The organism is Pseudomonas tohonis, from assembly GCF_012767755.2.
In the GTDB taxonomy this organism is placed as follows: Bacteria; Pseudomonadota; Gammaproteobacteria; order Pseudomonadales; family Pseudomonadaceae; genus Metapseudomonas; species Metapseudomonas tohonis.
The window spans coordinates 3,940,535-4,845,818 of sequence record NZ_AP023189.1; the positions used below are offsets into that span (position 1 = coordinate 3,940,535).

The 905,284-nt window shown below is 67.1% G+C and carries 811 protein-coding genes, 10 tRNA genes, 1 other RNA gene, 17 pseudogenes and 3 riboswitches (2 of these 842 cut by a window edge); of the genes and pseudogenes, 366 read left to right on the top strand and 473 right to left on the bottom strand.

All coding sequences use genetic code 11. From position 1 onward, the window contains the following. On the top strand, positions 1 to 589 hold the 3' portion of the coding sequence (locus HSX14_RS17805; protein ID WP_228723458.1) for an SDR family oxidoreductase. 383 nt of this gene lie to the left of the window's left edge; the window shows 589 of its 972 coding nt (coding positions 384-972); its start codon lies off the left edge, out of view; its stop codon occupies positions 587 to 589. A 15-nt stretch (positions 590 to 604) separates the two neighbouring features. On the opposite strand, the gene HSX14_RS17810 is transcribed toward HSX14_RS17805, so the two are convergent. Beyond that, positions 605 to 1,381: an exodeoxyribonuclease III gene (locus HSX14_RS17810; protein ID WP_173177292.1), complete on the bottom strand. Its 777-nt coding sequence runs from the start codon at positions 1,379 to 1,381 to the stop codon at positions 605 to 607. A 282-nt stretch (positions 1,382 to 1,663) separates the two neighbouring features. Here HSX14_RS17810 and HSX14_RS17815 point away from each other — a divergent pair, with 282 nt between their 5' ends. The 3 genes from HSX14_RS17815 to HSX14_RS17825 all read left to right on the top strand — a co-directional run bounded on the left by HSX14_RS17815 (position 1,664) and on the right by HSX14_RS17825 (position 2,614). Next, positions 1,664 to 1,960, top strand: a complete 297-nt coding sequence (locus tag HSX14_RS17815; RefSeq protein ID WP_173177294.1) for a con-10 family general stress protein — start codon at positions 1,664 to 1,666, stop codon at positions 1,958 to 1,960. Positions 1,961 to 2,036: 76 nt separating this feature from the next. Continuing rightward, a complete protein-coding gene (locus tag HSX14_RS17820) occupies positions 2,037 to 2,348 on the top strand; it encodes a hypothetical protein (protein WP_173177296.1) in 312 nt (103 codons plus the stop codon). Positions 2,349 to 2,392: 44 nt separating this feature from the next. After that, positions 2,393 to 2,614, top strand: a complete 222-nt coding sequence (locus HSX14_RS17825; RefSeq protein ID WP_173177298.1) for a hypothetical protein — start codon at positions 2,393 to 2,395, stop codon at positions 2,612 to 2,614. A 1,049-nt stretch (positions 2,615 to 3,663) separates the two neighbouring features. Here HSX14_RS17825 and HSX14_RS17830 read toward each other — a convergent pair. From HSX14_RS17830 to HSX14_RS17840, 3 genes are all read right to left on the bottom strand, one after another. Next, complete coding sequence (locus HSX14_RS17830) at positions 3,664 to 4,548, bottom strand: MBL fold metallo-hydrolase (RefSeq protein ID WP_173177300.1); 885 nt, start codon at positions 4,546 to 4,548, stop codon at positions 3,664 to 3,666. Between the two features lie 138 nt (positions 4,549 to 4,686). Continuing rightward, positions 4,687 to 4,959, bottom strand: a complete 273-nt coding sequence (locus HSX14_RS17835; RefSeq protein WP_373874738.1) for a DUF2061 domain-containing protein — start codon at positions 4,957 to 4,959, stop codon at positions 4,687 to 4,689. Between the two features lie 8 nt (positions 4,960 to 4,967). After that, positions 4,968 to 5,477, bottom strand: coding sequence for a ferritin-like domain-containing protein (locus HSX14_RS17840; RefSeq protein WP_173177304.1), 510 nt, complete (start codon positions 5,475 to 5,477; stop codon positions 4,968 to 4,970). A 247-nt stretch (positions 5,478 to 5,724) separates the two neighbouring features. Here HSX14_RS17840 and HSX14_RS17845 point away from each other — a divergent pair, with 247 nt between their 5' ends. The 7 genes from HSX14_RS17845 to HSX14_RS17875 all read left to right on the top strand — a co-directional run bounded on the left by HSX14_RS17845 (position 5,725) and on the right by HSX14_RS17875 (position 9,851). After that, positions 5,725 to 6,603, top strand: coding sequence for a manganese catalase family protein (locus HSX14_RS17845; protein WP_173177306.1), 879 nt, complete (start codon positions 5,725 to 5,727; stop codon positions 6,601 to 6,603). 319 nt (positions 6,604 to 6,922) lie between these two features. Then, positions 6,923 to 7,183: a DUF1652 domain-containing protein gene (locus HSX14_RS17850; RefSeq protein ID WP_173177308.1), complete on the top strand. Its 261-nt coding sequence runs from the start codon at positions 6,923 to 6,925 to the stop codon at positions 7,181 to 7,183. Continuing rightward, complete coding sequence (locus HSX14_RS17855; RefSeq protein ID WP_173177310.1) at positions 7,180 to 7,425, top strand: hypothetical protein; 246 nt, start codon at positions 7,180 to 7,182, stop codon at positions 7,423 to 7,425. Before HSX14_RS17850 ends, HSX14_RS17855 begins: the two co-directional genes overlap by 4 nt. Positions 7,426 to 7,520: 95 nt before the next feature. Continuing rightward, positions 7,521 to 8,594 carry a M28 family peptidase gene (locus HSX14_RS17860; RefSeq protein ID WP_173177312.1) on the top strand — a complete coding sequence of 358 codons (1,074 nt, stop codon included), beginning with the start codon at positions 7,521 to 7,523 and terminating at the stop codon, positions 8,592 to 8,594. A gap of 65 nt (positions 8,595 to 8,659) precedes the next feature. Continuing rightward, complete coding sequence (locus HSX14_RS17865; protein ID WP_173177314.1) at positions 8,660 to 8,893, top strand: hypothetical protein; 234 nt, start codon at positions 8,660 to 8,662, stop codon at positions 8,891 to 8,893. 114 nt (positions 8,894 to 9,007) lie between these two features. After that, positions 9,008 to 9,322, top strand: a complete 315-nt coding sequence (locus tag HSX14_RS17870) for a hypothetical protein (RefSeq protein ID WP_173177316.1) — start codon at positions 9,008 to 9,010, stop codon at positions 9,320 to 9,322. A 16-nt stretch (positions 9,323 to 9,338) separates the two neighbouring features. Further along, positions 9,339 to 9,851, top strand: a complete 513-nt coding sequence (locus HSX14_RS17875; RefSeq protein WP_373874734.1) for an HhH-GDP family DNA glycosylase — start codon at positions 9,339 to 9,341, stop codon at positions 9,849 to 9,851. Between the two features lies 1 nt (position 9,852). Here the strand turns inward: HSX14_RS17875 and HSX14_RS17880 are convergent, their stop codons facing one another. Further along, entirely contained in the window at positions 9,853 to 10,200 is a 348-nt protein-coding gene (locus HSX14_RS17880) for a YgaP family membrane protein (protein WP_173177318.1), read from the bottom strand. 29 nt (positions 10,201 to 10,229) lie between these two features. Further along, a complete protein-coding gene (locus tag HSX14_RS17885; RefSeq protein WP_173177320.1) occupies positions 10,230 to 10,538 on the bottom strand; it encodes a DUF2061 domain-containing protein in 309 nt (102 codons plus the stop codon). Positions 10,539 to 10,706: 168 nt separating this feature from the next. Between HSX14_RS17885 and HSX14_RS17890 the strand changes: the two genes are divergently transcribed. Next, positions 10,707 to 11,213: a DUF4142 domain-containing protein gene (locus HSX14_RS17890; RefSeq protein WP_173177322.1), complete on the top strand. Its 507-nt coding sequence runs from the start codon at positions 10,707 to 10,709 to the stop codon at positions 11,211 to 11,213. A 273-nt stretch (positions 11,214 to 11,486) separates the two neighbouring features. Here the strand turns inward: HSX14_RS17890 and HSX14_RS17895 are convergent, their stop codons facing one another. From HSX14_RS17895 to HSX14_RS17910, 4 genes are all read right to left on the bottom strand, one after another. Continuing rightward, a complete protein-coding gene (locus HSX14_RS17895) occupies positions 11,487 to 12,653 on the bottom strand; it encodes a zinc-dependent alcohol dehydrogenase (protein ID WP_173177324.1) in 1,167 nt (388 codons plus the stop codon). A 160-nt stretch (positions 12,654 to 12,813) separates the two neighbouring features. Beyond that, positions 12,814 to 13,284 carry a PA2171 family ribosome-binding persister protein gene (locus HSX14_RS17900; RefSeq protein ID WP_111262545.1) on the bottom strand — a complete coding sequence of 157 codons (471 nt, stop codon included), beginning with the start codon at positions 13,282 to 13,284 and terminating at the stop codon, positions 12,814 to 12,816. 192 nt (positions 13,285 to 13,476) lie between these two features. After that, positions 13,477 to 14,028, bottom strand: coding sequence for an ATP-dependent Clp protease proteolytic subunit (locus tag HSX14_RS17905; RefSeq protein WP_173177326.1), 552 nt, complete (start codon positions 14,026 to 14,028; stop codon positions 13,477 to 13,479). Between the two features lie 50 nt (positions 14,029 to 14,078). Continuing rightward, the gene (locus HSX14_RS17910) at positions 14,079 to 14,267 is read right to left on the bottom strand and encodes a hypothetical protein (RefSeq protein WP_173177329.1); all 189 of its coding nucleotides are present in this window, start codon (positions 14,265 to 14,267) and stop codon (positions 14,079 to 14,081) included. A gap of 193 nt (positions 14,268 to 14,460) precedes the next feature. Here HSX14_RS17910 and HSX14_RS17915 point away from each other — a divergent pair, with 193 nt between their 5' ends. The 3 genes from HSX14_RS17915 (at position 14,461) to HSX14_RS17925 (ending at position 15,720) form a co-directional block, all read left to right on the top strand. Beyond that, positions 14,461 to 14,712, top strand: a complete 252-nt coding sequence (locus HSX14_RS17915; protein WP_173177331.1) for a hypothetical protein — start codon at positions 14,461 to 14,463, stop codon at positions 14,710 to 14,712. Positions 14,713 to 14,722: 10 nt separating this feature from the next. Then, positions 14,723 to 14,935: a hypothetical protein gene (locus HSX14_RS17920; protein ID WP_173177333.1), complete on the top strand. Its 213-nt coding sequence runs from the start codon at positions 14,723 to 14,725 to the stop codon at positions 14,933 to 14,935. A 149-nt stretch (positions 14,936 to 15,084) separates the two neighbouring features. Next, a complete protein-coding gene (locus HSX14_RS17925; protein WP_173177335.1) occupies positions 15,085 to 15,720 on the top strand; it encodes a hypothetical protein in 636 nt (211 codons plus the stop codon). A 7-nt stretch (positions 15,721 to 15,727) separates the two neighbouring features. Here the strand turns inward: HSX14_RS17925 and HSX14_RS17930 are convergent, their stop codons facing one another. Further along, complete coding sequence (locus HSX14_RS17930; protein WP_173177337.1) at positions 15,728 to 16,618, bottom strand: LysR family transcriptional regulator; 891 nt, start codon at positions 16,616 to 16,618, stop codon at positions 15,728 to 15,730. A gap of 128 nt (positions 16,619 to 16,746) precedes the next feature. Here HSX14_RS17930 and HSX14_RS17935 point away from each other — a divergent pair, with 128 nt between their 5' ends. Beyond that, a complete protein-coding gene (locus tag HSX14_RS17935; protein WP_173177339.1) occupies positions 16,747 to 18,153 on the top strand; it encodes an MFS transporter in 1,407 nt (468 codons plus the stop codon). A gap of 12 nt (positions 18,154 to 18,165) precedes the next feature. Here HSX14_RS17935 and HSX14_RS17940 read toward each other — a convergent pair whose 3' ends face one another. Then, on the bottom strand, positions 18,166 to 18,783 hold the full coding sequence (locus tag HSX14_RS17940; RefSeq protein ID WP_173177342.1) for a TetR/AcrR family transcriptional regulator: 618 nt from the start codon (positions 18,781 to 18,783) through the stop codon (positions 18,166 to 18,168). A gap of 95 nt (positions 18,784 to 18,878) precedes the next feature. On the opposite strand from HSX14_RS17940, the gene HSX14_RS17945 reads away from it, so the two are divergent. Next, entirely contained in the window at positions 18,879 to 19,496 is a 618-nt protein-coding gene (locus tag HSX14_RS17945) for an NAD(P)H-dependent oxidoreductase (protein ID WP_173177344.1), read from the top strand. A 411-nt stretch (positions 19,497 to 19,907) separates the two neighbouring features. Then, positions 19,908 to 21,353 (top strand): SulP family inorganic anion transporter, encoded by a 1,446-nt coding sequence (locus HSX14_RS17950; RefSeq protein ID WP_173177346.1) that lies wholly within the window; start codon positions 19,908 to 19,910, stop codon positions 21,351 to 21,353. A gap of 197 nt (positions 21,354 to 21,550) precedes the next feature. Here the strand turns inward: HSX14_RS17950 and HSX14_RS17955 are convergent, their stop codons facing one another. Both HSX14_RS17955 and HSX14_RS31420 read right to left on the bottom strand, forming a co-directional pair. Continuing rightward, complete coding sequence (locus HSX14_RS17955) at positions 21,551 to 22,603, bottom strand: NAD(P)-dependent alcohol dehydrogenase (protein WP_173177348.1); 1,053 nt, start codon at positions 22,601 to 22,603, stop codon at positions 21,551 to 21,553. A gap of 24 nt (positions 22,604 to 22,627) precedes the next feature. Continuing rightward, the gene (locus HSX14_RS31420; protein WP_271103180.1) at positions 22,628 to 22,750 is read right to left on the bottom strand and encodes a hypothetical protein; all 123 of its coding nucleotides are present in this window, start codon (positions 22,748 to 22,750) and stop codon (positions 22,628 to 22,630) included. Between the two features lie 907 nt (positions 22,751 to 23,657). Between HSX14_RS31420 and HSX14_RS17960 the strand changes: the two genes are divergently transcribed. Continuing rightward, positions 23,658 to 24,914 (top strand): OprD family porin, encoded by a 1,257-nt coding sequence (locus HSX14_RS17960; RefSeq protein ID WP_173177349.1) that lies wholly within the window; start codon positions 23,658 to 23,660, stop codon positions 24,912 to 24,914. 801 nt (positions 24,915 to 25,715) lie between these two features. On the opposite strand, the gene HSX14_RS17965 is transcribed toward HSX14_RS17960, so the two are convergent. Together HSX14_RS17965 and HSX14_RS17970 are read right to left on the bottom strand one after the other, a co-directional pair. Continuing rightward, a complete protein-coding gene (locus tag HSX14_RS17965) occupies positions 25,716 to 26,909 on the bottom strand; it encodes a GGDEF domain-containing protein (RefSeq protein ID WP_173177351.1) in 1,194 nt (397 codons plus the stop codon). 120 nt (positions 26,910 to 27,029) lie between these two features. Beyond that, positions 27,030 to 28,133, bottom strand: coding sequence for a DUF2855 family protein (locus tag HSX14_RS17970; protein ID WP_173177353.1), 1,104 nt, complete (start codon positions 28,131 to 28,133; stop codon positions 27,030 to 27,032). A gap of 195 nt (positions 28,134 to 28,328) precedes the next feature. Between HSX14_RS17970 and HSX14_RS17975 the strand changes: the two genes are divergently transcribed. Together HSX14_RS17975 and HSX14_RS17980 are read left to right on the top strand one after the other, a co-directional pair. Then, a complete protein-coding gene (locus HSX14_RS17975; RefSeq protein WP_173177355.1) occupies positions 28,329 to 29,060 on the top strand; it encodes a carbon-nitrogen hydrolase family protein in 732 nt (243 codons plus the stop codon). 51 nt (positions 29,061 to 29,111) lie between these two features. Beyond that, positions 29,112 to 29,762, top strand: coding sequence for a tetratricopeptide repeat protein (locus HSX14_RS17980; protein ID WP_173177357.1), 651 nt, complete (start codon positions 29,112 to 29,114; stop codon positions 29,760 to 29,762). Here the strand turns inward: HSX14_RS17980 and HSX14_RS17985 are convergent. Continuing rightward, positions 29,725 to 30,246, bottom strand: a complete 522-nt coding sequence (locus tag HSX14_RS17985; RefSeq protein WP_173177359.1) for a hypothetical protein — start codon at positions 30,244 to 30,246, stop codon at positions 29,725 to 29,727. The genes HSX14_RS17980 and HSX14_RS17985 overlap by 38 nt on opposite strands. A 64-nt stretch (positions 30,247 to 30,310) precedes the next feature. Continuing rightward, complete coding sequence (locus HSX14_RS17990) at positions 30,311 to 31,525, bottom strand: sugar transporter (protein ID WP_173177361.1); 1,215 nt, start codon at positions 31,523 to 31,525, stop codon at positions 30,311 to 30,313. Between the two features lie 699 nt (positions 31,526 to 32,224). Between HSX14_RS17990 and ppnN the strand changes: the two genes are divergently transcribed. The 5 genes from ppnN (at position 32,225) to HSX14_RS18015 (ending at position 38,252) form a co-directional block, all read left to right on the top strand. After that, positions 32,225 to 33,607 carry a nucleotide 5'-monophosphate nucleosidase PpnN gene (gene ppnN / locus HSX14_RS17995; RefSeq protein WP_173177363.1) on the top strand — a complete coding sequence of 461 codons (1,383 nt, stop codon included), beginning with the start codon at positions 32,225 to 32,227 and terminating at the stop codon, positions 33,605 to 33,607. Between the two features lie 163 nt (positions 33,608 to 33,770). Then, positions 33,771 to 34,046, top strand: a complete 276-nt coding sequence (locus HSX14_RS18000; RefSeq protein WP_173177365.1) for a hypothetical protein — start codon at positions 33,771 to 33,773, stop codon at positions 34,044 to 34,046. A 151-nt stretch (positions 34,047 to 34,197) separates the two neighbouring features. Beyond that, complete coding sequence (locus HSX14_RS18005; RefSeq protein ID WP_173177367.1) at positions 34,198 to 34,689, top strand: sigma-70 family RNA polymerase sigma factor; 492 nt, start codon at positions 34,198 to 34,200, stop codon at positions 34,687 to 34,689. After that, positions 34,686 to 35,723 carry a FecR family protein gene (locus tag HSX14_RS18010; protein ID WP_173177369.1) on the top strand — a complete coding sequence of 346 codons (1,038 nt, stop codon included), beginning with the start codon at positions 34,686 to 34,688 and terminating at the stop codon, positions 35,721 to 35,723. The genes HSX14_RS18005 and HSX14_RS18010 overlap by 4 nt, the downstream gene beginning before the upstream one ends. 174 nt (positions 35,724 to 35,897) lie before the next feature. After that, positions 35,898 to 38,252 carry a TonB-dependent siderophore receptor gene (locus HSX14_RS18015; protein WP_228723631.1) on the top strand — a complete coding sequence of 785 codons (2,355 nt, stop codon included), beginning with the start codon at positions 35,898 to 35,900 and terminating at the stop codon, positions 38,250 to 38,252. A 12-nt stretch (positions 38,253 to 38,264) separates the two neighbouring features. Here HSX14_RS18015 and HSX14_RS18020 read toward each other — a convergent pair whose 3' ends face one another. Next, positions 38,265 to 39,203 (bottom strand): class I SAM-dependent methyltransferase, encoded by a 939-nt coding sequence (locus HSX14_RS18020; protein ID WP_173177371.1) that lies wholly within the window; start codon positions 39,201 to 39,203, stop codon positions 38,265 to 38,267. Positions 39,204 to 39,343: 140 nt separating this feature from the next. On the opposite strand from HSX14_RS18020, the gene HSX14_RS18025 reads away from it, so the two are divergent. From HSX14_RS18025 to HSX14_RS18040, 5 genes and pseudogenes are all read left to right on the top strand, one after another. Next, entirely contained in the window at positions 39,344 to 40,882 is a 1,539-nt protein-coding gene (locus HSX14_RS18025) for a sensor domain-containing diguanylate cyclase (protein ID WP_173177373.1), read from the top strand. 203 nt (positions 40,883 to 41,085) lie between these two features. Next, positions 41,086 to 41,790, top strand: a pseudogene (locus tag HSX14_RS31670) (MCP four helix bundle domain-containing protein); the annotation flags it as partial. Positions 41,791 to 42,099: 309 nt separating this feature from the next. Continuing rightward, positions 42,100 to 42,696: pseudogene (locus HSX14_RS31675) on the top strand (methyl-accepting chemotaxis protein); the annotation flags it as partial. A gap of 132 nt (positions 42,697 to 42,828) precedes the next feature. Next, the gene (locus HSX14_RS18035; protein WP_173177377.1) at positions 42,829 to 43,740 is read left to right on the top strand and encodes a LysR family transcriptional regulator; all 912 of its coding nucleotides are present in this window, start codon (positions 42,829 to 42,831) and stop codon (positions 43,738 to 43,740) included. Between the two features lie 108 nt (positions 43,741 to 43,848). Next, the gene (locus HSX14_RS18040) at positions 43,849 to 44,244 is read left to right on the top strand and encodes a helix-turn-helix domain-containing protein (RefSeq protein WP_173177379.1); all 396 of its coding nucleotides are present in this window, start codon (positions 43,849 to 43,851) and stop codon (positions 44,242 to 44,244) included. A 651-nt stretch (positions 44,245 to 44,895) separates the two neighbouring features. On the opposite strand, the gene HSX14_RS18045 is transcribed toward HSX14_RS18040, so the two are convergent. Both HSX14_RS18045 and HSX14_RS18050 read right to left on the bottom strand, forming a co-directional pair. Next, positions 44,896 to 46,386 carry an ATP-binding protein gene (locus HSX14_RS18045; RefSeq protein WP_173177381.1) on the bottom strand — a complete coding sequence of 497 codons (1,491 nt, stop codon included), beginning with the start codon at positions 46,384 to 46,386 and terminating at the stop codon, positions 44,896 to 44,898. A 194-nt stretch (positions 46,387 to 46,580) separates the two neighbouring features. Then, on the bottom strand, positions 46,581 to 47,531 hold the full coding sequence (locus HSX14_RS18050; RefSeq protein ID WP_173177383.1) for a GlxA family transcriptional regulator: 951 nt from the start codon (positions 47,529 to 47,531) through the stop codon (positions 46,581 to 46,583). A gap of 242 nt (positions 47,532 to 47,773) precedes the next feature. Here HSX14_RS18050 and HSX14_RS18055 point away from each other — a divergent pair, with 242 nt between their 5' ends. Then, a complete protein-coding gene (locus HSX14_RS18055; RefSeq protein ID WP_173177464.1) occupies positions 47,774 to 48,526 on the top strand; it encodes a TerC family protein in 753 nt (250 codons plus the stop codon). An 810-nt stretch (positions 48,527 to 49,336) separates the two neighbouring features. After that, the gene (locus HSX14_RS18060) at positions 49,337 to 49,624 is read left to right on the top strand and encodes a hypothetical protein (RefSeq protein WP_173177385.1); all 288 of its coding nucleotides are present in this window, start codon (positions 49,337 to 49,339) and stop codon (positions 49,622 to 49,624) included. Positions 49,625 to 49,664: 40 nt separating this feature from the next. On the opposite strand, the gene HSX14_RS18065 is transcribed toward HSX14_RS18060, so the two are convergent. Further along, positions 49,665 to 51,431 carry a putative bifunctional diguanylate cyclase/phosphodiesterase gene (locus HSX14_RS18065; RefSeq protein ID WP_173177387.1) on the bottom strand — a complete coding sequence of 589 codons (1,767 nt, stop codon included), beginning with the start codon at positions 51,429 to 51,431 and terminating at the stop codon, positions 49,665 to 49,667. A 292-nt stretch (positions 51,432 to 51,723) separates the two neighbouring features. On the opposite strand from HSX14_RS18065, the gene gbpA reads away from it, so the two are divergent. From gbpA to gspM, 12 genes are all read left to right on the top strand, one after another. Continuing rightward, a complete protein-coding gene (gene gbpA / locus HSX14_RS18070) occupies positions 51,724 to 53,265 on the top strand; it encodes an N-acetylglucosamine-binding protein GbpA (protein WP_173177389.1) in 1,542 nt (513 codons plus the stop codon). 105 nt (positions 53,266 to 53,370) lie between these two features. Further along, positions 53,371 to 53,892, top strand: a complete 522-nt coding sequence (locus HSX14_RS18075) for a type II secretion system protein N (protein ID WP_173177391.1) — start codon at positions 53,371 to 53,373, stop codon at positions 53,890 to 53,892. Beyond that, a complete protein-coding gene (gspD, locus tag HSX14_RS18080) occupies positions 53,889 to 55,787 on the top strand; it encodes a type II secretion system secretin GspD (RefSeq protein ID WP_173177393.1) in 1,899 nt (632 codons plus the stop codon). The genes HSX14_RS18075 and gspD overlap by 4 nt, the downstream gene beginning before the upstream one ends. Further along, positions 55,784 to 57,253, top strand: a complete 1,470-nt coding sequence (gspE, locus tag HSX14_RS18085; RefSeq protein ID WP_173177395.1) for a type II secretion system ATPase GspE — start codon at positions 55,784 to 55,786, stop codon at positions 57,251 to 57,253. The genes gspD and gspE overlap by 4 nt, the downstream gene beginning before the upstream one ends. A 2-nt stretch (positions 57,254 to 57,255) precedes the next feature. Continuing rightward, the gene (gene gspF / locus HSX14_RS18090; protein ID WP_173177397.1) at positions 57,256 to 58,464 is read left to right on the top strand and encodes a type II secretion system inner membrane protein GspF; all 1,209 of its coding nucleotides are present in this window, start codon (positions 57,256 to 57,258) and stop codon (positions 58,462 to 58,464) included. A gap of 15 nt (positions 58,465 to 58,479) precedes the next feature. Beyond that, positions 58,480 to 58,911: a type II secretion system major pseudopilin GspG gene (gspG, locus tag HSX14_RS18095; RefSeq protein ID WP_111261278.1), complete on the top strand. Its 432-nt coding sequence runs from the start codon at positions 58,480 to 58,482 to the stop codon at positions 58,909 to 58,911. Between the two features lie 150 nt (positions 58,912 to 59,061). Then, complete coding sequence (gene gspH / locus HSX14_RS18100; protein WP_173177399.1) at positions 59,062 to 59,532, top strand: type II secretion system minor pseudopilin GspH; 471 nt, start codon at positions 59,062 to 59,064, stop codon at positions 59,530 to 59,532. Beyond that, the gene (gspI, locus tag HSX14_RS18105) at positions 59,519 to 59,887 is read left to right on the top strand and encodes a type II secretion system minor pseudopilin GspI (RefSeq protein WP_173177401.1); all 369 of its coding nucleotides are present in this window, start codon (positions 59,519 to 59,521) and stop codon (positions 59,885 to 59,887) included. Before gspH ends, gspI begins: the two co-directional genes overlap by 14 nt. After that, entirely contained in the window at positions 59,884 to 60,468 is a 585-nt protein-coding gene (gene gspJ, locus HSX14_RS18110) for a type II secretion system minor pseudopilin GspJ (RefSeq protein WP_173177403.1), read from the top strand. The genes gspI and gspJ overlap by 4 nt, the downstream gene beginning before the upstream one ends. Next, positions 60,461 to 61,324 (top strand): type II secretion system minor pseudopilin GspK, encoded by an 864-nt coding sequence (gspK, locus tag HSX14_RS18115; RefSeq protein ID WP_173177405.1) that lies wholly within the window; start codon positions 60,461 to 60,463, stop codon positions 61,322 to 61,324. Before gspJ ends, gspK begins: the two co-directional genes overlap by 8 nt. Positions 61,325 to 61,336: 12 nt before the next feature. Next, a complete protein-coding gene (gene gspL, locus HSX14_RS18120) occupies positions 61,337 to 62,410 on the top strand; it encodes a type II secretion system protein GspL (protein WP_173177407.1) in 1,074 nt (357 codons plus the stop codon). A gap of 29 nt (positions 62,411 to 62,439) precedes the next feature. After that, positions 62,440 to 62,904, top strand: a complete 465-nt coding sequence (gspM, locus tag HSX14_RS18125; protein ID WP_173177416.1) for a type II secretion system protein M — start codon at positions 62,440 to 62,442, stop codon at positions 62,902 to 62,904. Positions 62,905 to 62,913: 9 nt separating this feature from the next. Here the strand turns inward: gspM and HSX14_RS18130 are convergent, their stop codons facing one another. Continuing rightward, on the bottom strand, positions 62,914 to 64,353 hold the full coding sequence (locus HSX14_RS18130; protein WP_173177418.1) for an amidase: 1,440 nt from the start codon (positions 64,351 to 64,353) through the stop codon (positions 62,914 to 62,916). 118 nt (positions 64,354 to 64,471) lie between these two features. Here HSX14_RS18130 and HSX14_RS18135 point away from each other — a divergent pair, with 118 nt between their 5' ends. After that, the gene (locus HSX14_RS18135; protein ID WP_173177420.1) at positions 64,472 to 65,044 is read left to right on the top strand and encodes a TetR/AcrR family transcriptional regulator; all 573 of its coding nucleotides are present in this window, start codon (positions 64,472 to 64,474) and stop codon (positions 65,042 to 65,044) included. 39 nt (positions 65,045 to 65,083) lie between these two features. Next, complete coding sequence (locus HSX14_RS18140) at positions 65,084 to 65,527, top strand: SRPBCC family protein (RefSeq protein ID WP_173177422.1); 444 nt, start codon at positions 65,084 to 65,086, stop codon at positions 65,525 to 65,527. 12 nt (positions 65,528 to 65,539) lie between these two features. Here HSX14_RS18140 and HSX14_RS18145 read toward each other — a convergent pair whose 3' ends face one another. After that, positions 65,540 to 66,679, bottom strand: coding sequence for an AAA family ATPase (locus HSX14_RS18145; RefSeq protein WP_173177424.1), 1,140 nt, complete (start codon positions 66,677 to 66,679; stop codon positions 65,540 to 65,542). Beyond that, positions 66,676 to 67,548 carry an RNA ligase family protein gene (locus HSX14_RS18150; protein WP_173177425.1) on the bottom strand — a complete coding sequence of 291 codons (873 nt, stop codon included), beginning with the start codon at positions 67,546 to 67,548 and terminating at the stop codon, positions 66,676 to 66,678. Before HSX14_RS18150 ends, HSX14_RS18145 begins: the two co-directional genes overlap by 4 nt. Before the next feature lie 298 nt (positions 67,549 to 67,846). On the opposite strand from HSX14_RS18150, the gene HSX14_RS18155 reads away from it, so the two are divergent. Both HSX14_RS18155 and HSX14_RS18160 read left to right on the top strand, forming a co-directional pair. Then, entirely contained in the window at positions 67,847 to 68,647 is an 801-nt protein-coding gene (locus tag HSX14_RS18155; RefSeq protein ID WP_173177427.1) for a PH domain-containing protein, read from the top strand. A 112-nt stretch (positions 68,648 to 68,759) separates the two neighbouring features. After that, a complete protein-coding gene (locus HSX14_RS18160; RefSeq protein WP_173177429.1) occupies positions 68,760 to 70,265 on the top strand; it encodes an MFS transporter in 1,506 nt (501 codons plus the stop codon). Here the strand turns inward: HSX14_RS18160 and HSX14_RS18165 are convergent, their stop codons facing one another. The 8 genes from HSX14_RS18165 to HSX14_RS18200 all read right to left on the bottom strand — a co-directional run bounded on the left by HSX14_RS18165 (position 70,266) and on the right by HSX14_RS18200 (position 78,057). Further along, positions 70,266 to 70,754, bottom strand: coding sequence for a GFA family protein (locus HSX14_RS18165; protein ID WP_173177431.1), 489 nt, complete (start codon positions 70,752 to 70,754; stop codon positions 70,266 to 70,268). A gap of 614 nt (positions 70,755 to 71,368) precedes the next feature. Then, positions 71,369 to 71,605, bottom strand: a complete 237-nt coding sequence (locus HSX14_RS18170) for a hypothetical protein (protein WP_173177433.1) — start codon at positions 71,603 to 71,605, stop codon at positions 71,369 to 71,371. 3 nt (positions 71,606 to 71,608) lie between these two features. Then, positions 71,609 to 71,956: a hypothetical protein gene (locus HSX14_RS18175; RefSeq protein ID WP_173177435.1), complete on the bottom strand. Its 348-nt coding sequence runs from the start codon at positions 71,954 to 71,956 to the stop codon at positions 71,609 to 71,611. A 2-nt stretch (positions 71,957 to 71,958) separates the two neighbouring features. Next, a complete protein-coding gene (locus HSX14_RS18180) occupies positions 71,959 to 72,528 on the bottom strand; it encodes a hypothetical protein (RefSeq protein WP_173177436.1) in 570 nt (189 codons plus the stop codon). 66 nt (positions 72,529 to 72,594) lie between these two features. Further along, positions 72,595 to 73,032 (bottom strand): nucleoside deaminase, encoded by a 438-nt coding sequence (locus tag HSX14_RS18185; RefSeq protein WP_173177438.1) that lies wholly within the window; start codon positions 73,030 to 73,032, stop codon positions 72,595 to 72,597. Positions 73,033 to 73,162: 130 nt separating this feature from the next. Continuing rightward, positions 73,163 to 74,524, bottom strand: coding sequence for an HlyD family type I secretion periplasmic adaptor subunit (locus tag HSX14_RS18190; protein WP_173177440.1), 1,362 nt, complete (start codon positions 74,522 to 74,524; stop codon positions 73,163 to 73,165). After that, positions 74,514 to 76,670, bottom strand: a complete 2,157-nt coding sequence (locus HSX14_RS18195; protein WP_173177442.1) for a type I secretion system permease/ATPase — start codon at positions 76,668 to 76,670, stop codon at positions 74,514 to 74,516. Before HSX14_RS18195 ends, HSX14_RS18190 begins: the two co-directional genes overlap by 11 nt. Positions 76,671 to 76,707: 37 nt before the next feature. Then, on the bottom strand, positions 76,708 to 78,057 hold the full coding sequence (locus HSX14_RS18200; RefSeq protein WP_173177444.1) for a TolC family outer membrane protein: 1,350 nt from the start codon (positions 78,055 to 78,057) through the stop codon (positions 76,708 to 76,710). Positions 78,058 to 78,407: 350 nt separating this feature from the next. Between HSX14_RS18200 and HSX14_RS18205 the strand changes: the two genes are divergently transcribed. Together HSX14_RS18205 and HSX14_RS18210 are read left to right on the top strand one after the other, a co-directional pair. Beyond that, on the top strand, positions 78,408 to 94,466 hold the full coding sequence (locus HSX14_RS18205) for a retention module-containing protein (RefSeq protein WP_175384274.1): 16,059 nt from the start codon (positions 78,408 to 78,410) through the stop codon (positions 94,464 to 94,466). Between the two features lie 132 nt (positions 94,467 to 94,598). Then, a complete protein-coding gene (locus HSX14_RS18210) occupies positions 94,599 to 94,937 on the top strand; it encodes a tryptophan synthase subunit beta (RefSeq protein WP_173179073.1) in 339 nt (112 codons plus the stop codon). A 32-nt stretch (positions 94,938 to 94,969) separates the two neighbouring features. Here HSX14_RS18210 and HSX14_RS18215 read toward each other — a convergent pair whose 3' ends face one another. The 6 genes from HSX14_RS18215 to HSX14_RS18240 all read right to left on the bottom strand — a co-directional run bounded on the left by HSX14_RS18215 (position 94,970) and on the right by HSX14_RS18240 (position 102,634). Beyond that, on the bottom strand, positions 94,970 to 95,941 hold the full coding sequence (locus HSX14_RS18215; protein ID WP_173179075.1) for an aldo/keto reductase: 972 nt from the start codon (positions 95,939 to 95,941) through the stop codon (positions 94,970 to 94,972). A 107-nt stretch (positions 95,942 to 96,048) separates the two neighbouring features. Next, positions 96,049 to 97,998 carry a cyclic di-GMP receptor LapD gene (lapD, locus tag HSX14_RS18220; RefSeq protein WP_173179077.1) on the bottom strand — a complete coding sequence of 650 codons (1,950 nt, stop codon included), beginning with the start codon at positions 97,996 to 97,998 and terminating at the stop codon, positions 96,049 to 96,051. A 10-nt stretch (positions 97,999 to 98,008) separates the two neighbouring features. Next, a complete protein-coding gene (gene lapG / locus HSX14_RS18225; protein ID WP_173179150.1) occupies positions 98,009 to 98,641 on the bottom strand; it encodes a cysteine protease LapG in 633 nt (210 codons plus the stop codon). Positions 98,642 to 99,082: 441 nt separating this feature from the next. Continuing rightward, positions 99,083 to 99,328 (bottom strand): DUF1145 domain-containing protein, encoded by a 246-nt coding sequence (locus HSX14_RS18230; RefSeq protein WP_111261253.1) that lies wholly within the window; start codon positions 99,326 to 99,328, stop codon positions 99,083 to 99,085. A gap of 96 nt (positions 99,329 to 99,424) precedes the next feature. Next, complete coding sequence (locus HSX14_RS18235; protein ID WP_173179079.1) at positions 99,425 to 100,798, bottom strand: DUF1254 domain-containing protein; 1,374 nt, start codon at positions 100,796 to 100,798, stop codon at positions 99,425 to 99,427. 48 nt (positions 100,799 to 100,846) lie between these two features. Then, on the bottom strand, positions 100,847 to 102,634 hold the full coding sequence (locus HSX14_RS18240; protein ID WP_173179081.1) for an alkyl/aryl-sulfatase: 1,788 nt from the start codon (positions 102,632 to 102,634) through the stop codon (positions 100,847 to 100,849). Between the two features lie 96 nt (positions 102,635 to 102,730). Between HSX14_RS18240 and HSX14_RS18245 the strand changes: the two genes are divergently transcribed. After that, the gene (locus HSX14_RS18245) at positions 102,731 to 103,636 is read left to right on the top strand and encodes a LysR family transcriptional regulator (RefSeq protein WP_173179083.1); all 906 of its coding nucleotides are present in this window, start codon (positions 102,731 to 102,733) and stop codon (positions 103,634 to 103,636) included. A gap of 41 nt (positions 103,637 to 103,677) precedes the next feature. Here HSX14_RS18245 and HSX14_RS18250 read toward each other — a convergent pair whose 3' ends face one another. Continuing rightward, complete coding sequence (locus HSX14_RS18250) at positions 103,678 to 104,202, bottom strand: hypothetical protein (RefSeq protein ID WP_173179085.1); 525 nt, start codon at positions 104,200 to 104,202, stop codon at positions 103,678 to 103,680. 319 nt (positions 104,203 to 104,521) lie between these two features. After that, positions 104,522 to 104,621, top strand: a riboswitch (guanidine-I (ykkC/yxkD leader). Between the two features lie 66 nt (positions 104,622 to 104,687). Between HSX14_RS18250 and HSX14_RS18255 the strand changes: the two genes are divergently transcribed. From HSX14_RS18255 to HSX14_RS18295, 9 genes are all read left to right on the top strand, one after another. Beyond that, the gene (locus HSX14_RS18255; protein WP_173179087.1) at positions 104,688 to 105,755 is read left to right on the top strand and encodes a putative urea ABC transporter substrate-binding protein; all 1,068 of its coding nucleotides are present in this window, start codon (positions 104,688 to 104,690) and stop codon (positions 105,753 to 105,755) included. 104 nt (positions 105,756 to 105,859) lie between these two features. Next, entirely contained in the window at positions 105,860 to 106,675 is an 816-nt protein-coding gene (locus HSX14_RS18260) for an ABC transporter permease (protein ID WP_173179089.1), read from the top strand. After that, on the top strand, positions 106,672 to 107,472 hold the full coding sequence (locus HSX14_RS18265) for an ABC transporter ATP-binding protein (RefSeq protein WP_173179091.1): 801 nt from the start codon (positions 106,672 to 106,674) through the stop codon (positions 107,470 to 107,472). Before HSX14_RS18260 ends, HSX14_RS18265 begins: the two co-directional genes overlap by 4 nt. A gap of 13 nt (positions 107,473 to 107,485) precedes the next feature. Beyond that, positions 107,486 to 108,214, top strand: a complete 729-nt coding sequence (locus tag HSX14_RS18270; protein ID WP_173179093.1) for an urea amidolyase associated protein UAAP1 — start codon at positions 107,486 to 107,488, stop codon at positions 108,212 to 108,214. Positions 108,215 to 108,224: 10 nt separating this feature from the next. After that, positions 108,225 to 108,860, top strand: a complete 636-nt coding sequence (locus tag HSX14_RS18275; protein ID WP_044405798.1) for an urea amidolyase associated protein UAAP2 — start codon at positions 108,225 to 108,227, stop codon at positions 108,858 to 108,860. A gap of 246 nt (positions 108,861 to 109,106) precedes the next feature. After that, a complete protein-coding gene (gene uca / locus HSX14_RS18280) occupies positions 109,107 to 112,748 on the top strand; it encodes an urea carboxylase (protein ID WP_173179095.1) in 3,642 nt (1,213 codons plus the stop codon). A gap of 322 nt (positions 112,749 to 113,070) precedes the next feature. Then, the gene (locus HSX14_RS18285) at positions 113,071 to 114,144 is read left to right on the top strand and encodes a DUF2157 domain-containing protein (protein ID WP_173179097.1); all 1,074 of its coding nucleotides are present in this window, start codon (positions 113,071 to 113,073) and stop codon (positions 114,142 to 114,144) included. Further along, positions 114,141 to 114,968, top strand: a complete 828-nt coding sequence (locus HSX14_RS18290) for a DUF4824 family protein (protein WP_173179099.1) — start codon at positions 114,141 to 114,143, stop codon at positions 114,966 to 114,968. The genes HSX14_RS18285 and HSX14_RS18290 overlap by 4 nt, the downstream gene beginning before the upstream one ends. Before the next feature lie 79 nt (positions 114,969 to 115,047). Further along, positions 115,048 to 116,532 (top strand): sensor domain-containing diguanylate cyclase, encoded by a 1,485-nt coding sequence (locus HSX14_RS18295; RefSeq protein WP_173179101.1) that lies wholly within the window; start codon positions 115,048 to 115,050, stop codon positions 116,530 to 116,532. A gap of 40 nt (positions 116,533 to 116,572) precedes the next feature. Here the strand turns inward: HSX14_RS18295 and HSX14_RS18300 are convergent, their stop codons facing one another. The 4 genes from HSX14_RS18300 to HSX14_RS18315 form a co-directional block, all read right to left on the bottom strand. Then, positions 116,573 to 116,761 carry a YjfB family protein gene (locus HSX14_RS18300; RefSeq protein ID WP_111261238.1) on the bottom strand — a complete coding sequence of 63 codons (189 nt, stop codon included), beginning with the start codon at positions 116,759 to 116,761 and terminating at the stop codon, positions 116,573 to 116,575. Positions 116,762 to 117,086: 325 nt separating this feature from the next. Next, positions 117,087 to 120,734 (bottom strand): translocation/assembly module TamB domain-containing protein, encoded by a 3,648-nt coding sequence (locus HSX14_RS18305; RefSeq protein WP_173179103.1) that lies wholly within the window; start codon positions 120,732 to 120,734, stop codon positions 117,087 to 117,089. Further along, positions 120,731 to 122,461, bottom strand: coding sequence for an autotransporter assembly complex protein TamA (locus tag HSX14_RS18310; protein ID WP_173179105.1), 1,731 nt, complete (start codon positions 122,459 to 122,461; stop codon positions 120,731 to 120,733). Before HSX14_RS18310 ends, HSX14_RS18305 begins: the two co-directional genes overlap by 4 nt. Before the next feature lie 35 nt (positions 122,462 to 122,496). Then, positions 122,497 to 123,150, bottom strand: coding sequence for a GNAT family N-acetyltransferase (locus HSX14_RS18315; protein ID WP_111261235.1), 654 nt, complete (start codon positions 123,148 to 123,150; stop codon positions 122,497 to 122,499). Positions 123,151 to 123,284: 134 nt separating this feature from the next. Between HSX14_RS18315 and xthA the strand changes: the two genes are divergently transcribed. Both xthA and HSX14_RS18325 read left to right on the top strand, forming a co-directional pair. Continuing rightward, positions 123,285 to 124,097, top strand: a complete 813-nt coding sequence (gene xthA / locus HSX14_RS18320) for an exodeoxyribonuclease III (RefSeq protein ID WP_173179107.1) — start codon at positions 123,285 to 123,287, stop codon at positions 124,095 to 124,097. Between the two features lie 294 nt (positions 124,098 to 124,391). Beyond that, entirely contained in the window at positions 124,392 to 124,631 is a 240-nt protein-coding gene (locus HSX14_RS18325) for a hypothetical protein (protein WP_173179109.1), read from the top strand. A 73-nt stretch (positions 124,632 to 124,704) separates the two neighbouring features. Here HSX14_RS18325 and HSX14_RS18330 read toward each other — a convergent pair whose 3' ends face one another. Continuing rightward, entirely contained in the window at positions 124,705 to 125,031 is a 327-nt protein-coding gene (locus HSX14_RS18330) for a YegP family protein (RefSeq protein ID WP_173179111.1), read from the bottom strand. Positions 125,032 to 125,325: 294 nt separating this feature from the next. Here HSX14_RS18330 and HSX14_RS18335 point away from each other — a divergent pair, with 294 nt between their 5' ends. The 4 genes from HSX14_RS18335 (at position 125,326) to HSX14_RS18350 (ending at position 129,417) form a co-directional block, all read left to right on the top strand. Further along, positions 125,326 to 126,696, top strand: coding sequence for a substrate-binding domain-containing protein (locus HSX14_RS18335; protein ID WP_173179113.1), 1,371 nt, complete (start codon positions 125,326 to 125,328; stop codon positions 126,694 to 126,696). Positions 126,697 to 127,105: 409 nt separating this feature from the next. Next, the gene (locus tag HSX14_RS18340; protein WP_173179115.1) at positions 127,106 to 128,101 is read left to right on the top strand and encodes a TerC family protein; all 996 of its coding nucleotides are present in this window, start codon (positions 127,106 to 127,108) and stop codon (positions 128,099 to 128,101) included. Positions 128,102 to 128,107: 6 nt separating this feature from the next. Then, on the top strand, positions 128,108 to 128,314 hold the full coding sequence (locus HSX14_RS18345; RefSeq protein WP_173179117.1) for a hypothetical protein: 207 nt from the start codon (positions 128,108 to 128,110) through the stop codon (positions 128,312 to 128,314). A 74-nt stretch (positions 128,315 to 128,388) separates the two neighbouring features. Beyond that, entirely contained in the window at positions 128,389 to 129,417 is a 1,029-nt protein-coding gene (locus HSX14_RS18350; RefSeq protein ID WP_173179119.1) for a MerR family transcriptional regulator, read from the top strand. Between the two features lie 72 nt (positions 129,418 to 129,489). On the opposite strand, the gene HSX14_RS18355 is transcribed toward HSX14_RS18350, so the two are convergent. Beyond that, complete coding sequence (locus HSX14_RS18355; protein WP_173179121.1) at positions 129,490 to 130,719, bottom strand: acyl-CoA dehydrogenase; 1,230 nt, start codon at positions 130,717 to 130,719, stop codon at positions 129,490 to 129,492. 161 nt (positions 130,720 to 130,880) lie between these two features. Between HSX14_RS18355 and HSX14_RS18360 the strand changes: the two genes are divergently transcribed. After that, the gene (locus tag HSX14_RS18360; protein ID WP_111261227.1) at positions 130,881 to 131,816 is read left to right on the top strand and encodes a LysR family transcriptional regulator; all 936 of its coding nucleotides are present in this window, start codon (positions 130,881 to 130,883) and stop codon (positions 131,814 to 131,816) included. Between the two features lie 22 nt (positions 131,817 to 131,838). After that, positions 131,839 to 133,920: a TonB-dependent receptor family protein gene (locus tag HSX14_RS18365; RefSeq protein ID WP_173179123.1), complete on the top strand. Its 2,082-nt coding sequence runs from the start codon at positions 131,839 to 131,841 to the stop codon at positions 133,918 to 133,920. A gap of 456 nt (positions 133,921 to 134,376) precedes the next feature. On the opposite strand, the gene HSX14_RS18370 is transcribed toward HSX14_RS18365, so the two are convergent. From HSX14_RS18370 to HSX14_RS18395, 6 genes are all read right to left on the bottom strand, one after another. Further along, positions 134,377 to 137,439, bottom strand: a complete 3,063-nt coding sequence (locus HSX14_RS18370) for an efflux RND transporter permease subunit (protein ID WP_173179125.1) — start codon at positions 137,437 to 137,439, stop codon at positions 134,377 to 134,379. Next, the gene (locus tag HSX14_RS18375) at positions 137,436 to 138,455 is read right to left on the bottom strand and encodes an efflux RND transporter periplasmic adaptor subunit (RefSeq protein ID WP_173179127.1); all 1,020 of its coding nucleotides are present in this window, start codon (positions 138,453 to 138,455) and stop codon (positions 137,436 to 137,438) included. Before HSX14_RS18375 ends, HSX14_RS18370 begins: the two co-directional genes overlap by 4 nt. A 307-nt stretch (positions 138,456 to 138,762) precedes the next feature. Beyond that, positions 138,763 to 139,542 (bottom strand): ABC transporter permease, encoded by a 780-nt coding sequence (locus HSX14_RS18380; protein WP_021217959.1) that lies wholly within the window; start codon positions 139,540 to 139,542, stop codon positions 138,763 to 138,765. Continuing rightward, positions 139,539 to 140,471, bottom strand: coding sequence for an ABC transporter ATP-binding protein (locus HSX14_RS18385; RefSeq protein WP_173179129.1), 933 nt, complete (start codon positions 140,469 to 140,471; stop codon positions 139,539 to 139,541). Before HSX14_RS18385 ends, HSX14_RS18380 begins: the two co-directional genes overlap by 4 nt. A gap of 84 nt (positions 140,472 to 140,555) precedes the next feature. Continuing rightward, positions 140,556 to 141,176 (bottom strand): glutathione S-transferase family protein, encoded by a 621-nt coding sequence (locus HSX14_RS18390; RefSeq protein ID WP_173179131.1) that lies wholly within the window; start codon positions 141,174 to 141,176, stop codon positions 140,556 to 140,558. A 192-nt stretch (positions 141,177 to 141,368) separates the two neighbouring features. Then, positions 141,369 to 142,037: a transglutaminase-like domain-containing protein gene (locus HSX14_RS18395; protein ID WP_173179133.1), complete on the bottom strand. Its 669-nt coding sequence runs from the start codon at positions 142,035 to 142,037 to the stop codon at positions 141,369 to 141,371. Positions 142,038 to 142,197: 160 nt separating this feature from the next. On the opposite strand from HSX14_RS18395, the gene HSX14_RS18400 reads away from it, so the two are divergent. From HSX14_RS18400 to HSX14_RS18415, 4 genes are all read left to right on the top strand, one after another. Beyond that, on the top strand, positions 142,198 to 144,645 hold the full coding sequence (locus tag HSX14_RS18400) for an acyl-CoA dehydrogenase (protein WP_173179135.1): 2,448 nt from the start codon (positions 142,198 to 142,200) through the stop codon (positions 144,643 to 144,645). 88 nt (positions 144,646 to 144,733) lie between these two features. Further along, on the top strand, positions 144,734 to 145,144 hold the full coding sequence (locus HSX14_RS18405) for a PA2817 family protein (protein ID WP_173179137.1): 411 nt from the start codon (positions 144,734 to 144,736) through the stop codon (positions 145,142 to 145,144). 277 nt (positions 145,145 to 145,421) lie between these two features. Further along, a complete protein-coding gene (locus HSX14_RS18410) occupies positions 145,422 to 148,793 on the top strand; it encodes a PAS domain-containing protein (protein ID WP_178132788.1) in 3,372 nt (1,123 codons plus the stop codon). Positions 148,794 to 148,908: 115 nt separating this feature from the next. Next, on the top strand, positions 148,909 to 149,403 hold the full coding sequence (locus tag HSX14_RS18415) for a DUF1543 domain-containing protein (RefSeq protein WP_173179140.1): 495 nt from the start codon (positions 148,909 to 148,911) through the stop codon (positions 149,401 to 149,403). Here HSX14_RS18415 and HSX14_RS18420 read toward each other — a convergent pair. Both HSX14_RS18420 and atzF read right to left on the bottom strand, forming a co-directional pair. Further along, positions 149,390 to 150,121, bottom strand: a complete 732-nt coding sequence (locus tag HSX14_RS18420; RefSeq protein ID WP_373874723.1) for a GntR family transcriptional regulator — start codon at positions 150,119 to 150,121, stop codon at positions 149,390 to 149,392. The genes HSX14_RS18415 and HSX14_RS18420 overlap by 14 nt on opposite strands. Beyond that, positions 150,118 to 151,932: an allophanate hydrolase gene (gene atzF, locus HSX14_RS18425; protein WP_173179144.1), complete on the bottom strand. Its 1,815-nt coding sequence runs from the start codon at positions 151,930 to 151,932 to the stop codon at positions 150,118 to 150,120. Before atzF ends, HSX14_RS18420 begins: the two co-directional genes overlap by 4 nt. A 239-nt stretch (positions 151,933 to 152,171) precedes the next feature. Between atzF and HSX14_RS18430 the strand changes: the two genes are divergently transcribed. Together HSX14_RS18430 and HSX14_RS18435 are read left to right on the top strand one after the other, a co-directional pair. After that, positions 152,172 to 153,428 carry a cyclic di-GMP phosphodiesterase gene (locus HSX14_RS18430; protein ID WP_173179146.1) on the top strand — a complete coding sequence of 419 codons (1,257 nt, stop codon included), beginning with the start codon at positions 152,172 to 152,174 and terminating at the stop codon, positions 153,426 to 153,428. Between the two features lie 387 nt (positions 153,429 to 153,815). Next, on the top strand, positions 153,816 to 155,408 hold the full coding sequence (locus tag HSX14_RS18435) for a malate:quinone oxidoreductase (RefSeq protein ID WP_173179148.1): 1,593 nt from the start codon (positions 153,816 to 153,818) through the stop codon (positions 155,406 to 155,408). Positions 155,409 to 156,003: 595 nt separating this feature from the next. Here the strand turns inward: HSX14_RS18435 and HSX14_RS18440 are convergent. The 3 genes from HSX14_RS18440 to HSX14_RS18450 all read right to left on the bottom strand — a co-directional run bounded on the left by HSX14_RS18440 (position 156,004) and on the right by HSX14_RS18450 (position 157,893). Continuing rightward, positions 156,004 to 156,606: a flavin reductase family protein gene (locus HSX14_RS18440; protein WP_173180245.1), complete on the bottom strand. Its 603-nt coding sequence runs from the start codon at positions 156,604 to 156,606 to the stop codon at positions 156,004 to 156,006. Between the two features lie 82 nt (positions 156,607 to 156,688). Then, the gene (locus HSX14_RS18445) at positions 156,689 to 157,330 is read right to left on the bottom strand and encodes a DUF1109 domain-containing protein (RefSeq protein WP_173180246.1); all 642 of its coding nucleotides are present in this window, start codon (positions 157,328 to 157,330) and stop codon (positions 156,689 to 156,691) included. Further along, positions 157,327 to 157,893, bottom strand: a complete 567-nt coding sequence (locus tag HSX14_RS18450) for a sigma-70 family RNA polymerase sigma factor (RefSeq protein ID WP_173180247.1) — start codon at positions 157,891 to 157,893, stop codon at positions 157,327 to 157,329. Before HSX14_RS18450 ends, HSX14_RS18445 begins: the two co-directional genes overlap by 4 nt. Before the next feature lie 202 nt (positions 157,894 to 158,095). Between HSX14_RS18450 and HSX14_RS18455 the strand changes: the two genes are divergently transcribed. From HSX14_RS18455 to HSX14_RS18470, 4 genes are read left to right on the top strand one after another with little or no spacing between them, the layout of a single operon-like run. Then, on the top strand, positions 158,096 to 158,368 hold the full coding sequence (locus HSX14_RS18455; protein WP_021217973.1) for a BufA1 family periplasmic bufferin-type metallophore: 273 nt from the start codon (positions 158,096 to 158,098) through the stop codon (positions 158,366 to 158,368). Positions 158,369 to 158,384: 16 nt separating this feature from the next. Beyond that, positions 158,385 to 159,224 (top strand): MNIO family bufferin maturase, encoded by an 840-nt coding sequence (gene bufB, locus HSX14_RS18460; RefSeq protein WP_173180248.1) that lies wholly within the window; start codon positions 158,385 to 158,387, stop codon positions 159,222 to 159,224. Next, positions 159,221 to 160,006, top strand: a complete 786-nt coding sequence (locus HSX14_RS18465) for an HvfC/BufC N-terminal domain-containing protein (RefSeq protein WP_173180249.1) — start codon at positions 159,221 to 159,223, stop codon at positions 160,004 to 160,006. The genes bufB and HSX14_RS18465 overlap by 4 nt, the downstream gene beginning before the upstream one ends. A gap of 12 nt (positions 160,007 to 160,018) precedes the next feature. Further along, positions 160,019 to 160,483, top strand: coding sequence for a DoxX family protein (locus HSX14_RS18470; protein WP_173180250.1), 465 nt, complete (start codon positions 160,019 to 160,021; stop codon positions 160,481 to 160,483). A 7-nt stretch (positions 160,484 to 160,490) separates the two neighbouring features. On the opposite strand, the gene HSX14_RS18475 is transcribed toward HSX14_RS18470, so the two are convergent. Next, positions 160,491 to 161,087: a chalcone isomerase family protein gene (locus tag HSX14_RS18475; RefSeq protein WP_228723459.1), complete on the bottom strand. Its 597-nt coding sequence runs from the start codon at positions 161,085 to 161,087 to the stop codon at positions 160,491 to 160,493. Between the two features lie 73 nt (positions 161,088 to 161,160). Further along, positions 161,161 to 162,057, bottom strand: coding sequence for an alpha/beta fold hydrolase (locus HSX14_RS18480; protein WP_173180252.1), 897 nt, complete (start codon positions 162,055 to 162,057; stop codon positions 161,161 to 161,163). A 124-nt stretch (positions 162,058 to 162,181) separates the two neighbouring features. Between HSX14_RS18480 and HSX14_RS18485 the strand changes: the two genes are divergently transcribed. Continuing rightward, positions 162,182 to 162,949: a DUF2092 domain-containing protein gene (locus tag HSX14_RS18485; protein WP_173180253.1), complete on the top strand. Its 768-nt coding sequence runs from the start codon at positions 162,182 to 162,184 to the stop codon at positions 162,947 to 162,949. A gap of 8 nt (positions 162,950 to 162,957) precedes the next feature. Here HSX14_RS18485 and HSX14_RS18490 read toward each other — a convergent pair whose 3' ends face one another. Both HSX14_RS18490 and HSX14_RS18495 read right to left on the bottom strand, forming a co-directional pair. Beyond that, positions 162,958 to 163,329, bottom strand: a complete 372-nt coding sequence (locus HSX14_RS18490) for a PIN domain-containing protein (RefSeq protein WP_197970198.1) — start codon at positions 163,327 to 163,329, stop codon at positions 162,958 to 162,960. A 25-nt stretch (positions 163,330 to 163,354) separates the two neighbouring features. Continuing rightward, entirely contained in the window at positions 163,355 to 163,591 is a 237-nt protein-coding gene (locus HSX14_RS18495; RefSeq protein ID WP_173180255.1) for an AbrB/MazE/SpoVT family DNA-binding domain-containing protein, read from the bottom strand. 121 nt (positions 163,592 to 163,712) lie between these two features. Between HSX14_RS18495 and HSX14_RS18500 the strand changes: the two genes are divergently transcribed. Beyond that, positions 163,713 to 164,363: a hypothetical protein gene (locus tag HSX14_RS18500; RefSeq protein ID WP_173180256.1), complete on the top strand. Its 651-nt coding sequence runs from the start codon at positions 163,713 to 163,715 to the stop codon at positions 164,361 to 164,363. A 180-nt stretch (positions 164,364 to 164,543) separates the two neighbouring features. Here HSX14_RS18500 and HSX14_RS18505 read toward each other — a convergent pair whose 3' ends face one another. Then, the gene (locus HSX14_RS18505) at positions 164,544 to 165,458 is read right to left on the bottom strand and encodes a LysR family transcriptional regulator (protein ID WP_173180257.1); all 915 of its coding nucleotides are present in this window, start codon (positions 165,456 to 165,458) and stop codon (positions 164,544 to 164,546) included. 159 nt (positions 165,459 to 165,617) lie between these two features. Here HSX14_RS18505 and HSX14_RS18510 point away from each other — a divergent pair, with 159 nt between their 5' ends. From HSX14_RS18510 to hppD, 6 genes are all read left to right on the top strand, one after another. Next, complete coding sequence (locus tag HSX14_RS18510; RefSeq protein ID WP_173180258.1) at positions 165,618 to 166,955, top strand: nucleobase:cation symporter-2 family protein; 1,338 nt, start codon at positions 165,618 to 165,620, stop codon at positions 166,953 to 166,955. A gap of 39 nt (positions 166,956 to 166,994) precedes the next feature. After that, entirely contained in the window at positions 166,995 to 167,501 is a 507-nt protein-coding gene (locus HSX14_RS18515) for a nucleoside deaminase (protein ID WP_173180259.1), read from the top strand. Next, positions 167,498 to 167,854 (top strand): hydroxyisourate hydrolase, encoded by a 357-nt coding sequence (locus HSX14_RS18520; RefSeq protein WP_173180260.1) that lies wholly within the window; start codon positions 167,498 to 167,500, stop codon positions 167,852 to 167,854. Before HSX14_RS18515 ends, HSX14_RS18520 begins: the two co-directional genes overlap by 4 nt. A 231-nt stretch (positions 167,855 to 168,085) precedes the next feature. Next, the gene (locus tag HSX14_RS18525; protein ID WP_173180261.1) at positions 168,086 to 169,402 is read left to right on the top strand and encodes an MFS transporter; all 1,317 of its coding nucleotides are present in this window, start codon (positions 168,086 to 168,088) and stop codon (positions 169,400 to 169,402) included. A gap of 258 nt (positions 169,403 to 169,660) precedes the next feature. Next, entirely contained in the window at positions 169,661 to 170,296 is a 636-nt protein-coding gene (maiA, locus tag HSX14_RS18530) for a maleylacetoacetate isomerase (RefSeq protein WP_173180262.1), read from the top strand. Between the two features lie 164 nt (positions 170,297 to 170,460). After that, entirely contained in the window at positions 170,461 to 171,537 is a 1,077-nt protein-coding gene (gene hppD / locus HSX14_RS18535; protein ID WP_173180263.1) for a 4-hydroxyphenylpyruvate dioxygenase, read from the top strand. Positions 171,538 to 171,680: 143 nt separating this feature from the next. Here hppD and HSX14_RS18540 read toward each other — a convergent pair whose 3' ends face one another. Next, the gene (locus tag HSX14_RS18540; protein WP_173180264.1) at positions 171,681 to 172,469 is read right to left on the bottom strand and encodes an IclR family transcriptional regulator; all 789 of its coding nucleotides are present in this window, start codon (positions 172,467 to 172,469) and stop codon (positions 171,681 to 171,683) included. 102 nt (positions 172,470 to 172,571) lie between these two features. On the opposite strand from HSX14_RS18540, the gene hmgA reads away from it, so the two are divergent. Together hmgA and fahA are read left to right on the top strand one after the other, a co-directional pair. Continuing rightward, positions 172,572 to 173,864, top strand: coding sequence for a homogentisate 1,2-dioxygenase (gene hmgA / locus HSX14_RS18545; RefSeq protein ID WP_173180265.1), 1,293 nt, complete (start codon positions 172,572 to 172,574; stop codon positions 173,862 to 173,864). A gap of 3 nt (positions 173,865 to 173,867) precedes the next feature. Next, positions 173,868 to 175,163, top strand: coding sequence for a fumarylacetoacetase (fahA, locus tag HSX14_RS18550; RefSeq protein ID WP_173180266.1), 1,296 nt, complete (start codon positions 173,868 to 173,870; stop codon positions 175,161 to 175,163). 37 nt (positions 175,164 to 175,200) lie between these two features. Here fahA and HSX14_RS18555 read toward each other — a convergent pair whose 3' ends face one another. The 3 genes from HSX14_RS18555 to HSX14_RS18565 all read right to left on the bottom strand — a co-directional run bounded on the left by HSX14_RS18555 (position 175,201) and on the right by HSX14_RS18565 (position 177,477). Then, the gene (locus tag HSX14_RS18555; protein WP_173180267.1) at positions 175,201 to 175,815 is read right to left on the bottom strand and encodes a LysE family transporter; all 615 of its coding nucleotides are present in this window, start codon (positions 175,813 to 175,815) and stop codon (positions 175,201 to 175,203) included. A gap of 78 nt (positions 175,816 to 175,893) precedes the next feature. After that, on the bottom strand, positions 175,894 to 176,685 hold the full coding sequence (locus HSX14_RS18560) for an AraC family transcriptional regulator (RefSeq protein WP_173180268.1): 792 nt from the start codon (positions 176,683 to 176,685) through the stop codon (positions 175,894 to 175,896). A gap of 48 nt (positions 176,686 to 176,733) precedes the next feature. Beyond that, positions 176,734 to 177,477: a sulfite exporter TauE/SafE family protein gene (locus tag HSX14_RS18565; protein WP_197970234.1), complete on the bottom strand. Its 744-nt coding sequence runs from the start codon at positions 177,475 to 177,477 to the stop codon at positions 176,734 to 176,736. 109 nt (positions 177,478 to 177,586) lie between these two features. Here HSX14_RS18565 and HSX14_RS18570 point away from each other — a divergent pair, with 109 nt between their 5' ends. Both HSX14_RS18570 and HSX14_RS18575 read left to right on the top strand, forming a co-directional pair. Continuing rightward, positions 177,587 to 178,474, top strand: a complete 888-nt coding sequence (locus HSX14_RS18570; RefSeq protein WP_173180270.1) for a LysR substrate-binding domain-containing protein — start codon at positions 177,587 to 177,589, stop codon at positions 178,472 to 178,474. A gap of 209 nt (positions 178,475 to 178,683) precedes the next feature. Further along, positions 178,684 to 179,694 carry an ABC transporter substrate-binding protein gene (locus HSX14_RS18575; protein ID WP_173180271.1) on the top strand — a complete coding sequence of 337 codons (1,011 nt, stop codon included), beginning with the start codon at positions 178,684 to 178,686 and terminating at the stop codon, positions 179,692 to 179,694. A gap of 56 nt (positions 179,695 to 179,750) precedes the next feature. On the opposite strand, the gene HSX14_RS18580 is transcribed toward HSX14_RS18575, so the two are convergent. The 6 genes from HSX14_RS18580 to HSX14_RS18605 all read right to left on the bottom strand — a co-directional run bounded on the left by HSX14_RS18580 (position 179,751) and on the right by HSX14_RS18605 (position 180,309). Continuing rightward, positions 179,751 to 179,826: transfer RNA gene (locus HSX14_RS18580), tRNA-Gly, on the bottom strand. A gap of 7 nt (positions 179,827 to 179,833) precedes the next feature. Beyond that, positions 179,834 to 179,909 (bottom strand) — tRNA-Glu (locus tag HSX14_RS18585). Positions 179,910 to 179,941: 32 nt separating this feature from the next. Then, positions 179,942 to 180,017: transfer RNA gene (locus HSX14_RS18590), tRNA-Gly, on the bottom strand. Between the two features lie 7 nt (positions 180,018 to 180,024). Then, positions 180,025 to 180,100, bottom strand: a tRNA-Glu gene (locus HSX14_RS18595). Positions 180,101 to 180,132: 32 nt separating this feature from the next. Beyond that, positions 180,133 to 180,208 (bottom strand) — tRNA-Gly (locus tag HSX14_RS18600). Positions 180,209 to 180,233: 25 nt separating this feature from the next. Then, positions 180,234 to 180,309, bottom strand: a tRNA-Glu gene (locus HSX14_RS18605). Between the two features lie 232 nt (positions 180,310 to 180,541). Here HSX14_RS18605 and HSX14_RS18610 point away from each other — a divergent pair. Further along, a complete protein-coding gene (locus HSX14_RS18610; protein ID WP_173178222.1) occupies positions 180,542 to 181,309 on the top strand; it encodes a hypothetical protein in 768 nt (255 codons plus the stop codon). Between the two features lie 29 nt (positions 181,310 to 181,338). Further along, positions 181,339 to 182,001, top strand: coding sequence for a glutathione S-transferase family protein (locus tag HSX14_RS18615; protein ID WP_173178223.1), 663 nt, complete (start codon positions 181,339 to 181,341; stop codon positions 181,999 to 182,001). A gap of 63 nt (positions 182,002 to 182,064) precedes the next feature. Here HSX14_RS18615 and HSX14_RS18620 read toward each other — a convergent pair whose 3' ends face one another. Further along, the gene (locus tag HSX14_RS18620) at positions 182,065 to 182,547 is read right to left on the bottom strand and encodes a GAF domain-containing protein (RefSeq protein WP_173178224.1); all 483 of its coding nucleotides are present in this window, start codon (positions 182,545 to 182,547) and stop codon (positions 182,065 to 182,067) included. After that, positions 182,544 to 183,431, bottom strand: coding sequence for an ATP-binding protein (locus tag HSX14_RS18625; RefSeq protein WP_173178225.1), 888 nt, complete (start codon positions 183,429 to 183,431; stop codon positions 182,544 to 182,546). Before HSX14_RS18625 ends, HSX14_RS18620 begins: the two co-directional genes overlap by 4 nt. 97 nt (positions 183,432 to 183,528) lie before the next feature. Here HSX14_RS18625 and HSX14_RS18630 point away from each other — a divergent pair, with 97 nt between their 5' ends. Further along, positions 183,529 to 185,853, top strand: coding sequence for an ATP-binding protein (locus HSX14_RS18630; RefSeq protein ID WP_173178226.1), 2,325 nt, complete (start codon positions 183,529 to 183,531; stop codon positions 185,851 to 185,853). On the opposite strand, the gene HSX14_RS18635 is transcribed toward HSX14_RS18630, so the two are convergent. From HSX14_RS18635 to msrB, 3 genes are all read right to left on the bottom strand, one after another. Next, positions 185,834 to 186,304 (bottom strand): MarR family winged helix-turn-helix transcriptional regulator, encoded by a 471-nt coding sequence (locus HSX14_RS18635; protein WP_173178227.1) that lies wholly within the window; start codon positions 186,302 to 186,304, stop codon positions 185,834 to 185,836. The two genes, HSX14_RS18630 and HSX14_RS18635, sit on opposite strands and share 20 nt — an antisense overlap. Further along, the gene (locus HSX14_RS18640) at positions 186,301 to 186,786 is read right to left on the bottom strand and encodes a glutathione peroxidase (RefSeq protein ID WP_173178228.1); all 486 of its coding nucleotides are present in this window, start codon (positions 186,784 to 186,786) and stop codon (positions 186,301 to 186,303) included. The genes HSX14_RS18635 and HSX14_RS18640 overlap by 4 nt, the downstream gene beginning before the upstream one ends. A gap of 112 nt (positions 186,787 to 186,898) precedes the next feature. After that, positions 186,899 to 187,297: a peptide-methionine (R)-S-oxide reductase MsrB gene (gene msrB / locus HSX14_RS18645; protein WP_173178229.1), complete on the bottom strand. Its 399-nt coding sequence runs from the start codon at positions 187,295 to 187,297 to the stop codon at positions 186,899 to 186,901. A gap of 147 nt (positions 187,298 to 187,444) precedes the next feature. Here msrB and HSX14_RS18650 point away from each other — a divergent pair, with 147 nt between their 5' ends. From HSX14_RS18650 to htpX, 4 genes are all read left to right on the top strand, one after another. Beyond that, the gene (locus tag HSX14_RS18650) at positions 187,445 to 188,656 is read left to right on the top strand and encodes a pyridoxal phosphate-dependent aminotransferase (RefSeq protein WP_173178230.1); all 1,212 of its coding nucleotides are present in this window, start codon (positions 187,445 to 187,447) and stop codon (positions 188,654 to 188,656) included. 11 nt (positions 188,657 to 188,667) lie between these two features. Then, positions 188,668 to 189,414: an SDR family NAD(P)-dependent oxidoreductase gene (locus tag HSX14_RS18655; RefSeq protein WP_173178231.1), complete on the top strand. Its 747-nt coding sequence runs from the start codon at positions 188,668 to 188,670 to the stop codon at positions 189,412 to 189,414. Between the two features lie 2 nt (positions 189,415 to 189,416). Next, positions 189,417 to 189,869, top strand: coding sequence for a hypothetical protein (locus tag HSX14_RS18660; protein WP_173178232.1), 453 nt, complete (start codon positions 189,417 to 189,419; stop codon positions 189,867 to 189,869). 85 nt (positions 189,870 to 189,954) lie between these two features. Continuing rightward, positions 189,955 to 190,827, top strand: a complete 873-nt coding sequence (gene htpX / locus HSX14_RS18665; protein WP_021217366.1) for a protease HtpX — start codon at positions 189,955 to 189,957, stop codon at positions 190,825 to 190,827. A 62-nt stretch (positions 190,828 to 190,889) separates the two neighbouring features. Here htpX and HSX14_RS18670 read toward each other — a convergent pair whose 3' ends face one another. Continuing rightward, positions 190,890 to 191,546 carry a thiopurine S-methyltransferase gene (locus HSX14_RS18670; RefSeq protein WP_173178233.1) on the bottom strand — a complete coding sequence of 219 codons (657 nt, stop codon included), beginning with the start codon at positions 191,544 to 191,546 and terminating at the stop codon, positions 190,890 to 190,892. Between the two features lie 100 nt (positions 191,547 to 191,646). Between HSX14_RS18670 and HSX14_RS18675 the strand changes: the two genes are divergently transcribed. Continuing rightward, positions 191,647 to 192,414: a DODA-type extradiol aromatic ring-opening family dioxygenase gene (locus HSX14_RS18675; protein ID WP_173178234.1), complete on the top strand. Its 768-nt coding sequence runs from the start codon at positions 191,647 to 191,649 to the stop codon at positions 192,412 to 192,414. A gap of 119 nt (positions 192,415 to 192,533) precedes the next feature. On the opposite strand, the gene HSX14_RS18680 is transcribed toward HSX14_RS18675, so the two are convergent. Then, positions 192,534 to 194,213 carry a DEAD/DEAH box helicase gene (locus HSX14_RS18680; protein WP_173178235.1) on the bottom strand — a complete coding sequence of 560 codons (1,680 nt, stop codon included), beginning with the start codon at positions 194,211 to 194,213 and terminating at the stop codon, positions 192,534 to 192,536. Between the two features lie 361 nt (positions 194,214 to 194,574). Between HSX14_RS18680 and HSX14_RS18685 the strand changes: the two genes are divergently transcribed. Both HSX14_RS18685 and HSX14_RS18690 read left to right on the top strand, forming a co-directional pair. After that, positions 194,575 to 195,366: a crotonase/enoyl-CoA hydratase family protein gene (locus HSX14_RS18685; protein WP_173178236.1), complete on the top strand. Its 792-nt coding sequence runs from the start codon at positions 194,575 to 194,577 to the stop codon at positions 195,364 to 195,366. 20 nt (positions 195,367 to 195,386) lie between these two features. Then, positions 195,387 to 196,121: an alpha/beta fold hydrolase gene (locus HSX14_RS18690; RefSeq protein WP_338019578.1), complete on the top strand. Its 735-nt coding sequence runs from the start codon at positions 195,387 to 195,389 to the stop codon at positions 196,119 to 196,121. Here HSX14_RS18690 and HSX14_RS18695 read toward each other — a convergent pair. Continuing rightward, entirely contained in the window at positions 196,076 to 196,822 is a 747-nt protein-coding gene (locus tag HSX14_RS18695; protein ID WP_173178238.1) for a spermidine synthase, read from the bottom strand. The genes HSX14_RS18690 and HSX14_RS18695 overlap by 46 nt on opposite strands. A gap of 177 nt (positions 196,823 to 196,999) precedes the next feature. Here HSX14_RS18695 and HSX14_RS18700 point away from each other — a divergent pair, with 177 nt between their 5' ends. The 3 genes from HSX14_RS18700 to HSX14_RS18710 all read left to right on the top strand — a co-directional run bounded on the left by HSX14_RS18700 (position 197,000) and on the right by HSX14_RS18710 (position 200,494). Next, positions 197,000 to 198,328: a flavin-containing monooxygenase gene (locus tag HSX14_RS18700; protein ID WP_173178239.1), complete on the top strand. Its 1,329-nt coding sequence runs from the start codon at positions 197,000 to 197,002 to the stop codon at positions 198,326 to 198,328. Position 198,329: 1 nt separating this feature from the next. Beyond that, the gene (locus HSX14_RS18705) at positions 198,330 to 199,064 is read left to right on the top strand and encodes a sulfite exporter TauE/SafE family protein (protein WP_173178240.1); all 735 of its coding nucleotides are present in this window, start codon (positions 198,330 to 198,332) and stop codon (positions 199,062 to 199,064) included. A 68-nt stretch (positions 199,065 to 199,132) separates the two neighbouring features. Further along, positions 199,133 to 200,494 carry a class II 3-deoxy-7-phosphoheptulonate synthase gene (locus HSX14_RS18710; RefSeq protein ID WP_111260378.1) on the top strand — a complete coding sequence of 454 codons (1,362 nt, stop codon included), beginning with the start codon at positions 199,133 to 199,135 and terminating at the stop codon, positions 200,492 to 200,494. Between the two features lie 60 nt (positions 200,495 to 200,554). Here the strand turns inward: HSX14_RS18710 and HSX14_RS18715 are convergent, their stop codons facing one another. The 3 genes from HSX14_RS18715 to HSX14_RS18725 all read right to left on the bottom strand — a co-directional run bounded on the left by HSX14_RS18715 (position 200,555) and on the right by HSX14_RS18725 (position 202,962). Beyond that, complete coding sequence (locus tag HSX14_RS18715) at positions 200,555 to 201,163, bottom strand: FMN-dependent NADH-azoreductase (protein WP_173178241.1); 609 nt, start codon at positions 201,161 to 201,163, stop codon at positions 200,555 to 200,557. 126 nt (positions 201,164 to 201,289) lie between these two features. After that, positions 201,290 to 202,297, bottom strand: a complete 1,008-nt coding sequence (locus tag HSX14_RS18720; RefSeq protein WP_173178313.1) for an alpha/beta hydrolase family protein — start codon at positions 202,295 to 202,297, stop codon at positions 201,290 to 201,292. A 158-nt stretch (positions 202,298 to 202,455) separates the two neighbouring features. Then, a complete protein-coding gene (locus tag HSX14_RS18725) occupies positions 202,456 to 202,962 on the bottom strand; it encodes a DUF1993 domain-containing protein (RefSeq protein ID WP_173178242.1) in 507 nt (168 codons plus the stop codon). Positions 202,963 to 203,135: 173 nt separating this feature from the next. On the opposite strand from HSX14_RS18725, the gene HSX14_RS18730 reads away from it, so the two are divergent. The 6 genes from HSX14_RS18730 (at position 203,136) to HSX14_RS18755 (ending at position 208,382) form a co-directional block, all read left to right on the top strand. Then, positions 203,136 to 204,044, top strand: coding sequence for a LysR substrate-binding domain-containing protein (locus HSX14_RS18730; protein WP_173178243.1), 909 nt, complete (start codon positions 203,136 to 203,138; stop codon positions 204,042 to 204,044). 87 nt (positions 204,045 to 204,131) lie between these two features. Continuing rightward, positions 204,132 to 205,331, top strand: a complete 1,200-nt coding sequence (locus HSX14_RS18735) for an MFS transporter (RefSeq protein WP_173178244.1) — start codon at positions 204,132 to 204,134, stop codon at positions 205,329 to 205,331. A 10-nt stretch (positions 205,332 to 205,341) separates the two neighbouring features. Continuing rightward, positions 205,342 to 205,689 carry an MmcQ/YjbR family DNA-binding protein gene (locus tag HSX14_RS18740; protein ID WP_173178245.1) on the top strand — a complete coding sequence of 116 codons (348 nt, stop codon included), beginning with the start codon at positions 205,342 to 205,344 and terminating at the stop codon, positions 205,687 to 205,689. Positions 205,690 to 205,773: 84 nt separating this feature from the next. Further along, positions 205,774 to 206,082, top strand: a complete 309-nt coding sequence (locus HSX14_RS18745) for a DUF2834 domain-containing protein (RefSeq protein WP_111260384.1) — start codon at positions 205,774 to 205,776, stop codon at positions 206,080 to 206,082. A gap of 3 nt (positions 206,083 to 206,085) precedes the next feature. After that, entirely contained in the window at positions 206,086 to 206,664 is a 579-nt protein-coding gene (locus HSX14_RS18750; RefSeq protein ID WP_173178246.1) for a putative glycolipid-binding domain-containing protein, read from the top strand. Positions 206,665 to 206,816: 152 nt separating this feature from the next. After that, complete coding sequence (locus HSX14_RS18755; RefSeq protein ID WP_173178247.1) at positions 206,817 to 208,382, top strand: methyl-accepting chemotaxis protein; 1,566 nt, start codon at positions 206,817 to 206,819, stop codon at positions 208,380 to 208,382. A 54-nt stretch (positions 208,383 to 208,436) separates the two neighbouring features. Here HSX14_RS18755 and HSX14_RS18760 read toward each other — a convergent pair whose 3' ends face one another. From HSX14_RS18760 to kynB, 7 genes are all read right to left on the bottom strand, one after another. Further along, complete coding sequence (locus HSX14_RS18760; RefSeq protein WP_173178248.1) at positions 208,437 to 209,432, bottom strand: virulence RhuM family protein/type II toxin-antitoxin system death-on-curing family toxin; 996 nt, start codon at positions 209,430 to 209,432, stop codon at positions 208,437 to 208,439. Between the two features lie 391 nt (positions 209,433 to 209,823). Continuing rightward, the gene (gene alr / locus HSX14_RS18765) at positions 209,824 to 211,077 is read right to left on the bottom strand and encodes an alanine racemase (protein WP_228723461.1); all 1,254 of its coding nucleotides are present in this window, start codon (positions 211,075 to 211,077) and stop codon (positions 209,824 to 209,826) included. A gap of 40 nt (positions 211,078 to 211,117) precedes the next feature. After that, on the bottom strand, positions 211,118 to 211,960 hold the full coding sequence (locus tag HSX14_RS18770; RefSeq protein WP_197970199.1) for an SDR family NAD(P)-dependent oxidoreductase: 843 nt from the start codon (positions 211,958 to 211,960) through the stop codon (positions 211,118 to 211,120). Further along, on the bottom strand, positions 211,957 to 213,363 hold the full coding sequence (locus tag HSX14_RS18775; RefSeq protein WP_173178249.1) for an amino acid permease: 1,407 nt from the start codon (positions 213,361 to 213,363) through the stop codon (positions 211,957 to 211,959). Before HSX14_RS18775 ends, HSX14_RS18770 begins: the two co-directional genes overlap by 4 nt. Positions 213,364 to 213,397: 34 nt before the next feature. Next, on the bottom strand, positions 213,398 to 214,705 hold the full coding sequence (locus HSX14_RS18780) for an OprD family porin (protein ID WP_373874720.1): 1,308 nt from the start codon (positions 214,703 to 214,705) through the stop codon (positions 213,398 to 213,400). Positions 214,706 to 214,773: 68 nt separating this feature from the next. Continuing rightward, complete coding sequence (kynU, locus tag HSX14_RS18785; protein ID WP_173178251.1) at positions 214,774 to 216,024, bottom strand: kynureninase; 1,251 nt, start codon at positions 216,022 to 216,024, stop codon at positions 214,774 to 214,776. An 8-nt stretch (positions 216,025 to 216,032) separates the two neighbouring features. Beyond that, complete coding sequence (gene kynB, locus HSX14_RS18790) at positions 216,033 to 216,674, bottom strand: arylformamidase (RefSeq protein WP_173178252.1); 642 nt, start codon at positions 216,672 to 216,674, stop codon at positions 216,033 to 216,035. 130 nt (positions 216,675 to 216,804) lie between these two features. On the opposite strand from kynB, the gene HSX14_RS18795 reads away from it, so the two are divergent. Next, entirely contained in the window at positions 216,805 to 217,281 is a 477-nt protein-coding gene (locus tag HSX14_RS18795) for an Lrp/AsnC family transcriptional regulator (protein ID WP_173178253.1), read from the top strand. Between the two features lie 7 nt (positions 217,282 to 217,288). Here the strand turns inward: HSX14_RS18795 and HSX14_RS18800 are convergent, their stop codons facing one another. After that, positions 217,289 to 217,906, bottom strand: coding sequence for an alpha/beta family hydrolase (locus HSX14_RS18800; protein WP_173178254.1), 618 nt, complete (start codon positions 217,904 to 217,906; stop codon positions 217,289 to 217,291). A gap of 111 nt (positions 217,907 to 218,017) precedes the next feature. Between HSX14_RS18800 and ccoN (HSX14_RS18805) the strand changes: the two genes are divergently transcribed. From ccoN (HSX14_RS18805) to hemN, 14 genes are all read left to right on the top strand, one after another. Continuing rightward, the gene (gene ccoN / locus HSX14_RS18805; RefSeq protein ID WP_111260392.1) at positions 218,018 to 219,442 is read left to right on the top strand and encodes a cytochrome-c oxidase, cbb3-type subunit I; all 1,425 of its coding nucleotides are present in this window, start codon (positions 218,018 to 218,020) and stop codon (positions 219,440 to 219,442) included. A gap of 11 nt (positions 219,443 to 219,453) precedes the next feature. Then, a complete protein-coding gene (ccoO, locus tag HSX14_RS18810; protein ID WP_173178255.1) occupies positions 219,454 to 220,065 on the top strand; it encodes a cytochrome-c oxidase, cbb3-type subunit II in 612 nt (203 codons plus the stop codon). A 6-nt stretch (positions 220,066 to 220,071) separates the two neighbouring features. Next, entirely contained in the window at positions 220,072 to 220,257 is a 186-nt protein-coding gene (locus HSX14_RS18815; RefSeq protein ID WP_111260393.1) for a cbb3-type cytochrome oxidase subunit 3, read from the top strand. After that, on the top strand, positions 220,254 to 221,192 hold the full coding sequence (gene ccoP, locus HSX14_RS18820) for a cytochrome-c oxidase, cbb3-type subunit III (RefSeq protein WP_173178256.1): 939 nt from the start codon (positions 220,254 to 220,256) through the stop codon (positions 221,190 to 221,192). The genes HSX14_RS18815 and ccoP (HSX14_RS18820) overlap by 4 nt, the downstream gene beginning before the upstream one ends. Positions 221,193 to 221,633: 441 nt before the next feature. After that, entirely contained in the window at positions 221,634 to 223,073 is a 1,440-nt protein-coding gene (gene ccoN, locus HSX14_RS18825; RefSeq protein ID WP_173178257.1) for a cytochrome-c oxidase, cbb3-type subunit I, read from the top strand. A gap of 2 nt (positions 223,074 to 223,075) precedes the next feature. Continuing rightward, the gene (gene ccoO, locus HSX14_RS18830) at positions 223,076 to 223,687 is read left to right on the top strand and encodes a cytochrome-c oxidase, cbb3-type subunit II (RefSeq protein WP_111260396.1); all 612 of its coding nucleotides are present in this window, start codon (positions 223,076 to 223,078) and stop codon (positions 223,685 to 223,687) included. Between the two features lie 5 nt (positions 223,688 to 223,692). Then, positions 223,693 to 223,881 (top strand): cbb3-type cytochrome oxidase subunit 3, encoded by a 189-nt coding sequence (locus tag HSX14_RS18835; protein WP_111260397.1) that lies wholly within the window; start codon positions 223,693 to 223,695, stop codon positions 223,879 to 223,881. Beyond that, positions 223,878 to 224,852: a cytochrome-c oxidase, cbb3-type subunit III gene (gene ccoP, locus HSX14_RS18840; protein WP_173178258.1), complete on the top strand. Its 975-nt coding sequence runs from the start codon at positions 223,878 to 223,880 to the stop codon at positions 224,850 to 224,852. The genes HSX14_RS18835 and ccoP (HSX14_RS18840) overlap by 4 nt, the downstream gene beginning before the upstream one ends. Positions 224,853 to 224,985: 133 nt before the next feature. Next, positions 224,986 to 226,401 (top strand): cytochrome c oxidase accessory protein CcoG, encoded by a 1,416-nt coding sequence (ccoG, locus tag HSX14_RS18845; protein WP_173178259.1) that lies wholly within the window; start codon positions 224,986 to 224,988, stop codon positions 226,399 to 226,401. Positions 226,402 to 226,415: 14 nt separating this feature from the next. Further along, on the top strand, positions 226,416 to 226,916 hold the full coding sequence (locus HSX14_RS18850) for a FixH family protein (RefSeq protein WP_173178260.1): 501 nt from the start codon (positions 226,416 to 226,418) through the stop codon (positions 226,914 to 226,916). Positions 226,917 to 226,925: 9 nt separating this feature from the next. Next, on the top strand, positions 226,926 to 229,325 hold the full coding sequence (locus HSX14_RS18855) for a heavy metal translocating P-type ATPase (RefSeq protein WP_173178261.1): 2,400 nt from the start codon (positions 226,926 to 226,928) through the stop codon (positions 229,323 to 229,325). Between the two features lie 60 nt (positions 229,326 to 229,385). Next, positions 229,386 to 229,616, top strand: a complete 231-nt coding sequence (gene ccoS / locus HSX14_RS18860; protein ID WP_173178262.1) for a cbb3-type cytochrome oxidase assembly protein CcoS — start codon at positions 229,386 to 229,388, stop codon at positions 229,614 to 229,616. After that, positions 229,609 to 230,292 carry a sulfite exporter TauE/SafE family protein gene (locus HSX14_RS18865; protein ID WP_173178263.1) on the top strand — a complete coding sequence of 228 codons (684 nt, stop codon included), beginning with the start codon at positions 229,609 to 229,611 and terminating at the stop codon, positions 230,290 to 230,292. The genes ccoS and HSX14_RS18865 overlap by 8 nt, the downstream gene beginning before the upstream one ends. A 156-nt stretch (positions 230,293 to 230,448) precedes the next feature. Next, on the top strand, positions 230,449 to 231,831 hold the full coding sequence (gene hemN / locus HSX14_RS18870; RefSeq protein ID WP_173178264.1) for an oxygen-independent coproporphyrinogen III oxidase: 1,383 nt from the start codon (positions 230,449 to 230,451) through the stop codon (positions 231,829 to 231,831). A gap of 6 nt (positions 231,832 to 231,837) precedes the next feature. Here hemN and HSX14_RS18875 read toward each other — a convergent pair whose 3' ends face one another. Next, positions 231,838 to 232,323 (bottom strand): hypothetical protein, encoded by a 486-nt coding sequence (locus HSX14_RS18875; protein ID WP_228723462.1) that lies wholly within the window; start codon positions 232,321 to 232,323, stop codon positions 231,838 to 231,840. A 149-nt stretch (positions 232,324 to 232,472) separates the two neighbouring features. Here HSX14_RS18875 and fnr point away from each other — a divergent pair, with 149 nt between their 5' ends. The 4 genes from fnr (at position 232,473) to HSX14_RS18895 (ending at position 235,912) form a co-directional block, all read left to right on the top strand. Further along, positions 232,473 to 233,207, top strand: a complete 735-nt coding sequence (gene fnr, locus HSX14_RS18880) for a fumarate/nitrate reduction transcriptional regulator Fnr (RefSeq protein ID WP_111260405.1) — start codon at positions 232,473 to 232,475, stop codon at positions 233,205 to 233,207. A gap of 51 nt (positions 233,208 to 233,258) precedes the next feature. Continuing rightward, on the top strand, positions 233,259 to 233,807 hold the full coding sequence (locus HSX14_RS18885) for an adenine phosphoribosyltransferase (RefSeq protein WP_173178266.1): 549 nt from the start codon (positions 233,259 to 233,261) through the stop codon (positions 233,805 to 233,807). Between the two features lie 158 nt (positions 233,808 to 233,965). Continuing rightward, positions 233,966 to 234,937, top strand: a complete 972-nt coding sequence (locus HSX14_RS18890) for a fatty acid desaturase family protein (RefSeq protein WP_173178267.1) — start codon at positions 233,966 to 233,968, stop codon at positions 234,935 to 234,937. A 138-nt stretch (positions 234,938 to 235,075) separates the two neighbouring features. After that, positions 235,076 to 235,912, top strand: coding sequence for a metal-dependent hydrolase (locus HSX14_RS18895; protein WP_173178268.1), 837 nt, complete (start codon positions 235,076 to 235,078; stop codon positions 235,910 to 235,912). Positions 235,913 to 236,046: 134 nt separating this feature from the next. Here HSX14_RS18895 and HSX14_RS18900 read toward each other — a convergent pair whose 3' ends face one another. Continuing rightward, complete coding sequence (locus HSX14_RS18900; protein ID WP_173178269.1) at positions 236,047 to 236,778, bottom strand: TetR family transcriptional regulator; 732 nt, start codon at positions 236,776 to 236,778, stop codon at positions 236,047 to 236,049. A 114-nt stretch (positions 236,779 to 236,892) separates the two neighbouring features. Between HSX14_RS18900 and HSX14_RS18905 the strand changes: the two genes are divergently transcribed. From HSX14_RS18905 to aauR, 8 genes are all read left to right on the top strand, one after another. Further along, entirely contained in the window at positions 236,893 to 238,458 is a 1,566-nt protein-coding gene (locus HSX14_RS18905; protein WP_173178270.1) for a flavin-containing monooxygenase, read from the top strand. After that, complete coding sequence (locus HSX14_RS18910) at positions 238,455 to 239,342, top strand: SDR family NAD(P)-dependent oxidoreductase (protein ID WP_173178271.1); 888 nt, start codon at positions 238,455 to 238,457, stop codon at positions 239,340 to 239,342. The genes HSX14_RS18905 and HSX14_RS18910 overlap by 4 nt, the downstream gene beginning before the upstream one ends. A 424-nt stretch (positions 239,343 to 239,766) precedes the next feature. Further along, positions 239,767 to 240,675: a glutamate/aspartate ABC transporter substrate-binding protein gene (locus tag HSX14_RS18915; protein ID WP_111260412.1), complete on the top strand. Its 909-nt coding sequence runs from the start codon at positions 239,767 to 239,769 to the stop codon at positions 240,673 to 240,675. A gap of 192 nt (positions 240,676 to 240,867) precedes the next feature. Continuing rightward, positions 240,868 to 241,614, top strand: a complete 747-nt coding sequence (locus HSX14_RS18920) for an amino acid ABC transporter permease (protein ID WP_173178272.1) — start codon at positions 240,868 to 240,870, stop codon at positions 241,612 to 241,614. Further along, positions 241,611 to 242,279 (top strand): amino acid ABC transporter permease, encoded by a 669-nt coding sequence (locus HSX14_RS18925; RefSeq protein ID WP_173178273.1) that lies wholly within the window; start codon positions 241,611 to 241,613, stop codon positions 242,277 to 242,279. The genes HSX14_RS18920 and HSX14_RS18925 overlap by 4 nt, the downstream gene beginning before the upstream one ends. Then, entirely contained in the window at positions 242,276 to 243,010 is a 735-nt protein-coding gene (locus HSX14_RS18930) for an amino acid ABC transporter ATP-binding protein (RefSeq protein WP_173178274.1), read from the top strand. Before HSX14_RS18925 ends, HSX14_RS18930 begins: the two co-directional genes overlap by 4 nt. Before the next feature lie 94 nt (positions 243,011 to 243,104). Further along, on the top strand, positions 243,105 to 245,012 hold the full coding sequence (locus HSX14_RS18935; RefSeq protein ID WP_173178275.1) for a sensor histidine kinase: 1,908 nt from the start codon (positions 243,105 to 243,107) through the stop codon (positions 245,010 to 245,012). Positions 245,013 to 245,056: 44 nt separating this feature from the next. Further along, the gene (gene aauR, locus HSX14_RS18940) at positions 245,057 to 246,331 is read left to right on the top strand and encodes a two-component response regulator AauR (RefSeq protein WP_230428058.1); all 1,275 of its coding nucleotides are present in this window, start codon (positions 245,057 to 245,059) and stop codon (positions 246,329 to 246,331) included. A 136-nt stretch (positions 246,332 to 246,467) separates the two neighbouring features. Here aauR and HSX14_RS18945 read toward each other — a convergent pair whose 3' ends face one another. Beyond that, complete coding sequence (locus tag HSX14_RS18945; protein WP_173178277.1) at positions 246,468 to 247,217, bottom strand: 3-oxoacyl-ACP reductase family protein; 750 nt, start codon at positions 247,215 to 247,217, stop codon at positions 246,468 to 246,470. Positions 247,218 to 247,361: 144 nt separating this feature from the next. Here HSX14_RS18945 and HSX14_RS18950 point away from each other — a divergent pair, with 144 nt between their 5' ends. The 3 genes from HSX14_RS18950 (at position 247,362) to HSX14_RS18960 (ending at position 249,204) form a co-directional block, all read left to right on the top strand. Further along, a complete protein-coding gene (locus tag HSX14_RS18950; RefSeq protein ID WP_173178278.1) occupies positions 247,362 to 248,309 on the top strand; it encodes a LysR family transcriptional regulator in 948 nt (315 codons plus the stop codon). A gap of 116 nt (positions 248,310 to 248,425) precedes the next feature. Then, on the top strand, positions 248,426 to 248,668 hold the full coding sequence (locus HSX14_RS18955) for a hypothetical protein (protein WP_173178279.1): 243 nt from the start codon (positions 248,426 to 248,428) through the stop codon (positions 248,666 to 248,668). Positions 248,669 to 248,736: 68 nt separating this feature from the next. Next, complete coding sequence (locus HSX14_RS18960) at positions 248,737 to 249,204, top strand: SRPBCC family protein (RefSeq protein WP_173178280.1); 468 nt, start codon at positions 248,737 to 248,739, stop codon at positions 249,202 to 249,204. A 67-nt stretch (positions 249,205 to 249,271) separates the two neighbouring features. Here HSX14_RS18960 and HSX14_RS18965 read toward each other — a convergent pair whose 3' ends face one another. Continuing rightward, a complete protein-coding gene (locus HSX14_RS18965) occupies positions 249,272 to 250,006 on the bottom strand; it encodes a siderophore-interacting protein (protein WP_173178281.1) in 735 nt (244 codons plus the stop codon). A gap of 72 nt (positions 250,007 to 250,078) precedes the next feature. Between HSX14_RS18965 and HSX14_RS18970 the strand changes: the two genes are divergently transcribed. After that, the gene (locus HSX14_RS18970) at positions 250,079 to 250,519 is read left to right on the top strand and encodes a MarR family winged helix-turn-helix transcriptional regulator (protein ID WP_173178282.1); all 441 of its coding nucleotides are present in this window, start codon (positions 250,079 to 250,081) and stop codon (positions 250,517 to 250,519) included. Positions 250,520 to 250,557: 38 nt separating this feature from the next. Here the strand turns inward: HSX14_RS18970 and dmeF are convergent, their stop codons facing one another. The 3 genes from dmeF to HSX14_RS18985 all read right to left on the bottom strand — a co-directional run bounded on the left by dmeF (position 250,558) and on the right by HSX14_RS18985 (position 253,121). Further along, on the bottom strand, positions 250,558 to 251,472 hold the full coding sequence (gene dmeF / locus HSX14_RS18975) for a CDF family Co(II)/Ni(II) efflux transporter DmeF (protein ID WP_173178283.1): 915 nt from the start codon (positions 251,470 to 251,472) through the stop codon (positions 250,558 to 250,560). A gap of 11 nt (positions 251,473 to 251,483) precedes the next feature. Continuing rightward, entirely contained in the window at positions 251,484 to 251,759 is a 276-nt protein-coding gene (locus tag HSX14_RS18980; RefSeq protein ID WP_173178284.1) for a metal/formaldehyde-sensitive transcriptional repressor, read from the bottom strand. A 90-nt stretch (positions 251,760 to 251,849) separates the two neighbouring features. After that, complete coding sequence (locus HSX14_RS18985; RefSeq protein ID WP_173178285.1) at positions 251,850 to 253,121, bottom strand: esterase/lipase family protein; 1,272 nt, start codon at positions 253,119 to 253,121, stop codon at positions 251,850 to 251,852. Positions 253,122 to 253,222: 101 nt separating this feature from the next. Here HSX14_RS18985 and HSX14_RS18990 point away from each other — a divergent pair, with 101 nt between their 5' ends. The 3 genes from HSX14_RS18990 (at position 253,223) to HSX14_RS19000 (ending at position 255,309) form a co-directional block, all read left to right on the top strand. Continuing rightward, positions 253,223 to 253,930, top strand: coding sequence for a DUF1963 domain-containing protein (locus HSX14_RS18990; RefSeq protein WP_173178286.1), 708 nt, complete (start codon positions 253,223 to 253,225; stop codon positions 253,928 to 253,930). A gap of 44 nt (positions 253,931 to 253,974) precedes the next feature. Next, positions 253,975 to 254,541, top strand: coding sequence for a DUF4291 domain-containing protein (locus HSX14_RS18995; protein ID WP_173178287.1), 567 nt, complete (start codon positions 253,975 to 253,977; stop codon positions 254,539 to 254,541). A 114-nt stretch (positions 254,542 to 254,655) separates the two neighbouring features. Then, positions 254,656 to 255,309, top strand: a complete 654-nt coding sequence (locus HSX14_RS19000; protein WP_173178288.1) for a peroxiredoxin — start codon at positions 254,656 to 254,658, stop codon at positions 255,307 to 255,309. A gap of 52 nt (positions 255,310 to 255,361) precedes the next feature. Here HSX14_RS19000 and HSX14_RS19005 read toward each other — a convergent pair whose 3' ends face one another. Continuing rightward, positions 255,362 to 256,006, bottom strand: a complete 645-nt coding sequence (locus tag HSX14_RS19005; RefSeq protein ID WP_173178289.1) for a class I SAM-dependent methyltransferase — start codon at positions 256,004 to 256,006, stop codon at positions 255,362 to 255,364. A 147-nt stretch (positions 256,007 to 256,153) separates the two neighbouring features. Between HSX14_RS19005 and HSX14_RS19010 the strand changes: the two genes are divergently transcribed. From HSX14_RS19010 to HSX14_RS31235, 3 genes and pseudogenes are all read left to right on the top strand, one after another. Then, the gene (locus tag HSX14_RS19010) at positions 256,154 to 257,275 is read left to right on the top strand and encodes an efflux RND transporter periplasmic adaptor subunit (RefSeq protein WP_173178290.1); all 1,122 of its coding nucleotides are present in this window, start codon (positions 256,154 to 256,156) and stop codon (positions 257,273 to 257,275) included. A gap of 1 nt (position 257,276) precedes the next feature. Further along, a pseudogene (locus HSX14_RS19015) lies at positions 257,277 to 260,318 on the top strand (efflux RND transporter permease subunit); the annotation flags it as partial. A 27-nt stretch (positions 260,319 to 260,345) separates the two neighbouring features. Beyond that, the gene (locus tag HSX14_RS31235; RefSeq protein WP_173178316.1) at positions 260,346 to 261,557 is read left to right on the top strand and encodes a Bcr/CflA family efflux MFS transporter; all 1,212 of its coding nucleotides are present in this window, start codon (positions 260,346 to 260,348) and stop codon (positions 261,555 to 261,557) included. 98 nt (positions 261,558 to 261,655) lie between these two features. Here HSX14_RS31235 and HSX14_RS19025 read toward each other — a convergent pair whose 3' ends face one another. Beyond that, positions 261,656 to 262,261, bottom strand: a complete 606-nt coding sequence (locus HSX14_RS19025) for a glutathione S-transferase (protein ID WP_173178291.1) — start codon at positions 262,259 to 262,261, stop codon at positions 261,656 to 261,658. Here HSX14_RS19025 and HSX14_RS19030 point away from each other — a divergent pair. Then, the gene (locus tag HSX14_RS19030) at positions 262,260 to 262,844 is read left to right on the top strand and encodes a MarR family winged helix-turn-helix transcriptional regulator (RefSeq protein WP_228723463.1); all 585 of its coding nucleotides are present in this window, start codon (positions 262,260 to 262,262) and stop codon (positions 262,842 to 262,844) included. The genes HSX14_RS19025 and HSX14_RS19030 overlap by 2 nt on opposite strands. Here the strand turns inward: HSX14_RS19030 and HSX14_RS19035 are convergent, their stop codons facing one another. Both HSX14_RS19035 and HSX14_RS19040 read right to left on the bottom strand, forming a co-directional pair. Further along, positions 262,845 to 263,873: a zinc-dependent alcohol dehydrogenase gene (locus tag HSX14_RS19035; protein WP_173178292.1), complete on the bottom strand. Its 1,029-nt coding sequence runs from the start codon at positions 263,871 to 263,873 to the stop codon at positions 262,845 to 262,847. It lies immediately after the preceding gene. A gap of 3 nt (positions 263,874 to 263,876) precedes the next feature. Beyond that, positions 263,877 to 264,320, bottom strand: a complete 444-nt coding sequence (locus HSX14_RS19040; RefSeq protein ID WP_173178293.1) for a PaaI family thioesterase — start codon at positions 264,318 to 264,320, stop codon at positions 263,877 to 263,879. 246 nt (positions 264,321 to 264,566) lie between these two features. Continuing rightward, a riboswitch (cobalamin riboswitch) is annotated at positions 264,567 to 264,770 on the top strand. 108 nt (positions 264,771 to 264,878) lie between these two features. On the opposite strand from HSX14_RS19040, the gene HSX14_RS19045 reads away from it, so the two are divergent. The 8 genes from HSX14_RS19045 to HSX14_RS19075 all read left to right on the top strand — a co-directional run bounded on the left by HSX14_RS19045 (position 264,879) and on the right by HSX14_RS19075 (position 276,433). Then, positions 264,879 to 267,017, top strand: a complete 2,139-nt coding sequence (locus HSX14_RS19045) for a TonB-dependent receptor (protein ID WP_173178294.1) — start codon at positions 264,879 to 264,881, stop codon at positions 267,015 to 267,017. Positions 267,018 to 267,039: 22 nt separating this feature from the next. Continuing rightward, on the top strand, positions 267,040 to 267,813 hold the full coding sequence (locus HSX14_RS19050; RefSeq protein WP_173178295.1) for an ABC transporter ATP-binding protein: 774 nt from the start codon (positions 267,040 to 267,042) through the stop codon (positions 267,811 to 267,813). After that, positions 267,810 to 268,775 carry an ABC transporter substrate-binding protein gene (locus HSX14_RS19055; protein WP_173178296.1) on the top strand — a complete coding sequence of 322 codons (966 nt, stop codon included), beginning with the start codon at positions 267,810 to 267,812 and terminating at the stop codon, positions 268,773 to 268,775. Before HSX14_RS19050 ends, HSX14_RS19055 begins: the two co-directional genes overlap by 4 nt. Beyond that, on the top strand, positions 268,772 to 269,794 hold the full coding sequence (locus tag HSX14_RS19060) for a FecCD family ABC transporter permease (protein WP_173178297.1): 1,023 nt from the start codon (positions 268,772 to 268,774) through the stop codon (positions 269,792 to 269,794). Before HSX14_RS19055 ends, HSX14_RS19060 begins: the two co-directional genes overlap by 4 nt. A 368-nt stretch (positions 269,795 to 270,162) precedes the next feature. Beyond that, positions 270,163 to 271,818 (top strand): VRR-NUC domain-containing protein, encoded by a 1,656-nt coding sequence (locus HSX14_RS31240; protein ID WP_228723464.1) that lies wholly within the window; start codon positions 270,163 to 270,165, stop codon positions 271,816 to 271,818. Next, positions 271,788 to 274,076 carry an ATP-dependent DNA helicase gene (locus HSX14_RS19065; protein WP_228723465.1) on the top strand — a complete coding sequence of 763 codons (2,289 nt, stop codon included), beginning with the start codon at positions 271,788 to 271,790 and terminating at the stop codon, positions 274,074 to 274,076. The genes HSX14_RS31240 and HSX14_RS19065 overlap by 31 nt, the downstream gene beginning before the upstream one ends. A 188-nt stretch (positions 274,077 to 274,264) precedes the next feature. After that, positions 274,265 to 275,686, top strand: a complete 1,422-nt coding sequence (locus tag HSX14_RS19070; protein WP_173178299.1) for a putative bifunctional diguanylate cyclase/phosphodiesterase — start codon at positions 274,265 to 274,267, stop codon at positions 275,684 to 275,686. Between the two features lie 108 nt (positions 275,687 to 275,794). Beyond that, positions 275,795 to 276,433: a cell wall hydrolase gene (locus tag HSX14_RS19075; RefSeq protein WP_173178300.1), complete on the top strand. Its 639-nt coding sequence runs from the start codon at positions 275,795 to 275,797 to the stop codon at positions 276,431 to 276,433. A gap of 7 nt (positions 276,434 to 276,440) precedes the next feature. Here the strand turns inward: HSX14_RS19075 and HSX14_RS19080 are convergent, their stop codons facing one another. Further along, entirely contained in the window at positions 276,441 to 276,935 is a 495-nt protein-coding gene (locus HSX14_RS19080; protein WP_173178301.1) for a DinB family protein, read from the bottom strand. Between the two features lie 43 nt (positions 276,936 to 276,978). After that, positions 276,979 to 277,533 carry a TetR/AcrR family transcriptional regulator gene (locus HSX14_RS19085; protein ID WP_173178302.1) on the bottom strand — a complete coding sequence of 185 codons (555 nt, stop codon included), beginning with the start codon at positions 277,531 to 277,533 and terminating at the stop codon, positions 276,979 to 276,981. 235 nt (positions 277,534 to 277,768) lie between these two features. Between HSX14_RS19085 and HSX14_RS19090 the strand changes: the two genes are divergently transcribed. The 3 genes from HSX14_RS19090 (at position 277,769) to HSX14_RS19100 (ending at position 281,193) form a co-directional block, all read left to right on the top strand. Next, on the top strand, positions 277,769 to 278,806 hold the full coding sequence (locus HSX14_RS19090) for an MASE2 domain-containing protein (protein WP_173178303.1): 1,038 nt from the start codon (positions 277,769 to 277,771) through the stop codon (positions 278,804 to 278,806). A 134-nt stretch (positions 278,807 to 278,940) separates the two neighbouring features. Continuing rightward, the gene (locus HSX14_RS19095) at positions 278,941 to 280,566 is read left to right on the top strand and encodes a methyl-accepting chemotaxis protein (protein WP_173178318.1); all 1,626 of its coding nucleotides are present in this window, start codon (positions 278,941 to 278,943) and stop codon (positions 280,564 to 280,566) included. A gap of 126 nt (positions 280,567 to 280,692) precedes the next feature. Beyond that, a complete protein-coding gene (locus HSX14_RS19100; RefSeq protein WP_173178304.1) occupies positions 280,693 to 281,193 on the top strand; it encodes a DUF3916 domain-containing protein in 501 nt (166 codons plus the stop codon). Between the two features lie 19 nt (positions 281,194 to 281,212). On the opposite strand, the gene HSX14_RS19105 is transcribed toward HSX14_RS19100, so the two are convergent. Then, complete coding sequence (locus HSX14_RS19105) at positions 281,213 to 282,253, bottom strand: AraC family transcriptional regulator (RefSeq protein ID WP_173178305.1); 1,041 nt, start codon at positions 282,251 to 282,253, stop codon at positions 281,213 to 281,215. Between the two features lie 248 nt (positions 282,254 to 282,501). On the opposite strand from HSX14_RS19105, the gene HSX14_RS19110 reads away from it, so the two are divergent. Beyond that, positions 282,502 to 283,452, top strand: a complete 951-nt coding sequence (locus HSX14_RS19110; RefSeq protein ID WP_173178306.1) for a SphA family protein — start codon at positions 282,502 to 282,504, stop codon at positions 283,450 to 283,452. A gap of 178 nt (positions 283,453 to 283,630) precedes the next feature. On the opposite strand, the gene HSX14_RS19115 is transcribed toward HSX14_RS19110, so the two are convergent. The 5 genes from HSX14_RS19115 to HSX14_RS19135 all read right to left on the bottom strand — a co-directional run bounded on the left by HSX14_RS19115 (position 283,631) and on the right by HSX14_RS19135 (position 288,476). Then, a complete protein-coding gene (locus HSX14_RS19115) occupies positions 283,631 to 284,839 on the bottom strand; it encodes a DSD1 family PLP-dependent enzyme (RefSeq protein WP_173178319.1) in 1,209 nt (402 codons plus the stop codon). Positions 284,840 to 284,920: 81 nt separating this feature from the next. Beyond that, positions 284,921 to 286,252, bottom strand: coding sequence for a D-arabinono-1,4-lactone oxidase (locus tag HSX14_RS19120; protein WP_173178320.1), 1,332 nt, complete (start codon positions 286,250 to 286,252; stop codon positions 284,921 to 284,923). Between the two features lie 76 nt (positions 286,253 to 286,328). Beyond that, positions 286,329 to 286,697, bottom strand: a complete 369-nt coding sequence (locus tag HSX14_RS19125) for a c-type cytochrome (protein WP_173178307.1) — start codon at positions 286,695 to 286,697, stop codon at positions 286,329 to 286,331. Between the two features lie 155 nt (positions 286,698 to 286,852). Beyond that, positions 286,853 to 287,344 (bottom strand): GNAT family N-acetyltransferase, encoded by a 492-nt coding sequence (locus HSX14_RS19130; RefSeq protein WP_173178308.1) that lies wholly within the window; start codon positions 287,342 to 287,344, stop codon positions 286,853 to 286,855. 445 nt (positions 287,345 to 287,789) lie between these two features. Continuing rightward, positions 287,790 to 288,476 (bottom strand): endonuclease, encoded by a 687-nt coding sequence (locus tag HSX14_RS19135; RefSeq protein ID WP_173178309.1) that lies wholly within the window; start codon positions 288,474 to 288,476, stop codon positions 287,790 to 287,792. 316 nt (positions 288,477 to 288,792) lie between these two features. On the opposite strand from HSX14_RS19135, the gene HSX14_RS19140 reads away from it, so the two are divergent. Continuing rightward, on the top strand, positions 288,793 to 289,149 hold the full coding sequence (locus HSX14_RS19140; protein WP_111263116.1) for a transcriptional regulator: 357 nt from the start codon (positions 288,793 to 288,795) through the stop codon (positions 289,147 to 289,149). Here HSX14_RS19140 and HSX14_RS19145 read toward each other — a convergent pair. After that, complete coding sequence (locus HSX14_RS19145) at positions 289,124 to 290,002, bottom strand: DMT family transporter (RefSeq protein ID WP_173178310.1); 879 nt, start codon at positions 290,000 to 290,002, stop codon at positions 289,124 to 289,126. The genes HSX14_RS19140 and HSX14_RS19145 overlap by 26 nt on opposite strands. 148 nt (positions 290,003 to 290,150) lie before the next feature. Here HSX14_RS19145 and HSX14_RS19150 point away from each other — a divergent pair, with 148 nt between their 5' ends. Both HSX14_RS19150 and putA read left to right on the top strand, forming a co-directional pair. Next, positions 290,151 to 290,387: a DUF3820 family protein gene (locus tag HSX14_RS19150; protein ID WP_173178311.1), complete on the top strand. Its 237-nt coding sequence runs from the start codon at positions 290,151 to 290,153 to the stop codon at positions 290,385 to 290,387. 253 nt (positions 290,388 to 290,640) lie between these two features. Then, positions 290,641 to 294,615: a trifunctional transcriptional regulator/proline dehydrogenase/L-glutamate gamma-semialdehyde dehydrogenase gene (gene putA, locus HSX14_RS19155; RefSeq protein WP_173178312.1), complete on the top strand. Its 3,975-nt coding sequence runs from the start codon at positions 290,641 to 290,643 to the stop codon at positions 294,613 to 294,615. A 313-nt stretch (positions 294,616 to 294,928) separates the two neighbouring features. On the opposite strand, the gene HSX14_RS19160 is transcribed toward putA, so the two are convergent. From HSX14_RS19160 to HSX14_RS19175, 4 genes are all read right to left on the bottom strand, one after another. After that, complete coding sequence (locus tag HSX14_RS19160; protein WP_116858044.1) at positions 294,929 to 295,900, bottom strand: IS110 family RNA-guided transposase; 972 nt, start codon at positions 295,898 to 295,900, stop codon at positions 294,929 to 294,931. 552 nt (positions 295,901 to 296,452) lie between these two features. After that, positions 296,453 to 296,971 carry an ankyrin repeat domain-containing protein gene (locus HSX14_RS19165; RefSeq protein ID WP_173179387.1) on the bottom strand — a complete coding sequence of 173 codons (519 nt, stop codon included), beginning with the start codon at positions 296,969 to 296,971 and terminating at the stop codon, positions 296,453 to 296,455. 156 nt (positions 296,972 to 297,127) lie between these two features. Beyond that, entirely contained in the window at positions 297,128 to 297,424 is a 297-nt protein-coding gene (locus HSX14_RS19170; protein ID WP_173179385.1) for an antibiotic biosynthesis monooxygenase family protein, read from the bottom strand. 267 nt (positions 297,425 to 297,691) lie between these two features. Further along, entirely contained in the window at positions 297,692 to 298,579 is an 888-nt protein-coding gene (locus tag HSX14_RS19175) for a LysR family transcriptional regulator (RefSeq protein WP_173179383.1), read from the bottom strand. Between the two features lie 179 nt (positions 298,580 to 298,758). On the opposite strand from HSX14_RS19175, the gene HSX14_RS19180 reads away from it, so the two are divergent. Then, positions 298,759 to 300,009 (top strand): MFS transporter, encoded by a 1,251-nt coding sequence (locus HSX14_RS19180; protein ID WP_173179381.1) that lies wholly within the window; start codon positions 298,759 to 298,761, stop codon positions 300,007 to 300,009. A 48-nt stretch (positions 300,010 to 300,057) separates the two neighbouring features. Here the strand turns inward: HSX14_RS19180 and HSX14_RS19185 are convergent, their stop codons facing one another. Beyond that, positions 300,058 to 300,690, bottom strand: coding sequence for a hypothetical protein (locus tag HSX14_RS19185; RefSeq protein ID WP_173179379.1), 633 nt, complete (start codon positions 300,688 to 300,690; stop codon positions 300,058 to 300,060). Between the two features lie 352 nt (positions 300,691 to 301,042). Here HSX14_RS19185 and HSX14_RS19190 point away from each other — a divergent pair, with 352 nt between their 5' ends. Continuing rightward, entirely contained in the window at positions 301,043 to 303,724 is a 2,682-nt protein-coding gene (locus HSX14_RS19190; protein WP_173179377.1) for a patatin-like phospholipase family protein, read from the top strand. A 9-nt stretch (positions 303,725 to 303,733) separates the two neighbouring features. On the opposite strand, the gene HSX14_RS19195 is transcribed toward HSX14_RS19190, so the two are convergent. The 3 genes from HSX14_RS19195 to HSX14_RS19205 form a co-directional block, all read right to left on the bottom strand. After that, a complete protein-coding gene (locus HSX14_RS19195; protein WP_173179376.1) occupies positions 303,734 to 304,351 on the bottom strand; it encodes a hypothetical protein in 618 nt (205 codons plus the stop codon). Between the two features lie 51 nt (positions 304,352 to 304,402). Continuing rightward, a complete protein-coding gene (locus HSX14_RS19200) occupies positions 304,403 to 307,870 on the bottom strand; it encodes a response regulator (RefSeq protein ID WP_173179374.1) in 3,468 nt (1,155 codons plus the stop codon). A gap of 150 nt (positions 307,871 to 308,020) precedes the next feature. Then, complete coding sequence (locus tag HSX14_RS19205) at positions 308,021 to 308,575, bottom strand: TetR/AcrR family transcriptional regulator (RefSeq protein ID WP_173179372.1); 555 nt, start codon at positions 308,573 to 308,575, stop codon at positions 308,021 to 308,023. Between the two features lie 90 nt (positions 308,576 to 308,665). Between HSX14_RS19205 and HSX14_RS19210 the strand changes: the two genes are divergently transcribed. From HSX14_RS19210 to HSX14_RS19220, 3 genes are all read left to right on the top strand, one after another. Then, entirely contained in the window at positions 308,666 to 309,856 is a 1,191-nt protein-coding gene (locus HSX14_RS19210; RefSeq protein ID WP_173179370.1) for an MFS transporter, read from the top strand. Between the two features lie 153 nt (positions 309,857 to 310,009). Then, entirely contained in the window at positions 310,010 to 311,143 is a 1,134-nt protein-coding gene (locus HSX14_RS19215; protein WP_173179368.1) for a thiolase family protein, read from the top strand. 131 nt (positions 311,144 to 311,274) lie between these two features. Further along, on the top strand, positions 311,275 to 311,844 hold the full coding sequence (locus HSX14_RS19220) for a TetR/AcrR family transcriptional regulator (RefSeq protein ID WP_173179366.1): 570 nt from the start codon (positions 311,275 to 311,277) through the stop codon (positions 311,842 to 311,844). Positions 311,845 to 311,889: 45 nt separating this feature from the next. Here the strand turns inward: HSX14_RS19220 and fabF are convergent, their stop codons facing one another. The 4 genes from fabF to ftrA all read right to left on the bottom strand — a co-directional run bounded on the left by fabF (position 311,890) and on the right by ftrA (position 316,003). Further along, positions 311,890 to 313,164 (bottom strand): beta-ketoacyl-ACP synthase II, encoded by a 1,275-nt coding sequence (gene fabF / locus HSX14_RS19225; protein WP_173179364.1) that lies wholly within the window; start codon positions 313,162 to 313,164, stop codon positions 311,890 to 311,892. After that, positions 313,164 to 313,697, bottom strand: coding sequence for a PaaI family thioesterase (locus HSX14_RS19230; RefSeq protein ID WP_173179362.1), 534 nt, complete (start codon positions 313,695 to 313,697; stop codon positions 313,164 to 313,166). Before HSX14_RS19230 ends, fabF begins: the two co-directional genes overlap by 1 nt. Before the next feature lie 112 nt (positions 313,698 to 313,809). After that, positions 313,810 to 314,958, bottom strand: a complete 1,149-nt coding sequence (locus tag HSX14_RS19235) for an acyl-CoA dehydrogenase family protein (protein ID WP_173179360.1) — start codon at positions 314,956 to 314,958, stop codon at positions 313,810 to 313,812. 76 nt (positions 314,959 to 315,034) lie between these two features. Beyond that, positions 315,035 to 316,003 (bottom strand): transcriptional regulator FtrA, encoded by a 969-nt coding sequence (gene ftrA / locus HSX14_RS19240; protein ID WP_173179358.1) that lies wholly within the window; start codon positions 316,001 to 316,003, stop codon positions 315,035 to 315,037. A gap of 98 nt (positions 316,004 to 316,101) precedes the next feature. Here ftrA and HSX14_RS19245 point away from each other — a divergent pair, with 98 nt between their 5' ends. Further along, positions 316,102 to 316,539, top strand: coding sequence for a rhodanese-like domain-containing protein (locus HSX14_RS19245; protein ID WP_173179356.1), 438 nt, complete (start codon positions 316,102 to 316,104; stop codon positions 316,537 to 316,539). Next, positions 316,533 to 317,045, top strand: a complete 513-nt coding sequence (locus HSX14_RS19250; RefSeq protein ID WP_173179389.1) for a GNAT family N-acetyltransferase — start codon at positions 316,533 to 316,535, stop codon at positions 317,043 to 317,045. Before HSX14_RS19245 ends, HSX14_RS19250 begins: the two co-directional genes overlap by 7 nt. Positions 317,046 to 317,069: 24 nt before the next feature. On the opposite strand, the gene recR is transcribed toward HSX14_RS19250, so the two are convergent. The 3 genes from recR to dnaX form a co-directional block, all read right to left on the bottom strand. Then, positions 317,070 to 317,669 carry a recombination mediator RecR gene (gene recR / locus HSX14_RS19255; protein ID WP_111263429.1) on the bottom strand — a complete coding sequence of 200 codons (600 nt, stop codon included), beginning with the start codon at positions 317,667 to 317,669 and terminating at the stop codon, positions 317,070 to 317,072. A 114-nt stretch (positions 317,670 to 317,783) separates the two neighbouring features. Further along, the gene (locus tag HSX14_RS19260) at positions 317,784 to 318,110 is read right to left on the bottom strand and encodes a YbaB/EbfC family nucleoid-associated protein (RefSeq protein WP_111263428.1); all 327 of its coding nucleotides are present in this window, start codon (positions 318,108 to 318,110) and stop codon (positions 317,784 to 317,786) included. 11 nt (positions 318,111 to 318,121) lie between these two features. After that, positions 318,122 to 320,308 carry a DNA polymerase III subunit gamma/tau gene (gene dnaX / locus HSX14_RS19265; protein WP_173179354.1) on the bottom strand — a complete coding sequence of 729 codons (2,187 nt, stop codon included), beginning with the start codon at positions 320,306 to 320,308 and terminating at the stop codon, positions 318,122 to 318,124. Between the two features lie 145 nt (positions 320,309 to 320,453). On the opposite strand from dnaX, the gene HSX14_RS19270 reads away from it, so the two are divergent. Next, positions 320,454 to 321,185, top strand: coding sequence for a substrate-binding periplasmic protein (locus tag HSX14_RS19270; RefSeq protein WP_173179352.1), 732 nt, complete (start codon positions 320,454 to 320,456; stop codon positions 321,183 to 321,185). A gap of 26 nt (positions 321,186 to 321,211) precedes the next feature. On the opposite strand, the gene ffs is transcribed toward HSX14_RS19270, so the two are convergent. The 3 genes and pseudogenes from ffs to HSX14_RS31685 form a co-directional block, all read right to left on the bottom strand. Then, an RNA gene (ffs, locus tag HSX14_RS19275) (signal recognition particle sRNA small type) lies at positions 321,212 to 321,308 on the bottom strand. A gap of 104 nt (positions 321,309 to 321,412) precedes the next feature. Beyond that, a complete protein-coding gene (locus tag HSX14_RS31680; RefSeq protein ID WP_420803759.1) occupies positions 321,413 to 322,117 on the bottom strand; it encodes a methyl-accepting chemotaxis protein in 705 nt (234 codons plus the stop codon). Between the two features lie 201 nt (positions 322,118 to 322,318). Continuing rightward, positions 322,319 to 323,068 (bottom strand): annotated as a pseudogene (locus tag HSX14_RS31685) (MCP four helix bundle domain-containing protein); the annotation flags it as partial. A gap of 237 nt (positions 323,069 to 323,305) precedes the next feature. On the opposite strand from HSX14_RS31685, the gene HSX14_RS19285 reads away from it, so the two are divergent. Continuing rightward, positions 323,306 to 323,587 carry an HU family DNA-binding protein gene (locus tag HSX14_RS19285; protein WP_173179348.1) on the top strand — a complete coding sequence of 94 codons (282 nt, stop codon included), beginning with the start codon at positions 323,306 to 323,308 and terminating at the stop codon, positions 323,585 to 323,587. An 87-nt stretch (positions 323,588 to 323,674) separates the two neighbouring features. Here HSX14_RS19285 and ligA read toward each other — a convergent pair whose 3' ends face one another. The 4 genes from ligA to HSX14_RS19305 all read right to left on the bottom strand — a co-directional run bounded on the left by ligA (position 323,675) and on the right by HSX14_RS19305 (position 331,328). Then, the gene (gene ligA, locus HSX14_RS19290) at positions 323,675 to 326,047 is read right to left on the bottom strand and encodes an NAD-dependent DNA ligase LigA (protein ID WP_173179346.1); all 2,373 of its coding nucleotides are present in this window, start codon (positions 326,045 to 326,047) and stop codon (positions 323,675 to 323,677) included. 67 nt (positions 326,048 to 326,114) lie between these two features. Then, entirely contained in the window at positions 326,115 to 326,942 is an 828-nt protein-coding gene (zipA, locus tag HSX14_RS19295) for a cell division protein ZipA (RefSeq protein WP_111263422.1), read from the bottom strand. A 211-nt stretch (positions 326,943 to 327,153) separates the two neighbouring features. Then, a complete protein-coding gene (gene smc, locus HSX14_RS19300; protein ID WP_173179344.1) occupies positions 327,154 to 330,642 on the bottom strand; it encodes a chromosome segregation protein SMC in 3,489 nt (1,162 codons plus the stop codon). A gap of 26 nt (positions 330,643 to 330,668) precedes the next feature. Next, positions 330,669 to 331,328 carry a GntR family transcriptional regulator gene (locus tag HSX14_RS19305; RefSeq protein ID WP_173179342.1) on the bottom strand — a complete coding sequence of 220 codons (660 nt, stop codon included), beginning with the start codon at positions 331,326 to 331,328 and terminating at the stop codon, positions 330,669 to 330,671. A gap of 274 nt (positions 331,329 to 331,602) precedes the next feature. Here HSX14_RS19305 and HSX14_RS19310 point away from each other — a divergent pair, with 274 nt between their 5' ends. From HSX14_RS19310 to guaD, 6 genes are all read left to right on the top strand, one after another. Then, positions 331,603 to 332,739: an alkane 1-monooxygenase gene (locus HSX14_RS19310; protein ID WP_173179340.1), complete on the top strand. Its 1,137-nt coding sequence runs from the start codon at positions 331,603 to 331,605 to the stop codon at positions 332,737 to 332,739. Positions 332,740 to 332,986: 247 nt separating this feature from the next. Further along, positions 332,987 to 334,426 (top strand): xanthine dehydrogenase small subunit, encoded by a 1,440-nt coding sequence (gene xdhA / locus HSX14_RS19315; RefSeq protein WP_173179338.1) that lies wholly within the window; start codon positions 332,987 to 332,989, stop codon positions 334,424 to 334,426. Between the two features lie 131 nt (positions 334,427 to 334,557). Beyond that, positions 334,558 to 336,954 carry a xanthine dehydrogenase molybdopterin binding subunit gene (gene xdhB, locus HSX14_RS19320; protein ID WP_173179336.1) on the top strand — a complete coding sequence of 799 codons (2,397 nt, stop codon included), beginning with the start codon at positions 334,558 to 334,560 and terminating at the stop codon, positions 336,952 to 336,954. Between the two features lie 19 nt (positions 336,955 to 336,973). Next, on the top strand, positions 336,974 to 337,123 hold the full coding sequence (locus HSX14_RS19325) for a hypothetical protein (RefSeq protein WP_173179334.1): 150 nt from the start codon (positions 336,974 to 336,976) through the stop codon (positions 337,121 to 337,123). Next, a complete protein-coding gene (gene xdhC, locus HSX14_RS19330; RefSeq protein ID WP_173179332.1) occupies positions 337,120 to 337,968 on the top strand; it encodes a xanthine dehydrogenase accessory protein XdhC in 849 nt (282 codons plus the stop codon). Before HSX14_RS19325 ends, xdhC begins: the two co-directional genes overlap by 4 nt. 103 nt (positions 337,969 to 338,071) lie before the next feature. After that, positions 338,072 to 339,376 carry a guanine deaminase gene (guaD, locus tag HSX14_RS19335; protein ID WP_173179330.1) on the top strand — a complete coding sequence of 435 codons (1,305 nt, stop codon included), beginning with the start codon at positions 338,072 to 338,074 and terminating at the stop codon, positions 339,374 to 339,376. Between the two features lie 224 nt (positions 339,377 to 339,600). On the opposite strand, the gene HSX14_RS19340 is transcribed toward guaD, so the two are convergent. The 3 genes from HSX14_RS19340 to HSX14_RS19350 form a co-directional block, all read right to left on the bottom strand. After that, on the bottom strand, positions 339,601 to 340,371 hold the full coding sequence (locus HSX14_RS19340) for a GntR family transcriptional regulator (protein WP_111263414.1): 771 nt from the start codon (positions 340,369 to 340,371) through the stop codon (positions 339,601 to 339,603). Between the two features lie 159 nt (positions 340,372 to 340,530). Then, positions 340,531 to 341,229, bottom strand: coding sequence for a FadR/GntR family transcriptional regulator (locus HSX14_RS19345; RefSeq protein ID WP_111263413.1), 699 nt, complete (start codon positions 341,227 to 341,229; stop codon positions 340,531 to 340,533). A 72-nt stretch (positions 341,230 to 341,301) separates the two neighbouring features. Beyond that, the gene (locus tag HSX14_RS19350; RefSeq protein WP_173179328.1) at positions 341,302 to 342,606 is read right to left on the bottom strand and encodes a C4-dicarboxylate transporter DctA; all 1,305 of its coding nucleotides are present in this window, start codon (positions 342,604 to 342,606) and stop codon (positions 341,302 to 341,304) included. A 320-nt stretch (positions 342,607 to 342,926) separates the two neighbouring features. Here HSX14_RS19350 and HSX14_RS19355 point away from each other — a divergent pair, with 320 nt between their 5' ends. Together HSX14_RS19355 and HSX14_RS19360 are read left to right on the top strand one after the other, a co-directional pair. Continuing rightward, positions 342,927 to 344,276, top strand: coding sequence for an NCS2 family permease (locus HSX14_RS19355; protein WP_043243483.1), 1,350 nt, complete (start codon positions 342,927 to 342,929; stop codon positions 344,274 to 344,276). Positions 344,277 to 344,348: 72 nt separating this feature from the next. Then, positions 344,349 to 344,975, top strand: coding sequence for a LysE family translocator (locus HSX14_RS19360; RefSeq protein WP_173179326.1), 627 nt, complete (start codon positions 344,349 to 344,351; stop codon positions 344,973 to 344,975). Positions 344,976 to 345,536: 561 nt separating this feature from the next. Here the strand turns inward: HSX14_RS19360 and HSX14_RS19365 are convergent. The 4 genes from HSX14_RS19365 to uraH all read right to left on the bottom strand — a co-directional run bounded on the left by HSX14_RS19365 (position 345,537) and on the right by uraH (position 355,779). Then, entirely contained in the window at positions 345,537 to 345,830 is a 294-nt protein-coding gene (locus HSX14_RS19365; protein ID WP_173179324.1) for a hypothetical protein, read from the bottom strand. A 4-nt stretch (positions 345,831 to 345,834) separates the two neighbouring features. Then, positions 345,835 to 353,415, bottom strand: coding sequence for a two-partner secretion domain-containing protein (locus HSX14_RS19370; protein WP_175384275.1), 7,581 nt, complete (start codon positions 353,413 to 353,415; stop codon positions 345,835 to 345,837). A gap of 27 nt (positions 353,416 to 353,442) precedes the next feature. Then, a complete protein-coding gene (locus HSX14_RS19375; RefSeq protein ID WP_175384262.1) occupies positions 353,443 to 355,146 on the bottom strand; it encodes a ShlB/FhaC/HecB family hemolysin secretion/activation protein in 1,704 nt (567 codons plus the stop codon). 279 nt (positions 355,147 to 355,425) lie between these two features. Next, complete coding sequence (uraH, locus tag HSX14_RS19380) at positions 355,426 to 355,779, bottom strand: hydroxyisourate hydrolase (protein WP_173177897.1); 354 nt, start codon at positions 355,777 to 355,779, stop codon at positions 355,426 to 355,428. A 405-nt stretch (positions 355,780 to 356,184) separates the two neighbouring features. Between uraH and puuE the strand changes: the two genes are divergently transcribed. The 8 genes from puuE (at position 356,185) to HSX14_RS19420 (ending at position 363,818) form a co-directional block, all read left to right on the top strand. Continuing rightward, positions 356,185 to 357,114, top strand: a complete 930-nt coding sequence (gene puuE, locus HSX14_RS19385; RefSeq protein ID WP_173177888.1) for an allantoinase PuuE — start codon at positions 356,185 to 356,187, stop codon at positions 357,112 to 357,114. Beyond that, the gene (gene uraD, locus HSX14_RS19390; RefSeq protein ID WP_111260833.1) at positions 357,111 to 357,626 is read left to right on the top strand and encodes a 2-oxo-4-hydroxy-4-carboxy-5-ureidoimidazoline decarboxylase; all 516 of its coding nucleotides are present in this window, start codon (positions 357,111 to 357,113) and stop codon (positions 357,624 to 357,626) included. The genes puuE and uraD overlap by 4 nt, the downstream gene beginning before the upstream one ends. Before the next feature lie 55 nt (positions 357,627 to 357,681). After that, positions 357,682 to 358,677 (top strand): allantoicase, encoded by a 996-nt coding sequence (gene alc, locus HSX14_RS19395; RefSeq protein WP_173177886.1) that lies wholly within the window; start codon positions 357,682 to 357,684, stop codon positions 358,675 to 358,677. 64 nt (positions 358,678 to 358,741) lie between these two features. Continuing rightward, positions 358,742 to 359,245, top strand: a complete 504-nt coding sequence (locus HSX14_RS19400; RefSeq protein ID WP_173177884.1) for an ureidoglycolate lyase — start codon at positions 358,742 to 358,744, stop codon at positions 359,243 to 359,245. A gap of 53 nt (positions 359,246 to 359,298) precedes the next feature. Further along, complete coding sequence (locus HSX14_RS19405; protein ID WP_173177882.1) at positions 359,299 to 360,609, top strand: urate hydroxylase PuuD; 1,311 nt, start codon at positions 359,299 to 359,301, stop codon at positions 360,607 to 360,609. A gap of 255 nt (positions 360,610 to 360,864) precedes the next feature. Next, complete coding sequence (locus HSX14_RS19410; protein WP_173177880.1) at positions 360,865 to 362,211, top strand: nucleobase:cation symporter-2 family protein; 1,347 nt, start codon at positions 360,865 to 360,867, stop codon at positions 362,209 to 362,211. A gap of 445 nt (positions 362,212 to 362,656) precedes the next feature. Beyond that, positions 362,657 to 362,875 (top strand): hypothetical protein, encoded by a 219-nt coding sequence (locus tag HSX14_RS19415; protein ID WP_173177878.1) that lies wholly within the window; start codon positions 362,657 to 362,659, stop codon positions 362,873 to 362,875. 121 nt (positions 362,876 to 362,996) lie between these two features. After that, positions 362,997 to 363,818 carry an outer membrane protein OmpK gene (locus tag HSX14_RS19420; RefSeq protein ID WP_173177876.1) on the top strand — a complete coding sequence of 274 codons (822 nt, stop codon included), beginning with the start codon at positions 362,997 to 362,999 and terminating at the stop codon, positions 363,816 to 363,818. An 80-nt stretch (positions 363,819 to 363,898) separates the two neighbouring features. On the opposite strand, the gene HSX14_RS19425 is transcribed toward HSX14_RS19420, so the two are convergent. From HSX14_RS19425 to moaA, 4 genes are all read right to left on the bottom strand, one after another. Next, positions 363,899 to 364,348: a PA2169 family four-helix-bundle protein gene (locus HSX14_RS19425; protein WP_173177874.1), complete on the bottom strand. Its 450-nt coding sequence runs from the start codon at positions 364,346 to 364,348 to the stop codon at positions 363,899 to 363,901. A gap of 186 nt (positions 364,349 to 364,534) precedes the next feature. Next, positions 364,535 to 365,362 (bottom strand): substrate-binding periplasmic protein, encoded by an 828-nt coding sequence (locus tag HSX14_RS19430; protein WP_373874754.1) that lies wholly within the window; start codon positions 365,360 to 365,362, stop codon positions 364,535 to 364,537. 60 nt (positions 365,363 to 365,422) lie between these two features. After that, the gene (locus tag HSX14_RS19435) at positions 365,423 to 366,781 is read right to left on the bottom strand and encodes an 8-oxoguanine deaminase (RefSeq protein WP_173177872.1); all 1,359 of its coding nucleotides are present in this window, start codon (positions 366,779 to 366,781) and stop codon (positions 365,423 to 365,425) included. A gap of 162 nt (positions 366,782 to 366,943) precedes the next feature. Beyond that, the gene (gene moaA, locus HSX14_RS19440; protein WP_173177870.1) at positions 366,944 to 367,939 is read right to left on the bottom strand and encodes a GTP 3',8-cyclase MoaA; all 996 of its coding nucleotides are present in this window, start codon (positions 367,937 to 367,939) and stop codon (positions 366,944 to 366,946) included. A 222-nt stretch (positions 367,940 to 368,161) separates the two neighbouring features. Between moaA and HSX14_RS19445 the strand changes: the two genes are divergently transcribed. Then, positions 368,162 to 368,791: a TetR/AcrR family transcriptional regulator gene (locus tag HSX14_RS19445; protein WP_111260842.1), complete on the top strand. Its 630-nt coding sequence runs from the start codon at positions 368,162 to 368,164 to the stop codon at positions 368,789 to 368,791. 10 nt (positions 368,792 to 368,801) lie between these two features. Here the strand turns inward: HSX14_RS19445 and HSX14_RS19450 are convergent, their stop codons facing one another. Continuing rightward, positions 368,802 to 370,238, bottom strand: coding sequence for an RtcB family protein (locus HSX14_RS19450; RefSeq protein ID WP_173177868.1), 1,437 nt, complete (start codon positions 370,236 to 370,238; stop codon positions 368,802 to 368,804). A 160-nt stretch (positions 370,239 to 370,398) separates the two neighbouring features. Then, positions 370,399 to 370,842 carry a GlcG/HbpS family heme-binding protein gene (locus HSX14_RS19455; protein WP_021220542.1) on the bottom strand — a complete coding sequence of 148 codons (444 nt, stop codon included), beginning with the start codon at positions 370,840 to 370,842 and terminating at the stop codon, positions 370,399 to 370,401. A gap of 335 nt (positions 370,843 to 371,177) precedes the next feature. On the opposite strand from HSX14_RS19455, the gene gcl reads away from it, so the two are divergent. The 9 genes from gcl (at position 371,178) to HSX14_RS19500 (ending at position 381,183) form a co-directional block, all read left to right on the top strand. Further along, positions 371,178 to 372,953, top strand: coding sequence for a glyoxylate carboligase (gene gcl, locus HSX14_RS19460; protein ID WP_173177866.1), 1,776 nt, complete (start codon positions 371,178 to 371,180; stop codon positions 372,951 to 372,953). A 60-nt stretch (positions 372,954 to 373,013) separates the two neighbouring features. Then, positions 373,014 to 373,796 (top strand): hydroxypyruvate isomerase, encoded by a 783-nt coding sequence (hyi, locus tag HSX14_RS19465; RefSeq protein WP_173177864.1) that lies wholly within the window; start codon positions 373,014 to 373,016, stop codon positions 373,794 to 373,796. Between the two features lie 16 nt (positions 373,797 to 373,812). After that, on the top strand, positions 373,813 to 374,703 hold the full coding sequence (locus HSX14_RS19470; RefSeq protein ID WP_111260846.1) for a 2-hydroxy-3-oxopropionate reductase: 891 nt from the start codon (positions 373,813 to 373,815) through the stop codon (positions 374,701 to 374,703). Between the two features lie 178 nt (positions 374,704 to 374,881). Next, a complete protein-coding gene (locus HSX14_RS19475; RefSeq protein ID WP_173177861.1) occupies positions 374,882 to 376,156 on the top strand; it encodes a glycerate kinase type-2 family protein in 1,275 nt (424 codons plus the stop codon). Next, entirely contained in the window at positions 376,153 to 377,568 is a 1,416-nt protein-coding gene (gene pyk, locus HSX14_RS19480) for a pyruvate kinase (RefSeq protein WP_173177859.1), read from the top strand. Before HSX14_RS19475 ends, pyk begins: the two co-directional genes overlap by 4 nt. 120 nt (positions 377,569 to 377,688) lie before the next feature. Next, the gene (locus HSX14_RS19485) at positions 377,689 to 378,609 is read left to right on the top strand and encodes an urea transporter (protein ID WP_173177857.1); all 921 of its coding nucleotides are present in this window, start codon (positions 377,689 to 377,691) and stop codon (positions 378,607 to 378,609) included. A gap of 41 nt (positions 378,610 to 378,650) precedes the next feature. Then, complete coding sequence (locus HSX14_RS19490) at positions 378,651 to 379,493, top strand: ion transporter (RefSeq protein ID WP_173177855.1); 843 nt, start codon at positions 378,651 to 378,653, stop codon at positions 379,491 to 379,493. Further along, positions 379,480 to 380,097: an HD domain-containing protein gene (locus HSX14_RS19495; protein ID WP_173177853.1), complete on the top strand. Its 618-nt coding sequence runs from the start codon at positions 379,480 to 379,482 to the stop codon at positions 380,095 to 380,097. Before HSX14_RS19490 ends, HSX14_RS19495 begins: the two co-directional genes overlap by 14 nt. An 87-nt stretch (positions 380,098 to 380,184) precedes the next feature. Next, complete coding sequence (locus HSX14_RS19500; protein ID WP_173177851.1) at positions 380,185 to 381,183, top strand: sulfate ABC transporter substrate-binding protein; 999 nt, start codon at positions 380,185 to 380,187, stop codon at positions 381,181 to 381,183. Between the two features lie 75 nt (positions 381,184 to 381,258). On the opposite strand, the gene HSX14_RS19505 is transcribed toward HSX14_RS19500, so the two are convergent. The 11 genes from HSX14_RS19505 to ccmA all read right to left on the bottom strand — a co-directional run bounded on the left by HSX14_RS19505 (position 381,259) and on the right by ccmA (position 389,362). Continuing rightward, positions 381,259 to 381,822: a DUF4124 domain-containing protein gene (locus tag HSX14_RS19505; RefSeq protein WP_173177849.1), complete on the bottom strand. Its 564-nt coding sequence runs from the start codon at positions 381,820 to 381,822 to the stop codon at positions 381,259 to 381,261. Positions 381,823 to 381,939: 117 nt separating this feature from the next. Continuing rightward, complete coding sequence (locus HSX14_RS19510; RefSeq protein WP_173177847.1) at positions 381,940 to 382,344, bottom strand: hypothetical protein; 405 nt, start codon at positions 382,342 to 382,344, stop codon at positions 381,940 to 381,942. Between the two features lie 24 nt (positions 382,345 to 382,368). Continuing rightward, on the bottom strand, positions 382,369 to 383,577 hold the full coding sequence (ccmI, locus tag HSX14_RS19515; protein WP_173177845.1) for a c-type cytochrome biogenesis protein CcmI: 1,209 nt from the start codon (positions 383,575 to 383,577) through the stop codon (positions 382,369 to 382,371). Continuing rightward, positions 383,577 to 384,062, bottom strand: coding sequence for a cytochrome c-type biogenesis protein (locus HSX14_RS19520; protein WP_111260856.1), 486 nt, complete (start codon positions 384,060 to 384,062; stop codon positions 383,577 to 383,579). The genes ccmI and HSX14_RS19520 overlap by 1 nt, the downstream gene beginning before the upstream one ends. Continuing rightward, positions 384,059 to 384,595: a DsbE family thiol:disulfide interchange protein gene (locus HSX14_RS19525; RefSeq protein WP_173177834.1), complete on the bottom strand. Its 537-nt coding sequence runs from the start codon at positions 384,593 to 384,595 to the stop codon at positions 384,059 to 384,061. Before HSX14_RS19525 ends, HSX14_RS19520 begins: the two co-directional genes overlap by 4 nt. Continuing rightward, a complete protein-coding gene (locus HSX14_RS19530) occupies positions 384,592 to 386,565 on the bottom strand; it encodes a heme lyase CcmF/NrfE family subunit (protein WP_173177832.1) in 1,974 nt (657 codons plus the stop codon). The genes HSX14_RS19525 and HSX14_RS19530 overlap by 4 nt, the downstream gene beginning before the upstream one ends. 4 nt (positions 386,566 to 386,569) lie before the next feature. Further along, entirely contained in the window at positions 386,570 to 387,022 is a 453-nt protein-coding gene (gene ccmE / locus HSX14_RS19535; RefSeq protein WP_173177830.1) for a cytochrome c maturation protein CcmE, read from the bottom strand. Next, the gene (gene ccmD, locus HSX14_RS19540; RefSeq protein WP_111260860.1) at positions 387,019 to 387,195 is read right to left on the bottom strand and encodes a heme exporter protein CcmD; all 177 of its coding nucleotides are present in this window, start codon (positions 387,193 to 387,195) and stop codon (positions 387,019 to 387,021) included. The genes ccmE and ccmD overlap by 4 nt, the downstream gene beginning before the upstream one ends. Next, the gene (locus HSX14_RS19545) at positions 387,192 to 387,947 is read right to left on the bottom strand and encodes a heme ABC transporter permease (RefSeq protein ID WP_173177828.1); all 756 of its coding nucleotides are present in this window, start codon (positions 387,945 to 387,947) and stop codon (positions 387,192 to 387,194) included. The genes ccmD and HSX14_RS19545 overlap by 4 nt, the downstream gene beginning before the upstream one ends. Positions 387,948 to 388,112: 165 nt before the next feature. Then, positions 388,113 to 388,784 (bottom strand): heme exporter protein CcmB, encoded by a 672-nt coding sequence (gene ccmB / locus HSX14_RS19550; RefSeq protein WP_173177826.1) that lies wholly within the window; start codon positions 388,782 to 388,784, stop codon positions 388,113 to 388,115. Continuing rightward, positions 388,781 to 389,362 carry a cytochrome c biogenesis heme-transporting ATPase CcmA gene (gene ccmA, locus HSX14_RS19555; protein WP_230428060.1) on the bottom strand — a complete coding sequence of 194 codons (582 nt, stop codon included), beginning with the start codon at positions 389,360 to 389,362 and terminating at the stop codon, positions 388,781 to 388,783. The genes ccmB and ccmA overlap by 4 nt, the downstream gene beginning before the upstream one ends. Positions 389,363 to 389,567: 205 nt before the next feature. On the opposite strand from ccmA, the gene fliK reads away from it, so the two are divergent. After that, entirely contained in the window at positions 389,568 to 391,106 is a 1,539-nt protein-coding gene (fliK, locus tag HSX14_RS19560) for a flagellar hook-length control protein FliK (RefSeq protein ID WP_173177822.1), read from the top strand. 37 nt (positions 391,107 to 391,143) lie between these two features. Further along, positions 391,144 to 391,479: an EscU/YscU/HrcU family type III secretion system export apparatus switch protein gene (locus HSX14_RS19565; protein ID WP_111260865.1), complete on the top strand. Its 336-nt coding sequence runs from the start codon at positions 391,144 to 391,146 to the stop codon at positions 391,477 to 391,479. On the opposite strand, the gene HSX14_RS19570 is transcribed toward HSX14_RS19565, so the two are convergent. The 65 genes from HSX14_RS19570 to flgB all read right to left on the bottom strand — a co-directional run bounded on the left by HSX14_RS19570 (position 391,469) and on the right by flgB (position 457,084). Next, complete coding sequence (locus HSX14_RS19570) at positions 391,469 to 391,897, bottom strand: rhodanese-like domain-containing protein (protein WP_173177820.1); 429 nt, start codon at positions 391,895 to 391,897, stop codon at positions 391,469 to 391,471. The genes HSX14_RS19565 and HSX14_RS19570 overlap by 11 nt on opposite strands. Before the next feature lie 117 nt (positions 391,898 to 392,014). Then, entirely contained in the window at positions 392,015 to 392,425 is a 411-nt protein-coding gene (locus HSX14_RS19575) for a DUF2802 domain-containing protein (protein WP_373874752.1), read from the bottom strand. Position 392,426: 1 nt separating this feature from the next. Then, positions 392,427 to 392,906 (bottom strand): chemotaxis protein CheW, encoded by a 480-nt coding sequence (locus HSX14_RS19580; RefSeq protein ID WP_021220567.1) that lies wholly within the window; start codon positions 392,904 to 392,906, stop codon positions 392,427 to 392,429. 98 nt (positions 392,907 to 393,004) lie between these two features. Beyond that, the gene (locus HSX14_RS19585; RefSeq protein ID WP_173177818.1) at positions 393,005 to 393,931 is read right to left on the bottom strand and encodes a CheW domain-containing protein; all 927 of its coding nucleotides are present in this window, start codon (positions 393,929 to 393,931) and stop codon (positions 393,005 to 393,007) included. Between the two features lie 87 nt (positions 393,932 to 394,018). Continuing rightward, positions 394,019 to 394,807, bottom strand: a complete 789-nt coding sequence (locus HSX14_RS19590) for a ParA family protein (protein ID WP_111260938.1) — start codon at positions 394,805 to 394,807, stop codon at positions 394,019 to 394,021. A gap of 40 nt (positions 394,808 to 394,847) precedes the next feature. Continuing rightward, on the bottom strand, positions 394,848 to 395,735 hold the full coding sequence (motD, locus tag HSX14_RS19595) for a flagellar motor protein MotD (protein ID WP_173177816.1): 888 nt from the start codon (positions 395,733 to 395,735) through the stop codon (positions 394,848 to 394,850). Between the two features lie 10 nt (positions 395,736 to 395,745). Continuing rightward, complete coding sequence (locus HSX14_RS19600; protein WP_111260869.1) at positions 395,746 to 396,486, bottom strand: flagellar motor protein; 741 nt, start codon at positions 396,484 to 396,486, stop codon at positions 395,746 to 395,748. Positions 396,487 to 396,502: 16 nt separating this feature from the next. Beyond that, the gene (locus tag HSX14_RS19605; RefSeq protein ID WP_173177814.1) at positions 396,503 to 397,618 is read right to left on the bottom strand and encodes a protein-glutamate methylesterase/protein-glutamine glutaminase; all 1,116 of its coding nucleotides are present in this window, start codon (positions 397,616 to 397,618) and stop codon (positions 396,503 to 396,505) included. 40 nt (positions 397,619 to 397,658) lie between these two features. Further along, the gene (locus tag HSX14_RS19610; protein ID WP_173177812.1) at positions 397,659 to 399,935 is read right to left on the bottom strand and encodes a chemotaxis protein CheA; all 2,277 of its coding nucleotides are present in this window, start codon (positions 399,933 to 399,935) and stop codon (positions 397,659 to 397,661) included. An 11-nt stretch (positions 399,936 to 399,946) separates the two neighbouring features. Then, entirely contained in the window at positions 399,947 to 400,735 is a 789-nt protein-coding gene (locus HSX14_RS19615; protein ID WP_111260872.1) for a protein phosphatase CheZ, read from the bottom strand. A 19-nt stretch (positions 400,736 to 400,754) separates the two neighbouring features. Further along, positions 400,755 to 401,129, bottom strand: coding sequence for a chemotaxis response regulator CheY (locus HSX14_RS19620; protein ID WP_003083073.1), 375 nt, complete (start codon positions 401,127 to 401,129; stop codon positions 400,755 to 400,757). An 84-nt stretch (positions 401,130 to 401,213) separates the two neighbouring features. Then, positions 401,214 to 401,960: an RNA polymerase sigma factor FliA gene (fliA, locus tag HSX14_RS19625; RefSeq protein WP_031288164.1), complete on the bottom strand. Its 747-nt coding sequence runs from the start codon at positions 401,958 to 401,960 to the stop codon at positions 401,214 to 401,216. Then, the gene (gene fleN / locus HSX14_RS19630; protein WP_173177810.1) at positions 401,957 to 402,790 is read right to left on the bottom strand and encodes a flagellar synthesis regulator FleN; all 834 of its coding nucleotides are present in this window, start codon (positions 402,788 to 402,790) and stop codon (positions 401,957 to 401,959) included. Before fleN ends, fliA begins: the two co-directional genes overlap by 4 nt. A gap of 73 nt (positions 402,791 to 402,863) precedes the next feature. Next, on the bottom strand, positions 402,864 to 404,225 hold the full coding sequence (gene flhF, locus HSX14_RS19635; RefSeq protein WP_173177808.1) for a flagellar biosynthesis GTPase FlhF: 1,362 nt from the start codon (positions 404,223 to 404,225) through the stop codon (positions 402,864 to 402,866). 15 nt (positions 404,226 to 404,240) lie between these two features. Beyond that, complete coding sequence (gene flhA / locus HSX14_RS19640; protein WP_173177806.1) at positions 404,241 to 406,364, bottom strand: flagellar biosynthesis protein FlhA; 2,124 nt, start codon at positions 406,362 to 406,364, stop codon at positions 404,241 to 404,243. A 155-nt stretch (positions 406,365 to 406,519) separates the two neighbouring features. Next, positions 406,520 to 407,656 (bottom strand): flagellar biosynthesis protein FlhB, encoded by a 1,137-nt coding sequence (flhB, locus tag HSX14_RS19645; RefSeq protein ID WP_173177804.1) that lies wholly within the window; start codon positions 407,654 to 407,656, stop codon positions 406,520 to 406,522. Positions 407,657 to 407,731: 75 nt separating this feature from the next. Beyond that, entirely contained in the window at positions 407,732 to 408,508 is a 777-nt protein-coding gene (gene fliR / locus HSX14_RS19650) for a flagellar biosynthetic protein FliR (protein WP_173177802.1), read from the bottom strand. A gap of 1 nt (position 408,509) precedes the next feature. Then, positions 408,510 to 408,779 carry a flagellar biosynthesis protein FliQ gene (gene fliQ / locus HSX14_RS19655; protein ID WP_021220581.1) on the bottom strand — a complete coding sequence of 90 codons (270 nt, stop codon included), beginning with the start codon at positions 408,777 to 408,779 and terminating at the stop codon, positions 408,510 to 408,512. Between the two features lie 2 nt (positions 408,780 to 408,781). Beyond that, positions 408,782 to 409,537 carry a flagellar type III secretion system pore protein FliP gene (gene fliP / locus HSX14_RS19660; RefSeq protein ID WP_173177800.1) on the bottom strand — a complete coding sequence of 252 codons (756 nt, stop codon included), beginning with the start codon at positions 409,535 to 409,537 and terminating at the stop codon, positions 408,782 to 408,784. Continuing rightward, entirely contained in the window at positions 409,537 to 410,010 is a 474-nt protein-coding gene (gene fliO, locus HSX14_RS19665; RefSeq protein WP_173177798.1) for a flagellar biosynthetic protein FliO, read from the bottom strand. Before fliO ends, fliP begins: the two co-directional genes overlap by 1 nt. 4 nt (positions 410,011 to 410,014) lie before the next feature. Next, positions 410,015 to 410,485 carry a flagellar motor switch protein FliN gene (fliN, locus tag HSX14_RS19670; RefSeq protein ID WP_173177796.1) on the bottom strand — a complete coding sequence of 157 codons (471 nt, stop codon included), beginning with the start codon at positions 410,483 to 410,485 and terminating at the stop codon, positions 410,015 to 410,017. Between the two features lie 41 nt (positions 410,486 to 410,526). Continuing rightward, positions 410,527 to 411,498, bottom strand: a complete 972-nt coding sequence (gene fliM / locus HSX14_RS19675) for a flagellar motor switch protein FliM (protein WP_111260880.1) — start codon at positions 411,496 to 411,498, stop codon at positions 410,527 to 410,529. Positions 411,499 to 411,510: 12 nt separating this feature from the next. Further along, positions 411,511 to 412,044, bottom strand: coding sequence for a flagellar basal body-associated protein FliL (gene fliL, locus HSX14_RS19680; protein ID WP_173177794.1), 534 nt, complete (start codon positions 412,042 to 412,044; stop codon positions 411,511 to 411,513). Positions 412,045 to 412,244: 200 nt separating this feature from the next. Further along, positions 412,245 to 413,588: a flagellar hook-length control protein FliK gene (locus HSX14_RS19685; RefSeq protein WP_173177792.1), complete on the bottom strand. Its 1,344-nt coding sequence runs from the start codon at positions 413,586 to 413,588 to the stop codon at positions 412,245 to 412,247. 84 nt (positions 413,589 to 413,672) lie between these two features. After that, positions 413,673 to 414,026: an Hpt domain-containing protein gene (locus tag HSX14_RS19690; RefSeq protein ID WP_111260883.1), complete on the bottom strand. Its 354-nt coding sequence runs from the start codon at positions 414,024 to 414,026 to the stop codon at positions 413,673 to 413,675. 31 nt (positions 414,027 to 414,057) lie between these two features. After that, the gene (locus tag HSX14_RS19695) at positions 414,058 to 415,755 is read right to left on the bottom strand and encodes a fused response regulator/phosphatase (RefSeq protein WP_173177790.1); all 1,698 of its coding nucleotides are present in this window, start codon (positions 415,753 to 415,755) and stop codon (positions 414,058 to 414,060) included. Positions 415,756 to 415,762: 7 nt separating this feature from the next. Then, positions 415,763 to 416,068 carry an STAS domain-containing protein gene (locus HSX14_RS19700; RefSeq protein WP_111260885.1) on the bottom strand — a complete coding sequence of 102 codons (306 nt, stop codon included), beginning with the start codon at positions 416,066 to 416,068 and terminating at the stop codon, positions 415,763 to 415,765. A 72-nt stretch (positions 416,069 to 416,140) separates the two neighbouring features. Next, positions 416,141 to 416,590 carry a flagellar export protein FliJ gene (gene fliJ / locus HSX14_RS19705; RefSeq protein WP_173177788.1) on the bottom strand — a complete coding sequence of 150 codons (450 nt, stop codon included), beginning with the start codon at positions 416,588 to 416,590 and terminating at the stop codon, positions 416,141 to 416,143. 6 nt (positions 416,591 to 416,596) lie between these two features. Beyond that, positions 416,597 to 417,955: a flagellar protein export ATPase FliI gene (gene fliI / locus HSX14_RS19710; protein ID WP_173177786.1), complete on the bottom strand. Its 1,359-nt coding sequence runs from the start codon at positions 417,953 to 417,955 to the stop codon at positions 416,597 to 416,599. Beyond that, positions 417,945 to 418,778: a flagellar assembly protein FliH gene (gene fliH / locus HSX14_RS19715; RefSeq protein ID WP_173177784.1), complete on the bottom strand. Its 834-nt coding sequence runs from the start codon at positions 418,776 to 418,778 to the stop codon at positions 417,945 to 417,947. Before fliH ends, fliI begins: the two co-directional genes overlap by 11 nt. A gap of 10 nt (positions 418,779 to 418,788) precedes the next feature. Continuing rightward, positions 418,789 to 419,805: a flagellar motor switch protein FliG gene (gene fliG, locus HSX14_RS19720; RefSeq protein WP_111260889.1), complete on the bottom strand. Its 1,017-nt coding sequence runs from the start codon at positions 419,803 to 419,805 to the stop codon at positions 418,789 to 418,791. Then, a complete protein-coding gene (gene fliF, locus HSX14_RS19725; protein WP_173177782.1) occupies positions 419,798 to 421,591 on the bottom strand; it encodes a flagellar basal-body MS-ring/collar protein FliF in 1,794 nt (597 codons plus the stop codon). Before fliF ends, fliG begins: the two co-directional genes overlap by 8 nt. A 15-nt stretch (positions 421,592 to 421,606) precedes the next feature. Next, complete coding sequence (gene fliE / locus HSX14_RS19730; RefSeq protein ID WP_173177780.1) at positions 421,607 to 421,939, bottom strand: flagellar hook-basal body complex protein FliE; 333 nt, start codon at positions 421,937 to 421,939, stop codon at positions 421,607 to 421,609. Between the two features lie 207 nt (positions 421,940 to 422,146). Continuing rightward, the gene (fleR, locus tag HSX14_RS19735; protein ID WP_173177778.1) at positions 422,147 to 423,571 is read right to left on the bottom strand and encodes a sigma-54-dependent response regulator transcription factor FleR; all 1,425 of its coding nucleotides are present in this window, start codon (positions 423,569 to 423,571) and stop codon (positions 422,147 to 422,149) included. A 4-nt stretch (positions 423,572 to 423,575) separates the two neighbouring features. Next, the gene (locus tag HSX14_RS19740) at positions 423,576 to 424,790 is read right to left on the bottom strand and encodes a sensor histidine kinase (protein WP_173177776.1); all 1,215 of its coding nucleotides are present in this window, start codon (positions 424,788 to 424,790) and stop codon (positions 423,576 to 423,578) included. Between the two features lie 109 nt (positions 424,791 to 424,899). Continuing rightward, positions 424,900 to 426,372, bottom strand: coding sequence for a sigma-54 dependent transcriptional regulator (locus HSX14_RS19745; RefSeq protein ID WP_111260895.1), 1,473 nt, complete (start codon positions 426,370 to 426,372; stop codon positions 424,900 to 424,902). A 223-nt stretch (positions 426,373 to 426,595) separates the two neighbouring features. Continuing rightward, on the bottom strand, positions 426,596 to 426,895 hold the full coding sequence (gene fliT / locus HSX14_RS19750) for a flagellar protein FliT (RefSeq protein WP_173177774.1): 300 nt from the start codon (positions 426,893 to 426,895) through the stop codon (positions 426,596 to 426,598). A gap of 14 nt (positions 426,896 to 426,909) precedes the next feature. Beyond that, a complete protein-coding gene (gene fliS / locus HSX14_RS19755) occupies positions 426,910 to 427,290 on the bottom strand; it encodes a flagellar export chaperone FliS (protein WP_173177772.1) in 381 nt (126 codons plus the stop codon). Between the two features lie 127 nt (positions 427,291 to 427,417). Next, positions 427,418 to 428,869 carry a flagellar filament capping protein FliD gene (gene fliD, locus HSX14_RS19760; RefSeq protein WP_173177770.1) on the bottom strand — a complete coding sequence of 484 codons (1,452 nt, stop codon included), beginning with the start codon at positions 428,867 to 428,869 and terminating at the stop codon, positions 427,418 to 427,420. A gap of 79 nt (positions 428,870 to 428,948) precedes the next feature. Continuing rightward, positions 428,949 to 429,326, bottom strand: coding sequence for a flagellar protein FlaG (locus HSX14_RS19765; RefSeq protein WP_173177768.1), 378 nt, complete (start codon positions 429,324 to 429,326; stop codon positions 428,949 to 428,951). A 77-nt stretch (positions 429,327 to 429,403) separates the two neighbouring features. Next, on the bottom strand, positions 429,404 to 430,870 hold the full coding sequence (locus HSX14_RS19770) for a flagellin (RefSeq protein ID WP_173177766.1): 1,467 nt from the start codon (positions 430,868 to 430,870) through the stop codon (positions 429,404 to 429,406). A gap of 245 nt (positions 430,871 to 431,115) precedes the next feature. Continuing rightward, complete coding sequence (locus tag HSX14_RS19775) at positions 431,116 to 435,057, bottom strand: glycosyltransferase (RefSeq protein ID WP_173177764.1); 3,942 nt, start codon at positions 435,055 to 435,057, stop codon at positions 431,116 to 431,118. Continuing rightward, on the bottom strand, positions 435,054 to 436,121 hold the full coding sequence (locus tag HSX14_RS19780) for a hypothetical protein (RefSeq protein WP_173177762.1): 1,068 nt from the start codon (positions 436,119 to 436,121) through the stop codon (positions 435,054 to 435,056). Before HSX14_RS19780 ends, HSX14_RS19775 begins: the two co-directional genes overlap by 4 nt. A gap of 25 nt (positions 436,122 to 436,146) precedes the next feature. Further along, positions 436,147 to 436,830, bottom strand: a complete 684-nt coding sequence (locus HSX14_RS19785; RefSeq protein WP_173177760.1) for a PIG-L deacetylase family protein — start codon at positions 436,828 to 436,830, stop codon at positions 436,147 to 436,149. Then, positions 436,827 to 438,185 (bottom strand): FAD-dependent oxidoreductase, encoded by a 1,359-nt coding sequence (locus HSX14_RS19790; RefSeq protein WP_173177758.1) that lies wholly within the window; start codon positions 438,183 to 438,185, stop codon positions 436,827 to 436,829. Before HSX14_RS19790 ends, HSX14_RS19785 begins: the two co-directional genes overlap by 4 nt. Next, the gene (locus tag HSX14_RS19795) at positions 438,182 to 438,859 is read right to left on the bottom strand and encodes a class I SAM-dependent methyltransferase (protein WP_173177756.1); all 678 of its coding nucleotides are present in this window, start codon (positions 438,857 to 438,859) and stop codon (positions 438,182 to 438,184) included. Before HSX14_RS19795 ends, HSX14_RS19790 begins: the two co-directional genes overlap by 4 nt. Continuing rightward, complete coding sequence (locus HSX14_RS19800; protein WP_173177754.1) at positions 438,856 to 439,551, bottom strand: WbqC family protein; 696 nt, start codon at positions 439,549 to 439,551, stop codon at positions 438,856 to 438,858. Before HSX14_RS19800 ends, HSX14_RS19795 begins: the two co-directional genes overlap by 4 nt. Further along, a complete protein-coding gene (gene pseH, locus HSX14_RS19805) occupies positions 439,544 to 440,101 on the bottom strand; it encodes a UDP-4-amino-4,6-dideoxy-N-acetyl-beta-L-altrosamine N-acetyltransferase (RefSeq protein ID WP_173177752.1) in 558 nt (185 codons plus the stop codon). The genes HSX14_RS19800 and pseH overlap by 8 nt, the downstream gene beginning before the upstream one ends. Next, positions 440,098 to 441,171, bottom strand: a complete 1,074-nt coding sequence (locus tag HSX14_RS19810) for an N-acetylneuraminate synthase family protein (protein ID WP_173177750.1) — start codon at positions 441,169 to 441,171, stop codon at positions 440,098 to 440,100. The genes pseH and HSX14_RS19810 overlap by 4 nt, the downstream gene beginning before the upstream one ends. A 24-nt stretch (positions 441,172 to 441,195) precedes the next feature. Further along, entirely contained in the window at positions 441,196 to 442,263 is a 1,068-nt protein-coding gene (gene pseG / locus HSX14_RS19815; RefSeq protein WP_173177748.1) for a UDP-2,4-diacetamido-2,4,6-trideoxy-beta-L-altropyranose hydrolase, read from the bottom strand. 1 nt (position 442,264) lies between these two features. Next, positions 442,265 to 442,969: a pseudaminic acid cytidylyltransferase gene (pseF, locus tag HSX14_RS19820; RefSeq protein ID WP_173177746.1), complete on the bottom strand. Its 705-nt coding sequence runs from the start codon at positions 442,967 to 442,969 to the stop codon at positions 442,265 to 442,267. Further along, positions 442,966 to 443,586 (bottom strand): pseudaminic acid biosynthesis-associated methylase, encoded by a 621-nt coding sequence (locus HSX14_RS19825; protein ID WP_173177744.1) that lies wholly within the window; start codon positions 443,584 to 443,586, stop codon positions 442,966 to 442,968. The genes pseF and HSX14_RS19825 overlap by 4 nt, the downstream gene beginning before the upstream one ends. A 12-nt stretch (positions 443,587 to 443,598) precedes the next feature. Beyond that, a complete protein-coding gene (pseC, locus tag HSX14_RS19830) occupies positions 443,599 to 444,756 on the bottom strand; it encodes a UDP-4-amino-4,6-dideoxy-N-acetyl-beta-L-altrosamine transaminase (RefSeq protein ID WP_173177742.1) in 1,158 nt (385 codons plus the stop codon). A gap of 2 nt (positions 444,757 to 444,758) precedes the next feature. Continuing rightward, positions 444,759 to 445,754 (bottom strand): UDP-N-acetylglucosamine 4,6-dehydratase (inverting), encoded by a 996-nt coding sequence (gene pseB, locus HSX14_RS19835; RefSeq protein ID WP_173177734.1) that lies wholly within the window; start codon positions 445,752 to 445,754, stop codon positions 444,759 to 444,761. Positions 445,755 to 445,946: 192 nt separating this feature from the next. Next, positions 445,947 to 447,251, bottom strand: a complete 1,305-nt coding sequence (gene flgL / locus HSX14_RS19840) for a flagellar hook-associated protein FlgL (protein ID WP_173177724.1) — start codon at positions 447,249 to 447,251, stop codon at positions 445,947 to 445,949. A gap of 12 nt (positions 447,252 to 447,263) precedes the next feature. Beyond that, positions 447,264 to 449,288: a flagellar hook-associated protein FlgK gene (gene flgK, locus HSX14_RS19845; protein ID WP_173177722.1), complete on the bottom strand. Its 2,025-nt coding sequence runs from the start codon at positions 449,286 to 449,288 to the stop codon at positions 447,264 to 447,266. 9 nt (positions 449,289 to 449,297) lie between these two features. After that, positions 449,298 to 450,506: a flagellar assembly peptidoglycan hydrolase FlgJ gene (gene flgJ, locus HSX14_RS19850; RefSeq protein WP_173177720.1), complete on the bottom strand. Its 1,209-nt coding sequence runs from the start codon at positions 450,504 to 450,506 to the stop codon at positions 449,298 to 449,300. A 10-nt stretch (positions 450,507 to 450,516) separates the two neighbouring features. Next, positions 450,517 to 451,626 carry a flagellar basal body P-ring protein FlgI gene (locus HSX14_RS19855; protein WP_371921686.1) on the bottom strand — a complete coding sequence of 370 codons (1,110 nt, stop codon included), beginning with the start codon at positions 451,624 to 451,626 and terminating at the stop codon, positions 450,517 to 450,519. Between the two features lie 7 nt (positions 451,627 to 451,633). Then, the gene (gene flgH, locus HSX14_RS19860; protein WP_021220622.1) at positions 451,634 to 452,347 is read right to left on the bottom strand and encodes a flagellar basal body L-ring protein FlgH; all 714 of its coding nucleotides are present in this window, start codon (positions 452,345 to 452,347) and stop codon (positions 451,634 to 451,636) included. Between the two features lie 20 nt (positions 452,348 to 452,367). After that, positions 452,368 to 453,153: a flagellar basal-body rod protein FlgG gene (flgG, locus tag HSX14_RS19865; protein WP_111260919.1), complete on the bottom strand. Its 786-nt coding sequence runs from the start codon at positions 453,151 to 453,153 to the stop codon at positions 452,368 to 452,370. 46 nt (positions 453,154 to 453,199) lie between these two features. Further along, positions 453,200 to 453,940 (bottom strand): flagellar basal body rod protein FlgF, encoded by a 741-nt coding sequence (locus HSX14_RS19870; RefSeq protein ID WP_173177718.1) that lies wholly within the window; start codon positions 453,938 to 453,940, stop codon positions 453,200 to 453,202. Positions 453,941 to 454,158: 218 nt separating this feature from the next. After that, positions 454,159 to 455,472 carry a flagellar hook protein FlgE gene (gene flgE / locus HSX14_RS19875; protein WP_173177716.1) on the bottom strand — a complete coding sequence of 438 codons (1,314 nt, stop codon included), beginning with the start codon at positions 455,470 to 455,472 and terminating at the stop codon, positions 454,159 to 454,161. 33 nt (positions 455,473 to 455,505) lie between these two features. Continuing rightward, positions 455,506 to 456,192: a flagellar hook assembly protein FlgD gene (gene flgD / locus HSX14_RS19880; RefSeq protein ID WP_111260922.1), complete on the bottom strand. Its 687-nt coding sequence runs from the start codon at positions 456,190 to 456,192 to the stop codon at positions 455,506 to 455,508. 20 nt (positions 456,193 to 456,212) lie between these two features. Then, the gene (gene flgC / locus HSX14_RS19885; RefSeq protein WP_173177714.1) at positions 456,213 to 456,665 is read right to left on the bottom strand and encodes a flagellar basal body rod protein FlgC; all 453 of its coding nucleotides are present in this window, start codon (positions 456,663 to 456,665) and stop codon (positions 456,213 to 456,215) included. 14 nt (positions 456,666 to 456,679) lie between these two features. Continuing rightward, the gene (flgB, locus tag HSX14_RS19890) at positions 456,680 to 457,084 is read right to left on the bottom strand and encodes a flagellar basal body rod protein FlgB (protein ID WP_173177712.1); all 405 of its coding nucleotides are present in this window, start codon (positions 457,082 to 457,084) and stop codon (positions 456,680 to 456,682) included. Positions 457,085 to 457,411: 327 nt separating this feature from the next. Here flgB and HSX14_RS19895 point away from each other — a divergent pair, with 327 nt between their 5' ends. Next, complete coding sequence (locus HSX14_RS19895; protein WP_173177710.1) at positions 457,412 to 457,837, top strand: organic hydroperoxide resistance protein; 426 nt, start codon at positions 457,412 to 457,414, stop codon at positions 457,835 to 457,837. A gap of 71 nt (positions 457,838 to 457,908) precedes the next feature. Here the strand turns inward: HSX14_RS19895 and cheR are convergent, their stop codons facing one another. Both cheR and HSX14_RS19905 read right to left on the bottom strand, forming a co-directional pair. Next, positions 457,909 to 458,736, bottom strand: a complete 828-nt coding sequence (cheR, locus tag HSX14_RS19900; protein ID WP_173177708.1) for a protein-glutamate O-methyltransferase CheR — start codon at positions 458,734 to 458,736, stop codon at positions 457,909 to 457,911. A gap of 43 nt (positions 458,737 to 458,779) precedes the next feature. After that, positions 458,780 to 459,712, bottom strand: a complete 933-nt coding sequence (locus HSX14_RS19905) for a chemotaxis protein CheV (protein ID WP_111260926.1) — start codon at positions 459,710 to 459,712, stop codon at positions 458,780 to 458,782. 80 nt (positions 459,713 to 459,792) lie between these two features. Here HSX14_RS19905 and flgA point away from each other — a divergent pair, with 80 nt between their 5' ends. From flgA to HSX14_RS19925, 4 genes are all read left to right on the top strand, one after another. Beyond that, on the top strand, positions 459,793 to 460,554 hold the full coding sequence (gene flgA, locus HSX14_RS19910) for a flagellar basal body P-ring formation chaperone FlgA (protein ID WP_111260927.1): 762 nt from the start codon (positions 459,793 to 459,795) through the stop codon (positions 460,552 to 460,554). Between the two features lie 154 nt (positions 460,555 to 460,708). Next, positions 460,709 to 461,050, top strand: coding sequence for a flagellar biosynthesis anti-sigma factor FlgM (flgM, locus tag HSX14_RS19915; protein WP_173177706.1), 342 nt, complete (start codon positions 460,709 to 460,711; stop codon positions 461,048 to 461,050). Positions 461,051 to 461,099: 49 nt separating this feature from the next. Next, positions 461,100 to 461,567 carry a flagella synthesis protein FlgN gene (locus tag HSX14_RS19920; protein ID WP_173177695.1) on the top strand — a complete coding sequence of 156 codons (468 nt, stop codon included), beginning with the start codon at positions 461,100 to 461,102 and terminating at the stop codon, positions 461,565 to 461,567. An 84-nt stretch (positions 461,568 to 461,651) separates the two neighbouring features. Next, positions 461,652 to 462,401: a flagellar brake protein gene (locus tag HSX14_RS19925; protein WP_173177693.1), complete on the top strand. Its 750-nt coding sequence runs from the start codon at positions 461,652 to 461,654 to the stop codon at positions 462,399 to 462,401. 38 nt (positions 462,402 to 462,439) lie between these two features. Here HSX14_RS19925 and HSX14_RS19930 read toward each other — a convergent pair whose 3' ends face one another. The 4 genes from HSX14_RS19930 to HSX14_RS19945 all read right to left on the bottom strand — a co-directional run bounded on the left by HSX14_RS19930 (position 462,440) and on the right by HSX14_RS19945 (position 467,224). Further along, a complete protein-coding gene (locus HSX14_RS19930) occupies positions 462,440 to 463,060 on the bottom strand; it encodes a TIGR04282 family arsenosugar biosynthesis glycosyltransferase (RefSeq protein ID WP_173177684.1) in 621 nt (206 codons plus the stop codon). 112 nt (positions 463,061 to 463,172) lie between these two features. Beyond that, on the bottom strand, positions 463,173 to 464,477 hold the full coding sequence (locus HSX14_RS19935) for an MFS transporter (protein WP_173177682.1): 1,305 nt from the start codon (positions 464,475 to 464,477) through the stop codon (positions 463,173 to 463,175). Between the two features lie 62 nt (positions 464,478 to 464,539). Continuing rightward, on the bottom strand, positions 464,540 to 465,781 hold the full coding sequence (locus tag HSX14_RS19940) for a glutamine synthetase family protein (RefSeq protein ID WP_173177901.1): 1,242 nt from the start codon (positions 465,779 to 465,781) through the stop codon (positions 464,540 to 464,542). A gap of 363 nt (positions 465,782 to 466,144) precedes the next feature. After that, entirely contained in the window at positions 466,145 to 467,224 is a 1,080-nt protein-coding gene (locus tag HSX14_RS19945) for a sigma-54 interaction domain-containing protein (RefSeq protein ID WP_173177680.1), read from the bottom strand. A 306-nt stretch (positions 467,225 to 467,530) separates the two neighbouring features. On the opposite strand from HSX14_RS19945, the gene HSX14_RS19950 reads away from it, so the two are divergent. From HSX14_RS19950 to HSX14_RS19970, 5 genes are all read left to right on the top strand, one after another. Then, the gene (locus tag HSX14_RS19950; protein WP_173177678.1) at positions 467,531 to 468,601 is read left to right on the top strand and encodes an ABC transporter substrate-binding protein; all 1,071 of its coding nucleotides are present in this window, start codon (positions 467,531 to 467,533) and stop codon (positions 468,599 to 468,601) included. A 307-nt stretch (positions 468,602 to 468,908) separates the two neighbouring features. Continuing rightward, positions 468,909 to 470,120 (top strand): LLM class flavin-dependent oxidoreductase, encoded by a 1,212-nt coding sequence (locus tag HSX14_RS19955; protein WP_173177676.1) that lies wholly within the window; start codon positions 468,909 to 468,911, stop codon positions 470,118 to 470,120. Between the two features lie 116 nt (positions 470,121 to 470,236). Then, a complete protein-coding gene (locus tag HSX14_RS19960; RefSeq protein WP_173177674.1) occupies positions 470,237 to 471,808 on the top strand; it encodes an ABC transporter substrate-binding protein in 1,572 nt (523 codons plus the stop codon). Between the two features lie 406 nt (positions 471,809 to 472,214). Further along, entirely contained in the window at positions 472,215 to 474,866 is a 2,652-nt protein-coding gene (locus tag HSX14_RS19965) for a TonB-dependent receptor (protein WP_228723467.1), read from the top strand. Between the two features lie 57 nt (positions 474,867 to 474,923). Beyond that, entirely contained in the window at positions 474,924 to 476,021 is a 1,098-nt protein-coding gene (locus tag HSX14_RS19970; protein WP_173177672.1) for an LLM class flavin-dependent oxidoreductase, read from the top strand. Between the two features lie 380 nt (positions 476,022 to 476,401). Here the strand turns inward: HSX14_RS19970 and HSX14_RS19975 are convergent, their stop codons facing one another. From HSX14_RS19975 to HSX14_RS20010, 8 genes are all read right to left on the bottom strand, one after another. Continuing rightward, positions 476,402 to 476,743, bottom strand: a complete 342-nt coding sequence (locus HSX14_RS19975; protein WP_173177670.1) for a BRO-N domain-containing protein — start codon at positions 476,741 to 476,743, stop codon at positions 476,402 to 476,404. Between the two features lie 468 nt (positions 476,744 to 477,211). Further along, complete coding sequence (locus tag HSX14_RS19980; protein ID WP_173180017.1) at positions 477,212 to 479,029, bottom strand: dipeptide ABC transporter ATP-binding protein; 1,818 nt, start codon at positions 479,027 to 479,029, stop codon at positions 477,212 to 477,214. Then, on the bottom strand, positions 479,026 to 479,868 hold the full coding sequence (locus HSX14_RS19985; RefSeq protein ID WP_173180015.1) for an ABC transporter permease: 843 nt from the start codon (positions 479,866 to 479,868) through the stop codon (positions 479,026 to 479,028). The genes HSX14_RS19980 and HSX14_RS19985 overlap by 4 nt, the downstream gene beginning before the upstream one ends. Before the next feature lie 10 nt (positions 479,869 to 479,878). Beyond that, positions 479,879 to 480,958 carry an ABC transporter permease gene (locus tag HSX14_RS19990; protein ID WP_173180013.1) on the bottom strand — a complete coding sequence of 360 codons (1,080 nt, stop codon included), beginning with the start codon at positions 480,956 to 480,958 and terminating at the stop codon, positions 479,879 to 479,881. Beyond that, a complete protein-coding gene (locus HSX14_RS19995; RefSeq protein WP_173180011.1) occupies positions 480,951 to 482,537 on the bottom strand; it encodes an ABC transporter substrate-binding protein in 1,587 nt (528 codons plus the stop codon). The genes HSX14_RS19990 and HSX14_RS19995 overlap by 8 nt, the downstream gene beginning before the upstream one ends. Before the next feature lie 80 nt (positions 482,538 to 482,617). Next, positions 482,618 to 483,805, bottom strand: a complete 1,188-nt coding sequence (locus HSX14_RS20000; RefSeq protein WP_173180009.1) for an LLM class flavin-dependent oxidoreductase — start codon at positions 483,803 to 483,805, stop codon at positions 482,618 to 482,620. An 82-nt stretch (positions 483,806 to 483,887) separates the two neighbouring features. After that, the gene (locus tag HSX14_RS20005) at positions 483,888 to 484,616 is read right to left on the bottom strand and encodes a class II aldolase/adducin family protein (protein ID WP_173180007.1); all 729 of its coding nucleotides are present in this window, start codon (positions 484,614 to 484,616) and stop codon (positions 483,888 to 483,890) included. A 15-nt stretch (positions 484,617 to 484,631) separates the two neighbouring features. Further along, positions 484,632 to 485,687, bottom strand: a complete 1,056-nt coding sequence (locus HSX14_RS20010; RefSeq protein WP_173180005.1) for an ABC transporter substrate-binding protein — start codon at positions 485,685 to 485,687, stop codon at positions 484,632 to 484,634. Between the two features lie 371 nt (positions 485,688 to 486,058). Between HSX14_RS20010 and HSX14_RS20015 the strand changes: the two genes are divergently transcribed. From HSX14_RS20015 to HSX14_RS20045, 7 genes are all read left to right on the top strand, one after another. Next, a complete protein-coding gene (locus HSX14_RS20015) occupies positions 486,059 to 487,315 on the top strand; it encodes an acyl-CoA dehydrogenase family protein (protein ID WP_173180003.1) in 1,257 nt (418 codons plus the stop codon). A 76-nt stretch (positions 487,316 to 487,391) separates the two neighbouring features. Then, complete coding sequence (locus HSX14_RS20020; RefSeq protein ID WP_173180001.1) at positions 487,392 to 488,714, top strand: metal-dependent hydrolase family protein; 1,323 nt, start codon at positions 487,392 to 487,394, stop codon at positions 488,712 to 488,714. An 84-nt stretch (positions 488,715 to 488,798) separates the two neighbouring features. Beyond that, positions 488,799 to 490,565 carry an ABC transporter ATP-binding protein gene (locus HSX14_RS20025; RefSeq protein ID WP_173179999.1) on the top strand — a complete coding sequence of 589 codons (1,767 nt, stop codon included), beginning with the start codon at positions 488,799 to 488,801 and terminating at the stop codon, positions 490,563 to 490,565. After that, positions 490,558 to 492,432, top strand: coding sequence for an ABC transporter ATP-binding protein (locus tag HSX14_RS20030; RefSeq protein WP_173179997.1), 1,875 nt, complete (start codon positions 490,558 to 490,560; stop codon positions 492,430 to 492,432). The genes HSX14_RS20025 and HSX14_RS20030 overlap by 8 nt, the downstream gene beginning before the upstream one ends. Before the next feature lie 493 nt (positions 492,433 to 492,925). Continuing rightward, on the top strand, positions 492,926 to 493,252 hold the full coding sequence (locus HSX14_RS20035) for a type II toxin-antitoxin system RelE/ParE family toxin (RefSeq protein ID WP_173179995.1): 327 nt from the start codon (positions 492,926 to 492,928) through the stop codon (positions 493,250 to 493,252). Further along, the gene (locus HSX14_RS20040) at positions 493,249 to 493,530 is read left to right on the top strand and encodes a helix-turn-helix domain-containing protein (RefSeq protein ID WP_173179993.1); all 282 of its coding nucleotides are present in this window, start codon (positions 493,249 to 493,251) and stop codon (positions 493,528 to 493,530) included. The genes HSX14_RS20035 and HSX14_RS20040 overlap by 4 nt, the downstream gene beginning before the upstream one ends. A gap of 488 nt (positions 493,531 to 494,018) precedes the next feature. Then, positions 494,019 to 494,399, top strand: a complete 381-nt coding sequence (locus tag HSX14_RS20045; RefSeq protein WP_173179991.1) for an FxLYD domain-containing protein — start codon at positions 494,019 to 494,021, stop codon at positions 494,397 to 494,399. Positions 494,400 to 494,410: 11 nt separating this feature from the next. Here the strand turns inward: HSX14_RS20045 and HSX14_RS20050 are convergent, their stop codons facing one another. After that, positions 494,411 to 495,154: a class II aldolase/adducin family protein gene (locus tag HSX14_RS20050; RefSeq protein ID WP_111264345.1), complete on the bottom strand. Its 744-nt coding sequence runs from the start codon at positions 495,152 to 495,154 to the stop codon at positions 494,411 to 494,413. A 367-nt stretch (positions 495,155 to 495,521) separates the two neighbouring features. Here HSX14_RS20050 and HSX14_RS20055 point away from each other — a divergent pair, with 367 nt between their 5' ends. The 9 genes from HSX14_RS20055 (at position 495,522) to HSX14_RS20095 (ending at position 509,098) form a co-directional block, all read left to right on the top strand. Next, positions 495,522 to 496,682, top strand: coding sequence for an LLM class flavin-dependent oxidoreductase (locus HSX14_RS20055; RefSeq protein ID WP_173179989.1), 1,161 nt, complete (start codon positions 495,522 to 495,524; stop codon positions 496,680 to 496,682). Positions 496,683 to 496,693: 11 nt separating this feature from the next. Continuing rightward, a complete protein-coding gene (locus HSX14_RS20060; RefSeq protein ID WP_173179987.1) occupies positions 496,694 to 497,740 on the top strand; it encodes an ABC transporter substrate-binding protein in 1,047 nt (348 codons plus the stop codon). Between the two features lie 35 nt (positions 497,741 to 497,775). After that, positions 497,776 to 498,834, top strand: coding sequence for an aliphatic sulfonate ABC transporter substrate-binding protein (locus tag HSX14_RS20065; protein WP_173179985.1), 1,059 nt, complete (start codon positions 497,776 to 497,778; stop codon positions 498,832 to 498,834). Positions 498,835 to 499,161: 327 nt separating this feature from the next. Next, positions 499,162 to 501,420 carry a TonB-dependent receptor gene (locus HSX14_RS20070; RefSeq protein WP_173179983.1) on the top strand — a complete coding sequence of 753 codons (2,259 nt, stop codon included), beginning with the start codon at positions 499,162 to 499,164 and terminating at the stop codon, positions 501,418 to 501,420. Between the two features lie 426 nt (positions 501,421 to 501,846). Then, complete coding sequence (locus HSX14_RS20075) at positions 501,847 to 504,315, top strand: TonB-dependent receptor plug domain-containing protein (RefSeq protein ID WP_173179981.1); 2,469 nt, start codon at positions 501,847 to 501,849, stop codon at positions 504,313 to 504,315. Between the two features lie 689 nt (positions 504,316 to 505,004). Next, positions 505,005 to 505,568, top strand: coding sequence for an FMN reductase (msuE, locus tag HSX14_RS20080; RefSeq protein ID WP_173179979.1), 564 nt, complete (start codon positions 505,005 to 505,007; stop codon positions 505,566 to 505,568). Between the two features lie 11 nt (positions 505,569 to 505,579). Further along, positions 505,580 to 506,728, top strand: coding sequence for an FMNH2-dependent alkanesulfonate monooxygenase (gene ssuD / locus HSX14_RS20085; protein ID WP_173179977.1), 1,149 nt, complete (start codon positions 505,580 to 505,582; stop codon positions 506,726 to 506,728). 64 nt (positions 506,729 to 506,792) lie between these two features. Beyond that, on the top strand, positions 506,793 to 507,977 hold the full coding sequence (locus HSX14_RS20090; RefSeq protein WP_173179975.1) for an acyl-CoA dehydrogenase family protein: 1,185 nt from the start codon (positions 506,793 to 506,795) through the stop codon (positions 507,975 to 507,977). Further along, complete coding sequence (locus HSX14_RS20095) at positions 507,974 to 509,098, top strand: sigma-54 interaction domain-containing protein (RefSeq protein ID WP_173179973.1); 1,125 nt, start codon at positions 507,974 to 507,976, stop codon at positions 509,096 to 509,098. Before HSX14_RS20090 ends, HSX14_RS20095 begins: the two co-directional genes overlap by 4 nt. Positions 509,099 to 509,444: 346 nt before the next feature. Here HSX14_RS20095 and HSX14_RS20100 read toward each other — a convergent pair whose 3' ends face one another. The 3 genes from HSX14_RS20100 to HSX14_RS20110 form a co-directional block, all read right to left on the bottom strand. After that, the gene (locus HSX14_RS20100) at positions 509,445 to 510,158 is read right to left on the bottom strand and encodes an ABC transporter ATP-binding protein (protein WP_173179971.1); all 714 of its coding nucleotides are present in this window, start codon (positions 510,156 to 510,158) and stop codon (positions 509,445 to 509,447) included. A gap of 2 nt (positions 510,159 to 510,160) precedes the next feature. Next, positions 510,161 to 511,000 carry an ABC transporter permease gene (locus HSX14_RS20105; protein ID WP_173179969.1) on the bottom strand — a complete coding sequence of 280 codons (840 nt, stop codon included), beginning with the start codon at positions 510,998 to 511,000 and terminating at the stop codon, positions 510,161 to 510,163. Between the two features lie 79 nt (positions 511,001 to 511,079). Next, positions 511,080 to 512,090 carry an aliphatic sulfonate ABC transporter substrate-binding protein gene (locus HSX14_RS20110; protein ID WP_173179967.1) on the bottom strand — a complete coding sequence of 337 codons (1,011 nt, stop codon included), beginning with the start codon at positions 512,088 to 512,090 and terminating at the stop codon, positions 511,080 to 511,082. A gap of 436 nt (positions 512,091 to 512,526) precedes the next feature. Here HSX14_RS20110 and HSX14_RS20115 point away from each other — a divergent pair, with 436 nt between their 5' ends. Then, positions 512,527 to 513,180, top strand: a complete 654-nt coding sequence (locus HSX14_RS20115; RefSeq protein WP_173179965.1) for a gamma-glutamylcyclotransferase — start codon at positions 512,527 to 512,529, stop codon at positions 513,178 to 513,180. 24 nt (positions 513,181 to 513,204) lie between these two features. Here HSX14_RS20115 and HSX14_RS20120 read toward each other — a convergent pair whose 3' ends face one another. From HSX14_RS20120 to HSX14_RS20130, 3 genes are all read right to left on the bottom strand, one after another. Continuing rightward, positions 513,205 to 514,176, bottom strand: coding sequence for an IS110 family RNA-guided transposase (locus HSX14_RS20120; RefSeq protein WP_116858044.1), 972 nt, complete (start codon positions 514,174 to 514,176; stop codon positions 513,205 to 513,207). Positions 514,177 to 514,568: 392 nt separating this feature from the next. Next, complete coding sequence (locus tag HSX14_RS20125) at positions 514,569 to 514,913, bottom strand: cupin domain-containing protein (RefSeq protein WP_021222797.1); 345 nt, start codon at positions 514,911 to 514,913, stop codon at positions 514,569 to 514,571. Positions 514,914 to 515,519: 606 nt separating this feature from the next. After that, entirely contained in the window at positions 515,520 to 516,278 is a 759-nt protein-coding gene (locus HSX14_RS20130; RefSeq protein WP_173178950.1) for an SDR family NAD(P)-dependent oxidoreductase, read from the bottom strand. A 117-nt stretch (positions 516,279 to 516,395) separates the two neighbouring features. Between HSX14_RS20130 and HSX14_RS20135 the strand changes: the two genes are divergently transcribed. Together HSX14_RS20135 and HSX14_RS31475 are read left to right on the top strand one after the other, a co-directional pair. Then, the gene (locus HSX14_RS20135; RefSeq protein ID WP_173178949.1) at positions 516,396 to 517,295 is read left to right on the top strand and encodes a LysR family transcriptional regulator; all 900 of its coding nucleotides are present in this window, start codon (positions 516,396 to 516,398) and stop codon (positions 517,293 to 517,295) included. Between the two features lie 160 nt (positions 517,296 to 517,455). Then, the gene (locus HSX14_RS31475; protein ID WP_308117431.1) at positions 517,456 to 517,611 is read left to right on the top strand and encodes a PSPA7_2676 family Cys-rich small protein; all 156 of its coding nucleotides are present in this window, start codon (positions 517,456 to 517,458) and stop codon (positions 517,609 to 517,611) included. Here HSX14_RS31475 and HSX14_RS20140 read toward each other — a convergent pair. From HSX14_RS20140 to HSX14_RS20185, 10 genes are all read right to left on the bottom strand, one after another. Beyond that, positions 517,608 to 518,258: a methionine ABC transporter permease gene (locus tag HSX14_RS20140; protein WP_111264390.1), complete on the bottom strand. Its 651-nt coding sequence runs from the start codon at positions 518,256 to 518,258 to the stop codon at positions 517,608 to 517,610. The two genes, HSX14_RS31475 and HSX14_RS20140, sit on opposite strands and share 4 nt — an antisense overlap. Next, entirely contained in the window at positions 518,242 to 519,318 is a 1,077-nt protein-coding gene (locus tag HSX14_RS20145) for a methionine ABC transporter ATP-binding protein (protein ID WP_173178947.1), read from the bottom strand. The genes HSX14_RS20140 and HSX14_RS20145 overlap by 17 nt, the downstream gene beginning before the upstream one ends. A gap of 287 nt (positions 519,319 to 519,605) precedes the next feature. Further along, complete coding sequence (locus tag HSX14_RS20150) at positions 519,606 to 520,400, bottom strand: MetQ/NlpA family ABC transporter substrate-binding protein (protein WP_173178945.1); 795 nt, start codon at positions 520,398 to 520,400, stop codon at positions 519,606 to 519,608. Between the two features lie 26 nt (positions 520,401 to 520,426). Next, a complete protein-coding gene (locus HSX14_RS20155; protein WP_173178943.1) occupies positions 520,427 to 521,875 on the bottom strand; it encodes an LLM class flavin-dependent oxidoreductase in 1,449 nt (482 codons plus the stop codon). Continuing rightward, positions 521,875 to 523,083 (bottom strand): SfnB family sulfur acquisition oxidoreductase, encoded by a 1,209-nt coding sequence (locus tag HSX14_RS20160; protein ID WP_173178941.1) that lies wholly within the window; start codon positions 523,081 to 523,083, stop codon positions 521,875 to 521,877. The genes HSX14_RS20155 and HSX14_RS20160 overlap by 1 nt, the downstream gene beginning before the upstream one ends. A gap of 10 nt (positions 523,084 to 523,093) precedes the next feature. Then, the gene (locus HSX14_RS20165; protein WP_173178940.1) at positions 523,094 to 524,329 is read right to left on the bottom strand and encodes an SfnB family sulfur acquisition oxidoreductase; all 1,236 of its coding nucleotides are present in this window, start codon (positions 524,327 to 524,329) and stop codon (positions 523,094 to 523,096) included. 72 nt (positions 524,330 to 524,401) lie between these two features. Next, on the bottom strand, positions 524,402 to 525,172 hold the full coding sequence (locus HSX14_RS20170) for a MetQ/NlpA family ABC transporter substrate-binding protein (protein ID WP_173178938.1): 771 nt from the start codon (positions 525,170 to 525,172) through the stop codon (positions 524,402 to 524,404). A 96-nt stretch (positions 525,173 to 525,268) separates the two neighbouring features. Next, entirely contained in the window at positions 525,269 to 525,934 is a 666-nt protein-coding gene (locus tag HSX14_RS20175; protein WP_173178937.1) for a methionine ABC transporter permease, read from the bottom strand. Continuing rightward, the gene (locus HSX14_RS20180) at positions 525,931 to 527,304 is read right to left on the bottom strand and encodes an LLM class flavin-dependent oxidoreductase (RefSeq protein WP_173178936.1); all 1,374 of its coding nucleotides are present in this window, start codon (positions 527,302 to 527,304) and stop codon (positions 525,931 to 525,933) included. Before HSX14_RS20180 ends, HSX14_RS20175 begins: the two co-directional genes overlap by 4 nt. Before the next feature lie 8 nt (positions 527,305 to 527,312). After that, positions 527,313 to 528,536, bottom strand: a complete 1,224-nt coding sequence (locus tag HSX14_RS20185) for an SfnB family sulfur acquisition oxidoreductase (RefSeq protein WP_173178935.1) — start codon at positions 528,534 to 528,536, stop codon at positions 527,313 to 527,315. A gap of 604 nt (positions 528,537 to 529,140) precedes the next feature. Here HSX14_RS20185 and HSX14_RS20190 point away from each other — a divergent pair. The 6 genes from HSX14_RS20190 to HSX14_RS20215 all read left to right on the top strand — a co-directional run bounded on the left by HSX14_RS20190 (position 529,141) and on the right by HSX14_RS20215 (position 534,301). Beyond that, positions 529,141 to 530,484 (top strand): MFS transporter, encoded by a 1,344-nt coding sequence (locus HSX14_RS20190; protein ID WP_228723468.1) that lies wholly within the window; start codon positions 529,141 to 529,143, stop codon positions 530,482 to 530,484. Position 530,485: 1 nt separating this feature from the next. After that, positions 530,486 to 531,253: an ABC transporter permease gene (locus HSX14_RS20195; RefSeq protein ID WP_173178934.1), complete on the top strand. Its 768-nt coding sequence runs from the start codon at positions 530,486 to 530,488 to the stop codon at positions 531,251 to 531,253. A gap of 9 nt (positions 531,254 to 531,262) precedes the next feature. Continuing rightward, positions 531,263 to 532,033 (top strand): ABC transporter permease, encoded by a 771-nt coding sequence (locus tag HSX14_RS20200; protein WP_173178933.1) that lies wholly within the window; start codon positions 531,263 to 531,265, stop codon positions 532,031 to 532,033. A gap of 16 nt (positions 532,034 to 532,049) precedes the next feature. Then, positions 532,050 to 532,871, top strand: coding sequence for an ABC transporter ATP-binding protein (locus HSX14_RS20205; RefSeq protein ID WP_173178932.1), 822 nt, complete (start codon positions 532,050 to 532,052; stop codon positions 532,869 to 532,871). A gap of 10 nt (positions 532,872 to 532,881) precedes the next feature. Further along, on the top strand, positions 532,882 to 533,469 hold the full coding sequence (gene ssuE, locus HSX14_RS20210) for an NADPH-dependent FMN reductase (RefSeq protein WP_173178931.1): 588 nt from the start codon (positions 532,882 to 532,884) through the stop codon (positions 533,467 to 533,469). 310 nt (positions 533,470 to 533,779) lie between these two features. Further along, positions 533,780 to 534,301, top strand: coding sequence for a hypothetical protein (locus HSX14_RS20215; protein ID WP_173178930.1), 522 nt, complete (start codon positions 533,780 to 533,782; stop codon positions 534,299 to 534,301). Between the two features lie 257 nt (positions 534,302 to 534,558). Here the strand turns inward: HSX14_RS20215 and HSX14_RS20220 are convergent, their stop codons facing one another. The 3 genes from HSX14_RS20220 to HSX14_RS20230 all read right to left on the bottom strand — a co-directional run bounded on the left by HSX14_RS20220 (position 534,559) and on the right by HSX14_RS20230 (position 536,374). Beyond that, entirely contained in the window at positions 534,559 to 535,203 is a 645-nt protein-coding gene (locus tag HSX14_RS20220) for a helix-turn-helix domain-containing protein (protein WP_173178929.1), read from the bottom strand. 3 nt (positions 535,204 to 535,206) lie between these two features. After that, complete coding sequence (locus HSX14_RS20225) at positions 535,207 to 535,368, bottom strand: hypothetical protein (protein ID WP_173178928.1); 162 nt, start codon at positions 535,366 to 535,368, stop codon at positions 535,207 to 535,209. Between the two features lie 124 nt (positions 535,369 to 535,492). Beyond that, positions 535,493 to 536,374: a LysR family transcriptional regulator gene (locus HSX14_RS20230; protein ID WP_228723469.1), complete on the bottom strand. Its 882-nt coding sequence runs from the start codon at positions 536,372 to 536,374 to the stop codon at positions 535,493 to 535,495. 87 nt (positions 536,375 to 536,461) lie between these two features. Here HSX14_RS20230 and HSX14_RS20235 point away from each other — a divergent pair, with 87 nt between their 5' ends. Further along, the gene (locus tag HSX14_RS20235) at positions 536,462 to 537,166 is read left to right on the top strand and encodes a CTP synthase C-terminal region-related (seleno)protein (protein ID WP_173178926.1); all 705 of its coding nucleotides are present in this window, start codon (positions 536,462 to 536,464) and stop codon (positions 537,164 to 537,166) included. Next, a complete protein-coding gene (locus HSX14_RS20240) occupies positions 537,163 to 537,519 on the top strand; it encodes an antibiotic biosynthesis monooxygenase family protein (protein ID WP_173178925.1) in 357 nt (118 codons plus the stop codon). Before HSX14_RS20235 ends, HSX14_RS20240 begins: the two co-directional genes overlap by 4 nt. Here HSX14_RS20240 and HSX14_RS20245 read toward each other — a convergent pair. The 4 genes and pseudogenes from HSX14_RS20245 to HSX14_RS20255 form a co-directional block, all read right to left on the bottom strand. Beyond that, positions 537,486 to 538,115: a tRNA-uridine aminocarboxypropyltransferase gene (locus HSX14_RS20245; RefSeq protein ID WP_173178924.1), complete on the bottom strand. Its 630-nt coding sequence runs from the start codon at positions 538,113 to 538,115 to the stop codon at positions 537,486 to 537,488. The genes HSX14_RS20240 and HSX14_RS20245 overlap by 34 nt on opposite strands. A gap of 305 nt (positions 538,116 to 538,420) precedes the next feature. Next, positions 538,421 to 539,395: pseudogene (locus HSX14_RS31690) on the bottom strand (methyl-accepting chemotaxis protein); the annotation flags it as partial. Positions 539,396 to 539,701: 306 nt separating this feature from the next. Beyond that, positions 539,702 to 539,986 (bottom strand): annotated as a pseudogene (locus HSX14_RS31695) (PAS domain-containing protein); the annotation flags it as partial. Between the two features lie 155 nt (positions 539,987 to 540,141). Further along, positions 540,142 to 541,035: a LysR family transcriptional regulator gene (locus tag HSX14_RS20255; protein WP_173178922.1), complete on the bottom strand. Its 894-nt coding sequence runs from the start codon at positions 541,033 to 541,035 to the stop codon at positions 540,142 to 540,144. Positions 541,036 to 541,323: 288 nt separating this feature from the next. Here HSX14_RS20255 and speB point away from each other — a divergent pair, with 288 nt between their 5' ends. From speB to HSX14_RS20285, 6 genes are all read left to right on the top strand, one after another. Then, complete coding sequence (gene speB, locus HSX14_RS20260; protein WP_173178921.1) at positions 541,324 to 542,283, top strand: agmatinase; 960 nt, start codon at positions 541,324 to 541,326, stop codon at positions 542,281 to 542,283. 2 nt (positions 542,284 to 542,285) lie between these two features. Beyond that, positions 542,286 to 542,693, top strand: coding sequence for a YybH family protein (locus tag HSX14_RS20265; RefSeq protein ID WP_173178920.1), 408 nt, complete (start codon positions 542,286 to 542,288; stop codon positions 542,691 to 542,693). Positions 542,694 to 542,717: 24 nt separating this feature from the next. Beyond that, positions 542,718 to 544,235, top strand: coding sequence for a purine-cytosine permease family protein (locus tag HSX14_RS20270; RefSeq protein ID WP_173178919.1), 1,518 nt, complete (start codon positions 542,718 to 542,720; stop codon positions 544,233 to 544,235). A gap of 158 nt (positions 544,236 to 544,393) precedes the next feature. Further along, on the top strand, positions 544,394 to 545,782 hold the full coding sequence (locus tag HSX14_RS20275) for a sodium:solute symporter family protein (RefSeq protein ID WP_173178918.1): 1,389 nt from the start codon (positions 544,394 to 544,396) through the stop codon (positions 545,780 to 545,782). A 132-nt stretch (positions 545,783 to 545,914) separates the two neighbouring features. Further along, the gene (locus HSX14_RS20280; protein ID WP_173178917.1) at positions 545,915 to 547,516 is read left to right on the top strand and encodes a 5-guanidino-2-oxopentanoate decarboxylase; all 1,602 of its coding nucleotides are present in this window, start codon (positions 545,915 to 545,917) and stop codon (positions 547,514 to 547,516) included. A 224-nt stretch (positions 547,517 to 547,740) separates the two neighbouring features. Further along, positions 547,741 to 548,466 (top strand): MBL fold metallo-hydrolase, encoded by a 726-nt coding sequence (locus tag HSX14_RS20285; RefSeq protein WP_173178916.1) that lies wholly within the window; start codon positions 547,741 to 547,743, stop codon positions 548,464 to 548,466. A 27-nt stretch (positions 548,467 to 548,493) separates the two neighbouring features. On the opposite strand, the gene HSX14_RS31425 is transcribed toward HSX14_RS20285, so the two are convergent. The 3 genes from HSX14_RS31425 to HSX14_RS20295 form a co-directional block, all read right to left on the bottom strand. Continuing rightward, on the bottom strand, positions 548,494 to 548,628 hold the full coding sequence (locus HSX14_RS31425; protein WP_256604856.1) for a PA1414 family protein: 135 nt from the start codon (positions 548,626 to 548,628) through the stop codon (positions 548,494 to 548,496). A gap of 139 nt (positions 548,629 to 548,767) precedes the next feature. Further along, entirely contained in the window at positions 548,768 to 550,063 is a 1,296-nt protein-coding gene (locus HSX14_RS20290) for a PQQ-dependent sugar dehydrogenase (protein WP_173178915.1), read from the bottom strand. Between the two features lie 123 nt (positions 550,064 to 550,186). Next, complete coding sequence (locus HSX14_RS20295; protein ID WP_173178914.1) at positions 550,187 to 550,813, bottom strand: cysteine hydrolase family protein; 627 nt, start codon at positions 550,811 to 550,813, stop codon at positions 550,187 to 550,189. A gap of 119 nt (positions 550,814 to 550,932) precedes the next feature. On the opposite strand from HSX14_RS20295, the gene HSX14_RS20300 reads away from it, so the two are divergent. Continuing rightward, a complete protein-coding gene (locus HSX14_RS20300) occupies positions 550,933 to 551,889 on the top strand; it encodes a helix-turn-helix domain-containing protein (protein ID WP_173178913.1) in 957 nt (318 codons plus the stop codon). Positions 551,890 to 552,560: 671 nt separating this feature from the next. Here the strand turns inward: HSX14_RS20300 and ptrR are convergent. Further along, positions 552,561 to 553,433: a putrescine utilization regulator PtrR gene (ptrR, locus tag HSX14_RS20305; RefSeq protein WP_173178912.1), complete on the bottom strand. Its 873-nt coding sequence runs from the start codon at positions 553,431 to 553,433 to the stop codon at positions 552,561 to 552,563. A 102-nt stretch (positions 553,434 to 553,535) separates the two neighbouring features. Here ptrR and HSX14_RS20310 point away from each other — a divergent pair, with 102 nt between their 5' ends. Then, complete coding sequence (locus tag HSX14_RS20310; RefSeq protein ID WP_173178911.1) at positions 553,536 to 554,705, top strand: YbfB/YjiJ family MFS transporter; 1,170 nt, start codon at positions 553,536 to 553,538, stop codon at positions 554,703 to 554,705. A gap of 171 nt (positions 554,706 to 554,876) precedes the next feature. On the opposite strand, the gene map is transcribed toward HSX14_RS20310, so the two are convergent. The 4 genes from map to HSX14_RS20330 all read right to left on the bottom strand — a co-directional run bounded on the left by map (position 554,877) and on the right by HSX14_RS20330 (position 558,168). Then, entirely contained in the window at positions 554,877 to 555,620 is a 744-nt protein-coding gene (map, locus tag HSX14_RS20315) for a type I methionyl aminopeptidase (protein ID WP_230428061.1), read from the bottom strand. A 38-nt stretch (positions 555,621 to 555,658) separates the two neighbouring features. Next, positions 555,659 to 555,880: a ParD-like family protein gene (locus tag HSX14_RS20320; protein ID WP_173178909.1), complete on the bottom strand. Its 222-nt coding sequence runs from the start codon at positions 555,878 to 555,880 to the stop codon at positions 555,659 to 555,661. A gap of 165 nt (positions 555,881 to 556,045) precedes the next feature. Continuing rightward, positions 556,046 to 557,131 carry an extracellular solute-binding protein gene (locus HSX14_RS20325; protein ID WP_173178908.1) on the bottom strand — a complete coding sequence of 362 codons (1,086 nt, stop codon included), beginning with the start codon at positions 557,129 to 557,131 and terminating at the stop codon, positions 556,046 to 556,048. Next, complete coding sequence (locus HSX14_RS20330) at positions 557,128 to 558,168, bottom strand: histone deacetylase family protein (RefSeq protein WP_173178907.1); 1,041 nt, start codon at positions 558,166 to 558,168, stop codon at positions 557,128 to 557,130. The genes HSX14_RS20325 and HSX14_RS20330 overlap by 4 nt, the downstream gene beginning before the upstream one ends. Before the next feature lie 447 nt (positions 558,169 to 558,615). On the opposite strand from HSX14_RS20330, the gene HSX14_RS20335 reads away from it, so the two are divergent. Further along, positions 558,616 to 558,957, top strand: coding sequence for a BRO-N domain-containing protein (locus HSX14_RS20335; protein WP_173178906.1), 342 nt, complete (start codon positions 558,616 to 558,618; stop codon positions 558,955 to 558,957). A gap of 331 nt (positions 558,958 to 559,288) precedes the next feature. Here the strand turns inward: HSX14_RS20335 and HSX14_RS20340 are convergent, their stop codons facing one another. The 3 genes from HSX14_RS20340 to HSX14_RS20350 all read right to left on the bottom strand — a co-directional run bounded on the left by HSX14_RS20340 (position 559,289) and on the right by HSX14_RS20350 (position 563,082). Continuing rightward, positions 559,289 to 560,308: an AraC family transcriptional regulator gene (locus HSX14_RS20340; protein WP_173178905.1), complete on the bottom strand. Its 1,020-nt coding sequence runs from the start codon at positions 560,306 to 560,308 to the stop codon at positions 559,289 to 559,291. 13 nt (positions 560,309 to 560,321) lie between these two features. Next, complete coding sequence (gene aceK / locus HSX14_RS20345) at positions 560,322 to 562,052, bottom strand: bifunctional isocitrate dehydrogenase kinase/phosphatase (protein WP_173178904.1); 1,731 nt, start codon at positions 562,050 to 562,052, stop codon at positions 560,322 to 560,324. 115 nt (positions 562,053 to 562,167) lie between these two features. Continuing rightward, complete coding sequence (locus tag HSX14_RS20350; protein WP_173178903.1) at positions 562,168 to 563,082, bottom strand: LysR family transcriptional regulator; 915 nt, start codon at positions 563,080 to 563,082, stop codon at positions 562,168 to 562,170. A gap of 105 nt (positions 563,083 to 563,187) precedes the next feature. Between HSX14_RS20350 and HSX14_RS20355 the strand changes: the two genes are divergently transcribed. Both HSX14_RS20355 and HSX14_RS20360 read left to right on the top strand, forming a co-directional pair. After that, on the top strand, positions 563,188 to 564,930 hold the full coding sequence (locus HSX14_RS20355) for an amidohydrolase (protein WP_173178902.1): 1,743 nt from the start codon (positions 563,188 to 563,190) through the stop codon (positions 564,928 to 564,930). A gap of 100 nt (positions 564,931 to 565,030) precedes the next feature. Then, a complete protein-coding gene (locus HSX14_RS20360) occupies positions 565,031 to 565,774 on the top strand; it encodes a TorF family putative porin (protein ID WP_173178901.1) in 744 nt (247 codons plus the stop codon). 552 nt (positions 565,775 to 566,326) lie between these two features. Here HSX14_RS20360 and HSX14_RS20365 read toward each other — a convergent pair. Beyond that, positions 566,327 to 567,241, bottom strand: a complete 915-nt coding sequence (locus HSX14_RS20365) for a LysR family transcriptional regulator (RefSeq protein WP_173178900.1) — start codon at positions 567,239 to 567,241, stop codon at positions 566,327 to 566,329. Between the two features lie 107 nt (positions 567,242 to 567,348). Here HSX14_RS20365 and HSX14_RS20370 point away from each other — a divergent pair, with 107 nt between their 5' ends. Continuing rightward, a complete protein-coding gene (locus HSX14_RS20370) occupies positions 567,349 to 569,091 on the top strand; it encodes an amidohydrolase (RefSeq protein ID WP_173178899.1) in 1,743 nt (580 codons plus the stop codon). Between the two features lie 369 nt (positions 569,092 to 569,460). After that, entirely contained in the window at positions 569,461 to 570,369 is a 909-nt protein-coding gene (locus tag HSX14_RS20375) for a DMT family transporter (RefSeq protein WP_173178898.1), read from the top strand. Positions 570,370 to 570,551: 182 nt separating this feature from the next. On the opposite strand, the gene HSX14_RS20380 is transcribed toward HSX14_RS20375, so the two are convergent. After that, complete coding sequence (locus HSX14_RS20380; RefSeq protein WP_173178897.1) at positions 570,552 to 571,637, bottom strand: polyamine ABC transporter substrate-binding protein; 1,086 nt, start codon at positions 571,635 to 571,637, stop codon at positions 570,552 to 570,554. 247 nt (positions 571,638 to 571,884) lie between these two features. Here HSX14_RS20380 and HSX14_RS20385 point away from each other — a divergent pair, with 247 nt between their 5' ends. Then, the gene (locus tag HSX14_RS20385) at positions 571,885 to 573,549 is read left to right on the top strand and encodes an MFS transporter (protein WP_173178896.1); all 1,665 of its coding nucleotides are present in this window, start codon (positions 571,885 to 571,887) and stop codon (positions 573,547 to 573,549) included. Positions 573,550 to 574,050: 501 nt separating this feature from the next. Here HSX14_RS20385 and cysK read toward each other — a convergent pair. Then, positions 574,051 to 575,025: a cysteine synthase A gene (cysK, locus tag HSX14_RS20390; protein ID WP_173178895.1), complete on the bottom strand. Its 975-nt coding sequence runs from the start codon at positions 575,023 to 575,025 to the stop codon at positions 574,051 to 574,053. A 130-nt stretch (positions 575,026 to 575,155) separates the two neighbouring features. Here cysK and HSX14_RS20395 point away from each other — a divergent pair, with 130 nt between their 5' ends. The 7 genes from HSX14_RS20395 to HSX14_RS20425 all read left to right on the top strand — a co-directional run bounded on the left by HSX14_RS20395 (position 575,156) and on the right by HSX14_RS20425 (position 582,655). Then, on the top strand, positions 575,156 to 576,235 hold the full coding sequence (locus HSX14_RS20395) for a DUF748 domain-containing protein (RefSeq protein ID WP_173178894.1): 1,080 nt from the start codon (positions 575,156 to 575,158) through the stop codon (positions 576,233 to 576,235). Between the two features lie 285 nt (positions 576,236 to 576,520). Continuing rightward, positions 576,521 to 577,366, top strand: a complete 846-nt coding sequence (locus HSX14_RS20400; RefSeq protein WP_173178893.1) for an AAA family ATPase — start codon at positions 576,521 to 576,523, stop codon at positions 577,364 to 577,366. A gap of 56 nt (positions 577,367 to 577,422) precedes the next feature. Continuing rightward, positions 577,423 to 577,818, top strand: a complete 396-nt coding sequence (locus HSX14_RS20405; protein ID WP_173178892.1) for a GFA family protein — start codon at positions 577,423 to 577,425, stop codon at positions 577,816 to 577,818. Between the two features lie 25 nt (positions 577,819 to 577,843). Beyond that, on the top strand, positions 577,844 to 579,022 hold the full coding sequence (locus HSX14_RS20410; RefSeq protein ID WP_173178891.1) for a vWA domain-containing protein: 1,179 nt from the start codon (positions 577,844 to 577,846) through the stop codon (positions 579,020 to 579,022). 101 nt (positions 579,023 to 579,123) lie between these two features. After that, on the top strand, positions 579,124 to 580,989 hold the full coding sequence (locus HSX14_RS20415) for an AAA family ATPase (RefSeq protein WP_173178890.1): 1,866 nt from the start codon (positions 579,124 to 579,126) through the stop codon (positions 580,987 to 580,989). Between the two features lie 327 nt (positions 580,990 to 581,316). Next, positions 581,317 to 581,826 carry a BRO-N domain-containing protein gene (locus HSX14_RS20420; protein ID WP_173178889.1) on the top strand — a complete coding sequence of 170 codons (510 nt, stop codon included), beginning with the start codon at positions 581,317 to 581,319 and terminating at the stop codon, positions 581,824 to 581,826. 226 nt (positions 581,827 to 582,052) lie between these two features. Then, positions 582,053 to 582,655: a hypothetical protein gene (locus tag HSX14_RS20425; RefSeq protein WP_173178888.1), complete on the top strand. Its 603-nt coding sequence runs from the start codon at positions 582,053 to 582,055 to the stop codon at positions 582,653 to 582,655. A gap of 80 nt (positions 582,656 to 582,735) precedes the next feature. Here HSX14_RS20425 and HSX14_RS20430 read toward each other — a convergent pair whose 3' ends face one another. Then, positions 582,736 to 583,641, bottom strand: a complete 906-nt coding sequence (locus HSX14_RS20430; protein WP_173178887.1) for a LysR substrate-binding domain-containing protein — start codon at positions 583,639 to 583,641, stop codon at positions 582,736 to 582,738. Positions 583,642 to 583,797: 156 nt separating this feature from the next. On the opposite strand from HSX14_RS20430, the gene ycaC reads away from it, so the two are divergent. From ycaC to HSX14_RS20450, 4 genes are all read left to right on the top strand, one after another. Then, entirely contained in the window at positions 583,798 to 584,427 is a 630-nt protein-coding gene (gene ycaC, locus HSX14_RS20435) for an isochorismate family cysteine hydrolase YcaC (RefSeq protein WP_175384276.1), read from the top strand. A 185-nt stretch (positions 584,428 to 584,612) separates the two neighbouring features. After that, positions 584,613 to 585,350: a substrate-binding periplasmic protein gene (locus HSX14_RS20440; protein WP_173178038.1), complete on the top strand. Its 738-nt coding sequence runs from the start codon at positions 584,613 to 584,615 to the stop codon at positions 585,348 to 585,350. 59 nt (positions 585,351 to 585,409) lie between these two features. Further along, positions 585,410 to 585,913: a GNAT family N-acetyltransferase gene (locus tag HSX14_RS20445; protein WP_173178037.1), complete on the top strand. Its 504-nt coding sequence runs from the start codon at positions 585,410 to 585,412 to the stop codon at positions 585,911 to 585,913. Positions 585,914 to 586,520: 607 nt separating this feature from the next. Next, positions 586,521 to 587,189 (top strand): TIGR04211 family SH3 domain-containing protein, encoded by a 669-nt coding sequence (locus HSX14_RS20450; protein ID WP_173178036.1) that lies wholly within the window; start codon positions 586,521 to 586,523, stop codon positions 587,187 to 587,189. Between the two features lie 211 nt (positions 587,190 to 587,400). Here the strand turns inward: HSX14_RS20450 and HSX14_RS20455 are convergent, their stop codons facing one another. The 5 genes and pseudogenes from HSX14_RS20455 to HSX14_RS20475 all read right to left on the bottom strand — a co-directional run bounded on the left by HSX14_RS20455 (position 587,401) and on the right by HSX14_RS20475 (position 592,901). Next, positions 587,401 to 588,129 carry an alanyl-tRNA editing protein gene (locus HSX14_RS20455; protein ID WP_173178035.1) on the bottom strand — a complete coding sequence of 243 codons (729 nt, stop codon included), beginning with the start codon at positions 588,127 to 588,129 and terminating at the stop codon, positions 587,401 to 587,403. A 1-nt stretch (position 588,130) separates the two neighbouring features. Next, the gene (locus tag HSX14_RS20460) at positions 588,131 to 589,117 is read right to left on the bottom strand and encodes a serine O-acetyltransferase (protein WP_111262099.1); all 987 of its coding nucleotides are present in this window, start codon (positions 589,115 to 589,117) and stop codon (positions 588,131 to 588,133) included. Positions 589,118 to 589,139: 22 nt separating this feature from the next. Beyond that, positions 589,140 to 590,054, bottom strand: a complete 915-nt coding sequence (locus tag HSX14_RS20465) for a PLP-dependent cysteine synthase family protein (RefSeq protein ID WP_173178034.1) — start codon at positions 590,052 to 590,054, stop codon at positions 589,140 to 589,142. Between the two features lie 11 nt (positions 590,055 to 590,065). Next, positions 590,066 to 591,949: pseudogene (gene moeB / locus HSX14_RS20470) on the bottom strand (molybdopterin-synthase adenylyltransferase MoeB). Positions 591,950 to 591,962: 13 nt separating this feature from the next. Beyond that, complete coding sequence (locus HSX14_RS20475) at positions 591,963 to 592,901, bottom strand: DMT family transporter (RefSeq protein WP_373874761.1); 939 nt, start codon at positions 592,899 to 592,901, stop codon at positions 591,963 to 591,965. A gap of 98 nt (positions 592,902 to 592,999) precedes the next feature. Here HSX14_RS20475 and HSX14_RS20480 point away from each other — a divergent pair, with 98 nt between their 5' ends. Further along, positions 593,000 to 594,424 carry an aminotransferase-like domain-containing protein gene (locus HSX14_RS20480; protein ID WP_173178032.1) on the top strand — a complete coding sequence of 475 codons (1,425 nt, stop codon included), beginning with the start codon at positions 593,000 to 593,002 and terminating at the stop codon, positions 594,422 to 594,424. A 326-nt stretch (positions 594,425 to 594,750) separates the two neighbouring features. Here HSX14_RS20480 and HSX14_RS20485 read toward each other — a convergent pair whose 3' ends face one another. From HSX14_RS20485 to HSX14_RS20500, 4 genes are read right to left on the bottom strand one after another with little or no spacing between them, the layout of a single operon-like run. Further along, positions 594,751 to 595,272: a DUF2937 family protein gene (locus HSX14_RS20485; protein WP_173178031.1), complete on the bottom strand. Its 522-nt coding sequence runs from the start codon at positions 595,270 to 595,272 to the stop codon at positions 594,751 to 594,753. A gap of 17 nt (positions 595,273 to 595,289) precedes the next feature. Continuing rightward, the gene (locus HSX14_RS20490; RefSeq protein ID WP_173178030.1) at positions 595,290 to 596,063 is read right to left on the bottom strand and encodes a class II glutamine amidotransferase; all 774 of its coding nucleotides are present in this window, start codon (positions 596,061 to 596,063) and stop codon (positions 595,290 to 595,292) included. 3 nt (positions 596,064 to 596,066) lie between these two features. Then, positions 596,067 to 596,513, bottom strand: a complete 447-nt coding sequence (locus tag HSX14_RS20495) for an HIT family protein (protein WP_173178029.1) — start codon at positions 596,511 to 596,513, stop codon at positions 596,067 to 596,069. A gap of 36 nt (positions 596,514 to 596,549) precedes the next feature. Beyond that, positions 596,550 to 597,041, bottom strand: coding sequence for an MFS transporter (locus HSX14_RS20500; protein ID WP_173178028.1), 492 nt, complete (start codon positions 597,039 to 597,041; stop codon positions 596,550 to 596,552). Between the two features lie 107 nt (positions 597,042 to 597,148). Here HSX14_RS20500 and HSX14_RS20505 point away from each other — a divergent pair, with 107 nt between their 5' ends. Then, on the top strand, positions 597,149 to 599,182 hold the full coding sequence (locus HSX14_RS20505; protein ID WP_173178027.1) for a S9 family peptidase: 2,034 nt from the start codon (positions 597,149 to 597,151) through the stop codon (positions 599,180 to 599,182). Between the two features lie 2 nt (positions 599,183 to 599,184). Next, positions 599,185 to 599,508, top strand: a complete 324-nt coding sequence (locus HSX14_RS20510) for a low molecular weight protein tyrosine phosphatase family protein (RefSeq protein WP_173178042.1) — start codon at positions 599,185 to 599,187, stop codon at positions 599,506 to 599,508. On the opposite strand, the gene HSX14_RS20515 is transcribed toward HSX14_RS20510, so the two are convergent. After that, the gene (locus HSX14_RS20515; RefSeq protein ID WP_173178026.1) at positions 599,505 to 599,825 is read right to left on the bottom strand and encodes a hypothetical protein; all 321 of its coding nucleotides are present in this window, start codon (positions 599,823 to 599,825) and stop codon (positions 599,505 to 599,507) included. The two genes, HSX14_RS20510 and HSX14_RS20515, sit on opposite strands and share 4 nt — an antisense overlap. 82 nt (positions 599,826 to 599,907) lie before the next feature. On the opposite strand from HSX14_RS20515, the gene HSX14_RS20520 reads away from it, so the two are divergent. Both HSX14_RS20520 and HSX14_RS20525 read left to right on the top strand, forming a co-directional pair. Beyond that, entirely contained in the window at positions 599,908 to 600,378 is a 471-nt protein-coding gene (locus tag HSX14_RS20520) for a YehS family protein (RefSeq protein ID WP_173178025.1), read from the top strand. A 98-nt stretch (positions 600,379 to 600,476) separates the two neighbouring features. After that, positions 600,477 to 601,157 carry a type 1 glutamine amidotransferase domain-containing protein gene (locus tag HSX14_RS20525; protein WP_173178024.1) on the top strand — a complete coding sequence of 227 codons (681 nt, stop codon included), beginning with the start codon at positions 600,477 to 600,479 and terminating at the stop codon, positions 601,155 to 601,157. Positions 601,158 to 601,260: 103 nt separating this feature from the next. On the opposite strand, the gene HSX14_RS20530 is transcribed toward HSX14_RS20525, so the two are convergent. From HSX14_RS20530 to HSX14_RS20590, 13 genes are all read right to left on the bottom strand, one after another. Further along, positions 601,261 to 603,795, bottom strand: a complete 2,535-nt coding sequence (locus HSX14_RS20530) for a TonB-dependent receptor (RefSeq protein WP_173178023.1) — start codon at positions 603,793 to 603,795, stop codon at positions 601,261 to 601,263. A gap of 151 nt (positions 603,796 to 603,946) precedes the next feature. Then, entirely contained in the window at positions 603,947 to 604,903 is a 957-nt protein-coding gene (locus tag HSX14_RS20535; RefSeq protein ID WP_173178022.1) for a FecR family protein, read from the bottom strand. Between the two features lie 14 nt (positions 604,904 to 604,917). Then, on the bottom strand, positions 604,918 to 605,451 hold the full coding sequence (locus HSX14_RS20540; RefSeq protein ID WP_228723470.1) for a sigma-70 family RNA polymerase sigma factor: 534 nt from the start codon (positions 605,449 to 605,451) through the stop codon (positions 604,918 to 604,920). A gap of 187 nt (positions 605,452 to 605,638) precedes the next feature. Next, positions 605,639 to 606,733: an extracellular solute-binding protein gene (locus HSX14_RS20545; protein WP_173178020.1), complete on the bottom strand. Its 1,095-nt coding sequence runs from the start codon at positions 606,731 to 606,733 to the stop codon at positions 605,639 to 605,641. Between the two features lie 9 nt (positions 606,734 to 606,742). Next, positions 606,743 to 607,855 (bottom strand): agmatine deiminase, encoded by a 1,113-nt coding sequence (gene aguA / locus HSX14_RS20550; protein WP_173178019.1) that lies wholly within the window; start codon positions 607,853 to 607,855, stop codon positions 606,743 to 606,745. 95 nt (positions 607,856 to 607,950) lie between these two features. Beyond that, entirely contained in the window at positions 607,951 to 608,838 is an 888-nt protein-coding gene (locus HSX14_RS20555) for a LysR substrate-binding domain-containing protein (protein WP_173178018.1), read from the bottom strand. Between the two features lie 97 nt (positions 608,839 to 608,935). Next, a complete protein-coding gene (locus tag HSX14_RS20560) occupies positions 608,936 to 610,174 on the bottom strand; it encodes a M61 metallopeptidase family protein (protein WP_228723471.1) in 1,239 nt (412 codons plus the stop codon). A gap of 56 nt (positions 610,175 to 610,230) precedes the next feature. Then, positions 610,231 to 610,680: a YcgN family cysteine cluster protein gene (locus HSX14_RS20565; RefSeq protein WP_111262080.1), complete on the bottom strand. Its 450-nt coding sequence runs from the start codon at positions 610,678 to 610,680 to the stop codon at positions 610,231 to 610,233. A 395-nt stretch (positions 610,681 to 611,075) separates the two neighbouring features. Next, positions 611,076 to 612,008, bottom strand: coding sequence for a D-2-hydroxyacid dehydrogenase (locus HSX14_RS20570; protein ID WP_173178017.1), 933 nt, complete (start codon positions 612,006 to 612,008; stop codon positions 611,076 to 611,078). Continuing rightward, positions 612,008 to 612,301 (bottom strand): YcgL domain-containing protein, encoded by a 294-nt coding sequence (locus HSX14_RS20575; RefSeq protein ID WP_173178016.1) that lies wholly within the window; start codon positions 612,299 to 612,301, stop codon positions 612,008 to 612,010. Before HSX14_RS20575 ends, HSX14_RS20570 begins: the two co-directional genes overlap by 1 nt. Beyond that, a complete protein-coding gene (gene rnd / locus HSX14_RS20580) occupies positions 612,298 to 613,428 on the bottom strand; it encodes a ribonuclease D (protein WP_173178015.1) in 1,131 nt (376 codons plus the stop codon). The genes HSX14_RS20575 and rnd overlap by 4 nt, the downstream gene beginning before the upstream one ends. A gap of 87 nt (positions 613,429 to 613,515) precedes the next feature. Then, entirely contained in the window at positions 613,516 to 614,370 is an 855-nt protein-coding gene (gene dapA, locus HSX14_RS20585) for a 4-hydroxy-tetrahydrodipicolinate synthase (protein ID WP_173178014.1), read from the bottom strand. A gap of 129 nt (positions 614,371 to 614,499) precedes the next feature. Continuing rightward, the gene (locus tag HSX14_RS20590) at positions 614,500 to 614,787 is read right to left on the bottom strand and encodes a hypothetical protein (RefSeq protein WP_173178013.1); all 288 of its coding nucleotides are present in this window, start codon (positions 614,785 to 614,787) and stop codon (positions 614,500 to 614,502) included. On the opposite strand from HSX14_RS20590, the gene HSX14_RS20595 reads away from it, so the two are divergent. After that, the gene (locus HSX14_RS20595) at positions 614,786 to 615,847 is read left to right on the top strand and encodes an SMP-30/gluconolactonase/LRE family protein (RefSeq protein WP_173178012.1); all 1,062 of its coding nucleotides are present in this window, start codon (positions 614,786 to 614,788) and stop codon (positions 615,845 to 615,847) included. The genes HSX14_RS20590 and HSX14_RS20595 overlap by 2 nt on opposite strands. An 85-nt stretch (positions 615,848 to 615,932) precedes the next feature. On the opposite strand, the gene HSX14_RS20600 is transcribed toward HSX14_RS20595, so the two are convergent. Beyond that, positions 615,933 to 616,724 carry a lysophospholipid acyltransferase family protein gene (locus HSX14_RS20600; protein WP_173178011.1) on the bottom strand — a complete coding sequence of 264 codons (792 nt, stop codon included), beginning with the start codon at positions 616,722 to 616,724 and terminating at the stop codon, positions 615,933 to 615,935. 93 nt (positions 616,725 to 616,817) lie between these two features. Here HSX14_RS20600 and HSX14_RS20605 point away from each other — a divergent pair, with 93 nt between their 5' ends. The 3 genes from HSX14_RS20605 (at position 616,818) to HSX14_RS20615 (ending at position 619,867) form a co-directional block, all read left to right on the top strand. Then, the gene (locus tag HSX14_RS20605; protein WP_173178010.1) at positions 616,818 to 617,672 is read left to right on the top strand and encodes a sulfurtransferase; all 855 of its coding nucleotides are present in this window, start codon (positions 616,818 to 616,820) and stop codon (positions 617,670 to 617,672) included. 249 nt (positions 617,673 to 617,921) lie between these two features. Next, positions 617,922 to 618,401, top strand: a complete 480-nt coding sequence (locus tag HSX14_RS20610) for a hypothetical protein (RefSeq protein WP_173178009.1) — start codon at positions 617,922 to 617,924, stop codon at positions 618,399 to 618,401. Positions 618,402 to 618,592: 191 nt separating this feature from the next. Beyond that, on the top strand, positions 618,593 to 619,867 hold the full coding sequence (locus HSX14_RS20615; protein WP_173178008.1) for an OmpP1/FadL family transporter: 1,275 nt from the start codon (positions 618,593 to 618,595) through the stop codon (positions 619,865 to 619,867). Between the two features lie 180 nt (positions 619,868 to 620,047). Here HSX14_RS20615 and HSX14_RS20620 read toward each other — a convergent pair whose 3' ends face one another. The 4 genes from HSX14_RS20620 to HSX14_RS20635 form a co-directional block, all read right to left on the bottom strand. Continuing rightward, complete coding sequence (locus HSX14_RS20620; protein ID WP_173178007.1) at positions 620,048 to 621,106, bottom strand: DUF2167 domain-containing protein; 1,059 nt, start codon at positions 621,104 to 621,106, stop codon at positions 620,048 to 620,050. 161 nt (positions 621,107 to 621,267) lie between these two features. Further along, positions 621,268 to 621,819, bottom strand: a complete 552-nt coding sequence (locus tag HSX14_RS20625) for a glutathione peroxidase (protein WP_173178006.1) — start codon at positions 621,817 to 621,819, stop codon at positions 621,268 to 621,270. A gap of 177 nt (positions 621,820 to 621,996) precedes the next feature. Then, positions 621,997 to 623,196: an MFS transporter gene (locus HSX14_RS20630; protein ID WP_173178005.1), complete on the bottom strand. Its 1,200-nt coding sequence runs from the start codon at positions 623,194 to 623,196 to the stop codon at positions 621,997 to 621,999. A gap of 43 nt (positions 623,197 to 623,239) precedes the next feature. After that, positions 623,240 to 623,653: a MarR family winged helix-turn-helix transcriptional regulator gene (locus HSX14_RS20635; protein WP_173178004.1), complete on the bottom strand. Its 414-nt coding sequence runs from the start codon at positions 623,651 to 623,653 to the stop codon at positions 623,240 to 623,242. Between the two features lie 160 nt (positions 623,654 to 623,813). Between HSX14_RS20635 and HSX14_RS20640 the strand changes: the two genes are divergently transcribed. Both HSX14_RS20640 and sph read left to right on the top strand, forming a co-directional pair. Further along, on the top strand, positions 623,814 to 625,634 hold the full coding sequence (locus tag HSX14_RS20640) for an acyl-CoA dehydrogenase C-terminal domain-containing protein (protein WP_173178003.1): 1,821 nt from the start codon (positions 623,814 to 623,816) through the stop codon (positions 625,632 to 625,634). 162 nt (positions 625,635 to 625,796) lie between these two features. After that, positions 625,797 to 627,356, top strand: coding sequence for a sphingomyelin phosphodiesterase (gene sph / locus HSX14_RS20645; protein ID WP_173178002.1), 1,560 nt, complete (start codon positions 625,797 to 625,799; stop codon positions 627,354 to 627,356). Positions 627,357 to 627,389: 33 nt separating this feature from the next. Here sph and HSX14_RS20650 read toward each other — a convergent pair whose 3' ends face one another. Genes HSX14_RS20650 through btuB form a run of 11 tightly spaced genes read right to left on the bottom strand, consistent with a single transcriptional unit; the run spans position 627,390 to position 638,018 of the window. Next, positions 627,390 to 628,121: an adenosylcobinamide-GDP ribazoletransferase gene (locus tag HSX14_RS20650; RefSeq protein WP_173178001.1), complete on the bottom strand. Its 732-nt coding sequence runs from the start codon at positions 628,119 to 628,121 to the stop codon at positions 627,390 to 627,392. After that, positions 628,118 to 628,666: an alpha-ribazole phosphatase family protein gene (cobC, locus tag HSX14_RS20655; protein WP_173178000.1), complete on the bottom strand. Its 549-nt coding sequence runs from the start codon at positions 628,664 to 628,666 to the stop codon at positions 628,118 to 628,120. Before cobC ends, HSX14_RS20650 begins: the two co-directional genes overlap by 4 nt. Continuing rightward, positions 628,663 to 629,721 (bottom strand): nicotinate-nucleotide--dimethylbenzimidazole phosphoribosyltransferase, encoded by a 1,059-nt coding sequence (cobT, locus tag HSX14_RS20660; protein WP_173177999.1) that lies wholly within the window; start codon positions 629,719 to 629,721, stop codon positions 628,663 to 628,665. Before cobT ends, cobC begins: the two co-directional genes overlap by 4 nt. Further along, complete coding sequence (gene cobU / locus HSX14_RS20665; RefSeq protein ID WP_173177998.1) at positions 629,718 to 630,239, bottom strand: bifunctional adenosylcobinamide kinase/adenosylcobinamide-phosphate guanylyltransferase; 522 nt, start codon at positions 630,237 to 630,239, stop codon at positions 629,718 to 629,720. Before cobU ends, cobT begins: the two co-directional genes overlap by 4 nt. After that, complete coding sequence (locus HSX14_RS20670; RefSeq protein ID WP_173177997.1) at positions 630,232 to 631,698, bottom strand: cobyric acid synthase; 1,467 nt, start codon at positions 631,696 to 631,698, stop codon at positions 630,232 to 630,234. The genes cobU and HSX14_RS20670 overlap by 8 nt, the downstream gene beginning before the upstream one ends. Continuing rightward, the gene (gene cobD / locus HSX14_RS20675; RefSeq protein ID WP_173177996.1) at positions 631,695 to 632,687 is read right to left on the bottom strand and encodes a threonine-phosphate decarboxylase CobD; all 993 of its coding nucleotides are present in this window, start codon (positions 632,685 to 632,687) and stop codon (positions 631,695 to 631,697) included. The genes HSX14_RS20670 and cobD overlap by 4 nt, the downstream gene beginning before the upstream one ends. Continuing rightward, positions 632,680 to 633,588 carry an adenosylcobinamide-phosphate synthase CbiB gene (gene cbiB / locus HSX14_RS20680; RefSeq protein ID WP_173177995.1) on the bottom strand — a complete coding sequence of 303 codons (909 nt, stop codon included), beginning with the start codon at positions 633,586 to 633,588 and terminating at the stop codon, positions 632,680 to 632,682. Before cbiB ends, cobD begins: the two co-directional genes overlap by 8 nt. Next, positions 633,585 to 634,235, bottom strand: coding sequence for a 5,6-dimethylbenzimidazole synthase (gene bluB, locus HSX14_RS20685; RefSeq protein WP_173177994.1), 651 nt, complete (start codon positions 634,233 to 634,235; stop codon positions 633,585 to 633,587). Before bluB ends, cbiB begins: the two co-directional genes overlap by 4 nt. Continuing rightward, positions 634,232 to 635,530, bottom strand: coding sequence for a cobyrinic acid a,c-diamide synthase CobB (locus HSX14_RS20690; RefSeq protein WP_173178040.1), 1,299 nt, complete (start codon positions 635,528 to 635,530; stop codon positions 634,232 to 634,234). The genes bluB and HSX14_RS20690 overlap by 4 nt, the downstream gene beginning before the upstream one ends. Then, a complete protein-coding gene (gene cobO / locus HSX14_RS20695) occupies positions 635,527 to 636,138 on the bottom strand; it encodes a cob(I)yrinic acid a,c-diamide adenosyltransferase (protein WP_173177993.1) in 612 nt (203 codons plus the stop codon). Before cobO ends, HSX14_RS20690 begins: the two co-directional genes overlap by 4 nt. Before the next feature lie 11 nt (positions 636,139 to 636,149). Further along, on the bottom strand, positions 636,150 to 638,018 hold the full coding sequence (gene btuB, locus HSX14_RS20700) for a TonB-dependent vitamin B12 receptor (protein ID WP_373874759.1): 1,869 nt from the start codon (positions 638,016 to 638,018) through the stop codon (positions 636,150 to 636,152). Between the two features lie 57 nt (positions 638,019 to 638,075). Then, a riboswitch (cobalamin riboswitch) is annotated at positions 638,076 to 638,288 on the bottom strand. A 115-nt stretch (positions 638,289 to 638,403) separates the two neighbouring features. Between btuB and HSX14_RS20705 the strand changes: the two genes are divergently transcribed. Continuing rightward, positions 638,404 to 638,739: a four-helix bundle copper-binding protein gene (locus tag HSX14_RS20705; protein ID WP_173177991.1), complete on the top strand. Its 336-nt coding sequence runs from the start codon at positions 638,404 to 638,406 to the stop codon at positions 638,737 to 638,739. A gap of 6 nt (positions 638,740 to 638,745) precedes the next feature. Here HSX14_RS20705 and HSX14_RS20710 read toward each other — a convergent pair whose 3' ends face one another. The 11 genes and pseudogenes from HSX14_RS20710 to HSX14_RS20760 all read right to left on the bottom strand — a co-directional run bounded on the left by HSX14_RS20710 (position 638,746) and on the right by HSX14_RS20760 (position 648,192). Continuing rightward, on the bottom strand, positions 638,746 to 639,066 hold the full coding sequence (locus HSX14_RS20710) for a hypothetical protein (protein WP_173177990.1): 321 nt from the start codon (positions 639,064 to 639,066) through the stop codon (positions 638,746 to 638,748). 4 nt (positions 639,067 to 639,070) lie between these two features. Then, the gene (locus HSX14_RS20715) at positions 639,071 to 639,733 is read right to left on the bottom strand and encodes an O-methyltransferase (RefSeq protein ID WP_173177989.1); all 663 of its coding nucleotides are present in this window, start codon (positions 639,731 to 639,733) and stop codon (positions 639,071 to 639,073) included. 8 nt (positions 639,734 to 639,741) lie between these two features. Continuing rightward, positions 639,742 to 640,269: a C40 family peptidase gene (locus HSX14_RS20720; protein WP_173177988.1), complete on the bottom strand. Its 528-nt coding sequence runs from the start codon at positions 640,267 to 640,269 to the stop codon at positions 639,742 to 639,744. A 174-nt stretch (positions 640,270 to 640,443) separates the two neighbouring features. Then, positions 640,444 to 641,055, bottom strand: a complete 612-nt coding sequence (locus tag HSX14_RS20725) for a C40 family peptidase (protein ID WP_111262050.1) — start codon at positions 641,053 to 641,055, stop codon at positions 640,444 to 640,446. Between the two features lie 66 nt (positions 641,056 to 641,121). Continuing rightward, on the bottom strand, positions 641,122 to 641,895 hold the full coding sequence (locus HSX14_RS20730) for an NAD-dependent deacylase (protein ID WP_173177987.1): 774 nt from the start codon (positions 641,893 to 641,895) through the stop codon (positions 641,122 to 641,124). Positions 641,896 to 641,922: 27 nt separating this feature from the next. Further along, entirely contained in the window at positions 641,923 to 642,594 is a 672-nt protein-coding gene (locus tag HSX14_RS20735; RefSeq protein WP_173177986.1) for a DNA-3-methyladenine glycosylase I, read from the bottom strand. Between the two features lie 42 nt (positions 642,595 to 642,636). Continuing rightward, positions 642,637 to 643,338 (bottom strand): annotated as a pseudogene (ttcA, locus tag HSX14_RS20740) (tRNA 2-thiocytidine(32) synthetase TtcA); the annotation flags it as partial. 167 nt (positions 643,339 to 643,505) lie between these two features. Next, complete coding sequence (ttcA, locus tag HSX14_RS20745) at positions 643,506 to 644,393, bottom strand: tRNA 2-thiocytidine(32) synthetase TtcA (RefSeq protein WP_420803760.1); 888 nt, start codon at positions 644,391 to 644,393, stop codon at positions 643,506 to 643,508. A gap of 430 nt (positions 644,394 to 644,823) precedes the next feature. Then, positions 644,824 to 645,312, bottom strand: a pseudogene (locus tag HSX14_RS20750) (VOC family protein). A gap of 145 nt (positions 645,313 to 645,457) precedes the next feature. Beyond that, entirely contained in the window at positions 645,458 to 647,323 is a 1,866-nt protein-coding gene (locus HSX14_RS20755; RefSeq protein ID WP_173177984.1) for a polysaccharide deacetylase family protein, read from the bottom strand. Positions 647,324 to 647,448: 125 nt separating this feature from the next. Then, positions 647,449 to 648,192, bottom strand: coding sequence for a hypothetical protein (locus HSX14_RS20760; RefSeq protein ID WP_173177983.1), 744 nt, complete (start codon positions 648,190 to 648,192; stop codon positions 647,449 to 647,451). Positions 648,193 to 648,351: 159 nt separating this feature from the next. Here HSX14_RS20760 and HSX14_RS20765 point away from each other — a divergent pair. Next, positions 648,352 to 648,672: pseudogene (locus HSX14_RS20765) on the top strand (conjugal transfer nickase/helicase domain-containing protein); the annotation flags it as partial. Positions 648,673 to 648,752: 80 nt separating this feature from the next. On the opposite strand, the gene HSX14_RS20770 reads toward HSX14_RS20765, so the two are convergent. The 5 genes and pseudogenes from HSX14_RS20770 to HSX14_RS20785 form a co-directional block, all read right to left on the bottom strand. Beyond that, a complete protein-coding gene (locus HSX14_RS20770) occupies positions 648,753 to 651,404 on the bottom strand; it encodes an excinuclease ABC subunit UvrA (protein ID WP_173177982.1) in 2,652 nt (883 codons plus the stop codon). Between the two features lie 8 nt (positions 651,405 to 651,412). Further along, a pseudogene (locus HSX14_RS20775) lies at positions 651,413 to 651,989 on the bottom strand (ATP-dependent DNA helicase); the annotation flags it as partial. Continuing rightward, on the bottom strand, positions 651,986 to 653,287 hold the full coding sequence (locus HSX14_RS20780) for a VRR-NUC domain-containing protein (protein WP_003291482.1): 1,302 nt from the start codon (positions 653,285 to 653,287) through the stop codon (positions 651,986 to 651,988). The gene HSX14_RS20780 and the pseudogene HSX14_RS20775, both read right to left, overlap by 4 nt. Before the next feature lie 129 nt (positions 653,288 to 653,416). After that, positions 653,417 to 653,622: pseudogene (locus HSX14_RS31700) on the bottom strand (VRR-NUC domain-containing protein); the annotation flags it as partial. 668 nt (positions 653,623 to 654,290) lie between these two features. Further along, entirely contained in the window at positions 654,291 to 655,430 is a 1,140-nt protein-coding gene (locus HSX14_RS20785) for a glutathione-independent formaldehyde dehydrogenase (protein ID WP_015275821.1), read from the bottom strand. 267 nt (positions 655,431 to 655,697) lie between these two features. On the opposite strand from HSX14_RS20785, the pseudogene HSX14_RS20790 reads away from it, so the two are divergent. Next, positions 655,698 to 656,031, top strand: a pseudogene (locus HSX14_RS20790) (tyrosine-type recombinase/integrase); the annotation flags it as partial. A gap of 355 nt (positions 656,032 to 656,386) precedes the next feature. Here HSX14_RS20790 and HSX14_RS20795 read toward each other — a convergent pair. Next, positions 656,387 to 656,770, bottom strand: a pseudogene (locus HSX14_RS20795) (zinc-binding dehydrogenase); the annotation flags it as partial. 50 nt (positions 656,771 to 656,820) lie between these two features. On the opposite strand from HSX14_RS20795, the gene HSX14_RS20805 reads away from it, so the two are divergent. Continuing rightward, positions 656,821 to 657,771: an ImmA/IrrE family metallo-endopeptidase gene (locus HSX14_RS20805; RefSeq protein WP_476655291.1), complete on the top strand. Its 951-nt coding sequence runs from the start codon at positions 656,821 to 656,823 to the stop codon at positions 657,769 to 657,771. Here HSX14_RS20805 and HSX14_RS20810 read toward each other — a convergent pair. Beyond that, positions 657,683 to 658,045, bottom strand: a pseudogene (locus tag HSX14_RS20810) (DEAD/DEAH box helicase); the annotation flags it as partial. The gene HSX14_RS20805 and the pseudogene HSX14_RS20810 overlap by 89 nt on opposite strands. After that, on the bottom strand, positions 658,042 to 658,629 hold the full coding sequence (locus tag HSX14_RS20815; RefSeq protein WP_173177979.1) for a hypothetical protein: 588 nt from the start codon (positions 658,627 to 658,629) through the stop codon (positions 658,042 to 658,044). The gene HSX14_RS20815 and the pseudogene HSX14_RS20810, both read right to left, overlap by 4 nt. A gap of 104 nt (positions 658,630 to 658,733) precedes the next feature. On the opposite strand from HSX14_RS20815, the gene HSX14_RS20820 reads away from it, so the two are divergent. The 4 genes from HSX14_RS20820 (at position 658,734) to HSX14_RS20835 (ending at position 665,534) form a co-directional block, all read left to right on the top strand. Next, positions 658,734 to 658,955, top strand: a complete 222-nt coding sequence (locus tag HSX14_RS20820; protein WP_173177978.1) for a helix-turn-helix domain-containing protein — start codon at positions 658,734 to 658,736, stop codon at positions 658,953 to 658,955. A gap of 371 nt (positions 658,956 to 659,326) precedes the next feature. Further along, positions 659,327 to 662,104 (top strand): class I SAM-dependent DNA methyltransferase, encoded by a 2,778-nt coding sequence (locus tag HSX14_RS20825; RefSeq protein WP_173177977.1) that lies wholly within the window; start codon positions 659,327 to 659,329, stop codon positions 662,102 to 662,104. Between the two features lie 117 nt (positions 662,105 to 662,221). Continuing rightward, the gene (locus HSX14_RS20830; protein ID WP_173177976.1) at positions 662,222 to 664,333 is read left to right on the top strand and encodes a DEAD/DEAH box helicase; all 2,112 of its coding nucleotides are present in this window, start codon (positions 662,222 to 662,224) and stop codon (positions 664,331 to 664,333) included. Then, positions 664,326 to 665,534: a GIY-YIG nuclease family protein gene (locus HSX14_RS20835; protein WP_125851146.1), complete on the top strand. Its 1,209-nt coding sequence runs from the start codon at positions 664,326 to 664,328 to the stop codon at positions 665,532 to 665,534. Before HSX14_RS20830 ends, HSX14_RS20835 begins: the two co-directional genes overlap by 8 nt. Positions 665,535 to 665,637: 103 nt before the next feature. Here the strand turns inward: HSX14_RS20835 and HSX14_RS20840 are convergent, their stop codons facing one another. The 5 genes and pseudogenes from HSX14_RS20840 to HSX14_RS20860 all read right to left on the bottom strand — a co-directional run. Continuing rightward, the gene (locus tag HSX14_RS20840; protein ID WP_125851148.1) at positions 665,638 to 666,048 is read right to left on the bottom strand and encodes a hypothetical protein; all 411 of its coding nucleotides are present in this window, start codon (positions 666,046 to 666,048) and stop codon (positions 665,638 to 665,640) included. Between the two features lies 1 nt (position 666,049). Then, positions 666,050 to 668,377 (bottom strand): hypothetical protein, encoded by a 2,328-nt coding sequence (locus HSX14_RS20845; RefSeq protein ID WP_058179767.1) that lies wholly within the window; start codon positions 668,375 to 668,377, stop codon positions 666,050 to 666,052. Beyond that, positions 668,340 to 669,992, bottom strand: coding sequence for a hypothetical protein (locus HSX14_RS20850; protein WP_058179766.1), 1,653 nt, complete (start codon positions 669,990 to 669,992; stop codon positions 668,340 to 668,342). Before HSX14_RS20850 ends, HSX14_RS20845 begins: the two co-directional genes overlap by 38 nt. Next, positions 669,989 to 671,077, bottom strand: coding sequence for a tyrosine-type recombinase/integrase (locus tag HSX14_RS20855; protein WP_228723473.1), 1,089 nt, complete (start codon positions 671,075 to 671,077; stop codon positions 669,989 to 669,991). Before HSX14_RS20855 ends, HSX14_RS20850 begins: the two co-directional genes overlap by 4 nt. A gap of 313 nt (positions 671,078 to 671,390) precedes the next feature. Then, positions 671,391 to 671,519, bottom strand: a pseudogene (locus HSX14_RS20860) (tRNA 2-thiocytidine(32) synthetase TtcA); the annotation flags it as partial. Between the two features lie 100 nt (positions 671,520 to 671,619). On the opposite strand from HSX14_RS20860, the gene HSX14_RS20865 reads away from it, so the two are divergent. The 4 genes from HSX14_RS20865 to HSX14_RS20880 all read left to right on the top strand — a co-directional run bounded on the left by HSX14_RS20865 (position 671,620) and on the right by HSX14_RS20880 (position 674,302). Continuing rightward, on the top strand, positions 671,620 to 672,216 hold the full coding sequence (locus HSX14_RS20865) for a DNA-J related domain-containing protein (RefSeq protein ID WP_173177975.1): 597 nt from the start codon (positions 671,620 to 671,622) through the stop codon (positions 672,214 to 672,216). A gap of 165 nt (positions 672,217 to 672,381) precedes the next feature. Further along, positions 672,382 to 672,981: a Yip1 family protein gene (locus HSX14_RS20870; protein ID WP_111262045.1), complete on the top strand. Its 600-nt coding sequence runs from the start codon at positions 672,382 to 672,384 to the stop codon at positions 672,979 to 672,981. A gap of 144 nt (positions 672,982 to 673,125) precedes the next feature. Further along, positions 673,126 to 673,722 (top strand): Yip1 family protein, encoded by a 597-nt coding sequence (locus tag HSX14_RS20875; RefSeq protein ID WP_173177974.1) that lies wholly within the window; start codon positions 673,126 to 673,128, stop codon positions 673,720 to 673,722. A gap of 85 nt (positions 673,723 to 673,807) precedes the next feature. After that, positions 673,808 to 674,302: a SprT family zinc-dependent metalloprotease gene (locus tag HSX14_RS20880; protein ID WP_111262043.1), complete on the top strand. Its 495-nt coding sequence runs from the start codon at positions 673,808 to 673,810 to the stop codon at positions 674,300 to 674,302. A 196-nt stretch (positions 674,303 to 674,498) separates the two neighbouring features. Here HSX14_RS20880 and HSX14_RS20885 read toward each other — a convergent pair whose 3' ends face one another. The 4 genes from HSX14_RS20885 to HSX14_RS20900 all read right to left on the bottom strand — a co-directional run bounded on the left by HSX14_RS20885 (position 674,499) and on the right by HSX14_RS20900 (position 679,490). Further along, positions 674,499 to 675,680 carry a CaiB/BaiF CoA transferase family protein gene (locus HSX14_RS20885; RefSeq protein ID WP_173177972.1) on the bottom strand — a complete coding sequence of 394 codons (1,182 nt, stop codon included), beginning with the start codon at positions 675,678 to 675,680 and terminating at the stop codon, positions 674,499 to 674,501. A gap of 22 nt (positions 675,681 to 675,702) precedes the next feature. Beyond that, positions 675,703 to 677,340 (bottom strand): AMP-binding protein, encoded by a 1,638-nt coding sequence (locus tag HSX14_RS20890; RefSeq protein ID WP_173177970.1) that lies wholly within the window; start codon positions 677,338 to 677,340, stop codon positions 675,703 to 675,705. Positions 677,341 to 677,452: 112 nt separating this feature from the next. Continuing rightward, positions 677,453 to 678,283 carry an amidohydrolase family protein gene (locus HSX14_RS20895; RefSeq protein WP_173177968.1) on the bottom strand — a complete coding sequence of 277 codons (831 nt, stop codon included), beginning with the start codon at positions 678,281 to 678,283 and terminating at the stop codon, positions 677,453 to 677,455. A 67-nt stretch (positions 678,284 to 678,350) separates the two neighbouring features. Next, positions 678,351 to 679,490, bottom strand: coding sequence for an acyl-CoA dehydrogenase family protein (locus HSX14_RS20900; RefSeq protein ID WP_173177966.1), 1,140 nt, complete (start codon positions 679,488 to 679,490; stop codon positions 678,351 to 678,353). A gap of 199 nt (positions 679,491 to 679,689) precedes the next feature. Between HSX14_RS20900 and HSX14_RS20905 the strand changes: the two genes are divergently transcribed. After that, positions 679,690 to 679,998 (top strand): type II toxin-antitoxin system RelE/ParE family toxin, encoded by a 309-nt coding sequence (locus HSX14_RS20905; protein ID WP_173177964.1) that lies wholly within the window; start codon positions 679,690 to 679,692, stop codon positions 679,996 to 679,998. Next, on the top strand, positions 679,991 to 680,287 hold the full coding sequence (locus HSX14_RS20910) for an addiction module antidote protein (protein WP_173177962.1): 297 nt from the start codon (positions 679,991 to 679,993) through the stop codon (positions 680,285 to 680,287). The genes HSX14_RS20905 and HSX14_RS20910 overlap by 8 nt, the downstream gene beginning before the upstream one ends. A 90-nt stretch (positions 680,288 to 680,377) precedes the next feature. Here HSX14_RS20910 and HSX14_RS20915 read toward each other — a convergent pair whose 3' ends face one another. Then, entirely contained in the window at positions 680,378 to 681,664 is a 1,287-nt protein-coding gene (locus tag HSX14_RS20915; protein WP_111262038.1) for a dicarboxylate/amino acid:cation symporter, read from the bottom strand. 323 nt (positions 681,665 to 681,987) lie between these two features. Between HSX14_RS20915 and HSX14_RS20920 the strand changes: the two genes are divergently transcribed. After that, positions 681,988 to 682,986, top strand: a complete 999-nt coding sequence (locus HSX14_RS20920) for an AraC family transcriptional regulator (protein WP_173177960.1) — start codon at positions 681,988 to 681,990, stop codon at positions 682,984 to 682,986. A 33-nt stretch (positions 682,987 to 683,019) separates the two neighbouring features. Here the strand turns inward: HSX14_RS20920 and HSX14_RS20925 are convergent, their stop codons facing one another. Then, a complete protein-coding gene (locus HSX14_RS20925) occupies positions 683,020 to 683,337 on the bottom strand; it encodes a putative quinol monooxygenase (RefSeq protein WP_173177958.1) in 318 nt (105 codons plus the stop codon). Positions 683,338 to 683,501: 164 nt separating this feature from the next. Here HSX14_RS20925 and mdaB point away from each other — a divergent pair, with 164 nt between their 5' ends. Beyond that, on the top strand, positions 683,502 to 684,086 hold the full coding sequence (mdaB, locus tag HSX14_RS20930) for an NADPH:quinone oxidoreductase MdaB (protein WP_173177956.1): 585 nt from the start codon (positions 683,502 to 683,504) through the stop codon (positions 684,084 to 684,086). Between the two features lie 217 nt (positions 684,087 to 684,303). On the opposite strand, the gene modC is transcribed toward mdaB, so the two are convergent. Genes modC through modA form a run of 3 tightly spaced genes read right to left on the bottom strand, consistent with a single transcriptional unit; the run spans position 684,304 to position 686,863 of the window. After that, complete coding sequence (gene modC / locus HSX14_RS20935; RefSeq protein ID WP_173177954.1) at positions 684,304 to 685,392, bottom strand: molybdenum ABC transporter ATP-binding protein; 1,089 nt, start codon at positions 685,390 to 685,392, stop codon at positions 684,304 to 684,306. Positions 685,393 to 685,409: 17 nt separating this feature from the next. Then, a complete protein-coding gene (gene modB / locus HSX14_RS20940; RefSeq protein ID WP_173177935.1) occupies positions 685,410 to 686,090 on the bottom strand; it encodes a molybdate ABC transporter permease subunit in 681 nt (226 codons plus the stop codon). 20 nt (positions 686,091 to 686,110) lie between these two features. After that, on the bottom strand, positions 686,111 to 686,863 hold the full coding sequence (modA, locus tag HSX14_RS20945) for a molybdate ABC transporter substrate-binding protein (protein ID WP_173177926.1): 753 nt from the start codon (positions 686,861 to 686,863) through the stop codon (positions 686,111 to 686,113). A gap of 460 nt (positions 686,864 to 687,323) precedes the next feature. Between modA and HSX14_RS20950 the strand changes: the two genes are divergently transcribed. Continuing rightward, entirely contained in the window at positions 687,324 to 688,118 is a 795-nt protein-coding gene (locus HSX14_RS20950) for a substrate-binding periplasmic protein (protein WP_173177924.1), read from the top strand. 21 nt (positions 688,119 to 688,139) lie between these two features. Here the strand turns inward: HSX14_RS20950 and HSX14_RS20955 are convergent, their stop codons facing one another. From HSX14_RS20955 to pqqA, 8 genes are all read right to left on the bottom strand, one after another. Then, positions 688,140 to 689,819 (bottom strand): hybrid sensor histidine kinase/response regulator, encoded by a 1,680-nt coding sequence (locus HSX14_RS20955; protein WP_173177922.1) that lies wholly within the window; start codon positions 689,817 to 689,819, stop codon positions 688,140 to 688,142. Beyond that, a complete protein-coding gene (ercA, locus tag HSX14_RS20960) occupies positions 689,803 to 690,966 on the bottom strand; it encodes an alcohol dehydrogenase-like regulatory protein ErcA (protein ID WP_173177920.1) in 1,164 nt (387 codons plus the stop codon). The genes HSX14_RS20955 and ercA overlap by 17 nt, the downstream gene beginning before the upstream one ends. 140 nt (positions 690,967 to 691,106) lie before the next feature. Beyond that, entirely contained in the window at positions 691,107 to 692,969 is a 1,863-nt protein-coding gene (locus tag HSX14_RS20965; protein WP_173177918.1) for a S9 family peptidase, read from the bottom strand. Positions 692,970 to 693,078: 109 nt separating this feature from the next. Then, positions 693,079 to 694,242 (bottom strand): pyrroloquinoline quinone biosynthesis protein PqqE, encoded by a 1,164-nt coding sequence (pqqE, locus tag HSX14_RS20970; RefSeq protein ID WP_173177916.1) that lies wholly within the window; start codon positions 694,240 to 694,242, stop codon positions 693,079 to 693,081. Continuing rightward, positions 694,214 to 694,492 carry a pyrroloquinoline quinone biosynthesis peptide chaperone PqqD gene (gene pqqD, locus HSX14_RS20975; RefSeq protein WP_043241947.1) on the bottom strand — a complete coding sequence of 93 codons (279 nt, stop codon included), beginning with the start codon at positions 694,490 to 694,492 and terminating at the stop codon, positions 694,214 to 694,216. Before pqqD ends, pqqE begins: the two co-directional genes overlap by 29 nt. After that, positions 694,489 to 695,241, bottom strand: a complete 753-nt coding sequence (pqqC, locus tag HSX14_RS20980; RefSeq protein WP_021222616.1) for a pyrroloquinoline-quinone synthase PqqC — start codon at positions 695,239 to 695,241, stop codon at positions 694,489 to 694,491. The genes pqqD and pqqC overlap by 4 nt, the downstream gene beginning before the upstream one ends. Positions 695,242 to 695,270: 29 nt before the next feature. After that, complete coding sequence (pqqB, locus tag HSX14_RS20985; RefSeq protein WP_173177914.1) at positions 695,271 to 696,185, bottom strand: pyrroloquinoline quinone biosynthesis protein PqqB; 915 nt, start codon at positions 696,183 to 696,185, stop codon at positions 695,271 to 695,273. A 44-nt stretch (positions 696,186 to 696,229) separates the two neighbouring features. Continuing rightward, complete coding sequence (pqqA, locus tag HSX14_RS20990) at positions 696,230 to 696,301, bottom strand: pyrroloquinoline quinone precursor peptide PqqA (protein ID WP_003243383.1); 72 nt, start codon at positions 696,299 to 696,301, stop codon at positions 696,230 to 696,232. 408 nt (positions 696,302 to 696,709) lie between these two features. On the opposite strand from pqqA, the gene HSX14_RS20995 reads away from it, so the two are divergent. Beyond that, on the top strand, positions 696,710 to 698,659 hold the full coding sequence (locus tag HSX14_RS20995) for a sigma-54-dependent Fis family transcriptional regulator (protein ID WP_173177912.1): 1,950 nt from the start codon (positions 696,710 to 696,712) through the stop codon (positions 698,657 to 698,659). Positions 698,660 to 698,755: 96 nt separating this feature from the next. Here HSX14_RS20995 and aldA read toward each other — a convergent pair whose 3' ends face one another. From aldA to pedF, 11 genes are all read right to left on the bottom strand, one after another. Beyond that, positions 698,756 to 700,192, bottom strand: a complete 1,437-nt coding sequence (gene aldA, locus HSX14_RS21000; RefSeq protein WP_173177910.1) for an aldehyde dehydrogenase — start codon at positions 700,190 to 700,192, stop codon at positions 698,756 to 698,758. 59 nt (positions 700,193 to 700,251) lie between these two features. Further along, complete coding sequence (locus tag HSX14_RS21005) at positions 700,252 to 702,420, bottom strand: PQQ-dependent dehydrogenase, methanol/ethanol family (protein ID WP_173177907.1); 2,169 nt, start codon at positions 702,418 to 702,420, stop codon at positions 700,252 to 700,254. A 647-nt stretch (positions 702,421 to 703,067) separates the two neighbouring features. Continuing rightward, entirely contained in the window at positions 703,068 to 704,588 is a 1,521-nt protein-coding gene (gene exaC, locus HSX14_RS21010) for an acetaldehyde dehydrogenase ExaC (RefSeq protein WP_175384277.1), read from the bottom strand. A 279-nt stretch (positions 704,589 to 704,867) separates the two neighbouring features. Continuing rightward, positions 704,868 to 706,523, bottom strand: coding sequence for a methyl-accepting chemotaxis protein (locus HSX14_RS21015; protein WP_420803749.1), 1,656 nt, complete (start codon positions 706,521 to 706,523; stop codon positions 704,868 to 704,870). Between the two features lie 123 nt (positions 706,524 to 706,646). Continuing rightward, positions 706,647 to 707,375 (bottom strand): response regulator transcription factor, encoded by a 729-nt coding sequence (locus HSX14_RS21020; RefSeq protein WP_173172427.1) that lies wholly within the window; start codon positions 707,373 to 707,375, stop codon positions 706,647 to 706,649. Between the two features lie 64 nt (positions 707,376 to 707,439). Then, on the bottom strand, positions 707,440 to 710,148 hold the full coding sequence (locus HSX14_RS31430) for an ATP-binding protein (RefSeq protein WP_173172425.1): 2,709 nt from the start codon (positions 710,146 to 710,148) through the stop codon (positions 707,440 to 707,442). 141 nt (positions 710,149 to 710,289) lie between these two features. Then, a complete protein-coding gene (locus tag HSX14_RS21030) occupies positions 710,290 to 712,068 on the bottom strand; it encodes a PQQ-dependent methanol/ethanol family dehydrogenase (RefSeq protein WP_173172423.1) in 1,779 nt (592 codons plus the stop codon). Positions 712,069 to 712,475: 407 nt separating this feature from the next. Beyond that, on the bottom strand, positions 712,476 to 713,402 hold the full coding sequence (locus HSX14_RS21035; protein ID WP_173172421.1) for a quinoprotein relay system zinc metallohydrolase 1: 927 nt from the start codon (positions 713,400 to 713,402) through the stop codon (positions 712,476 to 712,478). Positions 713,403 to 713,404: 2 nt separating this feature from the next. After that, a complete protein-coding gene (locus tag HSX14_RS21040) occupies positions 713,405 to 714,160 on the bottom strand; it encodes a quinoprotein dehydrogenase-associated SoxYZ-like carrier (protein WP_173172419.1) in 756 nt (251 codons plus the stop codon). Between the two features lie 31 nt (positions 714,161 to 714,191). Then, positions 714,192 to 715,070: a substrate-binding periplasmic protein gene (locus HSX14_RS21045; protein WP_173172417.1), complete on the bottom strand. Its 879-nt coding sequence runs from the start codon at positions 715,068 to 715,070 to the stop codon at positions 714,192 to 714,194. A gap of 5 nt (positions 715,071 to 715,075) precedes the next feature. Continuing rightward, positions 715,076 to 715,513, bottom strand: a complete 438-nt coding sequence (gene pedF, locus HSX14_RS21050) for a cytochrome c-550 PedF (RefSeq protein WP_173172415.1) — start codon at positions 715,511 to 715,513, stop codon at positions 715,076 to 715,078. A 309-nt stretch (positions 715,514 to 715,822) separates the two neighbouring features. Here pedF and exaA point away from each other — a divergent pair, with 309 nt between their 5' ends. The 3 genes from exaA to HSX14_RS31435 all read left to right on the top strand — a co-directional run bounded on the left by exaA (position 715,823) and on the right by HSX14_RS31435 (position 719,877). After that, positions 715,823 to 717,694, top strand: coding sequence for a quinoprotein ethanol dehydrogenase (exaA, locus tag HSX14_RS21055; protein WP_173172413.1), 1,872 nt, complete (start codon positions 715,823 to 715,825; stop codon positions 717,692 to 717,694). Positions 717,695 to 717,750: 56 nt separating this feature from the next. Next, a complete protein-coding gene (locus HSX14_RS21060) occupies positions 717,751 to 718,428 on the top strand; it encodes a pentapeptide repeat-containing protein (protein WP_173172411.1) in 678 nt (225 codons plus the stop codon). 132 nt (positions 718,429 to 718,560) lie between these two features. Beyond that, positions 718,561 to 719,877: a methyl-accepting chemotaxis protein gene (locus HSX14_RS31435; protein ID WP_173172409.1), complete on the top strand. Its 1,317-nt coding sequence runs from the start codon at positions 718,561 to 718,563 to the stop codon at positions 719,875 to 719,877. A gap of 664 nt (positions 719,878 to 720,541) precedes the next feature. Here HSX14_RS31435 and HSX14_RS21070 read toward each other — a convergent pair. Continuing rightward, entirely contained in the window at positions 720,542 to 721,177 is a 636-nt protein-coding gene (locus tag HSX14_RS21070; RefSeq protein ID WP_173172407.1) for a response regulator, read from the bottom strand. A 19-nt stretch (positions 721,178 to 721,196) separates the two neighbouring features. After that, positions 721,197 to 722,447 (bottom strand): HAMP domain-containing sensor histidine kinase, encoded by a 1,251-nt coding sequence (locus HSX14_RS21075; protein ID WP_173172405.1) that lies wholly within the window; start codon positions 722,445 to 722,447, stop codon positions 721,197 to 721,199. 272 nt (positions 722,448 to 722,719) lie between these two features. Here HSX14_RS21075 and HSX14_RS21080 point away from each other — a divergent pair, with 272 nt between their 5' ends. From HSX14_RS21080 to HSX14_RS21110, 7 genes are all read left to right on the top strand, one after another. After that, positions 722,720 to 723,934, top strand: coding sequence for an ABC transporter substrate-binding protein (locus HSX14_RS21080; RefSeq protein ID WP_173172403.1), 1,215 nt, complete (start codon positions 722,720 to 722,722; stop codon positions 723,932 to 723,934). A gap of 23 nt (positions 723,935 to 723,957) precedes the next feature. Next, a complete protein-coding gene (locus tag HSX14_RS21085; protein ID WP_173172401.1) occupies positions 723,958 to 724,926 on the top strand; it encodes a YVTN family beta-propeller repeat protein in 969 nt (322 codons plus the stop codon). Further along, positions 724,923 to 725,654, top strand: coding sequence for an ABC transporter ATP-binding protein (locus HSX14_RS21090; RefSeq protein ID WP_173172399.1), 732 nt, complete (start codon positions 724,923 to 724,925; stop codon positions 725,652 to 725,654). The genes HSX14_RS21085 and HSX14_RS21090 overlap by 4 nt, the downstream gene beginning before the upstream one ends. Continuing rightward, a complete protein-coding gene (locus HSX14_RS21095) occupies positions 725,651 to 726,448 on the top strand; it encodes an ABC transporter permease (RefSeq protein WP_173172397.1) in 798 nt (265 codons plus the stop codon). Before HSX14_RS21090 ends, HSX14_RS21095 begins: the two co-directional genes overlap by 4 nt. Before the next feature lie 107 nt (positions 726,449 to 726,555). Beyond that, positions 726,556 to 727,101 (top strand): PQQ-dependent catabolism-associated CXXCW motif protein, encoded by a 546-nt coding sequence (locus tag HSX14_RS21100; RefSeq protein WP_228723474.1) that lies wholly within the window; start codon positions 726,556 to 726,558, stop codon positions 727,099 to 727,101. Positions 727,102 to 727,150: 49 nt separating this feature from the next. Then, a complete protein-coding gene (gene agmR, locus HSX14_RS21105; RefSeq protein WP_173172393.1) occupies positions 727,151 to 727,816 on the top strand; it encodes a response regulator AgmR in 666 nt (221 codons plus the stop codon). Positions 727,817 to 727,927: 111 nt separating this feature from the next. Then, entirely contained in the window at positions 727,928 to 728,455 is a 528-nt protein-coding gene (locus HSX14_RS21110; RefSeq protein WP_173172391.1) for an REP-associated tyrosine transposase, read from the top strand. Between the two features lie 590 nt (positions 728,456 to 729,045). Here the strand turns inward: HSX14_RS21110 and nahK are convergent. The 4 genes from nahK to pqqF all read right to left on the bottom strand — a co-directional run bounded on the left by nahK (position 729,046) and on the right by pqqF (position 737,175). Continuing rightward, positions 729,046 to 731,682, bottom strand: coding sequence for a hybrid sensor histidine kinase/response regulator NahK/ErcS' (gene nahK / locus HSX14_RS21115; RefSeq protein ID WP_173172389.1), 2,637 nt, complete (start codon positions 731,680 to 731,682; stop codon positions 729,046 to 729,048). Next, positions 731,612 to 732,775, bottom strand: a complete 1,164-nt coding sequence (nosP, locus tag HSX14_RS21120; RefSeq protein ID WP_173172387.1) for a nitric oxide-sensing protein NosP — start codon at positions 732,773 to 732,775, stop codon at positions 731,612 to 731,614. The genes nahK and nosP overlap by 71 nt, the downstream gene beginning before the upstream one ends. Positions 732,776 to 733,244: 469 nt before the next feature. Then, positions 733,245 to 734,426 (bottom strand): porin, encoded by a 1,182-nt coding sequence (locus HSX14_RS21125; RefSeq protein WP_173172385.1) that lies wholly within the window; start codon positions 734,424 to 734,426, stop codon positions 733,245 to 733,247. 280 nt (positions 734,427 to 734,706) lie between these two features. After that, positions 734,707 to 737,175: a pyrroloquinoline quinone biosynthesis protein PqqF gene (gene pqqF, locus HSX14_RS21130; RefSeq protein WP_173172383.1), complete on the bottom strand. Its 2,469-nt coding sequence runs from the start codon at positions 737,173 to 737,175 to the stop codon at positions 734,707 to 734,709. Positions 737,176 to 737,546: 371 nt separating this feature from the next. On the opposite strand from pqqF, the gene HSX14_RS21135 reads away from it, so the two are divergent. Further along, on the top strand, positions 737,547 to 738,044 hold the full coding sequence (locus tag HSX14_RS21135) for a DUF2165 family protein (RefSeq protein WP_173172460.1): 498 nt from the start codon (positions 737,547 to 737,549) through the stop codon (positions 738,042 to 738,044). A gap of 57 nt (positions 738,045 to 738,101) precedes the next feature. Here the strand turns inward: HSX14_RS21135 and HSX14_RS21140 are convergent. Then, positions 738,102 to 738,178: transfer RNA gene (locus HSX14_RS21140), tRNA-Arg, on the bottom strand. Positions 738,179 to 738,297: 119 nt separating this feature from the next. On the opposite strand from HSX14_RS21140, the gene HSX14_RS21145 reads away from it, so the two are divergent. After that, the gene (locus HSX14_RS21145) at positions 738,298 to 738,774 is read left to right on the top strand and encodes a GNAT family N-acetyltransferase (protein ID WP_228723475.1); all 477 of its coding nucleotides are present in this window, start codon (positions 738,298 to 738,300) and stop codon (positions 738,772 to 738,774) included. A gap of 72 nt (positions 738,775 to 738,846) precedes the next feature. On the opposite strand, the gene HSX14_RS21150 is transcribed toward HSX14_RS21145, so the two are convergent. Both HSX14_RS21150 and HSX14_RS21155 read right to left on the bottom strand, forming a co-directional pair. Continuing rightward, positions 738,847 to 739,902 (bottom strand): Glu/Leu/Phe/Val family dehydrogenase, encoded by a 1,056-nt coding sequence (locus HSX14_RS21150; protein ID WP_173172379.1) that lies wholly within the window; start codon positions 739,900 to 739,902, stop codon positions 738,847 to 738,849. A gap of 73 nt (positions 739,903 to 739,975) precedes the next feature. After that, positions 739,976 to 743,443, bottom strand: a complete 3,468-nt coding sequence (locus HSX14_RS21155) for an indolepyruvate ferredoxin oxidoreductase family protein (RefSeq protein ID WP_173172377.1) — start codon at positions 743,441 to 743,443, stop codon at positions 739,976 to 739,978. Between the two features lie 198 nt (positions 743,444 to 743,641). Between HSX14_RS21155 and HSX14_RS21160 the strand changes: the two genes are divergently transcribed. From HSX14_RS21160 to HSX14_RS21175, 4 genes are all read left to right on the top strand, one after another. Then, on the top strand, positions 743,642 to 744,109 hold the full coding sequence (locus tag HSX14_RS21160; RefSeq protein ID WP_173172375.1) for an Lrp/AsnC family transcriptional regulator: 468 nt from the start codon (positions 743,642 to 743,644) through the stop codon (positions 744,107 to 744,109). A gap of 238 nt (positions 744,110 to 744,347) precedes the next feature. Beyond that, positions 744,348 to 744,584, top strand: a complete 237-nt coding sequence (locus tag HSX14_RS21165; protein WP_173172373.1) for a hypothetical protein — start codon at positions 744,348 to 744,350, stop codon at positions 744,582 to 744,584. A gap of 9 nt (positions 744,585 to 744,593) precedes the next feature. Beyond that, positions 744,594 to 744,770 (top strand): hypothetical protein, encoded by a 177-nt coding sequence (locus tag HSX14_RS21170; protein WP_158545606.1) that lies wholly within the window; start codon positions 744,594 to 744,596, stop codon positions 744,768 to 744,770. A gap of 28 nt (positions 744,771 to 744,798) precedes the next feature. Next, positions 744,799 to 744,984, top strand: coding sequence for a PA3371 family protein (locus HSX14_RS21175; RefSeq protein WP_173172371.1), 186 nt, complete (start codon positions 744,799 to 744,801; stop codon positions 744,982 to 744,984). 1 nt (position 744,985) lies between these two features. On the opposite strand, the gene phnN is transcribed toward HSX14_RS21175, so the two are convergent. After that, entirely contained in the window at positions 744,986 to 745,549 is a 564-nt protein-coding gene (phnN, locus tag HSX14_RS21180) for a phosphonate metabolism protein/1,5-bisphosphokinase (PRPP-forming) PhnN (protein WP_173172369.1), read from the bottom strand. 522 nt (positions 745,550 to 746,071) lie between these two features. On the opposite strand from phnN, the gene HSX14_RS21185 reads away from it, so the two are divergent. Then, a complete protein-coding gene (locus tag HSX14_RS21185; protein WP_031287390.1) occupies positions 746,072 to 746,398 on the top strand; it encodes an Arc family DNA-binding protein in 327 nt (108 codons plus the stop codon). A gap of 123 nt (positions 746,399 to 746,521) precedes the next feature. Here the strand turns inward: HSX14_RS21185 and mgtE are convergent, their stop codons facing one another. Beyond that, on the bottom strand, positions 746,522 to 747,964 hold the full coding sequence (gene mgtE / locus HSX14_RS21190) for a magnesium transporter (protein WP_173172367.1): 1,443 nt from the start codon (positions 747,962 to 747,964) through the stop codon (positions 746,522 to 746,524). Positions 747,965 to 748,280: 316 nt separating this feature from the next. Here mgtE and HSX14_RS21195 point away from each other — a divergent pair, with 316 nt between their 5' ends. Continuing rightward, positions 748,281 to 748,790, top strand: coding sequence for a DUF4124 domain-containing protein (locus HSX14_RS21195; RefSeq protein ID WP_173172365.1), 510 nt, complete (start codon positions 748,281 to 748,283; stop codon positions 748,788 to 748,790). 40 nt (positions 748,791 to 748,830) lie between these two features. On the opposite strand, the gene HSX14_RS21200 is transcribed toward HSX14_RS21195, so the two are convergent. The 24 genes from HSX14_RS21200 to HSX14_RS21315 form a co-directional block, all read right to left on the bottom strand. Next, the gene (locus HSX14_RS21200) at positions 748,831 to 749,091 is read right to left on the bottom strand and encodes a hypothetical protein (RefSeq protein WP_173172363.1); all 261 of its coding nucleotides are present in this window, start codon (positions 749,089 to 749,091) and stop codon (positions 748,831 to 748,833) included. After that, positions 749,088 to 749,471, bottom strand: coding sequence for a hypothetical protein (locus tag HSX14_RS21205; RefSeq protein ID WP_173172361.1), 384 nt, complete (start codon positions 749,469 to 749,471; stop codon positions 749,088 to 749,090). The genes HSX14_RS21200 and HSX14_RS21205 overlap by 4 nt, the downstream gene beginning before the upstream one ends. Continuing rightward, positions 749,468 to 750,097 carry a glycoside hydrolase family 19 protein gene (locus HSX14_RS21210; protein ID WP_173172359.1) on the bottom strand — a complete coding sequence of 210 codons (630 nt, stop codon included), beginning with the start codon at positions 750,095 to 750,097 and terminating at the stop codon, positions 749,468 to 749,470. The genes HSX14_RS21205 and HSX14_RS21210 overlap by 4 nt, the downstream gene beginning before the upstream one ends. Positions 750,098 to 750,204: 107 nt before the next feature. Beyond that, positions 750,205 to 751,512 carry a gp53-like domain-containing protein gene (locus HSX14_RS21215; RefSeq protein WP_173172357.1) on the bottom strand — a complete coding sequence of 436 codons (1,308 nt, stop codon included), beginning with the start codon at positions 751,510 to 751,512 and terminating at the stop codon, positions 750,205 to 750,207. 258 nt (positions 751,513 to 751,770) lie between these two features. Continuing rightward, positions 751,771 to 752,268, bottom strand: coding sequence for a DUF4376 domain-containing protein (locus HSX14_RS21220; protein WP_173172355.1), 498 nt, complete (start codon positions 752,266 to 752,268; stop codon positions 751,771 to 751,773). Next, positions 752,268 to 754,235 (bottom strand): tail fiber protein, encoded by a 1,968-nt coding sequence (locus tag HSX14_RS21225; RefSeq protein WP_173172353.1) that lies wholly within the window; start codon positions 754,233 to 754,235, stop codon positions 752,268 to 752,270. Before HSX14_RS21225 ends, HSX14_RS21220 begins: the two co-directional genes overlap by 1 nt. Before the next feature lie 240 nt (positions 754,236 to 754,475). Then, positions 754,476 to 754,973: a DUF4376 domain-containing protein gene (locus tag HSX14_RS21230; RefSeq protein WP_173172351.1), complete on the bottom strand. Its 498-nt coding sequence runs from the start codon at positions 754,971 to 754,973 to the stop codon at positions 754,476 to 754,478. Then, on the bottom strand, positions 754,973 to 756,613 hold the full coding sequence (locus HSX14_RS21235; RefSeq protein ID WP_173172349.1) for a phage tail protein: 1,641 nt from the start codon (positions 756,611 to 756,613) through the stop codon (positions 754,973 to 754,975). Before HSX14_RS21235 ends, HSX14_RS21230 begins: the two co-directional genes overlap by 1 nt. Next, positions 756,610 to 757,248 carry a baseplate wedge 1 family protein gene (locus HSX14_RS21240; protein ID WP_173172347.1) on the bottom strand — a complete coding sequence of 213 codons (639 nt, stop codon included), beginning with the start codon at positions 757,246 to 757,248 and terminating at the stop codon, positions 756,610 to 756,612. The genes HSX14_RS21235 and HSX14_RS21240 overlap by 4 nt, the downstream gene beginning before the upstream one ends. Next, on the bottom strand, positions 757,245 to 758,390 hold the full coding sequence (locus HSX14_RS21245; RefSeq protein WP_173172345.1) for a baseplate J/gp47 family protein: 1,146 nt from the start codon (positions 758,388 to 758,390) through the stop codon (positions 757,245 to 757,247). The genes HSX14_RS21240 and HSX14_RS21245 overlap by 4 nt, the downstream gene beginning before the upstream one ends. Positions 758,391 to 758,455: 65 nt before the next feature. Then, positions 758,456 to 758,809, bottom strand: coding sequence for a contractile injection system sheath initiator (locus HSX14_RS21250; RefSeq protein WP_173172343.1), 354 nt, complete (start codon positions 758,807 to 758,809; stop codon positions 758,456 to 758,458). A 10-nt stretch (positions 758,810 to 758,819) separates the two neighbouring features. Then, on the bottom strand, positions 758,820 to 759,461 hold the full coding sequence (locus HSX14_RS21255) for a Gp138 family membrane-puncturing spike protein (RefSeq protein WP_173172340.1): 642 nt from the start codon (positions 759,459 to 759,461) through the stop codon (positions 758,820 to 758,822). Beyond that, positions 759,454 to 760,314 carry a phage protein gene (locus tag HSX14_RS21260; protein WP_173172338.1) on the bottom strand — a complete coding sequence of 287 codons (861 nt, stop codon included), beginning with the start codon at positions 760,312 to 760,314 and terminating at the stop codon, positions 759,454 to 759,456. The genes HSX14_RS21255 and HSX14_RS21260 overlap by 8 nt, the downstream gene beginning before the upstream one ends. Continuing rightward, the gene (locus HSX14_RS21265; RefSeq protein WP_173172336.1) at positions 760,311 to 760,628 is read right to left on the bottom strand and encodes a phage baseplate plug family protein; all 318 of its coding nucleotides are present in this window, start codon (positions 760,626 to 760,628) and stop codon (positions 760,311 to 760,313) included. The genes HSX14_RS21260 and HSX14_RS21265 overlap by 4 nt, the downstream gene beginning before the upstream one ends. Further along, on the bottom strand, positions 760,625 to 761,377 hold the full coding sequence (locus HSX14_RS21270) for a phage baseplate protein (protein ID WP_173172333.1): 753 nt from the start codon (positions 761,375 to 761,377) through the stop codon (positions 760,625 to 760,627). The genes HSX14_RS21265 and HSX14_RS21270 overlap by 4 nt, the downstream gene beginning before the upstream one ends. A 15-nt stretch (positions 761,378 to 761,392) precedes the next feature. Next, a complete protein-coding gene (locus HSX14_RS21275) occupies positions 761,393 to 762,811 on the bottom strand; it encodes a hypothetical protein (protein ID WP_173172331.1) in 1,419 nt (472 codons plus the stop codon). 16 nt (positions 762,812 to 762,827) lie between these two features. Continuing rightward, positions 762,828 to 762,992: a hypothetical protein gene (locus tag HSX14_RS21280; RefSeq protein WP_173171722.1), complete on the bottom strand. Its 165-nt coding sequence runs from the start codon at positions 762,990 to 762,992 to the stop codon at positions 762,828 to 762,830. Beyond that, positions 762,989 to 763,396 (bottom strand): phage tail assembly chaperone, encoded by a 408-nt coding sequence (locus HSX14_RS21285; protein WP_173172329.1) that lies wholly within the window; start codon positions 763,394 to 763,396, stop codon positions 762,989 to 762,991. Before HSX14_RS21285 ends, HSX14_RS21280 begins: the two co-directional genes overlap by 4 nt. Positions 763,397 to 763,398: 2 nt before the next feature. Then, positions 763,399 to 763,830: a phage structural protein gene (locus HSX14_RS21290; protein WP_173172327.1), complete on the bottom strand. Its 432-nt coding sequence runs from the start codon at positions 763,828 to 763,830 to the stop codon at positions 763,399 to 763,401. A gap of 62 nt (positions 763,831 to 763,892) precedes the next feature. Continuing rightward, positions 763,893 to 765,392: a DUF3383 domain-containing protein gene (locus HSX14_RS21295; protein ID WP_173172325.1), complete on the bottom strand. Its 1,500-nt coding sequence runs from the start codon at positions 765,390 to 765,392 to the stop codon at positions 763,893 to 763,895. A gap of 1 nt (position 765,393) precedes the next feature. Continuing rightward, positions 765,394 to 765,927 (bottom strand): phage neck terminator protein, encoded by a 534-nt coding sequence (locus HSX14_RS21300; RefSeq protein WP_175384278.1) that lies wholly within the window; start codon positions 765,925 to 765,927, stop codon positions 765,394 to 765,396. Between the two features lie 100 nt (positions 765,928 to 766,027). Continuing rightward, a complete protein-coding gene (locus HSX14_RS21305; RefSeq protein WP_173172323.1) occupies positions 766,028 to 766,303 on the bottom strand; it encodes a phage holin family protein in 276 nt (91 codons plus the stop codon). Then, positions 766,296 to 766,670, bottom strand: a complete 375-nt coding sequence (locus tag HSX14_RS21310) for a putative holin (RefSeq protein WP_111261889.1) — start codon at positions 766,668 to 766,670, stop codon at positions 766,296 to 766,298. Before HSX14_RS21310 ends, HSX14_RS21305 begins: the two co-directional genes overlap by 8 nt. A 169-nt stretch (positions 766,671 to 766,839) precedes the next feature. Further along, complete coding sequence (locus HSX14_RS21315) at positions 766,840 to 767,370, bottom strand: hypothetical protein (protein ID WP_173172321.1); 531 nt, start codon at positions 767,368 to 767,370, stop codon at positions 766,840 to 766,842. 191 nt (positions 767,371 to 767,561) lie between these two features. Here HSX14_RS21315 and HSX14_RS21320 point away from each other — a divergent pair, with 191 nt between their 5' ends. Then, the gene (locus tag HSX14_RS21320; RefSeq protein ID WP_173172318.1) at positions 767,562 to 768,272 is read left to right on the top strand and encodes an XRE family transcriptional regulator; all 711 of its coding nucleotides are present in this window, start codon (positions 767,562 to 767,564) and stop codon (positions 768,270 to 768,272) included. A 324-nt stretch (positions 768,273 to 768,596) separates the two neighbouring features. Here HSX14_RS21320 and HSX14_RS21325 read toward each other — a convergent pair. From HSX14_RS21325 to HSX14_RS21395, 15 genes are all read right to left on the bottom strand, one after another. Next, positions 768,597 to 768,673: transfer RNA gene (locus HSX14_RS21325), tRNA-Arg, on the bottom strand. A gap of 73 nt (positions 768,674 to 768,746) precedes the next feature. After that, positions 768,747 to 768,823 (bottom strand) — tRNA-Arg (locus HSX14_RS21330). A 107-nt stretch (positions 768,824 to 768,930) separates the two neighbouring features. After that, positions 768,931 to 769,021 (bottom strand) — tRNA-Ser (locus HSX14_RS21335). Between the two features lie 61 nt (positions 769,022 to 769,082). Beyond that, positions 769,083 to 769,268, bottom strand: a complete 186-nt coding sequence (csrA, locus tag HSX14_RS21340; RefSeq protein ID WP_003283978.1) for a carbon storage regulator CsrA — start codon at positions 769,266 to 769,268, stop codon at positions 769,083 to 769,085. Between the two features lie 187 nt (positions 769,269 to 769,455). Continuing rightward, a complete protein-coding gene (locus tag HSX14_RS21345; RefSeq protein ID WP_111261886.1) occupies positions 769,456 to 770,691 on the bottom strand; it encodes an aspartate kinase in 1,236 nt (411 codons plus the stop codon). A 101-nt stretch (positions 770,692 to 770,792) separates the two neighbouring features. After that, positions 770,793 to 773,414, bottom strand: a complete 2,622-nt coding sequence (gene alaS / locus HSX14_RS21350) for an alanine--tRNA ligase (protein WP_173172316.1) — start codon at positions 773,412 to 773,414, stop codon at positions 770,793 to 770,795. Between the two features lie 121 nt (positions 773,415 to 773,535). Next, positions 773,536 to 774,540 carry a low-specificity L-threonine aldolase gene (ltaE, locus tag HSX14_RS21355; RefSeq protein ID WP_173172314.1) on the bottom strand — a complete coding sequence of 335 codons (1,005 nt, stop codon included), beginning with the start codon at positions 774,538 to 774,540 and terminating at the stop codon, positions 773,536 to 773,538. Between the two features lie 136 nt (positions 774,541 to 774,676). Beyond that, on the bottom strand, positions 774,677 to 775,678 hold the full coding sequence (gene astE / locus HSX14_RS21360; protein ID WP_173172312.1) for a succinylglutamate desuccinylase: 1,002 nt from the start codon (positions 775,676 to 775,678) through the stop codon (positions 774,677 to 774,679). A gap of 10 nt (positions 775,679 to 775,688) precedes the next feature. Beyond that, on the bottom strand, positions 775,689 to 775,985 hold the full coding sequence (locus HSX14_RS21365) for a hypothetical protein (protein ID WP_021218473.1): 297 nt from the start codon (positions 775,983 to 775,985) through the stop codon (positions 775,689 to 775,691). Positions 775,986 to 776,069: 84 nt separating this feature from the next. Next, the gene (gene astB, locus HSX14_RS21370; RefSeq protein ID WP_173172310.1) at positions 776,070 to 777,416 is read right to left on the bottom strand and encodes an N-succinylarginine dihydrolase; all 1,347 of its coding nucleotides are present in this window, start codon (positions 777,414 to 777,416) and stop codon (positions 776,070 to 776,072) included. Continuing rightward, on the bottom strand, positions 777,413 to 778,876 hold the full coding sequence (gene astD, locus HSX14_RS21375) for a succinylglutamate-semialdehyde dehydrogenase (RefSeq protein WP_173172308.1): 1,464 nt from the start codon (positions 778,874 to 778,876) through the stop codon (positions 777,413 to 777,415). Before astD ends, astB begins: the two co-directional genes overlap by 4 nt. Continuing rightward, positions 778,873 to 779,898, bottom strand: a complete 1,026-nt coding sequence (astA, locus tag HSX14_RS21380) for an arginine N-succinyltransferase (protein WP_111261880.1) — start codon at positions 779,896 to 779,898, stop codon at positions 778,873 to 778,875. Before astA ends, astD begins: the two co-directional genes overlap by 4 nt. 77 nt (positions 779,899 to 779,975) lie before the next feature. Beyond that, a complete protein-coding gene (gene aruF, locus HSX14_RS21385) occupies positions 779,976 to 780,992 on the bottom strand; it encodes an arginine/ornithine succinyltransferase subunit alpha (RefSeq protein WP_111261879.1) in 1,017 nt (338 codons plus the stop codon). A gap of 148 nt (positions 780,993 to 781,140) precedes the next feature. Next, positions 781,141 to 782,361, bottom strand: a complete 1,221-nt coding sequence (locus HSX14_RS21390) for an aspartate aminotransferase family protein (protein WP_173172306.1) — start codon at positions 782,359 to 782,361, stop codon at positions 781,141 to 781,143. A 346-nt stretch (positions 782,362 to 782,707) separates the two neighbouring features. Further along, the gene (locus HSX14_RS21395) at positions 782,708 to 783,166 is read right to left on the bottom strand and encodes a GNAT family N-acetyltransferase (protein ID WP_173172304.1); all 459 of its coding nucleotides are present in this window, start codon (positions 783,164 to 783,166) and stop codon (positions 782,708 to 782,710) included. 165 nt (positions 783,167 to 783,331) lie between these two features. On the opposite strand from HSX14_RS21395, the gene pdxR reads away from it, so the two are divergent. Then, a complete protein-coding gene (gene pdxR / locus HSX14_RS21400; protein WP_173172302.1) occupies positions 783,332 to 784,819 on the top strand; it encodes a MocR-like pyridoxine biosynthesis transcription factor PdxR in 1,488 nt (495 codons plus the stop codon). 118 nt (positions 784,820 to 784,937) lie between these two features. Here the strand turns inward: pdxR and argR are convergent, their stop codons facing one another. The 7 genes from argR to acs all read right to left on the bottom strand — a co-directional run bounded on the left by argR (position 784,938) and on the right by acs (position 792,869). Then, positions 784,938 to 785,918, bottom strand: coding sequence for a transcriptional regulator ArgR (gene argR, locus HSX14_RS21405; protein ID WP_173172300.1), 981 nt, complete (start codon positions 785,916 to 785,918; stop codon positions 784,938 to 784,940). Positions 785,919 to 785,948: 30 nt separating this feature from the next. Beyond that, positions 785,949 to 786,713, bottom strand: a complete 765-nt coding sequence (locus HSX14_RS21410) for an ABC transporter ATP-binding protein (RefSeq protein ID WP_021218464.1) — start codon at positions 786,711 to 786,713, stop codon at positions 785,949 to 785,951. 24 nt (positions 786,714 to 786,737) lie between these two features. After that, a complete protein-coding gene (locus HSX14_RS21415) occupies positions 786,738 to 787,850 on the bottom strand; it encodes a succinylglutamate desuccinylase/aspartoacylase family protein (RefSeq protein ID WP_173172298.1) in 1,113 nt (370 codons plus the stop codon). Positions 787,851 to 787,853: 3 nt separating this feature from the next. Continuing rightward, a complete protein-coding gene (locus tag HSX14_RS21420) occupies positions 787,854 to 788,552 on the bottom strand; it encodes an ABC transporter permease (protein ID WP_111261873.1) in 699 nt (232 codons plus the stop codon). Between the two features lie 16 nt (positions 788,553 to 788,568). After that, positions 788,569 to 789,258, bottom strand: a complete 690-nt coding sequence (locus tag HSX14_RS21425) for an ABC transporter permease (RefSeq protein WP_173172296.1) — start codon at positions 789,256 to 789,258, stop codon at positions 788,569 to 788,571. A 222-nt stretch (positions 789,259 to 789,480) separates the two neighbouring features. Beyond that, on the bottom strand, positions 789,481 to 790,263 hold the full coding sequence (locus tag HSX14_RS21430; protein ID WP_021218460.1) for an ABC transporter substrate-binding protein: 783 nt from the start codon (positions 790,261 to 790,263) through the stop codon (positions 789,481 to 789,483). Between the two features lie 650 nt (positions 790,264 to 790,913). Then, positions 790,914 to 792,869 (bottom strand): acetate--CoA ligase, encoded by a 1,956-nt coding sequence (acs, locus tag HSX14_RS21435; protein WP_173172294.1) that lies wholly within the window; start codon positions 792,867 to 792,869, stop codon positions 790,914 to 790,916. Positions 792,870 to 793,418: 549 nt separating this feature from the next. Here acs and HSX14_RS21440 point away from each other — a divergent pair. Next, positions 793,419 to 793,775: an SMR family transporter gene (locus HSX14_RS21440; protein ID WP_173172292.1), complete on the top strand. Its 357-nt coding sequence runs from the start codon at positions 793,419 to 793,421 to the stop codon at positions 793,773 to 793,775. After that, complete coding sequence (mdtI, locus tag HSX14_RS21445; RefSeq protein ID WP_173172290.1) at positions 793,772 to 794,101, top strand: multidrug/spermidine efflux SMR transporter subunit MdtI; 330 nt, start codon at positions 793,772 to 793,774, stop codon at positions 794,099 to 794,101. Before HSX14_RS21440 ends, mdtI begins: the two co-directional genes overlap by 4 nt. 291 nt (positions 794,102 to 794,392) lie before the next feature. Here mdtI and HSX14_RS21450 read toward each other — a convergent pair whose 3' ends face one another. Further along, positions 794,393 to 795,952: a sigma-54-dependent transcriptional regulator gene (locus HSX14_RS21450; RefSeq protein ID WP_173172288.1), complete on the bottom strand. Its 1,560-nt coding sequence runs from the start codon at positions 795,950 to 795,952 to the stop codon at positions 794,393 to 794,395. Positions 795,953 to 796,209: 257 nt separating this feature from the next. Here HSX14_RS21450 and phhA point away from each other — a divergent pair, with 257 nt between their 5' ends. From phhA to HSX14_RS21465, 3 genes are all read left to right on the top strand, one after another. Beyond that, positions 796,210 to 797,001: a phenylalanine 4-monooxygenase gene (phhA, locus tag HSX14_RS21455; RefSeq protein ID WP_111261866.1), complete on the top strand. Its 792-nt coding sequence runs from the start codon at positions 796,210 to 796,212 to the stop codon at positions 796,999 to 797,001. A gap of 66 nt (positions 797,002 to 797,067) precedes the next feature. Further along, positions 797,068 to 797,424: a 4a-hydroxytetrahydrobiopterin dehydratase gene (locus tag HSX14_RS21460; RefSeq protein WP_173172286.1), complete on the top strand. Its 357-nt coding sequence runs from the start codon at positions 797,068 to 797,070 to the stop codon at positions 797,422 to 797,424. After that, positions 797,421 to 798,614 (top strand): amino acid aminotransferase, encoded by a 1,194-nt coding sequence (locus HSX14_RS21465; protein ID WP_173172284.1) that lies wholly within the window; start codon positions 797,421 to 797,423, stop codon positions 798,612 to 798,614. The genes HSX14_RS21460 and HSX14_RS21465 overlap by 4 nt, the downstream gene beginning before the upstream one ends. A 64-nt stretch (positions 798,615 to 798,678) precedes the next feature. Here the strand turns inward: HSX14_RS21465 and HSX14_RS21470 are convergent, their stop codons facing one another. After that, on the bottom strand, positions 798,679 to 799,611 hold the full coding sequence (locus HSX14_RS21470) for an AEC family transporter (protein WP_173172282.1): 933 nt from the start codon (positions 799,609 to 799,611) through the stop codon (positions 798,679 to 798,681). 155 nt (positions 799,612 to 799,766) lie between these two features. Then, the gene (gene arfB, locus HSX14_RS21475) at positions 799,767 to 800,180 is read right to left on the bottom strand and encodes an alternative ribosome rescue aminoacyl-tRNA hydrolase ArfB (RefSeq protein ID WP_173172280.1); all 414 of its coding nucleotides are present in this window, start codon (positions 800,178 to 800,180) and stop codon (positions 799,767 to 799,769) included. A gap of 171 nt (positions 800,181 to 800,351) precedes the next feature. Here arfB and HSX14_RS21480 point away from each other — a divergent pair, with 171 nt between their 5' ends. The 3 genes and pseudogenes from HSX14_RS21480 to HSX14_RS31710 all read left to right on the top strand — a co-directional run bounded on the left by HSX14_RS21480 (position 800,352) and on the right by HSX14_RS31710 (position 803,063). Beyond that, positions 800,352 to 801,395, top strand: coding sequence for a metal-dependent hydrolase (locus tag HSX14_RS21480; protein ID WP_173172278.1), 1,044 nt, complete (start codon positions 800,352 to 800,354; stop codon positions 801,393 to 801,395). A gap of 672 nt (positions 801,396 to 802,067) precedes the next feature. Beyond that, positions 802,068 to 802,208: pseudogene (locus HSX14_RS31705) on the top strand (HAMP domain-containing protein); the annotation flags it as partial. A gap of 141 nt (positions 802,209 to 802,349) precedes the next feature. Further along, positions 802,350 to 803,063: a methyl-accepting chemotaxis protein gene (locus HSX14_RS31710; protein WP_420803761.1), complete on the top strand. Its 714-nt coding sequence runs from the start codon at positions 802,350 to 802,352 to the stop codon at positions 803,061 to 803,063. 466 nt (positions 803,064 to 803,529) lie between these two features. Here the strand turns inward: HSX14_RS31710 and HSX14_RS21490 are convergent, their stop codons facing one another. From HSX14_RS21490 to HSX14_RS21525, 8 genes are all read right to left on the bottom strand, one after another. Then, the gene (locus tag HSX14_RS21490; protein ID WP_173172274.1) at positions 803,530 to 804,636 is read right to left on the bottom strand and encodes a hypothetical protein; all 1,107 of its coding nucleotides are present in this window, start codon (positions 804,634 to 804,636) and stop codon (positions 803,530 to 803,532) included. A gap of 142 nt (positions 804,637 to 804,778) precedes the next feature. Beyond that, positions 804,779 to 805,822, bottom strand: coding sequence for a hypothetical protein (locus HSX14_RS21495; protein WP_173172272.1), 1,044 nt, complete (start codon positions 805,820 to 805,822; stop codon positions 804,779 to 804,781). Positions 805,823 to 805,916: 94 nt separating this feature from the next. Further along, positions 805,917 to 807,326, bottom strand: a complete 1,410-nt coding sequence (locus tag HSX14_RS21500) for an amino acid permease (RefSeq protein ID WP_173172270.1) — start codon at positions 807,324 to 807,326, stop codon at positions 805,917 to 805,919. Positions 807,327 to 807,812: 486 nt separating this feature from the next. Next, entirely contained in the window at positions 807,813 to 809,594 is a 1,782-nt protein-coding gene (locus HSX14_RS21505; RefSeq protein ID WP_173172268.1) for an ABC transporter ATP-binding protein, read from the bottom strand. Beyond that, positions 809,587 to 810,189 carry a DsbA family protein gene (locus HSX14_RS21510; RefSeq protein WP_173172458.1) on the bottom strand — a complete coding sequence of 201 codons (603 nt, stop codon included), beginning with the start codon at positions 810,187 to 810,189 and terminating at the stop codon, positions 809,587 to 809,589. Before HSX14_RS21510 ends, HSX14_RS21505 begins: the two co-directional genes overlap by 8 nt. A gap of 44 nt (positions 810,190 to 810,233) precedes the next feature. Continuing rightward, positions 810,234 to 811,169 (bottom strand): oxygen-dependent tRNA uridine(34) hydroxylase TrhO, encoded by a 936-nt coding sequence (trhO, locus tag HSX14_RS21515; RefSeq protein WP_173172266.1) that lies wholly within the window; start codon positions 811,167 to 811,169, stop codon positions 810,234 to 810,236. 248 nt (positions 811,170 to 811,417) lie between these two features. Continuing rightward, positions 811,418 to 811,723, bottom strand: coding sequence for a BolA family protein (locus HSX14_RS21520; protein ID WP_173172264.1), 306 nt, complete (start codon positions 811,721 to 811,723; stop codon positions 811,418 to 811,420). A gap of 12 nt (positions 811,724 to 811,735) precedes the next feature. Beyond that, on the bottom strand, positions 811,736 to 812,242 hold the full coding sequence (locus HSX14_RS21525; RefSeq protein ID WP_173172262.1) for a DUF2059 domain-containing protein: 507 nt from the start codon (positions 812,240 to 812,242) through the stop codon (positions 811,736 to 811,738). Positions 812,243 to 812,546: 304 nt separating this feature from the next. Between HSX14_RS21525 and HSX14_RS21530 the strand changes: the two genes are divergently transcribed. The 3 genes from HSX14_RS21530 to HSX14_RS21540 all read left to right on the top strand — a co-directional run bounded on the left by HSX14_RS21530 (position 812,547) and on the right by HSX14_RS21540 (position 815,637). Then, complete coding sequence (locus tag HSX14_RS21530) at positions 812,547 to 813,560, top strand: DUF2804 domain-containing protein (protein ID WP_173172260.1); 1,014 nt, start codon at positions 812,547 to 812,549, stop codon at positions 813,558 to 813,560. Between the two features lie 72 nt (positions 813,561 to 813,632). Then, a complete protein-coding gene (locus HSX14_RS21535; RefSeq protein ID WP_043247029.1) occupies positions 813,633 to 815,027 on the top strand; it encodes a class II fumarate hydratase in 1,395 nt (464 codons plus the stop codon). After that, the gene (locus HSX14_RS21540; protein WP_173172258.1) at positions 815,020 to 815,637 is read left to right on the top strand and encodes an NAD(P)H-dependent oxidoreductase; all 618 of its coding nucleotides are present in this window, start codon (positions 815,020 to 815,022) and stop codon (positions 815,635 to 815,637) included. The genes HSX14_RS21535 and HSX14_RS21540 overlap by 8 nt, the downstream gene beginning before the upstream one ends. A 156-nt stretch (positions 815,638 to 815,793) precedes the next feature. Here the strand turns inward: HSX14_RS21540 and HSX14_RS21545 are convergent, their stop codons facing one another. Continuing rightward, positions 815,794 to 816,747 carry a DMT family transporter gene (locus tag HSX14_RS21545; RefSeq protein ID WP_173172256.1) on the bottom strand — a complete coding sequence of 318 codons (954 nt, stop codon included), beginning with the start codon at positions 816,745 to 816,747 and terminating at the stop codon, positions 815,794 to 815,796. A gap of 282 nt (positions 816,748 to 817,029) precedes the next feature. Between HSX14_RS21545 and HSX14_RS21550 the strand changes: the two genes are divergently transcribed. Continuing rightward, positions 817,030 to 817,236, top strand: coding sequence for a DUF6316 family protein (locus tag HSX14_RS21550; protein WP_173172254.1), 207 nt, complete (start codon positions 817,030 to 817,032; stop codon positions 817,234 to 817,236). 629 nt (positions 817,237 to 817,865) lie between these two features. Here the strand turns inward: HSX14_RS21550 and HSX14_RS21555 are convergent. Together HSX14_RS21555 and pap are read right to left on the bottom strand one after the other, a co-directional pair. Further along, positions 817,866 to 819,050 (bottom strand): thiolase family protein, encoded by a 1,185-nt coding sequence (locus HSX14_RS21555; protein ID WP_043247020.1) that lies wholly within the window; start codon positions 819,048 to 819,050, stop codon positions 817,866 to 817,868. A gap of 125 nt (positions 819,051 to 819,175) precedes the next feature. Next, positions 819,176 to 820,663 carry a polyphosphate:AMP phosphotransferase gene (gene pap / locus HSX14_RS21560; protein WP_173172252.1) on the bottom strand — a complete coding sequence of 496 codons (1,488 nt, stop codon included), beginning with the start codon at positions 820,661 to 820,663 and terminating at the stop codon, positions 819,176 to 819,178. 233 nt (positions 820,664 to 820,896) lie between these two features. Between pap and mnmC the strand changes: the two genes are divergently transcribed. The 10 genes from mnmC to HSX14_RS21610 all read left to right on the top strand — a co-directional run bounded on the left by mnmC (position 820,897) and on the right by HSX14_RS21610 (position 833,324). Further along, entirely contained in the window at positions 820,897 to 822,858 is a 1,962-nt protein-coding gene (mnmC, locus tag HSX14_RS21565) for a bifunctional tRNA (5-methylaminomethyl-2-thiouridine)(34)-methyltransferase MnmC2/FAD-dependent 5-carboxymethylaminomethyl-2-thiouridine(34) oxidoreductase MnmC1 (RefSeq protein WP_173172250.1), read from the top strand. A gap of 142 nt (positions 822,859 to 823,000) precedes the next feature. Next, positions 823,001 to 823,267 (top strand): metal-sensing transcriptional repressor, encoded by a 267-nt coding sequence (locus tag HSX14_RS21570; protein WP_173172248.1) that lies wholly within the window; start codon positions 823,001 to 823,003, stop codon positions 823,265 to 823,267. 25 nt (positions 823,268 to 823,292) lie between these two features. Further along, positions 823,293 to 823,832 carry a rhodanese-like domain-containing protein gene (locus tag HSX14_RS21575; protein ID WP_173172246.1) on the top strand — a complete coding sequence of 180 codons (540 nt, stop codon included), beginning with the start codon at positions 823,293 to 823,295 and terminating at the stop codon, positions 823,830 to 823,832. Next, positions 823,832 to 824,569, top strand: a complete 738-nt coding sequence (locus HSX14_RS21580; protein ID WP_173172244.1) for a sulfite exporter TauE/SafE family protein — start codon at positions 823,832 to 823,834, stop codon at positions 824,567 to 824,569. Before HSX14_RS21575 ends, HSX14_RS21580 begins: the two co-directional genes overlap by 1 nt. 12 nt (positions 824,570 to 824,581) lie before the next feature. After that, positions 824,582 to 825,280, top strand: a complete 699-nt coding sequence (locus HSX14_RS21585; RefSeq protein ID WP_173172242.1) for an MBL fold metallo-hydrolase — start codon at positions 824,582 to 824,584, stop codon at positions 825,278 to 825,280. 135 nt (positions 825,281 to 825,415) lie between these two features. Next, positions 825,416 to 827,185, top strand: a complete 1,770-nt coding sequence (locus HSX14_RS21590) for an N-acetylglutaminylglutamine amidotransferase (RefSeq protein WP_173172240.1) — start codon at positions 825,416 to 825,418, stop codon at positions 827,183 to 827,185. A gap of 13 nt (positions 827,186 to 827,198) precedes the next feature. Continuing rightward, complete coding sequence (gene ngg / locus HSX14_RS21595) at positions 827,199 to 828,956, top strand: N-acetylglutaminylglutamine synthetase (RefSeq protein WP_173172238.1); 1,758 nt, start codon at positions 827,199 to 827,201, stop codon at positions 828,954 to 828,956. 41 nt (positions 828,957 to 828,997) lie between these two features. Continuing rightward, positions 828,998 to 830,194, top strand: a complete 1,197-nt coding sequence (locus HSX14_RS21600) for an osmoprotectant NAGGN system M42 family peptidase (RefSeq protein WP_173172237.1) — start codon at positions 828,998 to 829,000, stop codon at positions 830,192 to 830,194. Between the two features lie 62 nt (positions 830,195 to 830,256). Further along, on the top strand, positions 830,257 to 833,013 hold the full coding sequence (locus HSX14_RS21605) for a hybrid sensor histidine kinase/response regulator (protein ID WP_173172235.1): 2,757 nt from the start codon (positions 830,257 to 830,259) through the stop codon (positions 833,011 to 833,013). Between the two features lie 68 nt (positions 833,014 to 833,081). Beyond that, on the top strand, positions 833,082 to 833,324 hold the full coding sequence (locus HSX14_RS21610) for a YheU family protein (RefSeq protein ID WP_173172233.1): 243 nt from the start codon (positions 833,082 to 833,084) through the stop codon (positions 833,322 to 833,324). A 45-nt stretch (positions 833,325 to 833,369) separates the two neighbouring features. Here the strand turns inward: HSX14_RS21610 and HSX14_RS21615 are convergent, their stop codons facing one another. The 5 genes from HSX14_RS21615 to HSX14_RS21635 all read right to left on the bottom strand — a co-directional run bounded on the left by HSX14_RS21615 (position 833,370) and on the right by HSX14_RS21635 (position 837,230). Beyond that, positions 833,370 to 833,780: a VOC family protein gene (locus HSX14_RS21615; RefSeq protein WP_173172231.1), complete on the bottom strand. Its 411-nt coding sequence runs from the start codon at positions 833,778 to 833,780 to the stop codon at positions 833,370 to 833,372. A gap of 10 nt (positions 833,781 to 833,790) precedes the next feature. Continuing rightward, positions 833,791 to 834,222 carry a YciI family protein gene (locus tag HSX14_RS21620; protein ID WP_173172229.1) on the bottom strand — a complete coding sequence of 144 codons (432 nt, stop codon included), beginning with the start codon at positions 834,220 to 834,222 and terminating at the stop codon, positions 833,791 to 833,793. Positions 834,223 to 834,522: 300 nt separating this feature from the next. Then, positions 834,523 to 835,839, bottom strand: a complete 1,317-nt coding sequence (locus HSX14_RS21625; RefSeq protein WP_173172456.1) for an ATP-binding protein — start codon at positions 835,837 to 835,839, stop codon at positions 834,523 to 834,525. A gap of 53 nt (positions 835,840 to 835,892) precedes the next feature. Then, positions 835,893 to 836,570, bottom strand: coding sequence for a response regulator (locus HSX14_RS21630; protein ID WP_173172227.1), 678 nt, complete (start codon positions 836,568 to 836,570; stop codon positions 835,893 to 835,895). A gap of 54 nt (positions 836,571 to 836,624) precedes the next feature. Further along, a complete protein-coding gene (locus HSX14_RS21635) occupies positions 836,625 to 837,230 on the bottom strand; it encodes an outer membrane protein (RefSeq protein ID WP_173172225.1) in 606 nt (201 codons plus the stop codon). 429 nt (positions 837,231 to 837,659) lie between these two features. On the opposite strand from HSX14_RS21635, the gene HSX14_RS21640 reads away from it, so the two are divergent. Then, a complete protein-coding gene (locus HSX14_RS21640) occupies positions 837,660 to 838,379 on the top strand; it encodes a 4'-phosphopantetheinyl transferase family protein (RefSeq protein WP_173172223.1) in 720 nt (239 codons plus the stop codon). Positions 838,380 to 838,492: 113 nt separating this feature from the next. Here the strand turns inward: HSX14_RS21640 and HSX14_RS21645 are convergent, their stop codons facing one another. The 3 genes from HSX14_RS21645 to HSX14_RS21655 form a co-directional block, all read right to left on the bottom strand. Then, positions 838,493 to 840,112: an ATP-binding protein gene (locus HSX14_RS21645; RefSeq protein WP_173172221.1), complete on the bottom strand. Its 1,620-nt coding sequence runs from the start codon at positions 840,110 to 840,112 to the stop codon at positions 838,493 to 838,495. After that, complete coding sequence (locus tag HSX14_RS21650) at positions 840,109 to 840,651, bottom strand: GNAT family N-acetyltransferase (RefSeq protein WP_173172219.1); 543 nt, start codon at positions 840,649 to 840,651, stop codon at positions 840,109 to 840,111. Before HSX14_RS21650 ends, HSX14_RS21645 begins: the two co-directional genes overlap by 4 nt. 67 nt (positions 840,652 to 840,718) lie before the next feature. Beyond that, complete coding sequence (locus HSX14_RS21655) at positions 840,719 to 841,444, bottom strand: response regulator (RefSeq protein WP_173172217.1); 726 nt, start codon at positions 841,442 to 841,444, stop codon at positions 840,719 to 840,721. A gap of 715 nt (positions 841,445 to 842,159) precedes the next feature. Between HSX14_RS21655 and HSX14_RS21660 the strand changes: the two genes are divergently transcribed. The 6 genes from HSX14_RS21660 to HSX14_RS21685 all read left to right on the top strand — a co-directional run bounded on the left by HSX14_RS21660 (position 842,160) and on the right by HSX14_RS21685 (position 849,478). Continuing rightward, on the top strand, positions 842,160 to 845,048 hold the full coding sequence (locus tag HSX14_RS21660) for a ribonucleoside-diphosphate reductase subunit alpha (RefSeq protein ID WP_173172215.1): 2,889 nt from the start codon (positions 842,160 to 842,162) through the stop codon (positions 845,046 to 845,048). Between the two features lie 425 nt (positions 845,049 to 845,473). Next, positions 845,474 to 846,730 (top strand): ribonucleotide-diphosphate reductase subunit beta, encoded by a 1,257-nt coding sequence (locus tag HSX14_RS21665; protein ID WP_111263367.1) that lies wholly within the window; start codon positions 845,474 to 845,476, stop codon positions 846,728 to 846,730. A 113-nt stretch (positions 846,731 to 846,843) separates the two neighbouring features. Beyond that, the gene (locus HSX14_RS21670) at positions 846,844 to 847,350 is read left to right on the top strand and encodes a Pycsar system effector family protein (protein WP_173172213.1); all 507 of its coding nucleotides are present in this window, start codon (positions 846,844 to 846,846) and stop codon (positions 847,348 to 847,350) included. Between the two features lies 1 nt (position 847,351). Next, a complete protein-coding gene (locus HSX14_RS21675) occupies positions 847,352 to 848,086 on the top strand; it encodes an adenylate/guanylate cyclase domain-containing protein (RefSeq protein ID WP_197970201.1) in 735 nt (244 codons plus the stop codon). 139 nt (positions 848,087 to 848,225) lie between these two features. Next, positions 848,226 to 848,759, top strand: coding sequence for an REP-associated tyrosine transposase (locus HSX14_RS21680; protein WP_173172211.1), 534 nt, complete (start codon positions 848,226 to 848,228; stop codon positions 848,757 to 848,759). Positions 848,760 to 848,971: 212 nt separating this feature from the next. Further along, positions 848,972 to 849,478, top strand: coding sequence for a BRO-N domain-containing protein (locus tag HSX14_RS21685; protein WP_173172209.1), 507 nt, complete (start codon positions 848,972 to 848,974; stop codon positions 849,476 to 849,478). 42 nt (positions 849,479 to 849,520) lie between these two features. On the opposite strand, the gene HSX14_RS21690 is transcribed toward HSX14_RS21685, so the two are convergent. Next, positions 849,521 to 850,024 carry a hypothetical protein gene (locus HSX14_RS21690; protein WP_228723476.1) on the bottom strand — a complete coding sequence of 168 codons (504 nt, stop codon included), beginning with the start codon at positions 850,022 to 850,024 and terminating at the stop codon, positions 849,521 to 849,523. A gap of 169 nt (positions 850,025 to 850,193) precedes the next feature. On the opposite strand from HSX14_RS21690, the gene HSX14_RS21695 reads away from it, so the two are divergent. The 9 genes from HSX14_RS21695 (at position 850,194) to HSX14_RS31265 (ending at position 858,781) form a co-directional block, all read left to right on the top strand. Next, positions 850,194 to 850,511, top strand: coding sequence for a hypothetical protein (locus HSX14_RS21695; protein WP_228723477.1), 318 nt, complete (start codon positions 850,194 to 850,196; stop codon positions 850,509 to 850,511). An 830-nt stretch (positions 850,512 to 851,341) separates the two neighbouring features. Beyond that, on the top strand, positions 851,342 to 852,259 hold the full coding sequence (locus HSX14_RS21700; protein ID WP_173172205.1) for a LysR family transcriptional regulator: 918 nt from the start codon (positions 851,342 to 851,344) through the stop codon (positions 852,257 to 852,259). A gap of 25 nt (positions 852,260 to 852,284) precedes the next feature. Then, on the top strand, positions 852,285 to 853,640 hold the full coding sequence (locus tag HSX14_RS21705; protein ID WP_173172203.1) for a methyl-accepting chemotaxis protein: 1,356 nt from the start codon (positions 852,285 to 852,287) through the stop codon (positions 853,638 to 853,640). 346 nt (positions 853,641 to 853,986) lie between these two features. After that, complete coding sequence (locus HSX14_RS21710; protein WP_173172201.1) at positions 853,987 to 855,687, top strand: sulfate adenylyltransferase; 1,701 nt, start codon at positions 853,987 to 853,989, stop codon at positions 855,685 to 855,687. 169 nt (positions 855,688 to 855,856) lie between these two features. After that, positions 855,857 to 856,387: a DUF3455 domain-containing protein gene (locus HSX14_RS21715; protein ID WP_173172199.1), complete on the top strand. Its 531-nt coding sequence runs from the start codon at positions 855,857 to 855,859 to the stop codon at positions 856,385 to 856,387. An 89-nt stretch (positions 856,388 to 856,476) separates the two neighbouring features. Next, positions 856,477 to 857,025, top strand: coding sequence for a sigma-70 family RNA polymerase sigma factor (locus HSX14_RS21720; protein WP_173172197.1), 549 nt, complete (start codon positions 856,477 to 856,479; stop codon positions 857,023 to 857,025). Continuing rightward, a complete protein-coding gene (locus HSX14_RS21725; RefSeq protein WP_173172195.1) occupies positions 857,022 to 857,744 on the top strand; it encodes an anti-sigma factor in 723 nt (240 codons plus the stop codon). Before HSX14_RS21720 ends, HSX14_RS21725 begins: the two co-directional genes overlap by 4 nt. 251 nt (positions 857,745 to 857,995) lie before the next feature. Beyond that, complete coding sequence (locus tag HSX14_RS31260) at positions 857,996 to 858,304, top strand: hypothetical protein (protein WP_228723478.1); 309 nt, start codon at positions 857,996 to 857,998, stop codon at positions 858,302 to 858,304. Between the two features lie 27 nt (positions 858,305 to 858,331). Beyond that, on the top strand, positions 858,332 to 858,781 hold the full coding sequence (locus tag HSX14_RS31265) for an ATP-grasp domain-containing protein (RefSeq protein WP_228723479.1): 450 nt from the start codon (positions 858,332 to 858,334) through the stop codon (positions 858,779 to 858,781). A 13-nt stretch (positions 858,782 to 858,794) separates the two neighbouring features. On the opposite strand, the gene HSX14_RS21735 is transcribed toward HSX14_RS31265, so the two are convergent. Together HSX14_RS21735 and HSX14_RS21740 are read right to left on the bottom strand one after the other, a co-directional pair. After that, complete coding sequence (locus HSX14_RS21735) at positions 858,795 to 859,250, bottom strand: hypothetical protein (RefSeq protein ID WP_373874645.1); 456 nt, start codon at positions 859,248 to 859,250, stop codon at positions 858,795 to 858,797. A 127-nt stretch (positions 859,251 to 859,377) separates the two neighbouring features. Beyond that, the gene (locus tag HSX14_RS21740; protein WP_173172193.1) at positions 859,378 to 859,860 is read right to left on the bottom strand and encodes a hypothetical protein; all 483 of its coding nucleotides are present in this window, start codon (positions 859,858 to 859,860) and stop codon (positions 859,378 to 859,380) included. Positions 859,861 to 860,224: 364 nt separating this feature from the next. Here HSX14_RS21740 and HSX14_RS21745 point away from each other — a divergent pair, with 364 nt between their 5' ends. After that, a complete protein-coding gene (locus HSX14_RS21745; RefSeq protein WP_173172191.1) occupies positions 860,225 to 860,902 on the top strand; it encodes a hypothetical protein in 678 nt (225 codons plus the stop codon). Here the strand turns inward: HSX14_RS21745 and HSX14_RS21750 are convergent. From HSX14_RS21750 to HSX14_RS21760, 3 genes are all read right to left on the bottom strand, one after another. Beyond that, complete coding sequence (locus HSX14_RS21750; RefSeq protein WP_173172189.1) at positions 860,883 to 861,260, bottom strand: VOC family protein; 378 nt, start codon at positions 861,258 to 861,260, stop codon at positions 860,883 to 860,885. The genes HSX14_RS21745 and HSX14_RS21750 overlap by 20 nt on opposite strands. 3 nt (positions 861,261 to 861,263) lie before the next feature. Then, the gene (locus HSX14_RS21755) at positions 861,264 to 861,857 is read right to left on the bottom strand and encodes an RDD family protein (protein WP_173172187.1); all 594 of its coding nucleotides are present in this window, start codon (positions 861,855 to 861,857) and stop codon (positions 861,264 to 861,266) included. Between the two features lie 214 nt (positions 861,858 to 862,071). Further along, on the bottom strand, positions 862,072 to 862,824 hold the full coding sequence (locus HSX14_RS21760) for a hypothetical protein (protein WP_173172185.1): 753 nt from the start codon (positions 862,822 to 862,824) through the stop codon (positions 862,072 to 862,074). Between the two features lie 134 nt (positions 862,825 to 862,958). Here HSX14_RS21760 and HSX14_RS21765 point away from each other — a divergent pair, with 134 nt between their 5' ends. Together HSX14_RS21765 and HSX14_RS21770 are read left to right on the top strand one after the other, a co-directional pair. Then, a complete protein-coding gene (locus HSX14_RS21765) occupies positions 862,959 to 863,843 on the top strand; it encodes a LysR substrate-binding domain-containing protein (protein WP_173172183.1) in 885 nt (294 codons plus the stop codon). Positions 863,844 to 864,030: 187 nt separating this feature from the next. Continuing rightward, complete coding sequence (locus HSX14_RS21770; protein WP_173172181.1) at positions 864,031 to 864,867, top strand: bifunctional allantoicase/(S)-ureidoglycine aminohydrolase; 837 nt, start codon at positions 864,031 to 864,033, stop codon at positions 864,865 to 864,867. A gap of 127 nt (positions 864,868 to 864,994) precedes the next feature. Here HSX14_RS21770 and HSX14_RS21775 read toward each other — a convergent pair whose 3' ends face one another. Further along, the gene (locus HSX14_RS21775) at positions 864,995 to 865,774 is read right to left on the bottom strand and encodes an NAD(P)H-dependent oxidoreductase (protein WP_173172179.1); all 780 of its coding nucleotides are present in this window, start codon (positions 865,772 to 865,774) and stop codon (positions 864,995 to 864,997) included. An 84-nt stretch (positions 865,775 to 865,858) separates the two neighbouring features. Here HSX14_RS21775 and HSX14_RS21780 point away from each other — a divergent pair, with 84 nt between their 5' ends. Then, on the top strand, positions 865,859 to 866,752 hold the full coding sequence (locus HSX14_RS21780) for a LysR family transcriptional regulator (protein ID WP_173172177.1): 894 nt from the start codon (positions 865,859 to 865,861) through the stop codon (positions 866,750 to 866,752). A 498-nt stretch (positions 866,753 to 867,250) separates the two neighbouring features. Next, positions 867,251 to 869,161, top strand: a complete 1,911-nt coding sequence (locus HSX14_RS21785) for an alkaline phosphatase D family protein (protein ID WP_228723480.1) — start codon at positions 867,251 to 867,253, stop codon at positions 869,159 to 869,161. Between the two features lie 82 nt (positions 869,162 to 869,243). Here HSX14_RS21785 and HSX14_RS21790 read toward each other — a convergent pair whose 3' ends face one another. Continuing rightward, a complete protein-coding gene (locus HSX14_RS21790) occupies positions 869,244 to 870,095 on the bottom strand; it encodes a CAP domain-containing protein (protein WP_173172174.1) in 852 nt (283 codons plus the stop codon). Between the two features lie 232 nt (positions 870,096 to 870,327). Here HSX14_RS21790 and HSX14_RS21795 point away from each other — a divergent pair, with 232 nt between their 5' ends. After that, positions 870,328 to 870,729 carry a hypothetical protein gene (locus HSX14_RS21795; protein ID WP_173172172.1) on the top strand — a complete coding sequence of 134 codons (402 nt, stop codon included), beginning with the start codon at positions 870,328 to 870,330 and terminating at the stop codon, positions 870,727 to 870,729. Positions 870,730 to 870,732: 3 nt separating this feature from the next. On the opposite strand, the gene HSX14_RS21800 is transcribed toward HSX14_RS21795, so the two are convergent. Further along, a complete protein-coding gene (locus HSX14_RS21800) occupies positions 870,733 to 871,077 on the bottom strand; it encodes a hypothetical protein (protein ID WP_173172170.1) in 345 nt (114 codons plus the stop codon). A gap of 69 nt (positions 871,078 to 871,146) precedes the next feature. Further along, positions 871,147 to 871,563, bottom strand: coding sequence for a group II truncated hemoglobin (locus HSX14_RS21805; protein WP_228723481.1), 417 nt, complete (start codon positions 871,561 to 871,563; stop codon positions 871,147 to 871,149). Between the two features lie 155 nt (positions 871,564 to 871,718). Here HSX14_RS21805 and HSX14_RS21810 point away from each other — a divergent pair, with 155 nt between their 5' ends. The 5 genes from HSX14_RS21810 (at position 871,719) to HSX14_RS21830 (ending at position 874,751) form a co-directional block, all read left to right on the top strand. After that, entirely contained in the window at positions 871,719 to 872,135 is a 417-nt protein-coding gene (locus tag HSX14_RS21810; RefSeq protein WP_173172166.1) for a MerR family transcriptional regulator, read from the top strand. A gap of 58 nt (positions 872,136 to 872,193) precedes the next feature. Next, positions 872,194 to 872,775, top strand: coding sequence for an NAD(P)H-dependent oxidoreductase (locus HSX14_RS21815; protein WP_173172164.1), 582 nt, complete (start codon positions 872,194 to 872,196; stop codon positions 872,773 to 872,775). A 115-nt stretch (positions 872,776 to 872,890) separates the two neighbouring features. Then, complete coding sequence (locus HSX14_RS21820) at positions 872,891 to 873,679, top strand: SDR family NAD(P)-dependent oxidoreductase (protein ID WP_173172162.1); 789 nt, start codon at positions 872,891 to 872,893, stop codon at positions 873,677 to 873,679. 141 nt (positions 873,680 to 873,820) lie between these two features. Next, on the top strand, positions 873,821 to 874,522 hold the full coding sequence (locus tag HSX14_RS21825) for a YebC/PmpR family DNA-binding transcriptional regulator (protein WP_173172160.1): 702 nt from the start codon (positions 873,821 to 873,823) through the stop codon (positions 874,520 to 874,522). A 4-nt stretch (positions 874,523 to 874,526) separates the two neighbouring features. Next, positions 874,527 to 874,751, top strand: a complete 225-nt coding sequence (locus tag HSX14_RS21830; protein ID WP_173172158.1) for a hypothetical protein — start codon at positions 874,527 to 874,529, stop codon at positions 874,749 to 874,751. A 173-nt stretch (positions 874,752 to 874,924) separates the two neighbouring features. Here HSX14_RS21830 and HSX14_RS21835 read toward each other — a convergent pair whose 3' ends face one another. The 13 genes from HSX14_RS21835 to HSX14_RS21895 form a co-directional block, all read right to left on the bottom strand. Next, positions 874,925 to 876,427 carry a TolC family protein gene (locus HSX14_RS21835; protein WP_173172156.1) on the bottom strand — a complete coding sequence of 501 codons (1,503 nt, stop codon included), beginning with the start codon at positions 876,425 to 876,427 and terminating at the stop codon, positions 874,925 to 874,927. A 50-nt stretch (positions 876,428 to 876,477) separates the two neighbouring features. Further along, complete coding sequence (locus tag HSX14_RS31800) at positions 876,478 to 883,830, bottom strand: Ig-like domain-containing protein (protein ID WP_274384257.1); 7,353 nt, start codon at positions 883,828 to 883,830, stop codon at positions 876,478 to 876,480. A 41-nt stretch (positions 883,831 to 883,871) separates the two neighbouring features. Further along, entirely contained in the window at positions 883,872 to 884,735 is an 864-nt protein-coding gene (locus HSX14_RS21845; RefSeq protein WP_173172154.1) for a sulfotransferase family protein, read from the bottom strand. Positions 884,736 to 884,819: 84 nt separating this feature from the next. After that, on the bottom strand, positions 884,820 to 885,368 hold the full coding sequence (locus HSX14_RS21850) for a phage tail protein (protein ID WP_173172445.1): 549 nt from the start codon (positions 885,366 to 885,368) through the stop codon (positions 884,820 to 884,822). 101 nt (positions 885,369 to 885,469) lie between these two features. Next, the gene (locus HSX14_RS21855; protein ID WP_173172152.1) at positions 885,470 to 885,778 is read right to left on the bottom strand and encodes a DUF6916 family protein; all 309 of its coding nucleotides are present in this window, start codon (positions 885,776 to 885,778) and stop codon (positions 885,470 to 885,472) included. A gap of 10 nt (positions 885,779 to 885,788) precedes the next feature. Further along, entirely contained in the window at positions 885,789 to 886,313 is a 525-nt protein-coding gene (locus HSX14_RS21860; RefSeq protein WP_173172150.1) for a GNAT family N-acetyltransferase, read from the bottom strand. Between the two features lie 143 nt (positions 886,314 to 886,456). After that, on the bottom strand, positions 886,457 to 887,425 hold the full coding sequence (locus HSX14_RS21865) for a sulfotransferase family protein (protein WP_173172148.1): 969 nt from the start codon (positions 887,423 to 887,425) through the stop codon (positions 886,457 to 886,459). Beyond that, entirely contained in the window at positions 887,422 to 888,222 is an 801-nt protein-coding gene (locus HSX14_RS21870) for an aspartyl/asparaginyl beta-hydroxylase domain-containing protein (protein WP_173172146.1), read from the bottom strand. Before HSX14_RS21870 ends, HSX14_RS21865 begins: the two co-directional genes overlap by 4 nt. 22 nt (positions 888,223 to 888,244) lie before the next feature. Further along, on the bottom strand, positions 888,245 to 890,341 hold the full coding sequence (locus HSX14_RS21875) for an efflux RND transporter periplasmic adaptor subunit (RefSeq protein ID WP_173172443.1): 2,097 nt from the start codon (positions 890,339 to 890,341) through the stop codon (positions 888,245 to 888,247). Further along, the gene (locus HSX14_RS21880; protein ID WP_173172144.1) at positions 890,338 to 891,657 is read right to left on the bottom strand and encodes an efflux RND transporter periplasmic adaptor subunit; all 1,320 of its coding nucleotides are present in this window, start codon (positions 891,655 to 891,657) and stop codon (positions 890,338 to 890,340) included. Before HSX14_RS21880 ends, HSX14_RS21875 begins: the two co-directional genes overlap by 4 nt. Then, complete coding sequence (locus HSX14_RS21885) at positions 891,654 to 892,433, bottom strand: efflux RND transporter periplasmic adaptor subunit (RefSeq protein ID WP_173172142.1); 780 nt, start codon at positions 892,431 to 892,433, stop codon at positions 891,654 to 891,656. The genes HSX14_RS21880 and HSX14_RS21885 overlap by 4 nt, the downstream gene beginning before the upstream one ends. Positions 892,434 to 892,651: 218 nt before the next feature. Further along, positions 892,652 to 893,473, bottom strand: a complete 822-nt coding sequence (locus HSX14_RS21890; RefSeq protein WP_173172140.1) for an aldo/keto reductase — start codon at positions 893,471 to 893,473, stop codon at positions 892,652 to 892,654. Positions 893,474 to 893,484: 11 nt separating this feature from the next. Next, on the bottom strand, positions 893,485 to 894,021 hold the full coding sequence (locus HSX14_RS21895; RefSeq protein WP_173172138.1) for a cysteine hydrolase family protein: 537 nt from the start codon (positions 894,019 to 894,021) through the stop codon (positions 893,485 to 893,487). Positions 894,022 to 894,210: 189 nt separating this feature from the next. On the opposite strand from HSX14_RS21895, the gene HSX14_RS21900 reads away from it, so the two are divergent. Then, the gene (locus HSX14_RS21900) at positions 894,211 to 895,389 is read left to right on the top strand and encodes an OpgC family protein (RefSeq protein ID WP_173172136.1); all 1,179 of its coding nucleotides are present in this window, start codon (positions 894,211 to 894,213) and stop codon (positions 895,387 to 895,389) included. Here HSX14_RS21900 and HSX14_RS21905 read toward each other — a convergent pair. Beyond that, entirely contained in the window at positions 895,380 to 896,054 is a 675-nt protein-coding gene (locus tag HSX14_RS21905; RefSeq protein ID WP_173172134.1) for a class I SAM-dependent methyltransferase, read from the bottom strand. The genes HSX14_RS21900 and HSX14_RS21905 overlap by 10 nt on opposite strands. Positions 896,055 to 896,152: 98 nt before the next feature. Between HSX14_RS21905 and HSX14_RS21910 the strand changes: the two genes are divergently transcribed. After that, positions 896,153 to 899,260, top strand: coding sequence for a transglycosylase domain-containing protein (locus HSX14_RS21910; protein WP_173172132.1), 3,108 nt, complete (start codon positions 896,153 to 896,155; stop codon positions 899,258 to 899,260). 4 nt (positions 899,261 to 899,264) lie between these two features. On the opposite strand, the gene HSX14_RS21915 is transcribed toward HSX14_RS21910, so the two are convergent. From HSX14_RS21915 to HSX14_RS21925, 3 genes are all read right to left on the bottom strand, one after another. Beyond that, positions 899,265 to 899,456, bottom strand: coding sequence for a VF530 family protein (locus HSX14_RS21915; RefSeq protein ID WP_031288793.1), 192 nt, complete (start codon positions 899,454 to 899,456; stop codon positions 899,265 to 899,267). 327 nt (positions 899,457 to 899,783) lie between these two features. Next, the gene (locus HSX14_RS21920; protein ID WP_111260538.1) at positions 899,784 to 900,089 is read right to left on the bottom strand and encodes a DMT family transporter; all 306 of its coding nucleotides are present in this window, start codon (positions 900,087 to 900,089) and stop codon (positions 899,784 to 899,786) included. A 10-nt stretch (positions 900,090 to 900,099) separates the two neighbouring features. After that, positions 900,100 to 900,738 (bottom strand): FMN-dependent NADH-azoreductase, encoded by a 639-nt coding sequence (locus tag HSX14_RS21925; RefSeq protein ID WP_173172130.1) that lies wholly within the window; start codon positions 900,736 to 900,738, stop codon positions 900,100 to 900,102. A 137-nt stretch (positions 900,739 to 900,875) separates the two neighbouring features. Between HSX14_RS21925 and HSX14_RS21930 the strand changes: the two genes are divergently transcribed. The 4 genes from HSX14_RS21930 (at position 900,876) to dctM (ending at position 905,068) form a co-directional block, all read left to right on the top strand. Beyond that, complete coding sequence (locus HSX14_RS21930) at positions 900,876 to 901,772, top strand: LysR substrate-binding domain-containing protein (protein ID WP_173172128.1); 897 nt, start codon at positions 900,876 to 900,878, stop codon at positions 901,770 to 901,772. 326 nt (positions 901,773 to 902,098) lie between these two features. Further along, on the top strand, positions 902,099 to 903,094 hold the full coding sequence (gene dctP / locus HSX14_RS21935; RefSeq protein WP_173172126.1) for a C4-dicarboxylate TRAP substrate-binding protein DctP: 996 nt from the start codon (positions 902,099 to 902,101) through the stop codon (positions 903,092 to 903,094). Positions 903,095 to 903,155: 61 nt separating this feature from the next. After that, positions 903,156 to 903,788: a TRAP transporter small permease gene (locus HSX14_RS21940; RefSeq protein WP_173172124.1), complete on the top strand. Its 633-nt coding sequence runs from the start codon at positions 903,156 to 903,158 to the stop codon at positions 903,786 to 903,788. Then, on the top strand, positions 903,785 to 905,068 hold the full coding sequence (dctM, locus tag HSX14_RS21945) for a C4-dicarboxylate TRAP transporter large permease protein DctM (RefSeq protein ID WP_173172122.1): 1,284 nt from the start codon (positions 903,785 to 903,787) through the stop codon (positions 905,066 to 905,068). The genes HSX14_RS21940 and dctM overlap by 4 nt, the downstream gene beginning before the upstream one ends. Before the next feature lie 189 nt (positions 905,069 to 905,257). Here the strand turns inward: dctM and putP are convergent, their stop codons facing one another. Continuing rightward, positions 905,258 to 905,284: the 3' portion of a sodium/proline symporter PutP gene (gene putP / locus HSX14_RS21950; RefSeq protein WP_173172120.1), read on the bottom strand. The gene runs 1,467 nt beyond the window's last position; 27 of the gene's 1,494 nt are visible here — the last part of the coding sequence; its start codon lies off the right edge, out of view; it ends in the stop codon at positions 905,258 to 905,260.

Here is a 905,284-nt window from a genome sequence, read left to right on the forward strand (position 1 = left end):
ACTGCCCCAGTTCAAGCGGCAGGGCAGCGGCGTCCTGATCAACACCCTGTCGGTGGGCAGTTGGGTCGCCCAGCCCTACGCGGCGTCCTACTCGGCGGCCAAGTTCGGCCTGGTGGGGTTCACCGAGGCCCTGCGCGGGGAACTGGCGGACTGGCCGGACATCCATGTCTGCAACCTGTATCCGGCGGTAATCGACACCCCCGGCTTCCGGGACGGCGCCAACTACACCGGGCACCGTCTCTCGCCCCCCTCCCCGATCTACGACCCCGAGCAGGTCGCCGAGGCGATGCTCGAGCTGGCCTGTGCCCCGCGTCCGATCCGCACCGTGGGCGCTGCGGCCCACTGGTTGCGCCTCGCCCATTTCCTCACGCCCGGTTTCACCCGCCTGCTGGGCCGGGGCACCGCCAGGGCGATCGACCGCGCACCGCTTGCCGGCCTGTCGTCGGGCAACCTGTTCGGCCCTCCATCGGGTCGCCGTCAGGTCCATGGCGGATGGGCTTCGGGCGGCTCCCAGGCCGGGCTGGCTGCCGCGGCGGCGGTCGCAGCCCTCGGCGCCTACCTTCTCTACCGCGCCCGCCAGAAGCCCTGAGCGCGCATCGCCCAGCTACTCGGCCAGGCTGATCCACGCCGGCGCATGGTCGCTGGCGTGCTCCTCGCCGCGCACCCAGCGGTCCACGCCGCCGCCCTCCAGGCGCTCGACCAGGGCGGGGCTGAGCAGCAGGTGGTCGATGCGCAACCCCGAGTCCCGCTGCCAGTGCTGGCGGAAGTAGTCCCAGAAGGTGAAGGGGCTGGCTTCCGGGTAGAGGCGTTTCAGGGCGTCCGTCCAGCCCTGGTCGAGCAGGCGCTGGAAACAGGCGCGGCTCTCCGGCTGCAGCAGGGCGTCCTTGCGCCACGAGCGTGGGTTGTAGATGTCGGCGTCGGTGGGGACCACATTGAAATCGCCCGCGAGCACGACCGGGTGCTCGCTGTCGAGCAGGCCCCGGGCGTGGCGGATCAGGCGTTCGAACCAGGCCAGCTTGTAGTCGAACTTCGGCCCCGGCTGCGGGTTGCCGTTGGGCAGGTAGAGACAGGCGACCACCCCCCCCCGGACCGCCGCCTCCAGGTAACGGCTCTGGCTGTCGGCCGGGTCCCCGGGGAGTTCACGGCGGATCTCCAGGGGCGTCATGCCCCTGGCCAGGATGGCGACGCCGTTCCAGGAGGGCTGGCCTTTCCAGATCGCGCCGTAGCCGGCCTCGGCGAGCGCCTCGACGGGGAAGTTGCGGTCGACGGCCTTGAGCTCCTGCAGGCAGACGATGTCGGGCGCCTCCCGTTGCAACCAGGCCAGCAGCGCGGGCAGGCGGGAGCGGATGCCGTTGATGTTGAAAGTGGCGATGCGCAGCATGATCGGGCCTCCGGGATGAAGGCGGGGGTGCCGCCGTCATTCATATAGAGGCGCAAGCGCCCCGTGTCGTTCAGGTCCGATGCACGGCGCGAAGCCGAGCCCGAGGCCGAAATCGCTTCTTGTGCAACGAGCGTCCAGGGTCTTGATATCGGCGTCATGCCAAAAAATACCGTTTATCTTTCAACCGCTTAGCGAAGCGCCAATCAGGTCGAACGAATCCCGGACGCCCGCCTTCTCAATTCAGCGGGGCCATTCCGGCCCCGAACAGGAAGGAGAACGACCATGAGCAACGACAACCCCGGCAACTTCGCCAACGATCGCGAGAAAGCTTCCGAAGCCGGCCGCAAGGGTGGCCAGAACAGTGGGGGCAATTTCGCCAACGACCCGGAACGCGCAGCCGAAGCCGGGCACAAGGGTGGGCAGAACAGCGGCGGCAACTTCGCCAATGACCGCGAGAAAGCCTCCGAAGCCGGCCGCAAGGGCGGCCAGAACAGCGGCGGCAATTTTGCCAACGACCCCGAGAAGGCCTCCGAGGCCGGACGCAAGGGTGGGCAGAACAGCCACGGCGGTCGTAGCTGACCCAGGCCGCAACGGGGGCCCGCCAACCGGCGGGCCCCGCTCCGATGCGAACCCGCCCTGCCCTGGAGACACACCCATGCGCACATCCCCCGGACTCACCCTCATCGCCTCGCTGCTGCTCGCCGGCAGCGTTCACGCCCAGGCGCCCGCGGGCTCCCCCGACGCGGACGAAGGCTCGGCATCGAGCCCCTCCTCCGCACCGGGCTCGCAGCGCCCGCTGGAAACCCATCGCGACCAGGACGGCAAGGTCAGGACCGAAGACGGGCGGCCCGTGAACAACCGCGACGGCGACGCCACCCACGACGGCAGGCATGACGACTCTCCCGAGCACGACTCACCCGGCGGCCCGCAGGACCCTTCGACCGATCCGGGCACCCTCGAACACTGAGCGTCCTGTACCCCGCGACGGGGTGCCACGACAGGAGACACGCCATGAGCGACCCCCTTTTCCTCATCAGCTACCTGCTCCGGAACGAGCCGATGCACCACGAGGTGCGCTCCAGCGATACGCGCATGAGCGTGGAATTCGCCCGCGAGTACCTGCTGGCGCGGCACGAGGATTGCGACCCCGCCGATATCAGCGACGTGCAGGTCAGCAAGATCACCCGTGAGCACGAAGCGGGCACCACGCCCGGCCATTACCAGCAGCCGTGAACGCCCGCGTGTGTTGAGCGTGTGTTGAGTGGCCCCCCGCGTTCGCGGGGGTGACGGTGCTGGATGGGATTTCCGCGCACCGTCACCGTAGGTTGGCGCCGAGCGCAGCGAGGCCCAACACAGCGCTGCACGGCCCTCTCCCCGTGCCCCGTGGGAGCGGCTTCAGCCGCGAAAGACCCGCCGCAAGCACAAGGCCACGAGTGGCCTAATACCCCATCGCGAATGAATTCGCTCCCACGGGTACCCCATAGCCGCTGCGTTCACTGGGCCCCGCCGTCACCGTAGGTTGGCGCCGAGCGCAGCGAGGCCCAACACAGCGCTGCACGCCCTCTCCCCGCGCCCCGTGGGAGCGGCTTCAGCCGCGAAAGACCCGCCACCGGCACAAGGCTACGAGTGGCCGGACGCCTCATCGCGAATGAATTCGCTCCCACGGGTACCCCATAGCCGCTGCGTTCACTGGGCCCCCGCTGTCACCGTAGGTGGCGCCGAGCGCAGCGAGGCCCAACACAGCGCTGCACGCCCTCTCCCCGTGCCCCGTGGGAGCGGCTTCAGCCGCGAAAGACCCGCCGCAAGCACAAGGCCACGAGTGGCCTGATACCCCATCGCGAATGAATTCGCTCCCACGGGTACCCAATAGCCGCTGCGTTCAGTGGGCCCCCGCGTTCGCGGGGGTGACGGGTCGGGGTGGAGGTTGTGCATACACCGTTACCGTAGGTTGGCGCCGAGCGCAGCGAGGCCCAACACAGCGCTGCACGCCCTCTCCCCGTGCCCCGTGGGAGCGGCTTCAGCCGCGAAAGACCCGCCGCAAGCACAAGGCCACGGGTGGCCTGATACCCCATCGCGAATGAATTCGCTCCCACGGGTACCCAATAGCCGCTGCGTTCACTGGGCCCGCCGTCACCGTAGGTTGGCGCCGAGCAGCGAGGCCCAACACAACGCTGCACGCCCTCTCCCAGTGCCTCCCCGTGGGAGCGGCTTCAGCCGCGAAAGACCCGCCGCAAGCACAAGGCCACGAGTGGCCGGGCGCCCCATCGCGAATGAATTCGCTCCTACGGATTCCCTGTAGCCGCTGTGTTCCCGATGACGGTGCCGTCGGCCAGCACGGAGCGCCCGCTGAGGCGGGCGAATTCCTGGGCGTCATGGCTGCAGAAGATGCGCAGGTCGGGCTGTGTCAGCGCCGCCTGGCGCAGGCGCTGCTGGTTGGCGGCGCGCGCCTGGGCGTCCGCCTCCATCATCCACTGGTAGAAGCGCAGCCCGGGGGTGCAATGGCGCTGCGAGTAACCGATCTCGCCACGGTAGAAATAGGCGTCACCGGCGTGCAGCAACCAGCCACCGGGGACGGCGACCGCGACCCCGGCGTGGCCCAGCGTATGGCCGCGCAGCGGCACCAGGTAGATGTCCTCCGCTTCGCAACCGATCAGTGCCTTGACCGCCGCGAAGCCCTTCCAGCTTTCGCCCTGCGCCGCGTAGGGTTGCCAGTGGCGGACGCCCTGCCAGTGGCGGTCGATGTAGCGGCGGCGATTGATGAAGCCGCCACCGGGTGCCTCGGCATGGGCCTTTTCCTCGGCCAGCAGGTGCACCGTGGCGTCGGGGAAATCACCCAGGCCGCCGGCATGGTCGAAATCGAGGTGGGTGAGCACGATGTGGCGCACATCCTCGGCGCGGTAGCCGAGCTGCTCGATCTGCGTCAGGGCGCTGAGGCGTTCGTCGAACCGGATGTTGTTCAGCGTGCGGAAGAACGGGCTGATGGAGCTGGCGGAGCGCGACAGGTCGCGCCGGCCGAAGCCGGTGTCCACCAGCACGAGGCCCTCCCTGGCGGTCTCGATCAGCAGGCAGTGGCAGACCAGGCACGCCGTGGCGCCTTTGCTGAAGCCGTCGAACAGGGCGCCACCGACGGGGCACATGCAGCCGCAGCTGAGGTGATGGACGAGCATGGTGGGCTCCTTCGAGTGGGGTGGTTGGCCACCAGGATCAGGGCGCCCCTCAGCCCGACTCGATAGCGGTCGGGCAGATGGGCACCCGGGACCGCCCGGCGATCCTCCAGGCCTGGCAAAAGACCATCCGGCCCGTGGTCATTCCCGCCGCCTGGGGCTTTCGACGGCCCGCATCAGGCTGCCGTGGCCGTAGCCCCGGGCCGGCTGGGCGCCGCGTCGGCTCCACAGGCGCTCGTGGAAGTAGAAGGCCACGGTGTTGCAGGCCGGCTCGATGAGGGCGATGAGCCCGCCGGTCAGCAGGCTCCCGGTCAGCAGGTAAGCCACGGTGAAGGCGATGGAGAAGTGCAGCACCGCGAAGGTCAGTGTCTTCACCAGGGGCTGGTTGGCGGGTACTCCACAGCACCCGCCCAGCGCCGGCCTCACCGCTTGGCCTCGACACCCGGGGTTTCGGAGCGGTCGAGGAAGGCCTGGGTCAGTTCGGGCAGGTGCTCCTTCAGCCACTCGGCCATCGCCACTTCCTGCGGCAGGATCTTCTCGCAGGTCTTCTGCGTCTCGGTATCGCCGACCGCCTTGGCCGCCGCGATGAGCACGGTGTAGGTGGCGATCTCCAGGTTCTCGAACACGTAGCCGGCCATGGCGCCCTTGATCACCTCGTCGCTCACGGCCATGCCGCCCACCGCCTGCCCGAATGCCATCAGCTTGCCGCCGATGTCCTTGAGCGTGGAGGGTTCGGAGCCCAGGCGCTGCAGCGCCTCTTCCAGCAGGGCCTTCTGGCCCTGGGTTTCCTCGATGTGTTTCTCGATCCGGGTCCGCAGCTTGGGGTAGTTCTCCAGGCGGCCTTTCTGTGCGGTCAGCATCTGCTCCGCCTGTTGCTCCATCGCATGGGCGTCACGCAGCCAGCTCAGCAGGTTCTCGGTCTTCTCGGTCATGTCGTCTCTCCGGGTGGATCGATGGACGGGATATGCATTGGGAAGCCCGGCAAACGGCCACGGTTCAAGGTTTTTTACGAGAAAAACAAGCGAAGCGGTTATTCCATGCGAAGCGGTAAGCGCTTCGCTTGATAACCATTTGGAATTTTCAATGAACCCTCGATGCACCCGGCGGATCACCTCTGAAGGGGCGAGGAACGCCTTCCAGAACGCCGAGGGAACCGGCTCAACCGTGGAGGAATACGTGATGTTCGTGCACAACAAACGACTGCAATACACCGTGCGTGTGGGGGCGCCGAACCCGGGGCTCGCCAACCTGCTGCTCGAGCAGTTCGGCGGCCCGCAAGGCGAGCTCGCCGCGGCGATGCGCTACTTCACCCAGGGCCTCAATGAGGACGACCCAGGCCGCAAGGACCTGTTGCTGGACATCGCGACGGAGGAGCTGAGCCACCTGGAGATCATCGGCTCGATCGTCGCGATGCTGAACAAGGGCGCCAAGGGTGACCTCGCCGAGGCCATCGAGGAGGAAGCCGCGCTCTACCGCTCGCTGACAGAGGGCGGCAACGACTCCCACATCACCTCGCTGCTCTACGGTGGCGGGCCGGCGCTGACCAACTCCGCCGGCGTGCCCTGGACGGCCGCCTACGTCGACTCCATCGGCGAGCCGACCGCTGATTTCCGCTCCAACATCGCGGCGGAGGCACGGGCGAAGATCATCTACGAGCGGTTGATCAACGTCACCGACGATCCGGGCATCAAGGAGGCGCTGGGCTTCCTCATGACCCGCGAGCTGGCGCACCAGAAGTCGTTCGAGAAGGCCCTGCATGCCATCCAGCCGAACTTCCCGCAGGGCAAGCTGCCGGGGATGCCGGAGTTCACCAGCGTCTACTTCAACCTCTCCCAGGGCGAAGGCGACATGCGTGGCTCGTGGAACCAGGGCGACCAGTGGGCGTTCGTCGACGACCCGCAACCGGCGGTCGACGGGGGCAGCGGCCTGGCCGAGGTCGACCTGCCGGAGGCCAAGCTGGAGGTGGTCGAACAGATGAAGCTGCGCACCGCGTCCGACCCGGCCGCCGACCCGCTCACCGGGGCCGACCTCGGCTCGGGCGCCTACCAGAAACCCTGAGCCCGGCAGCCTGTGCGTCCAGCGATGGGCGCGCAGGCCGCCTGCCAGGGACCACTCGTCGATAAAACACCACGCGCCATTGGCGGCGCGCCTATCCGGACTCCTGTCGATATCAGCCTTATATCAACCGACATTCGATACAGGGGCTGTACAGGGCTGCCCCTTGTCCGGTTTTCCTTGTTCGCCGAGCCGACTTCTTGTACAGGCTCGCGGCAACGCTGCTTACGTACAGGCACGACGGGGCCGTTAGCCACCATTTACCTGTGTTTCACGGGGGCTACAGTGGCCGCATGGAAGCCTGAAACAAGGAATCGCCTGAATGGCGTTGAACCACTCCGAGATCGAACGATTGTTCGCCAAGCACATGCCGATCTGCAGCTGCCAGGCGAAATCGCACGACGACGGCACCACCACCCTGCGCTTCACCCACCGCGATACGCACGACACCCTGACCCTGGATGCCATGCCCGACGGCCAGCTTCAGACAGAACGCTCCATCCAGCGGCTGTGCCTGACCCTGGAGGGCGAGTTCACCAGCCTGCTGGCGCGCCGCGACGCACCGGCGAGCCGACACGGATGACCACCTGGGACCAACCTGCGAGACGCTGGCTCGTCACCTACCGCATGGAAGGCGAAGTACGGCAGATGCTGATGCGCGCGCGCAACGTGCCCAACCTCAAGGCCGTGGCCTTCTCCATCTACCACCTCGAGTTCCCCGGCCAGCCCTGCCCCTCCACCTCGCGGGACAACGTGGAGTCCTGGCTCGGTGCCCGTGGCATCACCCTGGAAGACGTGCAGCTGTACCAGCCGCCACGCCGTTGAGCCGTTGCGGCTCGTTTTTGCTGAACCCGCCACGGGGCGCCGGGCTCTGTTGAATGACGGGCCGCTCACGGCCCCGCGGAACAGGGAAAACGATCATGCACGACGGCATCACAGGCAGCGGTAACCGGCTGCTCGACGACCTCCTCATGGCGAGGGGGCCGGGTGGCCAGGAGGCCGAGGTACGCGCGGTGTGCCATGCCGAACTGACCAAGCACTGCGACCGGGTCTGGACCGACCCGGCCGGCAACCTGGTGGGGATCATCCAGGGCACGACGCCCGGCCAGGGCGCCACCAACGACGGGGTACTGGTCATGGCGCACCTCGACGAGATCGCCATGGTGGTCAAGCGCGTGGAGCCGGATGGCACGCTGCGCGTCGTGGCGCTGGGCGGGGCCAACCCGGTGAACTTCGGCGTCTGCCCGGTGGACATCCTCACGGGGGGCAACGTGCTGCGCGGCGTGCTGTCGTTCGGCTCGATGCATGCCACCCGCGAATCGCCCCAGGGCCAGGACGTGCAGTCGGGTGCGGTGCACTGGAAGGACGTGCACGTCATCACCCGCATGAGCGTCGATGCGCTGCGTGAGGCCGGGGTCAGGCCCGGTACGCGCGTGGTGCTCTCGCAGCACTGGCGCACGCCATGGCGGGTCGGCGATGCGGTCGCCGCGCACTTCCTCGATGACCGGGCTCCACTGCTGGCCTGCCTGGAAGCGGCAGCGCTGGTGGCCAGCAGGAAGCAGGAGCTGCATCGCGACGTCTACTTCGTCTTCACCACCCAGGAGGAGGAGTCCAACGCCGGCGCGATGTATGCCGCGCGAGCACTGCCCGGCGACACCACCATCGCCGTCGAAGTGGGGCCGGTGATGGCGGAGTACGGTACGCGTCTCTGCGCCGACCCGATCATCAGCACAGGTGACATGAAGGCCTATTACACGCGGGCCGTCGCCGAACAGCTGCAGCGCGCGGGCGAGCGCTGCGGCTACGACCCGCAGTACGCGCTGCTGCTGGATTTCGCCTCGGACGCGAGCGCCGTGCTCGCCAGCGGCCTCTGTGCCCAGGCCGGCTGCATCGCGATCCCCACGGAGAACACCCACGGCTTCGAGATGGTGTTGCTGGAGGGCATCAGCGCCTGTGCCAGGACGCTGTCCCATTACCTGGTGGAAACGCACTGACCGGCTGCCCGACCGCGGGCCCAGTGGCGTCTATGCTTGGATTTCCCCAGCCAGCGGAGAGCGACATGACCAAGGACGAGATGAAGGCCCGCCTCAACGACGCGATCCAGGCCACCCTCGAATCCCAGCGCGGCGGCCCCTTCCCCGCTCGCCAGATCTCCTACTCCGTGGCCATCGGCATGGCGGCGGCCATGCAGCTGTGCGAGCTGGTGGAGGGCGAGGAGTACGGCCACATCATCCAGCGCATCACCGCCAGCATCGAGCACGATTTCGCCAAGGCGGCCGAGCCCAGATCCTGATCATCGGGACAGCCGAATTTTTTCTGCAACATTCTCCTGATCGTCCGCTCTATAGCGCAGTCCGCCCCCTTCCATGGGTTTCTGCACGTTGGATATCTGCAATCAGGAGGAGATATGGATTGGCTCATCAGCTATCTCGATGCTGAAGGTCAGGAGAAGTCCGTCACCGTTCGTTCGAACCACCTGCCCAACCACAAGACGGCCGCACGCTGCGTGGTGGAGCATGCCTATGGCGACGCACCGCCGAGGCCGCTCGGCAACCTGTCCGCCGTGGCCTGGCTCGCTGCCTGCGGCCTGGAGATCCGCGACATCAGCCTGATCCGGGATGACCGCCCGGGCCCGCAACCCCTCACCTTCTCGCGCCCCAAACCCTACTTCCGCCAGAAGCCCCGCACCGAGCAGGAACAGCCGGAAGAACCCGCGTCATAGCGCCCCCGTGCCGGAGGTGCCGCCGCGCCTCCGGCCTGCCCGTCGATCGGCTCCAGCGAGGTGTCCCCTGGCCGCAAAATCCGTCACCGCCCGCCAGCTCGGCCTGGACCAGGGGCTCGCCCGGGGCGAGGAAGGCGCGCTGTTCAAATGGCTGATCGCCGCCTTCCTGTTCGGCAAGCCCATCCAGCAGTCCGTCGCCGAGCGCGCCTACCGGGTGATAGTCGAGGCGAACGGGCGCGATACGCCGCGCACGCTCGGGGGCAGCAGCCACGCCGACCTGGTGCGCATGCTCGGCCAGGCGCGCTACGTGCGTTACGACCGCTCCACGGCCGAGCGCCTGCGCGCGCTGTGCGGCAGGCTCGACGACGAATACGGCGGCCGGGTCCGCGCCCTGCTGGAGCGCAGTGCCGACCAGGGCGAGTTCGAGCAGCGGTTGCTGGCGTTCGAGGGAATCGGCCCGAAGACCGTCGAGATATTCATGCGCGAAGCCGGCCCTGCGCTGTTCGGCGGGGCCGGCGACGCGGGCTGACTCAGGGCGAGATCGGGTCGCTCGCGGGGAAGGTCTCTTCCACGGCGTTGTCCACCTTGGCCTCCAGCTCGCGCTGGCTGCGCAGCGGGTGATCCTCGATGCGCGGCAACGCCGCACGCAGGGCCGCCACGCGCTGGCGCAGGTATTCGAGCTCGGTCTCGGGGTCGATCACCAGGCCCTTGACGCTGCAATGGCCGCTGACGCCGCGCAACAGCAAGGCGGCGCCGCCGAGCGCCTTGATCACGCCCGGGGCGCCGCCCCGGTAGACGCCCGAGGCGATGGAAAGGACGCCGGCGGCGACCGAGAGGGCGCGTTCGACGCCGTGGACGTTATGGGTCTGAAGGTGCATGGGGTGGGTCTCCTGATGGTTGCGCGGCGTCAGCGCGAGGCGCGCCGCAGGTCTCTGGAAAGGTTGCCGTGGCCGTGGCCCTTCTGCGGCGTCGCGCGAACGCCGAAGCGTTGCCAGACCCGCTCGTGGAAATAGAAGGCCACGGTGTTGCAGGCCGGCTCGATGAGGGCGATGAGCCCGCCGGTCAGCACGCTCCCGGTCAGCAGGTAGGCCACGGTGAAGGCGATGGCGAAGTGCAGCACGGCGAAGCTCAGGGTCTTGGCCAGCGGCTGGTTGCCAGGGGGCGGCAGCGGCCGGCTGCGGGCCGAGTGCGTCGTGCGTTGGTTGCGTATCGCCATGGGGGTCTCCTGCTTGCGGGTGTCTCCATGGTTTGGAAGGGCGAAGGCCCGGGAGAGGTTCAGGAAATCGGTCGGGTGGCAGGCCGCGTGGCGCTCATCCAAAAAGTGCAACTTTCCGCCGGGTCGCCGCTTCTACAACCCTGTAACCCTCAACCCCTGGAGATCACCATGAGACTCAACCGCCTCGCTCTTCCCGCCCTGCTCTGCGCCACCCTCAGCACCCCGCTCCTCGCCGCCGACAAGGTCGATGCCGATGACTTCGTCGACGAAGCCAGCGCGGGCGGCATCGCCGAGATCGAAAGCGGCAAGCTGGCCCTGGAGAAGTCCACCACGCCCGGCGTCAAGACCTTCGCCCAGCAGATGATCGACGACCACAGCGCGGCGAACCGCGAACTGGCGGTGATCGCCCGCGAGAAGAAGCTGGAAGTGGCGACCGAGGCCGAGCTGATGAACAAGGCCAAGGCCCTGATCCTGAAGCTGCGTGACGGCGAGGACTTCGACGAGGCCTACGCCAACAACCAGGTGGTGGCCCACGAGAAGACCGTCGAGCTGTTCAAGGAAGCCGCCGCCTCCGATGACAAGGAGATCGCCGCCTTCGCCAGCAAGACCCTGCCCAAGCTGGAGCATCACCTGCAGATGGCGCGCGACCTCGCCGCCACGCACAAGAAGCCCTGAGGCGACGGCCTGCTCCACTCGCCTTTAGTGGGTCCCCGCGTTCGTCTTCAGTAGGTCCCCGCGTTCGCGGGGATGACGAGGCATGCGCACATACGCCTCGAAGCCGCCACCCTGCGTACGCCATCCACGCTCTCCTTTAGTGGGTCCCCACGAACGCGGGGGCCCACTGAACGCAGGCGGTGGAGGCACGCGCGCAACGGGACCGGGCACAGGGTGGACAACGCTTCACCTGTCCACCCTCGGAGCCCGATCCGGCACCTGATGCGCTCGGGTCTACGGGCGCAGGATCACCTTGCGGCAGTCGTCCTCGGCCTTGTCGAACAGGCGGTAGCCCTCGGCTGCATCCGACAGGTTGAGACGGTGGCTGATGATGATCTCGGGATTCAGGTCGCCCTTCTGGATGTGTTCGAGCAGGTCGGGGAGCAGCGGGTGGACGTGGGTCTGCCCCATCTTGAAGGTCAGCCCCTTGTCGAAGGCGTCGCCGAAGAGGAAGCCATGGATGAAGCCGGCATACACGCCCGGCACGCTGACGGTGCCACCGCGCCGCACGGCGGCGATGCACTGGCGCAGGGCGACGCCGCTGCTGGCTTCGAGCTTGAGGGCGGTGAGTATGGTTTCGGTGGTGCTGCCCTTGGCTTCGAAGCCCACGGCATCGATGGCGGCGTCCACGCCGCGGTGGCCGGGCGTCTGTTCGATGATGGCCTCGGCCGGGTCGTCGATCTCGTCGAAGTTGATCGGGATCACCCCGTAGGTGCGCTGCGCGTAGGCCAGCCGATAGGCGTGCTGGTCGACCATGAAGATCTGCTCGGCGCCGAGCATGCGCGCGCAGGCGGCGGCCATCAGCCCCACCGGCCCGGCGCCGTAGATGGCCACGCGGCTACCCCGGCCCACGCTCGCATTGATCACCGCCTGGTAGCCGGTGGGCAGGATGTCGGTGAGGAACAGCACCTGTTCGTCATTCAGGGCATCGGGGATGCGGAAGGGGCCGGTGTTGGCCTTGGGCACCCGCACCAGTTCCGCCTGGCCGCCCGGGAGGCCACCGTAGAGGTGGCTGTAGCCGAACAGCGCAGCCCCGGAAGGAATCTGCTTCTTGTTGAGGATGGCGCCGCGCCCCGGGTTGGTGGTCTCGCAGGCGGCGTGCAGGTTCATCTCGCAGAAGAAGCAGCTGCCGCAGGCGATGACGAAGGGCACGATCACCCGGTCGCCCCGGCTCACGGCCGTGACCGCCGGGCCCACCTCCTCCACCACGCCCATGAATTCGTGGCCGAACACATCGCCGTGTTTCACCTGCGGGATCTTGCCGCGATAGAGGTGCAGGTCCGAGCCGCAGATGGCGGTGGCGGTGACCCGCAGGATGATGTCGTCCGGCTCCTGGATGATGGGGTCGGGGACGTTGTCGACGCGAACGTCATGGCTGCCGTGATAGGTGAGAGCGCGCATGGTGGACCTCCGAAGCGTGTGGGCATTCATAGGTCCGAAAGGGGAATGGGCGAGGTGTTCAGGGTTTCGGGACGAACGGTCCGGGGGCGGGAAGGCGGGGCCGCTGCGCTGGCACGGCGCGCGCAGCCGGGCCCGGAGCAGGTCCGGGCCCGGCCCCGGGTCAGGCGGCCTTGCCTTGCAGGTCCTGCTTCATGGACTTCTTCAGGGCCTCCATCTCCGCGCCCAGCTCGGCGAGCTTCTGCTTGCCCAGCAGCTTGGCGGCCTGGGGAAACATCTCCTTCTCCTCTTCCTCGATGTGGTGTTCCAGCAGCTCCTTGAGCACCTTGGCGCGGCCGGCGAATTCCACGGAGGACGGCGAGGTCTGCTTGAGGTCCGGCAGCACCAGGGAGTCCACGGTGCGGTGCTCCTCCTTGGCCTCGGCCGACATCACGGCCTCGTCCTTGCCCCCGGCGGCCTTGTAGGCGGGGTAGAAGATCTGCTCTTCGATGGTGGTGTGGACCAGCAACTCGATCTCGATCTTCTGCAGCAGTTCGGTGCGGGTCTTGACCCCGCGCTCGGTGGTGCTGCCGAGGCGTTCGAGAAGGGCTTTAACGGTGACGTGGTCCTGCTTGAGCAGTTCGATTGCATTCATGGTCGTGTCCTCATCGGTTGCGGAGGCCGGTCCGTGCCGGCGCCTCTCCTAATGACTGACGCGCGTGCGGCGAAGCGGTTCAAGCTCTTTTCGGGGGCTGGGCGGGCTGCCTGGCGGCTGAAGCCGCCCTGCAGGTGCGGTGCAGCCGGCCGTGGGTCGGGTGCGACCCGACGGGCCCGGGCACGACGCGATTCAGGAATGGATCGACGAGCTCACCGCGTCCGCCGCCATGCCCAGGCAGTCGATCTCGTGGATCATCCCGGTGGCCAGCGCGGCTTCGGCATCGAGGATGCGCGGCGCGGCCTTGAGGTAGTCGAGGATGTCCAGCGGCTCGGCCGCCATGGGCGTGCGCTCGGCGACGATGCGCGCATAGAGGTGCAGGTCGTAGTCCAGGCTCATGGCGTATTCCGACATCCGCGCGTGGTCCACCGAGCCGTTGAGGTTCCAGTGGAAGGGGTGGAAGAGGAACTTGCTGTGCTGGCACGCGCTGCGTCGCTCGCCGGCGAGGAAGATGATGTTGCCCATGGACTCCACCGTGCCCAGGTTGTGGGTGCGCACGGGGATGGGCAGCGAGATGAGGAAGTTGTACAGGGAGAATCCGTAGCTGCACTCGCCGCCCATGGTGGCGATCTTGATCACCAGCTCGTCGGCGCCCTGCTGCACGGCCTGGGTGCAGCGCTCGATGAGCTGGCCGCTGGTGGTGGAGTTGATCGGCGCGGTGAAATGCACGATGTGGCTGGCCATGGCTGCCCTCCTTTCTTGGCGGTGGTCACGGGTCACTCACGCGTGAGCGCTCAGCGTGGCGGGCTGTCCGGGGCATCGGTGGTGGCCGGCCGGTCCTCGGTGGAGGGGGTGCGCGGTGCCTGCCAGTCCGGGTGCAGCTCGGCGGGTATGCCTTCGCGCTCCCGGGTGGGCGGTTCACGGTCGGCGGTCGGGCTCGATTCGACGCAGCGGTTGTCGGTGTTGCGGGGTAGGTCGCTCATGGTCGGCTCCTGTGGACGGGGGGCTTCGGTGGATGACGTCGGTGGATCGTCGTCTTCGGTGGAGCCGCGACCGCCGCTGGTTGTTCCACCAATCCGTTGACCGGCGACGGCGGGCCGGACCGATCATCCCGTCACCTGAACTCCCCCGGATCGGCCGCAGTCATTCCAGCATCCCCCCTCGGAGGACCCCACCATGCACACGCACTATGAAGGCCTGGCCACCCTCGTCTACGTCCCCGGCAACACGGGCTCGTCGAGCATGCCGACCGCCAGCAGCGCCGCCGTGGTGCTCGACGAAACCATCCCCGGCATCTTCAGCGTCACCTGCGACCTCGACCTGGGCGATGCCGACGAGCTGCGCATCACCCTGCCCAACGGACGCAGCGTCGAGGGCGTGATCACCTACAAGGATGGGCGCACGCTCAACATCGTGACCCGCAGCTGAGGATCGGCACATGAATCCAGCGCGCACAGCCGCCTTGCAGGAAGCCTTGTGGATCGCCCTGGAGGCCACCCTGGCGGCCGCCGAGGAAGCGGGGATGGAGCGCGAGCAGCTGCTCGCCGCCGCCCGGGGCATCGCCGCCTCGGCAGTGAAGGGCGGCTCCGGCCAGGCCGAGGCGCTGATCGCCCAGGCCGCCTTGCGCCGGCACATCGGCCAGCGGGCCTGAGCGGCAGCCCCCGGGGCGCCCTCAACAATTGACGCGGTGCCAATAAATTCCTTGAGCAGGGGGCGCGGATCGTGGTGTCTTGCGCCTGGAGCGGAGCGGTGGATGGCGCCCGGCTCGGGGATGGATGTGCACGGGCGGAGAACCGAAACGTGGTAGCTGGATATCTTGGGCAATTCCTGGCGATCGCCAACGACCCCTCGCGCAGCTGGGCGAACCGGCTGGCGGCGATGCGCATGGCGCTCAGGAAGGCCACGCAGCAGCACGAGCAGCAGCAACGCGAACTCTGGAGCCGGCGCCGCAGGATGCGCCAGCACCTGCCCTTCACCCGCACCCTCCTCAAGGAACTCGAAGCCGCGCAACACGAACAGCTGGCCACCTACCAGGCGCTGCTGCGCTCGGCCGGCAGCCTGCTGGTCGCCAGCGAGGCGCAGGTGCTGGACGCCCTGGGCAGGCAGCGCCTGCTGGACCTGCTCGGGGTCAACCCGGTGCACCGGCGGCGCATCCCCGGCAACGTCGAGCGCCTGCTCTGCGCCGTGGTGCTGCAGGGCCTGGAGGACAGCGCCCGGCAGTTCAGCGGGCGACGCTTCCCTGGGCCCCGGAGCGGCCCCCTGGCCCGCGCCTTCAACGAAGTGATGGCCTGCGCCACCCTGCAGAAGCTGCGCAACAGCCGCGGCCAGGCCTGCCGCGCGGCGAACGCCCCGTCGCAGCGGCACGCCGAATACGCCACGCCGGTGCTGACGGTGCACAACGCCGACGGCAGCCGCCAGGTCTACCCGCTGCGCTGAGACCCGTTCACGCCGCGCATACCTCCCTCACACAGGCCCGCAACCAGCGATGCGCCGGGTCGGCGTCCATCCTCGGGTGCCAGAGCATGGAGACCTGGATCGGCGCGACGTCCAGCGGCAACGGGAAGCTGAACAACCCGGCCCGCAGGCTGCCGCTGTGGCGCTCCGGCACGGTGGCGATCAGATCGGAGGCGCGGGCCAGCGCCAGGGCCGCCGAGAAGCCGCCCACCAGGGTGACGATGTCCCGCGCGAGGCCCGCAGCCTTCAGCGCCTCGTCCACCGGGCCACGGTCCTTGCCGCGTCGCGACACCAGCACATGGCGCCCGCCGGCATAGCGCTCGGCGGTGATGGCGCCACGGGTCAGCGGGTGGCCCTCGCGCACCACGCCGACGAAGCGGTCCTGGAACAGCGCTCGCGTGCGGATCTCGGGGCCGGCATCGGCGCCCACCACGCCGGTGTCGAGGTCGACGCTGCCGTCGCGCAGGGGCGCGCTGTCCTTGTCGGTCTTGGTCACGAAGCGCAGGCGCACGCCCGGTGCCTCCTCGCCGATGCGCCCAACCAGCGCCGGGCCGAAATTCTCCACGAAGCCGTCGCCGACCCGCAGGGTGAAGGTGCGCGCCAGGCGCTGCAGGTCGAGGTGCTCCACGGGGCGCAGCACGCTCTCGACGCCGAGCACCAGCTGGCTGACCTGCTCGCGCAGCTCCAGCGCCCGGGGCGTGGGCACCAGGCCACGGCCGGCGCGGACCAGCAGCGGGTCACCCAGGGTCTCCCGCAGCCGCGCCAGGGCCCGGCTCATGGCCGAGGGGCTGAGGTGCAGGCGCTTGGCGGCACGCGCGACGCTGCCCTCGGCGAGCAGCACGTCCAGGGTGATCAGCAGGTTGAAATCGGGATGGGTCATGGGTGGAAAAACTAGCATGCCGCCGCCGGGACATGGCGCCCGATGCATGAATAAAGTGCAAATGCTGCGCCTTCCGCCATACCAGCGAGGCGAACACACTGCGGGCGACCCACCACTGGAAGAGCGCCATGCACTCCACCACCGCAACATCCGCCCCCTCCGAACGAACCACCGGCTCGAAATGGGCACTGGCCAGCCTCGCCCTGGCCACCCTGCTCGCCTCGCTCGGCACCAGCATCGCCAATGTCGGCTTGCCGACCCTGGCCGATGCGTTCGGAGCCCCCTTCCAGGACGTGCAGTGGGTGGTGCTCGCCTACCTGCTGGCCATCACCACGCTGAGCGTGGGCGCGGGCCGCCTGGGCGACCTGCTGGGCCGCCGGCGCCTGCTGCTGGCGGGCCTGCTGCTGTTCACCGGCGCGTCCCTGCTGTGTGGCCTGGCACCTTCGCTCGGCTGGCTGATCGTCGCCCGCATCCTGCAGGGGCTGGGGGCGGCGACGATGATGACCCTGGCGATGGCGCTGATCGGCGAGACCGTGCCGCCCGGGAAGAGCGGCAGCGCCATGGGCCTGCTCGGCACCCTCTCGGCCATCGGCACCGCGCTGGGACCCTCGCTCGGTGGGTTGCTGCTCGCCGGGCCCGGTTGGCGGGCGCTGTTCCTGGTCGGCCTGCCGCTGGGCCTGCTGGCCCTGGTCCTCGCCTGGCGCCATCTGCCCGCTGAGCGCGCCGGCACCGCAGGCGTCGCCCGCTTCGACCTCCCCGGCACCCTGCTGCTGGCCCTGACGCTGGCCGCCTATGCGCTGGCCATGACCCTGGGGCGCGGCCGCTTCGGCACGCTCAATGGCGCCTTGCTGCTGGCGGCGTGCCTGGGCCTGGCGCTGTTCGTCCGCGTCGAGATGCGCAGCGCCTCGCCGCTGCTGCGCCTGGCGATGATCCGCGATCCCGTGCTGTGTGCCGGGTTGGCCATGGGGGCGCTGGTGAGCGCGGTGCTTATGGCGACGCTGGTGGTCGGGCCGTTCTACCTTGCCGGTGCCCTGCGCCTGGCGCCGGCCCAGGTGGGGCTGGCGATGGCCTGCGGGCCGCTGGTGGCCGCGCTGATGGGCGTGCCCGCCGGCCGCCTGGTGGACCGTCTTGGCGCCGGGCCCATGGTCCGCCTCGGCCTGCTGGGCATGGCGCTGGCCACCCTGGCCCTGCCGCTGCTGCCGACGGGCCTGGGCGCGCCGGGCTACATCCTGCCGCTGGCCGGGCTGACCGCGTGCTATGCGCTGTTCCAGGCGGCCAACAACACCCGGGTGATGGCCGAGGTGCCGGCGGAGCGGCGCGGCGTGGCCTCCGGCCTGCTCAACCTGTCGCGCAACCTGGGGCTGGTCACCGGTGCAGCGGCCCTGGGCGCGGTGTTCGCCTTCGCCACGGCGAGCGACGACATCAGCCACGCCACGCCGGAGGCCATCGCCGCCGGCATGCGCGGCACCTTCCTCGTCGCCCTGGGGTTGATCCTCCTCGCCCTGGCGATCGCCCTGGCCGGGCGCCGGCGCTGACCCCGGCCCCGGTCAGCGCGTGCTGCGCTGCACCAGGCCGATGAGGGTGGCGAAGAGTTCGTCCTCCGCCTGTGCCGGGGTGATCTCCTCGGCCGCGGCGGCATGGGACAGCGCCTCGGCCGCCCCGAGCATCGCGCGCAACCCCGCGGCGCCGATGGTGCCCTGGCCAATGAAGGGCGTGAGCACGGCGCGGCACTTGTCGAGGAAGATCACCTCGTACTCGCGCTTGATCCGCTCCAGCTCCGGCGAGCCGGCCAGGGCGGCGGCGACGCCGGGGATCTCGCGCCCCTGCTGCAGCACGCAGGCGACGTAGGACGAGGCGATGACCCGGGCGATGCCCTCGAGCGTCGGCTCGGCGACGTCCAGCGCGGCATCCATGACCGCGGTCTGGCGCGCGTCGTAATCCTGGTAGAGCACCGCCAGCAGCCCCTGCCGGGTGCCGAAGTGGTCATAGACCACGGGCTTGGTGACGCCCGCCAGTTCGGCCAGGCGGCCGAGGGTCAGCGCATCGCTGCCCTCCTCCCGCACCAGGCGCCAGGCCACGTCCAGCAGCTGTTTCTGACGCTCCTCGCGGGACAGCCGGCGGCGCGGCTGTGCGGTGGAATCCCGTTCCTGCTCATCGCTTGACATGAATAACCTACCAAAAGTAACTTACCAGCCGTAACTTACTGAAAGTATATAAGCGCTTTCAGCCACCCCGCAATCGAGCCCCGGGAGGTTCCGTCATGCAAGCCCTCATCGTCGTCGCCCACCACGATCCCGAATCCCTGACCCACGCCATCGCCGCCGAGGTCGCACGGGGCGTGGCCGAATCCGCGCCCGGTAACGGCAGCCAGATCGCCGACCTGTTCCGCGAGGGTTTCGACCCCCGCTTCAACCCCGCCGACCACGCCGTGCACCGCCACCAGGCGACGCCGCCGGCGGATGTGCTCGCCGAGCAGGCACGCATCGACGGCGCCGATGCCCTGGTGCTGGTCTACCCCGTCTACTGGTGGTCGATGCCCGGTTTGCTCAAGGGCTGGATCGACCGCGTGTTCAGCAACGGCTGGGCCTTCGACTTCGTCCTCGACCAGCGCTTCGATAAGAAGCTGCAGCACCTGAAGGTGCATCTGCTGGGCATCGGCGGTGCGGATGCCGGCACCTTCGAGCGCCACGGCTACCGGGCGGCGATGAAGGCACAGATCGACCACGGCATCTTCGATTATTGCGGCGCGCAGGTGGTCAGCTCCGAGCTGCTGCTGGAATCGGAAAGCCGCGACCCGACCGAGTACCTGCAGGCAGCACGCCGCCTCGGCCAGTCGTTGTTCGCCCAGGCGCCGGCGGCGCGCGCCGAGGAGGCCTGAGGCTCAAAGGCGGCCCCCACCTGCCGGGGCGATTTGTAGGGGCGACTTCAGTCGCCCAGCAGGCCGCAGGACTGCCCCAGCTCCGAGTATCCATGCGACCCCGCTGGTGGATGAGAAGAGCGCCATCCACCCTACCCACCGGTGGGCAGCGTGGCCGCGTTGGGCGGGGTGCCATAGGTTGGCGCCAAGCGCAGCGAGGCCCGACAGGCACCCCCTGTGGGAGCGGCTTCAGCCGCGAAGGACTCGCCGCCGGCACCTGGCTGCGAATCGTCGGATGTTCCATCGCGAATGGATTCGCCCCCCACGGCATGGGCGGCGGTTTGGAGACCCGGGCCGAGGCAACTGGCCCGGGCGCGGGAGTTTCCGTAGAATCCGCCGCCCTCCTCCTGTCCCGCACTGCCCCGGTAGCCCATGAAACCAGCCCGCATCCGCGCCGACGTCCTGGCCGGCCTGACGACGTCCTTCGCCCTGGTGCCCGAGTGCATCGCCTTCGCCCTGGTGGCGCACCTCAACCCGCTGATGGGCCTGTATGGCGCGATCATCATCTGCACGCTGACGGCGCTGTTCGGCGGCCGGCCGGGCATGGTGTCCGGGGCCGCCGGCTCCATGGCCGTGGTGATCGTCGCGCTGGTGGTGCAGCACGGCGTGCAGTACCTGCTGGCCACGGTGCTGCTGGGCGGGGTGATCATGATGGCCTTCGGGCTGCTGCGCCTGGGCAAGCTGGTGCGCATGGTGCCGCACCCGGTGATGCTCGGCTTCGTCAATGGCCTGGCGATCGTCATCGCGCTGGCCCAGCTGGAGCATTTCAAGACGGGCGAGGCCTGGCTGTCGGGCAAGCCGCTGGCGACCATGCTCGGCCTGGTGGCGCTGACCATGGCCATCGTCTACCTGCTGCCGCGCCTGACCCGCGCCATACCGCCGGCCCTGGCGGCGATCCTCGGCATCGGCCTGCTGGCCCACTTCACGGGCCTGTCGACGCGCACCCTCGGCGACATGGCGCACATCGCCGGCGGCCTGCCGACGTTCGCCCTGCCCGAGGTGCCGTGGAACCTGGAGACGCTGCGCATCGTCGCCCCCTATGCATTGCTGATGGCGATGGTCGGCCTGCTGGAGACGCTGCTGACCCTCAACCTCACCGACGAGATCACCGAGAGCCGCGGCTACCCGGACCGCGAGTGCGTTGCACTGGGCGCGGCCAACATGGCCTCGGGCCTGTTCGGCGGCATGGGTGGCTGCGCGATGATCGGCCAGACGGCGATCAACCTCGGCTCCGGCGGCCGTGGCCGGCTCTCCGGCGTGGTGGCCGGCGGCATGATCCTGCTCTTCGTCCTGTTCCTCTCGCCGCTGATCGAGCGCATCCCGCTGGCCGCGCTGGTGGGCGTGATGTTCGTGGTGTCGCAGCAGACCTTCGCCTGGGCCTCGCTGCGGGTGCTGCACAAGGTGCCGGTCAACGACATGCTGGTGATCATCGCGGTGACGGTGATCACCGTGCTCACCGACCTGGCCGCCGCCGTGATGCTTGGCATCGTCATCGCCGCCATCAACTTCGCCTGGCAGCACGCCCGCGAGCTGTACGCCGACAGCCACCTGGAGGCGGACGGCAGCAAGCGCTACCAGGTTCACGGCACGCTGTTCTTCGCCTCCACCACGCCCTTCCTCAATCAGTTCGACCCGGCGGGCGACCCGGCCCAGGTGACCCTGGACTGCCGCCACCTGAGCTTCGTCGATTACTCGGCCATCGCCGCGCTGATGACCCTGCGCGAGCGCTATGGCAAAGCCGGCAAGCACCTGCGCGTGGTGCACCTGTCCGAGCGCTGCAAGCAGCTGCTCAAGCGGGCGGGTGTGCAGCACGGGTGAACCCTTCGCGAGCAGAGCTCGCTCCTTCGGTGGAAAGGCGTCTGCCGGGAAGTCGGCGTACACCCTTGGCACGGATGTAGGAGCGAGCTCTGCTCGCGAAAGTGACCCAAAGCGACATGAAAATGCCCGGCCACCGCTGATGCGATGGCCGGGCATTTTTCTGTGCCTGGGCCTTGCGGCTCAGGCTGGTGCGTCGATCAACCCGCCTCGGACAGCGAGGCCATGTCGATCACGAAGCGGTAGCGCACATCGGATTTCTCCATGCGCTCGAAGGCTTCGTTGATCTGGTCCATGCGGATCATTTCGCAGTCCGGGAGGATGTTCTTGCGGGCGCAGAAGTCGAGCATCTCCTGGGTCTCGGCGATGCCGCCGATGGGCGAGCCGGCGAGGCGGCGGCGACCGAGGACGAAGGGGATGGTCAGCTGTTCGTCGATGGGGCCGATCTGCCCGACTATCACCAGGGTGCCGTCGATGTCCAGCAGCGCCATGTAGGGCGAGACGTCATGGCGCGAGGGCACGGTGTCGATGATCAGGTCGAAGCTGGACTGGGCGGCGCTCATGGCCTTCCTGTCGGTGGACACCAGCAGGCGGTCGGCGCCCAGGGCCCTGGCATCGTCGGCCTTGTCGGCGCTGCGGCTGAGCACGGTGACTTCGGCACCGAGGCCGACGGCGAGCTTGACCGCCATGTGGCCGAGGCCGCCGAGGCCGATCACGCCCACGCGGCTGCCGGGGCCGACGTTCCAGGTGCGCAGCGGCGAGTAGCTGGTGATGCCGGCGCACAGCAGCGGCGCCGCCTTGGCCAGGTCGAGGCCTTCCGGCACGCGCAGGACGAACTCCTCGCGCACCACCAGGTGCTTGGAATAGCCGCCGAAGGTGACTTCCTTGGTGATGCGGTCACGGCTGTTGTAGGTCTGGGTGTTGCGCTCGCGGCACAGCTGCTCCTCGCCCTTGCGGCACTGGTCGCACTGCATGCAGGAATCCACCATGCAGCCCACCGCCACGTTGTCGCCGACCTTGTAGCGCGTCACCGCCGGGCCGACCTCGATCACCCGGCCGATGATCTCGTGGCCGGGGACGATGGGGTACAGGCTGAAGCCCCAGTCGTTGCGTGCCTGGTGCAGGTCGGAGTGGCAGACGCCGCAGTAGAGGATTTCCATCGCCACGTCGTTGGGGCGCAGTTCGCGGCGCTCGAACTTGAAGGGTGCGAGCGGTGCAGCGGCGGTCTGCGCGGCATAACCGATTGTGAACATGAGCAGTACTCCAGGGGTTGAGGATCAGCCGACGCGTCGGCCTTCGATGGGATAGGCGGGATCGGAATAGCCGGGGGTCGAGGCGTGCCCGGTGGCCACCAGGCTTGAGACGTTGAGGGCGCTGCGCCCCAGGTTGCGGTAATCCATGGGAGTCTCCATCCGGACCAGGCTGGAAAGGGTAGATCAGCGGAGGGTGCGATCAATGCGATGGGGCCCTGAATCAGGCCAGGAGCGAAGATTAAGCGTCGTCGGGGCCTGTCCGGTAGTCGACTACTCCGGCGTGATTGCCCATTCCTGCTATTCGTCGAAAGCCCTGTAAGGTGCATTCCAGAGCGCTCCCCGCCTTGCCTGATACTGCAAGGGACACCCTGGGCATTCGCCGTGTCGATGATGGGGCATCAGCCCCGGCCGGGTATCCGCTGCAATCTGGCGCGGCGCTGCCCCAGGCACCTAGGGTGGAGCCGATCCGCCCTGCCCCGCCAGGCAGCGAAAAACCTGGTCATGCGGTTAGCTTGTGCGGCGCCCTGCCGCATGCCGGAACGCCGATCCACAATCGGAAATCCGCCGTTTATATGGGCCGTATACCGGACACTTATTGCACGCCAAGAGGCACTTGTGCAATTGCCCGATACTGCACTCTTTGAACTTCCAGACGCAGGCAATCACAATTTGGACTGTATAAATCGCGAACAAAAAAAAGCCGCTTCAAGAGAAGCGGCAAATAAACCAAAGGATGATGAACTGGAGCAAGGCGCCACTCCGACAACCTGCTGGAGCTGCGCCCTGGGGAATTCATCGGCGCCAGAATACTCGCCGCGTACAATCGCAAATTATTAATTTCATTGATAATAATCATCAGCTCCAACAGTTACGAATTGCTTGCGCGCGCGTGTTAACTGTCGCCCGGCTACCTGTTCCGCGAACATTCAAATTCATAATGAGTTCGCACGGTCGTCAGCGGGAAACTACAGTTCCCGCACGGACGTCAATGGACCAAGTGGTTTCTTCCTGCCGACTCCAAGCACTCCAAAAAAACCAATATCTGGGAGCATCCATGCATAACCGAAACTATATAGCCGCCGCCTGCACGCTGCTGTCCCTGGGTATCGCCCAGGCCCATGCCAGCGAGCAATCCGACGCCAAGGGCTTCGTCGAGGACGCCAGCCTGAAGGTCCTGCTGCGCAACGCCTATTTCAACCGTGACTACAAGGACAAGACCAACGACGCCAAGGTCTGGGGCCAGGGCTTCATCGGTACCTTCGAGTCCGGCTTCACCCAGGGCACCGTCGGCTTCGGCGTGGACGCCTACGGCCTGCTGGGCATCAAGCTCGACAGCGGCCGTGGTCGCAACTACAGCGCCTTCTTCGACACCGACAGCGACGGCCACCCGGTGGATGACCTCTCCGAGGCCGGTGGCGTGATCAAGCTGCGCGTCTCCAACACCGTGATCAAATACGGCAACCAGTTCCCATCCCTGCCCGTGCTCGCCTATGACGACAGCCGCCTGCTGCCGCAGGCCTTCACCGGCACCCTGGTGACCAGCAAGGAAATCGAAGGCCTGGAACTGAACGTCGGCCGCTTCACCGCCGACAGCCCCATGGGCGACCCGGCGCGCGACCCCAATCGCCTGAAGAGCATCGACGTGATCGGCGGCAGCTACGTGGTCAACGACGCGCTGTCGGTGGCCCTGTACCACTCCGATGTCGAAGACACCTTCAAGAAGTACTACGGCAACGTGAACTACACGATTCCGTTCAACGCGGAACAGGCCCTGAACGTCGACTTCAACATCTATCGCACCGACTACGACGACAACTCCGATGCCGCGCTGGACTTCGGCGGTGACGGCGACAACGACAAGAACACCCTGTGGAGCCTGGCCGCCAAGTACAGCGTCGGCGCCCACGCGTTCATCATCGCCCACCAGCGCAACACCGGTGATGCCGGCTACGCGTACGACTACGGCGACGGCGGCAGCACCATCTACGTGGCCAACTCCTACTACTCCGACTTCAACCTGAAGAACGAGCGCTCCTGGCAGGCGAGCTACGAGCTGGACTTCGCCACCTACGGCGTGCCCGGCCTGAGCTACAAGGTTGCCTACGTGCGCGGCAGCAACATCGAGGCCGGCGGCGAGAGCGACGGCACCGAGCGCGAGCTGTTCAACCAGTTCAAGTACGTGGTGCAGGACGGTCCGGCCAAGGACCTGTCGTTCAAGCTGCGCAACTCCATCTACCGTGCCGACAACAACGTGGGCCCGGACCTGAACGAAGTCCGCGCCTTCGTCGAGTACCCGATCAGCATCCTCTGATCGCCAGCACGCGCGCCGGGCAACCCGGCGCGCGCCCCCTCGCCCAGGCATTCCCTGCAGGAGCGGCTTCAGCCGCGAAAGACCTGCCGCCGGCACAAGGCTGCGAGTGGCCTGGTACCCCATCGCGAATGAATTCGCTCCCACAGATTCCAGCAAGCGCTTCGCGAGCAGAGTTCGCCCCTACGGGGCGTGCCTTGGCGCCGTGCCGCAGGTGGGCGCCGAGCGCAGCGAGGCCCAACGCAGCGATGTCCGGCCGTGGCAGGTGCTCCTTGTGGGAGCGGCTTCAGTCGCGAAAGACCCGTCGCCAGCATAAGGCTGCGAGTGGCCGGACATTCCCTCGCGAATGAATTCGCTCCCACAGATTCCAGCAAGCGCTTCGCGAGCAGAGCTCGCTCCTACGGGGCGTGCCTTGGCGCCGTGCCGCAGGTTGGCGCCGAGCGCAGCGAGGCCCAACGCAGCGATGTCCGGCCATGGCAGGTGCTCCTTGTGGGAGCGGCTTCAGCCGCGAAAGAACTGCAGCCGGCACAGGGCCTCCAGTGGCCGGATATTCCATCGCGAATGAATTCGCTCCCACGAGATGGGCAGGGACCTGTAGGGGCGACTGTAGGGGCGACTTCAGTCGCCAAGCAGGCCGCAGGACTGCCCCAGCTCCGAGTATCCATGCGACTCCGCTGGTGGATGAAAAGAGCGCCATCCACCCTACACACCGGTTGGTACCGTGGGTTCGAATTGGGCACGGCGCCGTAGGTTGGCGCCGAGCGCAGCGAGGCTTAACGCAGCGATGTAGCGACCGCCTGAGCCTCAGCAGAGCGTCATGGCCGCCAGGCAGGCACGGTTGCGGCCTTCCTGCTTGGCCCGGTAGAGCAGCTGGTCGCAACGCGCGAGCAGGTCCTGCGCCTTGCCCAGGCCCGCGCCGCTGGAGAGCGAGGCGCCCAAGCTGATGGTGTGGTGGCGCACGCCATCCGGGCGGTTGAGGTGCTCCATGTCCAGCCCCGCCACCTGCACCCGCAGGCGCTCGGTGATGGTTTCCAGCTCGGCCTGGCTGCTGACCTGCAGCAGGACGACGAACTCCTCCCCGCCGTAGCGGAAGACCTTCGCCTGGCCGTCGCGCAGGGTGTGCACCAGGCTGTCGACGACCTCGCGCAGGCAGCGGTCGCCGGCCAGGTGGCCGTAGTGGTCGTTGTACGGCTTGAAGTAGTCGATGTCCGCCAGCAGCAGCGCGAAGGGCCGGCCGTGCAGGCTCATCTGCTGCCAGTACTCCTCCAGCACCTGGTCGAAGGCGCGGCGGTTGCCGACCCCGGTGAGCGCATCGGTGCTCGCCAGCTCGTGCAGGCGGCCATTGAGCGTGGCCAGTTCGGCGCGTTGGCGGCGCGCTTCCTCGTCGGCGAGAAACGCCTGGCGCACGCCACGGATGGTGGTCCAGCTGATGAACAGGCTGAAGATCGCCACCGGCAGGTAGACCAGGGTGAAGATCAGCAGCGCCTTGGCATCGCCCGGGTGGATCAGCGCGACGTTGTAGAGGATCACCCCGGAGATCACCAGCGAGCAGGCCAGGATGCCCTTGAACGAATAGCGCACCCCCAGGTTGCCCAGCACGATGAACACCACCGAGGCATAGAGGAAGGTCGCGACGTCGGGCGAATCACTGCGCTTGAGCAGCTCGAACCAGGCGACGGTGGAAACGATGTCGTGCAGTGGCATGAGCATGTCCATCAGCAGCACGCTGCGGCTGTAGCGGAACACCAGGAAGATGTTCAGCAGCCCGAGCAGGCTGAGCAGGCCGCGGGTGACCAGCGACTCCATGGCCATGTCCGGGATCAGCAGCGCGTCGGCCAGCACGTAGGAGTCGTAGGCGATCATCGCGATGAAGTTGATCGCCAGCAGAAAGCCCCGGTAGTGCGTGAGCACAAAAGCCTTGTAGGCCGGCTCGAGCACGGCGGGGATGCGCCCGCGCAGGGGCCGGATCGGGACTGTCGGGGTCGCGGGAAGTGTCATGGGGCACTGAGCCTGGGCTGACGCCGGGACGGCGGTCATGGCAGTTGGCCAGTCTAGGGAGGCGCAGGACCGCCGTCTACTGGGGCGAGAATCGTTCCGCCCATGCCCGCACCCCGCCCCTTATTCCAGCAAGGACAGCACCACCCCCACCTGCGGCTCCAGCTGGCCCCGCAAGGCCGCCAGGTAACGCTCGCGCACCACCGGGGCGCCGTGGCCGTACTCGAAGATCAGCCACGAGCGGGCGAAGCCGTTGAAGGCCTGCCAGCGCTCGGCGAGCGTGCGGGCGAATGCCGCCGCCCCCCACAGCTGGTGCAGGCGCTTGCCCTCGTTGGGGGCGAAGAAGAACACCGGCTTCGGCCCCGGCAGCCCACCCGGCAGCGCCTGGCGCTGGTCCCAGTGGGAGGCACCGACCTGGCAGCTGTAGCGCAGCCCCGCCTGCAGGTGAGTGTGCAGGCGAGCGAGCAACGGGCTGTTGCCCGCCAGGTCGATCACCATCGACGGCACCTCGCCGGGCAGCGACTCCACCTCGCCGTACTCCAGCACCCGGTCATAGCAGCCCAGCCCGGCGGCGAAGGCGCGGTTGGCCGTCGAGGACAGGCCGATCACCTCGTAGTCCTGGCCCCGCTCGGCACGGTGCCGGCTGAGCAGGTAGGCCAGGCTGATGGCGGTCTTCGACGAGGCGCTGGTGATGATCACCTGCTTCGCCCCGAAGGCCTGGTTGCCGGCGACGAACTCGTCGAGCAGGAAGGCCGTGGTGAACAGTGGCCGCAGGAGCATCTGCGGGGCCTCGCTGTCGTCGCTGTAGAGCGGGTCGGTGGCGCAGTTCAGGTAGTGGTTGTAGATGGCCGGCAGGCCCTGGCGATGGGCGATGACATCGGTGAAACCCTGGGCATCGACCCGCCCCGGCTCCATCACCACATGGCTGGCCATGGGGTAGTAGCCGTAGAAGCGCTCGCCTTGGGCGACGCCTTCGCAGCGCGATCGCAGCACCACCGCGAAACCCCAGACCGGGATCAGCCCCTGGCCTTCCACCGTCGGGAAGAAGCGCCAGTAACCCATGGCATCGCCCAGCGCCGCATAGCTGACGTTGTTGGCGGTGAAGGCGAAGCGCTCGACGCCCAGCAGCACCTGCCCCGCGTCCAGCTCGACGGCCAGTTCGCGGCGGTGGGACTGGCAATCATCCAGCTGCGTGCGGTTGATCCGCAGTTCCTGATAGGTGCTCATGGGCGGTTCCTCGTGGGGGTGGGCGGCCAGCGGATGGCCAGTCTAGAAAGGCCCCCGGAGCGCGTCCAGCCGCTGCCGCTGATCAATCAGCCGCTGAATGACGAGCACGCGAGGCGGCCGCATGTCCATGGAAAAACCCTGGTGGCGGCCACGGCCAGCCTCTAGCATGGCGCCTTCATCCGCAGGAGCACTCCCATGAAGCTTTGCGCCGTTCAACTCTCGTCGATCACGGGCGACATCGAAGGGAACATCGGCAGGCATGCCGCCTTCATCCGCCAGGCGGTGGCACAGGGCGCGGCGTTGATCGTGTTTCCCGAACTCTCGCTGACCGGCTACGCCCCGTCCCTGGCGCGGGAGCTGGCGACCACGCCCGATGACCCGCGCCTGGCTGCTCTGCAACGGCTCAGCGACGAGCACGACCTGGTCATCTGCGCGGGGCTGCCGGTCACCGGGGCGCCACTGCCGCGCATCGGCATGGTGATTTTCCGGCCCCGGCAGTCGCGCAGCCTCTACTGCAAGCAGCGCCTGCACGCCGACGAGTTGCCCTGGTTCGGCCCCGGCGACGGCCAGGCGCTGATCCACCTGGGCGAGCACCGCCTGGCGCCGGCCATCTGCTACGAATCCATGCTCCCCGAGCACGCCGACGAGGCCGTCGCGGTGGGCGCCGACTGCTACCTGGTCAGCGTCGCCAAGTCCGCTGCCGGCATCGCCGCCGGGCAGCGGCACTACCCCGAAGTGGCTCGCCGCCACGCCATGCCGGTGCTGATGAGCAACTGCATCGGCCCGGTGGAGGACTTCCTCACCGCCGGCCAATCCGCCGCCTGGAACCGCCAGGGCGAGTGCCTGGGCACCCTCGTCGATGGGCAGGAAGGCCTGGTGCTGCTGGAGCTGGAAAGCGAACGCGTCGAGCTCGTTACCGGCCCCTGATGCTCCCGCTGCGGAGCGTGCAACAACCCTCTTTCAAACAAGGGAATTCCCATGTTCATCAGGAAGCTGATGCTGCTCGTCGCCGTTTCACTGTCGCTGCCGCAAACCGCCGTGGCCGGGGAGGACACGCCCATCATCGAGCGCATCGACGCCGAGGTCCGCGCCAATGCGCAATGGACCCAGGAGGCCGAGCAATGCCCGGCCGACCTGATGCCCGGGCACCGGGCACTGGAAATCGACGCCGATGGCTGCGATACCGCCGACCAGCTGGATGGCTGCCTCGCCCGCTGCACCGCCGGGGACGCCTACGCCTGCCTGCGCACGGCCGTAACCCTGCAGCGACTCGGCGGCGACCCCGCCGGCTTCGAACCCCTGTACCAGCGCGCCTGCAAGCTGGGCGCCGCCTCCGGCTGCACCAACCACGCCGCCGGGCTGTATCGCGCCGACATGCAGAACGAGCGCGTGCAAGCCTGTGCCGCCCGCAGCTTCACCAAAGCCTGCGACCAGGACGACCCCTGGGCCTGCACCATGCTCGGCATGTACCTGGCTCGCGGCATCGCCGTGAAGAAGGACCTGCCAAAGGCCCTGGAGGTGCTGAAGAAATCCTGCAAGCACGGCGAGGAAGACCCCGCCTGCAGCAACGCCCTGCAGCTCGGCGCGAGCATCAGGAAGACGCTGGATGAGGCCAGGCCGGCCGATTGACGACGCGTCCCGCCATGCCTGGGCCCACCGTTCTGCCCCCACAGCATGGGTTTCGCTTCGCTTTACGCCATCCTACGAGAGCTGCAGAGCGCGCAGCGATGTGAGGCGTGGAGCGACGCGGATAGACAGCTCGCCTACTCGCTGGGGAGGTGCCGGCCGTGCTTGGCGCCGAGCCTGTCGACGTACGCCACATCGCTGTCGCACAGCTGGTAGCCCGCCATGAAGCCGTCATGTCGATATCCGCGCCTTCGGCAGCGGCGTAGCGGGCCTCGTCATAGGCGGGCAGTTGGTAGTGGGCGAGGAACTCGGTGATCAGCGCCTCGCGCCGGGCATCGCCGACGTCATGACCACCGTCGTAGAACAGCCGGTCGATGCAGGACACCGCGCCCTGGTAGCGCGACTGGGCCGCATCGAGGGTGGCCGCCGACACGGCGGCGGGCAGCAGCAGGAAGCCGATCGACAGCAGCGGGGAACGAAGCGCCATGGGGGAGTCCTTTCGGTGAGGGTGATGAAGGCGCCACCCTAGCAGGCGCCGCAAGAACTCACCGTTAAACCGGTCCCCTTCCCTTCAGCGCCTCGGCGAACCTCCAGCAGGCGAACGCCGCCAGCAGCAGGCCGACCATGGCGAGCACTGCACCGGCATTGCCCACCTGGCGCAAGGCGATGTGCTGGCTGACCAGGCTGCCCAGCAGCGCGCCGCCGCCGATGCCGACGTTGTACAGGCCGGAGAACAGCGCCATGGCCACGTCCGTGGCATCCGAGGCCAGGCGCAGCACGCTGGATTGCTGGGCCAGGCCGAAGCACATGATCGCCATGCCCCAGAGCAGGCTCATGCCCAGCAGCCAGCCATGGTGCTGGGCCAGCGGCAGGAGCAGCAGGAGGCTCGCCGCCAGGATGCCCACCGCCACCAGCAGCAGGCCCCGGGGGAAGCGGTCGCTGTAGCGGCTGAAGAGGATCGAGCCGAAGACACCCGCCCCGCCGGAGAGCAACAGCAGCACGGTGGTCATCTGCCCGCTCATGCCCGCCACGTCGCGGGAGAAGGGCTCGATGTAGCTGTAGGCGGTGAACTGCGCGGTGATCACCAGCACGGTGAGCACGTAGAGCGCCACCAGCGGCGGGCGCTTGAGCAGGATGGGCAGGCTGCGCAGGGAGCCGGAGTTCTGGCTCGGCAGCAGCGGCAGGGTGCGCGCCAGGCACAACGCCGTCAGCACCGCCAGGCCGGCGATGGCCAGGAAGGTGGTGCGCCAGCCCAGGGCCTCGCCCACCACGCGGCCGAGGGGGATGCCCAGGACCATCGCCATGATGGTGCCGGTGGCCAGCAGCCCCAGCGCCTTGGCCTGCTTGCCCGGTGGCGCCACGCGCACCGCCAGCGAGGCGGTGATCGACCAGAACACCGCATGGGCGAAGGCGATGCCGATGCGGCTGAGCATCAGCACGCCGAAGCTCCAGGCCACGCTGGACAGCAGGTGGCTGGCGATGAACAGCACGAAGACGAACACCAGCAGCTTGCGCCGCTCGATGTTGCGGGTCAGCAGCATCAGCGGCAACGAGGCCAGGGTCACCACCCAGGCGTAGAGCGTCAGCATCAGGCCGACCTGGGCGGTGGGCATCTCGAAGCTGCGGCCGATGTCGCTGAGCAGCCCCACCGGGACGAATTCGGTGGTGTTGAAGATGAAGGCGGCCAGGGCCAGGGCGATCACGCTCAGCCAGCTGCCGGCACGGGGTTCGGGGGACGGTTCGAGGACGGGACGTTCAGGGCTCAAGGGCTGTTCCGGGGCTGTGGCTGGAGTCGGGACAGGGTCGATGCGCCTCCACCGCGCATGCCAGTGACCACCCGGGAAGCAAGGCACGGGGCGGACGGCTGCGGCAGGGTTTGTTGTTGGAATGGGAGGGGGTACGGCCTGGAAGCGGCGATTCTACGCCTCCAGCGGCCCTGGCACCACGGCGGATGACCGGCGGGTCGCAGGAGTGGACCGGCGAGTGGTGGGAGCGGTTTCAACCGCGATGCCTGGCACCGGCATCTTTCGCGAATGAATTCGCTCCCACGGTGAAGTCGCCTGCGGCGCCGAGTGGCGGCAGACCGCGCCATGCCACCGCACGGGCATGACCGTTGTGTAGGGTGGAGGTCGCTTTTTACCTCCACCAGGGGGAGTCGAACCCGGCACGCCGGCGTGCATGGGAGTGCGCTTCGATGGGTTTCGCTTCGCACGCGGAACACCGCCGATCGGCCCTGCGAAAGCCGACGACCACGGAGCAGATCGCACAAAACGCTTGTCAGAGCTCCTGGGTTCCCGCTATTACGCGAATCCACCTTTTTGCGGAGCGCCGGGTGGCCGTGCCGACGGCACACCCCCGACACGCCACACGACCGCCGGAGCCACGACGCATTCAGCGCCCGGCGCTCATCACCCCGATGCGGGGGCCGAGCGGCCCGCCCGACATCGCTTTTCATGGAACAGAGAATGCCCCCGAGACACGTAGTCAACGCCGAAGTCAGCCCCAAGGGCAGCCTGGAAACCCTCTCCCAGCGCGAAGTGCAGCAACTGAGCGAAGCCGGTTCCGGCAGCATCTACACGCTGTTCCGCCAGTGCGCCCTGGCCATCCTCAACACCGGCGCGCACATCGACAACGCCAAGACCATCCTCGATGCCTACAAGGACTTCGAGGTGCGCATCCACCAGCAGGACCGCGGCGTGCGCCTGGAACTGCTCAACGCCCCGGCCGACGCCTTCGTCGACGGCGAGATGATCGCCAGCACCCGCGAGATGCTCTTCAGCGCCCTGCGCGACATCGTCTACGCGGCCAGCGAGCTGGACAGCCTGCGCATCGACCTGGAGAGCTCCCAGGGCATCACCGACTACGTCTTCCACCTGCTGCGCAACGCGCGCACGCTGCGCCCGGGCGTGGAGCCGAAGATCGTCGTGTGCTGGGGCGGCCACTCCATCAGCACCGAGGAATACAAGTACACCAAGCGCGTCGGCCACGAGCTGGGCCTGCGCAGCCTCGACATCTGCACCGGCTGCGGCCCGGGCGTGATGAAGGGCCCGATGAAGGGCGCCACCATCAGCCACGCCAAGCAGCGCATCGTCGGCGGCCGCTACCTGGGCCTGACCGAGCCGGGGATCATCGCCGCCGAGGCGCCCAACCCCATCGTCAACGAACTTGTGATCCTGCCGGACATCGAGAAGCGCCTGGAGGCCTTCGTCCGCGTCGGCCACGGCATCATCATCTTCCCCGGCGGCGTGGGCACGGCGGAGGAGTTCCTCTACCTGCTGGGCATCCTCATGCACCCGGACAACCGCGAGCTGCCCTTCCCCGTCATCCTCACCGGCCCGCGCAGCGCCGAGCCCTACCTGCAGCAGCTGCACGCCTTCGTCGGCGCCACCCTGGGCGAGGATGCGCAGAAGCGCTACCAGATCATCATCAACGACCCGGCCGAAGTGGCGCGGCAGATGGCCCAGGGGCTGAAGGAAGTGAAGCGTTTCCGCCGCGAGCGCAACGACGCCTTCCACTTCAACTGGCTGCTGAAGATCGACGAAGGCTTCCAGCGCCCCTTCGACCCGACCCACGAGAACATGGCCGCCCTGCAGCTCAGCCGCTCGCTGCCGCCCCACGAACTGGCCGCCAACCTGCGCCGCGCGTTTTCCGGCATCGTCGCCGGCAACGTCAAGGACAAGGGCATCCGCCTGATCGAGGAACACGGCCCCTACGAGATCCACGGCGATGCGCAAGTGATGCAGCCGCTGGACCGCCTGCTCCAGGCCTTCGTCGAACAGCACCGCATGAAGCTTCCCGGCGGCGCGGCCTACGTGCCCTGCTACCGGGTGGTGGAAAGCAGCCGCTGAGGCACCGGCGCCAGACCATGTCGATATGACTGCGAAACGCTGTCGACCTGACGCAGTCATATCGATCTCGTAACGGCAACCTATTGATTAAAAAAGGCCTTTCGTCTGGTACGAGAACTGGAACTCCACCTTCGACCCACCCCAGCAGACGAAGGTCAACATGATGAGTTCCACGCTTCTTGCCTGTGCCTCGCACTTTCCTCCAGCGCCCTTGTTCGCCGCCCAGGTCCTGGCCGAAGAACCCGACGGCGCCGCTGGCAAGGCCGCGGGCGGCATCAGCGGCCTGATGGTCGGCGCCATGGGCTGCCCCATCCTGGCCATCGCCTGCGCCGCGCTGGGCTACTACTGCGGTAACGCCGTGCAGCACTCCAGCGGCCTCAGCGAAGCCGCCTGGAATGAGGCTCGAGCGACTTCGAGGTCGAAGCCCAACCGGCCCTGACCGAGGAACGCGAGCGACCGATGTTGCAGTTGGTGAGCGTCCCGCCCGGCCTGGGGCGGAACGACGAAGCGCGGAAGGAGATGATTGTCGAAGTTTTTGCAAAACATTATCATTCGCGACCTTTCCTCATCCCCGATTGCCGCCCCCGCAGATGTCGACGCGCAGACCTGGCTTCTTCGACCACTATGAAGAGCTCATCGGCACCTGGACCCGCCGGCTGAGGAACCGCCATCGCGCCGAGGATTTGGCCCACGATGCCTTCGTCCGGGTGCTGGAGGCCGACCAGGCCGCCATCGAGCAACCTCGCGCCTACCTGCACCAGACCACACGCAACATCGCCACCGACCAGTTCCGCCGCGACGAACGCCGTGCCCTGCTGGAGCAGGAACTGGGCAGCCAGGCCGAGGCGAGCGCAGACGACCCCGAATCTTTCATGCACGCGGTGCAGCTGGCCGACTCTATCGAGAAGGCACTGGCCGAGCTGCCGCCCAACTGCCGCCAGGTGTTCGTCTGGCAGAAGCTCGAAGGCCTGAGCCAGGCGGAAATCGCCGAGCGCATGGGGTTATCCAAGAACATGGTCGAGCGGTATATGATCCGAACCCTTCGCCATCTGCGTGACCGCCTGGACGCGAGCCTTTCATGAGCAACGAGCACCCCACCGGGCATCCGCCCCCCACGCCGGAGCCGCTGGCCGCCCCGCCGGGCGCTGGCGCGGCACCCGGCTGCGCGGCGCACGAGGAGGCACTGCGCGAGGCGGCCGCCTTCTGGTTCACCCGCCACCGCGACGGTGAGCTCGACACGGACGAAGCCGAGCGCTTCGCCGCCTGGCTCGCCGCGAGCCCGGAGCATGAACGCGAATACGCCCTGCTCGACTACCTGTGGAAGGCCGCCGACCTGATGCCCGAGCCGCGCCTGCGCGCCCTTGCTGAGGCCCACGCACCCCGCGCCGGTCGCCGCCGCAACGCCACCCGTGCCCTGGCCATCGCCGCCAGCCTGGTAGTGGCCGCCGGTGCCGCCTGGCTATGGGTGCCGCTGCCTTTTGGTGCCGAGCAGTACGCCACCGTCGCCGGCGAGCGGCGCCAGGTGATCCTGGCCGACGGCACGCTTGTGGAACTCAACAGCCGCACCCGTCTGGAAGTGCGCTACCGCGACCAGCAGCGCCAGGTCAGCCTGGAAAGCGGCGAAGCCATGTTCAGCGTCACCCACGATCCCGCCCGCCCCTTCGTGGTGGATGCCGGCAAGGGTCGGGTGACGGTTACCGGCACGCGCTTCGACGTGCGCCGCGACCCGGCCGAGGTAAGGGTCGCGGTGGAATCCGGCAGCGTCCGGGTCGAGGGCCAGCGCAACGCCGCCACCCGCCCCCTGCTGGCCGGCGATGCCGTGCGCATCGCCAGTGACGGCAGCGTTGGCGCCATCGCCCCCATCGATATCTCCGCCATCACCGCCTGGCGCCAGGGCAAGCTGGTATTCAACGACGCCCCGCTGGCCGACGTGGTCGCCGAGGTCTCGCGCTACCGCGCGGCACCGGTGCGCGTGGCGCCCGCCGTAGCCGGCCTGCGGCTATCCAGCGTGTTTCGCGCCGATGACACCGACGCCCTGCTCGGCGTGCTGCCGCGCATGCTGCCGGTGCAGGTGCGTGCCCTCCCCGATGGTAGTCGCGAAATAATTCCTCTTTAGATTCAGGTTTTCTTTTCGTCGTTCGTCTTCTCGTCCAACTCTCATGGCCGACGCGCCATGAAGGCTTCCAGAAACGATCAGGACCGGATCAACGTGAACGACGCACATGCCTTCGCTACACCCGCCCGCCCCCGCTTCCCCCGCACACTGCGCTGGCTGCCGCTGGGCATCGCCATGGCCGTCGCCGGCATGCACGCCCAGGCCGCCGAGGCCATCCACATACCGGCCCAGCCCCTGGCCAGCGCCCTGGCGCAACTGGGCCGGGAAACCTCGTTGCAGCTGTTCTTCAGTCCCGACCTGGTAGCCGGCAAGCAGGCCCCGGCGGTGGACGGCAACCTCACCCCCGAGGAGGCCCTGGGCGTGCTGCTGCATGGCAGCGGCCTGGTCTTCGAACTGGTGGACGGCTCCGCGGTATTGCTCCAGCGCTCGCAAGACGAAGCCTCGGCGCTTGAGCTGCCCGCCTCGAACATCTCCGTGGTCGGCAACTGGCTGGGCACCGCCGAGGAGGCCGTAGTGCAAAACCATCCCGGCGCGCGCACCGTGATCCGCCGCGGGACCATGCAGGAGAAAGGCGCGATGAACGTGCGCGACGCCCTGCGTGCCGTGCCCGGCGTGCAGGTGCAGGAATCCAACGGCACCGGTGGCAGCGACATATCCCTGAACTTCGGTGTGCGCGGTCTCACCTCGCGCCTGTCGCCGCGCTCCACCGTGCTGATCGACGGCGTGCCGGCGGCCTTCGCCCCCTACGGCCAGCCGCAGCTATCCATGGCGCCCATCTCCCTGGGCAACCTCGACAGCATCGACGTGGTACGCGGCGCGGGCTCCGTGCGCTATGGCCCGCAGAACGTCGGAGGAGTGATCAACTTCGTCACCCGCGCTATCCCCGAGACCTTCTCCGGTGAGGTCGGCACCACCCTGGAGAACACCCGCCATGGCGGCTGGAAGCACCTGGATAGCGCCTTCCTAGGTGGCACGGCAGATAACGGCATCGGCGTCGCTCTGCTCTATTCCGGCGTCAACGGCCACGGCTACCGCGACAGCAATAACGGCAACGACATCGACGACGTGCTGCTCAAGACCCACTGGGCACCCACCGAGCAGGACGACCTGTCGCTGAACTTCCACTACTACGACGCCAGCGCCGACATGCCCGGTGGCCTGACCCAGGCCCAGTACGACGCCGACGCCTTCCAGTCAGACCGCGACTGGGACTACTTCAGCGGGCGGCGAAAGGACGTTTCCCTGAAGTACCTGCGGCAGATCGACGACGCCACCCAGTTAGAGGTGCTGACCTATTACAGCGACAGCTTCCGCGGCAGCGCCATCGCCACCCGTGACCAGCGCTTCCTCGGCTCTTTCCCGCGCAGCTACTACACCTATGGCATCGAGCCGCGCGTCTCGCGCATCTTCTTCGCCGGCCTCACCACCCACGAGGTGGGCGTCGGCTACCGCTACCTGAAGGAAGCCATGCACGAGGAAGCCAGCCGCCTGGCGCTGGTGGGCAATGTGCCGGTGGCCACTCCCGGCGTCTCGGCGGACGGCCACGCCTACCAGGACCGCACCGGCGGCACCGAGGCCAACGCTTTCTACATCGACGACAAGGTGGACGTGGGCAACTGGACCGTCACCCCCGGCATCCGCTTCGAGCGCATCAGCACCGACTGGCACGACCGCCCGGTGGTGGGCACCAATGGCGTGCGGGTGCAGGAGAAGCACCGCAGCAAGGACTACAACGAGCCGCTGCCGGCGATCAGCGTGATGTACCACCTCTCCGACGCCTGGAAGCTGTTCGCCAATTACGAGACCTCCTTCGGCAGCCTGCAGTACTTCCAACTCGGCCAGGGTGGCAGCGGCGACTCGGCGGCGGCCGGCCTGGAGCCGGAGAAGGCCAAGACCTACGAGGTGGGTACCCGCTACGACACCGAGGGCTGGGGCGGCGAAGTCACGCTGTTCTACATCGACTTCGACCACGAGCTGCAATACATCAGCAACGACATCGGCTGGACCAACCTCGGTGCCACCAAGCACCAAGGCATCGAGTTCTCCGGCCACTACGATCTCGACGCGCTGCTGGCCGGCCTCAGCCTCACCGGTAGCCTGACCTACACCCGCGCCACCTACGAGGGCGACATCCCCGGCTTCCGCACCCGCGACCTGCCCTTCTACTCGCGCCAGGTGGCCAATATCGGCCTGCGCTACCAGGCCGGGCGCTGGACCTACAACTTGGACGGCTACGCCCAGTCCATGCAGCGCGCGCCGGGCACCGGCATCGACGCCAACGGCAACTTCACTGGTGACTACATCACCGAACCGACCGCCGACGGCCAGTACGGCGACATCCCCGGCTACGCCACCTGGAACGTACGCGGCGGCTACAACTTCGGCGAGCAGCTGTCCAACCTCAAGCTCGGCGTGGGCGTGAAAAACCTCTTCGACCAGCGTTACTTCACCCGTTCCAGCGACAACAACGCCGGCATCTATGTCGGCCAGCCGCGCACCCTGTTCGTCCAGGCCAGCGTCGGCTTCTAAGGCGTCGTCGGCTCAGCCCTGGACGAACACCAGGGCCTTGAGCCCGCCTTCCGGGTCCACGTCCGCGAATTCCGGCGGATTGGCCAGGCGCTCGCGGAAGCGCAGAGCAGGCGCCTCCTCGGCCATGGTGCGGACGATGAAGTCGGCCCCGGTAGCCGGGTCGTTGACGCAGGCAAGCACCTGGCCGCCCTCGGCCAGCAGCTCCGGCAGGCGGCGGAGGATCTTGCGGTAGTCACGGTCCAGTTCGAAGCTGCCCTTCTGGAAGGACGGCGGGTCGATGATCACCAGGTCGTACGGCCCGCACTTCTTCACCTTGCCCCAGGACTTGAAGAGCTCGTGGCCGAGGAACATGACCCGGGTCGTGTCGTGGCCGTTCAGGCGGTGGTTGTCGCGGCCACGGCTCAGGGCGGCGCGGGCCATGTCCAGGTTGACCACCGCCTCGGCACCGCCGGCGAGGGCCGCCACGGAGAAGCCACAGGTGTAGGCGAAGAGGTTCAGCACGCGCTTGCCGGCGGCCTGCTCGCGGACCCAGCGGCGCCCGTAGCGCATGTCGAGGAACAGGCCGATGTTCTGGTTGCGCATCAGGTCCAGGCGGTAGGCCAGCCCATCCTCGTGCATGGTCCACTGCTCCACCGCCTCGCCCCAGAGCAGCTCGGTGTCGCTGCCCGGCAGGTAGCGCAACTGCAACAGTAGGCTGCGCACCGGTGCGGCGCGCCAGGCTTCGCTGGCCACCAGTCCGGCGAGCATCGCCTTGAGGCTGTCCAGCGCCCCGGCCTCCGGCTCGCGGAACAGCGCCACCTGGACCACGCCCTCCAGCCAGTCCACCACCAGGTGCTCCAGCCCCGGCCAGCGGCGGCCTCGCCCATGGAACAGGCGGCGCGTCTCGGCGGGCAGATCGCCCAGGGCGGCGGTCAGCTGGAGGCGAAGGGTTTCGATGGCGTCGGGGGTCATGGCGGTGCGGGTCCTGGTTCCGGGGCGCGGCATTCTAACCGCAGCGCTGCTAGGCTGCCTGTGTCCCGACTCTGCGGAGGTTTTCTCGCGCCCATGGTCACAACCATGACGTTCCCGTGTCATCGTCGAGCCCGACAAGCATGAACAGGCCGCCTCCCGTGGACAGCAACCAGGGCCATATCCAGGCGCGGCGCCTGGCGTTCGGCTTCACCGCGCTGGTGATACTGGCTATCCTCGCCATGGAGACCTGGCAGGTCTGGAAGGCCCACGAACAGGAATACCGTCGCGCCGAAGTCAACGCCACCAACGTCACCAGCGCCGCCGCCCAGCATGCCCGCGATGCGGTGCGCCAGGCCGACGCGTTGCTGGTCGGGCTGATCGAACGGGTCGAGTGGGATGGCATCGACAAGCTGCAGGTGGATCGCATGCGCAGCCTGATGAAGCGCCAGCAGCGCTTCCTGCCCCAGTTGCACGGCCTGTTCATCTACGACAAGGACGGCAACTGGCTGGTGACCGACAAGGACAGCATCCCCGCCGGCGCCAACAACGCCGACCGCGAATACTTCATCCACCACCGCGAGCGAGCCGACAAAGACCTGTACATCGGCAAGGCCATCTACAGCCGCTCGACCGGCGACCTGGTGATCCCCGTCTCGCGACGCATCGACAACCCCGACGGCAGCTTCGGCGGTGTCGCCCTGGCGACCCTGCGGGTGAGCTACTTCGTGCGGTTCTACGAGAGCTTCGATGTGGGCGACGCCGGCATCATCATCCTCGCCCTGCAGGACGGCACGCTGCTGGTACGACGCCCGTTCCTGCCCGAAGCCATCGGCGCCAGCCTGGCCAAGGGCCTGGTGTTCAGCGAGCTGCTGCGCCAGGCACCGGCCGGAACGGCGATCTTCCATGGCCAGGTGGACGGCATGGAGCGCCTGTTCAGCTACCGCCAACTGGCCGACTACCCGCTGGTGGTGGAAACCGGCATCTCCACCCGCTCCATCACCGCGCCCTGGCTCGACCAGGTCGCGCGCTCGGCCATGGTGGTGGTGGCGATGATCGTCGGCCTGGTGCTGTTCGCCCAGGCCCTGATCCGTCGCATCGAATCCGGCGCCCTGGCCGAAGAGGAGCTGCGCCTGGCCCACGATGCCCTGGAGCAGCTGGCGATGGTCGATGGCCTCACCGGGCTGGCCAACCGCCGCCGCCTCGATGCCGTGCTGCCCATCGAGGCGAGCCGTGCCCGCCGCCAGGGCACGCCGCTGGGCATCGTCATGTTCGATATCGATCACTTCAAGCGCTACAACGACCGCTACGGCCACCCCGCCGGCGACCAGTGCATCAAGGCCGTGGCCCAGGTGGTGGCCGCCTTCGCCCGCCGCCCCGGCGACCTGGCGGCCCGCTACGGCGGCGAGGAAATGACCTTGTTGCTGCCCAACAGCAACGAGGCCAACACCCGCGCCATCGCCGAACAGGTGTGCCTCGCCGTGCGCGAACTCGGCATCCGCCACGAAGGCAGCGAGCTGGGCCTGGTGACCCTCAGTGCCGGCATCCATGCCTACGACCCTAGCCCCAACGACGGCACCCCGGACGGCCACCTGCTGCGCGCCGCCGACGAAGCCCTCTACAGTGCCAAGGCCGCCGGGCGCGACCGCGTGCACCCACCGGAAACCCGGCCCGCGGCCTGACCCCGACCGAGACCGTCGGCCCCGTACCATCGTCCAGGGAAGCCGGATGCGAACTCTCCAAGGCGCTCCCCTTCAGTTCCCCCCACTCCCCGCCGATAATCATTCAGCCGCTACGCTTGATCCCATGAAGGGCGCGGTTGCCCACCTGGCACCCCAGAACGAACCATAACGAACCGGGAGTCGTCCCCATGCTTCTACGCCGCATGAAGATCGCGCCGCGCGCCATCCTCAGCTTTTCCCTCGTCACCCTGCTGGTGATCCTGCTCGGGCTCTTCGCCCTGCATCAGATGAAAGGCATCCGCGCCTCCACCGTGATGCTCAGCGAAGACAGCATGCCCAGCTACGCGGCACTGGGCACGATCAACGAGAAGATGCTGCGCCTGCGCATCGTTTCCTTCCGCATCCTGGTGGACCGCGAGCCCGAGCTGCTGCGCGCCACCAGCCAGCGCGAGGCAGAACTCACCAGCCAGCTGCACCAGGCCCAGGAGGTGTACGAGAAGCTGGTGGACGATGGCGAGGAAGCGGCCCAGTACGCCCGATTCAAACAGGTGCTGGCGGACTACTACCGGGTCAACGCCAAGCTGATGCAGCTCTCCGATGCCGGCCAGCTCGAGGAGCTGCGCGCGCTGCTGGGTGGCGAGTACAAGAAGCTCTCCGACGAGCTGGGCGTGCAGCTGGAAACCCTGATGAAGATCAACCAGCGCAACGCCGCCGAGACGGAGCAGCACGCCATCGACCAGTACGACAACGCGGTGCTGGTGGTCAGCGCGGTGATGATCCTCGCCGCACTGCTCACCGGCATCCTCGCCCTGGTGCTCACCCGCAGCATCGTCACGCCGCTGGACGAGGCCATGAAGGCCGCCGAGACCGTCGCCACCGGCAACCTCACCGAGCGCATCGAGGTCCACGGCAGCGACGAGCCGGCACTGTTGCTCGGCTCCCTGCGCACCATGCAGCAGAGCCTGAAGAGCACCATCGTGCACATCGCCCGCTCGTCCGACCAACTGGCCTCCGCCGCCGAGGAACTCAACGCGGTGACCGAGGACTCCAGCCGCGGCCTGCACCAGCAGAACCAGGAGATCGAGCAGGCCGCCACCGCCGTCAACGAGATGACCACCGCCGTGGACGAGGTCGCCCGCAACGCCGTCGCCACCTCCGAGGCCTCGCGCGACTCCGATCGCACCGCGCGCGGCGGCCAGGACCAGGTCAACCGCACCGTCGACTCCATCAGCGACCTGGCCCGCGATGTCGGCGAGACCTCCGGCCAGGTCGAGGAACTGGCCGGCAAGGTGCAGGGCATCAGCAAGGTGCTCGACGTGATCCGCGCCATCGCCGAACAGACCAACCTGCTGGCGCTCAACGCCGCCATCGAGGCCGCCCGTGCCGGCGATGCCGGGCGCGGTTTCGCCGTGGTGGCCGACGAGGTGCGCGCCCTCGCCCACCGCACCCAGCAGTCGACCCAGGAAATCGAGCAGATGATCGGCGGCATCCAGCAGGGCACCAACCAGGCGGTCGACGCCATGCAGCACAGCAGCCAGCGCGCCCGCGCCACCCTGGAGATGGCCCGCGCCGCCGGCAAGGCGCTGGACACCATCACCGAAGCCATCAGCCACATCAGCGAGCGCAACCTGGTGATCGCCAGCGCGTCCGAGGAACAGGCGCAGGTGGCCCGGGAGGTGGACCGCAACCTGGTCAACATCCGCGACCTGGCCCAGCAGACCGCCGCCGGCGCCCACCAGACCAGCGCCGCGAGCCAGGAACTCTCGCGCCTGGCCGTGGACCTCAACGGCCTGGTCATGCGCTTTCGCGTGTGACCCCCGGCGCCTGCGCGAACCCATCGCGCAGGCGTTCAATTACCGCGCATGCGTACAAGCCGCCCGCCCGGCGATCTGCAAGGCTGGCGAACCATCCCGCCTGCCCCCACGCTTCGATGAAGGAACCCGAGCATGAACCGCAGCGAAATGCGCCGCGTGGACCTGAACATGCTGATCGTCTTCGAGACGCTGATGCACGAGCGCAACCTGACCCGCACCGCCGAGAAGCTGTTCCTCGGCCAGCCGGCGATCAGCGCCGCGCTGTCGCGCCTGCGCGACTACTTCAACGACCCCCTGTTCGTGCGCAGTGGCCGCGCCATGGAACCCACCACCCGCGCGGTGGAAATCCTCCAGCAACTGCGCCCGGCGCTGGACGCCATGTCCAACGCCCTGAGCCATGCCCATGAATTCGATCCGGCCACCAGCAACATGGTGTTCCGCATCGGCCTTTCCGACGACGTCGAGTGCGGCCTGCTGCCCCCGCTGCTCAACCACCTGCGCGAGGTGGCACCGAACATCGTGCTGGTGGTACGCCGCGCCAACTTCCTGCTGATGCCGAGCCTCCTCGCCTCGGGCGAGATCTCCGTCGGCGTCAGCTACACCACCGAACTGCCGGCCAACGCCAAGTGCCGCACCCTGCGGCGCATCCAGACCATGGTGCTGCGCGCCGACAAGCGCCCCGAGCCGCTGACCCTGGACGACTACTGCAGCCGCCCCCACGCACTGATCTCCTTCTCGGGCGACCTGTGCGGCAACATCGACCAGGACCTGGCGCGCATCGGCCGCTCCCGTCGCGTGGTGCTCGCCGTGCCGCAGTTCAACGGCCTGCGCGCGCTGCTGGCCAACTCCGACGTGATCGCCACCGTGCCCGACTACGCCGCCAGCGAACTGGTGGCCGGCGGCGGCCTGCGTGCCGAGCCGCCGCCCTTCGAGATCGTTCCCGCCAAGCTGACCATGGCCTGGCGCGGCGCCCAGGACAACGACTCCGCCGAACGCTGGCTGCGCACCCAGATCGTGCGTTTCATGAGCGAAGACGGGCTCTGAAGCGAATTAACAACGTTTAACTCGCCCACCGCCCTGGCCTCCCGAACAATCTGCTGACCTCCTGTGCCCATCCGGCCACGGGATCGAACGCGGATCGGGATGATCGCCATGGCCAGTACTCACCACGACAGCACCTGCGCATACCACCCGCCCGAGGCCGGCTCCGGCGCCTCGGGCGGCCTCGCCCCGTGGCGCGAGCGCCTGGCCAAGCAGATGATCCTCACCCACCTCGCCGAGGGCATCCCGGTCGCCCGCCTGGCCGAAGCCTGCGCCCTCTCCCGCAGCCACTTCGCCCGCGCCTTCAAATGCACCACCGGCATGACGCCCCAGGATTGGCTGCGCCGGCAACGCCTGGCCCGCGCCAAGGAACTGATCCGCAACTCCGACCTCAGCCTCACCCGTATCAGCCTCGAATGTGGCTTCTACGACCAGGCCCACTTCTCCCGCCTGTTCACCCGCCTCGAAGGCGTCAACCCGATGAGCTGGCGGCTGATCGGCGAGTGACGGGCCCGTGGGAGCGGCTTCAGCCGCGAAAGCCCCGCAGCAGGGAACCCGCTGCGAGTGGCCGGATGATCTGTCGAGAATGAATTGGCTCTGTCTGAGTTAAGTGTTGCTAGAAGAGTTGAGCCCAGCTGATTGCCGAGCTTTGCTGAAGTTTCTGGTTTCGCCCCCCCGGGCGAGTCCCTTTTTTCAGTCGCCAAAAAAGGAACCAAAAACGCTTGCCCCTCCATACGGGTCTGGCTTCGCCAGACTCCCCTCGCTCCATCATCGTTTCAGGGGCCCGGCGTAACGGGCCATCCATGGCCCGGTACGCCTTTCGCGACATCCATGTCGCTCAACCCCTGAAACGACGATTGCGCTCGGCCTCCTGAAAGGGGCGTTTGGTCGCTGCTCCAACATCGATGCTCGATACTTCACATTGATGTGCGCATCACCACCGGGTGGACGCCGTGGCTGGCGGCTTTCGTAGGATGGCGTAGAGCGAAGCGAAACCCATGCGGTGGGTCTGCCAGGAATCCAGAGTCGTCCTGTTGAATCCACACAGCTAACGCAGACAGAGCCAATGAATTCGCCCCCACGAGACCATGCAACGGTGCGAGGTTCAGCCCCGCTGCGTTGGGCTTCGTACCTCAGCCCAACCTGCGGGTCATGGGTTCAATGGGGCATGCCTTGCACCGGCGCGCCGCGCCAGAGGCTCGGGAGGGGCATCGCCAGGCGCCACTCCAGGGCACGCTGGGGGTGCTCGCCGCCACTGCGCAACTTGTCCAGCGCGTAGGCCCGGGTGGTTTCCAGCAAGCGGTAGCGCACCTGCCCGTACTCCGGCTCCGCCAGCAACAGGGACTTGGCCACCAGGTGGCTGATGGCCTCGTACAGCCGCGTTTCGCTGATGCGCTCGCAGCCGATGACCCGCACGGCGCCGTCGAAGGTGAAGGCCTGCTTGAACAGGGCCAGGCGTTGCAGCACGACGCGCTCCAGCGCAGTCAGCAGGTCATAGCTCCAATCCAGGCTGGCCCTCAGGCTCTGGTGCCGGGGTACCGCCGTGCGCCGCGCGTGGGCGAGCAGTTGGAACGGGCCATCGAGCAGCCGTTGCAGGCCGTCGAGGCCGAGGCTGTCCACCTGGGCCGCGGCCAGTTCGATGGCCAGCGGCAGGCCGTCGAGGCGGCGGCAGATCTCGCTCACCCGCGGCACGTCATCCGGGCGCAGGCGGAAGCCATCCTGGCGGGCGCGGGCCCGGCTGACGAACAGGCGGATGGCGGCGCAGCCCAGGGCTTCCTCCACGGAGCAGTCGGCCAGCGCGGGCGGCACCGGCAGGCCCGCCAGGCGCTGGACGAACTCGCCTTCGGCCAGCAACGGCTCGCGGCTGGTGGCCAGGATCGACAGGCGCGGCGCGCGGCGCAGCAGCCCCTCGGCCAGCAGCGCCGCGGCGTCCGGCAGGTGCTCGCAGTTGTCCAGCACCAGCAGCGCATGACGGCCGCGCAGTTGCCGGCCGATGTCGGCGATCGGGTCCGTCCCCGGGTCCTGGAGGCCGAGCACCGCAGCCACACGGCGGGCCACGCCGTCGGCCCCGCACTCGGCCAGGTCGATGAGGTGCGCCCCGTCCGCGTAGTGCTCCAGCAACAGTTCGGCGACGCGCAGCGCCACGGTGGTCTTGCCCACGCCGCCGGGGCCGGCCAGGGTGAAGAAGCGCCGCTGCGGCAACTCGCGCACCAGGGTCCCCACCAGCGCATCGCGCCCCTCGATGCGGGTCAGCCGCACCGGCAGGTTATGCGCCGGCCACGCACCCGGGGTTGCAGCCGGCGCCCCGCCTTCGCAGCTCACTTCGGCGACGAAGCTGTAGCCGCGCTGCGGCACGTTGGCGATGAAGCGGCGCCCGTCACGCCCGTCGCCCAGGGCGCGACGCAAGGCGGCGATATGCACCCGCAGGTTGGTTTCCTCCACCACGGTGGTGGGCCAGACGCGGGCGATGATGCAGTCCTTGCCAACCAGGTGGCCGGCGTTCTCCAGCAGCAGCTGGAGGATGTCCAGGGCGCGGCTGCCCAGGTGCAGCGGGCGCTCGCCCTCGAGCAGGAGGCGGCGCTGGACGTGGAACCGGAATGTGCCGAAGCACAGCACGGGGTCATCCTGGAAGATGGTGGGGTTGTTCATGTCGCTGTCGTGCCGACGCCGAATGGCCTCGCCCTGCGGACTGCCTGCAGGGCCCCGATCCGGGCCCGTGCACCCTCCTTACGAGAATGCTTCCCATCATCCCAGCCTGGTGTGACGGAACAATCACGGCGAGGGGAACGAGACGGCCAAGGCGGTGCCCAGGACGGACACGCGCCGGAACCCTCGACGGCCTGCTAGCTGAACTGCTGGCGGTACTGCGCGGGGCTGAGCCCGAGCTTCTCGGCGAACAGCACGCGCATGTGCCGCACGCTGCCGAAACCGCTGCGGTAGGCCACGGTCTTCAGGGGCAGGTCGCAGGTTTCCAGCAGGCTGCGGGCGCGGTCCAGGCGCGCGCCCTGGAGAAACTCCATGGGCGTCATCTTCACCTCGCGGGCGAACACGCGGGAGAAGTGCCGGGGACTCATCGCCGCCAGGGTGGCCATGCGCTCGACGCTGAAGGGCTCCTCCAGATGTTCCAGCACGTGGTTCTGCACCCGCGCGATCGGCGAGTCGTCGCCCACCACGCCGGCCGCCAGCGGGCTGAACTGCGCCTGCCCGCCCTGGCGCTGCATCACCACCAGCAGCACCTTGGCCACATCCAGCGCCAGCTTGCGGCCATGGTCCTCGGCGACCACGCCCAGGGCCAGGTCGATGCCGGCGGTGACGCCGCCGGAGGTGAGCAGCTTGCCGTCGCGGATATAGATGCGGTCCGTCTCGATCGCAACCCCCGGACAGCGTCGCGCCAGGCGCTCGATGTAGTGCCAGTGGGTGGTGACCCGACGGCCATCGAGCAAGCCGGCCTCGGCGAGGATGAAGGCGCCGGTGCAGATCGAGCCGTAGCGCCGCGAGGCCTGCGCCGCGCGATTGAGCCAGGGCACCAGTGCGCCGTGGCTGTCGTTGTAGGCGCCGGGGCCGCCGGGCACCAGCAGCAGGTCGAAGTCCGGCTCGACCTCTTCGATCAGATGCTCGGCCTGCATGACCAGGCCATTGGAGGCCCGCACGCTGCGTTCCCCGCTGGCGAGGGTGAGGATGCGATAGGCCTGCTCGGGCGGCAGGTAGCGGTTGGCGATGGAAAAGACGTCCATGGGGCCTGCGACATCGAGCGTCAGCAGGTCGGGGAACAGGAGGATGGCAACGGTCTTCATGCAGCGGCGGGAGGCGTCCGGCAGTTGGAAACGCGCAGTATGAACAGGCGCCGGGAGGCTGTCTGCGAACAATTGCCGGTGGCGCGAACGCGCGGGCCGAAGCCCCCGCGTACCGCCCGTCGGAAGCCGCCTCGGGGGCACGCGGTCGCAGCCAGGCTGAAAAGACTTGTTGCTATTCCCACATCGCCGCCGTTCGGTCGAATCTCCAGAATGGCGCCTCCCTGAATCTTCGGATGACCGACGTGGATTACCTCCTGCAACTCGTGTCGAGCCCCACCGCCTGGATCGCCCTGGCCACCCTGGTGGTGATGGAAGTGGTGCTCGGCATCGACAACCTGATCTTCATCTCGATCCTCACCAACAAGCTGCCCGAGCACCAGCGCGCCAGGGCCCGTCGCCTGGGCATCGGCATGGCGCTGATCTTGCGCCTGGGCCTGCTCGGCACCGTGGCCTGGATCGTCCAGCTGGTGCACCCGGTGTTCGAGGTGTTCGACCATGCGTTCTCATGGAAGGACATGATCCTCATCGCCGGCGGCCTGTTCCTGCTGTGGAAGGCCACCACGGAAATCCGCCATTCGGTGGACCCGGCCCCCGAAGGCGACATGTTCGTCGGCAAGCAGGTCGCCGCCATCGGCTTCAGCTCGGCGATCGTGCAGATCCTGCTGCTGGACCTGGTGTTCTCCATCGACAGCATCATCACCGCCGTGGGCATGACCGAGCACGTGCCGATCATGGTCATCGCCGTGATCGCCGCCGTCACCGTGATGCTGCTGGCCGCCGACCCGCTGGCGCGCTTCATCAACGACAACCCCACCGTGGTGATGCTGGCCCTGGGTTTCCTGATCATGATCGGCATGACGCTGATCGCCGAAGGCTTCGGCGCCCATGTGCCCAAGGGCTACATCTACGCCGCCATGGCCTTCTCCGCCGCCATCGAAGCGCTCAACATGCTGTCCCGCCGCGCCGCCCGCCGCAAGGCGCAGCGGCAGGCGTGACGCACCGCCCCTCTCTCGCGGGAGAGGGGCGCTGCCAGTTGCCTGCATCCCCCTTCGCGAGGTCGGTATTCATCCTGTAGGCAAGGATTCATTGGATCTGTCTGCGTTGGCTGTCGTGAACCTGATGCGAAGCCTCAAGCACGGTGCTTTGCGGGGCATTTAGGGCGTCCTGTCACGCCCCCCGCGTGGGTTTCGCTTCGCTCTACGCCACCCTACGGAAGCCGTTGCGCCCCGAACGAGATGCGCACACCAATGAACACGCTGGCGAAGACGTTGGAGCAGCGGCCAAACGCCCCTTCAGGAGGCCGAGCGTAATCGTCGTTTCAGGGGTTGAGCGACATGGATGTCGCGAGAGCCGCGATGGGCCAGGGATGGCCCTTCGCGGCGTGCCCCTGAAATGATGATGGAGCGAGGGGAGTCTGGCGAAGCCAGACCCGTATGCAGGGGCAAGCCTTTTTGGTTTCTTTTGGGTGGTGCGGCACCCCGACGACTGCCAAAAGAAACTCGCCCGGGGGGGCGAAACCAGAAACACCAGCAAAGCTCGGCAACCGGCTTGGCCAAAAACCTTCTCGCAACACTTGATGCCGGCACAGCCCATTCATCCGCGATTGCCCCTTTTCGCGGTTGAAACCGCTCCTACGGAACCAGCCCGGTTCAAGGCACCCCGGGAATTGGCCCAGGCCCGGACGAGGGCCGATGAAAAATCCGCGAACCTGACCTGAACCCTTCATATGAATATGAGATCAACATCGTATCGATGCGCCAGGTGGCGATCGAAGCGCCATATCGTTACGAAGGAGTCGAACTTCGATGAACATTTCCCCCGAACTGGCCCTCAGCCAAGCCCGTGAACGGCTGCAACACATGCGCAACGCCGCGGACGGGCGCACCCTCGCCTACCGTTTCGGCGTAGCCCAGGGCTACATCAACGCCCTGCGCGACTTCGCCGGGCTGGATGCGGAAACCTGGCGTCACCTGCTGGACGAAGCCGAGGCCGTGCGCCACGAGACCGATGCCGCGCTGCACCCGCTGGTTCCCCAGGCCTTCATCCTCGCCCAGGCCGGCCCGGCCAGCGAAGGCCAGCCCGCCCTGTCCTGAACGCCCCGCCCCAGCCTGCCCGGGCCCGTGCCGGCCCGGGTCAGCTGCGCGAGCGGTGCCACGCCTCCAACTGCTCCGGTGGCATAGGTCGGGCCACGTAGTAGCCCTGCACCTCGTCGCAGCCCCACCACTGCATCAGGCGGTACAGCTCCTCGGTCTCCACGCCCTCGGCCACCACCCGGTAGCCCAGCTGCCGCGCGAGCTGGATCACCGCGCCCACCACCCGCTGGTCGCGCAGCTCGGTCTGCACGTTGCGCATGAAGGACTGGTCCAGCTTCACCGCGCTGGCCGGCAGGTCGCGCAGGTAGGACCAGTTGCTGTAGCCGGTGCCGAAGTCGTCGATGGCAAGCTCGATGCCCTCCGCGCGCAGGCGCTGCAGGTTGCGCTGCACCTCCTCGGGGTTCTTCATCAGCACGCTCTCGGTGAACTCCAGCTCCAGGCCCGCCGGGTCGATCCGGTGGCTGCGCACCAGGGCGATGATGCGGTCGACGAAATCGGCATCGTCCATGTCGTTGGCCGAGACGTTGATCGACACCTTCCAGTCCCAGCCCTGCCGCTGCCATTGGGAAGCCTGCACGATGGCCCGCTCGGCCACCCACAGGCTCAGCGGGCGGATCAGCGCGGTGCGCTCGGCCAGGGGGATGAATTCCGCCGGGCTGATGCCGCCCAGTTGCGGGTGGCGCCAGCGCAGCAGCCCCTCGACCCCGACCATGCGCCCGCTGAGCAGGTCGACGCGGGGCTGGTACTCCAGGCGCAGCTGGTCCTCGGCGTGCACCGCCTTGGACAGCGACGACAGCAGCAGGAAGGCGCGCTGCTGGGCATGGTCCAGGGCCGCTTCGTAGTAGCGCCAGCGCACCCCGGTCTCGCGGGCGTTGTCGGCCGAGCTCACCAGCAGGCGCAGCCAGTCGCGGTTGTCCATCGCCGGATCGAGGTCGAGGATGCCGGCGCCGAAGCGGATCTGCAGGGGGATGCCCTCGCACTCGATGGGCGCCGAGAAGACATCGGCGAGGGCGTGGGAGAGCCTTTCCACGGCATCGCGCCGGGCGCCGTGGATGATGAAGCCGAAGCGCGTGGGGCTGATCTTGTAGAGCAGGTGCCCCTCCGGCAGGGCCTGCTGCAGCCGGGTCTTGATCAGCAGCATCAAGGCCGCCGAGAAGGGGTAGCCGAGCACCTTGACGATGTCGTTGAGGAAGGCCGGCGCGATCATGTCCGCCGCCACCACGGTGATGCGCTGGCCGGCGCGCAGCGCACCCTCCACGTCCTCTTCCAGGCGCAGGCGGTTGTACAGGCCGGTGGGCTGGTCGATGAAGGTGGCCTCACGGATGTTGCGCAGGCGCAGCATCGCCAGTTGCGCGAGGGACTCCAGCATGGCTGCGTCGCGCGCCGAAAGCGGCGGGCGCGGTTCGCTGTCGATGATGCAGAAGCTGCCCAGGGCCAGGCGCTCCTCGGTGAGCAGCGGCACGGCGGCATAGAAGCGGATGCCGGGCTCGCCGGTGACCAGCGGGTTGTCGCAAAAGCGCTCGTCCAGGCGCGCGTCGCCGACCTGGAACAGCTGCTCCGACATCACCGCGTGGGCGCAGAAGGCATCGCGCCGGGGCGTTTCGCTCACGGCGAGGCCCACCTTGGCGCAGAACCACTGGCGGTTGTCATCGATGATCGAGACCAGCGCGATGGGCACCTCGAAATAGGCGGTGGCCATCTGCACCAGCTTCTCGAAGACCTCGTCCTGCCGATCTTCCAGCGGCCGCAACGCACGGACCTTGCTCTGGCGTTCGGATTCATTGGTGGGGAGAGGGGTTACGTCCATATGTCCTCCCGGCAGCTGGACCTTCTGCTCTGACAGCCCTCGACGAGCTTTGATTCAAGCAGCCCGATCGCCTTCGTGCCGCCCCGGACGTCGAATTCGACGCCGCCTGGTCGCGCCCCTCCCCCGCGCATTCACAAAGCCATTCTCGGACTCGTCCGATGGGACAGGAACCTCCCCGGAGGCATCCTGAATCCGCTCCAGATATCGCTGCCAACCTGTCGCGGCGGGCCTGCCTGCAACAGGCAGCGATATCGGAGCGCCCATTTCGACTCCCTCTCAGAAAGGTACTTCGATGAGCATTTCCAAGCGCACCCTGCGCAAGCTGCCCCTCGCCCTCGCGGTCGGCCTCGCCACCCTGGCATCCCAGCAAGCCTTCTCCCATGGCTACATCGAGAGCCCGAAATCCCGAGCGCAGATGTGCAGCCCGGGCGGTGGCAACCTCAACGCCAACTGCGGCTCCATCCAGTGGGAACCGCAAAGCGTGGAATACCGCCCCGAGGCGCAGAACCACTTCGGCGGCAAATGGTGCGGCGGCACCTTCCGCGAATGCGGCCCGGCCGACGGCACCATCGCCGCCGGCGGCCACAACGCCTACAGCCCGCTGAACGAGCAGACCGCCACCCGCTGGCACAAGACCACCATCAAGCCCGGCATGCAGGACTTCCGCTGGCACTACACCGCCGGCCACGCCACCGCCTACTGGCAGTTCTACATCACCAAGAAGGACTGGAACCCCAACCAGCCGCTGACCCGCGCCTCCTTCGAAGCCGCCCCGCTGCTGCACGAGGACTTCGCCACCAGCGGTCATGCCAAACCCGAACATGGCAAGAAATCAACCCACCGTCTGAACATCCCCGCTGACCGCAGTGGCTACCACGTAGTCCTCGCCACCTGGCGCATCGCCGACACCGACGCCACCTTCTACCAGGTCGTCGACGTCAACATCGACAACGAGGGCGCCGGCAACGGCGGCACCACCCCGCCGGCACCGGAATGGAACCTGATCGGCGCCGTACAGCCCGAGCCGCTCAGCGTCGGCGACACCGTGACCCTGCGCGCCTTCGCCAAGACCGGCCAGCTCAACAGCATTTCGCTGAAGATCGAGAACGCCAACCAGGCCCAGGCCGACAACTGGCCCTTCCTGCTGGCGCAGAAGGTCAATGCCGCCGACCTCGGCTACAAGCTGGGCGAGCTGAACACCACCGGCGACATCGTGCCCAACTACGGCCGCAACGGCATCCATGTGAAGGCCGACAGCAAGGTGGTACGCGTCGAGGTGCAGAAGGACAAGCCGAGCGTGCCGGGTTCCCTGGGCCTGACCGGCCTGCAGGGCAGCTACCAGATCAAGGACGGCAAGGCCGACCTGCACTTCAACGCCATCGCCCAGGGTGGCGAGTACCAGGTCAAGGCCACGGTGCTCAACGCCAAGGGCGAGACCATCGCCCACCAGGAAGCCGCGCCGGGCAACACCCCGCACTTCCACATCCCGCTGCTGAAGGCCGAAGCGGGCAAGCACGACCTGGTGGTCGTGGCCACGCCGAAGAAGGGCGAGTTGCTGCAGCAGACCCACAGCTTCAGCCTGATCGCCGAACCGGGTAACGGTGGCGAGAACCCGGGCGGCGGCGAAAACCCGGGCAATGCCAAGTACGACTTCGTCTTCCCGGACGGCCTGGCCGGCTACAAGGCCGGCACCACCGTGCTGGCCAAGGACGGCAACGTCTACCAGTGCAAGCCCTTCCCCGCCAGCGGCTACTGCAAGCAGTGGACCCCGAGCTCGAACCAGTTCGAACCGGGCAAGGGTTCCCACTGGACCATGGCCTGGGACCGCAAGTAACCCGACCGGGGGCCGGGCCACGGCCCGAGCCCCCACCCCGATGAACCGGAACGCCCGACGGCCAGGAGCCGCCGGGCCGTTCCCGTCCCCGACGGAACCGCCGCCATGACGCTCATCCCCACCCTGCCGCGCGCGCTGCCGCCCCGGGCCCTGCACGCCCTGGCCGCGCTGCTGCTGTGCGCCTGGCTGGCCTGGCTGGGCCTGGGCAGCGGCGACTACCGCCAGGCCCTGCGTGCCCAGGCCGATGCCCGGCCGACCCGGCCGCCACTGCCGGAGGCCATGCAGGTGCCGACCCTGGACGCCACCGCCATCGCCCTGATGTTCGGCGCGATGCCGCCGCAGCCGGACGCCCACGAGCAAGACCCCGGCATGCTCCTGACCCTGCTCGCCAGCCTGCGTGCCGATCACCCCGACGACTCCCGCGCGCTGATCGCCTCCCCCGGCGGCAGCGCCTTCCACCGCCCCGGCGAATGCCTGCCCGGCGGCGCCCTGCTGCGCAGCGTGGAGGCCGACCACGTGCTCATCCTACGCAATGGCCGCGAACAGCGCCTGGGCTTCGCCCGCCCCGCCGAAACCCTGCTGGTGCCCCTGGCCGCGCCAGCGCCCTCGCCCGAGACGACGCCATGAACCTTACCCGCACCACCCGCGCCCTGCTGATGCTCGGCACCCTGCTCTGCCCCCTCGCCGTACTCGCCGCCAAGGACGAGCAGCGCCAGTGGACCCTCAACATGAAGGACGCCGACCTGCGCGACCTGGTCAGCGAAGTCGGCGCGATCACCGGCAAGACCATGGTCCTGGACCCGCGCATGAGCGGGAAGGTCACCGTGCAATCGGCCGCCGCCCTGGACCAGGCCGGCATCTACGCCCTGTTCCTCAGCGTCCTGCGCAGCCAGGGCTTCGCCGCCCTGGAGCAGGGCAACCGCGTGCTCATCGTCCCGGTCGCCGACGCCAAGACCCGCGCCAGCGAACACGACGGCAGCGCCGGCGAGGCGGTGGTGACCCAGGTGCTGCCGCTGCGCAACGCCAGCGCCGCCGAAGTGGCTGCCGTGGTCCGCCCGCTGGTGGCCGCCGACGCCTATGTCGCGCCCTCCACCACCGCCAACGCCCTGGTGCTGACCGACAGCGCCAGCAACGTCGAGCGCATCCGCCAGGTGGTCGCCGAGCTGGACGCCTCCGGCCAGCGCGCCTTCAGCACCCTCTCCCTGCGCCACGCCTGGGCCGCCGACCTGGCCGCCACCCTCAGCGAAAGCGTCGCCCAGGCCGGCTCCGGCGCGCCCTCGGCCAAGGCCGTGGCGGATGCCCGCAGCAACCGCCTGATCCTCATCGGCCCCGAGCCCGCCCGCGCGCAGATGGCGCGCCTGGCGCGGACCCTGGACGTACCGGGCGACGCCAGCGACGGCACCCGCGTGCTGCGCCTGCACCACAGCGACGCCAAGCTCATGGCCGAGCTGCTCAGCGGCATCGGCAAGCGCCTCGAAGTCGGGCGCGGCGGCAAGGAAGGCCAGGCCGGCTCCATCCTCATCAGCGCCGACGAAAGCCAGAACGCCCTGGTACTGATGGCCGAGCCCGCCCAGCTGGCCATGCTCGACGGCATCATCGCCCAGCTCGACCGCCCACGCGCCCAGGTGCTGGTGGAAGCGGCGATCGTCGAAGTCAGCGGCGACATCAACCAGGCCCTGGGCGTGCAATGGGCCGGGCGCGGCGGTGATATCGCCGGCGCCGTGCAGTTCGGCGGCAGCGGGCTGGCCATCGGCTCGGTGATCGCCGGGGCCGAGGGCGGCAAGCGCCCGGCCCTGCCCGACGGCACCCTGATCGGCATCGGCAGCCGCGACTTCGGCGCACTGATCAACGCGCTCTCCAGCGACTCCAACAACAACCTGCTCTCCACCCCCAGCCTGCTGACCCTGGACAACGAGGCGGCGGAGATCCTCGTCGGCCAGAACGTGCCCTTCCAGACCGGCTCCTACACCACCGACAGCGCCGGCGCCTCCAACCCCTTCACCACGGTGGAGCGCCGCGACATCGGCATCACCCTCAAGGTCACCCCGCACATCAACGAGGGCGACACCCTGCGCCTGAAGGTGGAACAGGAGAGCTCCGAGCTGGCCGCCGCGCCGGCGGGCATCGCCACCAGCGACGTGATCACCAACAAGCGCTCGGTGAAGAGCACCAGCCTCGCCGACGACGGGCAGATCATCGTCATCGGCGGCCTGATCAAGGACAACGCCAGGGTCCAGGTCAGCAAGGTGCCGCTGCTGGGCGACATCCCGCTGCTGGGCGCGCTGTTCCGCTCCTCCAAGGAAGTGGTGGAGAAGACCAACCTGATGGTCTTCCTGCGCCCCACCCTGCTGCGCAACAGCACCTCCGCCGAAGACCTGGGCCAGCGCCGCTACGACGGCCTGCGCCGGCTGCGCGCCAGCGACCCGGCCGCCAACCGGCTGCTGCTGCCCAGCGATCCGCGCCAGCTGTTCGAGATCGACGCCGAGCCGGCGCTCGACCTGCGCCGGGGCAGCGACCGATGAGCAGCGCGCGCCTGCCCTTCGCCTACGCCCGTCGCCACGGCGTGCTGCTGGACGCGGGGCAGCTGCTGTGCCGCGCCGATACGGCGCTGGCGATCGTCACCGAGGTGCGGCGCCGGCACGGCGAGCCCAGCCATTGCCAGGTGCTGGACGCCGAGGCCTTCGCCGAGCGCCTGGCGCTCTGCTACCAGGACGGCCAGGGCGATGCCCAGCAGGTGGCCGAGGGCCTGGACGAGCAGATGGCCGGGCACGACGACCTGGCCAGCCTCGCCGACCAGCTGCCGCAGACCACCGACCTGATGGAGCAGGAGGACGACGCGCCGATCATCCGCCTGATCAACGCCATCCTCGGCGAGGCGGTGAAGGCCCGCGCCTCGGACGTCCACCTGGAAACCTTCGAGCGGCACCTCTCCGTGCGCATGCGGGTGGACGGCCTCCTGCGCGAGATCCTCCGGCCGCGCCGCGAACTGGCGGGCCTGCTGGTGTCGCGGATCAAGGTCATGGCGCGCCTGGACATCGCCGAGAAGCGCATCCCCCAGGACGGCCGCATCGCCCTGCGCATCGCCGGCCACGAGGTCGACGTGCGCGTCTCCACCCTGCCCTCCGCCCACGGCGAGCGCGTGGTGATGCGCCTGCTGGACAAGCAGGCCGGGCGCCTCGACCTCGCCCGCCTGGGCATGGACGACGGCACCCGCACGCGCCTGGAAGGCGCCCTGGCCCGGCCCCACGGCATCCTCCTGGTCACCGGCCCCACCGGCTCGGGCAAGACCACCACGCTCTACGCCGGGCTCTCCAGCCTCGACAGCGCCAGCCGCAACGTCCTGACCATCGAGGACCCGGTGGAATACCACCTGCCCGGCATCGGCCAGACCCAGGTCAACACCAAGGTCGACATGACCTTTGCCCGGGGCCTGCGCGCCATCCTGCGCCAGGACCCGGACGTGGTGATGGTCGGCGAGATCCGCGACCGCGAGACCGCCGAGATCGCCGTGCAGGCCTCCCTCACCGGCCACCTGGTGCTCTCCACCCTGCACACCAACAGCGCGGTGGGCGCGGTCACGCGCCTGGTGGACATGGGCGTCGAGCCCTTCCTGCTCTGCACCTCGCTGGTCGGCGTGCTGGCCCAGCGCCTGGTGCGCGTGCTCTGCCCGCACTGCAAGGCGCAGCACCCGGCCGATGCCGCCGCCTGCACCCACCTGGGGCTGGACGCGGCCGCGCCGCCCCCGCTGTGGCACGCGGTGGGGTGCCCCGCCTGCCAGCACAGCGGCTATCGCGGCCGCCAGGGGCTCTACGAACTGGTGCTGCTGGACGAGGCGCTGCGCCAGCTGATCCACCAGGGCGCCGGCGAAGCCGAGCTGACCCGCCACGCCCGCCGCCACGGCCCGAGCCTGTTCATGGACGGCCGCGACAAGGTGCTGGCCGGCGTGACCAGCCTCGACGAGCTGCTGCGCGTGACCCGGGAGGACTGAGCATGGCCGCCTTCGAATACCTCGCCATGGACGCCAGCGGCGCCCGCCAGCGCGGCGTGCAGGAAGCCGACAGCGAACGCCAGGCCCGCCAGCTGCTGCGCGACCGCCAGCTGGTGCCCCTGCGCCTGCGCGCCGCCAAGGGCGGGCACGAGCCCGGGACGCGGACCTCGGGCCGGGGGCTCAACGCCGCCGCCCTGGCCCTGCTCACCCGCCAGCTGGCGACCCTGGTGCAGGCCGCGCTGCCCCTGGAGGAGGTGCTGGCCGCCGTCGCCGCGCAATCGGAGAAACGCAGCCAGCAGGCCATGGTCCTGGCCATCCGCGCGCGGGTGCTGGAGGGCCACGGGCTGGCCCGCGCCATGGCCGACTTCCCCCGCGCCTTCCCGGCGCTGTACCGCGCCACCGTCGCCGCCGGCGAGCGTGCCGGGCACCTGGGCCAGGTGCTGCTGCAACTGGCCGACTACACCGAGTCGCGCCAGGCCGCGCGCCAGCAGGTGCAACTGGCGCTGCTCTACCCGGGCATCCTGCTGCTGGCGGCCTTCGGCATCGTCGGTTTCCTGCTCGGTTTCGTGGTGCCGGACGTGGTCAAGGTGTTCATCGACAGCGGCCAGGAACTGCCCGTCCTCACCCGAGGCCTGATCGCCACCAGCGAGGCGCTGCAGCGCCATGGCCTGGCGGGCCTGATCGTCATCGCCGCCCTCGCCTTCGGCTTGCGCCTGGCCCTGCGCCTGCCGGGCGCGCGGCTCACCTGGCACCGCCTGCAACTGCGCCTGCCGCTGTTGGGCCGCCTGCTGCGGGCCAGCGACTGCACGCGCTTCACCAGCACCCTGGCGATCCTCGGGCGCAGCGGGGTGCCGCTGGTGGACGCGCTGGAGATCGCCGCGGAAGTCGTGGCCAACGGGCAGATTCGGACCGGTCTGAAAGACGTCGCCCGCGCCGTGCGCGAAGGTGGCGCCCTGACCCGGGCCCTGGAACGCAGCGCGCTGTTCCCGCCGATGATGCTCTACATGATCGCCAGCGGTGAACGCTCCGGCGAGCTGGACGCCATGCTCGACCGCGCCGCGCGCCAGCAGGAAACCCAGCTCGCCAACCGCATCGCCATGCTGGTCGGCCTGTTCGAGCCGGCGATGCTGGTGTTCATGGGCGCCAGCGTCCTGGTGATCGTGCTGGCGATCCTCATGCCCATCCTCAGCCTCAACCAACTCATCGCCTGAACGGCAGGAACCCCCATGCACAACCGACGCAGAGAACAGGGCTTCACCCTCATCGAGATCATGGTCGTGGTCGTCATCCTCGGCGTGCTCGCCGCCCTCGTGGTGCCGCAGATCATGAGCCGCCCGGACCAGGCCAAGGTCACCGCCGCCCGCGCCGACATCAACGCCATCGCCATGGCGCTGGACATCTACAAGCTCGACAACCACGGCTACCCCAGCACCCAGCAAGGGCTCGACGCCCTGGTCACCCGGCCCGCCGGCAGCCCGCCCGCGCGCAACTGGAACCCCGATGGCTACCTCAAGCGCCTGCCCGTCGACCCCTGGGGCAACCCCTATCAGTTCATCGTCCCCGGCAGCCGCGGCGCCTATGACCTGTTCTCCTTCGGTGCCGACGGCCGCGCCGGCGGCGAGGGCCTCAACGCCGACATCGGCAACTGGGATCGCTGAGATGCCCCCGCGCAAGCACGCATTCCGCGGGATGGGTGGAGCCCTGCGAAACCCATCACCTGGGCCGCATGGGTTTCGCTCCGCTCCACCCCTCCTACGAAGCACGCCGCCCCTCTGTGGGAGCGAACTCATCGGCGCTGGAGCCCATCCATGAACCGCGCGCGGGGCTTCACCCTGCTGGAGATCCTCGTGGTCATCCTCCTGGTGGGGCTGGTGGCGGGGCTCGCCGGGCTGGCCCAGGGTGACAACGGTGGCCAGGAGGCGCGGCGCGAAGCCGAGCGACTGGGTGCGCTGATCGCGCTGCTGCGCGAGGACGCGGTGCTCGGCCACAGCCAGTTCGGCCTGCGCATCGAGGCCGACGGCTACAGCGTGCAACGCCTGGAGGCCGACGGCCGCTGGCGGCCCGCGCCCGGCTACCGCCCGCAGCAACTGGCGCCGTCGCTGCGCCTGCAGTTGCAGCGTGACGAGCATGCCCCGGCGGCCACGGCCGGCGGCCCGCAGTTGCTGGTGCTCTCCAGCGACGAGATCTCCCCCTTCACCCTGCACCTGGAGCTGCGCGGCAAGCCGCAGCTGACCCTCGCCAGCGACGGCCTGGAGGAGGTGCGCATTGAGGCGCCCTGACGGCTTCACCCTGCTGGAGGTGATGGTGGCCCTGGCCATCTTCGCCACCCTGTCCGTCGCCCTGTACAGCGCCGCCGGGCATATCGCCGGCAACAGCGCCGGGCTCACCGAGCGCAGCCTCGCCCAGTGGCTGGCGGACAACCGCCTCAACGAGCTGCGCGCCGGCATGCGCGCGCCCGAGCCCGGCCTGCGCCAGGAGCGCATCGCCTTCGCCGGGCGCCAGTGGCTGCTGTTCAGCGAGGTCGGCCAGGCCACCAGCGCCGGGTTGCGCCGGGTCACCCTGGAAGTGGCCGAGCCGGGCACGCCGCCCCGGGTCCGCGCCCGCCTCAGCGGCCTGATCGAGGCGGCGCCATGACGCAGCGCGGCTTCACCCTGCTCGAAGTGCTCATCGCCATGGCCCTGTTCAGCCTGCTCGGCCTGGCCAGCTACCAGTTGCTGGAGCGCGTGCTGCACAGCGAGCGGCGCATCCAGCAGCACGAGCGCGAACTGCGCCAGCTGCAACGGGCGCTGGACGTGCTGCAGCGCGACCTGTGGCAGGCCATGCCCCACCCGCTCGCCGACGACCCCAGCCGGCGCCAGGCGCTGATCGGCCACGGCCATGAGCTGCGCCTGGTGCGCGGCGGCTGGGCCAACCCGCTGCAGGAGCGCCGCAGCGAGGTGCTGCAGGCCGCCCACCGCTGGGACCAGGGTCGCTGGCTGCGCGACTACCAGGACCTGGACGGCGGCACCCTGCGCAGCCAGCGCCTGCTGGACGGCGTCACCCTGACCCGCCTGCGCTACATCGACGCCAGCGGCCAGGCGCGGGACGCCTGGCCCGCCGCCGATGGGGCGCTGGCCCTGCCGCGTGCGCTGGAGATCGAGCTGGACGCCCCCGGTTTCCCGGACATCCGCAGGGTCATCCCGCTGCCCGGCAGCCCGGGGCAACGGCATGAGTGAGCACGCCCGGCAACGGGGCGTTGCGCTGATCAGCGTGCTGCTGATCACCGCCCTGGTGACCCTGATCATCAGCGACATGCTCGCCCGCCAACGCCTGAGCCTGGCCAGCAGCGCCAACCAGCTGCACCAGCAGCAGCTCTGGCAACTGGCCCTGAGCGGCGAGGCCCTGGCACGCCAGCGCCTGCACGAGGAGCTCGGCAAGCGCGAGGAGCCGCTGCGCGTGCACCTGGGCCAGGGCTGGGCACGCGACCAGGCGCTCGAACTCGACGGCGGGCTCGTGCGCATCCGCGTGGAAGACCTCGCCGGGCGCTTCGACCTCGACACCCTGCGCAGCAGCAACGGCCCGGCCCGCGCCCGCTACCAGCGCCTGCTGAAGCTGCTCGACCTGCCCCCCCACGACCCGGCGCGGCTGCCCTCGCGCCCGGGCCACGACGGCAAGCCCCAGCCCCTGGCCGACAGCAGCCAACTGCTGCGCCTGGAGCCCCTGGGCGGCGCCGACCTGCAACGCTTGCGCGCCTTCGTCGCCACCCTGGGCGGCAGCGCCCTCAACCTCAACACCGCCAGCGCCGAGCAACTGGCCGCCCTCGAAGGCCTCGACCCGGGCATCGCCCGCACCCTGGTGCAGGGCCGCCCCGCCCAGGGCTACGCGAGCGTGCAGGCCTTCGTCGAGCTGCCGCTGCTGCAGGGCCGCGAATTGAACAGCCGTGGCCTGGCCGTGGACAGCCGCCATTTCCGCGTGCACCTCGCCGCCGAACTGGGCGAACGACGCCTGTACCTGGCCAGCGACCTGCGCCTGGAAGTGGACGGCACCCTCGCCGTGCTGCGCCGGCAGCTGCTGGCCCCCACCCAACCCTGAAGGATCGAACCCGTGCACGCCTGGCTCCACCTCGCTTCCCCCACTGACCCCGACACGGCCACCTGGTGGCTGGAGAACGGCGAGCCCGAACAGGGCGACCTGCACCAGGCCGCCACACGCCTCGCCGGCCTGCGCCTGACCCTGCTGCTGCCGGCCGAGGCGGCCAGCCTGCATCGGGTGCAGGTGCCCTCGCGCAGTGGCCGCTGGCTGCGCCAGGCGCTGGACTCCGCGCTGGAAGAGGTCCTGCTGGAGGATCTCGACGCCCTGCACCTGGCACGCGGCGCCCTGGTCGACCGCCAGTGCCGGGTGATCGCCGTCGACCGGCAATGGCTGCGCGAGCTGCTGGCCCGCCTGGCCGGGGCCGGGCTGGTGCCGGCGCGCATCCATGTCGACGCCGACTGCCTGCCGCCGGAAGAGCCCTGCGCCCTGCCCTGCGCCGGCCGCTGGCTGCTCGGCGGCGACCCCGCCCTGTTCGGCGCGCTGCAGGAGGCCCGGCTGGGCGAACTCGCCGCGCTGCTGCCCGACGGCCTGCGGCGCCTGGAGCAGGCGCCCTGGCCGCTGCTGGCGGACGGTTCGCGCCGGGCCATCGACCTGCGCCAGGGCGAGTTCGCCAAGCGGGGCGGCCAGCGTCCCGGCTGGGCGCTGGCGGCGGGGCTGCTGGTGATCGCCTGCGCCGCGCAAGGGGTCCAGGACCGCCTGCACCGCCACTGGCTGGAACGCGACACCGAACAGCTCCAGCAGGCCAACCAGGCCGAATGGCAGCAACGCTTTCCCGGCGAGCCGCTGGTCGATCTCGGCCGCCAATTGCAGGCCCGCCAGGCCGGCTCGGGCCGCCCCACGACCGGCGTGGGGCAGGAACTGCACGAACTGGCCGCCACCTGGAGCGCCAGCGGCGGCAGCCTGGCCCAGGTGCGCCAGCTCGACTACCGGGCCGACGAGGGCTGGACGCTGCGGGTGGAGGCCGGCTCCTTCGCCGACATCGAACGCCTGCGCGAAGGGCTGCTCGCCCAGGGGCTGAACGTCCAGGCCGACTCCAGCACGCGCAGCGGCGAAGGCGTCAGCACCCGCCTGCGGATCACCCGATGAAACCGGCCAGCCACGACAGGAGCGCCGCCATGAACCCCTTCCCCGTCCTGCAATCACGCTGGCGCCAGCTGCCCGCACGCGAGCGCCGCGCACTGCTCCTGCTCGCCCTGTTCCTCGGCCCGGTGCTGCTCTGGAGCGCACTGCTGCAACCCCAGCGCGAAGCGCTGCGCCTGGCCGAGGAGGACTACCAGCGGGCGCTGAGCCAGCAGGTGGGGCTGGCCGCGCTGCCACAGGCCACGCCCCGGCCGACGCTGGCCAGCGACGCCCTGCCCGGCCTGCTGGCACGCACCAGCGCCGAGTCGCGGCTGGCCATCGAGCGCATGGATCACGAGGGCGGCGGACGCATCGACCTGGGCCTGGAAGGCGCCCTCGACGACCTGCTCGCCTGGCTGCAGGCGCTGGAGCGGGCGGGTGCCGAGGTGAACAGCCTGGGGCTGGAAGTCAGCCCCGAGGGCCGCGCACGCGTGCGCCTGCTGGTGGGGCCTTCCGCCTGAAGCCGGCGCTCAGTCCAGCGTGCCGGTCCAGAGTTCCGGCGTGCGGGCGCTCCAGGGCAGGGCCCGCTCCAGTTGCCCGGCCAGGCGCAGCAGCATCCCCTCCTGCCCCCAATCGGCGCTGAGCTGGATGCCGATGGGCAGGCCGCTGGCGGCGTCATGCGCCAGGGGCATGGACATCGACGGGCCGCCGCTGACATTGGCCAGGGCGGTGAAGGGCGACTGCTGGAAGACCCGGTGCATCCAGCCACGGCCGTCGAGGTTCTCCTGCCCACGGTTGTACTCGCCGATGAGCGGTGGCTGATCGGCCAGGGTCGGGCTCAGCAGCAGGTCGTAGCGGGTGAAGAAGGCCCCCATGTGGCGCGCCACCGTGTTGCGCCAGTGCATGGCGCCCAGCAGGTCGATGGCACTGAGGCCGCGCCCCAGCTCGTACAGGGCGAGGCTCGCCGGCTCCAGGGTGCTGCCGTCGATGGGCCGGCCGGTCTGGGCCGCCAGGGCGTCGATCCAGTCAGCGGTGTTGGCGGCCCAGAAACGCGCGTTGAGCTCGACGAAGGTGTCCCAGTCCAGGCCGATATCCGGCTGCACCGCTTCCACCGCATGGCCCATCTCCTGTAGCTGGCGGGCGACGCCTTCCACCGCCGAGACCATGGACGCCGCGCTGCGCGCGCCGTTCAGCGGGTGCACCAGCAGGCCGATGCGCAGTCGTCCCGGTTCGCGCGCGAGCTCCGCGAGGAAGCTGCGCTCGGGCGCGGCGATGCGGTACGGGTCGCCCGGTGCGTGGCCCTGGATGGCGTCCAGCAGCGCCGCGCTGTCACGCACGGTACGGCTGAGCACGCCCTGCATGGCCAGCCCGCTCCACACCTCGTCGAGGCCCGGCCCCATGGAGACCCGGCCACGGCTGGGCTTGAGGCCGAACAGGCCGGTCACCGCCGCCGGCACCCGGATCGAGCCGCCGCCATCGGTGGCGTGGGCCACCGGCACCAGGCCGGCGGCCACCGCTGCGGCCGCTCCGCCGCTGGAGCCGCCGGCGCCGTATCGCGGGTTCCAGGGGTTGCGCGTGGGGCCGGTGGCGAGGGATTCGGTGGCGGTGCTGGCGGCCAGCTCCGGCACGGTGGTACGGCCCAGGGTCAGCAGCCCGGCCTCACGGAAGCGCCGCATCAGCTCCGAATCGAACGGGGCGACCAGGCCCTGGGCCAGGCGGCTGCCCAGCTCGTTGCGGCGCCCCGCCATGGCCACGCCCACGTCCTTGATCAGGAAGGGCACGCCACGCAGCGGCCCGGAAGGTGGCAGCGGCTCGTCGTCCCAGTGCTCGACCAGGGCGTTGAGCGAGGGGTTCAACGCCTCGAAGGCCTTCAGCGCGACGGCGCGCACCTCCTCCGGCGTCACGTCGCGCGAGGCGATCAGGGCGGCCAGGTCGAGGGCATCCAGGGCGGCGTATTCAGCGGCTTTCATGCAGTTCTCCAGGTTCACCTGCCCGATAAAGCAGGTATGATCGATACCATTCAGTATCGAACGATACTGATGGGTATACCATGATACTCATCGGTATCGTCGTCAAGCGGAGAACGCCATGCGACCCGAACGCGTCATGCGCCTGCCCCCTCGCGAACGCATCATCGATGCCGCGCAGGAGCTGTTTTTCAACGAAGGGATCACCCGCGTCACGGTGGACGCCATCGCGGCCAAGGCCGAGTCCACCAAGATGACCGTCTACCGGCATTTCGAGTCCAAGGACGCCCTGGTGCTGGAGTGGATCCGCCTGCACATCGAGCAGTACCAGGACATCTTCGAGCGCCTGGCGCAGGCGCACCCTGACGACGCCCGGGCGCAGCTGCTAGGCTTCGCCCGGTTCATCGCCGACGACCTGTCGACCTCCTCCTACCGGGGCTGCTCGTTCACCAACGTGATCGCCGAGATCCCCGACGACCAGCACCCTGCGCGTGTGCTGATCGAGGCCCACAAGCAGGCGCAGTTCCGCCGTCTCGCCACGCTCTGCGAAGAGGCCGGCCTGGCCGATGCGCAGGAGGTCGCCGAGGAGCTGACCTACCTGATGGAGGGCGCGCAGATCGTCTCGCAGAACAAGGGCATCGAGCGCGTCGGCGAGAAGCTCCTGCGCATGGTGAGGAAGAAGATCGGCGCGTGACGCGGTCCAACAGACAACCCAAGGCCCAGGAGCCACCCGATGACCGAAGCGGCCCCCACCACCATCAGCGTCACGCGGCGCTTCCGCCAGAGCGCCGAGCAGGTGTTCGACGCCTGGCTCGACCCGGCGATCGCCTCGCGCTTCCTGTTCGCCACGGCCGATGGCGAGATGCGCGTGGTGGACATCGACGCCCGGGTGGCGGGCAGCTACTGCATCATCGAACGGCGTGGCGGGGAGGACGCCGAGCACCTGGGCGAGTACCTGGAGATCGAGCGGCCGACACGCCTGGTGTTCACCTTCGGCATCGACCGCAACGACCCTTCCCGCGACCGCATCAGCCTTGCCTTCACCCCGCTGGCCGAAGGCTGCGAACTGCTGCTGGAGCACGCGATGCGGCCCGCCTGGGCGCACTACGCCTCCGCCACCCGCGACGGCTGGAACATGATCCTCGGCCACCTGGCCCGCGCCCTCGACACCCCCTGACGCAGCGCCACCTCAGCCGGGGTAGATCACCTCCTCGGCCTCGGTGGGCAGCGGCACCTCCCACTTGAACAGCATCCGCGCGATGTCCTGGTTGCGCAGGCTGCTGTCGCGCCGGGTGTTGCGCCGGCGTATCTCCGCTTCGCTGGCCTCCAGGTACACCAGCTGCACGCGGGCGTCGTAGGCGTAGAGCAGGTCGAGGGTCTTCTTGCGCATCTGCGCCGACAGGTGCGTGGCGTTCCACACGAACGGCCGGCGCTCGCGCAGCAGGGCCTTGGCCTGGTCGATGGCGAAGTGCGCGGCGGCGCCCTCGTTCTGCCCATGACGCAGGCCCAGGGCCTCGCGCGCGTCGTCGTAGGAGATCACCGGCAGGTCCGGCTTGTGTTTCGCCTGCCAGGAGTTCTTGCCGCTGGCCGGCAGCCCGGACAGGACGATCACCTCGGAGCCCTCGACCTCGCGGTGCAGGGGATAGTCCGGCAGCACCCGCGCCCCCCGGAAATAGCGCACCCGCGTGTGCGCGTCGACGAAGGCCCTGGGCCCGCGCAGGCAGCCCTCTTCCTCGGCCAGTTGCTCGACCAGTTCGATATCGTCCAGCAGCGCCTGCTTGCCGACATAGTCGCGGCCCTGCATGTCGGCCCGCGCCACGGCGCAGAGCATCCACACCGGCAGCTCCCAGGACAGCTTGTGCAGGATGAACTCCGCCGAGCGCCCGCTCTTGTCCCCTGCCAGGGCGAAGAACGGCAGCTGGTGCACGGCGATGATCCGGCAGATGCGCTCGCGCAGGGCGAAGGGCACGCCGGCGCGCCACAGCAGGATGCGCGCGTCGATGGCCCCGCGCCGCGAATGGCCGGGCTGGCCGATCTTGCCGGTGGCCTCGTCGATCACCGTGGTCGCCGGCTTGGCGATGTCGTGCAGCAAGGCGGCGAAGAACAGCACGAAGCGTTCGTCGTCGTCCGCCGTGGCGTAGGCGCCCTGCTCCAGCAGCGCCTCGACCACCATCCGGGTGTGGGTCCAGACATCGCCTTCGGCGTGGTAGACCGGGTCCTGCGGGGTGCTGGCCAACTCGCCCAGCGCCGGGATCAGCGCCAGGCAGGCGTCGAAGTCCGCCGCGCTGCCGGGGGCGGGCACCAGGGCCCGCAGTCGTTCCATCTTCATTCGTGTCGTCCTTGTGCGGCAGCCAGGTCGGCCCAGGTCACCACCGGCTCGGGGGCGTAGAGATCGACGCCCGGAGCCAGCAGGTTGGGGATGAACGGCTGCTGGGAATGGTGGATGCCGGAATCGAGGATGGCCTGGACGAAGTCCGGGCGCACCCACTTGACCCGGCCAAGGGTGTGTTCGGGGCTCTCGATCTTCAGGTACAGCCCTTCCATCAGCTCGGAGCGGTCGCTGTTGGCCTGGGCGCGGGCCAGGTCCAGCCCCTCGCGCCGCACGGTGTCGACGAACGCGTCGCGCCAGCCGGCGGAGCGCGCCAGGGACGGCCGCACCAGCTTCAGCAGGTCCGCCAGGCGAGGCGGCGGCGGGCCCTCGTGGAGCACCGGCACCGACAGCACCGGGCTGCCGGCCAGCAACGCGCGCCGCGCCCGGGTGGAGAGGAAGGCCCGCTGCTGGCGGTCCCAGATGTCGAACTCGAGGAACAGGTGCGGCAGCCGGTCGTAGAACACCGAATGCAGCTTGCTGCACACCTCGCCGAACAGTACGTAGCGGTCCTCCAGCCGCTCCAGCAGAAGGTGCTCGTGGGCACGGGCCCACTGCTTGAACTGGCTGAACTGGCGCTCGCGGCCGCCACCGACCAGGTAGTGGCCGCGGGACTGCAGCAGCAGCTCGCCGCCGGCCGAGAAGCTGATGGCGGCGTTGGCGCCGTCGAGCTTCTCCTCCACCACCAGGTGGCAGCCGGCGAGCTCGCGGTAGGCCAGCTGGTCGGCATCGCTGTCACCGATCTGCAGGCGCGAGGATTCGAGGTGCGGGGTCCTCGGGTATTTGAACAGCTCGAGATTGTGCGCATGGGCGCAGGAATGATCCGTCATGGTCTTCTCCTGTGAAAAAGGGAAAACCGACGACGTGCATCGCGGGGAATCAGTGGAAGCCACCCAGGGGCGGCCAGCAACAGGGCTCGATGAACCGTCGTCGGTGTCAGGCGTGTTGGCTGGCGCGGGGCATTGGCTTCACCACTTGGATGGAGGGGTGGATCGGAAAGGCGCGCATTGAAAACCCGCAGCACGCGCGCTGTCAACACGGCCGTGTGAGGTGCGTCGCAGGGCGCTTGCCCGGCGCTTCGGCAGCTGGCACTCTGCCGCCACCCCACTGCCCCAGGAATGCATGCCCATGGACCGGATCGAGGCCGCCCTCACCACCCTCAAATCCCTGCTGCTCGGCGACGAGACAATCATCCAGGGCTCGCACCAGCTGCGCCTGAAGGCGCTGAAGCACCGCCGGGAGATCGTGGTCGCCACCAACATGCGCCTGGTGATCTTCATCCGCCGCACGTTCGGCGGCTACCGCATGCACGACATCCGCTGGCAGGACCTGCAGGACGCCGCCATCGACGAGAACCTGCTGCCGGGCCTGTTCGGCGCCGTGCTGAGCCTGCGCCTGTACAACGGCACCCTGGTGCGCATCGACGGCCTGGAGCCGGTGAGCGCCCGCGCCCTGTACGTCTACTGCCAGCAGCAGGAACAGGAATGGCGGGAGAAGAACCGCGTCCGCGGCATGGAGGAGCGTTCGGGGCTCGGCTTCATCGGCCTGCCGGGTAGCACGGGCGGCCCGGCTGCGCCGGGGGCTGCGGCCATCCCGGGCGCCGCGATGCCGGGAACCCCGGCCTTCGACGCGCTCTTTTCCGCGGCCTTCTCCGGCGCGACGCCTGGCACGGTCAGCCGCACGACCGTCGGCTCACCGCGCACCACCGTCGAGACCACGGTGGATGAAGGCGACTCCTTCTCCTTCCAGGGCAAGGGGGATCTCGGCGCACTGGCCGGCATGGCCAAGCTGATGAACCCGGCGACCGCCTCCGCCAGCGCCGACAAGCTGGCCAAGGGCATGGCCGAGGCGAAGAAGCAGTTCGACGCGGGCAAGCTTTCCGCCGCCGAGTACGAAAGCGCGAAAGCCAAGGTCCTCAGCAGCCTGTAACCATCCGCCCAGCGCCGGCCGGCAAACAACCTGAACTCCCCGCCAACACCGGCGCTCTCTTGATCAATGGCCAGGCCCACGGCCTGCAACAACAAGATCAAGGGAGCCTGCGATGAACTCGACCACCCTGCCCGCCGATGCCGCCCGGGAACGCGCGGCCACAGGCGACGACCCGCGCTGCTACGAGACCGACCTGCCGGCGCGCCTGGACCGCCTGCCCTGGGGCCGCTTCCACACGCTGCTGGTGATGGCGCTGGGCATCACCTGGCTGCTCGACGGCCTGGAGGTGACCCTCGCCGGCTCCGTGGCCGGCGCGCTCAAGGACAGCCCGGCGCTGCACCTGACCAATGCCGAGGTGGGCCTGGCCGGCGGCATGTACATCGCCGGCGCGGTGCTCGGCGCACTGTTCTTCGGCTGGCTCACCGACCGCATCGGCCGGCGCAAGATGTTCTTCCTCACCCTGGCCGTGTACATCAGCGCCACCGCCGCCACCGCCTTCGCCTGGAACATGTGGAGCTTCATGCTGTTCCGCTTCCTCACCGGGGCCGGCATCGGCGGCGAGTACTCGGCCATCAATTCGACCATCCAGGAGTTCACCCCGGCGCGCTTCCGCGGCTGGGTGGACCTGGGCATCAACGGCACCTTCTGGGTCGGCGCGGCCCTGGGCGCGGTGGGCTCGGTGATCCTGCTGGACCCGGACATCCTCGGCGGCGACATGGGCTGGCGGCTGTGCTTCGGCATCGGCGCGGCGCTGGGCCTGGTGATCCTGCTGATGCGCCTGTGGCTGCCGGAAAGCCCGCGCTGGCTGATGATCCACAACCGGCCGCAGGAGGCCCTGGCGATCATCGACGATATCGAGGCGCGCTTCCGCCGCGAGGGCCACGCGCTTTCCAGCGTCGATCACCTGCCGAAGATGCGCCTGCGCGGCCGCGACCACACGCCCCTGAGCGAGGTGTTCCATACGCTGTTCAACGTGCACCGGCGCCGCGCCATCGTGGGCCTGAGCCTGCTCACCAGCCAGGCGTTCTTCTACAACGCCATCTTCTTCACCTACGCCCTGGTGCTGACCGATTTCTACGACGTGCCCAGCGAGAACGTGGGCTGGTACATCCTGCCCTTCGCCCTCGGCAACTTCTGCGGGCCGCTGCTGCTCGGCCGGCTGTTCGACCACGTGGGGCGGCGGGTGATGATCAGCGGCACCTACGTCATCTCCGGGGTGCTGCTGACGCTCAGCGGCTACCTGTTCCAGCAGGAGATGCTCGACGCCACCCAGCAGACCATCGCCTGGATGGTGATCTTCTTCTTCGCCTCGGCGGCGGCAAGCTCGGCCTACCTGACGGTGGCGGAGACCTTCCCGCTGGAGATCCGTGCCCTGGCCATCGCCGTGTTCTATGCCTTCGGCACCGGCCTGGGCGGCATCATCGGCCCGCTGCTGTTCGGCCAACTGATCGAGAGCGCGGAACGCAGCAACGTGTTCATCGGCTACCTGATCGGCGCCGCCCTGATGATCGGCGCCGGCCTGGTTCAGGCCTTCTGGGGCGTGGCGGCGGAACGCCAGCCGCTGGAAAGCGTGGCGGCGCCCCTGTCGCAGGTGGACGCCGAGCCGCGCACGGCCTGATCAGCGCTCCAGGCCCAGGCGCTGGTGCCACTGGGCGATGGATTCCTGCGGGTAGAGATCGAAGCGCTGGTCCCCGGCGCCGGCCTCAACCTCCACCCAGTCGGCCTTCGAGCCGAGCATCAGGTGGGTGTGCTCCGGCGGCACCGGCAGGGGCGTGTCGATGGCCGAGGCGAAGGGATGGATCAACTCCGGCCACTCTGGGCTGAACAGCCACAGCCCGGAGCCGCACAACGTGCAGAAATGCCGCTCGGCGGTGCTGGCGTGAGCCCGTGCGTCGCCCTCCTCCCTGAGCCGCGCGTGATAGACGCCGATGTGCTTGCGCCCGGTGACCTTGAGGCTCTTCGCGTCAGCGGACAGGTTGATGGCATAGCCGCCCCCGCCCTGGGTCTTGCGGCAGATGGAGCAATAGCAGCGCTGGTAGGGATAGGGATGGGCGCTGTCGAGGCTGAAGACCACGGCTTGGCAGTGGCAGGAACCTTCCAGGTGCATGACGACCTCCCGGGTCGAATGGGTTCAGGGCATCTGGACAGGCGTATCGCGGTTTTGCACGGGGCAATTCGTCGGGTTGCACCCAACCGTAGGAGCGAATTCATTCGCGAATGGGTGGAGCGCAGCGAGACCCACGATCGCAAGCCCGGAGGAAGCCCCAATGGTGGATGAAAAGAGCGCCATCCACTCTACGCCCCGGTCGACCCCGTGGGGCGGGTGAAACCCGCGTGTATGCATGCACGAACCGTCGGGCTCCACCCGGCCCGCAGCGGCTCCGTACCCTGTAGGGGCGACTTCAGTCGCCAAGGAGCGCGCAGCGCTCCCGGCCAGGCACAGCGCCGATCGTAGGAGCGAATTCATTCGCGAAATGGGTGGAGCGCAGCGAGGCCTGCCATTGCGGCTCGAACACCCTCAATTGGTGGGTGAAAAGAGCGCCATCCACCCTACGCACCGGTTGGCGCGGTGGCTCGGGACTGGGCTCATGTGTAGGGTGGACCACGCTTCACCGGTCCACCTTGCGTGCTTCCCGGCAGCACCGCCTGGTGGATGAAAAGAGCGTCATCCACCCTACGCCCGGCATGACTCCGTGCTGGGGTTGTCGGGTTGCAGCCGACCTACAACAGCCAGATTGCCAGTAGCAGGACGAGTACGCAGACCACCAGCCCGACGGCAGAGACCCAGGCGGATTCGGACATGTCATCCAGGAAGCGCCCCCGTGGGTAGCGGCCGAGCGTGAAGGCTTTCACGAAAGGCCAACCAATCCAGAACAGCACCCCCTCCACCAGCACTTCGAGGACTGCACGGAGAAGCCAGCCGATAACCCGTATCACCCCACCCAAAATCTCATCCATGCCTTACTCGCACGCCCCGCGCTGGAAGAAGAAGTAGCCCATGTAGCGCAGCACCATTTCCCGTTCGCCGATGGAGACGATGCTGTAGTGGCCCATGCCCTCGGTGCTGATGGTGTCGCCCTCTACGCGATAGGCACCGCTCTGGGTGAAGCCGCCCATGCTGTAGTCGAGGGTGCCCTCGCGGGTGAAGTCGTAGGTGGAGTTGTCGGGTTCGCGTTCGCCATCCTGGGTCGGGGCCAGGCCCTTGAGGCACCAGGGGCCGTAGAGGTCGTCGAGACGGTAATCGGCGGCGCCGGCGTTGGCGGCAAGCAGCAGCGTGGCGAGCAGCAGGGCGAGCGATGCGGGCTTCATGGTCAATCCCCGGATGGCAGGAGTGTGGAGATCTCGATGGCCTGCATGATCACGGGATGCAGCGTCGGCCAGGCGAGCTTGAGCAGTTGCGGGAGCAGCACGATGAAGAAAGCCAGGCCGGCGAGCAGGCGCAGGCCCTGGCAATCGGCGTTGCGGTAGAGGGCCCTGGCCACGCGCGCCAGGTAATGCAGGGCGACCAGTATCGGGCCGTAGAACATCGCCAGCAGGCCCAGCATCCGCAGGTCGAACGTCGGTTCCGGGTCGCCCTGGCGCAGGCTTTCCTGGCCCGGGTCGAGCAGCAGCCCGAACAGCAGGGTGCGTATGCCGATCAGCAGCAGCGCGCAGGTGATCAGGTTGCCCGGCAGCGAGGCCCTGGCCGGCTCGATCACCAGCGCACGCACCAGGCCGGCGGTGCCCGCCCAGGCGCCCAGCAGCAGAAACGCCGAGAGCAGATGCCCCTGCCAGGGCAACAGCAGGGAGAGCAGCGCCAGCGGCAGGGCCGTGAGCACCCCGAACATCAGGTAGCAGAACGTGCGCAACGCAACGAGGACGGAGCATCGGGAAGCACTCATGGCCGGCACCGACGGCTGGCCGGGAGGGGCGTGGGTGGCATGCGTACGTCCTTGTACCGGGCGGGGCTATTCGCCGATGTCTTCGTTCCAGAGCTCCGGGCGGGCCTGGATGAAGTCCTCCATCAGGGCGATGCAGGTTTCGTCCTGCAGCACCTCGACCTCGACGCCACGGGAGCGCAGCAGTTCTTCCTCGCCGAGGAAGGTGCGGTTCTCGCCGACGATGATGCGCGGGATGCCGTAGAGGAGGATCGCGCCGCTGCACATGGAGCACGGCGACAGCGTGGTGTAGAGCACCGACTCGCGGTAGACGCTGGCGGGCTGGCGGCCGGCGTTCTCGAAGGCGTCCATCTCGCCATGGCGGATGGCGCTGCCTTCCTGGACCCGGCGGTTGTGGCCACGACCGATGATGCGGCCCTTGTGGACGATGACCGAGCCGATGGGGATGCCGCCCTCGGCAAGCCCCTGGCGGGCTTCGTCGATGGCGGCCTGCATGAATGCGTCCATGGTGATGCTCCTTGCGCGATTGCGGCGATGGAGCGAACGCTACGAGATGGCCGGCGGGCTGTCCACTGGCGCGTGACGGGATGTGGCGAGGCCGGGTGCGCCGTGCCGGCATCGGCACGGCGTGCGGGCATCAGCGCTCGCGCAGGGCCTCGGCGCGGGCGCGGATGATGGGCTTGAGCAGGTAGCTGAGGATGCTCTTCTTGCCGGTCATGATGTCCACCGAGGCGACCATGCCGGGGATGATCAGCAACGGTTTATCGTCGCTGCCCAGGTGGCTTTTGCGGGTGCGCAGCTTGATCAGGTAGAAGCTGTTGCCGTCCTCGTCGGTGATGGTGTCCGCGCCGATCTGCTCCAGGTCGGCCTGCAGGCCGCCGTAGATGGTGTAGTCGTAGGCGGTGAACTTGACCATGGCCTTCTGCCCTGGGTGGAGGAAGGCGATGTCCTGGGGCCGGATGCGCGCCTCCACCAGCAGGGTGTCGTCCAGCGGCACGATCTCCACCAGGTCGCTGCCCGGCTGGATCACCCCGCCGATGGTGTTGACCAGCAGTTGCTTGACGATGCCGCGCACCGGGGAGGTGACCAGGGTGCGGTTGACCCGGTCCTCCAGTGCCTTGCCGGTGGCCTCGGCCTTGCTCAGGTCGGTGCGTGCCTCGTTGAGCTGGGTGAGCGCCTCGCTGCGGAAGCGCGAGCGGGTCTCGGCGATCTTCTGCTCCACTTCCTTGATCGCCGACTCGGCGCGGGGAATGGCCAGGTTGGTGGCTTCGAGCTGGCCACGGTTCTCCACCTCGGCGCGACGCAGGCGCAGCACCTCGACCTTGGAGATCGCGCCGTCGGCCACCAGGGGTTCGGAGATGGCGATCTCCTGGCGCAGCAGCTCCAGGCTGTTGCGGTACTGGCCCTGCTTGGAGGCGAACTCGCGCAGTTCCTGCTGCTTCTGTACCAGTTGTTCCTCAAGGCCGGCGACCTCGTCGCGCAGCTGTTGCTGGCGGCTGCGGAACAGCGCTTCCTCGCTCTGCGCCTGGCCGGGGGCCTTGGCGCGCAGGGTGTCGTCGATGGCCAGCTCGCGGCCCTCCACTTCGGCGCTCAGGCGCTCGACGCGCAGGGCCATGGCGACGCGGTCGGCATCGGTCTCGCCGACGTTGGACTGGAAGCGCGTGGCGTCCAGGCGCAACAGCGGGTCACCCACTTCGACCACCTGCCCTTCGTGCACGAACATCTCGGAGACGATGCCGCCTTCGAGGTTGGAGATCTTCTGCAGCTTGGACGAGGGAATGGCCTTGCCTTCGCCCCGGGTGACTTCGTCGATCTCGGCGAAGTGGGCCCAGAAGCCGAGGAACAGGGTGAAGCCGATCAGCGTCCAGATGGTCAGGCGCACCACGCGGGGCGCGTCTTCGACCAGCGCCTTGCTGACTTCCGGCAGGGGCTGGCCGGACAGGTCTTCGCGCCCCTTGAAATAGTCCAGCAGCGAGTGGAGCGGAGACTTACGCGACACTGATCTGCCCCTTCTTCAGCGCTTCCATCACGGCATCCTTCGGGCCGTCGGCGATGATCTGTCCCTTGTCGACGATCAGCAGGCGGTCCACCAGCGAAAGCATGGAGGCACGGTGGGTGACCAGCAGCACGGTCTTGTTGGCGATCACCGCGTTGAGGCGCTGCTTGAGGCGTTCCTCGCCGGTGTTGTCCATGGAGCTGGTGGGCTCGTCCAGCAACAGGATGGGCGGGTCGAGCAGCAGTGCGCGGGCCAGGGCGACGTTCTGCCGCTGGCCGCCGGACAGGTTCTGCCCGCGCTCGCCGACCTGCAGCTCGTAGCCCTGCGGGTGCAGGCGCACGAATTCGTGGACGCCGGACAGCTCGGCCGCCTGCAGCACCAGTTCGTCCTCGACGTAGCGGGCGCCGGAAACCAGGTTGTCGCGCAGGGTGCCGGCCAGCAGCTGGATGTCCTGGGGCACGTAGCCGATGTTGTGGCGCAGGTCGCTGACATCGAGCTGGCGCACGTCGACGCCGTCGATCAGCAGGCTGCCGGAATCGGGCTGGTAGAGGCCGACGATGAGCTTGGCCAGGGAGCTCTTGCCCGAGCCGCTGCGGCCGACGATGCCGATCTTCTCGCCGGGGCGGACGATCAGGTTGATGTTGCTGAGCGCCGGGGCCTGCTGGTTCGGGTAGGTGAACTCGAGCTGGCGCATCTCGATGGCGCCCTGCAGGGTCTGGCGCGTCAGCGGACGCTCGTCCTCGTGGCGCTCCTGCGGCAGTTCCATCATGTGGTTGACCGAGTGCATGGTCAGGCGCGCCTGCTGGTAGCGCGTGATCAGCCCGGAAAGCTGGGTCATCGGGCCGAGGGCGCGGCCGTTGAGCATGTAGCAGGCGATCAGGCCGCCCATGCTGAGGTCGCCGGCGATGATCAGGTAGACGCCGGCGACGATCATCACCACGCCGGCCAGCTGCTGGATCAGCAGGGTGATGTTGAGCGACAGGCTGGACAGCATCTTCACCCGCAGCTCGAGGCGGCCGAGGGTGCCGATGGTCTGCTCCCAGAGGTACTGGCGCTCGCTCTCGGCGTTGTTGACCTTGACCGCATCGAGGCCGGCCAGGGTCTCGATCAGGCTGGACTGGCGCTCGGCGGAGAGCGCCATGGTGCGGTCCATGGTCTCCACCAGGGGCTTCTGCAGCAGCCAGCCGATGGTCAGCGCGAGGGCGAAGGCGACCACGGGGATCCACACCAGGTGGCCGCCGAGGATGCCGATCACCAGGAGGATCAGCAGGGTGAACGGCAGGTCGATCACGCTGGTCATGGTCAGCGAGGCGAGGAAGTCCCGCAGCGACTGGAACTCGTGGATGTTCTGGGCAAAGCTGCCGACCCGCGCGGGGCGGTGCTTCATGGCCATGCCGACGATGCGCTCGAACAGGGTGGCCGAGATGATCATGTCGGTCTTCTTGCCGGCGAGATCGAGGCACAGCCCGCGCATGGTCTTGAGCAGCAGGTCGAACAGGTAGGCGCCGGAGATGCCGATGGCCAGCACCCAGAGGGTGGCGGCGGCCTGGTTGGGCACCACGCGGTCGTAGACGTTCATGACGAACAACGGCGCACCGAGGCCGATCAGGTTGATCAGCAGGCTGGCGGCCACGGCATCTATATAGAGCCAGCGCGAACGCTTGAGGGTGTCGCGGAACCAGTGGCGCGCCCGGGGTATCAGGCTGCCGTGGTTGATGTCGAACTTGTGCTGCGGCTGGGCGAAGAAGGACTGGCCGGCATAGTCCTGGGCCAGCAGCTCGCGCTTGACCCGCACTTCGCCGCCATCGCTTTCGCTGAGCAGCAGGCGCGCGTCGCCGTTCTCCTCCCAGGCCAGCAACAGGGCGCAGCGCCCTTCCTTGAGCAGCAGCAGCGCCGGCAGCGCGATCGCCGGGATCTGTTCCAGCTTGCGTTGCAGCAGGCGCCCCTGCAGGCCCGCCCGGGCCGCCGCACGGGGCAGCAGCTCGGGGGTCAGGCGTTGGCCGGGCAGCGGCAGGCCGGCGGTGAGCATGGCCCGGCTGGCCGGCCGCTGGTGTTGCAGGCAGAGGGAAAGCAGGCTGTCCAGGAGTGGATCATCTAGCTGACCGCGTGGATCGTTGTTGAAGGGGGCTCGGCTGACTTCTGGATCCACGCTTGGACACTCTTTCTCTTCAGGGACGGGTGAAGTCTCAGTTCAGGCCCGGCAGGGTCGCCTCGGGCTTGAGTTCGGACTGGACGACGGAGGCCATCGGCGCGACGACGCCCTGGCTCTTCAGCAGCTCGCCAATGGTCGCCTTGATCCGGTACTGAGTAAACAGTTCGAGGTGGCGAATTTCCACCAGACGGCGGGAGGCGGTGAACAGTTCGTTCTCGCTGTCCAGCAGGTCCAGCAGGGTGCGTTCGCCGATGCTGAACTGCTTCTGGTAGGACTCGCGCACACGGGTACTGTAGTCGACGTATTGCTGGGCGATCGGGATTTGTTCACGGGCGTTGGCCAGGGCGTTCATGGACAGCCCCAGGTCTTCGTTGAGCACGCGCAGGGCGTTGTTGCGGATGTCCAGGGCCTGGTTGATCTGGTAGGCCTTGGATTCCAGGTCGGCCTTGTTGCTGCCGCCGGCGAACAGGTTGTAGCGCATGCGCAGCATGGCCTGCCATTCGTTGACGTGGCCGTCCTGGCCGTCCAGGTCGTTGTCGGCGCCACGGGACAGCTCGGCGTCGAAGCGCGGGTAGAAGAAGGACTTGGCCGCGTCGTACTGCTTCTCGGCAGCCGCCACGTCGGATTCGGCGGAACGCAGGATCGGGCTGTTGGCCAGGAGGGTCTGGCGGGCTTCGGCGATGTCGGCGGGCAGTTGGCCGGCGAGGCCGGCCGGTTCGCTCAGGTCGACCGGATCGATGCCGACTACGCTGTAGAAGTTGGTGCGGGCGTCGGCCAGGTTGGTCTGCTCGGTGATCAGGTTGTTGCGGGCCTGGGCCAGGCGCGCTTCGGCCTGGTCCTGGTCGGCCAGACGACCGACGCCGCGGCTGCTGCGCAGGCTGATCTGGTCATAGATGCGCTGGTGGCTCTTCAGGTTGGCTTCGGCGAGACGAACCATCTCCTCGCGCTGCAGCACATCGATGTAGACCTGCGCGACGTCCAGCGCGGTTCTTTCCGACGTACCGAGCAGCGAGTAGGCACGGGAATTGACTGTGGCTTGCTGGCGGGCGACCTCGTTGGAGGTGGCGAAGCCGTCGAAGACCATCTGTTGCAGGCGCAGCGACGATTCGCCACGGGTCATGGTCTTCCAGTGGTCGCCCTGGCCGCGGGTGGTGGTGTTGTCGGAGCCTTCACGGCCGTAGCCGCCGAGCAGGTCGACCCTGGGCAGGTAACCGCCCTTGGCGGCCTTCAGCTGGTAGTCGGCGGACATGCGGCTGTTGATGCCGGCCTGGACTTCGGGGTGGACATCCAATGCGCGCTGCATGGCTTCGGAAAGCGTCTGGGCATGAAGAGGGAGACTTGCAGCAAGGGCGAGGGGCACGACACAAGCAAAACGCAGACGCATGGATTGGCATCCTTATCAGAGTGTTGAAGACAGTATTTGGAAGGCCGAAATCACCGTCATGAAATTGGCATCAACCTCGCTCGGACGGAGCAGAAAACCGTGACCCAAGTCTCATTGAAAAAATCCGGACGGCCATCGAATATCAAAGTGACATTACGAAAACGATTGTTTAGGATGGATGCCAATTGGTCAATACATTGGCATAAACTTAATAGCAAAACGCGATAAGCCAAATAATTGACGACAAAAAAATACCACCTTTAACAAGGGAATGCCTGCATCGAAACGGCTCTTCGTAGAGCACCGAAGCAGCACGCCGAAGCTAGAGCCAAACCAGGAGAGTCACCCCCATGAGCAGTGTCGTTGCAATCGTCAAGAGCGTTGTCGGCCAAGTTGTTGCAGTCTCCCCGGAGGGTGTGCAACGCCAGCTCATAGAGGGTGATCGTATCTTCCAGGGCGAGCAGCTGGTCACCGGCGCGGCCGGCATGGTCACCCTCGAACTGCCTGACGGCAAGCTGGTCGACCTGGGTCGCGACACCCAGTGGAGCGGCGCCGACATCGCGCCCCAGAGCACCGACGAGAAGCCGGCCAGCCAGGCGCCCAGCGCCGAGGAACTGCAGAAGGCCATCGCCGCCGGCGTCGACCCGACCCAAGCCTTCGAAGCCACCGCGGCAGGTGCCCCCGCCGCTGGCGGCGCGGCAGGTGGCGGTGCCGCGGGCGGCAGCCACAGCTTCGTCCTGCTCGATGCCACCGGCGAGCGCGTCGACCCCAACGTCGGCTTCGAGACCCAGGGCCTGGCCTTCCAGGGCGCCGCCGACGGCGACACCCAGGACCCGCTGCAGAACGTCGCCCCCGAGTTCACCGACGGCTCCGGCGCGCCGATCACCACCTTCAACCTGGTCACCGACGAAGACATCCCGCTCAGCGGCACCTTCACCAGCCGTGACGCCAATGGTGACCTTGTGACCTTCTCCGTCACCCGTGGCCCGGCCAATGGCACCCTGGCGCTGAACCCGGACGGCACCTGGACCTACACCCCGAGCCAGGACTACAACGGCAGCGACAGCTTCGAGGTGACCGTGAGCGACAGCCGCGGCGCCTCCACCCCGCTGACCGTCAACGTCGGCATCAACCCGGTCAACGACGCCCCCGTCGCCAGCGGTACCTATGAAGCCAGCGTCGACGACACCGCCGCCGCCGACACCTTCGCCGACATCAAGGGCCAACTGGCCGCCACCGACGTCGACGACACCAACCTGACCTGGAGCGGCAGCGCCAAGGGCGCCTACGGCGAACTGACCGTCAACGCCGACGGCAGCTACACCTATGTGGTCGACGCCGCCAAGGTGAATGGCCTGGCCCTGGGCGAGACCGCCAGCGAGAACTTCACCGTGACCGTGAAGGACCCCTCCGGCGCCAGCGACACCCGCGTCATCACCATCAACTTCACCGGCACCAACGACACCCCGATCGCCACCGCCACCACCGCGGCGGTCACCGAAGACCAGAGCATCACCGGCAACCTGGTGGCCACCGACGCCGACAAGGGCGCGACCCTGTCCTATGCGGTCGACGGCAAGGCCCCGGCCGGCTTCACCCTGAACACCGACGGCAGCTGGACCTTCGACGCTGGCGACGCCGCCTACCAGTCCCTGGCCGAAGGCCAGACCACCACCGTCACCATCGCCTACATCGTCACCGACGAGCACGGCGCCCAGGCCACCAACACCCTGACCGTCACCGTCACCGGCGTGAACGACCCCGCCATCCTCGGCAGCGCCGACGTGCAGCTGACCGAGACCAACGACGCCCTGAGCACCGGCGGCACCCTGTCCATCAGCGATGTCGACAGCCCGGCCACCTTCGTCGCCCAGGCCAACGTCGCCGGCACCTACGGCACCTTCAACATCGACGCCGCCGGCAACTGGACCTATGTCGCCAACTCGGCCTTCAACGAGCTGAACGTCGGCCAGTCCTACAGCGAATCCTTCAAGGTCGTCTCCGCCGACGGCACCCAGACCAGCGTCACCGTGACCATCAACGGCACCAACGACGCTGCCGTCCTCAGCAGCGCCGACGTGCAGCTGACCGAGACCAACGCCCCGGCCACCGCCAATGGCACCCTGACCATCAGCGATGTCGACAACCCCGCCACCTTCGTTGCCCAGAGCAACGTCGCCGGCACCTATGGCAGCTTCAGCATCGGCACCGATGGCAAGTGGACCTACACCGCCAGCTCCGCCTACAACGAGCTGAACGTCGGCGACAAGCTGACCGAGACCTTCGAGGTTTCCGCCGCCGACGGCACCAAGACCAGCGTCACCGTCACCATCAACGGCACCAACGATGCGCCGGTGGGCGTGGCCGACAAGATCACCCTGGACGAAGACAGCGTCGCCACCGGCAACGTGCTGGCCAATGACACGGACGTCGACAACAGCAGCCTGACCGTCACCAAGTTCAGCCTGACCAACCTGCCCTTCGTCAGCTTCAAGGCCGGCGAGACCGCCGACCTGGTCATCGGCAAGCTGACCATCAAGGCCAACGGCGACTTCACCTTCACCCCGGCCAAGGACTACAACGGCCCGGTGCCATCCATCACCTACACCCTGAGCGACGGCAGCCTCACCAGCACCGCCACCCTCACCTTCGACATCACCCCGGTCAACGACGCCCCGGTCAACACCGTCCCCGGCGCCCAGACCCTGAACGAAGACAGCAGCAAGACCTTCAGCCTGCTGAGCGGCAACAGCATCGCGGTGCGGGACGTGGACGGCGACCAGCTGACCACCACCCTCTCCGTCGAACACGGCGCGCTGACCCTCGGCCCGCTGAGCGGCGGCGTGTCCTTCAGCGGCAACGGCACCGGCAGCATCACCCTGGTGGGCAGCCAGGCGGCCATCAACGCCGCCCTGCAGGGCCTGAAGTACGTCCCGGCCAAGGACTACAACGGCCAGGACACCCTGACCATCAACACCACCGACGGCAAGCTGAGCGACAGCGACAGCGTCACCCTCACCATCAAGCCGGTGAACGACGCGCCGGTGGCCACTCCGACCAGCGAGGCCACCACCGAAGACGCGCCCGTGATCGGCGGCAAGCTGGCCGCCACCGACGTCGACGGCGACACCCTGACCTACAGCCCCAAGGGCGCCCTCCCCGGCGGCTTCACCCTCAATGCCGATGGCACCTGGACCCTGGACCCGAGCCACGCCGACTACCAGCACCTGGCCGAAGGCGCGTCCACCACCCTGACCATCAACTTCACCGCCACCGACGGCAAGCTCTCCAGCAGCAGCACGCTGACCATCACCGTCACCGGCGTGAACGACAAGCCGACCATCACCGCTGCCACCGCCGCCGCCAATGAAGGCGACGGCCAGATCAACGGCCAGATCGCCGCCGCCGACGTCGATGACGGCGCCGTCCTCGCCTTCAGCACCACCGCCAACGTCGCCGGCCTGACCCTGGGCAGCGACGGCAAGTGGACCTTCGACGCCAGCAACGCCGCCTACGACTACCTCAAAGGTGGCGAGCAACTGGTCATCACGGTACCGGTCACCGTCACCGACGAGCACGGCGCCACCGCCGACAGCACCCTGACCATCACCCTCACCGGCACCAACGACGCGCCGGTGGCCAATGCCGTCAGCGCCTCGGGCAACGAAGACCAGGCCGCGCGCATCCAGGTGAACCTGTCCGGCAGCGATGTCGATGGCACCGTCACCGGCTACACCATCGGCTCCGTACCCGCCAACGGCACCCTGTACGCCGGCGCCAACGGCGGTACCGCCCTGAAGGCCGGCGACAGCGTCACCGGCCCGGTGTACTTCGTCCCGGCCAAGGACTGGAACGGCACCACCACCTTCGAGTACAGCGCCGTCGACAACAACGGCGCCGTGTCCGCCAGCAAGGCCACCGCCACCATCACCGTCGCCCCGGTCAACGATGCCCCGGTCGGCGTCAACGACAGCGTCACCCTGAACGAAGACCAGACCGCCACCGGCAACGTCCTGGCCAACGACAAGGACGTGGACGGCGACGCCCTGGTCGTGACCAAGTTCAGCATCACCGGCCTCCCCTTCGTCAGTGCCAATGCGGGCGGGACCCTCGACCTGCTGGGCACCGGCAAGCTGACCATCAAGGCCAACGGTGACTTCACCTTCGAACCGGCCAAGGACTACAACGGCCCGGTCCCGAGCGTCACCTACACCCTGAGCGACGGCAGCCTCGCCAGCACCGCCACCCTCAAGTTCGACATCACCCCGGTCAACGACGCCCCGGTCAACGCCACCCCAGGCGCGCAGACCCTGGCCGAGGACGGCAGCAAGGTCTTCAGCATCCTCGGCAACAACAGCGTCAGCGTGAGCGACGTGGACGGCGACAAGCTGACCACCACCCTCAGCGTCGAGCACGGCGTGCTGACCCTCGGCCCGATCCTCGCCAACGGCCTGACCTACAGCGGCAACGGCACCGGCAGCATCACCCTGTCCGGCTCCCAGGCGGCCATCAACGCCGCCCTGCAGGGCCTGAAGTACGTCCCGGCCGCCAACTACAACGGCCAGGACACCCTGACCATCAGCACCAGCGACGGCAAGCTGAGCGACACCGACAGCATCACCCTCAACATCACCCCGGTGAACGACGCCCCGGTGGCCACCCCCACCAGCGACAGCACCTTCGAGGACGCCCCGGCCATCGGCGGCAAGCTCGCCGCCACCGATGTCGACGGCGACACCCTCACCTTCACCCTGAACAACCCCGCCCCGGCCGGCTTCAGCCTGAACGCCGACGGCACCTGGACCTTCGACCCGAGCAACGCCGCCTACCAGGCCCTGGGCCAGGGCGAGCAGCTGGTCATCCAGGTCCCCTTCACCGCCACCGACGGCAAGCTCTCCAGCGGCAGCACCCTGACCATCACCGTCACCGGCGTCAACGACGCCCCGGTGGTGAGCGGCGCCATCACCCACGGCACCAACGAGGATGCCGCCGGCCAGGTGATCGACCTCCTGGCCAAGGCCAGCGATGCCGACGCCAAGGACGTGCTCAGCGCCGTCAACGTCAGGGAAACCAGCGGCAACGACGCCAGCGGCGTGACCCTCCAGGGCAACACCCTGGTGGTCGACCCGTCCCGGTACAACTACCTGGCCAAGGGCGAAAGCGTCGTGCTCACCTACGAGTACCAGGTCAGCGACGGCAAGGGCGGCCTGGTGACCACCAGCGCCACCGTCACCATCGACGGCGTCAACGATGCACCGGTGGTCAGCAGTGCCATCGCCGTGGACAGCAACGAGGACGCCGCCTCCTTCAGCGTCGACCTGCTGGACAAGGCCAGCGACGTCGACCTCAGCGACGTGCTGGGCATCAGCAACTTCAAGCAGGTCGGCACCCAGGACGCCTCGGGCGTGACCCTCAGCGGCAACGGCCTGCAGGTGAACCCGAACGCCTACAACTACCTCGCCGCCGGCGAGAAATTGGTGCTCACCTACAGCTACGACGTGGTCGACAACAACGGTGGCGTCACCCCCACCACCGCCACCATCACCATCGAAGGCCGCAACGACGCGCCCGTGCTGGAAAGCACCGTGCAGAGCGGCGCCGTCACCGAGCGCGCCGATGGCGTGCCCGGCGAGAACGCCGGCAGCCTGACCGCCAGCGGCGACTTCGGCTTCAGCGACGCCGACCTGAGCAACACCCACAGCATCGGCACCGAGCTGGTCAGCGCGAAGGACGGCAACGGCCAGGCCGTCAACGTGCTGGGCAACCTCAGCGCCAGCATCAGCGATACCGCCCAGGGCGACGGCCAGGGCTCCGTGCACTGGAACTACAGCGTCGCCGCCGGCGCGCTGGACTACCTGGGCGCCGGCGAGACCGTCACCCTGGTCTACCGCGTCACCGTCACCGACAGCAGCGGCGCCCCGGTCTCCCGTGACGTCACCATCACCCTCACCGGCAGCAACGACGCCCCGGTGGTGAGCGGTGTCGCCACCACCCTGACCCACGAAGACGCGTCCGCCTACAGCCTCGACCTGCTGCAGCACGCCTCCGACGAAGACGCCAACGACGTCCTCAGCGTCGGCAACGTCCAGCAGGTCGGCACCGGCGATGCGTCCGGCGTCACCTTCGATGCCGCCACCAACAGCCTGAAGATCGACCCGTCCAAGTACGACTACCTGGCCGTGGGTGAGAAGGTCGTCCTCACCTACAGCTACGAGGTCAGCGACGGCCACGGCGGCGTCACCAGCGCCAACGCTTCGGTCACCATCGAGGGCCGCAACGACGCCCCGGTGGTCACCGACACCAGCGTCACCGTCGACGAGGAAAGCGTCGGCACCGCGCTGAACATCGCCGCCCCGACCGACGTCGACACCAGCAACGTCCTGACCATCACAGTCAGCGGCCTGCCCACCGTCGGCACCGTGACCCTGGCCAACGGCACCCCGGTGACCAACGGCCAGACCCTGACCAGCGCCGAGCTGCAGGGCCTGAAATACAACGCCCCGGCCGACTACAAGGCCGGCGACCCCGTCGGCGAGTTCAAGTACAGCGTCAACGACGGCACCACCACCGTCGAAGGCAAGGTCACCCTGGGCGTCAACCCGATCAACGATGCACCGGTGGCCAACGACGACTTCGGCGTCATCGCCGGCCTCAAGGGCAACTACTACGCCTACCGCGAAGGCACCGACGGCGGCAACCTGGAGAACCTCGCCGGCGTCACCGCCTTCATCGCCGGCCGCACCCCCAGCGCCACCTTCACCGCCACCGAGCTCAACTACGGCAACGGCGTGTCCAGCAACCTGGGCGGCGACCAGCAGTTGCAGAAGTTCCTCGGTGCCGACGCCGGCTCCCTGAACACCGACCCGGCGAACAGCTCGGACGCCATCATCCAGCTCACCGGCCAGATCAGCCTCGCCGCCGGCACCTACCAGTTCAAGGTGACCGCCGACGACGGCTTCAGCATCGTCATCGACGGCAAGGTGGTCGCCGAATACAACGGCAACCAGGGCCCGACCGCGCGCGAATCGGCCACCTTCACCATTGCCGAAAGCGGTGCCCACAACATCCAGATCGTCTATTGGGACCAGGGCGGCCAGGCCCAGCTCAAGGTCGAACTGCGTCCGGAAGGCGGCACCTACACCGTGGTCGGCGGCAGCCAGCTGACCCAGGCCGGCAACGACGTACTGACCACCAACGAAGACCAGCCGCTGACCATCGAGCCCTCCACCCTGCTGGGCAACGACACCGATGTCGACGGCGACTCGCTGACCATCCTCAGCGTCCAGGGCGCCAAGAACGGCACCGTGGAACTGGTCAACGGCAAGGTGGTGTTCACCCCCGCACCGAACTTCAACGGCACCGGCTCCTTCACCTACACCGTGAGCGACGGCCACGGCGGCACCGATACCGCCACCGTCACCGTGGGCGTCAAGCCGGTGAACGATGCACCGGTGGTCGACAGCACCTCCCTCACCGTCGCCGAGGAAAGCGTCGGCACCAACCTGGGCCTGAAGGCCCCGACCGATGTCGATGGCAACCCGCTGACCATCAAGGTCACCGGCCTGCCGACGCTCGGCACCGTGACCCTGGCCGACGGCACCGCCGTGACCAATGGCCAGAGCCTGACCAGCGCCCAGCTGCAAGGCCTGAAGTACAACGCGCCGGCCGACTACACCGCCGGCCAGGCCGTGGGTTCCTTCACCTACAGCGTCAACGACGGCACCGCCACCGTGAACGGCCAGGTCACCCTGGGCGTCACCCCGGTGAACGACCTGCCGGTCGTCGACAGCACCAGCCTGACCGTCAACGAAGAGAGCGTCGGCACCGACCTGGGCCTCAAGGCCCCGACCGATGTCGACGGCGACAGCCTCACCATCACCGTGACCGGCCTGCCCACCGTGGGGGCCGTGACCCTGGCCGACGGCACCGCCGTGACCAATGGCCAGAGCCTGACCAGCGCCCAGCTGCAAGGCCTGAAGTACAACGCACCGGCCGACTACACCGCCGGCCAGGCCGTGGGCAGCTTCACCTACAGCGTCAACGACGGCACCGCCACCGTGAGCGGCCAGGTCGCCCTGGGCGTCAATCCGGTGAACGACCTCCCGGTTGTGGACAGCGCCAGCCTCACCGTCAACGAAGAGAGCGTCGGCACCGACCTGGGCCTCAAGGCCCCGACCGATGCCGATGGCGACAGCCTCACCATCACCGTGACCGGCCTGCCCACCCTGGGCAGCGTGACCCTGGCCGATGGCACCGCCCTCACCAACGGGCAGACTCTCACCAGTGCGCAGCTGCAAGGCCTGAAGTACAACGCGCCGGCCGACTACACCGCCGGCCAGGCCGTGGGCAGCTTCACCTACAGCGTCAACGACGGCACCGCCACCGTCAGCGGCCAGGTCGCCCTCGCGGTGAACCCGGTCAATGACCTGCCGGTGGTGAACGGCACCACGGTGAGCCTGGACGAGGACACCACCCTCGACAGCCGACTCAACGCCACCGATGCCGATGGCGACACCCTCACCTACACCCTGAAGTCCGGTACCAGCAACGGTACGCTGGTGCTCGACACGGCCACCGGTGAGTACAGCTACAAGCCCAACGCCAACTACAACGGCCCGGACTCCTTCACCGTCACCGTCAACGATGGCAAGGGCGGCGTGGTCGACGCCGTGGTGCGGATCACCGTCAACCCGGTGAACGACGTCCCCACCACCAGCCCGGTGGACCTGATCACGGTCGAAGACAACGCCGTCACCGCCAAGGTCTACGCCAACGATGTGGACGGTGACGCCCTCACCTACAGCATCGCCAACGGCAACGGCCCGCAGCACGGCACCGTCACGCTCAACGCCGACGGCACGTTCACCTACACACCCGCCAAGGACTACAACGGCCCCGACGCCTTCACCGTCACCGTCAGCGACGGCAAGGGCGGCGTCACCACCAGCCTGGTCAGCATCACCGTGCAGCCGTTCAACGACGCGCCGGAAACCGCCAACCAGGCCAAGGAAACCGACGAAGACAAGAGCGTCAGCGGCCAGATCGTCGCCACCGACGTGGACGGCGACAAGCTGAGCTACGTGATCCAGTCCGGTGTCGCCCACGGCTCGATCCTGCTCAACACCGTGACCGGCGAATACACCTACACGCCGAACAAGGACTACAACGGCACCGATTCCTTCACCATCCGGGTCTACGATCCGAAGGGCGGCTATGCCGACTCCGTGGTGACGGTCAAGGTCAACCCGGTCAACGATGCGCCGACCGCCAGCCCGCTGTTCCTGAACACCGTCGAGGACAACGCCGTCATCGCCAAGATCGATGCCCGCGACGTGGACGGTGACACCCTCACCTACACCATCGCCAACGGCAACGGCCCGCAGCACGGCACCGTCACGCTCAACGCCGACGGCACCTTCACATACACACCCGCCAAGGACTACAACGGCACCGACGCCTTCACCGTCACCGTCAGCGACGGCCACGGCGGCGTGACCATCAGCCTGGTCAGCATCAACGTCCAGCCGTACAACGACGCCCCGGAGACCGCCAACCAGGCCAAGGAAACCAACGAAGACGAGAGCGTCAGCGGCCAGATCGTCGCCACCGACGTGGACGGCGACAAGCTGAGCTACGTGATCCAGTCCGGCGTCGCCCACGGCTCGATCCTGCTCAACACCGTCACCGGCGCGTACACCTACACGCCGAACAAGGACTTCAACGGCACCGACTCCTTCACCATCCGGGTCTACGATCCGAAGGGCGGCTATGCCGACTCCGTGGTGACGGTCAAGGTGAACCCGGTCAACGACGCACCGACCTCCGGCCCGCAGTTCCTGACCACCGACGAGGACACCCCGATCGACGGCCGCGTGACCGCCCGTGACGTGGACGGCGACACCCTCACCTACAGCGTCGCCAACGGCAACGGCCCGCAGCACGGCACCGTGGTGATGAACGCCGACGGCACCTACACCTACCAGCCGGCCAAGGACTTCAACGGCACCGACTCGTTCACCGTCACCATCAGCGACGGCCACGGCGGCACCACCACCAGCCTGGTCAGCGTCCTCATCAACCCGGTCAACGACGCCCCGGTAGCGCCCAACAGCACCGCCAGCGTCGACGAGGACGGCACCCTCACCAGCCGCATCACCGCCACCGACGCGGAAGGCGACAGCCTCACCTACACCCTGAAGACCGGCACCGCCAACGGCACCCTGGTCCTCAATCCCAACACCGGCGAGTACACCTACAAGCCCAACGGCGACTACAACGGGCCGGACAGCTTCGTGGTAACCGTCAGCGACGGCAAGGGCGGTGTCACCGACACCGTGGTCAACATCACCGTCAACCCGGTCAACGATGCCCCGACCGCCGTCAACGACACCGCCGCCACCCTGGAAGACACCGCCGTCACCATCGACGTGCTGGCCAACGACCGCGACATCGACGGCGACAGCCTGACCCTGACCGGCGCCAACGCGCAGCACGGCAGCGTCAGCATCGTCGACGGCAAGCTGGTCTACACCCCCACCGGCAACTACAGCGGTGCGGACACCATCACCTACACCGTCACCGACGGTAAGGGCGGCAACAGCACCGCCACCGTCCAGGTCGGCATCCAGGCCGTGGCCGATGCCCCGAACCTCGGCGCCCAGGCCCCGAGCGGCAACCCCGCGGCCACCGGCCTGCTGCAACAGAGCTGGAACAACCTGGCCCTGGGCAGCGGCGGCAACGGTGCCAACCCGGCGACCCTCAAGAGCACCATCGACGCCGCCGGCACCCCCGCCAGCAGCGGCAACCTGGCCGATGCCCACATCGACAGCGTCAACGCCGGCGTGGCCAACAAGCTCTCCGGCCTGATCTACCTCGAAGCCGGCCAGACCTACACCTTCAGCGGCTCGGGCGACGACAGCGTGCTCGTCTCCGTGGGTGGCACCACCGTGGCCAACGCCACCTGGGGCGGCTCCAGTGGCCAGTTCAGCGGCAGCTACACCGCCCAGCAGAGCGGCTACTACACCCTGGACATCTACCAGCACAACCAGAGCGGCCCGGGCACCCTGGACGTCAACGTCAAGGTCGGCAACGGCCCGGTGCAGGACCTGTCCAGCGCCAACGTGCAGCTCTACACCAAGCCCAGCGACCTGGCCGGCAACGGCCTGCACCTGTCGGAGCTGCATGGCAGCGGCGGCAAGGGCTACTACCAGCTCTACAACGTCAACGAAGGTGACGAGGACAGCAGCATCCCGCTGTCGCGCCTGACCGCCTCGCTGAACGACACCGACGGCTCGGAAAGCCTCTCCGTGGGCATCTCGCAGATCCCCGAGGGCGCCTCCCTGACCGACGGCGTGAACAGCTTCACCGCCACCAGCGGCAATACCAGCGCGAACATCACCAGCTGGAACCTGGGCAACCTCAGCATCACCCCGCCGGCCAACTACAACGGCACCTTCGACCTGAAGGTCACCGCGACCGCAACCGAAGGCGCCAACGGCGACAAGGCCAGCACCAACCTGACCCTGCCGGTGACCGTGCATGCGGTGAATGACGCGCCCACCAGCGCCGACAACACCGTCAACACCAACGAAGACACCCCGCGCAGCTTCACCAGCGGCGACTTCACCTTCAACGATGTCGATACCGGCGACAGCCTCAAGGGCATCCGCATCAACAGCCTGCCGGCCAGCGGCAGCCTGACCCTGGGCAACGACGCCGTCACCGTCGGCATGATCATCACCGCGGCGCAGATCGCCTCCCTGGTCTACACCCCGGCGGCCAATGCCAGCGGCAACAGCAGCTTCAGCTTCTCGGTGCAGGACCAGAGCGGCGCCTTCTCCACGCCCAACACCATGACCATCCAGGTCGCGGCGGTGGACAGTGCCCCGGGCCTGGCCAACAGCACCGTGAGCTTCGCCGAGAACATCGCCTCCGGCAGCACCATCGCCGACCTCAGCGACCGCTTCACCGGCACCGACCAGGACCGTGACGGCGAGCCGCTGTTCTACAGCATCACCGGTGGCAACAACGACGGCCTGTTCACCATCAACTCCAGCACGGGCGTCATCACCCTGGCCAGCGGCAAGACCCTGGACTACGAGACCGCCACCCAGCACCAGCTGCAGGTCACCGCCACCGACGGCAAGACCCCGGCGACCGCGACCGTCACCGTCAACGTCACCAACGTCAACGACAACGGCGTGGTGATCAGCGACAGCAACCCGGCCGCCAACAGCGTCGTCGAGAACGCCGCCAATGGCTCCACCGTCGGCCTCACCGTGAAGGGCGTGGACGGCGATGCCGGCGCGTCCATCACCAAGTACGAGCTGACCGACAACGCCGGCGGCCGCTTCGCCATCGACCAGGCCACCGGCGTCGTCACCGTCGCCGACGGCAGCAAGCTCGACTACGAGGCCGCCACCAGCCACAACATCACCGTCAAGGTCACCAGCTCCGATGGCAGCACCAACACCCAGGTGTTCACCATCAACCTCGCCAACGTCAACGACAACGGCGTGGTGATCAGCGACAGCAACCCGGCAGCCAACAGCGTCGTCGAGAACGCCGCCAACGGCTCCACCGTCGGCCTGACCGTGAAGGGCGTGGACGGCGATGCCGGCGCGACCATCACCAAGTACGAGCTGACCGACAACGCCGGCGGCCGCTTCGCCATCGACCAGGCCACCGGCGTCGTCACCGTCGCCGACGGCAGCAAGCTCGACTACGAGGCCGCCACCAGCCACAACATCACCGTCAAGGTCACCAGCTCCGATGGCAGCACCAACACCCAGGTGTTCACCGTCAACCTCGCCAACGTCAACGACAACGGCGTGGTGATCAGCGACAGCAACCCGGCCGCCAACAGCGTCGTCGAGAACGCCGCCAATGGCTCCACCGTCGGCCTCACCGTGCTGGGCACCGATGGCGACGCAGGCGCCACCATCACCAAGTACGAGCTGACCGACAATGCCGGTGGCCGCTTCGCGATCAACGCCACCACCGGTGTGGTCACCGTGGCCGATGGCAGCAAGCTCGACTACGAGGCCGCCACCAGCCACGACATCACCGTCAAGGTCACCAGCTCCGATGGCAGCACCAATACCCAGGTGTTCACCATCAACCTCGCCAACGTCAACGACAACGGCGTGGTGATCAGCGACAGCAACCCGGCGGCCAACAGCGTCGTCGAGAACGCCGCCAACGGCTCCACCGTCGGCCTCACCGTGCTGGGCACCGATGGCGACGCAGGCGCCACCATCACCAAGTACGAGCTGACCGACAATGCCGGTGGCCGCTTCGCGATCAACGCCACCACCGGTGTGGTCACCGTGGCCGACGGCAGCAAGCTCGACTACGAGGCCGCCACCAGCCACAACATCACCGTCAAGGTCACCAGCTCCGATGGCAGCACCAACACCCAGGTGTTCACCATCAACCTCGCCAACGTCAACGACAACGGCGTGGTGGTCAGCGACAGCAACCCGGCCACCAACACCGTGGCCGAAAACGCAGCGAACGGCTCCACTGTGGGTCTGACCGTACTGGGCGTGGACGGCGATGCCGGCACCACCGTGACCTACTCGCTGACCGACAACGCCGGTGGCCGCTTCGCGATCAACGCCACCACCGGTGTGGTCACCGTGGCCGATGGCAGCAAGCTCGACTACGAGACCGCCACCAGCCACACCATCACCGTGCTGGCCACCAGCTCCGACGGCAGCACCCAGTCGGCGACCTACTCCATCGCCGTGACCAACGTCAACGAAGCACCCGTGGTGGTCGCAGGCGCTGCCGTCACCGGCGCCGAGGACACCAACTACGTCTTCAGCTGGAGCGACTTCAAGGTCAGCGATGTCGATGCCAACAGCAGCCTGTCGATCAAAGTCGAGAGCCTGCCGGGCGAAGGCAAGCTGCAGGTCAAGGTGGGCAACACCTGGACCGATGTCAGCGCCAACACCACCGTCACCAAGTCGGTGATCGATGGCGGCGGCCTGCGCTTCGTGCCGGATTCCAACGAGTCCGGCCACGACAGCTTCGGCAGCACCGGTGTCGGCCTGAACAAGCAGACCTACGCCGAGTTCAAGTACAGCGGCAGCGACGGCAGCCTCAACAGCGCCAGCAGCACCATGAGCATCGACATCGCGCCGGTGGCCGACGTCCCGACGCTCACCGTGAAGTCGGCGGCAGCGGCCAACCTGTTCACCACCACCTGGGAAAGCGCGCCGAACAGCGACAGCACCTCGCAGGACGTCACCAGTGCCACCTTCGAGAACTGGAGCCTGGTCACCACCGGCGACAAGCTCTCCGGCGGCAAGAACGTGTTCGAAGTCTGGGCCAACGGCGACAGCATGCAGAACCAGGCCGGCAACATGGTCACCGTCAAGCTGCAGGGCACCGGCAACAACGACGCCCTGGAGCTCAACGACGCCGGTGGCACCATGTCGCAGACCCTGGGCGTGACCCGCAACGTCGCCACCGAGGTCGGCAAGGTCTACGAGCTGAACCTGGACTACGCCGGTCGCCTGGGCTTCGACACCAGCTTCACCAAGATCGCCGTCTACCTCGGCAGCACCCTGGTGGGCGAATACGCCTCCACCAGCAGCCAGACCAGCCTGAACTGGGAGAACATCCACTTCAGCTTCGTCGGCACCGGCAACACCGAGGCCCTGACCATCAAGCTGGCCGGCACCTCCACCGACTCCAGCGGTCGTGGCGCGCTGATCGACAACATCACCCTCACCTCGTCCCAGGGCGTGGTGGCCGGCGATGGCGGCGTCAGCGGCAAGACCAGCATCGCCCTGGCCAACTACATCGGCGGCGCACTGACCGACACCGACGGTTCCGAGAGCCTGAGCTACCAGTTGAGCAACCTGTCCAACGGTTCGACCATCGTCGTCGGCGGCACCACCCTCAGCGCGGTCAACGGCGTGTACACCCTCACCGCTGCCCAGCTGGCCACCGCCAAGCTGCAGGTTTCCGGTGACGTGCGCGGCGACATCGGCCTGGACGTCAAGGCGGTCAGCACCGAACCCAACGGCAGCACCGCCAGCACGGCGTCCCAGCACCTGACGCTGAACATCGTCGATGGCGGCGTGGAGCACACCAGCTACACCACCAACACCATCACCATGGCCGACGCCACCGGCACCACCAGCCTGGGTGGCGGCTTGACCGGCGAGTACTGGGGCTACAGCGAGAACGGCACCAGCCGGCCGAACCTCACCACCCTGAGCCAGGTCGAGAACTACATCGAGGGCCGCTCCGGCAACAACAGCAGCCTGGTGGGTTCCAACACCAACGCGGCGAATGGCTCGGTCAACGCCACCTTCATCGCCAATGTCATCGACTACGGCCTGAAGAACGGCAGCCCGGTGTTCAGCGACGACCTGGGTGACAACCGCACCGTCACCAGCGGCACCACCATCGGCTCGTCCAACAACAGCCAGAACAACCTGTACGACTTCCTCACGGCGGCCAGTACCGGCAACGTCTCCAGCCTCAAGGCCGGCGGGGCGAACCTGGGTGACACCAGTGACGCCATCATCCGCGCCCACGGCTTCATCGACGTCGGCAACGGCGGAACCTACGACATCCGCATCACGGCGGACGACGGTTACCGCCTGCTGATCGATGGCCAGGACGTCGCCAACGCCGACAAGATCCAGTCCACCACCACCGACACCTACAAGAACGTCAGCCTCACCGGCGGCTTGCAGGCGCTGGAACTGCTGTACTGGGACCAGGGCGGCTCCGCCACCCTGAAGATCGAGCTCAAGCCCAGCGGCAGCGATGACTCGGCGTACAAGACCCTCGGTACCGGCGACTACCAGCTGTTCCAGGCCACCACCCTGTCCAGCGGCCAGGAATTCGTGGAAACCAGCACCGGCTGGGCGGTTCACACCATCCAGACCACCACCGGCACCGAAGCCAGCGACCTGATCAACGGCAGCAAGTACTCCGACATCATCAACGGCGGCAACGGCCACGACGTGCTCTACGGCAACGGCGGCAACGACCTGCTCAACGGTGGCGACGGCAACGACCTGCTGATCGGCGGCATCGGTAACGACATCCTCACCGGTGGCGCGGGCGCCGACGTCTTCATGTGGAAAGCGGGCGATGTCGGCAATGACGTGATCAAGGACTTCAACGCCGCCCAGGGCGACCGCATCGACCTCAGCGACCTGCTGCCCGATGCCGCGCACTCCGGCAACCTCCTCGATTACCTCAAGGTCGACACCGCCACCAGCACCCTGCAGGTGAGCACCACCGGCAACGTCAACAACGGCGCCGACGTGACCATCAAGCTCGAAGGCGTGGACCTGACCCAGTACGGGTCCTCCTCCTCGCAGATCGTCAGCTCGCTGGTCGCAGGCTCCGATCCGCTGGTCAAGACCGAGCACCACTGATCCGCAACGCCCCTCCCCGTCGCCGCGAACCGGCGGCGGGGAAGCGGTCGGATCGCCACTGCCATTTTCCCCGCCTGCCTGCGCGTGTAGATTGCGCAGGTCTGCTCATGTCCTGAAGAAAGGGGGGTTCCCATGCTCTACGTGCAACAAGACGACCAGGGTCAACTGGTGCGTGTGGAAGCGGCCGAGTTCGAAGGCTCCACCGGCATGCTCCCCGCCGACGACCAGCGCGTGCTGGCCTGGTACTCCAACCAGACGGTCGAAGCCAGCCTGCTGCAGCTCAAGCAGAGCGACCAGGAAATGATCCGGGTACTGGAAGACCTCATCGGCCTGCTGATGACCAAGGGCGTGATCCGCATCACCGACCTGCCCCAGGCCGCGCAATCCAAGCTGCTCAGCCGCAACCAGGCACGCGAGGCCCTGGGCGGCCTCAACCGCCTGATCAACGACGAGGAATCCGGGGTCATCTGACCCGGTCCTCCGAGCGCGCGCCGCGCCGGCCCCTACGCCGGCAACGGCACCTCCGCGCCCACCAGATGCTCCTCCCGCAGCGCCCGCCAGAACGCCGCCGGCACCTCGGCGTGCACCTGCTCCATGTACTGGGCCGGGCGAGCCGGTGTCGCGGTTCCCGGGATCACTGACAGCACCGCCGGGTGGGCCAGGCAGAACTGCAGCGCCGCCGCCCGCGAGTCGATGCCCCAGCGCGCGCACAACGCCATCAGCCGCTGCGCACGGTCCCACACCTCATCGGGAATGCGGTCGTACTCGTAGTGATCGCCCCCGGCCAGCACGCCGGAGTTGAACGGCCCGCCGACGACGATGCCGACGCCGCGCTCGAGGCAGGCCGGGAACAGCGTTTCCAGCGCCTCGCGATGATCCAGCAGGCTGTAGCGGCCGGCCAGCAGGAACAGGTCCGGGTCGGCCTGCTGCAGTGCCAGCCGGCAGGGTTCCACCCGGTTGACGCCCAGCCCCCAGCCCCGGATCAGCCCCTCCTCGCGCATCGCCGTCAGCTCCTTCGCGGCCCCCGCCATCGCCTCGGCGAAGTACTCGCGCCAGCGCGGGCCGTGCTGGTCCTCGGATACGTCATGGATGAACACCAGGTCGATGCGCTCCACCCCCATGCGCACCAGGCTGTCCTCCAGGGAGCGCCGGGTGCCGGCGGCGGAGTAATCGAGGATGCGTCGGTTGGGCAGCTCGTCGACGAAGGGCTTGGCGTTCTCCGGCGCGGCGGCGGGCTCCAGCACCCGGCCCACCTTGGTGCTGAGCAGGTACTCATCGCGCGGGCGGGTACGCAGCAGCCGGCCGAAGCGTTCCTCGGCGAGGCCGGCGCCGTAGTGGGGAGACGTGTCGTAGTAGCGGAAACCGGCCTGCCAGGCCGCCGCCAGCGTGGCGTCGGCCTGGTCTTCGGCGACCGGGTGGAACATGTTGCCGAGCGGCGCGCCGCCCAGCCCGATACGCGGCAACTTGATACGCATGGGGCCTCCTGAAGTCCGTGATCCGGTGTACTTCAGGGGACCGGGTGGCCCGGCGGATGGTTCAAGGCAACGGCCGGAAGGCGGGTCCGTGGCTCACCCCGCCAGGATCATCGCCAGGGCGCCGGCACGCCGAACAACTGGCCCTGTACGCCCTGGATGCCCATTTCCTGCAGCACCCGCAGCTCGCCTTCGGTCTCGACGCGCTCGGCGATCAGCGGCAGGTCGATGCTGTGGGCGGCGCGCTGCATCGCCTCGATGAACAGGCGCTTGTCGTTCTCCGCATCGATGGCGCGGATGTGGCTGCCGTCCACCTTCAGGTACGCCAGGCCCAGGCGCGCCAGGTTGCCGATCATGCTGAAACGGCCACCGAAGTGCTGCAGGCTGAGGGCGAAGCCCAGCTCGCGCAGGCGCCGGGTCAGGTCCTCCAGCACCGCCTGCTCGGGCAGCTGGTCTTCCTCCAGCTCCAGGGTCAGGCGCGGGCCCAGCTGCGGGTTCTGGCGCAGCAGGTCGAAGGCGCGGTCGAGGGCCTTCTGGTCACGCAAAAGCGCCCCGGACAGGTTCAGCGCCAGGGGCTGGTCATGGCCGGCCATCTGCGCCAGCACCCGCTCCAGCATCACCAGGTCGAGCCGCGCGGACCAGCCGAAACGCTCCAGCCAGGGCAGGAAGCGCCCGGCGGGAATGCTCGCGCCCTGCTCGTCCGGCAGGCGCGACAGCACCTTGTAGTGCAGCACCCGCGACGGCTCGCGGCTGGCCACCACCGGCTGGAAGAACAGCTGGAAGCGGCCCTGGGCCAGGGCCTTGTCCAGCAGCGCGTGCCAGGCATGGCGATCGTCGCCGACGTTGCCGGCGTGGGTCTGCTCGATGCACGCCCAGGCGCGATCGGCCTGGCGCTCGGCCTGGGCCAGGGCCTCGTCGGCGAGCATCATCAGGTCCTGCTGCGCTTCGCCCGGGGCGAAGGGCACGAGGCCCATATGCGCCACCGGCTGGGAGTCGGTGGCGCCGGTGCTGGCCAGGCTGGCCAGCGCGCCATCGAGGCGGCTGGCCAGTTGCTCGGCCTCCTCGCGCACCAGGCCCGGCGCCAGCAGGATGAACTCGCCACCCCGGCTGCGTGCCAGCAACTGGCCCGCGCCCTGCCCCGCGCTGTTGCGCACCAGTTGCTCGGCCACGGCCTTGAGCAGCTGGTCGGTGCGCTGGCCGCCCAGGCGCTGGTTGAGGCCGGCCAGGTCGTTGACCCGCAGCAGCAGCAGGTAGCCGCTGCTGGCCTGGTCCTCGGCGCTGAGGCGCGCGTGCAGCTGCATCTCGAAATAACGGCGGTTGCCAAGGCCCGTGAGGCTGTCCTGGTAGGCCTCGTCGCGCAGGCGTTCGCTGCGCTCGGCCTGCTCCTGGAACAGCGCCTTGAGCTTCTCCACCATCTGGTTCATCGCCTGCACCACACGGCGCAGCTCCGGCGTGCGCGGCAGCTGCGGCAGGCTGAGGAACTCACGGCGGGCGATGGCGTGGGATTGCTCCACCATGTAGTCCAGCGGGCGCAGCTGGCGGCGCAGCAGCACGGCGCCGAGGCCGGCGCTGACCAGGCCGCAGAGCAGCAGCCAGCCGAGGCTGCCCAGGGCGCTCTGCCACAGCTTGGCGATGGCGAACATCGGGTGGCTCTGCACCTCGACCCGTGCCGCCTGGGTCCAGCCCCGGCTGACGATGGCATCGCCGCCGGCCGACTCCAGGCCGATCAGCGAGACGAACCACTGCGGCACCTGGGCCGCCACCGCGTCGGGCACGCCGGTGCGCTCGACCATCACCTTGCCGGTGGCCATGTCGATCACGCGGATGCGCTCGAAATAGCCGCTGTCGAAGATCGAGCTGACCATCAGCTCGACCATCGCGGCATCGTCGATGTGCGGCGTCAGCGACAGGCCCAGCGCCGTCGCCGCGTCCTGCGCATGGGAACGCAGCTGGTTGACGTACTGCTCCCGCGAGCTTTCCAGGCTGACCATGAAGCTGCCGCTGAAGGCGACGACCAGGAACAGGCAGATAGCGATCAACAACTGTTTGAACAGGGACATCTCGACTCCGCTATTCGCTCGTGGGAAAGCCTTCGGCTTTCATCTTTTTCAACAGGTCCTGCCAGCGGGACAGACGCTTGGCGTCGCCCACCTTCTTGCCGCCACCCTGGTTGCTCAGCCACAGGCCCTCGCCGTTGAAGGCGTAGACCGGCAACAGGTCACTGCGCTGGGAGGCCGGCAGGATGCTGCCGATCAGGTTGTCCAGCACCAGGGGCACCGCATCGGGCTTCTCGTAATAGGTCAGCACCATGTGCGCCTGGTTCAGGCGCAGCGCCTTGACGTAGGTGATGCGCAGCTTTTCCGCCGGCACCCCGAGGTGACGCAGGCTGATGTACTTGGCGATGGCGTAGTCCTCGCAATCGCCCGCGCCCCGGCGCAAGGCCTCCACCGGCGTGGCCCAGTAGTCCACCTGGTTCCACAGGGCGAGGTCGTCGGTGAAGCGCAGCTTGGCGTTGAAGAAGCGGTTGATCTCCTTCAACTGTTCCGCCTCGCTGGCCCCCACCTGGCTGGCCAGCAGGCGCTGCCAGTCATCGATGCGCTGCTTGCCATCGCCCAGGGGGCCGTAGAGGGATTCGGCGCGGCGGCTGATCAGGGTGAAGTCCCAATCCGCCTGCAGGGCCCCGGCCAGCAGGGCGAGCAGCAACAGCGAAACCGGGACCAGAACGCCCGGCGTACCGCCAATCCGCCATTTGCCGAAACTGCTGAGCAAAATCCGATTTCCTGCCGATGGCGCCGCCACGCGGCCGCCGATAACGAGGCGCGAATGGTGCGGGCTGGAAGCGGAAAAAACAATGGCACAGTGCCCCTATCGGATCTGTGCCGTGCTCACCGCCATAGGGGTTTCAATGTGGCCGGAAACTATCCAGGCCCGTCGGTTGGGCTGAGGTACGAAGCCCAACGCAGCAGGCTCGGGCAGGGCGATCGCCGGGAGAAAATGCCGGGCCGGGTACGCCGATTGGTGGAGGTAAAAAGCGACCTCCACCCTACGCCGCGCCCAGCACCGTGCCGGCGTCGATTGGGCAGGTGCCGCCGGGAGCACCCAGGCGTAGCCCGGGCTTCAGCCCGGGACCACGGGGGCGACGGATCAGCGCAACCCGCGCAGGTGCAGGAAGCCGAACAGCAGCACCTGGGTGCGGTCCAGCCAGGGGAAGGGACGGGCCTTGAGCTTGCGGTTGAACAGCGCGGCTTCGGCGACGTGGGCCACCAGCATCACACCGGCCACCAGCAGCAGCGGGCGATGCAGCGGCTCGCCGAAGGGGTAGATGACATTGAGGATCGCCACCAGCCAGAACATGGCCAGGGCGCCCTTGGCGAACGACAGGACGTGCATAAGGGGTCTCCATTGCAGGGTTGAGCCCAAGAGTGTGCCGACTCCGGCCGCGCTCGCCTTCCGCACTTTCGTTGGGAAGGCGGCGCTGCCGGGCGATCAGCCGCCCTGCGCCTGGATCGGCGGCATGTGCCAGCGCCCTTCGAGGATGTCGGCCTTCGGCCAGTACAGCCGGCCGGTGACGCTGAACGCGCCCTGCTTCGGAATAGGCAGCCAGTTGCCCTGCAACGCGCCGTCGGGCGCATCGCTTTGCAGCAGGATGTCGAGGGAGCCGTCGGGGTTGAAGGCCAGCGCATCACGGTCGCCCAGGGCGAAGCGGTTCAGCGGGTTGGCCACCAGGAAGCCGTCGGCGTCGTAGACGGTCAGCGACCAGAAGGCCCGCACCGGCGGCAGCGCGTCGGCGGCGAAGTGCAGGCGGTAGCGCTTGCCGCCCTGCAACGCGTCGCCCCGGCCATCCTTCACCGCGTTGGGGTAGATGGCGTCCTCCGCCAGGTTGGCGCCGAAGCCGCCCATGGCCACCGCCGCGCGCAGGCCATGGTCCTCGCCGTAGCGACCGACCTGCATCGGCGGCACGCGCCAACCGTCCTGCAACCGGGTCGGGTTGGCCAGGGCGTCGCGCACGCGGCGCTCGGCCAGCCAGATGCCCAGGTTCACCGCCTGGCGCCGCCACCAGGGCCACTCCGCCACCGGCTTGCCCGGCTCGACACCCAGTGCCTGCAACTGCCGGAGCATGGGTGCATCGGCAGCGGCCGGCGGGTTGTCGGCCATCAGCGCCGCCAGGCGCTGGAAGAAGGCACGGCCATCCAGCGCGCGCATCTGGAACAGCGGCGGCGTCGACTTGCGCCCACCGGCGGTCGGCGCCAGCGAGGCCTGCACCTGTCCGGGGCGCCATTGCGCCAGCGGTGTGAGGCTGATGCCGGCCTGGATGGCGTGGACAGCCGGATAGTCCGCCGCGCCGTTGGTCTGCACCCGGCCCAGCAGCCAGGCCATGCGCGTGGGCGCACGCAGCAGGCTGAAGCCCTCCGGCACCTGGCCCTGCCAGCGCGGCCCCACCAGCAGGTAGCGGCCGGCGGCATTGCCGGTGGTGCGCGGCCCGAGGGAAGCGAAGACGTTGGTCCAGGCATCGAGGAACTGCATGACGTTGTAGCGCCCGGTGGCCGGCAGCTCGAACACCAGCGGCCCCTGGTCCAGGTCCAGCCAGGCCACCGAGTAGAGGGTGTCGACGTTGGGCCGGACGATCTCGCGGAACCCCGCATCGGGAAAGCGCGGCACGTGCATCAGGCGGTTGATCGGCGCCATGTCGGCGGTGAAGTTGTCGCGGGTGATCTCGGTGAGCACCAGCGGATAGCCGTACAGGTAGCCCTGGGCGGCGTTGCGGATCAGCTCGCGCTGACTGAACAGCAGCAGCGCGGGCAGGCCGATGAGCAGGGTCAGCGCCAACAGCGCGCGACGAAGCAGCGGGGAGGTCTTCATGGCGATCTCGTGGGCGGCGCCTGGCACAGCACCGCCGGGTCGGGTGGGTCAGCGCACCGTCAGGGCGATGGGGGCATCCTCGAAGTCGAAGCAGCCGAGGAAGGTCTTGATGTCCAGCAGGTTGCCGTCGACCTTCACATCGCCCAGCAAAGCGCCCTTGAGCAGGCCGTTCTCGCCGCTGATCACGGTGTCGAGGTAGGTCTTGTCGAAGGTCAGCTTCAGCGTGGTGCCCTCGGGGATGCCACGGTGCAGCTGGGCCACGCCGCGGCGCACTTCCAGCGCCCACTCCTCGCCGATATCGGGGAAGACGAAGCCCAGGGTGAGGTTCACGTCGCCGCTCTTCTCCGGGTCGATGCGGGTCACCCAGTTCTGCAGGAAGATGCGCGCCGGCAGGTTCTTCAGCATGTCCGGCGAGAGGAAGGCGTTGCGCAGCCCCTGGGACATCTGCAGCGCGGCGTCGCCGTCGAGCTTGCCCTCCAGCTCCATGGCGCTCATCAGGTACCAGTTGCGCCAGTTGATGTTCATGCTGGCGTAGCCCAGGCGGCGGAAGCTGCGGGCCTTGATGTCGCGGGCGAGTTTGTCGTCATGGTCGACGCGGATGGCGTAGCCGGCCAGCTCCGCCGCCCATTGCCAGTCCCCCTTCAGGTAGGCGTCGCCGGCGGCCAGCAGCAGCTTGTCGCGCCCGCCCATCAGGGCGATCAGGCGCTTGGCCTTCTCCGCCGGCGGGATCGGGTCGAGGTCCACCGGGTCGCCCTGGAACCAGCCCAGGTAGCCCTGGTAGATCTGCCGCACGCTGTGCTTCACGGTGCCGTAGTACTCGCGCAGGTAGGGCGTGTAGCCGGCCAGGTGCGGCGGCAGCTTGACCTTCTCCACCAGCTCGTCGGGGGTCAGGCCCTTGTTCATCCAGCGCACGGTCTGGTCATGGATGTAGGCGATGGCGTCGCGGGTCATGCGCAGCACCTCCTCCACCTTGTCGCGCCCGGACACCGGCTGGCCGTGCAGCGGCACCATGTAGTCGGCCTGGAAGGCACGCAGCTTGTCGAGGCTCTGCACCCACACCACCGGGTCGCGGAACTTGGTGCCGCGCAGGGTGTGGACGTTGGGCAGGGTCGGGCCCTGGGTCACCTCGGCGCTGATCAGCACGCGTTTGTCCGGCAGGTAGAGGACGATCTCGTCCGGCGCCTCGCTGGGGACGTGGAGGAACTGCACCTTAAGCCCGGCGATGGTGGTGTCGAGGGACTCCTTGAAGGTGATGGTCGGCGCGATGAAGGTGGAGGCGCCGCCGTGGGCCAGCGGGCCGAGGCCGGCGTTCATGTCCTTCTGGTCGCTGGGCGGCAGGGCCACGCCGAAGCTGTAGCCCGAGCGCATGCTGAGGATGGGGCCGACCAGCGCGCCCTGGGTCACCACGTTGTCCAGCAGGGTCTCCTGGGCGTAGATCTGCACCTCGCCGCTCCTGACCTGCTCCTCGCTGACGAAGCCCTTCACGCCGTTGATGTGGTCCGGGTGGAAGTGGGTGTAGACGATGGCCTTGATCGGCTTGGCGCTGATCTTGCGGAACTCCGCCAGCACCTTGCGCGACTGCTCGGCGGACTCGCCCGTGTCGACGATGATCAACCCTTCCGGCGCCTCGATCATCACGCTGTTGGCGAGGTTCCAGCCCACCGCCGACCAGACGTTGTCGGCGATCTTGTAGACCTTCTCGTCGAAATGCCGGGTGTGCTCGGCGAGCTCGGCGTTGATGCTCGGCTCCAGGGTCTCGTCGGGCAGCGCGGCGTCGGCGGCCCATGGCAGGGTGGCGGCCAGCAGCAGGCCGCCGAAGCGGGTGGTGATGCGCATGGTGTCGGCTCGTTGTTGTTATGGGAGGCGACAGGCTGGCAGGCACCGGTCAATAATTCCAATGCATTCCCCTACCGGATTCGATGCGCAATACGCATGAACGACCTACGCCAGCTCCGCCACTTCGTCGCCCTCGCCGAACACGGCCACTTCGCCCGCGCGGCGGAGGCCGTCAACCTCAGCCAGCCGGCCCTGAGCCGCAGCATCCAGGCCCTGGAGAGCAGCCTCGGCTGCAGCCTGCTGGATCGCGGGCCGCGGCAGATCACCCTCACCGCCCACGGCCGCCTGGTGCTGGAGCACGCCCGGCGCCTGCTGGACGGCCGCCGCGCCCTGCACAGCGCCGTGGCGCAACTGGAGAACCTCGACAGCGGCGAGCTGCGCCTGGGTGCCGGCCCCTACCCCGCCGCACGCCTGGTGCCGCGCGTGCTCGGCCGCTTCGCCGGGGCCCATCCGGGTGTGCAGGTGCAGTTGCGCATCGAGGACTGGCACGGCCTGCGCAACCAGTTGCTGGGGGACGCCATCGAGCTGTTCGTGGCGGATGTGCGCGAGTTCGAGGGCGACCCGCTGCTGGACATCACGCCCCTGCGGCGCCATGCCGGCACCCTCTTCTGCCGGCCGGGCCACCCGCTGCTGCGGCGGCCACGGCTGCGGGTCGAGGACCTGGCGGCCTACCCGCTGGCCGGCACGCAGCTGCCCGCAGAGGTGGCGCGGACCCTGGGCGCGCTGAACGACAAGGCGCAACCGCTGGGCATCGAGTGCAACAACTTCATGGTGCTCAAGGCGCTGGTGGCCGACAGCGAGGTGATCAGCATGGCGCCCTGGGACGTGCTCGCCGAGGACGTCGCCGCCGGCCGCCTGGCGGTGCTGCTGCCGGTGGACAACCAGGCCGCACGCTCGGCCTACGGTATCGTCAGCCACGCCGGGCGCAGCCTGTCACCGGCTGCGCGGGCGATGGTGGAGTACCTGCTGGAAGAAGACGACCAGCCCATTACCGGCTATTGAAACGGGCCGCGTTGCCAGCGCCTACGTTTCAGATATGTGCCCTAACGGCGGTTCTGCTGCGACCAGTCGCTGCGGTGCGGGCGGATGGGGTTTTCGTGGGGGCGCACCTGGTAGGCCGGCGGCACGGCGTAGTTCGGACGGCCGCCCCCCTGGTTCCAGCCCTGCTGGGGCGGGCGGTTGCCGCCCCAGTTCTGCAGGCGCGGGGTGTAGTCGTGGCGGCGCTCGTTCCAGTCCTGCCCGGGTTGGTTGCGGTTGTCCCAGCGACGCGAATCGTGGCGGTCGTCATGGCGGTCGTAGCGATGGTCGTTGCGGCCGTCGTAGCGGCCATCGTGGCGCGGCGGCTGGTAGGGCTGCGGGCGCACCGGGTAGTAGCGCTGGGGCTGGTAGATGCGTTCGGTCCGGTAGTAATAGGACGGGTAGCCCTGGTAGTACCCCGGTTGCTGCACCACGTAGCCGCCACCGCCATAGCTGCGCGGATAGCCACGGTAATCGTCGTCGTAGTCGTAGACGGCACAACCACCCAGGGACAGGCCCAGTACAGCGATCAACATCGTTCGATAGGACATGGCGGCCTCCTTCGACCGCTGGGACGGCGCCCACGAATGTCGGCACCCGGGATTTCTCCCACAATCTTCGACACCAGTTCCTACGACCGGTGTGCATCCCTCCGTCGGCAAAATCCATTTCCAGTTGTTACCACGCACCAGCATGAAGCGCCTTGCCCCAGAGGCGGGCACGCCGGGCGCGCGCACGTCACGCCGCCTCCCCCTCGGCACCCGCGCAGGCCACGTCGCGCCTGGGCCAGGCGGTTTTGGCACGGCCTTCGCTAAGTGACTGGCGTGCAGGAGCAACCCGGCGTGCCGGGGTCCGCGGCACCACAATTGGACAATGGCTGGCTAGGGTTCCGGCTCGCGAAAGCGAGTGGCTGGTCCGAGAGCCGGCGACCTCCTCCGAGGTTACACGGCGGGACAAAAGCCCGGGAGAACGCGCCCCTGCATGCAGGGAAGTGCCGCGCCGCTCCCGCTGTCCCTAACCGAACTGGAGGTCATCCATGCGCAAGCCCCGTCTGTTCGCCGTACTCGCTGCCGGCCTAGCCGCCGCCATCAGCTTCAACTCCCACGCAGCGCAGAAGGACAGTTTCAACGTCTGCTGGACGATCTACGCCGGCTGGATGCCATGGGAATACGGTGCCACCCAGGGCATCGTCGACAAATGGGCGAAGAAATACGGGATCGACATCAAGGTCACCCAGCTCAACGACTACGTCGAATCGATCAACCAGTACACCGCCGGCCAGTTCGACGGCTGCACCATGACCAACATGGACGCCCTGACCATCCCCGCCGCCGGTGGCGTGGACTCCACCGCACTGATCGTCGGTGACTTCTCCAACGGCAACGACGGCCTGGTGATCAAGGGCGAGGGCAAGACCCTGGCCGACCTCAAGGGCATGTCGATCAACCTGGTGGAACTCTCGGTCTCCCACTACTTCCTGGCCCGCGCCCTGGAGCGCGCCGACCTCAGCGAGAAGGACGTGAAGGTGGTCAACACCTCCGACGCCGACATCGCCGCCGCCTTCGACACCGACGACGTCCAGGCCGTCGCCACCTGGAACCCGATGCTCGCCGACATCAAGTCCAAGCCGGGCAGCACCGAGGTCTTCGACTCCAGCAAGATCCCCGGCGAGATCATGGACATGATGGTGGTCAACAGCGAGACGCTGAAGGACAACCCCGCCCTGGGCAAGGCCCTGACCGGCGCCTGGTTCGAGATCATGGCGCTGATGTCCAGCGACAGCGCCGAGGGCCGCGCCGCCCTGGAGCACATGGCCAAGGCCTCCGGCACCGATCTCGCCGGCTACCGCTCGCAGCTCGCCACCACCCGCCTCTTCTACACCCCCAAGGAAGCCCTGGAGTTCGCCACCAGCCCGAAACTGCCGGCGACCATGGACAAGGTGGCGAACTTCTCCTTCGCCCACGGCCTGCTGGGCGAAGGCGCCAAGGACGCCGAAGCGGTCGGCATGAGCTTCGCCAAGGGCGTGGTCACCGGCGACAAGGCCAACGTCAAGCTGCGCTTCGACCCGACCTACGTGCAGATGGCCGCCGAAGGGAAGCTCTGACCGTCGGCACGGTCCCGTAGGTTGGTGCCAAGCGCAGCGCGGCCCAACGTTGGGCCTCGTTCCTCGGCACCAACCTACCCGCCCCCTATCACCGAGACCTCGCCATGCGCCTGATCAACCGCCACCCCGACCGTGCAGGAAGGCTGCTGCTGGTCCTGCTGCCCTTCGCCCTGCTGTTGTTCGCCTACTTCACCGGCTCGGCATCGCGTCTGGCGGAGAACCCCAACGACAAGCTGCTGCCCAGCGCCACGCAGATGGTCGAGGCGGTGCAGCGCCTGGCCTTCACCGAGGACAAGCGCTCCGGCGACTACCTGTTCTGGCAGGACAGCACCTCCAGCCTCAAGCGCCTGGCCACGGGCCTGGCCATCGCCGCGCTGCTGGGCCTGTGCCTGGGCATCGCCGCCGGCACCCTGCCGCTGTTCGGCGCGCCGCTGTCGCCGCTGCTCACGGTGCTGTCGATGGTGCCGCCGCTGGCGATCCTGCCGATCCTGTTCATCGTCTTCGGCCTCGGCGAGCTGTCCAAGGTGATGCTGATCGTCATCGGCATCGCCCCCTGCATCGCCCGCGACCTGGAGCAGCGTGCCCGGGAAATCCCCCGCGAGCTGCTGATCAAGGCGCAGACCCTGGGCGCCAACACCTGGACCCTGATCCTGCGGGTGGTGCTGCCGCAGCTGCTGCCGCGCCTGCTCATCTCCCTGCGCCTGGTGCTGGGCTCGGCCTGGCTGTTCCTCATCGCCGCCGAGGCCATCGCCTCCACCGACGGCCTCGGCTACCGCATCTTCCTGGTCCGCCGCTACCTGGCCATGGACGTAATCCTGCCGTACGTGGTGTGGATCACCCTGCTCGCCTGGCTGATGGACCTGGGCCTGCGCCAGTTCACCCGCCTGGCCTTCCCCTGGTACGAAGGAGCCAAGGCATGAGCGCCTTCATCGAAGTGAAGAACCTGTGGCAGGCCTACGGCGACCAGGTGGTGCTGGAGAACCTCAACCTCAAGGTGAACGAAGGCGAGTTCTGCACCCTGGTCGGCGCCTCCGGCTGCGGCAAGTCCACCTTCCTGCGCATGCTGCTGGGCCAGGAGACACCCAGCCGGGGCCAACTGCTGCTGGACGGCCAGCCCCTGGTGGCCGAGCCCGACGCCAGCCGCGGCGTGGTATTCCAGCGCTACTCGGTGTTCCCCCACCTGACGGTGCTGGACAACGTCGCACTCGGCCTGGAGCTGCCCCGCTCGCCCCTGCTCGGCCGCCTCTTCGGCAGCGCCCGGCGCGAGGCCCGCGAGCAGGCCGCCGCCATGCTGGCCAAGGTCGGCCTCGGCCACGCGCTGGGCAAGTACCCCGCGCAGCTCTCCGGCGGCATGCAGCAGCGCCTGGCCATCGCCCAGGCCCTGGTGATGAAGCCCCGCGTGCTGCTGCTCGACGAACCCTTCGGCGCCCTCGACCCGGGCATCCGCAAGGACATGCACGAACTGCTGCTGGGCCTGTGGCAGGAAACCCGGCTGACCGTGTTCATGGTCACCCACGACCTCTCCGAAGGCTTCAGCCTCGGCACCCGGCTGATGGTCTTCGACAAGGTCCGCCACGACCCGCACGCGCCCAACGCCTACGGCGCGCGCATCACCTACGACATCCCCCTGAACAGCGACCGCCGCGCCGCGCGCGCCGCCGTCGAAGCCCTGCCGGAGCGGGTCACCCGCGCCCTGCAGACCGCCCCGGCCCATTGAAAGGAGCCTGCCCATGACCGCATCCCTGGCCCTGCGCCCCACCCTCTATGAGGAAACCGTCCCCGGCGGCGGCCACACCTCCTTCGTCCTCAAGCGCGGCCAGTTGCTGCGCATCAGCGACATCGAGGGCGGCGCCAACGTCAGCCTGCTGCTGTTCAACGCCACCGAGAAGAGCGAGCGCCTGAACCTGCCGGACAGCCTCAAGTGCCAGCACACCGCCAAGCTCACCGCCGGCCACTGCCTGTACTCGGACATGGGCCGCGTGCTCGCCGCCATCACCGCCGACAGCTGCGGCTGGCACGACAGCTTCGGCGGCGTGCTCAACGCCGAGGAAGTGCGCGAGAAGTACGGCCAGGGCCGCTACCAGGAATTGCGCAACGGCTTCTTCCGCAACGGCGTCGACAACCTGCTGGTGGAAATGGGCAAGTGGGACCTGAACCTGCAGGACCTGCTGATGTGCCTGAACCTGTTCAGCAAGGTCACGGTGGACGCCGACGGCTGCTTCCACTTCGCGCCCGGCAACAGCCAGGCCGGCGACTACATCGAGCTGTACGCGCCGATGGACACCCTGGTGGTGCTCACCGCCCTGCAGCACCCCATGGACCCCGACCCCGTCTACGCGCCCAAGCCCGTGCAGCTGGCCTGGCACAAGGTCGAGAGCGACGGCATCACCCTGCTCTGCCGCACCTCGCGCGCGGAAAACGGCCGTGGCTTCCACAACACCGAACGCCTGTACATCTGAGGGCCGCCCGATGAACCCGACTCCCAGCGACAAACACCCCGAAGCCGCCGTCTACACCGCCGTGATCGCCGCCGGCGAACCCTTCATGACCGAAGTGAAGGCCGGCCAGACCCTGCGCCTGCTCGACCTGGAGGGCAACCAGGCGGTGGACACCCTCTTCTACAGCGCGCGCAACCCGCGCGAGCGCTATGACGTGCAACGCACCCTGCGCAAGCAGAACCGCGTCTACCTCGGCCCCGGCAGCGTGCTCTGGTCCAACCTCGGCAACCCGATGCTGAGCATCGTCGCCGACACCTGCGGCCGCCACGACACCCTCGGCGGCGCCTGCGCCCAGGAAAGCAACACCGTGCGCTACGCCCTCGGCACCCGCTACATGCACAGCTGCCGCGACAACTTCCTGCGCGCCAGCCTGCACGACGGCCGCCTGGCCAAGCGCGACATCAGCGCCAACATCAACTTCTTCATGAACGTGCCGGTCACCCCGGAAGGCGGCCTCACCTTCGAGGACGGCATCTCCGCCCCCGGCAAGTACGTCGAGCTGCTGGCCCACATGGACGTCATCGTCCTCATCTCCAACTGCCCGCAGCTGAACAACCCCTGCAACGGCTGGAACCCGACTCCGGCGCAGGTGTTGGTATGGGAGTGAAGAAGCAGCGGCAAGGGGTGAGCGGCAAGCTGCAAGGGGTGCGGCGTTGGCTGTTCCTCCTGTGCCAGAGCCGCTCAGGGCAATGCCTCGGCAAGAACCCCGGACCTCGACCGTAGGAGCGAGCTCTGCTCGCGAACGCTTCGCCAGCAGAGCGGGCTCCTGCAGGTCACAGCACGCCAGCCACGGACGACCGTGGTGCAGACGAACACGGCGGGACGGCCCGTCATCCCTTTCGAGGGCTCCGCAATGTTTGAAAAACTCCTGATCGCCAACCGCGGCGCCATCGCCTGCCGCATCCTCCGCACCCTGCGCCAGCTCGATGTGCGCGGCGTCGCCGTGTACGCCGAGGCGGATGCCGCCAGCCTGCACATCCAGCAGGCCGACGAGGCCCACAGCCTGGGTGACGGGCCGGCCGCCAGCACCTACCTGGTGGTGGACAAGATCCTCGCCGTGGCCCGCCAGAGCGGCGCCCAGGCGATCCACCCGGGCTACGGCTTCCTCTCCGAGAACGCCGCCTTCGCCGAAGCCTGCGAGGCGGCCGGCATCGCCTTCGTCGGGCCGACGCCCGCGCAGCTGCGCGTCTTCGGCCTCAAGCACACCGCCCGTGCCCTGGCCAAGGCCGAGGGGGTGCCGATGCTCGAAGGCACCGAACTGCTGGAAAGCCTCGACGCGGCGCTGGTGGTCGGCGAGCAGGTGGGCTACCCGGTGATGCTCAAGAGCACCGCCGGCGGTGGCGGCATCGGCATGCGCGTATGCCGCTCGGCCAGCGAGTTGAGCGAAGCCTTCGAGGCGGTGAAGCGCCTGGGGCAGAACAACTTCAGCGACGCCGGGGTGTTCATCGAGAAGTACATCCAGCGGGCCCGCCACCTGGAAGTGCAGGTGTTCGGCGATGGCCAGGGCGAGGTGATCGCCCTCGGCGTGCGCGACTGCTCGGTGCAGCGGCGCAACCAGAAGGTGCTGGAGGAAACCCCCGCGCCCAACCTGCCCGCCGGCATGGCCGAGGCGCTCTGCGCCGCCGCCATCCAGCTGGCCAGGGCGGTCAGCTACCGCAGCGCCGGCACCGTGGAGTTCGTCTACGACAGCGAGGCCGAGCGCTTCTACTTCCTGGAGGTGAACACACGTCTGCAGGTGGAGCACGGCGTCACCGAACAGGTCTGGGGCGTCGACCTGGTGCGCTGGATGATCGAGCTGGCCGCCGGCACCCTGCCCCCGCTCGCCGAGCTGGCGAAGGGCCTGCGCCCCAGCGGCCACGCCATCCAGGCGCGGCTCTACGCCGAGGACCCGGGCCGCGACTTCCAGCCCAGCCCCGGGCTGCTCACCGCCGTGCGCTTCCCCGAGGCGGACGGCCGCGCCCTGCGCATCGACACCTGGGTGGAAGCGGGCTGCGAGATCCCGCCCTACTTCGACCCGATGATCGCCAAGCTGATCACCTGGGCAGCGACCCGCGATGAGGCCAGCGTCGCCCTCGACCGCGCCCTGGCCGACACGCAGCTCTACGGCGTGGAAAGCAACCGCGACTACCTGCGGCAGATCCTGGTCGACGCGCCTTTCGCCAGCGGCCAGCCCTGGACCCGCTGCCTGGAACACCTCGCCTACCGCGCCCACACCGTCGAGGTGCTCGGCGCCGGCACCCAGACCACCGTGCAGGACTACCCCGGCCGCCTCGGCTACTGGGCCGTGGGCGTGCCGCCATCCGGCCCCATGGACAGCCGCGCCCTGCGCCTGGGCAACCGCTTGCTGGGCAATGAAGCAGGCGCCGCCGCGCTGGAAATCACCATGAGCGGCCCCGCCCTGCGCTTCAACACCGACGCGGTGGTGGCCGTCACCGGCGCCCCCATCCCGCTCAGCCTCGACGGCCAGCCGCAGCCACTGGGCACTGCGATCCTGGTGCCCGCCGGCGCCACCCTCGCCCTCGGCACCATCGCCGGGGCCGGCGCGCGCAGCTACCTGTGCCTGCGCGGCGGCCTGCAGGTGCCGGACTACCTGGGCAGCAAGAGCACCTTCACCCTCGGCCAGTTCGGCGGCCACGGCGGCCGCGCCCTGCGGGCCGGCGACGTGCTGCACCTGGCGCCCTTGGCCGACCGCGCAGCCGGCGCCCGCCTGCCCAAAGCCCTGTACCCACCGCTGCCCGAGGTGCGCCGCCTCCGCGTGATCTACGGCCCCCACGGCGCACCGGAGTATTTCACCCCGGCCTCTATCGAGACCTTCTTCGCCACCGCCTGGGAAGTGCACTTCAACTCCAGCCGTACCGGCGTGCGCCTGATCGGCCCGAAGCCGGAATGGGTGCGCGAAAGCGGCGGCGAAGCCGGCCTGCACCCCTCCAACATCCACGACAACCCCTACGCCATAGGCGCGGTGGACTTCACCGGCGACATGCCGGTGATCCTCGGCCCGGACGGCCCCAGCCTGGGCGGCTTCGTCTGCCCGGTGACGGTGATCGAGGCCGACCTCTGGCAGCTCGGCCAGCTCAAGGCCGGCGACAAGGTCCGCTTCGAGCCGGTGGATATCGCCACGGCGCGGGCCTTGGCCAAGGCAGGTGACCGCGAATGCACCACCCTCCGTGGGAGCGAATTCATTCGCGATGCGGGTAGCAGCCAAATCGCGGATGAATCCGCGCCTCGAGGTGCGGCCGAGCTGTCGAGCCCCATCGTCCTCGACCTCGGGCAGGACGCCACTCGCCTGGTCGCGCGCCTCTCCGGCGACACCCACCTGCTGCTGGAGATCGGCGCGGCGGAGCTGGACCTGGTGCTGCGCTTCCGGGGTCACGCGCTGATGCAGGCGCTGGAGGCCGAGGCGCTGGAAGGCGTCATCGACCTCACCCCCGGCATCCGCTCGCTGCAGGTGCACTACCAGCCGGAAACCCTGCCCCTGGAGCGCCTGCTGCAGGTGGTCGCGGGGCTCTGGGACGGCGTCTGCGCCGCCGGCGACCTCGCCGTGCCGTCGCGCATCGTCCACCTGCCGCTGTCCTGGGACGACCCGGCCTGCCAGCTGGCCATCGAGAAGTACATGACCACGGTGCGCAAGGACGCGCCCTGGTGCCCGAGCAACCTGGAGTTCATCCGCCGCATCAACGACCTGCCCAACCTCGACGAGGTGCAGCGCACCGTGTTCGACGCCCGCTACCTGGTGATGGGCCTGGGCGACGTCTACCTCGGCGCACCGGTAGCCACGCCGCTGGACCCGCGCCACCGCCTGGTGACCACCAAGTACAACCCGGCACGCACCTGGACGGCGGAGAACTCCGTGGGCATCGGCGGCGCCTACATGTGCGTCTACGGCATGGAAGGCCCCGGCGGCTATCAGTTCGTCGGCCGCACCCTGCAGATGTGGAACCGCTACCGCAAGGTGGCCGCCTTCGACGGCAAGCCCTGGCTGCTGCGCTTCTTCGACCAGATCCGCTTCTACCCGGTGAGTGCCGACGAACTGCTGCGCATCCGCCGCGACTTCCCCCTGGGCCGCTTCCCGCTGCGCATCGAGCACAGCGAGCTGCGACTGGCGGACTACCAGGCCTTCCTCGCCGCCGAGGCCGAGGGCATCGCCGCCTTCCGCGCCCAGCAGCAGGCAGCGTTCAACGCCGAGCGCGAACGCTGGATCGCCTCCGGCCAGGCGCATTTCGACAGCGAGGACCCGGCGCCGGAGCTGGGCGAAGACGCCCCGCTGGACGCCGGCCAGCACGCCATCGAAAGCCATATCGCCGGCAACCTCTGGCAGGTGCAGGTGGAGGCCGGCGCCAGCGTGAAGGCCGGTGACGTGCTGGTGATCCTGGAGTCGATGAAGATGGAGATCCCCCTCACCGCCCCGCGCGATGGCGTGGTCCGCGAAGTCCGCGTGCAACCCGGCTCCCCGGTGCGCGCCGGGCAGCGGGTGGTGGTGCTGGAGGAGGCGTAGGGGCCCCGAACGGCGCCTCATCCTGTAGGGGCGAATTCATTCGCCAAGCGGTGCGCAGCAGCGCCTCTTCGCGAGCAGAGCTCGCTCCTACAAAGCAGCGCCCAACAGGCCTCGCCTTGTAGGAGCGAATTCATTCGCGATGGATCATCCGGCCGCTCGCAGCAAGGTGCCGGCGGCGGGTCTTTCGCGGCTGAAGCCGCTCCCACGAGGCCGTGCCCGGTGCCATAAAGCGACCCCTGTCGCGCGCCCGCATACTGCGCATTGCCCATCCACCTCGACGGCTCTAGAGTGCACGGCGGCAACGCACGCAAAAGGACCCGCCATGCAGCCGCAGAACCGCGACCAGGCACAACAACGCGCAGACGATATCCAGGCCTTCCAGCGTGAAGCCGCACGCCTGCGCCAGGAGCAGGCGCTGCCCCTGGACGACGCGCAGATGGCGCGCCTGGGCGAACACCACCGCCGGGTGCTGGCCGACTTCCACGGCCGCTTCGATATCGACCCCGACAAGCAGGCCCGCCGCCTGTCCCTGAGCATGCGTATCGCCTCGTTGCTGGGGGCACTGGCCCTGGGCGCCAGCCTGCTGTTCTTCTTCTACCAGTTCTGGGGCCTGCTGCCGGAGAACGCACAGGTTGCGATCCTGGTCGCCGCCCCGCTGCTGGGCCTGGCGCTGACCTGGCAGGTGCGCCGCCGCGACCCGTCCGGCTACTTCAGCAAGCTGGCGGCGATGCTCACCTTCGTCGCCTTCGTGCTCGACCTGGTGATGCTCGGGCAGGTGTTCAACATCACGCCCTCCGACCGCGCCTTCCTCGCCTGGGGCGCCTTCGCCCTCCTGCTCGCCTATGGCTGCGACGCGCGCCTGCTGCTGGTGGCCGGGCTGGTCTGCCTGATGGGCTTCATCTCCGCCCGGGTCGGCAGCTGGGGCGGCTGCTACTGGCTGCAGGTCGGCGAGCGGCCGGAGAACTTCCTGCCCGCCGCCGTGGCGGTGTTCCTGGTGCCGCAGTTCATCAGCCAGGCCGGGTACGCCGGTTTCGCCGCCACCTACCGCCTGGTGGGGCTGATCACCCTGTTCCTCACCCTGCTGGTCCTCGCCAACTGGGGCAGCGCCAGCTACCTGCCCGGCAACCACGACCTGATCGAGGGCGGCTACCAGTTGGCGGGCTTCATGCTCTCCGCGCTGGGCATCTGGCTCGGTGTGCGCCGCGACTGGCCGGAAGTGGTCAACGGCGCCCTGACCTTCTTCATCATCTTCCTCTACACCAAGCTCTTCGACTGGTGGTGGGAGCTGATGCCCAAGTACCTGTTCTTCCTGCTGCTCGGCCTGATCGCCGTGCTGATCCTGCTGGTCCTGGGCCGCCTGCGCCGCAGCTGGCTGAAAGAGGAGGAACGCCCATGAGCGCCTTCGACCGCACGTACGCCCTGCCCGCCGCCCTGGCCCTGGTGCTGGCCACCAATGCCGTGGTGCTCGGCGGCGCCTGGTACAACCGCTCGGGCGAGCCCGAAAGCAGCCTGCGCCTGACCCAGCGGGAAGTGCACCGCGACTTCGACAGCTTCGGCTGGGGCCGGGACGAGAACAGCGGCCTGGCGCTGGACCTCGACTGGCGCGTGCTGCCACTCGACGATGAGACCGGGCGCTACCGCGGCGACTGGCTGGAGGCCGACCGGCTCATCGAGCTCGGCTTCCCGCCCTACGAGGCGGGGGGTGGCGAAATCGACCTGAACACCCGCGAAGCCTTCCTGGTCCTGGAGCTCGACGGCCCCGCCCACCAGCAGGCCCTGCGCCGCGCCGAGGAGCAGCTGCGCGAGGCGGGCGAGGCCCTGGCCCGCGACCCAGGCGATGAGGAACGCCAGGAACGCGAAGCGGATGCCCGCAAGGCCCTGGAGGAAGAGCGCGAGACCGCCAGCCGGCTGTTCGTAGTGGACGTCGGCCTCGATGCCGAGGCGCTGCGCGCGCGCCACCCCGATCGCCAGCGCTATGCCGTGGTGCGGGGCGAGATCTACGCCTGGCTGCGCACCGACGGCACCAGGACGCGCATGGTGGGCCAGGTCTCGCGGCTCGCGGTGCCGGCCGTGCAGGTGCCCCTGCGCTGGCGCGAGGCGCTGGACCGCCAGGTGCGCGACAGCGCCTACCTGCCGTCCAAGGGGCCGCTGGAGCTGCAGCTGAACTTCGGCAAGCGCCTGGAGCCGTGGATCAGCGAGGTGGTCGTACCCGCAGGATGAAAGACGGGGCACGCCACCCGTGACGCGGCCCCGACGAGTGGATAGCATAGTGCCATTCGACCAGGGACCCCCTCGCCCGATGCCTTCCAGCCCCCGTTCCAGAAAGAGCCAGCACCTGCTGGTGGTGCTGCTCGTGCTGCTGCTCGCCAGCGGCTTCCTCGTCACCTCGCTGGTGAGTTACTACGCCTCCCTGGAGTCGATCCGCGACAGCATCGTCAACACCGAGCTGCCGCTGACCTCGGACAATGTCTACTCGGAGATCCAGAAGGACCTGGTACGGCCCATCCTCATCTCCTCGATGATGAGCCGCGACACCTTCCTGCGCGACTGGGCCATGCAGGGCGAGCAGGACCCGGGGCAGATGACCCGCTACCTGCGCGAGGTGCAGGAACACTACGGGGCCTTCACCAGCTTCTACATCTCCGAACGCACCCAGACCTACTACCAGGCCAAGGGCGTGCTGAAGAAAGTGCGCGAGGACGAGCCACGCGACGTCTGGTACTACCGCGTGCGCGACATGAAGGAGCCCTACGAGATCAATGTCGACGTCGACATGGCCAACCAGGACCGCCTGACCATCTTCATCAACTACAAGGTGCTGGACTACGACGGCCGCTTCATCGGCGCCACCGGCGTGGGCCTGACGGTGGATGCGGTGGTCAAGCTGATCGACGCCTACCAGGAACGCTACGAGCGCTCCATCTACTTCGTCGACACCAGCGGCAAGCTGGTGCTGACCAGTGCCCAGGGCGGGCCGATGGGGGCGCAGGTCGGGCAGAACCTGGCGGATATCGATGGCATGCGCGACCTGGTGGCCAAGTTGCCGCGCCCCCAGGGCGGCGACTTCACCTGGAGCGAACAGGGCGACAGCCACTACCTGAACGTGCGCTTCATTCCCGAACTGGACTGGTACCTGTTCGTCGACAAGGCCGAGGAAGGAGCGCTGTCGCACATCCGCAACACGCTCTACCTCAACCTGCTCATCTGCCTGGCGGTCACCAGCGTGGTGCTGATCCTGCTCAACCTGCTGATGCGCCGCTACCAGCTACGCATCGCCGCGCTGGCCACCACCGACGTGCTCACCGGCCTGCCCAACCGCCGGGGCTTCGACATCCTCGCCGGCCAGGCACTGCAGGAGGCCCGCCACGAACAGCGCCCACTCACCGCCCTGCTGCTGGACCTCGACCATTTCAAGCAGCTCAACGACAGCCACGGCCACCTGGCCGGCGACCAGGTGCTGCAGGGTTTCGCGCAGAACCTGAAAAGCGGCCTGCGCCAGTCGGACATCATCTGCCGCTGGGGTGGCGAGGAGTTCATCCTGCTTCTCAAGGACACCGGCACCGCCACGGCCTTCGAACTGGCGGAGAAGATCCGCGAGCAGGTGCAGGCGCAGCGCTACCGCTTCGAGGGCAAGGAACTGCAGGTGACGGTGAGCATCGGCCTGGCCGAGATGCACCAGGACGACAGCCTGCACAGCCTGATCGGCCACGCCGACCGCGCGCTCTATCGGGCCAAGCAGGCAGGACGCAACCGCGTGTGCAGCGAGCCGGGCGGCGGGGAGTGACGGGAGGCGGAACGCTTGGTTACGGTGAGCGCGGTGCGGCTCAGGCCATCACATCGATGGTGTTGCCGAGGTTCGGCGGGTTGCTCGACACCGGCGACGGCACCGCCTCCAGCAGCGCCAGGGCGCTTTGCGACTGAATGTCCATCGACTGCTTGAGCACGGCGATCTGCACCTTCATGGCGAGCTGGGCGGCGCTGGCGTCGGAGATGGAAGCGGCGGATACGTCCACGCTTTTCGAGTCCCGGGGGCGGTGTGTTCGGGGTGGATTCTGAGGCCCATCGGGGCCCCTGAAAAGCACCGTCAGTCGCCTGAAACCCGCGCCGTTGCGCTTGCGGCAGCATTCTGGGCCGCTCTTGTAGGGGCGACTTCAGTTGCCAAGCAGCCCGCAGGGCTGCCCTGTCGGCCACCGGGGCCACTGCGTTGCCCATGGGCGAATGAATTCGCCCCTACACCAACCGTCCGGTCAAACCGTGCCGATCCGCATGGGGTTCGCTTCGCTCTACCCATCCTGCGTGCTTGCATTGAGTTCACCTCGACGTCGGTTGCCTGCCCACTCAGAAATCCCGCTTGTAGAACAGGTCCAGGGAGCTGGCGAGGCCGCTGGCGGCTTCGATGTACAGGCGCTTGGTGAGTTCGTAGCGCAACGCGACGACGCTGGTGGGTTCGAGCACGCCGAGGCCGTAGCGGATGCTGAGGCGGTCGGTGAGCACGCCGGTGGCGCCGTCGTCGCCGATCTGGAAGTCCTTGAGGCCGAGTTTCTGCGCCAGCTCCGAGGTCAGCGGCGCGCTGCCGGACAAGCCCAGCGCCAGTGCCGCCTGGCCCAGCGCGTTGCCGTCGCTGCCGCGCTCCAGCGGACGGCCCAGCACCAAGTAGGACAGCGCCTGCTCCTGGCTCATGGCCGGGGTGGAGAAGACCTGCGTGGTGGGCTCGTCGGCGCGGCCGTTGAGGCGGATGCCGGCGGTGACGTCACCGATCTTGCGCACCGCCTCGACGTCCAGGTAGGGCTGGTCCAGCGGCCCGGCGAACAGCAGCCGGGCCCGGCGCAGGTCGAGGCGCTGGCCATAGGCGCGGTAGCGGCCGTTCTTCAGGTTGAGCTCGCCGCGCCCGGCGAGATTGTCGCCCACCTTGAGGTGGCCGACGAGATCGGCGGTGAGGCCGAAGCCGCTGAAGGACAGGCGCTCCTGGCCCACCTCGACGTCGACGTCCATGGCCAGTTGCAGCGGCGCCTGCTCGTCCTCCTGCTCACCCACCAGGTGCGCGTCCGGCGAGACCTTGACCGCCTGGGGCGGCAGCTCGCGGATCTTGATCTGCCCCCGGGGCACCCGCACCTTGCCGGTCAGTGCCAGGCGCTGGTCGGCCATGCGCACGCGCAGGTCGGGGTCCACGTCCAGGTTGGCGTAGGGCTCGACCACCACCGGCAGCGCATTGCCGCGCACCGCCAGGTCCATATCCAGGCCCTGGCTCCAGGCCAGGGTGCCGGAAAGGGTGCCGCGGCCCTTCTCGCCGCTGTGCCAGGCGCCGCTCAACTCCAGGCTTTCCCCGGCGATGCGGGCATCCAGGGTCAGGTCCTCGATGCGGGTCGGCAGGTCGCCGCCGGCCAGCTTGCCGCCGTGCAGGCGCACCTGGCCCAGCACGTTGGGCGCCAGCAGGGTGCCGCCCAGGGTGCCGGCGCCGTCCAGCTGGCCTTCCAGTTCCTCGACGCCGGTGACGAAGGGGCGCAACACGGCGAGGTCCAGGCCCTCCAGGCGGAAGTCGCCGGACAGCGGCTTGCGCAGCGGGCGCGGGTCGATGCGCGCGTCGACCTGCAGGCGGCCGAGGCGCTCGCCCTGGAACAGCAGGCGGCTGTCGATGCCCTGGGGCCGCAGGGTGCTTTCCAGGCGCATGGCCTGGTAGGGGAAGTCGACCCATTTGCCGTCCCTGCCCTCCTCGCACAGGCGCAGCACGCCGTTGCTGGCATCCAGTTGCACGCGCCCGCTGGGGCCACGGGCCAGGAGTTCGAGCTGCAGGTCGCCGTCGAGGGTGCCGTGCCAGGCGAAGTCGTCCGGCAGCCATTCGGCCAGGCTGTCGAGGGGGAAATCGCGCAGGCGGTAGTCGAGCTTGGGCTCAGGGAGCAGGCGCTGGTCGCCGCCACAAAGACTGGCGGGGCCGGAGCGCCAGCAATGGGCGCCCAGCTCCAGGCGCCCATCGGCCAGGCGCTGCAGCTTCGCAGGCTGCTCCAGGCGCCAGTCCTGGCCGCCGCTTTGCAGCTCGCCCCGGCTCAGCCGGCCGCGCCAATCGCCTTGGTCCAGCACGCCGTCGAGGGCCAGTTGCAGGTCGAGCAAGGGGCCTTGCAGGCGGGTTTCCAGTTGCTGCCGTTGCCGGTCGCCCGAGGCCTTGAGGCTGAGGTCGCCCAGGGCCTTGTCGCCGGCCTGGAGCTGGCTGGCATCCAGTTGCAGGGTGCCGTTCTGCCGCGCATCCAGCCGCGCCTGCAGGGTCAGCTGGCGCAGGCGCTGGTCACGCATGCCGAGACGCTCGCCCTTGAGATCCAGTTGCCCCTGGGGCGCGTCGGCGCTGCCGGCCACCACCAGCTTGCCGGTGAGGCCGCCGAACAGGCCGGGCCAGAGCTGGCCGAGCCGACCCAGGGCGATGTCCAGCTGGCCATCCAGGCGCTGGTCGAGGCGGCCCTTGCCGTCGATGCGGTTGTCGCCCAGGCGGGCCTGCACCTGGCCCAGCTCCCAGCGCTGGCCCGCACCCTCGGCCACGGCCTTGAGCAGCGCCGGCTGGCCGCGCAACTGGCCCTTGAGGTCGAGGTCGGCCTTGAGTTCGAGCTGCTGGCGATAGCGCCCCTGGCTCGCCAGGGTGCCGGCCAGGCGCCCCGGCAGCTCGGCCAGCCAGTAGGCCGGGTCGAGGTCGTCGAGGGCAAGAGCGGTTTCCCAGTCGAGGCCATCGGCGAAACCGAGTTGCAGGCGGCCCCGGGCCTTGCCCTGCCCGGCCTTCAGTTGCAGGTCGGGCAGCTCCACGCGGGCCAGGTCGCCCTGCAACGGGCTGGCCAGGCTGAAGTCGCCGGCCGGCCCCTTGAGCGCGGCGTCGATCTGGCCCTGGTAGCGGCCTTCGCTGAAGTGCACCTCGCCGTCCAGGCGCTGCAGGGCCACGGGCGGCTCCTGCTCCTGGGGGTAGAGGCGCGGCCAGGGGAAGTCGCGCCAGGCCAGTTGCGCGTCGATGGCCAGGGCCTGCTGCCAGTCGATGCGCCCCTGCACTTGCACGCTCTGTTCGGCGGTGGCGCTGAGCAGCAGGCGCTGGACTTCGGCCCCGGCGGCGGTGACCTTGCCGGCGAGATCGAGGGCGACATCACCGCCCTGCCCCGGCAGGTTGGCGTGGCCCTGCACGGCGTAGCCCTGTTGCAGGTCACCCTTGGCGTCCAGCTCGATGCGCTGCAGGACCAGGGTGTCCGGCAGCTCGGCCTGGGCCTTGAAGGCGGCGGCCCTGATGCGCGCGCTGGCAGGCAGGTGCGGCGCCAGGGGCTGCAACTGGCCGTCGAGGGTGGCGGCCAGGTAGCCGCTGCTGGTCGCATGGGCCACGAGGGTGCCCTGCAGGTCGCCTTTCGCCTCCAGGGCCAGGGACCAGGGCTGGCCGTCGACGGCGGGCAATTGCAGGCTGCCGCTGGCCTCGAGCGGCCAGCCGTCGCGAGGTTGCAGGGTGCCCTCGAGCGCCAGGGCGAGATCACCGAGGCGCAGGCCGGCTTCCTCTATATGCAGGCCGTCGGCCAGCCACTGGGCACGCAGGTGCAGGCCGCTGAGCTGCTCGCTGCCGTCCAGCTCGAAGCGCTGCACGCGCACCTCGCCCAGGCGGATCGCCAGGGGCAGGTCCAGGGCCGGCAGTTGCAGTGGCTCGTCGGAAGGCTCGCCGCCCGGGGCCAGGCTCAGGGCCACGTCGTCGGCCGCAAGCGTGTCGATGCACAGGGTCAGCTGGAGCAGGCACCCAGGCGACCACTCCAGTACCGGGGCCGTGATCGACAGGCTGTCACCGTCCTGCTGCCAGGCCAGGTGCTCGGCGCTCCAGCGCCCACCGAGCGTACCGCTGAAGCCCTCCACGGTGAGGCCCGGCACCCGCGCCAGCAGCCAGCGGCCGCCGGCTTCGCTTAACAGCAGCGCAGCGACGCCCGCCAGCGACAGGGCGAGAGCGCCGGCCACCGCGAGCAGGCCGAGCCTGAAGCCGCGCCTCACAGTTCGGGCCCCATGGAGAAGTGGATGCGGAAGCCGCCGGGGTCGTCCAGCGCCTTGGCCAGGTCGAGGCGGATCGGCCCCACCGGCGATACCCAGCGCACGCCGATGCCGGCACCGGTCTTCATCGCCGCGTTGAGCGAGTCCATGGCGTTGCCCCGGTCGACGAAGGCGGCGATGCGCCAGCGCTCGGCCACCGGGTACTGGTACTCGGCGCTGCCCACCATCAGGTAGCGGCCGCCGACCTTGTTGCCCTGGCGGTCTTCGGGGGAGAGGGTCTGGTAGTCGTAGCCGCGTACGCTCTGGTCGCCGCCGGCGAAGAAGCGCAGCGAGGGCGGGATGGCGCCGAAGTCGGTGGTGGCGATGCCGCCGAGCTGCACCCGCGCCAGCACCCGGTGCCCGCCGGGCAGGGTGTAGAGCCCCTTGGCCAGGGCGCTGGCGTAGGTCATGTCGGCATCGGAAAGGATGCCTTCCTTGGCCGCGCGCAGGTCCGCCTGGAGGTGGTAGCCCTGGCTGGGGTCGAGGCGGTTGTCGCTGCGGGTGACGCTGTAGCCGATGCCGGGAATGAGGAAGCTGCTGCGCCCATCCGGGCTGCCGTCGCCGAAGTCGTAGCTCTCCTGCTCCCAGCGCAGGGAGACGACGCGCTGCCAGTCGTCCGGCAGTTTCGATTGCCACTGGGTGCCGAGGGTGAAGCGGCGGCTCTCGACGTCGACCAGCTCCTCGCGCTGGAAGCCACTGGTGAAACGCAGGCTGTCGGTCAGCGGCGGGTCGAGGGGGATTTCATACCAGGCGCCGACGTTCTGCCGCGCCGCGGACACTTCGGTCTCGGCACCCAGGCGATGGCCCTGGGGGTTGACCCAGTGGCGCGTCCAGTTGGCCCGCGCGCGTGGCCCGACGTCGGTGGAGAAACCGACGCCGAGCCCCATGGTGCGCGGCTTGACCGCACCGAGCTGGACCTTGACCGGTATCCGCCGGCCCTCCTCCGGGTCGGGCAGCGCGTCCACCCGCACCTCGTCGAAATAGCCGCTGGCCTGCAGGTTCTGGCTGAGCTTGGCCACCAGGTCGGCGTCATAGGGGGTGTCGGGGGGGAAGGGCACGAGTCGCGCCAACAGCTCTTCGTCGAAAGGCGTGTCGCCCTGGAAGCTGACCCGGCCCAGGTCGTAGCGCGGGCCACTGGCGTACACCAGCTCGATGTCGGCGACGCCGGCACGGGGATCGATATCGAGGCGCTGGGACGTGAACGCGCCATCGAAGAAGCCATAGCGCAGGGCCTGGTTCTGGATGAGCTTCTTGGCGTCCTCGTAGGCGCCGTGGTTGAGCGGCTGACCAGGCTTCAGCGCCTTGCTCGCGGGCACGCGGAAGGCCTTGAGGGCACTGGCTTCCCCGTCGACGCGCACGTTCACGTTGCGCAGGCGCACCGGCTCGCCGGGCACGACGTCCAGCTGCAGCCTGGGGTCGTCGCCCGGTAGTACGCGGCTGTCGATTTCCGCCTGGTAGTAACCCAGAGCCTGCACGGCCTGCCGTGCCTGCTCCTCGGCGGCACGGCGGTAGCGGCGCAGGGCGATTTCGTCACGGTCGCCGAGGCTGCCGATGAAGGCCTCGATATTGGCCTTCACCGCAGCATTGGCGGGGGTCACCTTGACGTCCAGCGAGGCCTTGGCCAGCGCGGTCGAACAGAGGCACGACAATCCGAGCGCGAGCAGCCCACGCAATCCTTGGCACACATTCATGCGCGGGATGCTAGCACGGCTTGCCGGGAGTCTTCCTAGGCGTTCGCCTGCAGCGCCGGCGTCGGGTTGGGATGGAAGAACACGTGCTCCCGCACCGGTCCGAGAGCCACTTCGCCGATCTCCTCGTAGCCCTGGCGCTTGTAGAAGTCCAGGTAGCGCGCGTTGCCGGTATCGAGCACCACGCCCTGTGAGCCGGCGTCCTCGGCACACCAGTCGTGCAGCGCCTGCAGCAGCTTCTCGCCCAGGTGCTTGCCCTGGAACTGCGGGTGGATACCCAGCAGCGGCAGCACGTGGTAGGGCCCGGGCGGCAGGCAGGCGAGCACGGCGTCGTGGTACTCCAGGTAGCGCTTGGTGCAGCGGAAGCCGGTGGTCATCAGCATGCGCAGCCGCCAGCCCCAGCTTTCGGTGATGTCCAGCCGGCGCTGTGGCGGCGCGATCAGGGCGATGCCCACCAGGCGGTCCTCGATCAGCAGGCCGATGGCCGGCAGGTCCTCGAGGAAATGCTGCTGCACCAGCTCGCGCACCGTGGCACGCACGCGCTGGTCATAGCCGGCGCGCTCGGCCTCGAAGAGGTAGGCGAAGGTGGGTTCGTGGCGGTAGGCGTGGTAGAGCAGCGAGCGGGCCTCGCGGGCGTAGCCGCCGTCGAGCATGCGGACTTCGACCGGCGCGGTGGGAACGTATCCAGGCATTCACGGTGACCTCGTTTGTTATGTGGTTATCAGGCCCACAGGCAAGGTAGCACCGCCCCCAGAGCCTCGCCACACGGGTGGCAGGGCGTGCCGACGATGGGCTAGGATCGGCGTTTTTCCAGGGTGGCTCAGTCATGAAGATCGTTTCTTTCAATATCAACGGCCTGCGTGCGCGTCCTCACCAGCTCGAAGCGCTGATCGCCAAGCACCAGCCGGACGTGATCGGCCTGCAGGAAACCAAGGTCGCCGACGACCAGTTCCCCGAGGCGGACATCCGCAAGCTCGGCTACCACGTGCACTACCACGGCCAGAAGGGCCACTACGGCGTCGCCCTGCTCTCGCGCCAGGAGCCGCTGGCCTTGCACAAGGGCTTCCCCAACGACGGCGAGGATTCCCAGCGCCGCTTCATCTACGGCACCTTCGCCGATGCCCAGGGCAACCCGGTGACGGTGATGAACGGCTACTTCCCCCAGGGCGAGAGCCGCGACCATCCGATCAAGTTCCCCGCCAAGCAGCGCTTCTACGCCGACCTGCAGGACCTGCTGCTGGGCCGTTTCCAGCCGGACCAGCCGCTGGTGGTGATGGGCGACATCAACATCTCGCCGGAAGACTGCGACATCGGCATCGGTGAGGAGAACCGCAAGCGCTGGCTGAAGACCGGCAAGTGCAGCTTCCTCCCCGAGGAGCGCGAATGGCTGGCGACCCTCAAGAACTGGGGCCTGGTGGACAGCTTCCGCCACCTCCACCCCGAGGTGAACGACCGCTTCAGCTGGTTCGACTACCGCAGCCGCGGCTTCGAGGACGACCCCAAGCGCGGCCTGCGCATCGACGTTATCCTGGCCACCAGCCCGCTGCAGGCACGCATCAGGGACGCCGGCATCGACTACGAGCTGCGCGGCATGGAGAAACCCTCCGACCACGCGCCGATCTGGCTGGAGCTGAGCTGATGGCGCTCCGCTCGCCATCGATCCTTCCCTCCCTTTTCCGCAATTGACGCCCCCGCCCGAGCCCCTAACGGTGCCCCGCTGCCCGCCCTGGGCAGCCGGGATTGGCGTCCCGATCAGACTTGATAGGGCACTGAGCATGGCTCGGCGCCTGGCATGGCCGCACCCGTTATATGGGTGGACCGTGCAGGGCATCTTCCGATGCGCCGGTTCTCTTGTCCCGGAACGCCAACCTGTACGGTCCACCCACCCTGATTGGCGTCAGGGCGTGGAATTCTGAAGAGACGGGAGTCAACCATGACCATCACCACCTCGATTCCGCCCCACCTGAAAGGCGATCTGAGCTACCTGTCCCACCACGAAGCGGCCTACGGTCGTCTGCGGGCACTGCTCGACATGCTCAGTTTCCTCGCGGCCATTCCTGATCACGGCACGCCTTCGACTAAGGTGTTGGCGGGCGCCTTCACCTGCCTGGAATACCTCGCCGAAGACGTCATCCGGCTCTACGATGCCGACCTGTACCAGCGCCGCCCCTAGGCATGGGCGATAGCCCGGAAACGGAGGCAAAAAAAAGCCCATCTCGCGATGGGCTTTTTCAGTTGCGCCGCACTCAGACCAGTTCGATCTTCGGCGTGGTGCCGAGGGTCATGATGTTCTCGATGGCCGCGTCCAGGGTCGGCTCGGAATCATAGAGGTGGCTTTCGAGGATCACCTCGCGCCCGGCCTTGAGGCGGAAATAGTTCTTGCCACCGGTGGCCATGCGGCGCTCGTAGCGATCCTCGTTGGCGCAATGGTTGCGGAACAGCGCGATGGCGTTCTCGGCGCTGTCCCGGCAGGGGTAGCGGCCGCTCTGCAGCACGACCTGCGCCTCCCGGGTCTTCAGGCGGAAGCGATATTCACCATTGCCATACTTCTTCAGCTCGAACCAACTAGCCATTTCCAACTCCTTAGCTACGCGTGGATGCACCCCAAAAACGAGGCCTGGTGCCTGGCACGGGCGAGCGAGGGACGCTTGAGCTTCCTTGCCTGCCGCCCGGCCAGACAAAGTTGCGAACCATACCGAGGTCCCCGCGAGCGGTATGCCGGCCGAGCGGGGCATCCGGCGTAGGCCTTGGTCCATGCAGGGGCCGGAAAGGGCCCAGGGCAGAGCGCCCTGTCATATCTTCGTCACCTCGCTGACTTAATCTCGCGGCATTTCCCAGCCACCCCTAGCGATAAGGCCCGCCGCACGATGCGCGACCTCTGTGAACGTGATATCTGGAGCCGGACCCTCAGCCTGCTGCTGCTCGGTTTCGTCTGCTACGCCCTGCCCTGGTCGGTGTTCGCCGCCCTGCCCCTGCCCGCCGACAAGAACCCGGTGCTGCGCATCCAGGGCTCCAACACCATCGGTGCCAAGCTCGGCCCGGCCCTGGTACGCGGCCTCATGGAGGAGGAAGGCCTGGGCGGCATCCGCCAGGAGCCCGGCACCCAGGAAAACGAAGTGCAACTGGTGGGCAGCGCGCCCAACGGCCGGGAAGTGCGGATCACCGTGGCCGCCCACGGCTCGGGCACCGGTTTCGTCGCCATCAAGGACGGCAGTGCCGATCTCGCCGCGTCCTCGCGCCCGATCAAGGACGCCGAGGCCGGCGACCTCTCGGTGTTCGGCGACCTGAAGAGCCGCTACGGCGAGCATGTGATCGCCATCGACGGGCTGGCCATCGTCGTCAACCCGGGCAACACCCTGACCAGCCTGAGCACCGAGGAGCTGGCACGCGTCTTCGCCGGCGAGGTGAAGACCTGGGAAGAGATCGGTGGCAAGGGCGGCGCCATCCACCTGTACGCCCGCGATGACAAGTCCGGCACCTTCGACACCTTCAAGGAGCTGGTGCTGGCCGCCCACGGCAAGAGCCTCGCGGCCTCGGCCAAGCGCTTCGAATCCAACGACAAGCTCTCCGAAGCCGTCAGCGCCGATGCCGCCGGCATCGGCTTCGTCGGCCTGGCCTCCGTGGGCAAGTCCCGCGCCGCGGCCATCGCCGATGGCGAGTCCCAGGCCATGGCGCCGTCGGTGACGCAGATCGCCACGGAGGACTACCCGCTCTCGCGCCGCCTGTTCTTCTATATGAAGCCCGGCGAGAAGAACCCCTGGGCCCAGGCCCTGGTGCGCTTCGCCCAGGGCCCGCGCGGCCAGGCGATCGTCGCCCAGACCGGCTTCGTCGCGCAGACGGTGCAGGCGGTCAAGGTCGCCGCCCAGCCCGACATGCCCAGGGACTACCAGCAGCTGGCCCGCGATGCCCAGCGCCTGTCGGTGAACTTCCGCTTCCAGGAGGGCAGCGCCAACCTCGACAACAAGGCCCTGCGCGATGTCGAGCGCGTGCTGGACTACCTGAAGGAGAACGACAAGCTGAGCAACCAGGTGACCCTGGTGGGCTTCGGCGACCCCAAGGCCGACCCGGGCCGCGCCGCCCTTCTCTCCAAGCTGCGCGCCATGGCCGTGCGCCGCGAGCTGGCCAAGGCCGGCGTGTCCTTCCGCGAGATCACCGGCCTGGGCGATGAACTGCCGGTGGCCGCCAACAGCGAAGAAGGCCGCATCAAGAATCGCCGCGTGGAAGTCTGGGTCTACTGAGCGGATCGACCTCACGCGTCATCCTCGCCCCCGTCCGGATCGGTTCCGGATGGGGGCGATTTATATGGGCCAGAGGTTTGGGAGCGGTTTCAACCGCGATGCCCGGGACAGGCCGCTTTTCGCGAATGAATTCGCTCCCACGGGGATGGCGGCACGGCGCGCCGCTTGGCGACTGAAGTCGCCCCTACGAGTCGCCCCGTCGAAGCCGGCAGCGAATTCCCTTCGCACTCCCCGCCCCTTCCGCAGTCGATAACCTTGACCGCGCGCAATGAAATGAAACGTTGCCGGTTTTCCGGGTTCCATCGCTGCGCTAGCCTTCCCTCATGTGACGCCGGGCCCCTCTGACGGTTTGCACCCGCCATGTCGGAGTCACTGTTGAGCATTCAACACGACAAGCAAGGAGGGGCTCATGTCAGCTCTGCACACGTTCCTGTTCGCCGATTTCCTCGGCACCGCCACCTGGCTGTGGCTGGTGTTCATGGCCATCGTCATCGGCCTGCTGGTGTTCGACCTCGGCGTCCTGCACCGCGACCAGCATGAAATCGAGATGCGCGAGAGCCTGCTGCTCTACAGCGGCTACTTCGCCGTGGGCGTCGCCTTCGGTGGCTGGGTCTGGTTCGAGCTGGGCGCGCAGGCGGCGCTGGAGTTCTACACCGGCTTCCTGGTGGAGCAATCGCTGTCGATGGACAACGTGTTCGTCATGGCGATGATCTTCGGCTTCTTCGCCATCCCCCGCCGCTACCAGCACCGGGTGCTGTTCTGGGGCATCCTCGGGGTGATCGTGCTGCGTGCGCTGATGATCGGCCTGGGCACCGCGCTGGTGAAGGAGTTCGACTGGATTCTCTACATCTTCGGCGCCTTCCTGCTGTTCACCGGGGTGAAGATGCTGTTCAGCCGCGAAGAGGCCGAGCGCGACCTGTCGCAGAACCGCGTGCTGCAGTTCGTGCGCCGGCACATGCGGGTCACCGACGAGATACATGGCGCGCACTTCTTCGTGCGCCTGAAGGACGCCTCCGGCCACACCCTGCTCTGGGCCACCCCGCTGTTCCTCGCCCTGGTGCTGATCGAACTGGCCGACCTGGTGTTCGCCGTCGACAGCGTGCCGGCGATCTTCTCCATCACCCAGGACCCCTTCATCGTCTACACCTCGAACATCTTCGCCATCCTCGGCCTGCGCTCGCTGTACTTCGCCCTGGCCGCACTGATGCACCGCTTCGTCTACCTCAAGTACGCCCTCGCCCTGGTGCTGATCTTCATCGGCGGCAAGATCTTCCTGCATGGATTCATCGGCAAGATTCCCGCGCTGCTCTCTCTTGGCGTAACCTTTGGCCTGCTTGCCGGTGGCGTGCTGCTGTCGCTGTTCAAGACCCGCAACCGCCCGCAGGCCTCATCAGCCGGAGACTGAGAATCGATGCGAGACGTGCAGATCGTAGTGCTCGAACAACGGGGTCGAGTGATCTGGCAGGTAAAGATGGGCCAGCGCGGGGTGAGCTTCCACGAAGAGCTCGCCGCGCGCACCTTCGCCGCCCAGCTGCACATGCGCCTGGAGTGGCTGCGCCAGCAGCGCGACGCCGCCAACGCCGTTTCCCAGGAACCCTCCCACCCCCACCAAGATTGACTCCAGGCCGCGCTTGACCCTCACGCGACGTCAGGCCCGAGGATGCCGCCAGGCACGCGAGGAGAGACAAGGACATGCCTTTGAAAGTCGGTGAACTGGCCAAGCGCTGCGGGCTGACCGTGCGCACGCTGCACCATTACGACCAGATCGGCCTGCTCCGCTCTTCCGCGCGCTCGGGTTCCGGTTACCGCCTCTACGGCCGCACGGATATCGCCCGCCTCCACCAGATCCAGGTCCTGCGCAAGCTGGGCCTGTCCCTGGGCGAGATCGGCACATGGCTGGACGAGGCGCCGGCGTCGCTTTCCCCGCTCATCGAGCAGCAGATCCGCCAGCTCGACCGGGAGATCGCCCACCGCCAACTCCTGCGCGAACGCCTGGCCACCCTCGGTGGCCAGTTGCAGAGCGGCCAGGAACCGGAGCTCTCCGAATGGCTCGGCACTCTGGAGTTGATGAACATGTACGACAGCTATTTTTCCCCCGGGGAACTCAAGGAACTGCGCCTGTACGCGGACGAGGCGCGGCGCCGCGAATGGGCCGCGCTCGTGGCCCGGGTCCAGGCGCTGATCGCCAGGGGCGTGCCACCCCAGGCGGACGAGGCGCAGGCGCTCTCACGCACCTGGATGACCATGCTGGAGGCGGATACCGGCGCCAACCCGGTGCTGTTCGCCAAGCTCAACGCCATGCACGAGGCGGAGCCGGCGCTGCGGGAGGAGACCGGCATCACCCCACAGACCATGGCCTACGTGGTCCAGGCCTTCAGCGAGACCAAGCTGGCGATCTACCAGCGCTACCTGACGCCCGAGGAATTCGCGTTCCTCAAGGCCAACTACGGCACGCGCATGCACGAGTGGCCGCCGCTGATCGCCGAGGTGCACCAGCAGATGGAGTCCCGCGCCCCGGCGTCCGACCCGGCCACGCTGGCCCTCGCCCGGCGCTGGCTGGAGCTGTTCCGCTCCTATGCCGGTGACGACCCGGCCACCCAGCAGAAGATCCGCGAGGCGCTGGTGAGCGAGCCGGAACTGCGCCACGGCTCCTGGGCCAGCGACGCGATGCTGGACTACTTGCGCCAGGCCATGGGGCACCTGATGGCCGCCCGCCGCTGATGGGTTCCGCCACCTGAAACGAAGAGGCCCGCACGGTTTCCCGTGCGGGCCTCTTCGTTACTGCGCGGGCGATCAATGGCCGCTGCGCAGCATTTCCTTCGGTACGTACTTGCCGATCTCGAACTTGCCGATGGCCGCGCGGTGCACTTCGTCCGGGCCGTCGGCCAGGCGCAGGGTGCGCTGCATGGCGTACATGTAGGCCAGCGGGAAGTCGTTGGAGACACCGGCACCGCCGTGGATCTGGATGGCGCGGTCGATCACCCGCAGGGCGACGTTGGGCGCCACGACCTTGATCTGGGCTATCTCGCTCTTGGCCACCTTGTTGCCCACGGTGTCCATCATGTAGGCCGCCTTCAGGGTCAGCAGGCGGGCCATGTCGATCTCCATCCGCGAATCGGCGATCTTGTCGATGTTGCCACCCAGGCGGGCCAGCGGCTTGCCGAAGGCGGTGCGGCTGACGGCGCGCTTGCACATCAGTTCCAGCGCGCGCTCGGCCATGCCGATGGAGCGCATGCAGTGGTGGATACGGCCCGGGCCGAGGCGACCCTGGGCGATCTCGAAGCCACGGCCCTCGCCCAGCAGGACGTTCTCGTAGGGCACGCGCACGTCTTCGAACAGCACTTCGGCGTGGCCGTGGGGGGCGTCGTCGTAGCCGAACACCGGCAGCGGACGGAGGATCTTCACCCCGGGGGTGTCCACCGGCACGAGGATCATCGAGTGCTGCTGGTGGCGCGGCGCGTCCGGGTTGGACAGGCCCATGAACACGAGGATCTTGCAGCGCGGGTCGCAGGCGCCGGAGGTCCACCACTTGCGGCCGTTGATCACCCACTCGTCACCCTGGCGCACGGCGCGGGCTTCCATGTTGGTGGCATCGGAGGAGGCCACGCCCGGCTCGGTCATGGCGAAGGCGGAGCGGATCTCGCCGCGCAGCAGCGGCTCCAGCCATTGCTTCTTCTGTGCTTCGTTGGCGTAGCGCACCAGCACTTCCATGTTGCCGGTGTCCGGCGCGGAGCAGTTGAACGGCTCCGGGCCGAGCAGCGAGCGGCCCATGATCTCGGCCAGCGGCGCGTACTCCATGTTGGTCAGGCCGGCGCCGAGTTCGGACTCGGGCAGGAACAGGTTCCACAGGCCCTCGGCGCGGGCCTTGGCCTTGAGCTCTTCCATGATCGCGGTGGGCTGCCAGCGATCACCCTCTGCAACCTGTTGCTCGAATACCGGCTCGGCCGGATAGACGTAGGTGTCCATGAACGCGGTGACGCGTTCACGCAGTTCCTGAACCTTGGGGGAGTAGGCGAAATCCATGCGGAGCTACCTTCTGACGGATGTTTTCTGGGTACGGGTGAGGTGTGGAAATGATGCTAGAACAGCGATTAAGATTTATCTAACCTATTTTCGCCGTGTATAAACATTCATCACCGATATATGATCCGCCGATAAAAACAGCCTACGGAGTGCGCTCGAAAATGAATCTGAACAAGGTCGATCTCAACCTCTTCATCGTCTTCGACGCCATCTACACCGAGGCCAACCTGACCCGCGCCGGGCAGATCGTGGGCATCACCCAGCCCGCCGTTTCCAACGCCCTCGCCCGCCTGCGCGAGACCTTCAACGACCCGCTCTTCGTGCGCACCGCCCAGGGCATGGTGCCCACGCCCATGGCGCAGAACATCATCGGCCCGGTGCGCAACGCCCTGCAGCAACTGCGCATCTCGGTCCAGGAAAGCCGTACCTTCAACCCCGGCCAGGCCAACAAGACCTACCGCATCAGCATGACCGACCTCACCGAGACGGTGATCCTGCCGCCGCTGTTCCAGCGCCTGCGCCGGCTCGCCCCCAACGTGCAGATCGAGAGCTTCCTGGCCAAGCGCCGCGAGACCACCAAGGAGCTGGCCGCCGGGCGCCTGGACTTCGCCGTCGACGCCCCGCTGAACACCGACCCGCAGGTGCGCCACGTCAAGCTGATGGAAGACCGCTACGTCTGCGCCATGCGCCGTGGCCACCCGCTGGCGAAGGAAAAGATCAGCCTCGACGAATACCTGTCGCTGACCCACATCCACATCTCCAGCCGCCGCAGCGGCCTCGGCTACATCGACCTGTCCCTCGGCAAGATGGGCATCCAGCGCAAGATCGCCCTGCGCTCCCAGCACTACCTGATGGCCTCCACCGTGATGCAGAACACCGACATGGCGATGACCGTGCCCGAGCGCTTCGCCCGCCGCCACGAGCTGCACTACGTCGAGCTGCCGGTGAACGACGTGCCCTCCCTGGAAACCCACCTCTATTGGCACGAGAGCACCGACCAGGACCCGGCCAACCGCTGGATGCGCGAGCAGATGATCGAGATCTGCCAGCAGGTCACCGCCCAGGAACAGCGCGCCGAAAAAGCCGAGAAGGCCTGACCCGCCACCCAGGGACGCCCCCATGCCGACTCATCGATCCGCCTGGGCGCTGTCCCTGGCGCTCGCCTCGCTGGCCCAGGCCGAAACGCTGCAGGTCGAGCCGCTGGTGATCACCGGCAGCCGCTACCCGGCCAGCGGCTTCGACCTGCCCTTCTCCGTCGACCGCATCGAGCGCGAGCAGGCCAGCCTCGGGCAGCCCGGGGTCAACCTCTCCGAGGCGCTCAACGCGGTGCCCGGCCTGGTGGTGCAGAACCGCCAGAACCAGGCCCAGGACCTGCAGGTCTCCTCGCGCGGTTTCGGCGCCCGCTCGGCCTTCGGCATCCGCGGCATCAAGCTGATCGCCGACGGCATCCCCGCCTCCAACCCGGACGGCCAGGGCCAGGCGGCCACCTTCGACCTCGACACCCTCGACCACATCGAAGTGCTGCGCGGCCCCTTCGCCAGCATCTACGGCAGCAACGCCGGCGGCGTGATCCAGGTCTTTTCCCGCGACGGCCAGGGCGCGCCCAAGGTCTCCAGCGAAACCTCCCAGGCCGCCTGGGGCACCCGTCGCACCCGCCTCACCGCCGAGGGCGGCAACGACCAGGGCGGCTTCCTGGTCAACCAGTCCCACTACGAAAGCGACGGCTACCGCAAACACAGCGCCGCCACCCTGGACAAGACCTTCGCCAAGCTCACCCTCTACCCCGACGACGCCAGCAAGCTGGCCCTGACCTTCAGCCAGCTGAACCAGAACGACACCCAGGACCCGCTCGGCCTGACCTGGGCCGGCTACCAGGCCGACCCGCGTGGCGTCGCCGATGCGGCGCTGAACTACGACACGCGCAAGACCATCGACCACCGCCAGGCCGGCCTCAACTACGAACACGCCTTCGACGCCGGCACCTGGCAAGCCACCCTCTATGGCGGCACGCGACGGGTGATCCAGTACCAGGCCATCCCCTCCTCCGCCCAGGCCAGCCCGCGCAGCGCAGGCGGCGTGATCGACTTCGAGCGCAGCTTCCACGGCGCCAGCACCCGCTGGCTGCAGGACTTCGACCCCGGCCTCGGCAACCTCACCCTCACCACCGGGGTGGACTACGACCACTCCAGCGACGACCGCCAGGGCTACGAGAACTTCGTCGGCACCCAGCTGGGCGTGCGCGGCAACCTGCGCCGGGACGAGCGCGACGAGGTCAGCAGCATCGCCCCCTACCTGCAGCTGGGCTGGCGCCTGGGCGACATCAACCTGCAGGGCGGCCTGCGCTACAACGAAGTGGCCTTCGATGTGGATGACCGCTACATCCGCCCCGGCAACGGCGACGACAGCGGCTCGGTCACCTACCGCGACCTGACCCCGACCCTGGGCGCCAGCTACGCGCTGACGCCCGATCTGAACCTCTACGCCAGCTGGGGCAAGGGCTTCGAGACGCCGACACTCAACGAGCTGTCCTACTCCGGCCCCGGCGACAGCTTCGGCTTCGACCTCGATGCCGCCAGCAGCCGGCAGTACGAAGTCGGCATCAAGAGCCTGCTGGGCGAAGCCACCCGCCTCAACCTCGCGCTGTTCCGCATCGACACCGAGGACGAACTGGTGGTCGACGCCGCCAGCGGTGGCCGCACCCGCTACCAGAACGCCGCCCGCACCCGGCGCCAGGGCCTGGAGCTGTCCCTGGACAGCGCGCTCGGCGAAACCCTGCACACACGCATCGCCTACACCCGCCTCAGCGCCACCTACGACCAGGGCTTTCGCAGCGGCGGCCGCGACATCCCCGCCGGCCGCCACCTGCCGGGCGTCCCCGCCACCAGCCTCTGGGGCGAACTGGAATGGCGCCCGCGCGAAGGCATCGCCACTGCGCTGGAAGGCCTCTACCGCAGCAAGCTCTATGTCGAGGACAGCAACAGCGCCCGCCCGGCACCCGGCTACGCCCTGCTCAACTGGCGCGCCCGCTTCGAACAGAAACTCGAGCGCCTGACCTTCAGCCAGACCCTGCGCCTGGACAACCTGCTGGACCGCCGCTACATCGGCTCGGTCATCGTCGGCGACGGCAACCAGCGCTACTACGAACCCGGCCCGGGCCGTGCCTGGTATGTCGCGGCGGGACTCGAATACGCGTTCGATTGAGGCGCCGTCCAGTGGGTCCCCGCCTTCGCGGGGATGATGGCGCTCGCAGGGATGATCACAGTCACGGTGGCCGACATCGGCGCCTCGGCCAACCGGCCCAACCGCTCCGGCCAAGCTCCGGGACGTGAGCGCGTGCAGACCCCGACTCCGCTTGGTGGAGGTAAAAAGCGACCTCCACCCTACGCCCGCTGATAGTCGGTGCCACGGCGAGGGCGGGCAAATGAATCCGCTCCTGCACCCTCCCCCGTAGGAGCGAGCTCTGCTCGCGAACTCCGTGCGCCGTAGCCTGGGTTTCAGCCGGGGTGCTCCCCCTCGGCTACGGCTCAGGGCATGAGCGCGTGCTGATCCCGGCTCCGCCTGGTGGAGGTAAAAAGCGACCTCCACCCTATGCCCGTTGATCGTCGGTGCCACGGCAAGGGCAGGCGAGTGCGTGCGCCCCTGCAAGCCTGCCAGGCATCACGCCAGCGCCGGCTCCTCCAGGCGCATCGGCCGCCAGTGGCGCAGCTTGCGGTAGAGCGTCGGCACCACGAACAGGGTAAAGAAGGTGCCCACCAGCAGGCCGCCGACGATCACCATGCCGATCTGCTGGCGGCTCTCGGCGCCGGCGCCGGTGGCGATCGCCAGGGGCAGCGAGCCGAGGACCATGGCGCCGGTGGTCATGAGGATCGGCCGCAGGCGCTGCACCGAGGCTTCCATCACCGCCTCATCCAGGCTGCGACCCTCGCGCAGCAGCTGGTTGGCGAACTCGACGATGAGGATGCCGTGCTTGGTGATCAGCCCGATGAGCGTGACCATCCCCACCTGGGAATAGATGTTCAGGGTGCCGCCGAACAGCTCCAGGGCGAGCAAGGCGCCGGCGATGGAGAGCGGCACGCTGAAGAGGATGATCAGCGGGTCGACGAAGCTCTCGAACTGCGCCGCCAGCACCAGGTAGATGAACACCAGGGCCAGGGCGAAGGTCAGCGCCACCCCGGCGCTGGATTCCTTGAAGTCGCGGGAGGTGCCGGTGTAGTCGAACTGGGTCTCCGGCGGCATCACCTCGCGGGCCACGCGCTCCAGGTGGGTCAGCGCCTCGCCGAGGGTGTAGCCGCTGCCGACGTTGGCGCTGAGGGTCACCGCGCGCAGCTGGTTGAAGTGGTTGAGCTCGCGCGGCGATACCGTCTCCTTCACCTCGATCAGGTTGGAGAGCTGCACCATGCTGTCGTCGCGGCCGCGCACGTACACGCGGTTGAGGTCGTCGGGGTTGCTGCGGTCGACGTTGGCCAGTTGCACCAGCACGTCGTACTGCTCGCCGTTCTGCTTGAAGCGGGTCACCTGGCGGCTGCCGAACAGGCTTTCCAGGCTGCGGCCGATGGTGGCGACGTCGGTGCCCACGGCGGTGGCCTGCTCGCGGTTGACCGTGACCTTGAGCTGCGGGGTGTTGAGCTTGAGGTCGGTGTCGATGCTCTCCAGCCCCGGGTAGTCGCGGATGCGCGCCAGCAGGGTGTCCACGTACTGCTGCAGCTCGGCGTATTCCAGGGACGAGCGGATGACGAAGTTCACCGGCTGGTTGCGCGCGCTCTGCCCCAGCGGCGGGCGGTTGACCGGAAAGGCACGCACGCCGGGGATGTCCTGCAGCTTGGGCAGGAGCTCGTCGCGGATCTCGAACTGGCTGCGGCTGCGCTTGTCCCAGTCCTCCAGCTTCATGAACGACAGGCCCTGGGCCACGGTGGGGAAGCCCACCACCACCATGTAGCGGTTGGTCTCGGGGATCGACTTGTAGGCGTCCTCGAGCATCTTCGCGTAGCGGCTGGTGTACTGCAGGGTGGCGCCGTCCGGGCCGTTGAGGGTGCCGACTATGGTGCCGGTGTCCTCGGTGGGCGCCAGCTCGCTGCGCAGCCCGGTGAACATCCAGGCGCACAGCAGCAGCACGCCGACCAGGAACACGGCGATCAGCACCCAGGCGCGCAGCACCCGCTCCATCAGGTGGCGGTAGCTGTAGGTGAGGCCGTTGAGGAAGCCTTCGACCAGGTTGTACAGGCGGCCATGGCGCTCCCCGGGCCGGTGCGCCTTGAGCAGTTGGCCGCACATCATCGGCGACAGCGTCAGGGCGACGAAGCCGGAGACCAGCACCGCGCCGGCCAGGGTCCATGAGAATTCGGTGAAGAGCTTGCCCGAGGTGCCCTGCATGAAGCCGATGGGCGCATAGACGGCCGCAAGCGTCAGGGTCATGGCGATCACCGCGAAGGCGATCTCGCGGCTGCCCTTGAACGCTGCCTGCACCGGCGACAGGCCCGCCTCGATGTGCCGGTGGATGTTCTCCAGCACCACGATGGCGTCGTCCACCACCAGGCCGATGGCGAGGACCATCGCCAGCAGCGTGAGGGTGTTGATGGTGAAGCCCATCAGCGCCATCAGCGCGCAGGCGCCGATCAGCGACACCGGGATGGTCACCAGCGGGATCAGCGTCGCCCGCAGCGAGCGCAGGAACAGGAAGATGATCAGCACCACCAGCACCACCGCCTCCCAGATGGTGGCGTAGACGTTGGAGATGGATTCGCGGATGAACAGCGAGTTGTCGTTGGCGATGGCCATCTGCATGCCCTCGGGCAGCAGCTCACGCACCTCGGGCAGCGCGGCATTGAGGCCGTCGGAGATTTCCAGCGGGTTGGCCGTGGCCTGGCGCACCAGGCCCAGGGACACCGCCGGGCGGCCGTTGAAGCGCACCAGCGAGCGCTCGTCGGCGGCGCCGATCTCGGCGTGGCCCACATCCGACAGGCGCAGCAGGTAGCCACGGCGGTCGTCGATGATCAGGTCGTTGAATTCCTCGGGGGTCTTCAGGTCGGTTTCCGACAGCACGCTGAACTCGCGCTGCACCGACTCGATGCGCCCGGCGGGGATCTCCACGTTCTGCCGGCGCAGGGCGTCCTCCACGTCCTGCACGGTGAGGTCGTGGGCGGCGAGCTTCTCCGGGTCCAGCCAGATGCGCATGGCGTAGGTGCGCGCACCGCGTATCTGCACCTCGGAAACGCCGGGGATGGTCTGCAGGCGGTCCTGGACCACGCGCTCCAGCACGTCGGTGATCTCCATCGCCGAGTGCCGCTCGCTGTAGAAGGCGATCCACACCACCGGCTGGGCGTCGGCCTCGACCTTCTGCACCACCGGCTCGTCGATCTCGGTGGGCAGCAGGCCGCGCACCCGGCCCAGGCGGTCACGCACGTCGTTGGCCGCCTCGTCGGCGTCTGTGCCGAGGCGGAACTGCGCGGTGATCTGGGTGTTCTCCGAGCGGCTGATGGAGGACACGAAGTCCAGCCCCTCGATGCCGGAGAGCACGTCCTCGATGGGCTGCGCCACCTGGGACTCCATGATCTCCGGGCTGGCGCCGGGGTAGATGACGTTGACGGTGACGATGGGCACGTCGATGTTCGGGTACTCGCGCACCGTCAGGCGCTGGTAGGCCATCAGCCCGAGCAGCACCACCACCAGGGAGAGGACGGTGGCGAATACCGGGCGGCGGATGCACAGGTCGGACAGGGTCATAGCTCACCCCGCGCGACGGTGCGCACCTCCTGCCCGGGCCCGGCCTTCTGCCAGCCCGCAGTGATCACCTGCTCGTTGCCCTGCAGGCCCTCGCGCACCTCGGCCTTGCCGCGCTGGCGCTGGCCGATGCGGATCTGCCGGCGCTCCACCTTGCCGTCGACGACGATGGCGACGAACAGCTGCTGGCCGACCGGGATCACCGCCTCCTCGGGAATCAGCAGCGCGTCGGGGCGCTCTTCGAGGATCACCGAGACCTTGACGAACTGGCCGGGCTTGAGGCGGTGGTCGGCGTTGCCGATCTGCGCGCGGATGGCCTGGCTGCGGCCGACCTCATCCAGGCGCGGGTTGAGGGCGATGATGCGGCCACGGAAGCGCTCGCCCAGGTAGGCGTCGACGCTGATCTCCACGGTCTGGCCGAGGTGCACCTGGGACACGGCCTTCTGCGGCACGCGGAAATCCACCTTGAGCGGGTCGAGCACCTCCAGGTTGACGATGTCCTGGCCGGGGCTGAGGTAGTCGCCGGTGCTCACCTGGCGCAGGCCGAGGAAGCCGTCGTAGGGCGCGCGGATCTGGGTCTTGTCGAGGCGCGCCTGGGCCAGGGCCAGGCTGGCGCGGGCGGCCTGCTGCTGGGACTGCGCCTCGTCCTGGGCCTGGGCGTTGCTGGCGCCGCGCTTGAACAGCATCTGCGCGCGCTGGTAGCTCTTCTCCGCCAGCTCCAGGTTGGCGCGGGCCTGGTCCAGCTCGGCGCGGGCGATGGCGTCATCGAGGCTGACCAGCAGATCGCCGCCCTTCACCTGCTGCCCTTCCTTGAAATGCAGGCTGGCCAGGCGCCCTTCGATCTCCGGGCGGATGGTCACCGACTCGTCGGAGCGCAGCGAGCCGAAGGTCACCAGCTCGTCCCGCACCAGCGTGCGCTGGGGCTCGGCCACCTCCACCAGCGGCGGGTTGGCGGCGATGGCCGGACAGGTGAGCAATCCACACAGCAGCAACGGCCAGGCGCGGCGACGAGCGATCATCAACAGCCTCTTTTCGAGTCGTTCTTGTCGGAAATGAAAAAGTCTACCGGGAGTATCGGCGGACTTTTGTCAGGGGCACGTAAAGATAGAGGCAGTCTGTGACGCTTTGTATCGGGACGGATGCATTTCGCAGGCGGGCCAGGCGGCGTGGGAGCGGTTTCAACCGCGATGCCCCGCAAGGGGCCTTTTTCGCGAATGAATTCGCTCCCACGAAGATGACGCCCGGTACCGCGTTGCGCCCAGCTCCGCTCGCGTGCCGGTGATCAGCCTTCGCGCGCGGAGCTCGCTCCTGCGAGGTGCGCCGTGCTCACTGGCGCATGCCGCGCCCGCTCACCAGCAGGCGGATGCAGGCGATGTAGAGGATCACCGTGGTCAGGGTCATCAGGCCGATGGCGATGCCGATGTTGATGTCGGAGACGCCGAGGATGCCGTAACGGAAGGCGTTGACCATGTGCAGGATGGGGTTGGCCAGGGACACGGTCTGCCAGAACGGCGGCAGCAGGCTGATGGAGTAGAACACCCCGCCCAGGTAGGTCAGCGGCGTCAGCACGAAGGTCGGGACGATGGAGATGTCGTCGAAGTTGCGTGCGTACACCGCGTTGATGAAGCCGCCCAGGGAGAAGGTGGTGGCGGTCAGCAGCACCACCAGCACGGTCACACCCAGGTGGTGCACCTGCAGCTTGGTGAAGAACAGCGACAGCAGGGTCACGATCACCCCCACCGCCAGGCCGCGCAGCACGCCGCCTATGGTGTAGCCGAGGAGGATGGTGTGCGGCGAGACCGGCGACACCAGCAGCTCTTCCACCGAACGCTGGAACTTGCTGCCGAAGAAGCTGGAGACCACGTTGCTGTACGAGTTGGTGATCACCGACATCATGATCAGCCCCGGCACGATGTACTCCATGTAGCTGAAGCCGCCCATGTCGCCGATCTGCCGGCCGATCAGGTTGCCGAAGATGACGAAGTACAGCGCCATGGTGATGCCCGGGGGCAGCAGGGTCTGCGGCCAGATGCGGGTGAAGCGGCGGACTTCGCGGTAGACGATGGTGTTGAGGGCGACCAGGTTGGCGCGCAGTTCGGAACTCATACGGCCACCTTCGACAGGTTCTTCTCGACCAGGGACACGAACAGTTCCTCCAGGCGGTTGGTCTTGTTGCGCAGGCTGAGTACGTCGATGTGCAGCGCCGACAGCTGGCGGAACAGCTCGGTGATGCCCTGGCTCTTGTCCACCTGCACCTCCAGGGTGTGGTGGTCCACCAGGCGCGCCGGGTAGCCGTTGAGCTGCGGCACGCTGGCCAGCGAATCCTTGAGGTCGAGCAGGAAGGTCTCCACGTGCAGCTTCTTCAGCAGCGCCTTCATGCTGGTGTTCTCGACGATGGTGCCGTGGTCGATGATGCCGATGTTGCGGCACAGCTGCTCGGCTTCCTCGAGGTAGTGGGTGGTGAGGATGATGGTGATGCCCTTGGCGTTGAGCTCGGTGAGGAAGCTCCACATCGAGCGGCGCAGCTCGATGTCGACGCCGGCGGTGGGCTCGTCGAGGATCAGCAGGCGCGGCTCGTGGATCAGCGCACGGGCGATCATCAGGCGGCGCTTCATGCCGCCGGACAGCTCGCGGGAGGCGGAATCGCGCTTCTCCCAAAGGCCCAGCTGGGTGAGGTACTGCTCGGCGCGCTCCTTGGCGATCTTCGCCGGGATGCCGTAGTAGCCGGCCTGGGTCACGACGATGTCGAAGACCTTCTCGAACTGGTTGAAGTTGAACTCCTGGGGCACCACGCCGAGGCAGCGCTTGAGCGCGTAGGGCGAGGTGTCCAGGTCGTTGCCGAACACGCTCACCGTGCCGCTGGTCTTGTTCACCAAGGTGGAGAGGATACCGATGGTGGTGGACTTGCCGGCGCCGTTGGGGCCCAGCAGGGCGAAGAAGTCGCCTTCGGCCACTTCCAGGTCGATGCCCTTGAGGGCCTGGAAGCCGTTGCCGTAGGTCTTGGTCAGCTGCCGGATGGACAGAGCAGATGTCATGACGTGCCTTTGCAGAAGAGATTGAAATTGGCCTTGATGGCTGCGAACGCAACCATCAAGCAGCTTGATGGGTTCAGCCTAGCATCAGGTCAGCGCGGTCATCACCGCCTTGCGGTAGGCCGGGCGTTCCCTGAGCCGCGCGTACCAGGCCTCCAGGGCCGGCAGCTCGGGGCGCTCGATGGGCATCTCGAACCAGGCGTAGATGAAGCTGCCCAGGGGGATGTCGCCCATGGCGAAACGCTCGCCGGAGAGGAACGGCTGTGCAGCCAGCGCCCGTTCGGGCATCGCCAGCAGCTCGCTGCAACGGGCCAGGGCGGCGGCGATCCTGGCCGGGTCGCGCTCCGCCGGCGGCGTACGCAGGGTGCCCCAGAACAGGTCGCGGAAGACCGGGGCGAAGGCCGATGTGGTCCAGTCCATCCACTTGTCGCCCTGGGCGCGCAGCGCCGGGTCCTCGGGATAGAGATCGCCCGCAGCGTAGCGCGCGGCCAGGTAGCGAACGATGGCGTTGGACTCCCAGAGCACCAGTTCGCCATCCTCCACCAGCGGCACCAGGCCATTGGGGTTCTTCGCGCGGTACTCGGGATCGTTGACCAGCCCGAAGGCGCCCCCGGCATCGATCGCCTCGAAGGCGACACCGGCCTCCTCGGCGGTCCAGAGCGCCTTTCTCACGTTGGACGAATTCTTGCGGCCCCAGATCTTCAGCATCTGTGATTGTCCTGTCGTTTCACGAGGCGTCGATTCTAGAGGCAATCCCCCCCTCCTTGGCCAAGGATTTGCGTTGATAACGCATATCGACCCGAGCGGGGTGGCGGATGCGCGAAGGCGTGCTTCGGGTGGAAATCCCACGCGGCAGGGTCGGACCACGATGCGTTGGGCCTCGCTGCGCTCGGCGCCAACCTACGGTGTCTTTACGGCAGCCGCCTCGCTGTGCAGGTCACCGCTCATGAACGCCGCACCGGGCTCGAACAGGTGCGGGTAGACCTTCGCCAGGTGGCCGAAGAACAGCGCCTCCGGCAGGTCCTCGAACTGGCCGTGGTCGGCGAGGTATTCCATGTAGCGCTCGCCCTGGCGGTTGAAGGGGTGGAAGACGCTGTCGCTGGCGCCGTCGAACTCCAGCGGCGCGACGTCGAACAACCGGCACAGCTCCAGGTTGAAGGCCGGCGTCGCCTTGACCCAGCGCCCGTCCAGGTAAAGCTCGGTGTAGCCGTGCATGGCGAACACCTCGCTCCGGAGCAGCTGCAGCAGGCGCGGGGTGGCCAGGTGGTTGCGCACGTCCGCCAAGCCGATGCGCGCGGGGATCCCGCAATGCCGCGCGCAGGCCGCGAGGAGGATGGCCTTGGGCACGCAATAGGACTCACCCGCCGCCAGCGCGGTGCTCGCCTTGAGCGAGCCGGGGTCGCGGCTGAAGGCGTAGGGGTTGTAGCGGATGGCATCGCGCACGGCGTAGTACAGGCTGACCGCCTGGTCACGCGGCTGCGCGCTCGCGCCGCGGTTTTGCGAGGCGAACTCAACCACCAGGGGGTGGTCACTATCAACGAAGCGACCGGATCGCAGGTAGGGCTGCATGGCATCTCTCCAGGGTGAACCGCCCCAGTCTAGGGGCTGCCCCAGTGCCCGCCCAACGACGATCCGGCCAAGCTGACTGCCCATGTCGCCAGCTTTCATGGCGACGTCTACGCTCGTGACGGTCGCGCCTGTGCCGCACCGTCATCAAGGAGGATCACGCATGGTGTTCGTCTGGTTGCTCGTCCTGGTACTGGGGGTCGCCTGGCTGGCGCACCGCCGCACCGCTCCCCTGCCCGCCCTCGGCGCGGTGGCCCTGTATCTCCTGGCCATGGGGGTGTTCAGCCACTCGCCCGGCTGGCTGCTGGCGATCCTCTGGGTGCTGTGGCTGGCGGTCGCCCTGCCCCTGGCCTTCCCCGAAATGCGCCGCAAGCTGATCACCGCCCCGCTGTTCTCCTGGTTCCAGCGCGTGCTGCCGCCCATGTCGGAAACCGAGCGCGACGCCATCGAGGCCGGCACCGTGTGGTGGGACGGCGAGCTGTTCAGCGGCCGCCCCGACTGGAACAAGCTGCTCGACTACCCGCGCCCGGCGCTCACCGCCGAGGAGCAGGCCTTCATCGACGGCCCCACCGAAGAGCTCTGCGCCATGGTCAGCGACTGGGACATCGGCCAGCGCATGGACCTGCCCCCCGAGGCCTGGGAACACATCAAGGCCAACGGCTTCTTCGCCCTGATCATTCCCAAGGAATACGGCGGCAAGGGCTTCTCCGCCTACGCCCACTCCCAGGTGGCCATGAAGCTGGCCACCCGCAGCGGCGACCTCGCCTCCACCGTGATGGTGCCCAACTCCCTCGGCCCGGCCGAGCTGCTGCTGCACTACGGCACCGACGAGCAGCGCCAGCACTACCTGCCGCGCCTGGCCCGTGGCGAGGACATCCCCTGCTTCGCCCTCACCGGCCCGCTGGCCGGCTCCGACGCCGGCGCCATGCCCGATGTCGGCATCGTCTGCAAGGGCCAGTGGCAGGGCGAGGAAGTCATCGGCCTGCGCCTGACCTGGGAGAAGCGCTACATCACCCTCGGCCCGGTGGCCACCCTGCTCGGCCTGGCCTTCAAGGCCTACGACCCCGAGCACCTGCTGGGTGACGAGGAAGACCTGGGCATCAGCCTGGCGCTGGTGCCCACCGACACCCCCGGCGTCGAGATCGGCCGCCGCCACCTGCCCCTGGGCGCCGCCTTCATGAACGGCCCCAACTCCGGCAAGGACGTGTTCGTGCCGCTGGACTACCTGATCGGCGGCCAGCCCATGCTCGGCAAGGGCTGGATGATGCTGATGAACTGCCTTTCCGTCGGCCGCTCCATCTCCCTGCCGGCGGTGGGCACCGGCGCCGCCAAGTACACCAGCCTGGTCACCGGCCAGTACACCCGGGTGCGCGAGCAGTTCAACGTGCCGCTGTCGGCCTTCGAAGGCATCCAGGAAGCCATGGCGCGCATCGGCGGCAACGCCTGGATGATGGATGCCGCGCGCATGCTCACCGCCAACGCGGTGGACCTGGGCGAGAAGCCCTCGGTGCTCTCGGCCATCCTCAAGTACCACCTGACCGAGCGCGGCCGCGAATGCATCGGCCACGCCATGGACGTGCACGGCGGCAAGGGCATCATCATGGGCCCGAACAACTACCTGGGCCGCTCCTGGCAGGGCGCGCCGATCTTCATCACCGTGGAAGGCGCCAACATCCTCTCGCGCAACCTGATGATCTTCGGCCAGGGCGCCATTCGCTGCCATCCGTTCGTGCTCAAGGAGATGGCCCTGGCCGGCCGCGAGGACCACGACCGTGCCCTGGAGGAGTTCGACGACCTGCTGATGCAGCACATCGGCTTCGCCGTCAGCAACGCCGCCAGCACCCTGCTGCTGGGCCTGACCTTCGGCCACCTGGGCAGCGCCCCGGGCGATCGCCTGGCCCAGGGCTACTTCCGCAGCCTCAACCGCCTCTCGGCGGCCTTCGCCCTGCTCGCCGACTTCAGCATGATGCTGCTGGGCGGCGAGCTGAAACGCCGCGAGCGCCTCTCCGCGCGCCTGGGCGACGTGCTCAGCCACCTCTACCTGGCCTCCGCCGCGCTCAAGCGCTACCACGACCTGGACAGCCCCGAGCACCTGCGCCCGCTGCTGCGCTGGGCCCTGGAGGAAAGCCTGGGCAAGGCCGAGGATGCCCTCGCCGGCCTGCTGGCCAACTTCCCCAGCCGTGTCTTCGGTTGCCTGCTCGGCGTGCTGGTGTTCCCCTTCGGCCGTCGCCACAAGGGGCCCTCGGATGAACTGGACGCGGAGATCGCCGCCATCATCGGCCGCGACCGGGGTGACCCGGCGCTGGAGAACCTGCTCGCCGGCTGCTTCCGCCCGCAGGCCGAGGACGACCCGGTCGGCGCGCTGCAGCACGCCGTCGACGCCCTGGCCGCCGTGCAGCCGCTGCAGAAGAAGCTGCACAAGGCGGTCAAGGACGGCCAGGTGAAACCCGCTGCCGGTGAAAGCCTGATCGACGCCGCCCTGGCCGCCGGGGTCGTCGACGCCAGCGAGGCCCAGCGCCTGCGCGCCGCCGAGGCCGCACGACGCAAGGTGATCGACGTCGACGACTACGCCAAGGACGAGCTGCTGCCGACCGAGGGCCGGGTCCGCTAGGGCCACCACCCGGCCAGGCGGGCGGGACAGCGGGCGCGGAGGGACTTATACTCCGCGCCCGTTTTCATTCCGCCCCAGGACCCACGCCATGGCCAATCTCTACCTCGACCACCACCTCGCCCTGCTCGCCCACCTGCGCGGCATCCTGGTCGCCCTGGGCGAAGCCGAGCAGGTTCCCGAAGAGAACCACGCCCTGTTCGTCGAGCGCTTCGACGAACTGATGAGCGAACTGCCGCGCGACCCGGAATCCAGCCTCTACCTGGGCCAGGACCTGATCGCCCAGGTCTTCCACCGCTATCCGCAGATCGCCCACCTGGTCCCCCGCGACCTGCTGTGGTTCTTCGGCGGCGATTGCCTGCACTTCATGCCCGATGAAGAGATCGCCCTGTTCCAGCGCCTCGACGAGCGCCGCTTCGAAGCCGAGGAGAACGACGAGCCCTTCGACTGGAACCAGGAAAAGCAATTCCTCGCCCTGCCCGACGAAAGCGGCAAGCACTGATCCCTCGCGCCCAGACCCGTGCCCGGCACGGGACTGGAGCCGCCGGCCGTCCCGGACCTCAGTCCGGGCCGCGCCCCACCGCAATGCCCGCCGCCATGCAGGCACCGTCATCGCCCGAACGGCGTCCCACCGGGCCCGGCCTGCACCGCGCCCCTCCTGCGTGCGGCGGGTGAATCCGTGGCTCGGGGCGCAACTTTCCCGCCGCCATGCTGCCGAAACGCTAGGCCCCATGGGCCCGCTCCCCAGCCGCCACCCCGTGCTCCGGACCCGCCAGCCGATGACCGATGATGCGACCCGCCGTCCCGACGGCGCCCCGACCCCCTACTTCCTGCCCGGCAGCGGTGAGCTGGGCCGCCTGATCAATGCCCACGACTGGGCCGCCACGCCCCTGGGGCCCATCGAAGGCTGGCCGCAGAGCCTGAAGACGGTCACCGGCATGCTGCTGCTCTCGCCGGTGCCCATCGTCCTGCTCTGGGGCGAGGCCGGCACCATGATCTACAACGACGCCTACTCGGTGTTCGCCGGTGGCCGCCACCCGCAACTGCTGGGCTCGGAGGTGCGCAAGGGCTGGCCGGAGGTCGCCGACTTCAACGACAACGTCATGAAGGTCGGCCTGGCCGGCGGCACCCTCGCCTACAAGGACCAGGAGCTCACCCTGCACCGCAACGGCCTCCCCGAATCGGTGTGGATGAACCTCGACTACTCACCCGTGCTGGACGAGAGCGGCCACCCCGCCGGGGTCATCGCCATCGTCGTCGAGACCACCGAGCGGGTCCGCGCCGAGCAGCACGTGCGCGCCGAACGCAGCCGCCTGCAGAGCCTGTTCGAGCAGGCCCCGGGACTGATGGCGCTGCTCGCCGGGCCGGACTACGTGTTCGAGCTGGCCAACCCCGTCTACCGCCGCCTGGTGGGCGACCGCGACCTGATCGGCCGCCCCCTGCGCGAGGCCCTGCCGGAGGTGGAGCGACAAGGCTTCATCGAGCTGCTCGACCAGGTCCGCACCAGCGGCAAGGCCTATGTGGGCACCGGCGTGCACGTCATGCTGCAACGCGAACCCGGCGGCGCCGAGGAAGAGCGCGTGCTCGACTTCGTCTACCAGCCGGTGGTGGATGGCCAGGGCCGGGTCACCGCCATCTTCGTCGAGGGCCAGGACATCACCGAACGCGCCGCCGCCGAGGCCCGCGTGCGCAAGAGCGAGGAGCGCTTCCGCGCGCTGGTCAACGCCTCCTCCGACATGCTCTTTCGCATGGACCCGCACTGGACCGAGATGCGCCGCCTCGACGGCAAGGGCCTGATCGCCGACCTCCGCCGCCCCACCGCCAACTGGCTGCAGGACTACATCCCCGCCGAGGACCAGCCCCGGGTGCGCGCGGCGATCGACCAGGCCGTGCGCACCAAAGGCATCTTCCAGCTGGAGCACCGCGTGTACCTGCTCGATGGCAGCCTGGGCTGGACCTTCTCCCGTGCCGTGCCCTTGCTGGACGCCGACGGCGAGATCAGCGAATGGTTCGGTGCCGCCAGCGACATGACCGGGCGCCACCTGGCCGAGGACGCGCTGCGCGAGAACGAGGCGCGGCTGCTGTTCCTCGACGCCCTCGGCAAGGAAACCTCCCGCAGCGTCGATGCCGACCAGATCCTCGCCATCACCACCCGCATGCTCGGCGAGCACCTGGGCGTGGCCGTCTGCGCCTACGCCGACATGGCCCCCGACGGCGACGGCTTCACCATCCGCGGCGACTGGGCCGCCCCGGGCAGCCAGAGCATCGTCGGCCACTATCACCTTTCCGATTTCGGCCAGCTAGCGGTGCAACGCCTCGGCGCCGGGCTGCCGCTGGTCCTGGACGACAACCGCGGCCAGTTGCCCCCCGAGGAGGCCGCCACCTTCCTGGCCATCGGCCTGGCGGCGACCATCTGCCTGCCCCTGGTCAAGGGCGGCCGCCTCACCGCGCTGATGGCCATCCATGACAGCGTGCCGCGCAACTGGACCCACAAGGAACTGGCCCTGCTCACCGAGGTGACCGAGCGCTCCTGGGCGCACATCGAGCGGGTGCGCTCGGAGATGGAGGCCCGTGACGGCGAGCGCCGCTTCCGCGCGGAACTGGAAGCCAAGGTGGAGGAGCGCACCGCCGCCCTGGCCCAGAGCGAGGCCAGCATCCGCACCATCTTCGAGACCTCGCACCTCTACCAGGGGCTGATCGCCGCCAGTGGCGAGGTGCTGCACTTCAACGCCACCGCCCTGGCCGGCATCGACGCCAGCCTGGAGGAAGTGGCCGGCCGGCCGTTCTGGGAAACCCCCTGGTTCACCGGCCCCCCCGGCATGCCCGAAACCATCCGCGCGGCGGTGCAGCGGGTCGCCACCGGCGCCACCGCCAACCTCGGCATGGCCCTGGAGCTGCCCGGCGGCACCCGGCTGTTCGACTTTTCCCTGCGCCCGGTGCTCAGCGACACCGGCGAGGTGGTCGCCATGGTCCCCGAGGCGGTGGAGAAGACCGCGCGGGTCAAGGCCGAGCAGGCCCTGCAGCAGGTGCAGAAGATGGAGGCCATCGGCAACCTCACCGGCGGCATCGCCCATGATTTCAACAACCTGCTGATGGCGGTGCTCGGCAGCCTGGAACTGCTGCGCCGGCGCATGCCCCACGAGGCTCCGCTGCTGCGCCTGCTGGACAACGCCCGCGCCGCCGCCGAGCGCGGCGCCTCGCTGACCACGCGCATGCTCGCCTTCGCCCGGCGCCAGGAGCTGCGCCGCGAGCGCATCGACCTGCGCCAGCTGGTGGAGGACATGACCGACCTGCTGCAGAGCGCGCTGGGCTCCACCATCGCCGTGGAAACCCTGTTCCCGCTGCAACTGCCACCGGTGGAGACCGACCCCAACCAGCTGGAATCCGCCCTGCTCAACCTCGCCGTCAACGCGCGCGATGCCATGGGCGGCCAGGGCCGCATCTCCATCGCCGCCCGCGAGGAAGCCGCGCCGCCGGGCGACGGCCTCACGCCCGGGCGCTACCTGTGCCTGGCCGTGACCGACAACGGCGAGGGCATGGACGAGGCCACCCTCAAGCGCGCCACCGAGCCCTTCTTCACCACCAAGGGCATCGGCAAGGGCACCGGCCTCGGCCTGTCCATGGTCCACGGCTTCGCCGAGCAGTCCGGCGGCCTACTGCGCCTGCGCAGCACGCCCGGGCACGGCACCACGGCGGAAATCTGGCTGCCGGCGCAGGAGTGGCCGCACGAGCAGGCGTCGCGGCCGTCGCCCGAGGTCAGCGAAGCGCTCGATGACGCGCCTACCGCCGGCCTGTCGATCCTCGCCGTGGACGATGACGACCTGGTGCTGACCAATACCGCCGAGATGCTCGAGGACCTCGGCCACCGCGTGCTCACCGCCCACTCCGCTCAGGAGGCCCTGGAACTGCTGGAGCGCGAGGCCTTCGACCTGCTGGTGACCGACCACGCCATGCCCTACATGACCGGCGCACAGCTGGCGCTGGAGGTGCGCTCGCGACGCCCCGGCCTGCCGGTGCTGATGGTCTCGGGCTACGCCGAACTGCCGGCCGGCGTGCGCCTGGACCTGCCGCGCCTGTCCAAGCCCTTCACCCAGCAGCAGCTCGCCGACGCCGTCGCCGGGCTGGCCACCCGCAACGCCCCCTGCGCCTGAGCCGACCCTTCGTCCAGGCGCCGGACGGCGCTACCACCCGGACGCGGCGGCGCCTTAACATGGCGACCCCGCCCGGCGCAGGATGCCGGGCCCGACCGACCTGCCAGGACCGATAATGCTGTTCGTCGTGATGCTCGGGGGCAAACACCCCCGGGCCAAGATCGAAGTCCATGACGTGGTGTTCGCCTTCGCCGACACCATCGAAGAAACACACCCGCAATTGCGCCAGGAATGGTTCGGCAGCCCCGCCGGCCTGCACATCGACTCCTGGATGGCCATCGAAGGCGTCGACGGCTACCGCGTCAGCCTGGGGGCCTGCGCTCCCGCCGCCGGCGCGCCGCGACTGTTCTTCATCAACCTCGGCGGCTACGAGCCCGGCGCCTTCGGCGAAGCCCACCGCTACCTCCTGGTGGTGGCGCGGGACAAGGCCGAAGCCAAGGAGAAGGGCAAGCGACGCATGCTGGCGAACTGGGACAAGCCCCACACCGACGCCCTGCTGGACGTCGACGACTGCATCCCCATCGACCAGGTGGACGGCCGCTACGTGCAGCTGGTCGAAGGCGAGCACCGGGGCATCACCCAGCGCAGCGACTACGTCATCCTGTCCTGACCGGCGCCCCCGCCGCCTCGCGCTGGCGGGCCGCCCACAGGCGCTGCTGGGTGATGCCGCGAACCTGTGCCTTGCTCCGCTCCACGTGCTCGCGCAGCAGCTGCTGCGCCTCCGCACAACGCCCGTCGAGCATGGCGGCGAGGATGTGCCCGTGCTCCTCGTAGGTCGCCGCCACCCGCTGCGCCTGGGTGAAATCCAGGCGCCGGACGATGCGGATGCGCTCACTCAGCTCGCGGTGCACGCGGGCCATCTCGGCATTGCCGGCGGCGGCCACCAACTGGCAGTGGAAGGCCTCGTCGAGCTCCGCCACCGCACGGCCATCGACCAGGCGCTCGCCCTCCTCCACCTGCCAGGTGCGGCAGAGCACGGCCAACGGGCCCGGCCGCTCGCCGGCACGCCGGCACAGGCGCTCCACCGCGGCCAGCTCGAGGACGATGCGCAGATCGTAGAGCGCCTCGAAGCGCTCGAAGTCGAAGGGCCTGACCTGCCAGCCGCTGCGGAAATGCACCTCCAGGTAGCCCTCGCGCTCGAGCCGGTACAGGGCCTGGCGCACCGGAGTACGGCTGGCCGCCATGCGCCCGGCCACCTCGCCTTCGCTGAAGCGGTCGCCGGGCAGCAGGCGGAATTCGGAGATGTCCTCCTTGAGCCGCTGGTAGATGCCGTCCACCAGGCTTTGCGGGCGACCGGCACGCCCTGGCGCAGCCTCCACGCGCCTCAGGCCGACGCACGGCTGGCGATGTAGGCGCGCCAGCCACCGAAGGCGGTGATGTCCTCGGCATCGGCCAGTGCCCAGGGCTCGCAGATGAAACCCTTGACCCAGCGCCCGTCCTCCAGCTGCAGGTTGCCGATGCCCAGCGGCGGCGGGATCTCGGCGACGAACTCGCCGAAGCGCGCCAGGGGGATGTCCCACAGCTCGACGATGATCGACGCGCCTTCGGCGGCGCGGGCCAGCCCCGGCTTGGGCGGCACCGAGCCGGGCAGCGCGTGGAGGCGGTAGGTCGGTGCGGTCAGGGTCTGCTCCACCAGCACCGCATCGCGGGTGGTGAGCTGGGCATTCAGCGGCATGCCGGTGAGGTGCGCGCCCACCACCGCCACGCGCACGCTGCCGGGCGCCTGGGTGGGCGCGGCGGCGGGTGCCAGGGGGCGGCCGGTGGCACCCAGGGGCAGGCCGAGGCTCGCCTGCCAGCGCTTGCCCAGGGACGCCAGGGCCCGGTCGTGCCAGGCCGGGGCGATCAGGGTGATGCCGGCCGGCAGGCCGTCGTCGCGGAACCCCGCCGGCAGCGCCAGCGCGCTGAGGTCGGCGAGGTTGGTGAAGTTGGTGTAGGTGCCGAACTGGCTGTTGTAGAGCACCGGTTCCGCCTCCATCTGCGCCAGGGTGCGCAGGGTCGGCGAGGTGGGCACCACCAGCGCATCGAAGCCCTCCAGGGCCTGCTCGATGCGCCGCGCCAGTTCGGCGCGGCGGTATTCCGCGCGGTAGGCGTCGCAGGCGCTGTAGCCCAGGCCGTTGGCGACGATACCGCGCACCACCGGGTTGATCGCTTGCGGGGCGCGCTCCAGCATCCCCGCCAGCGCGACGGTGCGTTCGGCCACCCAGGCCCCCTGGTAGAGCTGCTCGGCCAGCTCGCGGAAGGGCGTGAAGTCGATGGGCACCAGCTCCGCCCCGAGCCCGGCCAGGTGCTCCAGGGCACGCTCGAACACCGCCTGGTTGGCGGTATCGCCGAAGAACTCCAGCGACTGCGGCACCGCCAGGCGCGGCCTGGCGCCGATGGCCACCGGGGCGCGCCCGGGGTTGCGCCGCGAATAGGCGTCCGCCGCATCGAAGCCGCCGGCGACCTCGGCGACGCATTCGGCGTCCGCCACCGTCAGGGCGAACACCGAGATGCAGTCCAGGGTGCGGCACGCCGGCACCAGCCCGTGGGTGGAGAGCCAGCCCTTGGTCGGCTTGAGGCCGACGATATTGTTGAAACCGGCCGGCACCCGGCCGGAACCGGCGGTGTCGGTACCGAGGGAGAACGCCACCAGGCCGCGCGCCACCACCGAGGCGGACCCGGAGCTGGACCCGCCGCTGACGTAATCGGCATCGAAGGCGTTGGGCACCGCGCCGAAGGGCGAGCGGGTGCCCACCAGGCCGGTGGCGAACTGGTCGAGGTTGGTCTTGCCCACCAGCACCGCGCCGGCCGCCTGCAGGCGCGCGACCACGGTGGCGTCCTCTTCGGCCAGGTAGGCGAACTCGGGGCAGGCCGCGCTGGTGCGCCAGCCGGCGGCATCGATGTTGTCCTTGATGGCGAAGGGCACCCCGTACAGCGGCAGACGGCTGCGGACGCCGCCCACGGCCGCCAGCTGCGCCTCCAGGGTCGCCAGGCGCTCACCCAACTGTGCATCGCTGGCCAGCACGATCCAGGCGGGATCGTCAGCGCGCAGGCCCTGCAGCCATTCGAAGAGGATCTGCGGGGTGATCCGCTCGCTGGCGTAGGCATCGCGCCAGTCATCGAGGGTCCAGCCTTGGGGTTGCCGGTCGGGGGTCTGCATCGGGCTCTCCATCTTGTATCCAAGTTGTGGCGGCAGCCCTGCAACTCGCGGACCAACTATGCTGAACCCCATGAAACCGGGCCGTTCGAACGAGACAGGGAAGGATCGAGCCATGCCCGCGCCATAATTCGGTGCAATCCTGCATGTTTTTGGTGCCCGTCACCGAACGTGCGACGGGGCTGCCCCGGCGGAGGCAAACCGCTAGACTGCCATCACTTAGCCAGTACCCGAGCAACGGAATGACCGCAGCCCCCTCCTACATCACGCCGGACCAGCTTTGCGTCGGCCTCTACATCCAGCTCGAACTGGGCTGGTGGGAGCACGATTTCACCTTCAGCAACTTCAAGATCAAGGATGAAGCGCAGATCAAGGCGCTTCGCGAGCTGGGCCTCAAGCGCCTGCGCTACGACCCGGCACGCAGCGATTGCGAGCCCCTGGACCTGGAACCCGAGGCCCCGCCCGCCCCTCAGGAACCCGAAGTGCCCGCGCCCAGCCCCGAGGACATCGCCCGCCAGGAGCGGGTGGTCAAGCTCAGCAAGCTGCGCAAGCGCCTGGCGGAGGTGGACCGCAAGTTCATCCACGCCAGCCAGCAGGTGAAGCAGCTCAACCAGACCCTGCGCAGCCAGCCCGAAGAGGCCTTGAAGCAGGCCGGCCAGGTGGTCGGCGACCTGGTGGCCTCGGTACTCGGCGAAGATGGCGCGGCCCTGCACAGCATCAACGGCAAGCCCGCCGAGGACGCCTACTTCCATTCGCTGAACGTCACCGTGCTGTCGGTGATGCTCGGCCGCCAGCTCGGCTACGACAGCGAGGCCTGCCACAGCCTCGGCCTCGGCGCCCTGCTCCATGACATCGGCAAGATGGACGTGCCCAGCAAGGTGCTGCTCAAGCCCGAGCCGCTGACCCGCCCCGAGCAGCAACTGCTGCAGATGCACACCGACTTCGGCCTGCGCCGCAGCCAGCAACTGATGCTCGACGACGAGGTGCAGCGGATCATCCACGAGCACCACGAGCACTGCGACGGCAGCGGCTACCCCAGGCAGCTGCACGAAGCCGGCATCGGCCGCCTGAGCCGGGTGGTGTGCATCACCAACCACTTCGACAACCTGTGCAACCCGCTCAACCCGCGCGACGGCCTCAGCCCCCACGAGGCCCTGTCGCGCATGTACGGGCAGTACCGCCAGCGCTTCGACGAGGTGATGCTCAAGGCCTTCATCCGCTGCATGGGCGTCTACCCGCCGGGCAGCCTGGTGCAGCTGCAGGACGATCGCTACGGCCTGGTGCTGGGCATGCACCCGACGCTGCCGCTGAAGCCGACGCTGATCCTCTTCGACCCCAAGGTGCCGAAGGAGGAAGCGCTGATCGTCAACCTCGAGCACGAAGAATCGATCGCCATCGCCCGCAGCGTCCGCCCCGCCCAGGTGCCGCCGGAGGCCCTGGAGTACCTCGACCCGCGCCAGCAGGTGACCTACTACGTGGACCCGCGCACCCGGGGCTGAACGACGCCTGCGATCGCAGACCGTTCGTACGGCCCCCGGGCACCCGGCCACGACCGGCCGGGCGAAATTCCGCCCGGATTCCCCCAGGCCAGCCCCTGTAATGGCGGACTCCCGCCACTACATGCCGCCGCCAGGCCGCCGGACCCGCGTGGCGCCTGGCCTGCAGCCACCGGGCACGCTCCTTGCTCTATCGGCCGCCCACGGTGGCGAACAGCTACCGGATGCAGGGCGCCGAGGCGCCTGACCGGGGCGCCGCACACGCCCCGGCCACGAAGAATGCAGGGCCGCCAGCCCAGGAAGACGTCACTCCCGCCACCCTGGCCGAGAACCGTCGATCCGCGTGCCCCCGGGGCGGCAGGCCATGCTCGAAATCTGGACGGTTGGTATATGAAGAAACTACTGCTGGCGCTCCTGTGCCTGAGCGTCATGGGCTGCTCCCAGCCCGACTCCTCCGAGAAACCCCTGGACGTGCTGCTGATCGGCGGCGGCATCATGAGCGCCAGCCTCGGCACCTACCTGCACGAGCTGGAGCCCGACTGGAAGATCGAGACCTTCGAGCGCCTGGACCAGGTCGCCGAGGAAAGCTCCAACGCCCTGAACAACGCCGGCACCGGCCACTCCGCCTTCTGCGAGCTGAACTACACCCCCGAGACCGCCGACGGCGGCATCGACATCAGCAAGGCCGTGGCGATCAACGAATCCTTCGAGATCTCCAAGCAGTTCTGGGCCTACCAGATCGACCAGGGCGTGCTGAAGAACCCCCGCGCCTTCATCAACACCGTGCCGCACATGAGCTTCGTCTGGGGCGACGAGAACGTCGCCTACCTGAAGAAGCGCCACGCGGCCCTGCAGCACAGCCCGCTGTTCCGCGGCATGCAGTACAGCGAGGACCACGCGCAGATCGCCCAGTGGGTGCCGCTGGTGATGGAGAACCGCGCCCAGGACCAGAAGATTGCCGCCACCCGCATGCCCATCGGCACCGACGTCAACTTCGGCGAGATCACCCGCCAGCTGTTCGGCTCGCTGTCCGAGTCGCCCAACTTCAAGCTCAACCTCGGCCATGAAGTGCGCGACATCGTGCGCAACGAAGACGGCACCTGGAAAGTGGTGGTCGCCGACCTGGCCAAGGGTGGCGAGGAGCGCGCGGTCAATGCCCGCTTCGTGTTCATCGGCGCCGGCGGCGGTGCCCTCAAGCTGCTGCAGAAATCCGGCATCCCCGAGGCCGACGGCTACGCCGGCTTCCCGGTGGGCGGCTCCTTCCTGATGACCCGCAACCAGGACATCGTCGCGCGCCACCACGCCAAGCTCTACGGCAAGGCCTCGGTCGGCTCGCCGCCCATGTCCGTGCCGCACCTGGACACCCGCGTGGTCGATGGCCAGGAGGTGCTGCTGTTCGGCCCCTTCGCCACCTTCTCCACCAAGTTCCTCAAGAACGGCTCGCACATGGACATGTTCAGCGCCATCACCACCGGCAACATCGGCCCGATGACCAACGCCGGCATCGACAACATGGACCTCAGCCAGTACCTGATCGGCCAGCTCATGCTCGACCAGGACGACCGCATGAACGCCCTGCGCGAATACTTCCCCGATGCACAGGACGCCGACTGGGAGCTGATCCAGGCCGGCCAGCGCGTGCAGGTGATCAAGAAGGACGCCGAGAAAGGCGGCGTGCTGCAGTTCGGCACCGAAGTGGTGAGTGCCGCCGACGGCTCCATCGCCGCGCTGCTGGGCGCATCCCCGGGTGCTTCCACCGCCGCGCCGATCATGCTCAGCGTGCTGGAGAAGACCTTCCCCGAGAAGATGAAGAGCGACGCCTGGCAGGCCCGCCTGAAGGCGATCATCCCCTCCTACGGCCGCAAGCTGAACGATGACCTCGAGCTGACCAACGCCACCCGCGCCTGGAGCCATGAGCGCCTGCAGCTGGACTTCATCCCCGTCCAGCCCGAAGAAAGCGCCCCGGCCACCACCGCCGAGTGATGCAACCGCCCCACCCTCCCGGGTGGGGCGTCTCGCCTGTGGGTGCCCATTCATTGGCTCTGTCTGCGTTAGCTGCTGTGAACTTGATGCGAAGCGTCAAGCCTGGTGCTTTCCGGGCATGTATGACTCCCTGTCACACCCACCGCGTGGGTTTCGCTTCGCTCTACGCCACCCTACGGAAACCACTGCACCCCGAGCGTAATGCGCACATAGATGAAGATTTTGGCGAAGAGGTTGGAGCGGCGGCCAAACGCCCCTTCAGGAGGCCGAGCGAAATCGTCGTTTCAGGGGTTGAGCGACATGGATGTCGCGAGAGCCGCGATGGGCCAGGGATGGCCCTTCGCGGCGTGCCCCTGAAACGATGATGGAGCGAGGGGAGTCTGGCGAAGCCAGACCCGTATGTAGGGGCAAGTTTTTTGGTTCCTTTTCAACGATTGGAAAAGGGACTCGCCCGGCAAGGCGAAACAGAAACCATCAGCAAAACTCGGCAATCGGCTTGGCCAAAAACCTCCTAGCAACACTTGACGCAGACAGAGCGACTTCATTCGCGATGCTTTTCGCGGTTGAAACCGCTCCCACATCCAACGGGAAGCCCTCACCCCTTGAGCGGCAACTCCTTCCCGCCGACGCCTTCGCCGATCACCAGGTAATGCCCGCCCGCCACATGGTGCAGGGTGCGCAGGTCGTCATGCCCCTCGAAATGCCAGCGGCCGTCGCTGAACACCCGCGCATCGGCCCAGGCGGCCACCACTTCGCCGAGGAACAGGTCATAGCGTTCCTGGATGTGCGGCTCTGGCAGCAGGCGGCATTCCAGCCAGGCCACGCAACCCTCCACCAGCGGCGCCGGCACCTGTGCACCGGGGAAGGTGGCGATGCCATAGGCGTCGAACTTGTCGCGCCCCGCCTCGTCGAGGGTCTGCCCAGAGCTGGAACCAACCGTCTGCACCAGGTCGACCTGGCCGCGCGCCGGCACGTTGAGCACGAAGCTGCCGGAGGCTTCCAGCAGGCGGCGGGTCCAGGTGGACTTGTCGAGCACCACTGAGACCTTGGGCGGCTCGAAGTCCAGGGCCATCGCCCAGGCGGCCGCCATGACGTTGCGCTTGCCCTCGTGGGCGGCACTGACCAGCACGGTGGGGCCGTGGTTGATCAGGCGATAGGCCTTGGCCAGCGGAACGGGACGGCGGTGATCGACGGACATGGCAGGGCTCCGGAGGGCTGCGAAAGGGGACGGCGCAGCCTGCACCAGGGCGAAGCCGGAGAGCAAGCCCGGCGGTGCCGGCTCACCAGCGCAGCAGGCGCGGCCCCAGCAGCCAGCCGGCGAGGGTCGGCAGCGCCATGCCCAGCACGTACCAGACACCCCAGAACGGCACCGCCATCTCCGGGCAGTGCAGGCAGTAGACCAGGGTCGCCAGTGCCCCGGCGAGCAGGCCGCCGGCGACCCCGGCGAGGCGCAGCCGGGTGGGTGCGAGGCCGCGCAGGGCCCAGTTCACCGCGATGAAGGCCGGCACCGAGAGCAGGGCGATGTTCAGCGGGCAGGTCCGCCACGTGCTGCCGAGCACGACCGCCAGCCTGTCCCCGGCGGGCAGTGCCGCCAGCAGCACCAGGCTCGCCCCCCAGACCAGCACCAGGGGCAACGCGATGGCGGCCCAGCGCGCGCCCACCGGCACGCCCGGCCGCGCCAGCCGGCCACTGGCCCAGAGCGCACCCAGCGCCAGCACCATGGGCAGCGCCACCTTGGCCCAGAACAGGGGCGTGGCGGCCACCTCGGCCAGGTCCTTGCGCACGCCGAAGAAACAGGCCATCAGCACCAGCGCCCCCACCAGGCCGCAGCCGAGCGCCAGGGCGAAACGCCGGGCCGAGCGGGCCAGGGGCACCTCCGGGTTGCCGCTGGCGAGCATCGCAATCAGGTCATCGGTCTTCATCGCTTACCTCGAATCATGTCCGCGAGCACCTTGAGCCCGCGGTGTATGCCGACCTTGACGGCAGAACTGGAAAGCCCGGTGAGCCGGGCGGTTTCCTCCACCGAGAGGCCTTCCAGCTTCACATGGATGATCGGCAGGCGCTGCTTGTCGGGCAGTTGCTCCAGCAAGCGCCCCAGGTCACGACTGGCCTCGCCCGGCTCCGCGTCGGCCTCGTCGAACAGGCCTTCCTCGTCCAGCGGGTCGTGCAAGGCCTCGCGCCGACCACGGGCGCGAAAATGGTCGGCCAGCTTGTAGCGCGCGATGGCCTGTACCCAGGCCGTCACCGGCTGGTCGGCACGGTAGGTGTGGCGGGCGTTGTGCACGGCCAGCAGCACCTCCTGCACCAGGTCCTCGCAATCGCTCGGCTGCCGCAGGCGACGCATCAGGAAGGCCCGCAGGTGGGCGCCGAGCTGGCCGAGGAAATCCCGGTACGCAGCCGCCTCGCCCGCAAGCCCCCTGAGCAGCAGCGCCTGCAGTCCGGCCTCCCGTGCTTCCAGTGCCTCTTGATCACTAGTTCGCTTCATCGACCGCCCTGGTTACACCCCGGATGAAATTCTCCCGCCGTCGGCATCCGCCGCGCTGCGGGCGACACACGTTAGGGCGCGGCGAAAAAAATCTCAAAAAAATTTCGGCGGGCTGTAACCGGAGGCGAGGTGCCGGCGAATTACCCCTCGAGCCACCGGTGAAAGGCCGGTCGCCACCCTCAACGGAATCTGGAGATACGACATGAACAACATCGCTCTCACCGCTGCCGCCCTGGCCCTCGCCACCCTCGCCGGCGGTGCCGTCGCCGCCGACGCCAAGCCCGGCGCCATGGAGAAGTGCTACGGCGTGGCCATGGCCGGGCAGAACGATTGCAAGGCCGGCGCCGGCACCAGCTGCGCGGGCACCTCGAAGAAGGACTACCAGGGCGACGCCTGGAAGAACGTCCCGGCCGGCACCTGCACCTCGATCAAGACGCCCAACGGCATGGGCTCGCTGACCCCGATCAAGTCCTGACCGCCGGCCGTCGACCATGCAACGCCATGCGCCGCTGGGCGCCGGACTGGGCCTCAAGCCCGAGCACTACGAACAGGCCCACGCCTGCACGGCAACGGGCTTGTGGTTCGAAGTGCATCCGGAGAACTACTGGGTCGACGGCGGCCCCCGCCTGGACTGGCTGCAGGCCATAGGCGCACGCCACCCGCTCTCGCTGCACGGGGTTTCGTTGTCCCTGGCGGCGGATTGCCCGCCCGACCCGGCCCACCTGCGGCGCCTGCGCGCCCTGGCGGACCGGGTACGGCCGGCCCTGATATCCGAGCACCTCGCCTGGTCCACCTGGCGCGGTGCCTACAACCCGGACCTGCTGCCCTTTCCCCGTACCGAGGCGGCGCTGGTCCGCATCAGCGACAACATCGCCCGTACCCAGGACGCCCTGGGGCGGCGCATCGCCATCGAGAACCCCAGCCACTACCTGCGCATGGACGGTCACCGGTACCCGGAGATCGACTTCCTCGCCGAACTCAGCCGGCGCAGCGGCTGCGGGCTGCTGCTGGACCTGAACAACGTGCAGGTGAGCGCGCACAACCTGGACTTCGACCCGGCCGGCTACGTGGACGCCTTCCCCGCCGAGGCCATCCTCGAGCTGCACCTGGCCGGGCACAGCCACGACGGGGGCGGTAGCGGGCTGCTGGTGGATTCCCACGACGCGCCCATCGACGAGGCCGTGTGGGCCCTTTACCGGCGCCTGATCGAACGCATCGGCCCGCGCCCGACCCTGATCGAGCGCGACGACCACATCCCCCCGTTCGCCGAGCTGCTGGCCGAGCGCGACATCGCCCAGGCCGTGCTGGACGGCCACGGGGAACGGCCATGACGCGGTCCCTCGAGGCCTTCCAGGACGCCTTCATCGCGGCGGCCCGTGGCACGCCCCTGGCCAGCGACAGCGCGGAAAGCCGACTGGTGGCCGACCTCGCCCGCCAGGCCGGCTTCGACCTCTACCGCAACACCCTGGCGAAGGGCTGCGTGGACGCCCTGCGGGCCAACTTCCCGGCTGTGGAACGCCTGGTGGGCGTCGACTGGTTCGGTGCCGCGGCGGCGCTGTACGCACGCCAATCGCCGCCGACCTCGGTGCAGTTGCTGGAATACGGCCAGGGTTTCGCCGACTTCCTCGACGCCTTCGAGCCGGCCCGCGAGTTGCCCTACCTGGGCGCGGTGGCGCGGCTGGACCGCCTCTGGGTGGAGGTCTTCGCCGCAGCGGAGCGGCCATCGCTCGCGCTCGGCGACATCGCCGGCCTCGCCCCCGAGGCGCTGGGTGAGCTGTGCCTGCACCCGAGACCGGCACTGCGCTGGTTCTGGTGCGCCGACATGCCGGCCTACAGCATCTGGCGCCACCAGCGCGAGGAGCGGCCCCTGCCCGACACCCTGAAGTGGCGCGGCGAAGGCGCCCTGCTCGGGCGCAGCAGCGGCCAGGTGACCTGGCAGGCACTGGGCCCGGGAGGCTACGCCTTCCTAGACGCCTGCGCCCGGGGCCAGTCGCTGGATGAGGCCAGTGGCCTGGCCCTGGCCGCCGAACCGGCTCTCGACTTCATCGACCTGCTCGGCCGCCTGCTGACGGCCGGCGCCTTCACGCCCCTGCTCGCCACGTGCGACACCTGACCGGAGCCCCCCATGGATACCCCGCACGCCCAGCCGATCACCACCGGCCCCATCGCCCCGCGCAGCCTTTGGGCGCGGCTGCACGCCCTGCTCCCCGACGCGTTGCTGTTGCTGGTGGCGCGCCTGGGCATCGCCGGGGTGTTCTTCCTCTCCGGACGCACCAAGGTGGAGGGGGTGCTGAGCATCACCGACAGCACCTACGAGCTGTTCCGCAGCGAATACGCCCTGCCCCTGCTGCCGCCGGAGCTGGCCGCACACCTGGCCACCTATGCCGAACACCTGTTCCCGTCGCTGCTGGTGCTGGGCCTGTGCACCCGCCTCTCGGCCCTGGCGCTACTGGGCATGACGCTGGTGATCCAGGTGTTCGTCTACCCCGACGCCTGGTCCACCCACCTCAGCTGGGCCGGCCTCCTGCTGCTGCTCGTCGGGCGCGGCGCGGGCGCCTGGTCGCTGGACAGCCGCCTGGGCCTGCGTTGACCGGCCGCTAGGGCTGCAGCCTGCAGCAGTCGGAGGCCACCGCCGTACCCGGCTCGAAGGGTGGACGCAGGCCGCCGAGCAATTGCTCGCGCAGCTCCGGGTCCTGGGTGCGGGCATCCAGCCAGATGCCGAAGAAGGTCCGCGCGAACAGCGGGTCGCGAACCTCGTGGGGCGGACGCCCGTCGACGTAGAGGCGCCCACCGACACCGGGCAGGTAGACGCCGGTGATGCGCTGGCCGGGCTCGACATCGACGAAGGCGCGTTCCATCTCCGACTGCCAGGCGCTCAGCCTGGCCGCATCCACCGCCTCGCCACCGAGCCGTTGCAGGTCATCGAGGCTGGCCTCCACCAGGGTCTCGCGGCTGATGGAGCGCCGGTAGGTCAGCTCCAGGGCGAAGGGACGGTCCTCGCCAAGCCCCGCCTCGGTGGCCCACAGCCTGGCGTCGTAGATGTGGAAGCCGTAGGCACTGAAGGCGCCGCTGCCCACCAGCCGCGCGTCGGGCACGGCCTCGTGCCAGGTATCGGCCAGGGCCTGCGACAGGCCCAGCAGGCCGATGAGCGCGGCGACCAGAAGGCGGCATGGCGAGAAGAAGTAAGTGGTCACGGTTGGCTGCTCCGGGGACGTTGATTCGAGCAGTCTCCTGAAGCCAGGTTGCAATATTCCGTTCGCGGCCAACCTAGCGTCGCAGCAGCTCCAGCACCCCAGCGACCACATCCTCCGGTGCCTCCTGGGGGATGTTGTGGCCGACGCCGGGCAGCAGCCGGCGCTGGTAGGGGCCGGTGAAATGCACGGCGTCCCCGTCCTGCTCCGGTGGCGGGCCGACGCCGTCGTCCAGGCCGCAGAGGGAGAGGCTCGGTACGCCGATGGCCGGCTGCGCCGCCAGCTGCCGCTCGATGGACTCCAGCGCCGGGTCGCCCGGGGCGTAGCCATAGCGATGGCGGTAGGAATGGATCACCACCTCGACGAAGTCCGGGTTGTCGAAGGCTTCCGCCGTCGCGGCGTAGGTCGTCTCGTCGAAGCGCCAGGTGGGTGACCACAGCTGCCAGAGCAGGCGGCACAGTGCACGGCGGTTCGCCTCCAGCCCCAGGTGCCCGCGCGGCGTGTGGAAGTAGAACTGGTACCAGTAGCGGAACTCCTGCTCGGGGGCCGCCGGCGTGCCGGAGGCGGCGATGTCCTGGATGTTGTAGCCGTCCCCCGTCACCAGCGCCCTCACCCGCTGCGGCCAGAGCGCGGCGACGATGCACGCCGCGCGCCCGCCCCAGTCGTAGCCCACCAGCGTCGCGCGCGGGATCGCCAGCGCGTCCATGAAATCCAGCAGGTCACGTCCCAGGGCCGCCTGCTGGCCGGAGCGCGGGGTGTCGCCGGAGAGAAACCGGCTGGGGCCGTAGCCGCGCAGGTAGGGCACCAGCACCCTCATCCCTTGCGCCGCCAGGGCCGGCGCCACGGCGTCATAGGCCCGTACCGAGTAGGGGAAGCCGTGGAGCAGGATCACCACCTCGTCCCCGGCGCCATGCTCTTCATAGGCCAGCGCGAGGCTGGGCGTGTCGACCCTGTGGATCGTCCTCGTCGCCATGAAACCGCTCCTTGCATCGATGATGGGGACAGCTTAGCCAGCCAACGCCCGATCGCCGCTGGAACCAACCTGGCGGCTGCCACACCTAAGGACTATCGACCAGCTCGCGACGAGGTCACCCGCCATGCCCGGCACCGTCCAACGCAGGCTCGCAGTCCTGGCCTTCACCCTGATCGCCTGCAACGCCCGGGCGGCGGATGGGGATGCGCCCGACCCCGGCGCCCTCGCCGCCCTGGTGAAGATGGGCGAACACCTGCGCGGCCTGCAGCAGTACGCCCTCGACGCCGAAAGCGACAGCGACCAGTTGCTGGAAAACGGCCAGGCGCTGGTGGTGCATGCCAGCACCCGGTTGCTGGTGAGCGCACCGGACAAGCTGCAGGTGCAGGTGACGGGCGCCGAGTACCAGCGCAGCCTGTTCTACGACGGCCAGCACTTCACCCTCTACGACAGCCGCCAGGGCTACTTCGGCCGTGACGTGGCGCCCACCAGCCAGGAGGAACTGCTGGCCCTGCTCGGCGAGCGCTACGGCATCCAGCTGCCGCTGGCCGACCTCATCCAGTGGCACCCGGATACCGCGCAGCGCGTCGGCCTCGACAGCGCCCTGCATATCGGCAGCGAACAGGTCGGCGACCAGACCTGCGAGCACTACGCCTACCGCCAGCCCGGCCTCGATTGGCAGCTATGGCTGCGCCAGGGCGACGAGCCCCTGCCCTGCAAGATGGTGCTGACCCGGCTCGACCAACCCGAACGCCCGCGCCACAGCGTGACCTACCGGTGGGACACCCTGCCGATGGTCGGCCCCGGCGACTTCGTCTTCACCCCGCCGGAGGGCGCGAAGCCGGTGCCGTTGCTGGAGTTGCAGGCGGATGAAAGCGGGGGGCGGAAGCCTTGACCCCTCTTTCAGCCGAACGGATTCAGCACCCGCAAACGCCCATCGAGGAGCAACCCCGAGTGCATGTCTTCGCTGTGGAGGGTCGAGCAGCCCGCGACAAGCGCAGCGGCGGCGATACAGGCATCGTAGAAAGACAGCCTGTAGCGATCAGCCAGCTCACGCGCCTGCCGGTGGACCTCCAGCGTCACCGGTACGACGCGACAGAAGCCTTGCACCAGCTCCAGGAAACGGCCGATCTCATCCCAGCTCATCCTCAACTTGCGGGAGCAGACGCTGGCCACCTCATTGAGAACCTGCACACTGATCGTCGGTCTCTTCGCCAGCAGTGCCTCGGCGGCATCCGCCTTGGCCGGGTCGGCGGACAGCAGATAGAGCAGCACGTTGGTATCGAGAAAGATCGATGCCCTAGTCCTCACGGCCAGCGGCCTCATCGCGGTTGAAACGGAAATCCGCCGGCAGCTTGCCGCGAAACGCCCGTAGCCGCGCAAGCCGCCCCTCATCGTCAGGCCTCTTGCTGATGGCGAAGGTGCGATCACCCTCGATCAGTATCTCGATATCGTCGCCCTCCTTCAGTTCCAGCGCCTCGACCACGCTCGCCGGTATACGCACCGCCAGGCTGTTTCCCCACTTCGCGACTTGCATGGCTACCTCCTCCCTTGGATATACAAAGCAATCGTATATCAACGACGCCTACCGCATGCCATGGACAGCCTGCCGGCGAGACGCTAGCTTTTGCCGCCTGGGCGCCCCAACAGGCGGTGCCATGACAAGGAACGTCCCATTGAAATACCTGATCGCCCTGCTGCTGGCCCTCGGCCTGTCGGGCTGCCAGACCGGCCAGAGCAGCCAGTTCCAGCACCAGGACATCCCGGCCGCCGGCCCCTACCGGCACGACGGCACCGGCATCATCTTCCCGACCACCTCCGGCATCTTCCTCCGTGCCCAGATCCTGCGCTTCGACGAGCAGGCCCGGCACATCATGGTCGCCTACAACTCCGAGCTGATCGCCCAGCCCGTCATCCTCAGCGCCTATGTCTACCCGGCGCCACAGGTCACCTCGTTCGGCTCGCCGGCGGACGTGATCGCCACCGCCAGGCGCCAACTGGCACTCGATCACCAGAGGCAACAGAAGGCGGAAATCCTCGCCTTCCATGAGAACGGCAAGCTGGTGAGCGAACAGCCCGCGACCCTGGCCTACAGGGGCCGGACGATCACCGGCCTGCGTGCGGACTTCGCGTTCGTCGAACCCTTCGCCGGCGAGGTACAGCCCATCCGCTCCTCGCTCTACCTCTTCGAACTGGGCGAGAGCATGCTCAAGCTCCGCGTATCCGCGCCCGCCTCGGTGGACAGCGAGGCGGCGGTCAAGGCGGTGATCGAAGAGATTGGGGGCAGCTCGGCTGGGGAGCCGCTTTAAGGTTCGACACTCCACAGGAGGTGTGGCCTGGCCCCACATCGCTGCGCTGGGCTTCGTACCTCAGCCCAACCTACCGCATCGCCTAGCCTCGCCCCGTAGCCCGGGCTTCAGCCCGGGACGCGCACCGCACCGACGCGCGGCCCGATCAGCAGGCGGCGCTGAACCGGGCTGCCGCGCACGTCACAGCGTCGTCGCCCGCCCCTGGCTGTCCAGCTCGAACACCTTGTTGCGCATCAGCCGCTCGCGCAGCCAGCGTTGCGCCTGGCCGCGCCCGTGGCGGCGCTGCCAGAGCAGGTCGACGCCCACCAGCCAGTCGGTGAAGGGGTAGGCGGCGAGCTGCAGCTCCACCAGTTCGCCAGCGGCCAACTCGCGTTGCACCAGTTGGCGCGGCAGGGTCGCCCAGCCGAGGCCGGCGCGGACCATTTCCACCAGGGCCATGTAGCTCTCCGCCTGCCACAGGCGCGTGGCGCGCAGGTACTCGCTGCTGGGCAGCTTGCTGGCGTGGGCGCTGAAGGCCAGGCGGCGGTGGGCATGCAGGTCGGCGAAGCTGACCCCGTCGCGTTGGGCCAGTGGATGTCCGGGATGGGTGACGTGGACCATCACCAGCTTGCCCATCTGCTGGAACTCCAGCTCACGCGGGTATTCCGGCTGGGAGAAGGCGATGCCCAGCTCCACCTCGCCGCGCTGGAGCATGCCGGCGACATCGCCGCTGTGCGGATGGCGAACGATCAGGTCGACATGGGGAAAGGCCTGCTCGAACTCGCACAGCACCGGCATCACCGTGCTGTAGGGCACCTCGATGGCGAGGGTGAGGTGGGGTTCGGTTTCCCCCGCCAGGCTGTCGGCATGGCCCTGCAACGCCAGGCAGCGCTCCAGCACGGCCTCGGCCTCCAGTTGCAGTTTCTGGCCAGCGGCGGTGAGGCCGGGAATGCGCGTGGAGCGGTCGAACAGCTCGACGCCCAGGTCGGCCTCCAGGTTGGCGATGGCGGCGCTGACGGTGGACTGGGTGCGCCCCAGGCGCCGCGCCGCCGCCGAGAAGGACCCGGCCTGCACCACGGCGACGAACACCTGCAGCTGATCGAGAGAAAACCGCATCGCACCACCCCTTCAACCATCGATGAAGGCGATGGTTATTCATTTGAACCATCGCCATCAAGCCCCTGAAGATGCGGGCGAGCCAGCACTGCCTCCTCGAAACGCTGGGCAACCCGAATCCCATAACAAGAAACGTTGCACCTTCAGGAGAACACCCCCATGACCCGCCCCACGCCCCATCCCGTCGACCAGCTTCTGCCTGTGCGACAGCTCCTCACCTATGGCCTGCAACACGTGCTGGTGCTCTATGCCGGCGCCGTGGCGGTGCCGCTGATCCTCGGCAGCGCCCTGGGCCTGAGCCATGCGCAGATCGTCCTGCTGATCAATGCCAACCTGCTCACCTCCGGCATCGCCACGCTGGTCCAGACCCTGGGCTTCTGGAAGTTCGGCGCGCGCCTGCCGCTGGTGCAGGCCTGCTCGTTCATCGCCCTGGCGCCGATGATCATGATCGGCAAGGAGTACGGCCTGGCCCAGGTGTTCGGCGCGGTGATCGCCGCCGGTGCCATCACCATCGCCCTGGCGCCGGTGTTCAGCCGCCTGCTGCGCTTCTTCCCACCGGTGGTGATCGGCAGCCTGATCACCATCATCGGCATCTCGCTGATGCCTGCCGCCGCCATCTGGCTCGGCGGCGGCAACCCCGGCGCGGCGGACTTCGGCGCCCCGGCCAACCTGCTGCTGGGCCTGGCCACGGTGGCCATCACCCTGGTGGTGTACGCGCGCTTTTCCGGCTTCATCGGCAACCTCGCGGTGCTCATCGGCCTGCTGCTGGGCAGCCTGCTGGCGGCGGCATGCGGCATGACCGACTTCAGCCGTGTCGGCGAGGCGGCCTGGTTCGAGCTCTCCGCCCCCATGGCCTTCGGCGTGCCGCAGTTCTCGCTGACGCCGATCCTGATCATGACCCTGGCGATGCTGGTGATCATGGCCGAGACCACCGGCAACTGCCTCGCCATCGGCCAGCTCACCGGCAGGACGATCGATGCACGCACCCTGGGCAACGCCTTCCGTGCGGACGGCCTGTCGACGGTCATCGGCGGGCTGTTCAACAGTTTTCCCTACAACGCCTTCACCCAGAACACCGGGCTGATCGCCCTGTCACAGGTCAAGAGCCGCTTCGTGGTGGCCGCGGCCGGCGGGATCATGGTGGCGATGGGGCTGTTCCCCAAGCTCGGTGCGCTGATCGCCGCAGTGCCGACGCCGGTGCTCGGCGGCGGCGCCATCGTGATGTTCGGCATGACCACCGTGGCGGGCATCCAGGAGCTGTCGCGGGTGCGCTTCGAAGGCACGCGCAACGCCATCGTGGTCGCCGTCTCGGTGAGCGTCGGCGTGCTGCCGATGTCCTTCCCCGCCCTCTTCGCCCATGCCCACGGCGCCCTGAAGCTGGTGCTGGAGAGCGGCATCTTCCTCGGCGCCATCACCGCCATCGTTCTCAACCTGCTGCTCAACGGTCGCGAGCGCAGCGAGCCGCACGCCCAAGGCGCGGCCGACCTCGCCGACTGATTTCCCGCGCCCTGCGCACCCACTGCCAAGGAGTCACCCATGACCTTCACCCAACTGGTCCCTGCCGGGGTCACCGAGCTCGATCTGGAGCTGCTGCGCGAGTCCATCCGCCTTTCCCGGGAATCGCGCCAGCGCGGCCGCCACCCCTTCGCCGCCCTGGTGGCCGACCGCGACGGCAAGGTGATCGCCCGTGCCGGCAACAACTCGATGCCCCCGGAAGGCGACCCGACCCAGCACGCCGAACTGCTGGCGGTGGCCGAAGCCGCGCGCCTGCTGGGCCCGGAGGCCCTGGCCGGATGCACCCTCTACACCAGTGCCGAGCCCTGCTGCATGTGCGCCGGCGCGGTGTACTGGACCGGCGTCGGCCGGGTGGTCTACGCCCTCTCGGAACATGCGCTGCTGGGGCTGACCGGGGCCCACCCGGAGAACCCGACCTTCTCCCTGCCCTGCCGCGAGGTGTTCGCCCGTGGCCAGCGCCAGGTCACGGTGCTGGGGCCGATGCTGGAACGTGAAGCGGCGGTCCCCCACGAGGGCTTCTGGACGTGAAGGGCCTCTCCATCCATGTCGTCGACGTCGCCCGTGGCTGCGTCGCCGACGGGCTGGAGCTGCGGGTGGAGCGCCTGGAAGGCGAGCGTCGCGAGCTGATCCACGCCGGGCGCATCGGCGCGGACGGCCTGCTCGCCGGGCTGGCCGACGAAGCCGGGCGCTGCAGCGCGGGCGTCTACGAAGTCAGCCTGAGGGTGGCGGACTTCTACCGCGCCCAGGGCATGGTCCTACCCGAGCCGGCCTTCCTCGACCTGCTCGTCTACCGCTTCGGCATCGCCGATACGGGGCAGCACTACCACCTGCCCTTCAAGCTCACCGCCTGGGGCGTCTCCTGCTTCCGGGGCGGTGCCTGAGCCTTTCCGCCACATGCACCGACACCCGCCATGGATATGCCGGCGCACCCCTGCACGAGGGTGCGCTGCGCTACCTGCGGGAGTTTGACGAGTCGTGTCGGCGTCGCTGCCGGCTGGTTGAGGGTCGCATCCGGGGGCTAATGCCACGGGCAGGCCCGGTAGGTTGCCGTCAGGGGGACGCAAAGGCCCAGGCCCGATGCGTCCGTGACCATCGGAAGGCTCGGAGCGACCATGACCATCCAGGATATTTCCCACGCCACCTCGCCCGTCGATCCGGCGACCTTGCGCAAGGTCATCGCCGCCTCGGCCATCGGCAACTTCGTCGAATGGTTCGACTTTGCCGTGTACGGCTTCCTCGCGGTGACCATCGCCAGCCTGTTCTTCCCACCGGGCAATGCCTCCCTCGCGCTGCTGCAGACCTTCGCCGTGTTTGCCGTGTCATTCGCCCTGCGCCCGCTGGGCGGGATCGTCTTCGGCATCCTCGGGGACAAGGTCGGGCGCAAGCGCATCCTGGCCATCACGGTGTTGCTGATGGCCGCGGCCACCACCCTGATCGGCCTCTTGCCGACCTATGCGTCCATCGGCCTGCTCGCCCCGCTGCTGCTGGCCCTGGCCCGCTGCATCCAGGGCTTTTCCGCCGGCGGGGAGTACGCCGGCGCCTGCGCGTTCGTCATGGAGCACGCGCCTCCCGAGCAGAAGGCCCGCTATGGCAGCTTCGTCCCGGTGTCGACGTTCATGGCCTTTGCCGCCGCCGCCGGCATCGTGTTCGGCATGGGGCTGCTCCTGTCCGAGGCCCAGATGCAGGGCTGGGGCTGGCGCGTGCCCTTCCTGGTCGCGGCGCCCCTGGGGCTGATCGGCCTGTACATGCGCCTGCACCTGGACGAGTCGCCGGCGTTCCGTGCCCTGGCGGCAGCCCCGCAGGCCGCCCACTCGCCGCTGAAGGAAACCCTGCAGGGGCACGGCCGCACGATTCTCTGCCTGTCGGCCTTCATCTCCGCCACCGCGCTGTCGTTCTATACGTTCACCACCTACCTCACCACCTACATGCAGGTGGTCGGCGGTGCCTCGCGGCCGACCGCCCTGCTCGCCAGCCTGATGGCCTTGCTGTTCGCCGCCTTGCTGTGCCCGCTGGTAGGGCGCTATTCGGACTGGGTCGGGCGTCGGCGCACCATCGTCACGGGGTGCGCCTGCCTGATCATCGCGGTCTACCCCGCCTTCGTGCTGGCAGCGTCGGGCAGCCTCCTGGCCGCGGCGCTGGGGGCGATGCTGCTGGCGGTGGGTGCGGTGGTCTGTGGCGTGGTGACGGCCGTGCTGCTGTCCGAACAGTTCCCGACGCAGGTGCGCTACACCGCCTCGGCATTTACCTACAACCTGGCGTACACGGTCTTCGGGGGCACCGCACCGCTGGTGGCGACCTGGCTGATCGAGCAGACCGGCGACCGCCTGTCACCGGCCCTCTACCTGATCGCCATTGCGCTGCTGGCGCTGGCAGGTGGCCTGGCACTGCCGGAGTCGTCCCGACGCTCCCTGGACTACCAGCCGGAATGACAGCCGCCGCGCCCCGGCACAGGCCGACGGCGCTCGGCCCCGCAGGCCCGCGCACGGGGCAGGCGCCCTGTCGCTGACCGGCGGCGGAACATCCCGCCCGCCCGGGGACTCGAACGTGCGGATGCCCCGGGCGGGCGGATTATTCGAACGTCGGGCTTGCCGCAGCGTCAAAAATTACGCAGAGTGTAAATAGATTATGAAAACAACAGCGTCAGCGGTGAGCCTGCCGACCGACGCGCTGCCCTGCGAGTGCCTGCCATGGACCTGTACACCTACTACCGCTCCACGTCGTCCTACCGCGTGCGCATCGCGCTCGCGCTGAAGGGGCTGGAGGTCCGGCACGTACCGGTCAACCTGATCCGCGACGGCGGCGAGCACCATCAGCCGGCCTACCGCGCGATCAACCCCCAGGGCCGCGTCCCCGCCCTGCGCACCGACTCCGGCGAGGTGCTGATCCAGTCACCCGCCATCATCGAATACCTCGAAGAAACCCACCCGCAGCCGCCCCTGCTGCCGGGCGATGCGCTGCAGCGCGCACGCCAGCGCCAGGTCGCCGCGCTGATCGGCTGCGACATCCACCCGCTGCACAACGTCGCGGTGCTCAACCGCCTGCGCAAGATGGGCACCGACGAGGACGGCGTGAACGCCTGGATCGGCCACTGGATCAGCGAAGGCCTGGCCGCCGTCGAAGCACTGATCGGCGACGACGGCTTCTGCTTCGGCGCCCAGCCGGGCCTGGCGGACGTCTACCTGCTGCCCCAGCTCTACGCCGCCCGACGCTTTGCCGTGGACCTGGCGAGCTACCCGCGTATTCTCAGGGTCGAGCGCCTGGCCCTTGAACACCCGGCCTTCCGCACCGCCCACCCGGACGCCCAGGCCGACAAGCCGGCCTGAGGAGCGCACATGCAGACCCTCGGTTTCAAAGTCACCATCGGCGATTTTCTCGCCCGCAGCGTGCGCGGAGTCTCCTGCGCGCCGCCATCGCGCGCCTGAATCGCCGCCATACCGACTTTCATCCGATTCAGGCGCCGCCGCGCGCCACTGCAAGGAGCCAGAACATGGCCGACATCTTTGAAAACCCCATGGGCCTGATGGGCTTCGAATTCATCGAGCTGGCATCGCCCGTGCCGAACCTGCTGGAACCGATCTTCGCCAGCATGGGCTTCACCAAGGTGGCCACCCACCGCTCCAAGGACGTGCACCTGTATCGCCAGGGCGAGATCAACCTGATCCTCAACAACGAGCCCAAGAGCCTCGCGTCCTATTTCGCCGCCGAACACGGCCCGTCCGTATGCGGCATGGCCTTCCGCGTGAAGAACGCGCACCAGGCCTACGCCCGTGCCCTGGAGCTGGGCGCCCAGCCGATCGAGATCCCCACCGGCCCGATGGAATTGCGCCTGACGGCGATCAAGGGCATCGGCGGCGCGCCGCTGTACCTGATCGACCGCTTCGGCGAGGGCTCGTCCATCTACGACATCGACTTCGAGTTCATCGAAGGCGTGGACCGCAACCCCAAGGGCGCGGGGCTGAAGATCATCGACCACCTGACCCACAACGTGTACCGCGGCCGCATGGCGTACTGGGCGGACTTCTACGAGAAGCTGTTCAACTTCCGCGAGATCCGCTACTTCGACATCAAGGGCGAGTACACCGGCCTGACCTCCAAGGCCATGACCGCGCCGGACGGCATGATCCGCATCCCGCTCAACGAGGAGTCTTCCAAGGGCGCCGGGCAGATCGAGGAGTTCCTCATGCAGTTCAACGGCGAGGGCATCCAGCACGTGGCCTTCCTCACCGATGACCTGGTCAAGACCTGGGACGCGCTCAAGGCCCTGGGCATGCGCTTCATGACCGCGCCGCCGACCACCTACTACGAGATGCTCGAAGGGCGCATCCCCAACCATGGCGAGCCGGTGGAGCAGCTGCAGAGCCGCGGCATCCTGCTCGACGGCTCCGCCGATGCGAACGACCGCCGCCTGCTGCTGCAGATCTTCTCGGAGACCCTGATGGGCCCGGTGTTCTTCGAGTTCATCCAGCGCAAGGGCGACGATGGCTTCGGCGAAGGCAACTTCAAGGCGCTGTTCGAATCCATCGAACGCGACCAGATCCGCCGGGGCGTGCTCGCCACCGAGTGAGTCATCGCCGCAACGAAAAAGCCCGCATCAGCGGGCTTTTTCATGGGCTGCCATCCAGCACCTGGAGACGGCTTCAGAAGCGAAGAGCATCGCGAATGAATTCGCTCCCACCCTGTACGACGAACACGCTGATCAGGCCACGGTCAGGCCGGACGAACACCCGCCATGCGGGCGGTGATGGATTCGGCCGCCTGCTTCAGCAGCTGCGCCGCACGGCCGCTGGTTTCGGCCTGGAAGCCACTGGCGGCACCGACCACGGTGATCACCCCGGCGATCTGCTCGCCCACCGCGAAAACCGGCGCGGAGAGCGCGTTCACCCCCGGCATCAGCAGCCCATGCACGTGGTGCAGGCCGCCGGCGCGGATCTCGGCGATCTGCTTGCGCAGCGCCTTGGCGTCGGGCACGCCGGGCAGGCCGGCCTCCTCCTCGCGCAGCGGCGCCGTCTCGGCGTCAGGCAGGTAGCTGGCGAACACCAGGCCGGTGGAGGAGCCCAGCAACGGCAGCACCGAACCCACGCGGGTGACCAGGGTCACCGCGCGCAGCGGTTGCTCGACATGCACCACGGTCGGCCCCTTGTTGCCCCAGACGGCGAGGAAGCAGGTTTCGTTGAGCGCATCGCGCAGCTCCGACAGCTGCGGCGTGGCGGCCCGCACCACATCGAGCCGGCCGATGGCGGCGAGGCCGACGAACAGCGCCTCACGCCCCAGGCCGTAGTGGTTGGTGGCGGCGTCCTGTTCGGCGAAGCCGCTGGCGATCAGCGCCTGCAGGTAGCGGTGGACCTTGGCCGCCGGCATGCCGACATGCTCCGCCAGGCGTGACAGGGAAGTGGCCGGCGCCAGTTCGGCGAGCCCCTTGAGAATGTCGGTGCCGACTTCAGCCGCCTGCACCTTCTGCCGCTTGGGCGCCTCGGCATCGTCCCGTTGGATGGCCATCTACTACCTCGGTTGGCAATGGAGGCGCTGTTATAGCTTGACCCCCTCAGGCTTTCAAATTACGTTATCCGTAATTCAATTACAAAAAACACAGAGGTTCTCATGAGCTCCTCACTGCCCCTCGCCTACCAGTCCGGCTTCGACAACCAGTTCACCAGCGAAGCGCTGCCGGGCGCCCTGCCCGCCGGGCAGAACTCACCCCAGCGCGCGCCCTACGGGCTCTATGCCGAGCAGTTTTCCGGCACCGCCTTCACCGTGCCCCGCGCCGAGGCCCGCCGCACCTGGCTGTACCGCATCCGCCCATCCGCCGCGCACCCACGCTTCCAGCGCCTGGAGCGGCAGATCCCCGGCCGCCAGCTGGGCCCGATCGACCCCAACCGCCTGCGCTGGGATGCCCACGACATCCCCACCGAGCGCACCGATTTCATCGACGGCCTGCTGACCATCGCCGCCACCGCCGACCCCGAACAGGCGTCCGGCGTCAGCGTGCACATCTACCGCGCCAACACTTCGATGCAACGCGTGTTCTTCAACGCCGATGGTGAATGGCTGATCGTCCCCGAACAGGGCCGCCTGCGCCTGGCCACCGAGCTGGGCCTGCTGGACGTGGAGCCCCTGGAGATCGCGGTGATCCCGCGTGGCATGAAGTTTCGCGTCGAGCTCCTGGACGAGAGTGCCAGGGGCTACATCTGCGAGAACCATGGCGTCGCGCTGCGCATCCCCGACCTCGGCCCCATCGGCAGCAACGGCCTGGCCAACCCGCGTGACTTCCTCGCCCCGGTGGCGCATTTCGAGGATATCGACACCCCCGTGACCCTGGTGCAGAAGTTCCTCGGCGAGCTCTGGGCCACCGAACTGGACCACTCGCCCCTGGACGTGGTCGCCTGGCATGGCAACAACGTGCCCTACAAGTACGACCTGCGCCTGTTCAATACCATCGGCACGGTCAGCTACGACCACCCGGACCCGTCGATCTTCACCGTGCTGACCTCGCCCAGCGACACCCCCGGCATGGCCAACGTCGACTTCGTGATCTTCCCGCCGCGCTGGATGGTGGCCGAGAAGACCTTCCGCCCGCCGTGGTTCCACCGCAACCTGATGAACGAGTTCATGGGCCTGATCCAGGGCGCCTACGACGCCAAGGCCGGCGGCTTCACCCCTGGCGGCGCCTCGCTGCACAACTGCATGAGCGCCCACGGCCCGGACAACGCCAGCACCACCGCCGCCATCAACGCGGAACTCAAGCCGCACAAGCTCGATCACACCATGGCGTTCATGTTCGAAACCGGCCGCGTGCTGCGACCGAGCCGCTACGCCCTGGAATGCCCGCAGCTGCAGAACGACTACGATGCCTGCTGGAACGGCATGGCCAAGACCTTCAATGGCAGGAACTGACCGATGACCCAGATAGACCAACGCCGCAGCTGGATAGCCTCCGCCAACGGCCACCCCGACTTCCCCCTGCAGAACCTGCCCCTTGGCATCTTCAGCCCGGTGGGCGGCACCCCGCGCGGTGGCGTGGCCATCGGCGAGCAGATCCTCGACCTCAAGGTCGCCACCACCACCGGCCTGTTCGAAGGTGAAGCGGCGGACGCCGCGCGCGTCGCCGCCGGGGAAGACCTCAACGCCTTCTTCGCCCTCGGCGCCAACGCCCGCCGCGCCCTGCGCCGCCAGCTGCAGGAGCTGCTCGCCGAAGGCAGCCCCGCCCAGGCGCGCCTCGAAGCCCTCGGTGCCGAACTGCTGCCGGCCGCCGTCGACTGCCAGCTGCACCTGCCGGCACGCATCGGCGACTACACCGACTTCTACGTGGGCATCCACCACGCCAACAACGTCGGGCGCCTGTTCCGCCCGGACAACCCGCTGCTGCCCAACTACAAGTACGTGCCCATCGGCTATCACGGCCGCGCGTCCACCGTGTGCATCTCCGGCACCCCGGTGCACCGCCCCAATGGCCAGACCCTGCCGCCGGGCGCCGAAGTACCGAACTTCGGCCCGAGCAAGCGCCTGGACTACGAACTGGAGCTGGGCATCTGGATCGGCCGGGGCAACGCCATGGGCGAGGCCATCGCCATCGGCGAGGCGGAGCAGCACATCGCCGGCTACTGCCTGCTCAACGACTGGTCCGCACGCGACCTGCAGGCCTGGGAATACCAGCCGCTGGGCCCCTTCCTGGCGAAGAACTTCGCGACCTCGGTCTCGCCCTGGGTGGTGACGGCCGAGGCCCTGGAGCCCTTCCGCACCGCCCAGCCCGCGCGCCCGGAAGGCGACCCGCAACCGCTGCCCTACCTGCTGGACGCCAACGACCAGGCCCGTGGCGCCTTCGACATCAAGCTGGAAGTGCTGCTGCAGACCGCCGCCATGCGCGAACGCGGCCAGCAGCCGCAGCGCCTGGCCCTGAGCAACACCCAGCACATGTACTGGACCGTGGCCCAACTGGTGGCGCACCACGCGGTGGGCGGCTGCAAGCTGCAGCCGGGCGACCTGTTCGGCTCCGGCACCCTGTCCGGCCCCGAGGCCGACGCCTTCGGCAGCCTGCTGGAGAGCACCTTCGGCGGCAAGCAGCCGTTGTCGCTGGCCAGCGGCGAGCAGCGCACCTTCCTGGAAAGCGGTGACGAGGTGATCCTGCGCGCCTGGTGCGAAGGCGAAGGCCGTGTGCGCATCGGCTTCGGCGAGTGCCGCGGCCGGGTGCTCTGACCCCTCCCGACGCGGGCCCATCCGGGCCCGCGCCTCTTCAGGCCAGCCCGCGCAGGGCCAGCGCCGCCATCACCAGCAGCAACACCCCGCACAACCCGTGGCTGACCCGGTGCCAGGTCGGCGAGCTGTTGCGCCGCAGCCAGTCCACCAGCGCCGCGCAGAGGAAGCAGCAGGCCAGCGAGGCCGTCATGAAGCCGGCGAAGAACACGCCGGTCTGGGCCATGTCCGGCGCACCGCCGATCATTCCCGCCATCGCCGTGCCCAGGGCACCCCAGTAGACGATGTTCTTCGGGTTGGTCAGCGAGATCGCCGCGCCGGTGAGCAGCGCTCCGCGCCCCTCGTGCTCGGTGGCGTCCCCCTCCTCCGGCAGCTGCCAGGCATCGCGCAGGCTGCGCAGCCCGAGCCAGGCCAGGTAGGCCGCGCAGGCCAGGGTCAACGGCACGCGCACCTGCTCCTGGCCGAGCAACAGGGTCAGGCCCGCGAGGCCCAGCACCGCCCAGACCGCATCCCCCACCAGGGAACCGAACTGCACCAGCAGCGCCGGGCGGAAGCCGTGCAGCAGGCCGCGACGCAGGGTTTCGGCGAGCACGGCGCCGGGAGACAGGCAGAAGACCACGCCGAAGGCGAAGGCCGAACAGAACAGCAGGAGCATGGGAACCTCGAGCGGTGAACGAGATGGATGGGCGCATTCTGCCCCCGGCCCCGCCGGCGGACTTGAACAGGATTGCACTCAGGCGTTGAACAGGCGCTTCAGCTCGCCGGGGGTGATGCCATAGGCGGCACGGAAGTGGCGATTGAGGTGGCTCTGGTCGGCGAAGCCCAGGGCATGGGCCGTATCGGTGGCCGACCAGCCGGCACGCAGCAACCCGCGGGCGCGACGGGTGCGCAACTGCATGGCCCATTGCCGGGGGCTGAGGCCGGTGTGCTTCTGGAAGGCGCGCAACAGGTGGAACTTGCACAAGCCCAGCTCGGCGGCCAGCTCATCGAGACTCGGGCTGTCCTGCAGCCGCTCGGCCAGCAACTCCTGCACCCGCGTCATCGACCCCACGCCTACCGCCGCCGTATCCGGCAGGGGCCCGGCGCTGCGCTGCACCAGTTGCCCGAGCCACAGCAGGAGGCGTTCCTCCGCGCGCTCGCGCACCAGGGCGTCGCCGCCCAGCGCCCGCTCCACCGCATCGGCCAGGCTGGCGGCCAGATCGGGCTGGTGGATGCAGGCGCGGTGGAATTCCACCCGTGCCAGGCCCAGGTCATCGGCCAGCTGCTCGGCGGTCACGTAGAGGCCGACATAGCGCCAGGGCTCGCCCTCCTTCACCCCGCCGCCCTGGATCTGCCCGGGGTTGTAGAGGGTGATGTCGCCCGCACCGGCACGGAAGCTGCGCCGATCCAGCCACACCTGCTCCTCGCCCACCCGATTCACGCCGATGACGCACTCGTCATGGCTGTGCTTGGCGAAGGCGTGGCCGGTGCCGCTGTTGCTGGCGACTTCCAGGCGGCCGAGACAGGCCTGTCGGCTATGGAGCATGGAGGGAACTCGGGGGACGGGAGGTGCCGAGCATAACGCCCCGGCGATTCACCCGGCCAGAAGCAACACCCCGTGCAACAGCGAGTGCGCCCCCAGGGCCAGCAGGCCGAGGAAGAACAGCCGGCGGAACACGGCCTCGCTCAGGCGCCTGCGGATGCGCCGGCCGATTTCCAGGCCCAGCAGGGCCGGCAGCAGCATCAGCCAGGTGAGGCCGAGGTCCAGGCTCTGGCTGCCACCGTGGATGAACAGGCCCAGGCCCAACGCCAGGGTGGCGACGGTGAAGGACAGGCCGAGCGCCTGGATCAGCATCTCGCGAGGCAGGCCCAACGCCTGCAGGTAAGGCACGGCGGGGACCACGAAGACGCCGGTAAGGCCCGTCACCAGCCCGGTGAGCAGCCCCACCAGCGCCGACCAGGCGCCCTCCCGCCGCTGCGGTGCCCGCGCACGAAAGGACAACAGCCCGAGCCCGCCATAGACCAGCAGGCAGGCGCCGAGCGCGACGGGAATCCAGGGGCTGGCCGATTCGACCAGCCAGCGCGTGGTCACCAGGGTGCCCAGGGCCAGCGCCAGCAGCAGCGGCCACAGGCGACGCAGCAGCGGCAGCAGCCCCGGCCCGCCGAACAGTTGCCAGAGGTTGGTCATAAGCGAAGGCACGAGCAGCAACGCCGAAGCCTCGCCGGGCGTCATCGCCACCGCCAGCAGGCCCATCGCCACGGTGGGCAGGCCCATGCCGAGCACGCCCTTGACCAGGCCGGCGAGCAGGAAAACCAGGGAGGAGAAGAGCAGCAGCATGGTGGATACCGACAAGGAGGATGGCGCCACCTTGCGCGATCCCGCGCCAGGGCGGAATCTGTGATTCCCGAGCCCAGGCTACGCCCTGGACGAAGCCTGGAAGAGCACGATGCGCTACGACCTGATCGACCTGAAGCTGTTCCTCGACATCCTCGACGCCGGCAGCATCACCCGCGGCGCCGAACGCAGCCACCTGGCCCTGGCATCGGCCAGTGCGCGCCTCAAGGGGCTGGAGGAAAGCCTCGGCACACCGCTGTTCGAACGCCAGCGCCATGGGGTCAGTCCCACGCCGGCCGGGCACGCCCTCGCCCATCACGCCCGCGCGGTGACGCACCAGCTGGAACTGATGGCCGATGAGCTGGGCGATTTCGCCAGCGGCCTGCGCGCACGGGTCCGGCTGCTGGGTAATACCGCCGCCCTGGCCGAGCACCTGCCCGGCGTGCTGGGTGACTTCCTGTTGGCGCACCCGCAGATCGACCTGGATATCGAGGAAAGGCCCAGCCACGCCATCGTCGAAGCGCTCAGCCGGGGCCAGGCGGACCTCGGGGTCCTGGCGGACAACACCGACCTGGCCGCCCTGGAAGCGCGCCCCTTGCGCATCGACCGCCTGCTGCTGGTGACGCGCCTGGACGACGCGAGCCTCGATGACGGCCAGCCGCTGCACTTCGAGCAGTTGCTGGACCGCGCCTTCATTGGCCTGGGCCGGGACAACCCGCTGCAGCAGCACATCGCCGGCAAGGCCCTGGAAGCCGGTCGCCACCTGGAGCTGCGCCTGCGGGTCAGCGATTTCGACGCAGTGCTGAACCTGGTGGCCCGTGGCGTGGGCATCGCCCTGGTGCCCGAGGCCACCCTGTACCGCGCCCGAGATCGCCATGCGCTGCGCGCCCTGCCCCTGGCCGATGCCTGGGCCACCCGCCAGTTGCACCTCTGCGCACGGCGCTTCGATGCCCTGACACCGCCCGCTGCCCGCCTGGCCGAAGCCTTGCTCGGCAGCTGACAGGCAAAGAAAAGGCCGCCCGAAGGCGGCCGCAAGTGAATCAGGAGCACGATGTGTAGGCGCAAGACTAGGGCCCCATGACGACCGATTCATGTCGAGGAGGTGACCGTTACATGACGAAAGCCGCGCAGGCGCCCATGGCCCGGGCCGTCTAACCTTCGTTCCCGTAGCGGCGGGCGATGCGCCCCCGCAAGCGATTGGAGAAACCCATGCGATCGATCAAGCACCTGCTGGGCGGCGCCCTGCTCGCCGGCGCGTTGCTGGCCCAGGGCGCAACGGCGGACCCGCGCGAGCCGATTCACTTCGGCGACCTGACGTGGGAAAGCGGCAGCCTGATCACCGAGATCCTCCGGCTGGTGGTCGAGAAGGGCTACGGCCATCCGACGGACACCCTGCCCGGCAGCACCGTCAGCCTGGAAGCCGCGCTGGCCCAGGACGACATCCAGGTCATCGCCGAGGAATGGCCGGGGCGCAGCCCGGTGTGGATCAAGGCGGAGCAGGAAGGCAAGGTGTTCGCCCTGGGCGATATCGTCAAGAACGCCGACGAAGGCTGGTGGGTACCGGCCTATGTGATCGAAGGTGACGCCGAGCGCGGAATCAAGGCGGTGGCGCCGGAGCTGCGCTCGGTGCAGGACCTGGCGCGCTACAAGGCGGTGTTCCGCGACCCGGAAGCGCCGGACAAGGGGCGCTTCCTCAACAGCCCCACCGGCTGGACCTCCGAAGGCGTCAACAGCCAGAAGCTCAAGGCCTATGGGCTCGAAGGCAGCTACGTGAACTTCCGCACCGGCTCCGGAGCGGCCCTGGACGCGGAAATCGTCTCCGCCATCCGCCGTGGCCAGCCGGTGCTGTTCTACTACTGGTCGCCGACGCCCCTGCTGGGCCGCTACAAGCTGATCAAGCTGGAGGAGCCACCCTTCGACGCCGAAGCCTGGAAGACCCTGGCCGACGCCAGCCACCCCAACCCACGCGGCACCCGCTCGCTGCCGGCGCGCCTGGCGATCGGCGTATCCGCCCCCTTCCGCCAGCGCTACCCGCACCTGGTGGAGATGTTCGCCAAGGTGGACCTGCCCATCGACGGCCTGAACCAGGCACTGGCAACCATGAGCGAGAAACGCCAGCCACCCCGCGACGCTGCGCGTGACTACCTGCGCGCCCATCCCGATGTCTGGAAGAACTGGCTGCCCGAAGAAGCCCGCGCCAAGGTGGCTGCCGGGCTCTGAGGGCAAAAGACGCACAAACGAAAACGCCGCTCGAATGAGCGGCGTTTTCGTTTAACTGGAGCGGGAAACGAGACTCGAACTCGCGACCCCGACCTTGGCAAGGTCGTGCTCTACCAACTGAGCTATTCCCGCGTGAAACTGGCGTCCCCTAGGGGACTCGAACCCCTGTTACCGCCGTGAAAGGGCGGTGTCCTAGGCCACTAGACGAAGGGGACAGGTAAAACCTGGCAAGCATCGCTTGTGAAACTGGAGCGGGAAACGAGACTCGAACTCGCGACCCCGACCTTGGCAAGGTCGTGCTCTACCAACTGAGCTATTCCCGCGTGAAACTGGCGTCCCCTAGGGGACTCGAACCCCTGTTACCGCCGTGAAAGGGCGGTGTCCTAGGCCACTAGACGAAGGGGACAAACAACACTGGACAAGCATTGCTTGAAAATCTGGAGCGGGAAACGAGACTCGAACTCGCGACCCCGACCTTGGCAAGGTCGTGCTCTACCAACTGAGCTATTCCCGCAATACAACTACATACAGCCAGAAAATGGCGTCCCCTAGGGGACTCGAACCCCTGTTACCGCCGTGAAAGGGCGGTGTCCTAGGCCACTAGACGAAGGGGACGCGGCCCGGAGCTTACAACAGCTTTAACGCTTTCTTCCGGCCTTCGTCGCTTTTGCCCTCAGGCTTCGCGTCGAAGTGGCGCGCATTCTAGGGAGCGTTTTAGCACCCGTCAACCCTTCGGCAAAAAACTTTTAAAATCAAAGGGTTCAGGTCAAAAACTGAGACGGAGCTATCAGCAGGGTGGCCAACCCTCTACACTCCCGCAGAAAACGCACACGGGAGCTGTATAAAGATGTCGCCACTCGTGATCACCCTGATGGTGATAGCCGGCCTGGTCGTACTGCTGATCATCGGCTACGCCAACCACATGGTCGAGAACAGCAAGTTGGAGAAAGCGCGCCTGCGCGCCGACCTCAACGACAGGCTGCGCCGTACCAGCGCCCTCTCCGACAGCCTGCCCGGCCAGTTCATGACGCCTGAACTGAAACTGCAGCTCACCCGCCTGCAACTGCTGTTCTGCGAACGCCTGCTGCCGCTGGACAAGAGCAATGCGCAGCTCAAGGTCAAGGCCGAGGAATTGCGCGGCCTGGTTGCCCAGGGCGAGGCGATGCCGATCCGCAACGCGCCCCTGAAGATCGCCAACGAAGCCCAGGCCAAGGAAATCCGCTTCCAGCTGGAAACCCTGCACGGCCAGCTGACCCGCTCCGCCAAGGACGGGTTCATGCCGGTGAACGATGCCAAGCGCTGGGTCAACGAGATCCGCGGGATGCTGGTGCAGCTGCATATCGAGTTCTTCACCAATCTCGGCCTCCAGGCCCTGCAGGAAGGCCAGCCACGCCAGGCACGCCTGGCCTTCGAGCGCGGCGTGCAGTACCTGCAGAAGCAGCCGGAACCCGCCCGCTACCAGACCCAGCTGCAGCAGTTGCAGAACCAGTTGGCCCGCGCCAATGCCCTGGCCCTGGACAAGCAGCCGGCCGCCGACGAACCCAGCGAGCTCGGCGAAGCGCTGAAATCCCTGGACGATGAAGACACCTGGAAGAAGAAGAACATCTACGACTGACAGGCTCCGCTCAGACAAGGACCCCCACGATGAGCATCACCCTCTACGGCGCCCCGCTCTCCCCCTTCGTGCGCAAGGTGCGCCTCTTCCTCCTGGAAAAGGGCATCGACTACCAGCTCGAGATCATCACGCCCTTCGGCCAGCCCGCCTGGTACCGCGAGCTGAACCCGCTGGGACGCATCCCGGCGATGCGCGACGGTGACTTCACCCTCGCCGACTCCAGCGTCATCTGCCAGTACCTGGAGGACAAGCACGCCGACCTGCCGCCGCTCTATGGCCGCGACGCCGAGCAGCGCGCCCGGGTGCGCTGGCTGGAGAAGTACGCCGATTACGAGCTGGCACCGCTGACCACCTTCTGCGTGTTCCGCAACCGCGCGCTCAAGCCGACCATGGGCCAGCCCTGTGACGAGGCGGCCGTGCAGGCGGCGCTGCAGGACAAGCTGCCGCAGCATTTCGATTACCTGGAAAGGACGCTGGGCGACGCCGAGTTCTTCGTTGGCGCCGAGCTGACCCTGGCGGACCTGGCCCTGTGCTGCCAGCTGATCAACATGGAGCACGGCACCGAGCTGCTGGATAGCGGCCGCTGGCCGGCCCTGGCGGCGCACTACCAGCGCATCCGCGCGCGGGAGTCGGTGCAGACGGTTCTGCCCGGCGAGCAGCGCACCCTGGCCAAGCTCAGCGGCGCGGCCTGACTGCCCTGCCCCGCAGAAACGAAAAAGCCCGGCACTTGCCGGGCTTTTTCATGGCGCAACCGATCAGCAGTCGGTCAGGCGCAGGAAGATCGCCGCCAGGTTCTCGATGCCGGCCTGGTCCGCCTCGCTGAAGCGACCGACGCTCGGGCTGTCGAGGTCGAGCACGCCGATCAGCCTGCCGTCCTTCACCAGGGGCACCACCAGCTCGCTGTTGGACGCGCTGTCGCAGGCAATGTGGCCGGGGAAGGCATGCACGTCCTCGACACGCTGGGTCTCGCGGGTGCGTGCCGCGGCGCCGCAGACGCCCCGGGTGAAGGGGATGCGCACGCAGGCGACCTTGCCCTGGAAGGGGCCGAGTACCAGCTCTTCCTGCTTGTTGAGGTAGAAGCCGGCCCAGTTCAGTTCGGGCAGCTCGTTATAGAGGAAGGCGGAAAACTGCGAGGCATTGGCGATGAAGTCGCGCTCGTCGGCGAGCAGCGACTCCAGTTGGGCCGCCAGCAGGGCGTAGCCCTCCAGGCCGGCACCGGCTTGTTGCAGGTCGATCATGGGGAAGTCTCCAGCAGCGCCCGGCCAACCCATTGGCGGGCGAATTGATAGGCGCAACGACCATTGCGGTTGCCGCGTCCGAGGGCCCAGCGGATGGCCGCCTTCTCCAGCTCCTCGTTCCACTCCCAGGCCAGCCCGGCGGGGGCCAGGGACTCGATCCAGTGGCGCACCACGGCGAGGAAGTGCTCCTGGGTGAAGGGATAGAAGGACAGCCAGAGGCCGAAGCGGTCGGACAGGGCGATCTTGTCTTCCACCGCCTCGTTGGGGTGCAGCTCGCCGTCGACCATCTGCCAGTGCTCGTTGTCGCTCTCCTTCTCCGGCACCAGGTGGCGGCGGTTGGAGGTGGCGTAGAGCAGCACGTTGTCCGGTGCGCGCTCGAGGGAGCCGTCGAGCACGCTCTTGAGTACGCGGTAATCACCCTCACCGGACTCGAAGGAGAGGTCGTCGCAGAACATCACGAAGCGCTGCGGCAGCTTGGCCACCAGCTCCACTATGCGCGGCAGGTCGGCGAGATGATCGCGCTCGATCTCGATCAGGCGCAGGCCGACGCCCGCGTGGGCGGCCAGCAGCGCGCGCACCAGGGATGACTTGCCGGTGCCCCGGGCGCCCCACAGCAGCGCATGGTTGGCGGGCAGGCCATCGACGAACTGGCGGGTATTGCGCGCCAGCTGCTCACGCTGTGCATCGACGCCGATCAGGTCGGTGAGGTTGAGGTCGAGGCTGACTTCCAGCGGCTGCAGGTAGCCGCCGCGCCCCTCGCGGTGCCAGCGCGCAGCGAGGCAGTCGCTCCAGTCGATCTCGGGGCGCAGGGCGGGCAGCAGGGGCTCCAGGCGCGCGAGCACGGCATCGGCGCGTTCGAGGAAGGCATTCAAACGGGAATCCACAATAAACTCCTTGATTCAGCTCGGAGAGCCGGGCTGTCGGCAGGTGGGATAGGCTATGCTTGGCAAGCCCACGGAACAAGGCCAAATCTTCTCGCCCATGGATATCCCGCTGACCCAACGCCTGTCTTTCAAGCAGGCCAGCATCACCGTGCTGGTGGCGTTCGTACTCGGGACACTCCTCAGCATCATCCAGGTCGGCATCGACTACGCCAGCGAGAACGCCTCGCTGGAGCGCGAGATCAATGCCCTGCTGGAAATCAGCCACAACCCCGCTGCCCGCATCGCCTACAACATCGACGCCGAACTGGCCCAGGAACTGGTGCTCGGCCTGCTGCGCTCCCCGGCGGTGATCCGCGCCGAGATCATCGACAACAGCGGCACCGTGCTCGCCAGCGTCAACCGCCCGCGCACCGAGAGCGACTACCGCATCTTCAGCGACTTCCTGTTCGGCGAGCGTCGCGACTTCCAGGACCCGCTGTACATCGCCCACGCCCCCTCGGAGACCCTCGGCCTGCTGCGCCTGGAGGTGGACACCTTCGCCTTCGGCAACCATTTCCTGCGCCGCTCCATGCTCACCCTGCTGTCGGGCTTCGTTCGCAGCCTGTTGCTGTCGCTGATCCTCCTGGTGCTTTTCTACAGCATGCTCACCAAGCCCCTGGTGGGCCTGATCCGCGCCCTCAGCGAAGGCGACTCGCGCAACCCGGTGGATAACCGCCTGCCCTGCCCCCCCGGCCATGAACAGGACGAGATCGGCGTGCTGGTGGATGTGATCAACCGCCAGTTGGCCAACCTCTTCGCCGAGATGGAACAGCGCCGCGATGCCGAGGATCGGCTGACCCAGTACCTCGCCGAGCTGGAGAACATCGTCTCGGCGCGTACCGCCGAGCTGAAAGCCACCAACAGCCGCCTCAGCCAGTCCAACCAGGAACTGGACATGGCCCGCACCCACGCCATTGAAACCGCCCAGGCCCGAGCCGCCTTCCTGGCCAACATGAGCCACGAGATCCGCACTCCGCTCAACGGCCTGCTCGGCATGCTCTCGCTGACCCTGGACAGCCCCCTGAACCCCGAGCAGCGCCAGCAGCTGACCATCGCCCACGACTCGGGCAACGTGCTGGTCGAGCTGCTCAACGACATTCTCGACCTGTCCAAGTTCGAGGCCGGCCAACTGGAGCTGGAGGCCATCCCCTTCGACCTCGGCGTGCTGGTGGAAGACACCGCCAGCCTGCTCTCGCAGAACGCCGCGCCCGGTGTGGAACTGAGCTGCCTGATCGACCCGCGCATGCCTTCGCTGGTGGTCGGCGACCCGACGCGGGTCCGGCAGATCGTCAGCAACCTGCTGTCCAACGCCCTCAAGTTCACCCGCTTCGGCCGCGTCGACCTGCGCGTCACGCCCACGGCCGAGGGCGTGACCGTCAGCGTGCGCGACACCGGCATCGGCATCTCCAGCGAGGCCATGCCCAAGCTGTTCCAGCCCTTCGCCCAGGCTGGCGCCGGCATCACCCGCCAGTTCGGCGGCACCGGGCTCGGCCTCGCCCTCACCCGGCGCCTCTGCGAAGCCATGAACGGCAAGCTGCACGTGCGCTCGGAAGAAGGCATCGGCAGCCTGTTCAGTGCCGAGTTGCCGCTGGCCAGCCATGCCGATGCCACGCCGGCACCGGCGCTGCAGGGGCGCGTCATCGCCCTGTGCGCCGCAGGCAGCGGCCTGGCCGAACTGCTGAAGACCTGGCTGCCGGCCTGGGGCATCAACTACCAGCGACGCGACGTCGACACCAGCCTGGCGGGCCAGGTGTTCGACCAGGTGATCACCGACTCGCCGGAACACCTGCAGCGCCTGCGCGGCGAAAGCACGGCGCCGATCCTGCTGATCACCGGCTACGGCAACTTCATCCAGGGCGAACAGGCCGCCCCGCTCGCACCCCTGCAGCAGTTGGCCCGACCGCTGGCCCGCTCGGCGCTCTACCAGGCGCTGCGCCGCAGCCTGCAGGCCCAGCCGGACGAACCCGCCCCCACGCCGACACCCAAGCAGCGCCTGGCGCGCTCGGCCCGCGTGCTGCTGGTGGAAGACAATGCGGTGAACCAGCTGGTGGCCAAGGGCATGCTCGGCAAGCTGGGTTGCGAGGTGTTGATCGCCGCCCACGGGGGCGAGGCCCTGCAGATGCTCGCCGAAGAACCCGTGGACCTGGTGCTGATGGACTGCAACATGCCGATCATGGACGGCTACGAGGCCACCCGGCGCATCCGCCAGAGCGGCAACTGGCCAGGCCTGCCCATCGTCGCGCTGACCGCCAACGCCCTGCCGGACGAACGCGAACGTTGCCGCGCCGCCGGCATGGACGACTACCTGGCCAAGCCCTTCCGCCGGGAAGAGCTGGTCGCCCTGCTGGACAACTGGCTGCCGGCTACCCAGCCAACCCAGTGAAGCGCCCGAGCAGTTCGGACAACCGGCTGCGCAGCTCCACCATCTCGTTGAGGTCCAGGCCGCTGCTGCAGATCAGCTCCGCGCGCAGCGCCGGCAGCTGCTCGCGCAGGGCGACGCCGGACTCGCTCAACCCCAGGTGCACCTCGCGCTCGTCATGGGCCGCACGACGGCGCAGCACGTGGCCGAGCTGCTCGAGGCGCTTGAGCAGCGGTGTCAGGGTGCCGGAGTCCAGCATCAGACGCTCGCCCAGGGCCTTCACCGTGGGCTGCTCGGGCGGCGTGGCGTGCCACTCCCAGAGCACCAGCATGACCAGGTACTGCGGGTAGGTCAGGCCCAGCTGTTCGAGCAGGGGCCGGTAGCCGCGGATCACGGCGCGCGAGGCGGCGTAGAGCTTGAAGCACAGCTGGTTATCCAGCAGCAGGTCGGCTTCGGGCGATTCGGGCAGGGTCATTTCAGCAGCGCTTCGATCTCGGCGGTGAGCTCTTCCGGCTTGGTGGTCGGCGCGAAGCGCTTCACCTGGCGGCCTTCGCCGTCGATCAGGAACTTGGTGAAGTTCCACTTGATGCCCTTGCTGCCCAGGAGGCCGGGCGCGCGGTTCTTCAGCTCGACATAGAGCGGGTGGGCGTCGGCGCCGTTGACGTCGATCTTCTTGAACAGCGGGAAGCTGACGCCGAAGTTCAGCTCGCAGAATTCGGAGATGGCGCCTTCGTCACCCGGCTCCTGCTTGCCGAACTGGTTGCAGGGGAAGCCGAGCACCACCAGGCCCTTGTCCCTGTACTGCTGCCAGATGCTCTCCAGGCCCTTGTACTGCGGGGTGAAGCCGCACTTGCTCGCGGTATTGACCACCAGCACGGCCTTGCCGCCGAAATCGGCCAGCGTCTTCTGCTCGCCCTTGATGGTGGTGACGGGGATATCGAAAAGCTTCGCGCTCATATGGTGTACCTGCAGTTGGAGGGGGATGACGGCGATAAAAATAGCTCGCAATTGAATTGTGCGCAATTTAAATACGGCAAAAAAGGCCCGCGCATCGGGCGGGCCCCTTCGATCAGCCTTCGCGAGGAACCAGCTTCAGCGACACCGAATTGATGCAGTAGCGCAGGCCGGTCGGGCGCGGGCCATCCGGGAACACATGGCCCAGGTGCGCTTCGCAACGGGCGCAGCGCACCTCGATGCGATGCATGCCGTGGCTGAAGTCCTCCTTCTCCTCGATCGCACTGCCGTCCACCGGCTGGAAATAACTCGGCCAGCCGCTGCCGGAATCATACTTGGCATCGGAGTCGAACAGCGCCGCGCCGCAGCAGGAGCAATGGTAGATGCCCGGCGTCTTGGTGCCGTTGTACTCACCGGTGAAGGGACGTTCGGTGCCCCCCAGGCGACAGACGTGGAACTGGGCTTCGCTCAGCTCTTCACGCCAGGATTCAAGGGGTTTGTCCAGCTTTTCCATGGGTCACCTCGGCTACGGAAAAAAGCCCGACCAGTACCTTTTCCGGTCATCGGGCCGCACGTATCATGCGTGGCTTTAGACGCCAGTCTGGCAGCGGCGTTACAGGCTGCCAAGGCGCAGTTTCCTCAGATCGGGACACGAACCACCATGCAGGTCAGCAAATCGAACAAGCTCGCCAACGTCTGCTACGACATCCGCGGGCCCGTGCTCAAGCACGCCAAACGCCTGGAAGAGGAAGGCCACCGCATCCTCAAGCTGAACATCGGCAACCCGGCGCCGTTCGGTTTCGAAGCCCCCGAGGAAATCCTCCAGGACGTGATCCGCAACCTGCCGACCGCCCAGGGCTACAGCGACTCCAAGGGGCTGTTCAGCGCGCGCAAGGCGGTGATGCAGTACTACCAGCAGAAGCAGGTGGAAGGCATCGGCATCGAGGACATCTACCTCGGCAACGGCGTGTCCGAGCTGATCGTCATGTGCATGCAGGCGCTGCTCAACAACGGTGACGAGGTGCTGATCCCGGCCCCCGACTACCCGCTGTGGACCGCCGCCGTGAGCCTGGCCGGCGGCAAGCCGGTGCACTACCTGTGCGACGAGCAGGCCGACTGGTTCCCCGACCTTGAAGACATCAAGGCCAAGATCACCCCCAACACCAAGGCCATGGTGATCATCAACCCGAACAACCCCACCGGCGCCGTGTACTCCAGGGAACTGCTGGAGGGGATGGTCGAGCTGGCCCGCCAGCACAACCTGGTGCTGTTCTCCGACGAGATCTACGACAAGATCCTCTACGACGAAGCCGTGCACATCTCCACTGCCTCACTGGCGCCGGACGTGCTCTGCCTGACCTTCAACGGCCTGTCCAAGTCCTACCGCGTGGCCGGCTTCCGCTCCGGCTGGGTCGCCATCTCCGGGCCCAAGCAGCGTGCACAGAGCTACATCGAAGGCATCGACATCCTCGCCAACATGCGCCTGTGCGCCAACGTGCCGAGCCAGCATGCGATCCAGACCGCCCTGGGCGGCTACCAGAGCATCAACGACCTCGTGCTGCCCAACGGCCGCCTGCTGGAACAGCGCAACCGTACCTGGGAACTGCTCAACGACATCCCGGGCGTCAGTTGCGTCAAGCCCATGGGCGCGCTCTACGCCTTCCCGCGCATCGACCCGAAGGTCTGCCCCATCGTCAATGACGAGAAGTTCGTCCTCGACCTGCTGCTCTCCGAGAAGCTGCTGATCGTCCAGGGCACCGCCTTCAACTGGCCGTGGCCGGACCACTTCCGCGTGGTCACCCTGCCCCGCGTCGACGACCTGGAGCAGGCCATCGGCCGCATCGGCAACTTCCTCAAGTCCTATCGCCAGTAAGGAACGCCAGCATGGGCCAGGCCAGACGCTACCTGCTCACCGGTGCCAGCTCCGGCATCGGCATGGCCCTGGCCCGGCGCCTCGCCAGCCAGGGGCACGACCTCGCCCTCGCCGCACGCCGCGAGGAAACCCTGCAGCAACTGGCCGATGAACTGCGCAGCCAGTACGGCCGCACCATCGCCGTGCTGCCGCTGGACGTCACCGACTACGCCGCCTGCCAGGACGCCGTGGGCCTCGCCCGCAACGCCCTGGGAGGGCTCGACGGGCTGATCGCCAACGCCGGCATGGGCCTGGCGGGCAAGGCTGGCAGCGGCCGCTTCGAGCGCTACAGGCAGACCCTGGAAACCAACCTGCTCGGCGCCATCGCCTGCCTCGATGCCGCCACCGAACTGTTCCGCGAACAGGGCCACGGCCACCTCGTCGCCATCGCCTCGGTCGCCGGCAAGCGCGGCCTGCCCGCCACCGCCGGCTACTCGGCGAGCAAGGCCGGGCTGATCAGCTACATGGAATCCCTGGAACTCGAACTGCACCGCAGCCCCATCGCCACCACCCTGATCCTGCCCGGCTACATCGACACGCCGATCAACCAGGACGCCGGCCCCCGCCCCTTCCTCATCGGCGTCGAGCGCGGCGCCGAACTGATCGCCCGACACATCGAGAAACGCTCCCGCAGCGCCTATGTGCCCGGCTGGCCCTGGGCCCTGATCGGACGCCTGCTGCCCCTGCTGCCCACCTCGCTGATCGCCAGGGCTCTGTGACCATGGACCTGCAGATCGACGACTTCTACAAGGACTGCGCGGCCGGCATGCTGATGCTCTACCAGGCCTTTCCGCGCAAGGTCGCCCTCTATATCGAGGACCTCATCGGCCACGAGGAACCCGACGAATTCGGCCTCCCCAGCAAACGCCACCAGGGCTGCCTGGGCGCACTGATCTGGCTGGCCGAAGAGGGCTACATCCGCTACGAAAGCACCATCCGCTACGAGGCGCTGGACCAGGCCGTACTCAGCGAGAAGGGCTTCCTGCGCCTGTCCCGCACCCTGCCCCACGCCGTGCGCAGCGACGACGAACTGCCACCCAGCGTGCGCCGCGTCCACGCCACCCTCGCCCACCAGCTGCGCGAGGCCCTGGCCAGCCGCAACAGCGAACGCACCGCCCGCCTCACCCGGTTGCTCTTCGTCGGGACCGGCGGCACGACAGGCGACACAGTTTGAAATAGAGCCCAGGTTGAATAGGCATCTGGCGCACCTTATATAACCCCGCATTACACCGTCTTTCCCTGAGGAGACCGCTTTAACCATGATGCGCATCCTGTTGTTCGTGGCCACCAACCTCGCAGTCCTGGTGATCGCCAGCATCACCCTGAAGCTGCTGGGCGTAGACCGCTTCACTGGCCAGAATTACGGCAGCCTGCTGGTGTTCTGTGCCGTGTTCGGCTTCGCCGGCTCCCTGGTCTCGCTGTTCATCTCCAAATGGATGGCGAAGATGAGCACCGGCACCGAAATCATCACCCAGCCCCGCACCCGCCACGAGCAGTGGCTGCTGCAGACCGTGGAGCAACTCTCCCGTGAAGCCGGCATCAAGATGCCGGAAGTCGGCATCTTCCCCGCCTACGAGGCCAACGCCTTCGCCACCGGCTGGAACCGCAACGACGCCCTGGTCGCCGTGAGCCAGGGCCTGCTGGAGCGCTTCTCGCCCGACGAGGTGAAAGCCGTGCTGGCCCACGAGATCGGCCACGTGGCCAACGGCGACATGGTCACCCTGGCGCTGGTACAGGGCGTGGTGAACACCTTCGTGATGTTCTTCGCGCGCATCTTCGGCAACTTCGTCGACAAGGTGATTCTGAAGAACGAGGAAGGCCACGGTATCGGTTACTTCGTGGCGACCATCTTCGCCGAACTGGTCCTGGGCATCCTCGCCAGCATCATCGTCATGTGGTTCTCGCGCAAACGCGAATACCGTGCCGACGAAGCCGGCGCCCAGCTGGCCGGCACCAACGCCATGATCGGCGCCCTGCAGCGCCTGCGCGCGGAACAGGGCGTGCCGGTGCAGATGCCCGACAGCCTCACCGCCTTCGGCATCAACGGCGGCCTGAAGAACGGCCTCGCCGGCCTGCTGATGAGCCACCCGCCGCTGGAAGACCGCATCGAGGCCCTGCGCCGCCGCGGCTGATCCAAGCGCCACGAAAGAGGCGGCCAACCGGCCGCCTTTTTCATGTCCGCGCGATGTACCCCCTAGCGGCGCTGCAGGCGGAACACCGGCTCGAACAGCTCATCCAGCCCACGGGAGGCGAACTTCCAGTTCTTCTCCAGCACGTCCTGGCGCTCCAGCAGCTCCACGCTCCAATCCGTTCCGAAGCGCTGCCGCACCTCCGCCTCCGGCACCGAGAACGGCGGGCCGTCGAGGCGTTCCTGGTCATATTCCAGGGTCACCATCAGCCCTTCGCAGCGAGCCGGAAGAATCGAACCCAGATGCGCCGCGTAGCGCTCGCGCATCTCCGGCGGCAGGGCGATGAGCGCCGCGCGGTCATAGAGCCCGGTACATTCCGCGACCTCCCGCGCATCCAGGGCGAAGAAATCACCCAGGAGAATCTCGACGCCACCCGCGCTGTAGCGGACCAGGGCGCCCTCATCGCGGATCTCGGGCTGCGACCCCTGCTCGGCGAAGAACCCGGTCACCGCCTTCTCCGCCAGCTCCACGCCCAGCACCCGATACCCCTGCGCGGCCAGCCAGGCCAGGTCCAGGGTCTTGCCGCACAAGGGCACCAGCACCCGCGAGCCAGGCGCCAGGCCAAGCGCGGGCCAGTAGTGCCGCAAATAGGTGTTGACCTCATCCAGATGAAAACCGATCTGGTCGTTGGCCCATCTGTCCTGCCAGAAACGCTCGTGCACCATCCACCTGCCGATTCGATAGGAACGCTCAAGAATTTATGCTGGATGTCGATACGTCCAGCCCCGAAGATGGCGCTCATCCTAACGGAGGAAGCGCCCGATGCTACCCAGTCTTTTCATTTCCCATGGCTCCCCGATGCTCGCCCTGGAACCTGGCGCCAGCGGCCCCGCGCTTGCGCGGCTGGCCCGCGAGCTGCCACGCCCGGAAGCGATCCTGGTGGTCTCCGCCCACTGGGAAAGCGAGCGCCTGGCCATCAGCGGCGGCACGCAGCTGGAGACCTGGCACGACTTCTACGGCTTCCCGCCCGAACTCTACGCGGTGCAGTACCCGGCGCACGGCGCCCCGGCGCTGGCCGCCGATGTGCAGCGACTGCTGCGCGAGCACGACCTGGACGCTGCCATCGACCCGCAGCGCCCGATGGACCATGGCGTCTGGGTGCCGCTGTCGCTGATGTACCCGGAGGCGGATGTCCCGGTGCTGCAACTGTCCCTGCCCAGCCGTCTCGGCCCTGCCTTCCAGACCCGCGTCGGCCGCGCCCTGGCCGCCCTGCGCGAGCGCGGCGTGCTGCTGATCGGCTCCGGCAGCATCACCCACAACCTGGGCGAGCTGAACTGGCGTGCCGGGCCGGAAGTGATCACTCCCTGGGCCCTGGAATTCCGCGACTGGATGGTCGAGCGCCTGGAGGCTGGCGACGAGGAAGCCCTGCACGACTACCGCGCGCTGGCACCCCACGCCCGCCGCAGCCATCCCAGCGATGAACACCTGCTCCCGCTCTATTTCGCCCGAGGCGCAGGCGGTGACTTCAGCGTGGCGCACAAGGGCTTCACCCTCGGCGCGCTGGGGATGGATATCTATCGGTTCGGCTAGACCTCAGGGGCAGCCCTGCAGCCTTGGGCGAATGAATTCGCCCCTACAGGAGTGCCGCCACCCAAACCATCGCCCATAAAAAAGCCCCGCGAGTGCGGGGCTTTTTCGTCAGGCGTGGATCAGTCTTCGCGATAGCGGCGCAGCTTCAGGGACTTGCCCGCGACGCGGGTGTCCTTGAGCTTGCCCAGCAGGCGATCCAGGCCGTCTTCCGGCAACTCGATCAGGCTGAAGGTCTCGCGGATCTGGATGCGACCGATGGCGTCACGTGCCAGGCCACCCTCGTTGAGGATGGCGCCGAGCAGGTTCTTCGCGGCGATGCCGTCACGAGTCCCCAGCGCGGTGCGGCAACGCACGCGGCCTTCGGTCAGCGGCAGCGGGGCACGACGCTCGCGGTACTCGCTGCGCTCAGTGCTGCGCTCGCCATCACGCTCACGACGCTCGCGCGGCTGAGAGGCGCTCGGCACCAGCGGCTGCTCGCGCTCGACGTCGGCGAGGTTCAGCGCCTGGCCGTTGGTGGCCTTGCGCAGCAGCGCTGCGGCCAGGGCACGCGGGCTGCAGCCGATGTCGGCGATCAGGCGATCCAGCAGCTCGCCATGGCTGGCCTCGGCATCGGCCACCAGGGGCGCGAGGCTGGCGGTCAGCTTCTTGATGCGCGCGTCCAGCACCTGCTGGGCGTTGGGCAGGCGCACTTCGGCGACCTTCTGGTTGGTCACGCGCTCGATCACCTGCAGCATGCGGCGCTCGCGCGGGGTGACCAGCAGCAGTGCACGACCATCACGACCGGCACGGCCGGTACGGCCGATACGGTGCACGTAGGACTCGGGGTCGTACGGCATGTCCACGTTCACCACGTGGGTGATGCGCGGTACGTCGATACCACGGGCAGCGACGTCGGTGGCGACGACGATGTCCAGGCGGCCGTCCTTGAGGGACTCGATCACGCGCTCACGCTGGTTCTGGGCGATGTCGCCGTTCAGCGCAGCGGCCTTGTAGCCCTTGGCTTCCAGGGCGGAAGCCAGGTCCAGGGTGGCCTGCTTGGTACGCACGAAGGCGATCAGGGCGTCGAATTCCTCGACTTCCAGCAGGCGCAGCACGGCACCGACCTTCTGGTCGGCATGGACCATCAGATGAGCCTGCTCGATGCGGGCAACGGTCTGGGTCTTGGCGGCGATCTTGACGTGCTGCGGCTCTTTCAGGTGACGCTCGGCGATCGAACGGATCGACGGCGGCAGGGTGGCGGAGAACAGCACGCTCTGACGACTTTCCGGCAGGGCCTGGAAGATCACCTCCAGGTCGTCCATGAAGCCGAGCTTGAGCATTTCGTCCGCTTCGTCCAGGACCAGTTGCTGCACGGTGGCGAGCATCTGCTCGTCACGGCGCAGGTGGTCGCACAGGCGGCCGGGGGTGGCCACGATCACCTGGGCGCCCTGGCGCAGGGCCTTGAGCTGCGGGCCCATGGGCGCGCCGCCATAGACGGCGACCACGTTCAGGCCTGGCATCTGCTTGGCGTAGGTTTCGAAAGCGGTGGCGACTTGCAGTGCGAGCTCGCGGGTCGGTGCCAGGATCAGCGCCTGCGGCTCGCGTTTGGCCGGATCGATACGGGAGAGGATGGGCAGCGCGAAGGCTGCTGTCTTGCCGGTACCGGTCTGGGCCTGGCCAATCATGTCGTGGCCGGCGAGGATCACCGGAATCGACTGGGCCTGGATGGGAGATGGCTCTTCATAGCCGACAGCCGAGATGGCTGCGAGAACGTTGGGATGAAGTCCGAGCGCGGCGAATCCGCCGATATCCTGGGTCATGGGTCTGCCTCATGTGCATCCGCAAAGACCCAAATCCCAGAGCTGCATATGCCGAAAGACCTTGTGGGTCACCCTGGCAGCCTGGGAGAGAATTTGCGAGTTGCTTATTGATATGGATGTAACGTCAAGGGTAGTCCGCGAAGCGGACGGTGCAGCCGAAGGCGAATGCCTCGAAAAATGCAGTTCCTGAACGGGGCCGGTTAAGGCCGGCGCGAATCATACCGGAAAAAGCTGACCGTCGCGCGTGTTTTTCACATGTTCGTCATCAACGCCGCCGGACGGTCATTCCCCCGTGGACAACGACCGACGCCCCGGCTATATCCTCCATGCCCCCGCCCCTTCCACGCCAAAGGACCCACCCATGACCCAAGCCACCCCTGGCCGCGTTAGCCGTGAGAAACGCGGCCACGTCCTGCTGCTCGGACTGGACCGTACCGCCAAGCGCAATGCCTTCGACCAGGCGATGCTCGATGACCTGGTCACGGCATTGGGCGAATACGAGCGTGATGACGACGCGCGCTGTGCGCTGGTCTTCGCCCATGGCGAGCACTTCACCGCGGGGCTGGACCTGGCCAATGTCGCCGAGACCTTCAGGAACGGCTGGCAGTTGCCGGAGGGCGCGGTCGACCCCTGGGGCACCTTCGGGGGCGAGCGCCTTTCCAAACCGCTGATCCTGGCCGTACAGGGCTACTGCTTCACCATCGGCATCGAGCTGATGCTGGCCGCCGACATCAACCTCTGCGCCAGCAACACCCGTTTCGCGCAGATGGAGGTTCAGCGCGGCATCTTCCCGTTCGCCGGCGCCACCCTGCGCCTGCACCAGGCCGCCGGCTGGGGCAACGCCATGCGCTGGCTGCTCACCGGCGATGAGTTCGATGCCCACGAGGCCTACCGCCTCGGCCTGGTCCAGGAAGTGCTGGCCAGCGAGGAGCTGATGCCCCGCGCATTGTGGCTGGCAGAACGGGTCGCCGCGCAGGCACCGCTGGGCATCAAGGCCACACTCGCCTCGGCGCGCCAGACCGTGAGCGAAGGCGAGCAGGTCGCCGCCCGCAACCTGCCGGCGGTGGCCAGGCGCCTGCTGGGCTCCGAAGACGCCCAGGAAGGCGTACGCGCGATGCTCGAACGCCGTCCGGGCGAATTCAAGGGGCGCTGATCCTGGCGACAATCACCCTGGTGCTGCTGCCGGGCATGGACGGCAGCGGCGAGCTCTTCGCTCCATTGATCCAGGCGCTGGGTGGCGACCTGCACGCGCAGGTCGTGCGCTATCCGGCGGAGCGACCGCTCGGCTATGCGCCATTGATGGATCAGGTCAGGCAGCAACTGCCCGTTGGCCAGCCGTTCATCCTGCTCGGCGAATCCTTCTCCGGCCCCATCGCCGTCAGTCTTGCGGCCGATCGCCCCGCTGGGCTGCTGGGACTGGTGCTCTGCTGCACCTTCGTCCGCAACCCTCGCCCCGGCCTCGCGTGGCTGAGCGGCCTGCTGCCGCTTCTGTCTCCGCGGCTGGCTCCCCGCGCCCTGCTGAGCCAGTTGCTGCTCGGCAGGTTCGCCACACCGGCGCTGAACCAGGCCCTGGTCGACGCACTGGCGCCGCTGTCATCGGCGACCCTGCAGGCCCGGCTGCGCGCGGTGCTGGATGTGGATGCCACCGGGCACCTGCAGCGGATCCAGGTGCCGCTGCTGTACCTGCAGGCGGCGGAGGATCGGCTGGTGCCAGCTGACGCTGCCCGGCTCATCGAACGCTATTCAGGGGACTTTCGATGCCTGCGACTGGAGGCCCCGCACTGCCTGCTGCAAGCCAGGCCGCACGAAGCCGCCCAGGCACTGGAAGGCTTCGCGAAGACGGTCGGGATCGACCAGGGCGATCAGGTCGCCGGGCGCAGCACGTCCAGCAGGGGTTGCAGCGAGTAGCCCAGGCGCGGCGCCAAGGCCTCGCAGCGGGCGGCCAGGGCCTCGACGTCCAGCTGCTGCTCGAGATCGGCGGGGACGATGAGGATGACGTTGCCCTCCTTCACCGGGCACTCCCAGTAGTGGCGGTGGTAGAGACCGCGCAGCAGGGCGGCGCCCAGCGGACGACCGTCGTTGCCGGCCCACTGGTTGATCACCAGCCAGCCACCGGGGTTGAGGCGCTTCTGGCAGTTTTCCAGGAAGCGCCAGGCGAGGTGGCCGACGCCGGGACCGGTGTCGGTGTAGAGATCGACGAAGATCAGGTCGGCGGTCTCGGCGCTGTCCAGCAAATCCAGGGCATCACCGATGCGCACCGTGAGGCGCGGGTCGTCGTCGAGGCCGAGGTATTGCATGGCCAGGCGCGGCACCTCGGGACGCAGCTCGACCACTTCCACATCGTCCAGCGGCAGGAACTTCATGCACGCCTGGGTCAGGGTGCCGGCTCCCAGGCCGAGGAACAGTGCGCTCTCCGGGTACTCGTGGCACAGCGCGCCCAGTAGCATCGCGCGGGTGTAGTCGTACTCCAGCCAGCAGGGATCGGCAGTGAAGACGCAGCTCTGCTCCACCGCCTCGCCGAATTCGAGAAACCGGTACTCACCCACTTCCAGCACGCGGATGACGCCGAACTCGTCATGCACCTCCGCCAGCAAACGCTCCTCGCGCATCGCCACTCCCCAGTCCGCTCCCCGTGACATTTCGCACCAGGAGCGCGCCACAAAGGCGCCGTTTGCCATTGAAGCGAGGTGCCCTCACCTCGCCATAATCCGGGCATGCCGCAGGCCCAGCCAGGCGCTGCCCGAAAAAACCCGAGAAGAATAACAGCCAAGAGGTGCATCCCACTCATGTACGCCATCATCGGCGCCGGCCCCATGGGCCTTTGCGCGGCCCGCCAGTTGCAGAAGCATGGAATCCCCTTCGTCGGCTTCGAATTGCATGAAGATGTGGGCGGTCTCTGGGACATCGACAACCCCCACAGCACCATGTACGAGTCCGCGCACCTGATCTCCTCCAAGCGCACCACCGAGTTCAGCGAATTCCCGATGGCCGACGACGTGGCGCCCTACCCGCACCACAGCGAGATGCGCCGCTACTTCCGCGACTACGCCGAGCATTTCGGCCTGCGCGAGCACTACCAGTTCGGCACCCGCGTCCAATCGCTGGAGCGCCAGGACAAGGGCTGGAGGCTCACCAGCGAGCGCAACGGCGAACGCCGCGAATGGCAGGTGGATGGCGTGCTCATCGCCAGCGGCACCCTGCATGCGCCCAACCAGCCGGAACTGCCCGGCTGCTTCGACGGCGAGCTGCTGCATTCGGCCGACTACCGCTCCCCGGCGCTGTTCGAGGGCAAGCGCGTGCTGGTGATCGGCTGCGGCAACTCGGCCTGCGACATCGCCGTCGACGCCGTGCACCGCGCCCGCTCGGTCGATATCTCGGTACGCCGTGGCTACTACTTCCTGCCCAAGTTCCTCCTCGGCCGCCCCATCGACACCTTCGGCGGCGCGGTGAAGCTGCCACGCCCGCTCAAGCAACGCATCGACGGCGCCCTGATCCGCGCCCTCATCGGCAAGCCTTCCGACTACGGCCTGCCCGACCCGGACTACCGCCTCTACGAATCCCACCCGGTGGTGAACTCCCTGGTGCTGCACCACCTCGGCCACGGCGACATCAAGGCGCGGCCCGACCTGGCCAGCGTCGAAGGCCGCCAGGTGGCGTTCCGCGACGGCAGCCGGGCGGACTACGACCTCATCCTCCAGGCCACGGGCTACAAGCTGGACTACCCCTTCATCGCCCGCGAGGAACTGAACTGGCCCGAGCGCGCCGGGGCCCCGCAGCTGTACCTGAACATCTTCCATCCGCAGTACGACGACCTGTTCATGATGGGCATGGTGGAAGCGTCGGGCCTCGGCTGGCAGGGCCGCGCCGAGCAGGCCGAGCTGGTGGCGCTGTTCATCCGCCAGTGCCGGGCCGGCAGCGCCTCGGCCGAAGGCTTCCGTCGCCTCAAGGCCGAGCGCGCCGGGCAGCGCCTGGATGGCGGCTACGCCTACCTGGAACTGGAGCGCATGGCCTACTACGTGCACAAGGACAGCTACCGCAGCAGCGTGAAACGGCATATCGACGAGCTGCGCCGCGACCTGCGCGAACAGCCCGCCGACGCCCCTGCGCTGGCCTGAGGTGGGCGACGATGCCTGGCTGTGGCTGGGCCTGTTCATCCTCTTCGCCTATGGCCTGGAAGCCGTCACCGGCTTCGGCAGCACGGTGGTCGCCCTGTCCCTCGGCGCCCTGCTGCTGCCGATCGACCGGTTGCTGCCGGTGCTGGTGCCGCTGAACCTGCTGATGAGCGGCTACCTGGCCTGGCGCTACCGGCACCTGGCGGACTGGCCGCTGCTGCTGGGCGGCATCCTGCCGGCCATGCTCGTCGGCACCCTGCTCGGCTACGCCCTGCTGCCCTGGCTCGATGGCGACGCGCTGAAGCGGGGCTTCGGCGTGCTGATCCTCTGGTTCGCCCTGCGCGAACTGTGGCGGCAGAGGCGCGAACGCCCCCGGGGCCGCACGCCCCTCTGGATGACCCGCCTGCAGATCGGCGCCGGCGGCCTCTGCCACGGCCTGTTCGCCTCGGGTGGCCCGTTGCTGGTCTACGCGCTGGCCGCGACGCCCCTGGGCAAGGCGCGCCTGCGGGCCACGCTCGCCTGTGTCTGGCTCGCCCTCAACGGCCTGCTCAGCCTGGCCTTCCTGGTGGACGGCCGACTGGTTCCCGCCCTGCCCCACCTGGCGCTCTACCTGCCGCTGCTGGCCATCGGCGTGGTGGCGGGCGAGTGGCTGCACCACCGCGTGGCCGAACGGTACTTCCGCACCGCCATCCACCTGCTGCTGTGCCTCTGCGGCGCACTGCTCGCCTGGCGTGCCTGAAGCGCTGGCAGCGCGGGGCCTTTCGGTTACCATGCGCCATCCGCCACACAGCCCTGATCGAGACCCTGATGAGCAACTTGTCGTCCAGCGCAGACTGGAGCCCGGAAAGCTGGAGAACCAAGCCGATCCTGCAACAGCCGACCTACCCGGACGCCGCGCGCCTGGCCCAGGTCGAGCAGACCCTGGCCAGCTACCCGCCCCTGGTGTTCGCCGGCGAGGCACGCGAGCTGCGCCGCCAGTTCAGCGAAGTCACCGAAGGCCGCGCCTTCCTCCTCCAGGGAGGCGATTGTGCGGAGAGCTTCGCCGAGTTCTCCGCCGCCAAGATCCGCGACACCTTCAAGGTGCTGCTGCAGATGGCCATCGTCATGACCTTCGCCGCCGGTTGCCCGGTGGTGAAGGTGGGGCGCATGGCCGGCCAGTTCGCCAAGCCGCGCTCGGCCGATGACGAGACCATCGGCGGCGTCACCCTGCCCGCCTACCGGGGCGACATCGTCAACGGCATCGGCTTCGACGCCGCCAGCCGCGCGCCGGACCCGGAGCGCCTGCTGCAGGCCTACCACCAGTCCACCGCCAGCCTCAACCTGCTGCGCGCCTTCGCCCAGGGCGGCTTCGCCGATGTGCACCAGGTGCACCAGTGGAACCTCGACTTCATCGCCAACTCGGCGCTGACGGAGAAGTACAGCCAGCTCGCCGACCGCATCGACGAGACCCTCGCCTTCATGCGCGCTTGCGGCCTGGACAGCGCCCCGCAGCTGCGCGAGGCGAGCTTCTTCACCGCCCACGAAGCGCTGCTGCTGAACTACGAGCAGGCCTTCGTGCGCCGCGACAGCCTCACCGGCGGCTGGTACGACTGCTCCGCCCACATGCTCTGGATCGGCGACCGCACCCGCCAGCTGGACGGTGCCCATGTCGAGTTCCTGCGCGGCGTCGGCAACCCCATCGGCGTCAAGGTGGGGCCGAGCATGCCGAGCGAAGACCTGATCCGCCTGATCGACATCCTCAACCCGGACAACGACCCGGGCCGCCTCAACCTCATCGTGCGCATGGGCGCCGAGAAGGTCGGCGAGCACCTGCCGCGGCTGATCCGCACCGTGCAGGCCGAGGGTCGCAAGGTGCTGTGGAGCTCGGACCCGATGCACGGCAACACCATCAAGGCCTCCAGCGGCTACAAGACCCGCGACTTCGCCATCATCCTTTCCGAGGTGAAGCAGTTCTTCCAGGTGCACCAGGCCGAGGGCAGCCATGCCGGTGGCATCCATATCGAGATGACCGGGCAGAACGTCACCGAGTGCATCGGCGGCGCCCGCCCGATCACCGAGGACGGCCTCTCCGACCGCTACCACACCCACTGCGACCCGCGCCTGAACGCGGACCAGTCGCTGGAGCTGGCCTTCCTCATCGCCGAGACGCTGAAACAGGTCCGCCGCTGACGACGCCACCCCGGAAACGACGAAGCCCCGCAATCGCGGGGCTTCGTGCTTTCAGCGGGCTCAGGCGGCGGCGAAGAGTTCGCCGATGCGCTGCTGGGCACCCTTGATCGCATTGCTGCGCGGGTCTTCGCCGTAGGCCAGGCCTTCGGCACGGACGATCTCGATGTCGGTGATGCCGAGGAAGTTCAGCACCTGCACCAGGTAGGCCTCATGAGCCTGGCCGCTGGGCTGGCCGGCGTGGATGCCACCGGCGGTGGAGACGATCACCACCTTCTTGCCACCGGCGAGGCCCTTGGGGCCGTTCTCGTCGTAGGCGAAGGTCTTGCCGGCGACGGCGATGCGGTCGATCCAGGCCTTGAGCTGGGTCGGCACGGTGAAGTTGTACATCGGGGCACCGATGACGATGGCGTCGGCGGCGAGGAACTCCTCGAGGGTTTCCTCGGCCAGCTTCACTTCGGCCTTCTGCGCGGCGTCGCGCAGTTCCGCCGGGGTGCCGCCAGCCACCAGGCTGGCAGCGGAAAGGTGGGCGTAGGCATCGGTGGCGAGGTCACGGTAGCTGAGCTGGACGCCGGCATTGGCGGCCTGCCAGGCCTGCACCACGGCGCGGCTCAGTTGGCGGGAGGCGGAGGCGTCGCCGAGGATGCTGGAATCGAGGTGCAGAAGTTTCATGGGTATCCCCTGATCTGGCGATCACCGGATGTGATCGAAGTGGGGAGAATCCTATCCACGAAGCGAAAGCCTTATTAGTCGGCAAAAATGCGATGCACCGTCCCATCCATGAGACGAAACGGCAGATCAGCGCGATGAGGTCTGCAGGTCGCTCAGGGTCTGGGTGAAGAAGCGCACCGCCTCGGCGTTCAGCTCGCGGTGGATGGCGACCCGGTCGACACCCTCGGCGTCCTGGCACAGCTGCGGCAGCATGGCGTCCATCTCGGCCGAGCACGGCGCCATGAACACGAAGTGCCCGGCTCCCGGCAGCAGGCGGAAATCCGGGGGATTGGGCAACCTGCGCTGCAGGGCCCCGGCGTTCTGCTCCAGCTGCAGGGTGCGATCGTCGTCGCCGGAATAGAGCAGCACCGGCACCTGTACCGGCTCCAGTTCCTTGCGGCCGAACATCAGGCCCAGCGGCGCCATCAGCATCAGCGCGCTGACACGTGAATCGGCGATGGCTTCCAGGTCATCGCGGTCGGAGATCAGTTCGCCGGCATGCCCGCAGGCGTCGCCGTCTTCGGGCCACTGCCGGCAGTAGGCGCGCAGGCGCTCGGGCTCGGGCTGCGCGCCGGCGAGGATCAGCGCCGTCTCGCCACCGGCCGAGTAGCCGATCACCCCGACCCGCTCGGTATCCAGGCTGCCGGCCAGCATCGCGTCCTGCTCGGCGGCGTCGATGGCGGCGGTCAGCTGCAGCGGGCGGCCGTAGAGGTTGCTCAGGGTGCCGCTGCGGCTCTGGTCCTTGTAGTTGTCACCGGTGTGCAGCACCGCCAGCACCACGAACCCGCGTCGCGCCAGTGCGGTGGCCAGGTCATGGTGGGCCAGGGGCGAGCCGCCGTTGCCGTGCGACAGCAGCACCAGCGGGAAATGGCCGCCTGCGATGGGGGCGTCCAGGCCGGCGTCGACCTGGTAGAGGCCGAGCTCGGTACGCGTGGGCTCGCCCGCCGCCGGATAGAAGGCGACCGCGCTCATCTCGCGCTGCTCGTCCACCGGGTCGGTGAGGACCAGGCGATGCACGCCGACCGCCTGTGCGCCGAATGCGGGGAGCGCCACCAGCAGCGACGCCAGGGCCAGTACTGCAGAAAGACGAACCAACATGGTGCTCACCTTCCGTTCCAGGTTCAGGAATCGGGCGTGCCTGCCATCAATTGCGCCTTGCTTCGTTCCTTGAGCCGGCAACGCCGACGGACCACTCCGCCGGCGCTACTCGCGCTGCATGGATCGCGCCACAGGAGCGTGACGCGGGGCAGCCGTCAGATGCCGCCGAGGAAATCCATCTTGCCGATCTTCACGCCGTTGTGACGCAGGATGTTGTAGGCGGTGGTGAGGTGGAAATAGAAATTCGGCAGGGAGAAATTGAGCAGGAAGTCCTGGCCGGTAAAGCTGACCTCGTTGCCACGCATCTTCAACACCACGGTGCGCGCCGCACTGCCCTCCACTTGCTCCGGGCGGATCTCTCGGATAAAGCCCAGGGTGCGCGCGATGCGCTCCTGCAATTCCGGGAAGCTCGCCTCGGTATCGGCGAAGGACGGCACTTCCAGTTCCGCCAGGCGGGCCGCGCAGCCTTTCACGGAGTCGGTGGCGATCTGCACCTGGCGCGCCAGTGGGAACATGTCCGGCGCCAGGCGCGCGGAGATGAATACCCCCGGGTCGATGCCCTGCGCCTCGGCATGGGCCGCAGCCTTGTCGAGGATGACGGAGAGATTGCCGAGCATGCGGGTGAAGACCGGGATGGAAGCCTCGTACATGGACAAGGACATGAGTGCTGACTCCGTTTGGCAGGGGGATCGGCCGGGCGAAGTGCCGGCGACGCTCCACGATACACCCGCAGCGGGCGGTGTGTGCAGCAGCACGCGATTGTCCCGCCGCTGAAATCCGTGGCGCGGAATTCCCCGCCGATGCCATAGTTCGTCCCTTCCACAGGACGACCTTCATGCAAGACCTCAACGACCTCTTCTACTTCGCCAAAGTCGTCGAGCACGGCGGCTTCGCCGCGGCCGGACGCCTGCTGGGCATCCCCAAGTCGCGCCTGTCCAGGCGCATCGCCGAGCTGGAAACCCGCCTCGGCGCCCGCCTGCTGCAGCGCACCACGCGCAAGCTGGCGCTGACCGACGTCGGCGAGCGCTACCTGCGCCATTGCCAGGCGATGCTGCTGGAGGCCGAACAGGCCGACGAAGCCGTGGCGTCGCTGACCAGCGAACCGCGCGGGCGCATCCGCGTGTCCTGCCCCACCGAGGTGGCACGCATGCGCCTGCGCCATGTGTTCCCCAGCTTCCTCCAGCGCTACCCGCAGGTGCAGCTGGAAGTGGTGCTGAGCAACCGCCGCATCGACCTGGTCAACGAAGGCGTCGACGTGGCGCTGCGTGTGCGTGAACAGGACGACGAGGACCCTTCGCTGATCTGCCGGCAGCTGAGCCCCGCCCGCGCCATGCTGGTGTGTGCGCCGAGCCTGCTCGAGGGCGTGACCCTGAACGGCCCGGATGACCTGCACCGGTTGCCGGCGCTCGGCGCCCTGGAAACCGACCGCCGCCTGCACTACCTGCTGCGCGACAGCCGGGGCAATCGCCGTGACATCGTCCTGGAAGCACGCCTGAGCATCGAGGACTTCGAGATCCGCAAGCTCGCCGCGCTGCAAGGCCTGGGCATGACCATGCTGCCGCAGATGAACTGCGAGCAGGAGCTGGAGGCCGGCACCCTGGTGCGCCTGCTACCGGGCTGGGAGCTGCCGGGCGGCAACCTGCAGGCGGTCTACACCCACCGGCGCGGCATGCTGCCGGCGGTGCGTGCCTGGATCGAGCACCTGGCCGAGGCGTGCCAGGCGGAGGGGCTGCAACCCATCTGAGCCGTGCGAAGAATAGTTAGCTAGCTTTCATCCGCGCCATGACTGGGTGATGATGGCGCTCTTCCCCAGCCCCTCCGGACACGCCCCATGAGTGCCGCCGAGCAGTCTGCGACCGCCACCACCTTGCAGATCGTCTCCATCGTCTTCTTCACCTTCATCAGCTTTCTCTGCATCGGCCTGCCGCTGGCCGTGCTCCCGGGCTACGTGCACAACGACCTCGGCTACGGCTCGCTGTTGGCGGGCATCGTCATCAGCACCCAGTACGCCTCCACCCTGCTCTCACGCCCCGTGTCCGGCGGCGTGGCCGATCGCCAGGGGCCCAAGCGCGCCGTGCTCTACGGACTCGCCGGCTGCGCGCTGAGCGGCGTGCTGACCCTGGCCTCCACCTCGCTGCAGCAGTTTCCCACCCTGAGCATGGCGCTGCTGCTGGCCGGGCGCGTCGCCCTCGGCGTGGCCCAGGGCCTGGTGGGCACCGGCTCTATCAGTTGGGGCATCGGCCGGGTCGGCGCCGAGAACACGGCCCGGGTGATTTCCTGGAACGGCATCGCCTCCTACGGCGCGGTGGCCCTGGGCGCGCCGCTGGGTGTGCTGATGGTCTCGCGTCTCGGGCTGTGGAGCATGGGCGCGCTGATCACCCTGCTCGGGCTCGGCGCCCTGGCGCTGGCCTGGAACAAGGCCGCCACCCCCATCGTCCAGGGCGTGCGCCTGCCATTTCGCAATGTCTTCATGCGCATCGCCCCCAACGGCACGGCGCTGGCACTGGGCTCCATCGGCTTCGGCACCCTGGCCACCTTCGTCACCCTCTATTACGCCAGCCGTGGCTGGGACGGCGCCGCCTGGTGCCTGACCGCCTTCGGCTGCGCCTTCATCGGTGCGCGGCTGCTGTTCGCCGGCGCCATCAACAGCCGTGGCGGCTACCGGGTGGCCATCGCCTGCCTGGGCATCGAAAGCCTCGGCCTGCTCCTGCTGTGGCTCGCCCCGCAACCCTGGCTGACCCTCTGCGGCGCGGCGCTGACCGGCTTCGGCCTGTCGCTGGTGTACCCGGCACTCGGCGTCGAGGCCATCTCGCGCATTCCCGCCTCCAGCCGCAGCTCGGCCCTGGGTGCCTATGCCGTGTTCTTCGACCTCGCGCTGGGCATCGCCGGGCCGCTGATGGGCGCCATCGCCAGCGGTTTCGGCTTCGGCGCCATCTTCATGGTTGCCGCCGGCATGGCCCTGGCGGGTATGCTGCTCGGCCTCTACCTGCTGCGCGTCGACGAACGTGGCGCGCCGGATCGCCACCCCTGAAGGAACGCCCATGACTGCCGACGAAATAGCCGCTTTCTGCCTGCAACTGCCGGGCGCCCGGGAAGACCTCAAGTGGGGCAGCAACCGGGTGTTCTCGGTGGCCGGCAACAAGATGTTCGCGATCCTCGACTTCCTCGGCGACGGCCTGGCCTTCAAGGTCGATGCCGACCTCTTCCTCGGCCAGGTCGATCGCCCCGGCATCCGCCCGGCGCCCTATCTCGCCCGCGCCCACTGGATCACCCTGGTGATGCCGCCACCGATGGGCGACGAAGAGCTGCGCGCGGCGCTGACCCGCTCTCACCAATTGGTGGTCGCGAAACTGCCGAAGTACAAGCGCGCCGGCCTGCTGCTGGACTGATCCCCCGGCTGCGACAATCGGCCCGCTGCGCAGGCGACGCGGCCGTTCTATCGTCCGCGTTCAACTCATAACAAGGACGTCACCATGCTTGCGCGCCTGTCCGCTCTCCTCGCCCTGGTCGCCTTCGGCGGCTATACCCTCCATGTCATGTCCATCAGCGAACAACCGCTGCTGGAGTTCGGCGCCCAGTTGATGAGCCGCCCGGATACGGCACAGGTGGTGATCGATCTCTACCTCGCCTGCGGCCTGATCGGGATCTGGATGTACCAGGACAACCGCCGCCAGGGACGCGGGCTCCTCTACCTGCTGCCCTTCTACCTGGTGACGGCCGTGTTCGCGTCCATCGGCCCGCTGCTCTACCTGGTGCTGCGCCGACCCACCGCCAAGGAGTGAAGGATGAAGGCCACCGCACTGTGGCAGCACATCTGGAACGACCAGGCCCCGGCCAGGGGGCTCGAACAGCTACGCCTGGACGGAAGACAGGCGGACGCCTCGATGCTGGCCTTCGATGAAGGGGGCGAGCCCTATCGCCTGGTATATCGGATGGATTTCGACGAGCGCTGGCGACCCAGGCGCTGCCACATCCGCGTCGAAGGCGGGTTCGGCGTGCGCGAGCTGCACCTGCGCCGCAATCCCCGCAACGAATGGCGCGACGGGCCAGGCAATCGCCTGCGAACGCTGGACGGCTGCCAGGACCTCGACCTCTGGCCGACGCCGTTCACCAACAGCCCGGCCGCCTGGCGTCTCGGCCTGGCGCACGATCAGCGCGAGGAGATCGCCGTCGTCTTCATCGAGGCGCCCACGCTCGAAGTGCGCGTGATGCATCAGGCCTACACCCGCCTGGACGCACGCCACCTGCTGTACCAGAACCTCGACGGCAGCGGTTTCCATGCAGTGCTCAGGCTGTCCGCCGACGGCCTGGTGGAGGACTACCCCGGGCTGTTCCAACGCCTGCACCGAGCGCCTCCCTGCTGAGGCCGTTGCCACCGCGAAGGCTCTAGGGCGCCATTCGCGGGAAAAATTCCCGATCATGAACTGTAAAGACTTAGATACACTTCACAGAAATTTTCGGCTCAACTTTGGTGCGTGCAGGCCGATACCCGCTCTAAGCCTTGCGGAAGAACAACATGAGAAACAATCAGCCAGTCACTCAACGCGAACGTACTTTCCCCGCCCAGCAACGCCTGATCTCGACCACGGACAGCAAGGGTGTGATCACCTATTGCAACGAAGCCTTCACCGATATCAGCGGCTACAGCCGTGACGAGCTGATCCGCTCGCCGCACAACCTGGTGCGCCACCCGGACGTCCCGCCCGCCGTCTTCGCCCACATGTGGACCACCCTGAAGAAGGGCCGCCCGTGGATGGGCATCGTCAAGAACCGCTGCAAGAACGGTGATCACTACTGGGTCAATGCCTACGTGACGCCGATCTTCGAAGGCAGCCAGGTCGTCGGCTACGAGTCGGTGCGGGTCAAGCCCACCGCCGAGCAGATCCGCCGCGCCGAGGCGCTGTACCAGCGCATCAACACCGGCAAGTCGGCCATTCCCGGGCGCGACCGCTGGTTGCCCGTGGTGCAGGACTGGTTGCCCTTCATCCTCATCAGCCAGATCGGCTTCATGATCGGCGCCTGGCTCAACTCGCACTGGGGCTTCCTTCTCGCCGCGCTGCTTTCCGTGCCCCTGGGCCTCACCGGGCTGGCCTGGCAGAACCGCGGCATCAAGCGCCTGCTGCACCTGGCCGAACAGACCACGTCCGACCCGCTGATCGCGCAGATGTACACCGACAGCCGCGGCGCCCAGGCACGCCTGGAGATGTCCATCCTCAGCCAGGAGGCGCGCCTGAAAACCTGCCTGACCCGCCTGCAGGACACCGCCGAGCACCTCACCGAGCAAGCCAGGGAAGCCGACGCGCTGGCCCACAACAGCTCCGAGGGGCTGGAACGCCAACGCGTTGAGACCGAGCAGGTCGCCACCGCGGTGAACCAGATGGCCTCGACCACCCAGGAAGTGGCCAGCAACGTGCAACGCACCGCCGATGCGACCCAGGAAGCCAACCGCCTCACCGGCCAGGGCCGCAGCATCACCGCCGAGACCCGCGAGGCCATCCAGCGCCTGTCGCGAGCGGTGGGCGAGACCGGCGAGACCGTCACCCGCCTGGCCCAGGACAGCAACGAGATCGGCGGGGTGGTCGACGTGATCAAGGGCATCGCCGACCAGACCAACCTGCTGGCACTGAACGCCGCCATCGAAGCGGCGCGTGCCGGTGAGATGGGCCGCGGCTTCGCCGTGGTCGCCGACGAGGTGCGCCAGCTGGCGCAGCGCACGGCCGAATCCACCGGGCAGATCCACCAGCTCATCGCGCAGTTGCAGAAGACCGCCGAGGAGGCCGTGCGCACCATGGAGGCCGGTCGCCGCCAGGCCGACGAAGGCGTGGAGCGCGTTCTGCAAGCCGACCAGGCCCTGGTGGGCATCAGCGAGGCGGTGGCCAACATCACCCAGATGACCGACCAGATCGCCGCCGCCACGGAGGAGCAGAGCGCCGTGGCCGAGCAGATCAACCAGAGCATCAGCAGCATCGCCCAGCTCGCCGACCAGACCTCCGGGGAGGCCCAGCGCACCGTGCTGCTCAGCGAAGAGCTGACCACCACTGCGCAAGGCCAGTACTCGCTGGTCGACCGCTTCAACCGCTGAGTCAGCGGGCATGAAAAAGGGCGCCAGGGGCGCCCTTTTCCTTTGCCTGCCGGTTCACCCCATGATCAGGTTCATCACCAGGTGGACCATCAGCTCCTTCTGTCGCGGATCGCTCTGGGCCACCAACAGGGCGATGGCCGCGAGGGCGTTGTCGTTGATCTTCAGTTCGCCATCCGTCTTCAGGTGATGTCGGTTTCGCCTCAGGAACCAGATGAACAGAAAGGCTCCGATGCGCTTGTTGCCATCGGTGAAGGGGTGGTTCTTGATCACCATGTACAGCAGGTTGGCCGCCTGTTCCTCGATGCTCGGGTAAAGGAACTGCCCGCCTAAGGACTGCACGATATTGCCCAGCAGCCCCTCGAAGCTGTCGTCCTTCGGTTGGCCGAACAGCTCGCTGGCCTCCCCCCTGTGCATCAGGTCGGCCTTCAGCGCGGCGATGCACTCGGCGGCCTCGCCCGGCTCGATCACATAGCGGATGTCCTCGGTGAAACCATCGCGGGCAAGGCGTTCGCCGTCGAACTGGTTGAGCAGCACGAAGGTACGCGCATAGCCGGCGATGACGCTCACCAAACCACGCGCCTCGGTCAGGCTGGCCCGATCAACCAGGCCGTCACGGAACAGCGTCAGGGTCTTCTGCAACTGCCCGATACGCGCCTGCTGCGCCTCCAGCCTTCGCCGGTTGAGGCTGTAGCCCTGGAGCAGGTGCTCCTTGAGCACGCCGTTGGCCCAGATGCGGAAACGCGTGCCCTGGGCCGACTTGACGCGATAGCCGACCGAGATGATGACGTCGAGGCTGTAGTGCGACGTGTCATAGAACTTGCCGTCCGCGGCAGTTATCCGGAAATCCCGGATAGCTGCCGACTCGCTCAGCTCCCCCTCACGGAAGATATTGCGGATGTGCTCGCTTATGGTTCGTACGTTCTTGTCGAACAGCTCCGCCATCTGCCGCTGGGTCAGCCAGACGGTCTCCCCCTCCATGCGTACCTCGGTAACGCTTTCCCCTTCCCGCTGGTAGATCAGAATCGGCAGGGATTCCTGCAAGGCATTCATGTCGTCGCCCTTCCTTGTGGTGATGGACTCCGCAGTCTGCTTGCACCCTGCCGGGTGAGTGGCTCGCCGGCCTGTCAGGAACGTCCCTGTTCTGGCGTCCTGGCTCCGACGCCACTCAGCTGGGCACGAAGGCCGTGATGACATGAATGGCCAGCATCAGACCCAGGCCCAGCAACGTGCCATAGAGGAAGCCCTCATGCGGGTGGCCAACGGTGCGTCGCCCAGGCGCTAGCGCAGGAACATCAACTACCGAGAAATTGTCGCCGTTATCCTGGCGTGACTTAGCGTAAAGGAACGCCCAACCGGCAGTTACAGACTTCGGCAGCCGTAATTGCAACCGGGGCGCCAATGGCGCCCCGGTTGGCTATTCGACACGCTTAACAGGTCAGGATCAGTCGGAATCCTGCTCGACCGACGCAACGGGTATTTTCGGGTTGGTCTGACTCCAGGGCGTGTACATGTCGACCATGATTTCCTTAATAACCTCCTCCAACTCCGCCTGGGTCACTTCGGCCCTCCCCTGCCGCCCATAGAGCACGACTTCGTCATTGGCACTCACATCTGGGATGTCCGTGACGTCCACCATAAAGGTATTCATGGATACCCCGCCGACTATAGGAGCACGCTGGCCCCGGATCAGCACATGACCACGGTTGCCGAAGGCTCGCCGGTAGCCGTCGGAGTAACCTACCGGGACGTTCGCCAGTCGCGAGGCTCGCTTCAGAATGTGGCTGTGGCCATATCCCACGCCACTTCCCGCAGGATATTCATTCACTGCCGCAAGTCGACTCTTAAAGCTCATGAGCTTGCCGAATTGCCCATAGGACGAGTCGCCGTAGAGAATCCGACCGGGCCGCACCATGTCCAGATGAGCCTCGGGTAATTCCATGGTCAGCAATGAGTTGGCCGCATGCAGCAGAATCTCCGATCGATCCATTCCAGCACGGCGGATCAGCGCTTGCGCGTCGGCCTGGAACGCCGCCAGGCCCTTGCGGATTGCCGTCAGGTCTTCTAGGGCGAAGTGGGTCATGATCCCCACCGGTTTGAGCCCTTGCCCATGCAGCGCAAGGATATCCAGGGCGCGCAGCTTGCCCTCCTCATCGGAAACCTCAAGCCCGTTGCGGTTCATTTCGCCCGAATTGAGCGCCAGATGGAATGGCACTTCGCGGCCCGCCTGGCGGGCCGCTTCCGCCAGTTGCGCGGCGGTTTCCGGATTACCCAGGAGCTCTTCGACATGCAGTTCCATGGCTGCTCGCATTTCGCCAAGGGGAGCCGCCCGGAGACGCATGATACGTCCACGGAAGCCACCCTCACGGGCGATTCGTGCTTCTTCATTGCTGCCGACGCCGATACAGGGAATGGCCTGCTTGATCACCGCCGGAAGTAGCAACGAGATCCCATGGCCATACGCGTCCGCCTTCATGGTCACGCACATCTGGGTATCTTTGCTCAGGCGTGCCTGGAGAGTCAGGAGGTTCTTCTCGAACTGCACCACGTCGATCTCTAGCCACGCGTTGGACCACTGGCTCGCATCGACAGCTCGAGACTGGTCCAGCTCGGAATGCAGGACCGGCGCACCTTGGGCGGCAAGGCTGACAGCCATGGCCAACAGGCTCGAAAGGAACAGACTTCTTGTCATTGTCATGGTCGACTCCTTGTGTTTCTCGAATCGTCAAACGACGGATTCAGATAGATGGCTCCTGAAGCCCGGGGCGAACACCCAATCCCATGGAGGCGTCGATTACTGCGCCATGCAGTGGCCGCGAGTGGTCCGACGCCAGGAAGAGGATGAGGTGGGCGATCTCAACCGGCTCGATGAGCCGTCCTTTGGGCAGCCCTGCGATATAACGCCGCCGGGCGTCCTCACTCATGGCGGACAAGGTGCTGGCAAAGAACATCGGCGTTGCCGTCGCCCCTGGGCACAAGGCAAACACGTCCACCTTTCCCCGGACCTGTTCAGCGGCCAGTTGGCGCGTCAGGAACGCCACAGCCGCCTTGCTCATGCCATCGGCCAGGCGAAATCCCGGAAACACCTGGATACCCCCGCCCACCGAGCTGATGTTGATCAACTTGAAAGCGCCGTGTTCATTGTCACCCACCGCCTGGGCCAGGAATCCCTGACACACTTTCAAGGCACCATCCGCATTGATCTGCAAAAGGCTGCTGTCCTGGGCCGCTGAGTCCTCGGCGTAGGCGCGTACCGTGGCCGCCCCCACAGCGGCGTTGTTCACAAGAATGTCCAGCATCCCCCAACGTTGACGGGCATCCTCCAGACTGCCGGCGATAGACGAGGCGCAACGCAGATCCAGCGAGTGGGCGGACAACCGGTCCGGAGCTATCCGCACCAGTTCCTCGGCCTGTGCGGGGGACTCGACACCCGCCGCATAGGTGAAAGCGACCTTGGCCCCGTGAGCCAAGAAGGCATCCACCGTCGCTCGCCCTATCCCTCCCAACCCTCCGGTGAGAAACACCCGCCGCCCGCCCAGGCTGGCAGCCAGGTCCATGCGCATGCTGGTGAAAGCGCTCATGCCTCCTGTCCCTCCCGGATCGCTTCAGGGCCTCGACGGAAATACAGCTGATAGGCCAACGCCAGCAGCACAAGGAATGGCACGCCGAATACCAGGGTCATGCGGAACGCCGGCACGAAGGCGGTGGTGACCAGAATGGCCAGCATCAGGACCAGGCCCAGCAGCGTGCCATAGGGGAAGCCCCACATGCGGAAGGCCAACGGTGCGCTGCCCGGGCGCTGGTGATAGCGACGGAAGCGGTAGTGGGTGAGGAAGATCATCATCCAGGCGAAGAGCGCACCAAAGATGGAGATGGCCATCATCAGCATGAAGGACTGCTCCGGGAACACCAGGTTGACCAGGGTCGCCAGGGCGATGCCGGTGCAGGAGAGCGCCAGGGCATTGAGCGGCACTCCGGCCTCGCTCAGCCGCCCCATCGCCTTGGGCGCGTGGCCGGCGCGGGACAGGCTGAACATCATCCGCGTGGTGGTGTAGAGCTGGCTGTTCATCGCCGAGAGTGCCGCCACCAGGATCACGAAGTTGATCAAGCCCGTGGCCCCCGGAATCCCCACCTGCGCCATGACGCTGACGAAGGGGCTCCGGGCACCCTGCCCCGACTGGTCCCAGGGCACCATGGCGAGGATCAGCGCGAGGGTGAGCAGGTAGAACACCACCAGCCGCACCATGGTGACCTTGAAGGCCTTCTTCACCGCCAGTTCGGGCTGTTCCGCCTCGCCGGCAGCCACGGCGATCATCTCGATGCTGAGGTAGCTGAAGATGGCGATGATCACCGCGATCCATACCCCCGAAAGACCGTTGGGCATGAAGCCACCGTGCTCGACGTAGTGATGGAAGCCGTACTCCGGGTTCTGTCCTCCGAATACCAGCCAGGCACCCAGCAGGATGAAGGCGAGGATGGCGCTGATCTTGATGGCGGAGAACCAGTACTCGAAATGCCCGAACGCCTTGACGCTGATGGCATTGGTGAAGATCAGCACCGAGGAGAACAGCAGGATCCACACCCACCCGGCCACGTCGGGGAACCAGTGCTTCATGTACAGGGCGATGGCGGTGACCTCGGTCCCCACCGCCAGGACGATGGCCGCCCAGTAGGCGTAGCGCACCAGGAACCCGGCCAGCGGGCTGATGTAGAACTCGGCGTAGGCGCCGAAGGAGCCGGAGGTGGGATGGGCCACGGTCATCTCCGCCAGGCAGCCCATGAGCAGCAGGGCGATCAAGGCGCCGAGGGCATAGCTGACGAGCACCCCGGGGCCGGCGAAACCGATGGCGAAGCTGCTCCCCATGAACAGCCCGGTGCCGATGGCGCCCCCGATGGCGATCATGCTCATCTGCGCCGAAGTGAGCTGGCGCTTGAGCCCCTGCTCGCGAGCCGCGATGGCGGCGAATCCAGTCTTGGTGGTCATTTCGTGCCTCGTCCTTATTGTCGTTGTGCAGGCGTCAGAGAAGTTGCAGCGGGTATTCGATGATCACCCGCAGTTCGTTGTTGTCCGCGGTATCGGCACGGGCCACCTGCTCGGTTGAGCGGATGCTGGCCTGGCGCAGGCGCACGGACAGGTCCTTGGCCGAGCCGGACTGCACGACGTAGCGCAGCTCGATGTCCCGCTCCCAGCGTTTGCCGGCCTCGCCGTAGCGCTGGTAGGAGCCCGGCCCCCTGTGATGGCTGTCGTCGATGTGGTCACCGCGGATGTAGCGGGTCATGAAGCCAAGGCCGGGTACGCCGAAGGGGGCCAGGTCGAGGTCGTAGCGCAACTGCCAGGAGCGCTCGTTCGGGGCGTTGAAGTCGAGCACCTGCACCGAGTTGGCGAGGTAGATCGATGTGCCGGGCTGGCGATCGAAGCCCAGGTAGTCGAATGGCTCATCGCCTCGTACCCGCTGATGCGCCAGGGTCAGGGCGTGGGCGCCCTGGCTGTAGCGTGCGGAAGCGGACCAGGCGGTGGTGTCGATCTCACCCGCCAGTCGCCGACCCTGGTCACGGGTGCGATAGAGGTTGAAACCGAACGTCAGGGCACGCGCTTCATCCAGCCCGATACGGTGGTTGGCTCCCAGGTAGTGCTGGCGCCATACGTCCTCGAACCGCGAGGTGTAGGCGGACAGCCCGGTACCTTCCGCCGGTGTCCAGTCGAAGCCGGCGTAGTCGACCCGACGCGTCTCCACCTGGGCGAACAGGGCCTTAAGTGCGCCGTCGCCATTGGTGGAGTTGCCATCGTTGCCTGCGGTGAAATGACCGGCTTCCAGCAACAGGTCGTCGCGTTCGCGACTGGCCAGCGAAAAGCCGATGGCCATCGGCGTGAACAGCCGGGCGTTGCCGGTGCCGAACACGGGGTTCATCGGCGCCTGGCTGCCGTACTTCAGCTCGCTGCGCGAGATACGCAGCTTCAACGCCGCGCCGGCCTCCGTGTAGTCGTCTTCGGGCCGCCCGGCCGAGTCGACGGGCAGCAGGTCGGTGCCGGTACGGGCGCGATTGCTGTCGAGCTTGAGCCCGAGGCTGGCGTACGCATCGACACCGACGCCCACCGTTCCCCGGGTATAGCCGGAGCTGTAGTCCAGCAGCATGCCGTGGGCCCACTCCTCCCGGTAGTTCTGCCCACCGGGGTTGTTGAGCATGTTGCGGTGGAAGTAGAAGTTGCGCTGGGTCAGCACCAGCCGGCTACCCTCGAGGAAGCCTTCGGCCGGCTCCCCGGCCATCGCCTGGGGGCTGAGGGAAGCGCAGAGCAAGGCACACGCCATCGGAAAACGGGACTTCATCATCATCGACCTCTTCTTGTGGTTATGGGCTTGAGGCTGGGCGCCCTTCCCGGAGCGCCCGGGCCGGGTCAGGTCACCTGCTTGCGGGCCATGAAGCGCTCCGCGCGCCAGGCATCGCTGTCGAGCACCTCACCGAGCGCCTCGGCGGCATCCCAGACATCGGTGAAACCGGTGTAGAGCGGGGTGAAGCCGAAGCGCATGATCCGCGGCTCGCGGTAGTCGCCGATGACGCCACGGTCGATGAGCGCCTGGATCACGGCGTAGCCCTCGGGATGCTCGAAGCTCACGTGGCTGCCGCGGCGGGCGTGCTCCAGCGGCGTCACCAGGGTCAGCGGGTGCTCGCCACAACGGGCACGGACGCGCTCGATGAAGAGGTCGGTCAGTGCCAGGGACTTCTCCCGCAGGGCCTGCATGTCGGTCTTCTCGAAGGCCTCCAGGCCGCACTCCACCATGGCAAGGGAGGTGATCGGCTGGGTGCCGCAGAGGTAGCGGCCGATCCCCGGGGCGGGCTCGTAGCGGGCCTCCATGCCGAACTGGCGGGCATGGCCCCACCAGCCCGTGAGCGGCTGCCAGACCAGCTCCCGCAGGTGCGGGGCGACCCAGACGAAGGCCGGCGAGCCCGGGCCGCCGTTGAGGTACTTGTAGGTGCAACCGATGGCGTAGTCGGCGCCGGAACCCTTGAGGTCGACCGGCACCGCGCCGGCCGAATGACAGAGGTCCCAGATGGTCAGCGCACCGCACTCGTGTGCCAGCGCCGTGAGCGCGGCCATGTCGTGGAGGTGGCCGGTCTTGTAGTTCACCTGGGTGATCAGCGCGACAGCGGTGTCGGTGCCGATGGCTGCGGGCAACTCCTCCGGCGCATCCACCAGGCGCAGGCTGTAGCCCTGCTGGAGCATGTCGGCCAGGCCCTCGGCCATGTAGATGTCGGTGGGGAAGTTACTGCGCTCGGTGACGATCACCTTGCGCGACGGGTCGCGCTCGGCCTGCACACGAAGGGCCGCCACCAGCACCTTGAAGAGGTTGATGGATGTGGTGTCGGTGATCACCACTTCGTCCTCGCCCGCGCCGATCAGGCGAGCCAGCCGGTTGCCCAGGCGCTCCGGCAACCCGCGCCAGCCGGCGCTGTTCCAGCTGCCGATCAGGCCTTCGCCCCACTCCTTCTCCACCACGTCACGGGCCCTCTGCAGCGCGGACCTCGGCCGGGCGCCGAGGGAGTTGCCGTCGAGGTAGATCACCCCTTCGGGCAGGACGAATTCCTCACGCAAGGGGCCGAGGGGGTCGCGGGCATCGAGGGCCAGGCAGTCTTCTCTTGTAGTCATGTCGATTCCTAGGCAGGCAGGCGACGCAGCACGGCGCGAACCGGGCTGGCATCGAGATGGGTGAACTTGAGCGGGAGGGCGATCAGCTCGTAGTCGCCCGCATCGACGTCATCGAGCAGCAGGCCTTCGAGGATCGCCATGCGCCAACGGCGAACGGCCTGGTGCGCTTCGAGCGTCTTGCTGTCCTGGGGGTCCAGCGACGGCGTGTCGATGCCCACCAGGCGCACGCCGTGGCGGGCCAGCAATTCGACGGCCAGCGGATCGATGGCCGCGAAGGCCTCGGGCCAGCTGTCGAGGGGCGCTTGCCGCCAGGTGCGGATCAGGACCCGGGGCGGCAACCGGTGAAGGTGCGGTTCCAGTTGCGCAGGCCTTACCAGGCCGCCGGCATCCAGGCAGTGGATGACCCGGCAAGGGCCGAGGTAGGGCGCCAGGTCGACTTTCCCGATCGCCGCACCGGACGCGTCGTAGTGCAACGGTGCATCGGCATGGGCGCCCGTATGGGGCGACAGGGTGATGCGCCCGACATTGACCGGGCAGTGCTCGTCGATGTGCCAGCGGCGCTCTTCCTGGAAGGGCGTATCGCCCGGCCAGGTTGGCGTGCTGGCGTCCAGCGGTGGACTGATGTCCCAGAGGGACTGGCCGTCTTGCATGATCGGGCTCCCGTGAAAGGAGGATGATCATGAGTCAGGGGCCGAAGAATGTTCGTGCTATCTTCGTCTCGAAAGCGGCATTTATTCGAAGATAATTTCGCCAGATGACAATTCACTGAAAGAATATTCAATGACCCTGGATACCACCGATTTGCGCCTCCTCCTCTGCCTGCAGCAGAACGGACGCATCAGCAACCAGGAACTGGCGGAGAAGGTCGCGCTCTCGCCCTCCGCCTGCCTGCGTCGGCTACGCAACCTCGAAGACGGAGGGGTGATCCGCGGCTATCGACCGCTGCTGGATGCCGAGCGCCTGGGAATCGAACTGGACGCCCTGGTGCACATCTCCATGCGCCAGGACGAGGATGGCTGGCACGAGCGCTTCGTGGAGCAGGTGCAGAGCTGGCCCGAGGTGGTGAGCGCCTTCATCGTCACCGGCCACAGCAACTATGTGCTGCGGGTGCAGGCGCGCAACCTGAAACAGTTCTCCGACTTCATCGTCAATCGCCTGAATCGCGCCCGGGGCGTCACCGACATCCGCTCCGAGATCATCCTGCAGCAGATCAAGGATGGCGGCGGCGTGCTCGACCTGCTCGCCGCGCGAAAGTAGCGCGCACTCAACTGGCCAGGAAGGCCGCCACGGCATCCGCCGCGCCGTCCATATGCTGCTCGTGGGTCAGGCCCGATGCCTTGAGCGGCTTGAGGTCATGATCGCCTGCGGCCAGCCAGTGCAGATGGATCGACGGGGATAACGCGTAGCCGGTGACGGCAGGGCGGTCGCCAAGGGCATCGCGCTCGCCCTGGACGACCAGGGTCGGGGTCTTCAGGTCGGCCAGGTGGGCGACCCGGGGCTTCTCCGGTTTACCGGCCGCATAGAAGGGATACCCCAGGCAGACCAGCGCATCCGCACCCAGCTCATCGGCCACCAGGCTGGCCATGCGACCGCCCATGGACTTGCCACCGATGGCCAATCGCCCCGTGACTTGCTGTCGCACCTCGGCATGCACGGCCCGCCAGTGATCGAGCAATTGCCCCTGCGGATTGGGCGGACGCCTGCGCCCGTCGTCGCGCCGTGCCGCCATGTAGGGGAACTCGAAGCGCACCACCGCCACGCCCCGCGTGGCGAGCTTCTGCGCCATTGCCTCCATGAACGCGCTGTCCATCGGCGCCCCGGCACCGTGGGCCAGTATCAGGGTGTTCTTCACAAGGCCTGAAGGCCTGGTCCACAGCAGCATCGGGAAATCTCCGGTGGGCGGCGTCTGTTGATCCAAATCAATAGCGCCAGTAAGGGCTTTCACCATGCTTCGCACGCAATTCCAAGAAACCGTGTACGGAAGCCCACAAACATGAACACAGCAGTCAGTACCGCCTACAACTACAAGGTGGTCCGCCAGTTCGCCATTATGACGGTGGTCTGGGGAATCGTCGGGATGGGGCTCGGCGTTCTCATAGCTGCCCAGCTAGCCTGGCCGGAGCTCAACTTCAACCTGCCCTGGACCAGCTTTGGCCGCTTGCGACCCTTGCACACCAACGCGGTGATCTTCGCGTTCGGTGGTTGCGCATTGTTCGCCACCTCCTACTACGCCGTCCAACGCACCTGCCAGACCCGCCTGGTCTCGGACAAGCTCGCCGCCTTCACCTTCTGGGGTTGGCAGCTGGTGATCGTCCTGGCCGCCGTGAGCCTGCCGCTGGGCTTCACCAGCTCCAAGGAATACGCCGAGCTGGAATGGCCGATCGACATTCTCATCACCATCGTCTGGGTCTGCTACGCCGCCGTGTTCTTCGGCACGGTGATGAAGCGCAAGACCAAGCACATCTACGTGGGCAACTGGTTCTTCGGTGGCTTCATCCTCACCGTGGCCATCCTCCATGTGATCAACAACCTGGAGATCCCGGTCACCCTGACCAAGTCCTACTCGCTCTACTCGGGCGCGACCGACGCGATGGTCCAGTGGTGGTACGGCCACAACGCCGTGGGCTTCTTCCTGACCGCCGGCTTCCTCGGGATGATGTACTACTTCGTGCCGAAGCAGGCCGGTCGCCCGGTCTACTCGTACCGCCTCTCCATCGTCCACTTCTGGGCGCTGATCGCGGTCTACATCTGGGCCGGCCCGCACCACCTGCACTACACCGCGCTGCCGGACTGGGCCCAGTCCCTGGGCATGGTGATGTCCCTGATCCTGCTGGCTCCGAGCTGGGGCGGCATGATCAACGGCATGATGACCCTGTCGGGTGCCTGGCATAAGCTGCGCGACGATCCGATCCTGCGCTTCCTGGTGGTCTCCCTCGCCTTCTACGGCATGTCCACCTTCGAAGGCCCGATGATGGCGATCAAGACCGTCAACGCCCTCTCCCACTACACCGACTGGACCATCGGCCACGTACACGCCGGGGCCCTCGGCTGGGTCGCCATGGTCTCCATCGGCTCGCTGTACCACCTGATCCCGAAAGTGTTCGGTCGCGAGCAGATGCACAGCGTCGGCCTGATCAACGCCCACTTCTGGCTGGCCACCATCGGCACCGTGCTCTACATCGCCTCGATGTGGGTCAACGGCATCGCCCAGGGCCTGATGTGGCGTGCGGTGAACGAGGACGGCACCCTGACCTACTCCTTCGTCGAGGCACTGGAAGCCAGCCACCCCGGCTTCGTGGTGCGCATGATCGGCGGCGCGATCTTCCTCAGCGGCATGCTCCTCATGGCCTACAACACCTGGCGCACCGTGAAGGCTGCCAAGCCGGCCGAATACGACGCCATCGCCCAGATCGCCTGAGGAATCGATAGATGAAAAAGCATGAAGTCATCGAGAAGAACGTCGGCCTGATGGCGTTGTTCATGATCCTGGCAGTCAGCATCGGCGGTCTGGTACAGATCGTCCCGCTGTTCTTCCAGGACGTCACCAACACCCCGGTCGAAGGCATGAAGCCCTACACCGCGCTGCAACTGGAAGGTCGCGACATCTACATCCGCGAAGGCTGCGTCGGCTGCCACTCGCAGATGATCCGTCCGTTCCGCGCCGAGACCGAGCGCTACGGCCACTACTCCGTCGCCGGGGAAAGCGTCTGGGACCACCCCTTCCTGTGGGGCTCCAAGCGCACCGGCCCGGACCTGGCCCGGGTTGGCGCCCGCTACTCGGACGACTGGCACCGCGCGCACCTCTACAACCCGCGCAACGTGGTACCGGAGTCGAAGATGCCGGCCTACCCGTGGCTGGTGGAGAACAAGCTCGACGGCAAGGACACCGCCGCCAAGCTCAGCGCCATGAAGACCCTGGGCGTGCCCTACACCGACGAGGACATCGCCGGTGCCTCCGAGGCGGTCAAGGACAAGACCGAGATGGATGCCCTGGTTGCCTACCTGCAGGTGCTCGGCACCAGCCTGAAGAGCAAGAGGTAAGGCGCCATGGACGTTGGAATACTGCGCGGCCTCGGCACCTTGCTGGTGCTGGTCGCGATGATCGGGGTGTTCTGCTGGGCCTACAGCGGCCGGCGCAAGGCTGACTTCGAGCAAGCCTCGCTGCTGCCCTTCGGCGACGACGCCAAGCCCAGCCTGCAAGACCGGAACGTTTCTAGGAGCACACACGAATGACCACTTTCTGGAGCTGGTACATAACCCTGCTCACCCTCTTCACCCTGGTGGCGCTGCTCTGGCTGGTGTTCGCCACCCGCAAGGGCGAGGCCAAGGGCACGGTCGACAAGACCATGGGCCATGCCTTCGACGGTATCGAGGAGTACGACAACCCGCTGCCCAAATGGTGGTTCATGCTGTTCGTGGGCACCATCGTATTCGCCATCGGCTACATGGTGCTCTACCCCGGCCTGGGCAACTGGACCGGCCTGTTCCCCGGCTATGAAGGCGGCTGGACCCAGGAGAAACAGTGGCAGCGCGAGGTCGACAAGGCCAACGCCCAATACGGCCCGATCTTCGCCAAGTACTCCGCCATGCCGCTGGAGGCCGTGGCCCAGGATCCGCAAGCCCTGAAGATGGGCGGCCGCCTGTTCGCCACCTACTGCTCCATCTGCCACGGTTCGGACGCCAAGGGCGCGGTCGGCTTCCCCAACCTGGCCGACAGCAGCTGGCGCTGGGGCGGCGACGCCGAAACCATCAAGGCCACCATCCTTCACGGTCGCATGGCTGCCATGCCGGCCTGGGGTGAAGTGCTGGGTGACGAAGGCGTGAAGAACGTCGCCGCCTACGTCCGCCAGGACCTGGCCGGCCTCAAGCTGCCGGAAGAGGCGAAGGTCGATGTGGAAGCGGGCAAAGCCCTGTTCGCCACCACCTGCACCGCCTGCCACGGCCAGGAAGGCCACGGCACCGCGGCCATGGGCGCCCCGGACCTGACCCAGCCGGCCGCCTGGATCTACGGTTCCAGCCTGGCCCAGCTGCAGCAGACCATCCGCTACGGCCGCAACGGTCAGATGCCTGCCCAGGAGCAATACCTTGGCCAGGACAAGGTGCATATCCTCGCCGCCTACGTGTACAGCCTGTCCCGCAAGGACGGCGAGAAAGTAGCCAGCGAGTGATCCGAACCGGCGACGCAAGGAGGCGTCGCCACACCGGCCGACCCGCAAGGACCGGCCGGAGCCGCGCAAAGGCAGCCCAACGCAAGAAGGGCAACACGGGCACAAGGATGTGTCCACCCCCTCAAGCCCCCTCCCCACTCCCTCCTTATATATAGTGCGACCCAATGTCGCACCCGTCCCGACCAGTAGCCTTCCCCCCGAAAGCCCATCGACTAAGCTGCTCGATAATCCTCACCCGTCATGAGGGCAAGGCGATTCCCCCTCCCGCCGCCGGCTCGAAGCACTGTCTCGGCCACCGGACGAACCGGCTGGAATCCTTGTCCAGAGGGCCCTGAAAGGGTGTTTGTGTCGGCATGTGTCGTTGCAATGACTACCCTCTTTCTCCATACTTGCGCCGCTTTTTTGTCCCCGAAAAACTCCATTAACCGTGGAACCCCTAGCATGAGCACAGCAATCAGTCAGACTGCTTATAACTATAAGGTGGTCCGCCAGTTCGCCGTTATGACGGTGATCTGGGGGGTCATTGGGATGGGTCTAGGCGTGTTCATTGCCGCACAACTCGTGTGGCCGGAACTCAACCTGAACCTTCCGTGGACCAGCTTCGGCCGTCTGCGCCCCCTGCATACCAACGCGGTGATCTTCGCCTTCGGTGGTTGCGCCCTGTTCGCCACGTCCTACTACGTGGTGCAACGTACCTGCCAGGCTCGCCTGATTTCCGATGGGCTGGCAGCCTTCACGTTCTGGGGCTGGCAAGCCGTGATCGTGCTGGCAGTGATCACACTGCCTCTGGGTTACACCTCCTCCAAGGAATACGCCGAACTCGAGTGGCCGATCGACATCCTCCTGGCGATCGTCTGGATCACTTACGCGGTCGTGTTCTTCGGCACCATCGTCAAGCGCAAGACCAAGCACATCTATGTGGGCAACTGGTTCTTCGGCGCCTTCATCCTGGTGACCGCTCTGCTGCACATCGTCAACAGCATGGAAATCCCGGTCTACGCCTTCAAGTCGTACTCCGTGTATTCCGGCGCGACCGACGCGATGATCCAGTGGTGGTACGGCCACAACGCCGTGGGCTTCTTCCTGACCACCGGCTTCCTCGGGATGATGTACTACTTCGTGCCGAAGCAGGCCGAACGCCCCATCTACTCCTATCGCCTGTCTATCGTGCACTTCTGGGCGCTGATCACCCTGTACATCTGGGCCGGCCCGCACCACCTGCACTACACCGCGCTGCCGGACTGGGCCCAGTCCCTGGGCATGGCGATGTCCCTGATCCTGCTGGCTCCGAGCTGGGGCGGCATGATCAACGGCATGATGAGCCTGTCGGGCGCCTGGCATAAGCTGCGCAGCGACCCGATCCTGCGCTTCCTGGTGGTCTCCCTCGCCTTCTACGGCATGTCCACCTTCGAAGGTCCGATGATGGCCATCAAGACCGTCAACGCCCTCTCCCACTACACCGACTGGACCATCGGCCACGTACACGCCGGCGCCCTCGGCTGGGTAGCGATGATCTCCATCGGCTCGCTGTACCACCTGATCCCGAAAGTGTTCGGTCGCGAGCAGATGCACAGCGTCGGCCTGATCAACGCCCACTTCTGGCTGGCCACCGTCGGCACCGTGCTCTACATCGCCTCGATGTGGGTCAACGGCATCACCCAGGGCCTGATGTGGCGCGCTGTGAACGAAGACGGCACCCTGACCTACTCCTTCGTCGAAGCACTGGAAGCCAGCCACCCCGGCTACATGGTCCGTGCACTCGGCGGCGCCTTCTTCGTCACCGGCATGCTGCTGATGGCCTATAACACCTGGCGCACCGTGCGTGCCGCCAAGCCGTCCGAATACGAAGCCGCCGCGCAGATCCCGCAAGGAGCTCACTAATAATGAAGTCGCATGAATTAGTTGAGAAGAACGTAGGTCTGCTGGCGCTGTTCATGGTCATCGCCGTGAGCATCGGTGGCCTGGTGCAGATCGTTCCGCTGTTCTTCCAGGACGTGACCAACACGCCGGTCGAAGGCATGAAGCCGCGCTCCGCGCTCGAGCTGGAAGGCCGTGACATCTACATCCGCGAAGGCTGCGTCGGCTGCCACTCGCAGATGGTCCGCCCCTTCCGTGCCGAGACCGAGCGTTACGGCCACTACTCCGTCGCCGGCGAAAGCGTCTGGGACCACCCCTTCCTGTGGGGCTCCAAGCGTACCGGCCCGGACCTGGCCCGCGTAGGCGGCCGCTACTCCGATGACTGGCACCGCGCGCACCTCTACAACCCGCGCAACGTGGTACCGGAATCGAAGATGCCGGCCTACCCGTGGCTGGTGGAGAACAAGCTCGATGGCAAGCACACCGCGGCCAAGATGGAAGCTCTCCGTACCGTAGGCGTGCCCTACACCGACGATGACATCGCCGGCGCCAAAGACGCAGTCAAGGGCAAGACCGAGATGGACGCACTGGTGGCGTTCCTTCAAGGCCTGGGCACCTCGATCAAGAACAAACGGTAAGCACGATGGATATCCAGACTGTCCGCGGACTGGGAACCATCCTGGTGTTCGTCGCCTTCATCGGCGTCGTGCTCTGGGCGTACAGCAGCAAGCGCAAGGGCAGCTTCGACGAAGCTGCCAACCTGCCCTTCGCCGACGACAAGCCAGCGAACACCAAGAGCGATGAAGAAGCTTCGAGGAGTAAGAGCGAATGACCACGTTCTGGAGTTGGTACGTAACCCTACTCACCAGCGCCACACTGGTGGCGCTGACCGTGCTGATCTTTGCCACCCGCAAAGGCCAGCGCCAGGAAAGCACCGAAGAAACCGTCGGCCACGCCTTCGACGGTATCGAGGAATATGACAACCCGCTGCCCAAGTGGTGGTTCATGCTGTTCGTCGGCACCCTGATCTTCGCCGTCGGCTACCTGGTCCTGTACCCGGGCATGGGCAACTGGAAAGGCATCTTCCCCGGCTACGGCGAAGTCACCGAAGGCAAGGCCTTCGCTGACGGCCAGCCCGGCTGGACCGGTGTCCACCAGTGGGAAAAGGAAATGGACAAGGCCGACAAGCAATACGGCCCGCTGTTCCAGAAGTACGCCGCCATGCCGATCGAGGAAGTGGCCAAGGACGAGAAAGCCCTGAAAATGGGTGGTCGCCTGTTCGCCTCCAACTGCTCGGTCTGCCACGGCTCCGACGCCAAGGGCTCCTACGGTTTCCCCAACCTGACCGACGCCGACTGGCGCTGGGGTGGCGAGCCCGAGACCATCAAGACCACCATCCTCGGCGGCCGCCACGGCATCATGCCCGCCTGGGGCGAAGTCATCGGCGAGCAAGGCGTACGTGACGTCGCCGCGTTTGTCCGCGTGACCCTGGATGGTCGTGACCTGCCGAAGGACTCCAACGCGAATCCGGAAGCCGGCAAGGCGATCTTCGCTGCCAACTGCGTGGCGTGCCACGGTCCGGAAGGCAAGGGCACCCCGGCGATGGGCGCTCCGAACCTGACCCACCCGGGCGCGTTCATCTACGGCAGCACCTTCGCCCAGCTGCAGCAGACCATCCGTTACGGCCGCCAGGGCACCATGCCGGCTCAGGAAGAACACCTGGGCAACGACAAGGTCCACCTGCTCGCCGCTTACGTCTACAGTCTGTCGCACAAGAACGCCGCAGAAACCGAAAGCAAGTGACGCAAAGCCTGCCATGCGCGACGCACTGTCGCACATGGCAGGCCGCCATCGGGCGTACCATATGCGGCAGGCAACATGATCCCGTTCGGCAAGCATCGATCGGGGCAAGCCCCAACCGCCGTGGTATGAGTAGATGAGCGAACAGATCCCCGTCCAGAACATTACCCCTCCCCCGGCCAAGAGCGGTGCAAGCGCCGACCTCTACGCCAGCCGTGAAAAGATCTACACCCGCGCCTTCACCGGCATCTTCCGCAACCTGCGCATGGCAGGCGGCGCACTGCTCTTCCTGCTTTATTTCGGCACCGTCTGGCTGAGCTGGAACGATCGCCAGGCCGTCTGGTGGAACCTTCCCGAGCGCAAGTTCTACATCTTCGGCGCCACCTTCTGGCCCCAGGACTTCGTCCTCCTTTCCTGGCTGCTGATCATCTGCGCCTTCGGCCTGTTCCTCATCACCGTCTTCGCCGGTCGCGTCTGGTGCGGCTACACCTGCCCACAGAGCGTCTGGACCTGGATCTTCATGTGGTGCGAGAAGGTCACCGAGGGCGACCGCAACCAACGCATGAAGCTGGACAAGGCCCCCATGAGCGGCTCCAAGCTCATGCGCAAGTCGGCCAAGCACAGCCTCTGGCTGCTGATCGGCTTCGTCACCGGCGTCACCTTCGTCGGCTACTTCACCCCCATCCGTGAACTGGTATTCGACCTCTTCACCGGCAATGCCGACGGCTGGGCCTATTTCTGGGTCGGTTTCTTCACCCTCGCCACCTACGGCAACGCCGGCTGGCTGCGCGAGCAGGTGTGCATCTACATGTGCCCATACGCTCGCTTCCAGAGCGTGATGTTCGACAAGGACACCCTGATCGTCTCCTACGATCCGCGTCGCGGCGAGTCCCGTGGCCCGCGCAAGAAGAACGTCGACTACAAGGCCCAGGGCCTCGGCGACTGCATCGACTGCACCATGTGCGTCCAGGTCTGCCCGACCGGCATCGACATCCGCGACGGCCTGCAGATCGAGTGCATCGGCTGCGCCGCCTGTATCGACGCCTGCGACAGCATCATGGAGAAGATGAACTATCCCAAGGGCCTGATCAGCTACACGACTGAACACAACCTGAACGGGCAGCAGACCACCCTCCTGCGCCCGCGGCTGATCGGGTACGCTGCCGCCCTCGTCGCGATGATCGGCCTGTTCGGCTACGCAGTGGCCGCCCGCTCGCTGGTGGAACTGGACGTGATCAAGGATCGCGTGCTGTATCGCGAGAACGAGCAGGGCCGCATCGAGAACGTCTACACCCTGAAGGTCATGAACAAGTCGCAGAAGGACCAGGTCTTCGTGATCGAAGCCGATGGCCTCGACGGCCTCGTCTACGAGGGCAAGAGCCAGGTCATGACGGAAGCTGGTGAGGTGCTGTCGGTACCGGTGGAGCTGTCCATCGACCCCGAGAAGCTGCCCTCCAGCACCAATACCATCGTCTTCCGGGTCCGCTCGGCCGACGATCCCGGCATCACTACCGACGCTGACAGCCGCTTCATCGGCCCCAGCGTCCGCTGAAAAACGAGATCCCCATGCAGTCCGAATCTCCCGCAAGCCCCTGGTACAAGCAACCCTGGCCCTGGTTCATCCTCGGCCTCCTCGGCACCTCCGTTGTGCTGGGCACCTCGATGCTGGTGATCGCCATCAAGAACCCGCCGAGCCTGGTGGTCGACAACTACTACGACGTCGGCAAGGGCATCAACACCTCGCTCGAGCGCGAGGAACTGGCCAAGCGCCTGGGCATGAAGGCCCAGGTGCGCCTGGACGACCAGAGCGGCGTGGTCCAGGTCACCCTGACCGGCAACAGCCACCCGCAGCAACTGGTGCTCAGCCTGCTCTCCCCCACCCAGCAGGAAAAGGACCGCCGCGTCGTCCTCCAGCCACAATCCGGCGACCTCTACAGCGGCCACCTGGAAGACTCGGTCAGCGGCCGACGCTTCGTCGAACTCATCGGCCAGGAAGATGGCCAGGACTGGCGCCTGTTCGAGGAGGAAACCCTCGAGAACGGCAGCGTGACCCTGCTGGGCGAATAAGCACGCCCCATGTCCGCCCCCCTCTCCTGCTACCACTGCGGCCTGCCGGTGCCTGCCGGCAGCCCTTACGACGCCCGCGTTCTCGGTGAGACGCGGGCCATGTGCTGTCCGGGTTGCCAGGCGGTGGCCGAAGCCATCGTCGCCGGCGGGCTGGAAAGCTACTACCGCCACCGCAGCGAGACCGCCGCCAACCCCGATGCCCTGCCCAGCGTGCTTCCCGATGAACTGGCCCTGTTCGATCGTGAAGACGTGCAGCGCCCCTTCGTCCAGCACCAGGGCGAACTCAGCGAAACCAGCCTGCTGATCGAAGGCATCAGCTGCGCCGCCTGCGGCTGGCTGATCGAGAAGCACCTGCGCACCCTGCCCGGGGTGGACGAAGCGCGCCTCAACCTGTCCAACCATCGCCTGCAGGTTCGCTGGTCCGATAGCCAGCTGCCCCTCAGCGAGCTGCTCAAGGAGCTGCGCCGCATCGGCTACGCCGGCCACCCCTACAAGGCCGATGACGCCGCCGAGCGCCTCGCTGCCGAGAACAAGCGAGCCATGCGCCAGCTCGGCGTCGCCGGCCTGCTGTGGATGCAGGTGATGATGGCCGCCATGGCCACCTGGCCCGAATTCAACATCGACCTGAGCCCGGAACTGGACAAGATCCTGCGCTGGGTCAGCCTGTTCCTCACCACCCCCATCGTCTTCTACTGCTGCGGCCAGTTCTTCCGAGGGGCCCTGCGTGACCTGCGCACCCGCCACCTGAGCATGGACGTCTCGGTGTCCCTGGCCATCGGCGGTGCCTACGTCGCGGGCATCTGGTCCACCGTCACCGGCATCGGCGAACTGTATTTCGACGCCGTCGGCATGTTCGCGTTGTTCCTCCTCGCCGGCCGATACCTGGAGCGGCGCGCCCGCGAACGCACCGCAGCGGCCACCGCGCAACTGGTCAACCTGCTTCCCGCGTCCTGCCTGCGCCTGGACGACAGCGGCCAGAGCCTGCGCATCCTCCTCGGTGAGCTGGCCGTGGGCGACCGCGTCCTGGTGCCGCCGGGCGCCTTGATGCCCGCCGACGGCCTGATCCTCGAAGGCCAGTCCAGCGTCGACGAATCCCTGCTCACCGGCGAGTACCTGCCCCTGCCTCGCGGCCGTGGCGACACCGTCACCGCCGGCACGCTCAACGTCGAAGGCCCCCTGACACTGGAGGTCCAGGCGCTCGGCGACCAGACCCGTCTCTCCGCCATCGTGCGATTGCTCGAACGCGCCCAGGCGGACAAGCCCCGCCTCGCCGAACTGGCCGACAAGGTCGCGCAATGGTTCCTGATCATCGTCCTGCTGGCGGCCGCCATCGTCGGCATCGCCTGGTGGCAGATCGACCCGTCGCGGGCTTTCTGGATCGTCCTCTCGCTGCTGGTCGCCACCTGCCCCTGCGCGCTCGCGCTGGCGACGCCCACCGCACTGACCACCGCCACCGGCAGCCTGCACAAGCTGGGGCTGCTGCTGACCCGCGGCCATGTGCTGGAAGGGTTGAACCAGATCGACACGGTGATTTTCGACAAGACCGGCACCCTCACCGAAGGGCGCCTCACCCTCAGCGCGATCCACCCCCTGGGCGCGCTCGACAACGACACCTGCCTGGCCCTGGCCGCGGCCCTGGAGAACCGCTCGGAGCACCCCATCGCCCGCGCCTTCGGTCGTGCCCCTCGTCCTGCCGAGCAGGTGGAGAACGTCCCCGGCAAAGGTCTCGAAGGTCGGGTGGACGGGCGTCGCCTGCGCATCGGCCAGGCCGACTTCGTCGCCGAGCTGGGTGGCTGGCCGGCGCCGCAGATTCCCGGCACCAACGGCCAATGGCTGCTGCTCGGCGACGAGCACGGCCCGCTGGCCTGGCTGGTACTGGACGACCGCCTGCGCGAAGACGCACCGCTGCTGCTCGACGCCTGCCGCGCCCGTGGCTGGCAGGTGATGCTGCTGTCCGGCGACAGCTCGCCGATGGTCGGCGAGATCGCCCGCCGCCTCGGCATAGACGACGCCCGTGGCGGCCTCAGCCCCGACGCCAAGCTCGACGTGTTGCGCGAGCTACACCAACAGGGCCGCCGCGTGCTGATGCTGGGCGACGGCGTCAACGACGTTCCCGTGCTCGCGGGTGCCGACATCAGCGTCGCCATGGGCAGCGCCACCGACCTGGCCAAGACAAGCGCCGACGCGGTGCTCCTCTCCAACCGCCTGGAGAGCCTGGTCCAAGCCCTCACGGTGGCCAGCCGCACGCGCCGCATCATCATCCAGAACCTGGCCTGGGCGACCCTGTACAATGGCCTGGTCCTGCCCTTCGCGGCGCTGGGCTGGGTCACCCCGGTCTGGGCCGCATTCGGCATGTCGGTCAGCTCGCTGCTGGTGGTGGTCAACGCCCTGCGACTGGCCAGAAGCTAGAGACCGGCGGGGGAGCTCCCCCACCGGCCTTCCGCCAGGTTCCCAAACGAGATTCCCCCGATGCCCGCGCTATACATCCTGATCCCCGTCGCCATCGGCCTGGTCGGCTTCGCCATCTGGCTATTCTTCTGGGCCGTGGACAGCGGCCAGTACGACGACCTCGACGGCCCGGCCCACAGCATCCTCTTCGACGACGAGGACCCGGGCCACACGGGCGGGATCGCCGAAGCCGACAAGGTCGATGGGGATGGCGAGCGAGCAGACGAACCCGAGGACAAGCGCGGTGCTTGAACTGGCGCCCCTGCTGGTCTCGGCGATGATCCTCGGCCTGCTCGGCGGTGGTCACTGCATCGGCATGTGCGGCGGCCTGATGGGCGCCCTGACCCTGGCCATCCCGCCCGAGCAGCGCGCCCGGCGCTTCCGCCTGCTGCTGGCCTACAACCTCGGCCGCATCCTCAGCTACACCGCTGCCGGCCTGCTCATCGGCCTGGCCGGCTGGGCCGTGGCCAGCGGTCCGGCCGCCATGGTCCTGCGGGTGATAGCCGCGCTGCTTTTGATCACCATGGGCCTCTACCTGGCCGGCTGGTGGAGCGGCCTGACCCGCATCGAAGCCTTGGGGCGCGGCCTCTGGCGCCATATCCAGCCGGTGGCGGGCAAGCTGCTGCCGGTCTCCAGCCTGCCCCGTGCGTTGCTCCTCGGCGCCCTCTGGGGCTGGCTTCCCTGCGGCCTGGTCTACAGCACCCTGCTGTGGGCCGCCAGCCAGGGCTCGGCCAGCGAAAGCGCCTTGCTGATGCTGGCGTTCGGTCTCGGCACCTGGCCGGTGCTGCTGGCCACCGGGCTCGCCGCCGAACGCCTCACCGCCCTGCTGCGCAAGCGCGGCATCCGCATCACCGGCGGCGTGCTGGTGATCCTCTTCGGCATCTGGACGCTGCCCGGCCCGCACCAGCACTGGCTGATGGGGCACTGACAGCGCAGCTAGCTGGAAAGCCTCTGGCGACGCATGGCGGGACTCAGGCATCGAACGCCGGGGCCGGGCGCTGCGACAGCATGACCCAGGTCAAGAAGCACGGATCAGGCGCCACCTAGACTGCCGGGCACTGACTGCTGAACCTGGAATACCCCCATGCTCGACGATATTCGCTGGGACGCTGGCCTGATCCGCCGTTACGACGCGGCAGGCCCTCGCTACACCTCCTACCCGACCGCCGTGCAGTTCAACGAACGCATCGGCTCGTTCGACCTGCTCCACGCGCTGCGGGAAAGCCGCAAGGCCCTGAGACCCCTGTCGCTCTACGTGCACGTGCCGTTCTGCGCGAACATCTGCTACTACTGCGCCTGCAACAAGGTCATCACCAAGGACCGTGGCCGCGCCCTGCCCTACCTGGAGAAACTCGAGCGCGAGATCGAGCTCATCGCCTGCCATCTCGACCCGCAGCAGCGCGTCGAGCAACTGCACTTCGGCGGCGGCACCCCGACCTTTCTCAGCCACGACGAACTGCGCCACCTGATGGCCCATCTGCGCCAGCACTTCAGCCTGCTGGACGACGATTCCGGGGACTACGGCATCGAGATCGACCCGCGTGAAGCGGACTGGTCGACCATGGGGCTGCTGCGCGAACTGGGCTTCAACCGCGTCAGCCTGGGCGTGCAGGACCTCGACCCGGCGGTGCAGCGCGCGGTCAATCGCCTGCAGAGCCTGGAGGAGACCCGCGCCATCGTCGAGGCGGCACGTACCCTGCAGTTCCGCTCGGTGAACATCGACCTGATCTACGGCCTGCCCCGCCAGACCCCCGAAAGCTTCGCGCGCACCGTGGCCGAAGTGATCGCCCTGCAGCCGGACCGGCTCTCGGTATTCAACTACGCCCACCTGCCGGAGCGCTTCATGCCCCAGCGTCGCATCAAGGCCGAAGAGCTGCCGAGCCCCGGGCACAAGCTGGAGATGCTCCAGCGCAGCATCGAGCAACTGACCCAGGCCGGCTACCGCTACATCGGCATGGACCACTTCGCCCTGCCGGACGACGAACTGGCCATCGCCCAGGAAGACGGCCGCCTGCAGCGCAACTTCCAGGGCTACACCACCCATGGGCATTGCGACCTGATCGGCCTCGGCGTCTCGGCCATCAGCCAGATCGGCGACCTCTACTGCCAGAACGACGCCAACATAACCACCTACCAGGAGAAGCTGCAGAACGGCCTGCTCGCCACCCGTCGCGGCCTCGCCTGCGCCGAGGACGACCGCATCCGTCGCGCGGTGATCCAGCAATTGATCTGCGAATTCGAACTGGACTTCCAGTCCATCGAAGCGCTGTTCAATATCGAGTTCAGGGGGTATTTCGCGGATATCTGGCCACAGCTGGAGCAGATGGCAGCCGATGGGCTGATCGCCCTCAGCGATCGCGGCATCGACATCCTGCCCACCGGGCGACTGCTGGTGCGCTCGGTCTGCATGCTCTTCGACCACTACCTCACGCCAGAGACCACCCAGCGTTTCTCCCGGGTGATCTGAAGCGCGTCACTTCATCAGCAACTGGGCGGCCTCGAGCATCTGGTCGCCGCTCAGGCCCGCATCGCGCATGGCCTTCATGAGGCTGGCCGTGGCCTGACTGATGGCACCGTTGAGACTGGCCACCTCGCTCTGCAGGCCTTCCATGCGCTGCATGCGGGTCTCGTCATCCAGCCCCTGGTCGGTGGCGACCGACTGGAGCTCGGCCATCTTCTCGCGCAGGTCCTCCTTCAGCTTGCGGATCATCTTGAGGATCTGCTTGATGCTGTCCGGAAGGCTGCTTTCGTCGATGTCCTGGTTCTTCTTCGCCTCGTCGCTCGCCTGGGCCTTGCCGGCCTCGGACAGGCTCACGCGGATGCCGACATGACCGATGCGGTCATCCAGCCCGCCGTCTTCCGCGCGCTCGTCACCCTGCCCCGCGTCCCTGGCCTCGCTGCTGCGCGCTGCGGCATAACGCTGGCCGATCTGCGGCCAGCCGGAGATATCCACCCTCATGATCACTCGCTCCATTGGGATCAATACCGGCATATCGGCAGCACACTGTTGAACTTGAACGTCATTGAAAAGGCCTTTTCCTAGCCCTCAGCGCGCCCCTGCGTTACCCTTACGCCCATTGTGTGTTTGCTTTTGCAAGGGATCCGTGGATGTCCGAGATCATCAAGGTACGCAACCTGCCTCAGGCACATTGCAAGGACTGCAGCCTCGCCGCCCTCTGCCTGCCCCTGTCGCTGAACATGGAAGACATGGACTCGCTGGACGAGATCGTCAAGCGTGGCCGCCCGCTGAAGAAGGGGGACTACCTGTTCCGCCAGGGTGACACCTTCGAGTCCGTATTCGCCGTCCGCTCCGGCGCGCTGAAGACGTTCGGCGTCACCGACTCCGGCGAGGAACAGATCACCGGCTTCCACCTGCCCAGCGAGCTGGTCGGGCTCTCCGGCATGGACACCGAGCTCTACCCCGTATCCGCGCAGGCGCTGGAAACCACCTCGGTGTGCGAAATCCCCTTCGAGCGCCTCGATGAGCTCTCCGTGCAGCTGCCGCAGCTGCGCCGCCAGCTGATGCGCGTCATGAGCCGCGAGATCCGCGATGACCAGCAGATGATGCTGCTGCTCTCCAAGAAGACCGCCGACGAGCGCATCGCCACCTTCCTGGTCAACCTCTCCGCACGCTTCCGCGCCCGCGGCTTCTCGGCCAACCAGTTCCGCCTGGCCATGTCGCGCAACGAGATCGGCAACTACCTGGGCCTGGCGGTGGAGACCGTCTCCCGCGTGTTCACCCGCTTCCAGCAGGGCAACCTGATCGCCGCCGAAGGCAAGGAAGTGCACATCCTCGATCCCATCGAGCTCTGCGCCCTCGCCGGCGGCAGCATCGAAGACTGACCCCGCGCCGGCCGCTCGGCCGGCGTTCCTCCCCTCTCCAGGTTCCGCACCATGATTTTCGACGAATTCGATATCAAGACCCTGATCCGCCCGGTGGTGGACTTCCCCAAGCCCGGCGTGGTCTTCCGCGATATCACCCCGCTGTTCCAATCGCCCCGCGCCCTGCGCCTGGTGGTGGACAGCTTCATCCAGCGCTACGTCGAAGCCGAGTTCAGCCACATCGCCGCCATGGACGCCCGAGGCTTCCTGATCGGCTCCATCGTCGCCTACGAACTGAACAAGCCGCTGGTGCTGTTCCGCAAGCAGGGCAAGCTGCCCGCCGACGTCCTCGCCCAGGGCTACCAGACCGAATACGGCGAAGCCTTCCTCGAAGTGCACAGCGACAGCCTGTGCGACGGCGACAAGGTGCTGATCTTCGATGACCTGATCGCCACCGGCGGCACCCTGCTGGCCGCCACCGCACTGGTGCGCCGCATGGGCGCCAGCGTGTACGAGGCCGCCGCCATCATCGACCTGCCGGAACTGGGCGGGTCCCAGCGCCTGCAGGACATCGGCATCCCCACCTTCTCGCTCACCGCCTTCGCCCTCGACGAGAAGTGATCCCCCGGGCCCGCACGCCGGGCCCCATCCCTCCAAAGTCTGAACCCATGGCATTTGCGCCAGGCTTGCGGCCACCCGCGCGAAAGCGCCGGGCGCCCCTGGCCGGGCCAGCGAGTGCGGGCAATGATGGCGACTCCTGCGCATGACAAGAGGTCGCCATGAACCCTCGCAGCAAGCTCTCCGACTGCTTCAGCCGTGAAGAAATCCAGCGCCTGAGCCAGCGCTCCGACGCCGCCGGCTGGTGGGCCATCGGCTCCACCTGGGCGATCATCGCCGCCGCCTTCGCCATGCTTGCCATCTGGCCGAACCCGGTGACCTTCTTACTCGCCCTGGTCATCCTCGGCGGGCGCCAACTGGCCCTGGCCATCCTCATGCACGAGGCCGCCCATGGCACCCTGTTCCGCACCCGCTGGCTCAATGACCGCCTCACCGACTGGCTCTGTGCCCGGATCATCTGGGTCGACGTCGCCCGCTACCGCAAGCACCACATCCGCCACCACGCCCACACCGGCACCGACCAGGACCCAGACTGGAGCCTCTCGCGCCCCTTCCCTACCCACCGCGCCTCGCTGTTGCGCAAGTTCGCCCGCGACCTCTCCGGCCTCAGCGGCCTGCGCCGCCTGTTCGGCCAACTGCTGATGGACCTGGGCGTGCTGGAGTACACCGTCGCCGCCGACGTCAAGCGGCGCCCGCGCGATGGCCGCACCTGGCGTGACTACGCCCGCGAAGGCCTGCGCAACATGACCCCGATGCTGCTGGCCAACGCCCTGCTGGCCAGCATGCTCGCCGCCTGCGGCGAATTCTGGCTGTTCGGCGTCTGGTGGCTGGCCAACCTCACCACCTACAGCCTGTTCATGCGCATCCGCTCGCTGGCCGAACACGCCTGCACCGAGCGTGGCCGCGACATGCTGCGCAACACCCGAACCACCCGTGCCGGCTGGCTGGCCCGTTCGACCGTGGCGCCGCTGCGGGTGAACTACCACATCGAGCATCACCTCATGGCCGCGCTGCCCTGGTTCCGCCTCCCGGAAGCGCACCGGCTGCTGCGCCAGCGCGGCCTGGTGGCGGCGCCTCCCGGCTACCTGGATGTGCTGCGCCGGGTCAGCGAGCCGGCCACGGAATCGTCATAACCCGCCGAAAGTTGGTCCGCGCGGCCAGGCGAAACCTGCGTTAATCCTCAACAGTTACATCGTTCGATGACACGGTTATCCGTGCCAGCAAGAGCCAGACAACAAAAAGGGACGGCTCCCAACCACGAGGATTGCCCAATGACCGCCAGCGCCGCCGCCAACCTGCCCAAGGCCCACTTCCCCGTCCGCCGCATGGACTTCAGCTTCGATGCCACCCAGAAATACTGGTGGAGCGGCGATCCCTTCATGAGCCACTTCATGAACAACCTGTCGTCGCTCTTCCCTTATGGCGAGAAGTTCTTCGTCGACAGCGTGCGTGGCGTGCGTGACCAGATCGACGACCCGCAGTTGCAGAAGGACATCAGCGCCTTCATCGGCCAGGAAGCCATGCACTCCAAGGAACACGCCACCTACAACGACTATGCCGCCCAGCACGGCATCGACCTGGAGCGCCTGGAGCTGCGCATCAAGGTGCTGCTCGAATGGGTCACCCGCTTCACCACCAAGAAGCAGCGCCTGGCTGCCACCTGCGCCCTCGAGCACTTCACCGCGACCATGGCCGAGCAACTGCTGCGCCGCGAAGACCTCAGCACGCAGATGGACGACCAGAAGATGTACCAGCTGTGGATGTGGCACGCGATCGAGGAAAACGAGCACAAGGCGGTCTGCTACGACGCCTACATGGCGGTCGGCGGCGGCTACTTCGAGCGCACCATCACCATGGCGCTGACCACCGTGATGTTCATCGGCGTGATCGGCGCCTTCCAGCTGCACCTGCTGCGCAAGGATGGCCAGCTGTTCAACCTGCGCAGCTGGGGCCGCGGCCTGAAGACCCTGTTCAGCCTGCGCACCGGCTACTTCCCGCGCATGATCAAGCCCTACCTGGACTACTACCGCCCGGGCTTCCACCCTTTCGACCATGACACCAAGGCGCTGGAAAAGCGCTGGAAGGAACGCCTCGGCTTCAACGGCTGAGCACTATCGCGCCCAACGAAAAAGCCCGGCAATCGCCGGGCTTTCTGCTTGAGCGTTCGCAGGATGGCGTAGAGCGCAGCGAAACCCATGTTGTTGCGTACCTCCAGACCAATGGGTTCTACGCTGTGCCGGTCCTATCGCGCGCCGCCACCGACCGCCCCCATCGCTTCCAGGCCCTGCAACACGCTGGCGCCTGTGAAAAGGAACAGCACCTGCTCCTCGGCCTCCAGGCGGATCTCGGCGCGACGCGCAGGCTCGCCGATGAAATCCAGGGACATCTGGAACAGGTTGCGGCTGATCAGGCTGGAAACGCGCCGCACCACGGCCTCCGGCACCAGCGCCGGCAGCAGCTTGAACTCGACGATGTCCTCGGCCATGTCGTCGGCGAACTCGTCCATCACCTCGCGCAGCGCCTCGCGCATGGCAGGTGATGCGCCATGCAGCTCGCGCACGCCGATGATGAAGGCCTCGGCGTTATCGGCGACGAAGTCGAAGAACAGGTTCACCGTCTCATGGCACACGCGCTTGCCGCGCCCCATGTCGATGCCCATCAGCTTGGGCATCGACGCGTGATCGCCCTGTACCGCACGCGCCGCCGCCTCGCGACGCAGGTCACGCAACGGCTGGCGCAGCTGGGTGGAGATGTTGCGGATCATCGCCAGGCCCAGGTCGTCCACGTCCTTGAAATGGCGATAGAAGGTGTTCGGGTTGAGCCCCGCCTCCCGCGCCAGTTCACGCAGGCCCAGGCTGCTCAGGCTGCGGCTCTGGGAGGACAGGCGCAGGGCCGCCTCCATCAACAGGCGCTTGCCCGGCGCCTCGACCGCTCGCTCCTTCGACTGCTGCCCGTCGTCCGGCACTGAACTCATGGCTGACCCTACCTTAGGTTGGTTGTACCGCAATGGCTTGCTGGCGAGTATACATCTGTCTACATTGGTATACAGCTGTATACGCCACAAAATAAGCATAACAGGAGCTTGGCCATGAACGCGCCCGTATCACCCCCCACCCCTGCCCGCCACTGCAAGGTCGCCATCATAGGCTCCGGCTTCTCCGGCCTGGGCATGGCGATCCGCCTGAAGCAGAAAGGCGAGAACGATTTCCTCCTGTTCGAAAAGGAAGCCGGCGTCGGCGGCACCTGGCGCGTCAACAACTACCCGGGCTGCGGCTGCGACGTGCAATCGCACCTCTACTCCTTCTCCTTCGAGCCCAACCCCAACTGGACGCGGATGTTCGCCAAGCAGGGCGAGATCAAGAGCTACCTCGAAGGCTGCTGGGAGAAATACCGCCTGCAGGACAAGACCCTGCTCGGCACCGAGATCACCCGCGTGGCCTGGAGCGACAGCGAAGAGCTGTGGCACATCGACGACGCGGCGGGCAACCACTACACCGCGCAGTTCGTGGTGTCCGGCATGGGCGCCCTCTCCACCCCCTCCATCCCCTACCTCGACGGCCTGGAGAACTTCGCCGGCAAGCGCTTCCACTCCCAGCAGTGGGACCACGACTATGACCTGGCGGGCAAGCGCATCGCCGTGATCGGCACCGGCGCCTCGGCCATCCAGTTCGTCCCGCAGATCCAGAAAGTGGTCGGCCAGCTCGACCTCTACCAGCGCACCGCGCCCTGGGTCATGCCCAAGCCCGACCGCGCCATCAGCGAGAACGAGCGCTCGCGCTTCAAGCGTTTCCCCATCCTGCAGAAGCTCTGGCGCGGCGGCATCTACGCCGTCCTCGAAAGCCGCGTGATCGGCTTCGCCCTGACGCCAAAGGTGATGAAGCTCGCCCAGCTGGTCGCCAAGGGCTACATCAAGCGCAAGATCAAGGACCCGGTGCTGCGTGCCAAGGTCACGCCCGACTACACCATGGGCTGCAAGCGCGTGCTGATCTCCAACGACTACTACCCCTCGCTGACCCAGCCCAACGTCGACGTGATCACCGACGGCATCAAGGAAATCCGCGCCAACAGCATCGTCACCCGTGACGGCCAGGAACGCCCGGTGGACGCCATCATCTTCGGCACCGGCTTCACCCCCAGCGACCCGCTGCCGCGCGGCGTGGTCTTCGGCCGCAACGGCGTCGACCTGCTCGACACCTGGCCGGAAGGCCCCGAGGCCTACAAGGGCACCATGACCGCCGGCTTCCCCAACCTGTTCTTCCTCATGGGCCCGAATACCGGCCTCGGCCACAACTCGATGGTCTACATGATCGAATCGCAGATCCACTACGTGCTCGGCGCCCTCGACCTGCTCGACCAGCGCAAGCTGCAGAGCCTGGAGGTCAAGCGCGAGGTGCAGGACAGGTTCAACGGCAAGATCCAGGGCAGCCTGGGCAACACCGTGTGGAACGCCGGCGGCTGCAAGAGCTGGTACATCCACCCGGTCAGCGGCCGCAACTGCACCGTATGGCCCGGCTTCACCTGGCGCTTCCGCCTGCTGACCCGCAACTTCGACCCGGCCGCCTACCACTTCAGTCGCATCCAGCCCGTGCATGCCGCCCAGGGTCCGCTGACCTTCGCCGCCCCCGCCGAAACCGCAGAAGGAGTACCGGCATGAAGTCCTTCGAGAACAAGGTCGCCGCGATCACCGGCGCCGGCTCCGGCATCGGCCGCGCCCTCGCCTACGGCCTGGCCCGCCAGGGCTGCCACCTGGCGCTCTCCGACGTCAACGCCGAGGGCCTGGCGGAAACCGCCGCCCAGGCCCGCAAGCTCGGCGTGCAGGTCACCGACACCCTGGTCAACGTCGCCGACCGCGACGCCGTGCATGCCTGGGCCGACCAGGTCGTGCTCGACCACGGCCGCGTCAACCTGATCTTCAACAACGCCGGCGTCGCCCATGCCGGCACCGTCGAAGGCAGCGACTACGCCGAATACGAGTGGATCATGAACATCAACTTCTGGGGCGTGATGCACGGCACCAAGGCCTTCCTGCCGCACATCAAGGCCACCGGCGACGGCCATGTGGTCAACGTCTCCAGCGTGTTCGGGCTGTTCTCCCAGCCAGGCATGAGCGCCTACAACGCCACCAAGTTCGCCGTGCGCGGCTTCACCGAGGCCCTGCGCCAGGAACTGGACATCGAAGGCAACGGCGTCTCTGCCAGCTGCGTGCACCCCGGCGGCATCAAGACCAACATCGCCAAGACCGCGCGGATGAACGACAGCCTCGCCCGGGTCGTCGGCCAGGAAGCCGACCAGGCACGCAAGCAGTTCAATGACCAGTTGCTGCGCACCACCCCGGACAAGGCCGCCTCGGTGATCCTGCGCGGCGTGCTCAAGGACAACCGGCGCATCCTCATCGGCGCCGACGCCTGGGCCCTGGACGGCATGCAGCGCCTGATGCCGACCTTCTACCAGCGCCTGGTCACCACCTCCATGCGCCTGGCCGCACGCTTCGCCCCCAAGCCCCGACGGGAGCGGGAAGCGCAGAACCTGGCGGACTGACCCAACCCGCGTAGCCCGTGCCCAGCCCCGGGGCTCACCTCCCCGGGCTGAAGCCCGGGCTACGCGGTGGTCGTATAGCCCTTATCGTCGGGTTGCACCCGACCTACCTGCACACCCCTCGTAGGAGCGAGCTCTGCTCGCGAAGCCTGCTCTTCCCTGTCACCCCTTCCCTCCTTCACTCCCGTCACGCCCCCATTCCCGCAAAATCCGTTCGGATATCCGAACGATAACACCCACCAAAGCCGGAACCCCGAACACCCCGCCTCCAATGCCCTCCAGCCATTAAAAATAAACCCTTATAAATCAATAAATTACATACAAATCAGCACAACCATACAGATGGCACGCATCCTGCCATTACAGATCCCGACGGCGCCTTACCGCTGGCGTCGATAAGAACAAACAAAGTCGAGGACTGAAACACATGCGTATCCTTCCGAAGGTTCTGGCCGCCGCCATCGCAGCGACCCTGATTTCCGCTCCCGCAATCGCCGAAGAACTGACCGGCACCCTGAAGAAGATCAAGGACAGCGGCACCATCGTCCTCGGTCACCGCGACGCCTCCATCCCCTTCTCCTACCTCGGCACCGAGCCGGGCAAACCGGTCGGCTACTCCCACGACATCCAGCTCAAGGTCGTCGAGGCGATCAAGAAGGAACTGGCCCTGCCGGACCTGAAGGTGCGCTACAACCTGGTGACCTCGCAGACCCGCATCCCGCTGGTGCAGAACGGCACCGTCGACATCGAGTGCGGCTCCACCACCAACAACCTCGAGCGCCAGAAGCAGGTCGGCTTCTCCGTCGGCATCTTCGAGGTCGGTACCCGCCTGCTGTCGAAGAAGACCGCCGGCATCAACGACTTCGCCGACCTCAAGGGCAAGAACGTGGTGACCACCGCCGGCACCACCTCCGAGCGCCTGCTCAAGTCCATGAACGCCGACAAGCAGATGGGCATGAACATCATCTCGGCCAAGGACCACGGCGAGTCCTTCCTGATGCTGGAATCCGGCCGCGCGGTCGCCTTCATGATGGACGACGCCCTGCTCTACGGTGAGATGGCCAAGGCCAAGAAGCCGGACGACTGGGTCGTGACCGGCGAGCCGCAGTCCTACGAGATCTACGGCTGCATGGTTCGCAAGGGCGACGAAGCCTTCAAGAAAGTGGTCGACAAGGCCATCGCCGATACCTTCGCCTCGGGCGAGATCAACGGCATCTACGACAAGTGGTTCACCCAGCCCATCCCGCCGAAGAACCTGAACCTCAACTTCCCCATGAGCGATGAGCTGAAGAAGCTGGTCGCCAACCCCACCGACAAGTCGGCCGAAGAAATCTGACGCCACCGCTCCTCCCCTCTCCCATCGGAGAGGGGCCGGGAGTGACGGGAGCCGGTGCAGGTCGGAAATCCGGACAGCGCAGCTCCCCACCCCTCTTCCGCCAGGGAGAGGGGGTCGCCGGGCATCCGGCAGCCACTCCCCATCCACTGCCTTCAACCGCAGACAGACAAGAACCCTGAGGGGAAAACCCTGATGAACTACAACTGGGACTGGGGCGTGTTCTTCAAGTCCACCGGCATCGGCAGCGAGATCTACCTGGACTGGTTCGTCACCGGCCTGGGCTGGACCATCGCCATCGCCCTAGCCGGCTGGATCGTCGCGCTCCTGCTGGGCTCGCTGCTCGGCGTGATGCGTACCGTGCCCAACCGCTGGGTGTCCGGCATCGCCACCACCTACGTGGAAATCTTCCGCAACGTACCGCTGCTGGTGCAGCTGTTCCTCTGGTACTTCCTGGTGCCGGACCTGTTGCCCGAGCCGCTGGAAATCTGGTTCAAGCAGGACCTCAACCCGGCCACCTCCGCCTACCTCAGCGTGGTCGTGTGCCTCGGCCTGTTCACCGCCGCACGCGTCTGCGAACAGGTCCGCACCGGCATCCAGGCCCTGCCCAAGGGCCAGCTCGGCGCCGCCCGCGCCATGGGCTTCCGCCTGCCCGCGATCTACCGCTACGTGCTGCTGCCGCAGGCCTTCCGCATCATCATCCCGCCGCTGACCAGCGAGTTCCTCAACATCTTCAAGAACTCCTCGGTGGCCTCGCTCATTGGCCTGATGGAGCTGCTCGCGCAGACCAAGCAGACGGCCGAGTTCTCCGCCAACCTGTTCGAGGCCTTCACCCTGGCCACGCTGATCTACTTCACCCTGAACATGAGCCTGATGCTGCTCATGCGCATGGTTGAACGCAAGGTCGCGGTCCCGGGCCTGATCGCCGTAGGAGGCAAATGATGGACTTCAGCGCAATCATCCCCGCCCTGCCCGGGCTGGTCGACGGCATGCTGATGACCCTGCAGCTGATGGTGCTGGGCATCATCGGCGGCGTGGTCCTGGGCACCCTGCTGGCGCTCATGCGCCTGTCGCACAACCCGCTGCTGTCGAAACTCGGCGGCCTGTACGTCAACTACTTCCGCTCCATCCCGCTGCTGCTGGTGATCACCTGGTTCTACTTCGCGGTGCCCTTCGTGCTGCGCTGGATCACCGGCGAGGACACCCCCGTCGGCGCGTTCACCTCGTGCCTGATCGCCTTCATGATGTTCGAGGCGGCGTACTTCTGCGAAATCGTCCGCGCCGGCATCCAGGCCATCCCCCGCGGGCAGATGGGCGCGGCACAGGCCCTGGGCATGACCTACGGCCAGACCATGCGCCTGATCATCCTGCCCCAGGCGTTCCGCAAGATGACCCCGCTGCTCCTGCAGCAGAGCATCATCCTGTTCCAGGACACCTCGCTCGTTTACACCGTGGGCCTGATGGACTTCCTCAACGCCGCCCGCTCCCGTGGCGACATCATCGGCCAGCCGCACGAGTTCCTCATCTTCGCCGGCCTGGTGTACTTCACCGTCAGCTTCGCCGCCTCGCAGCTGGTCAAGCTCCTGCAAAAAAGGTTAGCCGTATGATTTCGATCAAGAACGTCAACAAGTGGTACGGGGAATTCCAGGTGCTGACCGACTGCAGCACCGACGTCCAGAAAGGTGAAGTGGTGGTCGTCTGCGGGCCGTCCGGCTCCGGCAAATCCACCCTGATCAAGTGCGTCAACGCGCTGGAACCCTTCCAGAAGGGCGACATCGTCGTCGACGGCACCTCCATCGCCGACAAGAAGACCGACCTGCCCAAGCTGCGCTCGCGCGTCGGCATGGTGTTCCAGCACTTCGAGCTGTTCCCCCACCTGACCATCACCGAGAACCTCACCATCGCGCAGATCAAGGTGCTCGGCCGCAGCAAGGAGGAAGCCACCGCCAAGGGCCTCAAGCTGCTGGAGCGCGTCGGCCTCTCCGCCCACGCCCACAAGCACCCCGGCCAGCTTTCCGGCGGCCAGCAGCAGCGCGTCGCCATCGCCCGTGCCCTGGCCATGGACCCGGTGGTGATGCTGTTCGACGAACCCACCTCGGCGCTGGACCCGGAAATGGTCAACGAAGTGCTCGATGTGATGGTGCAGCTGGCCAACGAAGGCATGACCATGATGTGCGTGACCCACGAGATGGGCTTCGCCCGCAAGGTCGCCGACCGCGTGATCTTCATGGACGCCGGCCAGATCGTCGAAGACTGCCCCAAGGAAGAATTCTTCGGCGATGTCGGCCAGCGCTCCGAGCGCGCCCAGCAGTTCCTCGCCAAGATCCTGCAACACTGATGCGCCGCGCCCCTCTCCCTTCGCGGAGAGGGGCCGCCGCTGCCACCCGCCGCTCGGCGCCGCGCGCCGACTGGCAAGGCCCGGACCACTTATGATGCAATGCCCACCCGCCAGCCTCCGCGCCGTGCCGCCCGCATTGATCGTGAAACCGCGCCTGCTCCGCCACCTCTCGCTGACCCTGCTGCTGGTCCTGGCCATGCTCGGCGCCGGCTGGATCGCCTACCACCTCAGCGAACTCTCCGGCATCCGCGCCCTGCGCGAGAACGGCGAGCGCCAGCTGGAACTCCACGCCCGCGCGGTGGAAAGCGAGATCAACCGCTACACCTACCTGCCCAGCCTGCTGGAGCTGGAGTCCAGCGTCAGCCACCTGCTGCTCAACCCCACGCCCTACCGGCGCAACCTGGTCAACGACTACCTCGAAGGGCTCAACCGCCGCAGCGGCAACCGCGCCATCTTCCTCCTCGACACCAACGGCCGCGTGCTGGCCACCAGCAACTGGCGCGACGCCGACAGCTTCCTCGGCGAGGACCTGGCCTTCCGCGCCTATTTCCAGCAGGCGGTGAAGGGCGAACCCGGGCGTTTCTACGGCATCGGCAGCACCACCGGCGAGGCCGGCTACTACCTCGCCCATGGCCTGCGCTACCAAGGCCGGATCATTGGCGTCGCCGTGGTCAAGGTGAAGCTCGAAGCCCTGCAGGAGCGCTGGGAAAAGGCCCGCCTGCAGGCCTTCGTCAGCGACGAGAACGGCATCATCATCCTCTCCAGCGACCCCATGCTGCGCATGAAGGCCGTGCGCCCCCTCTCCGCCGAAGACAAGGAGCGCCTGGCCCGCAGCCTGCAATACCACTGGTGGGCGCTCAACGAATGGCAGCCGCGCCACCGCGAGGAGCTCGGCGATGGCCTTGAGGCCATCAGCTTCGCCTCGCCCCTGCCGGGCGGTGGCGAGCAGGAAACCGTCTACCTGGCGCAGCGCCGCCCGCTCAGCGATACACCCTGGCACTTCACCCTGCTCTCGCCCCTGGCCGACCTGCGCCGCGAAGCCATCATCCATGGCCTGCTCGCGGCCGCCGGGCTGGCCCTGCTGGCCATCCTCGGCATCGCCTGGAACGAGCGGCGCAAGGTCCTCGCCACCCGTCTCGCCGCCCGCGAGGCGCTGCTGCAGGCCAACAACGAACTGGAGCGCAAGATCGCCGAACGCACCCAGGACCTGCGCGCCAGCAACCAGCGCCTGATGGGCGAGATCCGCGAGCGGCGGCAGACCGAGGAAAACCTGCGCAAGGCCCAGGACGGCCTGGTCCAGGCCGGCAAGCTGGCGGTGATCGGCCAGATGTCCACCAGCATCGCCCACGAACTCAACCAGCCCCTGGCCGCCCTGCGCACCCTCTCGGGCAACACCGTGCGCTTCCTCCAGCGCGGTGCCCTCGACGTGGCCAGCACCAACCTCACCGCCATCAACGAACTGGTCGATCGCATGGGCCGCATCACCGCCAGCCTGCGCGCCTTCGCCCGGCGTGCCGACGACCATGGCCAGGCCAGCCTGGGCAAGGCCGTGGATGCCGCGCTGTTCATCCTCCACACACGGCTGGAACACACCCCGCTGACCCTGCACCGCACCTTCGCCGATGCCCGGCTGGCCATCGACCAGACCCGCCTGGAGCAGATCCTCGTCAACCTCATCGCCAACGCCCTGGACGCCATGAGCGGCCAGGCCGATTGCCAGCTCTGGCTCGACGGCCACGACGAGGGCGCCACCTACGTCCTGCGCGTGCGTGACAACGGCCCCGGCATCTCCCCGGCCGTGCGCGAGCACCTGTTCGAACCCTTCTTCACCACCAAGCCCGGCGAACACGGCCTGGGCCTTGGCCTCACCCTCTCCGCCAGCCTCGCCACCGCGGCGGGCGGCAGCCTCGGCGTGCAGCACCCGGAAGACGGCGGCACGGCGTTCGAGCTGCGCCTGCCCCAGGTCGCCCGCACCACTCCCGAAGCGAGCCCCAGCCCATGACCGAGCCGCTCAGCGTCCTCATCGTCGAAGACGACCCCCACGTCCTGCTTGGCTGCCAGCAGGCCCTGGCCCTGGAAGACATCACCAGCATCGGTGTCGGCAGTGCCGAGGAAGCCCTCGAACGGGTGAACGCCGACTTCGCCGGCATCGTCATCAGTGACATCCGCCTGCCCGGCATCGACGGCCTGGAGCTGCTCGCCCGCCTCAAGGCCCGCGATCGCAGCCTGCCGGTGGTGCTGATCACCGGCCACGGCGACATCAGCATGGCGGTGGGCGCCATGCGCGATGGCGCCTACGACTTCATGGAAAAGCCCTTCTCCCCCGAGCGCCTGGTGGACGTCGCCCGCCGCGCCCTGGAGCAACGCGGCCTCGCCCGCGAAGTATCCGCCCTGCGCCGCCAGCTGGCCGGCCGGCAATCCCTGGAGCAACGCATCATCGGCCGCTCGCCGGCCATGCAGGCACTGCGCGAGCTGATCGCCAACGTCGCCGACACCGCCGCCAACGTACTGATCGAAGGCGAGACCGGCACCGGCAAGGAACTGGTCGCCCGCTGCCTGCACGACTACAGCCGGCGCCAGTCCAACCAGTTCGTCGCGCTCAACTGCGGCGGCCTGCCGGAGAACCTGTTCGACAGCGAAATCTTCGGCCACGAGGCCCACGCCTTCACCGGCGCCGGCAAGCGCCGCATCGGCAAGATCGAGCACGCCCACAACGGCACGCTGTTCCTCGACGAGATCGAGAGCATGCCCATGAACCTGCAGATCAAGTTCCTCCGCGTGCTGCAGGAGCAGACCCTGGAGCGCCTCGGCTCCAACCAGCCGATCCCCGTGGACTGCCGCGTGGTCGCCGCCACCAAGGCCGACCTCGACGAGCAGGGCAAGGCCGGCCAGTTCCGCAGCGACCTCTACTACCGCCTCAACGTGGTGACCCTGGAACTGCCGCCGCTGCGCGACCGCCGCGAGGACATCCTGCTGCTGTTCGACCACTTCCTGCAGCTGGCCTCGCTGCGCTTCGACCGCGCCGTACCGGAACTGGATCGCGCCACCGTCTCCAGCCTCATGGCCCACGACTGGCCCGGCAACGTGCGCGAACTGCGCAACGTCGCCGAACGCTTCGCCCTCGGCCTGCCCGTGTTCAAGAAGACCGGCCTGGCCCTGGACGGCAACGAACCCAGCTTCGCCGAAGCCGTGGAAGCCTTCGAACGCAGCCTCCTGGGCGATGCCCTCGAACGCCACGGCGGCAACCTCAGCCAGGCCGCCATCGCCCTCGGCATGGCCAAGACCACGCTGTTCGACAAGGTCAAGAAATACGGCCTGTGACCGGCGCCTGTGGGAGCGAATTCATTCGCGATGCTCTTCGCGAGCAGCGCTCGCTCCTACCTTCCAAGATCAGCTGGTCTACCCCACAAACGAAAACGCCGGCCCAATGGCCGGCGTTTCACTTGCACCCTAGGCGTCAGGCCGAGAACCCCCCATCGATGGTCAGGTTGGCACCGGTGATGTAGCCCGCTTCCGGGCCGGCGAGATAGGCCACGAAGCTGGCGATCTCCTCGGCCTGGCCGTAGCGCGGCAGGGCCATCAGTTGCTTGAGGGAGTCGGCGAAGTCGCCCTCGGCCGGGTTCATGTCGGTGTCCACCGGGCCGGGTTGCACGTTGTTCACGGTGATGCCGCGCGGCCCCAGGTCGCGGGCCAGGCCCTTGGTGAAGCCGGCCACCGCCGCCTTGCTCAGGGCATAGACCGAGCCGCCGGCGAAGGGCATGCGCTCGGCGTTGGTGCTGCCGATGGTGATGATGCGACCGCCCTCGCCCATCAGCCGGGCAGCTTCCTGGCTGGCGATCACCACGCTGCGCACGTTCACCGACAGGGTGCGGTCGAGGTCTTCGATGGCGAACTCCTCGATGGGCGCCACCGCCAGCACGCCGGCGTTGTTCACCAGGATGTCGAGGCGCCCGAAGGTATCGACGGTATAGCGGATGGCGCCGCGCAGGGCCTGCTCGTCGCTGCTGTCGGCCTTGACCGCCAGGGCGCGGCCACCCGCCGCTTCGATGGCTTTCACCACCTCTTCGGCGGCCTGGCCGGAGGCGGCGTAGGTCAGTGCGACGGCGGCGCCTTCGCGGGCCAGGCGCTTGGCGATGGCGGCGCCGATGCCGCGGGAGCCGCCCTGGATGAATGCAACCTTGCCGCTGAGATTTTGAGTCGAGGTCATGATGGTTCTCCAATCGTCTGTAGTGGGATTCGGCTTGGCCGGTTGGCGGCTGCTCGATGACGTGGCCAGTATCAGCGCAGGATTGCCAACCGATAAGCCGGCAATCCGTCTATTCTTTCGATCCAAACGGTTTACGGTGACACCATGGAAACCCTCAACAGCATCGAATGCTTCGTCCGCAGCGCGGAGGCCGGCAGCTTTGCCGAGGCCGCACGGCGCCTGGGCCTGACGCCAGCGGCGGTCGGCAAGAACGTGGCGAAACTGGAAACCGGGCTGGGGGTACGACTGTTCCAGCGTAGTACGCGCAGCCTGAAACTGACCGAAGCCGGCGAGCGCTTCCTCGCCGAGGTCAGCGGCGGCCTCGCCACCATCCAGGGCGCGGTGGCCAACCTCGCCAGTGCCGGCGGCCAGCCGGCAGGCAACCTCAAGGTGAGCATGGGGCTGATGTTCGGTCGCGAGTACATCGTGCCGCTGCTGGCCGACTTCCTCGCCCGCTACCCCGCCATCGTCCCCGACTGGCATTTCGACAACCGCCAGGTGGACCTCATCGGCGAAGGCTTCGACATTGGCATCGGCGGCGGTTTCGAGCTGCCCCAGGGGGTGATCGCCCGGCAGATCGGCCCCGGGCATCGCGTACTGCTGGCCGCCCCCGGTTATTTCGACGACCGGCCACGTCCGCAGGTGCCGGCGGACCTCGCCCAGCACGACGGCATCCTCCTGCGCTCGCCGCAGACCGGTCGCGTGCGCAACTGGGTATTGCTCAACGAGGCCGGCGACCAGGCGCCCATCGACCTGCGCCCCCGCGCACTGATGAGCGACCCGGAGGCCGCCTGCCACGCCGCGCGCATGGGCCTGGGCATCACCCTGGTGAGTACCGTCCACGCCGTGCACTTCATCGAGCGCGGCGAACTGCAGCGCGTACTGCCCGACTGGCACGTGCAGACCGACCCGCTGTGCATCTACTTCAGCGCGCAGAAGCTGCTGCCGGCCAAGACCCGTGTATTCATCGACCATGTGGTGCAAGCCTTCCGCGAGCAGGGCCTGGCCGAACGCTTCTCCGCCCAGGGTCCGGCCTGCGGCGGCCGGGGCTGATCGGCACCGTTGCCACTCAGGCAATAGTCATTATCGAAGTGGGTGATTTTTCCGCCCCCGGGGCCGCGGATAACCTTTGCTCCATCAAAGGACAACGCCACCCCAAGGGGCCCGAAATGAATCGCCTGCTCGCCATCGCACTCGCCGCAACCACCCTCATCCTCGCCGGCTGCGCCAGCCAACCGGAGCCGCGCCCGTACACCGATGCCGAGGTCAGGCAGTTCTCCCTGGAGATGCTCAACCGCGCCGGCCTGCCCTACGAGGACTACGAGAAGGTCCGCTCGGCACTGATGAACCCCAAGGTCTCCAGCGCCAGCCGCGACTACGAGGCCGCCTTCATCCGCCGCAACGAGGGCTGATCGCGGGGCTATGCTTGCCGCTCCCCGCCCGGCTTCCGGGCGGCCCCAGCCGAGCGAAGGCCCGCCCCATGAGCAGCAGCGCATCCCCGACCGCCCACCGCGAATGCACCACCTCGCGGCTGATCGACGCACCGCCGGCCCGCGTATTCCGTGCCATCGCCGGCCCCGAGCACCTCGCCCGCTGGTGGGGGCCCAACGGTTTCAGCAGCACCTTCGAGCTCTTCGAATTCCGCCCCGACGGCCACTGGCGCTTCACCCTGCACGGCCCGGACGGCACCGACTACCCCAATCACAACGTCTTCCGCGAGATCACGCCCGGGCGTGTGCTGATCGAACACCTCTCCGACGACAACCACCACTTCGTCCTGACCATCACCCTCGCCTCCGAGGGCAAGGGCACGCGCGTGGGCTGGCAGCAGGTGTTCGACACCGCGGAACACCGCGAACAGATCGCCGCCTTCGTGCTGCCGGCCAACGAACAGAACCTCGACCGGCTCACCGCCGAAGTGCAGCGCGTCGACTGGCCCGAAGCCTGACCCGTCATCTGCTATCTGCTCTTCGTAGGATGGCGTAGAGCACAGCGAAACCCATCGACAGCGCCGCCTAGCCCTCCAGGCCCTCATGGTGGTCCGAGAACCCCTGCCGCCAATAGGCCGCAACGCGCATGGCGTCCTTCGGCTGCCCCTTCTCCACCAGCAGGGCACGCACCCGGGTCATCATCCCGTGCTCGCCGGCACCCCAGGCGTAGCCTTCGCCAGCGGGCAGCTGCAGGGCCTGCACGGCCGCGACCAGTTCCTCCGGCGTGTTCACCCACTGCAGATCGAGATCGGCAGCGCTGCGGAAGTCGCGGCGGTCGGCCTCGGCCAGTTGCACGATGGCGCTGACGCGAGTGCCGGCCGGCAGCTCCTCCAGGCGCCGGTGGATCGCCGGCAGCGCGCTGGAATCGCCCACCAGCAGGTGCCAGTCGTAGTCCAGGGGGATGATCATCGAGCCACGCGGGCCACCGATCAGCGCGGAGTCGCCCGGCTGCGCGCGCTCGGCCCATTCGCAGGCACCGCCCTCGCCGTGCAGGGCGAACTCGAGGATCAGCTCGCGGCGCTCCGGGTCGAAGCGGCGCGGGGTGTAGTCACGGCGGACGAAATCGCCCTGCTCGTCCACGAACATGAACTTGATGTGGTCGTCGAAGGAGGCGGAAACGAAGTCCACCAGGCCGTCACCGCCAAAGGTGACGCTCATGAAATGGGGGCTGATGCGCTCCACGCGGAGCACATCCAGCTCGCGGCGGCGCAGTTCGTGGCGCACGCGCTGCACGCGGCGGGTCTGTACGGGTTGGTCCATGGGCTGTTGCTCGCAGGATATGGTTGATAACATCAACGATCATAAAAACCACTAGTTGATATTGTCAACCATATGAGCACCGATACCGCCGAGGACGTCTTCGAGTCCATCCACTCCGTCATGCACCTCTACCGCGCCCGCCAGTACCGCACGCTGCGCGACGGTGACCACGACCTCACCCACATGGAATTCAAGGCGCTGAACTTCTTCGCCCGCCACCCGGGAGCGACCCAGAGCGAGCTGGTGAACCATTCCGGGCGCGACAAGGCGCAGATCGCCCGGCTGATCCAGGCGCTGCGCGGCAAGGCGTTGCTGGAAGGCAAGGCCGACGAGGCCGACAAGCGCAGCATCCGCCTCTATCCCACCGCAGCGGGCACGGCCCTCCACCAGGAGGTGCGACAGCAGGGCCGGCGCCTGAACAAGGTCGCGGTGGAGGGCTTCAGCGCGGAGGAATGCCAGCAGCTGCTCGACCTGTTGGCCCGGGTGCAGGCCAACCTCGACGCCGAGCCCTGACCCGTAGCCCGGGCTTCAGCCCGGGACGCCGGGCGCCGCTAGGCGGGCAGGCATTCCACGGTCAGGTGCGACACCTCGTGGACCGGGCGCAACTGCTCGCGCACCTCGTCGGCGGTAACCCCCTCGCCGACGACGCTGACGATGGCCGCCCGCGCCTGCGGCCCGACCTGCCAGACGTGCAGGTCGACGATGCGGATGCGCGCATCGGCGCCCAGCAGCTCGCGGATCTCCTCGGCCACCGGGTTGTCGGTGACGTCGAGCAGCACCCTGGCGCTGTCGCGGATCAGGCCGAAGGCCCACTTGCCGATCACCACCGCCCCCACCAGCCCCATGACCGGGTCGAGCCAGACCCAGCCCAGGTAGCGCCCGGCCAGCAGCGCGGCGATGGCCAGGACTGATGTCAGCGCGTCGGCGAGCACGTGCAGGTAGGCGGAGCGGAAATTGTTGTCCGCGCCGTGATGAGGGTGATGGCCGTGCTCATGCCCATGGTCGTGGTGGTGATGCCCGTGACCACCCGATAGCACCAGGGCGCTGAGGATGTTCACCCCCAGGCCGACCGCCGCGATCAGCACCGCCTCGGTGAAGGCCACCGTGGTCGGCTGGAACAGGCGCATGAACGACTCCAGGGCGATCCCCAGGGAGACGATGACCAGAATCAGCGCCGAGGCGAACCCGGCCAGGTCGCCGACCTTGCCGGTGCCGAAGCTGTAGCGACTGTTCCGCGCATTGCGCCGCGCGAAGGCGTAGGCGCCGGCGGCGATGCCGAGGGCGCCGGCATGGGTGGCCATGTGGAAGCCGTCGGCCAGCAGCGCCATGGAGCCGGTCAAATAGCCCGCCACGATCTCCACCACCATCATGGCGAAGGTCAGGTACACCACCCAGAGGGTGCGCCTGGCGTTCTCGTCGTGGGCGCTGCCGAGGAAGACGTGGTCATGGGCCGGGTGGCTGTTCATCGAGGCGGCTCCTACTTCGAATAGCGACGGATGGCTTCGAGCAATTCCTCCAGGCCCCGGGCCCGGTCCTCGTCGCTCAGGTGCGGATGGGCCACATGCTCACGCGCATGGGCCTCGATGATCTGGTCCAGCAGGCCGTTGATCGCACCGCGCGTGGCGGCGACCAGGTGCAGGGTCTTGCCGCAGTCCATTTCCTCCTCCAGCCCACGCTCGATGGCCTGGACCTGCCCGGCGATGCGCCGGACACGCTTGAGCAGTTCGTCCTTGTCGGATTTCAGGTGCCCCATAGCATACCCCCCTACCCTATGCAGACCGCCTTTATAGCGCTGCCTCGGGCCTGTCCGCAAGGGCGAGTCGATGGCGTGCAACCGCTGCGATCAGTCCGCGCAGCCCTGCTCCGGCAGCTCCCGCAATGCACGCTCCAGCAGCGCCGTGGCGCGGCGGCTGTGGAGGATGCCGGTGTGGCTCTCGTCGACCAGGTACAAGCGCCCGGCCTCATCCTGGGCGGCGCTGCGCAGCTCGCTGGCCAACGGCACCACGCCATCGTTCGGCTCCGGCAGCAGGCGTCGGTTGCCACCGTAGCTGACCAGCATCCACTGGCGGATGTGCGCCGGCAGCGGCCTGGCGAACAGCGCCCGCAGGTAGGGGCTGCCCGGTGCCATGTCGCGCCACACCGGCACCTCGAACGGCACCCGCTGCACGCCGGTGGCCGCCGAGGGATGCCCGTCCCAGGGCGTCGAAAGGGTGGCGAACAGGCACAGGCGCCGCGCCTCGTTCTCGTCGAGGAATTGCAGCGCCCGCCGCGCCACTAGCCCCCCCATGCTGTGGGCGAACAGGTGCATCCGCCGGGGTGCCAGGCGCAGGAGCATGTCGCGCATGGCGATGCTGAGCATGTAGGCGCTGTTGCGCAGGGGCAGCCCGCTGGGATAGTGGAACAGCACCAGCTGGAAGCGCGTAAGGTCGAGGCTCGCGGCCAGCGCCTGCCAGTCACGGGGCGAGGCGTTGATGCCGTGCACCAGGATGATCGGCTCCTTGGCCGGGTCCCAGGGCGCCAGCAGGTACAGGCCGTAGCCCACCTCGCGCATGAAGCTGAGCGGTTGCCAGGCGCCCAGCTGGATGTGCCGGTCGTCGAAGCGCGGGTCTGTGAACTTCACCACCTGCAGGTAGTTGCGCTGCAGGCGCGGCTGCTCGCGGTAGAGCACCTCCAGGCGCAGGTCGAGCCTGGGCGGGGCGGCGTCGCCGACCACCTGGAGATCCAGCGTGTTGAGCTGCGCCAGGCGCTCGCGCTCTGCCAGGTCCGGCTGCACGGTGAGCGGCGCGTGGCGGGCCTGGGGCAACCAGTGGCGGGGCTCGTCTCGATCCAGGGCGAAATTGCCGTTGCGGTCGTCGAAGGCCAGCAACTGATAGTCACCCGGCGCCTGGGTGAAGTAGAAGGCCTCGCCCGGCGCGACGATGCGGTAGGCGACGAAGCCGCCCTTGCCATCCAGCAACGCCACCAGCGCGCTGCGCCCGGAATCCGTGGCCAGCAGCCGCCCCGCCACCACCACCAGCTCCTGGCGGGCCTGCTGCATTTCCCTGTCCACCTCCAGCAGGCTGCAACCGCCGCAGGCGACCGCCACCAGCGCCAGAACCATCCGCAGAACGGCCATCCGCTTCGCCTCATCCTCGTCCTGCAAGCAAGCCTAGTCGGATCGGCCCGGGCCACCGCAGAATAGGCGCCGCGAAATTCCCCAGCGGTCAGGGACGACAGATGCACGACAACGACGAAATCCAGGCGATCCGCCACCAGTTGGCCCGCCCCGCCACGCGCTTTGGCGCCGGCGGCTTCCGCCCCACCCAGGCCGACGACGAAAGCTGGCTGGGCCGCGTCTTCCTGTTCCGCCCCGACGAAGGCATCCCGCTCGACGCGGCAGGGGAAGCGATGCTGCCGCTCGCCCAGTTCCACCTGCCCAGCCTGCCCACCAGCAGCCCGCTGCTGGCGGACGTACGGGTGCTGACCCTGTTCATCTCCGCCGAGTTCGGCGAGCCGCTGGAGCCCATGGGCGCCCACTGGCTCATCCGCGAATACGGTCACCAGGAAACGCTGCAGCGCAAGGAACTGGCCAATCCCGCCTCCTTCATCAAGCCCTTCCCGCTCAAGGCCGAACGCCTGGACGAGGACTACCCGCTGTGGGACGGCGGCGGCGTGCCCGGGGACCTGGAAGAGCGCATCCTCGAACTGGAGCGCACCGGCGTGATCGGCAGCTACTACGACATCGTCAGCCACTGCTACGACCACAAGATCGGCGGCTACCCCTCCTTCTGCCAATCGGGCATCGACCCGGGGGACGGCTTCGAATTCATCTTCCAGATCTCCTCCGACGCGAAGATCAACCTCAACGTCGTGGACAGCGGCAGCCTGATGTTCTGGAAGCACCGCAGCAGCGGCGAGTGGGCGCTCTACTACGACTTCTACTGAGCCACCGCCCCCATCACCCCGGCTTACCCCCCATGCAGGACCCCATGCAGGCCATCCCACAAAAGCAGATCAGGGCCCATTACGACGTCCACACCATCCGCGTCTACCAGGCCTATCCGGACGTTATCGCCGACAGCGCGCTGGCCCACGGCACCTTCGTCTCGCCGCCGTTCAAGCTGGAGCGCATGACCTGGATAAAGCCCTCCTTCCTCTGGATGATGTACCGCTCCGGCTGGGGCCTGAAGGACGCCGGGCAGAACCGCATCCTCGCCATCGACATCAGCCATGAAGGTTTCGCCTGGGCCCTGGCCAACAGTTGCCCCAGCCATCCGGAGCCGGGCCAGGGCAAGGAAGAGTGGGAGCGCATCAAGAACGCCTCCCCCGTGCGCATCCAGTGGGCCCCGGAACGCGACCTGCACCTCGAGCCCCTGCCCCACCGCGCCATCCAGGTCGGCCTGGGCCCGGAGGCTTCACGGCGTTACGTCGGGCAATGGATCCGGCGCATCACCGAGGTCACCGGCCTGGCCCATGACATCCACGCCCTGGTGCAGGCCGGGGAGCTGCAAGAAGCGCAGCGCAGGCTGCCTGCGGAGCGCGAGTACATCCCTTGAAACACCTGCGCCTCCAACCCGGCCGGCAGCCTGCGGCAAAGGCATAGCGCCTTGGTGAAACCCGTCTACGCTCACCCTCGACCTGCCCGCCATCCACTTCAGGAGGACACCCCCATGGCATTGCGCATCAACGATCTGGTCCCCGATTTCAGGGCCGAAACCGACCAGGGCGCCATCAGCTTCCACGACTGGATAGGCTCCGACTGGGCCATCCTCTTCTCCCACCCCAAGGACTTCACCCCGGTGTGCACCACCGAGTTCGGCGCAGTGGCCCAACTGGCCGCCGAGTGGGCCAAGCGCGGCACCAAGGTGATCGGCGTATCGGTGGACGGGGTCCAGGCGCACCAGAAATGGAAAGGCGACATCGAGGCCTTCTGTGGCGCCGACGCCAGTTTCCCGATCATCGCCGACGAGTCCCTTGCCGTGTCCAAGGCCTTCGACATGCTGCCCGCCGAGGCCTACCTGCCCGATGGCCGCACCGCCGCCGACACCGCCACGGTGCGCTCGGTGTTCATCATCGGCCCCGACAAGAAGCTCAAGCTGTCCATGACCTACCCGATGTCGGTGGGCCGCAACTTCGCCGAGGTGCTGCGCGCCCTCGACGCCCTGCAGCTGACCTACAACGTGCCGCTGGCCACACCGGCCAACTGGACCACGGGCCAGGACGTGATCGTCGCCCTCGCGCTGAACGACGACCAGGCCCGCGAGAAGTACGGCGCCATCGACATCAAGCTGCCCTACCTGCGCACCACCGCCGCACCGAAGTAACCCCGCCACGAACGGTGGGTCGCACCTCGCCGGCCCACCTGTAGCCCGGACTTCAGTCCGGGGCCACCGCCGCGCTCCTGCGCCACACGCTCGCCACCCAGGGCTGCTGCTCCCGCGGCAGGCCCGCCGGGCGGTAGTAGTGCTCCAGCTCCACGAAACCCGCCGCCTCCACCAGGGCCTTCCAGGCCGGGAAGTCGTGCCAGGCGCCATAGCGGTTGCCGCTCCAGCCTTCCTGGTTGTCCCCGCGCGGGTTGGAGCTGAACAGCACCCCGCCCGGCTTCAGCGTCGCGCGCAGCTGGCGCAGCACCCGCGGCAGCTCCTGCCCCGGCACGTGGAACAGCGTGGCATTGGCGAACACGCCATCGAAGCGCCCCGCCGGCAATTGCAGGTCGAGGAACGACTGCTGCCACACCTCGCACCCGGAATCCGCCCGCGCCATCGCGACGAAGCGCTCTGCACCGTCCAGCCCCACCGGCTCGTGGCCCAGGGCGCGGAACGTGCGCAGGTCGCGCCCCGGCCCGCAGCCGAGATCAAGGATGGCCAATGGCGCGGCCCCCTGGATATGGCGCAGGAACGCCTCGATGTTCTGGCTCACATCGTGGTCGCGGGTGTTCTCGCGAAAGCCTTCGGCGTTCTGGTTGTAATCGTCCAGCGTGGTAGCGCTGAGACTGGCGAGTTCGTCGGGCTGCAGGGGCATCGGGGCGTCTCGTGGAAAGGACCGGGGATTCTACCCGTCCCGGCCCGGAGCCTCACGGCCCTTTTAAATGACGAACGACATCTATGCGGACAATAATATTACGCATATCATCTAAACCATCGAAGGCATCCCCGAGAGTGCAGGACCATGAACCGACACGCGCCGAACCTCCGCCCCCTGGCCCTGCTGGCAGCGCTGCTGGCCATCGCCGGCTGCAACAGCCAGGCCGACACCCGGGCCGCCGCCAGCGGCCCGCAGCCTCGTCCGGTCCTGGCCGCGCAGGTGGAAAGCACCAGCCGCCACGAGGCCGCCTACACCGGCGTGGTGGCGGCGCGCACCGAAAGCGACCTGGGCTTTCGCGTCGGCGGCAAGGTGATCGAACGCCGCGTCGACCCCGGCGCCCGCGTGGCCAAGGGCGACACCCTGCTGGTGCTGGATATCGAGGACTTCGACCTGGCCCTGCGCGCCGCCAACAACCGCGTCAGCGCCGCCCGTGCGCAACTGCGCCAGGCCCGTGACGACGAAAGCCGCTACCGCCGCCTGTCCACCACCGGCGCCGTGTCGCGCCAGGTGTTCGACCAGGCCGCCACCAACCTGCGCGTGGCCGAGGCCGAACTGGCCGCCGCCAGCTCCGAAGCCAGCCAGGTGCAGAATCGCCGCAGCTACTCGACCCTCAAGGCCGACGGCGACGGCATCATCACCGACGTGCGCGCCGAGCGCGGCCAGGTCGTCGCCGAGGGGCAGATCGTCGCCCGCCTGGCCCACGACGGTGCCCGCGAAGCGGTGATCGACCTGCCGGAAACCCAGCGCGCCCTGGCCGGCAACAGCGCCCTCGCCTACCCCTTCGACGCCCGCGAGCAGGCGGTCAAGGCCACCCTGCGCGAGCTCTCCGCCTCCGCCGACCCGGTCACCCGCACCTACCGCGCCCGCTACATCCTCGACGGCACGGCCGAGCGCTTCAGCATCGGCTCGACCATCACCGTGCGCCTGCAGAGCGAGCAGGCCGAGTTGCTGCGCGTGCCCATCGGCGCCCTGCACAACCTGGGTGCCGGCAGCGGCGTCTGGGTCATAGGCGAGGACGACAGCGTGCACTTCGCCCCGGTGAAGGTCGCCCGCCTCGGCCAGGAATACGCCCTGCTGGAAGGCGGCGTGAGCAGCGGCCAGCGCGTCGTCGCCCTCGGCGCGCACCTGCTGCACGAAGGCGACAAGGTGCGCCTGCTGCCCGGCCAGGCCCTGGCGCTGGCCCGCCAGAACGACGAGGTGCGCTGAGATGCGCGGCCTCAACCTCTCCGAGATCGCCGTACGCAACCCGGCGGTGACCCTGTTCCTGATCATCGCGGTGATCCTTTCCGGGGTCTTCGCCTTCGGCAAGCTCGGCCGCGCCGAAGACCCCTCCTTCACCGTCAAGACCATGACCGTCACCGCCGCCTGGCCCGGCGCCACCGCGCGGGAGATGCAGGAACAGGTCGCCGACCGCCTGGAGAAGCGCCTGCAGGAGCTGGATTTCTACGACCGCGTGGAAACCATCGCCCAGCCCGGCTTCGTCTCGATGAAGGTGCAGTTCCTCGAATCCACCCGCCCCGGCGACATCCAGGAGCTGTTCTACCAGACCCGCAAGAAGCTCAGCGACGAGGCCGCCCGCCTGCCGCGCGGCGTGCAGGGCCCGTTCTTCAACGACGAGTATTCCGACGTCTACTTCGCCCTCTACGCCCTGGAAGCCAAGGACCTGCCCCACCGCGAGCTGGTGAAGATGGCCGAGGACCTGCGCCAGGGCTTCCTGCGCCTGCCGGGGGTGAAGAAGGTCAACATCCTCGGCGAGCAGGCCCAGCGCGTGTTCGTCGAATTCTCCTACCAGCGCCTGGCCACCCTCGGCATCAAGCCGGAACAGATCTTCGCCGCCCTGGCCGCGCAGAACGGCGTCTCCCCCGCCGGCTTCGTCGAAACCGCCGGGCCGCGTGCCTACATCCGCATCGACGGCGCCTTCGACACCCTCGCGCTGATCGAGAACGTGCCCATCGCCGCCGGCGGCAAGGTGCTGCGCATCGCCGACGTGGCCACCGTCAGCCGCGGCTACGAAGACCCGGCCAGCTACCGTATCCGCCACCAGGGCGACCCGGCGCTGATGCTCGGCGTGATCATGGAGCCGCACTTCAACGGCCTCGACCTGGACCGCACGCTGCAGGCCGAGGAAGACCGCATCCACGCCGACCTGCCGCTGGGCGTGAGCTTCGACAAGGTCTCCGACCAGGCGAAGAACATCCGCCTGGCGGTGGACGAGTTCATGCTCAAGTTCTTCGTCGCCCTGGCCGTGGTGATGCTCATCAGCCTGCTCGCCCTGGGCTTTCGCGTCGGCCTGGTGGTGGCCGCGGCGGTGCCGCTGACGCTGTCCATCGTCTTCGTGATCATGCTCATGACCGGCCGCGAATTCGACCGCATCACCCTCGGCGCGCTGATCCTCTCCCTCGGCCTGCTGGTGGACGACGCCATCATCGCCATCGAGATGATGGTGGTGAAGCTGGAGGAAGGCTTCGACCGCATGAAGGCCGCGACCTTCGCCTGGAGCTCCACCGCCGCGCCCATGCTCACCGGCACCCTGGTGACCATCATCGGCTTCCTGCCGGTGGGCTTCGCCCGCTCCGGCGCCGGGGAATACGCCGGCAACATCTTCTGGATCGTCGGCTTCGCGCTGATCGCCTCCTGGCTGGTGGCCGTGGTCTTCACGCCCTACCTGGGGGTGAAGATGCTGCCGCGCATCGCCCCGGTTCCCGGCGGCCACGACGCCCTCTACGCCGGCCCCTGGTACGCGCGCCTGCGCCGCCTGGTCAGCGCCTGCGTCGAACACCGCTGGCGGGTCACCGCCCTGGTGCTCGGCGCCTTCGTCCTCTGCGTGCTGGGCATGGGCGCGGTGAAGAAGCAGTTCTTCCCCAACTCCGACCGCTCCGAGCTGATCCTCGAGGTGTACATGCCGCCGGGCAGCGCCTTCAAGGCCACCGAGGCGGTGGTCGCCCAGGTTGAAAAGGCCCTGCTGGAGGAGCCGCAGACGAAGATGGTCGACGCCTATGTCGGCGGCGGCGCACCGCGCTTCTTCCTCTCGCTGAACCCGGAGCTGCCGGACCCGGCCTTCGCCAAGCTGATCGTGCAGACCGCCAGCGCCCAGGACCGCGACGCCCTCAAGGCGCGCATGCGCGAGCGCATCGCCGCCGGCGAATTCCCCTCGGCGCGGGTGCGCGTCACCCAACTGCTGTTCGGCCCGCCGGTGCCCTTCCCCGTGGTGTTCCGCGTGGCCGGGCCGGATGCCGACGTGCTGCGCGGCATCGCCGAAGACGTGCGCCAGGTGGTGGCCGCCAACGCCCTGACCCGCGACAGCTTCCTCGACTGGGGCGAGCGCACCAGCGCCTACCGCCTGGTGCTGGACCAGGACCGCCTGCGCCTGCTCGGCTTCACCCCTGACCAGGTGCGCAGCCAGGTCAACGCCCTGCTCACCGGCAACAACGTCACCGAGGTGCGCGAAGGCACCCGCAACGTGCTGGTCATCGCCCGGGCGCTGGACGACCAGCGCGAGAACCTCGGCAACCTCGCCGACCTGACCCTGACCAACGCCGCCGGCCAGTCCGTGGCGCTGGAGCAGGTCGGGCGCTTCCAGGCGGTGATGGAGGACCCGGTGCTCAAGCGCCGCGACCGCGACATCACCTTCGAAGTGCGTGCCGACATCGTCGACGGCACCCAGCCGCCGGACGTGGAAATGGCCGTGTGGCGCGACCTGCAGCCGCTGCTGGCGCAACTGCCCGCAGGCTACCGGGTGGAGATCGCAGGCCCGGTGGAGGAAAGCGCCAAGGCCAACAAGGCCCTGGCCGCGCTGTTCCCGATCATGATCCTGCTGACCCTGGTGGTGATCATGTTCCAGGTGCGCTCCTTCGGCGTGATGTTCATGGTCTTCGCCACCGCACCGCTGGGCCTGATCGGCGCCGTGCCGACCCTGCTGCTGTTCGACCAGCCCTTCGGCTTCAACGCCATCCTCGGGCTGATCGGCATCGGCGGCATCCTCATGCGCAACACGCTGATCTTCACCGACCAGATCCGCCAGAACCGCGAGGCCGGCCAGGAGGTGCGCGAGGCCATCATCGAAGCCACGGTGCGCCGCGCCCGCCCGGTGGTGCTCACCGCCCTGGCGGCGGCGCTGGCCTTCATCCCGCTGACACTCTCGGTGTTCTGGTCGTCCCTGGCCTTCGTGCTGATCGGCGGCGTGCTGGTCGGCACCCTGCTAACCCTGCTGTTCCTGCCCGCGCTGTGCACCCTGGTGCTCTCGCGCAAGCCCCGTCGCTCCCAGGAGGACGCCCCCATGGACGCCACCCGACGCTCCGGCCTGTTGCTGACCCTGCTCATCGTCCTCTGCGGCCTGGGCGAGATTTCCACCCAGATGCTGCTGCCCAGCCTCGCCGCCATCGAGCACACCCTGGCGGCCGGCCCCGGTTCGTCCCTGGTGGCGCTTTCGGTATTCGTCGGTGCCTTCGGCGTCGGCCAGCTGTTCTTCGGCCCGCTGTCGGACCGCATCGGCCGCAAGCCGGTGCTGCTCGCGGGGGTTGCCACCTACGTGCTGGCCTCGCTGTGGATGGCCTTCGCCCATTCCATGCCGGAGTTCATCGCCGGGCGCGCCCTGCAGGGCCTCGGCGCCTGTGCGGCGCTGGTGGTGGCACGGGCCATCGTGCGCGACGTGTGGCGCGAGAAGGCCGGCCCGATCATGGCCCTCACCGTGATCGGCATGCTCTGCACCATCATGCTCTCGCCGGTCATCGGCGGGCTGATCGCCACCCGGTTCGGCTCATGGCGCGCCGTCGTGGTGGCCACGGTGATCATCGGCATCCTCGCCCTGCTCGCCTGCGCCCTGCTCTACCGGGAGAGCAACCAGGCCCGCGACCCGCTCGCCGGCCGCATCGCCACCCTCGCCGGCAACTACCGCGCCCTGCTCAGGGGCGCCGAAGTGCGCGCCTTCTCCTTCGCCATCGCCGGCACCTATGGCGCCATGTTCTGCGTGATCGCCGGTTCCTCGCGGGTGTTCGTCGGCCAGCTCGGCCTGAGCCCCACCCAGTACGGGCTGGTCTTCGGCGGCATCGTCTCCGGGTTGATCGCCGGGGCCATCCTCAGCAACCGCCTCATCCTGAAATGGGGCCCGGCGCGCCTGGTGGGCATGGGCACCGCGCTGGTGGCCACCGGCGCCGTGCTCACCCTCGCCATCCTGCTCGCCGCCGGCCCCTCGGTGCCGGGCCTGCTGCTGCCGCAGGTGCTGCTCACCCTCGGCGCCGGCATGGTGCTGCCCGGCTCGGTGGCCGGTGCGGTGATCCCCAACCCGACCCGCGCGGGGCTCGCCGCCGGCTTCATCGGCTTCGCCCAGATGGCCGGCGCCACGCTCTCGGGCCTGCTGCTCAGCGCGCTGCAGAACGACAGCGCGCTGCCGATGATCGGCCTCAACGTCACCTTCGCCCTCGCCGCCTTCGGCCTGTTCCGCCTGGCCCGTGCGCACCAGGCACGGGCCGTGGCCCTGGCGACGGACTGAAGGCGATTCGCGAGCAGAGCTCGCTCCTGCGGGAAGCATCACGACCGTGGGAGCGAATTCATTCGCGATCGAGCGCAGCGAGGCCCAACGCGGCGGTGTCAGGCCGGCACCGTCGCCTTCATCGACTCGCGCTCGGAGAAGGCGGCGAAGAAGCGTTCCAACCCCGGGTGGCCCTGGCGCCAGCCGAGGTGGGAGAGGCGGAAGTCGAGGTAGCCGAGCGCGCAAGCCACGGCGATCTGGGCAATGTCCACCGGCCCCTGGAGTTCGCTGGCGATGGCTTCCAGGGCATCCAGCGCGCGGTGGATCTTGCCCAGCTGGCCGTCCTTCCAGTCCTGCCACTGCAGCGCCTCGGGGCGGATGGCGCCCTCGTAGCGCACCAGCAGCGCGGCATCCATCAGGCCGTCGGCCAGGGCCGCGCGGGTCAGGCAGGTCCAGCGCTCGGCGCCGTGGGGGAAGAAGGCGTCGCCGCTCTGCAGGGCATCGAGGTATTCGCAGATGACGCGGCTGTCGAACAGCGCCTCGCCCTCGGCGGTGATCAGCACCGGGATCTTGCCCAGCGGGTTGGCGCGGTTGACCTCGGCGTTCTCCTTGATCGGCAGCACGGCGGTGTCGAGCATCTCGATGCCTGCCGCCAGGCCGGCTTCCAGCGCCAGCACCCGGACCTTGCGAGCGAAGGGGGACGCCCCTGCGTAGATCAGTTTCATGTCTTCAATGCTCCTGTTCGCGGGCCGGCCCAATGCCGGCGCCCGCTGTCGTTGCAACTGGACCCCCACCGGCGGCGCCGGTAGCATCCCCGCCCATCGCGCCCGGGAGCTGCCCATGGTCATCGACAGGAAAATCAAACTGGACTCCGCCGACATCAGACGCCTGGACGACCTGGATGTCGCGCTGGAGTTGCTGCACTTCGGCTTCCGCGGCCTCACCGTGGACGCCGACGCCTACCTGGAAACCCTCGGCCTGTCGCGCGTCCACCACCGCATCCTCTACGCCATCCGGCGCGTCGAAGGCATCAACGTCGGCGAACTGGCCGCCCTCCTCGGCATCAGCAAGCAGGCGCTGCACCGCCCGCTGACCCACCTCCTGGAACGCGCCCTGGTGACCCAGCAGCGCGACCCGGAACAGCACCGCTACAAGCGCCTCCTGCTCAGCACGGCAGGCCATGACGTGGAACACCGCGCCACCGACCTGGAGCGCCGGGTCATCCGCGCCGCGTTGGACACCACCGACGCCGACGGCCGGGTCGCCTGGCACTCGGTCATGCAGTCCCTGGCCGCCCGCCTCGACTGATCAACCCGCCGTGGTGATGCGTTCGCGCACCACGATGCACTTGGCCAGCGGCCGGATCAATGCCTCGGTGGCCTCTTCCCAGGGCACCACGCTGGGGCTCACCAGCATCGGGTCGCAATGCCCCTGCTCCACCAGCTCCAGCACCCTGGGGATGTGCGGGCGCACGCTGCAGGCGCCGACCGACAGGGTGACGTCGCGCATGTACATGCCGAACAGCGGGATGGCCGGGTCCTCGAAGATGATGCCGATGCACGAGCAATGCCCGCCCGGCGCCAGCGCCAGCAGGCCGGTACGCAGCGCCTGCGGGTCGCGGGTGGCGGACACCACCAGGTCGTAGCGCTCGTTCAGCGCGCCATCGGCGCCGTTGCGCAGGGTCGCGCCGCTGCGCACGGCCAACTCGTCGCGGTAGCCGTCGCCATCCAGGTAATCCACCTCGGCCGCCCCGGCGGCGCGGGCCATCTGCACCGCGAGGATGCCCAGGCTCTCGGTGCCGCCCACCACCAGCACTTTCGCCTCCTCCCGTGTGGCCAGCGGGCGGCTGGCAGCCACCCAGGCATCGGTGAGGTTGTCGCTGGCGCTGGCCACGGCCACCGGGTCCAGCCCCGGGGGCAGCGGCACCAGCATGGCGTCGGCGAAAGGCACCCGCACCACCTCGGAGAACAGCCCGCCCCAGTGCCCGCCCGCCGGCACGCCATAGGCCGCATGCCGGGCGACGCCGGTGCAGGCCGTGCTGCGCCCCGCCAGGCACTGGCGACAGGTGCCGCAGGCGATCTTCCAGGGCACCGAGACCAGGTCGCCACGCTTGACCGTGCCCACCTGCGCGCCCACTTCGAGCACCTCCGCCACGCACTCGTGGCCCAGGGCGAAGGGCGGCTTGAACGGCGTGAGGCCGGCGATCAGGCGCCGGTCGAGGTCGCAGGAGGCCGAGGCGATGGGCCGCACCAGCGCCGCCAGCGGCGAATCCAGCAGGGGCGACGGCGCGTCCTCCCAGGCGAGGCGTCCCGCCCCTTTGACGATGAGTTCGCGCATGGCTCAGTCCCTCACGCTGAAGGTGGTGGTGGCACGGGCGCAGAGCTTGCCGCTGGCGTCGACCACCTGCGCATCGCAGATCGCCAGGCTGCGGGTGCGCTCCACCACCCAACCCTCGACGCGGTAGAGCTCGCCAGCCTTGAGCGGGCGCAGGTACTTCACCCCGAGGTCCACCGTCGCGTACTGCGCATCGCCCGGCAGGGTGGAGAACAGCGCGAGGCCGGCGGCACCGTCCAGGCAGGTGGCGGTGAAGCCGCCGTGCACTGTCCTGGCCGGGTTGAGGTGGCGCACATCGGGCCGAGCCTCGATGAAGATGCGCCCGGGCTCCACGTCCACCGCCATCATCCCCATGGTCTCGCCGATGGCAGGTGCGGGCAGCTTGCCGGCGATCACCGCCTGGAGGATCTGCAGGCCGGAGGGAGGGGTTCTGTTCGGGGTATCGGTCATCTCGGGGCTCCTGGCTCTGCCGGGGTCGGCGAGCGGTTTCGGGGGGATGGTCAGCCCCCACCGGGCCAGCGCGAGGGAATCGCCCTGCAGCCCGTGGACGGACGATACGTGAGCGCAGAATCTCAAATCAACATTGTTGATATGACAAAGAAGAAGGCATTCCGGCAACGCCGTTAAGGCTCTGGAATGGGGGTTTGCGCCATCCCGCGCACCACTTCGGCGTTGACGCCCGGGCGCGCGGATGGTCATATGCCCGCCGTTCCAGGTGTCCCACGCCGTCGTGCGTGGGGTGAAACGGGAAGCCGGTGCGTCCATCAGGACCAGTCCGGCGCTGCCCCCGCAACGGTAAGCGAGCGCTGCATTCGATACGCCACTGTGCCCACGGCATGGGAAGGCGAATGCGGCGTGATCCTCGCAAGCCCGGAGACCGGCCTGGAACATCGATAGGCAAACCCGCGGTGGGCGGGCACGGGCCGGTTTCTCGCACGGGTGCACGCGCCCGCGCGCGCCTTTGCATTCCCTCCGGGCTCCATTCATTCCTGACGTGATAGGAACGACATGACCCGTACCCTCAGCTCCAACGCTCCGGCGAGCGCCGCCCTCGGCCTGCTCGCGCTGTCCATCTCCTTCTCCCTGCACGCCGACGACGGCACCCTGGCGCTACCGGCCACCGCCGTCACCGGCCAGGCGGACGACACCGCCATCCGCCTCGACACGCCCGTGCCCGCCGGCTCGCGCCTGGGCCTGTCCGCCCTGGAAACCCCGGCCAGCACCAGCGCCATCAGCGGTGACGAGGTGCGCGCACGCAACAACGCCACCGTGCAGGACGCCGTGACCCGCAGCCCCGGCATCACCCACATCGGCACCCCCGGCAACGGCGGCACCGCCCTCTCGGCCCGGGGCTTCACCGGCCACGCCTCGGTGATGCAGCTGTACGACGGCACGCGCTTCTACACCGGCATGGGCACCACCACCTTCCCCACCGACCCGTGGATGGTGGAACGCATCGACGTGATCCGTGGCCCGGCCTCGGTGCTCTACGGCGAAGGCGCCACGGGCGCGGTGATCAACGTGGTGCCGAAGAAGCCCTTCGACGGCGAGATCCGCAACCGCCTGCGCCTGGGCTATGGCTCCGACGACCGCCAGCAGATGGCCCTGGACAGCGGCGGCTCGCTCACCGACACCCTGAGCTACCGCCTCAACCTCAACCGCGAGGCCAGCCACGGCTGGATCGACCGGGGCGACTCGAAGAACCTCGGCCTCAGCGCCGCCCTGCGCTGGCAGGCCAGCGACGAGCTGGCCTTCACCCTGGCCCACGACCAGGGCGACCTGCAGCCGATGAACTACTTCGGCACGCCGCTGATCAACGGCCACCTGTGGGGCAGCCTGAAAGACAGGAACTACAACCTGCACAACGCCGAGCTGCACTACAACGACCAGTGGACCCGGCTCACCGCCGACTGGACGCCCAGCGAAGGCTTCAGCGCCAGCAACCAGCTCTACCACATCAAGAGCCGCCGCTACTGGCGCAACGCCGAGGCCTACACCTGGGACGCCGGCCGGGGCCAGCTGGAGCGTGCCGAGCAGCTGCGCATCAAGCACGAGCAGGAGCAGATCGGCGACCGCCAGACCTTCACCTTCGACCATGCGTTGTTCGGCCTCGACAGCCGCACCCTGGTGGGCGGCGAGTTCAACCGCATCCGCTTCGACCTGCTGAACAACGCGCCCTACACCGACATCGGCGGCGACTATGTCGACCCGTGGAACCCGGCCCCCGGCTACTACCAGAGCGCCTCGGCCTACCGCCCGCACTCGCGCAGCGAAACCCGCACCGCCGCCCTGTTCGCCGAGAACCGCACCCAACTGGGCGAGCGCTGGTCCGTGGTCACCGGCCTGCGCCGCGACCAGAACCACATCGACCGCAGCGACCTGCGCGCCAACAGCCGCAGCGACCGCAGCATCCAGGGCGGCAACTGGCGCGCCGGCCTGGTCTTCGCCGCCACCCCGCAGCTGTCCTTCTACGGCCAGTACTCCACCAGCGAGGACGGCGTCAGCAACCTCATCACCCTCAGCCCCACCCAGCAGCAGATGGACCTGACCGAGTCGAAGCAGACCGAGTTCGGCCTCAAGCAGCAGTTCTGGGACGGGCGCGGCGAGTGGACCCTGGCCGCCTACCACATCGTCAAGAAGAAGCTGCTCTCCCGCGAATCGGTGACCCGCCCCACCCAGCAGATCGGCCAGCAATCCTCCGACGGCCTGGAGGCGACCCTGGAACTGGCCCTGGCGCAGGGCTGGCACGTCTCGGCCAACGCCTCGCTGCTGCGCGCCGAATACGACGACTTCAACGAATCCGTCGGCGGCCAGCTCGTCTCCCGGTCCGGCAACCGCCCCACCGACGTGCCACGGCGCACCGCCAACCTCTGGGTGAGCAAGGCGCTCGGCCATGACCTGGACGCCGGCCTCGGCGCGCGCTACGTCGACGCCCGTTACGCCAACGCCGCTAACACCGTCAACGTGCCCGGCTACACCGTGCTCGACGCCAACCTCGGCTGGCAGGTACTGCCCGACACACGCCTGGGGCTGGAGCTGAACAACCTGCTGGACCGCCGCTACGCCGTCACCCAGCAGAACGGCGGCCAGCAGTGGTTGCTGGGCCAGCCGCGCTCGTTCTTCGTCACCGCCGACTACAGCTTCTGAACCTTCGAAAGGAGTGCCCGGCATGCCCTCACTGAACATCAGCGACCTCGCCTGGGCACCCGATGTCCGCTCGCACTGGCGCCTGCAGGGCATCGACCTGCAGGTGCGCGAGGGCGAGTTCGTCGGCCTCATCGGCCCCAACGGCAGCGGCAAGACCAGCCTGCTGCGCTGCGCCTACCGTGCCGAGCGCCCGGTCACCGGCTGGGTGGCGCTGGACGGCGAGGACCTCTGGCAGCGCAGCCCGCGCTGGAGCGCACAACGCATCGCCGTGGTGCTGCAGGAATTCCCCCAGGACTTCGGCCTCGCCGTGGCCGAGGTGGTCGCCATGGGCCGTTCGCCGCACAAGGGCCTGTTCGATGGCGATGACGCCGAGGATGCCGCGATGGTCGCCCAGGCGCTGGCCAGCGTGGGCATGGCCGACTTTCACGCGCACCCCTTCGCCCGCCTCTCCGGCGGCGAGAAGCAGCGCGTGCTGCTGGCCCGCGCCCTGGTCCAGCGACCCGGCCTGCTGCTGCTCGACGAACCCACCAACCACCTCGACCCGCGCTACCAGCTGGAGCTGCTGCACCAGCTGCGGCGCCTGCGCCTGAGCACCCTGGCCAGCTTCCACGACCTCAACCTGGCGGCGGCCTTCTGCGACCGCCTCTACGTCCTCGACCAAGGCTGCGTGGTGGCCAGCGGCACCCCCACCGACGTGCTCACCACCGACCTGCTGCAGCAGGTGTTCGGCGTGCATGCGCTGGTGGACCGCCACCCCCTCGCCGACCACCCGCGCATCACCTGGATCAGCCCATGAAGCCTTCATCGATCGCCCTGCTTACTCTCCTCCTGGCGCCCCTCGCCCAGGCCACCGACTACCCGCTGCGCGTCACCAGCTGCGACCGCCAGGTGGTGTTCGAGCGCGCGCCGCAGCGGGCGGTGAGCCAGGACATCAACCTTACCGGCATGATGGTCGCCCTCGGCCTGCAATCGCGCATGGTCGGCTACAGCGGCATCAGCGGCTGGAAGACCCCGGATGCCCGGCTGATGGCCGCCCTGGGCGACCTGCCGGAGCTGGCGCGCAAATACCCCTCCATCGAAACGCTGCTCGACGTCGACGCCGACTTCTTCTTCGCTGGCTGGAACTACGGCATGCGCGTGGGTGGCGAGGTCACCCCGGCCACCCTCGCGCCCCTGGGCATCCCGGTGTACGAGCTGAGCGAGTCCTGCGCCCACGTGATGCCCCGCGAGGCGGCGAGCCTGGAAGACCTTTACCGCGACCTCGGCAACCTCGGCCGCATCTTCGACGTCGAAGCCCGCGCCAGCGCCCTGGTCACCGGCCTGCGCACGCGCCAGGCCGAGGTGGCCAAGCGCCTGGCGGGCGGCGGCGCGGCACCCCGGGTGTTCCTCTACGACAGCGGCGAGGACCGCCCCTTCACCTCGGGCCGCCTGGGCATGCCGCAAGCGATCATCGACGCCGCCGGCGGGCGCAACCTGATGGACGACCTGGCCGCCAGCTGGACCCAGGTCAACTGGGAAACCGTGGTCGAGCGCGACCCACAGGTGATCCTCATCGTCGACTACGGCGAGCGCAGCTGGCAGCAGAAGCGCGACTTCCTCCTCGCCCACCCGGCCCTGCAATCGGTCGAGGCGATCCGCGAGCAGCGCTTCGTGGTCCTGCCCTACCTCGCCGTCACCCCTTCGGTGGAGAACATCAAGGCCATCGAGACCCTGGCCGCCGGCCTGCACCCCGAACGCTTCACCGGGACGGCGCCATGAGCCCGCTGCGCACGCCCGGCGCCTACCGCCTGCTGCTGCTCGGCCTGGGCGCGGCGCTGCTGGTCTCCTGCATCGCCGCCCTGGGCTTCGGTCCGGCCGCAGTGCCCCAGGCGCACGTCTGGGGCATCCTCGCCGAGCGCCTGGGCCTGGGCGGCGTGGGCGAGTGGAGCCGTGGCCAGGAACACATCGTCTGGCTGATCCGCGCGCCCCGGGTGCTGCTCGGTGCGCTGGTGGGTGCCGGCCTGGCCTTGGTGGGTGGCGCCCTGCAGGCGGCCACGCGCAACCCGCTGGCCGACCCGCACCTGCTCGGGGTCAGCTCCGGCGCGGCACTGGGCGCGGTGCTGGTGCTGCTCTACCTGGGCGAATTCATCGGTGTGCTCAGCCTGCCCCTGGCCGCCTTCGTCGGCGCCCTGGGCAGCATGCTGCTGGTGCTGGCCATCGCCAGCCGCCACGGCCGCCTGGAAAGCGATCGCCTGCTGCTGGCGGGGGTCGCCGTGTCCTTCGTGTGCATGGCGCTGGTCAACCTGCTGCTGTTCCTCGGCGACCACCACGCCGCCAGCTCGGTGGTGTTCTGGATGCTCGGCGGGCTCGGTGCCGCACGCTGGGAGCTGCTCTGGCCGCCGGCGCTGTGCCTGGTGCTGGGCCTGGTCGCCCTGCTCGCCCAGGCCCGGGGGCTGAACGCGCTGATGGCCGGCGAGCAGACCGCCATCAGCCTGGGCTTCAGCGCCCGGCGGGTACGCCTGCAGGTGTTCCTCTGCGCCTCGCTGCTCACCGGCGTGCTGGTGGCCCTGAGCGGCGCCATCGGCTTCGTCGGCCTGATGCTGCCGCACCTGGCGCGCCGCCTGGTGGGCGCCGAACACCGCCGCCTGCTGCCGGTGGCCGCCCTGCTCGGCGCGCTGTTCCTGGTCTGGGTCGACGTCGCCGCCCGCACCCTGGTCGCCCCCGAGGACCTGCCCATCGGCATCGCCACCGCTGCCATCGGCGGGCTGTTCTTCGTCGGCCTGCTGCGGCGGCGTTGAAGAGGATTCACCGGAAAGGCCCCACGATGGGTTTCGCTCCGCTCTACGCCATCCTGCGAGGTGCGAAAAGCTGAGGCGCACCTCGTCCCTGTAAGGCCCGTGGGAGCGAATTCATTCGCGATGCTCCACGGCCTGGAGCCCCCCGCCCCCTGGAGGGGCGACTTCAGTCGCCCAGCAGCGCGTAGCGTCGCCCGGCATGGAGTTCGCGAGCAGAGCTCGCTCCTGCGGCCCCCGTGCCGGGTCATCGCGGTTGAAACCGCTCCCACGAAAAAGCGGCCTGTCCGACCCGCTCCGCTGATCGAAATCCCCTTGGGCCGCCCCATCGATAGCTGTATAAATAGCCAGCCATTCGCCCAAGCCGTTCCGCCATGCCCAGCGCCCTCGACGATCCCTTCTACTACCTGAACAACTTCCAGGCCGTGCTCGACTGGATCGGCGCGCGCTATGACGACCTGCTGGACGACGAGGAGCGGGGCTTCATCGCGGCCTTCGCCGGCCTGCCCAAGGCCTCCCGCGCGCTGCTGGTGCGCATGGTGATGCGCAAGGGCACGCTGTTTCGCGAAAGCAAGCTGGCTTACGTCGAGATCGGCCCCACCCGCGAGGCCCTGCAGCCGCTGGTGGCGCTGGGCTGGGTGGACCCGGCACCGCAGCTGACGCTTGCGCAACTCTTCGCCCTGCTGCGCAAGCCGGAGATCGCCGACTGCTTCGGCGCCCAGCTCGGCCGGGCCGGTGCGCGCAAGGCCGACCAGCTCGCCCTGTTGCAACCCCTGCACCCCGATGCGCAGCCCCTGGACGCCTGGTGCCCGGGGCTGGAGGAGCGCGTCCATGCCCTGCAGCTCATGGCCCTGTGCGACCGCCTGCGGCTGATGTTCTTCGGCAACCTGGCCCAGGACTGGTCCGAGTTCGTGCTCGCCGACCTGGGCATCTACCAGTACGAGAAGGTCGAGCTGGATGCCGCCTCGCGGGGCTTCCGCCACCGCGCCGACATCGAGCTGTACCTGCACCTCTACCAGTGCCGCGAGCGCTTCGAAGCCGGCGAGGAGCCCGCAGAGGTGCTGGCGAGCATTCCGCCGGCCAACGACAACCCCTGGCTGCAAAGCCGCCGCGCGCGCCTGCTGTTCCAGCTCGGCCAGCATTGCGAGCGCCAGGGCGAGATGGACCTGGCGCTGGAGATCTATGCCGGCTGCAGCGACCCCGGCGCGCGTATCCGCCGCATCCGCGTGCTGGAGAAGATCGCCGCCTTCGACGACGCCCATCGCCTCGCCCTGGAACTGGCGGCCGGCGTGCACAGTGACGAGGAGCAGCAGCACCTCACGCGCATCCTGCCGCGCCTGCGACGCAGGCTGGGCCTGCCCAAGCAAACGCCGCGCGCACCCACGCCGGTGACGCGTCTGGACCTGCGGCTACCCAGGGGCGAAGACTTCGTCTCGGTGGAGCACAGCGTCGCCCAGCACCTGGCGGATGAACCGGGCCCGGTGCACTACGTCGAGAACACCCTGGTCAACTCGCTGTTCGGCCTGCTCTGCTGGGAGGCGATCTTCCTGCCGGTGCCGGGCGCCTTCTTCCACCCCTTCCACGCCGCCCCGGCGGACCTGCTCGCCGCCGACTTCCAGGCGCGCCGCAGCGAGGCCTTCGCCGCCTGCCTGGCGCAGCTGGACAGCGATGCCTGGCAGGCCACCATCCGCCGCAACCACGCCGCCAAGTACGGCCTGCAGTCGCCCTTCGTCTACTGGGGCGTGCTCGACGAGGCGCTGCTGGAACAGGCGCTGGCATGCCTGCCCGCCGCGCACCTGAAGCTGTGGTTCCAGCGCCTGCTGGCCGACATCAAGACCAACCGTGCCGGGCTGCCGGACCTGATCCGCTTCTGGCCCCGGGAACGGCGCTACCAGATGATCGAGGTGAAGGGCCCCGGCGACCGCCTGCAGGACAACCAGCTGCGCTGGCTGGACTTCTGCGCCGCGCACGGCATGCCGGTGACCGTCTGCTACGTGCAATGGGCCGAAACCGAGGCCGCCCTCGCGTGAGCTACCAGGTGGCCGTGCGCGCGCTCTGCGAATTCACCGCCAAGTGCGGCGACCTGGACCTGCGCTTCACCCCCGCCCCCACCGCCCTGGAAGGCATGGCCGGCCACGCCCTGGTGGCGGCGCGCCGGGGCGAGGGCTACCAGAGCGAGGTGGCGCTGGCGGGCGAGTTCCGCAACCTCAGGGTGCGCGGCCGCGCCGACGGCTACGACCCCGCGCGCAACCGCCTGGAAGAGGTGAAGACCCATCGCGGCGACCTGGCCCGCCAGCCGGCCAACCACCGCCAGCTGCACTGGGCCCAGGTGCGCGTCTACGGCTGGCTGCTGTGCCAGGAGCGGGGCCTGGACGAGGTGGAACTGGCCCTGGTGTATTTCGATGTCGGCAGCCAGAAGGAAACCCTGTTCACCGAGCGCGCCAGCGCCGCCGAGCTGCAGGTGTTCTTCGAGGCGCAGTGCCTGGCCTTCATCGCCTGGGCCGAGGCGGAGCTGGCCCACCAGGGCGTGCGCAACACGGCGCTGCAGGCGTTGCGCTTCCCCCACGCCACCTTCCGCAGCGGCCAGCGTGAACTGGCCGAGGCGGTGTACAAGGCCGCCAGCACCGGCTGCTGCCTGCTGGCCCAGGCCCCCACCGGTATCGGCAAGACCCTGGCCACCCTGTTCCCCCAGCTCAAGGCCCTGGGCGGCGAGCGCCTGGAGCGCATCTTCTTCCTCGCCGCCAAGACTCCGGGGCGCCAACTGGCCCTGCACAGCCTGGCGACCCTGCGCGACAGCGTCGACGTGCTGCCCCTGCGGGTGCTCGAGCTCACCGCCCGCGACAAGGCCTGCGAGCACCCCGGCAGCGCCTGCCATGGCGAAGCCTGCCCCTTGGCGCGGGGCTTCTACGATCGCCTGCCGGCCGCGCGCAAGGCCGCCGCCGAACGCCGCTGGCTGGACCGCGCCGCCCTGCGCGAAGTGGCCCTGGCGCACGGGGTCTGCCCCTACTACCTGGGCCAGGAGATGGCGCGCTGGAGCGACCTGGTGGTGGGCGACTACAACTACTACTTCGACCTCGGCGCCCTGCTCTTCGGCCTCACCCAGGCCAACCAGTGGCGCGTCGGCGTATTGGTGGACGAGGCCCACAACCTGGTGGAGCGGGCGCGCGCCATGTACTCCGCCGAACTGCGCCAGGGCGCGCTGAAGGCCCTGTGCAAGAGCGTGCCGCCGGCGTTGAAGAAGCCGCTGGAGCGTGTGCAGCGCAGCTGGAGCGAACTGAACAAGGCCCAGCGGGTGGATTACCAGGCCTACGACGAGCCGCCGCAGAAGCTGCTCGGAGCGCTGCAGAACGCGGTCACCGCCATCACCGACCACCTCGCCGAGCAGCCCGGCGCCCCGCTGGACCCGGAGCTGATGGCGTTCTATTTCGACGCCATGCATTTCGCCCGCATGGCCGAGCTGTTCGACCGCCATTCGCTGTTCGACCTGAACAAGTACCTGGCCGGCAAGAGCAGCCGCTCCACCCTGTGCCTGCGCAACCTGGTGCCGGCGCCCTTCCTCGGCCCGCGCCTGGCCGGCAGCCGCTCCACGGTGCTGTTCTCCGCCACCCTCAACCCGCGCCGCTACTACGCCGACCTGCTGGGGGTGCCGGCCAACACGCCCTGGCTGGAGGTGCAGTCGCCCTTCGCCGCCGAGCAGTTGCAGGTGCGCGTGGCACGGCGTCTGTCCACCCGCTACCAGCACCGCACGCAATCCCTGGAACCCATCGTCGAGCGCATGGCCGACCAGTTCCATCAGCGCCCGGGCAACTACCTGGCCTTCTTCAGCAGCTACCAGTACCTGGAGCAGGTGGCGGCGCTGTTCGCCGAACGCCACCCCTTCATCCCCGCCTGGAGCCAGTCGCGGAGCATGGACGAAGGCGCGCGCACGGCCTTTCTCGAACGCTTCGCCGAGGGCGGCCGCGGCATCGGCTTCGCGGTGCTCGGCGGGGCCTTCGGCGAAGGCATCGACCTGCCGGGCGAGCGCCTGATCGGTGCGTTCATCGCCACCCTCGGCCTGCCCCAGGTGAACCCGGTGAACGAGCAGTTGAAGCAGCGCATGGCCGCGATCTTCCAGGCCGGCTACGACTACACCTACCTCTATCCCGGGCTGCAGAAGGTGGTGCAGGCCGCCGGGCGGGTGATCCGCACCCAGGGCGACCGCGGCGTGGTGCACCTGATGGACGACCGCTTCGCCCAACCCGAGATCCGCCGCCTGCTGCCTGCCTGGTGGCAGGTGGAAATGGACTGAACAGGGTTGCCCCCTGCCCCGGGCCGCCCCCGCGATGCGCCGGGCAGGGGCAAAAACGACCTGCACCCCATGCGCCCCCGTCCTGCCGCTGCGCCTGGGAAAACCGCCTTCTATAATCCTTCCCAGCCTGCAGGGATCGCCGCGTGGAACGGACGGCCCGGCTGAACACGGGCGCACGGGAACCCCGAATGAACGCGACAACTCGCTTGTGGAAGCGCGTAAGGCAGCTGTGGCATGCCGCCGACCTGGTGTCGGTGGCCCAGCGCCGCGAGCGGCGCATGCGCCTGCTGGCGAGCAGCGTGATGCTGGTACTGGGCCTGATCTGGGCGGTGGTCTTCAGCCTGCGCGGCCTCTGGGCCATCGTCGCGATGGATGCGGTGCTGATCACCTCGGGCCTGGCGGTCTTCCACCTCACGGTGTGCAACAAGGCGCGCAGCGCCAACCTCCTGCTCTTCAGCGTGCTGATCGTCACCATCGCCGGCACCGCCATCGTGCTCGACGCGCCCAACGCGGCGGCGCCCCGCGCCACCCACCTCTACCTGCTGCCACTCACCCTGGCCGCGCTGATGGCCTTCCGCGACGAAGGCCTGTGGCTGCGCTATGGCGTCGCGCTGCTGTGCCTGGTGACCTTCACCGGCCTGGCCTCCACCAACTGGACACCGCTCCCCGGCCACAACCTGCCGGACGAGGTGCGCACGCCCGGCTCCTGGGCCCAGGCCGGCGCGGCGATGGCGATGTTCTTCGCCCTGCTCCACGTCCTGCAGACCGACGCCGCCGAGCGCTCGGTGCTGGAGCGCGAGCTGCAGGCGGCCCTGCGCGAGCGGCAGTTCGAGCTGCACTATCAGCCGCAGCTCGATGTCACCGGGCGGGTGATCGGTGCCGAGGTGCTGATCCGCTGGCGCCACCCGCAGCGCGGCCTGCTGCCGCCAGGTGAGTTCATCGACCACGCCGAGCGCAGCGGGCTGATCATCCCCATCGGCAAATGGGTGCTGGAGCAGGCCTGCGCACAACTGCGCAGCTGGGCGGACGACCCCCTCCGCAAGGACCTGTGCCTGGCGGTCAACATCAGCCAGAAGCAGTTCCGCCAGGCCAGCTTCGTGCCCGAGGTGCTGGAGATGCTCAGGCGCCACGGCATGGACGCCAGCCGCCTGGAGCTGGAGCTGACCGAGACCATGCTGGTCCAGGACCTGGAGGACCTGACGCGCAAGATGTCGCAGCTGGTGGAGCATGGCGTGTCCTTCTCGCTCGACGACTTCGGCACCGGCTTCTCGTCCCTCAGCCACCTCAAGCGCCTGCCGCTGGGCAAGCTGAAGATCGACCGCTCCTTCATCTGCGACCTGCTCACCGACGCCAACAGCGAGGCCATCGTCTGCAGCGTCATCGCCCTGGGCCAGAGCATGGGCCTGACGGTGATCGCCGAGGGCGTCGAGACCGAGGCGCAGATGCAGTGCCTGCTGGAACGGGGCTGCCAGCAGTTCCAGGGCTACCTGCTGAGCAAGCCGCTGCCGCTCGCCGCGTTCATGGCCTTCACCCAGCAGAGCGTCGAACGCCAGGAGCGGGTGATCGGCAACGCCTTCGACGGGGCGGGAGTCGCCGCCACCAGGGAATGATCCAGCGCAGCCGCAGTCTATGCCTCGTGCGGGGCGAGCCAGGCGCGCCCCGCTGGCAGCCGCCCGGCCCGGGGCGGTCCCGGAAGCTCGGCGTTGGCGAGGTCGATCATGCGCTGGATATCAGGAATGCTTTGCGTGGCCGCGCTGCTCGTCGGCGGGCCCTCCCACGCCGGGGAAACCCGGGAGAAGGCCCAGGCCGCGGAAGACAAGGCCGAAGTGCTGGAAGAGAAGGCCGCCAGCCAGGCGCCGATTCCAGCCGACACCCCGCCGATCACCCGTAGCGAAGCCCGTGCCGTGGACCCCGACGGCGAGGCGCCGCTGGACGACCCCATCACCTGCCTCGCCCGCTCCATCTACTGGGAAGCCAAGGGCGCCCCGGCGCAGGACATGGAGTCGGTGGCCAACGTGGTGATGAACCGCCTGGGCGACGGGGCCTTCCCCAAGACCGTCTGCGCGGTGGTCAAGCAAGGCTCGGAAAGCCGCAGCTGCCAGTTCTCCTGGTGGTGCGATGGTCGCCCCGACGAAGCCGTGGAGGACGACCGCTTCACCCTCGCCCGGGAGATCGCCCGCAAGGCGCTGAACGGCCAGCTGCGGGACCGCACCGACGGCGCGCTGTACTTCCACGACCGCAACGTCTCGCCGTCCTGGGCGAAGAAATTCACCCGTACGGCGCAGACCCAACGCCTGCTGTTCTACAAGCCGCGACTGGAAGAACCGTTGGCCGGCGCCCAGGACAGCGCGCCCTAGCGCGGCGTCAGGCCGTCTCCCGGCGCGCGGGCTCGGTGGCGTGCACGAACACCGTGTAGGTGTCCGCCGGGTGCGCCACACCGGCCAGGTCCAGGGCGTGGGCGATGTTGCCGCGGTGGTAGGTGCCGTGGTTCAGCACATGGAAGAACATCTCCTCGCGGCTCAGCCGGCCCGTGCGCCCATCGGTGAAGCGGAAGCCGATCTCCTGCGCTGCATCGGCAGCGTCCAGCCGGGCGACCGCCTCGGCGTACCACTGGCCGGACGCGAGCAGGCGGCGCTTGAGCGTCGGGTAGTCGGGCACCACATCGCTGTTGGTGGCCGCGTGGGGCTCCGCCGCCCCGGTCAGGCGCGCGCGGAACAGGTCCTCGACAATCACCATGTGGTTGAGCTGCTGCAGGATGAAGGCCAGCGACTCGGGAAACCGCGTGGCATCGATCAGCCCGATGGCCTCCAGGACACGTCGGTCCGCCCAGCACTTGTATTGAAAGGCCTTGGTCAGCATGGAGGTCCTCGTTTTCGTCAATGGGGTGCAGGCGAGGCCGCCGCTAGCGTTCGGGCTCCTCGCCCGGCAGCAACTGGGCGATGTCCTCGTGAAAGGTCCGCCACTCGCCTTCGGAGATGTCCATGATGCTGAACGAGCGCAGGAAGAACGCACCCGTCGCAGCCAGGAAGGCCAGGCGCACGCGCTTGCCGCGCTCGGTCTCGAAGGCGTCGCCCAGCAGCAGGGAGCGGTACCAGTCGTTGGCCTGCGTCTTCAGGCTTTCGTGGCTGAACATCGCCGTGAGGATCGCGGCGGCGCGCCGGCTCAACTCCTCGTCGGGTATGGCGATGATGCCGATCTGCGCGATCAGGTGGTCGAGCATCCCGGCATCGGGCGCCAGGCGCGAGCGCACCGAAAGCTCGTAGTCGGTCTTCCAGCGATTGACCATCGCCTCGATCAGCCCGTCCTTGGTGCCGAAGCACGACTGCACGCCGCCCTTGCTGATCCCGGCGGCCTTGGCCACCTCGCCGATGCTCAACGCAGAAATGCCCTGTTCCATGACAACCGAGATGGCGGCGTCCAACACCAGGTTCCTGTCGATCACGGGACGTTTACTCATCACGGTTCTCTGAATTAGAATACGATCGTATTTTTATTTGCACCCCCTCACCGGGGCTCGCACCGAGGTTCACCCAGCGCATCCAGGGTGCTGTCCAGGCAGGCGCGGCAACGCTGCCCGACACGGACGCACCCCTGCCTACCAACCGAAATCGCTGCGCGGTCTCCTGGGACCGCGCAGGCCAATTCCTTCGGGGCATACATCACAATTTTACTGCCAATCCGCGGGGCGGCTTATGGCTATCGATCGTAATTCGGCGGCAGGGATCAGTTTTGCCAACCGCATTTACAAACCGCGAGCCATCGGTTGCGCACTGAGCTTCATCTATGTCGCGACCACCACCTACCCGGGCACCTGGCCGCTCTGGGGGCTGATGGGGCTGAACGGTTTCATCTGGCCCTACCTCGCCTACCGCATCGCCCTCGCCTCGCCCGCGCCCTACCGGGCCGAACTGCGCAACCTCCAGCTCGATTGCGCCTTCGCCGGGGGGTGGGTCGTGGCCATGCACTTCAGCGCGCTGCCATCGCTGCTGTTGCTGTCGATGGTCGCGATGAACTGCGTCACGGCCAAGGGCATCCACCTCCTCTCCAAGGGGCTCGCGGCCGCGGCTGCGGGCATTTTCCTGGCCGGGGCCTGCCTGGGTTTCGAGGTCACCTGGGAAACGCCGGCACGGGTCATCTGGGCATGCCTACCCATGCTGGTCATCTATCCCTTCGTGGTCGGTTGGGCGAGCTACAGCCTGGCCAAGCAACTGCTGAGGCAGCAGAAGGCGTTGTCCATCGTCGCCGGCTTCGACGAGCGCATGCTCACGCCCCATGACCGCTGGCTCTACCAGTTGGCGCAGGTCTTCCTGCGCTGCCGGTGCGGCTCCGGCCAGGCCACCGTCGCGCACATCCGCATCGACGACTTCGAGGCGCTCGGGGAGCGGCACGGCGCGCTGGTGACCAACGCCCTGAGCGTCCGCCTGGGGCACCTGATCGTCGCCGGGCTGCGCAGCACCGACCTCGTCTGCATGCGGCGCCCCGGCGAATTCCTGGTGCTCCTGCAGCAGGCGAGGACCCTCGGCGCGCAGGCATTGACCAGCCGCATCGAAGAGGCCTTCGAGCACTGCTTCGCCGGCGGCAAGGGATTGCCCGAGGCACGCATCCGCGTCGGGCTCGCCGAATTCACCCACGACCTGCGCAGCGAGAACGAATGGTTGCGCCAGGCCCGGCAGCACTCGACCCCGCTGAAGACCGATCAGCCACACCCTGCCAGCCATTCCGGCGCCTAGCAGGCCGGCCCGTTGCCGGCGCCAGCCCATGGCCGCCGGCAAGGCGTGGCGGCAACGAACATCCCACCGTGCGCGGCCGACGTCCGCACGGGGACCCTGGCTTTTCACACCCACCAACTGTCATTTGAAGGAGTATTCAGTTGAGGAACCTCAAGATCGGAAAACGGGCCGGACTCATCTTCGCGCTGCTGGCCCTGATGGTGCTGGCGATGGGCGGCATCAACCTCTACGAGACCGGCAGGATGGACGCCGCCTCGACCGAGGTTCGCGGCACCTGGCTGCCGGGCGTCGTCGCCCTGAGCGAGCTGGGGGCGGCGATCGGCGACACCCGCGCCCTGACCCTGCGCAGCATCATCGTCGACGAGCCGACCGTACGGCAGCACACGATGGCCAGGATCAAGGCGAACCTGCAGGCATTGCCCAAGCAGTTCGATGCCTACGAAAGCGCCATCACCGAGGCGGAGAACCGCAAGCTCTACGATCACTTCGTCAGCACCTACGAAACCTACCGCGGCCTGCAGCAACAGATACTCGACGCGGTGGACGCCGGCCGGATCGACGACGCCGACAGGCTCGCCAACGGCCCGCTGGCCGAATACGCCGGCGCCATGACCAAGGCGCTGGACGAACTGATCCGCTTCAACGCCGAGAACGCCTTCGCCGCGGCGCAGCTCAGCGACGAGGCGGCGGATGAAGCCCGGGTCGTGGCCGTCGTCGCCTTGAGCGCCATCCTCCTGATCACCGTTGGCGCCGCCACCTTGCTGACCCGCAGCATCATCCTGCCCCTGGGCGACGCCGTGGCCATCGCCGAGCGGGTCGCCAGCGGCGACCTCAGCCGGGACATCAGCGTGGTCGGCAAGGACGAGCCGGCGTTGCTGCTGGCCGCCCTCAAGGGCATGCAGGCCAACCTGAGGGCGACCATCCAGCAGATCGGCAGCTCCTCCGACCAGTTGGCCTCGGCTTCCGAGGAGCTGCATGCCGTGACGGAGGATTCCAATCGTGGGCTGCACCAGCAGAACGCCGAGATCGAGCAGGCCGCCACCGCCGTGAACGAAATGACCGCCGCCGTTGAAGAGGTCGCGCGCAACGCCGCGAGCACCGCAGCCGCATCGAAGGAAAGCGACGACGAGGGGCGCCGCGGCTTCGCCCAGGTCAACGAGGCCATCGCCTCCATCCGCACCCTGGCCGGCCAGGTGACCCAGGCCTCGGTCCAGGCTTCCGAACTGGCGAACCAGACCCGCGACATCAGCACGGTACTCGACGTGATCCGGGGCATCGCCGCCCAGACCAACCTGCTGGCGCTCAATGCCGCCATCGAAGCGGCACGCGCCGGCGAGGCCGGGCGCGGTTTCGCCGTCGTCGCCGACGAGGTGCGCTCGCTGGCGCAACGCACCCAGAGCTCCACGGAGGAGATCGAGGTGATGATCGACAACATCCAGACCGGCACCCAGGGCACCGTCGGCGCCCTGCTGGCCGGCGCGGAGCAGGCCGAGCAGACGCTCAGGTCGGCCGCCAGCGCCGGTGCCGCACTTGAGCGGATCACCGCGTCGATCTCGCAGATCAACGAACGCAACCTGATCATCGCCAGTGCATCCGAAGAACAGGCCCAGGTCGCCCGCGAGGTGGATCGCAACCTGATGAACATCCGCGACCTGTCCATGCAGACCGCCGCCGGTGCCAACCAGACCAGCGCCTCCAGCCAGGAGCTGTCGCGCCTGGCCATCGAGCTGAGCACGATGGTGACCCGCTTCCGCGTGTGACAGCCGCGCCGGGGCCCGCCGCCTTGGCGGGCCCTTTTCCCACCCGGGCGCCTCGCCTATCATCCGCCGGCCCCCGTCCCCGCAGGACGCCCATTCCCGCCACGCCACCCGCCGCCGAGGCCCTCGTTGCGACACTTCACCCTGAGCGACAAGAAACTCCGTGGCGTCCACCGCCGCCTTCGAGCCCTGGAGCGGTGGGCGGCGGGCTTCCAGGGCCAGTTCCATCCGCGCGGCCAGGACATGGCGCGCTACCTGAACTGGAAGATCCCGGTGCCGAACACCCTGGTCCAGGGGCCGCAGGCACGCATCGAACACCAGGCCTTCTGCGCCCAGCAGATGCTGGAGGCCGCCGCCCATCTATCCCGCGCAGCGGATCGCAGCCAGGGCTATTACCGGGTCGCCTGCATCCTGGTCTGGCCCTGGTTGCACCAGAGCGAAGTGACGGTGTTCCACGATCGCGACTACTACCTCGGCTTTCTCGGGCAGGGGAACGGGCTCGCACCCAAGCGCCTGAGCGACAGGCTCGCGCTGAGGGTGCCCGCCCATTTCATCGAGCACGGGCATGACGCGACCCAGGCCGATGACGACCTGGCCGTCCAGTGGTGGTGCATCGGGGAGCCCGCGTAGACGCCGCTGGCCCGGCGCATCACTGCGCGGCCATCACCTCGTCGCGGCAGGCGGAGGGGCTCTGCCCGGTCCAGCGCTTGAAGGCCCGGCGAAAGCCGCGCACATCGCTGTAGCCGAGCTCTTCGGCGATGCGCTCGATGGGCAGGTCCGGGTTGCCCAGCAGGCTCATGGCGCGCGCCCGGCGCACCTGCTCCTGCAAGGCGTCGAAGGTGATGCCGTGCTCGGTGAGGCGACGGCGCAGGGTGCGGCTGCTCATGTTGAGATCGCGGGCGACCTTGTCGATCTGGCTGCCATGGGCGAGGTCGCGGCTGATGGCGCGCTCCACCGTCTGCAGCAGGTCCATCTTCTGCTGCACCTGCGCGCATTCGAGCTCCAGCAGGTTGAGCGCCTGGCGCAAGGCGACGGGCTGGTGGCTGGGCAACTGCATGTCCAGCCAGTGGCTGGCGATGACCATGCGGTTGTGCAGGCAGCCGAAATGCAGGTTGGGGCCCAGCAGGCGCCGGTATTCGGCGACGTAGCCGGGCGCGGCATGGGTGAATTCGAAGCGCAGGGGCTGGAACTCGGCATCGACCAATGCGCGGTTGTAGACCATCAGGCTGGCGAAGAACTCCTCCACCGCGAACACCTGGACGTCGGCATGGGGCAGCCGGCATTCCACCTCGACGACGCTTTCCTTCGCCCCCTCGTGCAGGGTGTAGACGGCCATGCCGCCGGTGGTGTGCTGGAAGCGTCGCCCGACATCGAAGGCATCGCGCAGGGTCTTGCACAGCGACAGCACGTGGCCCAGCAGGCCGAGGGTGCCGAGCACGTTGCGGTGCCCGACCCACAGCCCCAGGCCACCGTCCGGGAAAGCCGCGAGGGCGCGCTGGATCAGGGTCACCGCCTGGCGATAGGAGATGCGCTGGGAGGGGTCCTGCAACTCGTCCGGGGTGAAGCCGAGACCGCGGCACAGGCGCTCGCTGCTGACGCCCTTGTCGTTCGCCACCTCCGTGAGGGTCTGCAGGAGGAAGGGCGAAACCAGGGCGAGGTCGAGCTGGGGATCGAGGGTGGCGATAGGCATGGCAGGCAGTTCCCGAACCGAGGCGCCTGAGGTTCTTGTTCTGCGGCCAGGACGCGCGGCGGCGCCATCATAACGCGTTGGCGGGTACACCAAGAGCGGGTGTAACAGAATATTGCTAGCTGTCCCCGAAAAGCCCCCTGCCTGTCCGGCAATGCCCTGCATCGCGCGGCCTTGAGCGCTTATTTCTATGGGCCGGCGCGGAACCCGGTTCCGCGGCCGTCCGCCAACAATAAGAAACGAGCTCAATCATGAACCCGATCCGCGTTCCCCAGCTGCCCTCGCTGGCAGCCTCACTCGTCGTCGCGACGTCCCTCGCCCTGCCCGCCCAGGCCACCGAGAACGGTGTCGACAACATCGGCCCCGGCACCGATGGCTTCTTCGTCCTGCCGCTGGACGTGAACAGCCTTCCGGACCACATGTTCGCCTTCAACCTCTACTACAACCACTACGAGTCGAAGCAGCTGGACATCAGCTCACTGGGCGGCAAGGTGCCGGAGGTGAAGATCACCTCCGACGCGATCATCCCGCGCCTGGACTACCTCAGCCCGCTGCGGCTGCTGGGCGGCCGGGTCGGTGGCTACGTGGCGCAGCCCTACATGCGCCAGCAGGTGGCGCTGTTCGGCCAAGAGAGCCGCCGCGAAGCCCAGGGCGACACCACCATCGCGCCGCTGATCCTCTGGGACATGGGCCAGGACCTGACCCTGGGCGCCGCCCTGGAGATCACCCTGCCCACCGGCAGCTACGACGCCGCGCGACCGGCCAACACCGGCAACAACTTCGTCACCTACAAGCCGCTGCTCTCGGCCACCTGGCAGCCCAGCGAGCGCACCGAGCTGTCGGTCAAGACCACCTACAGCTTCAACAAGGAGAACCCGGACACCGACTACCAGTCCGGCCAGCTGTTCCACTTCGACTACTCCACCAGCTACCGGGTGACCGACAACCTGCGCCTGGGCCTGAACGGCTACTACGTGAAGCAGACCACCGACGACAGGCAGTTCGGCCGCACGGTGACCTTCATGGGCGAGGACGTGGACGACGGTGTGCGCGGGCAGGTCTTCGCCATCGGCCCGGCGGTGCACCTGACCTTCCTCAAGTACGCCAGCGTGGAGATGCGCTGGGCCAAGGAGTTCGCCGTGGAGAACCGCCCGGAGGGCGAGATGTTCTGGGCCAAGCTGAACCTGCCGTTCAGCCTCTGACCCTTCCGGGAATGCGAAACCCCAGGTCGATGGCCTGGGGTTTTCGTTTTTCACGGCCCGCTAGTGCAACGCGTTCGTAGGTTGGGCTGAGGTACGAAGCCCAACGCAGCGCAGCCGAGCCCTCGCGCCGTTGGGCCTCGCTACGCTCGGCGCCAACCTACGACGGTGCATCCTCCAGTCAGCTGTACACCGGCCACTGCTCGACGATGCGCCCATCGCGCACCGCCAGCAGGTCGCCGAACTGCAGGAGGATGGATTCGGACTGGGTCGGCCGCAGGAACACCTGGTCATCCACGCCCAGGCCGACGGCGTGGGAGCCGTTGATCATTTCCTGGTTGGAGCTGCGCCCGTAGAGGCCGTTGAACTGCAGGCCCTTGGGCGATTCCGGCTCGGCCATCCAGTTGCCGCCGTAGATGAAGAAGGTCTCGCGCTGGTTCGGGTCCCACCAGGAGAACAGCGCCGACTTGCCGTCCAGCGCCGGGATGCGCACCGCGCCGGTGCTCTTGAGCACCGGGGTGGCGATGTAGGCCGCCGGCTGGTGCTCCTCCAGGGACGGCAGGTCGTAGTGGGTGGGCTTGAGCAGTGCCGAGCCCACCGAGACCTCGCTGCTGGTGCGCTCGCGCTCGTGCATGCGGTAGCTGGGGCTGCCGGCGGTGTTCAGGGTCAGGCCGGGGCGCCACAGCGTGGGGTGCTGGGTGCGGGCGTAGTCGACGAAGCCGTCGTACAGCGTCATCACCTTGGCGAAGAGCGCTTCGGGCGAGCCGAGGATGCCGGGCACGCCCATGCCGACGAAGGGGTCGTAGCCCATGAAGCCAGCGAACTCCAGGTGCTGCGGGTTGGCGCCGATCAGCTCGAGCATCCGCCCGAGGCCGGCCGTGTCCTGCACGCCGCCCCGGTGCAGCCCCACGTCCAGCTCGATGTTGATGCGCATGCGGATGTTCAGGGCCTTGGCCAGCGCCAGGTACTGCGCCAGTCGCTCGGGGGTGTCGAGCAGCCACTGCAGCTGCCGGGCCGGGTCGAACGGGCCGCGATGGGCCTCGTAGAACAGCTGTGCGGAACGCACCGGCAGGGGCTTGCCGAGCAGGATGTCCGATTCGGGGAAGCGCTCGGCGTCGTGGTTGAGGAAGGGCTGGTGGAACGACATCAGCCGCTGGGTGCCGGCGCGCTTGGCGATGTAGTCCAGCAGCTGTGGCGAGGGCAGGGACTTCTCCACCAATCGGAGCGACTTGCCGGCACGGCGCACCGACTGCATCACCACGTCGATGTTGTGGTCCAGCCGGTCGAGGTCGATCAGCATCACCGGGCGCATCGGCCCCTGGGTCTTGAGCTCGCGGTTCAGGCGGGCGAAGTAGTCGCTGTACGGGGCGCCCTTGTCGGCCGGCCGCAGCCAGGCGCCGACACCGGCGAGCAGCACGCCGGCACCGGCCGTGCCGACGAGGAATTTGCGACGGTTCATGGCTTCTCCTTGTTATCCGGCCACGCCGAGGATCGAGGACAGGTGCGCATTGAGGAACTTGCCGCTCGGGTCCAGCGCCTGGCGCACCTCGGTGAATTCCTTCCAGCGCGGGTAGAGCGCCTGCAGGGTGCGCGCATTGAGCGTGTGCAGCTTGCCCCAGTGCGGCCGGCCGGCGTACTTCCAGAAGATCGGTTCGATGGCGGCGAAGAAGTTGTGGTGATCCATGCTGTAGTGCTGGTGCACGGAGATGGAGCAGCTGTCGCGGCCCTCGAACATGCTCAGGGGGATGTCGTCGGCCTTCACGTAGCGGTACTCGATGGGGAACCAGGTGCGCAGGTCCTTGTCGCGGATCAGCGCGAGGATCTCCCGCAGGCAGGCCGGGCCATGCTCGGCGGGCACCGAGTACTCCATCTCGTTGAAGCGTACGTTGCGCACGTTGGCGTAGATCTCGTGGGAGTCGCCGACCCGGTCGTCGAAGCTGGCGATGTGGCGCAGGCTGTTGAGCAGCGCGCGGCGTGCGGCGGGGAAGTCGCTGCCGTACTTGTCGAGGTTCTCGATGATCTTCACGAAGCCGTTGCCGCCCTCCTCCTCCGGGTCCAGCGGCGGCGTGGCCGGGTCGGTGGTCTCGTTGAGGGCGACGGACAGCGCGTAGTCGGAATGGGTGATCACCAGCATCTCCCAGTGCTGGTTGTCGCGGGTGAGGTTGCCTACGTCCTCCAGCAGTTCCTCGGTGCTGGCGATCCACTGCCTCTCGCGCAGGCGATAGGCCTCGCGGTTCTGCAGGCGCACCCGCGTCGCCACGCCCAGGGCGCCCAGGGACACCCGCGCGGCGTTGAACACCTCGGGGTGGCGCTGGGCGTCGCAATCCAGCACCTCGCCGCTGGCGGTCACCAGTTGCAGGCCGGTGACCTGTGAGGAATAGGAGCCGAAGCCGACGCCGGTGCCGTGGGTCGAGGTGGCGATCGCCCCGGCCAGGGTCTGGTAGTCGATGTCGGCCATGTTCGGCAGCGCCTGCCCGACCGCCTGCAGCGCCGGCCCCATGAGGGACATCGGCGTGCCGGCGGCGAACTCCGCCTGCAGGGTGGCCGGATCGTTGGCGAGCAGGCCGTTGAAGTAGGCCAGCGACACCAGGGTGCCGTCGGTGGGCACCAGGGCGCTGAAGGAGTGGGCCGAGCCCACCGGGCGGACCTTGCCTTCGGCCTGGCGGATGACCTGGACCAGCTCGTCCAGGCTCTGCGGGGCGAGGCGCGCCTGGGGCAGGCAGCTCTGCCCGCCGGACCAGTTGCGCCAGGGGATCAGCCGGGGCGCGCGGGCCAGTTCCGCCAGCGCCGGGGTGCAGGCCAGCGCAGTGAAGACGCCGGCCACGCCGGCCCGTTGCAGCAGCTGGCGTCGGGTGAGGTTCATAGCCATGGGGGACGCCTTATTCGAGGTGCTGACCGGACATGAAGGAAATCAGCGCGAGGAACTGGTCTTCCGAGCACTGCATGCACATGCCCATCGGCGGCATGCCCTTGAAGCCGTTGATGCTGTGGTCCAGCAGGCTGTCGGTGCCCTGGGCGACACGCGGCGCCCAGGCGGCGGCGTCACCGCTCTGCGGCGCCCCGGAGGCGGGGTTGGCGTGGCACAGCTTGCAGCTGGTGTCGTAGACCTTGGCCAGGGCCGGGTCGGCCGGTGCCAGGGTGGCGGCGTTCTGCGGCGCGGCCGGCTTGGCCTCCTCGCCACAGCCGCCGAGCAGCCCGGCCAGGGCCAGCAGGACGGCGGGAATCAGCAGGTTCGCGGGTTTCGGCATCGCACTCCCCTCTTCTACCGTGCCAGGCGGCACGGCTGCTTGTCGTGGTGTGTAGAGGGCAACGTTAAGCCAGGCGCCCCTGCGCGCCCGAGGGCAATGGCGGACAGCCAGGGGGTTTTAACGGGACATCACGCGAGGTGAAAAAACACCACAACTCAGCCGATAGCCTTGGCCATCTCGCTGGTGGCGGCCCAGCCCAGCGCCTCGTACACCGGCCTGCCGACCTGGGTCGCATGCAGCACGGCGAAGCCCAGGCCACGACGGATGAACTCGGCCTCCGCCAGCTTCATCAGCGCCGACGCCAGGCCCCGGCGCCGGTAGTCAGGCTCGACGAACACGTTCAGCACATAGCCGCGCTGGCCCACCTCCGGATGGGACGGATGCGGCGGCCATTCGATGCTCATCAGGCCGATGGCCGCCGCGATGCGCGCCTCGTCCATCAGCGCGAAACCGTAGTAGCGCCCATCGGCCAGGCGCTCGCGCAGCCAGGGGCGGAAGTGCCCGGTCATCGTCCGCAGCCGCGCCGGGTCGCCCCCCGCCTCGAGGAACATCGCCTCGCGGTGCATGCAGACCGTCTCCAGGTCGTCGGGCGCCAACCGCCGCACCTGCAGGCCTGAAAACTCGATACCGCCGGGAATGTCGTCCATCGCACCGCCCTCATCACCGATGGCCGATGCTAGGGCGCAACGCGCGGCGGCCGATAGGCACAGATCGATGGGAAAAACGGCATACAGCGCGGGGCAAGCTCATGAGGCTCAGGGAGAGGGTGGGAGCGAATTCATTCGCGATGCGCTGTTCCAGGAGCCTTCGCGGTTGATGCGCCCAAACATGGGGGGGCAGACCGCGCGGGGTTGGCGAACCAGCTAACAGGACCCGGCAGACCCGAGGGTCTCCCCGCACGGCCGCTGGCGATGCTACCTCATCAGGCAAGCACAACCTGTAGGGGCGACTTCAGTCGCCAAGCAGCCCGTAGGGCTGCCCTCCGCAGGACCGGGGCAACGCCGTTGCCCTGGGCGACTGAAGTCGCCCCTACACCGCCCCTACGCGCCCCGACCAGGATCGGCATCTTCCTTCGCAGCAACGCCGCTTCCCTCACTTGCACAGCTTCAGGTTCACCGCCCCCACGAAGTGGTTGCCGTGGCCCATGGCGCAGGCGACGCGCTGGTTGCGGTTCCGCTCCCAGGCTTCCACCGGGTACTGCTTGTTCCAGGCGGTGTAGAGCTGGCGATCCTGCCTGGACAGGCGCAGGCCGTAGCGTTCGCTCATGTAGAAGTAGGTGCGCGCGATCATCCCGCGCACCTGCTGGCGCGGCATGGCCTTGCGCGCCTTGAAGTCCACCACCATCTGGCAGGCACCGTACTGGCGGGGCTTCTGCGGCAGCCAGCCGAAGCCGTAGTTGCTGCGATCGCCGTTCACCTCGCCGATGCTCGGCACCAGGTTGTGCAGGTCGGCCTCGGCGCGACGGAAGGCGGCGTCGTTCCTCGCGCAGTTCTCGCGCCCGCCCTTCTGCCAGCACTGGCGCTGGTGGCCGATGACCCAGGCCGGGACGATGTGCTCCCACTCGATGCGCTTGGCGCGCTGGGCGTTGGTGCGGGGTACGTAGCCGCAGCTCTTCAGGTCGACCTTGTTGCCGCTGTAGCGGCAGCCGCAATAGAACTCGACGGGGTGGGAGGCGTAGAGCTTCCAGGCGACTTTCTTGGCTTCCTGGAAGGTGCGGGGGGCGGAGGCATGGGCGGTGCCGGCCAATAGAAGGCTCAGCAGCAGGACGAGACGGATCATTACTTCTGGGGTTCCCGGTACGGCTGTTTTCAAGGCTCTCACTGACAACGTTTGTTCATCGGAGTTTTGTTGCAAACGAAGCGGCGAAGCTGATAGATGTATAAATATACAGTATTTCAGGGAAGCGTCCTATGAACCTTTCAGCTCCGTTGGCCTTGCCAAAACCACTGTCACAAATCCCTGGGATCATCGTTTCCCAGGTCACCGGTCTCGGCTTTCCACCCCGCTCGCCGAAGCGGCCGGACACCCGCCCCCTGCGCCAGCCGGCTGGAAGCCGCATCAAGGCGCATGGCCCGCATTGAGGAGGAGAACAGGGATGGTCGACGTACTGCAGCTGAAATACACGGTCAACCGGATGGCCGTGGACACGGTGAGCGAAGCGGTCGCGGAACTGCGCCTGGAAGGGCTGGTGACCGACGGCAAGACGCCGTTCACACGGGTGCACTTCAACACCTGCCTGGCGGAGATCGAGGCGCTGTTCCAGCGTGCCGGCTACCACAAGCAGCTCGATGTGGTGGGTTACCAGGGGCTGGCCTATGCCCTCTTCGACCCGGCCCGCTGGGAGCCGGTGGAGGTGCTGCGCTGGCTCAAGGAGTACGTCGACAACGCCCAGGCCAGCCACACGCTGGCACGCAGCGTCGACGACTTCAGCGCCGCTGCGCGTAGGCCGTGAACAGGCCGCTGCCGACGATCACCAGGATGCCGACCAGGCCGATGGCATCCGGCGCGTGGCCGAACAGCACGAAGCCGAGCAGCCCGGCGAAGACGATCTGCCCATAGCTGAATGGCGCCAGCAGGGCCGGTGACGCATACCGGAAGGCCTGGGTGAGCAGCACGTGCCCGCCCATTCCGCAGGCTCCCAGCGCCAGCAGCAGCAGGCCGTGGGCCAGCGTGGTCGGTGCTTCCCAGAAGAACGGCACCAGGGTGCTCATGATCAGGGTGTTGGTGATGCCGGTGATGAAGTTGCTGGTGCCGGGGCTGTCGGTCTGGCTCAGGCGCCGGGTGAGCAGCTGGTAGAAGCCGAAACACAGCGCCGAGGCCAGCGGCAGGAGGATCGCCGGGGTGAACAGCGAGCTGCCCGGCCGCACGATCAGCATCACCCCGCCCAGGCCCAGCAGCACCGCCAGCCACTGCCCGCGGGTGACGCGCTCGCCGAGCAAGGGCACCGACAGCGCCGTCACCAGGAGCGGCGCCAGGAAGTTCACCGCCGTGGCTTCCGCCAGGGGGATGTAGCGCAAGCCGGTGGTGAAGAACAGGCTCGTGCCGATCAGGCACAGCGCCCGGCCCAGCTGCAGCAGCGGACGCTGGGTGCGCAATACGCGCAGGCCCTCTCGAGGAAGCAGGAAGCCCGCCATCAGCAGCGTGTGCACCAGGTAGCGCACCCACACCACCATGACGATCGGGTAGAACGCCGACAGGTACTTGGAGATCGCGTCGTGGCTGGAGAACAGGAAAATCGCCACGCAGACGAGCAGGATGCCCTTTAGGGGCTCCTCTCGGCGCAGCGAAGGTATCTGGGTGCTCATGGGGATTCCGGGGCGCCCGCCCCCTTTTGGGTAGCAGACTAATGATTAGGCGGCTCAAAAATATCGGCTTCGTGACGCGCACTCAAGTGACAGCCGGCAGATAGCGGGTATTCTTGCCGACCTCTTCTTCCCGGCCGGTACGAGACCGATGAACCCCGAAGACCTGCTGCTCCTGGTGACCCGTGAAATGCCCTACGGCAAGTACAAGGGCCGCCTGCTGGCCGACCTGCCCGGCCATTACCTCAACTGGTTCGCCCGTGAAGGCTTCCCGAAAGGTGAGATCGGCAGACTGCTCGCCCTGATGCAGGAGATCGACCACAACGGCCTCAAGCCCCTCCTCGACCCACTCCGTCGTTCCGCCGGGCCCCGCGGAAATCCCGATTGACCCACAGGTGCAACCAGAAACGGTCTAGGCTAACGACTGGGCGACGCGACCGCCCTCGAAACACCGGGTTGCACCTTTGCAGGGAAAGCCGCCAGCCCACTGGCACCAAGGCGGTGCGGGTGATGGCCTGGTCGGAAACAGGTGATCGGAAATACCGGAAAACTTAGGTTGCACCTGGTTGCACCTCGCTTCACGCGCGGATACTCTTGGCGCCGCTAAGCCGTCGCGACCACGGCAGGAATGAGGATAAGAAATGGCAACCACCACCACCCTTGGCGTGAAACTCGATGAAGCGACCCGTGAGCGCCTCAAGGAAGCCGCACGCCAGATCGACCGCACGCCGCACTGGCTGATCAAGCAGGCCATCTACAGCTACCTGGAGACCCTGGAAAGCGGCAAGACCCTTCCCGAGCTCCAGGGCATCGCCGCGCGCCTGGCCGAGGGTGACCTGGAAGCGGTGGAAGCCCTGATCGACCCGATCCACCAGCCGTTCCTGGATTTCGCCGAAAGCATCCTGCCGCAGTCCGTGCTGCGTGCCGCCATCACCGGCGCCTACCGTCGCCCCGAGGAAGAAGTGGTGCCCATGCTGCTGGAGCAGGCCCGCCTGCCCGCCGACATGGCCGACGCCACCTACAAGCTCGCCTACGGCATCGCCGAGAAGCTGCGCAACCAGAAGAGCGCCAGCGGCCGCGCCGGCATCGTCCAGGGCCTGCTGCAGGAGTTCTCCCTCTCTTCCCAGGAAGGCGTGGCGCTGATGTGCCTGGCCGAAGCCCTGCTGCGCATCCCCGACAAGGGCACCCGCGATGCCCTGATCCGCGACAAGATCAGCAACGGCAACTGGCAGCAGCACCTGGGCCAAAGCCCCTCGATGTTCGTCAACGCCGCCTCCTGGGGCCTGCTCATCACCGGCAAGCTGGTGTCGACCCACAACGAGGCCGGCCTCTCCAGCTCGCTGAACCGCATCATCGGCAAGTCCGGCGAGCCGCTGATCCGCAAGGGCGTGGACATGGCCATGCGCCTGATGGGCGAGCAGTTCGTCACCGGCGAGACCATCGCCGAGGCCCTGGCCAACGCCAGCGCCTTCGAGACCAAGGGCTTCCGCTACTCCTACGACATGCTCGGTGAAGCCGCGCTGACCGAGGAAGACGCCCAGCGCTACCTGGCGTCCTACGAGCAGGCCATCCACTCCATCGGCAAGGCCTCCCACGGCCGCGGCATCTACGAGGGCCCGGGCATCTCCATCAAGCTTTCCGCCCTGCACCCGCGCTACAGCCGCGCCCAGTACGAGCGGATGATGGACGAGCTGTACCCGCGCCTGCTATCGCTGACCCTGCTGGCCAAGCAGTACGACATCGGCCTGAACATCGATGCCGAGGAAGCGGACCGCCTGGAAATCTCCCTCGACATGCTCGAGCGCCTCTGCTTCGAGCCGCAGCTCAAGGGCTGGAACGGCGTCGGCTTCGTCATCCAGGCCTACCAGAAGCGCTGCCCGTACGTGATCGACTACGTCATCGACCTGGCCCGTCGCAGCCGTCACCGCCTGATGATCCGCCTGGTGAAAGGCGCCTACTGGGACAGCGAGATCAAGCGCGCCCAGGTCGACGGCCTGGAAGGCTTCCCGGTCTACACCCGCAAGGTCTACACCGACGTTTCCTACATCGCCTGCGCGCGCAAGCTGCTGGCGGTGCCGGATGCCATCTACCCGCAGTTCGCCACCCACAACGCCCACACCCTCTCGGCCATCTACCACATCGCCGGGCAGAACTATTACCCGGGCCAGTACGAGTTCCAGTGCCTGCACGGCATGGGCGAGCCGCTGTACGAGCAGGTGGTGGGCAAGATCGCCGACGGCAAGCTGAACCGCCCGTGCCGCATCTACGCACCGGTGGGCACCCACGAGACGCTGCTGGCCTACCTGGTCCGCCGCCTCCTGGAAAACGGCGCCAACACCAGCTTCGTCAACCGCATCGCCGACCAGACCATCTCCATCAAGCAACTGGTGGAAGACCCGGTCGTCAGCATCGAAGCCATCGCCGCCGCCGAAGGCGCCCTGGGCAAGCCGCACCCGCGCATCCCCCAGCCGCGTGACCTGTATGGCGCCGCCCGCGCCAACTCCAGCGGCATCGACATGTCCAACGAGCACCGCCTGGGCTCCCTGTCCAGTGCCCTGCTCAGCAGCGGCCACGCCGACTGGCGCGCCCGCCCGATGCTGGGCTGCCCGGTAGCCGAAGGCGAGAGCCTGCCGGTAATCAACCCGGCCGACCGCCGCGACATCGTCGGCCACGTGCAGAACGCCAGCCTGGAAGACGTCGGCAACGCCGTGCTCGCCTCGCTGGCCGCCGCGCCGATCTGGCAGGCCACCCCGCCGGTCGAACGCGCCGCCGCCCTGGACCGCGCCGCCGACCTGATGGAAGCCGAGATCCAGCCGCTGATGGGTCTGCTCTGCCGCGAGGCCGGCAAGACCTTCGCCAACGCCATCGCCGAAGTGCGCGAGGCCGTCGACTTCCTGCGCTACTACGCCGCCCAGGCGCGCCACGACTTCGCCAACGACAGCCACCGCCCCCTGGGCCCGGTGGTGTGCATCAGCCCGTGGAACTTCCCCCTGGCGATCTTCAGCGGCCAGGTGGCCGCCGCCCTGGCCGCCGGCAACACCGTGCTGGCCAAGCCCGCCGAGCAGACCCCACTGATCGCCGCCCAGGCCGTGCGCATCCTGCTCCAGGCCGGCATCCCCGAAGGCGCCGTACAGTTGCTGCCGGGTGAAGGCCATACCGTCGGTGCCGCGCTGGTCAGCGATGAGCGCGTCAAGGGCGTGATGTTCACCGGCTCCACCGAAGTCGCCGGCATCCTCGCCCGCAACGTCGCCGGCCGCCTGGACTCCCAGGGCCGCCCGATCCCGCTGATCGCCGAGACCGGCGGGCAGAACGCGATGATCGTCGACTCCTCCGCGCTGGTTGAGCAGGTGGTGACCGACGTCGTCGCCTCCGCCTTCGACAGTGCCGGCCAGCGTTGCTCGGCCCTGCGCGTGCTGTGCATCCAGGAAGACGTGGCCGACCGCGCCCTGGAGATGCTCAAGGGCGCCATGTCCGAATGCCGCCTGGGCAACCCGGACAACTTCGCCATCGACATCGGCCCGGTGATCGACGCCGAAGCCAAGGCCGGCATCGACAAGCACATCGAGACGATGCGCAAGAAGGGCCGCCACGTGTTCCAGGTCGCCCGCACCGAAGGCGACGTGATGAGCCGCGGCACCTACGTGATGCCGACCCTGATCGAGCTGGAAAGCCTGGACGAGCTGGAGCGCGAAGTGTTCGGCCCGGTGCTGCACGTGCTGCGCTACAAGCGCCAGGACCTGGACCAGCTGCTGGACCAGATCAACGCCACCGGCTATGGCCTGACCCTCGGCGTGCATACCCGCATCGACGAGACCATCGCCAAGGTGGTGGACAAGGCCCATGCCGGCAACCTCTACGTCAACCGCAACATGGTCGGCGCCGTGGTCGGCGTGCAGCCCTTCGGTGGCGAAGGCCTCTCCGGCACCGGCCCGAAAGCCGGCGGCCCACTGTACATGTACCGCCTGCTGGCCACCCGCCCGGTGGACGCCGTGAGCCGCACCTTCAAGCGCATGGACGAACAGGCGGCCGACGCCCACCTGCGCAACAGCCTGGAGCAACGCCTGGGCAAGCCGCTGGATGCGCTGAAGGAATGGGCGGGCAAGGAAGGCAAGGCCGAGCTGGCCAGCCTTTGCGACAGCTTCGCCGAACTCTCCCAGAGCGGCCTGACCCGCACCCTCCCCGGCCCGACCGGCGAGCGCAACACCTACATGCTGCTGCCCCGCGCCAACGTGCTGGGCCTGGCCGACGACGAAGGCGACCTGCTGACCCAGCTGGCCGCCGCCCTCGCGGTCGGCAGCGCGGTGGTCTGGCAGGACGGTGACCTCACCAAGGCCCTGCGCGGCAAGCTGCCCAAGGCAGTGCAGGCGCGCATCCGGCTGGTCGCCGACTGGAAAGCCGAAGGCGTGGAATTCGACGCCGTGCTGCACCACGGTGACTCGGACCAGCTGCGCGGCATCTGCCAACAGGTGGCAGCGCGCAAAGGCCCGATCATCGGCGTCCAGGGCCTGTCCCAGGGCGAGACCGCGGTGCCGCTGGAGCGCCTGCTGATCGAGCGCGCGCTGAGCGTCAACACCGCAGCGGCCGGCGGCAACGCCAGCCTGATGACCATCGGCTGATGGCCGGCGGGCCAGGCGAACGCCTGGCCCGTCACCCGTTCCAACCAGGGGCTCCGGCCCCTGGCGCCCACCGCCTCAAGAGGGATGTGGGCACCCAAGGTTCCCGGTGATCCGCCTGGCGCCTTTTCCAACAGGCGGCTCGTCCCGCCACCCTAGGCCTTCGGGCAAAGGAGCAGCGCCACAAGCGCCGCTCCTTTTTCATTTCTGGTGTTTGGAAATCTGAGAGGAAGGCTTTCGCGGGTTGCATCCGCCCTACAGCCGCCTCCTTTCCACGCCCTGTCGCCGACAGCTTTTGTAGATACCGTCTTGATTTCTAGTGAGCAAGGGCCAGTTTTGCGTCAAATGGCCGGCCTGATTTCAAGACGCCGTAGGCGATGCTCAGCAGCTTGCGCATGGCGGCGCAGACGATCTGCTTGCCGGTCTTGCCCTTCGCCCTCAATCGTTCGCTCAGGGCCCTGACAGCCTCGTTGTACGTCAGGGCACTGATCGCGGGCATGAACAAGCCGGCCCGCAGGCGCGATGAGCCCGTCTTGGAGATACGTGTCTGTCCCCGGTGGTTCCCGGACTCCTGCAGCCGCGGATTGAGCCCGGCAAAGGCAGTGACGGCGCGGCTGTTGGCAAAGCGCAGTGGGTCGCCCAGCTCCGCCAGGAGCAGGGCGGCGGTCTTGTCGGCGATCCCGTCAATGCTGGTCAGCAGGTCGCGCTTGCCGCGCAGATCCGGGTCGTTGTCGATGTGGTCGTCGATCGCCTTGAGGGTCTCTTCGATCTCCTGACCGATATGTTCCAGCACCGACTGGATCGAGGCCTGGACGCTGGCATCGGCCACTTCCAGGCGGTTGCGCTCCATCTGCTCGATTTCGCGCAGGTCCTCCAGGCGCCGTACCAGGGCTTTCAAACGCCGCACGGCACGGGGCTCGGGTTGCCAGGGACGCAGACTGTCCTGATGGCGCTCGCCGTATTCGGCGATCAGCTTGGCGTCGACCTTGTCGGTCTTCACCCGCTGCAACTGACTACGGGCGTAGTGGGCGATTTGTGCCGGGTTGAGGACACAGACCCGATAGCCTTGCTCCAACAGCCATTCGGCCAGGGCTTCATGGTGGATGCCGGTGGCCTCCATCACGACCCAGGCTCCGGGTTCGCTGTGTTTGTTCAGCCAGTCGCGCAAGACGGCGAAGCCCGCTTTGTCGTTGGCCAGCTTGGCCTTGGTGCGGTACTTGCCGTTGGGTTGCAGGGTGGCGAGGTCAAAGGTGTGTTTGGCGATGTCGATGCCGATGACGCTGGGCATGGATTCTCCTCTCGATCCGTTCAGACGCGATCATCACTGCACCCGGCCCAACCTTGTGAATGCGAGCTCGAGGCTCTGGATACCGTTCGGGCTGTTCGAGTGAGTGTGGAGGGGCGGAGCACTATCTACGTTGCAGGCTCGTGGCCTAAGGATGGATACGACTTCCAGCCCCTCCCCCGATGATCAGTCGGGGACTATTACCCCTGTGGAGGTATTAGTCGAGATACAAGGGTGGATGACGCTCTTTTCATCCACCAGGCGGTGCTACCTGCAGCACCGAGCCATAGCAGCCCTGCGGTCTGCTTGGCGACTGAAGTCGCCCCTACATGGGTGGTGCCCAATGCGTCTGAGCCGAGCGGGAATTCGCGGTGTTGGGCCTCGCTACGCTCGGCACCAACCTACGGCACCGTGCCGTTGCAGGTCGGGGCAACCCGACAAGGCGGGGCCCACGACAACGCGGGTTTCACCCGCCCTACGGGGTGAGGGGGATGCGGCAGGCGCGGAGGCAATCCAATCGCGGATGAATCCGCTCCCACGGGGCCCCATCCGGGATCAATGCCGGGCGGACAGGCGCTCCACCGCTTGCGCCGCGCCCATCTGCCGGGCGGCGGACAGGGCGGTGGCACCGCCTGCATAGGTGGCGTCGATGCGGGCACCGTGCTCCAGCAGGCTGTCGATGATTTCGCCGCGGTTGAACATGGCCGCCATCATCAGCACCGTCTTGCCATCGGGTGTCGGGCCTTCCACATCGGCGCCGTGGGCCAGCAGCAGTTCGACCATGGCCAGGTCGCCCTTGAAGGCGGCACCGGCGAGTGGCGTCTGCCCGTTGTTGTTGCGCAGGTCCGGGTCGGCGCCGTGCTCCAGCAACACCCGCACAGCCTCCCGGTGGCCGTGGTAGCTGGCCAGCATCAGCAGGCTGTCGCCCTTGTGGTTGCGCAGATCCGCCGGCAGGCCCTGGGCAAGCAGCGTGGCGAGGCCTTGCGCCTCGCCACTACGGGCCAGGTCGAACACCTTGTCGGCGAATTCCAGGGTGGCATCGTCCAGGGCGACCGCCGCGTTTTGCTCGCTCATTCAGGCTCTCCTCGAAGTGGCAGCTCGGCTGCGAAAATCAGTGGGGCCGATGATAGGGAAGCAGCCGGGGCGCGGCTCTTAGGGATTCTCTATGGGTGTGAAAGCCGCTGCGGATCGAGCGGGTACGCCTGCGCCATTGCAGCGCCGTCGCTGTCGCTAGGCGTGGTCGGTGAAATAGCGGGCCTCGAGCACCAGCGTCCCCTGCAGCACATCGGCCAGGCACTGCCCGCAAGTGCCATCGCAGTAGTGCTCCAGCGCCGCCTGGTTGGCCCAGCAGCCCTGCAGCAGCCACAGGTCGGGGTCGTCGGGGGCGCGCAGCACCTCGTGGCTGATGCAGCCCTCGATGCGACGCGCCGGCTCGACCAGCGCCAGCAGGCGCTCGCCCAGCTCCTCCGAGCGACCGTTGCGGGCGCGGATGGATGCGAGGCTGGTAAAGGTTGGGGACAGGGTCATGGTCTGCTCTCCTCTTGCACGTGGCCCAGGACACAGGCCTCGATCAGCGGCGTGGCGAGGAACAGGGACGTCAGCACCAGCAGCCACAAGGCTGTCGGCAGTGCTGCACGATCGGCCTTGCGCGGGTTGCTTGCATGCGGCTCTCGCATCGCCTTCGACCTCGGCATGCGGCGCCCGTAATGGGCGCCGATACAGGGAGAGACTACGGACGGAAAGGCTTTTCCGGTTAGACGATTCCTGCGCGATGCTTGCCTGATCCTGCGAATCTCACGCAGTCAGCATCCGGATGAAGGAGCGCGACAGCGGCGAGCGCTCGTCACTGCGGCGCACCAACCACACCGCCGTGGTCGCCGACGGGTCGAGCAGCGTGCGATAGACCACGCCATCGAACTGCATGCGAGTGAAGGAGGCCGGCAGCACCGAAACGCCGAGCCCCGCCGCCACCAGGCCGATGATGGTCAGCGCGCTGTGGGACTCCTGGGTGATGCGCGGGCTGAAGCCCATCTCGTGGGTCAGGGCGATCAACTGGTCGTAGAGCCCGGTGCCGGCGGTACGCGGGAAGTACACGAAGGGTTCGTCTGCCAGCGCCTGCAGATGCAGGCCGGCGTCGAAGGCCGGGTCCGTCGCCAACGGGTGGTCGGCGTGCAGCACCGCCACCAGCGGTTCGCGGAACAGCTCCACCGCCACCAGGGACTCCGGCAACGGCAGCGGGCGGATCAGCCCCACCTGCAGGCGCCCGTTGAGCAGCGCCTCGACCACGTCGCGGCTGACCATCTCGTGCACCTCCAGTTGCACATCGGGGTAGGTGCGACGAAAGCGGAAGATGGCCTGGGGAATGATCGAGGTGAAGGGTGCCGACGAGGTGAAACCGACCTTCAGCTCGCCCAGTTCGCCGCGCTGGGCCCTGCGCGCCACATCGGTCGCCTGCCCCACCTGGGCCAGCACCTGGCGCGCCTCGACGAGGAACAGCCGCCCCGCCTCGGTCAGCGCCACGCGGCGGTTGGTGCGCTCGAACAGGCGCGCGCCCAGCTCCTCCTCCAGCGCCTGGATCTGCTGGCTCAGGGGTGGCTGGGAGATGCCCAGCAGCTCGGCGGCGCGGCCGAAATGCAGCTCTTCGGCGACGGCGATGAAGTAGCGGAGATGACGGAGTTCCATGGCTGGAATGATATGTCCTGCCTATCAAAGATGCCGAACAATATATTGGAAAGTATCAGTCCCGGCCGATAGGCTTTTCCCATATCCCGAACGAACCAGCCACTCCCCCCCTCCAGCGGGTGCGACGGCACACGCCTGCGCGACAGGCGCCGGGGCCCTGATATCGCCTGCCGAGGTGCATGATGAAAGCGTCCGCCCAGGACACCGCGCTGCCCAGCCATATCGCCAAAGGCACCCCCGCCTTCCTGCGCACCAGCCTCGCGCTGTTCTGCGGCGGCTTCGCCACCTTCGCCCTGCTCTACTGCGTGCAACCGATGATGCCGGTGCTGGCCCGGGCCTTCGCCATCAGCGCCACGCAGAGCAGCATGGTCCTGTCGGTTTCCACCCTCGCCCTGGCCTGCGGCCTGCTGCTGACCGGCTCGCTCTCCGACGCACTCGGGCGCAAGCGGGTGATGGTGGTCTCGCTGCTCTGCGCCGGGCTCTTCACCCTCGCCAGCGCGGCCATGCAGAGCTGGGAAATGGTGCTGGCCATGCGCGTGCTGGTGGGGCTGTCGCTGAGCGGGCTGACCGCCGTGGCCATGACCTACCTGAGCGAGGAGATCGACCCGCGCCATACCGGCCTCGCGGTCGGGCTGTACATCGGTGGCAACGCCATCGGCGGCATGAGCGGGCGACTGGTGGCCGGGGTGATGGTCGACTACATCTCCTGGCACTGGACGCTCGCCACCATCGGCGCGCTGGCGCTGATCGCCGCCCTGGTGTTCTGGCGTGTGCTGCCCGAATCACGACACTTCCAGGCGCGCCCCATCACCGCGAAGAACCTCTTCGGCGGCTTCGCCCTGCATTTTCGCGATGCGCGCCTGCCGCTGCTGTTCCTCGAAGCCTTCCTGCTGATGGGCAGCCTGGTGACCTTCTTCAACTACATCGGCTTCCACCTGCTGGATGCGCCCTACCACCTCAGCCAGGCGGCGGTGGGCATGCTTTCCATCGTCTACCTGTCGGGCACCTACAGCTCGGCGATGGTCGGCTCGCTGGCGGATCGCGTCGGCCGGCAGAAGGTGCTCTGGGTTGTGATCCTGCTGATGCTGGCCGGCTTCGGCCTCACCCTGCTCGAGCCGCTGGCGCTGATCCTGCTGGGCATGCTGCTGTTCACCTTCGGCTTCTTCGGCGCCCATTCGGTGGCCAGCAGCTGGGTCGGGCGCCGCGCCGTGCAGGCCAAGGGCCAGGCGGCCTCGCTGTACCAGACCTTCTACTACGCGGGCTCGGGGATAGCCGGCACCCTCGGCGGGTTGTTCTGGCACCGCGCCGGCTGGAGCGGTATCGGCCTGTTCATCGGAGGCTTGCTGGGCCTGGCGCTGCTGATCGCCCTGCACCTGGCCCGGCAACCCCAGGGCGCGGCCCTGGGTGGGTCCCCGCGTTCACGGGGATGACGGACACCGTCCTCCTCGCGTACGGGCAGCCCTGCCCAACGAGCCGTTTCAACCCGACTGCATGCCCAGCGACCGCAGCCGCGCCTCGGGATCGCTGTCGGGGTCGCGGCTCACCGCCAGACCGGCGCCTTCGGTCATGGCGCGCAGGGCGGCGGCCGGGGCCTCGGCCATGCCGGTGGGGGCCTTGTAGTCATCCGGCAGCGCCGCATTGAACGCGGCCATCCGCCGTCCGATCTCCTCGTCGTTGGCGCCGGCGGCCACAGCCTCCCGGATCAGGTTGACGCGCTGCCGGGTGACCTCGTCGATACGCGCCTCGGCCTCGGCCATGCTGGTGGCGGTCAGGGGCTGGCCGGGAGAGAGGACGCGCCAGGGCGGGCCCGATGAGTCGACGGCCCCGCCATCGCCGGTGGCGGCCGGCGCTTCCGGCTCGCTGGCGGGGCTGTAGACCGCCTCGGGTGCCACCTGGCTCGACGGATCGTCGGCGAGGCCGGGGTCACCTTCACCGGCCTGATCGAGAAGGCTCCTGGCCTCCTCCGAAATGGTCACCCTGTCCTGGTAGCGGGAAGCGTTCTCCTCCTGGACCTGGACGGACCTGTCGAGGGCTGAGATCGAGGGGTCTTTCATCGCGTTGGACTGCCTGATGTAGGAATACCAGTCGTTCACTCCTGCGTTGATCTTCATGGGGTTTCCTTTTGGCCGTGCCCGGCGAACCGCCGCCGGGGTTGGAGGGCTGGGGCTTGCAACTGCACCAAGCCGGCGTGTGCTGCCATACGGAATTTCAAGCACAGGGCCTGGGGAGCAATGGCCGTGCCAGCCACTGGCCCGCCCGGGGCACCCGGCGACAAAAACCTTTGCCTTCAACGGCTTGCAAACCCACGCCAGGGCGGCCCACAGTCCTTGCCGAGAACTGCAGGGGCCAGTGCTTGCCGGATGCGGCAGGTCCCTGCCACCTCGCTTGCCATGATGGCAATCGGCCCGACTCCTGCTTTACTTGGCGGACTTCGACGAGCGATGACGACCAGGGAGCGGCGCGATGGAAGACCAGTACAAGGCGGAACGGGATCGGATCACCTGGCGCCGCAAGGCCCTGGGCCTCGATGGCGGCAACGAGACGCCAAGACGCCCCTGGGCCCTGGCCCTCTCCGGTGGCGGCATCCGCAGCGCCACCTTCTGCTTCGGCGTGCTCCAGGCCCTGGCCCGCGCGCCCATCGACCCCGGCGCCAATCGCCCAGCGAAAGGCGATGAAGACGACCCGAACGCACGCGTGCTGCCGCGTTTCGACTACCTCTCCACCGTCAGTGGCGGCGGCTACATGGGCTCGTTCTTCTCCAGCCTGTTCCAGCCCGAGCGGCTGCGACCGGTCAATGGCGACGAACAGGAAAAGGCCCGCCAGGCCGCACTCGACGCCTACCGGGTGATGCGCTACCAGCCGCCGGGGCGCATCCACTCCTCCGACAACTACCGGGCAGCACCGGTGGGCGCCGGCCCCACCGCCTGGCTGCGGGAGAACGGTCGCTACCTGACGCCCACCGGTGCCGGCGACCTGACCTACGCCCTGGCGATGACCTGGCGCAACTGGCTCTCGGTGCAGTACGTGATCGGCATGCCGATGCTGCTGGCGCTGGCCCTGATCGCCCTCGCCCAGGGAGTCGTCTGCCACCTCTGGCCGACCGGCCCGCTCTGCGCCAGCCTGCTGCTGGTGCCCGGCGGCGTGGCGCTGCTCAGCGTGGCACCGCTGATGCTCGCCTACTGGCTGATCTACTCGCGCAAGAGCCAGGACGAGCCCCCGGCCCTGGCCAACTGGGCGACCCTGTGCGCCGTGGTGATCGTCGCCGCCATGGCCATCCCCGCCATCTACCTGCAACTGCACACGCCCGACACCACCAACCCGGTGGAAATCCTGCTGTGGCTGACCATCATCGTCACCGTGCTCGGGCTGCTCTGGTGCGCGGCGCTGGTCTTCACCCAGGACCACGGCTCGACCCCCGATGACGCCGGCCTCGACGCCAACAACGTGCGCAACTACCGGTTGCGGGTCACCCGTGCGCTGAGCCAGGCGATCACCGTCACCGGCGCACTGCTGGCCCTGGCGCTGCTCCACCAACTGGCCCAGGAGCTCTACGTGGTGCTCGCCCGGGGCTACTGGCAGGCTTCCGCCCCCGCCGCGTTGCTGCCGGCGCTGGCCTGGATCGCCCGCCACCTGGCCCGAGCCAGCGACGACAAGCCGCTCCCCAGCTGGCTCAGCAGGCTGCCGCTGGACGTCATCGCCCTGGTCGCCGGCATCGTCATGCTGGTCTGCATCGCCCTGCTCTGGGGCCTGCTGGTGCAATGGGTGGCCTGGAACGGCCAGGTGCCCGGCCCGGACGCCATGCCGCCCTTCGCCCTTCAGCGCCTGACCGGGCTCGCCGTCGTGGCGGCGCTGCTGGCCTGGGTCTCCGGGCAGTTCATCGGCTTCATCAACCTTTCCACCCTGCAGGCCTTCTACGCCGCACGCCTGACCCGCGCCTACCTCGGCGCCTCCAACGGCCAGCGCTTCGACGTGCCCAGCCGGCAGAGCCGCAAGCGCATGAGCGTGGCACAGACCCTGTCCCACGACGACATCGCCCTGGACAGCTACTACCGCACCCGCACCGCCGGCCCGCTGCACCTGATCAACGTCACCATGAACCTCACGGTCGACCCCTCCGAGCAACTGGTGCAGCGCGACCGCAAGGGCAAGCCGCTGTGCGTGGCGCCCTACTGGTACGCCCCGGGCAACCCCGGCGCCGAGGCGGTGAGCTTCATCCTCGACGGCGAGCGCAAGGTGCGCATCGCGCCCAGCGGCAAGGGCGAGATCAACCAGCCGCTGTCCCTCGGCCAGTGGGTGGCCACTTCCGGCGCCGCCTTCAGCACCGGCCTGGGCCGCGCCACCAGCCTGGGCACCTCCCTGGCCCTGGGCCTGGCCAACGTGCGCCTGGGCACCTGGTGGCAGAGCAACTTCCCGCCGCGCCAGGCCGGCCCGTCGAAGAACTCCGAGCGCCTGTCGCGCTGGCTGCCGGCGCAGACCTACCTGTTCTACGAACTCACCGCCCACTTCCACGGCCACCGCCGCGACAAGCTCTACCTCACCGACGGCGGCCACTTCGAGAACACCGCCACCTACGAACTGGTGCGCCCGGAGCGCGACATCGAGCTGATCGTCATGTGCGACTGCGGCTGCGACCCGGAGTACCGCTTCGACGACCTGGCCAACCTCATCCGCCTGTCGCGCATCGACCACGCCCTGGAGATCGAGGAAGACACCGACGTGCTCGACCACCCGCTGCTGTCCCGGGTGTTCGCCAGCCTCGAGGGCTTCCGCCAGCCGCCCAAGCCCACCGATCGCCACTGCGCCATGCTGCTCAACGTGTTCAGCAGCGGCGAACGCGACGATGCCGACGCCCCGCGCGTGCTCACCAGCCGCATCCTCCTGCTCAAGCCACGGCTGATCGAGTCGCTGCCGGTGGACGTGCTCAACTACGCCCGCGCCAACCCGGTGTTCCCCAACCAGAGCACCGCCGACCAGTTCTTCGACGAAGCCCAGTTCGAGAGCTACCGCCAGCTCGGCCTGTGCATCGGCCAGCAACTGTTCGGTGACGGCCTCAACCACAACGCCATCGCCAATGCCCTGTGGAGCTACCTGGCCAAACCGCCGCGCGGCGTGCGCCTGAATCGCAAGGCTGATGATCGAGGGTAAGCGGAGCCGTCAGGCTGGCGGGAAGGCGATGACCGTCAGCTTCACCGAGCCATCGAAAGAGCCCGGTTGCTGGGCGCTGTGCATCTGCCAGTGGTTGGCATCGTTCTGCGACTGGGTGATCACGCCGACGAAGGGGGCGGTCGAGGTCGAGGGATTGCGGCTACCGACGAAGTCCCCCCCCAACCGGCTCGGCCGCATGGTCTGGAAGTCGAAATAGCGGAGCGTTCCCCCGGCCAGTATCGCGTTCAGCCAATGGCACTTGTTCTCACTGTCATGAGGAACGAAACCCGACGCCAGCACCGCGAAAACGGTCTTCTCCGGCTGGCCTCGCATCCACGCCTCGGCCTCGGTGCGATCGAGGGAATCACCCGAGTGAAGGGCCTTTCGGCCGGTGTTGACGGCGACATAGTCGGCGATCGCAATGGCCTGGGCCTTGGTATCGGGCCCCATGGTCGTCTGGCAATCCCCGGTGTTCCGGGCCTGGGCGACATGGGAGGAAGAAATGCTTGAGTGCCCAACCGTCAGGTTGACGGCCCCGGCCGCGGTACAGGCTGCGCAATTGCGGACCGACTCGCCCCGGTAGGGCTGCCAGCGCAACCCGGATACCGCATTCACATGATCGACCATGATGACCTCCCTGCTCTATCGTCAGCGCCCGATCGAGGTCGCTGAAAACACTCAGAAGCGCTCCAGCTGCGGCAGCCACACGCGGATCAGCGAGAACAGGCGCTCCAGGTCGATGGGCTTGGCCAGGTAGTCGCTGGCGCCGGCCTTCATGCACTGCTCCTGGTCATCCTTCATCGCCTTGGCGGTGACCGCGATGATCGGCAGCCTGGCCCAGCGCGGCTCCTGGCGGATGCGCCGGGTGGCCTCGTAGCCGTCCATCACCGGCATCATCACGTCCATCAGCACCAGGTCGATGTCGGGGTTCTCCTCGAGCTTGTCGATGGCCTCCTGGCCATTGCGCGCGGTGACCACCTGGGTGCCCTTCTCGTCCAGCGCGCTGATGAGGGCGAAGATGTTGCGCACGTCGTCGTCCACCACCAGCACCTTACGCTTCTCGAACACCTTGTCGCGGTTGCGCGCGGTCTGCAGCATCCGTTGGCGTTCGCTGGAAAGCGATGATTCGACCTTGTGCAGGAACAGCGTGACCTCGTCCAGCAGGCGCTCGGGCGAGCGCGCGCCCTTGATGATGATCGAGCGCGAATGCTTGAGCAGGTCCTCCTCCTCGTCGCGGGTGAGGTTGCGCGAGCTGTAGACGATCACCGGCGGGAAGGTGCCGAGGTCTTCGGCGGCCATGCGCTTGAGCAGCTCGTTGCCATGCATGTCGGGCAGCTTGAGGTCGATGATCATGCAGTCGAACTGGGTTTCGCGCAGCCGCGCCAGGGCCTCCTCGCCCCGTTCGGCGGCGACCACCTGGATGTCCTCGTCGCCCACCAGGCGGGTGATGCCGTCGCGCTGCGAGGCGTCGCCCTCGACCACCAGCACGCGCTTGACCTTCTGCGTGAGCTTGGCCTCCAGGCGCGAGAAGACGTCCACCAGCAGCTCACGCGTGGTGGGCTTCTGCGCATAGCCGATGGCGCCCAGGTGCAGCGCGGGCTCGGTGCGGTCGTCGGTGGAGACGACGTGCACGGGGATGTGGCGGGTGTGCGGATCGTCCTTGAGCCGTTGCAGCACCGAGAGGCCGGAGTCGTCCGGCAGGCGCATGTCGAGGAGGATGGCATCCGGCCCGTGCGCGCCGGCCAGGCGCAGGCCCTCCCCGGCACTCTGCGCCACCAGGCAGCGGTAGCCGAGTTCGTGGGCCAGGTCGTAGAGGATCTGCGCGAACTTGGGTTCGTCCTCGATCACCAGCACGCAGCGCCCGCCCTGGTCGGCCAGGCCGCGGTCGTCGGGGAAGGCCGGCACCTCCGGCTGCTCCTCGTCCGGGGCCGGCGTCGGCTCGGGCAAGGGGGCGGGTTCGACGGGCTCCGGTGCCGCCTCCTCGGCCTGGTAGCTCTCCGGCAACCACAGGGTGAACAGGCTGCCCTGCCCCGGCTCGCTGCGCAGCACGATGCTGCCACCGAGCATCTGCGCCAGGTTGCGCGAGATCGACAGGCCCAGGCCGGTGCCGCCGAAGCGCCGGTTGGTGGTGCCGTCGGCCTGGCGGAAGGCCTCGAAGATGAAGTTCTGCTGTTCCTGGCTGATGCCGATGCCGGTGTCGGCGACTTCGAAGGCGATGCCGCCCTCCGCCGGGCGCACGCGCAGGCGCACGCTGCCCTCGTGGGTGAACTTGAAGGCGTTGGAGAGCAGGTTCTTGAGGATCTGCTCCACCCGCTGGCTGTCGCTGAAGAACTGCCGGGGCGCGGCGGCATCCACCTGCACCTGGAACTCCAGCTGCTTCTCCGTCGCCTGCGGCCGGAAGAGGTTCTCCAGGTTCTCCACCATGCGCGCCAGCTCGGTCTGTTCCGGGCGTATCTCCAGGCGCCCGGCCTCGACCTTGGCGATGTCGAGGATGTCGTTGATCAGCTTCAGCAGGTCGGTGCCGGAGGAGTAGATCAGCTCGGCATATTTCACCTGCTGCCCGTCGAGGTTGCCCTTGCGGTTCTCCGCCAGCAGCTTGGAGAGGATCAGCGAACTGTTCAGCGGCGTGCGCAGCTCATGGGACATGTTGGCGAGGAACTCGGACTTGTAGCGGCTGGCCCGCTCCAGTTCCTCGGCGCGCTGTTCCAGCTCCTTGCGAGCGCGGTCGAGGGCATGGTTGCGCTCGTCCAGCGTGTCGCGCTGCTCCACCAGGCGCAGGGTCTTCTCGTTGAGCTGCTCGTTGGTCTGCTCCAGCTCGGCCTGCTGCGTCTCCAGGCTGGCCTGGGATTCGCGGATCAGCCGCGACTGGTCCTCCAGCTCCTCGTTGGCGGTGCGCAGCTCCTCCTGCTGCACCTGCAGCTCCTCGTTGAGCTGCTGGGTCTCGGTGAGCACATCGTGCAGGCGCTGGCGATAACGCGCCGCCTCGATGGAAGCCCCGAGGCTGCCGCCGATGGCATCGAGGAAGGCCTGGTCACGCTCATCCAGCGGCCGCAGGAAGCCCAGCTCGACGATGCCGTTGACGCTGCCTTCGGTGGCCGTGGGCGCGAGCATCACCGCGAGCGGGTCGTCGCTGCCCAGCCCGGAGTTGACCTTGAGGTAGCCTGGCGCCAGGCCCTCCAGCACCCGGGAACGGCGCTCCACCGCCACCTGCCCGACCATCCCCGCGCCATCGGCGAAGGCCTGCTCGCGGGCCTGCTCCTCGGGAGAGAAGCCGTAGTCCGCCACGCGGCGCAGCTCGCCGTTCTCCTGGCGTACGTAGAGCGCCCCTACCACCATGCCCAGGTACTGGGCGAGGAAATCCAGCACCGCCCGCCCGATGCTGGAGGACGACTGCTGGCCGATGATGGCTTCGGCCAGGCGCGACTGCCCTTCGCGCAGCCAGGCCTGCTGCTGCAGTTTCTGGTTGTCGGCGAGCTGGCGTTCCAGCGTGGCGCCATAGGTACGGGAAAGGCCCAGCAGCTCGCGCCGTCCGATGAACGCCAGCAAGCCGCTGAAGCCCAAGCTGAACAGCAGGTAGGCGACGACGGTGAAGATGGCGGTGTTGCTCGCCCGCTCGTTGCGCTCGTGGCGCAGTTGCTGCTCGGTGGCAATGAAATCGGCGAAGGTCCGGCGGATGCCGTCCACCAACTGCTTGCCACGCTTCTCGCGGATGGCGGTGGTGACGTCCTGGTTGGCACGGCGGCGCTCGATCATCTCCTGGGCGAAGGCGCCCCAGCGCTCCTGCATGGCTTCGATGCGGCGCACCTTCTCCAGCTGGACGGGGTTGTCCCCGACCAGCTCGGCCAGCTCCTCCATCCGCGACTCCAGGCGCGGCGTGGCCTCTTCGAAGGGGTCGAGGAACTCGTCATCCCCGGCGATCAGGTAACCGCGCAGGCTCGACTCACGCTCCAGCGTGTAGCGAAAGCCCTCGTTGGCCTTGCCCATGACCATATCGGTGTGCTCGACCCAGCTCAGCACGTACAGCAGGTAGCCGATCAGGGCGATGAACAGCGCGGCGCCGAGCACGCCGATGCCGATCGGCAGGGCCACATTGCGGGAGAGGATGCGGCGGAAACTTCTTTCGTCGATGCTGGCGGTGGCGTTCATCGGCTGTCCCTGGAATGGATGCGCAAGACCCGAAGACGGGCGCCCAACGCATCGCCGATTCCCTGGTGACCGCTGGGCTGTGGTGCGCAGCGCCGAGCGCTGCCTGAGGAAAATGTAGCTAGTTGCAGTGGGAATGCTCGTTTGTGCCGCTCAGGAACCTGGCAGGCAGCCATCCACCCATCCCCTCACCTGCTCGGCGCTGGGCGCTTCGGGGGCGAAGAGGATGCGGTAGATCATCGGGGCCACCACGGCGTCGATCAGTTGTTCGGCGCTGGGGGCGGGGTCGTGGCGCTGGGCGGCGCGGTCGAGGATGAGTTGCAGCTGGCAGCGGACGAGATCGGCGCATTGGCCGGGGTAGTCGCCGGCGAGGTCGGAGACGACATCTCGGATCAGGGTGCGGCCAAGTTCGGAGCTCATCTCGTCGAGGTATTGCTCGGCCCAGGCGTGCAGGTCGCCGGCGAGGGTGCCGGTGTCCTGGGGCTCGCCGGGGAGCATGCGCTCCAGGGCGACGTCGGCCAGCAGGGCGGAGAGATCGCCCCAGCGGCGGTAGATGGTGGAGGGCGTGACGCCCGCGCGGGCGGCGATCTGCGGGACGGTGAGGTCGGCGCGGTCGCGCTCCTCGAGCAGTGCACGCACTGCCGCGTGGATGGACTCCTGCACCCGGGCGCTGCGCCCGCCAGTGCGGCGGTTTTCTTTGATGGCCATGGCGGCGGACCTTATCACAAAGAATTTGCGTTAAGGAATTGCCGGGCGCAGACTGCGCAAACGCAATTACTTAGCTTTAGCGAGACGACCATGGCCCAGTCCGCCGACACCTGCCTCGACCAACGCCACGCCCGCAGCGGCATCGCCTTGCTGGCCGCCACCCTGCTGAGCTTCCTGGCCGCCTCCAGTGCGCCCACGCCGCTGTATCCGGTCTATCAGGCACAGTGGAGCTTCAGCCCGGCGATGCTGACACTGGTGTTCGCCATCTATGCCTTCAGCCTGCTGGCCGCGCTGCTCACCCTGGGCAAGCTGTCGGACTACCTGGGCCGGCGGCCGGTGATCCTCGCCGCCCTGTTGCTGGAGATGCTGGCGATGGCGCTGTTCATCGAGGCCGATGGCGTCGCCTGGCTGCTGGCGGCGCGGGTGATGCAGGGGTTCGCCACGGGGATGGCGACCAGCGTGCTGGGGGCGGCGCTGCTGGATCGCAACCCCGAGCGCGGACCGCTGTTCAACAGCGTGGCGCCGCAGCTAGGCATGGCGTGCGGCGCGCTGGGTTGCGGAATGCTGGTGGAGTGGGCGCCCTGGCCGTTGCACCTGGTCTACCTGGTCCTGCTGCTGGTGTTCGCCGCCCAGGCATCGCTGGCGTGGTGGCTGCCGGAATCCATCTCGCGCCGCCCGGGTGCCATCGCCTCGCTGCGTCCGACCCTGAAGGTACCGCCCCAGGCCCGTGGGGCGCTGTGGCGCACGCTGCCGGTGAATGTCGCGGTCTGGTCCCTGGGCGGCTTCTACCTGTCGCTTGCGCCCTCGCTGATCCGCGCGGCCACCGGCTCCAACTCGGCGCTGGTGGGCGGGCTGGCGGTGACGGCTCTGACATTGAGCGGCGCGCTGTCGATCCTGTGGTTGCGCCAGCACACGGCGCAGCAGGTGCTGCGCATCGCCACCGCCCTGCTTCTGGCAGGTGTGGGCGCCATGCTGGTGGCGGTGCAGGCCGGCTGGCTGTGGCTGTTCCTGGTGGCTTCGCTGGTGGCCGGTGGCGGCTTCGGTTCGGGCTTCCTCGGGGCACTGCGCAGCGTGATGCCGTTGGCTCATGCCCATGAGCGCGCCGGGCTGATGGCCACCTACTACGTGATCAGTTACCTGGCGTTCTGCGTACCGGCACTGCTGGCCGGGGTATCGGCGCGCCACTTCGGATTGGTGGCGACCGCCACGGGGTTCGCGCTGGTTCTGATCGGCCTGATCCTCGTCGCACTGCGGGGCGTGTGGCGGGCCGAGCGCACCTGAAGCAAGGGCCCCGTCCAGCCGACGATTGGATTACACCCGTAATATACAAGCGTTTGAATTACGCATATCATCCTAAGCATGCGCCCCGTCGGATCGCTCGAACCCCGGCGCTCCCGCCGGCTCCGCCCGGCCCAACCTGCAAGGACCCGAGATATGCAATCCATCGTCATCGCCGGTTTCGCCCGTTCGCCCTTCCACTTCGCCAAGAAGGGCGGGCTGATCAACATCCGCCCGGACGACCTCGCCGGCCAGGTCGTCAAGGGCCTGGTGGACCGCCTGGACATCGACCCCAGCGAGATCGAGGACCTGATCCTCGGTTGCGCCTATCCCGAGGCCGAACAGGGCATGAACCTGGCGCGCATCGTCGGCTTCCTCTCCGGCCTGCCGCAGAGCGTGGCCGGGGCGACGGTGAACCGCTTCTGCGGCTCGTCGATGACCGCCATCCACTTCGCCGCCGGGCAGATCCAGCTCGGTGCCGGAGAGGCCTTCATCTGCGGCGGCGTGGAGTCCATGACCCGTGTGCCGATGGGCGGCTTCAACATCTCGCCCAACCCGCGCCTGGCCAGCGGCGAGATCCAGGCCTATATCCCCATGGGCCACACTGCCGAGATCGTCGCCGAGCGCTACGCCATCAGCCGCGCGGACCAGGAGGCGATGGCCGTGCAATCCCACGGGAAGGCGGCCGACGCGCGCCTGCGCGGCCTGCTGCAGGACGAGATCATCACCATCGAGACACCGGACGGCCCGGTCACCGAGGACGGCTGCATCCGCCCCGGCACCAGCGCCGAGGCACTGGCCCAGTTGAAGCCGGCCTTCGGCGGCAGCGTGACCGCCGGCACCGCCTCGCCGCTGACCGACGGCGCGGCGGCGGTGTTCGTCTGCACCGAGGCATTCGCCCGGCGCTGGAAGCTGGACATCCTCGCCCGCATCAAGGCGGTCGCGGTGGTCGGCTGCGCGCCGGAAGTGATGGGCATGGGCCCCCTGCACGCCACCCGCAAGCTGCTGCAACGCAGCGGCCTGTCGGTGAACGACATCGACCTGTTCGAGATCAACGAAGCCTTCGCCAGCCAGGCGCTGGCCTGCATCCGCGAACTGGACATCGACATCGCCAAGGTCAACCTGGACGGCGGCGGCATGGCCATCGGGCACCCGCTGGGCGCCACCGGCGCGCGCATCACCGGCAAGGCGGCCTCGCTGCTCAAGCGCACGGGGGGCCGCTATGCCGTCGCCACCCAGTGCATCGGTGGCGGCCAGGGCGTGGCCACCCTGCTGGAAAGCGTCGAGTGAGGCGCCGAGGGAGGTGCGAGTGCGCCTCCCCTTTCGTCGGCCATCGGCATCGCTGCGACGGCAACTGCATACAGGCGGTGAATATGGAATTACAATCGCCATACTAACGCCCGGAATTTGAGGCCACTGCCATGCGCTACTCGGAAGACCACAAGGCCGAAACCCACAAACGCATCATCGCCGAAGCGTCCCGCCGCTTCCGTGCGGACGGCATCGACGCCACCGGCCTGCAGCCGCTGATGAAGGCATTGGGCCTGACCCACGGCGGCTTCTACGCCCACTTCAAGTCCAAGGATGCGCTGGTACAGGAGGCCCTGCGCGCCGCGGCCAATGACGCCAGCGGCCAGTGGGCCAAGGTGCTCGCCAAGCCGGAGCCGCTCAAGACCCTGTTCAAGCGCTACCTCTCGCCGGAACACCGCGACAACCCGGACGCCGGCTGCCCGTTGCCGACCATGTCCTCGGAGCTGGGCCAGCGCGGCCAGGCCAGCCCCATCAGCGACGAGGTGGTGGGCAACCTGCTGAGGATGATCGAGAAGGAAACGGGCGACCCGCAGGAAGCGATGGCGATGGTCGCCACCATGGTCGGCGCGCTGAGCCTGTCCCGCAGCGTGGCGGACGAGGCCCTGTCCAAGCGCATTCTCGAGGATGCCTGCAGCAACCTGACCGCACGCCTGGAAGAGAAGAAAGGCGGCAAGGCCTGAGCCCGCCGCCACGATCCCCATGAGCGGCCGCAAGGGCCGCTCCGTTCAGCCCATCCAGCGCCGGAACAGCGCGCAGGCATTCACCCCGCCGAAACCGAAGCCGTTCGACAGCGCGTAGTTGATGGTCATCGGCCGCGCCGCGCCATGGACGATGTCCACGCCGGCGGCGTCTTCGTCCGGTTGTTCGAGGTTCAGGGTGGGCGGCGCCACCTGGTCGCGGATGGCCAGTACGGTGAAGATCGCCTCCAGCCCGCCGGCGGCGCCAAGCAGGTGCCCGGTGGCGGACTTGGTGGCGGAAACCGCGATCCCACCCTCCTCGCCGAACACCGCCTTGATCGCCGCCAGCTCGCCTTTGTCGCCCACCGGGGTGGAGGTGGCATGGGCATTGAGGTGCTGGATCTGCCGCGGCTCGATGCCGGCCTGGGCGATGGCGGTGCGCATGGCACGCTGGGCGCCGCTGCCGTCCTCCGGCCCCGCCGTGAGGTGGTAGGCGTCGGCACTGGTGCCATAGCCCACCAGCTCGGCGATGGGCGTGGCGCCGCGTGCCAGGGCATGGTCGAGTGATTCGATCACCAGCATGCCGGCGCCCTCCCCCATGACGAAGCCATCGCGACGGCTGTCGAAGGGCCGGGATGCCTGTTCCGGGTGTTCGTTGAAATCGGTGGACAGCGCCCGGGCCGCCGCGAAGCCGGCCAGCGCCACGCGGTCGATCGAAGCCTCGGCGCCGCCGCACAGGGCGATGTCCACCTCGCCGGAGCGGATCATCCGCGCCGCATCGCCGATGGCCTGCACGCTCGCGGCGCAGGCGGTCACCGGGGCGCCGATGGGGCCCTGGAAACCATGGCGGATGCTGACGTGCCCGGCGGCCAGGTTGACCAGGAAGGAGGGAATGGTGAAAGGCGACAGGCGTCGCGGGCCCCGGCTATCGGTGGTGCGCACGGCGTCGGCGATGGCACCGAAGCCGCCGATGCCGGAGCCGATCACCGTGGCGGTACGGGCCTTCTTCTCGTCGCTGTCGGCGACCCAGCCGGCTTGCTGCAGGGCTTCATCGGCGGCGGCCAGGGCGAAGAGGATGAAGCGGTCCATCTTCTTCTGCTCCTTCGGTGCCGCCGCACTGTCGGGATCGAAGCCACCCTCGGGGTCTTCTTCCCGCGTCGGTACGCTGCCGCCGACCTTGGTCGCAAGATCCCGCACGGTGTCTTCGGGCAGGGCACGCAGGCCCGAGCGACCCGCCAGCAGGCGCTGCCAGGCGGTTTCCACGCCGCAGCCCAGGGGCGAGACCAGCCCCATGCCGGTGACGACGATTCGTTGCGAGTTCATCATTTCCCTCCAAGTATCAAGCAGGTCGTGGAGCCGGTGGCGTAGAGCTTCCCGTCCACGTCATAGATGCGGCCCTCGGCCAGTGCGGTCGAGCGGCCCACGTGGATGATGCGCCCTTCCGCCCTCACCGGCCCGGTGTCCACGGTCATGGCCCGCACGTAGCTGATGCGCAGGTCGGTGGTGGTGTAGCCCTGCCCCGGCTTGACGTGCATATGGATGGCGCAGCCCATGCAGGAGTCCAGCAGGGTCGCCGCATAGCCGCCATGCACGGTGCCCAGCGGATTGTAGTGACGGGCATCCGGAACGCCCTGGAACACGAAGCGCTCCTCCGACCATTCGATGGGCACGAAGCCCATCAGTTCACCTATCGGTGGCGAGGGCAGGTCGCCCCGACCGATGCCGTCGAAAAATTCGCGCGGGCTCAGTTGCACCACCTCGGACATGCTCAGGGTGCCGGGCTTCAGCCGCGCCCACATGGCGCGCTCGGCCTCCAGCCAGGCCTGCAGCTTCTCTTCTCGGCTCGATTCGCTCATGGCGCTTTTCCTTCTCGCTCGGCCCGCGGGCCCGATTTGAATTTCGACCATCATATAACGAGGCGCAGGGCCTTGCGCAAGGCCACCCGATGGGCGCCTCGCGCGGGCGGGGTCAGAGCCCCATCTGCTTGCCGATGATCTCGTTCATGATCTCCCGCGAGCCACCGCCAATGGAGAGAATGCGGTTGTCACGGTACAGGCGCTCCACCAGGCTCTCGCGCATGTAGCCCATGCCGCCGAGCATCTGCACGGCGTCGTAGGTGAGGCGATCGGCGATGTCGGTGGCGAAGTTCTTGGCCATGGAGATTTCCTTGATCACGCTCTTGCCGGCGGCCATCTTCGCCGCCTGGCGGTAGGTGAACTCGCGGGACACCTCCACTTGCGTGGCCATCTCGGCCAGGCGGTGCTTGAGCACCTGGAACTTGCCGATGGGCTTGCCGAAGGCCTCGCGCTCCCGCGCCCAGGCCAGGGACTCCTCCAGTGCCAGTTGCGCCGTCATGTTGGCCATGATGGCCAGGGCGAGGCGCTCGGACTGGAAGTTGGCCATGATGCAGGCGAAGCCCATGTTCTCGACACCGATCAGGTTGGCCGCCGGCACCCGGCAGTCCTCGAAGAACAGTTCGGCAGTGTCGGAGGCCCACCAGCCCATCTTCTTCAGCTTGCGGCCCACGCTGAAGCCGGGGGTGCCCTTCTCGATCAGCAGCAGGCTGACGCCGCCGAAGCCGTCGCCGCCGGTGCGTACCGCCACGGTGTAGTAGTCGGCGCGCACGCCGCTGGTGATGAAGGTCTTGCTGCCGTTAACCCGGTAGAAATCCCCCTCGCGCACGGCACGGGTCTTCAGGTTGGCCACATCCGAACCGCCGGACGGCTCGGTGATGGCCAGGGCCATGATCTTCTCGCCGGCCAGCACCTGGGGCGCGATGCGCTCGCGCAGTTCCGGGCGGCCCCACTTGATCAGCGGGGGCAGGCCTATATCCAGGGAGCCCAGCCCGGCCACCAGGCCGCCGGAACCGCTGCGCATCAGCTCTTCGCTGGCCGCCACCTTGGCGAACAGGTCGCCCTCGTGGCTGCCGCCGTACTGCTCGGGGTAGCCGATGCCGAGGATGCCGGCAGCGCCGGCCTTGAGGTAGAGCTCGCGGGGGAATTCCTCGGCCTCCTCCCAGTCGCCGATATGCGGGAGGATCTCCCGCTCGACGAAGCGGCGCACCGAGTCGCGCACCAGTTGATGGGATGGATCGAAGTATTCCTGGCAAGCGGACATGGCGTGGCTCCCTGTTTGAGTCAGAGAAACTTACCGAGCGCTTGCTTGGTTTTCAAGGCGTGACATGCGCCATCGATCAGGACGTATGCGCCGCTCCGAAGCGCTCCCGATAGGCCGAAGGCGGGAGCCCGACGGCGTTGCGAAAGGCCACGCGAAAGCTTTCCACCGAACGGAAGCCGCACAGCTCGGCAATGCGCTCGCTGCCGTCGACGCCGCCCTCCAGCAGCTCGCGGGCACGGGCCAGGCGTTCGTGCTGCAACCAGGCCTTGGGCGTCATGCCGGTGGCCTCGCTGAAGCGACGCAGGAAGGTGCGCTCGCTCATGGCCACGCGGCGAGCCAGCTGGCTCACTTCCAAGGGCTCGTGCAGGTGCTGCCGGGCCCACTGCATCAGCGCCGAAAGATCGTTACGCGGAGCACGGGCCACCGGGGCGGGAATGAATTGCGCCTGGCCGCCGGCACGCTGGGGCGACATCACCAGGCGTCGCGCCACGGTGTTGGCCACCTGGGTGCCGAAATCCCGCGCCACCAGGTGCAGGCAGGCGTCGATGCCAGCGGCGCTGCCCGCCGAGCTGATCAGTTGGCCGGCATCGACATAGAGCACCTCGGGGTCCACCTCGATGGCGGGAAAGCGCCGCGCCAGCTCCTCGGCATAGCGCCAGTGGGTGGTGGCGCGCTGGCCGTCCAGCAGGCCGCTGGCGGCGAGGACGAAGACGCCGGAGCAGATGGACACCAGCCGCGCCCCACGGGCGTGGGCGGCACGCAAGGCTGCCAGCAGCCGCTCCGGGGGCGCCTCGGCGCGGTCACGCCAGCCGGGAATGACGATGGTCCGAGCCTCGGCCAGGCGCTCCAAGCCAGCATCGGCCAGCACCTGGATGCCGCCCATGGCGCGCATGGGGCCGTCGTCCAGGCCGACGATGCAGTGGCGGTACCAGGGAAAATCGAACTCGGGCCGGGGCAGGCCGAAGACCTCCACGGCGATGCCGAATTCGAAGGTGCAGAGGCCGTCGTAGGCGAGGATGGCCACCAGGCCGGGGTCGTCGTTCATTTGGCGGAAACTTACCAGTCGCTGTCCTGCCCGCCACTGTAGAGCAGCAAGCGCGCTGGATACAGTGGCGCCATCAAACCAACCGATGGAGAGCCACCATGCCCAGCCTCATCAGCCAGTTCCCCGCCGCCGCTCCCGATGCGGCCCTGGCCCACTTCACCCAGCGCCTGGCCTTCGAGACCGACTGCTCGGACGTGAATGCCAGCCAGCAGGCGGGCGAGATCGACTACGTGCTGGTCGATGTGCGTGGCGAAGCAGCCTACGCCGCCGGCCATGTGCCGGGCGCGATCAACATCCCCCATCGGCTGATGAGCGCCGAGTTCATGGCCGCCTACCCGCGCGACACGTTGTTCGTCGTCTACTGCGCGGGCCCCCACTGCAATGGTGTCCACCGCGCCGCCGTGCGCCTGGCCGGGCTGGGCTTCGCGGTGAAGGAAATGCTCGGCGGCGTCACCGGCTGGCTGGACGAGGGGCTGAGCCTGACCGGTGCGCAAAGCCCGCAGGAAGCCCGCCCGGCGATCCCGTGCGCATGCTGAGCCCTGTGGTACGGGAGGCGCGGGCCGAGGACGTGCCCGCCCTCCTCCCGCTGATGCGCGAGCTGGCCCGTTTCGAGGATTACCTGGAGGACTTCGCTGTGGACGAGGCGCAGTTGCTGGCCCGAGCGTTCGGCCGGGAGCCCCAGTGCCGGGTGTTCGTGGCCGAGGCCGCTGGCACGTTGCTCGGTTACGCGGTGGCGCTGGAGATCGCCTTCACCTATGACCTGCGTCCCAGCGTGCTGCTCAAGGAGCTGTCCGTGGCAGCGCCGGCACGATCGCTCGGCATCGGCGAACGCCTGCTCGGGGCCGTCGCGCGGTTTGCGTTGGCGCGCGGTGCGGGGCGGATGAAGTGGGATGTACTGGCGGGCAACGGTGATGCCGAGCGTTTCTACCAGCGCCTAGGCGGGCGGCCGGACGGCAAATGGATCGCCTATGGGATGGATGCGGAGGCGCTGGCGGCCTTGGCGGATCAATCCGTGCCCGAGTCGGCAGCGGCCCCGGGCTGAAGCCCGGGCTACGTGCCGCGCTGATCAGAGGCCGATGGGGCGGCGACCGGCCAGGGCGTGGGTCAGGGTGCCGCCGTCCACCAGCTCCAGCTCGCCACCCAGCGGTACACCGTGGGCGATGCGCGAGGCGATCAGGCCCTTGGGCGCCAGCAACTGGGCGATGTAATGGGCAGTGGCCTCGCCTTCGACCGTGGGGTTGGTGGCGAGGATCACTTCGCTGAAGGCGCCGGCGTCGACCCGCGCCATCAGCTCGGGAATGCCGATGGCTTCCGGGCCCAGGCCATCGAGGGGCGAGAGGTGCCCCTTGAGCACGAAGAAACGCCCCCGGTAGCCGGTCTGTTCGACGGCGAACACGTCCAGCGGCCCTTCCACCACGCACAGCAGCGAATCGTCGCGACGCGGGTCGGCGCATTGCGGACAAAGGTCGTCCTCGCTGAGGGTGCGGCACTGCTTGCAATGCCCCACGCCTTCCATCGCCGAAGTCAGCGCCTGGGCCAGGCGCAGGCCACCGCTGCGATCACGCTCGAGCATCTGCAGCGCCATGCGCTGGGCAGTCTTCTGCCCTACACCAGGCAGGATGCGCAGGGCGTCGATCAGTTGGCGGATCAGCGGGCTGAAGCTCATCGGAAAGTCTCAAAGAAGAAAGCTGGAAGCTGGAAGCTGCAAAGAATCGGGGAAATCGTGCCAGGCCACCCGCTTCTGCTTGAAGCTTGCGGCTTGGCACTTGGAGCTATTTGATCAGAAAGGCATCTTGAAGCCGGGCGGCAATTGCATGCCGGCCGTCATGCCGGACATCTTTTCCTGGCTGTTCTGCTCGATCTTGCGCACGGCGTCGTTGACGGCAGCGGCGATCAGGTCTTCGAGGATTTCCTTGTCTTCCTGCATCAGGCTGTCGTCGAGGGTGACGCGCTTGACGTCATGGCGACCGGTCATCACCACGCTCACCAGGCCGGCACCGGACTGCCCGGTGACCTCGGCATTGGCCAGCTCTTCCTGCATCTTCTGCATCTTTTCCTGCATCTGTTGGGCCTGTTTCATCAGGCCTGCCATGCCACCCTTCATCATGATGGTTGTCCTCAGCGGTCAAGGGGTTCAATGGTGTCCGGGCGAACGCTCGCGCCGAACTGTTCGATCATCTTCTGTACCAGCGGGTCGAGCGCGATGGATTCCTCGGCGTCGCGCTGGCGCGCGGCGCGCTTGCGGGCGGCGGCCTGGGCGGGGGTCTCCTGCTCCGGCCTGCGCACCTCCACCTCCAGCACCAGGGTACGCCCGTGGTACTGATTCAGCGCATCGTTGATACGACGCTGCTGGTTGGCGTTGAACAGGGCACTCTGCGCCGGGTCGAGGTGCAGGCGCCAGACATCGCCCTCCACGGAGACCAGGGTGCAGTTGGCCGCGATGTTGCCGGTGAGGCCGCTGATGCCCAGGCGCGGGAACAGGTCCAGCCATTCGGCGGCGAGGCCGGTGGCGGGTTGCGCGGCGGGTACGACCTCCGGCACGGTGACAGGCTCGGGTTCGGCGACCGGCAGCTCGTCCATGTAGGCGATGGAGTCGACATCGGCCTCGTAGTAATCGTCATAGTCGCCGGGCGGCGGCTCGTCGTCGTCCGCATCGTCGATGGCGACGGGCTCGGGAAGCGCCTGGGCGGCAACGGGCTGCGCCACGGCAAGCGGTTCGGCGGCGGGCTGCGCGGGGGGAGCGGCAATCTCCACTGCCGGAGCGGACGGCTCGATGGGCTGCTCGACCGGTGCAGGCTCGACGATCGCAGTCGCGGCCTGCGCAGGTTCGGCAGGACGCTCTTCCCACGGCAGGTCGATCACTTCGGCCGGGGTGACAGCGGGCTGAGCGGCCTGGACCGGCTCGGCCACTGGCTGCGGCTGCGGCGCAGGTGCAGGTGCAGGCTCTGCAACGGGAGCCGCCTCGACCACGGCGGGTGCGACCGGTGTTTCGACGACGGGAGTGGCAGCCACCGGCTCCGGCGCGACCGGGGTCTGCACGACGGCAGGAGACGCGACCACGGGCCCGGCAACCGGCTGGGGGGCCGCTACCGTCGCGACGGGGGATACGGGAGCAACCGGCGCCGCGATGCTGGCGCCGGCCACTGGTGTGTTCGAGGAATCAGCCGTGGCCTTGCTGATTCCCGGGTCCTTTAGCGTGACCCTCGGCGCACCGTCCACATCCGCTGGACGGAACGCCAGCATGCGCAGCAGCACCATCTCGAAGCCACCGCGCGGGTCCGGCGCCAGGGGCAGGTCACGACGGCCGATCAGGCCCATCTGGTAATAGAACTGCACGTCTTCGGCAGGCAATGCCTCGGCCAGGGCCAGTACGCGATCACGGTCGCCCTGGCCGTTGTCCACCGCGTCCGGCAAGGCCTGGGCGATGGCGACACGGTGCAGCACGTTGAGGATCTCGGCGAGCACGCCACTCCAGTCCGGGCCCTGCTCGGCCAGGTGGCGGATGGCCTCCAGCACGCCACGGGCATCGCCCTGCAGCAGCGCATGGAGCACGCCATAGACCTGGCCATGGTCGAGCGTGCCGAGCATGGCGCGCACGTCGGCAGCCAGGACCTTGCCCTCGCCGAAGGCGATGGCCTGGTCGGTGAGGCTCATGGCGTCGCGCATCGAGCCGTCGGCGGCACGCCCCAGGAGCCATAGGGCATCGGGCTCGAACGGCACGTTCTCGGCACCCAGGACGTGGGTCAGGTGCTCGACCACACGCTCCGGCGGCATGTTCTTCAGGGAGAACTGCAAGCAGCGCGAAAGGATGGTGACGGGCAGCTTCTGCGGGTCGGTGGTGGCCAGCAGGAACTTCACATGGGGCGGCGGCTCTTCGAGGGTCTTGAGCAGCGCGTTGAACGAGTGCGTGGAGAGCATGTGCACTTCGTCGATGAGGTAGACCTTGTAGCGACCACGGCTCGGCGCGTACTGCACGTTGTCCAGCAGTTCGCGGGTGTCCTCGACCTTGGTGCGGCTCGCGGCGTCCACCTCGATCAGGTCGACGAAACGGCCTTCGTCGATCTCGCGGCACACCGAGCACTGGCCACAGGGCGTGGAGCTGATGCCGGTCTCGCAGTTCAGGCACTTGGCCAGGATGCGCGCGATGGTGGTCTTGCCCACGCCACGGGTACCGGTGAACAGGTAGGCATGGTGCAGGCGCTGGTTGTCCAGGGCGTTGATCAGGGCCTTCAGCACATGGGTCTGGCCGACCATTTCGCGGAACGAGCGCGGACGCCATTTACGTGCAAGAACCTGATAACTCATTGAAAACCGTCGCAGCTGGGAAATCGGAAGGGGCTAATGCTAGCGGAGCAAACCGCAAATTGCATCCGATGCGAAGTGCTCTATTTCCATCGGATGAGACAAGGGGCATTGTGAACGCTCCTCCACGCCCCTGCGAGGGAGCCCGATGCGTCCATTGCTCCTCTTCCCGCTGCTGGTCGCCAGCGCGCTGGCCTTCGCCGAGCCGGCGCCCTTGCGCTTTTCCGCGGTGGACAGCTGGGCCATGCCCGTGGCTCAGATCGAGGGCAACGAGCTGACCGGCGGCATCCTCTTCGACATCATCCAGGGGCTGAGTCGGCGCCTCGACCGCCCCCTGGAAGTCGACGTGCTGCCGCGCACCCGCGTCCAGCTGGCGCTGGAGCACGGCGACATCGACGTGCGCTGCTACGTGAGCCCCAACTGGATGGGGGACCTGGGCGTGAATTACCTGTGGAGCGAGCCGATCCTGGTGCAGCGCGACCTGCTGGTGAGCGCTCCCGACAACGCGCTTCCCGTCGACCCGCAGCGTTTGCCGGCACAGAACATCGGCACCGTGCTGGGCTACGCCTACCCGAGCCTGCAGCAGCGCTTCGACAACGGCACCCTTCAACGGGACGATGCACGCAACCAGGGCCTGGTGCTGCAGAAGCTCGGCGCGGGCCGCTACCACTATGCGGTGAGCAGCGAGCTGGCGCTGAAATGGTTCAACCGCGGCATGCCGGCAAGCGAGCGCCTGGCTGCGGTGGCGGTACTGGAAGAGGAACCCGTGGCCTGCCTGGTACGCAATGCGCCCGAGATACCGGCGAACGAGATCGTGCGTGCACTGGCGCGCATGCGGACATCGGGGGAGATAGAGAGAATCGTGTCGCGCTACCGGTGAATCGCAGCGCTGGGAGATGGGGGTGACCCTACCAGCCACACCCCGGCACACAATGTTCCCGCTGTGGCTGCTTCCTTCCGGATCTGACCAGGTTCACGGGTAATCGTTGCGGGGGGACCGGCAGGGCCACCATAACGCAGCTCGCCAGATCGGCGAGCCGCGCCATTGTACCGGCTCTTCGCCAACTTACAACTGCTAAAAACATTTCCGTTACAAGCACTTGCGGCTCATACCCGGAAGCGCCCGACCAGCTTCGCGAGGCCACTGGAAAGCTCGGACAGGTGCCGGCTCGCCTGGGTGCTCTGCTCGGAGGTCTGCGCGGCTTCGTTGGACAGGTCGCGGATGTCGCTGATGTTGCGGGCGATCTCTTCGGTCACGCTGCTCTGCTCCTCGCAGGCGGTGGCGATCTGCGCGGCCATATCGTTGATCCGCTGCACCGAGTCGCCGGTGTCCGAGAGCGCCTGGTCGACACCCGCGGCACGCTCGACGCTGTCACGGGCCTGGACGCTGCCCGAGTGCATGGCCTTCACCGCGTTCTGTACGCCGATCTGCAGGCGCTCGATCATCTGCTGGATGTCCTTGGTGGAGTCCTGGGTCCTTGCGGCCAGGGCGCGGACCTCATCGGCCACGACGGCGAAGCCCCTGCCCTGCTCGCCCGCACGCGCCGCCTCGATGGCCGCGTTGAGCGCCAACAGGTTGGTCTGGTCGGCGATGCCCTTGATCACGGCCAGCACGGCGCCGATGTTGGCGGTTTCCTGCTCCAGCGTGCCGATGGTGGTGGAGGCGCTTTCCACTTCCTGAGCGAGCTGGCGGATCGCCTTGATCGTCGCCCCCACGACCTGGGCTCCCTCGCGGGACTGGTTCTCGGCGAAGCGCGCGGCATCGGCGGCGTTCTGCGCGTTGCGCGCGACCTCATGGACGGCTGCGCTCATCTCGGTGGCGGCGGTGCTGACCTGGTCGACCGCCGCGTGCTCGCTGCTGATCAGCCGATCGTTGGCGGCCGCGAGCCCGGCCAGGCTCTGCGCCGAGTCGGCCACCTCGCCGGTCACCCGGCCGACCTCCCTAATCAGCGGCTGCAGCTTGTCGAGGAAGCGGTTGAAGGCATGACTGAGCTTGCCCAGTTCGTCACGCGAAGTGACGTCGAGCCGCACCCGCAGGTCGCCGTCGCCATCGGCGATCTGTTCGATGCGCTCGAGCAGGCGGAGCAGCGGCCGGGTCACCAGGGTGGGGAAGCCGATCACCAGCACCATGCAGATGCCCAGGCCGATGACGATGATCACGCCCTGCTGCCAGCTGCGCGCCTCACCGATGGCGATCGCCCGCAGCCCTTCGGCATTGGCCGCCTTGTCTTCGAGCTCGCCCAGCTTGTCGATGGCATCGCGCATGTTCTGGAACTGGCTTTCACTGTCGCCGAAGCTCAGGGCGCTGGCGGCATCCGGGTCGGACGCGGCGAGCTGGACCACCTTGAGAGAGGTGATCTTCCACTTCTCGAAGCCGCTGTCGAACTGGGCGATCAGCTGGCGCGAGTCGGCACCGGTGCTCATTTCGGCGTACTTGTGCACGCGGTCATAGGCTTGCTGCAGGTTTTCCGCATGGTCGGCCTTGAGCTGGTCGATGTGCGCCCCGGCGCTTTCATCCAGCAGGCTGCGCTCGGCGGTGAAGGCCTGATAGAGGTCACGGTCGGCATTGAGCAACAGGCTGATGGCCGGCAGGTAGCGGTTGGTCAGCTGCTTGCTGGAGTCCGCGACCTGGGACACCCCCTGCATGCCCAGGCCGCCCATCAGCACCAGGAGGACCACCAGGAGCAGGATCGGCAGGGCGATCTTCCAGCGAAACCCCAGATCGGCAAAGGCACGTAGCATGGTGGATCTCCGCGATGTCATGGCGAGGTAACAGCAAGCGTAGACGGCCAGGAACGGCCTGTCGGCCCCGTCGCGCCGCACCCTGGCGATGAGCGGAATCACTTCGTCGCCGGCCTGACACGGCTTTTGTGCTAGCGTGCCGCCGGCTTCGCCACCGGGCCCGCTACCATTGCACTTTCAGCGCCGGCGCGGGTCTCAATCCGCGCCGGCGATCCCGGCGCGGCAGCGAGCCGAACCCACCCCCACTGGAGCTACACCATGGCAATCACCAAAGACCAACTGATCGCAGACATCGCGGAAGCAACCGACACCACCAAGGCCTCCGTGCGCGCCGTGCTGGAACAGCTGAGCGAGATCGTCAGCGATACGCTGGAGAACAGTGATGAAATCACCCTGCCGGGCATCGGCAAGCTGAAGATCACCGAGCGCCCGGCACGCACCGGCCGCAACCCGCAGACCGGCAAGAGCATCGAGATCGCGGCCAAGAAGGTCGTCAAGTTCGTGCCGGCCAAGGGCCTCAGCGACGCCGTGAACAAGTAAGGGATCGGCAACGAAAAGGCCGGGCAGATGCCCGGCCTTTTCATTTGCGCCTTCGGTGCGCCCTGCGCTCGCGGGAGCGCCGATGGGTCAGAGCGAGACGCCCATCCCCTTCAGCTCGGCCAGGAATGCCTCCTCGTCCAGCACGCGCACGCCCAGCTCGGTGGCCTTGGCCAGCTTCGAACCGGCGCCGGGGCCGGCCACCACGCAATGGGTACGGGCCGAGACCGAGCCGGCCACCTTGGCACCCAGGGCCTCCAGCTTCTCCTTGGCCACATCGCGGCTCATCACCTCCAGGGTGCCGGTCAGCACCCAGGTCTGCCCGGCCAGCGGCAGGCCTTCCACGACCTTCTTCTCACTCTGCCAGTGCATGCCGAATTCACGCAGCTGCGCCTCGATCAGCGCGGCGCGCTCGGCATTGGCAGGCTGGTCGAAGAAGTCGCGCAGGGATTTGGCCGCCTTCTCATTGAGGCGCTCCACCTGGCGCAGGTCCAGCCAGTCGGCCTTGATCACGCCTTCCAGGCTGCCGAACCTGGCCGCCAGTTTCTCTGCGCCGGTGGCGGCGATGAAGGGGATGTTGAGCTTGTCGATGAAACCCGGGAGGGAAGCGCAGGCGGCGAACTCGGGGCTGAGGTCGCCTTCCTCCTGCAGCACGACACCACGGGCCAGCAGGTCGTCGATGACCTTGAGGTTGTGGGCGTCGCTGAAGAAGTTGCGGATCTCGAAGGCGACCTCCAGGCCCACGTCGGGCAGGTAGGTGAGCACCTCCGGCAGCGCCTGGCGGATGCGCGCCAGGGAGCCGAGGGCGCGGGCCAGCAGCTTGGCGGTCTCCTCGCCCACATCGGGAATGCCCAGGGCGTAGATGAAGCGCGCCAGGGTCGGCCTGGCGCTGTCCCGGATCGCCGCCAGCAGGTTGCGGGTCGACAGGTCGGCGAAGCCTTCCAGCGCCACCACCTGGTCGTAGGTCAGGGTGAACAGGTCCGCCGGCGATGCGACCAGCCCGGTATCCACCAGTTGCTCGACGATCTTGTCGCCCAGGCCTTCGATATCCAGCGCACGGCGGGAAGCGAAGTGGATGATCGCCTGCTTCAGCTGGGCGCCACAGGCCAGGCGGCCAACGCAGCGGTAGACCGAGCCCTCGCTGGTGGTTTCCTTGCCCTTGGCACGCTTGACCAGTTGCGTGCGCTCCACGGCGGAACCACACACCGGGCACTGCTCGGGCACATGCACCTCGCGGGCGTTCTCGGGGCGGCGCTCAAGCACGACCTGCATCACCTGGGGAATCACGTCACCCGCGCGGCGGATGATCACGGTGTCGCCGATCTTCAGGCCCAGGCGCGCGACCTCGTCCATGTTGTGCAGGGTGGCATTAGCCACGGTGACGCCGGCCACCTTGACCGGCTTCAACCGTGCCACCGGGGTGACGGCACCGGTACGGCCGACCTGGAACTCCACGTCCAGCAGCTCGGTGAGCTCCTCCTGGGCGGGGAATTTGTGGGCCAGCGCCCAGTGCGGGGTGCGGGCGCGGAAGCCCAGCTGCTGCTGGTCCTCGATGTTGTTGACCTTGAACACCACGCCGTCGATGTCGTAGGCCAGGGCCATGCGGCGTTCGCCGATGTCGTGGTAGTAGGCCAGGCAGGCTTCAACCCCCTTGGCCAGCTTCAGCTCGCGGCTGATGGGTACGCCCCAGGCCTTGAGCTGCTCGAGCATGCCGACCTGGGTAGCCGACAGCTCGCCGCTGACCTGGCCGATGCCGTAGCAGCAGAACTCCAGCGGGCGACTGGCGGTGATGCGCGGGTCCAGCTGGCGCAGGCTGCCGGCCGCGGCATTGCGCGGGTTGGCGAAGGTCTTGCCGCCGCTTTCCGCCTGGCGCGCGTTGAGCTCCTCGAATCCGGCCTTGGGCATGTACACCTCGCCGCGCACTTCGAGCACGGCGGGCCAGCCCTCGCCCTTGAGCCTGAGCGGTACGTTGCGGATGGTGCGCACGTTGGCGCTGATGTCCTCACCGGTGCTGCCATCGCCCCGGGTGGCGCCGCGCACCAGCTGGCCGTCGCGATACAGCAGGCTGACCGCCAGGCCGTCGAGCTTGGGCTCGCAGCTGTATTCCACCTCAGCGCCACCGCCGAACAGGTCGCCGGAGGAAAGCCCCAGGCCGCTCTGCACGCTGCGGTCGAAGGCGCGCAGGTCTTCTTCCTCGAAGGCGTTGCCCAGGCTGAGCATGGGCACCTCGTGGCGCACCTCGCCGAAGGCGCTGAGGGCTTCGCCGCCCACGCGCTGGGTGGGCGACTCCGGCGTCACCAGCTCGGGATGCTCGGCCTCCAGGGCCTGCAGCTCGCGGAACAGGCGGTCGTATTCGGCATCGGGCACGCTGGGTTCGTCCAGCACGTAGTAGCGGTAGTTGTGCTCATCCAGTTCGGCACGCAATTGGTGGATGCGCTGGGCGGCAGTCTGGGCGTCGTTCATGGTTCGTGCTCTTTTCTATGCAAACGAAAAGAGCAGCCTGAGCTGCTCTTTCGATGGATCCTGTGGTTCAGCGCTTGTGAGTCAGGCTGCGGCGCTCGAATTCGACGATGCGCTGGCGGTAATGCTCGATCGTCTGCGCGGTCATCACGCTGCGCTGGTCGTCCTTCAACTCGCCGTTCAGTTCCTGGGACAGCTTGCGGGCCGCGGCGACCATCACGTCGAAGGCCTGTTTCGGGTGGCGCGGGCCGGGCAGGCCGAGGAAGAAGCTGACCGCACGGGTGCTGAAGTGGTCGATGTCGTCCAGGTCGAAGGTGCCGGGCTTGACGCCGTTGGCCATGGAGAACAGCACCTCGCCATTGCCGGCCATGCTCTCGTGGCGATGGAAGATGTCCATCTCGCCGAAGCGCAGGCCGCTTTCGAGAATGTTCTGCAGCAGGGCCGGGCCCTTGAAGCCGTCACCGTCGCGGGCCACCACGTTGATCACCAGCACCTCCTCCACCGGGGGCAGGTCCTGGGCGGGGGCGTGGGCCTTGCCGTTCTTGGCGCCCTTGGCCGGGGCGACGTCGTCGACCGGGGTCAGCAGGGTCGGCACCGGCTCGTCGAGGTTGAGGTCACCCTGGTGCGGCTCGCTGCCACGGCGCTTGTTCAGCTCCTTGGCGCTCATGGGCGGCAGGTCCTCCTCGTCCAGCGAGGGCTCCTGGTGACGCTCCTTGACGCGTACAGGACCGACCAGGGCGGGGTCCTCCTCGTCGTCAGGGAGGTTGGAGAAACTACGATCGAGCTTGAACTTGAGTTTTCCCTTGCCGCCGCTCATGCGACGCCAGCCATCGAACAAAATGCCGGCGATTACGATGATGCCGATGACGATCAGCCACTCGCGCAGACCGATATCCATTAATCCTGTGTCCCCTGGTCAAAAAATATTCTGATGATGGTGAAGAAAGGACATCCGGTCCTCTGAAAACGTGGCGCCCAACTCCATGTTCTGAATGGCGTTTTCCACGTGCGACAAAATTGGGCATTAAGCTAGCACGGCCAGCCCAGCAGAGAAACCTCTGATAGAGGCTTCACGGCCCTCCGGGCGAAAAGGTTGCACCCCCGCCCGATCAGGCCTCTACGAGGGAAAGAGCCTCCTCGACGTCCACCGCGACCAGGCGCGAGCATCCCGGCTCGTGCATGGTCACGCCCATCAGCTGATCGGCCATTTCCATGGCGATCTTGTTGTGGGTGATATAGATGAACTGGACCTTCTCCGACATCTCCTTCACCAGCCTCGCGTAACGTCCGACGTTGGCATCGTCGAGTGGCGCGTCCACTTCGTCGAGCATGCAGAACGGCGCGGGGTTGAGCTGGAAGATGGCGAATACCAGGGCCAGCGCGGTGAGCGCCTTCTCGCCACCGGAAAGCAGGTGGATGGTGCTGTTCTTCTTGCCCGGGGGCCGCGCCATGATGGCGACGCCGGTATCCAGCAGGTCTTCCCCGGTCAGCTCCAGGTAGGCGTGGCCGCCCCCGAAGACCTTGGGGAACAGCGCCTGCAGGCCGGAGTTGATCTGGTCGAAGGTCTCCTTGAAGCGGTTGCGCGTCTCCTTGTCGATCTTGCGGATGACGTTCTCCAGGGTCTCCAGCGCCTCCACCAGGTCGTCGTTCTGGGCGTCCAGGTAGCGCTTGCGCTCGGACTGCTGCTGGTACTCGTCGATGGCCGCGAGGTTGATCGGCCCGAGGCGCTGGATGCGCGCCGCGAGGCGTTCGAGTTCTTCTTCCCAGGCCGCTTCGCTGGCCTCCCCCGGGAGCGTCGCGAGCACGCCGTGGAGGTCGTAGCCGTCCTCGTGGAGCTGGTCCTGCAGCGTCTTGCGACGCACGCTCAGGGCCTGCCACTCCATGCGCTGCTGCTCCAGCTGGCCACGCAGCAGCTGCGACTGCTGCTCGGCCTGGGTGCGACGCTTCTCGGCATCGCGCAATTCACGGTCGGCGTCCTCCAGGGCCAGGCGCGCGAGCTTGAGCTCTTCCTCCACGCCCATGCGCCGGTCGAGCAGCTCCTCGAGTTTCATGCGCAGCTCTTCCAGCGGAGCGGTGCCCTCCTCCAGGTTCAGGCTGAGCTGTTCGCGACGCTCCTCGAGGCGCTCGAACTGCAGGCTCAGGCGCTCCAGCGCCTGGCGCGTGGAGTCGTGCTGGGCGCGCAACGAGCCGACACGCACAGCCAGTTGGTGAGCGTGGTCCTTGTGCTGACGGGCCTCCTGGCGGATACGGTCGAGGCGCTCGCGCAGGTTGTCGCGCTCGGCGAGCAGCTTCTCGCGCTGCTCGGTGTCGGTTTCCATCGCATCCAGTGCGTCCTGCAGGGTCAGGCGCGATTCGCCGAGCTGCTCGTGCTCGATGGCGCGCTGCTCGTCCAGTTCGGCCAGCTCGGCCTCCAGGCGGCGGCGACGCAGGGTGAGCTGCTCGACCTTGGCCTGCTGGGCGGACAATTGCGCCTTGAGCTCACCGAGACGACGGGATTCGTCCTGCGCACGGCGACGCTGCTGCTCGCGGCTTTCCTCCTGCTGGCGCTGATGGTCGCGCAGCTGTTGCAGGCGCTCCTCCAGGGCCTCCAGGGCAGCCTGCTGCTCGTCGCGCTCGGCGTGCAGGCGCTCCAGCTCCTGACCCCGGGCCAGCACGCCGCTCTCGGCTTCGCTGGCACGGCGCACCCGCAGGAAATTGCGCCCGACCCAGTAGCCGTCACGGCTGATGAGGCTCTCGTCGGCAGCCAGCGTCGCGCGGGCGGCCAGGGCCTGGTCGAGGCTGTCCACGGGTCGCACCCGCGCCAGCCAGGGCGTCAGGTCGACGGCGGATTCGACCTTGTCCAGCAGGCTTCCGGATACTCGGGCACCGCCGTTGCCGGCGCTCGCCAGGCGCAGGTCGCCCTGGGTGAAGCCGCTCAGGTCGAGGGTATTGAAATCGTCCAGCAGCACGGCTTGCAGGTCGGCGCCGAGCACGGTCTCCACCGCCAGCTCCCAGCCCGCCTCCACGCGCAAGCCCTCGGCCAGGCGCGGGCGCTGGTCGAGCCGCTGGCCGCGCAACCATTCGGCGGTGCCGGTGCCGGGGTCGAGCGCGGCCTGCTGCAGGGCCTCGAGTGAGGCGATACGGCCGTTCAAGCGCTGCAACTCGCCCTGGGCGCGCTGCTGGGCCTGGGTCGCCTGCTGCAACTCCTCACGCAGTTGCTCCAGGCGCTCGACCTGGGCCTCTTCGGCGGCCTGCAGCTCTTCCAGTTGCAGCTCGCCGGCGGCGAGCTGTTCGCTCAGTTCGAGAATGGCGGCGTCTTCCGGATCGGCCGCGAGCTGGGCGCGCTCGTCGTTGAGGCGACGCTCGCGCTCCAATAGGCGCTCTAGGCTCTGCTCCAGCTGCTGGATGCGTGCCTGCTGCACTTCAGCCTGGCGGCGCGGCTCGGCGCTGCGCTGGTTGAAACCGTCCCATTGCTCCTGCCAGGCGTGCATGCCGGTCTCGGCTTCCTCCAGCTGGGCGGCGGCCTCTTCGGCGGCGGCAGCGCTGACTTCCTGCTCGGGCGCGAGCATTTCCAGCTCCTCGCCGAGGGTCGCCAGCAGGGTGCGATCGTGGCCGAGGTGGGATTCGGTTTCCTGGCGGGCACGTTCGGCGTCACGCAGGTCGTCCTGCAACTGGCGCAGGCGCTGCTGGCCGTGCTGGATGCTCTGCTCGACCCGGGCGATATCGCCCCCCACCGAGTAGAAGCGACCCTGGACCAGGTTGAAGCGCTCGGACAGCTCGTGGTGGCCGTCGCGCAGGCGCTCGATACTGGCGTCGGCGCTGCGCTGCTCGGCCACCAGCGCTTCGAAGCTGACTTCCTGGCTGCCGATCACCGCCTCGCGCTGGCCCACCTGCTCGTTCAGCGCCTGCCACTTGAGGGCGGCGAGCTGGGCGCGCAGCTGGCGCTCCTCGGCCTTGTACTCCTGGTACTTCTCGGCGGCCTGGGCCTGGCGGTGCAGGCGCTCGAGCTGGCGCTCCAGCTCTTCGCGCAGGTCGGTGAGGCGCGCGAGGTTCTCGTGGGTACGACGGATGCGGCTCTCGGTCTCGCGGCGGCGCTCCTTGTACTTGGAGATGCCGGCGGCTTCCTCGATGAAGTTGCGCAGGTCCTCGGGCTTGGCCTCGATCAGCTTGGAGATCATCCCCTGCTCGATGATCGAGTAGCTGCGCGGGCCGAGGCCGGTGCCGAGGAAGATGTCGGTGATGTCGCGGCGCCGGCACTTGGTGCCGTTGAGGAAGTAGGTGTTCTGCCCGTCGCGGCTGACCCGGCGGCGGATGGAGATCTCGGCGAAGGCCGCGTATTCGCCCACCAGGGTGTTGTCGGAGTTGTCGAAGATCAGCTCGATGCTGGCCTGGGCCACCGGCTTGCGGGTGTTGGAGCCGTTGAAGATGACGTCGGTCATCGACTCGCCGCGCAGGTTCTTAGCCGAGCTTTCGCCCATCACCCAGCGCACGGCGTCGATGATGTTGGATTTGCCACAGCCGTTGGGGCCGACGACCGCGGCCATGTTGCTGGGGAAGCTGACCGTGGTCGGGTCGACGAAGGATTTGAACCCCGCCAGTTTGATGCACTTGAGCCGCATCCCTGCCTCCCTCGGTCAGTGAACCGTCAGCGCCCGGCCAGCGCGGCGAGCACCAGCTGGCAGTTGTGCTGGCCGTAGGCGAGCAGTACGTCGCGGATACGCGCCGGCTCGCGGGCGATCACCGCCTGCAGCAGGTCGGCGAAGGCAAGCATGAACTGGGCCATCTCGCCTTTGCGCTGCTCCAGCGCCAGGTGATAGGTGCGGCTGATGGCCGGCAGCAGGTTCTCCACCGTCTCTTCCAGGTAGGGGTTGTCGGCGAAGGGGTAGGCGGCACGCATGATGTCGAAGCTGGCGTCGACGAAGTTGCCGATGTCGTGCTCCTTCAGGCACTCCTCCAGGCGCAGCTGGATGGCGCGGAACGGCGCGAGGTCGTCATCGGTCCGCCAGCGCTGGGCCACGGCATTGGCCAGCAGGATGTACATCTCCATCATCAACGCATAGAGGCTCTGCACGTGATGAGGGGTGAGCTCGGACACCTGCGCCCCGCGGCGTGGGAGGATATTGATCAGGTGGCGACGCTCGAGGATCAGCAATGCCTCGCGCACCGAGCCGCGGCTGACGTTGAGGGACTGGGTGACCTTCTGTTCCTGAATCCGTTCGCGGGCCTTCATCTCGCCGCGGATGATGCGCTCGGCGAGGTGGTGGGCGATCTGTTCGGCGAGGCTGTCCGGTGCCTTGAACGTCATGGTTTTCCTTCGGTCATGGAGGCTGGGGATGTCCGTAAGGCGCCCTCGGCGATAGCTCCGGCGTTGGCGAAAGCCCGGGAACGCAGCAGCTACAAGGGTTTGCGGCCCGCAGCGGAACGCTGCAGGGGGCGAAGTGTAACACAGGGTGTTACCCCGCAAAGGTGACATCAAGCGGGCATTCAGACCTAAAGGTCGGTCGCCGGGCGGGGCTGGGAGGCGCACGATTGTCTGACAATCTTACAAGAACCCATCCACCTCGACGCGGAGACCACCCATGTTCGAACGCCTGCCTTCCAACTGGATGCTCGCCCTGAAAAAGGTCGGCTACTGGATCTGGCTGATCCCGGTTGCCGGGATTCCCATGAGCTTCTATTGGTCGCTGGACAGCAGCCATCCCAATGCGTGGCCCTGGCTGGTGATCACCGTGGTCTTCGGGGTGATACCGATCCTCGATGCCATCGTCGGCCGCGATCCGGCCAACCCCGACGAGGCCGAGCAGGTGCCGGAGATGGAGCGTCAGGACTACTACCAGGTGCTCAGCCTGGCCACCGTGCCCTTGCTGCTGGGCATGCTGGTCTGGAGCGGCTGGGTCTTCATCCACCACGAGGACTGGAACTGGGTCGGCCGCCTCGGCTGGCTGCTCTCGGTGGGCACCGTGATGGGCGCCATCGGCATCACCGTCTCCCACGAACTGATCCACAAGGACCCGAAGATCGAGCAGAACGCCGGCGGCCTGCTGCTGGCGGCGGTGTGCTACGCGGGGTTCAAGGTCGAGCATGTGCGTGGCCACCACGTTCACGTGTCGACGCCCGAGGACGCCTCCTCCTCCCGCTATGGCCAGAGCCTCTACGCCTTCCTGCCCCACGCCTACAAGCACAACTTCCTCAATGCCTGGCAGCTGGAGGCCGAGCGCCTCAAGCGCAAGGGCCTGCCTGCACTGCATTGGCGCAACGAGCTGATCTGGTGGTACGCCATCAGTGCAGCCTTCACCGCAGGGTTCGGCCTGGCGTTCGGCTGGCTCGGCGTGCTGTTCTTCCTCGGCCAGTCGGCCATGGCCTTCACCCTGCTGGAGATCGTCAACTACGTGGAGCACTACGGCCTGCACCGGCGCAAGCTGGAGAACGGCCGCTATGAGCGGACCAGCCCGGAGCACTCCTGGAACAGCAACTTCCTGCTCACCAACCTGTTCCTCTTCCACCTGCAGCGCCACTCGGACCACCACGCCTACGCCAAGCGCCGCTACCAGGTGCTGCGCCACTTCGAGGACAGCCCGCAGCTGCCCAACGGCTACGCGGGGATGATCGTCCTGGCGCTGATCCCGCCGCTCTGGCGCGCGGTGATGGACCCCCGCGTCCGTGCCTACTATGCAGGCGAGGAACACCAGCTGACGGAGTCGCAACAGGCCGCCTGACCCCTTCCCCGCCCGACCTTTTGACCGACGCCCCCGCATGGGGGCGTCGGCGTTTCTACACTTGCAGATGACTGGCACGGATTAAGCAACTTTGCCGTGCCAGAGCGGGCGCGCCGGCTTCATGGCCCATTGGCGTGAAGATTTTCTGACTTTTGGGTCAAATATTTATTGACCAGAAAGTCAGGGGATTCTAAATTCGCCGCCATACGAGCCCTCGTAAAAACAATAAAGTGCCTGGAGGTCGTCCTTGATCCAGTTTTTAGTCAATCGGGAGCTGCGCACCGAGCGCGATCTCGATCCCAACGTCACCGTGCTCAACTACTTGCGTGAACACTTGGCCAAACCCGGAACCAAAGAGGGCTGTGCCTCGGGCGACTGCGGCGCCTGCACGGTCGTCGTCGGCGAGCTGCAGGGGGATCGCATCCGCTATCGCACCCTCAACTCCTGCCTGACATTCGTTTCGTCCCTGCACGGCAAGCAGCTGATCACCGTGGAAGACCTCAAGCACAAGGGCCAGTTGCATTCCGTGCAACAGGCCATGGTCGACTGCCATGGCTCCCAGTGCGGCTTCTGCACCCCCGGCTTCGTCATGTCGCTGTTCGCCCTGCAGAAGAACAGCGATGGCTACGACAAGGCCCAGACCCTGGAAGCCCTGGCCGGCAACCTGTGCCGTTGCACCGGCTACCGCCCCATCATCGACGCCGCCGAGCAGGCCTGCTGCCAGAAGCAGCCTGACCAGTTCGACGCCTTCGAGGCCCAGACCGTCGCCCAGCTCCAGGCCATCGCCCCGCGCGAGACCGCCGAGCTCAACAGCGGTGACAAGCGCTGCCTGGTGCCGCTGACCGTCGCCGACCTGGCCGACTTCTACACCGCCAACCCGCAGGCCCGCCTGCTGGCCGGCGGCACCGACCTGGCCCTGGAGGTCACCCAGTTCCACCGCGAGCTGCCGGTGATGATCTACGTCGGCCACATCGACGCCATGAAGCGCGTGGAGATCGGTCCCGACCTCATCGAGATCGGCGCCGCCACCGCGCTCTCCGACTGCTACGACGCCCTGGCCCGCGAATACCCGGACTTCGGCGAACTGCTGCACCGCTTCGCCTCGTTGCAGATCCGCAACCAGGGCACCCTGGGCGGCAACATCGGCAACGCCTCGCCCATCGGCGACGCCCCGCCGCTGCTGATCGCCCTCGGCGCGAAGATCGTCCTGCGCAAGGGCAACCAGACCCGCACCCTGCCCCTGGACGAGTACTTCCTCGACTACAAGGTCACCGTGCGCCAGGAAGCCGAGTTCATCGAGAAGATCCTCGTGCCGCGCGCCCGCGCCAACCAGGCGTTCCGCGCCTACAAGGTGTCCAAGCGCCTGGACGACGACATCTCCGCCGTGTGCGCCGCCTTCAACCTGGTGATCGAAGACGGCGTGGTGCGTGAAGCCCGCATCGCCTTCGGCGGCATGGCCGGCATTCCCAAGCGCGCCGCCGCCTGCGAAGCCGCCCTGCTGGGCGCCGCCTGGTACCCCGGCGTGATCGAACGCGCCTGCGAGGCCCTGGCCCAGGACTTCACCCCTCTGACCGACTTCCGCGCCAGCAAGGAATACCGCCTGCTGACCGCACAGAACCTGTTGCGCAAATTCTTCCTCGAACTGCAGGCCCCCGAAGTCGAAACCCGGGTGACCGCCTATGTGTGATCTCAAGCATGTCGCGCACCAAGCGCCGCGCCCGGCAGTTGCTGGCCAGGAAGCGCAGCACCGCAGGCTTAATCTGCACGTCGCGCCCGTCACCCTTCACGCGGGCGCAGCAGTCGTTGGAGGCACAGAGCATGTCTAACCACCACAAGATCAAATCCCAAGAAGAACTGGCCGCGCTGTTCCGCACCGACATCACCACCGGCGTCGGCAAGAGCGTCAAGCACGAGAGCGCGCCCAAGCACGTCACAGGCGAAGCCGTGTACGTCGACGACCGCCTGGAGTTCCCCAACCAGCTGCACGTCTACGCCCGCATGAGCGACCGCGCCCATGCCCGCATCCTGCGCATCGATACCACCCCCTGCTACGCCTTCCCGGGCGTGGCCATCGCCATAACCGCCGAGGACGTGCCCGGCCAGCTGGACATCGGCCCGGTCGTGGCCGGCGACCCGCTGCTGGCGGACGGCAAGGTCGAATACGTCGGCCAGGTCGTCCTCGCGGTCGGCGCCGACAGCCTGGAGACCGCCCGCAAGGCCGCCATGGCGGCGATCATCGAGTACGAGGACCTGGAGCCGGTGCTCGACGTGGTCGATGCGCTGCGCAAGAAACACTTCGTCCTCGACAGCCACCAGCACAAGCGCGGGGACTCGGCCAGCGCCCTGGCGCGCTCGAAGAACCGCCTGCAGGGCAACCTGCACATCGGCGGCCAGGAGCACTTCTACCTGGAAACCCAGATCTCCTCGGTGATGCCCACCGAGGATGGCGGCATGATCGTCTACACCTCCACGCAGAACGCCACCGAGGTGCAGAAGCTGGTCGCCGAGGTGCTGGGCGTGCACATGCACAAGATCGTCATCGACATGCGCCGCATGGGTGGCGGCTTCGGTGGCAAGGAAACCCAGGCCGCAGGCCCCGCCTGCCTCTGCGCGGTGATCGCGCACCTCACCGGCCGGCCGACCAAGATGCGCCTGCCGCGCATGGAAGACATGACCATCACCGGCAAGCGCCACCCGTTCTACGCCGAGTACGACATCGGCTTCGACGACAACGGCCTGCTCACCGGCATCGAACTGGAGCTGGCGGGCAACTGCGGCTATTCGCCGGACCTCTCCGGCTCCATCGTCGACCGCGCGATGTTCCACTCGGACAACGCCTACTTCCTCGAACACGCCACCATCAACGGCCACCGCTGCAAGACCAACACCGCCTCGAACACCGCCTACCGCGGCTTCGGCGGACCGCAGGGCATGGTGGTGATCGAGGAGATCATGGACGTCATCGCGCGCCACCTGGGCAAGGACCCGCTGGAGGTGCGCAAGACCAACTACTACGGCAAGGACGAGCGCAACGTCACCCACTACTACCAGCCCGTCGAGCACAACATCCTCGACGAGATGACCGCCGAGCTGGAGGCCAGCAGCGAATACGCCAGGCGCCGTGAAGAAATCCGCGCCTTCAACGCCAGGAGCCCGGTGCTGAAGAAGGGCCTGGCGCTGACCCCGGTCAAGTTCGGCATCAGCTTCACCGCCACCTTCCTCAACCAGGCCGGCGCGCTGGTGCACATTTATACCGACGGTTCGATCCACCTGAACCACGGCGGCACCGAGATGGGCCAGGGCCTGAACACCAAGGTCGCCCAGGTGGTGGCCGAGGTCTTCCAGGTGGACATCGGCCGTATCCAGATCACCGCGACCAACACCGACAAGGTGCCCAACACCTCGCCGACCGCTGCCTCCAGCGGCACCGACCTGAACGGCAAGGCCGCCCAGAACGCCGCCGAGACCATCAAGAAGCGCCTGGTGGACTTCCTCGCCAACCACTTCAAGGTGACCGACGAGGACATCGAGTTCCGCAACGAGCAGGTGCGCGTGCGCGATCACTTCCTCTCCTTCGAGGAGATGATCCAGCTCGCCTACTTCAACCAGATCTCGCTCTCCAGCACCGGTTTCTACCGCACGCCGAAGATCTTCTACGACCGCGAGAAGGCCGCCGGCCGCCCCTTCTACTACTTCGCCTACGGCGCCGCCTGTGCGGAAGTGCTGGTGGACACCCTGACCGGCGAATACAAGATGCTGCGCACCGACATCCTGCATGACGTCGGCGCCTCGCTGAACCCGGCCATCGACATCGGCCAGGTGGAGGGTGCGTTCGTCCAGGGCATGGGCTGGCTGACCATGGAGGAGCTGGTGTGGAACGCCAAGGGCAAGCTGATGACCAGCGGCCCGGCGAGCTACAAGATCCCCGCCATCGCCGACATGCCGCTGGACCTGCGGGTCAAGCTGGTGGAGAACCGCAAGAACCCCGAGCAGACCGTGTTCCACTCCAAGGCCGTGGGCGAACCGCCGTTCATGCTCGGCATCGCCGTGTGGTGTGCGCTCAAGGACGCCGTGGCCAGCCTGGCGGACTACAAGGCGCAACCGAACATCGATGCACCGGCCACTCCGGAGCGCGTGCTCTGGGGCGTGGAACAGATGAAGAAGCTGCAGCAGGCGGCCAACAAGCCCGCTGCCAGCCAGGTGGAGCCCGCCTGACGGCGGGCCGGGAGCCGAGATGAACAGCCAACCCGCCTTCAGTCGCGAAAACCCGGAACAGCAGGCCGCACCGGCCCAGCCGACCGACGCCTTGCGCCGTCCGGAGCAGGATGTCTGGCGCCTCTCGCGCTCCGCCAAGCCCCTGCGTACCTGGAGGTTGAGCAAATGAGTTGGATCAGCGCCCTGGCCGAACTCCAGCAACGCGGGGACGCCTGCGTGCTGGTGACCATCATCGAAGAGCGCGGGTCCACCCCGCGCAATTCCGGCTCGAAGATGGTGGTCAGCGATGACCGCATCTACGAGACCATCGGTGGCGGCCACCTGGAATTCAAGGCGATGGAGATCGCCCGCGAAATGCTGCGGACCCGCTCCCAGGACACCCGCCTGGAGCGCTTCAGCCTGGGCGCCAGCCTCGGCCAGTGCTGCGGCGGTGCCACGGTGCTGCTGTTCGAGCCCATGGGCCAGCCCCAGGCGCATATCGCCCTGTTCGGCGCGGGCCACGTGGGCCGTGCCCTGGCTCCGCTGCTCGCCAGCCTGCCGTGCAAGGTGCGCTGGATCGATTCACGGGAGAACGAGTTCCCGGCGTCCATTCCCGCCGGCGTCGAGAAGGTGATCAACGACGAGGTGGTCGATGAGGTCGAGCGCATGCCCGCCGGCAGCTACTTCATCGTCATGACCCACAACCACCAGCTCGACCTGGAACTCACCGCCGCCATCCTCAAGCGCAACGACTTCGCCTACTACGGCCTGATCGGCTCGAAGACCAAGCGGGTGAAGTTCGAACACCGCCTGCGCGACCGCGGCTTCGCCCCGGAAACCGTGCAACGCATGCGCTGCCCCATGGGCATCGCCGAGGTGAAGGGCAAGCTGCCCGCGGAGATCGCCATCTCCATCGCCGGCGAGATCATCGCCACCTACAACGCCACCTTCGGTCAGAAGGAGGAAGGCCAGGACGTGAAGAAAAGGGAAACAGTCGCCAAACTGGTGCCCTCTTCCCGCCGCGAACAGGCCTGACCCCTAGATTCATGCAGGAGGACACCGGGCCGCCTCGGCTCGGCGCTCGCCTGCGCGGAGCCCCGCCATGGGGCATCAAGATCACGAAAGAACGAGATTCAACATGACCAGCCCTGTAAAAGCCTATCGCGCCGCCATCCTGCACAGCATCGCCGACCCCGCCGAGGTGGGCGTCGAGCAGTCCTACGAGTACTTCGAGGACGGCGTGCTGGTGATCGAGGACGGCAAGGTCGCCCGCGTCGGCCCTGCCGCCGACCTGCTGCCCGGCCTCAAGGGCGTGGAGGTGCGCGAATACCGCGACGCCCTGATCACCCCCGGCTTCATCGACACCCATATCCACTATCCGCAGACCGGCATGATCGCCTCCTACGGCGAACAGCTGCTGGACTGGCTGAACACCTACACCTTCCCCACCGAGAAGGCCTTCGCCGACAAGGCACACGCAGCCGACGTGGCGGCCATCTTCCTCAAGGAACTGCTGCGCAGCGGCACCACCACCGCGCTGGTGTTCGGCACCGTGCACAAGCAGTCGGTCGACGCCTTCTTCGAGGCCGCCGAAGCCCTGGACCTGCGCATGATCGCCGGCAAGGTGCTGATGGATCGCAACGCCCCCGACTACCTGACCGACACCCCGGAAAGCGGCTACGCCGACAGCCGGGAGCTGATCGAGCGCTGGCACGGCAAGGGCCGCCTGCACTACGCGGTGACCCCGCGCTTCGCGCCGACCAGCACCCCGGAGCAACTGACCCTGGCCGGCCAGCTGTTCGGCGAGTTCCCGGGCCTGTACATGCACACCCACCTGTCCGAGAACAAGGCGGAGATCGAATGGGTGAAGGCGCTGTTCCCGGAGCGCAAGGGCTATCTGGACGTGTACGACCACTACAAGCTGATCGGCCCGCGCGCGGTCTTCGCCCACGGCGTCCACGTCTGCGACGACGAGTGCAAGCGCCTGGCGGAAACCGGCTCGGCCGTGGCCTTCTGCCCCACCTCCAACCTCTTCCTGGGCAGCGGCCTGTTCGACCTGCAGAAACTGGAAGAGCACGGCGTGCGCGTGGGCCTGGGCACCGACGTCGGCGCCGGCACCAGCTTCTCCCAGCTGCAGTCGCTGAACGAGGCCTACAAGGTCATGCAGCTGCAGGGCAAGAAGCTCGACCCGTTCAAGTCCCTGTACCTGGCCACCCTGGGCGGCGCCCGCGCGCTGTACCTGGACGACAAGATCGGCAACTTCGCCAGCGGCAAGGACGCGGACTTCGTGGTCCTCGACTACCAGGCCACCCCGCTGATCGCCTACCGCATGCAGCAGGCCAGGACCATCGAGGAAAAGCTCTTCGCACTGACCATCCTCGGCGACGATCGCACCGTGAAGGAAACCTTCGCCGCCGGCCGCTCCGTGCACCGCCGCGACTGATCCGACGCCGCACCCGAAAGCCCCGCCCATGCGGGGCTTTTTCATTTCCCCACGTGCGCGCCCTGTAGGGGCGAATTCATTCACCCAAAAGCGCCCCGGTGCTCCGTGGGTGCGAACCCATTCGCGATCCCGCCCCCGGGGTTACACCCGACGACCCGCCTCACCCAAAACCACACACCCACAAAAAAGCCCCGCATTCGCGGGGCTTCTTCATCACACCCTGCTCAGGCGCTGCGCGAGGAAGCGCGGGTGCTTTTCTTCTTGCTCTGCAGCAGGTGCGAGAACACCGCGTGCAGGTCGTCGGAGGCGGTTTCGCCTTCGAGGTTGAGCTTGGCGTCGACGCTGTCCATGTGGCGCATCATCAGGTCGACGGCGACCTCGACGTTATGCGACTCGATGGCGTCGATGACCTTGTCGTGTTCCTCGTCCGAGCAATGGGTGCGGCTGTTGCTCTCGTACAGGGCGATGATCAGCGAGGTCTGCGAAATCAGGCTGCGCAGGAAGCCCAGCAGGGTGAAGTTACCAGCGGCCTCGGCCAGCTTCAGGTGGAACTCGCCGGACAGGCGGATGCCCATGCCGCGGTCACCACGAGCGAAGCACTCGCGCTCCTCGATGACCATCTGGCGCAGGCCGGCGATCTGTTCGGGAGTGGCGTTGACGCAAGCCAGTTCGGTGATGGCGCGCTCGATCATGCGACGTGCGTAGAAGATCTGCCGCGCTTCCTCGGCCCCCGGGCTGGCCACGACGGCACCACGGTTGGGACGCAGCAGCACCACGCCCTCGTGGGCAAGGCGCGACAGAGCGCGGCGGATGATGGTGCGGCTGACACCGAAGATCTCGCCCAGGGCCTCTTCGCTCAACTTGGTGGCCGGGGCCAGGCGCTGTTCGAGGATGGCTTCGAAGATATGTGCGTAGACGACTTCATCCTGGGTGCCATTGCGCGTGCCTTTGGCTGCACGCGGCGGCTTCTTCAAACTGTGTTCAACGTCGTTCATGGGGGCCCACGTAGAAGGATTCGAAAGCGGGAATAGGGCTGACACTACGCTGAGTCGGCATCGTATTGCCAGCGTCCAGCGGGTAAAGCCTCGGAAAAATGTGCGCATTGTACACAATCCGACCGGACAAAGGCACTGCCACCCCGCCCAGACTCCCGCCTACAGGGCCCTCGAGCCCTCCGGCAGCTCCAGGCGCAACCCCATCCGGCGACCTTCTGCGACCAGGTGGTCACGCATCAGCGAGGAGGCCAGCAGGCTGTCGCGCCGACGGATGGCCTGCACCAGGGCCTCGTGCTCGCGCACCCGTTCCTGCAACTCGTCACCGCGCTGGCGCAGCAGTGCGTCGCTGCGGGCCAACGCAGCCCCCGCCTGCGTGACCAGGGACTGGAAGATGGGATTGGTAGTCAGCGAGCCCAGCAACTGATGGAAGCCTATATAGGCCTCGACGAAGGCATCCATGTCGTCGTCCTCCGCGGCATCGCGCAGGTCCATCAGGCGCAGGCGCAGGCGGTCGAGGTCGCTTGATGCGATGGATTGCGCCACCAGGCCGACGATGAAGGGCTCCAGGGCATAACGCAGCTGGATCACATCCTCGATGCTGTGGTCGCGGGGCGCCGTGATGGCGAGTTCCGCTGCCTCGCGCCCCATCACCTGGACGCCCTTGCCGGGCAGCGAGCGGACCATGCCGAGGGTTTCCAGCACCGTCACCGCCTCGCGCAGGCAGGGCCGGCTGATGCCCAGTTGCTCGGCCAGTTCGCGCTGGCCCGGGAGCATCTCGCCGACGGCCCAGCGCCCCTGCTCGATGGACTCGCGCAGCGACTGGACGATGGACCCCACCAGGGTCGATGAGCTGTTCACTGTTCCTTCCTCCTTGTGAAGCCGGACCAGGCAGGCCGGGCCGCAGCATGATGCAGCCCGGCGACGCCCTTCTCAATCCGCCGTCGGCTTGGCGCCGAGGCGGTCCTTGAACGCAAAGCCCTGCTCGCCCGCCAGCACGCTGCGGGCGCGGCCCAGGTCGATGTCCTTTTCCCAACGGGCGATGGCCACGGTGGCGATGCAGTTGCCGATCAGGTTGGTCAGCGCGCGGCCGATGCCCATGAACCAGTCCACCGACAGCACCAGCACCAGGCCCACGACGGGGATCGCTGGCACGGCCGCGAGCGTGGCGGCGAGGATCACCAGGGCCGAGCCGGGAATGCCGTGGGCGCCCTTGGAGGTGACCAGCGACACCAGCAGGATGGTGACCAGGTCGTTCATCGCCAGCGGCGTGCCGGTGGCATGGGCGATGAAGACGATGGCCAGGGTCAGGTAGATGGAGAAGCCGTCCAGGTTGAACGAGTAGCCGGTGGGGATGACCAGGCCGACCGTGGAACTGCGGATGCCCAGGTGCTCCAGCTTACGCATGATCTGCGGCAGCACGGCGTCCGAGGAGGCCGTGCCGAGGACGATCAGCAGCTCCTCGCGCAGGTAGCCGAGGAACGGCCACAGGCGCAGCCCGGAAACCCGCAGCACGGTCCCCAGCACCAGCAGCACGAACACCGCGCAGGTGGCGTAGAACACCACCACCAGGCCGCCCAGGTGGCGCAGCGAATCGACCCCGTACTTGCTGGTGGTGAACGCGATGGCGCCGAACACGCCGATGGGCGCCAGGCGCACGATCATGCCCATGATGCGGAAGATCACATGGCTCATCTCGTTGATCAGCCGGGCCACGCCCGACGCCGCCTCGCCCACCTGGTTCAGCGCGCAGCCGAACAGCACCGAGAACAGCAGCACCTGGAGGATGTCGTTGCTGGCGAAAGCGCCGATCACGGACGCCGGGATCAGCCCCATGACGAAGTCCACCGGCCCGTGCAGGTCACCGGTGCGCGAGGTGTAAAGCGAGGCATCGCCGGCCGGCAACTGGCCGAGGTCGATGTTGGCGCCCACCCCCAGACCGCCGCCATAGGCCACCAGCAGGCCGATCAGCAGCGCCACCGTGGTCAGCACCTCGAAATACACCACCGCCTTGAAGCCGATGCGACCGACCTTCTTCAGGTCCCCCGCGCCGGAAATGCCACTCACCACCACGCAGAACACGATCAGCGCGATGAGCATCTTGATCAGCTTGATGAAGCCGTCGCCCAGGGGCTTGAGCTGCGCCGAGAACTCGGGGAAGCCGATACCGCAGAGGATACCGATGACCAGGCCGATGACGACCTGCAGGAATATCGAGCGCGAGCACCACTTGAGCATGGGGGGAATCTCCGTTGCGGTGCCCCCGGAGCGCTGGCGCGGCTACGCCCTTGTGCGAGATCCGGAGGCTTTGTTGTTGTGGTCTTACCGGTCAGTCCAGCACGCGCAGTCTATGCCCCCGAAAAGCTGCACACAAGCCGACAAACATTAATTGACTTTTTTGTACACAAACACATAATCCGACTGCGTACTTTTGACCCAAAAGTCAGAAAATTCGTACCGCCCCGTGAGGCACCAAACCTCAGGCTTTTCGCTGCGCAAGGGACCCAGGTAACCAGCCGGCCGAACAGCTAAAAACAACTAAATGAGAGGTACCTGCTGTGGAAAGCACCAAACAACAAGAACAAGGAACGTACGCTGCCAGCCCCCCCGCCAAAGGCCTGCTTGAACGCCTCTTCAAGCTGACCGAACACCGCACCACCGTGAGAACCGAACTGGCCGCCGGCCTCACCACTTTCATCACCATGGCCTACATCATCTTCGTCAACCCCAACATCATGGCGGACGCCGGCATCGATCACGGTGCGGCCTTCGTGGCCACCTGCCTGGCCGCGGCCTTCGGCTGCTTCCTGATGGGCCTGTACGCCAACTGGCCGGTGGGCCTGGCACCCGGCATGGGCCTCAACGCCTTCTTCACCTACACCGTGGTCAACACCATGGGCTACAGCTGGCAGATCGCCCTCGGCGCGGTGTTCCTGTCCGGCGTGCTGTTCATGATCCTGACCTTCTCGCGCATCCGGGAATGGCTGCTCAACAGCATCCCCAGCAGCCTTCGATTCGCCATGGGCGCGGGGGTCGGATTGTTCCTCGGGCTCATCGGCCTGAAGACCGCCGGCATCGTGGTACCGAACTCCAGCACCCTGGTGCACATCGGTGACCTCACCTCCCCCGCACCGCTGCTGGCCGCGATCTGCTTCCTGATGATCGCCGTGCTGGAATACCGTCGCGTGTTCGGCGGCATCCTGATCAGCATCCTCACCGTCACCCTGATCGGCGTCGGCCTGGGCATCGTCAAGTTCGGCGGCGTCTTCTCCATGCCGCCGAGCCTGGCCCCGACCTTCATGGCCATGGACATCACCGGCGCGTTCGACGTGACCATGATCAGCGTGATCCTGGCCTTCCTCTTCGTGCACATGTTCGACACCGCCGGCACCCTGATGGGCGTGGCCCAGCGCGCGAACCTGGTGAAGGAGGACGGCCGCATCGAGAACCTGTCGAAGGCCATGAAGGCCGATAGCGCCTCCAGCGTGTTCGGCGGCGTGCTCGGCGTACCGCCGGTCACCAGCTACGTGGAAAGCGCCGCGGGCGTCGCCGCCGGTGGCCGCACTGGTCTGACCGCCGTCACCGTCGGCATCCTCTTCGTCGCCGCGATGTTCTTCGCCCCGCTGGCCGGCATGATCCCCGCCTACGCCACCTCGGGCGCACTGATTTACGTCGCCATGCTGATGATGGGCGGCATGGCCCATATCGACTGGGACGAGCACACCGAAACCATCCCCGCGATCGTCACCGTCATCATGATGCCGCTGACCTTCTCGGTCGCCGACGGCATCGCCCTGGGCTTCGTGACCTACGTGGTGATGAAGGCCTGCACCGGCAAATACCGCGAGGTATCGCCCAGCCTGTATGCACTTTGCGCCATCTTCGTCGCCAAGTTCATTTTCCTGTAAGCTCGCTCCGCAACACCCAAGGGCCCTGGCGCTGAAACGCCGGGGCCCTTTTCATTGTCCGGAGACGAGCGAATGAGCCTGGAAACCTGGCTGCTGTTCAGCAGCGCCGCGCTGGTGGTGATCCTCATCCCCGGCCCCCTGTCCCTGCTGATGGTCAGCAACAGCCTCAACTACGGCATCCGCCGCTCGCTGCCCGCCTTCCTCGGCGGCGTCAGCGCCGCCACCGGCCTGCTCGCCGCCTCCGCACTTGGCCTCGGCGCCTTGCTACTGGCCTCCGAGCAGCTGTTCAGCCTGCTCAAGCTCGTCGGCGCGCTCTACCTCTTCTACCTCGCCTGGCAAAGCTGGAAGCAATCGCGCAACGCTGCCAAACCGGTGGCGGCCGAGGAACAACCGGTCAACCCCGGCTTCCACGCCCTCTACTGGAAAGCCTTCGGCCTCGCCGCCAGCAACCCCAAGGACATCCTCTTCTTCGCCGCCTTCCTGCCCCAATTCATCAGCGCCGACCGCCCGCTGCTGGGCCAACTCTCGGTGATGATCGCCACCTGGGCCGTGCTGGACCTCGCCTGCAAGCTCTTCTACGGCCTCAGCGCCCACGCCGCCGCCCGCTACCTGCGCTCCGGCGAAGGCCAGACCTGGTTCAACCGCGTCAGCGCCGGGCTGTTCGGTGCGGCGGGCACGGCGGCGTTGATATCCCGCTGAAACGGCCCTCCTGAAATGACGAAGCCCGGCGGATGCCGGACTTTTTTATGGGTGCGTGAAGGCTTAGCTGCAGTCGTTAACGAATAATTGCTAATTCCATGCAAAGTCAGGCTGAATTAAGTATCGACTCCCAGCAAAATCAAGAGCCCTTTTAGTTCGTAAACATCAACTACTTGACCGAAAAAAAATAGAACGCCTCTTTAAGAGCGACTCTAGACTCCAGGAAATCTAGCCTAACACCTCAGCAACCGTACTTATATGAGCCCACCTTACAACCTCACCAAAGCAGATCATAACTCTTACTCATCGCTCCTGCCCCTGGAATCTGCATAGCAAATAATGACCAGCCACAATCAATACACCTTAAGCCTTGCGCACCATCCTCACTAAAAGCCCACGCACCACGAATCATCTCACACGTAGCGGAGGAATTATTTCTCACCCCCTAGAGCAGCCGCTGATATCCAGCCATAAATAGAATCAACCCCGCAAGCAACACTAAAACGCCCAAAAATCCAAAATAAGCGCGACATCTAGAGCTCCTGCAGCATTCTCTTGCACCTAGGGGGCTGGTGTATTTGGAAACACCCTATCCCAAAGAATCTCCACCATGTAGTTCTTAGCATCATCTTCATCGTCTGCGGGATAAACAACATAGCTATCGTTATCAAGCAACTCCATCCAAACAACAGATTGATCACTGAAAAGCCTGTGCAACTCGCTCTCTATTTTTGCTCGTTGGCGCTCATCATTTAACACGCGCCCCAAGGCAGCACGCGCACCATTTTCATCCAAGCCAACATCCACCGAAAATATAGACTCAAGTAGATTTCTTATTAACGAATAATTCTGCATAGCACTATCTCGATGGAAATATAGTTATTGTTTCCCATTTTTTTGTAACGGGATTCAGTTCATAGGTCGCCTGCACACTTCTCAAGTCACCCACCATTCTCGGAGCACCTTGCAAATCTGAATTCAACCTACTTCCAGCAATTCGCTCAAAGCCACGCCCGAGACTAATACCTAAATCACCGACATCAGTCGGCTTCACCGTAACGATAGTCTGCCCCGGATTTCGCGCTATTACTGCCTGCAAAGCCCCATCATTCCGGACAGCTTGATCTGCTTTTATAAGCAGTTGATCGGAATAGAATGCAGAAGACATTGGTGGAAGAACGGTTCTTCCATTAGCCACCTTCACGTGACCATCAGGCGCCACACCGGTTAGCGCCCGATGCATTAACTGATCATCAGTCACACTTCCACCATGTCGAGCAATAGAGTGCGCATTCGGATGAACTGTTACAAGCTCGAGGTGTTTAGGGTCAATTTTATTCGAGGCGCCCACCGAAACTGCACTCGCACCTGACGAGCCAATTGCTTTTGGGTCTGGCCCAACACTAAATTCATCGATACCACCTACTACCTTTCCGTTAACAGTAATTTTCCCTGAAGCATACTCCCCGGAAAGCGCTCCGCTATACGCCCCCTCAGATGCGGCCCACTCAGGCGTACCTTTAACCCCTCCAGCAGGCTTGGCTGGGAATCCAAGAGCAGCGACACCCAACGCACCAAAGACGATATTTCCCGCAGCGTTCCAAGCATCGCCATCAAGTGCCTGCTCTACGCCGTAGTCCAGCTGATAAACACCATTTACAACACTTGCAGCTCTGATTGCTGCTCCTAGCGGCCCTGTCAGTACGTACAACGCGGGCTGACCAATATTGGCTTCCCCCTGCCGTTCGGCTTGCTCCCTTAATAAGCCATTGGCTTTGGCATAGATCTCTTCGTTTTTACTGGTATCGCGCTGCCAGAAGGTCTTCTCGTACCAGTTCTTGCCATCCTCGCGACTTAGCTCTGCTTCCTTGCTCTTGTCGGACGAAAGTCCTGCATAGAGCCGATCGTAATCGACCATCCGATTGCCTTCCGTCAACAAGGCATTTACCAACCGGCTCGCAGTCTCCTTACCGTACTTTTGCATCTGCTCATAGGCATAGACCTTCAGATAAGCAGCCAGCGTATTTCTCTCAGAAGCACTCAAAGAGTTCTGATCAAGCACATACTTATTCAGCAACGCATCGCTTTGCTGATCGGCCTTTTCCAAGGCGATCAGCATCCGAGCAGCGTCAAGACTAGAGTTCTGTTCAACCTCTTTCCGGAGCTTATCTCTCAGCTCCCGAGACTGATGCCCGAGGAAGTTGTACTGGGTAGAGTTCGCAGCCACGGCAGAACCAATCTGCATGGCTTTTTCATCCCCGCCCTGCGCTGCCGCTGTGAGAACACCCAGCACCTGCGAGTTCATTACCAGCAGGCGGCCTCGCTCCTCCAAGGTCATCTGCGAGTACTGCTCAGCCAGCAAGCCGACCAAGGCTTCGTTTGCACCAGCAGCCAGAGCTCCGGTCTTGAAGTCGCCTCCTGCAGCTTCTGCAGCCAACCCACCCATCACCGCATGTAGGCCGATCTTTGCAAGGCCGCCTTCAGATAGGTGATTGGCATCACTGAAATCACCCACCCATTTGAATCCCGCAGCCATGAAAGTGCTGGACAGGGTGCTCTGCAACACATTGTTCAGGCTGACGTCCTGCCCAAGTGCCTTGTTCACTAGCGCAGAAGTCCCATTCTGCAGTGCTTGGTTGGCGGCAAACTTACCTACCCCGGACCACGTATTCAGTGCGACCCCAGAGACTTGCCCGCTATTCAGCGTCAGCCCAGTATTTCCGGGAACACCATTGGTGGTAGTGGGTGCAGTATTCGTACTAGTCCACTTGTCATAGACCCCAGCGGTCAAACCTGCCGTCACCCCAGTGACGACATACCCTTTCATCGCATCTTTCGACGTGATGTCTTTGACGACCGCGCCAAGATTCCCTCTGTTATTAATTGTGCTGACAGCGGCCGAGCCCGCAGCAGAGGTCACCACAGAAGTAAGTGCGACATTTGCCCAGCCAGCACCTGCGGAGCCAACCGCTGTACCCGCAGCCGCCATCGCACTGCCAGAACCAGCCGTCGCGCCCGCAGCGCTACCAATGAGCCCACTAGCAGCACCTGCAGTGAAGTAGGCAACGATGATCGCGATGATGATCGCCGCACCACCGCCTAGCCCCGAATGGCTATATTTGAATGAGTCGTGAATCTCTTTCACACGACGCCAGTCAACATCGCCCCGCTGTTCAACGTCCTTTAACCAGGCCAGTTGCGGGTCGGCAGCCACCATCGCATCGACGGTCTGGCTGACGCTCTGCTGGTTGATCTCCTTGATATCGATCTTCAGTCCATCGACAGCCTTGATGGCGATCTCGCCCTGAGCGATCAGCTGGCTCTGCAATACCGTTTCATCGGTCTTGCCTTTGCCCTCCATGGAGTTCCACACGAAGCTGCTCTTGCTCTTCTCATGGCTCTCCTGGTGCATGTCCTTCACCGCTTCGAAGGTGATGGCACCACCGCTTTCGAGGGTGAGGTTGCCGCCGCTTTCCAGGTGGGCGCGCTGGTAGAGCTGGTCACCTTCACTGGCGAGGGTGAGGTCACCGCCGGTGATGATGCTGGTGCCGACATTACGGATATCAGTCACTTCGTCGCGCTGGGTCTTCTTGGCGCCGAAGGCCCCCTTCTTCTTCATGTCGTAGAGGTGGTAGTCGCTGTCCTGCCCTGCGGTCAGGGCCAGCTGTTCGCCGGCGTACAGGTAGGCCTCGTCGCCGGCCTTGAGCTTGCTGGCACTGACCAGCAGGTTGCCGCCCGCCTCGATATCGAGATCGCCGCCCGCTTCGATCACCGCCGCCTGCTGGCGGATGGTGCTGTCTTCCTTGTTGATCTTCTTGCCGCTGCGCTTGTAGCGGTATTCGCTGCTGGTCTCGTCGGCTGCCGCAGCGATGGTGACGTCGCGCTCGGCCTCCAGGCTGACATCGCCCCCCGCCTTGACGGTGCTGGCGATCACGGCGAGATCCTGCCCGGCACTGGCCTGCAGGTTGCCGCCGATCTGCACATCACTGCCATGCTGAGTCGTACTGCTGTTGCTCCAGAAGTGGCGCTTGTCCTGGCGCATGCTGCCGTTCTCTTCGGCAGCGGAGGCGATGACCAGGTCATTGCCGGCCTTCAGGGTGGCGTTGCCGCCGGCCTTGAGGCTGCCGCCGATGTTCTGGATGTCCTTCCCGGCGGAGAGGTTCAGGCTGTTGCTGGCCTCGATCCCGGCGGCCTTGTCCACCACGCTGGTGAGCTGGCTGAAGTTCCTGCCGCTGCGGGCGTCCTGGCTGATGGTGCGCTCGTTGGTGATGTCGCCGGTGAGGGCGATGGCGCTGACGTCCTTGCCGTTGATGAGGCCACCACGTGCATTGCGGATGCTGTCGGTGGCGAGCAGGGACAGGCGCTCGCCGGCCTGCATCAGGCCGCTGTTGCTGACGTTGAGGGCCGAGGCCTGGAGGTTGTTGCTGGCCCGCAGGGTGCCGCTGTTGGTGAGGGTGGTGCCGCTGATCAGCGCCACGTCGCGGCCCTGGATCAGCGCGCCGCTCGGGGCCAGGCGGTCCTTGGCCTGGGCCAGGTAGAGCACCGGCACCAGGACCTTCTCGCCATTCACCTCCTGCTCCTGCATCCACACGATGTCGTGGGTCAGCGCGGCGACCTGCTCGGCGCTCAGGCCCACGCCCGGGGCGAGGTTGAGGGCTTCCTTGCTGGCGATGGCGTTGTCCATCAGGTACTTGAACTGGGCCTCGTCCGAGGCGAGCCCATCGATGAAGCGCTTGCCGGTACGGGCGACGATCGCTTCGCGGATCAGGCGCTGCTCGTACAGGCCATCACCCAGGCGCTTCTGTGCCTGGTCGGCGTCGAAGCCGAGGCGGCTCAGCATGTAGTCGGAGCTGAGGAAGCTCTTGAGGTTGGCGAACTCGGCGCGGGTCTCGACCAGGTAGCGATGGCCGGGGCCTTCATTGACGTGGAACAGGCCGTTCTGCCCCTGGGGCAGGCCGAAGCCGGGCAGTGTCAGCGGGTTGACCGCCTGCTGGTTGGGGTCCGGCGCCAGCTGTGCGTTGAGCTGCACCACCAGCGGTTGGCTGGTCAGGCCCACCTGGCTGTCCAGGCTCTGGGCGTTGCCGCCCTGGGGCGCCTGGTTGGCCAGGACCGAGTCGTTGGTGATGGGCTGGGTGGCCGGGATGCTGACGTTGCCGCCGGCCTGGATGATGGCCGGCGAGCCGACACCGGTGGGCGTGCGGGTCTCGATGTCGCTGGTCAGCGCCCAGCTGTAGAGCGCGCTGGGTACCTCCTTGGGCATCGGCTGGGCGTTGTAGGGGTTGATGTAGTTGTCGCGGAAACGCTCGTCGGTGCCGTCGGTGACGCGGCCGGTATTGAAGCGGCGTACACGCTCGATGATGCCGCTGGCGGCACCGGTGTTTTCCAGGCTGGTGCCCTGGATGCCGATGTTGCCGGTGGCGCTCAGGCTGCTGTAGCGGTTGGCGATGACGCCGCCCTGGATATCGAGGCTGCCGCCGCTGTGGATGCGCGAGGCGGCGGAGTCTTCCAGCACCGAGTTTTCGAAGCGCTCGGTGGCGACGTAGTCGACGTTGTGGTGGTCACCGCTGCAGTCGTAGCAGACCACGCTGATGGAGCCGGCAACCAGCGTCTTGCCGGGAGTGAACAGCTCCTTGCGGTTGGTCAGGGTGGCGGCGCGCAGGGTCATGTCGCCGCTGGATTCGATGCCGCCGGAGCGGTTCTCCAGCAACGCCATCTGCCCATTCGCATCATCCCTGGCGGCGCTCAGGGCGCCCAGGCTGTAGAGGTCGCCCTTGAGGTTGGTGAGGCTGTTGGCGCGCAGGGCCATGTCGGCGCCGCTGAACACCAGGCCCTGGTTGAGCAGGGTCGGGGCTTCGATGCGCAGCTTCTGCGCGGCGCCGAGGGTGCCGCGGTTGTCGAGGCTGGCGACGATCAGCAGGGCGTCGCCCACGGTGCTGATGGTGCCGGCGTTGACCAGGCTGCTGCCGAGGCGGAACTCGCCCTTGCCGCCGCTGCGCAGCTGGGCGCCCTGGCCGAGTTCGGCGCTGGCGGCGCTGAGGGTCAGGTCGCCCAGGCTCTTCAGGCTGCCGTTGCCCTGGTAGCGGCCGCTGAGGGCCAGTTGCAGCCTGCCTTCGGTTTCGATGGCGCCGTCGTTGGTCCAGTCGCCGCCGCTGGCGGTGATGTCGTCGATGGACACCAGCTTGCCGCTGGCGGTCTGGGTGAAGGTGCCGACCTTGAGGTCCAGGCGCTGGGCCTGGAGCAGGCTGCTGTTGGTCCAGTCGGCGACGTCGAGGCTGAGCACGCCGTTGGTGATGAAGCTGCCGCCGGCCTGCCCGGCATCGGCCAGGCTGAGGGCGAAGCCCTGGGTGCCGACGTGGCGCAGGGTGCCTTGCTGGTTGCTGAGGCTGGCGCTGGTGAGGGTGAAGCCGGCGTTGCCGATTTCCACCAGGCCGCCGTCGTTGTCGAAGCGACCACCGATGGCGAAGGTGCTGCTGCCGGTGCTGCCGAGGGCGCGCAACTTGCCGCCGGCGTTGCTGGCGGAGCCGAGGTCGAGGTTCAGGGTCTTGCCGGCTTCGATCAGGCCGCCGTCGTTGGCCAGTTTGCCGGCCAGCTTGAGGCTGGCGCTGTCGCCGCCGAGGGTGCCGCCCTGGTTGCGCAGGCTGTCGGCGTCGACCTTGACCGCCTGCTTGGCGAGCAGCTGGCCGCCGTCGTTGATGACTTCGCCGCGCTTAATCTCCAGGTCGCCCTGGGTGGCGACGATCTGGCCCTGGCCGTTGTCCAGGCGGGTGCTGCTGGTGAGCTCGACGCTGTCGCCCTGGATGCGGCCCTGGCCGTTGCCGAGGCTGTCGACGGTGGCCTTGAGGGCGCCGCCCTGGGCATGGAGGCGGCCCTGCTGGTTGTGCAGTTCACCGGCTGCGAGGGTCAGCGTGCCGTCGCCGGTGAGGACCTTGCCGCTGCGGTTGTCCAGGCGGGTGCTGGCGGTGGCCTTGAGCTCGCCGCTGTCGGCCTGGAGGGTGCCGCCCTGGTTGTCCAGCACGGCGGTGCTGAGGGTCAGGCCGCCGGCCTTGGAGAGGATCAGGCCGTCGCCGAGATTCTTCACCTCATCGGTGACGGTGACGGTCAGCGCCTGGTTGGCGGCCAGGGTGCCGCCGCTGTTGTCCAGCTGCCTGCCGTCGACCGTCAGGTCCTGCCGGCCGATGAGCTGGCCGCCCTGGTTGTGCAGGGTCTGGGCCTTCACCTGGGCGGAGCCGGCGGCGACCAGCTGCGCCCCCTGGTTGTCGAGCGTCGTGAGGTCGGTGGTCAGGCTGCCCTGGGCCAGCACCTGGCCACGGTTGGCCAGGGTGCCGCCCTGGATGTCGAGGACGCTGGCGGTGTTGGCACTGCCGTCGGCGCGCACGCCGGCTTCCAGGTGGCCCTGGTTGTCGATGCGCGCGGCATTCAGGTTCAGGTCGCCGGCGGCGGCCAGGCTTTCCTTCACCTCGACGGTGCCGGCGCTGGTGACGCGGGCCTTGCCGCCGGCGTAGGCGCCGCGGGTCAGGTCGATGTCGGTGGCCTTGAGGGCGATATCGCCGCTGGCGGCGGTGCGCGCGAGGGTCAGCTTGCCGTTGGCGTCGATCTGGATGTCGCCGCCGCTGGCGGCCATGTCGCCGGCCAGCTTCACGCCCACGCCCTGCTCGGTGCCCACCAGGCGGATCGCGCCGGCGTACATGCCGCCGAGGGCGGAGCTGTCGATGGCCAGTTGCGGCTGTGCGCTGCCATCGGCGGCCTTGGCGGTGGCGGCCAGGGTGGCGGCGTCCACCTCGTTGCGGCCGGTGACCAGGGCCAGTTGCCTGGCGTGCAACTCGGCGTTGATCTGCGCGCTGCGGGTGATCAGCTCGAACTGGTCGACGTTGCCGGCGTTGAGGCCGGCGCCCTCGATGGCGATGGCGCCGCCGTCCACGTCGTAGCGGTCGAGGCGGCCGTTCTCCACCACCGGCTTGCCGGTGCTCAGGGTGACCTTGGGCGTGTTGATGAAGCCGCAGCCGTCACAGGTGATGCCGTGGGGGTTGGCGACGATGACGTGGGCGCCCTGCCCGGCCACCTCGGTGTAGCCCTTGAGCTGGCTGGGGCTGCCACCGCTGACCTCGTTGAGGATGAGGCCGGCGGCGCGGCCGTTGAGGTTGGCGTTGCCGATGATGTAGCCGCCGAGCTGGGTGTTCTGCAGCTTGTCGGTGGCGTTGTTGAGGATCAGCCCCTGCTGGCCGACGTTGTAGTCGGTGAAGCGGTTGTGGGACAGGCCGTTGGCGTTGGGCGTGGCGATGTTGACCACCGGCACGCCGTTGCCGGCGCTGCCGATGCTGGTGTTGCCACCGGCGGCCGCGTCCACCGCGAGATCAGCGGCGGTGGAGACGATGGGGTTGAGGAACATCACGCCGACGAGGACGGTGGCGATGTTCTGGAAGAAGGGGCTGCGAACGTCCATGTACTGGAACTCCGGGCGAAGCTGAAATCAGAAGAAGAGGTCGAAGCGGAAATACACCGGGTGCTCCTGGCGCGTGATGGCGTCAGGGCGTTCCAGGGACCGCGCGAAGGTGACCGAGGCGGCCAGGTGCTGGCCCCGGGCACTGAATTCGAAGGCGTTGCCGCTGAGGCGGCCGCTCTGGCCGGGGTTGTAGCGATCCCCGTGGATCACCCCCAGGTCGTAGGCGAAGGCGGCGCCGTATTCCTGCACGAACGGCTGCAGCGCCGCCCAGGTCACCGGCCGCCGCCAGCGCAGCTGGTTGCGCCAGTAGGCACCGGTGTCGCCGGAGAGGGATTGTTCCTTGAAGCCACGCACCGAGCTGAGGCCGCCGACGCTGATGCGCTGCGGGCTGTAGAGCACGTCTTCGCTGTGCTGGCCGTTGACCAGGCTGTCGACGCTGAAGGATTCGCCCAGCAGCTGGAAGGACTGCAGGTAGCTGGCGGTGAGGCTGTACTTGTTGTAGCGGGCCTCGGGCGAGTGGTGGAACGGTGTGCGGTCGTGCTGGGCGTCGAAGGCGCCGATGCCGCGCTGCCAGCCGACATCGACGTTGACGAAGGCGTTGCCGATGCGCCGGCCGTGGTTGAAGCCCAGCTGGGATTCGGTCAGGCGCGGGCTGGAGTTGCCGAGCAGGCTGTTTTCCACGTAGTTGCGCGTTTCCAGGTGGGCGATGCCGAGGCTGGCAGCGGTCTTGCTGACGCTGTCGCGATGCAGCACGCGCTCGGCACGCAGCTGGTGGTTCTTGCTCTCGCCGTCGGTGCCGAAGGCGAAGCCGTCGCCCTGGTTACGGGTGCGGTAGTAGCTCTGGCTGTAGGCGTAGCTGAAGTTCCACCAGCCGTAGGGCAGGTTGTAGAGGACGCTCTGGTTGGCCGAGTGCTTCCAGTGGTCGCTGGCCAGGTCGCCGCCGCCGCGCAGGCTGAGCTGGTCGGCCAGGCCGAAGGGGCTGTCCCAGTCGAGGCTGGCGCCCCACTGCTGCTCGCCGGTGCTGCGCTGGCCGTCGTTGTGGCGGTTCAGGCCCACGCGCCAGGGCTTGGCAGGCTCGCCCTTGAGTTGCACGCGGCTGCCGCCCACGTCCGCGCCGGGCACCAGTTCCAGTTGCGCGGGGCGCGACGGCAGGCGGTTGATCTGGTCCACCAGCTGTTCCATTTCGCGCAAATCGAGCACCTCGCCGTCGCGCGCGGGCGAGGCCATGGCCAGTTCGCGGTCGCTGGCGATGGCGGAGCTGTCGAGGCCTTCGAGCTTGCCCTCGACCACGATCACGTCCAGCTCGCCGTCGGCCAGGTCCTGCTGCGGCAGGTAGGCGCGCGAGGTGACGTAGCCCTTGTCGATGTAGTGCTGGGTGATGGCCTTGAGCAGCTCGTTGAGACGGCCGCTGTCCAGGCACTGGTTTTCGAACGGCTTGAGCAGCTCGCGCTGGCGTGGCGCGGCAATCAGGTTGGCACCCTGCAGGCGGATGCTGCGGATGTCGAAGCACGGCCCCTGGGTGGCGGGGGCGCTGGGCTGGACGGGGGCCTCACGGCCGGGCAGTTGCTGCAGGTCCTGCAGGCGCTTGCGCTGCTCCTCGAGGATGCGGTCCTGGCGCTCGCGGATCAGGTCGCGATCGCCAGCAAAGGGCGCACCGGGGCTATCAGCCGCGAAAACGGAAAAAGCAGGAAAAAGCAGGCAGAAACCCGCAGCGAAAGACTGCAGACGCATTGCGACCGTCCTTGGAGTAATGGCATATCGACATCGGGGCGGCATTTTTATGGCGCCGGGAACTTCGCTCAAGCCCTTTCCCGACCAAATGCGAACCACTCGTCAGATGACTTGCAAAATGCCATCACTCTGGCACGGCAGTGCCAGAGCCTGCGGTCCAGACGGGACTTTCCTGTCCAGCTTCCTGCCGGCAGGGCCCGAATCGCGGACAAAAAAAAGCCCGCAGTGTGAACGGGCCGGGAAAAAGGACTCGCTGATGAGTAAGGGGTAAGACGGTTACTAGCTGCCGCGATAGGTGGAGTAGCTGTAGGGGGAGATCAGCAGCGGCACGTGGTAATGGTCCTGCTCGGCGCTGATGCCGAAACGCAGCACGACCACATCGAGGAAGGCCTGCTCGGGCAGCTTCACGCCGCGCTTGCGGTAGTAGTCGCCGGCGTGGAAATGCAGCTGGTAGACACCGGTGGCGTAGGTGTCGCCCTGCAGCAGGGGCGCGTCGCAGCGACCGTCGTCATTGGTGGTGGTGCGGGTGATCAGCTCCAGGCCGCCATTCTCGACGCGGTAGAGCTCGATGCTGATGTCGCTGCCAGGGCAACCGTGGGCGGCATCCAGTACGTGGGTGGTCAATCGTCCCATTGCTTTCCGGGCTCCCGCTGCGGTCATCGACCGGCGACAGCCACACCTCCTCTTCTCGTTGAAATCGGTGCATCAGGAGTGCCCAAGCCCTGAAAAGGGGCGGCCCGGGAACTGCGATGGACCAAATATAAGACATTATCCAGCTGAATTGTACACAATTATTCGAGAATTTTTATCGCCTCGACGGCGGCCCGATTCGCCAGCACCATTTTGATGCAGACCGGCCCAGAGCAAGGGTTGTATTGCAAAGAGCTGACCAATCAGGCAAGTTTTTTGCAAACCTGCAGAACGTCGATCGGGACAAATATTTCATTTACAAAACTCGATGACGTTTGTATACAATCACTCATCGCGTTCGCGCAGCCCGGCTCCGCGAACCCTCCACAGACAAGAAGGAATCCAGTAGTGAGCCTCGACTACCCCCGCGACCTGATCGGCTACGGCAGCAATCCCCCGCATCCGCACTGGCCGGGCGAGGCACGCATCGCCCTCTCCTTCGTCCTCAACTACGAGGAAGGCGGCGAGCGCAACATCCTCCACGGCGACAAGGAATCCGAAGCCTTCCTCTCGGAGATGGTCGCGGCGCAGCCCCTGCAGGGCGCCCGCAACATGAGCATGGAATCCCTCTACGAGTACGGTAGCCGAGCCGGCGTCTGGCGCCTGCTCAACCTGTTCAAGAAGCACGACATCCCGCTGACCATCTTCGCCGTCGCCATGGCCGCACAGCGCCACCCGGACGCCATCCGCGCCATGGTCGAGGCCGGCCACGAGATCTGCAGCCACGGCTACCGCTGGATCGACTACCAGTACATGAGCGAGGAGCAGGAGCGCGAGCACATGCTCGAGGCCATCCGCATCCTCACCGAGCTGACCGGCGAACGCCCGCTAGGCTGGTACACCGGCCGCACCGGCCCGAACACCCGTCGCCTGGTGATGGAGGAAGGCGGCTTCCTCTACGACTCCGACACCTACGACGACGACCTGCCCTACTGGGACCCGGCCAGCACCGTGGAAAAACCGCACCTGGTGATCCCCTACACCCTCGACACCAACGACATGCGCTTCACCCAGGTGCAGGGCTTCAACAAGGGCGACGACTTCTACGAATACCTGAAGGACGCCTTCGACGTGCTCTACGCCGAAGGCGCCGCCGGCGCGCCGAAGATGCTCTCCATCGGCATGCACTGCCGCCTGCTGGGCCGCCCCGCGCGCCTCGCCGCCCTGGCCCGCTTCATCGAATACGTGAAGAGCCACGACAAGGTCTGGTTCGCCCGCCGCGTGGACATCGCCCACCACTGGCACACCACCCACCCTTTCCAAGGCAACGCCCAATGAGCAGCTTCCAGAAGATCACCCCGTCCAGCCTGTCCCGCGAGGCCTTCGTCAGCGCCTTCGCCGACATCTACGAGCATTCGCCCTGGGTTGCCGAGAAGGCCTACGACCTCGGCCTGGATGCCAGCGTCGACCAGATCGACGGCCTGCACCAGCGCATGTCCGACATCCTGCTCAGCGCCAGCCACGACGCCCAGCTGGCCCTGATCAACGCTCACCCGGACCTGGCAGGCAAGGCGGCCGTCCGAGGCGAGTTGACCGAAGCCAGCACCAGCGAACAGGCCGGTGCCGGCATCCACGAATGCACGGCTGAAGAGTTCGCACGCTTCACCGAACTGAACGACGCCTACAAGGCCAAGTTCGGGTTCCCTTTCATCATGGCGGTGAAGGGCAGCAACCGGCACCAGATCCTGGCGGCCTTCGAGGAGCGCATCCACAACACTCCCGAAGCCGAGTTCAGCCGGGCCCTGGCCGAGATCAACCGGATCGCGCTGTTCCGCCTGCAGCAGATGTGACCCCGGCTGCACGCACGCCGGACACGCCGATGCTCCCGTTCCAAGGCAGACCGCAATGAAGAGCTACGCAGTACCCTTCGAGAAGTACATCAACCTCGCCGACGCCCGTCTCGGGACCCGAGCCCTCTCGGTCACCGACGACTGGTTCGCCGACGTCAACCGCCTGTTCCAGCCGTCCGCGGCCGTGTGGAAGGAAGGCGTGTTCGACGACAACGGCAAGTGGATGGACGGCTGGGAATCCCGCCGCAAGCGCTTCGAAGGCCATGACCACGCCGTGATCCGCCTGGGTGTAGCGGGCTCGATCAAGGGCGTGGACATCGACACCAGTTTCTTCACCGGCAACTACCCGCCGTCCGCCTCCCTGGAAGGCTGCTTCGTGGCCAACGGCGACCCGGACGAGACCAGCACCTGGAGCGAAGTGCTCGGCGCCGTCGAGCTCAAGGGCGATAGCCACCATTACCATGCGATCGACAACGACCAGGCCTTCACCCACCTTCGCTTCAACATCTATCCCGACGGTGGCGTGGCACGCCTGCGCGCACACGGCATCCCCCATCGCGACTGGAGCGCGGTGAGCGACAACGAACAGGTCGACCTCGCCGCCGCGCTGAACAGCGGCCGCGCACTGGCCTGCTCCGACGAGCATTTCGGCCGCATGGGCAACATCCTCAACCCGGGCCGTGGCATCAACATGGGCGACGGCTGGGAAACCGCCCGCCGCCGCACCCCGGGCAACGACTGGGTGATAGTCGCCCTCGGCCACCCCGGCGAGATCGAGCGCATCGTGGTCGATACCCTGCACTTCAAGGGCAACTACCCCGACAGCTGCTCGATCCAGGCGGCCTTCGTCAAGGGCGGCACCGACAGCCAGATCGAGACCCAGAGCCTGTTCTGGCGCGAGCTGCTGCCGAGCCAGAAGCTCTCGATGCACGCCGAGCACGAATACACCGAACAGATCCGGGCCCTCGGCCCCGTCACCCACGTACGCCTGAACATATTCCCGGACGGAGGCGTCAGTCGCCTGCGCCTGTTCGGCAAGGTGGCCAGATAACGCCGGGCCAACCCCGGCAACCCCGTCACCGTGGCGGGGCGACAGCAAGGACAAGAAGAACAGCATGCGCACTCTCAAGATCGAGCCCCTGACCAAAGAAGCATTCGCCCCGTTCGGTGACGTCATCGAAACCGAAGGCAGCGAGTTCTTCATGATCAACAACGGCTCAACCCGCCGTTACCACAAGCTGGCCACCGTCGAGACGGCCCAGCCGGACGACAAGGCGATCATCAGCATCTTCAGCGCCGAGTCCCTGGAGATGCCCCTTCCCATCCGCATGCTTGAACGACATCCGCAGGGCAGCCAGGCCTTCATACCGCTGCTCGGCAACCCCTTTCTGGTCGTGGTCGCGCCGGTTGGCGATGCACCTGTACCGGGTCTGGTCCGTGCCTTCCTCACCAATGGCAGGCAGGGCGTTAATTACCATCGCGGCGTCTGGCACCACCCGGTGCTGACGATCGAAAAGCGGGATGACTTCCTGGTGGTTGATCGCAGCGGTTCCGGCAACAACTGCGACGAGCATTACTTCACCGAGGACGAGCAACTGCTCCTCGACCCCCACCACTAATAAGAGAAGCCCAGCGATCGCCGTGCCGATCGTCCGGGAAAGAGGTACGTACTGTGGAAGCACATCTGACCGAATGGCTGAACCTGAGCATCCGCTGGGTTCACATGATCACCGGCATCGCCTGGATCGGCGCATCCTTCTATTTCGTCTGGCTGGAGAACAACCTCAACCGCAAGGCCCCGCGCGAGGGGTTGGCCGGTGACCTGTGGGCGATCCACGGTGGCGGCATCTACCACCTGGAGAAATACAAGCTCGCCCCGCCGAAAATGCCGGACAACCTGCACTGGTTCAAATGGGAGGCCTATTTCACCTGGCTGTCGGGCGTCGCCCTGCTGACCGTGGTGTTCTACCTGAACCCGACCCTGTACCTGATCGCCCCCGGCCTGGACCTCGCCCCGGCTGCGGCCATCGCCATCGGCGTCGGTTCCCTGATCGCCGGCTGGTTCATCTACGACCTGCTGTGCGACTCGCCCCTGGGCAAGCAGCCCGCCCTGCTCGGCCTGATCCTCTTCGTGCTGGTGATCGGCGCGGCCTGGGGCTTCACCCAGGTGTTCAGCGGCCGTGGCGCCTACATCCATGTCGGCGCGCTGATCGGCACCATCATGGTCGGCAACGTGTTCCGCATCATCATGCCGGCACAGCGTGCACTGGTTAAGGCCATCGAAGAGAACCGCACCCCGGACCCGGCGCTGCCGGCCAAGGGCCTGCTGCGCTCGCGCCACAACAACTACTTCACCCTGCCGGTGCTGTTCATCATGATCAGCAACCATTTCCCGAGCACCTACGGCAGCCAGTACAACTGGCTGATCCTGGCCGGGATCGCGGTGATCGCCGTTCTGGTACGCCACTACTTCAACACCCGCCACGACAGCAACAAGTTCGCCTGGACCCTCCCGGCCGGCGCACTGGGCATGATCTGTCTGGCCTTCGTCACCTCGCCGAACTACAAGGCCGCCACCGCGCCCATCGCCAGCGTCGCCCCGGTCACCGCACCGGCCAAGACCGAGGCCGCAGCGCCGGCAGCCGCCAGTGAAAGCAGCAAGCCCGCCGAGCAGGCCCAGGCTCCGGCCCAGCCCGCCAACGCCCAGGCCAACGCCGGCGGCGCGGACTTCGACAAGGTCCACAGCGTGATCCAGGAACGTTGCTCCGTCTGCCATTCCGCCAAGCCCACCAGCCCGATGTTCACCGCGGCCCCGGGTGGCGTGATGTTCGACACCCCGCAGCAGATCCAGGCCATGGCGCCGAAGATCCAGGCACAGGCCGTCGCCACCCAGATCATGCCGCTGGGCAACATCACCCAGATGACCCAGGCCGAACGCGACCTGATCGGTTCCTGGATCGCCGAAGGCGCCAAGACCAACTGATCTCGACCACGACGGGCCGCATCCCCAAGCTGCGGCCCGTGTTTCAAGCCTGCCCCAGGCAGGCTTTTTTTATCCTCTTCCGGCACGGCGTTCCGGTGCATGTCCCGCACCAGGCCCTGCCCTTTGTTCCGCGTGCCCCATCCACCGCCCACAGCTGGGCCTGGATGGCAGAAACATGAATACCAGGATCGCCGCCGGTCTTTGCCGGCTGCGGCCTAGACGGCTCAACAAAAACAAAAGCGCCAGAGGTGTTGCATGACCAAGCTGACCGAGCCCGAGCTCGCCATTCCGCCCGCCGATCAACGCCTGCCTTTGTTGCAACTCCTGCTCGTGGGCATCCAGCACGTGCTGCTGATGTACGGCGGCGCCGTGGCCGTGCCGCTGATCGTCGGCCAGGCGGCCGGCCTGTCCCGCGAGGAAATCGCCTTCCTGATCAACGCGGACCTGCTGGTGGCCGGTATCGCCACCCTGGTGCAATCGATCGGCATCGGCCCGGTGGGTATCCGCATGCCGGTGATGATGGGCGCGAGCTTCGCCGCCGTCGGCAGCATGGTGGTGATGGCCGGCATGCCTGGCGTGGGCCTGCAAGGCATCTTCGGCGCCACCATCGCCGCCGGCTTCTTCGGCCTGCTGCTGGCCCCCTTCATGGCGCGCATCGTGCGGTTCTTCCCGCCGCTGGTCACCGGCACGGTGATCACTTCCATCGGCCTCACCCTGTTCCCCGTGGCGGTCAACTGGGCCGGCGGTGGCAGCAAGGCCGCTCAGTTCGGCGCCCTGGAATACCTCGCCGTGGCCGCCCTGGTGCTGGGCATCATCCTGCTGGTGAACCGTTTCATGCGCGGCTTCTGGGTCAATGTCTCGGTGCTGATCGGCATGGCGGTCGGCTATGTCGTCGCAGGCGGCATGGGCATGGTCGACCTCACCGGCCTGGAGCAGGCGCCTTGGTTCCAGGTGGTCACCCCGCTGCATTTCGGCATGCCCAGGTTCGAGCTGGCGCCGGTGCTGTCGATGTGCCTGGTAGTGGTGATCATCTTCGTCGAGTCCACCGGCATGTTCCTAGCCCTGGGCAAGATCACCGGTCGCGAGGTCTGCCCCAAGGCCCTGCGCCGTGGCCTGCTGTGCGACGCCGGCGCCTCCTTCTTCGCCGGCTTCTTCAACACCTTCACCCACTCCTCCTTCGCCCAGAACATCGGCCTGGTGCAGATGACCGGCGTGCGCAGCCGCTACGTCACCGCCGTGGCCGGCCTGTTCCTGATCACCCTCAGCCTGCTGCCCAAGGCCGCCTTCCTGGTCGCCTCCATCCCGCCCGCCGTACTCGGTGGCGCAGGGCTGGCGATGTTCGGCATGGTCGCCGCCACGGGCATCAAGATCCTCCACGAAGCCGACATCACCGACCGCCGCAACCAGTTGCTGGTCGCCGTGAGCATGGGGATGGGCATGGCGCCGGTGGTGCGCCCCGAGTTCTTCGCCCACCTGCCCCACTGGATGGAGCCCATCACCCACAGCGGCATCGCCATGGCCACCGTCAGCGCGCTGGTGCTCAACATCCTGTTCAACATCCTGGGCGAGAAGGAGCGCAGCCGACACTGCGCCGCCCACTGAGCCTTGCTCCCACCTGGATGCACCGACCCGGTGAGGACAGGACTTCCCGCCCGCCTACAAGGCGGGCTTTTTTATGGGCATCCGCTTCCAAACGAGATGGCAAGGCACGTAACCGTAGGGTGGGCCGAGGCACGAAGCCCGACGTAGCCGGGCTCGATTCCGCTCCGTTGGGCCTCGCTGCGCTCGGCGCCAACCTACGGCTTCGTCCAGGGATTGCGGGCTTTACAGGGCATCCGGGGGAAGCGCGTGGCGAGTCGATGGGTCGCAGCCAAAACGCACGATTTTCTGTACACAATTCTGATTTATTTTGTTACTCATCCTGTAAACAGAATGCTATAGTCGCAAAACCTGACCCGCAGTTCAGTTTCCGAACGCGAGGCGGCCAGCGGGACGGCAGTCACCCGCAAGCCCACGACCTACAAAAACAACAGGCAGGCTTTGAACGATGAACGCATCCGCCCTGATCGGCCTCTCCGGTGCCGTCCGCCGCCCGGACCACGGCACGCACGCAGCCTTGCACTCCCCGTTCACGACATTCCCCACCGAGGCCTGCACCCACGCGGCCCGGCGCACATCGCACGACGCAGCCGAACAGCCCAGCGCTGAAGATCGCCCGTCGCCGCCCCGGAATCCGAAGACCGACCGCGTCGTCATGACGAGCTGACGCCAGGACGGCCAACCCGGAATCCCTCCATGCATCCAGCAAGACCGCCCCGCTCCGCCGGGCGGCTCCCTGCCGGCTGCGTAGAGGCCAACCTGAAGCCCTGAAAAATAAGGAAAACCGCATGAACCTGAAGCATCTGCCTCACTGCATCGCCCTTAGCGCCGGCCTCCTGGCGGGAGGGCAGGCCCTGGCCGACGGCCCGCTGCTGTGGCAGAACAACAGCATCACCTACCTCTACGGCCAGGATTTCAAGGTCAACCCGGAAATCCAGCAGACCTTCACCTTCGAGCACGCCAGCGGCTGGACCTGGGGCGACCTGTTCATCTTCGCCGACCAGATCAACTACAACGGCAAGGCCGACGCCAATGCGGGCAACAACACCTACTACGGCGAGATCCAGCCGCGCCTGTCCTTCGGCAAGCTGTTCGACCAGAAGATCGCCTTCGGTCCGGTGACCGACGTGCTGCTGGCCGCCACCTACGAGCGTGGCGAGAACCGCAACCAGAACTACCTGCTCGGCCCGGGCTTCGACCTGGCCATCCCCGGCTTCGATTTCTTCCAGCTGAACTTCTACTACCGCAAGCCCGACGGCATCACCAACAACCCGGCTGGCCAGTGGCAGGTCACCCCGGTGTGGTCGTACACCATCCCGGTGGGCAACTCCGACATCCTCATCGACGGCTTCATGGACTGGGTGTGGAACAACAAGGACGGCACCAGCAGCCGTCCGAACGACCTGCACGCCAACCTGCACTTCAACCCGCAGATCAAGTACGACCTGGGCAAGGCCCTTAACCTGGGCGCCAAGCAGCTCTACGTCGGTGTCGAGTACGACTACTGGAGCAACAAGTACGGTATCGACGACGACAGCTTCCTCGGCGACGAGATCCTCGGCGGTACCGACCAGAACACCGCCAGCCTGCTGGTCAAGGTGCACTTCTGATCGCACCTGCTGCATGAAAAAAGGGATGGCGCGAAACGCCATCCCTTTTTCGTTGGCGGCAATGCCGCCGATACCCGCCGTCAGCTGGCGCGGGCCAGGTTGCGCAGGGCCTTGATCTGATCATGGTTGCGCTGCACGCCGAGCAGTTGTTTCTCGACGATGGAGCGAGCCGGCGGCGGCAGCTCCTTGCCCAGCGCATCCTTGTAGGCCTTCAGCGCGACATCTTCACCGCGCTCGCATTCGTTGAGAATGGCGGCATCGTCCTTGCCGGTCACCAGGGCCTTGAGGTCGACCCAGCGACGGTGCAGGGCGCCGGCCACGCTGGAGGAGGTCTCCGGGTCACCGCCCATCGAACGCACCACCTGCTGCAGCTCGGCAGCGGCGCGGGCGCACTCCTGGGAGCGCTGGGTGAAGGTGGCTTTCAGCTGGGGGTTCTTCACATCCTCGGCGCATTCGAGAAACCCCTTTTCGCCGTCCTTGCTGGTCTCGATCAGGTCGTTGAGAACGGAGATAGCCTTGTCGTTATCCATCGTGCTTTCCTCTTTTTCCGGTAGGGATTCCAGCCGAGTTTCTTGCTCAGCCACTCAGGAAAATGGACCGGATGGGTTTTCCGATGGTTCAAGGTTTCGGCAACGAGGCATGACGCAACGGCTCGCGCTGGGCGCAACGAGCCGGCGGAACAAGGGGCCCTCCGAATGGCGCGGCCCGCTCGTCGGTCAGGGTTTGGCAGGCTCGTCCTTGCGCTTCTGCCGCTCCAGGTAGTCCACCTTCCACTGTTCCAGCCCCATGTACTCGGTATCGAGGTTGGCCTCGACGCGATAGCGCGCCTTGAGCGCGTCCACTTCGGCCTTGTGCGACACCAGGAAGCGGTCGAAGCGCTGCATCAGCTCCGGGTGCCGGGAGCTGGAGAGGTGGAAGGTGCCACGGGTGTGCGGCAGCGACGGGTCGAACACCAGTGCACCGGGGCGGGCGCGGATGTTGTCCAGGTAATAGGTGGCGACCACCACGTTGAAGTAGGCGCCGTCAGCCTGCTTCTTCAGCGCCTGGCGGATCATCTGCCGGAGGTCGCTGCCCTGCACCGGCTGTACCTTGCCCTCGTCGATCCGCGACTGGTAGCCACGGGGCGTCCAGCCCTGCACCAGGGCCAGGCGCCGCAGGCCGTCGATGCCCTGCCCGACCCGCTTGGGGTCCACCAGCACGCCATCCACGTAGCCCACCACCGGCGCGCTGTAGGCCATGGGCTTGCCGGCCTTCACGTCATCCGCCCATTCGGGGCTGTCCGGGTATTTCAGGTCCACCTCGCCCTTGACCAGGCGCCCGGCCAGCTCGGTGACCGGCAGCGCGCGGTAGCTCAGTTCGATGTGCTCGGCCTGCGCGAACAGGTCCAGCACCTCGCGCGCGAAGCCGCGGTATTCACCCTGTTCGTCGACCCAGTAATGCGGCTGGAAGGACAGGCGCTCGACGCCCACGACATAGCTTTCCCCATGGGCCGCGCCCAGGGGCAGCAGGCCGGCCAGCAGCCAGCCCAGATAGCTCGCTCTCAAAGGACTCTCCTCGTCTTCGGGTAGGTGCCGGCCGCGACACGAGCCACGGCCGGCGCGCCATCACTCGCCCAGCACCAACTGATGAGCGAGGCGGTTGTGGCGCTCGATCACGCGCGGCAGGTCGACGGTCATCAACTGGCCATCCTTCACCACCAGGCGACCGTTGATCACGCTGTGGGAGACCTGGGCCGGGGCGCAGAACACCAGGGCCGCCAGCGGATCGTGGAGGGCGCCGGCGAAGGCGATCTGGTTCAGGTCGAAGGCGACGAAGTCCGCCGCCATGCCAGGGGCCAGGGCACCGATGTCGTCACGGTTGAGCACCTTGGCGCCGCCCAGGGTGGCGATCTCCATTGCCTCGCGCGCGGTCATGGCATCGGGGCCGAAACCGACGCGCTGCAGCAGCAGGGCCTGGCGCACCTCGCCGATCATGGTGGCGCCATCGTTGGAGGCCGAGCCGTCGACACCCAGGCCGACCGGGACGCCGGCATCGCGCATGCGGCGGATCGGCGCGATGCCCGAGGCCAGGCGCATGTTCGAGCAGGGGCAGTGGGCGACGCCGGTGCCGGTGCGGGCGAACAGGTCGATGCCGTGCTGGTCGAGCTGGACGCAGTGGGCATGCCACACGTCATGGCCGACCCAGCCCAGGTCTTCGGCGTATTCGGCGGGGGTCATGCCGAACTTCTCGCGGCTGTAGGCGATGTCGTTGACGTTCTCCGCCAGGTGGGTGTGCAGCGACACGCCATACTGGCGCGCGAGCACCGCCGCCTCACGCATCAGGTCCTGGCTCACCGAGAAGGGCGAGCACGGCGCCACCACCACCCGCAGCATCGAGCCATGGGACGCGTCGTGGTAGTCCTCGATCAGGCGCTGGGATTCCTTGAGGATGTCCGCCTCCTTCTCCACCACCGAGTCCGGCGGCAGGCCGCCCTGGCTGCGGCCGACGCTCATGCTGCCGCGCGCGGCGTGGAAGCGCATGCCGATCTCACCGGCGGCGTGGATGCTGTCGTCCAGCTTGCAGCCGTTGGGGTAGATGTAGAGGTGGTCGCTGGAGGTGGTGCAGCCGGAAAGGATCAGCTCGGCCATCGCCGTCTGGGTGGAGACCTGGATCATCTCGGGGGTCAGGCGCGCCCAGATCGGGTAGAGGTTGGTCAGCCAGTTGAACAGCTCGCCGTCCTGGGCGGCCGGCACCACGCGGGTGAGGCTCTGGTACATGTGGTGGTGGGTGTTGACCAGGCCGGGGATGACGATGTGGCCCTTGAGGTCCAGCACCTCGTCCGCGCTCTGCGGCAGCTCGGCGCTCGGCCCCACCTGGCGGATGACGTTGTCCTCGATGAACAGGCCGCCCTGCCTGATCTCGCGGCGCTCGCCATCCATCGTGACCAGCAGGTCAGCGTTCTTCACCAGCAATGTCTTGCCCATGCTCAAACTCCTCAGCCCTTCAGGGCGCTTTTGTTCTTGAAAAGGAATGCAGCAACGGATCGGTGTGCTGGGGGACGCCATGGCAAGGCGCTTCATCGACGATCAGTACGGTACGTACGGCGAGATGAAGCAACGCAGCCAGGGCTAAGCCCAGCGCGCCGATCAGCCGCCGGTGGTGCTCATGAAGCGGACTACCTGTACCTGGGAATCCGCATCGAAATGGTGCCGCTCCGGCTTCAGCCTCAGGGCATCCACCAGGGCCGCGCGCAGCCGCTCGCCGTCACCGGGGTGACGACGGATCAGTGCCTTGAGGTCCAGTGCACCTTCATGGCCGAGGCACAGCACCAGCTTGCCTTCGGCGGTGACGCGCACACGGTTGCAGTCGCCGCAGAAGTTGCGGCTGTGGGGGGAAATGAAGCCGACCTGGGTGTCGCTGCCGATCACCTGCCAGTAGCGCGACGGACCACCGGTGCGATGGCTGCTGGGCAGGAGCTGGAAGCGTCGCTCGACCCGCTCGCGCACCTCTTCGGAGGTGCAGAGGGTGACCTTGCGTTCGTGGCTGGAGATGCTGCCCAGGGGCATCTCCTCGATGAAGCTGATGTCCAGGCCATGCTCGACGGCGAACGCCACCAGGTCCTCGACCTCATCGTCGTTACGGCCTTTCTGCACCACGGTGTTGAGCTTGATGCGCTGGAACCCGGCGTCGCGCGCGGCGTCGATGCCGGCCAGCACCTGGTCGAGGCAATCACGACGGGTGAAGGCGGCGAAGCGCTCGCGCTGCAGGGAATCGAGGCTGATGTTGAGACGGGTGACGCCGGCGGCGCGCAGGTCGTGCGCCATGTGGGCGAGCTGCGAACCGTTGCTGGTGATGGCCAGGTCTTCCAGCTCGCGGCGGGCACCGAGCCGCGCCAGCAGGCCGGTGAGGCCCTTGCGCACCAGCGGCTCGCCACCGGTCACGCGGATGCGCCTGACCCCGAGCCCGATGAAGGCATCGGCCACGGCGTAGAGCTCTTCGAGGCTGAGTATCTGCGCCCGCGGGGCGAAGACCATGTCTTCGCTCATGCAGTAGGTGCAACGGAAGTCGCAACGGTCCGTGACCGAGAGACGCAGGTAGGTGATCCGGCGACCGAAGGGGTCGCGCAATGTGCTGTCTTGCATGGTGCAGCCTGCCGCAACACGCGCCGGTCGGGACCCCGGCGGCATGGACGGATGCGGAATAAAAACAGAAATCCAAAATCTTGTATACAGAAACCTGTCGGACCGCCCCCTCGCCACCCCTCCCCCGCTTGCTTGAGAGGCCCGGGAGGCCGGTGCTACCATGCCCGACCGCTCGCCAGCCGACCCGTGACGGCCACATGGCGAGTGAACAGAGGAGCAGATGTGAGCAGCATTCGCGAGCGCAATAAAGAGCTGATCCTGCGGGCAGCCAGTGAAGAGTTCGCCGACAAGGGTTTCGCCGCCACCAAGACCAGCGACATCGCAGCCAAGGCCGGCCTGCCAAAGCCCAACGTCTACTACTACTTCAAGTCCAAGGAGAACCTCTACCGCGAGGTGCTCGAAAGCATCGTCGAGCCGCTGCTGGCCGCCTCCCACCCCTTCAATGCGGGCGGACACCCGGGGGATGTGCTCAAGGCCTACATCCGCTCGAAGATCCGCATCTCCCGCGAGCTGCCCCACGCCTCGAAGGTGTTCGCCAGCGAGATCATGCACGGTGCGCCGCACCTGTCCGCCGAGCAGACCGCCCACCTCAACGAGCAGGCCCGCCACAACATCGCCTGCATCCAGGGCTGGATCGACCAGGGGCTGATGGCCAGGATCGACCCCAGCCACCTGCTGTTCAGCATCTGGGCCGCGACCCAGACCTACGCCGACTTCGACTGGCAGATTTCCGTCGTCACCGGCAAGGCCTCGCTCAGCGACGCCGACTACGAAGCCGCCGCCGACACCATCATCCGCCTCGTACTCAAAGGCTGCGAGGTGCAGGAAGCCCCCCAGGCGCAGAGCGCCTGAGGGAACCCCTTCAGGCCTTGAAGGTGAGCACCGGGCTGAACCGGGCGATCACCGCCACCGTCTCCTCCTCCACCTGCGAGCGCACCACCTCGCCGATCTCCTTGTAGGCACCGGGCGCCTCCTCGATCATCCGCTCCTCGCGGGTGGTGATGCACTGCACCCGCTCCAGGCCGAGGATGCCCGGGTCCTTGCGCCCCTGGAAGAGGATCTCGCTGCGCGACATGGAGCGCCCCGCCCCGTGGCTGGCCGAGCTCAGCCAGCGCGGGTTGCCGAGCCCGGTGAGCAGGTAGGAGTCGTGCCCCATGCTCCCGGGGATCAGCAGGTCCTGCCCCGCATAGGCCGGCGTCGCCCCCTTGCGGTGGACGTTGCCCTGCGGCTCCTGCAGCACGATGTTGTGCGGCACATCCACCAGCAGCGGCGCCTCGGTGTCGGGGCCGAACAGTTCGCGGGTCCGCTGGCGCACCATCTCGGCGATCAGCGCCCGGTTGGCGTCGGCGTAGTGAGCCGCGCTGTGCATGGCCAGCAGGTAGTGCCCGGCCATCTCGCCCACCAGGGCGAAGACCTTCGACTCGGGATGCTTCATGCCCTTGGGCCAGAGCTCCCGGGCCTTGTCCATCCAGCGCCGGCCGACATGGAAGCCAACGTCCCGGGAGCCGGTGTGGATCATCACCACCACCTGCCCCACGGTCAGCCCGCGCTCGAAACAGGCGCGCCGATCGACCAGCTCGGTCACGACCTGCACCTCGACGAAGTGGTTGCCGCCACCGATGGTGCCCAGCCCCGGATCCCGCAGCACGGCACGACCCGTGTTCTGCAACGCCTCCGGGGCGTAGGCCGCCGAGCCACGGACGAAGGACGAGGGGTGCAGCCCCGCCAGCTCGCGTGTGACCTGCTCCAGGTCGAGCCGCGCCAGGAGACCGTCGCGAGCGGAGCGACGCCCCACGGCGCCCCAGAAATCACCGAGCCCGCCTTCGAACAGCGCCGTCATCTCGCCTGGCGCCGTGGGGATGTTGCGGGTGCCGCCCAGCAGGTCGCCCCGCACGCGCTCCACCCACTCGGCCTTGCGTGCGAGGAAAGCATCGTAGTGGACGCCCAGCCGATGCAGGCGCATGCCGCAGTTGATATCGGTGCCGATGCTCTGGGGAATCACCATGTCGGGGCTGGTGACGATGACCGCGCCCACCGGGATGCCGGAGCCGGCGTGGAAGTCCGGCGTCGCGCAGGCGCAACGCACCTCGCCGCCGTCGGGGTGGGAGACACCGGCGAAATCCAGCAACTGCAACACCGCCTTCTCCTCGATGGGAAAGGATTCGGGCAGCAGGATGCTGGCGCCCAGGCCGGCGCGGTTGAGCGAGGAAACGGACAGGGTGTTGCCGTTGACGCGGCTGATGGACACGCCGGCTCGGGCCAGCTTCTGCTGGACCCGCTTGAAGGGAGTCTTCTTCATGGAATGCTGCTTTTTCGACAGACGAAAAAAGACATCGCCGCAATGGCGATGTGGTTGTCCGTCAGCAGCAGAAAGGGACGGCGCGGATGTTAGCGGCATCGCCAGGGCGATTCAACACCTGCGCCAGGGTGCCTCCCGGGGGGCGGGAGGCACGGGAGGGTCAGGCCGCCGCGATGCCGGCGTCGGCCTTGAGGCCCACCGATTCCACGCCGCTGATGGCGCACTGCTCGTCGATATCGGAGGTGTCGCCGCTGATGCCGATGGCGCCGATCACCTCCCCCGCCTGATTGCGGATCAGCACGCCACCCGGCGCAGGCACCAGGTTGCCGTCGGCCAGGTTGTTCACCGCGCCGATGAAGGCCGGGCGCTGCTGCGCGTCGGCGGCGATCAGGCGCGAGCCCTTGCCGAGGGCGACGGCGCCCCAGGCCTTGCCGATGGCGATCTGCGGGCGAAGCATGCTGGCGCCGTCTTCACGCTGCAGGGTGATCAGGTGGCCGCCGGCATCCAGCACGGCAATGGTCAGGGGCGCTGTTCGCAGTTCGCGGCCGATGGCCAGGGCGCGGTTGGAGATGCTGACAGCGGTTTCCAGGGACAGGGTGCTCATCGTGAGGCTTCCTCGGGTAGTGGTTGAAGCGGACGCACGTCGCCGGGTTGCTGTGGCCATCACGGAGCCGGTTGCAAGAATGGCGGCGCTTTTCTCAACTATCTCACCGAACACAAAAAAATCAATCTTGATATACAATTAATTTCTTCTTTGTATACATTTACTCCCAATCCGCTCCAGATAGGCACTGAAAGCCGCGTCAAACGGGCGTTTTAAAGAAACCCTGACCTGCGACATTTCGCCCGACAAATCTCCTTGACCCTTCAGTCGGCACCTGAATAGAATCCGCCACAAGCACCTTGTATACAATTTTCACAAGAAAAGAGGCACAAAACATGGCCAAAATGAGAGCAATCGAGGCCGCCGTCCTGGTGATGCGCCGCGAAGGCATCGACACCGCGTTCGGCATCCCCGGCGCCGCCATCAACCCGCTGTACGCCGCACTGAACAAGATCGGCGGCATTGACCATGTCCTGGCCCGTCACGTCGAGGGCGCCTCGCACATGGCAGAGGGCTACACCCGCACCAACCCGGGCAACATCGGCCTGTGCATCGGTACGTCCGGCCCTGCCGGCACCGACATGGTCACCGGCCTGTACTCGGCCTCCGCCGACTCCATCCCGATCCTCTGCATCACCGGCCAGGCCCCTCGTGCCCGCCTGCACAAGGAAGACTTCCAGGCCGTCGACATCACCAGCATCGTCAAGCCGGTGACCAAGTGGGCGACCACCGTCCTCGAGCCGGGCCAGGTGCCCTACGCCTTCCAGAAGGCCTTCTTCGAAATGCGCAGCGGCCGTCCCGGCCCGGTGCTGATCGACCTGCCCTTCGACGTGCAGATGGCCGAGATCGAATTCGACATCGACGCCTACGAGCCGCTGTCGGTGAACAAGCCGTCCGCCACCCGCATCCAGGCCGAGAAGGCCCTGGCCATGCTCAATGAGGCCGAGCGCCCGCTGATCGTTTCCGGCGGCGGCGTGATCAACGCCAACGCCTCCGACAAGCTGGTCGAATTCGCCGAGCTGACCGGCGTACCGGTGATCCCGACCCTGATGGGCTGGGGCACCATCCCCGACGACCATGCCCTGATGGCCGGCATGTGCGGCCTGCAGACCTCGCACCGCTACGGCAACGCCACGCTGCTGGAATCGGACCTGGTGTTCGGCATCGGCAACCGCTGGGCCAACCGCCACACCGGCTCCGTCGACGTCTACACCCAGGGCCGCCGCTTCATCCACGTGGACATCGAGCCCACCCAGATCGGCCGCGTGTTCACCCCGGACCTGGGCATCGTCTCCGACGCCGGCTCCGCGCTGGACGCCTTCCTCGAAGTCGCCCGCGAGTGGAAAGCCGCCGGCAAGCTGAAGGACCGCAGCGCCTGGGTCGAATCCTGCCGCGAGCGCAAGCGCACCCTGCAGCGCAAGACCCACTTCGACAACGTGCCGGTCAAGCCGCAGCGCGTGTACGAGGAAATGAACGAGTTCTTCGGCAAGGACACCTGCTACGTCAGCACCATCGGCCTGTCGCAGATCGCCGGCGCCCAGTTCCTGCACGTGTACAAGCCCCGCCACTGGATCAACTGCGGCCAGGCCGGCCCGCTGGGCTGGACCGTTCCCGCCGCCCTCGGCGTGGTCAAGGCCGATCCGAGCCGGCCGGTGGTGGCGCTCTCGGGTGACTACGACTTCCAGTTCATGATCGAGGAGCTGGCCGTGGGCGCGCAGTTCAACCTGCCCTACATCCACGTGCTGGTGAACAACTCCTACCTGGGCCTGATCCGCCAGGCGCAGCGCGGCTTCGAGATCGACTACTGCGTGCAGCTGTCCTTCGACAACGTCAACGCACCGGAGCTCAACGGCTACGGCGTGGACCACGTCGCGGTGGTCGAGGGCCTGGGCTGCAAGGCCATCCGCGTGTTCGACGCCAACGAACTGCAGAGCGCCTTCGCCAAGGCCCGCAAGCTGATGGAAGAGTTCCGCGTACCGGTCGTGGTCGAGGTCATCCTGGAGCGTGTCACCAACATCTCCATGGGCACCGAGATCAACGCGATCAACGAGTTCGAAGAACTGGCCCAACGCGGCGCCGACGCCCCGACCGCCATCTCGCTGCTGGACTGACGAGCAACGCCCCCTCTCCCGTTCGTGGCGGGAGAGGGAGGTCTACCGAGGAGAATCTTCATGCCCCGTTTTGCCGCCAACCTGTCCATGCTGTTCACCGAAGTGGACTTCCTGGACCGTTTCGCCGCCGCTGCCGACGCCGGTTTCACCGGTGTCGAGTACCTCTTCCCCTACGACTTCCCGGCCGAGGAGATCAAGGCCCGCCTGGACGCCAACAAGCTGGAACAGGTGCTGTTCAACCTGCCCGCCGGCGACTGGGGCAAGGGTGAGCGCGGCATCGCCTGCCACCCGGACCGCGTCGAGGAATTCCGCGCCGGCGTCGACAAGGCCATCGCCTACGCCAAGGTGCTCGGCAACCAGCAGGTCAACTGCCTGGCCGGCATCCGCCCCCAGGGCCCGGACTGCGCCACCGTCGAGAAGACCTTCGTCGACAACCTGAAGTACGCCGCCGAGAAGCTGCAAGCCGCAGGCATCCGCCTGGTCATGGAAATGATCAACACCCGCGACATCCCGGGCTTCTACCTGAACACCACCCGGCAGGCCCTGGCGATCCGCGAGAAGGTCGGCAGCGCCAACCTGTTCCTGCAGTACGACATCTATCACATGCAGATCATGGAAGGTGACCTGGCGCGCACCGTGGAAGGCAACCTCGCCGTGATCAACCACGTGCAGCTGGCCGACAACCCGGGCCGCAACGAGCCGGGCACCGGCGAGATCAACTACCGCTTCCTCTTCGAGCACCTGGACCGCATCGGCTACCAGGGCTGGGTCGGCTGCGAGTACAAGCCCGCCACCACCACCGCCGCCGGCCTTGGCTGGCTGAAAACCCATAACGCCATCTAAGAAAGAGGTAATCCACATGGCCAAGATCGGATTCATCGGAACCGGCATCATGGGCAAGCCCATGGCTCAGAACCTGCAGAAAGCCGGCCACACCCTGTTCTTCTCCGAGCACTTCGACAAGGCACCCGCCGACCTGCTCGGCGACAACGGCATCGCCCTGGCCAACCCGCGCGAAGTGGCCCAGGAAGCCGAGTTCATCATCATCATGGTTCCGGACACCCCCCAGGTCGACGACGTACTGTTCCGCAAGGACGGCGTGGTCGAGGGCGTCGGCGCCGGCAAGGTGGTGATCGACATGAGCTCCATCTCCCCCTCCGCCACCAAGGTCTTCGCCGAGAAGGTCAAGGCCACCGGCGCCTCCTACCTGGACGCCCCGGTATCCGGCGGTGAAGTCGGCGCCAAGGCCGCGACCCTGAGCATCATGGTCGGTGGCTGCCCGAACGCCTTCGAGCGCGCCCTGCCGCTGTTCCAGGCCATGGGCAAGAACATCACCCGCGTGGGTGGCAACGGTGACGGCCAGACCGCCAAGGTCGCCAACCAGATCATCGTCGCCCTGAACATCCAGGCCGTCGCCGAAGCCCTGCTGTTCGCCGCCAAGAACGGCGCCGACCCGGCCAAGGTGCGCGAAGCGCTGATGGGCGGCTTCGCCGGCTCGAAGATCCTCGAAGTGCACGGCGAGCGCATGATCAAGGGCACCTTCGACCCGGGCTTCCGCATCAGCCTGCACCAGAAGGACCTCAACCTGGCCCTGTCCGGCGCCCGCGAACTGGGCCTGAACCTGCCCAACACCGCCAACGCCCAGCAGGTCTTCAGCACCTGCGCCGCCATCGGTGGCAGCAACTGGGACCACTCCGCGCTGGTGAAGGGCCTGGAGCACATGGCCAACTTCTCCATCCGCAAAGAGTAAGCCGCTTTCGCCGGGCCCCCGCCCGGCACCCCTTTCGACCTTCCTGGCCGGCGGAGTCACGGCCCAATGGCCAGGTGGGTCGATTCCAGTCCCGAGCCGCTGCGAGCGGCGGCTCGGGACTGCAATCGGCCTCCAAGCCCCACCACAACAAGAATCCAGCGCCCCTCCGGAGTCTGTCATGTCATTCGATCCGCAAAGCCTGCTGCGCGACCTCTTCGCTACCGCCATCGCCGCCGCCCACCCCCGCCAGGTGCTGGCCGACCACCTGCCCGCCGACCGCAGCGGCCGCCTCATCGTCATCGGTGCCGGCAAGGCCGCAGCCGCCATGGCCGAGGTGATCGAGCAGGAATGGCAGGGCGAGATCGCCGGCCTGGTGGTGACCCGCTACGGGCACGGCGCCAATTGCCGCCGCATCGAGGTGGTGGAAGCGGCGCACCCGGTACCGGATGCCGCCGGCCTGGAGACCGCCCAGCGCGTGCTGCAGCTGGTGAGCGGCCTGAGCGAAAGCGACCGGGTGATCTTCCTTCTCTCCGGCGGCGGCTCCTCGCTGCTGGCCCTCCCCGCCGAGGGCATCAGCCTCAAGGACAAGCAGGCGATCAACAAGGCGCTACTGAAATCCGGTGCCGCCATCTCCGAGATGAACTGCGTGCGCAAGCACCTCTCCGCGATCAAGGGCGGTCGCCTGGCCAAGGCCTGCTGGCCGGCCAGCGTCTTCACCTACGCCATCTCCGACGTGCCCGGCGACGAAGCCACGGTCATCGCCTCCGGCCCCACCGTCGCCGACCCGACCACCTCGGCGGAGGCCCTGGCGATCCTCGCGCGCTACCAGATCGAGGTGCCGGCCAACGTCCGCGCCTGGCTGCAGGACCCGCGCTCGGAGACCGTGAAGCCCGGTGACCCGGTGCTCTCGCGCAGCCACTTCCAATTGATCGCCACGCCCCAGCAATCCCTCGATGCCGCTGCCGAGAAGGCCCGCGCCGCCGGCTTCACCCCGCTGATCCTCGGCGACCTGGAAGGCGAGTCCCGCGAGGTGGCCAAGGTCCACGCCGGCATCGCCCGGCAGATCGTCCTCCATGGCCAGCCGATCAAGCCGCCCTGCGTGATCCTCTCCGGCGGCGAGACCACCGTCACCGTGCGCGGCAACGGCCGTGGCGGGCGCAACGCCGAGTTCCTGCTGAGCCTCACCCACACCCTCAAGGGCCTGCCCGGCGTCTACGCCCTGGCCGGCGACACCGACGGCATCGACGGCTCCGAAGACAACGCCGGCGCCATCATGACCCCGACCAGCCACGCCCGCGCCGCGGAGCTCGGGTTGTCCGCCAGCGACGAGCTCGACAACAACAATGGCTACGGCTACTTCGCCGCCCTCGACAGCCTGATCGTCACCGAGCCGACCCGTACCAACGTCAACGACTTCCGCGCCATCCTGATTCTCGAGAGCCCCGCACAATGACCTCCGACAAGAAAGTCAAAATCCTCGCCACCCTCGGCCCGGCCATCAAGGGCGTCGACGACATCCGCCAGCTGGTGGAGGCCGGGGTCAACCTGTTCCGCCTGAACTTCAGCCACGGCGAACATGCCGACCACGCCCAGCGCTACCAATGGGTGCGCGAGGTCGAGCGCCAGCTGGCCCGCCCGATCGGCATCCTCATGGACCTCCAGGGGCCCAAGCTGCGGGTCGGCCGTTTCGCCGAAGGCAAGGTCCACCTGGAGCGCGGCCAGGCCCTGCGCCTGGACCTGGACGCGACCCCGGGCGACGGCAGCCGGGTCAACCTGCCCCACCCCGAGATCATCGAAGCCCTGCAGCCGGGCATGAACCTGCTGCTGGACGACGGCCGCCTGCGCCTGCAGGTGACCGCCAAGCACGCCGATGCCATCGACACCCGGGTGATCGCCGGTGGCGAGCTGTCCGACCGCAAGGGCGTCAATGTCCCCGAGGCCGTGCTACAGCTGTCCCCGCTGACCGCCAAGGACCGCCGCGACCTCGATTTCGGCCTCGAACTGGGCGTCGACTGGGTCGCCCTCTCCTTCGTCCAGCGCCCCGAGGACATAGTCGAGGCCCGGGGCCTGATCCAGGGCCGCGCCGCGCTGATGGCCAAGATCGAGAAGCCCTCCGCCGTGCAACACCTGGAAGAAATCGCCCGCCTCTGCGACGCCATCATGGTCGCCCGTGGCGACCTGGGCGTCGAAGTGCCGGCCGAGAACGTGCCGCGCATCCAGAAGGACATCATCCGCACCTGCCGCCAGCTCGGCCGCCCGGTGGTGGTCGCCACCCAGATGCTGGAATCCATGCGCTTCTCCCCGGCGCCGACCCGCGCCGAGGTGACCGATGTCGCCAATGCCGTGGCCGAAGGCACCGACGCCGTGATGCTCTCGGCCGAGACCGCCTCCGGTGACTACCCGCTGGAAACCGTGCAGATGATGAGCAAGATCATCCGCCAGGTGGAACAGGGCCCGGACTTCCAGTCCCAGCTCGACGTCAGCCGCCCGCAGGCCGAAGCCACCGCCTCGGACGCCATCAGCTGCGCCATCCGCCGCATCAGCAGCATCCTCCCGGTGGCGACCCTGGTGAACTACACCGAGTCCGGCAGCTCCAGCCTGCGCGCCTCCCGCGAGCGCCCCAAGGCACCGATCCTCAGCCTCACCCCGAGCCTGGAGACCGCCCGCCGCCTGACCGTGGCCTGGGGCGTCTACTCGGTGGTCAACCAGCGCCTGGACAAGGTCGAGGACGTCACCGGCACCGCGCTGGAGATCGCCCGCGCCCAGGGCATGGCCCGCACCGGCGACACCCTGGTGATCACCGCCGGCGTGCCCCTGGGCCAGCCCGGCTCTACCAACATGCTGCGCATCGCCCACCTGGACTGATCCAGCCGCGGCCACGGCGCGCGCAGACGCACCGGGCCGCCCTGCTCCGGCAGGTCGAATGCCATCCGCAGGCGCCACGTCCCAGGGACGGGCGCCTTTTCCCTTTCAACCGGCCACACCATGCGACACCTTCCTCTGCCTTGCGATGCCCGTTCCTGGGCCAGTGCCCAGCTCAACGGTTTCAGCCAGATCTTCCTGCAGCGCCACCCCGGCTGCGGCGCCCTGCTGCTCTGCGCCATCCTCGTCGGCGCGCCGCAGTTGCTCGGCGGTGCCCTGCTCGGCGGTTTCGCCAGCTGGCTCACCGCCCTGCGCCGGGGCTACCCGCGCGAGGACGTGGAAGCCGGCCTCTACGGCTACAACGGCGTGCTGCTGGGCATGTTGCTGGGTGCGCGCTTCGAGTGGACGCTGCACCTGCCGCTGCTGATCGTCTGTTGCGCCGGCCTTTCCACCCTGCTGCTGCACCGCCTGTTGCGCAACGCGCGGGAGCGCGAGTGGCTGCCCGCCTTCACCAGCCCCTTCGTCGGCTTCGGCTGGGTGCTGCTGTGGCTGGCCCATGGGCTGCAGCTGACCGCTCCAGCGGCGGCGCCGGCGGTCGTTCTCGACGCCGATAGCATCGGCCTGCTCCTCGCCCTGCTGCGCGGCTTCGGCCAGGTGATCTTCCTCGCCGACCCGCTGGCCGGGGCCTGCGTGCTCCTCGCCCTGCTCCTGGCCTCCTGGCGGGTGGCGCTCTGGGCGTCGTTCGGCAGCGCCCTGGCGCTGGCACTGGGCCTCTGCCTGAAACTGCCCACCGACACGCTGCTGGCCGGCCTGTTCAGCCTCAACGGCGTGCTCATCGGCATCGCCCTGGGCAAGCGCCTGGCCAGCCTGCCGGTGGTCGTCATCGGCGTCGCCCTCGGCGTGCTGCTGCAACCCGGCTTCGCCACCTTCGGCCTGCCCGCCATGACCGCGCCCTTCATCCTCGCCTGCTGGCTGGTGATCGCCGGCGGCCGCCTGCTGCGCCAGAACGGCACGCGGCCGCGCCCCACCCACCTGCGCCACTGAAAGGGCGGCTCTGCTAAGGTTCGTCTCCTGAGGAGGACTCCATGGCCGAGGCACACAGCAGGCGCGAGCGTCTGTACAGCATCATCTTCCAGGCCGACACCCCGGCCGGGCGGCGCTTCGACACCAGGCTCATCTGGCTGATCCTGGCCAGCCTGGCCATCGTGCTGCTGGACAGCGTCGAGCACATCCACCGTCGCCACGCCGGCCTGCTGTCCGGGCTCGAGTGGGCGATCACCGCGCTGTTCATCGCGGAATACCTGCTGCGCCTGTACAGCGCGCCGAAGCCGCTGCGCTACGTCTTCAGCTTCTTCGGCCTGGTGGACCTGATGGCGATCATCCCCGGGGTGGTCGCGCTCTTCTACCCGGATGCCCAGTACCTGTTGATCGTCCGCGCCCTGCGCCTGGTGCGGGTGTTCCGCATCTTCAAGCTGCGCCATTACCTGGTGCAGGCGAACTTCCTGCTCAGCGCGCTGCGCGGCAGCCGGCAGAAGATCGCGGTGTTCCTGCTCAGCGTCTCGACATTGGTGGTGGTGTTCGGCGCGTTGATGTACGTGATCGAAGGCCCGGAGAACGGTTTCACCAGCATTCCCACCAGCATCTATTGGGCGGTGGTGACCCTGACCACCGTCGGCTTCGGCGACATCACCCCGAAAACGCCACTGGGCCAGGCAGTGGCCAGCCTGGTGATGATCACCGGCTACTCGATCATCGCCGTGCCCACCGGTATCTTCAGCGCCGAACTGGCCAACGCCATGCGCCAGGACGGACAGCTGGACCGGGAGTGCGCCACCTGCCGCAAGCGCAGCCACGAATCCGCCGCGAGCTTCTGCAGCCGCTGCGGCAACCCGCTTTTCCCGCGAGGAGGCGAACATGGAACACCTTGACCAGGCACGTTGGGACGCCCTCTGGCTGCGCCTGGGCGCGCCCGCGCCCGAAGGCAGCTTCGATCAGCTGCGCGAGGCCTACGGTGCGCCCCAGCGCCAGTACCACAGCACCGCCCACATCAGCGCCTGCCTGGGCCACTTCGACGAATGGAGCCACCTGGCGGACCACCCCGACCGGGTCGAGCTGGCGCTCTGGACCCACGACCTGGTGTACGACCCGAAGCGCCAGGACAACGAGGCCGCCAGTGCCGAGCAGACGGTCGCCTGGCTGCTCCAGGCCGGGCTTGGCGAGCACGGCGAGGCGCTCCGCGGGCTGATCCTCGCCACCCGCCACATGGAACCGCCGCGTGCCGGTGACGCCGAGCTGGTGGTGGACCTGGACCTGTCGATCCTGGCAGCCCCGAAGGAGGTCTACGACGCCTACGAAAAGGCCGTGCGCGCCGAGTACGAATGGGTGCCGGAACCGCTGTTCCGAGCCGGGCGCAGCAAGCTGCTGAAGCAGTTGCTGGACATGCCCCGCCTCTACCACAAGACCCCGCTCGCGCAACGCTGGGAGCAGCCGGCGCGCGAGAATCTGCTTGGCGCCCTGCAGGCCTTGGCCTGAGAATAAGCAAATTCGTTTTCAGTATTTAAAAGAATATATGGCACACCGCTATATTCCCTTGCCCTCACCCCCTAGAAGGAACGATCCGTGAAACGTCTGTTCTCCGCTTCGCTGCTGGCAGCGGGCCTGGCCCTGGCCACCGCGGCCCAGGCCGCCCCCACCCTGCTCAACGTCTCCTATGACGTGATGCGCGACTTCTACAAGGACTACAACGCCGCCTTCCAGAAGCACTGGCAGCAGGAGAAAGGCGAGAACATCACCCTGCAGATGTCCCACGGTGGCTCCAGCAAGCAGGCCCGTGCCGTGATCGACGGCCTGCCCGCCGACGTCATCACCATGAACCAGGCCACCGACATCAACGCCCTGGCCGACAACGGCGGCCTGGTGCCGCAGAACTGGGCCGAGCGCCTGCCGAACAACAGCGCCCCCTTCACCTCCGCCACCGTGTTCATCGTGCGCAAGGGCAACCCCAAGGGTCTGAAGGACTGGCCGGACCTGCTCAAGGACGGCGTCCAGGTGGTGGTGCCCAACCCCAAGACCTCCGGCAACGGCCGTTACACCTACCTCTCCGCCTGGGGCTACGTGCTGAAGAACGGTGGTGACGAGAACAAGGCCAAGGAGTTCGTCGGCAAGCTGTTCAAGCAGGCGCCGGTGCTCGATACCGGTGGCCGCGCCGCCACCACCACCTTCATCCAGAACCAGATCGGCGACGTACTGGTGACCTTCGAGAACGAAGCCGAGATGATCGCCCGCGAATTCGGCCGTGGCGGCTTCGAGGTGGTCTACCCGAGCGTCTCCGCCGAAGCCGAGCCGCCGGTGGCCGTGGTCGACAAGGTGGTCGACAAGAAAGGCACTCGCGAGGCCGCCGAGGCGTACCTGAAGTACCTGTGGAGCGACGAGGGCCAGACCATCGCCGCCAACAACTACCTGCGCCCGCGCAACCCGGAGATCCTCGCCAAGTTCGCCGACCGCTTCCCCAAGGTCGAATTCCTCTCCGTGGAGAAGACCTTCGGCGACTGGCGTGACGTGCAGAAGACCCACTTCAACGACGGTGGCGTCTTCGACCAGGTCTACACCGGCCAGTAAGCCGGGCGGCAGACACGAAAACGGCGACCCTCGGGTCGCCGTTCTGCTTTGTGGATCAGGCCGGAACCGCCGGCCTCACTGCCCGAAGGTGCTGGCCCACTCGCCGAACTTCATGCACAGGCCGAAGCTCATCACGTCATCGGTATCGGCCAGGCAGTTGACCGCCAGGCGCGCCGTGCCGCCCTTGGCGTAGTCGCTCGCGCAGGCCTTCTCGTTGCGTTTCATCTCCTTGTAGGCCGTGTCCATCTTGTACATGGCGTCGTCCAACTGGGCCTGGGTGGCGCGCTTCTGGCGCACGGCCTCGCGACCGATCTTCTGCGTTTCGGTGATCAGCGACGGCATGCGGCGGATGGCGGCGGCACATTGCACCATGCCTTTCTGGTGCAGTTGCCCGGGGTTCAGCTCTTCCTCGTCGTCCTCGAACAGGGAGCTGCGCGAGGAGGTGCGCTGGAGCTCGGAGTCGTCCAGGCCCTGGATGGTGTTCACCTGCAGCTTCTGCTCGGTGACATTGCGGCTTTCCGGTGGCGGGGTATCGGTGAAATGCACCTTCCCCTGTTCGTCGCGCCACTGGTAGACCTGGGCGAGAACCGGCTGGGCGATGAGCATGGCCAGAAAGGCCAGGGCGATGCGAGCGAACATCCTTGTGCTCCAAATGGCAGAACGCCAGCACAGTACACAAGGGCTGCCAGGCTGTCCACGCGCCGTGGTGACGGTGGTCGGAACGGCATGACCGCGCGTCAGGACGCGCGAGCGGGCTCAGGGATGGCGACGCCCGAGGCCGGCGGGCACGCCGCTGGAATCGGTGGGTTGCCAGGGGCCGTTGGGGCTGTTGGACCAATGCCAGCCCTGGTCCCAGTGGTAGTAGGTGCGCTCGCGGTAATAGAGGTCCTGCTCGCCCTCGAGCACGTACACGCCGAGCGCCGTGTCCCAGTAGCAGGCAGCGCCGGGCGGCGGCGCGTAGCGCGGGTGGCTCTTCATGCGCGTGACCTTGGGCGGCAGCGGCTGGGACGGCGTCACTGGCGCACGGTTCTGCTGGCCGGGCGGCGGCAGCTGTTGCGGCGCGGCAGGCCCGCCGCCGTGCTCGGGCGCTGGCGGCTGCAAGGAGCAGCCGGCGAGACCGAGGAGCAGGCAGGCAAGGGAAAGTCGAAGGGTCGAATTCATGGCTGCGTGCTCTCGGTCGATGGATCAGGGCTGGTCCGGGCTGTCGATGGTCAGGCGCTGCTGCTCCTGCACAGCACTAGACAACGCCGGGCTGCGTCCGATCCATTCGCCTGCCTTGGCATTGCCCTCGCGGGAGATGCGCGCCACCAGCTGCACCTGGGCGAAGTTGGAGATCTTCAGCTGCGGCATCATCGCATCGGCGTCGCTGAGCACCACCTCGGCCGGCAGGTCCTTCACCGTCAGGCGCTTGACGGCCAGCGGCATGGGCGGGCCTTCGGCGGCGCGGGCGAAGATGAACACCGCATCCCCCGGCTGCACCTTGTCCTTGAGCGCGGCGGCCAGGTCGACACGGACCTTCAGCTGCGGCATGGACTTGGTGACGGTATCGCGTTCCGGCAGCGTTTCACCGCTCTCGGCGAGCTTCTCGCGGGCACGCTCGATGCCGCCCTGCAGGGCGCCGCGGGACGGATCATCCTGCGGCAACACCGCGATCAGGCGCTCCCAGTAGCCGATGGCGTCCTTGAAGCGGCCCTCCTCGAAGCCGGCGATGCCCAGCAGGCCAAGGCTGGTGACTTCGTTGGCATCGGCCTTCAAGGCCTCTTCGGTCAGCGCCTGCACCTCGGGGGTGAAGCGCTTCTGGCTGGCGAAATACAACGCCTGGGCCCACTGCCCCAGCAGCTCGGGCTGGCGGCCGGCGACCTGCACGGCGCGCTCGTAGGCCCTGGCGGCATCGCCGGCACGCTCCTGGGCCATGTAGGTACGGCCGAGGAAATACCAGCCTTCGGCGGAATCCGGCTGCGCCTGCACGACCTTCTCCAGGCGCGCGGTCATCTCTTCGATGGTGCGCGGCTGCTCGCGCATCTCACGGGCCAGCTCGACCTTGTCGCTGGCGCCCCAATGCAGGTACAGGCCGATGCCCAACAGCGGCACGGCCAGCGCGGCAGCGAGCGGCAAGGCCTTGCCCAGGCGCGAGCTGCGGCCGGTGTCGGCGCCCTCGGTGTCGGCCAGCAGCTCACGCGCGGCTTCGGCACGGCCGGCCTCGAGCTGCTCCTCGGTGAGGGTGCCGGCGGAGCGCTGGCCCTGGAGTTCGGCCAGGCGCTCCTGGTACAGGGCGACGTTGAGTGCGGTGCGATCCTCTTCGGCCTGGGCCTTGCGGCCACGCAACACGGGGATCAGCAGGAATGCGAGGGCGACCAGCAGGAGCAGGCCGGCGGCGAGCCAGAAATCGATCATCAGTGGTTCTTGTCCTGAGTCTCTTGGTTGAGCAGCGCATCCAGGCGGGCGCGCTCATCGCTGGAAAGCAGTGCGTCGCCGGGGGCGTTCTCGACGCGGCGGCGGCGCAGCACGATCACCCCGAGCACCAGCAGGCCGCCCACCAGCAGGCCCGCCGGGCCGTACCAGAGCAGCAGGGTGCGGCCGTTGACCGGCGGCTTGTAGCGCACGAAGTCGCCGTAGCGGGCGACCAGGTAGTCGACGATCTCGTCGTCGCCCTTGCCCTCTTCCAGCATGCGGAAGATCTCGCGGCGCAGGTCGGTGGCGATGGGGGCGTTGGAGTCGGCGATGTTCTGGTTCTGGCACTTGGGGCAGCGCAGCTCCTCGGTGAGCACGCGGAAACGCTCGCGCTCGGCCTCGTCCTTGAACTCGTAGGTGTCGATGGCCGCGCGGGCCACGCCGGTGAGGGCGAGGCCGAGAGCCAGGGTGGCGAGCAGGCGCTTCATTGGCCGGCCTCGTCGACCAGGGCCTGGTACAACGGCGCCAGTTGCTCGCGCCAGACGACTTCGTCGATCACGCCGACGAACTTGTGGCGGATGATGCCGTCCTTGTCGATCAGGAAGGTCTCGGGGGCACCGTAGACGCCCAGGTCCAGCCCGAGGCCACCCTGCTCGTCACGGATGTCCAGCTGGTAGGGGTTGTGGAACTCCTTCAGCCATTTCAGCGCGGCGGCGTTGTCGTCCTTGTAGTTGACGCCGTGGATGACCACGCCCATCTGCGACAGCTTGTTCAGCACCGGGTGCTCGACCCGGCAGGAGATGCACCAGGTGCCCCAGACGTTGACCAGCGCCGGCTTGCCCTTGAGGTCGGCCTCGCTGAGGGTGCGCGAGCCGTCCACGGACGGCAGGGAGAAGGCCGGGAAGGGCTTGCCGATCAGCGCCGAAGGCAGCTCGGCCGGGTCGAGGAACAGGCCGCGATAGAGGAATACCGCCACACCCAGGAAGATCACCAGGGGCAGCAACAGGATCAGGCGCTTCATGCTTGCGCTCCAGCCATGCCCAGTGCGTCACGCACGCGGGTCTTCACCTTGACCCGGTAGCGCGGGTCGAACGCTGCCAGCACGCCACCCAGGCCCATCAGCAGGCCGCCGAGCCAGATCCAGCGGACGAAGGGCTTGACGTGCACGCGCACGGCCCAGGCACCGTCGCCCAGGGGTTCGCCCAGGGCCACGTAGAGGTCGCGGGTCAGGCCGGCATCGATGCCCGCCTCGGTCATCATCGATTGCTGCACGGTGTACAGGCGCTTCTCCGGGTGCAGCACGGAAATCTCGCGGTCGCCGTCAAGCACGCGCACGGTGCCCTTGTCGGAAGTGAAGTTGGGGCCCTCGTGGTGGGCGGCGCCCTCGAACACGAAGCGATAACCACCCAGTTCCACGGACTCGCCCGGAGCGAGGCGCAGGTCGCGCTCGGCGCTGTACTGGCTGGAAAGCACCACGCCCAGGGCGCACACGGCGATGCCGGCGTGGGCCAGTTGCATGCCCCAGTAGCTGCGGGTCAGGCTGCGGGCGCCCTTGATCAGGCCCTTGTGGCGGGTCTTGTCGAGCAGGTCGCGCACGCCGGCCAACACCACCCAGGCGGCCAGGGCGAACACCGCCAGCACCGCCCAGTGGAAGTCGCCATAGATGAACGCGCCAAGCATGCCGAGCACCAGGCTGCCGATCAGCACCGGCCCGAGCATGCCCAGCAGCCACTTAATCGGGGTGTCCTTCCAGCGCACCAGCACGCCGACCGCCATGACCACCATCAGCAGCGCCATCAGCGGCACGAACAGGGCGTTGAAGTACGGCGGGCCCACCGACAGCTTGGCGCCGGAGATGGCGTCCAGCACCAGGGGGTAGAGAGTGCCGAGGAGAATCATCGAGGCGGCCACCACCAGCACCAGGTTGTTCACCAGCAGCAGGGTTTCGCGGGACCACAGGGCGAAGCCCACCTGGCTCTTGACCACCGGCGCGCGGACGGCGAACAGGGCCAGCGAGCCGCCCACCACCATCAGCAGGAAGATCAGGATGAACACGCCGCGCTCCGGGTCCGAGGCGAAGGCATGCACGGAGGTCAGCACGCCGGAACGGACCAGGAAGGTACCCAGCAGGCTGAGGGAGAAGGCGGCGATGGCCAGCAGCACCGTCCAGCTCTTGAACACGCCGCGCTTCTCGGTCACCGCCAGGGAGTGGATCAGCGCGGTGCCCACCAGCCAGGGCATGAAGGAGGCATTTTCCACCGGGTCCCAGAACCACCAGCCGCCCCAGCCGAGCTCGTAGTAGGCCCACCAGGAGCCGAGCACGATACCGACGCTGAGGAAGGCCCAGGCGATGATGGTCCACGGGCGCGACCAGCGCGCCCAGGCGGCGTCGAGGCGGCCGCCGAGCAGTGCGGCGATGGCGAAGGCGAAGGCGACCGAGAAGCCCACGTAGCCCATGTAGAGCATCGGCGGGTGGACGATCAGGCCGAAGTCCTGCAGCAGCGGGTTGAGGTCGTTGCCGTCGGCCGGCATGTTCGGCAGCAGGCGGTTGAAGGGGTTGGAGGTGATGATCAGGAACGACAGGAAGCCGATGCTGATCATGCCCATCACCGCGAGCACGCGGGCCAGCATCACCTCCGGCAGCTGCCGGGAGAACACCGACACGGCGAAGGTCCAGCCGCCGAGGATCAGCGCCCAGAGCAGCAGCGAGCCCTCATGGGCGCCCCACACGGCGCTGAACTTGTAGTACCAGGGCAGCGCGCTGTTGGAGTTGCTGGCGACGTAGGAGACGGAGAAGTCGTCGACCATGAAGGCGTAGGTGAGGCAGCCGAAGGCGAACGCCAGGAAGGCGAACTGCCCCCAGGCGGCGGGCTGGGCCAGGCTCATCCACTGGCGATCACCGCGCCAGGCGCCGATCAGCGGCAGGGTCGCCTGCACGGCGGCCATGCACAGGGCGAGGATCAGGGCCAGGTGGCCGAGTTCGGGAATCATGGAATCAGCCCTCTTTCTTCGCAGGGGCCATCTGGCCGCTTTCTTTCAACGCCTTGGTCACTTCCGGCGGCATGTATTTCTCGTCGTGCTTGGCCAGCACTTCATCGGCCACCAGCACGCCATCGGCGTCCAGCTTGCCCAGGGCGACGATGCCCTGCCCTTCGCGGAACAGGTCGGGGAGGATGCCGTGGTAGCGGATGGTCACGTCCTTGGCGAAGTCGGTGACCACGAACTGCACCTCCAGGGAATCCTGCGAGCGCTGTACCGAGCCATCGCGCACCATGCCGCCCGCGCGGATGCGGGTGTCCTTCGGCGCTTCGCCGTTGGCGATCTGCGTGGGTGTGTAGAACAGGTTGATGTTCTGTTGCAGCGCCGACAACGCCAGCGCCACGGCGATTCCCACACCGGCCAGGATGGCCAGGATGATGAACAGGCGCTTCTTGCGGACCGGATTCACTTCGACTCCTCCCGGCGCAAACGGCGCGCCTCGTCTTGCAGGTAGCGACGGCGCGCCATCAGCGGCAGCGCGACGTTGAGGATCAGGATCGCCAGGCTGATGCCGTAGGCGGTCCAGACATAGAGGCCGTGATGGCCCATGGCGAGGAACTCGCCGAACGTAGCGAAATTCACGATGCCTTCTCCACCAGCGCCTTCACTTCGGCCTTGACCCAGCTGGCCCGCGCCTCGCGGCGCAGCACGTCCAGGCGCATGCGCACCATCAGCACGGCGGCGAAGAAGCAGTAGAAGCCCAGCACCATGATCAGCAGCGGCACCCACATCTCGGCAGGCATGGCCGGTTTCTCGGTGACGGTGAAGGTGGCCGGCTGGTGCAGGGTGTTCCACCACTCCACCGAGTACTTGATGATCGGGATGTTGATCACGCCGACGATGGCCAGCACCGCGCAGGCCTTGGCGGCGCTGTCACGATTGCTGATCGCCTGGCCCAGGGCAATGACACCGAAGTAGAGGAAAAGGAGGATGAGCATCGACGTCAGTCGGGCATCCCACACCCACCAGGCGCCCCAGGTCGGGCGGCCCCAGATGGCCCCGGTGAGCAGCGCGATGGCGGTCATCCAGGCGCCGATGGGCGCGGCGGCCTGCAGGGCGACGTCGGCGAGCTTCATCTTCCACACCAGGCCGACCACGCCGCACACGGCCAGCATCACGTAGCAGGACTGCGCCAGGAAGGCGGCCGGCACGTGGATGTAGATGATGCGGAAGCTGTTGCCCTGCTGGTAGTCCGGCGGTGCGAAGGCCAGGCCCCAGACCAGGCCGACGAGGATCAGGATGCCCGCAGCCCAGGCGAACCAGGGCAGCCAGCGACCGCTGATCTCGTAGAACCATTTGGGCGAACCCAGCTTGTGGAACCAGGTCCAGTTCATGAAGGCTGCCTCAAAACTACTGCGCTTGCCGTTACTGCGTTGAAAGCAGGCTCGGGCTGCTCATTCAGGGCGACCAAGCTCCGCGCCCTCGCCTGCTTTCGCCTTGTCTCGGCTGCGCTCGCTACGTTCTTCAACAGCTTTCTCATGGTCAGGCAACTCTGTTTCTTATTCGCCGACGCTGATGGTCAGGCCGGCGGCTATGGCAAAGGGAGTCAGGGTCACCGCCAGGGCGGTGAGGCAGGCCAGCCACAACAGGTGGCCCACCGCCGGCAGTCCTTGCAGGGCCGCCTGTAGCGCCCCGCTGCCAAGGATCAGCACCGGGATGTACAGGGGCAGGATCAACAGCGCCAGCAACAGCCCGCCGCGCTTGAGACCAACGGTCAGGGCAGCGCCGACCGCACCGAGCAGGCTCAGCACCGGCGTACCCAACAGCAACGAACCGAGCAGCACCGGCAAACAGCGCGCAGGCAGGCCCAGCATCAGCGCCAGCAAGGGCGCCAGCAGCACCAGTGCCAGCCCGGAAAAAAGCCAGTGTGCCAGTACCTTGGCCAAAACCAGAAGCGGCAGGGGGTGCGGCGAAACGACCCACTGTTCCAGCGATCCATCCTCGAAATCACTGCGGAAAAGCCCGTCCAGCGAGAGCAGGACGGCCAACAGGGCCGCCACCCAGACCAGCCCCGGAGAAAGGCTTTGCAACAATTGCGTCTCAGGGCCGACGGCCAGGGGGAACAAGGCGATGACGATAGCGAAGAACACCAGGGGGTTGGCCAGCTCCGCCGGTCGGCGGAACAGCAGGCGCGCTTCGCGAGCGACCACCAGGCCGAATACACGGATCATGCGGCGCGCCGTCCGAGGTCGAGTTCGCGGTAGCCGGCGGGGACACGGGCCATGCTGTGGTGGGTGGTGAAGACCACCAGGCCGCCCGCATCGCAATGCTGGGCCAGGTGTTCCTCAAGTTGCGCCACGCCCTGCTTGTCGAGGGCGGTGAAGGGTTCGTCGAGGATCCACAGCGGCGGCGCGTCGAGGTACAGGCGCGCCAGGGCCACGCGGCGCTGCTGGCCGGCGGACAGGGTATGGCAGGGAACGTCCTCGAAGCCGCGCAGGCCCACCGCCTCCAGCGCCTGCCAGATGGCATCGCGGCTGGCCGGCTGGTGCAGGGCGCAGAGCCAGGCGAGGTTCTCCTCGGGGCTGAGCAGGCCCTTGATGCCCGCGGCGTGGCCGATCCACAGCAGTTCGCGGGCGAGTTCGCCGCGCTGCCCGGCGAGGGCCACGCCTTTCAGGCGCACCTCGCCGGCGGTCGGCTGCATGAGCCCGCAGAGCAGGCGCAACAGGCTGGTCTTGCCACTGCCGTTGGGGCCGGCGACCTGCAGCATCTCGCCGTGCCCCAGGCGCAGGTCGAGCCGCTCGAACAGCATCCGCCAGTCGCGCTCGCAGGCGAGGTCGTGGGTCTCGAGATAAGGACTGGTCACGGCAACGGATACCCTGGGGGAACTCAAGTCATGGAGGTGTCGGCCGCTATACTCAGGTGCGCACGAGTTCGGCGCCCGGCCCGGACGGGGCGGCATTATACATGTCCACCACGGCCCCCGAAGGGGGCTTTTCAACAGGTTGTTACCCTTGATGACCGAGATCAGTTCCTCGCGCCCCATCAGTGCCACCCCGGCGGCCAGCCGCCCCGTGCAGACGGTTGCGGAAGCCGCCGTGAAGCTGCTGCAACCGATCGGCGGGCTGCTCGCAGCGGGTGACAGCGCGGACGCCGAAGTGGTCAGCGTCAAGGAAAACGCACAGAACAGTTTCCAGGTGCTGCTCAAGCTCACCCTGAACGGTGGCCAGCAAGCCACGGTGGAAGCCAGCAGCAACCGCCCACTGGCCCAGGGCAGCCTGCTCAACGTCACCGCCGTCTCGGAAACCCGACTGATGGTGGCCCTGCAGCCCGGCGGCACCGCCGTACTGGACAGCATCGACCTGGACCAGTTGCCGGTGGGCACCCTGGTACAGGGCAAGGTGGTCTCCAGCGAGCAACTGGCCAAGGCCCGCAGTACCGTCTACCGCTCCCTGATCAACCTGATCAACACACCGCTGGCCGGTCGTCAGATGGCGGTGGAAGGCCCGCTTCCGCTGCCCATTGGCAGCCTGCTCAGCGCCCAGGTGCAGAGCAGCCAGTCCCTGCAGTTCCTGCCCCTGTCCGCCCAGCTCGACCAGCTCGCCCTCACCCAGCAGCTCGCGACCCAGCAGAGCCGACAGGGTTCGCTGGAGGGCCTGGTGCAGGCACTCAAGGGCATGGGCGACGAGCTCCCGACCAACCTGCGCGGCACCGTCGACCGCCTGCTGGCGAGCCTGCCCGACGTCTCCCAGCTCAGTGACGCCAAGCTGCTGGCCAAGGCCGTGGAGAACAGCGGCGCCCTGCTGGAGGCGCGCCTGCTGGCCGGCCATGGGGCAGCCCTGGGCCAGGACATCAAGGGCAACCTGCTGCGCCTGATCGCCCAACTGCTGCCCAATCTGCCCAACGGCCCGGCCGCGCTGCCCACCGCCGGCGCCAGCAACGCCATGGCCCAGGCCCTGCCGGCCTTCATCCGCAGCGCCCTGGGCTCGCTCGGCCAGGCCAGCGCCCGGCAACAGGCCCTGAGCTTCCCCCTGCCCTCGCGCCTGGCGCAGCAGGCCGAGGGCGAAGGCGACCTGGAGCTGCTGCTGAAGATGGCGGCGGCCGCGGTCTCGCGCCTGCAGACCCACCAGTTGTCGAGCCTCGCCCAGTCGCAGATGACCCCCGAGGGCAACCTGCTCACCACCTGGCAGCTGGAACTGCCCATGCGCAACAACCAGGACATCGTGCCCCTGCAGGTGAAGGTGCAGCAGGAGCAGACCCCGCAGAAGCGCAAGGAAGAACAGAAGGAGACCCTGTGGCGCATCGAGCTGGCCTTCGACATGGAGCCCCTGGGGCCGCTGCAGGTACAGGCGCAACTGATACGCGGCGCCATCTCCAGCCAGCTCTGGGCCGAGCGTGCGCGCACCGCGAGCCTGATCGATGGTGAATTGCCCAACCTGCGTGAGCGCCTGGTGTCCGCCGGCCTCGAAGTCAGCGAACTGGCCTGCCGCCAGGGCATACCGCCGCAAGGCCCGCGCACCAACCTGCAACAGCGCTGGGTGGACGAGACCGCATGAACGCCCTGCCCTTCCCCCGCAGCCGGAGCACACCGCAATGACCCAGGCCAAGCAGCCACGCCAGGCCATCGCCCTCTCCTACGACGGCGCCACCGCCCCCAGCCTGACCGCCAAGGGCGACGACGAACTGGCGGAAGCGATCCTCGCCATCGCGCGGGAGTACGAAGTGCCGATCTACGAGAACGCCGAGCTGGTGCGCCTGTTGGCGCGCATGGAGTTGGGCGAGGCCATTCCCGAGGCGCTCTATCGCACCATCGCCGAGATCATCGCCTTCGCCTGGTACCTCAAGGGCAAGTGCCCGGCAGGCTTCGTCGCCGATGGCGAGCGCGACGTCACCCCAGCGGTGCCGTTGCTGGGCGGCCCTAGGGGCTGAAGGCCAGCACCTCGCCCTCGACGCCCTTGCCCAGCGGGAAGTCGAGCAACTGCCAGGCGAAGTAGCCATCACGGAAATAGAACACCTGCTTGTAGCCCCAGCTCACCGCAAGCTGCGCCGCCAAGGCGCCTCTCGGGCAGACGTCGCTGTCGCAATAGATCACCAGCGGCACATGCCGGGGCCAGTGGGGCATCGCCAGGCCGGCGAAGCGATCGGCCAGGTCCAGGTGCACGGCGCCATGCACATGGCCCCAGCTCCATTCCGCCGAAGGCCGCACATCGATGAACAGGGCGCCGTAGTCGTACAGCCGCTTGGCCTGGAGCACATTCACCGTGGTCGCCCCCTTGACGCTCAGGGGCGCTTCCTCGGCCAAGGCCAACGGCAGGACGCACAACAGCAGGAGCGGCAGAAGTCGCATGGCAGACCTCGCGGAATCGATACCCGAGCCTTGAGCTTAGGCAGCGACCGGAGCAGGCCTTGGAACTATTGGTTCAGAGGGGATGGGGTGGTTAGACCGGGAGGGAGTTAGCGGGGCTCAGCCCTGCTTCTGCTTGCGGGCGAGTTGCAGCTTGCTGACCAGCTCGGCCTCGGCCTGGGTGAGGCCGCAGGAATGGGTGAGGTCGTCGACGCTGGCGCCCATGCCGGCAAGCCGCGCGGCCTGGGTGAAGGACAGGCTGCTGGGATCGCGCTGCTCGATCTGGCTGACCTTGTCGGGCAGCGGCGCCACCACCCGGCGCAGCTCATGCAACTCCTCCCCCATGCGGATGCTGCCGCTGAGGTAGGCGTCGAGCCGCCGGGCGAGCTCCTTGATCCGCTGATCGCGCACGGCGTCCCGCCTGGCCTGCTCCTCGGCGGCCAGGCGCTGCCCTTTCTGCAGCCGCACGCAGGTGACTGCGAGGGCTGCACAGGCGACCGCCAGGACCGCCAGCGCGATCTCGATCAGCACGTCAGATGCTCTCCAGCTCCGACCACTCTTCTTCGCTCATCATCTTGTCCAGCTCGACCAGGATCAGCAGCTCGCCATTCTTGTTGCAGACGCCCTGGATGAACTTGGCCGATTCCTCGTTGCCCACGTTGGGCGCGGTCTCGACCTCGGACTGACGCAGGTAGACCACTTCGGCGACGCTGTCGACGAGGATGCCCACCACCTGCTTGTCCGCCTCGATGATGACGATGCGGGTGTTGTCGGTGACCGAGGCCGAATCCAGGCCGAAGCGCTGGCGGGTGTCGATCACGGTGACGACGTTACCGCGCAGGTTGATGATGCCCAGCACGTAGCTCGGGGCACCCGGGACCGGCGCGATCTCGGTGTAGCGCAGCACTTCCTGGACCTGCATCACGTTGATGCCGTAGGTCTCGTTGTCCAGGCGGAAAGTCACCCATTGCAGGATGGGATCTTCGGAACCTTGCCCTGACGATTTCTTCATGTTCCCTAGCCTCTTCTAGAACCGCCCGGGGCGGCGTTCGCGGGTTCTGCCCGCTTTTTTACAAACCTGGGCGCCTCGCTCGTGCGAGGCGCCGGCATTCAGTTGAGCGACATCTTCTTGACGGCGCCGCTGGCGATGAGTTCGGCCAGCGCGGAGACATCCAGCAGCGCGCACATGTGTTCGATCACGGTACCGGCGAGCCAGGGACGCTGGGTGCGCTGGGTGCGCCATTTGATCTCGCTCGGGTCCAGGCGGATGGAGCGGCTCACCTGGTGGACGGCCAGGCCCCATTCGTAGCCCTGGACGGAGATAACGTACTGCAAGCCTTCGCGGAAATCATCGCGGTAACGGTCCGGCATGACCCAGCGCGCGGTGTCGAGCACCTTCAGGTTGCCGGCCTGGCTCGGCAGGATGCCGAGGAACCAGTCGGGCTGGCCGAACAGCGGGGTCAGCTCCTGGCCGGCCAGGGGGTAGATGGAGCCCAGGCAGACCAACGGGACCGCGAGCGTGAGGCCGGCCACGTCGAACAGCAGGCACTCGAACGGCTCTTCGGCCCAGCTCGGACGCTCGTCGAAGGACATCGGCTCGCTGTCGAGCAGCGGCGCGTTGACAGCCTTGAGCTCGGCGACCGGCTCGACCAGGCTGGGGCGGGCGACGGGAGCGACGGGAGCGGCCGGCGCCACGGGGGCGGCGGGCACGGCCTCGGTACGCAGCTCGGTTGGCGCGGCGACCAGCGTACGCAACGGCGCGGCCTCGATCACCGGCCTGGCAACGGGTGCCGGCGCCGCGACCGCAGCGGCGACCACCGAAGGAGCCGCCACGGGCGCAGGCGATGGCACGGCCGCGATCACCGGCTTGGCGGTCATCAGGCGGGCATCGCGGACCTGCTCTTCCAGCACCGCTGCCTCGAACTCGTCCAGGGTGATGCTGTCGGCGAGTTCGATCGTCGCTTCCTGCAACAGGGAATCGAGGTAGGACTGCAAGGCCAGCTGCGGCCTTGTGGCGGTGGCGACGGTACGGCTCATTGATGGGACCTGCAGGAGTGGACTCCAGAGTCTATCGGCAGCAAGGCCGCGCGACTTGAGGGATGCAATTCAGCATAGACGCTCATTTCAGGCTACCTGGGCGGCCAGTTGCTGGCTGAGCAGATGCTTGAGCAGCGCACGGTAGGCGATCACCCCACGGCTGTTGGAATCGTACTGCGAAGGCGTGACCCCGGCGCGGCTGGCATCGCGCAGGCGGGTGTCCACCGGGATATAGGCCGGCCACAGGTGCTCGGGATAGGAGTTGCGCAGCACCCGCAGGGTATTCAGGGAGGCCTGGGTGCGGCGGTCGAACAGGGTCGGGACGATGGTGTACGGCAGCGCCTGCTTGCGCGAGCGGTTGATCATGGCCAGCGTGCTGACCATGCGCTCCAGGCCCTTCACCGCGAGGAACTCGGTCTGCACCGGGATCACCAGTTGCTGGCTGGCAGCCAGGGCGTTGACCATCAGCACGCCCAGCAGCGGCGGGCTGTCGATGATGGCGTGGTCGAACTCCTGCCACAGCTGCGCCAGGCTCTTGGCGACCACCAGGCCCAGGCCGTTCTGCCCCGGAGACTGGCGCTCCAGGGTCGCCAGCGCGGTACTGGAAGGCAGCAGAGAAATGCGCTCGTGGCTGGTCTGCAGCAGCAACTGGCGCGGCAGGCCATCCGGCACGTTGCCCTGGTGCAGGAACAGGTCGAAGCAGCTGTGCTCCAGGGTATCCGGGTCATGCCCGAAGTAACTGGTCATCGAACCGTGGGGGTCGAGGTCGACCACGACCACGCGCTTGCCGGCGTCGGCCAGCAGGCCCGCCAGTGCGATCGACGAGGTGGTCTTGCCTACACCACCCTTTTGATTGGCTACCGCCCAAACTCTCATCTTCTTCATCCTCCCGGCAGAAACGCCGCCTTGCCGAGAATCATTGTCCGCCTGCGGGGGCCGGCGACGGGGAATTGACGCCCCCCTCTGCAGAGGGGCTCGCTGCTGGCGACGGTGCAGGTTGCGTGCCAGCACGCTGCAAGGCGCCATCAGGTTTCGCATTGGCACTGCCGACGCCGCTCACCGCGCGACGCACGTCCAGATTGCGGGAGATCACCAACACCACGCGCCGGTTACGCCCGCGCCCTTCCGCCGTCGCGTTGTCGGCTACCGGCTGGAACTCGCCATAGCCGACCGCCGCCAGCCGCGCCGGGTTCACACCGTCCATCGACAACATCCGCACGATGCTCGCGGCCCGCGCCGTAGACAGCTCCCAGTTGGAAGGATAGTTCGTCGTGCTGATCGGCAGGTTATCGGTGAAACCTTCCACGTGCACCGGGTTTTCGTAGGGGGCGAGGATCTTCGCGACCTTTTCGATGATGGTGAAGGCTTCGTTGGCCGGAATGGCGTCGCCGCTGGGGAACAGCAGGCTGGAGTTCAACTCGATCTCCACCCACAGCTCGTTGCCGCGAACCGTCATCTGTTCGTCCTTGATCAGGTCGCCGAACGCATCGCTGATGTTGCGGGTGATTTCCCGCAGCGGATCACTGGCGTCGCCGTCGCTGCTGCCGGAGTCCTGGGTCATGGATTTGTCGGACTCGGTGGTGCGCGGGCGCTCCTCGCCCACGGGTATCGGCTTGATGGAACGGTCCGGCTGGTTGAAGACCCCGGTCAGGCTCTCCGAGAGGATCTTGTACTTGCCTTCGTTGATCGAGGAGATGGAATACATCACCACGAAGAAGGCGAACAGCAGGGTGATGAAGTCGGCGTAGGAGACCAGCCAACGCTCGTGATTCTCGTGTTCTTCCTGATGACGTCTGCGGGCCATGTCGCCTCCATCAGTCCATGAAGCCTTGCAGCTTCAACTCGATGGAGCGCGGGTTCTCGCCCTCGCCGATGGAAAGGATGCCTTCGAGCAGCATTTCCCGGTAGCGCGACTGGCGCATGGCAATGGACTTGAGCTTGTTGCCGATGGGCAGCAGCAGCAGGTTGGCGAAGCCGACGCCGTAGATGGTGGCGACGAAGGCCACCGCGATACCGCCGCCCAGCTGGCTGGGATCGGCCAGGTTGCCCATCACGTGGATCAGGCCCATCACCGCGCCGATGATGCCGATGGTCGGAGCGTAGCCGCCCATGCTCTCGAACACCTTGGCGGCCTGGAAGTCGCGGGCTTCCTGGGTGTAGAGGTCCACTTCGAGGATGCTGCGGATGGCCTCCGGCTCGGCGCCGTCCACCAGCAGCTGGAGGCCCTTGCGGGCATAGGCGTCGGGCTCGGAATCGGCGATGGGCTCGAGCCCCAGGAGGCCTTCCTTGCGCGCCGCCATGCTCCAGCCGACCACGCGGTTGATGCCGCCGGCGAGGTCGATCTGCGGCGGGAAGATGATCCAGCGGATGACGACCAGGGAGCGCTTGAACACGCTCATGGGGGTCTGCAGGAACGCCGCGCCGAGGGTACCGCCGATGACGATCAGCGCCGCAGGGCCGTTGAGCAAGGCCCCGGCGTGCCCACCTTCCAGGTAGTTGCCACCGATGATCGCGACGAGCGCGAGAATGACCCCGACGAGACTCAGTACATCCATTGAAGCGTGCTCTCCATTACAGGCACGCCTCGGCGATGTGCCTGCCGATATCGTCGAGCCCGTAAACGGCATCGGCCAGGTTGGCCTTCACGATGGCCATGGGCATGCCGTAGATCACGCAGCTGGCCTCATCCTGCGCCCACACCTGGCTGCCGCCCTGCTTGAGCAGGCGCGCGCCCTCACGGCCATCGGCGCCCATGCCGGTCAATACCACCGCCAGGACCTTGTCGTTATAGGCCTTGGCCGCGGAACCGAAGGTGATGTCCACGCAGGGTTTGTAGTTCAGGCGTTCATCGCCGGGGAGGATGCGCACGGTGCCGCGCGCGTCCACCATCATCTGCTTGCCACCGGGCGCCAGCAGCGCCAGGCCGGGGCGCAGCACGTCACCGTCCTCGGCCTCCTTGACGGATATCCGGCAGAGCTTGTCGAGGCGCTCGGCGAAGGCTTTGGTGAAGGCGGCCGGCATGTGCTGGATCAGGACGATGGGCGCCGGAAAGTTGCCGGGCAGCTGGGTCAGCACCCGCTGCAGGGCCACCGGGCCGCCAGTCGAGGTACCGATGGCCACCAGCTTGTAGGACTTGCGCTTGGGGCTCGGGCTGGAGGAGCCGCCAGCGCTTGAGGCCGGTGCAGGCGCAGCGCCGGCACTGGGACGCGAGGGTGCCGGAGCGGGCGCGGCGTGGCTCGGCGACGGCGTCGGGGCCGCCGGAGCCGGGCTGTAGCTGCTGTAGCGACGGTTGCTGCGTGCGATGCTGTGGACCTTCTCGCAAAGCAACTGCTTGACCTTGTCGGGGTTGCGCGAGATGTCCTCGAAGTTCTTCGGCAGAAAATCCACCGCACCCGCGTCCAGGGCGTCCAGGGTCACCCGGGCGCCTTCGTGGGTCAGGGAGGAGAACATCAGCACGGGGGTCGGGCAGCGCTGCATGATGTGCCGCACTGCAGTGATGCCATCCATCATCGGCATCTCGTAGTCCATGGTGATCACGTCCGGCTTGAGCGCCAGCGCCTGGTCGATGGCCTCGCGGCCATTGGTGGCGGTACCGATCACCTGGATATTGGGGTCGGCGGACAGAATCTCCGAAACGCGACGACGGAAGAACCCGGAGTCATCAACCACCAGAACCTTGACTGCCATAAACACTCCTAACAGGCGGCCCGACGGGCCGCCTAATCGATCAACCGCGGCGCGCGTAGCGCTTGAGCATGCTCGGCACGTCGAGAATCAGGGCGATGCGCCCATCACCGGTGATGGTCGCGCCGGACATGCCGGGCGTGCCCTGGAGCATCTTGCCCAGGGGCTTGATCACCACCTCTTCCTGGCCGACCAGCTGGTCCACCACGAAGCCGATGCGCTGGGTGCCCACGGAGAGGATCACCACATGGCCTTCGCCCTGTTCCTCGTGGGCGGCATCGCGAACCAGCCAGCGCTTGAGGTAGAACAGCGGCAGTGCCTTGTCGCGGACTATCACCACTTCCTGGCCGTCCACCACATTGGTGCGCGACAGGTCGAGGTGGAATATCTCGTTGACGTTGACCAGCGGGAAGGCGAAGGCCTGGTTGGCCAGCATCACCATCAGGGTCGGCATGATCGCCAGGGTCAGCGGCACCTTGATGACGATCTTCGAGCCCTGCCCCTTCTGCGAGAACACGTTGACCGTGCCGTTGAGCTGGGAAATCTTGGTCTTCACCACGTCCATGCCGACACCACGGCCGGAGACATCGGAGATCTCGGTCTTGGTCGAGAAGCCCGGGGCGAAGATCAGGTTGTAGCACTCCAGATCGGTAAGGCGGTCGGCGGCGTCCTTGTCCAGCAACCCCTTCTCCACCGCCTTGGCGCGGAGGATGTTGGCATCCATGCCCTTGCCGTCGTCGGTGATCATCAGGAGGATGTGGTCGCCTTCCTGCTCGGCGGAGAGCACCACACGGCCAGTGCGCGGCTTGCCGGCGGCCTCGCGCTCCTCGGGCGTCTCGACGCCGTGGTCGACGGCGTTGCGCACCAGGTGGACCAGCGGGTCGGCCAGGGCTTCGACCAGGTTCTTGTCGAGGTCGGTTTCCTCGCCCACCAGCTCGAGGTTGATCTCTTTCTTCAGGTTGCGCGCCAGGTCGCGGACCAGGCGCGGGAAGCGGCCGAAGACCTTCTTGATCGGCTGCATGCGCGTCTTCATGACGGCGGTCTGCAGGTCGGCGGTGACCACGTCGAGGTTGGACACGGCCTTGGCCATGGACTCGTCGCCGCTGTTCAGGCCGAGGCGCACCAGGCGGTTACGCACCAGCACCAGCTCGCCGACCATGTTCATGATCTCGTCCAGGCGCGCGGTGTCCACGCGCACCGTGGTCTCGGCTTCGCTGGCGGGAGACGCGGCCTTGTCGGCCGCCGCCGGTGCAGGCGCCGCAGCGGGCTTGGCAGCAGGCTTGGGCGGCTCGGCGGCCTTCGGAGCCGCAGGCTTCGCGGCGGCAGCAGGCTTGGCGGCCGGTGCGGCAGCGGGCTTGGCCGGTGCCGCGGGTTTGGCGGGCGCGACCTCGGCAGCCTCGGCAACGAACTTGCCCTTGCCGTGCAACTGGTCGAGCAGCGCTTCGAATTCGTCGTCGGTGATGTTGTCGCCGGCGCCGGGTGCAGCCGCCTGCGGGGCGGGCGCGGCGGCAGCCGGTGCGGCGGCTTCCGTCGCGGCGAACTTGCCCTTGCCGTGCAACTGGTCGAGCAGCGCTTCGAACTCGTCGTCACTGATCTCGTCGCCCCCACCGGCAACCGGTGCGGCAGGCGCGGGGGCGGCTGCGGCCGGCTTCGCCGGTGCGGCGGCCTCGGTCGGCTCGGCAACGAACTTGCCCTTGCCATGCAACTGGTCGAGCAAGGCTTCGAATTCGTCGTCGCTGATCTCGTCGCTGCCGGCAGCGACCGCCGCGGGAGATGCAGGGCTTTCGGCAGCAGGCGCGTCGAGCACGTTCAGCAGTTGCTCGAACTCGCTGTCGGTGATGTCGCCGGATGCGGCGGGAGCGGCCTCGGCGACCGGTTCAGGCTCGGGCTCGTACTCCGGCTCGGCGGCGGGCGCTTCCTCGTCGTCGCCACCCGGCTCGGCCAGCCGCGCCAGGGCGGCGAGCAGCTCGGGAGTGGCCGGCGTCGGCTCGGCACGCTCACGCACCTGGCTGAACATCTCGTTGACCGTGTCCAGCGCCTGCAGGACCACGTCCATGAGCTCCGCCGTCACGCGGCGTTCGCCCTTGCGCAAGATGTCGAACACGTTCTCGGCGATGTGGCAGCACTCCACCAGCGCATTCAGCTGGAGGAAACCGGCACCGCCCTTGACCGTGTGGAAGCCGCGGAAAATGGCATTGAGCAGATCCATATCGTCCGGACGGCTCTCGAGCTCGACCAGCTGTTCGGACAATTGCTCCAATATTTCGCCGGCCTCAACCAGGAAGTCCTGGAGGATTTCTTCATCGGCGTCGAAGCTCATTCGGTTGCTCCCTAGAATCCAAGGCTGGATAACAGATCATCGACATCGACCTGACCGGACACGACATCATCACGCTTATCGGCATTGATCTGCGGACCTTCACCCCTGGAAGGCTCTTTTTGTTTTTCTTTTTCAGCCACGAGCTCCGCACGGTCGTGCTGGATGCCGGCGAAACGATCGACGTCGCTGGCCATCAGTACCAGTTTCACCAGGTTGCTCTCGACTTCGGTGACCAACTGGGTAACGCGCTTGATCACCTGGCCGGTCAGGTCCTGGTAGTCCTGAGCGAGAAGGATGTCGTTCATTCTGGACGAAAGCTGCTCGGTGTCGCGTTGACTGCGAGCAAGGAAGGTCTCGATACGCTTGGCCAGGTCGCGGAACGCATCCGCGCCAATTTCCCGACGCATGAAACGGCCCCACTCCTCACCCAGGCTCTGGGCTTCGTCGCCCAGCCCGTTGAGCAGCGGCGCGCTCTCCTCCACCAGGTCCATGGTCCGGTTGGCAGCCTTCTCCGTCATCTTCACCACGTAGGAGAGACGATCGGTGGCATCGGCGATCTGCGAGACCTCGGTGGCGTGGGGCAGGTGCGGGTCGATCTGGAAGTTGACGATCGCGGTGTGCAGCTCGCGCGTCAGCTTGCCGACTTCCTGGTAGAGCCCACGGTCACGGACCTTGTTGAGTTCGTGGATGAGTTGCACGGCATCGCCGAAATTGCCTTTTTCAAGGGTCTCGACCAGCTCGCGCGCATGGTTTTTCAGGGTCGACTCTAGGTCTCCCGATTGGGAATCTTTCTGGTCCATGGCGTCCTCGCGACTGGCATCAGCCGTTGACCCGTTCGAAGATCTTCTCGATCTTCTCTTTGAGCACCTGGGCGGTGAAAGGCTTGACCACATAGCCATTCACACCGGCCTGGGCCGCTTCGATGATCTGGTCACGCTTGGCCTCGGCCGTCACCATCAGCACCGGCAGGTGCTTGAGGCGCTCGTCGGCACGCACGGCGCGCAACAGATCGATCCCGGTCATGCCGGGCATGTTCCAGTCGGTGACCAGGAAATCGAAATTGCCACTGTGCAGCATGGGTAGAGCGGTGGTGCCATCATCGGCCTCTGCGGTATTGGTGAAACCCAAGTCACGCAGGAGGTTCTTGATGATGCGTCTCATCGTCGAGAAATCGTCCACGATGAGGATTTTCATGTTCTTGTCCAAATCGACCTCCGTACAGTCCTAAACGCCCCCGAATAACGGGGGCGTCGATCAATCGAAAAACCGGCGTGCCGATCAGTGTGCTCGCCATTCGCCCAGCCGCGACCGCAAACGCGCGGCACATTGGCTGTGCAACTGGCTCACACGCGATTCACTGACCCCCAGCACTTCGCCGATTTCCTTCAAATTCAGCTCTTCGTCGTAATACAGCGCCAGTACCAGGCGCTCTCGTTCCGGCAGATTGGCGATGGCGTCAGCCAGCGCCGCCTGGAAGCGCTCGTCTTCCAGATCATTCGAAGGTTCGAGATGGGTGACTCCGGTATCTTCGTGCGTCGCGCCATGCTCACCGTCCTGCAACAGGTCGTCGAAGCTGAACAGGCGACTGCCCAAAGTGTCGCTCAGGATGCCGTAGTAATCTTCGAGACTCAATCCAAGTTCGGCCGCAACTTCCTGATCTTTAGCGTCTCGCCCGGTTCTCGCCTCAATTTTCCGGATGGCATCGCTCACCATCCGGGTGTTGCGGTGGACCGAACGTGGTGCCCAGTCCCCCTTCCTCACTTCGTCGAGCATGGCACCGCGGATGCGGATGCCGGCGTAGGTCTCGAAACTGGCGCCCTTGCTGGAATCGTATTTCTTCGAGGCTTCGAGCAGGCCGATCATGCCGGCCTGCATCAGGTCCTCCACCTGCACGTTGGCCGGCAGGCGGCCCAGCAGGTGGTAGGCGATACGTTTGACCAGCGGCGCGTAGCGCTCGATCAACTGGTGCTGGGAATCCCTAGCCTGTGCCTTGTTGTACATACGAAGTCCACTAGCGGGTGTCATATGGCCGAATCCGCGATCGGTTGCTGCACCAGGCGCTCGACGAAGAACTCCAGATGACCGCGTGGGTTAGCCGGCAGGGGCCAGCTATCCACCTTCTGGGCAATCGCCTTGAACGCCAGGGCGCACTTCGAGCGCGGGAAGGCTTCGTAAACCGCGCGCTGCTTCTGCACGGCCTTGCGTACGGATTCGTCATAGGGCACCGCACCGACGTACTGCAAGGCCACATCCAGGAAGCGATCAGTCACTTTTGTCAGCTTAGCAAAGAGGTTGCGACCCTCCTGTGGACTGTGTGCCATGTTGGCCAATACGCGGAAACGGCTCATGCCGTAGTCGCGTTTGAGGAGCTTGATCAAAGCATAGGCGTCGGTGATGGAAGTGGGTTCGTCACAGACGACCACTATCACTTCCTGTGCCGCACGCACGAAGCTGACCACCGCATCACCGATACCGGCGGCGGTGTCGATCACCAGCACATCGAGGTTGTCGCTGATCTCGCTGAAGGCCTGGATCAGGCCGGCGTGCTGCATGGGCGAGAGCTGCACCATGCTCTGGGTGCCGGAAGCGGCCGGCACGATGCGTACGCCCCCCGGCCCTTGCAGCAGCACGTCACGCAGGTCGCACTCGCCGGCGATCACGTCGGCGAGGGTGCGCTTGGCGGTGAGGCCGAGCAGCACGTCGACGTTGGCCAGGCCGAGGTCGGCGTCCAGCAGCATCACCCGGCGACCGAGATCGGCGAGGGCCAGCGAGAGGTTCACCGACACATTGGTCTTGCCGACGCCACCCTTGCCGCCGGTCACAGCAATCACCTGTACGGGATGCAAACTACCCATTTATCACACCTTGTCTCACGTCGACTGGGCCACTTGGCGGGCTCGTGCCACTCATCCGGAGTGGCTGGGGGTTCTAACCGACTCGGCGGGCCGGATTCTGGTACAGGCCGGCGAAGAGGTCGGCCATGGCTTCTTCGCTGGGGTCTTCCGGGGTCTGCAGGCTGACCGCACGACTCACCAGCTGGTGGCTGCGGGGCACCTGCAGGTCATCCGGAATCCTAGGCCCATCAGCGAGATAGGCTACCGGGAGATGCTGGCCGATAGCCAGTCCTAAAACCTCTCCCAGGCTCGCCGCTTCGTCGAGCTTGGTCAGGATGCAGCCGGAAAGACCGCAGCGCTTGTAACTATGGTAGGCCGCCTTTAGCACTTGGCTCTGACTGGTTGCAGCCAGCACCAGATAATTCCTGGCTTTGACCCCTCTGCTGGCCAACGTTTCCAACTGCATTTTAAGCGCAGGATCGGCTGCCGGCAGGCCCGCCGTATCGATCAGCACCACGCGCTTGCGCGCCAGGGGTGCCAGGGCCTGGGTCAGGGACTGGCCCGGGTCGACGTGGGTCACGGAGACGTTGAGGATGCGGCCGAGGGTCTTGAGTTGCTCCTGGGCGCCGATGCGATAGCTGTCCATGCTCACCAGGGCGATCTGCTGGGCGCCGTACTTGAGCACGTAGCGCGCAGCCAGCTTGGCCAGGGTGGTGGTCTTGCCCATGCCGGCGGGGCCGACCAGGGCGATCACCCCGCCCTCCTCCAGCGGCTCCTGCTGCGGGGTGCGGATGGCGTGGGCCAGGTGGGCGAGCACCATGCGCCAGGCCTGGCGCGGGTCCTTGACCGAGGCGACGCGCTCCATCAGCGCCCGCGACAGTTCGGCGGACAGGCCCATGCGCTGCAGGCGACGCCAGAGGCCGGCCTGCTGCGGGCGGCGGCTCTGCATCTGGCCCCAGGCGATGGAGCCGAGTTGTACTTCGATCAGCTCACGCAGGCCGTTGAGCTCGAAACGCATGGCGTCCAGGCTGCGCTGGTCGGCGGCGGCCGGCGCGGCGGGCCTGGCCGGAGCGGCGGCGGGAGACGGGGCCACCGGCGCGGCGGACGGGCGCTCCAGGCGCGACGAACGCATGGCGGCGGCGAGGCTTTCCGGGGACAGCTCCGAGCGGTCGGCGATCAGCTGGCGGTTCTTGCCGGCATCGGCCTGGCCACCGCGGTTGCTCAGCTCCGCGTGGGCCTCGGCGATGCGGGCCTGGGTGCGGCGCAGCTCGGCTTCGAGGGCCGGGTTGGGCTTGCTCGGCGCGGGAGCCGGCATGGGATAGTCGAGCGCGGCGGTGATCTCCACGCCACCTGCGACCCGACGGGTGCCGATGATGGAGGCATCCGCGCCCAGTTCGTCCCGCACCAGTTTCATGGCCTGGCGCATATCCGCAGCGAAGAAGCGTTTGACCTGCATGGCCTGTGACCTCGGTTAGTTCTGCCCCACAGTCGCGACTATGGTGACCTGCTTGTTGTCCGGTATTTCCTGGTAGGCCAGTACGTGCATGGTTGGCACGGCGAGCCTTGCGAAGCGCGACAGCATCGCCCGGATCGGCCCGGCCACCAGCAGGATGGCCTGCTTGCCGAGCATCTCCTGGCGCTGCGCCGCTTCAACCAGGGAACGTTGCAGCTTCTCGGCCATGCCAGGCTCCAGGAGGATGCCATCCTCGGAGCCTTGCCCGGCCTTCTGCATGCTACTGAGCAATATCTGTTCCAACCTGGGTTCCAGGGTGATCACAGGCAGCTCCGGCTCTAGTCCCACAATGCTTTGCACGATTGCGCGGGCGAGCGCCACGCGAACCGCCGCCACCATAGCGGCGGGATCTTGACTCTTCGGGGCGACGTTGGCGATCGCCTCGGCGATAGTGCGGATGTCGCGCACCGGCACCTGCTCCTGCAGCAGCGCCTGCAGCACCTTGAGCAGCGTCGAGAGCGACACCAGGCCCGGCACCAGTTCCTCGGCCAGCTTCGGCGAGCTCTTGGCCAGCAATTGCATGAGCTGCTGCACCTCCTCGTGCCCGAGCAGCTCGTGGGCGTGCTTGTGCAGGATCTGGTTGAGGTGGGTGGCGACCACGGTGCTGGCGTCCACCACCGTGTAGCCGAGGGACTGCGCCTGGTCGCGCTGGCTACCATCGATCCATACGGCTTCCAGGCCGAACGCCGGATCCTTGGCGGCGATGCCATTGAGGGTGCCGAATACCTGGCCCGGGTTGATCGCCAGCTCGCGATCCGGGTAGACCTCCGCCTCGGCCACGCTGACGCCCATCAGGGTCAGGCGATAGGCGTTGGGCAGCAGGTCGAGGTTGTCGCGGATGTGCACCGAGGGCATGAGGAAGCCCATTTCCTGGGACAGCTTCTTGCGCACGCCCTTGATCCGGGTGAGCAGTTGGCCACCCTGGTTGCGGTCCACCAGAGGGATCAGCCGGTAGCCGACCTCGAGGCCGACCATGTCCACCGGGGTGACGTCGTCCCAGCCCAGCTCCTTGGTCTCCGGGGCGCGCTGGGCGGGCAGCAGTTCCTGCTGGCGCTGCGCTTCCTGGACGGCCACCTCCTTCTCCTTCTGGCCCTTGCGCCAGATCCACCAGGCACCGCCGGCGGCGATCAGGCCAAGGCCGAGGAAGGACACGTGGGGCATGCCCGGGACCAGGCCCATGGCGATGAGGATGGCGGCGGAAACGGCCAGGGCCTTGGGCGAGGCGAACATCTGGCGGTTGACCTGCTGGCCCATGTCCTCGGAGCTGGAAACGCGGGTCACCATGATCGCGGCGGCGGTGGACAGCAGCAGCGAGGGGATCTGCGCCACCAGGCCGTCACCGATGGTCAGCAGGGAATAGATGCGCCCGGCGTCGCCGAAGGTCAGGCCGTGCTGGATGATGCCGATGGCCATGCCGCCGATCAGGTTGATGAACAGGATCAGCAGGCCGGCGATGGCGTCACCGCGGACGAATTTGCTGGCACCGTCCATGGAACCGTAGAAGTCGGCTTCCTGGGAGACTTCGGCGCGGCGCTTCTTGGCCTCGACCTGGTCGATGATGCCGGCATTGAGGTCGGCGTCGATCGCCATCTGCTTGCCGGGCATGGCGTCCAGGGTGAAACGCGCGCTCACCTCGGAGATACGCCCGGCACCCTTGGTGACCACGACGAAGTTGATGATCATCAGGATCGCAAAGATCACCGCACCGACCACGTAGTTGCCGCCGATGACCACCTCACCGAAGGCCTGGATCACCTTGCCCGCGGCATCGTGGCCGTCCTGGCCGTGGAGCAGCACCACGCGGCTGGACGCCACGTTCAATGCCAGGCGCAGCAGGGTGGAGACCAGCAGGATGGTGGGGAAGACCGCGAAGTCCAGCGGGCGCAGGGCGTAGACGCTGACCAGCAGGACCACGATGGAGAGGGCGATGTTGAAGGTGAAGAACACGTCCAGAAGGAACGGCGGCACCGGCAACGTCATCATGCCGAGCATGATCAGCACCAGCAGCGGCACCCCCAGGTTGCCCTTGGAAAGGCTGGCGAAGTTGCCGCGCACGTTGCCGATCAGTTGCGAACGATCCAAATCTCTACCCTCACGCAATGGCGAAACACAGCCCTCGCCCATTCAATCTTTTGACGCGCGGATGCGCGCTGGAGGGCTTGTGCAAGAAGCTCACCAACTTCGCCGGAATCGGCTTTTCAGAGGGGTTGCAGGGGCAGTGGCCGACCGCCCGCGGGTCAGTCGTCGCGGCGCAGGTCGGCAGGGATCGGCGGCTCCGCCAGGGGCGCGGGGCGCTTGCCCTTGCCGGCGCGGAACTGCTTGAGCTGGTAGACGTAGGCCAGCACCTGGGCGACCGCCAGGTACAGGCCGGCGGGGATTTCCTGGTCCAGCTCGGTGGAGTAGAACACCGCCCGCGCCAGGGCCGGGGACTCCAGCACGGTGATCTTGTGCTCCTGGGCGATCTCGCGAATCTTCAGGGCGGTGAAGTCGTTGCCCTTGGCCAGCAGCACGGGCGCCGTGCCCTTGGCCGGGTCGTACTTCAGGGCCACGGCGAAGTGGGTCGGGTTGGTGATCACCACGTCGGCCTGGGGCACGGCGGACATCATGCGGCGCTCGGCCATCTCGCGCTGCATGCGGCGGATGCGCGACTTGACCTCGGGCTTGCCCTCGCTGTCCTTGTACTCGTCGCGCACTTCCTGCTTGGTCATCATCAGCTTCTGCTTGTTGTCCCAGAGCTGGTAGGGCACGTCGATGGCGGCGATCAGGATCAGCCCGCAGGCCAGCCAGACCGCACTCCAGCCCACCACCTGGACGCTGTGCAGGATGGCCTGCTCCAGCGGCTCGTGGGCGATGGCCAGGAGATCGTCGGCATCCGAGGACAGCACCATCAGCGCCACCATCAGGATCAGCCCGAACTTGCCCAGCGCCTTGAGCAGCTCCACCACCGCGTGCATGGAGAACATGCGCTTGAGGCCGGACAGCGGGTTCATGCGGCTGAACTTGGGTGCCAGCGCCTCGAAGGAGAACAGCCAGCCACCCAGGGAGATGGGCGCCACCAGGGAGACGATGAGCAGGGTCACCAGCAGCGGCGTGATGGCCGAGAGCGCCATCTGCCCGGACTGCAACAGCCACAACGCCATGCTGCGCTCATCCATCAGCACCTCGCGCGGCAGGGTGAAGTTGGACTGCATCATGCGCATCATCATGTCCGCCAGGCCGCCGCCGGAGGCCAGCACGCCCCCTGCCCCGCCCAGGGTGATGGCGAGGGTGTTGAGCTCCCTGGAACGGGCGATCTGCCCCTTCTCGCGCGCCTCCTGCTGGCGTTTCGCCGTGGGTTCTTCGCTCTTGTCCGCCCCGCTCTCACTCTCCGCCATGGCGCACCTCGGCAGCAGGCCCGGCTAACCGGCCGGGACGGGCAATGGGCTGCGCGCAGCCGGGCTGGACGATCATCAGCGCGCCCTCGCCAGCTCGCGCAGGAGCTGCAAGGCGTCGGAGGCGAGGATCTGGTACTGGGCGAGGATGTCGGCCATGCCGATCCAGATGATCACCAGGCCCAGGGCCACCGTCAGCGGGAAGCCGATGGAGAAGATGTTCAGTTGCGGCGCCGCGCGGGTCATCACGCCGAAGGCGATGTTGACCACCAGCAGCGCGGTGATCGCCGGCAGCGCCAGCAGCAGGCCGGCGCCGAGCACCCAGCCGAGCTTGGTGGCCAGCTCCCAGTAATGCGCGGCCATCAGGCCGCCTCCCACCGGCAGGGTGACGAAGCTCTCGGCGAGCACCTCGAACACCACCAGGTGGCCGTTCATGGCCAGGAACAGCAGGGTCACCAGCATGGTGAAGAACTGCCCGATCACCGGCACCGAGACGCCGTTGGTGGGGTCGACCATCGAGGCGAAGCCCAGGCCCATCTGCACCGCGAGGATCTGCCCGGCGACGACGAAGGCGTGGAAGAACAGTTGCAGGGCGAAACCCATCACCGCGCCGACCAGGATCTGTTCGGCGATCAGCAGGAAGGATTGCAGGCTGATGGCATCCACCACCGGCATCGGCGGCAGCGAAGGCGCCAGCACCGCGGTGATGCCGAGGGCCAGGTACAGCCGCACCCGGGTCGGCACCAGCTGGGTGCCGATCAGCGGCATGGTCATCAGCAGGGAGGCGATGCGGAACAGCGGCAACAGGTAGCTGCCGAGCATCCCGCCGATCTGCGCCGCACTCAGCTCGAACATGTCAGCCGATCAGCATGGGGATGTTGTGGTAGAGGTTGGTCATGTATTCCATCAGCTCGCGGGTCAGCCAGGGGCCGGCCCACATCAGCGAGATCAGCATCACCAACAGGCGCGGCAGAAAGCTCAGGGTCTGCTCGTTGATCTGCGTGGCGGCCTGGAACATGGCGACGATGAGGCCCACCACCAGGCTGGGCACCACGAGGATGCCGACGATCACGCAGGTCAGCCACAGCGCTTCGCGGAACAGGTCGACAGCGACTTCGGGCGTCATGGCTAAACCCCTCCAAAGCTTCCGGCGAGCGTGCCGATGATCAGCGCCCAGCCATCCACGAGCACGAACAGCATGATCTTGAACGGCAGCGAGATGATCAGCGGTGACAGCATCATCATGCCCATGGCCATCAGCACGCTGGCCACCACCAGGTCGATGATCAGGAACGGGATGAAGATCATGAAACCGATCTGGAATGCGGTCTTCAGCTCGGACGTGATGAAGGCCGGGATCAGGATGGTCAGCGGCGCGGCGTCGGGCGACTGGATGTCGGTGCGCTTGGACAGGCGCACGAACAGCTCCAGGTCGCTGGAGCGGGTCTGCGCCAGCATGAAGTTCTTCACCGGCACCTCGGCGCGCTTGATCGCCTCCTGCGCCGGCAACTGCTCGTTGAGGTAGGGCTGCAGGGCGTCGCGGTTCACCTGGTCGAACACCGGCCCCATGATGAACATCGTCAGGAACAGCGCCATGCCGGTGAGGATCTGGTTCGACGGCGTCTGTTGCAGGCCCAGCGCCTGGCGCAGGATGGAGAAGACGATGATGATCCGGGTGAAGCTGGTCATCAGCATGACGAACGCCGGGATGAAGCTCAGCGCCGTCATGATCAGCAGGATCTGCAGGCTGACCGAGTATTCCTGCTGGCCTTCGGCGTTGGTCGACAGCGTGATGGCGGAGATCGACAGCGGGTCGTCGGCGCCCAGCGCCAGGGGTGCCGCCAGTGCCAGCAGCAGGGCGATCAGGATGCGCCAGTAACCCATCAGCTCTTGTCCTTGTCCTTGCCCAGCAGCTCCATCAGGCGCTGGGCGAATTCCGGGGTGGCGGGCTCGGCGTCGGGCATGTGCACCGGCTCCTTGAGCACATGCAGCGGGGTGATGCGCCCAGCGGTGAGGCCGAGGAGTATCTGTTCGCCGCCAACCTGTACCAGCACCAGCCGATCACGCGGGCCCAGCGCCTGGCTGGCGATCAGCTTGATCACCTGGCCGCCACGGGGGTTCATCTGCTGGACCCGGCGCAACAGCCAGGCGAGCAGGAAGATCACGCCCACCACCAGCAGCAGGCCGATGGTGAGCTGCCCGAGCTGCGCCGCGACGCCGCCGCCGGCATTGACCACCGGAGCCGCTGCAGCGGGGGCCGCCATCGTCATCGGGGTGGCGGAAGCCGCCGGTGCGACCGGCTCGGTGGCGAAGGCCAGCAGCGGCAGGCAGGACAGAGCGAACAGGAGTCGGCGCATGGCGTCAGCGCAGCTTCTTGATGCGTTCGCTGGGGCTGATCACGTCGGTCAGGCGGATGCCGAACTTCTCGTTGACCACCACCACTTCGCCATGGGCGATCAGGGTGCCGTTGACCAGCACGTCCAGCGGCTCTCCAGCCAGGCGGTCCAGCTCGATCACCGACCCCTGGTTCAACTGCAGCAGGTTGCGGATGGTGATGTCGGTGTTGCCCACTTCCATGGAGATCGACACCGGGATATCGAGGATCACGTCGAGGTTGGGACCATCCAGGCTCACCGGCGCGTTGGAGCGCGGCATGCTGCCGAACTCTTCCATCGGCGCACGCGGATTGGACGGTGCCGCAGCGGCAGCCCCCTGGTTCATCAGTGCGTCGATATCGTCCTGGCTGGCCTCGTCGCCGGCCTCGGCCAGGGCCGCCGCCCACTCGTCGGCGAGCGCCTGTTCCTCGGGGGTGGTGTTTTCTTCGTCTGCCATCGGTTGACCTCGGCTGGCTCAAATGGGGTGTGGAGCGACCGTCAGCGCTGGCGGTCGATCGGATCGAGAATCTGCAGGGCCAGGTTGCCCTTGTGGGCCCCCAGCTTGGCCTTGAAGGCCGGCACGCCGTTGGCGCGCATGATCATGTGCTCGGGCATCTCCACCGGGATCACGTCGCCCGGCTGCATGTGCAGGATGTCGCGCAGGCGCAGCTGGCGGCGGACCACGGTGGCGCCGACCGGCACGCTGACGTCGAGGATGTCCTCGCGCAGGGCCTTGATCCAGCGCTCGTCCTGGTCGTCGACATCGGACTGGAAGCCGGCGTCGAGCATCTCGCGGATCGGCTCGATCATCGAGTAGGGCATGGTGATGTGCAGGTCGCCGCCGCCGCCGTCGAGCTCGATGTGGAAGGTGGAGACCACGATCACCTCGCTGGGGCTGACGATGTTGGCCAGTGCCGGGTTCACTTCGGAGTTGATGTACTCGAAGTTCACGTCCATCACCGCGTGCCAGGCTTCCTTCAGGTCGACGAAGGCCTGGTCCAGCACCATGCGCACCACGCGCAGCTCGGTGGGGGTGAATTCCCGGCCCTCGATCTTGGCGTGACGGCCGTCACCGCCGAAGAAGTTGTCCACCAGCTTGAACACCAGCTTGGCGTCGAGGATGAACAGGCCGGTGCCGCGCAGCGGCTTCATCTTCACCAGGTTGAGGCTGGTGGGCACGTACAGCGAATGCACGTACTCGCCGAACTTCATCACCTGCACGCCGCCCACCGCCACGTCCGCCGAGCGGCGCAGCAGGTTGAACATGCTGATGCGGGTGTAACGGGCGAAGCGCTCGTTGATCATCTCCAGGGTCGGCATGCGTCCGCGGACGATGCGATCCTGGCTGGTCAGGTCGTAGCTCTTGACGCTCCCGGGTTCCGCGTCGTTCTCGGTCTCGACCAGGCCGTCGTCGACGCCGTGGAGCAGCGCGTCGATCTCGTCCTGGGAAAGCAGGTCTTGGACTGCCATCGGTCTCCCCTGCTACTGCAATACGAAGTTGGTGAACAGCACTTGTTCGATCGCCACCTTGCCGGTCTGCGCCTTGGCCACCTCCTGGATGGTCGCGGTCGCCTGCTGGCGCAGCATCTCCTTGCCCACCGGCGTGACCAGGGTGTCGAAGGCCTGGCTGGAGAAGAGCATCACCAGCTTGTTGCGTACCACCGGCATGTGCACCTTCAGCGCGTCCATCTCGGCCTTGTCGCGGCCCATCAGGGCGACGGTCACCTGCATGTAGCGCTGGTGGCCGTTCTGGTTGAAGTTGACCACGAAGGCCGGGGCCAGCGGTTCGTACAGGGCGATCTGCTTGACCGGTGCGGCGTGCTCGGCAGCCGCTTCGGCGTCCTTGGCATCGTCCTTCTTGGCTTCGCCGCGACCGAGCAGGAACCAGGTCGCGCCGACCGAGGCGCCCACCACCAGCAGCAGCACGACGACCAGCAGGATGATCAGTTTGAGCTTGCTCTTGCCGGCCGGCTTCTCGCCACCGCCCGCGTCCGCCTTCGCTTCTTTCTTCGCCATGCCAAAATTCCGTCGCTGATTCGGGTTCACACCCGCATTCAATGGGTTGAGAGCAAGTGTTATGCCAGCTTCTCAACAAACGCCGCAGCGGATATACCAGTGTCCTTGGCGCCTGTCACCCACGAAAAAGGCGCCCGGTGGCTTTTCGTTCAGCCACCGGGCGCCTTCAGTCTAGAACATGGCGATTGCCGGGAGACGGATCAGGCGTAGTAGTCCACCAGGCCACGCCCACCGCTCGCCGTGGGGCTGCGAATCTCGCTGATGCCGACGGCGATCTCCTCATCGCCGCCCCCGCCCAGGTGCGAGGTGCCGCCATTGCCCCGGCCGCTGCCACCCTCGTTGCTCTGCTGGCCCTGCCAGCCACGGTTCAGCGACTGGTCGGAGACGTTGACATCCAGCTGGTTCATGCCCTGCTGCGAGAACATGTCGCGCAGCCGGTGCATCTGCCCTTCCAGTGCGTCGCGCACCCCGGCATTGGGGCTGGCGAAGGTCACCTGGGTCTGGTCCTGGTTCATGTGGATACGCACTTCCAGGCGCCCCAGCTCCTGCGGGTCGAGCTGGATCTCGGCCGACTTGAGGTTCTGGCTGGACAGCCACATGACCCGGTCGACCACCGCTTCGCTCCAGCCACCCTGGTTCATCGCCACCGGCTGGCCGGGAACCAGTGCCGGCGTGCGCTGGGCCAGGGCCGATTGCTGGCTGATGGCCTGGCCGAGCGCGTTGAGGCGGCTGTCGAGGACTTCACTGCGGATCTCCGACTTGCTCTCGCCCAGGCCCTGGGTCAGTTGCTCGGAGAGTTCGGCCACCGGCAGCTCGACATCCACCGGGGCCTCGGTCGTCTCCGCCGGCTTGTCGGAGAACGCGGCCATGGCGCTGGCGAAACTCTGCCCGGCACTGGCCGAGTTCTGCGTGGTGACGGTGGTGGTGGTGGCGACCTGGACCTGGTCGCCCTCGCCGGTGGTCTGCAGGCCGACCTGCATGCCGGCGAAGCCCTGCAGCGGGTCCGCCTGCGCATCGACTTCCAGAGTTGAAGTGCCGGGGGTGGTCGCGGCGACGCCGGGCAGCCCGGTGGGCAGGGTGACTTCCGGCGCCGGTGGCTCGACCACCGGCGGTGCGATCTGGCCGCTCATGGCCATCAGCAGCAGCGGGTCGATCACCGGGTCCTCGGGCTGGGTGCCGTCGCTGGCGGTGACGGTGTCGTCCCTGGCATCGCTCCCCCCGCCGCTTCCCTTCCCGCCGTCTCGGTCGGCCGGCAAGTCGTTGCCGCTATCGGCAACCGTCGACGGCTTGCCGGTGCTGTCGTTGGCCGGCCGATCCGCCGAATCGTCCGCCTTGCGGGTGTCATCGGGCTTGTCGCGGGCGGGCTTGGCCGCCGGCTCGTTTCGTTCTACAGGCTTGGCCTGCTGCTCCTTCGCATACACCTGGGCAAAGCTGGGAGCCGCATTCCTGCTGGGCTCCGGGGCTTTCACCTGGGCTTTTGCCGCCTGCACTTTCGGCTTCACGTCAGGGCTGGCCTGCAGAAGCATATCGGTGGCAACGGGCATGGGCACTCTCCGCTGAGGGGTTGGTTCGTGCCAGGGGGATTGCAAGGGGCGGGCCAAGTTCCAGCCGTGCAGGGAAACGGTGCTTCAGAAGCTGTGGCGCTGGCGCTCGGAGCGGAACAGGATGCGCACGATGGCGAACTCGCGCTCGATGCGCTCGACCAGGTCCGGCGCGTCTTCCAGGCGCTCGCGGCGGGCGCTCTCCTCCAGCTGCTTGCACAGGCTCGCCAGCAACGGCGCGCCCATGTTGCTGCAGCTGCCCTTGAAACTGTGCGCGGCAAGGCGCAAGGCCTGTGCGTCCTGCTGGTCGCAGGCCTGGTGGAGCAGGCGCACGCGCTCTTCCGAGTCGACCAGGAAGGTGTCCAGCAACACCGGGTACTCGTCTTCCATGACTTCCTGCAAAGCGGCCAGTACGCCATTGTCGATATGCAGATCGGACAACCGGATCACTCCTTGAACGACACGATGGGAATCAGGATGGGCGCGGCCAGACGAACTCCGCGCGAATGCCCTTGCCATCCTCCGGCAAGTCGCAGCGCGCGGCAAGTTGTCTGACCAGGGTCAGGCCTCGGCCGCTGAGGCGGGAGGTGTCCGCCGCACGCGCCAGCACCGCCCGCGCATCGAAGCCCTTGCCGCTGTCCTCGACCCGGATCGACAGGCGCCCGCCCTCCTCGCCCTCGGGCAGCAGTTCGAGGTGGATGCGCACATGGCCGTCCTCCAGGCAGGCCAGGCGCAGGGCGCGCTCGCGATAGTACTCGGCGAAGCCGCGCGCATCGCGCTTGAGCGACGAGTCCAGGCCCAGCACACCGTGCTCCAGTGCGTTGGAGTAGAGCTCGGCGAGCACGGTGTAGAGCGCCCCGCCCTGGTCGCGCAACCCCTGCACCTCCAGCAGCAGCTGCAGGAGGAAAGGCAGGGGATTGAAGCGCTTGAGGGTCTGGGCGCGGAATTCGAAGCAGGCGGACCAGTCCAGCGGGCTCAGTTGGCCGCTGTCGGTGAAGGCCAGTTGCGGACGCTGTTCGAGATCCTCGACGAGCGCCACCTCGATCATGCTGACGTCGTCCTGTGCCTCGCCACGGAACGCGGCCAGGGTGCGCTGGATCTCATCGAACAGCTGCTCGGGGCGGGTGTTGCCGGCGAACACCCGCTGCAGGCGTTCGTCACCGAACAGCTCGCCGGCCTCATTGCGGGTTTCCAGCACGCCGTCGGACCAGAGGAATACGCGGTCACCGACCTCGATCGGGTAGACCTCGTACTTGGCGTCGAACACCGCGGGGTCGAGCACCCCGAGCGGCAGGTGCCGCGACACCAGCGGCACCACCGGGCTGCCGTCGGCACGGCGCAGGTAGCCATCGGGCAGGCCGCCGTTCCACACCTCCAGCACACGGCGCTGGAAGCTGAGGTTGAGCAGGGTCGCGCAGCAGAACACGCCCACCGGCAGGATGCGCTTCAGCTTGGCGTTCATCTCCCGGAGGATGTCGGCCATCGCGTAGCCCTTGGCGGTCATCCCGTAGAACACCTCCGCCAGCGGCATCGCGCCGATGGCGGCCGGCAAGCCGTGGCCGGTGAAGTCGCCGAGCAGCACGTGCATGCCGCCGGAAGGCTTGAACGCGGCCAAAAGCAGGTCGCCATTGAACAGCGCGTAGGGCGATTGCAGGTAGCGGATGTTGGAGGCGTTGAGGCAGCCGGAGTGAGCCACCTTGTCGAACACCGCCTTGGCCACCCGCTGCTCGGTGAGCAGGTGCTCGTTGTGCTTGGCGATCAGGTCGCGCTGGTGCAGGACCGTCTCCTGCAGCCGGCGCAGGCGATCCATGGCCTTGATCTTGGCTTCGAGGATGACGCGGTTGTAGGGCTTGGCGAGGAAGTCGTCACCCCCGGCTTCCAGGCAGCGCACCAGCGCCTCGTTCTCGGTCAGCGAGGTGAGGAAGATGATCGGCACCAGCTCCTCGCCCGCCAGTTGCTTGATCCGGCGCGCGGCCTCGAAGCCGTCCATGACCGGCATCAGCGCGTCCATCAGCACCATGTCCGGCCGCTCCTGCTCGAACAGCGCCACCGCTTCCAGGCCATTGGCCGCCGTCAGGGCACGGTGGCCCTGGCGGTTGACGATGGTGGAGAGCAGCATGCGGTCGGCTGCGTTGTCCTCGGCGATGAGGATCGACAGGCGGGCCGACATGGCGGTTTCAGGCAATCTGGAACAGCTGTTCGAAGTTGGAGATGGCGAGGATCTTGCGGACGTCGGGGTTGCAGTTCACCAGGCGGATCTGCGCGCTGTCGCCGCCTGCGTGGTCACGCAGCAGGAGCAGCATGCCCAGGGCCGAGCTGTCGAGGTAGGTGGTGCCCTTGAGGTCCACCACGTAGCGCGTGGGGTGGATGCTCACGCGCTCGTAGGCGTCGCGAAATTCCTGGTGGGCCCCGAAATCGAAACGTCCCTGGATGACGATGGTCAACTCTTGCCCGTCGCTCGAAGGCAGCGAGGTGATGGCCATGCAAGACTCCTTGATCAGATGAAAACGCGTGCTGAAGATTTAGCACCCGCCTGGAGCCTCGGCAACCGCGATTTAGCGTTCCTCACGCCCGATGAGGCGTTGCGAGAGCTCGTCGAGCAGCTTCTGCTCGCGCTTGTCCTGGATCGCCCGCGCTTCGTCGATGTAGCGCTGCACCAGTTTCTTCAGGCCTTCCAGGCGTGCGTAGCGCTGCTGCCAGGCCTCACGCGCCTTGACCAGGTTCTCGCGGTGCCAGGCCACGCTCTGGGTCTGCTGGGCGACGGCCGTTTCCAATTGCGAGAGAAAGCGCTGGTAGTTGGTCAGCCACTGGCCGGAGACGCCCTTGCTGCCCTGGGTGATCCACTGCTGCTGGTAGTCGGACCGGAAACGCTCGAGATCGCCGAGCTTGCCTTCGGCCTGGCCGAGCAGACCCTGGCAGTGGCCGACCTGGCGGGCGGCGTCGCGCTCGGCTTTCTGCGCCATGTCCACGACGGGGGCCAGGCGCGCGGCGCGGTCACGGGCCATGGATCATCAGCCCGCGCTGCCGGTGTTCAACACCGCTGCCAGGCGCTCGACACTCTGCGCCAGCGGCTCGCTTTCGTTGAGCCCCTGGTGGAGGTAGCGGGCCATGGCCGGTTGCCGGGCGATGGCCAGGTCGGTGTCGGCGTCGCCACCGGCGACATAGGCCCCGACGCTGATCAGGTCGCGGCTCTGCTGGTAGCGCGACCACAGTTGCTTGAAGCGCTGGGCCAGCTTCATGTGCTCCGGGCTGACCACCTGGGGCATGACCCGGCTGATCGACGCCTCGATGTCGATGGCCGGGTAGTGCCCCTCCTCCGCCAGGCGTCGTGACAGCACGAAGTGGCCATCGAGCACGCCCCGCGCAGCGTCGGCGATCGGGTCCTGCTGGTCGTCGCCCTCGGACAACACGGTGTAGAAGGCGGTGATGGAGCCCCCGCCCTTCTCGCCATTGCCGGCACGCTCCACCAGTTTGGGCAGCTTGGCGAACACCGATGGCGGGTAACCCTTGGTCGCCGGAGGCTCGCCGATGGCCAGGGCGATTTCCCGCTGGGCCTGGGCGAAGCGGGTCAGCGAATCCATCAGCAGCAGGACGTTCTTGCCCTTGTCGCGGAAGTACTCGGCGATGCGCGTGCAGTACATGGCGGCGCGCATGCGCATCAGCGGGGCGTCGTCCGCCGGGGATGCGACCACCACGGAACGCTTGATGCCCTCCTCGCCGAGGATGTGCTCGATGAATTCCTTGACCTCGCGGCCCCGCTCGCCGATCAGGCCGACGACGATGATCTCCGCCTCGGTGAAGCGGGTCATCATGCCCAGCAGCACCGACTTGCCGACGCCGGTGCCGGCGAACAGGCCGAGGCGCTGGCCCCGGCCCACGGTGAGCAGGCCGTTGATGGAGCGGATACCGACGTCCAGCGGCACGGAAATGGGGTCGCGGTTGAGCGGGTTGATCACCGGGCCGTCCATCGCCACCCAGTCCTCGGCCTTCATCCCGCCCTTGCCGTCCAGGGCGCGCCCGGCGCCATCGAGCACGCGGCCGAGCATGGACATGCCCATGGGCAGGCGCCCGGTATCGGGCAGCGGCACCACGCGCGCACCCGGGGCGATGCCGGCGAGGCTGCCCACCGGCATCAGGTAGATCTTGTTGCCGGAAAAGCCCATGACCTCGCCTTCGACCTGCACCGGGTGGTAGCTGTCGTCGTTGATCACCAGGCAGCGGCTGCCGATCGCGGCGCGCAGGCCTTCGGCCTCGAGGGTGAGGCCGACCATGCGCAGCAGGCGCCCCTCCACCACCGGCTGGGTGGGCAGCCGTACGGCATCGGCGTAGCCGCCGAGGCGCTTGGCGAAGCTGATGCGCTCAAGACGCATGGGGAGGTTCCGGGGAACTCAGGTCGAGGGCGATGTCGGCAGCCGGCGGGTGTACCTTCTGCTCGCGCTGCTGGTCGAACAGCTGCTTGAGCGCCTGGCTCATGCGCGTCTCGATGCTGGCATCGACGCGGCTGTGCTCGGTCTCGATGCGACAGCCACCGGGCAGCAGCGTCTCGTCCTCGAGGATGCGCCAGGTTTCTTCGTGGCGCTCGCGCAGGGCCTTCACCAGCTCGAAGTCCTGCGGGTTGATGTGGATGCGCAGGTTGCTGGCGCCCATGGGCAGCAGCTTCAGGGCCTCGCGCAGGATCTGGCGGATCTGGCTGGAGTCCATCGCCAATTCGCGCTGGATGACCTGGCGGGTGATCTGCCCGATCAGGTGCACCATGGCCTCCTCCAGCTGCTGGTCCTGTTCGGCGATGGGCGCCATGAGCTGGCCCATGAGGCTTTCCAGGGACTCCAGGCGCGCGTTGGTGGCCACCTCGGCCTCCTGCCGTGCCTTGATCTGGCCGGCGTGGAAGCCGTCCTTCTCGCCGGTGGCGAAGCCCTCGTTGTAGGCGTCCTGGCGGATCGCTTCCAGCTCATCGAGCGTCAGCGGCTTGACGGCCTCGGGCTCGACCTCCTCGATCGCCTGGGGCGTTTCCAGCATCAGGGCGGCTTCAGCGGCTTCGGCAGTGGCCGGTGCGTCCGGCTGCCGGACGGGCTCGACCGGCTCCTCGGCCACATCGGCGGGCCCCTCGGGGTCGAAGCTGGGCAGGGACCAGCGGTCGAAGGCGCTCACGTCCTTGGCGCGGATCAGCTCGCTCTGCGCTTCCTTGGTAGCCATCGGGCGGGCCTCAGATCATTTCTTCGCCGCCCTTGCCGCCGAGCACGATTTCTCCGGCTTCGGCCATGCGACGGGCGATGGTGAGGATTTCCTTCTGCGCGGTCTCGACGTCGCTGACGCGGACCGGGCCCTTGGCCTCGAGGTCGTCGCGCAGCAGCTCGGCCGCTCGCTTGGACATGTTCTTGAAGACCTTCTCCTTGATCGCCTCGTCCGACCCCTTGAGGGCCAGCACCAGCACATCGGAGGACACCTCGCGCATCAGCGCCTGGATGCCGCGGTCGTCGACGTCGGCCAGGTTGTCGAAGACGAACATCAGGTCCTCGATCTGGCTGGACAGGTCCTCGTCCACCTCGCGGATGGAGTCCATGAGCTGGCCCTCCACCGAGCTGTCGAGGAAGTTCATGATGTCCGCCGCGCGTTTCACGCCACCCATGGTGGTGCGGGTGGAGCTGGCGTTGCCGGCGAACTGCTTCTCGAGGATGAGGTTGAGTTCCTTGAGCGCGGAAGGCTGCACGGTGTTCAGCGAGGAGACGCGCAGGATGATGTCCAGGCGCACCTTGTGGTCGAAGTGGCTGAGCACCTCGCCGGCCTGGTCCGGGTCGAGGTAGGCGACCACGATGGCCTGGATCTGCGGGTGCTCGTAGCGGATGACATCGGCCACGGCGCGCGGCTCCATCCACTTCAGGCTGTCCAGGCCGCTGGTGCTGCCGCCCAGGAGGATGCGGTCGATCAGGTTGTTGGCCTTGTCCTCGCCCAGGGCCTGGGTGAGCATCTTGCGGATGTAGCCGTCGGCGCCGACGCCCAGGCTGGTCTGGTCGCCGACGATCTCGACGAACTCGCCCATCACCTGCTCGACCTGCTCGCGATGCACGTTGCGCATCTGCGCCATCGCCACGCCGACCTTCTGCACTTCCTTCGGGCCCATGTGGCGCAGCACCTGCGCGGCATCGGTCTCGCCGAGGGAAAGGAGCAGAATGGCGGCCTTGTCCACCTTGGTCAGCTTGACCGGGGCGCGGTTATCACTCATCGGCGTTGATCCACTCTTTGACTACCAGGGCCACGCGACCCGGGTCTTCGGCTACCAGGCTCTTGATCGCGTTCAGTTGTGCATCATACCCCTCGCTCGGGCTCGGCAGCAGGATGCTTTGCGGCCCACCGAGGCTCACCCGATCATCGGACAGCTCGCCGGACAGCCCACCCATTTCGCCCAGCTCGACGTCGCCGTCGCGACCGCCGCCGACCAGGTCCTTGCCCTTGCCGCCGCCGGAGATGTTGTTGAGCACCGGACGCAGCACGAACCACACCAGGATCAGGATCAGCAGCGCCGGGAAGAGCTGCTTCAGGCCCGAGGTCAGCATCTGGAACCAGACCTGTTCGTACCACGGCAGTTCGATCACCTCGTCGCCACCGCCGACGAACGGGGTGTTGATCACGCTGACGCTGTCGCCACGACTGGCATCGAAGCCCACGGCATCCTGCACCAGGCGGGTGAAGCGGGCGATCTCGTCGGCCGTCCAGGGCACATGGGTGGTCTCGCCCTGGGCGTTGACCTTGATCTGGTCATCGAGCACCACGGCGACGGAAAGCCGGCGCAGGCGACCCTGCTGCTGCTTGGTATAGCTGATGGAACGGTCCAGCTCGAAGTTGCGCGTGGTCTGGTCGCGCTTGTCGGTCGGGTACGGCGCCAGCATCGGCTTGCCGGTGGCCTGGTCGATGATCTGCTGGCCGTTGTCGTCGAGGATCGGCTGGCCGGGCGCCACGGCCGGTGCGGCAGCGGCCGGAGCCGCCTGCTGCGGGGCAGTGGCAGGGCCCGGGGGCTGGTTGGACAGCGCGCCGGGAACGCCCTGCGGACCGGAGGCGGCCTGGCGCTCCTCATTGAGCTTCTGCTCGCTGCGCAGTGCCGGCTGGTCCGGGTTGAACATTTCGGCGGTGGACTCCACCGCGCTGAAGTCGACGTCCGCGGACACTTCGGCCTTGTAGCGGCCATTGCCCAGCACCGGCTGCAGGATGCTGTGCACGCGCTGGGTGAACAGGCCTTCCATGCGGCGCGTGTAATCGTACTGCTTGCCTGCCATGGACAGCTCGGAAAGCTCCTGCTGGTCGGACAGCAGCGTGCCCTTCTGGTCCACGACAGTGACCTGGCCCTTGTCCAGTTCCGGCACGCTGGTGGCGACCAGGTTGACGATCGCCATCACCTGGCTCGGCTCCAGGGAACGCCCCGGGTACAGCTCGACCAGCACCGAGGCGCTGGGCTTGCGCTCGTCGCGGACGAACACCGAGCTCTTGGGAATGGCCAGGTGCACGCGAGCGCCCTTGACGTTGTTCAGGCTGGAGATGGTGCGTGCAAGCTCGCCTTCCAGGCCACGACGGTAGCGGGTCGCTTCCATGAACTGGCTGGTGCCGAGGCCCTGCTCCTGGTCGAGGATCTCGTAGCCGACGTTGCCATCGTTCGGCGCGATACCGGCGCCGGCCAGCTTGATGCGGGCACGGGCGACGTCGTCGGCCTTGACCAGCAGGGCGCCGGAGTTGGGTTCGATCTTGTAGGGGATGTCGGCACCGTTCAGGGCTTCCATCACCTGGTTGGCGTCCATGCCGCTGAGGCTGCCGTACAGCGGGCGGTAGTCCGGCTGTTGCGACCAGAGCACCACGGCGAAACCGATCGCTACGCTGGCGGCGAGACCGACCAGCAGGCCGATCTGGCGCAGCATGCTCATCTGCGACAGGTTTTCCAGGAATGCCAGCCCGAACAGGGGCTTCTTCTCGCCTTGCTCGCCCGCCTGGGCCGGGACGTTAGCGGTTGCCGCGTCTGCCATTTCTCAACCCTGCCCTTAAACCGGCATCTGCATGATGTCTTGATACGCCTGGACCAGCTTGTTGCGCACCTGGGTCATGGCCTGGAAGGACACGCTGGCCTTTTGCGAGGCGATCATCACGTCGGTGATGTCGACGCCGCTCTGCCCCATCTCGAAAGCGGTGGCGAGCTGGCTGGACGCCTGCTGGGTTTCGTTCACCTTGTTGACGGCCTGGCCGAGCATGTCGGAAAAGCTCGGCGCATTGACCTCGGGCGTAGCGCTGGCCACGGGCTTGGTACGGGCCATGGCCTCCATCTGCATGGAGCGCATTTCCAACATCAGGCGATTGAATTCGACACCCTGGCTCATCACATTCCTCCGCGACCGCAATTTTTTGACACTGGAGCGGTCTTTGCGGGGGAGGTTGCAACAAGGGTGCCAAGGTGGGGGTGGAGAGCTGCAAGCTTCAAGCGGCAAGCTTCAAGTAGCAGGCAGGAGCAGGCCCACTCGGGGTGAGTAGGCCAGATTTCTTGAAGCTTGCAGCTTGCCGCTCAAGCGCTAGCGCGACTCCCAGCGTCAGCTGGCATACAAATACGCCTCCACATCCATGCCCGCATCGCGCATCTGCGCGAGCTTGTAGCGCAAGGTGCGCGGGCTGATGCCCAGGCGTTCGGCGGCTTCCTTGCGGCGGCCGCGCTCGGAACGCAGGATGTCGATGATCATCTGGAATTCGTGTCGACGAAGGTCTTCGCCCAGCGCGCCCGCGGCGTCCGCAGCGGACGCGGCAGGGCTGGCGGGCAGGCCGACCGGCGCCGGAACGACGGCCGCAACCGGGCTCAGGGGTACCGATACCGGTGCGACGGCCATGCCGATGGGCGCGGTGAGGCACAGGTCATGGGGCTGGATCAGGCCGCCCTGCTGGAGGATCAGCGCACGCTGGATGGCGTTGTCCAGCTCGCGGACGTTGCCCGGCCAGGGGTGGCTGACCAGCGCCTGGCGCGCCTCGGCGGAGAAGCGCACCGGGGCGTGGTTCATTTTCTTGACGTGCTTGCCCAGCAGGCGCTCGGCCAGGGGCAGGATGTCCGCCGGACGCTCGCGCAACGCGCGCCAGGCCAGGGGGAAGACCGAGAGCCGGTAGTAGAGGTCCTCGCGGAAGCGCCCCGCCGCCACTTCGCCGGCGAGGTCGCGGTTGGTGGTGGCGAGCACGCGGATGTCCAGTTCGATGGGCTTGCGCGCACCGACCCGCTCCACCTCGCGCTCCTGCAGTACGCGCAGCAGCTTGGCCTGCAGGCCCAGGGGCATCTCGGAAATCTCGTCGAGGAGGATGGTGCCGCCATCGGCCAGTTCGAACTTGCCGGGCTGGGCGGCGATGGCGCCGGTGAAGGCCCCCTTCTCGTGGCCGAACAGGGTCGCCTCGAGCATGTTGTCGGGGATCGCCGCGCAGTTGATCGCGATGAAGGGCTTGTTGGCACGCGGCGACTGCTGGTGGATGTAGCGGGCGAGCACCTCCTTGCCGGTGCCGGACTCACCGGAGATCAGCACAGTGGAGTCGCTACGGGCCACGCGGGCGGCCAGTTCCAGCAGTTGCAGGCTGGCCGGCTCCTGGGCCACGGGGCCCTCCCCTTCGCCGGCGCTGGCACGCCCCAGGGCATGGCGCTCGACCAATTCCAGCAGTGCGCGCGGCTCGAAGGGCTTGACCAGGTAATCGGCGGCGCCCTGGCGGATCGCATCGACCGCGCGCTCCACGGCGCCATAGGCGGTCATCAGCAGCACCGGCAATTGCGGGTAGCGGGTACGCACCAGCGCGAGCAACTGGTGGCCATCCATGCCGGGCATGTTGACGTCGCTGATCATCATGCCGAAAGGCTCCTCGCCGAGCGCCACCAGGGCGGCCTCGGCGCAATCCGCTTCGCGGAAGTCGTAGCCGCCGAGCATCAGGGTGTCGGCAAGCGCTTCGCGCAGGGCACGGTCGTCTTCGACCAACAGAACTTTGACGGTCATGGGGTTACTCCTGAATTACCGGCTGTGCCGTGCCAAGCAGCGGCAGGACCAGGGTGGCGCAGGTGCCACGACCCGGGCGGGAGCTGAGCAGCAACTCGCCCTGGTGCGCACGCGCCACCGCCTTGACCACCGCGAGGCCGAGGCCCGTTCCGGTGGTCTTGGTGGTGAAGAAGGGTTCGCCCAGGCGAGCCAGGGTGGCGGCATCCATGCCCGGGCCGTTGTCACTGATGCACAGGCGCAGCGTGCCGCCCCGGCTGTACAGGTGGATCTTCAGGCGCACATCGCGGCCGGCGGCCTGGATGGCGTTTTCGATGAGGTTGAGCAGCGACCCCACCAGGGTGTCGCGGTTGCACAGCAGTTCGCCGCCGCTGGCGTCGCACTGCCAGCGTACGGAGAGGCCACTGACATGGGATTCGGCGGCCGAGCGCAATGCGGCGAAGAGCATCACCGGCTTCAGGCGATCCGGCAGCGGCAGGTCGCCGCGGGCGAAGATCAGCATGTCGCGCACTTGGTGCTCCAGCTCGTGCAGCCGCTCCTTCAGGCGCCCGGCGAAACGCTGCTGCTGCTCCACCGGCAGTACCTGCTCGGTGAGATGGCTGGCATAGAGCAATGCTGCGGAAAGCGGCGTACGGATCTGGTGGGCCAGGGAGGCGACCATGCGCCCCAGCGCGGAGAGGCGCTCGTGGCGGGCCAGTTGGTCCTGCAGGCGACGGGTTTCGGTGAGGTCGGCGAGCAACACCAGTTGCCCGGGCTCGCCGTTCAATGAACGGGTGGCGATGGACAGGCGGCGGCCGTCCTTCATGGATATCTCGTGGCCATCGTCCTTGCGGGGGGCGAAGTTGCGGGCGATGACCTCGCGCCAGAGCATCCCCACCAGCGGCTTGCCGAGCAGGCTGCGCGCCACGGGGTTGGCTTCCCGGACCACGCCCTGGCCGTCGATGACGATGACACCGCCGGGCAGCAGGTCGAGCAGGCTCTGCAGGCGCAGGGCCAGGCGTTCCTTCTCGGCGAGTTCCTGCATGCGCTGGGCGCTGACCAGGGCCAGCTGCCCCTTGAGTTCCGTCACCCGAGCTTCCAACAGGCTGTACGACTCGCTCAGCTGGTTGGACATCTGGTTGAACATGGCGAACGCCTGCTCGAGGCTGGCTCGGCCGGCCTCTTCCACGGGCGCCGCACTGGCGGACTCAGGTTTCTGCGATGGGCTGGCACTGGCGGTCATGATTCTCTCTCGCTCGGCAAACCGTCAGGAGACGGTCAGTCGATAGAGACATAGCAATACCCGTGCCTAAAAAAACATCCTTTTAAAACAACGAATTACGAAATAAGCGTCAATCTTCTGCCATTTCGTCGTCGCGACGGCTCATGCCGTACTTGCGCATCTTCTCCACCAGGGTGGTGCGGCGGATGCGCAGGCGCTCGGCGGCGCGGGCCACCACGCCGGCGGCGTCGTCCAGGGCCTGCTGGATCAGCCCCTGCTCGAGGTTGCCCAGGTAGTCCTTGAGGTCCAGGCCCTCGGGCGGCAGCATCGCCGGGCTGCTGACGCCAGGCAGGCCGGCACCGATGGCGGAGCGCTCTTCGAGCTCCTCGCGCAGGCTGGCGGCCAGTTGCTCGTCCTCGTCATCCACGTGGCGGAATTTCTTCGGCAGTTCGGTCACGCCGATGACGCCGTAGGGATGCATGATCGCCATGCGCTCCACCAGGTTGGCCAGCTCGCGGACGTTGCCGGGCCAGTCGTGGTTGCACAGCGACATGATGGCGGCGGAGTTGAAACGGATGGAGCCACGCTTCTCGTGCTCCATGCGCGAGATCAGCTCGTTCATCAGCAGCGGGATGTCCTCGACGCGCTCGCGCAGCGGGGCCATCTCGATGGGGAACACGTTGAGGCGGTAGTAGAGGTCTTCGCGGAAGCCGCCGGTCTCGATCATCTGCTCGAGGTTTTTGTGGGTGGCGGCGATGATGCGCACATCGACGTTCTGGGTCTTGTTGCTGCCCACGCGTTCGAAGGTGCGCTCCTGAAGCACGCGCAGCAGCTTGACCTGCATCGGCAGCGGCATGTCGCCGATCTCGTCGAGGAACAAGGTGCCGCCGTTGGCCAGTTCGAAACGCCCGGCACGGCTGGTGATGGCACCGGTGAAAGCACCCTTCTCATGGCCGAATAGTTCGCTTTCCAGCAGCTCGGCAGGGATGGCGCCGCAGTTGACCGGAACGAAGGGCGCGTCGCGACGTTTGGAGTGGTAGTGCAGGTTGCGCGCCACCACTTCCTTGCCGGTGCCCGATTCACCCAGGATCAGCACGCTGGCGTCGGTGTCGGCCACCTGCTGCATCATCTGGCGCACCTGCTGGATGGCACGGCTGGTGCCCACCAGGCTGCGGAACAGGTTCGGCTCGCGCTGGCGGCCGCGCTCGCGCGCCTGGTCGTACATCTCGCGGTAGACCTGGGCACGGTGCAGGGAATCCAGCAGCTTGTTGTAGCTGGGCGGCATCTCGAGGCTGGCCAGCACGCGGCGGCGCACCTCGTCGGACCAGTCGGCCGGGACCACCTGGTCGATCAGCAGCACGGGCAGGAACTCGTCCCAGGTCGCCACCTGCTTGAGCAGCTCGGTGGTGCCGCCCTTGGACTCGACATCCCCGAGCAGGACGCAGAGCACATCGCGCGTGGCGTTCAGCGCGCCGACGGCTTCACGCCAGTCGCGGCTGGCGCAGGCCAGGTGCTCTTCGCCGAGAAAGTTCAGAATGACCGCCAGATCACGGCGGCGATCGCTGTTGTCGTCAATCAGCAGAATCTTGGTTTCACGCCACATGCTTGTTCTGTTCTTTGCTCGAGGGCTGATGCCGCCTCTGCAGCGGCACAAGGGCAACCGGTGCCATCAGATTCCCGATGAGCGCCAGCAATTGGCCACTAGTAAAGTCAAAAAAGTGCCAAGAGTCAAATTTATGGCGTGCTTTTTTTGCGTCTGGCGACAGATAGCCTAAGAGGCTGAGGGTGCAGCGCCGATCACCTGTCGACGCCGCATCGGGACGCTATCAACCGAACAGTTGATAGACCTTGGCGCTCTGGTTGGAACGGACGAGATTGCGGAGTTCGTCGGCGACCTGGTCGCGCTGCTGGGCACAGGCTTCGGTGAGACGACGGTAGACATCGATCAGCGCTTCCAGCTGGGCACGCAGGCCCTCTTCCATGTCGGCGCAATCGAGCATGGCGACATTCACCTGGTCGCGGCACTGGCGGTCGAGCTGGCTCACGATTTCCCAGTCCTGGCTCTCGAAGGCGGAGACCAGGGCCAGGCGGGTTTCTTCGATCTGCTGGAGCATGGCTTGGCTCATTTTCCTCTCCTAACTCAGGGCGCTATGGCATCCCAGCCGGACTTCACTTCACGCAGCAGGCCGGCAACCTCGGTGAGAACCGCAGGATCGTTGGCTTTGTTGGCGTGGATGAGGCGCGCGATCATGTATTCGTACAGGCGATCGAGATTGGCCGCGACTTCGCCACCGCGAGTCGGGTCCAGTGCTTCGCGGAGGCCGCCGATGATACCGATGGATTTGCTGATCAGCTCGCCTTTCAGTGAACCCTGGTCGCGCATCATCGCGCCCTGGGCCTGAGCCATGCGTTCAAGCCCGCCTTCCATCAGCATCTGGATCAGGCGATGAGGGCTTGCATCAGAGACCTGAGCCTGAACATTCACCTGCTGATACTGCTTCATGGCCAACATCGCTCTCATCTCGCAACTCCTCGTGAACCAGTGTTTCTTCGATGTCCATAATATCGGCTGGTTTCACGGGAGCTTTAAGCCTCCTGCTGAGCTTTTTTCGTCATTAAGACGCGAGCTGACCAAACCTCGGGTTCGGTCAGTTCTTCTTGGTCAGGCCAGGCAGTGCGTCGAGCTGAGAGGTCAGGCTGTCGCTGGTGCCCTGCATCTGCGCCAGCAGGGAGTCGAGGGTGGTGAACTGCTTGTACAGGCGGGTCTGCAGCGCGGTCATGCGCAGGTCGAGGGCCTCCTGCTGCTTGTCGACCCCCTTGATGGTGTCGCGAAGCACCTTGCTGCGCTGCTCGATGACGCCGGTGGAGTCGGTGTAGGGCTTGGCCTGCTTGGTCATGCGGCTGGCCAGGCCGTTGTCACCGGTGAAGAAATCGGAGATGCCCTGGTAATCGGCGGCGATGGCCTTGTCCAGCTTGGTGGCGTCCAGGTCCAGGGTGCCGTCCTGCTTGGTGGTGATACCCAGGCTGGCCAGGGCCTTGACGGAGCCTTCGCCACTGGGGGTGACCAGCTCGCTGCGCATCGAGGCGAGCAGGGAGCGTGCGGTGGAGTCGCCGGCCAGCGCCGCCACCACGGGGTCGCTGCCTTCCACGGTGGTCACCTTGGTCAGCGAGCTGATGGTGCTGACCATCTTGTTGTACGCGGTGACGAAGTTCTGGACGTTGGTCTTAACCGCGCTGCTGTTCTGCGAGACGGTCAGGGTCAGCGGCTTGTTGGCCTCGGTCTCGGCGGTCAGGTTCAGGGTGACGCCATCGATGGCGGTGGTGACTGCGTTGGAGTCGCTCACCACGTTGAGGCCGTCCACCGTCAGTTTCGCGCTCTGGGCGGTCGACAGGGTCTTGCCGGCCTTGGCCACGGCCGCGTCGTACTCGGCGGTGCTCGGGAAATCCGTCGGATTCAGGGTCGGGCCGGGGAAGGTCAGCTGGCTCAGGTCGGTGTTGCTGCCCGAGGTGCTGGTGCCGGTCATGGTGATGTCTTTGCCATCGCCCATCTTGCTGCTGCTCAACACCAGGCGCGAACCCTGGTTGTCGGTGACGATGGTGGCGGTGATGCCCTTCGCCGCGCCCTGCTTGTTGATCGCGTCGCGGATGCCGGAAAGGGAGTTGTTGGTGCTGTCGACGGCAACGGTCAGCGCATCGTCGCCACCGATCTTGATGTCCAGCGAGCCTTCGTTGAACTTGGTGGTCGCGCCGGTACTGAATGCGGCGGACGCGATCTTGCTGCCGGTGGCCAGTTGGGTGACGTTGATCTTGTAGGTCCCGCCGATGGCGCTCTGGCTGGCCGTGGCGTTGAGCGCTGCGGTGTTGCTCGAGGTCGCGGTGCGCGACAGGAAGCTGGTGGGGCTGTTGAGCAGCGACATCGCCGTCTGGAAATCACTGACGGCGCTCCGAAGCGAGCCGAGGGCGGTGAGCTTGGTCGTGGACTTCGACTCGAGGGTATCGAGCTGGTTCTGCTTCGGCGCCCGGGCGTTGGCCACCAGCGCTTTCACAGTGGCATCGATATCGATGAGTCCAGATCCAACAGTACCGATGGTGGTAGCCATCTCACACCTCCGTCAAAAAAACGTCCCGAGTTCCCTTCGGGGAACGATCATGAGTTTGGCACTCAAGAAACGTACCAACTCAAGCCTTGGCCTCGAACATCAGACTGCGGATGTCTTCCAGGCGTTCAGCGAGCTTCAGCAATTCCTCGGAGGGGATCTGCCGGATCAGCTTGCCGGAATCGGTATCGATGACCTTGACCACCACTTCCCCGCTGGAGTCATCGACATTGAAGTCCAGGCCGCGTTTCACCGTCTGGACGAAGGACTGGATATCGGCGACTGCCGATTCCAGGTCACCACCTTGGGCCTGGGAACGGGCATCCGCCTCGGCGGGGCTTGCCGCATTGCTGGCGGGCGCCACCTTCCTGGCAGCCTCCTGGCCGGGCGTTACGCTGGCAACGGGGTCCTTGGCCAACCTGGGCAGGGCACCGACCGACGTAATGTTCGAGATATCCATTTTACATACCTCACAATGGCCAAATGGGAGGAAGGGTTATCCCCTTCCCCCCATCGTTGCTGGGCGCTCTTCCTGCGTTATTGCAGCAGGCTGAGGACCGACTGCGGCAGCTGGTTCGCCTGGGCCAGGATCGCGGTACCGGCCTGTTGCAGAACCTGGTTCTTGGACAGGGTCGCAGTTTCAGCTGCGAAGTCGGTGTCCTTGATCCGGCTGCGAGCAGCGTCGGCGTTCTCGGAGATGTTCTGCAGGTTGGCTACGGTGTTATCGAAGCGGTTCTGCACAGCACCGAGGTCGGCACGTTGGGAGTCGATCGCGGCCAGGGCGCTATCGACCACTGCCAGGGCGCGCTGGGCACCATCGGCGGTGGAGATGTCGACGTTGGCAACGGTGTTCAGCGTCGAGGAGCTGGCGTTGAACACACCACCGGTCGCACCGGTCACCGCGAAGGATACCGGGGAATCCAGCTGTACGTAACCGAAGGCCTTGCCCCCACCCGCCTTCACGTCCGCGGATGCGCCGTAGGTACCGTCGCTGCCCTGTACGGCCACGTCGATGGTGCCTGCGGAGGTACCGGTGGCAGTGCCGAACTGGATCGTCTCACCGGTGGACGAGGTGATGGTGATCTTGTCGCTCTGCGTGTCGTAGTTGGCGGTCAGGCCAAGCTTGCCGGCGTTGGAGTTGATCTGGTTGGCCAGGTCTTCGTTGGAGGTCACACCCACCATCTGAACGGTGTTGGAACCCACGGTCATGTTGAAGGTGGCAGCACCGGAGGTGAAGTTCACATCGGCCTGGATCACGGTACGGGCAGTGGCAGAGAGGCCGGCGATCGAGCCGTCGAACTTCTGCGCGATGCTCTTCGCGCTGTCGGTCGCGGTGATGTTCACGTCCTTGGTCTGGCCATTGCCGACCACGGTCACGGTGCCGGAGGCGAAGGCGCCGCCGCTACCGGTGACCAGGGTGCCTGCGACGGTGGAGACCGAGGCGGCCGAAGCACCGGCAGCGTTGGTGGAGGCACCGCCACCGACCTGGTAGGAACCCAGCTTGGCGGAGGACGCGTCCTTCAGGGTCACGTCGATGGTTTCGTAGGCGTTGGAACCGACCTGGAAGCTGGTGGTACCGAAGGTGCCGTCCAGCAGCTTGCGGCCACCGAAGGTGGTGGTTTCGGCGATACGGGACAGTTCGGCCTGCTGCGCGGTCACTTCTTTCTGCAGGGCGGCGCGGTCGGCGTCGCTGTTCGAGCCGCTGGCTGCCTGGATGGACAGGTCGCGGATACGCTGCAGGATGTTGGTGGACTGCTGCAGGGCACCTTCAGCGGTCTGCGCCAGGGAGATGCCGTCGTTGGCGTTGCGGGTCGCCTGGTTCAGGCCGCTGATCTGGTTGGTCAGACGGTTGGAGATCTGCAGGCCGGCGGCGTCGTCCTTGGCACTGTTGATACGGTTGCCGGTGGAGAGACGCTGCAGCGAGGTGTTCAGCGAGTTGGACGATGCGTTCAGGTTGCGCTGAGTGTTGAGCGAAGCGATGTTGGTGTTGACTGTAAGTGCCATTTGGCGTCTCCCGAAGTACCTAGTATTTACCTGAGCTTTGCGACCTTCAGGACCTGCTGCTCAGGTGCCCCTAGAATTCGCATTCGAACTGTTTATCGGCGCTTGCTGGTGGAGCTTTAGGGGAAATTTGAAATTTATTTCGCCTTGGGCTTGCCGAGCAGGCTCGAACAGTGTTCGTACCAGGGTTATCGGCAGGCGTAGCGAAGGTTTAGCCTTTCGCCACGCCGTTCGTCGGCGACTTCCGGTCAGTCCGGCAGCCAGGCGGAGCGCCAGCGCGCGAGGTTGTCCCCCTCCAGCATCCAGTTGCCCAGCACCTGCTCCCGCAGGGCGTCGCCGGCGGCGGCCGTGGCGTCCAGGTCGGCCAGGTGCATGCGGATGGCGTCCACCCAGTCGCGGAAGCGGTTCTTCACCCGAGTGGCGGTGAGATCGCCGCGGTAGCAGAGCACGTCGCTGCAGATCACCGGGAAGCCGCAGGCCCCGTACTCCAGCAGGCGCAGGTTGCTCTTGCACTCGTTGAACAGGTTCTGCTCCAGCGGGGCCAGGGCCAAGTCGAGGTCCAGGCTGGCCAGCTTGGCCGGGTACTGGTCGATGGGCAGGCCGATGTGGAACTCATGGACGAACGGCCGCAGCTTCTCCGGGCACATGCCGAAGAACACCCACTCCACCTCCCCCGCCAGCTCGCGCACCACGTCGGCGATCAGCTCCAGGTCGCCCTGGTGGCTGCTGCCGCCGGCCCAGCCGACGCGGGGCTTGCGGCCGCGACGGCGCTGGCTGTGCAGGTTGCCCCACCAGTGGGTGGGCAGGGTGTTGGGCACCACGCGGATGTCCGTGTGCAGGTCGGCGAAGGCTTCCGCCAGGGGCTGCGTCGAGACCACGAAGCGGTCGGTCAGGGAAACCGCCTGGCGCAGGGATTTGAGCACGTCCCGGGGCATGGTCTCGCGGTGCATGCTCTTGAGCGGCAGGTTGGGCAGGTAGTCGTCCAGCTCGTAGACCTTGAAGGCGCCGGAAAGCGCCTTCACCTCGCGCATGCCCGCGATCTGCGGCTCCATGATCTGCCGCTGGAACACCACGCTGCGGGCACCGAAGCGCTCCAGCTCAACCGGCGCCAGGTGCACGGCGCTGATCAGGCCGTCGATCAGGCCCTCCTCGCGCAGCGCGGCGAACGGCTGGCGCACGCGGTAGTGGCCGCAGCCGGTGGCGTCCGCCGGGTAGCAGAGCACCTGGGGCAGCAACGGATGATGCACCCGCCGCGTGCCGTACTCGAAGCCGAAGCCATTGCCGGCCAGGGACAGGTTGGCGTTGTAGGCCGGATCACGGGCCAGGGTCGGCAGCCAGCGCTGCAACATCTCCTCGCGCGCCGCCTTGAGCGCGGCCTGGCGCTGCAGGGCGCCGTCGATGGCCAGCACGGGCAGCTCGATGCCGTCGCGCAGCACCGTGCAATGGGGCGTCCAGACGTTCAGCAGGCCCGCGCTGCGGATGCGCAGGCACAGGTCGATGTCGCCATAGAAGGCGCTCAGCTGCGCCTCGTCCATGCCGCCGACCTCGATGAAGGCGCTGCGTCGCACCATCAGGCAGGCCGAGCCGACCGCGCTGTAGTTCTGCGTCACCTGCAAGCGGTTCATGTAACCGGGGGCGTCGCCCTCTTCGCCGACGAAGGCGCGCCCGGCGACATCGTGCAACCCCAGCACCACGCCGGCCTGCTCGATGCACCCCATCGAATCGAGCACCTTGGCGCCCACCACCCCCACTTCCGGGCGCTGGGCGTGGTTGAGCAACTGCTCCAGCCAATCCTCCTGCACCACCTGCACATCGTGGCTCAGCAGCAGCAGGTAGTCGGACTCCACCGCCATCGCCACGGCGTTGACCGTCGCCGAGAAGTTGAACGCCCCGGCGAAGCGCCAGACCTTCACCTGCTCGCTCTGCAGCGCCTCGACACCGTCGAGCCACTGGCGGGTCGCCGGCTCCCGGCTCTCGCAGTCGACCAGGAGCAACTCGTAGCGGGCATAGCGGGTCTTCTCCAGCACGCTCTCCACGCAGCGCTGGAGCAGCGGCAGGTGGTCACGCACCGCGACCACGATGGACACCCGCGGCTGGTCCGCGTGGCCGTAGTCGATGTGATAGCGCCCCGGCATGAACGCCTGCACCGTGGCCGGGTAGCCACGGGCCTCCAGGTGGCGCTCCAGCGCGACCTGCTCGGCGGGGTTGAAGGCCAGGCTGGGAACATCCGCCACCAGCAGCACCTCGGGCAGGTGCAGCAGGCCGCTGCCGCCGGAGCCCTGGACCAGGCGCAGGACGAGGTCCAGCCGACAGGCATCGCCGAACACCGGATCGAAGCCGCCCAGCTCGACGAAGCTGCGCTGGCGCAGCGCCCAGTGACGGCTGTGCATGGCCGGGAAGCTCAGCAGCAGATCGAGGTTGAAGTCCGGCTTGAACAGCGCCCCCAGGGCGCCGGAGGGCGAACGCTGCAGCTCGTCGGCATAGAAGGCGTGGATGATCTCGCCGGTCTCCGCCTCGTGGGCCAGGGCCTCGGCGAGTTCCAGGCAGAACAGCAAGGGCCCGGCCTGGGTGAACTCGGTGCCCGCGTCCACCAGCAGCACCCAGTCGAAGGCGGAGGCGGCGACGAACCCATTGATCGCCTCAAAGGGGGCGTCGGGCGAGACCTGGACGAAACCGGCGCGCGTGCCCACGGCCGCTGCGCTGGCGCCGAAGACAGTGACCTCCACCGGCGCCGGCAGCGCGCGCTCCAGGCTCGCCAGGGTGCGCTCCAGCGCCCGCGCATCGTTGCGCTCGAGCACCAGCACCCCGAGCACGGGGCCTTCGCCCTTGCACAGCGCCAGGCGCTCGTCGATCAGCGCGCGCTCGGCCGCTACCGGCAGGCGCGAATCGAGCCAGGCGAGCAGCTTGGGCACCAGGCCCACGGCCATCTCGCCCATCAGCTCGGCGACACGGGCCGAAGCCAGGCCGTCGACACCGAGGTTGAAATAAGGGCGCGCCCGTGCCGCCAGCGCCTGCTGCCGCTCGCGGAACGCCGTATCCACCAGCAATTGGCGGATGGCCTCGGCGAGCTCACCGGGCTCGACGTCCAGCACGCCCGCCTGGGCGTCGTAGCACGGCCCGAACAGGGTGTTGGCCGGGTGCTGCAGGTTGATCGCCGGGGTGCCGCAGAGCATCGCCTCGACGCAGTAGTTGGAGTCCACCGCCACCAGCACGTCGGCGCTGGCGGCCCAGAGCGGGCCATCCTCGACCAGGTAGAAATAGCGCTCGGGGTCCGCGCCGCGCTCGGCCAGCAGCTCCTTGAAACGGCGTTCGCCGAAGTGATAGTTCGGCGGCCGGTCCTTGATGATCGGGTTGAAGTGCAGGCCGGCACGGAACAGGGTTTCGCAGGCGTCGATGAAAGCGCCCACCGTCTGCCCGAAGATGCCTTCGTCGCCATGGGCGGTCAGGCTGCTGGTCCAGGTGGTGCCGAACACCACGACGGGCTCGCCCTCGCGCAAGGCGTGCCGGCGCCGCAGCTCGCCCTCGTGGACCAGCCGTTCGCCGGCCAGCTTGAGGAACTTGTCCCAGGCCGGGTTGCCGGTGACGCGCAGGCGCTCGGCCGGCACGCCGTAGTCCAGGTACCCCTCCAGCCCGCGCTGCCCATAGACGGCATGGATGTCCGCCACCAGTTGCGCGTGCACGGTGTGCGGGTCGTTCAGGGCCAGGGCGTGTGACAGGTGCAACGAAGGGATGCCCTGGGTCCGCGCCCAGTGCATCGCCACCTTGGACACCGGCAGCACGTCCTCGCTGCCGATCATCAGGCACAACTGGTAGTGCCGCTGGGCCAGTTCCAGGCCATGCAGCACGGTCATCAGCAGCGGCAGCTCGGCATCCAGGCGCGCGCCGATCACACGCGCCAGCGCCCCGCCCTCCTCGGCCGCCAGCAGCGCCGGCAGCGCCTGCTCCAGGTGCTGGCCGTACAGCTCGCGCAGCGGTTCCCACTCGGCACGTATGCCCTGGGCGCCCATGTCGCCGAGCTCCTGGTCCATGGCATAGAGCTTGCCGCCGGCCTCCTCGACGATATCGATCAGCGCCTGGGAGATGTACGGGGTCAGGGTGACCACGGTGAGCGGGCCGTGGCGCTTGAAGAATTCCTTCAGCACGCCCACCTGGGGCTCCCAGAGGAAACTGACGATGGCGGGGGTTTTCACGAGCTGACTCCGCTGTGGGTCTTGAAGTAATCGCGCAGCAGCGCGGTCGCCAGGTGGTACTCGAGGCCGGAGACCAGGTCCACGCCTTGCCGCTGCCGCAGCATCGGCTCCACCACCCAGCCCCGGGCGATGGCCATGTTGCGGCTGTCGATGGCCTGGGCCCGCTGCCAGCGACGCAGCTGCTCGGCGACCTCGGGCGCCAGCCAGGGCTCCAGGGCGAAGTCGGGACGATGGAAGGCCAGGGCCTGTTGCAGGAGGAACAGCACGTGCCGGGTCCGCAAGCTGCCGAGCGGCCCGGCCGTCTGCGCGGCAAAGGCTTCGGGGCCCTGCTCCAGCAGGGCCTCGATACCGGCCAGCGACGGCGCCGCGAGCACCGCCTCGCGGGCGGCCAGGCGTTCGGCCCAGGCGGCGTTGCCGGCCGGGTCGCGACGCTTCTCCAGGGCCACCAGGTAGCGCCCGCTGGCCGAGGTACCGAGCCTGGCGAGCACCTTCTGCTCCAGCTGCAGCGCCAGGCCGAAGAGCGCCTCGTCGCTGTCGAGCCAGGACAGCAGCCGCAGCCATTTGAAGCGCCGCTCCAGGCGCAGGTAGAGCAAGGCGTTGTCCCACAGCCCCGCGTAGGGCTCCAGCGCCACCAGGCTCAGGCCCCGGGCATCGGCCGCCGCCAGCAACGCGGCAGGCGAGCAGAGCGCCACGGCCGGGTCGTCACGGCCACGCTCGGGCCAGGCCGCCGGCGACTCGCCGAAGGCCGCCTGCCAATGGGCGGGCGAGCGCAGGTCGAGGACCACCCGCCCCTCCGGCCGCAGGCCTTCGGTGCAGCGATCCAGCAGTTGCGCCAGGTCGCCCGGTGCCGGCAGCGCGGCGAAGGCGCGAACGCCGTCCCAGGCCTCGCGGGCCCCGGCGGTCGGTTCGACGGCCACGCGCCCGGCCAGGTGGCGGGCGGCGAAGTCGTCCTCCACGGCACGGCGCAGGCGGGCGATGCCGGGGTTGTCGAAGAGCTGCGGCCCTTCGGACAGCGCCAGGTGGTTGGCGCTCCAGTCTTTCTCGTCAAGCGGCTGCGGATTCATGTGCGGTTCCAGGGGCCAGGCCCCATCAGTGTCTGTTCAGGTGGCGGCCGAGCACGAAGGCCTCGGCGGCCTCCATGCCCACGCAGGCGCCGCGCCAGCGGGCCAGGTGCTCGACGGCCTTGAGCGAGCGCGGATGCGGCCATTCGCGCATCTCCATCGCGTAGGCATCGAGGGCGCGCAGCTTGGTGTCGAGGGTCGAGCCGATGTCGTTGAACCAGCCCGGCCAGAAGGCCGGCGCGCTGTGGGGCACCTGCCATTCGGTGGACGAGGGGATTTCGAAGAACAGCAGCGTGTGCACCGGGTGGCCCGGCTGCGGGCGGCAGGCGGTGACCACCGCCTCGTGCAGGCGCCGGTGGTCGATGTTCACGTCGCCGCTCCAGTGGGCATAGACGATGCCCGGGCGGTGGCGGGCGACCAGCGCCTCGACGGGCTTGACCAGGTCCAGCAGGTCGAGGCTGTCCAGGCGGTTGTCCGGCAGGTCGAAGCACTCCAGGCCCTGCACGCCGAGGATGCGGTTGGCCTCGGCGCAGGCATCGCGCAGCGCCTGCTGCTCGGCCTCCTCCGGGGTGCCACGGCTGAACAGGCCCTGGGCCATGATCGCCACCTGCACCTCGTCGCCGTCGGCGACATGACGGGCGATGCTGCCGCCGCAACCCAGCACCTCGTCGTCGGGGTGGGCGGCGATGACCAGTACTCGTTCCTTGCTCATCGGGGGTCTCCGGGGGTGGCGGGTACGCCGAAGCGGCGTTCCAGCTGGGCGGCGGTATCCAGCAGGACATCAGTGGTGAAGAAGGCATCCGAGGCGTTGCGGCCGCAGAGCACCAGCGCCGGGGCATGCTCCAGAACGCGCTCGCGCAGCTCGCGGTTGGCGGCGTCCTGGGCCAGGGTGACCTCCGGGAAGCCGTTGGCGATGGACTGCTCCAGCACCAGCCGGGCCTCGCAACCGGGCGCCAGCACCGCGGCATCGCGCAGCTCGCGCAGCACCGCCGCGGCCTGCTGGGCAGTGGTCTCGCCCGGCGCATCGAGGGCCTCCACCGTCAGGCGCCAGGGCGCCTCGTTCCGTTCCAGGACGTTGTCGTAGAGGGTGATGCGGAAGGCGCGCGCCGCCGGGTCGTTCAGGTACAGGTAATGGCAGTCGCAGGCCGCCGGCCGGTCCAGCAGGAAATGGAACAGGCGCAGGGGCAGGAAGCGCGGCGGCGCGGAGGCGACCGGCAGCCCCAGCGCCCTGGCCAGCAGCGCCAGCGGCGCGGTCCAGACCAGTTGCTCGAAGCCCAACCGCTCGCCGTCGGCCAGGTTCAGCACCTGCGCCTCGTGATCGACGCCCTGGACCTGGGCACCGGTGAGGATGCGCCCGCCGCCGGCCCGCAGGCGCTCGCAGAGGGCGTCGACCCAACTGCCGACACCGCCGTTGCGGGGGTAGCGATGGCGTACCGCGCTGCGCCCTTCCAGGTAGTCGCGGAACGCCACCTTGGCGTCGTAGACCGCCGAACGCTTGAGCTCCCGGCATACCTCGGCGCTGCCGGCGATGACACGGCCATAGCCGAGGAAGCGGTGGCTGCTCGCGCTGAGCTGGTCGAAGGGCGCCACGTAGAAACGCCTGAGCAGCGGGAAGAACACCTCGCGCGCCAGCGGCTCGCCGAAGTGCGCGAGCAGCGCCGCCTCCAGGCTCGGGGCGTCGCGGTCGGTGGTCAGGCTGTTCAGCAGCCCGGTGAAGCAGGCCTGGTAGAGGCCGGGCGCCAGAGCGCTGATGTCGATGAACTGGCTGCGGTCGTTGAGCACGCCGGCGAAGACGTTGCCCACCCGCAACACGGGCACGTCCTGCCAGTCGAGGCCGGCCTCGTCGAACAGCAGGCGGTCGACCCGCGCATCGCCGGTCATCGCCGGGACGTGGGTGCCCTGGTCGAACGCATTGCCGTCCTCGTCGCGGTAGGAACGCAGCAGCCCGCCGCACGCGTCGGCGCGCTCGATCAGCACCACGGGCAGGCCGCAGGCCTGTACCCAGTTCGCCGCCAACAGCCCGGCGATACCACCGCCCACCACCACGACCGGGCGCACGGCGTTCATGCCCGCACCGCCGGCTTGCGCGCCACCAGCAGCCAGGAGGCGAAGCGATGACCATCCGCCGGCTCGTAGCGCACCGACTGCTTTTCCTCCAGGTACAGCAGCTCGAAGTCGGCGAACAGCGCGCGCAGGTGCGCCTCGTCGGAGAAATGCACGCGGCCGGTGCCGGCGAAGGAGCCATCGGTGAAGCCGCTGCGGGTGTGCGGGTCGGCATCGGGCTGGCCACGGCGGGCGTCCGAATGGTTCACCGAGTACCAGTCGACGCCGATGAAGAACCCTCCGGGCACCAGGGCTTCGTGCACCTGGCGCAGGCAGCGGCGGATGGCCTCCTCGCCGTTGCAGGTGAGGGAGGCGCGGTCCAGCACCAGGTCGAAGCCCGGGGCGAAGGGCCAGGGCTGGGTGAAGTCGCCGGTGGCGATGGTCGCGGCCAGCTCGGGCAGGCGCTCACGCAACTGGGCGGCGATGGTCGGGCTGCCTTCCACGGCGTGGTAGTCCACGCCCAGGGACTGGAAGAACGGGATGTTGGCGCCCGCGCCACAGCCCAGCTCCAGCACGCGCCTGCCGGGGCCGAGCTCGCGGCAGTGACGCTTGGTCAGGCTGACCACATCGGACCAGGGCCAGATGGAAAGGTGGGTGCTGGCGGCGTAGCGCTGTTCCCACTCGATGGAAAAACTCATGTCAGCTCCCTGAATTCGCTGCGGCTGTCGCCGCTGTTCATCCACCAGTCCAGCACGCCGAGGCCGGGCACGAACGCGCCCCACAGCTGAGGATAGGTGGGCGGGGTGAAGGCCTGGTAACGCACCTCGATGCCCCGCGCGGCGAAGGCGGCCTCGTCGAGGTAGTCACGCCCCAGGGCGCCGGACAGGTAGCTGTCCGCCCCCAGGGCCAGGCAGATATCGAGCACCAGCTGCGACTTGCGGCTGTCGACGTCCAGCTCGCTGGCACGCACCAGGGGCGTCTCGATGCCGAGTTCGTCCAGCCAGAAGCCCAGCTGGCGCCAGCAGAGCTCGGCCAGGTTGTCCTGGCGCTCGGCGTACAGCTGCTCCAGCTGTGCGTAGCGTTCGGCGAAGCGCGGTGCCCGGCGATAGTTCATGGCCACGGCCTTGAGGTGGTCGCGGCGCCAGTCGCGGCTCTCGTCGATGCGGGTCTCGCGCAGGGTGCTGGCCAGGTGGCCCCGGCCGAGCACCGGCACCGTCAACCACTGGGCGCCCTGGGGCGTCTTGATGCGATTGCGGTTGATGAAGCTGTTCTTCTCGAACTGCACGGTGTCGAGGAAGACGAAGCGGTCGACCCGGGCGATGCGGTCGAAGTAGCCCAGCCACGGCAGGTAGGCGGGCTGGTGGATGGCGACCTGGCGCGCGTCACTCATCGAAGAGCTCCGCCAGAAGCGGCCCGCGCAGGCCTCGCCAGTCCTCGGCGAAGAGCGCCAGGACCTCGACGTCGAAGACCCCATCCGGGCGGTGGATGTGCCGACGCAGGCGCCCTTCCGGCACGAAGCCCAGGCGCTGGTGGACCCGCAGGCTGGCCACATTGAAGTCGAGCACTTCCGAGCAGATCTTCTCCAGCTGCAGCCCCTCGAACACCTGCTCGGCGAGCAGCGCCAGCATGCGCAGGCCGGTGCCCCTGGGCTGGGGCGAGTCACCGAGGTTGAAGCCCCAGGTGCAGCGCCGGTGCCGCTCGCTGATGTCCGCGAGGCTGGCGTAGCCCACAGGCGTGCCGTCACGCTCCAGCAGCAGGTGGCGCGAGGCCGGGTTGGCCAGCTCGCGCTGCAACCACCTCTGGTGCTCGGGCAGGGCGATCTCGGCGGTGTTGTACATGCACTGGCGCACCGGCTCGGCGTTGCGCCAGCGCAGCAGCAACGCGGCATCGTCCAGGGTCACCGGACGCAGCTGGAAGATCGGTGCCGGCACCGCGCTCATGGCGCGTCCACCGGGGCGAAATCCCCCAGGCGGAGCAGCTCGCCGCTGCCGATGGCCCGTGTCGCGACGCTGCCCAGCGCCTGCTCGTAAAGGGCGGGCGGCAAGCCGTTGCCGGGGCGGCGCAGCCCCAGGTTGTGCTCGTCCAGGCGTTCACCCACGGCGATATCGCGCAGCGCCATGAGGCTGCGCCGGGCGAGTACGCGCATGTCCCCTTCGGCGCGCGTCGGGCGCAGGTAGGGCGAACCGAGGATGGCGTCGGCCCGGTGGATATGGGCGATCCATTCGGCCAGGCCCTGGGGGTTCTCGGAGAACCAGTGATCCGGCCCCGGCAGGTCGTGGTCGAGGGTGAAGTGCTTCTCGAACAGCCGCGCCCCGCGCGCCACCGCCAGGGAGGCCGCCAGGGGCCCCTGGGTGTGGTCGGAGAACCCGGTCAGCAGCCCGGGAAAGGCCTGCTGCAGGGTGCCCAGCTTGGCCAGGTTGACGTCCGCGTCGGGGGTCGGGTACTGCGAAGTGCACAGCAGCAGCGCGACCTGGGCCCCCTCGAACCAGCCCACCGTCTCCAGCGCCTGGTGCACGTCGGCCAGGTCGCTCATGCCGCAGGAAAGGATCAGCGGCAGCCCGGCGCCGGCGTAGTGGCGCAGCAGCGGCAGGTTGCTGAAATCGTCCGAGCCGACCTTGATCGCCGGCACGCCGATGCGTTGCAGCAACGCGAGATCGCTGCGGTTCTGCGGCGAAGAGAAGAAGGTGATGCCGACCTTGGCGCAATGGGCCTTGACCGCCCGCCACTGCGCCTCGTCGAACTCGTAGCGCTTGAACATCGCCAGCATGGACTCGGTGACGCTGCGCCCCTGGGACTGGTAGGTGAACATCTGCTGCGGGTCGCCGCAGAACTCCTCGGCCTTGAAGGTCTGGAACTTCACCGCATCGGCGCCCGACTCGCGGGCGACGTCGATCATCTTCAGGGCCAGGTCGAGATCACCGTTGTGGTTGATGCCCACCTCGGCGATGCAATAGGGCTTCTCGTCGGGCCCGATGGGGCGTCCGGCTATTTCGAAGCGGCGTGTCGACATGCTGATGGTTCCTCTGCGGCCGGCTCAGGAGCCGACCGACGCATCCAGGAGTGCGCGGCAGACCCGGACGGCGCCGAAGCCGTCGACCAGGTCCCAGGCGCGTTGGGAAAGCCCGCGCAGCCGCTCGGCATCGAGGCCGTCCAGCGCGCGCCGGTAGTGCGTGGGGGTGACCCGGGCGTGCTCGCCCAGGTCGATGGCCAGGCCGAGTTCGTGCAACCCCCTGGCCAGCTCGCGCTGGTTCTCGGCCAGCACCACCACCAGCGCCGGCAGGCCGAGGGCGCAACGCTCCCAGGACGACGAGCCGGCGGCGCCGATGGCCAGGTCGGCCTCGGCCATCAGCCGGGCCATGTAGTCGATCTGGCAATGCAGGCGCCAGCCGTGGGCGGCGCAGAGGGCGTCCAGCGCCTGCCGGTCCGCGTGCCCCTGGCCGATGACCACGTCCACCTGCAGTGACGGCCGCCAGCCGGCCAGCGCCTGCAGGGCATTCAGCGTCTCGCCCTGGTCGTCGCCGCCGGTGAAGAACACCAGCACGCGTTCCAGCTCACCCGTACGCGGGGCGGCCTGCTCGCGGGCCAGCAGGAACTCGTCGCGCAACAGCGCGTAGGTGGGGCCGAACAGGCGGGTCGCCGCGTCCGCCAGGCGGCCGGCATAGCGCGCGTTCGGCGCGGCGTGCAGGCCCTGGTCCAGCAGCAGGTCGCAGTCCAGCGGGCGGTTGGCCAGGTCGTCCAGCACCATGACCCGCCGCGCATGGCGACGAGCCAGGCCGTGCCACTCGGCGTCCAGGGCGTAGTGGTCGACGATGCACCAGTCGAAATGGCGTTCGCCCAGCAGCGCATGCAACGCCTCGGCGTCGGCGCGGTTGTCGATCCGCGCCTCGGCGGTGCCGGCCGCCCGCTCGCCGGCATAGCGTGCCGGCAGCTCGAGCAGTTCGTATTCGGCCGGCACCAGCGACAGGGGCGCACCCTCCAGGCCGCGACAGGCGAAGCTCAGGTGGGCGCCCTGCTCGTGCAGTTCGCGGGCCAGCGTCAGGCAGCGCATCAGGTGGCCGCTGCCGATGAGGGGCGACGCATCCACGCGAAACAGCACGCGCATCTCAGATGTCCCCCTCCAGCAGCAGGGTCGCGTACATCAGTTCGGCGCGGTGCCAGTCCTCGGGGCTGTCGATGTCCTGCACCAGGTAGCGCGGCAGGATCAGCGGCAGCGAATGCGCGGCGTGGATCGCCTTGCCCTCGTTCCAGGCGGCGCTGCGCCCCCAGTAGAACTGGCCGGCGTCGTGGTAGGCGCGCTCCAGGTCCTGGGAGCGGGTCTCGTAGAACTCGGGGTAGAGCGACTCGACGCCGCCGTCGGCATTCACCCGCAGGGCGCGCTGCACCGGCGAGGCGAAGTCGGTGACGGTGAAGGCGAAATCCTTGTCCGGGCGCGCGGCCAGAAGTTCGAAGCCTTCGACGAGCTTCTCCGGCAGCACCAGGGGCGCGGTGGCGTAGAGGCAGCAGGTGTAGTCGGGCTGGTAGCCGGCGGCGGCCAGCTCGCGCAGGGCGTGCTGGATCACCTCGACGGTGCCGGCATGATCGTCGGCCAGCGACGCCGGACGCACGAAGGGCACCTCGGCGCCATGGGCCAGGGCGATGTCGGCGATCTCGGCATCGTCGGTGCTGACCACCACCCGCTCGAACAGCCCGCAGGCCAGGGCGGCGCGGATCGAGTAGGTGATCATCGGCTGCCCCTGGAAGAGCTTCACGTTCTTGCGCGGAATCCGCTTGCTGCCTCCGCGGGCAGGAATGATGGCGACCTTGCTCATGGGCGTTTTTCCAGAAGGAACCAGTTGATGTCGTCGGTCGGGAAATTGACGTCGCGCCGATAGACGAAGCCGTAGTCGACCAGCTGCAGGTCGGGATACAGGTCGAGCATCTCGCCGGCGAAGTCCCGCTTGAACAGCTTGCCCGCATGGCCCCGGTAGCTGATCTCCACCGGCGAGGGGCTGTAGTACTCGGCGATCAGCACGTGACGGCGGCTGGCCTGATGGAGTTTGGCATAGGCCTGGGGCAGCAGCTCCGGCGGCAGATGGATGAGTACGCCCCGGGTGAAGGCCAGGTCCACGGGCTGTTGCACCGGGTAGTCGAACAGCGAGCCCTGCCAGATGTCGGCGATGCCCAGGGCCTGGGCGATGTCGCGGGCCTTGGCGTTGAGCTCGACGCCCAGCAGCGTCGCCTCGGGGAACAGGCGGTTCAGCGCGCGCAGGTTGAGCCCGCGGTTGGTGCCCAGCTCCAGCACGCTGTCGATGCGCCCGGCGCGGCGCAGGGCCTGGGCGAAGAAGGCGGTGACGTTGGCGACGTGCACCTCGCCGTCGTTGCGGTCGACGTACTGGTCGCCGAACTCGCCTTGCCAGAATCGTTCTTGCTCGGTCAGCTCACGCACGGGTTTCTCCAGTCACTGCAGGACGCTGGCGAGGGTGCTCGCCACCTGGTCCTGCTGTTCGTCGGTCAGGTCGGGGAACAGCGGCAGGCTCAGGGCCTCGGCGTAGTAGCGCTCGGCCTCGGGGAAGTCGCCCAGGGCGAAGCCCAGCTGCTGGTAATAGGGCTGCAGGTGCACGGGGATGTAGTGCAGGTTGACGCCGATGCCGGCACCGCGCAGGGCTTCGAAGATCGCCCGGTGGCCGTGCTGCAGGCGCTCCAGGCGCAGGCGCACCGGGTACAGGTGCCAGGCCGGCTCGGCGCCCGCCTGCACCTGCGGCAGCTCCAGCGGCAGGTCGGCGAGCCGCTCGCCATAGCGGGCCACCAGTTGCCGGCGACGGGCGACGAAGGCGTCCAGGCGTTGCAGCTGGGACAGGCCGAGGGCGGCCTGCAGGTCGGTCATGCGGTAGTTGAAGCCCAGTTCCAGCTGCTGGTAGTACCAGGGGCCTTCGCTCGGGCCCGTCATCGCCGCCGGGTCTCGGGTGATGCCATGGCTGCGCAGCCGGCGCAGGCGCTCGGCCAGCCGGGCGTCGTTGGTGGTGAGCAGGCCGCCCTCCCCCGTGGTGATGATCTTCACCGGGTGGAAGCTGAACACGGTGATGTCGGCATGCTCGCAGCAGCCCACCGGGCGACCGCCGTAGCGGGCGCCGATGGCATGGGAGGCGTCCTCGATCACGCGGAAGCCGTAGCGTCGCGCCAGTTCGGCGATACGTGCCATGTCGCAGCTCTGCCCGGCGAAGGCGACGGGAACCACCACCTTGGGCAGGGTGCCGTCGCGTTCGGCGCGCCGCAGGCGGGCGTCGAGCTGGGCGACGTCGAGGTTGAGGGTCGCCGGGTCGATGTCGACGAAATCCACCTGGGCGCCGCAGTACAGGCCGCAATTGGCGCTGGCGACGAAGGTGTTGGGGCTGGTCCAGAGGCGGTCGCCCGGCCCCAGGTCGAGGGCCAGGCAGGCGATGTGCAGGGCTGCGGTGGCGTTGCTCACGGCGATGCCGTGGGCGGCCTGGCAACGCTGGGCGACGGCCTGCTCGAAGCATTCGATGGCCGGGCCCTGGGTCAGCCAGTCGGAACGCAGGGTGTCGACCACCGCATCGATGTCGGCCTGGCTGATGTTCTGGCGACCGTAGGGAATCATGGTCAGGCCCAGGCGTCGGCCAGCTGTCGCAGCTCGGGCACGCTCAGGTAGTGGGGGTTGCTGTCGGAGACGTACTCGAAGCCCTCCTCCACCGCCACGCCCACGCCACCCAGGCCGTCGCGGGCGTAGTCGTACTGGGTGTTGAAGGTGATCGACGGGGCGATGACGAAGTGCCGGGCGAATTCGAAGGTGTGGGTGCTGTCGTCGCGGGAGATCATCATCTCGTGCAGCTTCTCGCCCGGGCGGATACCCACCTGCTTGTGCGGCATGCCGGGCGCCAGCGCCTCGGCCAGGTCGGTGATGCGCGCGGAGGGGATCTTCGGCACGAACAGCTCGCCGCCGTGCATGCGCTCGAAGCTGCGCATGACGAAGTCGACACCCTCGTCGAGGGTGATCCAGAAGCGAGTCATGCGCGGGTCGGTGATCGGCAGCTCGCGGGCGCCTTCTGCGATCAGCTTGCGGAAGAACGGCAGGACCGAGCCCCGGGAGCCGACCACGTTGCCGTAGCGCACCACGGCGAAACGGGTCTGGTGGTCGCCGGTGATGTTGTTGGCGGCGACGAACAGCTTGTCGCTGAGCAGCTTGGTGGCACCGTAGAGGTTGACCGGGCTGGAGGCCTTGTCGGTGGACAGCGCCACGACCTTCTGCACGCCATTGGCCAACGCCGCATTGATGATGTTCTCGGCGCCGCTGACGTTGGTGCGGATGCATTCGGTGGGGTTGTATTCGGCGGCCGGCACCTGCTTCAGCGCGGCGGCGTGGACCACCAGGTCGATGCCGCGCATGGCCTGCTGCAGGCGGTCGGCGTCGCGCACGTCACCCAGGAAATAGCGCATGCAGGGGGCGTTGAATTCCTGCTGCATCTCGTACTGCTTGAGTTCGTCGCGGGAAAACACCACCACCCGCTTGGGCTGGTAGCGCGCCAGCAGGGTACGGATGAACGCGCGACCGAACGAGCCGGTGCCGCCGGAAACGAATACGGACTTGCCATCGAACATGCTGCTCTCCCCTGCCCATGTCAGCCGGCCCTGCGCCGGATGAACGCGCTGCCTTAGTCACTGACAGTTTTATGGCGCTCGCTTTTGATGTCGAGACCCAAAGCAAGCATGGTGCCAACCCGTTGAAATGCAAGGCGGCCCGGCAAGGAGGCGGGTGGACCGGCGCCGCGCGCGACGAGCGCGGCCGGCGGCTCAGTTGAGGAAGTTGAACAGGCTCAGGCCACTGATCTTCACGTAGCTCTGTTGCGCGGCCTGGAGGATGGTGGACTGCATGGTCAGGCGCGACAGGGCCTCGGCGTAGTCGAGGTCCTCCAGCGACGACTGCACGGACTTGTTCACCAGGCTGACGTCGTCGACGAAGCCTTCGGTGGAATCCAGGGTGTTCAGGCGTGCGCCCACCGAGCCCTGCACGGCCAGCACCTTGGTGTTGACGGCGTCGAGGTTGGAGGTGGCGATCGCCACGGCGTCGCGGATCTGCCGGTTTCCCGCCGGGGTGTCGGAGGACGATTGCAGCGCCTTGCGCAGGTCGGAGACCACGTTGAGCAGGCTGCGCTTCTCGGCATCGGGCTTGCGGTTGACGGCGAAGTCGTCGCCGGCCGCCGGCGTGCCGTCGATCTGCACCTTGACGCCGCCGTAGGTGATGAAATCGGAGGTCTGCGAGTTGGTGTCCAGGGCGCCGGTGGCCAGCTGCCCGGCCGGCGGGGTCGCCGGGTTGTAGGTGGTCCAGTCATAGCCGACCGGCAGGGTGGCCGGGTCGTAGACCACATAGCGCTGGGCATCGAGGAAGTGGATGCCGATGGCGTCGGTGGCCGCCGGCGGGTTGCTGGAGGGGAAGACGGTGTCGTAGTCCGTCTTGTCGACGACCAGGCCCTGGGAAATGGTCGCGGTGCTGCCGGTCCCCGTGGCGCTCTTGGACGTGGTCACGCGGTTGGCGTTGAAGACGTTCTCGAACAGGTCCTTGCCGTTGTCGCCCAGGGCCAGGAAGTTGCTGCTGGCCACCTGGACCTCGCGCCGGCCTTCGTCGCCCTGGTAGCTGTAGGTGCCATCGGCATTACGCACGAAGGGCTGGGTGTCGGCCTGGGACCCGGAAAACAGGTACTTGCCACTGGCGTCCTTGCTGTTGAGCAGGCTCATCAGCTCGTCTTCGCGCTGCTGCAGCTCAGTGGCCAGGGAGGCCTTGTCGGTGGAGTCCAGGGCACCGTCGCCCGCCTCGACGGCGATCTCGCGGATGCGCTGCATCACGTTGCCGACGGAGGTGAGGATGCTCTCTTCGGAGTTCAGGCTGTTCTTCGCGGCGGTGATGTTGGACTTGTACTGGCCGTTGAGCGCCTCTTCCTGGCTCAACTGCAGCAGGCGCACGGAGGCCACGGGATCGTCGGCGGGCGTGAGGATGCGCTTGCCGGTGCTGATCTGCTCCTGGGTCCGGGTCACGTTCGCGTAGTTCTTCTGCAGGCCCGCGACCTGGTTGTTGAAAGCCTGGATAGTCGAGATTCTCATTTCACATCAGCCTCAATTGAAGGCGCCTATGAGTGTATCGAACAGCGCGCGCGCAACTTGAATGACCTGGGCGTTGGCGTTGTAGTACTGCTGGAACTGGATCAGGTTCGCCGCCTCCTCGTCCAGGTTCACGCCCGAGAGCGAGTCGCGGTTCTCCTGCGCCTGGCTCAGCACCGCCTCGCTGGCATCGGAGTTGACCCGCACCTGCGCGGTCAGCGAACCGACCCGCTCCACCAGTCCGCTATAGGCATCGGTATAGGTGGCGCCGGTGCTGCCGTTGCCAACCACCGGCTTGGTCTGCAGGCCGACCAGGGCCAGGGCGTTGCGGTTGTCGCCGGTGCCCTTGTTGTTGAAGGCCAGGCTGAAGCTGTCGCCGCTCTGCGGGGTGCCGCCCATGGTGAATTCGTAGGTGTAGCTGTTGTTGGTCGACGGGTCGGTGTAGTTCAGCCGCAGGGTGTTGGTCTGCCCCGGGGTCAGCGCCGTGGTGGACGGCGACACGTAGCTCAGGGTGGCGCCGGCCGGCAGGGCGCCGTTGAGGGTGTTGGTGGTCGCGTCGAAGGTCAGCGCGATGCCGCTGGCGCCGAACAGGTCCTGCAAGTCGGTGACGTCGATCGGCGAGGGCCCGCTGGTCAGGGCCGGCTGGCTGATGGTGCCGGTGCCCCGGTTGTTGGTGGTCGCCTCGGCCCGCGCCGAGCCGGAGAAGGCCAGCTGGTCGGAGGTCTTGAGCACGCTCTCGAAATCCGTGGCGCCGCGCCGGGTCGGCTGCAGGGTGAACCGATCATTGGCCGCCGGCAGCGAGTCCAGCTGCACCTGGAAGCCCTGGTCGTTGCCCGCCGCGTCGGCGAAGCTCAGCGTGTAGGGGCCGGTGCCGGTGACGGTGACCGTCATCGCCGCGTTGTCCGACAGGCGCGTGGCGGTGTAGTTGGTGCCGTCGAAATCCAGGCGGTAGTCGCTGGTGCCGAGCCTGCTGGTGTTGGTGATGTTCAGCGTGGCGTTGGCGGTGCCGGTGTTGTTGACGTTCGGCAGCACCCGCAACGACGCCGACTGCGGGTCGTTGATGTTGCCGAACAGCGGGCTGCCGGCGCGACCGGCGGAGTCCAGGCCCTGCCCCAGCTGCTTGTTGATGGTGTCGGAGATGGTGATCGCCAGTTGGCCCAGGGCGTTGTACGACTGGTCCAGCGCGGTGTCGCGGTAGGCCAGCAGGCCACCCATCTCGCCACCGGAGATCTGCGTGGTGATGGTCTGCGAGACGCCGCCGGTGACCAGGTCGATCTGGTAGCGCGACGGGTCGTCGACGCCGGGCTTGGCCCGCAGGGTGGAGGCGGTGTTGCCCACCACCAGCGGCTGCCCGGTGCCGACGAAGAGGCTGACGCTGCCGTCGCTCTGCTCCAGGGTCTTGACCCCGATCATCTCGGAAATCTGGCGGATGGCCTCGTCACGGGCGTCCAGCAGGTCGTTGGGCTCGGCGCCGCTGGCGCGGGCCTTGGCGATGGCGTCGTTGTAGTTGGCGACGTTGGCGGCCAGGGAGTTGACCTGGGTGGTCAGCGCGCCGAGCTGGTCGTTGATCTGGCTGTTCTGCTTGTCGAGCTGGTCGTAGAGGGTATTGAAGGTGTCCGCCAGGCCCTTGGCCTGGGACAGCACCGCCTCGCGCGCGGCCACCGAGGACGGGTCCTGGGAGGCGGTCTGGAGCGAGGTGAAGAAGCTCTTGAGCGCCGGGCTGATGCCGGTGGTGGTGTTGGACAGCAGGCCGTCGAGCTGTTCGATCTGGCTCTTGAAGGTCTGCAGCTCGCTGTTCTGGCTGGTGGCGGTGCGCAGCTGCGAGGTGAGGAATTCGCTGGCCAGGCGACGCACGTCGACCACCTGGCTGCCGGAGCCGATGTAGCCGCCGCCGGTGAACTGCGGGATGTTCGATTGCTGCACGGCCTGCTGGCGCGAATAGCCCGGCGTGTTCACGTTGCTGATGTTGTGTCCGGTCACCGTCAGGGAGGTCTGCGAGGTGCGCAGCCCGGACAGCCCGATGGATAACAGGTCAGCCATGTCTCATCCTCATGAGCGGGGCACCGTCGACTCGCCGGCCGCTACAGCCTGGTAGGTCTGCATCTGCCGGGCGATCTGGGCGACCTTGCGCGCGTATTGCGGGTCGGTCGCGTAGCCGGCCTGCTGCAGTTCGCGGACGAAACGCTCAGGCTTGTCGGTTACTTCCAGTGCCTCTTGATATCGATCGTTCCCCTGCAGAAAGTTCACATAATCGTGGAAGCTCTGCTGATAGGAATCGTATGCGCGGAACGATGCCGCTTCCTTGACGGCCTGGCCGTCCTTGAATTCGGTGGTCAGGGCGCGGGCCGACTGCCCGTCCCAGCCGTGGGACTTGATGCCGAACAGGTTGTGGCTGCTGCTGCCGTCCTGCTGGCGGATGATCGATTTGCCCCAGCCGGTCTCCAGTGCCGCCTGGGCCACCAGGTAGCGCGGGTCGACGCCGATGCTCTTCGCCGCTTCCTGGGCCATGGGCAGCATGGTGTCGATGAACTCCTGCGGCGAGCTGAACGCGGACTTGCCCGGCGCCAGCGGCGGCTGGGCGATGCGCCGGCCGATCACGGCGTCGTTGCCGGCGATGCGGTTGGCGCTGGTCTCGGGAGCGCCATAGGACTTGGCCGGCAGCCAGTCGGAGCCGGCCAGGGCCTGGCTCTGCGCCGGCGCCTGGGCAGCGCCCTCGGCGGCATTGGCGGAGGGCACGATGCCGGCCAGCAGGCGGTCGGTGAGCTTGCTCGGCAGGCTGATGCGACGCATGGCCAGCAGCTTGGAGTCGTCGCGGCCTTCGGCCGGCGCCTCGATCCTGCTGCCCTTCTGCGGCCAGCTGATGCCATTGGTCTCGGCCACCTGGGCGAAGGGATTCGGGCCGGTGGACTTGGCGACGCCCTTGTTCTTGGTCAGCTGGCGGGTCAGCACGTCGGACAGGCCGATGCCCTGCCCCTTGGAGATGGTCACGGCCAGCTGCTGGTCGTACATGTCCTGGTAGGTCTTGCTCTCGTTGCTGTTGAGGAAGTTGCCCTCGGCGAACACATTGTTGGCCGAGCGCATGGCCTTCATCATCTCGTTGAGGAACAGCGATTCGAATTCCTGGGCGACCTTCTTGATATTCGCGTCGCTGTCCCGATCCTTGCCCACCTTGAACTGGGCCATGCGGTTGAGGTCGGTGTACGCGCCGGTATCGACGGGGCTGCCTGCGCCTATTCCTGCCGAGAGTCTGGAGTCCATGGCCGCCTCCTCAGATCACGATCAGGTCGGCCTGGAGGGCGCCGGCTTGCTTGAGCGCCTCGAGGATGGCCATCAGGTCGGAAGGAGCGGCGCCCACCTGGTTCACCGCGCGGACGATCTCGTCCAGGGTGGTGCCGGGGCCGAACTTGAACATCGGCTTGGCTTCCTGGTCGGCGTTGACCTTGGAGCGCGGCACCACGGCGGTCTGCCCGCCGGACAGGGCGCCGGGCTGGCTGACGATGGGGTCTTCGGTGATGGTCACGGTGAGGCTGCCATGGGTGACGGCGGCCGGCTGCACCTTGACGTTCTGGCCGATGACGATGGTGCCGGTGCGCGAGTTGATGATGACCTTGGCCACCGCCTGGCCGGCTTCCACTTCGAGGTTCTCCAGCACCGACATGTAGTCGACGCGCTGGCTCGGGTCCATCGGCGCGGTGACGCGCACCGAGCCGCCATCCAGCGCCTGGGCGACGCCCGGGCCGAGCAGCTCGTTGAGCTTGTCGACGATGTTCTTGGCGGTGGTGAAGTCCGGGCGATTGAGGTTCAGGGTCAGGGTGTTGCCCTGGTCGAACCCGCTCGGCACCGGGCGTTCGACGGTAGCGCCCGCGGGGATGCGGCCGGACGACGGAACGTTGACGGTGATCTTCGAGCCGTCGCTGCCTTCGGCGTCGAAGCCGCCGACCACCAGGTTGCCCTGGGCGATGGCGTAGACGTTGCCGTCGATGCCCTTCAGCGGCGCCATCAGCAGGCTGCCGCCGCGCAGGCTCTTGGCGTTGCCGATGGACGAGATGGTGACGTCGATGGCCTGGCCGGGCTTGGCGAAGGGCGGCAGGTCGGCGTGGATGGACACGGCCGCGACGTTCTTCAGCTGCACGTTGCCGGAGCCGGCCGGCACCTTGATGCCGAACTGCGCCAGCATGTTGTTGAAGGTCTGCAGGGTGAAGGGCGTCTGGGTGGTCTGGTCGCCGGTGCCGTTGAGGCCCACGACCAGGCCGTAGCCGATCAGCTGGTTGTTACGCACGCCCTGGATACTCGCCAGGTCCTTCAGCCGTTCGGCGTGGACGGTCGTGGCGGCGAGCAACAGGCAGAGGGCAGCGGTCAGTCGTTTCATCTTCGCGATCACCTGCTCAGAACGGCCACAGCGGGCTCATGAAGAAGCGGTCGAACCATCCTGGCTGGCTGGCATCGGCGAAGGCGCCGGTGCCGGAATAGGTGATGCGCGCATCGGCGATGCGGTTGGAGGAGACGCTGTTGTCGGTGCCGATGTCGTCGGCGCGGACCAGGCCGGCGATGCGCACCAGTTCGTCGCCGGTGTTCAGGGTCATCCACTTCTCGCCGCGCACGGCGAGGATGCCGTTGGGCAGCACTTCGGAGACGGTGACGGTGATCGAGCCGCTGAGGCTGTTGCTCTGTCCCGCCTGGGAGTTGCCGCTGGTGTCGCGGGTGCCGCTGTAGCCGACGTCCATGGACAGGTTCTCCGCCTTGAGCGGATTGAGGCCGGTGCTGGGGTTGTCGACCCGCACGCCGCCGCCGAACAGCGAGGTCAGCCCGAGGTTGGCGGTGCTGTCCTTCTTGATCTGCGAGGTGGCGTTCTTGCTGGCCTGGGTACGCTCGTTGAGGGTGATGGTGATGATGTCACCCACACGATACGCCTTGCGGTCGTCGTAGAGATTGGTTTCGAAGCCGGCCTGATAAATGGAGCCGTTGTTCTGCGCGGCGGGCATGGGCGTGCGCGGCAGGACAGGGGCGTAATAGGGATCGTTCGGCTTGGCGGCCGGCGCGACGCACCCGGTGAGCAGGTGGGCGGCGAGCAGCGAGACAGGAAGGATCAGCCGGTTCATGACAACTTACCTCGAGGGTATTACAGGTTCTGCGAGAGGAATCCGAGCATCGAGTCGGCCGTGGAGATGACCTTGGAGTTCATCTCGTAGGCGCGCTGGGTGGTGATCATGTTCACCAGTTCCTCGACCACGCTGACGTTGGAGTTCTCCAGGGTGTTCTGCAGCACGTTGCCCAGGCCGGTCAGGCCGGGGGTGCCGACCTGCGGCGCACCGCTGGAGGCGGTCTCCAGGAACAGGTTGTTGCCGATGGCCTGCAGGCCGCCGTAGTTGACGAAGTCGGCGGTCTGGATGTTGCCGATCACCTGCGGCGTCGGGTTGCCGAAGGTGGTGACGGACGCGGTGCCGTCCTCGCCCACGGTGAAGGTCTGCACCTCGGCCGGCAGCACGATCGCCGGCTCCAGGGGATAGCCCTGGGAGGTGACGACCTGGCCGTCGGAGTTCAGGTGGAAGCTGCCATCGCGGGTGTAGGCGACGGTGCCGTCCGGCATCAGGATCTGGAAGAAGCCACGGCCGTTCACCGCCAGGTCGAGCGGCTGCTCGGTGGTCTGCAGGCTGCCCTGGGTGAAGATCTTCTGGGTGCCGGCGATGCGCACACCGGTACCCAGTTGCAGGCCGCTGGGCAGTTCGCTGTCCTGGGTGCTCTGCGCGCCGGGCTGGCGGCGGATCTGGTACAGCAGGTCCTCGAACTCGGCGCGATCACGTTTGAAACCCGTGGTCGATACGTTCGCCAAGTTGTTGGAAATGGTGGTCAGGTTCATGTCCTGAGCCGCGAGGCCCGTCTTGCTGACCCAGAGTGCCGGAAGCATCTTCGTTCTCCTCGGGCGCCGGTTTCATGGCGCCGCGTACTGGTAATTAGCTGAGTTGCATGACCCGTGCCATCGCCGAAGCATCGTCTTCGGCGGTGCGCATCATCTTCACGTGCAGTTCGAACTGGCGGGACAGCGAGAGGATCGCGGTCATCTCTTCCACCGCGTTGACGTTGCTGCCCTCGAGGAAGCCCGAGGTCACCTGGACGGCGCCATCCACCGGCGCGGGCTGGCCGCTCTTGAGGCGCATCAGGCCGTCGGTGCCTTTTTCAAGCTGCTTGAGATCGGGGTTGACCAGCTTGATGCGGTCGACCTGGGCCATCACGTTCGGGGCCTCGCCCAGGGAACGGATGCTGATGGTGCCGTCGGCGCCGATCTCCACCTTCTGTTCCGGCGGGATGGCGATGGGACCGGAATTGCCGATCACCGGCAAACCGTCGCCGGTACGCAGCTGGCCGAGGGCGTCGACCTGCAGGCTGGCGGTGCGCACATAGGCTTCGCTGCCGTTGCCCGACTGCACGGCGATCCAGCCCTGGCCACCGATGGCGATGTCCAGGTCACGACCGGTTTCCTGCATGGAGCCCGGGGTGAAGTCGGTGCCGGGGCGCTCGCTCATGGCGTAGACGCGCGCCGGAAAGGTGTCGCCGAACACGGGCATGGAACGGGCCTGCTCATAGTCGCGGCGAAAGCCCGTAGTGGAAATGTTCGCCAGGTTGTTGGCGTGGGCACGCTGGGCCAGGGTGTTCTGGCTGGCGCCTGACATGGAGACGTACAGCATCTTGTCCATGGGGTTCTCCGAGTGGGCTTTTGACGCCCGCTGACTCTTTGCAGGCTATTCAGCAATTGCTGTGCCAGAAACGGAAAAACCAGTACAAGCCACTGATACATAAGAAAAAATGCAAAAGAAAAAGGCCCAAGCAAGGGGCCTTCGAATGCCGTGGCGGCGAGGGGCTGCCGCCAGCGGCAAGGTCCTTGCCGCCCGATGACCCGGGCGGCAAGCACCACTCAACGCAGGTTGATGATGGTCTGGGTGACCGCGTTCTCGGTCTCGATGGTCTTGGCGTTGGCCTGGTAGTTGCGCTGCGCCACGATCAGGTCGACGAGCTCGGTGGAGATGTCGACGTTGGAGGCCTCCAGGGCGCCGGACTGCAGGGCGCCCAGGGTGCCGGAACGCGGTGTGCCGATGACCGGCTCGCCGGATTCGGAGGACTGCACCCAGGAGGTCTTGCCCACCGGGGTCAGGCCCTGGACGTTGGCGAAGTTCGCCAGCACCACCTGGCCCTGAATCTTCGACTGGCCGTTGGTGTAGCGGGCGAAGATGTTGCCCTCGTCGTCGATCTCCAGGCCCGACAGTTGGCCGGTGGTGTAGCCGTCCTGGGCGACCTTGGTCACCGCGAAGGCGCTGGAGAACTGGGTCGAGCCACGGATATCGAAGCTGATGGTCGGCGCGGCGGCGGCACCGTTGGCGCTCCAGACCGGCGGCGTGGCGCCGTTGGACTGTGCCGGCACCCAGCCGGTGATGCCCAGGGTGCCGTCGGCGTTGACGGTGAAGCCGCCCGTGCCGGTGAAGGTGCTGGTGTCGAGCTGGCCGGAGCTGGTGAAGCCCACCGTGGTGCTGATCGGCGCGGTGCTGGCCGGGTTGGTCGGGTTGCGACCGTCGATCAGCACGTTCATGGTCCAGGAGTTGGCCGGGGTGGCCGACTTGACGAAGTACTGGGTCATGACGTGGGCGTTGCCCTGGGCGTCATAGATGTTCACCGAGGTCGACGAGTTGTAGGTGGTCGGGTCGGCCGGGTCGAACGGCGTCTTGGTCGGCACCGTGTTGGTGGAGTTGAGGTTGAACGGCTGGGTGATGGTGGTGGTGGCCTTGGGCTGCTGGTTGTTGGTCTGGATCACCAGGTCGCCGACCACGCCGCTCTGCAGCGCACCGTTGGCATCCACCGAGTAGCCCTGCAGGCGATAGCCGTTGTTGTCGACGATGTAGCCGTTCTTGTCGGTGCCGAAGTAGCCGGCGCGGGTGTAGCTGATGGCGCCGTTGTTGCTGGTGATGAAGAAGCCGTTGCCGTTCACCGCCAGGTCGAGGGCGTTCTCGGTGTAGTCGATGGTGCCTTGGTTGTAGAGCTGGGCGACGTTGCCCAGCAGCACGCCGCTGCCGATGGTCTTGCTGCCGGAACCGAGCACGGAGGCCGAGTATAGGTCCTGGAACTCGCCACGGGATTGCTTGAAGCCGACGGTGCCGGCGTTGGCGATGTTGTTGCCAGTGATATTGAGGTCACTGGAGGCGGCACGGATGCCGCTGAGTCCGATATTGAACGACATGGGATGCTCCTGTAACGCCGGCGCCGCCGACGATTATTGACCGATGACCTTGACCTTGGAGAGTGCGACGCTGCCCAGCCCGGCGAGGTTGAGCGTCATCTCGGCGCCATTCAGGCCGAGGGTGACGCTGTCCACGTTCGCCGGCAGGTTGGTGGACATCGCCACCGTCTTGCCGTCGATGGCCGCCTCGGCCTGGAAGGTGTAGGTACCGTTCGGCGCGACGTTGCCGCTCGAATCCTTGCCGTCCCACATGAAGCTGACCTGGCCGGCACTCTGGGCGCCCAGGTTGATGCGGTTGACGGTGTTGCCCTTGCTGTCCAGCACGTTGACGTAGACGTTGGTGCTGGCGCCGGTGAGGTTGATGCTGCCCTTCATGGTCTCGCTGGTGTCCACCACCGCCTTGTTGGTGGTGACGATGACCTTGCGGCCGACCAGGGAGGACGCCTGCAGCGCCTGCGAGGACTGGGTGCTGGAAAGGATGCTCTCGACACTGGTGTTCAGGTTGTCGAGGCCTTCCACGGTACTGAACTGGGCCAGTTGCGCGACGAACTCGCTGTTGGTCTGCGGGTCCAGCGGGTTCTGGTTGTTCATCTGGGCCACCAGCAGCTGCAGGAACTGGTCCTTGCCCAGCGAGCTGTCCTTGGTCTTGTCGTTGTCCTTGAGCTTGTACTGGTCGAGGACCGAGCTGCTCGAAGTTCCGCTTACGCTGTCAACGCTCATCTTGTTCCCTCACTCGCGCCTTACTGACCCAGGGTCAGCACGCGCTGCATCATCTGCTTGGCGGTGTTCATCATTTCGACGTTGGTCTGGAAGGCGCGACTGGCGGAAATCATGTCGGCCATCTCTTCCACCACGTTGACGTTGGGGTAGTACACGTAGCCATCGGCGTTGGCAGCCGGGTGGTTCGGCTCGTAGCGCGGGGTCAGGGCGCTCTGGTCTTCGATCACACCGAGCACCTGCACGCCACGACCGGATTCGTCCTCGCCGGCGAACAGCGAGCCGCTGCTGCCGCCCTCGCTGTTGAGCTGGCTCTGGAACATGGTCGAGAAGACCGGGTGACGGGCACGGTAGGTCTGGTTGATGCTGGAGGACACCGTCTCGGCGTTGGCGATGTTGCTGGAGATGGTGTTCAGGCGAGTGCTCTGGGCGCTCATGCCGGTGCCGGCAATGTTGAAGACGCTGGACAGTGACATGGTGTGATCTCCTCTTATTCGCCGCGCAGGGCGCTGACCAGCCCTTTGAACTTGCTGTTGAGCAGGGTGAAGCTGGCCTGGAACTGCATGGAGTTCTCGGTGTAGGTCGATTGTTCCTGCTGCAGGTCGACGGTGTTCTGGTCGATCGAGGGCTGGAACGGAATCCGGTACTTGAGGCTTTCGTCGAACAGGCTGGCGCCTTCGGCGGCGATGTGGCGCTCGTTGGTCAGGTTGGCATGGAAGGTGCCCTTGCTGTTCTCCACCTGCTGCTGGAGCACGGCCTTGAAGTCCAGGTCACGCGCCTTGTAGTTGGGCGTGTCGGCGTTGGCGATGTTGTTGGCCAGCACTTCGGCACGCTGGGTGCGGAAGTTGAGGGCCTTTTCATGGATGCCAAGGGCGCTTTCGAAGCTGATGCTCATGTCTCTGACCTTTGCCGAGTGGCAGTTCGGTTTGTCTGCCTGACATTCAGCAAAGGCTGTGCCAACTTTTAAAACCCTTTATTTTCAATGACTTGATATAAATCCGAGCGGCAATCGAAGCGGCAACGGCAAGGCATTACCGCTTTTGCCGGTGCCGACGGCAACGCGGTTGGGCGATCTTGCCGCTGGGCGGCAATGGCCGCCAGCGGCGATCGCCGCCCTGCCCTCTCCTTTTGCCCACGTGGTCTAGGCTTTGGTTTCCGCTTGGCGGCAGCCGCTGCGCAACGCCGCCATCGCCCCTTGATCGACGAACCCGAGGAGATCGAAATGCCCATCGAAAAAGCCCTGTACCGCGCCTACGCCGAAGCCTACGGCGGCCGTGAAGGCCGTGCCGTTTCGTCCGATGGCGTGCTGGATGTGAAGCTGACCACGCCCAAGGAACTGGGCGGGCCGGGAGGTGAAGGAACCAACCCCGAGCAGTTGTTTGCGGCCGGCTATTCGGCGTGCTTCCTCGGTGCCATCAAGTTCGTGGCCGGCAAGGAGAAGGTCGCCCTGCCGGACGACGCGTCCATCGAAGGCATCGTCGGCATCGGCACGCTGCCCACGGGTTTCGGCATCGAGGTGGAGCTGCGCATCTCCCTGCCGGGCGTCGACAAGGCCGTGGCCAAGGACCTGATCGACAAGGCGCACGTGGTGTGCCCCTACTCCAACGCGACCCAGGGCAACATCAACGTGACCCGCACGCTGGTTTGAGGGTACGCGCCACCGTTGCGGTGCCAATGAAAAGGGAGGCTTTCGCCTCCCTTCTTCATTTCATCCGCGGGTCACTTGACCTTGTAGATGATCCCCGGGCTGCACTGCACCATCTGGTACAGGTCCGGCAGGCCGTTGAGCGCCTCGGACGCACCGAGGAACAGGTAGCCGCCGGGTTTCAGCGTGGCGTGGATGCGCGTGAGGATGTCCTTCTTCACCTCGGCGGAGAAGTAGATCAGCACGTTGCGGCAGAAGACGATGTCGAACTTGCCCAGTGCCGCGTAGCTGTCCAGCAGGTTCAGCGGGCGGAACTCGACACGGTTGCGGATCGCCGGCTTGACCACCCAGCGCCCCGGCCCTTTGGGGTCGAAGTAACGGGTCAGGCGCTCCTGGGAGAGCCCGCGCCCCATCGCCAGGCTGTCGTACTCGCCGGCCTTGCAGGCGGCGAGCATGGCGCTGGACAGGTCGGTGGCGACGATGCGCACGCCGGCCTTGAGCTGGCCGAGGTTGGTCTTCTCGAACTCGTCGATCGCCATGGACAGGGAGAACGGCTCCTGCCCGGACGAACTGGCCGCCGACCAGATGCGCAGCGGCTGATTGGGCGAGGCCTTGATCATCTCCGGCAACACCCGGCTCTTCAGTACCTCGAAGGGATAGGTGTCGCGAAACCACAGGGTCTCGTTGGTGGTCATGGCATCGACGACCTGCTCGCGCAGGCCGCCTCGGGGGGAACCCTGGATCTTCTGGATCAGCTCCCCCAGGGTCTTGATGCCGTTCTGCTCCATCAGCTTGTTAAGGCGGCTGGATACCAGGTACTGCTTGTTGCTTCCCAGCAGGATGCCGCAGGTTTTTTCCAGGAAGGTCCGGAACTGCTCGAAATCCAAGTTACCTGAAGACACTAGGCCCGCCTCATTCATATCTGTTTCCTGGGGGAGTCATCCCTCAGCCGCCATCAGCGATTCTGATCCGCTCGATCACCCGCGCCGCCAGGTCGTCGGGTCGGAACTTGGCGAGGAAATCATCCGCGCCGACCTTCTTCACCATCGCCTGGTTGAACACGCCGGAGAGCGAAGTATGCAGGAGGATGTGCAGTTTCTGCATTCTCGCATCGCCTCGGATCTCCGCCGTCAGCGTGTAGCCGTCCATTTCCGGCATCTCGATGTCGGAAATGATCATCAGCAACTCCTTCTCCGGCGCCTTGCCCTGCTCGACCATGTCGTGCAGGTAGTTGTACGCCTGGCGGCCGTCGTTGAGCGCCGTGACCTCGACGCCCACCGTCTCCAGGCAGCGGATCAGCTGCTTGCGGGCCACCGACGAGTCGTCGACGATCAGCACCCGCTTGGTGACGGCACTGGCCTGGGTGTTCTGGTCGATCACGCCCTCGGAAATGACTTCGGAAGTCGGTGCGACCTCGGCGAGGATCTTCTCCACGTCGATGATCTCCACCAGGTTCTTGTCGACCCGGGTGACCGCGGTCAGGTAGTGCTCACGACCGGTCCCCTTGGGTGGCGGATGGATCTCCTCCCAGTTCATGTTGACGATGCGCTCCACCGAGCGCACCAGGAAACCCTGAACCTTGGTGTTGTATTCCGTGATGATGACGAAGCTGTTCTTCAGGTCATCCAGCCCGCGTCGACCGGTGGCCATGGCCAGGTCGAGGATGGGAATGGTGCCCCCGCGGATATTGGCCACACCGCGAACCACCGGGCTCGACTTGGGCATGATGGTGAGCTTGGGGCATTGCAGCACCTCCTTCACCTTGAACACGTTGATCCCGTAGAGCTGGGTCCCATCCAGCCGGAACAGCAGCAACTCCAGCCGGTTCTGACCGACCAGTTGCGTACGCTGGTTAACCGAATCCAATACACCGGCCATGCCAGGACTCTCCCGTTATTAGCTTCAGCACGCTTCGCCTTAGAGTAGCAGGCGGCACGGGCCTTGCTTTTGATCTTGATATGAACGCTATGACGACGATTTTCCGACACACGATGGCACAACGCCGCCATCTTTTTAAGGCTCTTTTACTTGTTTTGCTCGGCCTCGGCCATAACGGCGCCTCGGCTGAGGAACTCACTTCGCCCGAAGTCCTTATCGGCTCCACCCAAGGCTTTCTTGAGTTCACGGTGGAGGATTATCTGCAGACCAACAATATCCAGGGTCGTTACGACATTCAGATCAACCGTCTCGACCCGCGCCTGCGTCTCGCCGCCTGCGACAGGGAATTGACGGTCGCACTGGAAAGCCCGGCACAACCCATCGGCCGGGTCACCGTCAGCGTGCGCTGCGAAGGCAGCACGCCGTGGAGCATCTACGTCCCCGCGCAGGTGCGGCTGTTCCGGGAAGTAATAGTAGTAGCCCGTCCGCTGCGCAGGGGGGCGGTCGTCACCTCGGATGACTACAACCTGGTGGAACGCGAGGTGGGCCTGCTCAACCAGGGCTACCTCACCGACCCCGCACAGGCCGAAGGCTTCAAGCTGACCCGCGCCGTGGTCGCCGACCAGGTGCTGGCGCCGGTGCACCTGGAGACCGCAGAGGTGATCCGCAAGGGCGACCAGGTGGTGATCACCGCCAGGAGCAGCAGCATCAGCGTGCGCATGCCCGGCGAGGCCCTGTCCGACGGCTCGCCGGGGCAGCAGATAAGAGTACGCAACCTGCAGTCCAAGCGCGTTGTCAAAGCCCGGGTGGTAGGCCCGGGCCAGGTCGAAGTCGCAATGTAGGCACGGGTCTTGTATGTAAATACGTCATCTCGTGTAAAGTGCCGTTCCGACGTCACTTCCAGGCCCGGAAAAAAAGTCCGGAAATTTGCCTAAAGTTTCATTGGGCATGGCCGATAGCGTCGGTAAGCGTCCAAACACCCAGAGGTTCTGCATCATGGTCATCGACTTCAACCGGCTGAATAACGCCGCTACGCCGCCCGGTACGGGCCGTACGAGCAACGCCCAGGCCGGCGGCAAGAACGAAGCCGTCTCCAGCTCGACGACTCCGTCGCAGGCTGCCACCACCGACGCGGCCAAGACCGCCAAGACCGGTGAGAACGTGCAGCTCAGCAGCGATGCGCAGAACCTGCAGAAAGCCACCGACAAACTGCGTGACCTGCCCACCGTGGACAAGGAACGCGTCGAAAAAATCAAACAGGCCATTGCCGACGGCTCCTATCAGGTAGACAGTCAGCGCGTGGCCAGCAAACTGCTCGACTTCGAATCCCAGCGCTAGTCCCATGGCAGCGCTGGGGATATTGGACGCCCAATCCCCAGAGCCCGCGATGCAAGACACTATCCTGCTCGACCTGTTCACCAACGATATCGGCCACGCCCAGCGTCTGCTTGAGCTGATCGATACCGAATTCAAGGCCCTCACCGAGCGTGACCTGGGCCATCTCGAAAAGATCCTCGCCGACAAGCAGCCCCTGCTCGCCCTGCTCGATGCCCATGGCAAAGAGCGCACCGAAGCCCTCCTTGCGCTGGACCTGACCGCCGACCGTGCCGGCCTGCACAAGCTCGCCGAAACCTCGCCGCTGGGGGCCGACCTGATCGCCCGCAGCGAGGAACTGAGCGCCGTGCTCGAGCAATGCCAGACCGCCAACCAGCGCAATGGCCGGCTGATTCGTGCGAATCAGGCCTCGGTCGGCAGCACCCTGGCGATTCTGCGTGGTCAGGATGCTCCCAGCCTCTATGACAGCCGTGGCGGTGCCGCTAGAATCCCGCGACAGCGCCCGCTCAGCCAGGCCTGATAACAATAAAGGTACGACGACATTACCGGCACGATGCCAGTATGCTAGTGCCGGAAGTCATTCGTGCTTGGAGAGTCCTGGACCGTGTCCAATGCGTTTATCGAAGAAGATGGCCCCCAACCACCCAAGGTGCTCAAGGCGCCGGTGGAGATCCTTGCCAATCTTCGTCTGCTGCAGCAAAACCACGACCCGCTGATCATCACCTTCAACGAGCGCAGCCAGCGCTTCCAGACCTACCTCGTCGAGATCGACAAGGACAAGAAGATGCTGGCCCTCGACGAGATGATCCCCAACGATGGTGAGCGCTACCTGCGCAATGGCGAAAGCTTCCGCCTGGAAGGTTTCCGCGATGGCGTGCGCATCGCCTGGGAGAGCCCGCTGCCCGTGCGCGTCGGGGAGTTCCAAGGCGATGCCTGCTACTGGTGCCCGCTGCCCGAAGAGGTGATCTACCACCAGCGTCGCAACGCCTTCCGCGCTCCGCTGATGCTCAGCCAGCTGGCGGTGGTGGAACTGGCCGGCGACAAGCTGCCCAAGGGCCTGCCCGGGCACATGCTGGATATCTCCGCCACCGGCTGCAAGCTGCGCTTCCCGGGCGACCTCACCAGCCGCCTGCAGCCTGGCCAGGTCTATGAGCGCTTCAGCGCCCAGCTGCCGGTCGGCACCCTGGTCGCCGCCGTCGAACTGCGCCACGCCAGCTACGACGAAAAGCTCGACATGACCTTCGTCGGCATGCGCTTCTACCGCTCAAGCGGCCAGGAACAGCGCCTAATCGAACGCTTCGTCTACCAGCTGCAGCGCGAAGCCCGGCGCTTCGACAAGGACGACCTGTTCTAGCCACCCGCACCGCTCGCCTCGCGAGCGGTGCACGCCCCTCACGGCACGCGCACCTCTATCCCGAGCTCCGCCAGGCGCGGCAAGTGCTCCGGCCGGTCCAGCGCCCACATCACCGGCAACAGGCCATGGCTCCACTCCAGCTCCTTCAGGCGTTCGCAGGTGAGCGCCAGCAGCCGATCGCTGCCCCAGGGCATCGCCTCGAACAGCCGTGGATCGACCCGGCGCAGGCCCAGCAGCACGTAGCCACCTTCCTCCGTCGGCCCGAGCACCGCCTGATGTTGCTGCAAGGCCTCGCAGGCCGCTGCCAGGTAATCCGCATCCAGTGCCGGGCTGTCGTGACCGAACAGCACCACCGCATCGCTTTCCGCCAGGCCCAGCGCGGCGATGCGGCGCATGCGCTCGCCCAGGTCGCCCGCCGGCTGGCCGATCACGGTCCAGCCCAGCTCGCCGGCAAGACTCGAAAGCGCTTCGTCAGGACCATCGTCCAGCCACAGGAAGCGCTCGCCGAACCCCGCCACCGGCAGGCCCAGCGCCCGCTCGACCAACTGCCGCTGCAGGACACTCGCACCCTCCTCGCCCAGCACCGGCACCAACCGGTTCTTGACGCTGCCGGGCTGTGGCGCCCGGGCCAGCAGGTGCAGGGAAATGCTCAAGCTCATGGTCAGCCCTCCTCGGTCCGGTAGCGGGCGCGCAGCAGCGAGCGCCCGGGCGAGTAGTTCCGACAGCGGCGAGCGGCATTGATTCGGCGCCGATAGGGGACGCCCGTCGCCATCAGCTGGGACGGGGCTCCTCGGGGGGCGGGGGCGGCGGCGTGAAGCTGTCGCCGCCCATCTGCTCGTGCACCACCTGCTCGTCCACGCGCGGGTCGAGGGCGGCCACCAGGGGCGAGCTGACCTCCGGGGTCGCCACGTGATGCAACGGCGCCTCGTCGACGCGGTGCAGCCCGGTCACCTTGTCGGGCCGCACACGCAGCACCAGCACCAGCGCGCAGAGGCTGGCGAAGGCATAGAACATGTTCGGCCCCACCTGCTTCATCAGCGCACCGGTGACCAGCGGACCGACGCTCGCGCCGACGCCGAAGGTGATCAGCAGCATGGCGGTCAGCGAGACCCGCCGCTCCGCCTCGATATGGTCGTTGGAGAACGCCACCGCCAGCGGGTAGAGGGTGAACTGCAGCATGCAGACCAGGAAGCCCATGGGGAACAGCAGCTCCATCGGCACCTGCGGCATCAGCGCCAGCGGCAGGGCCGCCAGCACCAGCAGCGCGGCGACGGTGCGGATCAGCATCGCCCGGTCATGGCGGTCCGACAGCCAGCCCAGCGGCCACTGCACCAGCAGGCCGGCGAGGATGCAGCAGCCCATGAACAGACCGATCTGCTCCGTGGACAACCCCTGCCGCGTGGCATAGAGCGGCGCCAGGCCATAGAAGGAGCCGAGCATCAGCCCGGAGATCAGCACCGTGGTCATCGACTGCGGCACGCGCTTGATGAAGAAGCGTGGCTCCAGGGGCGCCGGATGCAACGGCGCCGGGTGGATCTTGCGGGTCACCGCCACCGGCACCAGGCACAGCGCGAAGCACATCGCCACCAGCATCAGCAGCTCCGGGCCCAGGTTCGGGTGCAGCACCAGCACCAGCTGGCCCAGCACCAGGCCCAGGTAGGACGCCACCATGTAGCCGGCGAACACCTGGCCACGCTGGCCGGCGTCCGCCTGCTCGGTGAGCCAGCTCTCGATGACCATGTACTGGCACATCATTCCCAGGCCCACCAGCATGCGCATGAACAGCCACGCCGGCAGCCAATCGATCAGGCCATGCCCCAGCACCGCCGCCGTCACCGCACCGGCACAGGCCACGTAGGCACGGATATGTCCCACCCGCGCGATCAACCGGTGCCCCAGCTTGCCGCCGAGGATCAGGCCCAGGTAGTTGGCCGCCATCAGCGCACCGACCCACAGACCGTCCACCTTGTCGGCGGCCAGGCGCAGGCCCAGGTAGGTACTGAGCAGGCCGGAACCGATGAGCATCAGCAGCGTGGCGAAGTAAAGGGCACGAAAGGACTTCAAGACACGACCCATTGGCTTTCCATGCGCTCCTTGAACAAGAGCGGGCCGCCATATGCGGCCCGCAAGGGGGGATGCTACGCCTGGGCGGCCAGTACGCGCCGCTCCCAGGGGGTGATCTGGTCGAAGAAGCTGGTCAGCTCCATCGTCTTGGTAGCGATGTAGCCTTCGATGAACTCCTCCCCGAACAGTTCCCGGGCCAGATCACTGCGCTTCAGACGCTCCAGAGCGGCATGCAGGGTACAGGGCAGGACCAGGGATTCGGGAATATCGAACTCGCCCTGCATGGGCGCGCTCGGCGCGATCCGCTGCTCCATGCCGTGCAGCCCCGCCGCCAGGCTGGCCGCAATGGCCAGGTACGGGTTGGCGTCGGCGCCCGGCAAACGGTTCTCCACCCGCCTCGCCACCGGCGCGCTGGCCGGAATGCGCAGCCCCGCGGCGCGATTGTCGTGGGACCAGCAGGCATTGTTCGGCGACGCATAGGGGTGGCAGAGGCGCTGGTAGGAATTCACGTTCGGCGCGAACAGCCCGGTGAAATCCGCCATCGCCGCCTGCTGCCCGCCAATGAAATGGTAGAAGGCATCGGTCGCCTCGCCCGCCCCGTCGCTGAAAATATTCCGCCCCTCCCCGATCGTCACCACGCTCTGGTGAATGTGCATCGAGCTGCCCGGCGTGTGCGCCAGCGGCTTGGCCATGCACACCACCGTCACCCCGTGCTTGAGCGCCACCTCCTTGAGCATGTGCTTGAACAGGAACGTCTGGTCCGCCAGCAGCATCGCATCGCCATGCAGCAGGTTGATCTCGAACTGGCTCACGCCCATCTCGTGCATGAAGGTGTCGCGGGGCATGCCCAGCAGCTCCATGCACGCATAGACCTCCTCGAAGAACGGGCGCAGGCCGTTGTTGGAGGTCACGCTGAACGCCGAGCAGCCGTCCTCGCGGCGCCCGTCCAGGCCCAGCGGCGGCTGGAAGCTCTGGTGCGGGTCGGGGTTCGGCGCAAAGACGAAGAACTCCAGCTCGGTGGCCACCACCGGGGCCCAGCCGTGGGCGGCGTAGCGCTCCAGCACGCGGCGCAGCAGGCCGCGGGTCGACAGGCCGGACGGCCGCCCGTCCAGCTCCTGGGCGTCGCAGATGGCCAGGGCGCGCGGGTTGGCGCTCCAGGGCAGGCGGTGCACCTGGCTCGGCTCGGCCACCAGCGCCAGGTCACCGTCGTCGCTGCCGTAATACTTCGCCGCCGGGTAGCCACCCATGATGCATTGCAGCAACACGCCCCGTGCCAGCTGCAAACGGCGCCCGGAGAGGAAGCCCTCGCCGGTCATCACCTTGCCCCGCATCACCCCGTTGAGGTCAGGGGTGACGCACTCGATCTCGTCGATGCCGGCCAGTCGTTCTGCGAGGGAACCTGGGACGTCGGTAGTCATGCTTGTTGTCCTTGTGGGTACTGCGATCACGCCGAATTGGCGGCGTGCACAAAATACGCACCGACTGTTCGATATATCAAGCACCTGTGTTCCAGCACGAACTCATGCCGGCTGTCGTGGGATGGGCAGAGCCACGCGAAACCCATCATGACCCGCCACACCACATCCCCGACCCCATGAAAAAGGGGCCCAACCAGCGGTTGGGCCCCTCTCGTCACTCCATCCCTAGCCCGGGCCTCAGCCCGGGAACCCGCCCGGCACTCAGGCGATACGCGCGCCCCTCGGGCTCACCTCCAGCTCGCCGATCTTCTCCAGCCGCGCCCGCACGATATTGCGGCTGATGCCCAGCAGGCGCCCGGTCTGCAACTGGTTGCCGTGGCAGAAACGGTAGGCGGTGCGGAACACCGTCTCCTCGATGTGCTCGTACAGGTCCGGGCGGTTCTGCTCGAACAGCGCCGTCAGCGCCGCCTCCAGGTCCACCGGCGCGGCCGGCCCGGCCAGCACGCCCTGCGGCTGGTCGTGGCGCACACCCGACGGGCGCATGTCCACCAGGTGCAGGTCACCGGGCTGCACCTGCTGGTTGCGGCACACCAGCAGCGCATGGTGGATGGCGTTCTCCAGCTCGCGGATGTTGCCCGGCCAGCTGTGGGTCAGCAGCTTGCGCTCGGCCTCCACGCTCAAGGAGGCGCGGTTGTAGCCCAGGCGCTGGCAATGCTCCTCCAGGAAGAACTCTGCCAGCGGCAGGATGTCACCCGGCCGCTCGCGCAGCGGGGGCAGGCGGATGGTCGCCACGTGCAGGCGGTAGAACAGGTCCTCGCGGAAATGCCCCGCCACCACCGCATCGGCCAGGTTGACGTTGGTCGCCGCCACCAGGCGCACATTGATCGGGATCGGGGTGCGCGAGCCCAGGCGCACCACCTCCCGCTCCTGCAGCACGCGCAGCAGCTTCACCTGCATGTTCAGCGGCAGGTCGCCGATCTCGTCGAGGAACAGCGTCCCGCCGTTGGCCGCCTCGAACCAGCCGGCCTTGCTGTTGGTCGCCCCGGTGAAGGCCCCCTTCTCGTGGCCGAACAGCTCGCTCTCCACCAGCGACTCGGGGAAGGCGCCGCAGTTGACCGCCACGAAAGGCTCCTTGCCGCGACGGCTGAGGTGATGGATGTGCCGCGCCACCAGCTCCTTGCCGGTGCCGGTCTCACCGATGATCAGGGCATTGGCCTCGCTCGGCGCCAGACGCTCGATACGGTTGAGCAGCTCCTGCGAACGCGGGTCCTTGAAGACCAGGACCGTGGCACGCACGGACTTGGTCAGTTCGCGGGCATTGGGGTGGGTGAGCAGCGACATGATGCATTCCTGGCAGAGATGGGCGCGTCGCCATAGTGCATCAATCCAAATAGACTAAAAAATTATTAATTAGCATTTATATATTCCATAAAAGATATAAGCGACCCGACTGCTGCCCCAGCAGCAACGCCCCAGCAATCCCTTGTGCCGGCACCAGCACTGCCGCACCAGCCCCGCAGCACACCCCACACGAGCAAACCCGCGCCAGCACTGGCCCCGGCGGCCAGCGCCCGCGCCATGGCATGCATCCTGCTCCCACCGCAGCATCAGCCGGGCTCACCGGCACGCCTTGCAAGGAGTGGAACCATGAACAGAATCTGGCGCAGCAGCCTGGCGGCCCTCGCCTCCCTGGCCTTCGCTTTCGGCGCCCAGGCCGCCGAAGCCCCCGCCTCGGTGAAGATCGCCATCGTCGCCTACACCCAGGGCGGCAAGCCGGTGTTCGGCGGCATCCCCGGCCGGGTGATCGAAGAAGGCTGGCTGGCCTCGGAGCTGGACAAGCGCGGCATCAAACTCGACTGGATCGCCCTGCCCCACGCCGGCGCCGGCCCGCAGATCAACGAAGGCTTCTCCAACAACAGCATCGACTTCGCCGTGCGCGGCGACCTGCCCTCGGTGATCGGCGCCGCTGGCGGCGTACCCGGCAAGCTGGTCGTGCCCGGCGGCAACGGCAACAACGTGTACCTGGTGGTGCCGGCCAACTCCCCGGCCAAAAGCATCGACGACCTCAAGGGCAAGCGCATCGCCCTGCACCGCGGCCGCCCCTGGGAATTCGCCTTCAGCAACTTCCTCGCCAGCAAGGGCCTGGCCCTGACCGACTTCAAGATCGCCAACCTCAACCCCCAGGTCGGCGCCGCCGCCGTCTCCGCCGGCAAGGTCGACGCCGCCGTGCTGCTCAACGAGTCCTACCTGCTCGAAGACAAGGGCGTGGGCCGCATCATCTGGTCCACCAAGCAGGGCTCCAACGACTGGCGCCTGGTCTCCGACCTCTGGGGCACCGACGACTTCATCCAGCGCCATCCCGACGTCACCCAGCTGCTCGCCACCGCCTGGGTCAAGGCCGCCTGGTGGATCTCCCAGGAGCAGAACCAGGACGCCTACTACCAGCTCTCCTCCCGCGCCGGCACCCCGGAGAGCGTCCTGCGCCGCGATGACCAGGGCGACCCGGTCGCCTGGAAGGACCGCTGGGCGCCCAAGAGCGACCAGCAGCTCAAGGCCCACTACCAGGCCCTCACCCGCTACGCCCTGGACAACCGCCTGATCCGCGAGGACGTCGACATCGGCCAATCCCTCGCCACCCGCTTCACCAACCAGGCCCTGATCGACCTGCACCTGGAAGACTACTGGCCCAGCCTCAAGGGCCAGCTCAGCGCCCGCTGAGCGAGCCACCACCGCCGGGGTTCCGCTTCGCTCGCGGAACGCCACCCATCCTGCGAATCCGATGCCCCACGCAGGATGGGTAGAGCGAAGCGAAACCCATCACCGCGCCGCCCCCACGACACCCTCCCGCCTGCTTCCCCACTGCTTCCCACGCAACAACCCCCTGCTTCCCCGCCAGCACCGCCCCATGTGAAAAACCTCCAGGCCCAGGCCCCGCGCGGCCTTCGCCGTTCTGGCGCGAAACCTGCTCCGTCCCCTGCATGGCGTGGGCACGTCCATCGCCCCGCCCCATCCAAGGAGGATCTCCATGAGCATCGAATTCTTCACCCGCCTGCCCCTGCACGGCGAAACCCAGTACCTGCCCGGCGACCCGCGCAACCGGGGCGACTGGCACCGGGGCGGCCCCAGCACCGGTGCGGTCTCCGGCTTCGCCGTCGGCGACCACTTCACCTACATCGACTACCTCGGCCAGATCGCCCGCGCCGCCGAGATCAACGGCTTCGGCGGTGCGCTGATGGTCAATGCCCCCACCGGCGAAGAGCCCTGGACCGTCTGCTCGCTGCTCGCCCGCGAGACCCGCACGCTGAAGTTCGTCACCGCCTTCCAGCCCTACCACTACACGCCCTGGGTCGCCGTGCAGCAGGCCGCCACCTACCAGCGCGCCACCGGCAACCGCCTGGTGTGGAACATCATCAACGGCGGCTCCGACGCCATCCAGCGCCAGGTCGGCGACTACAGCGGCCACGACGACCGCTACGCCCGCGCCACCGAGTTCATGGACGTGGTGCGCGGCTACTGGCACAACGAGAACTTCCACTACGACGGCACCTACTACAAGGCCGACGGCGGCGGCCTGCGCGGCCCGCTGAAAAAGGCCGAGCTGCCGCTGATCTGCACCGCCGGCTCGTCCATCCCCGCCCGCGAATTCGCCGCCAAGCACGCCGACTACTACCTGATGCGCGCCGAGCACCCGGACGAAGTCCGCGCGCTGATCGCCGACGTGCGCGAGCGTGCCCTCAAGTACGGCCGCCACGACATCCGCTTCGGCCTGTCCATCGACGTCATCACCCGCGAGACCGAGGACGAGGCCCGCGCCGAAGCCAAGCGCTTCTTCGACGAAGGCGTCGCCCGCGGCGCGGTCAAGGCGGTGGCCGCCCACGCCGGCCTGCGCACCGCGCGCAAGCTCAGCTACGAGCATGGCTACCAGGAAAAGGCCGAGAACCCGGGCTACGAAGACTTCTTCATCCACCCCAACGTCTGGGCCGGCTTCGGCTACATCGGCATCCCCCCGGGCTGCGCCCTGGTCGGCAGCTACGCCAACGTCGTGGCCCGCATCCGCGAGTACAACGAACTGGGCATCGACCTGTTCTTCCTGGCCGGCTACCCGCACCTGGAAGAGGCCTACCGCCTGGGCGAGCACGTGCTCCCGCACTTCCGTGGCGAGCGCGACGGCCTGGTGAAGAGCACCGACGCCCCCATCGAACTGCGCGCCGTCAACGGCGGCCCCACCGGAGCCTGACGCCATGGCCGAGCAGCGCTTCCTGATCGACGCCAGCCTCGCCCTGGTGCTGCTGTTCTCCTGGCTGCCGCTGCTGGGCGCCGCCTGAAACCGAACCGGATCGAAGGAAAGAGTCGATGCACGATGAACTGACCCGCCGCCGCTTCCTCGGCGGCAGCCTGGCCCTCGGTGGCGGGCTGCTGCTGGGGGGCGGCCTGCTCGCCGGCTGCGACCAGCAGGCCCCCGGCACCCAAGCCGCCAACCCGCTCGTCCCGAGCCCTGGCGGGCGCCTGCGCCTGGGCATCATCGACGGCAACCAGAGCGGCAACCTCGATGCCCACAAGCCCATCGGCAGCGGCATCGTCCGGGGCTTCGCCCTCTACGCCAAGCTGTGGGAATGGGACGAGCAGATGCAGCCGCGCCTGGCCCTGGCCGAAGAGGCCGAGGTCAGCCCCGATGCCCGCACCTGGACCCTGCGCCTGCGCCAGGGCCTGGAGTTCCACCACGGCAAGACCATCGACGCCGACGACCTGATCTTCTCCGTGCGCCGCCTCACCGACCCGGAACTCGCCTCGCCCTACGCCGCGCTGCTGCACTGGGTGGACCGCGACAACCTGGTCAAGCTCGACGAGCGCACCATCCGCCTCAGCTTCAAGGAAGGCCGCGGCTTCTTCCCCCTGGCGGAAACCTGGGTCAACTTCGGCGGCATCGTCCCGGTGGACTACCACCCCGTCACCAACCCCGTGGGCGCCGGGCCCTACAAGCTGAAGAGCTTCACCCCCGGCCGGCGCTCGCTGTTCACCCGCTTCGACAACTACTACAAGAGCGGCAAGCCCTACGCCGACGAGCTGGAGATCATCGACTTCAAGGACCAGGTCTCGCGCCTCGCCGCCCTGCGCGCCGGGCAGATCGACATGGCCAACGGCATGCCCAGCGAACAGCTCGACCTGCTGCGCAACGACCCGCGCATCAAGCTGGTGACCTCGGTCACCGGCAACTGGCTGTCCTTCGACATGAACACCGCCAAGGCCCCCTTCGACGACCCGCGCGTGCGCCAGGCCTTCCGCCTGCTGGCCGACCGCGAGGAACTGGTGCGGCGCGCCCTCAACGGCCAGGGCCGCGTCGCCAACGACCTCTACGCGCCCTTCGACCCCACCTTCAACCACGCCCTGGCGCCGCGCCCGCACGACCCGCAGCGTGCCCGCGAACTGCTGCGCGAAGCCGGGCACGAGAACCTCGAAGTGGAACTGGTCACCACCGTCGGCCCCGGCCTCGCCTCGGCCCTGGTGCTGGCCGAACAGGCCAAGCGCGTCGGCGTCACCCTCAAGGTGCGCCAGGTCGACCTCGCCACCTTCCAGGGGCCGCAGCGCACCGAATGGGCATTGAGCACCGGCGGCAGCATCGGCGCGCCCTTCCTCGCCAGCGGCATGCACAGCGACGCCCCCTTCGCCGTGGCCAACAAGACCAACTTCAACGACGCCGAGTTCTCCGAGCTGTTCCTCCAGGCCATGGCCCAGCCCGACCTGGAGAAGCGCAAGGCCCTGGTCCACCGTGCCCAGCAGGTCCAGTACGAGCGCGGCGGCCTGCTCATCTGGGGCTACGCCGACCTGCTCGACGGCTTTTCCACCCGGGTCGGCGGCGCCCACGAGGAACAGACCCTGTTCAGCACCTGGCGCTTCGAAAGCCTCTGGCTGAACGGCACCGCCTGAGCCCCCGGAGTGCTGCCAGCCCAGCACTCCGGCAGCACCCGGCTGCGTACCTCCCAGCAACCCTCCCGTTGCATCCGGCCCTACGCGGACACCCCGTCCGCGCGGGCCCCGTTCGCCTCGCGAAAATGCACCGGCCGTAAAAATAAAATCATTATCTATCAATGACATAGACACCAAACACATGAATCGGGCCCATACCGTCAACGACTGGCATGCCCCGTGCTGTATCCACCTCGATACATCCGATAACCAGAACCACCCGAGGTCGCCCAGGCGGCCTGCGACAGGACCTTCCGGGCCCCATGCCCGGGCTTTTCCACCCCTGCCTGAAACCCGTCAGCCCACTGGCACCTGCGCGTGGCCCACCCACGCGCACTGGAAATCACAGCCCGGAGAATCGCCCAGCATGTTCAGCCTCGCCCCACCGCCTGCCGTCGCCCTGCGCCGCAACACCCTGTCCCTGGCCATCCTGGCCCTGCTCTCCGCCACCGCCCTGGCCGAGGAAAAGCCCGCCGATCCCGAGGCCGAATCCACCCGGGAACAGGCGCAGCCGAAAAAGACCGACGCGCCCGTGCTCGGCGTCGTGCAGGTACAGGGCAAGCGCCTCGATGCCGCCACCTCGGTGGTACCCGTGCGCGCGCCCAGATCGGTGTACGGCGGCACCGCCGCCAGCGTGCTCGACACCCCGCGCTCGGTCACCCAGGTCAACGCCGAACAGCTGGCCAACGACCCCATCCGCAGCTCCGACGACCTGGTCAAGTACGCCCCCGGCATCATCCGTGGCGGCGGCCAGAACGCCGGCATCGCCCCGCAGTTCCGCGCGCAGAACTCCGAAGTGTTCCAGGACGGCCAGCGCGCCTACGCCGTGCGCCACCCGGCCAACTTCAACGCCATCGAAGGCGCCGACATCGTCGCCGGCCCCTCCTCGGTCGTGTACGGCTCGGTCAGCGGCAGCGGCGGCTACGTCAACTACCTCAGCAAGAAGCCCGACTTCGACCAGTTCCGCACCCGCCTCAGCGGCCAGCTCGGCACCTGGGTGCCCGACGGCGAATCGCGCGACTCCACCCGCTTCACCGTCGACAACACCGGCCCCATCAGCGACGACCTCGCCTACCGCGTCAGCATCACCCGCCAGCGCCAGGAGGATTACTACGACAACGTCGAAAACAACTTCGACGCCTTCTACGGCGCCTTCGCCTGGCGCGGCGACGGCATCCGCGTGGACTGGAACGCCGCCTACGACGACTACTTCGACTGGAACATCGCCCACGGCTGGAACCGTGCCACCCAGCAACTGGCCGACAGCGGCAAGTACTACGCCGGCCGCGCCACGCCGATCATCCAGAACGGCGGCACCCTGTGGTCGCCGGTGTTCGAATCCGGCGCCGCCGACTCCGCCGTGCTCGGCTGGGTGCGCCGCCAGCGCAATGCCCAGGGCCAGTACGGCGTGGTCAACGGCAGCTTCCAGGCCGCCTCACCCAACACCCAGGCCAACCCCGGCACCCTGCGCGGCTGGGTCTACGACCCGAGCCTGGCCGGCAACGGGCTGGTCTCCCTCGACCCGCAGAAAGGCCACCGCGCCGAAGACAAGAGCACCTCCACCCGCTTCACCACCCAGCTGCGCGCCGAGCTCGACCTCAGCCCCGGCATCACCCTGGCCAACAGCGCCTTCTACCAGCGCTCCGAAGACACGGTCGACGCGGTCGGCGCCTTCCAGGTGCAATCGAAAGACAACATCTTCGACAACCGCTTCGAATTCCGCTCGCGCAACGAAACCAGCCTGTTCGGCCAGGTGCTGCGCGACGAGAGCAACAGCGGGCTGATCTACCGCCGCGAGAGCAACCAGTCCATCGCCGCCAACAACAGCTTCGGCTCCACCATCAACGCCTACGACCTGACCCAGGACCCCTCCACCAAGAACCCCGGCGACCTGCTCGGCTTGACCGGCGCCAACCCGGCCGGCGGCAACGGCGCCTGGATCGGCCAGCCCGGCGTGCCGCAGTTCTCCAGCTACTACGGCTGGCTCAACCTCGCCGCCATGTACCCCGCCGGGCACGGCCTGTACGCCGAATCCCTGGCGCCCTACACCGCCGAAAGCGTGTGGACCACCAAGCCCCTCTTCACCCAGCACAACCTGCGCTTCGCCGAGCGCTACGGCCTCAACGTCGGCGCCAGCCGCAGCTGGATCGACGCCCGCATCGAAAACCCCTTCGTCCTGCGCGCCGGCACCGAGCGCCAGGACAGCGACAACTACCGCCTGTTCTCCGTGCAGGTCAGCCCCTACATCAAGCCCACCGAGAACAGCACCCTCTACTACACCTTCGACCGCTCCCTGGCGGTCAACACCGGCTTCTTCTCCAACGGCATCGGCTGGGGCAGCGGCGCCGGCGCCAACCTGCTCAACCCGCTGTCGTTCGAAAGCCTCAGCATGCTCCACGAAGTGGGCCTCAAGGTCGACGCCATCCCCGACCGCCTGTTCCTCTCCCTCGCCGCCTTCAAGCAGGAACGCGACCAGTCGCCGGACAGCAACAACAACATCGCCCGCCTGATCATCAAGGGCGTCGAGGCCACCGCCCGCTACCAGCCCGACGAACACCTGCGCAGCGGGCTCAACCTCACCCGCCTCACCGCCTACAACGAATTCACCACCCAGACCGGCTTCGCCTCCGCCGGCTTCATCGCCGACAACGGCACCGTGTTCGGCGACAACAACGCCCTCAACCAGCGGCCCTCCGGGCGCTACGACGCCGTGCAGATCCCCGAGTACAGCGTCAGCGGCTTCCTCGACTACAGCTTCGACTCCGGCTTCGGCGCCGAGCTCTCCGGCTGGTGGACCAGCAGCTGGTACCTGAACCTCAGCAAGACGGTGAAGGTGCCCGACGAATACAACCTCGACCTCGCCCTCTACTACCGCCAGCCGCAGTGGAGCGCCACGGTGCGCGTGCTCAACCTCACCGACGAGCTGAACTTCGTCAGCGGCCTCGCCGGCTCCACCAACACCTTCCTGCAGCCCATGCCCGGCCGCAGCCTCATGGCCCAGGTGGACTACCAGTTCTGACCCCGCGCGGGCCAGGCCCGCGCAGCCCTCAACCAGCAACACAACAAGGAGTGGACGATGTCCATCGAATTCGTCGGCATGATCTTCCCCCGCCAGTGGTCCGAGACACGCGGCCCGCGCACCGGGGATTTCGACCTGGAGTTTCTCCGCAACCACGCCCGCGCCCACGAGCACGCCGGCTTCGACCGGGTGCTCATCGCCAGCGGCCCCGGCGGCGCCGACAGCCTGCAGATCGCCGCCTACGCCGCCGCGCAGACCGAGCGCCTGGGCTTCATGATCGCCCACCGCCCGGCCCTCACCGCGCCCACCGTCGCCGCCCGTGCCTTCGCCACCCTCGACCACACCACCGGTGGTGGGCGCATCCGCCTGCATGCCATCACCGGCATCACCGCCGAGCCCCAGGAAGGCGACACCCTGCTGGACAAGACCGAACGCTACAAACGCACCGACGAATACCTGGAGATCGTCCGCCGCACCTGGACGGCCGAAGAACCCTTCGACTTCGACGGCCAGTACTTCCAGATCAAGGGCGCCTTCAGCCCGGTCAAGCCGCTGCAGCAGCCGCACATCCCCATCTCCTTCGGCGGCTCCTCCGACATCGCCTACCAGATCGCGGTCAAGCACGCCGACCTCTACGCCCTCTGGGGCGAGCCCCTCGGCGGCGTCGCCGAGCAGATCGCCAAGCTCAAGGCCGCCGCCAGGGCCGCTGGCGTCGCCGCGCCCCGGGTCAGCCTCTCGGTGCGGCTGATCCTCGGCGCCACCGAAGAGCTGGCCTGGCAGCGTGCCGAACAGATCCTCGCGCAGATCAAGGCCAACCCGCAGTTCGCCGAAGGCAGCCCCTGGCAGAAGCGCATCAAGGGCACCGGCTCCGAACGCCTGCTCGCCGCAGCCGCTGCCGGCGACCGCCACGACCGCGCCCTGTGGATGCCCACCGCCACCGCCGTCGGTGCCTACGGCGACACCACCGCCCTGGTCGGCACCCCGGAAACCGTCGCCGAAGCGCTGCTGGACTACGTCGACCTGGGCATCACCACCTTCCTCAACCGCGGCTACGACCCCTACTTCGACACCGTCGACTACGGCCGCTGGATCATCCCCGCCGTCCGCGAAGAAGCCCGCCGCCGCGAACTGCAACGCCAGGCGGCAAGCGCATAACAAGGGAATAGAAAGAAATACAGGGTGGGACCACGCTTGATCGGTCCACCCTTCGGGGTCATGCGGAGCACCGCAGGTGGATGAAAAAAGCGCCATCCACCCGACCGTGCCACCGCAAACCCCGGCACCGGGAATGGTTGTAGGGGCGAATTCATTCGCCCGCTTTTACCGTCAGCCCGGAAATACCCCCAGGGCATGGCAGCCTGGCGGGCTGCTTGGCGATTGAAATCGTCCCTACATATCCGGCAACACCCCGCCACCGACAGCTCGGTGCGCCAGGGAGGGTGGATGACGCTCTTCTCATCCACCCTGGGTGCCGAGCCAGACGCCGTCGCCCCCATCGCGGATGAATCCGCTCCTGACAGTGTGTAGCCCGGGCTTCAGCCCGGGGTTCGGTACATCCACAGTTCCGGGAGCACGGCCTGGGTGACCCAGCGCCGCAGGTTGCGGTTTTCCGGGTGGTAGCAGTAGGTGAAGAGCAGCGCATGCAGGCCGGATTCGCTGACCACGGTTTCCTCCTCGAAGCCGCCGTTGGCGGTGCGCAGGTGCACGCGCTGGCGCTGGTCGTCGCAGAGGTTGGCGAGCAGGCGTTCGTGGAGGTCGGTGTTGAGCAGGCGGCGCAGGTCGCGGGTGGAGAACCAGGCCTCGTGGCCGATGAGGAAGGCGCGCAGCTGGCGGCGGTAGCGCAGGAAGTGGCGCGGCGTGATCTGGGGAAGCGTCATGGCAATGCTCCGTCCATAGGGCTGGGGAGCCGCCACCGAATCCTTGAAGGGTGGCGGACCGTGCGAGTGTGGAAGTACCGGGATGTTCCCAAGACCGGTCGGGCCGAAACCCGCTCGCACGGTCCGCCATAGACCGCCGACGCATACACGTCGCTATGGCGGGGGAACATCATCTGTTCGGGCTTCCACACCCGGTTATGCCCCTAGGGGCACAACGGCGGGAACCCTAGCCAAGCCCCTTGTAAGCCGGCAATGCAGTTGCCACGTAGGAATTTTCAGGCCCGCCCGAGATGTGGGTGGACCGCGCTCCACCGGTCCACCCTCCGAGGTCATGCCGAGCCCCGCCGGTGGATGAAAAAAGCGTCATCTCCCCTACAAAGGCGCCACCGAAAGACACCGAGGATAGGGAGGGTGCAGGGGCGAATTCATTCGCCTGCTCTACCCACCGCCCCTCCGACACCCCAGGCCTCAATCCCGCGACAACAGGCTCGGCGAATGCGCCACGAGGTCGCGGGTGTATTCGGTGCGCGGCTGGTCGAGCACCGCGTCCACCGCGCCCTCCTCGATCACCCGGCCCCGGTGCAGCACCACCACGCGGTCGGCGATGGCGCGGACGACGCCCAGGTCATGGGTGACGAACAGCAGCGTCAGCCCCTCGGCCTGCAGCTCGCGCAGCAAGGCGAGGATCGAGGCCTGCACCGACACGTCCAGCGCCGAGGTGATTTCGTCGCAGATCAGCAGCTCCGGCTGGCACACCAGCGCACGGGCGATGGCCACGCGCTGGCGCTCGCCACCGGACAGGCTGTGGGGATACAGATCGGCCACCGAAGCCGGCAGCGACACCCGCACCAGCACCGCCTCGATGCGCGCGCGGCAGGCCTCGCCGCGCAGGCCGAAGAAATGCTCCAGGGGCGCGGCCAGGCTCTGGGCCACGGTGTGCCGAGGGTTCAGCGCGCGGTAGGGGTTCTGGAAGATGTACTGCACCTGGTGGCGCAGCGCCTTGGAGCGGTTGCGCGCGCGCAGGTCCAGCGGCTCGCCGGCATAGCGCACCTCGCCCTGGGCGTTCTCGCCGAGGCCTGCCAGGGCGCGGGCCAGGCTGGTCTTGCCGGAGCCGGATTCGCCCACCAGCGCCAGGCACTCGCCCCGCGCCAGTTGCAGCGACACATCGAACAGCACCTGGCGGTCATAGGCCACGTTCAGCTCGCGCACCTCCAGCAGCAACGGCTGTGCATCCAGCGCACCCGCCGCCAGCGGCGCCTCGGCGACCAGCGCCAGGGGCTCGCGGTGGGGCTCCAGGCAGGCCACCCGCTGTTGCCCATCGAGGCTGCGCAACGGCGGCTCGGCCAGCTCGCAGGCGCTTTGCCGGCGCGGGCAGCGCGCGGCGAAGGCGCAACCACCGGGTCGCTGCCCCGGTGCCGGCGCATGGCCGGGAATGGCCCGCAGCGCCAGGCGCCGGGCGACATCCGGGATCGCCGCCAGCAGCCCCAGGCTGTAGGGGTGCGCCGGCCGCTCGAACAGCCGCTCGCGGGGCGCCGCCTCGACGATGCGCCCGGCGTACATCACCACCACGCGGTCCACCAGGTCCTTGATCACCGCCAGGTCGTGGGAGACGTACACCGCCGCCACGCCCTGGCGTTTGCACAGGCGCCGCAGGGTGTCGAGGATGTGCGCCTGGGTGGCCACGTCCAGCGCCGTGGTCGGCTCGTCGAGCACCACCAGCTTCGGCCGCAGCACGAAGGCCAGTGCCAGCAACACCCGCTGCTGCTGGCCACCGGAGAGTTGATGGGGGAAGCGCCGGAGGAACTCCGCATCATCCGGCAGGCCCACGTCGCGCAGCGTCTCGACCAGCCGCTGGCGCTGCGCATCCGCCGGCAAGCGCTCATGGGCGGCCAGGGTCTCGCCCAGCAGCGCGCCGAGGCGCAGTGCCGGGTTCAGCGCCGTGGCCGGGTCCTGGGGCACGTAGCCGATCAGCCCGCCACGGGCGCGGCGCAGGTCCTCGCCACGCAGCTCCAGCAAGGAGCGCCCGTCCACCTCCACGCGCCCGGACGCGATGCGCGCCCCCCGCCGGGCATGGCCCAGCAGCGCGGTGGCCAGGGTGGTCTTGCCGGAGCCGGACTCGCCCACCAGGCCGAGGATCTCCCCCGGCGCCAGGCTGAAGGAAATGCCATCCACCACATCGGCACCGCCGGCCAGCTCCACCCGCAACTCGCTGACCCGCAGCGCCGGCGCCAGCGGCGCCCCCTGGGGCAGCAGCGCGTCCACCTGCAGTTCGGCCAGGGCGCTCATGGCTGCTTCTCGCCGATCTGCGCACTGCTGCGGCCGATGCCCTCGGCGAGAATGTTGGTGCCATAGGCGAACACCGCGATCAGCAGCGCCGGCACCAGCACCGCCCAGGGCTGGATCAGGAGGCCCGCCTGGTTCTCGTTGATCATCAGCCCCCAGTCGGCGGCCGGGGGCGCCACGCCGTAGCCGAGGAAGCTGAGGCCGGAAAGGATGCCCACGCCCCAGGTCAGCATGTTGCCGAAGTGCACCAGCAGCGGCGTGAGGATGTTCGGCAGGATCTCGCGGAAGAGGATGCGCGAGCGCGGGTAGCCCATCATCTCCGCCGCCTCGACGAACTCCTGCCCCGCCACCGCCACCGTGCTGCCCCGGGCCAGGCGCACCACGCTGGGAATGAAGGCGATGGCCACGGTGATCACGATCAGCCAGCTCTGGCGGCCGAGCATGGAGACGATCAGCAGCACCAGGATCAGGTCCGGGAAGGCCAGCGCCACATCGGTGGCCCACATGATCGCCTGGTCCAGCCGGCGCCGGGAAAAGCCCGCCAACAAGCCCAGCGCGCTGCCCACCGCCAGGGCCAGGAAGGCCGCCGCGAGGGACATCCACAGCACCGAGAGACCGCCGGCCAGCAGGCGGGAGAGCACGTCGTGGCCGAGGAAGTCATGGCCCAGCGGCGCGGCGGCACTGGGCGCGCCGTACACCGGGCCGACCATGTCGGTGGGCGCATGGGGCGCCAGCAGCGGGCCGAGCAGCGCCAGGGCGAACACCAGTGCCGTCACCACCGCGCCCTTGCGGGTCTGGGGTTCGCGCAGCAGCCGGCGCCAGGAGGAAAAAGTCGCGGTCATGGAAGGGTCCTCAGGGCGCCTTGGCCGGTTGCCGCCGCCACCAGGGCAGGATGCCGCGGCGGTTGCGCTGGATCATCCGCACACGGCGTGCGGTACGGAGCTTCGGGGTGAGCAGGACGGTGAGCAGGTCGGCCAGCAGGTTGATCAGCACCACGCCCAGGGTGGTGACCAGGACGATGGCCTGGATCAGCGGCAGGTCGCGCATCTGGATCGCCGAGTTGAGCGTGGTGCCGATGCCGGGGTAGCTGAAGATCACCTCCGCCAGCAGCGCGCCGCCCACCAGTACGCGCAGGGTCAGGGCCACGCCCTGGATCGCCGGCACCAGCGCATTGGGCAGCGTGTGGCGCCAGACGATGCGCCGCTCGGGGATGCCGCGCAGGCGCGCGGCGATCACGTAGTCGGACTCCAGCGCCTCGATCATCGAGGCACGCACCATGCGCGCCAGGTACGGCAGGGCCGACAGGCCCAGGGCGAACACCGGCAGCACCAGGTACTCCAGCTGCGCCAGCAGCGGCCGCTCCGGGTCGAGGATCGACACCGCCGGCAGCAGGTCCACCTGGGGCATGGAGAACAGCAGCACCAGGCCGATGGCCAGCAGGAAGCCCGGCGTCGCCTTGAGCAGGATCAGCGCCGACAGGCCCCAGCGGTCCAGGCGGCTGTCGCGGCGCAGCGCCAGGGTCACGCCCAGCAGCAAGGCCAGCGGCACCACCCAGGCGAACACCCCGGCGATCAGCGCCAGGGTATTGCCGAAGCGCGCCCCGAGGATTTCGCTCACCGGCGCGCTGGAATCCAGCGAGCGGCCCAGGTCGCCCTGCAGGGCATGGCCCAGCCAGCGCAGGTACTGCTCCAGGATCGGCCGGTCCAGCCCCAGCTGGCGCTGCAGGGTGAGGATGCTCTCCAGCGGCGCGTCGGGGCCGAGGATCACCCGCGCCGGGTCCGACGGCAGCGCCTGGGTGGCGATGAACACCACCAGGGTGATGACCCAGGCGGTGAGCAGGCCGGCGCCGAGGCGGCCGACGAACCACGACAGCCAGGCCGGCGCGCGGCGTCGATGCTTGCGCGAAGCGCAGTGAACGCTGTGCTCAGACATCGGCGAGCCACAGGTTGTCGAAGCGCCAGGAGGCGAAGGTGGTCTGCTCCGGCGCCAGGCCGCCGACGCGCACCGAGGCCGCATCGAGCACATCGCTGAAGCCCCAGATCAGCAGGCCGCCGCGCTCGTGCTGGATGGCCTGGGCCTCGTGCACCAGCGCCTTGCGCTTTTCCAGGTCCGGCTGCGCCAGGGCCTGCAGGAACAGCTCGCTGAAGCGCGGGTCGCGGAAGTTGCTGCGGTTGTAGATGGCCGTCGGCGCGTCGTTGTGCAACGCCGAGGCGAGAAAGCCACGGGCCGGCGTCGAGCCCGGCGACAGTTGCCAGTTCTCCCGCTGCGGGCCGTTGAACACCGAGCCGTCCACCTGGGTCACCTTGACCTCCACCCCGGCCTTGCGCGCCTGCTGGGCGAAGACCAGCGCGGCGCTGGCCCCGGCGCCCGGGGTGGTGGTCAGCTCCACCTGGAGGTTCTCTTGGCCGGCCTGGCGCAGCAGCGAACGCGCCTGCTCGGGGTCGTGGGGGCGCTGGGCGATGCCGTGGTTGTAGGTCGGGTCGTGGGGCGAATAGAGGTCGTTGGCCACCCGCCCGAAACCGTTCAGCGCGCGCGCCACCAGTTCCTCGCGGTCGGCCAGCAGGCGCAGCGCCTGGCGCACCCGCACATCGTCGAACGGCGCTTTGGCGACGTTGATGTTGAAGCCGGTGAAGGCCGTGCTCGGCGAGGCGACCAGCTGCAGGCGCGGGTCGGCCTTGAGCAGCGCGCTGTGCTCGGCCTGCACCCCGCTGGCGAGGTCGATCTGGCCGGCACGCAGGGCCGCCGCGCGGGACACCTGGTCCTTGAACTCGATGATCTCCAGCTCGTCGGCATAGGGCTGGCCGGGCTTGTAGTAGTTCTCGAAGCGCGTGTAGAGCGAGCGCTGCCCGGGCACGAAGGACTTCAGCCTGTAGGGGCCGGCGCCCACCGGGTTGGTCACCGGGTCGTAGTCGGTGGGGACGATGCCGCCGAAGCTGATCAGCGTCTCGTCCAGGGGGAAGAAGCTCTGGCCTTCCTTGAAACGGATCTCGATGGTGCGGGCGTCCAGCTTGCGCACCGCGTTGCGGTCGATGGCGCCCACCAGCCCGGCGAAGGGCGAGGCCAGCGCCGGGTCGGTGAGGCGCAGGATGGAGAAGACCATGTCGTCGGCGCCAATGGTCTTGCCGTGGTGGAACTCCAGGCCCGGCTGGATGCGGATGGTCCAGGCGCTGGCGTCGGCGTTGGGCTCGGCGAACTCGGCCAGGGCCAGGCGCGTGCTGACGTCGGGGTTCCATTCCCAGAACTTGGCGTACAGCGCCCAGCCCCGGATGATCCCGCCGCCCACCGGTTTGTGCGCATCGAGGTTGCCGGCCTGGTCGCCATCGATGATGCCGACCCGCAGGCGCCCGCCGTGCACCGGTTTACCGGGCACCACCAACCCCGCCGAGGTGGCCGGCGCCCCGCCGTCGCAGCCGGCGAGCAGCCCGCCCCCCAGCAGCAGGCCGCCGCCCAGGGCCGCACTGCCGCCCAGGAAATTCCGACGGGACAGTTCACGCTTGATCCAGGATTCCATTGCTCGTTGCACTCCGCTTGTCGCTCGCTACCCGTTGCCGGTTCAGCGGCCCACGCGTTGTGCGGGGCCGCCAGGTTCCATCAGGCCAAGGCCGCCTTCGGCGCCCGTGCGGTCACCCCCAGCTGCGGCACCTCGAAGCCGTGGTCCAGGTCCAGCAGCGGGAACAGCAGGTCGGCGACGCGCTGGGCCTCGTCGATCAGCGGGAAGCCCGAGAGGATGAAGGCCGAGGTGCCGTGGCGCTCGTACTCGCGGATGCGCTCGGCCACCTGCTCGGCGCTGCCCACCAGGTAGGTGCCGGCGGCCGGGCCGAGGATGTTGAAGCCGAACAGGCTCGGGCCCACCCACACGTTGGGGTAGATCTCCAGGTCGCGGGCCTTGGGCAGGCGCCCGGCGCGGATGGCCTCCAGGTTGCGCTGGATCTGCGGGTCGTCGCTGACGAAGCTCTCCAGGGTCTCGCCCGGTGGCAACTGGCGCTGGATGGCGTTGCGTGCGGTCTCGATGGAGGTGCGCTGCAGGAGCTTCTCGGCGTGGGCCCAGGCTTCCTCCTCGGTCTCGCGGACGATCACCTGCAGGCGCGTGCCGAAGGTCAGCTCGCGGCCGATCTTCGCCGCCTCGGCCGCCACCCTGGCGAACTTCTCGCCCAGCTTGGGCGGGGTGTTGGCGAAGCTCAGGTAGACGTCCAGCAACTGCACCGAATGGGCCACGCCCGGGCCCGAGGTGCCGGCGCCCCACAGCGGGATGCCCGGCTTCTGCTTCGGCGGGTGCCAGCCGCCCAGCGGGTGGCTCGCGGCCGCCGCCTGGCGCGGTGCGAGCTTGACGTAGCGGCCGTCGTAGCCGCCGGTCTCGCCGGCGTAGATGCTCTGGAAGGCGCGCCAGTACTCCAGGCTGAAGTCGTAGCGCTCGTCATGCCCGTAGTGGATGCCGTAGGTGGCCAGGCTGGCGTCGTTGCCGTTGACCACGTTGAACAGCAGGCGGCCATTGGAGAACTGGTCGAAGGTCAGCGCCCACTTCGCCAGCACCGCCGGCGACAGCTCGCCCGGGTGCTGGGCGACGAGGAAGCGCAGGCGCTCGGTGGCGTCGATCAGCGCGGCGGAAACCGCCAGGCTCTCGTTGGGGCTGGAGCCCAGCAGGGAGCCGTAGTAGCCCAGGCGGTCGGCGGTCACGGCGATCTGCTTGAGGTGTTGGAAGTCGGTCTTCCACCGGCCTTCCGCCTCCCAGGGATAGGGGCCGTCGGGGGTGGTGAGGTACCAGAGAATCTTCACAGCCATGTTCGGTGTCCTTGATCGGATGAGGGTGTCGCACGCGTCGGCAGGCGCTTGAACGGGCTCTCTGACGGAGCCCTGGAACGGCTCAGCGGCGGTCGATGGCGGGCACCAGGCCCAGTTCGGTGGCCTTCTCGTACAGGCCGCTCATCTTCCATTGCTGGGTCAGCACGCCCGGCCCGTAGGCACGGGAGCCGCCGATGGCTTCGGCGAGCAGCTGCAGCTGTGCGCCCTCCTCCAGCAGCAGGATGAATTCGGCGGTGGCGCGCAGGCCCTGCTTGCCCCACACGGTGGAGCCGCCGTTGGCTTCCAGGATCGCCGGGGTGTAGGGGTTCTCGGCGATGCGCTCGAGGATGAAATCCACTTCCTGCTGGCGGCGGTCGATGTACACCGGCAGCTCGCGGGCCAGCTGGTAGCGCTGCACCGGCACGTAGTGGAACGGCAGGCTGCGCTGGGTCTGCGCCCAGGCGCCGAGGTAGGGCGAATGCACGTGGGACACGGTGGTGATGTCGGCGTGCTGCTGGAACAGCTTGGTGTAGCGCCCGGCACCGCCACGACCGTGGCCGTAGACCACATTGCCGGCGAAATCGGTGACCACCGCCTGCAGGGGCTTGCGGTGGTTCCAGGGGCCCGGGTAGTTCACCGAGACCAGCAGCTCCTGCCCCGGCACCCGCTCGATGAAGCCGACGGTGCCGTTGGCGGTGATGGTGCCGGTCTCGCGGTACACGGCGAAGGCTTCGCCGGCTTCGAGGATGACGTTGTCGACGAAGGCGCGCAGTTCGTCGCTGATGTGCTGTTCGTTGACGAGGATGGTCATGTTCGTGTCTCCGGTTCAGGCGCGGCGCTGGGCCAGCAGGTCATGGGCGGCTTGCAGCGGGCGGGCATCGACCCAGTCGGCGATGTCGAAGTCCCGCTCGAGGAAGCCATGCAGGTTGAGGAAGGTCTTCTGCACGCCGAGGAATTCCAGGCGCTGGGCGGACAGGTCCGGCGCCAGGGTGGTGTGGAAGTCACCGCGATAGGCCTCGGCCACGCCCTCGCGGCCGGCGCGGGTCTCCACCTCGAGGATGGCGTGCAGGTCGTCGCGGTTCTCCGCGGCCCACTCGGCGGCGCGCAGGGTCTGGGCGAGGAAGCGCACCACCAGGTCGAAGTGATCGTCGAGCAGGTTCTGGTGAACGGTGATGGGACGGGGCGTGCCGTTGTTGACGCGATGGCGCGGGTCCACCAGGTCCAGGTCCACCCCCACCACCAGGCCCAGGCGGCGGGCGGCGTCGGCAGCGGCGGCGCCCTTCACGTAGACGGCGTCCAGCTCGCCACGGGCCAGGGGTTCGAGCCCTGACCAGAGGCGCTGCAAGCCCTCCTCCGGGGTGCGCGCGGCGGCCTGGTCCAGCAGCGGCACCTCCACCAGTTGCACGTCGTCGAAGCCCAGCCCGGCCAGCGCCAGGGCGCCCTTGTAGCCGTGCAGGCTCATGGCCCGGGCGATGCTGCCGGGGCGGCTGTCCCCCCAGGCCGGCAGGGCCAGGCGCTTGCCCTTGAGGTCGGCCGGGCTGCGGATGCCGGAGTCCGGGCGCACGAGGATGGTCTGCCATTCCTCGATCCAGGTCAGGCCGATCAGCCGGCTCGGCGCACCGGCGGCGCGGGCGGCCAGGGCCGGCACGTTGCCGCCTTCGCGAAAGAGCCCGGGCAGCTCGTGGTCGTAGTGGTGGCGGCCGAGCTGGCGAGCCTCCTGCAAGGTGGAAACCGGCAGGCCGTCGGCGGCGAACTCCTCGGCCAGCCAGCCGAGCTTGTAGGCGATGCCGGAGGCGGTGGGCACCGGGCAGCGGGTGAACCAGATCTGATCCAGCGGGGCCTTTTCGGCGGAGATCGACGGGGCGGTGGCGGCTAGGGTCATGGGGCGCTCCATTGAGAGAGTCAGGGCGGCCTACACGGGCCGTTTGCCCGGCTATCGCAATGCCCGTGCCAATGCGCAGAGCCCGCTCGCCACGGGGCCTGCAGCGGATCGGCCGGAAAAACCGGGGCCCGACCTGCTGGCCAGCCAGCAGGGTTGCGCGGCGATTGCTGCCTGCCGAGCAACCGCCTCGCGGCACTGCTTCCCCAGCAGCAACGCGGCCCCGGGCCGTGCCCGCCGGGCCACCCCGCGAGCCGCGCCACGCAAGGCCTCGGCAGCCTTCGCCGGGCCTCTGGCATAGAACCTGCTCAAGCCCCGCCAAGCACCCGGCACAGGCCCGGGACGGAACCGATCGAATCGACAGAGGTGCAAGCATGAGTACGGCCGAACGCAATTTCGCCACGGAGCAGCCCCACGTGGCGGCGAACATCCTGCGCAGCGAGGCGGACGCCATCGCGGTGGCGAAGGAAGTGGCCAGGGAGATCGCCGAGATCGCCGCCGACAGTTCGCAGAACCGCGAGCTGCCGCGTCGCCAGGCGCAACTGTTGTCCGACAGCGGCCTCACCGCCATCGGCGTGCCCAAGGCCTTCGGTGGCCTGGGCGCCTCGGTGGAGACCATCGTCGAGACGGTGCGCATCATCTCCGTGGCCGATGGCGGCGTCGGCCAGTTGCTGCAGATTCACAACGTGATGCTGCGCGGCATCTTCACCGGCTACCCGGACGAGGTCCGTGACCGCCTGGTGGCCGACGTGCTGGCCGGCAAGCGCTTCGGCAACGCCCTGGCCGAGGTCGGCGGCAAGAACAAGTTCGCCCTCAAGACCCGTGTCGAGCGTCGCGCCGACGGCAAGCTGATCCTCAACGGCAGCAAGTTCTACTCCACCGGCTCCTACCTGGCCGAGTGGATCTCCCTCACCGCCGGCTCCGACGATGGCGGCGTCGGCGTGCTGCTCAACCGCGACACCCCCGGCCTGACCCTGGTGGACGACTGGGACGCCTTCGGCCAGAACAACTCGGTCAGCGGCACGGTGATCTTCGACAACATCGAGCTGGACGAGCGCTTCGTCTCGCGCCGCCAGGGCCCGATGAAGCGCACCGGGCTGACCTTCCCGCAGATCCTCCACGCCGCCATCGACACCGGCATCGCCGCCGGCGCGCTGCAGGCCGGCGTGCACTACCTCAACCACAACGCGCGGCCCTGGGTGGAAAGCGGCGTCGAGCGCGCCAACGAGGAGCCGCACATCATCCGCCAGATCGGCGAGTACGCCGTGGCCCTGCGCGCCGCCGAATCCCTGCTGCGCGACGCCGCGCGGGTGTTCGACCAGCACGAGCAGGACCCGGACAACAAGGAACTGCAGGACGAGCTGATCCTCTCGGTGGCCACCGCCCGTGCCCACTCCGATGGCGCCTCGCTGAAGATCTCCAGCGACATCTTCTCGCTGCTCGGTGCCAGTGCCTCGCTGACCAAGTGGAACCTCGACCGCTTCTGGCGCAACGCCCGGGTGCACACCACCCACGACCCGATCCGCTGGCGCCTGCACCACGTCGGCAACTACTACCTCAACGGCATCGACCCGGGCGAATACACCGCCATCCTCAACGCCAAGCAGACCGAAGGCGCCACCACGCGCTGAGCCTTCCCACCCCCGCGTTCCAGTTCCCGGCGCCCTGTTCATGCCAGGGCGTGCGGGCTTTTTACGGATCAGGAAAATGACCCCCTCACTCGCTCGCGTCATCCGCCAGGGCAACCGCCTGGCCCTCGCTTCCGGCACCGCGCTGCTGCTCGGCGCCGCCCCCTTCGCCCTCGCCGCCGAGGCCCCCAAGGCCGCCGCGCCCGCCCAGCCGCCGCAGCTCGTCGCGCTCAAGGCCGCACGCCTGATCGACGTCACCAGCGGCAAGGTGGTCAAGGACCCGGTGGTGCTGATCGAAGGCGAGAAGATCAAGGCCGTCGGCCCCGACGTCGTGATCCCCAGCGACGCCCGCGTCGTCGACCTCGGCGCCAGCACCCTGCTGCCCGGGCTGATCGACTCCCACGTGCACCTCGGCGGCTTCGGCCCGCGCTTCGGCACCGCCCGTGGCGCCCTGGCAGGCGCCAAGCAGGCGCTGGATACCCTCAAGGCCGGCTTCACCACCCTGCGCAACATGGGCGGCCGCGCCTTCACCGGTATCGCCCTGCGCGACGCCATCAACGAAGGCGACATCCCCGGCCCGCGCATCTACGACGCCGGCACCCTGCTCACCACCACCGGCGGCCACTGCTCCGGCCAGCCCACCACCCCCGAGGACGACAAGGACGGCGCCGGCGTGGCCAATGGCGCGGACGCCTTCGAGCGCAAGGTGCGCCAGCAGTTCAAGTACGGTGCCGACTTCATCAAGGTGTGCATCACCGGCGGCTTCATGAGCGGCACCGACCCGCGCGTCACCCAGTTCAGCGAAGAGGAACTGAAGTCGGTGATCGACACCGCCCACCGCTACCGCAAGAAGGTCGCGGTGCACGCCCACGGCGCCGATGGCATCCGCCTCGCCGCACAGCTGGGCGCCGACACCATTGAGCACGCCTCACTGGTGGACGACGAAGGCCTGAAGCTGCTCAAGCAGAAGAACATCCCCATCGTGCCTACCCTGGCCATCGGCGGCCTGGCCCTGGACCACGCCATCGAGGCCGGCGCCAGCCCCTACACCCTGGCGATCCTCAAGCAGACCGGCACCATCCACCGGCAGAACATCGCCAAGGCCATCAAGGCCGGCATCCCGATCATCTACGGCACCGATGCGCCCATCACCCCGCACGGCACCAACGCGGTGGAGTTCCACTTCCTGGTGGAAGCCGGCCTCACGCCCCTGCAGGCCATCCAGGCCGCCACCATCACCCCGGCCAAGTGGCTGGAGGCCAGCGACAGCATCGGCAGCATCGAGGCCGGCCGCTACGCCGACATCATCGCCGTGAAGGACGACCCCCTCGCCGACATCAAGGTGCTGGAGAAGGTGCAGTGGGTGATGAAGGGCGGGGTGATCTACAAGGACGAGCTGTAAGGCCCGCCCATCCCCCCGGGCGGGTGCCACCCGCCCTCGCCCGCCCGCTGCCCCCACGCCCACCTCCCACCACGAGCCCCATCGATGCCCCACCGCCACCCCCTGCTCCGCTGCCTGGCCATCTACCGCGAGATGCCCTGGCGCTTCGCCCTCACCGCGTCCCTGTTCATCGCCGTCAACCTGGGCCTGGCCTGGCAGCAATGGCTGGTGGGGCACGCGGTCAACGACGTCAGCGCCGGCCGTGCCGTGGTGCGCCAGGCCGACGGCAGCCTCGACGCTTCGCTCGGCTGGTACTGGGTCGCCCTGATCGTCGGCGTCGCCCTGGGCCGGGGCGTGCTGCAGTACGCCGCCGGCGTGCTCTCGCTGATCCTCAGCCAGGAACTGCTGACACGCCTGCGCGAGCGCATCCTCGGCCAGGTCCAGGGCCTGCACCTGGGCTACCACTGGCAGCACGGCATGGGCGAGATGGTCACCCGCACCACCCGCGACGCCGACAAGGTGCGCGACGCGCTGATCAGCTTCTGGCGCCAGTTGGTGGAAACCCCGCTGGTGGTGCTCGCCGCCGTCGGCCTGCTGGGCTGGTACCACCCCTTGCTGGGCCTGGTGCCGCTGCTGCTCACGGTGCTGGGGCTGGCCATCTTCGTGGTGCAGACCGAACGCCTGGTGAGCCTCGACCGCGCCGTGGGCGCGGCCTACGACCGCGTCGCCCAGGACCTCGCCGAGGGCATCGGCGGCGTCCGCGTGATCAAGTCCTTCGCCCTGGAGGCCAGCCGCATCCAGGGCTTCGCCAGCCAGGTCGGCCTGTTCGCCGAGCATGCCCGCACCGCCCTCGCCTACGCCGCCTCACGCATCCCCTTGCCCCAGGCGGTGGTCGCCCTCGGCCACGTGTGGATCCTGGTCTACGGCGCGCACCTGGTGGCCGACGGGCGCATCGGCATCGGCGAGCTGGTCACCTCGCTGCTGATCGCCACCACCCTGGTGTTCCGCATCGAAGGTATCGGCCGGGTCATGCAGACCTTCGCCGACGCCCGCTCCTCCGCCGAGCGCATCTGGCAGTTGCTCGACGAGCAGCCGGCCATCCGCAGCGGCACCGCGCCCCTGCCCGCAGGCCCGCTGGGACTCAGGCTGGAGGCGGTCGGCGTCAGCGCCCCCGATGGGGGCCGCGAGATCCTCCGCGCCTGCACGCTGCGCATCGAACCGGGCGAGGTCGTCGCCCTGGTCGGCGCCACCGGCACCGGCAAGAGCCTGCTGGCCAGCCTGCTACCGCGCCTGGTGGACGTCAGCGCCGGGCGCCTGCTGCTGGGCTCCGACGCCAGCACCTGGCAGGACGTGCGCCAGCTCGACCTGGCCCAGCTGCGCCGCCGCGTGCACGTGGTGCCCCAGGAAAGCTTCCTGTTCTCCGACACCCTGGCGGCCAACCTGCGCCTGGCCGCGCCCGGGGCCAGCGATACCGAGCTGCTCCAGGCCCTGCACCTGGCCGCCGCCGACGACGTGCTGGAGCGCCTGCCCCGGGGCCTGGACACCGCCCTGGGCGATCGCGGGGTGACCCTCTCCGGCGGCCAGCGCCAGCGCCTCAACCTGGCCCGCGCACTGCTCGGCCAGCCGGACATCCTCTGCCTCGACGACGCCACCAGCGCCCTCGACGCCATCAGCGAGCGCCGCGTGCTGGGCAACATCCGCGACCTGCGCGGCACCACGCTGCTGGTCATCTCCAGCCGGCTCTCCACCATCCTCCTCGCCGACCGCGTGCTGCTGCTCGACCAGGGCGCCATCGCCGACGCCGGCACCCACGCCGAGCTGCTGCAACACAACCCCGTCTACCGCGACCTGCTGGGGATCGACCATGGCTAACCCACTACCGGGCAAGGCGCTCTCGGACATCGAGATCGAGGAAATGCTCGCCCGCCAGGCACTGGATCGCGGCATGCTGCACCGCCTGCTGCCGCTGCTGCGGCCGATACGCGGAGCCATCCTCACGGTGATCGCCCTGGAGGTGGTGCTGGTGTTCACCGTGTTCCTGCGGCCGCTGTTCGTGCGCGAACTGCTCGACCACGGGTTGGTGCCGCAAGGCGACCACTGGCTGCTGGACGAGCGCCTGGTGCTGCTGCTCGGCCTCGGCCTGGCGGCCAGCTGGCTGGGGCGCTTCCTGCTCGCCGGGCTGTCGCAGTTCATCGCCGGCAGCGCCGCCATCCGTGTGCTCAACGACCTGCGCGTGCGCGTGTTCGCCCACGTCCAGGCACTGAGCGTCGGCTACTTCGACCGGACCAAGGCCGGGCGCATCATCTCCCGCGCCGACCGCGACGTGGACAGCCTCGAACCGCTGCTGATCCAGGGCCCGCCGGAGCTGCTCGGCGCCCTGCTGCGCTGTGGCGTGGCCGGCGTGCTGCTGTGGCTGATCTCGCCGCTGTTCTTCCTCGCCCTGGTGGGCACCGTGCCCCTGCTGTTCGCCGCCACCTGGGCCTTCAAGCGCATCTCCCAGCGCAACTGGGCGCGGGTGGCGGAGAACCGCAGCCGCTTCACCGCGCACCTGGTGGAGAGCGTCAGCGGCGCGCGGATGATCCAGCAATGCGTGCAGGAGGCGCCCAACCGCGCGCGCTACCGGCGCCTGCTGCTGGACTTCAACCAGGCGCTGATCCGCGGCAGCCTGCGCTCCGGCTGGTTCGCCCCCTTCACCGCGCTGCTCGCAGCCGGCGGCATGGCGGCGCTGCTGCTGGTGGGCGGCCACGGCCTGGCCAACGGCACGGTGAGCGTCGGCCAGGTGGCGGAAAGCCTGTTCTACGTGATGATGTTCCTCGGCCCGCTGCAGGAGCTGTCGGACCTCTTCGAGCGCTACGCCACCGGCTCCGCCTCGGCGCAGCAAATCTTCCTGCTGCTCGACACGGCGCCGGAGATCACCGACCGCCACGCACCGCAGACCCTGCCCGACGCCCGTGGCGAGGTGCGCTTCGAGGCCGTGCGCTTCGCCTACGACCCCAGGGCCGCGCACCCGGTGATCCTCGACCTGGACCTGCACATCCAGGCCGGCGAGGTGCTGGCCATCGTCGGCCCCTCGGGCCACGGCAAGAGCACCCTGGTGCAACTGCTCACGCGCTTCTACGACGTACAGGGCGGTGCCGTGCGTATCGACGGCGTGGACGTGCGCGACGTCGCCCAGCACGCGTTGCGCCGCCGCGTCGCCGTGGTGCTGCAGGACAACGTGCTGTTCAGCGGCAGCATCCTCGACAACCTGCGCCTGGCCGCCCCCGCCGCCAGCGACGCCGAACTGATCGCCGCCGCCCGCGAACTGGGCGCCGACGAGGTGCTCGAACGGCTGCCGCACCAGTACCACAGCGAAGTCGGCCCCCTCGGTGCCCACCTCAGCCACGGCCAGCGCCAGCTGGTGTGCCTGGTCCGCGCCTACCTCGCCGACCCGGCGGTGCTGGTCCTCGACGAAGCCACCTCGGCGGTGGACGTGCACACCGAGCGGCGCATCCAGCGCGCCCTGCGCCGCCTCTGCGAAGGCCGCACGGCGATCATCATCGCCCACCGCCTGGCCACCATCCGCGACGCCGACCGCATCGCCGTGATCCGCAACGGCCAGCTCGTCGAACTCGGCCCCCACACCCAACTCATCGACCAGAACGGCGCCTACGCCGCCCTCTACCAGACCTACCTGCGCAGCGCCGAGACCAGCGCCTCCATCGACACCATCCTGGAAAAGGCCGGCGCGGAGGGGTGATGCACATCGCGCAAACCACGGCCGTGGGAGCGGTTTCAACCGCGAAAAGGAGTGGCCGGCAAATACGAAAGGTGGACCGATAAAGCGGGGTCCACCCTACGTCGCGGGAACCTCCGTGATCGGCCGGTGGCAACGCATCGCGAATGAATTCGCTCCCACACTCCAATCTCAAAAACCCCGTGGTGGCGCGCCCGTAGGATGGGTCGGGCGGCGTTCCGCGAGCGAAGCGAAACCCATGCTGTGCCCCCGTACGACGACCCAGCCCATCCGCGTTTTGCCCCCAAAAACGGGCGAATGAATTCGCCCCTACGTAGCGACAGCAGGCCGGATCATGCTCCGCGCTTACGCTCACTAGCCGCTCCGAAAATCCCCACAGCCCTCTCGCCTTGCAGCCCTACAAGCTCCAGCGGTAAGCCATCGTATTGGCCCCGAGGGAAGCGGGTGCACCGCTAGCCTTCCGGAAAAATATATCCAAATCAGTATATTTTCGACAATGAAACCACTACGCTTTCTGGGCGATGCCCTGAAATGCCTGCGCGACTTTCCCAGTAGCGCCAAGCAGGACGCAGGCTACCAACTGGACCTATTGCAACGCGGCTGCATGCCAACGGATTTCAAGCCAATGCCGAGCATCGGAACCGGCGTGGAAGAGATTCGGATCAGGGACGAATCCGGGGCCTATCGGGTGATCTACACCACCCGGGTAGCCGACGCCATCTGGGTTCTGCACGCCTTCCAGAAGAAAACCCAGGCCACATCCAGGCGCGACATCGAACTGGCCAAGGCCCGTTACCAGGAACTCATGCGAGGTTTGAAATGAGCGAAATCGAAAGCTTCGACAGCGTGTGGGATGCCATCGCCGACACCCCCGAGCAGGCCGCCAACCTGCGTGCACGTGCAGAGTTGATGCAGCAGATCGCCGCCATCATCGAAGACAGCGCCTGGAAGCAGGCAGAAGCGGCTGCCCGTTGCGGCGTCACGCAGCCACGGATCAACGACCTGCTACGCGGGCGTATCTCGCGCTTCTCGCTGGACGCCCTGGTGAACATCGCCACCGCGCTGGGACGGCGGGTGAGTGTGACCCTGAGCGTGGCCTGAACCAGGCGAACAACGCATCGCGAATGAATTCGCTCCCACAGCCACCCTCTCCGAAATCCTGTGGTGGCACGCCCGTAGGATGGGAAGAGCGAAGCGAAACCCATGCTGTGTCACGTCCGACGCCCCAACCCATCCGCGTTTTGCCCCACCAAAGCGGGCGAATGAATTCGCCCCTACAACAACACAGATCCCTGTAGGGGCGACTTCAGTCGCCAAGCGGCGCGCAGCGTCGCCCCGCAGAGCGGGTACAAGCCGCGTGAAATCGCCCAGACAGGCATTCACCCGAACACGCCATGAACACACTCGATCTTTTGCGCATGTCCCCACAGGATCTCTGCCTTGCGGTCCTGAACGCCACAGCGGTGACTCAATGAATTCGCCCCTACAGATCGGCGCCGTACGCCTCGGATTACGCGGCGCCGAGCGGTAGTCGACAAGGTTTTCGCGCCGATGTATCAACGGCGGGTTAAGGCCTCGAGTCGTTCGCCATGTTGCGTAAAACCTGCCTCGCCCTGCTGGCCCTCGTGCCGCTGTGCGCCCTCGCCGATGACGTGAAGGTGCGCAACCTCGCCCTCACCCGCTCCGGGCACGACAGCTACATCAACGGCACTGCCGCCAACACCACCGAGAAGTCGTTCTCCACCGTCACCCTGGTGTTCGACATCTACGAGGGCGGCAAGCTGGTGGACACCGAGACCTTCCGCGCCAAGGGCATCGAGGGTGGCCAGGCGTGGCGCTTCTCGGTGCCGGTGAAGGCGCGCAAGTTCGACAGCTACAAGGTGCGCACGGTGCTCATCGACACCGAGTTCAGCGAATCCATCGGCGCGGCGACGCTGCCGCCCACCGCGCCAGCGTCACCCGCCCCTTAGCCGGCGCCGTTTCAGGCCACTTCGCCCAGCAGCTTCTGCCCTTCGGCCCATAGGCCGGTCATCTTCCATTGCTGCTCCAGCACGCCGGGGCCGAACTCCCTGGAGCCGCCGAGGTTTTCCGCCAGCGCCTGGAAGTAGGCGCCCTCTTCCACCAGCAGGACCAGCTTGGCCACCTGGAGGATGCCGGTGCCCCAGAAGGTCGCCCCGCCGTTGGCCTCCAGCAGCCCCGGCGTGTGCGGGTTGGCCTCGATGGTCTCGACGATGAACGCCGGCTCCGGCTGGCGACGGTCGATGTACACCGGCAGCTCGCGGGCCAGGGTCACCCGTTGCGAGGCGGCGTAGCGCAGCGGCAGCACGCGGTGCGTACCGGCCCAGCCACCCAGGTAGGGCGTGTGCACGTGGATCACCACGTTCACCTCGGCGCGCTCGCGCAGCACCTGGGCGTAGCGCTTGCCGCTGCCGGCCTCGCGGCTCTCGCTCAGGGTCTGGGCGCCGCCCAGGGTCTCGTCGAGGTGGACGACGCCGTCGTAGCTCACCACCGAGGCGCGGATGGCCGGCTCGTCGTCCCAGGGCGACGGTGCGCGCAGGGCGATCACCAGGTCCGTCCCGGGTACGCGCAGGTAGGCCTGCAGGGTGTTGGTGGCGGTCAGGGTGCGGGTGTCCTGGAGTACGCGGAAGGCCTTGGCGAAATCGCGCTTGGCCTGCTCGACCTGGTCAAGGATGGCGCTGCCGAGGGTGCTGCTGGTCTGGGTCATGGGATCGTCCTTCAAGGGGGTCACGCAACGAAGCTCCGTTGCCGCCGCGATGCGCGGTCGTAGCGGTGCAGAGCAGGACTTGTGCCGACTCCACCAAGCCCTTGATGCGCAAGGCCTGGCGGCGGTCGGCTCGCCCCCCGCAGGCCCGCCACCGGCGATTCTGTTGCGCCCCCAGCAGCCGGCTGCTGGCAGGGTGTTGCTGGAGACGCACCCCGCCCGCCCGGCCTCTCGCGCCCTCTCCTCGCAGGCCTTGCCCCACCTGGCCCGCAGCCCTGCCGGCGAGCCGTGGCATGGCCGTTGCACTCGCACCTGGCAGCGTGGCTCGCCGGCCCTGGCGGGAACCACGGCCACCTCATCAGGAGCGAATATGAGCACTGAATTCTTCTGGCGCCTGCCGCTGGGCACCGACGGACCGCAGCTGTCCACCGACAAGCACAACCGTGGCAGCCACGCGTACCGCCCGGGCAATATCGCCCCCGGCCGCCTGCCCAACGGCGAGCCCGACGGTTTCGGCTACATCGACTACATCGCCCAGGTGGCCAAGGCCGCCGAGCTGGCCGGCTTCGAGGGCGCGCTGCTGCCCACCGGCCCCGAGCCGTGGGTGGTGGCCTCGGCCCTGGCGCGGGAGACCCGCCGCATCAAGTTCCTCATCGCCTTCCAGGCCACCTGGACCCTGCCCGCCTACGCCGCCCAGCAGGCCGCCATCCTGCAGAACCTCAGCCGTGGCCGCCTGGAGTGGAACATCATCACCGGCGGCAACCCGGCCAGCCAGCGCGCCAATGGCGACTTCCTCGAGCACGACCTGCGCTACAAGCGCACCGGCGAGTTCCTCGACATCATCAAGGGCCTCTGGGAGAACGAGCGCTTCTCCTACGACGGCGACATCTACCAGCTGGAGAACGGCGCGCTGCCGCCCGGCCTGCATGACGAGCGCAAGCCCGGGGTGTACTTCTCCGGCTTCTCCGACGCCGCGCTGGAGGTGGCCGCGCGCCACGCCGACGTCTACCTCAACTGGGCCGAGCCGGTGGACAAGCTCAAGCCGCACATCGACCGCGTGCGCGAGCTGGCCGACAAGCAGGGCCGCAGCGTGCGCTTCGGCCTGCGCGTCGACCTCTTCGCCCGCGAGACCGAGGAAGCCGCCTGGCGCGACCTGCGCGCCCAGTTCGACCGCCTCGAAGGCAAGCCCAGCTCCCTGGTGAAGAACTTCACCAGCGGCTCGGACTCCGTGGGTGGCGCGCGCCAGACCGCCTACCACCAGAACATCGACCGCTTCGACGACCTGATCCTCGGCCCCAACCTCTGGGCCGGCTTCGCCAAGGCCAAGCCCGGCCCGACCGTGGGCCTGGTGGGCAGCCACGAGAACATCGCCGAGCGCCTGGTGGAGTACCGCGACGCCGGCTTCTCCACCTTCATCCTCGCCGGCAACCCGCACCTGGAAGAAGCCCTGCGCATCGGCCAGGAAGTGCTGCCCCTGGTGCATCAGCGCTCGGCGGCGAGCCCGGCCGCCGATCTCAAGCAAAGCGCCTGAGGAGACCGACCATGAGCCAACTCGAAACCCTCTGGTACACCCGCTGTCCGGTCCCCACCGGGCTCGGCATCGCCGTGCAGAAAGGCTGGCTGGAACAGACCCTGGCCGGCCAGGGCACGCGCATCCAGTCGCTGCGCGAATCCAGCGAGCAGGCGGTGCGCGAATCGCACTTCGACCACAGCCTGCAGAACTCGGTGCGTCACGGCGGCAACATCCCCGCCATCTGGGCCCGCTCCCAGGGCCGCGACACCCGCGTCATCGGCCTGTCCTGGGCGGACGAGGTGCAGCTGATCCTCACCCGCCCGGACAGCGGCATCAAAAGCGTCAAGGACCTCAAGGGCCGCCGCTTCGGCCTGCCCGACTGGCACGGCGCGCAGATCGACTTCACCCGCGCCCAGGCCCTGCGCGGCCTGGAGAACGCCCTGCGCCTGGACGGCCTCGAAGTGGCCGACGTGGAGCGCGTGGACTACCGCTACGGCGGCACCTTCAGCGACGAGCCGGTACAGGCCGTGGCCGGCACCCCGGTGAGTTCGCGCCGCGCCGAAGGGCGCAACGCCGAGCTGGTCGGCCTGCTGCGGGGCGAGGTGGATGCCATCTTCCTCAAGGGCGCCAGCGCCGCCCAGCTGGCCCATGACTTCGGCCTGCGCACGGTGATCGACACCGGCTCGCACCCCGAGCCGCTGGTGCGCTCGAACAACGGCACGCCGCGCACCCTCACGGTCGACGCCCACCTGCTGGAACAGCACCCGCAAGCCGCCGCCGGCATCCTCGACGCGGTGCTGCGCGCCGAGCAATGGGCCCACGCCCACCCCGACGACACCCGCCGCTACCTCGCCCGCGAGACCAACAGCAGCGAGTACTGGGTGACGGTGGCCTACGGCGAGGACGCCCACCGCCGCCTGCGCACCGAGCTGGACGAGCAGGCCATCGCCGCGCTGCAGGACTTCACCGCGTTCCTGCACCGCTGGGGCTTCATCCCGCAGCTGTTCGAGGTGCGTGACTGGATCGATACCCGACCGCTGGACTCCCTGCGCGCAGCCGCTGCGCTGGCAGGCTGATCGGCCGGGCTCTACTGACTTCAACCGAGCCACTTATGAGCAAGCCACTCGATACCCTCTGGTACACCCACAGCCCGGTTCCCACCGGGCTCGGCATCGCGGTGCAGTCCGGCCGCCTGGCCGAGGCCTTCCGCCCCTACGGCACCAGCATCCAGTCGCTGCGTGAATCCAGCGAACGCGAGGTACGCGAAGCCCACTACGACCACCACCTGCGCAACTCGGTACGCCACGGCGGCAACATCCCGGCCATCTGGGCCTACGCCAGCGGCGTGGAGACCCGCGTGCTGGGGCTGTCGTGGAGCGACGAGGTGCAGCTGATCCTCACCACCCCGGAATCCGGCGTGAGAAGCGTGCGCGACCTGAAGAACCGCCGTTTCGGCCTGCCCAAGTGGGCCAACGTGCAGATCGACTTCACCCGCGCCCAGGCCCTGCGCGGCCTGGAGAACGCCCTGCGCCTGGAAGGGCTCTCCGTGCGCGACGTCGAGCTGGTGGACTACCCCTACGGCGGCACCTACAGCGACGAGCAGAAGCACCACCTGTACGGCGCCGAAGTGAGCCTCGGGGTGGACCGCATCCGGCGCCGCAACAACGAGCTGATCGGCCTGTTGCGGGGTGACATCGACGCCATCTTCCTCAAGGGCGCCCACGCGGCCCACCTGGCCAACGAGTTCGGCCTGCAGGTGGTGGTCGACACCGGCTCGCACCCCGACCCGCTGATCCGCTCCAACAACGGCACGCCGCGGACCCTGACGGTGGACACCCACCTGCTGCACGAGCATTTCGATGCCTCGGTGCGCATCGTCGACACCGTGCTGCGCACCGAGCAATGGGCCTGGGCCAACCCGGACGAGACCCGGCGCTTCCTCGCCCGCGAGCTCAACACCAGCGAGTACTGGGTCGCCACCGCCTACGGCGAGGATGCCCACCGCCGCCTGCGCACCACCCTCGACGAACGCTCGATCGCGGCCCTGCAGGACTTCACCGACTTCCTCCATCGCTGGGACTTCATCCCCCGGCGTTTCGACGTGCGCGACTGGATCGATTTCAGCGTGCTGGAGAAGGTCATCGGCTCCACCTCCCGGGTCGCCGTCTGAGCCCTGTTGCCCGGGCAGCAATGCCCGGGCGACTGCTTCCCCAGCAGCAACTTCCCAGCAACTTCCTGCTGCCAATTACGCACACGTGAATGCCCTTCTGCCGGCCTTGCATCCGGCCAACTCCCGCGCGCCCTTAGTTGTTGCAATAACGCGCCGCCAATATTAATAAATTCCTTTTAAATCAATTATTTGCGAATTTAAGAAAATATCCGACAAGCCCACCGAAAGGCTGGCACGACTCCTGCTCCTCCCCTTTTGCTTATTCATGGCACGCCTTGCGAACGCCCACTTGGCGACCCGTGCCTTACATATAAAAGGGGAGAGAACATGCACACACCCAATCCGATTACCCGGGGCATATGGCTGGCCCTGTTGCTGACCGCCAGCGGTGCGCTGGTCGCCGCCGAGCGGACCGATGCGAAGAAGGCCGAAGACGCCGCCAAGGCGCAGCCCACCACCGCGCTGAAGACGGTCACCGTCACCGCCCAGCACCGCGAGGAAACCCTGCAGGAAACGCCCACCACCGTCTCGGCGGTGAACGGCACCAACATCACCGCCGACGGCGTGCGCGCCATCGGCGACATCACCACCTTCGTGCCCAACGCCGCCGCCAAGAACCCCGACGGCGACGGTCGTCCGCGCTGGTACATCCGCGGCCTGGGCACCGGCGACACCGGCGCCGCCACCGTATTCCCGGTCGGCATCTATGCCGACGACGTCTACCTCAACGCGCCCATCGCCGGTGGCGGCCCGCTCTACGACCTGGAGCGCATCGAGATCCTGCGCGGCCCGCAGGGCACCCTGTACGGCAAGAACACCACCGCGGGCGCCGTGAACATCATCTCGAAGAAGCCTGATTTCGACACCGACGGCTACGGCACCATTGGCTTCGGCAGCAAGAACGAACGCATCCTCAACGGCGCCATCGGCGGCGCCCTGGTGGACGAGCGCCTGGCGGCGCGCGTGGCGGTCTACTCCGAGGAACGCGACGGCTTCACCAAGAACCTCACCAACGACCACACCTACGGTGACGTGAACAAGAAGGCCGTGCGCCTGCAGTTCCTCGCCCAGCTGACCCCGGACCTGGAAGCCCTGTGGAAGATCCACAGCCGCGAGCACAAGGGCGACGGCAGCAACGGCTCGTTGCCGGTGGGCCGCTACTACAACGTCGGCTACGTGCGCCCCCATGGCAGCAAGATCCAGCTCAACGTCGACGAGGACTACAAGCTCGACCACGACGGCACCTCGCTGACCCTGAACTGGGACCTGGGCGGCTACAAGCTGACCTCCATCAGCGCCTACGACAGCATTCGCAACCAGGCCCTCACCGACGCCGACTACACCCCCTACGAGGTCAACGGCGTCAGCGACGTCGACAACGAGTACAACCAGTACAGCCAGGAATTCCGCCTCGCCTCGCCCCAGGAAGATGCCCTGCGATGGCTGGCCGGCGCCCACTACTTCCACGAGAAGCTCGACAGCGACGCCCTGCGCTACGTGCGCCCGGGGACCACCCCGAACGGCACCGGCAGCAACCAGACCGGCACCGTGTACCGCGACCTGGCCTACACCCACAAGACCGACAGCGTCGCGCTGTTCGGCAACGTCACCTACGACTTCACCGAGAAGTTCAGCGTGACCGGCGGCCTGCGCTGGACCAAGGAGAAGAAGGACATCGACCTGACCCTCACCCAGCGCCTGGCCAGCGGTGCCCCCATCGCCGGCGCCGACAACAACGGCACCAGCGAGAAGGACAAGACCTGGGACGCGTGGACCTACGACCTGACTCCGGAATACCGCATCAACGACAACCTGCGGGTGTTCTTCCGCTACGCCCACGGCTTCCGCTCCGGCGGCTTCAACACCGGCCTGTCCGGCGGCCTCTCCGGCCTGACCACGGTGGACCCGGAAGAACTGGATGCCTACGAACTGGGGCTGAAATCGGAGTGGCTGGACGGCCGCCTCACCGCCAACGCCAACGTCTTCTACTACGACTACAGCGACATCCAGGTGAACCTGCTCACCGTCAACAACGGCATCCTCACCACCGCCCTGACCAACGGCGCCGCCGGCGAGGTCAAGGGCGCGGAACTGGAACTGGAAGCCCAGCCCACCGAGTTCCTGCACCTGCGTGCCGCCCTCTCGCACCTGGACACCGAGTACACCGACTTCAAGAACGTCAACCCCAACACCGGCGTGGTCACCGCCGACTACAGCGGCAACCGCTTCGTGCGTTCGCCCGAGCAGGTCATCTCCCTGGGCGCCGACTACACCTTCCCGCTGGAAGTCGGCGGCAAGCTGGTGGCCGGTGGCGACGTCAGCTACCGCGGCAAGGAATACTTCCTGGCCGACCGCCAGAGCAGCGTCGACAGCACCTTGAGCCAGCCCCACTACACCCTGGCCAACGCCCGCCTGACCTGGTTCAACCATGACGAGAAGATCAGCGTCACCGGCTTCGTCAACAACCTCACCGACCGCCGCTACCAGGTCCACGGCCGCCCCAACGGCGCCGTCGGCAGCGGCCAGTACGTGATCACCTACGGCGACCCGCGCACCGTCGGCGTCAGCCTCACCACCCGCTTCTGATCCCAGGCGCGGTACCCACGCGGGAGCCCGAGCGATCGGCCTCCCGCGTTTTCATTCCCGCCACGCCCCGTCCCCTTCCGTGTCCGGCCGCGCGCGCCTCGCAGGAGGGTGTAGAGCGCAGCGAAACCCGTGCTGCCGATGCCGCTCCGAGCCCCTGTCGATCACCGCCTATACCTCGCCCATTGCTGCCCCGTTGCGGGCCCGCTGCTGCCCCTCCAGCAGCCCCTGTGCAAGGGCCGTAAACCCGCTCCAATCACTCCAATAACCCATTGATTTACATAGATTTTAAATAATCGAAAAACCACAAAGCCCCTGGCACAGCCGTTGCTCTGGAGGAAGGCGAAAGAGGCGCAGGAAGGGAAAACCCATAAGCGCCCGGGACACGAAAAACCATGCCTTCACTTCCTTCCTACAGGGGTAAACCAGATGTACCGTCCTTCCCTCCTGGCCAGCGCCATCGCCCTGGCCACCAGCAGCCTTGCGTTCCCCGGCCTTGCCGCAGAATCCCCGAGCAACCCCACCGCCAACGGCGAACGCCTCGGCACGGTGGTGGTGGTCGGCACCCGCCGCAGCGACATCACCGCGCTGGAAAGCGCCGCGCCGGTCGACGTGCTCAGCGGCGAACAGCTGCAGGAAACCGGCGCCCAGGACCTCTCCGGCGCCCTCACCGCGCTGTCGCCCTCCTTCAGCTTCCCGCAATCGCCCCAGGGCGCCTTCTCCGGCTCCATCGCCCAGGGCGCCTCGCTGCGCGGGCTGGCCTCCGACCAGGTGCTGGTGCTGGTCAATGGCAAGCGTCGCCACACCAGCGCCAACGTCACCCGCCAGGGCCTGGTCAACGGCCGTGGCGCGGCGGCGGTGGATCTCAGCCTGATCCCCCTGGCGGCCATCCAGCGCGTGGAAATCCTCCGCGACGGCGCCGCCGCCCAGTACGGCTCGGACGCCATCGCCGGGGTGATCAACATCGTGCTCAAGGAGCGTGACGACGGCGGCAACATCGGCTACCGCTTCGGCGGCTACGACAAGGGCGACGGCCTGCAACGCAAGCTCAGCGGCTGGAAGGGCTTCGCCCTGCCCAACGACGGCTTCGTCACCCTGGCCTTCGATGCCGGCAGCCAGGACCCGGCCAGCGACACCAACCCGGACAACCGCATCTTCTACCCCGGCTCCACCAGCACCAACACGCCACGGGAACAGAACAACCCCAACCGCACCTGGCGCTGGGGCTCGGGCAACGTCTCCGACCAGTACAACTTCACCGCCAACGGCGAGCTCGGCCTGGCCGACGGCCTGACCGCCTACGCCTTCGCCACCTACGCCCACAAGAACAGCGACGCCGAAAGCTTCTTCGACCCGCCCACCGCCCTGCGCAACAACTACGGCAGCGTGGCCCTGGCGCGCTTCCCCGACGGCCGCATCCCGATCACCCGCTACACCCTGGAGGACTACGCGCTCACCAGCGGCCTGCGCTACGAGGACGAAGCCCTGGGCAGGTTCGACCTGGCCCTCAACCACGGCGACAACTCGGTGAAGTCCACCGACCGCAACGCCATCAACCCCAGCTGGGGCGCCAGCAGCCCGGAGAAGATCTACACCGGCGAACGCGAGGCCGACCAGACCAACCTGACCCTGGACTGGACCCGCGACTTCCCCACCGACCTGCTGTACAAGCCGCTGACCCTCTCCGCCGGCCTCGCCTGGCGCAAGGAGAACTACGAACTGAGCGCGGGCGAGGCGGCCGGCTGGCAGAACGGGCCGCTGTTCAACACCCTCGACCCGGTCACCGGACGGCGCATCCCCGGCTACTACTCGGGCATCACCAACGTCGACGCCGTGTCGCTGGACCGCAAGGTCTGGGGCGCCTATGTCGATGTCGAAGGCCAGGTCACGGAGAAATTCCAGGCCGGCGTCGCCGCACGCACCGAGCACTACTCGGACTTCGGCGACACCACCAACGGCAAGCTCTCGCTGCGCTACGACTTCACCCCCCAGGTCGCCGCGCGCGCCACCGCCAGCACCGGCTACCGCGCCCCCTCGCTGGTGCAGAGCGGCCTGTCGTCGTTCAGCGTGCAGGTGGTCGAGCAGCCCACGGGCAGCGGCAACTGGGTGGAGGTGCAGCAACGCACCCTGCGCGCCGACAGCCCCGAGGCCGCGTTGCTGGGCGGCAAGGCACTGAAGCCGGAGGAGTCCACCAACTACTCCCTGGGCCTGGTCTGGCGCCCGCTGGACAACGCCTCCTTCACCGTCGACGCCTACCGCATCGACATCGAGAACCGCATCACCCTGTCCGACCAACTGCCCGCCACCGTGGTCGGGCCGATCTTCGCCGGCACGCCCTACGCCAACATCCAGAGCGCGGCCTTCTACACCAACGTCGCCGACACCCGCACCCGCGGCATCGAGTTCACCGGCAACTACCAGTGGGACCTGGAGCGCGCCGGCCGCCTCAACCTCAGCGCCGGCTACAGCCGCAACCGCACCGAGATCACCAAGCTGCGCGATGTCGGCCGCATCCGCGGCTCGCAGATCGTCGGGCGCAACACCCAGGGCCTGATCGAGGAAGGCACCCCGGACGACAAGCTCACCCTCAGCGCCAGCTGGCTCTACGAGGGCTGGGGCCTGACCCTGGCGCAGCGCCGCTACGGCGAATGGAAGTCGCTCAACGCCAGCAACCCGGCCCTGGACCAGACCTTCAGCGCGCAATGGGTGACCGACCTGGACCTCAGCTACAGCTTCCAGCAGGGGCTCAAGGTCTCGGTGGGCGCGATCAACCTGTTCGACAGCCACCCCGACAAGCTCGAAGGCGCTCAGCTCTATGGCGTGCCCAAGTACAGCATCACCTCCCCCGAAGGCGCGCAGGGGGCGTTCTACTACACCAGCGTCAGCTACGACTTCTGACCCAACGCCAGGGCCCCGAACGGGGCCCTTCCTGCAGGGGCGAATTCATTCGCCCAAACCCAACCACCCAACCCACAAGGAGCACCCGTAGATGGGTTTCGCTTCGCTCTACACCATCCTACGAAGGCCGCCAGTCGCGGCGTACATCCGGCGGTGATGCGCACATCAACGTGAAGTAGTGAGCAAAGACGTTGGAGCAGCCGCCAAACGCCCCTTTCAGAAGGCCGAGCGCAATCGTCGTTTCAGGGGTTGAGCGACATGGATGTCGCGAGAGCCTCGATGGGCCAGGGATGGCCCTTCGAGGCGTGCCCCTGAAACGACGGTGGAGCGAGGGAAGTCTGGCGAAGCCAGACCCGTATGGAGGGGCAAGCGCTTTTGGTTACTTTTCTGGCGATTGAGAAAAGTAACTCGCCCGGGGGGCGAAACCAGAAACATCAGCAAAGCTCGGCAATCAGCTGGACTCGAAATCTTCCAGCAACACGTAACGCAGACAGAGCGAATTCATTCGCGATGGCCGCAACCCTGCCAACTGTTTCCCCAGCAACACCCGATCAGCAGAAGTGTTGCCCACCTGGCAGGTTTTCCTGCCGCAACCCCGCCCAACTGCCCTGTTTCCGCACACTTGGGCTGTTGGTACGGCCCTTGCTCTGTCCCTCTGTACATAGCGCAACATCACAAGGGACAACCCCATGAGCAACGCCATCAACGTGGTCGCCGTCTCCGGCGGCACCTTCCGCCCCTCGCGCACCCTGGTGCTGACCCAGGCCCTGGTGGCCGAGCTGGGCAAGCACCTGCCGGTCAATGTCCGCATCATCGAACTCGGCGATATCGCCCGCCCCGTCGGCGGCGCGCTGTCGCGCAAGGAGCTGCCGGAAACCGTCGAACACGAGCTGCGCGCCATCGAGACGGCCGACCTGCTGGTGGTGGCCGCGCCTGTCTACCGCGGCTCCTACCCGGGCCAGTTCAAGCACCTGTTCGACCTGATCGACATGAACGCCCTGATCGACACCCCGGTGCTGCTCGCCGCCACCGGCGGCAGCGAGCGCCACGCGCTGGTCATCGACCACCAGCTGCGCCCGCTGTTCAGCTTCTTCCAGGCCCTCACGCTGCCCATCGGCGTCTATGCCTCCGAGGCCGACTTCGTCGACTACCAGGTCACCAGCGAGCCGCTGAAAGCCCGCATCGCCCTGGCCGCCGACCGCGCCGCCAGCCTCTTCGGCAGCCGCGCCGACGCCCTCAAGAAGATCGCCTGAAGGACAGCCCCATGAATGTGTTCTGGTTCCTCCCCACCCACGGCGATGGCCACTTCCTCGGCACCAGCCAGGGTGCCCGCCCGGTGTCGCTGCCCTACCTCAAGCAGGTGGCCCAGGCCGCCGACAGCCTCGGCTACTACGGCGTGCTGATCCCCACCGGTCGCTCCTGCGAGGACTCCTGGGTGGTCGCCTCGGCCCTGGCACCACTGACCGAGCGCCTGCGCTACCTCGTGGCGATCCGCCCCGGGATCATCTCGCCCACCGTCTCCGCACGCATGGCCGCCACCCTCGACCGCCTCTCCGGCGGCCGCCTGCTGATCAACGTGGTGACCGGCGGCGACCCGGACGAGAACCGTGGCGACGGCATCCACCTCAGCCACGCCGAACGCTACGAGGTGACCGACGAATTCCTGCGCATCTGGCGCCGCGTGCTGCAGGGCGAGTCGGTGGACTTCGACGGCAAGCACCTGCAGGTGCAGAACGCCAAGGCGCTCTATCCGCCGATCCAGAAACCCTACCCGCCGCTGTACTTCGGCGGCTCCTCCGACGCCGCCCACGACCTGGCCGGCGAGCAGGTGGACGTCTACCTGACCTGGGGCGAACCGCCGGCCGCCGTGGCCGAGAAGATCGCCGACGTGCGCGAGCGCGCCGCCCGCCATGGCCGCAGCGTGAAGTTCGGCATCCGCCTGCACGTGATCGTCCGCGAGACCGCCGACGAAGCCTGGCAGGCCGCGAGCAAGCTGATCGAACACATCAGCGACGAAACCATCGAGGCGGCGCAGAAATCCTTCTCGCGCTTCGACTCCGAGGGCCAGCGGCGCATGGCCGCGCTGCACAACGGCCGCCGCGACAACCTGGAGATCGCCCCCAACCTCTGGGCCGGCGTCGGCCTGGTGCGCGGCGGTGCCGGTACCGCGCTGGTGGGCGACCCGCAACAGGTGGCCGAGCGCATCAAGGAGTACGCGGACCTGGGGATCGAGAGCTTCATCTTCTCCGGCTACCCGCACCTGGAGGAGGCCTACCGCTTCGCCGAACTGGTGTTCCCGCTGCTGCCCGAGCCCTACGCCAGCCTCGCCGGTCGCGGCGTCACCAACCTCACCGGGCCCTTCGGCGAAATGATCGCCAACGACGTGCTGCCCACCAAGGTCGCCGCCCACTGACCGCACCGCCCCTGCCCGTGCGCAGGGGCGCCACGACAAGAACCCACCTGAAGAGGACCCGAGCGTGAATGCCCCTCAGCATCTCGCCACCCCCACGCCGCTGCAGATCGCCCGCGAGCTGGCCACAGGCTTCGCCCTCAGCGCCGCCGAACGCGACGCCCAGGGCGGCACCCCCAAGGCCGAGCGCGACGCCATCCGCCAGAGCGGCCTGCTGTCGCTGGTGATCCCCGGCGAATACGGCGGCCTCGGCGCCGACTGGCAGACCACCCTCGCCGTGGTCCGCGAGTTCGCCCGCGTCGACAGCTCCCTCGCCCACGTCTTCGCCTTCCAGCACCTGATGCTGGCCACCGTGCGCCTGTTCTCCCGCCCCGAGCAGTGGCAACCCTGGTTCGAGCTCACCGCGCGCAACCGCTGGTTCTGGGGCAACGCCCTCAACCCGCTGGACACCCGCACCACGGTGCGGCGCTTCAACGGCTACCGCGAGTTCTCCGGCAAGAAGAGCTTCTGCTCCGGCGCCCTGGACTCGCAGATGCTGATCGCCTCCGGCCTGGACGAGGAAAGCGGCAAGCTGCTGATCGCCGCCATCCCCACCGCGCGCAGCGGCATCAGCCTGGCCGAGGACTGGGACAACATGGGCCAGCGCCAGACCGACAGCGGCAGCGCCACCTTCGAACGGGTGCGGGTGGAGGAGAACGAGTTGCTGCTGGAGCCCGGCCCGCTGAGCACGCCCTTCGCCTGCCTGCGCCCGCTGATCGCCCAGCTGGTCTTCAGCAACATCTTCCTCGGCATCGCCGAAGGCGCCTTCGAGGAAGCCCGCGCCTACACCCTGCGCGAAGCCCGCCCATGGTTCCGTTCCGGCGTCGAGAGCGCAGGCGAAGACCCCTACGTGCTGGCCCGCTACGGCGACTTCTGGGTCGGCCTGGAAAGCGCCCGCGCCCTGATCCAGCGCGCCAACCAGCTGCTGGATGCGGCCTGGAACCAGGGCACCGCCCTGGGCGAGGCCCAGCGCGGCGAACTGGCCCTGGCCATCGCCACGGCCAAGGTCGCCACCACGCGCAACGGCCTGGACCTGTGCAACCGCATGTTCGAGGTCACCGGCGCCCGCTCCACCCACGCCGCCCTGCGCCTGGACCGCTACTGGCGCAACCTGCGTACCCAGACCCTGCACGACCCGGTGGACTACAAGGTCCGCGAGCTGGGCGACTGGGCGCTCAACCAGAACCTGCCACAGCCGACCTTCTACTCATGAAAGCACCCCGTCCCAGCGGCTCCGGCCTGCTCACCCTGCCCCCCTCCCCGGCCCTGGCGACCTCGGTTCGCGCCACCGCCCAGGTGTTCGAGGACCCGAAATCCCAGGCCCTGCTGGAACACCTGCAGCAGGTGGCGCCGAGCGAAGCCAGCGTGCTGGTGATCGGCGAGACCGGCACCGGCAAGGAATTGGTGGCCCGCCACATCCACAACCTCAGCGCGCGCCGTGACGGTCCCTTCGTGGCGGTCAACTGCGGGGCCTTTTCCGAGTCACTGGTGGAGGCCGAGCTGTTCGGCCACGAGAAAGGCGCCTTCACCGGCGCCCTGGCGGCCAAGGCCGGCTGGTTCGAGGCGGCCAACGGCGGGACGCTGTTCCTCGACGAGATCGGCGACCTGCCGATGCCCATCCAGGTGAAGCTGCTGCGGGTGCTGCAGGAGCGCGAAGTGGTGCGCCTGGGCTCGCGCACGCCGATCCCCATCGACGTGCGCGTGCTCGCCGCCACCAACGTGCAGCTGGAGAAGGCGATCAACGCCGGGCACTTCCGCGAGGACCTCTACTACCGCCTCAACGTCGTCAGCCTGGAACTCGTGCCGCTGCGCGAGCGCCCCGGCGACATCCTGCCGCTCACCCGCCACTTCATCGGCGAGTACAGCCGCCGCCTGGGCTACGGCCAGAGCGAACTCAGCCCCGAGGCCGCGCACAAGCTGCGCACCTACTCCTGGCCCGGCAACATCCGCGAGCTGGAGAACGTCATCCACCACACCCTGCTGATCTGCCGCGACGGCGTGATCCAGGCCGACGACCTGCACCTCTCCAACCTGCGCATCGACCGCCCGGAAGAACCCCGTGGCCACGACGGCTCCGCCGAAGCGCAGATGCTCCACGCCTTCCAGCGCCTGTTCGAGGAACAGGGCGGCGACCTGCACCAGAAGGTCGAGGACGCCCTGCTGCGCGCCGCCTACCGTCATTGCCACTGCAACCAGGTGCACACCGCCAACCTCCTCGGCCTCAGCCGCAACGTCACCCGCAGCCGCCTGATCGCCATCGGCGAACTGGTGGTCAACCGCCGCGGTGCCGACGCCCGCATCGATGGGGAGCGGGTGGTGCAGTTGACGGTTTGACGGCAAGGCAACGCGCCGGATCGTGCATCCGGTGCGTTCTCCCGTTTCGGGAGGGTCCGATCGCGAATGAATTCGCTCCCACAGGAGAAACCCCATGCCCGCCAGCGAGCCCGTTCGGCGGATGGAAAGAGCGCCATCCACCCTGCATCCGCCCCTCAGATCCTCCGTGCGGGTGGCGGCGCTGGGCGAATGAATTCGCCCCTACACAAACACCCGAGCGTGCTGTCGTGGGAGCGGATTCATCCGCGATCGTGGGTGGGCTGAAGCGGGTGGACACGAGGAATGACCTGTAGGGGCGACTTCAGTCGCCCAGCAGCCCGAAGGGCTGCCAAGCCCGGCCCCTTCCTCAGATCACATGCGCCAGGTGCAACTCGGTCAGCGCCTCGGCCTTGAGTCGCGCGAGCTCGGGGTCGCGCCGGTCGCGCGGGCGTGGCAGGGGCACGGCGAGTTCCTGGCGCACAGTGCCCGGGCGGGCGCCCATCACCAGCACGCGGTCGCCCAGGTACAGGGCTTCGTCGATGTCATGGGTGACCAGCAGCAGCGCGATGGCATGGCGCTCGGCCAGTTGCAGCAGCAGGTCCTGCAGCTTCATGCGGGTGAAGGCGTCCACGGCGCTGAAGGGCTCGTCCAGCAGCAGCACGCGGGGTTGCGAGTAGAGCCCGCGGGCGATGGCCACGCGCTGCGCCATGCCGCCGGAAAGCTGCTTGGGCAGCGCCTCGGCGAAGCCCTCCAGGCCCACCTCGCGGATCAGCCGCGCCACGCGCTCGTGGTCATAGCCGTTGTCGTCGGCGAAGCCGATGTTCTGCGCCACGGTGAGCCAGGGCATCAGCCTCGGCTCCTGGAACACGAAGGCCACCTCGCCCTCGCCGCGCAGGGTGCGGCCGGCATAGTCGCGCTCCAGCCCGGCGACGATGCGCAACAGGGTGCTCTTGCCGCAGCCACTGGGGCCGAGCAGGCTCACCACCTCGCGCTCGCGCAGCGTCAGGTGCACGTTCTGCAGCACGGTATGGCCGGCGAACTGCTTGCGCTCGACCTGGATGTCCAGCAATGCCTCACTCATGTTCACCCCTCCCCGCCCTGGCCGGCGAAGGCGTCGCGCCAGGCCAGCAGCCGTGTTTCCAGCGCCGCCAGCAGGCCGTCGCTGAGCTTGCCCAGCAGCGCCAGGACGATGATCGAGGCCAGCACCAGGTCGGGCCGCGAGGTTTCGCGGCCGTCGGTGAGCAGGTAGCCCAGGCCCTTGGTGGCGGCGATCAGTTCGGCGGCGACGAGGAACATCCACGCCAGGCTGAGACCGCTGCGCAGGCCGGTGAACAGCCCCGGCAGCGCCGCCGGCAGGAGGATGCGTCGCGCCAGGCGCGCCGGGCCGAAGCCGTACATCTGCCCCACCTCCACCAGCTTGCGGTCGATGTTGCGGATGGCCGCCACGCCGTTGAGGTAGACCGGGAAGAAGGCGCCGATGGCGATCAGCACCACCTTGGAGCTCTCGTCGATGCCCAGCCAGAGCAGCAGCAAGGGCACCCAGGCCAGGCTGGGAATGGCGCGCAGGGCGGCGAAGGTGGGTTCGAGGTAGGCCTCGGCCTCGCGGCTCAGGCCGACCCAGGCGGCGACGCCCAGGGCCAGCGCGGCGCCGATGGCGAAGCCCGCCGCCACCCGCGCCAGGCTGACGCCGATATGGGTCCAGAGGGCGCCGCCGGCGAGGTCGCGCAGGGTGAGGAAGATCTCGCTGGGCGCGGGCATCTGGTAGGACGGCACCCAGCCGATGCGCACCAGCACTTCCAGCAGGGCGAGGGCCAGCAGCGGGATCGCCAGGCCCTTGAGGCGGCGCCGCAGCGCAACGCCGGAGAAGGTCGGTTTCCAGGTGCCGACGGGGTTCGCCGGCAGGGTCTTGCTCTTGCTGTTCATGTTTCTGCTCCCGGCGCCGGGGTGGTCCCGCAGGCGCCCATGCCGGGGCCGCGCGAACGCGCCCCGGCGGACGTGCGGATCACTGCCTGGCGATGGCCTGTGCGCTGAAGGCCGGGTCGATCAGCTGGTCCACCACCTGCTCGACCTGCACGCCACGGCGCACCAGCTCCTCGGTCACCAGGATCGGCGCGGCGGCCTTGAGCGCGGCGATGTGCTCCGGACCCGGCTGGGCATTGGAGAAATCGGTGCGCGACAGCTGCAGGCGCGCCACCTCCAGCGGGAGGCCGGATTCCTTGGCGAGCAGCTGGGCCAGTTCCTCGGGGTTCTCGCGGGCCCATTTGCGCGCCTTCTCGTAGGCACCGAGCACGGTGGCGATGGCCTGCGGGTGCTCCTTGGCGAAGCGCTCGGTGACGTTGAGCACGCCGTAGCTGTTGAACGCGACGTTGCGGTAGAGGATGCGCGAGCCGGCCTGGACCTGGCTGGCGGCCAGGTGCGGGTCGAGGCCTGCCCAGGCGTCGACGTCGCCCTTCTCCAGGGCCACGCGGCCGTCCGGGTGCTGCAGGTGCACCAGCTCGACGTCGTCCTTGCTCAGCCCGGCCTGTTCCAGGCTGCGCAGGGTGAAGAGGTAGGGGTCGGTGCCTTTGGTGGCGGCGATCTTCTTGCCCTTGAGGTCGGCGACGCTCTGGATGGGCGAGTCCTTGCGCACGGCCAGCGCGGTCCATTCCGGGCGGCTGGCGATGTACACGGTCTTGATCGGGCTGCCGTTGGCGCGGCTGAGCACGGCGGCGAGGCCGGCGGTGGAGGCGAAGTCGATGCTGCCGCCGTTGAGGTATTCCAGCGAGCGGTTGCTGCCCTGGCTCAGCACCCAGCTGACCTTCGTGCCGGCCCCCACTTCCTGTTCCAGCCAGCCGAAGTGCTTGAGCACCAGGCTGGTGGGCGAGTAGTAGGCGTAGTCGAGGCGCAGCTCCTTGGGCAGCGCTTCGGCCTGGGCGGCGGATGTGCCGAACGCGAGGGCCGCCGAGGCGCCGAGCAGGCCGAACAAGCGGGCCAGTTTGCCGGGCTTGCGGGCCCGCGAGGTGAAGGTGTGCATGGTGTCGCTCCTTGCCGCTGGATGGGTGGGCCTGGCGCGCCTTGCTTATTCTTTCGAGTAAGGTCCGGCTGCGCTTTCGCTTTCTGCAAGGAATATTGCAGCACTCGTGCCAGCAGGCCGGGTGCCCGCCCCACAGGGCTTTGCGCCCTCCTCCCCCACATTCCACTGTCGCTGCAGCGACAGCCTGCTGATCACCTGTTCACCCAGCAACAGTTGCCTGTTTCGCTTATGCGCCCTGGTTATCAGGGCATTGCCATTCATTCCTTTATCGAGGGGTCTGGGCCGTGTTTAGCTGACCCGGCAGCAACAGCGACGGCCGCAGAGCGAAAAATCACGTCCAGGCGACGATTGCCCGTTCCTCCACAGGCCCCGCAACTGGTACAACAAGGGCGCGGCCTCGCCAGTGCCGCGCACCATCGAGAGATTCGCGTCATCCATGTCAGGCCAGCACGATATCCACCCGCCCTACCCGCCCCAGCTGGATCAGCCGGTGCGGCTGACCCCCGGCGAATTGCTGGCCTCCCTCGAAGCGACGATGAAGGACCACCGTGGCGGGCCGGTCTGGCTGTTCGCCTACGGTTCGCTGATCTGGCGGCCGGAATGCCCGACAGTGGAAACCCGGCGTGCGCGCATCCACGGCTATCACCGCGGGCTCTACCTCTGGTCGCAGATCCACCGTGGCACCCCGGAATCCCCGGGCCTGGTGCTGGGCCTGGATCGCGGCGGCTCCTGCGCGGGCTTCGCCTACCGCCTGCCCGATGAGCAATTGCACAAACACCTCTTCGCCCTCTGGCAACGCGAGATGCCCGACGCCGGCTACGAGCCGCGCTGGCTCAGCTGTCACCTGGCGGACGGTCAGCGGGTGCAGGCGCTGGGCTTCGTGCTGCGGCGCAACCTCCCCTGCTACGCCGGCGCCCTGCCGGACCACGTGCTCACCCAGGTATTCGCCGATGCCTGCGGGCACTACGGCACCACCCGTGACTACGTGGAAAAGACCGTCAACAGCCTGCGGGCCCATGCGATGCCGGACCGCAAGCTGGAGGCGGCGTTGATGCGGTGCTGCAAGCAGGGCAGCCTGAGCCTGGGGTGATCACCGTAGATACCGTCTTGATTTCTAGTGAGCAAGGGCCAGTTTTGCGTCAAATGGCCGGCCTGATTTCAAGACGCCGTAGGCGATGCTCAGCAGCTTGCGCATGGCGGCGCAGACGATCTGCTTGCCGGTCTTGCCCTTCGCCCTCAATCGTTCGCTCAGGGCCCTGACAGCCTCGTTGTACGTCAGGGCACTGATCGCGGGCATGAACAAGCCGGCCCGCAGGCGCGATGAGCCCGTCTTGGAGATACGTGTCTGTCCCCGGTGGTTCCCGGACTCCTGCAGCCGCGGATTGAGCCCGGCAAAGGCAGTGACGGCGCGGCTGTTGGCAAAGCGCAGTGGGTCGCCCAGCTCCGCCAGGAGCAGGGCGGCGGTCTTGTCGGCGATCCCGTCAATGCTGGTCAGCAGGTCGCGCTTGCCGCGCAGATCCGGGTCGTTGTCGATGTGGTCGTCGATCGCCTTGAGGGTCTCTTCGATCTCCTGACCGATATGTTCCAGCACCGACTGGATCGAGGCCTGGACGCTGGCATCGGCCACTTCCAGGCGGTTGCGCTCCATCTGCTCGATTTCGCGCAGGTCCTCCAGGCGCCGTACCAGGGCTTTCAAACGCCGCACGGCACGGGGCTCGGGTTGCCAGGGACGCAGACTGTCCTGATGGCGCTCGCCGTATTCGGCGATCAGCTTGGCGTCGACCTTGTCGGTCTTCACCCGCTGCAACTGACTACGGGCGTAGTGGGCGATTTGTGCCGGGTTGAGGACACAGACCCGATAGCCTTGCTCCAACAGCCATTCGGCCAGGGCTTCATGGTGGATGCCGGTGGCCTCCATCACGACCCAGGCTCCGGGTTCGCTGTGTTTGTTCAGCCAGTCGCGCAAGACGGCGAAGCCCGCTTTGTCGTTGGCCAGCTTGGCCTTGGTGCGGTACTTGCCGTTGGGTTGCAGGGTGGCGAGGTCAAAGGTGTGTTTGGCGATGTCGATGCCGATGACGCTGGGCATGGATTCTCCTCTCGATCCGTTCAGACGCGATCATCACTGCACCCGGCCCAACCTTGTGAATGCGAGCTCGAGGCTCTGGATACCGTTCGGGCTGTTCGAGTGAGTGTGGAGGGGCGGAGCACTATCTACGTTGCAGGCTCGTGGCCTAAGGATGGATACGACTTCCAGCCCCTCCCCCGATGATCAGTCGGGGACTATTACCCCTGTGGAGGTATTAGTCGAGATACAAGGATGGGTCGAGCAGCGTTCCGCGAGCTCCGCGAAACCCATCCATGTAAGGCCCCGGCATACGCGTGTGCCGATCCCGACTCCGCCTGGTGGATGAAAAAAGCGCCACCCACCCGACACACCGGGACGGTGGGTGCCATGCAGGGCACCCACCGTGTTCGCAATCAGGCGAAGACGAAGTACTTGCGCACCGTCTCCACCACTTCCCAGGTGCCCTTCATGCCCGGCTCGATGACGAACACATCGCCGCCGCGCAGGTGCACCGGCGCCTCGCCTTCGGGGGTGATGATGCAGTAGCCCTCGAGGAAGTGGCAGAACTCCCACTTCTCGTAGTTCACCTCGAATTTGCCGGGGGTGCAGATCCAGGTGCCCATGATCTTGCTGCCATCGGCCGAGAGGTAGGCGTTGAGGTTGACCGTGTGCGGGTCGCCGCCGATGCGTTTCCACTTGGTGGCGTCGACCACGGGGACGGGGCAGGTTTCGCGCAGGACGGTGATGAAATCGGACATGTGAGCTCCAGGCTTGGCGGAATCGAGCGGCCACCATAGGCAAGCCGGCGGGCCGGGGCTTGCCTGGAACCGCCACCCGGGTGTCCAGAAGCGCAGCCGCTGTTTTCTCCTGTCTCCCCGATGCGAGTGAATTGGCTCTGTCTGCGTTGAGTGTGGCTAGAGGATTTGGAGCCCGGTTGATTGCCGAGTCTTGCTGATGGTTTCTGTTTCGCCTTGCCGGGCGAGTCTCTTTTTTCAGTCGCCAAAAAAGAAACCAAAAAGGCTTGCCCCTGCATACGGGTCTGGCTCCGCCAGACTTCCCTCCTGAAGGGGCGTCTGGCGGCTGCTTCAACATTGATGCTCAGCTTTCTGCATTGATGTGCGCATTACCACTTGGCGCGCGTCATGGGTGGCGGCTTTCGTAGGATGGTGTAGAGCGAAGCGAAACCCATGCGGTGGGTGTGCCAGGAATCCAGAATCCCCCTGAAAGAGCAGCTCTTGAGCCTTTCTTGAATCCACAACAGCAGCCAATGAACTCGCGCCCACCAGGCGTCACGCATGCAGGCCGGGTGCGACCCGACGCCGCCGCGCATCGGGTCATGCGGGTTCCACCCGCCCTGGGGGCGATCAGAGGAACATGCCGCCCGAGGCTTCGATGCGCTGGCCGGTGATCCAGCGGCCACCGTCGGAAAGGAGCATGGCGATGGCGCCACCGATGTCGTCCGGCAGGCCGACGCGGCCCAGGGCGGTGTTGCTGGCGATGAAACCGTTGACCTGGCTGTTGTCGCGCACCACGCCGCCGCCGAAGTCGGTTTCGATGGCGCCGGGTGCCAGCACGTTGACGGTGATGCCGCGCGGGCCCAGCTCCTTGGCCAGGTAGCGGGTCCACACCTCGATGCCGCCCTTCATCGCCGCGTAGGCGCCGTAGCCCGGCAGGGAGAAGCGCGCCAGCCCGGTGGAGACGTTGAGGATGCGCCCGCCGTCGGCCAGCACCGGCAGCAGCTTCTGGGTGAGGAAGAACGGCCCCTTGAGCTGGATGTTCACCAGGGTGTCGAACTGCTCCTCGGTGGTCTCGGCGCAGCTGGCGTGGATGCCGATGCCGGCGTTGTTCACCAGGAAATCGAAGGTCTCGCGGCCGAAGTCCCGCTGCAGGGTCTCGCCCACCTGGGCGGCGAAGGCGCCGAAGCCCGAGCTGTCGCTCACGTCCAGGCGCAGCATGCGGGCGCGCCCGCCGAGGCGTTCCACTTCGCGGGCCACCGCCTGGGCCTCGTCCGCCTGGCTGTGGTAGGTGCCGATGATGTCGACGCCCTGGGTCGCCAGGTGCAGCGCCGCGTTCTTGCCAAGGCCACGGCTGGCGCCGGTGATGAGTGCGATCTTGCGAGTCATGGGGGGGTGCTCCTGGATGGGTTGGAAGTGGAGCCAGCTTATTGTCCGACCGAATACTGATAAACGCCGTGAAATCGGAAATACTGATCGCCCCAACCGAACAAATGGACGCGCGCCATGAACAAGCTCGAGCTGTTGCGCACCTTCGCCCGGGTCACCGAGCTGTCCAGCTTCACCCAGGCCGGGGAAAGCCTCGGCCTGCCCCGCTCCAGCGTCTCCGAACAGGTGCAGGCGCTGGAGCAGTTGCTGGGCGCGCGCCTGCTGCAACGCACCACGCGCAAGGTGCAGGCGACCCAGGACGGCCTGGCGCTGTATGAACGCAGCAAGGCGCTGCTGGCGCAGATGGACGAGCTGGAAGGCATGTTCCGCCAGGACGGCGAAGTGCTCGCCGGGCGCCTGCGGGTGGACATGCCCAGCCGCATCGCGCGGCAGGTGGTGATGCCGCACCTGGGCGAATTCCTCGATGCCCACCCGGGCCTGGAGCTGGAGCTGAGCGGCACCGACCGCCGCGTCGACCTGGTGCGCGAAGGCTTCGACTGCGTGCTGCGCGCCGGCAACCTGCTGGACGAGACCCTGGTGGCGCGCGCCCTCGGCGCCATGCCCATGGTCAACTGCGCGAGCCCCGAGTACCTGGCCCGCCACGGCACGCCACGCACTCTCGACGACCTCGCCCGGCATCGCCTGGTGCACTACCTGCCGGTGCTCGGCGCACGCCCCGACGGCTTCGAGTACCTGATGGGCGGCAAGGTCCACCGCGTGGCCATGGCCGGCAACCTGACGGTGAACAACGCCGACGCCTACGAGGGGGCCTGCCTCGGCGGCCTGGGGCTGATCCAGGCGCCCCGCATGGGCCTGCGCGAGCACCTGGCCAGCGGCGCCCTGGTGGAGCTGCTGCCGGGCTACCCGGCCCCGCCGCTCGCGCTCAACCTGCTCTATGCCCACCGCCACCTGCCCCGCCGCGTACGGGTGTTCATCGATTGGCTGGAAGGCCTGCTGGAACGGGAGCGCAACCGCTGATGCGCGTCCTCAAATGGCGGATCGCCCGCCGCCGGCAATTTAGGTTGTCCGTTCTAGACCGCAGCGCGGATGCTTCCCCGGCCGATACGCACAACAACAAGGCGCATGCACTGCACCCCAACCCCTGCCTGGTTGAACGGGGCGAGCCCCGGGAGGTTACATGCGACTCCATTGTTTTCTGTTCGGATGCAGCTGGACCGAAGGACACGAAACCGACGTGGGCGCCGAGCCCATGCTCTGCCAGCGCTGCACACGCTGCGGAGCCCATCGCTACGTGAAACGCGATGCCCCCACGGAGGAGGCATCCACGGGCTAGCGCTTGTTCAGCAGCCGCGCCAGCCGGTCACCACCGAACTGGATCAGGGTCACCAGCACCACCAGCAAAATGATCACCGTGAGCATGATCTGCGTGTCGAAGCGCTGGTAGCCGTAGCGATACGCCAGGTCGCCCAGGCCGCCCGCGCCGATGGCACCGGCCATGGCGGAGGAGTTGATCATGGTCACCAGGGTGATGGTGAAGCCGCCGACGATGCCCGGCCGCGCCTCCGGCAGCAGCACGTTCCAGATGATGTGGCGACGCTGGCAGCCCATGGCCTGGGCCGCCTCCACCAGGCCGAAGTCCACCTCGCGCAGGCTCACCTCGGCGATGCGCGCGAAGAACGGCGTGGCGGCGATGGTCAGCGGCACCACGGCGGCCCAGACGCCGTAGCTGGTGCCGACGATCAGCCGGGTGAAGGGGATCAGCGCCACCATCAGGATCAGGAACGGGATCGAGCGCAGCACGTTGACCACGCTGCCCAGCGAGCGATTGACCAGGCGCGCCTCGAAGATCCCGCCCGGCCCCGTGGTGACCAGCACCAGCGCCAGGGGAATGCCCACCAGGAACACGATCAGCGACGAGGCGCCGATCATCAGCAAGGTGTCGAGGATGCCCTGCAGCAGGCGGTCAAGCATGGGCGACATAGCCGAGCACCTCCGCCTTGTCCGCCAGGTAATGGGCCTGTTCCAGCACCCAGGCACTGCCCTGCCCCACATCGCTGATGCGCACCAGCAGATGCCCCTGGGCGCGGCCCTGGATGCGGTCGATGCCGCCATGCAGCAGGCTCACCCGCGTGCCCAGGGCCTGGGTGATGGCCAGCAGGTCCGGCTCGCGGCCGCTGGCCCCGGTGAAGTGCAGGTCCAGCAGCAGGTCGCCGCCGGCCACCGGTTCGTTGGCCAGGCGGCCTTGCAGGTCGTCCGGCAACTCGTGGCGCAGGGTGCCCAGCAGGGTGCGGGTGACCTCATGTTGCGGGTCGCCGAACACCTGCCAGACCTCGCCCTGCTCCACCACCCGGCCGCGCTCCAGCACCACCACGCGGTCGCAGATCTCGCGGATCACGCCCATCTCGTGGGTGATCAGCACGATGGTCAGGCCCAGGCGCTTGTTGATGTCGCGCAGCAGCGCCAGGATCGACTGGGTGCTTTCCGGGTCCAGCGCCGAGGTGGCCTCGTCGCAGAGCAGGATTTCCGGCTGGTGCACCAGCGCGCGGGCGATGCCGACGCGCTGCTTCTGCCCACCGGACAGCTGCGCCGGGTAGGCGTCGCGCTTCTCCGACAGGCCCACCAGGGCCAGCAACTCGGCGACCTTGCGCTCGATATCGGCCTTCGCCACGCCCGCCACCTTCAGCGGCAGGGCGACGTTCTGCCAGACGGTCTTGGCCGACATCAGGTTGAAGTGCTGGAAGATCATGCCGACGCGGCGGCGCAGCAGCACCAGCTGCTTCTCGTCGAAGGTGCCGATGTCTTCCTCGTCTATCACCACCTGGCCCACCGAGGGCTTCTCCAGGCGGTTGAGGGTGCGGATCAGCGATGACTTGCCGGCGCCGCTGCGACCGATGATGCCGAACACCTCGCCCCGGCGGATTTCCAGGTCGATACCCTGCAACGCCTGCACCGGCCCCTGGTTGCCCTGGTAGGCCTTGCCCAGCCCCTGCAGGCGGATGTGCGGCAGGTCCAGGCTGATGTTGCGGTTGAAACTGACCATAAGGGCCTCTCTGATTCAAATTGCCGAGTGACGCAAACCTGTAGGGGCGAATTCATTCGCCAGGCAGGCCGAAGGGCTGCTCCTCGGCCCCGCTGGGGCAGCGTTGCTGCCCTTGGGCGAATGAATTCGCCCCTACAACGATCAACAGCGCCAGGGCGAACGTCTTCATCCTGTGGGAGCGGATTCATCCGCGATGCAGGCCGCAGGGCTGCCCTGCCGGGGCCACCCTGGGCGCGCTGCGCGCTCCTTTCGCGAATGAATTCGCTCCCACGCCTATCCCTGGGGCGTCACTGCCAGCCGGGCTGGTAGAGCGAGCCATGGGCCTTGTCCAGGGCCGCGCGCACCTGCGGCGAGTGCTGGTACACCTCGACGAACTTCGCCAGGCGGCCGTCGTCCTGGTAATCGCCACGGGTGACGAACTGGATGACGTATTCCTTGTTCTCGATGCCGTCGAAGAGCAGCGCGCTGTTGGGGTCGATCGTGCCGGCCAGGCGGATGTAGTGCGGGTAGCCCTGGGCCAGGTCGACGTCGTCCAGGGCGCGCACCAGCTGCACGGCCTCCAGCTCGATGATGTCGATGTGCCTGGGGTTGTCGACGATGTCGTCCAGGGTCGCCTTGTAGCCCACGCCCTCCTTGAGCTTGAGCAGGCCGGCCTTCTGCAGCAGCTGCAGGCCGCGACCGCCGTTGATGGGGTCGTTGGCGATGGCCACCTTGGCGCCCTCGGGCAGGTCGGCGATGGCCTTGTACTTCTTCGAGTAGAGGCCGACGTTGTTGATGATCCCGGGGGCGAAGGCTTTCAGCTTGAAACCGCCCTCCTTGTTGGCGTTCTCCAGGAAGGGCGTGTGCTGGAAGTAGTTGGCGTCGATGTCGCCATTGGCCAGGGTGATGTTCGGCGTGTTCCAGTCGGTGAACTCCACCAGCTCGACCTTCAGGCCCTGCTTGGCGGCTTCCTCCACCGCCACTTCCAGGGGCGGGGCGAAGGCGGCGGTGGTGCCGAGCTTGAGGGGCTGGTCGGCGGCCTGGGCGATGCCACCGGCCAGCAGCAGGCCGAGGGCCAGGGTCTTGAGGGTAAATCGGGTCATGGGTTCATTCCTCGGGTAATGGAGAATCACTGTGTAGGGGCGACTTCAGTCGCCAAGGAGCGCGCAGCGCTCCCGGGGGCACCGAGGGGCACGCCTGCGGCCTGCTGGGCGAATGAGTTCGCCCCTACAGAAAAAGCGGCGCCCTTATGGCTGGCCGGCAGGTGATCCCCCGCGCCGAACAGCTTGTGGCGCAGGGTGCCTTCGGCGTAGGCGGTCTTGTAGGCGCCACGGGCCTGGAGTTCGGGGATCACCAGGTCGATGAAGTCGGCGTAGCTTTCCGGGGTGACGATGCGGGTGAGGTTGAAGCCGTCCAGCCCGGTCTCGTCGACCCAGGCCAGCAGCTCGTCGGCCACCTGGGTCGGCGAGCCCACCAGCAGGATGTAGCGGCCGCCGAGGGCGTGCTGCTCCAGGAGTTGGCGACGGGTCAGGCTGTTTTCGCGCAGCTTGTTGGTGGCCGACTCGATGGCGTTGGTCTTCACCGGGCGGATGGGCTCGTCCAGGCCGTATTCGGCGAAGTCGATGCCGGTGGAGCTGGCGAAGTGGGCGACGCCCGCCTCGGCGCTGGCGTGGGCCAGGTACTCGGCGTGTTTGGCGCGGGCCTCGGCCTCGGTGGGCGCGACGATCACGCTGATGCCCATGAACACCTTCACCGCCTGCGGATCACGGCCGGCGGCCACGGCTGCGGCGCGCACCTTGTCCACCTGGGCGCGGGTCGCGGTCTTGTTGTTGCCGCTGATGAACACGCACTCGGCGTGCTCGCCGGCAAAACGCAGGCCGCGCGCCGAGGAGCCGGCCTGGAACAGCACCGGCGTGCGCTGCGGCGAGGGCTCGCAGAGGTGGTAGCCCTCGACGTCGTAGAACTCGCCGTGGTGCTGGACCTTGTGCACCTTGTCCGGCTGCGCATAGATGCGCCGCTGGCGGTCGCCGAGCACCGCGCCCTCCTCCCAGCTGCCCTGCCAGAGCTTGTAGAGCACCTCCAGGTACTCGTCGGCCTGGTCGTAGCGGCGGTCGTGCTCCACCTGCTGGGTCAGGCCCATGGCCCGCGCCGCGCTTTCCAGGTAGCCGGTGACGATGTTCCAGCCCACGCGGCCGTCGCTCAGGTGGTCCAGCGTGCTCATGCGCCGTGCGAACAGGTAGGGCGCGTCGTAGCTGAGGTTGGCGGTGAGGCCGAAGCCCAGGTGGCGGGTCGCCCCGGCCATGGCGGAGACCAGCAGCAGCGGGTCGTTGACCGGCAGCTGGATGCTCTCCTTGAGGGTCAGGTCGACGTTGCCCTGGTAGACGTCGTAGACGCCGACGATGTCCGCCAGGAACAGCCCGTCGAACAGCCCGCGCTCCAGCAGCTGCGCCAGCTCCGTCCAGTAGGAGAGCCTGCGGTAGTCCGTGGAGCGGTCGCGCGGGTGGGTCCACAGGCCGTGGTTGATGTGCCCCACGCAGTTCATGTTGAAGGCGTTGAGGAGGATCTGCTTGCGCGCCATCAGATCGTCCCCCGGCGCGGCGGCAGCACGTCGTTGAGGTAGTAGTTGCCCACCGCGTGGTACTTCCAGCGCACCGGGTCGTGCAGGGTGTGCACCCGGGCGTTGCGCCAGTGGCGGTCGAGGTTGTGCTCGGCGAGGCTGGCGCGGGTGCCGGCCAGTTCGAACAGCTTGCTGCCGGCACTGAGCGAGACCTCGGTGGTCAGCGCGCGGGCCTCGGCGACGGCGATGGAGGCGGCGGCCACGCTCTCGGCCGTCGGCTCCGCCGTGGCGGCGTCGAGGATGCGCCCGGCACGGTCGAGGATGGCCTCGGCGGCGTGCAGGCGGATGGCCAGGCGGCCGAACTCGTGGATCGTCAGCGGGTCCTCGCTGGCCTTGTCCACCCCCGAGTCGATCCACGGCCGCGAGCGGGTGCGCACGAACGCCAGGGCGTCCTCGTAGGCTTCGCGGGCGATGCCGGCATCGATGGCGGCGTGGAGGATCTGGGCGAAGGGGCCGACCGTGGTCGGGCGCTCGAAGGCGGCCTGGAACGAGACCACGTCCTCGGCGGCCACCGGCACGTTGTCGAAGATCGCGGTGCCGCTGCCGGTGGTGCGCTGGCCGAAGCCGGACCAGTCGTCGACGATCGAAAGCCCCGGTGCGTTGCGTTCGACGAAGGCGAAATGCTGGTGGCCGTCCTCGCCCACCGCCAGGGTCGGTACGCGCTGGGCGTAGAGCGCGCCGGTGCAGTAGAACTTGCGGCCCTGGATGCGGAAGTTCTCGCCATCGGCGACCAGTTTGGTGATGCGGTCGTTGGAGGTGCGCGTGCCGATCTCCGCCAGGGCGTTGCCGAAGCGCTCGCCGGCCAGGGCGGCACCGAACAGGCGGCGCTGCTGGGCCTCGCTGCCGTTCACCCGCAGCACTTCGAGGGCGTAGAAGTGGTTCTGCGGGATCTGCCCGATGGAGCTGTCGGCGGCGCAGATGATCGCCAGCACGCGGGCCAGGGTGACGCGGGACACGCCGGCGCCGCCGAACGCGCGCGGCACGGTGATGCCCCACAGGCCGGAGCGGCTGAAGGTGTCGAGTTCGGCATGGGGCAGGCGCCGTTCGCGGTCGCGCTCGGCGGCGCCGCTGCGGAATTGCCCGGCCAGTTGGCGGGCCACGGCCAGCGCCTCGGCGTCGTCGCGGATGATGGCCACCGCCGGGCCCTGTTGCGGTTGCAGGAGGGTCATGGTCGCTGCCTCATATCCAGGAATGACGCGCCGGGAAGGCGCCATTGAGGTGGTAGTTGCCGACGGCGTGGACCTTCCAGCGCACCGGGTCGTGCAGGGTGTGCACCCGGGCGTTGCGCCAGTGGCGGTCGAGGTTGAACTCGGCGAGGGTCGCGCGGCTGCCGGCCAGCTCGAACAGCTTCTCGCTGGCCAGCAGGCTGATTTCGGTGGTGAGCACCTTGGCCTCGGCCACGGCGATGGAGGCGCGCGCGGCGGCCTCGGCGTCGATGGGCGCGGCGGCGACTTCGTCGAGCACCTGGCCGGCGCGTTCCAGCAGTGCGTTGGCGGCGTTCAGCTCGACCTTCAGGCGGCCGATCTCGGCGAGGGTGTAGAGCTCCTCGCTGGCCCGCTCGACGCCGGCGTCGACCCAGGGCCGCGAGCGCTCGCGGATGAAGGCGATGGCGTCGTCGATGGCGGCCTCGGCGATGCCGGCGTCGATGGCCGCCTGGATCAGCTGCGACAGCGCGCCCTGGATGCTCGGCACCTCGACCAGGCGGCCGTTGTGGAACACCAGGTCGTCGGCCACGGGGGCGCGATCCAGCAGCACGGTGCCGCTGGCGGTGGTGCGCTGGCCGAAGCCGGACCAGTCGTCGACGATGGCAAGCCCCGGCACGCCGCGCTCCACCAGGGAGAGCACGCCGACGCCGCTGTCGTCGATGGCCTTGACCGCCACCCAGTGGGCGAACAGCGCGCCGGTGGAATAGAACTTCTCGCCGCTGACCTCGAGCCCGGCGTCGCCCCGGGTGATGCGCGCCTTGATCTCCAGGGTGTGCCGGGTGTTGCGCTCGGGGCCGGCATTGGCCAGGCGGCGCCCTTCGAGGATGCCGGCGAAGACCTTGCGCTTCTGCGCCTCGCTGCCGACGTACTCGATGACGCTGAGCAGGCCGAACTGGTTCTGCGGGATCTGCCCCAGCGCCGGGTCGGCGGCGCAGAGGATGCGGAACACCTCGGCGAGGGTGACGAAGGACACCTCGGCGCCACCGTAGGCGCGCGGGATGCGGATGCCACCCAGGCCGAGCCGGGTGAACAGTTCCAGCTCGCGCCAGGGCAGCAGGCGTTCGCGGTCACGGTGTGCAGCCCCTTCCTTGGCCAGCTTCGCCACTTCGTGGGCGGCGAGCAGGGCCTGGGCATCGTTCTCGATCAGCGCCGCCGGGTGTAGCGGCGGTGCTTCATCACGAAGAACCTTGGGTTCGGTTTCGTTGGTCATGGTGTGGCCTTGGGTTGCGGATTACGCCCCGCGCCGTTCACCCCGGAGGGCGGCCGGCACGGGGCCGGTGAGTCAGAACGCCGGGGCGATCTGGCCCTTGTAGCGGGAGAGGATGAACTGGCGGACCTCCGGCGAATTCAGCGCCTTGGCCAGCTTCTGCACGCCCGGGTCCTCGCGGTTGTCGGGGCGGGCGACGAGGAACTCGGCGTAGAGGTCCTTGCCCTTCTCGACGATCAGCGCGCTGTTGGTGTCGATGCCGGCTTCCAGGGCGTAGTTGGCGAAGACGAAGGCGAGGTCCACCTGGCTCACCGAGCGGGCCAGCAGCGCGCCTTCGAGTTCGCGGATCTTCAGCTTCTTCGGGTTCTCGGCGATGTCGCGCTGGGTGGCCAGGGTGTTGCTCGGGTCCTTGAGCTTGATCAGCCCGGCCTCGTGCAGCAGCACCAGGGCGCGGCCGGTGTTGACCGGGTCGTTGGGGATGGCCACCGAGGCGCCGTCCTTCAGCTCGTCCAGCGACTTGATCCGGGTGGAGTAGGCGCCGAAGGGCTCGATGTGGATGCCCACCACCGGAACCAGGTCGGTGTGGCGGCTCTTGTTGAACTCATCGAGGAACGGGCGGTACTGGTAGTAGTTGGCGTCGAGGTTCTTCTCCGCCAGCTGCACGTTGGGCTGGATGAAGTCGGTGAACACCTTGATGTCCAGGTCGACCCCTTCCTTGGCCAGGGCAGGTTTGACGAATTCGAGGATTTCCGCGTGGGGCACGGGGGTGGCGCCCACCACCAGTTTCTCGCCCGCCTGGGCGGTGAAAGCGACGACGGCGGCCAGTACGGCGATAGCCTTTTTCATGGGTGTTGCTCCTGGGGCAGTGTTGGGTTGGCCGTCGTGGGGCGGACGTGGGGCCGTGTTCGGCAGCGGGACCCGGCTGCCGCGCGGGATAGGGATTCAGCGGCGGCTGTAGCGCACCACCAGGCGGTCGCCGCTCATCTGCAGGGCCTGTACCAGCACCACCAGCAGGGCCACGGTGACCACCATCACGTCGGTCTGGAAACGCTGGTAGCCGAAGCGGATGGCCAGGTCGCCGAGCCCGCCGCCCCCGATCACGCCGGCCATCGCGGTGTAGTCCACCAGCACGATGGCGGTGACGGTGACGGCGGCGATCAGCCCGGTGCGCGCCTCGGGCAGCAGGGTGTGCCAGATGATCTGCCAGGTGCTGGCGCCCATGGACTGGGTGGCCTCCACCAGGCCGCGGTCGACCTCGCGCAGGGCGGTTTCCACCAGGCGGCCGAAGAACGGCGTGCAGCCGGCCACCAGCGGCGGGATGGCCCCGGCAACGCCGAGGGAGGTGCCGGTGAGCAGCGTGGTCAGCGGGATCATCACGATCAGCAGGATGATGAAGGGCAGCGAACGCAGCATGTTCACCAGGGCCGAGGCCAGCCGGTAGAAGCCGGGTTTCTCGTGCAGCTGCTTCTTGCCGGTGAGGTACAGCAGCACGCCCAGCGGCAGGCCCAGCAGCACGGTGAAGCCGAGGGCCAGGGCGAGCATGGTCAGGGTGTCGATGCAGGCCTGGCCGATCTCCACCCAGTCGAGGTTGGCGAGCAGCGCGTTCATGCCTCGCCCCTCCTGCGCAGGCGCGCCGCCGGGTGCGGCTCGGCGAGGCGGTCGCCCTGGCCGAACAGCTTGTGGCGCAGGCTGCCGGCTTCGTAGTCGCGCTTGAACAGCCCGCGCGCCTGCAGCTCCGGCACCAGCAGGTCGACGATGTCGACGAAGGTTTCCGGCGCCACGATGCTGGACAGGTTGAAGCCGTCGACGTCGGTCTCCTCCACCCAGGCCTGCAGCTCGTCGGCGACGCTTTGCGGCGAGCCCACCAGCAGCGGGCCGTCGCCACCCAGGGCGCAGTAGTCGGCGATCTCGGCGGTGGTCCAGGTGCGGCTCGGGTCGGCGGCGGTGAAGGCGTCCACCGCCGACTGGATGGCGTTGCTCTCGACCTGGCGCAGCACCTGGTCCGGTGCGTACTGGCCGAAGTCGATGCCGGTCCAGCCGGACATCAGGGTCAGCGCGCCGTCCTGGCTGGCGTACTCGCGGTATTCGCGCAGCCGGGCCTGGGCCTCGGCGTCGGTGGGCGCGACGATCACCGTGAGCTGGTTGAACACCAGCAGGTCGCTGCCCTTGCGGCCATGGGCCTCGGCCTGGCGGCGCAGGTCGGCGACCTGGTTGCGCAGGATGTGGCGGGTGGGCGCGGCGACGAACACGCACTCGGCGTTGCCGGCGGCGAAGGCCTTGCCCCGGCTGGAGGCGCCGGCCTGGTAGAGCACCGGGGTGCGCTGCGGCGAGGGCTCGCTGAGGTGGAAGCCGGGCACCTCGAAGTGCGCGCCCTTGTGGGCGATGGGGTGCACCTTGGCCGGGTCGGCGTAGACGCCGCGCTCGGCATCGGCGACCACGGCGTCATCCTCCCAGCTGGCTTCCCAGAGCTTGTAGCAGACCTCCAGGTACTCGGCGGCCAGGGCGTAGCGCTGCTCGTGGTTGAGCTGCTGCTTGAGGCCGATGTTGCGCGCGCCGCTTTCCAGGTAGGAGGTGACGATGTTCCAGCCGGCGCGGCCACGGGTCAGGTGGTCCAGGGTGCTCATGCGCCGGGCGAAGGGGTACGGGTGCTCGAAGGACACCGAGGCGGTGACGCCGAAGCCCAGGTGTTCGGTGGCCGCGGCCATGGCCGGTACCAGCTGCAGCGGGTCGTTGGCCGGCACCTGGGCGGCGTGCTGCAGGGCGTGCTCGGGGCCGCCGTGGTAGACGTCGTAGACGCCCAGCACGTCGGCGATGAACAGGCCGTCGATCTTGCCGCGCTCCAGGGTGCGCGCCAGCTCGATCCAGTAGTGGAGGTCGGTGTAGCGCCGCGCCTGGTCGCGCGGGTGGCGCCAGAGGCCCGGGGACAGGTGGCCGACGGTGTTCATGGCGAAGGCGTTGAGGCGGATCTGCTTGCTCATGGGGCGCCTCAGGACCAGTCGTGGCGCGGCGGCTTGACGCCGTTGAGCATCCAGTTGCCGACGATGTGGTACTTCCAGCGCACCGGGTCGTGCAGGGTGTGCACGCGGGCGTTGCGCCAGTGGCGGTCATGGTTGTGCTGCTGCAGCGTCGAGCGGGTACCGCCCAGTTCGAACAGGCGGTTGGCGGCCTCGATGGCGATCTCGGTGGTCAGCACCTTGGCCTTGGCCACGGCGATGGAGGCCAGGGCGACGTTGTCGGCATCCGGCGCCGGGCGCGCCGCGTCCATCACCTTGCCGGCGCGCTCCAGCAGGGCTTCGGCGGCCTCCAGGCGGATGCCCAGGTTGCCGATCTGGATCAGGGTCAGCGGGTCTTCGCTGGCCTTCTCCACCCCGGCGTCGATCCAGGGGCGGGCGTGCTCGCGGACGAAGGCCAGGGTGTCGCGCAGCGCGGCGCGGGCGATGCCGGCGTCGATGGCGGCGGTGGTGATCTGGGCGAAGGGCCCGGCCAGGGTCGGGCTCTCGTAGGAGCGGTAGGTGGGGAACAGGTGTTCGGCCGGCACCCGCAGGTCCCTGGCCAGCACCGTGCCGCTGGAGGTGTTGCGCTGGCCGATGCTGGACCAGTCGTCGACCACCACCAGCCCCTCGCTGCCCCGCTGGACGAAGGCCAGCTGGCCCTTGTCGTCCTCGTCCACGGCCAGCACCGCCAGCCAGTGGGCGTAGAGCGAACCGGTGCAGTAGCCCTTGCGGCCGTTGATCACATGGGCGTCGCCGTCGCGGCGGATGCGCGTCTGGATGTCCTGCACGTTCTTGCCGCCGGTTTCCGACAGGGCGTTGGCGAAGCGGTTGCCCTTGAGCGCCAGGCCGAAGAACACGCGCTTCTGCTCGTAGGTGCCCTGCAGGCGGATGTCTTCCAGCAGGCAGTAGTGGTTCTGCGGGATCTGCCCGAGGGAGGCGTCGGCGGCGGAGATGATGGCGATCACCTCGGCCAGGGTGGCGTAGCTCACCTCCGCGCCACCGAACACCTTGGGCACGGTGATGCCCCAGAGGCCGCTGTTGGAGAAGACGTCCACCACCTCCGGCGGCACCTCGCGGGTACGGTCGCGCTCGGCGTCGCCCTCCAGCAGGAAGGCCGCCACGCGGTGGGCGACCTCGATGGCCTCGGCGTCGCTGCGGATGATGTGGGCGTCCGGAATGCCCAGGGCATAGGGGGCGGAAATGACGTCTTGGGACATGGCTCTCTGCTCGTGCTGTTGGATCGCGAACACCCGCGACCTTGCTTGCAAAGAGACAAAGCACAAGCCGTGCCTGATTTTTATTTCCTTATAAATCAATTATTTGAATATTTTGTCCAACAGTTGGCGGCTGCCGGAGCAGGCAATCTGTTGGTCAGGTGTTGCTGGAGCAACAGTTGATGAGCGAGAACCCCACCCGTAGGAGCGAGCTCTGCTCGCGAAAGGGATGCAGCCGGCACAGAGCTGTAGGGGCGAATTCATTCGCCCAAGGGCAACGGAGTTGCCCCCAACAATGCCGGGCAACCCTACGGGCTGCTTGGCGACTGAAGTCGCCCCTACAGGGATCACGGAGCTCCGCCCTGCTCTTGTGGGAGCGGTTTCAACCGCGAAAGAGCATCGCGAATGAATTCGCTCCCACAGGAAGAGTCCGCAGAAACCGCACCTGCGCGCCGGCAAGAACACCCTGTCGCCCCACTGCTGCCCCAGCAACACCCTTCAAGCAGCGGGCTGCTGGCCTTGCAGCACGACAGCCGCAGTCGCGCCGAAACTCCCAATAAAATCCTTTTAATTCAATGAGTTGGTCGAATACCAAAAAGCGGCACGCATGCTGCTATGTCTCCTGGCCCATGCGGTCGATGCGCCCTGCGCTACCGATTGCCAGCTGTTCGACCAGGATCCAGCCGATGCTCCCGACTTCCGCTCCACCTTCGCCCGTCACGGCACCGCTCTCGCAATACGGGGCGCGACCATGAGCCAGCGGCCCTCCGCCTTCCTTTTCAACTTCCTGCTGCTGGCCGCCTTCAGCGGCGCCACCATCGGCATGGCGAAGATCGTCACCACCCTCTATGCGCTGGAGCTGGGCGCCAACTCGATGCAGATCGGCGTGATCGCCGCCATGGAGTCCCTGGGGATGATCTTCGTCACCCTGCCCGCCGGCTTCGTCATCGCCCGCTTCGGCGCACGGCGGGTGTACTTCCTCGCCAGCCTCGGGCCGATGCAGCTGAACCTGCTGATCCCCGTGTTCGCCAGCTGGCTGTGGCTGGCGGTGGCGCGGCTGCTGATCGGCCTGTGCATCCCCTTCCGCATCGTCTCGATGAACAGCGCCTTCCTCCGCCAGCTGCGCCACATCGGCCACGCCAAGGCCGGCTGGTACCGCGGCGCGCTGACCCTGGGCATGGGCCTGATCGGCCCGCTGCTGGGCAACGCCCTGAGCGGTACCGGCAGCTTCACCCTGGGCTTCGTGGTGATCGGCCTGTGCTTCGGCGCGATGGCCGCCTACAGCCTGGGCTTCTGGGAAGAGGACGCCGGCGACGAGGCCGTGGCCGGCGTGCTGGGCAGCGGCCTGCTCGACGAGGTGCGCACCATGCTGGGCAACCCGGCGATCAGCGAGAGCTGCCTGATCGAGGCGGTCAGCGCGTCCACCGGCTCGCTCTACGGCACCTTCATCCTGCTGCTGGCCATGCAGGTGGCCGGGCTGACCCAGGGCCAGGCGGTGAGCCTGGTGATGATCCAGGGGCTGGCCTCGGTGCTCGCCCTGTTCGGCCTCGGCCGCCTGGTGCAGCTCGGCGGTCGCGCCTTCGCCTACGGCTCCAGCCTGCTGGCGGCGGTGGCGGCCCTGGCCCTGCTGGGCCTGGCCCATGACTACTGGCTGCTGGCTTTGGGCGCGGTGCTGCTGAGCATCGCCGCGGCGCAGGTGCACCTGGTGAACATGGCGCAACTGGCCAGCCACGCCATGGACAAGAGCAAGATCTCCGGCCTGTTCAACCTCGCCACCATGCTCGGCGGCTTCGGCGGCGCCATGCTCGGCGGGCTGATCAGCCACCTGGCCGGGCTCGGCAACCTGTTCCTCTGCTGGATTCCCCTGGTGCTGGCCACCGCCCTCGCCTGCTGGCTGCGCGCCCGGCGACGAAACTCGGCACCCGCCCCTTCGCTGTTGAACGAGGCCTGACATGACCGCGACCCTGAAACGCCTGCCGGGTGCGCTCACCTGGCTGATCTCGCCCCTGGCGCTGCTCGCGCTGTGGGCCATCGTGGCCGACGCCGGCCTGTTCCCCCGCCAGTTGCTGATCCCGCCGCTGCATGTGCTGGAGGCCTTCGAGGAGCTGCTGCAGAGCGGCGAGCTGCAGGAGCACCTGGGCGGCAGCCTGTCGCGCCTGGGCCTGGGCTTCTGCTTCGGTGCCGTCGGCGGCCTGGCCTTCGGCGTGCTGATGGCGCTGTCGAAGCAGGTGGAGGCCTATTGCGGCCCGCTGTTCCATTGCCTGCGGCAGATTCCCAGCATCGCCCTGATCCCGATGTTCGTGCTGTTCTTCGGCATCGAGGAGACCTTCAAGATCGTCATCGTCGCCAAGGCCGCGTTCTTCCCGGTGGCCCTGGCCGCCAGCGAGGGGGTGAAGGCCATCCCGCGCAGCTACTTCGAGGTGGCCGACGTGTACCGCCTGAGCTGGCCGACCCTGGTGCGCGAGGTGGCCTTCCCCGCCGCCGCGCCGCCGATCATCACCGGCCTGCGCATCAGCCTGACCCGCGCCTGGGTGGTGCTGGTGGCCGCCGAGCTGCTGGCCGCCGACAGCGGCCTGGGGCAGATGATCGAGATGGGCCGGCAGATGCTGCGCATCGATGTGGTGATGGTCGGCGTGCTGGTCACCGGGGTGATCGGCTTCGGCCTCGATTTCATTTTCCGCCTGCTGGAACGTCGCCTGTTCCGCTGGCAGTCGCGCTAGGAGATGCCCATGTCCCGAATCCTTTCATGGCTGCCGCGCCTGCGTGGCCTGGTGCTGCCGCTGGCCCTGCTGGCCGGCTGGGAAGCCCTGTCGCGCCAGGACGCCGCCAACGCCTATGCCTTCGTCCCGCTGAGCAGCATCGGCCGGGCGGCGGTCGAGCTGCTGGGCAACGGCGAGCTGCTGGTCAACCTCTTCGCCAGCCTGGCGCGCACCAGCGGCGGGCTGCTGTTCGGCGTGATCGCAGGCCTCGCCCTGGGCGTGCTGATGGCGCTGTCGAAGGTGGCCGACCGGCTCATCGGCCCGCTGTTCCATGCCATCCGCCAGGTGCCGATGCTGGGCTGGATCCCGCTGATCGCCATGTGGTTCGGCAATGGCGAATTCTCCAAGGTGCTGATCGTCTCCCTGGCCGCCTTCTACCCGATGGTGCTCAACACCTACGAGGGCTTCACCCAGGTGGAGAAGCGCTACCGCGAGGTGGGCCGGGTCTTCGAGCTGCACCCCTTGCAGCAGTTCCGCCATGTGCTGCTGCCGGCCGCGCTGCCGAGCATCGCCACCGGCCTGCTGCACGCCCTGGCGTTCGCCTGGGTGACGGCGGTGGGCAGCGAGCTGTTCCTCTCCTCCGGGGCGGGCCTGGGCAACCTGATGATGAGCGCCGAGGCCGGCTCGCGCATGGAGGTGATCGTCCTCGCGGTGCTCTGCATCGGCCTGCTCGGCTACCTGATGAACCTCACCTTTTCCCGCCTGGCGCGCCATCTGCTGCGCTGGCGCAACACCCGTTGAACACAGGTTGATGACCATGACAGCACTGCCACAGAAGGCCCCGCTGGGGCAGCCCCACACGCTGACCGGCGCCCTGGAGATCCGCGGCCTGAGCAAGCAGTACCGCATCGAAGGCCGCACCCTGCCGGTGCTCGAAGGCATCGACCTGAAGGTCGCCCCCGGCGAGTTCGTCAGCATCGTCGGCGCCAGCGGCTGCGGCAAATCCACCCTGCTGCGGCTGATCGTCGGCCTGGAGAACGACTACGAGGGCGAGATCCTCCTGGACGGCCAGCGCATCGCCGCCACCAGCCTGGAGCGCGGCATCGTGTTCCAGGACCACCGCCTGTTCCCCTGGATGACGGTGCGCGAGAACATCGCCCTGGCCCTGAAGAACCACCGCCTCAGCGCCGCCGAGAAGGAGCGCCTGGTGGCCGAGCACATCGCCCTGGTCAACCTGCAGGGCTTCGAGAATGCCTGGCCGCACCAGCTTTCCGGCGGCATGGCGCAACGCGCGGCCATCGCCCGGGCGCTGGTGAACAAGCCCAAGGTGCTGCTGCTCGACGAGCCCCTGGGCGCCCTCGACGCCCTCACCCGCGTGCACCTGCAGCGCGAGCTGCAACGCATCTGGATCCAGCAGCGCAGCACCATGATCATGGTCACCCACGACGTCGAGGAGGCGCTCTACCTGGGCGACCGGGTGATCGTCCTCGACTCGCACCCGGGGCGCATCAAGCACGAGATCCGGGTCAACCTGCCGCACCCGCGCGACCGCGCCTCGCCGCTGCTGCAGAAGCTCAAGGAAGAACTGCTCACCGAGCTGACCGGCCACGACACCCCCGCCACCGGCCAGGCGGCCTGAGGAGCCCAGCATGCGGATCGTCACCCTCGCCGGCAGCCCCGGCCTGCGCTCACGCTCCGGCGTGATCCTCGCCCACGGCCAGCGCTGGCTCGTCGAGCACGGCGCCAGCGTGCGCCACTTCGGTATCCATGACTTCAAGGCCGAGGACCTGCTCCACGCGCGCTTCGACAGCCCGGACGTGCAGGCGCTGATCGAGGCGGTGGCCGGCGCCGATGCGCTGGTGATCGCCACGCCGGTGTACAAGGCGTCCTTCTCCGGCGCGCTGAAGACCCTGCTCGACCTGCTGCCGGAGCGCGCCCTGTGCGACAAGCCGGTGCTGCCCATCGCCAGCGGCGGCAGCCTGGCCCACATGCTCGCGGTGGATTACGCGCTCAAGCCGGTGCTCTCCGCCCTCAAGGCGCAAGAGGTGCTGCACGGCATCTTCGCCGTCGATGCCCAGGTCAGCTATGACGAGCAGGGGGGAACCCTGGCCGACGACCTGCGCCAGCGCCTGGAGGACGGCCTGCAGCAGTTGCTGGAGATCCTCCGGCGCCGCCCCGCACGGCTGCATCCACACCAGTTGGGCGAGAGCCTGAGGGCGGCGCGCTGGGGCATCTGATGCAGCGCCCTCCCCTTCGCCGCGAAAAACCGGCGGCTGGTTAGATCGATTATTCACTTCAGTTCTTTGCATAGCGCTGAAGTGAATATCCATAGCGTCGATACGGCCTTCCCCGCGCCCCGTCCGATCGCTCCAGCAGACGAATGGACGCCCCTGCTTCGAAATTACCTGCCATACCGTCATGGGCGCTGCCGAGACGGGCTCGATCGCTGCTCCATGCGCATCTTGCCGGCCCTGCCGCGCCGCCTAGAATCGGCCCCACGAAACCTTTCGACCCATCCGAACAATTCTGGCTTCAGGGAGCTTGAACATGATGAACGCGATGCAGATGCCGATGAACGCCGGCATGAACATGAACGGCATGATGATGCCCATGGGCATGCCGATGATGATGGCCACCATGACGTGCAAGATGATGGACGATTGCATGGAATGCACCATGATGCCGGCCGCCGGCATGGACATGGCCATGTTCCGCAACAGCTGCGAAATGATGTCGATGATGATGGATTGCGGCATGCCGATGATGATGCACTGCGGCAACATGTCGATGATGTGCATGTCCCAGGCCGGCATGGCGATGATGCCCATGATGGGCATGCCGCAGATGACCATGATGCCGATGATGATGGGCATGCCCATGCCGTCGATGAAATGCATGATGACCTGCTCCATGCAGGGCAACGGCATGATGTGCAAGATGATGCCGATGCAGGGCATGAACATGGACATGTTCAAGAACTGCTGCGCACTGATGATGAAGATGATGGAGTGCGGCATGCCGATGATGATGAGCTGCAACGGCATGCCGGTGATGTGCTGCACCTGCTGACACACCGCCCGTGAAAAAGCCCGGCCAGGGAAACCTGGGCCGGGCTTTTTTCATCTCGCGCGTGAGGGCGATGCCATGACCGGCCCGTGGGATGGCGTAGAGCGCAGCGAAACCCATCACCGGCTTTGCACCCGCTCCCCCACACACTGTGGGAGCGGCTTCAGCCGCGAAAGACCCGCCGCAGGCACAGGGCTGCGAATGGCCGGATATTCCATCGCGAATGAATTCGCACCCACAAAAGCGCTGTTGGCGCCGGCCTAATCCAGGCTTTCCGGGTAGGTCATGACCAGGTAGATGACCGCTTCGCTGTTGGCCGGGTTGCGGTAGCTGTGGGGCTGGTCGGCGTAGAAGAGGATCGAATCCCCGGTGGAGAGCAGGTAGCGCTCGTCGTTGACGCTGACTTCCAGCACGCCCTGGGCGACCACCAGGTTCTCCTGGGTGCCCGGCGCGTGGGGCTGGGCTTCCTCGGTGGTGAGGCCGGCCAGGCGCACTTCGTAGAACTCGGCCTGGCGCTTCACCTCGAAGGGGAACAGCGCGCGGCTGACGAAGCCCTCGCCGGCGCTGACCAGGCGCTTGCTCTGCGCCGCCGGCAGGACCGCGACACCGGAGAAGGCGCGGTCGTCGAGGAAGGCAGCGACCGAGACCTTGAGCCCCTGGGCGACCTTGCACAGCACCTTGATGGAGGGGACGCTGCGCCCCGACTCGATCTGCGCCAGCATCGCCCGGCTCACGCCGGAGAGCCGCGCCAGGGCGTCGAGCGACAGTTGCCGCTTGCTGCGCAGGCGCAACAGGTTATGGGCGACCCGCTGGCTGATCAGGTCGTCGTCGCGGTTGCCGGCGTTGGGTTGGGCGAGTTCGAGGGCGGGGCTATCCGGGGCGAGGAATGAGCTGGGGACGCTCATGCCTCAGGCCTCCCGCGAGCGATCCAGCGACCCGCTCTGGACGAGCTGGTGGGCCGCGTAGCCGGAACGCAGGGCGTACATGCTCCACATCAGCTCGGCCATGCGGCGCGCCTGGCGGCGTACACGGTAGCTGTTGAGGTCGATGACGTCTGCGGTGCGGCTCATGGATGTCTCCTCGGGAGCGCTGGAGTGACTCGATGGGGAGGAGACTATCACCGCGCTTTTTATATCCATAAATAATCAATTTTCATTTGTTAATTACCTATGGAGCTAAGCGAGCACACCCCTTTCAGGGTCCCAGCCGGATGCTGCGGCCCAGTTCGTCGAACAGCGTCACCACCGAGCGCAAGGCGCGGCAATCGGGACGGGTCAGCAGCCACAGGGCGGTGTCGCACGGGCTCAGGTCGGCCTCCAGCGGTTGCAGCCCGTCCTCGATGAGAAAACGCGGCAAGGCCGCGACGCCCAGGCCGGCCCGGGCCATCTGGGCGACCGCGAGCATGCTGTTGCAGCGATAGGCCGGCACCAGCGCCGGGAAGCGCTGGCGGCGCCAGACCACGCTGGGGTGGTTGGGCAGGAATTCGTCCGGGGCGATCCAGGCCATGGCTGCCAGGTCCGCCGGGTCGCGCCCGTGCAGGTACGCGGGGCTGGCGCAGAGGGCGTAGGGCACGGCACCGAGGCAGCGCCCCACCAGATGCTGCGGGGGCGCGGTGGTCAGGCGCAGGGCGATGTCGGCGTCGCGGCGGCTGAGGTTGGCGAAGTCGTTGGAGGTGGCCAGTTCCAGGTGCAGGGCCGGGTAGCTGGGCATGAAGCGCGCCAGCGCCGGCAGCAGCAGGCCATGCAGCACCGAGTCGGTACAGGTCAGGCGCACGGTGCCGGCGAGCACCTCGCGCCCCTGCTCCAGCGCGACCCGTGCGGCCTCCAGGGCGTGCTCGGCCTGTTCCGCCTGCTGCGCCAGGAGCAGCGCGGTACTGCCGGGCAGGTAGCCGGCGCGGCTTTTCTCGAACAGCTCCTCGCCCAGGGCCTTCTCCAGCCTGCGCACCGCGCGGAACACGGTGGAGACGTCCACCTGCAGCAGCTCGGCGGCCCGCGCCAGGCTGCCGCCACGGACCAGGGCGAGCACCAGGGCGAGGTCGCCGTGCTCGAGGCGATAGTGCGCAGCTGCAATGATCAATTGTGTTTTCGCCAATATTGAGTGCCGAAGCGCAACTATATAGTCCGCCTGCCACCGCGCATATCGCGCCGCAGACAAGGAACGGACATGGCCCGCCCTCGCACTTCCCGCATCCGCCTCGCCCTGATCGGCGACCAGGACCTTTCGATCACCGCCCACCAGGCCATTCCCGAAGCGCTGTCGCTGGCCGCGTCGCTGCTGGATATCGGCCTGGATCACGCCTGGCTGGCCACCGACCGCGTCGAGGCGAACGCCCTCGCCCGCTTCGACGGCATCTGGTGCGTGCCGGGCAGCCCCTACCGCGACACCGAGGGCGCGCTGCGCGCCATCGAACATGCCCGGGGCCACGGCGTGCCCTTCCTCGGCACCTGCGGCGGCTTCCAGCACGCGTTGCTGGAATACGCGCGCAACGTGCTCGGCTGGGCCGACGCCGAACACGGCGAGACGGCACCGGACGCGGGTCGCCAGGTGATCGCGCCACTGGCCTGCTCCCTGGTGGAAGCCATCGACGCGGTGCACCTGGCGGCCGGATCGCGCATCGCCCGGGCCTACGGCGCGCCGCTCGCCTTCGAGGGCTACCGCTGCCGCTACGGGCTCAACCCGCAGTTCGAGGCGGCGTTGCTGGGCGGGCCGTTGCGTGTCGGCGCGCGGGACGCCAGCGGCGAGGTGCGCGCGGTGGAGCTGGAGGGTCACCCCTTCTTCGTCGCCACGCTGTTCCAGCCGGAACGCGCGGCCCTGGCCGGGCGCCTGCCGCCGCTGGTGGCGGCCTTCGTCCAGGCCTGCGCGCAATGAGCGGCGGCGGGCAGGGGTTCGCCCGGACACCGGCAGCGCCCTACTACGCGGTGATCTTCACCTCGCGGCGCACCACTCTCGACGACGGCTACGGCGACACGGCCGAGCGCATGGTCGAGCTGGCACGCCAACAGCCGGGCTTCCTCGGCGTGGAGTCGGCGCGTGGGGCGGATGGGCTGGGCATCACGGTGTCCTACTGGGAGAACGAGGCGGCGATCCTCGCCTGGAAACGCCAGGGCGAGCACAGCCTGGCGCGGGCACGGGGCCGGGCGGACTGGTACGACGCCTTCGAGGTACGCATCGCCCGGGTGGAGCGCGCCTACGGCTTCTCCCGCGAGGGGGAGTCGGGCTGAGGCTGGCCGTGATTGCGCTGGAAGGTCTCCTCGCCCATGGCGGCGATCTGGCCTTCGATCAGCGCTTCGAAGGGCTTGAGCAGGGCATCGAAACGGGCCGGCGCTTCGAGCAGGTCCAGCGCCTGGGCGATGGCTTCGATGGTCGACAGGGCCCCCGGCGCCGGGGCCTTGCGCAGCCGGTAGCGGGAGATACCCCCGGCCGGCAGCGTCACCCGCGGCAAGGCCGCCAGGGCGGGGTTCAGGTGCAGCAGCTTGCGCGCCTTGCGCCAGGTGCCGTCGGGCACCACCAGCAGCAACGGGCGCCCGGCGCTGCCGGCCACCTCCGCCAGCGACACGGCCTCGTCCCCCGGGAACAGCAGGCGCGCGTCATGGCGCGGGTCGGCCAGCTCGGTGGCCAGTCCAGGGAACTGCTCGCCCACCCGCAGCTCGGCATTCTCCAGCCCCAGCGCCGCCAGCCGCGCGGTGTTCAGCGCATGCCCCACCTCGCTCGGGTGCTGCAGGACGAGCACGCGCGTACGGCTGGGCAGGCTGGGGATCAGCGGACACAGGCAATGGCTGGCGGGGCGTTGGCAGCGGGGGCATTGGGAGCGGGACATGGGGGCGGATTCTGCCATGGATGCCGAGCACGGCGTGGACCCTTTTCGCGAATGAATGAGCGCCCACGGGACGGGCGGCGCTGTGCGCCGTTGGGCGAATGAATTCGCCCCTACAGAGGCAAGGAGATGACCGCTGCGTAGGGTGGAGGTCGCTTTTTACCTCCACCAGGCGGAGTCGAGCGCGGCCTATCGTCATGCATGGAGCTCCGCATCCTACGGATACGGGGGCGGGGTTCGGGGAAGTGGGGCATCCCTGCCCCGGGAGCCGCACCCTCCTGCGTGGCTCCGCCGCCCATGCCCGGTCGCTATCGGTTGAACCGCTCCGCGAGGCTGTGCAGGTACTCGGCCATGTGTTCGAGGTCCTGGCTGATCTGCGCGCCCTCCTGGGCCTGCCCGGCGCTGTGGTCGGAGAGCTGGGCGATCCGCGTGATCTGCCGGCTGATGTCGTCGGCCACGTGGCTCTGCTGTTCGGACGCGGCGGCCATCTGCTGGCTCATGCCGGTGATGCGGGTCACCGCCTGGCTGATGCCATCGAGCGCCTTGCCGACGGCCTCGACGCTGCCGACGCTGTCGCGGGAGATTTCCTCGCCCCGGTTGGCGGTGGCCACCGCGCGGTCGGCGCCGGAGCGCAGGGAGGCGATGATCTGGTGGATCTGCTCGGTGGACTGGCGGGTGCGCGAGGCCAGCGAGCGCACCTCGTCGGCCACCACGGCGAAGCCCCTGCCCTGCTCGCCGGCCCGCGCCGCCTCGATGGCGGCGTTGAGCGCCAGCAGGTTGGTCTGCTCAGCGATGGAGGTGATGACGTCGGCCACGCTGCCGATGGACTGGGTGGAGTTGGCCAGCTCGTTCACCGCCTGGCCGATCTCGCTCACCGCACTGGCCATGTGCTGCATGGCGCTCAGGCTCTCCCCGGCCAGGCCGCGCCCCTGCTGCGCCAGGCGGTCGGCCTCCTCGGCGGCATGGGCGGTGTTCTGCACGTTGTGCGAGACCTCCTGGATGGTCGCCGCCATCTGGTTGATGGCGGTGGCGGACTGGTCCGTCTCGCTGCGCTGCTGCTCCAGCAGCTCGGCGCTGGAGCGTGACAGCCGGGAGGAGTCGGAGGCGCGCAGCTTGACGTTGATGCCGGCGTCCTCCAGCCGCGTGAGGGCCGTCTGCAGGCGCGCTTCCTCGCTGATCATGGCCATGTCGAGCAGCGCCTGCGCACCCTTGTTGCTGGAATAGGTCAGCGACACCAGGCCACTGGTGAAGGCCTTGGGGTGTTCGGCCAGGGTCTGGCGGATGGTCTGCCGCTTGCTGTAGAGCTGGTAGGAGCCGAGGGCGAACATGGTCACCAGCATCAGGGCGATGAGCGCCGGGCCGCCGATGAGCAGGTGACCGCCGAGGATCACCAGGGTGGCGAGGATCACCGGCCAGGAACGGACCAGGTCGTAGCTCCAGTATTCGATCCAGGGCACCGGCGCCTTGCCGGCCCGCAGGCGCGCGTAGAGGGCATCGGCGCGCTGCACCTGCTCGCGGGTGGGCAGCGAGCGCACGGACTCGTAGCCGACCATCTGGCCGTTCTCGTACACCGGGGTGACGTAGGCGCTGACCCAGTAGAAGTCGCCGTTCTTGGAGCGGTTCTTCACCAGGCCCATCCAGGGCTTGCCCTGCTTGAGGGTGTCCCACATATGGCCGAAGACGGCGGACGGCATGTCGGGGTGGCGCACCAGGTTGTGCGGCTGGCCGACCAGTTCCTCGCGGGAGAAGCCGCTGATCTCGACGAAGGCGTCGTTGCAGTAGGTGATCTTGCTGCTGAGATCGGTGGTCGAGATCAGGCGTTCGGTGGCCGGGAAGGTTCTTTCACGCTGGGTGACGGGTAGATTCTGGCGCATGCGCAAATCCCTGTGATTGGTACGTGTGTACGTCCTGGCCCACAGAAATTAGGTCTAGCACAGGCTTGCAGCGCCGCCAGAGGCACCAGCCATTATTTTGGCATCAACGCGCAGGAAGCCTCGCAAGCGTCAGGGAAACGCCAGCGAAGCGGCAGTCAACGCAGGTTCAACTGGGCCCGCAGCAGGTCGCGGAAGGTGACGATCAAGGGCTCGCGGGCACGGCCCCGGCGCAGGATCATCGAGAACGGCGCCTGGTAGCCGAAGGTGGCCGGCAGCAGGCCGCGCAGGCGCTGCTGGTCGACCCAGCTCTGGGCGTAGTGCTCCGGCAGGTAGCCGATGTAGGCACCGGAGAGCACCAGGATCAGTTGCGCCTCCATCGATTCCACCGTCGCCGCGCTGTGCTTGAAGCCGTGGCGCGCCAGCTCCGCCTGGCTCCAGTAGCCACGCCCGACCATGCGCTGCTGGGTGATGACCTCGGCGGGGATGCGCCGCTCGGCGAACAGCGGGTGGCGGTCGCTGCAGTAGAGCCAGTGCTGCTCGCGGTAAAGGGGCTGGTAGACCAGGCCGTTCATGCGCGTGGAGAAGGCGCCGATGGCCAGGTCCAGGCGGTTCTCCAGCACGCCGAGCTGCAGGTCGTAGGGGCTCATCACCGAGAGGTGCAGGTGCACGCCGGCGTGTTCCCGGCTGTAGGCGCCGATGACCTCTGCCAGCGGCAGGGCCGGGTCGCTGACGGTGGAGTCGAGCACGCCCAGGTTGAGGGTGCCGCGCAGCTCGCCCTTGAGGGAGGCGGAGTAGCGCTCGAAGCCTTCCAGCTCGCCGAGCAGGCGCAGGGTCTCCTGGTAGAACAGCTCGCCCTTGCTGGTCAGGCTGAAGCCGCCCCGGCCGCGATGGCAGAGGGTCAGGCCCAGGTGCCCTTCGAGCTGGCTCATGTAGGTGCTGATGGCCGAGGTGGAGAGGTTCAGCTCCTGCTGCGCGGCGGCAAAACCCTGGTTGCGCACCACGGTGGCGAAGATGCGCAGCAGCTTGAGGTCGGGGAGGGTGTTGGACATGGAAACTCCATGGGATTTGAAAGGCAGCACAAATCTGTAGGGGCGAATTCATTCGCCATGCAGGCCAGCGGCCTGCCCTCCACAAGCCCCGACCGGGGCCGCTTCGCGGCCCTTGGCGAATGAATTCGCCCCTACAGGGAGCAGCCAGCTGCGACAGATCGGCGCAGTCTACCTGCTGCGGATAGTTTAGAAATACCTGAAGTGATTATTTGCCCGTGGGGATTCTTCCCGCATCGCCAGGTCACCAGAATCGCCCCACGACAACCACAACAAACGTGAGGCCACCCCGTGGACAAGAAACTCCACCAGCCCCTGGGCGGCAATGAAATGCCCCGTTTCGGCGGCATCGCCACCATGCTTCGCCTTCCCCACATCCAGACCCCCGCCGAGCTCGACGCCCTGGACGCCGCCTTCGTCGGCGTGCCCCTGGACATCGGCACCTCGCTGCGCTCCGGCACCCGCTTCGGCCCCCGCGAGATCCGCGCCGAGTCGGTGATGATCCGCCCCTACAACATGGCCACCGGCGCCGCCCCCTTCGATTCGCTGAACGTGGCCGACATCGGCGACGTCGCCATCAACACCTTCAACCTGCTCGACGCCGTGCGCATCATCGAGGAGGAATACGACCGCATCCTCGGCCACGGCATCCTGCCGCTGACCCTGGGCGGCGACCACACCATCACCCTGCCGATCCTGCGGGCCATCAAGAAGAAGCACGGCAAGGTGGGCCTGGTGCACATCGATGCCCATGCCGACGTCAACGACCACATGTTCGGCGAGAAGATCGCCCACGGCACCACCTTCCGCCGCGCGGTGGAGGAAGACCTGCTCGACTGCGACCGCGTGGTGCAGATCGGCCTGCGCGCCCAGGGCTACACCGCCGAGGACTTCAACTGGAGCCGCAAGCAGGGCTTCCGCGTGGTCCAGGCCGAGGAGTGCTGGCACAAGTCGCTGGCCCCGCTGATGGCCGAGGTGCGCGAGAAGGTCGGCGGCGGCCCGGTGTACCTGTCCTTCGACATCGACGGCATCGACCCGGCCTGGGCGCCCGGCACCGGCACCCCGGAGATCGGCGGGCTGACCACCATCCAGGCGATGGAGATCATCCGTGGCTGCCAGGGCCTGGACATCATCGGCTGCGACCTGGTCGAGGTCTCCCCGCCCTACGACACCACCGGCAACACCTCCCTGCTGGGCGCCAACCTTTTGTACGAAATGCTCTGCATCCTTCCCGGCGTGGAGCGTCGCTGAGCATGGACCGCCACGCACAGGTCATGGAGGCCGCCAGGGAACTGGTGGCCGCCTTCGCCCGCAACGACACCGAGGCCTATTTCGCCGCCTTCAGCGAGGACGCCAGCTTCCTGTTCCACACCACCCCCGGTGTGCTGCAGGGCCGCGCGGCCTACCGCGAACTCTGGGATGCCTGGCAGCGCGAGGGTTTCCGCGTGCTGGGCTGCGAATCGCGCAATCCGCTGCTGAGCCTGCAGGGCGACGTGGCGATCTTCATGCACGAAGTGGTCACCCGCCTGCGTGTGGGCGGTGAGGCGATCACGAGCCTGGAGCGGGAGACCATCGTCTTCCGCCAACAACAAGAACAGGGCCGTTGGCTGGCCTGTCACGAGCACTTGTCGGCCATGCCGGAGCACCTGCCCCAAACCTGATGAGGCTCCCCCGGGAGAACAACGATGCATAACAACAATAACGAGCAAAGCCTGACCCGAATCGAGACGTTCGGTGTCGAGCAGATCCCCGACCACGAACGCAACGCCAGGCCCGTCGACCTGTTCCGCATGATCTTCGGCGGCGCCAACACCTTCGCCACCGCCGTGCTCGGCAGCTTCCCGGTGCTCTTCGGCCTGTCCTTCGAGGCGGGCGTGTGGGCCATTCTCCTGGGCGTGGTGGTGGGCTCGCTGATCCTCGCGCCGATGGGCCTGTTCGGCCCGATCAACGGCACCAACAACGCGGTCTCCTCCGGCGCCCACTTCGGCGTGCACGGGCGGATCGTCGGCTCGTTCCTGTCGCTGCTCACCGCCATCGCCTTCTTCTCCCTCTCGGTGTGGAGCTCGGGCGATGCACTGGTCGGCGGCGCCAAGCGCCTGATGGGCCTGCCGGAAACCGACCTGACCCTGGGCCTGGCCTACGGCCTGTTCGCCGTGCTGGTGCTGACGGTGTGCATCTACGGCTTCCGCTTCCTGCTGTGGGTCAACAAGGTCGCGGTGTGGAGCGCAAGCCTGCTGTTCCTGCTGGGCATCTTCGCCTTCGCCGGCCCCTTCGACGCCAGCTACGCAGGCTCGGTGCAGGTGGGCAGCGAGGGCTTCTGGGCCGCCTTCATCGGCGCCGCCCTGCTGGCCATGAGCAACCCCGTGTCCTTCGGCGCCTTCCTCGGCGACTGGGCGCGCTACATCCCCCGCGAGGCGAGCAAGGGCCGCATCATGGCGGCGGTGATCGGTGCGCAGCTGGCCACCCTGATCCCGTTCTTCTTCGGCCTGGTCACCGCGACCATCGTCGCCGTGCAGGCACCGGACTACATCGCGCAGAACAACTACGTCGGCGGCCTGCTGGCCGTATCCCCCACCTGGTTCTTCCTGCCGGTGTGCCTGATCGCGGTGATCGGCGGCATGTCCACCGGCACCACCTCGCTGTACGGCACGGGCCTGGACATGTCCTCGGTGTTCCCGCGCCTGCTCAACCGCGTACAGGCCACGGTGATGATCGGGCTGATGTCCATCGCCTTCATCTTCATCGGCCGCTTCGCCTTCAACCTGGTGCAGAGCGTGTCCACCTTCGCCGTGCTGATCATCACCTGCACCAGCCCCTGGATGGTGATCATGATCCTCGGCCTGGTGATCCGCCGTGGCTTCTACTGCCCGGACGACCTGCAGGTGTTCACCCGTGGCGAGACCGGCGGCCGCTACTGGTTCCACAACGGCTGGAACTGGCGCGGCATGGGCGCCTGGATCCCCAGCGCGCTGGTGGGCCTGTGCTTCGTCAACCTGCCGGGGCAGTTCGTCGGCCCGCTGGGCGAGCTGGCCGGCGGCATCGACGTCAGCCTGCCGGTGACCCTGGGCATGGCCGCCCTCCTCTACCTGGCGCTGCTCAACCTGTTCCCCGAAGCCGCCGAGGTATACGGCCCCAAGGGCCCGCGCTGGGTGCGCGTGAAGCGCGCCGGCGCCGCCGGCCTGGTTGACGCCAGCGCCGCCTGAACCCAACCCGATACACCGGCGGCCAGGGTCCGGCCGCCGGCGACACCACCGACCCGGGGGCTGCCGCCCCGGTGCATCACCGATGGATCGACCGCGAGCCACATACCCTCGGGCCTGACCCGCCTGAGCTACAACAATGAGAAAGAGAGAGCTGAACAATGGCCTTGGATATCTTCGTCGTACTGCTTTACGTAGCCGCGATGCTCACCCTGGGCTGGTACGGCATGCGCCGCGCCAAGACCCGTGACGACTACCTGGTGGCCGGGCGCAACCTCGGCCCGGGCTTCTACCTCGGCACCATGGCCGCCACCGTGCTCGGCGGCGCCTCCACCATCGGCACCGTGCGCCTGGGCTATGTCCATGGCATCTCCGGGTTCTGGCTCTGCGGCGCCATCGGCCTGGGTATCGTCGGCCTCAGCCTGTTCCTCGCCAAACCGCTGCTGAAGCTGAAGATCTACACCGTCACCCAGGTGCTGGAGCGCCGCTACAACCCCGCCGCGCGCCATGCCAGCGCGCTGATCATGCTGGTGTATGCGCTGATGATCGGCGCCACCTCGACCATCGCCATCGGCACCGTCATGCAGGTGCTGTTCGGCCTGCACTTCTGGGTCGCCATCCTCATCGGCGGCGGCGTGGTGGTGCTCTACTCCACCATCGGCGGCATGTGGTCGCTGACCCTCACCGACATCGTGCAGTTCCTGATCATGACCGTCGGCCTGGTGTTCCTGCTGATGCCCATGTCCATCAGCGATGCCGGTGGCTGGAATGCCCTGATGGACAAGCTGCCCGCCCGCTACCTGGACTTCACCGCCATCGGCTGGGACACCATCGTCACCTACTTCCTCATCTACTTCTTCGGCATCTTCATCGGCCAGGACATCTGGCAGCGCGTGTTCACCGCCCGCAGCGAGGGCGTGGCCAAGGTGGCCGGCACCGCCGCCGGCCTCTACTGCATCCTCTACGGCCTGGCCGGCGCGCTCATCGGCATGGCCGCCAAGGTGCTGCTGCCCGACCTGGACAACGTCAACAACGCCTTCGCCAGCGTCGTCGAGCACAGCCTGCCCAACGGCATCCGCGGCCTGGTCATCGCCGCCGCCCTGGCCGCGCTGATGTCCACCGCCAGCGCCGGCCTGCTGGCCGCCTCCACCACCATCACCCAGGACCTGCTGCCGCTGCTGCGCAAAGGCCGTGAGAGCGGCAACGGCGACGTGCACGAGAACCGCCTCGCCACCCTGCTGCTGGGCCTGGTGATGCTCGGCATCGCCCTGGTGGTCAGCGACGTGATCAGCGCCCTGACCGTGGCCTACAACCTGCTGGTGGGCGGCATGCTGATCCCGCTGATCGGCGCCATCTACTGGAAGCGCGCCACCACTGCCGGCGCCATCACCAGCATGGTGCTCGGCTTCGTCACCGTCCTCGCCCTGATGGTCAAGGACGGCCTCGATGCCAACACGCCGATCTACTACAGCCTGGCGGTCGGCCTGGTCAGCTTCGTGCTGGTCAGCCTGCTGTCCCGTCGCCCGGCGGCCAGCACCAGCCTGGCCTGAGTTTGCGTGAACGGCCGCACCATCCCGGCGGCCACCCTTGGATTCCGGCCTGCGCCCGCAGGCCGGGATTCGTTTTATCAGTCGGGTGGCTCCCCGCTTTCGGGGGGCCACTGAAAGAGCAAGGAAACTGCCATGACCACCTGCGGTGAATTCCTCGTCAAGCAACTGCAAGCCTGGGGCGTCGACACCGTGTTCGGCATCCCCGGCGTGCACACCGTCGAGCTGTACCGCGGCCTGCCCGGCAGCGGCATCCGCCACATCACCCCGCGCCACGAGCAGGGCGCCGGCTTCATGGCCGACGGCTACGCGCGCGTCTCCGGCAAGCCGGGCGTGTGCTTCATCATCACCGGCCCGGGCATGACCAACATCACCACCGCCATGGGCCAGGCCTACGCCGACTCCATCCCCATGCTGGTGATCTCCAGCGTCAACGAGCGTTCGCGCCTGGGGCTGGGCAACGGCTACCTGCACGAGCTGCCCGACCAGAGCGCCCTGGTGGCCGGCGTCGCCGCCTTCAGCCACACCCTGATGAGCGTCGAGGAACTGCCGGCGGAACTGGCCCGCGCCTTCGCCGTGTTCGACAGCCAGCGCCCGCGCCCGGTGCACATCCAGCTGCCGCTGGACATCATCACCGCGCCCGCCGACCACCTGCGGGTGCAGCCCCGCGCCGCCCTCTCGCGCCCGGCCCCGGCCATGGCCCAGCTGCGTGATGCCGCCAGCCGCCTGCGCAACGCCAGGCGCCCGCTGCTGCTGCTCGGCGGCGGCTGCGTCGAGGCCCAGGCGGAGGCCCGCGCCCTGGCCACCGCGCTGGATGCCCCCACCGCGCTGACCATCAACGCCAAGGGCCTGCTGCAACCCGACCACCCGCTGCTGATCGGCAGCAACCAGTCGCTGGTCCCCGTGCGCCAGCTGGCCCTGGAGGCCGACGTGGTGCTGGCCATCGGCACCGAGCTGGGCGAGACCGACTACGACGTGGTGTTCGACGGCAACTTCCGCATCGGCGGCGAGCTGATCCGCATCGACATCGACCCGCTGCAACTGGTGCGCAACCACGCCCCGGCCCTGGCCATCCACAGCGATGCCCGCCTGGCCATGCGCGTGCTGCTGGCCGAGCTGCCGGCCCGCGACGCCAGCACCACCAGCCCGGGCGCCCAGCGCGCCGCCGGGGTACGTGCACAACTGGCCGAGGACTTCTCCGGCTGGGCGCACTATCGCCGGCTGTTCGCGTGCATCCTCGACACCCTGCCGGACGCCCGCTTCGTCGGCGACTCGACGCAGACCGTCTACAGCGGCAACCACCTGGTGGAACTGGACGGCCCGCGCCGCTGGTTCAACGCCTCCACCGGCTACGGCACCCTGGGCTACGGCCTGCCGGCGGCCATCGGCGCCAAGCTGGCCGAGCCGGGCCGCCCGGTGATCAGCCTGATGGGCGACGGCGGCATCCAGTTCACCCTGCCGGAACTGGCCAGCGCCGTGGAAGCGCGGGTCGGGGTCATCGTCCTGCTGTGGAACAACCAGGGCTACGGCGAGATCAAGCGCTACATGGAGCGCCGCGACATCACCCCGCTGGGCGTGGACATCTACACGCCGGACTTCATCGCCATCGCCCGCGGCTTCGGCTGCCAGGCGGAGAAGGCCCGCGACCACGCGCACCTGCAGGAACTGCTGCGCAACGCCCCGGCCGACCGCCCGCTGATCATCGAAGTGGCCGAAGCCCCGCCCTTTGCACCTTGAAGTCGAGTGACTTGAGCAGAGCCCCGGGCTGAAGCCCGGGCTACGGCTCTGTGTGCCGGGGCGTTTTCGCGAATGAATTCGCTCCCACGGTCGTCGGGTGGAGGTCGCTTTTCACCTCCACCAGGCGGAGTCGGGCGAGGCACGCGCCCATGCCGGAAACACCCCCTCCATGGCCCGCACCGGACAGGTATGCTGCTCCCACAACCACAACAAAGGAGCCCCCGATGAAGATCGTCAGCCGCGACCGCTGGTTCGAAGTCGAGCATCTCTACGACGGCGTCAGCCTGATCAGCGAGCCCTATGTGCGCCCCTTCTACCGCTGCAACCTGTGGCATGTGCAGGGCCGCGACCGCGACGTGCTGGTGGATTCGGGCTCGGGCCTGGTCAGCCTGCGCGAGCAGCTGCCCTGGCTCACCGAACGCCCGCTGCTGGCGGTGGCCAGCCACACCCATTTCGACCATATCGCCGGCCATCACGAGTTCGACGAACGCCTGGTGCACCCCGCCGAGGCGGACATCCTCGCCACCCCCGACGGCGACAACACCCTGGCCCGCGCCTTCGTCGGCGACGAGATGTTCGAGGCGCACCCGGACTGCCCGCTGTGCTACGCCGAGTACCGCGTCAAGGCGGCGCCGGCCACGCGGCTGATCGAGGAAGGCGATGTGCTGGACCTGGGGGACAGGACGCTGCAGGTGCTGCACACCCCCGGGCATTCACCCGGTGGCATCAGCCTGTGGGAAGAGCGGACCGGCACCCTGTTCAGCGGCGATATCGTCTACGACGGGCCGCTGATCGAGGACGCCTACCACTCGGACCTGGATGACTACGCGAAAAGCCTCGCTCGGCTGCGCGAACTTCCGGTTCGCACCGTGCATGGCGGGCATTTCCCGAGCTTCTCCGGGGAGCGTCTGCGCGAACTGATCGGTGCCTGGTTCAAGGCGCACGACTGACCGCGCAGGCGACCCGCACAAGGCGCCCTAGCGGCGCCGACGTTGCTCGGCCAGACGACGCTGCTCGTCGCTGCGTACGGGGATGGGTTGCAGACGCGGGCGCTCACTCAGCCCAAGGGTCACGGACAACTGCCAGGCGATATGGCTCAGCCAAGCTTTCATGGGCCCCTCCAATCGATCAAAAGGTTGGTCGGGCGGCCCGAATCAGGTTGGCCGCCCTCGGCGAACGGAACGATTCCGCTGCCAGGTACAGAGTAGTCCTGCCGCGCCAAAGCGAAAATGCCCTGGATCAAATTTCCCCTCAGGGTTCGGCACGAACCTGCCACAAGCTGTTGCCGGCATCATCCGCCACCAGCAGCGCGCCGCTGGGCAGCACGGCGATGCCCGCCGGGCGACCGAAGACCTCGGCCTTGTCCGCATCCTTGACGAAGCCGGTGAGGAAATCCTCCGGCGCACCGCTCGGCTCACCGTTCTCGAACGGCACGAAAACCACCTTGTAGCCGGAGAGCGCGCTGCGGTTCCACGAGCCGTGCTGGCCGACGAACGCACCGTCGCGGTAGCGCTCGGGGAAGGCCTGCTGGGTGTAGAAGGCCAGGCCGAGCGATGCGGTATGCGCGCCCAGGGAGAGCTCGGGCTTGCGCGCCCTGGCCACCAGGTCCGGGCGCTTGCCGGCCAGGCGCGGGTCTTCATTGGGGCCGAAGTAGGCATAGGGCCAGCCGTAGAAGGCGCCCGCCTCCACCTTGGCCAGGTAGTCCGGGACCAGGTCCTCGCCGAGGTTGTCGCGCTCGTTGACCACCGTCCACAGGTCCTGCGTGCCCGGTGCCCAGCCCATGCCCACCGGGTTGCGCAGGCCGCTGGCGAAGATGCGCTCGCCGCTGCCGTCGGGGTTGATCTCGAGGATGTTGGCGCGGCGCTCTTCCTCCTGCATGCCGTGGTCGCCCAGGTTGCTGGCCGAACCGACCGAGATGTAGAGCTTGGAATTGTCGGCGTTGGCGAGGATGTTGCGCGTCCAGTGGTTGTTGTAGCCGCCGGCCGGCAGGTCGAGGATCTTCTCGCCCTCGCCGTGGATCTTCAGGTCACCCGGCTGGTAGGGGTAGCGCCACAGCGCATCGGTGTTGGCCACGTAGAACCAGTCGCCCACCACCTGCATGCCCAGCGGCTGCCTGAGGCCATCGAGGAAGGTCACCCGCTGCTCGGCCACGCCGTCGCCATCGGTATCGCGCAGCAAGGTGATGCGGTCGGCGCTCCTGCCGTAGTTCTGCGATTGCAGCTTGCCGTCCCTGCGCGCCTTTTCCCTGGCCTTGTCGTCCTTCAGCTCGGTGTTGGCCTCGGCCACCAGCACGTCGCCGTTGGGCGTCACGTACAGCCAGCGCGGGTTGTTCAGCTCGCCGGCGTAGCGGTTGACGCGAAAGCCCTTGGGGGCGACGGGCGTCTGCCCATCGGCCCAGCCCTGGACCTTGCTGTAGTTCTTCACCTTGTGGGTCGGGTCGGGGGGCGGCAAGGCGTCATCGGCACGGGCGAAGCCGGCCAGGACGATCACCAGGAACAGCCCGGCGGCAAGGCTGAAGACGACATTGAGGGGGTTGGGCTCGCCCATGGCTCGGTCCTTTTCGTGTGAGGGGCACACTGCATCGACCGGGCCCTGCCCGCAGGGTTCAGGGAATATTTCTGCAACGCCGGCAGGCCCGTCCCAGAGCGCCGGGACGGGCCTGCCGCTGCGTCAGCCGCGGGCCCTCACCGCGCGCTGGTTGGAGAGGTAGAGGTTGTCCGGCTGCAGCGCCTCACCGGTGGCGACGGCGGCGAGCCACTGCCCGGTGCTGGCCACGGCGGCGAAACCGGTGTGAGAGACCAGGGTGAACACCCGGTGGATCTCCTCGGCACTGGCCGAGCCGAGGTCGTTGGCGAAGGGCACCGAGCCGGTGGCGTCATGCAGCAGCTCGACGTTCCAGCCTTCGTGGCGGGCCTGGCGCGCGGTGGATTCGTCGCAGTGCTGGGTCATGTAGCCGACGATGGTCAGGGTGTCGATGCCGCGCTCGCGCAGCCAGGGGCCGAGGTCGGTGCCGGTCAGGGCGCTGGGCAGTGCCTTCTGCACCACATGGTCATGGGCACGATCGGCCACCACGGGGTGCAATTCGGCACCACGGCTGCCACGGGCGAAGATCGGCGAATCCTCAGGCGCCAGGTGCTGCACCAGCACCACGGGGATGCCGGCGGCGGTGGCGGCGTCCATCGCCCGGCCGATATTGGCCAGGGACTGGTCCACGGGCGGGTACTCGATCAGCAGGTCGCCGCTGACGTATTCGTTCTGCACATCGATGACGATCAGCGCACGCTTCGGCTGGGCCATGGTGGAGCTCCTTGTGGTGATTGGACTGGAGCGCATTCTTCGCCTTGGCGATCTCGACGGGTGAGTGGCCCGACAGCCAACTTCCGCTAATATCGGGCCAACCCCAAGGATCCTCCCCCATGCAGGAACACGTGATAGTCGTGGTCGCGTTCGACCGCATCATCCCCTTCCACCTTTCCGTGCCCTGCCTGGTGTTCGGCGAGACCTGCCCGGAGATGGCGCCCTTCGACCTGCGCGTCTGCGCCGCCGAAGCGGGCCCCTTGCGCACCACCGCCGGCTTCACCATCGCCGTCGAGCTTGGCCTGGACGCCATCGCCAGCGCCGACACCGTGATAGTGCCGAGCTGGCGCCACCCCGACGAACGCCCGCCGCAGGCCTTGCTGGACGCCCTGGTCGCCGCCCACGCGCGCGGCGCGAAGATGGTCGGCCTGTGCCTGGGCGCCTATGTGCTGGCCGAAGCCGGCCTGCTCGATGGCCGCCGCGCCACCACCCACTGGGCCTGGGCCCGCGACTTCGCCGAGCGCTACCCGCAGGTGCATCTGGACCCGGACGTGCTCTACCTCGAAGACGGCGAACTGCTCACCTCGGCCGGCACCGCCGCCGGCATCGATTGCTGCCTGCACCTGCTGCGCCAGCATTGCGGCGCCGAGACCGCCAACCGCGTGGCCCGGCGCCTGGTGGTGCCGCCGCATCGCCAGGGCGGCCAAGCGCAGTTCATCGAACAACCCCTACCCACCAGCCCGCGCGACGACCGCCTCACCTGCGTGCTGGATTGGGTGCGCAGCAACCTGGAGCAGGAGCACAGCCTCGACAGCCTGGCCCAGCGCGTGCTGATGAGCCGGCGCACCTTCAGCCGCCACTTCCGCCAGCTCACCGGCAGCCCCCTCGGCGAGTGGCTGCTGGCCGAACGCCTGGCCCTGACCCAGCGCCTGCTGGAAGGCACCGACCAGAGCGTGGAAAAGATCGCCACCCTCGCCGGCTTCGGCTCGCCCGTCTCCCTGCGCCACCACTTCGGCCGCGCCTTCGGCGTCTCGCCCTCGGCGTGGCGGCAGAGCTTCCAGGGGAGCGTGGCGTAGTCCGCAATCAGCTCACCGTAGGTTGGTGCCGAGCACAGCGAGGCCCAACGGTGGGCGTTGGACCTCGTGCAAGGGTCGAGTCCTATCGCGGATGAATCCGCTCCCACGGTCTGGCGGCGCTGGCGAATGAATTGGCGCTGTCTGCGTCAAGTGTTGCTAGGGGATTTGAGCCCAGCTGATTGCCGAGTTTTGCTGATGGTTCCTGTTTCGCCTTGCCGGGCGAGTCCCTTTTCTCAGTCGTCGGGATGCCGAACCACAGAAAAGGAACCAAAAGGGCTTGCCCCATCATCCGGCCCGACTGCGTCGGGTGCCCTCACTCCGTCGTCGTTACTCGCTACGCTCGCCCTTCGGGCCGCACTGAAGTGCGTTCGCCACAAGTGGCGTCTGGGGGCCGGCGCGAAGGGCCATCCATGGCCAGTCGCGCCTCTCGTGGCATCCATGCCACTCGTCCCCCTGCGCAACGACTGCGTTCGGCCTCCTGGAGGGGCGTTGGCGGCTGCTCCAACTTCTTCCTCCAACGCATCACGACGTGGTGCGCACGGACTTTCGGATGGGTCGGGCAGCGTTCCGCAAGCGAAGCGAAACCCATGCTGCCGCACATACCCTTCGCGGATGGATCCGCTCCCGCGATCCGGCGGCGCCGGGCGAATGAATTCGCCCCTACAGGGCAGTCATGCGGCCTGCGCCGCCTCCGCTTCGATCACCTCGATCCACGCCTTGAGGTTGGCGCCGAGCATGCCCTTGCGCCACATCAGCCAGGTGGTGGTGTGGTCGAAGGGTTCGGCCAGGTGATGCACCGCCACCGCTTCGCGGCCGGGCAGGGTCTCGAGCATGGACAGCGGCATCAGCGCCACGCCGCCACCGGCGACCACGCAGGCGAGCATGCTGTGGTAGGACTCGATCTCCATGATCTGCCCCATGGGCACCCGCGCGGCGGCGAACCAGCTTTCGATGCGTTTGCGGTAGGAACAGCGCGGGCGGAAGCTGTAGACCGATTCGCCCTGCACGTCCGCCGCCGAGGCCACCGGGGCGTGGCCGAGGCTGGTGATCAGCACCAGCGTCTCCTCGAACAGCGGCAGGCCGTCCAGCTCGGCGTAGTCCATGGGGCCGTCCACCAGTGCCGCGTCCAGCCTGCCGCTCACCAGCCCCTCGACCAGCTCGCCGCTGGGCAGGGTCTGCACCTGGAGGTTGACCGCCGGCCAGCGGCGGTGGAAGCGCGCCAGCATCCCCGGCAGGTGGATGGCCGCCGTGCTGTACATGGAGCCGATGACGAATTCGCCCGCCGGCTCACCGCCCTTGAGCGCCGCCTCCGCCTCGGCCTGCAGCCTGAACATGCGCTCGGCGTAGCCCAGCAGCACCTTGCCCTCGGCGGACAGCTGCAGGCGCTGGCGTTCGCGCAGGAACAGGTCCACGCCCAGGGCCTCCTCCAGCTGGCGCAGGCGGGTGGAGAGGTTCGACGGCACGCGGTTCATGCGCACCGCGGCCTTGGCGATGGAGCCTTCTTCGGCGACCGCCTGGAAGATGCGCAGCTGACTGAGTTCCATGGCAACCATTCTCTTTGGATGAACAAGTTGTTCTTTATTATTCGTTTTAACTGAACAAGTCAAAAACCTAGCATGGCCTCCATCGCCACTCCGGAGGCCGCCATGTCGCCCATCATCCGCATCGTCGCCAGCACCCTCGCCCTGTTCGTCGCCATGGGCGTCGGGCGCTTTTCCCTCACGCCCCAATTGCCGCACCTGATCGCCGAAGGCCAGGTGGACCTCACCGGCGCCGGCCTGGTCGCCGCCGCCAACTACCTCGGCTACCTGGTGGGCGCCCTCGACGCGCTGCGTGCCACGGCGCCGGCCCAGGCCCATCGCCGCCTGTTCGGCGGTCTCTGGGCGGGCGTCGCCATCACCCTCGCCTCCAGCTGGGCGTTCGGCTTCTGGCCCCATGTGGCGCTGCGTTTCGCCGCCGGTGTCTCCAGCGCCTGGGTGCTGGTGGTGCTCACGGCCCTCGCCGCCCAGGTCGCGGTGCAGGCCGGGCGGCCGCGCCTGGCCGGGTTGATCTTCACCGGGCCGAGCCTGGGCGTGCTGGCCACCGGGCTGATGGCCCTGGCGCTGAACCTGCTGGGCCAGGGCTCGTCCAGCGCCTGGCTGCTGTACGGCGTGACCGCGCTGGTGCTGACCCTGGCCATCCACCCGCTGCTGCCGCGTCCGCAGGAGCGCGCCGATGCCGCGCTGCAGCCGGCGGGCCCGCGCCCCAGGGCCTTCTACCCCTTGCTGGTGGCGTACTCGCTGGTGGGCATCGGCTACATCATCCCGGCCACCTTCCTTTCGCAGATGGCCGCCGCGCAGTTCCGTGGCCAGTGGCTGGCCGACCTGTTCTGGCCCGCCTTCGGCCTGATCGCCACCCTGGGCGTGCTGCTGGTCAGCCTGCGCCGCCCGGGCACAGGCAGTACCGGCCGCTGGCTGGTGGGCGCGCTGTGGCTGCAGGCATTCGGTGTGCTGGCCTGCCTGTTCCCGGGGATGACCGGCCTGGCGCTGGGCGTGATCTTCTGCGGCGGCCCCTTCCTCGCCAGCATGCTGCTGGTGATGCAGCGGGCCCGGGAGATCGACCCGCTGGGGCATGCGCGCAACGTCGGCCTGCTCACCGCCGGCTTCGCCCTGGGCCAGCTCGGCGGGCCGCTGCTGGCGGCCCTCAGCAGCCACTTCAGCGGCGGCCTGCGCCCCGCCCTGCTGCTCGCCGCCGGCGCCCTGTTGCTGGCGGGCGGGCTGATGCTCAAGGCGCGGGAAGAGGTGAAGGTGGAAGCCGTGGCGGTGTGCCGGGGGTGAGCCAAATGCCATGGCACACCCGTAGGTTGGGCTGAGGTACGAAGCCCAACGCAGCGAGGTCGAATCCCTCGTCGTTGGGCCTCGCTGCGCTCGGCGCCAACCTACGGCACCGAGCGGTGGCGCCTCTGTATAGCACGTTCCCGGGCTGAAGCCCGGGCTACAGGGCGGCGGCTAGCCCGGGAAGGCGTCGCGCTCTTCCTCGCGCAGGGTGAGCACGCGAAAGCCGCTCTCGGTGACGAGGACGGTGTGCTCGAACTGCGCCGAGAGGCTGCCGTCGCGGGTGACGACGGTCCAGCCATCGGCCAGGGTACGGACGCTGCGGCGGCCCTGGTTGATCATCGGCTCGATGGTGAAGGTCATGCCCGGCTGCAGGCGCAGGCCCGTGCCGGGATGGCCGACGTGGAGCACCTGGGGGCTTTCGTGCATCTGCCGGCCGATGCCATGGCCGCAGTACTCCACCACCACCGAGTAGCCCGCCTCCTCGGCACGGCTCTGGATGGCGTGGCCGACATCGCCCAGGGTCGCGCCCGGGCGCACCAGGCGGATGGCGTCGTAGAGGCACTGCCGGGTCGTTTGCACCAGGCGCCGGGCGTCGTCGCTGACGGCGCCGAGGCAGTACATCTTGCTGGTGTCGCCGTAGAAGCCGTCCTTGATCACCGTGACGTCGACATTGACGATGTCGCCCTCCTGCAGCACCTCTTCCGCCGAGGGCCAGCCATGGCAGACCACCTGGTTGACCGAGGTGTTGACGGTGAAGGGATAGCCGTACTGCCCCTTGCTGCCGGGGATCGCCTGCAGCGTGTCGAGGATGTAGCGCTCGGCGAAGGCGTCGATCTGCGCGGTGGTGACGCCGGGGACGATGAAGTCATCCAGCGCCTCCAGCACCCGAGCGGCCAGGCGGCCGGCGACGACCATGCGCTCGATCTCGGCGGCGTTCTTGATCGTGACCTTGCTCACTCCACCGCCTCCACCGGCGGCGTGGCGGAGAGCTCCAGTTCACGGGCCTCCTCCATCAGGCGCTTGACGATGTCGGCGTAGGTCAGCTCCGGCTGGGCCTCGGCGAGCATGCCGATGCGCATCCAGTGCTCGGCCTGGGCGTTGATGGAGCGGGACATGGCGCGGCAGGCGATGCGCGCCTCTTCGTGCAGAACATCGGAAATCTTGACGATACCCATGGCGAATGATCCATATATGAAGTGCTACATAACATAGCATTTCATTTTTAAAGCACAAATGAAAAAGGGCCGCGGTGCGGCCCTTCTTTTTTGCGCCCCATCATCTGCAGCAGTGATGGGTTTCGCTTCGCTCTACGCCATCCTGCGGGCGCGAGCGCGGTCGGTTCAGGTGCCGGTCTTGATCTTGGTCCAGGTGCGGGTACGGATGCGTTCCAGCTTCGGCGGCAGCATCTCCACCGAGAACAGCTTCGCCTGCACCTCCGCCGGCGGGTAGACGTTGGGGTTGTCGCGCAGGGTGGGCGAGATCAACCCGTCCGCCGCCTGGTTGGGGTTGGCGTAGGCCACGTGGTCGGAGATGGGCGCGACCACCTCCGGGCGCAGCAGGTAGTTGAGGAAGGCGTGGGCCTGCTCGACGTTCTGCGCGTCCCTGGGGATGGCCAGTACGTCGAACCAGGCGGCCGTGCCTTCCTTGGGAATGCGGTACACGACCTTCATCCCGTTGCCCGCCTCCTCGGCGCGGGCCGCGGCCTGCATGGCGCCGCCGGACCAGGCCAGGGCGACGCAGATCTCGCCGTTGGCCAGGTCGCTGACGAACTTCGAGGAGCTGAAGTAGGTGATGTGCGGGCGCAGGCGGGTGAGCAGTTCCTCGGCCTTGGCGTAGTCCTCGGGGTTGCGGCTGTTGGGCGGCAGGCCCAGGTAGTGCAGCACCTCGGGGATCACCTCGGTGGGCGAGTCGAGGAAGGCCACGCCGCACTGCTTGAGCCTGGCCAGGTTGTCGGGGTTGAAGATCAGCTCCCAGGAATCCACCGGCGCGTTCTCGCCGAGCACCGCGCGCACCTTGTCGACGTTGTAGGCGATGCCGTTGGTGCCCCACATGTAGGGCATCACGTACTGGTTGCCCGGGTCCTTGGCGGCCAGCACCTTGAGCAGCGCCGGGTTGAGGTTCTTCCAGTTGGGCAGCTTGCTCTTGTCCAGCGGCTGGAACACGCCGGCCTTCATGTAGTTGGGCAGGAAGCCGTCGCTGGGCACCACCAGGTCGTAGCCGGAGTGGCCGGAGAGCAGCTTGGCCTCGAGCACCTCGTTGCTGTCGTAGACGTCGTACTTGGGGGTGATGCCGCTGTCCTTGCGGAAGTTCTCCAGGGTGTCCGGGGCGATGTAGTCGAACCAGTTGTAGATGCGCACCACCGGCTCGGCGGCGGCGTGGAGTGAGGCGCCCAGCAGCGCCAGGGCGAGGAGATGGCGCGCGCTCATCGGGCCACCTCTTCATAGCCCTGCAGCACATTGACGGCGTTCACCCCGATGGCCTCCACCGCATAGCCGCCTTCCATGATGAACAGCGTCGGCAGGCCGAGGGCGGCGATGCGCCGGCCCATGGCCAGGTAGTCGGGCGAGTCCAGCTTGAACTGGGAGATGGGGTCGTCCTTGTAGGTGTCGACACCGAGGGAGATCACCAGCGCGTCCGGCGCGTAGGCGGCGATCTTGCCGCAGGCGTCCTCCAGCGCGGCGGCCCAGCCGTCCCAGCCGGTGCCATGGGGCAGCGGGTAGTTGTGGTTGCAGAGCGCGCCCGCGCCTTCGCCGCGCTCGTCGGCGTGGCCCAGGTAATAGGGGTATTCCACCAGCGGGTCGCCGTGGATCGAGGCGAAGAGCACGTCGCCTCGGTTGTAGAACAGCTCCTGGGTGCCGTTGCCGTGGTGGTAGTCGACGTCGAGGATGGCCACGCGGCGTGCGCCCTGGTCGAGGAAGACATGGGTGACGATGGCGGCGTTGTTGAAGAAGCAGTAGCCGCCCATGAAGTCGCTGCCGGCGTGGTGGCCCGGCGGGCGGCACAGGGCGAAGGCGGTGTTGGCGCCGTTGCGCATGTGGTCCTGGGCGGTGAGCGCGACCTGCGCCGAGCTGTACACGGCCTGCCAGGTGCCGGCGGTGATCGGCGCCTCGGTGTCGAAGCAGTAGTGGCCGAGCTGGCCGTGCAGCGCGGTGGGGATGGGGCCATCACGGCGCAGGCGGCGCGCGGGGAAGGTGCTCGGCAGCATGTCGCAGCTGTGGCCTTCGGCGGCCCAGCGCGCCCAGGCGCCCTTGAGGAAATCCACGTAGGCGGCGTCGTGCACCCGCAGGATGGGTTCCAGGCCGAAGTCGCGGGGCTCGATCACCTCGCCCAGCGCCTGGTGGCGCACCCGCGCCAGCACGGTGTCCGCACGGCTGGGCATCTCGAAGCAGGGCTGGAGCTTGCCGTCCACCAGTTCGGACTGGCCGAAATGGAGACGATGGTCGTCGCTGTACACGGTCAGCATGCCGGGAACCTCATCTTGTTATTGGTGAATGGATTCTGTGGCCGATCGGGGCCCCTTGCGCAGGGGGACGGGCGGCCAATAGGGGATCGAAATGGCCAACCTGACTGGCCACAGGGTTGCGGCCAGGCAGGCTCCGACAGTTCTGACACGACAACTGCATTGCCGTCCTACAAGGGGCTTGGGCAGCATCCCGCTCCGTTGCGACCCAGGTTGCAACCTGGGCTTAGAACCCCAGCCAATACAGATGAGGCGCGCCATAAGCAGGATCGACAGGAGACCTTCCTGTCGTTCCTGGCTGTCTATGGCGGACTGTGCAAGGGGGGCTCACGCCCGCCCGGTTATCTGCCCTGTCTGTTACCGGTGGTTCTAAACCTTGCACGGTCCGCCACCCCAACACCCGGATGGCCGGGGGTGGCGGCTCCAATGGATTCGACAGGGAGCTGCATCATGACCAACCGCTATTTCGACACCCTCCGCTTCTTCCGCTACCGCCGCCTGCTGCGTGCCACCCTCATCCAGCACGAACCCTGGTTCGCCGCCCGCGACCTTGCCCGCCTGATGGGCATCCACTTCGGCGACAAGGTCCAGGCGCGCCTCGACCCCGACCAATGGCGCCTCGGCCTCATCGCCGCCGGCGACGGTACGGTGGGCGAGGAAATGATGGTCAGCGAATCCGGCGCCTACGCCCTCCTCCAGCGCCACTTCCCCCACCCCGAGAACCGCAACCTGCGGCAATGGCTCACCCAGGAAGTGATCCCGGCGCTGCGCCAGGCACGGGCGATCGCCTGACTCCTCGCATGGGCCATCCCGGGCTGAAGCCCGGGCTACCCGGTGCGTAGGGCCGCCGGAGGCAACGTCCCACCTTCACTGGATCCCCGCGTTCGCGAGGATGACGGGGTTACGCGAACGTACCCGCCCATACGTCACCCCCGCGAAAGCGGGGGCCCACTGAACACAATGCGGACGCAACCAATGTGGGCGGCGGGAAACGGCAGCGGTGGGCTGAAGCGGAGCACCGCCCGGCCCACCCACGCGTTACGTGTGGGTTCAACGCGATTGGGGGCTCCACTTGGTGGATGGGAGAAGCGCCATCCACCCCCGGGTTGGCCTGCGCCGGGGCTCAGCCGCGGAACTGGCTGGGGGGCTGGCCGCTCCAGCGCTGGAAGGCGTGGCGCAGGCTGGCGGTTTCGCTGAAGCCGAGTTCTTCGGCGATGCGGTAGATGGGCAGCTCGCCCTGCTGCAGCAGTTCCTTGGCGCGGGCGAAGCGCAGGTCGTCGAGCAGTTGCTGGTAGCTGGTCTGCTGCTGGGCCAGGTGGCGGCGCAGGCTGCGGGCGGAGCAGTTCATGGCGCGGGCCAGTTCCTCCAGCCCCGGCGGCGAGGCCAGGCGCTGGGCCAGTTGCTCGCGCACACGCTCCAGCCAGGCGCGGCGGGTGGCGAACTCGGCGTTCTGCCGGCGGCACTGTTCGAGCATTTCACGGTGGGTCACAGGGTCTGCCAGGGGCAGCGGGCGCTCCAGCCATTGGCGGGGGAAGCCGAGGCCGCTGCGCGCGCGGCCGAAGCGCGGGGCGCGGTCGAAGGCCTGGCGGTAGAGCGGCGCGGCGCCGGGGGGCTCGGGGTAGTCCAGCTCCAGCGCCGCCACCGGCAGCGGCTGGCCGAGCAGGTCGGCGCAGATCACCCGCAGCGAGCCCAGGCAGAGTTCGGTGTTGAAGGGTTTCAGCGCTTCGCGCTCGCCGTAGCCGCTGGCCAGCAGCCAGGCCAGGTCGCCCTCCTCCACCAGGCGCAGGTGGAAGTAGGTGCCCAGCAGCACCGGGTAGCCGAGGCCGATGCGCAGGGCCTCGCCCAGGGTGGGTGCCGAGAGCAGCGCGTAGCCCAGCAGGCCGTAGGCGGAGATGCGCGTGCGCTGGCCCAGCTCGAGCCCCAGCGCGGGGGTGTCGGCGAGGCGCAGGGCGTTGGCGAACACCTGCTGCTCCTGCCCGGGGTTGATCAGCCGTTGCAGAGCACGCAGGTCGTCCTCGGTGATGCCGCTGCCTTCCAGCAGGCTGGCGGCGTCGATGCCGCGCTCACCGAGGCAGGCCACGGTGAGCGTCGACATGTGCAGCGAGTTGAGCCAGGTGGCCCTGGAGAACAGCGGGTCGCCCATGGCCTTCAGGCCGTCACTGGATGGCGTCCGGGCGTTCCTTGCGCCGGTAGGGGAAGACGTCGATCACCTTGCCGGCGCGGATGGCGTCCTGGAGGCTCTTCCAGTAGTCGGCGTCGTAGAGGTCGCCGTGCAACTGGTTGAACAGCTTGCGCTGGCCGATATCGGCGAACAGGAAGCGCGGGAACTCCTCGGGGAACACGTCGTGCGGGGCCACCGAGTACCAGGGCTCGGAGGACATCTCGTCCTCGGGGTAGCGCGGCGGCGGGATGAAGCGGAAGTTGACCTCGGTGAGGTAGCTGATCTCGTCGTAGTCGTAGAACACCACGCGGCCGTGACGGGTGACGCCGAAGTTCTTCAGCAGCATGTCGCCGGGGAAGATGTTGGCGGCGGCCAGCTGCTTGATGGCCAGGCCGTAGTCGTCCAGCGCCTCGCGCACCTGAGGCTCGCTGGCGCTTTCCAGGTAGATGTTCAGCGGGGTCATGCGGCGCTCGGTCCAGCAGTGGCGGATGAGCACGGTATCGCCTTCCAGTTCGACGGTGGACGGCGCCACCTCCAGCAGCTCGGCCAGGCACTCGGGCTCGAACTTGGCCTTGGGGAAGCGGAAGTCGGCGAACTCCTGGGTATCGGCCATGCGCCCGACGCGGTCGACGCTCTTCACCAAGCGGTACTTCTCGATGACGGTGTTGCGGTCGACGTTCTTCGACGGCGAGAAGCGGTCCTTGATGATCTTGAACACGGTGTTGAAGCCCGGCAGCGTGAACACGCTCATGACCATGCCGCGCACGCCGGGCGCCATGATGAAGCGGTCGTCGGTGTTGGCCAGGTGGTTGATCAAGGCGCGGTAGAACTCGGACTTGCCGTGCTTGTAGAAGCCGATGGAGGTGTACAGCTCGGCGATGTGCTTGCCCGGCAGGATGCGCTTGAGGAAGCCGACGAACTCCGCCGGCACCGGCACGTCCACCATGAAGTAGGAGCGGGTGAAGGAGAAGATGATCGAGACGTCGGCTTCGTCGGTGATCAGTGCGTCCACCTGGATGCCCTTGCCCTCGCGGTGCAGCAGCGGGATGACCAGCGGCCACTGCTCGTCGCGGGTGTAGATGCGGCCCACCAGGTAGGCGCCCTTGTTGCGGTAGAGGGTCGAGGAGAACAGCTCGACGCACAGTTCCGGGTCCTTGATCACCCAGTCCGGCAGGCTGTCGCGCAGCTGGGCGACCAGGCGATCGAGGTCGCGCTCCAGGTCGTCGAAGGGCACGGCGAAGCGGTAGTCGTCGAGGATCTGCAGCAGCGCCGCCTTGAGGTCGCCGCGCGGGTGGTAGCTGCGGGTCTGCGGCGCGCGCTCGTGGGGGCGCAGGGACGGCCGCGTGGTGTGGATGAACATGCAGCCGTCGCTGATCAGGTCATGGCTGAACAGGCCGCAGAAGATCGAGTTGAACCAGGTTTCCGAGAGCTCGTCGTCGAAGCGCAGGTCGATCAGCTTGATGTAGGCGCTCTTGACCAGCGGCCACAGCTGCACGTCCAGCAGCACCTCTTCGTCGAAGGCGGCGCGCAGGCGCTCGCCCACTTCGCTCACCTTCTCCTCGTAGAGGGCGATCCGCGCGGCGGCCGCCTGCTGGATCTCCTGCCACTGCGCCTGCTCGAAGCGGGCGCGGGCGCCGTCGGTGATCTGACGGAAATGCTCACGGTAGTCGTCGAAACCATCGAGGATCAGTCGCGCGATATCTGCGGCCGGCCATTGCTGCGCCATGGGGAACACTCAGCTGGGAATTCGGAAGACGGAGCTTAGCCACAGCCCGGCCCGAAAAAAAGCTCCCCCTGCATCAGCCCCGGCCGGACCGCTCGCGACCGACGGGTCACGGCGCTCAGGCCAGCCCCCGCGCCTCGAGGAAGGCGGCCAGGTAGTCGATGAACGCCAGCACCTTGCCGGTGGCCCGGCGATGGCTGGGGTAGACGGCGAGGATCTGGTCGCCGAAGGCGTCCGGGTCGATCTCGTGGTCGGCCAGCAGGCGCACCAGGCGGCCATCGGCGATATAGGGCGCGGCGCTCCACAGGGGCGTGTGCAACACGCCGACCCCGGCCAGGGCGTTGGCCAGCAGCAGGTCGTAGTTGTCGCTCTCCAGGCGCGGGGCGGCAGGCTGGGCCAGGCGCGTGCGCTGGCCGTCGCATTCCACCCACCAGTACTGCCGGCTCAGCGCCGGGTGGCGGTAGGCGAGCCAGTCGTGGCGGTCGAGATCGGCGAGGGTCGGCACGCCCTTGCGTGCCAGGTAGGCGGGGCTGGCGCACAGGGCCAGGCGGTTGCGCCCGACCACCCGGGCGATCAGCCCCGGCAGGTCGCTCTGCCCCTCGCGCAGGGCCAGGTCGTAGCCCGCCTCCACCAGGTCGACGAAGGCGTCGCACAGATCGACCCGCAGGCTGATCTGCGGGTAGGCGGCGAGAAAGCCCGCGCACACCTCATCGAGGAAGGCGCGGCTGAAGGCCAGCGGCGCGGTCATCCGCAGGCTGCCCTGCAGGCCGTGCTGCAGCTGGCCGATCTCCTCGCCCACATCGTGCAGGCGCTGCAGCAACTGGCGCGCGGTCTCCAGGTAGAGGCGCCCCGCTTCGGTGAGGACGATGCGCCGGGTGCTGCGCTCGAACAGGCGCGCGCCCAGCTCGGCCTCCAGGTGGCTGACGGCCTTGGTCAGCGCCGAGGGGGTCTTGCCCAGTTGCTCGGCGGCACGGCTGAAGCTGCCCTGTTCGGCGGTGGCGACGAACATGGCGATGGCACCGAGCTTGTCCATGGTTTTTCCATTCCGGCAAAAGGGTTTTGCACGCTGCCGGCGTTCTGCCAGCCCCGGGGAGCCGCTAGTCTCGCTGGCAGACCGACAAAAACAAAGGGGGAGCCCGTGAAAAACTTCGTTCCACGACTACTGGCGGCTGCGGTGGCTTTTGCCTCGATGGAAGCCATGGCCGGTGCCGATATGGTGCTGTTCAACGGCAAGGTGTTCACCGCCGACAAGGCCCGCCCCATGGTGCAGGCCATCGCCGTGGAGAACGGCAAGGTGCTGGCGGTGGGCAGCGATGCCGAGATCAAGGCCCTGGCGGACGCTTCCACCCAACGCATCGACCTCGGCGGCAAGGCGCTGATGCCGGGCCTGATCGACACCCACTCCCACGCCATCTTCGGCGGCCTGGAGATGTCCACCGCCAACATGGGTGACGAGCAGGTGAGCCTGGATGAGTTGGAAAAACGCCTGCGCACCTGGCGCGACGATGGCACCGCGCGCCACGGCGACACCCTCTACGTCGGGGGCATGACCTCCGCCTACTGGGCCCAGGCCGAGGCCATGGGCCAGCGCTTCGACCAGGGCGAGTGGGCCGGGGTGCCCATCGTCTTCGTCGGCAGCGACCACCACACCGCCTGGGCCAACGCGGCCATGCGCAAGCGCGCCGGCATCGACGCCAAGCTGGTCGAGTCCCTTCCCGAGGCCGAGCGCGGCACCATCGGCCTGGGCAAGGACGGCGCGCCCAACGGCTTCCTGGTGGACGCCGGCTGGGACCGCGTCGCCGCCGTGCTGCCCCCCATGGACCCGGCCCTGCTGCTGCGCGCCGGCGAGAACGCGGTACGCACCAACAACAGCCTGGGCATCACGGCGTGGATGGACCCGGCCGCCAACGGCGCCCCCGGCGAGCCCTTGTTCGCCCTGAAGCCCACGGAGAAGTCCGTCGGCGTGCTGCCGGTGTACAAGGCGCTGGCCGAGAAAGGCGAGCTGACCGCCCACGTCGCCGCGCTCTTGGTGGCCCACCCGAAAAGCCGCCCCGCCGACCTGGACACGCTGGAGAAGGTGCGCCAGCAGTTCCAGGGCATCGACAACCTGAGCCTGCCGGGGATCAAGATCTTCGCCGACGGCGTGCTGGAGTACCCGGCACAGAGCGCGGCGCTGATCGACCCCTACAGCAACAGCCACAAGCAGGGCGAGCTGCTGATCGACCCGGCGCACTTCGGCGAGCTGGTCAGCGCGGCGGATGCACGCGGCTGGCTGGTGCACATCCACGCCATCGGCGACCGTGCGGTGCGCGAGGCGCTCAACGGCATCGAGCAGGCCCGCCGCGACCGGCAGAGTGGCATCACCCACTCGATCACCCACCTGCAACTGGTGAACCCCAAGGAGTTCGCGCGCTTCAAGCCGCTCGACGTGATCGCCTCCATGCAGCTGCTCTGGGCCGCCGGCGACGACTACACGCTGGACATGGTCAAGCCCTACGTCAGCGCCTTCGCCTTCCGCTACCAGTACCCGGCGCACTCGCTGCTGCAACAGGGCGCGACCATCGCCGGCGCCAGCGACTGGCCGGTGTCCTCGCCCAACCCCTGGGCGGCCATGGCCCAGGCGGTGACCCGCGAAGGCGAGAAAGGCGTGCTCAACGCCGAGGAGCGCCTGGACCGCGACACCATGTTCTACGCCTACACCCTCAACGCCGCGCGGACCATCGGCCAGGAGCAGCACATCGGCTCGCTGGCCGCCGGCAAGCAGGCCGACTTCATCCTCCTCGACCGCGACGTGTTCACCGTGGACGCCAAGGCCCTGGCCGAAACCCAGGTGCTCAAGACCTGGTTCGGCGGCCGCGAGGTCTACACCGCCGCCCGATAACAAGACCGCACCACCGCTGATGCCTGGCCCCGCTGCATGGGGGTCGGGCGAAGCCTTGCCCTTCATCTGCCCATAACAACCACAAGATCGGGAATCCACCATGAAGCGTTCCACCACCCTCCTCCTCGCCGGCCTCGCCCTGGCCCCGCTGTGCAGCCAGGCCGCGTTGCCGATCACCGACGACTTCGCCGTCGCGGTCGACCTCAACCTGGCCAGCGACTACCGCACCCGCGGCATCTCGCAGACCCAGGGCGACCCCGCCATCCAGGCCGGCGCCACGCTGCTGCATGCCAGCGGCCTCTACGCCGGCGCCTGGAACTCCAACGTCGACTTCGGCTTCGGCCTCAAGACGCGCCAGGAGGTGGACTACTACGCCGGCTGGTTCTGGCAGGCCACGGACGACGTAAGCCTCGACCTGGGCGTGATCAAGTACGCCTACCCGAAGGAAAGCCAGTTCAACCAGAGCGAGGTGTACGCCATCCTCAGCGCGTACGGCTTCAAGGCCGCCGCCTATTACTCGGACGATGCGCCGAACATCATCGGCGAGGACCAGGACACCCTCTACACCTGGGTCGGCTACGAGACCCAGCTGCCCCTGGAGGTGGGCCTGGAGCTGCGCTACGGGCGCATGGACTTCAAGGACCCGCTGTTCTGGTCGCGCAACGGCACCGGCAGCGAGTCGTACCGCGAGTGGGAAGCCAAGCTGACCCGCGACTTCCTCGGCGTCACCTGGGGCCTCGCCTACGTCGACACCGACCTCTCGGAAAGCCAGTGCGCCAGCAACTACGGCTTCACCGACACCTGCAGCGCAACGGTGGTGGCAAGCGTGAGCAAGTCGTTCTAACGGACCTGCAGGGGCGAATTCATTCGCCCAAGGCGCGCGCAGCGGGCCCGATAACAGCATGGGTTTCGCTGCGCTCTACCCATCCTACGCGCCGCTATGGCTCTTCTGTGGGAGCGAATTCATTCGCGAAATGGGTCGGCGCAGTTGCGTTGGGCCTCGCTGCGTTCGGCGCCAACCTACGGGCTCGGGAAGGGTGGACCTCGCTTCATCGGTCCACCGTCGGGGCCACCCGCAACTCCGCTGGTGGACGTAAAGAGCGACGTCCACCCTACGCACGGCCTGGCTCTTCGTGGGAGCGAATTCATTCGCGAAATGGGTCGGCGCAGTTGCGTTGGGCCTCGCTGCGCTCGGCGCCAACCTACGGGCTCGGGAAGGGTGGACCGCGCTTCATCGGTCCACCGTCGGGGCCACCCGCAACTTCCAAAGCCAGGACCTTGTAGGGGCGAATTCATTCGCCCAAGGCGCGCGCAGCGGGCCCGATGACAGCATGGGTTTCGCTGCGCTCTACCCATCCTACGGGTGGGAGCGAATTCATTCGCGATGGCCCGGCCATCAAGCGATCCCCTGCTCCTGCATATACGCCTCCAGCATCTCGATGAACGCCCGGACCTTGCGGGTACGGCGGCGGTGGGAGAGGTAGAGCACATGCACCCAGGGGCCGAAGACATCGGGCTCCAGCAGGTACTCGGGCATCACCCGCACCAGCTGGCCGCTGGCCAGGTACGGCTTGGCGCTCCAGCGTGGGAGCGGCTGCAGGCCGTGGCCGCGCAGCAGGCAGGCGAGGAGGAAGTCGTAGTTGTCGCTGGCCAGGTGCGCCACCGGATGGGCCAGGCGGATGCGCTCCTCGCCCAGCCGCAGCCACCAGAAATGCCGGTTGAGCATGGGGTGCTGGAAGATCAGCCAGTCGTGCTGCTGGAAGTTCTCCAGGGTCACCCCCATGCCCTTGCGCTCCAGGTAGCCCGGGGTGCAGCACAGGTAGACGCGGTTATCGGCCAGGGGCCTGGCGATCAGCCCCGGCAGGTCGGTGGGGCCATCGCGCAGGGCCAGGTCGTAGCCGCCGTCGATCAGGTCGACGAAGGCGTCGTTGAGGTCCACTTCCAGGCGCACCTGGGGATGGGCGTCCATATAGCGGCAGCAGACCTCGTTGAGGAAGGCCGGGCCGAAGGACGGCGGCGCGGTGAGGCGCAGGGTGCCACGCAACTCGTGCTGCAGCTGGTCCACTTCCTCGCCGGCCAGTTGCAGTTGCATCAGTGCCTGGCGCGTCCCTTCCAGGTAGATGTGCCCGGCCTCGGTCAGCGCCATGCGCCGGGTGGTGCGCTCGAACAGGCGCACTCCCAGTTCGGATTCCAGGTGGCCCACCGCCTTGGTCAGCGCCGAGGGCGTCTTGCCCAGGTGCTCGGCCGCGCGGCTGAAGCTGCCGTGCTCGGCGGTGGCGATGAACATCGAGAGGGCACTGAGCTTGTCCATCGACCTGTTCCGATTCGGCATAGAAGTTGTGCGCGAACATAGCATTCTGCCGCCGCGCCGGCTTGGTTAGGCTCAGCGCCAGACCAACAAGAACCGGAACCCAGCCGATGAAACGCCTCGCCCTCACCCTCCTGGCCACCGCCCTGATCTGTGCCTCCATGGAAAGCATGGCGGCGGTGGACCTGATCCTGCACAACGCCAAGGTCTACACCGCCGAGCCCGGCCAACCCCTGCAGCAGGCCGTGGCCGTGGAGGACGGCAAGATCCGTGCGGTGGGCAGCGACGCCGACATGCTGCGGCTCAAGGAGGCCGGCACCCGCGTCGTCGACCTGGGCGGCAAGGTGCTGATGCCCGGCTTCGTAGACTCCCATTCCCATGCGGTCATGGGGGGACTGGAGCTGGCGGCAGCCAACATCGACACCCAGCTCCTGCCCATGGACGAGCTGGAGCGGCGCCTGCGCCAGTGGCGCGACGACGGCAAGGCGCGCCAGGGCGACATCCTCAGCGTCGGCGGCCTGCCCTCGGCCTACTGGAGCCAGGTGGCGGAGTTCGAGCGACGCTTCAACCAGGGCGAATGGAAGGACGTGCCCATCGCCTTCATCGGCTGGGACCAGCACACCGGCTGGGTCAACCAGGCCATGCTCAAACGCGCCGGCATCGACGCCGACACGGTGAGGGCCCTCAAGGGCGAACAGCTGGCCACCGTCGGCCACCACGAAGACATGCGCCCCAACGGCTTCCTCGCCGACGCCGGCCTCGACCCGGTGCTGGCGCAATACCCGACGGCGACCCCCGAGCAGTTGCTGGAAGCCGGTCGCGCGGCCCTGCGCTACAACCTCAGCCTGGGCATCACCGCCTGGATGGACCCGGCCGCCAACGCCGCGCCCGGCGAGCCGTTGTTCGACTTCAAGCCCACCGCCCAGACCCTCGGCATCCTGCCGGTGTACAAGGCCATGGCCGAAAAGGGTGAACTGACCGCCCACGTCGCCGCCTTGCTGGTGGCCCACCCGAAGAGCCGCCCGGCCGACCTGGAGACCCTCGAGCAGGTGCGCCGGCAGTTCCAGGGCGTGCCCAACCTGAGCCTGCCGGGGATCAAGATCTTCGCCGACGGCGTGCCCGAGTACCCGGCGCAGACCGCCGCCCTGCTGGAGCCCTACAAGAACTCAAAAAAGTACGGCGAGTTGCTGATCGACCCATCGCACTTCGGCGAGCTGGTCAGCGCGGCGGACGCCCGTGGCTGGCTGGTGCACGTGCACGCCATCGGTGACCGCGCAGTACGCGAATCCCTCAACGGCATCGAGCAGGCACGCCGCGACCGGCACAGCGGCATCCCCCACTCCATCACCCACCTGCAGATGGTCAACCCCAAGGAGTTCGCCCGCTTCAAGCCGCTCGACGTGATCGCCTCCATGCAGCTCTACTGGGCCAGCGCCGACGACGCGACCCTCGACCTGGTGCAGCCCTACATCAGCGCCATGGCCTTCCAGTACCAGTACCCGGCCCGCTCGCTGCTGAAGAACGGCGCCACCCTCGCCGGCGCCAGCGACTGGCCGGTGACCACGCCACAACCCTGGAAGGCGATCTACCAGGCCGTCAGCCGCAAGGGGCCCAAGGGTGTGCTCAACCCGAGCGAGGAAATCGACCGGGAGACCATGTTCCAGGCCTACACCCTCAACGCGGCGCGCACCATCGGCCTGGACCAGCAGATCGGCTCGCTGGCCCCCGGCAAGCAGGCAGACCTGATCCTGCTGGACCGCGACGTCTTCCAGGTGGAGCCCGAGGCCCTGCGCGACACCCGCGTGCTGAAGACCTGGTTCGCCGGACGCGAAGTCTTCGAGGCCGCCCTGTAGCTGCCCCGCCCCGGCGCCCTTGTGGGAGCGGATTCATCCGCGATGCCCCGCCCCACGACGCCGGGTTTCACCCGACCAGGATGAACGCGTGCGCACCTCCGCTCGGTGCTTCCGGTGGGCTCCAGGTGCGCGCAGCACACCCTACATCCGGAATGAGCGGCTGCTGCATGCGCCGAGGTCTGAGAGTGGGCCCCAAAAGCAAAGCCACGCACCACGAACGTGGATGTTCACTCGCCGGCGAACCACCCGCCCCCACAACACCCAGCCCAGACGCCTTGCCGAACTGTGCCGTCGATTTGATCGCAAGGTGTCGATTGCGCCGCTGCCGGGGCGGCGTAAGCTGTGCCGCTCCTGCCTCGGAGCCCCTTCATGAAACCCGCCGATCTCGTCCGCCTGTTGAGCCTCGCCGCCATCTGGGGCGCCAGCTTCCTGTTCATGCGCGTGCTGGTGCCGGTGATCGGCGCGCTGCCGACGGCGTTCTTCCGCGTGGCCATCTCGGCCATCGGCCTGGTGGCGATCCTGGCGCTGTTGCGGGTGACCTGGGACTTCCGCGGCAAGCTGGGCAAGATCCTGCTGATTGGCGTGGTCAGCTCGGGCATTCCCGCCGCCATGTACGCGCTCGCCGCCGAGGTGCTGCCGGCGGGCTACTCGGCCATCTTCAACGCCACCACGCCATTGATGGGCGTGCTGATCGGCGGGTTGTTCTTCGGCGAGAAGCTGACCCTGCCCAAGGCGGCCGGCGTGCTGCTGGGCCTGGCCGGCGTGGCGGTGCTGACCGGCGCCGGGCCGGTGGCCTTCGACGCCGACCTGCTGCGCGGTGCCCTGGCCTGCCTGATGGCGACCACCTGCTACGGCTTCGCCGGGTTCTTCACCAAGCGCTGGATCAACGATGCCGGTGGCCTGGACAGCGGCCTCTCGGCCTTCGGCGCCCAGGCCGGCGCGACGCTGTGCCTGCTGCCGATCTTCCTCGCCAGCAGCCACGCCATGCCCCTGGCGCCCCTGGCCGAGCCGGGCATCTGGCTGGCGCTGGCCGGGCTGGGGCTGCTGTGCACCTCGTTCGCCTACGTCATCTACTTCCGCCTGATTGCCAACGTCGGCCCGGTGAAGACCATGACGGTGACCTTCCTCATCCCGCTGTTCGGGGTGTTCTGGGGCGCGCTGCTGCTGGACGAGTCGCTGTCCTGGGCGCACCTGCAGGGCGGCGTGCTGATCGCCCTGGCGCTGTGGCTGGTGCTGCGCCCGACGGTGGCAGCGGTCGGGGTGGAGCGGGCGTCTTAGGGGTTGCCGGCTGGTCGGTTGGGCGAATGAATTCGCCCCTACGGGGGTTGCCCCGCCCTGCGCATGGCCACAGCTGGCGGTCGGGTCAAACCCGGTTTTGCGGTGCAGCCCGATCGCGAACGAATTCGCTCCCACAAGAAAAACGCCCCGGCAAGCCGGGGCGTTGGTGTTTCAGCGCGGGGTCATTTGCCGGTCTTGACGGTGTTCCAGGTGCGGGTGCGCACGCGGTCGATCTTCAGCGGCATGGATTCCAGGGCGAACAGCTTGGCCATGACGTCGGCCGGCGGGTAGATCGCCGGGTCGGCCTTGATCTCGGCTTCCACCAGCGGTTCGGCGGCGTTGTTGCCGTTGGCGTAGTGCACGTAGTTGCTGACGCCGGCGATCACCTCGGGGCGCAGCAGGTAGTTCATGAAGGCGTAGCCGGCCTTCTCGTCGGGCGCGTCCACCGGCATGGCGATCATGTCGAACCACATCGGCGAGCCTTCCTTGGGCGTGGAGTACTTGATCTCGACGCCGTTGCCGGCCTCCTTGGCGCGGGTGGCGGCCTGGAGGATGTCGCCGGAGAAGCCGACGGCCACGCAGATCTCGCCGTTGGCCAGGTCACCCACGTACTTGGATGAGTGGAAGTAGCGCACGAAGGGGCGGACCTTGAGCAGCGCGGCCTCGGCGGTCTTGTAGTCCTCCGGCTTCTTGCTGTGGTGCGGCAGGCCCAGGTAGTTGAGGGTGATGGGCAGCAGCTCGGGGCCGTTGTCGAGGATGGCGACGCCGCACTTGGCGAGCTTCTCCATGTTCTCGGGCTTGAAGATCAGGTCCCAGGAATCCAGCGGTGCGTTGTCGCCGAGCACTTCCTTGACCTTGGCCGGGTTGTAGCCGATGCCGGTGCTGCCCCAGAGGTAGGGGAAGCCGTGTTCGTTGCCCGGGTCGTTGACCTCCAGGGCCTTGAGCAGCGCCGGGTTGAGGTTCTTCCAGTTGGGCAGCTGGCTCTTGTCGAGCTTCTTCAGCGCACCGGCCTGGATCTGCTTGGCCATGTAGTGGTTGGACGGGACGACGATGTCGTAGCCGGATTTGCCGGTCATCAGCTTGCCGTCGAGGGTCTCGTTGCTGTCGTAGACGTCGTAGGTGGCCTGGATTCCGGTCTCCTTGCTGAACGTGGCGACGGTGTCGGGCGCGATGTAGTCGGTCCAGTTGTAGATCTTCACCGTGTCGGCGGCCTGTGCAGCTCCGGACACGGCGAGGGTCAGGAGCAGAGGCGCGAAGGAACTTCTCATTGTCTTTGTTTCCTGGCTGCGAGTTGGGAATCGGGGCACGGCAAGCGTAGTCGATACCGGCGTTGCGCCAGCTTTACCGCGGTGGCCGGGCGAGACAATCACACCAAAGTCCCAGCGGACCCGCGAGGAAGAACGCCACTGGCGAAAACCGCCGATCCGGCCTTTGCCCGCCGGGGTGGTGTCTACACTTGCGCGGTAACCAGGGACCGGCGCCCATGGCCCGGTCCGGCATCGCAAGGAACCCCGCATGCTCCAGTCCGTATCGCCGAAGAACGACCTGCCGCGCACACCCGAATCCGAGGAGCCGCCCAAGAGCGGCCTGTTCAGCCCCTTCACCATCACCGCGTTCCGCATCATCTGGATCGCCAACCTGTTCGCCAACCTGGGCACCTGGGCGCAGTCGGTGGCCGCCGCCTGGGTGGTGACCGAGGCCCATGCCAGCCCGCCGACGGTGGCGATGATCCAGGTCGCCGCCGCGTTGCCGCTGGTGCTGCTGTCGATCATGTCCGGGGTGCTGGCCGACAACCACGACCGGCGCAAGATCATGATGGCGGGCCTGGCCTTCGAGATGAGCGGCGCGACCTTCCTCACCGCCATGGCCTTCTTCGGCTACCTGGACCCGCTGCTGCTGATCGTCTCGATCCTGTGGATCTCCATCGGCGGCTCCATCACGATCCCGGCCTGGCAGGCGGCGGTGAACGAGCAGGTGCCGGCGAAGATGGTGGGCGATGCGGTGCTGCTCAACAGCGTCAACTACAACGTCGCGCGCGCCGCCGGCCCGGCCATAGGCGGGCTGATGCTCAGCGCGGTGGGGCCGGCCTGGGTCTTTCTGTTCAACTGCCTGTGCTACCTGGGGCTGATCTGGGCCATCTGGCGCTGGCGCCGGGAGCTGCCGGTGCGCAGCCTGCCGCCGGAGCGGCTGATGGAGGGCGTGGTCGCCGCGCTGCGCTTCACCCAGTACTCCAGCGTCACCCGCCTGGTGATGCTGCGCTCGTTCTCCTTCGGCATCTCCGCCTCCGCCGTGTGGGCGCTGCTGCCGCTGCTGGCGCACCGCAACCCGGATGGCGACGCGGCGGTGTACGGCTACATGCTCGGCGCCCTGGGCGTGGGGGCGATCCTCGGCAGCCTGGGGGTGAACCTGGCGCGACGGGGCGTCGGCACCAGTCGCCTGATCAGCTTCGCCGGCCTGCTGCTGGGCCTGGTGCTGCTGGCGCTGGGCTCGCTGGACAGCCTCTGGGTGATCTTCCCGGCGCTGGTGCTGGGCGGCGCCTGCTGGATCGCGGCGGTGGCCAGCTACAACTCGGCGGTGCAGATCCTGGTGCCGGACTGGGTCAAGGCGCGCGCCCTGGCGCTGTACCAGACGGCGCTCTACGGCGGCCTGGCGCTGGGCTCGTTCCTCTGGGGCCACCTGGCGGAAACCATGGGGGTGAAGGGCGCGCTGTTCGCCGCCGGCTGCCTGATGATCGCCTGCGCCTTCCTGCTCTATCAGTCGCGCCTGCCGGAGCTGGACGCCACCAGCATCGCCCATGCGGTGACCACCCTGCCCGGCCAGCCCACCTTCGTCTTCAACCCCGGCCGGGGCTCGGTGCTGGTGACCATCGAATACCGCATCCCGGTGGAGCGCACCCGCGACTTCGTCCGCGCCATGCAGATCCTCCGCCGCCTGCGCCTGCGCAACGGCGCCGACCGCTGGGCGCTGTACCGCGACACCAGCGACCAGGAGAACTGGCAGGAAATCCTCCTGGTGGACAACTGGCTGCAGCACCTGCGCATGCTCGACCGCCTGACCATCGCCGACAAGGCGATCATCGACAACGTGACCATGCTCCACGAAGGCGAGGAGCCGCCACGGGTGAGGCACGGGGTCAGCTATGAGTCGGGGAGTTATGAGGCGAAGGCAGCTGGAAGCTAGAAGTTAGAAGCTAGAAGCGGGAAGCGGGAAGCGGGAAGCGGCTTTGTAGGATGGCGTAGAGCGGAGCGAAGCCCATGCTGCCGGGGACCGCTCCGCGTTCCCGGGCGAATGAATTCGCCCCTACAAGGGAAACCTGGCGGATCGGTGCCAGCCCCATCGCGAATGAATTCGCTCCCACCAAGGAGGACTTGTGCCGGGTGGGATGCGGGTGTGCGCCGGTGGCCTGGCTGGGCGAATGAATTCGCCCCTACAAGGGAAACCTGGTGGATAGGTGCCAGCCCCATCGCGAATGAATTCGCTCCCACCAAGGAGGGTTTGTGCCGGGTGGGATGCGGGTGTGCACCGGTGGCCTGGCTGGGCGAATGAATTCGCCCCTACGCGGGTTGTACCCGCCCTACCGGTTCGGCGTGAAACCCGGCACATCGGCGCCGGGATTTCGCGAATGAATTCGCTCCCACAAGTGCGCATGCCCCCAGCGAGCCGGGGGCATGCTGGCAGGCCTTACTGCTGCAGTTCCTGCTCGGTGAACAGGCCGTCGAAGAGCATGGTGGAGAGGTAGCGCTCGCCGGAGTCGGGGAGGATGACGACGAGGGTCTTGCCCTGCATCTCCGGCTTCTCCGCCAGGCGCACGGCGACGGCCATGGCGGCGCCGCCGGAGATGCCGCAGAGGATGCCTTCCTCGCGCATCAGGCGCAGGGCCATCGCCTTGGACTCGTCGTCGGTGATCTGCTCGACGCGGTCGACGATGGACAGGTCGAGGTTCTTCGGCACGAAGCCCGCGCCTATGCCCTGGATCTTGTGCGGGCTGGGCTTGACCTCTTCGCCGGCCAGGGTCTGGCTGATCACCGGCGAGGTGACCGGCTCGACCGCCACCGAGAGGATCGGCTTGTTGCACTGCTGCTTGATGTAGCGCGACACGCCGGTGATGGTGCCGCCGGTGCCGACGCCCGCCACCAGCACGTCCACCGCGCCGTCGGTGTCGTTCCAGATCTCAGGGCCGGTGGTCTTCTCGTGGATGGCCGGGTTGGCCGGGTTCTCGAACTGTTGCAGCAGCAGGTACTGCTCGGGGTTGCCGGCGGCGATCTCGGCGGCCTTCTCGATGGCCCCTTTCATGCCCTTGGCCGGCTCGGTGAGCACCAGCTCGGCGCCGAGCGCCTTGAGCACCTTGCGACGCTCCAGGCTCATGGAGGACGGCATGGTGAGGATCAGCTTGTAGCCACGAGCGGCGGCGACGAAGGCCAGGCCGATGCCGGTGTTGCCGGAGGTGGGCTCCACCAGGGTCATGCCGGGGCGCAGGCGCCCATGCTCCTCGGCGTCCCAGATCATGTTTGCGCCGATGCGGCACTTCACCGAATAGGCGGGGTTGCGCCCCTCGACCTTGGCGAGGATGGTCACGCCCTTCGGGCCGAGCCGGTTGACCATCACCAGGGGCGTATTGCCGATGGCTTTGGAGTTGTCTGCATAGATACGGGTCATGGGCCTGTCCTTAGAGGTGGCGGGCGGTTGAAAAGCGACCAGCCTATGCCCGCGCGCCAGTGCAGTCCAGCCGAACTCATTGCAGTGGGCGGCAGTCCATGAAAGAGAATCGCCCCCGGCGGATGCCCCCATGAAAAGACGCTACAGCCTGCCCCTCGGGGCGCTCCTCACCCTCGTCCTGCTGCTGGTGGTGGCGCACTTCGCGCTGCCTTGGCTGATCCGCGACTACCTCAACGGCAAGCTCGCCGACATGGGCGAGTACCGCGGTCATATCGCCGATGTCGACCTGGCCTGGTGGCGCGGCGCCTATCGCATCAACGGCCTGTCCATCGTCAAGGCCGACGGCGCGATCCCGGTGCCGCTGCTGGATGCCCCGGGCATCGACCTGGCGGTGAGCTGGCACTCGCTCTGGTACGACCACAGCGTGGTGGCACGGGTGATCTTCGAGGCGCCGGAGGTGAACTTCGTCGACGGCGGCAAGAACAAGCAGGACTCGCAGACCGGTGCCGGCACCGACTGGCGCGACCAGTTGAACAAGCTGCTGCCCATCACCCTCGACGAGGTGCGCGTGGTCAACGGCCGCATCGCCTTCCACAACTTCAGCTCGACGCCCAAGGTGGACATCGACGCCAGCGAGGTGAACGCCAGCCTCTACAACCTGACCAACGTCGCCGACGACAGTGGCGAGCGCGTGGCGCGCTTCGAGGGGCGGGCGCAACTGCTCGGCCACGCGCCGCTGGAGGTGGAGGCACGCTTCGACCCGTTCAAGAACTTCGAGGATTTCGAGCTGCGCCTGCGCGCCCGCGACGTCGACCTGCCCCGGCTCAACGACTTCTCCCGCGCCTACGGCAAGTTCGACTTCAAGGCCGGCAGCGGCGACCTGGTGATCGAGGCCCGTGCCGATAACGCCCAGCTCAGCGGCTACATCAAGCCGCTGCTGCGCAACGTCGATGTCTTCGACTGGGAGCAGGACGTGGAGAACGACGACAAGGGTTTCCTCCGTTCCTTGTGGGAGGTCCTGGTCGGCGGCGGCGAGACGGTGCTGAAGAACCAGCAGCGCGACCAGTTCGCCACCCGCGTGGAACTCAGCGGCAACGTGCATCGCCAGGACATCAGCGCCTTCCAGGCCTTCCTGTCGATCCTGCGCAACGCCTTCATCGAAGCCTTCACCACCCGCTTCGAACGCCCGCCGCCGGAGAAGAACGACTGACGGCCGGCCCCCCTCGCCGATGAATCCGCTCCCAGAGGGCAGGCCAGCCTGTTGCCGAAGGTGACAGCCGCCCACCTGCCAGGCCCGTGCTTGAGCCACCGCCCATCGCAGGTCGGGGTACGCGCCGGGCCGGGAGTGTCTAGGCTGGAAGAAGAGTGACCGCCCATTCAGTGACTGAATGCCCCGTCTGCGTTCACAGTGCGCCGGGCCGCGCGTTATAGTCGGCTTTTCCGTAAATACCGAAGGCCCCGGCCGAGCCGGGCGTTACCGTTCGAGGATTCCCTGATGAAGTTCGAAGGCACCCAGTCCTACGTCGCCACCGACGACCTCAAGCTCGCGGTCAACGCCGCCATCACCCTGCAACGCCCGCTGCTGGTCAAGGGCGAGCCGGGCACCGGCAAGACCATGCTCGCCGAGCAACTGGCCGAATCCTTCGGTGCCCGCCTGATCACCTGGCACATCAAGTCCACCACCAAGGCGCACCAGGGCCTGTATGAGTACGACGCGGTCAGCCGCCTGCGCGACTCGCAGCTGAACTCCGAGAAGGTCCACGACGTTCGCAACTACATCAAGAAAGGCAAGCTGTGGGAGGCGTTCGAGTCCGAGGAGCGCGTGATCCTGCTGATCGACGAGATCGACAAGGCCGACATCGAGTTCCCCAACGACCTGTTGCAGGAACTCGACAAGATGGAGTTCTACGTCTACGAGACCAACGAAACGATCAAGGCCAAGCAGCGCCCGATCATCATCATCACCTCCAACAACGAGAAGGAACTGCCGGACGCCTTCCTGCGCCGCTGCTTCTTCCACTACATCGCCTTCCCGGATCGCGAGACCCTGCAGAAGATCGTCGATGTGCACTACCCCAACATCAAGAAGGACCTGGTCGCCGAGGCGCTGGACGTGTTCTTCGACGTGCGCAAGGTGCCGGGCCTGAAGAAGAAGCCCTCCACCAGCGAGCTGGTCGACTGGCTGAAGCTGCTGATGGCCGACAACATCGGCGAAGCCGTGCTGCGCGAGCGCGACCCCACCAAGGCCATCCCGCCCCTGGCCGGCGCCCTGGTGAAGAACGAGCAGGACGTACAGCTGCTCGAACGCCTGGCGTTCATGAGCCGTCGCGCCAGCCGCTGACCCCGGCCGCCCCTCCTGTCCCGGAGGGGCGCCTCCACCCGTAGCCAGAGGTCAGGATGCATAACGGCAGCTGCCTGTGCGGCGCGGTGAAGTACCAGGTCGACGCGCCCATCGAATCCGCCACCCATTGCCATTGCAGCCAGTGCCGCAAGGGCCATGGCGCCGCGTTCGCCACCTACGGCAACGTGCGCTGGAGCAGCTTCCGCTGGACCGCGGGCGAGGACCTGGTGACCCGTTATCACTCCAGCCCCGGCGTCACCCGCAGCTTCTGCCGGCAGTGCGGCGCCACCCTGCAGTGGTACAGCGACAAGGCCCACCCCAACTGGGTGTCGATCGCCCTGGGCACGCTGGACTCGCCCCTTGGCGAGATCCCGCAGAAACACATCTACCCCGAATCCAAGGCCGACTGGTACGCCATAGCCGACGGCCTGCCCCGGGAACCCCGTTCCTGAGGCCAACCAGCAAGAGGGCGCAGCCATGCTGCTCAACCTGTTCAACGAAATGCGCGCGGCCAAGGTGCCGGTCTCCGTCCGCGAGCTGCTGGACCTGATCAACGCGCTGAAGCACAACGTGGTGTTCGCCGACATGGACGAGTTCTACTTCCTGTCGCGCACCATCCTGGTCAAGGACGAGCGCCATTTCGACAAGTTCGACCGGGCCTTCGGCGCCTACTTCAAGGGCCTGGAAAACCTCAACCAGCACATCGAGGCGTTGATCCCCGAGGAATGGCTGCGCAAGGAGTTCGAGCGCATGCTGACCGACGAGGAGCGCGCGCAGATCCAGTCCCTCGGTGGCCTGGACAAGCTCATCGAAGAGTTCAAGAAGCGCCTGGAAGAACAGAAGGAACGCCACGCCGGCGGCAACAAGTGGATCGGCACCGGTGGCACCAGCCCCTTCGGCTCCGGCGGCTTCAACCCCGAGGGCATCCGCGTCGGCGACGCCGGCAAGCGCCAGGGCAAGGCCGCCAAGGTGTGGGACCAGCGCGAGTACAAGAACCTCGACGACCAGGTGGAGCTGGGCACCCGCAACATCAAGGTCGCCCTGCGCCGCCTGCGCAAGTTCGCCCGCCAGGGCGCCCAGGACGAACTCGACCTGGACGGCACCATCGACCACACCGCACGCGATGCCGGCCTGCTCAACATCCAGATGCGCCCCGAACGCCGCAACAGCGTGAAGCTCCTGCTGCTGCTGGACATCGGCGGCTCCATGGACGCCCACGTGAAGGTCTGCGAGGAACTCTTCTCCGCCTGCAAGACCGAGTTCAAGCACCTCGAGTACTTCTACTTCCACAACTGCGTGTACGAATCGGTGTGGAAGAACAACCTGCGCCGCACCTCCGAACGCACCTCCACCCTGGACCTGCTGCACAAGTACGGCCCGGACTACAAGGTGGTGTTCGTCGGCGACGCCGCCATGGCCCCCTACGAAATCACCCAGGCCGGCGGCAGCGTCGAGCACTGGAACGAGGAGCCGGGCTACGTGTGGATCAAGCGCTTCATGGAGAAGTACAAGAAGCTCATCTGGATCAACCCCTACCCCAAGGACACCTGGAACTACACCGCCTCGACCAACATCATGCGCGAGCTGATCGAGGACCAGATGTACCCGCTGACGTTGAGCGGGCTGGAAGAGGGAATGAAGTTCCTATCTAAGTGACACGAAAACGGGCCCGGAAGGGCCCTTTTTTTTGGAAAAAAAGAACATATCTAGCCATAAACCAGCCCACCCGAATAACGAAGCAAATTGAAGGAGCGTCCATGAAAGGAATTCGACTAGAAAAAATAATAATTGAGAATTTTAAAAAAATAGAAAGACAAACAATATCAGTAAAACCAATTACAGCCATTGTGGGCGGGAACGCAAGTGGCAAAAGCAGCATCCTCCAGGCCGCCCAACTCTATACCGCGATATGCCAAGCCAGTTTTAAGTCTGTCAAGAGAACCGGAACCGTTGACGTATTCAAAACACTAGCCAACGAAGACATTATCTATAGACCGACCGCAACAATATTGGACTTGCGATACAAAGAGCCTGCCAGCCAGACCAAGTCATTTAAATTAGGCTTCGAATGCACGATCACCACAGAAGATGAGAAAGAAAAAACATCACAGTTAAGTGTACATATCAGCCGAGGCAAAAACGCCAACCTCGCCCTAGACCACGAGGGCGACCTCAGTTTAATGCCAGGAATTGGGAATCAAAAAAAACCATTCTCCATACTCACACCAGGGCTATCAGGCATACCAATAAAAGAGGAGTGGAGAACTAAAGGGGCCTTGGATGCAGCGGCCATGCACGGAGATGCAAATCTCTACCTACGCACTCTCCTTGATCACCTATTCACTCAGGATCTTGATGAAAACAACATCGAAAAATGGAACAACGAGTCGATAGACCTAGATGGCCTACCAGAAAAATCCTCATGGAAGTTATTCTCCAAACTACTTGATGAGTGTTATTCGGGGGCACGACTATACATCACACACAACAAGAACAGAGACAGGTACATAAACATAAATGTCTACTATCTTGACAGCTATTTCACGCTGGACATGGCTTCAACCGGAATGCTGCAAGTCATTCAGATTCTTGCCTATGCGTGTTTTTACAACCCACCACTCTTGCTTCTTGATGAGCCGGATGCGCATCTCCATGCAGATAGCCAAACTCGACTCCACTCTGCGCTTAAAGCTCTTACCGACAATACGAACACTAGAATTCTCCTAGCCACACACTCCCCACAGCTAATCCAGTTACTACAGCATGATGAGAATGCTTCGGTCGTTTGGCTAAGCGAAGGAAAAGAAGTAAAAGTCAACCCAGGCCAACAACCAGCAATCCCCATACTTATGGAGCTTGGCGCCCTTAACCTAGGAGCAGAAGCTTTTTATCCTCGAAATAAAATAATCCTTCTTACCGAAGACAAAGACACAAGACTGGTTAAGCTCCTTGCCGCCGCAAACACCAAGGAAAACATTGCAGCAATCTCCTATAACGGCTGCAACAATCTCCAAGGAGCAAGACAACTAGCCTTAATATTAAGAACCTTGCGCCCAGACGCAAAAATAGTAATTCACAGAGATAGAGACTTCAGAACGGACAGCGAAATAAAATTCGAAAAACTTATATTTGACGCATGGTTAAAATCTGAAGAGACTGATTCCATTCACGAAATCTTCACTCACGGCAATGATATAGAGCACTCATTCATAGACCCGAGACATTTGGAAACGGCCCTTAAGAAAATCGCCAATCCGGAGATAATAGAAAAAGCGACGACAGAAGCCCTAGCATTAAGTCGAGATGACATTATTGGAAAAATAAGATCAGCAAGAGCGGTGATAAAAGAACGGCTTTATGATTCAGATAGAATGAAAAACAAAAAATCACTTAGGAAAGGGGCTGGAATTCCTGACATCCCACCCAGCGACAAGCACTTCCTACCGAAAGATGGAAGAACGCCGTTATCCATACAGCAGTGCCACGGAAAATCAGCTTTTAGATCGCTCATGAGCGAGATACACAAGCTAGTTAAAGGTGACAGTAAAGCCATAGAAAAAGCCGTGACATGCAACTCTCCGCACCTGCAGAACAAGGACTGGACAGACGCTTTGAGGCTTTAACCGACCAACCAAGCAACGCGATTAGCATGTTGGTTGCCCTAACAACTCCTTAGCTCTATCCTCCCCCGGCCACGGTCAATCCCGTGGCCGGGTTTGGCGACCCGAAGTTAGTAGGCGCGATAGCGCCGAGGTGCTTGCGAGAACGGCGAATGTTTTTGCAGGCCCCCGCACGCATGCAGTCATGCACTGCTCTGCGTTATGGCAGATCGCGCGGGGAGACCCCCGGGTCTGCCGGTTCCTACTAGCCGGTTCGCCAACCCCGCGTGGTCTGCCACCCTCGTTTGGCGACGCGGGTGGCAGCTCTTGGGTTCTAGTAGGAGTTCCACCATGCACGACGCATACACCCCCATCGTTTTCCAACGCCACAACCTTTTCCTGCGCACCGTTATGATCGACAACCAGCCCTGGCTGGTCGCGATCGATTTCGCCCGCCTCATCGGCGCGCTGCGCCCTAACCGGATGCCACGCCTGGTGGACCCGCACCAGCGCCGTGCCGTCGTGCTGCGGCATGCGAGCGGTGGTAGCGAAGAGGTGATTGCCATCAGCGAGGCCGGTGCGTACCGGCTGCTGTATCGCTTCGCCCATCCGGAACACCGCTGTATCAGCCGCTGGCTCAGCGAGGAAGTCGTACCAGCGCTGTACGACCGCCACCGCGACGCCGAGGCGACGCCACGGAGGGCCCATATGAGCTGGGCCAATCAGCGGATCGGCATTCTGAAATGGCAGGGGGATATCTGGATCGCCCGGCAGGATCTGCCGGTCTTCCTCGCCAGCCGGGACGACCCGGCACTCAGCGATGAGCCGAGCTGGAAGCGGATGCCCTTCACCGACTGGTAGTACAGGCCGAATACCCGTAGGGGCGAATTCATTCGCCTAGGGAGCGCGGAGTGATCCCCCATTGCAGCATGGGTTTCGCTTCGCTCTACCCATCCGAGCGGTGGGAGTGGATTGGGCCGACCACCGGATCACGCAAACGCGCACTGGTTTCACAATGCCTTCAAGGCATTCGGCTAAGGTGCCGCCATCCGCCCCACGGGGCTTAGCCAACAGATCGGACGACAGCATGGACACCCTCCGCGACGGCATCGACGCCTATAACCAGACCTACCTCGAGATCAACGGGGAAGAGGACGAGCTCTACACCGAAGGCCCCGCGTCGGAGGAGGATATCGAGCAGCTGGCCGCCCTCACCGGCCCGCTGCCGGCGGAGCTGCAAGGCTTCTACCGCACCCTCGGCGCACTGAAGAACCAGACCGAGTCCGAGTCCCACTGCTTCTGGATTCCCGCCCCCGCCGAGCTGGCGGACTGGCTGCGTGAGCAAGGCGGCTCGGCCGGGATCATCGACGTGATACGCGCCCATTGGGGTGGGGATCGCCCGGAGTTCGACGCGGGCCGCCACTTCGGCGCGGAGGAGATCGCGGCGCTGAATGAGCGCTTCATCGGCTACGGCTGGTACAGGGTGGCGGACATTCTCGAAGGCGCCCACTTCCTGTTCTTCGACCGCGACGGCCGCTTCGGCAGCCTCTATTACCACCAGGACGATTTCGCCAGCGCCAGTCAGGCGCTCAAGGCCATGCTGCGCGACGGCATCCCGGGCGAGCCGCTGGAGCAGTTGTTGGGCAACGCCCTGGAAGAGGTGCGCGCCAGCATGGAGGAGTTCGGCTGACGCCAGCTCCCCTCCCCGGGTGGGCGTAGGGTGGGCCGGGCAGCGCTCCGCTTCAGCCCACCGCTCCCGCCCGGCCCCTCTCAGGCCATGTCGCTGCCGGCGAACTCTTCGCCGAGGAAGTCGATCAACGAGCGCACCGAGGGCAACAGCCCGCGCCGCGACGGGAAGATGGCGTGGACGATGCCGCACTTGGGCGAGAAGCCCGGCAGCATCTCCACCAGCGTGCCGTTGGCCAGGTCTTCACGCACCGCTACCCGTGGCAGGTGGGCGATGCCGACCCCGCCCAGCACGCCGTTGCGCAGCGCCAGCAGGTCATCGGTGACCATGCGCGGGCGATGCGGGATGGTCAGCCGCGCCCCGTCCGGGCCGAACAGTTCCCACTGGTAGTCCCGCTGCGCCCCCCCCCAGTGCAGGCTCGGCAGGCGGCCCAGCTCCTCCGGCGCGAAGCCTGCCGGCAACCGGGTGAGGAAGTCCGGCCGGCCCACCAGGCACTGGGTGCTGTCGGCGAGCACCTTAATCACCATGTCGGTGTTTTCCAGCGGCGGGAAGCGCACCCGCAGGGCGATGTCGAAGCCTTCGTGGAGCAGGTCCACCCGGCGGTTGGTGCTCTCGATGAACAGCTCCACCAGCGGGTACTTGAGCATGTAGCGGGTGAGCATCGGCCCGACCCAGGAGTTGAGCAGCGTGGTCGGGCAGGCGATGCGCACCAGGCCGCGCGGCTCGCAACGGTTGCGCTCGATCACCTCAGCCGCCCCTTCCGCCTCCACGCGCATGGCCACGCAGCGCTGGTAGTACTCCTGGCCGATTTCGGTGAGCGAGCAGTGCCGGCTGGTGCGGTGGATGAGGCGCACGCCGAGGCGCTCCTCGAGCTGCGCGATGCGCCGGCTGAGCTTGGACTTGGGCATGTCCAGCGCGCGGCCGGCGGGGGCGAAGCCGCCGTGCTCCACCACCTGGGTGAAGTAGTAGAGGGTGTTCAGGTCTTCCACGCTCGTTCTCCATATAGAACGCTAGAGGCAATTTTCGCAGTCTAGCGGATCAAGGGTGCCAAATTTAATCTTTCCTCCATGCAGTCAGCCACTGCAACGAAGCAGAGAACACCCACGCCAAACCGGCACCCCTTATCGAAAAGCGAGGAACGCACCATGACCCACTTCACCTACAACCGTCTCGATAAAGACAACGCCGTCGTCCTGCTGGTCGACCACCAGGCTGGCCTGCTGTCCCTGGTCCGCGACATCGAGCCGGACAAGTTCAAGAACAACGTCCTGGCCCTGGCCGACCTCGCCAAGTTCTTCAAGCTGCCGACCATCCTCACCACCAGCTTCGAAACCGGCCCCAACGGCCCGCTGGTACCGGAACTGAAAGCGCTGTTCCCGGACGTGCCCTACATCGCCCGCCCGGGCCAGATCAACGCCTGGGACAACGAGGACTTCGTCAAGGCGATCAAGGCCACCGGCAAGAAGCAGCTGATCATCGCCGGCGTGGTGACCGAGGTCTGCGTGGCCTTCCCGGCCCTCTCCGCCCTGGAGGAAGGCTTCGAAGTGTTCGTGGTGACCGACGCCTCCGGCACCTTCAACGAAATCACCCGCGACGCGGCGTGGAACCGCATGAGCCAGGCCGGCGCGCAACTGATGAACTGGTTCGGCGTCGCCTGCGAGCTGCACCGCGACTGGCGCAACGACGTGGAAGGCCTGGCGGCCCTGTGCTCCAACCACATCCCGGACTATCGCAACCTGATGACCAGCTACGCGGCGCTGACCGGCAACAAGTGATGGGCTGAAGCGGGGCCTGGAATGAAAAGCGGGAGCCTGGGCTCCCGCTTTTTTCTTCGACGGCCTCTTTCGTGAACGCGGTCATGCCTGTTCATCCAGCGAACGCTACGCTTTCCGGCGGGGTCATAAACACCATGGGCGGCAACGGGCCGGCATGCACGAGGACGCCGGTCAACGGGGGTAGCTTGAGGTCGATACTGTTCATCTTCTGGCTCTGCTGCTGCACGACGCTGCAGGCCGAACAGAGGGAAATCCTGCTCTACAGCTACCAGCAGAAACCGCCCTACGTGGTGGACGCCGGGCGCCGCCAGGGCCTGTATTTCGACCTGGCCGAGCGCCTCGAAGCGCAGATGCCCGACTACCGTTTCACGGTGCAGGAAATCCCGCGTCGGCGCCTGGACCTGTTGCTGCAGCAGGGCCAGCTCGACGGGCTGGTGGTGGGCGTGAGCCCGGACTGGTTCGCCGACGCCTCCCGCTACCGCTGGAGCCACGCCTTCATCGACGACGGCAACCTGCTGGTGTCACGCAGCCAGGGGGAAGTGAGCAGGCTGGGTATCGACGACCTCGCAGGCAAGCGCCTGGGGCTGGTGGGTGGGCACGCCTACCCGGAGCTGCAGGCGGTCCTGGCCAGCGGCAAGACTGAACGGCAGAACGCCAACAGCGAGCTGGCCAACCTGGAGCGGCTGCTGCGTGGCTGGATCGACGCCACGGTGGTGGGCATGCGCACCCTGGACTACCAGGAGCACCAGCAGCCCGGGCTGCGCGAACGAATCCATGTCGCCGAGCCGGTGCTGTACCGCTACCCGCGCCAACTGCTGGTGCCGGCCCGGTACGAGAAGTTGCTGCCGGCGCTGGACAACGCCATCGATGCCCTGCCCAGCGACCCGGTATGGCTGAAGCGGCAGAAACACTACTTCCCCTAGGCGCACGGCACGGCGCTCTGGGTAGAATGCCGCGCCCTCCTCCTCACGAATGCCCGACCATGAACGACGTCACCCTCGAACTGCTGCAGACCGGCCCCGAGCAGGCAGAGCTGATCCGCAACCTGTACCAGTTCTACGCCTACGAGTCCTCGGACTGGGAGGAGGAGGACGTGGAGGCGGACGGGCGTTTCTACATCCACGAGGAGCACCTGGCGCGTTACTGGCAGGAACCGCAATGGAGCGCCAACCTGATCCTGGTGGATGGCTTCATCGCCGGGTTCCTGCTGATCGAACGCAGCGAGTTGCCGGGCATCGACGCCCTGGAGCTGGCGGACCTGTTCATCCTCAAGCGCTACCGCAGGCAGGGCATCGGCCGCCTGCTGGCGACCCAGGTGCTGATGGAGGGCGACCACAATTGGCTGGTGCGCTTCTACCGCGAAGACCAACCCGCCCAGGCCTTCTGGAGCGCGGTGCTGGACGGCTTGCCGAAGCCGGTGCGCACCATCGACCCGGGCGATGACCCGCAGTTGCTGACCTACCTGGTGACCCGGGCGCTGCATTGAGGCCTGCTCTCCCGGGGTGAAGCCCGGGCTACGGGGCGAGTGGGCACATCCACCCAGCACGTCGACCCACCTGCAGCGCGCCGTAGGTTGGTGCCGAGCGCAGCGAGGCTCAACGGTGCGATGTTCGGCCTCGCGACGCTGGGCTTCGTACCTACGGGGTCTCCTGTGTCCCGGCCGGCACCGCTGGTGGATAAAAAAGCGCCATCTACACCCGGATAATCGCCGCGCTGCGAAATGATGGGTTTCGCTTCGCTCGCGGAGCGCCGCCCGACCCATCCGAATGCCGCCCCGCAGGATGGGTAGCGCTCTGTGAAGCTGCACGGAGGACCCGGTGGTGCGTGGCCCCCTCTTGTATCTCGACTAATTACCCCGCATGCCCCTTTGCCGCTCGACCACCCGTCTCGCTTGCGGGGCCATGAGTGAACTAGGCGGGGTCGCGAACTGTCAGTTCGCTGTCGGCCCGAACCGGGTGGATGGCGTGGCCATTCGCCACCCGGAAAGCGGAAGCAGCGCAGGCTCCACCCTCGATGAACGCGATGCTCGCCTGGCCGGCGCTTATCACGCCCGCACTTCGGGTTCCGTTCCATTGCCATGTGAAGATTGCCCCATGCCCCTGACCCGTCATCTGCTCGCCCGTGTTTCCTCGCTCTCCCCCCGCGCCCTCGGTGCCGGCCTGTTCAGTGGCCTGCTGTTGCTCGGCTCGCCCGCGCAGGCCGAGGAGAAGGCCGACACCACGCGCTGGGTCAGCGACAGCCTGAGCACTTACGTGCGCAGCGGCCCGACCGACGGCTACCGCATCGTCGGCACCCTCGTCTCCGGGCAGAAAGTCGAGCTGCTGAGCACCCAGGGCGACTACAGCCAGGTGCGCGGCGAGAACGGCAGCGCGGTGTGGATTCCCACCCGCGACCTGCAGCAGGTCCCTGGCCAGGCCGAGCGCCTGCCGCAACTGGAACAGAAGGTGAGCGAGCTGAGCGCGGAGCTGGAAGGCATCGACCAGACCTGGAAGACCCGCGTGCAAGGCATGCAGGAAACCATGGACTCGCGCAAGGCGCTGATCGACGAAGCCCAGGCCGCCCGCGCGACACTGGACAGCGAACTGAACCAGGCCCGCTCCGAGTTGCGCGAAGTGCAGGCGCAACTGGGCGACGAGAACAAGCAGGTGCTGATGCGCTACATGGTCTATGGCGGCAGCATCGCCGGCGCCGGCCTGCTCCTGGGCCTGATCCTGCCGACCATGCTGCGGGTCAAGCGCAAGCGCAGCGACCAGTGGGTGTGAGGGCCAGCGCCACCCTGCCCGCCCAGTGATTCCCCGCGTTCGCGGGGGTGACGGTGAATGGGAGTATTGCGGTTCACGGAGCCCACGAACGCAGGCCAGTCATAAAGCGGGTGACGCCCGCGCCGGTTCGCGACGAGGGTGACGCTCATGCCCTGCACGCCCCACCTCTCGTCTCCCCCGCGAACGCGGGGGCCCATCAATAGAAGGCCATCTAGGCGAAACGCAAGGTCACACGACGGTTGTGGCGGCTCTTCTTCTCGATCTTGTCGCACACCACCTGGCCGATCTCCTGGGTATTGCGCACATGGGTGCCGCCACAGGGCTGGATGTCCACGCCGGGGATATCGACCACGCGCACCATGCCCTGCAGCACCGGCGGTGCCACGGCCTGGGTGCGGGTGATCTCCAGCACGGTGTTGTACTCGTTGGCCGGCAGCATGTGGGTGCGCACGTCGAGGGCGCCTTCGATCAGTTCGTTCAGCGCGTGGGTCAGGCGCTCCTTGTCCAGGGTCGACTCCGGCAGGTCGAAGTCCAGGCGGCCCTTGTCGGCGGCGATGCTGCAACCGGTGACCGGCGCATCGATGATCGAGCACAGGAGGTGCAGGCAGGTGTGCATCTTCATGTGCTGGTAGCGGCGCTCCCAGTCCAGGCAACCCTGCAGCTCGATACCGGCGGCGACCGGTGCGGCACCCTCCTCCAGCTGGTGCCAGATCATCGAGCGCAACAGGGGGTCGCGCTGGGTGCCGACCACCGCCACCACCGAGCCGTCGGGCAGCAGGAAGTGGCCCTGGTCACCCGGCTGGCCGCCGCCGGTGGGATAGAACAGCGTCTGGTCCAGCGCCACGCCCTGGTCACTCACCGCGAGAACGCGGGCGGTGAAGGTGCGTTGGTAGGGCGCCTCGTCGAACAGGGCGCGGGTGTGCATGGCGAATACGGACATTTCAGCCTCCGATGCTCAGGAAGTAGGGTTGCAGCTGGGAACGCACCAGGGCGCTGAGCCCGGGTGGGTCGAGAAGGGTGATGTCGTGATCGGGGCCGATGATCCGCAGGTGCAGCGGGTAGCGCGGGGCCGGCAGTGCCAGGCCGATGCTGCGCAACCGGTACTGGCGGTGGTTGCGCTCCTGCACCGTGCATTCCAGGGCCATGCAGCCGAAGCGCCGATGCTCGGCGTCCAGCACCAGTACCTCGCCACTCTCGGGCAGCTCGCCCACCAGGTGCACGCGCTCGTTGAGGGCGAAGGCACCGAGGTAGCCGCAGTTGGACGACATCGACGCGCGTTGCATCTGCAACTGGTTGACGATGCTCACCTTGGTGTTGGCCGGCACATCGCGAGTGATCACGCACGCGGGGCTGATGAATACGTTGTCGCCGATGCTGATGGGCCCGAGCAGGCGCGCCCCGGCGCCCACCTCCACCTGGTTGCCCAGGCGGGGATGGCGCTTGCCACCCGGGTTGTCGGCGATGCCCGAGGCGCCGAGGGTGACGCCGCTGAGCAGGTAGCAGTCGTCGCCGATCTCGCAGGTCTCGCCGATCACGGTGCCGAAGCCGTGGTCGAGCACGAAGCGCTTGCCGATGCGGGCAGCCGGGTGGATCTCGGCGCCGGAGAGCAGCTTGCCGGTGCTGGCCAGCTTGTGCGCCATGGCCTCGCGCCCCTCCACCGCGCCACGCATCCATACCTGGTGCGCCAGGCGGTGGAACAGCACCGCCTTGAAGGAGGCGTAGGAGCCGAGCACGAGGTCGATGCGGCCGGCCGTGGCGGGGTCGCGCCGGGCATAGGCCTGGAGGTCCTCGGCCACCTGCTGCACGGCCTCGTCCATGATGCCGTCCAGGTGCGGCATGAGCAGGTCCAGGTCCGCCGGCTTGAGTGCATGCACCAACTGATCGAGCAGCTCGTCATAGAGCCGCAACCTGTCGAGATATCCCCACATCCTGTCGCCCTCCCCAGGCTCGTTATTCGAAATGCGGCAGGTAGCCGTCCACACCGTCGTAGATCAGGGTCAGCACCCGGCTGCCGCGCGGCAGCTCGCCGGCCAGGCTGGCGATGGCCACCAGGTTGGCCGCCGAGGACAGCCCCAGGCTCACCGCATCGCTGCGCATGGTGCGGCGCACGCGCTCCAGGCAATCCGCCTTGGCCACCTTGAGCATGCCGTCGAGCACCTCGAGGTTGAGGATGCTCGGCACCAGGCCGATGGACAGGCCCTGGATCTCGTGCGGCGCATGGCGATCGGCGAGCAGGTCGCACTGCTCCGGCTCGACGCCGAACACCCGCAGCGAGGGCCAGCGGGCCTTGAGCATCTCGCCCAGGCCGGTGATGTGGCCGCCGGTGCCGATGCCCGCCACCAGGCAATCGAGGGGGCGATCGGCGAAGTCGCGGAGGATCTCCAGCGCGGTGCTGCGCCGGTGGGTCTCGGGGTTGGCGGCGTTGCGCTGCTGGTTGAGCATCACGTAGCCGGGGTTTTCCAGTTGCAGCTCCATGGCTTTCTCGCCATGGGAGTTGTTGCCGAGGCGGCTGTCGGAGAGCACCACCTCGGCGCCGTAGAGGCGCAGCACCTTCTGTTTCTCGGGGCTGTAGTTGTCGGGGATCACCAGGACCACGCGGTAGCCGAGGATGTTGCCGGCGATGGCCAGGCCGATGCCGGTGTTGCCACCGCTGGGCTCGATGATGGTCTGGCCGCTGCCGGGCACGAGGATGCCCCGGGCCTCGGCGTCGCGAACCATGCCCAGGGCGATGCGCGCCTTGTGGCTGCCGCCGGGGTTGAGCGACTCCAGCTTGGCGTACACCTCAAGCCCGGTCTCGGCACTGAAGGCGGCCAGGCGCACCACGGGGGTCTCGCCGATGGCCTGGAGCAGGGATTCGTGGATCATCTCGCGCCTCCTCAGTACAGCGGCATGTCGGTGTCGACATCCCGTGCCCAGGCCTTGATGCCGCCCTGCAGCACCTGGAGTTCGTTGAAGCCGGCGCCGAGCAGCAGCTGGGCCGCGCGCTCGGCGCGGGTGCCGCCGTAGCAGACGATGCACAGGGTGCGCTGGCGATCCAGCTCGTCGAGGCGGGCGTCCAGCTCGCCCAGCGGCAGGTTCAGGCTGCCCGGCAGGCGGCACACCTCCAGCTCGTTGGGTTCACGCACGTCCAGCAGTTGCAGGTCGGCGCCACGGGCGAGCAGTTGCTGCAGCTCCAGCGCGGTGATGCGGAAGTCGGCCGGCAGCGAACTGGACGCAGGGATGCTGGATGTGCATGCCGAAACCTCCTCTTGCAGCGGCTGCATGCAGGTGCGCCCGGGCGAGCAGGAGGGGCAGTCGGCACGGCGCTTGAAGCGCACCTCGTTGAACTTCATCGCCAGGGCGTCGAAACGCATCAACCGGCCCACCAGGGGCTCGCCGATGCCGAGGATCAGCTTCACCGCCTCGGTGGCCTGGAGCAGCCCGACCACGCCGGGCAGCACGCCGATCACGCCGCCCGCGCTGCAGTTGGGCGCGAGTTCGGCCGGCGGGCTCTTGGGGAACAGGCAGCGGTAGCAGGGGCCTTCCTTGTGGTTGAACACGCTGATCTGACCGTCGAAGCGGTGCAGCGCGCCGTACACCAGCGGCCGGCCCAGCAGCACGCAGGCGTCGTTGACCAGGTAGCGGGTGGCGAAGTTGTCGGTGCCGTCCACCACCAGGTCGTAGTCGCCCACCAGCTTGAGGGCGTTGTCGGGGGTCAGGGCGCAGTCATGGGCGTCGATGCGGATGTCGGGGTTGAGGTCCAGCAGGCGGCGGCGCGCCGACTCGACCTTGGGCAGGCCCAGGGTGCTGGTGCCGTGCACCACCTGGCGCTGCAGGTTGCTGGCCTCGACGCGGTCGAAGTCCACCAGCCCGAGGGTGCCGATACCGGCGGCGGCGAGGTACAGGCTCACCGGGGAGCCCAGGCCGCCGGTGCCGATGATCAGCACCCGCGATTTCTTCAGGCGCAACTGGCCCTGGCGACCGACGTCGGGCAGGGTGATGTGGCGCACGTAGCGACGCACCTCGTCGTTGCTCAGCTCATCGCTGTCCAGGCCGCCGGAGGTGGCCAGCATGATGTCCAGCTCGACGCCCGCCTCCAGCGGGCTTTCGCCATCCACCAGTTCGCCGTTGGCGCTGAGCAGGAAGTGCTCCTTGAACTGGTCGTTTCCATAGAACAGGTGGTCACGCAGGCCCGCATGGCGGCTGCATATATCCTCGACCAGCTCGCGTACCGTGGTGCCCTGCCCTTGCAGGCGGGCATCCGGCAATTTGGCGACGCGTGCCAGTACATCCGGGAAGATCACCGTATTCATAGCCAACTCCTTTTATGCAGGTCGTTATGGGGTGCCGGGGTATTCCCGGCTGCAGACGAAGGATTCCCCGCTCCATTCGAACAACTTGGCGCCATGGGCCTGGCCGGCACGCACATCCACCACCAGGTGGGCGACGGGATGGATGGGCTGGCCCATGAACAGCGCCTTGTCCTCGTCCTCGCGGCTGAAGTAGGCGCCTACGTCGGGGTGCGAGTGGTAGATCACCCGCACCGGGTTGTCGCTGCGCAGGCTGCGGTTGAGCAGCAGGGTGTCGGCCACCGCGAAGGTGAAGCCGGTGCTGGCGTCACGCCGGAACACCTCGGGGCTGCGCTGGTTGAGCAGGTTCTGGATGTTGCTGCCCAGGTGTACCCGGCCATCGGCGAAGACGAAGCCACAGCATTCCTCGGGGTAGGTCTCGCAGGCGTGCCGGTAGATGGGCTGCAGGGTGTCGCGATCGATCACGTCCATGTGGTCCTCGTTGTCAGGGTTTGCGCGTGAGGAATTTTTCAACGGGCAGCTTGGTGATGGCGAAGCCGGCGAGCAGGATCGCCGAGTACAGCGCCAGGTCGCGGGAGATGGCCTGCCCCTCGTACCAGGAGCCGATGACCACGGCGAACACCGGGAAGATGATGAAGACGAAGGAGAGGATCACCGGGCTCAGGCGCTTGAGCAGGAAGAAATAGACGATGAAGCCGCCGACCGATGCGCACAGGCCGAGGTAGGTCAGCGCCAGCCAGGAGCGGGTGGTGACCTGGGCGAAGTCCGGTTGCTCCACCACCAGCCCGGCGAGGAACAGCATCGCCCCGGCGATCCCGATGGGCAGCGTGTTGTAGGTGATGACGCTGATGCCCTCGCCCTTCTGCTTGGTGATCACGTAGCACAGCGCGTGCATCACCGCGGCGGCGAGGATCGCCAGCACGCCGAGGAACTCCGCGTGGTCCAGGCGCAGGCCCTGGCTGCGCAGGATCATGAACAGGCTGCCGAAGCCGATGGCGATGCCCACCACCTGGGACAGGTAGATGCGCTCACGCAAGAACAGCGACGAGAAGATCAGGATGAACACCGGCATGCAGCTGAACAGCAGTGCCGTCAGCCCCGAGGAGACGTGCATCTCGCCGTAGTTCAGCAGGTAGTAGGGAATGCCGAAGTAGCTCAGGGTGACGAAGGCGAAGAAGCCCAGCCGCTCGCGGGGGAAGAGGATCGAGTCGCCACGGATCAGGGCGAAGCAGATGAACAGCGGGAAGGCGATGAGGAAGCGCAGGCCGGAGGAGGTCAGGGGCGGCACGCTCTCCACGGCGATCTTGATGCCCAGCCAGGTGGTCCCCCAGCTCAGGCAGACCACGAGGAACAGCAGGCTGGTGATGAATCCGGCCAACCAGTGCTTTTGCGATTTTCCGGTGTTTTCAATTACGGCGGACATTGGCATGATGGCAATTCATCCTTGCTGCTAAATTGACCTCTAAAACCTGGGTATCAATCACTGATTGACACAGCTCAATCAGGCTATTAGGACGAAAAATGGCTGTCAAACCAATTATTGACACGGTGTCAATTCTGAAATCAGCGCTGGATTCCGGCCAGGGCGCGAAATACAAGCGCCTCGCCGGAGCCATGGAAATCAGGATTCTCGAGGGCACTCTGGAAGGCGGCGCCAAGCTGCCGCCGCATCGCAACCTGGCCGACCGCCTGGGGGTGACCATCGGCACCGTCAGCCGCGCCTACGCCGAACTCGAACGCATGGGCCTGGTGATAGCCCGCGTCGGCGACGGCACCTTCGTCCGCCGGCGGGGGCTGGAGCGCAAGCGCGACGAGGGCTTCCGCAACTTCATCGAAGAGGCGCCGGAGCTCTACGACATGAGCCGCAACATGCATATCCCGGGGCATGAGACGGCCTTCCTGGCGCAGAGCCTGCTGGACCTGGCCAACGACCCGCAGACCCTGCAGGACCTGACCCGCTACACGCCGGACACCGGCCTGCCCCGCTACCGCCAGGTGGGTGCGAACTGGCTGGCCCACGGCGACTTCCTGCCCCAGGCCGACCAGGTGCTGTGCGTCAACGGCGGCCAGCACGGGCTGCTCTGCACCCTGATGGGCCTGCTGCGCGCCGGGGACATCCTGGTCACCGAGCAGCTCACCTACCCGGGGCTGATCACCCTCGCGCGGATGCTCGGCATCAAGCTGCTCGGCGCCGACATGGACGAGGAAGGCCTGGTCCCCAGCTCCCTCGACGAGATCTGCCGCAACAACCGGGTGACCGCGCTCTACTGCACCCCGACCATCCAGAACCCGACCACCGGCGTGCTCTCGCACCAGCGCCGCGACGCCATCGCGCGCCTGTGCCGCGAGCACAACCTGCTGATCATCGAGGACGAGGCCCATGCGGTGCTGGTGGAGGATCGCCCGCCACCCCTGAGCCACTACGCGCCGGAACGCACCATCCTCATCAGCAGCCTGAGCAAGGCGGTGGCCGCCGGGCTGCGGGTGGGCTACCTGCACGCGCCGACGGCGCTGGTCAGCCGCATCGCCGCCGCCCTGCGCGCCACCTGCTGGATGGCCACGCCGCTGGCGCTGGAGCTGTCGACGCTATGGATCGAGAACGGCACGGCCCAGAAGCTGCTGAGCCAGCAGATCAACGAGATCGGCCGGCGCAAGGCGCTGGTGGAGCGGCTGCTGGACGGGCTGAACTACCGCACCCATCCACAGAGCCCGCACTTCTGGATCGAAGTGCCGGAAGCCTGGCGCGCCGCCGATATCGAAGCCGACCTGAAGCTGAAGAACTACCTGATCACCGCCGCCGAGGCCTTCGCCGTGGGCCGCGCCACCGTGCCGCAGTTCGTCCGCGCCAGCGTCAGCAACGCCTCCAGCAACGACCAGCTGCTCTACGAGGGCTTCCTCACCCTGGCCAGTACCTTGCGCGAGGAGGCCAATCGCTTCGGGCTGTGAGCCGTTGCCTGAGGGGGCCCGACCTACGCGCTGTATCTGGGCTTTCAAGTGGATGCCCGCGTTCGCGGGGATGACGGTGCGTGCTGGAAGCGCCCCGCCCCCTCGTCACCCTGGCGAATGCGGGGCTCCTGGCCAGCAGGGTGGGCGGGATGCGACCGGAGCAGTCGGGTTGCACCCGACCTGCGCCAATGCGCAGCGCCGCAAGCGTTCGGTGAAACCCGCGTTCGTAGGATGACGGTGCATGCTGGAAGCTCCCCGCCCCTCGTCACCCCCGCGAACGCGGGGGCCCACTGGCCAGCGGGGTGAGCTTCAGCCCACCAGAGGGTTCAGCGCCAGTGCCGCTGCTGCACGCGCTTGCCGTTGCCCCCTGCCAGCAGGGCGAGGCCGAGGAGCAGGCTCTCCACCACCCAGGCCAGCAGCAGCGCGCAGACGATGCCCCAGGCCATCGCCTCGGGCACCAGCAGCACCTGGTAGCTGTAGGCGTTGGCGGTCTCCAGCAGCAGGTCGTGATCGGCCCCCGTCGCCACGTGCCAGGTGCGGGCGTACCAGGGGCCCTGCATGGCTTGCCACTCGCGCTGCAGCAAGGCGTCGCGGTTGACCAGGGTGGCCACGCTGTCGGCATCGCTGCGCATCACCGGGTCGTTGCTCGCGCGGTAGTGCGCCACCAGTGCCGCGAGGTCACCGTCGAAGAATTTCTGGGCGGTCTCGCGGAAGCCCTTGAGCCCGATCTCCGCCTCCAGGCGGTGGGCTTCGACGCGCTTGGCATAGTCGTCGACGAACCCGGGCACCTGCACGCCGATCAGCAGGCCCAGGGCGAACAGCGCCAGTCGCAGGTAGCTACGCAGCATCGGTTTTCCCCTTCTCGTCAGGTCTGCCCGGACGCCAGGCACTCGCCCCGTCGCCACAGGCTCCAGGCGCCGGGCTGGTAGAGCGTCCAGGTCTCGTTATCGGTCAGTGGCTCGGTGGCGATCACCGTGACCACGTCGTTGGGTGTGGTTTCGGACTGGAAGTCCACGGTCAGGTCCGCGTCCTTCAGCCGCGCCGGGCCGAAGGGTGCACGCCGGGTGATCTGCGCCAGTTTGGTGGTGCAGAAGCAGAACAGCCAGTCGCCGTCGCTGAGCAGGCAGTTGAACACGCCGCGGCTGCGGTATTCGGAGCAGGCCTGCACCAGCACCGGCAGCAGCACTTCAACCGGCACCGGCTCGGGAAAGCCCTGGCGCACCCGGTTGAGCAGGTCGCAGAAGGCCGCCTCGCTGTCGGTGTCGCCCACCGGCCGATAGAAGCTGGCGGCCGGATGGAAGTCGGCGAGCTGGCCGTTGTGGGCGAAGCACCAGTTGCGCCCCCACAGCTCACGGACGAAGGGATGGGTGTTGGCCAGGCTGACCTTGCCGACGTTGGCCTGGCGGATATGGCCGATGACCGTCTCGCTCTTGATCGGGTAGCGCTGCACCAGGCGCGCCACCTCGGAGTCGACGCTGGCGGACGGGTCCTGGAACAGGCGCAGGCCACGGCCCTCATAGAAGCCGATGCCCCAGCCGTCACGGTGCGGGCCGGTGCCACCGCCGCGCTGCATCAGGCCGGTGAAGCTGAAAACGATATCGGTGGGCACGTTGGCGCTCATGCCGAGCAATTCGCACATGGTTCAGGGCTCTCGTTTCAATGCCTGTCGCAGTTGTTCGGCCTCCCGCGCCAGCCGGGCCTGGATGCGGGCGCGGCCGAAGGGCAGGAAGCGGGTGAGGATACGCCAGAGCAGCGCAGCCAAGTCGCCCCGTTGCCGGGGAATCAGGTGCAGGTGCAGATGGGGTACGTGCTGGTTGGAGTCGGGGCCGTCGTTGATCAGCAGGTTGATGCCCTGGCGACCATAGCCCGCCCTGCGCAACGCCTCGCCCATGTGCAGGGCCTGGTCCACCAGGCGCTGGCGCGCCGGGGTGCCGAGGTCGGCGAGGTACGGCGCGTGCTCGCGGGCCACCACCAGTACGTGGGCGGGCCGCAGGGGGAAGATGTCCAGCAGCACCAGGAAGTGCTCGTCCTCGTGCAACAGGTGGGCCGGCAGCTTGCCGGCGGCGATGGCGCAGAACACACAATCCATGGGCATTCCTCGTGAGCGCTCGGCGCGCCGCCGGTATCAGAGACGCGGTTCGATGCGCAGGCGACGGTCACCCCGGTCGTCGAGGCGGGTATCCACGCGCTCGTTCGAGTCACGCTCCATCAGCTGGCGCAGGGTCGGCTCGTCTTCCTCCTCGTCCACCGCGGCCGGCTTCTCGCGCTCGGCGCGACGGGCACGGATGGCGCGTTCGATGGGCCATCGGATGGCGACGAAGATGAGGTAGAGCACCAGGCCGATCATGCCGTACATGGCCAGGTCGGAAACCGCCTTCCAGGCGTTGTTGCCCACCTTGAACACGATGTCCAGCGCGGTGACCGCCACCGCCGGCGCGTAGAGGTCGCGACCGGGGTCGACGGGAGTCGGGGTCAGCAGCAGTACGGCGACTATCAGACGCAGGGGCTCGCGCAGCCAGCGCCACATCCAGCCGGTGGCGCGGAAGCTCACCAGCAGGCAGCCCAGGGCCGCGACGCCATAGGCGCCCCAGGCGAGGAGATAGTCGTGTTCGTTCATGGGCTTCCATGGCAAGGCGGGCAAAGGGGCGCTTATGATAGCGACTTTTCCGAAGCCCGGCGTCCCCGCCGTCGCCCGGCCCGCAACGCCTAGCCGTGAGAACCGCCATGTCCGAAGCCCCCATCGCCCGCATCCAGGCCGGAGCCGATCCCTACCGCTGGCTGGAGGAACGCGACGCCCCCGAGGTGCTCGATTACCTGAAGGCGGAGAACGCCTGGCTCGACGAGCGCCTGGCCGACGAAGCGCCGCTGCGAGACGCGCTGTTCGAGGAGATCCGTGGGCGCATCCGCGAGACCGACCTTTCCCTCGCCACGCCCTGGGGCCCCTACCTCTATTACCAGCGCACCACCGCCGGCGACGAATACCCGCGCCACTACCGCTGCGCGCGCCCGGCCGAAGGCTTCGAGGTGGACGAGGCCAGCGAACAGCTGCTGCTCGAACCCAACGCCCTGGCCGATGGCGGCTTCCTCTCCCTCGGCGCCTTCAGCGTCAGCCCGGACCACCGCCTGCTGGCCTACAGCCTGGACACCAGCGGCGACGAGATCTACCGCCTCTACGTCAAGGACCTCGTCGAGGGCAGCCTCACCGCCCTGCCCTTCGACGACTGCGACGGCAGCATGACCTGGGCCAACGACAGCCGCACCCTGTTCTTCGGCGAGCTGGACGACACCCACCGCCCGCACCGCCTCTACCGCCACCGCCTGGGCGAGGCCAACGCCGAACTGGTGTTCGAGGAGGCCGACGGCCGTTTCTTCCTCGGCTGCCACCGCGCCAGCTCCGAGCGCCAGCTGGTGCTGATGCTGGGCAGCAAGACCACCAGCGAGAGCTGGGTGCTGGACGCCGACACCCCCGACGGCGACTTCCGCTGCCTGGCCCCGCGCGAGGAAGGCCACGAGTACTACGCCGACCACGGCCAGGTGGACGGCCAGTGGTGCTGGCTGATCCGCAGCAACCAGACCGGCATCAACTTCGCCCTCTACCAGACCCCCGAGGCGACACCCGAGCGCGCCCATTGGCGCGAGCTGATCGCCCACGACCCCGACTGCATGCTCGAAGGCGTGGGCATGAACGCCGGCGCCTTCACCCTCAGCCTGCGCGAGGGTGGCCTGCCGATCATCCAGGTGCACCCACGCGGCGCCGCGCCGTACCGCGTGCAGTTGCCGGACGCCGCCTACAGCCTCTATGTGCAGGACGGCATGGAGTTCGACAGCCCGGTGATCCGCCTGCGCTACGAGGCACTCAACCGCCCCGCCCAGGTCCGCGAGCTGCGCCTGGCCGACGGCGAGCAACGGGTGCTCAAGCAGACCCCGGTGGAGGGCCCCTTCGACGCCGACGCCTACGTCAGCCAGCGCCTCTGGGCCACCGCCGCCGACGGCACCCGCGTGCCCATCAGCCTGGTCGCCCGCCGCGACGTGCTGGGCCAGCCCGCGCCGCTCTACCTCTACGGCTATGGCGCCTATGGCGAGAGCCTCGACCCCTGGTTCTCCCACGCCCGCCTGAGCCTGCTGGAGCGCGGCTTCGTCTTCGCCATCGCCCACGTGCGCGGCGGCGGCGAACTGGGGGAAGCCTGGTACCGCGCCGGCAAGCTGGAGCACAAGACCAACAGCTTCGATGACTTCATCGCCTGTGCCGAGCACCTGATCGGCGCAGGCCTGACGACCCGCGAGCACCTGGTGATCAGCGGCGGCAGCGCCGGTGGCTTGCTGATGGGCGCCGTGCTCAACCAGCGCCCGGACCTGTTCGCCGCCGCCATCGCCGAAGTGCCCTTCGTCGACGTGCTCAACACCATGCAGAACCCCGACCTGCCGCTGACCGTGACCGAATACGACGAGTGGGGCGACCCGAACGAGCCCGAGGTGTTCGAGCGCATCCGCAGCTACGCGCCCTACGAGAACGTGCGTGCCCAGGCCTACCCGGCGCTGCTGGTGGTGGCCGGCTACAACGACTCCCGCGTGCAGTACTGGGAGGCCGCCAAATGGGTGGCCAGGCTGCGTGCCACACGCACCGACGACAACCTGCTGCTGCTCAAGACCGACCTCGGCGCCGGCCATGGCGGCATGAGCGGACGCTACCAGGCGCTGCGCGACGTCGCCCTGGAATACGCCTTCCTGCTCAAGGTGCTGGGGCTGACCGGCCAGTGAAGGTGCAACGCCTGCTGTTCATCTGCGGGCAGAACCGCCTGCGCAGCCCCACCGCGGAACAGCTGTTCGCCAGTTGGCCGGGGATCGAGACCGACTCCGCCGGCCTCAAGGCCGAGGCCGAAACCCCGGTGACGCCCGAGGCCCTGGCCTGGGCCGACCTGATCCTGGTGATGGAGGGCAGCCACCGGCGCAAGCTCGCCGCCCGCTTCCCCGCCGCCCTCAAGGGCAAGCGCGTGGTCAGCCTGGATATCCCCGACGACTACGAGTACATGGACCCGGCTCTGGTGGAGCTGCTCGAGGCCCGGGTGCCACCGCTGCTGCGCTAGGGCGCCGGCTTTTTCTCACTGCCTCCCAAACCCTTGCTGTTGCGATCCAGCTGCTCCTGCAGCACCGGAATGCGCTCGTCGCGCGGGTCCGTCTGGCGCGTGGTCGGCGGGTTGACCAGGAGCGGCGGGCTGCCCGAACGCGGCGCGGCCGCAGGCAGGCTCGGCGGGCTCGGCTGGGGATAGGGTTGCGGCGTGGCCGTACCGGGCGAGCCCGGTGCCGGCGTGCCGGGCGAGCGCAGTAACGGCGGCTGTTGCGCCTGGATGCCACAACTGACCGCGACCAGCGCCGCGAATGCGAGCACAATGGCGCCCTTCATATGGACCTCCCGCCTATCGGCGTCGAAGTCCTCAGTCTAGTTGCCGGCCCCCTGCCGGCCTCCCATCCCGACGGAACACCCCATGACCAACAACGATGTACTGCGCAGCCTGCGCTACCTGCTGGATATCAGCGACGCCCGGGTGGTGGAGATCATCGGCCTGGCCGACCAGGAAGTGAGCCGCCAGGAGGTCGCCTCCTGGCTCGTCCGTGACGACGAGGAGGGCTACCACTCCTGCAGCGACAAGCGCCTGGCCGGCTTCCTCGACGGCCTGGTGTACGCCATGCGCGGCAAGGACGAGAGCCGCCCGCCCCTGCCCCTGGAACTGCCGATGAGCAACAACCAGGTGCTGAAGAAGCTGCGGGTGGCCTTCGAGCTGCGCGAGGACGACATCCTCGACATCCTCCACGAGGCCGACCTGCCCATGACCCGGTCCGAGATCGGCGCCCTGTTCCGCAAGAAGGACCACAAGAACTACCGCCCCTGTGGCGACCAGATCCTGCGCAACTTCCTTCGCGGCCTCACCGCGCGCAGGCGCCCGCAGCCGGACTGAGGACAGGTTCCCAGGCGCGTCTAGAATTCATCGGCCAACCACCGGAACCTTGCCGGAGGAGCGCCAGTCACACCCTCGATAATCTCAAGGAGTTGCCGATGAAAATCCTCATGGTGCTGACCTCGCACGACCGTCTGGGCGATACCGGCAAGCCGACCGGCTTCTGGCTCGAAGAGTTCGCCGCCCCCTACTTCGCCTTCCGCGACGCCGGGGCCGAAGTGGTCCTCGCCTCGCCCCGGGGCGGCCAGCCACCGCTCGACCCGAAGAGCGACGAGCCCGACGCACAGACCGAAGCGACCCACCGTTTCCGTGGCGACCTTCAGGCGCAGCAGGCCCTGGCCAACACCCTGCCGCTGTCCGGGCTGGTCTCGGCCGACTACGACGCACTGTTCTACCCCGGCGGCCACGGCCCGCTCTGGGACCTGGCGGACGATCCCTTCTCCATCCGCCTCATCGAAGACCTGCACCACGCCGGCAAACCGGTGGCCGCCGTCTGCCACGCCCCCGGCGTGCTGCGCAACGCCCGTGCCGCCGACGGCAGCCCGCTGGTGCAAGGTTGCGCGGTGACCGGCTTCTCCAACAGCGAGGAAGAAGCAGTCGGCCTCACCCATGTGGTGCCCTTCCTGGTGGAAGACGTGCTGCGCGAGCAGGGCGGTCAGTATTCCAAGGTCGCCGACTGGCAGCCCCACGTGGTCACCGACGGCAAGCTGATCACCGGCCAGAACCCCGCCTCCTCCGAACCCACCGCCGCCGCGCTGCTGCAGCTGCTGGGCGGCTGAGCAGGGTCGTCACTCGCGGGTTGCACCCGCCCTGCGACCGCGCGATGCAGGGCGGGCGGAACCCGACGGGCCGTTGCCAGGCGCCCCCGCCCTGTCGCAGCAGTCAGAAGAACCGGGTGATGCTGATCTTGGCGTTGCGACCCTGGCTGTAGGCGGCATCGCCGCTGAGGTTGGCGCGGTAGAAGCGGTTGAAGACGTTGTCCAGGGTGAAGTTCACCTTGGTGCCCTTGAGGTCGCCGGTCTGGGGCGCCCACTCGGCGAAGAGGCGGTGCACGTCGTAGCTGTCGTTCTCGAAGTGGTCCCACACCGTCTCGCCGGTGACGTCGTAGAGATCGCCCGGTACGCGATCGGTCTTGCGCACGAACTCGCCCTGCCACCCCACTTGGGTCGAGATCTCGGGAATCTTCACCCCCACCATCGCCACCCACTTGGGGGCCGGCACGTCCCGCACCCAGACGTCGGGGCCCCAGGGGTTGCTGTAGGCACCTTGGTGCTTGCCGCTGACCCAGGAGTAGGAAAGGCTGCCGTACATCCGCGAGCTGTCGTAGTAGGCCTCGACCTCGAAGCCCTTGAGGGTCAGGCTCTCCAGGTTGCGGTAGTTGGGCAGCGGCAGCAGCGAGGCGCACTTGGCGGAGATGGTGCCGCCCTCGATGGCCTGGCGTTCGCAGGCGATGCTGCGCAGCTTGAAGATCTCGTCGTCGATCTTGTGGTGGAACAGCGTGGTACGCACCTGCAGGGCGTCGTTGGCGGCGATCAGGTCGCCGAAGCTGAGCACGCTGCCGCCCCGCACGCCACGGATGCGCTCGGGGTCCAGGCCCCGGCTGGTACCGCCGATGGTGGTGCTGTTCTGCAGTTCGTACTGCTCGTCGATCACCGGGGCGCGCCAGGTCCTGGCGTAGTCGGCGAACAACCCGAGGTTGTCGTTCACCCGCCAGAACACGGACAGGCGAGGCGACCAGCCGGAGTACTCCTGGGCGCTGTAGTCGTGCCCGAGGGCGGCGTTGTTGTAGACCGATGCGAGGTTCTCCTTGCCCTGGTTGCGCACGGCATCGAAGCGCATCGACGGCGTGATGGTCACGTCGCCGAGGGTGATGGCGTCCTGCACGTAGGCGCTGCGGGTGGTCTGTTCGCCACGGGGCATGAAGTACGGCTGGAACCAGCCGTAGTTGTAGCGCGCGACGTTGTAGGTGCTGCCCGGCAGGTACATCAGCACGTCGCGGTTGTGGTGGTGCCAGGCGAGGCCGGTGGTGAGCTCGTGCTCGAGGGCCGCCGTGGAGAAACGGCTGATGTTGCGCAGCTCCACCACCTTGTCCTGGTAGTCGGTCCTGATCCACTTGCCGCCCGAGGTCAGCGAGTAGTTGGCGCCAGCACGGCGCTCGTCGGTCTGCTCGGTTTCCGAGTAGGAGGCCTTCAGCTCCAGGTCGATCCAGGGGTTGTCCAGCGGCTGGTAGGTGTACTTGCCGGCCCAGGTGGTATCCACCACCTCGCGATCGGCGAGGTTGCGGCGCATGGCGTTCTCCAGGCCACCGTAGAGGTCGACGCTGTACTTGCTGGGCAGGTAGAAGCTGGCGGCGCTGAAGGGGCCGAACTGCTCGGTGACCGAGCGCATGTAGGTCAGGCCGAAGCCGTGCTCCTCGTTGGGCCGGAAGTTGCCCTTGAGCAGCGCGCCGTCCAGCTTCTGGTCGGTATGCGGGTAGCGCTCGGGGTACTCGTAGCCCGGTTCGATCTGGATGTGGCCGGCCAGTTTCATGTCGCGGCCGTCGCGGGTGGTCAGGTAGGCCAGGCCATCCGCGCGGCCGTCCTCGGTGCGGCCGTAGACGGCACCGCTGTAGATCTTCTGCTGGTCGTTGCTGTGGTAGCCGTACTTGAGCATGGCGCCGACGTCGCGGCCGTCTTCCAGCAGGTCGGGGGCGTCCTTGGTCTCCATGTGCACGGTGCCACCGAAGCCGCCGTTGCCGGTGAAGACCGAGTACGGCCCCTTCTCCACCTCGATGCGCTTGATCAGCTCCGGCTCGATGAACACGGTGCCCTGCTGGTAGCGCTCGAAACCGCTCTTGGAGGCCCCGTCGAGGGTGAAGGGCACGTCCTCGGCATCGCCTAGGCCCCAGATGTTCACGGTCTGGCCGCCGGGCTTGGCCGAGCCGCCCATGGTCACCCCGGGCAGGGTCTGCAGCAGGCTCGGCACGTTGTCCGCCTGCTGCCGCTCGATTTCCTTGCGGGTCAGGGTGGAGCGCCCGACGCTGCTGGAATCCACGCTGGTGCCGTTGCCGACGATGGTCTGGGCGTCGAGCTGGATGGCATTGTCCGCACCGGCTTCCTGCATGCGACGGCGCACCACGAACCCGTCCCCCGCCTCCACCAGCTCCAGCCCGGAGCCGGCCAGCAGCCGTTGCAGCGCGGCGCGGGCGCTGTAGCGGCCGGCCAGGGCCGGGGCGCGCAGGTCACGCAGCTGCGACTCGTCGAAGAGAATCTGCAGCTGGCTCTGCTGGGCCAGGGCGGTCAGGGCGCTGGCCATGGACTGGGCCGGCAGGTTGAAGTCGTGGTCCTGCGCCAGGGCGCTGCCGCTGAGCAGGAAGGTGGCCAGGGCGCCGCCGGCAACGAGACGGCGCAGCGCGAAACGGGTGCTACGGGTGTTCATCCAAATCTCCCCAAGTACTGCAAAACCGCCCTTGCATGAGGCGGACATCAGGAAGACGCAGCGCTCGGCAAAACCCGCATATGCAAATGAAAAATATTTTCACTTGCATCGAAGCACCCACGCGACTGGACTCCGGGGGTGCTCCGGAGGGTCAACGCGGGTGGATCAGGGCCGTTCCGTTGGCCAGGTATTCGACGCGCACCGGCAGCAATTGCGGCAACGCGGCGAGGAAGGCATCCGGCTTGCCGATGTTGAGGCTGCCGGAGACACGGCGCTCGGCGAGGCTGGCATCGGCCAGGCCCACGGGCGCGCTTCGGTAGTGGGACAACTCGTCCACCAGTTGGGCCAGCGGGCGATCACGGAAGATCAGCTGGCCACGCCGCCAGCTGGCGATCTCCTCGGGGCTGCGGTGGCCAAGCTCCAGGTGGCGCGTGCGGTAATCGAAGTCGGCACTGTCACCGGCACCCAGTTCGGCACGCTGGCTGCCGCCGGCCTCCGGGCTCACCGCGACCTTGCCGCTCTCCACCGCCACGTCGAGGCGCTCGCCGCCCCGGCGGACGCTGAAGCGGGTGCCGAGCACGCGCACGCTGCCCTCCCCGGCCATGACCACGAATGGGCGCTGCTCGTCACGGGCGACGGCGAAGAAGGCCTCGCCCTGGAGCAGCTCCACTTCGCGGTGGTCGTCGTAGAGGCGCACGTGCAGGCGGGTGTCGACGTTGAGGTCGATGCGCGAGCCGTCGGCCAGCTCCACCTGGCGCTGCTCGCCCCGGGCGCTGCTCAGTTGCAGGTCGACGTCGGGCGCGCGGGCGAACCAGTTCTGCGAGGTGGCCAGGGCGGCGCAGAGCAGCACGAACGAGGCCGCCATGGCGCGCGGCAACGTGCGGCGGCCGCGGGGCTCGGGCCGGACCACCGGGGTGGCGAGGACGGGGCGCGGCACGCGATCGAAATCGGCCCATATCAATTGCATGTCGGCGAAGGCCCGGGCATGCGCCGGGCTGGCGGCGAGCCAGGCCTGCAGCTCGGCTTCCTGCTCCGCGCTGAACTGCCCGCTGCTGCGGCGGGCGTACCAGGTGGCGGCCTGTTCGTCGATCGAGGGTCGGGAATCCATCCGGGGGCTCGTGTTCATTGTCCGTCCGCCTGGACGTCGCCCTGCACGCGTTGCTTGCAGTGCAGCAGGGCACAGGCGATGTGCTTTTCCACCATGCTCAGGGAAATCCCCATGCGCGCGGCCACTTCCGCCTGGGACAGGCCGTCGAACTTGTGCAGGACGAAGGCCTCGCGCCGGCGCGGCGACAGATCATCCAGTGCCGAGGCCAGAAGGCGCAAGCGCTGATGGTGCTCGACCTGTTCCATCGGGCTCGCTCCCTGTTCATCGACCAGGGTCTCCAGCGCCTGTTCAGCTTCTCCGTCGAGCGCACCGCGCACCTGCTGGCGGCGCCAGTGGTCACGCAGCAGGTTGCGGGCGATCTGGAAAAGAAAGGCGCGAGGCTGGTGGACCTGTCCACGCTCGCGCCTGTCCAGCCATTGGGTGAAGGCGTCCTGGGCCAGGTCGGCGGCGTCGGCGGGGCTGCCCAGGCGCTTGCCGAGGAACTTCAGCAGCTCGGCATGGAAGGCGCGGTAGGCGCCGGAGATGGAGCCCCGGAACTGCTCATCCACGGGGCTGCCTCCCGTCCGCTCGACTCGCTCGCTGCACGCATGCCCCCGACGGCAGGTGGCCAGGCGACGCCGCCGGATGCGGCGTGCCAGGGACACCAAATGAGAATGCATATCATTAGATAGCAAGCAGCGCAAAACGGTCAAGACGCACGGCAGCGGGATCGCCGGGAACCGGGCGACCCGGGCCTCAGAGGCCGGACTTCAACTTGCTGAAGGCACGGGTCAGCGCACGATTGAAGGCCTTGGTGTTGTCGTTCTTGGTGTAGAGCGTGGCGCGCACCGCCGCCGGCGGGTAGGTGCCCGGGTCGGCGAGGATGGCGGGGTCGACGCTGGGCGCCGCCGCCGGCACCGCGTTGGCGTAGTGGATGCTGTTGGTGATGGCGCCGATGGTCTCGGGGGTCATCAGGTGGTCCATCAGCGCCAGGGCGGCGTCCGGGTGCGGTGCGTCCCTGGGGATGACCATGGCGTCGAACCAGATCAGCGTGCCCTCCTGGGGGATGCGGTAGCGCAGCTTGAACGGCTTCTGCGCCTGCTCGGCCTGGGCGGCGGCGATGGCCACGTTGCCGTTCCAGGACATCGCCAGGCAGGTGTTGCCGTTGGCCAGGTCGTTGATGTTGCGGTCGTTGTCGAAGTAGCGGATCGACGGGCGGATCTTCGCCAGGTGCGCCTCGGCGAGCTTGAGGTCGTCGAGGCTCTGGCGGTTGATGTCCAGCCCCAGGTAGCGGAAGGCGGCGGCGAACACCTCGTTGGGGTCGTTGAGCAAGCTCACCCCGCAGTCGGCGAAGCGCGCGACCACCGCCGGGTCCATCAGCATCGCCCAGCTGTCAGTAGGGGCGTCGGCCATGCGCGCGCGGATCGCCTCCTCCTGGTAGCCGAAGCCGGTGGTGCCCCAGACGTAGAGCCCGGCGTAGCGGTTGCCGGGGTCGAAGCTGGCCATGTGCGCGGTGAACTCCGGGTCCAGGCCCTGGAAGTGCGGCAGCCTGGCCTTGTCCAGCGGCTGCAGCGCGCCGCTGGCGATGGCCCGTTGCAGGTGCTGGCCGGCGGTCAGCACCAGGTCGTAGCCGCTGCGGCCGGTGAGCAGCTTGGTCTCCACCGTTTCCAGGGAGTCGAAGTGGTCGGCCACCACCTTGATGCCGGTCCTCGCCTCGAAGCGGGAGAGCGTGTCCGGCGCCAGGTACTCGCTCCAGATGTACAGGTTGACCCTGGGCGGCTCGCTCGCCGCCTGGGCCGTGCAGGTGCCCAGGGCCAGGCCCAGGGCGATCGCCAGTGTGCGCAGTTGCATCGAAGGCTCCTAGCCAGCCCGGCTGGCGGCGTATTGCGGCATGGTGATGCAGGCGACGTTGCCGCCCCCGAGGAGGATTTCCCGCGAGTTCTCGATGCCGACGATGCGGTGCCTGGGGAACAGCTCGGCGAGTACCGCGCCGGCCGCCTGGTCGTGGGCGTCGCCGAACAGCGGCAGGACGATCGCGGAGTTGCCCGCGTAGTAGTTGATGTAGGACGCGCAGATGCGCGTGCCCTCCTCGCGCAGGTGGGTGCCGTCCACCTGGTCCAGGCCCGCGGCCTCCTCCGCCGTCCAGGTGAGCACGCGGGGCTGCGGCAGCTTGTGCACCTCCAGCGCGCGGCCACGGGCGTCACGGGTGCTGCGCAGGATGTCGTAGGCCTCCTGGTAGATCTCCCACTGCGGGTCGTCGCGGTCGTCGGTCCACTGCATGACCACCACGCCGGGACGGACGAAGCAGGCCAGGTCGTCGATATGGCCATCGGTCTCGTCGAACTTGCAGCCGCGCGGCAGCCAGATCACCTGCTCGGCGCCGAGGTAGTCGGACAGCCGCCGGGTCATCTCGTCCTTGCCCAGGTGGGCGTTGCGGTTGCGGTTGAGCAGGCACTGCTCGGTGGTCAGCAGGGTGCGCTGGCCGTCGGTCTGGATGCCGCCCATCTCGGCGATGAAGGGCGCGCGGTAGCGGTCGAGCTTCTCGATCTCGAGGATCTTCTGGGCGATCTGGTCGTCCTTGTCCCAGGGGTAGTAGAGGCCGCCATCGAGGCCGCCGTAGGCGTTGAACTCGAAGTCCACGCCGCGCACCTCGCCGCTCTGGTCATTGACCAGGAAGGCCGGGCCGCTGTCGCGGAACCAGGTGTCGTTGCAGGTCATCTCCACCACCCGCACCTGGGGCGGCAGCATGCGCCGGGCGTTGGCGTACTGGGTGGCGGAGGCGCAGACGGTGACCGGCTCGCTGCTGGCGATGGCGCTGACGATCTCGACCCAGACCTTCTGCGCGGGCTTGGCGCCATTGCGCCAGACATCGGTGCGCTCGGGCCAGCCGAGCCAGCAGCCGGCCTTGGGCTCGAATTCGCCTGGCAGGCGGAAGCCGTCGGCCTTGGGGAGGGAAGTCAGGGAACGCGCCATGGGAAACCTCGGGATGGGGTGGGAAGTGCCCTGACGTTAAGCGCGGCGGTGCCCCGGCGACCAATGATGAATATCGCGGAACCCTTGAATTGGATTCAGCTATCGGCCAGCTGATCGCTGAACCATTCGACGAACTGGGCCACCGCCGGCTTGTCCAGGCGCAGCCGTTCGCAGACCAGCGCGTACTGCCCCAGCGACGCCACGCTGGCGGCGAAGGGGCGCACCAGGCGGCCGCTGGCCAGGTCCTCGGCGCTGGTGAGGTTGTCGCCCATGGCCACGCCCTGCCCTTGCGCGGCGGCCTCCAGGGTCAGCCCGGCATGGCCGAGGTAGAGGTGCCGCAGGGGTTGCAGGTCGCCGGCGTGGACGCTGAGCCAGGCGCTCCAGGTCTTGCCGTCCTGGTCGTCATGCAGCAGGCAGTGGCGGGCCAGGTCACGCGGGTGCTTGAGCGGAAGCTGGTTGAACAGGCCGGGGCTGCACACGGGGAAGAACTGCAGGGCCGGCAGCGGCCGCACGAAGTAGGCGCTGGCATCCCCCGGGCCGGTGCCGTAGGTGATGGCGAGGTCGATCTCCTCGCCCGGCAGCGCCGACTCCAGCGGCTGCTCGTAGAGGTGCAGGGTGATGTGCGGGTGGCGCTCGCCGAAGTCCGCCAGCCGGCCCACCAGCCACTTCTGCGCCAGCTCGGCGGTGACGGCGATGCGCAGCTGGGCCTGGGAGCCGGGGTCGCGCAGTTCGTCGCAGGCATCGAGGATCAGCTCGAAGGCCTGTTGCAGGCTGTGCAGCAGGCGCCGTGCCTGGGGCGTCGGGCGCACCTGGCGGCCGGCACGGACGAACAGCTCGGTGCCGAGCTGCTCCTCCAGCTGGCGGATCTGGTGGCTCACCGCGCTGTCGGTGACGCACAACTCGGCGGCGGCGCGGCCGAAATGGGCATGGCGGGCGGCTGATTCGAAGGTGCGCAGGGCGGTGAGGGACGGCAGGCGGCGCATGGGCGGGCTTCCGGGCAAAGCCGGCATCGTTGCGCAGGTGGGGCGATGGCGTCCAGCGTGACGTAGCCCGGGCTGCAACCCGGGGCTGCGCGGGGATTCAGGAAGCCTTTGGGGCCTTCAGCAGGGGCGTGTCGAGCACATCGGACCGGCCGCCGAGGACGTTCTCGGCGATCTCGACGAAATCGCGGGTGCTGACCTTGTCCAGGCGCATCAGGCCACGGGCGACGTCGTCGAGGGAGCGCTCGCCCTTGCTGACCTTGCGGATCTCCTCGTCGAGGTCCTGCAGCAGCAGCACCGCGCGTGCCGTGACCGGGCCGGTGGACTGCTCGCCACGCAGGCTCTCGACCTTGCGGCTCCAGCGCTGCAGCTTGGCGCGGACCTTGTGGTAGCGGTCCTCGCTGAGGCCGCCAGCGCGGCGCATCAGTTCGATGGCATAGAACTCGGCGATGCCCTCGCTGATCCAGTCGCTCTGGTCGGTGTCCTTGATGCGGCTGAACACGTGCACCAGTTCGTGCACCAGGGAGCTGGTGCCGTTCTCGCTGACCAGGGGGCGGTCGGCATGCATGAAGAAGGAGTTGGGCGCAGAGAGGCCGCCGCGCCACATCGGGTCGCCGGCACCGACGATCAGCAGCTTGCCGGGGTCGCGCGGGAACACCGCCTGGGCGTGGGGCCAGACGAAGGTCAGCAGGGTGAGGATGTCCATGCGGCGCATGCCCTCGCCCATCGGCGCGGCGACCGTGACGTCGGTGTTGCCGAGTTCGGCGCGGCGGCTGCCCAGCTTGCCGGCGATGATCCAGCCGGTGGGACGGTCGAAGAGGCGCTCGGGGTTGTCGATGCGGAAGCGGTTCTTGCCCACGCGGGACCAGCCGGTCTCCACCGTGCTCCAGCCCTTGGGCAGCTCGAACTGGATGCGCGACACCAGTTCGGTGCCGTCCACCAGGTCGATGCGTGCGGGCGGCACCAGGTCGTCACCGCGCAGCAGCGTCCAGTCCGGCGTCATCCGCGCATCGAACTTGCCGTCGCCACGGGGGTGGGTGATGCGCACCTTGTAGCTGAGGGTCGCCTTGCCTTCCGCCGGGGTCCAGGTGCCGCGCCCGGCGCCGGCCTGCTGCCATTGGCCGTCGCCCTCGAAGTCGCTGTAGTAGCCCTTGTCGCCCAGGTCGAACGCGAGGCTGCGGACCTTCTCGCCGTTTTCCAGCACCAGGCGCACCTCGGCCTGGTCGCTGTCCGGCAGGAAGCGCACCAGGTAGTCGACATCGGTGCGCTTGGCGGCGAGCAGGGGTGCGCAGAACAGCAGGGTGGCGGCGGACAGCAGCAGGGTGGCGCGGTTGGACATGTCGGGCTTCCTCGGAGCGATTTCCCTATGACTCGGCAAGCGGTCGTTCGATCCGTCTAGCCCGCACGAAAGATCATGTAGTCCTCCCAGTCGTCCTCGGCCACCTGGGTCTCACTGACCATGCGCCCGGACTGGGAGATACCGGCGTTGTGCACCGCCTCGGTGTCGCCACAGACCAGCGGGTGCCAGGGCGGCAGGTCCTTGCCCTCGGCCACCAGGCGATAGCCGCAGGTGGGTGGCAGCCAGCGGAACTCATCGGCCTGGGCCGGGGTGAGCTGGATGCAGTCGGGCACGAAGTCACGGCGCTTGGGGTAGTTGGTGCAGCGGCAGGTCTTCAGGTCGAGCAGCTTGCAGGCGATGCGCGTGTAGTACACGGCGCCGTCGTCCTCGTCCTCCAGCTTCTGCAGGCAGCACAGGCCGCAGCCGTCGCAGAGGGATTCCCACTCCTCCTGATCGAGCTGTGCGAGGGTCTTGCGCTTCCAGAAGGGTTCGACTTTGGCGGCCATGGTGCTCTGACTGGGTAACGGGGCGCGGTAGTCTAGTCGCGCCAACCGCGCCGGCCAAGCGCCGGCGACGACGGGACGACCGGCAGCGCCGTGTAAGGAAAATCATTCGCAGGACGGCTACACCGTGGGCTCCCAGGCAACGGGCAGGCGTAGGGTGGATGACGCTCTTTTCATCCACCAACGATGTTGCCTGGGAGCACGAAAGGTGGACCGGTGAAGCGTGGTCCACCCTACGCAAGCCATCTGTGCCGGGATCGGTTCGGTGCCCCGCAAAAGCGGCCATCTGAAACCGGAGATGCCGCCGGGCGTAGGGTGGATGACGCTCTTTTCATCCACCAGCGGTGCTGCCGGAGAACACGAACGCCATCACCACGCAGAGGCCCACCGAGCTGGCGTCAGTAGCCGCGCTGGAAGTCCACTTCACCGCGCAGCGGCTGGCCGCCCTGGAAGCGCGCGAGGTTGTCGAGGAACAGCCCCACCAGCAGTTCCGGCAGCGTGGGCGCGGAGCTGTGGCCGGTGAGCAGCAGGCGCGGCGCGGTCCAGAACGGGTGCGCGGGCGGCAGCGGCTCTTCGCGGCAGACGTCGATCACCGCTCCCGCCAGGTGCCCGGCCTGCAGGCTGGCGACCAGGTCGGCGTCCACCACCGCGACACCGCGCCCGGTGTTGATGAACAGCGCCTCGGGGCGCATGCGAGCGAACAGCGCGGCGTCGTAGACATCGCGGGTGGCCGGCGTGTCCGGCAGCAGGTTGATCAGGTAGTCGGCCCAGGCCGCCTGCTCCGCCAGGGCGTCCATCCCCAGCACCTCGGCGAAGGGCGCAAGCGCACGGGGTTCGCGGGCGATGCCACGCAACTCCACACCGAACGGCGCGAGGAAGCGCGCGACGCTCTGGCCGATATTGCCGGCGCCGACGATCAGCACCCGGCGCCCGGCCAGGCTGCTGGGCATGCGCGCATCCCACCGCCGCTCCACCTGGCTGGCCAGGCGCGAGAGCAACTGCCGCTCGTGGGCGAGGACATAGGTCAGCACGTACTCGGCCATCACCTGGCCGAAGATGCCGACGGCGCGGGTGAGGCGGTAGCCACGCACAAGGTCCTCCGCCAGCAACGGGGTGATGCCGGCCCAGCTGGATTGCAGCCACTGCGGCCGCAGGCCCGCCCGCAGCAACGGGACCACGCGATCCGGGCTGCCCAGCCAGACGGGACAATCGCCTGCGAGGCCGTGGAGTTCATCCGCATCGTCGCTGCCCACCGCCTCCAGCGAGGGGGCCAGGGCGCGCAGCAGCTCGGCATGGCGACGGTGTTTCTCGTCGGCGAGGAGGACCTTCATCAGATGGGGTCGTTCATGCGCAGCAGTTCTTCGGGCAGGTGCTCGATGTATTCCTCTTCAGCCGGCGGCATCTGCAGGTGGTAGCCCTGCTTCTCGAGGTTCTCCAGCACCTTGCCGATGTCCTCGCGGGCCAGCTGGCGCTCGGGGCTGAGCACCAGGTCGAAGGCGTGCTGCGGCGTGCCGAAGGCGGCCAGCAGGGCTTCGGGGACGCGGGTCAGGGCGTCGCGCTTCTCGACGTAGAGGTACATCTCGTTCTTGCGCGGGCTCTTGTAGATGGAGCAGATGCGTTTCATGGGGCGTTGTCTCCGGCCAGGGCATCGAGCAATGCCTGGCCCATCAGTTCACGGCGCCAGCCCTTGAAGCCCTCGGGCAGGCTGTAGGGGCCGTCGGGGTAGCCCGTCTTGAGCAGGGCCTCCAGGTGCTTCTTGCGCAGCATGAGCTCGGGTGCCATGCCCAGGCGCTCGGCTTCGGCCTGGCCGATCGCGCGCAGCTTCTTCAACAGCGCGGTGGCTTCGGACGGCAGCGGCTCGGGCAGCGGCTCCGGCCACTCGGCGGGGGGCAGCTCGGCCGCCTCGCGGATCATCTTCAGCAGGGTGTTGCCGTCCTGGCGCACGGTGCGCGGGTGCATGTCCTCGATGCGCGCCAGGGCGACGAGGTTGTCCGGCTGGAACTTGGCCAGCGGCCAGAGGGCGTGCTCGCGGATGATGCGGTTGCGCGGCTGGTCGCGGCGGCGTGCCTCGATGTCGCGCCAGGCGTAGAGCTCGCGTAGTACGGCGAGTTGCTGGCGGGACAGCTTCCAGCCCAGCTTGGCGTCGCGGTAGAGGTCGTCCGGGTCCACTTCACGGCGCAGGTTGGCCACCAGCTCGGCGCCGTCTTCCAGCACCCAGGCACGCTTGGTGGCGTCCAGGCGCTCGTCGATGATGCGGTAGATCTCGGCGAGGTGGATGGCGTCCTCGGCGGCGTAGCGCTCCTGCATCTCGGTGAGCGGGCGCTGCAGCCAGTCGGAGCGGGTCTCGTCCTTGGGCAGGTCGATGCCGAGCACCGCCTGCACCAGGCGCGAATAGCCCATGGAGTAGCCGATGCCCAGGTAGCCGGCGGCGAGCTGGGTGTCCAGCAGCGGCAACGGCAGGCTGCCGGTGAGGCGCAGGAAGACTTCGAGGTCCTCGCTGCAGGCGTGCAGCACCTTGGTCACCGCCGGGTCTTCGAGCAGCCCGGCGAAGGGGCGCCAGTCCTTGATCAGCAGGGGGTCGATGAGCCAGGCGCTGTCGCCGTCACCCACCTGCACCAGGCCGGCCTTCGGGTAGAAGGTGTCGACCCGCATGAACTCGGTGTCCAGGGCCACGAAGCTGAGGGTGCGCCAGCGGGCGCAATGGGAGGCCAGTTCGGCGTCGTCGCGAATCCAGTGAAAATCGATGGCCACAAGGCTCTCCTCGGTTCAGAGGCGCGAAGTATATATCGCAACCCCATTTCCGCCCCACCCGGTCGTGCCGTGCGGGGCGGCTGCGGCTCAGGCCAGTTCGCTGCGCAGGCGCTGCAGCAAGGCCGGCGAGCTGGGTTGCATGGGTGCGCGCAGCTCGTCGCGGATCAGCCCGCGCATGGCCAGCAGACTCTTCACCGGCGCCGGGTTGGGCTCGGCGAAGGCCAGGCGGATCAGCGGCTGCAGCTCGCCGAAGATCGCCCGGGCGCCCTTGAGGTCGGAGGCCGCGACCCGCTCGGCCATGGCCACGAAGCGCTCGGGGTGGATGTGCGCGGAAGCCGCGATGGCGCCGCTGCCGCCATGGCAGAGCGTGGCGAAGATCTGCGCGTCCTCCCCCGCCAGCACGTCGAGCTGGCCGTCGGCGATCAGCGCCTGGGTCTTGTCGATCTCGCCGCCGCAATCCTTGATCGCCACGATGCGCGGGTGCCGGGCCAGCTGGCGCAGGGTCTCCAGCTCCAGGCGCACGCCGGTGCGGTAGGGGATGTCGTAGAGGATCACCGGCACCTCGGCACCGTCGGCGATGGCACCGAACCAGGCCAGCAGCCCGGACTGCGAGGGCCGTATGTAGTAGGGCGCGGGCACCAGCAGGCCGGCCACCGGGCGCTTCTGCACCTCGCGCTGCAGGGCCAGGAGGTCCGCCAGGTTGTTGCCGGCCAGACCCATCACCAGGCGTTCGCCGGGGACGGTTTCGAGCAGGGCGTCGAGCACTGCGAGCTGCTCCGCCTTGCTCAGCGCCGCGGCTTCACCGGTGGTGCCGCACACCACCAGGCCGGCGACGCCCGCCTCCAGCAGGTGCGCGGAGAGCCGGCGCAGGGCGGGGAAGTCGATGGCGCCATCGGCGAAGGGGGTTACCAGGGCGACCCAGATTCCAGAAAACACAGGCATTGCAAAGCTCCTTCAGGCTGACCGTCAGAGTCACCGTCGGAGGGGATGCGGGGAGTGTTCGTGCGGATGAGGTTTCGACCTTCGCGCCCACTGTCCTGTCAGCCCATCTGACGGGACAGCGCGCCCCGGTCAAATGAGCGACTGTTTCTTCGATTTACCCGCGACAACGCCAAACGCCAGCGCCGGCAGGGCCGGAACGGAAGCGAGGGAGGCGTAGGTGGCGGGCATGCTGTAGCTCGGTGCAGGAATGCGAGAAATAGATACTGCGAAAATCCCTACAAGGCTGTCAACCGCGACAATGCCGCATGCCCGCCATTGAGCCGGAGGGGGTTCTGGCATTGCCGGGCCATGGCTGCTAAAAAGCCCTTCCAACAATAACCAGGCCCATGACGGGCCCTCTCCAGGGAAATCGGACATGAAGAAACTCCTGGGCCTGCTGGTCCTGCTCATCGCCGCTGCGGGCATCTACCTCGGCATCACCAAGAGCCCCATCGACCCCGTCGCCTGGGACGCTCCCAAGGCGCCGCCCATGACCGGCGTGATGGAGCCCAACGACACGCTGATGAAGGCCGAGCTGCTGGCCAAGGGGCAGATCCACGGCCCCGAGGACACCGCCGTGGACGCCCAGGGCCGCGTCTATGCCGGCCTGCACGATGGCCGCGTGGTGCGCATCGACGCCGACGGCAAGGTCGAGACCTTCGCCACCACCGGCGGTCGCCCGCTGGGCATGGACTTCGACGCCCAGGGCAACCTGATCGTCGGCGACGCCTACAAGGGCCTGCTGAGCATCGACCCCAAGGGTCAGATCAAGGTGCTCGCCACCGAGGCCGAGGGCGGCCCCTTCCGCTTCACCGACGACCTGGACATCGCCAGCGACGGGCGCATCTACTTCACCGACGCCTCCGCCAAGTTCGAGCAGCCCGACTACCTGCTGGACCTGCTCGAAGCCCGCCCCCACGGCCGGCTGATGCGCTACGACCCGGCCACCGGCAAGGTCGAGGTGCTGCTCAAGGACCTGTACTTCGGCAACGGCGTGGCGCTCTCGGCCAAGGAAGACTTCGTGCTGGTCAACGAGACCTACCGCTACCGCATCACCCGCTACTGGCTGAGCGGCGAGAAGGCCGGCACCCACGATGTGTTCATCGACAACCTGCCGGGCCTGCCGGACAACCTCCAGGGCGACCGCAAGGGCACCTTCTGGGTCGCCCTGCCCTCCCCGCGCAAGGCCGACGCCGACTTCCTCCACACCCAGCCCTGGCTCAAGGCACAGATCGCCAAGCTGCCCCGCGCGCTGTGGCCCAAGGCGGAGAAATACGGCCTGGTCATCGCCCTCGACGAGAACGGCCAGATCATCCGCAGCCTGCACGACACCAGCGGCACCCACCTGCGCATGATCACCTCGGTGAAACCGGTGGGCGACTACCTGTACTTCGGCAGCCTCGACAACGACCGGATCGGCAAGCTGAAGATCCACTGAGGGCCGGGCGACTGGCCCGTTCCCGGAGACGAGAAGCCCGCCAATTGGCGGGCTTCTTCATTTCCAGGAGCGCGATACCCGCTGCTCAAGCCGGCGCAGTCTCGTGCACGCCCGGAACCACCCGGGCCGGCCGCGGGTGCAACAGCGCCTGCATATGCCCGTGGGTCCGCGCCATCAGCTCGTCCAGGTGCTCGACGTCGAACTGCGCGGCATCGATGGGTGCCCCCACGTGCAGCGACACCGGCAGGCCGAGGTTGAAGCGCCAGGTACGCGCCGGCAGCACCTGGTGGATGCCGCGGATGGCCACCGGGACGATCACCGCGTCGGTGTCCAGCGCCAGGTGGAAGCAGCCCTTCTTGAAGCGCTGCAACTGGCCATCCTTCGAGCGCGTGCCTTCCGGCGCCGCCCACAGCACGATGCCGCTCTCCATCATCTGCCGCGCCCGCTGCAGGTCGGCCAGGGCCCGGTCGCGGTTGTGCCGGTCGACGAAGGGGAACTCCGCCGCCTTCATCGCTGCACCGAGGAACGGCAGGCGCGACAGCTCCTGCTTCGCCAGCATGCGGATCGAGCCCGGCAGGGCCACGAAGCTGGCGGGGATGTCGTAATGGCTGGAATGGTTGCAGAGGATCAGGTAGCGACGGCCGTCGTTGAAATCAGGCAGCTGCCCATGCACCGACAGGCGCACCCGCACCAGGCGCAGCAGGCCGCGGGACCAGGCGCGGGTGTAGGCGTCCACGCGCGCGCGGTCGAGACGACCGCAGGCGGCACGCCCCAGTACCAGCAGGCAATAGAACAGTGTCAGCAGCAACGACCCGAGCACCACGCCGATGCGGCGGGCGAGGTTGGCGCTCTCGGCGAAGGATTGCAGGCTTGGCATGGACGGCTCTCCCATCACTCATCGATCCGCGCGACGCGACGCGCGGCTGTCCTTATGATGCCCACTGTCATCGATTGGACACAGGAGACCGCCATGCCCCTCGCGCAACTGATCAGCCCCCGGCAACTGGAAGCCCGCCTGGGAGAACCGGGCCTGATCGTGCTGGATTGCCGCTTCGCACTCGACGATCCCGCCTACGGGCAGCGCAGCTACGCCGAAGGGCATATCCCCGGCGCGCGCTTCGCCGACCTGGAGCACGACCTCTCCGGCGTGGTGCAAAAGGGCGTCACCGGGCGCCACCCGCTGCCTGCCCCGGAACGCCTGGTGGAGCGCCTGCGCGGCTGGGGCGTCGACAATGACAGCACCCTGGTGCTCCACGACGACGGCCCCGGTGCCTTCGCCGCGCGCGCCTGGTGGCTGCTGGCCTGGCTGGGCAAGCGCGAAGGCGTGTACCTGCTGGACGGCGGGCTCAAGGCCTGGCGCGACGAAGGCCTCGCGCTGGAAATGGCCGTGCCGGAAGTGCCCCGTGGCCGCTTCAGCGGCGAAGCCGACCCCAGCCTGCTGCGCAGCGCCGACGAACTGCAGGGCCGCCTGGGCGCTGACGACCTGACACTGCTCGATGCCCGCGCCCTGCCCCGCTTCAGGGGCGAGGTGGAGCCCATCGACCCGGTGGCCGGCCATATCCCCGGCGCCCAGTGCGCGGTGTTCACCGACAACCTCGGCGCCGACGGCCGCTTCCTCCCCGCCGAGGCCCTGCGCCAGCGCTTCGCCGCCCTCCTCGGCCAGCGGCCGGTGGAAGGCCTGGTCGCCTACTGCGGCTCCGGCGTCACCGCCTGCCACAACCTGTTCGCCCTCAGCCTCGCCGGCTACCCGCTGGCGCCGCTCTACGCCGGCTCCTGGAGCGAATGGATCACCGACCCGGCACGCCCGCTGGCCAAGGGCGACTGAGCCACCCAGGCCATGCCGGCCCGTCATCCGCGATGCCGGGCCGGTTGCGAGCGATCATTTTTTAATCACCCTGGGATATATGCGCCAGCCAACCTCGGCTCAAACAGTTTAAAAACAGGCCTTTACAAGGTTTTCATCGCACTACACTTCAAAACGAGCGGCTAACCCCGCTTCCGGCGGGGCCCTTTCCGAGAACGAGAAGCTGCCAGACGCCCCCGGTCCCGCCGGCACCTTTCTCGCGAGGGCACCATGGGAATAGCCGCCAGCGACCTCTGTGAACACGTCATCCGCCCCACCCTGCTCTACCTGCAGCGCCCCTCGCCCATGGCCGAATCCCTGCTGCTGGGTGCCGCGGCCTGCCAGTCGGCACTCGGCAGCGCCCTGGGCGACCAGGCGGGCTACGGCCTCTATCACATCAGCGAGGAGCACCACCGCTGCCTCTGGGACCTGCACCTGGCGCGCGACCCGGAACTCGCCAGCCTGGTGCGCGGCCTGGCCAGCCAGCACGCCTTCCTCGCCGCGCCGCACCTGGAGCTGACGGTGAACCTGCGCTACGCCACCGCCATCGCCTGGCTGCTGATCGAAACCGAGGTGCTGGTGATGCCCGCCGCCGACGACTGGATCGGCATGGCCGCTATCTGGCGCCAGGTGTTCAACCCGCAGGGCACGCCTCGCCAATACCTGGATGCCTGGCAACGCTGGGTGGGCCCTTCGGCAAGGGTGGCGTAGGCCCGATCCGCTCACTGACCGACCAGTCAGGAACGAGCGTCCAAGGCAATATGCACGATCAGCGAAGTTGCAGGCATTTGATGCCATAAAGCCCGATAAAACGCTCTATTACGGGAACTCCCCGAAGCTGGCAGGGGTCTGGAAATCCTGATAGTTTCCGCCACCTGTTTGAAAGTCCCCAGGAGTCATCCGTGATCAAAAGAGTCTTCAAGACCAGCCTCGCAATCGCCATCAGCGCTGCATCCAGCTACAGCCTCGCCGGTGGCTTCGCCATCAACGAACAGAGCGTCAGCGGCATGGGCACCGCCTTTGCCGGTCGCTCCTCGTCCGCCGACGACGCCACCACCGTCTTCGGCAACCCGGCCGGCATGTCGCGCCTCAAGCGCGAGCAGGTCAGTGGTGGCATCGCCCTGCTGGACGCCAAGACCGATATCGACGACCACAGTGGCACCTTCGGCGGCAGCAACGACGGCGACATGGTCCCCTTCATGGGCGTGCCCATGGGCTACTACGTCAAGCCGATCGATGACAAATGGACCTTCGGCCTCGGCATGTACGTGCCCTTCGGCCTGATCACCGACTACGAGTCCGGCTTCCAGGGCCGCTACTACGGCGACCGCAGCGAAGTCCGCGTGATCACCCTGCAGCCGACCATCAGCTACAAGATCACCGACCAGCTCTCCGTCGGCTTCGGCCCGACCATCAACCGCATCGACGGCGAGCTGACCTCCGCCACCCTCAACGCGGGCACCCCCGGCCGCAACGACGGCAAGGTCAAGGTCAAGGGCGACGACACCGCACTGGGCTACAACGTCGGCGTGCTGTTCGAGGCCACCCCCAGCACCCGCTTCGGCCTGACCTACCACTCGATGGTCGACTACAAGCTCAAAGGCGATACCCAGATTTCCGGCACCGGCTTCGGCCCCTTCTCCGGCAACGAGTACGACGCCTCCCTGAAGCTGAAGACCCCCGAATCCGTCGACTTCTCGGTCACCCATGACCTGAACGCCGACTGGACCCTCTATGCCGGCAGCACCTGGACCCGCTGGAGCCGCCTGAAGGACATCACCGTCAACAACAAGGGCGTTCCGGCGCTCCTCGGGGGCTCGGCGGGCCCCATCGGCACCATCACCGAGGAACAGGACTGGCGTGACGTGTGGTCCTACGCCGTGGGCGCCTCCTACAAGCTGAACCCGCAGTGGACCCTGCGCGCCGGCCTGGCCTACGACCAGACCCCGACCCGCAACGAGCACCGCTCGCCGCGCATCCCCACCGACGACCGCAAGATCCTCAGCCTGGGCGCCGCCTGGAGCCCGAGCGACGACTGGACCGTCGACGTCGCCTACTCCTACCTGAAGGAAGACGATGCCGAAGTGAACCAGACCAGCGCCACCAAGGGCCGCTACACCTCCACCTACAAGAACAGCGCCCACGGCCTGGGCGCGCAGGTGACCTACCGCTTCTGATCCCCTGGTTGCGGCAAGCGAAAAGCCCGGACCTGGTCCGGGCTTTTTCGTATCCGCCATCCGTAGCCCGCAGCTGTAGCCCGGGCTTCAGCCCGGGCAGCCGCCCGGCAGGCGCGCCCTGAAAGCCACCCAATAAAAAGCCCGGACAGGTCCGGGCTTGTTTCACTCACTGGATGTCATTCACTCGACGATCTTGGGCTTGTCGTCCTTGTTCATGTCCATCACCGTTCCCGCCGGCTCGCTCACCACCACGGGCTGCGGCTCGGGGGTCGGCTGGGGCTGGGCCTCGGCGGGTGCTTCCTTCTTCTTGCCACGGATGCGGTTGATGATCCAGGCACCGATGGCCAGGGGCACGAAGAAGAACTTCTTCAGCAGCACCAGCAGCATGGCGAACAGGCCGGCCTTGGCGGCGACCTTGCCGGCGATCAGTGCGCCCAGGCCATAGGCCGCGACCTTGTCCAGCTCGGGGTTGAAGTCGGCGTAGCGGTTGCCCGGGTTGAACTCGGTCATGGCCAGCACCGCCGGCAGGTTCTGCTCGATGGTCGGCAGCTGGTCCATGTTGGCGATGAAGTTCAGCACCAGCACGCCCTTACGGCCCAGCACGCGGATGTTGTAGTTCAGGGTGTGGGTCTCGGCGTCGCCGAACTTCAGCTCCTTGGCCCAGTGCAGCTTGCGGCCGTCGGCGTCGTAGCGCGGCTGGGCGGCCCAGCCGATCAGCTCGACGGGCTCGTAGCCGTTCTCGGCGCGCCACTTGTTATCGGCCTTCGCCTCTTCCTTCATGTCGTCGAGCATTTCGGCGTAGTCGATATCGGCGGCGTCTTCGTCGGAGACATAGCCGTTCTCCTCGTACTCCACCGTCACCGCCCAGGACTCATCGGCCAGCGGCGAGATGCCCTTGGGCAGGATCATGCCCAGCGGCAGGACCTCGTCCGGCGGGTTGCCCCAGGCGTCGGTCAGCACGCGCTCGGCGTCCTCGCCAGCGAGGAAGACGAACTGCTCGGGAATATCGAGGGTGGCGAGGTTGTCGCCGATCACCACCTTGCCCTGCTGGAAGTTCAGGCTGGCGAGGAACTCTTCCTCGGACATCGACTCGCCGTTTTCCTCGATGGTGGCCTCGCCGTCCTCTTCCACCTGGGTGGCGGCAGCGGTGTCTTCGACGGGGGCTTCGGGCTTCGCGGCGAATGCGCAAGGAATGGCAGCGGCGATGAGGCCGGCCAGGATCAGTTCCTTGATCGACATGGGTAACTCCATGGTTGGGCAAAAAGTGAGGCGCGGGAAGGTACCACGAGCCAGGCCGGGAAACCGGAACCAGCCGAAATATTCGGAAATATTTATCCGGCGCCATGGAACTTTCGCGCTCCCCGGGTGCCGCGAACAGCCTCACCGGAGCAGGCAGTCCCTCACAGCGGCTCGCTGGCCAGGGCCTGCTCCACCGCTTTCACCAGGTCCTCGTCGTCCGGCTTGGTGAGGCTGGAGAAATGGGCGATCACCTTGCCCTGGCGATCCACCACGTACTTGTAGAAGTTCCAGCGCGGGCTCTGCCCGGACTGCGCGATCAGGTCGCGGTACAGCGGCGTCGCCTCGTCCCCGGTGACGTGTTGCGGCTGGGTCATGGCGAAGGTCACGCCGTAGTTCACGTAGCAGACCTTGGCCGTCTCGGCGCTGTCATCGGCCTCCTGCTTGAAGTCGTCGGAAGGCACGCCGAGCACTTCCAGGCCATCGTCCTTGTAGCGCTGGTAGAGCGCCTCCAGGCCCTTGAACTGAGGGGTGAAACCGCAGTGGCTGGCGGTGTTGACCACCACCAGCGGTTTGCCGGCGAAGCGCTGGCAGAGGTCGATGTTCTCCTTCGAGCGCAGCTGTTGCATCGAATGCTGGAGCAACGGCGGGCACTCGGCGGCCAGAACGGGAGCGGCGACCAGCGCCAGGAAAGGCAATAGAGGGAGGGATTTCATCGAGCGCTCCGCGAGGCAGGGGCAATGGCGAAAGGCTACGCCCACAGGCCCTTCGCGGCAATCAGCAGAGGCTCATGTTCAGTTGCAGCAGCGCCAGGCCGCCGCGCTGCCAGCCCCACCAGGCCAGCGCCAGCAACAGCGCCGCCCCGGCACCGAAGGCCAACCCCAGGCGCAGGCTCATGCCAGCGCCTGCAGCCGCGCCACCGGCTGCTCGCGCACCGGCCAGTTCAGGGCCGCCGCCACCAGGCTGAGGAGGATGGAAATCTGCCAGACCATGTCGTAGCTGCCCGTGTGGTCATAGAGGTAGCCGCCCAGCCAGCCGCCGAGGAAGGCGCCGAGCTGGTGGAAGAGGAAGACGATACCACCGAGCATCGACAGGTTGCGCACGCCGAACAGGGTGGCCACGGTGCCGTTGGTCAGCGGCACCGTGGAGAGCCACAGCAGCCCCATGGCGACGCCGAAGGCGTAGGCGCTCCAGACGCTCAACGGCGAGTAGACGAAGGCGACTATCACCACCGCCCGCAACAGGTAGAGCGCGGTGAGCAGGCGCGGCTTGGACAGGCGCCCCCCGAGCCAGCCGGCGATGTAGGTGCCGAACACGTTGAACAGCCCCACCAGCGCCAGCACCGTGGTGCCCACCTGGGCCGGCAGGTGCTGGTCCACCAGGTAGGCCGGCAGGTGCACGCCGATGAAGACCACCTGGAAGCCGCAGACGAAGAAACCCAGAGCCAGCAGCCAGAACCCGGAGTGGCCGGAGGCCTCGCGCAGCGCCTCGCCCAGGGTCTGCTCATGGGCGGCCACCGGGAGCGGATTGTCCTTGAGCATTCCCGCCAGCGGCACGATCAGCGCCACCAGCAACCCCAGCGCCAGCAGCGCCGAGGACCAGCCCAGCCAGCCGAGCAGCCCGAGGGTGCCCGGCAGCATGGCGAACTGACCGAAGGAGCCGGCCGCCGCGGCAATGCCCATGGCCATGCTGCGCTTCTCTGCCGGCACCGCGCGGCCGACCACGCCGAGGATGACCGAGAACGAAGTGCCCGACAGGCCGATGCCGATCAGCAGCCCCGCGCTCAGCGACAGCCCCAGCGGCGAGTGGGAGTAGCCCATCAGCACCAGCCCGACGGCGTAGAGCACACCGCCGATGATCACCGTCTTCATCGCCCCGAAGCGGTCGGCGATGGCGCCGGTCACCGGCTGTGCCAGGCCCCAGATCAGGTTCTGCAGGGCGATGGCGAAGGCGAACACCTCGCGCCCCCAGCCGAACTCGGCACTCATCGGGGCCAGGAACAGGCCGAAGCCGTGGCGGATGCCCAGGGACAGGGCGAGGATCAGCGACGCCCCCAGGAGAATCCAGCCACTCGTGCGCCATACGGAAGTCATAGAATGTCCTCTGCGGGTATATACCCGCGTTATCGCGAAAAAATCAGTCCAGGGATTCCAGTTCACCCAGCAGCGCCATCAGCGCGTCGCGGCGCTCATCGCCCAGGCGCTCGGTCATCCGCGCCTGCACGCCTTCCCAGGCCTGCAACGCCGCCGCGACGCAGGCCGTGCCATCGGTGGTCAGGGCCACCAGGCGGTTGCGCTGGTCCTCGCCCTCGTCCATGCGCACCAGGCCCTTGCCCTCCAGCACCCTCAGGTTGCGCCCGAGGGTGCTGCGATCCAGCCCCAGCGCCTCGGCCAGCTCGGTGATGCTCGGCTGGTCGAGGCGCTGCAGGTTGTTCAGCAGCGAATACTGGGCGACGTTGATCCCGACGCTCTCCAGGGCGTCGTCGTAGATACGGGTCAGGTTGCGGCTGGCGCGACGCAGTCGCGTGCACAGGCATCGGGTCGTGATCATGGATGCGTGTATATACCCGCATCAATCCGGCGTCAATGGCAATCGCGCATCGGCGCGGCATTGTCCGAACTGCCAGAGGCCTCCGTTATCGCTGCCAAGGCCGTGCCGGCAAGGGCGCCGTATAAATCGGCGTCTGCCACCTGCGTTCCGAGGTTCACCGATGCCCAGCTACAAGGCGCCCCTGCGCGACACCCGCTTCCTGCTCAACGAGGTCTTCGACTTCCCCGCCCACTACCAGGCCCTGGCCAATGGCGGCGAGGCCACGCCGGACATGGTCGAGGCCATCCTCGGCGAGTGCGCGAAGCTCTGCGAGGAAGTCATCGCCCCGCTCTACCACTCAGGCGACGAGGAAGGCTGCCACCTGGAGAACGGCGAAGTGCGCACGCCCAAGGGCTACAAGGAAGCCTACGACGCCTACGTGGCCGGTGGCTGGCAAGGCCTCTCGCACCCGGTGGAATACGGCGGCCAGGGCCTGCCCATGAGCCTCGGCGCCCTCAAGCAGGAAATGCTCGGCACCGCCAACTGGCCCTTCTCCATGTACCCGGGCCTGTCCCTCGGCGCCATGAACACCCTCATGCAGCACGGCACCGAGGAGCAGAAACGCACCTACCTCACCCCGCTCACCGAAGGCCGCTGGGCCGGCACCATGTGCCTCACCGAGCCCCAGTGCGGCACCGACCTGGGCCAGGTGAAGACCCGCGCCGAAGCCAACGCCGACGGCAGCTACGCCCTCACCGGCACCAAGATCTTCATCTCCTCCGGGGACCACGACCTCACCGAGAACATCATCCACATCGTCCTCGCCCGCCTGCCCGACGCGCCCAAGGGCACCCGGGGCATCTCCCTGTTCATCGTGCCCAAGTTCCTCCCGGGCGATGACGGCGGCCTCGGCCCGCGCAACGGCGTCAGCTGCGGCGCGCTGGAGAAGAAGATGGGCATCAAGGCCTCGGCCACCTGCGTGATGAACTTCGACGGCGCCACCGGCTACCTCATCGGCCCGCCGAACAAGGGCCTGGAATGCATGTTCACCTTCATGAACAGCGCCCGCATCGGCACCGCCATCCAGGGCGTCGCCACCGCCGAACTGGCCTACCAGGGCGCCCTCGCCTACGCCCGCGAGCGCCGCTCCATGCGCGCCCTCTCCGGCACCAAGGAGCCGGGCGAAGTGGCGGACGTGCTGATGCACCACGGCGACGTACGCCGCATGCTGCTGACCCAGAAGGCCGTGGCCGAAGGCGGTCGCGCCCTGGTGTACCTGGCCACCCAGTACGCCGACCGCATGATCGAAGGCATCCTGCAGAACGACAACGACAAGTACGAACGCTGGGACGACAAGCTCGGCTTCCTCACCCCCATCCTCAAGGGCTGCCTCACCGAACTGGGCCTGGAGAGCGCCAACCTCGGCATGCAGGTGTTCGGCGGCCATGGCTACATCCGCGAGCACGGCATGGAGCAGATCGTTCGCGACGCGCGCATCGCCACCCTCTACGAAGGCACCACCGGCATCCAGGCCCTCGACCTGCTGGGCCGCAAGGTGCTGCTGATGACCCAGGGCAAGGCCGTGCGCGACTTCAGCGGCCAGGTGGCGCGCCTGGCCCTCGACCTGCTGAAGACCGAGCCGGCCATGCGCGGCCGCGCGCTGACCCTGCTCAAGCTCGCCGGCCAGTGGAACGTCCTGACCCTGCGCATCGCCCTGCGCGCCCGCAAGGACCGTGACCTGGTGGGCACCGCCAGCCATGACTTCCTCATGTACTCCGGCTACGCCGCCCTCGCCTACGCCTGGGCCCTGCAGGAAGCCGCCGCACGCCGCCGCCTGCGCGAAGGCGGCGCCGAGTCCGAGGACTTCTACCGCGCCAAGCTGGCCACCAGCGCCTTCTACTTCGACCGCTTGCTGCCCCGCGCCAAGGGCCACGCCAGCGCCATGCTCAAGCCGACGAAGTCGGTGATGGGGCTGCAGGACGAGCACTTCCTCTTCGAGTGATCCACCCGCTGGAACGGGCCTCCCGCATGGGAGGCCCGCCGTGACACACCGCTGTAAAACAGCTGAGGTTTTCTACAAGGACATCAAGGACAGCAGTAACCGGTCCGCCATCGGGCGGTGGCCTCTCACCGCCCTCCGCATCCACTCATCTCGGACATGCAGATGACAACGACCACGCGCATCACCTGGACGATGCTCAGCCTTCTCGCCCTGCTCACCGCCCCCCCGGCCCCGGCCGCCCCCGACCCTCGGCCTGACGCCTTCGACCTGCTGACCCACAACGCCTTCTTCCTCACGCCGCTGCCGTTCAAGTTCAGCTGGAACAACCAGGAGCGCGCGCGCCTGATGACCCGGGCCGACTATGTGGAAGGACGCGACCTGATCATCTTCAACGAGCTGTTCGACAACACAGCCTCGGACATCCTGCTCAACGGGCTGAAGGACCGTTACCCGCACCAGACCCCGGTGCTGGGCCGCGCCACCAGCGGCTGGGACGAGAGCACCGGCAACCCCGCCGCCAAGCCCGAGGACGGCGGCGTCGCCATCGTCAGCCGCTGGCCCATCGTGCGCCGGGTGCAGTACCTCTACCGCGATGCCTGCGGGGCAGACGCCCTGGCCAACAAGGGCTTCGTGTACGTCAAGGTGATGCGCGGCGAGCGCCCGTTCCATGTCATCGCCACCCACACCCAGGCTGCCGACGCGGCCTGCCCCGACGGTGGCCAGGCGGTGCGCGAAAGCCAGTTCAGGGAGATGCGCGCCTTCATCGACCGGCAGAACATCCCCGCGAACGAAGTGCTGTTCGTCGGCGGCGACCTCAACGTCGTGCGCGGCAGCGCCGAGTACCCGCGCGTGTTGGCCCAGCTGGACCTGCGCGAACCGGACAGCTACGCCGGCGCCCCCGCCACCTGGGACACCCGGCGCAACGGCGTGACCGGCTACCAGTACCCCTACAAGGACAACGGCCCCGGTACGCCACCGACCAACCCGCCGGAGTACCTCGACTACATCCTGGTCTCCAGCAGCCACGGCCAGGTCTCGTACTGGCACAACCAGGCGCTGGACATCCCCTCCCCGCGCTGGAGCGCCAGCGACGGCGTCAACACCTGGCACTACCAGGACTACTCCGACCACTACCCGGTGGCCGCCTTCACCTATGCCGATCCGCAGCGCACACCCCAGCGGGCCTTCAAGCCCACCGACAACCGCTACGCCCGCGTGGTGCTGCGCAGCCTCGACAACGGCAACGCCCTGCGCACCGGGGCAAAGGCCACCAACTGGGTCACCGTCACCGGCAACGGCCGCGACGACGCCAGCACCTTCAGCCTCAACGACTGGGACCACTTCGCCAGCTTCTGCGTGCGCAACGGTGACTACGTGACCCTGGAATCACGCGCCTACCCCGGCTACTTCCTCACCTGGTACGAGCACGGTGCCGGCAAGTGGGGCTACTACCCCGCCGCCGGCAAGCCCTCGCGGCACCTGCGCGTGCAGATCGACAACGACCAGGGGCAATGCCTGAAGGATGGCGACCAGGTGGCGTTCATCGACTACAGCGGCCAGCGCCCCCTGCCCGGGCGCGACTACTACCTGAAGATCTGGCCCGACGGCGCCTGGAAGGACCACCTGTTCCTCTGGGGCGAGGCCCAGGACGCCAGCCGCTTCCGCGTCGAAGTGGCGCCGACCGCGGTCTACGAGAACTGGTACGACAGGTTGCGTTTCTGAACCACCGCGCCGGGGCGTTGCGCCCCGGCGTTTTCACCCCAGCAGCGCCAGCGCCACCAGCACGGCCACCTCGGCCAGCTCCACCAGCGCCCCGGCCGTGTCGCCGGTGGTGCCGCCGAGTCGCTGCAGCAAGCCACGGCGCCACCCGGCGAACAGCGCCAGCGCCGCCACCAGTGCGACCAGCGCCACCCAGCCGAACACCAGACCCAGCAGCGCATGGGCGCCCAGCACCCAGGGCAGTTCCCGGCGCGGCAAATGCTCGGCCAGCGCCTGCCCCAGCCCGCCTGCACGAACGTAAGGCGTGGTCATGAACAGCAACGGCAGCAGCGCCCGCGCCAGCCAGGGTGCCAGCAGCAGCGCGGCGATCGGCCCCTGCTCCAGCAGCGCCACCAGCGCGGCGAACTTCAGCAGCAGGACCAGCACCAATACGACCACGGCGATGGGGCCGCTGCGCGGGTCCTTCATGATCGCCAGGGTGCGCTCGCGGTCGCCGTAGCCGCCCACCCAGGCGTCCGCCGTATCGGCCAGGCCATCCAGGTGCAGGCCACCGCTCAGCGCCACCCAGGCGGCCAGCAGCAGCGCGGCCTCGAGCAGCGTCGAGGTATCGCCCAGCACCCACTCCAGCGCCAGCAGCGCCAGGCCCAGCAGCAATCCCACCAGCGGGTAGAACAGCAGTGAGCGACCGATCTGCTGCGGCTCGGGCATGCCCGGCAGGCGCACCGGCAGGCGGGTGAGGAACTGCAGGGCGATCAGCAGCGGGGTCATGGCAAAACGATCCGGTGCAAGGTCGCGTGGGGCACCTCCACCTGCATCAGCTGGGCCCGTGGCAGGCCCCATGCGCGGGCCAGCAGCAGGCGGATCACCCCGCCGTGGCTGACCACCAGCAGGCGCTGGCCGGCGAAGCCTTCCTGCAAACGCGCCGCCGCCGCATGCACGCGGGCCTCGAAGTCGAGCAGCGTCTCGCCGCCGGGCGGGGTGAAGCTGTAGGGGTCGTTCCAGAACAGGCCCAGGCCGGCCTCATCGGTGGCCATCAGTTGGGCAGCGGTGCGGCCTTCCCAGGCGCCGAAATGCAGTTCGCGCAGGTCGGCGTCGAAACCCAGCGGCAGGTCCAGGTGCCCGGCCAGCTCCTCGGCGAAGCGCGCGCAACGCTGCAACGGCGAGCTGACGATGGCATCCCAGGGGCCGGCCCCCTCCACTGCACGGCGCATCTGCGCCCAGCCGGTTTCGGTCAGGGCGTCGTCCAGGCTGCCGCGAAAGCCCGCGCCCAGCTCGGTTTCGCCATGGCGCAGCAGGTCGATGACCAGGCTCATGCGGGGCGATCCGAGACGGCGGCCTCGGCGAAGGTGGCCATGCCGTTGTGCAGGTCGCAGGCCAGGCGCAGCAGCGGCAAGGCGATGGCGGCGCCGCTGCCCTCGCCCAGGCGCAGGCCGAGGTCGAGCAGGGTTTGCGCCTGCAGCTCCGCCAGCACGGCCTGGTGGCCCGGCTCGGCGGAACGGTGGGAGAACAGCAGCCAGTCGCGGCAGGCGGGGTTCATGCGCACGGCGCAGAGCGCGGCGACGCTGCAGATGAAGCCGTCCACCAGCACCGGGATGCCGCGCTGGGCGCAGCCGAGGTAGGCCCCGGCCAGGGCCGCGACCTCGAAGCCACCGAGGCGGCGCAGGCTTTCCAGCGGGCCATGGCAATGGGGCCTGTGCAGGGCCAGGGCGCGTTCGATCACCTCGGCCTTGTGCTGCACGCCCTTGTCGTCCAGCCCGGTGCCGGGGCCGACCAGTTGTGCCGCCGGGGTGCCCAGCAGCGCGCAGGCCAGGGCGCTGGCGGCGGTGGTGTTGCCGATGCCCATCTCGCCGCCGAGGTAGATGTCGGCCCCCGAGTCCACCGCACGCTCGGCACTGGCGCGGCCGGCCTCCAGCGCGGCCAGGCACTGGGCATCGCTCATCGCCGGTTCGCGGGCGAAGTTGGCGGTGCCGGCGCCCAGGCCCAGGTGCAGCACGCCAGGCAAGCGCTCCAGCGGCACGGCGGTGCCCAGGTCGACCAGCTCCAGGGTCGCCCCCAGGCTGTGGGCCAGCACGTTGATGGCCGCGCCGCCACGCACGAAGTTGCGCAGCATCTCGCCGGTCACCGCCTGCGGGTAGGCGGAAACGCCCTCCTCCACCACGCCGTGGTCGCCGGCGAACACGGCGAACCAGGGCCGCGCGACCTCGGGGCGATCACTGCCCTGCATCGAAGCGAGGGTGATCGCCAGGCCCTCCAGCTGGCCCAGGGCGCCACGCGGCTTGGTCAGCTGGTCCTGGCGGGCCTGGGCCCGGGTGCGGGCGACATGGTCCTGGGGCTGGCACTCGGCCAACCACCACGCGAGTGAGGTCATAGGGGCTCTCCCTTCAACAGCATGGGCAGGCCGGCGACGGTGAAGGTCACGCGGGTGCAGCGTTCGGCCAGGGCCTGGTGCAGCCAACCGGCTTCATCGACGTAGCGGCGGGTCAGTTCGCCCAGGGGCACGACCCCGAGGCCGGTTTCATTGCTCACCAGCAGCACCCGCCCCGGCAGCTCGCCGATGCAGGCCAGCAGGGCGTCGCGCTCGGCGACGAGGCGCGCCTCGTCCTCCAGCATCAGCAGGTTGGTCAGCCACAGGGTCAGGCAGTCCACCAGCAGGCAGGTGCCGGGGGCCGCGTGCTCGCGCAGCACCCGCGCCAGCTCGATGGGCTCTTCCACCAGGCCCCAATGGTCGGGGCGGCGGGCGCGGTGGCTGGCCACGCGGGCACTCATCTCGCCGTCCAGCGGCTGGCTGGTGGCGATGTAGGTGACGGCCAGGCCCGACTCGCCGGCGAGGCGTTCGGCCAGGCGGCTCTTGCCCGAACGGGCGCCACCGAGGATGAGTTCAGCCATGGGCGGGCTCCAGGCCGCAGAGGCGGCGCAGCAGGTCGGTATCCAGGTGGTGCTCGACCTGATCGGCCAGGCGCTCGATGTCGCGCTCGCGCAGCGCCGGGTAGTCCACGGCCTGCACCTCGGCGAGGCCGGCCCAGCGCAGCAGCGCATCACGGGCCTCGGCAGCCTCGAACAGGCCATGCAGGTAGGTGCCGAGCACCTGGCCGTCCTCGCTCATGGCGCCGTCGCAGCGGCCATCGTCCAGTTGCGCGGCGGGCCGCTCCAGGGCGGCGCCACGGCTGACCCCGGCGTGGATTTCGTAGCCGGTCACCGCAGCACCTTCCAGGCCCAGGCGGCCACGCACGTTGCGCAGCTGCTTCTCCGGCTCCAGCACCGTGTCGAAGGCGAGCAGGCCGAGGCCGGCGCTGCTGCCGGCGGGCCCTTCCAGGCCGTGGGGGTCGTCGATGCGCTCACCGAGCATCTGCAGGCCGCCGCAGATGCCCAGCAGCTTGCCGCCGTAGCGCAGGTGGCGGGCGATGGCCGCGTCCCAGCCCTGCGCGCGGAGGAAGGCCAGGTCGGCGCGCACGCTCTTGGAGCCGGGCAGGATGACCAGGTCCGCCGGTGGCAGCGCCTGCCCCGGGCCGACCAGGGTCAGCTGCACCTGGGGGTGCAGGCGCAGCGGGTCGAAATCGGTGTGGTTGCTGATGCGCGGCAGCACCGGCACCACCACCTTCAACGCCTCGCGGGGCTTGGCGCCCTGGCGGCGGTCGATGGCGTCCTCGGCCTCCAGGTGGAAATCGGTGAGGTAGGGCAGCACGCCGAGCACCGGCTTGCCGGTACGCGCCTCCAGCCAGTCGAGGCCGGGTTGCAGCAAGGCGATGTCACCCCGGAAGCGGTTGATCACGAAGCCCTTCACCCGTGCCTGCTCGCTCTCCGAGAGCAGCGCCAGGGTGCCCACCAGATGGGCGAAGACGCCGCCCCGGTCGATGTCGGCGATGAGGATGACCGGGCAGTCCACCGCCTCGGCGAAGCCCATGTTGGCGATGTCGTTGGCGCGCAGGTTGATCTCCGCCGGGGAGCCGGCGCCCTCCACCATCACCACCCGATAGCCGGCCTCCAGACGCTGGTGGGAGGCCAGCACCGCCTGCATGGCGACCTTCTTGTAGTCGTGGTAGGCGACGGCGTTCATCGAGGTGACGGCGCGGCCGTGGATGATCACCTGGGCACCGGTGTCGGTGTTGGGCTTGAGCAGCACCGGGTTCATGTCGGTGTGCGGCGCCAGCCCGCAGGCCTGGGCCTGCACCGCCTGGGCGCGGCCGATCTCGCCGCCGTCGGCGGTCACCGCGCTGTTGAGCGCCATGTTCTGCGGCTTGAACGGCACCACCGCCACGCCCTGGCGCTTGAGCCAGCGGCACAGCGCGGTCACCAGGGTGCTCTTGCCCGCATCGGAGGTGGTGCCCTGCACCATCAGCGTGGTCATGCGAGCTCCCGGGCGAAGCCGCTCAGCACGGTGTCCAGGCGCTGCCAGCCGGCCTCGTCGGGCGGCAGGCCGAAACGCAGGCTCGACGGCGTGAGGAACAACCGGGTGAGGATGCCGTGGGCGGCGAGGTATTCGTGCACCACCCCGGCGTGGGGCATGGCGACCCACTGGAACAGCGAGCAGCCGCCGGTGGGTTGCAGGCCATGGCTGCCGAGCAGGCGGGCCAGGCGCTGGCCGTCCCGCAGCAGGCGCTCGCGCTGCCGGGCCTGGCCGCCGACATCCTGCAGCAGGCCCCTGGCGATGGCCCGCGCGGGGCCGCTGACCGCCCAGGGGCCGAGCAGCTCCTCCATCTCGTCGAGCAGCTCGGGAGCGGCGCAGGCGAAGCCCAGGCGCAACCCGGCGAGGCCGAAGAACTTGCCGAAGGAACGCAGCACGATGAGCCCGGGCAGGTGGCTGACCCGCGCCAGGCTCTGGTCGCCGGTGCAGTCCATGAAGGCTTCGTCCACCACCAGCCAGCCGCCTCGCTCGGCCAGGCGCGCATGCCACTCCAGCAGCAGCTCCGGGGAGTAACGCTGGCCGGTGGGGTTGTTGGGGTTGACCACCACCAGCACGTCGAGGCGGTCGATGGCACGGCGCGCACCGGCCTCGCTGATCTCTTCCAGGCGATGGCCGACCCGGCGCCAGGCGGCGCCGTGCTCGGCGTAGCAAGGCGAGAGGATGCCCACCTGGGACGTGCGACGCAGGCGTGGCAGCGCCTGGATGGCGGCCTGGGAACCGGCCACCGGCAGCAATGACGGGGCGCGGTAGTACTGGCGCGCGGCCTCTTCCAGGCCGTCGTCGCGCTCGGGCAGGCGCGCCCAGGCCGCGGCGGGCACCTCGGGCAGGGTCCAGCCGTAGGGGGCGATGCCGGTGGAGAGGTCGAGCCAGTCCGCCTCGGGAATGCGATAACGCTGCGCGGCGGCGCGCAGCCTGCCTCCATGCTCAAGCAACGAGCCATCCTCCGATGATCAGAACGCCCACCCAGAGCATCACGCCCTGGCGCACCAGGTCCATGCCACGGCCGATGTCCTCGGCACGCGCGGGCTCGCCCTGCCCCAGGCACGGGCGCTCGTGCAGCTCGCCGTGGTACACGGCCGGCCCGCCCAGTTGCACGCCCAGCGCACCGGCGCCGGCGGCCATCACCGGGCCGGCGTTGGGGCTGTCCCAGAGCGGCGCCTGCTTGCACCAGCAATGCAGCGCCAGCGCCGTCTTGCCGAGCAGCGCGTAGGTCAGCGCGACCAGGCGCGCGGGAATGAAGTTGAGGACGTCGTCGATGCGCGCGGCGGCCCAGCCGAAACGCTCGAAGCGCTCGTTGCGGTAGCCCCACATGGCGTCGAGGGTATTGCTCAGGCGGTACAGCACCACGCCCGGCGCGCCGGCCACGGCGAACCAGAACAGCGCGGCGAACACCGCGTCGCTGCCGTTCTCCAGCACCGATTCGGTGGCGGCACGGGCCACGGCGCTCTCGTCCAGCTCGCGGGTCTCGCGGCTGACCATGTAGCCGACGCGACGGCGCGCCTCGTCCAGGTCGCCGCCCTGCAACGCCACGGCCACGGGCTCGGCGTGTTCGTTGAGGCTGCGCAGGCCGATGGCGGCATAGAGCGCGACCACGCCCACCAGGGTGCCGACCCAGGGCAGCTCGGACAGCCACCAGGCCGCCAGGGTCAACGGCAGCACGGCGATCACCCAGGCACTGACGCCATGGCTGCGCCAACCACGGCCGCCCGGGTTGAAGCGCTGCTCCAGGCGCTTGGCCCAGTCACCGAAGGCCACCAGCGGGTGCCAGCGGCGCGGCTCGCCGAAGACGGCGTCCAGCACCACGGCGGCCAATGTCAGCATGCCCAGGCTCATTCCTTGTTTCCCCACTGGTTCTCGAACAGCAGTTCGGACAACGGACGCGGTTGCGCCCAGCCTTCCAGCGCCAGCATCGGCGCCGGGTAGAAGGCCTCGACCGGGCCCAGGCAGAGCACCGCCAGGGGCTTGCTTCCGGGCGGCATGCCGAGCAGGTCGGCCAGGGCCTGCGGGTCGAACAGCGAGACCCAGCCCAGGCCCAGGCCTTCGGCACGGGCGGCGAGCCAGAGATTCTGAATCGCGCAGGCCAGCGACGCCATATCCATTTCCGGCAGCGTGCGTCGCCCGAAGACATGCGCCTCGCGCCCATCCATCAGCGCGGCGACCAGCAGCTCGGCGCAGTCGCGGATGCCTTCGACCTTCAGCCGCATGAATTCGTCGGAGCGCTCGCCCAGGGCCTCGGCGGTGCGCACCCGCTCCGCTTCCACCAGGCCGTGGATGTCCTCGCGCAGCGCCGGCTCGGTGACGCGGATGAAGCGCCAGGGCTGCATCAGGCCGACGCTGGGCGCCTGGTGCGCCGCCTCCAGCACGCGCGCGAGCAGCTCGGGGGCCACCTCGCCGCCGCTGAAGTGGCGCATGTCGCGGCGCTCGGCGATGGCGCGGTAGACGGCGGCGCGTTCCTCGGGGCTGAAGGCGTTGTCGGTCATGGGCGCAGGAGCTCCGCCGCCGCAGCGGGATTGGACGGCAGGTAGAAGTGGATGTACGACGCGGTGAGGCGGCCGGTGCGGAACACCGCCTCGGCCACCGGCTTGTCGTTCGGGCAGGTGCCGCGCGCCAGCGGCTGCAGCGGCGAGTCGAGGCGCGAATGGTGGTAGGTGTGGCCACGCAACGCACCGCCGGGCAGCTCGACCTCCTGCAGGGCCAGGGCCACCAGGCGCTTCTGCATCACCGCGCTGCCGGGCAGCAGGCCGACCAGTTCGGCGCGCGCGCCCTCGGCGTCGGTGAGTGCATCGAGCAGGTAGAGCATGCCGCCGCACTCGGCGAGGATCGGCTTGCCGGCCTGATGGTGGGCACGGACCGCCTCGGCCATGGCGCGGTTTTCCGCCAGCGGCGCCAGGTGCAGCTCGGGGTAGCCGCCGGGCAGGTAGAGGCTGTCCACCTCGGGCAGGGCGGCGTCGGTCAGTGGCGAGAAGAACCGCAGCTCGGCACCGAGGGCGCGCAGCAGGTCGAGGTTGGCCTGGTAGGTGAAGGCGAAGGAGGTGTCGCGGGCGACGCCGATGCGCACGCCTTCCAGGGTCGGTCGCAGCGCCTGGGCGGCCGGCGCCTCGAAGGCCACGGCCGGCGGCAGCTCCACCGAGGCGCTGGCGGCCAGGGCATCGGCGGCGGCGTCCAGGCGTGCGTCCAGGTCGGCCAGCTCCTCGGCCTGCACCAGCCCCAGGTGGCGGCTGGGCAGCTCGACCTCGGCGCTGCGCGGCAGGGAGCCGTACCAGCGGATCCAGTCCGGCAGGCTGTCGCGGATCAGGTCGCTGTGACGCTGGCTGCCGACCCGGTTGCCGAGCACGCCGGAGAACGGCAGGCCCGGCTGGTAGGTGGCGAGGCCCACGGCCAGGGCGCCGAAGGTCTGGGCCATGGCGGCGCCGTTGATCACCGCCATCACCGGCACGCCGAAGCAGCGCGCCAGGTCGGCGGCCGAGGGCGAGCCGTCGAACAGGCCCATCACGCCCTCGATGAGGATCAGGTCGGCCTCGGCGGCGGCTTCCCAGAGCAGGCGGCGGCTCTCCGCCTCGCCGATCATCCACAGGTCCAGCTGGTACACCGGTGCGCCGGAGGCGCGGGCGAGGATCATCGGATCGAGGAAATCCGGCCCGCACTTGAACACCCGCACGCGCTTGCCCTGGCGGGCATGCAGGCGCGCCAGGGCGGCGGTGACGGTGGTCTTGCCCTGGCCGGACGCCGGCGCGGCGATCAGCAGGGCCGGGCAATGGCGCGTGGAGGTGCTCAGAATTCCACCCCTTTCTGCGCCTTCACCCCGGATTTGAACGCGTGCTTGACCAGACTCATCTCGGTGACGGTGTCGGCGGCGTCGATCAGGCCCTGGGGCGCACCACGGCCGGTGGCGACCACGTGCTGCAGCTCGGGGCGCGATTCGATGTCGCGGAGCACGGTCTCCAGGTCCAGGTAGCCGTGCTTGAGGGCGATGTTCAGCTCGTCCAGCACCACCAGGCCGACCTGCGGGTCGTTGAGCAGCTGCGCCGCGACGGCCCAGGCCTGCTGCGCCTTCTCGATGTCGCGCTGGCGGTCCTGGGTGTCCCAGGTGTAGCCCTCGCCCATCACGTGGTAGGCGACCTCGTCCGGGAAGCGGCGGAAGAAGGCTTCCTCGCCGGTGGACATGCCGCCCTTGATGAACTGCACCACCCCCACCTTCACCCCGTGCCCGAGGGCGCGGGCGACCATGCCGAAGGCCGAGCTGCTCTTGCCCTTGCCATTGCCGGTGTGCACCAGCAACAGGCCGTACTCGTCCTGGGCCTGGGCGATCTTCTCGTCGATCAGGGCTTTCTTGCGCTGCATGCGCGCCTTGTGGCGGGCATCGCGTTCGATGGATTCGGTCATGGGGGCTCCTGTCAGAGGGCTTGGTAGCGGACGCTGAAGAACACTGCCTGCCCGGGCTGGTTGTAGTCCAGCGCGGTTTCGTAGTCGGCATCCAGCAGGTTGGTGACCTTGGCCTGCAGGCGCCATTCCTCGGTCAGCCAGTACTCGCCGCGCAGGTCGAGGGTGGCGTAGCCGGCCACCTGGTTGCGGTTGGCCAAATCGTCGTAGCTGCGGCCTTCGGCGTGCAACGTGGCGCCCAGGCCGAAGCGGCCGATGCGCCGGTCGAGGTCGAGGTTGAAGCTCTGCTGCGGGCGACGCGGCAGTTCGTTGCCGGCGTTGCTGCCGTGGTCGCGGTTCTCGGCGTCGATGAAGGTGGCGTTGGCGCTCCAGTCCCAGCCCAGCCATTGGCTGCCCAGCACCAGTTCGAGCCCGTCGATGCGGGCCTTGCCGATGTTGTTGGGGCCGCCGTACGGGCCGAGGGTGGAGTCGTAGGCGATCAGGTCGTCGACATGGGTGCGGTAGGCGTTGATCGACCAGTGGCCCCAGTCGTGCTCCCCGGTGAGCGCGGCCTCGAAGCTCTCGGAGGTTTCCGCATCCAGGCCCGGGTTGCCGTAGCCGGGGTAGTACAGCTCGTTGAAGCTGGGCGCCTTGAAGGCGGTGCCGTAGCCGAGGCTGAAGCGCAACGCGTCGCTGAGCGCATAGCCCCAGGCGGCGCTGCCGGTGTCGTGGGTGCCGAACTGTTCGTTGTCGTCACGGCGCAGCGACAGCTGCCAGTCCTGCTGGCCGGCCTGCCCCAGGTACTGGGCGAACCAGCCCTGGTTGCGGCGCGAATCCTGCTCGAAGGCGGTGGAGCTGCTGACCTGGTCGCGCTGCCAGTCGTAGCCCAGGGTCAGCACATGGCCTTCGGCGAGGGTCAGGTCGTTGAGCCAGGAAGCGCTGTCGCGCTTGGAGTCGAAGCGGGCGTCGAACAGGCCATCGGTGTGGCTGATGGACTTGTCCTCGCTGCGGCCGGCCCGGAGGGTGATGTTCCAGATGTCCTGGGGGCTGAAGCGGGCGCGGCCGCCGATCACCTCCTGGCGGTTGTCGGCGTTGGCGCCGTGGCCGCCGAGGGGATGCAGGTAACCACCGTTGTCGATGTCGTCGTAGTCGTTATGGGCCTTGGCGCGCATCAGCGTGCCGTCCACCGCCAGCCCACCGAGTTGCACACCGGCGTTGAGGGTGCCGGACAGGTTGCGGTAGCCGTCGGCGTCGGGCTCGTAGTAGTTGCTGCCCTGGCGGCGGGAGTTGATGCCGTCGGTGTCCTGGCTGCTGACGCCGAGGTTGTACCAGGCCTGCTCGTCGCCACCGGCCACCCCGGCGCTGCCCTGATAGCTGTCATGGGTGCCGTAGCCGGCGGAGAACCAGGGCTTGGCCGCGCCCTCGCCATGCCCCTTGCGGGTGAAGATCTGGATCACCCCGCCGATGGCTTCGGAGCCGTAGAGGCTGGAGCGCGGGCCACGGACCACTTCGATGCGCTCGATCAGCTCCACCGGCAGGTCCTGGAAGGCCGCCAGACCGGCGCTGACGGAGCCGATCTTCACGCCATCGACCAGCACCAGCACGTGGTCGGATTCGCTGCCACGCATGAACAGCGTGGTGTTCTTGCCCGGGCCGCCGTTGTTGCTGAGGGTGACGCCCGGCACCTTGCGCAGCAGTTCCGGCAACGAGCTGGCCTGGCTGCGCTCGATGGCCTCGCGGTCGATCACGGTGGTGGCGGCCAGGCTGGCGCGCACGGGCTGCTCGCTGCGGGTGGCCGTGACTACCTGCTCGTCGAGTTCGAGGGGGGCTGCGGCCAGCGGGGAAATGCACGAGATGCCGAGAACAGCCAGCAGCGCCGGCCTCGGGGAAGCGTTTCGGTTCAAGATCGGTCTCCGTCGCGCCACCCGCGCGACCTCCTGGGGTGATGCATGGGGCGATCCCATGCGCAGTCACACCAGGCCGGTCTCCGGGCTTGCGAGTGGAACCGTCGGTTCCCCGACCGCGCCTTCCCATGCCGGGGCACAGTGGCTGGATGCGGTGGATGACTCGCCTACCGTTGCGGGGGCAGCGCCGGATTCTTCGGGAGAATGGACCGGCTTCCCTGTTTCACCCCGGCGGCATGGCCGCGGGGCACCTGATGCAAGGCGCGCAGCTTAGTGGCCGCTGTGGTCAGGGTCAATCGACGGGCGGCAGGCGGAAAAAAGGGTCGAACCGATGGCCGCGGGCCTGCGTCCACTCAACAGGACCCACTCCATGAGGAGACTTCCGATGATCCGCGAACGCTATGCCTCCTGCATCCAGGCCTGCAACGCCTGCGCCATCGCCTGTGAACACTGCGCCGCCTCCTGCCTGCGCGAGGAAGACGCCGCGCACATGGCGCTGTGCATCCGCACCGACCGCGACTGCGCCGACCTGTGCCGCCTCGCCGCCCTGCTGATGGCCCGCGACAGCCCCCTGGCCGACGAGATCTGCCGCCTCTGCGCCATCGCCTGCCAGGCCTGCGCCGAGGAATGCGCCAAGCACGACCACGACCACTGCCAGGAATGCGCGCAAGCCTGCCAGCGCTGCGCGGAGGAGTGCGAGGTGATGGCTAAGGCGGCTTGACGCCGCTCAATGCCTCGGTTCGAACCCCGCCGGCTTGCCCGCCAGCCAGTCGACGAAGGTGCGCAGGCGCTCGTCGGACATCAGCGCCTCGCGGGTGTTGTAGGTCAGCGCCAGTTCCTTTTCGCTGAACAGGCGGTGGATCTGGTTGTGGCAGGGACGGCAGACCCAGAGGGTGGCGGTGATGCGCTCGCTGCGGGCGAAGCGTTTCTGCACGTAGGTCTTGCTGTGCAGCGCCTTTGGGATCAGGTGGTGGCGGGTCAGGGGCGCGGCGCGCCGGCAGAGCTCGCAGGCGTCCGGCTGGGGTGGCAGGCGGATGGGCTCGGCCATGGGCTCAGCGCTTGCGGCAGAGGGTCAGCCCGTCGCCGATGGGGAGCAGCGAGAGGTCGATGCGGGCATCGGTCTTGAGCGCGCGGTTCAGGGCCTGGATGGCGCGGGTGTCGGCGCTGTCGGGGTTGGCCTCCAGCACGCGGCCGCTCCACAGCACGTTGTCGAACAGCACCAGCCCACCGCTGCGCACCAGGGCCAGGGCGTGCTCCAGGTAGGCGGGGTAGTTGGCCTTGTCGGCGTCGATGAAGATCAGGTCGAAGCTGCCGGACTGCCCTTCCTGCTCCAGGCGGCCGAGGGTTTCCAGGGCGGGGGCCAGGTGCAGGTCGATGCAGTCCTCGACGCCCGCCTCCTGCCAGTAGCGCCGGGCGACGGCGTTGTAGTCGCCGGGCAGGTCGCAGCAGAGGATGCGGCCGTCCGCCGGCATCGCCTCGGCCATCACCAGGGCGCTGTAGCCGGTGAAGGTGCCGACTTCCAGGATGCGTCGCGCTCCGGTGAGCCGCACCAGCATGGCCATGAACTGGCCCTGCTCGGGGGCGATCTGCCAGCGCGCGGTGGGCAGCAGCGCGGTTTCCTCGCGCAGGCGCGCGAGCAACGGCGTCTCGCGCAGGGAGACGTCGATCAGGTAGCGGTAGAGGTCGTCGTCAAGGTTGAGCGTCCGGGTGGTCATGCAGCCTCTCAGGGCGTGCTCGCCAGGTGCGAATCGAGCAGCACGCGCTTGGCGTTCAGGTAGCTTTTCTGCCAGTAGCTGTTGGACAGGCTGTCGAGGCGCACCGTTCCGCCACTGGAGGGCGCGTGGACGAAGCGGCCCTCGCCCACGTAGATGCCGGCGTGGCTGACCTGGCCGCCGCCGTTGGTGGCGACGAACACCAGGTCACCGCTCTGCAGGGCGTTCATGCCGATAGTCGGCACGCGCATGGCGATGAGCTCGCGGGTGGAACGCGGCAGGCTGATGCCGGCGGCGTCGCGGTAGACGTAGCCGATCAGGCCGCTGCAGTCGAAGCCGCTGTCCGGGGTGTTGCCACCGTAGCGATAGGGGGTGCCCACCAGACCGAGTGCACGGAACAGCACGTCATCGGCCGCTGGCGAGGACGGCGCCTGGACCACGGGCGGGGTGTAGACGGGAGCGGGAGCCGGCGCATGGCTGGAGCAGGCACCGAGGAGGGCGAGCAGCGCGATGAGGGCAAGACGGTGCAATGCGGGCATGGCAAGTCAGTCCTGACTTGAGGTTTGCTCGCTAATTTGCTGATACCGCTCGAATAATGCAAGCAAAAAGCCATCGCCGCTGCGCGTGGGCGGCAACCCGGACTTATATAGAAGAAGGCGGAAACGAATCGGCCCGGAACAGGGTCCGGGCCGACGGGTGGATCAGGATCGCTATCAGCGGTGCATCGAGCCTTGCGCCGAGGCGTTCATCGACGGGGAAACCTGCGCCAGGACGCGCTTGGCTTCCATGTAGCTCGCGCTCCAGTAGCGGTCATCCAGGCTGTCGACCCGCACACCGCCGCTGCGATGGCTGGAGGAGTGGATGAACTGGTCGTCGCCGATGTAGATGCCGGCGTGGCTGACGCGGCCACGGCCACGGTTGTTGAAGAAGACGATATCGCCCGGCTTCAGCTCGCTGCGCGCGATGACCGGTGCATCGAGGTTGATCATCTCGCGGGTGGAGCGCGGCAGCTGGATGCCCGCCTCTTCCTTGAACAGGTAGCCGACGAAGCCGCTGCAATCGAAGCCGGTCTTCAGGGAACGGCCACCGAAGCGGTAGGGGGTGCCCACCAGTTCGAAGCCACGCTCGAGAACGTTGTCGGCGAGGGACGGCAGCTGGTAGGGCTCGTCGTCCATCATGTCCGCCATGTCCTGGACGCTCGGCTCTTCGATGGCGGCCTGGGGCTCCGGAGTGGCGGCTACTTGCGGCTTCGGCGAAACGCCGGCGCAAGCGGTGAGAAACAGTGCAAACGTGATAGGCACGAGGGGTGCGAAGCGACTGAGCATGGGCACGACCGTGTCGAAAATTATAAGAAGGCGCGAATATGCCCTCTATCGATCTAATTTGCAAATTTAATCGATCGAAATGTGACTCAGTAGTTCCTGCAAAACATCTAAGGCCTTTCCCATCAGATGTACGTCGACCGAGCGGGCGAGATCAGTGCTGGCGGGGTTGATTTCCGCCGTGAAGCCGCCTTGCTGGCGGGTGCGCATCACCGGTTCGATGATGTAGGGGAAGCTCGCCGTGGTGCCGACCGCAAGCACCGCATCGAAGCCCTTGCGCAGTTGCGCGTAGAGGGTGTCGATGGCCTTTTCGGGGAGCATTTCCTCGAACAGGACGACGGGAGGCCGGAGAATACCACCGCAAACCGTGCATTTGGGAGGCAAAGGCCGTTCCAGGTGCTGCGACAGTTGGTCGCTCTCGGCGCCGCACGACTGGCAGAACAGGGGCGCCAGTTCGCCATGGATCTCGATCAGCCGCTCCACGGGCGACCCCGCCTGGCGGTGATAGCCGTCGATGTTCTGCGTCAACACCCAGCATTCCGGCTTGAGCCGCTGCAGTTCGGCGATGGCTGCGTGCCCGGCATTGGGGCGTGCACCGAGGCAGGCGCGCCCGAGTTGGGCGAGGTACTTCCAGCACAGGGCGGGGTCCCGCCGCAGCATGGGGCCGGAGATGGCCTCCTCGATCGGGATGCCCTCCTCCGTCATGCCGTTGTAGAGGCCACCGAGCCCGCGGTAGGTGGGCAGGCCGGAATCCGCGGAAAGGCCTGCCCCCGTGATGATGAGGATGCGTTCGGCCCGCTTCAGCTCAGCGGCGACCCGGGCGATATCCGACGAATGGTCCATGGAAGCCTCCTGCCTCGCGAAACGGGATCAGTGGTTGACGGTGTGGGCCAGCATCACCGAGAGCTGGCACAGCGGCCTGCCGCTTTCCTCGTGCCAGCGGTTGAACGCGGCCTGCACCAGGGCGAGATCGCGCAGGCTGGTGGGCGCCTTGTCGATGACCTCCTGGGCCTTGAGCGCGGCGACCATGTCGTCGGTGGGGATGAAGGTGTCCTTGCCGACCATGCGCAAAAAACGCGGCGCCGACAGCCCGCCCAGCTGGTTGCCGTGCTTGGCCAGGTACTTCCACAGGCCGACGATGTCGGTCACCGGCCAATCGGCGATCAGCGCACCGAAGCTGCCCTTCTCGCGGCGCACGTCGAGGATGAACTGGGCGTTGCGCGGCACGCTCTTGAGCTTGCCCAGGTGACGGATCAACCGCGCATCCTGCATCAGCCGCTCCAGGTGCTCGGCGCCCATCAGCACCACCTTCTCCGGGTCGAAGCCGAAGAACACCTCCTCGAAGGCCGGCCACTTGGCGTCCACCAGGCTGTGCTTGAGCCCGGCGCGGAACACCCGCAAGGCCAGCAGCGACAGGTAGCGATCATCGGCCAGCCCGCGCAGCTCGGCATCGCTGCGCGGCCGGGGCAGGCGCGCCTCCAGGGCCTCGGCCGAGCCGAAGCGGTTGAGGCAATACTCGTGGAGCCAGCGGTAATCACGCATAGATAAGAGCCTTGGCTGTAGCTCGAAGCTCGAAGCTCACATTCAGATATTGACGACGTCCAGGGTGCGCGGCGCGGCGCTTTCGTCGATGCGCAGGTTGGTGAAGTCGAACAGGTTGCGGTCGGCCAACTGCGAGGGCACCACGTTCTGCAGGGCGCGGAACATGATCTCGGTGCGGCCCGGCGACTTGCGTTCCCATTCCTGGAGCATCTCCTTGACCACCTGGCGCTGCAGGTTTTCCTGCGAGCCGCAGAGGTTGCACGGGATGATCGGGAACTCCTTGAGCTGCGAGTAGGCCTCGATATCGGCCTCGTTGCAGTACGCCAGCGGGCGGATCACCACGTTGCGGCCGTCGTCGGCACGCAGCTTCGGCGGCATGGCCTTGAGGGTGCCGCCATAGAACATGTTGAGGAAGAAGGTTTCCAGGATGTCGTCGCGGTGGTGACCGAGGGCCATCTTGGTCGCGCCGATCTCGTCGGCGAAGGTGTAGAGCGTGCCCCGGCGCAGGCGCGAGCACAGCGAGCAGGTGGTCTTGCCTTCCGGGATCTTCTCCTTGACCACCGAATAGGTGTCCTTCTCGACGATGTGGTACTCGACGCCGATGGACTCCAGGTAGGCCGGCAGCACGTGCTCGGGGAAGCCCGGCTGCTTCTGGTCCATGTTCACGGCGACGATCTCGAACTTGATCGGCGCGACCTTCTGCAGGTACAGCAGGACGTCGAGCATGGTGTAGCTGTCCTTGCCTTATAGCTTAAGAAAACATAACTGGACAGCACCAGCATAAGCGCAACCTATTGATTTTAAATGAATTAAATAGAAAGCTGGCTTTACAGAAAAAGGCGAAAAAGTAAATTTTGCGTCTTCCTGAGCTTTGAAAACCCTCATACCTCCCGAAAAATCACCTTGAACCTTTACAAAATCCGAACGACATCAATTCGGCCTTCAACACTGGATGATGAAACCTCGGCTGCTTCGAATTCGTAGGGCGGTCGGGCATCCGACCTATCAATGGATAGATCTATAAAATCGAAGAGGCTGCGATCAGCTAACTGGGAAGGACTTACGCTTTGTAAGCTGTGAAAGATGTTTTCTACGCAGCCAGGATTTACCGAATCCCACTCCGCAATCATCGACTTGATTTTTTTCCTCTGCAAATTCTCTTGCGATCCGCAGAGATTACACGGAATGATTGGATATGCGCTATCGGCAGCGACCTTTGCTATATCTTTCTCGCGACAGTAGGCGAGTGGCCGGATGACTATATTCCTCTTGTCATCGCTAAGAAGCTTAGGAGGCATCCCTTTCAATTGCGCTTGGAAAAACATGTTCAGAAACAAAGTTTCAACCATGTCATCCATATGATGACCGAGTGCCAATTTAGTAGCCCCAATTTCCTCAGCAAAACTATAAAGCGTGCCCCTTCTGAGTCTAGAGCAAAGAGAACAGGTAGTCTTACCTTCTGGGATCTTACTCTTGACAACGGAATAAGTATCCTTGTCAATTATATAATAATCAATCCCTTTAGCCTCGAAAAACTCAGGCAATATATGCTCCGGAAAGCCAGGTTGCTTCTGATCAAGATTAACCGCCACAACACTGAATTTTATTTGCGCAACTCTCTGCAAGTGCAGCAAAGCGTCAAGCATAACGAATGAATCTTTGCCACCACTTACGCAGGCCATAACTTTGTCGCCATCTTCGATCATTGCATAATCTACAACAGCCTTGCCCACATTGCCGCGCAGCTTTTTACGACGAAGTTCCGCAGCTTTATTAATCTGAGATTCCTGTTCGCCCATCATCATAAACACTAGCTTCCAATTAAATATTTACAAGCCCAGTTTACTATAAAAACCTCGCCCACCTTGCAACATCCCGCACCACTTGCGAAGGATTGAGATAGTTAGACACTACCAAAATCGGACGCATAAACAATTCGAAGCAAAGCACAACATTGAGGTCACGTATTTAATATACGACATACACTCTTAAGTAAATCTATAAGTCAGTATCATCTGCCGAGTTTGACGCCAGCTATATCATAACAAGATTATGCCTGCGTTTTATAGAAGCTCCTGACCAACGATTGCATTTAGCTTGACCGAGTCGCAACAGGGGAGGATCACAGCACGGAACTCTGCGAGTCACGCGGAGAGGCCGCAGCAGCCTCAGAATCACATGTGGTGTCAGGCAGGCTCAGTCATTGGGGCTGGATTCAGACGTTGGAGATTAAGCCTTCAGCGCAGCCTCGATCGCGGCAAAGTCGATCTTCGTCATGCCATCAATGGCCTCGAACGAACGCGTTGCTGCCGCTCGATCAGGGCTGGGTATTGCAGCCGTCAGGATATGTAGGGAGATCTACCACGAAACACCCACTCGTCCCTGTGCCAGCCATACGCGCTCACCTGGCCCCATTATTAATGATCGCGCTCACAAGTGGTCCGTCTCAGCCTGATCATCGGTCGCGACCTGGAACGAAAAAGGCTCTTTGTACTGGAACACCGGGTCGTCGTTCAGGCCAAGGCAGGACATGCGCTACCCTGATCTCGACCGCGAACACATCGCCCTGCTTGCCGGCTGGATGGTCGCCGGGAGCGTGGTGGACGGCCACCACCACGCAGTCCGAAAAGTCTCTGCATAGAAAGAAGAAGTCTCCCCTTTGATTACATCAAAACGGCAGTAGCTGATTGGCGGTGACGATTCGAAGCGTCCACTCATCTAGCTCTCAGTGGTCCACGATGGTTCGGCTGTTGCCAGTCACGACGGGCCGGATTCAATCCATAGCTGCCGGTGGCGACGGGCCGAAACCGGCCAAAACCTGCCCGTGGTGACAGTCGCAGTCGAACCTGGATTTCCTGCTTCTTTAGTGATGTAAGTCAATCATAATCGTGCCGGCGGGAATATCGCGGAACAGCCATCGCCCATCGGATAGCTTTTGCATGGCGCTGCCAGAGACCGGCCGCAGGCCAGTTGGCAACTCAAATACCAGATCTTTAATAGGCTCTTGCGCTTGGACGTTGAGCACAATTTGACCGCGTTGCGCCAGCACATCGACCTCGACTTTATCGCGTGCAGCCCACCAGCTGCCGTACTGGCTCATGGTTCCAAACCAGGCGAATGGTTTGAGTCGAGGAAGGATCTGCTCCAAGAAGCGGTACTTATGGTCAACTTCATTCGGGTGAAGCAGCATCACGTAACTTGCGCCATATCGGGCAAGCTTCTCGGCCAGCTCAACCGCCTCCTCGACTCGCTGATCCATAATCGGCGGTATCTCATCTTCAATCGCAATTGGAAACTCAAACACTGTCGTTTCATCGCTATACATCCGTTGCGTGTTTGTGCGAAACGGTAAGTGTGTGGTGAGGTTCCCTGCAGTTGCTGAACTCGAAAAGCGATAGCCCGATGCGGCCAGAGCCTCAGGGAGGCGAGGCGGTGTTGCTAGATAGCCGGGACGGAACGAGACCACCGAGCGACCGGTCAGTTGCTCCAACAAAAAGCGGCTCACCCTAAGCTCGCCCATCACCGTCGCACCTTGCGTATCGCCGAGAGCCTTAACCCTCGGCTGGTAGGTCGGATATTGCTCGCTCCCATCACCAAGCGGAAGCGAGGCGTACATGTCGGAATGGCTAACTGAGTGGCTGGCTATCTCCATACCAGCCGCCACCAAGGCATCCATCGCAGCAAGCGTACGGTCGTTGAAAAAACCTTCGTCCTGAAAGTCGCGGTAGTATTTTGTTTGTAGGAAAAAGGTTGCCGGTATTCCTTCCCGCACGAGCAAGTCCCGATAGGCAAGTAGATTGCCCATCGACTTGACGTAATCCACATCAAACGTCACGACCGCAGCCAGGCGTTGGCCTTGTGGCACAGAGCCAATCGTGACGGCTAGCGGTTCGTGCTGGCGATAGACAGCCCTGAGCCAGCGCAGCCATACGTCGACGGAGGGCTCATAACCATTGGCATAGGCCCGGTAGCCTTGGTCATTACGATCGTTGTGCGCTCGCATGATGAAAAAGCCGAGGTCAAAACCCAACGCATATGCGCTGCCGCCTGCCTTGTTGTCTCCTCTGACCAAAGCGGCGGATCCGTCTTCGAACCTGGCCAAAACCTGCTGCGCATTCACATACGTTTGCGTGCCGATCCAACTTGTCGGCAGATCAGGCTGGCCAAGCAGTACTGTCTTTTCATGGAGATCGCTGATCCAGCCAAGGGCTGGCGCTTGTTCGAAGGTGATACTGTGGTGAGCTCGCGATTCCAAAGTCGATTCGAAGCCAAACAGATCGTGTAGTCCGCCACCCAGCACTTGTGTGGCTATTAGAGTCCGTCCTGCTTCCACGTGGCGGCGCAGCGCTGTGCGCCCAGCATCGTCAAGGGTGCGTCCCGAAAGCAACGGATACACGAGGACGACGTTATGACGAGTAGCCTCGGCGACGTCATCGGTAATAGTGAACGGCACGCCGATACTTTTGAGGCCATGAGACAGGCCGAGCCAAGCGGAATCCTTATCAGTCAACAAGATTGCAAGACGAGAAGGCTCTCCGCTGGCGAAGCGATTCCAGTCGGAACGCCCCTGGTCAGAGATATGGCTCACTTCAGTGGGCCCGTTTAGATCATCTAAGCGATCAAATGTGTTTCGCTCGATAAAAGCGGTAACGGCAACAATCAGCAAACTGACAAGAACTATAATGGCGATGACACGTGCCAAGATGGCAGGCTTGTTTACGAACGGCACGAAGACCTCGTCGGTGCAGGTAGAAAATTAGCATCTTGGAGCAATGCGAGGCAGGAAACGTTAGAGCGGCAACCGGCTCCTGCTGCTTCCGGATCGTAGCTGTTTCGTTTATTAGCAATAGATTTTCATAGTTGTTGGCCGGTTGGATAATATTCCCACTCTTGCCAGTCGATACCCCCTACAGCCAAAGGCTGCAGCCTAGCCCGCCAAAAGCTGTCTTGCTCTTGAAGTAGAGCCTGTGCTGCGCCGCCCCAGGTTTCTTCAGGCGCAAGCTGAGGCTCTATGCTCTGCGCGAGTCGAAAGCGCACGGCCGGCCAGCGCTGAGCGATTTTCTCCGTGAGCTGGGCGCTGCGTTCAGCACTGCGGGTGTAGATCATCAAACTCACCTTACTAACACCGATGGAAGGTAGCTCACACGGAGCGCAAGGAAAGCCACCCATCTCCTCAGTAAACCAGCGGTAATGGCTCGATATTTCGACAGGCCAAGGACTAGCGGCTGCCACCTGCTTTAGCGTGTCCAGCCATTCACGCACATGTTTCGCCGGAACCGGCCAGCCACGCTGCTCAACTTCCAGATCCAGATGAAGTGCTGAGAACGACACAGACTTCAATTTCGAAATGATGGCGATCAGCGAAGCGCGGTGCTCAGGCGCCATCCAGTCTGGATCACCCAAAAGCAGCACAGGCTCGAAGCCACGTTTTCTGAGTGTTATGGCAACCGCATCGAGCGTCCGCACAACTTCCGGTTGCGCTAATTGCTCGGCGCTCAGCCCGATATATAGACGTTGGATGCCCGTGCGGTCCAGGCGAGACAGCTCGTCGGTTCGAGTAGCAGGATTGAGCAACGCACGGCTATCCCAAATGTACACGCCCCGCCTCCAGGACTGGGTAGCTTCAGGTTCAGCAGCGTTTACTTCCAGAAAGTGCAATTGCGCCGGTGACATAACCTCTGCCGGCGCAGCGAAAGCCAGGCAACTTAGCAAGCCGCACACTAGAAGCTGGCGCATTTGAAACTTCTTCGCTTTAAGGAGAAGGCGCTCGTGCATACGGTGAGCGACACCGCCTACCTGGTCAGTCCCGGCGTGTTCCATCGCTATGCGCAGGAACATCCCCAGGTGGATGCGCTAGCCAGGCAGGACAAGCAACAGGATTGGCAGTGGGTGCAAAAGCGCTTTGAGAAACTGCAGCTACACCGCAAGCACTCAAATGGCCTGAACATTTGGACCTGTGAAGTCACGGGCCCGAGGAAGTCCCGCCGACTGCATGGCTACCTCCTCGAAAATGGGTCCTTGGTATTCGCCGAAATACCGCCCAACAATCCCTATCTTGCTCTGACTCAGGAAGGATGACGCGACTCGGGCAGCGACCGTCACCACCGTGTGGCGACGATCAATGCCCCGCGAAGCTGGCAACATTTTGGCGAACTAAGCTACTCGGCCCGCGCCAACTCCCGTGCAAGGAACGGAGCGGTTCGGCTGCCAGACTTTCGGGCCACCTGCTGAGGGGAACCCGCCACCACGATGCTGCCGCCGGCAGCGCCCGCGCCTGGCCCTACGTCAATCACCCAGTCGGCTTGGGCCACCGCACGCATGTCGTGCTCGATCATCACTACGGTATTGCCGGCATCGACCAGGCGCTGCAACTGCTCCAGCAGCCGGTCGGCATCCGACGCGTGCAGCCCGGTGGTCGGCTCGTCGAGCACGTACAGGCTTCGGCCGCGCTGGCTGCGCTGAAGCTCGGTCGCCAGCTTGATGCGCTGCGCCTCGCCACCGGAAAGCTCAGTGGCCGGTTGCCCCAGGCGCAGATAGCCCAGTCCGATGTCGCGCAGCAGTTGCAGGGGCCTTGCCACCGCGTCTTCACCCGCGAAGAATTCGCTGGCATCGTCCACGGTCATCTGCAGCACCTCGGCGATGTTGCGCCCGTTCCACTGCACCTTCAGCGTGGCCTCGTTGTAGCGCGCGCCATGGCAGGTCGGGCACGGCGCGTACACGCTGGGCATGAACAGCAGTTCCACGCTAACGAAACCCTCGCCCTCGCAAGTCTCGCAGCGCCCCTTGGCGACGTTGAACGAGAACCGTCCGGCATCATAGCGGCGGCGTCGAGCATCGGGCGTGGCGGCGAACAGCTTGCGCACATGGTCGAACAGACCCGTGTAGGTAGCCAGGTTCGACCGCGGCGTGCGCCCGATCGGCTTCTGGTCCACCTGCACCAGGCGCTGTATGGCGTCCACGTCGCCCGCCAGATGGCCGCCGGTCGCTTCGACCACTGCCGGCCCTTCGCTGGTGGCGCTTTCGGCGGCATCGTCTTCAGGCTCGTGGCCCAGGTGCAGCAGCACCAATTCCGGCAGGGCCTGCGCGACGAGGCTGGATTTGCCGGAGCCAGAGATGCCGGTAACGGCTGTCAGCACGCCCAGCGGAATGCGCGCATCCACGCCATGCAGGTTATGGCGGTGGATGCCCTGCAGCTCCAACCAGCCGGTCGCTTCGCGTGCTCGGCTTCCGGGTGCGGGAATTTCGTCGAACAGGTAACGTGCAGTACGCGATTCGGCAATCTTGCGCAGGCCATCCGGCTCGCCGCTGTAGAGCACGCGGCCGCCACGCTCGCCGGCATCCGGCCCGACATCCACGAGCCATTGCGCGCGGCGCATCAGGTCCAGGTCGTGATCCACCACAAACACCGAGTTGCCCGCGTCGCGCAGCCGGTCGAGTGCATCGTACAGGGCCTGGCTGTCGGAGGGATGCAGGCCCGCCGAGGGTTCGTCGAGTACGTACACGACGCCGAACAGCAGGGAACTTAATTGCGTGGCCAACCGCAAGCGTTGCAACTCGCCGGCCGAAAGCGTCGGCGTGGCCCGGTCCAGCGTCAGGTAGCCCAGGCCTAGCCCGCGCAGTTGGCGCAGGCGCGCCATCACGCCTCCAGCCAGGCGCTGTGCGGCGAGGCGCTTTTCTTCCGACAGCGCGGAGGTACGGCGCACGTCGGGCGATACCGCATGGACCGCACGGCCGGTGGCAGCGCGTTCGGCACGCTCGCGCCGGGTCGCTTCCTTGTCCGTAGCCGCACCCGCTGCATGGGCGCGGAAATCGCCCTGTGCGATGGGTTCGAGCAATGCCGCCAAGTGGTCCAGCGGCATCTGCATAAACGCGCCGATGTCCACCCCAGCGAAGGTGACCGACAGCGCTTCGGGCTTGAGCCTCTTGCCGTGGCAGGTGGGGCACGGCTTGCCCTCCATGAACCGGGATACGCGCTTTCTCATCAGCGCGCTCTGGGTATTGGCGAAGGTGTGCAACACATACCGCCGGGCGCCGGTGAAGGTGCCCATGTAGCTCGGCTCCATCTTGCGTTTGAGCGCGGTGCGGGTTTCGGCAGGCGTGAAACCGGCGTACACCGGCACCGTTGGTGTTTCCTCGGTGAACAGAATCCAGTCGCGATCCTTTTTCGGCAGGTCCTTCCACGGCCGGTCAACGTCGTAGCCCATGCTGACCAGGATGTCGCGCAGGTTCTGGCCCTGCCAGGCGGGCGGCCAGGAAGCAATCGCCCGCTCACGGATGCTCAGGGAGGGGTCGGGCACCATGATCGCCTCGGTCACTTCGTACACATGACCCAAGCCGTGGCAGGTCGAGCACGCCCCCTGCGGCGTGTTCGGCGAAAAATCCTCGGCGTACAGCATCGGCTGGTTGGCGGGATAGGCGCCGGCGCGCGAATACATCATCCGCACCAGGCTGGACAGGGTGGTCACACTGCCCACGGAGGAACGCGCATTGCTGGCCCCCCGCTGCTGCTGCAGCGCCACCGCTGGTGGCAGGCCGTCGATCGCATCTACGTCCGGCACGCCCGCCTGGTCGATCAGGCGCCGTGCATAGGGGGCCACCGACTCAAAGTAGCGTCGCTGCGCCTCGGCATAGATGGTGCCGAAGGCCAGCGAGGACTTCCCGGAGCCGGAGACACCCGAGAACACCACCAGCGCATTCCGCGGGATAGAGACGTCCACCTCTTTGAGGTTGTTCTCACGCGCGCCACGCACCTGCACGAGGCCGCTGGCCGCAGCGGTACAAGAGGATTCACCGAAAGTATTGTTTGGCATGTTCTTATCCTGTAGTTCGCCCCGCTCAGGACGGGACTTCCTGAGTGGTAGGGAAAACTGATGCTCTGCAGATGCTCGTCACGCTTGATGCGGTGCTTCTTCCTGTTCAGCCCCGCTCAGAAACAATTGGCACTGCTGATTGAAGAAGTCTTCCAGTTCAGCGGCTGTGAAGTGGTCGCTGAAGGCATGCTCGGCGTGACTCATCACGTCGAAATACACCACAGCCAATTCCAACTCTTCCAGCTCAAGCTGCTGGCAGAGCAGCCAGCCGTAGACCTTGACCTGCGCCCAATGCAGCAGCCGGTGGTTGGCCGGAATGCGGCTGATATCGCCACGGTGGGTTTTGATCTCTTCTAGGCGCCGCTCTTGCGGATCGTACCCGTCGGCCCTGCCGCCGACCAGCAGGCCGGGGTAGCTGCCACTTAGAGGTAACTCGGCGATATAGCCGTCTCCCCGCCGATCAACCACTGTCTGGTGCCCAGCCATGCCTTCCTGAGCGGTGGGGGAAGGGGTGAAGCGCAGATCCAGGTCACCTTCCTTGGCGGTGAACTCGCACAGTGCCCGCACCGCTACCCGATAGCTCATGCCTCAGCCCAGCGCACGTAGCAAACTACAACGGCGATACCGTGCTCAGCCGCGAAACTGAGCCAGCGTTTCTGGTTGTCCTGCAGGCGGTCGCCGGGGCCTTTGACCTCAATCATCCGGTAGCGATGTTCCTGCGGATAAAACTGGATCAGATCGGGCATGCCGGCGCGGTTGGCTTTCAGATCTCGCAGCAGGCGGGTAAAACAGGCGTGCAGGTGTGCAGCGGGAATGCACTGCAGGGCTAGTTCCAGGCGCGCCTCATCGAGCATGCCCCAAAAGACGAAGGGTGATTGCAGGCCGAACTTTTCCTGATACCGAGCCTTGATCAATTGCCTGTAGTCGGGTTGTTCAAGTTGCAGTAGACAGCGTTTGAACAGGTGTTGGCGGCGCGCATAAAAGTCCGGGCTGTGCAGGTCCACCGGGCCACTGTGGAACGGGTGAAAAAATGACCCCGGCAGCGGTGCGAAGATCGCCTCCCAGCACAGCAAGCCGAACAGGCTGCAGAGCAGGGTATTTTCCACATAGTGCACCGGAGCATCATCCTGCTGCAGGTGATCACGCACAGCTATCTCCACACTGCCATGTGTCGGCGCCGGCAATACCAAGTTGATGCGGGTTTCGCTCGCAGCCTTGGGCTTTTTCACCATCTGCAGGCCGAGCTTGCGCTGCAGGCGGGTGAGGGCTCGTTCCAGGCGCTGGCTTTCTTCATCGCTGCCTGGGGTTTGGCTAAAGGCCAGGGCCTGATCATAGGCCTCGGCATCGCGCCCCAGTTGTTCCAGTACGCGAATCTGTCGCCAGCGGGCTTCGCCATGCGCGCTTTGCTGATAAAGCAGCAGGGCCTGCTCCAGCTCACCGCTCCTCTCCAGTTGCTGGGCGATCTGAAACAGCAGGCACGATTGGCGGCTGCAAAGGTATGGGTTGCTTGAACTGAACGCCAGCAACGGCGGCACAATGTCCGCCAGGTCTGCGCCTTGCTCAACGCTGACGCGTAACTGGCGCAGGTGCAGGTAATCCTCAAGATCCTGGCGGCACTGAAAACCACGTGACTCCGGGCCTATGTCCACCGATTCGTAACGGTAGATGCCCAGATCCGTCAGCACGAACTCGGACCAGTCCTGAGCCAGATTGCCAAAGAACATCAGGCGCAAACGATCACACAACTCGCCCACCATCAGGCTGAGTAACTGATCATCCAACATAGGGCACCAGTCCGTGAAGGTCTGGGCAGGTAGGTCCATTGCGCGCAGTTGTTCGAGCTCGGCCTTTTTCTGCGCCGCGCGGCGGTCTGTGAGCGGCATATGAGTCAGCACCTCATCCTTGCGCAGCAGCTCGGCAATCTCATCGGCTGTGAGCAGCGCCTGCTCGGTGATCCATCCCTGTTCAAGCAGTGGATCGGCAGCAGCCAGGCAGTCGCCGATTTCCGGGTAAACGAGCTTGCTCAGACGAAAATGACAGCCCTTGCGCTAATCATGCGCACCAGCAAGGCCTGGGATGGCCAGGGCAGGGTATTGAAGGTGTCGAGAAAGGCACGTTCTTCATCCGCCAGTAGATCTGCATAGCGCTCAGCCACCCAGGCGAGTGCCGTACGGAAATTGCTGAGGTAGTAAAGCTCAGGGGCTAACGAGACGGACATGGTAGCGATCACTGTATTCTTGTACAGGATTGTCCGTGTTGCGGTGCCGAGGATCAACTGGCGCAGAAGCTGACGGTATCAGCAGGTGAAAGTGGCCAACTCCAGCCCGATGCTACTGGCGACTCCCGGCCGGTATCTGCCTGTCGCGTTAGGCAGGTACCGGCCGAGACTGTGTAAAAACGTTTTCAAGTGCGGCAGGTACTCAAACACAAGCTAGAAATCGTGCATCTGGGAGAAATCCACATTTGCTGACGTGCCGATAAACTCCAGATTTCACGTAGACGCGAGTACTTCAATTTTGAAGAAGCGTTTTTACACACTCTGGGCCAATAGCGGTCAGTCGCGATACCATAGAGATGATTCACCATAAGGCAGCGACTGGAGCTCACGCAGCAATAATCCTTAGATCCATTGCTAACTGACTAATACAAGATGCTGCTGGTTGGCAGATTCGATTCGTTCTCTCATCAGGATCACAAGCCGTCGGTACTCAAGCTTAGGAACAGCATGGCGATTGGCAGATTTCCAAAGTCGCCATGAGTCGCTCAGAACGATGTTTCATGACCGGCGAAACTTGGATCCTGCCTGAGCATCATTGATGCTCGCATGGATTCGAACGATACAGCATCCGAGTAGCCGCCCCGAGCAGGAGACGGCTACTCAAAACACTAAGCCGCAGGCTTCATCACAACCTTCGTCCACCCCTTGTCTCGTGCATCGAAGTGCTTATAAGCACTTGGGCCATCATCCAGCTTCAATCGATGGGAAACGATCTGCGAGGGTGCGGCACGCCCGTGATGAATTAGCTCAGCCAACTGGCGGTTGTACGCCTTGACGTTGGCTTGCCCGGTGCCGATTTTCTGCCCTTTGAACCAGAAGGAACCGAAGTCGAAAGCCATCTTCCCTTCTTTGGCTAACTCGTTCTTGGCACCCGGATCTTGGGGAACGAATAGCCCGACTACTCCGATACCACCGGTTGCCTTGGTCGAGGCGACGAGGTTGTTCATGGTCAGGTGATTCACCTCGTGGCCATGTTTGTCGCAGCACTGGTAGCCCACGCATTCGCACCCACGATCCGTGCCTTTACCATCGGTGTAATTCAGGATTTCATCGACAGCCTTCTGCTCGACGGAATTGATTGGCGTGGCCCCCATCTGGGCAGCCAGTTTCAAGCGGTCTGGTTGATCGTCTATTACGAAGACCTGCGAAGCGCCTTGGATAAGCGCGGAGTGCGCCGCCATCAAGCCGACCGGGCCTGCGCCGTAGATGGCAATGGACTCGCCTGGTTGCAGCCCCGCCAGCCTTGTTGCGTGCCATCCCGTGGGGAAAATGTCGGAGAGCATGACGTAGTCGTCCTCGCGCTCCTTCGCATCCTCAGGCAGCACGAGACAGTTGAAGTCCGCGAAGGGAACTCGCAGCAGCTCGGCCTGGCCACCGTCATAAGTGCCCATCTCTGCAAAGCCGTAGGCGGCACCAGCGCTGCCTGGATTGGCGGTCAAGCAATAGCCGGTAAGTCCTTTCTCGCAGTTTTCACAAAAACCACAGCCGATGTTGAAGGGCAAGCAGACCATGTCTCCAACCTTAACGCGCTCAACTCCTGCACCTACCTCGACCACCTCACCGAGGTTCTCGTGACCGAAGACTCGACCCGTCTCGAAGGTGGTTCTGCCTTCGTACATGTGCAGATCGGAACCACAAATATTCGTGGATGTGACTCGAACGAGAGCATCCGTTGGTCTCTCGATCTTCGCATCTGGGACGTTCTGGACGCTGACGTCACGCGGGCCGTTGTAGACGATTGCTTTCATCTGGGTTCTCCAAGTCAGTTCAAAGGAGCGCCGATTGCGCTTTCGCTCCTACCTTGGTTCGTCTCCCATACAACGCGCGTTGTTCAGGAAAACTGGTCAAAGCCTGACGGGCGGTACCGCGTTCGAGGCTGATGCAACAGCTCTAAAACGACCATTTTCCTCTATTGAAGCGCACGTCGCCGTTGCTCGGCACTGGACTAAACTTTCCGTTTTTGCAGACAAATCGAGATGCCCAATGGAGAGCGCTAAGATTCAAGCATTCGCAAAGAGCAAACAAGGACGGCTCTCGAAACTTGGATCCACCGGGCACTGCTCCGCAGCGAGGACTACCTGTTCCCGAGCCGGCTGCACGCCTCTGAACACCTATCCACTCGACAATACGCTCGTATCGTTGAAGCCTGGGTGAAGGTCATTGGTCTTGATCCTGCCATGTATGGCACTCACACAATGAGACGTACCAAGGCTTCCCTGATCTATCGCAGGAGGAAACTTGAGAGCTGTTCAACTGCTGCTCGGTCATACGAATCTGGAAAGCACTGTCCGATATCCCGGGATCGAGATAGACGACGCCTTGGAGATGGCGGAGCAGACCGAAGTTTGACTGTGCGAGGCATAGCGACGGCCTCGGCCAAGCCGTCGCTAACCGGCCAAAAGGGGCCGGCTTTACTGAATAGATCAGACGACCCTTGAGGCTTGAGGGAATCGATGAAACTAAGGGCGATTCACATGACAATTACGCTACATCAGGCTTTTGACTCATCCGATACGCCCTCCTCCGGAGTCGCTACCAATTCCTATTAGTTGGACGTTTCGGATGAAGTCGTTGACGGCTGGGTGATGGTCTTGCGAGACGATCTCAATAGGAGGCATTTCAAGGCGCTCACTGAATCGCTCATGGGCGCTACTCTTGAATCCAGCATTGGCTACCTACCGCATGAGCCGGTAGCCAGATACCGTCAGAAGCCCTCCAGAACGATCTTGCCCTTTGCCTTGCCGCTCTCCAGCAAGGCATGGGCGCGACGTAGGTTTTCGGCGCTGATACGCCCGTAGTTTTCGCCAACGGTGGTGCGCAACACACCCGCATCGATCTGGCGGGCCACTTCATTGAGGATGTTGTGCTGCTCCTGCATGTCCTCGGTCTCGTACAGCGAGCGCGTGTACATCAGCTCCCAGTGCAGCGACAGGCTCTTGCGTTTGAGCGGTACGACGTCCAGCGTGGCCGGGTCATCGATCAGGCCCAACCTGCCCTGTGGCTTCAGTGACTCGATGATCTGCTCGTAATGCCGATCGGTCTGCGTCAGGCTTGCGACGTAGCTGACCTGCGGAAGGCCGATGCGCTTGGTCATCGAACCTCCTGTCTGTGCATGTGTGAGAGACGCATCGAGCTGGCATGGGCTTATCGACAGTGACCCTACCGGCCATGCCGCGAAGACCTGCACGTGGTTTAAAGCGTTACAACAATCTTGCCCACCTGGGCATTCGATTCCATGTACCGGTGAGCCTCGGCCATCTCGTCGAAGCTGAATGTACGGTCGATTACCGGCTGCAGCTGCCCAGAGGCGAGCCCTTCGTTGATGAAGTGCTTGGCCCGTTCGAGTTTTTCTCGATCCTGGGTGATCTCGAACAAGCGCCAGAGGCCGCTGCGGAGATGCTGAGGGCACACTGGGGTTTAGGTGAGCAGCCGGTTAAGAACATGATTGCGCTTCTTGAGTCGAAAGGCGTTCGTGTCTACTCACTTGCAATTGATGCAAAGGAGGTCGACGCGTTCTCGATGTGGAGTGGCGGCCGCCCCTTTATGTTCTTGAATACCTTCAAGTCGGCCGAGCGTTGCCGCTTTGACGCAGCTCATGAATTAGGACATTTGGTTATGCACCAGCATGCCCACCCACAAGGACCTGATTTAGAGCGTGAGGCGAATGCCTTTGCGTCGGCTTTTCTAATGCCACGTGCAAGCGTTCTAGCGATGGCTCCACGTTCGATCACTATCAAAAGCCTCATCAAATACAAGAAGCTCTGGTCCGTTTCTGTGGCAGCCTTAAATTACCGACTTCATAGCCTGGGGCTTTCCACGGAGTGGGCTTACCGAACGCTGTGTATTCAGATTGCTCAAGAGGGCTATCGCACCGAAGAGCCGGAATCTATTGCTCATGAGCGGTCAGTGATCCTGGAGAAGATTTTCGCCGCGTTACGTGCAGATGGGGTTGGGAAAGCTGGCGTCGCGGGAGAACTGGCAATCAGTCCTGAGGAGATCAATGAATTTCGTCGAAAACCACGAACACACGGTAGTCATCGAGGAGTCGCCAGAACGTCTCATCTCGGTATTCCATGGCTTGATAGGTGAACGCCGCCCCAACTGCGCCGAGTTGGCCGTCCAAGCGTCTGCCGAGCACCGCAGCAAAGGACGAGCGAAAGCCCTCGACAACTTGGCAGGATGGTGCGAAGCAGAGCACCAGATCGATCCGGTCCTGCTCAAGCAGCCTGCTGGCCAGCTCTGCCGCCATACGCGTCTTACCGGCACCCGGCGTTGCCTGGCAGAAGAAGTGCGGCGTGGCAGTAAAGTGCTCCAGTGCCGCGTCGATGCAGCGGCGTTGCCAGTTTCGCAGCAGTGTGGTCATCGTGCGGAGGCAAGCGTCTTGAGTGTCTTCTCGATGGCGCGAAGATGGCCCAGCAGGCGCGAGCTTCGGTCTCTAGCTTCCAGGTACTCGCCTTCGACCTTATCCCGGAGATGCGGCATATCATCGAGGAGCAGCTTGTATCGCTCCGCCTCGCCCATCGATGCGAGGAAGTCCAGCCTGATTTCCTTGAGGAGCGCCTCCAGGTGCTGATCCGCATCGACTGATGGTTGCGGCACCGCCGCATTATCGAACGCTGACGGCTCCTGCTCTGGCTCACAAGCAGTCTTATGGCTGTTCTCGAACCCGTTGTCGATCAGCTTTAATTGCAGATGTGCCGGAATCGGCTGCAAGTGGTAGACCTGTCCCCGCGAACGGCGCTCTTCATCGAGCACAACCCAACCCATGCGCAGCATTCGGCGGATCTGCTCATACACATAGCGGCGCACATCACCGATACGGAAAGTCATGCCATCCAGGCGCTTGGCATAGGCATCACGCAGTTCACGCGTCGTGAACCTTGAACGCCCTTCCTCCTGAAGCAGCTCATACAGACGCCTGTCGAAGGTAAACGAGGCCGATTTCATTGAGGCACCAGAAGAGTTAACGCAGAGGAAATGCGGATTATAATCCGTGGCTCCTACGTCCGCAAACACACGATAGTGCCGCCTCAACTGGAATTGAGACGGTCATGGATAAGTTGGCGAAGGCGTTAGGGGAACGCATCCGGACGCAGAGAAAGGCTTGCCGGATTTCTCAGGATGCTCTAGCGCTGGCCTGCAGTATGGACCGTAGCTATATGGGGCGAATCGAGCGTGGCGAAGTAAACATCACCGTCGAGAAGCTGTATCGAATCGCAAGCGAGCTCGCTTGCGATCCATCCTGCCTTCTGCCTCGGTTGTCAGAGCTGTAGCTCCGCGTCTGATCGAGAGCGGTGTTCAAGAAGGCCTGACCAGTCCGGGCCGAACTTCGCTCTCGGATGGCCCCTGCAACTGCAGACAACACTTGGAGGTCTGCGGCTTTTTCGCATTAAAGAAGCGCCTTCCTTTATCATCCCCCGGCATCGTGTAGTGGTTGATTTCCCGGTCACTGGCTCAGGGCGCTCGGCTGTCGCCGCCGATGGCATTAGGCATACGCCAATTCTGCTGAACAGAGCTGAGTTGCCGATGCTGACGCCAAGCCGACAGAGCAACATGTGCCGGCCAGGGGATGTAGCCATTACCCAAAATTTTTGCGGCCAAAGTCGCCGCCTTCGCGCATCAGCGATTTGGACAGTGGTAAACCATGAATGCAGTAGAAATTGAGTCCGCCATATCGGACCTGGCTCTTGAGCCCTTTGACGCGGCAGAATTCCCGTTCTCCTTCTTGGCTGCATTTGGCAGAAAAGACGCAGAGATCAAGCGTCTACGCGCTGGCAACAACAACGCTTCGGACGTACCCGGCGGCGTACTACTGCGCAATAACATTCATATCGCCGCCTGCGAGCCCGGCACCGTGGGCGAAACGCTCAAGGCGCTGCGCACCAGCTCGGCCACCACAAAAGCCAAAGCCAAGTTCATCCTTGCCACCGACGGACAAACGCTGGAGGCCGAAGAGCTGATCACGGGTGAAACCATCACCTGCGACTACCCGGACTTCCCTAACCACTTCGGTTTCCTGCTGCCGCTGGCCGGCATCTCCACCATCAAGGAGATCAAGGACAACCCCATCGACGTGCGCGCCACCAGCCGCCTGAACAAGCTGTACGTCGAGCTGCTGAATGAGAACCCGGACTGGGCCAAAGCCGAGCGCCGCGCCGACATGAACCACTTCATGGCGCGGCTGGTGTTCTGTTTTTTTGCCGAAGACACCGACATCTTCACTGGCGATGGTCTGTTTACCAAGACGGTGGAGCAGTTCAGCGAGCGTGATGGTTCCAACACCGACCAGGTGCTATCGGAAATCTTTCGTGCCATGAACATCAAGCTGACTGAGCGCTCCAGCGCTCAGCCGCGCCTACCCAGCTGGGCCAACAGCTTTCCCTATGTGAATGGCGGTCTGTTCTCTGGCAGCACCGAGGTGCCACGCTTTACGCGTATGGCCCGCACCTACCTGTTGCACGCCGGAAATTTGAACTGGCAAAAAATTAACCCGGACATCTTCGGCAGCATGATTCAAGCCGTGGCCGACGATGAAGAGCGCGGCGCTCTGGGCATGCATTACACCAGCGTGCCCAACATCCTCAAGGTGCTGAACCCGCTGTTTTTGGATGATCTGCGGGCGCAACTGGAGGCAGCTGGCGAAAACAGGGCCAAGCTGCTGAACCTGCGCAAGCGTATGGCACGTATTCGCGTATTCGATCCAGCCTGTGGCTCTGGGAATTTTCTGGTCATCGCCTACAAGCAGATGCGGGAGATCGAGGCGCAGATCAATTGTCGCCGGGGCGAGGCTCACAATAAGTCCGAAATACCGCTGACCAACTTCCGTGGTATCGAGCTACGCGACTTTCCCGCAGAAATTGCCCGTCTTGCGCTGATCATTGCCGAGTTCCAGTGCGACGTACTGTATCGCGGCCAGCAGGATGCACTGGCCGAATTTTTGCCGCTGGATGCGCAGAACTGGATTGTTTGCCATAACGCTTTACAGCTGGATTGGCTAAGCGTGTGCCCACCGACTGGTACAGGGGTCAAGCTTGTCAGCGATGATCTGTTTGGAACACCTCTTCAACAAGCGGAAATTGCATTCGAGAACGAAGGTGGTGAAACCTACATCTGCGGTAATCCCCCGTATAAAGGAAGTAAGTGGCAAACCGACGAGCAGAAAAGGGATATGGCTAATGCCTGGCAGAGACACCCGAAGCTCGCCAAGACGACAGACTACGTCACAGGTTGGTTCGCAAAGCTTCTAGACTACGTTGACAGCGAGCCTAGTGCCGTCGGCGCGTTTGTGGCCACCAACAGCATTTGCCAAGGGCAGCAGGCCATTGATGTATGGCCAGTGGCCTTTGAGCGTGGCTGCGAAATTCGCTTTGCGCATACATCCTTCACATGGGCCAACCTTGCTAGCCACAATGCGGGGGTTACCGTGGTGATTGTTGGCTTAGGCAAGAAATCTGCAGTGTCGAAAAAGCTATATCAGGATGATTTACTCAAGCAATGCTCAGCTATTGGCCCGTATTTGGTACCAAACAGCTTGGCCTACGTCCTGAAGGCTAGCGACCCCATTGGTGAGCAATTTCCTATGTTATTCGGCAATATGCCGCGTGATGGGGGGCATCTGCTTATGGGGCCTGACTTAGGCTCGCAGATGATGGCGAACGACACAGTTCAGCCTTACGTAAAAGGCTTTATGGGCTCTGATGAACTCATAAACGGTAAACAGCGATATTGCCTATGGATTGGTGACGACAAGGTCGAAGCTGCAAAGAAGGTCGACTTCATTGCAGAACGCCTGAAGTTAGTCGTCGATAATCGCAGCATGTCTGATGCGGAATCCACCCGTCAATTTGCCCAGAAGCCTCATCGCTTTGTCCAAATTGCAGGGTTTGCCGATAGAGACGCAATCGTGGTGGCCGCTGTTTCATCCGAGTTGCGGGAATATCTACCGGTTGGTTTTGTATCGGCAAATACTATTGTTAGCAACCTAGCTTTCGCCCTTTACGACGCACCATTATGGAATTTAGCGTTAATTGCTTCACGAATGCACTGGGTTTGGATAGGAACCGTGTGTTCAAGAATGCGAACTGACTTTAGGTACTCCAATACACTCGGCTGGAATACCTTTCCAGTTCCACTGCTTACTGAACAGAACAAGGTCGATCTGACTCGTTGCGCCGAGGACATACTTCTGGCCCGCGAAGCCCACTTCCCCGCCACCATCGCCGACCTGTACGTCCCGGACAACATGCCGGATAACCTGCGCCACGCCCACGAGCGCAACGATGAAGTGCTGGAGCGTATCTACATCGGTCGGCGTTTTAGAAACGATACCGAACGACTGGAAAAGCTGTTTGACCTCTACACCAAGATGACAGCAGATACATCGAAGGCCGCGCCGAGAAAGCCACGAGGGAAAAAGGCATGAGCGATATCCCTGGTAGCCCGACCACGCCCCCCGAAGGCTACGGCGAGTGGTTAGCTGATCTCAAAGGCCGCATCCAAAATGCCCAGGCGACGGCACTCTCATGGAGGAAGAATCACAGTGACTAACACTACCAACCCGACCAACAGCTACACGGTGCCGTCGGTATCCATTGCTACGGCGCACACTGGGGCATCCAGCAAGGCCAATGAGCTGGGCATGCGTACCATGCAGGAACGCGCCTATACCAAGCGCGGCGAACAGTATCTGCTGATCAAATCGCCACCGGCATCAGGCAAGTCCCGCGCCCTGATGTTCATCGCCCTGGACAAGCTCCATAACCAGGGACTGCAACAGGCCATCGTCGTAGTGCCAGAACGTTCCATTGGCGGTAGCTTTGCCGATGAGCCGCTGAGCCAACATGGCTTCTACTGGGACTGGCAGGTAGCCCCAAAGTGGAACCTGTGCAATGCCCCAGGCATTGATGAGCCGCGTGTGGCCAAGTCCAAGGTGGACGCCGTGCGCGCCTTTCTGAACAGCAGCGACCAGGTGCTGGTCTGCACCCATGCTACCTTCCGCTTTGCCGTGGAAGAGTTGGGCATCGACGCCTTCGACAACCGACTGATTGCCATCGACGAGTTCCACCACGTTTCCGCCAACCCAGACAACAAACTGGGCAGCCAACTTAGCGCGTTTATCAACCGCGACAAGGTGCATCTGGTTGCCATGACCGGCTCCTACTTCCGTGGTGACAGCGAGGCCGTGCTGGCCCCGTCGGAAGAGAACAAGTTTGAGACGGTGACGTACACCTACTACGAGCAGCTCAACGGCTATCGCTGGCTCAAGTCGCTGGATATTGGCTACTTCTTCTACACCGGGAGGTATGTGGATGCGGTCGCCAAGGTGCTGGACCCGGCGCTGAAAACCATCGTCCACATTCCAAACGTAAATGCCCGCGAGAGCCTCAAGGATAAGGAGCGCGAGGTTAACGAGATCATGAGCGCGCTTGGCGAATGGCAGGGTGTTGACCCAGCCACCGGCTTCCACCTGATCAAAGCCAAAGACGGCCGCACACTGAAAGTGGCCGATCTGGTGGATGACAGCGACCCAGCCAGGCGCTCCAAAGTGCTCGGCGCACTGAAAGACCCGGCGCAGAAGAACAACCGCGATAACGTGGATGTGATCATCGCACTGGGCATGGCGAAGGAAGGCTTTGACTGGATCTGGTGCGAGCATGCGCTGACCATCGGCTACCGTTCAAGCCTGACCGAAATCGTGCAGATCATTGGCCGTGCCACCCGCGATGCAGAAGGTAAAGAGCGCTCACGCTTCACCAACCTGATCGCAGAGCCAATGGCTGATCAAGCAGCTGTAGCCGAAGCGGTAAACGATATGCTCAAGGCCATTTCTGCCAGCCTGCTGATGGAACAGGTGCTCGCCCCGCGCTATGAGTTCACCCCGAAAGATACCGGGCCGAAAGAAGGCTTCAATTATGGCCCGGAGGGGTATCAACCGGGCGGCACCAACCTGGGTGTGAATGAAACCACGGGCCAGTTCCATGTCGAGATTAACGGCCTGACCACGCCGCAAAGCACAGAAGCCACGCGCATCTGCAAAGAAGACTTGAACGAAGTAGTGACCAGCTTCCTGCAGGACAAAACCGTGCTGGAGCGCGGCCTGTTCGATAAGGAGAACACCCTGCCGGAAGAGCTGACTCAACTGCGCATGGGCAAGATCGTGCGCGAGCGGTACCCCGATTTGAGCGACGTCGACCAGGAAGCCATCCGCCAGCACGCCATCGCCGCCATGAACATTACCCAGCAGGCCAAGTTGGCTCTGGCGCAGGCAGATGCAAACGGTAGCGACAACGTGCAGGGCAGCACAGCACTGCTTGATGGCGTGCGCAAATTCGTTAACGTGCGCGAGCTGGACATTGACCTGATCGACCGCATCAACCCCTTCGATGCCGCCTATGCGGTACTGGCGAAGGCAATGGATGAAAAGTCTCTGCGCCAGGTTCAGGCCAGCATTGCCGCCAAGAAGGTGAGCATCCCCGAAGATGAGGCGCGAGAGCTGGCCAAGCGTGCCCTGCAGTTCAAGAACGAGCGCGGCCGCCTGCCCGACATCAACTCTGCCGATGCCTGGGAAAAACGCTTGGCTGAAGGCGTAGCAGCATTGGCACGCTACCGCGCCCAAGCCAAAGCGGCGCAGGGGGAATCCGCCAATGGCTGATATGAACGATGACGACCTGCTGGAGGCGCTGGGGGTAGAAGTCCCCACGCTCAAGACAGCCACTCGAACTCCTCGCGAAGAGCGCATCATCGCTGGTTTCGAGGACATTCAGCGCTTCTATCAGACCCACGGCCGCGCTCCGCTGCATGGCGAAGACCGCGACATTTTTGAGCGCTTGTATGCCGTGCGCCTGGATCAACTGCGCAAACTGCCAGAGGCACAAACCCTACTGGCCGGTCTGGATACTCACGGCCTACTGTCAGGTACTGCGGTCACCACGACTAATGTGGATGACCTGGATGAGGACGCCTTGCTCGCCGAGCTGGGCATCGGTAGTGAGTCCGTCGAGCAGGACGACATAACGGTACTGAGGCATGTGCGTTCCAGTGCGGCAATAAAAGCGGCTGAAGAGATGGCCGCTCGGAACCCCTGTAAAGACTTCGAGAATTTCAAGCCGCTGTTTGATGAAGTGGAAGTAGGCCTCAAGCAAAAGCGCTGGGTGACCAAGCCTTTTGGCAAGAACGCCAGCATTGAGGCTGGAGACTTCTTCATTCTGAGCGGGCTCATTGCCTACGTCGCCGAAGTCGGGGACACCTACAAAACGCCGAATGCGGAGACGAACGGGCGTTTGCGCGTCATCTACTCCAATGAGACGGAAAGTGATCTGTTGCTACGATCCCTACAGCGGGCGCTTTACAAGGACAGTGAGGGGCGTGCCGGATCTCGGCTGATCAAGGTCGACTCAGGCCCACTGTTCAGCGACATCGCCGAGCCGGACGACATAGAAAGCGGCACTATCTATGTGCTGCGCAGCCAGTCTAACCACCCCTTCGTGGCCGAGCACCGCGAGCTGATCCACAAGATCGGCGTAACCGGAGGCCGAGTGGAAACCCGCATCGCAGGCGCAGACAAAGACGCCACCTACCTGCTGGCTGATGTGGAGGTGGTCGCTACTTACAAGCTGCACAACCTGAATCGCACCAGGCTGGAGAACATCTTCCACCGCCTGTTCGGCGCAGCGCAGTTGGACTTGACCATCGAAGACCGCTTCGGCAATCCGGTCAAGCCGAGGGAATGGTTCCTAGTACCACTGCATGTGATTGATGAAGCAGTTGAGCGTATTCGGGATGGATCGATTACCGGTGTAGCGTATGACCCGCAAACGGCTCGCCTGGTCAGCGAAGGCGCAATTAAAGCGTGATGATCATATCCGGGCGAAAGCAGGTCTTCGCTCCCGGATACCCCCTCGGATAGCAAACCACGCGTGTGCCCAACACGTCATAGTCGAGGCGGTATGCGAAATTTTAGCTATTGTGTATCTCTTCAGGCCTTTTCTTAACCAAGGCATAGAGATCCAGGTTGGGAATGGCATTGGCGTTCAAAAGCATCCTCTCAATCATGCGCAGTTGCTCTGCATTATTTCTTTTGAGAACCGCAACCTCAGCCTTCAAATGCTCTATCTGCTCCACTAACTTTACTTCAGAAGCAGTTATCTTTGTGTAAAGGGAAGGCGTTGCGCCACGAAGTTCAGCTTTTTTGTTCTTATAATACGTATTGATACCCACATAAGTGCAGAGGGTTTGCCTAGTTGTTTTTATGCCAAGCTCAAGTTCAACCTTAGCCACCAGAGCATCCCACGTCAGCTTACCTACCCACTTAGCCAACATTATCTCTATCTTACGCTGCTGCTGAGCTGATATTTTTGGGACTACCACATCACACCTCGCCTTCAGACAGACCGAAAGAGGATAAAAGAGAGCGCAACTCGGGATTAGCATCAGATGCTGTTCTGGCAGTCTTATCTTCAATAATACCCTTCAGGCGAGCCTCAAAATCCGGTAGGGCACACGCGACCTTTGTAATGATCTTGGTATTTAGATCGGTCAAACTGAACTCAGAGTTTTTATTTGAGTAACGAATCATCGTTCCGACAGGCTTACTTTTCATCAAATCATTCAGCATGGATAGAATATGGGTATTTCGCGAGTGAATTAGATACCACTGCCTCATTGCCTGGGAGTTTGGTAAGCGTGGATCACACGCTACCGATTCTAATCTCAAAGTTTGAAACGATAAATCTTTCTCAAAAAACTCGATTGTCTTCACATCGCCTGCTATGTGACACGTCTCCGGACACATGAAGCACTGCGAGACGAAATCGTTTAAATAATTGCAAGGCGTCACATTAAGATTTTGAGTACAAAGACCGGTGGAGGTGACAGATGCCGGCAGGTTGGTGGTTTGTGTCAGTTGATCTTGGGAAACGACTCGAATATCCCGCCTGTCGATATCTGGCGGATTCAATATCGCACTCACACGACTGGCTTTCTCGTCGTGAGTCGTATGAATATAAGTATGAGTTTGCTCAGAACTCTTTCTGCCCGACCAAGCTGTGATTATTTCTACTGGAATGCTACTTAGATCCGCAAGGGTGTTCGACAAGTGGCGAAGACTATGCGGCCTGAGACTTAACTCTGACGAAAATCCGTAACTCTGAAAAATCGATAATTTGGTGCAGGAATGTCCAGTTAATCGAGGGATAACTGAGGCGCCTAGCGAGGCTAATGGCACCACCATATAGTTTGTCTTTTGAAATGTATTCCCCCCACTCCCAAACCCCTTGGACGCCCCATAAAACCAACTCCCCAAGAAACAGAACATCGCATCTTTCAGGTTAATACTTGACTCTCCGTTTGAAAATGAGAGCGGAAATTCCGGCAGCAGCACGTTCCTATAAAAGGACACCCACCACTCTTGTACCTCTCCGACGGTGATGGTGAGCTTATCGGTAAATATTTCCGGCATAGCAGTGTAACCGAATAAGTAGGGTAGACTTGCAAAAGACGTACGCCCAATTCGCGATACGGATAATTTATCTTGATGCCGTAACGAATAAATTTGTTTACCCTCAAAGAATCGGCCTCTATGAGCATGGTAGGTGTAAGTCAGATCAGCACTTTCCTTGAGAACAGGAACGCAATCATCGACTCCATAAAAACCTAATGCATAACCCAATGTAAAAAGATTGGGTTGCTGTGTTAAGGACAAATTCCGAGCTCGTACTGGTGCAATCTCGAACTCCCCAAGCAATGCCTTTAAACTCTGATTCGGGTTTTCATAGAAACGACACAGTACCCTTGCCGGTTCGGATGCTTTATAAAAAAAGTTCAGAGCTTTCGTGATTGGCTCAACCAGGGCAGCCAGCATGTGATTCTTGTTGTTCCCGTATCCCTTGCTTCCAATCCAGTCTAGGTAATAGACCGGCTCTCCATTGCTTTCAGAGTAAGAATGTAGTCGCTGTTTAGGCAGAAGAGGTATTTCCGCAGTTGTCCGATTGGGTGATGCCAGTGAAAGCAGCGCAAAAGTCACAACCAAGGCATCATGTATATTTATCTCTTCACCAGGACTCAACGAGCCCTGTTCATCCACATGCTCAAATACACTTGAGAAAATGGCGCCTAGGGCAAGCACAGTTTCGATATCCGGAAGCTTCTCTAGCGTATTATCAAAGAGGGCATGCCCTGTCCTGTCTCTATTATCACTTCCATTTAGGTCGATTTTTTTCATAACCCCCTTGTCAGAGCAGAACGCGAGAAACGATCGCAAGCGGTCAGATGACTTAGCCCCCAAATTAAGGCTGCGGATTGTAGAATCTGTTTGGGCATAGAGATCGCCATCCATGAGCGTTAACAACTTCCTAACTACTGACATACGAGCTTTTTTCTCGCCGGCAGATAAAGGTGTATTTGTTGTTTCTATAATCCATACCTTTATCAGGTGGTTATAGGGGTAAGGAAGGCTGTCTGTCGGTCGATTGCCGGCGTTGCCTCTTCCCTTACGCCCATGTACTCCGCACAAGTATCTAATTCGGCGACCAGTATTAGGGTCCACGTGGTACCAAACCAGATCATCAAACTCCGCTTTCTTGCCGCCTGGCCCTTCAAATTGCCCTAGTTCGGCCTTGCGATACTCGCCGGTGAGTCGCTCCAATCGGTCAATGTATTTGTTAAGCATCGAGCGCACGCTGCCTTGCGAGTTCTTCATCACAAACCACAATAGTCAGCTTCACCCACACGATCTGCCTCTCCATTTTTTCGATGCTGCGGGTGTAAAGAGGATTGATTAAGGAGCTGCGGTTTGCCGCAAGCTTGTCTTCCACGCCTCTCAAAACTGACCTATGATCAGCCTCGAGTATCGGGCGAAAATTTGGGCATCCATAGCACCCAAACGGCCTCCCCAATAATGTAGAGCAGGTAGCGCATGTACGCTTGTTACGTGCCCCACCAACAGCGTTGAAATTGTTGTCGACTATGACTTCATCGGCTTCCGGAGCAATAGTTACCGTACCGCTAAATGCCTTCTTCAGAAACTCATTACCGGTATATTTTAAGTCAATCTCTCGCCTCGACTTGTAGTCCAAGTCTATGTAGTGCCTTGCAGCTGGAACGGTAACACCGGTAATCCTGGCCAATTGAACGGCGGGTAGTCCATCTTGAGCTCCTCGAGTTAGTACGGTATGACGAATCCGGTTGGAAGTGGCTATGCAGTCGGCGACTCGATCAGAGGTAACCCGAGTATGTCTTAAGGCATTTGTAATTGAACTCTCCGACATGTGGTAAGCAGTAGAGATTGGCGTAAACAGTTTTTTGAACAAATCTAAAGAATCAAATCTCAAGTTAAAAAGACCGACATCGGGAAACATGGGCATATCACGCATTAGGCTCAAGAGCTCAGATTGATCAACCTCGATCTTTGCTGACTCCATCAGTAGCGTGAGCCCTTGAAAGATCAGCTTCTTATAGTCGCCGAGAGTCTTTGAGATGTCTTCGGAAAGATATATCGGATAACGCTCTGGACATTCTCGCGGAAAGAGCATTCCGCTTGACTTAGCGATAAAAACTCTAAGCTGTAATGTTTGCCCCCCCACTGTGCCAATTTCATCCGCAGCGTGAATTCTCGCGTCGTGAAAGCTTGCACCGGTGGGAATCAGATCTGACCATTTTTGGATAGAAATTTGAATCGGCCGTCTCACAATGGAGAGCAACAGTTTGCTAGTAACACGATTCTTTATATCACCATAGAGGGTTGATGACTGATAGAAGGAAAGGTCTCTATCAGCGGCCCAATCGAACTCCTGTAGATCTTCATTGAGTTGCTTTGCTAACGAGTCAAACTCAATATCGCTTAATGCCCCCCTGGAAGGATCAAGAGTATTGATTTTTCTCTTATCTAAATGGGCACTTGTATATTTGTGATACTCTTCAAACCGTTCATAACCTTGCTTGGAGAGAGTCCCAAAGAACTGATTGAGCCCCTTCTTATTGTTTGTTTTCAACCCACTCCAAAACGTTTTAACACTAGCTAACGAGGGAATACCATTCATCACAAACGGCTTTACATTACAAACTATACCTGATGCTGTACTCGCAGCCATGGTTCGAACATAATGCACAAACACATTCAGAATTAATTCTCGATCATCATCAGATATATTCGATGAGCGGACCCAGTCAACGCAAACCACTTTCCCCTTTCCATTGTACGGAAGTATCACCCATACATCATCCGAGGTATTAACCATCAAGCCAGACTTAGCCGTAACCAATGAATTTACTTTCTTTTGAGGCTTAAGTGCTTTCCGTTTTTTCTCTCGAGTCATTTTTTTTGATCCACTCGACGCTGATGTGCTTTTGATATTTCTCTAGCCTTCAGCGCAATTCGTTTTTCATTATAATTTTCATTCTGTCTCGAATTGTGCGACCATCCCATCGCATATTTTCTACTATCCTCAAGCAAAGCTGGATTGACCCCGAGCAACTCTCCCTTTTTATCAAATACTTCATTCCATTTGTGACGCAACAAATGAGGATGCACATGAAAGCCCAGCGCCCTGGAAAGCTTCCGAAAAACTGCATTTATTGCTTTCAACGAAAGGGGCTGCCCCGCAGTACCTTTAGAGTCATTTTCACTGACAAACACGAAATCATGAAATTTTGCACGAGGAAAGACAGCACGAATGTTGTCAATATAAAACTTAACCTTCTCCAACAAACTTGGATCAACCGTAGCGTAGTGTGCTTTTGTCTTTTGATCAGGTTTTTCAGCGCGCGGATCTGTAGGGTCGTTTCCGGACCGATAGATAGATATCTGATCGTACTCCCCCCAAAAATGGAAGTCTGAAACCTTCAACTTTGCTAGTGCACCTCTTCTGATGCCACCTTGGACTAGCAAATTGACAATCAGATAATTTCTCACCCTGGATGCTTTAAAGGGATTATTAGGAGATGACGGCATCACCATCTCCAAGAACTTTAAGAAAACGTCATCCGGAATCACCGACTCCTCAGGATCGCCGACTTGTTGAGTAACGTTCTTGCCAAGGGAATCTTCATCCAACTTAATCTTTGAAATCAGATAGTTAAATTTTTTGTTTGTTTTATCGTCAACATCCTGCACTTCGTGAAACTGATCGAACAGCCATAAAAGAAACTTCCGAAGTCGCCTGACGCGACCTTGTAAGGTTTCGCCAGATACCGTTGCCATACCTTTCTGATTGGCAACAATGATATTCCTCAGATGTTTATCATTTATATCTATAACCTTAACATTTAAACTCTCTTCACAAAAACCCTTACTTAAGCAACATCTGTCATAAAACTGCATGTACTCTTTATGCGTGATAAACCTACCCGATGCAACTCGCGCGGGCAGGTCAATATTTTTTTCCGAAAAGTACTGCAGCATAAACAACAGTTCATTTGCGTACCTAAAACGCGTATTGGCCGACTTAGCAGACAAAGCGCCATTGAGATAGCAGGAAACATACGGATCAATAGGGCAACCCGCTTCGTCCACTATCGATACGAAGGGCAACGAATTGAATTGGTATCGCCTGAGCTTCATGATTGACAAAATAGCTAGTCCAATAACCATTTAGTTACAAACTAGCCCCCAAACGAGTTCTGTCAAGCGAGAGGGAGGGAAGAGCGACGGATAGTGGGGCTTACGGACAATGCCTACGGGTTTATAGGCTTTACAAAAAGTTCGTTGTTTATACCTTGCCGCCGGACAGGCAGACCATGACCTTGTCGCCGTCCTCGATCATGTTGAAGTCGGCGATGGCTTCGCCGGCGAGGCGACGGATGCGTTTCTGCAGTTTGTTCTGGTTGACCGAAAGGGTGCCCATGGTGCTCTGGAATCCGGGGAGGGGTGCGAAAAGCTGGCTATTTTACGCACAAAGCGCGCGCCACCCCAGCCCTCAGTTTCGCTGTGCTAGCCTGCGCCCGATGAACAACGAACTAGACCCCTCCCTCGACCTCGTCGACCAACTGCTGGTGCTCCTGCGCCAGGCGCCGGACGGCATCGGCGAATTCGAGCTGATCCAGCGCCTCAAGGCCGGCCACTCCACCCACATCCCCAACCTGGGCCTGGCCGACCGCCTGGTGCTGTTCCGCACCCACTTCCTGCTGTTCAACGCCCTCTATCTATTACGCGACCGCCTCTGGGCCGAAGGCAGCGCGTTCCTCGCCATCAGCCCGCTGAGCATCCGCCTGCTGCCCTACGCAGCGGGCAGCGATGCGCTCACCGAGCACGACCCGCTGCGCACCTACTACCTGGACCTGCGTCACCTGCGCGACACCACCGAGCGGGATGTCGAGAAACTGCTCGCCAGCTTCTGGACGCGCATGCAGGGCGGGGACGAGAAGCTCGCCGCCCTGGAGCTGTTCGAACTGGTGGAGGGCGACGAAGCGCTCAACCTCGGGGTGATCAAGCACCGCTACCGCCAACTGGTGGGCCAGCATCACCCCGATCGCGGCGGCAGCACCGAGCGCATCCAGTCGATCAACAAGGCGATGGAAATACTTCAGCGCTATTACCGCTGAGGCTTAAGTCTGATTTGCTCTAAAGCCACGGCAGGCGCGGGCTCCAGCCTGGACCTATACTGCGACACAAGGTCGCATGTGTCGGCCGAGCACCGGATGACGCTGGCTACGCGTACCCGGCGCTTCGCTGGGGGGCGACCTCATAATAATGAGGAGGTGTTCAGAATGATCCACCACGTTTGGGGGCTCTTCACCCATCCCGATCAGGAATGGCAGGAAATCCGTGGCGAGGAAGAAAGCATCAGCCACATGTACCTGACCCATATCCTGGTACTCGCTGCCATTCCCGTTGTCTCCGCCTATATAGGAACCACCCAGGTCGGCTGGGCCATCGGCAAGGGCGACCCGGTCATGCTCACGCAGTCCAGCGCGATGCAGATGACCATCCTCTCCTACCTCGCCATGCTCGCCGGTGTCGCCGTGATGGGCGCCTTCATCCACTGGATGGCGCGCACCTACGACGCCTCGCCGAGCTTCACCGAATGCGTCGTGTTCGCCGCGTACTGCGCCACCCCGCTGTTCATCGGCGGCCTCGCGGCGCTCTACCCGCACCTCTGGCTCGGCATGATCATCGGCACGGCGGCCATCTGCTACACGGTCTACCTGCTCTACGTGGGCATACCGACCTTCATGAACATCCCCACGGACGAAGGCTTCCTGTTCTCCAGCTCGGTGCTGGCGGTGGGCCTGGTGGTGCTGGTGGCGATGATCGCCGCCTCGGTCATCCTCTGGGGCATGGGCGTGGGGCCGGTGTACATCCGCTGATCCTTTCAACCGCAGGACGGAGGCCGCCCCAGGGGCGGCCTCTTCGTTTGCCGGCCGGCCAAAAAGTTGAAACCCTCCCCTCCCCGGCCCTCTAACTCCTTGAGCCCCCTGCGACAGCGCCCGTGCGCCCCAAGGAGAACAGCCATGGCCCCGCATCTATTGACCCTCTTCACCCAGCCGGAACGCGCCTGGCAGGAAATCCGCCAGGACGAGACGCGCAACAGCCTGCATTACCTGGTGCACCTCCTGCTGCTATCGATCATCCCGGCGCTCAGCCTCTACATGGGCACCACCGTGGTCGGCTGGAGCCTGGCCGAGGACGAGGTGGTGCGGCTCGCCTCGGGCAGCGCCCTGCAACTGAGCGTCGCCCTGTACGCCGCCACCGTGCTCGGCGTGCTGGTGATGGGCGGCTTCGTGCGCTGGATGGCGCGCGTCTTCGACACCCGCCCCAGCTTCAACGAATGCGTGGGCTTCATCGCCTATACCGCCACCCCGCTCTTCATCGCCGGGATCGCCGGCCTCTACCCCAGCCGCTGGCTGGCGGTGGCCGTGCTGCTGCTCGCCGGTGCCTACTCGACCTTCCTGCTGTTCGTCGGAGTCCCGGTGTTCATGCGCCTCAAACAGGAACAGAGCTTCCTCTACGCCTCCTCCATCTGGGCCGTGGGGCTGCTGGTGATGGTCAATGTGCTGGTGTCCGTGATCCTGCACTGGCACCTGTACCTGACGCCCGAATACGTCTAGGGCGGCGAGTCACGACCGCTCGGCAGGAGAACGATTCGGCCGGTAGCGGCTTTGCGGCATAATTGCGGGCCCTGGAGTGCCCTCTATGCCCGAGCTGCTACACGCGCGCGTCGAAGCCTGCTACCAGCAGGCGGAAGCTTTTTTCCAACGCCGGTTCCCCCGCCCCGAAGTCAGCTTCAAGCTGCGGGGCCAGAAGGCCGGCGTCGCCCACCTGGATGAGAACAAGCTGCGTTTCAACCCGCAACTGTATCGCGAGAACCAGGAAGATTTCCTCAAGCAGACCGTTGCCCACGAAGTGGCGCACCTGGTCGCCCACCAGTTGTTCGGCCACCGTATCCAGCCCCACGGCGAGGAGTGGCAACTGATCATGCGCGGCGTCTACGAGCTGCCGCCCAACCGCTGCCACAGCTATGACGTGAAGCGGCGCAAGGTCACCCGCTACCTCTACCGCTGCGCCTGCCCGGACGGCGACTACCCCTTCTCCTCCCAGCGCCACGCCCTGGTGGCACGCGGGCGCCGCTACTACTGCCGGCGCTGCAAGGTGACCCTGGTGTTCAGCGGGGAACAGCGGCAGGAATAAACCAAAGCCCGCAGGGCGGGTGCAATCCGCAGATGTGCAGGTCGGCTTGAAGCTTGAAGCTTGAAGCTTGAAGCTTGAAGCTTGAAGCAACGAGTGTGGGAGCGAATTCATTCGCGAAGCTGGGGCCCGATTGGTGGGCTGAAGCCCACCCTACGCCAACCCCCCCTGTCTCTATCCACATCCGTCGAACGCACGCCTACCCGGTCACCTTCCCCGCTTTCAGCGAGGCGATCTGCTCAGGGGTGTAGCCCAGCTCGGCCAGCACCTCGGCAGTGTGGGCGCCTACGGCTGCGCCGACATGGCGTGGCGCCGGCAGGCCGGTGGAGAACTTGATCGGGCAGGCGATCTGCCGTTGCGCCGGCAGCCCCTCACGCGGCACCTCGGTGACCAGGCCCCGGGCCTCGATCTGCGGGTGCCGCACCGCCTCGGAAAGCGGCAGCATCGGCTCGACACAGGCATCCAGCGCAGCGAACAGCTCGCGCCATTGGGCGAAGTCGCGTTTCTCGAACTCGATCTCGATGGCGCGCTTGAGCTCGCGCTGGTCCTCCGGCTTGGGCGACAGCCCGCGTGCAGCCAGCTCCGGCCGGCCGATGGCGGCACAGAACTGCTGCATGAACTGCGGCTCCAGGCTGCCCACCGAGAACCAGCGGCCATCGCGGGTTCGGTAGTAGTCATAGAAGCTGCCGCCGTTGAGCGCCTGGTTCTCCATGTCCGGCTCCACGCCCGCACCGAGGTAACCGGCGCCGGCCATGCCGTGCAGGCTGAAGGCGCAGTCGGTCATGCTCACGTCCACGTGCTGCCCCTCCCCCGTCGCCTGGCGCTGGATCACCGCCGCCAGCAGGCCCATCACCCCGTGCAGCGAGCCGCCGGCGATATCCGCCAGCTGCACGCCCAAGGGCAGCGGGCCGCTCTCCTGGCGCCCGGTGTAGCTGGCGATGCCGGCCAGCGCCAGGTAGTTGATGTCGTGGCCGGCCCGGTCGCGATAGGGCCCGGTCTGGCCGTAGCCGGTAATGGAGACGTAGATCAGCCTGGGGTTGATCGCCTTCAGCGCCTCGTAGCCCACGCCGAGCTTGTCCATCACCCCGGGGCGGAACTGCTCCAGCACGATGTCGTACTCGGCCACCAGCTGGCGCACCACCTCCACCGCCTCGGGACGCTTGAGGTCGAGGGCGATGCTGCGCTTGTTGCGATTGAGGTAGGCGTGGCTGGTGGAGGTGCCGCCGTCATGGGGCGGCAGCACGCGCACCAGGTCCATGCGGCTGGGGGACTCGACACGCAGCACCTCGGCGCCCATGTCGGCCAGCAGCAGCGAGGCGAAGGGCCCCGGCAGCAGGGTGGAGAAATCGAGGATCTTCAGCGAAGCGAGCGGGCCTTTCATGGCGACTCCATAGCGGTTCGGTTCATTCCCAATGCAGCGGCTGGCGTGCGTCCAGGCACGCGGCGACTGCGGCGAAACGTTGTTCCAGCACGTTGCGGCGGATCTTCATGGTCGGCGTCATGCAACCGTTATCCACCGTCCAGCTCTCGCGCACCAGCACGAAATGGCTGATGCGTTCATGGGGCAGCAGCTGGGCATTGAGCACCTGCAGGCTCGCCGCCAGCTCGGCCTCCACCTTGCTGCGCGGCTCGGCGCGGGCCGCGGGGCTGAGCTCGATCAGCGCCAGCGGCTGGTCCAGGCCGTTGCCCATCAGGCACACCTGCTCGACCCAGAGGTTCTTGGCGATCTCGCCCTCGATAGGCGCCGGCGCCACGTACTTGCCCTTGCTGGTCTTGAAGATGTCCTTCACCCGTCCGGTGATGCGCAGGTAGCCATCGGCGTCGATCTCGCCCTTGTCGCCGGTGTGCAGCCAGCCGGCCTGCAGCGTGTCGGCGGTCTTCTCCGGCTCCAGGTAATAGCCGGCCATCAGCGCCTGGCTGCGGTAGAGGATCTCGCCGTTCTCGGCGATGCGCACCTCGTTGTCCGGCATCACCCGCCCGACGCTGCCGAAGCGCACCTGACCGGGCCGGTTGAAGTTGCCGTAGGCGAAGTTCTCGGTCATGCCGTAGCCCTCGCAGATAGTCAGGCCGATGCGCCGGTACCACTCCAGCAGCGCCACCGGGATCGGCGCCGCGCCGCTGACCAGCACCCGCGCGCGGTCCAACCCCAGCCCCTGGCGCACCTTGCGCGCCACCAACGTGCCCAGCAGCGGGATGCGCAGCAGGCGGTCGAGCCTCGCCTGGGGCAGCTTCTCCAGCACCCCCTGCTGGAAGCGCGTCCACAGGCGCGGCACGGAGAAGAACACCGTCGGCCGCACCCGCCTGAGGTCATCGGCGAAGGTGTCAAGGGATTCGACGAAGGCGATGGCGCCTCCGCAATACAGGCTGTTGGTTTCCACCAGGAAGCGCTCGGCGGCATGGGACAGCGGCAGGTAGGAGAAGAACTGCTCGTGTTCGTCCAGCCCCATCTCCGCCACCGAGCGGCTGGAGGCGAAGGCGAAGGCCCCGGCGCGCTGCATCACGCCCTTGGGCTGGCCCGTGGTGCCGGAGGTATAGAGGATGCTGAGCAAATCCTCCGGGCGCTGCACATGCCCGTCGCGCAACGGCTCGTGGGCGGCCAGCAGTTCGTGCCATTTGTGCTGCGCGCCCAGGGTCGGGTACGGCATGGCGATGCGGACGACCTCGGCGGGAATGCCGGCCTCGAACTTCCCGGCCTCGTCGAGCTTGCCGAGGATGATCGCCTTGCACGCCGAGTGGCGCAGCACGTAGTCGATGCTCTCCACCGATTGCAGCGGGTACAGCGGCACGCTGACCAGCCCCGCGAGCATGATCGCCAGGTCGCTGATGATCCACTCGGCGCAGTTCTTCGCCAGGATCGCCACCCGGTCGCCGGGCACGCAGCCCAACACCCTCAGGGCGCTGGCCAGGCGCCGGGCCTGGTCGTCGGCCTGGCGCCAGGTCAGGTCATGCCACTGGCGCTCCACCGGCTGGCTGAGCCAGACGCGGTCCGGCGCGGTGGCCACCCAATGGGCAAGCCGCTGCAACGGCAGTTGGTCGGTCATCTTTCAACCCTCCTTGTTGTTCTTGTAGTGATCGGAGCGTCTCGCGGCCGGGGGAACGCAGGCGCCCGGCCCCACCGTCAACCTCGCGAACGCGAGGGCCCAGCCAGCGGCCTCACAGCCGGAACACCCGGCGCGCGTTGCCATGGAGGAACTTCGCCTCGATCGCCTCGGGCAACCCCAGCTCCCTCACCTGGGTCATGCAGCGCTCCAGCGACAACTGCGGGAAGTTGCTGCCGAACAGCACCTTGTCCTGGCCGTAGCTGCGCATGAACTGCAGCAGCGCCTGGGGGTAGTAGCGCGGCAGGTAGGCGGAGGTGTCGATGTAGATGTTGTCGTGCTTCCAGGCCAGGCCGATCATCTCCTCGGTCCAGGGGTGGCCGATGTGCCCGGCGACGATGCGCAGCTCGGGGAAATCCAGCGCCACCTCATCGAGGTAGGGCACCGGGCGGCCGGTCTCCGAGGGCATCAGCGGGCCGGTGTGGCCCACCTGGGTGCAGAAAGGGATGCCCAGCTCGATGCACTTCACATAGAGCGGGTAATAGAGCCGGTGGTTGGGCGGCAGCTTCCACAGCCAGGGCACGATGCGCAGCGCCTTGCAGCCCAGCTCCAGCACCGCCCGCTCCAGCTCGCGTACCGCCGCCAGGGGTTTGCCGAGATCCACCGTGGCGACCCCGACGAAACGCTCGGGGAAGGCGCGGGTGTACTCGGCCACCAGGTCGTTGTCGAACACCCAGCGCTCCGGCCGGCACCAGGCGGCGAGCATGAGCTTGTCCACGCCCGCGCGGTCCATCTCCGCCACCGTCTGCTGCGGCGTCAGCGGCTGGTCGAGCAAGTGCGCGGAACCGGATTTCTCGAACAGCCGGACCACCTCCGGCAACAGCTCGCGGGCGCGGCCATTGGCAGGTTGGGCCCAGGCGTCGATGGCGCCCAGCGGTGCATTCATGGCAGTGACCTCCTGGTGTCCACACAGTGGCTGAACTCTAGCCCGGCCCGGGGCGCCGGGCCGGGGTTCAGAGCTTCATGCCGCGGCTGATGATCTCCTTCATGATCTCCGAGGTGCCGGCGAAGATGCGCTGGATGCGTGCGTTCGCATACATCTTGCAGATCGGGTACTCCCACATGTAGCCCCAGCCGCCGTGCAGCTGCACGCCCTCGTCCACCACCTTGCACAGCAGCTCGGTGGTGAACAGCTTGGCCTCGGCGGCCACCTCGGGGGTGAGCTTCTTCTGGTTGTGATCCATCACGCAGCGGTCGGTGAAGACCTGGGCGACGTCGATCTGGGTGCGCATCTCGGCCAGCTTGAAACGGGTGTTCTGGAAGTGCGAGACGGGCCGGTCGAACGCCTTGCGCTCCTTCACGTAGTCGATGGTGGCCTGCAACGCCGCCTCGGCCCCGGCCACCGCGCCGCAGGCGTTGGTCAGGCGCTCCTGGGCGAGCATGTTCATCAGGTAGAAGAAGCCGCCCTTGGCATCGCCCAGCAGGTTGGCCTTGGGCACCTTGACGTTGTTGAAGAACAGCTCGGCGGTGTCCTGGCTCTTCATGCCCAGCTTCTTCAGGTTGCGCCCGCGCTCGAAGCCGATCATGTCGCGCTCCACCAGGAACAGGCCCATGGCGTGCTTGTTGGCCGGGTCGGTCTTGGCCGCGACGATTACCAGGTCCGCCAGCAGGCCGTTGGAGATGAACACCTTGGAGCCGTTCAGCTCGTAGTGGTCACCCTTGTCCACGGCGGTGGTGCGCATGCCGGCGAGGTCGGAGCCGGCGGAAGGCTCGGTCATGGCCACCGCGAGGATGATTTCGCCACTGATGATCCCCGGCAGGAAGCGCGCCTTCTGCTCGGCGTTGCCGTACTCGGCGATGTAGGGGCCGCACAGCGCCGAATGCAGCGGGATCATGAAGCCCGGCTCGTTGATGTGGGCCAGCTCCTCGCACATGATCTGCTCGTAGCGGAAGTCCTTGAGCCCGGCGCCGCCGTACTCCTCATCCGCCCAGGGCAACAGGAAGCCCATCTCGCCAGCCTTGCGCCACACGGCGCGATCCACCACGCCCGCCTCCTCCCAGGCCTCCTGGTGCGGCACCACTTCCTTCTGCAGGAAGGCGCGGAACGCGTCGCGGAACATGTTGTGTTCGGTTTCGAAATGGATGCGCTGCATGCGAAGGGTCTCCCTGGAAAAAAACGTTCCGCAGGGTAGGCGGCGCCCGCCCGCACGCTCAATGACGCAAGCGCTCAGGCTCGATTGACCCATGTGCTCAGCGTGGGCGGGACCACCCTCGCCGCCTCGTCACTCCCGCGAACGCGGGCGGCCAGTGAGCGGCGTTGACGGCCGTAGCCCAAGAGCTACAATCGCCAGCATGATCGAGGTCCTCCAGAGCAGGGAGTTCGCCACCTGGCTGAACCACCTGAGCGACGGCAAGGCCAGGGCACGGATACTGGCTCGCATCGACCGCATGGCCGACGGCCACCTGGGGGACGTCGCACCGATAGGCGAGGGCCTCAGCGAAGCCCGGCTCCACTTCGGCCCCGGCTATCGGCTCTACTTTCTCCAGCGCGGCCAGCTCCTGATCGTCCTCCTTTGCGGTGGCGACAAGGGCAGCCAGGGGCGAGATATCGGACACGCCAGGCGCATCGCCGCAGCCTGGAAGGAGCAACACCATGACTGAAGACTTTTCCCGCTGGGACTCCGCCGACTACCTGCGTAGCGAGGAAGACATGGCCAACTACCTGGATGCCTGCATCGAGGAAGCCGGCGACGATCCCGCCTTCATCGCCAAGGCCCTCGGCACCCTCGCCCGCGCCAAGGGCATGACCCAGGTCGCCCGCGACACCGGCCTCTCGCGCGAGAGCCTGTACCGCGCGCTGTCCGGCGAGGGCAATCCCGAGTTCGGCACCATCCTCAAGGTCCTCAGGGCACTCGGCCTGCAACTGCATGCCAGCCCCGCCCGCCACTGACGCGGTTTTTTCGCGCCCATAAAAAAGCCCGTCACGAGACGGGCCTGGAAAATCTCCTCCCCGTGGGGAGGGAGGAGAGAATTACAGGGTTCAGACGCGCTGGGCTTCTACCTGCGGCGCGGCATTGCCGGCCAGTTCGCGGTCCAGGGTGTCGGTGTCCAGCTGCTTGCACCACTTGGCGACGACCAGGGTCGCCACGCCGTTGCCGACCAGGTTGGTCAGGGCGCGGGCTTCGGACATGAAGCGGTCGATGCCGAGGATCAGCGCCAGGCCCGCGACCGGCAGGTGGCCGACGGCGGAGAGGGTGGCAGCCAGGACGATGAAGCCGCTACCGGTGACACCGGCGGCACCCTTGGAGGCGATCAGCAGCACCAGCAGCAGGGTGATCTGGTGGGTGATGTCCATCGGCGTGTCGGTGGCCTGGGCGATGAACACCGCGGCCATGGTCAGGTAGATGGAGGTGCCATCGAGGTTGAAGGAGTAACCGGTGGGGATCACCAGGCCGACGACCGACTTGTTGGCACCGAGTTTTTCCATCTTGGCGATCATGCGCGGCAGGGCGGACTCGGAAGACGAGGTGCCCAGCACGATCAGCAGTTCCTCGCGGATGTACTTGATGAACTTGAGGATGCTGAAGCCATGGGCGCGGGCGATGCCCCCCAGCACGATCAGCACGAACAGCAGGCAGGTGATGTAGAAGCACAGCATCAGCTGGCCGAGCTGCACCAGCGAGCCCACGCCATAGGCGCCGATGGTGAAGGCCATGGCACCGAAGGCACCGATGGGCGCGACCTTCATGATCACGTTGATGATGTTGAACATCACCTGGGAGATGCGCTCGATGAATTCGAACACCGGGCGGCCGTAGTCACCCATGCGGTGCAGCGCGTAGCCGAACAGCACGGAGAAGAACAGCACCTGGAGGATGTCGCCATTGGCGAAGGCGCCGACCACGGTCCCCGGGATGACGTTCATCAGGAAGTCGATGGTGGACTGCTTCTCGCCAGCCGCCGCGTAGGCCGCGATACCCTTGGTGTCCAGGGTGGTGGGGTCGACGTGCATGCCGACGCCGGGCTGCACCACGTTGACCACGACCAGGCCGATCAGCAGCGCGAGGGTAGAGACGATCTCGAAATACAGCAGCGCGTAGCCACCGGTCTTGCCGACGGCCTTCATGCTCTGCATGCCGGCGATGCCGGTGACCACGGTGCAGAAGATGATCGGCGCGATGGCCATCTTGATCAGCTTGACGAAGCTGTCACCCAGCGGCTTCAGGGCGACGCCGGTCTGCGGGTAGAAGTGGCCGACCAGGATGCCGATGGCGATGGCCACCAGAACCTGGAAATAAAGGCTTTTGTAGAGGGGTTGACGGGTCATGGCAGGTCCTCTCGGGTGGTGCGGGGCCTGATTCCGTACAGGGGCGCACCACCGGTCTCTATCACCTCCCTTGCTGGGAGACTTTGTTGTTCTGCGATCCAAACCAATGGATGGCACCGCTCCTATCGCAAGGGCTGTGCCAACCAGAACGGATCGCGCAACACCTAGTGCGCCGTGGCCTACAGAAAACAACGGGGGGCTGTAGGACAATTCTTCAGGCGGATTCCCGCCAAGGCGCCCGGGGGATTCCCGCCACGACCACCCCTTGTCGCCCCCTCGCGCCCCGCCCTACCATCGGCCACCCCGAACCAGGAAGCCGCCCCATGCGCGAGCGCACCATCGCCAGTCATTTCGTCCGTGCCGCCCTGCGCGGTCCCGAGCGCCATGGCCTGGATTGCGCCGCCATCCTGCGCCACGCGGGCATCCAGGCGGCATTGCTGGAAGAGCCCCGTGCCCGGGTCGCCCCGGAGCAGTTCAGCCGGTTGATGCAGTTGCTGTGGGAGGCGCTGGACGACGAGTACATGGGCTTCGGCCGCCAGCGCAGCAAGCGCGGCACCTTCGCCATGATGTGCCACGCGATCATCCACTGCCGCAGCCTGGAGAAGGCCCTGGGGCGAGGGGCGATGTTCTACGGCCTGTTCCCCGAGGCGCCGCGCATCCTCCTGGAGCGCGAGGGCGAATCGGTACGCCTGACGGTGGATGACGCCACCCTCTGGGACCCGGACCACTTCCTCGTGGAAAGCCTGCTGGTGATCTGGCACCGCCTCGGCAGCTGGCTGATCGGCCAGCGCATCCGCCTGGAGGAAGCCACCTTCGCCTATGCCGAGCCCGAGCATGTCGGCGAATACGAACTGCTGTTCCCCACCCAGCGCCGCTTCGATGCGCCCAGCACCAGCCTGCTGTTCAACGCCCGCTACCTGGCCATGCCGCTGCTGCAGGACGAACGCACCCTCAAGCACTTCCTCGAACACTCCCCCGCCGACCTGCTGGCCCGCCCCGATGGCGGCGACAGCCTCACCAGCCAGATCCGCCGCCTGCTGGGCCGCGACTGCCGCACCTGGCCGGACCTGGAAGCGGTGGCGCAGCAGCTGCACATCAGCCCGCAGACCCTGCGTCGCCACCTGCGCGAGGAAGGCTCCAGCTTCCAGGAACTCAAGGATCACCTGCGCCGCGACCTGGCGATCTACCACCTGGGCCGCGACGAGTTGTCCATCCAGGACATCGCCGAGCAGCTCGGCTTCTCCGAACCCTCGGCCTTCCACCGCGCCTTCAAGAAATGGACCGGCCTCACCCCCGGCGCCTACCGCGCCCAGGAAGCCTGACCGCCCAAACCCGACTCGCGTAGCGCGCCAGCCTCAGCCCTTCGCCATCGCCGCCGCGCTGAGCATCTCGATCTCGCGGATCTCGAAATCCCGTACCAGGAACTCCATGCGCCGCTCGTGGAAGGCCTGCATGTGCGGCAGGGAGGAATGGGCCTCCAGGTCCGCCCGCGAGCGCCACACCTCGAAGAAGATGAACAGCGTCGGGTCGCGGGCATCGCGCAGCATGTGGTACTCGATACAACCCGCCTCCGCGCGGCTGGGCTCGACGTAGGCGCGGAACAGCGCCTCGAACTCGTCGGCTTTCTCCGGGCGCAGGTGGGCATGGAGGATGAAGGCGCAGGTATCGCTCATGGGCAGACGCTCCGGTTGCTGGAAATGCGGCGCAGCCTATCGCAAGAGTCTATTGTCGATTCGTGCTTTTCACGCAAAGGCGATTTGCCCCGGAAGCGGTTTTTCCCGCGCACGGCCCTGGGTAACCTGCCGGCCATCGAGAACCTCACGAGGCCACCCCAGCCATGAAAAAGATCCTCCTGCTCAACGGCGGCAAGCAGTTCGCCCATTCCGACGGCCGCTACAACCGCACCCTGCACGAAGCCGCCCTGGCCTACCTCGACCGCTCGGGCTTCGATGTGAAGGAAACCTTCATCGACGGCGGCTACGACACCGCCGAAGAAGTGCAGAAATTCCTCTGGGCCGACGTCATCGTCTGGCAGATGCCCGGCTGGTGGATGGGCGCGCCCTGGACCGTGAAGCGATACATCGACGAAGTCTTCACCGCCGGCCACGGCAGCCTCTACGCCAACGACGGCCGCACCCGTTCCGACGCCTCGCAGAAATACGGCAGCGGCGGCCTGCTGCACGGCAAGCAGTACATGATCTCCGCCACCTGGAACGCCCCGCAGCAAGCCTTCGACGACCCCACCGACTTCTTCGAGGCCAAGGGCGTGGACGCCGTCTACTTCCCCTTCCACAAGGCCAACCAGTTCCTCGGCATGACCGCCCTGCCCACCTTCCTCGCCGTCGACGTGATGAAGCGTCCCGACATCGAAGGCGACATCGCCCGCTACGAAGCGCACCTGGCCAAGGTGTTCAGCGCCTGATGCCGTCCAGTGGGTCCCCGCGTTCGCGGGGATGACGGAATACTCATCACCCTCGCGAACGCGGGGATGGTGGAATACTCGTCACCCTCGCGAACGCGGGGGTCCACTGAAAAGCCCCCGCCCTGCCATCCGGGCATCCGCACAGGCTCCCGCTCACGAGGCTGCAACGTTATGGAAGAGGCGGGAGCTCGCGAATGACGCCCGACGCGACGAAGCGTCAGGCCAGCAGCGCCACCGACTTGATCTGCGCCCACAGCTGCTGCCCCGGGTGCAGCCCGAGCTGGTCCCGCGAATAACGGGTGATGCGCGCCAGCAGCGGGTTGCCGTCCACCTCCAGGCGCACCAGCACGTGGGCGGCGTTGTCCGCCGGGATCTCGGCGCACACCGTCGCCGGCAACAGGTTGAGGATGCTGCTGTCCGCCTGGCGTTGCAGGCCCAGGCTGACGTCGCGGGCCTGCACCTTGAAGCGCACCCGCCGCCCGGCCTCCGCCGGGGCGTGGGCCACGCGCATGCTCAGCCCGCTGCCCGGCAGCCCGAGGGTGAGCAACTGGTACTCGGCGTCATGCCCGATCACCCGTCCCTCGATCACCACCCCCGCGTCATCGCCCAGCGCCGTGGGCAGGTCCAGCCGCGCCAGGGTCTCGCCCAGCGGCCCGCTGCCCAGCACGCGGCCCTCGTCCATCAGCACCAGGTGATCGGCCAGCCGCGCCACCTCCTCCGGGGAATGGCTGACATAGAGCACCGGGATATCCAGCTCGTCGTGCAGGCGTTCCAGGTAGGGCAGGATCTCCGCCTTGCGCTTGCCGTCCAGGGCCGCCAGCGGCTCGTCCATCAACAGCAGGCGCGGGCTGGTCAGCAGCGCCCGGGCCATGCCCACGCGCTGCCGCTCGCCACCGGACAGGCGCGCCGGCATGCGCTCCAGCAGGTGGCCGATGCCCAGCAGCTCCACCGCCTGCGCGAACTTCACGCGGCGCTCGGTGGCCGGGATGCGCTTCTCGCCGTACTCCAGGTTGCGCCGCACCGACAGGTGCTCGAACAGGCTCGCCTCCTGGAACACATAGCCCAGGGCACGCTTGTGGGTGGGCACGAAGAGGCCGCGCTCGCTGTCCTGCCAGGTCTGGCCATTGACCTCCAGGCGGCCACGGGCGCTGCGCTCGAGGCCGGCGATGCAGCGCAGCAGGCTGGTCTTGCCCGAGCCGGAATGGCCGAACAGCGCCGTCACGCCGCGCCCGGGCAGGGCGAGGTCGACATCCAGCTCGAAGCCGGGCCAGGCCAGGTACAGGCGCGCACGTATGTCGTCACTCATGCCGCGGGTCCTCGGGGTCAGGTCCAGCCCGGCTTCATGCGCCGGCTGGAATACAGGGCCAGCAGTATGAGGAAGGAGAACACCACCATGCCACCGGCCAGCCAGTGGGCCTGGGCGTACTCCATGGCCTCGACGTGATCGAAGATCTGCACCGAGACCACCCGGGTCTTCTCCGGGATGTTGCCGCCAATCATCAGCACCACGCCGAACTCCCCCACCGTGTGGGCGAAACCGAGGATGGAAGCGGTGACGAAGCCCGGCCGGGCCAGCGGCAGCACCACGGTGACGAAGCTGTCCCAGGGGCTGGCGCGCAAGGTGGCTGCGACCTCCAGCGGGCGCGGCCCCATGGCCTCGAAGGCGTTCTGCAGGGGCTGCACCACGAAGGGCAGCGAATAGAAGACCGACCCCACCACCAGCCCGGCGAAGGTGAAGGGCAAGGTGCCCAGGCCGATGGACTGGGTGAACTGGCCGATGAAACCGTTGGGCCCCATGCTCACCAGCAGGTAGAACCCGATCACCGTGGGCGGCAGCACCAGCGGCAGCGCCACCACCGCCCCCACGGGCCCCTTCAGCCAGGACCCGGTGCGGGCCAGCCACCAGGCGATGGGCGTCCCCACCAGCAGCAACAGGGCCGTGGTCAGGCTCGCCAGTTCCAGGGTCAGCCGGATCGCCGCCCAGTCGTCACCGCTCAGTGGCATCGCACCGCTTCCTCAGTCAGTCAAAGCTCGTAGCCGTAGGACCTGATCACCGCCGCGGCCTTGTCGCCCTTCAGGTAGTCGACCAGCGCCCTGGCGGCGGCGTTGTCCTTGCCCTTGGCGAGGATCACCGCGTCCTGCCTGATCGGGTCGTGCAGCTCGGCCGGCACGATCCAGGCGGAGCCGCCGGTCACCTTGCCATCCTTGTAGACCTGCGACAACGCGACGAAGCCCAGCTCGGCGTTGCCGCTGGAAACGAACTGCTGCGCCTGGGTGATGTTCTGGCCCTCCACCAGCTTGCCCTTGACCTGGGCGGTCAGACCCAGCTTCTCCAGCACCTGGGTGGCGGCCAGGCCATAGGGCGCGGCCTTCGGGTTGGCGATGGACAGGTGCTTGTACTCATTGTTCTTCAGCACCTCGCCCTTGGCGTCGACATAACCGTCCTTGGCCGACCACAGGGCCAGGGTGCCGACGGCGTAGGTGAAGCGGGTGCCGGCAACGGTGTCGCCTTCCTTCTCCAGCTTGGCCGGGGTGGTGTCGTCGGCGGCGAGGAAGACCTCGAACGGCGCGCCGTTCTTGATCTGCGCGTAGAACTGGCCGGTGGCACCGGTGGCGATCAACAGCCTGTGGCCGGTGTCCTGCTCGAAGTCCCTGGCGATGGCCTGGATCGGTGCGCTGAAGTTGGCGGCGACCGCCACCTGGACATCCTGGGCCAGGGCCAGGCTGGCGGTGGAGCAGGCGGCAAGCGTGGCGAGCAGGCGAGACAGATGGCCCATGGGAACACTCCTTGGTTGTTGTGCGAGGTCGGAGGATGTGGAACGGAAGCCGACTCTAGCGCCTCGCTATGTATAAAACTATATAGCGATGAAAATTTTCTTCGGCGATCGTCACAGGCCTGCAATACAGGCCGGCGAAACTGGCTGCGGCTGAGGGACCAGCCCCCATCTGATGCCGCTGGCGGCTCACTTGGCCACGACGGAAAAGTCCGGCGCTCCCGCCGCGCCGATATCGCCTCCGCCTCCCCCGCTGCGGAAACCTCATGGCCGCCTCCTGCGGCCATTTTCGTCCCCGCCTCCCGCCCCCGTTCATCCGGCGGCACGCCCCATTCCTGACCGGGTTCTCAAGTTCGCCCGAGGACCGCAGACGGCGCTTTGCCATCATGCTAAAAGGCGCCCGCCAACCCAGGGCCCCAGGCCTGACTACACTTCCCGGGCGCCTGCCTGAAACCGAGCCACCATGTCGCCGATCCCGTTCATCGCCTGTGCCCTCACCTGCCTCCTCACCTTCCAGGTCCAGGCGGCCGAGCCCGGGAAGCTGGTGTTCTGCTACGAGGACCAGGATTCCTGGCCCTGGGTGATGCTCGACGACAAGGGCCTCAACCAGGTGCTGTTCGATCGTGTGCAACAGGCGCTGAAGCTGAAGATCGAACGCCAGCCGATGCCCTGGAAGCGCTGCCTCGATGGCCTCGCCCGGGGCCAGTACGATGGCGCCTTCGCCGCCGCGTTCAAGACCGAGCGCCAGGTCATGGGCCACTACCCGTACCGCGCCGACGGCTCGCTGGACACGGGCAAGCGCCTGCACAGCGCCTCCTACTCGCTCTACCGCCTGCGGGGCAGCCAGGCCGACTGGGACGGCAAGGCCTTCAGCGGCATCCGTGGCCGCGTCGCCTCGCTCAGCGGGTTTTCCATCATCGATTTCCTCAAGGCCCACGGCCTGGAAGTCGAGGAAACCAGCCGCGACCCGCTGGCCCTGCTGCGCATGCTCCATGGCCACCGTTTCGAGACCGCCGCCATGCAGACCCTGCGCGCCGACCAGCTCCTGGCCAGCCATCCGGACATCGGCCAGGACATCGAGAAGCGCCCGGTGCCGCTGGAGCAGAAGGACTATTACCTGATGCTGTCGAACCGCCTGGTGGACGAGCGGCCCGCCCTCGCCCAGGCCCTCTGGGACGAGATCGCCCGCCAGCGCGAATCCGCCGACTACCGGGCCCGGCTCAGGCAGGTGCTGGCCGACACCCCGCACGGCAACTGACCGGCCGGGGCCCGCCCGGGATCAGAGCAGCAACTGGCTCAGCACCGCGCGCAGCTTGCCGGGCTTGACCGGCTTGTTCAGCAGCGGCGCGCCCAGGGCCTGGAGGTTGCGCCGGCACTCGTCGCTGCGGTCGGCGGTGATCATCACCGCCGGGATCGCCCGGCCGAACTGCCCGCGCAGCACCTGCACCACCTCGCAACCGGTCACGCCGTGATCGAGGTGGTAGTCCGCCAGGATCGCCTCCGGCGCGACGCCAGCGAGGTTGCCCAGGGCGCTCTCCAGGTCGGGCGCGGTCACCACCTCGCAGCCCCACTGCCCCAGGAGCGCGGCCATGCTGTGGAGGATGCTCGCCTCGTTATCCAGCACCAGCAGGCGCCGGCCCGGCAGCGGGTCGCCGGTGACCGGGCGCGGCGGCCGCTCCTCGCGGCGTGCGGGCAGCACCTCCGCCAGCGGCACCTCGATGGAAAACACCGAACCGCGCCCCGGTTGCGAGCGCACGCCGATGGGGCAGCCGAGGATGCCGGCGATGCGGTCGACGATGGCCAGCCCCAGGCCCACGCCCTTGCGCTCGGCCGCACGGCCCCGGTCCAGCTGGTTGAACTCGAGGAAGATCGCCTGCAGCTGGTCCGCCGGAATGCCCCGCCCGCTGTCCCACACCTCAAGCCGCACCTTGTCGCCCTGGCGCCGGCAGCCGAGCAGCACGCGGCCACGCTCGGTGTAGCGGCAGGCGTTGCTGAGGAAGTTGCGCAGGATGCGCGTCAGCAGGCGGATATCGGTGCTCACCGCGAGCCCCCTGGGAATGCGCACGCGCAGTTGCAGCCCGGCGGACTGGGCGACGCTCTGGAACTCCGAAGCCAGCGGCGCCAGCAGCTCGTCCAGGCGATAGGCGTCGATGTCCGGACGGATCGCGCTCTGGTCCAGCTTGGAGATTTCCAACAGGTCGGTGAGCAGGTCCTCGGCGCCTTCCAGGGCCAGGTGGGTGCGCTCCACCAGCAGTTGCTCGGCCCCCGGCAGATGGCGCTCGCGCAGGGTCGAGACCAGCAGCCGCGCCGCGTTCAGCGGTTGCAGCAGGTCGTGGCTGGCGGCGGCCAGGTACTTGTCCTTGCTCTGGTTGGCGGCCTCGGCGGCGTCGCGCGCCTCGCGCAGCTGGCCATTGAGGGTCTGCAGCTCCAGGGTGCGCGCCGCCACCCGCTGCTCCAGCTCGTCGTTCAAGGTCTGCAGGCGCTGCTGGGCGAGGATGCGTTCGGTGATGTCGGCGACGAAGCCTTCGAACAGCCCCTCCTCGTCCGGCTTCAGCAGCAGGTTCATCAGCACGTCGACATGGCTGCCGTCCTGGCGACGCAGGCGCGTCTCGTAGCCGAACAGCCCCTGCTGGCGCTGCAGCTCGGCGCGGATGTGCGCCAGCTCCACCTCGCCACCGACGAACAGGTGGCTGGCGAGATCGGTCAGCGCCCACAACAACTGCTCCGGCGAGTCGTAGCCGAGCATCCGCGCCAGGGCCGGGTTGGCCGCACGCAGGCCCTCCTGCAGGCTGGCCTGGAAGATGCCGTGCACCGCGTGCTCGAACAGCCACTTGTAGCGGTTGCGCTCGGTCTCCAGCTCCTCGAGCCGGCTCAGCAGCTCGGGATAGTGACTCTTGCGCGCCGAATGGCTGCCCAGCCCGAGCAGCGCCTGGCGCTGCTCCTCAGAGGGCCTCGGCATACACCACCTCGACATCCCGCTGGCTGGACTCGCGCGGGTTGGTGAGGATGCAGGGGTCCTCCATCGCGTGACGCGACAGGAAGGGGATGTCGGAGGTGGAAACGCCGTGCAGCTTCAGCGTCTCGTGGAAGCCCACCGACTGCTTGAAGGCGATCAGGTGCTCCACCAGGCGCTGGCGGATCTGGTTGTGGTTGAGCCCGCGCCCGTCGATGCCCAGGGTCTCGGCCACCACGCGGAAACGCTCCGGCGCGGCGCTGTAGTTGAAGGCCACCACATGCTCCACCAGCGCCGCGTTGCACATGCCGTGGGGCAGGTCGAGGAAACCGCCGAGGCTGTGGGACATGGCGTGCACCGCGCCGAGGATGGCGTTGGAGAAGGCCAGCCCCGCCTGCATGCTGCCGAGCATGATCTTCTCGCGCAGGGCGATGTCGTCGGGCGTTGCGATCATCTGCACCAGGTTGCCGTTGATCAGGCGCATGGCCTCCAGCGCGTGGGTGTCGGTGAGCGGCCCGCTGCCGGTGGACACGAACGCCTCGATGGCGTGCACCAGCGCATCGATGCCGGTACAGGCAGAGAGGAAGGGGTCCATGCTCAGCGTGGTTTCCGGGTCGATCAGCGACACGTCCGGTACCACCGCCTTGCTGACGATGGAGAACTTCATCCGCTCGGCCTGGTTGGAGATGATCACGAACTGCGACACGTCCGCCGAGGTGCCGGCGGTGGTGGGGATGAGGATCAGCGGCGGGCTCGGCACGCGGATGGTGTCCACCCCCTCGAACTCGAGGATGCAGCGGTTGTGGGCGACCATGATGCCGATGCCCTTGGCGCAATCCATCGGGCTGCCGCCGCCCACGGCGACTATCACGTTGCAGCCCTCGCTGCGGTAGAAGTCCGCCCCCAGCCGCACCTCCTCCACGCGCGGGTTGGGCGAGACCTGGGTGAACAGGCAGTAGTCGATGCCCTGGGCCTGCAGGCTGGCCTCCACATCGGCGACCCAGCCGGCGGCGAGCACACCGGGGTCGGACACCACCAGCACCTTGCGCGCACCGAAAGTGCTCGCGTAGTTGCCGACGTTATGCCGGCAGCCGGCGCCGAAGATGATTTCGGGGGACACGAATTTACGCAGTTGGCTGATGTCGTGGCGCATGATCCGCCTGATCGTTCTTGTTATGGGATGGGAAGCAGACTACTGGAATCAGGGACGTTTTCAATCCGACCAATGGGTGCCAGCCGATTGCGAGTCGCCCGCTTCAGTGCTTGTGAGCATCCCACCCCATCGCCATGCGATCAGAGCAACCTCCGGTAGAACCCGTACTCCGTCTCCAGCGCATGGGCGAGGTTGGCGGCCTGGCGGAAGCCGTGGCCTTCGTCGGGATAGAGGTGCACCTCCACCTCGCGGCCCAACTGGCGCAGGGCGTCGACCATGGCGTGGGTCTGCGCGGGGACGACCACGGCGTCGCGGCCACCCTGGAAGAAGATCAGCGGCGCCTCGATGTCCGCCAGGCGCTGCAACGGGGTGCGCTGGCGGTAGCGGTCGGCGTCGAGGTCGGGGTCGCCGATCAGCCAGTCGAGGTAGTCGGCCTCGAACTTGTGGGTGACCCGGCGCAGCGCCAGCGGGTCGCTGACGCCGTAGAGGCTGGCGCCGCCGCGGAAGGTGCGGCCCTCGGCCAGGGCCAGCAAGGCGCTGTAGCCACCGGCGCTGCCGCCACGGATAAAGGCCCGCTCGCCGTCGATGCGCCCGGCAGCGGCCAGGTGGGCGACCGCCGCGCAGGCGTCCTCCACCTCGATGCACCCCCACTCCCCGCGCAGGCGCTGGCGGTAGGCGCGGCCGTAGCCGCTGCTGCCCCGGTAATTGAGGTCGAGCACGGCGAAACCGCGCTGGGTCCAGAACGGGATGCGCGGGTCGAACTGCGGGTAACAGGCGGAGGTCGGCCCGCCATGCATGAACACCAGCAGCGGTGGGCGCCCATCCACCGGCCCCTGCACCTGGGCATTGCGCGGCGGGTAGAAGAAGCCGTGGGCGCGCTCGCCCTGGCCGGTGTCGAAATCCACGGGCTCCGGGCGTGACAGCTGGGCGTCGGGCAGCGGTTGCTCGCCACCGGCCAGCACCACGACGCGGCCCTCGCTGCGGTCGATGGCGATCACCGCCGGCAGCCGGTCCGGTGCCGAGGCGATGGCATAGAAGTACAACGCATCGAATGCCAGGGCACGGAAGCGGCTGAAGGCCTGCGCCAGGCGTCGCTCACCCGCCCCGCCCTGCTCCACCAGCCCGCCGAAGCCCTGCTCGAAACGGCTCGCCAGCAGCCCATCCGCCTCCAGCGGTAGCCAGGTGCAGGCACCCAGTTGCCAGGGCGCGGCGGCGTGATCGGCCTCCACGCTGCCCGATACCGGGCGCCAGCCAGCAGCGGATTCCTCCCAGGGCTGCCACCAACCGTGGCGGTCGCTCAGGCACAGCAGGCGGCCATCGGCGCTGAAGCGTGGCTGTTGCAGGGACTCCTCGCCCTCGTGGCCCGCCACCTGCCGTGGGTCCTGCCAGGCGCCGTCGTCTTCACGCCGGGCCACGCACAGGCGGGTCGCGGTCCAGGGCTGCTCGGGGCGGTTCCATTCGATCCAGGCCAGGCGGCGACCGGAAGCGTCCAGGGTCGGCGAGGCATAGAAGTCAGCGCCCTCGGCCACCACCCTGCGCGTGCCGTCGCCCAGGGCGACGCTCACCAGGCGATTGCGCACGGCATCACCGCCATGGCACTCCTCCACCGCCAGCAGCGCCTGGCCACGCGCATCGAACTGCAGGTCGCCGTAGCGGCTGCCAAGGCGTCGGGTCAGGGGTCGGGGTTCGCCGTCCACGCTCTGCAGATAGAGCTGCTGGTCCGCCTCGTTGACGAAGGCCACGCCCTCGGTGGTCGCACAGAAGGCACCGCCACCGTACTCGTGCACCCGGCTGCGCAGGGAAACGCCCACCGGCGTCAGGCAGCGCGCCTGGCCATCGCGCCACAACCAGAGCGTGGTGCGCGCGTCCTGCGGGTCGAAAAGGGTCCATAACAGGCCGTGCGCGCAGCGCTTCAGCTCGGCGAAGTCACGGCTGGCGCCTGCCGCGTCGAGCGCGCTGAAGGTGCTGGGCCAGGTGCCGTAGGGGAAGGTGGCGTGGGGCATGGCGATTTCCAGACAGGTCCTCTTGGGTGGGCCCCCGCGTTCGCGAGGGTGACGGTGCAAGGCGCAACCCCGCAGTGCTCCGGCGAACCCGGGCCTCACTGAACAGCCCTTACGCCTTGGCGATCAGCTGCGCATTGCCCGGGTTGCGGAATACCAGCTCACCCACGCCCCGTGGCGCCTCCTCGGCCTGGCGGCGGGCGTCGAGGATGATGCCGTGGTGCGCCGACTTGCTGCACACCGGGTCGGCGTTGGCGGCATCCCCGGTGAGCATGAAGGCCTGGCAGCGGCAGCCGCCGAAGTCGCGGTCCTTCTCGTCGCAGGAGCGGCACGGCTCGGGCATCCAGGCATCGCCCCGGAAGCGGTTGAAGCCGAAGGAGTCCTGCCAGATGTGGCGGATGCTGTGCTCGCGCACGTTGGGGAACTGCACCGGCAGCTGCCGCGCGCTGTGGCAGGGCAGCGCGGTGCCGTCCGGGGTGATGTCGAGGAACAGGTTGCCCCAGCCGTTCATGCAGGCCTTGGGGCGCTCCTCGTAGTAGTCCGGGGTGACGAAGATCAGCTTGCAGGGGTGGTTCTCGGCCGCCAGCTTCTCGCGGTAGGCATTGGTGATGGCCTCGGCGCGTTCCAGTTGTTCGCGGGTCGGCAGCAGGCCGGCACGGTTCAGCTCGGCCCAGCCGTAGAACTGGCAGGTGGCGAGCTCGACGAAGTCCGCTTCCAGCTCCAGGCACAGGTCGATGATGCGTTCGATGTTGTCGATGTTGTGCCGGTGGGTGACGAAGTTGAGCACCATCGGGTAGCCCGCCGCCTTCACCGCCCGGGCCATGGCCAGCTTCTGGGCGAAGGCCTTGCGCGAGCCGGCCAGCAGGTTGTTCACCTCCTCGTCGGCGGCCTGGAAACTGATCTGGATATGATCCAGCCCCGCCTCGGCGAACTCGGCGATGCGCGCCTCGGTGAGGCCGATGCCGGAGGTGATCAGGTTGGTGTAGTAGCCCATGCCGCGTGCCGCGCGGATCAGCTCGGCCAGGTCCTGGCGCACCAGCGGCTCGCCGCCGGAGAAGCCCAGCTGCGCCGCGCCCAGCTCACGGGCCTGGCGGAACACCTCGATCCACTCGGCGGTGGACAGCTCCGCGCCCTGGCGGTCGAAATCCAGGGGGTTGGAGCAGTACGGGCACTGCAACGGGCAGCGGTACGTCAGCTCGGCCAGCAACCACAACGGCGGGCCGGGCTGGCTGGCCGTGCGGGGCGGTTCAACGCAGCTCGATCCAGAACTGTGCACTGGCCACCTCCATGAACGCGAGGATGTCCTCGTCCACCCCCGGCACATCGGGGAAGCGCCCGGTGAGGTCGTCGATGATGGCCGCGACGCTGCGCTGGCCGTCGATCAGCTTGAGGATTTCGCTGGCGCTCTCGTTGAGCTTGATCATGCCTTCCGGGTAGAGCAGCACGTGGCAGCCCTGGGCCGGCTCGAACTGGAAACGGAAGCCCCGGCGCAGTTGCGGGGTCTTCGATTGCAGCACCTCGCTCATTGCCCCAGCCCCCTGTGCCAGACCCGCTCGCGGGTCACCGTGTGGTACGGCGGGCGCTCCAGCTCGTAGGCCATGCTCATGGCATCGAGCATGCTCCACAGCACATCGAGCTTGAACTGCAGGATCTCCAGCATGCGCTGTTGGGCCTCGACCGTGCGGTAGTGCGCGAGGGTGATGCGCAGGCCATGCTCCACATCGCGCCGGGCCTGGGACAGGCGCGAGCGGAAGTAGTCGTAGCCGGCCGGATCGATCCAGGGGTAGTGGGTGGGCCAGGCGTCGAGGCGCGACTGGTGGATCTGCGGCGCGAAGAGTTCGGTCAGCGAGCTGCTCGCCGCCTCCTGCCAGCTGGCGCGGCGGGCGAAGTTGACGTAGGCGTCCACGGCGAAGCGCACGCCCGGCAGCACCAGTTCCTGGGACAGCACCTGCTCACGGTCCAGCCCCACTGCCTCGGCGAGCCGCAGCCAGGCCTCGATCCCACCCGCCTCGCCCGGCGCGCCGTCGTGGTCCTGGATGCGCTGGATCCACTCGCGGCGGGTGTCGCGGTCCGGGCAGTTGGCGAGAATCGCCGCATCCTTCAGCGGGATGCACACCTGGTAGTAGAAGCGGTTGGCCACCCAGCCCTGGATCTGCTCGCGGCTGGCGCGGCCCTGGTACATCGCCACATGGAAGGGATGGTGGATGTGGTAGTAGGCGCCCTTGGCGCGCAGCGCCTGTTCGAATTGCTCGGGACTCATGGCGGTCTGTTGCATGGACAGCTCCTCGTTGTTCGGGCCGGCGCTCAGAGGCGGATGGCCATGCCATCGCGGGCCACTTCGATGCCGCGCGCGTCCAGTTCGGCGCGCTCGGCGGAATCGGCATCGAGGATGGGGTTGGTGTTGTTGATGTGGATGAGCACCCGGCGCTTGTCCGGCAGGCCGTCGAGCACCTCCAGCATGCCGCCTGGGCCGCTCTGCGGCAGGTGGCCCATCTCGCTGCCGAGCTTGTCGCCCACCTCGCACACGCGCATCTCGTCGTCACGCCACAGGGTGCCGTCCACCAGCAGGCAATCGGCGCGGCGCATCCAGCCCAGCAGCGCCTCGTCCACCTGCCCCAGGCCCGGCGCGTAGAACAGCGAGCCGCCGGTGCGCAGGTCCTCGACGAACAGGCCGATGTTGTCGCCCGGGTGCGGGTTGCCCCGGTGCGGCGAGTAAGGCGGCGCGCTGCTGCGCAGGGCGATGGCGGTGAAGCGCAGCCCCGGGCAGGCGGGAATGGTGAAGGGCTCGCCGTCCAGGGCGATGGGGTTCCAGACCAGGCCGCCGTTCCAGTGCTGCAGCATGGTGAACAGCGGGAAGCCGCTGGTCAGGTCCTGGTGGACCATCTCCGTGCACCACACGGGGTGCGGGCAGCCCTCCCGCAGGGTCAGCAGGCCCGTGACATGGTCGATCTGGCTGTCCATCAGCAGCACGGCGGCGATGGCCGTGTCGCGCAGGCGCCGGGCCGGCTGCAACGCCGGGAAGGCCTCGATCTGCGCGCGGATGTCGGGGGAGGCATTGCACAGCACCCAGTTCACCCCGTCATCGCTCAGGGCGATGGAGGACTGGGTACGCGCTTCGGCGTTCAGGGTGCCGGCGCGCAGGCCGGCGCAGTTGCGGCAGTTGCAGTTCCACTGCGGAAAGCCCCCGCCGGCGGCGGAGCCGAGAATCTGGATATGCATGGGAACCCCTGGCGGGAAGCCCCGGCGAACCGGGGCAAGGACGATCAGCGGTTGGCGAAGTACATGGTCACTTCGAAGCCAATGCGCAGGTCGGTATAGGCGGGTTTAGTCCACATGGGTCGATCCTCTTCTTATTGCGCCGGAGAATTCCGGCAGGTTTGAGTTAACCACCAGGCCCGGTACCCCCGAATGCTACTTTCGAACGAGTTCCGGTCCTGATTTGGTAGCGTGCGTGCGACAGCTGTGCGCCCGCCCGCTACAGCTGTCGCATTCCTGCGACGGCTGCCCATGCGCCGCGCATGGCGCGGCCCGGCGACGAAGCGCCCTGGGCCGGGCCTTGCGGCGGCGTCGAATGCTTCCGGCATGTGCCTTGCTGTATCCATGCCACCTCCGACGGATGGATAACGGCGGGCGGCTGCCCTGCGGTCTATGGTTGGAGCGTCCGGCCGGGCTGCCGGTTCGACAAAAACAACAAGACGCCGAGGCGCGCCCCCAGGGGCCGCCAGCGGCCAACGGGAGTGCCTATGACCTCGCATGCCTCGGAGACCAGCGCCAGCGAACTCGCGGCCTTCGTCGACCATCATTTTTCCGGGCGTGGCATCCGCCCCGACGGGCTGATCGCCCAGTCCTGGTACCGCAGCGTCACCCAGCACCGCCTCAACCCGAGCGGGCGCGGCGAGAAGAACATCCTCACCGCCGCCGAGATCCGCCAGCACCAGGCCCAGCACCAGGAATACCTGGCCATCGCCAGCCAGGGCGTCACCGGCCTCGCCCGCCGCGTGGTGCAGGCCGGCTTCGCGGTGCTGCTCAGCGACGAGGACGGCATCACCCTCGATGCCCGCCTGCCCGCCGAGCGCGACCGCTACACCCAGTCCGGCCTGATCGTCGGCGCGCGCTGGGACGAGTCCGTGGTCGGCACCAACGGCATCGGCACCGCCCTGGCGGCCGGCCAGGCACTGACCATCCACCGCCAGGAACACTTCCTCGCGGCCAACGCGCGGCTGAGCTGCTCGGTCTCGCCGATCTTCGACGCCCAGGGCCATTTGCGCGGCTGCCTCAACGCCACCTGCCTGAACAGTGACGGGCCCAAGGAGGCGCAGTACCTGACCCTGCAACTGGTGATCATGTATGCCCGGCTGATCGAGAACGCCCACTTCCGCCAGAGCTACCGCGACCGCCTGACCCTGGCCATCAAGCCCCGCGACGACATCACCGACCTGGCCAACGAACAGCTGCTGGCCCTCGACGAGCAAGGCCGGGTGATCGGCGCCAACCGCGCAGCCTTCGTCGCCTATGAGGAAGCCCCGGGCAGCACCCTGCTCGGCCGGCGCATCGACAGCCTGCTGCCGGCCAATGTCGACGAGTTGCTCAGCCTCACCAGCGGCGGCGCCCGTGGCGTGCGCCTGCGCGCCCTGCAGGGCGAGGCCCTGGTGGACGTCGGCCTGCGCATCCCCGCCGGGCACCTGCGCCCGGCCACGCCCGCGCCACAGGTGCGCACGCCGGCCAGCGATCACTCCGGCCTGGAACGCCTCGGCGGCAGCGACCCGCACTTGCAGCAAGGCGTGCGGCGCATCCGCAAGGTGATCGACAAGGGCATCCCCATCCTCGTCACCGGCGAGACCGGCACCGGCAAGGAGGCCTTCGCCCGCGCCATCCACCAGGCCAGCGCCCGTCGCGCGGGGCCCTTCGTGGCGCTCAATTGCGCGGCCATCCCCGAGACGCTGATCGAGAGCGAGCTGTTCGGCTACCGCGGCGGCAGCTTCACCGGCGCCAGCAAGAAGGGCATGAAGGGCAAGCTGGAACTGGCCAACGGCGGCACCCTGTTCCTCGACGAGATCGGCGACATGCCCGCCCACCTGCAGACGCGCCTGCTGCGCGTGCTGGCCGAGCGCGAGATCTTCCCCCTGGGCGCCGAGACGCCGGTGCCGCTGGATGTGCAGGTGGTCTCCGCCACCCACCAGGACCTGGCCGGGATGATCCAGGCCAAGGCGTTCCGCGAGGACCTGTTCTACCGCCTCAGCGGCATGACCCTTTCCCTGCCGGCCCTGCGCGAGCGCAGCGACCGCGCCGAGCTGATCGACGCCCTGCTCGCCGCCCAGCCCGGCGCCGAAGGGCTGCGCCTGGATGACGCGGCCCGCCAGCGCCTGCTCGCCCATCCCTGGCCGGGCAACATCCGCCAGTTGCTCAATGCCCTGCGCTACGCCGTGGCCCTGGCCGAGGACGGCGTGATCGACTGCGATTGCCTGCCCGCCGAGCTGCATCAGGCCGCCCTCCCCGTTACGCCGGTCAGCCACGCCGAACCCGCCAGCCTCGCCGACCAGCTGGGCGACGACGAAGCCCGCCACCTGCTGGCCACCCTGCGCCAGCACCGCTGGAACATCAGCGCGGCGGCCGGCGCCAGCGGCATCTCCCGCTCCACGCTGTACCGCAAGATGAAGAAGCACGGCATCGTCCAGCCCAATGAAATGTTCTGACCGTAGGGGCGAATTCATTCGCCCGGTGTACGCCCCGTGGGAGCGAATTCATTCGCGATCGGGCGTGACGGCGAACACCGCCGCCACGCCTGCCCCTCACTCCTGGATGTACACCACATGGGTGTGGGTGAACTCGTACAGCCCGTGCTTGCCGTCCGCGCCGCCGATGCCGGATTTGCGCGTGCCGGCGTGGTAGCCCTGCATGGCCTCGAAGTTCTCGCGGTTGACGTAGGTTTCGCCGAAATCGATCTCGCGGCTGGCCTTGAGAGCCGCACCGAGGCTGCGGGTGTAGATCGATGAGGTCAGGCCGTACTCGCTGTCGTTGGCCAGGGCGATGGCTTCGTCGAGGTCGTCGACGATCTGGATCGGCAGCACCGGGCCGAAGATCTCCTTGCGCATGATCTCCATGTCCGCCTTGCAGCCGGCCAGCACCGTGGGCTGGTAGTGGAAGCCCTTGCCCTTGTCGGCCACGGCGCCGCCGGTCACCACCTGGGCGCCCTGGCCCTGGGCGGTGCGCACCATCTGCGCGACCTTGTCCAGGCCGGCCTGGTTGATCAGCGGGCCCATGTCCAGCTCGGCGTCTTCCGAGGGGTCGCCATAGCGGGTGGCGGCCATGGCCGAGGCGATCCTGTCGATGAAGGCATCGGCCACCTTGCGCTCCACGTAGACGCGCTCGGCGCAGTTGCACACCTGCCCGGTGTTGATCACCCGCGAGGCGGTGATGGCGGTCACTGCCAGGTCCAGGTCGGCGTCGGCGAGGACGATGGCCGGGGCCTTGCCGCCCAGCTCCAGGTTGAGCTTGGTGATGTTCGGCGCGGCGGCGGCCATGATCCGCGCGCCGGTGCCGACGCTGCCGGTGAAGCTGATCAGGTCCACCCCGGCGTGGCTGGTGAGGCTGTGGCCGACGCTGGCGCCGCGCCCGCCAACGACGTTGAACACACCGCTGGGCAGGTCGGTCTCGGCCACCAGGCGGGCGAATTCGTAGCAGTTGATCGGCGTCTCTTCGCTGGGCTTGATGACGATGGTGTTGCCGGTCAGCAGGGCCGGCGCCATCTTCCGGGCGATGAGGAAGAACGGGAAGTTCCACGGCAGGATGCCGACCACCACACCCAGCGGCTTGCGCAGCAGGAATACGTGCTCGTTGACCCGGTCGCTGGTCAGCACCTCGCCTTCCAGACGCCGTGCCCACTCGGCCATGTAGTCCAGGTAATCGGCGGTGAAGTCGACTTCCACCCGCGCCAGCGCCGGGACCTTGCCCTGCTCGCGGGTGATGATCCGCGCCAGGCGCTCGGCATTGGCGCGCACCTTGGTGGCGATCTGGCGCAGGTAGCCGGCGCGCTCGATGGCCGGCTTGGCGGCCCAGGCCTTCTGCGCGCCACGGGCGGCGGCGATGGCCCGCTCCACCTGCTCGATGGGGGATTCCGGCACCCGCGCCAGCAGCTCGGCGTTGGCCGGGTTGTGCACCTCGATGTGCTGGTCGCTGCCGACGAAGGCGTTGGCGATGTAGTTCTGGTAGAGGGGGGTCTCGGTCATGGTCGCTCTCGCTTGCTTTCAGGGAGTGGAACGGGCGGGCATCCGGCCCGCCCGGCGGATCACTTGGCGCTGAAGCGCGTCCAGGCGTCGCCTTCCTGCTTGAGGTCATGGGCGCGCTTGATCAGGTACTGGTGGATCTGCTCGACCTCGGCGGCGTTGAACGCCTCGGCGAAGGACGGCATGCCGTCGGGCACGCGACCGCCGTAGAGGATGCCGAGGAACATCTGGTGCTTCTCGCTCGTCAGCTTGCGCAGGTCCGGCAGCACGCCGCCGCTCACCGCATGGATGCCGTGGCACTGCGAGCAGTGGCCGTCGTAGAGCTTGGCGCCGGCCTCCACATCCGCAGCGCTGGCGGTCAGCGGCGGCGGCTCCGGGGCGTCGGCCGGCGGTGCCGGTTCCTGCAGCTTGGCGGTGCCGCCGAGCTTGTAGGTCAGCACCTGGGAGAACGGCTGCACGCCGGCCCGCAGGGACAGGGCCCCGGCGAAGGTGGAGAAGGCGCCGCCCCAGCCGGCCATGAAGGTCACGTACTGCTCGCCGTCGACGCTGTAGGTCACCGGTGCCGCCATCACGCCGCTGGCAGCGGGTTGCTCCCAGAGCTTCTTGCCGCTGTCGGCGGCGTAGGCGATCACCCGGCCATCGGCGCTGCCCTCGAACACCAGGTTGCCCGCGGTGCTCAGGGTGCCGCCGTTGAAGATGGTGATGTAGGGCACTTCCCAGGCCGGCTCCTGCTTCACCGGGTCCCAGGCGATCAGCTTGCCGGACCAGGTCTTGGCCATCTCCAGCAGGCCGTCCGGGCCCTCGGGCATCATCCCGGTCTTCAAACCCAGCTGGTACATGCTCTTGAACGGGTTGCGCCTGGGCGCATCCGGGATGTGCTCGTAGTAGGCCGACATGATGTGCGCCGGGATGTACACCAGCCCGGTGTCGGGGTTGTAGGACATCGGGTGCCAGTCATGGGCGCCCCAGAAGGCCGGCGTCACCAGGTTGCGCTTGCCGTTCTTCCAGTAGGCGGCGTTCTCCTCGTCGACGATGGGCCGGCCGGTCTTCATGTCCATGCCCTTGGTCCAGTTCTGCGGCACGATGCCCTTGGCCGAGAGCAGCTCGCCGGTGGCGCGGTCGATGACGTAGAAGAAGCCGTTCTTCGGCGCCTGCATCAGCACCTTGCGCGGCTTACCCTCGATGGGCAGCTCGGCCAGGATCATGTGCTGGGTGGCGGTGAAGTCCCAGGCATCGCCGGGGGTGGTCTGGTAGTGCCAGGCGTATTCGCCAGTGTCGGCATTGACGGCGACTATGGAGGACAGGAACAGGTTGTCGCCCTTGGCCTGGCTGCGCCATTTCGGGTCCCACAGCGAACCGTTGCCGACGCCGATGTAGAGCAGGTTGAGCTCCGGGTCGAAGGCGAACGAGTCCCAGGCGGTGCCGCCGCCACCCTGCTCGACGAAGGCGTCGCCGTGCCAGGTCTTGCGGGCGATCTCCATGGCCTTGTCTTCGGGCGGCAGCTTGGGGTCGCCCGGCACGGTGAAGAAGCGCCAGGCCTGCTTGCCGGTCTCGGCGTCGTAGGCGGTGACGTAGCCGCGCACGCCGAACTCGGCGCCGCCGTTGCCGATGATCACCTTGCCGTTCACCACGCGCGGCGCGCCGGTGATGGTGTAGCTGCGCGCCTTGTCGTTGCGCGTGTCCACCGACCAGACGCGCGTGCCGGTCTTGGCGTCGATGGCTTCCAGGCGGCCGTCGAGCACGCCGACGTAGACCTTGTCCTTCCACACCGCCACGCCCCGGTTCACCGCGTCGCAGCAGGCTTCGCCGGCGCGGTTGCGGTCCGATTGCGGGTCGTACTTCCACAGCAGCTTGCCGTTGCGTGCATCCAGCGCGTAGACCACCGAGAACGGCCCGGTGGTGTACATCACCCCGTCGACCACGATGGGGGTCGCCTCCACGCCGCGGTCCAGGTCCAGCTTGTAGCTCCAGGCCAGGCCGAGCTTGCCGACGTTGCCGTCGTTGATGGTCTTCAACGGGCTGTAGCGCTGCTCGTCGTAGGTGCGCCCGTGGCTCATCCAGTTACCGGGCTCCTGGTCGGCGGCGATGATGCGCTTGCCGTCCACGTCCGCCGCCCACGCGGCCGAGGAACAGGCCACGCCCAGGGCGATGGCGGCGATCAGGTGCTTGAGGGTCGAGGCGGCGGGCGGCGGCTCCCAGCCTCCGCTGCGTTGCAGGCCGATGTGCTTCATCAGTGGGTCTCCGATTCTTATTAGGGCCGCGGCCTCGCGCCACGGCCCCAGCCCTATCGCAATGGCTGTGCCAGCGTTGCGCTGGATGGCTGCAGGGCCCGTGGCAGAGGGGTTTGGCGGCTTGATCGGAGAGGCGCCCTCAATCTCCCTGGGCGGGCAGATGTCGCAGGTGCGGGACAGGCGCAACGGGAGGTGGAACAGCTGTGTCAGGGTCCGGATGACACAGCGGGGTCATCGCGAAACGGACTCGCCATGGATCTCCGGCGAGCTCGCTTGGTGGATGAAAAGAGCGTCATCCACCCTACGAATCACCGCGCCCGAACCGACCTCGGCGGTGATCGGAATGTAGGGTGGACCGCGCTTCATCGGTCCACCATTGCGGAGTTCGGCCGAGCCCCGAAAGGCGGCCTGTGGGAGCGGCTTCAGCCGCGAAAGACCTGCCCGCCAGCACGGTGCTTCGAGTGGCCGGATGCTCCATCGCGAATGAATTCGATCCCACAGGGTGGATTCGCATGGGCAAAAAAAACGGCCCCGAAGGGCCGTGTCTCGACAATCATCCGCCCGATCGGAGTGTGCAGCTTGTACGGGCGATGGTGGTCGACAAGGGGATTCGGCCCGCAGGCGGCGGGCCGGTCCAGGCTCGGGGATCAGAAGAAGCCCAGGGGGTTGATGTCGTAGCTCACCAGCAGGTTCTTGGTCTGCTGGTAGTGGTCGAGCATCATCTTGTGGGTCTCGCGGCCGACGCCGGATTTCTTGTAGCCACCGAAGGCGGCGTGGGCCGGGTAGAGGTGGTAGCAGTTGGTCCACACGCGGCCCGCCTTGATGCCACGGCCCATGCGGTAGGCGCGGTTGATGTCGCGGGTCCACAGCCCGGCACCCAGGCCGAACTCGGTGTCGTTGGCGATCGCCAGGGCTTCCGCCTCGTCCTTGAAGGTGGTGACGCCGACCACCGGGCCGAAGATCTCCTCCTGGAACACGCGCATCTTGTTGTGGCCCTTCAGCAGGGTCGGCTGGATGTAGTAGCCGCTGGCGAGATCGCCACCCAGGCGCTCGGAAGCACCGCCGGCGAGCAGCTCGGCACCCTCCTGCTGGGCGATGTCGAGGTAGCTGAGGATCTTGTCGTACTGCTGCTCGGAGGCCTGGGCGCCGACCATGGTGTCGGTGTCCAGCGGGTTGCCGCGCTTGATCGCCTTGATCTTCTTCATCACCTCGACCATGAACGGCTCGAAGATCGACTCCTGCACCAGCGCCCGCGACGGGCAGGTGCACACTTCGCCCTGGTTGAAGAAGGCCAGCACCAGGCCCTCGGCGGCCTTCTCGATGAAGGCCGGCTCGGCACGCATGATGTCTTCGAAGAAGATGTTCGGGCTCTTGCCGCCCAGCTCGACCGTGGACGGAATGATGTTCTCCGCCGCGCAATGCATGATGTGCGCGCCCACCGGGGTGGAGCCGGTGAAGGCGATCTTGGCGATGCGCTTGCTGGTGGCCAGGGCCTGGCCCGCTTCCTTGCCGAAGCCCTGGACGATGTTGAGTACGCCCGGGGGCAGCAGGTCGCCGATGATCTCGGCCAGCACCATGATCGACAGCGGGGTCTGCTCGGCGGGTTTCAGCACCACGCAGTTGCCGGCGGCCAGGGCGGGGGCGAGCTTCCAGGCGGCCATCAGCAGCGGGAAGTTCCACGGGATGATCTGGCCGACCACGCCCAGCGGCTCGTGGAAGTGGTAGGCGGCGGTGTGTTCGTTGATCTCGGCGGCGGAACCTTCCTGGGCGCGGATGCAGCCGGCGAAGTAGCGGAAATGGTCGGCGGCCAGAGGCACGTCGGCGTTCAGCGTCTCGCGCACGGCCTTGCCGTTGTCCCAGGTCTCGGTGACGGCGAGCACTTCCAGGTTGGCTTCGATGCGGTCGGCGATCTTCAGCAGGATCAGCGCGCGGTCCTGCACGGAGGTCCTGCCCCAGGCATCGGCGGCGGCGTGGGCAGCGTCCAGCGCGCGGTCGATGTCGGCGGCATCGGAGCGGGGGAATTCGGCGATCACCTCGCCATTCACCGGCGAGGTATTGGTGAAGTACTGCCCGGCCAGCGGCGCGACGAACTCGCCGTTGATGAAGTTGCCGTAGCGCGGCTTGAAGGTGACGACGGCGCCAGGGGTACCCGGTTGCGCATAGATCATGACGATGGCCTCTCTTGTCGGTGCCCGGCCGAGACGTGGCCAGGTGATGGGCCGATCTTAGTCAGCGCCCCGGAGCCCCCGGAATGCCCCCATGGAAGCGATGCCTTACTCATTTGGTAGTAGATGCCGCGGACAGGTTCGAGGCCTCTGCCATCGGCGTTACGGCGGGATCACACCGCCCCGTGGGTGGGGCTGGGGCACGAAGCCCGACATGACGCGGCCAGGCATAGCATCGTTGGGCCTCGCTGCGCTCGGTGCCAACCTACGGACCGTGCGGGCTCAGCCCTGCTCGGGGCGGTAGCCCAGGCGCAGGCCGCCCCAGTGGCGGCCACGGATGTAGATCGGCACCGAGAGGTCGTGCATCAGCTCGCCGGTGTCGCGGGTGTAGGTCTGCAGCAGCAGCGGCTTCTGGTGGCTGCCGCAGCGGATGCCGGTGCGATCGCTGAACTTGCGCTTGCTGCGGCTGCGCAGCATGTCCACCTGCGGATCGCCGACGGGCGGGTGGGCGAAGGCCTGGTTGTGGGTGGGCACGTAGCCTTCGGGGGTGCAGGCGATGGCGAAGACCAGGCCCTCGTGGCGCTTGAGCAAAGGCTCCTGGATCGCCGGCAGCACCTGGTCGGCGTAGCTGTCGAAGCGGGTGCGGAACTTGGGCGGCGCCGTGTTGGGCACCGCCTGGTAGTGGCGGTCGAAGAGATCCTCCAGCCCCACCCTGCCCTGCTCGATGTCCGCCTCGAAGCGCCGGGCGATCTGCTCGGCGCCTTCGCGCGCCAGGTCGTAGACGCGCTGGTGGTAGTCATCCAGGCCGACTTCGGCGAGGCGCTCGCTGATGGTCTCCGCCTGGCCCTCCAGTTGCACCGCCGCCTCGGCCAGGCGCTGGGTCTGCTGGTCGCTGATGCCCAGGTCGCTGCGCACCTGGTCGACGGCGGCGAACAGGCTGGTGAGCTGCTCGCGGTTGGTCTCGGCACCGTTGGCGATGACGCCGATCTGCGCCTCCACGCCCACCGCGAGGCCGGCGATGCTTTCCAGGTGACGACCGGTGAGCTCGACCTGGGCGACGCCCTCGTCCAGCTCGGTGGACAGGCGCTCGATCTGCGCCACCACCTCGGCGGTCTGGCGCTGGATGTCGGCGACCATCTGCCCCACCTCCTCCGTGGCACTGGCCGTGCGCCCGGCCAGGCCACGCACCTCGTCGGCGACCACGGCGAAACCGCGCCCGTGTTCCCCGGCCCGCGCCGCCTCGATGGCGGCGTTGAGCGCCAGCAGGTTGGTCTGGCTGGCGACCGACTGGATCACCGAGGTCACCCGCTGGATCTCCTCGCTGCGCTGGCTGAGGGTGGCGATCAGTTCGCGGCTGTCGCGCGCACGGGCATTGAGGGCGTGCATGCGTTCGATGGCACCGCGCAACACCTCGCGCCCGGCCTCGCTGCTCTGCCGCGCCTCGCGGGACGAGGCCTGGGCCTCCAGGCTGAGGCGGGAGGTGGCTTGCTCGGTATCGATCATCACCTCGGCGCTGGCGACGATGCGCGCGGCGGCGTCCAGCTGCGACTCCAGGCGCTCGCCCAACTGCTTCACCGAATAGGCCACGCCGGCGGCGGACAGCGCATTGTGGCTGGTGGTGAAGGACAGCTCGCGGGTCAGGCGGGCGATGTCCGTGCCCGCCTGCGCCGGTGCCTCGGCAGCCGCCCGGCGGCTGGCCAGCCGCGGCAACCAGGGCACGGCGACCAGGCCGGCGAGCGCGACGGCCCAGGGCAGCCAGGCGACCTGGACGGCGAACAGCAGGAGGGCGGCAAGCAGGGATTGAGAGCAGGCGAGCGCAACGGGCAGGCGGGACGACGACATCGGAGCACCTCGTGCAGCACCGGCCGATGACGCCTCCCCGGCAGGGGTGGAGGCCGGCAGTGTCTTTTGATTGGTGCCCGCATTAAATCCCTCCATCGCGGGGCTGCACAGCCTGGCCACCTAGCCATTTAGTCTAAGTCCGACCTGGAGAAAGGCGTGGCATGGACCTGGCCATCGGGAGTAGACGCGGCCTCGGGCCAGGCGGGAGGGAGCGGCCGGCTAGGGCGCGGGACGGCCGCCTATCTCGTCGTTGGTCGCCAGCCTGTAACCCTTGCCGTAGACGGTCAGGATGAGCTGTGGCCGGTTGGCGTTGAGCTCCAGCTTGCGACGCAGGCGCACCACCAGCGCATCCACGGTGCGCACGTCGACCTGCTCGTCCGCGCCCTGGCCACGGCGCACGCAGTGGAGCAGGTCCTGGCGGCTGATGGCGTTGCCCCGCCGCTCGATCAGGCCGATCAGGAGGGCGAACTCGCCGGGCGTGAGGTTCACGTCCTGGCCCTGCGGGTCGTAGATGCGCCGGCGCAGCAGGTCCACGCGAAAACGCCCCAGGTGCAGGTTGAAGTCGCTGCCCCGCTCTGTCCCGCCACAGCGGCGCAGCAGGCTGCGCACCTGGGCCTGGAGGATGTTCAGGTTCAGCGGCTTGGTGAGGTAGCCATCGGCACCGGCATCGAGGCCCACGACCCGGTCGTAGTCCTCGTCGCGCACGGTCACCAGGATGATGCCTAGCTGCGGATGGCGGCGGCGCAGCTGCGCCGTGACGGTCAGGCCGTCCAGGTCGGGAAGGCCGATGTCCAGCAGCACCAGCGCCGGATTCTGGGCCTGCACCAGCTCCAGGCACTGCCACCCCGAGTCGGTGGCATGCACCTCGTACCCCGCGCTCTGCAGGTAGAGGACCATCATGTCGCGGATCTCGGGAGCATCCTCCACCACCACCAGCTTGTCGGCCATCACGCCCTCTTCCCTGTTTCGGACCGGCGCGGATTCTGACTCAAAGCGGCGACGGCTCGCCACCTCATGCGTCAGTTCGCCTCATGGCGGCCTCGACCGCGAGCCGATCCTCGAGCAGCGCCAGGTGGCGGTCGAGCACCGCCAGCAACGCCGGGACCTGCTCCGCCCGACGGGTGCGCTCCGCCGCCTGGGCCAGTTGATCGAGCCCGAAGTTGAGCGTGCTGCCCCGCAGGCGGTGGCACAGCGCTTCCAGTTGCTCGGTGCCCTGCCCGCCATCGGGCAGCGAGGCGAGCGACGCCCGTATCTCGCGCAACGAGGTGCACAGGGTCGGCAGGAGGCGGTCGAACAGCGCGGCGCCGAGCCAGCCCCGCAGCATCGCGAGGCGCTCCCTCGAGATCGCCTCGGCCTGCTGTCCCGCCACCGGGGCGGGCGTCTCCCAGCGCTCCAGGACGGCCAGCAAGGCCTCGCGATGCAGGGGTTTGGCCAGCACGCCGGCCAGCCCGGCCTCCCGGCACTGCTGGGGGTCCAGGTCACCCGCGTTGGCGGTCAGGGCCAGGAGCAGCGGCCTGGGCTCGCGGGCCCCTTCGAGGATCCTGCGGCTGGCGGCGAGCCCGTCGATGTCGGGCAGGCGCATGTCCATCAGCACCAGGTCGTAGGGGGCGGCCAGGCAGGCGGCGACCGCTTCGAGGCCGGAGCTGGCCGTGCCGACCTGGCAGCCCCAGCTCTGCAGCAACTCGGCGGTCACCAGGCGGCTGACGTCCACGTCCTCCACCAGCAGCACGCGCATGCCTTGCAGCAGGGCGACTTCGTCCGCGTCCGGCTCGGGCTCGCCGACCTCCGGCCACGGCAACGCCAGGCGGATGGCGGTGCCACGCCCGGGTGCACTGTCCAGGGTCAGCTGCCCGCCGATCAGGGCGGCCAGCCGAGCGCTGATGTAGAGCCCCAGGCCGATGCCGGGCCGGTCGGAAAGCGGGTCCCGCACGAAGGCGTCGAAAATGCTGGCCTGCAGCTCGGGACGGATACCGGGCCCGGTGTCCCTGACTTCGATGGCGATGCCCTCGCCGGTCTTGTCCAGGCGGATGACCACCTCCCCGCTGTCGGTGAACTTCAGGGCATTGCCCAGCAGGTTGAAGAGGATCTGCCGCAGCGGCTTCGGGTTGCCCAGCACGAAGGCCGGCAGGTCGGCCGCGCAGGCCGTCGACAGCCGCAGGGCGCGTGCCTCGGCCTGGGGCTGGAAGATCGAGGCGCACTCCTCGGCCAGCCGCCCGGGGGAGAAGGCCTGGGCCGCAGGCAGCTCCAGCTTCTCGGCGCGGCTGAGCAGCATCAGGCCGTCGAGCACGTCGGTGAGGCTCTGCGCCGCGGTCCGTACCGTCTCGATGCGCTGCTGCTGGCGGCCGTCCAGCCCGCCCTGGTCGAGGAGCTGGAGATGCCCCTGGATCGCGACCAACGGCGTGCGCAGCTCGTGGCTGAGCATCGCCTCGCGTTCCAGGGACTGCTGCGCCTCGTGCAGCGCCTGGTCGCGGGCCACGGCCAGCGCCCGGGTACGCTCGTCGACCCGGGCCTCCAGCGAGGCGTTGAGGCGCTGGAGGTCGTCGCGCAACTGGTTGCTGTGCTGCAGCGCGGCGACAACGCGGCTCCCCACCACCAGGCCGTGGGAGAGGAGGAAAAACAGCACCCCTACCGGGATGAGGTTGAGCGTCGAGACGCTGAAGGAGTACATCAGCAGGTCGTTGATGATGGTGGCATCCATCACCACCATCCCCAGCAGCACGCCCATGGCGCCCGCCCGGCGACGCCTGGCGGCCAGCAGCAGGGCGCCGAGGAAGTACAGCTCGCTGAGCAGCAGCCACAGGGCACAGGGGTCGCGCAGCAGGGTGAAGAAGGAAGCGGGCAGCAGCAGCGTCAGGGCGGCACCGAGCGCCCCTACGCAGGCCAGCAGCGCCACGATCCGCCGGGACAGCTCCCCCGGGAACAGGCGCAGCAGGAGGAAACCGTAGGCCGGCGCGAACAGGTGCCCGGACAGGTACTCGATGCGATAGATCCAGAGCGCCGGCCATTGGAGGTAGTGGTCCAGCAGCTCACCGCTGGAGGCCGCGCGCATCCCGGCCAGCACCAGCATGGCGGCCAGCGGCGCCCCCCCCAGCGAGCGCGCCGCGCTGCGGTCGAGCAGGCCCATGAACAGCGCCATCATGAAGGCCGCGCCGACGGTCAGCAGGTAGAGGGCACGCTGCCGGCTCGCGTCCATCTGCAGCGTCTGCAGGGTGCCGGCCCTGACGGCCATGTCGATGCCGCCCTCGTGGTGGAAGTGGTTGGACAGTTCGATGCGGATGTCCACCTGCGTGTGCCCCAGGGGCAGGGGCACGATGGCCGATTGCAGGCGCGGCACCTCGTCCTGCGCATCGCCCGGCCGCCCGCGCTCCAGCACCAGGGCACCGTCGACCCAGACCCGCGCCGCCGACTTGAAGTCATCGAAGTACAGCGCGAGCTGGCGGGTGTGGGCGGGCAGCATCAGTTGGCTGCGCAGCTCCACCCGGCCGAACCCCACCTCCCCCCAGAACCTCGGGGTGCCCTTGCCCCAGGTGAAGGGGATGCGCACCTGCTGCTCGGCGCGCTCCGGCTCGATCCAGGTCAGCCGCCAATCGCCCTCCAGCGCGTGCATGGGCTGCAGCTCGGGGTTCCAGTCACGCAGGTCGATGGGCGCGGCGGCCTGCGCCGGTGCGGCGAGCAGCCACGACAGCAGGAAGAGGCAGGGAAGCAGGCTGAGACGGATCACGAGCGAGGCGCTCCTCGGGACGAGAGGCCGGCACGCAACGCTGACGGCGGGGAGCGCAGTCTAGGGGATGAGGAGGCAGGCTGTGAATCCGCCCTGCCGGGGTGGGCAGAGCGCGGCGGCAAGGGCCGCCGCGCACGTCCGTCAGCGCTTGGCCACCAGGTCCTTGGGCAGCTTGAAGGTCCAGATCATGCCGCCCTGGTCCAGGTCCTTGATGCGCTTGGCCACCTCGCCGCCCCACAGCGGCACGGCGCCGCCCCAGCCGGAGACCACGGTGACGTACTGCTCGCCGTCCATCTCCCAGGTGACCGGGGAGGCGATCACGCCGGAGCCGGTGTTGAACTCGTAGAGTTTCTTGCCGGTCCTGGCGTCGAAGGCCATGAGGAAGCCTTCCGGGTTGCCAGTGAACACCAGGTTGCCCTTGGTGGCCAGCACGCCGCCCCACAGCGGCGCGTAGTTCTGGTAGCGCCAGACTTCCTTGCCGGTCTTCGGGTCGATGGCGCGCAGCACGCCGATGTAGTCCTCGTTCAGCGGCTTGATGGTGAAGCCCGCGCCCAGGTAGGCCGCGCCCTTCTTGTAGGTCACGCCCTCGTTCCACATGTCCATGCCCCACTCGTTGGAGGGCACGTAGAACAGGCCGGTGTCCTGGCTGTAGGCCATGGGCATCCAGTTCTTGCCGCCGAGGAAGGACGGCGCGACGAACACCGAGGTGCCCTTCTTCGCGTCACCCGGGGCACCGGGGCGGTGGGCGTCGTCGTAGATGGGCCGGCCGTTCTTGTCCAGGCCCTTGGCCCAGGTGACCTTGTCGACGAAGGGGAAGCCACGGATGAATTTGCCGTTGGTGCGATCGAGCACATAGAAGAAGCCGTTGCGGTCGGCGGTGCCGGCGGCCTTGATGGTCTTGCCGCCGTCCTGGTAGTCGAAGGACACCAGCTCATTGACGCCGTCGTAGTCCCAGCCGTCGTGCGGGGTGGTCTGGAAGTGCCACTTGATCGAGCCGTCCTCCGGGTTCAGCGCCAGGCGCGAGGAGGAGAACAGGTTGTCGCCGGGGCGCAGGTGGGAGTTCCACGGCGAGGGGTTGCCGGTGCCGATGAACAGCGAGTCGGTGCTCGGGTCGTAGTAGCCGCCCAGCCAGGGTGCGGCGCCGCCGGTCTTCCACAGGTCGCCCGGCCAGGTCTTGCCCGCTTCGCCGCCGGAGATGCCGTTCTCGATCGCCTTGCCGTCCTTGTAGACGTAGCCCATGTGGCCTTCCACGGTGGGGCGGCTCCACAGCAGGTTGCCGGTTGTGGGGTCATAGGCCTCGATCTTGCCGACCACGCCGAACTCGCCGCCGGCGACGCCGGTGATCAGCTTGCCCTTGGCGATCAGCGGTGCGGCGGAGATGGAGTAGCCGGCCTTGTAGTCGGCCACGGTCTTCTTCCACACCACCTTGCCGGTGTCCTTGTTCAGCGCCACCAGCTTGGCGTCGAGGGTGCCGAAGATCACCAGGTCGCCGTACAGGGCCACGCCCCGGTTGATCACGTCGCAGCAGGGCATGACGCCGTCGGGCAGGCGCGCGTCGTACTGCCAGAGCTTCTTGCCGGTGCGCGCGTCGGCGGCGAACACCCGCGAGTAGGAGGCGGTGACGTACATCACGCCGTCCTTGATCAGCGGCTGCGCCTGCTGGCCGCGCTGCTTCTCGCCACCGAAGGACAGCGCCCAGACCGGGCGCAGTTCCTTGACGTTGTCGGTGTTCAGCGTGTCCAGCGTGCTGTAGCGCTGGCCCTGCTGGTTGAGGCCGTTGACCACGATCTGGTCATTGCGCTTGCCGGCATCGCTGATGTCCTGGTCGGTGACGCCCGCCCAGGCAGACAGGCTGGCGAGGGTCATGGCGGCGAACAGCGCCGTGCGGACGAAAGGCTGGGTGAAACCGGTGGGGTTCATTGCGGCTACCTCTGCGGGCTTGTTGTTGTCATCCGGGAAAATTTCCCGGTCTGCCGCGAATTCTTGGTTCGCCCGCCCTCCCCGCCAATTCACCTCAGTGCGGAGATTCGTAGTTCCTTGGTAGCAATACCGGGCCGCACGGTTCGAGGGGCGCAAGGGGAGGCACAGGGTGGGCGTGGGTGAGTGGGTGGGCGTAGGGTGGGCTTCAGCCCACCGCTGCCAGGCCCAGGCACCGAACGATCGGGCATGACGACGTGCCCCCACCCGACTCCGTCTGGTGGAGGTAAGAAGCGACCTCCACCCTACGCCCCGGGGGTACGCCTGCGCGGGGTGGGAACGCAGAACAGCTAGGGTGGACGACGCTTAACCCGTCCAACCTGCGGAGCGCGTCGCGGCACCGCTGCGCCTCACTCAGCCAATGGCAGGCGCTCGCGCTCGTAGCGCGGGTAGAGATGGCTGACGCTGCGCACCAGCTCGTAGCGGGTCAGGCTGATGCCGGCGAAGCGCTCGGGGATGGGCGCGCGGATGAGTTCGTTCATTTCCGCGCCGCGCTTGGCGCCGTCACGCAACAGGCCGTCGAGCCAGCCGAGGTAGTCGCGCATCTGGGCGAAGATCGCATCGTCGCGGGCCACCGGGCCGTGGCCGGGCACCAGCAGTTTCCAGGGCAGCGCCTGGAGCTGGTCGAGGTCGGCGAGCCAGGTGTCCAGCCCCGGGCTGTTGGGGGTGGTGAGGGCGCGCTGGTAGAACAGAAGGTCGCCGCCGAAGAGCACGCCGGTGCGCTCGTCGAGGATCGCCAGGTCCGCCCCGGTGTGGCCGCGCAGGGCCAGCAGGCGCAGCGGGTGGCCGCCGATGGTAAGGGTACCGGGGGTGACGGCTTCGGTGGGCAGAAGCACCTCGGTGCCGCGCATCCAGTCGCCCACCAGGCGATACATGTTCTCGGCCATGGCATCGCCCTGCTGGCGCAGCAGTTCGGTGGTGCCGGGCAAGGCGGCGATGGGCACGTCGGCGAAGGCCTGGTTGCCCAGCGCGTGGTCCGGGTGGTGGTGGGTGATCAGCACCCGGACCACCGGCTGCGGGGTGACCCGCGCGATGGCCTGGCGCATCGCCTCGCCGTAGCGCCTGGAGGGGCCGCTGTCGATCACCACCACGCCGTCGTCGGTGACGATGAAGGCGGTGTTGACCACGTTGCCGCCGTTGCCCGCCGCGAAGTTGTCGGTGCTGCCTTCCAGCAGCCAGGTGCCTTCGGCGATCTGCCGGGGTTGCAGGTGGTAGTCCAGCTCCGCGCGGGACAGCAGCGGCAGCACGACGAGGAAAACCAGCACGAGCAGGCGCATGCCTAGAGCCCTCCTTCGAATTCGTTGCCGTTGTTGTCGCGCAGCCACAGGCGCGCGCCTTCGTGGCCCTTCAGGTCCAGGCTGATGGTGGGGTTCTCGGCCACGGCCGGGAACAGCTCCAGGGTGGCCAGGGGCTTGCCGGCGGCGTCGCGCAGTTCGGCCTGGTTGAGGAAGAACTCGGGGATGCCGCCCACCAGGCCGTTGTCCATCGGGTGGTCGACGCGCAGGCGCAGGCGTTCGTCGTCACCCAGGGGGAAGCGCGCGGCGTGGATCTGCCCCAGGCGATCCTCCCAGCCGGGTTGCGCGCGCACCACGCTGGGCGCGGTGCAGCCGCCGCCGGCGGCATCGATCCAGGCCGAGCCGATGTGCCACACCCCGTCCTCGGTCAGCGCCGCCGCGCGGATCGGCGTGGCCTGCTCGATGCGGATGCGGATCGCCACCACCGGCAGCACGGCATCGCCGGGGCGGAAGTCGAACACCCGGGGAATGGGGTTGAGCTCGGCCCAGGCCATGACCCGCGTCACCTTGCCCGGTAGCGCCCGGGCGTCGACCTGGATCGGCACCTGACGGGCGTCCTCGGCGAAGGGCGGCGCAAGCAGCGCTACGCGGTCGTCGAAGACATAGGGCGCGCCACCGAGGATGCGCTGGTGGTGGAATTCCCACATCACCGAGGGCATCGGGTCCTTGCCCGGGTCGGGCGCGGCGAGGGCCTGGGCCCCCAGGCACAGCCCCAGCAGCAGCGTGTTCAGGTGGCGCATGGCGGTTCTCCCTGGCAGGCCGGGGCCCGCCTCATTGCACGTCCTGGTAGAGGCCGGGCAGCTCGTAGGTCAGCCCGTAGCGGGCGTAGAGGGCGGCCAGCCGGCCATCGCGGACCATCGCCTCCACCTCCATGTCCAGCGCGTTGGAAAGCTGGCGGTTGGACTCGTGCACCGCCATGCCGATGTCCCACAGGGGCTGGCCGAGGTTGGGGTAGGTGTTGTCGGAGGACTTCAGCGCCGGGTCGGCGGCCTCGTGCAGCAGCCACTGCAGCTCGCCGCGCAGGGCCATCACCGCATCCACCTCGGCGCCCTGCAGGGCGGCGAAGGCGGCGGCCGGGCTCGGGTAGTGGCGGGTGTTGGCGCTGAGCTGGCCGTTGAACACCGAGGTCAGGTAGAAGGACGGCACGCTCTCCAGCTCGACCCCGATGGGGTGCAGGCGGAACACGCCGATGCTGTCCACCACCGGCAGGCGCCGGGTGTCGTGCACCAGGTGCCAGCGCTCGCGCTGGTAGGGGGCGAAGATCACCACCTGCTCGTTGACCAGCTCGCCCACGTCGTTGCGCCGCGCCGTGTAGTCGCGGTCGTAGGGCACGCGCAGCATCACGTCCGCGAGCAATTTGGGGCGCAGGTAGTGGCCCTTCCAGATGTAGTTGCGCAGGTCGTCGTCGAGCTTCTCGCCGGGGATCACCCAGATCAGCTCGGCCTTGAGCCCCAGCGCTTCGGCCAGGGCATTGGCCAGGTCGACGTCGACGCCGCGCGCCTGGCCGTCCTGCTGGAAGCTGTAGGGCGGGAAGTTCTCGTAGACCGCGACCTTGAGCACCCCGGAGGCGACGATGTCGTCATAGGGGCGTACCTGCGCCTGCGCCAGCGGCAGGCACAGCAACCAGCACAGCAGGGCGAGCAGGCGCATGGCGATCACTCTTCGACGTGGACGCTTTCCAGGTAGGAGCGGATGGCCCAGAGCGCTTCCTGGCTGAGGAAGTCGGCCATCTTCGGCATGTACACCGCGCCGTCGCGCACCGCGCCGTTGATCACGCGCTCCTTGAACCACTCGTCGCCGTCGGCGCTGATTTCGAGCAGGCGCAGGTCGGGGGCGATGCCGCCGGACTTGGCTTCCAGGCCGTGGCAACGCGCGCAGTTCTGGTTGTAGGCCGAGGCGCCGATCTCCACCGCCAGGGCGTTCTTCTCATAGGGCGCGCGATAGGGGTTGGTATCGCGCCATTCCTTGCCCAGGGGCTCCAGGCCATCGGTATTGACGGCCTGCGGCACGACATCACCATGGGCCAGGGCAAGACCGGTGAGGCTCAGACCGGCAAGGAACATCAGGCCACGCAGGGCGTTGTGCTTATTCATGACTTCCATCCTCTTCGAGATGCTGGGCAAGGCGAACGCTCGGCAGGAGCGTGGTGACGAGGATGGTAAGGAGCGCCCGTGCAGGGCCGAATGCTGCTTTGGTGGCCGCGCCCTACTCCCTTGGTAGCAAGCCGGGCGGAGGTGTATCGAGGCGCTTTGGCAGCGGTTCCAAGTCATGCCCGCACTGGGAAGTTTTCCCGGCAAGCGCGGGAGTTTTTCCGTATCCCGCAGGCGGTGGCGCTTCCAGTATTCGAAGCGCCAGGACGCCAGGTGGCGCACTGGTCCACAACGACCACGGGAACCGCACACATGACAACAAGATCGCACCCCCAACCTGCCAGCCCGCTCAGCCTCGCCATCAAGGGCCTCCTGCTCGCCGGCGGCCTCGCCGCCAGCGCCGGCGCCTTCGCCGCCAACGTGACCTGGGAAGACATCGCCAACGACCATGTCTCGGTCAAGGACGTGCTGCAGTACGGCATGGGCACCAACGCCCAGCGCTGGAGCCCCCTGGCCCAGGTCAACGACCAGAACGTGTTCAAGCTGGTACCGGCCTGGTCCTACTCCTTCGGCGACGAGAAGCAGCGTGGCCAGGAATCCCAGGCGATCGTGCGCGACGGGGTGATCTACGTCACCGCGTCCTATTCCCGCGTGTTCGCCCTCGAAGCCAAGACCGGCAAGCGCCTGTGGGTCTACAACCACCGCCTGCCCGACGACATCCGCCCCTGCTGCGACGTGGTCAACCGGGGCGCCGCCATCTACGGCGACAAGATCTTCTTCGGCACCCTGGACGGCCGCCTGGTGGCGCTGAACAAGGACACCGGCAAGGTGGTGTGGAACAAGAAGTTCGGCGATCACACCGCCGGCTACACCATGACCGGCGCCCCAACCCTCATCAAGGACCAGAAGACCGGCAAGACCCTGCTGATCCACGGCAGCTCAGGCGACGAATTCGGCGTGGTCGGCCAGCTGTTCGCCCGCGACCCGGACACCGGCGAGGAAGTCTGGATGCGCCCCTTCGTCGAGGGCCACATGGGCCGCCTCAACGGCAAGGACAGCACCCCCACGGGCGATGTGAAGGCGCCCTCCTGGCCGGACGACAAGAACTCCCCCACCGGCAAGGTGGAAGCCTGGAGCCACGGCGGCGGCGCCCCCTGGCAGAGCGCCAGCTTCGACGCCGAGACCAACACCATCATCGTCGGCGCGGGCAACCCCGGCCCCTGGAACACCTGGGCACGCACCGCCAAGGGCGGTAACCCGCACGACTACGACAGCCTCTACACCTCCGGCCAGGTGGGCGTGGACCCGAGCACCGGCGAGGTGAAGTGGTTCTACCAGCACACCCCGAACGATGCCTGGGACTTCTCCGGCAACAACGAACTGGTGCTGTTCGACTACAAGGGCAAGGACGGCAAGACGGTGAAGGCCACCGCCCACGCCGACCGCAACGGCTTCTTCTATGTGGTCGACCGCACCAACGGCAAGCTGCAGAACGCCTTCCCCTTCGTCGACAACATCACCTGGGCCAGCCACATCGACCTGAAGACCGGCCGCCCGGTGGAGAACGAAGGCCAGCGCCCGCCGCTGCCCGAGCCGGGCCAGAAACACGGCAAGGCGGTGGAGGTCTCCCCGCCCTTCCTCGGCGGCAAGAACTGGAACCCCATGGCCTACAGCCAGGACACCGGCCTGTTCTACGTACCGGCCAACAACTGGAAGGAGGACTACTGGACCGAGGAGGTGAACTACAAGAAGGGCTCCGCCTACCTGGGGATGGGCTTCCGCATCAAGCGCATGTACGACGACCACGTCGGCAGCCTGCGCGCCATGGACCCGACCACCGGCAAGGTGGTGTGGGAGCACAACGAGCACCTGCCGCTGTGGGCCGGCGTGCTCGCCACCAAGGGCAACCTGGTGTTCACCGGCACCGGCGACGGTTTCTTCAAGGCCTTCGACGCGAAAACCGGCAAGGAGCTGTGGAAGTTCCAGACCGGCAGCGGCATCGTCTCCCCGCCCATCACCTGGGAGCAGGACGGCGAGCAGTACATCGGCGTGACCGTCGGCTACGGCGGCGCCGTGCCGCTGTGGGGCGGCGACATGGCCGAGCTGACCAAGCCGGTGGCCCAGGGCGGCTCGTTCTGGGTGTTCAAGCTGCCGAGCTGGGACAACAAGACCGCCAGCCGCTGACCCTCCCTGGCGCGCCTACGGGCGCGCCGACTCCCCGCCACGCACCAGGAGCCGCCATGAACTACCTGCCCATGTTCCTCCCCCTGCTGATGCTGGTCGTCGGGCTCGCCTGGGCCCAGGCCCCCGCCCCGCAAGCCGAAGCCGCCCCGGACGCCGTCAAGGTGATCGACGGCTGCCGCCTGGAGCCGGAGAGCCAGTGTCCCGGCGCCGACCTGCGCAATGCCGACCTGCGCAACCTCGACCTGCACAGGATCAACCTCGCCGGGGCCGACCTCTCCGGCGCCGACCTGCGCCACGCCAACCTCGACCTGGCCAACCTGGAGAAGGCCCAGCTGGTGGGCACCAACCTGACCCGCGCCAGCCTGCAGCAGAGCAACCTGCGCCTGGCCGACCTCAGCAACGCACGCCTCGTGGCGGTACAGGGCTGGGGGCTGTTCGGCCAGGGCGCGCAGTTCAAGGGCGCCGACCTGACCGCCGCCTACCTGGAATTCGCCCGCCTCTCCGGCGCCAGGCTGCACGATGCCAACCTCAGCGCCGCCGACCTGGAAATGACCTGGCTCAGCCGCGCCGACCTCAAGGGCGCCCACCTCAACGACGCCAACCTGCAGGAAGCCAAGCTGGGCGACGCCAACCTGGAGAACGCCGACCTCAGCGGCGCCCGCCGCCACTACGCGTCGTTCCAGGGGGTGAACATGGAAGGCTGCCGGGAATGCCCCGTCGACTGGGAAAAATGATGACCAAGCGGAGCGCGTCTACACTTTTCAAGCCGCGCCCCGTCGAATTTCTCGCCAGCCCCTTAAGAAAGTACCGGCAGGGCCGATGCGCTGACCAAGCAGTTCCATACTCTCAGCCAACGGGTTCCGACCATGTTCAACACGCGCTTGAAAAAGGAGCTGGAGCACCTTCGGGAGGAAAACGCCCGGGCCCAGCAGATCAAGGAATCCATCTTCCAGGAAATGCTGGTGATGGAGATCGACCTCCAGGGTCGCATCCTGTCCGTCAACGATAACTTCCTCGATGTGCTGCAGTACCGCCCTGAGAATGTCATCGGCCGCACGCTCGAAGAGCTCATCCCACAGACCTTCCACCGCGACCCCAACTACCAGAAGATGCGCCAGGGCCTGGCCAACGGCGAGCACTTCAACGGCGCGTACCGGCTGCTCCGGGGCGACGGCCGCGAGGCCTGGCTGCGCTGCATCTGGCAACCGATCCGGGACGGGCGCGGGCAGATCCAGAGCATCGTGGTCTGCGCCAACGACCTGACCCGGACCATCGAGACCGCCAAGGAGCACGAGGGCCTCATCAACGCCCTGCTGCGCTCCACCGCCGTCATCGAGTTCAACCTCAAGGGCGAGGTGCTCAACGCCAACCACCGCTTCCTCGACGCCATGGGCTACCGCCTGGAGCAGATCAAGGGCAAGCACCACAGCGTCTTCTGCGAGCCGGAGGAGTCCAGCTCCCCCGCGTACCGGGAGTTCTGGGCCAAGCTGCTGCGCGGCGAGTTCGTCGTCGGCCGCTTCAAGCGCATCGACGCCCACGGCCGCGAAGTCTGGCTGGAGGCCTCCTACAACCCGGTGCACGACACCAACGACCAGCTCTACAAGGTGGTGAAGTTCGCCACCGTGATCACCGACCAGGTGAACCAGGAGCAGGCCGTCGCCGAGGCGGCGAACATCGCCTACAGCACCTCCCAGCAGACCGACGCCACCGCGCAGAAGGGCGCCTCGGTGGTCAGCCAGACGGTCAACGTCATGCGCCTGATCACCAACCAGGTGCAGGAAGCGGCCGAAGGCATCGAGGCGCTGGACAAGCAGTCGCAACTGATCAGCTCGATCATCAAGACCATCAGCGGCATCGCCTCGCAGACCAACCTGCTGGCCCTCAACGCCGCCATCGAGGCGGCCCGCGCGGGCGAGCAGGGCCGCGGCTTCGCCGTGGTCGCCGACGAAGTGCGCCAGCTCGCCGGGCGCACCAGCCAGGCGGCCGAGGAAATCGTCGAGGTCGTGCAGCAGAACCAGAGCCTGGCCCAGGCCGCGGTGGACAGCATGTCCAGCAGCCGCCAGCACGCCGAGGAGGGCCTCAACCTGGCCAACGAGGCGGGCTCGGTGATCGTCGAGATCCAGGACGGCGCCCAGCGCGTGGTCAGCGCCGTGGGGCAGTTCGCGAGTCAATTGAAGGGGTGAACCCGATGGCGATTAGACATTCACGTTCTTAGAACGTGGCTTTGCTTTCGACTCCTGGAAGGAGCGCACGATCAGACCTCGGCGCATACGGCCGGCGCTCACTCCGGACGTAGGGTGTGCTGCGCGCACCTCGGGCTCGCCGGAAGCACCCTGCGGCACGCGCCATCCGTAGGACGTGGTTCCCCACCTCCATATGGGATGGCTCTGTCTGCGTTAAGTGTTGCTGGAAAGTTTTTGGCCAAGCCGATTGCCGAGTTTTGCTGATGGTTTCTGTTTCGCCCCCCCGGGCGAGTCACTTTTCTCAATCGCCAGAAAAGTAACCAAAAGCGCTTGCCCCTCCATACGGGTCTGGCTTCGCCAGACTCCCCTCGCTCCATCATCGTTTCAGCGGCACGGCGTAACGGGCCATCCATGGCCCGGTACGCCTCTCGCGACATCCATGTCGCTCAACCCCTGAAACGACGATTGCGCTCGGCCTCCTGAAAGGGGCGTTTGGCCGCTGCTCCAACCTCCTCGCCAACAGCTTCATCGGTGTGCGCATCACGCTCGGGGCGCAATGGCTTGCGTGGCGTAGAGCGAAGCGAAACCCACGCGGTAGCGACAGGGCAGGCAGAGCCCATGCATTCTCGCCTACACCGGTGAAGCTGCAGGGCGCCCTGCCCCCTCACCCCACCCGCAACACCCCGGTATCGATGGCCAGGTGCACCAGCTCCGCCTGGGAGCTGACCTGCAGCTTGTTCTTCAGCATCGTCAGGTAGTTGGACACCGTCTTGGCGCTGATGCACAGGTGCTCGGCGATGCTGCGCGCGGGCATGCCGCGGGCGAGCATGGTGAAGATCTCCAGCTCGCGCTGGGTCATGCCGGAGAGACGCGGGTCGCCGGCCTGGTGCGCCGGGTGGCAGGCGAGCTGGGTGGCCAGGGGCTGCTCGATGTAGGCGTGCCCGGCGAGGATGCGCCGCACCGCCTCCACCAGCACCTCGGGCGCGGAGTTCTTGGTGATGTAGCCGGCGGCACCGGCGTCCAGCGCCTGGCGTACAAGGGGCAGCTCGTCGTGCATGCTGAAGAACAGCACGCGCAGCTGCGGCAGGCGCTGGCGCAGCCGGCGGGTGGTCTCCAGGCCGCTGATGCCCGGCAGCGAGAGGTCCATCACCACCAGGTTGGGGATGCTGTCCTGCACCAGTTGCAGGGCCTGCTCGCCACTAGCCGCCTCGCTCACCTCCACCTCGGGCAGCAGGCCGCGCAGCAGGCTGGCGTAGCCCTGGCGCACCACGGAATGGTCGTCCACCAGCAGGATCTTCATCGCAGGTTCTCCAGGTTGTTCAGGCTTCGCCCAGGGGAATGCTCAGGCGCACCAGCCAGCCACTGCCGGCACGGGTGCGCAGGCGCAGGTCGCCGCCCAGGCAGCGCGCCCGCTCCAGCATGGAACGCAGGCCGATGCCGGGCCGTGGCGGCTGCACGGCACCACGGCCGTTGTCGCCCACCAGCAGGCGCAGGCGTCGGCCGCGGCGCTCCAGGCGCACGCTCACCGCACTGGCGTCGGCGTGGCGGGCGATGTTGGTCAGGGCTTCCTGCAGCAGGCGGTAGAGATGGGCCTGGTCGGCGGCGGGCAGCACCGGCAGGTCCTCGCCCAGGTGCAAGGTGCAGTCGACGCCCTGGGCGCTGCGCCACTGCTCGGTGAGCAGCGCGACGGCCTCGCCCAGTTGCAGGCGCTCCAGGACCACGGGGTAAAGGTCGCGCACCAGCGCGCGGAAGCTGTCCTGCATGCGCTGGCAGTTGTCCTCCAGGCTGCGCAGGGTGGCACCGGCGCCCGGTGCCTGGCCGGTCATGGAGCGCAACAGCAGCAGTTGCGCGCGGATGCCGGCGAGGTACTGGCCGATGTCGTCGTGCAGGGCGAGGGCCAGGTGCTTGCGCTCGTGCTCCTGCAGCGCCAGCAGGGCGCGGGTCAGTTCGGCGTTGTCGTTGCGCACCTGCTCCAGGGTGCTGGCCATCTCGTTGAAGTGGCCGGCCAGCAGGCGCGCCTCGTGCAGCGAATGCTGGTCAAGGCGTACCGCCAGGCGGCCACGGGCGATCTCGTCGAAGCCGGCGTGCAGCTCGTCCAGCACCCGCAGGCCCCGGCGTACCGCGACGCGGATGGCCAGCAGGCTGAGGCCCAGGGCCAGGCCGAACAGCACCAGCAGCTGGATGAGGGAGTCCTCCACCTCGTCCATCTCGTCCGCCGGGTCGACGCTGATCAGCACGCGCCGGCCATCGTCCAGTTGCAGCGGCTCGCCGTATTGCTCGGCGGGCGGGAACAGCCGCGCACCGAGCCAGGCGTCCAGGCCGCGCGGTTGCGGGGGCGTCTCGCCCTGCCAGTGGATGCGCACATGGCGCAGGCCCCGCGCCAGCGCCGACTCCAGCGCCCTGGGGTCGCGCCGGGCGGCCTCGTGCAGGTACTCGACCACCGCGCGCGCGGCGATCATCTCGCGTTGCACGTCCTGGCTGGCCTGGCGCAGCAGTACACCGGTGCAGACCAGGGTCACCGCGGCGAAGAACAGCACCACCAGCAGGTTGATGCGGCCGAGGGTGCTCATCGCCCGGCGCCCGTCGCAGCCGCCGGTCGCGGGGAGGGGGATGGGCGAAAGCCATCCACGCCGATCAGGCTGAGGATCAGCAGCACGGGCAGCAGCAGGGTCTTGAGCACACGCATGGCCGGGCCTCCCGGTCTCGTTCTTGTGCCTCCATGCTAGGGCCTGGGGCGGGCGGCCGGGTTACTACCTTGGTACTGCCCCGGCGCTACTTTCTGCATATTTCCCAGGGCTCGGGGCGGCCCTAGGCTGGCGCTACAAGAACGGGAGCCCCCGCCATGCGTCACCTTGCGCCCTATGCCCTGACCTACCTGCTGGCCCTGGCCGCCGCCGCGCTGCTGGCCAACCACGCCGTCGCCGCCGAGGCGCGCCAGCCGCTGGAGGTACGCATCGGCTACCTCGGCTACAGCCCCGACCCGGGACCGCTGCTCTCCAACGTCATCCCCGAGCCCCGCGACGCCGGCCTGCGCGGCGCCGAGCTGGCGACCACCGACAACAACAGCACCGGGCGCTTCCTCAAGCAGCGCTACCAGTTGCTGGCGACCAACGCCGAGACCGAAGCCGGGCTGCTGGAAGCCGCACGCCAGCAACATGCCGAGGGCCTGCGCCTGTTCGTGGTCAATGCCCCGGCGCCGCTGCTGCGCCAGCTGTCGGCGGCGCTGCCGGACAGCCTGCTGTTCAACGCCGGCGCCGCCGACGACGCGCTGCGCACCGACGCCTGCCTGCCCAACGTGCTGCACAGCCTGCCCAGCCGCGCCATGCTCGCCGACGCCCTGGTGCAGTTCCTTGCCCTGCGCCAGTGGAAGCGCTGGCTGCTGGTGGTCGGCCCGCGCCCCGAGGACCAGGCCTACGCTGCCGCCCTGCGCCGCGCCGCCGGGCGCTTCGGCCTGAAGATCATCGGCGAGAAGCCCTGGACCTTCGACAACGAACAGCGCCGCAGCGCCCAGGCCGACATGCCGCTGTTCACCCAGGCCGACGACTATGACGGCGTACTGGTGGCCGACGAGCGCGGCGATTTCGGCGAATACCTGCCCTACAACACCTGGCTGCCACGCCCGGTGGCCGGCACCCAGGGCCTGGTGCCCACGGGCTGGCACAAGACGGTGGAAACCTACGGCGCGGCGCAATTGCAGAAGCGCTTCGAGGCCCTCACCGGGCGCTGGATGAACGACCGCGACTTCGCCGCCTGGGTGGCCGTGCGCAGCATCGCCAGCGCGGTGACCCGCCTGGGCGCCACCGACGCCGCCGCGATCCGCACCCTGGAGCTGTCGCCGGACCTGCCGCTGGACGGCTTCAAGGGCCGCAAGCTGAGCTACCGCCCCTGGGACGGCCAGTTGCGCCAGCCCATCGAGCTGATCCAGCCACGCGCGCTGATCAGCACCTCGCCCCAGGACGGATTCCTCCACCCCTTCAGCGAACTCGACACCCTCGGCCACGACGCGCCGGAGAGCCGCTGCCGCCTGGCCGAGGCTGCCCTGGAAGCCACGCCATGAACGCCAAGAACAAGGACCCCGCCATGCCCCGCCTCCCCCTCACCCTGCTCGGCGTCGCGCTGCTGCTGGCCAGCGGCGCCACCTTCGCCGCCACCGCTTATGTGTCCAACGAGAAGGACAACGCCATCAGCGTGATCGACATGGACACACTGACGGTCACCGCCAGCCTGCCGGTGGGCAAGCGCCCGCGCGGCCTGGCGCTGTCCAGCGACAACAGGCTGCTGTACATCTGCGCCAGCGATTCGGACACCGTGCAGGTGATGGACCTGGCCACGCGGCAGATCATCAAGGAGCTGCCCTCCGGCGCCGACCCGGAGCAGTTCGCCCTGCACCCCAACGACCGCTGGCTGTACATCTCCAACGAGGACGATGCGCTGGTCACGGTGGTCGACACCCAGAGCAGCCAGGTGCTGGCGCAGATCGACGTCGGCGTGGAGCCCGAGGGCATGGCGGTGAGCCCGGACGGCAAGTGGGCGATCAACACCAGCGAGACCACCAACATGCTGCACTGGATCGACACCTCGACCCAGGCGCTGGTGGACAACACCCTGGTGGACCAGCGCCCGCGCCACGTGGAGTTCGATCACGATGGCAAGCGCCTGTGGGCCTCGGCGGAGATCGGCGGCACCGTCACCGTGGTCGACGTGGCCACGCGCAGCATCCAGAAGACCCTGCGCTTCCAGATCAAGGGCGTGCACCCGGACAAGGTGCAACCGGTGGGGGTCAAGCTGACCCGCGACGGCCGCTACGCCTTCGTCGCCCTGGGCCCGGCCAACCATGTGGCGGTGGTGGATGCCAGGACCCTGGAAGTGCTCGACTACCTGCTGGTGGGCCGGCGCGTCTGGCACCTGGCCTTCAGCCCCGACGAGAAGACCCTGCTGGCCACCAACGGCATCAGCGGCGACGTCTCGGTGATCGACGTCGACAGCCTCAAGGTGACCCGGTCGATCAAGGTCGGCCGCTACCCCTGGGGCGTGGTGGTCGCCCCATGAACGCCCTGGACGTGGAAGGCCTGGGCTTCGACTACGGCCCACGGCGCGCGCTGGACGGCGTGAGCTTCGCCCTGGAACCGGGCCGCTTCACCGCGCTGCTGGGGCCCAACGGCGCCGGCAAGTCCACCCTGGTGGCGCTGCTCAGCCGCCTCTACGACCTGCAGCGCGGCGACATCCGCGTCGCCGGCCACTCCCTGCGCCGGCAGCCGCGCCTGGCCCTGCGCCAGCTCGGCGTGGTGTTCCAGCAGAGCACCCTGGACCTCGACCTCTCGGTGGAGCAGAACCTGCGCTACCACGCCGCCCTGCACGGCATGCCGCGCCAGCTGGCGGCCGCGCGCATCGACCAGGAGCTGGCGCGCCAGGGCCTGGGCGAACGCCGCCGCGACAGCGTGCGCGCCCTCAACGGCGGCCACCGCCGGCGCGTGGAAATCGCCCGTGCCCTGCTCCACCGCCCGCGCCTGCTGCTGCTCGACGAGGCCAGCGTCGGCCTCGACCCGGCCAGCCGCCAGGCCCTCAACCACCACGTGCGCCAGCTGTGCGACGACGAAGGCCTGAGCGTGCTGTGGACCACCCACCTGCTGGACGAAGTGCGCGGCGAGGACGCCCTGCTGGTGCTCGACCAGGGCCGCCTGGTGGCCTCGGGCACCGCCGGCGAGCTGAGTGCAACGCATGGCGGCGGCCTGGCCGGTGCCTTCGGCGAGCTCACCCGGCCGAGGGCACGGGCATGAACGCCAATGCCTACTGGCAATGCCTGCGCGGCATCGTCGGGCGCGAATGGCTGCGCTTCGTACTGCAGCGCTCACGCTTTCTCAGCGCCCTGGTGCGGCCGCTGCTGTGGCTGCTGGTATTCGCCGCCGGGTTCCGCGCGGCGCTGGGCATCGCCATCATCGACCCGTACGCCACCTACATCACCTACGAGACCTACATCGTCCCGGGGCTGGCCTGCATGATCCTGCTGTTCAACGGCATGCAGGGCTCGCTGTCGATGGTCTACGACCGCGAGATGGGCAGCATGCGCGTACTGCTCACCAGCCCGCTGCCGCGCCCCTTCCTGCTGGGTGCCAAGCTGCTGGCCACGGCGCTGGTGTCGCTGCTGCAGGTGTATGCCTTCCTCGCCATCGCCTGGCTCTACGGCGTGCAGCCACCGGCCTGGGGCCTGCTCGCCGCCCTGCCCGCGCTGCTGCTGGCGGCGCTGCTGCTCAGTGCCCTGGGGCTGCTGCTGTCGAACTTCATCCGCCAGCTGGAGAACTTCGCCGGGGTGATGAATTTCGTGATCTTCCCGCTGTTCTTCCTCTCCTCGGCGCTCTACCCCCTGTGGAAGATGCGCGAGGCCAGCGAGTGGCTGTACTGGCTGTGCGCGGCCAACCCCTTCAGCCACGCGGTGGAGCTGGTGCGCTTCGCCCTGTACGAGCGGCTCAACCCGCTGGCCCTGGGCGTCTGCCTGGGCCTGACGCTGGTCTTCGCAGTGGCGGCGGTGGCCAGCTTCAACCCACAGCACGCGGCGCTGCGCCGGGCCGGCTGAGGCGGGGAAACTACTACTTTGGTACGGGTTTTCCTCTCCAACGTAGGATTTCCAAAGGCGCGCGGCTGGCTTGTAATGCGGGCCATAAGAATAAAGAGATGCCTGCCATGCGAGTCCTCATCGCCTCACTGCTGTGCCTGCCCCTCCTGTTCCCGGCCGCCGTCCGGGCCGACGCCGAGCCGTCGCTGTTCTCCGCCGACGGCTACCGCACCGACCGCTACCGCAGCCCCACGCCCGCCGAGGCCGACCACGCCCGCACCCTGGACACCGCCGGCCTGCGCCAGCTGCTGGAACGCGACCCGCGTACGAAGCTCATCGACGTCTACCGCCGCCAGTTCCTCGAAGGCCGCTTCATCGCCGACGAACCCCACGCCAACCTGCCCGGCAGCCTGTGGCTGGCCAACACCGGCAACGGCGAGCTGGACGCGCGCTGGCAGGCCTACTTCGCCGACAACCTGCGCAAGGCCAGCCAGGGCGACCTGCAGTGGCCGCTGGTCTTCTACTGCCGTTCCGACTGCTGGTTGAGCTGGAACGCGCAACGGCGCGCGCATGCGCTGGGCTACCGCAATCTCTACTGGTACCGTGACGGCATCGACGCCTGGGAACAGGCCGGCCTGCCGCTGCAACCCGCCGAGCCCGTGCCCCTGCCCTGAATCCGCGCCCGAGAGCCCCTCCATAATCAGAACAATGAGGTGAATGGCCATGTACAAGATCCTGATCGCCGACGATCACCCGCTGTTCCGCGAGGCCATCCACAACGTCATCAGCGACGGCTTCCCCGACAGCGAAGTGATGGAGACCGCCGACCTCGACAGCGCCCTGGGCCTGACCCAGGAACACGACGACCTCGACCTCATCCTGCTCGACCTGAACATGCCCGGCATGCACGGCCTCAACGGCCTGATCAACCTGCGCAACGAGGCGCCGACCATCCCGGTGGTGATCGTCTCCGCCGAGCAGGACAAGCAGATCGTCCTGCAGGCGATCACCTACGGCGCGGTGGGTTTCATCACCAAGTCCTCGCCACGGGCGCAGATGACCGAGGCCATCGAGCAGATCCTCAACGGCAACGTCTACCTGCCCTCGGACATCATCCGCACCCAGAAGAGCTCGCCCCGGCGCAACCACCAGGACGAGCACGGCATCCCCCCGGAACTGCTCCAGGCGCTGACCCGCAAGCAACTGCTGGTGCTCGAGCGCATGACCAAGGGCGAGTCGAACAAGCAGATCGCCTACAACCTCGACATCGCCGAAACCACGGTCAAGGCCCACGTCTCCGCCATCCTGCGCAAGCTCAACGTGCACAACCGCGTGCAGGCGATCCTCTGTGCGGGGGATATCGACTTCGCGGCTTATCTGCGGCGCTAGGGGTCGTCCGGCCGACAGCGCAGCCGGAGCTTTCACCTCGCCCGGCGCGCCCTACCGCGCCCCGCGCCGCCCTACCCTGCCGAGCTTCGACGCTTGCAGGGAACCCCGGGAATGTCGCGCTACCTCCGCTCGCAGCGAGCCGGCTCGTACTACTTCTTCACACTCGTCACCGCAAAGCGCCGGCCGCTCCTGACCGAGCCCTCGGTACGCCACGCGTTGCGCAATGCAATCCAGGCGGTGCGGCTCGAACAGCCGTTCCGCATCCACGGCTGGGTGCTGCTGCCGGATCACCTGCATTGCCTCTGGGAGCTGCCGCCCGGTGATACCGACTTCGCGCGGCGCTGGTCGATCATCAAGCGCAAGGTCAGCCAATCGGTTCACCTGCCACCCACTTCGAATAGCCGGGTCGCACGACGTGAGTCCGGGTTCTGGCAACGACGCTTCTGGGAACACGGCATACGCGACGCGGACGACTACCGCCGGCACATGGACTACCTGCACTGGAACCCGGTGAAACACGGACTGGTCACCCGGGTGGCCGACTGGCCCTGGTCCAGCTTCCATCGCCTGGTGCGCGAAGGCCTCTACCCGACGGGTTGGGGAGGTGCCGGAGAACAGGATGGGGATTTTGGCGAGTAGCACGGAGCCTTTCGGAGATCGCCGGACAGGCCGAGCGCGGGATCGGTGCGCGCAGCACACCCTACAAGAGCAGATGGATGCGCGGGATCGGCCCGATGCACGCGGCTCGGTCGTAGGGTGTGCCGTGCGCACCTCAAAAGGTCGGATCGGCACGGAGCCTGTCGGAGATCGCCGGACGGATCGAGCGCGGGACCGGTGCGCGCAGCACACCCTACAAGAGCGGATCGACGCGCAGGCTCGGCCCGATGCTCGCGGCTCGGTCGTAGGGTGTGCCGTGCGCACCTCAAAAGGTCGGATCGGCACGGAGCCTGTCGGAGATCGCCGGACGGATCGAGCGCGGGATCGGTGCGCGCAGCACACCCTACAAGAGCGGATCGACGCGCGGGCTCGGCCCTGTGCATTACAAAACACATTGATGCGCGGGCTCGGCCCGATGCTCGCGGCTCGGTCGTAGGGTGTGCCGTGCGCACCTCAAAAGGTCGGATCGGCACGGAGCCTGTCGGAGATCGCCGGACAGGCCCAGCGCGGGACCGGTGCGCGCAGCACACCTACAAGAGCGGATCGACGCGCGATGGTTGGCGGTGTGCCCCTCACCCACCCCGCTCGATCAGGTGGTTCATCGCGGCCTTGAGCTTCATCGGGCGAACGGGTTTGTGCATCAGGGTGTGGCCGAGTTCGCGCATCTGCTGGCGCAGTTCGTTGCTGTAGTTGGCGGTGATCATCAGGGCGGGCAAGGCGGTGCCGCGGCGGGCGTTGATGCTGGCGACGGCGTCGACGCCGTTGTGGCCGTTGTCCAGGTGGTAGTCGGCGATCAGCAGGTCGGCGTCGGCGTGGTAGTTGTCCACCTGGCGGGCGAGGTCTTCTTCCGAGAGCGCGGTGACCACCTGGCAGCCCCAGCCTTCGAGCAGGGTGCGCATGCCGGCGCAGATGGCCGCGTCGTTGTCCAGCACCCAGACCCGCGAGCCACGCAGGCGCTCCACGAGCATTTCGGGGGTGCTCGCTTCCACCCGCGCCTTGGGTGCGCGCTTGGCCAGGGGCACCTCGACGCAGAAGCGCGAGCCCTGGCCGAGGCGCGAGCGCACCTGGATGCGGTGGCCGAGCATGCCGGCGATCTTGTCGACGATGGCCAGGCCCAGACCCAGGCCCCGGTCCTGCTTGGGCCGCTGCGAGTCGCCGCGCTTGAACTCCTGGAAGATCTCCTTGAGCTTGTCGTCGGCGATGCCGATGCCGCTGTCCCAGACCTCGATCGACAGGCTTTGCCGGTGCCGCCGGCAGCCCAGCAGCACGCGGCCGCTGGGGGTGTAGCGGATGGCGTTGCTGAGCAGGTTGCGCAGGATGCGCGCCAGCAACTGGATGTCGCTGCGCACCAGCGCCGAGCTGGGCACGAAGTGCAGGCTCAGCCCCTCGCTGGCGGCCGCCTGGCGGAATTCCACGGCGAGGTTGTCGAGCAGCTCGCTGACGGCGAAGGGCGCGATGTCGGGCTTGATCACCCCGGCGTCGAGCTTGGAGATGTCCACCAGGGTGCCCAGCAGGCTTTCCACGTCATCCAGCGAGTTGCTGATGTTGCGCACCAGCGCCGTGCTCACCGCTTGCTCGCGCTGCTCCTGCAGGGCGCTGGTGAACAGCCGGGCGGCGTTCAGGGGTTGCAGCAGGTCGTGGCTGACGGCAGCGAGGAACTTGGTCTTCGACAGGTTGGCCTGCTCGGCCTCGCGCTTGGCCTCGCGCAGGCGCAGTTCCACCTGGCTGCGCTCGCCGATCTCGCGCAGCAGTTGCTCGTTGAGCTGGGTGAGTTCGGCGGTGCGTTCGCGCACCCGCTGCTCCAGGTTCTGGTAGGCCAGGTGCAGGGCCTCGGCCGTGCGCCGGCGCTCGGTGATGTCGCGGATCAGCACGAAGATGCCGACCACTTCGCCGCTTGCCAGGCGGTTGGGCACGTAGGAGCGCAGCATGTAGCGCTCCTGGCCGTTGAGGTTGGTCTCGGCCACTTCGAAGGTGACGCTCTCGCCGGAGAGCGCCCGCTCCACATAGGGCTCCAGGCGCCGCCAGTGTTCCTCGCTGTGCACCTCGCGCAGGCGCTGGCCGAGCATGCCGCCGCGCGGCCAGCGGTACCACTCCTCGTAGACCTTGTTGGTGAACTCGTAGACCAGCTCGGCGTTGAGGTAGGCGATCAGCGCCGGCACGTGGTCGGTGATCAGGCGGATCCAGCGTTCACTCTCGGCCAGCGCCTCGGCGTGGCGGTAGCGCTCGGTGATGTCGGTGAAGGTGTTGACGAAGCCGCCGGTGGGCAGCGCGTGGGTGCGCACTTCGAGCATGCGGCCGTCGAACAGGCGCTGTTCCAGCTCGCGCACCGGGCGGCCATTGGCGTCGCGGGTCTGCGGGGTGAGCAGCGCCAGCTCGCTGTCGGCCATGACTTCGGCGAAGGGCCGGTGCGCCTGGATCGGCGCCAGCCCGCAGAGTTCGAGGAAGCGGTGGTTCCACAGCTCCAGGGTGCCTTCGGCGCCGACCATGGCCATGCCCTGGGAGAGGTTGTCCACGGCGCGCTGGAGCAGGCGCGACTTCTGCGCCAGGGCCTGCTCGCGGCGCATGGTTTCGCTGATCTTCAGGTCGGTGATGTCGGTGTAGAGGATCACCAGCCCGCCTTCGCGGGTGGGCCGCTCGCTGACCTGCACCCAGCGCCCGTCCTGCAGGCGGTAGAGGCTGTGCTCGTTGTCGCTGCTGCGCTGCTCTTCGACGATCAGCCCGGTGCTTTCGGCCAGGCGCTTGATCTCCGAGAGCCGGGTGCCGCTGATGATGCGCGCGCGGCTGTTGGCCCAGAAGGACTTGAAGCGGCTGTTGAACAGGACGATGCGCTGCTCCCTGTCGAACAGCACGAAGGCGTCGGAGATGCTTTCGATGGCGTCCACCAGGTGCTGGTGGGCCGTCTCGGCGCGCAGCCGGGCGTCGCTGAGCAGCTGGTTGCTGGCCTTGAGTTCGGACATCGCCTGGTTCAGGGCGTCGGTGCGTTCGCGCACCTGCTCGGCCAGGACCACCGAGTGCTGGAAGGCGGCGTAGGCGTCGTCGCGGCGGGCGGCGCTGGATTCGACCCGCTCGATCAGCGCGGCGTTGATGCGCTTGAGCTTGTGGTTCTCGCCCTCCAGCCGGGCGATGCGTGCTTCGTAGTCAGCGACCTGCATCGCCTGGGCGGCGTCCGATGGCGACACCGGTGAAGGTCTGGTTGATGTGCATGCCATTGAACTGTTCCCCGTAGGTGTTGAAGCCGATCACGCGCTGGCGACGGAGGAATTCGCCGGTCTGCTCGACGCCGCCATCGCTCTCGATTTCCAGGCGGCGCAGGAAGCAGTCGCAGCCGATGGTCAGCAGCGGCGGGCCGAGGCGCTGCTCCAGGCGCTGGAACAGGGCCTGCAGGTTGGGCAAAAGCGGCCCCGGGCGCATGCCGGTGAGGACGATGCCGTTCTCCACGGCGCAGTAGAAGCTGAGGCTGAGGTCGTCGTTGACCCGCTGGATGGAGCGCACGTAGTACTGGTCGTTGACCCGCACGGCCAGCGGATGGGCGGCGAACAGACGGTGGTCCAGGGCCTCCAGCGGCACGCCGATCCACTGGGCGTACTCCTGGGCGGCGGGCTCGGCATTGAGTTCGAAGACGCGGCGGCTGGCGCTGTCGGCGCGGGTGACCACCAGTTTCTCGTCGCTGGGCAGGATGTGGTGGGTGCTGAAGACCTCGAAATCCAGCTGGGTGTTGACCAGCACCACCACCGCCGCGCCGGTGTGGAACTGGCCACCGTGGTAGACGTGGGTGTGGGTCAGGTGGTTGTCGTCACCGGCCGAGCCGCCGAAATGCGGGATGCTGCCGAAGGCGGCGCTGAGGGCGGCGAGCACCACTTCCTCGCGGCTGGAGAGGCCGTCCAGCAGGGTCAGGGCGAAGCTGTGGTCCTTGATCGGCGCCAGGGAGTTGCTGCGGCAGTCACCGACCAGGCGCTCCACGAGCTGCTGGGCGTCGATCAGGCTGAAGCGCTCCATTTCGTCGATCAGCGCACAGCCGATGGAGAAGCTGCGGTAGTCGAAGCCCACCGCGCTGACGCAGCCGCGCCCGTAGCCATTGGGGGTGATTTCGCCGGCGCTGGTGCAGCCCACCAGCTCGATGCCGCCGAAGTACTGCTCCAGCGCCGCGCCCAGGGCCGGCAGGTCGTATTCCGCCGAGCAGAAGAACAGCACGAAGCCCAGGTGCGGGTGGATCAGCTGGCGCGCCAGGTCCTGGGCCACGGCCTCGGCGTCGGTGGCGCTGGACATGGCGGTGACCACGCCCTCGTCCTGATGCTGTTGCATGGTGCGCCTCGCGAATGGGCCTGCAGTTGCTGTGGATTCTACGGAGCGACCCGGGGCCGCCCCATCCTTCTTGGGTAGCGGCGGGCTCGTCCGAAGGGATGAGGCCGCACTGACGATTGCGTTCGGCCTCGGGGAGCGGCCCGGCCACTCATTCGGCCCTGGATGGGTGTGCGCGGGATCTTCGAGGTGCGCGCGGCACACCCCATGCGCGGCTGCGAGCTCTTCGCAGGATGGGCGCCTTCGAAGGCGCATCAGGCATCAGGAGGTGCCACGGCCCGGCTCCGCCTGGTGGAGGTAAAGAGCGACCTCCACCCTACGCGGCGGTCGCGTCCATCGGTGGCATGACGCTTTCTGCAGCCCGCCAGGGCAGGAGCGAATTCATTGGCGAAACCACTCCCCATCAAACGCAAAAAAGGCGGGAGGCATGCGCCTTCCCGCCAAACACAAGGGAGCAAGACAGGGTGGAGCGTTACCAGTTGAGCACCACGCCGAGGGCGACGGTGTCGGTGTCTTCGTTCTGTGCGGAGCCGGCGTGGCCGTCGATCTCGAACTGGTTGTATTCGGCGACCAGCTTGAGGTTGTCGTTGACGTCGTGGAACAGGGCGATGCCACGGGTCTCGTAGTCGGCACCGGTGTTCACCGCGCCGTTGCCGTCGTCCTTGGTCTTGCCGTAGGACAGCGCCAGGCGGTTCTTGCCGAAGCGGTAGGAGCCCTGCAGCAGGTAGCCGTCGCTGTCGACTTCACGCAGGGTCGCCTCGCCGGCGTTGTTGGTGAAGAAGGGGTTGATGCCCTTGGCCTGGAAGCCGGAGGCGACCACCGAGAAGGCACCCATCTTCGCCTGCACGCCGTAGCCCAGGCCCTTGGAGGTGACGCTGTCGACCGCCGGGTCGGTGTTGTCCGAGGTCTGGTAGCCGCCGTTGAGCCAGGAGTAGATCTGCGCGCCGCCCAGCTCGAACTCGTAGGTGAGTTCGGATTCGAAGCGCGGGTTCTCCTGGTAGGCCTTGCCGGTGGGGCTGTCGTCGTTGGTGTCCACCGGGTCCATGATGCCGACCGCCAGGCGCAGGCCGTCGCTCTTGGGGCTGCGATAGGTGATCTGCGAGGTGGGGAACGGATAGGGGTAGCCGCTGCCGATGTTGCCGAAGGAGACGCCGCCGCCATCCACCAGGCCGAGGGTGTCGCTGACCTGGCCGTAGCCGGCGAGCATCTCGTCGAGGAGGATGTTGGAGCGGGCGAACAGGCCGAAGTCCTTGCCCACCAGCACCTCGCCCCAGTCGCTGCCGACGGTGCCGTAGAACTGGCGGACGTCGATGGCGGTGTCGGTGCCGTTGGTCTCGCTGTCGTTGATGGTCACCCAGAAGGAGGCGCGGGCACCGAGCTTGAGGTCATCCACCTGCTTGCCCATGTTGAAGCCGATCCAGTTGGGCAAAAAGCCCATCTTCACCCGCGACTGGCGACGGTCGAACTGCTCGCCTTCGCGGTCGACGTCGCTGTTGACGTAGAAGGCGTTGACGTAGCCGTCGGTGGAGAAGGTGGTGTCGTCCTTGTCGTAGAGGACGATCTCGGCCTTGGCCTGTTCCATGACGGCCAGGGCCAGGCCGGTGGTGAGGGCGAGGGGCAGGAATCCGATGGTGACGTTCTTGTTGTTGTACATGGCGCTCTCCGCTGGGTGGGACGACTCGCTCGAGCCGTGACGGAGGCGATTATCGAAACGCCGGAACGCCCGCCATATGCGGCCTTGGCGCTGTTTCGCCGATGCTTTGGCGGGCCCTGTACGGCCCTGGCGGGAAGGTGCGGGCCGCCCCCCTCGGCGGTAGCGGGGCGCAAGTCGCAACGGACGGACGAGGCCAGCGGCACGACCTGGGAAGGGGGTCGTACCGCTGCCTTGGTAGGGGATTGGGAGGCTGTGGCGAGGGCGCGGAAAGGAGGAGGTATCAGTGCCAGCGCGAGTCGGGGCGTGCAGCGTTGGCGACCGCCAGCCAGCCGCCACGGGCCTGCTGCAGGGCCTCCAGGGCGGCGAGCAGGTCATCGCGGCCGGCCTGTTCGAGGGCATCGGCGACGCGGTCGGGCCAGTCGGGCGCGCGTCCGGCCAGGTGCAGGTTCCAGGCACGCTCGGCCGCGTCCTCGTCGCCGCTGCGCAGCTGTGCCAGCAGGGCCTGGCGCGGGGCCTCGCCGTCCTTCAGCGCCTCGTCCAGGCCGGCGAGGAACGCCTCGATGTGCCCGAGGACCTGCGCCACGGTGGCGCTGGGCGACTGCACGCCGAACAGCAGGCCGGCGTGGCCGTTGATCAGGCGGAAGCCGGAGAACACGGCGTAGCCCAGCTGCAGCTCGCTGCGCAGGCGCTGGTAGAAGCCCGCCTCCAGGCAGCGCGCCAGCCACTGCCAGGTGGCTTCGGTCTGCGCCTGGCGATCGGGCAGCGGGCAGAACAGCAGCAGGGCGGCATCGCCCTGCACCGCCACCGGGTGCCAACGCCGCGTGGCGACGGGGGCCGCCGGGGCATGGCCGTCGAGACGCCGCCCGGGCACACCGCGCAAGACGCCGGCCAGGAGCTGGCGCGGGTGCTCGTCGAGGCCCACGGCCATGACCTCCCAGGCGGTGCGCGCCCAGAAGCGCCCCAGGCGTGCGGGTGAGACCGGCTCGTCATCCGGGCGGGGCTGCGCGACGGCATCCAGGCGATCCGGCAACCCGCGCAACAACTGGCGGATCGGCAGCTCGCCAGCCTCGCGGTTGAGCCAGGCGCGGTGCAGGCGCCGCCCCTGTTCACAGGCGGCCAGGGGCGGTTCGAACAGGGTCTTGAGTACCGCGTCGAGCACCGGCGGCAGCAATCCGGCGGCACCGCGCAGGCTCAACCGCCAGTCGCGGCCCTGTTCGCTGAAATCGATGGCGACGCCCTGCTGCTGGGCGCGGCTCTGGGTCGCCCGCAACGCACGCTGCAAGGCCTGGTAGAAGCCGCCGTCGACAGGTTCGGCCGGCAGACGCCAGCGCAGGAACACCGCCGCGCGCTCGGCATCCCCCCAGTGGTGCAACAGCGGGACGTCGTCCGCCCCCCGCGCAGCCGGGACCTCGAAGGGGCTGAACATGGGGACGCCGGAGAAGCGCCAGCGCACGTCGAGGGCAGGCCAGGGCGGGACGCCGTCTTCCTCCAGCGCCAGCGGGAAGCCGGCGGCCTGCACGCGGCCGGCGACCGCCGCCTCGCTGGCGAACAGGCGGATCAGCCGGGGCGGCGTGAGCTGCGCGAGCAGCCGGGCGAAATCGCGCGCCTCCAGCGGCGCGGGTGGGTCCCAGCCACGCTCCAGCAGGCTGCGCGCCTGCTCCAGCGGCGCCGGACGGGCATGGCCGGCGCGGGCCTGGTGGCGGGCCAGGAGGTCGCGCCAGGGCTCCTGCTCGCGCAGGGCGGCGAGCCAGTGGAACAGCGCCGCCTCGAGGCGCGCACGGCTTTCGGGGCGGGCGTCGGCGAGGGCCAGGTCCAGCACCAGCAGCGCCTGGCCCTGGTCGAGGTGGGGCACGAGCAGTTGCAATCCATCGCACAGCCCCTGCTCGACGAGCCAGGCCTGCAGGCTGCCCTCGGCCTCGTCCTGCAGCAGTTCGCGCAGCACCTCCAGCGCCTGGGGCAAGGCGGCCGGCTGGCCCTCCAGGGCGAAAGCCAGCCAGCTGCGCGCCGCGCCGGGCAGGCACATGCGCAGGCTGTGGCTGACCAGCGGCAGCAATGCGGGCGCCGGGGGCGGGGCGGCGGGCGCACCGCCGGGCAGCGAACCCGCGAGGCGCTGCGCGAGCCCCGCGAGCTCGTCCAGTGATTGAGGTCCGAGCAGCACCAGACGCATGCACGCGCCCTGGTAGTGGGCCTGGTGGAAGGCGGCCAGTCCGGCCTGGAACGCCGGGTCCTCCACCGCCAGGCTGTCGCGGTCGCCGGCATGGAAGTCGGCCAGCGGGTGCCCCGGCGCCAGCGCCGCCGCGAGCGCGGACTGGGCCAGGGTCCAGGTGTCGCGGGCGCGCGCCAGGTACTCGGCCTGCAGCACCTCGCGCTCGCGCAGCTGCGCGTCGATCGCCAGTTGCGGCGCGCCGAGCATGTCCACGAGCCGCGCCAGGCCGGCCTCCAGGCGCGCGGGCGGCAGCTCGAAGAAGAAGTCGGTGTGGCGGGCCTGGGTGCTGGCGTTGAGGCGCCCGCCGCAGGCCTGGACGAAGGGCATGAGCCGCTGCTGGTCGGGGTAATGCACGCCACCGAGGAACAGCAGGTGTTCGAGAAAATGCGCAAGCCCGGGCCATTCGCGTGGCTCGTCATGGCTGCCGGCGGCCACCCGCAGCGCCGCCGCCGCCCGCTGCGCGCCGGGCATGTGGCGCAGCAGCACGGCGAGGCCGTTGTCGAGGAGCAGGGAACGGCTGGCGGGGTCGGGAACGGGCGTCATCCGGGCACCATGGAAAGTTTCGCTCAGCATCCTCAAGACCGGCCCTCACGGCAATGGTTCTTTCGTTCAGCCGAACCGCCCCCGATCGATTGACCGCGGCATGCGGATGCATCGAGAATCCGCGCTCCTTCCCGTGCGGCGTTTCATCCAGCCGGGTTGCCGTGCTTCCCGGTACGGCGCCGGCCTCAGGTCCTCCAGTCCCGATCTCCGCACCTCGGCGCCCCCATGCGCCCCTTCGCCTGGCCCGCCCGGGCATACGACCCCGACCAGAGCCGTCGCCGCGCGCGGCCCGGCCTCGCCCTGCCCGCTGCATGCCGGGCGGGACGGCTGCGCGCGCGACCGGTTCGCCATTTGCAGGAAACACAACGATGATCACGATCCGCCTTTCCAAAGCCCTCATGGTGCTGGCCATGGCCTTCTTCGCCTCGCTGGTGGCCTTCAACAACGTCACCGACTACGGCACCAACTTCGCCTTCGTCCACCACGTGTTCCTCATGGACACCACCTTCCCCGGCAACCAGCTGATGTACCGCGCCATCGAGACGCCCTGGGTCCACCACGCCGGCTACCTCGGCATCATCGCCCTGGAAACCACCACCGCCCTGCTCTGCTGGGTCGGCGGCCTGCACCTGCTGCGGGCGCGCAAGGCCGATGCCGCCGGCTTCCTCGCGGCCAAGCGCTGGGCCATCGCCGGCCTGACGCTGGGCTTCCTCACCTGGCAGGTGGCGTTCATGTCGGTGGGCGGGGAATGGTTCGGCATGTGGATGTCGGAGCAGTGGAACGGCGTGCCGGACGCCTTCCGCTTCTTCATCACCCTGCTGGCGGTGCTGATCTACCTGACGCTGCCCAATGACGGCGGCGAGGCCTGAGCCCTGCGGCCATGAAAAAGCCCCGCCAGCTTGCGCTGTGCGGGGCTTCGGTATTCATGGTGTCCCAGAGTGGGCTCGAACCACCAACCTTCCCCTTAGGAGGGGGATGCTCTATCCAATTGAGCTACTGAGACGGCACGCACGACGGGCAGTCGATGCGAACGGGCGGCATGTTAACGGCGCTTGCGCGTTTTGTCATGCCACTGCCACGGCAGTGCACCATACTTCCGCAAAAATCAGAGGGACCTTCGCCATGCCCCAGCCACTCCCGCAGCTCCTGCCCGACTCCCCCTTCACCACCGTGACCCTGCGCGCCGCCAGCCCGGCGGATGCACCGGCGCTGGCCGCCCTGCTGCACCAGCTGGGCGAGGATGAGTCACGGCCCGACCACGCGCTGCTGGCCTTGCGCCTCGCGGAGCTGCCCAGTGGCCGCGAGGTGGTAGTGGCGGAGCGTGACGGGCGCCTGCTGGGCACCTGCACGGTGATCCTGGTGGAGCACCTGGCGCACAACTTCGCGCGCTCGGCGATCGTCGAGGACGTGGTGGTGGACAAGGACGCGCGCGGCCTGGGCATCGGCCAGGCGCTGATGGACAAGGCCGCCGAACGCGGCCGTGCCTGGGGTTGCTACAAGCTGGTGCTGTCCAGCGGGCAGAGCCGCGAGGCGGCCCATCGCTTCTATGAGTCGCTGGGCTACAGGCCCCACGGGATCAGCCTGTACCTGGATATCTGAGTTTTTCCGGCGGGGCCCGCGTTCACGGGAATGACGCTCGCCGGAGCCGACATTCCCGTGAACCCCACGCCGTTACACGCGCCCGAAACGCTCTTCGGCGAGGCGGTCGGCGACATCGGTGGTGGTGCGTCCTTCCTGGTCGGCGCGGGTGAAGATCTGCCGCAGGGTGTTGCCGATGCCTTCGATGTGCGCCTTCAGCTCGGCCGCGCTGCCGCCGCTGCGCTCGAAGTAGACGTCGATGATGCCGCCGGCATTGATGGCGTAGTCCGGCGCGTAGAGGCAGCCGTTGCGCTTGAGCTCCTCGGCCAGTTGCGCGTCGGCCAGCTGGTTGTTGGCGGCGCCGGCGATGATCGGCACGCGCAGCGCTTCCAGGCTCTGCGGGTTGATGATGCCGCCCATGGCGCAGGGCGCGAAGACATCGACGTCCAGCCCATAGATCTCGTGCTGCCCGACGGCCTTGGCCCCCAGTTGCTCGACGGCACGGCGCACGTTGGCTTCGACGATGTCGGTCACCCACAGCTCGGCGCCGGCCTGGCGCAGCAGGCTGGCGAGGTGGAAGCCGACCTGGCCGACGCCCTGGATGGCCACGCGCAGGCCCTTGAGGTCGTCGCGGCGCAGGCGATGCTTGACCGCCACCTGGATGCCGATGAACACGCCATAGGCGGTGGACGGCGACGGGTCGCCGCTGCGCACGCCGCCATCGAAGGCTTCGCGCTGGTTGGCGCCGGCCACGTGGCGGCTGCGCTCGGCCATGATCTGCATCTCGGCCGGGCCGGTGCCGGAGTCGGCGGCGGTGATGTAGCGCCCGCCGAGGCTGTCGACGAAGTCTCCCATGGCCTGGAACAGCGCGTCGCTCTTGCCCGTGTGCGGGTCGCCGATGATCACGGCCTTGCCGCCGCCGAGGGGCAGGTTGGCGAGGGCGGACTTGTAGGTCATGCCGCGGGACAGGCGCAGCACGTCACGCAGGGCCTGCTCGTCGTTGGCGTAGTTCCACATGCGGCAGCCACCGAGGGCGGGGCCGAGGTGGGTGTTGTGGATGGCGATGATGGCCTTGAGGCCGGATGCCTTGTCGTGACCGAAGACGACCTGTTCGTGGCCATCGAATTCGACGTGGGAGAAGACGGACATGGTGTACCTCTGCATGCGTTTGTCTGGGTGAACGCCGGCCCTCCCCCGTGGGAAGGCCGGTGATGGGAAGGTGTCAGGCGGCGGAGTCGAACAGGCGCACGACCTTGATCTCGGTAGCCAGCAACTGGGCGCGCAATTGCGCCTCGTGCTCGCGGACCTTGGCCAGGGCCTTCTCCTTGACGTGGCCGTAGCCACGGATCTGCTCCGGCAGTTCGGCGATGGCCACGGCGACGCGGTAGTTGTCGCCACGCAGGTGGGCGAGCACGGCTTCGACGTTGTCTTCGTAGCGGACGATCAGCTCGCGCTCCAGGCGCCGCTCCTCGCTGTAGGCGAAGGGGTCCAGCGCGCTGCCACGGAGGAATTTGAAGGTCGCCAGCAGGCCGAAGGCCTTGAGCATCCACGGGCCGAAGCTGCGTTTGCGCGGTTGCCCGGTGACGGGGTCGCGCTTGGCCAGCCAGGACGGCGCCAGGTGGAACTGCAGGCGGTAGTCGCCACTGAACTGGGCGCGCAGGCGCTTGCGGAACTCGCCGTCGCTGTAGAGGCGCGCCACTTCGTACTCGTCCTTGTAGGCGAGGACCTTGAAGTAGTAGCGGGCGACGGCTTCGGTGAGTTCCTTGCCGGCGCTTTCATCGACCCGACGCACGCGCTCGACCAGGTCGCTGTAGCGCTTGGCGTAGCCGGCGTCCTGGTAGGCGGTGAGGAAGTCGACGCGGAAGCGGATGATCTCCTCGAGGCTCTCGCAGGGCTTGGCTTCGGCCACTTCCGGCGCGGCGAGCTTCTCCACCGCCGCCAGGTCGTGGGCGGCGCGGCGCCCCCAGAGAAAGGCTTCGCAGTTGAGCTTCACCGCCACGCCGTTGAGCTGGATGGCCTTTTCGATGGCTTCGGCGGAAACCGGTACGAGCCCGCGCTGGTAGGCGTAGCCGAGCATGAAGAGGTTGGTGGCGATGCTGTCGCCGAGCAGGCGGGTGGCCAGGCGGGTGGCATCGATGAAGTGGGTCTTGTCGGCACCGACGGCCTCCACCAGCGCCTGTTGCATGGCCTGGCCGGGGACCTGGGCGTCCGGGTTGCGGGTGAACTCGGCGGTGGCGGCCTCGTGGCTGTTGACCACGGCGGTGGCGATGCGCTCGTTGAGCTTGGCCAGGGCCTCTTCGCTGGCGGCGACCACCAGGTCGCAGCCGAGCAGCAGGTCGGTCTCGCCGGCGGCGATGCGCACGGCGTAGATGTCGTCCTGCCTGGCGGCGATGCGGATGTGGGTGATCACCGGGCCGAACTTCTGCGCCAGGCCGGCCTGGTCGAGCACGCTGCAGCCCTTGCCTTCGATGTGGGCAGCCATGCCCAGCAGGGCGCCGACGGTGGTCACGCCGCTGCCGCCGACGCCGGGCAGGAGGATGTTCCAGGGGCGCTCGAGGCTCGGCTGGCGCGGCTCGGGCAGCACGGCGAACAGGGCACCGCTACCGACCGCCTCGGGCTTGCGCAGCTCGCCGCCGTGGACGGTGACGAAGCTGGGGCAGAAGCCTTCGAGGCAGGAGAAGTCCTTGTTGCAGGCGTTCTGGTCGATCTCGCGCTTGCGCCCCAGCTCGGTCTCCAGCGGCAGCACGGAGAGGCAGTTGGACTTGACGCTGCAGTCGCCGCAACCCTCGCACACGGCGGGGTTGATGAAGGCACGCTTGGCCGGGTCGACGAGCTTGCCGCGCTTGCGGCGGCGGCGCTTCTCGGTGGCGCAGGTCTGGTCGTAGATGATCACCGAGACGCCCTTGAACTCGCGCAGCTCGCGCTGCACGGCGTCCAGCTCGCGGCGGTGGTGGAAGGTGACGATGGGCGCGAAGGTGGCGCGGGTGGGGTACTTCTCGGGTTCGTCGGTGACCAGGGCGATGCGCTTCACGCCTTCGGCGAAGACCTGTTGGCTGAGCTGGTCGACCCGCAGTTCGCCGTCGATGGGCTGGCCGCCGGTCATGGCCACGGCGTCGTTGTAGAGGATCTTGTAGGTGATGTTGACCCCGGCGGCCACGGCGGCGCGCAGGGCCAGTTGGCCGGAGTGGAAGTAGGTGCCGTCGCCGAGGTTCTGGAAGATGTGCGGCGTGTCGGTGAAGGGGGCCTGGCCGATCCAGGTGGCGCCCTCCCCGCCCATCTGGGTGAAGGTGTCGGTGTTGCGGTCCATCCACTGGGTCATGTAGTGGCAGCCGATGCCGCCCTGGGCGCGACTGCCTTCGGGCAGCTTGGTGGAGGTGTTGTGCGGGCAGCCGGAGCAGAAGTGCGGGGTGCGCACGGTCTTGTGCTTGGGTTCCGCGAGGGCCTTTTCCTTGGCGGCGAGGAAGGCCAGGCGCGATTCGATCTGCTCGCTGGAGTAGATGGGCGCCAGGCGCTTGGCGATGACGCGGGCGATCATCGCGGGGGTCAGCTCGCTGAGGTTGGGCAGCAGGGAGTTGCCCTCTTCGTCGAATTCGCCGACCACGCGCGGACGCTTGTCCACCGGCCAGTTGTAGAGCTGGCCGGTGAGCTGGTCCTCGATGATGCTGCGCTTTTCCTCGACCACGAGGATTTCGTCCAGGCCTTCGGCGAACTGGTGCACGGAGACCGGCTCGAGCGGCCAGCTCATGCCGATCTTCAGCACGCGCAGGCCGACCCTGGCGCAGAGTTCGTCGTCCAGGCCGAGGTCCACCAGGGCCTGGCGCACGTCGAGGTAGGACTTGCCGGTGGTGATGATGCCCAGGCGCGGGTTGGGCGAGTCGAGCTTGACCTGGTTGAGGTCGTTGGCCAGGGCGAAGGCGCGGGCGGCGTAGATCTTGTAGGTGTTGAGGCGTTTTTCCTGGGCCAGCGGCGGGTCGGGCCAGCGGATGTGCACGCCGTCCTCGGGAAGGACGAAGTCGGTCGGGATCTTCACGTCGATGCGCAGCGGGTCGACGTCCACCACGCTGGAGGAATCGACGTTCTCGGCGATGGTCTTGAGCGCCACCCAGCAGCCGCTGTAGCGCGAGAGTTCCCAGCCGATGATGCCGTAGTCGAGGATTTCCTGGACGTTGGCCGGGTTGAGCACGGGGATGGAGGCGGCGATGAAGGCGTGCTCGCTCTGGTTGGCGATGCTGGAGGACTTGCAGCCGTGGTCGTCGCCGGCCAGCAGCAGCACGCCACCATGGGGGGACACGCCGGCGGAGTTGCCGTGCTTGAAGACGTCGCCGCAGCGGTCCACGCCCGGGCCCTTGCCGTACCACATGGAGAACACGCCGTCGTAGCGCGCGCCGGGGAACAGGCTGGTCTGCTGGCTGCCCCACACGGCGGTGGCGGCGAGCTCTTCGTTGACGCCCGGCTGGAAGTGGATGTGGTTTTCCTGGAGGAAGGACTTGGCCTCCCAGAGGCTCTTGTCGAGGTTGCCGAGGGGCGAACCACGATAGCCGGAGATGAAGCAGGCGGTGTTCAGGCCATGGGCCGCATCGCGTTGCTTCTGCAGCATCGGCAGGCGGGTGAGCGCCTGGGTGCCGGTGAGGTACAGATGACCGGTTGCAAGCCGGTATTTGTCATCCAGGCGGATCTCGGCCAGAGACATGCGGGCGCTCCTTTTATTTTTATGGCGACCAGGATGGCTACGGTTAGCGCCATCCTCCTGTCCCGCGGCAGGATCACCGCCCGGGACGCATGCTCAATAATCTGACTGAAGGGTTCTGCTTTTTTCTTTCTATTTTCGGGCCCGAATGCCAATACTGCGCATGATCCTTCCAACAAGAACAAGATTGCGGACTTATTCATGCACAACCCTCTGAGCCCTATCGATCGCAAGATCCTTCGCCTGCTGCAACACAATGCCGATCTGTCGGCTGCCGAAGTGGCCGAGAAGGTGGAGCTGTCCCAGTCGCCCTGCTGGCGCCGCATCAACCGCATGCAGGAAGACGGGCTGATCGAGCGCAAGGTCGCGCTGCTCAACCCCAGGTTGCTGGGGTTCTCCATCACCGTGTTCGTCAACATCAAGCTCTCGGCCCACGGGCGCAACAACCTGACCGAGTTCGAGGAAGCCATCGTCGGCTACCCGGAGGTGCTGGAGTGCTACACCATGGCCGGCGGCTCGGATTACCTGCTGAAGGTGGTGGCGCGGGATATCGGCAGCTACGAGCGCTTCCTGCGGGACCAGCTGCTGCAGCGCCCGCACGTGCTGGAAGCGCACTCGAACATCGCCATGAGCGAGGTGAAGCGCACGACCGAGCTGCCGCTGGACTGAACGCTCGCGCCCCCATTCCAGAGCGCTTGGTGCCGGAACAAGCGAAGCGGCGAAACCCCTGCCGTCCTGCACCCGTGCAATTTGCAATGGACAAAAATCGGGCGCCTTGCAAAGTGCACGGAAAGCACCCTGCTGAACATACGCAACCAATTGATTTTAAAGGTATTTTTAAATATTCGAGCTTGGCATGACACCTGCTCTATTCCAGTCATGAGAATTCTGGATGCGAGCCCCGATCATGAACAGTGTCATCACGCTCCTCGCAGCAACCGTATTGACGCTCCTGGCAGCCAGCGCCTTCGCCGCCCTGCAGAGCAACCAGCAGCAACAGGCCGTGAAGCATCTGGTCGAGCGTATCAACCCGACGCCAGTGCAATTCGAATACGCCACCCAGTCCGGCGACCAGAAGCCGAAGGTGAGCCAGCTGCAGAGCAGCGAGTGGCAACCTCGCCCCGCCCAACGCCTGTCGTTCTGAGGGCCCGGCATGGACATGACCGCATGGGGGATGGTGTTTCCGGGGTTGATCCTGCTGCTGGCGGCGGGAACCTGCGGAGCGCTCTGGGTGATCGATCGCATCACCGATCAGGGTCTGGCGGAAGAGCAGAAAGCCGAGCGTGATCGGGATGAGCGCATCGCCAATTACTACGACCCTTTCTTTTAAGCATCCCTATGTCGGCAAGGAGATCGAGATGTCGAAGTCAGCCGTGCTGTTCCTGTTCATCAGCCTGCTGCTCACCCTGACCCTATGGCTGGAACCCTGGCAGGCCACGTGGCCGGCTGCAGCGGTGAAGGTGGCACTGGGCGCCAGCGGGGTGCTGCTGCTGGTGGCACTGATGGTAGGCAAGCGGGTTAAGTTCGACCCGGTATTGCGCTGATTCAGGACCGAGGCCGATCGAGCAGTTGCAGCAGGCGTTGCAGGGTCTGCTCCAGGGGGCCGGAGTTGTCGAGGATCGACAGGGCGGCACCACCCTCCTCTTGCAGGGACTCGGTGAAGCGGGCGTTGCGTGCCAGGCGCGCTTCTATCTCCTCGGCGGGCTCGCGACCCCGGGCCTGCAAGCGCCGGCGCAGGACGTCCATCTCCACCGTCAACAGGATGGCCTGCAGGTCCGGATAGCGCTTCAAGGCCTCCGCCAGATAACCCCTGGAGCCATTGACCAGGACATCCTCCCCCGCCGCCAGCCATTCATCTATCTGCGTCGGGATGCCGTACGACAGCCCGTTGGCGTGCCAGCTCATGGCGAAGGCGCCGCTCCGCTCCATCTCCGCGAAACGCTCGGGGCTCACCGCCTCCGCCGCCTCGCCCACCGCCTCGGCCGAGCGGGTGATCACGCGCCGCACGATGTGGCAGCCACTCCTGGAGAGCGGCTCGCGGGCGGCATCGAGCAGGCTGTCCTTGCCTGAGCCTGAGGGTCCGATGAGATAGATCAGCCTGCCTTTCATCTGCTTACCTGGAAGTTCATCCGCTGCGATCGCCGCCTGTTGCACGGCGGACGCCACATTACCCGGAAAGCATTGCAGTTTGGAGCACCCGAATGCCCCGGCAACACCTACCGGACGTCGCACAGTAGCGAATTGCCAGTGCTGGCTTTATGGAGGCGCGCTACGCTTTGCACAACGAATCCTGACGTACCAGAAGCCCGGCCCAGAGCGCTGGATGTGCCGTCGCGCACGAAATCGGCAACCTTCTGCAACGGAGCGGGGAATTTTTCCCTCCTACCGCATTCATATGGGAGCCTTTTGCATATTCACTCGCATTTCGGACAACTGGTGCTGGCAAAAAGCCGCTACCCAGCGCACAATGCGACACAGATTTGACGTCAAGGAACCGTTTAGGTGACTGCAAGGTCATAATGACGCCAATCGCGATGAATGGTTGAACGACTGATGCTAAAGATGGTCAAACCGGTGACAATCACATAGCTCATTGCCAGCATCGCTCCCTGAACTAACCGGTTTAAATGTATGCGCCCTATGAAACAGGCTATTTACTCCAGCCGCACAGCTGACAAGTTCGTCGTCCGTCTGCCAGAAGGCATGCGCGAGCGCATCGCCGATGTGGCGCGTAACCATCACCGCAGCATGAACTCCGAGATCATCGCCCGCCTCGAGCAGAGCATGCTCCAGGAAGGCGCTCTGGACGAAGGTTTGTCCATGCGCTTGGACAGCCCAGAGCTGTCGTTGCACGAGCGCGAACTGCTGCAACGCTTCCGCCAGCTTTCCCGTCGCCAGCAGAATGCGCTGGTTGCGTTGATCGCCCACGATGCCGAACTCGCCGCCGAAGAAGCCTGAGTTCGCAGCACGTCGATTGAGAGCCGCCCCCTGAGGCGGCTTTTTCTTGCCCGCGATTTGGCGTTCACCCGCCGGAAAGCAAAAGGCCCCGCAGATGCGGGGCCTTGGGCATGACGATGAGGTCTAGAGCAGGAAAACGGTCGCGAGCCCCAGGAAGATGAAGAAGCCGCCGCTGTCGGTCATGGCGGTGATCATCACGCTGGAACCCATGGCAGGGTCCCGCCCCAGGCGAACCAGGGTCATCGGGATCAGCACGCCCATCAGGGCGGCAAGCAGCAGGTTGAGCGTCATCGCTCCAGTCATCACCGCCCCCAGGGACCAGCTGTCATAGAGGTAGTAGGCGACCAGGCCGATCACCCCGCCCCACACCAGGCCGTTGACCAACGCCACGGCCAGCTCCTTGCGCATCAGGCGCGAGGTGTTGCCAGTGCTGACCTGGTCCAGCGCCATGGCGCGGACGATCATGGTGATGGTCTGGTTGCCGGAGTTGCCGCCGATGCCCGCCACGATGGGCATCAGTGCCGCCAATGCCACCAGCTTCTCGATCGAGCCTTCGAACAGGCCGATCACCCGCGAGGCGATGAAGGCGGTGACCAGGTTGACGGCCAGCCAGGCCCAGCGGTTGCCGACCGACTTCCACACCGAGGCGAAGATGTCTTCCTCCTCGCGCAGACCGGCCATGTTCAGGACTTCCGTTTCGCTCTCCTCGCGGATCAGGTCGACGATCTCGTCGATGGTCAGGCGGCCGATCAGCTTGCCGTTCTTGTCCACCACCGGCGCAGAAATCAGGTCGTAACGCTCGAACGCCTGGGCGGCGTCGTAGGCATCCTCGTCCGGGTGGAAGCTCACCGGATCGCTGGCCATCACCTCGGCGACCTGCTTGTCGGGGTCATTCACCAACAGGCGCTTGATCGGCAGCACACCCTTGAGGATGCCGTCGTAATCCACCACGAAGAGCTTGTCGGTATGGCCCGGCAACTCCTTGAGGCGACGCAGGTAGCGCAGCACCACTTCCAGGGTCACGTCCTCACGGATGGTGACCATCTCGAAGTCCATCAGCGCACCCACCTGGTCCTCTTCATAGGACAGGGCGGAACGCACGCGCTCGCGCTGCTGGGCGTCCAGCGTCTCCATCAGCTCGTGGATCACGTCGCGAGGCAGCTCGGGTGCGAGGTCGGCCAGCTCGTCCGCGTCCATCTCCTTGGCGGCGGCGAGCAATTCGTGATCGTCCATGTCGGCGATCAGGTTCTCGCGGACCGCGTCCGAGACTTCAAGGAGGATGTCGCCGTCGCGCTCGGCCTTGACCAGTTGCCAGACGGTCAGGCGATCGTCGAGCGGCAGGGCTTCGAGGATGTGGGCGATGTCGGCCGGGTGCAGCTCATCGAGCTTGCGTTGCAGCTCGGCGAGGTTCTGGCGATGGACGAGGTTCTCGACGAGATCCTGGTGCTGGCCTTCCTGACGGTGGGTCAGGTCTTCGACCAGCTTGTGCCGATGCAGCAGATCGACCACCTGAGCGAGGCGGTCCTGCAGGCTTTCTTGCGACTTTCTTACTTCTACTTCGGTCATAGCGCGCTCCACCCCCAGTGGCGGCGCACGCCAAGGAGGGTCAATCAGTCAATACGCGATCGTGCAAATGCGGTGTTGAGTAACTACTGGGTAAGTCCATGAGGGGTGTCCAAAAGCCTCGGCGAGGCTGACTGCGCAATGATAACACCGGACGGTCATTTTGCGCGTTACAAAATCGTGGCTAGAACAATCGCTTGCGACGCAAAGCTGAGATCGCTTTCACCTTCCGTACGACGCCGGTGCCCGCTATGGAGACACCGTTAGGAAGAAATTAAAGCAGATACCTTCGGAGGCTACCGTCACGGAGGACATCGCCATGCGCACCCCGCTCTGCACACTGCCGCTTCTGCTCTATATCGCTCTCGAAAGCCCGCCGCTGGCGGCCTCCATCTACCGCTGCGAGGACGCACACGGGCACGTCACCTTCACCCAGTTGGGTTGCCCTGATGACGAACTGGTGGAAGTGCGGGAACGAATCGAATCCATGCAGGACAGCCAGGCGCTGTTGCCACCGGCGAAGGTGGAGCGGATCACGCGAAGCACACGGAAGGAACAGGCTGAGAAGCCCAGGGAAATAGAAGTAGTTGGGGAGAGACAGGATGGCTGCGGCAACCGCATCGTCGGCCAGGAACGGCGCCAGACGATGGTGCGCAAACAGGTGAGGACGGGCATGACCCGGAGCGACGTGGACAGCATGCTGGGTAAGCCGGACAAGATCAGCCGTACCAACGGACAGACCCGCTATCACTATGTCGCGAAGAAGGGAAAAGGACGCAGCCAGCTCGTCACGTTCGACGAGCATGACTGCGTTAAAGGCGGGCGCTGAAACAGCGCCCTAAAGGAAGGGAAAACGAGCCCTGTCGGGCTCAGCGGCAAGCCCCGAGTGCGGCCAGCAGCTCACGCTCGTAACCGATGCGTTGCAGGCGCTCGGCACGCAGGACTTTCATCTGCTGGTCGATCGGCGCATCCAGCGCCAGCGAGTCGACCGCAAAGGCAGGGACAGCAGGGAGCGTGATCGCACAGGCGACCATCACCGGCACCTTCACCTCGACGAGACCGGCAACGCGAGGCTCATCGGAGGTACAACCAGACAGCGCAACGAGCACTGACAACCCGGCGAACCTCATTGCCCTCGCTCCCGCTTCAGCTCATCGGCAAAAGCCCGCCGCGCCGACTCGCAGGCATCGACACCCACCTGCGGCGGCTCCAGCATCACCCGGGCCGCCGCTGCGTAGTCCTGTCGTGCCACCTGGGCGGCCCGGACCTGCAACTGCTCGACCTGGCGAGCCCTTTCCGCCGCCCGGGCTTCCAGCTCGGCTAGAGCGGCATTCTGCTTTTGCAGCGCTAGCAAGCTGGCCTCGGCGCGGCTACGGGACTCAGCCAACTGCCGGCCCAGCTCCTCCAGCTGCGGACGATAAATACCAGCGGCACCCCAGGCCCCGAGCCCGACGAGCAACATCGCCATCAACCACAACGCCAGCCATTTCCAGAGAGCGACCGGGCTCATTCCAGTGCCTCCCTGGCCTTGAGCCAAAGCGCCTTGCGCTCGGCCAAGCCGTTCAGCCCGCCATTGATTCGGCGGGTGATGCCTTCCAAGTCGCCGGCATCGGCCAGAGCATTCAGCCCATTGAATTGCCAGAACCAGGCGGCGGACAGCACCGCCGGCTCCGGCTGCAGCAGTAGATCCGGTTGCTCCAGCAGCGGCAGGCCCAAGGCCTCCCCGCAACGCTGGTACATGCCACGCCCGGTGATCTGCAACAGCCCCCTGCCCCGATAACGCCAACCATCACCCGACTCCTCCGAGCCATTGCCCATGCGATTGGCATAGACATGATTGGCGATCACCACCGGCCGCCTCTGGTAGGCCCGCGCCAGCGCATTGGGTTGCCCATCGGCACCCCGGAACCGCCCAGGCCAGGTGGCCGCAAGGCCTGCTGCGCTGTAGTTGAGGTTCTCCGCAAGACGGGAGAAGCCAGCGGACTCATGGGCGCACTGGGCCAGGAAGGCGGATTGGCGGACGGGGGTTGAGATGGAGAAGAGCGGCAGAGCCTGGTCAAGGGCAGAAATGAAAACGCCCGCATCGGGGCGGGCGTTAGGAGATAACTGCAGTAGAAGATGTTCAATTTTTCTCATGTTTCAATAAACGCCCCTCATGGTACAGATCTGCTTAAAACCCAGGACTACTGATCAATAAATCAGAATTCATTACCACCACTAAGAGGGTGTAACGCATAACTACCTCAGTACCCGATTGCGAACCAGTGATAACCAATGGAAGGCATGTTGGTCCCATAGCCGTTCAATCGAAATTGCGCAGTACTCACCTTTTGTGCGCCAGCAGTAACAAAATAACCCGCCCCTGATTGCCCACCGTCCGCGGTTACGGAAACATTCATATTGAGATTCGGGAAGGGGATAGGAAACGTAATAAGTGCAGTCAAGTCGTCAAGGGAACCACTGTAGTAACCCCACTGGAAAATCACCCCTCCAAGCCATGAAGGAAAAGAGATATAGCCGTTGACACCCAAGCTCGCAGAAAATCCTGCCCGCAGTTTCTTGGGCGTAACTATGGTTGCATCGTCCGTGCCAGCGTTGGTCTGTGCCTGAGTTGCAGTCTTAGCTAAGCCAAGCACTGACTCGGTTGCCTGAACAAGCCGAACATAGATCGCTTGAGCGACTCGTAATGGCGTCATCGGCTTGAAGTTATCGGAGCCCGCCTCCGCTTCGGCTTGGGTAGCAGCACTGATACCGTAATCGGCCAATGTGCTTGGGTTATTACCCGCAGTTATGCGGCCGTAGCGATCCACTGTAAGCGATCGATAGGTACCAGGATTAACTCCGGTGTAGCCCGCTACCATTTCGAAAGCAAGGCCAGTAGAGCCCAAGACAATTGGTCCGTCGGTTGCCAGTTGCCAGAGGCTATTGAGCTGGGAGTTTCCGCTCTCGATATGAATCAGCATCCCTGGTTGAACTTTGTTACTGCTGTCAGCGTCACTAGCACGAACCCAAGCGGTTGAGGACACCACATAAATCCCGTTAGCCGCCTCCAGATTCTGATTTTTTACTAGAACCCTGTCGCCATCGAGCACATTAATTCCGTCAATAATCTGCAAGCCACTCAAGTTGAGGTTGGCGGTACTGGCCACTCGTACTCGGACCTTTATTCCAATACCTCCTAACTGCTCTTGGATCAGCGTAACCAAGGCGTCTCGGCTCAGCGCAGTCTCCACCCAGTCCGAAGGAGTCTGAGAAGGTCTCTTCCCAGAGCTACTGACCTTGGCTTTCCACACTTTGTCGCTCTCTTGCACATGAGCACCTATCGGGTAGTCCTCTGTTGGCGACCATTCGGAAATGCCCTTCTGCAATAGATAACGAACAGCTTCATCACTGCGCTTGAACAGCGCGTTGAACCACTCCATCGGCGGAATGCCGTCAGTCTGGTCGAAAGCAATGCCCCAGCCACGGGCGATATCAGGGAAGTTTTCCAACTCCCCAGGCTTGGCCCCCGAGGCGAAGACCGTCTCGTTGGGGCGATTGTATTGAGTCATGGTAAAACCTCGTTCGATTCGTTTGCTAGAAAACCACCCGGCGATTGGCCGGGTGGCTGAGCGGTGCCTCCCCTCTTGCGGGTTCGGTCTGCCGCCCGAAAATAAAGGTGGTCAGTCACCCCACCGAAAACGAATCGACGAACTTCATGCCTTCGATACAAGCCGACAACGAATCGGCCAGCTCAGTAATGAAAACGGCCCGCAGTGTGCAGGCCGAAAAAAGCATTAATTTGAATAATTGCTAATTGTTCATGCTCCCTACCCCCACCATTTATCGTCGGTGTAATCGCTCGGGATAATCTCCATATCCTTTAATCGGCGCCCCGCGTAAATCAGGGATTGCTTGCGCTCAGCAACTGCCTTAGCGAGCGCCACGACCGTTGGGGCGTCCATGGGAACCCGACTATTGTCTACCGCGATCCAGACAAAATCCCTTTCCGGGTCAAACCAGCGCAAATTACCAGGCGAGATACCATTGGCCATCGCCATAAACGCCAGTTGAGCAGCCTCGATGATGTTCGAGTGATCGGCTGACCGGGACTGGAACAGATAGCCCTCGAACTGAATGCCATCCTTAATGCGGCGATCGCGCTCGACGTCTACATCGACCGGTCTCGGTCGCCGAGTTGGGTTCAGATGGGCCTCGACCTCACCGGCACTCATGGGAACAAGCTCCTGAGCGATCAGTTGATCTTGGGAACCATCTTGCTCATAAGCGAAAACCGCCCCATTTTTTATATGTCGAAAATATTTCATTAGCGAAGCTCCGCCCAATATTGGAGAGTATTGCCGCTCGGCGACCCAGCATTGCCACTCACCATGTAGGTCGCTCCCGGAGGGACGAGGAATGTCTGGGTGTATGTAATAGCGGTAGGTTGATCCCACCAACCGATCACCACACCATTGACGTATATGGAGGAGGCGTAAGAACCGTTGTCGTATAGGGCGACACTCACTGCTATCGAACGCCCGGTAGTGTTCGTATAGGTTGTATTGGTGGCACGAGTTGCCTTCAGATCCTGCCAAGCCTGGCCCTCTCCAATAGTGCGCGGGCGGGCTTCAAGAGCCTCCACACGCGTTACCAGAGTCGCGTAGGTTGTGGACAGCGCTGCAGCGTCGATAGTGCCTGAGTTAGCGATACCACCGCCCATCCTGATGATCCAGCAGCCAGCCGTGTTCAGAGGACGGTTTTCGGCAGCAGTAGGCACAACGCGGGATGCATCAAAGCTCAGGAGTGCCCCGCCAGAGGCCCCAACCGGGCTATTACCGACACTCTCAGCACTGAATGCGCCTAAAGGAGCTGAACCGACAATTTTCGCCCCAGCGCCGGTTATGTTTCGAATAGCGTCTCCTTGGATCAAACCCGGAGTGCCGCTGGAAAGCGCACCATCACCGCGCATAAACAGAGCCCCAAGCGACCCCGCCGCCTTGCCGTTGTAGTCGGGCATGCGGAACGTTGTACTCCCATCGCCTTCCGTGAACATGCCCCGCTGAGATGGATCACTGCTCCAGAGTGCTTCGGTTGTTTTAGGCACTTTTCCTTCGCTCACCGTCGCCCAGACATCGGGATACAGAGCCCGACTCAGCAGCTGGCCATCTGCCGGCGCCCAGCCGGCAGGAATGGAACTGCGGAAGGACCACCACATCACCGAAGCGGCGGGCAAACCCGTTCCCTGCGTGTTGTCTGCATGCAGAATCGAACGCCAGGGAGACCAGATGCCGCCACCCAGAAGACGAAACTTCATCGTCACCAACGAAGTGTCGGCGCCACTCACATAGGGCAGTGCAACCTGGATCAGGTTTGAGGAGTAGCGAACCACCAGCAACCAGTAGTAATTGGTCGTACCGCTCCCCTTCTGCATGGCTGCCTGACCATCAGGGTGGTTGGCGTTCCTCGCACCAGCAGCGCCCCCCAGCAGCCGGGGATACCAACCCGGTTCAAGTACTGCGTTGAAATCGGTTTGCGAGTCCGTCGTGCTGGCCGCTGGAACAGTACCGCCAGCCGGCGTCATCAGTACCTGGAGCGGCGTATTGGCCGTCGGCGTGCCACCTGCTCCACTCACGTAGACCACCGGCACCGAGCGATAGGAGCCGCTGTCCACCAAGTCCCCAGTGACGCGGAAGCGGTGAGCAACAGTGCCACCTGAACGGCTCTGGACGCAGAGAGTGTCGCCAGCCCGCAAGAGGCCCACGATGCGGCTGTAGTCCAGGCCTTCGGCGCTGGACTTGGCGATCAGCAACGATGTGGCATCGGCCGGGTTGGTGGTGTTCAGCGCCAGGTAACCGTTGGCTACGCCACCCGAGGTGGCACTGCTCCACTGCCACTGGCCGAAGTTGATGGTGCCGCCACCCAGCTGCTCCTGGATCAGCGTTTTCAGAGCCTCTCGAGTCAGCGCAGTCTCGACCCACTCGGTCGGGTTGAGGGACGGCCGCTTTCCAACACTGCCCACCTTCGCCTTCCAGATCTTGCCGCCTTCCTGCACATGGGCATCAACCGGGTAGTCCTCAGTGTTGGACCACTCGGCAATCCCGCGTTGCAGCAGATAGCGCACGGCTTCGTCGCTGCGCTTGAACAAGGCGTTGAACCACTCCATTGGCGGGATGCCGGTGGTCTGGTCGAAGGTCACCCCCCAGCCTCGAGTGATATCGGGGAAGCTTTCCAGCTCTCCGGGTTTGGCACCCGAAGCAAAGACCATTTCGTTGGGGCGATTGTATTGAGTCATGGGTAAACCTCGTTCGATTCGTTTGCTAGAAAACCACCGGTGGTCACCAGGTGGCTGAACGGCGCCGGCCCTATAGGGATTCGGTCTGCCGCCCGGAAATAAAGGTGGTCAGGTACCCCACCGAAAACGAATCAACGAACGCCAAGCGCTCGATACAAACCGACAACGAGTCGGTCGGAAAAGAAAACGGCCCGCGAAGTGCGGGCCGCAAATAAGCGTTACATCAGCCGATCAGGCCTATCACGGCCACCACTTGTCATCGACGTAGTCACCGGGGATCGTCTCCATATCCTTCAACTGGCGCCCCGCATGGATAAGTGCCTGCTTGCGAGCGATCACTGCCTTGCCAAGATCCACGACAGTCGGGGCATCCATGGGCACCTGGCTGTTGTCGGCCGCGATCCAGGTGAAGTCCTGGTTCGGGTCCGACCAGCGCAGGTTGCCCGGCCTGGCGCCTCCGGCCACGGCCATGAAAGCCAGCTGGGCAGCCCCGATAATATTCTCGTGGTCACTCGGCCTGGACTGGAACAGAGTGCCCTGGAACTCGAAGCCAGCAGTCATGCGACGGTCACGCTCGACATCTACATCGGCTGCAGTCGGCTGCCGGACCGGGTTGATATGCAACTCGACTTCAGCGGCGGTCATGGGAACCAGTTCCTTGCTGATCAGGTGATCCTGGGAACCGTCTTTTTCGTAGGCGAAAACCTCGCCACTCTGGGTATTTCGAAAGAATTTCATTAGCGAAGCTCCGCCCAAACTGCGTTCACAGTATTAGTAAAAATGATCGAATAAGTACCACCATTTGGAACAACAAAGGCCGCATGAAAGCCGCCGTCCGTTAATGTCAAGCCGTTGCAAATAGCAGTAATAGCGCCGTTGCGCATGCTGGCATGCACGACGATCGGCCGCCCGGTCGTGTTGGTATAGGTGGTGCCGGAAACTCGGCTGGTAGTCAGGTTCTGCCAAGTCTGTCCATCACCCGGAGCCCGGGGCCGAGCCTCCAGAGAGTCCACGCGAGTGATCAACGCAGCGTGAGACGAGGACAGCGCCGCAGCATCAATGGTCCCCGCATTGGCAACGTTGTTGCCCATCTTGATGATCCAGCAACCAGTGACGTTGACCGGACGGGTCTCTGCAGCAGTACGTGGCACGCCGTTTACACCATCGGGAGCGGAATTGGTGATGAACGCATCTCCCGCGGTCTCCGTGGTGCCGTCTCTGTAGCCAGAGGAGATGTTGGACACCCAACCGGCCCCCGCATTGCCGTAGCCCGTGTAAGCCGTACTGTATTGGTGGTAGTGCCAGTGTCCCTGGAAAGCATCACGCTGGATCACGCCGGCGACGGCCGCCGACAATCCACCATCCCCCCTCTGGAATAGCGCCCCGATCGACCCCGCGGCCTTGCCGTTGTAGTCGGGCATACGGAATGTGGTGCTGCCATCACCCTCGGTGAACATGCCACGCCGCGATGTATCGCTGCTCCAGATCGCTTCGGTGGTCTTGGGGACCTTACCGTCCCGGATGGCCGCCCACACATCGGGATACAGAGCACGGCTGAGCAGTTGGCCGTCCGCCGGCGCACTGCCAGCGGGGATGCTGCTGCGGCTCATCCACCACTGGACAGAGAGCACAGGCATGCCCGCATCCGAAGCCCCCGCCGGCGTCAGCAACACCTGCAGCGAAGCATTCGCCGCCGGCACGCCACCCGCCCCGCCGACGTAAGTCACCGGCACCGAGCGATAGGTCCCGCTGTCCACCAGTTCCCCGGTGACACGGAAACGGTGGACCACACTGCCGCCATCGCGACTCTGGAAGCAGATGGTGTCCCCGGCCCGCAGGATGCCGAGGCCCCGGCTGTAGTCCAGCCCTTCGTTGCTGGACTTGGCGATCAGCAGCGCCGTGGCATTGGCCGGAGTTGAATTATTCAACGCGAGGTAGCCGCTGGCCGGCGCGCCAGAGGTTGCAGCGCTCCACAGCCATTGGCCGAAGTTCAGGGTCCCGCCCCCTAGCTGCTCCTGAATCAGTGTCTTCAGGGCATCACGGGTCAGCGCCGTCTCCACCCACTCGGTGGGGTTGATCGACGGCCGCTTACCAACGTTCGCCGCCTTCGCCTTCCACACCTTGCCGCCCTCCTGCACGTGGGCGCCGGTCGGGTAGTCCTCGGTGGTGGACCACTCGCCGATGCCGCGTTGCAGCAGGTAGCGCACGGCTTCATCGCTGCGCTTGAACAGGGCGTTGAACCATTCCATCGGCGGAACGCCGGTGGTCTGGTCGAAGGTCACCCCCCAGCCGCGGGGGATGTCGGGGAAGCTCTGGAGCTCACCCGGCTTGGCGCCGGAAGCGAAGACCAGTTCGTCGGGACGGGTGTATTGCGTCATAGGAACCTCGCGAATTTTCCTTGGTTGAAGCCGAGGGCGCCCGGGGCGCCACGGAAGCCGAATGCCCGCTGGGGCACTGCGACGTAGAACTGGATGCGGACACCGGCCGGGCGCGGCAGGATGTCCAGGGTGTTCAGCGCATAGCGCTTGAAGTCGCTGACCTGGTCGGTGCGGATGACCACCGTCAGGCTCATGTCGTACTGGTCGAAGACCACCGTTTCGCTGCTGAAGATGAAGCGCAGCGCCGCGCTGATGTCTTCGATGGTGCCGAGCTGGTAGTTGCGGGCGATGCGGCAGCGGATGAGGAAGCGGTAGTCGTCGTCATCGAGCACCGCCGAGTCGCCGAGCGGGTCGCCCATGCGGTACCACTTGCCCTTGCCGAAGCCCTTGGCGCCGGCCACGCCCTGGAAGCCGAACAGGCTGCGCGGGGCCAGGCCGGGGAGCACCCGGCCCTGGCCGACATGCTTGCCGACCAGGTCGAGGTTCACGCCTTCGGCGTTGTCGATGTCCAGTGCCTCGGGGAGCGCCGCCAGCCCTTGCCAGGTATCGCCGAACTGTCGCGAGAGCAGTTCGGCGGTGGCGGCGGCCCGGGGCTTGCCCTGGTACTGCCAGATCAGCAGGCGGTCGTAGCTCATAGCACCACCACTTCGATGTCGGCCTGTGCGAAGCGGGCCCGTTCACGCACGCCGACGACGATGTTGTCCGCCGCCAGGGCGCCGCCGCGACGGCCGATCTTCAGCTGCTCGACCCAGAAGCCCTGCACCGTGTTGATCGGGCTGTAGAGCCGGGAGAGCTGCACGTCCTGGCCGATGCGGAAGTCCAGCTGAGACAGCTGGGCCTTGATCGAGGCGACGTCGATGGCGGTGAACTCGGCGTCCCGGCGCAGCTGGACGAAGGCCTTGCAGTCCACCATCGCCGGGCGGTCGAAGCGGATCAGGCGGTTCACGCCCTGCCCGTCCACCACGGTGCGCGACTGCTGGCCCATGAGGCCGGTGCCGGCGGGCTTGCGCAGGAAGATCGCCTGGGCGATGGCCTGCTCCTCGCCGCCATCGACGATCAGGTTGAGGCTGTGGCCCGGCACGCCGTCCGCGTCCGGGGTGGAGCCGGTGTTCTCAAGCCCCACCACCTGGCGCACGTCGGCCAGTTGCAGCAGGGCCGCCACCAGGCCGTCGAGGCTGTTCTGCGCCGGGCGGGCGCGGCTGCGGTAGAAGCGCGCCCGCAGTTCCGGGTCGGTCTCCTCTTCCGCGCCCACTTCGGCGGCGGCCAGGCTGGTGGCGGTGTCCCAGCCCAGCACCAGCGTCTCTATGGCGAGTGCGCTGTTGACGGGCAGGTTGAAGGCGCCGAGCAGTTCGCTGCGCAGGTCGGCGCGTGCCGAACCATCGGCGCCCAGGGTGGTGTCGGCGACCAGCAGCCAGCGGCCGCGGTTGATGTCCCGCAGCACGGAGCCGGCGGGAATCAGGGTGCCGGCGCGCCCGGTGAGGGCGGCGCCGCGCAGGTAGCTGTAGCGTGCCTGGCGCCGGGTCAGGCCGGCGTAGGCAACCCGCTGCTCCAGCCAGGCTCCGCTGGCGTGGTCCGGATCCAGGGCGCGGTAGGTGACCTCGCCCAGCTCTTCCAGGTCGGCGCGGATCTGGGCGATCAGCCCGAGCATCTGGCCGTCCGGGCTGTCGGGGGCAAGGTCGATGTCGTTGCCATAGATGGCACGGAAACCCTGGTCCAGATCCGCAAGGATGCTGTCCAGGCGTTCACCGACATAGCCCTTGTTGGTCAGTTGTCCCATGTTGGTTCTCCAAAGAAAAAGCCCCACGCGAGGTGGGGCTTCGGTATGACGGCGGCTGCGGCCGGTCAGCGCTGGACGCTGGCGCTCAGGCGGGTGCCCTGGCTGTCACGCAGGGTCACGGCGATGCCGAGGCGCCTGTCGTCGGGCGTTTCGCTGATCTGGAAGTCCAGAATCTCGCTCACGCCCTCGGTGGTCAGGATGCAGCGCTTGATGTCCACCTCGATCTGCGCCAGGTTCGCCGGCCGCTCCATGCGGGGCAGCCAGGGCAGGCCGTGCTCCAGGTCGAGGAACCAGTCGCCGCTGAAGGAGCGCAGGCGCGTACACACGCGCTGCGCCACGCATTCGCTGCCGTCGGCGTAGTTGTTGCGGCCCTGGCCGAAGGTCCAGTCGCCGTCCTTGTCTATTCGTCTCACTCTCATTGTCATGTCCTCATTGCGGCACGCCGGTGACGGCGGGGCCGGCCATGACCTGGCCGTGCAGGTGGCGCTCCAGGCTGATGCCGTTGGAGACCACGTCGCCCTTGCCGGTCATGCCGGCCTCGAACACCACCGGGCACTTGATCAGCACCTTGGCGCCGTCCAGCGTCAGGGTGCCGCCTTCGTCCAGGCGCACGTAGGCGGAGCCGTCCAGCCGGCGCAATTCCACCGCGTCGGTGGCGAAGGCCGGGACGACCTGGGGCAGCGAGCTGATACCCATGATCGCCACGGCGTCGGACAGGTCGTGCTGGCGATAGTCCAGCGGCTCCGAGGAGCCGCCAGACTGCCACCAGCCATCGATGCAGCGTTCGTTGAACACCAGCAGGCATTCATCGCCCGGCTTGACCGGGAAGGTCAGCACGAAGCCGCCGCCCCGGGGAAATTGCACCGGCACGTCCGGCAGCAGCGGCAATGCCTGGCGCGAGCCATCCATGAGCTGCTGCTCGATCATCGGTTGCACGCTGGCCACCTGGCGCGCAGCGTCGAAGGCGACGATGCGGCCGGGCAGCGCGGTGTGCAGGCGCTTGAGACGGGCGTCGATGGTGGAGCGGTTGGCCTTGTCCATCGACGGGGTCTGCCAGTCGTAGTTACCCATTGCCCTTGCCTCCCTTGCCGGTCTTGGCGGCGTCCTTCTTCTGGAATTCGCCGCCGATCACCGACAGCACGCAGTACCAGTCCTTTTCCATCACGTCGCCCTTGCTGTTGATGGCGACGATCTTGTAGTCGCCGTCGTAGCGCGATTCGATGGACTTCAACCGCACCGTGCCGCCGATCCGGGGGGCGGGGTCGATCAGGCAGGTCAGCTCCAGCCCGCCGCCCTTGATTTCCTTGGGCGCACCGATCAACCCGGTCTCCTGGGACAGGAACACGGCCTGGTCGTCGAGCACGTAGCCGGCGGGAAGCAGGAGCAGGTCGCCATCCTGGATCGACCAGTCGGCGCCCTGCTCCGCCGCCACTTCGCTCAGCACGTCGCGGCTCAGGCCGGAGAGCACCTTGCCCCGGGGCAACGGGCGCTGCCTGGGCAGGACAATCTGCCCGGGCGCCGTGCCGGTCATGCTGGCCACGGCGACCTTCACGTGGTCGTCCGCGGTACTGCCGGCGGCCAGGGTGGTGCTCACCCGTGCCTGGCGCAGGTCCGTGTCCCCGGTGTTGCAGGTGAGGACGATGACGTTGTCCAGCTCCTTGCGCTCCAGCGCCACGGCGGTGATGTCACCGGCATAGAGCAGGCGCAGTTCGCTGTAGCCGGCCCACATCCAGACCTTGCGGAAGTCGCTGCCATAGAGCCACTCGCGGTGCTCGCGGTTGAGGTTCCAGATGCGGATCTCGGCCTTGTTGGGGGTCTCGGCGATGTCCTTGGTGAATTCGAACGCCACCCGCAGGCTGTCGATCACCAGGCCGTTCTCCTCGCTGCCCAGTACCAGGCGGTATTGCCGGCCGAACTGCCTCATGGCTGCACCTCCGACTTCTCGCCGATGTAGAGCAGGCAGCGGCTGCCCATGTCATTCCCGCCCATGGGATCGAGCCCGACGCCACTGAGGTCGTCGAGCCAGAGGAAGAACGGCAGGGTGGTGCGCCAGAGCATCGGCACGCCGACCACCAGGGTCAGGCCCTGGGCCAGCCAGGTGTTGTCGGACTCGTCCAGAAGATCGAGGGCCCAATGGTCGCCGATGCTGTTGTAGCGCAGGGTCAGGCGCAGGCGCCGCCCGGCGAAATCGAAGCTCTGCTCCTGGAGCGGTTCGCTGCTGATGGGGATTCGCTTCATAGCAAGATCCTCTTCATCGCGTGCAAAAAGCTCTCATTGCGCGCATCGGCCTTGGGCGTGGTCTTGCCCTGGGGTTTCTTCGCGGCGCCCTGCTTTTCACTGCGGCCGGAACGCTCGGTACCGGCCGCCGGTGTGACCACACCGTTGATGACACGGGTTTCCACCACCAGCACCTCACGCAGGGTCAGGTCCAGCTCGATGGCACCGTCGAGTGTCTGTGTGGCCGCAATGGTGCTCAGCAGCATGTTCTTGTACAGGTAGAAGCCGGTCTGCACCTGCAGCAACTCACCGGCCTTCTGCGTGTCCAGCAGGCATTGGTAGATCTGCTGCAGCCGTGACTGGCTGGGCGAGCTGTCGAAGCGCGACAAGGGCTGGGACTCCAGCATCCAGGGTGCCAGGGGCCGGGCCTTGGTGGCATCCGCCAAGGGTTCCAGCCAGCTTTTCAGTTCGCGCTTGGCACGGCTCTCGCCCTGCGGGGTGCGGGGCGAGAGCAGGCCAGGCAGGACGTTGTCGAGAAACCCTTTGCCATTGCGTACCCCCGGCATGCTGTCGATGGGCAGACTGGCCAGCGGGTCGTAGTGCTCGACCACGATGCCCTTGATGACCAGGTTGCGGGGTTGCACGTAGGCGTGGTCGGCGATGTTGGCACCGCTCTCCACCGGGTTCTCGGTGATCTTGAGTTCTGATTTATGTGTTTCGCTTATCACCGCATCGAGCCTCAAGGTTCCGATGCGACGGTTGATCAGCATGACCATTGATTCACCTCACTGCCTAATTTCGCTGCTGTTGTTGTGGGTGGTCAGGCGTTGCTGGTTGCGTGCGACCTGCTCGGCCACCTCGAAGCCGATGGCACGCGAGTCATCTCCGCTCACGTGAACGGTGACGGTCTGGTTGTAGCTGTTGTTGCTCGCCGGGGCCGTCAGCGGCACCGCGCCCACGCCAGCGCCCAGAGCTGCGCGGCTCTGAGCGTCCTGTACACCGGCAACCAGTTGTGGCGCGCCGGTCTTGTCCGAACCGGAGCTGAAGAAGTCGGTGATGCCGGAAAAGAGGCCACCCGACTTCTCGGCCGGCGCCCCCTCCTTCGGCTCCTCTTCCGAGCCACCGAAGCCAACGGCAGAAGCAACCTTCTTGATCGCGCCACCGATCACCTCGAACTGCACCTTCAAACCCTCGATCCAGCCATCGAAGGCCTTCTTCATGCCGGCGAAGTCACCGTTGAACAGGGCGATAACCCCTCTGATGAGGTTGAGCATATTGCTGATGCTGGCCCCGATCACCGTCATCAGGCCTTCGCCGAAGGCAATGACGGTCTCGCCGTTTTCCGCCCAGAACGCGGCGAACTGCGCCTTGAACTCGGTCAGCACCGCGTTGACGGCACGCAAACCCTTGGCGAATGGCGACCAGAACTCGCCGAGGGCCGACTCGCCACCGTCGAGGTAGGTCATGAAGTCATCCACCAGGGCGATCACCACCACCAGGGCGGCGGCGACCCACATGATGGGGTTGGCGGCGAAGGCCAGGATGCTGGCGCGACCGACCCAGCCCAGCGCGGCGCCGAGCAGGGTCAAGGCGGATTCCCAGCCGACGGTGGCCTGCACCACGGCATCCACGCCGCGGGCGAAGTTCACCACCGCGTCGATGCCCTCGCCGACCAGCGTCATGGTCTTCAGCAGGCCATCGGCAATCAGTTCCTTGTTGGCGTCCACCAGCGCCAGGAAACGATCGGCCAGGTGTGTGAGCTGCGGCGCCACGCCGAGCGCGACCCGGACCCGGACCGCTTCGAGCACCTTGTCGAGACGCTCCAGGCCGCCCTTGTAGCGCTCAGCCACCTGGGCCTGCTCGTCGGTCACCGCGCCCAGTGCATCCGGGCCGGCCTTGAGGCCACTCAGGCTATCCATGGACGAGGACACGAAGTCGAAGAGCTTGGACGCCATGGTGGAAAGACCGCCCGCCAACTTCGATGTGCCGCCCGAAACCTCTTCGACCTTGGCCTGCACCTGGGTGAGGGTGTCGATGTAGGTAATGCTGTTCTGGGTGTTGGTGGTCAGCGCGTTGCTGGTGATCTCCACCTTCTGTTTCAGGTTGGTGACGAAGTTCATCTCTTGCATCAGCGTATTGCTGATGACCAACAGCTCCTGCCTCAGCGAATTGCTGATCTGCTGCAAGCCCAGAGAGAACTCCATGCTGAGTTGTTCGATATCACTTGCCATTGGCCTGCCTCTCATGGGCCTGACGCTGTGCGTCGTCCCACTCCGCTATCGCGTCGTGGAAGTCGCACAGGTCGGCCAGGGTGTAGAGCGCGCGCAGCTCATGCAGGGTGCAGAGCTGGCGCATGACAGGGGTGAAGAGGAACCAGTCGGTCACTCCGCCTTGGCCGGCACCGGCAGAATCGCCGACAGGGCGGGTACGGCGGCGGCGAAAAAATCGGCGAACTGGTATTTCACCCCCTCGATCAGCAGCGGCAGCAGGTGGCCGCGATGCTGGTTGAAATGCGCATCGGCGCGGTCGGCCAGGCGGAAGGCCGCACCGTCTGCGGGCTGCACGTTGACCTGCTGGATCACCAGCGCCTCGATTTCCGCCACCACCGGATCGCCCAGGTTGGCGAGGATGGCGCCGATGGCCAGGGACTCACCGCCCTCGCCACGCTTGATCTCGATGCCCTGCAGCAGGCGCGCAGCCTTCTTCAGGGCGTTCCAGGCCGGCATGGCGTTGGCCGGGCGCATGAGGTAGGTGATGCCATCCAGGTTGATGCGATGTTCGGCGTTCATGTTCAGGCGACCCCTTGTTCCAGGCTGACGTTGGCGCGTTCGAAGACGATGACCCACTGGGTGTCGTTGGCTTCACTGCCACGGGTCACTTCGGGACGCGTGGTGAAAAAGCCCTTGGTGGCGCTGATCAGGTCTTCGTTGAGCAGGTCGCGCACTTCCAGGGTCAGCGGCACGAAGGCCTTGAGGTTGCCGTCCTGCAGGGCGCGCAGGCCGTTGAGGTACTTGTTGTCCGCCGAATGCTGCTTGAGCTTGATGGTCAGGGTCGCGGAGCGGTCGTTGTTGGCGACGAACACGCCGCTGCCGTTGCTGCCCATCTTCAGGGTGCCGGCGGCGTTGTTGAAGGCCAGCTTGAGGGCGTCGGCGCCGGTGGCCCAGTCGCGGATCTCGTAGCCGTTGATCAGGACGGACAGTTGGTTCTGGTCATAGATAGCCATGGAAAATCTCCGGAAAATAAAAGGCCCCGTCGAAGGGGCCGAAAAATGGGTTGGCGAAGCGATCAGCGATCGAAGTTGACCAGCACGTCCACCGAGTGCACGGCGCCGGCCATCTTCAGGGCCACCTGGATCGGCGGCGCCTTGCGCTGCTCGCGGTCGGAGGTGGACAGGTTGTCGACGCTGTCGGCCCAGACGTAGAAGCCTTCGTCGAGGCGCTCGCCGCTGACGAGGTTGCCGAAGGGGTCGCCGTTCCATACGCCGGGGGCGAAGGCGCCGTTGTTCACGCCTTCGCGGCAGACCTTGCGCACCGAGGCGAGCAGGCGGGCCACGCCCGCGTCGGTCAGCGGCACCTTGCCCGGGGAGCGGTACAGGGTGGCGAACACTTCCTTCTGCACGGCGTCGACGTACCAGTCGAGGATGTGCACTTCATCGAAGAAGCGACCGCCGATGACGGTGCCTTCGGCGACCATCGCCGACTCGTCGAAGTAGGTGTAGAAGTTCAGGCCCAGCTTGCGGCACTTGTCGGCCTCGGTGAGGGTCAGGTTGTCCGCGCTGATGCCGGGCAGCTGCTTGAACTTCATGGTCAGGGTGGAGTTGTTGGCGGCGAAGTTCACCGACAGCGCACGGGCCAGCCAGCTGTTCACCGCGTAGGGGTCGTTCTTGTCGAAGACCGCGACGGTGCGATGGCTCTGGCGATCCACCAGGCGCTTGAAGGGGTTGCTGGCGACGTTCTCCAGGTGGCTCGGGTTCTGGGTGGTGACGCCGAAGACCTTCTTGTCGGCGGCCAGTACCCAGGCGGAGGCCTGCTCGATCTCGTCGTCGGTCAGGGACGCGGCAACGGTGGCGGCGTACCAGCCGGCGTTGGCGTCGAGCAGCGCGGCGAAGGCCTGCGGCAGGGACTGCGCGGCGAGCACCAGGGCATCGGCACCGGCGATCTTCTGCGCCATGCCGTTCTCCAGGCGCAGCAGGCCGCCGAGGTAGGTGCCGGTGGCGCCGAGGTCCTGGGCGAAGCCGATGGCCTTGGCGGCGCCGGCGACATCGGCGTCGAGGATGAAGCGGTTGGCGACGGCGTCGTAACGGCAGCTGACGGCCTGGGCGGTCAGCTTGGCGTCGATCAGCGCGGCGATGGCGGCGAAGTCGGCGGCGGCGCTGAAGTTCAGGCCGGTGACGTCCTGGCGCACACCGTCGACGGTGATGGACAGCTGGCCGGCGCTCACCGCCTTCAGCTGGTCGAGGGTGGCCAGCAGCGGGGTGCCGTTGATGGCGGCCTTGACCGCCGGCACGTTGCGGGTCGACTTCAGCCAGCGCGCCACCAGCAGTTGCTTGGGTCGCGGGCTCTGGGCGAAGAAGGCGCGGGCGGCGATGGCGGTCTGCGAGGAGCTGCCGAAGGCGGCCTCCACTTCGGCCTGGCTGGCGCAGCTGATGTACAGGGTCGACGCGTCGATGAAGACGTTGCCGGCCTCGGGGGTGAACAGGGCCAGTTGGCCGAAGTCGCGGCGCGGGGTGGATACCGGCTGCACGTTGAGTTGTACGTTTACGATCTGCGAAAGCGGAAGGGACATATCAGGTCTCCGTTGGATTCACTGTAAGGGTGGCGGTGAGGCCCGTATCGGTGTGGGCGGTCACCACCGAGGAAGCGATGTGTTTCTGTTCCAGGGTCACGCGGTGGTCGTGGCCGAGGACGAGGTCGAGGCGCGCCTGTTCCCGGGCGACGCCCGCCTCGACGCTGGAAAGGTTTTCGATCGGCGCCAGGCGCAGCAGCGCGACACCGAGGCGCCGCAAGCGGTCCTGGGCGAGGCTCGACTGCAACACCGAGCGGGCGTCGTGGATCAGGTCGAGGGCGCCGGTACCGAAGCCGACGAGGCCGAAGGTGGTCTCGCAGCTGGTGATGACGGTTTCCCGTTCGTTGTTGCCGTTGAACTCGCGGCGGGACTTGCCCTGTTCCGCCGACTGCGTTTCACGCAGGCTGGCGTAGAGACCGGACGGCGGTGCAGCTGCCTGGTCCGCCGCGATCAGCGCGCCGACCGGCAGTTCGAGCAGGCCGCGCAAGGCCTCGCGCAGGGCGGCGACATCCAGCCGCGTGGCGGTGATGGTCATTGAGTCCTCCTGGTGGATGGTCGCGACCCGGCGAGCGACGCGCAGGTATGCGCGCCGCTGCCTCTCGGGTCGCGGTGGATAGGTTGGAAACTGAGGGCGATCAGCCCAGGTGCATGATCCGCGCGAGATTGCCGCGGGCCCGGAGCACCAGAAACAGCAGGATCAGCAGGACGCCGAGCATCCAGGGCGAGAGGTGCTCGCCCTGGTAACGCCCAATGGCGATGGTCAGCGCCTGGCAGCCCGTGCAGAGCGCCAACAGGTAGGCGCAGAGTGAAACGCCGGGGCGGAAGCGTGAGCCACGCCGCCGGTAGGTCAGCAGTCGCAAGCAGATCGCCGCGCAGACCACGAGGGTGCCGGTGGCCAATGGATCATCCATCCTTGCCTCCCGCTCCGCGCCGCAGGATCGTCCGCAACCAGGACGGCAGCTGACCGCCGCGCATCCATTCCAGCAGGCCGACGCCCGCCGTCACGCAGAGCGTCGCGGCGACGAAGGCGACCGCCCCGCTGGTCTGCGAAATACCGCGACTGACCGCCTCGACGGCGGTGTAGTAACCGCCGACCCAGGACACCAGCAGGTAGCCCACACGGGTAAGCGGTTGATAGTCACGGGCGAACACTACGAAGAAGATCGCGCCGCCGAAGCCGCCGATCAGTGCATTGCCATCGACACCGGGCACGATCATCGCGACACCGGCGCCAGCCACCCCGCCTGCCATGGCGACCGCAATACTTGGCTCGGTCATGGAAGACTCCTTTCTTGAAGGCCGTGCGGTTTTCGCCAGGCCCAGAAACGCCGAAGCCCGCGATGTGCGGGCTTCAGTTGGTTTGATTTCGATCTTGGAGCTATCTTACCTTTATCGTCCCATATCGTCAATATGGGAAAAGCCATTTTTTAAAAGAAATTTTTCCTCATCAATGTGCAACCACGATCCCCGCGCTGGACATGGGTGCTTCCAGGCGCGCAACGGCATCACGCAGCTTGCCGGCGACCTTGGTGCGCCAGTCCTGGTCCCAGCGATGCAGGGTGCTCTTGGACAGCCCGGTGAGCCGCTCGACCTCGCGAATGCTGTGCGGCGGGCGGCGGAACATACGCATCAACAGTGCGAGGGCAGCACGCTGTTCGGCCGAGTCGGCCTGCGGGCGAAGCCAGTCACGCAGGGCGGCGATCGCCACCACGAAATCACGGCCATGCGCGTACTCGGCCTGCACCACCGCCAGTTCCAGCGGGTGCTCGGCCAGCAGACGCTGGGCGAAGCGGATGGTCATCACCGACTGCGCCTGCCACTCGTGCGGGCTCAAGCCGCTGGGCAGCTTGCTGACGAAGCTGGTATCGAAACGTTCGCGCAGCACGTCGATGGCCATCGCCGTCGACGAACGCGGGCCGGCCTTGTGCTCAGCCATCCAGTAAGCAACCGCCAGCGCCTGTTCTGTAGTCTGGAACATTGTATTTTCCCTTCCCATGGGCCGACCCCCTGGCCGGCTGAACGATGAAAGCCGCCCCGCTCCGCCGCTCGCCCGAGTCGCAATGGGACTCGATGCGGCGCTGCGGGACAGCCGAATTCTGGTGCCAATTATATAGGAGTATCTATATTTATGCACTTGCATTGACATAGGTCCGCCCTTATTCTGCGCCCATGGAACTCAAAGACCGCATCAAGGCCGCCCGCAAGCACGCCAACCTGAGCCAGGTACAGCTCGCAAGCGCAGCCGGCATGACACAGACCTCTATATCCGACCTGGAACGCGGCAAATCGCGCGCGACCAGCTTCGCCACCCAGATCGCCACCATTTGCGGCGTCAGCCCACGCTGGCTCGCGGAAGGCCGTGGAGAGATGCTCGAAGGCCGGATGAATCGACAACCTGGCAATGCGGACTGGTTCGGCGGCGTGGAGTCCTGGGACGACGACACGCCACTGGATGCCGACGAGATCGAGCTGCCCTTCTACAAGGAGGTGGAGCTGTCCGGCGGCAAGGGCAGCACGGTCGTGCTGCAGACCACCGGCCGCAAGCTGCGCTTCGGCAAATACTCGCTGCGCAAGAAGAACATCGATGCCGCCAGCGCGGCTTGCGTGACGGTAAACGGCAACAGCATGGAGCCCGTCCTGCCCGACGGCAGCACCGTGGGCGTCGACACCAGCGCACGCACCATCAGGGATGGCGACATGTACGCCTTCGACCATGACGGCCAGCTGCGCGTGAAGCTGCTCTACCGCCTCCCCGGGGGCGGCCTGCGCGTGCGCAGCTTCAACAGCGACGAGCACCCCGACGAACGCTACGAGGCCAGCGAAGCCAACGAGCACATCAATATCATCGGCCGGGTGTTCTGGTACTCCGTGCTGCTCTGAGCCCTCCTCCTCCCTCTTACGCAAAGCCCGGCGAATGCCGGGCTTTTTCATTACTGCCACCCATCACCCCACGCAGCAACGCGCCAAAGCGAGCCCTGGAGGCTGTGAGGAGGCAGCGCTTGTAGCTTTCGGCTTTCGGCTTTCGGCTTGCAGCTTGCAGCTTGCAGCTTGCAGCTTGCAGCTTGCAGCTTGCAGCTTGCAGCTTGCAGCTTGCAGCTTGCAGCTTGCAGCTGCCAGATCATCCGACCCGACCGCGGATCATTGCCAGCCTTTTTTCAGACACAAAGAAAAAGGGCCTGCATTGCTGCAGGCCCTTCTCTTGTATGGCGCACTCAGGAGGATTCGAACCTCCGACCGCCCGGTTCGTAGCCGGGTACTCTATCCAGCTGAGCTATGAGTGCGTTTCGGTGGTTTTAGACCAGGTCACCACTGGTTTACTGCCCGATGCGCCGACCTTGATCGTCGCATCCTGTATGGCGCACTCAGGAGGATTCGAACCTCCGACCGCCCGGTTCGTAGCCGGGTACTCTATCCAGCTGAGCTATGAGTGCGTGTAGGGCGCGCATTATAGAGAATCTCAAACCTTCGTCAACTGCTTTTTCGATAATTTTCAACAACTTACCGAACTAACCGCTGTCATCTCTATAACGCTGAATAATGGCGGAGAAGGGGGGATTCGAACCCCCGACACCCTTTTGAGGTGTACTCCCTTAGCAGGGGAGCGCCTTCGGCCACTCGGCCACCTCTCCGCAACACGGGGCGCATGATATCCATGTTTTCCCCGTTTGCAAAGCAAAAAATGCAGAAAAATTAGTGGCTTGGTTCCTGGTCTTTCTCTTTCTGTATGCGCTGGTAAATCTCTTCACGGTGCACGGCTACCTCCTTCGGGGCGTTGACGCCAATGCGCACCTGATTACCTTTCACGCCTAACACGGTGACAGTGACGTCGTCACCCACCATCAGGGTCTCTCCGACCCGGCGAGTCAGAATCAGCATTCCTTTCTCCTCACGGATTTAATGTTCAGGGACAAAACAGTCTGCAAAAAAGAAATGGTATCGACCCCATGCGTTATCAAGGGGCCTCCACCCAAGTATTGACCAGCACTGGCAAAAGGAAAGTTCCAACAGTGCTGACCAAAAACGACAAAAGGCGCGGGGTGAGCCGCGCCTTTCGTTATATGCCTCACTCGCCCTGTCGGGCGGGTGCGTCGAGCTCGAAGGCGGTGTGGAGGGCGCGAACGGCCAGTTCGAGGTACTTCTCCTCGATTACCACGGACACCTTGATCTCGGAGGTGGAGATCATCTGGATATTGATAGTTTCCTTGGCCAGGGCCTCGAACATGCGGCTGGCGACGCCCGCGTGGGAGCGCATGCCGACACCGACGATGGAGACCTTGGCGATCTTGGTATCGCCGCTGACTTCACGGGCGCCGATCTCGCGAGCGGTCTGCTCCAGCACCTGCAGCGCGTTCTGGTAGTCGTTGCGGTGCACGGTGAAGGTGAAATCGGTGGTGTTATCGTGCGCGACGTTCTGCACGATCATGTCCACTTCGATATTGGCGGCGCTGATCGGCCCGAGGATCTTGAAGGCAACGCCGGGAGTATCCGGTACGCCACGGATGGTCAGCTTGGCTTCGTCGCGATTGAAGGCGATGCCGGAGATGATCGGCTGTTCCATGGATTCCTCTTCATCAAGGGTAATGAGGGTGCCCGGACCCTCCTGGAAGCTGTGCAGCACGCGCAGCGGGACGTTGTACTTGCCGGCGAACTCCACCGAGCGGATCTGCAGCACCTTGGAGCCGAGGCTGGCCATTTCCAGCATCTCCTCGAAGGTGATCTTGTCCAGGCGCTTGGCCTGGGGCACGACGCGCGGATCGGTGGTGTAGACGCCATCTACATCGGTATAGATCTGGCACTCATCGGCCTTCAGCGCCGCCGCCAGGGCCACGCCGGTGGTGTCGGAGCCGCCACGGCCGAGGGTGGTGATGTTGCCGTGCTCGTCCACGCCCTGGAAGCCGGCGACCACCACCACGCGACCCGCCTTGAGGTCGCTGCGGATCTTCTGGTCGTCGATCTGCAGGATGCGGGCCTTGTTGTGCGCGCTGTCGGTGAGGATGCGCACCTGGTTGCCGGTATAGGAAACCGCCGGCACGCCGCGCTTGATCAGCGCCATGGCCAGCAGGGCGATGGTCACCTGCTCGCCGGTGGAAACCATCACGTCCAGTTCGCGCGGCACCGGCTTATCGCTGATCTGCTTGGCCAGGTCGATGAGACGGTTGGTCTCGCCGCTCATGGCGGAAACCACCACCACGATGTCGTCGCCGCCTTCGCGGAATTTCTTGACCTTCTCGGCCACCTGCTCGATGCGCTCGACGGTGCCGACCGAGGTCCCCCCAAACTTCTGTACGATCAAAGCCATTTCAAAAGCCGCCTAATCCCGTGAAGGGCGCCCATTAAACAATCAACGCAGAACACTGCCAAGGCCCGCCGGGCGTGGGGCGGGCCGTTGGCGGCGGGGTCTTACAAACCCTGCTCGACGAACGGTACGGCCAGGGCCAGGGCCTGTTCCAGGGCCGCGGCGTCGGTACCGCCGCCACGGGCCATGTCAGGACGACCACCACCCTTGCCGCCGACCGCAGCCGCGGCCTGCTTCATCAGATCGCCGGCCTTGAGTTGGCCGGTCAGGTCCTGGGTGACACCGGCGACCAGTGTCACCTTGCCCTCCAGCGCGCCGCCGAGCAGGATCACCGCGCGGCCGAGCTTGTTCTTCAACTGGTCGACCAGCGCCAGCAGCGCGTCGCCGTCCAGGTCCAGGCGTGCAGCCAGGACCTTCACACCCTTGACGTCGACGGCCGAAGCCGCGAGGTCGTTGCCGGCAGCGCTGGCCGCCTTGGCCTTGAGCTGGTCCAGCTCCTTCTCCAGCTGGCGGTTGCGCTCCAGCAGGGCGGAGAGCTTGTCCAGCAGGTTGTCGCGGCTGCCCTTGACCAGGCCGGCCGCTTCCTTGAGCTGCTCCTCGGCGCCGTTCAGGTAGGCCAGCGCTGCCGCACCGGTCACCGCCTCGATGCGACGCACGCCGGCGGCCACGCCGCCTTCGCTGGTGATCTTGAACAGGCCGATGTCGCCGGTGCGGGACACGTGGGTACCGCCGCACAGCTCGACGGAGAAGCCGTCGCCCATGCTCAGCACGCGCACCTGGTCACCGTACTTCTCGCCGAACAGCGCCATGGCGCCCTTGGCCTTGGCGGTCTCGATATCGGTTTCCTCGGTATCGACCGCGCTGTTCTTGCGGATCTCGGCGTTGACGATGTCTTCCAGCGCCTTCAGCTGCTCGGGCTTGATCGCCTCGAAATGGCTGAAGTCGAAACGCAGGCGCTGGCTGTCGACCAGGGAGCCCTTCTGTTGTACGTGCTCGCCCAGCACCTGGCGCAGCGCAGCGTGCAGCAGGTGGGTGGCCGAGTGGTTGAGCGCGGTGGCCTGGCGCACTTCACCTGCCACTTCGGCCTTGACCGAAGCACCGGCGCTCAGGCTGCCCTGGGCGACCACGCCGTGATGCAGGAAGGCACCGCCGGCCTTGGTGGTGTCGCGCACGTCGAAGCGCACGCCGGCGCCTTCCAGGTAGCCACAGTCACCGACCTGGCCGCCGGATTCGGCGTAGAACGGGGTCTGGTCGAGGACGACGACGCCCTCCTCGCCTTCCTTCAGGCTGTCGACCGCCTGGCCGTCCTTGAACAGCGCGACGATCTGGCCGGAGCCGGAATGCCCCTGGTAGCCGAGGAAGCGGGTCTCGCCCTCGACCTTGACCAGGCTGTTGTAGTCCATGCCGAAGGCACTGGAGGCACGGGACAGCTCGCGCTGCTTCTCCATCTCGCGCTCGAAGCCTTCCTCGTCGATGGTCAGCTCGCGTTCGCGGGCGATGTCGGCGGTCAGGTCCGCAGGGAAGCCGTAGGTGTCGTACAGCTTGAACACCACATCGCCCGGGATGACGCTGCCGGAGAGGCCGGCCAGGTCCTGCTCGAGGATCTTCAGGCCGTTCTCCAGGGTCTTGGCGAACTGCTCTTCCTCGGTCTTCAGCACGCGCTCGATGTGTTCCTGCTGCTGCTTGAGCTCGGGGAAGGCATCGCCCATCTCGCCAACCAGCGCGGCGACGATCTGGTGGAAGAAGGTGCCCTTCGCGCCCAGCTTGTTACCGTGGCGGCAGGCGCGGCGGATGATGCGGCGCAGCACGTAGCCACGGCCTTCGTTGGACGGCAGCACGCCGTCGGCGATCAGGAAGGAGCAGGAACGGATGTGGTCGGCGACCACCTTCAGCGAAGCCTGGCCTTCGTTGGCGCAACCGATGGCCTTGGCCGCGGCGTTCAGCAGGCTCTGGAACAGGTCGATCTCGTAGTTCGAGTTCACGTGCTGCAGCACGGCGCTGACGCGCTCCAGGCCCATGCCGGTGTCCACGCTCGGTGCCGGCAGCGGGTGCATCACGCCGTCCGCAGTGCGGTTGAACTGCATGAAGACGTTGTTCCAGATCTCGATGTAGCGGTCGCCATCCTCTTCCGGGGAACCGGGCGGGCCGCCCCAGATGTCCGGGCCGTGGTCGTAGAAGATCTCGGTGCAGGGGCCGCACGGGCCGGTGTCGCCCATCGCCCAGAAGTTGTCGGAGGCGTACGGCGCGCCCTTGTTGTCGCCGATGCGGACCATGCGCTCGGCGGGGATGCCGACTTCCTTGGTCCAGATGTCATAGGCCTCGTCGTCGCTGGCGTAGACCGTGACCCAGAGCTTCTCCTTGGGCAGGTTCAGCCACTTGTCCGAGGTCAGGAATTCCCAGGCGTAGGTGATGGCGTCACGCTTGAAATAGTCGCCGAAGCTGAAGTTGCCCAGCATCTCGAAGAAGGTGTGGTGGCGCGCGGTGTAGCCGACATTGTCCAGGTCGTTGTGCTTGCCGCCGGCGCGTACGCACTTCTGGCTGGTGGTGGCACGGGTGTAGGCGCGCTTTTCCAGGCCGAGGAAGCAGTCCTTGAACTGGTTCATGCCGGCGTTGGTGAACAGCAGGGTCGGGTCGTTGCCCGGGATCAGGGAGCTGGAGGCCACACGGGTGTGCCCCTTCTCTTCGAAGAAGCTCAGGAAGGCTTCACGGATTTGAGCGCTTTTCATAGGTTCTTCCACGGAAACTGCGGCCACGAATCGCCGGCAAAGGGCCGCATTATATAGGCCCTGTGCCGGCGGGATAGTGCCTTTATGCGATAGAAAGCGACTATCGAACGCTATCGAGTGATCAGCTGCGACGAAACTCGGCGAACGCCTCGATCACCCGCTCGATGCCGGCGGCGTCGACGTCCAGGTGGGTGACCATGCGCAGGCGCGGCGCCGCACTGAGGACGATGCCCCGCTGGGCCATGAACGCCTTGAGCGCCGGCGCCTGCGAGCCCAGATCAACATAGACCATGTTGCTCTGCACCGGCTCCACGCCGTAGCCCAGTTCGGCCAGCCCGGCGCCCAGGCGCGCGGCGTTGGCATGGTCGTCCGCCAGGCGCTGAACCTGGTGATCCAGGGCGTAGAGGCCGGCGGCGGCCAGCAACCCGGCCTGGCGCATGCCGCCGCCGACCATCTTGCGCAGGCGCCGCGCCTTGGCGATCAGGACGGCGCTGCCACAGAGCACCGAGCCGATCGGGGCGCCCAGGCCCTTGGACAGGCACACAGAAACCGAATCGAAGTGACGGGTGATCTCGCGGGCATCCACGCCCTGCTTCACCGCCGCGTTGTACAGGCGGGCGCCGTCCAGGTGCAGCGCCAGGCCGCGACGGCGGGTCATCTCGCGCGCCGCCGCCAGGTATTCCAGGGGCAGGACCTTGCCCTGCATGGTGTTCTCCAGCGCCAGCAGGCGGGTGCGGGCGAAGTGGAAATCGTCCTGCTTGATCGCCGCCTCGACCTTCGCCAGGTCGAGGGAGCCATCCGCTTCGCCATCGATGGGCTGCGGCTGGATCGACCCGAGCACCGCCGCACCACCGCCCTCGTACTTATAGGTGTGGGCCTGCTGGCCGACGATGTATTCGTCGCCGCGTTCGCAATGGGCCATCAGCCCCAGCAGGTTGCTCATCGTGCCGGTGGGTACGAACAGCGCGGCCTCGAAGCCCAGGCGCCCGGCGAGCGTGGTTTCCAGCAGGTTGACGGTCGGGTCTTCGCCATAGACGTCATCACCCAGCGGGGCCGCCTGCATGGCATCGCGCATACCGGGGGTGGGTTGGGTGACGGTATCGCTGCGCAGGTCTATGACGGCCATCTCGGGCTCCTTGGCTGGGTAAGGGAACGACCCTAAAGGAGCACGGCGAGGCGAGCAAGTAGGCAAATGTCGAAGCTCGGAAAGAGCCGGCGAAGCGGTAGCCCGGGCGTCAGCCCGGGAGGGAAGCAGGCGCCCGTCAGTCGACTTCGGCGGGAACGATGAGGATGCCGGCGCGCAGGCCGTTCTTCACCTTCGGATTGGGGAAGATGATGCGCGCGCCCTCCTCCTCGATCACCCAGCGGGTGCCGGCGATGTCGTCGGCCAGCAGGTAGCCGATGGGCAGCTCGCTGAAGTTCTCGATGTCCGTCGGCAGGTGCAGCTGGAAGGCATCGCTGTGCTTGATCACCTCGCGGGACACGGCGAACAGCTGCAATGGGCCGAGGTCCTCGCCCTCGCCTTCCGGTTCCGCGCCCTCCACCAGCAGGCGCAGACGCGCCTCCAGCAGGTCGAGGTTGACCTGGCCGTTCTGGCCGAACGGGCGCGCCTTGCCCAGCTCCAGGGTGAACGCCTCGGCGTCCAGGCTGGCATAGGTGTAGGAGCTGAAGGTGATGCCGGTCTTGTTCTGCAGCAGCACCGCCTCGATGCCGGCGGCACCCAGGCGCGCCAGCTCGCGACGGGAGTGCTCGCGCCCTTCCTTGTACGGGTAGAGGGCGAACTGCTCGATCTTCGAGCCCCGGATGGCGGTGTGCAGGTCGTAATGCAGGCGGGTACGGCCCGGCTTGATGAAGAACGCCGCGGCCAGGCGCTCCAGCTCGTTGGCGCGCATGGCCTCGAAACCGCTGGTCTGCTCGTGGCGGCCATTGAACAGGCGGTTGATGTCCTGCTCGACATAGCGTTCGCCGCGACGCATGGCCTCGGGGTTGCCGAGCAGGAAGAGAATGCGCGAGCGGGGCTTGAGCTCGCCCCGGGCGACACCCTGCAGCAGGCGGTCGAGCAGCTCGATCGGCGCCGTCTCGTTGCCATGGATGCCGGCGGAGAGCAGCAGGTCCATGCCATTGTCGGCATGGACGGGCGGGGTGACTTCCAGGGCCCCCTCGCCCAGCCAGTGCAGGCGGGCGCCCTCGGCGGTCAGTTGAATCTTCTCGGTCGGCTCGCGGCCGGCCAAGGTCAGTTCAAGCAGTTTGCCAAGCGCCAACATCCGCGCGTCCTCAATGATCGTGGTTGCAGTCCGGGCCATGCACATGGCCGTCCTCGTCGTCATCACCGGCATCGGCCGGCTCCATCTCCAGCTGCAGGCTGACCAGGTTGGTCGCCAGCGGGCGCAGCAGCAGGTTGGCGTACTCGGTATCGCCTTCCTCGACATCCACGCCAATCAGCAGCTGGCCGTTGCCGGCGGTCTGGATCCAGACCTCCTTGCCCTGCCACATCACCGCGAAGCGCGTGCAGGAGGTTTCGAGCTGGGTACCGTCGGTGTCTTCGAGGATGAGTTGCAGGGCGTCGGACATTTACTAAAGCTCCAAGTCGTAAGCGACAAGCGGCAAGTGTAGGCGGCGGCTTCTACTTGAAGCTTGTCGCTTGGCGCTTGCCGCTCAATTCAGTTGAAACGGATAAACGGCGCCCAGTTTAAGGATCTGCGTCAGCTCATCCAATGCCGTGCGGCATTCAATGAGCAATTGTGGATCAGCCAGGTCGGTTTCGCTCAGGCGGTCACGGTAGTGCTTCTCCACCCAGCCGGTCAGGGTGTCGTAGAGCGAAGGGGTGAGGATCACGCCCTGGTTGACCGCTGCCAGCTCGTTGTCCTTGAGCGCCACGCGCAGGCGCAGGCACGCCGGGCCGCCGCCGTTCTGCATGCTCTGCTTGAGGTCGAAGACCTTCACCTCGCGGATCGGGCCGTCCTCGGCGGTCAGGGTCTGCAGGTAGTTCCACACCCGTGCGTTGTTGCGGCACTCCTCCGGGACGATCAGCAGCATGCTGCCATCGGCGCGGCTGAGCAGCTGGCTGTTGAACAGGTAGGAACGCACGGCGTCCTCCACCGTCACCGCCGCACGCGGTACGCACACGGCCTGGAAGCGGCCACCGACGCGGCCCAGCTTGTCGTGCAACTCGGCCAGCACCTTGTCGGTGTCGAGGAAGGCGTCCTCGTGGTGGAACAGCACCTCGCCATTGCCCACCGCGATCACGTCGTTGTGGAACACACCCTGGTCGATCACCGCCGGGTTCTGCTGGGCGTAGACCACGCCGGCCTCGCTCAGCCCGTGCAGGCGCGCGACGGCCTGGCTGGCCTCCAGGGTCTGCCGCGCCGGGTAGCGCGAGGGCGCCGGGAAGCGGCTGTCGAAGGCGCTGCGGCCGAACACGAAGAACTCCACGCCGGCCTCGCCATAGCCCTTGCAGAAACGGGTGTGGTTGGCCGCGCCTTCGTCACCGAACTGCGCCACCGCCGGCAGCGCGGCGTGGTGGGCGAAGTGGCGCTCGTCGGCGAACATCGCCCCCAGCACGCGGCTGGTGGTGGGGTGCTCGATGCTGCGGTGGAACTTGCAGTTGAGGTTGGCAGCGGTGAAGTGCACGCGGCCGTCCGCGGTGTCGGCGCTGGGGCTGACGGTGCAGGCGTTGGCGGTCCACATGCTCGATGCCGAACTGCAGGCGGCCAGCAGCGGCATGGCGTCACGGGCGGCCTTCTCGATCACCTGGGCGTCGGTCCCGGCGAAGCCGAGGCTGCGCAGCGCAGCGACGTTGGGGCGCTCCTGCGGGGCGAGCACGCCCTGCTTGAAGCCCATCTCCATCAGCGCCTTCATCTTCGCCAGGCCCTGCAGGGCGGCTTCCTTCGGGCTGGAGACGGCCTGGCTGTTGCTCTGCGACGCCACGTTGCCGTAGGACAGGCCGCCGTAGTTGTGGGTCGGGCCGACCAGACCGTCGAAGTTCACTTCATGGGCGCTCATAGGCTGACTCCAGGCGTCAGGGTTGCAGGCAGGGCAAGGGTTTCGCTTTCCAGCGAGGCGACCGGGTAGGCGCAGTAGTCAGCGGCGTAGTAGGCGCTGGCGCGGTGGTTGCCCGACGCGCCGATGCCCCCGAAGGGTGCGCTGCTCGCGGCCCCGGTCAGTTGTTTGTTCCAGTTGACGATGCCGGCGCGGCTCTCGATGAAGAAGCGCTGGTACAGCTCGCGGGAGTCCGAGAGCAGGCCGGCGGCCAGGCCGTACTGGGTGGCGTTGGCCTCGGCCACGGCGGCGTCGAAATCGGCGTAGCGGATCACCTGCAGCAGCGGGCCGAAGAACTCTTCGTCCGGGCGCTCGGCCACGGCGGTGACGTCGAGGATGCCGGGGGTCAGCAGCGCGGCGGTCTCCAGCGGCTGGGACATGGCCAGCAGCGCCGTGGCGCCCTGGGCGATCAGGTGTTCCTGGGCCTTGAGCAGGTGGCGCGCGGCGTCCAGGGAGATCACCGAGCCCATGAAGGGTGCCGGCTGGGCGTCGAAGGCGCCGACCTGAATGCTCGCCGCCACCGCCACCAGGCGCGCCAGCAGCGCGTCGCCCCAGGCGCCGACCGGCACCAGCAGGCGGCGGGCGCAGGTGCAGCGCTGGCCGGCGGAGATGAAGGCGGACTGGATGATGGTGTAGACGGCCGCGTCGACATCGGCCACCTCGTCCACCACCAGCGGGTTGTTGCCCCCCATCTCCAGCGCCAGGATCTTGTCCGGGCGGCCGGCGAACTGCTGGTGCAGCAGGTTGCCGGTGCGGCTGGAGCCGGTGAAGAACAGGCCGTCGATGCCGGCGCTCGCGGCCAGGGCGATGCCGGTCTCGCGGGCACCCTGCACCAGGTTGAGCACGCCGGCGGGCAGGCCCGCCTCGATCCAGCACTTGACCGTCAGCTCGGCCACCTTGGGGGTCAGCTCGCTGGGCTTGAACACCACCGCGTTACCGGCCAGCAGCGCGGGCACGATGTGGCCGTTGGGCAGGTGGCCGGGGAAGTTGTAGGGGCCGAACACGGCGACCACGCCGTGGGGCTTGTGGCGCAGCACGGCCGTGGCGTCGGCCAGCGGGCCGCTCTTCTCGCCGGTGCGCTCGCGGTAGCTCTGGATGGAGATGGCGACCTTGTTGACCATGGTGGTCACCTCGGTGGCCGACTCCCACAAGGGCTTGCCGGTCTCCTCGCCGATGCAGCGCGCCAGTTCGTCGGCGCGGGTCTTGAGGGTGGCGGCGAAGCGCTCGAGAACGGCGATGCGCGCATCCAGGCTCAGGCGGGCCCAGGCCGGGAAGGCGGCGCGGGCGACGGCCACGGCGGCCTTGACCTGCTCGGCGCTGGCGCCCTGGCCGCTCCATACGGATTCCTGGGTGACCGGGTTCAGCGAGTCGAAGGCCTCGCCCTGCCCGGCCTGCCAGGCGCCTGCGATGTAATGGGTGCTCATTTGACGGACTCCTTAGCCGACAGCGGCACGGCGCGGACCGAAGCGCCAGCCGAGAGTTTCAGACGCTTGGCGGTATCGGCATCGACCACCAGGGTGCCGGCGGCCAGGCGGGCCGGGGCGGCGGTGATGCGGCAATCCTCGCGCTTGCGGTTGTGGATCAGGTACGGCGTGGCATCGTCGCCCGGCGTGCCCACGGCCAGCACCAGCGCCTGGCTGTCCTGCACGGCGCGGATCTTCGCGGTCTGGCATTCGATGGCCGGGCCGGCGTCGAAGATGTCGACGTAGCCCTGGAAGCTGAAGCCCTCGCCCTTGAGCATGGCCAGCGCCGGCTCGGTGTCGGCGTGCACGCGCCCGATCACGTCCCGCGCCGCCTCGGAGAGGAAGCAGGTGTAGAGCGGGAACTTGGGCATCAGCTCGGCGATGAAGGCCTTGTTGCCGACGCCGGTGAGGTAGTCCGCGCGGGAGAATTCCATCTTGAAGAAATGCCGGCCCAGGCTCTCCCAGAACGGCGAGACACCGTGCTCGTCGGACATGCCGCGCATCTCGGCGATCACCTTGTCGCCGAACAGCTCGGGGAACTCGGCGATGAACAGGAAGCGTGCCTTGGACAGCAGGCGGCCGTTGAGGCCGGTGCGGTAGCCGGCGTGCAGAAACAGCGAGCACAGCTCGGAGTTGCCGGTCAGGTCGTTGGCCAGGAACAGGGTGGGGATCTGCCGGTGGATGTTCAGCTCCTGCGAGGCGCTGACGGTGAGCCCGACACGGTAGTTGTACCAGGGCTCGCGCAGGCCGACGGCGCCGGCCACGGCGGAGATGCCCACCACCTTGCCGTCGTCGTCCTCGAGTACGAACAGGTAGTCCGCATCGCCCCGCTCGGCTTGGCCGGTGAAGGCCTTCTCCGCCCAGCCCACGCGATGCGCCAGGCGCTCCTCGTTGGCCGGGAGGGTGGTGAGGCCGGCACCGGTGCTGCGCGCCAGGTCGATCAGGGCAGGCAGGTCGGCGCTGCGTACGGGACGAACGATCATAGAGACTCCGTTAGAGCTGCAAGCTTCAAGCGGCAAGCTGCAAGTCGGGCGGCAGGGCCCCCGCTTGGCGCTTCGGTTTAAATCGCTACCAGGCGCACGCTGGCGCCTTCACCCACACCGAGGGCTTCGGCGATCTCCAGGCTGAGTTCCACCGGCTTGCCGGGTACCCAGTCGAGGTCGGCCACCAGGGCACGGAAGTCCTGCAGCAGGCCGTTGCTCACCAGGTACTGGCGGCCACCCTTCTGCTGCTCGCCGATGCGCACCGGCACGACGCGGCTCTGGGCGATGGAGCGGATGCCGGAGGTGCGTGCGTGCAGGGTCGGGCCGCCATCGAAGATGTCGATGTAGTTGTCGGTCTCGAAGCCTTCGCGCATCAGGATGTCGAAGGTGATCTGCGCGCGCGGGTGCACCTGGCCCATGGATTCCTGGGCCTCGTCCGGCAGCAGCGGCACGTAGATGGGGTAGTTGGGCATCAGCTCGGCGAGGAAGGTGCGGCTCTTGAGGCCCGACAGGCGCTCCGCCTCGATGTAGTTCAGGTCGAAGAAGTTGCGACCCACGGCATTCCAGAACGGCGACTCGCCCTCGTCGTCGCTGTAGCCGACGATCTCCACCACCACCGCATCGGCGAAGCGCTCCGGGTGGCTGGCCATGAACATCAGGCGCGCCCGGGAGTTGAGCTCGGCGCTGGCGGTGCCCACCAGCTCGCGCTGCACGTAGAAGCTGGTCAGCAGGCTGTTGCCGGTGAGGTCGTGGCACAGCGAGAGGACGTGGATCTTGTTGTGGATCTTCAGCTCGCGCGAGGCGTGGACGAAGGTCTCGTTGCGGAAGCTGTAGAAGGGCTCGGAGAAGCCCGCCGAGGCGACGATGGCCGAGCAGCCGACGAGGCGGCCGGTCTCGGTGTCTTCGAGGACGAAGAAATAGCTCTCCTCGCCGTTGAAGCTGACTTCGGCGGCGAACGAGGCTTCCGAGGCGGCGATCTTCTCGCCGAGGCGCTCGGCGTCGTCCGGCAGCGAAGTGACACCAACGGGGCTGTCCGCAGCCAGGCGCTGAACATCGGCAAGGTCGGCCATTTGCGCGGGGCGCATCACCAGCATGGTGTCACTCCTTCAATAAAGGCTCCGGACAACCCATGCACGGTCGGCCGGAGAAAACGGCGGCCAACGGCCGCCGATCACGCATGAAAAACGTTCATCCCTGGAATCGGAACCGCGGCACAGCCCTGTGCCGCGTATCGCCCTGGCCTCAGGCCTGGGTCAGCTTGGCCACGGCGCGCTCGAAGCGATCCAGGCCCTCGTCGATGTCGGCATCCGGGATCACCAGGCTGGGCGCGAAACGCACCACGTCCGGGCCGGCCTGCAGCACCATCACCGCTTCCTTCTCGGCAGCGTTGAGCACGTCCTTGGCCTTGCCCTTCCAGGCATCGGACAGGGCCGCACCGATCAACAGGCCGAGGCCACGCACTTCGGTGAAGATGCCGTACTTCCGGCCGATCGCCTCGAGGCGGGTCTTGAAGCGGTCGTGCTTGGCGTTGATGCCGCTGAGCACTTCCGGGGTGTTGATCACGTCCAGCACGGCTTCGGCCACGGCACTGGCCAGCGGGTTGCCGCCGTAGGTGGTGCCGTGAGTACCCACCACCAGGTGCTTGGCGATCTCGGTGGTGGTCAGCATGGCGCCGATGGGGAAGCCGCCGCCCAGGCTCTTGGCGCTGGAGAGGATGTCCGGGGTGACGCCGTAGTTCTGGTAGGCGAACAGCTTGCCGCTGCGGCCCATGCCGCTCTGCACTTCGTCGAACACCAGCAGCGCGTTGTGCTCGTCGCACAGCTTGCGCGCGCCTTCCAGGTAGGCCTGGGTGGCCGGCAGCACGCCGCCTTCGCCCTGCACGGGCTCGAGCACCACGGCGCAGGTCTTGTCGGAGATGGCGGCCTTCAACGCGTCCAGGTCATTGAAGGGCACATGGGTGATGCCCTCCACCTTGGGGCCGAAGCCGTCGGAATACTTGGGCTGACCACCGACGGTCACGGTGAACAGGGTGCGGCCGTGGAAGCTGTTGGTGGCCGAGATGATCTCGTGCTTCTGCGGGCCATAGACGTCATGGGCGTAGCGACGGGCCAGCTTGAACGCGGCCTCGTTGGCCTCGGCGCCGGAGTTGGCGAGGAACACGCGCTCGGCGAAGGTGGCGGCCACCAGCTTCTTGGCCAGGCGCAGGGCCGGCTCGTTGGTGAAGACGTTGGAGACGTGCCAGATCTTGTTGGCCTGGTCGGTCAGCGCCTTGACCAGCGCCGGGTGAGCATGGCCGAGGGAGTTCACGGCGATACCGCCGGCGAAATCGATCAGTTCGCGGCCACTCTGGTCCCAGACTCGCGAACCCTCGCCGCGTACGGGAATGAAGGCGGCGGGTGCGTAGTTGGGAACCATCACCTGATCGAAATCGGCGCGCTCGACCTGCGCATGCTCAACGGACATCAGTTTCTCCTGCCATGGACGGCTAGTGATGAAAGGATTGTAGGGACAGATTCGGGGTTGGCATTGCCGCCAAGCGACAACTTCTTACAGCGCCAACCCGCGAAAATCCGAGGCTTTCGGAAATGCGACAGAAAGCTTCGGGAAGGCGCAGTTTAAACGCGGATCGCCACGGGACGCACGAGGCGCAGCGCATCGGTCAGCGGATGACCGGCGAGGCTTGGAGGGCGACGCGAATGGCGATCGGCAACTGCCGGAACCGGGCGGTCCCGGCTTACTCGCAAGGGCTGCTTGCGCAGACCCGTGGCGCGGAGCCCGAACGGGCTCCGCGACGGGGACCCTCCGCCCGCTAAAGCGGCATCCGGTACTCGATCACGCCCGGCCGCTCGGCGATCCAGTCATACAACCGCTGGGCGGTCGTGTTGGTTTCCTGGGTGTGCCAGTACAGCCTGTCGCACTGTTTTTCCCGGGCCTGCCCCTGCACGTACTCGATGAGCGCCTTGCCGATCTTCTGGCCCCGCACGCTGGGCGATACGTAGAGATCCTCCAGGTAGCAGAAGTCGTTCAAGGCCCAGGTCGAGCGGTGGAAGACGAAATGGACGAAGCCATGGATGCGCTCACCGTCCGTGGCGACGGCGCAATGGACCGGCTCGTCGCCATCGAAGAACCGCGCCCAGGTCGCCCGGGTGGTCTCCGCGCTCAGGTCCACGGCATAGAATTCCTGGTACTTGTTCCAGTACCCGGCCCATTTCTCGAAGTCCTCCGCCACCACGGGGCGTACCGATATGAGTTGCTGCACAGCTGTCATGAAAATGCTCCTGTCTTGATCCGGCGGGCCTCTCCCCCGGAACCGCAGGTCAACCACCGGGGCCGGCGCCCTCCGCACCGGCCCTGCCAGGCTTGACCAGGACGGTTTTATAGCGCCCCATTGGCCGGATTATCCCCACCAATGAATGCATCAAGAGCAGACCAATTGTTCAAGTACGCCCTGCTGGAATCGGTCAAGGCCCGGCTGGCCCATCCGGAACTCAGCCCCCTGCCCCTGCACGCGCGGATCCAGCGCACCCTCCGCCAACTGATACTGGACGGCGCCCTGGCGACGGGCACGCCGCTGCCCGCCTCACGCCAGCTGGCCAGCTCCCTCGGCGTTTCCCGCGACACCATCGAGGCCGCCTACGGCCAGCTGCATGCCGAAGGCTTCATCGAGCGCCGCGTCGGCAGTGGCAGCTTCGTCGCCGAGGCCACCCGGCTGTCACCCGGCAGGCCTGCCCGCCGTACACGCAAGGCGGTCGCAGGCGGAGCCGGCCTGAGCAAGCGTGGAGAGACCATGCTGCGCCAGGGCGGCGTGCGCGAGCACCCCACTCCTCGCCCCTTCGCCCCGGGCGTGCCGGAGACCCGCACCTTTCCTCTGCAGACCTGGGAGCGCCTGCAGCGCCAGGCGCTCAAGGAGTTCGGCGCGAAGGCCCTGCTGCATGGCGATCCGCAGGGGCTGGAGCCGCTTCGCCGCGCCATCGCCGACTACGTCAACCTGGAGCGCGGCGCCCGTACCACGGCGGACCAGGTGCTGGTGCTCACCAGCTCGCAGCAGGCGCTGGGGCTGTGCGCCAACGTGTTGCTGGATGCGGGCGAGCGGATCTTCGTCGAAGACCCGGTGTACTACGGTGCGCGCAAGGCCTTCGAGGCGGCGGGCCTGGTTTGCCAGGCCATCCCCGTCGACGCGGACGGCCTGCAGGTCGACCCGCTCCTGGCCCACCCGCACCCCGCACGGGCGGTGTACCTGACGCCCTCCCACCAGTTTCCGTCCGGCGCGACCCTGTCCCTGGAACGACGCCTGGCACTGATCGAATGGGCCCAGCGGGAGCAGGCCTGGATCATCGAGGACGACTACGACAGCGAGTTCCACTACGCGGGCCGGCCCACCGCCTGCGTCCAGGGCCTGGACGCGCACGAGCGGACGCTCTACATCGGCACCTTCACCAAGTCGCTGTTCCCGGGGCTGCGCATCGGCTACCTGGTGCTGCCGCCGGCCCTGGTGGAACCCATGACCACCGCCCGCTCCCTGCAGGACGGCCATACCGCCTCCATCGCCCAGCTGACGCTGGCGCGCTTCATCAGCGGCGGGCACTTCGGCGCGTACGTCCGCGGCATGCGCACCCTCTATGCCGAACGCCTGGCCCTCCTCGCGGAGCTGCTGGAGAACAGGCTGGGCGCGGTGATCCAGCCTCGCGTTCCCGCCGGGGGATTGCAGATGCCCTGCCTGCTCACCGGGGACCTGTCGGAAGACACCGCCATCGCAGCCGCGCGTAATGCGGGCATCGCGCTGCTGGGCCTGAGCGGGCTGTACGTCGAGCGCCCTCCGCAGCCAGGCTTCCTCATGGGCTTCGCCGCCTACACCCCGGATGAACTCGAACGTGCAGTCGACGCGCTGGAACGCTGCCTGCTCCCCCGCCGCCGCACCTGAGTTCTCGTAGGTTGGCGCCAAGCGCAGCGCGGCCCAACAGGCCGATGCATCAGGGTGATGCGAAGAAAGGAGAAAGGAAGAACACCAGGCAGGCACGACGCCCGCCCGGTGCTCGCGATCAACCGCGCTCGGCGAGTGCCGGCTGGTTGTCGAAGGGGCCGCCGCTGCGCCGCTGGTTGCGGTCTTCGCGGGGCGTGACGCCGAAGAAGTTGCGGTAGGCGCTGGAGAAGTGCGGCCCGGAGGAGAAGCCGCAGGACAGGCCGATCTGGATGATCGACTTGCTGGTCTGCATCAGCATCTGCCGGGCCTTGTTCAGGCGCAGCTCCAGGTAGTACTGGCTGGGCACCCGGTTGAGGTACTGCTTGAAGATGCGTTCCAGCTGGCGACGCGACACGCACACATGCTGGGCGATCTCGTCGGTGGTCAGCGGCTCCTCGATGTTGGCCTCCATCAGCAGCACCGCCTGGGTGAGCTTCGGGTGGCTGGAGCCGAGGCGGTTCTGCAGCGGGATGCGCTGGCGCTCGCCGCCCTCGCGGATGCGCTCCACCACCAGCTCCTCGGAGACCGCACCCGCCAGCTCGGCGCCGTGATCGCGAGCCAGCACCGCCAGCAGCAGGTCGAGGACCGAAAGGCCGCCACAGGCGCTGAGGCGGTCACGGTCCCAGTCGAACAGGTGGCTGGTGGCGATGACCTTGGGGAAGCGCTCGGTGAAATCGTCCTGCCAGCGCCAGTGCACCGCCGCGCGGTAACCGTCGAGCAGGCCGAGCTGGGCCAGCGGATAGACCCCCGCCGACAGGCCGCCGATCACGCAGCCGGCACGCACCAGCTGCTTGATCGCCGCCGACAGTGCGGCGGACATCGGCGCGGGCGGCTCGTCAGCCAGCAGGAACAGGCGGGTGAGCCCTTCGAGCCGGCCGGTCCAGGCCTCGCCGGGCAGGCGCCAGGCACCCTCGGAGGGCACCTCGGCCTGGAGGAAATGCAGCTCGTAGACCACTTCGGGGTGCAGCCTCTGGGCGACACGAAGTGCTTCCTCGGCCAGCGCCAGGGTCATGGCCTTGGTGCCGGGCCAGAGGAGAAAACCGATTCGATGGGCAGTCATGGCAGGCAGCTTAGCCGCAGTTGGCATTAATTACTTCAGGCTCCCCGAGAGGAACTGCTTGAGGCGCTCGGATTGCGGATTGGCCAACACTTCGCGCGGGCAACCGGTCTCCTCGACCACACCCTTGTGCAGGAAGATCAGCTGGTTGGAGACCTCGCGGGCGAAGCCCATCTCGTGGGTCACCACCACCATGGTGCGGCCTTCGGTGGCCAGGTCCTTCATCACCTTGAGCACCTCGCCCACCAGCTCGGGGTCGAGCGCGGACGTGGGCTCGTCGAACAGCATCACCTCGGGCTCCACCGCCAGCGCACGGGCGATCGCCACACGCTGCTGCTCGCCGCCGGACATGTGCGCCGGGTAGGCGTCCTTGCGATGGGCGACGCCCACCTTGGCCAGGTAGTGTTCGGCCTTCTCGATGGCTTCCTTCTTCGGCACGCCGAGCACGTGCACGGGCGCCTCGATGACGTTCTCCAGGGCGCTCATGTGCGACCACAGGTTGAAGTGCTGGAACACCATCGCCAGGCGCGAGCGCATGCGCTGCAGCTGCTTGGGCTCGGCCGCCTTGAGGCCGCCATCGCGATTGGCCACCAGCTTCAGCTCCTCGCCGTTGAGCAGGATCTTGCCGCCATGGGGCTGCTCGAGCATGTTGATGCAGCGCAGGAAGGTGCTCTTGCCCGAGCCGCTCGAGCCGATGATGCTGATCACATCGCCCGCCTTGGCCGCCAGGGACACGCCCTTGAGGACTTCATGGCTGCCATAGCGCTTGTGCAGGTCTTGGACTTCCAGTTTGTACATGGTCTCGGTCTCGATGCGAATGGATCAGTCGCTCAACAAGCGTCCCTGACGAATGGGTACATGGCCGGCCACCTTGGCCAGCCACAGTCCGGGCTGCGCGAAACGCAGGCGTTCGCGCACGTACAGCACGCCGCGGGTGGAGGCACGCACCACGCTGTGGCGGTCGCTCAAGGGGTCGATCACCTCGAACAGCGGATCACCCGCCTCGACCAGCGCCCCCACCGGCTGCAGGAAACTCACCACCCCGGCATGGGGGGCACAGGCGTATTCGGCGCCCTCGAAGGGCGTCACCTCGCAACCGGGCGCAGGGGCCGGCGGCCAGTCGCCGCTGATCAGTCCCTGCCCGGCGAGGAAAGCGAGGATGGCCTCGCAACTGGCCTCGGCGCGCTCACGCCCGGTGTCGGCCATGCCGCCCAGCTCCACGGTCGCCGCCACGCCGGCCAGCGGAACGGCGCAATCGGGGAAGCGACGCTGCAGGCGCAGCCAGGCCATGGAGCAGGCCTCGTCGAACGAACTGCCGCCGGAATCCTCGGCCACCAGCATGGCGCCGGCACCCAGGCGCGCGGCCAGCGGGCGGAAGGCTTCCGCCTGCTGGGGAATCATGTAGAGGTGCACCACCGCATCGAAGTCGCAATGCAGGTCGAGCACCAGGTCGGCGTCGCAGGCGTGGCGCAGCAGCAGGCGCTGCAGGCCCTGGAGCTCGGAGGCGGCCGGCGCCAGGCCATCCAGGGCGACCTGCATGGCGTTGCGGATCGACCGCACGTTGGCCGCCACGTCACTGCCCAGGCGGCCCTCCAGCATCGGCGCCACCAGCTCGGCCAGGTCGGCGAAGCCACGGTTGAAGTTCTTGCCGCTGGCGAGCTCGAAACGCCCCAGGTGGTTGGCCTGGAGCATCTGCCCGAGGCCGATGGGGTTGGCCACGGGCACCAGCTCGATCACACCGGCCAGGCGCCCTTCGGCCTCCAGCTCGGCCAGGCGCCTCTTCAGCTCCACCGCCACGCGCATGCCCGGCAGCTCGTCGGCGTGCAGCGAGGCCTGGATATAGGCCTTGCGCTCGCCCGAGCCGAAACGGAAGACCGTCAGCTCGCGGCGGGTGCCGGGAATGCCCCAGGGCAGGAGGTGGTCGATGCGCTGCATGGGTCAGGCCTTGCGCGGGGCCAGGTAGGCCAGCCAGCGGCGCTCGGCCAGCTTGAACAGGCGCACCAGGATGAAGGTCAGGCACAGGTAGAACAGGCCGGCGGTGATGAACGCCTCGAACGGCAGGTAGTACTGCGAGTTCACGGTGCGCGCCGCGCCGGTGATGTCGATCAGGGTGACGATGGAGGCGAGGCTGGTGGTGTGCAGCATCATGATCACCTCGTTGCTGTACTGCGGCAGCGCACGGCGCAGGGCCGAGGGCAGCAGGATGCGGCGGTACAGCTTGGCCCGCGACATGCCGATGGCCTTCGCCGCCTCGATCTCGCCGTGGGGCGTGGCGCGGATGCTGCCGGCGAGGATCTCGGCCGTATAGGCGCTGGTGTTGATGGCGAAGGCCAGGCAGGCGCAGAAGGTCGCGTTGGACAGGTAGGGCCACAGGGCGCTCTCGCGCACCCAGGCGAACTGCGCCAGGCCGTAGTAGATGAGGAACAGCTGCACCAGCATCGGGGTGCCGCGGATGACGTAGGTGTAGAGCCAGGCCGGGAAGTTGATCGCCGGCTGCTTGGAGACCCGCATCAGCGCCAGGGGCACGGCCGCCAGCAGGCCCAGGGCGAGGGAGATCGCCAGGAGCTTGAGGGTGACCAGCACACCACCGAAGTAGAGCGGCAGGTTTTCCAGGATGACGTTGTAGTCGAAGATCACGCGTGCGCCCTCTTGATCACAGCTCGGCGGCCTTGATGCCGGCGGAATAGCGTTTTTCCAGGAAGCGCAGGGCCAGCAGGGAAACGCTGGTCAGCACCAGGTAGAGCGCGGCCACGGCCAGGTAGAAGGTGAAGGGCTCGCGGGTCGCGTCCGCGGCGCTCTTGGCCTTGAACATCATGTCCTGCAGGCCGACCACCGAGACCAGCGCGGTGGCCTTGGTCAGTACCAGCCAGTTGTTGGTGAAGCCGGGGATGGCCAGGCGGATCATCTGCGGCACCAGCACGCGGAAGAACACCTGGCGGCCATTCATGCCGTAGGCGAAGCCGGCCTCGCCCTGGCCCTTGGGGATGGCCATGAAGGCGCCACGGAAGGTCTCGGACAGGTAGGCACCGAAGATGAAGCCCAGGGTGAAGACCCCGGACCAGAACGGGTCGAGGTCGATGTAGTCCTCGTAGCCGACCATGGGCGCGACCATGTTCACCACCTGCTGGCCGCCGTAGAAGATCAGCAGGATCAGCACCAGGTCGGGAATGCCGCGGATCACCGTGGCATAGGTCTCGCCCAGCAGCGCCAGCCAGCGCACCGGCGACAGGCGGAACGCCGCGCCGACCAGGCCCAGGACGATGGCCATGGACATGGACGACAGGGCCAGCAGAAGGGTGAGCCAGGCACCATCGAGAATGGTCGAGCCGTAGCCGTTGAGCATGTTCAGGTCCTCATGCAGCGCCCCGGATGGAACCGGACAGCACCGCTGCAACGAAAAAGTGGCACAACCTGCAGGTTAGCCGCGAACCGTGGAGCCTGGCGTCGCGGCGCTGCGGTCGCTCGCTGGCGACCTCAACGTCCTGGTTGTGCCACTTCCGGGGAATGGCAACCCGTATCAAGGCACCGAGAAACCGGGCAGGGCCTCAGTGACTCGGAGTCTCGATCAGTTGCCGTACACGTCGAACTGGAAGTACTTGTCCTGCACTTCCTTGTACTTGCCGTTGGCGCGGATGGCGGCGATGGCGGCGGTGATCTTGTCGGCCAGGGCCTTGTCGCCCTTGCGAACGGCGATGCCGGCGCCCTCCCCGAAGTACTTCGGATCGGTGTAGTCCGGGCCCACCAGGGCGAAGCCCTTGCCAGCCTCGGTCTTGAGGAAACCGTCGTCGATGTTCACGGCATCGGCCAGGGTCGCGTCGAGGCGGCCGGAGGTCATGTCGAGGAACACTTCGTTCTGCGAGCTGTAGCGCACCACTTCGATGCCGGCCGGTGCATAAACCTCGGTGGCGAAGCGGTCGTAGGTGCTGGCGCGCTGCACGCCGACCTTCTTGCCTTTCAGGTCGACCAGCGGGTCGTTGATCACGGTGCCGGCCTTCATCGCCAGCTTGATCGGGGTCTGGTAGTACTTGCCGGTGAAGTCCACGGACTTCTTGCGCTCATCGGTGATGGTCATCGACGACAGGATGGCGTCGAACTTGCGCACCTTGAGGGCCGGGATCAGGCCGTCGAACTCCTGCTCGATCCACTTGCACTCGACCTTCATCTCGGCGCACAGGGCGTTGCCGATGTCGTAGTCGAAGCCGGTGATCTTGCCGTCCGGGGTCTTGTAGGCGAAGGGCGGGTAGGCCGCCTCGATACCGATGCGCAGGGGTTTGGCTTCATCGGCCACAGCAGCCAGCGGCGACAACAGGGAAAGCGCCATGGCGCCGAGAAGTGCGATCTTCTTCATCTTTTGACTCCTACGAATGGGTATGGCTTCTGCTGGCAGAGTGAGGGTATGCCCAGGCCTTGCGATGAATTGTAGAAAGAGGCGCCGGGTTTACCTTGATCGATCTCAGGGAAAATGGCCTTGGCCGGGTGAGCGGCATTCTAGCGACAGCCCTAAAGTCGATATTTCTTCAATGCGACAACAAATTACAAAAGGCCAGGACGGCCCGGGGAGGGAGGTTGACAGCCCCTCGCGAATATGCAAGGAGCGAAAAGACAGTAAACCGATTGAAAAAGCAATTACCGCGCCATAAATCCGCCAACCCTTGTAGTACAAGGCTTACATCTTCTTTCTTATTTTCTGAACAGCCATTTCCGCGCACCGTTTCGAGGCGAAGTGTTTCCACTCGCCCCGTTTCGGCGCGGCGCGTAACAACCCCGGCGTTACCCTGACCGGTCGGTCCCGCCCCTTTCCGCATAAAGTCGCTTCGCCGATATAAATCAGTCGCTTGGCGCTTCCGGAGCCTGGATTTCCCGGTGCGCGGCACGCGCCGGACGAGCAGAAAGCACAGACCGCCCCATCACCCTGCGAAGCCTCCCCGGCAGGAATGAAAACGCCCCGCCGCGGCTTGTGGCCGGGGCGGGGCGTGGGTGCTGCGCGCGGGCGCCGGGTCAGGCGGCCTGCATGGTGCGGTGGGTGTCGATGAGGTGCTGCACCACGCCAGGATCGGCCAGCGTGGAGATATCGCCGAGGGTGTCGTACTCGGCCACGGCGATCTTGCGCAGGATGCGGCGCATGATCTTGCCCGAGCGGGTCTTCGGCAGGCCCGGAGCCCACTGGATGACGTCCGGCGTGGCGATGGGGCCGATCTCGCGGCGCACCCACTGCTTGAGCTCCTGGCGCAACGCCTCGGAGGATTCCACGCCCGCGTTGAGGGTGACGTAGACGTAGATGCCCTGCCCCTTGATGTCGTGGGGGACGCCGACCACGGCAGCCTCGGCGACCTTCGGGTGGGCGACCATCGCGCTCTCGATCTCGGCGGTGCCCATGCGGTGGCCGGAGACGTTGAGCACATCGTCGACGCGGCCGGTGATCCAGTAGTAGCCGTCCTCGTCGCGACGGGCACCGTCACCGGTGAAGTACATGCCCTTGAAGGTCTTGAAGTAGGTGTCGACGAAGCGGTCGTGGTCGCCGTACAGGGTACGGGCCTGGCCCGGCCAGGAGTCGATGATCACCAGATTGCCTTCGGCGGCGCCCTCGATCAGGTTGCCCAGGTTGTCCACCAGGGCCGGCTGCACGCCGAAGAAAGGCCGCGCGGCGGAGCCCGGCTTGAGGGCGTGGGCCCCCGGCAGCGGGGTCATCAGGCAGGCGCCGGTCTCGGTCTGCCACCAGGTGTCGACGATCGGGCAGCGGGACTGGCCGACGTTCTCGTAGTACCAGTGCCAGGCTTCCGGGTTGATCGGCTCGCCCACCGAACCCAGCAGGCGCAGGCTGGAGCCGTCGGCACCGGCCACGGCGGCCTTGCCCTCGGCCATCATCGCGCGGATGGCGGTGGGGGCGGTGTAGAGGATGTTGACCTTGTGCTTGTCGATGATCCTGGCGACGCGGCTGACGTCCGGGTAGTTCGGCACGCCCTCGAACATGAGGGTGGTGGCGCCGTTGGACAGCGGCCCGTACACCAGGTAGGTGTGGCCGGTGACCCAGCCGATGTCGGCGGTGCACCAGAAGACTTCGCCCGGGCGGTAGTCGAACACGCGCTCGTGGGTCAGCGAGGCGTAGACCAGGTAGCCGCCGGTGGTGTGCAGCACGCCCTTGGGCTTACCGGTGGAGCCGGAGGTGTAGAGGATGAACAGCGGGTCCTCGGCGCCCATTTCCTTCGGCAGGCACTGGCTGGAGGCGACCTTCATCAGGTCCTCGTACCAGACGTCGCGATGCGGGTTCCACTTGATGTCCGAACCGGTGCGCTTGACCACGATCAGCTTCTGCACGCTGCTGGTCTCGGGGTTGGTCAGGGCGTCGTCGACATTGGCTTTCAGGGCGGTCTTCTTGCCGCCGCGCAGGCCTTCGTCGGCGGTGATCACCACCTTGGACCTGCAGTCGATGATGCGACCGGCCAGGGCCTCGGGGGAGAAGCCGCCGAAGACCACGGAATGGATGGCGCCGATACGGGTACAGGCCAGCATGGCCACCACCGCCTCGGGGATCATCGGCATGTAGATGGTGACCACGTCACCACGGTGCACATCCTGGCCGCGCAGGGCGTTGGCGAACTTGCACACTTCGGCATGCAGCTCGCGGTAGGTGATGTTGCGGTGCTCGGACGGGTCGTCGCCTTCCCAGATGATCGCCAACTGGTCGCCACGCTCGGCGAGGTGACGGTCCAGGCAGTTGGCGGACAGGTTGAGGGTGCCGTCGGCGAACCACTTGATGTCGACGTGATGGTCGTCGAAGGAGGTCTGCTTGACCTTGGTGAACGGCTTGATCCAGTCGATGCGCTGAGCCTGCTCGCGCCAGAAGCCGTCGGGGTTGATCACCGACTGCTGGTACATGGCCTTGTAGGTCGCCTCGTTGGTCAGCGACTTCTCAGCCACCTCGGGACGCACCGGATACAGTGAAGCAGCACTCATGTCTCATACCTCGACGGGTAGTTGTTTTTGTATGCCGCCTTTTGTATCCCCCGCCTCCCTGTGGGGCCATTCGACCATGGTCTTACCGCATACGGACTATGGTCTAAGGCCGTCGCAGAGCCCTCGCGGCCAGGCCCTGCCCAGGCGGGCGCACGGATCGACGGCACGCCCCACACGGCGTTGCCGGGCAGCGGCCGGACGCATGAAAATGAACATAAAAACGAACGGACGTTTTCCTGCACCCGCCAGCACGCCTGCCAAACACCGCGAATACAGGCCGAAACATTTAGCCAAAACCTATCGATTGGCATTATTCGATTCCAAATGGTAATTTTGTGTTCATTATGTCGAACACAAAGCCTTACTCCCTGCACTTCTCCCGCCTGGTGTCCCGCGAAGGACACTGGACCGGCGACCTCTAGCGCCCTCCCCCTCGACCACCACTGGCCGCGCCGGGATGCCACGAAATGACCCCGCGCTCCCCAACCCCCGAGACTCCCTGGCGTCCGTCCCCATGACGACGCCCCTGCATGCCCATGGGAGGGCACCATGCGTTCCTGGTTCTACCTGCTCACGGCGATCTTCTTCGAAGTCGTCGGCACCACCTCGATGAAATTCGCCACCCAACACGCACCCCTGCTCGGCTACCTCGCGATGTACGTGCTGATCGGCCTGTCCTACTTCTTCCTCGCCCTGGCGGTGAAGCGCGTCCCGGTTGGCGTCGCCTATGCGCTGTGGGAAGGCATCGGCATCCTCCTGATCACCGCCGTCAGCGTCGCCTGGCTGGGCGAGAGCCTCGGCCTGGCCAAGGCGCTCGGCCTGGCCGTGATGATCGTCGGCATCCTGCTGATCAAGTTCGGCACCCGCACCGAGCCCGTGGCCCGCGGCCAGGAGGTGGCGGCATGAACGGCGTGACATGGATCCATTTCGCCTGGCTGGGCGTGGCCATCGCCCTGGAAGTCCTGGCCAACGTCCTGCTCAAGTACTCCGACGGCTTCCGTCGCCGCGTGCTCGGCGCCGTCTCCATCCTCTGCATCCTGGCGGCCTTCACCGCACTGGCCCAGGCGGTGCGCGGCATCGACCTGTCACTGGCGTACGCCATCTGGGGCGGCTTCGGCATCCTCGCCACGGTCGCCATGGGCTGGGCACTGTTCGGCCAGCGCCTGGCCTGGAAGGGCTGGCTCGGCCTGCTCATGCTGGTGCTGGGGATGGGCCTGCTCAAACTGGCGTGACCAGTCCCTCTGCGAAGAGGCAGATCGCAGGCAAAAAAATGGGCGACCCTCGGGTCGCCCGTTCAATCATTCCGGGAGAGGAATGTAGAAACGCTTGTGTCCGCATCACGCAAGATTCAGACGGCGCCCTTTTTACCCGCCCGCCTCCCCCCGGGCCATTGCACCAAGGTCTAACAGGCCGTTGAAACCTGGACGGCAGCGGAGACGAACCGACCGGGAGCGCAGATCACGCGGGCATCTTGCGGGCGCTTCCAACGCCGCAGCGACAACGCAATGGGTTTCAACGGCCCGCTAGGCCTCCTCGCGCCCCAGCCCGTGCTGGCGCAGCTTGTTGGCGATGGTGGTGTGCGACACGCCCAGGCGCTTGCCCAGCTGGCGGCTGCTCGGATGGTCGGCGAACAGGCGTTCGAGCACCGCCTTCTCGAAGCGCCCGAGGATGGCCTCCAGCCCGCCATCCAGGGAGAAGTCCCCCAGCGGCTGCGGCGCGCCGTAGTCCGGCAGGCGGATGTGCTCGGCCTTCACCGTGCCCCCCTCGCACAGGGAAACGGCCTGGAACAGCACGTTCTCCAACTGCCGCACGTTGCCCGGCCAGTGGTAATGGCCAAGGCGCTCCAGCGCCTGGGGCGCCAGGCGGGGCAAGGCGCAGCCGATCTGCCGGCTGGCCGAGTCGAGGAAGTGCTCCACCAGCGGCCCCAGCCCGTCCAGGCACTCGCGCAGCGGCGGGATGTGCAGCGACAGCACGTTGAGGCGGTGATAGAGGTCCTGGCGGAACTCGCCCCGGGCGCAGAGCTCCGAGAGGTCCACCTGGGTCGCGCAGATCACCCGCACGTCCAGGTACACCTCCTCGTCACTGCCCACGCGGCGGAAGCAGCCGTCCTGGAGGAAACGCAGCAACTTGGCCTGCAGGCGCGGGCTCATCTCGCCGACGCCATCGAGGAACAGCGTGCCGCCGGCGGTCAGCTCCAGCAGGCCGAGCTTGCCTTCCGGGCGCGCGCCCTCGAAGGCGCCGGGGCCGTAGCCGAACAGCTCGGTCTCGGCCATGGACTCGGGCAGGCCGGCGCAGTTCAGCGCCATGAAGGGCGATTGCCCGCGCGGGCTCGCCAGGTGACAGGCGCGGGCCAGCAGCTCCTTGCCGGTACCGGTCTCGCCCTCGATCAGCAGCGGCGCGTCCAGGGGCGCCATGCGCCGGGCCTCGCGCACCACGGCGGCCATCACCCGCGAACTCTGGAAGATGCTGTCGAAGCCGCGCAGCTCCTGCTTGCGCACGTGGTAGATGCGCTCGCCCACGCGGTCCGCGCGGTGCAGGGTGAGCACCGCGCCGGCCAACGCCTCGCTCTCGTCGTGCTCGGATTGCAGCGGCGCGATATCGGCGAGGAACACATCGCCCTTGACCTTCACCCGCAGGCCGTTGATGCGCGCCTTGTTGGCCCGCACCAGCTCCGGCAGGTCGAAATCCTCGGTGTAGCGCGACAGCGGGATGCCCGGCACCTCGTCGACGCGCACGCCCAGCAGCTGCGCGGCGGCACGGTTGGCGGCGACGATGGAGCCGCCCATGTCGATGGACAGCACCGGGAACTCCAGCGCCCCGAGCAGCGCGTTCAGCTCCAAGTGGCGACGCTCGCTGGGCATCAGCCCCACGCGCTTGACGCCGAAGACCCCGGGAATGCCCTCGAGCTTCGGCCGCAGCGATTGCAGTTGAAGGTTGATCAGGTTCGGGCAGAGCAGGTAGATCGCGTTGCCCTGGTCGCCGCCGACTTCGCCGCGGTTGACGTTGATGCCGTAGTCGACGAGCAGGTTGAGGATGTCGCGCAGGATGCCTACGCGGTTCTGGCAATGGACTTTGATACGCATGCGGCACCCCGGAACGGGTTCTTGTCTGGGGCGCGGGGCTGAAAATCAGCGTCCTGCCCGATTTTTCCGTCAAGAATATGTGACGACTTACCCCACCAGCAAGGCGACTCCGCCTGATCCCGACCCATACGTAAACATTTCTTTACGCAAATTACGCCCTCACCCCGGCAGCTACAGCCGCCACCGGGCTGCGCGCTGCAGGGTTCCGGGTTATCCATGGCTCAACACAACAACGAAGCCCCGCCCCAGGAGGCCGAATGAAAACCACGCAATACGTGGCCCGCGAGCCGGACGAAAACGACTTCATCCACTACCCGGACAGCGAGCACCAGGTGTGGAACACCCTGATCACCCGCCAGCTCAAGGTGATCGAAGGGCGCGCCTGCCAGGAGTACCTGGACGGCATCGAGCGCCTCGCCCTCCCCCACGACCGCATCCCCCAGCTGGGCGAGATCAACCGGGTGCTGCAGGCCGCCACCGGCTGGCGCGTCGCCCGTGTCCCGGCACTGATCCCCTTCCAGACCTTCTTCGAGCTGCTGGCCAGCCAGCAATTCCCGGTGGCCACCTTCATCCGCACGCCGGAAGAGCTGGACTACCTGCAGGAGCCGGACATCTTCCACGAGATCTTCGGCCACTGCCCGCTGCTGACCAACCCCTGGTTCGCCGAATTCACCCACACCTACGGCAAGCTCGGCCTCAAGGCCACCAAGGAGGAGCGCGTCTATCTCGCCCGCCTCTACTGGATGACCATCGAGTTCGGCCTGGTGGAAACCGCACAGGGCCGGCGCATCTACGGCGGCGGCATCCTCTCCTCGCCGAAGGAGACCGTCTACAGTCTTTCCGGCGAGCCCGAGCACCAGGCCTTCGACCCGCTGGAATGCATGCGCACCCCGTATCGCATCGATATCCTGCAGCCGCTCTACTTCGTGCTGCCGGAGCTCAAGCGCCTGTTCGAGCTGGCCCACGAGGACATCATGGCGCTGGTGCACCAGGCCATGGCCCTCGGCCTGCACGCGCCGAAGTTCCCGCCCAAGCCCAAGGCGGCCTGAACCCCTTTCCCGCCGGCTGGCGCCACGAGCCGCGCCAACCGGCCAGCCCTCTACCTGGAGAACCCCATGACCGCACTGTCCCAAGCCCATTGCGAAGCCTGCCGCGCCGACGCGCCCAAGGTCTCCGAGGCCGAACTGGCCGAACTGCTCAAGCAGATCCCCGACTGGAACATCGAAGTCCGCGACGGAATCATGCAGCTGGAGAAGGTCTACCGCTTCAAGAACTTCCGCTACGCCCTGGCCTTCACCAACGCGGTGGGCGCCATCGCCGAGGAAGAAGGCCACCACCCGGGCCTGCTCACCGAATGGAGCAAGGTCACCGTCACCTGGTGGAGCCACGAGGCCAAGGGCCTACACCGTAACGACTTCATCATGTCCGCCCGCACCGACGAGGTGGCCGAACGCGCCGAGGGCCGCAAATGAGCCATTTCGCCCCGGTCGGGCGCGTGCCCGGCGACCCCATTCTCGGCCTGATCGAGGCCCATCGCGCAGACCCGAATCCGGCCAAGATCGACCTCGGCGTGGGCGTCTACAAGGACAGCCAGGGCCTGACCCCCATCCCCCGTGCGGTGAAGCTCGCCGAGCAGCGCCTGGTGGACGTGCAGCGCACCAAGACCTACATCGGCGGCCACGGTGACGCCGCCTTCGGCCGCCTGCTGGCGGAGCTGGTGCTGGGCGCGGGCTCGCCGCTGCTGACCGGCCAGCGTGCCGGCGTGACCCAGACTCCGGGCGGCACCGGTGCCCTGCGCCTGGCGGCCGAGTTCATCGCCCGCTGCCTGCCGGGCCGGGGCGTCTGGGTCAGCGACCCGACCTGGCCGATCCACGAGACCCTGTTCGCCGCCAGCGGCCTGGCCGTCCACCACTATCCCTACGTCGGCGCCGACAACCGCCTCGACCTCGACGGCATGCTCGCCGCCCTGGAACAGGTGCCGGAAGGTGACGTGGTGCTGCTGCACGCCTGCTGCCACAACCCCACCGGTTTCGACCTGGGCCACCACGACTGGCAGCGGGTGCTGGAGATCGTCCGCGCGCGCCGCCTGCTGCCACTGCTGGACTTCGCCTACCAGGGCTTCGGCGACGGCCTGGAACAGGACGCCTGGGCCGTGCGCCTGTTCGCCGAATCGCTGCCGGAAGTGCTGATCACCAGTTCCTGCTCGAAGAACTTCGGCCTCTACTGCGAGCGCACCGGCGCCCTGGTCGTCTGCGCCGCCGGAGCCGACCAGCTCGTCGACGTGCGCAGCCAACTGGCCTTCATCGCCCGCAACCTCTGGTCCACCCCGCCGGACCATGGCGCGGCGGTGGTCGCCACCATCCTCGGCGATGCCGAACTGAAGGCCGTGTGGCTGGAAGAACTGGACGCCATGCGCCGCCGCGTCGCCGAACTGCGCGCCGGCCTGGTGGAGGCCCTCGCGCCCCACGGCCTGGCCGAGCGCTTCGCCCACATCGCCCGCCAGCGCGGCATGTTCTCCTACACCGGCCTCAGCAGCGATCAGGTGGCCCGGCTGCGCAGCGAGTCCAGCGTGTACATGGTCAGCAGCGGCCGCGCCAACATTGCCGGCCTCGACGCCTCGCGCCTGGGCGACCTGGCCCAGGCGATCGCACGGGTGTGCTGAAAGGCCCTTCCCTCCCCGCCCCTCGTCCCTGACGGCGGCGGCGGAGTGGCCTGGCGTCGGTCGCTCAACGCTGCAACAGCGCGATGGCCAGGCTGAGCCCGAAGAACGACAGCACGGTGGCCATCACCAGGGTCGCCGCACAGCGCGCCTCCAGGCCGAAGCGCATGCCCACCAGCGGGTAGATGCTCATCATCGGTGCGCAGGCGAAGAGAATGCCCGTCACCCTCAGCAGCGGATCCACCGGCGGCAGCAGCCAGAACAACGCCGCCACCGCCAGCGGGTGCAGGGCCAGCTTGCCCAGGCTGATGGCCACCATGTCCGGCAGCAGGCCGCCCAGGCGCACGCCATGCAGGGTGCCGCCGATGACGAAGAGCGCGGCCGGCGCCGAGGCCATCGCCAGCATGTCCACCACCTTCGCCGGCACGGCTGGCAGGCGCAGCCCCAGCAGCGACAGGCCGACACCCACCAGCATCGCCAGGATCAGCGGGTTGCGCGCCAGGCGCCCGAGGGTGCCGCGCAAGGTGTTCCACAGCCCGCCCCCGCGCTGCTGCGCCGACTCGGCCAGGGCCAGCGCCAGGGGGATCATCAGCAGGTTCTCCACCACCATGTTCAGGGCCAGGCCGAGCACCGCCGTGGGCCCCGCCACCATCACCACCACCGGGTAGCCGACGAAGCCGCTGTTGGAGGCCGACATGCCCAGCCCGGCGATGGCGGCATCCGCCAGGCCGCGCCCGCGCACGAAACGGAAATACGCCAGCCCCAGGCCGAACACACCCAGCGAGCCCAGGCCATAGGCCAGCAGGTACCAGGGGTTGAACACCTCGCCGATGGGCCGCTCGGCCAGCGCCTTGATCACCAGCGCCGGCAGCGCGAAGTTGAGCACGAAGACACCGATGCCGCGCACCTGCTCGCGGCTGACCAGCCCGCCCCGCGAGGCGATGTAGCCCAGGCCGATGATCAGGAACACGGGCGCGGTGAGGGTGATGACGTCGAGCAACGGGGGCCTCGCGGGATGGCATTGATGTGGGCGCCAGTATCCGCCAGCGGGCCTCGGCAAGGCGCGGGGCGAACGGCGGCTGGAACGCGAAATCCGCCGATAATCGCCCGGCTTCGACATCGGCGGCCGGCAGGCCGCGGCGGCAGCGCAGCCGGCTAGTAGTCGACCTTGCCGCGACCGGCCTTGATCGCCCCGCGCTTGGACTTGCCATCCAGGCGCCGGGTCTTCGAGCCCAGGGTCGGCCGCGTCGGGCGGCGCTTCTTCTCCACCTTGCCGGCGCTGCGGATCAGCTCCGCCAGGCGCTCCAGGGCATCGGCTCGGTTCTGCTCCTGGGTCCGGTACTGCTGGGCCTTGATGATGATCACGCCCTCGCCGGTGATGCGGCTGTCGCGCAGCGCCAGCAGGCGCTCCTTGTAGAACGGCGGCAGCGACGAGGCATGGATGTCGAAGCGCAGGTGCATCGCGCTGGACACCTTGTTGACGTTCTGCCCGCCGGCGCCCTGGGCGCGGATGGCGGTCAGCTCGATTTCATCGTCGGGCAGATGGACGCTGTTGGAGATCAGCAACATGGCACGGGCCGGATAGCGGAAAGAGCGACAGGATAGCGCCGCAGGCCACTTAAATCTCGCAGCCTGCACCCTCGCCTCGCTCATACAAACTTACCAATCGCCCTCCCCCGCCACTTCCCGCGCTCCCGCCGAGCCCCTAATTTAGGCGCCTTGTCTCCAGGGGGCGCAGCAATGGATTCGATCACCCAGGCGGTATTGGGCGCGACGGTGCAAACGGCGGTGCTGGGCCGCTGGCAGGGGCGCAAGGCGTTGCTCTATGGCGCGGCGCTGGCGACCTTGCCGGACCTCGACGTGCTGATCCGCTACCAGGATGCGGTGGACGTGATGACCCGCCATCGCGGCTTCAGCCATTCGCTGCCGGTGCTCACCCTGCTGGCGCTGGTGCTGACCCTGCTCCTGCGGCGCTGGCGACCCAACCCCGGCTATTCGGGGCGACGGCTGTTCCTCGCCCTCTGGCTGGTGCTGATCACCCACCCGCTGCTCGACGCCTTCACCAGCTACGGCACGCAGCTGCTCTGGCCCTTCACCCCGCCGCCGACGGCCTGGTCCAGCATCTTCATCATCGACCCGCTCTACACCTTGCCACTGCTGCTGGCCGTGCTCGCCGGGCTGGCTGGGAGCCCACGGGGCAAGGCACCGCGCGGTCCCTTGCTGGCGCTGGCCCTGTCCAGTCTCTACCTGGCCTTCACGGTCGCCGGCAAGTGGATGGCCGAGCAGCGGGTCGAGGCCGAGCTCGCCCGCCAGGGCGTCCGGGCGGAGGCGCTGTTCGCCTCGCCCGCGCCCTTCAACAGCCTGCTGTGGCGGGTCACGGTGGTGGACGGCGAGCGCTACCACGAGGCCCTGGTGAGCTGGTTCGACACGGCACCGCCCGCCCTGGTGACCCTGCCACGTGGCACCGCCCTCGCCGAACACCTCAAGGCATCGCCGCAATACGCACGGCTGGCGTGGTTCACCGATGGCGTACTGCGCTTCGACCAACTGGGCGACGCCCTGGTGGTGACCGACCTGCGCCTGGGCTTCACCGGCTACCACCCGTTCCGCTTCATCCTCGCCACGCACAGGGGCGACACCTGGGTGCTGCCGGCCGTGACCGAGCGCCTGCCCGCCGGGCGAGGCGACCTGCAGCAGTTGGGGCTGATCTGGCGACGCATCTGGAACCAGTCCGCCAGCGTGCCGCTGGCGGACTGGGGCGCCGGGCTGCAACGCGTGCCCTGATGCCTTCTCGCGCCGCTGGGCTACGCTTTAGCAGCCAGTCTGCGCCTAGGGAGGAACGGCATGAACATTCGCCAGAAAATGGTCGCTTCGGGGGCCATCAGCGTCATCGCCGCCGCCCTGCTCGGCGGCATCGGCTTCTGGGGCCAGACCCGCCTCGCCGACGCGCTGGCCGAGAACGAACTGAGCGTCAGCGCCCTGCGCAACCACCTGGAGGGCGACATGATGCACGACGCCCTGCGGGCCGACGTGCTGGCCGCCTTCGTCGCCGAACCCGGTGACACGGCCGCCGCCAACCAGGTGCGCCAGGACCTCAAGGAGCACAGCGAGTGGTTCCGCAAGGCCATGAGCGAAAACGCCAGCCTGCCCCTGAGCGCCACCATCAAGCGCGCCATCGGCGAATCGCAGCCGGCCCTGGAGGCCTACATCACCGCGGCCGAGAAGATCATCGACCACGCGCTCCGCGACCCGGCCGCGGCGCGCGCCGAGCTGCCGGCCTTCAACGCCACCTTCGGCGAGCTGGAGGAGCGCAACGAAGCCCTCAGCAGCATGATCGAAGGGCACGCCGCAGAGGCGCGCAACGCCAGCGAGGCCGCCGTGAACCAGGCGGCCATGTGGCTGGTCGGCGGCATCCTCGTCGTCTGCCTGGCGCTGTGCCTGGCCACCGGCCAACTGATGCGCACCGTGCTGCGCCCGCTGGAGAAGACCGTCGCCGTCGCCCGCGCGATCGCCCAGGGTAACCTGCGCAACACCATCAGCGTCGACAGCAGCGACGAGGCCGGCCAGTTGCAACAGGCGCTGGCGGACATGCAGAACAACCTGCGCCAGATGATCGCCGACATCCGCCAGGAGAGTGAGGAGCTGCGGGGCACCGCGCACACCCTCAGCGACACCTCGCGCGGCATCGTCGACGGTGCCAGCGAGCAGGCCGACAGCGCCACCAGCATGGCCGCGGCGATGGAGGAAATGATCGCCAACATCGCCGAGATCGCCGAGCACGCACGCAACGCCCAGGGCATCTCCGCGCACTCCGAAGGCCTGGCCAGCAACGGCGGGCAGGTGATCCTCGGCGTCGTCGACGGCATGAACCGCATCGCCGACGCGGTGAACAGCTCGTCCAACACCATCACCGCGCTGGGCCGCTCCTCGGAGGAGATCCACTCCATCATCCAGGTGATCAAGAGCATCGCCGAGCAGACCAACCTGCTGGCGCTCAACGCCGCCATCGAAGCCGCGCGGGCCGGCGAGGCGGGTCGCGGCTTCGCCGTGGTGGCCGACGAAGTGCGCAACCTCGCGGCACGCACGGCGCAGTCCACCCAGGAGATCACCGGCATGATCGAACGCATCCGCGAAAGCACCGAACAGGCGGTCAGCAGCATGCAGACCGGGGTGACGCGGGTGAACGACGGCGTCTCCCTGGCGACCCAGGCCGGCACCTCCATCAGCGAGATCCGCAACGGCGCCCACCGCGCCGCCGAGGTGGTCGAGGAGATTTCCCAGACCATCGACGAGCAATCCCGGGCCAGCAGCGAAGTGGCCCAGCGGGTGGAAACCATCGCCCGCATGTCGCGGCAGAACACCGAGGCGATGCACGAGTTGGCCGACGCCGCACAACGCCTCGACAACGTGGCCGAGGCGATGCAGTCCTCGGTGGCGCGCTTCCAGGTGTGAGCGCGCCTCCGTAGGAGCGAACTTACTGGCTCGGTCTGCGTTGCCAGGAGATTCCGAGGGCAGCTGATTGCCGAGCTCTACTGATACCGAAGGGGCATTTGGCCGCTGCTCCAAGCTCCCCGCCAGCATCTTCATCGATGTGCGCATCACGCTCGGGGCGCAGCGGCATCCGTAGGGTGCCGTGGAGCGAAGCCAAACCCACGCGGTGGAAGTGCCAGGGAGCCGTGAATACCCGGAAAGCACCGCGTTTGAGGCTCCGCATCACGCTCACAACAGCAAATGCAGACAGAGCCAATCCATTCGCCCCCTCCCCCGATCGCGCGCCCGCAGGGTGGGTGAAACCCGCGATCCCCGATGCCACCTGCCCTCGGGTTGCACACGACCTGCGACGCATGCCCCAAACGGAAAACGACCAGGCCGCCCGGAGGCGGCCTGGTCGTTTCATGGTGCGGCGCAGCGCCGGGGCTCAACCGGCGGCCTGCACCGCCTCCAGCAGCGTCGGCAGCGGCAGCGCCTGGGCGGCCGCGACGGTCAGGGCCACGCGACTGCCGGCGGCGGCGACCCACTGGCCGAGGCTTTCATCGGGCATCTGCAGGGCGTTGAACTGGGCGTCCAGCCGCTTCAGGTCACCCGCCGCCTCGATGGCCGCGTGCAGCGCCTGCGGGTCCATGGCCTGGGCGGTGTTGACGCTGACGGCAGTGTTGATCCCGGCCGCCTCCACCGCCTGCTGCAGGTTGCCGAACGGCAGTTCGGCGCCGTTGAACTCGACGCTGAAGCGCTTGGTGTTGGCGGTCGCGTTGATGCTCAGCAGCAACGCACCCGCGCCCATCGCCTGGGCGGTGTTGACCTTGATGTGGGTATTCGTGCCGGCGGCCTCGATGGCGGCGAGCAGGCCCTTGTCGTCGAGCTGGCCGCCGTGGAACGACAGCCCGAGGTGGGTGCCATCGCCTGCGGCCTGCATGACCGCCTGCAGGGTTTGTTCCTTGACGGCGTGGGCGGAGTTGATGCCGATGGCGGTGCTGCCGGCGGCCCGCTCCACGGCCTGGAGGATGTTCGCCTCCAGCAGTTGCGCGCCGTTGAATTCCAGGCCCAGCCCACCCTCCCTGGAGGCGGCATCGATGATGCCGAGCAGGCGTTCAATGGGCACCGCGTGGCCCGCGTTGATGTCGATGCCGACCTGGCGCCCGGCGGCGTCGACCAGTTGGCGCAACGCCTCGTCGTCGGCCTGCGCGCCGTTGAAGCTGACCTTCACCTGCTTGCCGTGGCCGGCGGCGTTGATGACCGCGAGCAGGGCGTTGGTGTTGACGTTCTGGGCCTTGCCGATCTCGATGGCGGTGCGCTCGCCAGCGAAGCTGGTGGCCTGTTGCAGGTTGCGCGGGGTCAGCCGGGCGCCATCGAAGCCCAGCACCAGCTGCTTGTCGCTGCCGGCGGCACTGACCACCGAGAGCAGGTCACCGATGTCCAGGCCGTGGGCGGCGTTGAAGGCGATGGTGGTGTTGTCGCCCGCTGCCTGGATGACCTGGCGCAGGACGTTGATACCGACGGATGCGTCGAATTGCAGAGCAAGCTTCATCTGGGGACTCCTTCTGGCTTCCTCCTCGGGGCGACGGACCACCATAACGCCCGTCCCCGACGGGGCAAGGCCAGGGGATGCCCAGGATGCGAGGGGGGATTCGGAGATCGCCGACATCCGCGGGGGCAATCGCCGTAGGCCGTCACTCCCAGACGTCGTTCACCCCCATCCGCTCGTTGCTTTCACGCCCCAGTTCACGCCCATCGCGTGCCTGCACCAGCGACTGCCCGAAGGTCACCTGTTCGCCATTCACGCGGTTGTGGGCCGGGGCGTCGCGGGTCGGGCTGAGCAACAGGCGCTGCTCGTCGAGGTGACGCACGCGGGTGCCGGCGGGGTAGTCCCAGTCGCCCAGCGCGTACGGCGCGGCCAATCGCCCGTCCCAGCGCAGCAGGTGGCGGTCGCCATCGAGCATCAGGTTCAGCTCCAGCAGGCTCATGCCCTCCAGCGACAGCGGCCCGGCGCTGTCGGAAACCCGCAGGGTCCAGCCGTAGCCGTTGCCGTAGACCAGGCTGCCCAGCGGCCACTCCAGCCCGAACAGCCGGCTGCCGGGCACCAGCGGGCAACGGTCGAAGCGCCAGCGCGACGGCTGCAAACGCTCCTCGATCTCGCGGCGGTACTCCACCCAGTCGTTGCCCGCGCAGGGCCAGCCCTCGACGACGCTGTCCTGCACCAGGCGCATGCGCGAGAACGAGTGGTGCAGCGGCAGCTCCATGGCGTCCACCTCCAGGCCCAGCACGCGCTGCGGCCTGGGCAGCCAGGCCTCGATCAGGCTGTCCAGCCCGTGGGGCTGCGGCTGGTCCTGCCAGTCCAGGGGCTCGAAGGTATCCAGGCGCACCTGGCTGCCGGCGGGGAACAGCAGCTCGCCCAGTTGCAGGTCCTGCACGAGGCGCGGGTTGAGGGCGTCGTGCCTGGCCTGCATCTCGGCTTCCATCTGCCGCTCCTGCCAGAGAATCAGCACGCCCAGCGCGGCGAAACACAGCAGCAGCACGCCCAGCACGCCATAGCGCCAGGGCCGTGCCAGGACGTGACCACGCGAGCGCGGCAACGCCAGCGCCAGCGACAGGCCCAGCAGGCCGGGCACGGACAGCACGGCCAGCAGCACGGCGATGCCGAAGATAAGGATGAACGTGGGATCGGGGCCGAAGATCATTGCGGATGCACCCTCCATGGACAGGCGGCGCGACATGCTCGCAGATCGCCCGGCAGCGCGCCACGCCCGGTGCGCGCCGCCCATGAAAAGGCCCGGCGCGAAGGCCGGGCCCGGGTGAGGCGTGGAAAGGTCAGCCGGCGGCGTAGGCCTGTTTGGCCCGCGCGGCGCTGGCCAGCTTCAGGCGGTAGCAGCCCGCCATCACCAGCAGCCAAACCGGAATGGCGTAGACCGACACCTGGATACCGGGAATCAGCAGCATCACACCGAGGATGAAGACCACAAAGGCCAGGCACAGCCAGTTGCCGTAGGGCGACCAGAGGGCGCGGAAGGCGGTGCGGGTGCCCTGACGGTCCATGTGCTGGCGGAACTTGAGGTGCGAGTAGCTGATCATCGCCCAGTTGATCACCAGCGCCGCCACCACCAGCGACATCAACAGCTCCAGCGCGTTGTGCGGCACCACGTAGTTCACCACCACGGCGAGGAAGGTCACCAGCGCCGAGACCACCAGCGCACGCACCGGCACGCCGCGCTTGTCGACCCGCGCCAGGGACTTGGGCGCATCGCCCTGCTCCGCCAGGCCGACCAGCATGCGGCCGTTGCAGTAGGTGCCGCTGTTGTAGACCGAGAGCGCCGCGGTGAGCACCACGAAGTTCAGCAGGTGGGCGGCGGCGTCACTGCCGATCAGCGCGAAAATCTTCACGAACGGGCTGCCGCTGTAGGGATCGCCGGCACTGTTGATGCTGGCCAGTAGCGCGTCCCAGGGGCTCAGCGAGAGCAGCACCACCAGGGCACCGACGTAGAAGATGAGGATGCGCCAGATCACCTGGTTGATCGCCTTGGGGATCACCTGGCCGGGCTTCTCGGCCTCGGCAGCGGTGAAGCCGAGCATCTCCAGCCCACCGAAGGAGAACATGATGAAGGCCATCGCCATCACCAGCCCGCCGACGCCGTTGGGGAAGAAGCCGCCATGGGCCCAGAGGTTGGACACGGTCGCCTGCTCGCCGCCGGAGCCGCTGAACAGCAGCCAGCAGCCGAGCACGATCATGCCGACGATGGCCACCACCTTGATCATGGCGAACCAGAACTCGGCCTCGCCGAACAGCTTCACGTTGGCCAGGTTGATGGCGTTGACCAGCACGAAGAAGGCCGCTGCCGTCGCCCAGGTGGGCACCTCGGGCCACCAGAAGTGGATGTACTTGCCCACGGCGGTGAGTTCGGACATGCCGACCAGGATGTACAGCACCCAGCAGTTCCAGCCCGAGAGGAAGCCGGCGAAGCCGCCCCAGTACGTGTGGGCGAAATGGCTAAAGGAGCCGGCGACCGGCTCGGCGACGATCATCTCGCCGAGCTGGCGCATGATCAGGAAGGCGATGAAGCCGCAGATGGCATAGCCGAGGATCATCGACGGGCCGGCGGACTTGAGCACCCCGGCCGAACCGAGGAAGAGCCCGGTGCCGATGGCGCCCCCGAGGGCGATCAGCTGGATGTGGCGATTCTTCAGGCCGCGCTGGAGCGTGCCCTGGGATTGCGTGTCGTGCATGGCGTCACCTTTTGTTGTTTTCGTGACGGAAATCGGACCCGCAGCGCTTGTGGCGCGACGGAATGGCAAGGCGGGTGGACCTTTTCAGCGGGCGTCGGGCGGCACCTCCCCGGGGGAACGGAGGGGACGGGCACGACGCGTCGCGTTGACAGGGATGCACGCCGGGGCCGGCAGGTCACAGGCGGTGGCGGATACGGGGAGGCCGGGCGCACGGGCGCCGGGTTGCAAGGCTGGGGTCATCGAGGACCTCCGGGTGTTGTTGTCATGGGCGTGCTCGATGGCCGGCACGCGTGGCGGGGCCATCACACCCGCCCGGGCGCCGCGAGACAAGGCACAGTTGCGTGCCGAAACTGTGTGGGCCGAGCCGGGCGGCGGAAGCTTTTCCTTACGCCAGCGGCCCCCCCGCGGCCGGCGCGGACCCGGCGGGCGTTGGCGTCATGAATTGTTGACAGCGCGGTGCGCCGGCTTGACGCGGCGGCACCGGGCTCAGTGCTGCAAATGGCCGTAGAGCTTGGCGTAGAGCCCGCCGTCGGCGATCAGGCGCTGGTGGTCGCCATCCTCGGCGATGTGCCCGCCGTCAAACACCAGCACCCGGTCCGCCTGCTTAACCGCTGACAGGCGGTGGGCGATGATCAGCGTGGTGCGCCCCTCGAGGAAGCGCGCCAGGGCCTGGTGCAGGGCGTACTCGGTGGCGGCGTCGAGGGCCGAGGTGGCTTCGTCGAGGATCACCACGCGCGGGTCCGCCAGCACCATGCGCGCGATCGCCAGGCGCTGGCGCTGGCCACCGGAGAGGCGCACGCCGGAACGGCCGACCACGCTGTCCAGCCCCTGCGGCAGCGCGCGGATGGTGTCGGCCAGCTGGGCGATCTCCAGCGCTCGCCAGCAGGCCTCGTCGCTGCGCTCGCGGCCCAGGGTGAGGTTGGCGCGCACACTGTCGTTGAACAGCGCCGGGTGCTGCAGCACCACCGCGACGTTCTCGCGCACGCGCTCCAGGCCGATCTCCTCCAGGCTGGCGCCGCCGAAGCGGATGGTCCCGGCCTGGGCGGTGTAGAGGCCCAGCAGCAGTTGCACCAGGGTGCTCTTGCCGCCACCGCTGGCGCCGACGATGGCGACCTTCTCGCCGGGGGCGATGGACAGGTCGAGGCCATCGAGCACCGGCTCGTCGTGGCCATAGCCGAAGCGCAGCCCTTCCACCTGCACGCCCACCGTGTCGCGCCCGGCGAAGGGGTCGACACGGCCGGCGTACTGCGGCTCGTCGGCACGCGCCAGCAGCTCGTTGATGCGCGCCAGGGCACCACCGGCGGCGTAGTAGGAATACTGCAGGCCGAGCAGTTGCTCCACCGGGCCGATCATGAACCAGAGGTAGCTGAACACCGCCAGCATCTGGCCGATGGACAGGTCCGAGAACAGCACGGTGAGCATGGCCGCGGCGCGGAACACGTCGATGCCGAACTGGAACAGCAGGCCGCTGGTGCGCCCGGCGGCATCGCTCTTCCACTGCGAGGCGACGGCGTAGTCACGCACCTCCTTCGCGCGCAGGCCGAGGCGACCGAGGAAGAAGCCCTGGCGGTTGCCGGCGCGCACTTCCTGGATGGCTTCCAAGGTCTCGGTCAGCGCCTGGGTGAAGCGCGAGGTGCTGTCGTTCTCCAGCTTCTTCAGGTGCTTCACACGCTTGCCCAGCTGCACCGTGGACCAGATGACCAGCGGGTTGAACAGCAGGATCAGCAGCGCCAGCTTCCAGTGCATCCACACCAGGATGCCGGCGGTGCCGGCGAGGGTGAGCATGGCCACCAGGAAGCGGCTCAGGGTCTCGCCGATGAATTTGTCGAGGGTGTCCAGGTCGGTGACCAGGTGGGTGGAGACGGTGCCGCCGCCCAGGCTCTCGTACTCGCCCAGGGAGATGCGCTTGAGGCGTTCGATCAGGCGGATGCGCAGGCGGTAGACGATGTCCTTCGACAGCCGCGCGAACAGCCGCGCCTGCAGCACGTTGAACACCAGCGCCAGGCTGCGCAGCAACAGGGTGGTAACCAGCATAAGGCCGATGTAGCCGGCGGCCACCTGCCAGCCGTCGGGCAGGAAGTGGTCCATGAACTTCAGTGCGGCGTCGCCCTGCCTGAGCAGCACCTCGTCCACCAAGAGCGGCAGCAACAAAGGGATCGGCACGCTGCAGAGGGTGGCCAGCACCGCCACCAGGTTGGCCAGCCACAGGGCCTTGCGATGGCGCAGGGCGAGGCGGCGGATCTCCGCCCAGCTCAGGCGGTCAGGCATGGGTCGCGCGCTCCAGCCAGCGGGCCAGCAGCGGCGCGAGCTCCTCCAGGCCCTGGTAGCCGTTGGTCAGCAGCGCCAGCTGGCCGTCGCGCTCGGCGAGCAGCGTGGGGAAGCCGGCGATGCCCAAATCCTGCACCCAGGTGAAGTCCTCGGCGGTGGCCTGGTGCGCGGCGGCGCCATCGAAGGCCTCGGCGAACTCGATGCGCGGGATGCCGGCCGTCTCGGCCAGCGCCACCAGCACCGCCGCCTGGGTCACGTCGCGGCCCTCGGCGTAGAAGGCGTGCTGGATCAGCTTGACCAGCGGCCAGGTCGCCTCCTCGTGCAGGCTGCGAGCCGCCACCAGCGCACGGCACACCGGCTCGGTGTCGTAGACGAAGCCGTCCGGCAGCGCCCCGTCGAAACGGAAGGGCTGGCCGGTGGCGTCATGCACGGCGTGCCAGTGCTCGAGGATGTAGCGCCGGGTGTTGGGATCGAGCGAGGCGCCCTGCCCGGTCCGCAGGCCACCGGCCACCAGGTGCATCGGTACGCCAGCCGCGCGGGCCTGCTCGGCGAGGGCGTCGGCGACCGGGGCGAAGCCCCAGCACCAGGAGCACATCGGGTCCATCACGTAGAGCAGGCGGGTCCTGGCCATCGTTTCTCTCAACTCTCCATGGGCTGGCGCGGGTTGCGACCGATCGGGTGCGGCAGGTTGCGCTGCCTGGCCAGTTCGATCTGCTTCTGCCGCTCACGGGCGCCGGCGCGGGTCTTCTCGCTCAGGCTGTCCCAGCAATGCGGGCAGCTGATGCCGGGTGCGTAGTGGGGCGACTGGCGATCCTCGACCGAGATCGGGTTGCGGCAGGCGTGGCACTGGTCGAAGTCGCCTTCGGAAAGATCGTGGCGCACGGTGACGCGGTTGTCGAAGACGAAGCAGTCGCCGCGCCAGCGGGTCTCGGCCTCGGGCACCTCTTCCAGGTACTTGAGGATGCCGCCCTTGAGGTGGAAGACCTCCTCGAAGCCTTCACCCAGCATGTAGGCCGAGGCCTTCTCGCAACGGATGCCGCCGGTGCAGAACATCGCGACCTTCTTGTGCACAGCCGGGTCGTAGTGCTGGCGGATGTAGTCGGGGAACTCGCGGAAGGACTTGGTCTTCGGATCGACCGCGCCCTCGAAGGTGCCGATGGCCACTTCATAGTCGTTGCGGGTGTCGATCAGCAGCACCTCGGGGTCGCTGATCAGGGCATTCCAGTCCTGCGGCTCGACATAGGTGCCGACGCGCTGGTTGGGATCGACGCCGGGCACGCCCAGGGTGACGATCTCCTTCTTCAGCTTGACCTTGGTGCGATAGAACGGCTGCTCGTCGCAGTAGGACTCCTTGTGGTCGAGATCGGCGAAGCGCGGGTCGACCTTGAGCCAGGCCAGCAGCGCATCGATGCCCTCGCGCGTGCCGGAGACGGTGCCGTTGATGCCCTCCTCCGCCAGCAGCAGCGTGCCCTTGATGTCGTTCTCGACCAGGGTCTTGAGCAGGGGTTCGCGCAGGGCGACGTAATCTTTCAGGGAGACGAACTTGTAGAGCGCCGCGACGACGATCCGGGACATGGGGACTTCCTCCAGTGGTCGCCCACGCAAAGGGCGGACCGGGTGACAGAAACGACAGCGCCGGCTGGGCCGGCGCTGGGTGCGGATTCTAGCAAAAAGCGCAACCGGACGGCTGCGTGAAAAGGTCTCAGGCGACTTGCGGCGCTGGCGCCAAGGCCCCTGTGGGAGCGAATTCATTGGCGATGACCGCGACGCCGGCCTTCGCGGTTGAAACCGCTCCCACAAAGAGCATCAGGGCACCTGCGGCCTCAATGATCGTGCTTGCTGCCACCCTTGCAGGTGGGCGAATCCGGTGCGGCGCCCTGCGCGGCCCACTCCTCGGGGGTGTAGGTGTGCAGGGCCAGGGCATGGAACTGCCCCATCAGCTCACCCAGCGAGCCATAGGCCTTCTGGTGCCGCTTGACCGCGTTGAGCCCGGCGAACACCGGGCTGACGATCACCGCCTTGTAGTGGGTCTCCAGGCCGCGGCTGTGCATGTGGCTCTCGTCCAGCACCTCCAGGTGCTGGGGCTCGAGGGCCGCGAACGCGGCGAGGATTCGATCACGCATGCTCATGCAGGGCTCCGCTTACTTCTTCTGGTCCTTGGGGGCCAGTTCGCTGGTCATGTCGGCCAGCAGCTTGTTCACTTCCGGCACGGCCGCTTCCAGGCGCGACTGGGTCAGCTGGGCGGACTGCGCGGTGAGGGTCGGCATCTTTTCCAGGACCTTCTTGCCCAGGGGCGATTCGTAGAAGGCGATCAGGTCCTTCAGTTCCGGCTCGGTGAAGTTGGTGGTGTAGATCTTCACCAGCTCGGGCTTGAGCTTGTCCCAGCCCACGGCCTTGTCCAGGGCGGTGTTGGCCTTGGCCTGGTAGCTCTCCAGCGCGGCTTTCTTGTCCGCCGGCGCGCCGCTCTGCTCGAAGCGCTGGGCGAACATCTGCTGCACCTGGCCGTAGACCGGCACGGTGAGCTTGTCGGCGTGGGCGAGCTTGAGGAAGCGCTCAGCGTTGGCGGCATGACTGGCGGCATCGGCCAGCGCCTGGCCACTGGCGCAGGCGATCAGGACGGCGGTGCAAAGTACGCGAAGCTTGGTCATCGGTATTCCTTTGTCTGAGCGGTTACGGGGGTCACCCGAGGGCGGGTCATTCTGCGCCCGAGCCCATGGAGAGCTCAAGCGACGAGGACGTGTGCCGGATCACGGCCGAACTGTGGATCGGTGCACTCCACCGGTCTATTGTCAAAATGCCATCACTTGCTCATGCTAGCGGCCTCTAGGCATCCTTGCGCGTCAATAAAACGCTGTCAGCCCACCGACACATCGCCCCTTTGGGCCACCTGTCGCGCGCAATGTTCCCTCGCCCCCCGAAATTGGAAGCTGCATCCCTACATGGACGTGTCCGATGACTAGCCACATCTCTGCCCTGGTGCCGCACGGGTCGGCCACGCTGTGCGACCCCCAGGGCCGGCTGGACCCGTCCGCCATCGGCTGGTCGAACCGCCCGCGCCTGGACTGCGCGATGCCCGGCAACGTCGGCCGGCGCAAACGCTGGAACCACTGGTGCATCACCACCCCGCAGTGGGTGCTGTCGCTGACCCTCGCCGACCTCGACTACATCGGCTATTGCGCGGCCTATTTCCTCGACATGGAAACCGGCCTCGCGGTGAACCACTCCCAGCTGCGCCTGTTCGGCCGGGGCTGCCGCCTGCCCGACACACCCCTGGAAAGCTATGAGTTCCAGCACCCGCGCCTGCACCTGAAAGTGGACGAGCACCCGGGACGGGCGCGCATCACCGTCGCCGTGCCCGATATCGGCGGCCAGCCCCTGCAGGCCGCGCTCGACGTGCTGCGCCCGCTGCACCTGGATTCGGTGAACCTCGTCGTCCCCTTCCCCGGCCGCGGCTTCCACGCCAGCAGCCGCCAGCTCGGCCTGCCCGCCAGCGGCAGCGTGCAGCTGGGCAACCGCCACTTCGACTGCCAGGCCGGGCAGAGCTTCGCCGCCCTCGACTTCGGCCGTGGCGTCTGGCCCCTGCACAGCCAGTGGACCCGCGCCGCCTTCGCCACCAGCGGCGGCATCGCCGGCAACTTCGGAGCCGGCTGGACCGACGCCAGCGGCCTGACCGAGAACGCCCTGTGGTTCGGCGGCGAGCTGTCCAAGCTGGACCGCCCGGTGCGCATCGAACAGGCCCAGAGCAACCCTCTCGCGCCCTGGCAGCTGGGCACCGAATGCAACCGCGTGCAGCTCACCTTCACCCCGCGCCAGCTGCACCAGGCCAACCCCCGCCTCGGGCCGCTCTATGCCGAGACCCGCCAGTGGTTCGGCCGCTTCGACGGCGTGCTGCGCGGCCCCACCGGCGAACGCGTGCCGGTGGACAACGCCATGGGCTGGCTCGGCACCACCCGCGCACGCTGGTAATAGCGCCCCGGCGGAACCCCATGCTCCATCCGCGGCCTAAACTGCGGAAAATCCTTTCTGGAGCATGTGCAAATGAGCCGTACCGAAACAGACAGCCTGGGGCCGGTCGAAGTCGCCGAAGACGCCTACTGGGGCGCCCAGACCCAGCGCTCGTTGGAGAACTTCGCCATAGGCGTAGAACGCATGCCGCTGGCGGTGGTGCACGGCCTGGCCCTGATCAAGAAGGCCGCCGCGCGGGTCAACGGCCGCAACGGCACCGTCTCCCCGGACATCGCCCGGCTCATCGAACAGGCGGCGGACGAAGTGCTCGCCCACCGCCACGACGACCAGTTCCCCCTGGTGGTGTGGCAGACCGGCAGCGGCACCCAGAGCAACATGAACGTCAACGAGGTCATCGCCGGTCGCGCCAACGAACTGGCCGGCGGCCAGCGCGGCGGCAAGAGCCCGGTGCACCCGAACGACCACGTCAACCACGCGCAGAGTTCCAACGACAGCTTCCCCACCGCCATGCACATCGCCGTGGCCCGGGCGGTGAACGACGAGCTGCTGCCGGCCCTCGCCGAACTCACCGGCGGCCTCGCCGAGCAGGCCGCGCGGCATGCCCACCTGGTGAAGACCGGGCGCACCCACATGATGGACGCCACGCCCATCACCTTCGGCCAGGAGCTCTCCGCCTTCGTCGCCCAGCTCGACTACGCCGAGCGCGCCATCCGCAACGCCCTGCCGGCGGTCTACCAACTGGCCCAGGGCGGTACCGCCGTCGGCACCGGGCTCAACGCGCCCCACGGTTTCGCCGAGGCCATGGCGGCCGAGCTGGCGGCGCTGGCCGGGCTGCCCTTCGTCTCGGCGCCCAACAAGTTCGCCGCCCTTGCCGGGCACGAGCCGCTGGTGGCGCTCTCCGGCGCGCTGAAGACCCTCGCCGTGGCGCTGATGAAGATCGCCAACGACCTGCGCCTGCTGGGCTCCGGCCCCCGTGGTGGCCTGGCGGAAGTGAGGCTGCCGGCCAACGAGCCGGGCAGCTCGATCATGCCCGGCAAGGTCAACCCGACCCAGTGCGAGGCGCTGTCGATGCTCGCCTGCCAGGTGATCGGCAACGACACCACCATCAGCCTCGCCGCGAGCCAGGGCCACCTGCAGCTCAACGTGTTCAAGCCGGTGATCGCCCACAACCTGCTGCAATCCATCCGCCTGCTGGCCGACGGCTCGCGCAACTTCCAGCGCCACTGCGTGGCCGGCATGGAGCCCGACGCGGCGCGCATGGCCGAGCACCTGGAGCGCGGGCTGATGCTGGTCACCGCGCTCAACACCCACATCGGCTACGACAAGGCCGCGCAGATCGCCAAGAAGGCCTACGGCGAGGGCACCACCCTGCGCGAGGCGGCGCTGGCGCTGGGCTTCGTCAGCGCCGAGGACTTCGACGCCTGGGTCCGCCCGGAAACCATGCTGGAGGCCGGCCAGCATGGTTGAAGCCACCAAGCACGGCGCCACGCCCCTGGAAGGCGACGGCAAGCGCATCCTCATGATCTTCGGCTCGCCCAAGGACAACAGCCTGTGCAACGCCCTCGGCGAAGCCTATGCCCAGGGCGCGCGCAGCGAAGGCCACGTGGTGCGCCTGCTCAAGCTGGGCGAGATGGCGTTCGACCCAGTGCTGCACCAGGGCTACGACCAGAGCCAGGCCCTGGAGCCGGACCTGCTGGAGGCCCAGCGGCAGATCCACTGGGCCGAGCACCTGGTGTTCGTCTACCCGGTCTGGTGGGGCGGCGTGCCGGCCCTGCTCAAGGGCTTCTTCGACCGCGTGTTCCTCCCCGGCTTCGCCTTCCGCTACCGCGGCGTGCGCTCCTGGGAAAAATTGCTGGAAGGCCGCACCGCCGACCTGCTGGTGACCCTGGACACGCCGCCCTGGTACTTCCGCTGGATCTACGGCGCCCCCGGGCACCGGCAGATGACCCGCACCATCCTCGGCTTCTGCGGCATCAAGACCCGCCGCCTGGCCGAATTCGCCCCGGTGCGCTCCTCCTCCGAGGAACAGCGCCAGGCCTGGCTGCGCAAGGCGGAAACCCTGGGGACCCGCAACTAGCGCGGCGCAGGTTGGCGCCGAGCGCAGCGAGGCCCAAGGAGGGTGATTCGGGATGCAAACGTAGCCCGGGCTACAGCCCGGTAAAGCGGCGGCGCGCAGCGCCGCCGGGCGACCGAAGTCGCCCCTACAGTCGCCCCTATGTGCCCCTGTAAGCCGTTACAGCGCGCGGGCCTGACGCGCCTTCCAGCCGCGCACCAGCGAGGGCGCGAGGGCGGTCAGCGCGGAGCCCAGCACCACCAGCAGCGCGCCGCCGTAGGCGATGCCATTGAGCTGCTCGGGCACCACGTGGTCGGGCCAGAGGCTGGCGGCCAGGGCCACCGAGGCGAAGGTCACCAGCGGGGTGATGGCCAGGGTCGCGCTGACCCGCGAAGCCTCCCAGTGGGCCAGCGCCTCGGCGAAGGCGCCATAGGCCACCAGGGTGTTCAGGCAGCAGGCCAGCAGCAGCCAGCCCTGCAGCGGCGACAGTTGCAGCGCCTCCAGCGGCGCCACCCAGGGCGTCAGCAACGCGGCGCAGCCGAGGTAGATCACCATCATCACCTGCATGGAATTCCACACCGTCAGCAGCTGCTTCTGCGCCAGCCCGTAGAAGGTCCAGACGAAGGCCGCCGCCAGCACGATGAGCACCCCGGTGGTGTAGGTGCCGAGGGACGTGAGCAGCTCATCCAGGCGCTGGTTGAAGAACAGCCCGAAGCCCAGCACCAGCACCGCCAGCCCGAGCGCCTGGCCGAGGCTGAAGCTCTCCTTGAAGATGAACAGGCTGCCGATCAGGAACAGGATCGGCGCCACCTGGATCACCAGTTGCGTGGTGCCGGGGCTGAGCATCTTCAGGCCGATCAGGTAGAGCACGTAGTTGCCCAGCAGCCCGGCGATGGCCAACGCAACCAACCCACCCCCCTTGCGCCCCAGCGGCTTGAAGCGCGGCAGCCGGCGGGTCGCGGCGAGCCAGACGAACAGCAGCGAGCCGGAAACCAGCAGGCGAAACCAGGTGACGGTCACCGGGTCCATCACCTTCAGCACTTCCTTGAGCTTGATCGGCAGGATGCCCCAGAGCACGGCGGTGACCAGGGCGAGGAACAGGCCGTAGAGCCAACGGCCGGAAGAAATGTGCATGAAGACCTCGAAGCGGAAGTAACCCGGCCGGCAAGGCGGCGGGCCGCTCATTCTAGAACCTGCCCAGCGACGCACACAGCGACAATTGCCGGCGCGAGCGGCGCTCAACTGTACCGGTCGGAGCGGCGCCACGCGTCAGCTTTCCAGCGCCATTTTTATGGAAATTCCGCGAACGGTTGCGATCAGGTGTCGATTCGTACCGTCCATCGCCTGATCGAGCAGGCACCGGGACGCGGATTAGACTCAAACATCATCCGACCCATTCACCCCGGAGTAATCAGCATGTTCGGGCAACGCACCGTGGACGCCGCAGCCGGCACCCATTACCGCAGCGACCGCGTCAGCGCGGTGAATGGGCAGTACTTCTTCGCCACCCGCGAAGGCACCCTGGAAGGCCCCTACTTCACCCGCGCCGACGCCGAGCGCGAGATCGCCTTCTACATCCGCCGCATGATGCAGGCCGACGACATCATCGCCAGCCGCCTCTGAGCACCGCGAGCACGACCGCTGCGCAGGGTGGAGGTCGTCCTTCACCTCCACCAGGCGAGGCTTCCCATGACACCGCATCGATGGGTTTCGCGCAGCTCTACCCATCCTACGACCCCAGCTCATCGCGAATGAATTCGCTCCCACGGGCCAGCCCTGCGTGCCGCTTGGCGACTGAAGTCGCCCCTACAGGAAATGCCGCTCCAGCGCTGGGACAATGACCGCTGCGTAGGGTGGAGGTCGCTTTTCACATCCACCACACGAGGTTGAGCGCGGCGCCGCATCGATGGGTTTCGCGCAGCTCCCCTCCCTCCCACGAAAAGCACGCCTTCGCCCCGGCTCATCGCGATTGAATTCGCTCCCACGGGGCAGCGCTGCGCGCTGCTTGGCGACTGAAGTCGCCCCTACCCAAAAACGCCGCGCCAGCGCGAGGGCATGACCGCTGCGTAGGGTGGAGGTCGCTTTTTACCTCCACCAGGCGAGGCTGCCCGCGGCGCCACATCGATGGGTTTCGCGCAGCGCCCCCATTCCACGAGGAGCACGCCCCCGCCCAGGGTGCGCAGCGCGCAAAAGAAAACCCGCAGCGGCCAGGCCGTTGCGGGTTTTCCATTCCAGCGTCGTGCGGTTGCGGATCAGCGCACCGCTTCGAACAGCCCGGTGGCGCCCATGCCGCCGCCCACGCACATGGTGACGATGCCATAGCGCTTGCCCTGGCGCTGCAGCTCGCGCACCAGGTGGCCGACCTGGCGCGAACCGGTCATGCCGAAGGGGTGGCCGATGGAGATCGAGCCGCCGTTGACGTTGTACTTCTCGTTGTCGATACCCAGGTGGTCGCGGGCATACAGGCACTGCGAGGCGAAGGCTTCGTTCAGTTCCCACAGGTCGATGTCGTCCACCGACAGGCCGCGTGCCTTGAGCAGCTTGGGCACCGAGTACACCGGGCCGATGCCCATCTCGTCCGGCTCGCAGCCGGCCACGGTGAAGCCACGGAAGAAGGCGCGGGGCTTGAGGCCCAGCTCGATGGCCTTGTCCAGGCTCATCAGCAGGGTCATGGAGGCGCCGTCGGACAGCTGCGAGGAGTTGCCGGCGGTGACCGAACCGTCCTCGGAGAACACCGGCTTCAGCGAAGCCAGGCCTTCCAGGGTGGTGTCGGCGCGGTTGCAGTCGTCGCGGTCGACCACGCCCTCGAGGATCTTCTTCTCGCCGGTGGCCTTGTCCTCGACCCCGTACTTCACGTTCATCGGCACGATCTCGTCGTCGAACAGGCCGGCGGCCTGGGCGCGGGCGGTGCGCTGCTGGCTCTGCAGGGCGTACAGGTCCTGCGCCTCGCGGCTGACGTTGTAGCGGCGCGCGACGATCTCGGCGGTCTGCCCCATCGGGTAGTAGATGCCGGGGTGTTCCAGCTTCAGGCGCGGGTTGACGAAGTTGTCCTGGTTGATGCTTTTCAGCGTCAGGGTGATGGACTCGACGCCGCCGGCGACCATCACGTCGCTGCAACCGGAGGCGATCTGGTTGGCGGCGATGGCGATGGCCTGGAGGCCCGAGGAGCAGTAGCGGTTCAGGGTCATGCCGGCGACGCCGATGCCCAGGCCGGACAGCACGGCCACGTTGCGGCCGATGTTGTGGCCCTGGGCGCCTTCGTTGGAGCCGGCGCCGACGACGCAGTCGTCCACCAGCGCCGGGTCCAGGTCGTTGCGCGCAAGGAGGGCGTTCACGCAGTGGGCGGCCATGTCGTCCGGCCGGGTCATGTTGAACTTGCCACGGAAGGACTTGGCCAGGCCGGTCCGAACGCTGTCGACTATCACCACTTCACGCATGACGCACCTCTTTCTTGTCGGTTTGAGGACGGGTGTCCATTGACGATGAGGGCGAGGATAAATCCACCCAATGTCCGTGGGCGACGATCATTCATCCTGCGTATGCGCGGCCATCGCCCACCGGTTCAGCCCTTCCTGAACGCCTGCTCCAGCGCCTCGTTGATGGTGCGCAGCACCTTCACCCGGGCGTAACGCTTGTCGTTGGCCTCCACCAGGGTCCAGGGCGCCAGCTCGGTGCTGGTGCGGTCGACCATGTCGCCCACCGCGTCCACGTAGAGGTCCCACTTGTCGCGGTTGCGCCAGTCCTCCTCGGTGATCTTGTAGCGCTTGAAGGAGGTTTCCTCGCGCTCCTTGAAGCGCGCCATCTGCTCGTCCTTGTCGATCGACAGCCAGAACTTCACCAGGACTATGCCGTGGTCGTGCAGCTGTTCCTCGAAGTCGTTGATCTCGCTGTAGGCACGCAACCAGTCGGCCTCGGAGCAGAAGCCCTCGACCCGCTCCACCAGCACGCGGCCGTACCAGGAGCGGTCGAAGATGGTGAACTGCCGGCGCGGCGGCACGTGCCGCCAGAAGCGCCACAGGTAGGGCTGGGCGCGCTCCTCCTCGGTGGGCGCGGCGATGGGCACGGTGCGGTACTGGCGCGGGTCGAGGGCGCCGGTGACGCGGCGGATGGCCCCGCCCTTGCCGGCGGCGTCGTTGCCCTCGAACACCGCCATCAGCGCGTGCTCGCGAAAGCGCTTGTCGCGCATCAGCCCGGCCAGGCGCGCCTGCTCGGTGGCCAGCTGTTCCTTGTAGTCGTCCTTGCCGAGCTTCAGGCTCAGGTCGAGGCTGTCGAGCAGGCTGCGGTGGTCCAGGCTGGAGACCAGCGGCGCCGCGTGGGGCTGCGGCACCGGGCGATCCTTGCGCTTGAGCGCGGCCTGCAGGCCTTCGAGGATGATGCGGCCGACGCTGAGGCTGCGGTAGTTCTCATCGATGCCCTCGACCACGTACCAGGGCGCGTAGTCGCGGCTGGTGCGGCGCAGCATGCGCTCGCCGAAGCGCACGAAGCGGTCGTAGGTCTCGCTCTGCTTCCAGTCCAGCGGGTTGAGCTTCCAGCTGCGCTGCGGGTCCTTCTCCAGGTCCTTGAGGCGCTGCTTGAGCTGCTTCTTGGACAGGTGGAACCAGAACTTGAAGATCAGCGCGCCCTCGTCGCAGAGCATGCGCTCGAAACGCTCGGCGGACTCGATGGCCTGGTCGAAACGCCCGTCCTTGATGTCGCCCTCGACCCGCGCGTGGAGCATCTGGCTGTACCAGTTGCCGAAGAAGATGCCGGTCTGCCCCTTGGCCGGCAGCTTGCGCCAGAAGCGCCACTGGGGCGGGCGCGACAGCTCCTCGTCGGTGGGCATGAGGAAGCTCTCGACATGGATCAGGCGCGGGTCCATCCACTCGTTGAGCAGCTTCACCGTCTCGCCCTTGCCGGCCCCCTCGATGCCGTTGATCAGGATGATCACCGGGAAACGCGCCTGCTGCTTCAGCTCGAACTGCGCCTCCAGCAGCGCCTCGCGCAATTCCAGCACGGCCTTGTCGTAGGTTTCCTTGTCGATGGAATGACCGATTTCCGCAGATTCGAACATGCGACTCTCCCTGGTTGGTGGAGAAAAAATAGCGGAAGACGCAGCGCTGCGGGGTGAAAGATTCGACAGAGTCGCGAGGCACTCCCACGCCGGCACCCACAACGGCCCCTGAGGATCGGGCACTGCTCGCGAAGCCTCCAGCTCCTCGCCCGCCGCCCCGAGCGTCCCCCTGTCGCACGCGCCGCGGCACCGCGATCGGCTACTATTCGCGCTTCGTTCCGCCGGGGTCCTCCATGTCCGATTTCCATCACGCACTGCTCGACTGGGATGAGCAGGGCCAGCCGCTGTCGCGCGAGTTCGACGACGTCTATTTCTCCCCCACCTCGGGCATCGACGAGACCCGCCACGTGTTCCTCGACGGCAACGACCTGCCGCGCCGCTTCGCCGAGCTCGGTGCCGGCGGGCGCCTGGTGGTGGGCGAGACGGGCTTCGGCACCGGGCTCAATTTCCTCTGCACCTGGCAACTCTTCGAGGCGCACGCGCCGGCCGATGCGCGGCTGCACTTCGTCAGCGTCGAGAAATTCCCCCTGGCCCGCGACGACCTGGCCCGCGCCCTGGCGCTGTGGCCGCAGCTGGCACCGTTCGCCGACGCACTGCTGGACCAGTACCGCGCCATCAACCCCGGCTTCCAGCGCCTGCTGTTCGCCAACGGCCGGGTGACGCTGACGCTGCTGGTGGGCGATGCGCTGGCGTGCCTGCCCGAACTGGACGCGCGCATCGACGCCTGGTTCCTCGACGGCTTCGCCCCGGCGAAGAACCCGCAGATGTGGTCCCCCGAACTCTTCGCCCAACTGGCACGGCTCAGCGCGCCGGGCGCCACCCTGGCCACCTTCACCAGCGCCGGGTTCGTGCGTCGCGCGCTCAAGGAGGCGGGCTTCCAGATCCGCCGCGCCCCAGGCTTCGGCAACAAGTGGCACATGAGCCGGGGGCACTTCCTGGGCGAGCCCGCGCCCGCCGCCAAGCCCTGGTTCGCGCGGCCCGCCGCGCATGCCGGCGAGCGCCAGGCCCTGGTGATAGGCGCCGGCCTCGCCGGCTGCGCCAGTGCCGCCAGCCTCGCCGCACGGGGCTGGCAGGTGACCGTGCTGGAGCGCCATGCCGGCGTCGCCGAAGAGGCCTCGGGCAATCCCCAGGGGGTGCTGTACCTCAAGCTCTCCGCCCACGGCACCGCACTGTCGCGGCTGATCGTCAGCGGCTTCGGCCACACCCGCCGCCTGCTCCAGCACCTGCAGCCGGACCAGGACTGGCAAGGCTGCGGCGTCCTGCAACTGGCCTTCGAAGCCAAGGAAGCCGAGCGCCAGCTGCGCCTCGCCGAAGCCTTCCCCGCCAGCCTGCTGCGCCACCTCGACCGCGAGCAGGCCGAAGCCGTCGCCGGCATTCCCCTGCCCGCCGGCGGGCTGTTCTACCCCGAGGCCGGCTGGGTGCACCCACCGGCCCTGTGCCGCTGGCTGGCCGCCCGGCCCGGCATCCGCCTGCTGCCCCACAGTGAGGCCCTGCAATTGCGCCGCGAAAACGGCCGATGGCAGGCCCTGGATGGCGAGCGGGTGATCGCCGAGGCGCCGGTCGCGGTGCTCGCCGGCGCCGCCGAGATCCTGCGCTTTCCCCAGGCCGCCGGGATGCAGCTCAAGCGCATCCGTGGGCAGATCACCCGCCTGCCGGCGACCGAGGGCAGCCGCGCCCTGGCGACCGTGGTCTGCGCCGAAGGCTACGTGGCGCCGGTGCGCAACGACGAGCACACCCTGGGCGCCAGTTTCGACTTCCACAGCCAGGACCTGGCCCCCACCATCGCCGAACATGCCGGCAACCTCGACCTGCTGCGGGAGATTTCCCCCGACCTGGCCGAGCGCCTGCAGGCCGACCGGCTCGACCCCGCCGTGCTCGAAGGCCGCGCCGCCTTCCGCTGCACCACACCCGACTACCTGCCGCTAGTGGGCCCGCTGTGCGATGCCGATGCCTTCGCCGAGGCCTATGCGGTGCTCGGCCGCGACGCGCGCCAGGTGCCGGACGTGCCCGCGCCCTGGCTCGATGGCCTCTACGTCAACAGCGGCCATGGCTCGCGCGGGCTGATCACCGCGCCGCTGGCCGGCGAGCTGCTGGCCGCCTGGCTGGAGGGCGAGCCGCTGCCCGTGCCCCGCGACGTCGCCGAAGCCTGCCACCCCAACCGCTTCCCCCTGCGCCGCCTGGTGCGCGGGCGCTAGCCGCCTGCCGATCCGCCAGGCGGCAACGCGCCGCAGCTGACAACCCGGCGAGCCGCTCCTATACTCCCCCCGGTATAAAACCCAGGGGAGTACCCACCATGCCCATCACCCTCCATCCGCGCCCGGCACGAGCGGTGGCGCCATGAGCGGCCCCACGCCGGAACGCCAGGACGCCATGCTCAAGCGCCTGGCCCGGGTCGAGGGGCAGGTGCGCGGCATCCAGGCGATGATCCGTCGCGGCGAGCCCTGCGAGGCCATCGCGCAGCAGTTCTCGGCCGCCCGCAAGGCACTCGACAAGGCCTACCAGGAGATGCTCGCCTGCCTGGTCGAGGAAACCGTGCTCGACCCGGAGCGCGATGCTGCGGAGACCCTGGCGCGCGTGCGCGCGATCTTCACCAAGTACACCTGACCCATACTCCTGGGGAGTACCCGACATGACCGACGCCATCCGCCTGATCGACGCTCCGCGCTTCGCCGAACTGCACCAGCGGGGAGGCGCCCGCTTCCTCGTCGACGTGCGCAGCCCGGCGGAATACCGCGCCGGGCACATCGCCGGTGCCCGCAACGAACCGCTGGGCAACCTGGACCCCGCCCGCCTGGCCGAGCGCCTGCGCGGCGAAGGCCTCGGCAGCGGCGACGAGCTCTACCTGATCTGCCAGAAGGGCCAGCGTGCGCGCCAGGCGGCCGAGCGCCTGAGCGCCCTGCTGCCGGGCGTGCAGGTGATCGAGGGCGGCACCGATGCCTGCCTGGCCTGCGGCATGCCCCGCGAAGGCAGCGGCGGCGGCCTGGAGTTGCAGCGCCAGGTGCAGATCAGCGCCGGCAGCCTGGTGCTGCTGGGTGTCGTCCTCGGCACCTGGCTGCATCCCGGCTGGTACCTGCTGAGCGGCTTCGTCGGCGCCGGCCTCACCTTCGCCGGGCTGAGCGGGACCTGCGGCCTGGCCCTGGTGCTCGCCCGCATGCCCTGGAACCGCTGATGCTTCTCGAAGCCCTCGCCATCGGCACCTTGCTCGGCCTGCTGCTCGGGTTGACCGGCGCAGGCGGCTCGCTGGTGGCCCTGCCCTTGCTGCTCAGCCTGCACCTGCCGCTGCGCGACGCGGTCGGCGTGAGCCTCGGCGCGGTGGCCCTCACCGCCCTGGTCGGCACCGTGCTGCGCCTGCGCCAGGGCCTGGTGGCCTGGCCCCCGGTGCTGCTGCTCGCCGCCACCGGCCTGCCCGGCAACGCACTGGGCCAGGGGCTCGGGCACTGGGTGCCGGAGGGCCTGCTGATCACCGGCTTCTGCCTGCTGGTGCTGTGGTCCGCCTGGCGCCTGTGGCACGGTGCCCAGCGGCCGCGCGCCGGCACGGGCCCCTTGCGTTACCTGCCGTTGCTGGCCATCGGTCTGGGCGTGGGCGTGTTGTCGGGGTTGATGGGCGTCGGCGGCGGCTTCCTGGTGGTTCCGGCGCTACTCTGGTTCACGCCGCTCTCGGTACTGGCCGCCACCGCTACGTCCATGGCGGTGGTCGTGGTGGTGTCCGGCGGTGGCTTCCTGCTCTACCTGGGGCAGGCCCAGCCCCCGGCGCTGCTGCTCGGTGCCCTGGCAGTCGGCGGCGCGCTCGGCATGCTGGTCGGCAACCGCCTGGCGTACCGCCTGGGCGGACCGGCACTGCAACGCCTGTTCGCGGTGCTGCTGGTGATCACCAGCCTGTCGGTGGCCCTGCAGAAACTGTTCTGAGGAGATTGCACCATGCTGCTGCGCCAACTCTTCGATGCCGAAAGCTCCACCTACACCTACCTGCTCGCCGACGCCGGCGAGGCGGTGCTGATCGACCCGGTGAAGGAACAGCTCGACGCCTACCTGCACCTGCTCGACGAACTCGGGCTGCGCCTGCTGCTGGCGCTCGATACCCACACCCATGCCGACCACATCACCGCCCTGGGCGACCTGCGCGAGGCCACCGGCTGCCAGAGCGGATTCGGCGCCGAAAGCGGCAGCACCTGCGCCAGCTTCACCTTCGCCGACGGCACGCGCCTGCGCTTCGGCGCACGCGAGCTGATCGCCTGGTACACCCCCGGGCACACCGCGGACTCCTACTGCTTCCTGCTGCCCGCCAGCCCCGCCGACGGCACTCCGGCGCGGGTGTTCACCGGCGATACGCTGCTGATCCGCGGCACCGGGCGTACCGACTTCCAGAACGGCGACGCACGCGCCCAGTGGGCCAGCCTGCAGCGCCTGCTGGCGCTGGCCGGCGACACCGAGGTGTGCCCCGGCCACGACTACCGCGGCTGGACGCGTTCGAGCATCGCCGAGGAACGTGCCCACAACCCGCGCCTGCAGGTGGCGGACGCCGAGGCCTATGCGGCGCTGATGGCCAGCCTGCGCCTGCCCAACCCGCGCATGATGGACATCGCCGTGCCCGCCAACCGCGCCTGCGGCCGCCCCTGAAGCGCGCCCCACGGCCGGAAAGCGCCCCTTCCCCTAATAACTATTTGATCTAAACCAACGGCAAAGTTACCGGTCGGACTCTTACTGCCCGCATAAAGCGGGTGGTATCCCCAACGGCAGAACCGGTAAGGAACTATGTGCGGCATTTCTGGAGAGTTACGTTTCGACAAGCGACCCGCCGACCTGGCAGCGGTCGAACGCATAACCCATCACCTCGCCCCTCGCGGCCCCGACGCCTGGGGTTTCCACAGCCAGGGCCCCGTCGCCCTGGGCCACCGCAGGCTGAAGATCATGGACCTGTCCGACGGCTCGGCGCAGCCGATGGTCGAACCCGACCTGGGCCTGGCGATGAGCTTCAACGGCGCCATCTACAACTTCCCCGAGCTGCGTGAAGAGCTGCAGGCCCTCGGTTATCGCTTCCGCTCCGGCGGCGACACCGAGGTGCTGGCCAAGGCCTGGCACGCCTGGGGCAAGGACATGCTGCCCAAGCTCAACGGCATGTTCGCCCTGGGCATCTGGGAGCCGGGCAGCCAGCGCCTGTTCCTGGCCCGCGACCGCCTCGGCATCAAGCCGCTGTACCTGTCGCGTACCGCCAGCCGCCTGCGCTTCGCCTCCAGCCTGCCGGCGCTGCTCAAGGGCGGCGACATCGACGGCACCCTGGACGCCGAGGCGCTCAACCACTACCTCAGCTTCCACGCCGTGGTGCCGGCCCCGCGCACCCTGGTCAAGGGCATCGAGAAGCTGCCGCCGGCCAGCTGGATGATGATCGACGCCGAGGGCAATACCGACCAGGGCACCTGGTGGACCCTCGACTACGGCCACGGCGCCGAGGAAGCCGGGCTGCAGCTGGCCGACTGGCGCGACCTGCTGCTGGGCAGCCTGCGTGACGCCGTATCCGTGCGCCAGCGCGCGGCCCGCGAGGTGGGCGTGCTGCTCTCCGGCGGTGTCGACTCCAGCCTGCTGGTGGGCCTGCTGGCCGAAGCCGGCGTCGAGGACCTGCTGACCTTCTCCATCGGTTTCCAGGATGCCGGCGGCGAACGCGGCGACGAATTCGAATACTCCGACCTCATCGCCCGCCGCTATGGCACCCGCCATCACCAGCTGCGGGTCGGCGAGCACGAGATCATCGAGCAGCTGCCGGCGGCCTTCCGCGCCATGAGCGAGCCGATGGTCAGCCACGACTGCATCGCCTTCTACCTGCTCTCCCGCGAGGTCTCGAAACACTGCAAGGTGGTGCAGAGCGGCCAGGGCGCCGACGAGCTGTTCGGCGGCTACCACTGGTACCCGCCGCTGGCCGACACCACCGACCCCTTCGCCACCTACCGCGCGGCGTTCTTCGACCGCAGCCACGCCGACTACCGCGACACCGTGCAGCCGGGCTGGCTCACCGGGGACGTGGCCGGCGACTTCGTCCGCGAACACTTCGCCCGCCCCGGCGCCGAGGACCCGGTCGACAAGGCCCTGCGCCTGGACAGCACCATCATGCTGGTGGACGACCCGGTCAAACGCGTCGACAACATGACCATGGCCTGGGGCCTGGAAGCGCGGGTGCCCTTCCTCGACTACCGCGTGGTCGAGCTTTCCGCGCGCATCCCCTCGCGCTTCAAGCTGGGCGATGGCGGCAAGCAGGTGCTCAAGGAAGTCGCCCGCCAGGTCATCCCCCACGAGGTGATCGACCGGCCCAAGGGCTACTTCCCCGTGCCCGGCCTCAAGCACCTGCAGGGCAAGACCCGCGACTGGGTGCGCGAACTGCTGCTGGACCCGAGCCAGGATCGCGGCCTGTTCAACACCGCCACCCTCGAACGCCTGCTGGCCAACCCCGGCGAAGACCTGACCCCGCTGCGCGGCTCCAAGCTGTGGCAGATGGCGGCGCTCAACCTCTGGCTCAACGAGCAGGGACTCTAAGGAGAGATTCGCGATGAAATTCTTTACCAGCCAGCAGTACGTGCAGAGCCAGCGTCTGCTGCGCGGCCAGGCGCCCTCCTACGAGCGCCTGCAGGCACGCCTGGCGGAAGAGCACAAGGACGAACAGGCCGAGCAGGTCCAGGTGCTGCATTGCGGCTGGGGCCGCCTGCTGCTGGGCCACACCTACCCGGACCCGGCGAGCCTGGCCCGCGAGCTGCTGGCCGAAAGCCCCGGCGAACGCGACATCGCCCTCTACGTGGCCGCGCCCCAGCAGGTGCTGGCCCAGGCCCCTCAGCAATTGTTCCTCGACCCCTCCGACACCCTGCGCTTATGGTTCACCGACTACCGCCCGGCGCGTCGGGCCTTCAGGGGCTTTCGCATCCGTCGCGCCCACAGCGAGGAGGACTGGCAGGCCATCAGCCAGCTGTACCGCAGCCGCGGCATGCTGCCGGTGGACCAGGATGCGATCACCCCGCGCCACCAGGGCGGCCCGGTGTACTGGCTGGCCGAGGACTCGGCCAGCAACCAGGTGGTCGGCAGCGTGATGGGCCTAAACCACCGCAAGGCCTTCCACGACCCGGAAGGCGGCTCCAGCCTCTGGTGCCTGGCGGTGGACCCGCAATGCAACCGCCCCGGCGTCGGCGAGGCACTGGTGCGCCACCTGATCGAGCACTTCATGAGCCGTGGCCTCGCCTACCTCGACCTCTCGGTGCTGCACGACAACCGCCAGGCCAAGGCGCTGTACTCCAAGCTCGGCTTCCGCGACCTGCCGACCTTCGCCATCAAGCGCAAGAACGGCATCAACCAGCCCCTGTTCCTCGGCCCCGGCCCAGAAGAGGACCTCAACCCCTACGCGCGCATCATCGTCGACGAGGCCCACCGCCGCGGCATCGAGGTGCGCGTCGACGACGCCCGCGCGGGGCTCTTCAGCCTCAGCCAGGGCGGGCGCAGCGTGCGCTGCCGCGAATCGCTGTCGGACATGACCAGCGCCGTCAGCATGACCCTGTGCCAGGACAAGACCCTCACCCACAGCACCCTGGCCCGCGCCGGCCTCAGCCTGCCGGCACAGCGCCTGGCCGGCACGCCGGAGGAGAACGCCGCCTTCCTCGCCGAACATGGCGCCCTGGTGGTCAAGCCGGTGGACGGCGAGCAGGGCAATGGCGTGGCGGTGAACCTGCGCAGCGCCGCCGAGGTGGAAGCGGCCATCGACAACGCCCGGCGCTTCGACAGCCGCGTGCTGCTGGAGAGCTTCCACCAGGGCCACGACCTGCGCATCGTGGTGATCGGCTACGAAGTGGTCGCGGCGGCGATCCGCCGCCCGGCGGAGATCGTCGGCGACGGCCAGCGCAGCATCCGCTCGCTGATCGAGGCGCAGAGCCGCAGGCGCCAGGCCGCCACCGGTGGCGAAAGCCGCATCCCCCTCGACGACGAGACCGAACGCACCCTCAGGGACGCCGGCTACGGCTACGACGACGTGCTGCCCGAGGGCACCCACCTCGCCGTGCGCCGCACCGCCAACCTGCACACCGGCGGCACCCTGGAGGACGTCACCGGCATCCTCCACCCGAGCCTGGGCGAGGCGGCCGTGCGCGCCGCCCGCGCGCTGGGCATCCCGGTGGTGGGGCTGGACCTGCTGGTGCCCGCCGCCGACCAGCCCGACTACGTGTTCATCGAAGCCAACGAGCGGGTCGGCCTGGCCAACCACCAGCCGCAGCCCACCGCCGAGCGCTTCATCGACCTGCTGTTCCCCCTCAGCCAGCCGCTGTCCTGAGCCCCGGGCCCACGGGCCCGGTTTCTCGCCAAGGAGACGCCATGACTGCCAGAAAACTTCCCGAACCGGACATGAACTACCTGCGCCAGGTGCTCCTGGAGATGCTCGCCATCCCCAGCCCCACCGGCTTCACCGACACCATCGTGCGCTACGTCGCCGAGCGCCTGGAGGAGATGGGCATCCCCTTCGAGCTGACCCGTCGCGGCACCATCCGCGCCACCCTGCTGGGCCGGCAGAAGAGCCCCGACCGCGCGGTGGCGGCGCACCTGGACACCATTGGCGGCATCGTCCGCCAGATCAAGGACAACGGCCGCCTGGCCCTGGCCCCGGTGGGCTGCTGGTCCAGCCGCTTCGCCGAAGGCAGCCGCGTCAGCGTGTTCACCGACACCGGGGTGATCCGCGGCAGCGTGCTGCCGCTGCTCGCCTCCGGCCACGCCTTCAATACCGAAGTGGACAGCATGCCGATCAGCTGGGACCACATCGAACTGCGCCTGGACGCCTACAGCTCGACCCGCGCCGACTGCGAGTCCCTCGGCGTGTGCATCGGCGACTTCGTCGCCTTCGACCCGCTGCCCGAGTTCACCGAGAGCGGCCACATCAGCGCCCGCCACCTCGACGACAAGGCCGGCGTCGCCGCGCTGCTCACCGCGCTCAAGGGCATCACCGAGGCCAAGCTGGTGCCGCCCATCGACTGCCACCCGCTGTTCACCATCACCGAGGAGATCGGCTCCGGTTCCGCCGGGGCGCTGCCGTGGGACGTCAGCGAATTCGTCGGCATCGACATCGCCCCGGTCGCCCCCGGCCAGCAGTCCAGCGAGCACGCCGTCAGCGTCGCCCTGCAGGACTCCGCCGGCCCCTACGACTACCACCTCTCGCGGCACCTGCTGAAGCTCGCCGAGAAGAACGTCATACCCGTCCGTCGCGACCTGTTCCGCTACTACCACAGCGATGCCCAGTCGGCGATCGCCGCCGGGCACGACACCCGCGCCGCCCTCCTCGCCTTCGGCTGCGACGCCACCCACGGCTACGAGCGCACCCACATCGACAGCCTGGAAGCCATGACCCGCCTGCTGGGCGCCTACATGATGAGCCCGCCGGTGTTCGCCAGCGACGCCGACGCCGCGCAGAACTCCCTGGAGCCGTTCAGCCATCAGCTGGAACACACCGCGCAGATGGAAAACGACACCCGCGTACCGACTGTCGGAAGTCTCGTCGGCAAGGGCGAAAGCGACGCTTGAAGGCCACCTCACATAAAGGCAAAGTGCCAGGCCACGGGTGATAAAAACAATGGGGTGAAAGGATGCCTCGCCTCTGTCTGGCGCTCTTGCTGTTCTGCCTCACCGGCCAGGTCTGGGCGCTGCAAAGCGCCCCCCTCGACCGCGAGGACCTGCGCCTGTCGCTGAGCCCCTTCATGGGCTACCTGGAAGACCCCGAGGGCAAGCTGCAGCTCGCCGACCTGCGCCAGTTGCCGGACGAAGCCTTCACCCCGGTGCACGGCGAACACGCCAACATGGGCAAGAACAGCTCGGTCTGGTGGTTCAAGGTGCGCCTGGTCAACAGCCGCCAGCACCCGCTGTCGGGCTACCTGGAAGCCAACTACCCGCTGCTCGACCACATCAAGGTCTTCCTCTTCGAGCCCGACGGGCACCTGCAGGAGCAGGAGAGCGGCGACAGCTTCGCCTTCGCCCAGCGCCCGGTGCAGGTGCGCAACTTCTGGTTCCCCCTCGACCTGCAGCCCGGCACCAACACCCTGCTGCTGCGGGTGGAAAGCACCAGCACCATCTTCGTGCCGCTGTTCTTCAGCACCTACGGCGCCAGCGCGGCGGCGCAGGAAAACCTCATGGGGTTCAACGGCGCCTTCTACGGCGTGCTGTTCGCCATGTTCTTCTACAACCTGTTCCTCTACATCTCGCTGCGCGAGTCGGCCTACCTCTGGTACCTGGCCTACAACCTCAACGTCGGCCTGCTGGCCGCCTGCTTCGACGGCATGCTGTTCAAGCTGCTGCCCGAGCACGTGGCCTTCCAGTCGGTGAGCATCTACATCCTCATGTACCTGCACTGCCTCACCGCCGTGCAGTTCAGCCGCCACTTCCTCCACGCCAAGCAGTACTTCCCGCGCCTGGACACGGCGCTGCGGGTGGCGATGCTGGCGACCCTGGCGGTGTTCGTCTCGGCGCCGGCGATCGGCCTGCAGGCCTGGAACATCCTCGCCAGCCTCACCGTCTCGGCCGTCTCGCTGCTGCTGCTCCTGGCCGGCATCTACGTCTGGCGCCGGGGCGTGCGCTACGGCTCCTACTACACCCTGGCCTGGGGCATCCTGCTGTTCGCCTTCATCCAGGCCACCACCGGCTCGCTGGGCGTGGAGGTGCTGGGCATCTTCGGCGCCACGGTGGTGAAGATCGGCGTGACCATCGAGCTGATCACCCTCTCCATCGGCCTCGCCGACCGCATCAACACTCTCAAGGAAGAAGGCTTCCGCTCGCGCCAGGCCGCCGAGCAGGCGCACGTCGAGAGCCGCGCCAAGAGCCGCTTCCTGGCCAAGATGAGCCACGAGATCCGCACCCCGCTCAACGGTGTGCTGGGCATGCTGCAACTGCTCAAGGAAACCCCGCTGGACCGCAGCCAGCGCTTCTACGTCGACACCATCTCCAGCTCCGGCAGCGCCCTGATGGCGGTGATCAACGACATCCTCGACTACGCCCGCATCGAGTCCGGCAAGCTGACCCTGGAACACATCGAGTTCGACCTGGAGCAACTGCTCTCCGATACCCTCAGCCTGTTCACCGCCCAGGCCCTGGACAAGCGCCTGCGCCTCTACATCAGCCTGGAGAGCGGCGTGCCGCGGCGCATCAAGGGGGACCCCACGCGCCTCAAGCAGGTGCTGATGAACCTCTTGAGCAACGCCCTCAAGTTCACCGCCGAGGGCCATGTGGCGCTGAACGTCTGCCGCCGCTCCAACTCCCTGGGCGAGCCGCACCTGATCTTCGCCATCAGCGACAGCGGCATCGGCATCCGCAACGAGGCGCTGTCCCAGCTGTTCGACTCCTTCGCTCAGGGCGACTCCAGCACCACCCGCCGCTACGGCGGCAGCGGCCTGGGCCTGGCCATCAGCAAGGAGCTGGTGGAAATGATGGGCGGGCGCATCGAGGTGCAGAGCACCCCGGGCCAGGGCACCCGCTTCGCCTTCGACATGCCCCTGCAGGAAGGCACCGAGGAAGACGACGAACTGCTGCGCCTGCTCAAGGGCAAGACCGCCCTGCTCACCTCCCTCGACGGCCTCGGCCTCGACGCCCTGAGCCGCCTGCTGGGCCGCTGGGGCATGCGCACCGAGCGCTGCCAGACCCCCGAGCGCCTGCACGAATACCTCGACGATTTCGCCGTGCCGCCGCTGCTGGTGCTGGTGGCGCCCTGGCCGGGCAGCGCCGCGCACTGGCTCGACTCCCTGCGCCCGCGCCTGGAACCGGGGCAGCGCATCCTCCTGCTGTGCCCGCCCGAGCAGTGCCAGAACCTGCCCCAGAGCAACGGCCTGCGCCTGATCGCCATGGCCCAGCCGCTGGCCGTAGTGCCCCTGCGCGAAGCCCTCGGCGACCTCTACCAGGAGCGCCGCCAGGAGCCGCGCCCGATCCTCAGCGAGGCCTTCAGCGACGCGGGTTCGGCGCCCTGCATCCTGGTCGCCGAGGACAACCCGGTGAACCAGCTGGTGGTGCAGGGCTTCCTGCGCAAGCGCGGCTACCGCGTGCGCACCGTGGCCAACGGCGTGGCGGCGGTGAACGAATACGAGCGCGACCCGGCGGGCGTGCAGCTGATCCTGATGGATTGCGAGATGCCGGAAATGGACGGCTTCGAGGCGACCAGGCGCATCCGCCAGTTCGAGCGCAGCCGCCAGCTGCCGGCGGTGCCCATCGTCGCGCTGACCGCGCACATCCTCGACGAACACCGCGACGCCGGCGCCGAGGCCGGCATGGACGACTTCCTCGGCAAGCCGCTGGACAGCGCCCTGCTCTTCGCCACCCTCGACCGCCTGCTGGTGCGCCACGGCCAGGAGCACTCGGCCTGAGGCGACGCCCGCGCATGGCGTCGCGGCGGTCATCGCGCTAGGATCGCCGCCTGCCCCCGAGGTCCATCATGCTGATTCCCCACCACCTGCTCGAAGCCGACACCCTGACCCGCCTGATCGAGGACTTCGTCACCCGCGACGGCACCGACAACGGCGACGAGACCCCGTTGGAAACCCGCGTCGCCCGCGTCCGCCATGCCCTGGAAAAGAAGCAGGCGGTGATCGTCTTCGACCCCGACAGTCAGCAATGCCAGCTGATGCTGCGCAGCGAAGTGCCGAAGGAATTGCTCGAGTCCGGCGAAGACGAGTAGCCCCACGGGGCGGAGCCGGTGCCCGGCCCCGCCCCGTGGCGCGCCTTACCGGTCCTTCTCGCAGTTGACCATCCACGGCACGCCGAAGCGGTCTTCGAACATGCCGAAGCGGGCGGCCCAGAAGGTCGCCTCCAGCGGCATCTGCACCTTGCCACCGGCCGAGAGCGCGGCGAACACGCGCTCGGCTTCCTCGATGGAATCGACGTTGAGCGACACCGAGCAACCGCGGATGCCGTCGTAGGGGTGTTCCGGCGTGGTGTCCGAGGCCATCAGCGACTGGTCGCCGAGGCAAAGGCAGGCGTGGATGGCGCGGTCATGGAACTGCGCGGGCACGTGCTCGGCCGCCGGGGATTCGCCGAAACTCATCACCTGCAGCTCGCCGCCCAGGGTCTGGTGGTAGAACTCGAAGGCCTCGCGGCAGTTGCCGGCGAAGATCAGGTAGGCGTTGATTCGCATGGTCGTCTCCCTACTGCGGCTTGCCGGTGGCCATCTGGGCGCGCTGGCGTTCTTCCTGCTCACGCAGCTCGGGCGTGAATTCGGCGCCGAAGTCCTCGGCGGTGAAGATCTGGCGGATCTCGATGTCCGAGTCCCCGGTCATCGGGTTGGGGCAACGCTTGACCCACTCGATGGCCTTCTCCAGGGATTCCACTTCCCAGATCCAGTAGCCGGCGACCAGCTCGCGGGTCTCGGCGAAGGGGCCGTCGGTCACCGTGCGGCTGCTGCCGGAGAAGGTCACCCGCGCGCCTCGGGAACTGGGGTGCAGCCCTTCGCCCGCCTGCATGATGCCGGCGTCGATCAGCTCCTGGTTGTACGCGCCCATCGCGGCGAGCAGCTCCTCGCTGGGCATTTCGCCGGCTTCGGATTCCTTCGTTGCCTTGACCATCACCATGAATCGCATCGTGTCGCTCCTTCTGTCAGGTTTCATGCCCGCCAGGCTGGCGGTTCTGTCCATTAGTCGAACGGGCTTCGCGGGTTTCGACAGCCCTCGAAAAAAATTTCACGTACATCGAGTGCCGCGTGGATGCACGCGGGCGCGGAGGCGAATCACAGCTTAGTGGGTGTTGGGAATCACGCAGCTGACAGGAGGGTCGGAACGCCGGACGGCGCCCCGTGGATGCGCGATTGGAGCCTCCTGCCAGCGCCGCGAACGTCCACCGCCAGGAAACCAGCCGGATGAGCGGGGAAAACCCGCCACCCTTCAGTGCAACGGCAGGCGGATGCGGAACTCGGCGCCGCCGAGGCTGGAGTCGTCCAGGGCCAGCTCGCCGTCGAAGCTCTCGACGATGTCGCGGACCACGGCGGTGCCGATGCCCTGGCCGGGGTGCTGGGCGTCGAGGCGCTCGCCGCGTTTGAGGATGCGCGCCCGCTGGTCCACCGGCACGCCGGGGCCGTCGTCCTCCACCCGCAGCTCGCAGAAGCCGGCGCCCTGCACGGCGCTGACGCGGATGCGCCCGAGGCACAGGCGGTAGGCGTTCTCCAGCAGGTTGCCGAGCAGCTCCAGCAGCGCGCCCTGCTCCACCGGCACCTCGAGGGCGGGGTCGAAGGCGCGTTCGACCTGCACCTTCTTGTCGCGGTAGACCTTGTCCAGCGCCTCGCAGAGCAGGTCGAGCAGCGGCGCCAGGCGCACGCGGTGGCGCACCAGGCCGCTCTTGCGCAGGGTGGCGCGCTGCAACTGGTAGTCGACCTGCTGGCTCATGCGCTCGATCTGGCTGCGCAGCACGTGCGCCTGCTCGGGGTTGGCCGACTTGTTGATGGTCTCGCTGACGCCCTGCAGCACCGAGAGCGGGGTCTTCAGGCTGTGGGCCAGGTCGTCGAGGGAATTGCGGTAGCGCTCGCGCTGCTGGCGTTCGCTTTCCAGCAGGCGGTTGAGCGAGCCGGTCAGGCGCAGCAGTTCGCGCGGGTGCTCCTCGCTGAGGGAGTCGCGGGCGCCGGCTTCCACCTGGTCCAGCTCCTCGCTGAGCCGGCGCAGGCTGCGAAAGCCCCAGGTGAGGCCGAACCACAGCAGGGTCAGGAGCAGCAGCAGCGCGGCGCCGAGCCAGAGGTAGAGCTGGTGGACGAAGCCGTCGTGCATCACCTGGTAGTCGCTCATCGGCTGCATGGTGACCACGCTGAAGGCGGCGGCCTGGCCGCGCAGCAGGTCGATCTCCACGTCGTAGACGAAGAACTCGCGGCCGCGCGCATCGTGCACGCGGGTGAACTCGTGGCCACGGCCGTCGTAGCGCGGCTCGTAGTGCACGGTCTCGTCGGTGGAGGAGCGTGACTGCCAGACCAGCCGGCCTTCGCTGTCGTAGATGTAGCCGAGCTGGGTGGCGTCGAGGTTGTCGAATTCCTCGTCGGGCAGCTTGTCCGGCATGTCCAGGCGGCCATCGACGATGCGCGCGGCGGCGATCAGGGCACTGGCGTCGGCAGCCAGGCGCTTCTCGATGGCCTGGTCGAGGGCGTAGTCGAAGGCGCTGCGCAGCAGGGGCAGCAGCACCAGCATGAACAGCACCGCGAGCGCCGTGGCGCCCAGCATCAGGCGCAGGCGCAGGGAGAACCCGGCGCGGCGGCGGGGGCCGGCGGCGCGACTCAACGGCAGCGCTCGGTGAACAGGTAGCCCTGGCCGCGCACCGTCTCGATGGGCTTGAAGCCGTGCTCGCCCTCCAGCTTGCGACGGATGCGCCCCACCAGCACCTCGATGACGTTGGGGTCGCGCTCCTCGTCGCCGGGGTAGAGCTGCTCCATCAGCCGCTCCTTGGCCACCACCTGCTGGTGATGGCGCATGAGGTATTCGAGGATGCGGTATTCGTAGGCGGTCAGCGCCATGGGCGCGCCGTCGACCTGCGCCTGCTTGCGGTTGAGGTCGAGCAGCAAGGGGCCGGCCTCGATGGTGGACTGGACGAAGCCCGAGGAGCGCCGCAACAGGGCATTGAGGCGCGCCTCCAGCTCTTCGAACTGGAACGGCTTGACCACGTAGTCGTCGGCACCGGCGGCCAGGCCTTCGACCTTGTCCTGCCAGTTGCCGCGCGCGGTGAGGATGAGGATGGGAAAGACCTTGTCGCTGCTGCGCAGCTGGCGGATGAGGTCCAGGCCGCTCATGCCGGGCAGGCCCAGGTCGATCACCGCCAGGTCGTGGTGGAACTCCTTGGCGCGGTACAGCGCCTCTTCGGCATCGGCCACCGCGTCGACCACATGCCCCTGCTCGCCGAGGCGCGTATGGAGGTGATGGCGCAGCAGCGCCTCGTCTTCCACAACCAGCAATTTCATCTGCATTTCCTCAGGCAAGGGCCGGGCACTGGGCCCGGCCGTGCGTGGCACTGGTCAGAACTTGTAGCTGGCGCCCAGGTAGGCCTGCGAGCTGCTGTGCAGGTCCAGCGAGCCGAGCTTGTCGCCGCCGTGGGGCGCGACTTCGGTACTGGCGTTGGTGCGCAGGTAACGATAGCCGGCCTCGATGGAGGTGTTCTTGTTCAGCTGCTGGAGGATACCGGCCTGCAGGCCCGCTGCGTAGCCGATGTCGCTGTCGCGGCGCATGCCGGTGCCGTCCTGCTCCAGCTTGACCAGGCCCAGGGTGGCACCACCGAACAGCTTGGTGTTGTTGTCACCCAGGGGCAGGAAGACGTCGTAGCTGCCGAGCAGGTTCTGCTGGCGCAGCTTGTTGCCGCGGTCGGTGTCCGAGAAGTTCTCGTAGGTGGCGTAGTAGCGGCCGTTGTCATCCATCTGGCCGGCGCGCACGCCCCAGGTCCCGGTCTTGTGGATCACCTTGTCCAGGCTCGGGTCACCGAGGTTGGCGTTGAGCGCCGAGGAGTTCTGGATGTTGTTGTTGGTCTGGCCCCAGGTGAGGCCGATGAACGGGTCGGCGGCCTGGGCGGACGCAGCGGCGAAGGTCAGGCCGGCGGCGATGAAGAGGGGGTTCAGGATGGCTTTCATGAGGCGTTCCTCCGATGGATTTCGATTCGTGCTTGAACACGGGAGCCATCTTGCCGGCGGGGCACTGAACAGCCCCTGAACCCTCTCTGAACCTCGGCTGAACGATCTGGAATGGACGCAAGGACGCGCGCGGGGTTCGGCACACACCGTCATCCCCGCGAACGCAGGGACCCACTGGATGCGCCGCCCCGGGGCAAAAAAAAACGGGAGCCCCCACAAGGGCTCCCGTTCTCGATTCAGAGAAAACGCCCGGAGTCGACCAGTGGCCAGGACTCCAAGCTACAACCTCACCTGCGTTCCAGAAGAAACGCGACGCTAGTCTGGCAAATAGGCCGCCAGGCATCCGTTTAGCTTTGGTAACCCGATTGCAAACATATGTAACCGGCGCGGGCGCTGGCTCCCGTCGGGCCGGCACGGCAAAATGCGCCCATGACGCCTACCCTCCCCGCTTTCTGCACCCCGCTGGATGCCGATTGGCCCTTCGCCACCGCGCTGCCCGGCATCGCCCTGCGCGCCTGTCGCTTCGACCCGGCGCAGCTCGCCGACCATGACTTCGACCGTTGCGCCATCGCGGCGCCCGCCAATATCCAGCGCTCGGTGGCCAAGCGCCGCGCCGAGTACCTCGCCGGCCGCCTCTGTGCCCGCGCGGCGCTGCTGCCGCTGACCGGCCGGGCGGAGGTGCCGGGCACGGGCGAGGACCGCGCGCCGCTCTGGCCGCCGGGCATCAGCGGCTCCATCACCCACGGCGCCGGCTGGGCTGCGGCCCTGGTGGCGCGCAAGGCGGACTGGCGCGGCCTGGGCCTGGACATGGAGCAACGCCTGGAAACCGGGCGCGCCCTGCGCCTGGCCGAGGAGATCCTCACCCCCGCCGAGCTGCAACGCCTCGCCCTGCTTCCCGCCGAAGAACAGGCCGAGCGCGTGACCCTGACCTTCTCCCTCAAGGAAAGCCTGTTCAAGGCGCTCTACCCGCTGGTGGGCAAGCGCTTCTACTTCCACGACGCCGAGCTGCTGGCGGTGGACGACAGCGCACGGACGGCACGCCTCGGGCTGCTGATCGACCTGGCTGGCGAGTGGATGACGGGCAGCGAGCTGGAGGGGCATTTCCAGCTGTATGACGACCGGCTGCTGAGCCTGGTGGCGGTGCGCTGATCAGCGCCTGAGCACCCGTAGGTTGGCGCCGAGCGCAGCGAGGCCCAACGGTGCAATGCCCGACCTCGCTGCGTTGGGCTTCGTGCCTCAGCCCAACCTACGGGACTTCTTTCCTACGGCGGTAAATCCCCATCGCCCTGGCGGCGGGGCCAGACCAGGCTGAAGCGCGCGCCACCGAGGGTGTCGCTGCGACCGATCTGCGCGCGGCCGGCGTGCCAGTAGATGATCCGCCGCACGATGGAGAGCCCCAGGCCATGGCCGCCGGAGGCGCGGGTGCGGCTGTCGTCGAGGCGCAGGAAGGGGGTGAAGATGCGCTCCCAGTGGCTTTCCGGCACGCCGGGGCCGTCGTCCTCGACATCGATACGGCAGCGCTTGTGGCCGATCTGGTAGCTCAGCCGCACCCGCGCTTCGGCGTGGCGCATGGCGTTGCTCACCAGGTTCTGCAGGGCGCGGTGCAGGTAGCGCGGCTCGGCCTCGACCCAGGCACCCTCGCCGCTCGCGGTGAGGCACTGGCCGCGCTCCACGCGCACGGCGACGCGCAGCGGGGCGAGCTCGGCGATCACCTGGTCGAACAGTGCATCGAGGTCCACGCGCTGGAAGTTCAGCGCCGGCGTGCCCTGCTCCAGGCGGGCGTAGGTCAGCATCTCGTCCACCAGCTTGTCGAGCTCCTGGATGTCGCCGTCCATGCCCTCCATGTACTTGCGCCGGGCGCTCTCGGTCTCCGCGTCGGCGATCATCTCCAGGCCGAAGCGCAGGCGCGCCACCGGCGTGCGCAACTCGTGGGAGACCGCGCGCACCAGCTCGCGCTGCACCGACAGCAGTTGCTGCAACTGCTCGGCCATGCCGTTGAACGCGGCCGCCAGGCGCCCCACCGAGTCGGCGCCCCTGGCCGGCACGCGGGCGTCCAGCTTGCCGTGGGCGATCCGCGTGGCCGCCGCCTCCAGCCCCAGCAGGCGGCGCTCCAGCTGGCGCACCAGCAGGTAGATGGTGAGGCCGATGAAGCTCAGGCCGAGCAGGCCGATCAGCACCAGCAGCTCCGGCGGGTAGGGGTTCATCAGGTACAGCGGGCCGATCTCCAGCACCCAGGGCGTGTCGACGATGCCGGCGAAGATGCGCACCGAATCGCCGCCCTTGCCCAGGGCCATCACCGTGTCGCCCTCGTCCACACGGCGACGCTGGTCTTCATCGAGGTCGGCGTCCTTGAGGGTGATCAGGTGCAGGTCGAAGCCGAACTGCTTGCCCTCCTTCAATGCCGCCAGGCGCTGGGGCTGCTCGCGCACCGGGAAGCGCACCAGCTCGTCGATCAGCAGGTAGACGGTGGCGCGCGCCAGCTGCTCGCTGATCTGCTGCACCTCGCCGGTGAGCACCAGGTGCTCCTGCTCGCTCACCAGGCTGTAGACCTTGGCGGCGTGGGGGCCGGTCTGCTCCACCAGCACCTGCTTGCGCAGCACGCGGCTGCGCACGCCGCTGTCGAGGCGGTCCTCGTCCAGGTCCTGCAGCGCCAGGGGGATGCCCATCAGCCGGCTCCAGAGCACCAGGGCGCGGCGCCGCTCGATGGCGGTCATGGGTTCGAGGTTGTCGGACATCAGGCGGAAGGTGCCGCGCGCCAGGCTCTCGCGGTACTGGTCGGCGCGCACCTCGTTGACCTGGTGGAAGGTGAACACGCCCAAAAGCGCGACCAGCACCAGGGTGATCAGCAGCCCGCCGTAGATGCGCAGGAAGATCGAGTTCATCGCCGCTCCCCGGGGCGGTCGAGCAGGCCGAAGCAATCCAGGCTGAGGTAGCGGCCGTCCTTGTACTCGCACTCGCGGCGCACGCCTTCGTGGACGAAGCCCAGGCGTCGCAGCAGGCCGCTGCTGGCCGCGTTGTCGGTGTCCACCACCGCCTCGATGCGGTGCAGGCGCATGGCGTCGAAGCCGTGGCCGATCGCCGCCTCCAGGCATTCGCGCATCACCCCGCCGCGCCAGTGCTCGGGCATCAGCCAGTAGCCGAGCTCCGCGCGGCGATGGCCGTGGTCCCAATCGTGGTAACCACAGGCGCCGAGCAGGTGCTGGGGATCATCGCGGTTGCAGATGCCCCACCAGATGCCGGTGCGCTCACGAACCAGCGAGCGGTACCAGTCCATCTGCACCCGGGTGGCCTCCAGGCTGTCGTAGGAGACGCCGTAGTAACGGATCACATCCGGGTGGGAGAGGCCCAGGAAGATGGCGCGGGTATCGGCCGGGCCAATCTCCCGCAGGCGGAATCGGGTGGTTTCGAGGGTGGGGAACATGGCGCTCTCGGCTGGACGATGGGCACCGTCATCCGAAGCCGGGCGGCACCGCATCCTTATATAGGGTTCAAAGCAGGCCTTCGGCCGCCTCCCTGACGAAAAGATAGCCCTTGCTGCGCACCGTCTTGATCAGGCGCGGGTGCATGGGGTCGTCGCCGATCTTCGGGCGGATGCGCGAGATGCGCACGTCGATGGAACGGTCCTGGCCGTCGTACTCGATGCCGCGCAGGGCGTTGAAGATCTCCTCGCGCGAGAGGATGCGCCCGGCGTTGGCCGCCAGCAGCCAGAGCAGGTCGAACTCGGCGCTGGTCAGCTCGATGCTGCGCTCGTTGAGCCACGCCTCGCGCATGGCGTTGTCGATCACCAGCGGGCCGAACTCCAGGCGCCGCACGTTCTCCTCGACGGGCTCGGACAGGCCGCCCTCGCTGCGCCGCAGCAGCGCGCGGATGCGCGCCAGCAGCACGCGCGGGCGCACCGGCTTGCACACGTAGTCATCGGCGCCCATCTCCAGGCCCAGCACCTGGTCCATGTCGTCGGTGCGCGCGGTGAGCATGAGGATGGGGCCGTCATAGCGGCCACGGACCTTGCGGCAGATGGACAGGCCATCCTCGCCGGGCAGCATCAGGTCGAGCACCACAAGGTCGGGCTGCTCCTTGAGAATGCGCGCCACGGCCTGGCCACCATCGGACTCGATGGCCACTTTCAGGCCGTTGCCCTCGAGGTATTCCCGGGTCAGCTCGGCCAGTCGTTGGTCGTCCTCGACGATGAGGATGCGCCAGGATTCTTGCTCCACCACGTACTCCTAATAGACTGCATCAAGGCCGTGAAACCGGGCGGCATTGTAGCAACGCACCGCATTCTGCACAGTGCATGCCAAAAGCCCTACAAAACACTAGATATTGTGTTAGCTTGCGCACAGCCCGACATCCTCGGAACAGCCCGTTCCAGAGTGTCGCAGCCGCGACGAACGGCGTACGCCAGGCCCCACGAGGGCTACCGCAAACTCTCCCCGCCTCACCCACAATTCACCCACAAGTTATCCACAGCTTTTCCAGTTCCCCTCACCTTGCAATACCCCCAAGAGCGCATTATCTTGTACCCCCATCACGCCAGACCCCTACATATTGGGTTTGGCTAGATCACGGGACACAATCAGAATCAAGCACGAAATGCCTTTTTCCAGGCTTCGAACCCCGTGATCCATTAGGAGTCCAACCCGCTGCGCGGCCCCGGCCGACAGTGCCGGCCCGGGACACGAATGACGTGACTGGAACCGGAAGAAAGGTGTACCACCCCAGGGTGACGCACCACTAGGTATTGTGTTTGTCGCTGCGCCTTAACACAGCGACCTTAGACTTGCTGGGCCAGGGAGGCATTCGAGTCCCCTGCCCTTCCTGCCTTGTAGTAAGCGCCACGAACCCGGCCCCGGCCGAGCCAGCGGCGTTTGTAAAACGGAATGACGGACGCTCACGCGCCCGACTCAACAAATAGAGAACATGGAGACCCCCATGCAGACCGAAACCACTCGCGAGAACCCGCAGGCCAACGCGCCGCAGGCAGCCGATTCCACCCAGGATCTGGCCGCCACCGCGCCCGGCCAGCTGCGCGTGATCAAACGCAACGGTACCGTCGTGCCCTACACCGACGACAAGATCACCGTTGCCATCACCAAGGCGTTCCTCGCCGTGGAAGGCGGTACTGCCGCTGCCTCTTCGCGTATCCATGAAACCGTCGCGCGCCTGACCGAACAGGTCACCGCCACCTTCAAGCGTCGCATGCCCTCGGGCGGCACCATCCACATCGAAGAGATCCAGGACCAGGTCGAACTGAGCCTGATGCGCGCCGGCGAGCAGAAAGTCGCCCGCGACTACGTCCTGTACCGCGAATCCCGCGCCCAGGCCCGCAAGAGCGGCGCCGCCGAGATCGCCCAGCCGCACCCGAGCATCCGCGTGACCCGCGCCGACGGCAGCGTCGTTCCGCTCGACCTGGGCCGCCTCAACACCATCATCAGCGAAGCCTGCGAAGGCCTGGCCGAAGTCGATGGCGCCCTGATCCAGCGCGAAACCCTGAAGAACCTCTACGACGGCGTGGCCGAGAAAGACGTCAACACCGCCCTGGTGATGACCGCCCGCACCCTGGTAGAGCGCGAGCCGAACTACTCCTACGTCACCGCCCGCCTGCTGATGGACACCCTGCGTGCCGAAGGCCTGGGCTTCCTCGGCGTGGCCGAGAGCGCCACCCACCACGAGATGGCCGAGCTGTACGCCAAGGCCCTGCCGGCCTACGTCGAGAAAGGCGCCGAGTTCGAGCTGCTCGACCCGCAACTGAAGACCTACGACCTGGAGAAACTGGGCCGCGCGCTTAACCACGAGCGTGACCAGCAGTTCACCTACCTGGGCCTGCAGACCCTGTACGACCGCTACTTCATCCACAAGGACGGCATCCGCTTCGAACTGCCGCAGATCTTCTTCATGCGCGTGGCCATGGGCCTGGCCATCGAAGAGAAGAAGGACCGTGAAGAGCGCGCCATCGAGTTCTACAACCTGCTGTCGTCCTTCGACTACATGAGCTCCACCCCGACCCTGTTCAACGCCGGCACCCTGCGTCCGCAGCTCTCCAGCTGCTACCTGACCACCGTCCCGGATGACCTGTCGGGCATCTACAGCGCCATCCACGACAACGCCATGCTGTCCAAATTCGCCGGTGGCCTGGGCAACGACTGGACCCCGGTCCGCGCGCTGGGCTCCTACATCAAGGGCACCAACGGCAAGTCCCAGGGCGTCGTGCCCTTCCTGAAAGTGGTGAACGACACCGCCGTCGCCGTGAACCAGGGTGGCAAGCGCAAGGGCGCCGTCTGCGCGTACCTCGAAACCTGGCACATGGACATCGAAGAGTTCATCGAGCTGCGCAAGAACACCGGTGACGACCGCCGCCGTACCCACGACATGAACACCGCGAACTGGATTCCGGACCTGTTCATGAAGCGCGTATTCGACGACGGTCCCTGGACCCTGTTCTCCCCGTCCGACGTGCCCGACCTGCACGACCTGACCGGCAAGGCCTTCGAAGAGCGCTACGAGTACTACGAAGCCATGGCCGGCTACGGCAAGATCAAGCTGCACAAGACCATCGCCGCCAAGGACCTCTGGCGCAAGATGCTCTCCATGCTCTTCGAGACCGGCCACCCGTGGCTGACCTTCAAGGACCCGTGCAACCTGCGCAGCCCGCAGCAGCACGTGGGCGTGGTCCACAGCTCCAACCTGTGCACCGAGATCACCCTGAACACCAACAAGGACGAAATCGCCGTGTGCAACCTGGGTTCCGTGAACCTGGTGAACCACATCGTCGACGGCAAGCTGGACACCGCCAAGCTCGCCAAGACCGTCAAGACCGCCGTACGCATGCTCGATAACGTCATCGACATCAACTACTACTCGGTCCCGCAGGCGAAGAACTCCAACCTCAAGCACCGCCCGGTCGGCCTCGGCATCATGGGCTTCCAGGACGCGCTGTACCTGCAGCACATCCCCTACGGTTCCGACGCCGCCATCGACTTCGCCGACAAGTCCATGGAAGCCATCAGCTACTACGCCATCCAGGCGTCGTGCGACCTGGCCGACGAGCGCGGTTCCTACGAGACCTTCGACGGCTCGCTGTGGAGCAAGGGCATCCTGCCGCTGGACTCCCAGCAGATCCTCATCGAGGCCCGTGGCCAGAAGTACATCGACGTCGACCTGACCGAGTCCCTCGACTGGGCCCCGGTGCGCGAGCGCGTACAGAAAGGCATCCGCAACTCCAACATCATGGCCATCGCACCGACCGCCACCATCGCCAACATCACCGGCGTATCGCAGTCGATCGAACCGACCTACCAGAACCTGTACGTGAAATCGAACCTCTCCGGCGAATTCACCGTGATCAACCCCTACCTGGTTCGCGACCTCAAGGCCCGCGGCCTGTGGGACCCGGTCATGGTCAACGACCTGAAGTACTACGACGGCTCCGTGCAGCAGATCGAACGCATCCCGCAGGACCTCAAGGACCTGTACGCCACCGCGTTCGAAGTGGAAACCAAGTGGATCGTCGACGCCGCCAGCCGTCGCCAGAAGTGGATCGACCAGGCCCAGTCCCTGAACCTCTACATCGCCGGCGCCTCGGGCAAGAAACTCGACGTCACCTACCGCATGGCTTGGTACCGTGGCCTGAAAACCACCTACTACCTCCGTGCCCTGGCTGCCACCAGCACCGAGAAGTCCACCATCAACACCGGCAAGCTCAACGCGGTTTCCTCCGGTAGCGATGAAGGCTTCAGCGCAGCGCCCGCCGCCGCGCCGGTACCGGCACCCGTGCCGCAAGCCTGCTCCATCGACAACCCCGACTGCGAAGCCTGTCAGTAACGGTCCGCGGAGCGGCCATCGCGTTGTTGGCCACCAGGCCGGCCCCCATCACGTACAGCCGTACGCTCAGGGGCTCCGGCCTGGCAGCCGCCTAGCGCTGACTCGCACCGAGAACCGTTAAGGCTGGATCGCAGTAGCCCTCTCCTCTCCCCCTCCGGGAGAGGTCAGGGAAGCAGTAACGGCACCACCGAATTTCATGGCCGCTCCCTTATAGAGAGAAGCCACACGCGCAGGCCCAGGCCGCGCAGCAAGACCGAGCACCGTCAACCGCGAATGCGGCATCCACTGGGCAGCTGACACAGACGCCCGTGACCAGGCCCCGGCGGACAAGCAGTTCGGCAGTAGAAAGCTTCAGCGTGCACACACCCACGCACCAATTACCCAGGCCGGCAGAGAACGGCCGAACCAACCAGGAGAGAGGACAGATGCTCAGCTGGGACGAATTCGACAAAGAAGACGCCGCCGCACCCGCCGCCGCCCAACCCAACGCCGCGACCAACGCCGCAGCCGCTGCCGGCGCCGACAAGCTCGATGACGAGGCCGCCGGCTCCGTACAGGACGCCCGCGCCGTATCCGCCGCTGACTCCGACGCCGTCGCCCGCGCCAAGAAGGCCCTCGACGCCCTCGACATCCAGGAAGGCCTGGACGACCTCGAAGGCGCCTCCGCGCGCGTACAGGTCGGCGACAAGCAGATGATCAACGCCCGCGCCGACCTCAACCAGCTCGTACCCTTCAAGTACGACTGGGCCTGGCAGAAGTATCTGGATGGTTGCGCCAACCACTGGATGCCGCAGGAAGTGAACATGAACGCCGACATCGCTCTGTGGAAGAGCAAGGACGGCCTCAGCGAAGACGAGCGCCGCATCGTCATGCGCAACCTCGGCTTCTTCTCCACCGCCGACTCCCTGGTTGCCAACAACCTGGTGCTCGCCGTCTACCGCCTGATCACCAACCCCGAATGCCGCCAGTACATCCTGCGCCAGGCCTTCGAGGAAGCGATCCACACCCACGCCTACCAGTACTGCATCGAATCGCTGGGCATGGACGAGGGCGAGATCTTCAACATGTACCACGAGATCCCGAGCGTCGCTAAGAAGGCGTCCTGGGGCCTCAAGTACACCCGCTCCATCTCCGACCCCGAGTTCAAGACCGGCACCCCGGAGACCGACCGCCAGTTCCTGCGCAACCTCATCGCCTACTACTGCGTACTGGAAGGCATCTTCTTCTACTGCGGCTTCACCCAGATCCTCTCCATGGGCCGCCGCAACAAGATGACCGGCACCGCCGAGCAGTTCCAATACATCCTGCGCGACGAATCCATGCACCTGAACTTCGGCATCGACGTGATCAACCAGATCAAGATCGAAAACCCGCACCTGTGGGATGCCGCCATGAAGGACGAAGCCACCCAGATGATCCTCCAGGGCACCCAACTGGAAATCGAATACGCACGCGACACCATGCCGCGCGGCGTACTGGGCATGAACGCCGCGATGATGGAGGACTACCTCAAGTTCATCGCCAACCGCCGCCTCACCCAGATCGGCCTGAAAGAGGAATACCCGGGCACCACCAACCCGTTCCCCTGGATGAGCGAGATCATGGACCTGAAGAAAGAGAAGAACTTCTTCGAAACTCGCGTCATCGAGTACCAGACTGGCGGTGCGCTGAGCTGGGATTGATTCCGGGTCGAACCATTAGGAACACATAAAACGCTTCAACCTGATACGGATTTTCGGGGTAGCGAAGAAAGACGAAGCCCCGCCTTGTGCGGGGTTTTTTTTGAGGAAAAAACTTGCTCAACCAAGTATTCAGCAACACTAATGACTGGCTTAAATTCGCAGAAGCGAAATGCGCGACACTGCTCGGAGGTAACATTGCCGTAATATTCGGAATAGCCCAAGCATCAAAAGACTATCAACTCAACACATTCATTCAATTTTTCCTTGTCGCTGCAGTAGCACAACTCGCAGCCAGCTCAATATTTCTACTTATATCATTAATTCCCTCCCTTGAAATAAAAGCATTCCAACCAAAACAGCAAAAAACTGAAAATTTAATATACTTTTCAAATATAATAAAATTTACACCATATGAATTTGTCAAAGCACTAAACAAGGCGTCTTTAAACTCACAAAAAATCACCGACTATGAAATCATGCTTGCAGAACAGATAATAAATAACGCAAAAATCGCCGCTCGAAAATATGCGATATTCAAAGTAGCCATATGGCTAACCACATCAGCGCTAGCCACGCCCATTCTAGCCGTCTTTATATTCATAAATAGGGATCACAAATAAAGTGAAGTCAGGCATCGAGGCAAAAGTAAAAGAAATAATAGACAGTGAAATGGATGTTTCTGACGTTACATATGTCCCCGACCTAGAGAACCCAAAGCTCACATTCGGAAACACAGGTCTAAGGTTCGAAGCCACGACTCTATTCATTGATATGCGAGGCTCTACAAAAACACTTAACAAGCACAACCGCAGATCAGTAGCAAAAATACATAAAGCTTACTTCCACACAATTGTGACCATCGTAAAAAGCCTTTCAGGAGAAGTTAGAAGCTTCAATGGCGATGGAATGCTATGTTTTTTCCAAGGCACTACAAAACAAACTCTAACAAACGCAGTCATCGCCGCCATGAAAATAAAATACATGCTCAACAGTGATGACTCAAAAGTAAAAAAGAGTCTTGAAAAGTACTCACCCGTAGACTTCGGGATTGGTATTGACGATGGAAAAATAATTTGCTCAAAGGTAGGGATCAGCGGAACAAACAATAGAGATCTAGTATGGATAGGAAACGCCGTAAATAAATCAGTCAAAATCGGTGACACCCGAAGCTCTCCCGAGCACATTGGAATTTCAAGCTTTGTTTACTCAAACCTGCTAGATAGCGCTAAATACCACATCTCAAAAGACCATTGGGGAAACGACGTCAAAACTGACATGTGGACACTAGATTACATAAACTATAATGACCAAACAGAGGCGTATTATAAAACCAGATACCACTGGATCGTATCTTAATCAACTCGATGGATAATCAGCGAGTGGCTCGGACAACCGCAACAACGGTGGATGAATAGAAACACCCATGTAGGGTGGATGACGCTCTTCTCATCCACCAGCTCTTCCACCCGCCAAACCAATGGCTCAAGGAGGGGTCATGTCCAACTACCGTCGCGCCCGGATGCACGGGGGCACCTATTTCTTCACCGTCAACCTGCGTAACCGGCACAGCGACCTGCTGGTCCGCGAAATCCACCTGCTGCGCGCCGTGGTACAGGCGGTCAAACACCGCCGCCCCTTCCATATCGATGCCTGGGTCGTGCTCCCCGAACACATGCACTGCCTCTGGACCCTGCCACCGGGCGACGATGACTTCGCCATGCGCTGGCGCTCGATCAAATTCGCCTTCTCCAAACGCCTGGCCGATACCGGATCCCGCACCGAGGCTCAACGCGCCCGGGGCGAACGCGGCATCTGGCAACGCCGCTATTGGGAACACCTGATCCGCGACGACCTCGATTACCAACGGCATTTCGATTACATCCACATCAACCCGGTGAAACACGGCCATGTGCGGCGGGTGTGCGATTGGCCGTATTCGAGTTTTCACCGGGCGGTGCGGGATGGCATCTACCCGGTGGATTGGGCCGGGGATGGCTTGGCGGACGACGATATTCGCTGGGGAGAATGAGGGTGGGATGGGCCTCGCTTGGTGGATGAAAAGAGCGTCATCCACCCTACCCCACCTTCACGTTTCGGCCTGGCCGATCAGCCATTTCTCACTCGGTAACTGCATTGCCAGTTTCCGGGGTTGCCCATAGCCTCCCGTCCCAGCGCTTAAGAACGCACCACGTAGCGGCACAACTGCTCCCGAAAGCAGCGGTATATCTAGAGATGCCTGATATGCCCAACACTCAACATTGCAAGGCCCCACACCCCGATCAAGAAATCCTCATCCCCACCCTCTTCACCCGCCACAAGCGCCTGCTGCGCGCCGTGTTGCTGGAAGACCAACCCTGGTTCGTGGTCACCGACCTGGCCCGGCTGATGAACCACCCGCCCCTGGCCGAGCGCCTGCCGCACAACCTGGATGACGACCAGATGCAAATCGCCTGGATACGCAACGGCCACGGCGACTTCAAGTGCGAATGGCTGGTGAGCGAATCCGGCGCCTATGCGGCGCTGATCCACTACTACCACCCGGAAAACCGCTGCATCCGCCAATGGATCACCCAGCAGGTGATCCCCTGCCTGCGCGCCGAACAGCCCCAGGTCGGACACTGGCCCGTCCGCTCGGTGGCGCAATGGATGGGGCAGGAGTTGCAGGTGCTGCACTGGCAGGACGTGGTCTGGCTGCCCCTCGAAGACTGCCCGCGCCTGCTGCCCCGGCCGCCCCACGTGATCGGCTAGCACAACCGAGGGCTGGAGGTTCCAGCCCTCATCCACCGCCCCTCAGAGCGTGATGGCGGTGGCCGGATAGAACAGCACGTTGAGCCCGAAGAGGATCATCCAGAAGCCGATCTCCAACGTCTCGGTGATCGGCTGGATGCGCCGGATCGCGCCATACACATGCACCACGAACATCAGCGTGAAGACCAGGAACAGCAGGTCGAACGCATAGCTGTACCCGGTCCCCGTGGTGACGGCACGCAGCATGGCCAGCTCGATGATCAGGATGAACGCCCCCAGGCAGCGGCCGAAATAGATCGCCAGGTGCTGGTGCTCCGGAATTCTCCAGCGCATGAGCCGGGCCCAGGCGATGGGGGCAACGAAGATGGGCAGGGCGAAGAAGAGTGTCGTCACGATCATCAGTGTGGCGAGGTATTCGCGGCTGTATGGCGCGTAGTAACCAAGCATCACAGAACTCCTTGTTCCGTTGCCGCAGTGGGCATCGTTATTGTTTTTAAGGCGCGTCTTGCCGGCGGAAGAATCGGGATGCGGGGAGCGGCGGGTCAAGGAATTCGCGGGATGGCAGTACCAAGGAAGGTGGCAGCGGCAAGAGGGATGAGGACCTAAGTCGCAACGAGCCCGAGGCACCTTCGCCCCCGCCCAGCGCCCCGGCTGATGACGTGCCCATCGCCGCTTCGTACTATCCCGCTCTCCGATTCATCGCCAAGGAATGCATGTGGAGAACAGGACCCGGCGTTGGCCGAAGACACTCGCGCTCAGCCTGATGACCACCACGCTTCTGGTTGCCTGGCTCACCACCGGCGTCTACAAGACGCGCTTCGCCGAGGACAACCGCCTGGTCTTCTTCATCAAGAAGCAGCCCACCTTCCAGGTGGCTTTCGTGAACCCCTTCGCCACTGATGCCGACAGCAAGCCCCTCAGCCGGTTGAGCGCGCAGGAGCGGCAGGAGGTGATCGACTACTGCCGCTATCGACTTGGGATCGAAACCCAATTGAAGACGCAGCAGGAGCTTGATAGCTGCGAGCGCCCCTAGCGACCGCTCTCTGTCTCAACACTCATTTGAGCCTGGGAAACCACATCCTTGGGGCGTGGTCATGAGCCATGGGCGCTACCTGTGAGGATCGAATTGAGAGCCCGGCAGGATGAACGCGTGGCGTAGGGTGTGCCGTGCGCACCTCCGCGCGGTGCTTGCGGCGAATCCGAGGTGCGCGCAGCACAACCTACGTCCAGCGTGAGCGGCAGCGGCATGCTCCGAGGTCTGATTGCGCCCCCGTCTTGGGGGCCAGACGCAAAGCCAGATCCTAAAACGTGGCTTTTTACTCACACCCCGGCCTCAGCGAGGGCCGACCGCACCGCCGGTCGGCGCACCTCCGCCAGCAGCAGGCAGGGGCTGCGGCACGAAATGATACTGTATAACATTCACAACCTGTTCCCGGACGTTGACCACCACCTCTGCACAGATCGCAGGAGGCGGTGGTTTTTTCGTGGGCGCTGGAGGGGGCATGTCCATACACGAGGTTCGCTTTATTACCTGATAACAAGTAAGGGCAATACGGCGATATGGAAGTGTCTTGCAAAAATGAAAGAGTGTTTGCCGATTTTTACGGTTCCACCCCCTATGACAACGTTGCTAGATTGGAATCGCGGCCCGACGAACGGAACAACCAAACAACTAAAAGGCGGCCTCAAACCCACGCAGCCCTTCATACAGGAGACATCGCTTCCACCTGATTCATCCGCATGACCTTGCAGCCTGATGAGATACACCGCCGTACTGGAGAATCATAAGAACAACAAGGGCCGACATTAAACATCCCCGATATCGAGGGATATAAAAATATCAACAGCCTTGTGAATACAGCCATGCTAAGTGAAGTAGATCTTTTTGTAACACTGGTTCGCACAGGCAGCCTGACTAAAGCGGGAAAACTACTCGGCATGCCCGCAAGCACGCTGAGCAGGCGGCTCCAGGCCTTCGAGAAACGGTTGGGGACCACGCTGTTCTTCAGGTCGACCAAGGCACTTCGGTGCACCTGCGATGGTGAAAGTCTCTATGCCCTGTGCAAGGACAGTATCGATCAACTGAATATCGCGCTGACCTCCATCAAGCAGGAAAGGGTGGAACTCATTGGAAAAGTCCGTATTCAATTACCCAGCAGTTTCGTCGATTGCAGTGAAAGCCATTCCATACTTGATCTATTGGGTATCTACCCCGGTATTCGGGTCGAACTTCTGATCAATGATCAGGAGCCCGACTTCATCGTCGAAGGTATCGATCTTCTTATTCATGTGGGTGAACTCAAGAACACTGCCTGCGTGACCAAGAAACTCTTCGATACGGAACTGGGGCTCTTTGCAACGGCGAAGTACCTGGCGTTGAAAGGCCAGCCCGATACGGTGGATGCACTGGTGGCGCACGAGGTTCTGCACGACGACAGCCGCAGGGAGTACGTGCTCCACAACCAGAACGGCCCCCCGTTGCCCGTGCGCCACCAGGAGCGCCTGCTGACCCGCTCCAGCCTGATGCTGATGCAGGCCACGCTCAACGGCATGGGCATCGGCCTGCTGCCCTTGAAACTGGCACGGCGCCACCTGGACAGCGGCGCGCTGGTCAGGGTGCTGCCCCAGCTCTCGACGGCGGGTCGATCGGTCTACATCTCCTACCTCAGCTCGCGCTCACTCTCAGCCTGCGCGCGGGCGGTGCTGGACAAGACACTCGCCCTCGCCTACGTGCCGCTTCCACGTGAAGCGGCGCAGACAACCCCCGCAGATAACGACTGAGGCTCGGAGCCCAGGGAGTCTTGCCATGTTCAGTTTCACTTCGCCTGGAAAAAAGGTCCTTGCAGAGCTGCTCGGCACGCTCGAACGGTCGGAGGACAACCTCTCGGCCATCGATCGCGCTGCCGGGATGATCGAATTCCTGCCGGATGGCACCGTGATAGGGGTCAATTCCAACTTCCTGACGCTGTTCCACTACTCGCTCGAACAGGTCATCGGCAAACACCATCGGATGTTCTGCTCCCCGGCGCTGGTGCGCACGCCGGAATACGAGCAACTGTGGGCGACCCTGCGCAGCGGGCAGCTGGTGAAGGGCGTCTTCCAGCGCAAGGACAGCCGTGGCGGGAACATCTGGCTGGAGGCCTGCTACAGCCCGGTGCTGAGCAAGGGCAAGGTCACCCGCATCCTCAAGCTGGCCTACGACATCACCGCGCGGGTCGAGCAGGACGCCGACGTCCACTCGCGGCTCAAGGCGCTGAACCGTTCGATGGCCATCGTGGAGTTCACGCCGACGGGCAACGTGATCGATGCCAACCAGAAATTCCTCCTCGCCATGGGCTATTCGCTGCAGGAGGTGCGCGGCAAGAGCCACCGCATGTTCTGCGAGGCGGGCTACGTGCAGAGCGCGGAGTACAGCCAGCTGTGGTCGCAGCTGAACCAGGGCCAGTTCTTCTCCGGGCAGTACAAGCGCCTGCGCAAGAACGGCTCCATCGTGTGGCTGGAGGCGACCTACAACCCGGTCTTCAATGCCGAGGGCGAACTGGTGAAGGTGGTGAAGTTCGCCTCCGACATCACCGAGCGCGTGGAGAAGTACGAGCAGGATTCACGCAGCGCCAGCACCGCGTACCACATCTCGATGGAGACCGAGCGGGTGGCCGAGAACGGTTCGGAGATCATCCACAGCGCCGCCCGGGAAATGCGCGGCATCGCCGAGGACGTGAACGCCTCAACCGCCTTCGTGGAACAACTCGGGGCCCGCTCGGAGCGCATCACCGCCATCGTCAACACCATCCGCAGCATCGCCGACCAGACCAACCTGCTGGCGCTGAACGCGGCCATCGAGGCGGCTCGTGCGGGTGACCAGGGGCGGGGCTTCGCGGTGGTGGCCGATGAGGTGCGCCAGCTGGCAGGACGCACCAGCAGCGCGACGACCGAGATCGCGGAAATGATCGGGATGATCCTCTCCGAGACCCGCCAGGCGGTGGACAGCATGAAGAGCACGCTGCAACGCGCCGAGGCGGGCATGGCCCTGGCCGACCAGGCCGGCGTGGTGGTGGAGCAGATCCGCCAGGGCACCAATGACGCGGTGCAGGCGGTCAGCATGTTCGCCAACCTGCTGGACGCATCGGAGGTGAAATCCGGGGCCTGGCAAGCCCAGGCCTGATGGCCACGCCTGTTCCATTGGCAAGCAGCCACTGCGCCGCTGCCCGGGCCTGACGGTCCGGGCAGCGGCAGCCGTTTCACCTGCGCTCCATGGGCGCAGCCTGCCCACCGCCAGGGCCAGCCGGCCCGGCGGACGCCCCGCTCGACACTTCCAGACTTTCCCCACAGGGCAACGACCTTGTCCGCCGCAGCCCCCCGCCAATACCGTTCAGCCAGCCCGGTACGCCCACGGGCTGACCCGACGGCCGCCGTGACCGGCCCTGTCCTACCCCTAACACGCGGCACAGTGCGACCCGTTCGACGGTCAAGCGACCGTCGAGCGAAGCCCGAGCCGAGCAGGAGGAAACATGGAACTCGCCTTCGATCGCTACCCCCAGCAACCCCACGGTGGAATCCTGGTCAACCAGGTGGTGCCCGCCGACCGGGTACGGGCAGAAATTGCGCGGGCACGCACCTTGCCGTCGATCCGCATCGACCTGGAGGCGGTGATCACCATCGAGATGATCACCACCGGCGTGCTCTCGCCCAACAAGGGCTTCATGAACCAGGCCGACTACCTGTCGGTGCTGGGCAGCGGCCGGCTGGCCAACGGCGTGGTGTGGCCGGTGCCGCTGAGCTTCGCACCGGTGGGCGAGCGCAACCGCGAGGTGATCGCCGCCCTGGCGGTGGGCGATGAGGTGGCCCTGACCGACGAGCGCAACGAGCCGGTGGCCATCCTCGCCATCGACGACATCTTCGATTACGACAAGGAAGAACGCGCCCGCCAGCTGTTCGGCACCACCGACCGCAACCACCCGGGGGTGGACGCCATCCACCGGCGCATGGGCGACGTGGCCCTGGGTGGCCCGCTGCAGCTGCTGCAACGGGTCGACTGGGGCCCCTTCGAGTCGCTGCGCCTGGAGCCCCGGGACACCTGGAAGCGCTTCTACGAGGAGCGCGGCTTCCGCTCCGTGGCCGGCTTCATCACCGGCGCCAACCCGCTGCACCGCGGCCACGAATACATCCACCGCAACGCCCTGGAAGGCATCGACGGCCTGCTGCTGCAGCCGCTGGTGGAAATGGCCAAGCGTGAATACGTGCGCCACGAGTACCGCATGCAGGCCTACCGCAACGTGCTGGAGACCTACTACCCGAAGGACCGCGCCATGCTCTCGCCGCTGCGGGTCACCTACATCTTCGCCGGCCCCCGGGAAACGGTGCTGCACGCCCTGATCATGAAGAACTACGGCTGCACCCACGCGCTGATCGGCCGCGACCACGCAGGGATCGGCAGCTACTACGACAAGTACGCCAGCCACAGCATCTTCGACCAGTTCACCCCGGAGGAGCTGGGCATCGAGGTGCGCCTGTTCCACGAGGTGTTCTACTGCGTGCGCTGCGCCAGCCACGCCACGACCGAAACCTGCCCCCACGACGAGCGCTACCGGCTCAACATTTCCGGCACCGGCATCCGCGAGATGCTGCGCCACGGCCTGGTGCCGCCCAAGGAGGTGGTGCGCCCGGAGTCGGCCCTGGCGGCCATGCAGGGCATCCAGCCCAAGGGCCTTGGGGACGACGGCGAAGGCACCCTGCCGGTGGCCAAGGTGATCCAGAGCCTGTTCCCCTTCTACACCCGCTTCACCCGCCTGGGCGGCGCACCGCGCCAGCAGCCCCTGGAAGCGGACGCCCTCACCGTGCGCGACCTGGAGCTGGCCTGCCACGAGGCGCGCGCCCACACAGGCGATGTCTACGACGGCGTCTACCGCGAGTACACCGCCCTGCTGGACCACAACCGCAGCCTGCAACCGGCCTGGGTGGAGGACGCGCGCGACGCCCTGCACCGGCAGCAGCGGCGCCTGCTGGATGACCTGGACGAGAAATTCCGGCAGGCGCCGGAATTGGCGTCCGACGAGTTCATGTACCAGGGCCAGGCGGAGGTGCAGCAGGAAGTGAGCGCCGCCCGTGCGCTGCTCGACGACATCCCCGCCGCCGTGGATGCCAGCCGCCTCGCCAACCGCACCTGGAACAGCCTGCCCTACCCCCGCTATCGCGGCGCCGACGACGCCTGAACCCACGCCCCACGGCAGCGCTGCCCATGGCTGCCGTGGGGCACTGGGGTGAACGCCCCCCTCCGTTCCAAAAAATTTTTCCGGACGTGCATCCGGAACGATTCCTGGCGGGTAGTACAGATGGGCAGCCCGTATCTGCCCCTTCGACTACCTATCAGGAGATCGCCCCATGAACGCAAAAACTGCCAGTTGCCTGCTCAGCGGCCTCGTCATGTGCGTCGCCATGCAGAACCTCAGCGCCCAGACGGCCTTGCCCGACGCCGTGAAAGTGCCCGATGGCCACAAGGTCGTGCTCGAAACCGTCGGCGTGGGCGAAATCACCTACGAATGCCGCGACAAGGCGGGGGCGCCAGGCCAGACCGAGTGGTTTTTCGTCGGCCCCAAGGCCGTGCTCAATGACCGGGCCGGAAAGCCGGTAGGGGACTACTTCGGGCCGCCTGCCACCTGGCAGGCCCGTGACGGGTCGAAGATCACCGGGACGCAGGTGGCGATCGCGCCAGCCGGAACGGGCGACATCCCGTACCAGTTGGTCAAGGCCAATCCCGCTGAAGGGAAAGGAGCCATGAGCGGCGTCAGCTTCGTGCAGCGCCTGGCGACCCGGGGTGGCGTCGCGCCCAGCGATACCTGCGCCGCCGAGAACAAGGGGCAGCGGCAGGTCGTCAAGTACCAGGCCGACTACCTATTCTGGGGGGCCAACTGAGCTCGCCCGGGCAGGCGCGAGGCGAGCCGTCGGCTACGCTCAACGACACACCCCGGCCAGACGGGCCGGGGCACCTCCGAGCGCAGAAATTGGATCAGCCTGTCAGTGCCTTCGATTACCAGAGCCATCTCGACGCCTGCGCCCGAGGTGAGCGGCCGGCCTTGCGGGCGCTCTACGATCAGGAAGGTGCGCGGCTGCTCGGCGTGGCTCGCCGCATCGTGCGGGACGACGCCCTGGCCGAAGACATCGTGCACGATGCCTTCATCCGTATCTGGACGCGCGCTGCGAGCTTCGACCCGGCGCGTGGCTCCGCGCGCGGCTGGATCTACAGCATCACGCGGAACCTGGCGCTGAACCATATCCGCGATGGTGCCCGGGAGGCGCCCCTGGATGATGCTGGCGCGGCGGTGCTGCACGCGCAGGTGGCGGAAGTGGACGACAGCCTGGCGGGGCACGGTTCGGCCAGGATTCATCAATGCCTGGGGCAGTTGGAGCCGGCGCGGCGGCGCTGCATCCTGCATGCCTATGTCGACGGCTGCACGCACGCCGAAATCGCCGTCCTGCTCGGCGCGCCCTTGGGCACGGTCAAGGCGTGGATCAAGCGCAGCCTGGCGGCGCTGCGGGAGTGCATGGGATGAACACCGAGCACAATGGCACCGGCCCCGAAGACCTGGACACCCTCGCCGGCGAATATGTACTGGGCAGCCTGCCGGCCAGCCAGTGGCATGCCGTGCACGAGCGCCTCAAGCACGACGCCGACCTGCGTTCAGCCGTGGCTGCCTGGGAAAACCGCCTGCTGGAGCTGACCGCGATCGTCGAGCCGAAAACCCCCAGCCCACGCCTGTGGAGCCGGGTATCCCGCACCCTGGACGCGCAGCTCGATGGCGACGCAACGGCACCGAGGCAGGTGGCCGTGCCTTGGCACCGGCGCTTGGGCGTATGGCGGGGCCTGGCGGGCGCCGGGCTGGCCGCAAGCCTGGTGCTGGCGACGATGCTGCTGACGACCAGCGCGCCGCGCATCACCTACATGGTGGTGCTGGTGGCCCCCACCGACCAGACCCCCGGCTGGGTGGTGCAGGCCAGCGACAGCCGCAGGGTCCAGCTGATCCCCCTCGGGCATGGCGAGGTTCCGGGCGACAAGGTGCTGCAGTTCTGGACCAAGGCGGAGGGCTGGCAAGCGCCGGTATCCCTCGGCCTGGTCAAGCCTGGCGCGCAACTCAGCGTGCCCCTCGATCAGTTGCCGCCGCTGGAGCCCAGCCAGTTGTTCGAGCTGACCCTGGAAAACCCGGGGGGCTCCACCACGGGCCGGCCGATGGGGCCCGTTCAGTTCATTGGTCGGGCGGTGAAGGTCATCTAGCGGATTCAACCCTCTGTAAAATGAGCGGTTCACGACCCAGGCGGCACTCGTGAACTCCTTCGCCACCGATGCCGACAGCAAGCCCCTCAGCACGCGAACGAACAGGAGCGGCAGGAGGTGATCGGCTACTGCCGGTAATACCCGGGTATCGAAACGAAACTGAAGATTCAGGAAGCGTTGGGTAGCTGCGGAGAACGCTAACCCTGTACCTTGCCGACCTGGCACTCGACGCAACTTACGGAATGGACGCCATGCATCTGCTCTACCCCTCATCCCCGGACAACCCGAACATCCCGGACGAGACCTTTGCCGAGGAATTCGCGGCAGCCAAGGCTGCCGGGCTCGGTTGTTCGCTGTTCTCTTGCGAGGAGCTGGAGCTGCAACGCTTCAAGCCGAAGCCGGCCCTGGAAGAAGGGGCCCGCGTCCTGTACCGGGGCTGGATGCTGGCGCCGGATGCCTACGGCTACCTGCATGCGTCCATCGTCAGCAGAGGCGCCATTCCCGTCACCAGCCAGGCGCAGTATCGGCACTGCCACCATCTGCCCGAGTGGTACCCATAATGCCGGGACCTGACGCCCGCCACCCTGGTGCTTCCACGTGACGCCGACTTCGCCGCCGCATTGGCCAATGCGGGCTGGTCCGCCTGCTTCGTGAAGGACTACGTGAAATCACTGACCACCCAGCGCGGCTCCATCGCCCGCAGTGCGGACGAAGTGGTCGAGATACTTGCGCTCATCGAACGCTACCGCGGCGAGCTGGAAGGCGGCGTGTGCCTGAGGGAATTCGAACCCCTGATTCCGGAAACGGAAGAGCGCTATTTCGTCCTCGACGGCCGCGCCTATGGCCGAACCGATGAGGTGCCGCCTCTCGTTCAGGAGATCGCTCAACGCGTGCCCTGCCCCTTCTTCTCGGTCGACCTGGTGGCCTCTGAGTCCGGCGCCCTGCGCCTGGTGGAGCTGGGTGATGGGCAGGTCTCCGACCGCAAGCAATGGCCGGTGGAGCGCTTTGTGGCGATGTTGCAGTCGGCGGCAGATTGATTGGCGAGCAGCCCTACCTACTCGCCAGAAACACCGCCAACGCCGCAAAACGCTTGTGTGCCTCCCAAGCGAATACGCGGTTGGCCAGCGGGTCGAGCAACACGCCCAGCCAGCCTGGGCGCAGCTTCAGGCTGAAGCTGTAGATCAGCTCGGAGCGCCCCTCCTCGATATCGCGATGGCGCATCGACGCCGCCCACGACTCGAACAACCCCGTCGGCGCCACCAGCATGGCCGCTGCCACCTTGCCCGGCTGGTAGTTCACGAAGCGGGTACGCATCGCCAGCAGCCGCTTCCAGCCTTTGCCGCGATTGAAGGAAACCGCATTGATGGAGGGGTGGCTCTCGCCCGTTTCCATGTGCGCAACGGACAGCAGCGTGTCCCATTTCAGCCGTACACGATGGTTATGGAAGGCTTCGAAGGTGTCTGCGGCGGACGCCGGCATGATCAGGGTGAATCGGTTGATGCTCACGAGACTTGTGCTAGAAGAAGCCAGCGGCCAAGAGTAGATCAAGAAGGAGCCTTTAAAGTGAACTGCATCTGCCAAACGAAGCGACGCCCTCAGTTCAGGACTGATTAGGCGTCGCTTCCATGGGCAGTCAGGAAGCAAGTGCTTTCAAGGAGGCAGCGACATCGCTGTCCACGCAGAGGACTGCAGCGCCCTTTTGCTGTATGCAGGCCTTCCGTTCGCCTGTGGTCAGGAAGAAAACCTTGCGCCCTTCAAGCCTGAACCAGCCCGCGCGAAAGCCATAAGTCGCGATGCCATTCAGCCGAACACTGCTCTCCAACGCCTCCCTGTCTGCCGGTAGAACCTTGAGCCCCTCGACTGGCCACGAAGCGCTGTAGAACCCCGACCGCACATGAAGTGCTCCCTCATCCACATACACCTTGCCCCCGGCCTGGAAGACCAGGTACCCCTGCAGCAACGCGTAGAGAACGCCCCCCACCAGGACACTCTTCAAGCTGATGCTCTTGCTGATCAATAGATCTGCACCGAGCATCACCGCCACTGGCAATACGGCGATCAGCAGGCTGTTCAACAGCATTGATTTGAAACTGAGAGAAACCGTTACCACGTCCATTCAGAAGATCCACCCCGAGAAATACTGAATGGCAATCATTGGCATCCCCAAAACGAAAGTCCATTGAGGGGAAAAGGCGGCCTTTTGCTCACTTGAAAAATCAGGAGCAGCTCTGGGCTGCAGTGGGATGGGGCTTGAAGCAGGCGCCAAAAGAAAAGGCTTACGCCAGAATCGACGCCATCTAAGAACCTGAAAATGAATTCGTCATTGATCCAGGCATCCCGCTTATTGGAGATTTCCTCCAGGGATGGATTCGCCAACGAAAACACGCGAAAAGGCATGAGCCATTTCACGCTCCGCATCAGACAAGGCCCTGTCGTACCTGCGACATATCACTTGCCCCTGCACTCAAGGTAGGTCCCCCATGCTGAACCTAGACAAGATCATCGGAAGAGGTACCTGGCGATACGTGGGTCAACGCGTGCAGGGCCTGCAAATCCAGGCCATCCCCATCGCGGGCAAGTCCATTGAACTCATCGCGAAGGAACTGGGCGGTGCCGCCTACCAGATAGGCCGTATCCATACCAAGAATGCCTTCGTGGTGAAGAAAGGGGTCCTGTCACTGCTGTACGTGAGGCCGGACTACAGGGGATACCGCCGGACAGCCGGCCTGGTTTTCGCTCCCTGCTCCTGGAAGGTCGACTACGACCATGCGCTGAGCAGGAACCTCGCCTGCCAACTGGGCTACACCTACGTGCTGATGCTGCGGGTGGTACCAAGAATCAACCGCTCGCACGGCCACCTCGAACGAAACCTGAAGGAGAGTGAGGACGTACCGGACATCTGCTTCGCCGATGAACGAATCCGGGGCAAATGGATAGGCCGTTCAGCAAGCAGGCTGCTGACGCCTCCGAGCGCCTTCTCACCTCATCAGACGACCCAGTACGGGCTGACGTTGCGTCAGGCCGGCCAATGGGGCTTTGCGATGGGGGTGGAGGATGACGACAGGGAAATTCCCGGCCTCAAGCTGATTGCCGATTTCGGTGCCCCTGCGCTCCTATCAGCCCAGACTCCAATCGCTCTTAGTGAGAACCGCGACTAAGCCCCCGCTGCCGCAGCCCAATGCAATTGCCCCAAGGGTCGCGCACCTGGCAGATGCGGTCGCCATCCCCCAGTGCCAATGGCCCTCGGTACAACGGCGCGCCCAGTTGGCCCAAGCGCAGCACTTCGGCATCCAGATCATCCACCGCCCAATAGACGACGGTGCCCGCCGCGCCGCTGGCGACCTTCTCGTCGGCGTTGACGATTTCCAGCACCACGCCGCCCATCTCCAGATGCCCGTAGTCATCCGTCGATGGCAGCACAGGCTTCGCCTCGGGAAAGGCGCGCTGGTACCAGTCGGTGGCTGCACGCCAGTCACCGACGTGCAGCAGGATCGAGAGGATGCAGGGCTCGAGCATGGATCAGGCCCTGACCACAAGGGTCCTCGCTGCATGGTCGCCAAGGCGCTGGCGGCGCTGCCCGAAGATGAAGATCACATCGAAGATCCCAAGCAGGCTCACCAGCCCGCGCAGGCAGGATTTGTGCAATTCGCAGGGGACACCGGTCTCGCTGTCGACGACGCGGATCTTCAGCAGGCGCTTGCCGACTCCCTGCCCGTTGACCCCGTCCTTGAACAACAGGTAGGCGAACAGCAGCAGCATGCAGACCTTGCCGAAAATGTCCGGGCTGGTGGCCGGCCGGAAGAACACGAAATCGATGGCGAAGCTGATCAGGCCCAGCACCAGCAGCGCGCCCCAGAAGTCGATCTGCGAGGCCACGAAGCGTGCCCAGAGCGGAGCAAGCCGCTGGTCGAGCTGCTCGCGCCGAACCGCGGCGGATACCTGGGCCTGTTGCGGCACCACGCGTTCGCCCAGGCTCGATTCACGTTCGATAAGCACCTCGCGAACGACCCGCTCGGCCACCTCGGTCAGGCCGCCCTCGGCCAGCAGGTCGATCAGGATTTCAGTCCGCCGTCCGCTGTAGGTTTCGCGTAGCCGCGCTTCGGTTGCTTCCATGACTTCCTCCTTGAAATCGGCTGTCCCATCGGTTGAGCCCGGGTCAGATGCGCTCGTGACCGACGGGGGATGGCGGATTCTGCTGTGGCCCAACTCGGGCCGTCAATCAGCGCTGCACCGTAGGTGGCGCCGAGCGCAGCGAGGCCCAACACCACCCTAGCCAGGCCTGAGCGCCCTGCTGATCAAGGGGCGGCGCAGTGTCTCGTCGTTCCGTTCAGGCGCCCCAACGCTTGGTCATGTTCTTCTTCCACGGCATGTAGCGAACTTCGACGGTGTAGTTGGGCCCCGCCTCCGGCGATGGATAGAACGGCAAGTCGTGAGGCTTGAGCGCCGCGCAGCGTTGTTCGAGGCGCTGGCGGAGCGCTTCATCGGGATGGAAGGCGTTGGGCTGGTTTGGGTGAGGCCCCAGGGTGACTCGGCACGTCTGCCGCTGGCCTTCCGCATCCGGGGTGATGAGAAAGAATGCACGCCCGACCGAGTCGATCGCCTCATCCTTGAACACCGTGTGCCACAGGTAGTTGTCCTGCGCGAAGCGCTCGGTGTAGCGCATCTGCGCCTTGAGCAGTTCCAACGACGGCACTGGGAAGACCAAAGGAGCGAGAATGGCTCGCCCTTCATCATCACCGAGTATCGAGCTTGGAATGGGCGGCAGGACCATATCCCAGCACATTGCAGACAACTGCTTTTCCAGCCTGGGGTTGAATGGCGGCGCCTCCACTCTCGGCTTCGAGAACGGCCTGGCTTGGCAACGTTCGATTCCGCCATCCCGGTCTATCTGCAGCAGTATTTCGACACTCCCCACCAGCATCCCGTCCCCAGCGGCCAACCCGAGCTTGCGCAGGCTTTCCTGCATCTGCCAGACGTAGCGCTGCTCCTCGGTTTCAAAAAGTGGGGGCGTGCCTGGAGCGGGGCTCTGGCAGGCCGACAGGCAGCACAGGGCAATGAAGGCAAGCACCGCTTTACGCATGGGAACCATCCTTGAATTCCAGAGAGTGCGCGAGCCTAGAGAGCGCCGAGGGGTGGCGTCAATCTGAACGATATTGCCCCTCTCCCTCCTTGCTGCTAAAAGCCCTCATCCCCATTTAAAAGATGAATACCGCCATGGACCACAGTGACCATTCGAATAGTCGCGTGTTCGAGCTCGACCTGCTCCGCGCCATGGTCGCGGTGGCCGATTGCGGCAGCTTCACCACGGCGGCCAGCCGGCTGAATTCCACCCAGTCCACCGTCAGCCAGAAGATCCGCCGGCTGGAGGAGATGGCTGGGCACCGCCTGCTGGAGCGTGGCAACCGCGATGTGCTGCCCACCGAAGCCGGCGAGACGCTGCTGGGCTACGCGCGACGCATGCTGGCGCTGAACGACGAGCTCCAGGAGGCGCTGTCCGGGGCCACGGTGGCGCTGACGGTGCGCATCGGCGTGCCGGACGACTTCGCCACGGGGCGCACCACCCTGCAGTTGGCGGCGTTCAACCGGCATTACCCGCAGGTGAAGCTGGAAGTCACCAGCGGCCTGAGCCGCGACCTGTCCGCCAGCTACGACCGTGGCGAGCTGGACCTGGTGCTGCTCAAGCAACGGCAGAACGCCCGCGAGGCGGTGGCCTGCTGGCCGGAGAAGACGCGCTGGGTGGACAGCGCCAGGAACCCCTGCATCGACCTCGACCCGCTGCCCATCGTCACCTTCCCCCCGCGCGGGGTGTACCGCGACGAGATGATCGCGGCGCTGGAGGCGGTGGGCCGGCGCTGGCACATCAGCTTCACCAGTTCGAGCCTGTCGGGCATCCAGTCGGCCATCGCCGACGGCATGGGCATCGGCCTGCTGCCGCAACGGGCGGTGACGGCCGACCACGCCGTGCTGGCCAAGAAAGCTGGGCTACCCTCGGTGGACGCGTTCGAGGTGGCGCTGCTGCACCGCCCGGCGGCGGACCCGATGGTGAAGGAACTGGCACGTGTGCTGTCACGGGTGCTGGCGCAGGATACGAAAGGCTGACAGGCATCCGCCTCTCATTCGAAAAACGAATACAGCGGATTCCAACATTTAATTTGTGCATGCAAAGACCGCTGGATATCGTGCTCTCCAGCGACGGCCACCGCCCCCACGGGCGCGCCGCTCCGCACCATTGCTCACCACGGCGCCGCACGCGCCGGGCAGCAAGACAACAATGAGGAAATACCCCATGGCCAAATCCACCTATTACGCGCCGCACGGCGGGCACCCGGCACAGACCGAGCTGCTCACCGACCGCGCCATGTTCACCGAAGCCTATGCCGTGATCCCCAAGGGCGTGATGCGTGACATCGTCACCAGCCACCTGCCCTTCTGGGACAACATGCGCATGTGGGTCATCGCCCGCCCGCTGTCCGGCTTCGCCGAGACCTTCTCCCAGTACATCGTCGAGCTCGCCCCCCAGGGCGGCAGCGACAAGCCCGAGCAGGACGTCAACGCCGAAGCGGTGCTGTTCATCGTCGAAGGCGAACTGACCCTGACCCTGCAAGGCCAGGTGCACACCATGCAACCGGGCGGCTATGCGTTCATTCCGCCGGGCGCCGACTACAAGGTGCGCAACACCAGCGGCCAGCACACCCGCTTCCACTGGATCCGCAAGCACTACCAGAAGGTCGACGGCGTACCGCTGCCGGAAGCCTTCGTCACCAACGAGCAGGACATCGAGCCGCGCGTGATGCCGGACACCGAAGGCCGTTGGAGCACCACCCGCTTCGTCGACATGGCCGACATGCGCCATGACATGCACGTGAACATCGTCAACTTCGAGCCGGGCGGCGTGATCCCCTTCGCCGAAACCCACGTGATGGAGCACGGCCTGTACGTGCTGGAAGGCAAGGCCGTCTACCGCCTGAACCAGGACTGGGTCGAGGTGGAAGCCGGTGACTTCATGTGGCTGCGCGCCTTCTGCCCGCAGGCTTGCTACTCCGGTGGCCCGGGTCGCTTCCGCTACCTGCTGTACAAGGATGTGAACCGCCACATGCGCCTGACCCTCAACCAGGCCCATTGATCCAAACGACGGGAGCCCAGCGCTCCCGTCGTCGTTTCTGCCCTCCGTATTTCTGTGGGAGCGAATTCATTCGCGAAGGGCCGGCATGGCGTCCACCGTTGCTGCCGATCCAACCTCGCCCCCTGGCCTACCGCTTCACATGCGCCGCGAACCCCGTCTCCCCCGGTGCCACATCGGGCTTCAATGTCAGCGCGGGAATCTCGTAGTCCCCGCCGTTCTGCTGGCGATAGGCGATGGGCTCGGTGCTCCAAAGATCGTCCAGGCGCTGCCCCAGTTCCTGCTGGATGCTGGCGAAGCGGGCCGCGTCGACCCGGCTGGTGCGGTGCACCACGAAGGGCGGCAGCACGTCGAAGCCGGGGTAATGCAGGATGCCGTGCTGGATGGGGAACAGCAGGTCGTCCATCGGGCCGTTGATGCCGCGCTCGCTGTAGTGGGAATCCCAGCCGCCGGTGGTGACCAGCAGCATCGCCCGCTTGCCCGCCATCGACCCCTCGCCGTAGCGGTTGCCCCAGCGCACGTCCGAATGCTCGCCCACGCCATAGGCGAAGCCGTAGGCGTACACCCGGTCGACCCAGCCCTTGAGGATCGCCGGCATCGAGAACCACCAGAGCGGGAACTGCAGGATCAGCGCATCGGCCCAGCGCAGCTTGTCCTGCTCGGCGGCGATGTCCGCGCTCTGCCGGCCGCTGGCGAAGGCGCGCCTGGAATCCTGCGAGGCATCGAAACGCGCCTCGGGGTCGCGGTCCAGGCTGTCGCCGGCATCGATGGGCGCCTTCCAGAGCATCGCGTACAGGTCGGACACCTGCACCGCATGGCCGGCGGCCTCAAGGCGCTGCACGGTGAAATCCTTCAGCGCGCCGTTCAGCGAGCGGGGTTCGGGGTGGGCGAAAACGATCAGGACATTCATGGCAAACCTCCATAACGGGATGAGCGCAGGATGGTGGCCCGCCAGGTATATTGGAAATGAATAACCCATATTCCAGGTATATGAATGAATAATCTCAGGCGTCTGGACCTCAACCTCCTGGTGACCCTCGACGTGCTGCTCGCCGAGCACAACGTCACCCGCGCCGCCGAGCGCCTGAATTTTTCCCAGCCCTCGGTGAGCGTGCACCTGGCCAAGCTGCGGGAAATCTTCGACGACCCGCTGCTGCTGCCCGGCCCGCGCGGCATGCGCCCCACCGCCCGCGCCGAGGAACTGCGCGAGCCCTTGCGCCAGGCCCTGGAAGCACTGGAGCGCGCCGTGGCCCCGGCCAGCCCCTTCGACCCGGCGCAGGCCCGTGATACCTGGCGCGTCGCCGCCACCGACTACGGCGAATCGGCCATCCTCCTGCCCGCCCTCGCCGGCCTGCGCGCCGCAGCCCCCGGCACCCGCATCGCCGTGGTCGAGATGGCACCCTCGCGCATCGCCAGGCAGGCGGAAATCGGCGACATCGACCTCGCCTTCCACACCGTCGAAGGCTCGCCCCTCAACCTGCGCCGCCGCACCCTGTTCGCCGAGCGCTACGTGCTCGCCGGCCGCGCCGGCCACCCACGCCTGAAGCGCCGCCCGACGCTGAAGCAGTTCTGCACCCTCGACCAGGTGATCGTCTCCCCCGATGGCGGCGGCTTCTCCGGCGTTACCGACGCGGCCCTCGCCGAGCACGGCCTGGAGCGCCGCGTGGTGCTCTCGGTGCCGCACTTCCTGTTCCTGCGCTCGGTGCTGGAAAGCACCGACCTGGTGGCCATGCTCCCCGAACGCCTGGTGGGCAACAGCGGCACCCTGCAAGTGGTCGATGCCCCGCTGGAAGTTCCCGGCTACGAGATGGCCATGCTCTGGCACGAACGCTCCCACCGCGACCCCGCGCACCAGTGGCTGCGGGAGCAGATCGTCAAGGCGGTTTGAACAAGGGATATCAGGCGGCGGCCCTTCGCGAATGAATTCGCTCCCACGGGATGCGCCTCTGTGGGAGCGAATTCATTCGCGATGCCTGCAGGTCGGGTGCAACCCGACACCTGCGGTGCATCGCTTCGCGGGTTTCGCCCGCCCCAGGGCCGAACCCAACCGGCCGATCCGGCCGGTCATCCGCAGCGTTAGTCGAGTGGCCCCCCGCGTTCGCGAGGGTGACGAGGCGGCCGGAACCTTCGCCTTACGCCTGTGGCTCCCCTGTAGGGGCGAATTCATTCGCCCGACGAACCGCCCAATTCGCTCCCACGGGTTAGCGCCAGGAGGCACCGTTGTGGGAGCGAATTCATTCGCGATCGACCTATCCGGTCGAGCTGAACCCTGTCACGCCCGCTAACAGAACAGCAGCGGCTCCGGTTCAGCCATCCGGGCAGTCGCGCTATTCTTCCGCGCTTGTCCACCCGATACCCTTCGCCGATGCCCTCACCCCCGCTCGCCATGCCCGATCACCTTCCGCCCGTTCTCGCCGGCCCCGTGCTGAGGCGGCTGGAGGCGCAGCGCGTGGTGCTGTGGCTGGTGGCCAGCCGCGAGCTGGCGCTGAGCCTGCACCTGGCCGTCGACGGCAACGCCCGCGATCACCGCCTCGATGGCGAGGCCTGCCAGGTGATACAGCTGGGACGGCACGCCTTCCTGCACCTGATCGACCTGCGCCTGGATACGCCCCTGCCCTGCGACCGGCAGATCGACTACGACCTGCGCTTCGAAGGCCAGGGCATCGCCCAGTGGGCGCCGCACCTGCTGTACGGCGAGGCGCAGCAGCCGGGCTTCGTGCTGCGCTCACGCATCGACCAGCTGCTCCACGGCTCCTGCCGCAAGCCCCATTACCCGGCGGCGGAGGGCCTGCTCTGCGCGGATCGCCTGCTGGCGGCGGGTCCGACGGCGGAACAGCGCCCGGCGCTGTTGTTGCTCAGCGGCGACCAGGTCTACGCCGACGACGTGGCCGGGCCGATGCTGCGCGCCATCCATCAGCTGATCACCCGCCTCGGGCTGTTCGACGAGCGCCTGGACGGTGCCGTGGTCGACGACAGCCAGGCCCTCTACCGACACCCGGCCAGCTACTACCGGCGCGCCGACCTGCTGCCGGCGCTGGAGAGCAACGAGACGCTGCGCGAGCGCTTCTTCGGTGGCTCGAAGAAACCCATCTTCACCAGCAGCAACGCAGACAACCACCTGGTGACCCTGGCCGAGGTGCTGGCCATGTACCTGCTGGTGTGGTCACCGGTGCCCTGGATGCTGCTGGAGGCGGAAATGCCGTCGCTGCCGGCGGACAAAGTCGAGCGCTACCAGTTGGAGCGCCAGCGCCTGGAAGCCTTCCGCGGAGGCCTGCCGGGCGCGGCGCGGGTATTGGCCCACCTGCCGACGCTGATGATCTTCGATGACCACGACATCACCGACGACTGGAACCTCTCCGCCCAGTGGGAGCAGACCGCCTACGGCCACCCCTTCTCCAAGCGCATCATCGGCAATGCCCTGCTCGCCTACCTGCTCTGCCAGGGCTGGGGCAACGACCCGGACGCCTTCGCCCAGGTGCTGCCGAAGATCCAGGCGCTCACCACCGGCGCGCAGGCGGACGGCCACCTCGACAGCCCGATGCTGGACGACCTGATCGACGAACTGCTGGCCTTCAACCACTGGCAATACACGCTGCCCACCACGCCGGCGCTGGTGGTGCTGGACACCCGCACCCGTCGCTGGCGCAGCGAAATGAACCTCAAGCGGCCCTCCGGCCTGCTGGACTGGGAAGCGCTGAGCGAGCTGCAGCAGGAGCTGCTCGACCACCCGTCGGCCATCATCGTCTCGCCCGCGCCGGTGTTCGGCGTGAAGCTGATCGAGACGGTGCAGAAGGTCTTCAGCTGGTTCGGCCACCCATTGCTGGTGGACGCGGAGAACTGGATGGCCCATCGCGGCGCGGCCCAGGTGATCCTCAACATCTTCCGCCACTCGCGCACGCCGGGCAGCTACGTGATCCTCTCGGGGGACGTGCACTACTCCTTCGTCTACGAGGTGCTGATCCGCCACCGCAAGCAGGGCCCGCGCATCTGGCAGATCACCAGCAGCGGCGTGAAGAACGAGTTCCCCCGGCGCCTGCTGGACGTCTTCGACCGCCTCAACCGCTGGCTCTACTCGCCCCGTTCGCCGCTCAACTGGTTCACCAAGCGCCGGCGCATGCAGGTGGTGCCGCGCACCCCGGCCCACAGCAAGGCGGGCGAACGCCTGTGGAATTCGGCCGGCCTCGGCCAGGTGTTCTTCGATGCACAGGGCCGCCCGGCGCGCATCTTCCAGCTCAACGCCGACGGCAGCGAGGCCACCGAATTCATCGACGAGCGCGACGGCCCGGGCCGCGCCTGATCGCCTGTAGCCCGGGCTTCAGCCCGGGGAAGTCCGCGGTTCAGGGAGGGCGGCCCTCAGGCAGGGCCCCGGGTCGACCTCCTCACTGCGTCCCGAACATCGCCGTCCAGTAGATGCCCGCATCGCTCTTGGGGTCCACCGCGTAGCCCGCGCCCAACTCGCGGTACTGCGGGTTCATCAGGTTGGCGCAATGGCCGGGGCTGGCCAGCCAGCCGTCGAGCACCTTGCGCGTGCTGTCCTGGCCGGCGGCGATGTTCTCGCCGATCAGCTGGCCGACATAGCCCGCCAGCTCGGCGCGGTCGCCGGGGGTGCGGCCGTCGCGGCCCTTGTGGTCGAAGTAGTTCTGGTTGGCCATGGAGCGTGCATGGCCCTCGGCGGCGGTGGCCAGGGTGGCGTTCCAGGCCAGCGGCGTGGTGGCGGCGAAGGCCTGGCCGCCGCACTGGCGGGGCTGGGCGCGTGCCGCGTTGATCTGCTCCAGCAGCGTCTGCCCTTCCTTCTCCCACTTGCCCAGGGCAGCGGCCAGCAGCGGCCGGGCGAGGACGATGCGCCAGTCGCGCTCCTCGCGGCTCACGCCGACGTCGACGAACTGCGGGTCGAGCAGCACGTGGCAGAAGCTCTCCTGCAGGGCCCCCATGGCGGACTTGGCGTCACGCGGGCCGGAGAGGCTGATGGCCTGCACGTTGACCATGGGGTAGGACGACTGCGCCAGCGCCTGTTGCAGGTCGCCGATGCTGCTGGCCGAAAGCACCAGGCGCGGGTCCGCCGCCAACGGCGGCAGCTCCAGGGACGCCTCGCCCGCGCAGCTCTGCACCTGGCTGCGGTACAGGTTGATCGATTCGACCAGTTGCGACTCCTCGCTGGCCGCAGCGTGGGTGGCCACGGCCACCCCGAACGCCAACGCCGCGAGCCGCGACACGCGATGCATGCCCCCCATGGAAACCTCCCTCACCTGATAGCGCTCGTGATGCGCGATTCCAATCCGTCCGGCGCAATGCGATATCACCCCTGGAGCGCCCCAGCCTGCTTGAACAGGCCGCCGGGACGCAAGGGCGTCAGGCCCGAATACCCCGGTTGGACAACCCCGGCGGGAAAATGTGCAGCACGATGCCATCGTTCGGTACCTACGGCCATACGCAAGCACGCCGGCCTGTCGCTATGATCGATGCATGACGCCATCCATCCCCCTGCGCAACCCCTGCCCGCCCGGCACCTGCATCTGCGAGCGCGACCAGTTGCTGGACGCGCCCGGCGCCGACCTACGCATCCTGCGCCTCACGCGCCAGGAAGAACTGCGCCTGCTCGACCGGCTGGAGAACATCACCAGCCTCGACGACCTCGGGCGGATGCAGCAGAAGATGTTCGAGCAGCTCGGCATCCGCCTGGCCATCGCCCCCGGCTTCAACGAGGTGCGCAGCGGGCGCGGCATCGAGATCGACATCGCCGAGCAGGCCGGCCTCTGCCGCAAGACCCGCCAGTCCATCCCCGCCGCCATCCGCCGCGGCCTGGAGAGGAACCCGGACGTCCTCTTCGCCCTGCTCAACGCCCACGACCTGCTAAGGGATGCGTGAGGCTCACGCCGGCACGAACGGCTCCACCGAAACCACCTGGTAGTCATAGCGCTCGCCGCGCTCGTTGCGGACCAGCGCCTCGCCGGGGACGATGCGGCGGCCGTAGAGGTCGATCAGGGTGCGGGTGTCGTCCAGGGCGCCCCAGTCCATCAGCGCCTCGGTCTCGGAGTATTCCTCCAGCACGAAGGGGTAGCGCACGTACATGCGGTCTTCGTCGTCGTAGTCCTTCACGTAGCCGAAGGCTTCGACGGTCGTCGCGATGCTCATGTCATCGGCCTGGAGGGCGACGATCACCAGGGTCTGTCTTTCGTCTTCCGCCCATTGGGCGACGATGCGTACGGGTTTCATGGGGACCTCGATGGGTAATGGCCAGGGCGGCCGGGGAAGTATGGATGGCGGCGGATGACGGGCAAGCCGTCAGCCGTGGCGGTTGCGGCTGGCCTGCACCACGCGCCCGGCGGGGATGCGCAGCTGGGCCAGCAGGTAGTCGGCGAATTCGCTGGAGTAGCCCTGCAGCGCGATCGCCCGCTCCATGCACAGCAGCCAGGCGGCGCTGCGGGCTTCGTCGATCGGCCATTGGGCGTGGAAGGCGGGGATGGCGATGGAGCCGTACTTCTCGCTGAACAGGCGCGGGCCGCCGAGCCAGCCGCTGAGGAAGCTGGCGAGCTTGTCCCGCGACAGTTCCAGGCTCTCCGGGTGCATGCCGCGCAGGTCGCGGGCTTCCGGCAGTTCATCCATCAGCCGGTAGAAGTCGTCGACCAGGCGACGCAGGCCGTCGATGCCGCCGGCGGCCTGGTAGGAGGCATCGCCGACGCCGAAGGGTGGGTTGCTCAAGGCTCGGGCTCCTCGAAAAAGGCGGCATTGTAGCGACCGCCCCCGCCACTGCCGAGGCCCGCCTCGCGCGCCCGATGGTCGCAGCCACGAGCGCCCCATTGAACCGCACCCCATCGCGCATTACCGTCCCCTCTTCCACGTCACGGGGACCCACCATGCACATCGGCGAACTCGCCCGGCGCACAGGCGCCAGCGCCAAGGCCATCCGCCTCTATGAAGAGCAGGGCCTGCTCGGCCCGGTGCCGCGCCAGGGCGTCTACCGCCTCTATGGCGAGCGTCACCTGCAGCAGGTGCTGCTGATCCGCCAGGCGCAGTCGGTGGGCTTCCGCCTGGCCGAACTGCATCCGCTGCTGGCCGGTGGCGCCGAGCCCGACTGGCCCGAGCTGTACCAGCGCCTGCTGGACAAACGTGCCGCCCTGCGCGCGGAGATCCGCCGCCTGCAACGCCTGGATGCGCAGCTGGGCCGCATAGGCGAGGAAATCCACGCCTGCATCGCCGGCCAGCCCCCGGCCGACGAGGCCCTTTGCGCCGCCGATCCCGCCGAGCGCAGCGTCCTGTTGCAACGGGCTTGACTCTGCCCCTTGGGGCAGACGCCAGACTGCCGCCTTTCCTTCTGCAGGCAGGTGGCCCATGGCAACGAAACGCGTCCTGGTGGTACTCGGACATCCCTCCGGCGACAGCTATTGCGCGGCACTGGCGCAGGCCTATGCACAGGCCGCGCAGGCGGCCGGGCATGACGTGCGCACGCTGCACCTGCACCAGCTGGACTTCGACCCCATCCTCCACGAGGGCTACCGGCGCATCCAGCCGCTGGAGCCGGACCTGCTGCAGGCCCAGGAGGCGATCACCTGGGCCGAGCACCTGTGCTTCGCCTACCCCATCTGGTGGGGCGGCGTGCCGGCGCTGTTCAAGGGCTTTCTCGACCGCATCCTGCTGCCGGGCTTCGCCTTCGCCTACCGCGACGGCAACCCCTTCCCCGCGCGGCTGCTCAAGGGGCGCTCGGCGCATCAGCTGGTCAGCCTCGACACCCCGCCCTGGTACTTCCGCTGGGTCTACCGGGCGCCGGGGCTGAACCAGATGGAGCGCACCACGCTGAAGTTCTGCGGCATCGCCCCGGTGCGCACCCTGGCGCTGGGGCCGATCAGGGGCGCCAGCGAGCGACGCCTGGCCGGCTGGCTGGACGATGCGCGCCAGCTGGCGGGGCGGATCTGAGCGGCAGGCGTACCCGGCACAAGCCCTGAGGGTCCCGGGCTGAAGCCCGGGCCAGGGCGCGGGGCGAGGAAAGCGTCTATACCCAAGTACCGCTCCCTCAACCCACGGAGGCAACATGAACTTCAACCTGACCAACAAACGCGCCCTGGTCTCGGGCTCCACCAAGGGCATCGGCTTCGCCATCGCCGCCGGGCTCGCCCGCGAAGGCGCGCGGGTCATCCTCAACGGCCGCAGCCAGGGCTCGGTGGACGAGGCCATCGCCCGCCTGCTCGCCCAGCAGCCCGACGCCCGGGTCGAAGGCTTCGCCGGCGACCTCACGCAGCCCGAGCAGGTCGCCCGGCTGGTGCAGCACCACCCGGAGGTGGACGTGCTGGTGAACAACCTGGGCATCTTCGATCCCAAGCCCTTCGACGAGATACCCGACGAGGACTGGCAGCGCTTCTTCGATACCAACGTCATGTCCGGCGTGCGCCTGACCCGCGCCTACCTGGCCGGCATGAAGACGCGCAACTGGGGTCGCGTGGTGTTCATCAGCAGCGAGAGCGGCGTGCAGATCCCGGTGGAGATGATCCACTACGGCGTCACCAAGACCGCACAGCTGGGCCTCTCCCGCGGGCTGGCCGAGACCTGCGCGGGCACCGGGGTCACGGTCAACGCCGTGCTGCCCGGCCCGACCCACTCCGAGGGCGTGGGCGAGTTCGTCGACAAGCTCTCCGGCGGCCAGAGCTTCGAGTCCTTCGAACAGGAGTTCTTCGCCAGTGCCCGCCCCAGCTCACTGCTCAAGCGCTTCGCCCGCCCGGAGGAAGTGGCCAACCTGGTGGTCTACGTCTGCTCCGAGGCGTCCTCGGCCACCAATGGCGCCGCCCTGCGTGTGGATGGAGGCGTGGTGCGTTCAGCGTTTTAAGCCTCGCGATATGGGTGCCGGGGGTGCGACCCCGCCGACCGGCGCCGCAACTGGCAGGCGAACCCGAGTGCCCGGTAGAATCGCCCACCTGTCACGAGCGGGCACCGGCCCGCTCCCCGTGCAACCTGCGAGAGAACCGCCATGGGCGCCCAGTGGAAAGCCAAACCCAAAGAAGCCGCCGCCAACGCCCGAGGAAAGATCTTCGGCAAGCTGGTGAAGGAAATCATGATCGCCGCGCGCAACGGCGCCGACCCGGACATGAACCCCAAGCTGCGCCTCGCCGTGCACCAGGCCAAGAAGGCCTCGATGCCCAAGGACACCCTGGAGCGCGCCATCAAGAAAGGCGCCGGCCTCACCGGTGAAGTGGTCAACTACGAGCGCACCCTCTACGAAGGCTTCGCCCCGCACCGCGTGCCGGTGATCGTCGAGTGCCTGACCGACAACCTCAACCGCACCGTCGCCGAGATCCGCGTGCTGTTCCGCAAGGGCCAGCTGGGCACTTCCGGCTCCGTGTCCTGGGACTTCGACCACCTGGGCATGATCGAGGCCGAGCCGAACGGCGCCGATGCCGACCCGGAACTGGCCGCCATCGAAGCCGGCGCCCAGGATTTCGAAGCCGGTGACGAAGGCAGCACCTTCTACACCGACCCCACCGACCTGGACGCCGTGTGCAAGGCGCTGCCGGAGTTCGGCTTCACCGTGGCCTCGGCCAACCTCGGCTACAAGGCGAAGAACCCGGTCGCCCTGTCCGGTGCCGAGCTGGAAGAAGTCGAAGCCTTCCTCGACGCCCTCGACAACCACGACGACGTGCAGAACATCTACGTCGGCCTGCAGGCCAACTGAGCCCATGGGCCGCGAACGCTTCCACCAGGACAACGCCGAACGCGCCCTCGCCGACGCGCTGCGCCTGCTGGAGCAGCGCGCGGTCCTCGGCCCGCGCTGGCTGGCCTGGGTCGCCACCGAGCTCTACCAGCTCAAGCCCCCGGAATACGCCGCCATGGTCCGCCGCGAGCTGGAACGCCTCAGCACCGCCCAGCGCCTGTTCGAGGAGCAGGCGCAGAGCGTGCACTGAGCGGCTGCTCGGCCCTTTCGCCCTTCCCTTTAGTGGATCCCCGCGTTCGCGAGGATGACGGGGTGCGGGGAAGCCCGAACCATTCCGTCACCCCCGCGCACGCGGGGGGCCACTGAACAACCACGCGCCCATGAAAAAAGGGGCCGAAGCCCCTTTTCCCAGCGAACCGCGCGTTACTTCGCAGTGCCGATATCGCCGTTTTCCCAACGCGATTCGCTGTTGGCCAGCGCCCCGGCGATGGTGGACAGGTTGGCGTCCGGCAGCGCGTCCGGCAGCGGGTCGACACCGGCGCTGATGAACAGCTGGCTGTAGGCGTTGCGCAGGTCGGCATAGGACAGGTCGCGCTTGAGCTGCGCCTGCAGGGTGTTCAGCTCGCCCTGGATCAACTCCAGCTCACCGATGCTCTGGGTGCTGTAGCGATTGCGCAGTTGCTCGGCGATCTGCCCGTCCAGGTCGGCCAGTTGCTGGCTGGTCTGGAACTGGCGCTGGGCCTCGTGGAAGTTGGCGTTGGCCACGTACAGCTGGGCCAGCACCGCCATGGACATCGCCTGGCGACGGGCTGCCGCCACGTTCTCGCCGGCCTTGGCGACGTCGATGGCCGCTGGCGCCGAAAGCACGTTGAACAGGTTCCAGGTCACCTTAACGCCGTAGTCGGCCCAGCTCTGGTTCACCAGGAAGCTGTTGCTGTCGTAGTGGCCGCCAGCGGAGAACTCAAGGCCGGGCAGCAGGCGCAGCATGGCCTTGCGGGTTTCGGCGGCGCTGATGCGTGCCTGGTAGTCCTGCTCGCGCAGCTCGGGGCGGCTGGCCAGGGCCTGCTGCTCCAGCTGGGTGAAGTCGACCTTGAGCTCGGGCACGTTGTAGGTGTCGGTGGAGGCGAGCTGGTAGTCGGTGTTCAACGGCAGGTTGATCAGCGCGGCCAGCTCGGTCTTGGCCAGGGTCAGGGCGCGGCGCTGCTCTTCCAGCTGGCGGGTGGCCTCGATCAGCGCGCGCTGGTAGCTGAGCACCTGCACGGTGTCGCCGATGCGCTGGCGGCTCATGTCGCGGCTGTCGGTACGGGCCTTGTCGACGCGGCTCATCAGGCTGTCGATCTGCTTGAGCAGGCGTTCGGCGGCCACGGCGCGCCAGTAGGCGGAGCGCACGTCCTGGGTGATGGTGTGGATGACCTTGCGGCGGCGCTCTTCGACGATCAGGCGCTGGTCGGCCTGCTGCTTGGCGCTCATGTAGCTGACGCCGAAGTCGAGCACGTTCCACACCATGGTCAGGTCAGCCACGCCACGGTCGCGGTCCTGGGAGGTCGAGGGTTCCAGCGACTGGGTGCCGGTCTCGATGCTCTGGCTGCTGGAGGCGCTGACGTTGTTGCGCCCCGCATAGCCGGCGGACAGCGCCATGCGCGGCAGCATGTCGAAGCTGGCCAGGTCGATCTGGCGCTCGGCCATGGCCTGCTCCATCACCTTCAGGCGCGCCTCGAGGTTGTACTTCACGGCGCGGGCCATGGCCTGGTGCAGGGTCAGCGGGCCGGACAAGGGCTCCTGGCCCTTGAACATGGCCTGCAGGTCGGTGCGGGCGCGCTCCTCGCTCACGCTCTTGTCGATGGGCTGCGTCGTCACGGCGCAGCCGCTGATTGCCAATGCCAGCAGGCTGGCGGCGAATACCTTGTACTTGTTGTGGTTGGTCATCCTTGTGCCGCCCCCTGGTACGGCTGGTAATTGGATTTCCCTGACTCGGTTCAACCCTGGGCGGCCGCCCCCGCGACCTGGCCCAGGGCCTGTGCCAGCTGGCGCACCTGGCGCTGCTCGGCTTCCTTCATCTCATGCAGCTGCTGGCCGAGGGTGGGCGCGCCGAAGCTGCGTCCGCCCTGCCCGTTGCCGCGTTGCTTGTCGAAGATCTTCTCGTTGCTTTCCTGCGGCTTGTCCTTGCTGAACAGGCCGGAGAAGGTGCTGGCGCCGAACACGCCGCCATCCCCGCCACCGAAGCCGAGGAAGCCCGCGCCACCGCCATCGCCACCGCTGTCGCTGCTGGCGAACACCTGGGCGATGAAGCTGGGCGCCAGGGCGCCGTTGTTGATGAAGATGTTGCCCACGGTGGGAATGCCGCTGCCGAGGGTCGGTTGCTCGAAGAGCGGCGGCGGCAGCAGCGGCGAGGTGGTGGTCGAGGGCGGCGGCGCGCTGGGCACGGTGGGCTGCAGCGGCGCCGGGGTGTCGATCGGCGTGGTCACCGGCGGGTTGGCGCGGAACTCCGGATCGCCGTTGTCCAGCGAGCCGATCTGGTAGCCGATGGTGGAGTAGGAGTCGACCATCGCGCTGCCCGGGACGTCGGTGATGCCGGCACCTGCGGCCGACAGCGACAGGCCGAGGCTGCCCTGGCCGGTGACGCCGCTGACGGTGATGCGGTAGGTGTTGGGGCTCAGCTGCACCAGCGATTGCAGGGTGCCGCTGGCGCTCCCGCCGGTGAGCAGGGCGAAGTCGCTCAGGTCCACCCCGGTGACGTCTTCGCTGAAGGTGACGGTGAAGCTCACCGAGCTGTTGGTGGTGGGCGAGGTGCCGTCCAGGGCGATGTTGGTGACCCGTGGCGGTACCGCATCCACCAGCACGGCGCTGGTGTCGCCGACGCTGTTGAGGGTGGTGGTCACGTCGTTGCCGGCGGCATCGCGCAGGGTGCCGCCGTGGGGGTCGATCGCGCCGCCGACGCTGATCCCGTTGGCGTCCGCCTGGCCGCTGGCGACCGTCAGGCGGAACACCAGGGCGGTGCCGCCCGAGCCGCTGACGTAATCGGCGTAGACGGTGCCGCCGGTGTCCAGGGTGATGGCCAGGCGCGGCGTGCCGCCGGTGGTGTCCACGGTCACGGCTTCGTCGAAGTTCACCGTGAAGTCGAGGGTGTTGCCGGCCACATAGGTGCCGTTGGCCGGCACGCCGACGGAGGTGACGGCCGGGGCGCGGCTGTCGATGGCGTAGTTGTTGGAGTCGGTGGTGCCGGTGCCGGTGTTGCCCGCGGCATCGGTGTAGCCGGTGTTGTCCAGGGTGATCAGGTTGGTCGGGTCGGTGACGTTGGCGCTCGGCGTCAGGGTCGCGGTCCAGGTGATGCCGCCGTCGGCGGAGCTGAGCCCGCTCAGGCTGCCGTTGGCCACGCTGAAGTCCGCCGTGGTCAGCCCGCTCACCGCCTCGCTGAAGGTGATGGTGACGGTGGTGCCCTGCCCGGCCTTCAGCGCGGTGTCGGTGACCACGATGGTGGCGGTCGGGCGCTGGGTGTCGATGGCGTAGTTGTTGGAGTCGGTGGTGCCGGTGCCGGCGTTGCCGGCAATGTCGGTGTAGCCGGTGTTGTCCAGGGTGATCAGGTTGGTCGGGTCGTTGGCGTTGGCACCGGGCGTCAGGGTCGCCGTCCAGGTGATGCCACCGTCGTTGGAGCTGAGGCCGCTCAGGGCGCCGTTGGCCACGCTGAAGTCCGCCGTGGTCAGCCCGCTCACCGCCTCGTTGAAGGTGATGGTGACCGTGGTGGTCTGCCCGGCCTTCAGCACCGTGTCGGTGACCACGACGGTGGCCGTCGGGCGCTGGGTGTCGATGGCGTAGTTGCCCGAGTCGGTGGTGCCGCTGCCGACGTTGCCCGCCAGGTCCATCACCCCGGCGTTGTTCAGGGTGATGATGTTGGTGGCGTCGCTGACGTTGGCGCTCGGGGTGAAGGTGGCGGTCCAGGTCAGGCCGCCATCGCTGCTGCTCAGGCCCGAGAGCGAGCCGCCGGACACCGTGAAGTCCGCCGTGTCCAGCCCGACCACCCGCTCTGCGAAGGTGATGGTGACGGTGGCGGTCTCGCCGATGCGCAGGGCCGTGTCGCTGAGGTTGATGCTGGTGGCCGCCGGGCGCACGCCGTCCACCACCAGGGCCTTGTTGGCGCCCAGGGAGCCGGCGGCGCCAGGGGCTGCCAGGGTGAGGATGGCGTTCTGGTTGGCGCCGTCCTTGATGGTGCCGCCATTCAGGCTCAGGGCCGAGGTGGAGGTGTAGTCCAGGTCGGCGGAGCTGTCGCCGGCCTGCACGGTGTAGCTGAAGCTCAGGGTGTCGGTGCCCGAGCCGGACACATAGCTGAGCACCCGGTCGGTGGCGCCGGTCTCCAGGGTCAGGGTCGGGGTGCCGGTCACGTTCACCGCGCCGTCGAACTGCACGGTGACGGTGATGACATCGCCGATCTTGTAGGTGCCGTTGGCGGTGCTGGACGAGACGCTGGTGACGGTCGGGGCGATGGGCGCGGTCAGGGTCAGGTCGTTGCCGCTGCCGCCGATGTAGCTGGTGGTCAGCTCGGTGCCGTTGCCGGCGGCGTTGAACTTGCCACCCTCGGTGACGCCGCTGAAGGTGCCGGTCACGGCATCGGCGGCGTCGTTGACGATCACCGTGTAGCTGTCGCCACTGCCGGCCGCATAGCCATGGGTGACCGCCAGGGCGGCGCCGGAGACGTCGACGGTGCCGTTGACCACCACCCGGTCGTAGCCGGTGCCGGCGGTGGTGCCGTTGATGTCCAGGGCCAGGGTGCTGCCCGAGGCCAGGGTCAGGTTGCCGTTGACGGTCAGGGTGGCGACGCCCGCGCCGCCCGGGGACAGGGTGCCGCCGCTCTGCACGATGACATCGCCGCCCAGGGTGCCGCTGCCGGCCAGGGTCGCGCCACTGGCCACGGTGGTGGCGCTGTTGGTGCTGCCGTCGACCACCAGGGTGCCGGCGGAAACGGTGGTGGTGCCGGTCTGGGTGTTGCTGCCGGACAGGGTCAGGTTGCTGGCGCCGGTCTTGGTCAGGCTGCCGGCGCCGCTGATGGTGCCGGACAGGGTAGCGGCGGCGCCGGCATTGACGGTCACCAGGCCGGTCAGCGCCAGGGCGTTGTCGATGGTGGTGGTGCCGGTGATCTGCAGCGTGGTGCCGTTGGCCAGGTTGAGCGCACCGGCGCCCAGGTTGGCGTCGCTGGCGATGCTCAGGGTGCCGGCGTTGACGCTGGTGCTGCCGGTGAAGGTGTTGCTGCCGGTCAGGGTCAGGGTGCTGGCGCCGGACTTGCTCAGGCTGTTGCTGCCGCTGATCACCCCGGAGAGGGTGGTGTCGGCACCGGTGTTGACCGTGGCATTGCCGCCCAGGGCGATGGCGTTGTCGATGGTGGTGGCGCCGGTCACCGCCAGGGTCGAGCCGGAGGCCAGGGTAACGGTGCCGTTGCCCAGGTTGCTGTCGCTTGCGACGCTGAGGGTGCCGGCGCTCACGGTGGTGGCACCGTAGGTGTTGCTGCCGGACAGGGTCAGGGTGTTGACTCCCGACTTGGTCAGGGTGAAGGCACCGCTGATCACCCCGGACAGGGTGGCGTTGGCTGCTGCGCTGACCGCGGCATCGCCGCCGAGCACGATGGCGTTGTCGACGGTGGTGGCGCCGGTGAGCGCCAGAGTGGTGCCGGCGGCCAGGTTCACCGCCCCCGAGCCCAGGTTGGCGTCGCTGCTCACGCTCAGGGTGCCGGCATTCACATAGGTCGCGCCGTAGCTGTTGCTGCCGGACAGGGTCAGGGTGCCGCTGCCGGTTTTCGTCAGGTCGAAGGCACCGCTGATGACGCCGCTGAGGGCGACGGCGTTGCTGTTGCCGATGCTGCTGTTGCCGGTCAGGACGATGGCGTTGTCGATGGTGGTGGCGCCCGAGACGTCGAGCACGGTTCCACCCGCCAGGTTGATCGTGCCGCCGCCCAGGTTGCCGTCACCGGAGATCGACAGGGTGCCGCCGGAGACGGTGGTGGTGCCGCTGTAGGTGTTGCTGCCGCCCAGGCCCATGATGCCGCTGCCCTGCTTGACCAGCGAACCGGTCCCGGAAACCACCCCGATCACCGAGGTGGTGGTGTTGTCACCCCCGGCGGTGAGGGTGTAGCTGCCCAGCTGGATCCGGGCGGCGGCGCCACTGCTAGCCAGGCTGCCGATGGTCTGGTCCGAGAGCAGCGTCAGGGTGCTGTTGCCGTTGACCCGCACGGCGCTGTTGTTGGCCATGGAGGCGTCGCCGTCGAGCTTCAGCCAGCCGTAGTTGGCCAGGATGGTGGCGCCGGTGTAGGTGTTGGTGCCGGACAGGGTCGTCGAATAGGTGGAGGCCCCGATCTGGTTGAAGGTCAACCCGCCGCTACCGCTGATGGAGCCGGAGAAGGTGGTGTCTGCCGTCTGGGTGCTGGTCAGGCTGAAGCTGCCCAGGGTCACCGAGCCGGCACCGGAGAGGTTGCCGATCGCTTCGCTGCTGGCAAGGGCCAGGGTGGCCCCGGCGGAAACGGAAACCGTGGTTGCGCTGGCGAGCGCATCCCCGCCACTGACCGTCAGGGTGCCCGCGCTGATGGTGGTGGCACCGGAGTAAGTGTTGCCGGCGCCGGCGAGGGTCAGGTTGCCAGCCCCGGCCTTGGTCAGCGCGCCGCTGCCGACCACCAGGCTGTTGATGGCCGCCGTGTCGCCGGCGCCATGGGTGAAGGTCTGCGTGGTGCCACCGCCCAGGGTGATGGTGCCGCCGGTGAGGATCAGGCCGCTGGCCTGGTCCATGTCGAAGGTCAGGCTCTCGTTGATCGACACGGTGTTGAGGTTCAGCGTCTGGCCGGCCAGGTTGCTGGCGAAGACGATGGTCTGGGTGCCGGTGCTGTCGGCCGCGGCGATGGCCACGGCCTCGCTGAAGCTCACACCGTTGCTGAGGTTGATGGTCGCGGTGTCGTTGCTGTTGGTGACGTAGATGAAATCGCTGGCCACCGTGACGTTGGCCGTGGCGCTGGCGCCGGCACCGTCATTGAGGGTGACCGCGACATTGGCATCGCCGGCCGGCGTGTCGTTGCGGTAGGTGATGCGCTGCGCCACGTCGTTGACCAGCGCCGTGGTGGCCGTGGTGGCGCTGCTGGTGAAGGTGATGGTCAGCACGCCGCCGGTGTTGGTGAAGGTGGCGAAGGTCTGCCCACCCGACTGCAGGTTGCTGCCGCTGACGGTGAAGAGCGCACCGACGGTGTCGAAACCCAGCACGTCGCTGCTCACCGCCGTGCCGTTGCGCTGGATCACCAGGCTGGCCCCGGACCAGTTGCCGTTGCCGCTGTTCAGCGCGCCCAGCTCGGCATCGGCCAGGCTGGCGTTGCTGCCCACATCGAGGCGCACGGTATTGCCCGCGCCGCCCCAGGCGACGCTGTCGCCGTTGAGGTTGCCGATGGTCGGCGCGGCGTTGGGGTTGTAGTTGGTATCGGTGGTGCCGCCGCTGGTGGTGTAGATGGTCGAGGTGGCGGCGCCGTTGGCGCCATCGACGTTGGCGCCGCCGGCCGCCTTGCCGCCCAGGCCGCCCGCGCCGGCGTTGCCGGTGGCGAGGGTACCGGCGCTGGTGGCGTCCATCCGCACCGTGCCGCCGGCGTTCCAGATGGCGCCGACCCCGGCCCCGCCTGCGCCGCCATTGCCCGATCGACCGTAACCGACCTGGTCGGAGGAGACACCGCCGCCGCCGCCGCCACCCGCCCCCAGGTTGTTGGTCACGCTGGAGCTGACGATGGTCAGGAAGCCGGTACTGCTGTTGTAGATGCCGCCCACGGCGGCAGCGCCCTTGCCGCCCAGCGCGGAGGAGCCGCTGCCGCCGCCGCCGCCACCGATGCTGATGCTGCCGTTGCTGGCCCCACCTCCCGCCCCCCCGGCGGTGTAGCCACTAGTGTTCGAGCCGTTATTGAAGTAGCTGCCAGGAGCACCGGCCGTCGAGCTGCCGCCGCGACCGCCCATGTAGGCGGAGCCCCCGGCGCCGCTGCCCCCGCTGATACCGGAGGGCGCCGTGACAGGGAAGGCGGCACCCGTGCTACCTCCCCCATTGCCACCGCTGCCGGTCCCGAAGCCCCCACCCCCGCCGCCCCCGCCGGCGTAGTTGCCACCGAAGTCGCCACCGCCGCCGCCGCCGCCGGATGCCTTGTTGGAGGTGATGGTGCTGTTGGTGATGGTAAGTACACCCGCGTTGCGGATGCCTGCGCCCAGGCTGTCCGCTGCAGCGGCGCCCTCGTTGCCGCCATTGCCGGCGATCAGGCCATTGCGGATGGTGATGTTGTCCAGCGCGACCTGGGAGTTGGCGCCGCTGGTGACCACGTCCAGCACCCGGGCCTTGTGGTTCCCGTCCAGCGCGAAACCGCCACCGACGATCTGCAACGTGTGGCCGTCGGTGACGTTGATGGTGATGGCGTCGGCGCTGCTGGCGAAGGTGATGTTGCCGGTGAGGGTGATGACGTCGTCGACGCCGTCGTTGATACCCGTGGCAATGGCGTTTTTCAGGGCGGTGATGTTGTTCACCGCCGTGGTCACCAGCAGGTGGTCGTACCCGCCCAGGCGCGACAGGTTCAGGGCATTGCTGGCCGCGATCTGGCCGGTGGCGATCTCCAGGTCCCAGTCACCGCCCTTGGCGCTGCCGCCGGTGTTGTCGTCGGAGGCGGCGATGTCCGCCCCGGTCATGTCGGCCAGTTTCGAGACGAAGGCGTGGCCTTCGCTGCCTGCCCCCACTTCGCAGCCGTAGAGGAGGATGTCGCCCTCGGCGGTCAGCGCCTTGCCGATGGCCGAAAGCTGGGTGGCGTATTGCCCGAGGTTGCCTTCGAACAGCGGGCCGTTGCCCAGCAGCAGCACCCCGGAATCGCCGTGGGAAATGATGTGGATGGCGTCGATGCCGGTGCGGCCGGCCAGGGCGTCGGCGATCTGCTGCACGCCGTCCTTGTTGGTGGACAGCAGCACCACCTCGGCGTTGGGCGAGACGGCCTTGAGCAGCTCCTGGTAGTTCGGTGCACGGGTGTCGACGAAGACGATTTCCTTGCGCACGCCGTTCTGCCCGTCGGTCACCGGGCTGGCCTGCAGGTCCTGGGTGCCGTGGCTGTTGTCGGCGGTGCCGGCATGGCTGCTGTCGCTGGCGCCGGTGTCATGGGCCGCGTCGGCCGCCGTGGGGGCGGAGGTCGCCGCCGAGGCAGCGGTATCGGCAACCGTCGCGGCCACCGCGCCGTCGAACATCATGCGCGGCTCCAGCGCACTGATCAGCGGCAGCGGGCACGCCAGGGGCGCAGCCTCCGCACCTTTGGCCTTGCCGTTGCGACCTGCCTTCTTCGAATGACCCCAGCCCATGACCTCTACCTCCTCGTTCCGGCGCCCGCCTCGGCGGGTGCTCAGTTGCGTTCTTGTTCCAGGGCCCGGGCATCCCGGGTGGTCCTGATCACATGGGCCTCGCTGTTGCGCGAGTCCTTCCAGAAATCCAATTGCGCGTACTGCTCGAACAGGTCCGGCGGCAGCAGGGTGCGCCGCGCCGCCACTTCGACCTTGGGCCGCACCTTGTGCAGGCCGCGCAGGCCCAGGGCCTGGTCGAATTCCGGGGCGTCGTACTCGACATGCTCGAAGTCGTGCTCGAACCAGGGCTCGCCGAGGAACTCGTAGACCAGCCGCAGCACCCGCTCGGGCGTGGCCACCAGCAGGTCGTAGTCCACCAGCAGCAGGGAGCGGGCGTGCTCGCCGTAATAGGCATCCTTGAGCGCCGACCAGGGCAGGCCCACCAGGCGGTTGCGCTGGGCCAGGGTCTCGACCCGGCTGTAGACGGTGTTGCGCTCGTTATCGTCGTTGAACAGCTTGGTGATCTCGTACGGGTTGGCGCGGTAGAGCCGCTCGATGCTGTCCATCACCCAGGCGACGTTGCGCACGCAGGCGATCACCTTGGCCTGGGGGAACAGGTCCAGCAGGGCCGGCAGGCGGGCGCACCACTGGCGGTTGGTGTCGAAGATCACGTCCCGCCCGGCCTGGTCCGCGTAGTAGCTGCTGAACAGGCCGGCGAGCAGGCGCTTGCGCTGCTCCTGGGTCACCACCGGGCCGAACTCGCTCTCGGCGCCGAACTGCTTGAGCAGGGCCGAGAAGAAGCTGCCCACCGGGCTGGTCATGCCCGCGTGGAAACGCGGGTTCTGCCGCAGCAGCGCTGCCAGCAGCGTGGACCCCGAGCGTGGCAGCCCCGAGATGAAGTGGAAGGCGGGTGATGAATGGGCCATGGTCTGCGGTACGTCTGCCTGTCGATGAGTCACTGTCCGATCACGATGCCGCCGGTGCATCACTGCACCGGCGGCACAGGTCCATCAGTTGCGGGAGGGATAGACGCCTTCCAGCGCGATGATGAAGTTGATCCCGAGATAGGGGTTGCGGATGCCCACCGGCTGGCTGCCGCCGGCGACCTGCACCGTCACGTTGACGGTGCTGGGGTTGGTCAGCGGAACCGGGTCCGCCATCACGGTCGACCAGATGGCGGCGGCGGAAGCCGACCCACCGACGGAGCCGCCCAGTACGGAGTTGGTCGCACTCGGAGCCAGTGCCGGGCTGGTCGGCGTGCCGGCGGCGGAAATCGTGCTGGTGCCGGTGGCGACGTGGGTGTGCATCGGCATCTGGGTCTGCAGCAGGGTGACGTTCTCTACCCCGCCCACCTCACCCAGATCGATGGGCGACAGGCCGGGGCCCTGGAACTGGCCGACCGGCGAGCGGCCGCGCAGGTCCGGCAGGCCGTAGGTGGTCTGGCCATTACCGCCGTAGGTAGTGCCCAACAGGGAAAACAGTGCGGTGTTCTGCGAAATCGCCATGGTCTGCCCCATGCAGAACGCATAGCCACGGGGTGCGAAATTGCCACCGAACATCTTGATCTCACCGATGAAAGGATCCACGTGTTGACTCTCCTCTGGCTCTGGTTTGGCGCGCCCGAAAGGCTCGGCCGCGTTTACGTGCTTATTGTTGTGGGTTATGCCGGCCGGTCGGTGTGGAACACGGCCTGGAGTACGAGGCGCCCATCCTGGGTGGGCATTCCGGGGGTCAGCAGCAGCGCCCAGCCCTCCTCCCCCGGCAGGCCCAGGCGGTAGACGTCCTGGGGCAGGCTGCATTGGGCGGGCAGGGCGAAATGGGCGTGGTAGCACTGGTGCCGAGGGGTCATGCCGATGCCCTCCTCGACGGCGAGCAATTCGATGGGCAGCACCTGCTCCGGCGACAGCCAGAGGTGGAAAGGCTGGCCGACGGTCTCGGCGAGCAGCGCGAAGGAAGGCATCGGATGCATGGGCAACTCCTCAGGACAGGCCGGCCGGACGCTGCACAGGCACGGCCACGCCCTGCGGACTGCGAGGGGCGCGGCGCAACTTCAGGTACACACCGTTCTCGCCCACCACTTCGAAGCCATGACGGCTGTAGAGATGCTGGGCCGGGTTGTAGGACTCCACGTGCAGCCCCGCGCTGAGGCCTTCACGGTCGGCCCGTTCGAGAAATCGGCCCAGCAGCTCGCCGCCGATGCCACGGCCACAGGCCTCGGGCAGCAGGGCCAGGTCGATGATTTGCAGGTGGGTGTCGGTCCACAGCAGGTAGGCGCGGCCGATGGGCTGGCCGGCGTCCTCGATGACGTATTGCTCGGCATCGGGGTAGTGCGCCTGGTAGTAGCCGCACTGGGCCTCGAACTGCTGGTCGAGGAAGCGCTCGCAGCCCGCCTGGTCCCAGGGGGTGTGCTGCATCTCGTGGGCACGGGTGGTGCCGTACAGCGCCCGCAGGAAGGCGCGATCGGCCAGCGTTGCCAAGCGGAGGTTCAAGGTATGGAAAGACATACGACGTGCATCCTTGCTGGCCCGGGGAAAGAGCCTACAACTGTGGTTACATTTTCCCTCGACAGAGCATAGACGAGGATTTCAGTTGGCCACCATCGAAAAATCGCCGTTCGGCGGTTTGAACGATGAATGTGAAGCGGCATTCACAAGTGGCGGGGTGAAAACGCCTCCAGCGCCTCGAAGGGCGCACTCGCCCAGCGCTCCACAGCCGCCCGCGTGGCCTCGTCCGCCTCGTTGCGCTTGGCCTCGCCATCGGCACTGAAGGCGTGCCCGGGGCGCTTGGCATCACGCCCGGCCACGGCCTGCAGGTGCGGCACGGCAGCCGGGTCGATGCCCAGGAGCGGCCCCAGGCGACCCCAGAGGGCGTCGGGCAGCTCGCGGTAGTTCAGGGCCACCGCCTCGCCGGCCGAGCACAGGCCGAGCCCGGCCTGCAGCAGGTGGCCGACCATCCAGGCGAGGTAATCGCCGGGGGCCAGCGCCTCCCGACCGGGCAGGCCGTCCAGCCCGGAGGGGCCCAGCAGCCCGGGGACCGCGTGCAGCCCGGGCTGGCGCCGCTGGGACACCACCACCTCCAGCGGGTCGCGGTAGAGGAACAGGCACGGCACCTCGGGGTAGAGCCGGCGCAGCAGCTGCGCCTCGAACAGGTTCCAGGCGTCCAGCTTCACCACCAGGCGGGTCTCGTCGCCGCAGCGCCGCTGGCCATAGGCCGAGAACAAGGCGCGCACCGCGTCCGCCTGCCAGGCGGAGGCCGTGGGGTCGCGGTAGTGCGCGCGCAGCAGGGCATCCAGCGGCGGCGGCTCGGACAGCACCACGTGCCCGGGCAGGGCTCGCAGCAGCTGCGCCAGCAGGGTGGAGCCGCAACGGGAGGTGTGGAACACCAGCAGCGAAGGTTCCAGCCCGGGGCTGCGGGCCTGCCAGTCGAACAGCGCGTCCAGGCCGGTCTGGCGCCGCAGGGCCAGGTTGAACGGCAGGCGCAGCGACTCGTCCACGTCGTCGCTGAAGAAGGGCCGGACCAGGGGCGTGGCGCCGAACCACGCCCAGTCCAGCTGCCAGCTGCCACCCTGCTCGAAGGCACGGATCGGCAGCCACTCGGTGAAATCCAGCGGGGTCATCGCACGCTCCATTGCCGGCTCCAGTCCTGTCGTCCCTGGCGCATGGCCATGCGCACGTCCGCCTCGCCGAACACCAGCCCGAGGCCCTGGCCGGCGGCCACCGCCTCGCGGCAGAAGTCGGTGGGATCGGTGATCAGTTGCAGCGCATGGGCCAGCTCCGGGCGCTGCTGCACCTGCTCGTTGAACGCGGTGAAGGCGCGTACGCCCCGGCTCGGCTGCAGTTCCGGCGTGGTCGGCAACCCGTCGGAGAGGGCCTCGCGCAGGCGCGTATCCATCATGCAATCCAGCACCAGGTGGATGCGCGGGCCCGGGCCGGGGTTGTCCACCCGGTGCGGGCGGGACAGATCGATGAACCAGCATTCCCCCGGCGCCATCGGCACCTGCCGGCCGTCCACCAGGAACTCCACCCCGGGCGGGCTGAGCAGCGGCACGTGCAGGCGCAGCGGCCCTTCCGGCGCGCCCAGGTCGGGGTCGCAATGCTCGCGGATGCTGGCGCCGGCGCCCAGGCGCAGCAGGCGCGCGCTGCGCAGGCCCTCGCCGAACCGCTCGATCGCCACCTGCCAGGCCGGATCGGCCGCGCACAGGGCACTGCGGGCGATCGGGCCGAAGCCCGGCGCCAGGGGGATGGGCGCGTCCACCGCCGCCACCAGGTCGATGCCGCTCCAGTCGCCCTGGTAGTAGGCGGTGTTGAAGTGCGCCACCCAGGCCGTCGGGTCGATCCGCTCCAGGGCCGCCAGCAGCGGCGCCAGGTCGAAACGCCAGGGCAGGCGGGAACAGATCGGCAGGGTTACGTCCATGAAACCTTCCTTGGCAGAGGGGCTAGAAACCGCTTTCCCTGACACCCAACGCCGCCATGCGGCGCCAGGCGAAGCCCAGCAGTGATTGCCGGCTGCCCTCCAGCACCACCACGCCGCGCAGCGGCTGGTCGGGCGGCGGCAGGTCCTGCAGCAGGCTGAGGCGCACGCCGTACTGGGCCTGCACCGGCTCGGCGCGTTGCTGGGCATTGCGTCGCACGGCCACCTGGCCGTGGTGGTCGGAGGCCAGCGCCTCCAGTTCGAGGAAGGCGACGCCGGTGGTGTCCACTTCGTCCAGGCGCACCGGCAGGGCCAGCCGCGCCGGGTCGTCGGCGATGAAACGGCCTTCGGCGCCCGGCGCCACGCGCCAGAGGTTTTCCTCGGCCAGGTAGCCGCGCAGGCGCAGCCCGGGGGCGATCACCCGCGCCAGGGTCTCGCCGCTGTGCAGCCAGCGGCCGACCACCAGGTCCGGTGGCAGGTCGCGCACCACGCCGGCCAGGGGCGCACGCAGCTGCAGGCGCTCGCGCTGGGCGGCCAGGCCGCGGTACTCGGCCACGGCCTCGGCCAGTTGCTGCTCGATCACCCCGGTCTCGGCGGCGGTCTCGCTGCGCCCGGCCTGGCGTCGCAACTGCAACTGGAGGATGTCGATCTCGCGGCGGACGATGCCCTGGCGCGCGTCCAGGTCCGGGGACTCCAGCTCCACCAGCAGGGCGCCCTGCTCCACCGTGTCGCCGTCCTTCACCCGCACCGCCTTGACCCGCGCACCGATGGGCGCATGCAGGGTGCCGGTGCGCGCGGCCTCCAGCATGGCCGGCACGTCCACCGCGTTGCGCCAGGGCACCAGCAGCACCAGCACCAGCAGCCCCAGCGACGAGCCGGTGAGCAGCACCTTGCGCGGGTCGGCCTGGTCGCGGCGCTGCCACCACTCGCCGAATTCCTTCCAGATCGGCAGGCCGATGAACCACACCAGCTCCACCAGCATGAGGAAGATGCCCAACACCTTGAAGAACAGGTGGTAGACCGTCAGCGCGATGCCGAAGAACAGCACCGCGCGCCAGATCCAGGAACCGTAGCCCCACACCAGCAGGCGCTGGCGCAGCGGCTCTGGCCAGGGCTCGGGGGCCGGTTCGCCATAGCCGAACAGCGCCTCGCGCAGGCGCCAGCGGCACAGGGCGAAGGCGCGGTTCTGCAGGTTGTCCACGCCCCACAGGTCGCTGAGCAGGAAGTAGCCGTCGAAGCGCATGAAGGGGTTGAGGTTGATCGCCAGGGTGGTGATCCAGGTGGCGCTGGCCAGCATGAAGGCGGCGGTACGCGCCGGGCCGTCCGGCAGCAGCGACCAGGCCAGCAGCGCCAGCACCGCCAGCAGCAGCTCGGCCAGCACCCCGCCGGCACCGATCAGCAGCCGCGAGCGGCGGTCCTGCACCCGCCAGGCGTCGCTGACGTCGGTGTAGAACATCGGCAGCAGCACCATGAAGGCCAGGCCCATGCTCTGCACCCGGCACCCCGCGCGCTTGGCCATGAAGGCATGGCCGAACTCGTGGCAGAGCTTGGCGAAGGTCAGTGCGATGCCGAAGGCCAGGGCACCCCCGAAGCTGAACAGGTGCGGGAAGGTGGCGAGGAAACGCTCCCAGTCCCGGGCCACCAGGAACAGCCCGAGCAGCAGGACCACCGGCAGGCCGCGCCGCAGCAGCCAGGGGCCGTTGCGTTCCAGCACCGGCCAGGCGCGGTTGAGGAAGCGATCCGGCCGCCACAGCGGGATGCGGAAGAACAGGTACTGGTGCAGCACCTGCTGCCACAGGCTGTGGCGCGTGCTGGCGACCTTGAGGGCATAGCTGGCGCGCTGCTCCGGGTCGAGGGCGGCGATCAGGTCGTGCCCGCGCAAGAAGCGCAGCATCTGCTCCAGCTCGCCGGCCCCCAGGGGCGCGCCCGGCTCGGCGTTGGCGGCCGCCAGCACCTGCTGGGGCTCCCCCCGCGACCAATGGCGCAGCAGGCGGACGGCGGCGGCGCCGAGCTTGAAATAGCGGCCACGCAGGGGGTCGGCCAGGGTCCATTGCGGCGCCCCGTCACGATCCGGGGCGGCAGGCGACAGCTGCAGGTCGGGGCGCAGGGCGGGCAGCATCAGAACCCCAGGCCCTGGCGCAGCGCGGCCAGGGGCCGGCGCAACAGGTAGTAGGCCAGCGGCGCGCGGTCACCGAACAGCTTGGCGGTGCCGCGCAGGCCGATGCGGGGCGGGGCATCGGCGAAGGCGGCGTCGAGGCGATAGGCCAGTTGCCCGGCGGCGGTGGCCTGGGCCTCGTAGGCGGCGCGTTCCAGGCGCGCGTCGTGGCGGTTGAGCGGGTCGCTGTCGAGGAACAGCGCCACCTCGGCGCCGGGTTGCAGGGCGATGGCGTCACCCACCGGCAGCTCGATGCGCAGCTCGGCCTGGGCCGGGTCGGCGATCTGCATCAGCCGCTCGCCGGTCTGCACCGGCTTGCCGGTGAGGCGCTCGGCATCGGCGAACACGGCGATGCCGGCACGCTCGGCGCGAACTTCACTGCGGGCGAGCAGTTGCCTGGCGTAGTCGCGCTCGGCGCGCTTCTGTTCCACGCGTGCGGCCAGCAGGTCGATGCGGGCGCTGGATTCGGCATCGGCGAAGGCGCGCTGGCTGTTGGCCTTCAGCTCCGCCTCGGCCACCCCCAGGGCGCGCTCGGCGACATCGGCCTGGGCCTTGAGGGTGGTGGCGTCGAAGCGCACCAGCAGGTCGCCGGCGGCGACGCTCTGGTTGGGCTTGACGAGGAATTCGGCGATCACCCCGTCCAGCGGCGCAGCCACCACGCGGCCACCCTGGGGCACCACTTCGGCGGGTGCCAGCACCGATTGGCGCACCGGCACCAGCAGCATCAGGGCCAACGCGCCGGCCAGGGCCAGGAGCTTCTTCCTCGGCCAGCGCAGGCGCCAGGGCTTGCGCGGCTGCAGGGCCAGCCAGGCGTGCGCGTAGGTGTCGCCGAGCTGCACCAGCAGGGCCTGTTCGGCCTCGCTCCAGGGGGTGTCGCGGGCGATCCACAGGCCGCCGAAGACCTCGCCCTGGCGATCCTTCAACGGCAGCCAGAAGGCGTGGGCGGCGGACAGCGCCTGCCAGTCCTCGCGGCTGCTCTCGTCCAGGCTGCCGGGCTCGACGACGCCGGGCTCGCCCAGCTGGCCCGCAGCCAGGCGCTGGGCCGCCGCTCGCTCGACGAAGGCGACGAAGGGGGCATTGGGTTCCACCACGCTGATGCCGGTGAGCGCGCGGACCTTGCCGGTGATCAGCAGCGCGGCATGGCGGTAGCCGAACACGCCCTGCCCGTCGTTGACCATGGCGAAGGCCAGCTGCGAGGAGGTCCCGGCCTTGCGGGCCTGGGCCTGGAGGCCGAGGAAGACCGCGAAGACCCGCTCGGCGAAACCGGGCAGCGGCGCGTTCATCGGCTCTCCGGGAAGCGTGCGCTGCCGCTCATGCCGGCCAGCAGGCCGGGCGCGTCCTCGGGCAGGGCGCCGATCAGCAGCAGGGTCTGGCTGCCTTCGTCGATGCGCGCACCGAGGCGCTTGACCGTGGCCTTGAGCGCCTTGCCGGTCTCGTCGGGTACGAATTCGAAGGGTTCACCGGGCTTGAGCGCGCCGAGCCAGCGGGATGGCACCAAGAGGTGGATCTCCAGGGTGCGGTTGTCCACCACCTCCAGCAACGGTGCGCCGCTGGGCACGCTTTCGTGGGGCTGCACGCGACGCGAGACCACCTGGCCATCGAAGGGCGCCTTCACCTGGCAACGCTGCACCTGCACCTGGTAGACCTGGGCTTCCGCCTGGGATTGCGCCTGGCGCGCCTCGGCCAGGGCGACCTCGAAGCGGCCGACGGAATTGAGCGCGGCCAGCTGCTGCTTGTTCTTCAGTTCCTCGCGGGCGGCACGGGTGGCGGCGTTGGCGGCATTGAGCTGGGCCTGGTAGGCGGCGCAGTCGAAGCGCACCAGCACCTCGCCCTTCTTGAAGGCCTGGCCTTCGGCATAGGGCATCTCGGTGATGCGCCCGGCCAGCTCGCTGGCCAGCACGGCCTGGTCACGAGCGCGCAACACGCCGCGGGCGGCGCTGCCGGGGGTGGCGGACGCTGCGGGCGCATCGAGCAACGGGTCCGGCGCCGGCACGTCCTGCGCCCCGGCACTCATCACCAACCCCATCAGGCCGAACAACGTCCACAGCATGCGATTCATAACAGTCCTTCCCTGGGTCACAGACCCGCGAGTCTATTGGAGCTGTAGGACAATAGGAATCTAGGTGACGGACGCTTCTACGGATATTGGCCGGATAGGACTGCGCGGCTGCGCTGGGCCTGGTGGTTGAGCCGAGACAAGAAGCCCAACGTGCCGAAGCCGACGCCTGCGCCGTCGGGCCTTGCTGCGCTCGGCGCCAACCAACGGTGCGAGGCAGGTCAGACCATGTCCAGTCGCTGCTTGCGCGTCGGCGCCGGGTAGGCGCGGTCGATCAGGGCGAGGTCGTCGGCACTCAGGCGCAACTCGCCGGCGCGGGCGTTCTGCCGGATATGCACGGGATCGACCGCCTTGGGGATGACGATCACGCCGTCCTGGCGCAGCGCCCAGGCCAGGGCGACCTGCGCCGGGGTGGCCTCGTGGCGGCGGGCGACTTCCAGCAACGCCGCATCCCGCAGCAGGCTGCCGCCCTGCCCCACCGGGCAGTAGGCCATGAGCGGCATGCGCTGGCGTTGCTGGCTCGGCAGCAGGTCGAACTCGATACCGCGCGACTCGGGGTTGTACAGCACCTGGTTGGCGGCGCAGCCAGCGGGCAGGTCCTGCATGTCGGCCAGGTCGAAGTTGGAGACGCCCCAGCGCAGGATCTTGCCCCGCTCGCGCAGGCGCTCGAAGCCTTCCACCGTTTCCTCCAGCGGATGCTCGCCCGGCCAGTGCAGCAGGTAGAGGTCGATGCGGTCGGTGCCCAGGCGCTTGAGGCTGCGTTCGCAGGCCTGTTCGACGCCCGTGCGGCTGGCGTTCCACGGGTACACCTTGCTGACCAGGAAGACCTGCTCGCGATGCCCCGCGATGGCCTCGCCCACCACCTGCTCCGCGCCGCCCTCGGCGTACATCTCGGCGGTGTCGATCAGGCTCATGCCCAACTCCAGGCCCAGGCGCAGCCCGGCGACTTCGCGGGCGCGCTGGTCGGGGCGCTCGCCCATGTGCCAGGTGCCCTGGCCGATGGCGGGCACGGCGGCGCCGTCGGGGAAGGTGATGCTGCCCATGGTGGTCCTCCTCAGAAGTGAATCTCTTCGGCCTGCTGCAGGCGCATGGGGTTCCGTGGCTGGATGAATTCGCCCCAGACCCAGTTGTGGTGGGCGACTATCGCCTCGGCACTCTGGTGCGGCCGGTCGCGGGTGGTATGCGCATCGCTGGCCAGGATGACGTTGAAGCCCTCGCTGGCGGCGCGGCGGATGGAGGTATCGACGCAGAACTCCGTGGCGTAGCCGGTCACCACCAGGTCGGTGACGTAGAGCTTCTCCAGGGTGGACTTGAGCTCGGTCTCGAAGAAGGCGTCGCAGGCGGTCTTGCGCAGCACCCAGTCGTTGTCGCCGCGCTCCAGGCCCGGATGCAGCTGCCAGCCGATGCAGCCGGGCTCCAGCTCGCTGCCGGGCTCGCCGTCGTGCTGCACGTAGATCACCGGCACGCCGGCGCTGCGTGCACGGTCGGCCAGGCGGTTGATCCGCTCCAGCACCTGCCCGGCGCGCCAGGGCTCGGGGGTGGTGAGGAACAGCCCCGCCTGCATGTCCACGACCAGCAATGCCTTGCTCATTTCCACTCCTTGAATGCACGCATCGAAACGCGCGGATAGTGCGGCTTCCCGCCGCTTCGGTAAAGCCGTGCGTCGGAGCGGGCACGACCGTCTGTCTTGCGTGGGGAAACTCGCCCCGGGGCCGCAGTCAGAACCATCAGGACCCACCGCTCGCCCACTCCGGGCGGGACTTGCCGCGAGTAAGCCGCCATGCAGACAGGACGCGACCTGCGTATCGATTTCTTCCGAGGGCTGGCCCTGGTGTTCATCTTCTGGGACCACATCCCGCACAACCCTCTCGGCCAGGTCACGCCACGCAACTTCGGTTTCAGCGACGCGGCGGAGATCTTCGTCTTCCTCGCCGGCTACGCGGCCGTGCTCGCCTACGGCAAGCTGCTGCTGCGCGACGGCTACGCGGTGGCCTGCCTGCGCGTACTGCGCCGCGTGTGGGTGCTGTACGTCGCCCACATCTTCCTGCTCGCGGTGCTCATGGGGGTGGTGTTCTACACCAACAACCATGTGGACAGCCGCAACTTCATCAATGAAATGGGCCTGGACTACTTCCTCGCCAACCCGCAACAGGCGCTGATCGACGAGCTGCTGCTGCGCTTCAAGCCCAACCTGATGGACCCCCTGCCGTTGTACGTCGTGCTGCTGGCCGGGCTGCCGCTGATCCTGCCGCTGCTGATGCGCTGGAGCTACGCCGCCCTGGCGCTCTCGGGGGCGCTGTACCTCTGCGCGCCCTGGTGGAACCTCAGCTCCCACCCGGGTGGCGAATGGTTCTTCAACCCGCTGGCCTGGCAATTCCTCTTCGTGCTCGGCGGCGTCGCCGCGCGCCATGCCCAGGCCCGCCCGGCCGATGCGCCGCCGGCCACCTGGAAGTCGCCGCTGTTCTTCGCCGCCGCCGGCTACCTGGTGTTCAGCGCCGTGGTCGCCCTCAGCTGGAAGGTGCCGGGCCTGCATGACGCCTGGATGCCGAAGTGGCTGGGCGATGTGCTCTATCCGCTGGACAAGACCGATCTGTCGCCCCTGCGCCTGCTGCACTTCCTCGCCCTCGCCCACTGCGTGGCCGTGCTGCTGCCGCGCACGGACTGGCTGACCCGCTGGCCGGCCCGCGAGGTGTGCCGCATGGGCATGCATTCGCTGGAAGTGTTCTGCCTCAGTGTGCTGCTGGCGCCGCTGGCCGATGCCATCGCCACGCTCTATGCGCTTAACGCCGTGGGCCAGGTGGCGCTGGCCTGCGCCGGCGTGCTGCTGATGTCGGCCCTGGCGGGCTGGCTGGACCTGAGCAACCGCCTCAACCAGCGCAAGCCGCCGAAGGCCACGCCGGTGCGCCTGGCCAACCCGGGCTACGGGGCACCCCGCACCTTCTACCGCATTCAGCCCTGAGGCCGGGCGATCAACAGCAGCGACAGCGGCAGGCCGCTGCCGGGGTGGCGGGGCTCGTGCAGCGCTTCCAGCACCAGGCCGCTGCGCCCCAGCAACGCCAGCCAGGATTCCAGGGTGCGGAAATACCAGGGCATCGGCTCGGTGAAGGCGCCCTCGAAGGCGGCGAAGGTCTCCAGGCGCCAGCCATCGCGATAGCCTTGCTCGCCGGCGGCGCTCCAGGGGTGGACGGTCTGCAGCAGCAGGGCGCCGCCGGGCGCAAGGGCCCGGGTGATGGCCGCCAGCAGCGGCTGCAGGTCCTCGTCCAGCAAGGCGAAATTGCACACCACGGCATCGAAGCGGCCGAAGCGCAGGGGCTGTTCGGCGAGGCCGCGGTAGTCACAGCATTCGAAACGGCCGCCTGCTGCCCGGGCCAGCTCCACCAGCGCGGGCGACGCGTCCACGCCCAGCGCCCCGATGCCCCGCTCGCCCAGCGCGCGGCACAGCCACCCCTCGCCGCAACCCAGGTCCAGCACCCGCTGCGGGGCGCGCGCCTCGATCGCCTCGAGCATCGCCCGGTCGGTCGCCACGCGGCGGCTTTCGATGCGTCCGCCACGGACGGCGTCGCTCCAGGCAGCGGCGTTGGCGCGCCAGCTGCGCTCGATCTGCTGCCGGTTATCGTCTGACATGGCTGTTCGCCTCGTATTCCGTCGTTTCGGAGCGCTCTCCGGTTCCCAGCTACTACGCTTTGTACAAGAGCGGTAACGCGCCAGCCAGGCCATCGATCATGGGCGTCCTATGGCAAACCGACGCATCGTCCACCCAGGTACCCAAAGGTAGCCTCGAAGACGTGACCTCGCGCTCCCGTCGTCCCCGCCGCAAGAAGCACCGCCTGGCGTTCTGGAGCTTCATGCTCGTATCCGCCGCTTTCCTCGGCTACGCCACCCGCGAAGAGATGCGCAGCTCCTGGCTGCAGTCCCGGGAAATCAGCCGCTACGCCGCCACCCTCACCTACCGCCTCGACGAAGGCCCCAGCGACGCCATCCTCTACCCCCACGACGGGCCCTTCGACAAGCGCCTGGGCTACGTCTACCTGCCGCAGATGCTGCAGCGCCTCGACGCGCGCGGCTATGCCATCCGCCGGCAGGTGCGTTTCTCCCCGGCACTGATGGACTACAGCCGCCATGGCCTGTTCCCGCCGTACCGGGAGAAGGTCCAGGCGGGCATCGACATCGCCGACTGCCGGGGCGAGCCGCTGTACCGCTTCAGCTACCCGCAACAGCTGTATGCCGGTTTCTCCGCCATCCCGCCGCTGCTCACCAGCAGCCTGCTGTTCATCGAGAACCGCCAACTGCTGGCCGACCAGCCCCTGGCCAACCCGGCGGTGGACTGGCCGCGCTTCGTCAAGGCGGCGCTGACCCAGGCCGGCAAGGTGCTCGACATGCCCGGCCAGAGCGCCGGCGGCAGCACCCTGGCGACCCAGCTGGAAAAGTACCGCCACTCGCCCTCCGGCCTCACCCTCTCGGCGGGCGAGAAGATCCGCCAGATGGCCTCGGCCAGCGTGCGCGCCTACCAGGGCGGCCCCGAGACCCTGGCCGCTCGCCAGCGCGTGGTGCTCGACTACCTCAACAGCGTGCCGCTCTCCGCGGTGCCGGGCCACGGCGAGGTGCACGGCATGGCCGATGGCTTGCGGGTCTGGTACGGCGCCGACTTCGAACGCACCAACCGCCTCCTCGCCGAGGACCAGGAAGAGCCCGAGCGCCTGCAGGCGCGGGGCCAGGCGTTGCGCGAGGTGGTGTCGCTGATGATCGCCCAGCGCCGGCCCTCCTTTTACCTGTCACGCGGGCGCGAGGAGCTGGAGGCGCTGACCGACAGCCACCTGCGCCTGCTGGGCAACGCCGGTGTACTGCGCCCGGCCCTGGGCCGGGCCGCGCTGGAGGCGCGCCTGGGCTTCCGTGACCTGCAGCAGGAGCCGGCGCTGTCGCGCATCGAAGGCAACAAGGGCGTCAGCCTGGCGCGGGCGCGCCTGTCGAGCCTGCTGCAGATGCCGCTGTACGACCTCGACCGCCTCGACCTCGCCGCCAGCAGCAGCCTGCAGGGCGAGCTGCAGCAGGCCGTCACCACCTACCTGCACGATCTCGCCGAACCGGCGTTCGCCGAGCAGGCCGGGCTGTTCGGCGAGCGCCTGCTGTCGCCGGAGAAGACCCGCGAGGTGCGCTACAGCTTCACCCTCTTCGAGCGCACCCCCTCGGGCAACCAGGTGCGCGTGCAGACCGACAACACCGACCAGCCCTTCGACATCAACGAGGGCAGCAAGCTGGAGCTGGGCTCCACCGCCAAGCTGCGGGTGCTGGCCACCTACCTCGACTACATCGCCGCGCTGCACGCGCGCTACGGCGCGATGCCCGAGGCGGAGCTGCGCAAGGTGCGGGTCGACCCGCTGGACGCCCTGAGCCGCTGGGCCCTGGACTACCTGGCCGGCGCCAGCGACCGCAGCCTGGCGCCGATGCTGGCGGCGGCGCTGGACCGCACCTACTCGGCCAGCCCCTTCGAGCGCTTCTTCACCGGCGGCGGGCTGCACACCTTCAGCAACTTCCGCAAGGAGGACAACGGCCGCAACCCGAGCCTGCGCGATGCCCTGCGCGAGTCGATCAACCTGCCCTTCGTACGCCTGTTGCGCGACATCGTGCGCCACGACATCTACCGCCCCGACGGCGGCAAGGTGGCGCTGCTGTCCGACGACAAGGACCCACGCCGCCAGGGCTACCTGGACCTGTTCGTCTCCCGCGAGAGCCAGACCTACCTGCTGCGCTTCTGGAACAAGTACAAGGGCAAGGATGCCGACGAGCGCATGGCCACCTTCCTCGACGGCCTGCGCCCCTGGGCCTCGCGCCTCGCGGCCATCCACCGCTACCTGCAACCCCAGGCCGACCGCGCCACCTTCGCCGCCTTCATGCGCGAGCGCCTGCCCGACGAAGCGCTGGGCGACAAGCGCCTCGACCAGCTCTACGACCGCTACGGCCCCGGGGCCTTCAACCTCAACGACCAGGGCTACGTGGCGCGGGTGCACCCGCTGGAGCTGTGGTTGCTGGCCTACCTGCAGGGCCACCCGCAGGCGACCTACCGCGAGGCGGTGGAAGCCAGCGGCGGGCCCCGCAGCGAGGTGTATGGCTGGCTGTTCAAGTCGCAACGCAAGAACGCGCGGGACAAGCGCATCCGCATCATGCTGGAGGTGGAGGCCTTCCTCGACATCCACCAGCAGTGGCGCCAGCTGGGCTACCCGTTCGACCACCTCGTGCCGTCGCTGGCCACCGCGCTGGGCAGCTCCGGCGACCGCCCGGCGGCGCTGGCGGAACTGATGGGGATCATCGTCAACGACGGCGTGCGCCTGCCCACGGTGCGCATCGACCGCCTGCACTTCGCCGCCGACACGCCCTACGAAACCCAGCTCAGCCATGCGGCGGTGCCGGGCAAGCGGGTGATGGCCTCGGAAGTGGCGACGGCGCTGCGCGAGGCGCTCTCGCAGGTGGTCGACGCCGGCACCGCGCGGCGCCTGCAGGGCACCTTCACCCAGCCCGACGGCAAGCCGCTGGTGATGGGCGGCAAGACCGGCACCGGCGACAACCGCCTGCAGACGGTGGGGCGCGGCGGCCAGGTGATCAGCTCCAAGGCGCTGAACCGCACCGCCACCTTCGTCTTCTACCTGGGGCCCCGGCACTTCGGCACGCTGACCGCCTACGTGGCAGGCAGCCAGGCCTCGAACTTCCGCTTCACCTCGGCGCTGCCGGTGCAGGTGATGAAGGGCATGGCGCCCATCCTCCAGCCCTACCTGGAACCCGGCCGCGCCACCCTGTGCCAGATGCCGGAAGCCTCGGTGCAGGCCAGCCGGCTCTGAGGGCTCACTCCTGGCGGCGACGCACGTCGATGAACAGCGACTCGACCTTCTCCCGCGCCCAGGGCGTCTTGCGCAGGAAGGTCAGGCTCGACTTGATGCTCGGGTCGCTCTTGAAGCAGCGGATATCGATGCGCTTGGCCAGGCCGTCCCAACCGTACTTGGCGACCAGCTCTTCGAGGATCTTCGCCAGGGTCATGCCGTGCAGGGGGTCTTGGGAGCTCACGTAAAGGCCTCGATGGGGTGGGAAAGCGTGGCAGCTTAGGGCAATGGCCATGCCTTGCGAAGGGTCGATGCACAGGAAACTCCCGTAGGGGCGACTCCAGTCGCCAAGCGGCGCGCAGCGCCGCCCTTGTGGGAGCGAATTCATTCGCGATGCCTTGCGCTTTCGTAGGATGGCGTAGAGCGAAGCGAAACCCATCGATGCGCGGTTTCAGAAACTGCTACGTACCGCGCTCGACTCCGTCTGGTGGAGGTAAAAAGCGACCTCCACCCTACATACCGGTCACAACCGAGCAGCGGCCTGTCACTTCAACCCCGCTACCCCGGCGATGATCAGCGCCACCGACAGCAGCTTCATGGGGGTGATGGACTCGCCCAACAGCGCCACGCCGAGGATGACGGTGCCGAGGGTGCCGATGGCGGTCCAGATCGGGTAGGCGACGCTCACCGGCAGCACGCGCATGGCCAGGGTCAGGAAGTAGATGCCGGCGATGGCCGCCAGCACCACCAGGGCGCTGGGCAGCGGTTGGGTGAAGCCGTTGGCGTACTTCATGCTCATGGCGAAGAGCACTTCGAAGAACGCCGCGATCAGCAGGAACAGCCAGGCCATGGCGACCTCCTCAGAAGACCTCGGCCAGTTCCACCAGGGCGCGCTCGGCACGCTGGTAGGACTGCTGGAAGGCGTCGCCGCCGAACTCGTCGTTCTCCACCGCCACCACGCTGACGTCGGTGATGCCGATGTAGCCCAGCACGTCGCGCAGGTAGGTGTCGGCGTGGTTCATGTGGGCGTTGACGCCGCCGGGGCCGTAGCCATGGTCGCCTCGGGTGGTGATGATCAGCGCCTTGCGCCCCAGCACCAGCGGCGTGTAGGGGTTGCCCGGGCGGCTCGGGTCGAAGTCGAAGGTGCGGCGGATGCGCACGATCTGGTCGACCCAGGCCTTGACCCCGCTGGGCACGCCGAAGTTGTACATGGGCGCCGAGATCACCAGGCGGTCGGCGGCGAACAGCTCGTCCACCAGCAGGTCGCTCAGGGCCAGGTCGGCCTTCATCACCTCGGTGCGGTTCTCCGGTTCGGGGTGGAAGGCGGCGGCGATCCAGCCTTCGGTGACCGCCGGGATGGGCGAACGCCCGACCTCGCGGCGCACCACCTGCCGATCGGCGTCCCGGCCCTGCCAGGCGGTGAGGAAAGCCTCCTGCAGGCGCCGCGAGTGGGAACGCTCGCCACGGGGGCTGCCCTGGATGGAAAGAATACGGCTCATCTGTAGCTCCTGCTTCCGGTTGTCTTCATCAAGCCGGTGACCGGCCTGAACACAGGAACTAAGCTAGGGCCAGCCGTATTTCCGGACAAATGACCCTTAGTTCACCAGGATGAATCCATTTCATCCGTGGAGCCCAGATGTTCGCCAACCTGCCCCTGACCGCCCTGCGCACCTTCGAGTCCGCCGCCCGCCTGCTGAGCTTCAAGGCCGCCGCCGAGGAACTGGCGGTGACGCCGACGGCGGTGTCCCACCAGATCCGCAGCCTGGAAGGCTGGCTCGGTGTGCCGCTGTTCGAGCGCCTGCCCCGCAGCGTGCGCCTGACCGACTGCGGCCAGCAGCTGTTCGGCAGCCTGCACGGGGCGTTGCTGGACGTGACCCAGACCCTCGACCAGTTGCGCCCGCAACGCAGCGGCGGCCAGTTGACGCTCTCCACCACGCCGGCCTTCGCCGCGCTCTGGCTGATTCCCCGGCTGGGGCGCTTCTATGCCGCCCACCCGGCCATCAGCCTGCGCCTGGACACCCGCAACACCCTGGTTGACCTGCACCAGGACGCCAGTGTCGACCTGGTGATCCGCTACGGCACCACGCACTACCCCAGCCTGCACAGCCAGTGCCTGCTCGACGAGTGCTTCGGCGTCTACGGCGCCCCGGCCCTGGTCGCCAGCCTGGGCCGGGCGGTGCCGACGCTGATCACCATCCGCTGGCACAACGCGCAGCTCTATGAACTGGGCTGGAAGGCCTGGTGCCAGGCCGCCGGTGAGGAGCGCCTGCTGGAAACCGCGGCGCAACGCGAATACGAGGAGGAGCACTACGCCCTGCAAGCCGCCGTCGCCGGCCAGGGGCTGGTGCTGGCGAGCTCCATCCTGGTCTCCGAGAGCGTCGCCAACGGCCTGCTGGTGCCCTACCGGCCGGAGATCAGCGTCGAGGGCGCGGGCTATTCCACCCTCTGCGTCCCCGGCCGCGAGCGGCACCCACCGGTGAAGGCGTTCTTCGACTGGTTGAGCCGCGAATGCGGTTCGATACGGCAGCCATGAGCCCGCTTGCAGCTTGCACGGGGCGGCCACGGCCGACGCTCGAATGTGGCGGATTTCCGCCACCACACCACGACAAAGGGGCGGATTTTCGCCATTTCCAACCCGCCCGGTTTCGCGGCCAAACGCCTGGAGGCCCGAGCACCCGGCCCTGCCCGCGCGTCTGGTACGGGACTTGCCATCGGATCGCCAGCGAGCCGACAAGAACAAGACTGGCCGTGATCAAGGTACTGACCGCTTTCCCTCTGGCCAGCGCCTAGACTTGCTCTTGTCAGCCGTAGTAGCGCTCCCCGCGCATGGATCTGCTTACAACTACAAGAGGAAGCCCCATGTTCAAACCCACCCTCAAGGCTCTCGCCTGCGCACTCGCCCTGGGTGCCGCCAGCCTGGCGCACGCTGCCGACCCCATCGTCATCAAGTTCTCCCATGTCGTCGCCGAACACACGCCGAAAGGCCAGGGCGCACTGCTGTTCAAGAAGCTCGCGGAGGAGCGCCTGGCCGGCAAGGTCAAGGTCGAGGTCTACCCCAACTCCTCGCTCTTCGGTGACGGCAAGGAAATGGAAGCGCTGCTGCTGGGCGACGTGCAGATGATCGCGCCGTCGCTGGCCAAGTTCGAGCAGTACACCAAGCAGGTGCAGCTGTTCGACCTGCCCTTCCTGTTCAACGACATCCAGGCCGTCGACCGCTTCCAGCTCAGCCCCGAGGGCCAGGGCCTGCTGAAGTCCATGGAAAGCAAGAACATCACCGGGCTGGGCTATTGGCACAACGGCATGAAGCAGCTCTCGGCCAACAAGCCCCTGCGCGAGCCCAAGGACGCGCGCGGCCTGAAGTTCCGCGTGCAGGCCTCCGCCGTGCTCGAGGAGCAGTTCAAGGCCGTGCGCGCCAACCCGCGCAAGATGAGCTTCGCCGAGGTCTACCAGGGCCTGCAGACCGGCGTGGTCAACGGCGCCGAGAACCCCTGGTCGAATATCTACTCGCAGAAGATGCATGAAGTGCAGAAGTACATCACCGAGTCCAACCACGGTGTGCTCGACTACATGCTGATCACCAACACCAAGTTCTGGAACGGCCTGCCGCCGGATGTGCGCAGCGAGCTGGAGAAGATCACCCAGGAAGTCACCGTCGAGGTGAACAAGCAGGCCGAGGCGCTCAACCAGGGCGACAAGCAGCGCATCATCGAGGCCAAGACCAGCGAGATCATCGAGCTCACCCCCGAGCAGCGCAACGAGTGGCGCGACGCGATGAAGCCGGTGTGGAAGAAGTTCGAAGGCGAGATCGGCGCCGACCTGATCAAGGCCGCCGAAGCGGCCAACCAGGCCCAGTAAACGCCGGCCGGCGCGGGCCCACCGCGCCGGCACCGCTTCCACAGCTCGGGAGACGCCATCCATGAACACCCTAAGGCGCGTCTGGGACCACTTCGAGGAAGGCTTCATCGCCTTCCTCCTGGCGGCCATGACGCTGGTCACGTTCGTCTACGTGATCCTCAACAACCTCTACACCCTGTTCTACAGCCTCGCCGACCGCTGGGAGGGCGCGAGCGAGCGCCTCTTCGCCATCGGCGACAGCATCATGGGCATGGCCCAGGCCATGACCTGGAGCACCTCGCTGACCAAGGCCCTGTTCGCCTGGCTGATCTTCTTCGGCCTCTCCTACGGCGTGCGCACCGCCGGCCACATCGGCGTCGACGCCCTGGTCAGGCTCACCCCACGCAAGGTTCAACGCATCATCGGCATCATCGCCTGCCTCTGCTGCCTGGCCTACGCCGGCCTGCTGGGCGTGGCCAGCTTCGAGTGGGTGCAGACCCTGTTCACCGCCGCCATCGGCGCGGAAGACCTCGGGCACTACGGCGTCATGCAATGGCATATCGCCCTGATCGTGCCGCTCGGCTTCGCCATGGTGTTCATCCGCTACGGCGAAATCCTCGTGCGCCTGCTGCAGAACCGGCAGACCGGCCTCGGCCTGGCCGACGAAGCCGCCGATGCGCTGAAACTCACCGAGCACGAGGAAGGCAAGCAATGACCATCCTGTTCCTCTTCCTGCTGCTGTTCCTGCTGATGTTCATCGGCGTGCCCATCGCCATTTCCCTGGGCCTGGCGGGCTCGGTGACCATCATGCTGTTCAGCCCCGACTCGGTGCGCTCGCTGGCGATCAAGCTGTTCGAGACCTCCGAGCACTACACCCTGCTGGCCATCCCCTTCTTCCTGCTGGCCGGCGCCTTCATGACCACCGGCGGCGTGGCCAAGCGCCTGATCGACTTCGCCAACGCCTGCGTCGGCCACATCCGTGGCGGCCTGGCCATCGCGGCGGTGCTGGCATGCATGCTGTTCGCCGCACTCTCGGGCTCCAGCCCCGCCACGGTGGCCGCGGTGGGCTCCATCGCCATCGCCGGCATGGTGCGCTCGGGCTATCCGCAGGCGTTCGGCGCCGGCATCGTGTGCAACGCCGGCACCCTGGGCATCCTCATTCCGCCGTCCATCGTGATGGTGGTCTACGCCGCCGCCACCGAAACCTCGGTGGGCAAGCTGTTCATGGCCGGCGTCGTCCCCGGCCTGCTGCTGGGCGTGGTGCTGATGGTGGCGATCTACATCATCGCGGTGAAGAAGAACCTGCCGGCGATGCCCCGCGCCACCTTCCGCGAATGGCTCAGCGCCGCGCGCAAGGCGATCTGGGGCCTGCTGCTGATGGTGATCATCCTCGGCGGCATCTACTCCGGCATGTTCACCCCCACCGAGGCCGCGGCCGTGGCCGCCGTCTACTCGGCCTTCATCGCCCTGTTCGTCTACAAGGACATGAAGCTCAGCGAGGCGCCGAAGGTGCTGCTGGAGTCGGGCAAGCTGTCGATCATGCTGATGTTCATCATCGCCAACGCCATGCTCTTCGCCCACGTGCTGACCACCGAGCAACTGCCCCAGCAGATCACCGCCTGGGTCATCGAAGCGGGGCTCACCCCCTTCATGTTCCTGCTCATGGTCAACATCGTGCTGCTGGTGGCCGGCGCCTTCATGGAGCCCTCGGCGATCATCCTGATCCTCGCGCCCATCCTCTTCCCCATCGCCATGAAGCTGGGCATCGACCCGATCCACCTCGGCATCATCATGGTCGTGAACATGGAGATCGGCCTGATCACCCCGCCCGTGGGGCTCAACCTGTTCGTCACCTCCGCGGTGACGGGCATGCCGCTCACCTCCACCATCCGCGCCGCCATGCCCTGGCTAATGATCCTGCTGGTCTTCCTGCTGTTCATCACCTACGTGCCCTGGATCTCCCTGGCACTGCCCACCTGGCTGGGCATGAGCTGATCCTCCGCGATACGACCAGGCCCGGCCTTGCGCCGGGCCCTTCCCTTCCACGACGTGCCACTCGCCCCGCCTCCGTGGGGCGGGGATTTGCGCGGGCATAAAAAAACGGCCCGGGTCCGAGGACGAGGGCCGTTGAAGCACTATCAAACTCTTAGCTGCCCGGGCTCTGCGGCCCGGGCGCTCTAGGCATCAGGCGCTGGCGTCCTGGTATTCCTT

Bases quoted from the DNA above. Each gene is read 5' to 3' on its own strand.
- HSX14_RS17810 (WP_173177292.1), bottom strand. From the start codon at position 1,381: ATGCTGCGCATCGCCACTTTCAACATCAACGGCATCCGCTCCCGCCTG.
- HSX14_RS17815 (WP_173177294.1), top strand. From the start codon at position 1,664: ATGAGCAACGACAACCCCGGCAACTTCGCCAACGATCGCGAGAAAGCT.
- HSX14_RS17820 (WP_173177296.1), top strand. From the start codon at position 2,037: ATGCGCACATCCCCCGGACTCACCCTCATCGCCTCGCTGCTGCTCGCC.
- HSX14_RS17825 (WP_173177298.1), top strand. From the start codon at position 2,393: ATGAGCGACCCCCTTTTCCTCATCAGCTACCTGCTCCGGAACGAGCCG.
- HSX14_RS17830 (WP_173177300.1), bottom strand. From the start codon at position 4,548: ATGCTCGTCCATCACCTCAGCTGCGGCTGCATGTGCCCCGTCGGTGGC.
- HSX14_RS17840 (WP_173177304.1), bottom strand. From the start codon at position 5,477: ATGACCGAGAAGACCGAGAACCTGCTGAGCTGGCTGCGTGACGCCCAT.
- HSX14_RS17845 (WP_173177306.1), top strand. From the start codon at position 5,725: ATGTTCGTGCACAACAAACGACTGCAATACACCGTGCGTGTGGGGGCG.
- HSX14_RS17850 (WP_173177308.1), top strand. From the start codon at position 6,923: ATGGCGTTGAACCACTCCGAGATCGAACGATTGTTCGCCAAGCACATG.
- HSX14_RS17855 (WP_173177310.1), top strand. From the start codon at position 7,180: ATGACCACCTGGGACCAACCTGCGAGACGCTGGCTCGTCACCTACCGC.
- HSX14_RS17860 (WP_173177312.1), top strand. From the start codon at position 7,521: ATGCACGACGGCATCACAGGCAGCGGTAACCGGCTGCTCGACGACCTC.
- HSX14_RS17865 (WP_173177314.1), top strand. From the start codon at position 8,660: ATGACCAAGGACGAGATGAAGGCCCGCCTCAACGACGCGATCCAGGCC.
- HSX14_RS17870 (WP_173177316.1), top strand. From the start codon at position 9,008: ATGGATTGGCTCATCAGCTATCTCGATGCTGAAGGTCAGGAGAAGTCC.
- HSX14_RS17880 (WP_173177318.1), bottom strand. From the start codon at position 10,200: ATGCACCTTCAGACCCATAACGTCCACGGCGTCGAACGCGCCCTCTCG.
- HSX14_RS17885 (WP_173177320.1), bottom strand. From the start codon at position 10,538: ATGGCGATACGCAACCAACGCACGACGCACTCGGCCCGCAGCCGGCCG.
- HSX14_RS17890 (WP_173177322.1), top strand. From the start codon at position 10,707: ATGAGACTCAACCGCCTCGCTCTTCCCGCCCTGCTCTGCGCCACCCTC.
- HSX14_RS17895 (WP_173177324.1), bottom strand. From the start codon at position 12,653: ATGCGCGCTCTCACCTATCACGGCAGCCATGACGTTCGCGTCGACAAC.
- HSX14_RS17900 (WP_111262545.1), bottom strand. From the start codon at position 13,284: ATGAATGCAATCGAACTGCTCAAGCAGGACCACGTCACCGTTAAAGCC.
- HSX14_RS17905 (WP_173177326.1), bottom strand. From the start codon at position 14,028: ATGGCCAGCCACATCGTGCATTTCACCGCGCCGATCAACTCCACCACC.
- HSX14_RS17910 (WP_173177329.1), bottom strand. From the start codon at position 14,267: ATGAGCGACCTACCCCGCAACACCGACAACCGCTGCGTCGAATCGAGC.
- HSX14_RS17915 (WP_173177331.1), top strand. From the start codon at position 14,461: ATGCACACGCACTATGAAGGCCTGGCCACCCTCGTCTACGTCCCCGGC.
- HSX14_RS17920 (WP_173177333.1), top strand. From the start codon at position 14,723: ATGAATCCAGCGCGCACAGCCGCCTTGCAGGAAGCCTTGTGGATCGCC.
- HSX14_RS17930 (WP_173177337.1), bottom strand. From the start codon at position 16,618: ATGACCCATCCCGATTTCAACCTGCTGATCACCCTGGACGTGCTGCTC.
- HSX14_RS17935 (WP_173177339.1), top strand. From the start codon at position 16,747: ATGCACTCCACCACCGCAACATCCGCCCCCTCCGAACGAACCACCGGC.
- HSX14_RS17940 (WP_173177342.1), bottom strand. From the start codon at position 18,783: ATGTCAAGCGATGAGCAGGAACGGGATTCCACCGCACAGCCGCGCCGC.
- HSX14_RS17945 (WP_173177344.1), top strand. From the start codon at position 18,879: ATGCAAGCCCTCATCGTCGTCGCCCACCACGATCCCGAATCCCTGACC.
- HSX14_RS17950 (WP_173177346.1), top strand. From the start codon at position 19,908: ATGAAACCAGCCCGCATCCGCGCCGACGTCCTGGCCGGCCTGACGACG.
- HSX14_RS17955 (WP_173177348.1), bottom strand. From the start codon at position 22,603: ATGTTCACAATCGGTTATGCCGCGCAGACCGCCGCTGCACCGCTCGCA.
- HSX14_RS31420 (WP_271103180.1), bottom strand. From the start codon at position 22,750: ATGGATTACCGCAACCTGGGGCGCAGCGCCCTCAACGTCTCAAGCCTG.
- HSX14_RS17960 (WP_173177349.1), top strand. From the start codon at position 23,658: ATGCATAACCGAAACTATATAGCCGCCGCCTGCACGCTGCTGTCCCTG.
- HSX14_RS17965 (WP_173177351.1), bottom strand. From the start codon at position 26,909: ATGACACTTCCCGCGACCCCGACAGTCCCGATCCGGCCCCTGCGCGGG.
- HSX14_RS17970 (WP_173177353.1), bottom strand. From the start codon at position 28,133: ATGAGCACCTATCAGGAACTGCGGATCAACCGCACGCAGCTGGATGAT.
- HSX14_RS17975 (WP_173177355.1), top strand. From the start codon at position 28,329: ATGAAGCTTTGCGCCGTTCAACTCTCGTCGATCACGGGCGACATCGAA.
- HSX14_RS17980 (WP_173177357.1), top strand. From the start codon at position 29,112: ATGTTCATCAGGAAGCTGATGCTGCTCGTCGCCGTTTCACTGTCGCTG.
- HSX14_RS17985 (WP_173177359.1), bottom strand. From the start codon at position 30,246: ATGGCGCTTCGTTCCCCGCTGCTGTCGATCGGCTTCCTGCTGCTGCCC.
- ppnN (WP_173177363.1), top strand. From the start codon at position 32,225: ATGCCCCCGAGACACGTAGTCAACGCCGAAGTCAGCCCCAAGGGCAGC.
- HSX14_RS18000 (WP_173177365.1), top strand. From the start codon at position 33,771: ATGAGTTCCACGCTTCTTGCCTGTGCCTCGCACTTTCCTCCAGCGCCC.
- HSX14_RS18005 (WP_173177367.1), top strand. From the start codon at position 34,198: ATGTCGACGCGCAGACCTGGCTTCTTCGACCACTATGAAGAGCTCATC.
- HSX14_RS18010 (WP_173177369.1), top strand. From the start codon at position 34,686: ATGAGCAACGAGCACCCCACCGGGCATCCGCCCCCCACGCCGGAGCCG.
- HSX14_RS18015 (WP_228723631.1), top strand. From the start codon at position 35,898: ATGGCCGTCGCCGGCATGCACGCCCAGGCCGCCGAGGCCATCCACATA.
- HSX14_RS18020 (WP_173177371.1), bottom strand. From the start codon at position 39,203: ATGACCCCCGACGCCATCGAAACCCTTCGCCTCCAGCTGACCGCCGCC.
- HSX14_RS18025 (WP_173177373.1), top strand. From the start codon at position 39,344: ATGAACAGGCCGCCTCCCGTGGACAGCAACCAGGGCCATATCCAGGCG.
- HSX14_RS18035 (WP_173177377.1), top strand. From the start codon at position 42,829: ATGAACCGCAGCGAAATGCGCCGCGTGGACCTGAACATGCTGATCGTC.
- HSX14_RS18040 (WP_173177379.1), top strand. From the start codon at position 43,849: ATGGCCAGTACTCACCACGACAGCACCTGCGCATACCACCCGCCCGAG.
- HSX14_RS18045 (WP_173177381.1), bottom strand. From the start codon at position 46,386: ATGAACAACCCCACCATCTTCCAGGATGACCCCGTGCTGTGCTTCGGC.
- HSX14_RS18050 (WP_173177383.1), bottom strand. From the start codon at position 47,531: ATGAAGACCGTTGCCATCCTCCTGTTCCCCGACCTGCTGACGCTCGAT.
- HSX14_RS18060 (WP_173177385.1), top strand. From the start codon at position 49,337: ATGAACATTTCCCCCGAACTGGCCCTCAGCCAAGCCCGTGAACGGCTG.
- HSX14_RS18065 (WP_173177387.1), bottom strand. From the start codon at position 51,431: ATGGACGTAACCCCTCTCCCCACCAATGAATCCGAACGCCAGAGCAAG.
- gbpA (WP_173177389.1), top strand. From the start codon at position 51,724: ATGAGCATTTCCAAGCGCACCCTGCGCAAGCTGCCCCTCGCCCTCGCG.
- HSX14_RS18075 (WP_173177391.1), top strand. From the start codon at position 53,371: ATGACGCTCATCCCCACCCTGCCGCGCGCGCTGCCGCCCCGGGCCCTG.
- gspD (WP_173177393.1), top strand. From the start codon at position 53,889: ATGAACCTTACCCGCACCACCCGCGCCCTGCTGATGCTCGGCACCCTG.
- gspE (WP_173177395.1), top strand. From the start codon at position 55,784: ATGAGCAGCGCGCGCCTGCCCTTCGCCTACGCCCGTCGCCACGGCGTG.
- gspF (WP_173177397.1), top strand. From the start codon at position 57,256: ATGGCCGCCTTCGAATACCTCGCCATGGACGCCAGCGGCGCCCGCCAG.
- gspG (WP_111261278.1), top strand. From the start codon at position 58,480: ATGCACAACCGACGCAGAGAACAGGGCTTCACCCTCATCGAGATCATG.
- gspH (WP_173177399.1), top strand. From the start codon at position 59,062: ATGAACCGCGCGCGGGGCTTCACCCTGCTGGAGATCCTCGTGGTCATC.
- gspJ (WP_173177403.1), top strand. From the start codon at position 59,884: ATGACGCAGCGCGGCTTCACCCTGCTCGAAGTGCTCATCGCCATGGCC.
- gspK (WP_173177405.1), top strand. From the start codon at position 60,461: ATGAGTGAGCACGCCCGGCAACGGGGCGTTGCGCTGATCAGCGTGCTG.
- gspM (WP_173177416.1), top strand. From the start codon at position 62,440: ATGAACCCCTTCCCCGTCCTGCAATCACGCTGGCGCCAGCTGCCCGCA.
- HSX14_RS18130 (WP_173177418.1), bottom strand. From the start codon at position 64,353: ATGAAAGCCGCTGAATACGCCGCCCTGGATGCCCTCGACCTGGCCGCC.
- HSX14_RS18135 (WP_173177420.1), top strand. From the start codon at position 64,472: ATGCGACCCGAACGCGTCATGCGCCTGCCCCCTCGCGAACGCATCATC.
- HSX14_RS18140 (WP_173177422.1), top strand. From the start codon at position 65,084: ATGACCGAAGCGGCCCCCACCACCATCAGCGTCACGCGGCGCTTCCGC.
- HSX14_RS18145 (WP_173177424.1), bottom strand. From the start codon at position 66,679: ATGAAGATGGAACGACTGCGGGCCCTGGTGCCCGCCCCCGGCAGCGCG.
- HSX14_RS18150 (WP_173177425.1), bottom strand. From the start codon at position 67,548: ATGACGGATCATTCCTGCGCCCATGCGCACAATCTCGAGCTGTTCAAA.
- HSX14_RS18155 (WP_173177427.1), top strand. From the start codon at position 67,847: ATGGACCGGATCGAGGCCGCCCTCACCACCCTCAAATCCCTGCTGCTC.
- HSX14_RS18160 (WP_173177429.1), top strand. From the start codon at position 68,760: ATGAACTCGACCACCCTGCCCGCCGATGCCGCCCGGGAACGCGCGGCC.
- HSX14_RS18165 (WP_173177431.1), bottom strand. From the start codon at position 70,754: ATGCACCTGGAAGGTTCCTGCCACTGCCAAGCCGTGGTCTTCAGCCTC.
- HSX14_RS18170 (WP_173177433.1), bottom strand. From the start codon at position 71,605: ATGGATGAGATTTTGGGTGGGGTGATACGGGTTATCGGCTGGCTTCTC.
- HSX14_RS18175 (WP_173177435.1), bottom strand. From the start codon at position 71,956: ATGAAGCCCGCATCGCTCGCCCTGCTGCTCGCCACGCTGCTGCTTGCC.
- HSX14_RS18180 (WP_173177436.1), bottom strand. From the start codon at position 72,528: ATGAGTGCTTCCCGATGCTCCGTCCTCGTTGCGTTGCGCACGTTCTGC.
- HSX14_RS18185 (WP_173177438.1), bottom strand. From the start codon at position 73,032: ATGGACGCATTCATGCAGGCCGCCATCGACGAAGCCCGCCAGGGGCTT.
- HSX14_RS18200 (WP_173177444.1), bottom strand. From the start codon at position 78,057: ATGCGTCTGCGTTTTGCTTGTGTCGTGCCCCTCGCCCTTGCTGCAAGT.
- HSX14_RS18205 (WP_175384274.1), top strand. From the start codon at position 78,408: ATGAGCAGTGTCGTTGCAATCGTCAAGAGCGTTGTCGGCCAAGTTGTT.
- HSX14_RS18210 (WP_173179073.1), top strand. From the start codon at position 94,599: ATGCTCTACGTGCAACAAGACGACCAGGGTCAACTGGTGCGTGTGGAA.
- HSX14_RS18215 (WP_173179075.1), bottom strand. From the start codon at position 95,941: ATGCGTATCAAGTTGCCGCGTATCGGGCTGGGCGGCGCGCCGCTCGGC.
- lapD (WP_173179077.1), bottom strand. From the start codon at position 97,998: ATGTCCCTGTTCAAACAGTTGTTGATCGCTATCTGCCTGTTCCTGGTC.
- HSX14_RS18230 (WP_111261253.1), bottom strand. From the start codon at position 99,328: ATGCACGTCCTGTCGTTCGCCAAGGGCGCCCTGGCCATGTTCTGGCTG.
- HSX14_RS18235 (WP_173179079.1), bottom strand. From the start codon at position 100,798: ATGAAGACCTCCCCGCTGCTTCGTCGCGCGCTGTTGGCGCTGACCCTG.
- HSX14_RS18240 (WP_173179081.1), bottom strand. From the start codon at position 102,634: ATGCGCATCACCACCCGCTTCGGCGGCCTGCTGCTGGCCGCCACCCTG.
- HSX14_RS18245 (WP_173179083.1), top strand. From the start codon at position 102,731: ATGAACGACCTACGCCAGCTCCGCCACTTCGTCGCCCTCGCCGAACAC.
- HSX14_RS18250 (WP_173179085.1), bottom strand. From the start codon at position 104,202: ATGTCCTATCGAACGATGTTGATCGCTGTACTGGGCCTGTCCCTGGGT.
- HSX14_RS18255 (WP_173179087.1), top strand. From the start codon at position 104,688: ATGCGCAAGCCCCGTCTGTTCGCCGTACTCGCTGCCGGCCTAGCCGCC.
- HSX14_RS18260 (WP_173179089.1), top strand. From the start codon at position 105,860: ATGCGCCTGATCAACCGCCACCCCGACCGTGCAGGAAGGCTGCTGCTG.
- HSX14_RS18265 (WP_173179091.1), top strand. From the start codon at position 106,672: ATGAGCGCCTTCATCGAAGTGAAGAACCTGTGGCAGGCCTACGGCGAC.
- HSX14_RS18270 (WP_173179093.1), top strand. From the start codon at position 107,486: ATGACCGCATCCCTGGCCCTGCGCCCCACCCTCTATGAGGAAACCGTC.
- HSX14_RS18275 (WP_044405798.1), top strand. From the start codon at position 108,225: ATGAACCCGACTCCCAGCGACAAACACCCCGAAGCCGCCGTCTACACC.
- uca (WP_173179095.1), top strand. From the start codon at position 109,107: ATGTTTGAAAAACTCCTGATCGCCAACCGCGGCGCCATCGCCTGCCGC.
- HSX14_RS18285 (WP_173179097.1), top strand. From the start codon at position 113,071: ATGCAGCCGCAGAACCGCGACCAGGCACAACAACGCGCAGACGATATC.
- HSX14_RS18290 (WP_173179099.1), top strand. From the start codon at position 114,141: ATGAGCGCCTTCGACCGCACGTACGCCCTGCCCGCCGCCCTGGCCCTG.
- HSX14_RS18295 (WP_173179101.1), top strand. From the start codon at position 115,048: ATGCCTTCCAGCCCCCGTTCCAGAAAGAGCCAGCACCTGCTGGTGGTG.
- HSX14_RS18310 (WP_173179105.1), bottom strand. From the start codon at position 122,461: ATGAATGTGTGCCAAGGATTGCGTGGGCTGCTCGCGCTCGGATTGTCG.
- HSX14_RS18315 (WP_111261235.1), bottom strand. From the start codon at position 123,150: ATGCCTGGATACGTTCCCACCGCGCCGGTCGAAGTCCGCATGCTCGAC.
- xthA (WP_173179107.1), top strand. From the start codon at position 123,285: ATGAAGATCGTTTCTTTCAATATCAACGGCCTGCGTGCGCGTCCTCAC.
- HSX14_RS18325 (WP_173179109.1), top strand. From the start codon at position 124,392: ATGACCATCACCACCTCGATTCCGCCCCACCTGAAAGGCGATCTGAGC.
- HSX14_RS18330 (WP_173179111.1), bottom strand. From the start codon at position 125,031: ATGGCTAGTTGGTTCGAGCTGAAGAAGTATGGCAATGGTGAATATCGC.
- HSX14_RS18335 (WP_173179113.1), top strand. From the start codon at position 125,326: ATGCGCGACCTCTGTGAACGTGATATCTGGAGCCGGACCCTCAGCCTG.
- HSX14_RS18340 (WP_173179115.1), top strand. From the start codon at position 127,106: ATGTCAGCTCTGCACACGTTCCTGTTCGCCGATTTCCTCGGCACCGCC.
- HSX14_RS18345 (WP_173179117.1), top strand. From the start codon at position 128,108: ATGCGAGACGTGCAGATCGTAGTGCTCGAACAACGGGGTCGAGTGATC.
- HSX14_RS18350 (WP_173179119.1), top strand. From the start codon at position 128,389: ATGCCTTTGAAAGTCGGTGAACTGGCCAAGCGCTGCGGGCTGACCGTG.
- HSX14_RS18355 (WP_173179121.1), bottom strand. From the start codon at position 130,719: ATGGATTTCGCCTACTCCCCCAAGGTTCAGGAACTGCGTGAACGCGTC.
- HSX14_RS18360 (WP_111261227.1), top strand. From the start codon at position 130,881: ATGAATCTGAACAAGGTCGATCTCAACCTCTTCATCGTCTTCGACGCC.
- HSX14_RS18365 (WP_173179123.1), top strand. From the start codon at position 131,839: ATGCCGACTCATCGATCCGCCTGGGCGCTGTCCCTGGCGCTCGCCTCG.
- HSX14_RS18370 (WP_173179125.1), bottom strand. From the start codon at position 137,439: ATGACCCTGTCCGACCTGTGCATCCGCCGCCCGGTATTCGCCACCGTC.
- HSX14_RS18375 (WP_173179127.1), bottom strand. From the start codon at position 138,455: ATGATCGCTCGTCGCCGCGCCTGGCCGTTGCTGCTGTGTGGATTGCTC.
- HSX14_RS18380 (WP_021217959.1), bottom strand. From the start codon at position 139,542: ATGAGTTCCGAACTGCGCGCCAACCTGGTCGCCCTCAACACCATCGTC.
- HSX14_RS18385 (WP_173179129.1), bottom strand. From the start codon at position 140,471: ATGACATCTGCTCTGTCCATCCGGCAGCTGACCAAGACCTACGGCAAC.
- HSX14_RS18390 (WP_173179131.1), bottom strand. From the start codon at position 141,176: ATGCTGAAGATCTGGGGCCGCAAGAATTCGTCCAACGTGAGAAAGGCG.
- HSX14_RS18395 (WP_173179133.1), bottom strand. From the start codon at position 142,037: ATGCAGCCCTACCTGCGATCCGGTCGCTTCGTTGATAGTGACCACCCC.
- HSX14_RS18400 (WP_173179135.1), top strand. From the start codon at position 142,198: ATGGTGTTCGTCTGGTTGCTCGTCCTGGTACTGGGGGTCGCCTGGCTG.
- HSX14_RS18405 (WP_173179137.1), top strand. From the start codon at position 144,734: ATGGCCAATCTCTACCTCGACCACCACCTCGCCCTGCTCGCCCACCTG.
- HSX14_RS18410 (WP_178132788.1), top strand. From the start codon at position 145,422: ATGACCGATGATGCGACCCGCCGTCCCGACGGCGCCCCGACCCCCTAC.
- HSX14_RS18415 (WP_173179140.1), top strand. From the start codon at position 148,909: ATGCTGTTCGTCGTGATGCTCGGGGGCAAACACCCCCGGGCCAAGATC.
- atzF (WP_173179144.1), bottom strand. From the start codon at position 151,932: ATGCAGACCCCCGACCGGCAACCCCAAGGCTGGACCCTCGATGACTGG.
- HSX14_RS18430 (WP_173179146.1), top strand. From the start codon at position 152,172: ATGACCGCAGCCCCCTCCTACATCACGCCGGACCAGCTTTGCGTCGGC.
- HSX14_RS18435 (WP_173179148.1), top strand. From the start codon at position 153,816: ATGAAGAAACTACTGCTGGCGCTCCTGTGCCTGAGCGTCATGGGCTGC.
- HSX14_RS18440 (WP_173180245.1), bottom strand. From the start codon at position 156,606: ATGTCCGTCGATCACCGCCGTCCCGTTCCGCTGGCCAAGGCCTATCGC.
- HSX14_RS18445 (WP_173180246.1), bottom strand. From the start codon at position 157,330: ATGAAGACCGATGACCTGATTGCGATGCTCGCCAGCGGCAACCCGGAG.
- HSX14_RS18450 (WP_173180247.1), bottom strand. From the start codon at position 157,893: ATGAAGCGAACTAGTGATCAAGAGGCACTGGAAGCACGGGAGGCCGGA.
- HSX14_RS18455 (WP_021217973.1), top strand. From the start codon at position 158,096: ATGAACAACATCGCTCTCACCGCTGCCGCCCTGGCCCTCGCCACCCTC.
- bufB (WP_173180248.1), top strand. From the start codon at position 158,385: ATGCAACGCCATGCGCCGCTGGGCGCCGGACTGGGCCTCAAGCCCGAG.
- HSX14_RS18465 (WP_173180249.1), top strand. From the start codon at position 159,221: ATGACGCGGTCCCTCGAGGCCTTCCAGGACGCCTTCATCGCGGCGGCC.
- HSX14_RS18470 (WP_173180250.1), top strand. From the start codon at position 160,019: ATGGATACCCCGCACGCCCAGCCGATCACCACCGGCCCCATCGCCCCG.
- HSX14_RS18480 (WP_173180252.1), bottom strand. From the start codon at position 162,057: ATGGCGACGAGGACGATCCACAGGGTCGACACGCCCAGCCTCGCGCTG.
- HSX14_RS18485 (WP_173180253.1), top strand. From the start codon at position 162,182: ATGCCCGGCACCGTCCAACGCAGGCTCGCAGTCCTGGCCTTCACCCTG.
- HSX14_RS18495 (WP_173180255.1), bottom strand. From the start codon at position 163,591: ATGCAAGTCGCGAAGTGGGGAAACAGCCTGGCGGTGCGTATACCGGCG.
- HSX14_RS18500 (WP_173180256.1), top strand. From the start codon at position 163,713: ATGACAAGGAACGTCCCATTGAAATACCTGATCGCCCTGCTGCTGGCC.
- HSX14_RS18505 (WP_173180257.1), bottom strand. From the start codon at position 165,458: ATGCGGTTTTCTCTCGATCAGCTGCAGGTGTTCGTCGCCGTGGTGCAG.
- HSX14_RS18510 (WP_173180258.1), top strand. From the start codon at position 165,618: ATGACCCGCCCCACGCCCCATCCCGTCGACCAGCTTCTGCCTGTGCGA.
- HSX14_RS18515 (WP_173180259.1), top strand. From the start codon at position 166,995: ATGACCTTCACCCAACTGGTCCCTGCCGGGGTCACCGAGCTCGATCTG.
- HSX14_RS18525 (WP_173180261.1), top strand. From the start codon at position 168,086: ATGACCATCCAGGATATTTCCCACGCCACCTCGCCCGTCGATCCGGCG.
- maiA (WP_173180262.1), top strand. From the start codon at position 169,661: ATGGACCTGTACACCTACTACCGCTCCACGTCGTCCTACCGCGTGCGC.
- hppD (WP_173180263.1), top strand. From the start codon at position 170,461: ATGGCCGACATCTTTGAAAACCCCATGGGCCTGATGGGCTTCGAATTC.
- HSX14_RS18540 (WP_173180264.1), bottom strand. From the start codon at position 172,469: ATGGCCATCCAACGGGACGATGCCGAGGCGCCCAAGCGGCAGAAGGTG.
- hmgA (WP_173180265.1), top strand. From the start codon at position 172,572: ATGAGCTCCTCACTGCCCCTCGCCTACCAGTCCGGCTTCGACAACCAG.
- fahA (WP_173180266.1), top strand. From the start codon at position 173,868: ATGACCCAGATAGACCAACGCCGCAGCTGGATAGCCTCCGCCAACGGC.
- HSX14_RS18555 (WP_173180267.1), bottom strand. From the start codon at position 175,815: ATGCTCCTGCTGTTCTGTTCGGCCTTCGCCTTCGGCGTGGTCTTCTGC.
- HSX14_RS18560 (WP_173180268.1), bottom strand. From the start codon at position 176,685: ATGCTCCATAGCCGACAGGCCTGTCTCGGCCGCCTGGAAGTCGCCAGC.
- HSX14_RS18565 (WP_197970234.1), bottom strand. From the start codon at position 177,477: ATGCTGCTGCTCTTCTCCTCCCTGGTTTTCCTGCTCGCCGGCCTGGTC.
- HSX14_RS18570 (WP_173180270.1), top strand. From the start codon at position 177,587: ATGCGCTACGACCTGATCGACCTGAAGCTGTTCCTCGACATCCTCGAC.
- HSX14_RS18575 (WP_173180271.1), top strand. From the start codon at position 178,684: ATGCGATCGATCAAGCACCTGCTGGGCGGCGCCCTGCTCGCCGGCGCG.
- HSX14_RS18610 (WP_173178222.1), top strand. From the start codon at position 180,542: ATGTCGCCACTCGTGATCACCCTGATGGTGATAGCCGGCCTGGTCGTA.
- HSX14_RS18615 (WP_173178223.1), top strand. From the start codon at position 181,339: ATGAGCATCACCCTCTACGGCGCCCCGCTCTCCCCCTTCGTGCGCAAG.
- HSX14_RS18620 (WP_173178224.1), bottom strand. From the start codon at position 182,547: ATGATCGACCTGCAACAAGCCGGTGCCGGCCTGGAGGGCTACGCCCTG.
- HSX14_RS18630 (WP_173178226.1), top strand. From the start codon at position 183,529: ATGGATATCCCGCTGACCCAACGCCTGTCTTTCAAGCAGGCCAGCATC.
- HSX14_RS18635 (WP_173178227.1), bottom strand. From the start codon at position 186,304: ATGACCCTGCCCGAATCGCCCGAAGCCGACCTGCTGCTGGATAACCAG.
- HSX14_RS18640 (WP_173178228.1), bottom strand. From the start codon at position 186,786: ATGAGCGCGAAGCTTTTCGATATCCCCGTCACCACCATCAAGGGCGAG.
- msrB (WP_173178229.1), bottom strand. From the start codon at position 187,297: ATGGAAAAGCTGGACAAACCCCTTGAATCCTGGCGTGAAGAGCTGAGC.
- HSX14_RS18650 (WP_173178230.1), top strand. From the start codon at position 187,445: ATGCAGGTCAGCAAATCGAACAAGCTCGCCAACGTCTGCTACGACATC.
- HSX14_RS18655 (WP_173178231.1), top strand. From the start codon at position 188,668: ATGGGCCAGGCCAGACGCTACCTGCTCACCGGTGCCAGCTCCGGCATC.
- HSX14_RS18660 (WP_173178232.1), top strand. From the start codon at position 189,417: ATGGACCTGCAGATCGACGACTTCTACAAGGACTGCGCGGCCGGCATG.
- htpX (WP_021217366.1), top strand. From the start codon at position 189,955: ATGATGCGCATCCTGTTGTTCGTGGCCACCAACCTCGCAGTCCTGGTG.
- HSX14_RS18675 (WP_173178234.1), top strand. From the start codon at position 191,647: ATGCTACCCAGTCTTTTCATTTCCCATGGCTCCCCGATGCTCGCCCTG.
- HSX14_RS18680 (WP_173178235.1), bottom strand. From the start codon at position 194,213: ATGACCCAGGATATCGGCGGATTCGCCGCGCTCGGACTTCATCCCAAC.
- HSX14_RS18685 (WP_173178236.1), top strand. From the start codon at position 194,575: ATGACCCAAGCCACCCCTGGCCGCGTTAGCCGTGAGAAACGCGGCCAC.
- HSX14_RS18695 (WP_173178238.1), bottom strand. From the start codon at position 196,822: ATGCGCGAGGAGCGTTTGCTGGCGGAGGTGCATGACGAGTTCGGCGTC.
- HSX14_RS18700 (WP_173178239.1), top strand. From the start codon at position 197,000: ATGTACGCCATCATCGGCGCCGGCCCCATGGGCCTTTGCGCGGCCCGC.
- HSX14_RS18710 (WP_111260378.1), top strand. From the start codon at position 199,133: ATGAGCAACTTGTCGTCCAGCGCAGACTGGAGCCCGGAAAGCTGGAGA.
- HSX14_RS18715 (WP_173178241.1), bottom strand. From the start codon at position 201,163: ATGAAACTTCTGCACCTCGATTCCAGCATCCTCGGCGACGCCTCCGCC.
- HSX14_RS18725 (WP_173178242.1), bottom strand. From the start codon at position 202,962: ATGTCCTTGTCCATGTACGAGGCTTCCATCCCGGTCTTCACCCGCATG.
- HSX14_RS18730 (WP_173178243.1), top strand. From the start codon at position 203,136: ATGCAAGACCTCAACGACCTCTTCTACTTCGCCAAAGTCGTCGAGCAC.
- HSX14_RS18735 (WP_173178244.1), top strand. From the start codon at position 204,132: ATGAGTGCCGCCGAGCAGTCTGCGACCGCCACCACCTTGCAGATCGTC.
- HSX14_RS18740 (WP_173178245.1), top strand. From the start codon at position 205,342: ATGACTGCCGACGAAATAGCCGCTTTCTGCCTGCAACTGCCGGGCGCC.
- HSX14_RS18745 (WP_111260384.1), top strand. From the start codon at position 205,774: ATGCTTGCGCGCCTGTCCGCTCTCCTCGCCCTGGTCGCCTTCGGCGGC.
- HSX14_RS18750 (WP_173178246.1), top strand. From the start codon at position 206,086: ATGAAGGCCACCGCACTGTGGCAGCACATCTGGAACGACCAGGCCCCG.
- HSX14_RS18755 (WP_173178247.1), top strand. From the start codon at position 206,817: ATGAGAAACAATCAGCCAGTCACTCAACGCGAACGTACTTTCCCCGCC.
- HSX14_RS18760 (WP_173178248.1), bottom strand. From the start codon at position 209,432: ATGAATGCCTTGCAGGAATCCCTGCCGATTCTGATCTACCAGCGGGAA.
- alr (WP_228723461.1), bottom strand. From the start codon at position 211,077: ATGACAATGACAAGAAGTCTGTTCCTTTCGAGCCTGTTGGCCATGGCT.
- HSX14_RS18770 (WP_197970199.1), bottom strand. From the start codon at position 211,960: ATGAGCGCTTTCACCAGCATGCGCATGGACCTGGCTGCCAGCCTGGGC.
- HSX14_RS18775 (WP_173178249.1), bottom strand. From the start codon at position 213,363: ATGACCACCAAGACTGGATTCGCCGCCATCGCGGCTCGCGAGCAGGGG.
- HSX14_RS18780 (WP_373874720.1), bottom strand. From the start codon at position 214,705: ATGAAGTCCCGTTTTCCGATGGCGTGTGCCTTGCTCTGCGCTTCCCTC.
- kynU (WP_173178251.1), bottom strand. From the start codon at position 216,024: ATGACTACAAGAGAAGACTGCCTGGCCCTCGATGCCCGCGACCCCCTC.
- kynB (WP_173178252.1), bottom strand. From the start codon at position 216,674: ATGCAAGACGGCCAGTCCCTCTGGGACATCAGTCCACCGCTGGACGCC.
- HSX14_RS18795 (WP_173178253.1), top strand. From the start codon at position 216,805: ATGACCCTGGATACCACCGATTTGCGCCTCCTCCTCTGCCTGCAGCAG.
- HSX14_RS18800 (WP_173178254.1), bottom strand. From the start codon at position 217,906: ATGCTGCTGTGGACCAGGCCTTCAGGCCTTGTGAAGAACACCCTGATA.
- ccoN (WP_111260392.1), top strand. From the start codon at position 218,018: ATGAACACAGCAGTCAGTACCGCCTACAACTACAAGGTGGTCCGCCAG.
- ccoO (WP_173178255.1), top strand. From the start codon at position 219,454: ATGAAAAAGCATGAAGTCATCGAGAAGAACGTCGGCCTGATGGCGTTG.
- HSX14_RS18815 (WP_111260393.1), top strand. From the start codon at position 220,072: ATGGACGTTGGAATACTGCGCGGCCTCGGCACCTTGCTGGTGCTGGTC.
- ccoP (WP_173178256.1), top strand. From the start codon at position 220,254: ATGACCACTTTCTGGAGCTGGTACATAACCCTGCTCACCCTCTTCACC.
- ccoN (WP_173178257.1), top strand. From the start codon at position 221,634: ATGAGCACAGCAATCAGTCAGACTGCTTATAACTATAAGGTGGTCCGC.
- ccoO (WP_111260396.1), top strand. From the start codon at position 223,076: ATGAAGTCGCATGAATTAGTTGAGAAGAACGTAGGTCTGCTGGCGCTG.
- HSX14_RS18835 (WP_111260397.1), top strand. From the start codon at position 223,693: ATGGATATCCAGACTGTCCGCGGACTGGGAACCATCCTGGTGTTCGTC.
- ccoP (WP_173178258.1), top strand. From the start codon at position 223,878: ATGACCACGTTCTGGAGTTGGTACGTAACCCTACTCACCAGCGCCACA.
- ccoG (WP_173178259.1), top strand. From the start codon at position 224,986: ATGAGCGAACAGATCCCCGTCCAGAACATTACCCCTCCCCCGGCCAAG.
- HSX14_RS18850 (WP_173178260.1), top strand. From the start codon at position 226,416: ATGCAGTCCGAATCTCCCGCAAGCCCCTGGTACAAGCAACCCTGGCCC.
- HSX14_RS18855 (WP_173178261.1), top strand. From the start codon at position 226,926: ATGTCCGCCCCCCTCTCCTGCTACCACTGCGGCCTGCCGGTGCCTGCC.
- ccoS (WP_173178262.1), top strand. From the start codon at position 229,386: ATGCCCGCGCTATACATCCTGATCCCCGTCGCCATCGGCCTGGTCGGC.
- hemN (WP_173178264.1), top strand. From the start codon at position 230,449: ATGCTCGACGATATTCGCTGGGACGCTGGCCTGATCCGCCGTTACGAC.
- HSX14_RS18875 (WP_228723462.1), bottom strand. From the start codon at position 232,323: ATGAGGGTGGATATCTCCGGCTGGCCGCAGATCGGCCAGCGTTATGCC.
- fnr (WP_111260405.1), top strand. From the start codon at position 232,473: ATGTCCGAGATCATCAAGGTACGCAACCTGCCTCAGGCACATTGCAAG.
- HSX14_RS18885 (WP_173178266.1), top strand. From the start codon at position 233,259: ATGATTTTCGACGAATTCGATATCAAGACCCTGATCCGCCCGGTGGTG.
- HSX14_RS18890 (WP_173178267.1), top strand. From the start codon at position 233,966: ATGAACCCTCGCAGCAAGCTCTCCGACTGCTTCAGCCGTGAAGAAATC.
- HSX14_RS18895 (WP_173178268.1), top strand. From the start codon at position 235,076: ATGACCGCCAGCGCCGCCGCCAACCTGCCCAAGGCCCACTTCCCCGTC.
- HSX14_RS18900 (WP_173178269.1), bottom strand. From the start codon at position 236,778: ATGAGTTCAGTGCCGGACGACGGGCAGCAGTCGAAGGAGCGAGCGGTC.
- HSX14_RS18905 (WP_173178270.1), top strand. From the start codon at position 236,893: ATGAACGCGCCCGTATCACCCCCCACCCCTGCCCGCCACTGCAAGGTC.
- HSX14_RS18910 (WP_173178271.1), top strand. From the start codon at position 238,455: ATGAAGTCCTTCGAGAACAAGGTCGCCGCGATCACCGGCGCCGGCTCC.
- HSX14_RS18915 (WP_111260412.1), top strand. From the start codon at position 239,767: ATGCGTATCCTTCCGAAGGTTCTGGCCGCCGCCATCGCAGCGACCCTG.
- HSX14_RS18920 (WP_173178272.1), top strand. From the start codon at position 240,868: ATGAACTACAACTGGGACTGGGGCGTGTTCTTCAAGTCCACCGGCATC.
- HSX14_RS18925 (WP_173178273.1), top strand. From the start codon at position 241,611: ATGATGGACTTCAGCGCAATCATCCCCGCCCTGCCCGGGCTGGTCGAC.
- HSX14_RS18930 (WP_173178274.1), top strand. From the start codon at position 242,276: ATGATTTCGATCAAGAACGTCAACAAGTGGTACGGGGAATTCCAGGTG.
- HSX14_RS18935 (WP_173178275.1), top strand. From the start codon at position 243,105: ATGCAATGCCCACCCGCCAGCCTCCGCGCCGTGCCGCCCGCATTGATC.
- HSX14_RS18945 (WP_173178277.1), bottom strand. From the start codon at position 247,217: ATGACCTCGACTCAAAATCTCAGCGGCAAGGTTGCATTCATCCAGGGC.
- HSX14_RS18950 (WP_173178278.1), top strand. From the start codon at position 247,362: ATGGAAACCCTCAACAGCATCGAATGCTTCGTCCGCAGCGCGGAGGCC.
- HSX14_RS18955 (WP_173178279.1), top strand. From the start codon at position 248,426: ATGAATCGCCTGCTCGCCATCGCACTCGCCGCAACCACCCTCATCCTC.
- HSX14_RS18960 (WP_173178280.1), top strand. From the start codon at position 248,737: ATGAGCAGCAGCGCATCCCCGACCGCCCACCGCGAATGCACCACCTCG.
- HSX14_RS18965 (WP_173178281.1), bottom strand. From the start codon at position 250,006: ATGGACCAACCCGTACAGACCCGCCGCGTGCAGCGCGTGCGCCACGAA.
- HSX14_RS18970 (WP_173178282.1), top strand. From the start codon at position 250,079: ATGAGCACCGATACCGCCGAGGACGTCTTCGAGTCCATCCACTCCGTC.
- dmeF (WP_173178283.1), bottom strand. From the start codon at position 251,472: ATGAACAGCCACCCGGCCCATGACCACGTCTTCCTCGGCAGCGCCCAC.
- HSX14_RS18980 (WP_173178284.1), bottom strand. From the start codon at position 251,759: ATGGGGCACCTGAAATCCGACAAGGACGAACTGCTCAAGCGTGTCCGG.
- HSX14_RS18985 (WP_173178285.1), bottom strand. From the start codon at position 253,121: ATGGCCGTTCTGCGGATGGTTCTGGCGCTGGTGGCGGTCGCCTGCGGC.
- HSX14_RS18990 (WP_173178286.1), top strand. From the start codon at position 253,223: ATGCACGACAACGACGAAATCCAGGCGATCCGCCACCAGTTGGCCCGC.
- HSX14_RS18995 (WP_173178287.1), top strand. From the start codon at position 253,975: ATGCAGGCCATCCCACAAAAGCAGATCAGGGCCCATTACGACGTCCAC.
- HSX14_RS19000 (WP_173178288.1), top strand. From the start codon at position 254,656: ATGGCATTGCGCATCAACGATCTGGTCCCCGATTTCAGGGCCGAAACC.
- HSX14_RS19005 (WP_173178289.1), bottom strand. From the start codon at position 256,006: ATGCCCCTGCAGCCCGACGAACTCGCCAGTCTCAGCGCTACCACGCTG.
- HSX14_RS19010 (WP_173178290.1), top strand. From the start codon at position 256,154: ATGAACCGACACGCGCCGAACCTCCGCCCCCTGGCCCTGCTGGCAGCG.
- HSX14_RS31235 (WP_173178316.1), top strand. From the start codon at position 260,346: ATGGACGCCACCCGACGCTCCGGCCTGTTGCTGACCCTGCTCATCGTC.
- HSX14_RS19030 (WP_228723463.1), top strand. From the start codon at position 262,260: ATGTCTTCAATGCTCCTGTTCGCGGGCCGGCCCAATGCCGGCGCCCGC.
- HSX14_RS19025 (WP_173178291.1), bottom strand. From the start codon at position 262,261: ATGAAACTGATCTACGCAGGGGCGTCCCCCTTCGCTCGCAAGGTCCGG.
- HSX14_RS19035 (WP_173178292.1), bottom strand. From the start codon at position 263,873: ATGCGCGAACTCATCGTCAAAGGGGCGGGACGCCTCGCCTGGGAGGAC.
- HSX14_RS19040 (WP_173178293.1), bottom strand. From the start codon at position 264,320: ATGACCGATACCCCGAACAGAACCCCTCCCTCCGGCCTGCAGATCCTC.
- HSX14_RS19045 (WP_173178294.1), top strand. From the start codon at position 264,879: ATGACCCGTACCCTCAGCTCCAACGCTCCGGCGAGCGCCGCCCTCGGC.
- HSX14_RS19050 (WP_173178295.1), top strand. From the start codon at position 267,040: ATGCCCTCACTGAACATCAGCGACCTCGCCTGGGCACCCGATGTCCGC.
- HSX14_RS19055 (WP_173178296.1), top strand. From the start codon at position 267,810: ATGAAGCCTTCATCGATCGCCCTGCTTACTCTCCTCCTGGCGCCCCTC.
- HSX14_RS19060 (WP_173178297.1), top strand. From the start codon at position 268,772: ATGAGCCCGCTGCGCACGCCCGGCGCCTACCGCCTGCTGCTGCTCGGC.
- HSX14_RS31240 (WP_228723464.1), top strand. From the start codon at position 270,163: ATGCCCAGCGCCCTCGACGATCCCTTCTACTACCTGAACAACTTCCAG.
- HSX14_RS19065 (WP_228723465.1), top strand. From the start codon at position 271,788: ATGGGCCGAAACCGAGGCCGCCCTCGCGTGAGCTACCAGGTGGCCGTG.
- HSX14_RS19070 (WP_173178299.1), top strand. From the start codon at position 274,265: ATGAACGCGACAACTCGCTTGTGGAAGCGCGTAAGGCAGCTGTGGCAT.
- HSX14_RS19075 (WP_173178300.1), top strand. From the start codon at position 275,795: ATGCGCTGGATATCAGGAATGCTTTGCGTGGCCGCGCTGCTCGTCGGC.
- HSX14_RS19080 (WP_173178301.1), bottom strand. From the start codon at position 276,935: ATGCTGACCAAGGCCTTTCAATACAAGTGCTGGGCGGACCGACGTGTC.
- HSX14_RS19085 (WP_173178302.1), bottom strand. From the start codon at position 277,533: ATGAGTAAACGTCCCGTGATCGACAGGAACCTGGTGTTGGACGCCGCC.
- HSX14_RS19090 (WP_173178303.1), top strand. From the start codon at position 277,769: ATGGCTATCGATCGTAATTCGGCGGCAGGGATCAGTTTTGCCAACCGC.
- HSX14_RS19105 (WP_173178305.1), bottom strand. From the start codon at position 282,253: ATGCCTATCGCCACCCTCGATCCCCAGCTCGACCTCGCCCTGGTTTCG.
- HSX14_RS19110 (WP_173178306.1), top strand. From the start codon at position 282,502: ATGAACCCGATCCGCGTTCCCCAGCTGCCCTCGCTGGCAGCCTCACTC.
- HSX14_RS19125 (WP_173178307.1), bottom strand. From the start codon at position 286,697: ATGCCGAAACCCGCGAACCTGCTGATTCCCGCCGTCCTGCTGGCCCTG.
- HSX14_RS19130 (WP_173178308.1), bottom strand. From the start codon at position 287,344: ATGGACGACATTCCCGGCGGTATCGAGTTTTCAGGCCTGCAGGTGCGG.
- HSX14_RS19135 (WP_173178309.1), bottom strand. From the start codon at position 288,476: ATGATCCGTCTCGTCCTGCTGCTGAGCCTTCTATTGGCCGGCACCGCC.
- HSX14_RS19140 (WP_111263116.1), top strand. From the start codon at position 288,793: ATGGTCGACGTACTGCAGCTGAAATACACGGTCAACCGGATGGCCGTG.
- HSX14_RS19145 (WP_173178310.1), bottom strand. From the start codon at position 290,002: ATGAGCACCCAGATACCTTCGCTGCGCCGAGAGGAGCCCCTAAAGGGC.
- HSX14_RS19150 (WP_173178311.1), top strand. From the start codon at position 290,151: ATGAACCCCGAAGACCTGCTGCTCCTGGTGACCCGTGAAATGCCCTAC.
- putA (WP_173178312.1), top strand. From the start codon at position 290,641: ATGGCAACCACCACCACCCTTGGCGTGAAACTCGATGAAGCGACCCGT.
- HSX14_RS19160 (WP_116858044.1), bottom strand. From the start codon at position 295,900: ATGCCCAGCGTCATCGGCATCGACATCGCCAAACACACCTTTGACCTC.
- HSX14_RS19165 (WP_173179387.1), bottom strand. From the start codon at position 296,971: ATGAGCGAGCAAAACGCGGCGGTCGCCCTGGACGATGCCACCCTGGAA.
- HSX14_RS19170 (WP_173179385.1), bottom strand. From the start codon at position 297,424: ATGACCCTGTCCCCAACCTTTACCAGCCTCGCATCCATCCGCGCCCGC.
- HSX14_RS19175 (WP_173179383.1), bottom strand. From the start codon at position 298,579: ATGGAACTCCGTCATCTCCGCTACTTCATCGCCGTCGCCGAAGAGCTG.
- HSX14_RS19180 (WP_173179381.1), top strand. From the start codon at position 298,759: ATGATGAAAGCGTCCGCCCAGGACACCGCGCTGCCCAGCCATATCGCC.
- HSX14_RS19185 (WP_173179379.1), bottom strand. From the start codon at position 300,690: ATGAAGATCAACGCAGGAGTGAACGACTGGTATTCCTACATCAGGCAG.
- HSX14_RS19190 (WP_173179377.1), top strand. From the start codon at position 301,043: ATGGAAGACCAGTACAAGGCGGAACGGGATCGGATCACCTGGCGCCGC.
- HSX14_RS19195 (WP_173179376.1), bottom strand. From the start codon at position 304,351: ATGGTCGATCATGTGAATGCGGTATCCGGGTTGCGCTGGCAGCCCTAC.
- HSX14_RS19200 (WP_173179374.1), bottom strand. From the start codon at position 307,870: ATGAACGCCACCGCCAGCATCGACGAAAGAAGTTTCCGCCGCATCCTC.
- HSX14_RS19205 (WP_173179372.1), bottom strand. From the start codon at position 308,575: ATGGCCATCAAAGAAAACCGCCGCACTGGCGGGCGCAGCGCCCGGGTG.
- HSX14_RS19210 (WP_173179370.1), top strand. From the start codon at position 308,666: ATGGCCCAGTCCGCCGACACCTGCCTCGACCAACGCCACGCCCGCAGC.
- HSX14_RS19215 (WP_173179368.1), top strand. From the start codon at position 310,010: ATGCAATCCATCGTCATCGCCGGTTTCGCCCGTTCGCCCTTCCACTTC.
- HSX14_RS19220 (WP_173179366.1), top strand. From the start codon at position 311,275: ATGCGCTACTCGGAAGACCACAAGGCCGAAACCCACAAACGCATCATC.
- fabF (WP_173179364.1), bottom strand. From the start codon at position 313,164: ATGAACTCGCAACGAATCGTCGTCACCGGCATGGGGCTGGTCTCGCCC.
- HSX14_RS19230 (WP_173179362.1), bottom strand. From the start codon at position 313,697: ATGAGCGAATCGAGCCGAGAAGAGAAGCTGCAGGCCTGGCTGGAGGCC.
- HSX14_RS19235 (WP_173179360.1), bottom strand. From the start codon at position 314,958: ATGTCCGCTTGCCAGGAATACTTCGATCCATCCCATCAACTGGTGCGC.
- ftrA (WP_173179358.1), bottom strand. From the start codon at position 316,003: ATGAACGACGACCCCGGCCTGGTGGCCATCCTCGCCTACGACGGCCTC.
- HSX14_RS19245 (WP_173179356.1), top strand. From the start codon at position 316,102: ATGCCCAGCCTCATCAGCCAGTTCCCCGCCGCCGCTCCCGATGCGGCC.
- HSX14_RS19250 (WP_173179389.1), top strand. From the start codon at position 316,533: ATGCTGAGCCCTGTGGTACGGGAGGCGCGGGCCGAGGACGTGCCCGCC.
- recR (WP_111263429.1), bottom strand. From the start codon at position 317,669: ATGAGCTTCAGCCCGCTGATCCGCCAACTGATCGACGCCCTGCGCATC.
- HSX14_RS19260 (WP_111263428.1), bottom strand. From the start codon at position 318,110: ATGATGAAGGGTGGCATGGCAGGCCTGATGAAACAGGCCCAACAGATG.
- dnaX (WP_173179354.1), bottom strand. From the start codon at position 320,308: ATGAGTTATCAGGTTCTTGCACGTAAATGGCGTCCGCGCTCGTTCCGC.
- HSX14_RS19270 (WP_173179352.1), top strand. From the start codon at position 320,454: ATGCGTCCATTGCTCCTCTTCCCGCTGCTGGTCGCCAGCGCGCTGGCC.
- HSX14_RS31680 (WP_420803759.1), bottom strand. From the start codon at position 322,117: ATGAGCGCAGCCGTCCATGAGGTCGCGCGCAACGCGCAGAACGCCGCC.
- HSX14_RS19285 (WP_173179348.1), top strand. From the start codon at position 323,306: ATGGCAATCACCAAAGACCAACTGATCGCAGACATCGCGGAAGCAACC.
- ligA (WP_173179346.1), bottom strand. From the start codon at position 326,047: ATGAACGACGCCCAGACTGCCGCCCAGCGCATCCACCAATTGCGTGCC.
- zipA (WP_111263422.1), bottom strand. From the start codon at position 326,942: ATGGATATCGGTCTGCGCGAGTGGCTGATCGTCATCGGCATCATCGTA.
- smc (WP_173179344.1), bottom strand. From the start codon at position 330,642: ATGCGGCTCAAGTGCATCAAACTGGCGGGGTTCAAATCCTTCGTCGAC.
- HSX14_RS19305 (WP_173179342.1), bottom strand. From the start codon at position 331,328: ATGACGTTCAAGGCACCGGACAGCCTCGCCGAACAGATCGCCCACCAC.
- HSX14_RS19310 (WP_173179340.1), top strand. From the start codon at position 331,603: ATGTTCGAACGCCTGCCTTCCAACTGGATGCTCGCCCTGAAAAAGGTC.
- xdhB (WP_173179336.1), top strand. From the start codon at position 334,558: ATGTCTAACCACCACAAGATCAAATCCCAAGAAGAACTGGCCGCGCTG.
- HSX14_RS19325 (WP_173179334.1), top strand. From the start codon at position 336,974: ATGAACAGCCAACCCGCCTTCAGTCGCGAAAACCCGGAACAGCAGGCC.
- xdhC (WP_173179332.1), top strand. From the start codon at position 337,120: ATGAGTTGGATCAGCGCCCTGGCCGAACTCCAGCAACGCGGGGACGCC.
- guaD (WP_173179330.1), top strand. From the start codon at position 338,072: ATGACCAGCCCTGTAAAAGCCTATCGCGCCGCCATCCTGCACAGCATC.
- HSX14_RS19340 (WP_111263414.1), bottom strand. From the start codon at position 340,371: ATGAACGACGTTGAACACAGTTTGAAGAAGCCGCCGCGTGCAGCCAAA.
- HSX14_RS19350 (WP_173179328.1), bottom strand. From the start codon at position 342,606: ATGCTCAAGTGGTGCTCGCGCTCGATATTCCTGCAGGTCGTCATCGGC.
- HSX14_RS19360 (WP_173179326.1), top strand. From the start codon at position 344,349: ATGAGCCTGGAAACCTGGCTGCTGTTCAGCAGCGCCGCGCTGGTGGTG.
- HSX14_RS19365 (WP_173179324.1), bottom strand. From the start codon at position 345,830: ATGCAGAATTATTCGTTAATAAGAAATCTACTTGAGTCTATATTTTCG.
- HSX14_RS19370 (WP_175384275.1), bottom strand. From the start codon at position 353,415: ATGGACGTTCGCAGCCCCTTCTTCCAGAACATCGCCACCGTCCTCGTC.
- HSX14_RS19375 (WP_175384262.1), bottom strand. From the start codon at position 355,146: ATGCGTCTGCAGTCTTTCGCTGCGGGTTTCTGCCTGCTTTTTCCTGCT.
- uraH (WP_173177897.1), bottom strand. From the start codon at position 355,779: ATGGGACGATTGACCACCCACGTACTGGATGCCGCCCACGGTTGCCCT.
- uraD (WP_111260833.1), top strand. From the start codon at position 357,111: ATGAGCAGCTTCCAGAAGATCACCCCGTCCAGCCTGTCCCGCGAGGCC.
- alc (WP_173177886.1), top strand. From the start codon at position 357,682: ATGAAGAGCTACGCAGTACCCTTCGAGAAGTACATCAACCTCGCCGAC.
- HSX14_RS19400 (WP_173177884.1), top strand. From the start codon at position 358,742: ATGCGCACTCTCAAGATCGAGCCCCTGACCAAAGAAGCATTCGCCCCG.
- HSX14_RS19410 (WP_173177880.1), top strand. From the start codon at position 360,865: ATGACCAAGCTGACCGAGCCCGAGCTCGCCATTCCGCCCGCCGATCAA.
- HSX14_RS19415 (WP_173177878.1), top strand. From the start codon at position 362,657: ATGAACGCATCCGCCCTGATCGGCCTCTCCGGTGCCGTCCGCCGCCCG.
- HSX14_RS19420 (WP_173177876.1), top strand. From the start codon at position 362,997: ATGAACCTGAAGCATCTGCCTCACTGCATCGCCCTTAGCGCCGGCCTC.
- HSX14_RS19425 (WP_173177874.1), bottom strand. From the start codon at position 364,348: ATGGATAACGACAAGGCTATCTCCGTTCTCAACGACCTGATCGAGACC.
- HSX14_RS19435 (WP_173177872.1), bottom strand. From the start codon at position 366,781: ATGGGCAAGACATTGCTGGTGAAGAACGCTGACCTGCTGGTCACGATG.
- moaA (WP_173177870.1), bottom strand. From the start codon at position 367,939: ATGCAAGACAGCACATTGCGCGACCCCTTCGGTCGCCGGATCACCTAC.
- HSX14_RS19450 (WP_173177868.1), bottom strand. From the start codon at position 370,238: ATGAAGAAGACTCCCTTCAAGCGGGTCCAGCAGAAGCTGGCCCGAGCC.
- HSX14_RS19455 (WP_021220542.1), bottom strand. From the start codon at position 370,842: ATGAGCACCCTGTCCCTGGAAACCGCTGTCAGCATCTCCAACCGCGCC.
- gcl (WP_173177866.1), top strand. From the start codon at position 371,178: ATGGCCAAAATGAGAGCAATCGAGGCCGCCGTCCTGGTGATGCGCCGC.
- hyi (WP_173177864.1), top strand. From the start codon at position 373,014: ATGCCCCGTTTTGCCGCCAACCTGTCCATGCTGTTCACCGAAGTGGAC.
- HSX14_RS19470 (WP_111260846.1), top strand. From the start codon at position 373,813: ATGGCCAAGATCGGATTCATCGGAACCGGCATCATGGGCAAGCCCATG.
- HSX14_RS19475 (WP_173177861.1), top strand. From the start codon at position 374,882: ATGTCATTCGATCCGCAAAGCCTGCTGCGCGACCTCTTCGCTACCGCC.
- pyk (WP_173177859.1), top strand. From the start codon at position 376,153: ATGACCTCCGACAAGAAAGTCAAAATCCTCGCCACCCTCGGCCCGGCC.
- HSX14_RS19485 (WP_173177857.1), top strand. From the start codon at position 377,689: ATGCGACACCTTCCTCTGCCTTGCGATGCCCGTTCCTGGGCCAGTGCC.
- HSX14_RS19490 (WP_173177855.1), top strand. From the start codon at position 378,651: ATGGCCGAGGCACACAGCAGGCGCGAGCGTCTGTACAGCATCATCTTC.
- HSX14_RS19495 (WP_173177853.1), top strand. From the start codon at position 379,480: ATGGAACACCTTGACCAGGCACGTTGGGACGCCCTCTGGCTGCGCCTG.
- HSX14_RS19505 (WP_173177849.1), bottom strand. From the start codon at position 381,822: ATGTTCGCTCGCATCGCCCTGGCCTTTCTGGCCATGCTCATCGCCCAG.
- HSX14_RS19510 (WP_173177847.1), bottom strand. From the start codon at position 382,344: ATGAATTCGACCCTTCGACTTTCCCTTGCCTGCCTGCTCCTCGGTCTC.
- ccmI (WP_173177845.1), bottom strand. From the start codon at position 383,577: ATGATCGATTTCTGGCTCGCCGCCGGCCTGCTCCTGCTGGTCGCCCTC.
- HSX14_RS19520 (WP_111260856.1), bottom strand. From the start codon at position 384,062: ATGAAGCGCCTGCTCGCCACCCTGGCTCTCGGCCTCGCCCTCACCGGC.
- HSX14_RS19525 (WP_173177834.1), bottom strand. From the start codon at position 384,595: ATGAAGCGCCTGATCCTGTTGCTGCCCCTGGTGATCTTCCTGGGTGTG.
- HSX14_RS19530 (WP_173177832.1), bottom strand. From the start codon at position 386,565: ATGATTCCCGAACTCGGCCACCTGGCCCTGATCCTCGCCCTGTGCATG.
- HSX14_RS19545 (WP_173177828.1), bottom strand. From the start codon at position 387,947: ATGAACTGGACCTGGTTCCACAAGCTGGGTTCGCCCAAATGGTTCTAC.
- ccmB (WP_173177826.1), bottom strand. From the start codon at position 388,784: ATGATCCGTGTATTCGGCCTGGTGGTCGCTCGCGAAGCGCGCCTGCTG.
- ccmA (WP_230428060.1), bottom strand. From the start codon at position 389,362: ATGCTGTTCGAGCGGCTCGACCTGCGCCTGGGGCACGGCGAGATGCTG.
- fliK (WP_173177822.1), top strand. From the start codon at position 389,568: ATGACCGAGATCAGTTCCTCGCGCCCCATCAGTGCCACCCCGGCGGCC.
- HSX14_RS19565 (WP_111260865.1), top strand. From the start codon at position 391,144: ATGACCCAGGCCAAGCAGCCACGCCAGGCCATCGCCCTCTCCTACGAC.
- HSX14_RS19570 (WP_173177820.1), bottom strand. From the start codon at position 391,897: ATGCGACTTCTGCCGCTCCTGCTGTTGTGCGTCCTGCCGTTGGCCTTG.
- HSX14_RS19580 (WP_021220567.1), bottom strand. From the start codon at position 392,906: ATGAAGAAATCGTCAGGGCAAGGTTCCGAAGATCCCATCCTGCAATGG.
- HSX14_RS19585 (WP_173177818.1), bottom strand. From the start codon at position 393,931: ATGAGCCGTACCGTCGCCACCGCCACAAGGCCGCAGCTGGCCTTGCAG.
- HSX14_RS19590 (WP_111260938.1), bottom strand. From the start codon at position 394,807: ATGAGAGTTTGGGCGGTAGCCAATCAAAAGGGTGGTGTAGGCAAGACC.
- motD (WP_173177816.1), bottom strand. From the start codon at position 395,735: ATGGCCCGCAGACGTCATCAGGAAGAACACGAGAATCACGAGCGTTGG.
- HSX14_RS19600 (WP_111260869.1), bottom strand. From the start codon at position 396,486: ATGGATGTACTGAGTCTCGTCGGGGTCATTCTCGCGCTCGTCGCGATC.
- HSX14_RS19605 (WP_173177814.1), bottom strand. From the start codon at position 397,618: ATGGCAGTCAAGGTTCTGGTGGTTGATGACTCCGGGTTCTTCCGTCGT.
- HSX14_RS19610 (WP_173177812.1), bottom strand. From the start codon at position 399,935: ATGAGCTTCGACGCCGATGAAGAAATCCTCCAGGACTTCCTGGTTGAG.
- HSX14_RS19615 (WP_111260872.1), bottom strand. From the start codon at position 400,735: ATGGACCAGAAAGATTCCCAATCGGGAGACCTAGAGTCGACCCTGAAA.
- HSX14_RS19620 (WP_003083073.1), bottom strand. From the start codon at position 401,129: ATGAAAATCCTCATCGTGGACGATTTCTCGACGATGAGACGCATCATC.
- fliA (WP_031288164.1), bottom strand. From the start codon at position 401,960: ATGACACCCGCTAGTGGACTTCGTATGTACAACAAGGCACAGGCTAGG.
- fleN (WP_173177810.1), bottom strand. From the start codon at position 402,790: ATGGGTAGTTTGCATCCCGTACAGGTGATTGCTGTGACCGGCGGCAAG.
- flhF (WP_173177808.1), bottom strand. From the start codon at position 404,225: ATGCAGGTCAAACGCTTCTTCGCTGCGGATATGCGCCAGGCCATGAAA.
- flhB (WP_173177804.1), bottom strand. From the start codon at position 407,656: ATGGCGGAGAGTGAGAGCGGGGCGGACAAGAGCGAAGAACCCACGGCG.
- fliR (WP_173177802.1), bottom strand. From the start codon at position 408,508: ATGTTCGAGCTGAGTGCGGCGCAGATCGGCGGGATGCTCGGCAGCTAC.
- fliQ (WP_021220581.1), bottom strand. From the start codon at position 408,779: ATGACGCCCGAAGTCGCTGTCGACCTGTTCCGCGAAGCGCTGTGGCTG.
- fliP (WP_173177800.1), bottom strand. From the start codon at position 409,537: ATGGGTTACTGGCGCATCCTGATCGCCCTGCTGCTGGCACTGGCGGCA.
- fliO (WP_173177798.1), bottom strand. From the start codon at position 410,010: ATGCGCCGACTCCTGTTCGCTCTGTCCTGCCTGCCGCTGCTGGCCTTC.
- fliN (WP_173177796.1), bottom strand. From the start codon at position 410,485: ATGGCAGACGAAGAAAACACCACCCCCGAGGAACAGGCGCTCGCCGAC.
- fliM (WP_111260880.1), bottom strand. From the start codon at position 411,498: ATGGCAGTCCAAGACCTGCTTTCCCAGGACGAGATCGACGCGCTGCTC.
- fliL (WP_173177794.1), bottom strand. From the start codon at position 412,044: ATGGCGAAGAAAGAAGCGAAGGCGGACGCGGGCGGTGGCGAGAAGCCG.
- HSX14_RS19685 (WP_173177792.1), bottom strand. From the start codon at position 413,588: ATGCCCGTTGCCACCGATATGCTTCTGCAGGCCAGCCCTGACGTGAAG.
- HSX14_RS19695 (WP_173177790.1), bottom strand. From the start codon at position 415,755: ATGTCGGCCCGCCTGTCGATCCTCATCGCCGAGGACAACGCAGCCGAC.
- HSX14_RS19700 (WP_111260885.1), bottom strand. From the start codon at position 416,068: ATGGCCATCACCTCGCTGCCTTCGAGCGACGGGCAAGAGTTGACCATC.
- fliJ (WP_173177788.1), bottom strand. From the start codon at position 416,590: ATGGCCCGTGACCGCGCCGCGCGCCTGGCCCCCGTCGTGGACATGGCG.
- fliI (WP_173177786.1), bottom strand. From the start codon at position 417,955: ATGCGTCTTGAGCGCATCAGCTTCGCCAAGCGCCTCGGCGGCTACGCC.
- fliH (WP_173177784.1), bottom strand. From the start codon at position 418,778: ATGGCTACCAAGGAAGCGCAGAGCGAGCTGATCCGCGCCAAGGACGTG.
- fliG (WP_111260889.1), bottom strand. From the start codon at position 419,805: ATGAGTGATAACCGCGCCCCGGTCAAGCTGACCAAGGTGGACAAGGCC.
- fliF (WP_173177782.1), bottom strand. From the start codon at position 421,591: ATGGCAGACGCGGCAACCGCTAACGTCCCGGCCCAGGCGGGCGAGCAA.
- fliE (WP_173177780.1), bottom strand. From the start codon at position 421,939: ATGAGCCAGGGTGTCGAATTCAATCGCCTGATGTTGGAAATGCGCTCC.
- fleR (WP_173177778.1), bottom strand. From the start codon at position 423,571: ATGACCGTCAAAGTTCTGTTGGTCGAAGACGACCGTGCCCTGCGCGAA.
- HSX14_RS19740 (WP_173177776.1), bottom strand. From the start codon at position 424,790: ATGACCGCCAGTGCCAGCCCATCGCAGAAACCTGAGTCCGCCAGTGCG.
- HSX14_RS19745 (WP_111260895.1), bottom strand. From the start codon at position 426,372: ATGTGGCGTGAAACCAAGATTCTGCTGATTGACGACAACAGCGATCGC.
- fliT (WP_173177774.1), bottom strand. From the start codon at position 426,895: ATGAGCCAAGCCATGCTCCAGCAGATCGAAGAAACCCGCCTGGCCCTG.
- fliS (WP_173177772.1), bottom strand. From the start codon at position 427,290: ATGAGAGCGATGTTGGCCATGAAGCAGTATCAGCAGGTGAATGTTCAG.
- fliD (WP_173177770.1), bottom strand. From the start codon at position 428,869: ATGGCTACCACCATCGGTACTGTTGGATCTGGACTCATCGATATCGAT.
- HSX14_RS19765 (WP_173177768.1), bottom strand. From the start codon at position 429,326: ATGGATATCTCGAACATTACGTCGGTCGGTGCCCTGCCCAGGTTGGCC.
- HSX14_RS19770 (WP_173177766.1), bottom strand. From the start codon at position 430,870: ATGGCACTTACAGTCAACACCAACATCGCTTCGCTCAACACTCAGCGC.
- HSX14_RS19780 (WP_173177762.1), bottom strand. From the start codon at position 436,121: ATGAATCCGCAGCCGCTTGACGAGAAAGACTGGAGCGCCAACCACCTG.
- HSX14_RS19785 (WP_173177760.1), bottom strand. From the start codon at position 436,830: ATGAGCAAGGAACGAGTACTGGTCATCGCCGCCCACCCCGACGACGAG.
- HSX14_RS19790 (WP_173177758.1), bottom strand. From the start codon at position 438,185: ATGAACGCCGTGCGCCCGGTCGTGGTGGTGGGCGGTGGTATCGCCGGG.
- HSX14_RS19795 (WP_173177756.1), bottom strand. From the start codon at position 438,859: ATGAGTTTTTCCATCGAGTGGGAACAGCGCTACGCCGCCAGCACCCAC.
- HSX14_RS19800 (WP_173177754.1), bottom strand. From the start codon at position 439,551: ATGAGTGACGCGCGCCAGGTCGCCATCCACCAGCCCGCCTACCTGCCG.
- pseH (WP_173177752.1), bottom strand. From the start codon at position 440,101: ATGAGCGCGGTGCCGGCACCGATCTTCCAGCTGCGTCCGGTGACCCTG.
- HSX14_RS19810 (WP_173177750.1), bottom strand. From the start codon at position 441,171: ATGTCGACACGCCGCTTCGAAATAGCCGGACGCCCCATCGGGCCCGAC.
- pseG (WP_173177748.1), bottom strand. From the start codon at position 442,263: ATGCGCGTGCTGTTTCGCGTGGATGCGTCGCCCCTCATCGGCAGCGGC.
- pseF (WP_173177746.1), bottom strand. From the start codon at position 442,969: ATGAGCAAGGTCGCCATCATTCCTGCCCGCGGAGGCAGCAAGCGGATT.
- pseC (WP_173177742.1), bottom strand. From the start codon at position 444,756: ATGATTCCCTACGGTCGCCAGAACATCAGCCAGGCCGACATCGATGCG.
- pseB (WP_173177734.1), bottom strand. From the start codon at position 445,754: ATGTTCGATGGCAAGTCCGTATTCGTTTCCGGCGGCACCGGCTCGTTC.
- flgL (WP_173177724.1), bottom strand. From the start codon at position 447,251: ATGAGAATCTCGACTATCCAGGCTTTCAACAACCAGGTCGCGGGCCTG.
- flgK (WP_173177722.1), bottom strand. From the start codon at position 449,288: ATGGCTGACCTGTTATCCATCGGGCTGTCCGGGCTGCGCACCTCGCAG.
- flgJ (WP_173177720.1), bottom strand. From the start codon at position 450,506: ATGGACTCCAGACTCTCGGCAGGAATAGGCGCAGGCAGCCCCGTCGAT.
- flgH (WP_021220622.1), bottom strand. From the start codon at position 452,347: ATGAACCGGCTGATCCTTCCTGTCTCGCTGCTCGCCGCCCACCTGCTC.
- flgG (WP_111260919.1), bottom strand. From the start codon at position 453,153: ATGCTTCCGGCACTCTGGGTCAGCAAGACGGGCCTCGCGGCTCAGGAC.
- HSX14_RS19870 (WP_173177718.1), bottom strand. From the start codon at position 453,940: ATGGACAAGATGCTGTACGTCTCCATGTCAGGCGCCAGCCAGAACACC.
- flgE (WP_173177716.1), bottom strand. From the start codon at position 455,472: ATGTCGTTCAATATCGGACTCAGCGGCATCCGTGCCGCCTCCAGTGAC.
- flgD (WP_111260922.1), bottom strand. From the start codon at position 456,192: ATGAGCGTTGACAGCGTAAGCGGAACTTCGAGCAGCTCGGTCCTCGAC.
- flgC (WP_173177714.1), bottom strand. From the start codon at position 456,665: ATGTCACTGTCCAGCGTCTTCAACATTGCCGGCACCGGCATGAGCGCC.
- flgB (WP_173177712.1), bottom strand. From the start codon at position 457,084: ATGAGCATCAGCTTCGAAAGCGCCCTTGGCATCCATGAAAAGGCCCTC.
- HSX14_RS19895 (WP_173177710.1), top strand. From the start codon at position 457,412: ATGCCCATCGAAAAAGCCCTGTACCGCGCCTACGCCGAAGCCTACGGC.
- HSX14_RS19905 (WP_111260926.1), bottom strand. From the start codon at position 459,712: ATGGCCGGTGTATTGGATTCGGTTAACCAGCGTACGCAACTGGTCGGT.
- flgA (WP_111260927.1), top strand. From the start codon at position 459,793: ATGAACGCTATGACGACGATTTTCCGACACACGATGGCACAACGCCGC.
- flgM (WP_173177706.1), top strand. From the start codon at position 460,709: ATGGTCATCGACTTCAACCGGCTGAATAACGCCGCTACGCCGCCCGGT.
- HSX14_RS19920 (WP_173177695.1), top strand. From the start codon at position 461,100: ATGCAAGACACTATCCTGCTCGACCTGTTCACCAACGATATCGGCCAC.
- HSX14_RS19930 (WP_173177684.1), bottom strand. From the start codon at position 463,060: ATGAGCTTGAGCATTTCCCTGCACCTGCTGGCCCGGGCGCCACAGCCC.
- HSX14_RS19935 (WP_173177682.1), bottom strand. From the start codon at position 464,477: ATGGGTCGTGTCTTGAAGTCCTTTCGTGCCCTTTACTTCGCCACGCTG.
- HSX14_RS19940 (WP_173177901.1), bottom strand. From the start codon at position 465,781: ATGACCGGCGAGGGCTTCCTCTCCGGGCGCCGTTTGCAGCTGGCACGG.
- HSX14_RS19945 (WP_173177680.1), bottom strand. From the start codon at position 467,224: ATGTCGCTGCTCACCCACCCCAATGCCCGCGAACTGACCAAGTCCGTG.
- HSX14_RS19950 (WP_173177678.1), top strand. From the start codon at position 467,531: ATGAACAGAATCTGGCGCAGCAGCCTGGCGGCCCTCGCCTCCCTGGCC.
- HSX14_RS19955 (WP_173177676.1), top strand. From the start codon at position 468,909: ATGAGCATCGAATTCTTCACCCGCCTGCCCCTGCACGGCGAAACCCAG.
- HSX14_RS19960 (WP_173177674.1), top strand. From the start codon at position 470,237: ATGCACGATGAACTGACCCGCCGCCGCTTCCTCGGCGGCAGCCTGGCC.
- HSX14_RS19965 (WP_228723467.1), top strand. From the start codon at position 472,215: ATGTTCAGCCTCGCCCCACCGCCTGCCGTCGCCCTGCGCCGCAACACC.
- HSX14_RS19970 (WP_173177672.1), top strand. From the start codon at position 474,924: ATGTCCATCGAATTCGTCGGCATGATCTTCCCCCGCCAGTGGTCCGAG.
- HSX14_RS19975 (WP_173177670.1), bottom strand. From the start codon at position 476,743: ATGACGCTTCCCCAGATCACGCCGCGCCACTTCCTGCGCTACCGCCGC.
- HSX14_RS19980 (WP_173180017.1), bottom strand. From the start codon at position 479,029: ATGAGCGCCCTGGCCGAACTGCAGGTGGACGCGCTGCTGCCCCAGGGG.
- HSX14_RS19985 (WP_173180015.1), bottom strand. From the start codon at position 479,868: ATGACCGCGACTTTTTCCTCCTGGCGCCGGCTGCTGCGCGAACCCCAG.
- HSX14_RS19990 (WP_173180013.1), bottom strand. From the start codon at position 480,958: ATGTCTGAGCACAGCGTTCACTGCGCTTCGCGCAAGCATCGACGCCGC.
- HSX14_RS19995 (WP_173180011.1), bottom strand. From the start codon at position 482,537: ATGGAATCCTGGATCAAGCGTGAACTGTCCCGTCGGAATTTCCTGGGC.
- HSX14_RS20000 (WP_173180009.1), bottom strand. From the start codon at position 483,805: ATGGCTGTGAAGATTCTCTGGTACCTCACCACCCCCGACGGCCCCTAT.
- HSX14_RS20005 (WP_173180007.1), bottom strand. From the start codon at position 484,616: ATGACCATCCTCGTCAACGAACAGCACATCAGCGACGAACTGCGCGCC.
- HSX14_RS20010 (WP_173180005.1), bottom strand. From the start codon at position 485,687: ATGACCCTAGCCGCCACCGCCCCGTCGATCTCCGCCGAAAAGGCCCCG.
- HSX14_RS20015 (WP_173180003.1), top strand. From the start codon at position 486,059: ATGAGTACGGCCGAACGCAATTTCGCCACGGAGCAGCCCCACGTGGCG.
- HSX14_RS20020 (WP_173180001.1), top strand. From the start codon at position 487,392: ATGACCCCCTCACTCGCTCGCGTCATCCGCCAGGGCAACCGCCTGGCC.
- HSX14_RS20025 (WP_173179999.1), top strand. From the start codon at position 488,799: ATGCCCCACCGCCACCCCCTGCTCCGCTGCCTGGCCATCTACCGCGAG.
- HSX14_RS20030 (WP_173179997.1), top strand. From the start codon at position 490,558: ATGGCTAACCCACTACCGGGCAAGGCGCTCTCGGACATCGAGATCGAG.
- HSX14_RS20035 (WP_173179995.1), top strand. From the start codon at position 492,926: ATGAAACCACTACGCTTTCTGGGCGATGCCCTGAAATGCCTGCGCGAC.
- HSX14_RS20040 (WP_173179993.1), top strand. From the start codon at position 493,249: ATGAGCGAAATCGAAAGCTTCGACAGCGTGTGGGATGCCATCGCCGAC.
- HSX14_RS20045 (WP_173179991.1), top strand. From the start codon at position 494,019: ATGTTGCGTAAAACCTGCCTCGCCCTGCTGGCCCTCGTGCCGCTGTGC.
- HSX14_RS20050 (WP_111264345.1), bottom strand. From the start codon at position 495,154: ATGACCCAGACCAGCAGCACCCTCGGCAGCGCCATCCTTGACCAGGTC.
- HSX14_RS20055 (WP_173179989.1), top strand. From the start codon at position 495,522: ATGAGCACTGAATTCTTCTGGCGCCTGCCGCTGGGCACCGACGGACCG.
- HSX14_RS20060 (WP_173179987.1), top strand. From the start codon at position 496,694: ATGAGCCAACTCGAAACCCTCTGGTACACCCGCTGTCCGGTCCCCACC.
- HSX14_RS20065 (WP_173179985.1), top strand. From the start codon at position 497,776: ATGAGCAAGCCACTCGATACCCTCTGGTACACCCACAGCCCGGTTCCC.
- HSX14_RS20070 (WP_173179983.1), top strand. From the start codon at position 499,162: ATGCACACACCCAATCCGATTACCCGGGGCATATGGCTGGCCCTGTTG.
- HSX14_RS20075 (WP_173179981.1), top strand. From the start codon at position 501,847: ATGTACCGTCCTTCCCTCCTGGCCAGCGCCATCGCCCTGGCCACCAGC.
- msuE (WP_173179979.1), top strand. From the start codon at position 505,005: ATGAGCAACGCCATCAACGTGGTCGCCGTCTCCGGCGGCACCTTCCGC.
- ssuD (WP_173179977.1), top strand. From the start codon at position 505,580: ATGAATGTGTTCTGGTTCCTCCCCACCCACGGCGATGGCCACTTCCTC.
- HSX14_RS20095 (WP_173179973.1), top strand. From the start codon at position 507,974: ATGAAAGCACCCCGTCCCAGCGGCTCCGGCCTGCTCACCCTGCCCCCC.
- HSX14_RS20100 (WP_173179971.1), bottom strand. From the start codon at position 510,158: ATGAGTGAGGCATTGCTGGACATCCAGGTCGAGCGCAAGCAGTTCGCC.
- HSX14_RS20105 (WP_173179969.1), bottom strand. From the start codon at position 511,000: ATGAACAGCAAGAGCAAGACCCTGCCGGCGAACCCCGTCGGCACCTGG.
- HSX14_RS20110 (WP_173179967.1), bottom strand. From the start codon at position 512,090: ATGCACACCTTCACCTCGCGGGCCCGCAAGCCCGGCAAACTGGCCCGC.
- HSX14_RS20115 (WP_173179965.1), top strand. From the start codon at position 512,527: ATGTCAGGCCAGCACGATATCCACCCGCCCTACCCGCCCCAGCTGGAT.
- HSX14_RS20120 (WP_116858044.1), bottom strand. From the start codon at position 514,176: ATGCCCAGCGTCATCGGCATCGACATCGCCAAACACACCTTTGACCTC.
- HSX14_RS20125 (WP_021222797.1), bottom strand. From the start codon at position 514,913: ATGTCCGATTTCATCACCGTCCTGCGCGAAACCTGCCCCGTCCCCGTG.
- HSX14_RS20130 (WP_173178950.1), bottom strand. From the start codon at position 516,278: ATGACTCGCAAGATCGCACTCATCACCGGCGCCAGCCGTGGCCTTGGC.
- HSX14_RS20135 (WP_173178949.1), top strand. From the start codon at position 516,396: ATGAACAAGCTCGAGCTGTTGCGCACCTTCGCCCGGGTCACCGAGCTG.
- HSX14_RS31475 (WP_308117431.1), top strand. From the start codon at position 517,456: ATGCGACTCCATTGTTTTCTGTTCGGATGCAGCTGGACCGAAGGACAC.
- HSX14_RS20140 (WP_111264390.1), bottom strand. From the start codon at position 518,258: ATGTCGCCCATGCTTGACCGCCTGCTGCAGGGCATCCTCGACACCTTG.
- HSX14_RS20145 (WP_173178947.1), bottom strand. From the start codon at position 519,318: ATGGTCAGTTTCAACCGCAACATCAGCCTGGACCTGCCGCACATCCGC.
- HSX14_RS20150 (WP_173178945.1), bottom strand. From the start codon at position 520,400: ATGACCCGATTTACCCTCAAGACCCTGGCCCTCGGCCTGCTGCTGGCC.
- HSX14_RS20155 (WP_173178943.1), bottom strand. From the start codon at position 521,875: ATGGCGCGCAAGCAGATCCTCCTCAACGCCTTCAACATGAACTGCGTG.
- HSX14_RS20160 (WP_173178941.1), bottom strand. From the start codon at position 523,083: ATGACCCTCCTGCAACCGCAACAGGGCCCGGCGGTGGCCATCATCCGC.
- HSX14_RS20165 (WP_173178940.1), bottom strand. From the start codon at position 524,329: ATGACCAACGAAACCGAACCCAAGGTTCTTCGTGATGAAGCACCGCCG.
- HSX14_RS20170 (WP_173178938.1), bottom strand. From the start codon at position 525,172: ATGAAAAAGGCTATCGCCGTACTGGCCGCCGTCGTCGCTTTCACCGCC.
- HSX14_RS20175 (WP_173178937.1), bottom strand. From the start codon at position 525,934: ATGAACGCGCTGCTCGCCAACCTCGACTGGGTGGAGATCGGCCAGGCC.
- HSX14_RS20180 (WP_173178936.1), bottom strand. From the start codon at position 527,304: ATGAGCAAGCAGATCCGCCTCAACGCCTTCGCCATGAACACCGTCGGC.
- HSX14_RS20185 (WP_173178935.1), bottom strand. From the start codon at position 528,536: ATGTCCCAAGACGTCATTTCCGCCCCCTATGCCCTGGGCATTCCGGAC.
- HSX14_RS20190 (WP_228723468.1), top strand. From the start codon at position 529,141: ATGCTGCTATGTCTCCTGGCCCATGCGGTCGATGCGCCCTGCGCTACC.
- HSX14_RS20195 (WP_173178934.1), top strand. From the start codon at position 530,486: ATGACCGCGACCCTGAAACGCCTGCCGGGTGCGCTCACCTGGCTGATC.
- HSX14_RS20200 (WP_173178933.1), top strand. From the start codon at position 531,263: ATGTCCCGAATCCTTTCATGGCTGCCGCGCCTGCGTGGCCTGGTGCTG.
- HSX14_RS20205 (WP_173178932.1), top strand. From the start codon at position 532,050: ATGACAGCACTGCCACAGAAGGCCCCGCTGGGGCAGCCCCACACGCTG.
- ssuE (WP_173178931.1), top strand. From the start codon at position 532,882: ATGCGGATCGTCACCCTCGCCGGCAGCCCCGGCCTGCGCTCACGCTCC.
- HSX14_RS20215 (WP_173178930.1), top strand. From the start codon at position 533,780: ATGATGAACGCGATGCAGATGCCGATGAACGCCGGCATGAACATGAAC.
- HSX14_RS20220 (WP_173178929.1), bottom strand. From the start codon at position 535,203: ATGAGCGTCCCCAGCTCATTCCTCGCCCCGGATAGCCCCGCCCTCGAA.
- HSX14_RS20225 (WP_173178928.1), bottom strand. From the start codon at position 535,368: ATGAGCCGCACCGCAGACGTCATCGACCTCAACAGCTACCGTGTACGC.
- HSX14_RS20235 (WP_173178926.1), top strand. From the start codon at position 536,462: ATGGCCCGCCCTCGCACTTCCCGCATCCGCCTCGCCCTGATCGGCGAC.
- HSX14_RS20240 (WP_173178925.1), top strand. From the start codon at position 537,163: ATGAGCGGCGGCGGGCAGGGGTTCGCCCGGACACCGGCAGCGCCCTAC.
- HSX14_RS20245 (WP_173178924.1), bottom strand. From the start codon at position 538,115: ATGTCCCGCTCCCAATGCCCCCGCTGCCAACGCCCCGCCAGCCATTGC.
- HSX14_RS20255 (WP_173178922.1), bottom strand. From the start codon at position 541,035: ATGTCCAACACCCTCCCCGACCTCAAGCTGCTGCGCATCTTCGCCACC.
- HSX14_RS20265 (WP_173178920.1), top strand. From the start codon at position 542,286: ATGGACCGCCACGCACAGGTCATGGAGGCCGCCAGGGAACTGGTGGCC.
- HSX14_RS20270 (WP_173178919.1), top strand. From the start codon at position 542,718: ATGCATAACAACAATAACGAGCAAAGCCTGACCCGAATCGAGACGTTC.
- HSX14_RS20275 (WP_173178918.1), top strand. From the start codon at position 544,394: ATGGCCTTGGATATCTTCGTCGTACTGCTTTACGTAGCCGCGATGCTC.
- HSX14_RS20280 (WP_173178917.1), top strand. From the start codon at position 545,915: ATGACCACCTGCGGTGAATTCCTCGTCAAGCAACTGCAAGCCTGGGGC.
- HSX14_RS20285 (WP_173178916.1), top strand. From the start codon at position 547,741: ATGAAGATCGTCAGCCGCGACCGCTGGTTCGAAGTCGAGCATCTCTAC.
- HSX14_RS31425 (WP_256604856.1), bottom strand. From the start codon at position 548,628: ATGAAAGCTTGGCTGAGCCATATCGCCTGGCAGTTGTCCGTGACCCTT.
- HSX14_RS20290 (WP_173178915.1), bottom strand. From the start codon at position 550,063: ATGGGCGAGCCCAACCCCCTCAATGTCGTCTTCAGCCTTGCCGCCGGG.
- HSX14_RS20295 (WP_173178914.1), bottom strand. From the start codon at position 550,813: ATGGCCCAGCCGAAGCGTGCGCTGATCGTCATCGATGTGCAGAACGAA.
- HSX14_RS20300 (WP_173178913.1), top strand. From the start codon at position 550,933: ATGCAGGAACACGTGATAGTCGTGGTCGCGTTCGACCGCATCATCCCC.
- ptrR (WP_173178912.1), bottom strand. From the start codon at position 553,433: ATGGAACTCAGTCAGCTGCGCATCTTCCAGGCGGTCGCCGAAGAAGGC.
- HSX14_RS20310 (WP_173178911.1), top strand. From the start codon at position 553,536: ATGTCGCCCATCATCCGCATCGTCGCCAGCACCCTCGCCCTGTTCGTC.
- map (WP_230428061.1), bottom strand. From the start codon at position 555,620: ATGGTCGTCGCCGGCCGCCTGGCCGCTCGGGTGCTGGAGGCGCTGGAT.
- HSX14_RS20320 (WP_173178909.1), bottom strand. From the start codon at position 555,880: ATGGGTATCGTCAAGATTTCCGATGTTCTGCACGAAGAGGCGCGCATC.
- HSX14_RS20325 (WP_173178908.1), bottom strand. From the start codon at position 557,131: ATGAGCGCGCGCCATCTCCTCGCCCTGGCGCTGCTGGGCGCCTCACTC.
- HSX14_RS20330 (WP_173178907.1), bottom strand. From the start codon at position 558,168: ATGCTGACCGTGTACAGCGACGACCATCGTCTCCATTTCGGCCAGTCC.
- HSX14_RS20335 (WP_173178906.1), top strand. From the start codon at position 558,616: ATGACCAACCGCTATTTCGACACCCTCCGCTTCTTCCGCTACCGCCGC.
- HSX14_RS20340 (WP_173178905.1), bottom strand. From the start codon at position 560,308: ATGGGCGACCCGCTGTTCTCCAGGGCCACCTGGCTCAACTCGCTGCAC.
- aceK (WP_173178904.1), bottom strand. From the start codon at position 562,052: ATGGCGCAGCAATGGCCGGCCGCAGATATCGCGCGACTGATCCTCGAT.
- HSX14_RS20350 (WP_173178903.1), bottom strand. From the start codon at position 563,082: ATGGACAAGCTCGGTGCCATCGCCATGTTCGTCGCCACCGCCGAACAG.
- HSX14_RS20360 (WP_173178901.1), top strand. From the start codon at position 565,031: ATGAAGCGTTCCACCACCCTCCTCCTCGCCGGCCTCGCCCTGGCCCCG.
- HSX14_RS20365 (WP_173178900.1), bottom strand. From the start codon at position 567,241: ATGGACAAGCTCAGTGCCCTCTCGATGTTCATCGCCACCGCCGAGCAC.
- HSX14_RS20370 (WP_173178899.1), top strand. From the start codon at position 567,349: ATGAAACGCCTCGCCCTCACCCTCCTGGCCACCGCCCTGATCTGTGCC.
- HSX14_RS20375 (WP_173178898.1), top strand. From the start codon at position 569,461: ATGAAACCCGCCGATCTCGTCCGCCTGTTGAGCCTCGCCGCCATCTGG.
- HSX14_RS20380 (WP_173178897.1), bottom strand. From the start codon at position 571,637: ATGAGAAGTTCCTTCGCGCCTCTGCTCCTGACCCTCGCCGTGTCCGGA.
- HSX14_RS20385 (WP_173178896.1), top strand. From the start codon at position 571,885: ATGCTCCAGTCCGTATCGCCGAAGAACGACCTGCCGCGCACACCCGAA.
- cysK (WP_173178895.1), bottom strand. From the start codon at position 575,025: ATGACCCGTATCTATGCAGACAACTCCAAAGCCATCGGCAATACGCCC.
- HSX14_RS20395 (WP_173178894.1), top strand. From the start codon at position 575,156: ATGAAAAGACGCTACAGCCTGCCCCTCGGGGCGCTCCTCACCCTCGTC.
- HSX14_RS20400 (WP_173178893.1), top strand. From the start codon at position 576,521: ATGAAGTTCGAAGGCACCCAGTCCTACGTCGCCACCGACGACCTCAAG.
- HSX14_RS20405 (WP_173178892.1), top strand. From the start codon at position 577,423: ATGCATAACGGCAGCTGCCTGTGCGGCGCGGTGAAGTACCAGGTCGAC.
- HSX14_RS20410 (WP_173178891.1), top strand. From the start codon at position 577,844: ATGCTGCTCAACCTGTTCAACGAAATGCGCGCGGCCAAGGTGCCGGTC.
- HSX14_RS20415 (WP_173178890.1), top strand. From the start codon at position 579,124: ATGAAAGGAATTCGACTAGAAAAAATAATAATTGAGAATTTTAAAAAA.
- HSX14_RS20420 (WP_173178889.1), top strand. From the start codon at position 581,317: ATGCACGACGCATACACCCCCATCGTTTTCCAACGCCACAACCTTTTC.
- HSX14_RS20425 (WP_173178888.1), top strand. From the start codon at position 582,053: ATGGACACCCTCCGCGACGGCATCGACGCCTATAACCAGACCTACCTC.
- ycaC (WP_175384276.1), top strand. From the start codon at position 583,798: ATGACCCACTTCACCTACAACCGTCTCGATAAAGACAACGCCGTCGTC.
- HSX14_RS20445 (WP_173178037.1), top strand. From the start codon at position 585,410: ATGAACGACGTCACCCTCGAACTGCTGCAGACCGGCCCCGAGCAGGCA.
- HSX14_RS20450 (WP_173178036.1), top strand. From the start codon at position 586,521: ATGCCCCTGACCCGTCATCTGCTCGCCCGTGTTTCCTCGCTCTCCCCC.
- HSX14_RS20455 (WP_173178035.1), bottom strand. From the start codon at position 588,129: ATGTCCGTATTCGCCATGCACACCCGCGCCCTGTTCGACGAGGCGCCC.
- HSX14_RS20460 (WP_111262099.1), bottom strand. From the start codon at position 589,117: ATGTGGGGATATCTCGACAGGTTGCGGCTCTATGACGAGCTGCTCGAT.
- HSX14_RS20465 (WP_173178034.1), bottom strand. From the start codon at position 590,054: ATGATCCACGAATCCCTGCTCCAGGCCATCGGCGAGACCCCCGTGGTG.
- HSX14_RS20475 (WP_373874761.1), bottom strand. From the start codon at position 592,901: ATGTCCGCCGTAATTGAAAACACCGGAAAATCGCAAAAGCACTGGTTG.
- HSX14_RS20480 (WP_173178032.1), top strand. From the start codon at position 593,000: ATGGCTGTCAAACCAATTATTGACACGGTGTCAATTCTGAAATCAGCG.
- HSX14_RS20485 (WP_173178031.1), bottom strand. From the start codon at position 595,272: ATGCTGCGTAGCTACCTGCGACTGGCGCTGTTCGCCCTGGGCCTGCTG.
- HSX14_RS20490 (WP_173178030.1), bottom strand. From the start codon at position 596,063: ATGTGCGAATTGCTCGGCATGAGCGCCAACGTGCCCACCGATATCGTT.
- HSX14_RS20495 (WP_173178029.1), bottom strand. From the start codon at position 596,513: ATGGATTGTGTGTTCTGCGCCATCGCCGCCGGCAAGCTGCCGGCCCAC.
- HSX14_RS20500 (WP_173178028.1), bottom strand. From the start codon at position 597,041: ATGAACGAACACGACTATCTCCTCGCCTGGGGCGCCTATGGCGTCGCG.
- HSX14_RS20505 (WP_173178027.1), top strand. From the start codon at position 597,149: ATGTCCGAAGCCCCCATCGCCCGCATCCAGGCCGGAGCCGATCCCTAC.
- HSX14_RS20515 (WP_173178026.1), bottom strand. From the start codon at position 599,825: ATGAAGGGCGCCATTGTGCTCGCATTCGCGGCGCTGGTCGCGGTCAGT.
- HSX14_RS20520 (WP_173178025.1), top strand. From the start codon at position 599,908: ATGACCAACAACGATGTACTGCGCAGCCTGCGCTACCTGCTGGATATC.
- HSX14_RS20525 (WP_173178024.1), top strand. From the start codon at position 600,477: ATGAAAATCCTCATGGTGCTGACCTCGCACGACCGTCTGGGCGATACC.
- HSX14_RS20530 (WP_173178023.1), bottom strand. From the start codon at position 603,795: ATGAACACCCGTAGCACCCGTTTCGCGCTGCGCCGTCTCGTTGCCGGC.
- HSX14_RS20535 (WP_173178022.1), bottom strand. From the start codon at position 604,903: ATGGATTCCCGACCCTCGATCGACGAACAGGCCGCCACCTGGTACGCC.
- HSX14_RS20545 (WP_173178020.1), bottom strand. From the start codon at position 606,733: ATGCAACTGCGCACACTGGCGATCGCCCTGGGCCTGGCCCTGGGCACC.
- aguA (WP_173178019.1), bottom strand. From the start codon at position 607,855: ATGGCGCGTTCCCTGACTTCCCTCCCCAAGGCCGACGGCTTCCGCCTG.
- HSX14_RS20555 (WP_173178018.1), bottom strand. From the start codon at position 608,838: ATGCGCCGCCTGCCGTCCCTCACCGCCCTGCGCACCTTCGAATCAGCC.
- HSX14_RS20560 (WP_228723471.1), bottom strand. From the start codon at position 610,174: ATGTCCAACCGCGCCACCCTGCTGCTGTCCGCCGCCACCCTGCTGTTC.
- HSX14_RS20565 (WP_111262080.1), bottom strand. From the start codon at position 610,680: ATGGCCGCCAAAGTCGAACCCTTCTGGAAGCGCAAGACCCTCGCACAG.
- HSX14_RS20570 (WP_173178017.1), bottom strand. From the start codon at position 612,008: ATGAAGGTCCTCCTCGCCGACGAGAAACACCGTCGCCATGCCGAGCTG.
- HSX14_RS20575 (WP_173178016.1), bottom strand. From the start codon at position 612,301: ATGAAACGCATCTGCTCCATCTACAAGAGCCCGCGCAAGAACGAGATG.
- dapA (WP_173178014.1), bottom strand. From the start codon at position 614,370: ATGCCTGTGTTTTCTGGAATCTGGGTCGCCCTGGTAACCCCCTTCGCC.
- HSX14_RS20595 (WP_173178012.1), top strand. From the start codon at position 614,786: ATGAAGAAACTCCTGGGCCTGCTGGTCCTGCTCATCGCCGCTGCGGGC.
- HSX14_RS20590 (WP_173178013.1), bottom strand. From the start codon at position 614,787: ATGTCCGATTTCCCTGGAGAGGGCCCGTCATGGGCCTGGTTATTGTTG.
- HSX14_RS20600 (WP_173178011.1), bottom strand. From the start codon at position 616,724: ATGCCAAGCCTGCAATCCTTCGCCGAGAGCGCCAACCTCGCCCGCCGC.
- HSX14_RS20605 (WP_173178010.1), top strand. From the start codon at position 616,818: ATGCCCCTCGCGCAACTGATCAGCCCCCGGCAACTGGAAGCCCGCCTG.
- HSX14_RS20610 (WP_173178009.1), top strand. From the start codon at position 617,922: ATGGGAATAGCCGCCAGCGACCTCTGTGAACACGTCATCCGCCCCACC.
- HSX14_RS20620 (WP_173178007.1), bottom strand. From the start codon at position 621,106: ATGTCGATCAAGGAACTGATCCTGGCCGGCCTCATCGCCGCTGCCATT.
- HSX14_RS20625 (WP_173178006.1), bottom strand. From the start codon at position 621,819: ATGAAATCCCTCCCTCTATTGCCTTTCCTGGCGCTGGTCGCCGCTCCC.
- HSX14_RS20630 (WP_173178005.1), bottom strand. From the start codon at position 623,196: ATGACTTCCGTATGGCGCACGAGTGGCTGGATTCTCCTGGGGGCGTCG.
- HSX14_RS20635 (WP_173178004.1), bottom strand. From the start codon at position 623,653: ATGATCACGACCCGATGCCTGTGCACGCGACTGCGTCGCGCCAGCCGC.
- HSX14_RS20640 (WP_173178003.1), top strand. From the start codon at position 623,814: ATGCCCAGCTACAAGGCGCCCCTGCGCGACACCCGCTTCCTGCTCAAC.
- sph (WP_173178002.1), top strand. From the start codon at position 625,797: ATGACAACGACCACGCGCATCACCTGGACGATGCTCAGCCTTCTCGCC.
- HSX14_RS20650 (WP_173178001.1), bottom strand. From the start codon at position 628,121: ATGACCCCGCTGCTGATCGCCCTGCAGTTCCTCACCCGCCTGCCGGTG.
- cobC (WP_173178000.1), bottom strand. From the start codon at position 628,666: ATGAGCCTGGTCATCGACCTGCTGCGCCATGGCGAAACCGAGCTGGGC.
- cobT (WP_173177999.1), bottom strand. From the start codon at position 629,721: ATGACCTCACTCGCGTGGTGGTTGGCCGAGTGCCAGCCCCAGGACCAT.
- cobU (WP_173177998.1), bottom strand. From the start codon at position 630,239: ATGGCTGAACTCATCCTCGGTGGCGCCCGTTCGGGCAAGAGCCGCCTG.
- HSX14_RS20670 (WP_173177997.1), bottom strand. From the start codon at position 631,698: ATGACCACGCTGATGGTGCAGGGCACCACCTCCGATGCGGGCAAGAGC.
- cbiB (WP_173177995.1), bottom strand. From the start codon at position 633,588: ATGAGCCTGGGCATGCTGACATTGGCCGCCGTGGTGCTGGACGCCGTC.
- bluB (WP_173177994.1), bottom strand. From the start codon at position 634,235: ATGACCGACAACGCCTTCAGCCCCGAGGAACGCGCCGCCGTCTACCGC.
- cobO (WP_173177993.1), bottom strand. From the start codon at position 636,138: ATGACCGAATCCATCGAACGCGATGCCCGCCACAAGGCGCGCATGCAG.
- HSX14_RS20705 (WP_173177991.1), top strand. From the start codon at position 638,404: ATGATCCGCGAACGCTATGCCTCCTGCATCCAGGCCTGCAACGCCTGC.
- HSX14_RS20710 (WP_173177990.1), bottom strand. From the start codon at position 639,066: ATGGCCGAGCCCATCCGCCTGCCACCCCAGCCGGACGCCTGCGAGCTC.
- HSX14_RS20715 (WP_173177989.1), bottom strand. From the start codon at position 639,733: ATGACCACCCGGACGCTCAACCTTGACGACGACCTCTACCGCTACCTG.
- HSX14_RS20720 (WP_173177988.1), bottom strand. From the start codon at position 640,269: ATGCCCGCATTGCACCGTCTTGCCCTCATCGCGCTGCTCGCCCTCCTC.
- HSX14_RS20725 (WP_111262050.1), bottom strand. From the start codon at position 641,055: ATGCTCAGTCGCTTCGCACCCCTCGTGCCTATCACGTTTGCACTGTTT.
- HSX14_RS20730 (WP_173177987.1), bottom strand. From the start codon at position 641,895: ATGGACCATTCGTCGGATATCGCCCGGGTCGCCGCTGAGCTGAAGCGG.
- HSX14_RS20735 (WP_173177986.1), bottom strand. From the start codon at position 642,594: ATGCGTGATTACCGCTGGCTCCACGAGTATTGCCTCAACCGCTTCGGC.
- ttcA (WP_420803760.1), bottom strand. From the start codon at position 644,393: ATGGGCGAACAGGAATCTCAGATTAATAAAGCTGCGGAACTTCGTCGT.
- HSX14_RS20770 (WP_173177982.1), bottom strand. From the start codon at position 651,404: ATGCCAAACAATACTTTCGGTGAATCCTCTTGTACCGCTGCGGCCAGC.
- HSX14_RS20780 (WP_003291482.1), bottom strand. From the start codon at position 653,287: ATGCCGCTCACAGACCGCCGCGCGGCGCAGAAAAAGGCCGAGCTCGAA.
- HSX14_RS20785 (WP_015275821.1), bottom strand. From the start codon at position 655,430: ATGAAAGCAATCGTCTACAACGGCCCGCGTGACGTCAGCGTCCAGAAC.
- HSX14_RS20805 (WP_476655291.1), top strand. From the start codon at position 656,821: ATGGGCTTATCGACAGTGACCCTACCGGCCATGCCGCGAAGACCTGCA.
- HSX14_RS20815 (WP_173177979.1), bottom strand. From the start codon at position 658,629: ATGAAATCGGCCTCGTTTACCTTCGACAGGCGTCTGTATGAGCTGCTT.
- HSX14_RS20820 (WP_173177978.1), top strand. From the start codon at position 658,734: ATGGATAAGTTGGCGAAGGCGTTAGGGGAACGCATCCGGACGCAGAGA.
- HSX14_RS20825 (WP_173177977.1), top strand. From the start codon at position 659,327: ATGAATGCAGTAGAAATTGAGTCCGCCATATCGGACCTGGCTCTTGAG.
- HSX14_RS20835 (WP_125851146.1), top strand. From the start codon at position 664,326: ATGGCTGATATGAACGATGACGACCTGCTGGAGGCGCTGGGGGTAGAA.
- HSX14_RS20845 (WP_058179767.1), bottom strand. From the start codon at position 668,377: ATGAAGAACTCGCAAGGCAGCGTGCGCTCGATGCTTAACAAATACATT.
- HSX14_RS20850 (WP_058179766.1), bottom strand. From the start codon at position 669,992: ATGACTCGAGAGAAAAAACGGAAAGCACTTAAGCCTCAAAAGAAAGTA.
- HSX14_RS20855 (WP_228723473.1), bottom strand. From the start codon at position 671,077: ATGCTGCAGTACTTTTCGGAAAAAAATATTGACCTGCCCGCGCGAGTT.
- HSX14_RS20865 (WP_173177975.1), top strand. From the start codon at position 671,620: ATGAACAACGAACTAGACCCCTCCCTCGACCTCGTCGACCAACTGCTG.
- HSX14_RS20870 (WP_111262045.1), top strand. From the start codon at position 672,382: ATGATCCACCACGTTTGGGGGCTCTTCACCCATCCCGATCAGGAATGG.
- HSX14_RS20875 (WP_173177974.1), top strand. From the start codon at position 673,126: ATGGCCCCGCATCTATTGACCCTCTTCACCCAGCCGGAACGCGCCTGG.
- HSX14_RS20880 (WP_111262043.1), top strand. From the start codon at position 673,808: ATGCCCGAGCTGCTACACGCGCGCGTCGAAGCCTGCTACCAGCAGGCG.
- HSX14_RS20885 (WP_173177972.1), bottom strand. From the start codon at position 675,680: ATGAAAGGCCCGCTCGCTTCGCTGAAGATCCTCGATTTCTCCACCCTG.
- HSX14_RS20890 (WP_173177970.1), bottom strand. From the start codon at position 677,340: ATGACCGACCAACTGCCGTTGCAGCGGCTTGCCCATTGGGTGGCCACC.
- HSX14_RS20895 (WP_173177968.1), bottom strand. From the start codon at position 678,283: ATGAATGCACCGCTGGGCGCCATCGACGCCTGGGCCCAACCTGCCAAT.
- HSX14_RS20900 (WP_173177966.1), bottom strand. From the start codon at position 679,490: ATGCAGCGCATCCATTTCGAAACCGAACACAACATGTTCCGCGACGCG.
- HSX14_RS20905 (WP_173177964.1), top strand. From the start codon at position 679,690: ATGATCGAGGTCCTCCAGAGCAGGGAGTTCGCCACCTGGCTGAACCAC.
- HSX14_RS20910 (WP_173177962.1), top strand. From the start codon at position 679,991: ATGACTGAAGACTTTTCCCGCTGGGACTCCGCCGACTACCTGCGTAGC.
- HSX14_RS20915 (WP_111262038.1), bottom strand. From the start codon at position 681,664: ATGACCCGTCAACCCCTCTACAAAAGCCTTTATTTCCAGGTTCTGGTG.
- HSX14_RS20920 (WP_173177960.1), top strand. From the start codon at position 681,988: ATGCGCGAGCGCACCATCGCCAGTCATTTCGTCCGTGCCGCCCTGCGC.
- HSX14_RS20925 (WP_173177958.1), bottom strand. From the start codon at position 683,337: ATGAGCGATACCTGCGCCTTCATCCTCCATGCCCACCTGCGCCCGGAG.
- mdaB (WP_173177956.1), top strand. From the start codon at position 683,502: ATGAAAAAGATCCTCCTGCTCAACGGCGGCAAGCAGTTCGCCCATTCC.
- modC (WP_173177954.1), bottom strand. From the start codon at position 685,392: ATGAGTGACGACATACGTGCGCGCCTGTACCTGGCCTGGCCCGGCTTC.
- modB (WP_173177935.1), bottom strand. From the start codon at position 686,090: ATGCCACTGAGCGGTGACGACTGGGCGGCGATCCGGCTGACCCTGGAA.
- modA (WP_173177926.1), bottom strand. From the start codon at position 686,863: ATGGGCCATCTGTCTCGCCTGCTCGCCACGCTTGCCGCCTGCTCCACC.
- HSX14_RS20950 (WP_173177924.1), top strand. From the start codon at position 687,324: ATGTCGCCGATCCCGTTCATCGCCTGTGCCCTCACCTGCCTCCTCACC.
- HSX14_RS20955 (WP_173177922.1), bottom strand. From the start codon at position 689,819: ATGCCGAGGCCCTCTGAGGAGCAGCGCCAGGCGCTGCTCGGGCTGGGC.
- ercA (WP_173177920.1), bottom strand. From the start codon at position 690,966: ATGCGCCACGACATCAGCCAACTGCGTAAATTCGTGTCCCCCGAAATC.
- HSX14_RS20965 (WP_173177918.1), bottom strand. From the start codon at position 692,969: ATGCCCCACGCCACCTTCCCCTACGGCACCTGGCCCAGCACCTTCAGC.
- pqqD (WP_043241947.1), bottom strand. From the start codon at position 694,492: ATGAGCGAGGTGCTGCAATCGAAGACCCCGCAACTGCGCCGGGGCTTC.
- pqqC (WP_021222616.1), bottom strand. From the start codon at position 695,241: ATGCAACAGACCGCCATGAGTCCCGAGCAATTCGAACAGGCGCTGCGC.
- pqqB (WP_173177914.1), bottom strand. From the start codon at position 696,185: ATGCATATCCAGATTCTCGGCTCCGCCGCCGGCGGGGGCTTTCCGCAG.
- HSX14_RS20995 (WP_173177912.1), top strand. From the start codon at position 696,710: ATGACCTCGCATGCCTCGGAGACCAGCGCCAGCGAACTCGCGGCCTTC.
- aldA (WP_173177910.1), bottom strand. From the start codon at position 700,192: ATGACCGAGACCCCCCTCTACCAGAACTACATCGCCAACGCCTTCGTC.
- HSX14_RS21005 (WP_173177907.1), bottom strand. From the start codon at position 702,420: ATGAAGCACATCGGCCTGCAACGCAGCGGAGGCTGGGAGCCGCCGCCC.
- exaC (WP_175384277.1), bottom strand. From the start codon at position 704,588: ATGATCTATGCGCAACCGGGTACCCCTGGCGCCGTCGTCACCTTCAAG.
- HSX14_RS21015 (WP_420803749.1), bottom strand. From the start codon at position 706,523: ATGGAGGGATTTAATGCGGGCACCAATCAAAAGACACTGCCGGCCTCC.
- HSX14_RS21020 (WP_173172427.1), bottom strand. From the start codon at position 707,375: ATGGCCGACAAGCTGGTGGTGGTGGAGGATGCTCCCGAGATCCGCGAC.
- HSX14_RS21030 (WP_173172423.1), bottom strand. From the start codon at position 712,068: ATGAACCCCACCGGTTTCACCCAGCCTTTCGTCCGCACGGCGCTGTTC.
- HSX14_RS21035 (WP_173172421.1), bottom strand. From the start codon at position 713,402: ATGCGCCTGCTCGTGCTGGTTTTCCTCGTCGTGCTGCCGCTGCTGTCC.
- HSX14_RS21040 (WP_173172419.1), bottom strand. From the start codon at position 714,160: ATGCGCCACCTGAACACGCTGCTGCTGGGGCTGTGCCTGGGGGCCCAG.
- HSX14_RS21045 (WP_173172417.1), bottom strand. From the start codon at position 715,070: ATGCGCCTGCTCGCCCTGCTGTGCTGGTTGCTGTGCCTGCCGCTGGCG.
- pedF (WP_173172415.1), bottom strand. From the start codon at position 715,513: ATGAATAAGCACAACGCCCTGCGTGGCCTGATGTTCCTTGCCGGTCTG.
- exaA (WP_173172413.1), top strand. From the start codon at position 715,823: ATGACAACAAGATCGCACCCCCAACCTGCCAGCCCGCTCAGCCTCGCC.
- HSX14_RS21060 (WP_173172411.1), top strand. From the start codon at position 717,751: ATGAACTACCTGCCCATGTTCCTCCCCCTGCTGATGCTGGTCGTCGGG.
- HSX14_RS31435 (WP_173172409.1), top strand. From the start codon at position 718,561: ATGTTCAACACGCGCTTGAAAAAGGAGCTGGAGCACCTTCGGGAGGAA.
- HSX14_RS21070 (WP_173172407.1), bottom strand. From the start codon at position 721,177: ATGAAGATCCTGCTGGTGGACGACCATTCCGTGGTGCGCCAGGGCTAC.
- HSX14_RS21075 (WP_173172405.1), bottom strand. From the start codon at position 722,447: ATGAGCACCCTCGGCCGCATCAACCTGCTGGTGGTGCTGTTCTTCGCC.
- HSX14_RS21080 (WP_173172403.1), top strand. From the start codon at position 722,720: ATGCGTCACCTTGCGCCCTATGCCCTGACCTACCTGCTGGCCCTGGCC.
- HSX14_RS21085 (WP_173172401.1), top strand. From the start codon at position 723,958: ATGCCCCGCCTCCCCCTCACCCTGCTCGGCGTCGCGCTGCTGCTGGCC.
- HSX14_RS21090 (WP_173172399.1), top strand. From the start codon at position 724,923: ATGAACGCCCTGGACGTGGAAGGCCTGGGCTTCGACTACGGCCCACGG.
- HSX14_RS21095 (WP_173172397.1), top strand. From the start codon at position 725,651: ATGAACGCCAATGCCTACTGGCAATGCCTGCGCGGCATCGTCGGGCGC.
- HSX14_RS21100 (WP_228723474.1), top strand. From the start codon at position 726,556: ATGCGAGTCCTCATCGCCTCACTGCTGTGCCTGCCCCTCCTGTTCCCG.
- agmR (WP_173172393.1), top strand. From the start codon at position 727,151: ATGTACAAGATCCTGATCGCCGACGATCACCCGCTGTTCCGCGAGGCC.
- HSX14_RS21110 (WP_173172391.1), top strand. From the start codon at position 727,928: ATGTCGCGCTACCTCCGCTCGCAGCGAGCCGGCTCGTACTACTTCTTC.
- nahK (WP_173172389.1), bottom strand. From the start codon at position 731,682: ATGGCATGCACATCAACCAGACCTTCACCGGTGTCGCCATCGGACGCC.
- nosP (WP_173172387.1), bottom strand. From the start codon at position 732,775: ATGCAACAGCATCAGGACGAGGGCGTGGTCACCGCCATGTCCAGCGCC.
- HSX14_RS21125 (WP_173172385.1), bottom strand. From the start codon at position 734,426: ATGTACAACAACAAGAACGTCACCATCGGATTCCTGCCCCTCGCCCTC.
- pqqF (WP_173172383.1), bottom strand. From the start codon at position 737,175: ATGACGCCCGTTCCCGACCCCGCCAGCCGTTCCCTGCTCCTCGACAAC.
- HSX14_RS21145 (WP_228723475.1), top strand. From the start codon at position 738,298: ATGCCCCAGCCACTCCCGCAGCTCCTGCCCGACTCCCCCTTCACCACC.
- HSX14_RS21150 (WP_173172379.1), bottom strand. From the start codon at position 739,902: ATGTCCGTCTTCTCCCACGTCGAATTCGATGGCCACGAACAGGTCGTC.
- HSX14_RS21155 (WP_173172377.1), bottom strand. From the start codon at position 743,443: ATGTCTCTGGCCGAGATCCGCCTGGATGACAAATACCGGCTTGCAACC.
- HSX14_RS21160 (WP_173172375.1), top strand. From the start codon at position 743,642: ATGCACAACCCTCTGAGCCCTATCGATCGCAAGATCCTTCGCCTGCTG.
- HSX14_RS21165 (WP_173172373.1), top strand. From the start codon at position 744,348: ATGAACAGTGTCATCACGCTCCTCGCAGCAACCGTATTGACGCTCCTG.
- HSX14_RS21170 (WP_158545606.1), top strand. From the start codon at position 744,594: ATGGACATGACCGCATGGGGGATGGTGTTTCCGGGGTTGATCCTGCTG.
- HSX14_RS21175 (WP_173172371.1), top strand. From the start codon at position 744,799: ATGTCGAAGTCAGCCGTGCTGTTCCTGTTCATCAGCCTGCTGCTCACC.
- phnN (WP_173172369.1), bottom strand. From the start codon at position 745,549: ATGAAAGGCAGGCTGATCTATCTCATCGGACCCTCAGGCTCAGGCAAG.
- HSX14_RS21185 (WP_031287390.1), top strand. From the start codon at position 746,072: ATGCGCCCTATGAAACAGGCTATTTACTCCAGCCGCACAGCTGACAAG.
- mgtE (WP_173172367.1), bottom strand. From the start codon at position 747,964: ATGACCGAAGTAGAAGTAAGAAAGTCGCAAGAAAGCCTGCAGGACCGC.
- HSX14_RS21195 (WP_173172365.1), top strand. From the start codon at position 748,281: ATGCGCACCCCGCTCTGCACACTGCCGCTTCTGCTCTATATCGCTCTC.
- HSX14_RS21200 (WP_173172363.1), bottom strand. From the start codon at position 749,091: ATGAGGTTCGCCGGGTTGTCAGTGCTCGTTGCGCTGTCTGGTTGTACC.
- HSX14_RS21205 (WP_173172361.1), bottom strand. From the start codon at position 749,471: ATGAGCCCGGTCGCTCTCTGGAAATGGCTGGCGTTGTGGTTGATGGCG.
- HSX14_RS21210 (WP_173172359.1), bottom strand. From the start codon at position 750,097: ATGAGAAAAATTGAACATCTTCTACTGCAGTTATCTCCTAACGCCCGC.
- HSX14_RS21215 (WP_173172357.1), bottom strand. From the start codon at position 751,512: ATGACTCAATACAATCGCCCCAACGAGACGGTCTTCGCCTCGGGGGCC.
- HSX14_RS21220 (WP_173172355.1), bottom strand. From the start codon at position 752,268: ATGAAATATTTTCGACATATAAAAAATGGGGCGGTTTTCGCTTATGAG.
- HSX14_RS21225 (WP_173172353.1), bottom strand. From the start codon at position 754,235: ATGACTCAATACAATCGCCCCAACGAAATGGTCTTTGCTTCGGGTGCC.
- HSX14_RS21230 (WP_173172351.1), bottom strand. From the start codon at position 754,973: ATGAAATTCTTTCGAAATACCCAGAGTGGCGAGGTTTTCGCCTACGAA.
- HSX14_RS21235 (WP_173172349.1), bottom strand. From the start codon at position 756,613: ATGACGCAATACACCCGTCCCGACGAACTGGTCTTCGCTTCCGGCGCC.
- HSX14_RS21240 (WP_173172347.1), bottom strand. From the start codon at position 757,248: ATGAGCTACGACCGCCTGCTGATCTGGCAGTACCAGGGCAAGCCCCGG.
- HSX14_RS21245 (WP_173172345.1), bottom strand. From the start codon at position 758,390: ATGGGACAACTGACCAACAAGGGCTATGTCGGTGAACGCCTGGACAGC.
- HSX14_RS21250 (WP_173172343.1), bottom strand. From the start codon at position 758,809: ATGAGAGTGAGACGAATAGACAAGGACGGCGACTGGACCTTCGGCCAG.
- HSX14_RS21255 (WP_173172340.1), bottom strand. From the start codon at position 759,461: ATGGGTAACTACGACTGGCAGACCCCGTCGATGGACAAGGCCAACCGC.
- HSX14_RS21260 (WP_173172338.1), bottom strand. From the start codon at position 760,314: ATGAGGCAGTTCGGCCGGCAATACCGCCTGGTACTGGGCAGCGAGGAG.
- HSX14_RS21265 (WP_173172336.1), bottom strand. From the start codon at position 760,628: ATGAAGCGAATCCCCATCAGCAGCGAACCGCTCCAGGAGCAGAGCTTC.
- HSX14_RS21270 (WP_173172333.1), bottom strand. From the start codon at position 761,377: ATGCTGATCAACCGTCGCATCGGAACCTTGAGGCTCGATGCGGTGATA.
- HSX14_RS21275 (WP_173172331.1), bottom strand. From the start codon at position 762,811: ATGGAGTTCTCTCTGGGCTTGCAGCAGATCAGCAATTCGCTGAGGCAG.
- HSX14_RS21285 (WP_173172329.1), bottom strand. From the start codon at position 763,396: ATGAACGCCGAACATCGCATCAACCTGGATGGCATCACCTACCTCATG.
- HSX14_RS21290 (WP_173172327.1), bottom strand. From the start codon at position 763,830: ATGGCTATCTATGACCAGAACCAACTGTCCGTCCTGATCAACGGCTAC.
- HSX14_RS21295 (WP_173172325.1), bottom strand. From the start codon at position 765,392: ATGTCCCTTCCGCTTTCGCAGATCGTAAACGTACAACTCAACGTGCAG.
- HSX14_RS21300 (WP_175384278.1), bottom strand. From the start codon at position 765,927: ATGACCATCACCGCCACGCGGCTGGATGTCGCCGCCCTGCGCGAGGCC.
- HSX14_RS21305 (WP_173172323.1), bottom strand. From the start codon at position 766,303: ATGGATGATCCATTGGCCACCGGCACCCTCGTGGTCTGCGCGGCGATC.
- HSX14_RS21310 (WP_111261889.1), bottom strand. From the start codon at position 766,670: ATGACCGAGCCAAGTATTGCGGTCGCCATGGCAGGCGGGGTGGCTGGC.
- HSX14_RS21315 (WP_173172321.1), bottom strand. From the start codon at position 767,370: ATGTTCCAGACTACAGAACAGGCGCTGGCGGTTGCTTACTGGATGGCT.
- HSX14_RS21320 (WP_173172318.1), top strand. From the start codon at position 767,562: ATGGAACTCAAAGACCGCATCAAGGCCGCCCGCAAGCACGCCAACCTG.
- csrA (WP_003283978.1), bottom strand. From the start codon at position 769,268: ATGCTGATTCTGACTCGCCGGGTCGGAGAGACCCTGATGGTGGGTGAC.
- HSX14_RS21345 (WP_111261886.1), bottom strand. From the start codon at position 770,691: ATGGCTTTGATCGTACAGAAGTTTGGGGGGACCTCGGTCGGCACCGTC.
- alaS (WP_173172316.1), bottom strand. From the start codon at position 773,414: ATGAAAAGCGCTCAAATCCGTGAAGCCTTCCTGAGCTTCTTCGAAGAG.
- ltaE (WP_173172314.1), bottom strand. From the start codon at position 774,540: ATGGCCGTCATAGACCTGCGCAGCGATACCGTCACCCAACCCACCCCC.
- astE (WP_173172312.1), bottom strand. From the start codon at position 775,678: ATGTTGGCGCTTGGCAAACTGCTTGAACTGACCTTGGCCGGCCGCGAG.
- HSX14_RS21365 (WP_021218473.1), bottom strand. From the start codon at position 775,985: ATGTCCGACGCCCTGCAACTCATCCTCGAAGACACCGACGGTACCCAG.
- astB (WP_173172310.1), bottom strand. From the start codon at position 777,416: ATGAGCGCCCATGAAGTGAACTTCGACGGTCTGGTCGGCCCGACCCAC.
- astD (WP_173172308.1), bottom strand. From the start codon at position 778,876: ATGAGCACCCATTACATCGCAGGCGCCTGGCAGGCCGGGCAGGGCGAG.
- astA (WP_111261880.1), bottom strand. From the start codon at position 779,898: ATGATCGTTCGTCCCGTACGCAGCGCCGACCTGCCTGCCCTGATCGAC.
- aruF (WP_111261879.1), bottom strand. From the start codon at position 780,992: ATGCTGGTGATGCGCCCCGCGCAAATGGCCGACCTTGCCGATGTTCAG.
- HSX14_RS21390 (WP_173172306.1), bottom strand. From the start codon at position 782,361: ATGTCCGTTGAGCATGCGCAGGTCGAGCGCGCCGATTTCGATCAGGTG.
- HSX14_RS21395 (WP_173172304.1), bottom strand. From the start codon at position 783,166: ATGACAGCTGTGCAGCAACTCATATCGGTACGCCCCGTGGTGGCGGAG.
- argR (WP_173172300.1), bottom strand. From the start codon at position 785,918: ATGACTGCCCATCGAATCGGTTTTCTCCTCTGGCCCGGCACCAAGGCC.
- HSX14_RS21410 (WP_021218464.1), bottom strand. From the start codon at position 786,713: ATGTACAAACTGGAAGTCCAAGACCTGCACAAGCGCTATGGCAGCCAT.
- HSX14_RS21415 (WP_173172298.1), bottom strand. From the start codon at position 787,850: ATGCAGCGCATCGACCACCTCCTGCCCTGGGGCATTCCCGGCACCCGC.
- HSX14_RS21425 (WP_173172296.1), bottom strand. From the start codon at position 789,258: ATGCTCAACGGCTACGGCTCGACCATTCTCGATGGTGCCTGGCTCACC.
- HSX14_RS21430 (WP_021218460.1), bottom strand. From the start codon at position 790,263: ATGAAGAAGATCGCACTTCTCGGCGCCATGGCGCTTTCCCTGTTGTCG.
- acs (WP_173172294.1), bottom strand. From the start codon at position 792,869: ATGAGTGCTGCTTCACTGTATCCGGTGCGTCCCGAGGTGGCTGAGAAG.
- HSX14_RS21440 (WP_173172292.1), top strand. From the start codon at position 793,419: ATGCGTTCCTGGTTCTACCTGCTCACGGCGATCTTCTTCGAAGTCGTC.
- mdtI (WP_173172290.1), top strand. From the start codon at position 793,772: ATGAACGGCGTGACATGGATCCATTTCGCCTGGCTGGGCGTGGCCATC.
- HSX14_RS21450 (WP_173172288.1), bottom strand. From the start codon at position 795,952: ATGCGTATCAAAGTCCATTGCCAGAACCGCGTAGGCATCCTGCGCGAC.
- phhA (WP_111261866.1), top strand. From the start codon at position 796,210: ATGAAAACCACGCAATACGTGGCCCGCGAGCCGGACGAAAACGACTTC.
- HSX14_RS21460 (WP_173172286.1), top strand. From the start codon at position 797,068: ATGACCGCACTGTCCCAAGCCCATTGCGAAGCCTGCCGCGCCGACGCG.
- HSX14_RS21465 (WP_173172284.1), top strand. From the start codon at position 797,421: ATGAGCCATTTCGCCCCGGTCGGGCGCGTGCCCGGCGACCCCATTCTC.
- arfB (WP_173172280.1), bottom strand. From the start codon at position 800,180: ATGTTGCTGATCTCCAACAGCGTCCATCTGCCCGACGATGAAATCGAG.
- HSX14_RS21480 (WP_173172278.1), top strand. From the start codon at position 800,352: ATGGATTCGATCACCCAGGCGGTATTGGGCGCGACGGTGCAAACGGCG.
- HSX14_RS31710 (WP_420803761.1), top strand. From the start codon at position 802,350: ATGGAGGAAATGATCGCCAACATCGCCGAGATCGCCGAGCACGCACGC.
- HSX14_RS21490 (WP_173172274.1), bottom strand. From the start codon at position 804,636: ATGAAGCTTGCTCTGCAATTCGACGCATCCGTCGGTATCAACGTCCTG.
- HSX14_RS21495 (WP_173172272.1), bottom strand. From the start codon at position 805,822: ATGTCGCGCCGCCTGTCCATGGAGGGTGCATCCGCAATGATCTTCGGC.
- HSX14_RS21500 (WP_173172270.1), bottom strand. From the start codon at position 807,326: ATGCACGACACGCAATCCCAGGGCACGCTCCAGCGCGGCCTGAAGAAT.
- HSX14_RS21505 (WP_173172268.1), bottom strand. From the start codon at position 809,594: ATGCCTGACCGCCTGAGCTGGGCGGAGATCCGCCGCCTCGCCCTGCGC.
- HSX14_RS21510 (WP_173172458.1), bottom strand. From the start codon at position 810,189: ATGTGCTCCTGGTGCTGGGGCTTCGCCCCGGTCGCCGACGCCCTCGCC.
- trhO (WP_173172266.1), bottom strand. From the start codon at position 811,169: ATGTCCCGGATCGTCGTCGCGGCGCTCTACAAGTTCGTCTCCCTGAAA.
- HSX14_RS21520 (WP_173172264.1), bottom strand. From the start codon at position 811,723: ATGAGCATGCGTGATCGAATCCTCGCCGCGTTCGCGGCCCTCGAGCCC.
- HSX14_RS21525 (WP_173172262.1), bottom strand. From the start codon at position 812,242: ATGACCAAGCTTCGCGTACTTTGCACCGCCGTCCTGATCGCCTGCGCC.
- HSX14_RS21530 (WP_173172260.1), top strand. From the start codon at position 812,547: ATGACTAGCCACATCTCTGCCCTGGTGCCGCACGGGTCGGCCACGCTG.
- HSX14_RS21535 (WP_043247029.1), top strand. From the start codon at position 813,633: ATGAGCCGTACCGAAACAGACAGCCTGGGGCCGGTCGAAGTCGCCGAA.
- HSX14_RS21540 (WP_173172258.1), top strand. From the start codon at position 815,020: ATGGTTGAAGCCACCAAGCACGGCGCCACGCCCCTGGAAGGCGACGGC.
- HSX14_RS21545 (WP_173172256.1), bottom strand. From the start codon at position 816,747: ATGCACATTTCTTCCGGCCGTTGGCTCTACGGCCTGTTCCTCGCCCTG.
- HSX14_RS21550 (WP_173172254.1), top strand. From the start codon at position 817,030: ATGTTCGGGCAACGCACCGTGGACGCCGCAGCCGGCACCCATTACCGC.
- HSX14_RS21555 (WP_043247020.1), bottom strand. From the start codon at position 819,050: ATGCGTGAAGTGGTGATAGTCGACAGCGTTCGGACCGGCCTGGCCAAG.
- pap (WP_173172252.1), bottom strand. From the start codon at position 820,663: ATGTTCGAATCTGCGGAAATCGGTCATTCCATCGACAAGGAAACCTAC.
- mnmC (WP_173172250.1), top strand. From the start codon at position 820,897: ATGTCCGATTTCCATCACGCACTGCTCGACTGGGATGAGCAGGGCCAG.
- HSX14_RS21570 (WP_173172248.1), top strand. From the start codon at position 823,001: ATGAGCGGCCCCACGCCGGAACGCCAGGACGCCATGCTCAAGCGCCTG.
- HSX14_RS21575 (WP_173172246.1), top strand. From the start codon at position 823,293: ATGACCGACGCCATCCGCCTGATCGACGCTCCGCGCTTCGCCGAACTG.
- HSX14_RS21580 (WP_173172244.1), top strand. From the start codon at position 823,832: ATGCTTCTCGAAGCCCTCGCCATCGGCACCTTGCTCGGCCTGCTGCTC.
- HSX14_RS21585 (WP_173172242.1), top strand. From the start codon at position 824,582: ATGCTGCTGCGCCAACTCTTCGATGCCGAAAGCTCCACCTACACCTAC.
- HSX14_RS21590 (WP_173172240.1), top strand. From the start codon at position 825,416: ATGTGCGGCATTTCTGGAGAGTTACGTTTCGACAAGCGACCCGCCGAC.
- ngg (WP_173172238.1), top strand. From the start codon at position 827,199: ATGAAATTCTTTACCAGCCAGCAGTACGTGCAGAGCCAGCGTCTGCTG.
- HSX14_RS21600 (WP_173172237.1), top strand. From the start codon at position 828,998: ATGACTGCCAGAAAACTTCCCGAACCGGACATGAACTACCTGCGCCAG.
- HSX14_RS21605 (WP_173172235.1), top strand. From the start codon at position 830,257: ATGCCTCGCCTCTGTCTGGCGCTCTTGCTGTTCTGCCTCACCGGCCAG.
- HSX14_RS21610 (WP_173172233.1), top strand. From the start codon at position 833,082: ATGCTGATTCCCCACCACCTGCTCGAAGCCGACACCCTGACCCGCCTG.
- HSX14_RS21615 (WP_173172231.1), bottom strand. From the start codon at position 833,780: ATGCGAATCAACGCCTACCTGATCTTCGCCGGCAACTGCCGCGAGGCC.
- HSX14_RS21620 (WP_173172229.1), bottom strand. From the start codon at position 834,222: ATGCGATTCATGGTGATGGTCAAGGCAACGAAGGAATCCGAAGCCGGC.
- HSX14_RS21625 (WP_173172456.1), bottom strand. From the start codon at position 835,839: ATGCTGGGCGCCACGGCGCTCGCGGTGCTGTTCATGCTGGTGCTGCTG.
- HSX14_RS21630 (WP_173172227.1), bottom strand. From the start codon at position 836,570: ATGAAATTGCTGGTTGTGGAAGACGAGGCGCTGCTGCGCCATCACCTC.
- HSX14_RS21635 (WP_173172225.1), bottom strand. From the start codon at position 837,230: ATGAAAGCCATCCTGAACCCCCTCTTCATCGCCGCCGGCCTGACCTTC.
- HSX14_RS21640 (WP_173172223.1), top strand. From the start codon at position 837,660: ATGACGCCTACCCTCCCCGCTTTCTGCACCCCGCTGGATGCCGATTGG.
- HSX14_RS21645 (WP_173172221.1), bottom strand. From the start codon at position 840,112: ATGAACTCGATCTTCCTGCGCATCTACGGCGGGCTGCTGATCACCCTG.
- HSX14_RS21650 (WP_173172219.1), bottom strand. From the start codon at position 840,651: ATGTTCCCCACCCTCGAAACCACCCGATTCCGCCTGCGGGAGATTGGC.
- HSX14_RS21660 (WP_173172215.1), top strand. From the start codon at position 842,160: ATGCAGACCGAAACCACTCGCGAGAACCCGCAGGCCAACGCGCCGCAG.
- HSX14_RS21665 (WP_111263367.1), top strand. From the start codon at position 845,474: ATGCTCAGCTGGGACGAATTCGACAAAGAAGACGCCGCCGCACCCGCC.
- HSX14_RS21680 (WP_173172211.1), top strand. From the start codon at position 848,226: ATGTCCAACTACCGTCGCGCCCGGATGCACGGGGGCACCTATTTCTTC.
- HSX14_RS21685 (WP_173172209.1), top strand. From the start codon at position 848,972: ATGCCCAACACTCAACATTGCAAGGCCCCACACCCCGATCAAGAAATC.
- HSX14_RS21700 (WP_173172205.1), top strand. From the start codon at position 851,342: ATGCTAAGTGAAGTAGATCTTTTTGTAACACTGGTTCGCACAGGCAGC.
- HSX14_RS21705 (WP_173172203.1), top strand. From the start codon at position 852,285: ATGTTCAGTTTCACTTCGCCTGGAAAAAAGGTCCTTGCAGAGCTGCTC.
- HSX14_RS21710 (WP_173172201.1), top strand. From the start codon at position 853,987: ATGGAACTCGCCTTCGATCGCTACCCCCAGCAACCCCACGGTGGAATC.
- HSX14_RS21715 (WP_173172199.1), top strand. From the start codon at position 855,857: ATGAACGCAAAAACTGCCAGTTGCCTGCTCAGCGGCCTCGTCATGTGC.
- HSX14_RS21725 (WP_173172195.1), top strand. From the start codon at position 857,022: ATGAACACCGAGCACAATGGCACCGGCCCCGAAGACCTGGACACCCTC.
- HSX14_RS31260 (WP_228723478.1), top strand. From the start codon at position 857,996: ATGCATCTGCTCTACCCCTCATCCCCGGACAACCCGAACATCCCGGAC.
- HSX14_RS21740 (WP_173172193.1), bottom strand. From the start codon at position 859,860: ATGGACGTGGTAACGGTTTCTCTCAGTTTCAAATCAATGCTGTTGAAC.
- HSX14_RS21745 (WP_173172191.1), top strand. From the start codon at position 860,225: ATGCTGAACCTAGACAAGATCATCGGAAGAGGTACCTGGCGATACGTG.
- HSX14_RS21750 (WP_173172189.1), bottom strand. From the start codon at position 861,260: ATGCTCGAGCCCTGCATCCTCTCGATCCTGCTGCACGTCGGTGACTGG.
- HSX14_RS21755 (WP_173172187.1), bottom strand. From the start codon at position 861,857: ATGGAAGCAACCGAAGCGCGGCTACGCGAAACCTACAGCGGACGGCGG.
- HSX14_RS21760 (WP_173172185.1), bottom strand. From the start codon at position 862,824: ATGCGTAAAGCGGTGCTTGCCTTCATTGCCCTGTGCTGCCTGTCGGCC.
- HSX14_RS21765 (WP_173172183.1), top strand. From the start codon at position 862,959: ATGGACCACAGTGACCATTCGAATAGTCGCGTGTTCGAGCTCGACCTG.
- HSX14_RS21770 (WP_173172181.1), top strand. From the start codon at position 864,031: ATGGCCAAATCCACCTATTACGCGCCGCACGGCGGGCACCCGGCACAG.
- HSX14_RS21775 (WP_173172179.1), bottom strand. From the start codon at position 865,774: ATGAATGTCCTGATCGTTTTCGCCCACCCCGAACCCCGCTCGCTGAAC.
- HSX14_RS21780 (WP_173172177.1), top strand. From the start codon at position 865,859: ATGAATAATCTCAGGCGTCTGGACCTCAACCTCCTGGTGACCCTCGAC.
- HSX14_RS21785 (WP_228723480.1), top strand. From the start codon at position 867,251: ATGCCCGATCACCTTCCGCCCGTTCTCGCCGGCCCCGTGCTGAGGCGG.
- HSX14_RS21790 (WP_173172174.1), bottom strand. From the start codon at position 870,095: ATGGGGGGCATGCATCGCGTGTCGCGGCTCGCGGCGTTGGCGTTCGGG.
- HSX14_RS21795 (WP_173172172.1), top strand. From the start codon at position 870,328: ATGACGCCATCCATCCCCCTGCGCAACCCCTGCCCGCCCGGCACCTGC.
- HSX14_RS21800 (WP_173172170.1), bottom strand. From the start codon at position 871,077: ATGAAACCCGTACGCATCGTCGCCCAATGGGCGGAAGACGAAAGACAG.
- HSX14_RS21810 (WP_173172166.1), top strand. From the start codon at position 871,719: ATGCACATCGGCGAACTCGCCCGGCGCACAGGCGCCAGCGCCAAGGCC.
- HSX14_RS21815 (WP_173172164.1), top strand. From the start codon at position 872,194: ATGGCAACGAAACGCGTCCTGGTGGTACTCGGACATCCCTCCGGCGAC.
- HSX14_RS21820 (WP_173172162.1), top strand. From the start codon at position 872,891: ATGAACTTCAACCTGACCAACAAACGCGCCCTGGTCTCGGGCTCCACC.
- HSX14_RS21825 (WP_173172160.1), top strand. From the start codon at position 873,821: ATGGGCGCCCAGTGGAAAGCCAAACCCAAAGAAGCCGCCGCCAACGCC.
- HSX14_RS21830 (WP_173172158.1), top strand. From the start codon at position 874,527: ATGGGCCGCGAACGCTTCCACCAGGACAACGCCGAACGCGCCCTCGCC.
- HSX14_RS21835 (WP_173172156.1), bottom strand. From the start codon at position 876,427: ATGACCAACCACAACAAGTACAAGGTATTCGCCGCCAGCCTGCTGGCA.
- HSX14_RS31800 (WP_274384257.1), bottom strand. From the start codon at position 883,830: ATGGGCTGGGGTCATTCGAAGAAGGCAGGTCGCAACGGCAAGGCCAAA.
- HSX14_RS21845 (WP_173172154.1), bottom strand. From the start codon at position 884,735: ATGGCCCATTCATCACCCGCCTTCCACTTCATCTCGGGGCTGCCACGC.
- HSX14_RS21850 (WP_173172445.1), bottom strand. From the start codon at position 885,368: ATGTTCGGTGGCAATTTCGCACCCCGTGGCTATGCGTTCTGCATGGGG.
- HSX14_RS21855 (WP_173172152.1), bottom strand. From the start codon at position 885,778: ATGCATCCGATGCCTTCCTTCGCGCTGCTCGCCGAGACCGTCGGCCAG.
- HSX14_RS21860 (WP_173172150.1), bottom strand. From the start codon at position 886,313: ATGTCTTTCCATACCTTGAACCTCCGCTTGGCAACGCTGGCCGATCGC.
- HSX14_RS21865 (WP_173172148.1), bottom strand. From the start codon at position 887,425: ATGACCCCGCTGGATTTCACCGAGTGGCTGCCGATCCGTGCCTTCGAG.
- HSX14_RS21870 (WP_173172146.1), bottom strand. From the start codon at position 888,222: ATGGACGTAACCCTGCCGATCTGTTCCCGCCTGCCCTGGCGTTTCGAC.
- HSX14_RS21880 (WP_173172144.1), bottom strand. From the start codon at position 891,657: ATGAACGCGCCGCTGCCCGGTTTCGCCGAGCGGGTCTTCGCGGTCTTC.
- HSX14_RS21885 (WP_173172142.1), bottom strand. From the start codon at position 892,433: ATGAATCGCATGCTGTGGACGTTGTTCGGCCTGATGGGGTTGGTGATG.
- HSX14_RS21890 (WP_173172140.1), bottom strand. From the start codon at position 893,473: ATGGGCAGCATCACCTTCCCCGACGGCGCCGCCGTGCCCGCCATCGGC.
- HSX14_RS21895 (WP_173172138.1), bottom strand. From the start codon at position 894,021: ATGAGCAAGGCATTGCTGGTCGTGGACATGCAGGCGGGGCTGTTCCTC.
- HSX14_RS21900 (WP_173172136.1), top strand. From the start codon at position 894,211: ATGCAGACAGGACGCGACCTGCGTATCGATTTCTTCCGAGGGCTGGCC.
- HSX14_RS21905 (WP_173172134.1), bottom strand. From the start codon at position 896,054: ATGTCAGACGATAACCGGCAGCAGATCGAGCGCAGCTGGCGCGCCAAC.
- HSX14_RS21910 (WP_173172132.1), top strand. From the start codon at position 896,153: ATGGGCGTCCTATGGCAAACCGACGCATCGTCCACCCAGGTACCCAAA.
- HSX14_RS21915 (WP_031288793.1), bottom strand. From the start codon at position 899,456: ATGACCCTGGCGAAGATCCTCGAAGAGCTGGTCGCCAAGTACGGTTGG.
- HSX14_RS21920 (WP_111260538.1), bottom strand. From the start codon at position 900,089: ATGGCCTGGCTGTTCCTGCTGATCGCGGCGTTCTTCGAAGTGCTCTTC.
- HSX14_RS21925 (WP_173172130.1), bottom strand. From the start codon at position 900,738: ATGAGCCGTATTCTTTCCATCCAGGGCAGCCCCCGTGGCGAGCGTTCC.
- HSX14_RS21930 (WP_173172128.1), top strand. From the start codon at position 900,876: ATGTTCGCCAACCTGCCCCTGACCGCCCTGCGCACCTTCGAGTCCGCC.
- dctP (WP_173172126.1), top strand. From the start codon at position 902,099: ATGTTCAAACCCACCCTCAAGGCTCTCGCCTGCGCACTCGCCCTGGGT.
- HSX14_RS21940 (WP_173172124.1), top strand. From the start codon at position 903,156: ATGAACACCCTAAGGCGCGTCTGGGACCACTTCGAGGAAGGCTTCATC.
- dctM (WP_173172122.1), top strand. From the start codon at position 903,785: ATGACCATCCTGTTCCTCTTCCTGCTGCTGTTCCTGCTGATGTTCATC.